The 889,562-nt window shown below is 67.6% G+C and carries 790 protein-coding genes, 6 tRNA genes, 2 pseudogenes, 2 CRISPR repeat arrays and 1 riboswitch (1 of these 801 cut by a window edge); of the genes and pseudogenes, 412 read left to right on the top strand and 386 right to left on the bottom strand.

Going from position 1 to position 889,562, the window contains the following annotated elements:
• Window positions 1–197 precede the first annotated feature (197 nt).
• The 7 genes from H6717_21345 (at window position 198) to H6717_21315 (ending at window position 7,383) form a co-directional block, all read left to right on the top strand.
• Window positions 198–695 carry a hypothetical protein gene (locus H6717_21345; GenBank protein MCB9579590.1) on the top strand — a complete coding sequence of 166 codons (498 nt, stop codon included), beginning with the start codon at window positions 198–200 and terminating at the stop codon, window positions 693–695.
• Window positions 692–1,219 (top strand): hypothetical protein, encoded by a 528-nt coding sequence (locus H6717_21340; protein ID MCB9579589.1) that lies wholly within the window; start codon window positions 692–694, stop codon window positions 1,217–1,219. The genes H6717_21345 and H6717_21340 overlap by 4 nt, the downstream gene beginning before the upstream one ends.
• A 67-nt stretch (window positions 1,220–1,286) precedes the next feature.
• Window positions 1,287–2,384, top strand: coding sequence for a hypothetical protein (locus H6717_21335; GenBank protein MCB9579588.1), 1,098 nt, complete (start codon window positions 1,287–1,289; stop codon window positions 2,382–2,384).
• A 37-nt stretch (window positions 2,385–2,421) separates the two neighbouring features.
• Entirely contained in the window at window positions 2,422–3,225 is an 804-nt protein-coding gene (locus H6717_21330) for a rhomboid family intramembrane serine protease (GenBank protein MCB9579587.1), read from the top strand.
• 98 nt (window positions 3,226–3,323) lie between these two features.
• Window positions 3,324–5,015: an L-histidine N(alpha)-methyltransferase gene (locus H6717_21325; protein ID MCB9579586.1), complete on the top strand. Its 1,692-nt coding sequence runs from the start codon at window positions 3,324–3,326 to the stop codon at window positions 5,013–5,015.
• Window positions 5,016–5,054: 39 nt separating this feature from the next.
• On the top strand, window positions 5,055–5,804 hold the full coding sequence (locus H6717_21320) for an ATP-binding cassette domain-containing protein (protein MCB9579585.1): 750 nt from the start codon (window positions 5,055–5,057) through the stop codon (window positions 5,802–5,804).
• On the top strand, window positions 5,797–7,383 hold the full coding sequence (locus H6717_21315) for an ABC transporter permease subunit (GenBank protein ID MCB9579584.1): 1,587 nt from the start codon (window positions 5,797–5,799) through the stop codon (window positions 7,381–7,383). The genes H6717_21320 and H6717_21315 overlap by 8 nt, the downstream gene beginning before the upstream one ends.
• Here the strand turns inward: H6717_21315 and H6717_21310 are convergent.
• The 4 genes from H6717_21310 to H6717_21295 form a co-directional block, all read right to left on the bottom strand.
• Window positions 7,380–7,940, bottom strand: coding sequence for a hypothetical protein (locus H6717_21310; protein MCB9579583.1), 561 nt, complete (start codon window positions 7,938–7,940; stop codon window positions 7,380–7,382). The genes H6717_21315 and H6717_21310 overlap by 4 nt on opposite strands.
• A gap of 36 nt (window positions 7,941–7,976) precedes the next feature.
• Window positions 7,977–8,783 carry a tRNA (N6-threonylcarbamoyladenosine(37)-N6)-methyltransferase TrmO gene (tsaA, locus tag H6717_21305; protein ID MCB9579582.1) on the bottom strand — a complete coding sequence of 269 codons (807 nt, stop codon included), beginning with the start codon at window positions 8,781–8,783 and terminating at the stop codon, window positions 7,977–7,979.
• Window positions 8,784–8,787: 4 nt separating this feature from the next.
• A complete protein-coding gene (locus H6717_21300) occupies window positions 8,788–10,623 on the bottom strand; it encodes a hypothetical protein (GenBank protein ID MCB9579581.1) in 1,836 nt (611 codons plus the stop codon).
• A 64-nt stretch (window positions 10,624–10,687) separates the two neighbouring features.
• A complete protein-coding gene (locus H6717_21295; GenBank protein MCB9579580.1) occupies window positions 10,688–11,629 on the bottom strand; it encodes a LamG domain-containing protein in 942 nt (313 codons plus the stop codon).
• 110 nt (window positions 11,630–11,739) lie between these two features.
• Here H6717_21295 and H6717_21290 point away from each other — a divergent pair, with 110 nt between their 5' ends.
• On the top strand, window positions 11,740–12,600 hold the full coding sequence (locus H6717_21290) for an NAD(P)-dependent oxidoreductase (protein ID MCB9579579.1): 861 nt from the start codon (window positions 11,740–11,742) through the stop codon (window positions 12,598–12,600).
• Here H6717_21290 and H6717_21285 read toward each other — a convergent pair whose 3' ends face one another.
• The gene (locus H6717_21285; protein MCB9579578.1) at window positions 12,601–13,083 is read right to left on the bottom strand and encodes an LEA type 2 family protein; all 483 of its coding nucleotides are present in this window, start codon (window positions 13,081–13,083) and stop codon (window positions 12,601–12,603) included.
• Window positions 13,084–13,160: 77 nt separating this feature from the next.
• Here H6717_21285 and H6717_21280 point away from each other — a divergent pair, with 77 nt between their 5' ends.
• Window positions 13,161–13,547 carry a DUF393 domain-containing protein gene (locus H6717_21280; protein MCB9579577.1) on the top strand — a complete coding sequence of 129 codons (387 nt, stop codon included), beginning with the start codon at window positions 13,161–13,163 and terminating at the stop codon, window positions 13,545–13,547.
• Here H6717_21280 and H6717_21275 read toward each other — a convergent pair.
• Genes H6717_21275 through H6717_21260 form a run of 4 tightly spaced genes read right to left on the bottom strand, consistent with a single transcriptional unit; the run spans window position 13,492 to window position 19,114 of the window.
• Window positions 13,492–14,694, bottom strand: a complete 1,203-nt coding sequence (locus H6717_21275) for a serine/threonine protein kinase (protein ID MCB9579576.1) — start codon at window positions 14,692–14,694, stop codon at window positions 13,492–13,494. The genes H6717_21280 and H6717_21275 overlap by 56 nt on opposite strands.
• A gap of 6 nt (window positions 14,695–14,700) precedes the next feature.
• Window positions 14,701–16,125, bottom strand: coding sequence for a DUF4139 domain-containing protein (locus H6717_21270; protein ID MCB9579575.1), 1,425 nt, complete (start codon window positions 16,123–16,125; stop codon window positions 14,701–14,703).
• Between the two features lie 14 nt (window positions 16,126–16,139).
• A complete protein-coding gene (locus H6717_21265) occupies window positions 16,140–17,612 on the bottom strand; it encodes a DUF4139 domain-containing protein (protein ID MCB9579574.1) in 1,473 nt (490 codons plus the stop codon).
• The gene (locus H6717_21260) at window positions 17,609–19,114 is read right to left on the bottom strand and encodes a chloride channel protein (protein ID MCB9579573.1); all 1,506 of its coding nucleotides are present in this window, start codon (window positions 19,112–19,114) and stop codon (window positions 17,609–17,611) included. Before H6717_21260 ends, H6717_21265 begins: the two co-directional genes overlap by 4 nt.
• 56 nt (window positions 19,115–19,170) lie before the next feature.
• On the opposite strand from H6717_21260, the gene H6717_21255 reads away from it, so the two are divergent.
• Window positions 19,171–20,196: a hypothetical protein gene (locus H6717_21255; GenBank protein ID MCB9579572.1), complete on the top strand. Its 1,026-nt coding sequence runs from the start codon at window positions 19,171–19,173 to the stop codon at window positions 20,194–20,196.
• Here H6717_21255 and H6717_21250 read toward each other — a convergent pair.
• From H6717_21250 to H6717_21215, 8 genes are all read right to left on the bottom strand, one after another.
• Window positions 20,150–20,740, bottom strand: coding sequence for a CDP-alcohol phosphatidyltransferase family protein (locus H6717_21250; GenBank protein MCB9579571.1), 591 nt, complete (start codon window positions 20,738–20,740; stop codon window positions 20,150–20,152). The genes H6717_21255 and H6717_21250 overlap by 47 nt on opposite strands.
• 26 nt (window positions 20,741–20,766) lie before the next feature.
• Window positions 20,767–22,068 carry a membrane dipeptidase gene (locus H6717_21245; GenBank protein MCB9579570.1) on the bottom strand — a complete coding sequence of 434 codons (1,302 nt, stop codon included), beginning with the start codon at window positions 22,066–22,068 and terminating at the stop codon, window positions 20,767–20,769.
• Between the two features lie 55 nt (window positions 22,069–22,123).
• Window positions 22,124–23,089, bottom strand: coding sequence for a PEGA domain-containing protein (locus H6717_21240; protein MCB9579569.1), 966 nt, complete (start codon window positions 23,087–23,089; stop codon window positions 22,124–22,126).
• A gap of 40 nt (window positions 23,090–23,129) precedes the next feature.
• Window positions 23,130–24,602 (bottom strand): deoxyribodipyrimidine photolyase, encoded by a 1,473-nt coding sequence (locus tag H6717_21235; GenBank protein ID MCB9579568.1) that lies wholly within the window; start codon window positions 24,600–24,602, stop codon window positions 23,130–23,132.
• A gap of 42 nt (window positions 24,603–24,644) precedes the next feature.
• Window positions 24,645–26,516 (bottom strand): SRPBCC family protein, encoded by a 1,872-nt coding sequence (locus tag H6717_21230; protein ID MCB9579567.1) that lies wholly within the window; start codon window positions 26,514–26,516, stop codon window positions 24,645–24,647.
• 98 nt (window positions 26,517–26,614) lie between these two features.
• On the bottom strand, window positions 26,615–28,117 hold the full coding sequence (locus tag H6717_21225) for a GMC family oxidoreductase (protein ID MCB9579566.1): 1,503 nt from the start codon (window positions 28,115–28,117) through the stop codon (window positions 26,615–26,617).
• Window positions 28,114–29,253, bottom strand: coding sequence for a hypothetical protein (locus H6717_21220; GenBank protein ID MCB9579565.1), 1,140 nt, complete (start codon window positions 29,251–29,253; stop codon window positions 28,114–28,116). The genes H6717_21225 and H6717_21220 overlap by 4 nt, the downstream gene beginning before the upstream one ends.
• The gene (locus H6717_21215; GenBank protein ID MCB9579564.1) at window positions 29,250–29,708 is read right to left on the bottom strand and encodes a hypothetical protein; all 459 of its coding nucleotides are present in this window, start codon (window positions 29,706–29,708) and stop codon (window positions 29,250–29,252) included. The genes H6717_21220 and H6717_21215 overlap by 4 nt, the downstream gene beginning before the upstream one ends.
• Window positions 29,709–29,892: 184 nt before the next feature.
• On the opposite strand from H6717_21215, the gene H6717_21210 reads away from it, so the two are divergent.
• From H6717_21210 to H6717_21200, 3 genes are read left to right on the top strand one after another with little or no spacing between them, the layout of a single operon-like run.
• The gene (locus H6717_21210) at window positions 29,893–30,867 is read left to right on the top strand and encodes a hypothetical protein (protein ID MCB9579563.1); all 975 of its coding nucleotides are present in this window, start codon (window positions 29,893–29,895) and stop codon (window positions 30,865–30,867) included.
• Window positions 30,868–30,911: 44 nt separating this feature from the next.
• Window positions 30,912–32,546, top strand: a complete 1,635-nt coding sequence (locus H6717_21205; GenBank protein ID MCB9579562.1) for a right-handed parallel beta-helix repeat-containing protein — start codon at window positions 30,912–30,914, stop codon at window positions 32,544–32,546.
• A 2-nt stretch (window positions 32,547–32,548) separates the two neighbouring features.
• A complete protein-coding gene (locus H6717_21200) occupies window positions 32,549–34,483 on the top strand; it encodes a serine/threonine protein kinase (protein MCB9579561.1) in 1,935 nt (644 codons plus the stop codon).
• Here the strand turns inward: H6717_21200 and H6717_21195 are convergent.
• The gene (locus tag H6717_21195) at window positions 34,480–35,091 is read right to left on the bottom strand and encodes a hypothetical protein (GenBank protein MCB9579560.1); all 612 of its coding nucleotides are present in this window, start codon (window positions 35,089–35,091) and stop codon (window positions 34,480–34,482) included. The two genes, H6717_21200 and H6717_21195, sit on opposite strands and share 4 nt — an antisense overlap.
• Here H6717_21195 and H6717_21190 point away from each other — a divergent pair.
• The 3 genes from H6717_21190 to H6717_21180 all read left to right on the top strand — a co-directional run bounded on the left by H6717_21190 (window position 35,090) and on the right by H6717_21180 (window position 36,455).
• A complete protein-coding gene (locus H6717_21190) occupies window positions 35,090–35,440 on the top strand; it encodes a hypothetical protein (GenBank protein ID MCB9579559.1) in 351 nt (116 codons plus the stop codon). The two genes, H6717_21195 and H6717_21190, sit on opposite strands and share 2 nt — an antisense overlap.
• A gap of 64 nt (window positions 35,441–35,504) precedes the next feature.
• Window positions 35,505–36,335: an SDR family NAD(P)-dependent oxidoreductase gene (locus H6717_21185; protein ID MCB9579558.1), complete on the top strand. Its 831-nt coding sequence runs from the start codon at window positions 35,505–35,507 to the stop codon at window positions 36,333–36,335.
• 44 nt (window positions 36,336–36,379) lie between these two features.
• Window positions 36,380–36,455, top strand: a tRNA-Arg gene (locus tag H6717_21180).
• A 416-nt stretch (window positions 36,456–36,871) separates the two neighbouring features.
• Here H6717_21180 and H6717_21175 read toward each other — a convergent pair.
• Together H6717_21175 and H6717_21170 are read right to left on the bottom strand one after the other, a co-directional pair.
• Entirely contained in the window at window positions 36,872–37,297 is a 426-nt protein-coding gene (locus H6717_21175) for a VOC family protein (GenBank protein MCB9579557.1), read from the bottom strand.
• A gap of 46 nt (window positions 37,298–37,343) precedes the next feature.
• A complete protein-coding gene (locus H6717_21170) occupies window positions 37,344–37,772 on the bottom strand; it encodes a hypothetical protein (GenBank protein ID MCB9579556.1) in 429 nt (142 codons plus the stop codon).
• An 83-nt stretch (window positions 37,773–37,855) separates the two neighbouring features.
• Between H6717_21170 and H6717_21165 the strand changes: the two genes are divergently transcribed.
• From H6717_21165 to H6717_21150, 4 genes are all read left to right on the top strand, one after another.
• Complete coding sequence (locus H6717_21165; GenBank protein ID MCB9579555.1) at window positions 37,856–39,580, top strand: hypothetical protein; 1,725 nt, start codon at window positions 37,856–37,858, stop codon at window positions 39,578–39,580.
• Window positions 39,581–39,712: 132 nt separating this feature from the next.
• Window positions 39,713–40,981, top strand: coding sequence for an ammonia-forming cytochrome c nitrite reductase subunit c552 (locus tag H6717_21160; GenBank protein MCB9579554.1), 1,269 nt, complete (start codon window positions 39,713–39,715; stop codon window positions 40,979–40,981).
• Complete coding sequence (locus tag H6717_21155) at window positions 40,974–41,816, top strand: hypothetical protein (protein ID MCB9579553.1); 843 nt, start codon at window positions 40,974–40,976, stop codon at window positions 41,814–41,816. The genes H6717_21160 and H6717_21155 overlap by 8 nt, the downstream gene beginning before the upstream one ends.
• A gap of 222 nt (window positions 41,817–42,038) precedes the next feature.
• Window positions 42,039–42,746 carry a US12 family protein gene (locus tag H6717_21150; GenBank protein MCB9579552.1) on the top strand — a complete coding sequence of 236 codons (708 nt, stop codon included), beginning with the start codon at window positions 42,039–42,041 and terminating at the stop codon, window positions 42,744–42,746.
• A 79-nt stretch (window positions 42,747–42,825) separates the two neighbouring features.
• On the opposite strand, the gene H6717_21145 is transcribed toward H6717_21150, so the two are convergent.
• The 3 genes from H6717_21145 to H6717_21135 are packed head-to-tail and all read right to left on the bottom strand — an operon-like array spanning window position 42,826 to window position 46,174.
• Window positions 42,826–44,352: a GMC family oxidoreductase gene (locus tag H6717_21145; protein ID MCB9579551.1), complete on the bottom strand. Its 1,527-nt coding sequence runs from the start codon at window positions 44,350–44,352 to the stop codon at window positions 42,826–42,828.
• Between the two features lie 2 nt (window positions 44,353–44,354).
• Window positions 44,355–44,879: a hypothetical protein gene (locus H6717_21140; protein MCB9579550.1), complete on the bottom strand. Its 525-nt coding sequence runs from the start codon at window positions 44,877–44,879 to the stop codon at window positions 44,355–44,357.
• Window positions 44,879–46,174 (bottom strand): wax ester/triacylglycerol synthase family O-acyltransferase, encoded by a 1,296-nt coding sequence (locus H6717_21135; protein ID MCB9579549.1) that lies wholly within the window; start codon window positions 46,172–46,174, stop codon window positions 44,879–44,881. The genes H6717_21140 and H6717_21135 overlap by 1 nt, the downstream gene beginning before the upstream one ends.
• Window positions 46,175–46,225: 51 nt before the next feature.
• On the opposite strand from H6717_21135, the gene H6717_21130 reads away from it, so the two are divergent.
• Both H6717_21130 and H6717_21125 read left to right on the top strand, forming a co-directional pair.
• On the top strand, window positions 46,226–47,353 hold the full coding sequence (locus H6717_21130; protein MCB9579548.1) for an FHA domain-containing protein: 1,128 nt from the start codon (window positions 46,226–46,228) through the stop codon (window positions 47,351–47,353).
• 50 nt (window positions 47,354–47,403) lie between these two features.
• Window positions 47,404–48,435: a ketoacyl-ACP synthase III gene (locus H6717_21125; protein ID MCB9579547.1), complete on the top strand. Its 1,032-nt coding sequence runs from the start codon at window positions 47,404–47,406 to the stop codon at window positions 48,433–48,435.
• On the opposite strand, the gene H6717_21120 is transcribed toward H6717_21125, so the two are convergent.
• The 4 genes from H6717_21120 to H6717_21105 are packed head-to-tail and all read right to left on the bottom strand — an operon-like array spanning window position 48,436 to window position 52,395.
• Complete coding sequence (locus H6717_21120) at window positions 48,436–48,891, bottom strand: hypothetical protein (GenBank protein ID MCB9579546.1); 456 nt, start codon at window positions 48,889–48,891, stop codon at window positions 48,436–48,438. It abuts the gene before it with no gap.
• Window positions 48,892–48,945: 54 nt separating this feature from the next.
• Window positions 48,946–49,644 carry a hypothetical protein gene (locus H6717_21115; protein ID MCB9579545.1) on the bottom strand — a complete coding sequence of 233 codons (699 nt, stop codon included), beginning with the start codon at window positions 49,642–49,644 and terminating at the stop codon, window positions 48,946–48,948.
• Window positions 49,641–51,191 (bottom strand): aldehyde dehydrogenase family protein, encoded by a 1,551-nt coding sequence (locus H6717_21110; protein MCB9579544.1) that lies wholly within the window; start codon window positions 51,189–51,191, stop codon window positions 49,641–49,643. Before H6717_21110 ends, H6717_21115 begins: the two co-directional genes overlap by 4 nt.
• A gap of 40 nt (window positions 51,192–51,231) precedes the next feature.
• Window positions 51,232–52,395, bottom strand: coding sequence for an EAL domain-containing response regulator (locus tag H6717_21105; protein ID MCB9579543.1), 1,164 nt, complete (start codon window positions 52,393–52,395; stop codon window positions 51,232–51,234).
• A 128-nt stretch (window positions 52,396–52,523) separates the two neighbouring features.
• Between H6717_21105 and H6717_21100 the strand changes: the two genes are divergently transcribed.
• Window positions 52,524–53,012: a hypothetical protein gene (locus H6717_21100; GenBank protein ID MCB9579542.1), complete on the top strand. Its 489-nt coding sequence runs from the start codon at window positions 52,524–52,526 to the stop codon at window positions 53,010–53,012.
• On the opposite strand, the gene H6717_21095 is transcribed toward H6717_21100, so the two are convergent.
• The 5 genes from H6717_21095 to H6717_21075 all read right to left on the bottom strand — a co-directional run bounded on the left by H6717_21095 (window position 53,013) and on the right by H6717_21075 (window position 60,495).
• Window positions 53,013–56,825: a protein kinase gene (locus H6717_21095; protein MCB9579541.1), complete on the bottom strand. Its 3,813-nt coding sequence runs from the start codon at window positions 56,823–56,825 to the stop codon at window positions 53,013–53,015.
• Between the two features lie 46 nt (window positions 56,826–56,871).
• Window positions 56,872–57,648 (bottom strand): di-trans,poly-cis-decaprenylcistransferase, encoded by a 777-nt coding sequence (uppS, locus tag H6717_21090; protein MCB9579540.1) that lies wholly within the window; start codon window positions 57,646–57,648, stop codon window positions 56,872–56,874.
• 152 nt (window positions 57,649–57,800) lie between these two features.
• Entirely contained in the window at window positions 57,801–59,210 is a 1,410-nt protein-coding gene (locus tag H6717_21085; GenBank protein MCB9579539.1) for a two-component sensor histidine kinase, read from the bottom strand.
• The gene (locus tag H6717_21080; protein ID MCB9579538.1) at window positions 59,207–59,908 is read right to left on the bottom strand and encodes a response regulator transcription factor; all 702 of its coding nucleotides are present in this window, start codon (window positions 59,906–59,908) and stop codon (window positions 59,207–59,209) included. The genes H6717_21085 and H6717_21080 overlap by 4 nt, the downstream gene beginning before the upstream one ends.
• 8 nt (window positions 59,909–59,916) lie before the next feature.
• Window positions 59,917–60,495, bottom strand: coding sequence for a hypothetical protein (locus H6717_21075; protein ID MCB9579537.1), 579 nt, complete (start codon window positions 60,493–60,495; stop codon window positions 59,917–59,919).
• Window positions 60,496–60,569: 74 nt separating this feature from the next.
• Here H6717_21075 and H6717_21070 point away from each other — a divergent pair, with 74 nt between their 5' ends.
• The 5 genes from H6717_21070 (at window position 60,570) to H6717_21050 (ending at window position 64,660) form a co-directional block, all read left to right on the top strand.
• Window positions 60,570–62,168 carry a hypothetical protein gene (locus tag H6717_21070; protein MCB9579536.1) on the top strand — a complete coding sequence of 533 codons (1,599 nt, stop codon included), beginning with the start codon at window positions 60,570–60,572 and terminating at the stop codon, window positions 62,166–62,168.
• Window positions 62,150–62,656: a histidine phosphatase family protein gene (locus H6717_21065; GenBank protein MCB9579535.1), complete on the top strand. Its 507-nt coding sequence runs from the start codon at window positions 62,150–62,152 to the stop codon at window positions 62,654–62,656. Before H6717_21070 ends, H6717_21065 begins: the two co-directional genes overlap by 19 nt.
• 75 nt (window positions 62,657–62,731) lie before the next feature.
• A complete protein-coding gene (locus H6717_21060) occupies window positions 62,732–63,877 on the top strand; it encodes a hypothetical protein (GenBank protein MCB9579534.1) in 1,146 nt (381 codons plus the stop codon).
• A gap of 109 nt (window positions 63,878–63,986) precedes the next feature.
• Window positions 63,987–64,256, top strand: a complete 270-nt coding sequence (locus tag H6717_21055) for a type II toxin-antitoxin system prevent-host-death family antitoxin (GenBank protein MCB9579533.1) — start codon at window positions 63,987–63,989, stop codon at window positions 64,254–64,256.
• 2 nt (window positions 64,257–64,258) lie between these two features.
• The gene (locus tag H6717_21050) at window positions 64,259–64,660 is read left to right on the top strand and encodes a type II toxin-antitoxin system VapC family toxin (GenBank protein MCB9579532.1); all 402 of its coding nucleotides are present in this window, start codon (window positions 64,259–64,261) and stop codon (window positions 64,658–64,660) included.
• A gap of 68 nt (window positions 64,661–64,728) precedes the next feature.
• Here H6717_21050 and H6717_21045 read toward each other — a convergent pair whose 3' ends face one another.
• Window positions 64,729–66,396 carry an amidohydrolase family protein gene (locus tag H6717_21045; protein MCB9579531.1) on the bottom strand — a complete coding sequence of 556 codons (1,668 nt, stop codon included), beginning with the start codon at window positions 66,394–66,396 and terminating at the stop codon, window positions 64,729–64,731.
• Window positions 66,397–66,488: 92 nt separating this feature from the next.
• Between H6717_21045 and H6717_21040 the strand changes: the two genes are divergently transcribed.
• Window positions 66,489–67,079: a hypothetical protein gene (locus H6717_21040; GenBank protein ID MCB9579530.1), complete on the top strand. Its 591-nt coding sequence runs from the start codon at window positions 66,489–66,491 to the stop codon at window positions 67,077–67,079.
• A 2-nt stretch (window positions 67,080–67,081) separates the two neighbouring features.
• Here the strand turns inward: H6717_21040 and H6717_21035 are convergent, their stop codons facing one another.
• Window positions 67,082–67,597: a hypothetical protein gene (locus tag H6717_21035; protein MCB9579529.1), complete on the bottom strand. Its 516-nt coding sequence runs from the start codon at window positions 67,595–67,597 to the stop codon at window positions 67,082–67,084.
• Between the two features lie 221 nt (window positions 67,598–67,818).
• Here H6717_21035 and H6717_21030 point away from each other — a divergent pair, with 221 nt between their 5' ends.
• The 5 genes from H6717_21030 to H6717_21010 all read left to right on the top strand — a co-directional run bounded on the left by H6717_21030 (window position 67,819) and on the right by H6717_21010 (window position 75,124).
• Entirely contained in the window at window positions 67,819–69,939 is a 2,121-nt protein-coding gene (locus H6717_21030) for a zinc-ribbon domain-containing protein (protein ID MCB9579528.1), read from the top strand.
• The gene (sppA, locus tag H6717_21025) at window positions 69,936–71,759 is read left to right on the top strand and encodes a signal peptide peptidase SppA (protein ID MCB9579527.1); all 1,824 of its coding nucleotides are present in this window, start codon (window positions 69,936–69,938) and stop codon (window positions 71,757–71,759) included. Before H6717_21030 ends, sppA begins: the two co-directional genes overlap by 4 nt.
• 247 nt (window positions 71,760–72,006) lie before the next feature.
• Complete coding sequence (locus H6717_21020; GenBank protein ID MCB9579526.1) at window positions 72,007–73,317, top strand: DNRLRE domain-containing protein; 1,311 nt, start codon at window positions 72,007–72,009, stop codon at window positions 73,315–73,317.
• 314 nt (window positions 73,318–73,631) lie between these two features.
• On the top strand, window positions 73,632–74,084 hold the full coding sequence (locus H6717_21015) for a hypothetical protein (protein MCB9579525.1): 453 nt from the start codon (window positions 73,632–73,634) through the stop codon (window positions 74,082–74,084).
• Between the two features lie 17 nt (window positions 74,085–74,101).
• On the top strand, window positions 74,102–75,124 hold the full coding sequence (locus tag H6717_21010; protein MCB9579524.1) for a DUF4272 domain-containing protein: 1,023 nt from the start codon (window positions 74,102–74,104) through the stop codon (window positions 75,122–75,124).
• 67 nt (window positions 75,125–75,191) lie between these two features.
• Here H6717_21010 and H6717_21005 read toward each other — a convergent pair.
• A tRNA-Ser gene (locus tag H6717_21005) sits at window positions 75,192–75,279 on the bottom strand.
• Between the two features lie 96 nt (window positions 75,280–75,375).
• Between H6717_21005 and H6717_21000 the strand changes: the two genes are divergently transcribed.
• Window positions 75,376–76,800 (top strand): FAD-binding protein, encoded by a 1,425-nt coding sequence (locus tag H6717_21000; GenBank protein ID MCB9579523.1) that lies wholly within the window; start codon window positions 75,376–75,378, stop codon window positions 76,798–76,800.
• Between the two features lies 1 nt (window position 76,801).
• On the opposite strand, the gene orn is transcribed toward H6717_21000, so the two are convergent.
• Genes orn through yhbY form a run of 3 tightly spaced genes read right to left on the bottom strand, consistent with a single transcriptional unit; the run spans window position 76,802 to window position 78,200 of the window.
• A complete protein-coding gene (orn, locus tag H6717_20995) occupies window positions 76,802–77,368 on the bottom strand; it encodes an oligoribonuclease (GenBank protein MCB9579522.1) in 567 nt (188 codons plus the stop codon).
• The gene (locus H6717_20990) at window positions 77,368–77,847 is read right to left on the bottom strand and encodes a universal stress protein (GenBank protein ID MCB9579521.1); all 480 of its coding nucleotides are present in this window, start codon (window positions 77,845–77,847) and stop codon (window positions 77,368–77,370) included. The genes orn and H6717_20990 overlap by 1 nt, the downstream gene beginning before the upstream one ends.
• Window positions 77,844–78,200: a ribosome assembly RNA-binding protein YhbY gene (gene yhbY / locus H6717_20985; GenBank protein ID MCB9579520.1), complete on the bottom strand. Its 357-nt coding sequence runs from the start codon at window positions 78,198–78,200 to the stop codon at window positions 77,844–77,846. The genes H6717_20990 and yhbY overlap by 4 nt, the downstream gene beginning before the upstream one ends.
• Window positions 78,201–78,241: 41 nt before the next feature.
• Here yhbY and H6717_20980 point away from each other — a divergent pair, with 41 nt between their 5' ends.
• Both H6717_20980 and H6717_20975 read left to right on the top strand, forming a co-directional pair.
• Complete coding sequence (locus tag H6717_20980; protein ID MCB9579519.1) at window positions 78,242–79,366, top strand: teichoic acid biosynthesis protein; 1,125 nt, start codon at window positions 78,242–78,244, stop codon at window positions 79,364–79,366.
• 1,422 nt (window positions 79,367–80,788) lie between these two features.
• Window positions 80,789–83,551 (top strand): trypsin-like peptidase domain-containing protein, encoded by a 2,763-nt coding sequence (locus tag H6717_20975; GenBank protein MCB9579518.1) that lies wholly within the window; start codon window positions 80,789–80,791, stop codon window positions 83,549–83,551.
• 803 nt (window positions 83,552–84,354) lie between these two features.
• Here H6717_20975 and H6717_20970 read toward each other — a convergent pair.
• A complete protein-coding gene (locus H6717_20970; protein ID MCB9579517.1) occupies window positions 84,355–85,866 on the bottom strand; it encodes an NAD(P)/FAD-dependent oxidoreductase in 1,512 nt (503 codons plus the stop codon).
• 75 nt (window positions 85,867–85,941) lie between these two features.
• Here H6717_20970 and ruvC point away from each other — a divergent pair, with 75 nt between their 5' ends.
• Window positions 85,942–86,508, top strand: a complete 567-nt coding sequence (ruvC, locus tag H6717_20965) for a crossover junction endodeoxyribonuclease RuvC (GenBank protein MCB9579516.1) — start codon at window positions 85,942–85,944, stop codon at window positions 86,506–86,508.
• Between the two features lie 168 nt (window positions 86,509–86,676).
• Window positions 86,677–87,387 carry an outer membrane lipoprotein carrier protein LolA gene (locus H6717_20960; GenBank protein ID MCB9579515.1) on the top strand — a complete coding sequence of 237 codons (711 nt, stop codon included), beginning with the start codon at window positions 86,677–86,679 and terminating at the stop codon, window positions 87,385–87,387.
• 95 nt (window positions 87,388–87,482) lie between these two features.
• Here the strand turns inward: H6717_20960 and H6717_20955 are convergent, their stop codons facing one another.
• Window positions 87,483–88,139 carry a helix-turn-helix transcriptional regulator gene (locus tag H6717_20955; GenBank protein MCB9579514.1) on the bottom strand — a complete coding sequence of 219 codons (657 nt, stop codon included), beginning with the start codon at window positions 88,137–88,139 and terminating at the stop codon, window positions 87,483–87,485.
• A gap of 85 nt (window positions 88,140–88,224) precedes the next feature.
• Here H6717_20955 and H6717_20950 point away from each other — a divergent pair, with 85 nt between their 5' ends.
• Window positions 88,225–89,013, top strand: a complete 789-nt coding sequence (locus tag H6717_20950; GenBank protein ID MCB9579513.1) for a methyltransferase domain-containing protein — start codon at window positions 88,225–88,227, stop codon at window positions 89,011–89,013.
• A gap of 10 nt (window positions 89,014–89,023) precedes the next feature.
• Here the strand turns inward: H6717_20950 and H6717_20945 are convergent, their stop codons facing one another.
• From H6717_20945 to H6717_20925, 5 genes are read right to left on the bottom strand one after another with little or no spacing between them, the layout of a single operon-like run.
• Window positions 89,024–89,989, bottom strand: coding sequence for a hypothetical protein (locus H6717_20945; protein MCB9579512.1), 966 nt, complete (start codon window positions 89,987–89,989; stop codon window positions 89,024–89,026).
• A gap of 19 nt (window positions 89,990–90,008) precedes the next feature.
• Window positions 90,009–91,154, bottom strand: a complete 1,146-nt coding sequence (locus tag H6717_20940) for a metallophosphoesterase (GenBank protein MCB9579511.1) — start codon at window positions 91,152–91,154, stop codon at window positions 90,009–90,011.
• Window positions 91,151–91,975, bottom strand: coding sequence for an SDR family oxidoreductase (locus H6717_20935; protein ID MCB9579510.1), 825 nt, complete (start codon window positions 91,973–91,975; stop codon window positions 91,151–91,153). The genes H6717_20940 and H6717_20935 overlap by 4 nt, the downstream gene beginning before the upstream one ends.
• A 34-nt stretch (window positions 91,976–92,009) precedes the next feature.
• Complete coding sequence (locus H6717_20930) at window positions 92,010–92,591, bottom strand: GTPase domain-containing protein (GenBank protein MCB9579509.1); 582 nt, start codon at window positions 92,589–92,591, stop codon at window positions 92,010–92,012.
• A 9-nt stretch (window positions 92,592–92,600) separates the two neighbouring features.
• Entirely contained in the window at window positions 92,601–93,164 is a 564-nt protein-coding gene (locus tag H6717_20925) for a TerB family tellurite resistance protein (protein MCB9579508.1), read from the bottom strand.
• A gap of 218 nt (window positions 93,165–93,382) precedes the next feature.
• On the opposite strand from H6717_20925, the gene H6717_20920 reads away from it, so the two are divergent.
• Both H6717_20920 and H6717_20915 read left to right on the top strand, forming a co-directional pair.
• Window positions 93,383–93,982, top strand: coding sequence for a DUF4352 domain-containing protein (locus H6717_20920; GenBank protein MCB9579507.1), 600 nt, complete (start codon window positions 93,383–93,385; stop codon window positions 93,980–93,982).
• A 131-nt stretch (window positions 93,983–94,113) separates the two neighbouring features.
• On the top strand, window positions 94,114–94,413 hold the full coding sequence (locus H6717_20915; GenBank protein ID MCB9579506.1) for a hypothetical protein: 300 nt from the start codon (window positions 94,114–94,116) through the stop codon (window positions 94,411–94,413).
• A 48-nt stretch (window positions 94,414–94,461) separates the two neighbouring features.
• Here the strand turns inward: H6717_20915 and H6717_20910 are convergent, their stop codons facing one another.
• A complete protein-coding gene (locus H6717_20910) occupies window positions 94,462–94,677 on the bottom strand; it encodes a hypothetical protein (protein MCB9579505.1) in 216 nt (71 codons plus the stop codon).
• A 142-nt stretch (window positions 94,678–94,819) separates the two neighbouring features.
• Between H6717_20910 and H6717_20905 the strand changes: the two genes are divergently transcribed.
• The 4 genes from H6717_20905 (at window position 94,820) to H6717_20890 (ending at window position 100,388) form a co-directional block, all read left to right on the top strand.
• Window positions 94,820–95,836: a hypothetical protein gene (locus H6717_20905; GenBank protein MCB9579504.1), complete on the top strand. Its 1,017-nt coding sequence runs from the start codon at window positions 94,820–94,822 to the stop codon at window positions 95,834–95,836.
• Window positions 95,829–97,169, top strand: a complete 1,341-nt coding sequence (locus tag H6717_20900) for an acyl-CoA dehydrogenase (GenBank protein MCB9579503.1) — start codon at window positions 95,829–95,831, stop codon at window positions 97,167–97,169. Before H6717_20905 ends, H6717_20900 begins: the two co-directional genes overlap by 8 nt.
• Window positions 97,166–97,948 (top strand): acetoacetate decarboxylase family protein, encoded by a 783-nt coding sequence (locus tag H6717_20895; GenBank protein ID MCB9579502.1) that lies wholly within the window; start codon window positions 97,166–97,168, stop codon window positions 97,946–97,948. The genes H6717_20900 and H6717_20895 overlap by 4 nt, the downstream gene beginning before the upstream one ends.
• A 94-nt stretch (window positions 97,949–98,042) precedes the next feature.
• The gene (locus tag H6717_20890) at window positions 98,043–100,388 is read left to right on the top strand and encodes a protein kinase (protein MCB9579501.1); all 2,346 of its coding nucleotides are present in this window, start codon (window positions 98,043–98,045) and stop codon (window positions 100,386–100,388) included.
• Between the two features lie 3 nt (window positions 100,389–100,391).
• On the opposite strand, the gene H6717_20885 is transcribed toward H6717_20890, so the two are convergent.
• Window positions 100,392–100,949 carry a hypothetical protein gene (locus tag H6717_20885; GenBank protein ID MCB9579500.1) on the bottom strand — a complete coding sequence of 186 codons (558 nt, stop codon included), beginning with the start codon at window positions 100,947–100,949 and terminating at the stop codon, window positions 100,392–100,394.
• 88 nt (window positions 100,950–101,037) lie between these two features.
• Between H6717_20885 and H6717_20880 the strand changes: the two genes are divergently transcribed.
• The 4 genes from H6717_20880 to H6717_20865 all read left to right on the top strand — a co-directional run bounded on the left by H6717_20880 (window position 101,038) and on the right by H6717_20865 (window position 107,038).
• Window positions 101,038–102,564 carry a hypothetical protein gene (locus tag H6717_20880; protein MCB9579499.1) on the top strand — a complete coding sequence of 509 codons (1,527 nt, stop codon included), beginning with the start codon at window positions 101,038–101,040 and terminating at the stop codon, window positions 102,562–102,564.
• A gap of 45 nt (window positions 102,565–102,609) precedes the next feature.
• Window positions 102,610–103,425 (top strand): hypothetical protein, encoded by an 816-nt coding sequence (locus H6717_20875; protein ID MCB9579498.1) that lies wholly within the window; start codon window positions 102,610–102,612, stop codon window positions 103,423–103,425.
• 122 nt (window positions 103,426–103,547) lie between these two features.
• On the top strand, window positions 103,548–105,416 hold the full coding sequence (locus H6717_20870) for a radical SAM protein (protein MCB9579497.1): 1,869 nt from the start codon (window positions 103,548–103,550) through the stop codon (window positions 105,414–105,416).
• 134 nt (window positions 105,417–105,550) lie between these two features.
• Window positions 105,551–107,038, top strand: a complete 1,488-nt coding sequence (locus H6717_20865) for a cobalamin B12-binding domain-containing protein (GenBank protein ID MCB9579496.1) — start codon at window positions 105,551–105,553, stop codon at window positions 107,036–107,038.
• A 5-nt stretch (window positions 107,039–107,043) separates the two neighbouring features.
• Here the strand turns inward: H6717_20865 and H6717_20860 are convergent, their stop codons facing one another.
• Complete coding sequence (locus H6717_20860; GenBank protein MCB9579495.1) at window positions 107,044–108,327, bottom strand: hypothetical protein; 1,284 nt, start codon at window positions 108,325–108,327, stop codon at window positions 107,044–107,046.
• Between the two features lie 259 nt (window positions 108,328–108,586).
• Here H6717_20860 and H6717_20855 point away from each other — a divergent pair, with 259 nt between their 5' ends.
• The 6 genes from H6717_20855 to H6717_20830 all read left to right on the top strand — a co-directional run bounded on the left by H6717_20855 (window position 108,587) and on the right by H6717_20830 (window position 115,955).
• The gene (locus H6717_20855) at window positions 108,587–109,792 is read left to right on the top strand and encodes an NnrS family protein (protein ID MCB9579494.1); all 1,206 of its coding nucleotides are present in this window, start codon (window positions 108,587–108,589) and stop codon (window positions 109,790–109,792) included.
• A gap of 214 nt (window positions 109,793–110,006) precedes the next feature.
• Window positions 110,007–111,512: a glucose-6-phosphate dehydrogenase gene (gene zwf, locus H6717_20850; GenBank protein MCB9579493.1), complete on the top strand. Its 1,506-nt coding sequence runs from the start codon at window positions 110,007–110,009 to the stop codon at window positions 111,510–111,512.
• Window positions 111,513–111,580: 68 nt separating this feature from the next.
• On the top strand, window positions 111,581–112,882 hold the full coding sequence (locus H6717_20845; GenBank protein ID MCB9579492.1) for a cyclic nucleotide-binding domain-containing protein: 1,302 nt from the start codon (window positions 111,581–111,583) through the stop codon (window positions 112,880–112,882).
• Between the two features lie 56 nt (window positions 112,883–112,938).
• Window positions 112,939–113,655 carry a patatin-like phospholipase family protein gene (locus H6717_20840; GenBank protein ID MCB9579491.1) on the top strand — a complete coding sequence of 239 codons (717 nt, stop codon included), beginning with the start codon at window positions 112,939–112,941 and terminating at the stop codon, window positions 113,653–113,655.
• Complete coding sequence (locus tag H6717_20835) at window positions 113,652–114,347, top strand: LOG family protein (protein MCB9579490.1); 696 nt, start codon at window positions 113,652–113,654, stop codon at window positions 114,345–114,347. Before H6717_20840 ends, H6717_20835 begins: the two co-directional genes overlap by 4 nt.
• A 30-nt stretch (window positions 114,348–114,377) precedes the next feature.
• Complete coding sequence (locus H6717_20830; GenBank protein ID MCB9579489.1) at window positions 114,378–115,955, top strand: hypothetical protein; 1,578 nt, start codon at window positions 114,378–114,380, stop codon at window positions 115,953–115,955.
• Here H6717_20830 and H6717_20825 read toward each other — a convergent pair.
• Genes H6717_20825 through H6717_20815 form a run of 3 tightly spaced genes read right to left on the bottom strand, consistent with a single transcriptional unit; the run spans window position 115,933 to window position 119,882 of the window.
• The gene (locus H6717_20825) at window positions 115,933–117,906 is read right to left on the bottom strand and encodes a response regulator (GenBank protein ID MCB9579488.1); all 1,974 of its coding nucleotides are present in this window, start codon (window positions 117,904–117,906) and stop codon (window positions 115,933–115,935) included. The genes H6717_20830 and H6717_20825 overlap by 23 nt on opposite strands.
• A gap of 48 nt (window positions 117,907–117,954) precedes the next feature.
• A complete protein-coding gene (locus H6717_20820; protein ID MCB9579487.1) occupies window positions 117,955–119,004 on the bottom strand; it encodes a proline dehydrogenase in 1,050 nt (349 codons plus the stop codon).
• Window positions 119,001–119,882, bottom strand: coding sequence for a LysR family transcriptional regulator (locus H6717_20815; protein MCB9579486.1), 882 nt, complete (start codon window positions 119,880–119,882; stop codon window positions 119,001–119,003). Before H6717_20815 ends, H6717_20820 begins: the two co-directional genes overlap by 4 nt.
• Window positions 119,883–120,040: 158 nt before the next feature.
• On the opposite strand from H6717_20815, the gene H6717_20810 reads away from it, so the two are divergent.
• Entirely contained in the window at window positions 120,041–121,108 is a 1,068-nt protein-coding gene (locus H6717_20810; protein ID MCB9579485.1) for a Spy/CpxP family protein refolding chaperone, read from the top strand.
• Between the two features lie 87 nt (window positions 121,109–121,195).
• Entirely contained in the window at window positions 121,196–122,143 is a 948-nt protein-coding gene (locus H6717_20805) for an alpha/beta fold hydrolase (GenBank protein MCB9579484.1), read from the top strand.
• Between the two features lie 3 nt (window positions 122,144–122,146).
• Here the strand turns inward: H6717_20805 and H6717_20800 are convergent, their stop codons facing one another.
• On the bottom strand, window positions 122,147–123,472 hold the full coding sequence (locus tag H6717_20800; protein MCB9579483.1) for a hypothetical protein: 1,326 nt from the start codon (window positions 123,470–123,472) through the stop codon (window positions 122,147–122,149).
• Between the two features lie 79 nt (window positions 123,473–123,551).
• On the opposite strand from H6717_20800, the gene H6717_20795 reads away from it, so the two are divergent.
• Together H6717_20795 and H6717_20790 are read left to right on the top strand one after the other, a co-directional pair.
• Entirely contained in the window at window positions 123,552–124,217 is a 666-nt protein-coding gene (locus tag H6717_20795; GenBank protein ID MCB9579482.1) for a hypothetical protein, read from the top strand.
• 173 nt (window positions 124,218–124,390) lie between these two features.
• Complete coding sequence (locus H6717_20790) at window positions 124,391–124,837, top strand: hypothetical protein (GenBank protein ID MCB9579481.1); 447 nt, start codon at window positions 124,391–124,393, stop codon at window positions 124,835–124,837.
• Window positions 124,838–124,875: 38 nt separating this feature from the next.
• On the opposite strand, the gene H6717_20785 is transcribed toward H6717_20790, so the two are convergent.
• The 3 genes from H6717_20785 to H6717_20775 all read right to left on the bottom strand — a co-directional run bounded on the left by H6717_20785 (window position 124,876) and on the right by H6717_20775 (window position 128,491).
• Window positions 124,876–126,012, bottom strand: a complete 1,137-nt coding sequence (locus H6717_20785) for an acyl-protein synthetase (GenBank protein ID MCB9579480.1) — start codon at window positions 126,010–126,012, stop codon at window positions 124,876–124,878.
• Entirely contained in the window at window positions 126,009–127,358 is a 1,350-nt protein-coding gene (locus tag H6717_20780; protein ID MCB9579479.1) for an aspartate aminotransferase family protein, read from the bottom strand. The genes H6717_20785 and H6717_20780 overlap by 4 nt, the downstream gene beginning before the upstream one ends.
• A gap of 233 nt (window positions 127,359–127,591) precedes the next feature.
• On the bottom strand, window positions 127,592–128,491 hold the full coding sequence (locus tag H6717_20775; protein MCB9579478.1) for a GGDEF domain-containing protein: 900 nt from the start codon (window positions 128,489–128,491) through the stop codon (window positions 127,592–127,594).
• A gap of 220 nt (window positions 128,492–128,711) precedes the next feature.
• Here H6717_20775 and H6717_20770 point away from each other — a divergent pair, with 220 nt between their 5' ends.
• On the top strand, window positions 128,712–129,230 hold the full coding sequence (locus tag H6717_20770) for a YceI family protein (GenBank protein ID MCB9579477.1): 519 nt from the start codon (window positions 128,712–128,714) through the stop codon (window positions 129,228–129,230).
• On the opposite strand, the gene H6717_20765 is transcribed toward H6717_20770, so the two are convergent.
• From H6717_20765 to H6717_20750, 4 genes are read right to left on the bottom strand one after another with little or no spacing between them, the layout of a single operon-like run.
• Window positions 129,222–131,087: a DNA mismatch repair protein MutS gene (locus H6717_20765; protein MCB9579476.1), complete on the bottom strand. Its 1,866-nt coding sequence runs from the start codon at window positions 131,085–131,087 to the stop codon at window positions 129,222–129,224. The genes H6717_20770 and H6717_20765 overlap by 9 nt on opposite strands.
• 3 nt (window positions 131,088–131,090) lie before the next feature.
• The gene (locus H6717_20760) at window positions 131,091–132,140 is read right to left on the bottom strand and encodes a chemotaxis response regulator protein-glutamate methylesterase (protein MCB9579475.1); all 1,050 of its coding nucleotides are present in this window, start codon (window positions 132,138–132,140) and stop codon (window positions 131,091–131,093) included.
• Window positions 132,141–132,172: 32 nt separating this feature from the next.
• The gene (locus H6717_20755) at window positions 132,173–132,775 is read right to left on the bottom strand and encodes a hypothetical protein (GenBank protein ID MCB9579474.1); all 603 of its coding nucleotides are present in this window, start codon (window positions 132,773–132,775) and stop codon (window positions 132,173–132,175) included.
• 42 nt (window positions 132,776–132,817) lie between these two features.
• Complete coding sequence (locus H6717_20750; GenBank protein ID MCB9579473.1) at window positions 132,818–134,572, bottom strand: response regulator; 1,755 nt, start codon at window positions 134,570–134,572, stop codon at window positions 132,818–132,820.
• 82 nt (window positions 134,573–134,654) lie between these two features.
• Here H6717_20750 and H6717_20745 point away from each other — a divergent pair, with 82 nt between their 5' ends.
• Both H6717_20745 and H6717_20740 read left to right on the top strand, forming a co-directional pair.
• Complete coding sequence (locus H6717_20745) at window positions 134,655–135,869, top strand: hypothetical protein (GenBank protein MCB9579472.1); 1,215 nt, start codon at window positions 134,655–134,657, stop codon at window positions 135,867–135,869.
• A 245-nt stretch (window positions 135,870–136,114) separates the two neighbouring features.
• Entirely contained in the window at window positions 136,115–138,913 is a 2,799-nt protein-coding gene (locus H6717_20740; GenBank protein MCB9579471.1) for a hypothetical protein, read from the top strand.
• Between the two features lie 69 nt (window positions 138,914–138,982).
• On the opposite strand, the gene H6717_20735 is transcribed toward H6717_20740, so the two are convergent.
• On the bottom strand, window positions 138,983–139,789 hold the full coding sequence (locus H6717_20735; GenBank protein ID MCB9579470.1) for an AraC family transcriptional regulator: 807 nt from the start codon (window positions 139,787–139,789) through the stop codon (window positions 138,983–138,985).
• Between the two features lie 50 nt (window positions 139,790–139,839).
• Between H6717_20735 and H6717_20730 the strand changes: the two genes are divergently transcribed.
• The gene (locus H6717_20730) at window positions 139,840–140,199 is read left to right on the top strand and encodes a GFA family protein (protein ID MCB9579469.1); all 360 of its coding nucleotides are present in this window, start codon (window positions 139,840–139,842) and stop codon (window positions 140,197–140,199) included.
• Between the two features lie 83 nt (window positions 140,200–140,282).
• Here H6717_20730 and gndA read toward each other — a convergent pair whose 3' ends face one another.
• Genes gndA through zwf (H6717_20705) form a run of 5 tightly spaced genes read right to left on the bottom strand, consistent with a single transcriptional unit; the run spans window position 140,283 to window position 146,712 of the window.
• Window positions 140,283–141,689, bottom strand: a complete 1,407-nt coding sequence (gene gndA, locus H6717_20725) for an NADP-dependent phosphogluconate dehydrogenase (GenBank protein ID MCB9579468.1) — start codon at window positions 141,687–141,689, stop codon at window positions 140,283–140,285.
• A gap of 30 nt (window positions 141,690–141,719) precedes the next feature.
• Window positions 141,720–142,892 (bottom strand): transaldolase, encoded by a 1,173-nt coding sequence (locus H6717_20720; GenBank protein ID MCB9579467.1) that lies wholly within the window; start codon window positions 142,890–142,892, stop codon window positions 141,720–141,722.
• 9 nt (window positions 142,893–142,901) lie between these two features.
• On the bottom strand, window positions 142,902–144,554 hold the full coding sequence (pgi, locus tag H6717_20715; GenBank protein ID MCB9579466.1) for a glucose-6-phosphate isomerase: 1,653 nt from the start codon (window positions 144,552–144,554) through the stop codon (window positions 142,902–142,904).
• Window positions 144,551–145,270, bottom strand: a complete 720-nt coding sequence (gene pgl / locus H6717_20710) for a 6-phosphogluconolactonase (protein MCB9579465.1) — start codon at window positions 145,268–145,270, stop codon at window positions 144,551–144,553. Before pgl ends, pgi begins: the two co-directional genes overlap by 4 nt.
• On the bottom strand, window positions 145,261–146,712 hold the full coding sequence (zwf, locus tag H6717_20705; GenBank protein MCB9579464.1) for a glucose-6-phosphate dehydrogenase: 1,452 nt from the start codon (window positions 146,710–146,712) through the stop codon (window positions 145,261–145,263). The genes pgl and zwf (H6717_20705) overlap by 10 nt, the downstream gene beginning before the upstream one ends.
• Window positions 146,713–146,966: 254 nt before the next feature.
• Between zwf (H6717_20705) and H6717_20700 the strand changes: the two genes are divergently transcribed.
• Both H6717_20700 and H6717_20695 read left to right on the top strand, forming a co-directional pair.
• A complete protein-coding gene (locus H6717_20700) occupies window positions 146,967–148,784 on the top strand; it encodes a glycoside hydrolase family 15 protein (protein MCB9579463.1) in 1,818 nt (605 codons plus the stop codon).
• A 115-nt stretch (window positions 148,785–148,899) separates the two neighbouring features.
• On the top strand, window positions 148,900–151,566 hold the full coding sequence (locus tag H6717_20695; protein ID MCB9579462.1) for a glucosidase: 2,667 nt from the start codon (window positions 148,900–148,902) through the stop codon (window positions 151,564–151,566).
• A 1-nt stretch (window position 151,567) separates the two neighbouring features.
• Here the strand turns inward: H6717_20695 and H6717_20690 are convergent, their stop codons facing one another.
• From H6717_20690 to H6717_20675, 4 genes are all read right to left on the bottom strand, one after another.
• On the bottom strand, window positions 151,568–152,881 hold the full coding sequence (locus tag H6717_20690; GenBank protein MCB9579461.1) for an FAD-dependent monooxygenase: 1,314 nt from the start codon (window positions 152,879–152,881) through the stop codon (window positions 151,568–151,570).
• A gap of 170 nt (window positions 152,882–153,051) precedes the next feature.
• Window positions 153,052–154,059 carry a hypothetical protein gene (locus H6717_20685; GenBank protein MCB9579460.1) on the bottom strand — a complete coding sequence of 336 codons (1,008 nt, stop codon included), beginning with the start codon at window positions 154,057–154,059 and terminating at the stop codon, window positions 153,052–153,054.
• 3 nt (window positions 154,060–154,062) lie between these two features.
• Entirely contained in the window at window positions 154,063–155,976 is a 1,914-nt protein-coding gene (locus tag H6717_20680) for a fructose-bisphosphatase class III (protein ID MCB9579459.1), read from the bottom strand.
• A 32-nt stretch (window positions 155,977–156,008) separates the two neighbouring features.
• Window positions 156,009–156,893, bottom strand: a complete 885-nt coding sequence (locus H6717_20675; GenBank protein MCB9579458.1) for a YihY/virulence factor BrkB family protein — start codon at window positions 156,891–156,893, stop codon at window positions 156,009–156,011.
• Between the two features lie 53 nt (window positions 156,894–156,946).
• Here H6717_20675 and H6717_20670 point away from each other — a divergent pair, with 53 nt between their 5' ends.
• Window positions 156,947–157,297 (top strand): hypothetical protein, encoded by a 351-nt coding sequence (locus tag H6717_20670; GenBank protein MCB9579457.1) that lies wholly within the window; start codon window positions 156,947–156,949, stop codon window positions 157,295–157,297.
• Here the strand turns inward: H6717_20670 and H6717_20665 are convergent, their stop codons facing one another.
• Complete coding sequence (locus H6717_20665) at window positions 157,298–158,251, bottom strand: DUF882 domain-containing protein (protein MCB9579456.1); 954 nt, start codon at window positions 158,249–158,251, stop codon at window positions 157,298–157,300.
• Between the two features lie 204 nt (window positions 158,252–158,455).
• Here H6717_20665 and pilM point away from each other — a divergent pair, with 204 nt between their 5' ends.
• The 5 genes from pilM to pilQ all read left to right on the top strand — a co-directional run bounded on the left by pilM (window position 158,456) and on the right by pilQ (window position 163,854).
• Window positions 158,456–159,532, top strand: coding sequence for a type IV pilus assembly protein PilM (gene pilM / locus H6717_20660; GenBank protein MCB9579455.1), 1,077 nt, complete (start codon window positions 158,456–158,458; stop codon window positions 159,530–159,532).
• Window positions 159,529–160,167, top strand: coding sequence for a PilN domain-containing protein (locus tag H6717_20655; GenBank protein MCB9579454.1), 639 nt, complete (start codon window positions 159,529–159,531; stop codon window positions 160,165–160,167). Before pilM ends, H6717_20655 begins: the two co-directional genes overlap by 4 nt.
• The gene (pilO, locus tag H6717_20650; GenBank protein MCB9579453.1) at window positions 160,167–160,790 is read left to right on the top strand and encodes a type 4a pilus biogenesis protein PilO; all 624 of its coding nucleotides are present in this window, start codon (window positions 160,167–160,169) and stop codon (window positions 160,788–160,790) included. Before H6717_20655 ends, pilO begins: the two co-directional genes overlap by 1 nt.
• Window positions 160,787–161,383 (top strand): pilus assembly protein PilP, encoded by a 597-nt coding sequence (locus H6717_20645; protein ID MCB9579452.1) that lies wholly within the window; start codon window positions 160,787–160,789, stop codon window positions 161,381–161,383. Before pilO ends, H6717_20645 begins: the two co-directional genes overlap by 4 nt.
• A 176-nt stretch (window positions 161,384–161,559) precedes the next feature.
• The gene (gene pilQ, locus H6717_20640; GenBank protein ID MCB9579451.1) at window positions 161,560–163,854 is read left to right on the top strand and encodes a type IV pilus secretin PilQ; all 2,295 of its coding nucleotides are present in this window, start codon (window positions 161,560–161,562) and stop codon (window positions 163,852–163,854) included.
• A 1-nt stretch (window position 163,855) separates the two neighbouring features.
• On the opposite strand, the gene H6717_20635 is transcribed toward pilQ, so the two are convergent.
• The 3 genes from H6717_20635 to H6717_20625 all read right to left on the bottom strand — a co-directional run bounded on the left by H6717_20635 (window position 163,856) and on the right by H6717_20625 (window position 169,003).
• Entirely contained in the window at window positions 163,856–164,959 is a 1,104-nt protein-coding gene (locus tag H6717_20635; GenBank protein MCB9579450.1) for a hypothetical protein, read from the bottom strand.
• A 119-nt stretch (window positions 164,960–165,078) separates the two neighbouring features.
• Complete coding sequence (locus H6717_20630) at window positions 165,079–166,110, bottom strand: enterochelin esterase (GenBank protein ID MCB9579449.1); 1,032 nt, start codon at window positions 166,108–166,110, stop codon at window positions 165,079–165,081.
• A gap of 253 nt (window positions 166,111–166,363) precedes the next feature.
• Complete coding sequence (locus tag H6717_20625) at window positions 166,364–169,003, bottom strand: hypothetical protein (protein MCB9579448.1); 2,640 nt, start codon at window positions 169,001–169,003, stop codon at window positions 166,364–166,366.
• A gap of 306 nt (window positions 169,004–169,309) precedes the next feature.
• On the opposite strand from H6717_20625, the gene thrS reads away from it, so the two are divergent.
• Complete coding sequence (gene thrS / locus H6717_20620; protein MCB9579447.1) at window positions 169,310–170,485, top strand: threonine--tRNA ligase; 1,176 nt, start codon at window positions 169,310–169,312, stop codon at window positions 170,483–170,485.
• 14 nt (window positions 170,486–170,499) lie between these two features.
• A complete protein-coding gene (locus tag H6717_20615) occupies window positions 170,500–171,123 on the top strand; it encodes a hypothetical protein (GenBank protein ID MCB9579446.1) in 624 nt (207 codons plus the stop codon).
• Here the strand turns inward: H6717_20615 and H6717_20610 are convergent.
• A complete protein-coding gene (locus H6717_20610) occupies window positions 171,064–171,717 on the bottom strand; it encodes a hypothetical protein (GenBank protein MCB9579445.1) in 654 nt (217 codons plus the stop codon). The genes H6717_20615 and H6717_20610 overlap by 60 nt on opposite strands.
• Before the next feature lie 46 nt (window positions 171,718–171,763).
• On the opposite strand from H6717_20610, the gene H6717_20605 reads away from it, so the two are divergent.
• Both H6717_20605 and fetB read left to right on the top strand, forming a co-directional pair.
• Complete coding sequence (locus tag H6717_20605; protein MCB9579444.1) at window positions 171,764–172,414, top strand: ABC transporter ATP-binding protein; 651 nt, start codon at window positions 171,764–171,766, stop codon at window positions 172,412–172,414.
• Window positions 172,407–173,213, top strand: a complete 807-nt coding sequence (gene fetB / locus H6717_20600) for an iron export ABC transporter permease subunit FetB (GenBank protein MCB9579443.1) — start codon at window positions 172,407–172,409, stop codon at window positions 173,211–173,213. Before H6717_20605 ends, fetB begins: the two co-directional genes overlap by 8 nt.
• A gap of 29 nt (window positions 173,214–173,242) precedes the next feature.
• Here the strand turns inward: fetB and H6717_20595 are convergent, their stop codons facing one another.
• The 5 genes from H6717_20595 to H6717_20575 all read right to left on the bottom strand — a co-directional run bounded on the left by H6717_20595 (window position 173,243) and on the right by H6717_20575 (window position 177,538).
• Entirely contained in the window at window positions 173,243–173,959 is a 717-nt protein-coding gene (locus tag H6717_20595; protein ID MCB9579442.1) for a hypothetical protein, read from the bottom strand.
• 92 nt (window positions 173,960–174,051) lie between these two features.
• Window positions 174,052–174,765, bottom strand: coding sequence for a hypothetical protein (locus tag H6717_20590; GenBank protein ID MCB9579441.1), 714 nt, complete (start codon window positions 174,763–174,765; stop codon window positions 174,052–174,054).
• Window positions 174,766–174,909: 144 nt separating this feature from the next.
• Complete coding sequence (locus tag H6717_20585; protein ID MCB9579440.1) at window positions 174,910–176,304, bottom strand: RtcB family protein; 1,395 nt, start codon at window positions 176,302–176,304, stop codon at window positions 174,910–174,912.
• A 65-nt stretch (window positions 176,305–176,369) separates the two neighbouring features.
• Complete coding sequence (locus H6717_20580) at window positions 176,370–176,810, bottom strand: archease (GenBank protein ID MCB9579439.1); 441 nt, start codon at window positions 176,808–176,810, stop codon at window positions 176,370–176,372.
• Window positions 176,811–176,848: 38 nt separating this feature from the next.
• Window positions 176,849–177,538, bottom strand: coding sequence for a DUF2202 domain-containing protein (locus H6717_20575; protein MCB9579438.1), 690 nt, complete (start codon window positions 177,536–177,538; stop codon window positions 176,849–176,851).
• Between the two features lie 118 nt (window positions 177,539–177,656).
• Between H6717_20575 and H6717_20570 the strand changes: the two genes are divergently transcribed.
• From H6717_20570 to H6717_20500, 15 genes are all read left to right on the top strand, one after another.
• Window positions 177,657–178,454: a phosphatidate cytidylyltransferase gene (locus tag H6717_20570; protein ID MCB9579437.1), complete on the top strand. Its 798-nt coding sequence runs from the start codon at window positions 177,657–177,659 to the stop codon at window positions 178,452–178,454.
• A gap of 125 nt (window positions 178,455–178,579) precedes the next feature.
• The gene (locus H6717_20565; protein MCB9579436.1) at window positions 178,580–179,005 is read left to right on the top strand and encodes a response regulator; all 426 of its coding nucleotides are present in this window, start codon (window positions 178,580–178,582) and stop codon (window positions 179,003–179,005) included.
• Complete coding sequence (locus tag H6717_20560; protein ID MCB9579435.1) at window positions 178,995–180,140, top strand: FIST C-terminal domain-containing protein; 1,146 nt, start codon at window positions 178,995–178,997, stop codon at window positions 180,138–180,140. The genes H6717_20565 and H6717_20560 overlap by 11 nt, the downstream gene beginning before the upstream one ends.
• Complete coding sequence (locus H6717_20555) at window positions 180,137–182,269, top strand: response regulator (protein ID MCB9579434.1); 2,133 nt, start codon at window positions 180,137–180,139, stop codon at window positions 182,267–182,269. Before H6717_20560 ends, H6717_20555 begins: the two co-directional genes overlap by 4 nt.
• Window positions 182,266–183,414, top strand: a complete 1,149-nt coding sequence (locus H6717_20550) for a two-component system response regulator (GenBank protein MCB9579433.1) — start codon at window positions 182,266–182,268, stop codon at window positions 183,412–183,414. Before H6717_20555 ends, H6717_20550 begins: the two co-directional genes overlap by 4 nt.
• Window positions 183,415–183,425: 11 nt before the next feature.
• Complete coding sequence (locus H6717_20545; GenBank protein MCB9579432.1) at window positions 183,426–184,520, top strand: FIST C-terminal domain-containing protein; 1,095 nt, start codon at window positions 183,426–183,428, stop codon at window positions 184,518–184,520.
• Complete coding sequence (locus tag H6717_20540; GenBank protein MCB9579431.1) at window positions 184,511–186,760, top strand: response regulator; 2,250 nt, start codon at window positions 184,511–184,513, stop codon at window positions 186,758–186,760. Before H6717_20545 ends, H6717_20540 begins: the two co-directional genes overlap by 10 nt.
• Before the next feature lie 58 nt (window positions 186,761–186,818).
• A complete protein-coding gene (locus H6717_20535; protein MCB9579430.1) occupies window positions 186,819–187,775 on the top strand; it encodes a hypothetical protein in 957 nt (318 codons plus the stop codon).
• Window positions 187,776–187,856: 81 nt separating this feature from the next.
• Window positions 187,857–189,335 (top strand): hypothetical protein, encoded by a 1,479-nt coding sequence (locus H6717_20530; GenBank protein ID MCB9579429.1) that lies wholly within the window; start codon window positions 187,857–187,859, stop codon window positions 189,333–189,335.
• Window positions 189,332–190,681, top strand: coding sequence for a cytochrome c family protein (locus H6717_20525; protein ID MCB9579428.1), 1,350 nt, complete (start codon window positions 189,332–189,334; stop codon window positions 190,679–190,681). The genes H6717_20530 and H6717_20525 overlap by 4 nt, the downstream gene beginning before the upstream one ends.
• 123 nt (window positions 190,682–190,804) lie before the next feature.
• Window positions 190,805–191,059, top strand: coding sequence for a hypothetical protein (locus H6717_20520; protein MCB9579427.1), 255 nt, complete (start codon window positions 190,805–190,807; stop codon window positions 191,057–191,059).
• Between the two features lie 98 nt (window positions 191,060–191,157).
• Window positions 191,158–192,120: a hypothetical protein gene (locus tag H6717_20515; protein ID MCB9579426.1), complete on the top strand. Its 963-nt coding sequence runs from the start codon at window positions 191,158–191,160 to the stop codon at window positions 192,118–192,120.
• Window positions 192,121–192,190: 70 nt separating this feature from the next.
• On the top strand, window positions 192,191–192,625 hold the full coding sequence (locus H6717_20510; protein ID MCB9579425.1) for a DUF1232 domain-containing protein: 435 nt from the start codon (window positions 192,191–192,193) through the stop codon (window positions 192,623–192,625).
• A 104-nt stretch (window positions 192,626–192,729) separates the two neighbouring features.
• On the top strand, window positions 192,730–194,373 hold the full coding sequence (locus tag H6717_20505; GenBank protein MCB9579424.1) for a hypothetical protein: 1,644 nt from the start codon (window positions 192,730–192,732) through the stop codon (window positions 194,371–194,373).
• A gap of 3 nt (window positions 194,374–194,376) precedes the next feature.
• A complete protein-coding gene (locus H6717_20500; GenBank protein ID MCB9579423.1) occupies window positions 194,377–195,267 on the top strand; it encodes a hypothetical protein in 891 nt (296 codons plus the stop codon).
• Window positions 195,268–195,306: 39 nt separating this feature from the next.
• On the opposite strand, the gene H6717_20495 is transcribed toward H6717_20500, so the two are convergent.
• Window positions 195,307–196,602 carry a right-handed parallel beta-helix repeat-containing protein gene (locus tag H6717_20495; protein MCB9579422.1) on the bottom strand — a complete coding sequence of 432 codons (1,296 nt, stop codon included), beginning with the start codon at window positions 196,600–196,602 and terminating at the stop codon, window positions 195,307–195,309.
• Window positions 196,603–196,637: 35 nt separating this feature from the next.
• Here H6717_20495 and H6717_20490 point away from each other — a divergent pair, with 35 nt between their 5' ends.
• Window positions 196,638–197,387, top strand: a complete 750-nt coding sequence (locus H6717_20490) for a C-type lectin domain-containing protein (GenBank protein ID MCB9579421.1) — start codon at window positions 196,638–196,640, stop codon at window positions 197,385–197,387.
• Here the strand turns inward: H6717_20490 and xdhB are convergent.
• The 5 genes from xdhB to H6717_20465 all read right to left on the bottom strand — a co-directional run bounded on the left by xdhB (window position 197,381) and on the right by H6717_20465 (window position 203,854).
• On the bottom strand, window positions 197,381–199,693 hold the full coding sequence (gene xdhB, locus H6717_20485; protein MCB9579420.1) for a xanthine dehydrogenase molybdopterin binding subunit: 2,313 nt from the start codon (window positions 199,691–199,693) through the stop codon (window positions 197,381–197,383). The two genes, H6717_20490 and xdhB, sit on opposite strands and share 7 nt — an antisense overlap.
• Window positions 199,690–201,081, bottom strand: a complete 1,392-nt coding sequence (xdhA, locus tag H6717_20480; protein MCB9579419.1) for a xanthine dehydrogenase small subunit — start codon at window positions 201,079–201,081, stop codon at window positions 199,690–199,692. Before xdhA ends, xdhB begins: the two co-directional genes overlap by 4 nt.
• Window positions 201,082–201,127: 46 nt before the next feature.
• Window positions 201,128–202,831: a hypothetical protein gene (locus H6717_20475; GenBank protein ID MCB9579418.1), complete on the bottom strand. Its 1,704-nt coding sequence runs from the start codon at window positions 202,829–202,831 to the stop codon at window positions 201,128–201,130.
• 65 nt (window positions 202,832–202,896) lie between these two features.
• Window positions 202,897–203,217, bottom strand: a complete 321-nt coding sequence (locus H6717_20470; GenBank protein ID MCB9579417.1) for a hypothetical protein — start codon at window positions 203,215–203,217, stop codon at window positions 202,897–202,899.
• A complete protein-coding gene (locus H6717_20465) occupies window positions 203,201–203,854 on the bottom strand; it encodes a hypothetical protein (protein MCB9579416.1) in 654 nt (217 codons plus the stop codon). The genes H6717_20470 and H6717_20465 overlap by 17 nt, the downstream gene beginning before the upstream one ends.
• Window positions 203,855–203,961: 107 nt before the next feature.
• Between H6717_20465 and H6717_20460 the strand changes: the two genes are divergently transcribed.
• Entirely contained in the window at window positions 203,962–204,636 is a 675-nt protein-coding gene (locus tag H6717_20460) for a DUF2293 domain-containing protein (protein ID MCB9579415.1), read from the top strand.
• 188 nt (window positions 204,637–204,824) lie between these two features.
• Here the strand turns inward: H6717_20460 and H6717_20455 are convergent, their stop codons facing one another.
• The 3 genes from H6717_20455 to H6717_20445 form a co-directional block, all read right to left on the bottom strand.
• Window positions 204,825–205,709, bottom strand: coding sequence for a bile acid:sodium symporter family protein (locus H6717_20455; GenBank protein MCB9579414.1), 885 nt, complete (start codon window positions 205,707–205,709; stop codon window positions 204,825–204,827).
• A gap of 248 nt (window positions 205,710–205,957) precedes the next feature.
• Entirely contained in the window at window positions 205,958–207,319 is a 1,362-nt protein-coding gene (locus tag H6717_20450; GenBank protein ID MCB9579413.1) for an exo-alpha-sialidase, read from the bottom strand.
• A 114-nt stretch (window positions 207,320–207,433) separates the two neighbouring features.
• Window positions 207,434–208,297 carry an XdhC family protein gene (locus H6717_20445; protein ID MCB9579412.1) on the bottom strand — a complete coding sequence of 288 codons (864 nt, stop codon included), beginning with the start codon at window positions 208,295–208,297 and terminating at the stop codon, window positions 207,434–207,436.
• Window positions 208,298–208,414: 117 nt separating this feature from the next.
• Between H6717_20445 and H6717_20440 the strand changes: the two genes are divergently transcribed.
• Window positions 208,415–212,485 carry a sigma 54-interacting transcriptional regulator gene (locus tag H6717_20440; protein ID MCB9579411.1) on the top strand — a complete coding sequence of 1,357 codons (4,071 nt, stop codon included), beginning with the start codon at window positions 208,415–208,417 and terminating at the stop codon, window positions 212,483–212,485.
• Window positions 212,482–213,318: a DNA adenine methylase gene (locus H6717_20435; GenBank protein ID MCB9579410.1), complete on the top strand. Its 837-nt coding sequence runs from the start codon at window positions 212,482–212,484 to the stop codon at window positions 213,316–213,318. Before H6717_20440 ends, H6717_20435 begins: the two co-directional genes overlap by 4 nt.
• Window positions 213,319–213,760: 442 nt before the next feature.
• Here H6717_20435 and H6717_20430 read toward each other — a convergent pair whose 3' ends face one another.
• Both H6717_20430 and H6717_20425 read right to left on the bottom strand, forming a co-directional pair.
• A complete protein-coding gene (locus H6717_20430) occupies window positions 213,761–215,515 on the bottom strand; it encodes a serine/threonine protein kinase (GenBank protein MCB9579409.1) in 1,755 nt (584 codons plus the stop codon).
• 37 nt (window positions 215,516–215,552) lie between these two features.
• Window positions 215,553–216,959, bottom strand: a complete 1,407-nt coding sequence (locus H6717_20425) for a VanW family protein (protein MCB9579408.1) — start codon at window positions 216,957–216,959, stop codon at window positions 215,553–215,555.
• Between the two features lie 74 nt (window positions 216,960–217,033).
• Between H6717_20425 and H6717_20420 the strand changes: the two genes are divergently transcribed.
• The 3 genes from H6717_20420 to H6717_20410 all read left to right on the top strand — a co-directional run bounded on the left by H6717_20420 (window position 217,034) and on the right by H6717_20410 (window position 219,079).
• Entirely contained in the window at window positions 217,034–217,909 is an 876-nt protein-coding gene (locus tag H6717_20420) for an SH3 domain-containing protein (GenBank protein MCB9579407.1), read from the top strand.
• The gene (locus H6717_20415; GenBank protein MCB9579406.1) at window positions 217,909–218,586 is read left to right on the top strand and encodes a hypothetical protein; all 678 of its coding nucleotides are present in this window, start codon (window positions 217,909–217,911) and stop codon (window positions 218,584–218,586) included. Before H6717_20420 ends, H6717_20415 begins: the two co-directional genes overlap by 1 nt.
• A 112-nt stretch (window positions 218,587–218,698) precedes the next feature.
• Entirely contained in the window at window positions 218,699–219,079 is a 381-nt protein-coding gene (locus tag H6717_20410) for a hypothetical protein (GenBank protein MCB9579405.1), read from the top strand.
• Here H6717_20410 and H6717_20405 read toward each other — a convergent pair.
• From H6717_20405 to H6717_20380, 6 genes are read right to left on the bottom strand one after another with little or no spacing between them, the layout of a single operon-like run.
• The gene (locus tag H6717_20405; GenBank protein MCB9579404.1) at window positions 219,068–219,400 is read right to left on the bottom strand and encodes a hypothetical protein; all 333 of its coding nucleotides are present in this window, start codon (window positions 219,398–219,400) and stop codon (window positions 219,068–219,070) included. The genes H6717_20410 and H6717_20405 overlap by 12 nt on opposite strands.
• Before the next feature lie 38 nt (window positions 219,401–219,438).
• Window positions 219,439–220,434 carry a DUF1566 domain-containing protein gene (locus tag H6717_20400; GenBank protein ID MCB9579403.1) on the bottom strand — a complete coding sequence of 332 codons (996 nt, stop codon included), beginning with the start codon at window positions 220,432–220,434 and terminating at the stop codon, window positions 219,439–219,441.
• A gap of 23 nt (window positions 220,435–220,457) precedes the next feature.
• On the bottom strand, window positions 220,458–222,641 hold the full coding sequence (locus tag H6717_20395; GenBank protein MCB9579402.1) for a DUF4340 domain-containing protein: 2,184 nt from the start codon (window positions 222,639–222,641) through the stop codon (window positions 220,458–220,460).
• 2 nt (window positions 222,642–222,643) lie between these two features.
• On the bottom strand, window positions 222,644–224,179 hold the full coding sequence (locus H6717_20390; GenBank protein MCB9579401.1) for a GldG family protein: 1,536 nt from the start codon (window positions 224,177–224,179) through the stop codon (window positions 222,644–222,646).
• On the bottom strand, window positions 224,179–224,892 hold the full coding sequence (locus H6717_20385; protein ID MCB9579400.1) for an ABC transporter permease: 714 nt from the start codon (window positions 224,890–224,892) through the stop codon (window positions 224,179–224,181). The genes H6717_20390 and H6717_20385 overlap by 1 nt, the downstream gene beginning before the upstream one ends.
• Window positions 224,893–224,921: 29 nt before the next feature.
• Window positions 224,922–225,881, bottom strand: a complete 960-nt coding sequence (locus H6717_20380) for an ABC transporter ATP-binding protein (protein MCB9579399.1) — start codon at window positions 225,879–225,881, stop codon at window positions 224,922–224,924.
• A 99-nt stretch (window positions 225,882–225,980) separates the two neighbouring features.
• On the opposite strand from H6717_20380, the gene H6717_20375 reads away from it, so the two are divergent.
• The 3 genes from H6717_20375 to H6717_20365 are packed head-to-tail and all read left to right on the top strand — an operon-like array spanning window position 225,981 to window position 228,819.
• Window positions 225,981–226,976, top strand: a complete 996-nt coding sequence (locus tag H6717_20375) for an SUMF1/EgtB/PvdO family nonheme iron enzyme (GenBank protein MCB9579398.1) — start codon at window positions 225,981–225,983, stop codon at window positions 226,974–226,976.
• 17 nt (window positions 226,977–226,993) lie between these two features.
• A complete protein-coding gene (locus tag H6717_20370; GenBank protein MCB9579397.1) occupies window positions 226,994–227,965 on the top strand; it encodes a phosphatase PAP2 family protein in 972 nt (323 codons plus the stop codon).
• Window positions 227,965–228,819 carry a hypothetical protein gene (locus H6717_20365; protein ID MCB9579396.1) on the top strand — a complete coding sequence of 285 codons (855 nt, stop codon included), beginning with the start codon at window positions 227,965–227,967 and terminating at the stop codon, window positions 228,817–228,819. The genes H6717_20370 and H6717_20365 overlap by 1 nt, the downstream gene beginning before the upstream one ends.
• A gap of 54 nt (window positions 228,820–228,873) precedes the next feature.
• Here the strand turns inward: H6717_20365 and H6717_20360 are convergent, their stop codons facing one another.
• Both H6717_20360 and secA read right to left on the bottom strand, forming a co-directional pair.
• A complete protein-coding gene (locus H6717_20360) occupies window positions 228,874–229,959 on the bottom strand; it encodes an MYXO-CTERM sorting domain-containing protein (GenBank protein ID MCB9579395.1) in 1,086 nt (361 codons plus the stop codon).
• Window positions 229,960–230,211: 252 nt separating this feature from the next.
• A complete protein-coding gene (secA, locus tag H6717_20355) occupies window positions 230,212–233,319 on the bottom strand; it encodes a preprotein translocase subunit SecA (GenBank protein ID MCB9579394.1) in 3,108 nt (1,035 codons plus the stop codon).
• 206 nt (window positions 233,320–233,525) lie between these two features.
• Here secA and H6717_20350 point away from each other — a divergent pair, with 206 nt between their 5' ends.
• Window positions 233,526–234,194: a DUF4336 domain-containing protein gene (locus tag H6717_20350; protein MCB9579393.1), complete on the top strand. Its 669-nt coding sequence runs from the start codon at window positions 233,526–233,528 to the stop codon at window positions 234,192–234,194.
• A 16-nt stretch (window positions 234,195–234,210) separates the two neighbouring features.
• A complete protein-coding gene (locus tag H6717_20345; protein MCB9579392.1) occupies window positions 234,211–235,107 on the top strand; it encodes a hypothetical protein in 897 nt (298 codons plus the stop codon).
• Here the strand turns inward: H6717_20345 and H6717_20340 are convergent.
• Window positions 235,094–236,050, bottom strand: coding sequence for a LysR family transcriptional regulator (locus H6717_20340; protein MCB9579391.1), 957 nt, complete (start codon window positions 236,048–236,050; stop codon window positions 235,094–235,096). The genes H6717_20345 and H6717_20340 overlap by 14 nt on opposite strands.
• A 73-nt stretch (window positions 236,051–236,123) precedes the next feature.
• Between H6717_20340 and H6717_20335 the strand changes: the two genes are divergently transcribed.
• Window positions 236,124–236,963, top strand: coding sequence for an SDR family oxidoreductase (locus H6717_20335; GenBank protein MCB9579390.1), 840 nt, complete (start codon window positions 236,124–236,126; stop codon window positions 236,961–236,963).
• Here the strand turns inward: H6717_20335 and H6717_20330 are convergent, their stop codons facing one another.
• A complete protein-coding gene (locus H6717_20330; GenBank protein MCB9579389.1) occupies window positions 236,964–237,443 on the bottom strand; it encodes an acyl-CoA thioesterase in 480 nt (159 codons plus the stop codon).
• Between the two features lie 79 nt (window positions 237,444–237,522).
• Between H6717_20330 and rseP the strand changes: the two genes are divergently transcribed.
• Complete coding sequence (gene rseP / locus H6717_20325; protein MCB9579388.1) at window positions 237,523–239,199, top strand: RIP metalloprotease RseP; 1,677 nt, start codon at window positions 237,523–237,525, stop codon at window positions 239,197–239,199.
• Entirely contained in the window at window positions 239,157–240,485 is a 1,329-nt protein-coding gene (locus H6717_20320; GenBank protein MCB9579387.1) for a Sun protein, read from the top strand. Before rseP ends, H6717_20320 begins: the two co-directional genes overlap by 43 nt.
• Here the strand turns inward: H6717_20320 and H6717_20315 are convergent, their stop codons facing one another.
• On the bottom strand, window positions 240,486–240,893 hold the full coding sequence (locus H6717_20315; protein ID MCB9579386.1) for a bacteriohemerythrin: 408 nt from the start codon (window positions 240,891–240,893) through the stop codon (window positions 240,486–240,488). It lies immediately after the preceding gene.
• A 271-nt stretch (window positions 240,894–241,164) separates the two neighbouring features.
• Here H6717_20315 and H6717_20310 point away from each other — a divergent pair, with 271 nt between their 5' ends.
• The 5 genes from H6717_20310 to H6717_20290 all read left to right on the top strand — a co-directional run bounded on the left by H6717_20310 (window position 241,165) and on the right by H6717_20290 (window position 246,044).
• On the top strand, window positions 241,165–242,379 hold the full coding sequence (locus H6717_20310; GenBank protein MCB9579385.1) for an alpha/beta fold hydrolase: 1,215 nt from the start codon (window positions 241,165–241,167) through the stop codon (window positions 242,377–242,379).
• Between the two features lie 188 nt (window positions 242,380–242,567).
• Window positions 242,568–243,461, top strand: coding sequence for a 4-hydroxy-tetrahydrodipicolinate synthase (locus H6717_20305; GenBank protein ID MCB9579384.1), 894 nt, complete (start codon window positions 242,568–242,570; stop codon window positions 243,459–243,461).
• Window positions 243,462–243,490: 29 nt separating this feature from the next.
• A complete protein-coding gene (locus tag H6717_20300; protein MCB9579383.1) occupies window positions 243,491–244,243 on the top strand; it encodes a 4-hydroxy-tetrahydrodipicolinate reductase in 753 nt (250 codons plus the stop codon).
• Window positions 244,243–245,265 carry a hypothetical protein gene (locus H6717_20295; GenBank protein ID MCB9579382.1) on the top strand — a complete coding sequence of 341 codons (1,023 nt, stop codon included), beginning with the start codon at window positions 244,243–244,245 and terminating at the stop codon, window positions 245,263–245,265. The genes H6717_20300 and H6717_20295 overlap by 1 nt, the downstream gene beginning before the upstream one ends.
• A gap of 41 nt (window positions 245,266–245,306) precedes the next feature.
• The gene (locus tag H6717_20290) at window positions 245,307–246,044 is read left to right on the top strand and encodes a hypothetical protein (protein ID MCB9579381.1); all 738 of its coding nucleotides are present in this window, start codon (window positions 245,307–245,309) and stop codon (window positions 246,042–246,044) included.
• On the opposite strand, the gene H6717_20285 is transcribed toward H6717_20290, so the two are convergent.
• Window positions 246,034–247,440 carry an amidase gene (locus tag H6717_20285; GenBank protein MCB9579380.1) on the bottom strand — a complete coding sequence of 469 codons (1,407 nt, stop codon included), beginning with the start codon at window positions 247,438–247,440 and terminating at the stop codon, window positions 246,034–246,036. The genes H6717_20290 and H6717_20285 overlap by 11 nt on opposite strands.
• 86 nt (window positions 247,441–247,526) lie before the next feature.
• On the opposite strand from H6717_20285, the gene H6717_20280 reads away from it, so the two are divergent.
• Window positions 247,527–248,231, top strand: a complete 705-nt coding sequence (locus H6717_20280) for a protein-L-isoaspartate(D-aspartate) O-methyltransferase (protein MCB9579379.1) — start codon at window positions 247,527–247,529, stop codon at window positions 248,229–248,231.
• Window positions 248,232–248,257: 26 nt separating this feature from the next.
• Here H6717_20280 and H6717_20275 read toward each other — a convergent pair whose 3' ends face one another.
• The 4 genes from H6717_20275 to H6717_20260 are packed head-to-tail and all read right to left on the bottom strand — an operon-like array spanning window position 248,258 to window position 251,163.
• Complete coding sequence (locus H6717_20275) at window positions 248,258–248,845, bottom strand: hypothetical protein (GenBank protein ID MCB9579378.1); 588 nt, start codon at window positions 248,843–248,845, stop codon at window positions 248,258–248,260.
• Window positions 248,845–249,177: a heavy metal-binding domain-containing protein gene (locus H6717_20270; protein ID MCB9579377.1), complete on the bottom strand. Its 333-nt coding sequence runs from the start codon at window positions 249,175–249,177 to the stop codon at window positions 248,845–248,847. Before H6717_20270 ends, H6717_20275 begins: the two co-directional genes overlap by 1 nt.
• 35 nt (window positions 249,178–249,212) lie before the next feature.
• A complete protein-coding gene (locus tag H6717_20265) occupies window positions 249,213–249,950 on the bottom strand; it encodes a flagellar hook basal-body protein (protein ID MCB9579376.1) in 738 nt (245 codons plus the stop codon).
• 1 nt (window position 249,951) lies between these two features.
• Window positions 249,952–251,163 carry an HDOD domain-containing protein gene (locus H6717_20260; protein ID MCB9579375.1) on the bottom strand — a complete coding sequence of 404 codons (1,212 nt, stop codon included), beginning with the start codon at window positions 251,161–251,163 and terminating at the stop codon, window positions 249,952–249,954.
• A 222-nt stretch (window positions 251,164–251,385) separates the two neighbouring features.
• Between H6717_20260 and H6717_20255 the strand changes: the two genes are divergently transcribed.
• The 12 genes from H6717_20255 (at window position 251,386) to H6717_20200 (ending at window position 260,687) form a co-directional block, all read left to right on the top strand.
• Window positions 251,386–251,703 carry a hypothetical protein gene (locus tag H6717_20255; GenBank protein ID MCB9579374.1) on the top strand — a complete coding sequence of 106 codons (318 nt, stop codon included), beginning with the start codon at window positions 251,386–251,388 and terminating at the stop codon, window positions 251,701–251,703.
• A 35-nt stretch (window positions 251,704–251,738) separates the two neighbouring features.
• Window positions 251,739–252,521, top strand: a complete 783-nt coding sequence (locus H6717_20250) for a glucosaminidase domain-containing protein (GenBank protein ID MCB9579373.1) — start codon at window positions 251,739–251,741, stop codon at window positions 252,519–252,521.
• Entirely contained in the window at window positions 252,518–253,186 is a 669-nt protein-coding gene (locus tag H6717_20245; protein ID MCB9579372.1) for a class I SAM-dependent methyltransferase, read from the top strand. The genes H6717_20250 and H6717_20245 overlap by 4 nt, the downstream gene beginning before the upstream one ends.
• 42 nt (window positions 253,187–253,228) lie before the next feature.
• The gene (locus tag H6717_20240; GenBank protein MCB9579371.1) at window positions 253,229–254,095 is read left to right on the top strand and encodes an N-acetylneuraminate synthase family protein; all 867 of its coding nucleotides are present in this window, start codon (window positions 253,229–253,231) and stop codon (window positions 254,093–254,095) included.
• A gap of 11 nt (window positions 254,096–254,106) precedes the next feature.
• A complete protein-coding gene (locus H6717_20235) occupies window positions 254,107–254,958 on the top strand; it encodes a sugar phosphate isomerase/epimerase (GenBank protein MCB9579370.1) in 852 nt (283 codons plus the stop codon).
• The gene (locus tag H6717_20230) at window positions 254,955–256,007 is read left to right on the top strand and encodes a Gfo/Idh/MocA family oxidoreductase (GenBank protein MCB9579369.1); all 1,053 of its coding nucleotides are present in this window, start codon (window positions 254,955–254,957) and stop codon (window positions 256,005–256,007) included. Before H6717_20235 ends, H6717_20230 begins: the two co-directional genes overlap by 4 nt.
• Entirely contained in the window at window positions 256,007–256,762 is a 756-nt protein-coding gene (locus H6717_20225) for an acylneuraminate cytidylyltransferase family protein (protein MCB9579368.1), read from the top strand. Before H6717_20230 ends, H6717_20225 begins: the two co-directional genes overlap by 1 nt.
• 8 nt (window positions 256,763–256,770) lie before the next feature.
• Window positions 256,771–257,610, top strand: coding sequence for an SDR family oxidoreductase (locus H6717_20220; protein ID MCB9579367.1), 840 nt, complete (start codon window positions 256,771–256,773; stop codon window positions 257,608–257,610).
• Window positions 257,601–258,680 carry an SIS domain-containing protein gene (locus H6717_20215; protein ID MCB9579366.1) on the top strand — a complete coding sequence of 360 codons (1,080 nt, stop codon included), beginning with the start codon at window positions 257,601–257,603 and terminating at the stop codon, window positions 258,678–258,680. The genes H6717_20220 and H6717_20215 overlap by 10 nt, the downstream gene beginning before the upstream one ends.
• A 9-nt stretch (window positions 258,681–258,689) precedes the next feature.
• Window positions 258,690–259,451 (top strand): motility protein A, encoded by a 762-nt coding sequence (locus tag H6717_20210; protein ID MCB9579365.1) that lies wholly within the window; start codon window positions 258,690–258,692, stop codon window positions 259,449–259,451.
• 7 nt (window positions 259,452–259,458) lie between these two features.
• Window positions 259,459–260,247 carry an OmpA family protein gene (locus H6717_20205; protein MCB9579364.1) on the top strand — a complete coding sequence of 263 codons (789 nt, stop codon included), beginning with the start codon at window positions 259,459–259,461 and terminating at the stop codon, window positions 260,245–260,247.
• 116 nt (window positions 260,248–260,363) lie between these two features.
• Window positions 260,364–260,687 carry a hypothetical protein gene (locus tag H6717_20200; GenBank protein MCB9579363.1) on the top strand — a complete coding sequence of 108 codons (324 nt, stop codon included), beginning with the start codon at window positions 260,364–260,366 and terminating at the stop codon, window positions 260,685–260,687.
• Window positions 260,688–260,777: 90 nt separating this feature from the next.
• Here the strand turns inward: H6717_20200 and H6717_20195 are convergent, their stop codons facing one another.
• The 19 genes from H6717_20195 to H6717_20105 all read right to left on the bottom strand — a co-directional run bounded on the left by H6717_20195 (window position 260,778) and on the right by H6717_20105 (window position 276,947).
• The gene (locus tag H6717_20195) at window positions 260,778–262,001 is read right to left on the bottom strand and encodes a methyltransferase domain-containing protein (protein MCB9579362.1); all 1,224 of its coding nucleotides are present in this window, start codon (window positions 261,999–262,001) and stop codon (window positions 260,778–260,780) included.
• 101 nt (window positions 262,002–262,102) lie between these two features.
• Window positions 262,103–262,498, bottom strand: a complete 396-nt coding sequence (gene fliS / locus H6717_20190; protein MCB9579361.1) for a flagellar export chaperone FliS — start codon at window positions 262,496–262,498, stop codon at window positions 262,103–262,105.
• Window positions 262,499–262,512: 14 nt separating this feature from the next.
• On the bottom strand, window positions 262,513–263,844 hold the full coding sequence (gene fliD, locus H6717_20185; protein ID MCB9579360.1) for a flagellar filament capping protein FliD: 1,332 nt from the start codon (window positions 263,842–263,844) through the stop codon (window positions 262,513–262,515).
• 68 nt (window positions 263,845–263,912) lie between these two features.
• On the bottom strand, window positions 263,913–264,746 hold the full coding sequence (locus H6717_20180) for a flagellin FliC (protein ID MCB9579359.1): 834 nt from the start codon (window positions 264,744–264,746) through the stop codon (window positions 263,913–263,915).
• Between the two features lie 182 nt (window positions 264,747–264,928).
• Window positions 264,929–265,765, bottom strand: coding sequence for a flagellin FliC (locus H6717_20175; GenBank protein ID MCB9579358.1), 837 nt, complete (start codon window positions 265,763–265,765; stop codon window positions 264,929–264,931).
• Window positions 265,766–265,780: 15 nt separating this feature from the next.
• Window positions 265,781–267,721 (bottom strand): motility associated factor glycosyltransferase family protein, encoded by a 1,941-nt coding sequence (locus H6717_20170; protein ID MCB9579357.1) that lies wholly within the window; start codon window positions 267,719–267,721, stop codon window positions 265,781–265,783.
• Window positions 267,722–267,829: 108 nt separating this feature from the next.
• Window positions 267,830–268,075 (bottom strand): carbon storage regulator, encoded by a 246-nt coding sequence (locus H6717_20165; protein ID MCB9579356.1) that lies wholly within the window; start codon window positions 268,073–268,075, stop codon window positions 267,830–267,832.
• 35 nt (window positions 268,076–268,110) lie between these two features.
• Window positions 268,111–268,986 (bottom strand): flagellar hook-associated protein FlgL, encoded by an 876-nt coding sequence (gene flgL / locus H6717_20160; protein MCB9579355.1) that lies wholly within the window; start codon window positions 268,984–268,986, stop codon window positions 268,111–268,113.
• The gene (flgK, locus tag H6717_20155; GenBank protein ID MCB9579354.1) at window positions 268,983–270,377 is read right to left on the bottom strand and encodes a flagellar hook-associated protein FlgK; all 1,395 of its coding nucleotides are present in this window, start codon (window positions 270,375–270,377) and stop codon (window positions 268,983–268,985) included. Before flgK ends, flgL begins: the two co-directional genes overlap by 4 nt.
• A gap of 3 nt (window positions 270,378–270,380) precedes the next feature.
• Window positions 270,381–270,722: a hypothetical protein gene (locus H6717_20150; protein ID MCB9579353.1), complete on the bottom strand. Its 342-nt coding sequence runs from the start codon at window positions 270,720–270,722 to the stop codon at window positions 270,381–270,383.
• 15 nt (window positions 270,723–270,737) lie between these two features.
• Window positions 270,738–271,025: a flagellar biosynthesis anti-sigma factor FlgM gene (flgM, locus tag H6717_20145; protein ID MCB9579352.1), complete on the bottom strand. Its 288-nt coding sequence runs from the start codon at window positions 271,023–271,025 to the stop codon at window positions 270,738–270,740.
• Window positions 271,022–271,432 (bottom strand): hypothetical protein, encoded by a 411-nt coding sequence (locus H6717_20140; protein ID MCB9579351.1) that lies wholly within the window; start codon window positions 271,430–271,432, stop codon window positions 271,022–271,024. Before H6717_20140 ends, flgM begins: the two co-directional genes overlap by 4 nt.
• A complete protein-coding gene (locus H6717_20135) occupies window positions 271,429–272,538 on the bottom strand; it encodes a flagellar basal body P-ring protein FlgI (GenBank protein ID MCB9579350.1) in 1,110 nt (369 codons plus the stop codon). Before H6717_20135 ends, H6717_20140 begins: the two co-directional genes overlap by 4 nt.
• 7 nt (window positions 272,539–272,545) lie before the next feature.
• Window positions 272,546–273,241, bottom strand: coding sequence for a flagellar basal body L-ring protein FlgH (locus tag H6717_20130; GenBank protein ID MCB9579349.1), 696 nt, complete (start codon window positions 273,239–273,241; stop codon window positions 272,546–272,548).
• A complete protein-coding gene (locus tag H6717_20125) occupies window positions 273,241–273,981 on the bottom strand; it encodes a hypothetical protein (GenBank protein MCB9579348.1) in 741 nt (246 codons plus the stop codon). The genes H6717_20130 and H6717_20125 overlap by 1 nt, the downstream gene beginning before the upstream one ends.
• Window positions 273,982–273,983: 2 nt before the next feature.
• Window positions 273,984–274,769 carry a flagellar basal-body rod protein FlgG gene (gene flgG, locus H6717_20120; GenBank protein MCB9579347.1) on the bottom strand — a complete coding sequence of 262 codons (786 nt, stop codon included), beginning with the start codon at window positions 274,767–274,769 and terminating at the stop codon, window positions 273,984–273,986.
• Window positions 274,770–274,816: 47 nt separating this feature from the next.
• Window positions 274,817–275,155: a hypothetical protein gene (locus tag H6717_20115; protein MCB9579346.1), complete on the bottom strand. Its 339-nt coding sequence runs from the start codon at window positions 275,153–275,155 to the stop codon at window positions 274,817–274,819.
• A 19-nt stretch (window positions 275,156–275,174) separates the two neighbouring features.
• Window positions 275,175–275,642 carry a hypothetical protein gene (locus H6717_20110; GenBank protein MCB9579345.1) on the bottom strand — a complete coding sequence of 156 codons (468 nt, stop codon included), beginning with the start codon at window positions 275,640–275,642 and terminating at the stop codon, window positions 275,175–275,177.
• Between the two features lie 330 nt (window positions 275,643–275,972).
• Window positions 275,973–276,947, bottom strand: a complete 975-nt coding sequence (locus H6717_20105) for a sigma-54-dependent Fis family transcriptional regulator (GenBank protein ID MCB9579344.1) — start codon at window positions 276,945–276,947, stop codon at window positions 275,973–275,975.
• 381 nt (window positions 276,948–277,328) lie between these two features.
• Here H6717_20105 and flgB point away from each other — a divergent pair, with 381 nt between their 5' ends.
• From flgB to fliW, 27 genes are all read left to right on the top strand, one after another.
• Window positions 277,329–277,724 carry a flagellar basal body rod protein FlgB gene (gene flgB, locus H6717_20100; protein MCB9579343.1) on the top strand — a complete coding sequence of 132 codons (396 nt, stop codon included), beginning with the start codon at window positions 277,329–277,331 and terminating at the stop codon, window positions 277,722–277,724.
• 20 nt (window positions 277,725–277,744) lie between these two features.
• Window positions 277,745–278,176 (top strand): flagellar basal body rod protein FlgC, encoded by a 432-nt coding sequence (gene flgC / locus H6717_20095; GenBank protein ID MCB9579342.1) that lies wholly within the window; start codon window positions 277,745–277,747, stop codon window positions 278,174–278,176.
• Entirely contained in the window at window positions 278,176–278,481 is a 306-nt protein-coding gene (gene fliE, locus H6717_20090) for a flagellar hook-basal body complex protein FliE (protein ID MCB9579341.1), read from the top strand. The genes flgC and fliE overlap by 1 nt, the downstream gene beginning before the upstream one ends.
• Window positions 278,482–278,492: 11 nt before the next feature.
• Window positions 278,493–280,124 carry a flagellar M-ring protein FliF gene (gene fliF, locus H6717_20085; GenBank protein MCB9579340.1) on the top strand — a complete coding sequence of 544 codons (1,632 nt, stop codon included), beginning with the start codon at window positions 278,493–278,495 and terminating at the stop codon, window positions 280,122–280,124.
• A gap of 19 nt (window positions 280,125–280,143) precedes the next feature.
• The gene (locus tag H6717_20080) at window positions 280,144–281,124 is read left to right on the top strand and encodes a hypothetical protein (GenBank protein ID MCB9579339.1); all 981 of its coding nucleotides are present in this window, start codon (window positions 280,144–280,146) and stop codon (window positions 281,122–281,124) included.
• The gene (locus H6717_20075; GenBank protein ID MCB9579338.1) at window positions 281,114–281,806 is read left to right on the top strand and encodes a hypothetical protein; all 693 of its coding nucleotides are present in this window, start codon (window positions 281,114–281,116) and stop codon (window positions 281,804–281,806) included. Before H6717_20080 ends, H6717_20075 begins: the two co-directional genes overlap by 11 nt.
• Window positions 281,807–281,824: 18 nt before the next feature.
• Entirely contained in the window at window positions 281,825–283,144 is a 1,320-nt protein-coding gene (locus tag H6717_20070) for a FliI/YscN family ATPase (protein ID MCB9579337.1), read from the top strand.
• Window positions 283,141–283,584 carry a hypothetical protein gene (locus H6717_20065; GenBank protein MCB9579336.1) on the top strand — a complete coding sequence of 148 codons (444 nt, stop codon included), beginning with the start codon at window positions 283,141–283,143 and terminating at the stop codon, window positions 283,582–283,584. Before H6717_20070 ends, H6717_20065 begins: the two co-directional genes overlap by 4 nt.
• Before the next feature lie 218 nt (window positions 283,585–283,802).
• On the top strand, window positions 283,803–284,174 hold the full coding sequence (locus H6717_20060; protein MCB9579335.1) for a flagellar hook-length control protein FliK: 372 nt from the start codon (window positions 283,803–283,805) through the stop codon (window positions 284,172–284,174).
• An 8-nt stretch (window positions 284,175–284,182) separates the two neighbouring features.
• A complete protein-coding gene (locus H6717_20055) occupies window positions 284,183–284,854 on the top strand; it encodes a hypothetical protein (GenBank protein ID MCB9579334.1) in 672 nt (223 codons plus the stop codon).
• Window positions 284,855–284,889: 35 nt separating this feature from the next.
• Window positions 284,890–286,185 (top strand): flagellar hook protein FlgE, encoded by a 1,296-nt coding sequence (locus tag H6717_20050; GenBank protein ID MCB9579333.1) that lies wholly within the window; start codon window positions 284,890–284,892, stop codon window positions 286,183–286,185.
• A gap of 107 nt (window positions 286,186–286,292) precedes the next feature.
• Window positions 286,293–286,787, top strand: a complete 495-nt coding sequence (locus H6717_20045; protein ID MCB9579332.1) for a flagellar basal body-associated FliL family protein — start codon at window positions 286,293–286,295, stop codon at window positions 286,785–286,787.
• Window positions 286,788–286,942: 155 nt separating this feature from the next.
• Window positions 286,943–287,746 carry a FliM/FliN family flagellar motor switch protein gene (locus H6717_20040; GenBank protein MCB9579331.1) on the top strand — a complete coding sequence of 268 codons (804 nt, stop codon included), beginning with the start codon at window positions 286,943–286,945 and terminating at the stop codon, window positions 287,744–287,746.
• Window positions 287,747–288,148, top strand: coding sequence for a flagellar motor switch protein FliN (gene fliN, locus H6717_20035; protein ID MCB9579330.1), 402 nt, complete (start codon window positions 287,747–287,749; stop codon window positions 288,146–288,148).
• Between the two features lie 8 nt (window positions 288,149–288,156).
• Window positions 288,157–288,783: a flagellar biosynthetic protein FliO gene (locus tag H6717_20030; GenBank protein MCB9579329.1), complete on the top strand. Its 627-nt coding sequence runs from the start codon at window positions 288,157–288,159 to the stop codon at window positions 288,781–288,783.
• Entirely contained in the window at window positions 288,780–289,436 is a 657-nt protein-coding gene (gene fliP, locus H6717_20025) for a flagellar type III secretion system pore protein FliP (protein MCB9579328.1), read from the top strand. Before H6717_20030 ends, fliP begins: the two co-directional genes overlap by 4 nt.
• Window positions 289,437–289,471: 35 nt before the next feature.
• Window positions 289,472–289,702 (top strand): flagellar biosynthetic protein FliQ, encoded by a 231-nt coding sequence (locus tag H6717_20020; GenBank protein MCB9579327.1) that lies wholly within the window; start codon window positions 289,472–289,474, stop codon window positions 289,700–289,702.
• 4 nt (window positions 289,703–289,706) lie between these two features.
• Window positions 289,707–290,480 (top strand): flagellar biosynthetic protein FliR, encoded by a 774-nt coding sequence (locus H6717_20015; protein ID MCB9579326.1) that lies wholly within the window; start codon window positions 289,707–289,709, stop codon window positions 290,478–290,480.
• A 7-nt stretch (window positions 290,481–290,487) separates the two neighbouring features.
• Window positions 290,488–291,555 (top strand): EscU/YscU/HrcU family type III secretion system export apparatus switch protein, encoded by a 1,068-nt coding sequence (locus tag H6717_20010; GenBank protein MCB9579325.1) that lies wholly within the window; start codon window positions 290,488–290,490, stop codon window positions 291,553–291,555.
• A gap of 65 nt (window positions 291,556–291,620) precedes the next feature.
• Complete coding sequence (locus H6717_20005; GenBank protein MCB9579324.1) at window positions 291,621–294,005, top strand: PAS domain-containing protein; 2,385 nt, start codon at window positions 291,621–291,623, stop codon at window positions 294,003–294,005.
• Entirely contained in the window at window positions 294,002–295,192 is a 1,191-nt protein-coding gene (locus H6717_20000; GenBank protein MCB9579323.1) for an HDOD domain-containing protein, read from the top strand. The genes H6717_20005 and H6717_20000 overlap by 4 nt, the downstream gene beginning before the upstream one ends.
• 1 nt (window position 295,193) lies before the next feature.
• Complete coding sequence (locus tag H6717_19995; GenBank protein ID MCB9579322.1) at window positions 295,194–296,351, top strand: response regulator; 1,158 nt, start codon at window positions 295,194–295,196, stop codon at window positions 296,349–296,351.
• Between the two features lie 125 nt (window positions 296,352–296,476).
• Complete coding sequence (gene flhA, locus H6717_19990) at window positions 296,477–298,567, top strand: flagellar biosynthesis protein FlhA (protein ID MCB9579321.1); 2,091 nt, start codon at window positions 296,477–296,479, stop codon at window positions 298,565–298,567.
• A 16-nt stretch (window positions 298,568–298,583) separates the two neighbouring features.
• A complete protein-coding gene (gene flhF / locus H6717_19985) occupies window positions 298,584–299,711 on the top strand; it encodes a flagellar biosynthesis protein FlhF (GenBank protein MCB9579320.1) in 1,128 nt (375 codons plus the stop codon).
• A gap of 17 nt (window positions 299,712–299,728) precedes the next feature.
• Complete coding sequence (locus H6717_19980) at window positions 299,729–300,430, top strand: FliA/WhiG family RNA polymerase sigma factor (protein MCB9579319.1); 702 nt, start codon at window positions 299,729–299,731, stop codon at window positions 300,428–300,430.
• A 63-nt stretch (window positions 300,431–300,493) separates the two neighbouring features.
• Complete coding sequence (locus H6717_19975; GenBank protein ID MCB9579318.1) at window positions 300,494–301,237, top strand: HAMP domain-containing histidine kinase; 744 nt, start codon at window positions 300,494–300,496, stop codon at window positions 301,235–301,237.
• Window positions 301,238–301,271: 34 nt separating this feature from the next.
• On the top strand, window positions 301,272–301,811 hold the full coding sequence (gene fliW / locus H6717_19970; GenBank protein MCB9579317.1) for a flagellar assembly protein FliW: 540 nt from the start codon (window positions 301,272–301,274) through the stop codon (window positions 301,809–301,811).
• A 91-nt stretch (window positions 301,812–301,902) separates the two neighbouring features.
• Here the strand turns inward: fliW and H6717_19965 are convergent, their stop codons facing one another.
• Window positions 301,903–305,532: a protein kinase gene (locus H6717_19965; GenBank protein MCB9579316.1), complete on the bottom strand. Its 3,630-nt coding sequence runs from the start codon at window positions 305,530–305,532 to the stop codon at window positions 301,903–301,905.
• Window positions 305,533–305,593: 61 nt separating this feature from the next.
• On the opposite strand from H6717_19965, the gene H6717_19960 reads away from it, so the two are divergent.
• From H6717_19960 to lgt, 3 genes are all read left to right on the top strand, one after another.
• Complete coding sequence (locus H6717_19960) at window positions 305,594–306,319, top strand: single-stranded DNA-binding protein (GenBank protein ID MCB9579315.1); 726 nt, start codon at window positions 305,594–305,596, stop codon at window positions 306,317–306,319.
• Window positions 306,312–308,570 (top strand): M20/M25/M40 family metallo-hydrolase, encoded by a 2,259-nt coding sequence (locus H6717_19955; GenBank protein ID MCB9579314.1) that lies wholly within the window; start codon window positions 306,312–306,314, stop codon window positions 308,568–308,570. Before H6717_19960 ends, H6717_19955 begins: the two co-directional genes overlap by 8 nt.
• 225 nt (window positions 308,571–308,795) lie before the next feature.
• On the top strand, window positions 308,796–309,956 hold the full coding sequence (gene lgt, locus H6717_19950; GenBank protein ID MCB9579313.1) for a prolipoprotein diacylglyceryl transferase: 1,161 nt from the start codon (window positions 308,796–308,798) through the stop codon (window positions 309,954–309,956).
• 32 nt (window positions 309,957–309,988) lie between these two features.
• Here the strand turns inward: lgt and H6717_19945 are convergent, their stop codons facing one another.
• Genes H6717_19945 through H6717_19935 form a run of 3 tightly spaced genes read right to left on the bottom strand, consistent with a single transcriptional unit; the run spans window position 309,989 to window position 313,955 of the window.
• Window positions 309,989–310,840 (bottom strand): HDOD domain-containing protein, encoded by an 852-nt coding sequence (locus H6717_19945; protein ID MCB9579312.1) that lies wholly within the window; start codon window positions 310,838–310,840, stop codon window positions 309,989–309,991.
• Window positions 310,837–311,877, bottom strand: a complete 1,041-nt coding sequence (locus H6717_19940) for a diguanylate cyclase (GenBank protein ID MCB9579311.1) — start codon at window positions 311,875–311,877, stop codon at window positions 310,837–310,839. The genes H6717_19945 and H6717_19940 overlap by 4 nt, the downstream gene beginning before the upstream one ends.
• 41 nt (window positions 311,878–311,918) lie before the next feature.
• Entirely contained in the window at window positions 311,919–313,955 is a 2,037-nt protein-coding gene (locus H6717_19935) for an HDOD domain-containing protein (protein MCB9579310.1), read from the bottom strand.
• Between the two features lie 82 nt (window positions 313,956–314,037).
• Here H6717_19935 and H6717_19930 point away from each other — a divergent pair, with 82 nt between their 5' ends.
• Window positions 314,038–315,021, top strand: coding sequence for a hypothetical protein (locus H6717_19930; protein ID MCB9579309.1), 984 nt, complete (start codon window positions 314,038–314,040; stop codon window positions 315,019–315,021).
• 2 nt (window positions 315,022–315,023) lie between these two features.
• Here H6717_19930 and H6717_19925 read toward each other — a convergent pair whose 3' ends face one another.
• The gene (locus H6717_19925) at window positions 315,024–315,293 is read right to left on the bottom strand and encodes a hypothetical protein (GenBank protein ID MCB9579308.1); all 270 of its coding nucleotides are present in this window, start codon (window positions 315,291–315,293) and stop codon (window positions 315,024–315,026) included.
• Window positions 315,294–315,408: 115 nt separating this feature from the next.
• On the opposite strand from H6717_19925, the gene H6717_19920 reads away from it, so the two are divergent.
• The 4 genes from H6717_19920 to H6717_19905 all read left to right on the top strand — a co-directional run bounded on the left by H6717_19920 (window position 315,409) and on the right by H6717_19905 (window position 318,248).
• Entirely contained in the window at window positions 315,409–315,693 is a 285-nt protein-coding gene (locus tag H6717_19920; protein ID MCB9579307.1) for a helix-turn-helix transcriptional regulator, read from the top strand.
• Window positions 315,690–316,718 (top strand): hypothetical protein, encoded by a 1,029-nt coding sequence (locus tag H6717_19915; protein MCB9579306.1) that lies wholly within the window; start codon window positions 315,690–315,692, stop codon window positions 316,716–316,718. Before H6717_19920 ends, H6717_19915 begins: the two co-directional genes overlap by 4 nt.
• Window positions 316,715–317,725, top strand: coding sequence for a hypothetical protein (locus H6717_19910; GenBank protein MCB9579305.1), 1,011 nt, complete (start codon window positions 316,715–316,717; stop codon window positions 317,723–317,725). The genes H6717_19915 and H6717_19910 overlap by 4 nt, the downstream gene beginning before the upstream one ends.
• A gap of 82 nt (window positions 317,726–317,807) precedes the next feature.
• Window positions 317,808–318,248: a hypothetical protein gene (locus H6717_19905; protein ID MCB9579304.1), complete on the top strand. Its 441-nt coding sequence runs from the start codon at window positions 317,808–317,810 to the stop codon at window positions 318,246–318,248.
• A gap of 3 nt (window positions 318,249–318,251) precedes the next feature.
• On the opposite strand, the gene H6717_19900 is transcribed toward H6717_19905, so the two are convergent.
• The 5 genes from H6717_19900 to thiC all read right to left on the bottom strand — a co-directional run bounded on the left by H6717_19900 (window position 318,252) and on the right by thiC (window position 324,365).
• On the bottom strand, window positions 318,252–320,117 hold the full coding sequence (locus H6717_19900) for an IgGFc-binding protein (protein ID MCB9579303.1): 1,866 nt from the start codon (window positions 320,115–320,117) through the stop codon (window positions 318,252–318,254).
• A 106-nt stretch (window positions 320,118–320,223) separates the two neighbouring features.
• The gene (locus H6717_19895) at window positions 320,224–321,483 is read right to left on the bottom strand and encodes a sel1 repeat family protein (GenBank protein ID MCB9579302.1); all 1,260 of its coding nucleotides are present in this window, start codon (window positions 321,481–321,483) and stop codon (window positions 320,224–320,226) included.
• A complete protein-coding gene (locus H6717_19890) occupies window positions 321,455–322,063 on the bottom strand; it encodes a hypothetical protein (protein MCB9579301.1) in 609 nt (202 codons plus the stop codon). The genes H6717_19895 and H6717_19890 overlap by 29 nt, the downstream gene beginning before the upstream one ends.
• Window positions 322,064–322,113: 50 nt before the next feature.
• The gene (locus H6717_19885) at window positions 322,114–322,476 is read right to left on the bottom strand and encodes a hypothetical protein (GenBank protein MCB9579300.1); all 363 of its coding nucleotides are present in this window, start codon (window positions 322,474–322,476) and stop codon (window positions 322,114–322,116) included.
• Window positions 322,477–322,592: 116 nt separating this feature from the next.
• A complete protein-coding gene (thiC, locus tag H6717_19880; GenBank protein ID MCB9579299.1) occupies window positions 322,593–324,365 on the bottom strand; it encodes a phosphomethylpyrimidine synthase ThiC in 1,773 nt (590 codons plus the stop codon).
• A gap of 37 nt (window positions 324,366–324,402) precedes the next feature.
• Window positions 324,403–324,494: riboswitch (TPP riboswitch) on the bottom strand.
• 155 nt (window positions 324,495–324,649) lie between these two features.
• Here thiC and H6717_19875 point away from each other — a divergent pair.
• Window positions 324,650–324,865: a hypothetical protein gene (locus H6717_19875; protein ID MCB9579298.1), complete on the top strand. Its 216-nt coding sequence runs from the start codon at window positions 324,650–324,652 to the stop codon at window positions 324,863–324,865.
• A 2-nt stretch (window positions 324,866–324,867) separates the two neighbouring features.
• Here H6717_19875 and H6717_19870 read toward each other — a convergent pair whose 3' ends face one another.
• From H6717_19870 to H6717_19845, 6 genes are all read right to left on the bottom strand, one after another.
• A complete protein-coding gene (locus H6717_19870; protein ID MCB9579297.1) occupies window positions 324,868–326,169 on the bottom strand; it encodes a hypothetical protein in 1,302 nt (433 codons plus the stop codon).
• A gap of 49 nt (window positions 326,170–326,218) precedes the next feature.
• Window positions 326,219–326,941: a hypothetical protein gene (locus tag H6717_19865; protein MCB9579296.1), complete on the bottom strand. Its 723-nt coding sequence runs from the start codon at window positions 326,939–326,941 to the stop codon at window positions 326,219–326,221.
• Window positions 326,938–327,534: an RNA polymerase sigma factor gene (locus H6717_19860; GenBank protein MCB9579295.1), complete on the bottom strand. Its 597-nt coding sequence runs from the start codon at window positions 327,532–327,534 to the stop codon at window positions 326,938–326,940. The genes H6717_19865 and H6717_19860 overlap by 4 nt, the downstream gene beginning before the upstream one ends.
• Before the next feature lie 37 nt (window positions 327,535–327,571).
• Window positions 327,572–328,546 (bottom strand): hypothetical protein, encoded by a 975-nt coding sequence (locus tag H6717_19855; protein MCB9579294.1) that lies wholly within the window; start codon window positions 328,544–328,546, stop codon window positions 327,572–327,574.
• A 63-nt stretch (window positions 328,547–328,609) separates the two neighbouring features.
• Window positions 328,610–329,134, bottom strand: coding sequence for a DUF4405 domain-containing protein (locus H6717_19850; protein ID MCB9579293.1), 525 nt, complete (start codon window positions 329,132–329,134; stop codon window positions 328,610–328,612).
• A 72-nt stretch (window positions 329,135–329,206) separates the two neighbouring features.
• Window positions 329,207–329,617 (bottom strand): hypothetical protein, encoded by a 411-nt coding sequence (locus tag H6717_19845; GenBank protein MCB9579292.1) that lies wholly within the window; start codon window positions 329,615–329,617, stop codon window positions 329,207–329,209.
• A gap of 74 nt (window positions 329,618–329,691) precedes the next feature.
• Between H6717_19845 and H6717_19840 the strand changes: the two genes are divergently transcribed.
• The 3 genes from H6717_19840 to cysK all read left to right on the top strand — a co-directional run bounded on the left by H6717_19840 (window position 329,692) and on the right by cysK (window position 331,696).
• Window positions 329,692–329,877: a hypothetical protein gene (locus tag H6717_19840; protein ID MCB9579291.1), complete on the top strand. Its 186-nt coding sequence runs from the start codon at window positions 329,692–329,694 to the stop codon at window positions 329,875–329,877.
• Window positions 329,878–329,972: 95 nt separating this feature from the next.
• Complete coding sequence (locus H6717_19835; protein ID MCB9579290.1) at window positions 329,973–330,668, top strand: YHS domain-containing protein; 696 nt, start codon at window positions 329,973–329,975, stop codon at window positions 330,666–330,668.
• 32 nt (window positions 330,669–330,700) lie between these two features.
• A complete protein-coding gene (gene cysK, locus H6717_19830) occupies window positions 330,701–331,696 on the top strand; it encodes a cysteine synthase A (protein ID MCB9579289.1) in 996 nt (331 codons plus the stop codon).
• A 5-nt stretch (window positions 331,697–331,701) separates the two neighbouring features.
• On the opposite strand, the gene H6717_19825 is transcribed toward cysK, so the two are convergent.
• Window positions 331,702–332,226, bottom strand: coding sequence for a DUF2478 domain-containing protein (locus H6717_19825; GenBank protein MCB9579288.1), 525 nt, complete (start codon window positions 332,224–332,226; stop codon window positions 331,702–331,704).
• An 86-nt stretch (window positions 332,227–332,312) separates the two neighbouring features.
• Here H6717_19825 and H6717_19820 point away from each other — a divergent pair, with 86 nt between their 5' ends.
• Window positions 332,313–332,786, top strand: coding sequence for a hypothetical protein (locus H6717_19820; protein ID MCB9579287.1), 474 nt, complete (start codon window positions 332,313–332,315; stop codon window positions 332,784–332,786).
• A 34-nt stretch (window positions 332,787–332,820) separates the two neighbouring features.
• On the opposite strand, the gene H6717_19815 is transcribed toward H6717_19820, so the two are convergent.
• Complete coding sequence (locus H6717_19815) at window positions 332,821–334,191, bottom strand: hypothetical protein (GenBank protein MCB9579286.1); 1,371 nt, start codon at window positions 334,189–334,191, stop codon at window positions 332,821–332,823.
• Between the two features lie 266 nt (window positions 334,192–334,457).
• On the opposite strand from H6717_19815, the gene H6717_19810 reads away from it, so the two are divergent.
• From H6717_19810 to H6717_19795, 4 genes are read left to right on the top strand one after another with little or no spacing between them, the layout of a single operon-like run.
• Complete coding sequence (locus tag H6717_19810; protein ID MCB9579285.1) at window positions 334,458–335,213, top strand: response regulator transcription factor; 756 nt, start codon at window positions 334,458–334,460, stop codon at window positions 335,211–335,213.
• 38 nt (window positions 335,214–335,251) lie between these two features.
• Window positions 335,252–336,646, top strand: coding sequence for a decarboxylase (locus H6717_19805; protein ID MCB9579284.1), 1,395 nt, complete (start codon window positions 335,252–335,254; stop codon window positions 336,644–336,646).
• Between the two features lie 8 nt (window positions 336,647–336,654).
• On the top strand, window positions 336,655–336,885 hold the full coding sequence (locus H6717_19800) for a hypothetical protein (protein ID MCB9579283.1): 231 nt from the start codon (window positions 336,655–336,657) through the stop codon (window positions 336,883–336,885).
• A 4-nt stretch (window positions 336,886–336,889) separates the two neighbouring features.
• Complete coding sequence (locus H6717_19795) at window positions 336,890–337,999, top strand: FIST C-terminal domain-containing protein (protein MCB9579282.1); 1,110 nt, start codon at window positions 336,890–336,892, stop codon at window positions 337,997–337,999.
• A gap of 170 nt (window positions 338,000–338,169) precedes the next feature.
• Here H6717_19795 and H6717_19790 read toward each other — a convergent pair whose 3' ends face one another.
• Both H6717_19790 and H6717_19785 read right to left on the bottom strand, forming a co-directional pair.
• Entirely contained in the window at window positions 338,170–339,744 is a 1,575-nt protein-coding gene (locus H6717_19790) for an NAD(P)-binding domain-containing protein (protein ID MCB9579281.1), read from the bottom strand.
• Between the two features lie 164 nt (window positions 339,745–339,908).
• Window positions 339,909–342,074 carry a hypothetical protein gene (locus H6717_19785; GenBank protein ID MCB9579280.1) on the bottom strand — a complete coding sequence of 722 codons (2,166 nt, stop codon included), beginning with the start codon at window positions 342,072–342,074 and terminating at the stop codon, window positions 339,909–339,911.
• 148 nt (window positions 342,075–342,222) lie between these two features.
• Between H6717_19785 and H6717_19780 the strand changes: the two genes are divergently transcribed.
• Complete coding sequence (locus H6717_19780; protein ID MCB9579279.1) at window positions 342,223–343,077, top strand: hypothetical protein; 855 nt, start codon at window positions 342,223–342,225, stop codon at window positions 343,075–343,077.
• 21 nt (window positions 343,078–343,098) lie between these two features.
• The gene (locus H6717_19775) at window positions 343,099–343,857 is read left to right on the top strand and encodes a serine/threonine protein phosphatase (GenBank protein MCB9579278.1); all 759 of its coding nucleotides are present in this window, start codon (window positions 343,099–343,101) and stop codon (window positions 343,855–343,857) included.
• A 7-nt stretch (window positions 343,858–343,864) separates the two neighbouring features.
• Here H6717_19775 and H6717_19770 read toward each other — a convergent pair whose 3' ends face one another.
• The gene (locus H6717_19770) at window positions 343,865–344,932 is read right to left on the bottom strand and encodes a hypothetical protein (protein ID MCB9579277.1); all 1,068 of its coding nucleotides are present in this window, start codon (window positions 344,930–344,932) and stop codon (window positions 343,865–343,867) included.
• A gap of 115 nt (window positions 344,933–345,047) precedes the next feature.
• On the opposite strand from H6717_19770, the gene H6717_19765 reads away from it, so the two are divergent.
• The gene (locus H6717_19765; GenBank protein MCB9579276.1) at window positions 345,048–345,923 is read left to right on the top strand and encodes an SUMF1/EgtB/PvdO family nonheme iron enzyme; all 876 of its coding nucleotides are present in this window, start codon (window positions 345,048–345,050) and stop codon (window positions 345,921–345,923) included.
• On the opposite strand, the gene H6717_19760 is transcribed toward H6717_19765, so the two are convergent.
• Window positions 345,907–346,227, bottom strand: coding sequence for a hypothetical protein (locus H6717_19760; GenBank protein MCB9579275.1), 321 nt, complete (start codon window positions 346,225–346,227; stop codon window positions 345,907–345,909). The two genes, H6717_19765 and H6717_19760, sit on opposite strands and share 17 nt — an antisense overlap.
• A 66-nt stretch (window positions 346,228–346,293) precedes the next feature.
• On the opposite strand from H6717_19760, the gene H6717_19755 reads away from it, so the two are divergent.
• Genes H6717_19755 through H6717_19745 form a run of 3 tightly spaced genes read left to right on the top strand, consistent with a single transcriptional unit; the run spans window position 346,294 to window position 348,012 of the window.
• Complete coding sequence (locus H6717_19755; protein ID MCB9579274.1) at window positions 346,294–346,506, top strand: hypothetical protein; 213 nt, start codon at window positions 346,294–346,296, stop codon at window positions 346,504–346,506.
• Window positions 346,507–346,553: 47 nt separating this feature from the next.
• On the top strand, window positions 346,554–347,741 hold the full coding sequence (locus tag H6717_19750) for a carbohydrate porin (GenBank protein MCB9579273.1): 1,188 nt from the start codon (window positions 346,554–346,556) through the stop codon (window positions 347,739–347,741).
• Between the two features lie 10 nt (window positions 347,742–347,751).
• Window positions 347,752–348,012 (top strand): hypothetical protein, encoded by a 261-nt coding sequence (locus H6717_19745; protein ID MCB9579272.1) that lies wholly within the window; start codon window positions 347,752–347,754, stop codon window positions 348,010–348,012.
• Window positions 348,013–348,048: 36 nt separating this feature from the next.
• On the opposite strand, the gene H6717_19740 is transcribed toward H6717_19745, so the two are convergent.
• The 9 genes from H6717_19740 to H6717_19700 form a co-directional block, all read right to left on the bottom strand.
• Complete coding sequence (locus H6717_19740) at window positions 348,049–349,779, bottom strand: MCP four helix bundle domain-containing protein (GenBank protein MCB9579271.1); 1,731 nt, start codon at window positions 349,777–349,779, stop codon at window positions 348,049–348,051.
• A gap of 67 nt (window positions 349,780–349,846) precedes the next feature.
• Complete coding sequence (locus H6717_19735) at window positions 349,847–350,947, bottom strand: hypothetical protein (GenBank protein MCB9579270.1); 1,101 nt, start codon at window positions 350,945–350,947, stop codon at window positions 349,847–349,849.
• The gene (locus tag H6717_19730; GenBank protein MCB9579269.1) at window positions 350,944–352,050 is read right to left on the bottom strand and encodes a chemotaxis response regulator protein-glutamate methylesterase; all 1,107 of its coding nucleotides are present in this window, start codon (window positions 352,048–352,050) and stop codon (window positions 350,944–350,946) included. The genes H6717_19735 and H6717_19730 overlap by 4 nt, the downstream gene beginning before the upstream one ends.
• Window positions 352,051–352,056: 6 nt before the next feature.
• A complete protein-coding gene (locus H6717_19725; protein ID MCB9579268.1) occupies window positions 352,057–353,547 on the bottom strand; it encodes a hypothetical protein in 1,491 nt (496 codons plus the stop codon).
• Window positions 353,548–353,557: 10 nt separating this feature from the next.
• The gene (locus tag H6717_19720; GenBank protein ID MCB9579267.1) at window positions 353,558–354,025 is read right to left on the bottom strand and encodes a purine-binding chemotaxis protein CheW; all 468 of its coding nucleotides are present in this window, start codon (window positions 354,023–354,025) and stop codon (window positions 353,558–353,560) included.
• Window positions 354,013–356,013: a chemotaxis protein CheA gene (locus H6717_19715; protein MCB9579266.1), complete on the bottom strand. Its 2,001-nt coding sequence runs from the start codon at window positions 356,011–356,013 to the stop codon at window positions 354,013–354,015. The genes H6717_19720 and H6717_19715 overlap by 13 nt, the downstream gene beginning before the upstream one ends.
• Window position 356,014: 1 nt before the next feature.
• Complete coding sequence (locus H6717_19710) at window positions 356,015–356,383, bottom strand: response regulator (GenBank protein ID MCB9579265.1); 369 nt, start codon at window positions 356,381–356,383, stop codon at window positions 356,015–356,017.
• On the bottom strand, window positions 356,380–356,700 hold the full coding sequence (locus H6717_19705; protein ID MCB9579264.1) for an STAS domain-containing protein: 321 nt from the start codon (window positions 356,698–356,700) through the stop codon (window positions 356,380–356,382). The genes H6717_19710 and H6717_19705 overlap by 4 nt, the downstream gene beginning before the upstream one ends.
• 199 nt (window positions 356,701–356,899) lie before the next feature.
• Window positions 356,900–357,475: a hypothetical protein gene (locus tag H6717_19700; GenBank protein MCB9579263.1), complete on the bottom strand. Its 576-nt coding sequence runs from the start codon at window positions 357,473–357,475 to the stop codon at window positions 356,900–356,902.
• A 157-nt stretch (window positions 357,476–357,632) separates the two neighbouring features.
• Here H6717_19700 and H6717_19695 point away from each other — a divergent pair, with 157 nt between their 5' ends.
• Genes H6717_19695 through H6717_19680 form a run of 4 tightly spaced genes read left to right on the top strand, consistent with a single transcriptional unit; the run spans window position 357,633 to window position 362,561 of the window.
• Window positions 357,633–358,994 (top strand): AgmX/PglI C-terminal domain-containing protein, encoded by a 1,362-nt coding sequence (locus tag H6717_19695; GenBank protein ID MCB9579262.1) that lies wholly within the window; start codon window positions 357,633–357,635, stop codon window positions 358,992–358,994.
• A gap of 41 nt (window positions 358,995–359,035) precedes the next feature.
• Window positions 359,036–360,661: a hypothetical protein gene (locus tag H6717_19690; protein MCB9579261.1), complete on the top strand. Its 1,626-nt coding sequence runs from the start codon at window positions 359,036–359,038 to the stop codon at window positions 360,659–360,661.
• A complete protein-coding gene (locus tag H6717_19685) occupies window positions 360,658–361,617 on the top strand; it encodes a hypothetical protein (GenBank protein MCB9579260.1) in 960 nt (319 codons plus the stop codon). The genes H6717_19690 and H6717_19685 overlap by 4 nt, the downstream gene beginning before the upstream one ends.
• On the top strand, window positions 361,614–362,561 hold the full coding sequence (locus H6717_19680) for a 1-acyl-sn-glycerol-3-phosphate acyltransferase (protein ID MCB9579259.1): 948 nt from the start codon (window positions 361,614–361,616) through the stop codon (window positions 362,559–362,561). The genes H6717_19685 and H6717_19680 overlap by 4 nt, the downstream gene beginning before the upstream one ends.
• A 3-nt stretch (window positions 362,562–362,564) precedes the next feature.
• Here the strand turns inward: H6717_19680 and H6717_19675 are convergent, their stop codons facing one another.
• The 11 genes from H6717_19675 to H6717_19625 are packed head-to-tail and all read right to left on the bottom strand — an operon-like array spanning window position 362,565 to window position 373,547.
• Window positions 362,565–362,828: a cytochrome C oxidase subunit IV family protein gene (locus H6717_19675; GenBank protein MCB9579258.1), complete on the bottom strand. Its 264-nt coding sequence runs from the start codon at window positions 362,826–362,828 to the stop codon at window positions 362,565–362,567.
• Window positions 362,825–363,379: a cytochrome c oxidase subunit 3 gene (locus H6717_19670; GenBank protein MCB9579257.1), complete on the bottom strand. Its 555-nt coding sequence runs from the start codon at window positions 363,377–363,379 to the stop codon at window positions 362,825–362,827. The genes H6717_19675 and H6717_19670 overlap by 4 nt, the downstream gene beginning before the upstream one ends.
• A 55-nt stretch (window positions 363,380–363,434) precedes the next feature.
• On the bottom strand, window positions 363,435–365,054 hold the full coding sequence (locus H6717_19665) for a cbb3-type cytochrome c oxidase subunit I (protein ID MCB9579256.1): 1,620 nt from the start codon (window positions 365,052–365,054) through the stop codon (window positions 363,435–363,437).
• Entirely contained in the window at window positions 365,051–366,109 is a 1,059-nt protein-coding gene (gene coxB / locus H6717_19660; GenBank protein MCB9579255.1) for a cytochrome c oxidase subunit II, read from the bottom strand. The genes H6717_19665 and coxB overlap by 4 nt, the downstream gene beginning before the upstream one ends.
• A gap of 8 nt (window positions 366,110–366,117) precedes the next feature.
• Window positions 366,118–366,465, bottom strand: a complete 348-nt coding sequence (locus H6717_19655; protein MCB9579254.1) for a hypothetical protein — start codon at window positions 366,463–366,465, stop codon at window positions 366,118–366,120.
• Window positions 366,462–367,619 (bottom strand): hypothetical protein, encoded by a 1,158-nt coding sequence (locus H6717_19650; protein MCB9579253.1) that lies wholly within the window; start codon window positions 367,617–367,619, stop codon window positions 366,462–366,464. Before H6717_19650 ends, H6717_19655 begins: the two co-directional genes overlap by 4 nt.
• Entirely contained in the window at window positions 367,616–368,167 is a 552-nt protein-coding gene (locus tag H6717_19645) for a cytochrome c (protein MCB9579252.1), read from the bottom strand. The genes H6717_19650 and H6717_19645 overlap by 4 nt, the downstream gene beginning before the upstream one ends.
• Window positions 368,164–368,688 carry a DUF3341 domain-containing protein gene (locus H6717_19640; protein ID MCB9579251.1) on the bottom strand — a complete coding sequence of 175 codons (525 nt, stop codon included), beginning with the start codon at window positions 368,686–368,688 and terminating at the stop codon, window positions 368,164–368,166. The genes H6717_19645 and H6717_19640 overlap by 4 nt, the downstream gene beginning before the upstream one ends.
• Window positions 368,666–370,021: a polysulfide reductase NrfD gene (nrfD, locus tag H6717_19635; protein ID MCB9579250.1), complete on the bottom strand. Its 1,356-nt coding sequence runs from the start codon at window positions 370,019–370,021 to the stop codon at window positions 368,666–368,668. Before nrfD ends, H6717_19640 begins: the two co-directional genes overlap by 23 nt.
• Window positions 370,022–370,038: 17 nt before the next feature.
• Window positions 370,039–372,891, bottom strand: coding sequence for a 4Fe-4S dicluster domain-containing protein (locus H6717_19630; GenBank protein ID MCB9579249.1), 2,853 nt, complete (start codon window positions 372,889–372,891; stop codon window positions 370,039–370,041).
• 5 nt (window positions 372,892–372,896) lie between these two features.
• The gene (locus H6717_19625) at window positions 372,897–373,547 is read right to left on the bottom strand and encodes a cytochrome c3 family protein (GenBank protein ID MCB9579248.1); all 651 of its coding nucleotides are present in this window, start codon (window positions 373,545–373,547) and stop codon (window positions 372,897–372,899) included.
• A 178-nt stretch (window positions 373,548–373,725) separates the two neighbouring features.
• On the opposite strand from H6717_19625, the gene H6717_19620 reads away from it, so the two are divergent.
• Window positions 373,726–374,010: a glutaredoxin gene (locus tag H6717_19620; protein ID MCB9579247.1), complete on the top strand. Its 285-nt coding sequence runs from the start codon at window positions 373,726–373,728 to the stop codon at window positions 374,008–374,010.
• A 16-nt stretch (window positions 374,011–374,026) separates the two neighbouring features.
• Window positions 374,027–374,293 carry a DUF2277 domain-containing protein gene (locus tag H6717_19615; protein ID MCB9579246.1) on the top strand — a complete coding sequence of 89 codons (267 nt, stop codon included), beginning with the start codon at window positions 374,027–374,029 and terminating at the stop codon, window positions 374,291–374,293.
• Here H6717_19615 and H6717_19610 read toward each other — a convergent pair.
• A complete protein-coding gene (locus tag H6717_19610; protein ID MCB9579245.1) occupies window positions 374,290–374,742 on the bottom strand; it encodes an MgtC/SapB family protein in 453 nt (150 codons plus the stop codon). The two genes, H6717_19615 and H6717_19610, sit on opposite strands and share 4 nt — an antisense overlap.
• A gap of 61 nt (window positions 374,743–374,803) precedes the next feature.
• On the bottom strand, window positions 374,804–376,999 hold the full coding sequence (locus H6717_19605; protein MCB9579244.1) for a hypothetical protein: 2,196 nt from the start codon (window positions 376,997–376,999) through the stop codon (window positions 374,804–374,806).
• Between the two features lie 294 nt (window positions 377,000–377,293).
• On the opposite strand from H6717_19605, the gene H6717_19600 reads away from it, so the two are divergent.
• The 9 genes from H6717_19600 to H6717_19560 all read left to right on the top strand — a co-directional run bounded on the left by H6717_19600 (window position 377,294) and on the right by H6717_19560 (window position 387,733).
• A complete protein-coding gene (locus H6717_19600; protein ID MCB9579243.1) occupies window positions 377,294–379,360 on the top strand; it encodes a lamin tail domain-containing protein in 2,067 nt (688 codons plus the stop codon).
• Window positions 379,361–379,400: 40 nt separating this feature from the next.
• On the top strand, window positions 379,401–380,696 hold the full coding sequence (locus tag H6717_19595; GenBank protein ID MCB9579242.1) for a VWA domain-containing protein: 1,296 nt from the start codon (window positions 379,401–379,403) through the stop codon (window positions 380,694–380,696).
• Between the two features lie 59 nt (window positions 380,697–380,755).
• Window positions 380,756–381,403, top strand: coding sequence for a hypothetical protein (locus tag H6717_19590; GenBank protein MCB9579241.1), 648 nt, complete (start codon window positions 380,756–380,758; stop codon window positions 381,401–381,403).
• On the top strand, window positions 381,400–382,194 hold the full coding sequence (locus H6717_19585) for an MOSC domain-containing protein (GenBank protein ID MCB9579240.1): 795 nt from the start codon (window positions 381,400–381,402) through the stop codon (window positions 382,192–382,194). The genes H6717_19590 and H6717_19585 overlap by 4 nt, the downstream gene beginning before the upstream one ends.
• A 108-nt stretch (window positions 382,195–382,302) precedes the next feature.
• On the top strand, window positions 382,303–383,991 hold the full coding sequence (locus H6717_19580; protein MCB9579239.1) for a HAMP domain-containing protein: 1,689 nt from the start codon (window positions 382,303–382,305) through the stop codon (window positions 383,989–383,991).
• Between the two features lie 29 nt (window positions 383,992–384,020).
• A complete protein-coding gene (locus H6717_19575) occupies window positions 384,021–385,088 on the top strand; it encodes a hypothetical protein (GenBank protein MCB9579238.1) in 1,068 nt (355 codons plus the stop codon).
• A gap of 34 nt (window positions 385,089–385,122) precedes the next feature.
• Window positions 385,123–385,908, top strand: a complete 786-nt coding sequence (locus H6717_19570) for a hypothetical protein (protein ID MCB9579237.1) — start codon at window positions 385,123–385,125, stop codon at window positions 385,906–385,908.
• Window positions 385,909–385,931: 23 nt separating this feature from the next.
• Window positions 385,932–386,360 (top strand): hypothetical protein, encoded by a 429-nt coding sequence (locus H6717_19565; protein MCB9579236.1) that lies wholly within the window; start codon window positions 385,932–385,934, stop codon window positions 386,358–386,360.
• Complete coding sequence (locus tag H6717_19560; protein ID MCB9579235.1) at window positions 386,357–387,733, top strand: amidohydrolase family protein; 1,377 nt, start codon at window positions 386,357–386,359, stop codon at window positions 387,731–387,733. The genes H6717_19565 and H6717_19560 overlap by 4 nt, the downstream gene beginning before the upstream one ends.
• Before the next feature lie 2 nt (window positions 387,734–387,735).
• On the opposite strand, the gene H6717_19555 is transcribed toward H6717_19560, so the two are convergent.
• A complete protein-coding gene (locus tag H6717_19555; protein ID MCB9579234.1) occupies window positions 387,736–388,353 on the bottom strand; it encodes a sigma-70 family RNA polymerase sigma factor in 618 nt (205 codons plus the stop codon).
• Between the two features lie 107 nt (window positions 388,354–388,460).
• Here H6717_19555 and H6717_19550 point away from each other — a divergent pair, with 107 nt between their 5' ends.
• Together H6717_19550 and H6717_19545 are read left to right on the top strand one after the other, a co-directional pair.
• The gene (locus H6717_19550; GenBank protein ID MCB9579233.1) at window positions 388,461–390,974 is read left to right on the top strand and encodes an AAA family ATPase; all 2,514 of its coding nucleotides are present in this window, start codon (window positions 388,461–388,463) and stop codon (window positions 390,972–390,974) included.
• A 13-nt stretch (window positions 390,975–390,987) separates the two neighbouring features.
• Window positions 390,988–392,694 (top strand): ATP-dependent DNA helicase RecQ, encoded by a 1,707-nt coding sequence (locus H6717_19545; protein MCB9579232.1) that lies wholly within the window; start codon window positions 390,988–390,990, stop codon window positions 392,692–392,694.
• 139 nt (window positions 392,695–392,833) lie between these two features.
• On the opposite strand, the gene H6717_19540 is transcribed toward H6717_19545, so the two are convergent.
• Window positions 392,834–394,198 carry an SGNH/GDSL hydrolase family protein gene (locus H6717_19540; GenBank protein MCB9579231.1) on the bottom strand — a complete coding sequence of 455 codons (1,365 nt, stop codon included), beginning with the start codon at window positions 394,196–394,198 and terminating at the stop codon, window positions 392,834–392,836.
• A 117-nt stretch (window positions 394,199–394,315) separates the two neighbouring features.
• The gene (locus tag H6717_19535; protein ID MCB9579230.1) at window positions 394,316–394,681 is read right to left on the bottom strand and encodes a hypothetical protein; all 366 of its coding nucleotides are present in this window, start codon (window positions 394,679–394,681) and stop codon (window positions 394,316–394,318) included.
• Window positions 394,682–394,755: 74 nt separating this feature from the next.
• On the opposite strand from H6717_19535, the gene H6717_19530 reads away from it, so the two are divergent.
• Window positions 394,756–397,113, top strand: coding sequence for a VCBS repeat-containing protein (locus H6717_19530; protein MCB9579229.1), 2,358 nt, complete (start codon window positions 394,756–394,758; stop codon window positions 397,111–397,113).
• 3 nt (window positions 397,114–397,116) lie between these two features.
• On the opposite strand, the gene H6717_19525 is transcribed toward H6717_19530, so the two are convergent.
• Genes H6717_19525 through H6717_19515 form a run of 3 tightly spaced genes read right to left on the bottom strand, consistent with a single transcriptional unit; the run spans window position 397,117 to window position 400,375 of the window.
• Window positions 397,117–398,010, bottom strand: coding sequence for a LamG domain-containing protein (locus H6717_19525; protein MCB9579228.1), 894 nt, complete (start codon window positions 398,008–398,010; stop codon window positions 397,117–397,119).
• Window positions 398,010–398,984, bottom strand: coding sequence for a hypothetical protein (locus H6717_19520; GenBank protein ID MCB9579227.1), 975 nt, complete (start codon window positions 398,982–398,984; stop codon window positions 398,010–398,012). Before H6717_19520 ends, H6717_19525 begins: the two co-directional genes overlap by 1 nt.
• Before the next feature lie 2 nt (window positions 398,985–398,986).
• Entirely contained in the window at window positions 398,987–400,375 is a 1,389-nt protein-coding gene (locus tag H6717_19515) for a protein kinase (protein MCB9579226.1), read from the bottom strand.
• A gap of 239 nt (window positions 400,376–400,614) precedes the next feature.
• Here H6717_19515 and H6717_19510 point away from each other — a divergent pair, with 239 nt between their 5' ends.
• A complete protein-coding gene (locus H6717_19510) occupies window positions 400,615–401,058 on the top strand; it encodes an SRPBCC family protein (protein ID MCB9579225.1) in 444 nt (147 codons plus the stop codon).
• Between the two features lie 49 nt (window positions 401,059–401,107).
• On the opposite strand, the gene H6717_19505 is transcribed toward H6717_19510, so the two are convergent.
• Window positions 401,108–402,007, bottom strand: coding sequence for an acyl-CoA desaturase (locus H6717_19505; GenBank protein MCB9579224.1), 900 nt, complete (start codon window positions 402,005–402,007; stop codon window positions 401,108–401,110).
• Window positions 402,008–402,136: 129 nt separating this feature from the next.
• Here H6717_19505 and H6717_19500 point away from each other — a divergent pair, with 129 nt between their 5' ends.
• The 3 genes from H6717_19500 (at window position 402,137) to H6717_19490 (ending at window position 405,806) form a co-directional block, all read left to right on the top strand.
• A complete protein-coding gene (locus tag H6717_19500) occupies window positions 402,137–402,808 on the top strand; it encodes a hypothetical protein (GenBank protein ID MCB9579223.1) in 672 nt (223 codons plus the stop codon).
• Window positions 402,805–404,292 carry a hypothetical protein gene (locus H6717_19495; GenBank protein MCB9579222.1) on the top strand — a complete coding sequence of 496 codons (1,488 nt, stop codon included), beginning with the start codon at window positions 402,805–402,807 and terminating at the stop codon, window positions 404,290–404,292. Before H6717_19500 ends, H6717_19495 begins: the two co-directional genes overlap by 4 nt.
• A 143-nt stretch (window positions 404,293–404,435) precedes the next feature.
• The gene (locus tag H6717_19490; GenBank protein ID MCB9579221.1) at window positions 404,436–405,806 is read left to right on the top strand and encodes a hypothetical protein; all 1,371 of its coding nucleotides are present in this window, start codon (window positions 404,436–404,438) and stop codon (window positions 405,804–405,806) included.
• Here H6717_19490 and H6717_19485 read toward each other — a convergent pair.
• Together H6717_19485 and H6717_19480 are read right to left on the bottom strand one after the other, a co-directional pair.
• Window positions 405,793–407,400 carry a bifunctional metallophosphatase/5'-nucleotidase gene (locus H6717_19485; GenBank protein MCB9579220.1) on the bottom strand — a complete coding sequence of 536 codons (1,608 nt, stop codon included), beginning with the start codon at window positions 407,398–407,400 and terminating at the stop codon, window positions 405,793–405,795. The genes H6717_19490 and H6717_19485 overlap by 14 nt on opposite strands.
• 2 nt (window positions 407,401–407,402) lie before the next feature.
• The gene (locus H6717_19480; protein MCB9579219.1) at window positions 407,403–408,248 is read right to left on the bottom strand and encodes an Hsp33 family molecular chaperone HslO; all 846 of its coding nucleotides are present in this window, start codon (window positions 408,246–408,248) and stop codon (window positions 407,403–407,405) included.
• Between the two features lie 105 nt (window positions 408,249–408,353).
• Between H6717_19480 and H6717_19475 the strand changes: the two genes are divergently transcribed.
• Both H6717_19475 and H6717_19470 read left to right on the top strand, forming a co-directional pair.
• Window positions 408,354–409,190: an MBL fold metallo-hydrolase gene (locus tag H6717_19475; GenBank protein MCB9579218.1), complete on the top strand. Its 837-nt coding sequence runs from the start codon at window positions 408,354–408,356 to the stop codon at window positions 409,188–409,190.
• A 151-nt stretch (window positions 409,191–409,341) separates the two neighbouring features.
• Window positions 409,342–409,497, top strand: a complete 156-nt coding sequence (locus H6717_19470; protein MCB9579217.1) for a hypothetical protein — start codon at window positions 409,342–409,344, stop codon at window positions 409,495–409,497.
• 73 nt (window positions 409,498–409,570) lie between these two features.
• Here the strand turns inward: H6717_19470 and H6717_19465 are convergent, their stop codons facing one another.
• The 10 genes from H6717_19465 to H6717_19420 form a co-directional block, all read right to left on the bottom strand.
• Window positions 409,571–410,515, bottom strand: coding sequence for a hypothetical protein (locus tag H6717_19465; GenBank protein MCB9579216.1), 945 nt, complete (start codon window positions 410,513–410,515; stop codon window positions 409,571–409,573).
• Complete coding sequence (locus H6717_19460) at window positions 410,512–412,428, bottom strand: hypothetical protein (GenBank protein ID MCB9579215.1); 1,917 nt, start codon at window positions 412,426–412,428, stop codon at window positions 410,512–410,514. Before H6717_19460 ends, H6717_19465 begins: the two co-directional genes overlap by 4 nt.
• A 208-nt stretch (window positions 412,429–412,636) precedes the next feature.
• Window positions 412,637–415,759 carry an efflux RND transporter permease subunit gene (locus H6717_19455; protein MCB9579214.1) on the bottom strand — a complete coding sequence of 1,041 codons (3,123 nt, stop codon included), beginning with the start codon at window positions 415,757–415,759 and terminating at the stop codon, window positions 412,637–412,639.
• A gap of 3 nt (window positions 415,760–415,762) precedes the next feature.
• Window positions 415,763–416,935, bottom strand: a complete 1,173-nt coding sequence (locus H6717_19450) for an efflux RND transporter periplasmic adaptor subunit (protein MCB9579213.1) — start codon at window positions 416,933–416,935, stop codon at window positions 415,763–415,765.
• Entirely contained in the window at window positions 416,932–418,212 is a 1,281-nt protein-coding gene (locus H6717_19445; protein ID MCB9579212.1) for a TolC family protein, read from the bottom strand. The genes H6717_19450 and H6717_19445 overlap by 4 nt, the downstream gene beginning before the upstream one ends.
• Before the next feature lie 122 nt (window positions 418,213–418,334).
• Window positions 418,335–418,661, bottom strand: a complete 327-nt coding sequence (locus tag H6717_19440) for a hypothetical protein (GenBank protein MCB9579211.1) — start codon at window positions 418,659–418,661, stop codon at window positions 418,335–418,337.
• A 139-nt stretch (window positions 418,662–418,800) separates the two neighbouring features.
• The gene (locus H6717_19435) at window positions 418,801–420,132 is read right to left on the bottom strand and encodes a serpin family protein (protein MCB9579210.1); all 1,332 of its coding nucleotides are present in this window, start codon (window positions 420,130–420,132) and stop codon (window positions 418,801–418,803) included.
• A gap of 48 nt (window positions 420,133–420,180) precedes the next feature.
• Window positions 420,181–421,248 (bottom strand): hypothetical protein, encoded by a 1,068-nt coding sequence (locus H6717_19430; GenBank protein MCB9579209.1) that lies wholly within the window; start codon window positions 421,246–421,248, stop codon window positions 420,181–420,183.
• On the bottom strand, window positions 421,245–421,421 hold the full coding sequence (gene yacG, locus H6717_19425) for a DNA gyrase inhibitor YacG (GenBank protein MCB9579208.1): 177 nt from the start codon (window positions 421,419–421,421) through the stop codon (window positions 421,245–421,247). Before yacG ends, H6717_19430 begins: the two co-directional genes overlap by 4 nt.
• Before the next feature lies 1 nt (window position 421,422).
• On the bottom strand, window positions 421,423–422,436 hold the full coding sequence (locus tag H6717_19420; protein ID MCB9579207.1) for a lamin tail domain-containing protein: 1,014 nt from the start codon (window positions 422,434–422,436) through the stop codon (window positions 421,423–421,425).
• Window positions 422,437–422,688: 252 nt separating this feature from the next.
• On the opposite strand from H6717_19420, the gene H6717_19415 reads away from it, so the two are divergent.
• Window positions 422,689–425,409: a pyruvate, phosphate dikinase gene (locus H6717_19415; protein ID MCB9579206.1), complete on the top strand. Its 2,721-nt coding sequence runs from the start codon at window positions 422,689–422,691 to the stop codon at window positions 425,407–425,409.
• Window positions 425,410–425,506: 97 nt separating this feature from the next.
• On the top strand, window positions 425,507–425,656 hold the full coding sequence (locus H6717_19410; GenBank protein MCB9579205.1) for a hypothetical protein: 150 nt from the start codon (window positions 425,507–425,509) through the stop codon (window positions 425,654–425,656).
• A 1-nt stretch (window position 425,657) separates the two neighbouring features.
• Here H6717_19410 and H6717_19405 read toward each other — a convergent pair whose 3' ends face one another.
• A complete protein-coding gene (locus H6717_19405) occupies window positions 425,658–426,551 on the bottom strand; it encodes a nitrilase (protein ID MCB9579204.1) in 894 nt (297 codons plus the stop codon).
• A gap of 79 nt (window positions 426,552–426,630) precedes the next feature.
• On the opposite strand from H6717_19405, the gene H6717_19400 reads away from it, so the two are divergent.
• Entirely contained in the window at window positions 426,631–426,972 is a 342-nt protein-coding gene (locus tag H6717_19400) for a hypothetical protein (GenBank protein ID MCB9579203.1), read from the top strand.
• Between the two features lie 23 nt (window positions 426,973–426,995).
• On the opposite strand, the gene hemL is transcribed toward H6717_19400, so the two are convergent.
• Window positions 426,996–428,273: a glutamate-1-semialdehyde 2,1-aminomutase gene (hemL, locus tag H6717_19395; protein MCB9579202.1), complete on the bottom strand. Its 1,278-nt coding sequence runs from the start codon at window positions 428,271–428,273 to the stop codon at window positions 426,996–426,998.
• Window positions 428,274–428,397: 124 nt separating this feature from the next.
• Between hemL and H6717_19390 the strand changes: the two genes are divergently transcribed.
• On the top strand, window positions 428,398–429,411 hold the full coding sequence (locus H6717_19390) for a serine/threonine protein kinase (GenBank protein MCB9579201.1): 1,014 nt from the start codon (window positions 428,398–428,400) through the stop codon (window positions 429,409–429,411).
• Here the strand turns inward: H6717_19390 and H6717_19385 are convergent.
• Both H6717_19385 and H6717_19380 read right to left on the bottom strand, forming a co-directional pair.
• Window positions 429,378–431,171: a response regulator gene (locus H6717_19385; GenBank protein MCB9579200.1), complete on the bottom strand. Its 1,794-nt coding sequence runs from the start codon at window positions 431,169–431,171 to the stop codon at window positions 429,378–429,380. The genes H6717_19390 and H6717_19385 overlap by 34 nt on opposite strands.
• A 90-nt stretch (window positions 431,172–431,261) precedes the next feature.
• The gene (locus tag H6717_19380) at window positions 431,262–435,008 is read right to left on the bottom strand and encodes a protein kinase (GenBank protein MCB9579199.1); all 3,747 of its coding nucleotides are present in this window, start codon (window positions 435,006–435,008) and stop codon (window positions 431,262–431,264) included.
• 160 nt (window positions 435,009–435,168) lie between these two features.
• On the opposite strand from H6717_19380, the gene H6717_19375 reads away from it, so the two are divergent.
• Both H6717_19375 and H6717_19370 read left to right on the top strand, forming a co-directional pair.
• Window positions 435,169–436,434, top strand: coding sequence for a serine hydroxymethyltransferase (locus tag H6717_19375; protein ID MCB9579198.1), 1,266 nt, complete (start codon window positions 435,169–435,171; stop codon window positions 436,432–436,434).
• Window positions 436,435–436,517: 83 nt separating this feature from the next.
• Window positions 436,518–438,545 (top strand): protein kinase, encoded by a 2,028-nt coding sequence (locus tag H6717_19370; protein MCB9579197.1) that lies wholly within the window; start codon window positions 436,518–436,520, stop codon window positions 438,543–438,545.
• Window position 438,546: 1 nt separating this feature from the next.
• On the opposite strand, the gene H6717_19365 is transcribed toward H6717_19370, so the two are convergent.
• The 4 genes from H6717_19365 to H6717_19350 all read right to left on the bottom strand — a co-directional run bounded on the left by H6717_19365 (window position 438,547) and on the right by H6717_19350 (window position 442,942).
• A complete protein-coding gene (locus H6717_19365; GenBank protein MCB9579196.1) occupies window positions 438,547–439,233 on the bottom strand; it encodes an outer membrane beta-barrel protein in 687 nt (228 codons plus the stop codon).
• Between the two features lie 105 nt (window positions 439,234–439,338).
• Window positions 439,339–440,226: a serine/threonine protein kinase gene (locus H6717_19360; protein ID MCB9579195.1), complete on the bottom strand. Its 888-nt coding sequence runs from the start codon at window positions 440,224–440,226 to the stop codon at window positions 439,339–439,341.
• Window positions 440,223–441,599: an N-succinylarginine dihydrolase gene (locus tag H6717_19355; GenBank protein MCB9579194.1), complete on the bottom strand. Its 1,377-nt coding sequence runs from the start codon at window positions 441,597–441,599 to the stop codon at window positions 440,223–440,225. Before H6717_19355 ends, H6717_19360 begins: the two co-directional genes overlap by 4 nt.
• Window positions 441,539–442,942 carry a hypothetical protein gene (locus H6717_19350; GenBank protein ID MCB9579193.1) on the bottom strand — a complete coding sequence of 468 codons (1,404 nt, stop codon included), beginning with the start codon at window positions 442,940–442,942 and terminating at the stop codon, window positions 441,539–441,541. The genes H6717_19355 and H6717_19350 overlap by 61 nt, the downstream gene beginning before the upstream one ends.
• 97 nt (window positions 442,943–443,039) lie before the next feature.
• On the opposite strand from H6717_19350, the gene H6717_19345 reads away from it, so the two are divergent.
• On the top strand, window positions 443,040–444,200 hold the full coding sequence (locus tag H6717_19345) for an alanyl-tRNA editing protein (GenBank protein ID MCB9579192.1): 1,161 nt from the start codon (window positions 443,040–443,042) through the stop codon (window positions 444,198–444,200).
• Here H6717_19345 and H6717_19340 read toward each other — a convergent pair whose 3' ends face one another.
• Window positions 444,201–445,118, bottom strand: coding sequence for a MerR family transcriptional regulator (locus H6717_19340; GenBank protein MCB9579191.1), 918 nt, complete (start codon window positions 445,116–445,118; stop codon window positions 444,201–444,203).
• 97 nt (window positions 445,119–445,215) lie between these two features.
• On the opposite strand from H6717_19340, the gene H6717_19335 reads away from it, so the two are divergent.
• Together H6717_19335 and H6717_19330 are read left to right on the top strand one after the other, a co-directional pair.
• Window positions 445,216–446,307, top strand: a complete 1,092-nt coding sequence (locus tag H6717_19335; protein MCB9579190.1) for an alpha/beta fold hydrolase — start codon at window positions 445,216–445,218, stop codon at window positions 446,305–446,307.
• Between the two features lie 240 nt (window positions 446,308–446,547).
• Window positions 446,548–447,207, top strand: coding sequence for an SUMF1/EgtB/PvdO family nonheme iron enzyme (locus tag H6717_19330; GenBank protein ID MCB9579189.1), 660 nt, complete (start codon window positions 446,548–446,550; stop codon window positions 447,205–447,207).
• 4 nt (window positions 447,208–447,211) lie between these two features.
• Here H6717_19330 and H6717_19325 read toward each other — a convergent pair whose 3' ends face one another.
• The 3 genes from H6717_19325 to pssA form a co-directional block, all read right to left on the bottom strand.
• A complete protein-coding gene (locus H6717_19325) occupies window positions 447,212–448,138 on the bottom strand; it encodes a LysR family transcriptional regulator (protein ID MCB9579188.1) in 927 nt (308 codons plus the stop codon).
• Window positions 448,135–448,731, bottom strand: a complete 597-nt coding sequence (locus H6717_19320; GenBank protein MCB9579187.1) for an NrdH-redoxin — start codon at window positions 448,729–448,731, stop codon at window positions 448,135–448,137. The genes H6717_19325 and H6717_19320 overlap by 4 nt, the downstream gene beginning before the upstream one ends.
• A gap of 211 nt (window positions 448,732–448,942) precedes the next feature.
• Complete coding sequence (gene pssA, locus H6717_19315) at window positions 448,943–449,737, bottom strand: CDP-diacylglycerol--serine O-phosphatidyltransferase (protein MCB9579186.1); 795 nt, start codon at window positions 449,735–449,737, stop codon at window positions 448,943–448,945.
• 181 nt (window positions 449,738–449,918) lie between these two features.
• Between pssA and H6717_19310 the strand changes: the two genes are divergently transcribed.
• From H6717_19310 to H6717_19235, 16 genes are all read left to right on the top strand, one after another.
• Window positions 449,919–450,371 carry a hypothetical protein gene (locus tag H6717_19310; protein ID MCB9579185.1) on the top strand — a complete coding sequence of 151 codons (453 nt, stop codon included), beginning with the start codon at window positions 449,919–449,921 and terminating at the stop codon, window positions 450,369–450,371.
• 5 nt (window positions 450,372–450,376) lie between these two features.
• Window positions 450,377–451,729, top strand: a complete 1,353-nt coding sequence (locus H6717_19305) for a LysM peptidoglycan-binding domain-containing protein (GenBank protein MCB9579184.1) — start codon at window positions 450,377–450,379, stop codon at window positions 451,727–451,729.
• 123 nt (window positions 451,730–451,852) lie between these two features.
• Window positions 451,853–452,257: a hypothetical protein gene (locus tag H6717_19300; protein MCB9579183.1), complete on the top strand. Its 405-nt coding sequence runs from the start codon at window positions 451,853–451,855 to the stop codon at window positions 452,255–452,257.
• 33 nt (window positions 452,258–452,290) lie between these two features.
• Window positions 452,291–453,082, top strand: a complete 792-nt coding sequence (gene ccsA, locus H6717_19295) for a cytochrome c biogenesis protein CcsA (GenBank protein MCB9579182.1) — start codon at window positions 452,291–452,293, stop codon at window positions 453,080–453,082.
• Window positions 453,082–454,473: a glutamyl-tRNA reductase gene (locus H6717_19290; protein ID MCB9579181.1), complete on the top strand. Its 1,392-nt coding sequence runs from the start codon at window positions 453,082–453,084 to the stop codon at window positions 454,471–454,473. The genes ccsA and H6717_19290 overlap by 1 nt, the downstream gene beginning before the upstream one ends.
• The gene (gene hemC, locus H6717_19285; protein ID MCB9579180.1) at window positions 454,470–455,372 is read left to right on the top strand and encodes a hydroxymethylbilane synthase; all 903 of its coding nucleotides are present in this window, start codon (window positions 454,470–454,472) and stop codon (window positions 455,370–455,372) included. The genes H6717_19290 and hemC overlap by 4 nt, the downstream gene beginning before the upstream one ends.
• A 1-nt stretch (window position 455,373) precedes the next feature.
• Window positions 455,374–456,390, top strand: coding sequence for a tetraacyldisaccharide 4'-kinase (gene lpxK / locus H6717_19280; GenBank protein MCB9579179.1), 1,017 nt, complete (start codon window positions 455,374–455,376; stop codon window positions 456,388–456,390).
• Between the two features lie 14 nt (window positions 456,391–456,404).
• Window positions 456,405–456,983: a hypothetical protein gene (locus H6717_19275; GenBank protein ID MCB9579178.1), complete on the top strand. Its 579-nt coding sequence runs from the start codon at window positions 456,405–456,407 to the stop codon at window positions 456,981–456,983.
• Between the two features lie 3 nt (window positions 456,984–456,986).
• Window positions 456,987–458,486, top strand: coding sequence for an aminomethyl-transferring glycine dehydrogenase subunit GcvPB (gene gcvPB, locus H6717_19270; protein MCB9579177.1), 1,500 nt, complete (start codon window positions 456,987–456,989; stop codon window positions 458,484–458,486).
• 2 nt (window positions 458,487–458,488) lie between these two features.
• Window positions 458,489–458,689 (top strand): hypothetical protein, encoded by a 201-nt coding sequence (locus H6717_19265; protein ID MCB9579176.1) that lies wholly within the window; start codon window positions 458,489–458,491, stop codon window positions 458,687–458,689.
• A 56-nt stretch (window positions 458,690–458,745) separates the two neighbouring features.
• Window positions 458,746–460,044 carry a hypothetical protein gene (locus H6717_19260; protein ID MCB9579175.1) on the top strand — a complete coding sequence of 433 codons (1,299 nt, stop codon included), beginning with the start codon at window positions 458,746–458,748 and terminating at the stop codon, window positions 460,042–460,044.
• Window positions 460,045–460,061: 17 nt separating this feature from the next.
• A complete protein-coding gene (locus H6717_19255) occupies window positions 460,062–461,480 on the top strand; it encodes a metallophosphoesterase family protein (protein MCB9579174.1) in 1,419 nt (472 codons plus the stop codon).
• A 2-nt stretch (window positions 461,481–461,482) separates the two neighbouring features.
• Window positions 461,483–462,454: a hypothetical protein gene (locus H6717_19250; GenBank protein ID MCB9579173.1), complete on the top strand. Its 972-nt coding sequence runs from the start codon at window positions 461,483–461,485 to the stop codon at window positions 462,452–462,454.
• Window position 462,455: 1 nt separating this feature from the next.
• Window positions 462,456–462,602, top strand: a complete 147-nt coding sequence (locus H6717_19245) for a hypothetical protein (GenBank protein ID MCB9579172.1) — start codon at window positions 462,456–462,458, stop codon at window positions 462,600–462,602.
• On the top strand, window positions 462,592–462,912 hold the full coding sequence (locus H6717_19240; GenBank protein MCB9579171.1) for a hypothetical protein: 321 nt from the start codon (window positions 462,592–462,594) through the stop codon (window positions 462,910–462,912). Before H6717_19245 ends, H6717_19240 begins: the two co-directional genes overlap by 11 nt.
• Window positions 462,912–463,346 (top strand): hypothetical protein, encoded by a 435-nt coding sequence (locus tag H6717_19235; GenBank protein MCB9579170.1) that lies wholly within the window; start codon window positions 462,912–462,914, stop codon window positions 463,344–463,346. Before H6717_19240 ends, H6717_19235 begins: the two co-directional genes overlap by 1 nt.
• A 37-nt stretch (window positions 463,347–463,383) precedes the next feature.
• Here H6717_19235 and H6717_19230 read toward each other — a convergent pair whose 3' ends face one another.
• Entirely contained in the window at window positions 463,384–464,613 is a 1,230-nt protein-coding gene (locus H6717_19230) for a trypsin-like serine protease (protein ID MCB9579169.1), read from the bottom strand.
• A gap of 137 nt (window positions 464,614–464,750) precedes the next feature.
• Here H6717_19230 and guaB point away from each other — a divergent pair, with 137 nt between their 5' ends.
• Window positions 464,751–466,202 (top strand): IMP dehydrogenase, encoded by a 1,452-nt coding sequence (gene guaB / locus H6717_19225; protein MCB9579168.1) that lies wholly within the window; start codon window positions 464,751–464,753, stop codon window positions 466,200–466,202.
• Between the two features lie 3 nt (window positions 466,203–466,205).
• Here guaB and H6717_19220 read toward each other — a convergent pair whose 3' ends face one another.
• The 3 genes from H6717_19220 to H6717_19210 form a co-directional block, all read right to left on the bottom strand.
• Window positions 466,206–466,865, bottom strand: a complete 660-nt coding sequence (locus H6717_19220) for a hypothetical protein (GenBank protein ID MCB9579167.1) — start codon at window positions 466,863–466,865, stop codon at window positions 466,206–466,208.
• 7 nt (window positions 466,866–466,872) lie between these two features.
• Entirely contained in the window at window positions 466,873–467,094 is a 222-nt protein-coding gene (locus tag H6717_19215; GenBank protein ID MCB9579166.1) for a hypothetical protein, read from the bottom strand.
• A gap of 102 nt (window positions 467,095–467,196) precedes the next feature.
• On the bottom strand, window positions 467,197–467,802 hold the full coding sequence (locus H6717_19210; protein MCB9579165.1) for a TetR/AcrR family transcriptional regulator: 606 nt from the start codon (window positions 467,800–467,802) through the stop codon (window positions 467,197–467,199).
• 116 nt (window positions 467,803–467,918) lie between these two features.
• Here H6717_19210 and H6717_19205 point away from each other — a divergent pair.
• The 6 genes from H6717_19205 (at window position 467,919) to H6717_19180 (ending at window position 472,391) form a co-directional block, all read left to right on the top strand.
• A tRNA-Ser gene (locus H6717_19205) sits at window positions 467,919–468,005 on the top strand.
• Between the two features lie 72 nt (window positions 468,006–468,077).
• Window positions 468,078–468,167 (top strand) — tRNA-Ser (locus tag H6717_19200).
• Window positions 468,168–468,224: 57 nt separating this feature from the next.
• Window positions 468,225–469,199 carry a cation transporter gene (locus H6717_19195; GenBank protein ID MCB9579164.1) on the top strand — a complete coding sequence of 325 codons (975 nt, stop codon included), beginning with the start codon at window positions 468,225–468,227 and terminating at the stop codon, window positions 469,197–469,199.
• A gap of 59 nt (window positions 469,200–469,258) precedes the next feature.
• Complete coding sequence (locus H6717_19190; protein MCB9579163.1) at window positions 469,259–469,657, top strand: CesT family type III secretion system chaperone; 399 nt, start codon at window positions 469,259–469,261, stop codon at window positions 469,655–469,657.
• An 11-nt stretch (window positions 469,658–469,668) separates the two neighbouring features.
• Complete coding sequence (locus tag H6717_19185) at window positions 469,669–470,493, top strand: PspA/IM30 family protein (GenBank protein ID MCB9579162.1); 825 nt, start codon at window positions 469,669–469,671, stop codon at window positions 470,491–470,493.
• Window positions 470,490–472,391, top strand: coding sequence for a hypothetical protein (locus tag H6717_19180; protein ID MCB9579161.1), 1,902 nt, complete (start codon window positions 470,490–470,492; stop codon window positions 472,389–472,391). The genes H6717_19185 and H6717_19180 overlap by 4 nt, the downstream gene beginning before the upstream one ends.
• Window positions 472,392–472,394: 3 nt before the next feature.
• Here H6717_19180 and H6717_19175 read toward each other — a convergent pair whose 3' ends face one another.
• From H6717_19175 to rpmH, 9 genes are all read right to left on the bottom strand, one after another.
• On the bottom strand, window positions 472,395–473,051 hold the full coding sequence (locus H6717_19175) for a hypothetical protein (protein MCB9579160.1): 657 nt from the start codon (window positions 473,049–473,051) through the stop codon (window positions 472,395–472,397).
• Window positions 473,048–473,713 carry a hypothetical protein gene (locus tag H6717_19170; GenBank protein ID MCB9579159.1) on the bottom strand — a complete coding sequence of 222 codons (666 nt, stop codon included), beginning with the start codon at window positions 473,711–473,713 and terminating at the stop codon, window positions 473,048–473,050. Before H6717_19170 ends, H6717_19175 begins: the two co-directional genes overlap by 4 nt.
• A gap of 61 nt (window positions 473,714–473,774) precedes the next feature.
• On the bottom strand, window positions 473,775–475,250 hold the full coding sequence (locus H6717_19165; protein ID MCB9579158.1) for a hypothetical protein: 1,476 nt from the start codon (window positions 475,248–475,250) through the stop codon (window positions 473,775–473,777).
• 50 nt (window positions 475,251–475,300) lie between these two features.
• Window positions 475,301–475,783 (bottom strand): penicillin-binding protein activator LpoB, encoded by a 483-nt coding sequence (locus H6717_19160; protein MCB9579157.1) that lies wholly within the window; start codon window positions 475,781–475,783, stop codon window positions 475,301–475,303.
• A 314-nt stretch (window positions 475,784–476,097) separates the two neighbouring features.
• The gene (locus tag H6717_19155) at window positions 476,098–476,751 is read right to left on the bottom strand and encodes a KH domain-containing protein (protein ID MCB9579156.1); all 654 of its coding nucleotides are present in this window, start codon (window positions 476,749–476,751) and stop codon (window positions 476,098–476,100) included.
• A 2-nt stretch (window positions 476,752–476,753) separates the two neighbouring features.
• The gene (yidC, locus tag H6717_19150) at window positions 476,754–478,580 is read right to left on the bottom strand and encodes a membrane protein insertase YidC (GenBank protein ID MCB9579155.1); all 1,827 of its coding nucleotides are present in this window, start codon (window positions 478,578–478,580) and stop codon (window positions 476,754–476,756) included.
• Window positions 478,581–478,607: 27 nt separating this feature from the next.
• Complete coding sequence (gene yidD / locus H6717_19145) at window positions 478,608–478,901, bottom strand: membrane protein insertion efficiency factor YidD (GenBank protein MCB9579154.1); 294 nt, start codon at window positions 478,899–478,901, stop codon at window positions 478,608–478,610.
• Window positions 478,901–479,344: a ribonuclease P protein component gene (gene rnpA, locus H6717_19140; protein ID MCB9579153.1), complete on the bottom strand. Its 444-nt coding sequence runs from the start codon at window positions 479,342–479,344 to the stop codon at window positions 478,901–478,903. Before rnpA ends, yidD begins: the two co-directional genes overlap by 1 nt.
• A 3-nt stretch (window positions 479,345–479,347) precedes the next feature.
• Window positions 479,348–479,497, bottom strand: a complete 150-nt coding sequence (rpmH, locus tag H6717_19135) for a 50S ribosomal protein L34 (protein ID MCB9579152.1) — start codon at window positions 479,495–479,497, stop codon at window positions 479,348–479,350.
• Window positions 479,498–479,623: 126 nt separating this feature from the next.
• Between rpmH and H6717_19130 the strand changes: the two genes are divergently transcribed.
• From H6717_19130 to H6717_19120, 3 genes are read left to right on the top strand one after another with little or no spacing between them, the layout of a single operon-like run.
• On the top strand, window positions 479,624–480,325 hold the full coding sequence (locus H6717_19130) for a DUF1499 domain-containing protein (protein ID MCB9579151.1): 702 nt from the start codon (window positions 479,624–479,626) through the stop codon (window positions 480,323–480,325).
• Between the two features lie 21 nt (window positions 480,326–480,346).
• Window positions 480,347–480,955 (top strand): SMI1/KNR4 family protein, encoded by a 609-nt coding sequence (locus H6717_19125; protein ID MCB9579150.1) that lies wholly within the window; start codon window positions 480,347–480,349, stop codon window positions 480,953–480,955.
• Window positions 480,956–480,970: 15 nt separating this feature from the next.
• Complete coding sequence (locus H6717_19120; GenBank protein ID MCB9579149.1) at window positions 480,971–481,753, top strand: outer membrane beta-barrel protein; 783 nt, start codon at window positions 480,971–480,973, stop codon at window positions 481,751–481,753.
• On the opposite strand, the gene H6717_19115 is transcribed toward H6717_19120, so the two are convergent.
• Window positions 481,750–482,559: an SDR family oxidoreductase gene (locus H6717_19115; protein ID MCB9579148.1), complete on the bottom strand. Its 810-nt coding sequence runs from the start codon at window positions 482,557–482,559 to the stop codon at window positions 481,750–481,752. The two genes, H6717_19120 and H6717_19115, sit on opposite strands and share 4 nt — an antisense overlap.
• A gap of 133 nt (window positions 482,560–482,692) precedes the next feature.
• On the opposite strand from H6717_19115, the gene rpmG reads away from it, so the two are divergent.
• Both rpmG and H6717_19105 read left to right on the top strand, forming a co-directional pair.
• Window positions 482,693–482,860, top strand: coding sequence for a 50S ribosomal protein L33 (gene rpmG, locus H6717_19110; protein MCB9579147.1), 168 nt, complete (start codon window positions 482,693–482,695; stop codon window positions 482,858–482,860).
• Window positions 482,861–482,989: 129 nt separating this feature from the next.
• Entirely contained in the window at window positions 482,990–483,859 is an 870-nt protein-coding gene (locus tag H6717_19105) for a succinylglutamate desuccinylase/aspartoacylase family protein (protein ID MCB9579146.1), read from the top strand.
• A 3-nt stretch (window positions 483,860–483,862) separates the two neighbouring features.
• Here the strand turns inward: H6717_19105 and H6717_19100 are convergent, their stop codons facing one another.
• Both H6717_19100 and H6717_19095 read right to left on the bottom strand, forming a co-directional pair.
• Entirely contained in the window at window positions 483,863–485,596 is a 1,734-nt protein-coding gene (locus H6717_19100; GenBank protein ID MCB9579145.1) for an OmpA family protein, read from the bottom strand.
• A 60-nt stretch (window positions 485,597–485,656) separates the two neighbouring features.
• Window positions 485,657–486,859: a CAP domain-containing protein gene (locus H6717_19095; protein ID MCB9579144.1), complete on the bottom strand. Its 1,203-nt coding sequence runs from the start codon at window positions 486,857–486,859 to the stop codon at window positions 485,657–485,659.
• Window positions 486,860–486,895: 36 nt separating this feature from the next.
• On the opposite strand from H6717_19095, the gene H6717_19090 reads away from it, so the two are divergent.
• A complete protein-coding gene (locus H6717_19090; GenBank protein MCB9579143.1) occupies window positions 486,896–487,483 on the top strand; it encodes a thioredoxin domain-containing protein in 588 nt (195 codons plus the stop codon).
• On the opposite strand, the gene H6717_19085 is transcribed toward H6717_19090, so the two are convergent.
• On the bottom strand, window positions 487,454–489,958 hold the full coding sequence (locus H6717_19085) for an alpha-galactosidase (protein ID MCB9579142.1): 2,505 nt from the start codon (window positions 489,956–489,958) through the stop codon (window positions 487,454–487,456). The genes H6717_19090 and H6717_19085 overlap by 30 nt on opposite strands.
• A gap of 126 nt (window positions 489,959–490,084) precedes the next feature.
• Between H6717_19085 and H6717_19080 the strand changes: the two genes are divergently transcribed.
• Window positions 490,085–491,548 carry an MCE family protein gene (locus H6717_19080; protein ID MCB9579141.1) on the top strand — a complete coding sequence of 488 codons (1,464 nt, stop codon included), beginning with the start codon at window positions 490,085–490,087 and terminating at the stop codon, window positions 491,546–491,548.
• A gap of 81 nt (window positions 491,549–491,629) precedes the next feature.
• On the opposite strand, the gene H6717_19075 is transcribed toward H6717_19080, so the two are convergent.
• Entirely contained in the window at window positions 491,630–492,529 is a 900-nt protein-coding gene (locus H6717_19075; GenBank protein MCB9579140.1) for a mechanosensitive ion channel, read from the bottom strand.
• Between the two features lie 10 nt (window positions 492,530–492,539).
• Window positions 492,540–494,156, bottom strand: coding sequence for a hypothetical protein (locus H6717_19070; GenBank protein ID MCB9579139.1), 1,617 nt, complete (start codon window positions 494,154–494,156; stop codon window positions 492,540–492,542).
• 136 nt (window positions 494,157–494,292) lie between these two features.
• On the opposite strand from H6717_19070, the gene H6717_19065 reads away from it, so the two are divergent.
• On the top strand, window positions 494,293–496,320 hold the full coding sequence (locus H6717_19065; protein MCB9579138.1) for a serine/threonine protein kinase: 2,028 nt from the start codon (window positions 494,293–494,295) through the stop codon (window positions 496,318–496,320).
• Window positions 496,321–496,384: 64 nt separating this feature from the next.
• Here H6717_19065 and H6717_19060 read toward each other — a convergent pair whose 3' ends face one another.
• Genes H6717_19060 through H6717_19040 form a run of 5 tightly spaced genes read right to left on the bottom strand, consistent with a single transcriptional unit; the run spans window position 496,385 to window position 501,021 of the window.
• Entirely contained in the window at window positions 496,385–497,809 is a 1,425-nt protein-coding gene (locus H6717_19060) for an MATE family efflux transporter (protein ID MCB9579137.1), read from the bottom strand.
• Window positions 497,802–498,728 carry a hypothetical protein gene (locus H6717_19055; protein ID MCB9579136.1) on the bottom strand — a complete coding sequence of 309 codons (927 nt, stop codon included), beginning with the start codon at window positions 498,726–498,728 and terminating at the stop codon, window positions 497,802–497,804. The genes H6717_19060 and H6717_19055 overlap by 8 nt, the downstream gene beginning before the upstream one ends.
• A 21-nt stretch (window positions 498,729–498,749) precedes the next feature.
• Window positions 498,750–498,998 carry a molybdopterin converting factor subunit 1 gene (moaD, locus tag H6717_19050; GenBank protein ID MCB9579135.1) on the bottom strand — a complete coding sequence of 83 codons (249 nt, stop codon included), beginning with the start codon at window positions 498,996–498,998 and terminating at the stop codon, window positions 498,750–498,752.
• Window positions 498,995–499,519: an SRPBCC family protein gene (locus tag H6717_19045; GenBank protein ID MCB9579134.1), complete on the bottom strand. Its 525-nt coding sequence runs from the start codon at window positions 499,517–499,519 to the stop codon at window positions 498,995–498,997. The genes moaD and H6717_19045 overlap by 4 nt, the downstream gene beginning before the upstream one ends.
• An 11-nt stretch (window positions 499,520–499,530) precedes the next feature.
• A complete protein-coding gene (locus H6717_19040; protein MCB9579133.1) occupies window positions 499,531–501,021 on the bottom strand; it encodes a hypothetical protein in 1,491 nt (496 codons plus the stop codon).
• Between the two features lie 150 nt (window positions 501,022–501,171).
• Between H6717_19040 and H6717_19035 the strand changes: the two genes are divergently transcribed.
• A complete protein-coding gene (locus H6717_19035; GenBank protein MCB9579132.1) occupies window positions 501,172–501,645 on the top strand; it encodes a TerB family tellurite resistance protein in 474 nt (157 codons plus the stop codon).
• A gap of 6 nt (window positions 501,646–501,651) precedes the next feature.
• On the opposite strand, the gene H6717_19030 is transcribed toward H6717_19035, so the two are convergent.
• Entirely contained in the window at window positions 501,652–502,671 is a 1,020-nt protein-coding gene (locus H6717_19030) for a hypothetical protein (GenBank protein ID MCB9579131.1), read from the bottom strand.
• Between the two features lie 140 nt (window positions 502,672–502,811).
• Window positions 502,812–503,393: a hypothetical protein gene (locus H6717_19025; protein ID MCB9579130.1), complete on the bottom strand. Its 582-nt coding sequence runs from the start codon at window positions 503,391–503,393 to the stop codon at window positions 502,812–502,814.
• Window positions 503,394–503,550: 157 nt separating this feature from the next.
• Between H6717_19025 and H6717_19020 the strand changes: the two genes are divergently transcribed.
• The 3 genes from H6717_19020 to H6717_19010 are packed head-to-tail and all read left to right on the top strand — an operon-like array spanning window position 503,551 to window position 507,085.
• Complete coding sequence (locus H6717_19020) at window positions 503,551–505,365, top strand: VanW family protein (GenBank protein ID MCB9579129.1); 1,815 nt, start codon at window positions 503,551–503,553, stop codon at window positions 505,363–505,365.
• Window positions 505,362–506,168: a peptidyl-prolyl cis-trans isomerase gene (locus tag H6717_19015; protein MCB9579128.1), complete on the top strand. Its 807-nt coding sequence runs from the start codon at window positions 505,362–505,364 to the stop codon at window positions 506,166–506,168. Before H6717_19020 ends, H6717_19015 begins: the two co-directional genes overlap by 4 nt.
• Window positions 506,165–507,085, top strand: a complete 921-nt coding sequence (locus tag H6717_19010; GenBank protein MCB9579127.1) for a HupE/UreJ family protein — start codon at window positions 506,165–506,167, stop codon at window positions 507,083–507,085. The genes H6717_19015 and H6717_19010 overlap by 4 nt, the downstream gene beginning before the upstream one ends.
• Here H6717_19010 and H6717_19005 read toward each other — a convergent pair.
• From H6717_19005 to H6717_18920, 18 genes are all read right to left on the bottom strand, one after another.
• Window positions 507,072–509,120: a metallophosphoesterase gene (locus tag H6717_19005; protein MCB9579126.1), complete on the bottom strand. Its 2,049-nt coding sequence runs from the start codon at window positions 509,118–509,120 to the stop codon at window positions 507,072–507,074. The two genes, H6717_19010 and H6717_19005, sit on opposite strands and share 14 nt — an antisense overlap.
• Before the next feature lie 96 nt (window positions 509,121–509,216).
• Window positions 509,217–512,180, bottom strand: coding sequence for a hypothetical protein (locus H6717_19000; protein ID MCB9579125.1), 2,964 nt, complete (start codon window positions 512,178–512,180; stop codon window positions 509,217–509,219).
• A 76-nt stretch (window positions 512,181–512,256) separates the two neighbouring features.
• The gene (locus H6717_18995; GenBank protein ID MCB9579124.1) at window positions 512,257–512,868 is read right to left on the bottom strand and encodes a hypothetical protein; all 612 of its coding nucleotides are present in this window, start codon (window positions 512,866–512,868) and stop codon (window positions 512,257–512,259) included.
• 198 nt (window positions 512,869–513,066) lie between these two features.
• A complete protein-coding gene (locus H6717_18990) occupies window positions 513,067–513,978 on the bottom strand; it encodes a hypothetical protein (protein ID MCB9579123.1) in 912 nt (303 codons plus the stop codon).
• 44 nt (window positions 513,979–514,022) lie between these two features.
• Window positions 514,023–514,847 carry a hypothetical protein gene (locus H6717_18985; protein MCB9579122.1) on the bottom strand — a complete coding sequence of 275 codons (825 nt, stop codon included), beginning with the start codon at window positions 514,845–514,847 and terminating at the stop codon, window positions 514,023–514,025.
• Window positions 514,844–516,733, bottom strand: coding sequence for a BatD family protein (locus tag H6717_18980; protein MCB9579121.1), 1,890 nt, complete (start codon window positions 516,731–516,733; stop codon window positions 514,844–514,846). Before H6717_18980 ends, H6717_18985 begins: the two co-directional genes overlap by 4 nt.
• Window positions 516,730–518,781 carry a VWA domain-containing protein gene (locus H6717_18975; protein MCB9579120.1) on the bottom strand — a complete coding sequence of 684 codons (2,052 nt, stop codon included), beginning with the start codon at window positions 518,779–518,781 and terminating at the stop codon, window positions 516,730–516,732. The genes H6717_18980 and H6717_18975 overlap by 4 nt, the downstream gene beginning before the upstream one ends.
• Entirely contained in the window at window positions 518,778–519,896 is a 1,119-nt protein-coding gene (locus H6717_18970) for a VWA domain-containing protein (protein MCB9579119.1), read from the bottom strand. Before H6717_18970 ends, H6717_18975 begins: the two co-directional genes overlap by 4 nt.
• 53 nt (window positions 519,897–519,949) lie before the next feature.
• Window positions 519,950–521,023 (bottom strand): hypothetical protein, encoded by a 1,074-nt coding sequence (locus tag H6717_18965; GenBank protein ID MCB9579118.1) that lies wholly within the window; start codon window positions 521,021–521,023, stop codon window positions 519,950–519,952.
• Window positions 521,020–521,901 carry a DUF58 domain-containing protein gene (locus tag H6717_18960; protein MCB9579117.1) on the bottom strand — a complete coding sequence of 294 codons (882 nt, stop codon included), beginning with the start codon at window positions 521,899–521,901 and terminating at the stop codon, window positions 521,020–521,022. Before H6717_18960 ends, H6717_18965 begins: the two co-directional genes overlap by 4 nt.
• Window positions 521,902–521,929: 28 nt before the next feature.
• The gene (locus H6717_18955) at window positions 521,930–522,916 is read right to left on the bottom strand and encodes an AAA family ATPase (protein MCB9579116.1); all 987 of its coding nucleotides are present in this window, start codon (window positions 522,914–522,916) and stop codon (window positions 521,930–521,932) included.
• Window positions 522,917–523,053: 137 nt separating this feature from the next.
• Entirely contained in the window at window positions 523,054–524,004 is a 951-nt protein-coding gene (locus H6717_18950; GenBank protein ID MCB9579115.1) for a hypothetical protein, read from the bottom strand.
• Between the two features lie 48 nt (window positions 524,005–524,052).
• On the bottom strand, window positions 524,053–524,571 hold the full coding sequence (locus tag H6717_18945; protein ID MCB9579114.1) for a hypothetical protein: 519 nt from the start codon (window positions 524,569–524,571) through the stop codon (window positions 524,053–524,055).
• 128 nt (window positions 524,572–524,699) lie between these two features.
• Window positions 524,700–525,482: a hypothetical protein gene (locus H6717_18940; GenBank protein ID MCB9579113.1), complete on the bottom strand. Its 783-nt coding sequence runs from the start codon at window positions 525,480–525,482 to the stop codon at window positions 524,700–524,702.
• Window positions 525,475–525,990 carry a sigma-70 family RNA polymerase sigma factor gene (locus H6717_18935; GenBank protein ID MCB9579112.1) on the bottom strand — a complete coding sequence of 172 codons (516 nt, stop codon included), beginning with the start codon at window positions 525,988–525,990 and terminating at the stop codon, window positions 525,475–525,477. The genes H6717_18940 and H6717_18935 overlap by 8 nt, the downstream gene beginning before the upstream one ends.
• A 151-nt stretch (window positions 525,991–526,141) precedes the next feature.
• The gene (locus H6717_18930) at window positions 526,142–526,570 is read right to left on the bottom strand and encodes a hypothetical protein (protein MCB9579111.1); all 429 of its coding nucleotides are present in this window, start codon (window positions 526,568–526,570) and stop codon (window positions 526,142–526,144) included.
• A gap of 1 nt (window position 526,571) precedes the next feature.
• Window positions 526,572–527,405: a hypothetical protein gene (locus H6717_18925; GenBank protein MCB9579110.1), complete on the bottom strand. Its 834-nt coding sequence runs from the start codon at window positions 527,403–527,405 to the stop codon at window positions 526,572–526,574.
• Window positions 527,406–527,416: 11 nt separating this feature from the next.
• Entirely contained in the window at window positions 527,417–528,793 is a 1,377-nt protein-coding gene (locus tag H6717_18920; protein ID MCB9579109.1) for a VWA domain-containing protein, read from the bottom strand.
• A 173-nt stretch (window positions 528,794–528,966) separates the two neighbouring features.
• On the opposite strand from H6717_18920, the gene H6717_18915 reads away from it, so the two are divergent.
• A complete protein-coding gene (locus tag H6717_18915; protein MCB9579108.1) occupies window positions 528,967–530,103 on the top strand; it encodes an alpha/beta hydrolase in 1,137 nt (378 codons plus the stop codon).
• Window positions 530,104–530,185: 82 nt separating this feature from the next.
• Window positions 530,186–531,589, top strand: coding sequence for a hypothetical protein (locus tag H6717_18910; protein MCB9579107.1), 1,404 nt, complete (start codon window positions 530,186–530,188; stop codon window positions 531,587–531,589).
• Window positions 531,590–531,628: 39 nt separating this feature from the next.
• Here H6717_18910 and H6717_18905 read toward each other — a convergent pair whose 3' ends face one another.
• From H6717_18905 to H6717_18885, 5 genes are all read right to left on the bottom strand, one after another.
• The gene (locus H6717_18905) at window positions 531,629–533,218 is read right to left on the bottom strand and encodes a putative metal-binding motif-containing protein (GenBank protein MCB9579106.1); all 1,590 of its coding nucleotides are present in this window, start codon (window positions 533,216–533,218) and stop codon (window positions 531,629–531,631) included.
• A 70-nt stretch (window positions 533,219–533,288) separates the two neighbouring features.
• Window positions 533,289–534,545, bottom strand: coding sequence for a type II toxin-antitoxin system HipA family toxin (locus H6717_18900; protein ID MCB9579105.1), 1,257 nt, complete (start codon window positions 534,543–534,545; stop codon window positions 533,289–533,291).
• The gene (locus H6717_18895; GenBank protein ID MCB9579104.1) at window positions 534,542–534,862 is read right to left on the bottom strand and encodes a helix-turn-helix transcriptional regulator; all 321 of its coding nucleotides are present in this window, start codon (window positions 534,860–534,862) and stop codon (window positions 534,542–534,544) included. Before H6717_18895 ends, H6717_18900 begins: the two co-directional genes overlap by 4 nt.
• A 112-nt stretch (window positions 534,863–534,974) precedes the next feature.
• Window positions 534,975–535,256, bottom strand: coding sequence for a hypothetical protein (locus H6717_18890; GenBank protein MCB9579103.1), 282 nt, complete (start codon window positions 535,254–535,256; stop codon window positions 534,975–534,977).
• 9 nt (window positions 535,257–535,265) lie between these two features.
• A complete protein-coding gene (locus H6717_18885) occupies window positions 535,266–536,804 on the bottom strand; it encodes a hypothetical protein (GenBank protein ID MCB9579102.1) in 1,539 nt (512 codons plus the stop codon).
• A 97-nt stretch (window positions 536,805–536,901) separates the two neighbouring features.
• On the opposite strand from H6717_18885, the gene H6717_18880 reads away from it, so the two are divergent.
• The 7 genes from H6717_18880 to H6717_18850 all read left to right on the top strand — a co-directional run bounded on the left by H6717_18880 (window position 536,902) and on the right by H6717_18850 (window position 544,633).
• Window positions 536,902–537,441 (top strand): GNAT family N-acetyltransferase, encoded by a 540-nt coding sequence (locus H6717_18880; GenBank protein ID MCB9579101.1) that lies wholly within the window; start codon window positions 536,902–536,904, stop codon window positions 537,439–537,441.
• Window positions 537,442–537,448: 7 nt separating this feature from the next.
• Entirely contained in the window at window positions 537,449–539,080 is a 1,632-nt protein-coding gene (locus H6717_18875; protein MCB9579100.1) for a glycoside hydrolase family 1 protein, read from the top strand.
• A 79-nt stretch (window positions 539,081–539,159) separates the two neighbouring features.
• On the top strand, window positions 539,160–540,278 hold the full coding sequence (locus tag H6717_18870; GenBank protein ID MCB9579099.1) for an AAA family ATPase: 1,119 nt from the start codon (window positions 539,160–539,162) through the stop codon (window positions 540,276–540,278).
• Window positions 540,279–541,010 (top strand): hypothetical protein, encoded by a 732-nt coding sequence (locus H6717_18865; protein MCB9579098.1) that lies wholly within the window; start codon window positions 540,279–540,281, stop codon window positions 541,008–541,010.
• Between the two features lie 103 nt (window positions 541,011–541,113).
• On the top strand, window positions 541,114–543,063 hold the full coding sequence (locus tag H6717_18860) for a hypothetical protein (protein ID MCB9579097.1): 1,950 nt from the start codon (window positions 541,114–541,116) through the stop codon (window positions 543,061–543,063).
• Window positions 543,060–543,722: a TrkA family potassium uptake protein gene (locus H6717_18855; protein ID MCB9579096.1), complete on the top strand. Its 663-nt coding sequence runs from the start codon at window positions 543,060–543,062 to the stop codon at window positions 543,720–543,722. Before H6717_18860 ends, H6717_18855 begins: the two co-directional genes overlap by 4 nt.
• A complete protein-coding gene (locus tag H6717_18850) occupies window positions 543,719–544,633 on the top strand; it encodes a hypothetical protein (protein ID MCB9579095.1) in 915 nt (304 codons plus the stop codon). Before H6717_18855 ends, H6717_18850 begins: the two co-directional genes overlap by 4 nt.
• On the opposite strand, the gene H6717_18845 is transcribed toward H6717_18850, so the two are convergent.
• Entirely contained in the window at window positions 544,608–545,525 is a 918-nt protein-coding gene (locus H6717_18845) for a hypothetical protein (protein MCB9579094.1), read from the bottom strand. The two genes, H6717_18850 and H6717_18845, sit on opposite strands and share 26 nt — an antisense overlap.
• Window positions 545,526–545,588: 63 nt before the next feature.
• Between H6717_18845 and H6717_18840 the strand changes: the two genes are divergently transcribed.
• Window positions 545,589–546,170 carry a DedA family protein gene (locus H6717_18840; GenBank protein ID MCB9579093.1) on the top strand — a complete coding sequence of 194 codons (582 nt, stop codon included), beginning with the start codon at window positions 545,589–545,591 and terminating at the stop codon, window positions 546,168–546,170.
• Between the two features lie 142 nt (window positions 546,171–546,312).
• Window positions 546,313–548,079: a sel1 repeat family protein gene (locus H6717_18835; protein ID MCB9579092.1), complete on the top strand. Its 1,767-nt coding sequence runs from the start codon at window positions 546,313–546,315 to the stop codon at window positions 548,077–548,079.
• Between the two features lie 3 nt (window positions 548,080–548,082).
• Here H6717_18835 and H6717_18830 read toward each other — a convergent pair whose 3' ends face one another.
• The 4 genes from H6717_18830 to H6717_18815 form a co-directional block, all read right to left on the bottom strand.
• Window positions 548,083–549,003, bottom strand: coding sequence for an SGNH/GDSL hydrolase family protein (locus tag H6717_18830; GenBank protein MCB9579091.1), 921 nt, complete (start codon window positions 549,001–549,003; stop codon window positions 548,083–548,085).
• Window positions 549,004–549,037: 34 nt separating this feature from the next.
• Window positions 549,038–549,694 carry a queuosine precursor transporter gene (locus H6717_18825; GenBank protein MCB9579090.1) on the bottom strand — a complete coding sequence of 219 codons (657 nt, stop codon included), beginning with the start codon at window positions 549,692–549,694 and terminating at the stop codon, window positions 549,038–549,040.
• Window positions 549,695–549,790: 96 nt separating this feature from the next.
• Window positions 549,791–551,149: a cysteine--tRNA ligase gene (locus tag H6717_18820; protein ID MCB9579089.1), complete on the bottom strand. Its 1,359-nt coding sequence runs from the start codon at window positions 551,147–551,149 to the stop codon at window positions 549,791–549,793.
• A 224-nt stretch (window positions 551,150–551,373) separates the two neighbouring features.
• Window positions 551,374–552,642 (bottom strand): hypothetical protein, encoded by a 1,269-nt coding sequence (locus H6717_18815; protein ID MCB9579088.1) that lies wholly within the window; start codon window positions 552,640–552,642, stop codon window positions 551,374–551,376.
• A gap of 69 nt (window positions 552,643–552,711) precedes the next feature.
• On the opposite strand from H6717_18815, the gene H6717_18810 reads away from it, so the two are divergent.
• From H6717_18810 to H6717_18800, 3 genes are read left to right on the top strand one after another with little or no spacing between them, the layout of a single operon-like run.
• Window positions 552,712–554,328, top strand: a complete 1,617-nt coding sequence (locus H6717_18810) for a carboxylate-amine ligase (GenBank protein MCB9579087.1) — start codon at window positions 552,712–552,714, stop codon at window positions 554,326–554,328.
• Complete coding sequence (locus H6717_18805; GenBank protein MCB9579086.1) at window positions 554,325–555,200, top strand: succinylglutamate desuccinylase/aspartoacylase family protein; 876 nt, start codon at window positions 554,325–554,327, stop codon at window positions 555,198–555,200. The genes H6717_18810 and H6717_18805 overlap by 4 nt, the downstream gene beginning before the upstream one ends.
• Window positions 555,200–556,774: a PHP domain-containing protein gene (locus tag H6717_18800; protein ID MCB9579085.1), complete on the top strand. Its 1,575-nt coding sequence runs from the start codon at window positions 555,200–555,202 to the stop codon at window positions 556,772–556,774. The genes H6717_18805 and H6717_18800 overlap by 1 nt, the downstream gene beginning before the upstream one ends.
• Before the next feature lie 54 nt (window positions 556,775–556,828).
• Here H6717_18800 and H6717_18795 read toward each other — a convergent pair.
• A pseudogene (locus H6717_18795) lies at window positions 556,829–557,836 on the bottom strand (CPBP family intramembrane metalloprotease).
• A gap of 9 nt (window positions 557,837–557,845) precedes the next feature.
• Here H6717_18795 and H6717_18790 point away from each other — a divergent pair.
• From H6717_18790 to H6717_18775, 4 genes are all read left to right on the top strand, one after another.
• Complete coding sequence (locus tag H6717_18790; GenBank protein MCB9579084.1) at window positions 557,846–558,805, top strand: hypothetical protein; 960 nt, start codon at window positions 557,846–557,848, stop codon at window positions 558,803–558,805.
• Between the two features lie 80 nt (window positions 558,806–558,885).
• Window positions 558,886–559,203, top strand: a complete 318-nt coding sequence (locus H6717_18785; GenBank protein ID MCB9579083.1) for a hypothetical protein — start codon at window positions 558,886–558,888, stop codon at window positions 559,201–559,203.
• Window positions 559,204–559,243: 40 nt separating this feature from the next.
• Window positions 559,244–559,549, top strand: coding sequence for a hypothetical protein (locus tag H6717_18780; protein ID MCB9579082.1), 306 nt, complete (start codon window positions 559,244–559,246; stop codon window positions 559,547–559,549).
• Between the two features lies 1 nt (window position 559,550).
• Window positions 559,551–560,366 carry a ferritin-like domain-containing protein gene (locus tag H6717_18775; protein MCB9579081.1) on the top strand — a complete coding sequence of 272 codons (816 nt, stop codon included), beginning with the start codon at window positions 559,551–559,553 and terminating at the stop codon, window positions 560,364–560,366.
• Between the two features lie 392 nt (window positions 560,367–560,758).
• Here the strand turns inward: H6717_18775 and H6717_18770 are convergent, their stop codons facing one another.
• Window positions 560,759–562,063 (bottom strand): HTTM domain-containing protein, encoded by a 1,305-nt coding sequence (locus H6717_18770; protein MCB9579080.1) that lies wholly within the window; start codon window positions 562,061–562,063, stop codon window positions 560,759–560,761.
• A gap of 80 nt (window positions 562,064–562,143) precedes the next feature.
• On the opposite strand from H6717_18770, the gene H6717_18765 reads away from it, so the two are divergent.
• From H6717_18765 to H6717_18755, 3 genes are read left to right on the top strand one after another with little or no spacing between them, the layout of a single operon-like run.
• Window positions 562,144–562,923 (top strand): DUF72 domain-containing protein, encoded by a 780-nt coding sequence (locus H6717_18765; GenBank protein MCB9579079.1) that lies wholly within the window; start codon window positions 562,144–562,146, stop codon window positions 562,921–562,923.
• 42 nt (window positions 562,924–562,965) lie between these two features.
• Window positions 562,966–563,433, top strand: coding sequence for a hypothetical protein (locus tag H6717_18760; protein MCB9579078.1), 468 nt, complete (start codon window positions 562,966–562,968; stop codon window positions 563,431–563,433).
• Window positions 563,434–563,450: 17 nt separating this feature from the next.
• The gene (locus H6717_18755; GenBank protein MCB9579077.1) at window positions 563,451–563,777 is read left to right on the top strand and encodes a hypothetical protein; all 327 of its coding nucleotides are present in this window, start codon (window positions 563,451–563,453) and stop codon (window positions 563,775–563,777) included.
• A gap of 2 nt (window positions 563,778–563,779) precedes the next feature.
• Here the strand turns inward: H6717_18755 and H6717_18750 are convergent, their stop codons facing one another.
• Window positions 563,780–564,538 (bottom strand): RES family NAD+ phosphorylase, encoded by a 759-nt coding sequence (locus H6717_18750; GenBank protein ID MCB9579076.1) that lies wholly within the window; start codon window positions 564,536–564,538, stop codon window positions 563,780–563,782.
• On the bottom strand, window positions 564,535–564,912 hold the full coding sequence (locus tag H6717_18745) for a DUF2384 domain-containing protein (protein ID MCB9579075.1): 378 nt from the start codon (window positions 564,910–564,912) through the stop codon (window positions 564,535–564,537). Before H6717_18745 ends, H6717_18750 begins: the two co-directional genes overlap by 4 nt.
• 81 nt (window positions 564,913–564,993) lie before the next feature.
• Here H6717_18745 and H6717_18740 point away from each other — a divergent pair, with 81 nt between their 5' ends.
• Complete coding sequence (locus H6717_18740; protein ID MCB9579074.1) at window positions 564,994–565,476, top strand: hypothetical protein; 483 nt, start codon at window positions 564,994–564,996, stop codon at window positions 565,474–565,476.
• Window positions 565,476–566,459, top strand: coding sequence for an NADPH:quinone oxidoreductase family protein (locus H6717_18735; GenBank protein MCB9579073.1), 984 nt, complete (start codon window positions 565,476–565,478; stop codon window positions 566,457–566,459). Before H6717_18740 ends, H6717_18735 begins: the two co-directional genes overlap by 1 nt.
• Here the strand turns inward: H6717_18735 and H6717_18730 are convergent.
• Both H6717_18730 and H6717_18725 read right to left on the bottom strand, forming a co-directional pair.
• Complete coding sequence (locus H6717_18730; protein MCB9579072.1) at window positions 566,445–567,698, bottom strand: 6-phosphofructo-2-kinase/fructose-2,6-bisphosphatase; 1,254 nt, start codon at window positions 567,696–567,698, stop codon at window positions 566,445–566,447. The two genes, H6717_18735 and H6717_18730, sit on opposite strands and share 15 nt — an antisense overlap.
• 52 nt (window positions 567,699–567,750) lie before the next feature.
• On the bottom strand, window positions 567,751–568,032 hold the full coding sequence (locus H6717_18725; GenBank protein MCB9579071.1) for a hypothetical protein: 282 nt from the start codon (window positions 568,030–568,032) through the stop codon (window positions 567,751–567,753).
• A 67-nt stretch (window positions 568,033–568,099) separates the two neighbouring features.
• Here H6717_18725 and H6717_18720 point away from each other — a divergent pair, with 67 nt between their 5' ends.
• From H6717_18720 to H6717_18705, 4 genes are all read left to right on the top strand, one after another.
• Entirely contained in the window at window positions 568,100–568,933 is an 834-nt protein-coding gene (locus H6717_18720; GenBank protein ID MCB9579070.1) for a mechanosensitive ion channel, read from the top strand.
• 93 nt (window positions 568,934–569,026) lie between these two features.
• The gene (locus H6717_18715) at window positions 569,027–569,449 is read left to right on the top strand and encodes a CBS domain-containing protein (GenBank protein MCB9579069.1); all 423 of its coding nucleotides are present in this window, start codon (window positions 569,027–569,029) and stop codon (window positions 569,447–569,449) included.
• 55 nt (window positions 569,450–569,504) lie between these two features.
• The gene (locus H6717_18710; protein MCB9579068.1) at window positions 569,505–570,266 is read left to right on the top strand and encodes a hypothetical protein; all 762 of its coding nucleotides are present in this window, start codon (window positions 569,505–569,507) and stop codon (window positions 570,264–570,266) included.
• A gap of 21 nt (window positions 570,267–570,287) precedes the next feature.
• Window positions 570,288–571,964: an FAD-dependent monooxygenase gene (locus H6717_18705; GenBank protein ID MCB9579067.1), complete on the top strand. Its 1,677-nt coding sequence runs from the start codon at window positions 570,288–570,290 to the stop codon at window positions 571,962–571,964.
• Here H6717_18705 and H6717_18700 read toward each other — a convergent pair.
• Together H6717_18700 and H6717_18695 are read right to left on the bottom strand one after the other, a co-directional pair.
• Complete coding sequence (locus H6717_18700; protein ID MCB9579066.1) at window positions 571,940–572,515, bottom strand: peroxiredoxin; 576 nt, start codon at window positions 572,513–572,515, stop codon at window positions 571,940–571,942. The genes H6717_18705 and H6717_18700 overlap by 25 nt on opposite strands.
• Before the next feature lie 48 nt (window positions 572,516–572,563).
• Window positions 572,564–574,957: a Smr/MutS family protein gene (locus H6717_18695; protein MCB9579065.1), complete on the bottom strand. Its 2,394-nt coding sequence runs from the start codon at window positions 574,955–574,957 to the stop codon at window positions 572,564–572,566.
• A gap of 122 nt (window positions 574,958–575,079) precedes the next feature.
• Between H6717_18695 and H6717_18690 the strand changes: the two genes are divergently transcribed.
• Entirely contained in the window at window positions 575,080–575,985 is a 906-nt protein-coding gene (locus H6717_18690; GenBank protein ID MCB9579064.1) for a PhnD/SsuA/transferrin family substrate-binding protein, read from the top strand.
• 3 nt (window positions 575,986–575,988) lie between these two features.
• On the opposite strand, the gene H6717_18685 is transcribed toward H6717_18690, so the two are convergent.
• From H6717_18685 to H6717_18660, 6 genes and pseudogenes are all read right to left on the bottom strand, one after another.
• The gene (locus tag H6717_18685; GenBank protein ID MCB9579063.1) at window positions 575,989–576,474 is read right to left on the bottom strand and encodes a hypothetical protein; all 486 of its coding nucleotides are present in this window, start codon (window positions 576,472–576,474) and stop codon (window positions 575,989–575,991) included.
• Window positions 576,475–576,536: 62 nt separating this feature from the next.
• Window positions 576,537–577,481, bottom strand: a complete 945-nt coding sequence (locus tag H6717_18680) for a diguanylate cyclase (protein ID MCB9579062.1) — start codon at window positions 577,479–577,481, stop codon at window positions 576,537–576,539.
• Window positions 577,478–577,858 (bottom strand): Hpt domain-containing protein, encoded by a 381-nt coding sequence (locus tag H6717_18675; protein ID MCB9579061.1) that lies wholly within the window; start codon window positions 577,856–577,858, stop codon window positions 577,478–577,480. Before H6717_18675 ends, H6717_18680 begins: the two co-directional genes overlap by 4 nt.
• Window positions 577,859–577,901: 43 nt before the next feature.
• Entirely contained in the window at window positions 577,902–578,444 is a 543-nt protein-coding gene (locus H6717_18670) for a hypothetical protein (GenBank protein MCB9579060.1), read from the bottom strand.
• 491 nt (window positions 578,445–578,935) lie between these two features.
• A pseudogene (locus H6717_18665) lies at window positions 578,936–579,151 on the bottom strand (GntR family transcriptional regulator).
• A gap of 43 nt (window positions 579,152–579,194) precedes the next feature.
• Window positions 579,195–580,475 carry a DUF4026 domain-containing protein gene (locus H6717_18660; GenBank protein ID MCB9579059.1) on the bottom strand — a complete coding sequence of 427 codons (1,281 nt, stop codon included), beginning with the start codon at window positions 580,473–580,475 and terminating at the stop codon, window positions 579,195–579,197.
• 171 nt (window positions 580,476–580,646) lie between these two features.
• On the opposite strand from H6717_18660, the gene H6717_18655 reads away from it, so the two are divergent.
• The gene (locus tag H6717_18655) at window positions 580,647–580,997 is read left to right on the top strand and encodes a hypothetical protein (protein ID MCB9579058.1); all 351 of its coding nucleotides are present in this window, start codon (window positions 580,647–580,649) and stop codon (window positions 580,995–580,997) included.
• A gap of 27 nt (window positions 580,998–581,024) precedes the next feature.
• Entirely contained in the window at window positions 581,025–581,726 is a 702-nt protein-coding gene (locus H6717_18650; GenBank protein ID MCB9579057.1) for a YafY family transcriptional regulator, read from the top strand.
• Here the strand turns inward: H6717_18650 and H6717_18645 are convergent.
• Window positions 581,713–581,988: a Smr/MutS family protein gene (locus tag H6717_18645; protein MCB9579056.1), complete on the bottom strand. Its 276-nt coding sequence runs from the start codon at window positions 581,986–581,988 to the stop codon at window positions 581,713–581,715. The two genes, H6717_18650 and H6717_18645, sit on opposite strands and share 14 nt — an antisense overlap.
• The gene (locus tag H6717_18640) at window positions 581,985–582,848 is read right to left on the bottom strand and encodes a Ku protein (protein ID MCB9579055.1); all 864 of its coding nucleotides are present in this window, start codon (window positions 582,846–582,848) and stop codon (window positions 581,985–581,987) included. Before H6717_18640 ends, H6717_18645 begins: the two co-directional genes overlap by 4 nt.
• Window positions 582,849–582,870: 22 nt before the next feature.
• Here H6717_18640 and ligD point away from each other — a divergent pair, with 22 nt between their 5' ends.
• Both ligD and H6717_18630 read left to right on the top strand, forming a co-directional pair.
• Window positions 582,871–585,447 carry a DNA ligase D gene (gene ligD, locus H6717_18635; GenBank protein ID MCB9579054.1) on the top strand — a complete coding sequence of 859 codons (2,577 nt, stop codon included), beginning with the start codon at window positions 582,871–582,873 and terminating at the stop codon, window positions 585,445–585,447.
• A gap of 67 nt (window positions 585,448–585,514) precedes the next feature.
• A complete protein-coding gene (locus H6717_18630; protein MCB9579053.1) occupies window positions 585,515–586,069 on the top strand; it encodes a hypothetical protein in 555 nt (184 codons plus the stop codon).
• Window position 586,070: 1 nt separating this feature from the next.
• On the opposite strand, the gene H6717_18625 is transcribed toward H6717_18630, so the two are convergent.
• Window positions 586,071–586,361: a hypothetical protein gene (locus H6717_18625; GenBank protein ID MCB9579052.1), complete on the bottom strand. Its 291-nt coding sequence runs from the start codon at window positions 586,359–586,361 to the stop codon at window positions 586,071–586,073.
• Window positions 586,349–586,636 carry a hypothetical protein gene (locus H6717_18620; protein MCB9579051.1) on the bottom strand — a complete coding sequence of 96 codons (288 nt, stop codon included), beginning with the start codon at window positions 586,634–586,636 and terminating at the stop codon, window positions 586,349–586,351. Before H6717_18620 ends, H6717_18625 begins: the two co-directional genes overlap by 13 nt.
• A gap of 239 nt (window positions 586,637–586,875) precedes the next feature.
• On the opposite strand from H6717_18620, the gene H6717_18615 reads away from it, so the two are divergent.
• Window positions 586,876–587,484 carry a tetratricopeptide repeat protein gene (locus H6717_18615; protein MCB9579050.1) on the top strand — a complete coding sequence of 203 codons (609 nt, stop codon included), beginning with the start codon at window positions 586,876–586,878 and terminating at the stop codon, window positions 587,482–587,484.
• Window positions 587,485–587,550: 66 nt separating this feature from the next.
• Window positions 587,551–588,915, top strand: a complete 1,365-nt coding sequence (locus H6717_18610) for a thioredoxin family protein (GenBank protein MCB9579049.1) — start codon at window positions 587,551–587,553, stop codon at window positions 588,913–588,915.
• A gap of 66 nt (window positions 588,916–588,981) precedes the next feature.
• Here H6717_18610 and H6717_18605 read toward each other — a convergent pair whose 3' ends face one another.
• The 8 genes from H6717_18605 to H6717_18570 all read right to left on the bottom strand — a co-directional run bounded on the left by H6717_18605 (window position 588,982) and on the right by H6717_18570 (window position 595,714).
• Window positions 588,982–589,908 (bottom strand): hypothetical protein, encoded by a 927-nt coding sequence (locus tag H6717_18605; GenBank protein ID MCB9579048.1) that lies wholly within the window; start codon window positions 589,906–589,908, stop codon window positions 588,982–588,984.
• Window positions 589,899–591,743 (bottom strand): DUF4339 domain-containing protein, encoded by a 1,845-nt coding sequence (locus H6717_18600; GenBank protein ID MCB9579047.1) that lies wholly within the window; start codon window positions 591,741–591,743, stop codon window positions 589,899–589,901. The genes H6717_18605 and H6717_18600 overlap by 10 nt, the downstream gene beginning before the upstream one ends.
• Before the next feature lie 29 nt (window positions 591,744–591,772).
• Window positions 591,773–592,384 (bottom strand): ComF family protein, encoded by a 612-nt coding sequence (locus H6717_18595; GenBank protein MCB9579046.1) that lies wholly within the window; start codon window positions 592,382–592,384, stop codon window positions 591,773–591,775.
• A gap of 34 nt (window positions 592,385–592,418) precedes the next feature.
• Window positions 592,419–592,871: a hypothetical protein gene (locus H6717_18590; GenBank protein ID MCB9579045.1), complete on the bottom strand. Its 453-nt coding sequence runs from the start codon at window positions 592,869–592,871 to the stop codon at window positions 592,419–592,421.
• Window positions 592,872–592,981: 110 nt separating this feature from the next.
• Window positions 592,982–593,380 carry a (deoxy)nucleoside triphosphate pyrophosphohydrolase gene (locus H6717_18585; GenBank protein MCB9579044.1) on the bottom strand — a complete coding sequence of 133 codons (399 nt, stop codon included), beginning with the start codon at window positions 593,378–593,380 and terminating at the stop codon, window positions 592,982–592,984.
• A 9-nt stretch (window positions 593,381–593,389) separates the two neighbouring features.
• The gene (locus H6717_18580) at window positions 593,390–594,439 is read right to left on the bottom strand and encodes an FHA domain-containing protein (protein ID MCB9579043.1); all 1,050 of its coding nucleotides are present in this window, start codon (window positions 594,437–594,439) and stop codon (window positions 593,390–593,392) included.
• A 119-nt stretch (window positions 594,440–594,558) separates the two neighbouring features.
• Window positions 594,559–595,155, bottom strand: a complete 597-nt coding sequence (gene ruvA, locus H6717_18575) for a Holliday junction branch migration protein RuvA (GenBank protein MCB9579042.1) — start codon at window positions 595,153–595,155, stop codon at window positions 594,559–594,561.
• 1 nt (window position 595,156) lies between these two features.
• Window positions 595,157–595,714, bottom strand: coding sequence for a hypothetical protein (locus tag H6717_18570; GenBank protein MCB9579041.1), 558 nt, complete (start codon window positions 595,712–595,714; stop codon window positions 595,157–595,159).
• A 116-nt stretch (window positions 595,715–595,830) separates the two neighbouring features.
• On the opposite strand from H6717_18570, the gene H6717_18565 reads away from it, so the two are divergent.
• The gene (locus H6717_18565) at window positions 595,831–596,079 is read left to right on the top strand and encodes a hypothetical protein (protein MCB9579040.1); all 249 of its coding nucleotides are present in this window, start codon (window positions 595,831–595,833) and stop codon (window positions 596,077–596,079) included.
• Here H6717_18565 and H6717_18560 read toward each other — a convergent pair.
• Window positions 596,076–596,927, bottom strand: coding sequence for a hypothetical protein (locus H6717_18560; protein MCB9579039.1), 852 nt, complete (start codon window positions 596,925–596,927; stop codon window positions 596,076–596,078). The two genes, H6717_18565 and H6717_18560, sit on opposite strands and share 4 nt — an antisense overlap.
• Before the next feature lie 169 nt (window positions 596,928–597,096).
• Here H6717_18560 and H6717_18555 point away from each other — a divergent pair, with 169 nt between their 5' ends.
• From H6717_18555 to H6717_18540, 4 genes are all read left to right on the top strand, one after another.
• Window positions 597,097–598,743: a PEGA domain-containing protein gene (locus tag H6717_18555; GenBank protein ID MCB9579038.1), complete on the top strand. Its 1,647-nt coding sequence runs from the start codon at window positions 597,097–597,099 to the stop codon at window positions 598,741–598,743.
• Between the two features lie 281 nt (window positions 598,744–599,024).
• Entirely contained in the window at window positions 599,025–599,993 is a 969-nt protein-coding gene (locus H6717_18550) for an FG-GAP repeat protein (GenBank protein ID MCB9579037.1), read from the top strand.
• A gap of 4 nt (window positions 599,994–599,997) precedes the next feature.
• Window positions 599,998–601,428, top strand: coding sequence for a sigma-54-dependent Fis family transcriptional regulator (locus H6717_18545; GenBank protein MCB9579036.1), 1,431 nt, complete (start codon window positions 599,998–600,000; stop codon window positions 601,426–601,428).
• Window positions 601,425–602,603, top strand: a complete 1,179-nt coding sequence (locus H6717_18540; protein ID MCB9579035.1) for a formylglycine-generating enzyme family protein — start codon at window positions 601,425–601,427, stop codon at window positions 602,601–602,603. The genes H6717_18545 and H6717_18540 overlap by 4 nt, the downstream gene beginning before the upstream one ends.
• A gap of 1 nt (window position 602,604) precedes the next feature.
• Here the strand turns inward: H6717_18540 and H6717_18535 are convergent, their stop codons facing one another.
• Entirely contained in the window at window positions 602,605–603,021 is a 417-nt protein-coding gene (locus H6717_18535; GenBank protein MCB9579034.1) for a hypothetical protein, read from the bottom strand.
• Between the two features lie 92 nt (window positions 603,022–603,113).
• On the opposite strand from H6717_18535, the gene H6717_18530 reads away from it, so the two are divergent.
• A complete protein-coding gene (locus H6717_18530) occupies window positions 603,114–604,250 on the top strand; it encodes a hypothetical protein (GenBank protein ID MCB9579033.1) in 1,137 nt (378 codons plus the stop codon).
• Window positions 604,251–604,300: 50 nt separating this feature from the next.
• Here the strand turns inward: H6717_18530 and yjjJ are convergent, their stop codons facing one another.
• Entirely contained in the window at window positions 604,301–605,656 is a 1,356-nt protein-coding gene (gene yjjJ / locus H6717_18525; GenBank protein ID MCB9579032.1) for a type II toxin-antitoxin system HipA family toxin YjjJ, read from the bottom strand.
• A gap of 293 nt (window positions 605,657–605,949) precedes the next feature.
• Here yjjJ and H6717_18520 point away from each other — a divergent pair, with 293 nt between their 5' ends.
• From H6717_18520 to H6717_18510, 3 genes are all read left to right on the top strand, one after another.
• Window positions 605,950–609,147 carry a hypothetical protein gene (locus H6717_18520; protein MCB9579031.1) on the top strand — a complete coding sequence of 1,066 codons (3,198 nt, stop codon included), beginning with the start codon at window positions 605,950–605,952 and terminating at the stop codon, window positions 609,145–609,147.
• Between the two features lie 63 nt (window positions 609,148–609,210).
• A complete protein-coding gene (locus H6717_18515) occupies window positions 609,211–609,351 on the top strand; it encodes a hypothetical protein (GenBank protein ID MCB9579030.1) in 141 nt (46 codons plus the stop codon).
• Window positions 609,348–610,589: a type II toxin-antitoxin system HipA family toxin gene (locus H6717_18510; GenBank protein MCB9579029.1), complete on the top strand. Its 1,242-nt coding sequence runs from the start codon at window positions 609,348–609,350 to the stop codon at window positions 610,587–610,589. Before H6717_18515 ends, H6717_18510 begins: the two co-directional genes overlap by 4 nt.
• Before the next feature lie 204 nt (window positions 610,590–610,793).
• Here the strand turns inward: H6717_18510 and H6717_18505 are convergent, their stop codons facing one another.
• The 5 genes from H6717_18505 to H6717_18485 form a co-directional block, all read right to left on the bottom strand.
• The gene (locus H6717_18505; GenBank protein MCB9579028.1) at window positions 610,794–612,431 is read right to left on the bottom strand and encodes a serine/threonine protein kinase; all 1,638 of its coding nucleotides are present in this window, start codon (window positions 612,429–612,431) and stop codon (window positions 610,794–610,796) included.
• Window positions 612,432–612,562: 131 nt separating this feature from the next.
• Entirely contained in the window at window positions 612,563–613,525 is a 963-nt protein-coding gene (locus tag H6717_18500) for a hypothetical protein (GenBank protein MCB9579027.1), read from the bottom strand.
• A 665-nt stretch (window positions 613,526–614,190) separates the two neighbouring features.
• The gene (locus H6717_18495) at window positions 614,191–615,717 is read right to left on the bottom strand and encodes a hypothetical protein (protein MCB9579026.1); all 1,527 of its coding nucleotides are present in this window, start codon (window positions 615,715–615,717) and stop codon (window positions 614,191–614,193) included.
• A 30-nt stretch (window positions 615,718–615,747) separates the two neighbouring features.
• Complete coding sequence (locus tag H6717_18490; GenBank protein MCB9579025.1) at window positions 615,748–616,806, bottom strand: PEGA domain-containing protein; 1,059 nt, start codon at window positions 616,804–616,806, stop codon at window positions 615,748–615,750.
• 2 nt (window positions 616,807–616,808) lie between these two features.
• Window positions 616,809–617,507: a hypothetical protein gene (locus H6717_18485; GenBank protein ID MCB9579024.1), complete on the bottom strand. Its 699-nt coding sequence runs from the start codon at window positions 617,505–617,507 to the stop codon at window positions 616,809–616,811.
• A gap of 429 nt (window positions 617,508–617,936) precedes the next feature.
• Here H6717_18485 and H6717_18480 point away from each other — a divergent pair, with 429 nt between their 5' ends.
• The gene (locus tag H6717_18480; GenBank protein MCB9579023.1) at window positions 617,937–618,350 is read left to right on the top strand and encodes a DUF559 domain-containing protein; all 414 of its coding nucleotides are present in this window, start codon (window positions 617,937–617,939) and stop codon (window positions 618,348–618,350) included.
• On the opposite strand, the gene H6717_18475 is transcribed toward H6717_18480, so the two are convergent.
• The 4 genes from H6717_18475 to H6717_18460 all read right to left on the bottom strand — a co-directional run bounded on the left by H6717_18475 (window position 618,343) and on the right by H6717_18460 (window position 625,437).
• A complete protein-coding gene (locus H6717_18475; GenBank protein MCB9579022.1) occupies window positions 618,343–619,869 on the bottom strand; it encodes a hypothetical protein in 1,527 nt (508 codons plus the stop codon). The two genes, H6717_18480 and H6717_18475, sit on opposite strands and share 8 nt — an antisense overlap.
• A 34-nt stretch (window positions 619,870–619,903) precedes the next feature.
• On the bottom strand, window positions 619,904–621,001 hold the full coding sequence (locus H6717_18470) for a PEGA domain-containing protein (protein ID MCB9579021.1): 1,098 nt from the start codon (window positions 620,999–621,001) through the stop codon (window positions 619,904–619,906).
• Window positions 621,002–622,038: 1,037 nt separating this feature from the next.
• Window positions 622,039–624,252 carry a protein kinase gene (locus H6717_18465; protein ID MCB9579020.1) on the bottom strand — a complete coding sequence of 738 codons (2,214 nt, stop codon included), beginning with the start codon at window positions 624,250–624,252 and terminating at the stop codon, window positions 622,039–622,041.
• 54 nt (window positions 624,253–624,306) lie between these two features.
• Complete coding sequence (locus H6717_18460) at window positions 624,307–625,437, bottom strand: serine/threonine protein kinase (protein ID MCB9579019.1); 1,131 nt, start codon at window positions 625,435–625,437, stop codon at window positions 624,307–624,309.
• Between the two features lie 242 nt (window positions 625,438–625,679).
• Between H6717_18460 and H6717_18455 the strand changes: the two genes are divergently transcribed.
• The 5 genes from H6717_18455 to cas5u6u all read left to right on the top strand — a co-directional run bounded on the left by H6717_18455 (window position 625,680) and on the right by cas5u6u (window position 634,131).
• Window positions 625,680–626,408, top strand: a complete 729-nt coding sequence (locus tag H6717_18455) for a hypothetical protein (GenBank protein MCB9579018.1) — start codon at window positions 625,680–625,682, stop codon at window positions 626,406–626,408.
• Between the two features lie 220 nt (window positions 626,409–626,628).
• Window positions 626,629–629,277 carry a DEAD/DEAH box helicase gene (locus H6717_18450; protein ID MCB9579017.1) on the top strand — a complete coding sequence of 883 codons (2,649 nt, stop codon included), beginning with the start codon at window positions 626,629–626,631 and terminating at the stop codon, window positions 629,275–629,277.
• The gene (gene csx17, locus H6717_18445) at window positions 629,274–631,478 is read left to right on the top strand and encodes a type I-U CRISPR-associated protein Csx17 (GenBank protein MCB9579016.1); all 2,205 of its coding nucleotides are present in this window, start codon (window positions 629,274–629,276) and stop codon (window positions 631,476–631,478) included. The genes H6717_18450 and csx17 overlap by 4 nt, the downstream gene beginning before the upstream one ends.
• Window positions 631,475–632,437 (top strand): type I-U CRISPR-associated protein Cas7, encoded by a 963-nt coding sequence (cas7u, locus tag H6717_18440; GenBank protein MCB9579015.1) that lies wholly within the window; start codon window positions 631,475–631,477, stop codon window positions 632,435–632,437. The genes csx17 and cas7u overlap by 4 nt, the downstream gene beginning before the upstream one ends.
• A 2-nt stretch (window positions 632,438–632,439) precedes the next feature.
• Window positions 632,440–634,131: a type I-U CRISPR-associated protein Cas5/Cas6 gene (cas5u6u, locus tag H6717_18435; protein MCB9579014.1), complete on the top strand. Its 1,692-nt coding sequence runs from the start codon at window positions 632,440–632,442 to the stop codon at window positions 634,129–634,131.
• A 16-nt stretch (window positions 634,132–634,147) separates the two neighbouring features.
• Here cas5u6u and H6717_18430 read toward each other — a convergent pair whose 3' ends face one another.
• Window positions 634,148–634,633, bottom strand: a complete 486-nt coding sequence (locus H6717_18430) for a hypothetical protein (protein ID MCB9579013.1) — start codon at window positions 634,631–634,633, stop codon at window positions 634,148–634,150.
• Window positions 634,634–635,053: 420 nt separating this feature from the next.
• On the opposite strand from H6717_18430, the gene cas1 reads away from it, so the two are divergent.
• The 3 genes from cas1 (at window position 635,054) to H6717_18415 (ending at window position 649,566) form a co-directional block, all read left to right on the top strand.
• Window positions 635,054–636,931, top strand: coding sequence for a CRISPR-associated endonuclease Cas1 (cas1, locus tag H6717_18425; GenBank protein ID MCB9579012.1), 1,878 nt, complete (start codon window positions 635,054–635,056; stop codon window positions 636,929–636,931).
• A 23-nt stretch (window positions 636,932–636,954) separates the two neighbouring features.
• Window positions 636,955–637,245 carry a CRISPR-associated endonuclease Cas2 gene (gene cas2 / locus H6717_18420; protein ID MCB9579011.1) on the top strand — a complete coding sequence of 97 codons (291 nt, stop codon included), beginning with the start codon at window positions 636,955–636,957 and terminating at the stop codon, window positions 637,243–637,245.
• 230 nt (window positions 637,246–637,475) lie between these two features.
• Window positions 637,476–638,470: a CRISPR direct-repeat array (repeat unit 36 nt; unit sequence CTCTCCGCCGCGTTCACGCGGCGGCCCCGTTGAAGC).
• A 21-nt stretch (window positions 638,471–638,491) separates the two neighbouring features.
• A CRISPR array of direct repeats spans window positions 638,492–645,395; the repeat unit is 36 nt; unit sequence CTCTCCGCCGCGTTCACGCGGCGGCCCCGTTGAAGC.
• Window positions 645,396–645,720: 325 nt separating this feature from the next.
• Window positions 645,721–649,566, top strand: a complete 3,846-nt coding sequence (locus H6717_18415) for a DEAD/DEAH box helicase (GenBank protein ID MCB9579010.1) — start codon at window positions 645,721–645,723, stop codon at window positions 649,564–649,566.
• Window positions 649,567–649,615: 49 nt separating this feature from the next.
• Here the strand turns inward: H6717_18415 and H6717_18410 are convergent, their stop codons facing one another.
• Window positions 649,616–650,035, bottom strand: a complete 420-nt coding sequence (locus tag H6717_18410) for a hypothetical protein (GenBank protein MCB9579009.1) — start codon at window positions 650,033–650,035, stop codon at window positions 649,616–649,618.
• A gap of 60 nt (window positions 650,036–650,095) precedes the next feature.
• Window positions 650,096–650,941, bottom strand: coding sequence for a hypothetical protein (locus tag H6717_18405; GenBank protein MCB9579008.1), 846 nt, complete (start codon window positions 650,939–650,941; stop codon window positions 650,096–650,098).
• An 86-nt stretch (window positions 650,942–651,027) separates the two neighbouring features.
• Here H6717_18405 and H6717_18400 point away from each other — a divergent pair, with 86 nt between their 5' ends.
• Window positions 651,028–651,681: a hypothetical protein gene (locus H6717_18400; protein MCB9579007.1), complete on the top strand. Its 654-nt coding sequence runs from the start codon at window positions 651,028–651,030 to the stop codon at window positions 651,679–651,681.
• Between the two features lie 187 nt (window positions 651,682–651,868).
• Here H6717_18400 and H6717_18395 read toward each other — a convergent pair whose 3' ends face one another.
• Both H6717_18395 and H6717_18390 read right to left on the bottom strand, forming a co-directional pair.
• The gene (locus tag H6717_18395) at window positions 651,869–652,921 is read right to left on the bottom strand and encodes a hypothetical protein (GenBank protein MCB9579006.1); all 1,053 of its coding nucleotides are present in this window, start codon (window positions 652,919–652,921) and stop codon (window positions 651,869–651,871) included.
• Between the two features lie 517 nt (window positions 652,922–653,438).
• A complete protein-coding gene (locus tag H6717_18390) occupies window positions 653,439–654,428 on the bottom strand; it encodes a hypothetical protein (GenBank protein MCB9579005.1) in 990 nt (329 codons plus the stop codon).
• A 238-nt stretch (window positions 654,429–654,666) separates the two neighbouring features.
• Between H6717_18390 and H6717_18385 the strand changes: the two genes are divergently transcribed.
• Window positions 654,667–655,581, top strand: a complete 915-nt coding sequence (locus tag H6717_18385; protein MCB9579004.1) for a hypothetical protein — start codon at window positions 654,667–654,669, stop codon at window positions 655,579–655,581.
• 3 nt (window positions 655,582–655,584) lie between these two features.
• On the opposite strand, the gene H6717_18380 is transcribed toward H6717_18385, so the two are convergent.
• Both H6717_18380 and H6717_18375 read right to left on the bottom strand, forming a co-directional pair.
• Window positions 655,585–656,715 carry a DUF790 family protein gene (locus H6717_18380; GenBank protein MCB9579003.1) on the bottom strand — a complete coding sequence of 377 codons (1,131 nt, stop codon included), beginning with the start codon at window positions 656,713–656,715 and terminating at the stop codon, window positions 655,585–655,587.
• The gene (locus H6717_18375; protein ID MCB9579002.1) at window positions 656,687–658,060 is read right to left on the bottom strand and encodes a DEAD/DEAH box helicase; all 1,374 of its coding nucleotides are present in this window, start codon (window positions 658,058–658,060) and stop codon (window positions 656,687–656,689) included. Before H6717_18375 ends, H6717_18380 begins: the two co-directional genes overlap by 29 nt.
• A 204-nt stretch (window positions 658,061–658,264) precedes the next feature.
• Between H6717_18375 and H6717_18370 the strand changes: the two genes are divergently transcribed.
• Together H6717_18370 and H6717_18365 are read left to right on the top strand one after the other, a co-directional pair.
• A complete protein-coding gene (locus H6717_18370) occupies window positions 658,265–659,038 on the top strand; it encodes a hypothetical protein (protein ID MCB9579001.1) in 774 nt (257 codons plus the stop codon).
• Between the two features lie 59 nt (window positions 659,039–659,097).
• The gene (locus H6717_18365; protein ID MCB9579000.1) at window positions 659,098–659,661 is read left to right on the top strand and encodes a Uma2 family endonuclease; all 564 of its coding nucleotides are present in this window, start codon (window positions 659,098–659,100) and stop codon (window positions 659,659–659,661) included.
• A gap of 1 nt (window position 659,662) precedes the next feature.
• Here the strand turns inward: H6717_18365 and H6717_18360 are convergent, their stop codons facing one another.
• The 3 genes from H6717_18360 to H6717_18350 are packed head-to-tail and all read right to left on the bottom strand — an operon-like array spanning window position 659,663 to window position 662,702.
• Window positions 659,663–660,574 (bottom strand): MBL fold metallo-hydrolase, encoded by a 912-nt coding sequence (locus H6717_18360; GenBank protein MCB9578999.1) that lies wholly within the window; start codon window positions 660,572–660,574, stop codon window positions 659,663–659,665.
• Window positions 660,574–661,104 (bottom strand): hypothetical protein, encoded by a 531-nt coding sequence (locus H6717_18355; protein MCB9578998.1) that lies wholly within the window; start codon window positions 661,102–661,104, stop codon window positions 660,574–660,576. The genes H6717_18360 and H6717_18355 overlap by 1 nt, the downstream gene beginning before the upstream one ends.
• 8 nt (window positions 661,105–661,112) lie before the next feature.
• Window positions 661,113–662,702: a L,D-transpeptidase family protein gene (locus H6717_18350; protein ID MCB9578997.1), complete on the bottom strand. Its 1,590-nt coding sequence runs from the start codon at window positions 662,700–662,702 to the stop codon at window positions 661,113–661,115.
• Window positions 662,703–662,809: 107 nt separating this feature from the next.
• Here H6717_18350 and H6717_18345 point away from each other — a divergent pair, with 107 nt between their 5' ends.
• Both H6717_18345 and H6717_18340 read left to right on the top strand, forming a co-directional pair.
• Window positions 662,810–663,037: a type II toxin-antitoxin system CcdA family antitoxin gene (locus H6717_18345; protein ID MCB9578996.1), complete on the top strand. Its 228-nt coding sequence runs from the start codon at window positions 662,810–662,812 to the stop codon at window positions 663,035–663,037.
• A complete protein-coding gene (locus H6717_18340) occupies window positions 663,034–663,459 on the top strand; it encodes a VapC toxin family PIN domain ribonuclease (protein ID MCB9578995.1) in 426 nt (141 codons plus the stop codon). The genes H6717_18345 and H6717_18340 overlap by 4 nt, the downstream gene beginning before the upstream one ends.
• A 27-nt stretch (window positions 663,460–663,486) precedes the next feature.
• Here the strand turns inward: H6717_18340 and H6717_18335 are convergent, their stop codons facing one another.
• From H6717_18335 to H6717_18320, 4 genes are all read right to left on the bottom strand, one after another.
• Window positions 663,487–664,026, bottom strand: coding sequence for a Uma2 family endonuclease (locus tag H6717_18335; GenBank protein ID MCB9578994.1), 540 nt, complete (start codon window positions 664,024–664,026; stop codon window positions 663,487–663,489).
• A gap of 29 nt (window positions 664,027–664,055) precedes the next feature.
• Complete coding sequence (locus tag H6717_18330) at window positions 664,056–664,757, bottom strand: MYXO-CTERM sorting domain-containing protein (GenBank protein MCB9578993.1); 702 nt, start codon at window positions 664,755–664,757, stop codon at window positions 664,056–664,058.
• A 75-nt stretch (window positions 664,758–664,832) separates the two neighbouring features.
• On the bottom strand, window positions 664,833–665,681 hold the full coding sequence (locus tag H6717_18325) for an adenylate/guanylate cyclase domain-containing protein (GenBank protein ID MCB9578992.1): 849 nt from the start codon (window positions 665,679–665,681) through the stop codon (window positions 664,833–664,835).
• A gap of 434 nt (window positions 665,682–666,115) precedes the next feature.
• Window positions 666,116–667,765, bottom strand: coding sequence for an AMP-binding protein (locus tag H6717_18320; GenBank protein MCB9578991.1), 1,650 nt, complete (start codon window positions 667,763–667,765; stop codon window positions 666,116–666,118).
• A 114-nt stretch (window positions 667,766–667,879) separates the two neighbouring features.
• Here H6717_18320 and H6717_18315 point away from each other — a divergent pair, with 114 nt between their 5' ends.
• The 3 genes from H6717_18315 (at window position 667,880) to H6717_18305 (ending at window position 675,890) form a co-directional block, all read left to right on the top strand.
• Entirely contained in the window at window positions 667,880–669,307 is a 1,428-nt protein-coding gene (locus H6717_18315) for an OmpA family protein (protein ID MCB9578990.1), read from the top strand.
• A gap of 62 nt (window positions 669,308–669,369) precedes the next feature.
• Window positions 669,370–671,370 carry a BamA/TamA family outer membrane protein gene (locus tag H6717_18310; protein MCB9578989.1) on the top strand — a complete coding sequence of 667 codons (2,001 nt, stop codon included), beginning with the start codon at window positions 669,370–669,372 and terminating at the stop codon, window positions 671,368–671,370.
• Window positions 671,371–671,426: 56 nt separating this feature from the next.
• A complete protein-coding gene (locus tag H6717_18305; protein MCB9578988.1) occupies window positions 671,427–675,890 on the top strand; it encodes a translocation/assembly module TamB domain-containing protein in 4,464 nt (1,487 codons plus the stop codon).
• A 187-nt stretch (window positions 675,891–676,077) separates the two neighbouring features.
• On the opposite strand, the gene H6717_18300 is transcribed toward H6717_18305, so the two are convergent.
• A complete protein-coding gene (locus tag H6717_18300) occupies window positions 676,078–676,305 on the bottom strand; it encodes an AbrB/MazE/SpoVT family DNA-binding domain-containing protein (GenBank protein ID MCB9578987.1) in 228 nt (75 codons plus the stop codon).
• A gap of 144 nt (window positions 676,306–676,449) precedes the next feature.
• On the opposite strand from H6717_18300, the gene H6717_18295 reads away from it, so the two are divergent.
• The gene (locus H6717_18295; GenBank protein MCB9578986.1) at window positions 676,450–676,725 is read left to right on the top strand and encodes a hypothetical protein; all 276 of its coding nucleotides are present in this window, start codon (window positions 676,450–676,452) and stop codon (window positions 676,723–676,725) included.
• On the top strand, window positions 676,712–677,146 hold the full coding sequence (locus H6717_18290) for a type II toxin-antitoxin system VapC family toxin (GenBank protein MCB9578985.1): 435 nt from the start codon (window positions 676,712–676,714) through the stop codon (window positions 677,144–677,146). Before H6717_18295 ends, H6717_18290 begins: the two co-directional genes overlap by 14 nt.
• Window positions 677,147–677,314: 168 nt before the next feature.
• On the opposite strand, the gene H6717_18285 is transcribed toward H6717_18290, so the two are convergent.
• From H6717_18285 to H6717_18275, 3 genes are all read right to left on the bottom strand, one after another.
• Window positions 677,315–677,737, bottom strand: a complete 423-nt coding sequence (locus H6717_18285) for a type II toxin-antitoxin system VapC family toxin (GenBank protein MCB9578984.1) — start codon at window positions 677,735–677,737, stop codon at window positions 677,315–677,317.
• Window positions 677,737–678,009: a type II toxin-antitoxin system Phd/YefM family antitoxin gene (locus H6717_18280; GenBank protein ID MCB9578983.1), complete on the bottom strand. Its 273-nt coding sequence runs from the start codon at window positions 678,007–678,009 to the stop codon at window positions 677,737–677,739. The genes H6717_18285 and H6717_18280 overlap by 1 nt, the downstream gene beginning before the upstream one ends.
• 111 nt (window positions 678,010–678,120) lie before the next feature.
• Window positions 678,121–678,900: a hypothetical protein gene (locus H6717_18275; protein ID MCB9578982.1), complete on the bottom strand. Its 780-nt coding sequence runs from the start codon at window positions 678,898–678,900 to the stop codon at window positions 678,121–678,123.
• 203 nt (window positions 678,901–679,103) lie between these two features.
• On the opposite strand from H6717_18275, the gene H6717_18270 reads away from it, so the two are divergent.
• The 6 genes from H6717_18270 to H6717_18245 all read left to right on the top strand — a co-directional run bounded on the left by H6717_18270 (window position 679,104) and on the right by H6717_18245 (window position 688,127).
• Window positions 679,104–681,191, top strand: coding sequence for an acetate--CoA ligase family protein (locus tag H6717_18270; GenBank protein ID MCB9578981.1), 2,088 nt, complete (start codon window positions 679,104–679,106; stop codon window positions 681,189–681,191).
• Between the two features lie 24 nt (window positions 681,192–681,215).
• Window positions 681,216–682,481, top strand: coding sequence for a protein kinase (locus tag H6717_18265; protein MCB9578980.1), 1,266 nt, complete (start codon window positions 681,216–681,218; stop codon window positions 682,479–682,481).
• 183 nt (window positions 682,482–682,664) lie between these two features.
• On the top strand, window positions 682,665–685,157 hold the full coding sequence (locus tag H6717_18260; GenBank protein MCB9578979.1) for an ATP-dependent Clp protease ATP-binding subunit: 2,493 nt from the start codon (window positions 682,665–682,667) through the stop codon (window positions 685,155–685,157).
• 806 nt (window positions 685,158–685,963) lie between these two features.
• Window positions 685,964–686,419, top strand: coding sequence for an IS5 family transposase (locus H6717_18255; protein MCB9578978.1), 456 nt, complete (start codon window positions 685,964–685,966; stop codon window positions 686,417–686,419).
• Entirely contained in the window at window positions 686,416–686,736 is a 321-nt protein-coding gene (locus H6717_18250) for a transposase (protein MCB9578977.1), read from the top strand. The genes H6717_18255 and H6717_18250 overlap by 4 nt, the downstream gene beginning before the upstream one ends.
• Window positions 686,733–688,127, top strand: a complete 1,395-nt coding sequence (locus H6717_18245) for a transposase (GenBank protein ID MCB9578976.1) — start codon at window positions 686,733–686,735, stop codon at window positions 688,125–688,127. The genes H6717_18250 and H6717_18245 overlap by 4 nt, the downstream gene beginning before the upstream one ends.
• Window positions 688,128–688,275: 148 nt before the next feature.
• Here the strand turns inward: H6717_18245 and H6717_18240 are convergent, their stop codons facing one another.
• Both H6717_18240 and H6717_18235 read right to left on the bottom strand, forming a co-directional pair.
• Window positions 688,276–690,159, bottom strand: a complete 1,884-nt coding sequence (locus H6717_18240; protein MCB9578975.1) for a potassium transporter Kup — start codon at window positions 690,157–690,159, stop codon at window positions 688,276–688,278.
• 16 nt (window positions 690,160–690,175) lie between these two features.
• Entirely contained in the window at window positions 690,176–690,868 is a 693-nt protein-coding gene (locus H6717_18235; GenBank protein ID MCB9578974.1) for a metallophosphoesterase family protein, read from the bottom strand.
• 223 nt (window positions 690,869–691,091) lie between these two features.
• On the opposite strand from H6717_18235, the gene H6717_18230 reads away from it, so the two are divergent.
• Both H6717_18230 and H6717_18225 read left to right on the top strand, forming a co-directional pair.
• A complete protein-coding gene (locus H6717_18230) occupies window positions 691,092–691,415 on the top strand; it encodes a hypothetical protein (GenBank protein MCB9578973.1) in 324 nt (107 codons plus the stop codon).
• Between the two features lie 71 nt (window positions 691,416–691,486).
• Window positions 691,487–694,591: a hypothetical protein gene (locus tag H6717_18225; GenBank protein ID MCB9578972.1), complete on the top strand. Its 3,105-nt coding sequence runs from the start codon at window positions 691,487–691,489 to the stop codon at window positions 694,589–694,591.
• Here the strand turns inward: H6717_18225 and H6717_18220 are convergent.
• Both H6717_18220 and H6717_18215 read right to left on the bottom strand, forming a co-directional pair.
• A complete protein-coding gene (locus H6717_18220; protein MCB9578971.1) occupies window positions 694,548–695,963 on the bottom strand; it encodes a hypothetical protein in 1,416 nt (471 codons plus the stop codon). The two genes, H6717_18225 and H6717_18220, sit on opposite strands and share 44 nt — an antisense overlap.
• 34 nt (window positions 695,964–695,997) lie before the next feature.
• Window positions 695,998–698,328 carry a hypothetical protein gene (locus H6717_18215; GenBank protein MCB9578970.1) on the bottom strand — a complete coding sequence of 777 codons (2,331 nt, stop codon included), beginning with the start codon at window positions 698,326–698,328 and terminating at the stop codon, window positions 695,998–696,000.
• A 211-nt stretch (window positions 698,329–698,539) separates the two neighbouring features.
• On the opposite strand from H6717_18215, the gene folK reads away from it, so the two are divergent.
• The 11 genes from folK (at window position 698,540) to H6717_18160 (ending at window position 708,258) form a co-directional block, all read left to right on the top strand.
• Window positions 698,540–699,070: a 2-amino-4-hydroxy-6-hydroxymethyldihydropteridine diphosphokinase gene (folK, locus tag H6717_18210; GenBank protein MCB9578969.1), complete on the top strand. Its 531-nt coding sequence runs from the start codon at window positions 698,540–698,542 to the stop codon at window positions 699,068–699,070.
• 120 nt (window positions 699,071–699,190) lie between these two features.
• The gene (locus tag H6717_18205; protein ID MCB9578968.1) at window positions 699,191–699,661 is read left to right on the top strand and encodes an ATP synthase F0 subunit B; all 471 of its coding nucleotides are present in this window, start codon (window positions 699,191–699,193) and stop codon (window positions 699,659–699,661) included.
• The gene (locus H6717_18200) at window positions 699,661–700,398 is read left to right on the top strand and encodes an ATP synthase F0 subunit B (protein ID MCB9578967.1); all 738 of its coding nucleotides are present in this window, start codon (window positions 699,661–699,663) and stop codon (window positions 700,396–700,398) included. Before H6717_18205 ends, H6717_18200 begins: the two co-directional genes overlap by 1 nt.
• Window positions 700,395–700,934 (top strand): ATP synthase F1 subunit delta, encoded by a 540-nt coding sequence (gene atpH, locus H6717_18195; protein ID MCB9578966.1) that lies wholly within the window; start codon window positions 700,395–700,397, stop codon window positions 700,932–700,934. Before H6717_18200 ends, atpH begins: the two co-directional genes overlap by 4 nt.
• A gap of 59 nt (window positions 700,935–700,993) precedes the next feature.
• Window positions 700,994–702,673 carry a F0F1 ATP synthase subunit alpha gene (locus H6717_18190; protein MCB9578965.1) on the top strand — a complete coding sequence of 560 codons (1,680 nt, stop codon included), beginning with the start codon at window positions 700,994–700,996 and terminating at the stop codon, window positions 702,671–702,673.
• A gap of 7 nt (window positions 702,674–702,680) precedes the next feature.
• Entirely contained in the window at window positions 702,681–703,598 is a 918-nt protein-coding gene (gene atpG, locus H6717_18185; GenBank protein MCB9578964.1) for an ATP synthase F1 subunit gamma, read from the top strand.
• Window positions 703,599–703,613: 15 nt separating this feature from the next.
• A complete protein-coding gene (locus tag H6717_18180) occupies window positions 703,614–704,342 on the top strand; it encodes a hypothetical protein (GenBank protein MCB9578963.1) in 729 nt (242 codons plus the stop codon).
• A 126-nt stretch (window positions 704,343–704,468) separates the two neighbouring features.
• Window positions 704,469–706,298 (top strand): glutamine--fructose-6-phosphate transaminase (isomerizing), encoded by a 1,830-nt coding sequence (gene glmS, locus H6717_18175; GenBank protein MCB9578962.1) that lies wholly within the window; start codon window positions 704,469–704,471, stop codon window positions 706,296–706,298.
• Window positions 706,299–706,369: 71 nt separating this feature from the next.
• Window positions 706,370–707,131, top strand: coding sequence for a hypothetical protein (locus H6717_18170; protein MCB9578961.1), 762 nt, complete (start codon window positions 706,370–706,372; stop codon window positions 707,129–707,131).
• 132 nt (window positions 707,132–707,263) lie between these two features.
• The gene (locus H6717_18165) at window positions 707,264–707,413 is read left to right on the top strand and encodes a YtxH domain-containing protein (GenBank protein ID MCB9578960.1); all 150 of its coding nucleotides are present in this window, start codon (window positions 707,264–707,266) and stop codon (window positions 707,411–707,413) included.
• Window positions 707,414–707,490: 77 nt separating this feature from the next.
• Entirely contained in the window at window positions 707,491–708,258 is a 768-nt protein-coding gene (locus H6717_18160; protein MCB9578959.1) for a 3-hydroxyacyl-CoA dehydrogenase, read from the top strand.
• A gap of 6 nt (window positions 708,259–708,264) precedes the next feature.
• Here H6717_18160 and gor read toward each other — a convergent pair whose 3' ends face one another.
• Both gor and H6717_18150 read right to left on the bottom strand, forming a co-directional pair.
• On the bottom strand, window positions 708,265–709,611 hold the full coding sequence (gor, locus tag H6717_18155; GenBank protein MCB9578958.1) for a glutathione-disulfide reductase: 1,347 nt from the start codon (window positions 709,609–709,611) through the stop codon (window positions 708,265–708,267).
• 41 nt (window positions 709,612–709,652) lie between these two features.
• A complete protein-coding gene (locus tag H6717_18150) occupies window positions 709,653–710,039 on the bottom strand; it encodes a response regulator (protein ID MCB9578957.1) in 387 nt (128 codons plus the stop codon).
• 276 nt (window positions 710,040–710,315) lie between these two features.
• Between H6717_18150 and H6717_18145 the strand changes: the two genes are divergently transcribed.
• Window positions 710,316–711,116, top strand: coding sequence for a helix-turn-helix transcriptional regulator (locus tag H6717_18145; protein ID MCB9578956.1), 801 nt, complete (start codon window positions 710,316–710,318; stop codon window positions 711,114–711,116).
• Here H6717_18145 and H6717_18140 read toward each other — a convergent pair.
• Window positions 711,113–712,399 (bottom strand): metallophosphoesterase family protein, encoded by a 1,287-nt coding sequence (locus tag H6717_18140; GenBank protein ID MCB9578955.1) that lies wholly within the window; start codon window positions 712,397–712,399, stop codon window positions 711,113–711,115. The two genes, H6717_18145 and H6717_18140, sit on opposite strands and share 4 nt — an antisense overlap.
• Before the next feature lie 39 nt (window positions 712,400–712,438).
• Here H6717_18140 and H6717_18135 point away from each other — a divergent pair, with 39 nt between their 5' ends.
• Window positions 712,439–712,882 (top strand): DUF2752 domain-containing protein, encoded by a 444-nt coding sequence (locus H6717_18135; protein MCB9578954.1) that lies wholly within the window; start codon window positions 712,439–712,441, stop codon window positions 712,880–712,882.
• Here H6717_18135 and H6717_18130 read toward each other — a convergent pair.
• A complete protein-coding gene (locus H6717_18130) occupies window positions 712,787–714,094 on the bottom strand; it encodes a hypothetical protein (protein MCB9578953.1) in 1,308 nt (435 codons plus the stop codon). The genes H6717_18135 and H6717_18130 overlap by 96 nt on opposite strands.
• Window positions 714,079–715,428 (bottom strand): hypothetical protein, encoded by a 1,350-nt coding sequence (locus tag H6717_18125; protein ID MCB9578952.1) that lies wholly within the window; start codon window positions 715,426–715,428, stop codon window positions 714,079–714,081. The genes H6717_18130 and H6717_18125 overlap by 16 nt, the downstream gene beginning before the upstream one ends.
• A 79-nt stretch (window positions 715,429–715,507) precedes the next feature.
• On the opposite strand from H6717_18125, the gene H6717_18120 reads away from it, so the two are divergent.
• From H6717_18120 to H6717_18095, 6 genes are all read left to right on the top strand, one after another.
• Complete coding sequence (locus tag H6717_18120) at window positions 715,508–716,203, top strand: outer membrane beta-barrel domain-containing protein (protein ID MCB9578951.1); 696 nt, start codon at window positions 715,508–715,510, stop codon at window positions 716,201–716,203.
• Window positions 716,204–716,206: 3 nt separating this feature from the next.
• Window positions 716,207–716,713, top strand: coding sequence for a GAF domain-containing protein (locus H6717_18115; GenBank protein ID MCB9578950.1), 507 nt, complete (start codon window positions 716,207–716,209; stop codon window positions 716,711–716,713).
• A 153-nt stretch (window positions 716,714–716,866) separates the two neighbouring features.
• On the top strand, window positions 716,867–717,592 hold the full coding sequence (locus tag H6717_18110; protein ID MCB9578949.1) for a hypothetical protein: 726 nt from the start codon (window positions 716,867–716,869) through the stop codon (window positions 717,590–717,592).
• The gene (locus H6717_18105; protein MCB9578948.1) at window positions 717,582–719,741 is read left to right on the top strand and encodes a hypothetical protein; all 2,160 of its coding nucleotides are present in this window, start codon (window positions 717,582–717,584) and stop codon (window positions 719,739–719,741) included. The genes H6717_18110 and H6717_18105 overlap by 11 nt, the downstream gene beginning before the upstream one ends.
• Window positions 719,738–723,106, top strand: coding sequence for a tetratricopeptide repeat protein (locus tag H6717_18100; protein ID MCB9578947.1), 3,369 nt, complete (start codon window positions 719,738–719,740; stop codon window positions 723,104–723,106). Before H6717_18105 ends, H6717_18100 begins: the two co-directional genes overlap by 4 nt.
• Window positions 723,103–724,203, top strand: coding sequence for a tetratricopeptide repeat protein (locus H6717_18095; GenBank protein MCB9578946.1), 1,101 nt, complete (start codon window positions 723,103–723,105; stop codon window positions 724,201–724,203). Before H6717_18100 ends, H6717_18095 begins: the two co-directional genes overlap by 4 nt.
• A gap of 3 nt (window positions 724,204–724,206) precedes the next feature.
• Here the strand turns inward: H6717_18095 and H6717_18090 are convergent, their stop codons facing one another.
• Window positions 724,207–725,772, bottom strand: coding sequence for a VWA domain-containing protein (locus tag H6717_18090; protein ID MCB9578945.1), 1,566 nt, complete (start codon window positions 725,770–725,772; stop codon window positions 724,207–724,209).
• Window positions 725,773–726,022: 250 nt separating this feature from the next.
• Here H6717_18090 and H6717_18085 point away from each other — a divergent pair, with 250 nt between their 5' ends.
• Genes H6717_18085 through H6717_18075 form a run of 3 tightly spaced genes read left to right on the top strand, consistent with a single transcriptional unit; the run spans window position 726,023 to window position 728,573 of the window.
• Complete coding sequence (locus H6717_18085) at window positions 726,023–727,228, top strand: hypothetical protein (protein ID MCB9578944.1); 1,206 nt, start codon at window positions 726,023–726,025, stop codon at window positions 727,226–727,228.
• On the top strand, window positions 727,225–727,926 hold the full coding sequence (locus H6717_18080) for an OmpA family protein (GenBank protein MCB9578943.1): 702 nt from the start codon (window positions 727,225–727,227) through the stop codon (window positions 727,924–727,926). The genes H6717_18085 and H6717_18080 overlap by 4 nt, the downstream gene beginning before the upstream one ends.
• Window positions 727,866–728,573 carry a TlpA family protein disulfide reductase gene (locus H6717_18075; GenBank protein ID MCB9578942.1) on the top strand — a complete coding sequence of 236 codons (708 nt, stop codon included), beginning with the start codon at window positions 727,866–727,868 and terminating at the stop codon, window positions 728,571–728,573. Before H6717_18080 ends, H6717_18075 begins: the two co-directional genes overlap by 61 nt.
• On the opposite strand, the gene H6717_18070 is transcribed toward H6717_18075, so the two are convergent.
• Window positions 728,562–729,290: an FHA domain-containing protein gene (locus H6717_18070; GenBank protein MCB9578941.1), complete on the bottom strand. Its 729-nt coding sequence runs from the start codon at window positions 729,288–729,290 to the stop codon at window positions 728,562–728,564. The two genes, H6717_18075 and H6717_18070, sit on opposite strands and share 12 nt — an antisense overlap.
• A gap of 5 nt (window positions 729,291–729,295) precedes the next feature.
• The gene (locus H6717_18065) at window positions 729,296–729,607 is read right to left on the bottom strand and encodes a DUF962 domain-containing protein (GenBank protein MCB9578940.1); all 312 of its coding nucleotides are present in this window, start codon (window positions 729,605–729,607) and stop codon (window positions 729,296–729,298) included.
• Between the two features lie 70 nt (window positions 729,608–729,677).
• Here H6717_18065 and H6717_18060 point away from each other — a divergent pair, with 70 nt between their 5' ends.
• Entirely contained in the window at window positions 729,678–730,850 is a 1,173-nt protein-coding gene (locus H6717_18060) for a class I SAM-dependent rRNA methyltransferase (protein ID MCB9578939.1), read from the top strand.
• Here the strand turns inward: H6717_18060 and H6717_18055 are convergent.
• Complete coding sequence (locus H6717_18055) at window positions 730,847–731,257, bottom strand: hypothetical protein (protein MCB9578938.1); 411 nt, start codon at window positions 731,255–731,257, stop codon at window positions 730,847–730,849. The two genes, H6717_18060 and H6717_18055, sit on opposite strands and share 4 nt — an antisense overlap.
• 268 nt (window positions 731,258–731,525) lie before the next feature.
• Here H6717_18055 and H6717_18050 point away from each other — a divergent pair, with 268 nt between their 5' ends.
• Together H6717_18050 and H6717_18045 are read left to right on the top strand one after the other, a co-directional pair.
• Complete coding sequence (locus tag H6717_18050; GenBank protein MCB9578937.1) at window positions 731,526–732,113, top strand: TetR/AcrR family transcriptional regulator; 588 nt, start codon at window positions 731,526–731,528, stop codon at window positions 732,111–732,113.
• A gap of 102 nt (window positions 732,114–732,215) precedes the next feature.
• The gene (locus H6717_18045; GenBank protein MCB9578936.1) at window positions 732,216–733,142 is read left to right on the top strand and encodes an SDR family oxidoreductase; all 927 of its coding nucleotides are present in this window, start codon (window positions 732,216–732,218) and stop codon (window positions 733,140–733,142) included.
• 583 nt (window positions 733,143–733,725) lie between these two features.
• Here the strand turns inward: H6717_18045 and H6717_18040 are convergent.
• From H6717_18040 to aroF, 7 genes are read right to left on the bottom strand one after another with little or no spacing between them, the layout of a single operon-like run.
• The gene (locus tag H6717_18040; protein ID MCB9578935.1) at window positions 733,726–734,451 is read right to left on the bottom strand and encodes a hypothetical protein; all 726 of its coding nucleotides are present in this window, start codon (window positions 734,449–734,451) and stop codon (window positions 733,726–733,728) included.
• A 36-nt stretch (window positions 734,452–734,487) separates the two neighbouring features.
• A complete protein-coding gene (pyrE, locus tag H6717_18035) occupies window positions 734,488–735,033 on the bottom strand; it encodes an orotate phosphoribosyltransferase (protein ID MCB9578934.1) in 546 nt (181 codons plus the stop codon).
• Window positions 735,030–735,593: a polymer-forming cytoskeletal protein gene (locus H6717_18030; protein MCB9578933.1), complete on the bottom strand. Its 564-nt coding sequence runs from the start codon at window positions 735,591–735,593 to the stop codon at window positions 735,030–735,032. The genes pyrE and H6717_18030 overlap by 4 nt, the downstream gene beginning before the upstream one ends.
• Before the next feature lie 7 nt (window positions 735,594–735,600).
• Window positions 735,601–735,915, bottom strand: a complete 315-nt coding sequence (locus H6717_18025) for a polymer-forming cytoskeletal protein (GenBank protein MCB9578932.1) — start codon at window positions 735,913–735,915, stop codon at window positions 735,601–735,603.
• 24 nt (window positions 735,916–735,939) lie between these two features.
• The gene (locus tag H6717_18020; protein ID MCB9578931.1) at window positions 735,940–736,302 is read right to left on the bottom strand and encodes a polymer-forming cytoskeletal protein; all 363 of its coding nucleotides are present in this window, start codon (window positions 736,300–736,302) and stop codon (window positions 735,940–735,942) included.
• 39 nt (window positions 736,303–736,341) lie between these two features.
• Window positions 736,342–737,070, bottom strand: a complete 729-nt coding sequence (locus tag H6717_18015) for an RNA methyltransferase (protein MCB9578930.1) — start codon at window positions 737,068–737,070, stop codon at window positions 736,342–736,344.
• A 3-nt stretch (window positions 737,071–737,073) separates the two neighbouring features.
• Window positions 737,074–738,090 carry a 3-deoxy-7-phosphoheptulonate synthase gene (gene aroF, locus H6717_18010; protein MCB9578929.1) on the bottom strand — a complete coding sequence of 339 codons (1,017 nt, stop codon included), beginning with the start codon at window positions 738,088–738,090 and terminating at the stop codon, window positions 737,074–737,076.
• A 176-nt stretch (window positions 738,091–738,266) separates the two neighbouring features.
• Between aroF and trxA the strand changes: the two genes are divergently transcribed.
• Genes trxA through H6717_17985 form a run of 5 tightly spaced genes read left to right on the top strand, consistent with a single transcriptional unit; the run spans window position 738,267 to window position 742,625 of the window.
• A complete protein-coding gene (gene trxA / locus H6717_18005) occupies window positions 738,267–738,590 on the top strand; it encodes a thioredoxin (GenBank protein MCB9578928.1) in 324 nt (107 codons plus the stop codon).
• Between the two features lie 19 nt (window positions 738,591–738,609).
• Window positions 738,610–739,704: a metallophosphoesterase gene (locus H6717_18000; GenBank protein MCB9578927.1), complete on the top strand. Its 1,095-nt coding sequence runs from the start codon at window positions 738,610–738,612 to the stop codon at window positions 739,702–739,704.
• Between the two features lie 60 nt (window positions 739,705–739,764).
• Window positions 739,765–740,145 carry a hypothetical protein gene (locus tag H6717_17995; protein MCB9578926.1) on the top strand — a complete coding sequence of 127 codons (381 nt, stop codon included), beginning with the start codon at window positions 739,765–739,767 and terminating at the stop codon, window positions 740,143–740,145.
• A 47-nt stretch (window positions 740,146–740,192) separates the two neighbouring features.
• Window positions 740,193–741,464, top strand: a complete 1,272-nt coding sequence (locus H6717_17990; GenBank protein MCB9578925.1) for an RNA polymerase sigma factor — start codon at window positions 740,193–740,195, stop codon at window positions 741,462–741,464.
• A gap of 21 nt (window positions 741,465–741,485) precedes the next feature.
• Window positions 741,486–742,625 carry a hypothetical protein gene (locus H6717_17985; GenBank protein MCB9578924.1) on the top strand — a complete coding sequence of 380 codons (1,140 nt, stop codon included), beginning with the start codon at window positions 741,486–741,488 and terminating at the stop codon, window positions 742,623–742,625.
• Here H6717_17985 and H6717_17980 read toward each other — a convergent pair whose 3' ends face one another.
• On the bottom strand, window positions 742,626–743,450 hold the full coding sequence (locus tag H6717_17980) for a hypothetical protein (protein MCB9578923.1): 825 nt from the start codon (window positions 743,448–743,450) through the stop codon (window positions 742,626–742,628).
• Window positions 743,447–745,012 carry a protein kinase gene (locus H6717_17975; GenBank protein MCB9578922.1) on the bottom strand — a complete coding sequence of 522 codons (1,566 nt, stop codon included), beginning with the start codon at window positions 745,010–745,012 and terminating at the stop codon, window positions 743,447–743,449. Before H6717_17975 ends, H6717_17980 begins: the two co-directional genes overlap by 4 nt.
• A gap of 82 nt (window positions 745,013–745,094) precedes the next feature.
• On the opposite strand from H6717_17975, the gene H6717_17970 reads away from it, so the two are divergent.
• Genes H6717_17970 through H6717_17960 form a run of 3 tightly spaced genes read left to right on the top strand, consistent with a single transcriptional unit; the run spans window position 745,095 to window position 750,663 of the window.
• Window positions 745,095–748,370, top strand: coding sequence for a hypothetical protein (locus tag H6717_17970; GenBank protein MCB9578921.1), 3,276 nt, complete (start codon window positions 745,095–745,097; stop codon window positions 748,368–748,370).
• Window positions 748,371–748,418: 48 nt separating this feature from the next.
• A complete protein-coding gene (locus H6717_17965) occupies window positions 748,419–749,312 on the top strand; it encodes a helix-turn-helix transcriptional regulator (protein MCB9578920.1) in 894 nt (297 codons plus the stop codon).
• A gap of 52 nt (window positions 749,313–749,364) precedes the next feature.
• Window positions 749,365–750,663, top strand: coding sequence for an adenylosuccinate lyase (locus H6717_17960; protein MCB9578919.1), 1,299 nt, complete (start codon window positions 749,365–749,367; stop codon window positions 750,661–750,663).
• 23 nt (window positions 750,664–750,686) lie between these two features.
• Here the strand turns inward: H6717_17960 and H6717_17955 are convergent, their stop codons facing one another.
• Window positions 750,687–751,892: an ATP-binding protein gene (locus H6717_17955; protein ID MCB9578918.1), complete on the bottom strand. Its 1,206-nt coding sequence runs from the start codon at window positions 751,890–751,892 to the stop codon at window positions 750,687–750,689.
• A gap of 56 nt (window positions 751,893–751,948) precedes the next feature.
• Between H6717_17955 and H6717_17950 the strand changes: the two genes are divergently transcribed.
• Window positions 751,949–753,331: a sigma-54-dependent Fis family transcriptional regulator gene (locus H6717_17950; protein ID MCB9578917.1), complete on the top strand. Its 1,383-nt coding sequence runs from the start codon at window positions 751,949–751,951 to the stop codon at window positions 753,329–753,331.
• A 1-nt stretch (window position 753,332) separates the two neighbouring features.
• Here the strand turns inward: H6717_17950 and H6717_17945 are convergent, their stop codons facing one another.
• Together H6717_17945 and H6717_17940 are read right to left on the bottom strand one after the other, a co-directional pair.
• Window positions 753,333–754,217, bottom strand: coding sequence for a hypothetical protein (locus H6717_17945; GenBank protein ID MCB9578916.1), 885 nt, complete (start codon window positions 754,215–754,217; stop codon window positions 753,333–753,335).
• Window positions 754,214–756,574 carry a TonB-dependent receptor gene (locus H6717_17940; GenBank protein MCB9578915.1) on the bottom strand — a complete coding sequence of 787 codons (2,361 nt, stop codon included), beginning with the start codon at window positions 756,572–756,574 and terminating at the stop codon, window positions 754,214–754,216. Before H6717_17940 ends, H6717_17945 begins: the two co-directional genes overlap by 4 nt.
• A 251-nt stretch (window positions 756,575–756,825) precedes the next feature.
• Between H6717_17940 and H6717_17935 the strand changes: the two genes are divergently transcribed.
• The 3 genes from H6717_17935 to H6717_17925 are packed head-to-tail and all read left to right on the top strand — an operon-like array spanning window position 756,826 to window position 758,715.
• On the top strand, window positions 756,826–757,539 hold the full coding sequence (locus H6717_17935; protein MCB9578914.1) for a MotA/TolQ/ExbB proton channel family protein: 714 nt from the start codon (window positions 756,826–756,828) through the stop codon (window positions 757,537–757,539).
• A 1-nt stretch (window position 757,540) separates the two neighbouring features.
• Window positions 757,541–757,957 carry a biopolymer transporter ExbD gene (locus H6717_17930; protein ID MCB9578913.1) on the top strand — a complete coding sequence of 139 codons (417 nt, stop codon included), beginning with the start codon at window positions 757,541–757,543 and terminating at the stop codon, window positions 757,955–757,957.
• Complete coding sequence (locus tag H6717_17925; protein MCB9578912.1) at window positions 757,957–758,715, top strand: energy transducer TonB; 759 nt, start codon at window positions 757,957–757,959, stop codon at window positions 758,713–758,715. The genes H6717_17930 and H6717_17925 overlap by 1 nt, the downstream gene beginning before the upstream one ends.
• On the opposite strand, the gene H6717_17920 is transcribed toward H6717_17925, so the two are convergent.
• The 5 genes from H6717_17920 to H6717_17900 form a co-directional block, all read right to left on the bottom strand.
• Entirely contained in the window at window positions 758,705–760,288 is a 1,584-nt protein-coding gene (locus H6717_17920; protein ID MCB9578911.1) for a serine/threonine protein kinase, read from the bottom strand. The two genes, H6717_17925 and H6717_17920, sit on opposite strands and share 11 nt — an antisense overlap.
• Window positions 760,288–761,382: a BamA/TamA family outer membrane protein gene (locus tag H6717_17915; protein ID MCB9578910.1), complete on the bottom strand. Its 1,095-nt coding sequence runs from the start codon at window positions 761,380–761,382 to the stop codon at window positions 760,288–760,290. The genes H6717_17920 and H6717_17915 overlap by 1 nt, the downstream gene beginning before the upstream one ends.
• Before the next feature lie 141 nt (window positions 761,383–761,523).
• Window positions 761,524–763,230: an amidohydrolase family protein gene (locus tag H6717_17910; protein MCB9578909.1), complete on the bottom strand. Its 1,707-nt coding sequence runs from the start codon at window positions 763,228–763,230 to the stop codon at window positions 761,524–761,526.
• A 10-nt stretch (window positions 763,231–763,240) separates the two neighbouring features.
• Window positions 763,241–763,975 (bottom strand): sulfite exporter TauE/SafE family protein, encoded by a 735-nt coding sequence (locus tag H6717_17905; protein ID MCB9578908.1) that lies wholly within the window; start codon window positions 763,973–763,975, stop codon window positions 763,241–763,243.
• Entirely contained in the window at window positions 763,972–764,676 is a 705-nt protein-coding gene (locus H6717_17900; protein ID MCB9578907.1) for a TetR/AcrR family transcriptional regulator, read from the bottom strand. The genes H6717_17905 and H6717_17900 overlap by 4 nt, the downstream gene beginning before the upstream one ends.
• An 85-nt stretch (window positions 764,677–764,761) precedes the next feature.
• Between H6717_17900 and H6717_17895 the strand changes: the two genes are divergently transcribed.
• Window positions 764,762–765,493 (top strand): glycosyltransferase family 2 protein, encoded by a 732-nt coding sequence (locus H6717_17895; protein MCB9578906.1) that lies wholly within the window; start codon window positions 764,762–764,764, stop codon window positions 765,491–765,493.
• A gap of 9 nt (window positions 765,494–765,502) precedes the next feature.
• Window positions 765,503–766,114: a hypothetical protein gene (locus tag H6717_17890; protein ID MCB9578905.1), complete on the top strand. Its 612-nt coding sequence runs from the start codon at window positions 765,503–765,505 to the stop codon at window positions 766,112–766,114.
• Here H6717_17890 and H6717_17885 read toward each other — a convergent pair whose 3' ends face one another.
• Window positions 766,115–766,546 carry a rhodanese-like domain-containing protein gene (locus H6717_17885; GenBank protein MCB9578904.1) on the bottom strand — a complete coding sequence of 144 codons (432 nt, stop codon included), beginning with the start codon at window positions 766,544–766,546 and terminating at the stop codon, window positions 766,115–766,117.
• Between the two features lie 207 nt (window positions 766,547–766,753).
• On the opposite strand from H6717_17885, the gene H6717_17880 reads away from it, so the two are divergent.
• Together H6717_17880 and H6717_17875 are read left to right on the top strand one after the other, a co-directional pair.
• Window positions 766,754–768,346, top strand: coding sequence for a ribonuclease J (locus H6717_17880; protein ID MCB9578903.1), 1,593 nt, complete (start codon window positions 766,754–766,756; stop codon window positions 768,344–768,346).
• 26 nt (window positions 768,347–768,372) lie between these two features.
• Window positions 768,373–769,380: a metallophosphoesterase gene (locus tag H6717_17875; protein ID MCB9578902.1), complete on the top strand. Its 1,008-nt coding sequence runs from the start codon at window positions 768,373–768,375 to the stop codon at window positions 769,378–769,380.
• Here the strand turns inward: H6717_17875 and H6717_17870 are convergent, their stop codons facing one another.
• From H6717_17870 to H6717_17860, 3 genes are all read right to left on the bottom strand, one after another.
• A complete protein-coding gene (locus H6717_17870; GenBank protein ID MCB9578901.1) occupies window positions 769,381–770,877 on the bottom strand; it encodes a Tim44 domain-containing protein in 1,497 nt (498 codons plus the stop codon).
• Window positions 770,874–771,518 carry a hypothetical protein gene (locus H6717_17865; GenBank protein ID MCB9578900.1) on the bottom strand — a complete coding sequence of 215 codons (645 nt, stop codon included), beginning with the start codon at window positions 771,516–771,518 and terminating at the stop codon, window positions 770,874–770,876. The genes H6717_17870 and H6717_17865 overlap by 4 nt, the downstream gene beginning before the upstream one ends.
• Window positions 771,519–771,668: 150 nt before the next feature.
• The gene (locus tag H6717_17860; GenBank protein MCB9578899.1) at window positions 771,669–772,268 is read right to left on the bottom strand and encodes a peptidylprolyl isomerase; all 600 of its coding nucleotides are present in this window, start codon (window positions 772,266–772,268) and stop codon (window positions 771,669–771,671) included.
• A gap of 175 nt (window positions 772,269–772,443) precedes the next feature.
• Between H6717_17860 and H6717_17855 the strand changes: the two genes are divergently transcribed.
• Together H6717_17855 and H6717_17850 are read left to right on the top strand one after the other, a co-directional pair.
• Complete coding sequence (locus H6717_17855) at window positions 772,444–773,739, top strand: cytochrome ubiquinol oxidase subunit I (protein ID MCB9578898.1); 1,296 nt, start codon at window positions 772,444–772,446, stop codon at window positions 773,737–773,739.
• Between the two features lie 29 nt (window positions 773,740–773,768).
• Entirely contained in the window at window positions 773,769–774,743 is a 975-nt protein-coding gene (locus H6717_17850; GenBank protein MCB9578897.1) for a cytochrome d ubiquinol oxidase subunit II, read from the top strand.
• On the opposite strand, the gene H6717_17845 is transcribed toward H6717_17850, so the two are convergent.
• On the bottom strand, window positions 774,709–775,497 hold the full coding sequence (locus tag H6717_17845) for a slipin family protein (GenBank protein MCB9578896.1): 789 nt from the start codon (window positions 775,495–775,497) through the stop codon (window positions 774,709–774,711). The two genes, H6717_17850 and H6717_17845, sit on opposite strands and share 35 nt — an antisense overlap.
• Window positions 775,498–775,679: 182 nt before the next feature.
• Between H6717_17845 and H6717_17840 the strand changes: the two genes are divergently transcribed.
• Window positions 775,680–776,222 (top strand): hypothetical protein, encoded by a 543-nt coding sequence (locus H6717_17840; protein ID MCB9578895.1) that lies wholly within the window; start codon window positions 775,680–775,682, stop codon window positions 776,220–776,222.
• Here H6717_17840 and H6717_17835 read toward each other — a convergent pair whose 3' ends face one another.
• Complete coding sequence (locus H6717_17835) at window positions 776,223–777,860, bottom strand: hypothetical protein (GenBank protein MCB9578894.1); 1,638 nt, start codon at window positions 777,858–777,860, stop codon at window positions 776,223–776,225. It lies immediately after the preceding gene.
• A 943-nt stretch (window positions 777,861–778,803) separates the two neighbouring features.
• Between H6717_17835 and H6717_17830 the strand changes: the two genes are divergently transcribed.
• Entirely contained in the window at window positions 778,804–779,112 is a 309-nt protein-coding gene (locus H6717_17830) for a hypothetical protein (protein ID MCB9578893.1), read from the top strand.
• On the top strand, window positions 779,109–780,554 hold the full coding sequence (locus H6717_17825; protein MCB9578892.1) for a hypothetical protein: 1,446 nt from the start codon (window positions 779,109–779,111) through the stop codon (window positions 780,552–780,554). Before H6717_17830 ends, H6717_17825 begins: the two co-directional genes overlap by 4 nt.
• 461 nt (window positions 780,555–781,015) lie before the next feature.
• Here H6717_17825 and H6717_17820 read toward each other — a convergent pair whose 3' ends face one another.
• Window positions 781,016–782,686 (bottom strand): formate--tetrahydrofolate ligase, encoded by a 1,671-nt coding sequence (locus H6717_17820; protein MCB9578891.1) that lies wholly within the window; start codon window positions 782,684–782,686, stop codon window positions 781,016–781,018.
• A 112-nt stretch (window positions 782,687–782,798) separates the two neighbouring features.
• Between H6717_17820 and H6717_17815 the strand changes: the two genes are divergently transcribed.
• The 3 genes from H6717_17815 (at window position 782,799) to H6717_17805 (ending at window position 787,568) form a co-directional block, all read left to right on the top strand.
• Window positions 782,799–786,374: an N-acetylmuramoyl-L-alanine amidase gene (locus H6717_17815; protein MCB9578890.1), complete on the top strand. Its 3,576-nt coding sequence runs from the start codon at window positions 782,799–782,801 to the stop codon at window positions 786,372–786,374.
• A gap of 69 nt (window positions 786,375–786,443) precedes the next feature.
• A complete protein-coding gene (locus H6717_17810; GenBank protein MCB9578889.1) occupies window positions 786,444–786,866 on the top strand; it encodes a universal stress protein in 423 nt (140 codons plus the stop codon).
• 162 nt (window positions 786,867–787,028) lie between these two features.
• The gene (locus H6717_17805; GenBank protein MCB9578888.1) at window positions 787,029–787,568 is read left to right on the top strand and encodes a hypothetical protein; all 540 of its coding nucleotides are present in this window, start codon (window positions 787,029–787,031) and stop codon (window positions 787,566–787,568) included.
• Between the two features lie 4 nt (window positions 787,569–787,572).
• Here H6717_17805 and H6717_17800 read toward each other — a convergent pair whose 3' ends face one another.
• Together H6717_17800 and H6717_17795 are read right to left on the bottom strand one after the other, a co-directional pair.
• The gene (locus H6717_17800) at window positions 787,573–788,484 is read right to left on the bottom strand and encodes a hypothetical protein (protein MCB9578887.1); all 912 of its coding nucleotides are present in this window, start codon (window positions 788,482–788,484) and stop codon (window positions 787,573–787,575) included.
• Between the two features lie 54 nt (window positions 788,485–788,538).
• Window positions 788,539–789,747 (bottom strand): thiolase family protein, encoded by a 1,209-nt coding sequence (locus H6717_17795; protein MCB9578886.1) that lies wholly within the window; start codon window positions 789,745–789,747, stop codon window positions 788,539–788,541.
• 142 nt (window positions 789,748–789,889) lie between these two features.
• On the opposite strand from H6717_17795, the gene H6717_17790 reads away from it, so the two are divergent.
• The 3 genes from H6717_17790 to H6717_17780 all read left to right on the top strand — a co-directional run bounded on the left by H6717_17790 (window position 789,890) and on the right by H6717_17780 (window position 793,949).
• Complete coding sequence (locus H6717_17790) at window positions 789,890–791,302, top strand: hypothetical protein (protein ID MCB9578885.1); 1,413 nt, start codon at window positions 789,890–789,892, stop codon at window positions 791,300–791,302.
• A 122-nt stretch (window positions 791,303–791,424) separates the two neighbouring features.
• The gene (locus H6717_17785) at window positions 791,425–793,038 is read left to right on the top strand and encodes an FAD-dependent oxidoreductase (GenBank protein MCB9578884.1); all 1,614 of its coding nucleotides are present in this window, start codon (window positions 791,425–791,427) and stop codon (window positions 793,036–793,038) included.
• Window positions 793,039–793,343: 305 nt separating this feature from the next.
• Complete coding sequence (locus tag H6717_17780; GenBank protein MCB9578883.1) at window positions 793,344–793,949, top strand: hypothetical protein; 606 nt, start codon at window positions 793,344–793,346, stop codon at window positions 793,947–793,949.
• A gap of 34 nt (window positions 793,950–793,983) precedes the next feature.
• On the opposite strand, the gene H6717_17775 is transcribed toward H6717_17780, so the two are convergent.
• From H6717_17775 to H6717_17765, 3 genes are read right to left on the bottom strand one after another with little or no spacing between them, the layout of a single operon-like run.
• Entirely contained in the window at window positions 793,984–794,538 is a 555-nt protein-coding gene (locus tag H6717_17775; GenBank protein MCB9578882.1) for a hypothetical protein, read from the bottom strand.
• 7 nt (window positions 794,539–794,545) lie between these two features.
• Window positions 794,546–795,427, bottom strand: a complete 882-nt coding sequence (locus H6717_17770) for a 3-hydroxyacyl-CoA dehydrogenase family protein (GenBank protein ID MCB9578881.1) — start codon at window positions 795,425–795,427, stop codon at window positions 794,546–794,548.
• 42 nt (window positions 795,428–795,469) lie between these two features.
• Window positions 795,470–796,177 (bottom strand): hypothetical protein, encoded by a 708-nt coding sequence (locus H6717_17765; protein ID MCB9578880.1) that lies wholly within the window; start codon window positions 796,175–796,177, stop codon window positions 795,470–795,472.
• 97 nt (window positions 796,178–796,274) lie between these two features.
• On the opposite strand from H6717_17765, the gene H6717_17760 reads away from it, so the two are divergent.
• The 5 genes from H6717_17760 to H6717_17740 all read left to right on the top strand — a co-directional run bounded on the left by H6717_17760 (window position 796,275) and on the right by H6717_17740 (window position 801,422).
• Window positions 796,275–797,609 carry a hypothetical protein gene (locus H6717_17760; GenBank protein ID MCB9578879.1) on the top strand — a complete coding sequence of 445 codons (1,335 nt, stop codon included), beginning with the start codon at window positions 796,275–796,277 and terminating at the stop codon, window positions 797,607–797,609.
• Between the two features lie 44 nt (window positions 797,610–797,653).
• On the top strand, window positions 797,654–798,670 hold the full coding sequence (locus H6717_17755; protein ID MCB9578878.1) for a WD40 repeat domain-containing protein: 1,017 nt from the start codon (window positions 797,654–797,656) through the stop codon (window positions 798,668–798,670).
• Between the two features lie 121 nt (window positions 798,671–798,791).
• Window positions 798,792–799,595 carry a hypothetical protein gene (locus tag H6717_17750; protein ID MCB9578877.1) on the top strand — a complete coding sequence of 268 codons (804 nt, stop codon included), beginning with the start codon at window positions 798,792–798,794 and terminating at the stop codon, window positions 799,593–799,595.
• Window positions 799,596–799,738: 143 nt separating this feature from the next.
• Window positions 799,739–800,482 carry a hypothetical protein gene (locus H6717_17745; protein MCB9578876.1) on the top strand — a complete coding sequence of 248 codons (744 nt, stop codon included), beginning with the start codon at window positions 799,739–799,741 and terminating at the stop codon, window positions 800,480–800,482.
• A 91-nt stretch (window positions 800,483–800,573) separates the two neighbouring features.
• Window positions 800,574–801,422: a hypothetical protein gene (locus H6717_17740; protein ID MCB9578875.1), complete on the top strand. Its 849-nt coding sequence runs from the start codon at window positions 800,574–800,576 to the stop codon at window positions 801,420–801,422.
• A gap of 284 nt (window positions 801,423–801,706) precedes the next feature.
• Here H6717_17740 and H6717_17735 read toward each other — a convergent pair whose 3' ends face one another.
• Together H6717_17735 and H6717_17730 are read right to left on the bottom strand one after the other, a co-directional pair.
• Complete coding sequence (locus H6717_17735) at window positions 801,707–802,687, bottom strand: endo alpha-1,4 polygalactosaminidase (GenBank protein MCB9578874.1); 981 nt, start codon at window positions 802,685–802,687, stop codon at window positions 801,707–801,709.
• A 44-nt stretch (window positions 802,688–802,731) separates the two neighbouring features.
• A complete protein-coding gene (locus tag H6717_17730; protein ID MCB9578873.1) occupies window positions 802,732–804,063 on the bottom strand; it encodes a M18 family aminopeptidase in 1,332 nt (443 codons plus the stop codon).
• Between the two features lie 26 nt (window positions 804,064–804,089).
• On the opposite strand from H6717_17730, the gene H6717_17725 reads away from it, so the two are divergent.
• From H6717_17725 to H6717_17705, 5 genes are all read left to right on the top strand, one after another.
• The gene (locus H6717_17725; protein MCB9578872.1) at window positions 804,090–805,148 is read left to right on the top strand and encodes a hypothetical protein; all 1,059 of its coding nucleotides are present in this window, start codon (window positions 804,090–804,092) and stop codon (window positions 805,146–805,148) included.
• A 110-nt stretch (window positions 805,149–805,258) separates the two neighbouring features.
• On the top strand, window positions 805,259–805,561 hold the full coding sequence (locus H6717_17720) for a hypothetical protein (protein ID MCB9578871.1): 303 nt from the start codon (window positions 805,259–805,261) through the stop codon (window positions 805,559–805,561).
• Window positions 805,562–805,598: 37 nt separating this feature from the next.
• On the top strand, window positions 805,599–807,293 hold the full coding sequence (locus H6717_17715) for a HAMP domain-containing protein (GenBank protein MCB9578870.1): 1,695 nt from the start codon (window positions 805,599–805,601) through the stop codon (window positions 807,291–807,293).
• A 5-nt stretch (window positions 807,294–807,298) separates the two neighbouring features.
• Window positions 807,299–807,850, top strand: coding sequence for a TlpA family protein disulfide reductase (locus H6717_17710; protein MCB9578869.1), 552 nt, complete (start codon window positions 807,299–807,301; stop codon window positions 807,848–807,850).
• A 43-nt stretch (window positions 807,851–807,893) separates the two neighbouring features.
• A complete protein-coding gene (locus H6717_17705; GenBank protein MCB9578868.1) occupies window positions 807,894–808,289 on the top strand; it encodes a DUF962 domain-containing protein in 396 nt (131 codons plus the stop codon).
• A 51-nt stretch (window positions 808,290–808,340) separates the two neighbouring features.
• Here the strand turns inward: H6717_17705 and H6717_17700 are convergent, their stop codons facing one another.
• Complete coding sequence (locus H6717_17700; GenBank protein MCB9578867.1) at window positions 808,341–809,603, bottom strand: thrombospondin type 3 repeat-containing protein; 1,263 nt, start codon at window positions 809,601–809,603, stop codon at window positions 808,341–808,343.
• A gap of 1,516 nt (window positions 809,604–811,119) precedes the next feature.
• Between H6717_17700 and H6717_17695 the strand changes: the two genes are divergently transcribed.
• From H6717_17695 to H6717_17685, 3 genes are all read left to right on the top strand, one after another.
• The gene (locus tag H6717_17695; GenBank protein ID MCB9578866.1) at window positions 811,120–811,938 is read left to right on the top strand and encodes an undecaprenyl-diphosphate phosphatase; all 819 of its coding nucleotides are present in this window, start codon (window positions 811,120–811,122) and stop codon (window positions 811,936–811,938) included.
• Between the two features lie 40 nt (window positions 811,939–811,978).
• Window positions 811,979–813,064: a mannose-1-phosphate guanylyltransferase gene (locus tag H6717_17690; protein ID MCB9578865.1), complete on the top strand. Its 1,086-nt coding sequence runs from the start codon at window positions 811,979–811,981 to the stop codon at window positions 813,062–813,064.
• Between the two features lie 92 nt (window positions 813,065–813,156).
• Window positions 813,157–813,600: a hypothetical protein gene (locus H6717_17685; GenBank protein MCB9578864.1), complete on the top strand. Its 444-nt coding sequence runs from the start codon at window positions 813,157–813,159 to the stop codon at window positions 813,598–813,600.
• On the opposite strand, the gene uvrB is transcribed toward H6717_17685, so the two are convergent.
• A complete protein-coding gene (gene uvrB / locus H6717_17680; protein MCB9578863.1) occupies window positions 813,597–815,681 on the bottom strand; it encodes an excinuclease ABC subunit UvrB in 2,085 nt (694 codons plus the stop codon). The genes H6717_17685 and uvrB overlap by 4 nt on opposite strands.
• 119 nt (window positions 815,682–815,800) lie before the next feature.
• Here uvrB and H6717_17675 point away from each other — a divergent pair, with 119 nt between their 5' ends.
• Complete coding sequence (locus H6717_17675) at window positions 815,801–816,538, top strand: hypothetical protein (protein MCB9578862.1); 738 nt, start codon at window positions 815,801–815,803, stop codon at window positions 816,536–816,538.
• Between the two features lie 39 nt (window positions 816,539–816,577).
• Here the strand turns inward: H6717_17675 and H6717_17670 are convergent, their stop codons facing one another.
• From H6717_17670 to rplM, 3 genes are all read right to left on the bottom strand, one after another.
• The gene (locus H6717_17670; protein ID MCB9578861.1) at window positions 816,578–817,642 is read right to left on the bottom strand and encodes an N-acetyl-gamma-glutamyl-phosphate reductase; all 1,065 of its coding nucleotides are present in this window, start codon (window positions 817,640–817,642) and stop codon (window positions 816,578–816,580) included.
• A gap of 70 nt (window positions 817,643–817,712) precedes the next feature.
• Window positions 817,713–818,108: a 30S ribosomal protein S9 gene (rpsI, locus tag H6717_17665; protein ID MCB9578860.1), complete on the bottom strand. Its 396-nt coding sequence runs from the start codon at window positions 818,106–818,108 to the stop codon at window positions 817,713–817,715.
• 14 nt (window positions 818,109–818,122) lie between these two features.
• Entirely contained in the window at window positions 818,123–818,557 is a 435-nt protein-coding gene (gene rplM, locus H6717_17660) for a 50S ribosomal protein L13 (protein ID MCB9578859.1), read from the bottom strand.
• Between the two features lie 206 nt (window positions 818,558–818,763).
• Between rplM and H6717_17655 the strand changes: the two genes are divergently transcribed.
• Complete coding sequence (locus H6717_17655) at window positions 818,764–820,713, top strand: DUF4388 domain-containing protein (GenBank protein MCB9578858.1); 1,950 nt, start codon at window positions 818,764–818,766, stop codon at window positions 820,711–820,713.
• Between the two features lie 122 nt (window positions 820,714–820,835).
• On the top strand, window positions 820,836–821,666 hold the full coding sequence (locus H6717_17650) for a hypothetical protein (GenBank protein ID MCB9578857.1): 831 nt from the start codon (window positions 820,836–820,838) through the stop codon (window positions 821,664–821,666).
• A gap of 5 nt (window positions 821,667–821,671) precedes the next feature.
• Here the strand turns inward: H6717_17650 and H6717_17645 are convergent, their stop codons facing one another.
• On the bottom strand, window positions 821,672–823,540 hold the full coding sequence (locus H6717_17645; protein MCB9578856.1) for an MFS transporter: 1,869 nt from the start codon (window positions 823,538–823,540) through the stop codon (window positions 821,672–821,674).
• A gap of 210 nt (window positions 823,541–823,750) precedes the next feature.
• Here H6717_17645 and H6717_17640 point away from each other — a divergent pair.
• The 4 genes from H6717_17640 (at window position 823,751) to H6717_17625 (ending at window position 827,016) form a co-directional block, all read left to right on the top strand.
• Window positions 823,751–823,825 (top strand) — tRNA-Cys (locus tag H6717_17640).
• A gap of 232 nt (window positions 823,826–824,057) precedes the next feature.
• Complete coding sequence (locus H6717_17635) at window positions 824,058–824,579, top strand: DUF4442 domain-containing protein (protein MCB9578855.1); 522 nt, start codon at window positions 824,058–824,060, stop codon at window positions 824,577–824,579.
• Between the two features lie 56 nt (window positions 824,580–824,635).
• Window positions 824,636–826,027, top strand: coding sequence for a protein kinase (locus H6717_17630; protein ID MCB9578854.1), 1,392 nt, complete (start codon window positions 824,636–824,638; stop codon window positions 826,025–826,027).
• Window positions 826,024–827,016, top strand: a complete 993-nt coding sequence (locus H6717_17625; protein ID MCB9578853.1) for a hypothetical protein — start codon at window positions 826,024–826,026, stop codon at window positions 827,014–827,016. The genes H6717_17630 and H6717_17625 overlap by 4 nt, the downstream gene beginning before the upstream one ends.
• 1 nt (window position 827,017) lies before the next feature.
• Here H6717_17625 and H6717_17620 read toward each other — a convergent pair whose 3' ends face one another.
• Window positions 827,018–828,169 carry a hypothetical protein gene (locus H6717_17620; protein ID MCB9578852.1) on the bottom strand — a complete coding sequence of 384 codons (1,152 nt, stop codon included), beginning with the start codon at window positions 828,167–828,169 and terminating at the stop codon, window positions 827,018–827,020.
• Window positions 828,170–828,316: 147 nt separating this feature from the next.
• Between H6717_17620 and H6717_17615 the strand changes: the two genes are divergently transcribed.
• Complete coding sequence (locus H6717_17615) at window positions 828,317–829,699, top strand: protein kinase (protein ID MCB9578851.1); 1,383 nt, start codon at window positions 828,317–828,319, stop codon at window positions 829,697–829,699.
• Window positions 829,699–832,632: a TonB-dependent receptor gene (locus H6717_17610; GenBank protein MCB9578850.1), complete on the top strand. Its 2,934-nt coding sequence runs from the start codon at window positions 829,699–829,701 to the stop codon at window positions 832,630–832,632. The genes H6717_17615 and H6717_17610 overlap by 1 nt, the downstream gene beginning before the upstream one ends.
• Here H6717_17610 and H6717_17605 read toward each other — a convergent pair.
• Window positions 832,629–833,471 (bottom strand): MBL fold metallo-hydrolase, encoded by an 843-nt coding sequence (locus tag H6717_17605; protein ID MCB9578849.1) that lies wholly within the window; start codon window positions 833,469–833,471, stop codon window positions 832,629–832,631. The genes H6717_17610 and H6717_17605 overlap by 4 nt on opposite strands.
• Window positions 833,472–833,778: 307 nt before the next feature.
• Here H6717_17605 and amrB point away from each other — a divergent pair, with 307 nt between their 5' ends.
• Window positions 833,779–834,690, top strand: a complete 912-nt coding sequence (gene amrB / locus H6717_17600; protein ID MCB9578848.1) for an AmmeMemoRadiSam system protein B — start codon at window positions 833,779–833,781, stop codon at window positions 834,688–834,690.
• A gap of 31 nt (window positions 834,691–834,721) precedes the next feature.
• Entirely contained in the window at window positions 834,722–835,288 is a 567-nt protein-coding gene (locus H6717_17595) for a YqgE/AlgH family protein (GenBank protein ID MCB9578847.1), read from the top strand.
• Window positions 835,289–835,291: 3 nt separating this feature from the next.
• On the opposite strand, the gene H6717_17590 is transcribed toward H6717_17595, so the two are convergent.
• Complete coding sequence (locus tag H6717_17590) at window positions 835,292–835,921, bottom strand: protein-L-isoaspartate(D-aspartate) O-methyltransferase (protein ID MCB9578846.1); 630 nt, start codon at window positions 835,919–835,921, stop codon at window positions 835,292–835,294.
• A 60-nt stretch (window positions 835,922–835,981) separates the two neighbouring features.
• Here H6717_17590 and H6717_17585 point away from each other — a divergent pair, with 60 nt between their 5' ends.
• Window positions 835,982–836,824 carry a hypothetical protein gene (locus H6717_17585; protein ID MCB9578845.1) on the top strand — a complete coding sequence of 281 codons (843 nt, stop codon included), beginning with the start codon at window positions 835,982–835,984 and terminating at the stop codon, window positions 836,822–836,824.
• Here H6717_17585 and H6717_17580 read toward each other — a convergent pair.
• Window positions 836,782–837,555 (bottom strand): SRPBCC domain-containing protein, encoded by a 774-nt coding sequence (locus H6717_17580; protein ID MCB9578844.1) that lies wholly within the window; start codon window positions 837,553–837,555, stop codon window positions 836,782–836,784. The genes H6717_17585 and H6717_17580 overlap by 43 nt on opposite strands.
• A gap of 193 nt (window positions 837,556–837,748) precedes the next feature.
• Between H6717_17580 and H6717_17575 the strand changes: the two genes are divergently transcribed.
• Window positions 837,749–838,963, top strand: a complete 1,215-nt coding sequence (locus tag H6717_17575; protein MCB9578843.1) for a trypsin-like serine protease — start codon at window positions 837,749–837,751, stop codon at window positions 838,961–838,963.
• Between the two features lie 1,569 nt (window positions 838,964–840,532).
• Entirely contained in the window at window positions 840,533–841,570 is a 1,038-nt protein-coding gene (locus H6717_17570; GenBank protein MCB9578842.1) for an SUMF1/EgtB/PvdO family nonheme iron enzyme, read from the top strand.
• 1,680 nt (window positions 841,571–843,250) lie between these two features.
• On the opposite strand, the gene H6717_17565 is transcribed toward H6717_17570, so the two are convergent.
• Window positions 843,251–843,323: transfer RNA gene (locus H6717_17565), tRNA-Ala, on the bottom strand.
• A gap of 289 nt (window positions 843,324–843,612) precedes the next feature.
• Here H6717_17565 and dnaK point away from each other — a divergent pair.
• The 6 genes from dnaK (at window position 843,613) to H6717_17535 (ending at window position 852,684) form a co-directional block, all read left to right on the top strand.
• Window positions 843,613–845,520, top strand: coding sequence for a molecular chaperone DnaK (dnaK, locus tag H6717_17560; GenBank protein ID MCB9578841.1), 1,908 nt, complete (start codon window positions 843,613–843,615; stop codon window positions 845,518–845,520).
• A 136-nt stretch (window positions 845,521–845,656) separates the two neighbouring features.
• On the top strand, window positions 845,657–846,385 hold the full coding sequence (locus H6717_17555; protein ID MCB9578840.1) for a glutathione S-transferase family protein: 729 nt from the start codon (window positions 845,657–845,659) through the stop codon (window positions 846,383–846,385).
• Window positions 846,386–846,392: 7 nt separating this feature from the next.
• Window positions 846,393–847,481: a hypothetical protein gene (locus H6717_17550; GenBank protein ID MCB9578839.1), complete on the top strand. Its 1,089-nt coding sequence runs from the start codon at window positions 846,393–846,395 to the stop codon at window positions 847,479–847,481.
• A gap of 22 nt (window positions 847,482–847,503) precedes the next feature.
• Window positions 847,504–848,715: an FAD-dependent monooxygenase gene (locus tag H6717_17545; GenBank protein ID MCB9578838.1), complete on the top strand. Its 1,212-nt coding sequence runs from the start codon at window positions 847,504–847,506 to the stop codon at window positions 848,713–848,715.
• Window positions 848,716–848,838: 123 nt separating this feature from the next.
• Entirely contained in the window at window positions 848,839–850,815 is a 1,977-nt protein-coding gene (locus H6717_17540; protein ID MCB9578837.1) for a hypothetical protein, read from the top strand.
• A gap of 72 nt (window positions 850,816–850,887) precedes the next feature.
• Window positions 850,888–852,684 (top strand): hypothetical protein, encoded by a 1,797-nt coding sequence (locus H6717_17535; GenBank protein ID MCB9578836.1) that lies wholly within the window; start codon window positions 850,888–850,890, stop codon window positions 852,682–852,684.
• Here the strand turns inward: H6717_17535 and H6717_17530 are convergent.
• The 11 genes from H6717_17530 to H6717_17480 form a co-directional block, all read right to left on the bottom strand.
• Entirely contained in the window at window positions 852,594–853,490 is an 897-nt protein-coding gene (locus H6717_17530; GenBank protein ID MCB9578835.1) for an RluA family pseudouridine synthase, read from the bottom strand. The genes H6717_17535 and H6717_17530 overlap by 91 nt on opposite strands.
• Complete coding sequence (locus H6717_17525) at window positions 853,484–854,887, bottom strand: hypothetical protein (GenBank protein ID MCB9578834.1); 1,404 nt, start codon at window positions 854,885–854,887, stop codon at window positions 853,484–853,486. Before H6717_17525 ends, H6717_17530 begins: the two co-directional genes overlap by 7 nt.
• A gap of 48 nt (window positions 854,888–854,935) precedes the next feature.
• Window positions 854,936–856,378, bottom strand: a complete 1,443-nt coding sequence (locus tag H6717_17520; GenBank protein ID MCB9578833.1) for a hypothetical protein — start codon at window positions 856,376–856,378, stop codon at window positions 854,936–854,938.
• Window positions 856,379–856,554: 176 nt separating this feature from the next.
• A complete protein-coding gene (locus H6717_17515; protein MCB9578832.1) occupies window positions 856,555–857,472 on the bottom strand; it encodes a hypothetical protein in 918 nt (305 codons plus the stop codon).
• 1 nt (window position 857,473) lies between these two features.
• Window positions 857,474–858,847: a cyclic nucleotide-binding domain-containing protein gene (locus tag H6717_17510; protein MCB9578831.1), complete on the bottom strand. Its 1,374-nt coding sequence runs from the start codon at window positions 858,845–858,847 to the stop codon at window positions 857,474–857,476.
• Window positions 858,848–858,929: 82 nt separating this feature from the next.
• Window positions 858,930–859,628 (bottom strand): DNA repair protein, encoded by a 699-nt coding sequence (locus H6717_17505; GenBank protein ID MCB9578830.1) that lies wholly within the window; start codon window positions 859,626–859,628, stop codon window positions 858,930–858,932.
• 208 nt (window positions 859,629–859,836) lie between these two features.
• Window positions 859,837–860,577: a competence/damage-inducible protein A gene (locus tag H6717_17500; protein ID MCB9578829.1), complete on the bottom strand. Its 741-nt coding sequence runs from the start codon at window positions 860,575–860,577 to the stop codon at window positions 859,837–859,839.
• Between the two features lies 1 nt (window position 860,578).
• A complete protein-coding gene (gene xseB, locus H6717_17495; GenBank protein MCB9578828.1) occupies window positions 860,579–860,839 on the bottom strand; it encodes an exodeoxyribonuclease VII small subunit in 261 nt (86 codons plus the stop codon).
• Window positions 860,836–862,908 carry a HEAT repeat domain-containing protein gene (locus H6717_17490; protein MCB9578827.1) on the bottom strand — a complete coding sequence of 691 codons (2,073 nt, stop codon included), beginning with the start codon at window positions 862,906–862,908 and terminating at the stop codon, window positions 860,836–860,838. The genes xseB and H6717_17490 overlap by 4 nt, the downstream gene beginning before the upstream one ends.
• Window positions 862,905–864,881, bottom strand: coding sequence for a hypothetical protein (locus H6717_17485; protein MCB9578826.1), 1,977 nt, complete (start codon window positions 864,879–864,881; stop codon window positions 862,905–862,907). Before H6717_17485 ends, H6717_17490 begins: the two co-directional genes overlap by 4 nt.
• A 51-nt stretch (window positions 864,882–864,932) precedes the next feature.
• Entirely contained in the window at window positions 864,933–867,272 is a 2,340-nt protein-coding gene (locus H6717_17480; protein ID MCB9578825.1) for a protein kinase, read from the bottom strand.
• 101 nt (window positions 867,273–867,373) lie between these two features.
• Here H6717_17480 and murA point away from each other — a divergent pair, with 101 nt between their 5' ends.
• The gene (gene murA, locus H6717_17475; protein ID MCB9578824.1) at window positions 867,374–868,645 is read left to right on the top strand and encodes a UDP-N-acetylglucosamine 1-carboxyvinyltransferase; all 1,272 of its coding nucleotides are present in this window, start codon (window positions 867,374–867,376) and stop codon (window positions 868,643–868,645) included.
• Window positions 868,642–869,268, top strand: a complete 627-nt coding sequence (locus H6717_17470; GenBank protein ID MCB9578823.1) for an ATP phosphoribosyltransferase — start codon at window positions 868,642–868,644, stop codon at window positions 869,266–869,268. Before murA ends, H6717_17470 begins: the two co-directional genes overlap by 4 nt.
• A gap of 1 nt (window position 869,269) precedes the next feature.
• Here the strand turns inward: H6717_17470 and H6717_17465 are convergent, their stop codons facing one another.
• Complete coding sequence (locus H6717_17465; GenBank protein ID MCB9578822.1) at window positions 869,270–870,091, bottom strand: PhnD/SsuA/transferrin family substrate-binding protein; 822 nt, start codon at window positions 870,089–870,091, stop codon at window positions 869,270–869,272.
• Window positions 870,092–870,211: 120 nt separating this feature from the next.
• Between H6717_17465 and H6717_17460 the strand changes: the two genes are divergently transcribed.
• Complete coding sequence (locus H6717_17460; protein MCB9578821.1) at window positions 870,212–871,075, top strand: hypothetical protein; 864 nt, start codon at window positions 870,212–870,214, stop codon at window positions 871,073–871,075.
• A 7-nt stretch (window positions 871,076–871,082) separates the two neighbouring features.
• Here H6717_17460 and H6717_17455 read toward each other — a convergent pair whose 3' ends face one another.
• The 3 genes from H6717_17455 to H6717_17445 form a co-directional block, all read right to left on the bottom strand.
• The gene (locus H6717_17455; protein MCB9578820.1) at window positions 871,083–872,012 is read right to left on the bottom strand and encodes an SUMF1/EgtB/PvdO family nonheme iron enzyme; all 930 of its coding nucleotides are present in this window, start codon (window positions 872,010–872,012) and stop codon (window positions 871,083–871,085) included.
• A 67-nt stretch (window positions 872,013–872,079) separates the two neighbouring features.
• Entirely contained in the window at window positions 872,080–872,589 is a 510-nt protein-coding gene (locus tag H6717_17450; protein ID MCB9578819.1) for a helix-hairpin-helix domain-containing protein, read from the bottom strand.
• A gap of 107 nt (window positions 872,590–872,696) precedes the next feature.
• Window positions 872,697–872,933 (bottom strand): hypothetical protein, encoded by a 237-nt coding sequence (locus H6717_17445; protein MCB9578818.1) that lies wholly within the window; start codon window positions 872,931–872,933, stop codon window positions 872,697–872,699.
• 181 nt (window positions 872,934–873,114) lie between these two features.
• On the opposite strand from H6717_17445, the gene H6717_17440 reads away from it, so the two are divergent.
• The 4 genes from H6717_17440 to H6717_17425 all read left to right on the top strand — a co-directional run bounded on the left by H6717_17440 (window position 873,115) and on the right by H6717_17425 (window position 876,824).
• Window positions 873,115–874,587, top strand: a complete 1,473-nt coding sequence (locus H6717_17440; GenBank protein ID MCB9578817.1) for a hypothetical protein — start codon at window positions 873,115–873,117, stop codon at window positions 874,585–874,587.
• A 124-nt stretch (window positions 874,588–874,711) separates the two neighbouring features.
• Window positions 874,712–875,809 carry a DUF362 domain-containing protein gene (locus H6717_17435; GenBank protein ID MCB9578816.1) on the top strand — a complete coding sequence of 366 codons (1,098 nt, stop codon included), beginning with the start codon at window positions 874,712–874,714 and terminating at the stop codon, window positions 875,807–875,809.
• Between the two features lie 178 nt (window positions 875,810–875,987).
• Window positions 875,988–876,443 (top strand): hypothetical protein, encoded by a 456-nt coding sequence (locus H6717_17430; protein MCB9578815.1) that lies wholly within the window; start codon window positions 875,988–875,990, stop codon window positions 876,441–876,443.
• Window positions 876,444–876,500: 57 nt separating this feature from the next.
• Window positions 876,501–876,824, top strand: a complete 324-nt coding sequence (locus tag H6717_17425) for a hypothetical protein (protein ID MCB9578814.1) — start codon at window positions 876,501–876,503, stop codon at window positions 876,822–876,824.
• A gap of 379 nt (window positions 876,825–877,203) precedes the next feature.
• On the opposite strand, the gene H6717_17420 is transcribed toward H6717_17425, so the two are convergent.
• Window positions 877,204–877,770, bottom strand: coding sequence for a J domain-containing protein (locus tag H6717_17420; protein ID MCB9578813.1), 567 nt, complete (start codon window positions 877,768–877,770; stop codon window positions 877,204–877,206).
• A 150-nt stretch (window positions 877,771–877,920) separates the two neighbouring features.
• Between H6717_17420 and H6717_17415 the strand changes: the two genes are divergently transcribed.
• Window positions 877,921–878,637: a hypothetical protein gene (locus tag H6717_17415; GenBank protein ID MCB9578812.1), complete on the top strand. Its 717-nt coding sequence runs from the start codon at window positions 877,921–877,923 to the stop codon at window positions 878,635–878,637.
• A 4-nt stretch (window positions 878,638–878,641) separates the two neighbouring features.
• Here H6717_17415 and H6717_17410 read toward each other — a convergent pair whose 3' ends face one another.
• The gene (locus H6717_17410) at window positions 878,642–878,887 is read right to left on the bottom strand and encodes a hypothetical protein (protein ID MCB9578811.1); all 246 of its coding nucleotides are present in this window, start codon (window positions 878,885–878,887) and stop codon (window positions 878,642–878,644) included.
• Between the two features lie 157 nt (window positions 878,888–879,044).
• Between H6717_17410 and H6717_17405 the strand changes: the two genes are divergently transcribed.
• The 3 genes from H6717_17405 (at window position 879,045) to H6717_17395 (ending at window position 884,175) form a co-directional block, all read left to right on the top strand.
• Window positions 879,045–880,916 (top strand): hypothetical protein, encoded by a 1,872-nt coding sequence (locus H6717_17405; protein MCB9578810.1) that lies wholly within the window; start codon window positions 879,045–879,047, stop codon window positions 880,914–880,916.
• 59 nt (window positions 880,917–880,975) lie between these two features.
• Complete coding sequence (locus H6717_17400; GenBank protein MCB9578809.1) at window positions 880,976–883,033, top strand: WD40 repeat domain-containing protein; 2,058 nt, start codon at window positions 880,976–880,978, stop codon at window positions 883,031–883,033.
• Between the two features lie 176 nt (window positions 883,034–883,209).
• Window positions 883,210–884,175: a hypothetical protein gene (locus H6717_17395; GenBank protein ID MCB9578808.1), complete on the top strand. Its 966-nt coding sequence runs from the start codon at window positions 883,210–883,212 to the stop codon at window positions 884,173–884,175.
• Window positions 884,176–884,184: 9 nt separating this feature from the next.
• Here the strand turns inward: H6717_17395 and H6717_17390 are convergent, their stop codons facing one another.
• Window positions 884,185–884,967 (bottom strand): YihY/virulence factor BrkB family protein, encoded by a 783-nt coding sequence (locus H6717_17390; protein MCB9578807.1) that lies wholly within the window; start codon window positions 884,965–884,967, stop codon window positions 884,185–884,187.
• Window positions 884,968–885,144: 177 nt separating this feature from the next.
• On the opposite strand from H6717_17390, the gene H6717_17385 reads away from it, so the two are divergent.
• The 3 genes from H6717_17385 to H6717_17375 all read left to right on the top strand — a co-directional run bounded on the left by H6717_17385 (window position 885,145) and on the right by H6717_17375 (window position 887,152).
• Entirely contained in the window at window positions 885,145–885,564 is a 420-nt protein-coding gene (locus tag H6717_17385) for a YjbQ family protein (protein ID MCB9578806.1), read from the top strand.
• Entirely contained in the window at window positions 885,561–886,055 is a 495-nt protein-coding gene (locus H6717_17380) for a hypothetical protein (protein ID MCB9578805.1), read from the top strand. Before H6717_17385 ends, H6717_17380 begins: the two co-directional genes overlap by 4 nt.
• A gap of 71 nt (window positions 886,056–886,126) precedes the next feature.
• On the top strand, window positions 886,127–887,152 hold the full coding sequence (locus H6717_17375) for an alpha/beta hydrolase (GenBank protein MCB9578804.1): 1,026 nt from the start codon (window positions 886,127–886,129) through the stop codon (window positions 887,150–887,152).
• 1 nt (window position 887,153) lies between these two features.
• Here H6717_17375 and H6717_17370 read toward each other — a convergent pair whose 3' ends face one another.
• The 3 genes from H6717_17370 to H6717_17360 form a co-directional block, all read right to left on the bottom strand.
• Window positions 887,154–888,392 (bottom strand): hypothetical protein, encoded by a 1,239-nt coding sequence (locus H6717_17370; protein ID MCB9578803.1) that lies wholly within the window; start codon window positions 888,390–888,392, stop codon window positions 887,154–887,156.
• A gap of 73 nt (window positions 888,393–888,465) precedes the next feature.
• Entirely contained in the window at window positions 888,466–889,218 is a 753-nt protein-coding gene (locus tag H6717_17365; protein MCB9578802.1) for a hypothetical protein, read from the bottom strand.
• Window positions 889,219–889,348: 130 nt separating this feature from the next.
• Window positions 889,349–889,562, bottom strand: the 3' end of a protein-coding gene (locus tag H6717_17360; protein MCB9578801.1) for a class I SAM-dependent methyltransferase. It continues 530 nt past the right edge of the window; only the last 214 of its 744 coding nucleotides appear in the window; its start codon lies off the right edge, out of view; its stop codon occupies window positions 889,349–889,351.

Below are 889,562 nucleotides of genomic sequence, written 5' to 3'. Positions count from 1 at the left end.
ACGCAAAACGCTTGTGGAGAGGGAAGCTCTGGCGAACCGTCGCTCCGGTCCGTGAGACTACCCTCGTCGAAGCAGGAAGGGCCTATGCCCGACGCCCGAGAAGGGCGGTGTCGGCAGAAACTGTCAACACGCTTTAGAGACCGGCGCAGGCCGCCAGAAACTCGCCTCTCCTCGGGCCGGCATGGTAGCGCCACCCCATGGGTGTGTCCCGACCGCTGGCGGCCTTGGCTGCGTCCTTCGTCTACTCGTTCCTGGTCTTCCATGCCGCCGGCTGCGGCACGGACGCCGTCGGCGTGGACGAATGCCGAGACATCGAGGAAGCCCGCTGCGAAGCTGCGCAGTTCTGCGGCATCGTGGACGACGTCGATCAGTGCAAGCGCTTCTATCGCGACCAGTGCCTGCACGGGTTGGCGAAGGGCGAGCAGCCGGGGGCACCGCAGGTGAAGAGCTGCGTGAGCTCGATCCAGGCCGCCGGCAGCTGCGCGAAGAACGGCGTGACGGAGCTCTCGAGCTGCGACCCCAAGCCGAGCGACAAGACCGCCCTCACCAAGGTGTGCGACGTGGTGCTGAACCCGGAGAAGATCGCCGAGTGCGAGTTCCTGGCCGTCCCCGTCGAGGTTCCGGACGCCGCCCCGGATACCTCCACCCCGAAGGACAGTGGCAGCGAGGCGGCCACGGACGGCGCGACGGAATGATCGCCCGCGCGACCGTGCTCGCGTCTCTCGTGCTCGCGGGCTGCGGAGGCCGCGCCAACGAACGGCCGCCGGAAGTCGCCCACGAGACCCCCGAGGACGAAGTGCTGCGGGTGGGAACCACCTGGCAAGCGATGCAGCAGTCGCGCGGCATCCGCCCGCCACCCAATGTCATCGAGCGCTTCGAGCGCACCGTGACCAGCACGCTCCGGCTGCACAGCGGCTCGGCCACGGCGGAGGAGCACGTGAGCGTGGCGGAGAAGCTCACGATACGCAGCGGGGAGCGTTTCGACTGCACCGCCGAGTCGGCGTTCAACGTGCGCGTGCGCTACGCGCGGCACAACGGCGCCGCCGCCGTAGAGGTGTCGCGCCCGCCGGTGGTGCTCAGCCGCCGCTGCTCTCCCGGAGATTTTCCCGAGCCCACCTTGGAAGCCGGCTCCGCGGCCGCTCGCTTCGTGCTGCGCTCGGATCAGCTGGTGGCCTACGAGCCGATGGGCGACGAACGCGTGTACCTGCCCATCGAATAGGCCTTTGGCCCAGCCTGCAAAATCCCGCTTTGCGTGGAGCACGGCTCGGGCTAGGACACCCGGCACGTTGCGTACTCTTCTCTTGTCCGCCCTGCTCGTGGCCACCACCGCGTGCAGCAGCACCGGGGGCGAGGCCCCGACTCGGACGCCGACGCTGGTGGCGGTCGCCCCGCAGGATTTCCTGGGCGAGGTGGTGTGCGCGGACGCGCCCGGCGCAGCGCGACGCATGGTGGTCACGTTCTTCGACCTCGGCACCGCCGAGGAGCCGGCGGATCCCTTTGCGTTGCCGAGCACGGTGCTCAGCGACGGCGGCGCCTATCGCCCGCTGTCGTGCTTGCAGCCCGCCGCCACCGGCTTCGTGATCCCGGGCCATCGCTACGACGCCGAGGTCGACGTGTACGATCGCACCGACGTGCATGCCCTCGGGCCCGGCGGCCGCACCCTGGTGCGGGACAGCACCGGTGAGTACGTCCCCCCCCGCTGGAGCACGAGCTGTGGCAGGAACCTCGCCGGCTCCCCGGCGGAAGGTCCGGTCACCGCCGCCTACTACCTGACCCGCTACGTGCACGGCTGCGGCAAGCTCGTCGCCGGTAGCGACACGCCGACCGCCATTCGCGTGGGTATCGGCACGGCCCTCGGGGATCTGACCTGCGGCACGGATGCCGGCATGGTCGAGCACTTCGATGCCCACCGGCTGGGCGCCGCGCCGGCGACACAGAGCGCGGGCTGCGGTGACTCGGCCACCTTCAGCGATCTGACGCCCGATCAGAGCTACGACTTCGAGGTGTTCGCCTTCGAGAGCGGAGCGTCCTCGCCGCGTTGGGGCACCACCTGTTTCCGCAAGGCGCAGGCCGGGGCGACGCTGGACGCCGGTTGCGATCCGCTGACGGAGGACTCCAGCATCCGAGTTCCCTCGTCCGTGGTCAGCGCGACGCTGGGCATCAGCTGCAGCGACATCAGCGAAGTCACGGGCCTCTTGGACGGCAGCGACAAGAAGACGGTGCCTTGCGGCGGGGATCTCCGCTTCGACGGGCTCGCCGCCGCGGCCCACGACGTCACCGTCACCACCCGCAAGACCGACGGATCCCCCGGGCCCATCGCGCTGTGCAGCGCGACGACGATGCCGGGCGTAGTGCGCGACGCCAGCTGCACCGCCGTCCAGTGAGTTGCGGAGGGCCGCGGCTGCGGCTACGAGTTGTCTCGTGAGGGAGAACCCGACTCCGGCCTTCGTGCTGCCCCGCCCCGGCAAGGCGCTGTGGGGCGTGATGATCACGCTGTTCGCCATCTGGCTGGCCTTCGCGCTGGGCCTGAACTGGGGCGGCGCACCCGGGACTGCCTTCGCCTTCTTCTGTGGCAACACCGACAAGATCCTCGAAGGCGAAGTGTGGCGCTTGTTCACCGCGCCGCTCATGCACGAGCCGCGGGTGGGCGCGATCTTCTTCGCCTTGCTCGGCTTCTACTTCCTCACGCCCAGCTTGGAGCAGAAGTGGGGTGGGCCGAAGCTGATCCGATTTCTGATCCTGTCGAGCACCGTCGCCTATCTGTTCCAGATGCTGATGGGAAAGATCTTGCCGGCTTCCGTCGCCGCCAAGCTGATCCCCGAGTACTGGTTTTCCTCCGTGCCGGCGATCGAGGCCATCGCCATCGCCTGGGCCATGAGCTTCAAGGGCCAGACCGTGCAGCTCTTCTTCGTGCTGCCGGTCACTTCCCGCGGCCTGGTGCTGTTCGTGGTGGCCATGAGCGTGCTGATGGTGATCACGCTGGAGATGCCGGCAGCAGGGCTTGTCTCTCCCTTCGGCGGCATGCTCGCGGGCTGGCTCTTCGGTGGCTCGCCCAGCCCCGCGCGTCGCTTCTGGCTCAAGCTCAAGCTGCGCTCACTCGAGCGCGAAGCCGCACGCGACCGCGACGCGCGCAAGAAGCGTGTGCAGCGCTCGGGTCTCAAGGTGATCCAGGGGGACGGCAAGGACGACGACGACCGGGGTCCCGACGGCAAGCTGCTGAACTAGAGCGCCTTGACAGCACGGGGCGGATGCGTTGAAACGATCGGACATCGTTTTCAATCGCGTCCCGCATGCGCGGACGCAGTGCTTTTTCGCGGAGAACAGTGAGCTCGACCAGTCCGGACACGACTTCCACCCCGCCCCAATCCACCTCGGCCAACAACGGCGTCGCACGCCGAGAGCGCATCTGGAAGCGCGCATATGAGGCGAAGAGTCGCTCACAGTTGCGGGATCTGTACCGAGACTGGGCCACCACCTACGACGAAGATCACGAGGCCATCGGCTTCTTTGGCCACGTTCGCGCCGCAGAGATCGTGGAGAAATTCGTCCCTTTCAAGGACGTTTCGCCGGTCCTGGACGCTGGCGCAGGCACGGGCGCTGCGGGCGTCGAGCTCGCCAAGCGCGGCTTCGGCCACTTGACCGCCGTCGATCTCTCGGACGCGATGCTGGAGCAAGCCGCTGCCAAGGGCGTCTACCAGCACGTCGTGCAGGCGGACCTGGGCTTTCCTCTGGACGCGTTTCCGAACAGTCACTTCGCCGCCGCGGTGCTGGTGGGCGTGTTCTCCTTCGGCCAAGCTCCGGCGCATACCCTCGACGAGATCACGCGCGTCGTGAAGCCCGGCGGCGTAGTCGTGTTCACCATGCGCACGGACTTCTTCGAGAGTGACGCGATGGGGGTGCGCTCGAGGATGGAGGCGCTCGAGAAGGACGGCGTCTGGCAGCAGGTCCACCTCACCGAGCCCGAGCAGTACCTGCCCAAGAAGGACCCGAAGGCGATGTTTCGGGTGTGGTGCTATCGAGTGCAGGACGCTCAGCTGTCGGAAACGGAGAGCGAGTTCGAGAGCGCCGTGCGCCGCGCGATGGCCAGCCCCTCTCGGGTGAAGCGGCTCGACCACTGCCACATCTGGAACTCGATGGGCTCGCGCCTGTACGACCGCTACATCGACTGCCCCGACTACTACCTGGTGGACGCCGAAGAGGAGATTCTACGCTCTCGCGCCGGGGAAATCGTCGACGGAGAACGACTGTTCGTCGAGCTCGGCTGTGGCTCCGCCCGCAAGGTCAAGTTGCTGTTCGACGCCGCCTTGCGCGGGCGGGCGAGCACCCGGCTCACATACACGCCCATCGACCTCTCCAAGGGCGCGCTGTCCGCGACCAAGGCGGAGATCGAGGAGTCCTACCCGGGACGGGTAACGGTGGAGCCGCGCCATGGGCACTTCGACGAGGTGCTCGAAAGCATCCCCGACGCCGCCGGAAAAGTGATCCTGTTCTTCGGCGGCTCCCTGGGGAACATCGAGACCCTTGCCGATACGGTGGAGTTCTTGCGGTCGATGCGAGAGCGCATGACGGTGCACGATCGCTTCCTGATCGGCATCGATCTGCACAAGGACGAAGAGATCCTGCGTCGCGCCTACGAAGCCGGGCACGCGAACCACGCTTTCTTCATGAACATGCTCCGGCGCATCAACAACGAGCTGGATGCCAACTTCGACTTGACGGCCTTCGAGCAGGAATCCACCTACGACCGAGACGAGCCCTACGAAGGCATCGAGAACCGCTGCGTGAACATGAAGCTCGCCACGACGGTCCCCCAGGCCGTGTACATCGGCAAGCTGGACATGGAAGTGCGGCTCGCCGCCGGAGACGCCGTGCAGGTGGGCACGTCGCGCAAGTTCCGCCGCGAGGACATTCCCAAGCTTCTCTCTCTGTCCGGCCTTCAGCTGCGTCGGCAGTGGCTCGACAGCCGCGGCTACTTCTCCGTGAACGAATGCGTCCGGAAGGACGCGCCAGAATGATCACCGCGACCGGAGCGCTGCAGCGGTGACTTCGGTTTGATCGAGCTTCTCGACGTTTCCAAGGTCTTCGTCGACTCCGAGGGCAAGGAGGTCGCGGCGGTCAGCGGGCTGACCCTCGACGTCGCTGCCGGCGAGACGGTGTCCCTGATCGGCACCAGCGGCTCGGGCAAGACCACCACCATGAAGCTCATCAATCGGCTGATCGAGCCGACCAGCGGTCGCGTGCTGTTCGACGGCAAGGACATCACCCAGTGGGACGTGATCCGCCTCCGCCGCAGCATCGGCTACGTGATCCAACGCGGTGGCCTGTTTCCGCACCTGAGCGTCGCCGAGAACATCGGTCTTCTGTGCGCGCTCGAAGGGTGGCCGCGGGAGAGGACGAAGCAGCGCGTGGACGAGCTCTTGCGGCTCGTGAACCTGCCGCCGGAAGACTACGCCGCGCGCTTCCCTCGCGACCTCTCCGGAGGTCAACGCCAACGCGTGGGCGTGGCGCGCGCCTTGGCCTTGGACCCGCCGTGCATCTTGATGGACGAACCTTTCGGCGCCCTCGATCCCATCACGCGAGATCAGCTCCACGACGAGTTCCTGCAGCTCGAAGAGCAAGTGGACAAGACCATCGTGCTCGTCACTCACGACATGGCGGAGGCGTTCAAGCTCGCCGATCGCGTCGTGCTCATGGACGCGGGAAGCATCGTGCAGAGCGGCACGGAAGAGGACTTCCGCCAGCGCCCGGCGAACGAGTTCGTGCGTCAATTCCTGCAGAGCCACTTGGCGGGCCCGCATGCCTAGAGTCCTGGCCCACCGCTGGTGGATCTTCCTCACGCTGATCGGCGTGCTGCTCCTCCGCGGCGTCGCCGAGGGGCAGCCGGCGACGACGTCGACGATGGCGATCGGGAGCAAGAACTTCACCGAGAACCGCCTGCTCGCGGAGATGATGGCGCAGCTCATCGAAGCGCACTCCGACATCCGAGTGGAGCGCAAGGTGAACCTCGGGGGCACCACCGTGGTGTTCACCGCCCTCCAGAACGGCGACATCGACGCCTATCCCGAGTACACCGGCACCGGCTGGAGCATCCATCTGAAGATCGCCGAGCCCGTGCGCGACCCACTGCGCGCCTACCTGGTCGTCGCCGACGAGTTCGAGAAGCGCTTCGACGTCACCTGGCTTCGCCCCTTCGGATTCTCCAACAGCTATGCCCTGGCCATGGATGAAGGCCGCGCCAAGGAGCTCGGAATCCGTACCATCTCGGATCTGAAGAGCCACGAGCAGGAGCTCCGCGCGGGCGTCAGTCACGAATTCCTCAACCGACAAGACGGCTATCCGGGGCTGGCCAAGGCGTACGGCCTGCACATTTCCCACATGTCCGGAATGGAGCACGGCCTGGCCTACGAGGCGATTCGCAGTCACCGCATCGACCTCGTCGATACCTGGACCACGGACGGCAAGCTCCTGCGCTACCCGATCCGCATTCTCCAGGACGACCGGCACTTCTTCCCGCCCTACGACTGCGCACCGATCGTTCGCTCCGACACCCTCGAGCGCCACCCGGAGCTCCGGGAGCTCTTGAACCGCCTGGCCTTCCGAATCGACGACCAGAAGATGCGGAAGCTGAACTATCGCGTCGAAGAAGAGGGTGGCTCCTTCGCCGAGGTCGCCCGCGGCTTCCTGCAGCAGGAAGGCCTACTGAAGGGCGCGAAGCCACGGCCGGTGGCTCACTCGGAACGCAGCCACGGTTTCCTCGCCTTCATGTGGTCGCGCCGCAGCCAGACGCTGAAGCTCGCGGGCCAGCACATGTGGCTCACGGCGATCGCCGTACTGCTGGCGGTGCTGGTCGCTGTTCCCATCGGCATCTCGCTCACCCGCCGGCAGGTCTTGGCCACACCGGTGATGGCCGCGGCGGGGGTGATCCAGACGGTTCCGAGCCTCGCGCTCCTGGCCTTCATGATCCCGATCCCCGGGCTCGGGCTGGGCGCGCGCTCCGCCATCGCAGCATTGTTCCTCTACGCGCTTCTCCCGATCCTCCGCAACACCTTCACCGGGATCAAGGAGGTCGACGCAGATCTGCTGGAGGCCGCTCGAGGCATGGGTCTGACGAACCGGCAGACGTTGCTCCGCGTGCAGCTGCCGCTGGCCACGCGCACGATCATGGCGGGCATTCGCACCTCCACCGTGATCAGCATCGGCGTCGCAACGCTGGCAGCCTTCATTGGCGCCGGCGGTCTCGGAGACCCGATTGTCACTGGTCTCCAGCTCAACGACATCGATCTGATCCTGTCCGGCGCCGTCCCCGCAGCGCTGCTCGCGCTGCTGGTGGACTTCCTTCTGGGGCTTGCCGAGCGCGTGCTCGTGCCCCGCGGCATCCGCTAGCGGCGGCGCCTGCGGAAGAGCACCAGGGCGGAGAGCGCGAGCGCTACGCCGAGGGGGCGGCTCGGAGCCCGCGCCGGAGCCCGGCAGCCGCAGCCACCGTCGTCCTCGCTCGGCTTCGCGCTGCTGCTGCCGCCGGTGCCGGAACCGCTACCACCCGCGCTACCGCCGGTGCCCTGCCCCGCGCTGCCGCCGGTGCCGCCGGTGCCGCCGGTCGCGCCGGTGCCGCCAATGCCGCCGGTCGCGCCGGTGCCGCCGAAGGCGCCGGCTCCCGCCGAGCCACCAACGGCACCCGCATCCGCGCTGCCACCACTACCGCCGAAGGCACCCGCCCCCGCGGCGCCCCCAGCGCTGGTCCCGGCGGCGCCGCCGCTTGGTACCGCGCCGCCAAAACCAAACCCTCCCATGGAGCCATCTGTCTTTTGATTGCCGGCGTCGTTCTGATAGCTGCCCCCGGCGCCCCCACCAAACAGGGTTTGATCGGATTGTGCGCAGCCCGTGGCGAACAGCACGAGCCCGGAGAGCAGGGCCAGATGAGAACCAACACGAGCGAGCGCCATCCATCGCCTCCAAGGGAAAGTGTAGATCAACGGGGTTCAGCGTGCTCGTTCGGTGTGGCCGGGGAAGCCGTAGCGTTCCACGAACTGCCGATGCGCTTCGAGCTCGGCGTCTGTGCTACCGAAGAGCTCCTTGGCCCGGTAGCCGGTGGCAATGGAGAGGACGCGGACCAGCTCGCCGTCCACGGTGAATCGCACACGCCACTCCTTGTGTGCGAGACGATAGGCGTCTCCATCGCGTTTGATCCGACGATACGGATGGGGCTGCGGGCCGAGCACGAGCGCTTGCTCGATGCCGGCGCGCAGATCCGTGTGCCACTGCTCGGCCAGGTAGCGCAGTTGCTCCCGCGCGCGTTCGGAGAGCTCCACGCGATAGCGCGGGCCTGGATCGTCCGGAGCCGAGAGCCACCCGGAGTCTGCGTCCGGCAGCGCGTCGGCGTAGGGAAGGTACGGCTTGATGTCCAACACCGGCGTGCCGTCCAGTAGATCCACGCCGGAAAGCTCCAGTCGTAATCCGTCGATGGCGACGAGGCGCACGACGCTCATGCCGATGGGGTTTGGTCGATAGGGCGCGCGGGTGGAGAACACTCCGCGGCGAACCGAGCTGCGTGGCGGCAGCACCTTGAGCTTCTCGCCGAGGGCCCGGTGGAACCAGAACAGGATCCACAGGTGCTGGCCGACGGTCAGATCTTCGACGGCGAACTCGTAGCCGCGACCCTCGAACAGCTCGAGGGTCGCCGTCACGCCTTCCGCTAGGCGCGCTTGGCGCGGCGCCTGGCGGGGCTCGACGAAGGGCGAGCGCACCACGCCAATGGGTTTGACCCAGAAGCCGTCGTCGCTCGTCACGCGGTCAGTTGCAGTTCTTGTTGCACTCGCTGACGACCTCACCCACGCAGATGCTGTCCCAATCCGTGGAGCAGCAGTAGGAGTCCACGGCACAGATCTGCGAGACGCAGTTGGCCTTGGCGCTGTCGCAGCCGGTGGTGAAGGGCTGGGAGGTGGTCCCGGTGGTGCACAAGGTGTGAGGGCAGTTGCCCTTGGCCTCGTCGCACTTGAGGCTGCCGCAGTACGTTCGGACCTCGCTCACACAGAAGCTGTCCCAGGTATTGCTGCAGCAGAACGAGTCCGAGGCACACACCTGGGTCACGCACGGATCCCCACCGCAGCCGCTGGTGAGGGCCACGCCCGTCACGCACTTGTCGTGAGCGCAGGGGCCGCCGCTGCAGTTCTCGTCGACCTGACCGTTGCAGTTGTCGTCCAGGCTGTTGTTGCAGATGTCGGACGGGTTGGCGGTCTGGTTCTGCTTGCAGGAGAGGGCGCCGGCTTGGCACGTCATGGTTCCCGCGGAGCAGATGCCCGGCAGACCCGTGGTGCACGCGGCGCCGCCGCCGGGGTTGCCGTCGTCCGGGGTCCCGTCGCAGTCGTCGTCGATGGCGTTGCAGGTCTCGCCCTTCGGCAGCACCTGTCCGACGCAGCTCCCCCAGTTGCCGTTGGCGCAGGTCTGCGTGCCGCCGTGGCAGGGGCCGACGTCCTTGGTGGACGGCGCGCCCGTGTAGCAGCTCTGGGTCTGGCCGTTGACGCAGTTGCAGCCCTCGTCGGTCTGGCCGTTGCAGTTGTTGTCGACGCCGTCGCAGGTCTCGGTGCTGGCCTGGGTGTCTTGCTTGCACTTGACGGTGCCGCCCTCGCAAACCTTGGTGCCCGCGGCACATACGCCCGGCAGGCCGGTTTGGCAGGCCGAGCCTCCCTCTGGATTGCCTTCGTCGGCGGTGCCATTGCAGTTGTTGTCCAGGCCGTCACAGACCTCGGGACTCGGCACGGCCGTCTGATTACAGATCTTGGTGCTGTTCACGCAGGACGTGGTGCCTGCGGCGCACACGCCTTGCTTCCCGGTCTGGCACGCTTGGCCACCTTCGGGATTGCCCTCGTCCGTCTTGCCGTTGCAGTCGTTGTCCAGGCCGTCACACAGCTCGGTAGCGGGGAGCACTTCGTTGTCGCAACTGCCCCATGCACCGTTGGTGCATGTCTGCGTACCGGCGGCGCACTCCCCGACGTTCTTGGTGGCGGGGGCGCCCGTGTAGCAGCTCTGAGTCTGGCCGTCCTGACAGCTGCAGCCCTCGTCGACCTGGCCGTCGCAGTTGTCGTCGACGCCGTCGCACTGCTCGACGGTGTTGCCTGTTCCGGGCGTGCACGTCTGCGGTTGGCCATCCACGCAATTGTCGACGGTGACGGCACAGGCGCCCATGCCGCACGTCGTCTGGCCGAGCTGCTCGTCCGCAAGCCCGTTGCAGTCGTCGTCCAGGCCATTGCAGACTTCCGCGGTGGGAGCCACCTCTCCAGTGCACGTGCCCCAGTAGCCGTTCACGCACAGCTGGGTGCCGGCCTTGCACTCGCCGACGCCATCCGTGCCCGCCGGCCCGCTGTAGCAGGGGCGCTGCTCGTTCTCGGTACACTCGCCTTGGAAGCCGCCGCCGGTTCCTCCGGTGGCACCCACACCGGCGGTTCCGCCCGTGGCGCCACCAGTACCCACGCCAGCCACGCCAGCGAAGCCGCCTGCTCCTCCGCTGCCCGCCCCGCCCCCGGTACTGGAGCTGGTGCCGCTGTCACCGCTGGCGCAGCCCGTCGCCAGTGCTGCGGCGAGGACCAGGATCGAACCAAAGACAAGTGCGGCCGTGCTCGAGTCGCGCATGGGAGCCTCCCGTGGCTTAAGCCAGAGTTTCATATTTTCAGAATTTTCGCGTCCGCGCAAACGGTCACGGCAGCGTGCAGGCGCCTGCGCCATCCACCAGGGCCCAGGTCCCCCCGGCATCGCTGCAGATCTCTTGGTTCGAACGCGTGACGTTCCACCACTTGAGGTCGTCGATGGATCCGTTGAAGGCCGTGTCCACTGCTGCGCTCTTCCCGATGTACAGGTCCCCGAAGATCGCCGTGAGGTAACCCCCGGACGCCGTCGCGTGCAGCGTGCCGTCGACGTACAGAATCAGCGAAGAACCGTCGTCCACCACCGCGACATGCGTCCAGGATCCCGGGGAAAGTACGTTGGCGCTGCTGGTAATGATGGCGGCACCGACGCCGACCTGCCCGAAGGAAGCCTGAATGTTGCCTTGTGCGGTCTTGAGTCGGACGTGGCTGTCGTTCTGGCCCGTTCCGCGGGACAGGATGGTGCCGCTCTGAACACTTCCCAGCCGGATCCAAAACTCGATGGTCGCTCCGGTGCTGAAGTCCAGAGTCAACGAGTTTGGAATCTGCACCTGGCCGTTGCCTCCGTTGAAGCCGATCGCAGGTCCCACCTTGCCGGCGACTGCCTGAGCCACAGCGGTGCCCTTCACGGTGCCGTGATTGTTGTTTCCGGAGATGTCGAAGGCGAGCCCCGCGGCCTCGTCGAAGGTCCAGTAACCTTCCAAACCGGTGACGCTCACGACGTCGGGAGGGGCGTCCGGCAGAGCGTCCACCGCCGCATCTTGGCTGGCATCCGAAGCGGCATCAGAGCCGGCGTCGTTTAGGGCGCCTCCGGCCCCGGCCATGCCACCACTCGCGGCTTCGTCGCTCACGTCCGGCCCCGAATCCTGCTGCTGCCCGGCGAAGCCGCCCAACCCCGCATCGAATGGATTCGTTCCCGGCGACAGGCCCTGCTCGGAAGTGGCACACGCCGTCACCACCACGAGCGTCGCCCAGCACCATCGGTGTCCCGCCATCGCGAAAGATGTAGCGCGTTCCGGGGTGGCGTGCACCCACATTGCCGCACAGCGTCTTACATCGAGACTGGATCTGGATCTCGAGGCGTCCCCGCGGCAACGTGCCCGCCATGTCACACGTCGCGTTCTTGGGAACTGGTTTGATCGGCTCGGCCATGGTGGAAGCCGCGCTGGGCCGCGGGGAAACGGTGAGCGTCTGGAACCGCACCCAGGACAAGGCGAAGCCGCTGGCGAAGCTTGGAGCCACGGTCGCGGAGGACGCTGCGGAGGCAGTGCGGGGTGCGGGGCGGGTCCATCTCGCGCTGACCGACGACGCGGCGGTGGACGCCGTGATCGCCGCGATCCGTCCCGGGCTTGGTGCCGGCGTCGTGGTCGTGGATCACTCCACCGCTTCTCCCGCGGGCACTGCCGCTCGCTTCCGGCGCTGCGAAGAATTGGGGATCGAGTTGCTCCACGCGCCGGTGTTCATGGCGCCGCAACACTGCCGTCAGGCGCAGGGGTTGATGCTGAGCGCTGGGCCTCGCGCGCGCTTCGACAGAGTCAAAGAGGCGCTCGAAAGGATGACCGGGGAGGTTTGGTTCGTCGGTGAGCGCGGTGATCTGGCGGCAGCCTACAAGCTGTTCGGCAATGCCATGATCCTCACCATCGTGGGCGGTCTATCGGACGTATTCGCGATGGCCAGCAGCTTGGGCATCGACGCCAAGGAGGCGCACGCGCTGTTCTCCAAGTTCAACCCCGCCGGCACCATCGGCTATCGCGGCAGCAAGATGGCACAAGGGGATTTCGCCGCTGCTTTTGCCCTGACCATGGCCCGCAAGGACCTGCGCTTGATGTTGGAGGCAGCGGGGGACCGCAAGCTCGCGCTCCTTCCCGCGCTCGCGAAACGCATGGATGCATTCATTGCCGCAGGGCGCGGCGACGAAGACGTGGGCGTCTTGGCAGCGCCGGCGGTGGAGAGCCACCGCGGCTGATCACTGCGGTGGAACGAGGCCGCGCAGAGTAGCGGCCAAGAGCTGCTCCGGCTTCAGCTCGCCCTGAAGTCGAAACGGAACGTCGAGGTTGAGTTTCTCCCCGCCCACGTTGGCGATGCCTTCGAACGTGTAGGCGACGGGCTTCCCGGTGGTGGCCAAGGGCGCGAGGGCGGCGATGTTCGACCAGCGTGCGGTGAGATCGCTCGACAGCCGCGCCGTGCCGTTGGCGGGGACGGTCTTGCCGCTGTCGACCCGGGCGTTTCCAACCTCTACCCCAGAGCCCATCAACAGCTTGCCGCTCACGGTGCGCACCAGCAGTGGGAACCCGTTGGGATTCGTCACGTCCAGCTCCACGCCCAGGGTGAGCCCGGTGGCGTCCACCGTCTTCACGCGTGCAGCGTGGGGCTCGATCTTGGGGGGCTTGGGCTTCGAGCAGCCGACGGCGAACACCAGCAAGGCCAACAGGATGAGGGCGCGGCGCATGGCTACGAGTCGTAGCCGCGCCGGATTGGGCCAGCAAGGGATTGACGAATGCATTGTCTAGGACAAAGCATGGACGCATGGACGTTGAGGTGTTCTTCGATGGCGACTGTCCCTTGTGCCGCCGCGAGATCCGGATGCTCCAGCGATGGGATCGGCGCCAGCGGATCCGTTTCACGGACATCGCAGCTCCGGACTTCGACGCGGCCGTTCTGGGCCGGACCCAGGCCGAGCTCATGTCCCGCATCCATGCCCGGCTCCCCGACGGCTCCCTGATCGAAGGCGTCGAGGTGTTTCGCCGGCTGTACGCGGCCGTGGGACTCGGTCCTCTCGTCGCGCTGAGTCGCCTGCCCGGCGTCTCCCACGCGCTCGACTTCGCCTACGCCCGTTTCGCCGACAATCGTCTTCGACTCACGGGGCGTTGCGACGCGGCATGCTCCGTCGAAACCGGAGCCAGCGGAGCGTAGGCATCACCGCCACCACGACGCCCACCAGCACGGGCCACCACCAATGGATGCTGAGGAAGCGGCCGAGAGCGATCGCCGCACCCATCCCCAGAAAGAACGTCGACCCCACCCAGAAGTCGACGTCGATGACGCGCAGGCGACTGATCGCAGGATCGTGGGAGAAGTAGTAACGCTTGGCTTGGGTCAGCATCGACGCCGCTTCGGCGTCGGGAGTTCGACCGTCGAGGGCGACCTCCACGTCCGCCGCCAGGGCTGACACGCTCGCGTAGCGTCGGTCGCGATCCGACGCCATCGCCTTGTCGATCACGGCAGCCAGCGGAGCAGAAGCGCGTTCCGTGGGGCGGCGCTCACCAGTGCTCACCTTGACCAGGATCTCGGCCAGCGTCTTCCCGTCGACAGCGCGCCGGAGCTCGCACAGCTCGTACAAAATGGCGCCCAGCGCATAGACGTCGGAGCGCTCGTCCAGCGGTTCTTCTCGGGCCTGCTCTGGAGACATGTACACTGGCGTTCCGGAGCCCGAGCGCTCGGAGGTTTCCGGCAGGTGGTGACGCAGCTCGTCGCCAGCGGGGGTCGGCAGTGGCACCGCCAGGCCCCAATCCGTCACCAGCACCTCGCCATGAGCACCGAGCATGACGTTGGCGGGCTTCAGATCCCGATGCAGCACGCCGGCGGCGTGGGCGTAGGCCACCGCGTGGCACAGCTGCAGAAAGACCCGCAGGCGCCGAGGCACGGTTGCCAGCGCGCCTTCGTCACTTGGCAACCCTTCCAGGGCTGCTTCCAGCGACTCGCCGCGGACGAGCTTCATCGTGAAGTACAGGTGGCCCGTCGGCGACACGCCCAGATCGTGAACCGGAACGATGTTCGGGTGGTCCAGGTAGGCGGTCACTCGCGCTTCCCACAAGAACTGGCGCAGCAAGCGACCGTCGTTCCGGAGCTCCGGTCGGAGCTGCTTGGCGGCGACCTCCCGTAGGAGGTCCGAGTCCAACACGCGCTCCACGCGTCCCATGCCACCTTCGCCCAGCACGCCGCGGCGTTGATAGCGATCGCGGGAAGCGACGGGCCTTTCAGCGGCCGCTGCCTGAGGCTCGAGCGCGACTACGGTGCTGGCGATGCCGACCAGTGCCTCGTCCCCGGCCATGACGGCCATGGTGCGTCAGCACCAGCGAACGCGCACTCGATATTTGATCTTGGTCTTGCCGTTTGCAGGCACCTTCACGTCGAAAGTGAAGGTGAAGGCGTCCTTTTTCTGGTGCGGATGCGACTCTTCCAGAATCGTCCAATCCCCGCCGATGGGCTCGTACACCTCCACCTGGGCTGCCTGCTTCTTGTGGTTGCGGAGCTCGATCTCCCAGGTGCTTTCCGAGGTGCAGGAGCCGAAGGTCCTCCACTCCATCTGCTTGCGATCGCCCACCACGTCGAAGGCCTCGCCCATCTTGATGCGTACCTTCTCGTCCCGCGGCGTGTGGTCGATGTTGTCTTCACCGATGAACTGCTTGGCGCCGCTCTTGTCGGCCTTGTACACGCGCACGATGCCCTTGGGCAGCGGCATTCCGAGACCGTTCTTCGCGGTGTTTTCGATGTCGAGGTACACGCCCACCTTCTGGTTCTTCTGCACCTCACCGTAGCGGCCGCGGTACCAGTATTGCTGTCCGAAGTAGATCAGCTTCTTCTGCACCTTGGCGTTCGGCGCTTCCAGCAGCGTCACCTGCTTCTGCTCGTTCTCCAGCACGTCCGTCGGTTGCTGGAGCGTGTACAGGTGGTACTCGAAGAAGCCTTCCTCGCGGAAGCCCGTGCTCTGGCCCGCGCTCTTTGCGGCGTAGCTCCTGGGCGCCCGGTCGTAGGCCACGTTCGAGACACGCTGCACGTCACCGGCCACCAGCTTGAGCTTGGCGTTCTTGTAGGACGCGCCGGACTGATTGGTGAGCGTGACCCAGCCCGTGAGGTCTCCGGCGCTGTCGTCGGCGTTGATGACGAACACGTAGTCGCTCTTCCAGTTGAGCCCGCGGGTCAGGTAGGTGGCTTCCACCTTCTGCTGGGCTTGCTTGCTGGAGAGCATCCAGACCAGAGTGGGCTTCGCCATCAGGTTGTCGGGAACGCCGGGGAAGGCGATGCGCCCCGGGAATCCATAGGTGACCTCGCCGTTGATCTCGTACACCGGCTCGCCGTTGGCCACGCTGAGGATTTTCGCGTCAAAGGACTCGTCCTTGCCGGTCTTCTCGTTGAAGCGATACAGACGCACCTTCTTGCCGACGTACTTCTCGAGCAGCTTGGCCGGCGTGAGCAGGTCGTAGCGGTAGTTCTGCTCCAGCACGGAGAGGCCGTTCGGATTCGACAGCGACTTGATTGCCACGGTTTCCGGCTGGATCTGCGACGCTACGTCCTTGAACTCGAGGGCGACGTCTCCGCTGCCCAGGTTCAGATCCCGCACCTCGCGCACCAGGCCGAAGCTCTGGTTATAGACCGTGATGCTCACTTCCTTGCGGTCGCTCGCGCCGGAGGTCTTCTTTGCGGGCGCTGCCAGCGCGCTGCCGGAGCCGAGCAGGAGCGCGAGCCCGGCCAGTCGTCGAATCCTTCGCATCGTCTTCCTCTCGCTCAGCACCAGCGCACCCTCACTCGATAAGTGACCTTGGTCTTGCCCCGCGCCGGCACGTTCACGTCGAAAGTGAAGGTGTGCGCGTCCTCTTTCTTGTGGCGATGACTCTCGCTCAAGATTTCCCAGTCGCCGTTGATGGGCTCCCGCACCTCCACGGTGGCGGCTTCGTCCTTGTGGTTTCGCAGCTCGATCTCCCAAGAAGACTCCGAGGCGCAGATGCCGAGGGTCTTCCAGTCCGTTTGCTTGCGGTCGCCCACCACGTCGAAGGCTTCGCCCATCTTGATGCGGATCTCTTCGTCCCGCGGCGTGTGGTCGATGCTGTCCTCGCCGATGAACTGCTTGGCGCCGCTCTTGTCCGCCTTGTAGACACGGACCACGCCCTTCGGCAGCGGCATGCCCATGTGGTTCGACTTCTTGTTCTCGAAGTCCAGATACACGCCCACCTTCTGGTTCGAGACCACCTGGCCGTAGTTGCCGCGGTAATACTGTGCAGCGCCGAAGAAGATGAGCTTCTTCTCGATGGCGATGTCATGGGCATCCAAGAGCGTCACCTGCTTCTGCTCCTTGTCCAGAACGTCGGCGGGGCGGCTGAGCGTATACAGGTGGTACTCGAAGAAGCCCTCTTCGTGGAACTGGGGCTCTGCGGGCGGTGGTGGTGGTGCCGAGGCGGTCTCGGCCATCGCGTAGTCCATCATCTGCTGTTGGCTCACGCGCTGGACGTCCCCCGCTACCAGCTTCAGGGTGGCGTTCTCGTAGCTGGTGCCGCTGTTGTTGGTGAGCGTGACCCAGCCCGTCAGGTCGCCCTTCTCGTCCTTGTCGTCCACGACCAGGACGTAGTCCGCGCTCCAGTTCAGGTTCTGGCTCAGGTAGCTGATCTCCACCTTCTGTTGGGCGGCGCCGCTGTCGAGCAGCCACACCAGGGTCGGCTTGGCGATGAGATTGTCCGGAACTTCGGGGAAGGCGAAGCGACCCGGGAAGTTGTAGGTGATCTCGTTGCCGATCTTGAGCACCGTGCCCTGCTCGGCTGCGAGCACCTCGGCGTCGTAGGCCTCGTCCTTGCCGGTCTTCTCGTTGTAGCGGTAGACGCGGATCTTCTTGCCGACGTACTTCTCCAGCAGTTTCTGCGGGGTGAGCACGTCGTAGCGGTAGTTCTGCTCCAACACGGACAGGGCGTCCGCGGAAGAGAGCGACTTGATGCTCACCGTTTCCGGCTGGATGTGCGCCGAGACGTCCTTGAACTCGAGGGAGACCCGGCCCTTGCCGAGGCCCACGTTACGAACCTCCCGCACCAGCCCGAAGTTCTGGTTGTAGACCGTGATGGCCACGCTCTCGCGCTGCTTGGAGCTGGATTCGGCCTCGCTCACGGGACCGGTGTGGCCACCGTGCTCCGGAGGCTTGGTCCCGCCGCAGGCCGCCGTGGTCAGCGCCAACAAGCCGGCGCAGGTGAAATTGCGAAGGATTTTCTGCTTCATGAAGGCGGATTTTCCTGGTCCGAGGACTTCGACGTTTCGGACAACGATCCGGTTTGTTCGGACCTTACATCGGCGTTCGCATTCGGCTCGGTAGCCGGTTCCCAGGCACCGATCTCGTCTCCGGTGGGGTCCGGAGACATGCGCTGCCCTTCGTACACCGTCAGCCGCAGGGTCAGCACGTAAGTGACGCCACAGGCGAGGATCGCCGGCGGTCCGTAGGGCGTGCCGAAGATCTCCAGCACCAGCGCGATGGCCGCCAGAGGCACCCCCACCATCGCCACCAGCGCCGAGGCGATGCCCACCACCACGAACAGCGCCACGTCGAGCTGCGCGAAAGGGCCGACGAGCTGCAGCAGGCGGCAGGTCGCTGCTCCGGAGACGCCGCCGAGGAACATCGAGGGAATCAAGAGGCCCGCCGAACCTCCCGATTGGATGGTGAGCCCGGTGGTCAGCGTTCGGCCCAGCACGGCGAGCAGCAGAAACCACCACGCTCCCAAGTCTGCGGGAGGGTGGGCGGACAACAGCTCCTTCAAGGTGTGCTCGCCCATGCCCAGCACGTGGCGCGTATCCATGCCCACGGCGAAGTAGAGCGCCAAGGCGACGATTCCGGTGCCGAGGCCCCCCACGGCGCCCCGCGCGACGGGGTGCACTTTGCCCACCAGCTTGCGGGTGCTCTTCATGGCCAGGCCGAAGCCGAGGGCCAGCGGTGCGCTGACGGCGATCGCCACCAGCGCCGTCACGCCATACTCCGTGAGCGTGTAGGTGTGGGCATGCTCCGGCGCGACGAACACGGGTGTGTAGCCGAGCACGCGGTTGTTCAACACGTAGGCGATGGTGCCGGCCAGCAGGGCGTAGGCGAGCTTGCGGTAGATGACGCGATCGCCGTACGCGATCTCGGTGGCGAACAGCGCCGACGCGAAGGGTGCGTTCAACAGGGAGGCCACGGCCGCGGCGATGCCGGCGATCTGATAGGTGCGGAGCTCGTGCTCGGAGCGCGAGGCCATCACCCGCGCGACGCCGGCTCCGGTGGATTCGCCAATCAGCACCACCGGACCCTCGAGCCCGCCGGAACCTCCAGTTCCCAAGGTGAGGAGTGTTGCCAGCAGCTTGCGCAGCGCGAGGCCGAACGCCGGCAGCCTGAAACGCGGCGAAGGATCGTCGACGTCGTCGTGATAGGTGGAGTGATAGTTGCCGAGCGCCAGATCGATGCCGTCTCCCGCGGCGTCGCGCCAGCTGGGCCAGCGGTTCAGCACGCCGCGGATCAAGCCGCCCCCCACGAGGGTGCCGAGTAGCGCCAGCGGGCCGAGCCATGGGCCGTGACTCGCCACGAACTCCAAGAGCCCATCGACCATCAGGTGCATGGCCTTCTTGAGCCCCGCGCACAGCGCCCAGATGACGCACGACGTCAAGCTCACCAAGAACACGACGCGTGCGATGTCGTCCCACGAGTCGTGGAGCGCGCGTTGCTCTTCGTCGAGCTCCAAGAACCGCTTACGACCCACGGCTCCGCATTTAGGATGACCTTCCCCGGGTTGTCACCCTCATGTACTCTGGAGGCATGGGGACACCGAAGCGCGTCGCGCTGGCGATCGTATTGGGACTACTCGTCGTGGGCTGCAGCAGCGACGACAAAAAGCCGACCGGCAGCGGCGGTTCGAGCAGCGGCGGCAGCGGCGGTTCGAGCGGCGGCAGCGGCGGCAGCGGCGGCATCAAGTGGAAGGCCGCCGTGGGAGAGCAGGGCGTTTTCGTCCAGACCTTCGACGAACAGAGCTGGCAAGAGCGGAACCTCGTCGACCAAAATCTCTACTCGGTCACTTGCGTGGGGAACGAGCACGGCTGGGCCGCGGGCGAGAGTGGCACCGTGGTCCACTCCTCCGACTACGGTCAGACCTGGGCGGAGCAGAGCTCGGGAGTGAGCCAGACCCTGCGCTCGGTCCACTTTGCCCACGGCTCGAGCGCTTTGATCGGCATCGCCGCCGGGGATGCCGGCACCCTGATCCGAAGCAACGACGGCGGAGCGACCTGGCTCGCGGTGGATACCAAGACCACCAGCGATCTGCACGGCACCGCCGCCGGGCTCGGGGGCAAGCTGCTCGTCGCCGTTGGGGACGCCGCCACGGTGATCCTCTCGCGCGACGCGGGGGAGAGCTGGGAAGCGAGCACCGTCAGCGGCGCGCTGGATCTGGCCGCCGTGGCCATGGATGCCAACGCCGTGCAGATCCTCACCGTGGACGACGCCGGTCACGTGTTCGCGTCGACCGACAAGGGCATGTCGTTCCAGCTCGAGACCACTCTCGCTGGGGCGTTGAACGCGGTGAGCGTTGGCCCTGACGGCCAGGCCGCGCTCATCGCCGGCGACGGCGGCACGGCCTACACACGCACGGCGCCGGGTAACTGGCAGCAGGTGACGACAGCCACCGACAAGAATCTGTACGCCGCCCTCATCAGCCACGACGGCTCGGACTCCTACCTCGCCGGGCAGAGCGGTGCGTTGCTCCAGAGCAAGAACGGCGCTGCGTTCAGCCAAGTCGCTGTGACTACGGACCTCGACCTGTTCGGGCTCGAGGACCTGGATCCCCATTGACCCGCCGCCAAGCGGACAGCTCGCGCCGCCAATAGAAGGCAGCGGCGATGGCACCGGTCACGCCGGTCGCCATCAACAAGGGGGCCTCGGCGGGAGTGCCCAGGATGCAGGCGACGACCGTGACGAACTGCAGCACGGTGGCCGCCTTGCCGATCCAGTTTGCCTTCGGTTCATCGGCTTTCGTCTTTCGCTGCGGTCGGCTGACGAGCCACCACGCCACCAGCGGCAGCTCGCCGAGCTCGCGCATCGCCAGCGGGACGACGCCCCACGCGGGCAGCCGGCCGCTCGCCACCAAGCTCACCACCACCGTCGCCACGAACAGCTTGTCGGTGATGCCGTCGAGCACTGCCCCCGTGGGGGTGGCCATGTCCAGCCGTCGTGCCAAGTAGCCATCGACCACGTCCGTCAGCGCCGCCAACGACAGCACCACCAGCGACGCCGCGGCGCTCTCCTCCACGAAGGGAAACGCTACCGCCAGCGGCACTCGCGAAAGGCTCACCCAACCCGGGGGCAAGAGCAGGTCTCTGGCGCGATAGCGTCCCACCCCCAAATCTTGTCACGCCCGGGGGCTCAAGGCTCGGCCTGGCTCTTGGCGTACGCTTCCACCTTGCCCCACACACGCAGCACGTTCCCGGAGCAGATCTTCTCGATGTCGGCGTCACTGTAGCCGCGCTCGATCAGAACCTCGATCAGGTTCGGATACATGGAGACGTCGTTCAACCCTTCGGGGAGCGTGTCCCCCACGCCGTCGAAATCCGAGCCCAGGCCCACGTGGTCGATGCCCACCAGCTTCACGACGTGATCGATGTGGTCGGCCACCTGCGACAGCTTCGCGTGCTTCTTCTCCACGCCGTCCCAGAACTCCTTCTTGACGGGCTTGGCGCGCTTCTCCCCGTAGCTCAGGTGCTTCTTCGTGAGCAGCGCCATCAACTCGTGGAAATGCTTGTCGTTTTCCTTCTGGATAGCGCCGTCCAAGAAGTCCGAGCCGAAATTAATCTGGATCACTCCACCGTTTGCGGCGAGCTCCTTGATCATGTCGTCGCTCATGTTCCGCTGAAAGCCCGGCGTGAAGTGCCGACACGACGAGTGCGAGGCGATCACCGGGACGCTCGTCACCTTCATCACGTCTTCGAAGGCATCGTCCGAGATGTGCGACACGTCCACCAAGATGCCGAGGCGGTTCATCTCCGTCACCACCTTCTTGCCGAACGGGCTCAGACCGTGATTCGTGTGCCGCGTATCGTACGACGAATCGGAGATGTGGTTGTCCTTGGAGTGCGCCAGTGTGATGTAACGAATCCCCCGATCGTGGAAGTAACGCACGTTCTCCAGCTTGTGCTCGATGGGCGAGCCGTTCTCCATTCCCATCAGCACGGCGATCTTTCCATTCGCGAAGGCGCTCTTTACCTCCGCGGGTGAGCGCGCCAGCACGAATTTTTCGGGGGCGCCCTTCACGATGCCCTCCACCATGTCGATCAGACCGTCGGCGAACTTCCTTGCGCCGTGCCCTTCATAGCGGGCGGGCACGTAGATGCTGAAGAACGGAGCGTCCAGACCTCCGGCCCGGGCTCGCGGGTAGTCGAAGTTCCCTTCCTTGGTCGCCTGTGTGACGTCCTCCGTCAGCTCCCCCGCGTCGTTCTTGCTCTCCTCCAGGCGATAGGGCACGTCGACGTGGCCATCCAGGATGATGAAGCGATGGGCCAGCTCCGCTGCCCGTTCCTTGGCAGTTTTGGGTTTTTGTCGGGGCGGCGCGGCACTCGTCGCGGGCTCGCTGCTCGTCCGAGCCACGACGCTGGTCGCGCTCGCGGGCGTCGCGGGCTCGCTCGTAGATTTGCTGTCACACGCCCCCGCACACAGCAGCAGGGCGAACATCACGGCGGTGTTCCTCACGCGGCGCAGGGTCGCACAGCTGAGCGCGCTTTGCAGCTCACCACGCGTGCCAGCGGATCTGGGCGCCCGCCGTGGACGGCCCCAGGAGCACGCCCATCTGCGTCTTCGAGCGGCTGCTCGCGTCCAGGTACCACCAGACGCCGCCCGCCACCAACGCCGCGGCGCCCACGCCGAGGAGCACGTTGCGCTTCACCTTGGCCGAGTCCGACTCGTCCAGCAGGTTCTGGTGATCCGGGTCGTTCTTGATGGAGGTCGGACACGAAACGGTGCCGCCGCTCTTGTCGCAGTCCCGTGTGGCGTCGTCGTACTTGCTCTCGGAAACGAAGTGGAACGCCGTGCCGCCGGCGAGCGCCAACACGCCCACGCCCCCGAGAACGATGGCCGGCAGGGGAGGACCGCCGCCGGCGCTTGTCTCCTCCTTCTTGGGCGGTGTCGGTTCCGGAGTCTTCGCGCGGCCCGCTGGTGCCCGAAGCACCACGGAGACGTTCAGGCGATCCGTGGGGCGCGGCGAGAGCGTTTGCTCGAACGTGATGTAACCCGGTGCGCTCACGGATAGCTGTCGCGTGCCGGGGTTCACTTCCACGCTACCGTCCGCGGCGAGGGTCACCACGCGTCCATCCACGCGAACTCTGGCGCCCTCCGCGGCCGGCGAGATGGACAGCACCAGCACCGGCACCCGCGGCGAAAGCTCAGTCACCGCCTGGCTGGCCGCGGACGCCACTGCGTCGAGGTGCTCGGCCGAGGCTTGCTCCTTTGCTCGAGCGAAGTGCTGCTTCGCGTCCGCCAGCGCACCGAGGTTGCGTTCCGCCTGCGCCAGGTTGAAGAGCCGCGTCGCAGTGGGCTTGTCCGCCACCAGCTCTCGGAGCAGCGCTGCAGCATCCACCCACTGCGCCTTCTCCATCAGCTGACTGGCCTGCTTGTCGCGTTCCGTGGGGCGGTCCGCCGCGTGGGCCACCGGCCCGGCGAGCACCAGAGCGAGCGCAATCGAGACTATCCGCCGCACGGCGGCAGCCTAGCCCAAATCTCGTGCCGAGCGCATCCGCTCAGAACAAGCTGCCCTGCCCACTTCCCCAGCGCTCGAGATAGCGCGAGAGATGCAGCTTTCGCCGCGTGCTGTCCGACGTCATGTAGCGGACCGTACCGAAAATCGGCCGCTCCGGCCCCCACGGCCGATCGAAGCGACCGAAGCACCAGAAGATCCCGCTGTAGGAGCTCGGGTCCCGTCCGTCGACCGCGTACTTGTTGTTGAGGTGAATCAAGGTCTCGAGCGCCTGCGCGGGAGTCTTCGACCACTGCAGCACCTTCTTGCCCCACAGCATGCGGAGGTAGCCCTGGATGCGACCTTCGCTGACGAGCTCGCGTTGTGCGGCGTTCCAGATCTCGTCGTCGGTATCGGCGGCTTCCAGCCGTTCCGCGCTCACCACGTACTCACGCTCGTCCTTTGCGTGTTTCTCCAGGGTCTTCCGGGACCATTCCGGCAGCGTGGCGTAGCGATCGTAGTCCTTCACACGATGGGTGAAGTTGGCGCTGAGCTCGCGCCAGGTGACGAGCTCGTCCAAGAACGCTTCGCTGCTCTTCGACATGCCCCAGAAACCCTCCCGCTGGCCCGCTCGGCGGGTGCCGAGAGCTTCCACGCTCCAGCCTTCTTCTCGCGCCACGGCATCGAAGACGCGGTGGGGCGAGACGTGGCCGAAATGAAGGTAGGGCGAGAGCTGGCTGCAGGCGTCGGCGTCGGGGTGGTGGTGCTCCTCCCCGTAGCGCGCGAGGGCGTTCGTGATGAAGCCCCGAAGACGCCCGAGCGCCGCCTTTTCGCCCCCGGCGTAGCTCACCGCGCCCACTCCGTGATCCAGCGGCAGCTCCGCGATGCCGCCGTCGAGCAGCTTCGGGAGATCGGCCGCGGGCCACCTGGACGAGATCGCGAGCTTGGGCGCGGCCCGCAGCTCCAGTCGACGCAGCGGATCCGCCCGCGGTCGCTCCCCGAGATGCTCCGGCAGCGTCTTCTGTAGCGCTCGCCGGAAGTCCACAGCGCGATGGAACACGCGATCCGTCGCGCGCAGCGGCAACAGGCCGTTGCCGTCGACCACCTCCAGACGTCCGGGTGCTCGAGCCGCGGCAGCCTCGAGCATGCGCGGCAGGAAGAAGCAGGGGTACTCGTCGGTGACCACGACAGCTGCATCGTCCGAGAGCGCGGCGAGCAGTCCCTTCCCCGCGCCTGCCTCGGGCTCCACATAAGGGTAGTAGGCGATGGGACTCTTCTCGAAACGCTCCTGGTTGTCCCGCATGCCCTCGATCACGAAGCGGTGCAGCCGGTCGCTCGCCCAGCGGTAGCCTACGCGGAGAGCCTCGAGCACGACCAAGGGTCGGTCGAGGCTCTTGGCGTGCTCTATGGCGCGGTCCAGGGCGAAGTTGTCGTGCGTCCGCCGTTGGGCGGTCATCCAGTACAGGACGTACTCGCCGTCCTTGCGGACGCCGGCGCCGTTCGCGGTTCGAATGCGGATCTCGGGGACGCTCGCCACGGTGCCCACATAACGCACGGCGTGGCCATGCCAAGCGGAGAATCAGCCCGGCGCGACGTCCAGGGCGACCAGTCGATGCATTTCCGAGAACCCCTTGAGCTCCGCCTCGAAAGGGTGCAGCGCAAAACCGCCGTGCGCCACTCGCTCGCGGATGTCGGGGTGCTCCAGCAGAGACTCCATCAGCACCACTTGACCGGCGCCGGCCTTCGCCTGAAGCCGCGCCGCTCGATTCACGGTGGTACCGAAGAAGTCGAGCCGCTCGTTGGCGCGCACCATCAAGCAGGGCCCCTCGTGGAGGCCGACCTTCAGCGACGCGCCAACGTCCCCATGGCGTTGATTCATGCGCTGCACCATTTCGATCGCCGCGTCCACCGCGCGCACGGCCGAAGGAAACGCCGCCATCACCGCGTCTCCCATGGTCTTCACGATGGCGCCGTCGTGGGCCACCACCACGTGACCGAGGGTGCGGAAGTGATCCTCCACGAAGGCGAACGCCTTGGCGTCCCCCAGCCGCTCGTACAGCGCCGTGGAGTCCGTCAGATCCGTGAACAGCAAGGTGAGGGAAGCGACGGAGAGGTCCACCCCCGCGGCCGGCGCCTCGGCGGAGAACAGGTCGAGGAAGTCCGGCACCGTCGCCATGTCGCGTCCGAGCACCGCGTCGGGCTCGAAGGTCGAGCGCTCGATCACGAGCAAGGCGTCACTCTCGGTGTCGTTCACCGCCGTCAGAGCGGTGTGCTCCGCGCCCTCGCCCTGCTGCTCGGCCGTCAGCCCCGACGCCGTGAGTCTGAAATCGACTCGATGCGGCCGCTTCACCTCGATCTCTGCGCGGTGGGGGCTGGAGACGACCCGCGCCAAGAGCCGTCCTTGGGGCAGGTCCGCGGAGATCTCCCGTCGCTCCCTCGGGGACAGGCGAAACTGCGCGAAAACGTGGGGGCGCAGCGTGGGGGAGCTGGCGCAATACACCGGCGAGCCCACCTTGCGGATGGCCGGGTTCACCTGAAACACGGCTTCCACGTTCTCGGCGAAGTCCACCGCGAAGTCCACGTCACAGAAGTCGCAGTGATCTCGCGGCTGCACCGAGGCCATGGTCGCGGTGCTGCCCGCGGCCACGCGACACGTCGGGCAGTCGAGCTGCCACTTCAAGTCCACCAAGCCGGCGCGCGCCGCGTGCAAGAACGCGGTGAGCACGTCTCGTCGCGGCAGCCCCCACACCCGCGCCAGCTCGTAAGGGCGGATGCGGTTCACTTCTTCGTCGGGACGGTGCGCGAGGAGATCCACCACCCGGGCGCGGAGCTCCGCGCTCACTGGCGTCTTGTCGTAGCGCCGCTGTCGGAACGACAGCTCGGATGCGTCCGTTCGCGACGCAACCCCGGAGATCGTCGGGCTCGCGCTCGCGTTCATGAGCAAGCGTCGCACCGCCGACGCCGGCGGCTCGTCGCCGCTGAACTCGTCCAGAGCCCGTCCGGCCAGCAGGGTCTCCAGCTGATCCAGATAGCGGTTCAGCGACGCGCGCATGTCGGAGCGCAGCTTCAGCCCCACCAAGCGCGCCAGCGCCCCGCTGGCCGCCACGTAGCTCTCCACCTCGACCCGGCTGCCGCCGGCGGTGGGCTCGATGCGCACCCGGAGACCCCCGCGGGAGACCGGGCCCTTCTCGAAGCGCCGCTCGCCGTGGAGCGTTCGGCCTTCCACCCACTCGTAGGGCGGCTCCACCCAGCGCACCTCGAAGCCCAGCTCCTTCGCGTGGCCGACCACCGTGCTCGGCTTGCCGTCCCCCGAGGCTTTCATCTCGTATTGGGGTGGCTTGAGGCCCATGGCGCGATCGGTGCGATTGCTGTCGGCCACCAGCGCCCACACCACCTTCGGGGGAGCAGCGAAGACCCGGTGCACCTTCGCCAAGAACTCCCTCTCCGCCATCACCGCCCAAGATAGACGACTCCCGACGCCGCGGCCAGCGCCCTCTCCCCAGCATGAGTTTGTCGCTGCGCCGCGGAACCTCGAAGACCGCCGGCGCGTCAGTGCAGCTCGGCCAGGCGTCGCGACGTGATGTCGGCGAGGGCCATGATCGTCGCTTGCGGGTTCACGGCGCTGGGACTCGGGAACACGCTCGCGTCGCACACGTACAGGCCGTCCACGCCGCGCACCTTGCCCTCGGGATCCACCGGCCCGCTGTCGTCTCGGGTCATGCGACAAGAGCCGAAGGTGTGGTTCAGCGTCATGGCCAGGTGTCGCGCGGTGATCTTGCCGCTCACCAGGCTCGCGGTGTCGGCTTCCGAGCGCATTTCGTCTACGGCACCCAAAATGCCCGTGTGCACGTAGCGGGCGCCGGCGGCCAACAGCGCGTCCGCGGCGATCTTCATGCCGCGCATCACCGGCATCACGTTCTCTTCCGGTATCACGAGCCGCATGCTCGGCTCGCCGTTGCGCTTGGCGCGGACGCTGCCGTGCACGTCGCCGCGGTACACCACGGCGACCACCGTAGCGTGCTTCACCTCGTCCAGGCGCCGCACGAAGGGGCGCCCCACGTCGCCCCAGCGCACCATCAGCACGCTGGGCGATGCCCACAGGCCTTCGTACTTGAGACCGCGGATTTCGCTGCTGATCGCGCCCCACCCCTGAGTCGCTCCCACCCACGGGTCCACGACCTCGTCCATGATGCCGACGAGCCCGCCGCCGATGTGACAGAACATGGTGGCGCCCACGCGCCGCCGCGGATTGATGCGACTCTGCTGCAGGATCACCGGTGTGTGCATGGTGCCTGCGGCGAGCACCACGGTCTTGGCGCGCACGCGCACGCGGGCGACCTTCTCGTAGCGCGGGCTCATCACGTGGCCTTCCACGCCCACGGCGCGGGCGCCCTCGGTGAGCACGCGCGTCACGTGACAGTGCGTGTAGATCTCCGCGCCGTGCTCCTCCGCCGCGGGCAGGTACGTGCGATCGACGGATTGCTTCTTGCCGGTGGCGCAGCCGGTGAGGCAATCGGAGCTGCCCTCGCAGCCCTGCACCGCCCGCGGCAGCGGGTAGCCGGGCACGCCGGCATGCTTCTCGATGGCGTCGCGCACCAGCAGATTGCGGCGTCCCATCACCGTCATCGGCGTGGGGGCCACGCCGGAGCGCTCGAACACGCGATCGTAGGCGGCTTCCAGCTCGGGGCCATCCAGCCACTCGATGCCCGTCTCCGCGGCCCACTCCTGTCGCACCCAGTCGGGGAGCTTCAACATGATGGCGGAATTGACGACGGTGCCGCCTCCGACGCAGCGAGCTTGGAGCGACGGGCTCTGGGTGGTGCCGCCGATGAGCCGCAGGCCCCCATCCCAGAAGTAGCGCGCCAAGAAGCGGGGGGCGTCCCGCGTCATGTCCTGTGGGCGCACCTCGGGGCCGGCCTCCAGCACCACCACGCGCTGCCCCGCGGCCGCCAGATTCAGCGCCGCCACGGCGCCGCCCGCGCCGGAGCCGACGACCACCGCGTCGCACTCCACGTCCACGCCGCCCTTCACGTCCTCGAAGCCGTGTCTCATGCCGCCGCTCCTTCCAGGGCGTGGCTGCTCGCGTGCTCTTCGCACGCCGGACCGCGTCCGACGTCCAGAGTGCGCGCCACTGGGTCGATGATGGCGGACGCGATGGTCCAGTTCATGGCATCGCCGTGGCAGCAAATCGTGTTCATGCTCGGTCCTTCGCGTCCGTGGTCCGCGAGCAAGCGACGGATGCCCTCGCGATCCAGCGCGGCGTGCGGTTCGATCTCCGGCCAGCGGGCTTCGCGTTCGACGTTCACGGAGTGGACGTCGTAGCCCGCGCCGAGCCCCGTGGTGACGGCCCCGACGGGCACCTCGACCGCGACGAGCTCCGGTAGCCGGTACTTGTTGAAGGCGGAGAGCACCCGATCTTCGGGCTCGCGGCGTACGGCGACGTGCGTGGCGGAGACTTCCGCGACGGCGCGTTCACCGGCGGCGTCGACCAGGGTGAACAGCGCGCCCGTCGCGCAGGGGGTCCGCCGAAGGACGGCGACGGCCTCGCCGACGCTCGCGCATTCGTCCAAGCATGTCTGTAGTAACAACGTGGACAAGAGCGCGGGCCGCGCGCGGGAGAGATCCGTGGCGAAGGCTTGATTGACGGTCATGGCCAGGCCCGCGTCGTTCACGCCGGCGACGGCGCCGACGAGCATCGGGTAGGTCAGCGTCAGGCTTTGACGTACGTCCGGGCCGGTTCCGCGGCGGACCAACAAGAAAGGCGCGAAAGAAGGGGGAAAGTCGTGGTTGTAGGCGAGCCACGGCCTGCCCGCGCGGCTCAGCGCGGAGGGGATGGCAAGGGCGGTGCAGCCCAGGCGAAAGCTCAGGTTCGCGCTCTCGATCTCGAAGGCGTTGAAGCCGTACACCGTGCCCGGGCGCACGCCGAGGCCGCACGCCAAGCCTTCGAGCGCTTCGAGATAGCGGCCGCGGCGATGTCGCCGAAGCAAGCCGCGGTGCAGCGTCAGGTAGCTCTCCCCGATGGCCGACAGCGCTCCGCGCAGCAGCGGCTTCGGGATCGGGCGCGCGGCGAGGGGCAAGGCAGCGAGGGCGGCGACCATGTGACTCACGCGGTCTTTGCCATCACGACCTTGGAGCAGGCCGCGCTCTCGTGGGCTGCCTTTGGCGCTGACCAGTCCGAGGGCCGTCACCCCTCCGCCTCCATCGCGGGCAGGGCATCCGGACGAAACTCGATGTGCGCGGGATCCAGCGGGCGCTCGCAGCTGCGATACTCCCCGATGTACGCCTGCACCGAGGGGTGCGACATGTACATCATGGTGGTGATCGCCTTGAGGCTCTCGCCCAGCACCCGGAAGGGAAAGAAGCCGGAGCGGCGGAAGCCACGCACCAACAGCGTCCGTTCCTCCGCATCCATGTTGGATAGCCGCGATACCGTCGCGGTGAGCAGCGGCCCGAAGAGCTCCACGAACAGGAACAAGGTCAAGAGCAGGCGGCGCTGCCCTGGCGGTAGCTCGTCGAGGTACTCCTCCGTGCGACGGACCATCTCGGTGGAGCGCCAGTCCGGCGCGCCGAAGTCGTTCTCGGGAAACGTCGCCTCGCTCACGGCCGCGATGCCATCCCGAACGTGCATCTCCAGGAGGCCCATGAGCTGGCCTCTTACCACGGCCCGGGGCCGCGAACGCGTCAGGAAGCCGTCACGGGCAGGCGTGCGACGCCGTGGCGCGGGCGCCACGATGCGATCCCTCGACCGCGGCGCGCACGCCCCAGGTCCAGCTTCGGATCTGCGGAGATCTACGTGGGCATGACGGTTGCTTGGTGCGGCGCGCGCCATGAAGCTCACCCTGTCCAAGCTCACCGTTTCGTCGCTCCTCGTGCTCGCCGTCGGCTGTAGCGGCGGAGGAGGTGGCGGCGGTGGTGGCTACCTCGACGGCGGCACGTCGACGGGAGGCTTCGGCAACTTCGGCTCCGGAGGGAGCGGCGCGGTGGGCGCGGGGGGCGCGCTGCCGAGCGGCGGCAGCGGCGGGGATCCCGGAGGCGGCACCGGAGGCGGAGGCATTGGCGGCGGCGGCCCGAGCGGCGGCGCGGCGGGGACGTCGAGCGGTGGCAGCGGTGGCAGCGGCGGCGGCGAGTGCACCGTGTGCCCGAAGGGCTGTGTGGATCTCGCGACCGACGCCAACAACTGCGGCAGCTGTGGCTACGCCTGCTCCACCTCCGCGGCGGGCGCCAAACCCGTGTGCCAGGGCGGACAGTGTCAGGCGCAGTGCATCACCGCCGGCGAGACCATCTGCGGCGGCGCCTGCACCAACACCCAGAATGATCCCGACAACTGCGGCGCCTGCGGCAAGTACTGCCAGGCTCCTTCCGGCGGTGGATCCGTGAGCTGCGTGAACGGCAGCTGTCAGACCGGTTGCCCCTCGGGCTCGACCTTGTGCGGCAACAAGTGCGTGTATACCGCGACGGACAACCAGAACTGCGGCAGTTGCGGCAACAGCTGCTCTTCCCTCACGCCTCCGGTGGGCGGCAACGCCTACAGCTGCAAGGCCGGCAAGTGCGAGGCGAGCTGCCCGTCCGGCAAGACCTTGTGCGGCAACGAATGCGTCGACCTGATGTCGGACCACGCGAACTGCGGCAGCTGCGGCAAGCTGTGTTACGGCAACCACGGCTGCAGTGTGGGTCAGTGCAGCAGCAACAGCTGCGCCTTCGACGTGTGCGACGGAAACTGCTGCAGCGAGACCCAGAGCTGCAATTTCTACTGGGGCACGGACATCAACGGCAAGCCGGTGAAGCACTACTTGTGTAGCTGACGCGTGGCTGGCGCGCCCTCGCCGCCGGGGTGTACCCTGGCGGTATGAGACGGCTCATCTTCGCTCTCTCGGCCTTGCTGGTGCTGGCGCTTTCGCCGCGCGCCTTGGCCGCCGACTTCTACGTGGATCCCCAGAACGGGAGCATGTCGAACGACGGCAGCAAGGCCAAGCCGTGGAAGACCCTGGCCGAGGTGGTGGCCGCCAACCTGATCGAGAGCCAGAAGTGGGCGAGCTTGCCCTACGCGGCGGGCGCGAGCTTGGTGCCCAAGAACGCCGGCGCTCCGGTGAAGGCTGGCGACACCATCTGGCTCATGAGCGGCTACCACGGCGACGTGGACATCACCGGCTACTACAACGCTTCCGACATCACGATCGCGGCGGCGCCGGGGGAGACGCCGAAGCTCAGCCACCTCTTGATTCGCGCCAGCAAGAGCTGGAAGGTCGTGGGGCTTTCGCTGAGCCCGGAGTACGCGCCGACCTACGATCCCTCGACCATCCTGGATCTGGACTCCCACGGCTATCAGGGGCCGGTCTCCGACATCACGGTGGAGGGCTGCACGCTGATGTCCAAGGAGGACGTGTCCGCTTGGACCATGAGCGACTGGGACACGCTCAGCGCCAACGGCATCTCCGCGGACGGCGATAACATCACCCTGCGCAAGAACATGCTGAAGAACGTGAACTTCGGCCTCAGCGTGGGCGCCAAGAACTCGCTGGTGGAAGGCAACGTGGTGGATTCCTTTGCGGGCGACGGCATGCGCGGCCTGGGCGACAACACCGTGTTCCAGTACAACACGGTGAAGAACTGCTCCGACGTGAACGCGAACCACGATGACGGCTTCCAGTCCTGGTCCGTCGGCGCAAACGACGCAGTGGGCACCGGTGAGGTGAAGGGCATCGTGCTGCGCGGGAACGTGATCATCAACTACGAGGATCCGAACCAGAAGTTCCGCGGCACCCTGCAAGGTATTGGCTGCTTCGACGGGACCTACACGGATTGGGTGGTGGAAAACAACGTGATCATCACGGATCACTGGCACGGCATCACGTTCTTGGGCGCCAAGAACGTGCGGGTGGTGAACAACACGGTGCTGGATCCCAACACGGAGACGCCCGGGCCACCGTGGATCAGCATCGACGACCACAAGGACGGCACGCCTCCCGAGGGCTGTCTGGTGCGCAACAACCTCACCACCGATCTGAACCTGGCAAGCAGTGGGGTGACTGAAGATCACAACATGTTGATCAAGGACGCTTCCACGTTGTTCGTGAACGCCGCAGCTTACGACGTGCACCTGTTGGACGACTCGCCGGCCATCGACCAGGGCTCTCAGGACCAGGCGCCGGCGACGGACATCGAAGGCGTGCCCCGGCCACAAGGCGCGGGCATCGATCTGGGCGCCTACGAGTGGCACGACGGCAGCGTGGTGATCGACGGCGGTGCGGGCAGCGCGGGCACCGGCGGCGGCATCGCTACGGACGGCGGCGTCTCCGGCTCTGGGGGCAGCGGCACCGGCGGAGGCGCCGGCAGCAGCGGCGGTGGCGGTAGCTCCGCCAGTCCGGACTCGGGAGACGACTCCGGTTGCGGCTGTCGCCTCGCGTCACGCTCCAATGGCGGCGCCGGATCCATCGCGCTCTTCGCTCTCGGCCTCCTGATCGCGCGGCGTCGGCGTCGCTAATCGTGGCCGGCACCGTCGAGCTTCGGCAGACCTTCGACCAGCGCTGGCAGGAGCTGGCGCTGGCGGAGACCGCCGTGGCCGTCGATGCCACCATCACGCCGGAGCCCGCGGCCTGGACACGCCCGGTGGCGGAGGAGCTGCCGCGCATCTCCCTCTCCTTCAGTGATGCGGACGCCGAGGGCGCCCCGACGCCCGCGGCCGTGAGCCGAACGGATCTGGAAGTGCGCGGCGTGCTGGGCGAGGGCGGCATGGGACGGGTGCACGCCGCGCGACAGCACTCGCTCCGGCGCGAGGTGGCCGTGAAGACCGTCAAGGAGCGCGCTACGGCGAGCGCCGCGGCGGCCATCTTGCGGGAAGCGGTGGTGACCGGTGCGCTCGAGCACCCTGGCATCGTGCCCGTGCACGCCCTCGGCCTCGACGATCGCGGGCGCCCGGTGCTGGTCATGAAGCGCGTCGAAGGCGTGGAGTGGCGCGCGTTGCTGCACGACGCCGCGCACCCCGCGTGGAGCGCCCGCGGCGAGGATCGCATGGTCGCGCACTTGGAGATCTTGATGCAGGTGTGCCAAGCGGTGCACTTCGCCCACACCCGCGGCGTGGTGCATCGCGACATCAAACCCGAGAACGTGATGTTGGGGGATTTCGGCGAGGTGTACCTGGTGGACTGGGGCATTGCCCTGCGCCTGGACGACGCGTCGGAGCGAACCGGCCTGGTGGGCACGCCGGCGTACATGGCGCCGGAGATGGTGGCGGGGCGCGCCGTGTCGCCGCAGACCGACGTGTACTTGCTGGGTGCCACGCTGCACGAGATCCTCACCGGGCAGTTCCGACACTTCGGCGAGAGTCTGCAGGACGTGCTGCTGTCGGCGTTCTGCTCCGATACGCCGGAGTACACGGACGCCGTGCCCAAGGAGCTCGCGGAGCTCTGTCGCAGGTCCATGGCGCGGGATCCCGAAGCGCGCCCCGAGTCCGCCTTGGCGCTGCGTCAGGCTCTGGCGGATTTCCTCGGTCACCGCGGGTCCATCGCGCTGGCGGAGAGCGCGGGGGAGCGGCTGAGCGCGCTGCTCGAGCTGTTGGCCGGCGCGCCTGCGGCGGAACCTCCGGGAGATCTGGCCCGGGCGTATCAGCTCGCGACGGAGAGCCGCTTCGGTTTCACCCAGGCGCTCTCGGAGTGGCCGGAGAACGACGCGGCGCGCGCCGGCTTGCACCGTGTGCTGTGCGCGCTGGCGGATCTGGAGCTGCGTCAGGGCCACGCGGAAACCGCCGAGACGCTGGTGAAGGAGCTCGACCCGCCGTCGCCCGAGCTCGCCGCGCGGGTCGCCGCCGAAAAGAAGAAGAAGGCGCGCCAGCAGCTGGAAGAGAAGCGGCTTCGCGAGATGGCGAACGACATGGACGTGCGCGTGGCCGGCAAGCAACGGTCGCGCGCCCTGGCCGCGTTGCTCGGCGCCTCCGGTGCCATGGCGGCCTTCGCCCTGATGCAGCCGCATCCGTCACGCCTCAAGGTGCAGACGCTTCTGTCTCTAGCTCTGGTGTTGGTGCTCGTGATGCTGGCCGCGGTGGGTGTGTGGCGGAAACAGCTGATGCAGAACGCCTTCAATCGCCGGCTCGTCGGTTTGATGCTCCTCTCCGGCGTGTCCGTGGTGTTCACGCGCTTTTTCGGGGGTGCGCTGGCGCTGCCCACGCCCTACATCTTCGCCCTGGACTCGCTGGTGCTGTGCTTGGTCTCCGCGGCGGCCACCATCGTGATGCTGCGGGGCCTGTGGCCGCTGTGCGTGGTCATGGTCGCGAGCTCCGCGCTGTGCCTGATCCACCCGAGCTGGTCCGCCATCGTGTTCGGCTTCGCGTCCACCGCCACGGTGCCGCTGGTGGCCCTCGCCATCCACCTGCACAAGAAGCAGCAGGAGCGCGAAGGGGAGCTGCCGCCGGAATCTCGCGTCTAACGCGGGCAGGGGATGCGGCAGCTGCGCTCGCAGCTGCGATGGGCCTGATTGCAGCCCGCCTTGCACAGACTCTCGCTGCCCATCTCGTGGCGGCCGTAGCGGAAGCAGTCGAGGTTGCAGGCGTTTAGCTCACTGGTGCAATCTTCGCCGCACTCGTAGCTCGAGCAGTTGCCTCCGGTGGGACGCGGCGGCCGTTCGCGCTCGAGCCGCGCAGGATCCGGATGCGGGCGTCGCAAGAGATGCAAGCGCACCTCGCCCACTGCGCTCGCGGAGGGTGACAGCGAGGTGACCACCAGATACACGGGCTCGTAGGGGCAGAACTCCGGAGACAGCTCTGCGTCCTTTCCGGCCTTGCCCGTTCCCGGCTCTGGCGGAGGCTTCTTGCTCGTCGGATCGGGGGTGCCCCGCTCCGCGATGGCGTAGTGAAGCCGGAGGGGCGCGCTGCTCTCCGTGAGGATCGCGAAGCAGTCGCCGTCGTTGATGAAGAAGCGCTCTTGGCGAAAGGACGCGGCGGACAGCGTCTTGCTCTCACGCACGAGCTGATAGGGGCGCAGCCCGGAGGCGAGCTCCGGGTGCCGCTCCTGTTCCAGCGCCAGAGGTGCCGTCATGCACGCCGCGCCGTCCGCCAAGCGCTTGGACGTGCACGCGCCGTCGGGGCTCACGCAACGTTCGTCGCCGGCGCACCAGGTACAGGGCGGCCGATTCATGCACACGCCGCAGCTCGACGCGGCCGCGCAGGTCGCGGCCCACGCATCCGTGCCGCTGTGGGTGGGCGCGACGGAGGGCGCCCGCGACGTGGAGGGCGCCGGCGTCAGCGCGGGTCCGGGCCCGGGTGCAGCCGGCGGGGGTGCGGCAGTGCGCTCGCGGGCGCACGCTACGGCGACGATGGCCAAGGCGACGAGCCCCGCCGCACCGGATCTGCCGTTTCCCCGCCGCGTCATTGCGACCGTGGTGTAGCAAAGTCGCCGCCCCGCTGCACCGGAGGCTTGCCGTGACGGCATCGCGCCGCACAAACAAACCCATGAACCAAGATCTCTCGGGAGTTTCCATCGTGCTGATGGGGGCCACGGACGGCATCGGGCGGCTGGCCGTGGAGGAGCTCGGCCGCCGTGGTGCGCACGTGTTCGCCCATGGGCGCAGCGCCGACAAGGTCGAGCGCAGCGTGGGAGAGCTCCGCAAGGCCGGCATCCGCGCGGAGGGGCTGCTCGCGGATCTCTCCTCCCTGGCCCAGACGAAGCGTCTGGCCGAAGAGATCGAGAAGCGCGTGCCGAACCTCGACGTGCTGGTGAACAACGCCGGCGTGGGTTTCGGACACGATCGCACGCAGCGGGAAACCTCAGAAGACGGCTTCGAGCTACGCCTCGCCGTGAACTACCTCGCGCCGTACTTGTTGACCACGGACCTGCTCCGCGCCGGAATCCCGCGCCGCGCGATCGTGAACGTGGCGTCCATCGGCCAAGAGCCGCTGGACTTCGACGACCTGATGACGGAGCGCGGCTACTCCGGGATCGTCGCCTATCGGCGCAGCAAGCTCGCGCTGGTGATGAGCTCCTTCGACCTGGCAGCAGCGCATCCCGATCGCGTGGTGACGGTGCTGCATCCGGGCACGCTGCTCGACACCAACATGGTGCGCGGCATTGGCATCGAGCCCCACGGTCCCGCCAGCATCGGTCGTGACGCCATCGTTTCCGCCGTGGAGCGCGCGCTTTCCGGCGAGAAATCCGGCCAGTATTACGACGTCCAGGCCCCCGCCCGGGCCAACCCCGCCGCCTACGACGCCAGCGCGCGGCAGCGTCTCGCCGCCCGGAGCGAGGAGCTGGTGGCCCCGTTCCGCGCGCCCGCCGGCGCTTGACAGGGGCCCCGGGCCGAGGACCAATCGCTCCGACTGCGTCCTTTGCGCCCGTAGCTCAGTGGATAGAGCGGTGGATTTCTAATCCACTGGTCGCAGGTTCGAATCCTGCCGGGCGTGCCACAGAAACGGCGAAAGACGGTCACGGAGCTAGAGGACCAGTAGGCATGCGATCGGTTGATCGGTTCGCTGCGCGCGGGCCCTTCGGGCCCGTGCTCGCGGCCTCCTGCAAGGCGTGCATCGTCCCAGCAGATCAGATGGAGTCCAGCGGCGCCCCTGGGACCGCCGGCTCGAATCCTGCCGGGCGTGCCACAGAAACGGCGAAAGACGGCCACGGAGCTAGAGGACCAGTAGGCATGCGATCGGTTGATCGGTTCGCTGCGCGCGGGCCCTTCGGGCCCGTGCTCGCGGCCTCCTGCGAGTCGTGCATCGTCCCAGCAGATCAGATGGAGTCCAGCGGCGCCCCTGGGACCGCCGGCTCGAATCCTGCCGGGCGTGCCAGTGCCTCATGATGTCGCTGCGGCGCGAACCCCGTCGGTTCACCACTCGCCGGTGCTGGGCATGCTGGCCCACGGCTCCTTGGGCGGGAGCGCGGCGCCGGCTTGCAGGAGCTCTACGGAGATCTGATCCGGAGAACGGACGAAGGCCATGCGCCCGTCCCGCGGCGGCCGCAGGATGGTGACGCCGCTCGCCTGGAGCTTCTCGCAAAGGGCGTAGATGTCGTCGACGGCGAAGGCGACGTGGCCGAAATTGCGACCGCCGCCGTAGGGCTCTTTCTGATCCCAGTTGTACGTGAGCTCGATCTGCGCCGAGTCCCCCGCTGCGCCGGTCTCCAGGTACACCAGGGTGAAGCGCCCCTGTTCGTGCTCCGTGCGCCGCGCCTCTTTCAGGCCCAGCTTGTTGCAAAAGAAGTCGAGAGCCGCGTCCAAGTCTTGCACGCGGACCATGGTGTGCAGGTAGCGCATGGCGCCCAATGTAGAGCAGGCCGGCCCGGTTCGGAACCGCCTCGGGCTACTGGCAACTGGAGAGGCAATTGTCGTTCAAACACTGGGACACGCCGGCCCAGATGGTGACGCCGCCTTGATGGTCGGCGATGCACTGATCCGGCGTCTTCTGGCCGCACGCCTTGACGCAGTCGTAGATCGCCTTGCACTCCGTGTCGGCTTCGCAGGTGGTGATCTCCGTCCCGCACGCGCTCTGCACGCAGGCCAGGCAGGTGGGGCAATCTCCGCTGCCCGCGCCGCCGGCACCACCGCCGGACGCGCCGCCGTTGCCGCCGGCGCCGCCCGTTGCCGCCCCCGCGCTGCCGCCGGTGGAACCGCTGGAGCCGCCGGAGCCACTGGACCCGCTCGAACCGCCGGACCCGCTCGAGTCGTCGCTGCCGCAACCGAAAGAGCCAACCGCGAACAGAACCGAGACGACGAGGGCGATGCGCTTCATGGTCTCGACGCTATCGTTGGCGATGGCGAGGGTCAACGCGGGTGATTGGCCCGTGCCCAGCGCCGGGATATGTCAGCGGGCCCATGAGCGAGATCGACTGGTCGGCGATCGAAACCCACGACGGACCCGCCACTCGGGTTCCAACCTGGATCGAGGAGCTGACCGCGAGCTCGGCATCGGTGCGCAAGAACGCCGTCAGCCAGTTGAGCGAAGCGCTGAACCATCAGGGCACGCCGACGCCGGCCGCCGCGGTTGCGCTGCCGCTGCTATTGCCGCTGTGCTTCGACGCGCGCCTGAAGGAGCGCGATCGGCTCATCATGCTGTGTGTGGATCTCGCGTGCGGCGGCAGCCACGCGCGCTGGCTCGGCCGGCCGCACGCCGTCCCCGGCGCGGAAGCCTTGGGCGCGGTGGCAGAAGAGCTCGTCGCAGCGCTGTCGGACCGCGCGGCGGGCGTGCGCGCTGCCGCGGCCCTGGCGTTGGGGTTCGCAACCGTGACGGAGGCGAGAACGGCCCTCGCTGCGCGGCTTGCCCGCGAGAAGGTCGAGGTCGTCCGCGCCAGCATCGTCTTGGCGCTGGGCCGCTACTCCGACGACCTCGGCGACGAGCCGTTGGACGGCCTCGCCGCTTTGATGCGGGCCGTGGTCCGCGCCTGGTGGTCCAGCGAAGGCTTCGACCGCTGGGGACCGCCGCTGGTGGACGGCCTGTCCACGCCGGCCGCCGCGCTGCCCTGGGCCTACGGGGACGTCGGCAACTTGCTCGCGGAAGTGATCGCCGCTCGCGCCGCCGAGCTGGGCTCGACGGATCTCGCGACGTGCCTCGCCGCGCTGCGGGGCACGTGGAGCGCGAGCCGCGTCGCCGCGCGCGCGGTGCACGCGCTGTTCCCGAAAGACCACGAGCTGCCGCATCCGCCGCGGGACCCGCGCGAGCTCACGGAGGAGCAAACGCGCGTGCTCACGCAGCTGTCCGCCGAGACGTTCCTGAACGGAGCGGACGGCTACTACGCACTGCAAGAGCACGGGCTGCCCGCGCGCTTGGAGGACTTGCGGCGCTTCCTCGGGAGCGAAACGCCCGGCGCTCTCGACCAGCGGGTGAACGACGTGCCAGCGTGGCTCTGGATTTCCCGCGAGCTCATCGCGCGTCAGCAGGGCCGCAGCGCAGACGCCGTTCTGACGCTCTCGACGCTGGACGAGGCAGCGCTGCTCGCCGTCGCCACCGAGGCCGCCCGGGGCGATTACCTCTTGCTGCGCCGCTGGCCCTGGTCCGATGCGCTGCAGGCGGACGAGTACGAGCACGCCGCCGATCTCGGGCTCCTCTTGGTGGACGTGCTGATCGCGGGCTCGAACGCTCCGGCGCTCCAGCGCCTCGCCGATCCGTTCCTCGCTTCGCCCCAGTACGATCTGATCCGCGCGGTGCTCTTCACCACCTTGGCGGAGCTGGGCGCGTTGCCGGAGCCCTACGAGGCGCTGTTCCAGCAGGGCATCAGCTACACCCGGGTGCTCCGACGCGGCCTCGCGCAGCTGGCTCCCGACGCGCAGGAACGCGTGCTCGCGACGCAGCCGATTGGCCACCAAGTGCAGGGTGGCCGCGTGGTCGCGTGGGGCTTGTGGCTCTATGCGGATCTCGCGCCCAGCGCCGGCGTTGTCGCGAAGGTGCTCGACGCGATGGCCCAGTGGCAAGACGGCGACGCACCGCCCGCGGAGGGCGAGCGAGTGCTGCGCGCGCTCGCCGCGGCGCACCCCGACGTGGTCCGCGACTGGGTCGCGACGCACAGCGGTGCCGGACAGCGCTTCGCCGCGGCGCTCTTGTGACGGCCCCGCGGCCGCGAGGTTCCGCGCTGCCGCGACAAACCCATGCACATTGCGAGTACCTTGGCGAGAGCGGACGTCATTGCCCTTTGCGGCCGCGTTGGCTAACGTCCTGCGCGGGAAGGGAGGAGCTCCGTGCGCGATCGGGTCACGTTCAAGTCGGTATTCATCGCGGTGTTCATCGGAACAGCGGCCATCGTCGTCGCGTTCCTGGTCAACGCCCAGCGACCGAAGGTGGAGGTCGCGCAGCCCAGCGCGGATCTGGTGAAGGCGAGCGGCAAGTGTGCCGAGTGCCATCGACGGGAGACCAGCGCCATCGTGCATCAGTACGAAGGCAGCAAGCACGCCGCCAAGGGCGTCACCTGTCTGGATTGCCATCGGCCGGCGGCGGATCAGCACGGCATCGAGCACAAGGGCTTCACCATTTCCGAGAAGCTCACGGCCAAGAACTGTCAGGGCTGCCACACCACGGAGTACGAGCAGTTCGCCCGCAGCAGACACGCGGCTCCGGCCTGGGCGGCGGTCGCCGGGCGGGACGACTTTTCCCCGGAGCAGCTGGCCTTCGCCAAGAAGTATCATCCGGAGGCGGTGGACCGCGCGCCCAACGGCCTGGCCCAGCTGGAAGGCGCGAGCGCCATCGCCAGCGGCTGTCAGAACTGTCACTCCATCGGCAAGCCCAACGCCGATGGCAGCTTTGGAACCTGCACGCCGTGCCACTCGCGGCACTCCGGTTCCATCGAGCTGGCACGCGAGCCCACCACCTGCGGGCAGTGCCACATGGGCCCGGATCACTCGCAGATCGAGATCTACGAAGAGTCCAAGCACGGCGCGCTGTTCACCGCGCAGCGCAGCAGCATGAATCTGTCGGCGGATCCGAAGCACCTCACCACCAGCGACATGCCGGTGCCCACCTGCTCCACCTGTCACATGAGCGGCATCGAAGGCCTCAAGGTCACGCACGACGTGGGCGAACGTCTCTCTTGGTACCTGTTCGCGGCCATCAGCCAAAAGCGCCCCGGCTACCCGAAGGGGCAGGACGAGATGAAGGAAGTTTGCGAGAAGTGTCACACGGACAAGAACGTGGACGACTACTTCGAGCGGGCAGAGAAGGTGGTGGAGAGCACCAACACCAAGATCCAACGGAGCGAAAAGCTGGTGGCGGATCTGCGCAAAGACGGACTGCTCACGCCCCAGCCCTTCGACGAAGAGATCGAGTTCTTGGAGTTCGACATGTGGCACTACTATGGGCGCACGGCCAAGCACGGCGCCTTCATGGGCGGTGCGGACTTCGTGCAATGGCACGGCAACTACGAGCTTCTTCACTACGGCGTGAAGCTGGAGAGTGCCGCCCGCGAGCTGCGCGCCGCTCGCGAGAAGCAGCCCGCGCCCCCACCCCATGACTGAACCCTTCGCCGAACGTTGGTCCTTGCCCTGGTTGGTGGAGGCCTTCGCCGTCTCGAACCTCGCGTTCCTGGCGGTGGACGTGGGCATCGCCCACGCGGTGAATGGCTTTGCCGAGACGGATGAATGGATCCCGGTGGTATTTTCGGCCCTCGCGCCGCTTCTGCTGCTGCCCGGTCTCTTGGGCCGGCGCTTCCAGCGCACCAGCGGCAAGCTCGTGGGGCTGGGTGTGGGCATCGCGGCGATCGTGGTGGGCGTGGCCGGGCTGGTGTTCCACCTCGAGAGCTCCTTCTTCGAGAGCCTGACCTTGAAGAGCCTGGTGTACGCCGCGCCCTTCGCGGCGCCGCTGTCCTACGTCGGTCTCGGCTTGCTCCTGCTGGTCAATCGCTTCGAGCGCCCTCGTTCGCGGAGCTGGGCGCAGTGGGTCGTGTTCCTCGCCTTCGGCGGCTTCGTCGGCAACTTCGTGCTGTCCCTCACGGACCACGCGCAGAACGGGTTCTTCCGTCCCATGGAGTGGGTGGCCGTCATCGCCGGGGGCTACGGCGCGAGCTTCTTGCTCATGGCCGTGTTCGGGAAACGCGGCCGTCCGTTCTTGCGCATCACCCTCGGGCTGATGGCCGTCGAGGCGCTGGTGGGCGTGGCCGGCTCGGGCCTCCACCTGATCGCGAACCTGCGCGCCGCAAAGACCACGTCCACCTGGGACGCCTTCGTGTACGGCGCGCCGGTGTTCGCTCCGCTGTTGTTCGCCGATCTCGCTGCGCTCGCCGCCCTTGGCCTGCTCGAGCTCGAACGCCACGCTCCGGCGCCACACTCCGAGACGACCGCCCCCGCGAGCTGAACAGGGTCGGATTTTCGCGCGCCCGCGGGATCATTTCCGCGACTTGGCCGGGCATCCCCACCGAAGTGCTCACTTTTCTGAGCTTTTTTTGGGGGCGCTTGCAGGAATAGAGGGGGCACCCCGTACGCTTTCCTGGTGGCGGAAGTTTCCGCTTTCCCTTGCGGACCGGGCGCGTCACCTCCATGTTCCACGCGCTCAACCACGGGGAGGAGAGCTCGAACCATGTCCCAAAGCTACCAGCCGTCTTTTGCCCGCCCGGGCGCCGCCCAGAAGTCCGCCATCGAGCGCCGGGCGCGCTTCATCGTCCAGACCTATAACCACCTGTTCGGGGCGATCCTCGCGTTCACGCTGATCGAGATCGGCCTGTTCATGTCGGGCATCGCCACCGTCATCGCTCAGCTGATGATCGGCACGAGCTGGCTGTTGGTGCTGGGCGCGTTCATGGTCGTCTCCTGGCTCGCGAGCCACGTGGCCCAGACCTCCGCCTCGAAGCCCGCGCAGTACGCGGCGCTCGGCGGCTTCGTGCTCGCCGAAGCGATCATCTTCGTCCCGCTGCTGTTCATTGCCACGCAGTTCGCCCCCGGCGCCATCCAGAGCGCGGGCATCGTGACCATGGTCGGTTTCGCGGGCCTCACCGCCATCGCCTTCATGACGCGCAAGGACTTCTCGTTCCTGGGCAGCTTCCTGCGCTGGATCGGCCTCTCGGCGCTGCTGCTCATCGGCGCATCGCTGCTGTTCGGCTTCACCCTGGGCACGCTGTTCAGCGTGGGCATGGTCGTCTTCGCCGGCGCCGCCATCCTGTACGACACCTCCAACGTGCTGCATCACTTCCCGGAGGATCGCTACGTGGGCGCCGCGCTACAGCTGTTCGCGTCCGTCGCGCTGATGTTCTGGTACGTGCTGCGCATCTTCATCGGCGCCCGCCGCTGACGTCCCAGTAGCATTTTCATGTTGGTCCGGCGCGGAACCGACGGGATCCGCGCCGCACCAGCAAAATGAAAATCCGCGATCAGGCTTCGGCCGCGAGGCGATCGGCGAGGAAGCGCGAGACCGTCAAGATGGGCGTCATCGTGTGGCTCGACGAGCTGGACGGGAACCCCGAGGAGTCGAAGACGTAGATGTCCTTGGTGCCGTAGACGCGGCCAGTGGGGTCGGCGCCGCCCAGGCGGGACGAGGGCGCCATGCGGATGGTGCCCTGTTGGTGGGCGGAGAGCAGTGGCGCGGAGGCGACGTCGAAGCGCACGGAGTCCACGCGCGTGAGGTCGGCCTCGCTGTCGAAGACCAGCGGCGGCGTGGTGGGAACGATGATGCGCTGGGCGCCGGCGGCGAAGTAGATGCGCGCGCACTGCTTGATGGCGTCGCGCAGGCGGGCCTTGTGGTCTTCCTTCTGCCAATAATCCACGACCAAGCGGCCGTCGGAGAGCCGCACGTTGCCGCTGGGGCGGTCGATGACCAGGAGCAAGGAGGCGGCGATGCGATCGTAGAGCTGCATCGCGCGCTTGCCCTCGATACCGGAGAACGGGAGCAGGGATGCGACCATGCCGGGCGTGCCCATGATGCCCTCGATGCGATAGCCCCACAGGCCGTGCTCGGGATGATCATCCACCTCGAACTCGGTGACGGCGTAGGACTGGGGAATGCCGCGAAAGGCGGTGATGGGCTCCTTGAAGATCGCGGTCACGGGTAGCTGCGGCTGCAGCATGAGGTTTCGGCCAACGTGCTGGTTGCCGAGGCCGGAGCGGAGCAAGAGCTCGGCGCTGGCCACGGCGTTGGCCGCCAAGATCACGATGCGCGCGCGCACCTGGGTGTGGCCGACGACGCGGTAGCCGCGTTCGTCGAGGGTATTTACCTCGATGCGTTTCATCTCTTGCTCGCCGGAGAGGATGCGGCGGGCGCGGGCACGCGTGAAGAAGCGAGCGCCGGCGTCGAGCGCGCCGGGGATGGCGACGAAGCGCGGGTTCTTCTTGGCGTTGATGGGGCAGCCGATGAGACAGGTGCCGGTGCCGATGCAGCCGACGCGATTGTTGAGCATCACCTCGCCGCGGAGATTCAGGGCCTTGGTGCCTTGGCGCAGGAGCGCGTTGGCGCGATTCACATGGTCCTCGGCGATGCGGCTGGCGGAGAGATCTTCGAGCGCCCGCTTCTTGTACGGCGCCAGCGCTTCCGGAGAGAACGCGGACAGGTCGAAGCGCTTTTGCCAGTGGCGCAGCACGGCGTCGGAGAGTGGCACGACGTCGCTGGCGTTGATCACGCCGCCGCCCCCGAGAACGCGCGCCTGCAGCACGTTCACCGAGAGATCCGCGGTGACCCGCGCGCCGCGGTCCATGTACAGCTGGTCGTACATGGCGCCATCACGGCCCGTGAGCTCGGGTCCGGTGAAGTCGCCGCCTTCTTCCAGCACCACCACGTCGCGCCCGGCCTTGGCCAGGACCCACGCGGCCGTCGCGCCGCCGCAGCCGGACCCGACGATGCACACGTCGGCGACGATCTCCCGGGGGGGCTTCTTCTTGGATAGGTCGTGGATCTCGCCGGCCATGGTCAGCTGCCGATCAGCGGCCCCGGGTAGTGGATGCTCGGCCACACCTCGGGTGTGTCGTAGAACACCATGGACAGGAACTTGCGGAACGCGAGAGCCACCTGCCGGCGGAGCGTGGTGTCGCTCTGGCACCAGGCTTCCCAGTGCTTCGCGCGCTGTTCGACAGAGAGGTTGGAGAACGTGACGAAGTGACCTTCGAACAGCACCGGCCCGTACTCGAACAGCAGCAACGCACGCCGCAGGTCGCGCACGTTCTCCGCTGCCTCGTTCTTCAAGAAGCCGTCGAAGGCTCGCGGCAAGTCGAAGTCCTCCGCGCCCAGCTCGAAGGGCCCACCCCGAGGCAGCTGAGCGCGGGCGATGTTCGCCAGGGTGCGGTACTCCTGGGCGGATAGCACCGAGAGTCCGGCCACCGCCGGGGCGGTGCCGCGGAGCGCCGCGAGCCCGCCGACGCCAGCGGCGATCAGGACGCCGCCTCCGAGCCCGGCTGCGAGCAGCCGTCGCCGCGACAAGAATCCGAACGGACCCATCAACCCGATGATGCCTCCGGACCGAGCGAAGTGACCAGCCGAACGATCTCGTGCTCGAACATCCGGACGATGCTCTTGGGATCGCTGCAGCGTAGAGCATCGGTGGAAATGCCGAGCCGGACCTGGCCCGCATAGGAAAGCAGCGACAGCCCCACGCCGATGTGCCCTGCGACGGGCGCCCAGACCATGATGCCGTCGAGGGGTTTGCCGGCCAAGTGGATGGTCTGCGGGGGGCCCGGCACGTTGGTGACCATCACGGTGGCCTTGCGGGTGAAGAGCTCGATGCCGATGTGCTCGATCTCGCTGCTCGCCACCCCCAAGGCGCCCAGCACCGAGAGCGCCACCATCGCTTCCGGGGACGCCTTGATGGCCGCCGTTCTGCGCTGCGTCTCGTGCACGCGCGCCAGTGGGTCGCTCTCGGCGAGGGGAAGATCGAGGTACACCAGCCCGAAGTGATTGCCGAGGCCGTGCCCCGAGTCGGCGGCTTTGACGTACACCGGAACCAGCGCGCGGATCTCGCCGCCTTCCGGCAGACCACCGTGCTCCAACAGATGTGTCCGTAGCGCCCCGGTGAGCGCGGCCATGAGCACGTCGTTCACGGTGGCCGAAAGCGCGTGGGCGGCGCCCTTGATTGCGGCCAAGGGGAAGCTCCGAGACCAGGCGGCGCGCTTTTGAACGCCGAGCGCGCCGCTCAAGGCGGAGGGCGCGTCGCGCGGGAGCAGCAGCGTGTGTCCCAGGCTCTTGGCCATGTTCTTGGTCAGCTCCCCGAGCTCCCGGGCGGACCGCGGCCGCTGTGGGGAGAGCCCGACCTCCGGCGGCGGTGGGAGCGCTCCGCCCTCGTCCGTCATGCCGAGCAGCAAGCGCACGAGGGCAACGCCATCGCCAATACAGTGGTGAAGGCGTGCCACGATGGCGGCGCCGCGGTCGCCGCGCTCGACGTAGTGCAGCTGCCAAAGCGGACGGTCGGGATCGAGGCGGCTGCTGGTGAGCTCGCTGAGGAGCTCCTCCAGCGCCCGATCGTCCCCTGGTGTGGGCAGCGCCCGCCGATGTAGGTGGTTGTGGAGGTCGAAGTGGGGATCCATCTCCCAGCTCGGCGTTCCCAACGGCAGGGTGGGGGGCACCACTCGCTGCCGAAAGCGCGGGTCCTGGAGCAGCCGCTCGGACACCAACCGCTCGACATCATTGAACTCTGGCGCCTGCTCGAAGGTCAGCAGGGCGGTGATGACCATGGCGTTGGTTTCGCTGTCCATCCGCCGCCAGGCGGCGTCGATGGCGCTCATAGGCTCGGATTTCATGGCACTTTGCTTTCCCGCCAGAGCGCTAGCACCCAGTGCTACGATGGTCACGTGGCGGACTTTCCGCGACGTTCCGCGCGTTCCCACGCTCCCACCTTGCTCATCCGCGGGCACGAGGTGCCTTTGCGTGATGGGTCCACGGTCATTGGCCGCGGGGCAGACGCGGATCTCGCCATCGTGGGACCGCTCGTCTCGCGGCGTCATGCCCGGATCCTCAATCAAGGAGGCACGGTTTCCGTCGAAGACCTTGGCAGTGCGAACGGAGTTTTCGTCAATGGCGTACCCGTGACGGCGACGGCACCTCTGTCGGAAGGCGACAGCCTGCTGATCGGAACGCTGGAGATGACCTTGTTTTTTGGGGAGCCGGACGCGGAAGCGGTCTCCAGTCGTCGCACCTTCGACGATCAGGGCAACCTGCTGTCGTGCGTCGAGCTCGAGACCCAGCAGGAGTCGCCCACCCAGATCCAGTTCGAGCATGACGAACCGATGAAGATGCCGGAGCCCGAGGAGCGCACCGCTCAAGGGACGCGTCCACCGGAGTCGTTGATGAGCTCCGGCATGGTTCCCCGCGCGGCTGCACCGTCAACGGAGCGCCCCGATACCTCGAAGCTCCCGCAGTCGTTGCCGCGGCCCACGGCTGCGCCGCCAACGGAATCGAGCCCGGCACCGGTGGAAGGAGAGGCCAAGGCGTCGCCCTCCGCCGCGCCGGTCGCGCGCATGTCGCAGCCCGTGGCCAAGGTGACGTTGCGCTCTTTGTCGGCCTCTCGAGATCCGCTCGAAGTCGTCGTAGACGTGGTGGATCGGATGGTGGAGCGCGGCGATCTGGACGCTGCGGGCCGCGCGCTGGAAGGGCAGCTGCAGCGGCGCATGGAGACGCTGCGAAGCGGCGTGCCGCTTCCTGACGAGGCCTTGGCGGCTGCCGGGCTCTGCTGCATGGACCTGGCAGAGGCGAGTCGACAGGCGCACTGGATCGACTTGGCGATCGAAACCTATCTTGCCGCCCGGCGCCCGATGGCCGAGCCCGTGGCCACTCGCCTCGCCGGATTGATCGTGGAGTTCCCGGAGGCGAACCGCGATCTCCTAGCCGGGTACAAGGACCTGGTTCGTTCGCTGCTAGGCAGCGTGGATCCGGAAGATCTGTTTGCGTGTGAATGCGTCTTGGCCATCGATGGCGCATGACCCTCGACGGTTGACCTGACCCCGAGATCCCGCCGATGATCGGCGGCCTCATGCCCAACGCATACATTTCCGGTACCGGCTTCTACGTTCCGCCGCGCGTCGTCACCAACGACCAGCTGGCGAAGGACTACGGCATCGACACCACGCACGAGTGGATCGTAAAGCGAACGGGCATCGAAGAGCGACACTTCGCCGAGGAAGGCGTGGGAACTTCCGACCTGGCGCTGCACGCCGCGGAGGACGCCATCGCGGCGGCGGGGATCCAAAAGACGGACCTCGACATGATCGTGTTCGCGACGCTCTCGCCGGATCACGCCTTCCCCGGCTCCGGTGTGTACCTGCAGCAGAAGCTCGGCCTGTGCGAGGGCGACAATCCGAAGTTCGTTCCGGCGCTGGACATCCGAAACCAGTGCTCGGGCTTCGTCTACGGCCTGGCGACGGCGGCGAGCATGGTCCAATCCGGCGGTGCAAAGCACGTGCTCCTGGTGGGCGCGGAGACGCACTCCGCGGCGCTCGATCTCTCGACGGAGGGTCGCACCGTGTCCTCCCTTTTCGGGGACGGTGCCGGAGCGGTGGTGGTGAGTGCCACGGACGAGGACAAAGGCGTGCGCGGCTGGTACCTCGGCGCGGACGGCCGCTACGCGGACGTGCTGTCCCAAAAGGTGTGGGACATCAAGAAACGCCCGTTCATTCCTACCAACGCCGAGGGCGTCGGCCAGGTGGAGCCGGGCCACATGTGGGCCCACATGGATGGCAAGCAGGTGTTTCGCAACGCGGTGGAGCGCATGATCGGCGTGTTGATGCAGGCGTGCATGGCCCAGGGCATCACGCGGGACGACATCGACCTGTTCTTGTTTCACCAGGCCAACATGCGAATCAACCAGTACGTCGCCGAACAGATCGGCGTGCCGGAAGATCGCGTGGTGCACAACATCCAGCGTTATGGCAACACCACCGCCGCCACGATACCGATCCTGCTGGCGGAGGCCGTGCAGAGCGGGAAGCTCAAGCCGGGCATGAAGGTCGCGATGGTCGCCTTCGGGTCCGGGTTCACCTGGGGCGCGGTGATCGTCGACTTCTGATCACACGTCGAGCTTCCGGCGCAGCTTCCAGATCAGGTCCGCCTCGGACTGGCAGGTCTTCGGGCCGCCGGAGAGCGCGCCACCGGAGGCCGCGGCGACTTCCTTGGCCAGGTCCACCAGCGACACCTTGAACTCGCGAGCCTCTTCCGGCGGACGCCGAGCATCCACGGCTTGACCCACGCGCTCGATCTTGTCGAGCAGCTCCCCCTCCGCAATGCTCGCCCGCCCTGCGGCTTGAGCCTCGGAGGGATGGTCCGCGCCCTTCAGCAGATCCCGCACCCAGGTTCGATCCGAATCTCCATTTGCGTGACGTGCGATCCAGCGCTCCAGGGCCTCTACCTCCGCGCGCACGGACTCCACGCTGGAGTCGGCTGCCAGGATGCCCATGAACACGTCCAGCGGCGCCTCGCACACCAGCGCCCACTCGTCGTCGGCAAATCCATGATGCTCCGCCATGAAAGGGATCTTTTCATGGACGCCGCCGCCGTCAACGCACCGCGGTGATGTCGATCACTTGAAGCCGTGGATGTGGACCACGTACCACTCGCCGCGCCAGGAGATCAGGCTGGTGATCTCGAGGGAATGCTCCTTGCCTTTGGCATCCGCAAAGCGCAGCGCGGAGTGGAGCACTCGGAAGTAGGCGAGCTTGTTTCCCTCGGAGCCGGGCTTCATCCAGCGCGCGCGATCTTCCGGCACTTCCAGGGCGATCAGGCGGGCGGCGGCGGGATCGTCGCCCAGCTTTCGGTGGTACTCGTGGATGTCGCGGTCGAAGTTGGCCAGAAGGCGCCGCTCGTAGTCACGGTCCGGCTTCTCGATGGCCTTCACTTCCCGGTACGCCAGGCGAGGGAAGAAGTAGGGATGGGCCTTCTCCGGCTCGTCTTTCTGGATGGCTTCGAACAGCGTCCGAGACAGCTCCGTGAAGAACGGCGAGGTGGTGGTGGGACGCTCTTCGGTCTGGGGCAGGGTGCCTCCGTCTGCGTCCGTCAGCACGGGAACGTGACTCACGGGTGCGTCGGGCGCCGCGTCCTTGGCTCTCGTGCCCGCGTCTTCCGCCGTCGGGGTGGCGCTGGCGCTCGCGCTCGGGGCAGGCGGCGTGACCGGAGCCGGGGTGCTGGTGGCGGACGGGGGCGTGGCCTTCGGCTTCTCCTCGCCGTGCTGACAGCCGGCCAGGGCCAGGGTCACCCACAACACGCTGTGTCGAATCTTCATCCTTCTCCGAGCTCTCGTATCGCCTTCACGCGCTTTCCGACCAAGCCACCGAGCTTGAGCAGCACTCCGAGCCCACCGTGGAGGGAGCGCGTCACGAGGGCTTCGCCGAGGGCCGTCAGATCCTCGTTTGCCGGAAACCACCAAGGGTCCGGCTTGGAGGAGCTGTCTACCAGGAGCGTCCGTGGTCGTGCAAACACGTGATAGGCGTGACGGCTGGAGGCGATGCCGGGCCCGGTGTCCTTCACGCCGGTCCAGGGCGTTTCCGCCAAGATGCCCGTGATGGAGTGGTTGTTCACCAGCGCCACGCCCACCTCCAATCGACGCGCGAGCTCCTCGCCGCGGGCGATGTCCCGCGTCCACACCGAGCCATTGAGCCCGTAGGCGCAGTCGTTGGCGAGCTTCAGCGCCTCCTCCGCGTCTTTCACTCGCTGCACCGCGACGACCGGGCCGAAGGTCTCTTCGCGCATCACCAGCATGTCCGGCGTGCAGCCATCGAGCACCGTCGCCTGATAGCCGAGTCCCTTGTCGGTGCGTTTGCCTCCCGCCACCAGCTTGGCGCCCTTGTCCAGGGCGTCGGCCACGTGGCGCTCCACGATGCCGAGCTGGGCTTCGTTCTGCAGCGGGCCGAGCTCACTCGGGCCGTCTTGGGGCGCCACCCGGAGCTTCTTCGCGATCTTCCCCAGGCGCTCCACGAAGACGTCGGCGATCGCCTCCTCCACGTACACCCTCTCGATGGCCGCGCAGTTCTGACCGGCGTTGTGGACGCCCCACTGCAAAATGCCCACCGCCGTGCGACCGAGGTCACAGTCCGCGAGCACGATGGCGGCGTCCTTGCCGCCGAGCTCGACGGAGCACGGGATGAGACGCTCTCCTGCCCGCGCCGACACCTTGCGTCCGGTGCGCACGGAGCCGGTGAACACCAGCCCGTCGATGTCCGCATCGATCAACGCCCCGCCCACGGCGCCGCCTCCCTGCACCAGACCGACCAGGCCGTCGGGGAGCACCTCGGCGCAGACGTCCGCGAGCCAGGCGCCCGTGCGTGGCGTGTGCTCGCTGGGCTTGAGCACCACTGCGTTGCCTGCCAGGAGCGCCGGGAACAGCGACTTGAAGAAGTTCGAGAGCGGGTAGTTCCAGGGCGCGATGATGCCAATCACTCCGCGGGGCACGAGCTCCACCGTGATGCGTTTGCCCGGGTAGTCGAGCGAGGAGAGCTTGATGCGCTCCGGCGCCATCGCCTTGTGCGCCGCTCGCCCCGCGGCCTTGGCGAAGTCCATCACGCCCGAAAGCTCACTCATCAGGCATTCCGTCTCGCTGCGCCCGGTCTCCGCGCTCATCAGAGCGAGGCCGTCGGCACGCTTGTCCAGCAGGCGCCGAGCCAGTTCCTTCATCGTCCCAATGCGCTCCGACAGGGGCACGGCGGCCCAAGCCGGCTGCGCCTTGCGCGCCTTCGCCACGACCTTGGCGACGGCGGCTTCCTCCGTGGCCTTGACCGGGGAAAGCTCGCTCTGGTCCGCGGGATTGTGAGTGCTGAAGATGGGCTCGCTCATGGCCGCGCAGGCTCTATCGGCCGCGGCCCGAGCACAAGCCTCACCACTGGGGCGCTGGGGGCGGATGGGCGGGCTTGGCGAACAGGAAGCCCTGAAGCAGGTCGCAGCCGAGGGAAATGAGCTGGGCCTTCTCGCCTTCGCTCTCCACGCCTTCGGCCACCACTTGGGCGCCGAGGTCGTGGCACAGGTCGATGAGCGTGGCGGCCAGCCGCTGTCGGGTGCTGCTGCGATCGATGCCGCGCACCAGATCGACGTCGAGCTTGACGATGTCGGGCTCCAACATGGCGAACCCCGAGAGTCCCGCGTGTCCCGCGCCCAGATCGTCGATCGCGATGCGATAGCCCCGCTCGCGGAGCCCTCGCAAGGTGCTGCTCAAGCGCGGATTGTCGGAAAGCGCGGCGCGCTCCGTCACTTCCAACACGATGCGAGCCGCGTGCGGCGCCATGGGGCAGCTCTCTGCCAACAGGGTCTCGTCCTCGAGCTCGTGGGGATGCAGGTTGATGCACAGGCTGGTGTCGGGAGGCATGCTGGGTAGGGCACGTGGTGCGTGGTACCGCACGGACTCCTCGATGTCCCGCAGGCGCCCGAGGCGACTCGCCAGATCCAACAGCGCCAGCGGGTCTTCCAGGTCCGCCTCGCGGCTGCGCAAGAGCGCTTCCCAGCCGAAGGTGCCTCCGTCTTTCGTCACGATGGGCTGGTAGGCCATCCACAGCGTGGACAACGCACGATCCAGCGCAGAGGGCGGCGCGTTGCTCGAGCGCTGGGGCTTGACCCGAGCGATCACGTCTTCCATCGCGCGCCGGGTGCGGGCAAAGCGGCGCAGACCCACCGCGCGGCGCACGAGGGCGATCAGGTCCGTTGGCGGAAACGGCTTTTCCAGCAGGCGATAGGCGCCCCGCTCCGCGGCCAGACGGAGCTGACTCTGGCTGATCGCACCGGTGAGCAGGATCACCGGAACGTCCGGGTCGTGCTCTCGCAGTCTGGGGAGCAACGACAAGCCATCGAGCGCAGGCATGCCGACGTCCGTGATGACGACGTCGAAGTCGCCGTCCACGAACAAGTCGATGGCCTCGCGTGGGTCCAGCGTGGTCGACACCGCGAAATCCGAAAGCACACGCGCCAGCGCGCGCAGAACGATGGGCTCGTCATCGACGAGGAGCACCCGGGCCCGGGCGACGTCGTCGTCCAATCTCACTCTGCTCACGAACGAAAGCTCCCTACCCCCTACATCGCCCGATGGCGTGCCCCTGAAAAGAGTATCCCCCGACGCCCTTCCGATGTCCACGAAACGCGTTGGGTGGCGGATCTGACCGCGCTATGCTCTTCGCCGCCATGCGGCATTTCATCTTGGGGTCGATGCTCTTGGTGCTCGCAGCATGCGGCGGCTCCGCGCCTCCGCCACGAGCTCCGGAGCCAGAGCCGACCACGGCGCCCGAGCCCAGCCCGCCACCGGCGACGACGGCGAGCGAAGAGCCTTCCGAGCCCGAGACGCCGCCCGCGGCTGCGGAGCCCGAGTTCAGCGACGACATGAGCGTGGAGCAGGCGATCGCGGCAGTGCCGCAGGGCATGGAGCGCTCCAATCTCGATCCCGACGCGTTGGGCGAGCCGCTCATGGACATGAAGCTCTACGAGCCGTGCAAGGCGAAGGAAAGCGAGCACGTCAAGATCCGCGTGGCCATCTGGAATGGCAAGGCGGTAGGGGTGGACGTGGACGTGACGCCGAAGAACGACAAGCTCGCGAGCTGCGTGAAGAGTCAGATTCGCAGTGTGAGCTGGCGCGACAAGGTCAAATCGCTCAACACCGTCGAGTTCGCGTTCTGATCAAGCCGCGCCGTGCGCGCGGGCCAACGCCAACAGCTCGGCGTTGTCGGACACGCGCTCGAGCACGTTCTTTTCCCCAACCCGCTCCGCGCGACGAAGCAGCGAGCGCGCGCCATGCTCCAGCGTGCGCCGTGCATCGCTCTCGAGGCCGTTCTCGAGCTGGGCTTGGGCGAGGACCAACGCCACGAGGGACTCGGTGTCTTCCGGAGTGCCGTGCTCTCCGGCGAGGTCGTGCGCGCGGCGTGCTTCCGCGAGCGCGGCCGCGGCGCTGCCCCGGGCGAGCAGCACGCGGGCCAGGGTCGCCAGAGCCAACGGCAGCAATCCCGGGATTTTCTCGAGAATCTTGCTGGCTCGCCGCGATTCCGTCTCGGCCAGGGAGAGCTGCCCGTCGCGACACGCCGCGAGGGCGAGATACGCCCGCGCCGACCCTTCCAAGATCCCCTCGCCGTGACGCTCCGCGATGGCAATCGCCTGTCGCTGGAGCGCGATGGCTTCCGCCGGGGCGCCGCACTCGGCACGGATGTGCCCCAGGTTGTGCAGCGCGTAGGCGCGCACGCTGGCGAGGCCCAGCCGCTCCGTGGTCGCGAGGGCCTGCCGCAGCAGGCTCTCGGCCGTTTCGTAGTTGCCGAGGGTCATCTCCATGAAACCGAGGTTCACCCGGGTGTTGGTCGCGGCGCGGGTTTCGCCGGTCGCGTCGAACGCCGACAGCGCGCTCGAGAGCTCCTTGCGAAATGCGCTCTGCTCCCCAGCGAAGTAGGCCACTGCGGAACGCGCGTGGTGCGTCCACGCCGTCGCCGACAGGCTTCGAACGGCGGGGCACAGGGCATCCATCTTTTCCACCAAGCGGGCGGCGTCGGCGCGACGCCCCGCTTTCAGGTAGCCGCTCGCGGCGCGGGACAGGCACATGATCTGAGCGGCCCTCGCGTCTTCATCGAGGGCCGTCGCGTCGGCGGCGAGCTCGGCGGCGTTCGCGAGGGCATCGCCGTGCTCCAGACTGCTGCTGCACGAGCAGGCGTCGGACAGCGCCGAGAACCACGATGTGGAGCCGCGTTCGAGGAGCCGGGCCGCTTCCTCCGCGGCGCGCTCGCCCTGCAGGTACTCCCCACGCCACAAGTGGGCTTGGGCCGCCAGCTGCCGGAGACGTCCACGCAGGGCGGCGTCGGGGCCGCAGGTCAGGGCCAGCTCTGCGCGTTCGAGGGTCGCCGTCAGATCGTGGCCTTCCAACGCGCGTTCTGCAGCGGCGGCATAGAAGTGGGCGGCTCGCGGCAGCTCGCCGCCGCGGCGGTAGTGTTCCGCCAGCACGAGGGATTCCACCTCTCCGGCGCGCTCGAGCCACTCCCCGGCCATGCGATGCCCCAGCGCGCGGTCTTCCTCCGTGAGCGTCGCGTAGGCGGCCTCGCGCACCATCGAGTGGCGAAAGGCGTACTCCGCTTGTCCCGGGAAAGCGCTCTGGGGACGGCGACTGACGAGCTCCCGCCCCGCGAGCTCTTCGAGGGCCGCGGCGTCGTGATGCTGGCCGGTCAAGTGCTCGGCGCCACTCTGCCAGAAGCGCATGCCGAACACGCTGGCGGCCCGGAGTATGCGACGCGCGTTCGTGGGGAGCGTGTCGAGACGGTTTTGCACCATGCCCACCACGGAAGCGGGAAGCTCCGAGTGCCCGTCGGCGACGGTGCGGATCAGCTCTTCGAGGAAGAACGCGTTGCCGTCCGCGAGGTCCACGATGCGCGCGATGGTTTCTTCCGTCGCGCTCGCCCCGAGCACGGAGCGCGAGAGTTGGGTCGCCGCCCCGCGATGCAGCGGCCGCAGTCGAAGAGTCTGAGCCCCACGCTCCACCCAGGGCTTGGTCAGGGTCTCGTCCACCGTGGGCCGCGCGAAGGCAATCACCAACAGCGGCAGCTCCGGGTGCGCCGCCAGGGCGGCGTCGATCAGGTTCACGCTGGGGCGATCTCCCCAGTGCAGATCCTCCAACAGGATGACGAGCGGGCGCGCGCCACACTCCGCCGCGACGAAGTCGAGCCACGCGCCGCGGATACCGTCGCCCATGCGCGTGGCATCGGCCCGGGCGGGCGCCAGCGCTTCGGCAAAGCTCAGGGGAAAGGGCACGCCCGAGAGCTCGCCCAAGAAGGCGACGACTTCTCGCGCGTGGTCCGAATCCCCCATGCTGCGCGTGACGCGTCGAAGCAGTTTCTCGCGGCTGAGCTCCGCCGGCTCGCCGTCGAACAGCTCCGCGGAGCGCCGGAGAGCGTGACGCAAGAGGCCGAAGGGGTTGCCCGCGCTGAGGGAGTCCGAGCGTCCGAGCAGGACCGTGCTCGGCAGCTCGTGCTCCGTCAGGCGTAGCGCGAGCTCGTAGCGCAAGCGGGACTTGCCCACACCGGCGTCACCGAGCACGAGCGCGGCGCGTGCCACGGGCTCGCTGGCGCACTCGTCGTACAACGCCTCCAGCGCGACGAGCTCGCGTTCGCGGCCCACGAACTCGGTGGCGCGACCCAGAAACAGCCGCGCGGTGTCCGGCGGCGTGCTCTCGGAGCCCAACCGGTGGCGTCCATCGCTGGTCCGGACCGTGCGGCGGGGGCCGAGCACGCGGGCGGTTTCGGCATCCACGCGGACCTCTCCCGGGCGGGCGCCGGCGAGGGTGGTCACCGCGCGGTCCAGGGCGCTGCCGATGGGGCCGCGCTGTCCCACGACGCCGAGGCCCAAGCTCAGAGCCAGGGGGCGATCGCCGAACAAGGCAACCAGCGCCATCGCGGCGCGGGCTGCGGCGGCGCCGTGGTCCGTCTCGGTGACGAAGAACGTCGCCACGCCGGTGCCGTCGGCCAGCACGTGCCAGCTGCCGCCGTGGCTGGCGACCATGGCTGCGGCCCGTGTGTTGGGGGCCAGCTCCGGTTGGGAGAGTCGGAGCTCACGGGTCTCGGTGTCCTCCGGCTCCCCGCCCCCTACCAGGGCGACCCATACGGCCCGCCGTTCTTCGCTGCCGAGCGCTGCTGGCGGCGGCTCACTGATGTTGCCGATGCTCATGGACCGCAGGCGGGCTTCCACCGCTGCGGCGTTGGCGGGCCGATCGTCGGGCCGCTTGTGGAGCATGTCCGTCAGTAGCTGCTCGAAAGGCGCGGGGATGTTCGGCACCAAGCGAGACAACGGCGCGGGCTCGTCCAGCAGCACCTTGGCGAGGATCACCGTGGCGTCTCCACCCTTGAAGGGATGCTCTCCACTCACGGCGCGATAGAGCAAGGAGCCCAATGAGAATACGTCGGAGGCCGGCTCCGGGTTGCGGTCGCCGGAGGCCTGTTCGGGCGACATGTACGCGAGCGTCCCGATCAAGAGGCCGGCTTCCGTGAAGTGGGGATCGAGGCGGCGCCGAGCCACACCGAAGTCGATCAGCTTCGCGTCCGCCAAGGAGCCATTCACGACGAACACGTTGCTGGGCTTGACGTCGCGATGCACCACGCCCTCGCGATGCGCCGCCGCCAGGCCGGAGGCGACCCGAGCGGCGACGGTCAACGTCTCCTTGATGGTCAGCGGACGTTCTGCCAGGTGCTCCGAGAGGGTGCGCCCTGCGAGCCACTCCATGGCGAGATACAGGCGTCCCCGTTCGGTCTCGCCGTGCGCCACGTAGCGGACGATGGCAGGGTGCGCCAGGGTGGACAGCACCGCCGCTTCCCGCAGGAAGCGCTCGCCGGTCTGGCCCGGGTGCAGGACCTTCACGGCGACGGTGTCGCCGGTCGCTTCGTCGAGGGCCCGGTAGACGAGCCCCATGCCGCCGGCGCCAGCGCGCGCTAGCAGCCGGAATCGGCCCGCGATGATCTGATCAGGCACTCCCTGTCAGTATCCGTCGGCAGAGCCGGCGGCGTCCAGGTGACTCTCAGGGCAGTGGATCGAGCGGATCGAAGGTGGAAGAGCCTTCCGGCGGAACCTGCACCTGCTCCGACGTGCGTCCGAAGCGGCGCTCGCGGCTCGAGTACATCTCGACGGCGTCGAGCAAGGTCTGCGGCGTGAAGTCCGGCCACATGATGGGCAGGAACAACAGCTCGGCGTAGGCCGACTCGAACAGCAAGAAGTCGCTGACGCGGGTCTCGCCGCCGGTGCGGATCAAGAGATCCACGTCCGGGAGCGAGCGCGTGGTCATCTCGCGGTGGAAGAAGGACTCGTCGATCTCTTCCGGAAGCACCAGGCCTGCTCGCGCGCGGACGGCCAGGGCTCGCGCCGCTTCCACGATGTCTTGGCGCCCGCCGTACGAAAGCGCCAGGGTGAGGGTCATGCGATCGCCGTCGGCGGTGTAGGCGATTAGGTCTTCCACGGCGCGGCGGGTGACCGTGGGCAGGTCCTCCAGCTGGCCAATGACGTTCACGCGGATGCCGTTCGTGCGCAGCTCCGAGCGCTCGCGCTTGGCGAAGTCCACCAACAGCCGCATCAAGGCTTCGACCTCGGGCCGCGGGCGTGCCCAGTTGGCGACGCTGAAGGCGTACAGGGTCAGGTACTCGACGCCGATGCGCGTCGCCGTCTCCACCGCGTCCCGCACGGCGCGGGCACCTTCGGCGTGACCCTCGGAGCGGTCGAGCCCGCGGGCCTTCGCCCAACGGCCGTTGCCGTCCATGATGATGGCCACGTGGCGGGGGATGATTTTCTCAGCGTTGTTCAAGGCACGACCTCACGTAGGGGTAGCGAGAAGACGAAGGTGGCATAGCCAAGCGCGAGTCGAGGGGAGCGTGTGTGGAGGTTTCGAGGAGATGCGCCTTCCGGACAGCGAGGTTCCGCGCCGGGCCAACAGCCAAATCGTGAAAATCACTGAACTTATGTATCTGCGTCGGAGAGCTTTCGGCGCGCCGGGGGGAGCGTGAGCCGAAACACGACGCTGGGCGGGCCGGGGCTGGCGAGCTCGGCGCGACCTCCGTGGGATTCCGTGACGGCCCGCACGATGGCCAGGCCGAGGCCGGAGCCGCCCTTGTCCGGACGCGTGGTGACGAAGCGGCGAAACAGATTCTTGCGGACGTGCTTGGGCACGCTGCCGGAGCTCTCCACCTCGATCACCACGCCGGCATCCGCGCGGGCGACGCGCACGACGACCGGGCCCGGCTCGGAATGGACGAGGGCGTTGTCCACCAGGTTGAGAACGCCACGGGAGAGCCAGCTCGCGTCGCCACGCACGCGAGCGTCGCCGTCGGCCTCCACCCGCACTCGCTTGGCGTCCTCGCCCAGGCCCTCCAAAATGGTGCGCACGAGCTCGCCCATGTTCACGGGGTCGAAGGTCTCCACGCCGCGCGCCTCGATGCGCGCCAAGCTCAGAAGATCCCCGAGCAGGCGCTCGATGCGCTCCGTGGACTCGCGAATGCGTGCGACGAAGCGGCGCGCTTCCTCGGGCTCGTCGAGAGCGCTCTCTTCCAGCACCTCCGCGCTGGCGCGAATGGCGGCGACGGGGTTCTTGAGCTCGTGGGAGAGATCCGCGGCGAAGGCCTCCACGAAAGGGCGCCCTTCGAGCTGGCGCCGCATGGAGTCGATCGAGCGCGACAGGCGCATCACCTCCCGACCGAAGGCCGCGGGGGGCGCGGCGGTGCGCTCGCCGCTACTCACACGCTCGGCGAAAGCGCTCAGTGCCTCGATGGGGCGCGCGATGGAGCGGCCGATGAGTGCGGCGGCAATGGCCGCGACGGCGCCCAGTACCAGGCTGATGACCAGCACCGTGGGAGCGAAATCCGCCAGCAAGCGCCGCATGACCAAGGTGGGCTTCACCACGCGTACGGCGCCAACGGCCTTGCCCCGCACGGACACGGGGGCGTCCACCGTTACCGTGCCCGGCTCGCCCCGAGCGCTCTTCTGGCCCGCGGGGAAGATGACATGCCCACCGCTGTCGAGCAGCTCCAGGCGCAGGTCCGCGCCGCGCTCGCGTTCCTGCTCCAGGCGATCGGCGATGTCGCGGATGCCCATGCCGGTGCGATCCATCTCGCCTTCCAGCATGCCGGAGATGCTCGCAGCCTCGTCGGTGGCAGCCTGTGTGGCCAGGCGAACCGCGCGCGCTTCGATGCGGTCGATGACCATCAAGCCGAGGCCGAAGGCGAAGGCGCCGACGATCAACGCCAGCGCCAAGAACACCTGCATGCGGACCGACATGCCGCGGGTGCGCGACTCGAGCAGTCGCGACACCACGAAGGCGGCGAAAAGGATCAAACCGATCGCCGCGGCGGCGACGACGATCAGCCGGATCACGGCTTCTCTGTGTCAGTGGGGCGATCGGTGATGCGATAGCCCACGCCACGCACGGTCTCGATCAGCCCTGGCTCGCCGCCGGCCTCGCCGATCTTCTTGCGCAGTGACTTGATGTGCGAGTCCACCGTGCGATCGCTGATGGCGAAGCCGTCGCCCCACACGCGATCGATGAGCTGCGCGCGCGTGTACACGCGACCCGGGCTGTCGAGCAGGCCCGCGAGCAGGTCGAACTCCACGCGGGTGAGCTCCAGCGCCTTGCCCTGCACGGTGGCCCGGCGGGTGGCGTCGTCCGCGGTGACGGGCAACTCGCCGACGCCAGCAGCGCCGCCGCCGTCGCTCTGGCCCGTACGCCGCAGCACGGCGCGCACGCGGGCCACCACTTCCCGCGGGGAAAACGGCTTGGTCACGTAGTCGTCGGCGCCCGTCTCCAGCGCCGCCACCCGATCCGCTTCGCCGTCGCGGCTGGACAGCACGATGATGGGCGTGAGGCGCTTTTCGCGCCGCAGAATGCCGATCAGATCGAAGCCGCTGCCGTCCGGTAGCATCAGATCCAGCACGATCAGGTCCGTGTCCCGCGCTTCGCGCTCGGCGTCCGCGAAGGTGTGCGCCAGCGTCACTCCGAAGCCGTCCCGGCGCAGGGCGTAGGCGACGCTCTCCGCGATGGCGGGCTCATCTTCGACGACGAGAATTCGCTGCATGCGCGCCGTCACTTTACCAGCTCGGCGACGAGCGGCGGAATCGCCTTGGCCAGGCGCGACAGATGATCCGGCGCCGGCCGGGTCCCCGCGAAGTGGAGCACCAGGCCGCCGGGGCGCACTTCGATGTGACCGGAAAAGCCCCAGGACGCGAGCAGCTCCCGCGCGCCCTTGGGGAACGCTGCGGCAGCTTCGGCGGCGGACGCGGCGAAGGTGAGCACGTGCTCGTCCCATTTCGGGTCCCCGATGCGCACGGTGGGCGGCGGAGGAGTTTCGATGAACGCGACGCGGGTGTTGAAGTGCTCGCCCCCACGGGCGGCGGCGCGGCGGTACAGGCCCGGGTGCGAGACGAACGCGAGCAGGGTGCGATCGAGCGGCTCGCTGTCCAACGCGGCGAGCCAGGGTTCGGCAATCGTGATCTGGGCGGGGGCCAGAGGCCACGAGATGCTGTTCAGGTACGCTTCCGCGCTCACCATGGTGTCGAACGGCTCCCAGGCCCGAAACCATTCCTGGTTGGGCATTGCTTCGTAGGCGGCGCGTCGACTGCGCGCCCAAGCCGCCAATTGTTCCGAGCCAGGGGGAGGGGACATCTCGCGCGACTGAGGATTAGCACGGGGCATGGCCTCGCTTGACGAGCCTCGGGCGCCGTGGGACCCACTGCCCCGTGATTCCGCGAAAATCCTTGGGTCTGTTCCTGATCGTATCGGCTCTCGCGAGCGCCTGCGGAGGCGCCGGCCAGGGCTCCGAATCGCCGGCCGACTCCCCCGACGAGGCCAAGGCGCAGCGCCTGCTCGAGCGGGCCCGGCAGAGTCACGACGCGGGTCACTACCGGCGCTTGGTGTTGCGTTTCGGCGATACCCAGGCGGCGGAAGATGGCAAGGACGAGCTCGCCGGCATCCTGCTGGAACAAGCCAAGAAGGCGATGGCGGAGGGCGATTGGGCCACGGCTCATGATCGCGCCGAAGAAGCTCGCGAGTACGCCGCCCTCGATCGCACGCGGGAAGCGCTGGCGGTCGAGAAGGAGATCGACGAGAAGCGCGCCGCCGAGGTGGCTGCGAGCGCCAAGAAGCAAGCGGGCCAAGGCAAGTGCGCCAGCGCTCTCAAATCCGTCGCTACCCCGCTGCGTCAGAAGCCCAGCGCCCACTTCAAGGAGACGCTGCAGAAGCTGGCGCAAGACACCTTGCTCGACTGCATGGAAGCCAAGATGGGCGAGGACGTGAAGGCGGGTAACGTGGAGGCCGCGCGGGCGCTGCTGAGCTCGCCGGATGCCACGACGTCGCTCTCCAACGACGGCTTCACCGAAGCCGGCAAGCGTCTGAAGAAGCTGATCGTGGGCGAGAGCACCAAGGAGATCCGGCCGCTGCTCGAGGCCAAGAAGTGGCAAGAGGCCATCGATCGTCTGAACGCGCTGCAGAAGGACGGCAAGATCAGCGCGGCGGAGCGGCCGCTGGCAGACGAGATCCTGCGCGACGCCCTGCACCAGCACCTGCTTGCCCTGGGCAAGGAGGGGCTCACGGCGAAGAAGCCCAGCGAGGTAGCGGCGGAGCTCGATCGCGAGCTCGCCCTCGGCAAGTGGAAGGCCGTTCCGGCAGACGTCGTGGCGGCCAAGAAGGAGCTCGCCATCGCCGTGGAGTGCGAGAAGCGCCGCTGCAAGATGGCCAGCCCCAAGGCCCAGTGGGCGTGGGGCGCGCTGGGCGTGGCGCCCGCCCAAGACGCCGAGGCAGAGGCGACGGCCACCGTGGAGCATGGCCAGCAGGTTTGGTTGCTCGGCGCGGGAGCTCACGAGGCGTTGATCGCGACGGAAGATCCCGGGGCGGCCTCCGGCGGCGCGCTGTTCGCGAAGGCCGCCGGTTGGGTCGACAAGAAGCTCCTGCGTCCGAGCTCCACCAAGAACACCTTGCCGCCCACGGAGCAGCTGGAAGGCTTCCGGGTGTGGGCGCCCCTCAGGCCGCCGGACAAGGCCCTGCACCTCGGCATCGTGTCCAAGGTGGACGGCAAGAAGGTGACCGTGAAGCGCATCGCGGACGGCGGAGAGGTCACGCTGGACGTGAAGGCGCTGCACGCCGGCACCCTGGACGAGGGCGTGAAGGTGATGGCGTTCTGCGCGGACCAGGTGCACACGGAGGTCGCGCGGATCCAGAGTGTGGTCAGCGAGGACGCCGGCAAGCCGAAGGTGAAGATCACTTGCGAGAAGGGGGACATCACGCGGGTGGAGGTGGCCGGCGCGCTGACCACCAAGCCGGAATGGTTGCCCAAGAAGTGAAGACGCTCTTGATCCTCCGCCACGCGAAGTCGAGCTGGGACGACGGCTCGCTTCCGGATCACGATCGGCCGCTCAATCGCCGGGGCGAACGCGACGCTCCGCGCATGGGGCGCTACCTGGTGGAAAACGCGCTGGTGCCGGATCTGGTGCTTTCGTCCACGGCGCGGCGGGCGCGCCAGACGGCGCTGTCGGTGATGGAGGAGTGCGGCTGGCGCGGTGAGCTACGCCTCGTGCGCTCGCTGTACCTGGCGGAGCCCGCGGACTACGCGAACGCGGTGCAGGGCGCGCCCCCGGCGTGCGAACGCGTGCTGCTCGTGGGACACAACCCCGGCCTCGAGAGCTTGATCGAAGGGCTCACTGGAGAAAGCCTGACGATGCCGACGGCGGCCCTCGCGGTGCTGGAGCTGGCGGCCGGCGCCTGGAGCGATCTTTCGCTCGACGGGCGCACGAAAATCGCGAGCAACTGTCGTCCTAAGGATCTCGATTGAGTCAGTGTGTCGGGGCCCCTGCGCGGGCCCTTCTGCGCGCAGCAACTGAGGGCGTTCGGGGCCGAGCAGGCCCCCATGCAAAAGCTCACCCTCGCCCGCCTCGGCGCCTTGGGCGCCACCACATTGGCTCTCGCCTGCTCCAGCGGCTCGCCCGCTCCGCAATCGGAAGCGCCTGCGCCCTCCGACTCGGGATGGACGCGCTGGCGCCCACCGCCGCCGCCGCGTGAAGGCGTGATGCACGTCACTGCCTTCGGTCGCCACGCGGACGGCGGTGTGGTTGCTTTCGACGTCGCTTCCGGCCGCGAGCTCGCGCGCCTCGCGCTCGAAGGCCCGCTCCTCGATCTGGTGTGGGACGCAGCGCGGCGCCGCTTGCTCGCGGCCGTGCAGGATCCCGAGATGGATGCCGCGCGCGTGGTGGCCCTGCGCTGGAACGGCGCCGAGCTCACCGTCTTTCAGCGTTCCGAGCTCTTCTCCGGCGATGTTCGGGTTCATGCGGATGCGGCGAGCACGCTGGCGCTGAGCCGCGAGCTCGGCACCACCTGGACGCTCCTCGACGACGCCCTTTCGCCGGAGGGGCTGGGCAAGGCGTGGTTTGCGCCATCCGGGCTCTACAACGTGGGCCGTGAGCGGCGCTGGATCGGTCTCGACGCTTCCGCCTTCGAAGACGGCCGTGATGCCGACGCCATCGTCTCCGTCAGCCACGCCCCAACGTGGCAAGCAGAGCGTTGGATCCTACCCGCGCCGGGTCGTCCAGCGTCGGTGCTGGTCTCCGCGCCGGATCTGGACGAAGCCTGGCTGGTGCGGCAGCACGACGGGGACGCGCGCGCGCTCGTGGGTCAGACGCTCACCGTGAGCCCCTTCGCGCCGGAGCTCCGCAGCGTGTCGCTGCCGCTGTCCGGATCGCTGGAGGGCGCCACGCTCTCGACCGCGCCGGACGCGCTGGTGCTGCTCGAGCGCGTGGAGTCGGGCCTCGCGCTCATGGCGCTGCCCCTCGCGCGGGGCGTGAGCTCCGCCGTGCGCCTCTCGGGGGACGTGGACGGCGACGCGTGGCTGCCGCGCAATCCCGTGAGTGCGGCCGAGCAGGGACTGGTGCTGGTCGCCACCACCGATGGCGCGCGCGCCTTTCGCGTGCGCGGCAACTCGCAGCTCCCCGCTCTGAGCGAGCTCTCCGTCTCTCACTGTCCGAACGTGCGCCCGCCCCTCGCGCTCCAGCTGCCATGAGCCGTGCGGGGGCACCGCTTTCGGAGGTGTTCGACTGGAAGGCCGTAGCGCTGCACGTCCGCTGGCGCAGACGCTGGAAAGGGTCATAATGACCTTTTGAAGAGGTCATATGGTCAAGAGAATCGCCGTGGCGGAGCTAAAAGCACACCTGTCCGAAACGCTGCGAGCCGTGGAGCGTGGCGAGCGCGTGGCCGTCGAGCGACGTGGAAAGACGGTGGCCGTTCTGCTGCCGCCGGAGGAGGCGGATCACGTTGCCGGAGACTGGTGGACCAGGATCTACGGCGTGATGTCGGACGTGGACGACTTTGCGGAGATCATGCGCGACACGGTGAAGAGCCGCGCCAGGGCCCGTCCACGCCCCGTGAAGTTGGAAGACTGAACATGTACGTCTTGGACACGGACGTCATCAGCTTGGTGATGCGCGGCAGTCTTCCCGAGCGAGCGCGAGCGCGGTTGAGCGCGCTATCGCGTTCCCAGGTGAGGCTCACTTCGGTGACCTTGGGCGAGCTGTACTACGGTGCGCTTCGCACCTCGCAGGTAAGGAAGTGGCTCGACGCAGTGGCGCTCGTCACCAGCACGATGGACTGTCTCGATTTCGATGCTGAGGCTGCTCGTCACTACGGTGAGCTTCGAGCTCACCTCGAAGCGAAGGGCCAGCGGCTGGACGACGCCGATCTTCGAATCGCGTCCATCTGTCGTTGCAACGCCCAGGTGCTCGTGTCAGGCAACGAAAAGCACTTCGCTCGCGTTCCTGGCTTGCGCTACGAAAACTGGATCGCGTAGGCGGTCCGCAAGGGGACGCTTCGCGCTGCAGCGCTGTTTCCGCGCTGCAGCGACAAACCAATTCCCCATCAATTGCACTTGGTGAGCGGGGCGATGGGCGAGAGCGGGCCGCCGGCGGGGGAGACGGTGGTGTCGTAGCTCGCGAGCTCGGTCTCGAGCACGCTCTTCACCTCGGCGAAGGTCTGGTTCAGCTTGTCGGCGGTGTCGTTCTCGGCGATGCACAGGAACTTCTGCACGCCGCACACGTCGAGGGCTTCGCAACCCGGGGTGGCTGGGCCCGCGGCCTCGAGCGCTTTGTCGCCGTAGAGAACGCGGCCGTCGAGCATGACCAGGCGCACGGTTTGCGGCTTGGCGGCGAGCAGGGCGCCGTACGGATCGGCGATGGTGCCGCCGATGATGGTGATGTCGGCGCGCTTGCCGACCTCCAGGGTGCCCACGTACTGATCGATGCCCAGGGCGATGGCGGCGTCGCTGGTGACCATGTGGAACAGGCGCTCCGGCGTGAGCACGTCGCCGAAGTGCTGGTTGTCCCAGCTGTCGGCGAAGCGCAGCTCGTCCAGCATGTTCACGCTGCCGCCCAGGGCCCAGTCCGGCGCCAGGGCGATGATCTTCACGCCGGCGGCCATGGCGGCGGGGATGTCCGTGGTCTGACCGTAGAGGAAGACGTTGGATTTGGGTGACCACACGAGCTTCATGTCGTTCTGCGCCATGATGGTGAACTCGGGGGTGCCCAGGGCGGTGCCGTGCACCACGGTGGTCTGGGGTGCCGCGAGGCAGCCGCCGGACACGGTGGTGAGGTTGTCGAACTCCTTGCGCGCGGATTCGTTGATGCCCTCGCCGCAGTGCACCACGTAGCGGTTGGTGGTGCCGGCGGTGAAGTCGTTGCACACGCTGGTGGCGGTGGCAGATGCCGGAATCGAGATGCTCACGCGCATCTTGTCGTCGGGCAGGTCGTTGAACCCAGTGTCGATCGTGCGCGCGACGGAGGCGTAGCACTTTCGCTCCGTGGCACCGGGCGCCATCAAGAAGGAGGTGGTGCCGGCGATGATGGCTTTCGTCTCGGCGTACTTGGCCATCTCACAGCTGACGTTGGCGCCGGCGCTGACGGATTCCAGGTACTGCTTGGCGTCGACCACCTCGCCGTAGCGGGGCTCGCTGGTGGAGTTCCACTGGGTGTGGTTCGAGAACAACTTGCCGGGGTTCCAGTCGTCTTCGTCGAACTCGTTGAACAGGCCGTGGTTGTGGGAGTCGATCAGGCCCGGGAGGATGACGCCGTTGGTCTCTATCGTGGTGGCGCCGGTGGCGCCGCTCTGGCTCGAGCAGCTGGCCGCGACGCAGGTGATGTCCGTGCCTTCCACCAGCACCTCGCCGGTGATGGGACCGGTGGGCGTGAGCACCACGCCCTTGAGCAAGAAACGATCTGCGGCGCCTGGCGTGATCGTGGCGGGTGGGCTGCCGCCGGCGCCCGCTTGTCCACCACTGCCGGCGAGACCGCCACTGCCGGCGAGTCCGCCACTGCCGGCGAGACCGCCGCTGCCCGCGAGACCGCCGCTGCCCGCGAGGCCACCGCTGCCGGCCGCGCCGGCTTGACCGGCCGCACCGCCGGTCGCGCCGAAGCCCCCGAGATTGCCGTAGCCTCCATCACCGCCGCCGCCGCCTCCTCCGCTGTCACCGCAGCCGACGAGAGTCACGAGCGATGCGAGCATGGCCGGGAAGAGAAAGACGAGGTGACGCATGGTCCAATCGTACCAAGCCCCGAGGGGGCACGCAGTGACATTGGCCTGGGGCGCTGGCATCTGGTCGGCTAAAGCGGTATTTGGCCTGGACCATGACCTCGGGGCCCCAACTTCCTCCGAAGAAAGACGTGATTTTGGCGCTGCTCGAGAGCACCGACGTCTTCATTCACCTGGATCCGCGGCGGGACGGCGTGAAGGTTCCGGCCTGGTTCAAGCACCAGCCCCAGCTCGTGCTCCAGGTGGGGCTGAACATGCCGGTCCCGATTCCGGATCTGGAAGTCGACGAGGCGTCCGTGTCCTGCACCCTCAGCTTCAACCGTTCACCGTTCTTCTGTTTCATGCCCTGGAACGCGGTGTACGCGTTGGTGGGGGCGGACGGACGGGCGATGGTGTGGCCGGACGACGTGCCGGCGGAGGTCGCCGCCCAAGCGGCCCAGGTGGTCAAGAAGCAGAAGGCGCCGAAGACCCATCTCCGTGCGGTCACCGACGACGACGACGGTCCGGCCGACGAAGAGGCGACGCTGGAGACGGAAGCGGAAGCTCCGGAGCGATCTCAAGCGCGCCAATCCGCACCCCCGGAGCCCCCGCCGCAGCCGGAGGCCGAAGCTGAAGAAACGACCAAGCCCTCCGAGCCACCCGGAAAGAAGCGCGAGCTTCCGCCCTATCTGCGCGTCGTGAAGTAGCGTCAGTCGATGCTGGCGTCGCCGGCGCCCGCGTCCGTACCGGACGTGCCCGCCGCGCCCGCAGCACCTGCCGCGCCCGCAGCGCCGCCGCCACCCGCAGCACCCGCAGCACCCGCAGCACCCGCAGCACCCGCAGCGCCCGCAGCGCCCGCAGCGCCGGCCATGCCGCCCGCGCCGCCGTTGGCCACGCATTCGTGCGCGCCGTCCACGATGCCGCAGTCGTATCCGCTCACGCAGCCGTGGAAGGTGCAGTCGCCGAGGTGGCACTCGCCGTCGGAGCCACAGGTCTCGTTGTCGCCACACCCCGAAGGAGCCGTGCACGACTTGCCGCTGGTGCCACCCGTGCCACCGGTGCTCCCGCCGGGCTTGTAGCAGAACCCCGTCTCCAGATCGCAGGAGCGGCCCGGGCCGCAGTCCGAGTCGCTACTGCACGCGTAAGGATCCTCGGGATAGATTGGGCATCCCGCCATCGCGAAAGCCGCCAAGAGGACGACTCCTGATAGCACTGCACGCTTCATCTCCTGGCCTCCGTCTCCGCCGCCGTGCGGCACGGATGGAGCGTAGCAAGCAACGTGCCCCAGACAAGCCACCTAGATTGCGGCTTTTCCGGGGTGGGGCCTGGGCGAGTGAAAGGGGGTTCACGGGTGGATGTAGCCGGATTTCCGCCGGGGGCCGCGAAAGCGAGGCTTTGGGCGAGCAGCGTGCTAAGTTCTGCGCGCCTTTTCATGGTGCGCTTGTAATGGATGTCCGCTGTGGTCGTTGCGGTACGGAGTACGAGTTCGATGACGCGCTGGTCTCGGAGCGCGGCACGACCGTCAAGTGCACGAATTGTGGGCATCAGTTCAAGGTCCGCCCTCCGGATTCCGGCTCGGGTGCCCCCGAGCGCTGGGTAGTCCGCACCGCCACCGGACGGGAGCTCGTCTACACCTCGCTGCGGGAGCTACAGCGGGGGATCGCGCAGCGTCAGGTGGGGCCGGAAGATCTGCTGTCGCGGGGCAATCAGCCGCCTCGTCCCCTGGGGTCCATCGCCGAGCTGGAGCCGTTCTTCCACGCACGTGGCGTTCCGGCCCGTGGGGGGCAGCAGAACCGCACGCTGGCGGGGGTGGCGCCACCACCCAACGCGCTATCGCAGACGGTGCCGCTCTCGGCGTTGGCCAAGCAGGCGACCCCCGCGCGGCCCCCGCGTCCAGCGACGCCGGCGCAATCCTTCGCTGTCGAGCCGGAGCCGGCCACCATGCCCGCCCGCGAGGCGGCGGCGCCCCCCGCCGTCGCGGCCAAGGCCGACACGCTGCCGAGCTTCCCCACGGAGGACGAAGATCTCGACCCGCCGACCATCCCGCGGAACGCCCGGGTGGAGGAAGTCGAGCGCAGGGACGACGACGTGCAGCCCACGCCCACGCCCAGCGCCGTGCGAGAGGCGTTTCACTCCTACTCCGACATCCACACCGACCCGCGTTTCGTTTCCAGCGCGCCGTCTCGCCGTGGGGCGCGCTCGCGCTGGATCTTCGCGGTGGTGATCCTGGGCGTGGTCGGACTGTTGGCGGCCACCGTTGGTCGCCGCTACCTGGAGAAGTTCGTTTCGCCCCCGGCTTCCAGCGCCAAGGCGGCGGACTCCCGCGCCGCGGAGTTCTTGGCCCGCGCCGACAAGCTCGTCGAGGACGGCGACTTCGAGGCCGCCCGTGGCGAGCTCGACAAGGCCAGTGTGCTGTCCGAAGGTGACCCGGCAGTGCTCGCCGCGTTGGCGCACCTCGAAGCCCTGCGCGCCGACGTGCTCTGGCTGCGCCTGCGCTTGCTCGAGCCCACGGACGAGCAGCTGGTCAAGGCCACCCATCGCCAGCTCGGCGCACGGGTGGGCCGCGCGGAAGAAGCCGTGGACAAGGCCGTTGCCGCTGCGCCGGGCGATCTCGCGGTGCTCCGCGCTCAGGTGGACGTGCTGCGCCTCGCGGGCAAGCTGGGCGATGCGCGCAACAAGATCGCCCCCATCGCGGAGAAGGCGAGCGAGCCGGAGAACGCCTACGTGCTCGCGGCGCTGGATCTCGCAGAGCCCACGCCGGTGTGGGCCCCCATCATCGACCGCCTGCGCACCGCCGCGGCGGCCGAGCGCAACCTGGGGCGCGCGCGCGCCGCGTTGGTGTACGCCCTGGTGCGGGACGGACAGCTCTCCGCCGCCAAGAGCGAGCTCGACAAAGCGGGCGACAAGGGCTTCCCGCTGCGCGACGATCTCTCCGCATTTCTCGCCCGCTACGAGGCCGTCGAAGACGCCGGCGCGGACGCCAAGGCGGAGGTTGCCACGGTGGACCCTGCCAGCTTGCCGGTGCTCGATACCAGCGCTCCCGTGGGCGAAGAGCCGGTGGGTAGCAACGATTTCCGTGCCCAGCTGAAGCAGGCGTCCGCGGCCATCAAGAGCAATGATCTCGATCGTGCAGAGCAGCTCTACAACGCCGTTCTGGCCAAGCATCCCGGCAACACGGAAGCCCTGGCAGGTCTCGGGGACGTCGCGCGACTGAAGCGCGATCCGGACAAGGCCGAGAAGATGTACGACAAGGTCTTGGAGCAGAACCCGAGCTACTTGCCCGCGCTGGTCGCGCGTGCGGATCAGAAGTGGGACAGCGGCGACAAGAAGGGCGCCATCACGCTCTATCGCCGCGTGCTCGAGCAGGCCGGGGCGGGCAGCGCCTATGGTCAGAAGGCCGCGGCGCGCATCTCCGAGGGGGCGGGCAGCTCCGCCGCGCCCACAGCTACCGAAACCAGCGAAACGCCGGAGCCTGCTCCGGCCCCCAGTCCCGAGCCCACCGCCACCGAGAAGAAGGACGAAGGGCCTCACATCGACACCACGGATCTACCGGGATTCAATCAATGAAGAGCCGAGCTCTGGTCGGCCTCGCCTGCGCTCTCGTGCTCTCCAGTTGTCACGGGCGGCCGCGCTCGGGGCCGGTCACGAAGGGTGAAAAGACGTCGTCCGCGTTCCTGTCCATCGCCACCAAGAAGTTGGTGGAGCTGGACCTCACCTCCGGCGCTCCGGAGACCACCTCCGCGAGCGGTTGGTTTCCGCTGCCGGCCAGCCGCACCTACGTGGGTCTGGTGCGCACGCTGGAGAAGCTGCCCGACGACCAGGACGCCCAGGGCGTGTACGTTCGCTTCGGCAGCGCGAGCTTCGGCTTCTCCCGCGGGGAAGAGCTTGCGCGGCTGTTCGGGGCGATCCGCGCCAAGGGCAAGCCGGTGGTGTGCCACGCCGACACCTTCGACAACGCGACCGCCGTCTTGGCGCTGAACGCCTGCGACAAGATCTGGATGAGCCCCGCCGGTGACGCCAACACCGTCGGCATCGCCAGCCAGATGATCTACTTCAAGTCCGCGCTCGACAAGCTCAAGGTGGAGGCGGACTTCGTCCACATGGGCAAGTACAAGAGCGCCGCCGAGCCGGTGACGCGAGACGGTCCCAGCGAGCCCGCCAAGGAATCGCTGATGGCGGTGCTCCGGTCGATCCGCACGACCTGGCTGGACGGCGCCCGCGACGCGAAGCGACCGAAGGACGTGGTCGCCGCGCTGGAAGCGGGACCCTGGAGCGCGAAGGAAGCCAAGGACAAGGGCTTCGTGGACGAGCTCGGTTACGAGTCGGAAGCCCTCGACGACGCCAAGAGCAAGGCTGGCGCCGAGCGCGTGGTCACCGCCTTTGGCACGGGACAGAAGTCCGGCGAGGGCCCCGACATCGGCGAGATCGTGCGCATCATCGCTGGCACGGAGGAACACGCCGGCGGCCGTCCGCACATCGCGGTGCTCGCGGAAGAGGGCAGCATCTCGATGGAAGCCGGTGGCATCTTCGACAGCGGCGGCATCACCGCGTCGGCGATGATCAAGACGGTGCGCCGCCTCAAAAAGGACGACTCCGTCAAGGCCGTGGTGCTGCGCGTGGACTCCCCCGGCGGCTCTGCGCTGGCCAGCGACCTCATCTGGCACGAGCTCGTGGAGCTGAACGACAAGAAGCCGCTGATCGCTTCGGTGGGCAGCATGGCGGCGAGCGGTGGCTACTACCTGATCGCTCCTGCGCGCAAGATCGTCGCCGAGAAGAGCAGCATCGTCGGATCCATCGGCGTGCTGGGGGGCAAGATCGTGATCGGCGATGCCCTCGCGGAGTACGGCGTCAGCAGCTACACCTTTCCGGCCAGCCCCGACCCAGGCGCCGCGTCCCGCGCCGCGTACCTCTCGGCGCTCACCACCTGGGACGACGCGACACGCGAGCGCGTTCGCGATTCGATGCACGACGTCTACGACCTGTTCCTCGATCGCGTGAGCAAGGGCCGCAAGATGCCGGTGCCCAAGGTGCACGAGATCGCCCAGGGCCGTATCTGGAGCGGTGCGCAGGGCAAGAAGATCGGCCTGGTGGACGAGCTCGGCGGCCTCTCCCGCGCCATTCAGATCGCGCGGGATGCCGCAGGTCTGGACGATCGCGCCCCGGTGGTGGTGGAGGGCGGCAAAGAGAGCATGCTCTCCACGCTGCTCCTCGGGGAAGACGCGAGCGAGTCCGAGATCAGCCACGCGGTGGAGCGCGTGACCAGCGAGCGCAAGCTCTTGATGGCCCACGTGCCGGTGGAATACCGCCGCTTCTTCTCGAGCCTATCGCCGCTGGCCGCGCGAGAGACCACCCTCGCCGCGCTGCCCTTCGGCTTGGTTCTACGCTGACGCCGTAGCTGGCCTCGAGGTTCCGCGGCGAACCAACAACTGGGTTTTTGTTGGTCCGGCGCGGCAGACGTCTCGCATCGAAGCGATCTCCGACGGAGCTCTCGAACCGCCGTGAACGGTTCGACGACACGCACTGAACCGTTCAACGGCCCTCCTTTGCGTGACGGCGTCGTGGTTTCCGGGCCGTGCGCGCTCGGAACGGAGCTTGCTGAGGCACGCCTCGGAAGGTTCAGCGAAAGGAACGGCGATGCGGTCAAGACTGGTGTTTGCAGCAGTGATCTTGGGGGCGGCCAGCGTGTCGCTCGCTTGCGGGGGTGGTGACGCGGGCGGAAGCGGGGGTGGCGGCGGCTTCGGCAACGCCGGCAACTTCGGCGGCGGCGGGACCGGTGTGATCGGGTTCGATGGCGGCGCGGGGATGGCGGGACAGGCCAACACCGGAGGCTTCGCGGGCGCCATCAACACGGGTGGCGCCGCGGGAACGGCGGGAGCGGCGGGCGCCGCAGGGGGCAGCGGCGGATTCGGAACGGGCGGCGCTGCGACGGGTGGCACGGGCGGCGTCGGTGGCACGGGCGGCGTCGGTGGTACGGGCGGCGTCGGTGGCACGGGCGGCGTCGGTGGCACGGGCGGCGTCGGTGGCACGGGCGGCGTCGGTGGAACCGGCGGCAGTGGAGGCGGCTGCCAACCTCAATGCGTGGGGAAGCAATGCGGATCGGACACCTGTGGCGGCTCCTGCGGCAGCTGCGGCAGCGGTCAGACCTGCACTGCGGCGGGCCTCTGTGCGTGCGTGCCTCAGTGCAGCGGGAAGGTCTGCGGCCCGGACGGCTGCGGAGGCGTGTGCGGCACTTGCCTCGGCGGGCAATCGTGCAGCGCCAGCGGCCAGTGCGCGTGCGTGCCGGTGTGCTCGGGCAAGCAGTGTGGCTCCAACGGCTGCGGCGGCACGTGCGGTAGCTGTTCGTCCGGCCAGACCTGCAACTCGAGCGGTCAGTGCATTTCGACTCAGCAGACGGTGACGCTCTACGCCACCATCGACAATACACTGCTCTACAGCACTACCGACCCGTCCGCGGCGTACACGGTGTATCCCACCGGCAGCATATCCGCCGGCTGCAGCTGGCTGGCTGGCTACTACAGCAATGACTGGGTGTGCGCCGCGTCCGCCATCAAGTTCGACACCTCCGCGTTGAACGGTAAGACCATCATCAGCGCGAAGCTCCGGCTCCATCCCTACATCCTGCCGGCGGATTACGGGACGACGTACGGTGTGAATGCGTTTGCGGCCTCGTGGAGCGGCTCCGCGATCACCTTCAGCAACTCGCCCAACATGTACACGAGCTTTCAGGTCAACGTGAACCCACCGACGTCGACGTTGCCGCTGGAGTGGACGATCACCAACATCGTCAAGCAGTGGGCGTCCGGCGCTTGGGTGAACAATGGCCTGTTCGTCCACGACAACGATCTGAACTTTCCCGGCTACACGGCCTTCCGCGCGACGTCCTTCGACAGCAGCAACACGGCCACCGGGACCTATCGTCCGGCGTTGGTGGTGACGTATCAGTGAGATAGTTTCCGCGTTGGATCGGGGCCCGCGTCACTCGAAACGGTGGCGCGGGCCATTCTCGTGGCGTCAGATGCAGTCGCAGCCGGTGGTCGCGTCACCGGTCACGGTACGCCGCCCAAGGGGAGGCCAAGCATGCAGCTTCATCCCTCCGTTGCTGCCGTCCCTCAGCTTGGGTCCGACGTCCCCCCGCGCAAGCGAATCCGACGTTTTTCTCCTTTGATCGAGATCATGTCGGGCCGCCGCGGAACCACTCGGGAAGAACCACGCCGCGAGCGTCGTAGCAGGCGCACATTCCACTTCGGAGGAGCTCGTCAATGAACGCTCGTCACACCATCGTCTTCGTCTCTCTGGCCTCCTTCGCCGGCGCTTTCGGCTGCAGCAAATCGGAAGCCGCGCCGACGGCTTCGTCCGCCGCTCCGGAGACGCCGAGCGCGGTCGCGCCCGCGACGCCCGCGGCTCCAACGGCTGAAGAAAAGGCCGAAGCGAAGACCACGGAGCTCACGCCCGGCGACATCAAGAAGAACTTCAGCGCCTTGATGGGCAAGGAAGTGTCGGGCGAAGCGGTGATGTACCACTTCGAGTCCGTCACCCTGAATGGGCAGAAGCAGAACAACGCCTACATCGCCGACGACGAAAACAAGACCAGCTCGATCCAGTGCATGCTGAAGGAGCCCACCAAGATCAAGAAGAACACCAAGGTGACCTTCAAGGGCAAGCTCCGCACCATCAACTGGATCGACGACTGCGAGATCGAAGAGAAGAAATAGCGTGGTAGCGTGGCCGCGTGACCATCACCGTCAACGCTTACTGCACGCATCGTGATCCGCCGCCGCTGGGCTTCGCGCATTCCCTGAACAGCCGGCGGGGCCGTAGCGATCCGGAGCTCACCGAGCATCTGAATGGCTTCATCGGCTTCGTGATGCGCATGCGGCCACAGATGACGGCAGCGCTGTACGCCACGCTGCGCCACATCGAGCGGGTGCAGACGCAGATCTCCTTCGAGGTCGACCCCGCCGTCTTCGACGAGATGGTGGGTTGGGCCCAGCAAGCGAATGCCATCTTCTTCATGCCGGACGGCGCCGTGCTCAATCCCTCGGGCGCCGTGCTGGTCGATCCGAGCGGCGCACCGGGCACGGCCGCGGTGCCGTTCCCCGCGGATGCCGTGCTCCGCAAGCAGAGCACGGACACGGCGCTGGCGGAGCGGCACATCCGAGTGCCGGCGAGCTTGCCCCCGGTGGTGGGTGAAACGGAGGTCCAGCTCCGGAGCGCCGAGGACGTGGCGCGGCGTGCCTTGGCGTTGATGCTGGTCGCGGTTCGCGCGGAGTCGTTGAGCGCGGGCGAGCCGCTGCCCGTGGCCGAGCTGCGCGAGAAGCTGTCGGCCGGGTACGACGCCGCGAGCCCCGCGGAGCATGCCTTCTTGAGCGAGGAGCAGCCGCCTGAGCAGAGCATCGTCAACTCCGTGTGGCGCTACGAGGCGCTGTTCGTACTGGCGTGGGCACTCGGGCTGTTCGACGAGCTGCCCTTTCCCGATCGCATCTGCGATGTGCCCGCCGTCGCGAAGGCGTTCTTCGATGCAGATCGCGCTCGGCTGGTCTCGGAGGCGAGGCTCCGAGACGCATCGGACATCCTCGACGCCCTCGACCTGCACTACCGCTTGCACTGGGCCGCACGCCAAGCGATGCAGGTGGAGCACAAGGAGCCGCCGGCGGGCCTCGAGCCCGGCGTGCTGCAAGAGCGGCACCATGCGCTGAACTGGCTCACGCGCTTCGCCGACGCGGAGTGGGACGACGTCGATACTCCGACGTGAAGGGCAGCCGCGCCAGCGGGCGGCGCGACGGGGTTCGCGCCGGACCAACATTCATCGGAAACGGTTGCGGAGAGGGCGGGATTCGAACCCGCGGTGGGCTTGTGACCCACGCCCGCTTAGCAAGCGGGTACCTTCGGCCTCTCGGTCACCTCTCCAGTGGCGATTCGGCCAGGGGCCGAGAAACTACCCGGGCGGGGGCCGTCGTCAAGCATTTCGGTTGCGAGGGGCGGCGCTTGCCATAGGTTTGGCTCATGTTGATCGGTCAGCCGGAGCTGCCGGAGCTGTCGCCCGCGGCCCGTGACAAGGCCCGGAGCCTGCTGGAGCAGGCGCTGGGTCCTTCCAAGGTGCTGACGGACCGCCTCGCCTGCGAGCGCTTCGCAAGCGACGAGTCCGAAGCCGTGCCCCGCATTCCGGACGCAGTGGTGGTGGCCGAGAGCGCGGACGACATCTTGGCGGCCCTGGCGGTGGCGCGCGAAGCAGAGGTGCCCATCACACCGCGGGCGGGCGGTACGGGGCGCACCGGCGGTGCGGTGCCGGTGGCGGGCGGCATCGTGCTCGCGACCCAGGGCATGAGCGGCATCAAGGACATCGATCGCGCCGAGGGCCTGGCGGTGGTGGAGCCCGGCGTGATCCTCGGGGACCTGCACGCGGCGGTGGAGCGCGAAGGGCTCTTCTATCCGCCGGATCCGAACAGCTGGGAGAGCTGCGCGCTGGGCGGCAACGTGGCGGAGAACGCGGGCGGGCCGCGCGCCTTCAAATATGGCGTGACGCGCAACTACGTGCTGGGCCTGGAGGCCTTCTTGATCGGCGGGCAGCGCCTGTCCGTCGGCAAGCGCACGGTGAAGGGCGTCACGGGTTACGACGTGACGGCGCTGCTCGTGGGCAGCGAGGGCACGCTCGCGGTGTTCGGCGACATCACGCTCCGCCTGGTGCCGAAGCCGCCCGCGGTGATGACGTTGATGTGCTTGTTCCAGGACGTGCGCGCTTCCGCCGCCGCGGTGGCCGGCATGATCGAGACGGGCATCGTTCCGCGCTGCATCGAGCTCCTGGACCACGGAACCCTGGCGGCCATGCGCGAGGCCGGCAATCCCATCGATCCCCAGGCGGGGGCCATGCTCCTGATCGAGGTGGACGGCGCCGAGGCGGAGTGCGAGCGGCAGGCCGAGCGGGTGGCGGACGCCAGCGCTGCCGCGCTCTCGGTGCTGGTGGCGCAAGACGCCGCGCAGCGCGAAAAGCTGTGGGCCGCACGGCGGGAGATGAGCCACGCGGTGCGCAAGAAGGCCAAGCACAAGCTGAGCGAGGACATCGTGGTGCCGCGGCAGCGCACGGTGGAGCTGCTCGAGCGGGTGGAGCGCCAAAGCGAGGCTTCGGGCGTGCGCTGCCTGACCTACGGCCACGCCGGGGACGGCAACCTGCACGTGAACTTCCTGTGGAACGACGACGACGAAGTGCCCGCCGTGGAGCGCTGCATCGAGCAGCTGTTTCGCGACGTGGTGGAGCTGGGCGGCACCCTCAGCGGCGAGCACGGCATCGGCGTGCTGAAGGCGCCGTATCTGCACCTCGAGCAGTCCGCGGAGCTCATCGCCCTCGAGCGCGATCTCAAGCGCGTGTTCGATCCGCAGGGCCTGCTCAATCCGGGAAAGATCTTCACCGGCGCGCCGCACCGAGCTTGTTGATCTACGGGTGCTTGCGGAACAGGTGCTTGCGGTAGTGCGATAGCTCCAAGATCGACTGCTTGATGTCGAACAGGGCGTCGTGAGCGCCTTCGTCCGGCTTCTGGTAGACCGCGCTCTCGCCGTGCCACAGCCGGGCGAGCACCTTGATGGAGCTGACGTCCACCAGCCGGTAGCTGAGGTAGCCGGAGAGGCCCGGCATGTAGCGATCGATGAAACGGCGATCTTGCCCGATGCTGTTGCCGCACAAGATGGCGGGATAGGGGCACCAGCCGGCCACGCGATCGAGCAGCTGCCGCTCGGCGCTGCCCACGTCCGTGCGCGATTCCCGGACGCGGGCGGTGAGCCCGCTCTTTTCGTGCATGTCGCGCACGAAGGGCGACATCTTTTCGAGCTCGTGCTCCGGCTGCCACACGTCGCACACGAACTCTTCCAGCGGCTCGAGCTCCGCGTTGGTCACGATCAGCGCGGCCTGCAAAATGACGTCGTGCTGGGCATCGAGCCCGGTCATTTCCAGGTCGATCCAGGCCAAGCTGCCCGGGGTATGCGTGCGGGTAACCTTCGGGGCCATCAGTCTTTGGAGTAGTTCTTGGGGCGGATGACCAGCACTGGGCAGGCGGCCTTGCGCACCGTGGCTTCGGCCACGGACCCGAGCAGGATGCGCGAGAGCCCGGTGCGCCCGTGGGTGCCGACCACCACCAGATCCGCGTTCTTGTCCGACGCCACCTGCGTCAGCTCGTCCGAAGGCACGCCCACGCGCACGTGAACCTCGGCGCGGTCGTCGGGCAGATCGAGCTCGTCGGCGCGGCGCTCTGCCAGGTGCTTTTTGACGTGCTCCGTCAGAAAGTCCATGGCCTCTTGTTTCGTGAGGGAGCGCGCACCGCCCGGCAATGTCATGCGCAACAGCGGCCCTTCGCTCTCGGCCACGTGAACCACGTGCAGCGTGGCTTCGGGGCGCTCCGCCGCCAGCGCGATGGCTTCGTCCAAGGCGCTGTTGCCGAGCTCCGAGAAGTCGATGCCCACGACCACGGTGTAGCCTGCGTCCGTCATTTGGAACGCAGGATAGCAGGGCGGGCGCCGGCGCGGGGTAGCTCGATCGTCGGCTCCTCCGGGTGCTGGCGATACAGCACCAGCACGCGACCGATGACCTGAGCCACGTGGCAAGCCGCCGCCGGCTCGATGATTTTCGCCGCCTCGTCCGGCTCCACCGGGCTCTCCCCGCCGACCCGGACTTTGATCAGCTCGTGGGTCTCGAGGGCGCGATCCAGCTCATCGAGCAGGCCTTGGGTGACGCCCGCGTGGCCGATCTGGATCACCGGGTTCAGATGGTGCGCCAGGGAGCGCAGGTAGCGCCGCTGTTTTCCCGTGAGGGATGCTGGAGAACGCTTCACGGGGCGCCCCATAGCGCGACCCTCGGGTGAAGACCAGATATGCTGGCCGACACATGAGAATTCTCTACGGGGTGGTGGGCGAGGGCATGGGACACGCGACCCGGAGCCGGGTGGTGCTCGAGCACCTGCTGGCTTCGGGGCATCAGGTGAAGGTGGTGGTCAGCGGCCGCGCCCATCGCTTTTTGGTGGAGCGCCTGGCGGGTCACTCGAACCTCACCATCGAAGAGATCCACGGGCTCACGCTGCGCTACTTCGCCAACCGTCTGGATCGCAGCGACAGCCTGTTTCAAAACCTGAAGAAGGCGCCGCGGGGCATCAAGAAGAACATCGACGTGTACCGCAAGGTGGCGGAAGACGGCTTCAGCCCGGAGCTCGTGATCAGCGACTTCGAGAGCTGGGCGGCGCTGTATGCCCTCAATCATTTCTTGCCGGTGGTCAGCATCGACAACATACAGATCATCAATCGCTGCAAGCACGAAAAGGCCGTGACGGAGAAGAAGAGCTTCGACTTTTCCGTGGCCAAGCTGGCGGTGAAGATGAAGCTGCCGCGCGCCTACCACTACCTGGTCACGAGCTTCTTCTTCCCCAAGGTGCGCAAGAAGCGCACCTCTTTGGTGCCGCCCATCTTGCGGCCGGAGATCTTGGCCGCCCGGCGCGAGCCTGGGGATCACGTGCTGGTGTACCAGACGGCAGCGCAGAACGAAGAGCTGGTGCCCATGCTGAAGACGCTGCCCTATCGCTTCCGCGTGTACGGCATGGGGCGTGAGGGCAGCGAGGGCAACGTCACGCTGTGCGCGTTCTCGGAGACGGGCTTCGTGGACGATCTGCGCACTGCGCGCGCGGTGATCGCCGGCGGCGGCTTCTCCTTGATGAGCGAGGCCGTGAGCCTGCACGTGCCCATGATGAGCATCCCCATCGAGAAGCAGTACGAGCAGGAGCTGAACGCGCGCTATCTGAAGTACCTGGGCTACGGCACCTGGGCGCGCACGCTGGATCGCGATCGCGTGGAGCGTTTCCTTTCCCACAGCGCGGACCACGCCCACGCTCTCGAGAGCTACGTGCGGCGCGACAATTCCATGCTCTTTTCCTGCGTGGACGAGCTCATCACGCGTCGCGCCGCCGACGAGCCAGGCCCCAACGTGCTGACGGCCGAGTCGCTCGGGAAGTGGTCCGAGTAGGCGTCCGGCTAGCCGTGTTCGCGGCTGCCCCAGGCGTCTGCGCCTTCCCGAACCAGGGTCATGGAAGATCCCGCTTGGGAAGATTGCTAGCACCTGCGACAATCATCGTCGCAAGTATGTCAAGGGTACGACCTCTACACGCCCAAAGGTATGTGTGCCCCACACTTGCCCACACGCCTGCGTTGAGATCTGCCCTTGCTTCTCTGCGCAAGAAGGTCCAGGATGATTGAATGGGTCCGGGGGTTCGCATCATAGCGATCGCGGTGCTTGCAGCGGTTCCCGCCTGCGGTTCGAACCCGACAACTGCTGACCTGGTACCGCTAGACGCGACGACCGCGGACGTGGGGACCGACGCATCTAGTTCGGCGGGAAGCGGAGGTGTTGCCGCCACCCACGACGCGTCAAATGCTGATGTTACGACGGACGGTGGTGGAGGAACTGGTGGAATAGGATTGGACGCTGGAACTGGCGAAGCAGAGGCATCGACACTTGCGGACGGTGGTCAGAGCTGCGAGAGCTGTGGCGCTGAGCAGTACGCCGCGTGTTTGAAGGCATTCGAAGCATGCTATGGCGACATTGGTTGCCAGAACATTTACGCCTGTACACTCGTGTCGTGTGGGCTGGATGCCGTAGGAGCTGACTGTACAAACGCCTGTTTCGCGGGAGCAGCGGTTGCAGCTCAGGCCAAGTTCAAGGCCTATCATTCTTGCGTCTTCTGCCAGGCGTGCACCGCTTCCTGTGCAACCTACTGCGCGGCACTCAATTGGAGCGTGTGATGCTCCGACGGGCTAGCTCCGTGTTTTCGGTTGCCGTAGTCGTGAGCCTAGCGTCCGCGTGCTCAGCAGCGTATGTGCGTGAGCCTGCGCGTGAGATTCAGGCGCAGGGACAGTGTCGTGATAGAAACCCGCAGCCCGTGGAACTTGCTCGAAGGCCCGGCTGGAGGTCGGCTGCTGACTGGCCTGATGCACTGACGTCGATTTCAAGCAAGCCCGGCTGCGCTGCGAGGACTGGGTGCCCGTACATACCGTTCGCGCTTCCGCCATGTATGCCGAGCACGGGCATTGACGATGACTGGTGGAAGACGAGTGAGTCCGGGAGGCGCGTCCAGTTTCGCGGGCAGCTGGAAGCGATCCCGGGCGAAACGACTCAAGCGGGGTGCTTCCCCTTGAACCCTTGCTGCAACCTACAGAGGCCGCAACTCGTGATTCGCACTGACCATGGGCGGGTGCTGCCACGGGAAGCGTCGCGTCTGAAGGCCTTTACGTGTTTCGGTGATGTTAGCGGCTTTTGCTGTCCGATTGCTCCAATCGGCCAAAGCGTCATCGTTCGCGGCACCATCGTTCGAGGTAACGGAGTTTTCGACTACGTGGTTGAGCGCCCCGCGATTTGTTTGGATTCGCCTGTTGACCCGGGAGGAAGACGATGAACTGGAAGGCTGGATTCCGTCTGGTGAGCAACTCGGTGTTGGTAGTGTGTGCCGCAATCCTCGGCACTGTCGCGTGCTCTAGCGACTCTTCCGCTCCGAGTACTGCGAGCACGCCCCTCAAGGCCGGTGGTCCTGCCCAGAATCCGTCGCAGGTTGGGGTTGCGATGGTCTATTCGATAGTCCCACCGTCTTCGAGTCCGGGGCTGTTTCTAGACAAGCCGATCGGGGTCGCTATCCTCCTGAGTGACACGTGGGCGGTTACCGCTCGACACGTTGTTGACGATGGCGCGGGCACCAAGTTGCAGCTCGCGCTGGGCGATCCCGCAGCGGGTGCGCAAACGCTTGACATTGACGAAAGGAGAACGCTTCGCCATCCGACCCGGGATATCGCATTGGTGCGGGTGAAGTCCGGGTTCAAGGGCCTGCCGCCATCAGCGTTTCATACAATCAGCTCTTTGTCTCGGGACCAGATAATCGCTCAGAATTCGACGCTGGACTGCTTCGCGTTCGACGCGAGTCGGGTCCTTCGACGCGTCAACTTTGCGCCGAACTCTGGTCTTGCCAGCGGCGTTCAAGATCCGTTCCTTCTTCACTTCGGAGCGTTGGCTACGACGGTCTTTGAGAGTGCTGATTCCGGTGCGCCGTGCTTCGACAGCGCGGGGAACATCGCGAGCGTGCACAAGGGAATCGAACCCGGTCAAACCAATGAAGAATCTGCGGACGGGTTTCGAGTATTCGCGAACGCTGCGAAGAACGCCCTGATTGTTGCGAGCGGTGACGTAAACGGCGATGGCGATGAGGACTTCTTCTTTGTGACGACAACTAACATTGGAGGTGTCGACTTCTACGATCTGACACTCGTGTCCGGCGACGGCACGAGCATAAGTCTCACGACGCCGATTCAGGTCGTCGTGACTCTGGTCGAACAGTTGATGCTGGTCGTTGGGAATTTCAACGGCGACAAGCGGACCGTCGCTGGAGTAGAGCACGACATCGACGATGTGGTGTTCGGACTCAACGGGAACTTCGTATACTATCACGGTAGTAGCACTGGGCTTGAGTTGCAGACGCCGTTTGCCCTTGTCGACTCTTCAGTGACCTACAAGGATGCAAAGATCGGGGACTTCAACGAGGACGGGATCGCGGATCTTGAGTTGGTGCAAGACAACGCCTTTTCGTTCAGCGACGTGTACTTCGGCGGCACAGCTGGGTTAGGCAAAGGCGAGGAGTTCTTGGGCTCTCCGGTGAGTGATCCTGATGAGGGCCGCTTCCATCTCGTCACGGGGGTGTATGAGCAAACCTATACCTCCCTAAGCCAAGACTTCATCATAGGCGTGGATGCTAGCGCGCCGCGGACGCGGATCGAAGTGTACGATGGCTACTTCGGCTCCCGATACGATTTCGGTGCTGGGCGTTCGTGCTTTCGCCTGTATTCCAGCAAACTAGGAATGACTGACACGAGCGATCCGTCCGTGGTGCCGGTCGGCGTCGTGGTTCCTTCTGAATCCCTTGTTGCTCATGGGTGGGGCAAGCTGTACGACGGCCCACATGTTGCTGCCGCATTCTCGCCAAGCGAGAATGCGTACACCTACCTGCTTCGCGTCACGGCCGGCGGGTGTGATGGAACCCTGCAGTTGCTTGCCGCCAACGCTTTCATGGTGCGCGCGAATGGTGCTGTAGGCGCCTTGGATGGTGACTACTATGCCCGCGACCGAGCGGGTCCTGCCGCAGCTCCCAACGCGGCCTTCTTGGGGGGGCTGCCGGATACAACCTACGACGGGACCTTCACGTACTACTACCAGGTGACCGACTCATTCAAGAAGCTCATCCTGCGAGACGGCGACGCGGATCGTGCGGACGACGAGGACTTCCCTGGACAGCAGAACATCAAGAGTCTTTGCTCCTACACAATCACGCCCTATGGAGGCACGACTCCAAGCTATGTGAATGATAACCCGTCCGGCCAGTACAACCCCGGTCTTGGCGGTCCCAAGGACGTTGAGACGTTCAAGATTGATCCAATAGACCCCGGCATCTGGGTGCAGAAATGGAGCAACATCCTTTCCGGGAACATGTTCTTCATTTCTAGTGTCGATGCTCCGGAGATTCCATTGTTGCGGCTTCCGGCACCGCGGCCCATTCCTGCGATATCTTCGGCGAAAACTAGGGCTTGGTGGAGCGCGCAACCGCAGGTTCAGCAGTCTCTTCCGGTCACCCTGGGGACGGGAACAAACCTCATGGTCGTTTCAGATGCTCAGCAGGCAATCCAGTTGCTCGCTGCTTCGTACCCAGGTCTGGGCGGCACTTCCAGCAAGAAGACAGCCCTGTGTCACGTGCCGCCTGGGAATCCAGCGGGAGCAACATTGATCAGCGTTGGCACACCTGCGGTGCCGGCTCATGTTGCGCATGGCGACGACAAGACGGGTCCGGCGAATCACGCATTGTTCACGGCGGAGTTACTTGCGGCGAAACTGAATGTTGTGCGCGCAGCAGCGCTCGGGGAACCCCTGGCTGACGCGCGCCCCCTCGGAAGGTTGCTCCAAGTCTTCCAGGTTCTTAAGGTGGCCGACGAACATGTCCGAAGCGGAGGTGAGATTTGCAGTCAGCCACAGTTGTTCTGGGACGAACTTGAGGATCTCGACGTGCAATTGCGAGCAATCAACGCGTCGGAGGTGACATATCTTGAGCCAAGGGAATTCACTCCGCCAGTTGTCGGAGTTCCGTTGGCACAAGGCGCCTTTGGCGGGCAGAGCATGTAGTGGCTGGTACTTCCCGTCGCACGTGCTATCGCGGCGTGGGCGTCACGATGGTCATGATACTGGCCTCAGGCTGCGCGTCTGCGCCCGTATCTAGCACGGAGCCTTCCGCTCCGAAGGCACGAACGGTTCCCGCGTGTCCTCCGGCAAAAGTCCATGTGGCGCCGTCGCCATCCGTCGGATGGGTCAGCGAGCACGTCTCGCCGGGAATCGGCGAGCTGGGTAGTGGCTTCAGATCATGCTTTGCGGACGATGGGTGCCCATACGTGCCTCGCCAGCTGCCTGAGTGTGCCGAGGGCACCCTCGTCGATATCGGGTGGTGGGACGATGCTCAGCTTGGTGACCGCATGACGGTGCGTGGCATTCTAGAACCGATCTACGAGTACGAACCTTCTTCGTCGTGTGATGACCACTCCCCATGCTGCAAGGTCGAGCATCAGCAACTGGTGGTGAGAACTAGTCGGGGCCGGATTGGTCTAAGATCCACGACGAACGCGTTCGCGTTCCGTTGTTTCGGTGATCAAACTGGCCAGTGTTGTCCGTTTGCGCCGCTTGGCGTGGAAGTACTGGTGCGAGGGGCAAAGGCTGCACCGTTTCGGTTCAACAACTACGAGTTCACTGATCCTGAGCTGTGTCGAGTGCCAACACCTTAGGCACAAGTCATCTGCCGCACCGCAAGCGAGCACTCTTGGCCACCACCCAGTACTTGTCGGACGGTTCGATCACGTGCAACTTGCGCGCGGTGCGAGTTTCCGCGCCGAACCAACAAAAAAACGTAGAGAGGGTTTGTTGGTCCACCGCGGAAACTAGCCAATGTCGCGCAGCGCCATGAGGGCGGCGTTGTCGCCGCACATGCCGTGCACGCCGGCGCCGGGGTGCGCGTAGCTGGAGCACAGGTAGAGCCGCGCGACGGGTGTGCGGTAGCGGAAGTAGGGAAACACCGGGCGGAACACGAGCTGGTGGTTCCAGGCGCCGGAGCCGCCGGCGATGTCGCCGCCCACGAGGTTTGCGTTCTGGGCTTCCAGATCCGGCGGCGCCCACACGGCGCGGCCCTGGATCTTGCCGCGAAAGCCCGGCGCCAGCTCTTCGATGCGCTGCTCGATGCGATCGGCGAAGACTTGGCGGGCGTCGTCCCAGGGAAGCTCCGACGGCACGCGGGAGTAGGCGTACAGCGTGTGCTGGTTGCGCGGAGCGCGGGAGTCGTCGAAGAGGCTCTGTTGACCGATCACCAAGTACGGGCGCTCGGGCAGCTGGCCCGCGCGCACCTCGGCGCTGAAGCGATCCAGATCGTCCAGGCTCTCTCCGGTGTGCACCACGGCGCTCCGGCGCGCCGGCTCCGCGCTCCAGGGCACCGGCCCCGAGAGCGCCCAGTCCACCTTGAAGGTGCCGAAGCCGCGGGCGAAGCGCCGCATCTTGGAGCGGACCCGGCCGGGTACGTGGCGTTCGTCGAGCAGCTTCAGGTACAGCGCCGGGGCGCCGGTGTCCGCCAGCACTGCGTGGCGCGCGGCGATCTCTTCGCCGTCGGCGAGCTTCACGGCGACGGCTCGGCCCTTCTTCACGATCACTCGATCGACCCGGGCGCCGAGCCGTAGGCGGCCGCCGTGGGCTTCCAAGAGCGTCACCAACGCGTTGGTGATCGCGCGGGCACCACCGCGAGGCACCGGAAAGCCCGCCGTGGCCGCCGACAGCGAGAGCAGATAGCCGAAGCCCGCGCCGAAGCGGTCGCTGGGCGCCACGTCCGTGTGCAGCGCCAGCGCCGGGAGCACTCGCCGCGCGGCCTCGCTCTCGAACAGCCGCTGGGAAAGGCCGCGTCCGCTGGACAGGAAGATGCGGGCCACGCGCCACAGGCCGGACAGGCCCAGCGAAAGGAGGGGAGCCAGGGTGGGGAACGGCCGGAGCAGGCCGCTCATCAGGTCTTCGGCCACGGAGTCGTGCCACTCGGCAAGGCGCGCGAAGGTTTCTCCGTCGCGCCCCGAGCCGAATCCGGCGGCTCGCGCGTCTGGCTCTCGTGAGATCCAGGCGACGCTGCCGTCGAGGGCCGGGTGACAGCTCTCGATCTCGCCGTACAACCACTCCACGCCGTAACGCTCGAGGTCGAGCTCCCGGAACGCGGGGCTCACGGTGCCGAAGGGAAAGAACGCGGCGCCCACGTCGTGCACGAACCCCGGCAGCGTGGCTTCCTCCGAGCCCAACGCGCCCCCCGGGCGTCGCGGGTTGGTTTCCAGCACCAGCACCCGTAGCCCGCTCCGCGCCAGGCGGCACGCGGCCACGAGCCCATTGGGACCCGAGCCCACCACCACGGCATCCGGATCGGTCACGCGCTCAGCGTAGTTTATCGCTCGGATCTTACGAATATCTTTCCATCCGCGACCTCAGCTGGTACGCGTTCATGGATGATTGCCCTCGGTATCGATCCCGGCACCCTGCGCCTCGGCTGGGGCGTCGTGTCCCGATCCGGCAATCGGCTCACCCATCGCGCTCACGGCGTCATCAAGATGAACGCCAAGCTCGAGCTCTCGGAGCGCCTGTGTCGCATCGAGACGGAGCTGTCGAAGGTGATCGAGACGCACGCTCCGGAAGTGAGCTCGGTGGAATCGCTGTTCTTCCACAAGGACGCGCAGGCGGCGGCCAAGCTGGGTCACGCTCGGGGTGTCGTGCTGTTGTGTCTGGCGCGCGCCAAGGTTCCCATCGCGGAGTACGCCCCGGCTCGGGTGAAGCGCACCATCGCGGGTGGCGGGCAGGCGGACAAGCGCCAGGTGGCGCTGATGGTGCGCGCCATGCTCGGCCTCTCGGAGCTGCCTCCGGCGGACGCGGCGGACGCCTTGGCCCTGGCCATCACGCATCTCCGGCTCGGCCCCGTCGCCGAACGACTGGGCGAGCGTTCACTGTCTCCGGCCCTGATCGCGGCCCTCTCGGGCCGGTCCCGCAGCCGAAAACGCCGTCGGCGCGCTGGGGCCTGAACCCAGGGAAATGCCGCTGCCCGGGCGAACGTAAAAGCGCATACTCCCCTGGATTTTCCGGGCGATATCGCGAATCTTTTCCGCCCCCGGGTCGTCTGTCCCCCTGACCCGAGCGGTGCAAGGAACAGCCCTCATCGCCGTTTGTTCTGTCGAGGAACCGAAAGAATCATGAAGCTCGAGCATCTCGCCCTGTCTCTCCTGGTCGGCTTGGCCGCGCCCCTCACCCTCGCCCCCACCGGCGCCAACGCTCAACCCAAGAAGGCGGCCCCCGCAAAGCCCGCGCCCAAGAAGGGCGAGCCCTCCGCCAACGAGGTCGCCACCAACGTCCAGAAGTTCTACGACAAGACCAAGAGCTTCAAGGCCGGCTTCAAGCAGCGCTACTGGGTCAAGGCCTACAACAAGACCAAGGACAGCAAGGGCGGCGTCATCTTCCAGAAGCCCGGCAAGATGAGCTGGCGGTACACCAACAACGGCAATCGCGTCGTTTCCGATGGCAAGAACATCAAGGTGTACGAGGCCGAGAACAAGCAGATGTACGAGCAGACCATGGGCAAGAGCCAGTACCCCGCGGCGCTGGCGTTCCTCGTGGGAGGCGGCAACCTGCGCAAGGAGTTCAAGCTGCGCAAGCTCAACTCCAAGCAGATGAAGTTCGAGGGCGGCTACGTGCTGGAAGGCATTCCGAAGAAGGCCACCCCCGCGTACAACAAGCTGCTCTTGTACGTCGACGCGAACACCTATCAGGTCCGCCGCGTGCTGTTGCTCGACGCGCAGGGCAACCGCAACCGCTTCGACTTCCTGACGCCTTCCGTCAACGAGAAGGTGCCCGCCGGCGAGTTCAACTTCAAGCCGCCGCCGGGGACTCAGGTCATCAAGCCCTGAGGGGCGTTTCCGCGCCGGACCGACAAACCCCTTCTACATCTTCTTGTTGGTACGGCGCGGAACCTCGCGGCCCGGACGGCGACACCGCGGCTCGTTCACGCGGCGCGTTCGTTCCAGGTGGGCAGCGCGCGAGCGAGAGGCCCCGGGCCGTCCACGCGGATGTCACCGGCACGTAGCGCATCACGCCAAGCAAGCTCTCCCACGTGCCAGCGGGTGAACGGCTCGTTCTTCGCGGTCACCCGCAGATCCTCATCGTAGCCGGGCCGCACGTAGCACAGCTCTGCTTCTCCTCGTTCGATCAAGAACCAGAAGCGGCGGTAGTGCGGCGGCTGCTCCGGGAAGTCGAACTGCACCACCACGCGGCGCTTGGGAAGCCGCTCGCGACGCAGATGGACGTGGACCCACGCCCACAGCACGAAGGACGGATCCGTGTGCTCCGGCTTCAGCTCCAAAAAGCGGCGTCCCCACTGCGCCAGGGGTCCGATCACGTCCCACAAGGAGCGGCCCGCGTCCGTCAGCTCATAGACCTTGCCCCGGCGATCGGCTCGCGGATGGATGTGAATCAACCCGGCCTGCTCCAGTCCCCTGAGGCGGCTGGAAAGGAGTGAGCGCGACATGCCGGGAACTCCACCGGCGATGTCATTGAACGTCTTGGCGCCGAGCAGCAGGTTGCGAACCAGCAGCAGAGTCCAGCGCTCGCCGAGGATCTCGGAGGCGCGGGAGATGGGACAGTACTGGCCGTAGCTGGGCACAGCGTCAGGCTGCCAGACCGCTCCCAACCGGCCAAGTACAGTCTTTGTACTTTCTGCTGCGAGCCCTCGCGCGTACCTGAGAAGCATGGAACACGCGAAGGGACAGGTGAGTGGCAGCGCCGCCGAGATCTACGAGAGCTTTTTTCTCCCCGCTCTGTTCTCCGAGTGGGCGGCGCGCTCCGTGGCGCGCGCACGCCTGGAGCCCGGGCAGTCCCTCCTGGACGTCGCCTGCGGCACCGGAGCGGTCGCACGCGAGGCCAAGAAGCGCATCTCCGCATGCCGGGTGATCGGGTTGGATCGAAACGACGGCATGCTCCGCGTGGCGCGCTCGCGCGCTCCGGACATCGAGTTTCGCGAGGGGCGCGCCGAGAGCTTGCCTTGGGACGATGGCACCTTCGACGCGGTGACGTGCCAGTTCGGGCTGATGTTCTTCGAGGATCGCGCGCGGGCGCTGAGCGAGATGTGGCGAGTGCTGCGGCGGGGCGGAACGCTCGTGATCGCGGTGTGGGCTTCTCTGGAAGACACGCCGGGGTACGCCGCGATGGTGGCTCTCATCCAACGTCTCTTCGGTGCGGAGGTCGCGAGCGAGCTCCGGGTTCCCTATTGCCTCGGCGACCGTCGGGAGCTCCTGCGCTTGCTGGACGGCGCCGGGATTTCCGCGCCGGATATCGAGACGCCGACGGGGATCGCGCGCTTCCCGTCGATTGACGCCTGGGTTCACACCGACGTGCGGGGCTGGACGCTGGCTGACAGGATCGACGATGCCGAGTACGCGGTGTTGCTGAAGGAGGCGCGCACGGAGCTTTCGCGCTTCGCCCCCGTGGAGGAGGTGAGCTTCGAAAGCCCGGCGCACATCGCGGTCGCGCGCAAGTGACGCGCGGACGTCACTGGTAGCTGAGCATCACGTTCGCGGGGGGCGGCGGGCCGATGGTGTCCGGCTGCGCCCCGGCGATGATGCGATACGCCGGCCCGCCGCCGCAGGAGAGCGTCTTGTTGTTGGGCGCTGCGGCATTGAGCTGACAGCTCGGGGGCACGCTGCCCTCTTGCACGGCGCCGTTCACCGGGCTCTGCGCCTGGATCACGTAGCCGCCGGCGCGGGGAAACGTGGCGGCGACGCTGCCGGAGGTGGCCGTCACGGTGCCGCCGGGGCTGCCGGGGGAAACGGACGCCATGCGCAGCGTGATGGCGGGGCTGCTCGCGTCGTGGCGCGGATCCGTGTTCGTGATGTTCACGGCGTCACTCACGTCGAACACGCTGACGCCGTTTCGGCACTGCACGGTGGTGCTCTTCACGCTGGGCGCGCCCTGGATCCAGCAGCTGCCGAGCAGCGCCTGGTTCGTCGCGGTGAGCGCCGTCGCGTGGCCCACGCCTTCGATCTTGAGGCCGAACTCGTTGACCGGACCGTCGCCGCGGTTCAGCACGTTGATGGCTCCGTTGAAGCCGTCCGGCACGCGCACGATGACGTCTGCCCCCAGGCCGTTGCTGCCGCCATTGCGGCCGGACACGGCGGTGATGGCGCCCGCGCCGGTGGCCGTCATGCGCAGGTTCTGGGTCAAGAACTGCTGCGCGGTCGCTTGCTCGTCGTGGCCGGCGTAGCAGAAGGGACGAAACTCCACGATCACCTGCGGCGTCGTGCTGCGGGTCACGAGCACGTTGCCGTATTGCACGTCGATGTTCAGCGGCGCTCCGGGCGTCACGTTGAAGGCTTGCGCCTGGGGCGGCGCGCCGTCGAAGCGCTTGAGGCTCTTGGCGGTGCAGGTGACGCCGTTCGCACCTTCGATGCAGGTGGTGGCGCAACCGAGCGTGGAGCCCAAGAGGGCGGCGAGGCCGAGCAAGAAGAGGTGTCGCATGACCGGGGAATGTACCCCATCACACCGTTCGCGAAAGCACGCGGCGCTCGATGCGTCCGTCCACGCCGAGCAGCAAATACGGCCGGCCCATGGGCCGCGAGAACGCAAAGGAGCCCGTGTTCACGTAGCCCGGAGCTTCGTCCTCCCGGTGGGTGTGTCCGAGGATCACGCTCTCCGCCCCGGTGAGCTGACGCACCAATGCGGCGCCGTCGCGCAGGCGACGCTCCGGCTCTCCGTTGTAGCGGCTCACGCCCTGACTCACGCTGTAGCCGAGGAAGGCGGCCGAGGCGACGGCCATCAACGCCGCCGGGGTGCTGCCCCCGAGCGCCGCGAGACCCGCGCCGGTCATCAGCACGAAGGCGCCGATGCGATCGAAGTACAGCCGCTCGAAGGTCTCCCGGGCGTCGTGATGCCGCGGCGCGGGAACGGCTTCGGCGAGGCGCGCGAGGCTCTCCGGACACAGCGCGTGCTCCCGCGCGAAGCTTTCGAGGCGCGCTGCGCCCAGGGTCCGCTCCGCGTCGAGCCCAGGCTGTTTGCCGGCCTCCAGGCACAGGGCGATGGCCGTCGCGAAATAGCGCGCGACCACCACCGGCGCGCGCAGCCCATACAGACGAAACGTGCGCAAGAACCCGGCCAGCGGCGTGGTTTCGTGTGCGTGAGCAAAGGCCATGGCTCCGCTCGGTGCCAGGAAGCGGCGCGTGAGGGCAATGCCGAGGGGCTCCGTGTGGGCGCTCCAGCCGGCGAGCGGATGGGTCGGGGCGTTGTCCGGATCGAAGACGTGGCCGTGCTCGATGTGCACGCCGCTTCGTCGCACGAACCACACCGGTAGCGTGAGCGGTGCGGCGTCCGTGAGCTCCAGCCACGCGAGCAGCGCCGCGCGCGTGGTGGCCACGCCAGCGTCGTGATTGCCGCCGAGCAGTGTCAGCGGGTGGCCTGCCTGGAGATGGGCGCGAAGCGCCGCCGCTAGCTCCGTGTGGGGAGCGAGCAACGCCGCAAGGGACCGCGCCGGATCGCTGCCCGCCGGGTCCACCGACAGATCGAAGCTGTCCCCTGCGAGCAAGATCTCGTCTCCGGCGTGGCGCTGGACCAGGCGCGCGAGATCCGTGCTCGCGCCGCGTGTACCTTCCGGCGCGAGGTGCAGATCCGCCAGAACCAGGGTGCTCATGGGGCGCTCGTCCACGCCACGCTCTTGTCCCACAGCTCGCGTGCCAGGGCTTCGTCCCCCGCCACGCGGTTCGGGCGCTTCTCGCGGCAGCGGTCGTAGTACTTGCCGCTCTCGCCCGCCAGCTCGGGGGACGTGGCGCAGTACAGCGAGGTCTGGGCGCCTTCTTCGTTGCTGACCATGAACAGCTTCATGATGGAGCGAAAAGGCCACGGCACGCCGCGCCACACGTCCGAGGCTACCACCCCCGGATGCAGCGAGTAGGTCGTGACGTCGGCCGGCAGCCGCCGCGTGAGCTCCTTCGCGAAGAGCACGTTGGCGAGCTTGCTGGCGCTGTATTCCGGCAACCCGGTCACGCTCGCGGTGGACTTCCGCACGGCCTCCCAATCGAAGCCAGCGGCCTTGTAGTGGTTGCCGCTCGAGACGATCACGATGCGCGCCGGCGCGGACTCCTTCAGCTTGTCCAAGAGCAGCAGCGTGAACAGGAAGTGGCCCAAGTGGTTCACGCCGAAGGCCAGCTCGAAGCCGTCCTTGGTGATGCCGCGCTGACCGGCGAGCCCGGCGTTGTTCACCAGCACGTGCAGCGGCAGGTCCCGCGCCAGGAACCCCTCCGCGGCGCTCCGCACGCTCGCTAGATCCGCGAGGTCCAGTTGCAGGAAGTCTGCCTTGCCGCCGTCCGCTGCGATTTCCGCGAGCACCGGCTCGGCGCGTTCCTTCTTGCGACACGCCAAGACGACGTGCGCCCCGGCGTGCGCCAGCTCCCGAGCCGTGACGGCACCGATACCGGTGTTGGCGCCCGTCACCAGGCACACCTTCCCGCTCATGTCCTGGGTGACGGCGCGCGCGGGATTCATCGAGTTAGCGGGTGAGCTTCTGGAGCACGCCCCGGGACACGCCCTTCAGCGTCTCGAACACTCCCTGGCCGGTGCGTGCGCTGGCCTCGAAGTCCGGCACGTTCGTCGGGTTCACCGCCGTGCGGAGCTCCGCCACGTCCACGGCGTTGGGCAGGTCCCGCTTGTTGTACTGAACGACGTAGGGAATCGCGCTCAAGTTCATGCCGTGCTCGATCAAGTTGGCGCGCAGGTTCTCCACGCTCTCCTGGTTGGCTTCCATGCGCTCGAGCTGGGAATCCGCGACGAACACCACGCCGTCCGCGCCCTTCAAGATCAGCTTGCGGCTGGCGTCGTAGAACACCTGGCCGGGGACGGTGTACAGGTGCAGCCGGATCTTGAAGCCCTTCACGGTGCCGAGATCGATGGGCATGAAGTCGAAGAAGAGCGTGCGCTCGGTCTCGGTGGCGAGCGAGATCATCTTGCCCTTGGCGTTGGGGCTCGTCTTCTCGAACAGGTACTGGAGGTTCGTCGTCTTACCGCAGAGACCGGGGCCGTAATACACGACCTTGCAGTTGATCTCTTTGGTCATGTGGTTGATGAAGCTCATCCTGCCGCCTCAGTTCTCGAGCTCTGCCTTGATGCGCGTGACGACCCCCGCGATCACCTGCGAAACGTCCTCCGGCGAGAGACCGAAGTGGCCGCCCAGCTCGAGCAACGCGTCGCTTTCGGGCGCTGCCAGCTTGCCGTCCGCGAGGGCGACCACCGCAGCGAAGCCCAGGGCTTCTTTTTCGCCCATCCCGCCCGTGAAGTCTTCCGCAGCGCGGCGGAGCCGCTCTCGGCGTCCAAGCATCTCCACGGCGTCGTCCAAGTCATGGAAGTGCAGCTCCAGAGCGTCGTGGCTCACGGCCTTCCCGGTGACCTGTTCCAAGAGCGTGGCCAGAGCGTGTCGCTCCTCCTCGGCGAAGCCGTCGGCGGAGGCGATCAGATAGCCGATCTCCAGCATCGATACGAAGTAGGTGCTCACTTCGTCGTCGCTGCTTTCGAGCGTCGCCGCCGCGCCCTTTCGCAGCCGGTCCGCAGAGGGCAATCCACCGCCGCCAGCCCCCTCCAGGGCAGTGAGCACGGCGGCTCGGAGCTTGTCGGCTCCGAAGCTCGTCAAATCCACTTCCAGTGACCCCATTGGACTATCGTGGATGCCACGGCTTTCCCGGCACGGCAACGGGGCAGGACGGGATGCGGCCTTCTTGCGAGGTTCCGCGCCGTGAAAACCAACCTGGATCTCTAGACAGAGGCCTTCTGGTTGGTCCGGCGCGGGCACGGGCGGCTTGGGGTTTTCTCGAACGGCATCTGCCGTTAGGGTCAGAGCCGATCGCAATCCGATCCACTTCAGGAGGTAGCATGGGACTCCGGTTGGGAGTCAGAGCGCTCGTTCCCGCGATTGCCATCGTGGGCCTGGCGCTGCTGGCGTGTAAGAAAAAGAGCACGACGACGAGTACGGGCCCCGCGGCAACCGCCACCGCGACGGCGAAACCCAAGCCCGTCGATCCACCCACCCCCACTCAAACGTTCAAGCTCAACGAAGTCGCCAAGCTCGACGGCATCAGCATCACGCTGCAGGAGTTCAAGGACTGCCGTCTGAGCAACTTCTACAGTCGGCGCGCGCTTTCCAAGAAGAAGCAAAAGCTCATCGGCGTGTTGGTGCTCTCCGAGGGCAACGGCGACAAGAGCCACTCTTCATCTTGGTCGTACTTCAAGGTCACGGATCCCGAGGGGCTCACCTACCGAGCAACCACGCGCAGCGGCTCGGACTGCTCGCCCACCTTCAAGTCCACCAGCTTGGGGAAGGGGGAGAAGTCGAAGGGCTGGGTGCTGTTCGAAGTTCCCGAGACCCTCGAGAACGCGAACGTCACGATGACCTACACCAATCGCCGGCCCTACCGGTCGGGCGCGGATCTCTCGAACCGCGAAGAGAAGGTGAAGTTCAAGCCCGGCGGCTGAGCCGGGAAGACGTCGTCTCGAGTGGCGTATCAGGGGGGCGCGGTGCGGGCCGCGCCCCTCTCTACTTCGTTGGAGTGAACATGACGTATCGAACGGCTCGTAGGACTCTCGCGGCGCTCGTCTGTGTGGGAATGATCTCGGGGTGCGCGACTCCGGAGGAGAAGGCGCTGGCCAAGGACCGCGTGGCGCTGATGGGGGCTCAGGCGAAGATGGCGGACGAGCACAAGAACTGCTCGGAGCTCACTGGCGCCATCATGGATTGGGAAAAGGCCAACGCGGACAAGATCAAGGACGTGAACACGCGCTGGCAGGCGCTCAGCAAGTCCAAGCGGAACTCGCTGATGAAGCCCCACAAGAGCGAGAGCAACCAGTACTTCAAGGCCATGATCGGGCCCCTGGTTCGCTGCGGCACGGTGTGGCCGGTCAAGTAGATCTCGCCCTGCCACCGAGGGTGGCTGGTGACGGATCTCATGGAGTCATCAGCGCCGGACGTTGCGCGACGTGTCGCTTGGAAAGCCGAAGCTGACGGGGTCCGTCCCCGGGCAGAAGTCACAGAAGTCTTCGTGCTTCCCGGACTTCCGGATCGCTTCTGCGTCCGCGGAGCAATACGGGCACTGCTCATGCTCGTCCACGGAATACATCTCCCCCGTACGCCGGCAGCGCAGCGTCTCGAGCCTCACGTGTCTTTCCGTCATCGGCTCACCTCGCTCTCGGCGGAATCATAGCGAAGCTCGGCGGCGGCGGGGTGCGCCCGCGGGTACTCACCTGTCGGGCGTCAGCCGGCCCCAGTAGATCGGGTCTGCCCCAAGCGCGCTGGGCGCGGCAGACTGTCGGCTGATGGAGAGCAGCGACCCAGAGCTGGCGGAGCTTCGGCGCTTCGCGCGAGAGCGTGTCCACCCCGAGGTGGCGCGGCACGAGCTCCCGGTTCGGCAAGAGCGACTCGCGTCCCTGCTGACGGAGATGGACGACCTCGGGCTGACGGAGCCCGACGGTGGACTGTGGGCGGACATCCCTCGCGGTATCGCGTTGCTCTCGGTGATCGCCGAGCACGACGTGAGCGTCGCCCTCGCTCTGCATCAGCGCGCGCTGGCGCGACGCATGCCCGGCGCGACGGATCTGGTCGTGGTGCACGGTCACTATGGCCTCGGCCGCGAAGCGCTCGCGGACTGGCTCGCAGAGCGTGAGCCCCCAGAACCCTTGGCCGACGTCTACGACCTCGCCAGCCCTCGCGTGGTCGTTGCCGCGGCGCTGCCCCGGTGGGTGTTGGCTCCGGTGTGGGACGGACAGCAGCTGCGGCTCGGGCGTTGGGCTGCAAAGTCCACGCCCTTGCCCAATGCGCATGGGCTGGATGCGCTCGTCACCCTCGCGCTGTCGTTGACGGGCGAACCCCAAGACGAGGCGCCGACGGCGGAGTACCTGTTCGCGCTCCGCGTGGAGGCTCTCGCATCCGTGGCGCTCGCTCTGGCTGCGGTGGGCCGTGGCGCCCGCATGGCAAGGCAGTTCGCGGCCGAGCGGCAGCAGGGCGGCAGTGCGATCGAAGCGCACGCGGCGGTGCGAGAGCTGCTTCTGGCTCAGCTTTCCGTGCTGGCGGGCGTGAGCGCGGAGCTCGCGCTGGAGGCGCCGCGCCCCACCAGCCCGGGTTCCGTGGTGTCCGCGCTGGCCCTCGCCGGAAGCGCGTTGTCGCGGCTGTGCGAAGCCGCCAACGCCGCACTTCAGGTCTTCGGCGGCCTGGGCTACATGCGCGACACGGGGATGGAGAAGATCGTGCGGGACGTGAACCACTTGCGCCATCGCCTCGCCAGCCCGGGAGAGCTCGGAGCCATCGCCGTCCGCTGGGAACAGATCCATGGCTGAGCGCGTCGTCGGTCATCTGCCCCCGGATCACCCGCTGTCCCCACAGCTCGCCTTCGGTGGCCTCGGGCGCTTGGCGCAATCGCTGGTGATGTATCCGGAGCGCTCGCTCTGGGAAGCGGATACCGAGAGCTTGCCGCGACCCCTCGCGCAGTTTCGCCGGCGCATGCGCGCGTTCGCCGAGGCGGAGCTCGCGCCCCGGGCGCTGGCCGCGGACGCGGCGCCCCACCCGCCGGTGGGGGAGCTGACGCCGCCGGCGCGGGAGCTGTTGGAGGTCGCAGCTCGCGCGGGGCTCTTGAGCGACCTCCTGCCCCGGCCGTTCGGCTCGCAGAACCCGTTGCTGCTGGCGCAGCCGCTCGCGCTGCCGGCGGCGCTCAAGACCGAGGAGCTGGCGGCGGTGGACGGTGGCTTGATGCTGCTGCTGTCGGCGACGGCGCTCGGGGTCGCTCCCATCGTGCTGTCCGGGCTGCGCGCCATTCGCCGCTTCGTCGTGCCCGCCTTCGCCGAGTGCGCCGAGGGTCGGCCTCACGTCTTTGCCTACGCCATCACCGAGCCCGGCGGCGGCTCGGACGTGGAGGACGGCCACGGTGCACGGTCCTACGTCCCCGGCGTCGTCGCACGCCGCGCTGCCGGCGGCTATCGCTTGAGCGGGCGCAAGGTCTACATCTCCGGCGGAGACATCGCCAAGACCATCGTCGTGTTCGCCGCCCTCGAAGGCGAAGGAATGGAGTCCTGGACGGCGTTCGTCGTGCGCCAGCCGAGCGACGGCCTCACGGTGGTGCGCACCGAGCTGAAGATGGGCATGCGCGCGTCGGGAGCGGCGGAGGTGCTCCTGGAGGACGCCTTCGTTCCCCGGGACCACGTGCTCGTGGGGGAGCGTCGCGGTTGGGCGCTCAATCGCGCCGTTTTGAACATGTCCCGCATTCCCGTGGCGGGGATGGGCGTGGGCTTCGCCCGCGGCGCCACGGAAACGGCGCTGAGCTTCGCCCGCGACTACCGCCTGGGGCGTCGTCGTTTGGTGGACTACCAGCATGTACAGCTCGAGCTCGCGCGCATGGTGGCCGACACCGCCGCGGCCCGGTCCATGGTGTGGGCGGCGGCCCGTCGGAAGCAGGCGGTCCAGCACGAAGCGGCGGCCGCGAAACAATTTGCCACGGACGTCGCGCGGAGGGTCTGCACCCGCGCCATGGATCTGCTCGGCAACCACGCCGTGCGCCACGACGGCCGGGTGGAGAAGGCGTACCGTGACGCGCGGCTGACCCAGATCTTCGAGGGAACCAACGAGATCAACCGGCTGGCCATGATCGAGGACCTGCAACACGAGCTCGCACCATGAAGAACCGAAGATTTTTCCGAGTTCCTCGCACCACGCACCACACCAGCGCCGGACTCGTGGATCTACCCATCCTGTACTTCGACGTGCGCACCGTGGTGGCGTTCTTCGACGCGCCGCTCGCTGGCGTGGAGCAAGTGCTCGAGGGCACGCATCTGGTCCCGGCGGTCGTGCGCGGCCGCCGCGCCGCGTGCGCGCTGGCCTTCTACGAGTACCGAGACACGTCGGTGGGCGTGTACAACGAGATGGGCACGGCGATCCTGGTGCTGCGCGAGGGGGAGCCGCGGCCGGCTCTCGGCCCGCTGGATCTGATGCGCTCGCCGCGCGCGCGGCGCATCGGCATGTACGTGGTCGACCTGCCCGTGACCACGGCCCTCGCCAACGCCGCTGGGCGTGAGCTCTGGGGCTACCCGAAGTTCGTCACCGAAATCCCCTTCGAGCTCCGTGGGCGGCACTTCGACAGCTCGGTGATGGATCCCGATGGCCAGCGCCGCATCCTGCGGCTCCGTGGCGACGCGGGGCGAGGCATCGTTGGTCCGCCGCTCTCGCTATCCACCTACACGTTCCTGGACGGCGCGCTGATCCGGACGCCCGTGGACGTGCGTGGCCCCATCCGGATCCACTCTTCCGGGAGCTTGCGGCTGGAAATTGGAGCGTCCGATCACCCCATGGCCCAGCGCCTCAGGACGCTCGGCCTGGCCGAAACTGCGCCCTCTTTCGTGACCATTTCGGATCGCTTTCAATCGAAGCTTCACGCGGGTACACGGGTGGAGGCGCTGTAGGTCTTCGAGACGTGTCGACCCCGGCGGCCGGGGGAGCTAGGATGCCTCGGCGGCTCGCGGCGCACGGCACGTTTGGGCCAATTCGCGGCACGGAATGGCGAGCTCCTCTCCCGAAAGACCTACCAAGCTGGATACTCCCGGGCTCGTCGAGCTGGACCGGGACGAGGCCGCGGAGAGCCTGCTTGGGACGACGCTCCAGGACACCTACATCCTCCACCGGCTGGTGGGGGAGGGGGGCATGGGGCTGGTGTTCGAGGCCCACCACACCCGCATCGCCGGCAAACGCTACGCCATCAAGGTGCTGCGCTCCGAGATGGCCTCCAGCCAGGAGGTGCGCACCCGCTTCCAGCGGGAGGCGGACGCCGCCGCCAGCATCGACCACCCCAACGTCGTGGGGGTCTTCGATTTCGGCTACACGAAGGACGGCCGGCCTTACATCGTCAATCAGTACCTGGAAGGGCTCGAGCTCGGCGACTTCATCGAGCAGCAAAAGCAACTGTCGCCCGAGCTCGCCGTCTACATTGCCCGCCAGGTCTGTCACGCCCTCGAGGCCGCCCACGACGCCGGCGTCATTCATCGCGACCTGAAGCCGGAGAACATCTATCTCACGGGCCCGTTGGATCGCCCCAAGGTCAAGGTCCTCGACTTCGGTCTCTCTCGGTTCACGGAGATGACCGGCAACACCGTCACCCGCACCGGCCTGGTGATGGGAACGCCCGCCTACATGTCGCCGGAGCAGGCCCGTGGCGATCGCGCGGATCACCGCGTGGACATCTATGGCGTGGGCGCCATCTTGTACACCGCGCTCACGGGTCGAGCGCCCTTCAACGAAGAGTCCCCACAGCAGACGGTGCTGGCGGTGATGAGCTCGGAGCCCGAGCGGCCCCGCAAGTACGCGCCCACCATGCCCGAGGAGCTGGAGCTGGTGGTGCAGCGCGCGATGGCGCGAGAGGTGTCGGATCGCTATCAATCGATGCCGGAGCTCGACGCGGCGCTGGAGCTGTTCGACGTCTACAGTCGGGCCGAGACGGGTGCTCGGCCGCCACGCGGCGCGCTGATGTCGCGCGTCGGTTCCAGCGCGGACGACGTGGACGTGGGCACCGCCCGCAGCGAGCTGGTGTTCCTGCTCACGCTCGCCCTTTTGTTGGGCCTGTTGGGTCTGGTCACCACCATCGTCGGCCTGCAAGACTTGTTCTGGGGCGGGCGCCAGCTCTCATCCACGGAGTTCGTGTTGGTGCTGGCGGCGGTCATCGGCACGCTGATCACGCCGTTGGTGCTCACCATTCGCTTCATTCGCCGGCGGCTGTGGAACAACAGCGTGCGGATCGTGGAGCTGATCCCTCGGCTGCGCGGACCGCTGATCATGGCCGTGGCCGTGTACGGTGGCGTGACGCTGCTCGGCCGTGCCTTCGATGGCTTTGGTCGTGCGTTGAACACGCCGCCCCTGGCGCCCAATCTTTCCGGCTGGGCGGGGTGGGGTCCGATCCTATTCGTCGTCGCGCTGATCACTGCAGTGGGCATGGTGGTCCGACGCCGCTTGCTGCCGCGGAGCAGCGGGGGATTCTTGCGGCGCATGCTGGCGGGGCCCGGGGTGTTCGGCACCGTGGCCGTCGCGACCATCGCCCTGATCGGTTTCGGCCGCGCCCGCTCGCACCGTCCGGTGCTGCCGCCGCCGCCGGGCACGACGGCGAGCGCGGAGCCCATCAATTTGGACGCCCTGCCCGCGGACTCGGTCGCGGCGGTCGTGACGGCGAGCGCGGCGCCGCCCTCGTCGGCCCTGGTCATGATCCAGCGCGCGCCCACCGACGAGGTCGCGGACGCGATTTCGAAGGGCGCCGAAGCCTTGCTGGAGCTGCGCAAGCGCTATCCGAAGGACCCCGCGGTGCTCGAGCCCCTGGCGCGCGCGCTGGGAAGGGATCCGGCCAGCTACTCCCAGGCCATCGACGTGCTCGGCAACTTGTTCACGGTGGCTCCGAGCCGCGTGCTCGATCGCGATCTCTCCACCCTGGTGGTGAAGATCGCCCTCGGTCCCGCGGAGTCGTCCATCCAGGCGTTGGATCTCATGGCCCAACGCATGGGTCAGGTGGGGCCGGATCTGCTCTACGATCTGATGCTCACCAGTCAGACCCTCCGGCGCTCGGCCCGAGAGCGCCTCGACGACCCGGACGTTCAGACGCGCTTCACGCCCGAGCTGGCCATCACCTATCGAATCCGCACCGCGCCCAGCTGTGAAGCACGCGTTCCGCTGCTCGAGCAAGCCGCGAAGGAGGGCGACACGCGCACCATCGCCGCGCTCTTGTCCGTGGCTACGGGAACCAAGCGCGGGTGCGGTAAGCGGAAGCGCTCGCCGTGTCCGCCGGCCTGCGCCAAGGAAGCCGCGGATTTTCGCCAGGCGTCTTCCGACATCCAAGCGCGCATGAACGAAGCCAAGAAGAAGTAGCGCTCAGCTGCCGAGGTGCAGCTTGTAGAACACCCGCGGGTCCCCCTTGGAGAAGCCCTCCACGCACTCCGAGCGCACCGTTTCGCCGAGCAGCTCCAGGCCACGACGAAAGTAGCCCACCACGGAGTACTCGAAGTACAGGTGCTGGAGCCCGTCCGGAATGCCTTCAATCCACAGGTCCACGCGCTCGGGCTGGTAATCCGAACGAGCCGAACCGGTGTCGAAGAAGTTCGCGTACATCACCTTGGCCAGGTTCGCGAAGCGGCGCGTGTCCCGGGTCTCGAGCAGGTTCTTGTAAGGACCGTCCTTCAGCGTCCAAGCGGCGCTGGCCTCTCCCAGCTCCCACAGTGATTCGTCGTCGCCGTCGTACACTTCGTCCACGATGGCATCGTTCAGCTTCAAGAACTCGTCGGCGGGCATCCATGTCGTCGCCAGCACCTTGCGGGGGAACGAAGGATGACGCTCGTGAAAGCCTTTCAAAAACGCGGCGACCTTCTCTTCCCCCCACTTGCTGCGAAGCAAGTTGAGTCGAGCGTGGTACGCGGTGCCCTTCACCCGCATGCCGCGAGTATTGCACCTTTCGAAAGATTCTTCGCGCTACAGTGACCATGGGATGTTGGCCCGGCGCGGAAGCTCCCTTCTCCTTGCAATGCTGCTCGGCTGCGCACCGGCGCCGCAGCGCGTCGTTCCCCGCTGTCCGGCCAGCGAGAAGGTCCAGCAGCGGAACGACGGTTTCGAAGCGCGCGTGGACGGCGCTCGGCTGAGCTTCGTGTTTCACGCTTCGCGCTGGTCGAACCTGCTCTACCAACTGGACTGTCTCGCGCGGCTGATGCCCTGCTCGACCGAAGCCTACGCGGCACTGTGGCAGAAGGACCTGGGCGGCCTCGATTCCGAAGATCGCGCGGCGCTCGAGCGTTGGCGGCAGATCCGTCAGCGCTATCAGGGGCGCATCGAGGCAGGGACGGATTCCGAAGATCCGCTGCTACCTCTGCCGCTTTCCGCCAACAGCGTGGAGACGCACATCCGGCTGGCGCAGCGCGCCGCCGGCGGCCTCGAGCGCTACCGCGCCTACGCCGCGCTGTTCATGGAGCCCCGGGACGTGGAGGCCAGCGCCCAGGTCATCGAGCGGTTCGCGGAACGTCATTCGCGAGCCTACGCGGCGCAGCGGGCCCCCTTGGAAGAGCGCGCGCAGGCGCTGGCCGAGCGCTTCCGCCGGGCGAAGCTCGGCGCCTTCATCGAGCGCGCGGCTCGCTTCTACGACAGCGAGCTGCCGCCCCACACCGAGCTCGAGTTCGAGCTCCTGTTTCGGCCGGAGCACGACTCCGCTTCCTACGGTCAGAACCGCGGGCGCGTCTCCTTCGTGGAGCTGGTACCGCAAGAGAACCTCGACGCGCGCCTCGCGGTGGTGATGCACGAGCTGTTTCACTTCTTGTTCGCGACGGCCAAGCGCGACCAGGCCGTGCGGCTGGCCAACGTCTTCGCCAACGACGACGACCCGCTCGCCTATCCGGCGTGGGGTCTGCTCGACGAATCCCTGGCGGCAGCGCTCGGCAACGGCATGGTGCTGGAGAAGCTCGACGCTGGCGAGCTCGAGCGACGCTTGGGGCGCCCGGACGGCCTCTACTCCGACGATCTCATCGATGCCGTGGCGCGCGAGCTCCTGACGAAGATGCCGGTGCTGCTCGACACCCCGGGGGGCCTGTACGCCGACTCCACGCGCGAGTCGTACCTCGCCGCGGTGCGCACGGCGTTTCCGCACGGCCTTCCGCCGCGGGCGTATCTCCGCCCTTGGGTGTGCCTGTACGATCCGAGCTTCGTCGACGCCTACGACGCCCTCGCGCGGGCCGTGCACGCGCCGGTCACCGTGAGTGACTCGAGCGTGGTTCCGCGGCGGACCAACATCATTCTGGAACAGCGAGCGCGCTGGAGTCGCGTGCTGATGCTACGCCGCGCGGATCTCCAGCACTTGGAGGGCTACGAAGGGGCCGTAGGTGCCGAGACCGTGCGCCAGGTGCGCCAGCGCGCGAAGCAGCCCGGAGCCTTCGTGGTGGCCCGGGCGAGCGCGCCGCAGGCCTTCGTGTTCGTTGCGGACACGGCTCCGGAGATGAAGCGGCTGGTCGCGGACTTCGCCAAGCTCTCCGAGCTCCGCGCCGGTGTCGTCCTCGGCGGCACATGACGCCCGCCTTGGCCCGGTCGGAGCCGCTTCGCTACCCTTTCGCCAATGCCTGATGCGCTCACTCGACTGTATTGCGAGCGCTGCGGTCTGTACCGAGATGGCCCGGGCGTGCGTCAGGTCCAGAGCGGGCGCGGCTTCTTGCCCAGCTGCGTCGTGTGCGGCGACGCGCTCCACCACGAGGCCCAACGGGTGTCCGAGCCCTACCCCAAGGTGCTGCTCCGAGCGTTCCTGTTTCCGTTTCAGCCCTGGCTACTGGTGACGCTCGCCGTGGCGGGCGTCGTGATTTCCTTTGCCCGCTTCGTTCCCGTCTTCGGTGCGGCGTTCTCCGCGACCATCGTGCTGTCGCTGATCTTCGCGATCATTCGCGCGACGGCCGCGGGGCGCGACGACCTCGGGCTGGAGGGCGTGGATACCTCGCTGGCGGGCTGGTTTCACCCGGTCATCCGCTACCTGCTCACGCTGCTGGTGGCGTTCGGCCCTGCCGCCGTGCTGGCGCTGAAGCTCGGCTACCCCGAGGGCGCTCACGTGGTGCTCCCGGCGCTGGCCCTGGGCGTTGTCTATCTTCCCGCGGGCATCGTGGTGGCCGCTCACAATGAAGGCTGCGTCGCGCCCCTGAACCCCATTGTCGGCGTCCAGCTCATCGCACGCATTCCAGGGCCGTACTTCGTCACCCTCGGGTTCCTCGCGCTCGCGAGTCTGATCACCGTGGCCATGCAGCTCGCCATTGGGGCCCTGCACCACGCGCTGTCCGGCATCGCGTTCCTCGCCACCATGTTCGCCATCAGCGCATCCTTGGTGGGACCGGTGGTGATGGCGAGGATGCTCGGGCTCTTGCTCCGCGAGCACGGGGACGAAATTTGAGGGGAGCCTGATTTTGTTGGCGCGGCGCGAGCCCCGTCGCGACGAATCCCGCCACGGCGCGCGGTGAGGCGATTGGCCTCTTTACCCGGCGCGGCCTCCGGCTATTGTGGATCGTGATGCACATGCCCTCGCGCCTTCGGCTGCCCGCCCTTGCGGAGAAGATCCTCACTCGCGGCGCCCGGGCGGCGTGGCCCGTTTTCCGGGGTTTCGGCGAGCGCTTCCCGGGGGCTCGGATGCGGCCCGGCTGGGCGCCGGAGCCGCTGATCCGCAAGGCGGAGCGGACGTTCCCCACGCTGGGGTGGCCGCGCAAGACCGATTCCCTGTGTCCCACGTGCGTGAAGGAAGTGCGCAGCGCGGTACTCTCCGGCGCGGCGAACCTCGGCGCGCTGATGGACCATTCGGGAGAGATCCGCGCGGACATCCTGGAGCACGACGGCAACATCGTGATGCGGAAGACGTGCCCCAAGCACGGGACCTTCGAGGACGTGCTCAGCATCGATCCCGCGTTCCTCGCACGCATCGAGAATCTGTTTCCCGGTCGGGACTTCCTCGCCCCCAAGACGTCTCTCCGGGAGCACGGTAGCTCCAGCATCAAGTACGGCCGCGGCTCCGTGCTCACCGTGGATCTCACCAACCGCTGCAACATGATGTGCGACCCGTGCTTCATGGATGCCAATCAGGTGGGCTACGTGCACGAGCTCGAATGGGAGGACATCCAGCAGATTTTGGACGACTCCCTGTCCGTGCAGCCCCGCCGGCAAATGAGCGTGCAGTTCTCCGGCGGTGAGCCGACCCTCAGCCCACACTTCTTGAAGGCCGTGAGCTACGCCCGGGACGTGGGCTACTTCTGCGTGCAGTGCGCGACCAACGGCATTCGCTTCGCGCAGGAGCCAGAGTTCTGTCACGAAGCGAAGCGTGCCGGGCTGCGGCTGGCGTACTTGCAGTTCGATGGCGTGACCAACGAGGCCAACAGTCATCGAAAGGTCGGGAACTTGTTCGACGTGAAGCTGCGTGCCATCGAGAACCTGCACGCTGCGGGTATCGACGTGGTGCTGGTGGTCACCATCGTGAACGGCGTCAACAACGACCAGGTGGGACCCATCGTCCAGTTCGCCATCGACAACGCGGACAAGATCACCGTGGTGTCCTTCCAGCCCGTCAGCTTCACCGGCCGGGACGAGGACGTGGCGGACGACGTGCGGCAGGCTCAGCGCTACACCCTGAGCCACCTGGCGCACGACGTGAAAGACCAGCTCGGCGCCACGGAGCCGCTCCGCGACTGGTTCCCGCTCAGCGCCATGAACCCGTTCAGCGACGTGGTGGACCACTTGTTGGGGCAGAGCGCGGAGTTCGGCGCCCTGAAGTGCGGCTGCCACCCGAACTGCGGCATCGGCACCGTGCTCTTGGTCCACAAGAAGACCAAACGTTGGATCCCCGTGAGCCAGATGGTGGACGTGGACCAGCTGCTTCGGGATCTGCAAGAGGTCGCAGACGCGGGTCAGAAGAAGCCGCTGACGATGGCGGCCCTGGCGCTGGCGCTACTCAAGAATTTCCGCCAGGAGCAGGCCCCGGAGGGTTACGGCCTGACGGAGCTGGTGCGGCAGGTGCTGAGCCAGATGGGCGCCAAGGGGGATCGCGTCGGTGCCAGCGAAGGAGACGCCGACGAGTTCGAGTGGCGCTTCCTGTTCGTGGCGGGCATGTGGTTCCAGGATCTCTTCAACTACGATTTTCGTCGCACGGAGATGTGCATCATTCCCTACGGCACCCAGATGGGTGAGATCAGCTTCTGCGCCTACAACACCGGCGTGGGCTGGCGACAGGTGGTGGAGAAGATCCACCGCACGGCGACGGTCGCCGAGTGGTTCAAGGAACACGGCAAGCACCCGGTGTACGCCAAGAACCAGAAGCTGCCGTTGCCGGACGGAACCGGCAGTGAAGTGGTCGTCTCTGCGACGGACGGTCGCCGGCGGCTGCCCCTCGTCTCCGTCTGACGAGCCCGCGAATTTTGCCGTGCGCTGCTCGCGTCCCGCTCCGCTTGCGCCGGAGCAGCGAGAATGCGCGGGAGAATTCGATGTGGAACGAACCTTGCGCCCGCAGGAGCGGACCACCACGCGGAGGGGCTGTCATGCCGAGCAAGGTTCTTCTGGTCTACCCGCCATCGAGGACTCAGCTGCACGAGAGCTGTCCGGCGGCGCTCACGATGCTCGCTGCCGTGTTGGAGGGGGCGGGCCACCGGGTGCAGCTGCTGGACGCCAACGCTACGGCACGTAAGCGGAGCAGCGAGGACGTCGCACGAGAGGCGGAAGCGCTGCGCCCGGACGTGATCGGCATGACGTTGGTGACGCCGATCGCACGGGAGGCGTATCGCCTCGCGGGTCTGCTCGGGCGGAGCGGTGCGCGGCTCCTGGCCGGGGGCCCTCACGCCACGCTCTTGCCGGAGGAGCCGCTGATGCACGGCTTCGACGCCGTCGTGGTGGGGGAGGGCGAGCCCACCATCGTCGACGCCGTCCGGGTCCTTCGAGGAGAGCTCCCGCCGGAGGACGTGCTCGGCCTGGTGTACCGCGACGCCAAGGGCAACGTGGTCCACGCGCCGCCCCGGCCACCGGTCGCGGATCTCGATGCGCTGCCCGCCCCCGCGCGGCATCTGGTGGATGCCGAGGAGTACGGCGGCCCGGACAGTCCCGCACTACACATGAATCTGTTCTCTTCCCGCGGCTGCCCTGCCCGCTGCGCGTACTGCGCGGGCGGCCTCTTCGGTCGGCGCTTCCGCTTTCGCTCGGCCGAGAGCGTGGTGCGCGAGATGGTAGACGTTCACCAGTGCCATGGCACGCGGCACTTCCACTTCATGGACGATGCCATGACCGTGAATCGTCCGCGCATGCTCGAGATCTGCGAACGTCTCGTCGAAACCGGACTGGGTCTCACCTGGAGCATGATGACGCGCGTGGACCGAGTGGACCCGCAGCTCCTGACGTTGCTGCACCGCGCAGGCTGCGTCCAGATCGACTACGGCATCGAGAGTGGACATCCCGAGACGCTGAAACGGATCCACAAGCCCCACGACGTGGCCCGGGCGAAGCACATCGTGGAAGCCACCGCCCAGAGCGGGATCCGCGCTCATGTGTTCTTCATCTTCGGTTTCCCCTGGGACACGCCGGAATCCATCGACGTGACGGCGCGCTACATGGTCGCGCTGGCGCCCTTCGTGGCCCGCTTTCACCCGGCCATCGCCTCGATCTTGATCCCGTTTCCAGGCACGGAAATCTACGAGAAGTACAAGGACGAGTACGGCTTCGCCGAGTGGTGGCTATCGGAGGAGAAGAACTTCGACAGCCCGACGCACGGGCGTCACGCCTACTATCAATCGCAGCTGTTCAGTCGCGGCGCCGTGCTGGACGCGGACTTCTTCCGCTACACCCCCGCGGTGAAGGAGAAGATCGAGGACGTGTTCGAGCTGATGTGGCGGCACGACCTGCGAAAGGCGTCGGCTCCGATCCGAGGGGCGCGCCGCGCGCTGTTCGGGGTGTCGCGCGCGCTCCATGGCGTGTCTCCGGCGCTGGAGCGCACGGCACTGGCGCCGGCCTTCGCCCTCTCCCGTGCTCTCCAGCGGTAGCTACGTCAGCCGCCGGTGCACATGTTCATGCCTGCGACGTTCGTCGTGGAGATGCCGCAGTCGTTGACCTCGTCCTCCGTGAGGTCCGTGATGATCCACAGACAGGAGTCGTCGTTCGCGTCCAGGTACACCGCTGCCACGTCCGTGGTGGTGATGGTGGAGCCGCCGTTCTGCCAGGAGAAGGCCGGGGTCACCGTCTTTACCGTGGCACCGGGACCCACCGAAATCTGCCAGAAGGCGTCCTGTTCCTTCTCGGGCGTCAGAGGCTTGGTCTCGTCGATGTAGAAGAGCACCGTTACGGTCTTGCTCCCGCTGTTGGTGAACACCAAGTCCCCCGTACAGTAGCTTCCCGGGCTCTCGCTCTTCAGCTGTGCGCTGATGCCGATGTCGCCGAGAGCGTTGCAGGCGGAAATGCTGCCTGGACCTCCGTCGGTTGCCGAATCCGTGCCTCCGGAGTCGCTGCCCGCATCGGTGCCGGCGTCCGGTACGCTGACCTGGGGACAACTGCCGTGCGTCTCCCAGTAGCCGTACACGCTCTCCATGGTCCCCACCGTGGCAAGAGCCAGGAGCTTCGCGTAGTTGGAAAGTAGCTTCTCGGCGAGCGCTAGCCGCGCCTTGCACTCCTCTTCGTAGATAGTCTTGGCGCAGTTGGTGTCTTTGCTGAAGGCGACCAAGAGCTCCCGCACCACACACACACTGAAGAGTCCCTCGGCGACCGCCGGGTCCTTCTGTATGCACTCCATGCCATCGGGATCAGGATTGCTCCCGAGGACGAACAGCGCGCGCACGGTCTCGGTGCAGCTCAGGATCGAAGTGCTCAAGCTTTGCACGCTGCTCGTGGTGGTCTTGGGCAACCCCAGGTCCGGGAGCTTCGCCGCACTTACCGGACCGCCCGCATGAGCGGGCACGCCGCCGAAGCTGGTCTGAAAGTGCACGACGTCCCCCGCGGCGTTCCACTCCAGGTCGAGCCCAAAGCTACCCAGAGTTTCCGCGAGGGTGCGCGCAGTCTCGTCCACGTCCAAGCGCAAGGCGCCATGGGGGCTGGGCATCTCGATGGCCGTCACCACGACGGTGCCCGCGCCGTCGTCGCTTCCGTAGATGCGCACCACGCCGCTCTCGTCGCGCACCGTCACTTCCAGCAGGACGCCAGGAGTGTCGGGCACCGTCGCGACCCCGCCGGTGCTCACCTCCGCGCTGTCGTCGGAAGAGCAGGCCCCCGGCAGCAGCGGGACCAGCAGTCCCACGGCCACGGCGAGAGCGCGGAGCGCACGAGCGACGGCGTTGGCCATGAGATGTGCGCAAGCAACGCCAATGCCACGCGAAACCCTTGGTTTTTCTCGGGATCCAGGCGCGTGCTTTGCGTTTTTCCGGGGATCGCGAGCAACGCCTGCAGGGGCGCTCCGGAAGTCGACGGCGGTCGACTTGCTCACCGTCACCTGCGCCAAAATTGCGTCGGCGCTGTCTGCGGCACGCGAAATGTTCGTTCCCTAACGTGAGTTTGCGGGGATTTCGCATGGAACGGCGCTTGCTGAATGCGGCGCGTTCCTCGTGCCTCCCCGTTCGTTGATCCATCCCCCCACCCTGGAAGCCCACCCTGCGGGGGCCGCCATTCTCGCGAAGGGCTTTCGTCCCTTCTTCTTGATGGCGGCAGCCTACGCCGTGCTGACGCTCCCGCTGTGGGTGTTGGTGCTGTACGGACGGCTGGATCCAGGCGCCTATCTCGGCGCCACCGGCTGGCACGCCCACGAGATGGTCTTCGGCTTCTCGGTGGCGGTCATCGCCGGATTCCTGCTCACGGCCGTGGGCAACTGGACCCAGCGCGAGACGGCCGTGGGACTGCCCCTGGCACTCCTGTGCCTGCTGTGGCTCGCCGGGCGGGTCGCGGTGCTATTTGCGGACGGGTTTCCGCCGAAGCTCGCCGCGGCCCTCGACCTGGCGTTCCTTCCCGCGCTGGCGTTCGCCTGTGCGCGTCCCATCCTCGCTTCCAAGAACCGCAGGAACTACGGCTTCATCGCGATCTTGGCGGCGCTCTTCGGCGCCAATCTGGCGGTACATCTGGGCGCTCTGGGCGTGCTGCCGGCGTGGACGCGTCTTGGCAGCCTGCTCGGCGTGGATTTGGTGACTATCGTCATCGTGATCGTCACCGGGCGCATCGTGCCCATGTTCACGCGCAACGCGACCGGCAGGCAGGGCATTGTAAACGTGCCCGTTCTGGATCGTGCCGCCATTGCCGCCATGGTGTTGGTGGTGGCGACCGGCGTGCTGATGCCGGGTAGCGCGGTGTCCGGCGTCGCATTGCTCCTGGCCGGCGTCTTCGTGGCCGCCCGTGCCGCCCGCTGGGGCATGCAGCACACCTTCGGCAACCCGCTGCTCTGGATCCTGCACGTGGGCCACGCCTGGGTGGCCATCGGCTTGCTGTTGCGCGGCGCGTCCGTGCTGGTCCCGGCGGTACCGTCGAGCATGGGTCTCCATGCGCTGACGGCGGGCGCCATCGGCGCGCTCACCCTGGGCATGATGGCTCGCGTTTCCCTCGGCCACACCGGTCGCATGCTCGCCGCACCCAAGCTCGTCTCCGTCGCCTTCGTCGTCATCACCGTGGCGACACTGCTTCGCATCGTCGCGCCCCTCGCCGGCGCCTCTCAACTTCCGCTGCTCGCCGTCGCGGGCAGCCTGTGGGCGCTGTCCTTCGCAGCGTACCTCGTGAGCTACGCCCCCATGCTGCTGTCGCCGCGTGTGGACGGACGCCCTGGATGAAAGGAACGTTCTCGTGGCCCTTGCAGTTGCAGTTCTCGTCGTGGTTTCCGCAGCAGTGACGACCGCGGTGGCAGCCGCCGCATCCAGCCCGCAAAAGGAGCGCTGAAGCTCGGGCCGCGTGTGCCCGCGCCGCACCGACAAAACCAAGAGCCGTCTCTGCATTTGTTTGTTGGTTCGGCGCGGTGACCTCGCGGGGTGGTAGCCTCGCGAGTCCATGTCTGCGCCCTTTCACGTCGTCATTCTCGGAGCCAGCGGAGATCTCACGCTCCGCAAGCTGATGCCCGCGCTGGTGGGGCTCGCGAGGTCGGGTCGCCCGCCCGGCGGCTTTCACGTCATCGGGTTCTCGCGGCGCGCGAAGTCGGACGAACAGTACCGGAGCGAGATCCGCGCGGCGCTTTCCGAGCGGGATCGCGCGGCCTTCGACGAGCTGTCACCGCGCGTCTCGTACTGCGTGGGGAGCGTCACTCAGGCGGAGGATCTCGCAGCGTTGGAACGGCATCTCCAGGCGCTGCCCGGCGGCGAGAGCGCGGGCCGGCTGTTCTACATGGCGCTCGCGCCGCAGCTCTTTGCCGAGGCGGCGCAGGCGATTTCCGCAGCGGGGCTCTTCGCCGGGCCCGCTCCCCGTCGCGTCGTGATCGAAAAGCCCTTCGGACACGATCTCGAGAGTGCGCGGGTGCTCAATCGAAAGCTGCACCGCGTGCTCCGCGAAGATCAGATCTTCCGCATCGATCACTACCTCGGCAAGGAAACGGTGCAGAACCTCCTCGGGTTTCGCTTCCACAACGCCATCTTCGAGCCGCTCTGGAACCGGCATCACGTGGAGCTGGTGCAAATTACCGTCGCCGAGACCCTGGGCGTGGAGCACGGCCGGGCGCGCTACTACGAGAGCACCGGCGCCCTGCGCGACATGCTGCAAAACCACATGATGCAGATCTTGGCCCTGGTGGCGATGGAGCCGCCGGTGGCGCTGGAGCCCGAGGCCGTGCGCGACCAGAAGGTGCAAGTGCTGCGCGCGGTGCACTGTCCGGATCCGGAGGACGTGGCCTCGAGCTCCGTGCGCGGGCGCTATCAAGGCGGAGTGATCGACGACGAGCTCGTCGGCGGCTACCTCGAGGAAGAGGGTGTGCCGGCCGACTCGGAGGTGGAGACCTACGTGGCAGTGCGCGCTGAGATCGACACTTGGCGCTGGAGCGGCGTTCCGTTCTTGCTGCGTCACGGCAAGCGTCTGGCCAAGAAGAGCACCGAGGTTCGCATCCAGTTTCGCACGCCGCCGGTGCAGCTCTTCAACCGCCCGGACGAGATGAGCGGTCCCGAGTTCCGGCGAAAGCTCCGCGACGGCAGCCTGTGTCAGATCCGGCCCAACACCCTGACCTTGAGCATTCAGCCCCGCGAAGCGATCACCCTCTCTTTCGGCGTGAAGCAGCCCGGCGGGGAGATGGTGATGACCCCCGCGGAGCTGTCCTTCGACTACCGTCAGCGCTTCGGAACGGAAGCGGGCAATGCCTACGAGCGCCTGCTGCTCGACGCCATCTTGGGCGACCCGACCTTGTTCCTGCGCGCGGACGAGATCGAGGCCAGCTGGCGCTACGCCGACGAGATCCGGCGGGCCTGGGCCAGCACCGGGCGGCCCGCCCTGGTGGAGTACCCCGCCGGCTCCTGGGGCCCGGAACAAGCCGACGAGCTATTTTACGGCTGTGAGGGCGGCTGGTCTCGGGGGTGAGCCGCGCGAAATCGAGCGCGGGCGCATCCACGCTTTGGGCGCCGTGACGCGTCGGCTATCTTGTGTTCGTGAAAATCCGAGCGGAGGCGTCGAGCGACGTCGGGCAACGGCGCGATCACAACGAGGACAACTATCTCGTCGATGACGAGCACGGGCTGTTCATCGTGTGCGACGGCATGGGTGGGCACGCCGCAGGAGAGGTGGCGTCTGCGCTGGCGGCGAAGACCATTCAAGAGGCCGTCCGGCGTGAGCTCGGAGCCGCAGAGGCGCACGACGAGCCCCTGGACCCGTGGCGCGCGGCGCACGTGGTGGAGGTGCTGCGCCGAGCGGTGGAAGCGGCCAACACCGCGGTGCACCGGCTGGGACAGCGAGATCCGAAGGCTCGCGGCGCGGGTACCACCTGCACCGTGCTCTCGATCCGCGGGCAGCGCGGAGTGCTGGCGCACGTGGGGGACTCGCGGCTCTACCTGCGGCGCGCCGGTCAGCTCCACCAGCTGACGATGGATCACAGCTTCGTCGCCGACGCCATGATGCGCGGCTACACCTTGGAACAGGCCCTGGAGGCCTTTCCCTCGAACCTCTTGATGCGCGCCGTGGGACCCCTGGAGCGCGTTCAGGTGGACACCCTGGAGTTCGACGTGCTGCCGGGAGACGTCTACCTTTTGTGCAGCGACGGCCTGCACGGCTACTTCGATCACGAGAGCACTGGTCTCGCCGAGCTGCTGGAAGGTGAGGACGTGGCCGAGCGGCTGGTGTCCTTCGCCAATGAACGCGGTGGCGAGGACAACATCACGGCGGTGGTGGTGCGGCCCGAGGCCGAGGATGCCGCGGGAGAAGAACGCCTGAGCCGAGTGTACGAAGACCTCTCGGCGCTGTCCGCCATGGAGCTCTTTGGCGAGCTCGAGTATCCGGAGCTGCTCGAGGTCGCCAGCACGCTGCGGACGGAAGAGCTGGAAGAGGGCGTGACGGTGCTGAGCGAAGGCGAAGCCAGCAAGGCGCTCTATATCATCGCGTCGGGACGCGTGAGCGTGGAACGCAGTGGCTCGCGCCTCACCACCCTGTCGAGCGGCAGTCACTTCGGCGAGATGGCGCTCTTGACCAATCGCCCGCGCACGGCAACCGTGAAGACGCTCGAGCCCACACGTCTGCTGGTCCTGGACCAAGACGCCGTGTATCCGTTGTTTCAGACCAACCCGGTGATTGGCGTGAAGTTCCTGTGGCGGCTGGGGCAGGTGCAGAGCCTGCGGCTGGACGAAGCGACGCTATTGCTCCGGCCGCCGTCCGGCGAGGAGAGCGGACTCGACTTCAGCGGCGAGCGTACGCAGCGCCTGTTCCCGCCGCCGTTCAGCAAGCGGCGTCCGGAGGAGTGAGGTTGGCTCCGCCGACCCTCCGCGAGTGGCTCGCGGAAGAGCCGTTCGCGCTGGCGATGTCCGCCGGCTTCTTCGGCTTCTTCGCACACACCGGCTTCGTGATGGAGCTGGAAGAAGCCGGCCTATTGCCGGCGCGAGTCTCGGGCGCCAGCGCTGGGGCCCTGGTGGGGGGACTGTGGGCGGCGGGGCTCGACGCAGCGCAGCTTCGGGACGAGCTGTTGGCGCTCCGGCGCGCGGATTTCTGGGACCCCCGGCCAGGGTTGGGTCTGCTCCGAGGCCGTCTGTTCCGAGCGCGCTTGGAGTCCCTGTTGCCCACCAAGGAGTTCTCCGGCTGTCGCGTGCCCGCCACGCTCTCCGTCTACGACGTGCTTTCGCGGCGCACCCGGGTGATCTCGTCGGGCCCGTTGGCGCCCGCCATCCAAGCCTCTTGTACCTTGCCCGGGTTGTTCCAGCCTTTGTGGCACGAAGGACGGCCGCTGCTCGACGGCGGCATCTTGGATCGCCCTGGCCTCATGGGTCTGCCGGCGGGCACCCGCGTGTTGCATCACCATCTCGCTTCGCGCTCGCCTTGGCGCAAGAAGTCGAGCGCGTCGCTGGTGCCGCCGAAACGACCGGGCCTCTCGGCGGTGGTCCTCGAAGGCCTGAGTCGCGTGGGGCCGTTTCGCCTCGAGCGGGGCAAGCTGGCTTTCGACGAGGCGCGACGGGGACTTCGGCGCGCCCTCGATCTGCCGGTGAACGGCGGGCTCTTGCAACTCTCCGTGGAGGAGGCATGAAGAAAGATCTCGGACGCCTGGTGTGCACCACCCAAGAAACGATGGAGGTGATCGAGGACGCGGTGGATCAGCTCTGGACGGTGGTGAACGACCTGAGCCGCATTCGGCCCGAGAAGCAGGAATTCTATCGGGTCGCCATCTTCGGCTCGGCGCGCACTCAGCCGGGCGCTCCGGTGTACGAGCAAGTGAAGGACCTCGCGGCCCGCCTTTCCGCGAGCGGAGTGGACATCGTGACCGGCGGCGGCCCGGGGTTGATGCAAGCGGCGAACGAGGGCGAGAACCTGGGAGATCCCGACAATCGCACGCGGTCCATCGGCATTCGCATCGAGCTTCCCTTCGAGCAGGGCGCAAACCCCTTCGTGGAGAAGCTCTTCACCCATCGCACCTTCTACTCGCGCTTGGCTCAGTTCATGCGCATGTCCAACGCCTTCGTGATCATGCCGGGGGGTATCGGAACCACGTTGGAGACCATGATGGTGTGGCAGCTGCTGCAGGTGAAGCACGTCGCGGGTGTGCCGCTGGTGTTCGTCGGTCGCATGTGGCGCGAGCTCTTGGAGTGGGCGGAGCGCAACATGGTCGGCGCCGGCCTGGCCAACGCCCAAGACATGACCATCCCGGTGTGCGTGGATGACGTGAGCGGCGTGATGGACGTGCTCCGCCCGCACATCGAACGCTTCAAAGCCCGAGAATAGTCGCGCTTCGCGCGGCGTTTTCCCTTCAGCATGAGCCGTCACGCCGCCCTGTACGCCACGCTGGTCCTGGCCTTGGCCGGGTGCCGGAGCCTACCGGAGCGGGCGGAGGGCAGCGCCCGAGCCGCGCCGCTGGCCTCGGCGGCGGTCGAGGTGGACACCGCCTACCAGAGCTGCCGGGAGCGCATCGCCGCCTTGCGGAAGCAGCCCGCGCTGCCCGGCGCTCCGGAATTCGATGCCCAACGCGCCGACGTGCTGGGGCGCGCTCGGGGCGAGCCCATGGTGTTCGTGCGCGAGCCGCGGGCCACGCCGGACGCTGCGCTTCCGAAAGCGGCGCTCGACGCCAAGAAGGCGTTCGCGCACGGTTCGCCGTTCGCCCGAGTGCGGGGCGAAAAGCTCCGGCTGCGGGGCGACAAGCCCGGGCTCCGGGCCCTCGTGCTGCGAGAAGGCTACGTGTACTCCGCCGATCCCGTCGAAGCGCTGGCGTTGGTCACGCGTCTGGAGCTGCCCGATCTGTTCGACGAAGAAACCATCTATTTGCAGCGGGGGGCCAAGACGCTGGCGCTGTCCCGGGTGGAAGCGAAGCCGCTCAGGTACCAGCAGTCGGATGGCCGCACGGCGGAGCTCTTGTTCGGCGACCGCGTGGCCGTCGAGCGCGCGGACCTTGCTCCGCCGCTCCATCGAGACTTGAGACGCTTGGCCCACGAGATCGGGTTCGAGCGGGCGAAGATCACGTTGCGTACGGCGCAAGGGCTGGTCGCGGACCTGCGCTTCAGTGGCGAATGGGCGAAAGCGGTGCTGGACAGCGACGGCGCCAAGCTGTCCCTGCGCTGCCTGGCCGAGCGGCAGGATCGGCGCACGCGGTTTTCGCGCTGGATCGCCTCCGACGCGCCTCGGCGTCGGGGTCTCGCGCGGCTGCGCGCCGCCGTGGATCGCGAGCTCGCGGAGGCGCTGCCCTTCGACCGGCCGCGCCACGAGGAAACGGCGGATCGAGACGGGCAGCTGCGTCCGGCGTGGCGCTGGGCCTACCGCGCCGGACTGACGGCGTTCAGCTACGACGACGAGAGCTACCCCGTGTACGACGTCGAGGGTCGCCCGCATCCACCCCAGGTCTGTGTCGACTTCGTTCTCGACAGCTACGAGCGCGCCTCCGGAACTTGGTTCACGGCCAAGGGAAACACGCCCACCCGCGTGGTGGGTGCGCTGGACTTCGACGACCTCGGCATCAAGAACCGCCGCGGCGTGCTCGCCTTCGAGAAGTTCGCCGAGGACAGCCCGGAGCTGTTCGAGCATCTCAGGTTCGAAGCCGAGGACCGCGTGAAGTTTCTGGAGCGACGCCGCTTCTTCTCTTTCCTCGTCGAGCACGCCGACACTTTTCGTGCAGGGGATGTCGTGGCCATCCAGGGGCGCAAGGGAGACGGCAACATCCATCAACACGCCATCTTGATTGAGGATACGGATCCCGTGACCGGGTTTCCCGATGCCTTGGCCGACCAGATGAAGCGTCCGCGACGACGCACCTGGGAAGGGATCATGGCGGAAGCGCCGCTTCGGAGCCTGCTCTATCGCGTGCGCCCGAAGAAGCGGGTCACGACCCAGCTCGAGCGCTAGCGACCTTCCCGAGAGCGGCCAAGAGCTCCGTGGGCGTGTAGGGCTTGTGCAGGAACGCCGCGCCTTGGCGCGTGAGCTTGGACTCGTCCACCAGCTCGTCCGCGTGGCCGGAGCAAACCAGCACCCGCAGCCCCTGGAGGTCGTGGCTCAAGCGCTCCGCGAGCTGGTGCCCGCGCATGCCGGGCATGACCTCGTCCGTCAGCAAGATCTCGGGGACCAGCCCCTCGTGCACGAGCATCAGCGCTTCGTTCGCGTTTGCCGCCGCGGTCACGGAGTAGCCTTCAGCGCTCAGCACCCGGCGGGCCAGGTGGCGTAGTGCGTCGTCGTCTTCGACCAGCAGCACGCTCGCCTTTGCGCTCTTGGGTGCGGGCGCCGGCTCGGATGTCGCGCGGGGGCCTTCCTCGGCCGTACGCGGCAGCACCAGCGCCACCGTGGTCCCGTGTCCCTCCTCGGTCGACAGCAAGGCGTCGCCTCCCAGCTGCCGAGCGATGCCGTACACGGACGCAAGGCCGAGGCCGGTACCCTTGCCCGGGGGCTTCGTGGTGTAGAAGGGCTCGAACGCGTGCGCTGCAACGTCGTTCGACATGCCTTCGCCCGCATCGCTGACCGCGACGCGAATATTCGCGTCGTCGTGCTTTTGCACGGACAAGGTCACCAGGCCGCCGTTGGGCTGCGCATCGACGGCGTTCACCACCAAGTTCATCAGCGCGCGCTCCAGCTGAGTCGGATCCATGAGCACGCGGCCGGCCTCGGGGTCCACGTCGAGCTCGAGCGCCACGTCTTCCCGTAGCAGGTGCTCGAGCATGGGCACCAGCCGCTTCACTTCTTCGGCGACATCCATGGCGCGGGGGTGGACGATCTCCTTGCGGGAGAACGCCAGCAGGTCCCGAGTGATCTCCGCGCCGCGCCGGGCGGCCTCGATGATGACGTCGAGATCCTTGCGCACCCGCTCGGGTAGCTCCTTGGAGCGCTTGGCCAGCTCTGCGTGTCCAATCATGGCGGTCAGCAGGTTGTTGAAGTCATGGGCCACACCACCGGCGAGGCGCCCGATGGCCTCCAGCTTCTGCGCCTCGATCATCTGGTTTTCCAGCGCTTCCCGCTCGCGCTTGAGCTGGTCCAGGGCGCGGCGGCGACCCAGCCAACCTCCGGTCAAGCCCGTCACGGCCAGGCCCAACACCAGGCCCAGCGGGATCAGGAGATCCACGTGGTGAGAGTGGCTCGCCTCCCGGAGCGCGGCTCCCGGTTCCACCTCCACCCACCACGTCTGGTTTGCCACCACGGCTGCGGCCTGCGCAACGGGTCCGCCGGAGGTCCCGTAGCCTCGAGACTCGTACACGCGACCCGTCTCGTCCGAGACTCGAACCAAATAGCTGTCCAGGATGCCTTCCGCCAGGGAGCGCTTGACCAGCTCGCTGCAGTCGAACACACCATTGACGAAACCGAGGGTGCGACCTTCGCGGCGGACCGGGAAGTAGCTGGCGACGCCCCGCGGACCTTGGAACAGCTGCAGGGAGCCGGTCAGCGTCGGCTCTCCGGTGCGCGCCGCTCGAGCGAAGAATGGAGCGGCCTCCGGATGATTGCGCACGTTGCGACCGAGGGCCGAACGGTTGCGCTCCTCCGGGACGGCGATGCGGATGACACCCGCGTTGTCGATCCAGTTGATGCCCAGCAAGCCACCAAAGGAGCCCTCCAGGATGCGTGCTCGTCGCTTGAAGTCGGCGTCCGTCATCTGGGCGTGCTGCGCCCGCTCGCGAGCCAAGCTGCCTACGATGGTGAGCCGCGCAGCCACGTAGTCGGCGAGCCGCGGGGCGGCTTGGCGCGCGACGATGCTGGTGGAGCGCGCCAGTGCCCGAGACTCCGCCTGGCGGAGCGCGAGCCATGCTCCGCACAGCAGGCCCGCTACGGAAATGCCAGCCAGCCACGGGAGCACGGAGCGCGGCAGCTGCAGCATATGCCCATGGGAAACGAGCCTCCGCAGAGCGTCAACGCGGCGGATGACTCATAGCACCTCGCCTTCCGCGGAGGGACGGCGGTCCACCGGGCCGTCCAGCGGGGGAGTCTGCATGGCACCGAGGGGGCTCTGGCGCGCGCCGGGAAGGGCCTTGCGCGCTACATCGGCCAACGGGCCCGAGATGCCGACGGCCGCGACTGCATCTCCCAGACCGGCCAGCGCCGCCGAGAGGTCCGTCACACGCGTGACGTGGACGTTGCGGCCCACGGGGGCGAGCAGCACGTTGCCGAGGAGGTCCAGTCCTACCACGCCCTTGCCCGCGTGGAACACCTCGCCTGCGTAGGTCATGGTGTCGCGGTAGCGCGTGAGATCGGAGGCCTCCGAGTTCGACAGGGCGCCTCGGGGTACGTCGTGCTGTAGCTCCGCGAGCCCAGCGGCCAACGCCCGCGCAAAGCTCTGCGCGCCCTCCGGCTGTCCCCTGACCAGCGCCACGCGGGGACTCAAGCAACCCCGCTGATCGAACAGGGCAACGTCCCGGGCCAGCGCTTTGGCCGCCGCCGCGAGCTCGCCGGCTTCAGCGTCCAGCACGGCGACGCCGAAGCCGTTGCCGTGACCATGCAGGACCACGCCAGCAGGCAGCTCACCGCGAAGCGCCGCGAGGGTGTCGTCGGAGCCATAGGCCCATACGTGATCTCCCGGCGAGGGCGCCAGCTCTTCCACCAAACGAAACGCTCCGCGGCTCGCCTCGAACAGCAGCGTGGCCATGGTCGGCTCGCGACGTGACGCGCGCACGGCGACCCGCGGCGCCTGGGCCAGCGCCAGGGCGATGGCTCTGAGCGGGGCGACGAAGACATTGGCCGCAAGCAGCACGTGCGCTCGCGCCGTCGGCGTGACGCCCGACACGAGCGCGTCGAGCTCCGCGTCGGTGGCGTTCACTTCCAGGCATTCGCGCAGCGCGAGGTCGACGCCCTCGGGCGAGAGCCCCGTCGTCGTGACCAGCACCTGCCGCGCGCGCTTCCCGAACACGTCCTCCGCGTCAGCGATGCGTCGCGCCGCATCGAGCAGACGCCGAACACGTTGCTGTCGCTCGTCGCTCACGAAACACCGCCGTCGATGATGCCGTGCAGGAAGTCGAGCACGGCTCGGATGCGCGCGGAGCCGGCGAGATCTCGGTGCACTGCTTGCCAGATCACGCGGGGCTCGGGCTCGGTTTCCGTCGCCAGCCGCACCAAGCTCGTCTCGTGCGCCGCGACGCTCTGCGGTAGGAGCGCGATGCCCAAGCCGAAGGTGGTCGCGGAGAAGATGGAGCTCACGCTGTCGCAGCGCAGCACCACCCGAGCGCCGCCCAGGCGCTGGGAGAACCAGCCATTTTCCAGGGCAAAAGGCCGACTGTCCGCGAACAAGATGGCGTCGTGGCCACTCAAGTCTCGCTCCGGATCTCGGGGCGTGCCACGCGCCTGCAGATAGCAGCGCGCCGCGTACAACGCGGAGCGCACCGTGGAGAGACGGCGCGTGACGACGTCGCTCTCGCGCGGGCGCGCCAGCCGGAGGGCGATGTCCGCTTCTCGCCGCGCCAGGCTCACGGAGCGGGAGTTGCAGGAGAGATCGAGAGTGAGCTCGGGGTACTCGCGAGCGAAACGATGCAAGTGCGGAGCGATGAATCGCGTTCCGATCGTTTCCGTGACGCTCACGCGAACGGTGCCTGCGACTCGCTGGTCGGCCCCTGCGAGCTCGCGCTCCAACGCGATGGCCTCCTGCTCCATGCGCTCCGCCCGGGGCAGCAGGTCGAGGCCGGCTTGAGTCACTGAGTACCCGTCCGGGGTTCGATCGAAGAGCTTTGCCCCGAGCTCCTCTTCCAGCACGGCCAGGCGCCGACCGACGGTCGTCGCGTTGATGCCCAGCGTCGTCGCCGCTCGCGCCAAGGTTCCCGACCGGTGGACGGCTAGGAAGGTCCGGAGGTCGTTCCAATCGAGCATGGGAAGGGCGTCCCCCGCTCTTCTGCGCGAGCAGCGTAGCGCCCAAGGGCTCTCACGACCACCCCCCGCCGAACACTTGGAACATCCACCGGTTTTGGGGTGGGTGACGAAGGGCGGCGAATGAGGTGTAGGCTCCCGCCTCACCAGGAGGTTTCGCAATGAGAGCGATATCCAAGAGCATCGTGCTGCTCACCGTTGCCGTGGGCTTGTGCGCTGGCTGCGAAGAAGAGTCGAAGCCGAAGACGTCCGAGACCACTACGAAAGTGGCCAAGGAGCCGGCGCCGACGCCGAGCGCCAGCGTAGCCCAGCGAAAGCCACGGCGGCCGGGACGGCGCGGGGCTCGCGGAGGTCCTGCGGGGATCCTGCTGGCTGCTGCCAACGACCTGACGCTCGACGACGCTCAGCGATCCAAGGTGGATGCCGTGGGCGAGAAGATCGGGAGCGCCGCGGGCGGGGGCAAGGAGATGCGGGAGTATCAGGCTGTGGTGATGGAGGGCATCAAAGCCGGCAAGATCGACACCACGAAGCTCGAACCGCTGTACGAGACGATGGAGCGCGCGCGCGCGGAGCAAAAGGCGAAGCAGGCCGAAGCTCTCGACGGGTTGTACGCGGCGCTCACGCCGGAGCAGCGCAAGTCCGTGGCCGACAAGCTCAAGCCGCGCTTTGCGGAGCGCGCCGAGCCCGCGCCGGACCAACAAAAAAAGAAAGCCGATCCCAAGGAACGCGCCCAGCACAAGTTGGATCGGATGACGAAAGACCTGAGCTTGACCGACGCTCAGAAGAAGAAGCTCGAGCCTCTGCTGGTGAAAGAAGCCACGCCGGCGGAGCCGCAGATGAACTCCCGAGCGGCGAGCAAGAAGCGGATGACGGCGCTGTTGGAGGCCTTCGAAAAGGACGGCTTCGACGCCAAGAAGTTGGACCTCTCCGCGGGACCCGACCCGAAAGAGTGGAAGAAGCGCATGGACTCGCGGGTGAGCTTGTTCAACCAGATCTCCGCGGTGCTCGAGCCGGAGCAGCGGGACAAGCTCGCCGCCAGCATGCGGCGCGGCCGCGGCGGAAGGCTTCAGAATCCTCATCGCCCGGGACCCAACATGCGCGCCATGCCCATGATGCCGGGAGGACCCATGGCACGGCGTGCCCGCCAAGAAGTGATGAGCGACGACTCCACTTGGATGGGTCCGACCATCGAGCTGCCCTACGACGACGGGGAGCCGGCCTCGGAGTAGGCGTGCAAAATTGCAGCTTCGAGCTGCGGAGTTCGCGCGGGCGATCGGTCGCTTCCCGTACCAGGTTGGATCTGGAAGGAGGCGACCATGTCCGTCGTACGAACGTCCATCGTCATCACCGCCCGTGACGGATACCCGCTGGGAGCTCGGGTCTACGAACCCCAGGGCCATGCCAAGTCCACCCTGGTGGTGCACGGAGCGACCGCGACGCCGCAGCGGTATTACCAGCGCTTCGCCTTGCACTTGGCCGACCGCGGCCACCGCGTGCTGACCTACGACTACCGCGGCGTGGGAGCTTCACGGCCGCCCGACCTCCGGGGTTTCGATGCCGACATGCGAGATTGGGCCGAGGACGCGCGAACGGCCCACTCGAATGCGATACGGATCTCCGGGAGCGGGCCGGTCCTGATGCTGGGCCACAGCTTCGGAGGGCAGCTCATCGGACTGTGCGAGGAGCTCCGCGGCGTGAGCGCGGCGGTTCTGGTCGGCGCGCAGCTCGGCTACTACCGCCACTGGCCCATCGGGGCGCGCTTGGGCCTGGCGGGGCTGTGGAACGTGGCTGTGCCCGCGCTCACGAGCAGCTACGGATACCTGCCGGGAAAGTTCGGTCTGGGCAGCGATCTGCCGGCCGGTGTGGCGCTGGAATGGCGGCGCTGGTGCCTACATCCGAGCTACCTCATGGGCTACGTGCACGACGCCCGCGCACGCTTCGCGCGTTTCGATCGTCCCACGGTGTTCTACAGCTTCACGGACGACGGCTACGCGCCGGAGCCCGCCGTGGACAAGATGCTCGTCGCGCTGTCCGGTGCGCGAGTCACCCACCGGCGCATGGCGCCGGCGGACCTCGGCGCGCGGCGCGTGGGGCACTTCGGCTTCTTCCGCTCGCGCTTCCGCTCCTCGCTCTGGGGCGAGGTGGTGGAGGTCGCCGACGCCGTCGCCGACGGGCGTTCGCTGCCACTCACGGCCGTGGCTCCGCTGGATTGTGCGTTGCGCGCCAGCGACATCATGGCCGATCTCGAGTACGGCCGTACGTGAGCGTCAGTGCTCGCCGGACTTCCCGGAGAGCGCCCCTTGCGCGACCACGTGCGTGGCCGCGGCGTGGACGCCTTGCTCGTAGATCTCGCCGGCCACGTGGCTCGCAGTCTTGCCTGCGTGGGACGCCACGGCCTTCACGGCGTGCTCGCCAGGGGCTCCGCCCAGGCCAACCAGCACAGCGCTCACCAACACGTGAACCGCGCCATGAACCACGTCGTGGTCGAGCTCGTGGTCGAGCTCGGTCAGCTCCTTGGCCAGAGGCGTGAGCTCTTCAATCGAGTGCTTCAGCTCCTTGGCCAAGGCGTTCATCTGCGTGATGTGCTGCAGCGAGCCCGCGGCGTCCGCGTCGGCCACCGCACGCTGGGCCGCGTGGTTCTCCTTCACGTAGTCCGCGTACGTCCGGCAGAAGCTCAGATATTTTCCGCGTACTTCGTCAATCTTGCGGGTGAGGTCCCCCCGCAGGCGCCCCACGTTCGTCTGCACCGCGTGCGCGCTCTCCCGGAGCGGCTCGCTGCTGGCCGTGCCGGCAGCCCGCGCCGCATCGAACACGGCGTCGCCCATGGCTCCGTGCAGGCCCACGGCAGCAACGGAAAGCTCCGCAACGCGATCGACGGTGGGCACGGAGCGATACAGCTGGTTCATCGCCGTCGAGCAGCGCTTCATGGTCGCGGCTTGGCTTCTGAGCGAAGCGATGGAGTCGTTTCGCTGCCGCGTCATGGATGGGACGCTGGGCTTGGAGGTCACGTGCGCCTTCGCCCATCGGAGGTCGCGCTTCTCCGCCGCTGCCGCTTCCGACAAGCTCGCGCCCGCTGCCATGATCCCCCGAACGTCGCCCCGCTCCTGGCGGTCGAACCCGGCAAGCTTGGAGAGCGCGCGCTCGGCCTCGGCGTAGCGCGCGAGGCCGGTGGTCTTGCTCCGGGAAAGCTCCAGCTCGACGATCTTGCGGCTGTTCCCGTCGAGTCCCCGCAGCCGGATTTGAATGGCCTTGTCCGCCAGCCTGGGCGCATGGCCGAGGGCAGCGCGAACGAAGGCGTAGCGCGCTTGGTTCTGCGCCTGCGCCATGGACCCGCTGCCGCTGGCCACCTTGCGCGCCAAGCTGTCGAGATCCACGCCGTGACCGGGAAGCTCCCGCGCCAGGCCGCTCATGGCAGCGTGCGCCGCCCGCGTGCGAAGCTCCTTGGCCTGCCCGGCCAGGGACGTGGACAGCGGGGAAGGTCCGCTCGGGGCCGCCGCGGAGTTGGACTTCGGATGCTCGTCGTCGTGCTTCGGAGCAATGGGCTCGTGGTTGTCGGTGGCCTGGGGACTCTTGTGTCCAACTCTTTCGATCATGGGGGTTGGTTCGGCGCGGAACCTCGCGGGTTGCGCACAAAGTCCGCAACCTCACGGTGCTGAAACCGACCCCCTGCTCATGCGGGTCGACGAGCTCTTCTTCTTGTCCGTCGCGATTGTCCTGCGGTGGCGGCTCTACCGGCCCTTCTTCAGGTGGCTCAGGTCGGACCGGGTTCGGATGGATGAGGGCGGCTTGAGAGTGCGCAGGTTCGGCCTGTGGCGAACCTATCTGCCGTTCGAGAAGGTCTCCGGGTGGAAGATCCACGGAGCCACCCTCTGCATTCTCGGCCTGGACGGCCGGATCGAGCTCCGGTGGCGATTCGACAATGCCAATCGAATGCTCTCGACGGTGTCCGAGCTGGAGGCGCGACTGGCGGCGCATCAGGCCGATGGCATGCCGGCGTTCGAGCGCGGCGAACGCTCGACTCGACAGTGGCTGGCGGACCTGGAGCGCAAGGCGCGCCGCTCTGCGGAGAGTCCCTATCGCAGCAGGGTGCTCTTGGAGGATGCGGCACGCGCCGTGAACGAGCCCACCCTGTCCGCCGACACGCGCGCCGGGGCGGCGGCGGTCCTGATCGCCAGCGGTGAACATGGCGCGCGACGACGCATCGCCGACTCTCTGGGAGCCGAGGCTCCGCCGCTCCTGGTCGCCGTGGCTGCGCGCGGAGGTGAACCTGTAGCTGAAGACGCGCGCGATGCTCTCGGATACCTGACCGGTGACGAGCGCCGCGCGCTCGGACGGTGAATGTGGTGGAGGTGTAGCCGTTCGGCGCCAGGGGTGCGACATGCCGATCACGGGACGCTGAAGCGGAGAGTGTGAGAAAGCCGAGCACGCGCGCGGTGGCACATCGCTTGCGATGTCGAGGTCCGCGCCCGACGGGCGCCGGCATTCTTCTTACTTTCTTCGGAGGACTCGAAATGACGATGCGTTCCGGTCTCGGACTTTCGGTGTTGTGCGCGCTGTGCGGCTGTGGTGGTGCACAGACGGACGGTGGCGGCGGTGGCGGCGACGGCAGCGGTGGAGCCGCGGGAGTGAGCGGAGCGGCCGGGAGCGGGAGCGCTGGCGCGAGCGGGAGCGGTGGCACTGGCGCGACAGCGAGCGGCGGAGCGACCGGAAGTGGGAGCGGAAGTGGCAGCAGCGGCGGAAGTGGCAGCGGCGGTGGGAGTGGGAGCAGCGGCGGTGGGAGTGGGAGCAGCGGCGGGAGTGGCAGCGGCAGTGGCAATGCCGGGGTGTGTGCGCCGGGCGTGGCGTGCGGCGGCGTGAACGTTTGCTACGAAGACTGCTTCGGCTCCGACTGCTGCAGTCTCACGTGCTGGTGCGACACGGACGAGACGCTCCAGTGCAACATGGATTGCACGCAGTGACGGGGCCGCGCCGGACCGACAAGAAAATGTAGAGAGGGTCAGGCGCGAGTGCTGGTGACGATGAGCTCTTCGGCGGCGAGGGAGCAGCCGCGTAGCGGAGCGCCGGGGCGCCGACCGAGGAGCTCGATACCGCCGGCGCGCTGCACGATGCGATCTTGCGTGACGATGGCGACCGCGGAGTCCACGTTGCCGAGATCCACGAAGCGCGCGATGCCGACCTCGCCTTCGGGAACCGGGCGCAGGGTGATGGGATCGACGGCGGTCACTCGGAGCCACGGCGGCGGGAGGTAGAGCCCCGCTTCGCCCTCGAGCTCGGCGCCGGGCAGCGTGCCCTCGTAGAGCTGACTGGACAGCTCCGTCATGCCGTATTCGCCGACGACGCGTTCTTTGGCGATACCGAAGACGCGCGCGACGCGAGCCCGCAGCTTTTCCGGGGCCACGGACCGCGTGCGGCCCTTGAAGCCGCCGGTTTGCATGATCACGGTGTGCTTCGGCGTGCGGAGCTTCTTGCCGCCGAGCTCGTCCAGCAAAGCCACGAGAGCGAAGGCGGTGGACAGCACCAAGAGCGGTTCTTGACGCTCCAAGGCCACGAGTGCGGCGCGGCTGAGGCCGGTGATGTCGATGCCGTGGGGGGTCGCCAGCCAGCGCGCAGGCGAGTCCGGATCGAAGGCGGCGCCCGTCGGATCCGTGACCAGCGCGCGACCGTCGAGCTCCTCCATGAAGGCGCGCATCATGAAGCCCAGGGAGGACGTGGGCACCGCGCCGGGGTTCGGCGCCAGCGCTACCACCACGCGGCGCTGGGGCCAGGCCGTGACCAACGCCTGGCGCCCTCCCCGCACTGCGATCTGACGATAGGTGTCGGTGCGGCGCATGGGGTGAACGCCGCGGGCGGCGTCCGTGGTGCCGCTGGTGTGGAAGCGGACCGCATCCAGCTCCGGCGGATGGCAGGCGACGCGGGAGAAGCGGAAGGCATCGGCGGGCACCGCGGGAATGGAGTCCACGGTGTCGAGCGCCGAGCTCTTGGACTCGACGAGTCGGCGAAAGCCGGGGCAATGCCGCGCTTGATGACGCGCGATGTCCAGCGCCAGGGCGTCGAAGCCGTCGTCCGGCGCGCGCACGAGCTCCTGAACGCGGCGATGCAGGGCGTCGGATTCCGAGAGGGCGTCGTCGCTCATGAGGGCTCCAGCGCGTCGAGCAGCGCTTCGGTGAACCCCTCGAGCAAGTCTTCGGCGATGTTGAGCGGTGGCGTGAGCACGAGCACGCTGCGATCGGTGCCGCCAGTGCTGGTCAAGTAGCCGCGCTCGAGCAGGCGGTGCATCAGGCGGCTGCCGCCGCCGGCTCGTCCCACGTCGATCCCGATCATGAAGCCCGCGCCTCGGGCTCGAACGTTGGTGGAGGCCAAGCGGGCGTGCAGTGTGGCGAGCCAGCGCGCCCCGACCTCCGCGGCGCGCGCCGGCAGGCGCTCCTTGCTGAGCACGTCCAGCGTGGCGAGGGCCGTGGTGCAGGGCAGGGGGGCTCCCGTGAAAGTGGTGGTGTGGACCACCTCGTGCTCTTGGCGCCAGGCGGCCATCACGTCGCCGCGGCCGATGCAGGCACTGATGGGCAGTCCGCCGCCCAGGCCCTTGCCCAGGCACACGATGTCCGGGAAGTGGCCGTCGCGGCCCGCCGCCAACAGCTTTCCGCTGCGGCCGAGGCCGGTCCAGATTTCGTCGGCGATGAGCAGGGCCCCGGCTTCCTGGCACAGCCGGCCGACTTCCGCGGCAAACCCCTCGGGCGGCACGATGCAGCCGCCACGGCCGAGGATCGGCTCCAGCAGCACCGCGCCCACGTCGCCTCGCGCCAGGTGCGAGCGGACGCCCTCCAGCGAAGCGTCCAGGTCCTCTGCGGGGTACGGCACGAAGCGCACGTGGGGGCTGAGCTGCGCCGCGAAGGGCTCGCGATAGCTCTCGCGAAAGCCGCAGGCCGACAGGGGCGCGTAGGACAAGCCGTGATACGCGCCGGCGAACGCCACCACGCCGGGACGCCCGGTGGCGAGCTGTGCGGTCTTGAGCGCCGCGGTGACGGCGTCAGCGCCGGACTGGCCGAGGATCACCTTGGCGTGAGGATCGACGTGCAGCGCCGCCAGGCGTTCGGATAGAGCGATGCGCGCGTCCGCGGGGTACACGTCGCCCAGCGCCATGAGCAAGCGCGACGATTGAAGCTCCAGGGCCTTCAGCACCCGAGGGTGACCGTGCCCGAGGAGCAGCGCCCCGAAGCCGGCGACCAGATCGACGTAGCGGTTGCCGTCCACGTCCAACACGTTGCTGCCGGTCGCGGTGGCATACACCACGGTCCATGGTGGAACGTCGGCGACGATCCCACGCTTGGGTCCGCCGTCCGCCTTGGGGCCCATGGGGGCGGCGGTGCGAGCAAGACGCGTGAGCCAGGTGCGGGACGCGGGGCCCGGCGGGCGCACGCGGACGACCGGCTCGTCTTGTCCGGGGCGGACCGCCGGAGGCGGGGGTAGCTCACTGAAGCTCACGGTGCGCGCATTTAGCACTGCTGCGCCATTTCGGCAGCAGCCACGCCCGCAGATCCCGTGCGAAGGCAGCGTTTCGGCTGCGCTCCGATGCTCACGTACTCGAGTACGCTCCGCTTCGGTGCTCGCCGAAGCCTCGCCTGCGCCCGGGCTTTGCGGGCGTTCGACCCAGAAGTGGCGCCGTAGAGTTGGCACTGCTGCGTGATTTCAGCAGCAAGCCTCGCCTGCGCCCGGGCTCAGTAGCACACGCGATTGCGACCGCTGCGCTTGGCTTCGTACAGCTTCTCGTCGGCGCGCTGGATCAAATCCGTGGCCGTTTTGTCGCTTTCCGTGAGCAAGGCGCAGCCAATGCTGATGGTCGTGGGGATGCGCTCCCCCTGGAACACGAAGCTGTGCTCGGCCACCCGGGCACGCAGGTTTTCCGCCAGGGACGTCGCGCCCTCCAGGGGTGTTTCGGGGAGCACGATGACGAACTCTTCGCCGCCGTAGCGGGCGAAGATCTCGTCGCGACGGATGCGCGCTTGCACCACCCGCGCCAACTCCCGCAGCACGTAGTCTCCCGCGAGGTGACCGTACTGATCGTTGATGCGCTTGAAGAAGTCGATGTCGAAGATGATCAGGCTGACGGGACGCTCGTGGCGACGGGCGCGAATGACCTCGCGCTCCAGCGCCTCATAGAGGTAGCGCTTGTTGTGGATCTGGGTGAGCCCGTCCACGATCGTCATGCGGTAGATTTCTTCGTGGTACTTGGCTTCCGCGTCCGCTCCGGTGAGGAACTTCAGAATGCTGGGGCCGACCTTGATGCGGTCCCCGTTGTTGAGCAGCGCTTCCCGGGCAATCTGCTCTTCGTTGAGGTAGGTGCCGTTGGTGGAGCCGTCGTCCACCGCGTACCAGCGGTTCGTGCGTCGCTCGATGTGGCAGTGGCGGCGGGACACGCTGTCACCCTCGAGCACGATGGCGTTGTCCGCGCCCCGCCCGATGCCCATGGGGTTCTTGTCGAGCACGAAGCGCTTGCCGAGCAAGCCGGGCTCTTTCGTGTAGATCACCACCAAGCAGTCGTTCCCCGTGTCCCCGTCGTCGGAGGGGGGGCGTTGGACGACTTGTGTGACGCGTGTCTTTTCGTCGAACTCGCTCACGGAGGGATTGCCTCTAGACCGAAAACCATGAGCTCGTGGATCGCCTCTGGGGCCCCTCCGCCTGAAGCGCCCAAAGGCAGGCTAACGCCCGGGCGTTTTTGTCGTCAAGCGGGGGCATTTCCCATGGATTGCCACAACCTGAGGCCCCCGGCTAGCGGGCCGCGGGGCCGGGGCGAGGCAGGGCTTTCCCCCGGCCCGGGATCGCGCCAGGGTCCCGCCCGTGACCGAGCTAGCGCCACTGTCGGGTGGAGTCGTCGAAGTACTCACCTTCAAGGAAGGGCTGTTGTCCAAGGTGGCGCACGATCTGCTGCTGCGGGTCGAGCGATTCGACGTGGAAACCGACGGGCAACGGGTGGTGGCGCGCTTCTACCCCGCCAGCATCGTGGTGGTGGACGCGATGCGGGACGGACACCTCGACGCGGGCACCCTCAGCGATCGAGATCGTGCCGAGATCCGCGAGAACATCCAAAAGAAGGTCCTCCACGCCGACAAGCATCCGGAAGCGACCTTTCGCGGGGAAGGCCGCCGCCGGGAGACCGGCTACCACGTGGAGGGGACTCTGCGGCTCCTGGGGGCCGAGCACGCCGTGGCTTTCGAGGCACGGGAGCGGGATGGCCGGCTGACGGGCGAGGTCGAGCTCACGCCGTCCCAGTGGGGCATCACCCCTTTCAAGGCGCTGCTCGGCGCCATCAAGCTCCGGGACCGCGTGGTGCTGCGCTTCGAGCTGCCGTCACTCTAGCGGGACGTCCAGCCCCACGATCTTCATCAGCCGCAGGGCGTTGCCTTCGCTCACCGTGCCGGGCCGGAGCTTGTAGTCGAAGGTCATCTTGTCGTTCTCGACGCTCTCCCGGAAGTGCACCTGCTGGACGCGCTGCATCATCGAATCCGGCAGACGGCAGAGCTCCATGTCGTGCGTGGACACGGCCCCGGTCGCGCCACGCTCCAGCAGCTCGCCCAGCACCCAGCGGGCGCCAATCTGCCGCTCCCGGGAGTTGGTGCCGTGCAGGATCTCGTCCAACAGGAAGAACACCGGCAGCGGTTGGCCGGTGGCGTCCATCACGGCCTTGAGCTTGCGGATCTCCGCGTAGAAGTGGCTGACGCCGCGTTCCAGGGAGTCGCTCACTCGGATGCTGGTGCGGATGGCCGCGAGGCCGACCTTGAGGCGTCGCGCGCAGACCGGCGCCCCCGCCATGGCCATCACCGCCGACAGGCCCATGGCTCGGAGCAGCGTGCTCTTGCCGGACATGTTGGAGCCGGTCACGAGCAGCGCAGTGCCGGCGTGGGGCAGCGAGACGTCGTTCGCGACGCGCTTGTCCTCGGCAATGAGCGGATGTCCGAGGGCCTCCGCTTCGAACACCGCCTCCCTGGCCACGACCTCGGGAAAGGCGAAGCTCGGCTCGTCGTGGGCCAGGCCTGCGAGGCTCGACAGCGCTTCCAGCTCGCCGAGACAAGCAAACCACGCGCGCACGTGCTGGCCGGAGCGCTTCTGCCAGCGCTCCAGCTTGAGGGTGCACTGGATGTCCCAGAGCAAGAGGGCGTTGGCGAAGGGATGCACCAGCCCGTTGTGCCGCAGATCGAACCAGCCGACGCCACGACGGAACTCGTTCATGGACTCGCTGGGCTTCTGTCCGCTGGCGCTGACGCGCTCGCGCATGTCGCGGATCAGTGTCGAGGGCAGGTCGAGGTTCTCCAAGATGTGGAGCATCGCGCCGTAGCGCAGGAACGCGCCCTCGGTGGACGACACCGCCGAGAACACCCGCAGGGTCTCGGCGCGGGTCGAGAAGTTCAGCAGGATCTGCGCGGTCAGCGGCAGCGCCCACACAACCACCGGGAGGTGGAGGGTCGATGACGTGATCAGCCCAGCAAGGGTCAAGAGCGGGAGGATGCGCGACGCCCACACCAACGCGGGGCGCGCCGAGAGCTCCGCCTTGCCCTCGGCCCAAGCGAGCAGCGGCTCGGGATCCGGCGCCGGCCGAGATTGGCGCTTGCTGACTTCCTCCGGGGCGGCCGCCGCCAGGGCGTGGGCCTCGAAGCTCTGTCGGGTGTCGAGCTCGGGGGCCAGGGCGCGGACGGCCTCCTGCCGGGCCTCCACCTCCGCCAGGGATTGCGGCTCGGCCAGATGGCGCGCCAAGGCTTCGTGGCCGAAGCGGGTGTGAGCCACCGAAACGCGCTGGAACAGCGAGCCGGGACCGAACACGTCCAAGTCGTCCGCGTAGGGGTGCTGGGGATCCGCGAAGCGGGCGCCGTCCTCCGACAGCTCGCGAAATCGTCCGCTCGAGCGAGCGAGGCCGTCGGCGTTCACGCGAGCATGCCGTCGCTTGTCGTCTTCTCGCTCGATCACCCGGGCGTGGACGACCACCAGCACCAAGAAAGAGAGCCCGCCCACCAGGGACAGCACACCAGGCACCATGCGGGTACTGCCGAAGATCGCGAACAGGCCGGCGATCACGAGCACGCCGAAGGAAACGCCTCGCAGGTTGGAGATCAATCGCGAGCGGGCCGCCAACGCATCGGCTTCCGCCGTGAAGCGACGTTCGCGCGCGGTGTACTCCTCGAGCACCCGCTGTTTTTCTGGGTGTTGGTTCGCCGCGGTCACGACTCAGCTCGTCACGAGCCCGCTCACCGCGCGCCCGATGCGGTCCAGCGCGAGCACTTCATCCACGACGCCCATTTCCACTGCGGCCTTGGGCATGCCGTACACCGTGGAGCTGTTCTTGTCCTGCGCGATGGTACGTCCTCCGGCGGCTTTCACCGCCGCCAGTCCGAGCGCGCCGTCGCGCCCCATGCCGGTGAGCACCACGCCCACCACGCGGGCACCGAAGGCCTGCGCCGCCGACTTCAGGGTGACGTCCGCGGCAGGCTTCACGCCGTGGACCGCCGGGGCGTCCGAGAGCGCCACGCGGCCGCTGCGCTCCACCAGCAGGTGGGAGCCGCCGGGGGCGACCAGAGCCAGGCCGGGAGCGAGCTCCAGGCCCGCCGAGGCTTCTTGCACTGCAAACGCCGCGGACTCCGCGAGCTGGGCGGCGAGCGCCTCGGTGAAGCCCGCGGACATGTGCTGGACCAGGAGCAACGCGGCGTTGTCGCCCAGGCGGAGGGTGGACAGCAGGCGCACCAGCGCTGCCGGACCGCCAGTGGAGCTGGCCACGACGACCAGACGCAGACCTGCCGGCATTGGGCGTGGCGCCGACCGTGGAATGCGGCGGGAGGAGGTGACGCTTTCCGTGGTGGGCACGCTCACGGCGGCGGCGACGTTGGCGCCGGCGGCGGTGAGCAGCTTCTCCGTCAGACCTTCTCGGATGTTGCTGAGGTTCGCGCTCACCTCGCCGTCGGGCTTCTCGACGAAGTCCACGGCGCCGGCGGCAAGGGCCTGTATCGTGGCGGTGGCTCCCTCCCGAGTGTGGGCCGAGAGCATCACGATGGGAGTGGCCTTGGCGTCGAGGATGGCGCGGGTGGCCTCCGCTCCGTTCATCCCCGGCATGTTGAAGTCCATGGTGATGACGTCCGGCGCGAGCTCCGCCGCGAGGCGCACGGCTTCGCTGCCGTCTTTGGCCTGCCCCACGACCTCGAAGCGAGCGTCCCCACCCAAGAGCCGCGCGATGGCGCCGCGCATGAATGCGGAGTCATCGACGATCAGGACCCGAACGGCCATCTGTCGACCATAGAACGCCGCGCGCGGCTCCGCTAGCGCGCGTTCTTGGAGCGGAACTTCACCGTGACGGTGGCGCCCACCAGCGGTGAATCGGGCACGCCCACGGAGCGACGATCCACGACGTTGGCTACGCAGCGAGCCGCCGCGGAGGAGACGCCTACGCGCTTCTTCACCGAGACGCCTTCGGCACGCCCGCTACTGCGTACCAAGAAGCGCACCTGGACCTCGCCGGCGTCCTTGGAAAGCCCGCCGTTGTTGTCGATGCATTGTGCGAACTTGTCGCGGGCGGCGCCGAGTTTCTTGATCGCCAGGGGCAGCTTGCCTTGATCGGCGTCGACGCGAGTCACGCTGGCTTCTGCCGGTCCGCCGGCGGGTGGTGACTCGGCGGGGGCGGCGCTCGCTTCTGGTTTGCCGGAGGGCGCGGGCAACGGACGGTTCTTGGCCAGACTTTCGGCTTCCTCCCGCGTGATGCAACGGACGAGCATGCCCTTTCCGTTGGCCAGCCGCCCCCAAGCACAGACGGGATCATAGGGATAGCGGCTGGCATCCGCCGGGTCTGCCGCAGCGGGACCGGCTCCCAGAGCCACCAGACAAGCGACGCCGCCGAGGAGCGCCCAGGTACGCGTTCTCTTCATCACGCTACGTCGGCTACCACGTTCGCGCGGGGCCTTCCATCTTCAGTCCACGAAGCCTTTCAGAACCCAGGCGCTCTGCGGCTCGTCGATTCCCTTGAACGTCAGGCCGGTCATTTCTTCCGCTACCACGAGCGGCGCCACGCGGTCGTACACCGATGCGCTCATCAGCACGCCGCCCAGCGGCGCCTTGGATTCGTGGCGCTGGGCACGGTTCACGACGTCACCGATGCAGGTGTAGTCGCGGCGAACGAAGCGCGAGCCGATGTCGCCGCGGACCACGTTGCCGCAGTTGAGACCGATGCGCATGATCAGAGGCTTTTTCCTGCTGGCGTTGAACGTATCCAATGCACGCTGCATTCCCCAAGCGGCCTTCACGGCGCGCAGCGCGTGGGGGTCGTCCAGGGCGGGGCGGTCTTCGAAGACGGCCATGATGGCGTCGCCGATGAACTTGTCGATGTCGCCCCCTTGCTCCTTGATCACGATGCACAGTGCATCGAAGGCCTCGTTCAAGATGGCGACCACCTCCCCGGGGCTCATCTTCGAGCTCATGCTGGTGAAGCCCGAAATGTCCGAGAACAAGAGCGTGGCGTCCACTTCCGTCGCGCGGATCTCCCCCAGGGTTCCGCTGGCGGACAGCTCTTCGGCGGCGCGAACGGCTCCCTCGCTGATGTACAGGCGACTGGCTTCCTTGTAGCGAGCCAAGCGAGTCTCGGCGAGCACCCGCTCCACGATGGCAATGCACTTGTCCGTGGAGAACGGCTTTACCAAGTAGCTGGTGAGCCCGGCGGCGCGCATTTGGGCCTGATCCCGCTTGGAGTCCCGCGCCGTGAGCATCACCAGCGGCACGTCGCGCGTCGTGATCTCGTGGCGCAAGGCGTGCACCAGCTCGAACCCCGTCATGCGTGGCATGTCGTAGTCCGTGAGCACGAGGTCGGGCGGGCCGGCGACGGCCTTGTCCAGGCCGTCCTTTCCGTCGACGGCGGTTTCGATGCGGAAGCCCTGCCGCCGCAGGCAATCCGCGACCAGGTGGCGGATTGCCGCGGAGTCGTCGACCACCAGCACGCGCTCCCGGGCGCTCACCATGCGGGTCGCTAGCAGCGCATGCAGGCGACTCACCAGCTCTTCGGGCACCACGGGCTTGACCAAGTAGTCGTCGGCGCCGGCGTCGAAGCCCTTTTCCAGATCCGCGGCTTCGCCCAAGGACGAGCAGATCACCACCGGGATGCTCGCGGTCCGTTCCTCCTCCTTCACCGTGCGACACAGCGTGAACCCATCCATTTCGGGCATTTCCACGTCGGTGAGCAGGAGATCCGGATGCTCTTGCTCGATCGCGGCGAGAGCCTGTTTGCCGTTCATGGCTTGGACCACCCGATAGCCGGCGGCTTCCAGGATGGGCACGGTGTGCTTGTGGATCAGCTCGCTGTCGTCCGCGAGCAGGACCGACAGCTTGCCCTCGGCGGAGCTTTCGATGGCACGCAGCAGCTCTTGAGCCTGGAACGGCAGCTGGATGGCGCGAAAGAAGCCCGAGCGCCGCGCCTCTTCGCACTCCTCCACGGTCAAGCCCAAGAAAATCGCGCGCTCGGGTGCCAGCCCGGCCTCGCGGGCGCTGCCCAGGGCGTCCCTCGCCGGACGCCCTCCCACGATGGGTGCAAACAGCACGACCTGTGGCGGCTCGTCCGTTTGCTCGAGCAGTGCGGGGAGGTCCGGCGCGACCGAGAGCTCGTGCCCCGCGGGAGCGATGGCGCGTGCCACGAATTGTCCCAGCACTCCCGGCGAGGTGACGAGGCCGACCTGCATCGCGAGGGATAGTAGCGAGAACCAAGGCCGGTGGCACGGGGTAGACCTTGCAGATTCGACTTGTGATACTGCCGCTCCGTCGTTGGCTACGCCGACTCAGCCCCCGCCTGCGCCCGCCGCGGACGCAGTTCTCACGTTTCTGGAGAGCGTCGGTCGTCGCTCGGAGGCGGAGCTGTACCTCGAGCTGTTCCGCCGATTGCCGAAGGAGAGCTTCGCCCTCGTAGCGCCGGGTGCTCCCGTCGTACGCCAGGGGCTCGGGGGGTTCGTCGAGCAACTGCGTTTCTTGTCGGAGCTCGGCCTGTACGCTCCCGTGTTGCTCGGCCTGTTCGATCCGGATACCGCGGAAGTCAGCCGCGCACGGCTCGACAAGCGCCTCGGCAGCGCCCGCATGAGCGTGACCCACCATGCCGCGAGCGACGTGGGGCTCGTGGATGGGCTGCGGGACGCCCTGCGGGGAGGGTGCACTCCCCTGATGGTCGTGGACCAGGGCGCCGGTGCCGAAATGCCCGAGCGCTTGGCCTGGGTCGGGCGCTTGGCGGCGGACCTTTCCAGCCGCAAGCTGGTGTTGCTTCGACGGCACGGCGGCCTGCACGTGCACGGGGATCGACGCCGGGAAGTGGCCCAACGGCACCTGTTGCCCATCGAGGGTAGCAGCGTGTCGGTGGTCAACTTGCGGAGCGATGCGAAGCTCTTGCTGTCGCTCTTGGGCAAGTCCGACGCGCGGCTGCTCGCCCACGTGCAGGGGCTCCTTGCTCACGCCGAACCCGCCCGCCTGGTGGTCAGCATCACGACGCCGCTGGACCTGCTGCGCGAGCTGTTCACGGTGAAAGGTGCCGGGACGCTGGTGAAGCGCGGCAGCGCCATCGAGCGCCACGAGGGCTACGACGCGATCGATCGCGAGCGGCTCACCGGGCTCCTTTCCGCGAGCTTCGGCCACTCCCTCCACCCGCGCTTCTTCGACAAGCAGCCGTTGGCGGTGTACGTGGAGCAAGAGTTTCGGGGGGCTGCGGTCGTGCATCCGGGGCACGGCGCGCCCTATCTCTCGAAGTTCGCGGTGGAGCCGCTGGCGCAAGGTGAAGGCGTCGGGCGTGACCTGTGGCAAGCACTGTCGCGTGACTTTCCTCAACTGTACTGGCGGACTCGCATCGGCAACCCCACCGCAGCGTGGTACCTGACGGTGTGCGACGGCATGGTGCGACTCCCGCACTGGCAGGTCTTCTGGCGCGGCGTGGACGCAGCGGAGGTCTTCGCCGTGGTGAGCCACGCCGAGAGCCTGAGCGACGACTTCTTGCGCTGAGACACGACCCCGCCTGCGGCGCAATGACGCATGAATGATTTTCGCGCTCACTCGGCGTGGTCTTGATCGCGATCAACGAAGGTCCGCTGCCGAGCAGACATTGCGGCCACGACGCAACGTGACGTGAGGACTGCGCGAGACTCGCGCGAAATCCTCGCGTTTCACGTGCGGCCCAACTCTTGCTTCGCGCCCGCGCATTGTGTCTGCACGCGGCTCCTAGTGCGTGCGTTCGCGGAGAAACAAAAATGCGGAACGTCAACTCATCATTCTTGGCGCTGCCCCTGGGCATCGCGGTCGCGCTCGCCGGAGCCCTGTCTCTGGGCGCCTGCGCCGCAGACGACGGCGCCCCTGGCAAGGCCGGACCTGCCGGTGACGGCAGCGCAGGCACCAGCTGTACCGTTTCGGACAACGGCGACGGCACCGCCACCATCAGCTGCGACGACGGCACCAGCGTGACCGTGGCCAACGGGGTCAACGGGGACGCGGGCAGCGGCTGCACCGTCACGGACAACAACGACGGCACCAAGACCATCAAGTGTGACGACGGCACCAGCGTGACCGTGACCGACGGCGACGCATCCACCGGCAATCCCGGCAAGCCCGGATTGAACGCGGGCGAGACTCCCGGCCTGAACCTGGCGCCTACGGTGACCGCCCCGGCGAACGGCACCCACTACGTGGCCGGCGAGAAGATCGTCGTCACCTTCGACCTGAAGGACGCCAAGGGCCTCCCGCTCGAGTTGGCCGACTTCTCCATCCTGAACCTGTACATGAGCGGTCCCCTCGACACGCTCAAGACCGTGGCGGCGGTGAAGCTCTTGAACGCTTCCACGGATCGCACCGCGGCGGAGCACCACTACATCAACCTGCTCACCACCACGAACGCCAATCTGGTCGTGACGGGCAGCACCCTCACTTACACGATGGAAGCCGTCACGGACGAGGCTCCGGGCACCTACACCATCGGTCTCTGGGCGGTCCCCAAGGCCTATCCGCTGGACCAGACCTATCCGCTCGTGGACGTCCAGATCGGCACGGCCACTCCCGAGGCCAAGATCGTCGAGGGCGGCTGCGACTCCTGTCACAAGGGTGCGGCCAATGGTCAGTACTACATGCATCACGTGGACCCCGGCCACCTGCCGACGGGCATCCCGTCGATCGACTCCGCTCCGATCGACACGTGCAAGAACTGCCACAACCAGGACGGCTACGCGGCGGTTCAGGTCTGCACCGATGGCAGCAAGCCGGTGAGTGCGGGTGGCGGCAAGTACGTGTGCGCGGACAACAGCGAGTGGTCCGCCACCGCCACGGGCGCCTACCTGAGCGACGACCTCGTGCGCCGCGTTCACGGTGCGCACATGGGTGAAGACCTCGCGTCCGAGTTCAACACCAACCCGACCTGGGGCGACTTCGAGGCGTATCTCGAGACGGCCTTCCCGGCCAACATCAAGAACTGCGCGAAGTGTCACCAGGACGACGTGTGGAAGAGCAAGCCCAGCCGCCAGGCCTGCGGCGCCTGCCACGACGCCGTGGAGTGGGCCTCGGGTGACTTCAAGCCCCCGCGCGTGCTCGGCAACACCGCCTGCACCACCAAGACCGACTGCTTGGCCGCTTACGGCACCGGCGAGTGCAACACGACGACCGGCAAGTGCGAGATCCAGAAGCACGGTGGCGGCGCGCAGGCGAGCGATGCGAACTGCTCGATGTGCCACAACGCCAACGACATCACCGACAAGCACTTGATCACGGACCAAGCCAACAAGTACACGCTGGACGTGACCATGACGCCCCCCGGCAACGGCACGTACTACGTGGCCGGCGAGGCACCGGTCGTGACCGTGGTGGTGAAGGACAAGGCGACGAACACCGCCATCGATCCTTCCACCATCGCTTCGAGCAGCTACCTGTTCGTCAACGGTCCCCGCGCCCGGCGCATCCCGCAGCTCACTACGGCGGCTCGTGGCTCCGTGCTCAGCGCAGCCGGTCCCTGGGATCTGAGCACGGCCGCGAACCTGCAGATCAAGGTGGGCGCGAAGGCCGTCACCGTGAACACGGACACGGCCATCAAGAAGGCCGGTGCGACGTCCGTCGAGGTCGCCGCCTGGTTGAACGCCAGCTCGTCGTTCCGCTCCGTGGCGTTTGCCGCGGTCAAGGGCGACGCGGTAGAGGTCATGGCGCTGCCCAGCCCGCGTCAATCGAACCTCGAGATCGTGGGTAGCGACGTGGCAACGGCGCTGACCCTCGCTCCCGGCGTGTACGTCGCCAAGGCCGGCTCCGGCTCCTACCCGGCGAACCCGATCTACAAGCACTCGAACCCGGCGGACGACGACCCCAAGGTCACCTGGAACGCCGACAACTTCACCTATCAGTTGGATGACGTCGCCACCGCAGAGCCGGGCACCTACACCGTCTGGATCCGCGTCAGCCCGTCGCCGCGTTCCTTCGGCATCATGAACTTCCAGGTGGGCACGGCCTCCGTGGAGCCGAAGATCGCGACCAACTGCGGTGATTGCCACAACCCCGGCTCTCAGGGCGGCATCCACGGCAACTACGACTGGGACGTGGACGTGTGCGGCGCTTGCCACGACTACCGTCGCACCGCCAATGATCGTCTGGCCACCGACACCTTCGTCGACGGCTGGGGCTCCTCGGCGGCGTCCGGGCGCAGCAACGCCGGCTTCGGTGCGGCGCCCATCTCTCGCCGCATCCACGGCGCGCACTTCCTGGCTTACGTGAACAAGCCCGGCGAGGTGAACGTGGGCGGGAGCATCATCTTCCCGCAGGACGTGCGCAACTGTCAGAAGTGCCACGCGGACAGCTCCTCCTGGAGCGAGAAGCCGGCGCGCCTGGCGTGCATGAGCTGCCACGACAGCGACTCTTCCGTCGCCCACGGCAACCTCATGATCTCCGACCCGACCCCGGCGGATCCGTGGAACGGCGACGAGATGGAGTCCTGTGAGACCTGCCACGGTGCGGGCAAGATGTTCAGCGTGACTACCTCGCACAACATCACCAACCCGTACGTCCCGCCGTACCCGCGCTGAAGCGCGCTAGCGGCAAGCACCCTCGGCCCCTCGTTCTTCGGAACGGGGGGCCGAAGCGTTTTTGTCGGTTCAGGCGCCGCCGCGGCAGAGCTCCGCGTAGGCGGCGGGGGAATGGCCGACCTGGGACTTGAAGTCCGCGATGAAGTGGGACTGGTCCGTGTAGCCCAGCTCCAGCGCCAGAGCGGCCCAGTCTTGAGTGGTGCCGTGGGCGACGCGCTCCGCGGCTTCGTGGACGCGGTAGCGACGAATCACCCATTTCGCGCTGGCGCCTACGTACTTGCGAAACAGCCGCTGCAGCTTGCGGACGGGCACACGCGTCTGCTCCGACAGCTGCTCCACGCGGGTGATGGCACGGTTCTCGAGAGCCACCTCCGTGATGCGCGCCACGAGGTCGACGATCGCGTCCGGCTCGGGCTCACGTTTCATGAGGAAGCGCTCGACCACGGCTATCGCCGAAGCGTCGTCTTCGGCAGCCAGCACCTCGCCCTCGAGCGCGAGACCGTCCACGTCGAACACCTCGGAGAGCGCTACGACCCGATCCGTGAGCTCCGACACGTCGTGCCCGTAAAACGGGAAGAAGCCTCCCGGTCTGAACTTGGTGCCGATCACGTGACCCTTGCCCTCGAGCCGCGCGCGAAACTTCGCCGTCCCCACGCCGTGCACCGCCGAGCGTCCCGCTTCGAAGGCCAGGTTCACGCAGGGGTGGGGCAGTGTTTCCTGCACGAAGGGCGGGCGACCTTCGAGGTCCCAGCGCACGATCCAGTAACGTTCCACGAAGGGCGACAGGGCAGCCGAGGGTGCGTGACGCGTCAGCGTGAAGTGCTGTGCCCCCTCGGAGGGGTTCAAAATGCCGTGTGTTGTCGCGGTCTTGCGCATGTGTCGCGTTTCTACAATACGCCACGGGCAAAACCGCGCAAACACCCGGCATGAGCGAGGCCAAGCGCTACGAAGGTTCGTGTCACTGCGGCAAAGTCCGCTACCAGGTCAGCACCGCGCTCGAGCAGGTGATCTCTTGCAACTGCTCGATCTGCTCACGAGCCGGCTGGCTCCTGACGTTCGTTCCCGCCGCGGACTTCGAGCTCCTGTCCGGGGAGAGCGACATCGCCGACTACCGTTTCCACACCAAGAAGATCGCGCACAAGTTCTGCACGACGTGCGGCATCCGTCCCTTCGCCTACGGCAAGAATCCCGATGGCAGCGACGTGCGCGCGATCAACGTCCGCTGCCTGGACGGCGTGGACCTGGACGCGCTCACGATCACGAAGGTGGATGGACGCAGCTTCTGAGATTGATTGTCGGGCCGGCGCGGACACGACGGGGTTCGCGCCGGACCAACAAAATGAAACGGACCCTCACGCAGGACGTCGGCTCAAAGCCAGTCCGTGTGAACGAAGGGGCCCTCGGGATCGCTGTCCCGTTGGTAGGTGTGGGACCCGAAGGCGTCGCGCTGAGCCTGCGTGAGGTTCTGCGGTAGGCGCGCCGCGCGGTAGCTGTCGTAGTAGGCGAGACTCGCGCTCATGGCTGGGACGGGGATGCCGTGGCTCTGGGCCAGGCCAACGATGCGCCGCCAGGCGGATTGACCGCTCTGGATCTGCTCGTAGATGGTTTCGTCCAAGAGCAGGTTGTCGAGCTTCGGGTTTCGCTCGTAGGCCTTCATGATGGTGTCCAAGAAGCGCGCCCGGATGATGCAGCCGCCCTTCCAAATACGGGCCATTTCTCGCAGATCTACGCCCCATTCGTTGTGGCGGGAGCCCTCGGCGATGAGCGCCATGCCCTGGGCGTAGGCGCAGATCTTGGAGCACAACAGGGCGTCGTGGACGTCCTTCACGAGCTTCTTCTTCTCTTCCACCGTGGTCTGACCGGCGGCGCCCCGGAGCACCTTGCTGGCACGCACACGCTCCTCCTTCATGCTGGACAGCACGCGGGCGTCGATCGCGGCGGCGATGGACGGAATTGCCACGCCCAGCTCCAGCGCGATCTGTGCCGTCCAACGACCGGTGCCCTTCTGACCTGCACGATCCAACACGTGGTCGACCAGCCAGCCCCCTGACTCGGGATCCTTCACGCCGAAAATCTTGGCGGTGATCTCGATCAGGAACGACTCCAGCGGTCCCTGGTTGTAATCGGTGAACACCTCCGCGAGAGCCGGGGGCTGCATGGCCGCGATCTCGCGCAGCACGTGGTACGCCTCGGCGATGCACTGCATGTCGGCGTACTCGATGCCGTTGTGCACCATCTTCACGAAATGGCCGGCCCCATCCGGACCCACGTAGGTGACACAGGGGCCCGAGTCCGTCTTGGCGGCGATGGCCTCCAGCATCGGGCGGACGTGCTCGTAGGCCTCGCGCTTGCCGCCCGGCATCATGCTGGGGCCGTGGCGCGCGCCGTCTTCACCTCCGGACACGCCCATGCCGAAGAAGTTGATGTTCTTGGCGGCCATGCGCTGCTCGCGGCGCTGGGTGTCCTGGTACCAGGAGTTGCCCCCGTCGATCACGATGTCTCCCGGCTCGAGCAGTGGCTCGAGCTGATCGAGCACTGAATCCACGGGCTTTCCGGCCTTGATCAGCAAGATGATGCGGCGGGGCTTCTCGAGGTTCGCCACCAGATCCTTCAGGGTGTCGTTGGGGCGAAGGGCGGTGCCTGCCACCGCCTTCATCATCATGTCCTTCTCGAGATTCCAGACGGCCATGGAGTAGCCGTGGTCCGAGATGTTGAGGGACAGGTTCTTTCCCATCACCCCGAGACCGATCATTCCGAACGCTGCCTTGTCTGCCATGAGCTTTCTCTCCAAGATGTGGTCAGGGGGTCACTTCAAGCAATGCGCTGCGCCGATGCCGGCGGCCAGCTCTTCCGGGGTGACGCGGCCGTCGCCGTCGCGGTCGAGGGCGTCGAACACCGCGTCGGTGCCGCCCCACTCTTCGCGGGTGATGGCGCCGTCGCCGTCCAGGTCGTAGACGGAGAACATCGTCTTGGCGGCGGACACGATGCGATTGCTGCCCTCGAGCTTCGCCAGGCGCTCCTCCAGGAGCTTCTCCAGCGCCACGATGGCCTTGGAGAACCCCTCGATGCCTTCCGCCAGCTTCTCCGTCGCCATGCGATCCTCTTCGTGCATGCGGCGAAAAGTGCTCTCGTCCATGGCGATCGCGTCGATCTTCTGGCGTTTGGCCGCTTCCGGATCGAGCTTTCGCGGCAGCTCGCCTTCGCTGCTCTCCAACTGGGTCAGGAGCTTGGGCGAAATGGTCAAGAGGTCGCAACCGGCGAGCTCTTGAATCTCGCCGACGTTGCGGAAGCTCGCGCCCATGATCTCCGTCGCGTGGCCATGGTGCTTGAAGTAGCGGTAGATGCCGGTCACGTTCACCACGCCGGGATCCTGGGCGGGCGGATAGCTCTCTCTCCCCGTCTGCTTCTTGTGCCAATCCAGGATGCGACCCACGAAGGGGGAGATCAGCGTCACTTTCGCGTCTGCGCAGGCCACGGCTTGGTGCAGCCCGAAGAGCAGCGTGAGGTTACAGTGGATGCCTTCCTGCTCCAGCTGCTTGGCGGCCACCACGCCTTCCCAGGTGGACGCGATCTTGATCAGGATGCGCTCGCGGGAGGCGCCCGCCGCTTCGTACTGCGAGATCAGCTCCCGCGCCTTGGCGATGGTCTTGTCCGTGTCGAAGGAGAGCCGGGCGTCCACCTCCGTGGATACACGGCCGGGAACGATCTTCAGAATGCGGAGGCCGAACTCCACGCTCAGACGATCGATGGCAGCGTCGAGGATCCGTTTCTTGTCGGCGCCCTTGCCGGCGCGCTCCTTGGACCAGGAAAGCGCGCCATCCACCACCTCTTGGTACTCCGGCATCTGGGCCGCGGCGGAGATGAGCGACGGATTGGTCGTCGCGTCTCGGGGCTTGAACCGTTCGATGGAATTGATGTCGCCGGTGTCCGCCACGACGACAGTCATGCTCTTGAGTTGCTCCAAGAGTGACTTGGCCATGTTCCCTCCTCAGGCGCGCTCGGCGCGCAGCTTCTTGTAGTGGTTGATGAGCCCGTTGGTGGAGCCGTCGTGGCTGGTCACGGGTTGTGGAGTACCGAGCTCGGGCAGGATCTTCTTGGCCAGCTGTTTGCCGAGCTCCACGCCCCACTGGTCGAAGCTGTTGACGTTCCAGATCATGCCCTGGGTGAAGATCTTGTGCTCGTAGAGGGCTATGAGCTGGCCCAAGCGGTGGGGCGTGACGCGGTCCATCAAGAAGGAGCTGGTGGGGCGGTTGCCCGGAAACTGCTTGTGCGGCAACAGCCGAGCGATGCGGTCTTGGGGCAGGCCCGCGGCCACCAGCTCCGCGCGGGCCTCTTCTTCCGTCTTGCCCTTCATCAGCGCTTCCGTCTGGGCGAAGAAGTTGGCGAGCAAGATCGGGTGATGCTCGCCCATGGGGTTGTGGCTCTGCGCCGGCGCGATGAAGTCCGCCGGGATCAGTCGCGTGCCCTGGTGAATGAGCTGGTAGAAAGCGTGCTGCCCGTTGGTGCCGGGCTCGCCCCAGATCACGGGACCCGTGGTGTAGTCCGTGATGGGCTTGCCTTCGCGATCGACGCGCTTGCCGTTGCTCTCCATGTCGCCCTGTTGGAAGTAGGCGGCGAAGCGATGGAGGTACTGGTCGTAGGGCAGGATGGCGTGGGTCTCGGCACCGAAGAAGTTCGCGTACCACACGCCGAGGAGCCCCATGAGCACCGGCACGTTCTCCGCGAAGGGCGCCGTGCGGAAGTGCTTGTCCGTCTCGTGCGCGCCTGCGAGGAGCTCCTCGAAGTGATCCATGCCCAGCACGCAGGCGATGGACAGGCCGATGGCCGACCACAGGGAGTAGCGGCCGCCCACCCAGTCCCAGAACTCGAACATGTTGTCGGGATCGATGCCGAAGTCCTTCACGGCTTCGGTGTTGGTGGAGAGGGCGACGAAGTGCTTGGCGACGGCGGAGCGATCCCCCAGCGCGTCGAGCAGCCATTTGCGGGCGGACTTGGCGTTGGTCAGCGTCTCTTGGGTGGTGAACGTCTTGCTGGCGACGGTGAACAGCGTGGTCTCGGGGCTCACCAGCTTCAGAGCTTCCGCTAGGTGGGTTCCGTCCACGTTCGACACGAAATGGGCTCGCATGCCCGGCTTCCAGTAGGGGCGGAGCGCTTCGGTCACCATCAGCGGCCCCAGATCCGAGCCGCCGATGCCGATGTTGACGATGTCCGTGATGGCCTTGCCGGTGTGGCCGCGCCAGGCGCCCGAGTGCAGCGCCTCGGTGAAGCGGCGCATCTTCGCCAGCACGGCGTTCACTTCCGGCATCACGTCCTTGCCGTCCACCAACACGGGAGTGTTCGAACGGTTTCGGAGCGCCGTGTGGAGCACGGCTCGGTCCTCCGTCACGTTGATCCTCTCACCCGTGAACATGCGCTCGATGAAGGCGCCCAGCTCGGCTTGCTCCGCCAGCTGAATCAGCAGTGCGAGGGTTTCATTCGTGGCGCGGTGCTTGGAGTAGTCGAACAGGATGCCGTCGAGCTCCAGGGACATCGTCTCGAAGCGCCTGGTATCTTCCGCGAAGAGTGAGCGCATGGAGACGTCCGCGACGTCGCGATGATGCGCCGCCAGTGCTTGGTAAGCGCGAGACTGAGTGAGGTTCATTGGGTAGTCTCCGGTGTCCGAGTTTTGGCTGCTGCGGGCGCGTCGGCGTAGATGACGAGCTCTCCGTCCGCCGGGTCCACCCGCGCGGACGGCAGCTCGGGCTCGCCGCGGGCCCGCTGTTCCAGCATCTGAGCCAGTCGTTCCGCTTTTGCTTCGCCGGTGATCACGAAGTACACCGCCCGGGCGGCGTTCAGCACCGGGAACGTGAGCGTGACTCGATCCTTGGGGGGAACGGGGCTGACGCTCGTGACCACCGTCGTCGATCGTTCATCCAGGGCGGGAGATCCCGGAAACAGGCTGGCCGTGTGTCCATCGTCGCCCATGCCCAAGAGCACGACGTCCAGCCGTTGGTCGCCCAGCGTGGCGGCGTAGTCTTCCGCCGCAGCGGCCGGTGCAAGCTCGCCTCGAATGCGGTGAACGTTCATCGGCGGGATGGGAACGTGATCGAGGAACGTTTCCCGAGCCAAGCGGTAGTTGCTCTTCTCGTCCTCCGGCGGGACCACGCGCTCGTCACCGAAGAACACCTGCCAAACGCTCCAGTCGACCTGGTCACGTTGGCCGGCCAGCAGTCGATACAGCGGTTTGGGTGAGCTTCCCCCCGCCAGCGCTATGCGAAACGCGCCCCGTGCATGCGCGGCGCACTGTGCGTCTTGGAGTATCCGGTCCGCGACGGCGCGAGCCACCGCGTCGGCATCCGGCAACACCTTCAGCGCCACAGGTCCCCCTCCGGCACACGGAGGTGCTCGGCTTCCTTCGGCCCCCAAGTCCCCGCAGGGTAGCTGTGAAGTGGCGGAGGATTCTCCACCAACGGCGTGTACACGCGCCAAGACTCTTCCACCTCTTCCGCGTGCACGAACAACGTCTGATCGCCTTCGAGCACGTCCAGGAGCAACGTTTCGTAGGCTTCGGGCATGTCATGGAACTCGTCCTTGTAGCGGAAGGCGAGGGGAATGCGCTTGAGACGGAAGGGCTCACCCGGTTCCTTCACGTCGAAGTGCAGGCTGAAGCCTTCGTCCGGCTGCAGGGTGAGCACCAAGATGTCGGCGGTGTCGAGCGCCAAGCCCTTGGAGCGAAACAGGCTCACTGGCACGTCGTTGAAGCGCACGATGATCTGCGTGAGGCGCTTCTTCATGCGCTTGCCGGTGCGGAGATAGAACGGCACTCCCTTCCAGCGCCAGGTGTTCACCAGGATCTCGAGGCCGACGAAGGTGTCGGTCTGGGAATCGTCGGCGACGCCGGCCTCCTCGCGGTAGCCCGGGACCTTGCGATTGTCCACGGTGCCGCCGGCGTACTGGCCGCGCACGACGCGGTCGCAGTCGATGGGGGCGATGGACTTCAAGACCTTGATCTTCTCGTGGCGGATGGCGTCAGCCTCGAAGGACGTCGGCACTTCCATCGCCACCAACGTGAGCAGCTGGGTCAGGTGGTTTTGGATCATGTCCCGCGTGGCGCCGCTCTTGTCGTAGTAGCCCGCCCGGGTCCCCACCCCGAGGTCCTCCGCCACGCGAATCTCCACGCTGTGCACCCGCTCACGGTTCCACAAGGACTCGAAGATCGCGTTTGCGAAGCGGAACACCAACAGGTTCTGGACCGTCTCTTTGCCCAAGTAGTGATCGATTCGATAGATCTGCTCCTCGCGGAAGTGTTGGTGGAGCTTGTCGTTTAGCGCCTTCGCCGAGGCCAGGTCGCGCCCGAACGGCTTTTCCACCACCAGGCGAGACCAACCCTCCGGCTTGGAGAGCCCTGCGCCGTCGAGGCCTTCGACCACGCCTGCAACGGCCCCCGGTGGTAGCGCCAGATAGAACGCGTAGTTCTGCGGCAGGTCGTGCTTCTTCCGAATGTCGTTCAGGCGCGAGGCCAACGCGGCGTAGTCGTCCTTCGTGCCCTTGCCGATGGTCTGGAAGTAGAGGTTCTCGTTCAGCTGATCGATGGCGCTCTTGTCCAGGCCGGCGTCACTCAGCGCTTTGAGGGCGAGATCTCTGTAAGACTCGTCGTTCACCGACGTGTCGGGCGACACGCCGACGACGGCACACTTGCCCGCCAACGTCCCATGCTCGAAGTGTCGAGCCAACGCCGGCAACAACTTGCGGCGAGACAGATCTCCCGTGCCGCCGAAGATCACGAATACGCTCGGTTCCAGAGTTTCGACTGAGCCCATGACGCTCCTGTTCTCTCGTTGTGTGCCCGAAACGCGGGCCCATCGACGCCCCATGAATTGACGGTCCGTGCGTCGAAACGCCCGTGGCCCGCCTCATTCGGTAACACGCAGGCGGCGAGGCGAGCACTGTGCACGCGAGCAGCAGCGGTCGCGCTGCAACTTGCAGAGGACTTTCGGTGGACGAAGCGGTGGATTTCGTACGACCTTCGACACTCGGCGACGTGTGAGCCGACAGCCAGGAGGAGTGAGGAACGATGCAGGGTTACCAGCCGATCGAGAACTACGGGGTGATCGGGGATCTGCACACCGTGGCCCTGGTGGGCATGGACGGGTCGATCGACTTCATGTGCTTTCCGGAGTTCGACTCCCCCACCGTGTTTGGAGCGCTGTTGGACCGCGAAAAGGGCGGTCGCTTTCAGCTCGCTCCGGTGCTCGAGGGCGCCAAGCAGAAGCAGATGTACCTGCCGGACACGAACATCCTGCTCTCTCGCTTTCTCTCCCACGAGGGCGTCGCGGAGGTGAGCGACTTCATGCCCGTGGAGGAAGTGGGCTGGGCGCACAACCTGGTTCGCCGCGCGAAGACCGTTCGCGGAGAGGTTGCCTTTCGCATGGTCTGCGAGCCTCGATTCGACTACGGACGCGCGTCGCACAAGGTCGAAACCCGCGAGGGCGAGGTGATATTCGCGTCCGAAGGTCCGGACAAGACCGTGCTCCGATTGCGAACGCCCGTTCCGGTGCGGATCGAGAACGGCGCCGCCATTGCGGAGTTCAAGCTCCGCAGCGGGGAGACGTCGCCGTGGGTCCTGGAAGAGGTCGTCCCCGGTGAGCCCTCACCTTCTGCGCTCCCGGACTACGTGGCCGAAGCCTTCAAGATGACCACCAGCTTCTGGCGAAACTGGATCGGGCGCTCTCAGTACAAGGGGCGCTGGCGCGAGATGGTGAATCGCTCTGCCTTGGTGCTCAAGCTGATGACGTCGCAGAAGTACGGCTCGTTGGTCGCCGCGCCCACCTTCGGGCTGCCGGAAGAGATCGGGGGCGTGCGCAATTGGGACTACCGCTACACTTGGATCCGCGACGCCTCGTTCACGTTGTATGCCCTCCTGCGCCTGGGTTTCACCGACGAAGCCGCGCAGTTCATGGGCTGGCTGGAGGAGCGAACCGGAGAGCTCAGCGACGGGGGCGCGCTGCAGATCATGTACGGTCTCGATGGCCGCCGGCACCTGGTGGAAGAGAGCCTCTCCCATCTCGAGGGGTACAGGGGTTCCGCGCCGGTGCGTATCGGCAACGGAGCCTACGATCAGCTCCAGCTCGACATCTACGGCGAGCTGATGGACTCCATCTACCTGTACGACAAGTACGGCGACCCGATTCACTACGACGCATGGAAGGACGTCACGCGCCTCGTGAACTGGGTGTGCGAGAACTGGAACCAACCGGACGAGGGCGTGTGGGAGGTGCGCGGAGGCCGCCAGCACTTCCTGTATTCACGGCTGATGTGCTGGGTGGCGCTCGACCGCGCGATGCGGCTGGCCCAGAAGCGATCCTTGCCGTCGCCCTTCGATCGCTGGCTCGCCGCGCGAGATCGCATCCACCAACAGATCCACGAAGAGTTCTTCGACGCGGAGCTCGGCGCGTTCGTGCAGTACCTGGGGAGCAAGACGCTGGACGCCGCCACGTTGGCGATGCCTTTGATGCGCTTCGTGAGCCCCTCGGATCCGCGCTGGCTCAGCACCATGCGCGCCATCCGGCGAGATCTGGTGGAGGACTCGTTGGTGTACCGCTACCGCGTGGGCGAAGCGGCCTCCGACGGCCTCCACGGCGAGGAGGGCACGTTCTCGATCTGCAGCTTCTGGTACGTGGAGTGCCTCTCCCGCGGGGGCAACCTGCCGAAGGCGCGCTTCTACTTCGAGAAGATGCTCGGATACGCGAACCACGTCGGCCTGTACGCGGAACAGCTGGGGGCCTCGGGTGAGCACCTCGGAAACTTCCCGCAGGCGTTCACGCACTTGGCGCTGATCAGCGCGGCGTTCGACTTGGACCGACGCTTGAGTCGCGCCGGCCACGAAGCCTGACCGCGCCGTCGAGCCCCGAGGTTCCGCGGCGAGCCAACATCAGGATGGACCCGGAGGATTTTGTCGGGTCGGCGCGAGTCTGGTGGGAACGACGGCGCGACTCTGGAATGATGCGATGGTGGCCGTCGTCAGTGCAGAGGATCTGAGGCTCGCCGAGGACGCTCGGCGCGACAAGAACTGGAAACGGTGGGGCCCGTACCTGTCCGAGCGGCAATGGGGCACCGTGCGGGAGGACTACTCCGACAACGGCGACAGCTGGCGCTACTTTCCCCACGAGCACGCGCGCAGCCGAGCCTACCGCTGGGGCGAAGACGGGCTGCTCGGCATTTGCGACCGCCAGGCGAGGCTGTGCTTCGCCCTCGCGCTGTGGAACGAGCGAGATGCGATCTTGAAGGAGCGCTTGTTCGGACTGACCGGGCCCGAGGGCAACCACGGCGAGGACGTCAAAGAACTCTACTACTACCTGGACGCGACGCCGACGTACGCGTACGCCAAGGCGCTCTACAAGTACCCGCACGCCGCGTTCCCCTATCAGCGACTGGTGAGCGAGAACGCCGCACGGGGTCGTCTCGACCGCGAGCTCGAGCTCTCCGACTTGGGCGTGTTCGACGAAGCGCGCTACTTCGACGTGTTTGCGGAGTACGGCAAAGGCGGACCGAACGACATCGTCGCGCGCTACACGATTGTGAATCGCGGGCCGGAGGCGCAGCGCATTCACGTGCTCCCCACGCTTTGGTTTCGTAACACCTGGTCCTGGGGGCGCAGCTCCGAGGGCTACTGGCCGAAGCCCAAGCTGCACGCCGATGGCCCCTACGTGATCCAGTGCCAGCACGAGAGCCTCGGCCTGATGCGCCTGGAGCTGGAGCCGCTGGCGGAGCTCGAAGAGCTGCTGTTCACGGACAACGAGACGAACGCGGAGCGCCTGTTCGGCGCCGAGAACGAGTCAAAGTGGGTGAAGGACGCGTTCCACGAATACGTGGTCCAGGGTCGGCGTTCTGCGGTGAACCCCGCGCAGTTCGGAACCAAGGCCGCGGCGCACTACGTGCTCGAGATCCCGCCGGGCGCGGAAGTGGTGCTGCGCGCGCGGCTCTCCGCTCACGTCGACGACGAGCTCGCGCGGCTGCCCGAGCACGTGGAGCGGATCTTGTCGGATCGCATCGTCGAGGCGGACGCCTTCCACGCGGCGCGGCGACCTCCGCAGCAGAGCGAAGAAGAGGCTCGAGTGGCGCGTCAGGCCCACGCGGGGCTCTTGTGGACGAAGCAGTATTATCACTACGTGGTGGAGCATTGGCTGGAGGGAGACCCGGCCATGCCGCCGCCGCCCGCGGGCCGCCATCACGGACGCAACCGGGATTGGCGGCACTTGTACAACCGCGACGTGCTGAGCATGCCGGACAAGTGGGAGTACCCCTGGTACGCGGCCTGGGACCTGGCCTTCCACATGCTGCCCATGACGCGGCTGGACCCCCACTTCGCGCAGGAGCAACTCGTGCTCTTGCTGCGTGAGTGGTACCTGCACCCGAACGGCCAGATCCCCGCTTACGAGTTCGGCTTTTCGGACGTGAACCCGCCGGTGCACGCGTGGGCGGCGTGGCGCGTGTACAAGATGAGCGCCAAGCGCGGCGAACGAGATCGAGTGTTCCTCGCCCGCGTGTTCAACAAGCTGCTCTTGAACTTTACCTGGTGGGTGAATCGCAAGGACGACGAGGGCGATCACCTGTTTTCCGGCGGCTTTCTCGGGCTCGACAACATTGGCCTGTTCGATCGCTCTCACGCGCTTCCGTCCGGCGGGCGGCTGGAGCAGGCGGACGGCACGGCATGGATGGCCTTCTACGCGAGCACCATGCTGGCGATGGCGCTCGAGCTGGCGCGCTTCGAGCCGAGCTACGAGGACATGGCGTCCAAGTTCTTCGAGCACTTCGTGGCCATCGTGGACGCGATGAACAGCCTGGGTGGCACCGGGCTGTGGGAGGAGGAGGACGGCTTTTACTACGACCAGCTCCACATCCACGGCCAGGTGATCCCGCTCAGGACCCGCTCCCTGGTGGGACTGGTTCCACTGTTCGCGGTGGAGGCTTTGGAAGACGAGGTCGTGGACGCGTTGCCCGGGTTCAAGCGCCGCATGCAGTGGTTCTTGGACAACCGGCGAGATCTGGCGCGGCACATCACCTGCCTCACGCCGCACGGTAGCGAGCCGCGCCGCCTGCTCGCGGTTCCGTCTCGAGAGCGCCTGGTGCGGCTGCTCGGATACCTACTGGACGAAGCCGAGTTCTTGTCGCCCTGGGGCATCCGCTCGCTCTCGCGATTTCACAGCGCTCAGCCCTACGTTTTTCACATCGATGGTCGCGAGTACCGTGTGGACTACGAGCCCGGAGAGTCCACCACGGGCATGTTCGGCGGCAACTCCAACTGGCGCGGGCCGGTGTGGTTCCCGCTCAACTATCTGATCATCGAGGCGCTGGAGCGCTATCACTACTTCTACGGCGACACCCTCAAGGTGGAGTGCCCCAAAGGCTCCGGCAACTGGGTGACCCTCGACCGCGCGGCGCACGAGATCGCGCGCCGCCTGTCGCGCTTGTTTCTGCCCAACTCTGCTGGTCGTCGCCCGTGTCACGGGCCTGACCGCCGCTATGGGGACGATCCCGCGTTTCGGGATCTGGTGCTGTTCTACGAGTACTTCGACGGCGATTCCGGAGAAGGCCTCGGGGCCAGCCACCAGACCGGTTGGACGGCGCTGGTGGCGCAGTGCCTCGAGAACGTCGCGGCTCACCGCGGCCAGTGATTCAGGGTGCGTGCCTGGGGGCCGGCGGCGGGCGGACGGACGGCTGCGGCGCAATCTTGGGCTCGAAGCCCAGCTGCTTGACGAGCTGCGCCAGATACACCCCGGACGCCGGAATGCATGCCGTGACGCGCTCGCTGCGATCCGCCAGCCAATCGGGGACGTCGCCCGCCATCGCCAGGTGTGATCCACCCACGCCGAGCAGCTGCTGCCACTCGGTGAGGCGCTGGCTGCCGTATGCGGCGAGCGCGTCGCGGGACGAGCTGCCGCGCAGGTTGCCCGCCAGGATTTCCGCGAGCTGAGCGGCCTCCCGCAGCCCCACGTTCATGCTCTGACCACCCACGGGGCCGGTCATGTGCGCGGAGTCTCCTGCCAGCCAGACGCGATCGCTTCCAAAGCTCCGTGCCAGCCTTTGCTCGAACTTCACGGCCATGCGCCAATGGATGCGCTCGGGCCGAGCGGTGAACCAGGGGGCCCGCTCGCGGATCATCTGGTGCAGGAATTCGGGGGCGAGCTGCGGGTAACCGCGGTTGCCGACCTGCATCAAGAGCCGGTCCTTTTCGCGAGAGTCGTCGCGGGCGTGCATTTCGTCGAGCTGGAAGCTCCAACGATAGCGCTGGTCGCTCATGGGCCACAGCACGTTGGTGTCCGTGTCGTTCATCACGACGCAGACCTCGTCGGGCACGTCTCCTGTCGCGTCGAACTCGAACACGGCGAAGTGGTCCGCCGGTCGCACGGCGTCGAACTTGATGCCGTGCTGAGTGCGCACCACGGACGAATGTCCGTCTGCACCGATCAGGAACGGGACGTCCAGCTTCTGCGAGCGCTCCACGATGGTTTCCGTGTGGGCTACCGCGTAGCCCAAGGAGTCGTGCTCCAGGGTGTCGATCGTGACCGTTACCGCGTCCGAGCCCGGGTTGATGCGCGCGAGTCGATGCGCCCACTCGACCTCGACGCCTTCCTTGCCCAGCGCCTCCTCGAGGAGCTTCTCGAAGCTCGCCTGCGGCATGATGGCCAAGAAGGGGTATTTCGCAGGGAGCTTGGAGAGATCCATCCCTGCACGCCGTTCCGCGCCGACGTACAGCCCCATCTGATCGACTCGTCGGCAATCGGCGAGGACGGAGTCGACGAGACCGACTTCGTCGAGCAACTCCAGCGAGCGAGGATGAAGAGCCAATGCGTAGCTATGAGTCGCTCCCCGCCATTCTTCGTCGACGACACGCACCCGAACACCGCGCTTGGTCAGCCACAGCGCGGCGAACAACCCAACCGGGCCTGCGCCGGCAATCAGCACCTCGGGCTTCGGACGTCCAAACATCGCGCACTCCTCCGTATTGCAGCGTGAAACGCTTGGTTTTGATGCAAGAGACGTACGCGAAAGTAAGCGGGAAATTTCGAGCGCACCAGGTGCACTGTGCCCCGCACCGGATGCGCTGGTGGGTCGAATTTGCGCAGTGCCTGCGTCTGGATTCCAGTAGCAACGAAGCGCTACGGGACGATCAAGCGCAACGCCTGCGGAACGACGTCGACACGCACTCTCGCCGACGCGGGGATCTCTTCTCCATCCACCTGGGCGAACACCGGCACGTCGCCATCCGCAGAAAGGGCGAGCTCGAATGCGCGCCCGCGAAGAGGCTTGAAGTGCTCGACGCCGATTTCATTGAGCATCTCTTCGGTCACCGGGTTGCCGTTCAGATCCACGATGGCCTTGCTGACCCATTCGCGCTTGCTGCGGAACAGAACCAGCTCGAACTGTCCGTCGTCGTGTCGGCTGGTTGGGTCGAAGACCCACGCGCCGCCGTAGATCCGGGTGCCTTTGATCACCAGATCCGTCAGGCCGCGGTGCTCGTGCTCGACGCCGTCCACGGTGATTCGCGCGGAAAACTCCGAGCAGACGAGCTGGGATTCCATGAACGTTCGGAGCAACGCGCCGGCGTACACCAGGTGATCACGGTACAGCTCTTTCAACGGCCCGAGATCTTCCACCGTCTTGCGATCTCGATTGCGTACCGAGAGCACCCGGGCCGAAAGGCCCCAGCCCGCGGAGTCGAAGAACCACGTGCTCCCGAGCACCCGGCCGCTCTCGTCGAGATCGTGCAGCCGGCCGGCGTCCAGTCGCGTCTCCTTGCCTGCGCACACCACGGCGACATTTCTGGGTAGCGCGTCCTCTCGAGCTTCGAGCCCGAAGCTCTTGCCCTGATCGTTGGCAGTGCCGGTGGGCAGCATGCCCATCGCGACGTGAGCCGCCCGGGAAGACTCGACGATGGCGGCGGCAACCTCGCGGAAGGTCCCGTCCCCGCCCATGCTGACGACCAGCTCGTCGCTTCCGCTTCGGAGCCGACCTGCCAGGGCCTCGATGGTCTCGCCGCCCGGCAGGGTGGGGAACAGCTCCGCCTCGACGCCGCTCTCGCGAAACAGAGCGCACGCAAGCTCGATGCGTTCGGCGTTCTTGCCACTTTGAGCGGTAGGGTTTCCGACCAGGAGGAGGTGGCTCACGCCTCAGGGTCGCACGTGCGAGCCCGGGTGTACGCTGAAAAGGCGGCGCAGGAGCTGAATCCGAGCCCGCAGCAAGGCGCCGTCCTCCGTGTCTCGAACGGTTTTCGGCGGCACGAAGCGCCTCAGCTCGGACACCTCGGGAATGATGTCGATCCCTTGCTCCACCGCCGCGGCGACGGACTCGAAGTGATGGTGCAAGGCGAGCCGGGTGCCGTGGGCATCGAGGATCAGCGTGTAGCCATGGTCTCCGTAGGCCTCGGAGAAGGCACCATCGATGGTGACGGCCTGCCCGCTGTCCTTCAGCGGGCTCTCGCCGTGCTCCACTTTGACCGGTACGTGACCGTTGACGATCATCCCCTGCTCGGCATCCACGCCAAAGTCCGTCAACACGCGACGGCAGAACGCCGCGTCGTGGATCAGGCGGAAGTACGGGTTCTTGGTCTCGGTGTGGGTGGTGGGGTCCTCCACCAGATAGCGCTCGAAGGTGGTGATCTTGTCCTTACCGAACAGCGGGGATCGCGGCCCGCACCACAGATAGAAGAACAGGTCGAGGTCGCTCTCGGAGGGATGCTCGGCGGTGCGGGCCACGACGTCTTCCAGGGTCTCGAACAGCGCGCGTCCGCTGCGAGGCTTGCCGTCTATCTCGAAGGAAAGGGGCTTGCCCTCGTCGTCCACCGGCACGCAGCCGTGGAAAATCACGTGCTGGTCGCGGACCAGGTACATGCTGCCGCGATCCACCATGAAGCGCACGTGGTGCCACAGGGGCTCGCTCGACAGGAACGAGCTCCGGATCCGCTCCAAGCACTTGCTCTCGGGCTCGCTCAACCGATAGGGGTCCGCCGCATCGATGGTGGGGAAATACGCGTCCTTCAGTGGATGCCGGCGGCCTTCTATCGTGACGCTGCCGTCGTGGAGGTCCATGTGCTGCAGCAGGCGTCGCGACTCCATCGCCATCTCCGGGTGCCGGGCGATCACCTGTCCTTCCAGCTTGAACTGCAGGACGGCCGCCGCTTTTTGCATCCGCGCGAGCGTTTCCGGAGCCCGAAGACCGCTGCCGCGGGAGGCGAAGGCGGGGGCGGGATCACCGGCGTAGACCTCCTCTGCAAGGTTCTCCAACGGCAGCAGCGGAATGCCGTAGCCCTGTTCCAACTGCGAGAGCCGGCCGTAGCGTACGGAGATGCGGAGCACGTGCGCGATGAGAGACGCGTGGCCCAACGCGGCGCCCATCCAGGCGATGTCATGGTTGCCCCAAGTGATGTGCGCGTTCGGCTGGCGGGAAAGGTAATCGACGACCAGATCGCCTCGGGGACCGCGGTCGTAGCAGTCTCCCGCGATCACGATCTCGTCGACGCTCAGGTTGCGCAGCACACGCGCCACCAATCGCAATAGATGGCTCGCGCGCTCGTCCTTCCCGAGGGAAGCGATGACGGCGTCGGTGTAGATTCGTCGATGCTCCGAGCCGGAGTCGAAGATCAGGTTCTCCAGGAGCTCGCGATACTCCGCGGGCAGCACGCTTCGGACGCGCTGCACGGAGCGCGATTGGGCGAGGACTCTCACGAGCGTGAGCAGCTGCCTCAGCCGGCTCTCGAGCAGACGCAGGCGCTCGGCGCCACGGGCCTGCATCCGTTCCAGCGTTTCGCTGGGGTAGAAGATCAGCGTCAGGAGCTCGCGCAGCTCCTCCGGGGACGAGCTCTCGGCGAAGGTGCTCTCCACCAGGGGCCGCAGCGAGCCGGATCCGTTGTTGATCACGTGCCGGAGCTTCTCGAACTCGCCATGCACGTCACTGAGCACGAATACGGTGGCCTTGGGCAGGCTCAGCTCGCCCTCGAGGCGAGCGATTTCCGCAGCCAAGGCGTCGCGGGTCGGATAGCGCTCCGCCAGGAGCTCGAGGACGACGGCTTCGGCATCGGCGTTCATCTCGGTAGTGGATGGTGCCCGTCGGTCTCGGGTCAACCGTCCGCGCTTCCTGCAAAACGCGGCGTTCCGCGCCAGCGCGAGTGGGCTCGGGTGAAAGAAGCGCCCAGAAAGAAGACGTGGGCGCTGTAGTTCACCCACATCAGGAGCATGACCATGCTGCTCGCGGCGCCGTAAAGGGAGACGTCCTTGCGGGTGACGTAGGCGGTGATGGCGAGCGAGCCGAGGGTGAAGAGCAGGGCCGTGACCGCGCCGCCGACCGCGGCATCTCGGATCGTGACCCGAGCGCGGGGTAGTAGACGAAACATCAACGAGAACAACGCGACCGCCACGCCGAATGACGCTGCCGCCTCGACGGCGCGAGATATGGGGAAGGACTCGAAGCCACCGAGGCGGCGCGAAGCGGCGAGCCCCATGTGGAGCAGAGTGTCGCCCACCAGTAACAGGCCGATCACGAGCACCATGAAGAAGGCCAAGGAGCGCCGCACCAGCTGGCGTCGCAGGCTGGCCCAGATGCCTTTGCTTTCGGGGGCTTCGGAGTCCCACAGCAGGTCCAGCGCGCGCGTGAGCTGAGAAAACAGCCGGGTCGAGGCGTACACCAGCACGAGGGCGCTCAGAAGGCCGGACCAGCTCGAGCCCGTGTGTCCTTTGGCCACCGCCACCAGTGACAGCACCGTGCTCGCGCCGTCGTTTCCGACCCAGCGCGCTAGGTCCGCGTGCAGCGCGACCGCCACTTTTCCTTCCCCCACGAGGGCGCCGGCGACTCGCAGGGCGATCACCAAGATGGGAACGACCGACACCAGGGCATAGAACGCGATGGAGCCGCTCAGCAGGCGAGCGCCGCGGCTGGAGAACATCTCGAGGGCATCGCGCGCAATGTCGCGGCCGGCGCTCCACCAGCGCCTCACGTCCAGCGTCATCTGCGGATTATCGCGCCCTGTGCAACTCCCGAGCAAAGTCGTAGGCTCCGCTCGTGCTGGTCGTGTTCCTGTTCATCCTGGCCGGGGTCGCCGTGGCTCTGTATCTCGCCCTCATGCTGCGCGAGGTTCCGGGCTTCGCGGAACAGCGGCTGGGCAAGCTGGAAGAGCTGCCTCCAGAGCTCGGAAAGTGGCGGGAGGATGCCGAATCGGAAGAAGCGGCGCGAGCGAAGGCAGAGGGCCTGCGCCGCGAGGTCCGCTACACCTACGACGACGCTCCCAGCTTGCTGGCCCCCGCGGGGCGCTTGACGATACAGGTGCGCTACCGCGACCGAGAGACCAACGCCATCGTCCGGGCCGAGCCCGATCAGGTCGAGAAGCGCAGGCGGGTGAAAGCGGCCGGGTGATCAGGTGCCGTCGCCGGCTTCTTTTTCGGCGACGCCAGGATCCTGCCCCTTGGAGTTGGCGTAACGCGGGGCCTGCCCGGGACCCGAGTAGTCGATCCAGTAGGTGTCCATCTCCCGCACGTCCAGGTGGATGAACGTGGAATTCGGGTAGTAGCCGACCCCCACCTTGTGCAGCGTGCGGCAGTAGTCGCGCACCACTTCGTTCGGGACACCGGGAATGTAGAAGTCCACCGCGTGCCCCGCATTGTGGCGGGAATGTGCGGTGTATTGGGTGGGACGATAGGGCCGGAAGCCACTGATCACCTTGATGGGACGACCCCCGAAGTGGTCGCTCACCTTGGTGAGCATCCGGATCAGCCGCTCGTGGATGTGCTCCCGTTGGCCGGTCCGCCAGGACGCCAAGACGCGCTCGAAACCGGTCTGGCCCTGGGTCGTCACCTTGCCTCGGCGTACCGCGTAGCCCTTCCACTTGCCGCTGAAGCTGGTGAGGTCGAGATACCCCCGCCGCCGCGGGCGGCGCGCGTAGGGGTCCTTTTCCTTCGTGGTCTTCTTGGCCTTCTTGGTCTCGAGCTGGAGGCTCGCGGGCTTGGTGGCCGGCTCCTCCGCCGGCTTCTTTTCGGCGGGCTTGGCCTTCTTTTTGGGCTCGGCCTTGCTCTGAGCGCTCGTCTCGCGGGCCACGCGCTCGGCCGTCTCGCTGCCGTCCTTGTCGTCCCGCGCCGGGATGTACAGCTTCTGCTTCGGCTGGATCGGGGACTTTCGCCGAATGCCGTTCGCGCGGCAGAGGGCGTCCACCGACACATTGTAGCGCTTCGCGATCATGCCCAGAGTCTGTCCGGGGTAGACCACGTGGGTCTTGAGCGCGGGCGCGGCCTTGTGCTTGGCCTTCGCCAGCGCGCTGGGCGCGGCGAGGGCACACGCAAGGGACACGAGCAGGATGGGCACCAGTCGGGGCATCGGCAGCCTTCGGCGGATAGCTCTTACACAGCTCGGCCGAAAGCGAAAAAAAAGCGGCGGTGTTCGGGGGGCGCCGGGGGGTGGGGGGACGAGTCTCCCTTTTTTGGCGTCTTTCCTCCGACAGTGCCAAAGTTTGTCCCGGCAAATTGAAATGGAGTGTTTGGGAGCCCACGTCCCGCAACACCCCGCGGCCATCGAGGCGAAATGGGCGAAGGGAAGAATCTGGTCGGGGTCGATATCGGGACGAGCTCGATCAAGGTCTGCCAGCTGAAGGAGACCCGCAAAGGGCCGAGTCTCTTGCGCTTGGGCTTCGCGCCGTTGGCGCCCCAGACCATCGTGGATGGTCAGGTGATGGACGCCTCAAACGTGGTCGAGACCCTGCAGCGGGTCTTTCACGACTCCAAGATCCGGCAGCGGGAATGTGCCATCAGCGTTTCGGGCCAGAGCGTGATCATTCGGAAGATCACGGTGCCCATGATGACCCAGGCGGAGCTGGACGAGCAGATCCACTGGGAAGCCGAGCAGCACATCCCGTTCGACATCAAGGACGTGCAGGTCGACTACCAGGTGCTCCGCCGGCGGCCCGAGGCGAGCCAGATGGACCTGCTCCTGGTGGCCGCCAAGCGGGACCAGATCAACGACTACGCGCAGCTCGCGCGGGACGCGCGTCTGAAGCCGGTGGTCTGCGACATCGACGCTTTCACGGTGCAGAACCTGTTCGAATTCTCGCGCGGGCTGCCCCCGGACAACACCATCGCGTTGATCAACGTGGGAGCCAGCTTGGCCTCCTTGAACATCATCGCCGGTGGTGTGAGCGCCTTCACCCGTGAGATCGCGAACGGTGGCAACGTCATCACCGACGAGATCCAGAAGCAGCTAGGGGTGCCCTTCGAGCAGGCCGAAGCCTACAAGTGCGGCGGCGCGGCAGACCCGAACGACCCCTACCGCGCGGGCATGGTTCCGCAGCAGGTGGTGCAGATCATCGAGTCCGTTTCCGACGCGATCGCCGCGGAAATCCAGCGCAGCCTGGACTTTTTCATGGCTACCAGCGGGGAGGCGGAAATCAGCCGGATCTTCGTGACCGGTGGCACGGCCAACCTGTCCAGTCTCGCGCAGGCCGTCGAGCGCCGTGCCCGCGTTCCCACCGAGGTCTGGTCCCCGGTGGAACGCATCATGGTCGAAGCCAAAGAGGTGGTGCCCAACGTGCTGCAGATGCGCGCGGCCCAGCTCGGCGTGGCGCTGGGGCTCTCGCTCCGCAAGGAAAAGGAGAGCCGCGCGTGATCAAGATCAATCTACTCCCGCAGAAGAAGCGGGCGGAGCGCAGCGAAGCCAGCCAGATGTGGCTGGTGGTGGTGCTGGTGCTGTTCATCTTCGAAGCCGGCGGCCTGTTCGTGTTCCACGGCATCAAGAGCGAGGAGCTCAAGGACCAGAACCGCAAGAACGCGGAGCTCAAGACTCAAATCGAAACGTCCAAGCGTGCCGTGGCGAACCACACGAAGATCAAGCAGGAGCTCGAGCAGCTCCGCGCACGCGAGGACGCCATCGCCAAGCTGCAGAGCGCCCGCACCGGTCCTACCGCCGTGATGCTGGAGCTGGCTCGAATCCTGACTCCCGGACGTGGCCCCAGCGTCGACCCCGATCGCCTGGCCCAGATCCGCAAAGAGAACCCGCTGGCGGTCTACAACCCTGGTTGGGACGCTCGCCGGCTGTGGCTCACCCGCTTCGTGGAGCAGCAGCGCAAGGTGCGGCTCGAGGGTGTGGCCCGGGACGGCGAGGACGTCAGCGAGCTGGCGCGGCGCATGAATCTCTCGAGCTACTTCTTCGACGTGCGTCTCCTGCCCGCCAAGACGGAGAAGGACAAGGACTCGGGACTGGAAGTGGTCCGTTTCCAGCTGGAAGCGCAGGTGAGGTACTGATGGCCAAGGAATCCAGCCTCGCGCGCCTGCCTTTCTTGGCGAAGCTCGGCATCGGCACCGGCCTGCTGGTGCTGGTGGGCGTCGCCTACTTCGTCGTGTTCTATGGCGACCTCGCCAGCAGCATCAAGGCGGCGCAGGGACGCGAGCGGCAGCTACGCTCCGACTTGGCGGAGGCCCGCAAGAACGAGTTCGCGTACCAGAAGGACCTGGCGGAGCTCACGGATCGACAGCAGCGCCAGCGTGAGCTGCAGAAGATCTTGCCGGCGACGACCGAGTATCCGTCGTTTTTGAGCTCGTTGCAGTCCGTGGCCAACGTCAGCGGCGTGACGCTCTCTGCCTGGACGCCACAAGAGGAGATCCCGGAGCAGTTCTACGCCCGGGTTCCCATGAAGCTCGAGCTCACCGGTCGCTTTCACCAGGTGGCCAAGTTCTTCTACGGGGTCGGCCAGCTGGATCGCATCATCAACATGGAAAACATCTCCGTCACCGACCCGAAGCAGGAGGGCGACGAGGTCGACGTGAAGGTCGAGGTGCTGGCCACCGCGTTCCGTGCCCTGGCGGAAGGTCAAGGCAAGGTCGACAAACGCGAGCAGCGCCAGCAACAAGGAGGGCCCAAGAAATGAGGGCTCCCTGGTTGGCTCTCTGCATCTGTGGCTTGCCTCTTCTGCTGTCGACCGCGTGCGCCGAGGACATCGCCAAGCCCAGCAGCGGAGGCGGCTCGGGCGTGGTCAAGGCCCAGGCCGTTGATGGTGGCGCCACCACGGACGGCGCCGTCGCGCCCCCCAAGATCGACTTCCAAGAGGCGGAATTCGCAGAAAACGAGCGTAGCCGCGATCCCTTCCGCTCCTATGCCAACACCTTCGTGGAAGAGGCTCGGGGGAAGGTGAAGTCTCAGCGCGAGGTGCTCCTCGACCAGTACAACGTGGACGAGCTGAAGCTCATTGGCATCGTGACCGGCATCCACCCGGCCAAGGCCATGTTGGTGGACCCCACCGGCAAGGGGCACGTCGTTCAGCGCGGTCAGTACATCGGCCGCCCAGAGGTCGTCCAGGCGGGGACCGGGACCGGTGCCTCCTACGAGATCAACTGGCGTGTGGATCGCATCCGCGATGGCGACATCGTGCTCATCCGCGAAGATCCGAAGAATCCTGACGTACCCAGCGCCACTCGGGTCATACCGCTCCGTCCCGAAGGCTCCGTCGTCGACAGCGAGTGAGCGCGACGACCCGCCGTCGAGGCGGGCGTGTGCCCATCGGGGGACTTAACGAAGCGCCATCGGCAAAGGCGCGGAATTTGTTCGTCTCGTGCGACTCCAGCTAGGGTTTCACGTCGAATGGTCGCAGAACCATTGAACAGAGTTTTTTCGGCCATTCCGTCGATCGGAGCCTGACCATGAGGTGGACTTCGCCCCGTCTTTCCAGCGCCCTCACCTTGGGGCTGGCGCTTGCCATCCTGACCCCCGCCCGCGCAGAAGCGGCCGGAAGTGCGTCTCGGCACGCGACACGAATCCAAGTCGCTCGGACCGGGAACACCGGGGCGGCGCAGGTGACCGTGAGCTTCACCGCGGCGCCCACGTTCTCCGCGCGCTTGGACAAGCAACGAAAACGCCTGATCATCGACGTGCCGGATGCGGACATCCGAGGCGCGCCGGGCGCCGTCACCAAGCGCACTGGGGTGATTGGCGGCGTCTTGGCGCAGACCTTCGACACCAATGGGTCGAAGACCACCCGCGTCTTGGTGACGTTGCTGGAGGACGCCAAGTACTCCGTCCGGGTCGACGGGACCAAGCTGGTGGTGGCCTTCGAGCCCGGTTCCCTCGGGGTATTGGACAAGAAGCGGGCCGTGACGCTGGAGACCAAGGCGCCGGCGGCGGAGACCGGGATCGCGCGGGTCTCCGACGTACGGTTCGAGCACCAGAAGAGCCGCGACGACGTCGTCATCGAGCTGTCCGAGAACGTTCGCTACCGGTTGAGCAAGAGCGGGAAGAACCGCGCTCGGCTGGTGATCGACGGCGCCAGTCTGCCGGAAGCCCTGAGCCGCACGCTGGACGCGAGTGCCTTCGGGGGCTCCGTGAGGGCCGTCTCCAGCTATGCCCCCAACGGATCTTCCGACCAGGTGGTGATCGAGGTCGAGACCGCGGAGGCCGAGAACAGCATCGCGCGCCGCGGACACAGTCTGGTGTGGTCGTTCTACGAGCCGGGAGCGCTGCCCTCCAGCGTGACCGGCGTCGCCGCCGACGGTGGCGTCGCGCGCAAGACCCGCACCGTGTACGTCGAGCCGGATTTCGAAGACATCCCCAAGGTGCACGACGGCTACGTGGAGCAGAGCGGCGGCGACGAGGCCGCGGCGGTCACTCCCGGTGTCTTGGGCCAAACCCGCGGCCGCTACACCGGGCGCCGCGTGGATCTGGATCTCAAGGACGCGGACGTCCACAACGTGCTGCGTCTGTTGGCGGACGTGGGGCGCGTGAACATCGTCACCGCCGACAACGTGTCCGGCAACGTCACCATCCGCATGCGCAACGTCCCTTGGGACCAGGCGCTGGACGTGGTGCTGCAGGCCAAGGGGCTCGGCATGGTGCGGCAGGGCAACATGATCCGCGTGGCGCCGCTCTCGGACCTGGAGAAAGAGCGCGAGATGGCCATCGCGCGTCGCAAGCAGGAGATGCAGCTCGCGCCCATCGAGACGCGACTGATTCCCGTGAGCTACGCCAGCGCCGGGGACATCCAGGATCGCGCCAAGGATCTGCTCAGCGAGCGCGGCAGCATCGCCGTGGACGAGCGCACCAACGTGATGATCGTGCGCGACGTCGCCGGCAACCTGAATCAGATCGAAGAGCTCACCCGTTCGCTCGACACGCAGACGCCGCAGGTGCTGGTTGAGGCACGCATCGTGGAGGCCACCAGCCGCTACCTGAGAGACGTCGGTATCCAGTGGGGCGGCGACGCCACCTTCTCCGGCGCCACCGGCAACTCCACGGGCCTGGTGTTCCCGAACTCCGTGGGCGTCGTGGGCGGCGCCAGCGACTCGAACACGCCCACCGGCGGTCTGTCCCCGTTCACCAACTCGGTGCCCAATCCGAACTTCGCGGTCAACCTGCCCGCGACTGTCGGTACCGGACAAGGTGGAGCCATCGGCCTCTCCTTCGGATCCATCGACAACACCATCAACCTGGCGGTGCGCCTGTCAGCCGCCGAGTCGAGCGGCATGCTGCGGATTCTTTCGAGCCCGCGCATCCTGACCATGGACAATCAGCAGGCGCGCATCAGCCAGGGCACCCTGATCCCCTTCTCGCAGATCAGCGCCCAGGGCGTTCAGACGACCTTCCAGGAAGCCAAGCTCCAGCTGCTGGTGAAGCCGCACGTGACCGCGGACGGCAGCATCAGCATGAAGGTCAAGATCAACCGCGACGAGCCCGACTTCAACCAGACCTCGCCGCGAGGCGATCCGACCATCCTCAAGCGGGAAGCGGAGACCAACCTGCTGGTGATGGACGGTCACACGGCAGTGATCGGCGGGATCTTCACGCGCAACACCGGTCGCAACCTGGACCAGGTGCCCTTCTTCGGGGACATCCCGTTGATTGGCCTTTTGTTCCAGCGGCGCCGAGCCAGCGACACTCGTGGCGAGCTCGTGATCTTCCTCACGCCTCGGATCGTGAACCGAGCCGAGGCGCTCGGACGCTGAATCAGAAGCAGGCCGTTCCGAAGTCCGCGCAGCAATCCCCGAAGCCGAGGCAGCTGGCGTCGCAGTAGCATGCGGGGCTCGAGCCCGGCGCGGGGCCGCTCGCGAAGCACATGCCCACGCAGCTGCCGGAGCCGCTGGGAGCGGGCGTCGGCGTGGGCGCGGGAGTCGGTTCCGGCGTCGACGAGCCGCCACAGGCCGCTTGGTAGTCCCCGCAACAGTCGCCGTAGCCGGTGCACTGGTCGTCGCAGTAGCAGCTGGGGCTGGAGCCCGGAGCAGCGTTGGGGCTGCCGCAGATGCCCTGACACGAAGCGCTGCTGGGCGAGGGAGACGGCGTGGGCTCCGGAGTGGGCTCGGGCGTGGGTGTCGGCTCGGTGGGCTCCGTCGGGTTCACCTGCGGCGACGGGCAATTGCCCGGCGCGGTGATCACGTTGATGTCGCTGCCGTAGTAGAAGCGCAAGATGCCGACGAAGTCGCGCCCGTTCTGCTCCAGGCAGCGCGCGCCGTACTGGCTCATGCAGCCGCGGTTTTGACCGAAGCCGGGCGGACCAACATAGCCGAGCTTGGTCTGCTTCACGGAGCTGCCGCTCTTGCCGTCGTTGAAGGTGACCCACTTGGTGGTGGAGCCACCGCTGTCCACGCAGGAAGGTCCGGACACGCCGGAGTCCCCGGCGACGTAGAAGCCGTAGGTGAGCATCTGGCCGTAGGACAGATACATCTGCGCGGTCTCCGCGACCGCCTGGTAGTGCAGCGGACCGGGCTGGTTGTTGCAGCTGTACACCTGGCAGCCTTGGCCGTCGCAGATGGAGCCCTGGGTCGCCATGTTGTAGTAGGCGACGCTCCGCGCCGCGATGGCCTGCGCCTTCAGAGCTTCGAGCCCCGCGCCGTTGTTCTCGCAAGCGATCACGTGGGGCAGGTAGTCGAGCTCCATGTCCACGCTGCCGTGCCCAGTGACGCTGATGCTGCAGTAGGCGCTGGAGACCTGATTGACCCGTTCCGCTGCTCGTCCCGTCGACTCGTTGTCCTGGGGAGGATCCCCGGTCGCCGCCGAGCAGCCGGGTAGGAGGGCCAGGACTACGACGGGACCGAGCAGGGAACGTAGGCGCATGTCCCACCCTCTAGCAGCCGTCGTGCCAGCGAATTTCTGGCCGAATTCCCGCCATTTCCTCGAAATCTTCCCGATTCGTCCGGACGGTCCGCGGGCGGCGTCCGGACGTTTCGGACGCCTCACACGGGCGGCGTCAGCCGCTCCGCGAGGTAGCGGAGGGCCAGCGGGTAGCGGTACTCGATGGCGCTGTGGGTGCCGTCGAACAGCTCGAAGAACACGTCCTTCACGCCAATGGCCTCGAGCTCCCGCCGAAACGCCTCGGCGCCCAAATCCAGGAAGTACTGATCGCGACGCCCGGCGTCGATGTAGATGGCGCGTAGGCCTCGGAGCGCGGGACCGTGGCGCGCCACCATGCGCACTGGATCCCAGTCGAGCCAGCGCTCCCACACGTCTGGCAGCAGGCGACCCGTCACGGTGTCGTAGGGCAGCCGAACCGTGCCGTCTTCGTCCGCGGAGTAGCAGGCCGCCATGCACCAGTCGTTGAGCAGGTTCATCTCCCACGGCTCGCGGAGCGGCGTGGAAGAGCGCTGCCGTGCCCAGAAGGCATCGAAGCTCCCGTCGCAGTGGTCCCGTAGCGCGCGCACGGCATCACGGAACGCCGGCAGGTAACAGGTCTCGAACAATGCGTCCCCCGCGTGGGTCGCGAGGCCGCCGAACACGTCCGGGCGCAGCATGGGGGTCACCATCGCGCCGTATCCGCCGCTGGACTTGCCCATGATGCCGCGATGGGCCGCGCTGGGAAGCGTGCGATAGCGCTCGTCCACGAAGGGAACGACCTCGTTGCACAGGTAGCTGTGGTATTCGCCGGTGCCGGGGGAATCGAGGAACTGGCTGCCGCCGAGCTTCGTCCAGCAGTCCACGTAGACCACGATGCACGGCGGTGCTTCTTGCCGCGCAAAGAGCTGGTCCGCCAGCTCCGGGAAGTGCTTGCGCAGCGGAAAGCGGTTCTTCCACATGTCGAGCTGTCCGGTTAGACCTTGAATCGCGTACACCGTCGGGTAGCGCTGCTCGGAAGAGTCGTCGTAGCCGGGCGGCAGGTAGACCCACAGCGGGCGCCGCGCCGGGTCGCGCAAAGGGTTCTCCTTCAAGAGCTCGCTCTCGATCCAAAGCTCGTCGATGCGACCGGCGTAGTCGTGGGACCAGGGTTCCATCGGTCGAGGCTACGTCATGGTGGACCACCCCCAAAGCGCCCTGGGCATTTGCATGTTGGTGCGGCGCGATCCCCGTCGCGAACGGCCGCGCTCCACGTTGCCTTGCGTCACGGTTTCTCGCGGCACACCTCACTGCACGGCGCAGTGTTTGCGCTCACTTGCTTCGCGGCCGTCCGCCAAAGCGGGCAATCCCACCGGGTACTGATCGCGCCGGGGTTCGCGCCGGGCCAACATCAAAATGTAGAAGGACGAGTCAGTTGGCCTTGGCGACTTCGCTCTTCTTCTTCTTGGGGTGCGGTACGTCGTAGCCCGTGGGCTTGGTGCTGGGCACGGCGCCCTCCGCCTTCCAACGGTACGCGTGGGGCACCATGGTATGGCCCAGCGCGTAGAGCACCGTGGTGTCGTAGCCGGCGAGGGGGGGCGTGGGAGTACCTGCGCGATGCACGAAGGCCGGGTGCTGCGAGCCGCGATCCAGCTCCACCACGCGCTTGCAGCCGGTACGCATCAACGCGGCGGCCAACGAGTCGCTGGAGTCGTGGCGCGCCTGGGCGATGAGCACGCGACCCGTGCTCGACACGCACAACGCACCCCGCAGGCGCATGGGTCCGTGGGTGAGGGCGTAGTCCGTGAGCTTGCCGTCCTCGGCCAAGAGCGGCAGCTGCGCCGCTTCTTCGTCGCTCTCGAGCTGCGGCTGGGTGCCGGGCGGCAGGACCTTGGGCGCGCGGTGTGGCGCCACCACCACCGTGGCGTAGGCGCTGCGCAGGTCGAGGGCGGGCTTGCCGTCGAAGGCGAGGCCGTAGCGCGTGACCTCGGTGGTGTGCCCCATGTTGATGGCGGCGACGACCTTGTGCTGCTCGTCTCCGCTGAGCTCGAGCTTCTTGTCGACCCCGCCTTCCATGCTGGGCTCCTTGTTGCCCGCACGCACCCGCCACTCCACGCGGCCGGGCTCGAAACTGGTGAGCTCCACGTCCAGGTTGCCCATGCGCAGCGTGGCGTGGAACACGCCGGGCAGCCACGATGGCGCGGGCTGCGTACCACCATCCGGCTTCCACTGCACGCGGCTGGTGTCTTGCGGTACCGGATTGCGCACCATCACGTAGAAGAAGTCCTTGGCGCTCCAGCGAACGAACTTCGCCGGATCCAGCTTCATCTCGTCGTGGGCCTTCTTGAGGTGGAACTCCTTGGCGCGCATGTCGACGATGTCGGTGAACACGAAGCCGCAATGGCCCGGGTTCATGTCCAGGTGCATGCCGTAGGAGCAGCCCGCTTGGCGGAGCGCCTTGCCCAGCGTGGGGCCGTCTATTTCGGGACCGAAGGCATAATAAAGATGGCCCGCGGGCGTGACACACAGCGCGGTGCGCTGGGTCATCACGCTGGTGCCCGTCAGCTGCCAACCCCAGATGTAACGTCCGGTGGGATTGGCCACGCCGTCTTCCACCAGTGGATCCAGGTTCTGGCGGAAAGACACGATGTCGTCGGGGATGTCTTCCGTTTGCGGCCAGCTGCCGAGGCCCACGTCCTCGTGGTCCGTCACCATCACGGTGGCAGCTCCCGGCACCGGAGGCAGGAGCACGCGCTTGTCGACCATCATCCCGTACTTGCCGTGGGTGGTCTTGAAGGCCCCGTTGAAGGTCGCAACGATGCGATCCTGGATGTCCTTGTTGCGCGGGAGCCGCCCGTCCCCTGGAGGTCCGGTGAGGGGCTTGGGATCCTCGAAGCCCGCCTGCATGCCGAGCTCGAGCTGCCGCATGTCCATCGCGATCAGCATCACCTCGGAGTAGGGGCGGTCCTTGTCCGGACGAATGAAGGTTCGGTAGAAGTAGGGTGGCGGCTTGTCGGTCTTCTGCTCCGTGGGCAGCGGCCGGAGATAGGGTAGCTCCACCGGCTGCCACTCTCCCTCGCCGGGCTTGAGCTCCTTCCACAGGGAAGGGATCGGCGGCGGTGGCCAGGTGTCGCCGTCCGCGAGCTTGGAAGCATCCAGCACCCGCGCGACGGCATCCGCTCCGCCCTCGTCCTTGAGGCGATTGGAGTCGCCAGAATCGCTGAACAGCTTGAAGGTGGTGCGGCGCACCGTGTCCTTGGCGCCAAAGACCTTGTCCTCCAACCACGCGATGGGACCCGGGCCCACCTCGGCGCGCACGGTGTCGACGCCCCACAGGACCAGTGGCTTTTCGTGCTGGCGATGGATCTCCGCGCGGGCGGCGTAGGCCTGACCGCCTTCGGCGGCGGTCAGCTTGCGGGTACGGGTGTCGAGCACCAGGCTGCGGCCGCGCTCGCCGATCTGGACGCGAAGCATCGGCGGGTCGAGCACCAGCTTGGCCTGCTTGGCGGGCAGCTCCAGGACCACGTCCGTGCGGCCCACGCCGCTCAAGCTGCCGGTCTCCTGCCAGGCGGTGATGGAATGCAGCATGCGCTGGAACAGGCTCTTGGGTCGGTCCTCGCGCCGAACGCCCGAGAGCTCGAGCAGCGTCACGCCCTGGATGCTGCCGAAGGCGACGGTGGCAAAGGCGGCCTCGCTGCCCCGCACTTCGAGCCCGGCGTCGTCGCCCAGGGGCGTCTCGGTGATGTTACGGATTTGGCGGACCGAGATCGGCTTGCCATCGAGGGTGACGCGGACGCTGGCGCGGTACACGTCGCGGGGCTTGCCCTTCTCTTCCGAGCCCAGGAACAGCAAGCGGCGACCGAGGAACGTCTCCGTGAAGAACCCGGGGCTCGGCTCCCAACGGATGTCTCGCGGATCCACCACGGTGTGGGACGCACGGCCGAGCATGTCGGCGAGCCCGTCCAGCGACTGCGCCGGCGGGCGCTCCGCGGCGCAGCGCACGCCGAAGCCCATGCCGGCGGCGATGGCGAACAGCGGCGCGCGCCGTTTCACGAAGGCCTGGAGGTTCATGGGCTTACGCAACCGCCCGGGTGTAGCGAGGGGGGCCGAGCCGCGCAAGTTTGGGGAGGATCCCGCTTGGATTTCGTGCGCTTCGGCTTGACAGCGGGCATGAAGCAGCGCACATCCCGAAGGCGATGAAGCTGCGTACCGCGACCGGCACGACCACTACCCGCACTGGCGGGAGCGGATTCGTGCGCGCGCGGTAACTCGCACGTCGCCACTTTCGAATCAGCCCCGCCGGGATCTCCGACGGGGCACATTGGCGTCTTTCATCGCGCGCTCCGTCGGCCCGGCCTTCGAGAAAAGGACCGAGCCATGCTCGACGAACGTGATCACAGGCAAATAGGTAAACGGCTTCAGCTCTTTCACTTCCAAGAAGAGGCGCCCGGCATGGTGTTCTGGCACCCGCGGGGCTTCGCCCTGTACCGCCTCCTCGAGGACGCGGTGCGTCGGCAGTTGGTGGTGGATGGTTATCAAGAGGTGCGCACGCCGCAGCTCCTGCGTCGGCCGATCTGGGAAGCGAGTGGGCACTGGCAGAGCTTTCCCGAAGGCATGTTCGTGCTCGAAGCCGAACAAGCTGCGCTCAAGCCGGTGAGCTGCCCGGGCCACGTGCAGCTGTTCCAGAGCGCGGCACCCTCGTACCGGGATCTACCGGTCCGACTCGCGGAGCTCGGCTTGGTGCATCGCGACGAGCCCAGTGGAACGCTGCACGGGCTGTTCCGCTTGCGCCAATTCACTCAGGACGACGGGCACGTCTTCTGCTCGCCGGAGCAGGTGGAGGAGGAGGTAGCGCGCTTCTGCCGAAGTCTGTTTCGGATCTACGCGGGCTTCGGCTTCGAGGACGTGGCGGTGGCCCTGTCGCTGCGGCCCGACAAGCGCGCCGGATCCGACGCCACGTGGGATCGGGCGGAGGCGCTGCTCGCCCGGAGCGCCCGGCGCGCGAGCATCGAGCCCGTGGAGCAACCCGGCGGCGGTGCCTTCTATGGCCCGAAGCTCGAGTTTTCACTGCAGGACCGCTTCGGTCGAGCGTGGCAGTGCGGGACGATCCAGCTCGACTTCGTGCTGCCCGAGCGCTTCGACATTCGCTACGTCGGTTCCGGCGGAGACCGTTTGCGTCCCGTGATGCTGCACCGCGCGGTGTACGGCAGCGTGGAGCGGTTCTTGGGCGTGCTGCTCGAGCATCACGAAGGGCGGCTGCCGGCGTGGCTCAGTCCGGAGCAGGTCGTGATCGCTCCGGTGTCCGCCCAGGAGCAGGGCTACGCCGAGGAGATCCTCCGCGCGCTGCCTTCGGTGAGAGCGCGGGTGGACGCCTCCGGCGATTCCCTGGCGCGCAAGGTCGCGCGGGCGCACGAAGCCGGCGTTCCCTACTTCGTCGTGGTGGGACCGCGCGAAGTGCAGAGTCGGTCGCTGTCCTTGCGAGCAGAACGGCGTGGGCTCTCCTTCGATGAAGGCGTCGTGTGGCTGGAGGAGCGATGTCGCGCGCCCTTCTGAGCTATGCTTCGTCCGTGCGTTGGGCTTTCCTGCTACTGCTCGCGACCGCAGCTTGCGGCAGCGATCCGGAGCCCGCCGACAGCGGCGGGTTCGGCGCGCACACCCTCGGGTCCCTGGCCGAGGAGTGCGAGGGCGTGAGCGGTCTCAGCGGGCAGGCCATCTTGGACCAGCGTGCGGACTCCTTTTCGTCGACGCTCTCCTACGTCACGGCGCAGGGCCAGAAGGTGAACCCCACGGATCTGAGCGTGCAGCTCGCTTGGCCGGATGCGCCCGCTGCCACCTGCTACCCGCCCTACGAAGCGCACAGCCATCAGGTCGCGTTTGCCCGCGTCGCCATCCAAGGCCTGGGCCTGTCCTTCGTGACCACGGACGGGAAGCTGACCGAGAGCTTGCCCGCGAAGGCCTGGCTCTTGCTCTTGCCCAGCGGTGCGAAGTCCGTTCAGGTCATGGCCGTCACCACGCCGGACGCGCTCACCGGCAGCTGGCAGGCGCCGCCCGAGTATCAGTCTTTCGACACCCTGGTGTTCACCGTCGGGCTTCCGTCCCAGAGCGGCGTCGTCGCCGTGTCCGCGCAACCGTCAGCGGAGATCGACGCCGGCGTCCTGCGCGGCAGTCTTGCGGTGGCGTCGTTTCCGTAGCGCGAACAACAGACCGAAGAGCGACAAGCTGCCCAGCGGGGGCGCGGACTCCCGCGCCATCCCGCAGGCACCGCAGCCGCCTCGGGGCCTACGCGGTGGCGCTTCGCCCTCCGACGACACCAGCGTGCCGTCCTCGGCCAGTTGCTCGCTGCGCACTCGCTTTGCGTCACAGCCCTCCGGCGTGAACGTCACCCGGTAATACCAACGGATCTCGTCCGCCTTGGAGCTTTCCTCGATGGTGCGCACACCACTGAAGGCCCCACCGCACTTCAGACCCGCGTCGGTCAGGGCGTTGGCCTTGTCACGGTCGCGAGCCGTGAGCGCATCCAGCTGCTTCGCCGCCGCGGCGTCTACCAGCACGAACTGAAGCCCGCCGATCATGGGGTGCCAATCCACGGGCATGACCTTGCCCGGCTCCACGCGGTCGGCGCCGCGCCAGGTGTGCGCCAACACCAACACCTTGCCTGCCGGAGCCGGCTCCGCGTCCACGCGAATCGAGAGGCGTACACCCTTCTGCCCGGAGGGAATGACGTCCGCCTGTGCGGCCGAAGCGACGAGCAGGATCGAGGCGACGAGCGCGAGGATCTTGCGCATTTCCGATTGATACCACGCAGGCACCGCCGCGTGATACGCCATCGGGGTGGCGCTGCTCGAGCTCGACTCCGTCACCGTCTCGGTGAGTAGCCGGGTGCTCGTCCGCGACGTGTCGCTGACCGTCGACGCCGGCGAGCTGGTGGCTCTGGTCGGGCCATCCGGAAGCGGCAAGACGGAGCTCCTGCGCACCATCGCCGGGCTGCGCGACGCGGACGCCGGCAGTATTCGATTCCGCGGACGCGCTCAGGGGCAGGAGCCGCTGCCCGAGTGGCGTCGTCACGTGACCTACGTGGCTCAGCGCGCGGTGCTCCTGGACGGCAGCGTGGAAGACAACCTGCTGCGCCCCTTTCGCTATCGTCACGTATCCGCTGAGTCGAATCGCGAGGAGCTCACGGCTCTCGCCCAGCGCTTGGGCCTTGGCGCCGGCATCCTGGGCCAAGCCGCGCGCACGCTGTCCGTGGGCGAGCAGCAACGCGTCGGGCTGCTCCGTGCCCTCGCGATCCGCCCGGAAGTCGTGCTGCTCGACGAGCCCACCAGCGCTCTCGACGCGGATGCGGTTTCACGGGTGGAGGCGTGGCTTCGCGAGCGAGCCGCGGAAGGACTTGCCGCCGTCATCGTGACCCACGACGCCGAGCAGGCCGAGCGCCTCACCGTTCGTCGCGTCCAAATGCGCGACTACGCGGAGCCCAATGCCTGACCGCGGCGCCATCCCCCTCGGCCCCGGGCAGCTCGCCATCGCCGCCGCGTTGGTGGTGATCGCCGGTGGAGTGAGCGTTGCGCTGCGCCTGGGCCTGGAGAAGAAGCTCGGCGTCGCCGCCCTGCGCACCGTCGTGCAGCTCTTGCTCGTGGGCTACGTGCTCGAGTGGGTGTTTCGCATCGAGCAGCCGGTAGTCCTCGCCGGCGTGCTCTTGGTGATGACGGCAGCCGCCGGCCGTGCCGCCGTGCAGCGGTCCAGCCGCAGCTTCGCCGGAGCCCGCCTCGGTGCCTTCTTCACGCTGGTGCTCACGGGGCTGTCCACGACCTTCACCGTGACCGCGATCATCGTCGGCGTGCGACCCTGGTATCACGCCCAGTACGTGATCCCGCTGCTCGGGATGGTGCTCGGCAACTCCCTCACCGGGGTGTCCCTGGCCTTGGACTCGCTGCTCACGGATCTCGACGAGCACAAGGATCGCGTGGAGATGGAGCTATCCCTCGGTGCCACGCGTTGGGAAGCGGCTCGCGACCCGCTGTCCCAGGCGGTGCGCCGCGGAATGATCCCGATCCTGAACTCGATGACGGTGGTCGGGATCGTCTCGCTCCCCGGTATGATGACCGGTCAGATCTTGGAAGGCGCGAGCCCGCTAGCGGCCGTGAAGTACCAGATCGTGGTGATGTTCATGCTCGCCGCTTCCACTTCCCTCGGGTCCATGGGCGTGGCGCTCTACGTCTTTCGCCGCCTGTTCAACGACCGACACCAGCTCAGAGCCGAGCGCATCACCCGCAGCAAGGGCTGACTTCGGCTTCTTTTGTTGGTGCGGCGCGATCACCGGCGCGTGAGCGCTTTTTCCAGCTCGTCGGCGGAGGTGGTCAGCGCTGCAACCTCCACGCCGAGGACCTGAGCCGCCTTCGCGTCGGGCATGGCGCCCTCCTCGAGCAGCAGTGCGCCGTAGGTGCGGGAGGCTTCGCTCACTCGGTAGAGGGCGTTCTTCACGTCGATGGAGCGATTCACGTTGTTGATGGCGGACTCCAGAATGCGCAGCACGCGTTCGGCGCGGGCTTGGCCGTCGTCTCCGATGCGAGGCGCCGCTCGACGCTTCTTCGGCGCTGCTGCCGGCTCTTCGCCGAAGTCCTCCACTGCCGGAACGGACTCCAGCTGCTTCAGCATTCCTTCGCTGGTCTCGAAGGGATAGTCGTCCACCAGCACCAGGCTCTTGCCGACGCGCTGGAGAAGAAAGCGAAGCACGGAGACCTGCAGGCCTCCGGTGGTCTCGAAGTCTCCGGGATTGTCGATGGTGAACGCGGAGCGGCACGCGGCGAGCCGCTTCTCGACGTCCTTGGGGAGCTCGAGGCTCGCGTCACCGTAGGCCTTCGACACTTCTTCCAGGCTCGGGATCGAGCCCATTGCCCCCATCTCCCCCGTGTCGTCGTCCTCGTCCGGATGCTCGACGAACCAATCGTCGAGGGCTTTGCCACAGGCCAGCTCGAGGTCGATCATCTCGTCCTGGGTCAGGGGCGAAAGGAGGGTGATGGTGCCACTCATGGTGGCGTCCCTGCACCAAAGTGCGCCGCGCCGAAAGAGAAGCCTCAGAACGGGCGGATAACTCGCTGAAATTACGACAAAATGCTCGCGGCTCAGGGCAAGTCCAGGGTCACCGGCGCGAGCAAGTGGCCGCCTTCCGCACCGGCCATCGGCACGGAAACCTGCACCGTGACCGGCCCGGGCGGCAGCGGGCGGTCGAAGAATCCGGTGGTTCCGTCGGGAAACGGGCGCTCTTCCAGGACGCTGCCGTCCACTTGCAGACCCACGAAGCGCGCGCGACCGCGCGGCGCAATCCGCACGCGTGCCAGCGCTTCTTGTCCGTCACGTGTTCCCGCCACCAACGTGCACGCCGCGCCCGGGACGCCGCCCTCTCGGGGAGCGGTCGAGCGAATGCAGAAGCGCCCGTCCCTTACCGGAAGGAACAGTTCCAGGGCTTCCGCGCCCGGGTTCTCGATGCTCACGTCCAAGTCCGCGCAGTGGTGACACTTTGCCCGCGGACGCGACGCGAGCCGCAGCTGGACACCCGGAGCCAACGGGGGCGCTGGCTGCGCCGTCAGACAGCCGCTGGAGCCCAACGCGCGCAGCACGTCGACGTCGCTTCCCGTGCACTCCGTCGCGACCAACGTGGTCGTCGCCGGGCTCGCGTCGCGCTCGGCCACACGCGCTGCGTCTTCCGAGCTTGCCGAGCTGCGCGCGATCGCGGGGCCGCCGCCGTCGTCGCGCGCACCAGAGCCATCCGCCGTCACGGGCGCTCGCGTCTGCGGGGAGCACGCCACTGCGGACGCCATCAGTACCAGCCAGCGCATCCCACAAACAACGCGGGCCGTCCCCGCCACCTTTCACCCCGCAAATCCCAAGCGATGTCCGCGCTTTTTGTCGAGCGAATCGCACTCCGGACGCACGGCGCCCAGGCGACCATTTCTCACTCGGTGCGCGCTCGGTAGCGTGCGTCAGCCCTTGATCACGCCGAGAGGCACCAGGCGCGCGACCTTGCGCGACACGCCCGCGCCGTGGATCACGTCCACGACGTCGGCGACGTCCTTGTAGGCTTCGCTCATCTCCTCCGCGAGAGTGCGGAGTCCCTTGCTCATCACCTCGATGCCGCGCTCCCGGAGCTCTCGGTCGATGCGACGCCCCTTGGCCTGCCTGAGAGCGGCCTTGCGCGAGAGCAGTCGTCCGGCGCCGTGGCAGGAAGAGCCGAACGTCTCCTGCATGGCGGTGGCGTTGCCGGCCAGCACGAAGGAGTAGCGCCCCATGTCACCCGGGATCAGCACGGGCTGACCAACGCTGCGATAGCGCTCCGGGACGCGCGGGTCCCCCGGCCCAAACGCCCGCGTGGCGCCCTTGCGATGCACCAACAGCTGCTGCTCGCTGCCGTCCAGCGTGTGGGTCTCGAGCTTCGCGATGTTGTGGCACACGTCGTACAAGAGCTCCGCTCCCACGTCGCCGTCGCCAATGCCGAGGGCTCGACCCAGGGCCTGCACCGCCAGGCCGGTCATCACCTGGCGGTTCGCCCAGGCGAAGTTCGCCGCCGCCTGCATGGCGCCGAGGTAGCGCTGCCCGACGTCCGAGCGGATCGGGGCGCAGGCGAGCTGCCGATCCGGGAGCGCCCCGTAGTCCGCGCCGAAGCTCGCGTAGATCCGCGACAGCTCGTGCAGTGTCTCGTCGCAGACCTGGTGCCCCAAGCCGCGCGAGCCGGAGTGGATCATCACGGTGACCGCGCCTTCCCGTAGGCCGAAGGCCGCGGCCGCATCGGGGTCGTACACTTCGTCGACGTGCTGCACCTCGAGGAAGTGGTTGCCACTGCCGAGGGTGCCCAGCTGGTCCGCGCCGCGATCGAGCGCGCGAGTGCTCACCGCGCTGGGTTCCGCGCCGGACAAACAACCCTCTTCTTCTGCATGGGCAGCGTCGCTGTCACCGGCGACGAAACCTCGCTCGATGGCCCAGCCGGCGCCCCGCGCCATCACCTCGCGGAGCTCGGCGTGGGACAGGCGCTCGATGGCGTTCCCAACGCCCACTCCGGTGGGGATGGCCTTGAACAGACGCGTGACCACTTCCTGGATGCGCGGTCTCACTTCGTCGACGGAGAGGCGCGTCGTGAGCACGCGGCAGCCGCAGTTGATGTCGTAGCCCACGCCACCGGGGGAAACGGCGCCCGCTTCGGCGTCCACGGCGGCAACGCCGCCGATGGGAAAGCCGTAGCCCCAGTGGATGTCGGGCATGGCCAGGCTGGCGCCGACGATACCCGGGAGGTGTGCCACGTTGACGACCTGCTCGAGAGCCTTGTCCTCGCGGACGCGTTCCAGCTGGGCGGGCGCGAGATATACGCGCCCCGGCACCTTCATGCGCCCTTGCTTCGGGATCTCCCAGCTGAAGGGACCGACTTGGCGAAGCTTCACGGGACTCCCTTTCAAACGTCGAACACGACCTGCGCGAGCCAGCCGTCGGCGTCTCGCTCGAAGCGCGCGGCATGCAAGGTGACCGCCTTGAGAGCGAGACCGTCCACGTGAGCCTCGGGGTCGTAGGGGCCCACGCCCACTTCCACTGTGCAGCCATGCTCCGGATCGAAACGCGTCACCGCGCAGCTCTCGGGCACGACCATCTCGCATTCGAAGCGAAACAAGAGCTCCCGGAGCACGTCCACCGCCATCGCTGCCCGATCGCCCCTCTCCACCTGGACCGTCAGATCACGTTCGGCGGATACGGCTCCACCTCCGGTGAGCACGGCGGAGAGCGCCAGCACCAGGCGTGCGAGGGTCTGCTCGGCGCTCTGGCCGTGAACGAGCACGCCGGCGTCCGCCGTGTGGTCCAGCTCCTCGAAGGGTTGAGGCAAGTGCAAGCGCTCCGCCACGCCCCCAGTGGTAGCAGCGGCGTGGCGGAGCTCCAACCCTACTGGTTGCAGGTCTCCTTCGCGGACCCGACGATGTCGGCCAGCTCTTGAGCGGTGATGTACTGCGCTTCGTACGTCTCGCCGCGCTGCTGCAGCTGTGAGTAGAAGGAGCGCATGTGATTGCGGGAGCCGCACTGAAGCGAGTCGTACATGGACAGGACGTCGGCCTCCGTGGCGCTGGCCCTCATGGCCTCGATGTCGCGGATGTCGAGATCCTCGATGGTGGCGCCGGCGCGCAGTGAGTCGACCTCGCTGCCGTTGCCGAGGGCGACCAGGTCCGTGTACAGCTTCGCCAGCTCGGAGCTCGTGAAAACGCCGACGGTGTCGTCCTTCACCGGATCTTCCAAGCCGTAGGTGTCGAGCACGACCTTCACGCTGTCCATGTGCGTCTGCTCGGACTTGGAGATGTTCTGGTGCGGCATGAGCTTCCAGGTGTCGTACAGCGTCAGGTACACGTCCCGCGCGAGCTTCTCTTCTTCTCTCAGGAAGGTGAGGTCGTCTGCGACGGTAGTGCCCACGACGCCGGCGCTGCCTCCAAAGCCGGCACCGCTTCCAGTACCGGCACCGCCTCCGGTGCCGGAAACGCCGGCGCTGCCGCCAGTGCCGCTGGCTGGGTCGGATTGGGAGTCACTGCCGCACGCTGCGGTCGCGAGGCCAAGGGATGCGACAAGAAGGAGGGAGAATTTCATGACGGCTCCTTTTTGTGGTTGGAGCCGAAAGCACAGATCATGGGTTCGCACTGCTGGTCTTGGCGCGGAGCCGGCGGGCTGATAACCAGTGCGTTCCTTGGCGAAGAGCAATCTCTTGGTGCGGGTGCTGACGGCCATCGTCGTCGTGCCGCTGCTTTTGGCCCTCATGTTCTGGGGGCCGGTGTGGGGCTGGTACGCCCTGGTGGCCTTCGCTTGCCTGGTGGGAGCCTCGGAGCTGTTTGGGATGACCCACCCCGGGGACCGCGTGGCCCAGGCATTGGGCATCGCCATGACGGTGGGGGTGTCTGCTGGGGTCTACTTCTTCAGCGACGACCCGAAGAAGCTCTTGGCCGTCGTGCTGCTGGTGCCCATCGTCGGCATCCTGTTGCCGCTCTGGCGGCTCGGCGAGATCCCGACGGCGGGGCTTCGAGTGATGGCCAACGTGGCGGCCCCGTTCTACATCGGCGCGCTGCTCACCACCATCGCGCTCCTGCGGCGGGACCAAGGAGAGCTGGGCCCACACTACGTGGTGATGACCCTGACGTTCGCCTGGTTCGGTGACACCGGCGGGTACTTCTTCGGTCGCTTCCTCGGCAAGCACAAGCTGTACGAAGCCGTGAGCCCGAAGAAGACGCGGGAAGGCTTCTTCGGTTCCTTGGTCGGGTCTGCGCTCGGCGCGACCGTGGCGCACTTCTGGTACCTGCCCAGCATCCCGCTGGAGCATGCGCTGCCTCTGGCGGTAGTCGCCGGCGCGCTCGGTCAGCTGGGGGATCTGGTGGAGTCCCTGCTCAAGCGCTCCACCGGCATCAAGGACTCGGGCTGGATCGTGCCCGGTCACGGCGGCATCCTGGATCGCATCGATGCGCTCTTGATCGTCGCCCCGCTGGTGTATCTATACACGGCGTTTCGCGGCTGAACCTGACGCGGCGGTCGAAATCTCCCCCTGACGGGGATCGCGCCGAACCAGAAAACCTCTGGGAATCCAGGCGGGTCCGAAAATAGCGTTCAAGGGGGTTGGAACGGCGCCGTCCATCCCATTTGATGGGTAAGCGCGTCCTCCTCGTGGATGACGATCCAGTGATCCTGGAGCTGGGCCGGGCTGCCCTCGAGGGGGCGGCGTTCGAGGTCGCCACCCAGTCCAACGCACTGGGAATGCTCGCCACGCTGCTGAGGCACGATCCGGACATCGTGGTCATGGATGTATCCATGCCCTCGCTGCGTGGTGACCACGCGGTGGGGGTCGTGCGCCGAGGGGAACGGCGCGCCCGCTTCGTGGTCCTGTACTCCGGCATGGTGGTGGAGGAGCTCCGCGCGGCGGCGCTTCGAGCCGGAGCCAACGGGTACATCTCCAAGTCGGTGACGATCAACTACCTGGGCGTGGCGCTGCGTCGGTTGGTCGAAGGGGGTAAGCGCATGGGGCACGGCGCCCTCATGGGCTCCTGCGAAGAGGCTGATGATGAAACATGATTCGCTGAAGGTGAAGAAGGGCGCGAGCGTCGCCCGGGATGCGGTCGTTGCCGGACGCGAGCTGGCGGCCGCCATCCGGCAGCCGGATGCCAAGTTGTCGCTGTTCTATTGTTCGTCCGAGTACGACTTGGACGTGCTGGGCAGAGTGCTGTCCGACGAGCTTCCGGGGACGGAGCTGCTCGGGGCTTCTTCTGCGGGCGAGATCACGCCCGCCGGTTACCTGGACGGGGCAATCACCGGCGTCAGCATCGGCAGCGAAAGCTTCTCCGTGGTGACCCAGCGGCTGGATGACCTCGCATCCTTCGCGTTTGCGGATGGTGAGGCCGCCGCCGAAGCAGCGCTCCAGCAGCTTCAACAGCGTGGTCTGGATCCGTCCGGGGCAAACAGCTTCGCGTTTCTGCTCATCGACGGCCTATCCACCCGGGAAGAAGCGGTGGTCTCGTCGGTGTACCGGAACCTGGGGGACATCCAGCTGTTCGGCGGCTCGGCGGGAGATGGAACGCGCTTCGGCGAGACGCACGTGTTCCACGAAGGCAAGTTTCGCAAGAACTGCGCCGTGCTCTCCGTGATGCACACGGAGAACCCCTTCCGCGTATTCAAGACGCAGCACTTCGTCAGCTCCGACGACAAGATGGTGGTGACCGAAGCGGACCCGGATCGCCGCATCGTTACCGAGATCAACGGGGAGCCGGCCGGTCGCGAGTATGCGCGGCTCGTCGGCCTGGATGTCGCTCACCTCACGCCGATGATCTTCTCCGCCTATCCCGTCGTCGTGAAGCTGGGCGGGGGCTACTACGTCCGTTCCATCCAAAAGGTGAACGACGACGAGAGCCTGACGTTCTTCTGCGCCATCGACGAAGGCATCGTTCTGACCGTTGCTCGGGGTGTGGACTTGATCGAAAACCTGGAGGGGGCCTTCGGCGAGATACGCCGGGAGATTGGCGAGCCGGAGCTGGTGCTCGGCTGCGATTGCATCCTTCGCAGTCTGGAGTGCGACCAACGCGGCGTGAAGGAGCGTGTGGGCGACTTGATGGTCGAGAACAACGTCATCGGGTTCGCGACCTACGGCGAGCAGTTCAACGCCATGCACGTCAACCAGACGTTCACCGGGGTCGCCATCGGCACACGCGAATGAAGTCCGAGAACGAAATAGCGCTCGAAGCGCAGATTCGACGCCTGCAGAAGGTGAACAAGGTGTTGATGGCGCGCGTGGAGCGAGAGATGGAGCTCCAGGGTGGCGCCTTCTCCTTGTTTCAAGCAGCGAGCGTGTTGGAGAAGAAGGTCCAGGTTCGCACGGCGGCCCTGAAGGCGGCCCTCGACGAGCTCGCGCTTTCCAACGGCGAGCTCCAGACGGCGAAGGAGACGGCTGACGCTGCCAATCGCGCCAAGAGCGAGTTCCTGGCCAACATGAGCCACGAGATCCGGACGCCGATGAACGGCGTCTTGGGCATGGCCGAGCTGCTCTTGACCACGGACCTCGGGGACAAACAGCGCAAGCTGGTCGGCAACATCCAGCGGTCGGCGCATTCCTTGTTGGGCATCATCAACGCCGTACTGGATTTCTCCAAGATCGAGGCGGGTCGCATGGAGCTCGACGCCGCGGACTTCGACCTGCGAGGAACGATCGAGGATACCGTGGACTTGCTCGCGGAGGAGGCGCATCGGCGCGGTCTCGAGCTGGTCTGCGACCTGGAACCGAGCTTGCCCGGGGTGGTTCGGGGTGACGCCGGGCGTCTGCGTCAGGTGCTCACCAACCTGCTCGCCAACGCCCTGAAGTTCACACACGTCGGGGAGGTGGTGCTCACGGGGCGTGTCGTGGCTCGTGAGCACGACTCCGTGGAGCTCCGCTTCGAGGTGCGCGACACGGGAGTGGGTCTGGCAGAAGATGCACGCACTCGGATCTTCGAGGCATTTCAGCAGGCGGACGGCTCCACCACGCGACGCTTCGGGGGCACGGGGCTCGGCCTCGCCATCGCTCGCCAGCTCGCGCAGCTCTTGGGTGGGGACGTGGGGGTCGAAAGCGAGCTCTCGAAGGGCTCTACGTTTTGGTTCACGGCGGTGTTCGCCGGACCCCGGGACGTTTCTGGTTCGGTGTACTTCGCGCAGGATCGCGATCTGGTCGCGGTGGTGGTCGATCCCAACGCCAGCGCCGCGGCGGCGCTGTGTCACGAGCTGGAAGCCATGGGGATCCCCGCCGAAGCACACGAGAGCACGGCGACGCTCGGGCCGAAGCAGGGGCATGTACTGTATTTCGTCGATGCTCGGCTGCTCCCGGTCGACCTCTCTCCGTTGATCGTGCTCGATCGCGTGGGTGGAGCCCCGGCGTCGGCGCACCCGCATCTGCTCAAGCCGATTCGCTCGAGCCGGCTGCGGGACGCGGTCGTGGCGATCATTCGACCGCAGAAGCCCGCTCTCCGAAAGCCTGCTCGAGATCCCAGCGGTGCGCTGGGCCTGCGCGTGTTGGTGGCGGAGGACAATCCCATCAACCAGGAGGTGGTCGCGGGGCTGCTCGAGCTGTGGGGCTGCCACGCGACGCTCGTGGAGGACGGAGTCCAGGCGCTCGACGCCCTCGAACGAGACGAGCACGACGTCGTGCTGATGGACTGCCAGATGCCGGTGATGGATGGCTACGAGGCGGCACGTCGATACCGTGCTCTCGCCCGCGAACGACGCGTGCCCATCGTGGCGCTCACCGCGAACGCCATGAAGGGCGACGAAGAACGCTGTTTGGCGGCAGGCATGGACGCGTTCGTGAGCAAGCCCTTCAAGCCGGAAGAGCTACGGGCTGTGCTCGAAACCTGGGGCGGCCGCGAATCGGAGGGACTCGTCGCGGTCCCGAGTCAGAGCCCGAAGGAGGCAGCGTGTCAGGCGCCGCTCATCGACGTGGCGGCGCTGGAGCGCGTGCGGGACATGGCCCGGGATGGCTCGCAGCTGCTCGACCGGGTGGTGAAGACCTACGTGTCCGCGAGCGAGGAGTGGATCGAGAGCATCCGGCAAGGGTTCGAATCCGGAGACCTCACGCGGGCGGGAGAGGGGGCCCATACGCTCAAGAGCAGCAGCGCCAACTTGGGCGCGATCAAGTTGTCTCGCATCGCCACGGAGGTCGAGCGACTCACGCGGGCTGGGGACCTGGTGGCTGCCCGGGAGCTGTGGCCGAACCTGGCGCGGACCCACTTCGAAACCTGCGCACTCTTGGAGGCCCACGGTAGTCGCCTGGTCGCTCAAGCAACTTCCGCACCGGCCGTTTCATTCGGAGCGAGATGAAGACCATCCTCATCGTTGATGACACGCCCGAGAACCTGGTGCTTCTCAGCGAGTTGCTGCAACCACCCTACCGGGTGCGCGCCGCGAGCTCCGGGCGCCGCGCGCTGGAGGTCGCCGCGTCGGACCCGGTCCCCGACTTGATCCTGCTCGACGTGATGATGCCCGAGATGGACGGCTACACCGTGCTGGAACGGCTCCGGAGCAACGCGGCCACGGCCACCATTCCGGTCATCTTCGTGACCGCGCTGGACGGCTCCAGCGACGAGGAGCGAGGACTGGCGGCGGGCGCGGTGGACTACATCAGCAAGCCGATCAAGCCGCCCGTGGTTCTGGCTCGGGTGAACACGCACCTGGAGCTGAAGGCGGCGCGGGACCTGCTCTCAGATCGCAACGCGCTGCTGGAAGCGGAGATCGTTCGGCGGATGCGGGAGAATCAACTGATCCAGGACGTGACGATTCGGGCCTTGGGCCAGCTGGCGGAAATTCGCGACAGCGAAACAGGCAATCATCTGCGCCGCACTCAGGGCTACGTGCGAACCTTGGCGGAGCACCTGCGAGACCACCCGCGCTTTGCCGAGTTCCTCACGGCGCAGAATATCGAGCTCCTGGTCAAGTCCGCGCCCCTGCACGATATCGGCAAGGTGGGCATCCCGGACCACATTCTGCTGAAGCCCGGCAAGCTCACCCCTGACGAGTGGACCATCATGCGCACCCACGCCGAGCTGGGGGCTGCCGCGATCGAGCACGCGGAGGAAGACGTCGACCACCCCGTGCCGTTCTTGGGCATTGCCAAGGACATCGCTCGGCACCACCACGAGAAGTGGGACGGAAACGGCTACCCCGATGGCCTCGCCGGCGACAGGATTCCGATCCCAGCTCGCCTCATGGCGCTGGCGGACGTGTTCGACGCGCTCACGTCGCGACGCGTGTACAAGCCGCCGTTCCCATTCGAGAAGGCCGTGAGCATCATCGTGGAAGGCCGCGGCGCGCAGTTCGATCCCAGCGTGGTCGACGCCTTCTTGGCGAACCGCAGCGTGTTCGAGGAGATCAGCATCCGCTACGCCGACGGCGAAGAGGAGTGCGTTGCGAAGCTGGACGGTCGCCTTGCCCTGCCCCTGATCACCCATAGCGAGCCGCCCATGTAGGAGGACGAACGATGACCGGCTGGACGTATTTGGACACCCTGCCTTCCGACCTGATTCTGAACGAGGGCGTGCTGGCGTTGGTCAGCGAGGCAGATTCGGGTTCCGTGCCCACGCTCCAATCCGCCGCTCGCGAGCGGCAGGTGGATCTTCTGGGAGCCATCGTTCCGGGACTGGTCATCGAGGACGAGTTTCGGCGACGAGGCACGCTGCTGGTCCCACTCCAAAGTGTGCCGCGCGTGATGGTTCCGGTTCCCGAGGCCGACCACACACCGAACGAGACCATCGAAGCGTTGGCGGACTTCGTTCTCGAGCATGCGGCAGAAGGCGGGGGCGACACATTGATGCTTCTGGTAGACGCGACGATCGCCGATGTCGCATCCATCCTCGCGCGCCTGTACATGGAGGTCGGCGACCAGGTGAACTACGCCGGCGTCTGCGTCGGCAGCGAGACCTTCGAACCGGTTCCCTGCTTGTTCGACGTCGAGGCCTTCCAAGGTCGCGCCATCCTGGCGCTGCTGCTTCCCGAACATCCCGGCGCCACCCTGGCCCATGGCTATCGAGGGAACGACGCCTTGTGGGTGGCTACCGCCACTCAGGGTAGCAAGGTGGAGACCATCGAGGGGCGACCGGCATTCGAGGTCTACCAGGAGCTGCTATCTGCGGAGTACGGCATTCAGCTGGATCGCGAGAACTTCTATCGTCACGCCGTGCACTTCCCCTTCGCCATCAATCGCGCGCAGGGCGAGGCGCTGGTTCGGATCCCCGTGCAAGTGTGTGAAGACGGATCGGTGCACTGTTCCGGCGAGATCGCCGAGAACGCGCTGTTGAGCGTGGTGCGCGCCGTCGAGCCCGGCAACCCGCGAACGGCGGCCGAGGTCGGCGCGGCGGCCAGCTCGGACGCCGCCGGCAGCTTGCTCACCTTCTACTGCGCCGGTCGCTACATGCACCTGGACCAGGGGGCGGCCACCAAAGAGCTCGAGGTGCTGCGCAACGAGGTGGCTCCATTGCCCGTCGTCGGCGCGCTGTGCCTCGGGGAGATCGGGTCGGGCCATCAGCAGTATCCGGTGTTTCACAACGCCACGATAACGGCCTTGCCGTGGACCTGAGGCAGAGCCAGACGGTCAGCGTCCTGTACGACCTCGCGATGGCGATGGCGGGGGAAACCAGGCCGCGGCCGTTGGCTCTGAAGATGCTCGAGCGCTTCTTGATCCACACGGAGTGCGCGTGCGGCGCCGTGGTGCTGAACGGGGACGAGGTCTACGCCGCCGTCGGCAACCGCGCGCTCCGGCGGCTGGAAGGACAAGCCGCGCCCTGGAGCGCGGCTGCGTCCTACGGTGGCGTGCTGGAAGCCGAGGGCGGGCTCTTCCCCGGCGCCGGCTACGGGTACGCGTTGTCGTTGCCGCTACCGGAGCTCGGGTACGTGATCCTGTTTTCGCCTCAAGAGGCCGTGGTCGCCGTGGCCAGCCGTCGAGCGGCCGCTCTGCTTCAGCCCGTGCTCGCCAAGTTGGCTCGTAGTCTGACGCTGTGCCTGGAGAGCGAGCGCCAGGCGGCGGAGCTCCTGGAAGCGAAGGTCGCAGCGGAGTCTGCAAGTCGCGCCAAGACCGCGTTCCTGGCCAACATGAGCCACGAGATCCGCACGCCGATGAACGCGATCATCGGCCTCACCCATCTGCTGCGCGAGGACTCCACGGACCCCAGAGCGCGGACGCGGCTCACGAAGGTCGCTGACGCCGCTCAGCACCTCTTGCAGCTGCTGAACGACATCTTGGATCTTTCCAAGGTCGAGGCGGGCCGGCTGGTATTGGAGGACGAGACCTTCTCGCCGACGCGAATGATCGACCATGCCATCAGCCTGCTGGGCGAGCGCGCCGAGGCCAAAGGGCTGTCGCTTCGCTGGAGCGTCGACCCCGCGCTGCCGCAGGTACTGCACGGCGATGTCTTGCGTTTGGGTCAAGTGCTCCTGAACTTCATCGGCAATGCGATCAAGTTCTCGGAGCAAGGCACCATTGCCGTGCGCGCGATCCAGGAGCGGCGGGTCGACGACGAGGTAGTGCTGCGGCTGGAGGTGCAGGACCAAGGCATCGGTCTCTCACGAGAGCAGCGCGAGGGTATCTTCCAGCCCTTCGTGCAGGCGGACAGCTCCACCACGCGCCACTACGGGGGGACCGGTCTCGGCTTGGTCATCGTGCGGCGCTTGGCCGGCCTGATGAATGGCGACACGGGCGTCGAGAGTGAGCTCGGTGTCGGCAGTACGTTCTGGTTTTCCGCGCGTCTTCGCGTCGGGAGCCGCAGATCGAGCTCCAAGCGGATACGAGCGTCGCTGCCGGCAGAGCGGCCGGAGCAGACCCTTCGGACGCAGTGCCGGGGCGCCCGGGTGCTGCTGGCCGAAGACAATCCCGTCAACCAGGAAGTCGCGCGGGAGCTCTTGGAGCGCGTCGGGCTCGAGGTGGACGTCGTCGCAGACGGTAGAGCTGCCGTCGAATGCGCGCGGGCCACGCGCTACGCGATCGTGCTGATGGACGTGCACATGCCAGTGCTCGACGGATTGGACGCCACACGCGCCATCCGCGATCTGCCCGGCTGCGAGGAGATCCCCATCGTCGCGATGACGGCGAATGCCTTCGCCGACGATCGGCAACGTTGCCTCGACGCGGGGATGAACGGGCACATCGGAAAGCCGGTGGCCCCCGCCGCCCTCTACCGGGAGCTCCTCACGTGGTTTCCGGCCATCACCGTGCCCACCGTTCCGCCAGCGGTTGCTCGAACGCTGAGTGAGATCCCGGGGCTCGACGTCGAGACCGGCCTCGCCAGCGTCGCCGGGAACGGCGCCAGCTACCTGCGTCTCCTGCGCATGTTCGTGCGCGGGCATGCGGGGGACGGCGCGGCAATGCGCCAGGCGCTCGCCGAGGGCCGCCGCGGCGATGCCGAGCGCATGGCCCACACCCTCAAGGGGGTTGCCGCCACTCTCGGGGCTTTGGAGCTGCATGCCACGGCGCTGACGGTGGAGTCGGCGATCCGCGCGGCGGACGACTCCGCGCCCGGGCTGGAAGAGCTGGAACGAAGCCTGTCCCTGCTCGTCTCGGATCTCTCGCGATTGGTGGAAGAGCAGCCACAAAAGGCCCCCGAGCTCAGCGCCGTGGAACGCGCCAAGTCCACGGAGGTCCTTCGCCGCCTCGAAGTACTGCTCACCACCGACGACACCCGCGCCAATCAGATCTGGGCGGAATCCGCTCAGCTGCTCTCGACCACGCTGGGGCCGGCGGCGAGCAAGCTGGGAGCCGAGATCGATCGCTTCGAGTTCGACAAGGCCCTGGTCACGCTGCACACACTGACCAAGGCGAGCTGAAGCAGCGGAAAATTCCAGCGCCTGTTGCGTCGAGCGCGTGCTGCTAAGCTAACCGGAGATGCGTCGTACGGCGCCGCCCCCGGATTTCAGATACGTGAGCCTGAGCCCCGCGCCGCCGCGCCGCGACGTGCGATTGATGGCGGCAGGTGCGGGCCTCGGTGCATTCGGCGCCGGCCTCTTTCTCGGGGGGGCGGAGCTCACCACCGCCTGCGCGGCTTCCGTTGCGGGCGTCCTCGCCTCTCTGCTCACCGTGCGCGAGCTCGGTCCCACGACTCGTGGCACGTCGCCGCCAATGGCCATCGTGCCCTGGGGCGTGCTCGTGCATTCCGAGCCCGAGCCCCGCGTGCTGCGCTGGGCCGCGGTGAGCTCCATCGACGTCGAGCTCGTTCACGAGATGGACCACGCGACGCCCGCCACGCGCTGGAGCTCGGTCACCATCCGCACGGCGAGGGACGTGCTTTTCGGACGCGCTCGCGGCAACGTGTGCTTGGAACGGCTGGAAGCCCACCTGGAAGCGTACGCGGAGGAAGCCGCGCTGCCCGTCGCTCTGGATCTGGATGGCGAGCGTTGCATCGAGGATCCACTGGAGCCGGTGTTCGAGCGCGTGCTCACGGAGGCGCGCCGAGTGCTGGCCACCGGCGAGCTCGGGGAGCGGCTGTCCCTGGCTCCGGAGAGCTACCGCCACGCGCGGAGCGCCATTTCTGGCGTGCGCACGCGAGATGCCCTCGGCGCCGCGCTCGATGCGCCGAACTCCGCGGATCCGCGGATCCTGGCGGCGGTGCTCTCGGCGGAGCTCGGCGCCCGAGACGTGCTGCCGGAGATTTTGGCCCTCACTGCCGTCCCGAGCCCCCTGCTGTCCGCCGTGGCGCGTGCCTCGGCCCTGCGCCTCGGGGCGGAAGCGAAGCGCGTCGGGGCGCTTTCGGAGGTGGAGCCGTTCCTGTTCGGCTGGGACCTCGACGCGCTGCAGTCGTGGCTTTCCGAAGGAACGCGCTCGCGCCGGTCCGCCGCCGCGTGACTCGGTTGACAGCTCTCGGGGGCGTCGACGACCATCGCCCTTCGTGCGAGCGGATGCGGCTCAATGAGGGCGAAGCTTGGCATCGTTCTTTGCTGGACCCTGGTGGGCGTGGTGCACACGTCCCACGCCCGGGCGATCGAGGCCGAGGTGCAGTCCACCACGGACGCGCAGTTCTACACGCTGTCGAGCCCGTACGGCGATCCGCTGATCCGCCGGCGCCGCTACACGCAAACGTTGGGCCTGGCGGTCTACGACATCGGTGGGGACAGCGTCGGCTTCGGTCCGCGCCTCTCGTTCAAGATGCGCATGCGTCTCGACTCCGACTTCGGACAAGAGGGCGTGGAGCGCAGCCCGAACTCCGCCGGCCGCTTCATTCCTGGGCTGGAGCAGTCTCCAGTGGACGTGATGTACGCGTACCTGGAAGGCGAGCGCTACCTCGGCGGCTGGCTCGGCTTTCGTGTCGGTCGCCAGTACACGACGGATGCCCTCGGCTGGTGGTCCTTCGACGGCGGCCTCGTTCGCTTGACCACGCCGGTGTACTTCCAGGCGGAGGCCTACGGCGGATTCGAGCAGCGGGGCGGGCTCCCGGCCTTGCTCGCTACCTCGCGCTACACCGCCGACGGCGTGTACCGCGGCAACCGCAGCGAGCTCGAAGCCAACCAGTACCCCTACTATTTGGAAGAGTCGAAGCTCGCCCCCGCCTACGGCTTCGCCCTGGAGAGCAGCGGCGTGTCGTGGATCCACGGACGGCTGTCCTACCGCAAGGTGATCAACCGAGACACGGTGGTGGTCTCTCCCTTCGCGGATGCCGGCGGCGGCTTCGTGACGGTGGGCGGGGATCGCGTCTCCAGCGAGCGCATCGGCTATTCCGCCCGTCTCAGCGCCGAGAGCCTGGGCGCCGTACGCGGCAGCGTGGTGTACGACTTCGTGAATCAGCTGTTCAGCGAGCACGCCCTCGCGGCCGATTGGTACGCCACGGAGAAGCTCACCGTGGGCGCCGACTACGACTACTACTACCCGACCTTCGACGCCGACTCGATCTTCAACTGGTTCACCCACGAAGCCACCACCACGTACCTCGGCCGCGCGGAGTACCGCGCCTCGCGCCGCTTCGACGTGGCCCTCTCCGGCGGCGCGCGGGTGTTCCGCACCGAGGGCGATTCCGCCACTTACGCGAGCACTTTCGACCGCAGCGAGTCCGGCATGCTCACCGACGTGCTCGGCAACGCAGGGGGCCGCTACCGCTGGCGCGACGGTTCGGTCGAGCTCCGCAGCATGGGCGAGACCGGCAAGCGCGGCCATCGTGTGGGCGGTGACGTCACCACCCGTCAGGCCTTCGACTACGGCCTGTACGACGCCATGGTCGTGCTCTCCCTCTACGACTGGAACGACGATCTCCGGTCGCAGCGCGACGCCACCAGCTTCGGCTACGTGCTGGGCGGTGGCTACTCGCCCCTCGAACGCACACGCCTCGGGTTGGAGTGGGAGCACAGCATGAACCGCTTGGTCGGGCAGCGTTACCGCGTGCTCGCTACCCTGGACGTGACGGTGCTGAAATGAAGCGCTCCACGTGGCTGTTTGCGTTCGTCTGTGGGCTCAGCCTGCTTGTCGGGATTCTTCTGGATGTTGGTCCGGCGCGGGCACGCCCCGCCGCGAACGTCGCGGCCCGTCCCGTGCACGGCCTCGCACCGTTGCCCGGAGGAGCGTCGGTTCCCCTCGCGGATCGCCCGCCCGGCGCGCAAAAAGGCGAAGACGGCCCCAGCAAGGGCATTTTCCCGCCCCAGCGCCTGACCCTCCGCTTCAACCACAAGAAGCACGTCAAGGAGCTCGGCGTTCCCTGCACCGGTTGTCACGACCGCGCCAAGACGAGTCTTTCGTCCTCGGACCGGTTGCTACCGTCGCCCACCCGTTGCGACGCGTGTCACGGCAGTGATCACCGAAACCTCTCCGCCGTCACCACCAGCGCAGACGATCTCATCGGGCAGTGCGCCTTCTGCCACGTGGGCTACGACGAAAAGCGCCCGAACACGGTGGAGCGGCTCTCGTTGCCGACTCCCAACCTGAAGATGAACCACGCCGCGCATCTGGCGCGCAACATCGGCTGCGCGCAGTGCCATGGCCAAGTGGAGAATCTGGAGCTCGCCACGCGGGACCAGCTGCCCCGCATGCGCGGCTGTCTCAAGTGCCACCAGATGGCGGGGCCCGCCGCGGGTCAGGCGCGAGGAGCCTGCGACAACTGCCACCTCACGGAGCGGGGCGGCCTGATGAAGACGGCGTTCGCCTCCGGGAAGCTCGTTCCTCCACGTTGGCTGCACGACTCCGGGCACGGCCCGGATTGGATCCTGCGCCACCGAGAGGTCGCCGGGAACGACAGCCAGTTCTGCAGCAGCTGTCACTCGGAGAAAGACTGCGCGGACTGTCACGACGGGCGCGTGCGCCCGCGCAAGGTGCACCCGAACGACTGGATCAGCATGCACCCCACGGCGGCGCGGCAGAACAATCCGCGCTGCACGAGCTGCCATCGCGCGCAGTCGTTTTGCGTCAGCTGCCACCAACGCGCCGGCGTGACCCTGAGCGGCCCTTACGGCGCCTTCGCTGGCCGCGGGCGCTTCCACCCGCCCAAGAGCGTGTGGACGGATCCGCCGCGAACGGCGGGGCACCACGCCTGGGAAGCGGAGCGCAACATCGAGGCCTGCGTCAGCTGCCACGTGGAGCGGGACTGCGCGATCTGCCACGCCTCTACCCGGGTCGGCGGCCGGGGTCCCGGCGGAGGAAGCATGGGTCAGGGCACCAATCCCCACCCCGTGGGCTTCCAGAGTCGCTGCCGCACGGCGCTGCGCAAAAACGCCCGCCCCTGCCTGGTTTGCCATGATCCTGCCGATCCCCAGCTCCTCGGGTGTCGCTGATGGCGTCACGTCAACTCCACAAATCTGGGGCGGGCACGCTAATCCCCTTGCGTGACCGTTCACCCGGCGGGTATAGGCAAGGCCCTTCCGGCCACTGCCCGCCGGACTCCAAGGAGGCGCCCTTTGAAGGAGCTGGTTCGCTATCTTCTGACAAATATGTACCTGGATTTTCAGGGAGATATCTCCGTCGAGAAGGTGCGCGAGTTCCTCCGGGAGGACGACAGCAAGGAAGCCCGTCGGCTGCTGTCGAAGATCATCGAGGAGAAGGGCGTGGACGACCTGCTCATCACCCTCGCGGATTGCCTCAAGGAGAGCATCCGCACCGGCGTGACGGAAGACACGGTTCGCGATCAGCTGAACCTGTATTCCGAGAGCTGAGTCGTACCCTAGCCGTCACCGCGCTCGCTCTACTGGCGGCGGGCTGCGATCAAGGGGAGCCGGAGCTGGACGAGGGTCTAGGCCCTGCGCTCCACGCCGTGGCCGTCTATCCCGCGCCCGAGACGGGAACCGACTGCGGTGTGGGCAGCCCGGACGATTGCGGGGTGCCTCGGGACGCCACCCTCCAGATCCGCTTCGACCGCTACCTCTTGCCGGAGACCGCGGTCCGCCAGTCGATCCGTGTGTACACGGGAGATCCCGACCTCGGCGTGTTCCTGCAACCGGAGTACGACTTGGTGGAGCGCGTGCTCTCGTACCGGCTGGCGGACGGCGGTACGTATCTTCCAGGGGTGCTCTACACGGTGGAGCTGGTGGTGCCCACGGACGCGGACTCCTACGGCTTCCGCGCCTTCGACGGCGCCTCCCTGGCGGAAGGGCCCGTGCCGCTCAAGTTCGACTTCCGAACCGCGAAGGCGGATCCGCCGCCGGCGGCGTCCAGCGATCCGCCCGTGACGTGCGCCGCCATTCTCACCGCCTTCCAGAACGGAAGCTGTACGGGCAGTGCGTGTCACAAGCGCTGTGACGACCCCACTGGGAGCTGCTCCCAGACGCCCCGCATGGGATTGATGTTGGACTCCGCGGACGCCATCCGCGAGACGGCCATCGGCAAGCCGGCGCACGAAACCGAGATCGGCTCCAAGACCGGAGTGGTGCTGGAAAATCCCGTGCGCTTGGGTGTGAACATGCCCATCGTCGATCCCTTTCGGCCCGACAACAGCTACCTGATGTACAAGCTGCTGCGAAAGACGGACTCGTTCCGCACGGCGCCCGACGCCCCACAGACGGTCTGCGACACGCGCTACCAGGTCGGTTTCGGTCCCGACGGCGAGTGCCCGCCGCCGCCAGCAGCGGAGAGCCAGCGCTTGCGCGAGTGGTTCGTTCGGGGCGAGCCGATGCCCCTCGGCGACCTGAAGCTGGACAACAACGACCCGCGCGCGCGCCTCCGGCTGATCCAGCGATGGATCCGCGAGGGCGCCCGTCTCGACGCGTGCCCTCAGTAAGAGTGGGGTGAATCGCCCCTGTCCTGATCCGCGTCGTTTGCGCTGGGACGCGGGGTGGTAGGGTGGACGTATGGGCGAGCAAGAAGCGGAGGTGATGAGCTCGACCTCCGACGAGAAGCGAATCATCGCGCTGCTGCGAAGCGCCACCAAGAAGCTTCGGCTGAAGCAGCTGGACAAGCTCCACGACTCTCGGCAGGTCGTGTTCGACAAGCTGCGGGACGTCCCGAACCGCATGCAGAAGCTCACCAACCGGGTGCGCTTGCTGCTGGATCTGGTCGACGACTATTGGGCCGGGCGCTACCGCAAGGTGCGCTGGTACAGCCTGGCGGTGGGCGTGGCAGCCACGCTCTACTTCATCAGCCCGTCGGATCTCATCCCCGACGCGATCCCGGGCATCGGTCAGCTGGACGACGTGCTCATGATGGCCATCGCGCTGCGACTCATCCGTCGGGATCTCCGGGACTACTGCGAGTACAAGGGCCTCGACCCGAACGACTACTTCTGACGACTTCTGTTGTTGGTCCGGCGCGAGCCCCGTCCCGGACGCCCGCGCGGCGCGTTCCCGAACGTCGGGTTGCCTCGGGCCATCGGCGGCGGGATGATCCGGACATGCGCGGGTCGATCTTGGGGGCAGCGGTGGCGGTGGTGGTCGTCGGCTTTGCGAGCTCCGCGAGCGCGCAGAAGCTGCTCCAAGAGGCCGACCTCGAGTACCTCGGCTCCTTCCGCCTGCCGACGGGCGACCATGGGACGGATCACTTCGACTACTCCAGCGGCTTCGTCGCGGGCAACGTGTACTACGACGCGGCGCGGGGCAATCAGCCGACGCTGTTCGTGTCGGGGTACCTCTCCGCGGGCTACGTGAGCAGCACGCCGAGCTTGGCGCAGATCTCGATCCCGGGCTTGGCGGATCCCAACACGGTAGGGCTCGACGGCCTGCAGACGGCGACGATCTTGCAGGGCTTTGCCGACCCCAGCGACGGCAAGGCGCCGCTGAGCGGTAACGGATTTTGCAGCTACGTCGTGTATCAAGGCAGCCTGATCGGAGCGTGCTCGGTGGCCTACGACGCTTCCGGGTCGCAACCGGCGGCGGCGTTCGTGAACGGCTCGCTGGATTTCGCGAAGCCGAGCGTGTCGGGCCCGTACCCGGTGGGCAACGTGTCGCAGACCCTGTTCGGCTCCTACATGACGTTGGTGCCCCCGGAGTGGCAGTCCGCGCTGGGTGCGCCGGTGGTGGCGGGCAACGGACCTTGGTCGATCATCAGCGTGAACTCCGCGGGGCCGGGGCTGCACACCTTGGACGCGGACGCGCTGATCGCGAAACCGGCAGCGGGCACCACGATCGCGTCCAAGCCGCTCGCGTACTATCCGTGCACCAGCGGAGACACCTCGGACCAGGCCAACTGCCACCAGACGCTGGGTGCCTGGGACTCCAACCTGCCGACCCAGACCTGGAACGGCACGCCGGTGCCCACGGTGGACGTGGTCGATCCGCAAAACCGCAGCGGCCTCCCGGTGGGCAGCGGCGGCCCCAATTGGACCATCCCCTACAACGACAGCTCCATGCGCATTCTCGGTGCGCTGTTCGCCGACGGCACCCGCAGCGTGCTGTTCTTCGGCAAGAAGGGCCTGGGCCCGTACTGTTATGGACCCGGCACCAGCGATCCGTCACTGGTCGGCAAGCCGGCTCCCGGCGGGGTGGACGACTGGTGTTTCGATCCGGACAGCGACGGCAAGGGCGACCACGCCTATCCGTACAGCTACTTCGTGTGGGCCTACGACGTGAACGACTACGTCGCCGTGCTCTCGGGCTCGAAGAAGCCCTGGGAGGTGGCCCCCTACACTGGCTGGACCTTCACCCAGTTTGGCGACGCCGGGCAGCTCGGCGGCGTCGCCTGGGATCCGTCCACGCGACGCATGTACCTGGTGGCGCCGGGGGCGGATGCACCCAATTACCAACCGCTGGTTCACGTGTACTCGGTGAGCGGCGAGACCAGCGACGCGGGCACCGGCGGCGGCAGCAGCACCGACGGCGGCGCTCCCGGCGGCGCCGGCGGCGGCACCGGTGCTACGGCCGGGAACGCGGGAACCTCGGGCTCCGGCGGAAGCTCGGCGAGCCCGTCCAGCGACGACTCCGGCTGCGGCTGCAAGCTCGCGCCCACGCGCGCACCAAGCTCGCTCTGGCTCCTCGCGCTCTCGGCCCTCGTCGGCCTGGCGTCGTTCCGGCGTCGTTCCGGCGTCAGGCTTGAAGGCTGAGGAATGGGCACGACGACGAGCAGCGTTCGGCTCTTCGTTCACCTGGCGCGACGGACCGCGAAGGCCGTGGTCTTGCGCCGGGGTCCCTCCAAGCAGGTACGTCTGATCGCGTGGAACCGCGAGGACGACTCCTTCGAGCGCGGCCAGTGGCTCAAGGGCCGGGTGTTCGAGCAGCGCAGTGATCTATCTCCTTCGGGGGAGACCTTCATCTACTTCGCGAGCACGCAGCGCCCGCCGTTTCTGACGTACACGGCGATCAGCCGACCGCCGTACTTCACGGCACTGGCGCTGTGGCCCAAGGGAGACACCTGGGGAGGCGGTGGGCTCTTTGCCGACGACCATCGCGTGCAGCTGAACCACCCGTTGAACCAGACGAAGCTTGCCGAGGGCTTCTCCCTCGGCAAGCGCGTGCGGGTGGAGCTCTTGGGCGACCGCGCCGGGGCGGGGGAGGACCATCCCATCGCGCACTTGCGGATGCTGCGCGACGGCTGGACGCTCCGCTCCGAGGGCAAACGCACCGACTACTCCTTCGAGCGCCCGTTCAAGTGGGAGTACGTCGATACCGAGGTGTACGCGAAGCACGGGCCGAAGCCGCGCCGGCTCCGTTTGGAGCGTCACCTACACGGCATCGGCGAGCGTGATGGGCCATGGTACGCCTTTTCCCATCGGGTGCTCGACGAAAAAAGCGGAGAGTGCCTCGACTTGGGGCGGACGGATTGGGCGGACTGGGATCGGAACGACGACCTTCTCTTTGCGCGCGAGGGCCGGCTTCATCGGGTGCGTTTCGGGGACGAACCCCTGGCAGATGGCTACGGCCGGGTCCGCGCGATCGCGGACTTCCGCGACGACCGGTTCGAGGCGATCGCGCCGAGCCTGGACGCCCAGCGCTGGTGAGGCGCGACGGGTATCGCGCCGGACCAACAAGCAGCTGGATCAGAAGTAGTTGGGCGGGGTGTTGGCAGCGCCGGCGCAGTTGTTGCCGGTCCAGGTGTTCTTGTCCGTCTGCCACTGACCCGGGGAGAAGTCGTCCGCGCAGCCCACGTTGCTGCCGAAGACGTCGTTGTTCGTGAAGGTGTTGTTGCGCGGCGCCCAGTACGGTTTCAGCTCGTCGGCGCCTACGCTCAAGATGCCGTAGAAGCTCGAGGTCTTGTTGCCGCTGATGGTATTGCCGTTGACCACGAGGTTGTCCTGGTCCGTGTCCTGGCACAGGAAGATGCCCGCGGAGTGGCCGCCGCTCGGGCCCGTGGCGCAATAGGGGTGATAGGGCTGGGGCGGCTCCGTGCCGGGGTGGCTGATGACGTTGTTCGTGATCTTCCAGTTGCTCGCTCCGTACAAGCTGACGGCGGCCCAGGCGGTGTTGTCGGAGACTTGATTGTTCGTGAAGGTCCCGCCCCAAGCACCGTTCACGTCGAGCGCGGGGCCGAAGCTGAACTTGATGACGTTGCCGTCGATCACGGTGCCAAAGTTGGCGGCCTTGGCTTCGGAGTAGATGGCGGCGCCCTCGGCCACGCCCCCGAAGCCGCCCGTCGCGCAGCTGACGGTGCCCTTGCCCGGAATGCTGGTGGGCTGGGCGCTGTACAGCATCTGGTTGTTCTTGGCGGTGACGCCGGTGCCGGCCGCGCCGATGGCGGAACAGCGGTTGTTCTTCAGCACCGAGTCTTCCACCAGGTAGCCGCGACAGCACACGTTGTAGGTGGCAACGCCGGAGCCGTCCAAGGTGAGCTTTTGGACCTTGAAGGGATTGGCGGCGGGATCTGGCGGCAGGGTGTCGCCCACCATGGAGTCGCAGCAGCCGAAGCTCCAGCTTGCCGCGTTGGCCTTCAAGATCGACTCGGCGGCGCTCACGCCGCGCAGCGTGTGGCCGGGCTTCATGGCTACCGTGGCGTCGAGCAGCCAGGTGCCGGGTTGGACTTCGACGCAGTCGTTTTGGTCGACGGCCGCCTGGAGCGCGTTCTGCTGGGTCCACTTGAAGCAGCCGTCGGCGGTGAAGTTGGGATCGCCGCCAGAACCTCCGGCACCGGCGGAGGCGCCGCTGCCCGAGCTGCCGGCCATGCCCGCTGCGCCGCCGCTGCCACCGGACGGGAAACCGCCGTCGCTCGGCTGGGTGCCGGCGCTGCCGCCGCTGGCCGAGCCCGCGGCGCCCCCGGAGCTGGCAGCCGGCGGGCCGTCGCCGTTTTCGCTGCTGCAGCCCACGAGCAGCACCACGCAGCAGAGCAGGACGGGCCTCATGCTGCGAGCGTACCACGCGTGCTACGCTCGCCTGGATGTTCGCGCGCAGCATGTCCGTGGTGGCTGTCGTGGCCAGCCTCGCGTGTGCGTGCGCGTCCAGCGAAGACGTGGGAGACGGACCGCCCGGTAGCGGCAGTGGTGGTGGCGACGTCGATGCGGGCGGCAGCGGCGGCAGCGGCAACGAGGGCGGCGGTGGCTCCTCCGGCATCGGCAACAGCGGCGGCTTTCCGACCGACAGCGGCTTCCCCGGAGGTGCAGCGGGAACTACCGGCACCGGTGGCGGCAGCGGCACGGGGGGCAGCTGCGGCGCCGAAGTGTGCAACGGCGTAGACGACGACTGCGACGGCACGCCGGACAACGGCGGCGTGTGCTCTCCGGGTTGCTCGGGGCAGAAGTTCGACAACCACGGCTACTCCTTCTGCGCCACGCAGAGCACCCTCAGCGTTGCGGCGGAGGATTGCATCGCCCAGAACATGAAACCCGCGCGCCCGAACGATGCCCAGGAGAACGACTGGCTGCGCTCCACCGCCACGTCCCTGGCGATGGGTGCGGTGTGGCTGGGCGCTACGGACTGGACCACGGAGGGCAACTGGGAGTGGCCCGACGGCACGGCGTTCTGGACCGGCGGTCACAACGGCAGCCCCGTGGGCAGCGTGTACACCAACTGGGGCAGCACCGAGCCCGTGGGAAAAGACGCCTCGGACTGCATGCAGATGGGCGTCGACGGCACCTGGCATGAGGTCGCGTGCGGCGGCAAGGTCGCCTACATCTGCGAAGACTACTGAGCCGCGCGGCTCTTCTCGCTGGTGGCGCGCAGGCGCTCGATGGCGAAGTACACCGCCTCCGGAGTGGACGGACAGCCGAGCTCGACGATGCCGCCGTTGCCAAAGGCGCTCACGGCGTCGCGCAGCGCTTCCCGCCCGCTGAGGGCCAGCATGAAGGGCGGCTCGCCCACGGCCTTGCTGCCGTACACCACCGTGGGCTCGGCCGCGCGCTCGAGAAGCTCCACGTTGAACACCGGCGGGCACTCGCCCAGGCCCGGCAGCTTGTAGGTGGACGCGCCGCGGGTGGCGAAGCGTCCCTGATCGTCCCAACGGAGCTCTTCCAGCGTGAGCCAGCCGAGCCCCTGGATGAAGCCGCCTTCCACCTGGCCGCGATCCACCAGCGGTGACAGCGAGTCCCCGACGTCGTGCAAAATGTCCACCCGCGTGACGTCGTACATGCCGGTGAAGCCGTCGACCTCCACTTCCGTCACCGCTGCGCCGTAGGCGTAGTAGTGGAACGGCTTGCCGGTGCCGCTCGCCTTGTCGAAGTAGATCTCCGGCGTCCTGTAGAAGCCGGAAGAAAACAGCGGGATGCGTGCCATGTAGGCCCGGTGGGTGACGTCCGAGAAGGCGAGCTTCTTTTCGGGCTCACCGCGGGCGAAGACCTGACCATCCTCGAAGGCCACGTCTTCCGCGCTCACCCCGAGCTCCAGCGCGGCCACGCCCGCGAGCCGTTCGCGAATGGTCTCGCAGGCCGCCTTCACCGCGGCGCCGTTGAGATCCGAGCCGCTGGAGGCCGCCGTGGCCGAGGTGTTGGGCACCTTGTCGGTACGCGTGGGCATCATGCGCACGGCATCCAGGCTCACGCCCAGCGTGTGCGCTGCCACCTGCAGCATCTTGGTGTGCAGGCCCTGGCCCATCTCCGTGCCGCCGTGGTTCACCTGCACGCTGCCGTCGGCGTACACCAACACCAGCGCGCCGGCTTGATTGAAGAACGTGGCCGTGAAGGAGATGCCGAACTTAACGGGGGTGATGGCCAGCCCTTTCTTTTTGTGTTGGCTCGCCGCGTTGAACTTCGCGATCTCCTGCTTCCGCGCCGCGTAGTCACTACTCTTGGAAAGCTGCGTCCAGATGCGTTCGATGCGCTCGGCGTCGCGCACGTCTTCGGCGTAGTGCGTCTGGTCGCCCTCGCTGTAGAAATTTCTGCGCCGCACGTCCTCCGGCGCGAGACCCAGGGTGCGGGCGATGCGGTCCAGCACTTCTTCGATCACCACCATGCCCTGGGGACCACCGAAGCCACGGAACGCGGTCTGCGACGTCTTGTGGGTGCGCACCCCGCGGCCCACCACCTCGACGTCGGGGATGGCGTAGCAATTGTCGACGTGGAACATCGCGCGGTACACGATGGGCTCCGTCAGATCCAAGCTCCAGCCGCCGTCGGCGAAGAGCGCGAACTTCGCTGCCAGGAGCTTGCCCTGGTCGTCGAAGCCCACGTCGAAGCGGCCCAGGAACGGGTGGCGCTTGCCGCTCAGGGTCATGTCGCGCAGGCGATCCAGCCGCACGCGCACCGGGCGGCCGGTCTTGTGGCAGGCGATGGCGGCCACGGCGGCGAACGCGTTGGCCTGCACCTCCTTGCCACCGAAGGCGCCGCCCATGCGCAGGGACTGCACGGTGACGGCGTGACTCGGAACGCCCATCACGCGGGCGACGATCTCCTGAGTTTCGGTGGGGTGCTGCGTGCTGGAGTGGACCAGGAGGTGTCCGGTCTCGTCCATCACCGCGAAGGCGGCGTGGGTCTCCAGGTAGAAGTGCTCCTGGCCGCCGATGTGGATCTCCCCGCTCAGGCGCTGGGGCGCCTTGGCCAGCGCGGCGTCGGGATCGCCGCGGCGAATGGTGAGGGGATCCGTCAGGAAGCTCTCGGCGGCGATCGCGCTTTCGATGTCGAGCAGCGCAGGCAGCGGTTCGGTCTCCACCTTCACCGCCGCGGCGGCCAGGCGCGCTTGCTCTTCGCTCTCGGCGATGACCCACGCTACGGCCTGGCCGTGGAACATCACCTCGCTCGGGAACAGCGGCTCGTCGGGGCGCGAGGCGCCCACCTGGTTTTCTCCCGGGACGTCGCTCTCGCCCAGCACCAGCACGACGCCCGGTAGGGTTCGAGCTTGCTCTCCGTCGATGCGCGTGATGCGCGCGTGGGCGTGGTCCACCGTCACCGGCCAGGCGTGCAGCGCGCCGGGATGCCGTAGGGCCAAGTCGTCCGTGTACAAGGCATCGCCGGTCACGTGCCCGCGCGCGCTCTCGTGAGAAATGGCCGACCCCAGTGCTTTCACGTTGCACCTCCCTGCGTGTCTGCGGCGAACTTGCGAAACAGCTCGCTGATCATCGCGCGCCGGTAGGCGGCGCTGCCGCGGTGATCGTCGATGGGCGAAAACGAGCGGGACAGGATCGCCGCCGCTGCCACCACGCTTTCGGTATTCCACGGTTTGCCCGTGAGCGCACGTTCGGCCTCGGTGGCTCGCACCGGCGTGGCCGCCACGCCGCCGAAGGCCAGGCGCACGCTCTCGATGGTGGCGTTCTTCCCGGTGGTGAGGGCGAAGGCCGCCGCCACGGTGGAGATGTCGTCCAGCTTCCGCTTGCTCACCTTGTAGAAGCGTTGATGCCGAGGGAGGGGCAGCGGGACGAAAATGCTCTTCAGCACCTCTCCAGTGCCGAGCTCGGTCTTGCGATAGCCTTTGAAGAAGCTCGCCAGCGGCACCCGCCGCGCGCCCTTGGCGCTTTCGATCTCGACCTCTGCGTCGAGCGCCAAGAGCGCCGGGGGGCCGTCGCCGATGGGGGACGCCGTGGCGAGGTTGCCGCCGAAGGTGGCGCGATTGCGAATGAGCCGCGAGGAGAACAGCGGCAAGAGCTGCTCCAACATCGGCAGCCGACCCTGAACGAAGTGCTCCACGTCGCTGAGGGACACGCCGGCGCCGATGCGAACCTCGCTGTCGCCCCACTCCAGGCCTAGGAGCTCCGCCACGTTCTCCAGGGAGATGACGCCGTCGAAGCGCAGGCCTCGCTGGTTCATGTCGACCACCACGTCGGTGCCGCCGGCCACCAGGCGCGCGGCCGGGTGCGCCTGCTGCAGCCGAAACACGTCGGCGAGGGCGGTGGGGCGAAAGTAGCTCTTGCCGTTTGCGAGCTCGACGAGAGCGAGCTCCGGCGGCGGCGCCTTCAGGCGCGCTTGGAAGGGATCTTCCGCGGGGGCCATCGGCAGTGAGGCCGCGGCGTCACGGATCGGTCGGTAGCCGGTGCAGCGGCACAGGTTTCCAGAAATGGCTTCCAGGTCGAACGCTTCGCGCCCTGGCCGGTGGTACTCGGCGAACAGGCTCATCACGAAGCCCGGTGTGCAGTAGCCACACTGTGAGCCGCCATGCTTCACCATCGCCTCCTGCACCGGGTGGAGCTCGCCGCCCTGGGCCAGACCCTCCACGCTCAGCACCTCGTGGCCGGCGACGGAGCCCAACAGCAAGAGGCAGCTGTTGACCGGCTGATAGCGCGCGCGCCCCTCTGCGTCTCGCGTGACGAGCACCACGGCGCAGGCGCCGCACTCGCCCTCGGCGCAGCCCTCCTTGGTGCCGGTGAGGCCGCGACCTCGCAGGAAGTGCAACAGAGGCTGATGGGGATCCGCGTCACCGGCGTCGATGGTCCGGCCGTTGAGAGTGAAGGCGATGGCCATGTCGGTCGCTAGCGTAGCGTCGCCGCCGGTGCGGGGAAACCCTGGCTCAGGAACAGCTCAGAACCGCACCCCACAGCTCCGTGGCATTGCCGGAGCGTACGCCATAGAGCGACAGCACGCGGTCGTGGCGGACACCGAGGGCGCCGGGCGCCGGCACCAGATCGATGTCATTTGCGATCTCCACGATGGGACCCGTGGCGCGGAGGGCGGCGTCCAGGGGTCGCGCGCGCAGCCGGCGACCTTCACGCCACGCGAGCAGGAACCCGCCGCTCGGTAGCGCCGCGACGACGGGCCCGCGCTGGTTCGCGGGAACGTCCCCGGGCTCGAGGCGCACGGTGGTGACGGGTAGCTTGCCAGGCTTCGCCAGGGCGGCGTACAGCGACCACGGTTCGCCCGTTCCATGAGCAGCGAACACCGTGAGCGCTCCGCCGTCGCCCGCTGCGACCGCCGGAGCGCCGACACGACGCTGGCCGACGGCGAGGCGACCGAGATCCGTGCCGCGGGAACCATCCGACGACAGCCATCCGAAGACGACGTCGCCGCTCTCACCGCCGCGTCCCAGGGCCACGGCGGTGCCCACGCCTTCGAGGCTGGCGGCGCTGAGGGTGGTGATGGTGCCGGGCGGCCCGGGCCACACCACGCTCGGATCGCGACCTGGCTCGAGGCGCACGATGCCGGCGCTGGTGGCGCCCAGGCGCATGGAGCCGATGGTCTTGGCCAGCTGCAGTGTCGCGACGGGCTCGTCCACGGCGAAGGTGACGGGGGAGCGGTGCGGCAGGGGGCTGACGGACAGGATGCGTCCGGAGCCCTGCTTTCGCAGGCGCGTCTCGGTGCTCAGGCCGTCCAGGGACACGATCAGTCCCACGGCTTCCTGGCTCGGCGTGACGAAGCCGACGGCGATCTTGTCGCCAGGGGCGGCCGCCACCTGGGGCGTGATGTCGAAGGTCGCCTCCGGCGCCAGACGCCGCGGCAGCTCCGACAGTCGACAGCTGACCGATGCGGGCACCGCCGCGGGCGCGATGGGCGCGGTCGCGGCGGCGGTGGAGGGTGCGGGGGTGGTGCTGCGACTGCGAGCGACGAGCACCAACGAAACGACCACGCCAACCACGGTGATCGCCGCGAACACACCGATCGCCGCCGCGATGGCCGTGCGGTCCGACGTGAGCCGCAGCACCAGCGGCACCAAGCGCGGATCCTCCGCCGGGGGCGGCGGAGGCATGGGCGGGTGAAACGCCGCCGGGGGCAGCACCGGCGGCGCCAAGGACAGCTCCGGCGCCACCTCGATCACCGGATCTTCCGGCGGAGCGTGTTCGAGCAACGGAAACGGCTCGCTCTTTGGCGGCGGCAGCAGCGGAAATGGATCCGTCTTCAGTGGCGGCTCGGGGGCTGCCCAGGGTCGTGGTGGCGGCGGCAACGGCAGCGGGGGCAGGCCCGGCGGCCGTCGCAAGGTCGCCGCCTCGTCCAGCTCGTCTCGCTCCGATCGTCGCAGTGTCGAGGCTTCGTCCAGCTCCTCCTGCTCCCATCGCCGGGGCTTCGTGATCGTTTCGTAGAAGCCCGAGCCCGTCAGCTCTTCGAAGCGCGGCAGCGGCTGCTTGGTCGTCTCCACCAAGTCGTCGTCGGTGTTGCCGAGCACGCGCGCGGGTCCTTGGCTCGGCACGAAGACTTGCAGCGTGGGTCCGTCCTCTGGATCGACCGGGTCCGTGCCCGCAGGCTCGGTCGCCGCTTCCCAGGGGCCGGAGGGCTTTCGCACGGATGGAACGCTATCACGGCGCCGCCGCGGCGCAGCCACGGAGCCATGCGAAGGGCCTGCGAGGCTCAGTTCTGGTTCCTGCGCCGGCGCCGCCGCTCCTCGCGCGTGGGCAGCACCCGCGCCCGTTCGTACCATTCGTCCGCCTCGGCATCGCGACCCGTGTCGCTCAGGAAGTCCGCCAGGCCTTCCAGGCGCTCTCGATGATCCGGCTGGAGCACGATGCCTTCGCGGTAGATCTGTTCCGCCTCGAGCAGTCGGTCAGTGTCCGTGTACAGGACGGCGAGGTCCAGTCGGGCAAGGTACCCGTCTCGCGGGGACAGGGCCCTTCGCAGGGCGACCTCGCCTTTTTGGGACGAAGAACAGCGAACCTCAATTGCAGGCGCCATCACCGGTCCAAACCGATGGCCCATCGCCGAATTCGCAGTGCATGACCGTCCAGCTCGACCCTGCGGCGCTGCATGGATAGCCGCACGCGCTTGGGTCACCTCCGAAGCCTCCCGGCATGCACTGTGCGCCCTCCGACGGCTGGGTCGGCGGGCACGGGCCCGGCGGGTTGTAGTCGTAGTTCGTGTAGAAATACCAACCGCCTTCGGGTGAGCAGATCAGGCTCGTGCCAGGACAGGAGTCGTAGGGCTGGGAGCACTGAAGGGGATCGACGACCTTCCAGTGCTCGGAGCTCTTTGGGTCACACTCGATATCGAGGGAGATCTTTCCACTCTGACAAGCGATGTCGTAGTGGCAAACCTGATGGGGGACGCAGGCAGTGGTCCAACCCTTGCCGCCAAACGTGGGTGGATCCGGCGGGCAAGGCGCGCCGGCATCTGCAGGCGCACCGCTCGAACCGCCGAGTCCGCCGAGTCCGCCGAGTCCGGCGCTACCTGCGGTGCCCGCCGCGCCGTCCGAACCTCCTGGTCCTCCGTCCCCTTTCTCGGACGCAGTGACGGTATTTCCGCCACACGACGCGAGGGCGCCTGCGGCGACGGCGGCGCTGATGGTGACTACGAACGGCGCGCGCATCTTCACGCGTTTTCTCGTTCGGGGTGCATCTGACGAAGGGTGTGCCGTAGCGAGCGAACGCGCAAGGAGATCGTGACGCCCGCGGGCCGCGTTCCGTGGTACGTCGCCGCGCGATGTCCGATGGGAGCCGCATCGTCCGTCCTGGCCGCACGCCCCGGGAAGTGAAGACAGATTCTGGCGAGTACCTCAGCGCCCCGAGCGACTGGGTGCTGGTGCCGCCGGGGGATCCGGCGCTCAGCCGGCGTGTGAAGGCGGGCGGCGCGCACTGGCTGGTGCAAGAGAAGAAGGGCCGCAAGCTGTTCTCGCGTGGGATCTGGGCGCCCAAGGATCGCGTCGAGCGCATCACCGCGGCGCTGGCCGTCGAGCGCGCCGATCCGGCGTACCAGCGCAAGCTCGATGCCGCGCGCAACAAGCGCGAGGTCCGAGAAGGAGAGTACGCCGCTGAGTTCGAGCGTCAGGTGCTCGAGTTCTTGGACTTTGCGCCGTGCCATGGCGAGCTCGCCAAGAAGATGGCCGCGGCGATCGCCGCCCACGCCACGCCCGTCGGCAGCGGTACGGTGGCGCGCACCCAACGCATCTCCATCGAGGAGCGCGCCCGTGCCGCGACCATCGCCTGGATGCGCCACCAGACCACGGGCTACGACGACATGACCATCCCGCGCGTGAAGGGCATGCGCCGGGAGGTGCGCCGCATGCTGGCGCAACGCTCCACGGCGCTGCTCGAGCGCTACCGCCAGGGACGGCCCATCCCCGCCGAGTGTCCCCTGGCGCGGGCGCTCCACACCTAGAGCGCGAGCTTCGCGAACACGGGCGACGCTGGCCCCGACGCGCCTCACGACATTCCCGTCGACCTCGATCTCGCGGTGCCGTGTCGCCAACGGGACGCTACGCGACGACTCCTCACGCTGAGGAGGTTCACCCCAACAGCTCCGGAAGGCAGCGGGTCGTAGCCTCGATCAGAAACCGTCAACACACTCTAGGCGGGGCTCGCTCCGCCTTCGCGCGTCTTGCCCAGGTTCACCAGCACGCCGAAGACGGCGCCGGTGGCGAACATGATCAAGCTGTAGATCGCCGGCGCGATGCTCATGGTCGGATTGGCGAGCAGCGTGCTGGTCACCAGCAGGGCCGTGGTGCCGTTCTGGATGCCGACCTCGATACCGATGGTGATGGCCTGCTTCTTGGACAGCTTCAGGAGCTGCGCACCGAAGAAGCCGACGGCCATGCTGGTGGCGTTCAGCGTGAGCGCGGCCAAGCCCGTCTGCGCGAAGAAGCCGGGCAGCTCCGCCCAGGTCTGCTTCATGATGCCGGCGATGACCGCGAATAAGAACACCACCGACAGGATGCGCACGGCGCCTTCGCTCTTGGTGGCAGCCTTCGGCGCTTTGTTGCGGATCAGCATGCCGATGCCGACCGGCAGCACGGTGATCGCCAATAGCTGAACGATGGTCTGGCCGATGGGAAGCTGGATGTGCTGACCGCTGCCCATCATCGCGTCCATGGTTGGTACGAGCACCAGCGGGATGGTGAAGGGCGTGACGATGGAGACGATGGCCGTGAGGGTGATGGACAGCGCCACGTCGCCCTTGGACAAGAACGAGATCATGTTGGAGGTGGTGCCGCCGGGGCACAGCGCCAACGCGATGAGCCCGACGCCCAACGCGCCCTCCATGCGGAACAGGTGCACCACCACGAAGCCCAGCACCGGCAGCGCGACGAGCTGAAACAGCATGCCCGCGGCGACGGCTTTGGGAAAGCGCATCACGCGGCGAAAGTCCGCTGGGATCAGCGACAGCCCCATGCCCAGCATGATCGCGAACAGCGCGAGAGGCAGAACGATCTTGGTCAGTACCGAGCCTTCCATCCGAAGCTCCCCGTCTCTTCCGGCGCGGGCCGGAGGCCACTTCCCTCGCGACGAAGGCTCGTCGCAGCTTCGCTCTTGTCACGGCCGGGTCGAGCTGTCTACGGGGTCTGTTGGTCCGGCGCGCGTCTTTCGCGGTGCGTCAGCACGGCTCCGGACGGGGATTCTCCGGCGCGCCCCGAACTCTTGGCGACGGGCTACATCTACGACGAGAGCAACAAGAGATGTCGAGTAGCTCTGCCGGGGGATGGTTACAGCGCGAGTTTCGCGAACAGCACGTGGGCGTTGCCGCTGTGGTTGTCGGCGAAGGTCGCGGCAAAGCCACTCGGGAGCGCGACCAGCCCGCCGTAGTCTCCGATCCACAGCGAGCTCTGGCGATCACCCGTGAACGTGATGGGAGCGTGCAGCGTGCCGCCCGCCGTGAAGCTCTGGCCAGCGTCCGTCGAGCGCCACCAGCGCACGCTTCCGTTGGTGTCGCCCTCGTGGCTGCCGCCGTAGGCCATCACGAACAGATCGCCGCTCGGCGTGCGCACGATCTCCGGCCTCAGAAACTGCGCTCCCGATTCGGAGATCACGGCGTTGCCGTTCCAGGTGTTGCCGCCATCCGCCGAGTGCGCCACGTGGATCTCGTCGAGCGGAGGTATCCCGGTCGCCGACGAGCTGCCCGAAGCCAGGCCGTACATCAGCCACACATCGTTCTGCTCCCCGACGCAGCGCAGGTCGTACGCCTGCAACGCTCCGAGGCTCGATGCCGGCGCAAAGCCCGAGCTGTGGTTTCCGGCGGGCCAGGTCTGGCCCAGATCATCGCTCCAGCGCAGCCCCGCGTAGCTCGGGCTCGAGGAGTCCACGTATACGACCCACAAGCGGCTGCCTTGGGGCGAGACGCAGGCGTGGGGGATCCCGGCGATCTGCCCCTGGGGCAGGGTGGGCACGGCCTCGCTGTGGGACCACGACGTTCCGTCCGTCGAGCGCGCCACCACGATCCGGTCGATGTTGGTCGGGTTCTGGCCCTGCCGCGCCGCCACGACGAGCACGAGCGTTCCGTCCGCTCCCGTCATCAGCCACGGCTTGTCGTAGAACTCCGCCGGGTTCGCCGGCGACGCGTCCACGGGGGCCTCGAAGCTGGTGCTGCCGGGCGCGAGGCGCGCCACCCACACGTGGCCGTTGTCACAGCCTTGGGCGCCGCAGTTGCCGTCCAAGAACCCGTAGTAGAGGCTGCCGTCTTGGCCGTAGGTGGCGACAGGGTCGCCCTTCGTTGGTGTGCCCGAAAGCACCTTGGGGGACGACCAGCTCGCGCCGTCGTCCTCCGAAAGGGCGTAGCCGTTCTGCACGCCGCTGGCTCCGAGGTTCATCCACACCGCGAGCATGCGGCCCCCCGGCGCGCGCACCACATGCGTCTCGCTCTCGAAGCCGGAGCCGGGCGACGACGAGAGATCGATGGGACCCGACCCCGCGTCCGTGGCGGCGTCCCCGCCAGCTTCCGTGAGTACGACATCTTCCGGCGCATCGACCGCGACGTGATCCGAGCCGGCGTCTTGGGGCCGAGCCGAAGACGAATCATTCGACGAGCAGGCGCTCAGTGCGACAGCCGCGACTAGCAGGGTCGTGCGCATGGCCTCCGGTACCACGGACGGGCCGCGACGGGGCGCCGCGTGTTTCCGCGGCGAACCAACAAGAAGATGCAGAATGATGTTGGCTCGCCGCGGAAACCGCCCTCCACGAACCCGCTAGCGCGCGCTGGGATCGGCGACGGCGGCGCCGGCTTCGGGGGCGAGATCTCCGGCCAGCACGCGGGCGAGGGCGGGATCGTGCACCACCGACATGTGGGGGCTCGCGTGCTCGTGGCGCAGGGCCACCAGCTCCCCCACGATGCTCACGGCGATCTCTTCCGGAGTGACGGCGCCGATGTCCAGACCCACGGGGGCGTACACGCGCTCTAGCACGGGGAGCTCGCGCCGCTGGGCGATACGTTGGATCACGCGAAACACCTTGCGGCGACTTCCGATCATGCCGATGTAACGGTGGGGTAGGCGAGCAAAGGTATCCAGAGCCTGTTCGTCGAGGCGATGATCGTGCGTCACGATCAGAAGCCAATCCTCCGGTCGCGGTGCAACGCGAGAGGCGGCCTCCGAGGGCTCCGCGAGGATGCGCTGGCAGCCGGGGAAGCGCGTTTCGGTGTTCAGCTCCTCGCGGTCGTCGATGACGGTGACGTCGAACCCCACGGTGCGAGCCAAGGCCGCCGTGGGCATGGCCACGTGTCCGGCACCGAACAACAGCAAACGCTGCACCGATTCCACCGGCTCCACGAACACCTCCATGTGACCCCCGCAGCACATGCCGAGATCGCGGGTCAGCTCATAGCTGAGCAGCGTCGGCTTGCCGGTGCTGCGGCAGGACTTGAGCGCCTCGAGCACCGCGTGCTCGATGGCTCCCCCGCCCACGGTGCCGACGGTCACGTCGTCTCCCGTGAGCAGCAGACGCGCGCCGGGTTCTTGAGGCGCCGAGCCGCTGGTGCGGATCACCGTGGCCAGGGCGCCGCGGCGGCCGCTTTCCAGCGCTTCGAGCAGCGCTTGAGTCAGGTCCTTCTGCACCGAGGGAGCCTACCACGCACCGTTTCCGGTCTTCCCGGTGCCCCGGGTGTGCCAGCAACAGAGTTGACAATAATCGTAGAAAATAGCAACAATAGTGGATTCAATTGGGGGAAGAAGATGGCATCTGAGTTGGCGCATGGGCCGCGAAAGCTGGGGCAGGGCCAGAGCAGCGAGGCGTGGCTGGTGGAGGGCCCAGGGGGCGCTCTTCGCACGCTGAAGGTCGCGCGCGACAAGCGCTTCGCGGGACGTTTGGCCGACGAGGCCGAGCGCTTGCTCTCCGTCGACAGCAGCGTGTTGCCGCGCTTGCGCGATGCGGGGTTCATCGCTTCCGAGCTGCCCGAGCTCCGGGGTCACGCCTTCGTGGCGCTCGACTACGTCCCTGGAGTCGAGCTCGATGTACGCGTCGCGCGGGATGCGGAAGCGCGGCGCGCGCTGGCCCGCGTCGTGGCGCGGGACGTGGGGCACGCCCTCGCCGAGCTTCACGCGGCCGGCAGTGCCCATGGTGACGTGAAGCCCGCCAACATCGTGGTCGATCAGAACCGAGCTCGGCTGATCGACTTGGGGCTCGGCGACGACGCGGACGCGCCCACACCGCGCGGTGGCACTCAGCGCTATCTCGCGCCGGAGGTGTTCTCCGGCGCCGAGGGCGACGCGCGGGCTCGCGACCTGTGGGCGCTGGGGCTGACCCTCGCGGAGATCGCTTGCGCCGAAGTGGCGGCGTCCGCCGAGCCGGCCAAGGTCGCGGCGCGCACGACGTTCCCGGGGGAGCTCGAGACGATCCTGCGCGCGCTCCTGGCGCCGCTCGCGGCGCTGCGCCCCAGCGCGGCCTGGGTGCGGCGTCGGGTGACGACCGAGCCCGAGCCGGAGCGCCACGCCGTGCGGCGCGCGTACCTGGCGGTGCGCTCGCGGGAGATCGCCGCCCACGCGCAGCACGCCGAAGGCGATGTTGCCGTGGCCGGCGTCTGCGGCGAGTGGCTCCGGGAAACGGTGGCTCTGGCGCGCAAGATCGCGGCCTTGCGCGGGACGCTCAGGCCCGCCGGGGCGGCGCCGCTGGAAGAGCTCGACGCCCTGGGCCGCTCGCGCTGGCTCGTCGCGCTGGTGGGGCCCGCCGCGGCACGCTGGCCGCTGGAGGCCGGGGACAGCGCCCTCGCGGAGCGCCTGCTCGCGCTGGCCGAGCCCGAAAGCATCACCCTGGCGCAGCTCTTGGGCGACGCCGCCCAGGAACGCGTGCCCACCACGCCCACCGAGCTCGCCCTGGAGATCGCCCGCGGGGCGCCGTCGAGCGCGGTGCTGAACGCCGCCGAGGCGCTATCGGACGCTCCGGACGCGCTGAACCTCGAGCTCGCTCGCGCGCTCAGGCTGCGTGGCGAGCCCGGGCGCGCTCTCGCGGTGCTCGCCCGGGTGCAGGGGCCGATGGCGGAGGTCGAGCGCGCGGAGGTGTGGCGTCGCGCGGGCGACGCCGAGCGCGCGAAGGCCATCCTCGCGAGTGTGCAGTCCGATGACACGCGGGTGCGGTCGCGCGCCGCCGCCGTCACGGCGCGGATCGAGCTCGACGCGGGCAATGCCACGGGCGCGCTGTCGGTCTTGGACGACGTGGCGCCCACGGCGCGCGTGCTCGAGACGCGCGCCCTCGCCGAGCTGCGACTGGATCGCCGAGCGAAGGCCGAAGCCAGCGTGCGGGCAGGGCTTTCGTCGTGCCGAAGCGACGAAGAGCGCGCGCGGTTGTCCGCCGCCGAGGGCTACGTGGCGCATTTCTCGGGCGATCCCCAGCGAGCGCTGGCGTCGTTCCAGCGCGCCGCGGAGCACGCCGAGCGCTCCGGCGCGGTGCTGGAAGAAGCGACGTACCTCACCAGCGTCGCCGCCGCGGCCGCCGTGCTCGGCGAGCTCGGCACCGCGCTGTCGGCGTCCACGCGCGCCATCCTGCTGTTCGAGCATCTGGGCCGCGACGGCGATGCCGCCCGCGCCGCGCTGTCCCGGGCCAGCGCGTTCGCCAGCGCCGGCGCGGTGCACGAGACGCGAGAAGCCGCAGCCGACGCCCTCGCGCGGGCCCGCGCCGCGGGCGACGATGCGTGCCGCGCTTACGCGCACCTCGCGCTGTCCGACGTGCTCGGCGGGCACGAGGGACGCGAGCACGCCGAGCGAGCGCGCGGTCTCCTTGCCGAGCCGAGCGGCGATGACGAGCTCTTCGTCGCAGCGCGCCTGTTGCGCCACGGCGCAGACGTGAACGTCGTGCACCTCGACGGCCTCGCGCGAGATCCGCACCGGGCGCTCGACGCTCGCCTCGACTGGTGGAGCGCCCGCGGATTCGTCGAGGCGCGAGCTTCCGCGCCGAACCGACCCCAAGAAATCCTCACGGAGCTGGTACAGCTGACGAGCGTGCGGAGCCCTTTGACGGTGCGGGGACCGGCGGCCAGCGCCGGAGCGGAGCTCGGCGCGCGGGTTGGCGATGGCGATGCCGTGCGGCGCTTTGCGCTGTTGGTGCGGGAGCTGTCGCGGCAGCTCGTCGAGGGCGCGCCGCCGGAGCTGCGGGCGTCGGTGGCGCAGCTTTCGTGGGTGCGCAGCGTGGAAGCGCCCGGCGGGGGCGAGCTGTCTCCGGAGCAGCTCGGCGACGTGGAAGCGCTGGTGCACGCCCTCGGCAGCCGCGATCGCCTGCGTCCCTTGTTGGACCAAGCGCTCGACGCGCTGGTGCTGTGGACCGGTGTGGAGCGCGGTCTGCTCTTGTTGCGGGCACCGGGGGATCGCCTGGTGCCACGGGCGGCGCGCAACCTCGCGCGGCGGGATCTGACGGAAGAGCAGCTCATGTTGAGCCAGACCTTGGCCGAGCGCGCGGCCCAGCGGCGCGAGCCGGTGGTGGCGGTGGATGCCGCGGGGGAGATGAGCGACGTGCACGCGAGCGTCCACGCGCTCAAGCTCCGCAGCGTGCTGGCGGTGCCCTTGCTGGCCCGGGGCGAGGTGCTGGGCGTTGCCTACCTGGACGATCGCGTGCGGCGTGGCGCCTTCGGTCCCAAGGAGCTTTCGTGGGTGCGGCTGGTGGCGGCGCTCGCGTCCGTGGCCATCGCGGACGCGCGGGATCAGCTGCTGCTTCGGCGTGCGGCGCGGCGGGCGCGGAGGGCGGAGGCGCGCCTCGCGCGGGAGCTGGCGGCGCGCGAAGCCGAGCTCGACGTGGCCGAGCGCGAGCTGGCGGAGAGCCGTTCGGGGCGCGGCACGCGCTTCGATTACCCCAGCATCGTGGGGGAGAGCGAGCCCATCCGCGCGCTGCTCCGTCTCGTGGATCGTGTGGCCCAGAGCGACGTGCCGGTGTTGGTGACCGGCGAGAGCGGCAGCGGCAAGGAGCTCGTGGCGCGCGCCATCCACGACAACGGCCCACGAGCGAAGAAGCCGTTCGTCAGTGAGAACTGCGGCGCCATTCCCGAGGGCCTGCTCGAGTCGGCGCTGTTCGGTCACGTGAAGGGCGCGTTCACGGGCGCCTCGCGCCCGCGGGCGGGGCTGTTCGAGGTGGCCAACGGCGGCACGCTGTTCTTGGACGAGATCGGTGAGATGAGCTTGGGCATGCAGACCAAGCTCCTGCGGGTGCTGGAAGACGGCGACGTGCGGGCGGTGGGCAGCGAGCGGGGCCGCAAGGTGGACGTGCGCGTGATTGGCGCCACGCATCGCGACTTGGTCGCGCTCTCCGCCAGTGGTCGCTTCCGCCAGGACTTGCTCTACCGACTGGACGTGATCTCCCTGCGAGTGCCGCCGCTCCGAGAGCGCCCGGGGGACATCCCGCTCTTGTGCCGCCATCTGATCGCCAAGCACGCGAGCCATCGAATGGACGTGAGCAAGCCGGCGATGGCGGCGCTTTCGGGCTACGCCTGGCCGGGCAACGTGCGCCAGCTGGAGAACGAGCTGCGCCGCGCGCTGGTGCTGGCGGACGACGAGATCCGACTCGAGCACTTGTCGCCGGAGATCCAGCGCGCCGAAGGGAGGGGGCAGGAGCTCTCGACCCTCGACCTGCGCACCCGGGTAGACGCCCTCGAGACCGAGCTCCTGGAGACGGCCCTCGATCGCACCGGCGGCAATCAGACCCGCGCCGCCGAGCTCCTGGGACTCTCCCGCTATGGCCTCAGCAAGATGATGAAGCGGCTCGAGGTGGGAACGGCACCCGAATCTGGACGCCGCTCGAAAGGGGCGGTAGTCAAGCGTCGATGACGCGTCGCGCGACTCGCCCGGTGCTCAAGTGGGCCGGGGGCAAGACGCAGCTCTTGGAGCGGATTCTGCCGCTGCTGCCCGAGTCGATCGAGACGTACTACGAGCCCTTCGTGGGCGGCGGCGCGGTGTTCTTCGCCCTCGCCACCCAGCAGCGCTTTCGCCGCGCGGTGATCTCGGATCGCAACGCCGACCTGCTCTCCGTGTACCGGGCGCTGCAGGCCGACGCGGAAGCGGTGATATCCGAGCTGAAGCGCATGCGCCACTCGGAAGAGGAGTACTACCGCGTGCGCGCCGCTCGTCCGCGAACGCTGGTGAAGCGCGCCGCCCGTGTGATCTACCTCAACAAGACCGGCTACAACGGCTTGTATCGAGTGAACCGCTCCGGCGGGTTCAACGTGCCCTTTGGTCGCTACAAGAATCCGAACATTTGCGACGAGCCGAACTTGCGTGCGGCTGCGAGCGCGCTCCAAGGCGTCGAGATCTTGGAGGCGGATTTCGAAACCGTGTGCAAGAAAGCCAAGCCTGGCGACGCCGTGTACTTCGATCCGCCGTACCTCCCGCTGTCCATCACCTCGAACTTCTCCGCGTACCACAGCCTGCCCTTCGGTCTGGAAGAGCACGCACGGCTGGCGCGCGTGTTCGGGGCGCTGGCGGATCGCGGCGTGGGCGCCGTGCTCTCGAACTCTTCCACGCCGGAGTCCAAGAAGATCTTCGCTGGCTTCAAAGGCACGGTCGTCCCGGTGTCTCGGCCCATCAACTCCAAGGCCAACGGCCGTGGCCACATCGATGAGCTGCTGCTCGTGAACCAGCCGGGTCGCCTGCGCCGAGTCTGATCTTGTTGTTGGTCCGGCGCGGGCTACTCGCGAACGGCGTGCTGGCGTTCGGCGCGATGAGGCGGCTTGCGGCGTGGGTGTGCGCGATCGTGCTGGCAGGGTGCGGCAGCTCGGGATCCGGCGCGGGCGGCAGTGGCGGCGCGAGCACCGTCGGGCTGTCGTCCATCAAGAAGGTCACGCTCGCGGTGTACGGACGGAGCTTCGCCACCACGACCAGCGGTAGCGTCAGTTGGCAGACGTTCAAGGGGATCGGCGCGTCGCCCTCTGGCGGCGTGGCGAACAGCACGCCGTATCAGTGGTACAGCGCCGACGCGACGGCGTACTCCGACGCCGGCGACGGCGGCATCCTGCTTCGCATCAAGCCGGGGCCGCCGTCCGACGCCTTGATGTGTGGAGCTGTGTATCGACGCGACCTGACGGGCATCGCGCCGAACCAAAAAAATCAAGCCGCTTCGGCGTCGGCTTCGAGATCGTGGAACAGCTGCGCGAGCTCCGGACGCTTGCGCAGCGGGGCACAGAAGCGCGTGGCCAGCTCCAGGAGCTCCGCTTCCATCGCGTCGGCCTGGTCGCCCATCTCGCTGATGCTCTTTTGCGTCTGCTCGGTCTCGAGCTCGATCTCTTCTTCGTGCTTGGCCAGGGCGTTGCGAAGCTCCTGGATCTGGAACTCGAGGTCGTCGACCTCGGCCTTCTTGGCCCGAGCCTTGCTCTCCGCTTCGCTCTTCTTCTTGCCCACGATGACCCAAGCGTCGACTTCGTCGGCCACCGTGCGATAGGCCGCGGCCAGCTCGGGGTAGGGCGCCTGAAAGCCAGTGCGCCCCTCCCAGAACATCACTTGGCCGTGGGCCTCGAGCACCTTGGCCAAAGCCGCGTCCATGGCGCCATCCACCTCGCCGGAAGCCCCTTGGGCAGCCTTGGCTTCGTCGCGAGCTCGGCTCGCGTCCACACCCAAGGCGTGCACCGCGTTGCCGAAGCGCTGGCGCCCGTCTCGCCCTCGCGTCTCCACGGACTCGAGATGGCGCTGCTGGGCCAGGCTCTTGCTGCGCAGCGTGGTGATCTCGCGGACGAGCTTCTTCACCTGATCGAGCAGGCTGGTGAGCTCCTCGGGCCGGTCGTCGGGAAAGGCGGTCGCGAGCATCTGCTCGAACACCGCGGTGCGCCGCACCCAGCGATCGATGGCCACCGGGGGCAAGGTCTCCGCGTGGCCGCGGATGCTCTCTTCCTCCTCTTGGGGCTCCTCCGGGATGCGCGCGCCCAAGGGGCCCGCGATGGCGACCAGATCGGCGACCACCCGGTGGGCGTCCACCGGGCGATCCTCCGGCGCTTTCGCCATCAGTTCCTGGGCCAGGTCGTCGACCGCCTTGGGGATGCCGGAATCGATGTCCAGCATGGAGGGCGCTGGATCCTTCAGGTGCTTGATGAAGAATCCCGCGACGTCGCGGGCGTCGAAGGGCAGCTTGCCCGTGAGCATCTCGAACATCATCACGCCGACGGCGTAGAGATCCGCGGCGGGTCCCGCGTCAATGCTCGTGATGCGCTCCGGCGCCATGTACTGCGGCGTGCCAAACACCTCGCCGGAGCCCGTGAGCCGCGTGTCCTGCATCGACCGGGCGATGCCGAAGTCGAGCAGCACCGCACGGTCCGAGCCGTCCGCGTTCTTGGCGACGAAGATGTTCTCCGGCTTGAGATCCCGGTGGATCACCTCGAGGTCGTGGGCGCGGGCGAGGGCGCGGGCGATTTGGATCAAGAGGGGGAGCGCCCGCTCGAGACCCAGTCGGTGCTCCCGCTCCATCAAGTCCGCGAGGGTCTCCCCTTCGAGCAGCTCCATCACCAGGTACAGGCTGCCGTCCCCCGTCTCGCCCTGGTCGAAGATCTCGATGATGTTGGGATGCGCGAGCTTCTGCGCGGCCTTGGCTTCCCGCCGGAAGCGCTCGCGAATGACCTCGTTCCCGGCGAAGCTCTGGTTCATGATCTTCACGGCACAGGGCCGGTCGATCAACCGGTGGCGGGCCTTGTACACCGTGGCCATGCCGCCTTCGCCGATGACGCTTTCGATCAAGTAGCGCCCAGCGATGGTCGTACCAATGCGCGGATCCTGGATCTCGACCAGGGTGGACCCGTCGACGAAACACGCGGTCTTGTCGCTCGGGTACTTGAGGTTGCACTGCGGGCAAGCCTTCATCGGCGCGTCACTCGACATCCTCCGTCAGGCGAGCCGGGGTTAAAAGGGGGAAATGTCAGGGCTCGAAGCGGCTCTGGGATTCGATGACGGCCGCCGTCGTGGCGACGGACCCGGGCTCCGGTGGGAGCTCCGTGTCGACGTCGGTGCCCGGTGGAACCACGTAGTGCTCCGGAGTCGATGGATACACGTCGATGCTGGTTTCCACCCGAGCGGGGCCCGTGGCGGGAACGATGGTGCGGGTACGGCGAATGCGGTAACCGCGGATCCCCTTCTGTTTCTTGATGATGGTGCCTTCGGGCAGCCAGCTGCTCTCGGTGATCTTTCGCTTGAAGGGGATCACCGCCAGGGTGTCGCGGAAAAACTCGACTTTTGCGGGCTTGTTCGCCCCCATCAAGCTCACGGTGAGCGTGCCACCGCGGACCTCCGTGTGGATGGCGATGGGAAACGGCCAGCCGTTCCTGAGCTTCAAATCCAACGTGGGCCAGGAGACCGTGGAATCGAGACCCAAGCCGATGTAGGCCGACGGTCGCGAGTGCGGTGCCCGCTCGATGACGTCGAGCCCTGCGAAGAACGCCGCCGCGTGCAGAGTGCTGGACACCTGGCAAGTGCCGCCGCCGATGCCCCGCACCATCTCGCCCTTGTAGATCTCCCATCCGGGCCGAAAGCCGTTGTCTTTCGAGCGTGCCCCCACCACGCGGTTGAAGCTGATGACGGCACCCGGTGCCAGGATCACGCCATCGAGCTTCTTGGCGGCGACCTCGATGTTCGTCGCGCGATTGCCAGCGTCGCCACCTCGCGCAAAGTGCGTTTCGTAGCTCGCCACCACCGCGTGGAGGTCCGCTTTCCGTACCAGGTCGTCGTTCACCTCAGGCGCGATCTCCCGCACCGGCAACGTTACCGTGCGCTCGCCGCGGCGCACGGCTCGAAGCAACGCTTCCCGACTCTCGTCGAAATCCAGATAGCGACCCGGTCGATCGGGAACGACGCGGTCGCGCTCGAAGTCCCAGCGCGCGGCGGTACCGAAGGTGTCGCTTCGCTCTTTCAGGGGAAGAAGCACCCGGCCGAGAGCGTTCGGGTCGATCGAGAAGGTGAGCGGAACGTCGATCTCGCCGCGGCGCGCCCGCGAAAGCTCGCTGAGCCGCGTGGCCCAAGCGCCGTCACGTCCGATGGCGCGGGCACGCCGGGTGACTTCCGCCACGTCCACTCGCAGCCCCAGCTCGCCCAGGGACCGCGTGAGGGTGGTCGAGCCCAAGGTCAGCGCCAAGCGCCGCTGGACGAGGGCCCGGGCGCGCCGTTCCACGTGCTGCCGGATGTCCTCTCCGGGCGTCAGGCTCGTGCCCCCGATCCGCAGGCCGACCACCGCCCCCTCGGCGGGTATCCATGTCCTCCATCCGAGGGCCGCCCCACCGATGGTGAGGCCAATGGCCACGGCTACCGCCGCGAGCTTTGGCGCTGGGCCCATGCCGCCATTTTTCCATCTGGCCGCGGTCGTGCTACAGCGAAAACCACTCCAAGCCCGAAGCCGCTTCTGAATCGATGGCCACATCCAAAGCCAGCCTGAAGGTCGAGCTGCCGAAGCCCGGCGAAGACAAACCGCGCTTCAGCCGGGTCGGAATCATCACCGCCGTGGGCTTCGGCCTCGGGGTGCTCTGGCCTCGACTGGCGGGCGTGCACCTCGTCCCCAGCGCCCCGGCGGAGGAGGTCGCGGGAGTGAGCTCGGCCGCAGAAGAGGCGGCACCGGCGGGCTCGGGGGATCCGACGCCGCCCGCCGCCGCCGTCGCCCCCGCCCCCACGGCGGAGCCGGCGACCAAGCCGCCGCCCACGGACGTGAGCGACCGCCTCGAGATCGGTGAGCTACAGATCACCAGCTGCCGCGACGCCGAGGGGCATCGCAAGAACGAGTGTGGCTCGTTGGATCTGGAGAGCGTGACCAAAGCGCGCATTCAGTCGCTGGTGACCTGTCCAGCCGCCGAAGGCGCCGAAGGCACCCTGAGTCTCGGCCTCGAGCTCGACTTCAAGAAGAACAAGGTGGTCGACTACGTCTCCGGCAAGAGCACCACGCTTCCGGACAGCACCGCCAACGGGTTGATGGAGTGCGCCAAGAAAGAGTTCGGCAGCGCCACGTTGGAAGGGCTCGAGCACACCTACTCGCAGTACACGGCCTTCTATCTGGTCAAGCTCAAGCAGCCGGGCGAGAAAGCCGGCGCCGACGTCACCGAAGCGAGCGGACATGCCACCGTGAGCTGGGAGGTGGCCATCATTCGCGCAGAGGCCAAAGACGGCGCCATCGTCGCGCGCATCTTGCGTGGTACTCGGGTCGTGGTCACCGGTCGCAAGGACGATTGGTACCGCGTGAAGTACGACGCCAAAGGCAGCGAGGGTTGGGTTTTCAAGACCGCCATCGGAATGTGATGGCGCAGGCGTTCCCTGCACTGCTGTTCCTCGTTCTGGCGCTGGGTTCGGAGCCGGCGCAGGCCCAGACCCAGCACTCCGCCGGCGCTTCTCTCACCATCGCCGCGGGCAATCCGGACGACGCCGAAGGCGAGCAGCAGCGCGCCATCGCTCACGGCCAAGAGCCCCCCGCGAAGGACGAGGCCCCGCGTGAGCCGGCAACCGGCGGAGCGGGGCTCCGCGGCACCTTCGGCCGCACGCTGACCCAAAACGCTGCCGCCGGCTGGTTCGGACGCATCGAGCTGGAAGCGTTTTCGACGCCAACCCTCGACGGCGGAGGTCCGGTAGGAGGCGCCCTCATTGGCGGCGAGGTGTGGACGTCCCCCGACGGTGGCGGCGGCGGTCTGCCCATGAGCTTCTTCCTCGGCTTCCGTTCTCCCCTCGTGATCAGCACGCTCGGCTTCGGTGTGGATCTGTTCGTGGTCGACCGCGTGAAGGACGACGGCGGCTTCGGCATCTACGCGCCCTTCGGTGCCGCCACTTTGGGTCTCGACTTCGGCAGCTTTCGGATACTGGCGGACGCTCGCGCCATCGAGCGTTGGCAGTGGGGTGCGCCGGATCGCCCACAGCTCCAGCTAGGGTTCACCTTGTCGCAGATCCTCACCACGTCCCACGATCGACGTCGCCCGCGCCGCTGACGTCCTTCATTTGTTGGCGCGGCGCGAACCCCGTCGCGCCGCGCTGGCGCGTCGCTTCCGCGCCGCAGCGACAAAAGTCAGCGGCGCTTTCACCTCGTCGCGCTAGAATCTCGTGACCCCCTTGGAAAAATCGAAGAAGCCCGTGTCGGAGCCTGCTGCTCCCAAAGCCGACAAGAAGCAGAAGGAAGACTTCGTCGTTCTGGGACCGAAGACGACGGACGGCGCGGGGGTCGGGGTGCTGCGCTTTCGCGAGGGTCAGGTCGAGGCCGGCGTGGTGCGACCCATGGAGCACGGCAAGCCCATCGCCGGCGAGGTCGTGCGCCTCGAGCCCCGGCCGGAGCTGCCGGCGGTGTGCGACGTTCACGTGGAGCTCGACGCGCGACCGACGACGCCGGAGGCGTCGCGTGGCGGCCCGCCGCAGGTGGCGACGGAGAGCTACCGCCGGGGTTGGGACGCGATCTACAAGCGGCGCAAGAAGGCGCTACTGAGTTGACGGCGAGGCGCCGGCGTCGCCGGAGCAGTCCACGGCGGTGGCGGGTAGACACTGGCCGTCGGGGTGGCACATCTTGATGACGGCGGTCTCGAGGCAGCTGGTGTCCTTCGGGTTGCAGACGCGACAGCGCTCGCCGCAGGCCTTGCCGGCGCAGGGATCGTAGCCGGCGTCCACTTCGGGTGCCGGCTCCGTGGGAGCGGGCGCAGCCGTTACCGTGGTGGTGGGCGTGGGAGCGTTGGGGTCCTTCTTCTCGTAGGTCTTGATGGTGCAGGCCGTCGCCAGCGCGACGCCGCCTACGGCGAAGAGTAAGGCTTTGTTCATGGCCAAACAGGAGACCGCCCCAGGGCGAGGCTGTCAACTCACAAGGTGCGAACGCACAGCGCGCGGCGCTCCAGTTCCACTCCGTCGCGCACGGAGTTGCCCACGGCCAAATGCAATGCCCAGGCGCTGCTGAACGCAGCGTCCCGGTACGGCGTGGATGACCAGAAAGCGTCGGCGCCGCCGATACCCGAGAACTTCGCGGTGTCGATCATGGCGCCGGAGGTTGCGTCCGTCTTCACCAACGTGATCAGTTCCTTGATGTTCGGTAGTCGCCAGTCGTCGTGGTTCCCCGTCGTCGCCCCCTCGCAGGTCGCAATCGCGCTGGGCCAGTCGAAGGTGTTGGCCGCGGGCGTGGCCTGCCACGACAGGCCCGTCCCGCTGTCGTCGACGACCGTCCCAGTTGCAGTCAGTGCACTCACCAGCGGCGCGCCGCGGACGCAGATCACGTCGAGGGGGGAGGCGGCGTTGACGGACGGTTTGACGAAACCGAACTCGAAGCTCACCACCCAGGCGCCGCCGTTGGCGGCGGCCGTGGAGGAGTACAGCTGGGACTGCGCAGCGATGCCGAACAAGTTGCTCGCCGCGGGGGCCTTGCTTCCGAGGTCCAGGATGCTCACCAGCTCCAGGAGCGAAGGAAGGCGCCAGGGGCCTTCTCCCGGCGGCAGCCCTTGGCACTTGGTCATGCCGTCTGCCTGGGACAGACCGGAGAAGACCGGGCTCCAGCTGAGCCCCGTGACGGTATCGCGAATCGCGCCGGAGCACTCGAGGTAGCCCGGCGTGTTCTCCTTGTAGCTCGCGTCCTGGCCCGGAAGAGCCGAGCAGGCAGCGGGCTGGGCGCTCCCGTCCGTGCAGTACTCGGTTGCCGAGTCCGGCCAGCCGGGATTGGACACGACACACGGGTCGCCCCCGCTACCGGCGACCCCTCCGCTGCCGCCCCCGCCCCCGCTACCCGCATCCTTCTCGATGGTGTTGGTCGTGCTCTTGGAGCTGCACGCGATAGCGAAGAGGAAAACCACCCAGCTCGACCGAACCATGAACGGAGCTTAGCAGGTGTCGCTCACAGCGCGTCGAACAGGCCTGACAGCTTGCTCTTGGCGATGGCGTAGGTGGCGTCCACGCCGCTCGAGCGGGCGTAGACGATGCTGGTGTTGCGATAGTCGTCTCCGGCGCCAAAGGTCAGCACGCGCGGCTTGCCGGTGCCCGGGGGCTCGATCCGTACGGTGAGGCGCGGCTTCTGGAGCCCTTCGTCGGCGCGCGCTGCGCCGACGTGAACGGCGGCCTCGGCGCGCAGGCCGGACAGGGCGTCCATCGCACGGGTCACTGCAGTTGCCCCCAGCGGCGGCCCCGATGCTTGCGTGTAGTGGTCCCCTTCGTACACGAGCTCGATCTTCTTGCCGTTCCGCTCCAGGAACACCTTCTTGGCGTCCCCCGGATTGAGCATGAACACCGAGCGATCCAGGAGCAGCGTTTCGAGAGCGTCGAGGGCGCGCCGGCTCATCACGAACACGCCCGGTTGCTTTTCGAGCTTGGCATAGGCCCCACCGGGGATCAGCGTGCCGACGACGAGTTCCATACTGGTAGCGCCGGCGTCCTGCTCGTCGAAGGAAAAGCCGACCTGTAGCGTGGGTCGCGAAAGCCCGAAGCTGCCGTCGTCGTCGTCCGCCACCCAGCGTTCTGCCGTGAGGGAGGAGAGCGCGTCCACCACGTCTGCGCATAGTCCCGGATCCGCGTCGAAGCCCTTTGGCTTTTCGAGTACGAACTGGCCGGATGCTTCCCGCACGAAGCGCTGCGTGGTTCCCTCGCGGGTGACTTCCACGAAGTGAAGCGCCGAGGGCTTGAAGTCGAGCACTCGCGTGTCGCGCACCAGAGTGGTGTCCACGCGGATGGGCTCGGCAGCCTGGGGCGAGAGCTCCAAGACGGCGCCGTCCTGCTCGCGACGAACCCAGAGGCCGCCCTTCTCCGTACGCTTGCCAATGTCCACTCTCGCCTTGGCGAGCTGAGAGTCGGTCTCCTGGATGTACTTGACGAGGATGTGGCCTCGCGGCGGCGAGAGTCCGAGGGCAGCGAGGTCCGGCTCGTCCTGCAAGGCGCCCTCCGCGCCCAAGACCTTGTCCAGCCACTGATTACCCGCTTCCAGCTTTACAGTCGCTTTTAGCGGGGCCGTCATCGAGAAGCCGTCTTCCTTGCGGTCTAGCTCGAGCTTCTTCGGGCCGAGCTGCATGGAGATGGATTCCACTTCGTCTTTGCGCGTGGCGAACAGCGTGCGATCCACGAGCTTTTCCGCAGGCAGTGTGAGACCGACCATCACGCTCGCGGGCACGCACGCGCCGAGCACGTCGGGCTTTCTGCGGAGCGCGACGACGTCCTTGTCGTTCTTGGGGCAGCGGCCGCCCACCTCCACCAGGCCGGGCGGATCCTTCTTGTCCTTGGGTGTGAGGCGCACGATCACGCGATCCTTGCCCAGTGCCGCGATTGCTTCCTTCTCCGACAAAAACTCGTCGGCCTTGGTGCGCGCGAACTGCAGTAGCACCTGATCGAAGATCTCGCGGTTCACGCGCACATCGCCGAGCATGCCGTCGAAGCGCCAGCGGTTGTTGCCCAAGCTCGTGAGCTTGCGGTCCCCGCCGCTTCCGCCGAGCTCGATGCGCGAGAGCGAGCTGGAGAAGTACGGCATCACCAAGCGTCCCCGCAGATCCGCAAGCTCGATGCCGAGCTCCTTGGCCAAGTCCCGACTGACGATCACGACCCCGCTGCCGGGGGCACCCTTGGCCTCGACCTCCAAGTAGTGGGCCCCGGGGGGCTGCGCCGCTTCCTTGCCCAGGCGGAGCTCGTAGTGGATCTCCCCCATCTGGATGCCCATCACCCACTTCGGGTGCTCGAGGCCGAAGGCCGAACGATCCACCTCCTGGGGATCGATGCTCCTGACCTTTCGGGCAAATTCCAGCGAACCGAGGAGCTTGTCGATGGCGTAGGTGTCGGCCTCTTCCTGGATGGGCTCTGCGATGTTCCAGGTGACGTCGCCCGCGTCCTCGTCCCCAACCTTCGTGAGTACGATGTGCTTGTCGCCGTCGAAGGTGATGCGCGAGAGCTCGCCGGGGCGGTAGGCAGAGAGCAGGTTGTCCTCGCGCGCCTCGCGCTCCCCCGTGGTGACGTTGCCGCGCGTCACGAAGACGACGGCCACCAGGGCCACCGCGACGACGACCAGCGCGACGTTCAGCCACTGGCTTCGAAGCGAGCGCACCATCAGCTCTCCTTCTCGTCCTTCTCTTTTCGGCGAGAGCGCTTCTCCTTGGAACGCCGGCGAAGCATCACGAAGATGCCGAGGGCAGCGGCGGATGCTGGCATATAGAGCAGCACGTAGTTGCGGACGTCCGTCAGGGATTCTTCCGTGAGCGAGAGACCAACGTCGTGGCTCGCTTTTTCGGGCACGCTGACGATGGCCGGGCGCGCTGCGAGCCAGGACACGGCGCTCTCCATGAACAGCCGATTGCCGAGCAAGGTGGGCTCGCGCCAGTTGCGGCTCCAAGCCAGGTTGGCGCTTCCGACGACCACCATGCGGGGACCGTGGGGTGCTTGCCCTTGCTTGGGCAGCTCCGACGCGAAAGCCAGCACGAAGGGGCCCGGCTTTCCTGCGCCCTTCTCGATGGCCTTGCCCTGTTCCACGAAGGGGCGGATGTCCTTCACGGCTACCGCCTCCGCGCTGGTCACTAGCAGGGAGACGGGCTGCTTGCCGCTGGCCCGGAGGCTCTGGGCGGCGCTGACCAGCACTCGGAAGCGTGGCTCCCCGGCACGGAACAGGCCGGCGGTGATGGCGTGCTCCTTGGGCGTGGCGAAGAACGATTCCCCGAGCCCGGTCGGCAAGCGGAGCTTGTCGTCCTGCTCCACCACGAAATCGGCGTTCAGCTCGATGCCCGCCGTCCGGGTCAGGGGCTCCAGGCCGGTGGGACGGATGCGGTTGTCCTCGTCCAAGATCGGGTTCGCCAACACCAGGACGTTGCCCCCACCCGAAAACCACTTCGAAAGACGGGACGTGACGTTTGCGGGCACCTCGACCTGAGGGCCTGCGACCACCACCACTCGGCACTCGTCGAGGGCGACGTCCGGCTTGGGGGCGCCCAGGTCCAACGTGACCACCCGGTAGTTGTTCTTCTCCAACCGATAGCGCAGCTCCCCCAGGCCGTTGGGGCCGCCGTCGTCGATGCTGATCTCCTGATGACCCGCGGAGAAGCAGATCGTCGTGCTCTCTTTCTGGAGCACGTTGCGGATCGCCTCGGTGAGCGCCTGCTCTAGCTTCGGCTTCGCTCGATTGTCGCTCTCGTCGTAGGAGACGATGTCGTCACTGGTGACGTACCAGTGGCGGTCCCCGCGAGCGACCACGATGGCGGCGTCCGTCACCACGCGACCGTCTTCCGTCTTGCCCGTGATGATGCCGTACTTCTGCTGCAGTGCCAGGAACTCCGCGGGGTTGCGGTCGGGATCCACGAAGCGTGTCTTCAGCTGGCGCGTTTCCGCGCCATAGGCGGTGAGCATGTTGCGGACGCTCACGGAAAGCGGATCGCTGGCCGAGAGGAACACGACCACGTCCACCGGCTCTTGGAGATCGTGCAGCGTCTCCACCGTTGCCGGGCTCAAGGTGTACAGGCCCTGACTGGTCCAGTCCCAGCGTTCGTAGAAACGAGCCGCCAGGACGTTGGCACTGAGCCCGATGAGGGCAGCCGCCAGCACGCCGGCGGCGGAGAGGGCTTTGAGCGTGGGGCTGGTCGCGCCGGACTTGGCCATCAGCCCCACCTCCAGGAATCCACGACGCGGACCGTCACGAACAGCGGTACGGCGATCAGGCTCCCATCGAACACCAGCCGACGGAGATCGACGATGCCCTTCGAGAATTCGTCCATCTGGCTGAGCACGGAAACGTGGGACGAAATGTCGTGGGCCAAGCCCGGATTGAAGATGTACTCCCCGATGCCGAGGATGAAGAGGCCGAACTGCACCATCACCGTGAGCACGAAGGCCAAGAGCTGGCTCCGCGTCATCGCGCTCATCAGCGTGCCCAGCGCGAGGTAGCCGGCGCCGATGCCGAACACACCCAGGTAGCTGGAGCCGACCACGGACCATTCCACGTGGCCCGTGTTGCGGAGGATCACGATGTACAAGATCGTCGGCGCCCACAAGAGGACGTACGTGGTCAAGGTGGCCAGGTACTTTCCGAGCACCACGCCGGCCGCCGTGACGGGAGCCGTGAGCAGCGCTTCGATGGTGCCGCTGCGCCGCTCTTCCGCCAACAGGCGCATGGTGAGCGCGGGGCACACCAAGAGCAGCGACACCAAGAGGAAGATCGATTGGCCGAAGTAGGCCTGTACCGGACCGTTATCGAGGGAGAGCTCCGACAGATTCGAGACGTGGAGCACGATGGAGTAGAACGAGATGCCCTGGATCAACAGGAACACGACCAGGAGCGCCCACGCCAGCGGCGTGACCCACAGGCTGAGCATCTCCCGGCGGTACACCGAAGCTAGCCCGCTCACGAAGCGTCCTCCTCGCGGTCCTCGGCGTGGGTGAGCTGCGCGAAGACGTCCTCCAACGTGGCCCGCACCGGGCTCGCCTCGCGGACGCCCAGACCGGCGGCGACCAGCGCGGTGATGGCCTGCTCGAGCACTTGGCCCGCGTCCGCGTTTTTCGTCAGGGCCAGGGTGTAGCGGCGGAGCTCTCCTTCTGCTTCCGCTCGTTTCACCTTGCGCACACCATCCAGCGCGGACAGTACCGCTTTCGCCTTGGAGTCGGGATCACGTACCAGGAGGCTCACCCCCCGTGCCCCGCGTCGCTTGCGGAGCTCTTCCAGGGAGCCCTCGGCAACCAGGCGACCGCGGTCGATCACGATGGCGCGATCACAGGTGGACTCCACCTCTGACAGGATGTGAGTGGAGAGCAGAATGGTGTGGCTCTTGCCCAGCTCCCGGATCAGCCGTCGGACCTCGCGGATCTGATTGGGGTCGAGACCGGCGGTCGGCTCATCCAAGATCAGAAGCGGGGGGTTTGCGACCAGAGCGTCGGCGAGGCCCACGCGCTGCCGGTAGCCCTTTGACAAATGCAGGATGAGGGTGTCGGCCATTTCGCTGACGGCCGCTTGCTCCATCGCTCGGCCGACGGACTTCTTGCGCTCCGCGCGCGGTACCTTCTTGGCGTGGGCACGAAACGCGAGGTACTCGCGCACCCGCATCTCTGGGTACAGCGGCGCGGACTCGGGCATGTAGCCCACGCTTTGGCGAGCCTGGAGCGAAGCGTCCACGATGTCGTGCCCGTTGATCTTCACGCTTCCCGAAGTGGCTCCCAGAAAGCCCACCAAGATGCGCATGGTGGTGCTCTTGCCGGCGCCGTTGGGGCCGAGGAAGCCGACCACCTCGCCTTTGCCCACGCTGAAGGAGACGTCGCGCACGGCCACCACGGTGCCGTAGTCCTTGGTCAGGTTCTGAGCCTCGATCATGCGGCTGCTCGCGGCTTTACCACGGCTCGGAGCCTCGCGGAAAAAGGTCCGATTTCGCTGATTTTGCCCGATCCGCCGCATTGCCTTAGATCCATGGCCGTGCGCCCCTTTTCACAGCTGACGGTCCTGCTTTTGGCGGTGGCCTGCAATAACCCCGGAGCCGCCCCTCCTGCCGCAGCGCAGGCCGAGGCGCAGACCGCGCCGCCCCCGCAGCCCGTCGCGAAGCCGGTGACGAAGCCCACGGCCAAGCCCGCGCCGCCGCCGAGCGCCAGCGCCGCGCCCGTGGCCAGCGCAAAACCGGAGAAGCCGGAGATCCCGGACGACATGCTCCCGGTCCCCGGTGGGACCTTCACCATGGGGGCAGACGACGAAGGCGAGCAGGACGAGCGACCGGCCCACAAGGTCACGATCAAGGGCTTTCTGCTCGACAAGACCGAGGTCACCAACGCGGCCTACCTGGAGTGCGTCCAGGCAAAGGTGTGCAAGCCGTATCGCGAGGGCGTTGCTGCGGCGATGAAGTACGGCTCGGATCGCGAGTTCCGGCACCCGAACCAGCCCGTGGTGGGGGTTTCGTGGACCGACGCCAAGACGTACTGCGAGTGGCGTGGCAAGCGCCTGCCCCGGGAAGCGGAGTGGGAGCGCGCCGCCCGCGGCGACGACGGGCGTGAGTACCCCTGGGGAAACGAGCCACCGGACAAGAACAAGCACGGCGCCTTCGCCGGTGCCAAGAACGGCACCACCGTGGACGTGGGCTCCTATCCCGACGGGCGCGGTCCTTATGGGCACTTCGATCTGGCGGGCAACGTGTGGGAGTGGACCGAGGACATGTACGACCCGTACGCCTACAAGCGGCCCACGGCGAGCGAGGGCAAACCCGGTAGCTGCGACGAGATCCTCGCGGCCCTGAACGAGCTGCGCCGAAACCACCAGCAGGGCTACACCGGCACGAACCCGATCCCGGCGGAGTGCGAGCACGTGCTTCGCGGTGGTGCGTTCAACTATCGCCCGCAAGGGTTGCGCGCCTCGAACCGCGTCCATCACCCCGGGGGCTTCCGGATCCTGGTTGCCGGCTTTCGCTGCGCCAAGGATATGTGATGGAATAGTCGGGCTCCATGGCTTCGCTCCGCGACCTTCTGAGGGCCGCGACCGTCCTACTCGTCAGCCTACCGGCTCAGGCGCAGCCGCAGCCGCAGCCCCCCCTGACGGTGACGTTTCCGTCGGCAGATCCGCAAACGGATGTGAGCCCGTCGGAGTCGCGCGCCTTGGATGCGCTGGCCAGTCCGAGCGCTGAGAAGCCTCCCACTCGTCGCTGGCGCTGGCGTCGCTTCAGCACCGAGGAGTACGTGGTGACGGGCGCCGCCATGGCCATGTCCGTCGGGGCGCTCTTGATCAAGCCATCCCCCGGTCGCTGGAACGGTGGCGTGCTCGTGGACGAAGACGCGCGCCGTGAGCTGCGGCTCGACGACTATTTGGCCGAGCGCCGCGCGCGGGACGCGAGTGACGTGCTGCTCGCCGCGACGCTCGCGACACCGGTGTTGGCCGACGCCGTCGCCACCGCGGGGTGGTACCACCGGAGCCCGGACGTCGCGCAGCAGATGCTCTTGATCGACGCCGAGGTGCTGGCCGTCACGACCGGGGTCCACGGCTTGGTGGCCGGCGTCGTGAGCCGAGAGCGCCCCTACGGGCGGAACTGCGGTACGGAGCTCAGCCCCGAGAGCCTCGAATGCCGCCGCAACGAGCGGTACCGAAGCTTCTTCAGTGGGCATTCCGCCACGGCCTTCGCGGGGGCGAGCCTGATGTGCATCCACCACCAAGAGCTGTCGCTCTACGGTGGTGGAGTGCCGGATGCCGTCGCTTGCGGCGCGGGCTACGCTGCCGCGACGGCCACGGCCACACTGCGGGTGGTGGGCGACATGCACTACGTCTCCGACGTGGTCGTGGGTGCGGCCTGGGGCACCATCGCGGGGCTCGGGCTTCCGTGGTTCTTTCATTATCGCGTTGCCGATGCCGACTCGCGCCGCAGCACCGCGGAGCTGCACCTGGTTCCGTACCCGGGTGGCATCTCCTTTGGAGGGACGTTCTGATGCGTCGCGCCGCCTTGGCCCTGACCCTGGCCGTGGTCTCCGTTGCACGACCCAGCGCGGCCGACTCGCTGATCCCCGGACCGTTGCCGCCCGGATCGTCCGTCGAGGGGGGCGCCACGTCGCGGTACTGGTCGCGCTTCGACTCTCAGCCGTTCCTGGCCGCCACGCTGGAGCTCGGCTGGGCCTACGTCCATCCCAAGTTCAACGCGGGCGTGGGGAAGCCGTTCTATCGCTGGATCGGGCTGGACGCGGAACCGCTGGTGTCCGGTTCGGGTGCCGGGCTCTACGGCGGCGCGCACGCGCAGGTTCCGTTGCTCGATCTGCGCGCGGGAGCTCGCTACTTCTCGCCCTTCGACCGCAAGATGTTGTCCCAGAGTCCGCGCCACACGCGCGACGAGCTGGAGGTCCTCGACGGGCCCGACGCCAACGCGCTCACATTGGAGGGCGAGCTCCGCGGCGCCGTGAGCCTGCCCGGAGGCGGACCCTTCTGGATGCTGACGGGCCACTACGTTTCCGGCGTGGACGAGGATCACGACCTCTACGAAGAGAGCCTCAAGGTGGTGATCCGTCCGCCTTGGGTGTGGCGTGCCCGCGTTGGCTACGCGTTCTTCTTCGGCCGAGATGACGCCATTCGCTTGGGCATCGCGGAAGAGGTGCTCCAGAGTCCGGGCCGGGACGGCTACGTGCTCCGCGCCGGAATCACCTCCACCATGAAGCTCGCCGACACCGTGGATCTGCAGGCCACGCTCATGCCCGTGATCCACAGCCCCGACGCCATCGGCCTGGCCGGCGCGGACTTCGGACAGCTCGGCGTGCGCTGGCGCTGGGCCACGCGCCCGCCGAAGTCCGAATGAGAAAAGCCGCCGCCCGAATGGGCGACGGCTCTTCAACTCCCCAGCCTGATCGACTCAGGCGTGTCGGCGACGACGACGGCTGAAAACCATCGCGGCTCCCGCCAGGCCCAGCAGTGCCAGCGAGTTGCCGTTGGACTCGTTCTGACCCGGGACGCTGCAGCCGCAGCCGCTATCGTCACTCGAGCCCGAGCCGCTGCTCTTGCTGCCGCCGAGACCCGCGTCCAAGCCACCACCGAAGCCGCCGGTCGCACCGAAGCCACCGGTTGCACCCGTGCCCCCGGTTGCACCCGTGCCCCCGGTTGCACCCGTGCCCCCGGTTGCACCCGTGCCGCCGGTCGCGCCCGCTCCACCGGCACCCGCAGCACCGGCTGCGCCTCCAGCACCGGCTGCGCCCGCAGCACCCGCTGCGCCCGCAGCACCGGCCGCACCGGCCGCGCCCGCGGCACCGGCCGCGCCCGCAGCACCTGCCGCGCCGCCTGCGCCTGCCGAACCGCCAGTACCGGCGTCTCCGGTACTATTGACCTCGCCAGCCAGAGCCACGTTGTCGATACGGAAGGTGCCGCTGGTGCCGGAGGCACCGTACGCAGCGATGCGGATCGAGAACGGCTGGGTGTACGGGCCGGCCGCCGCACTCAGGGGGAGTGATTCGGACGTCCATGTGCTGGCAACGATGGTTCCAGTGCCGACCGACGTTACGGTACTGCCTTGCACGACGTACGCTTCGAAGCTGGTGGGCCCGGTGCTCGATCGGTAGGTGTCGAAGCCGAGCGTCGAAAGCGACACCGACGTGCCGGCGTTCGGCGTCACCGTGAACGTGTACCAATCCGTACCGGCGGACGTGTTGACCCAGTTGCCGGAGTTCATCGAGCTGCCGGGGTTTCCCGCATTGAACGTAACCGAGGTAGTAGCTCCTTCGCGAGAGATGTTGCTCGCGGTAACCCCGCTATCGACCGTCGTTGGAGCCGTTTCGTTCGGCGTAGCGCCCTCGAACGTGTACGTCACCAGGTCGACGACCAGCGCGCTCGACTTCTTGCCGAGCTGAGAGGCGTCGTCCTCCCCTGAACATGCCGGGATGACGCCAGCAGCGAATACGAGCGAATACCAGACCCAAGCGCGTGGAGCGCGAATGCGAATCGACATATTGAAGCACCCTCCCACAGGTACAAATGGACCAGTTCTGTACCACGTCGAAAGAGCGCGCTCAAAGAGAACTCGCGTAGGACTGGAAAGGCCCGTGAGTGGATGGCGGTAGTGAGACGCGCGGGATGTGCGTCTTCACACGCTCGTCACACCAGCCGCGCTGCCTCCGCGATCTGCCACAGCTCGTAGAGCGCGAAGCCCCACGCCGGAGAGAGCAGCAGCACGCTCCCGAATTTCAGAAGGTGACGGTCGTCAGACCTGCGCCTGATCTTCGGCGCCGCCGTCGTCCTCGTCGTCTTCCAAGGCGGCGCCGTGACACTTCTTGAACTTCTTGCCGGAGCCGCAGGGACACGGATCGTTCCGGCCGATCTTGGGGGCGGCGGGAGCGGAGGCGCGAGCGGGCGGCGGCATGCTGGCGGCGGCTTCGCGCATTTGGCCCAACACGTCGTCCGGGGCTTCGCCTTCGGCGCCGGGGTGTCGCGCGACGGCTTGCTCCAGCAACTGCTGGTGCTCTTCGGCGGCGACCTGCTCCAGCGCTTCGATGTCCTCTTGGCGCTGCACCTCGACCTCGAAGAAGCGCATCAGCACCGTGCCACTGACCTTCGCCATCATGTTCAAGAAGAGGTCGTAGCCCTCCTTCTTGTACTCGTTCTTCGGGTCCTTCTGGCCGTAGCCGCGCAGGCCGATGCCGTCCCGTAGGTGCTCCATGTTCGACAGGTGATCCTGCCAAGCCTGATCGATGGCCTCCAAGTAGATGTGACGGAACACGCGCATCGCGATGTCGACGCCGAGCTCCTTCTCCTTCTTGAAGTAGAGCTCCTCGGCCAGCTTGTAGAGCTCGCGGACGAGCATTTCGGCGTCGCCGATGTCCTCGATCTCGGAGTCCAGCTTGGACTGGAAGTGCTCCTTGAAGCCGGCGCGGATGTTCTTCCAGTCCCAGTCCTCCGGCGGCTTGTTCTCGGGGCAGCTCTCCTCGACGATCGCCGCGATCACCTGGTCTACCAGGTCCAACATGCGCTCACGCTGCTCGGAGAGGCCGTGCATGACCATGTCCAAGAGCTCGTCGTGGACCTCCGCCGCGGTCCGCTTCTTGCGACTCTCGATGTCGAGCTTCACGCCCCACAGCTGGTAGATCTCGCGCTGGAGGGACTCGAGCTCCACCAGCTTGTCGATCTTGGCCATGTCCTTCTTCTTGGGATCCCGCGGCTTGCCCTCTTTGTCCGTCAGGGCTTCGAGCGGCGGGTCGGCGAAGAAGGAAATCAGCTTGGGTACCAGCGGCTTGACGATCTTCTCGATCTCGGGATCCGCTTCCACCTTGCGCACGCGTCCGGTGGGCTTGCCCAGCTCGTCCACTTCTTCCGGCTCGTAGCGACCCACCAGCAAGGACTGGCGTAGCGAGTACACCGTCTTGCGCTGGGCGTTCATCACGTCGTCGTACTCGAGCAGGTTCTTGCGGATGTCGAAGTTCCGCTCCTCGACCTTGCGCTGAGCGTTCTCCACGCTCTTGGTGACCCAGGGATGCTCGATGGGCTCGTCGTCCGGCAGGCCCATGCGGTCCATGAGGTTCTTCACGCGCTCGCCGCTGAAGATGCGCATCAGGTCGTCTTCCAGCGACAGGTAGAAGCGGGTGGAGCCCGGATCACCCTGGCGCCCGGCGCGACCGCGGAGCTGGTTGTCGATGCGGCGCGACTCGTGCCGTTCCGTGCCCACGATGTGCAGGCCGCCGTTCTCGATGACCTCGTCGTGCTCCTTCTTGCAGCTCTTCTCGAACTTCTTCACGAGCTTCTCGAACTCCTCGGCGTCCAGATCCGGATCCTTGCCGGCCTCCTTGAACTCCCGACGCGCGAGCATCTCCGGGTTGCCGCCCAGCAAGATGTCCGTGCCGCGCCCGGCCATGTTCGTCGACACCGTGATGGCGCCCTTGCGCCCGGCCTGCGCGACCACGAAGGCCTCGTTCTCGTGGTGCTTGGCGTTCAGCACGTGGTGCTGGATCTTCTTCTTGGACAAGATGCGCGCGATGGCGGCGCTCTTCTCCACGCTGGTGGTGCCCACCAGCACCGGGCGCCCGGCCTCGTGCTCCGCCATGATCTCCTTGATCACGGCCGTGAACTTCTCGCGCTCGGTCTTGTAGACGACGTCCTGGTGGTCGGCGCGGACGTTGGGCTTGTTGGTGGGGATCACCACCACGTCCAGCTCGTAGGTGGAGTGGAACTCCTGCGCTTCCGTCTCTGCCGTTCCCGTCATGCCGGCGAGCTTGTCGTACATGCGGAACAGGTTCTGGAACGTGATCGTCGCGATGGTTCGGCTCTCTTCGTGGATGCGAACGTTCTCCTTCGCCTCCACGGCTTGATGCAGACCGTCGCTCCAGCGGCGACCGGGCAGCACGCGGCCGGTGAACTCGTCCACGATCAGCACTTCGCCGTCCGGTGTGACCATGTAGTGCTGGTCGCGCTTGTACAGAGCGTGGGCCTTGAGCAGCTGATTGAGGATGTGGAGAGACTGCACGTTGGCCGGGTCGTACAGGTTCTTGAGCCCGATCATGCGCTGGACGGTCTCTACGCCTTCGTCCGTGAGCGTGGCGCTGAACGCCTTCTCGTCCACGTTGTAGTGCTCGTCCTTGCGCAGACGCGCCACGACCTCGTTCAAGGTGCGGTACTTCTCGCTGGCGGCGTCCGCCGGGCCGCTGATGATGAGCGGCGTGCGGGCCTCGTCGATCAAGATGGAGTCCACCTCGTCGACGATGGCGTAGTTGAGCTTGCGCTGGGCGTAGTCCAGCGTGGAAAACTTGAGGTTGTCTCGCAGGTAGTCGAAGCCGAACTCGTTGTTCTGCCCGTAGCAGATGTCCATCTTGTAGGCAGCGCGCTTCTCGTGGTCCGGCTGCTGGTTCACGATGGTGCCGATGGACAACCCGAGGAAGTTGTAGAGCTTGCCCATCCACTCCGCGTCGCGCTTGGCCAAGTAGTCGTTCACCGTGACCAGGTGCACGCCCTTGCCTTCCAGCGCGTTCAGATAGATGGGCAAGGTGGCGACGAGCGTCTTGCCTTCGCCCGTCTTCATCTCGGCGATCTTGCCTTGGTGCAGCACCATCCCACCCAGGAGCTGCACGTCGTAGTGCCGCATCTTGAGGGCGCGCTTGCCGGCCTCGCGGCACACCGCGAAGGCTTCGATCAAGAGGTCGTCCAAGGTGGCGCCGTTGTCGAGCTGCTCCTTGAACTCTGCAGTCTTTGCCTTGAGCTCTGCGTCCGACAGTTTCTGGATCTTGGATTCCAGCTCGTTGATGGCGTTGACGGTCGGCTGCATGCGCCGGACCGCGCGCTCGTTCGACGTACCGAAAAGCTTCTTGGCTACCCAGGTGAGCATCGTTTCCTTCTGCTTTGCGCTCTCGCCGTGCTTTTTCGAGGCCGCCAGGGGCGCAAAAGTCCTGGGAAGCTAATGCGCCTCGGCGCCACCTGCCAGCGTTTGTCCGACTTTTGGGGCAACCGGGCGAAAGCCCGACAAAAAGCAGCAAAATTTCCAAGTGTTGCCCGTGATTGGGGGCAGCCCACAACGGGGGTACCCTGGCCCTCGTGCTCCGGAGTGTGGCGGACGGGCTTTGGGTGGTCGAGCACCCCCTGAAAATTGCGGGCCTGGCTCTGGGTTCGCGGATGACCGTGGCCCGCCTCTCGGATGGCTCCAGTTGGCTCCACTCGCCGGTGCGCTTCGTGCCGTCCACCGACGTTCGAGCCGTCGGTCCCGTGAGCGCCATCGTCGCGCCGAGCAAGGTCCACCATCTGATGGTGAAGGACTGGACCGACGCTTACGGCGACGCCCGGCTGTTCGGTGCACCCGGGCTCTCGCAAAAGCGGCCGGACCTGTCCTTCCATACCGAGCTCGGCGACGAAGCTCCCCCGGAGTGGGACGGCGTGCTCGATCAGCTCGTGATCCGCGGCGCGCCCTGGGTCAACGAAGTGCTGTTTCTGCACCGGCCATCGCGCACGTTGATCGTGACGGATGCGGCGTTCAACATCCCCGCCGCTCCGGACTGGTGGACTCGCGGCTATCTGCGCGCCTTCGGAGCGCTCGGTGGCTTCGCCCAGAGCCGGATGTTCAAGCTCTGCGTCCGCGATCGCCGTGCCGTACGGGAAAGCATCGACCGCGTTCTTGCGTGGGACTTCGATCGCGTGATCGTCACCCACGGAGAGATCTTGGAGAGCGGTGGCAAGCGCGCCATCGAAGACGTGTTCGCCTGGCTCTGACGAAGGAGAGGACGAAGTGCACGACCTGAAAACGTTCTTGGCGGTGTTGAGTGCAGGGGTCTTGTTTGTCGGGGCGGCGCGGGCACAGCCCGAACCGGCCGGCGGGGAAACACCGCCGGCTCCAGCCACGGAAGCGCCGCCCCCGCCGCCGCCCCCCTCGGGTGCGACCGAGCCGACGCCCAACGCCCAGCTGCCAGGCCCCGGCCCTGGTCACCCGCCGCCTGCCGGCGGCTACAGCCAGCCCGGCTACGGCCAGCCGCCGCCTCCCGGCTACGGCCAGCCGCCGCCCCCTGGCTACGGCTACCAGCAGCCGGGCTACTACGAGCCGCCGCCCCCCGTGCCCACGGAGGATCCCACGATCCACTACCACGACGGCTTCTATCTCCGGATTGGCCTCGGCGTCGGCTATTTCACGACGTCGGTCACCTCTGATCCCGCGCCAACGCCGGAGCCGGACGTGAAGATCAAAGGTACCGCTCTGGTGGGGGAGTTTCTTCTCGGTGGTACTCCCACGCCGGGCCTCGTCATCGGCGGAGGCAGCATGGGCGCGTCCGTTCCCAGCGCCAAACTCGAGAGAGATGGCAACCAGGTGGACACCAGCAGCAACAGTGTCGCGCTCTCGATGCTCGGGCTGTTCGTGGACGTGTATCCGGATCCCTCCGCGGGCCTTCACTTCCAGGGTCTGATCGGCTTCGCCCAGCTGAACGACAACGACGACAGCACCAGTGACAATCCGACCGGCGTGGGTCTGTCCCTCGCCGTCGGCAACGAGTGGTGGGTGGGCGAGCAGTGGGGTATCGGCATCATGGGGCGGTTGATGTACGCCAACACCAAGCTCGACTTGGACAACGGCATCACCGGCAAGTACTCCACGCTGGTGCCCGGGATCCTGTTCACCGCTACGCTCCACTGACAGACCTGCCGCGGCCCTTGGGCCGCGGCACCGGGCCCAGCGTCCCTTTCACCCGTCGCAGCACGGTGCGCAGCCATAAATGGGCGGGATCCGCGTCATTTCGCAGGTGCCAGGCCATGGACACGCCGTAGCTGCCGACGTCGATCGGCGGCTTGCGCGTGACCAAGCCGAGGTCTTCGGCGAACAGGGCGGCGATGCGCGCGGAAACCGTGAGCACGAAGTCTTCCCGCGCGACCAAGTGCGGCGCGACGAGGAAGTTCGATACCGTGCGCGCCACGCGTCGAGAGAGACCTCGCGCCGCCAGGGCTTCGTCCACCGTGCCGCGGGGGCTGCCGCGGGGAGCCACGAGCACGTGATCCAGGGCGGCGTAGGCCGCGAGGTTCAGGGGCTTCCGCAACGCGGTGTGTCCGCGCCGCAACAAACAAACCAATTCATCCCGAAATAGCTCTTCCGTCAGGATGTCGTCGCTCGGCGAGCGGAACACGCCGATGGCCAGATCCGCATCGCCGCTCCGGAGCTGGCCTTGGAGATCCCGCAGGGGCTTGGAGTACAGGTTCACGCCGGGTGCTTCGCGAGCGCACAGCTCGCCGACGGGGACGGCCACCACCAACTCTGCGTAGTCCGTCGCCGCCAAGGCGAAAGCCCGCGTGAGGGTCGCTGGATCGAGCGCGCGCTCCGGGGTCAGTGCCTGCTCCACGTCGGTGAGCAGCCGGCGCACCACGGGGCGCAGTCGCGCAGCGCGTGGTGTGGCCGAGAGGGCGCGGCCGGAGCGCACCAGCACGGGATCGTCGAGCAGCTCTCGCAGGCGGGCCAGGGCGTGACTGGTGGCGGACGCGGAAAGGCCGAGGCGCGACGCTGCGGTCTTCACGTTCTCGGTTTCGAGCAGGGCATCGAGCACCACCAACAGATTCAGGTCCAGATTTCTGAGCTGCACAACATGCAGCTATAGCATGTAAAACATGCAGTTGCCGCATGTTTGGCGCAGCTCCAAGCTCTCGCTCGAAAGGAAACGAACAATGACCATCCTGATCACCGGAGCTACGGGAACCATCGGCACGCAGACCCTGAAGGCGCTCGAGCGAGAGGGCGCCACGGCGCTCTGCGGTGTGCGCACGCCGCGCGGCGAGCACGACGTGAAGTTGGATCTGGAAGACACCGCCAGCCTCGACGCCGCGCTGAAAGGTGTCACGCAGCTCTTGCTGATCACGCCCTTCGTCGAGCACTTCGAGCCCCTGGCGGAGCGCGCGCTCGACGCTGCGAAGCGTGCGGGCGTCTCCCATGTGGTGCGGCTGAGCGCGGCCGGCGTCTCTCCCGACGCCAGCTTCGACCTCGCACGGCAGCACGGTCGCGTGGAAGAAGCGCTGAAGGCGAGCGGTCTCGCCCACACCATCGTCCGGCCGCTCTTCTTCCAGGACAACTTCGTGAAGTTCCAAGCGGACACCATCAAGAAGGACGGCGCCTTCTACGGCGCCTCCAAGGGTGGCAAGAGCGCCTACCTGAGCTCCCGCGACATCGGCCGCGTGCTGGCGAAAATCCTGGTGGATCCCGCCCCCCACGCGGGAAAGACCTACTCCCTGACGGGGCCCGAGGCGCTATCCGACGAACAGGTGGCGGAAGTCATCGGCGAGGCGAGGGGACGCACCGTACGCTACGTGGACCTGCCGCCGGAGCAGCTCGCCGCCGGCATGCGCTCGAGCGGCGCTCCGGATTGGATGGTGGAGGGCATCGTCGCTCTCGAAGCGATAAAGGCCAACGGCTGGGCCGCGGAGGTGTCACCCGTGGTGAAGGACGTCTTGGGTGAAGAAGGGCAGCGCTTCGATGCCTTCATCGCCGAGCACGTAGACGCGTTCCGGTGATCACTTCTTGCGTCGGGTGAGGCGCGCTTGCTGACGTTCCTCCGCCTCGCGGAACCGCCGTCGCTCGTCCTCGGTTTCGAGAACGAGCGGCGGCACGCTGGTGGGGTTGCCGTCGTCGTCGAGCGCGACGTACACGAGATACGCGGAGTTCGTATGCGTGACCTCGCCGGTGATGGGATTCTCCGCGTGCACGCGCACGCCGACCTCGAGAGAGCTCTTGCCCACGAAGTTCACGCTCGCCACGCAGGCCAAGAGCTCGCCCACGTGCACGGGCGAGACGAACGTCATCGAGTCCATCGCCACCGTCACGCAGGGCCGCTGCGCGTGGCGCATGGCGGCGATGCCGCCGGTCTCGTCCACCATCTTCATGATCAGGCCGCCGTGCACGTTGCCGTAGGCATTGGCGTGTTCGGGGAGCATCAGCTGGTGGAGCTGCACACGGCACTCTCGCGGCGTCTTTCCGCGCGGAACGCTGGTCATGGGCCGGAAGGTACCCGGGCCTTTCGCCTCATGCTACGCTCGCGCCCCTCTTTCGAGGCCAGACGCCCGGCCCACCGCGATGGACCTCCTCTACTTCGTCATCCTGGTGAGCTCACTCATCTTCGTCCACGAGCTCGGACACTTCGCCTTCGCCAAGATCTTCGGCGTCAAGGTGCTCACCTTCAGTCTGGGCTTCGGCCCGAAGATCCTGCGGCTCCGGGGCCGGGAAACGGAGTATTGCATCAGCCTGCTGCCCCTGGGCGGCTACGTGAAGATGCTGGAAGCGAGCAAGACGGACATCGTCTTGCCGGAGGACAAGAACCGCACCTTCGAGTCCCTGCCCATCTACAAGCGCATCATCGTGGTGCTGGCCGGGCCAATGATGAACCTGGTGTTCCCGGTCCTCCTGTACTTCTCCGTGTTCGTCACCGACGGGCCCTTCCTGCCGCCCACGGTGGGCGTGGTGCTGCCGGGCCACCCTGCGGCGGGCAAGCTGTTTCCCGGCGACCGCATCATGGCGGTGAACGGGCAAGACGTCGGTACCTTCGACGAGCTCAAGCGCATCGTCAGCAAGAACCCGAGCAAGCCGGTGCGCTTCACGGTGTTTCGCGACAACAAGCAGGTGGAGGTGGAGGTCACCGCGGAGGAGACCGTCGAGCGCCGCGAGCTCGACATCGTCGAGCGGGTGGGCACCGTGGGCATCCAGCCCTCCGCCCCGGCCGCCGTGATCGGCATCGCCAATACGGATTCCCCAGCGTTTCGCGCGGGCCTCCGGAGCTTCGACGTCATCACCCACGTGGCCGGGCAGCCCGTGCGGCGCTTCATGGATCTCGATCGCGCGCTGTCCGAAAACCGCGGCGAGACCGTGCCGGTCACGTACCTGCGGCCGGTGACGGTCCCGGAAGCACTGGGCGGATTGGCGAACATGGCGGTGTTCGAGTCCGGCGTGGTCGCGCTCACGCCGGACGCCAGCGGAACGGATCTCTCCTCCAGCACCGGCATCGAGCTGGCAGATCTGTACGCCGCGGTGGTTCCGGAAGACAGCTACCTGCACAAGGCCGGCTTGCGCCCCGGAGACAAGATCCTGCGCTTGGACGACGAGCCCGTCCCTGCTTGGTCCACCTTTCGCGAGCGCGTGCTGGCGGCGCCGGATAGACCCCACCGCATCGACTACCTGGCCGCCCGGGAGGGTCGTGAGCGCTCCGGAACGTTCCAGATGCGGCGCGAGGACTTCACGGACGAGCACGGTCAGACCTTCGCGCGTTACGTGCTCAGGGTGCAGCATTGGATCCCCCTGGCGCCGGAGAAGCAGGTCGACCACCCGACGCCGGTTCGCTACGCGATGGAGAAGGCCATCGAAGAGACGGTAGACGTCACGCGTTTCGTGATGATCGGCATCGTGCGCTTGGCCCAGGGACGGATCAGCCTGAAATCTCTATCCGGTCCCATCACCATCTACGAGGTGGCGGGGGAGGAAGGACGCAAGGGCCCCGACTTCTTCGTGTGGGTGATGGCCCTCATCAGCATCAACCTGGGGCTCGTGAATCTGTTGCCCATCCCGGTGCTCGATGGCGGACATCTGATGTTCTTCGCCATAGAGGCCGTGCTGCGCCGACCGCTGCCGCTCCGGGTGCGAGAGATCGCCCACTTGGTGGGCATGATGATCCTGGTCGGCCTGATGGCGCTGGCCTTCAAAAACGACGTGGAGCGTCGCTGGGACGTGATCGTCGGTCAGCTGCGCGAGCTCACCGGGTGAAGACGGACGCTCGCAGCATCGCCGCGCGGGTGGTCACGCGCGTGGAGCGCGACGGCGCCTTCGCCGCGGCGGCCCTCGACGCGGAGCTCGCGCGGCATCCGGAGCTCGACCCCAGGGATCGCGCACTGGCGACGGAGCTCAGCTACGGCACCTTGCGCTGTCGCGCCGCGCTGCTCACGCGGCTGTCGCGCTTCGCGCCGCGCGGGCTCGGCAAGACGCATCCGGCGGCGGTCGCCCACATGCTGGTGGCGGCCTATCAGATCCTGCTCCTCGATCGCGTGCCCGCCCACGCGGCGGTGAACGCCGCGGTCGGTGCCATCACCCGGGAGCAGGGCAAGCGCGTCGCGGGTTTCGCCAACGCGGTGCTGCGCAAAGTCGCCTCCGCACCGCTCGAGCTCTCGCGTGGCCAGGCGGTGGTGGAGAGCGTGCCGCCCTGGCTCTGGGAGCGGCTCACCGCTGCGGTGGGAGACGACGAAGCGCGCGCTCTCGTGGGCGCGGACCCGGGGCGCGGCGTGAAGGTCGGCGTGCGCGTGGTGGGTGACGCACCGTTGCCCGCGTGGCTGGAAGAGGCGGAGCCAGGGCGCGCTTCCCCCCGCGCGCGGCTGCTCACCGGCGGCGGCGATCTACGCCTGCGCGAAGGCTTCGCGGAAGGCCGCTTCGTGATTCAAGAAGAGGGCGCGCAGGTCGTGGGTCTCGCCCTCGGTGCCCGCCCGGGAGAGCGCGTGCTCGACGCCTGCGCGGGGCGCGGTCAGAAGACCACGCTGCTCGCGGAGCAAGTGGGCGCTGCCGGCGAAGTGTGGGCCACGGATCTGTACCCCGAGAAGCTCGCGGCCCTCGACAGCGAGAGCGCGCGCCTCGGGCTCTCGGCCGTGCACACCGCGGGCGTGGACTGGACCGTGGGCAGCGGCGGCGTGCCGGAAGCCTTCGACCGCGTGTTGGTGGACGCCCCCTGCACCGGCGTCGGCACTCTCGAGCGCCGCCCGGAGATCGCCCATCGCTTGCGCGCCGAAGATCCCGCGCGGCTGGCCAAGCTCGCGGAGCAGATCCTGCGTCGCGCCCTCCGCCACGCGAAGCCGGGCGGTCGCGTGGTGTTCGCGGTCTGCAGCGTGTTGCCGGAAGAAGGCCCCGCGCTGTGCAAGCGGGTCTCCGACGTGCTCGAAGCGGCACCCTTCGACGCACCGGAGCTCGCGCACCTGCTCACGCCCGGCGCCACGAGCTCCTTTCTGTTGCCCCATCGGCACGGAACGGAAGGCTACTTCGTCGCGAGCTTCCGCCGGCCGGCGTGACTACTTCACTCCGCCTTCTTTCAGCGTTTCCAGGTAGGCGCGGTCGGACACCGTGATGTGCGTGACGAGCCAGCCGCTCAGGTAGTCCATCAGCGCTTTCGTCACGCTCTGGAATCCCGACTCGAAGCGGTCCTTGTAGATCTCGATCTGGTCCGTGAAGATCCGATGCTCGCGGCGGTGCTGCTTCAGATCTTCGTAGTCGTGCTCGTGGAGCAGCGTCTCTTCCGTCTTGAAGTGGTAGTGGGTGTAGTCCACCAGCTCCGTGAGCGTCTTGGCCATCACCTCGGGGCCGCGACCGTCGTCCATGGCCTGGCCGAGCTCGTTGATCAGATCCACCAAGCGCTTGTGCTGGGAGTCGATCACCTCGATACCGAGCTGAATCTGGGGTCCCCAAGTGATTGCGGGCATGCGCGTGTTCTCCTGACGAGGCCTGCGTGCGACACGAGGCCGATTCCGGGTGTTCGTACGGCCGACTTGCGCAAACGCAAATGACGTGGCTCAGCACGCCCGCGACTCCTGCCCTTTGCAGCGCTCCAAAGCCCCGTGACCCACCTGCGGGCCGTCTTCTTTTTTGTTGGTCCGCCGCGGAACCCGCCCGCCCAGGCCGTCGCGGAACCCGCCCGCCCGGGCCGCCGCGGGGCGGCCCCGCCGACCCCCGTGCTACCCTCTTCGTCTCTCGATGAGACGACGCGTTCGCGGCCTCAAGGCGCTGATCCACGACGCGGTCGACTTCACCGCGGACATGGTCGAAGAGGGGCACGCCTCGATTCGTCGCAATGCGCTGCGCGTGCTCGACGTCTCGCCGGAGCTTTCCGGACCGGCCAAGCTGGCAGACGGCGTGTACCGAGCGTCTCTGGCCATCACCCTGGGCTCCGTGCGTGGCGTGAATCACGCCGTCCGGTTCATCACGGACGCGGGGCTCGAGCCCGTGCTCGGGCGCCTGGCGGACGAAGCGGAGCCCATCGAGATGCGCTCCGACATCGCGGGCACCGCCGCATGGATCTCGGACGCCGCCCTCGGCGCCCTCAATGGGGCCGTCGGGGATTACCTGCAGCGCTCGAACAATCCCCTGGATCTGGGCCTCTCGCTGCGCTTCCGCGATCGCTACCTGGACGCCACCTCCGGCACTCCAGAGCTGCCCGCGCGGCTCGCCGTGTACGTTCACGGGCTCGGCACCACGGAGTGGTCCTGGTGCTTCAACGCCTTCGAGGCCCACGGGGACGCCGCGCAGTGCTTCGGCACCTTGCTGGAGAAAGACGCGGGGCTTGCGCCGCTGTTCGTGCGCTATAACTCCGGGCGCCGAGTCGTGGAAAACGGCAGCCTCTTGGCCGACGCCTTGGAGCGGGCCTTCGAGCAACGCCTCCCGCAAGAGCTGGTGCTGGTCGGCCACAGCATGGGGGGCCTGGTGCTGCAGAGCGCGTGTCACCAAGCCGTCGAGCGAGGGTACGGTTGGCCCTCGCGGGTGAGCCGGGTGTTCTCGCTGGGCTCGCCGCACCAGGGCGCGCCGCTGGAGCAGCTCGGAAGCGCCGCCGCCACGCTGCTCGCCGGCATCGACTGGCCCAGCACTCGGATCCCCGGCGAAATCCTCCGGCGCCGCAGCGCGGGGATGCAGGACCTCCGGCGCGGCCAGGTGCTCGACGGCGATGAGCCAGCGCGGCTCCTGCCCCAGGCCAGCTACTACTTCGTCTCGGCCACCATCACTTCCGACCCGCACCATCCTCTCGGTTGGCTGGCGGGCGACGTGCTCGTGCGCGTGCCGAGCGCTTCCGGCCCGGCGCGCATGGATCCGGGCGCCCACTTCGAGACGAGCTGCCTCGGGGGCATGGTGCACCAGGAGCTGCAGAATCATCCCGACGTGTATGCGGTGCTGAAGCGCGCCTGCGCCGGGGGGTGAGCGCAGCGCGCCGCTGCCACGGGCTCCGCAGCGGGACGGGCTTCGCGCCGGACCGACAAAAATGAAGGACGAAGCGCGTGCTGCCAGCGGGGAGCACCCGGCGGACCCGGATGCGGCGCAAGGTCGCGAGATGTGCGCGCAGTCTCATGGAAGTTGCGTTCGCTGCCCAAGAGGCAAATAGTCTCGGCATGAGCGGTCTACAGCTTCGCGGCGCCTACACGGCGCTCGTCACCCCCTTCACCAAAGACGGAAGCGCCATCGACTGGGACGCCTTCGACGCCCTCGTGACCGGGCAGCTCGATGGCGGCATCGCCGGGCTCGTGCCCTGCGGCACCACCGGCGAGACGCCGACCCTGACGGACGCCGAGCAGCGCGAGGTGATCCAGCGCACGGTGAAGCTCGCCAAGGGCAAGGTGCCGATCTTGGCGGGAACCGGCTCGAATAACACCAAGAAGAGCATCGACGCGAGCAAGGCGGCACTGGAAGCCGGCGCGGACGCCGTGATGATCGTGATGCCCTACTACAACAAGCCGAACCAGGAAGGCATGTTCCAACACGTGCGCACCATCGCGGAAGCGGTCGGCGCGCCGGTGGTGCTGTACAACATTCCCGGTCGCACCAACGTGGAGCTTTCCGCGGACAGCACGCTGCGGCTCTTGGACGCGTGCAAGAACGTCGTCGGCGTGAAGGACGCCACCGGCAACGTGGCGTACTGCCAGGAAGTCCTGCGTCGTGCGGGCGATCGCGTCACGTTCATGAGCGGCGACGATCCGCTGACGCTTTCCATGATGGCGGTGGGCGTGAAGGGCGTGATCAGCGTCACTTCCAACATCTTCCCGAAGCAAGTCAGCCAGGTCGTCACGGACGTGGAGGCCGGCAACTGGGAGGCGGCGCGGAAGAAGCACCTGGCGCTGTACCCGGTGCACAAGGTGCTGTTCATCGAACCCAATCCGCAGGTGCCCAAGGCAGTGCTCGCGGCCAAGGGTCGCATGAACGACGCCGTGCGCTTGCCGCTGGTGGTTGCCAGCGGGGCAGCGCGAGAGACCGCTCTCAAAGTCGTCGCGGAGTACGAGAAGTCGTGAGGCTGGCGTTGCACGGAGCCACCGGGCGTATGGGCGCCACGGTGGCTCGCCTCGCTCATGGCATGGACGACGTGCAGATCGTCGGCGCCGTGTGCTCCAGCGTGGACCCGGGTCAGGGGCGGGACGTGGGTGAGATCGCCGGTGTGGGGCCCATCGGCGTGGAAGCCACGGCGGATCTGGGCGCGGGGCTCCTGGGAGCCGACGTGGTGGTGGATTTCTCCGTCGCGTCTGCGGTGCCCGGATTGCTGGCGGTGGCGGCACGCCAGAAAGTGGCCGTGATGAGCGGCACGACGAATCTGGACGCGGCCGGGCGGCAGGCGCTCGACAAGGCGGCCGAGAGCGTGCCGGTGCTGTGGGCTCCGAACACCAGCCTCGGCGTGCAGGTGCTGGCCGAGGTAGTGGAGCAAGCGCTGCGCCGATTGGGGCTCGGCTACGACGTGGAGATCGTGGAGATCCATCACCGTCGCAAGGTGGACGCGCCCAGCGGCACGGCTCGGCGGTTGGCGGACGCGGCGCGCGCGGTGCGCGGCGAGCTCCGGGAGTTGCACGGTCGTGGCGGCGAAGTGGGCGCCCGCACGGACGAGGAAATGGGGGTGTTTGGCGTGCGCGGCGGAGACGTGGTGGGCGACCACACGGTGTACTTGCTGGGGCCGGGGGAGCGGCTGGAGCTCACTCACCGGGCGACCAGTCGCGAGCTGTTTGCCCATGGTGCGCTGCGCGGCGCTCGCTTCCTCGTGGGAAAGAAGCCGGGCTTGTACACGATCGCCGACGTTCTGGGCTGATGCGGCGTCGTCTCGCGCTGATTCTGTTCGCGCTCTTGGCGGTGGCGTGCGGGACCGGGCGTCCTGCCGAGGACCCCAGCTCCTTCCGGGTGGCCGCTCCCGCCCCAGCGAAGCCCGTCGCGCCGGAGCCTCCCACGGAGGAGAAGAGCTTCCGGGACAACCTGCGCCGCGTGATCGCCGATGCCACGCGGGACGGCTGGCTGGTGAAGAAGACCGTGGAAATCCCCGACCACCACGCGGCCATCGTGCTCATGGATCCCTCGGCGGCAAAGGCACCGGCGTACAAGCTCTCGCGCTTCGTCGCGGTGGGCGCCGGCCCGTTCAAGGTGCACACCGGCGAGAGCGGGATGATCGATGTGGTGAAGACCAAGAGAGGCAAGCTGCTCTGGGACCTCCACGGAGATGGAGCGCGGTTCGTCGTCTTGCACCTCACGCCCTGCGGCGCCAACTGCGGCGTAGCGGCGCCCAAGGTGCTCGAGCTTTCGCACGACGAGTTCGTGGAACCCAAGAGCGTGCCGGCGTGCCCGACCTGCATCCAGGACCTGGATCGCGACGGCATTCCCGAGTTCGCCTATCGCATGTTCGCGCTGACGGTGGCGCCCTGCGCACGGGTTTCCTGCGGACCCTCCTTGGCGCTGCAGCTCGAAGTACGCGGTCTGGAGTCGTGGGAGGGAGACCACTACGCCAAAAACCTACGGGACTTCGTGCCCATGTACTTCGAGCGGCTCAAGCGCGTACAGCGCGCCGCGCGGCGGGCGCGCCGCGCTCGCGACAAGAGCAAGCGCTGCCCGCTGGGTGCGCTCCAGGTCGCCGCGGAGCTCTACGTGTACGGTCAACTGATCGGCGAAGACCGCGACCGAGCCATCAAGAACGCCGACGACGTGATGCAGGGCTACGACACCGGAGCCTGCAAGGGCGAATACGATCTGCTCGAGGAGCCTCGCAGCTGGAGCGAGCTGAAGCAGGAGCTCTTGTCGCAAGAACTCCCGGTTCTCGACCTGCGCCGCGCACCGCGTCGCTGAATTCCATCGCAATCACCGAATGGACAGGCTATTGGCCGGCCATGTCGGTGATGCAGACGAGCGTGACGAAAACGGACAGCTTCACTTGGAGCTTCGACGCTTGGGAAGGCGATCTCGTGCGCCGCGCCGTGCTGCCGTTGGACTCGAGCTCACCGATCACGATCAAGCGGGACGTGCGAAGCTTCGTCGTGAGCGCCAGCGCGCGGGAGTTTGCCGCTGCCTTCGCCGGGTCGATGGCGGATCCGGATCGCGCTTTCGGGCTGGTGCGGGTGATGCGGCCGCGGGCCGAGCTGGGCAAGCCGTTCGCGGTCGGGCAACGCTTTCAAGGGCGCTTCAGCGTGAGGGAGCTGATCCGCCAGCGCAGCGGCAATGACGAGTGGGTGTCGCGCATGGCGGGATGGTCGCAGCAGAACGGCATCGCGCGGATGGTGTCGGGGGCCGTGCGCTCGATGGAGGACGCGTTCACCAGTGACTTCGGCGAGCTCACGGAGCTCGACGTCACGCACTTCCCGGCCCGAGTGAAGTACGTGTACCTGGAAGGGTCGTACATCGCCGGCAGCTCCGCGTTCGAGGTGACCGAGCTGGGCCCCGAGCGCTGCCGCGTGGACCAAACCTGGCTGTATCAAGAGCTCCGGACGCCGTACGTCTTGTGGGTGGGGACCAGCGTGCTGCGCATGCACCTGCAGGTGGTGTGGAGTCAGATCGAGCAGGCCGCCGAGAGCGTGGGCGCTGCCATCGTCGACTCCGACGTGCCGCCGGAATACCGCGTCATCGCCTGAACCAGGGCTGGGCGGGTAGCGGCAGCGGCGGCAGCTCGAGCTCGAGGGCGCGCGCCAGGCGCAGCAGGGTTTCGTCGCCGTGGAGCCGGCCCACCAGCTGAGCCCCGATCGGCAGCCCGTCGGGAGACAGCCCGGCGGGCAGGCTGATGGCGGGCTGACCGGTCACGTTGAAGGGTGCCGTGAAGGCGGCCACGCGGGCGGCGCGGTCGAAGATCTCCTCGGGTGCGAGATCTCGAAACAGTCCTACCGGCGGCGCGGGGGTCTTCACGGTGGGGGTGAGCCACACGTCCGCGTCCGCGAACGCGTCGAGCACTCGACGCGCGATGGTGTGCGTGAGCGTCCGCGCTTGCCTGCGGGAGACCTTGCGGGAGCCCTGCCGGAGCCAGCGCGTGAAGGGCTCGAGGCGGCGCTCGTCGAGGCGTGGCATGACCATCGAGTTGGCTTGCCACAGGGGCAAGAACTCTTCCGGAGTGGTGCCGCCCACGGCGGGCATCTCGCGCACGCGATGGCCCATGGCCGCCAAACGCTTCGCGACCTTCTCGATGGTGGCCGCGACACATGGGTCGCTGTCTCCAAGGACGGAGCGCGTGGTGTACCGGATCTCGAGGCGCTCGGGAGCATGCTCCAGCGTCGCCGAGAAGCCCGGCTTTGGACCTGGCTCGGGGTGACGGCTTCGCCGGCGCTGCCAGCGGTCGAAGGCCGCGCCGAGGGCGGAGCCGGAGGTGGTGGCCAGCACGTCCAACAGCGCCACGGCGTCGCCCACGCTGCGTGCGATGGGCCCGCAGGTCCAGATCAGATCCGGAGCGTCGAGCCCGAAGGGATTCACGATCAGACCCCGCGAGGGCTTGAAGCCGACCACTCCGCAGAAGGCAGCGGGAATGCGCACGGAGCCCGCGCCGTCGCTGCCGAGGGCGAGCGGCGCGAGGCGTGCGGCGACCGCTGCCGCCGAGCCGCCACTGGAGCCTCCCGCGCTGCGCTCGGGATCGAAGGGGTTGCGTGTTGGGGCGTGGATCTTGGGCTCGGTGACGGGCAGCACGCCGAGCTCCGACGTGGAGGTCTTGCCCAGCATGAGCATGTGGGCTTCGCGAAGGCGGCGCACCGCGAGATCGTCGAAGGGCGTCCACAACCACTCCGTGGCGGCCGAGCCCAGACGCATGTGGCTGCCCGCCACGGCGTTCAGATCCTTGATGGCGACGGGCACTCCCGCGAGGGGGCCGGACGATGGGCTGCGCGCGGCGTCGCGGCGCACGCGTTCGTCGTGGACCTCCACGAACGATGCGAGCTCCGCGTCCCAGTCGCGGATGCGCCCGAGGTAATGCTCGACGACCTCCAGAGGGCGGAGCTCGCCGCGGGTGATCCGTTCGCCGATTTCGACGGCACTCGAGTCCGAAAGCATCTGCCGTGTGCTCGAAGAGAGCGGCGTTCCTACCTTGCCCGCCTCCGATTGCCAACCCGGATGCGGCGCGCTACGGCAAGGGGGCCATGCGCTGGGGCTCGGTCCTGATCCTCTTCGCGCTCTCGGCCTGCGAGAAGAAGGCCTCGGACCTGGTCCAGGAGCGCGAGGCCATGGTGCGCGCGACGGTACAATCGCGGGGCGTGCGGGATGCCCGGGTGCTCGCTGCGATGCGCACGGTTCCCCGCCACGAGTTCGTGCCGTCGGCGAGTCGGAAGTTCGCCTACAGCGACCGGCCGCTCCCCATCGGTTGGGGTCAGACCATCAGCCAACCGTACGTGGTCGCGGCCATGACCGACGCGGCTCGGCCGAAGTCGACGGACCGATGCCTGGAGATCGGAACCGGCAGCGGCTACCAGGCGGCGGTGCTCGCAGAGCTGTGTGGCAAGGTGTTCAGCATCGAAATCGTCCCTGAGCTCGCGCGTTTCGCGAAGGACAACCTGCGCCGCTCGGGCTACGGACCGGACCGCGTAGCGCTGGTCACCGGCGATGGTTACGGGGGGTGGCCGGAGGAGGCGCCGTTCCAGGTGGTCGTCGTGACCGCCGCGCCGCCCAAGGTGCCGCGAGCGCTCCTCCAGCAACTCGCGATCGGGGGACGCTTGGTGGTGCCTGTGGGACGGCAAGGCGATACCCAGACGCTCCAGCGTTGGACGCGTACGGCGAAGGGGAGCGAAGCGTTCGTGAAGGAGGATCTGATGGACGTGCGCTTCGTGCCCATGGTGACCGCGAAGTAGCCGCGGCGGACCAACAAGAAAACCAATCAGAGGCGGTCGGGAGCCAGAAGCGGTCGGGTGATGCGAAGCAGCGCGCGCTCCCGGCGAACGATGGGCAGGTAGCCGCTGCAGGGGGAGCGATCGCGCTCTGGGCAGCTGCTGCAGGGCGAGCGGTTCGGGCCCCGGCGGCGGTAGAGCAAGAACAGCACGGTAGCGAGGGCGAGCACCACGAGCGCGAAAGCGACGCCCGAGGTGTCTCCCGCGGCGAGGCCGCGGGTGGCGACGAAGGTCGCGGCCAAGGCGGGGACGAAGCGACCGAGCCACTTGGACACGGGCCGGAGGAGGGACACCACCGCGAGGGCGACGCCGAGGGCGACGACGGCGAGGGCGGGCAGCGCGCCGAGGCGGAAGACCGGGGCAAGCGCGGCGCCGAGCAGGGCGCCGCCGAGGGTCAGGGTGCAGCCCTTGCAAAGGCGACCCCGCCTGGAGACGTGGAACACTTCCGCGGCGTAGCGATCGCAGAGCGGGTGGTGGGCGAAGCGATGGAAGCGATGCGCGGCCCGCGACAGTCGATCGATACGGCGCGAGAGCGCCTTGGACACGCGCGGTGGTCGCGTGGGCGAGAGCGCGTGCATCACTCTCGGGCGAGCACGACCGCGGTGCCGTAGGCGACGATCTCGTTGGTGTTCTGCATCAGCTCGCCGGAATCGAAGCGCATGCCCAGGACGCAGTTGGCGCCCTGCTCGATGGCGTGTTTCTCGAGGCGCGCCATGGCTTCGTTGCGTGAATCCGTGGCCAAGGTGGTGAGCGCGGAGATCTCGCCGCCGAAGATCTGTTGGCAGCCGGCACAGGCAGTACCGACCACGCTGCGGGAACGCACCGTGATACCCCAGCAAGGTCCGACGATGCGCTCGATGCGCGAGCCGGGAGGTGCGTCGAAGGTGGTGAGGATCGGGATGGAGTGCATCCCGGCAGTGGAGGAGCGAAAGCGTTCGGCGTCAATCAGCGGCGGGACATCAGGTCCGTGGCTGCCTTGTGGTCCACCGAGGAGAAGGCTTCGATGACCTTGGTGAGCATCTCGAACTGGCGCGATGCGGTCACCAAGCTGGTCATGCTCGTCACCGGCGAAGCGTTCGACATCTCCAACGCCTCGGGCTCGAGATCCGCGTCGACCGGAACGGGCGGAGGAGCGCCGGGCCGCGCCTTGAGTAGCACGTTGCCGTCCTTGTCCAGGGTTCCCGGAGGGAATTTCAGCGTCAGGAGGCGTGAGCCCGACGCGATGCCGTCCACGTTGATGCTGCCGTCGCGGCCGATCTCCACGCGAGCGCCATCCGTGGCCACCCGCAGCGGCTTCTTGTCCGGACCCAGGAACGCGTAGCCTTCGCGCGTCACGAGGTTTCCGTTGGATTGGATCTGCACCGAGCCAGCGCGCGTGTAGCGCTCGCCTTGCGGAGTCGACACCACCAACACGGACTCGGGATCCCGCAGCGCCACGTCCATGGGGCGCGCGGTGCGCACGATGTTGCCGACCTCGAGGTTCGGCGCCGTGCTGCGCACGACGGAGTAGCGCATGCTGCGGCTGCCCAAGGACTGAACTGCGCGCGACAGCTCCTGGCGAAACACGGCGCGGTCGGCCTTGAACCCGGGCGTCGTGGCGTTCGCGATGTTGTTGGCGGAGACGTCGAGGGCGAAGCTTTGTCCCGTGGCGCCGGAGGCCGCAGACCAGATCCCGGTGCTCATGTCAGGTTTCCTCCGTGGTCTTCCGCGCGTAGCCGCGCCAGTCGTCGAGTCTATAGGTGAGCCCCAACAGGCGAAGCAGCGTTCCGTCCAGCGTGAAGGCCCCCGGTAACGGTTCCTCTTCGAGCGCCGTCTCGGGATCCTTCGCCAGCCGAGCGGCGATGCTCACGGCCAGTGACACGCCGAGGCGAGGCTCCAAGCTGCGCTGCGGCTGCCAGTGGCTGGCCACGGCGTGGATCACGCTGTGCGGGAAGCCCCACAGCCCGAGCAGGTACGCGCCCAGCTCGGCGTGGGTGACGCCGAGGACCTCCCGTTCAGCGTCCAGCGGGGGAACGCCACTGCGCTCCAGGCGTTTCACTTCCGAGAGCTGCGTGGGTGTCCTGGCCGCGAGCAGCAAGACTCCCACCTCGTGGACCATCCCCGCCAAAAACGCGTCGTCGCCCATGCCCGTTCCGGCCAAGATGCGACGCGCCAAGTGCGCGGTGCACACGGCGTCCCGCTGCAGCTTCTCGACGTCGAAGTCCCGTGAGGGCACGTTGGGGCGGAACATTTCCATCAGCTCCGCAGATAGAACCACGGCCTTGATGGTCTCGAAGCCCAGGTAGGCGACGGCGCCGTGCGGCGTGCACACCCGACTGGGCAGCCCGAAGAACGCAGACGACGCCAGCCGCACCAGCTGGGCGGACAGCGCGATGTCCTTCTCGATGATGCTGCCGACGTCTCGCACGCTCGCGCGGGGGTTGGCCAGCGCCTGCTGCAGCGCCGCGAACGTCTTGGGCGGGGAGGGCAGCCGGTTCTTTTTGCCGGCCAGCGCCCGAAGCACTGGATCGCCGAGCAGGGAGCGAAGCTCGAAGGCCTCGCGCAGCGTCGAGCGGAATCGGATCGGCTCGAAGGGCTTGGTGAGGAACTGGTGGGCGACCGGGACGGTGCGAAACACCATCGACGGGCTGCTCATGCCAGAGAGCACCAAGCGTACGATGTCGGGGTGGCGCTTCTGCACTTCCGACAGCAGCGTGGCGCCATCCATGCGAGGCATGTTCAGATCGGAAACCACGACGTCGAAGGCGGACTCTTCCAGCGCCGCCAGCGCGTCGCTGCCGCTGTTGGCGAAGGAAAGCTGCCAGGTCGGCTCCGAGGCACCCAGCAATCGGCCGATGCCTCGCAGCACTGCCGGCTCGTCGTCGACGAACAGCACGTGCGGGGTGGGCTTACGCACCGGCCTGGACGGCGGGTGAGTCGAGAGCCGTTGGGCGGTGAGCATCAGGACTCGCGCACAGCAAGGACCGGGCCACCGGAACGGCGGGCTCCCGCCCTCGAATTCGCGCCGTCGTGGCGACGTCTTGACGTGACGACAGTCACCGATTTGGCGCTGCGGGATCCCGAGTTGGCGTCGAGGGGGAGCGCGAGGGTCGGCCCGGTTTTCGCAAGTAAGGAGGGCATGCCGGTGGCGGTGCGCGCGGAGCAGGAACCCAGCCCTCGAGTGGGGCCTGAGGATCTGCGCTACATCGACCAGTTCCTCGAGCTGCTCCTGGCGCTCAACGACGCCTACGCCAGCGCCACGAAAATCGGCGCATTGGTCGCGAAGATCCCACCGCTCGCCATCCGTGTGATCCGCCAGGCCCGACGCAAGGCGGTGCGGCGAGACATCCACACCGTGGAGCAGGCCCTGGCGCTGATCGGAAACCGCGGCCTCGAGGCCGAGCTCTTGCCCCTTTTGGAAGAGCTGACGACCTTGAAGGCGGAGCTGGAAGGCTGAGGCTGGCGCGGTTCTTGCGCTGACGGAGACTCGCCATGCCGATTCAAGCCACCCTTCCCGTCGCCCCCGCGGGCATCCGGGCCGTAGACGTTCCCACCCCGCCGTCCAGCCCCGCCGTCGTGCGTGCCGTGCGGACCCAGCTGACGGGTGGGCAAGCTGCAGAAGCCTTGAAGAGCGCATTCTCGGCCGTGACCGGGCGCCCCGCGTCCAAGGAGACGGTGGCGGTGCTGTCCGCGCAGTGGGCGCACGAAACCGGGCGGGGCGCGAGCATGTACAACTTCAACTTCGGTGGGCTCAAAGGGACCGGGCCGAGCGGCCTGTCCGTGGCCCAGAAGACGCGAGAGGGCTGGGGCGACAGTGAGCGAACCATCGTGGACCGCTTTCGGGCGTACGGCAGCGCCGAGGAAGGGGCCACGGACTACGTGCGGCTCCTCAAGCAGCGCTACCCGAAGGCTCTCGAGGCGGCGGAACGAGGGGACAGCCAAGGGTTCGTCCGGGGCTTGAAGGAGCGCGGCTACTTCACGGGTAACGAAGGCGCCTACATCCGATCCGTCAGCTCCATGGCCGAGCTGGCGTTGAAAGACGGCCCCGATGCGTTGGGCAGAGGCGGTCCGCCCGCACCCATGCACCTGAGCGCACCGCGTAGCGTTCCCGCTCGCAGCGCCGGCTTCGACGAGCCGCTACCCTTGAGTGAAGTCGCGGCGCCCTTCGTCGACAGCTTGGCCATCGCCGACGAGATCGGTCGCACCGCGCTCCGCATCATCGCGCAAGACGCGCGGGACCGCCGCAGCCAGGACCAGCAATGGAACCTCGGGTGAGCGACGCCCTCGGGCGCTACCTGGACGTGCGCTATTCCGCACAGGCGCGCCCCTACACCAGCTACCCCGACGCGCTGTGCGCCTACCTCGGTGAGCACCACCTGCCCAGTCGCGGGCGGCTCCTGGATCTGGGCTCGGGGCGCGGCGAATTCCTACATGGATTCCGCACCTTGGGATTCGAGGTCATGGGCGTGGATCGCGCCCTGCCTCAGGACCGTCGCTTCGTGGAACCGGTGAAGGTCGCGGACTTCGAGCGGGACGGATTGCCCTTCGCCGACGACAGCTTCGAGGTCGTGTTCAACAAGAGCGTGCTCGAGCACGTGACGGACGTGACGCGGGTCCTCGACGAGTGCCGCCGTGTGCTGGTGCCGGGCGGCCGGCTGGTGAGCATGGTGCCAGATTGGCGGTCGCAGTGGCGTCACTTCTATGACGATTGGACCCACGTTCGTCCGTTCACCCTGAACGGCCTCTCGGAGTGCGTCACCAGTCATGGCTTCGCCATCGTGCACGCGGAGCGCTTCCGGCAGCTGCCGTTCCTGTGGAAACGGCCCTATCTCGGTTTCGTGGCGGACATTGCCACCTTGCTTCCCGATCGCATGAAGACGAGCAAGCTGGTGCGCTTCTCCAAGGAGCGCATGCTGCTCGTGGTAGCGACCAAGAGGTAGGGCACGCCACTTGCACTGACTCCGGGCACCAGGAGGTCCGGAATGGCGCGAGTGATGATTGGCAACCTGCCCGTGGGCGACGACGCTCCCTGTTACGTCGTTGGCGAGATCGGCATCAACCACAACGGCGATCTCAACCTCGCCAAGAAGCTCGTCGACGTGGCTTCCATCGCCGGCTGCCAGGCCGTGAAGTTCCAGAAACGGACCGTGGAGGTGGTGTATTCCGCCGAAGAGCTGGCGCGGCCCCGCGACAATCCGTTCGGCGCCAGCAACGGAGATCTCAAGCGCGGGCTCGAGCTCGACGCCGACGCCTACCATCACATCAGCACGTACTGCGCCGACAAGAACATCCAGTGGTTCGCCTCGTGTTGGGACGAAGCCAGCGTGGACTTCATCGAGCAGTTCCAGCCTCCCGCCTACAAGCTCGCCTCGGCGTCGCTGACGGACGACGCGCTCCTTCGGCATCACCGACGGATGGGCCGTCCCATCATCCTTTCTACGGGCATGAGCACCCTGGAGCAGGTCGACCACGCCGTGGACGTGCTGGGAACGGACGACCTGGTGATCTTGCACACCACCAGCGCGTACCCCGCGAAGGTGGCGGACCTGAACCTGGCGATGATCCCGAAGCTCCGCGAGCGCTACGGCGTGCCGGTGGGCTACTCCGGGCACGAGGTGGGTTTGGCCGCGAGCTTCGCCGCCGTCGCCTTGGGCGCGTGCATGGTGGAGCGCCACATCACCCTGGACCGGGCCATGTGGGGCTCCGATCAGGCCGCCAGCGTCGAGCCTCAAGGCTTGATGAAGCTCGTGCGTGACATTCGCACCATCCAGATTGCCCTCGGCGACGGAGAAAAGCGCATCACGGCAGACGAGGTCCCCGTGATGAAGAAGCTCCGCCGGGTGGGTTGAGAGAGGCCGTCATGATCCCATCTGGCTTCCGTCTCGGCGTGATGCAAGGTCGGTTGTCTCCGCGACCTCCCGATAGGCTGCAGGCGTTCCCCCACGCGAGCTGGCGCGAGGAGCTCTCGCTCGCGAGCGATCTGGCGCTCGACGCCGTGGAGTGGATCTACGAGGCAGAGCGCGCGGACGAAAACCCCATCTGCTCGTCGACCGGGCGTCTGGCAATCCGGGAGACTCAAGCTCGCACCGGCATCGCGGTTCGCAGCGTGTGCGCGGACTACTTCATGGTGCACCAGCTGTCGCAGCCGAACGTGGTCAAGCGTCGCGACAACGCTCGCAGACTGGAGATGCTCATCGGCTGGGCCGCGGAGATCGGCGCTCGCCGCATCCTGCTCCCGCTCCTGGAAGAGGCCGCTCCGGACACCGAAGACAAGCGCGCGGCGGTGCGCGACGCGGTACGCGCCTGTCTGCCGATGGCGGACGCGATGGGCGTGGTGCTGGGCCTGGAGATGGAGATCCCGGGTGCCGAGTACGCGAGCTTCGTACGGAGCTTCGGTCACCCGCGAGTGCGGGCGTACTACGACACGGGAAACTCCGCCGCTCAGAACGTCGACATCGCGAGTGACGTCCTTCCGTTGCTGCCCATGCTCGAGGCCGTCCACGTCAAGGATCGCGTGGTGGGCGGCGGAAGCGTGCCGTTGGGCAAGGGCTCGGCGAACTTCTCCGGGTTCTTCGACGTGCTGGCTCGCGCGCACTTCGGCGGCGACTTCGTGCTCCAGCACTACTTCGATCGCGAGCCGCGCTTCGACGCCCTGCGCGCCATCAACTACGTGCGCCTCGAGCTCGGCCGGGCCAACCGGGAGGCGGCATGAGGCTTCGCGCGCTGATGGTGGGGCTCGGCGGGGTGGGGCAGCGCCACGTGCGCAACCTCCGCCAGCTGATGGGCGACGACGTCGATCTCGTTGCCTACCGTGTGCGCAAGGAGTCCGCAGTGCTGAGCGACGCGCTGACCGTGACTCCGGACGCGGAGCTGGAACAGCGCTACGGCATCCGCGCCTTTGGCGAGCTGTCCCGCGCGCTCGCCGAAAAGCCGAACTTCGCCATCGTCGCGAACCCCACCAGCTTGCACGTGGGCGTCGCCCTGGAGGCCGCCCGAGCGGGCTGCGATCTGTTCCTGGAGAAGCCCGTTTCCCACGACCTGACGGGCCTCGGGGAGCTGTCTCGGATCGCTCGTGACAAGGGTTTGATGGTCAGCGTCGGCTATCAGCTCCGCAAGCACCCGGGGTTTTCGCGGCTCCGCTCCTGGCTCGACAAGGGCCGCGTCGGATCGCTGTTCGCCGCGCGCTTCGAGGTGGGGGAGTACCTGCCGGGGTTTCATCCCTACGAGGACTATCGGCGGATGTATGCGTCCCGCGCCGACCAGGGAGGCGGGGTCACCCTGACCCAGATCCACGAGATCGACCTGGCGCTCGCGCTGTTCGGGATGCCCCGGCGGGTGTTTTCCGTCGGCGGGCGCTACGGCTCCCTGGACATCGACGTGGAAGACGTTGCCGTCTCCATCTTGGAGAACACCCGCGCCGACGGCCGGCCGCTGCCCATCGCCCTGCATCAAGACTACCTTTCGCGACCCAAGCGTCGGGGTGCGAGCTTCGCCGGCGACCGCGGCCGCATCGACTGGCGGCTGGACGACGGCACCCTGACATTGTGGGGAACCGACGGAAACGTCGTCGAGAAGCATGACGACTCCGCCCACCCGCGGAATCAGCTGTTCTTGGACGAGCTGTCCGAGTTCTTGACGGCGGTTCGAACCCGACGGCCGGCCGGCGTCTCGTTGGACGAGGGTGTGGCCAGCCTGCGCATCGCCCTCGCGCTTCGCGCATCTCAAGCCAGCGGCAAGCCTGCCGTTCCCAAGGAGCTGTGATGAATGCCCGTAGTGTGCTCGCACTGATCCCGGCCCGCGGCGGGTCGAAGAGCGTGCCGCGCAAGAACGTCCTGCCCATCGCCGGGCGCCCGTTGATCGCCTATTCCATCGACCAGGCGCTGCAGTCCGCCTACGTGACCCGAACCATCGTCTCCACCGACGACGAGGAGATTGCGGAGATCGCGAGCCACGCGGGAGCAGAAGTGCCCTTCTTGCGCCCGCCCCAGCTCGCCACGGACACCGCGACGGATCTCGACGTGTTCCGGCACGCACTGACCTGGCTCCGCGACGTCGAAGCCTATACGCCGGACTTGGTGGTGCATCTCCGGCCCACCGGTCCCGTGCGGGACGTTCGCAAGATCGACGACGCCATCGAGGCGATGCAAGAAAACCCGGCCGCGGATTCGCTGCGGTCCGTGGGCCTCGCGGAGCAGACCCCCTACAAGATGTGGAAGATCGAGAGCGGTCTTCTGAAGCCCGTGCTCGAGATCCCCGGGGTGCGCGAGGCGCACTCGATGCCGCGGCAGAAGCTGCCGCCGGCGTACTGGCAGAACGGATACGTGGACATCGTTCGCGCGCGGACGGTGCTGGAAAAAGCGTCGATGGTGGGCGATGTCGTTTTGCCCTTCGTCGTGAACGAGCCGGTGGTCGAGCTCGATTACCCCGATCAGATCCCGGCATTGACGTCCGCCGTGGAGCGCATGCTGCGCGGCGAGATCCAAGAGGAGGCGTCGTGGACACGACATCCGGCTTGAAGACGGCCCTGGAGCCGCCGCGTTTCTCCGTCACTCATCGCTTCGACCTGAGCGGCCACGTCGTTGTCGTCACCGGCGGAGCGGGCCTCTTGGGTCGCCAGCATGCCGAGGCCATCGCGGAAGCGGGTGGCGTGCCGGTGATCGCCGACGTGCGGGGAGACGCAGCCCGCGGCCTCGCCGAGGAGATCGCCTACGCGACCGGCGGCACCGTGGGCGCCATCCAGATGGACGTGACCAACAAGATCTCGGTGGAGCGTGCGCTCCGCGAGATCGTCGGCACCCACGGCCGCGTGAGCGGCTTGGTGAACAACGCCGCGCTCAACCCCAAGGTGGAGGGTGGCGGGCTGTCGTCCTCGCGGCTGGAGACGTTGTCTCTCGAGCGCTTCCGGTTGGAGGTGGACGTCGGACTCTCGGGCGCGTTTCTCTGCTCTCAGGTGTTCGGAACCCACATGGCCGAGACCGGCGGCGGCGTGATCGTGAACATCTCGTCGGACCTCGGGATCATCGCGCCGGATCAGCGGATCTACGAGCGCGCAGGTACATCCGAGGCGGAGCAGCCCAAGAAGCCCGTCACTTACTCGGTGATCAAGGGCGGCTTGGTGATGCTCACCAAGTACCTCGCCACGTACTGGGCGGAGTCGGACGTTCGAGTGAACACCCTCTCTCCGGGAGGCGTGTTCGCGGGTCAGCCGGAGGACTTCATCGAGAAGCTCACGAACCTGATACCGATGGGTCGCATGGCGAGGCCGGACGAATACAAGGCCGCCCTCGTGTTCCTGCTCTCGGACGCTTCCAGCTACATGACCGGCTCGAACCTGGTGATCGATGGAGGACGAACATGTTGGTGAGCAACATCGACGTGCTGGCGTTGGACATCGACGGCGTATTGACCGACGGTCGCGTCGGCATCAGCCCTGGCGGGAACGAGCAGAAGGAGATCGCCTTCCGCGACCTGGACGCCATCCACATGGCCAAACGCGCAGGCCTGCGCGTGGCGCTGGTGACGGGTGAAGAAGGCCCCATGGTCGAGCTCATTGCCCGGCGCATCGGCGCGGATCACGTGATCGCCGGCGCCAAGGACAAGCACGGAGCAATCCACGCGTTGGCCAACACCGTGAACGCCAAGCCTGCTCAGATCTGCTTCGTGGGTGACGCGGACCGGGACGCTCGGGCCTTCGGCTGCGTGGGCCTGGGCCTGGCCCCAGCGGACGCCTCACCGCGGGCGAGAGCGCGCGCCCACCGCGTGCTCACGCAGCGCGGAGGTGCGGGCGCCGTGGCGGAAGCAGTGGATCTGGTGCTCACGTTGCGGGAAGACTCGGCGCAAGGGCCGGCACGGACCATCGAGCTGGCGCGCATCGTGGACGAGAGCCTGGAGGCGCACCGCCGCTTCCGGCAAGAGAGCTTGCCGCTCCTCGCCGACGTGGCGCACGCGTTGGTGCAGGCGTTCCGCAAGGGAAACAAGCTGCTCCTGTGTGGCAATGGCGGAAGCGCCGCGGACTCCCAGCACGTAGCTGCGGAGATCGTCGGACGCTTCGCCCGCGAGCGCGAGCCGTGGCCGGCAATGGCGCTGTCCACCGACACTTCCATTCTCACCGCCGTCGGCAACGACTGGGCCTTCGAGGACATCTTCGCTCGGCAGGTGCGAGCGTTCGCTCGCCCGGGGGACGTGGTGTGCGGGATCAGCACCAGTGGCAACAGCGAGAACGTGGCGCGGGCACTTCGAGTCGCGAAGGAGCGAGGCGCGCTCACGCTTTCGTTCACGGGCGTCCGAGGCGGCGCCGTGGCGGAGCTCGCGGACATCGCCTTCTTGGCTCCCAGCGAGCGGACGGCCCGAATTCAAGAGCTTCACATCCTCGCTTGGCATGCGGTCTGCGAGGTCGTGGAAGCGTCGCTCTGTGGTGAGCACTTCGCCGCGTGAGGTGATGCCGTGGACGTTGGAACGCTGATCGGAATCGTCGTCGGATTCGGCCTCATCATCGGTTCGATCATGTTGAACGGATCGATCGGCGCCTTCATCGATCTCCCGAGCGCGCTGATCGTGGTGGGGGGGACCGTCGCGGCCACGTTGATCATGGAGAAGATGCAGCACGTGGTCGGGGCGATTCAGGTAGCGAAGAACGCCTTCCTGCAAAAGCAGAGTGACGCCACCAAGACCATCCAGGTGATCCTGGAGCTGTCCAATCGCGCGCGTCGAGAAGGCATCCTGGCGCTCGAGAACGAAGCCGTGGACGACGCGTTCCTGGCCAAGGGCTTGCGCATGGCGGTGGATGGCATCCCCCGTGAAGAGATCCGCGAGACGCTCACGGTGGAGATGGTCAGCATGAAACAGCGCCACAACCGCGGTCAAAAGCTGTTCAAGTTCGCGGCCACCACGGCGCCGGCCATGGGCATGATCGGAACGCTCATTGGTCTGGTGCAGATGCTCCGAACCTTGAACGACCCGTCGTCCATCGGCCCCTCCATGGCGGTGGCGCTGCTCACTACGATGTACGGTGCGCTGCTGGCGTTCCTGATCGCGGGCCCCATCGCAGAGAAGCTGGCGCGCCGGTCGCAGGAGGAGTCCGCCAACATGACTGTCATCATCGAGGGCATTGACTCCATCGTGAAGGGCCACAACGCCGCGGTGATCAAGGAAAAGCTCGAAGCTCGATTGTCTCCCAAGGAGCGCAGCCAAGAAGACGCTGCGTGAGCGAATCATGGATCTCGATCAGGAAGAAGAAGAGGAGGTCGAAGAAGGCGCACCAGCATGGATGGCCACCTTCAGCGATATGGCCACACTGCTGCTCACGTTCTTCGTGCTGTTGCTCTCTTTCGCCAACATGGATGTGCAAAACTTCCGCGTTGCCCTCGGTTCCGTGAAAGAAGCCTTCGGCGTGCAGGTCAACGTGCGCGGAGACTTCGAAGGTCTGACCACCAGCCCGGTGGAGCTCTCGCAAGTGCAGAGCCTGCCGCACATCGACGTGACCACCCGGGACGAAGACAAGGACGAGCTCGCGGCGGTCACGGACTACGTGAAGAAGAAGGGGCTGGCGGACAAGATCGAGGTGGTGGGTACGTCCAAGGGCATCGTGCTGCGAATCAAGGACGTGGTGCTGTTCAAGACCGGGTCCGACCAGCTCATGGCGGACGCGAATCCGATCATGGAGACGGTGGGGGAGCTGTTCAAGCGCTTCAATGGCGAGCTCTCGGTCGACGGTCACACGGACAACGTGCCCATCAGCAAGGGACGCTTCCCGTCCAACTGGGAGCTCTCCACCGCGCGCTCCATCTCCGTGATGCGGAACCTGGTCGACAACTACCAGGTGGACGGCAAGCGGGTTCGAGTTGCCGGCTATGCCGACAGCCGTCCCATCGCCGACAACGACACACCGGAGCACCGCGCCAAGAACCGCCGCGTGGAGTTCCTGTTCGAGACGCCGCCCAAGAAGTCCATCCGTGAAAACACGAGCCGCGCCTTCCGCCTGCCGTTCCACGCGGGGCCCTGAGGGCGCGGAAGGTCGCTCTCGCTCCGTTGAAACCGACGCTGCTGCCGTAACACTGGAGTGGTCCATCTGCGGGGTTGGGACGTCGGTGTTCGGGGAGAGCGAAGCGTGGAACTGTAGTGAAGAACCCATCAGCCATCGTGGCCGCGGACCTGCATCATGTTGGAGCCACTGCCGAGTCCGTGTCCCTGGCCGCCAAGAACGCTGGGCTGATCGCCGCGCGGGCCAGTGAGCACGGACGGGCCTTCGAGCCCATCGCCAGTTACATCGACGCGATCACGAGCTCCACCCAGAAGGGTACGGCGGAGGTCGAGGCCTTGGCGCTCGAGCTCGCCCGGGCCGCCACACGGTACCTTCGGGCCCTGTACGCCCAGCGACGCTACCAGCGAGTGTTCGACGGCCCGCGCCCCGCGCACTTCGTCGCCTCTGCGCTCGAACAGTGACGGGGTTCGCGCCGCACCAACAACAAGGGCTTGCTGGAAGATCTTGTCGGGGCGCCGCGGAAACGCCGCTCCCGCACGCGGCGTCGAAGCTCAGTCGAGTTGGCGCTGGCTGCTGGTGGCGGCCAAGAGCTCTGCGGCGTCCGTGTCCTTCGGATCGAGCCGCACGGCCAGCTCCGCCTCCAGGCGTGCGTCCGCTCGTCGACCTTCGCTGAGCAGCAGGTAGCCGAGCGTGACGTGAAAGCCCACGCCCAAGGCGTCGCCATAGGAGCGCAGACGTTCGAACAGCGAGATGGCGAAGGGAGCGTCGCCCCGGGTGGTGGCGAGGCGCGACAGAGGGCCGACGACGTCGAGCTCCGCGGGGGCGAGCAACGCCGCGATTCGCCAAGCGCCAAACGCGTCCGGATGCGCCAGGTGCTCGGCGCCCAGGGCGGCCACGTGGGCAGCGATGGGGTTGGCCGAATCCAGCTTGGACGCTTGCATGGCGAGAACGACGGCGTCCTCCACGCTGCCCGTGAGCCAGGCGACTTGCGAAAGCCGTGCGAGGGGCATGGCCGCTCCCGGATCCACGTCGTGAGCGTGTCCGAAGGCCATCACGCAGCCGTCGCCGTCCCCGCGCGCCATCAAGCAGCGCCCGCTGCCCATCCAGGCCTCGCGCAGCACGTCGCGATCCGAGCTCTGCCGAGCTCGCTCGAAGGCTTCCAGCGCCGCGTCGAAGTCGCCCTCGAGCTCCGCGCGAGAGGCGCGGGCCAGGGCAGCGCGACAGGAGTCGTCGTCGCGTTCGAAAAGCGCGGCGACGAAGGTGCCATTCTGCGAGAGCCACTGAGCGATACGAAAGCCCGCGCGCGCGGCGAGGCTCTCGAGCTGCTCGGGCGAATAGGCGCGTCGAGCCGGAGGCAGCAGGCGTTGCCCGAGACTCGCCCGCGGTTCGGCGATCAGCAGCGCGCCCCCAGGGACCAGCGCGTCCCGCACGGAGAGCAGCACCAAGAGGTCGTTCGATACGTGGCCGAGCACGTCGGCGATCACGGCGGCGTCCGCGGGCTCGCCCTTGATGGGCCGCGCGACGTCATGCTGCACGAACTCGGCGGTGGGGGCGACCTGGCGCGAGAACGCCAACGCTTCCGCGTCACGCTCGAGGCCGACGACTTCGCGCGCGAAGCGCGCCAGCACCGCCGCACCTTCGCCGGCACCGGAGCCGACGTCCAACACCCTGTGGCCGCGTGCTCGGCGCCCGAGCTCGACGTAGAACGCCAGGGTGGGCGGCGCGGCGCCTCGAAGGCCCGGATAGCTCCGCACCCGGTCGCGGCTCGCGCGCACGATGGTTCCGGACGGGAAATGAGCGTGAACCTCGCGCCGATGAGCCCCTCCCACGTAGACGGGCTCGGCGCGAGGCGTTCCTCTCGCGTTGGCCGACGGTCTCATCTCACCTTCGCAGCCTCCTTCTTCGCTTCCACGACGGCCACGCCCCAGGCCTCTCTGAGCGGGGTCAGGACGCGGATGACTTCTTCGACGGCTTTCTGATCTCCATGGATGTTCGCGAAAGTGATGCGATCCATGCAAAAGCCGTAGAGCGACTCCAGGTTGGCGCACAGCTCCGGTGCCACCTCGTGATCGAGTGCGATGTACAGCTCGCTCACCACGGCGTAGGCCTTGGACAGGAGCTGGGAAGCGTTCGGTCGGTCGCCCCGCTCCAAGCAGACGCGCGACCCGTTCAGGAAGCGAAACAAGCCGTCGTAGAGTGCCACCAGCACTTCGCCAGGGCCCGACGTGGTGACTTCGACTTGTTGATACCTGAGAGCGGCGGTCTGCATCATGGGCTACTCCAAACCTATCCCGAGCTGATCTTGGAGAGGTAGTCGAGCTGGCTGTTGAAGGCGGCTACTTGCGTGTCCATCGATTGGAACTGCTTGCGGAGCATCTCGGCGTAGGCATCCAGCCGCGTCTGCTCGCGGTCCACGCTGTCGTCCAGGGACTTGGCTCGCGCCTCCAGGCCTTCGTTGCGGGACGCGATGATGCCGGTGCCGGTTTGCGTGTAGGTTTCGACGGCGCTCTTCATGATGTCCATGACGCCGTCGTCCCCGGTCACGCCGGCGAACAGGTTCTGAACGTTCTGCGGATCCTTCGCGACGGCATTGGACAGCTTTTGAGTGTCGAGAACCAGCATGCCGGTCTTGTCGACGCCCAGGCCAATGGCGCCCAGCGTTTGATAGGTGCCCGCGCCGCTCACGGCGGAGCCGAAGGAGCTCGAGAGCTTGTTCGAGAGCCCCCGGAGCATGGAATCGCCCGCCAGCACGGGATTGCTCGCGGTCTGGCTGCCATAGCCCGCCGTGGCCTGAATCTTCTTGATGACGTCGTTGTAGGTCGTCACCAGCGTCTGGATCTTGGCCTGCAGCGCGTCCGACGACGGGTCCACGCGTACCGTCACCGGAGACGTCGTCTTCTCGGTGAGGGTCAAGGTGAGCCCTTGGATCGCTCCGGCCACCTCGTTGGTCGAGCGCGTCACGGTGAAACCGTCGATGGTCACCTTCGAGTCTTGGGCGGCCTGTTTGGTGTTCGCGGCATCCGTGAGGCCGAGGGTGGTGCCCGTCTCGGTGAAGGTCACTGCGTTGGCGGCGCCGGTGTCCATGCCGCGCACTTGCAGCCGGTAGTTGCTGCCGTCGTAGAACACGGAGGCGCTGACTCGTTCGCCGCTCTGGTTGATCTTGGTCGCCAACGTGTCCAGCGAGTCCCCGGTCGCCACCGTGATGGGGATGGCAGTGCCGCTTCCCACCTGAATGCTCAGAGTTCCGCTCTGGTTCAGCGGGTCGGTCGAGCTGGCGAAGGTGTTGGTGTAGGTGCGCTGCTCTTTGGCCAGCTCGTCCACGGTGATGGAGTAGGCGCCCGGCTGAGCGGTGCCCAACGCAGAGACTGAAATGGCCGAAGACGACGAGCTCGCGGAATAGCTGGCAACGTCGTTCGGTTCGTCCAGCGCCTGTACGGCGGAGGACAGTTTTGCGAGCAGACCGCTCAGGTCGCTCAGCGTGGAGACCGCGGCGTGGGTCGCGGCGGCCTTGCTCTTGAGTGCGGAGAGGGGTCCCTTGGAAGCGTCCACCAAGCCGGTGACGATGCCCTCGGTGTCGAGTCCGGAGCCGATGCCTCCGAAAGAAATCGTGCCGGTCATGTTCGCTTAACCTCCGCGAGCGTGCGCCCGGGCCGAGCCTGGCGGCCCGACCCGGACATTCGCTGGAATTACCGACCGATCAGGCTGAAAGCCATCTGCGGGATCTGGTTGGCTTGAGCGAGAACGGAGATACCGGCCTGGGTCAGGACCTGGTTCTTGCTCATCTTCGCGGTCTCTTCGGCCACGTCCACGTCGCGGATGCGGCTGTTGGCTGCAGAGAGGTTCAGGCGCATCGTCTGGATGTTGCTGGTAGCGACATCGAGGCGGTTCATCGCCGCACCGAACTTGGAGCGTGCCGTCGAGGTCGTGGTGATGGCGGAGTCGATTCGACCCAGGGCTGCCAGCGCCGCCGTGGCACCGGCACCGGAAACCACCGTGGTGGCCGCCAGGAGCGCGGTGAAGCCCACGCCACCGAAGGTCACGGTGATGTGGTCCGAAGCGGTGTTGTTCAAGCCCACCTGGAAGGTGACGGCGCCGCCGGTGGCGTTCACCAGCTTGGTGCCGTTGTACTTGGTCGAATCCTGAATGCGGGTCACCTCGGACTTGAGGAGGCCGAACTCCGTGTTGAGATAGCCACGGTCGGTCGAGGTCAGGCCGCCGTTCGACGCCTGCATCGCCAGCTCGCGCATACGGCCCAACACGTTGTGCACCTCGCCCAGGGCGCCTTCCGCGGTCTGTGCCATGGAGATGCCATCGGCCGCGTTGCGTTCCGCCACCGTGTAGGAGCGGACCTGGGATTTCATACTTTCGCTGATCGCGAGACCGGCTGCGTCGTCCGAGGCCGAGTTCACGCGGTAGCCGCTGGCCAGCTTGTTGAAGCTGGACATGAGGGCTTTCTGATTGCCGGAGATGTGTCGCTGAGCCTCGAGCGAGGCGACGTTCGTCTGGACTACCATTGCCATGGGGGGGCTCCTTCTTGGAGATGAACGGCGGCGGGAGCCGCCGGTGGGCTTCGTTGCCCGTCTGGCAATGGGAACGGGTCGGGGGGGGCACCCTTGAACGAAAAAGCGTCAAAGGTCTGTCACCCCGTGCGGCGGAGGATTTCCCCTCCGCCGCATGCCGTCTGGCGCTCGAGGTGATGGCGTTACCCTCCGCGGACGAGGTTCAGGGCCATTTGCGGGAGCTGGTTGGCCTGAGCCAGTACCGTCACGCCGGCCTGGGAGAGCACCTGGTTCTTCGCCAGGGCGGCGGTCTCCTCGGCCACGTCCACGTCGCGGATGCGGCTGTTGGCTGCGGAGAGATTGAGCCGCGCGGTCTGGATGCTCGCGGTCACGATCTCGAGGCGATTCATCGCCGCGCCGTACTTCGCCCGGCTGGTGCTGATGGTGGTGAGGGCGGCGTCGATCCGTGACAGCGCGCCGAGGGAGTTGCCCGCCGTCGCGCCGCCCAGGGTGGTGGTAGCCGCGAGCAACGTGGAGAGGCCGAGGCCGCCGAACGTCAGCGAGAGCCGGTCCGCCGCGGTGTTGTTCAAGCCGATTTGGAAGGTGATGGTGTTGGCCGTCTGGGACAGCAGCTGCTTGCCGTTGAACTGCGGCGTGCTCTGAATGCGCGTGAGCTCCGACTGGAGCGCCTTGAACTCCGTGTCGAGGTAGCCGCGATCGGTGCCGGTCATGCTGCCGTTCGCACCTTGCATCGCCAGCTCGCGCATGCGGCCGATGATGTTGTGCATCTCGCCGAGCGCGGATTCCGCCGTCTGGGTCATGCTGACCGCGTCGTTGGCGTTGCGTTCCGCGACCACGTAGGAGCGGATCTGGGTGCGCATGCTCTCGCTGATGGCGAGGCCGGCGGCGTCGTCTGCCGCAGTGTTGATGCGGAACCCGCTGGAAAGCCGAGCGTAGTTCTTCTGCAGCATGGACTGCGTTCGGCTCATGTTTCTCTGAGCTTCGAGCGATGCAACGTTGGTTTGGGTTACGAGCGCCATTTCTTTTTCCTCTCTTCAGCGCCTGGATTTTTCGGGGCCAGGCTCTCGTTTCATTCGTGTTGCGATTTGCTCGGCTCGTCGTACGAGCTCGGTCGCAGCACGGGAGACTGCAGTGGCGATGCGGGCCTCACGTAGGAGACCGTCACGGGCCTGTGCCCGCGCATCGTCGGAGTGATCGGGGACCTCCATTTCGGCGTCCACGTCGGCGAAGCACCACGCGTCCACCAAGGGTGCGCCGCGCACGGAGTCGCGAAGCTCGGCTTCCGCCGCCTCGAGCTTGCGGAAGCCGCGAGCAACACGCCCCGCGTCGTCGCGGTCCATGTGCTTGAGCGCGTTTCGCGCGAGCTTCTTCAGACCTTCTGCCGCGCGTCGGACTCGCCGCGTCGCACGCACTTGCTCCTGCAGGAAGTCCGCGATGGCGGCGGCATCCAGCGGGCGTGCCGCCGCGCGCGCTCGCGTGACGAGCTCCTCCACGCTGGGGCCGCGCTCGGGCAGTCCCGAGAGGATCTCGGCCAAAGCCACCTCTTGGAAGCCATCGATGCGAGCGCCACCCTCCGTGGCGTTGACCAGCTTCAGGTTCGGGGTTTCTCGAGCCAGCACCCGCGCGGCCTGGCCGAACCAGGCGCGCACCGGCGAGAAGCTGAGACCGCTGGGAACTGGCTCGCCGCCGCCCCAACCGGTGACCCACTCCAGGGGCTCCTTGTCGTGCATCGGAGCTGCGCCCGCGTCGTGCGTCTCTCTGAGGGTGGTGCACCAGGACAGGTCGAGGGACTTGCCGTCTTCCGAGATGCAGGCTCTCGAAGCTTCGTAGGCTGTCCCCGTCGCGTAGGCGTGACCTCCGGTGTAGGCGAGGTCTTGTCCGACCAGAACGATGGGCGAGCAGCCCAGCCGTTGGGCCAGCGAGAACGCCGCAGTGGAGACGCTGCCGCATACCGGTAGGCCCTTCTGCCCCGTGAGCTTCACGAGCGCCGATTCGAGCTCCGGTAGCGCCTCGAAGATGGGCATCAGCGGACCGTCTCCGGAGCGGAGCGTGGCCGGGTGTGCCGTCAGGCTGTAGGCGCGGATCACCCGCGACATGAAGGGCAGGTCGCGGAGCAGATGCGAGACGTCGACCGACTCGAGGCAGGCCACGACCTGCGGCTCGATCCCGCGGCGAGACAGCGCCGGTGCGCTGCTGTTGACGGCGATGACCAGGCCTTTTCGCCGCGCCTCGTCGAGCAGGTGCGCGTTCTTGGCCAGGGAGGGCCCTGCACCCACGATGAACGCGGGAACGCCCTCGAGCTTGCCCGCCAGGGCCATGAACGGGGGGGCGTCGGCCAGGAGCTCGATGTTGTCGAGCAGGTCGCTCACCCAGGTTCGGGCACGCTGCCGATAGGTGGAGACGTTCACCGACGAACGTGCCACCAGCTGTTCGACCATCGAGTGGAGCTCGGCGTTTTCCTTCGGGTACAGCTCGGGGTAGCCCACGACGCGCACGATGGTGGCGCTGGAGGTCGCGCCGCTGATGCGCGGCCAGGTCTGCTCGAGCTCGTGCAGCGAGGTGAACAGATCGACGTCGCCCAGCCCGTGGGGGCCCTGCTCCAAGAGGGTGCGGGCGATGCCGGGGTTGGGCTCGTAGATCGCCACCGCGCCATCGAACTGCTCGCGAAGGGCGCGCACGGTGTTGCCGACGCCGATTCCGAACACCACCACCACCCCTTCTTCTGAAGGGATGTTGGTCCAACGCGGATCCATCGGGGTGCGGTCGAGCGCGCGCCCCTCGACCAGCAGCACCTCGGCCCCGTCGCGCTCCTCGATCCGTCCCTCCAGGGCCGCCGCTCGAATCGCTTCGCGCGTCGGCTCCGTGAGGTCCAGTCGCGCCATGTTGTCCTCCAGCGTGTCCACGTTGGGGAGCATCACGGCCTCGACTTCTGAAACTGCGGCTACCACGTCGAACACGCCGGTTTCATGTTCCATGCCAGGCGCCAAACGCCGAAATTCAGCGGATCTCGGCCTCCCTCGCGGATTTTCGAGGGCTACGTCGTGGGGCTGACATTGCGAGCGCCAGCCACCTGACGCGGTGGCTCAGTCTTGGGCCGGGGGCACGCTGCGGGGCGGTGCCACGCAGGACCGCGCGTCGTCCAGACTGGTCGTGCACGCTTCGCGATTCGCACGCTCGATGGCGTCGAACACCTCGCCCCGCAGGATGGTTTGGGACTTCGGAGCGACGATGCCGAGCTTGACGGTTCCGCGGTGAACTTCGGTGACCACGATCTCGAGGTCGGAGCCGATGATCACGCGTTGGCCTCTACGGCGAGCGATGACGAACACGCCTCTACCTCCAGCATGCCCCGTGCCAGTGCGGGTCAGAATCTGTTGTTGCCGGTGTCGAGGATCTGACGCGACACGGTGATGGCCTGCTCCAGTGCCGAATTCAGGCTCATCATGCGCGAATAGGCCTCGATGGGATCGGCTTGGGCGACGCGTTGCTCGTGCTCGTTCAGGCGAACCGAGCCGTCTTCGAAGATGGAGTCGCTCGTCCGCAGACGCTCGGCCATCAGACCCACCCTGGCTCGGGCGTCCACCACCTGTCGGCGGGACGTGTCCAGGTCGTCCAGAGTGGCCGCCACCGCCGTGGGGTCGTTGGCGTTCAAAGCGTTCTCCAGAGCGGTGAGGTCGCCGAACACGTCGCGGCCCCCAGCCACGGTGAAGGCCTCGGCCCCCGCCAAATCCACCGTCACGGGAGAGCTGCCACCCAGATCCACCTGGGCGTCCTCGCCATCTCCGAAGAACGTCCCGCTGGCGTCGAAGGGCCGTACGGAGGTCTGGCTTCCGGCGAACAGGTAGCCCCGGGCTCCGGAGGTGTTGGCCAGCTGGGCCAGCTGCTCTCGGAGGTGGCGGACGGACTCCGCCAGCGCCCCTCGTTCGTCCGGGCCCAAGCTGCCGTTGGCACCCTGAAGCGCCAGCTCCTTGGCACTGGCGAAGAGATCCGACGCCTGCGCGAGCGTTCCTTCCGCCAGCTCCGTGTCCCCGAGCACGGTCCGAATGGTGGAACGGTGAGACTCGATGCGCGAGAGCGCTGCCCGATTGCGCACCAGCTCCGCAGCGGCCACCGGGTCGTCGCTGGGGTTGGCAATGGCCGAGCCCGACAGCGCCTTCTTGGACGCGTCCGCTTGTTGCGACGCGAGGCCGGAGAGGTTCCGGAGCACGTTCGCGTACTTCAAGTTCTCCGTGACTCTCATCGACCGACCCTCGCGAGCAGCTCTTGCATGAGCTCGTCCACTGTAGTGAGCACCTTGGCCGCTGCTTGGTACGCGCGCTGATAGCGCGTGAGGTTGACCATTTCTTCGTCGAGCGACACGCCGCTCTCGCTCTCTCGGAGCGCGTCGGCCTGTCCCAGCACGCTCTGGCGGAGCTGGCTCTCGGTCTCGGCTTGGGCCTTGCGCGTGCCCACGTCGCCGACCAGATCTGCGTAGGCTTCGCCTAGCGTCCGTGTGTTGCCCGAGGCGACCTTCTGTGCCGCCAGCTGAGCCAGCAGCGCAGCGTTGTCACTGCCGCCCGGTAGGGTCGTCGCCGAGCTCGAGGCGGCGATCTTGTCGGGCGAGCCCGCCACCTGGGTGCTGAGCTGTAGCGAGCGCGCGGCACCGCTCACGGTGGCCGAAACATCGAACAAGTTGCGGCCGGTGACGCCGTCGAGGCCGTAGCCCGCAGCGTGCTGAGCATTGACCGCCGACGCGAGGTCAAAGGCGAGCTGGTCGAGGCGGTCCCCCAAGGCGACCAGATCCTCGTCCCGCGCTTCCTTGATGCCGGCGAGCTCGCCACCCTTCAGTTGGGACGTGATCTCCGTCGGCGGTCCCCCGGTTCGCTCGGCGAACAGCCGCAGCGTGCCGCTACTGGACAGGTCCAGCGACAGCGTCCGCGAAGTGTTGCCCTCCACCAACGTGGTCCCGGCAGCCTGTACCGCCAGGCTGCCGTCGTCGCTAGTGAAGGTGTGGACGTCGACCTTGGTGGATAGGTCGAGCAACGCCTGATGACGAAGATCTTGCAGATCCGAGGTGTCCTTGCCCTGCGCTTCCGCGATCGCGATCTGCCGATTGAGCTCGGCGATGCGAGACGCCTTCTCGTTGATCTCCGTGATCACGGCGCGTCCACGCTCGAGCTGGCTGTCGCGCATCGTGGCGATGGAGTCCGCGGTCTCACGAACGCGCGCCGCAACGGCCTGTGCGCTCTCGAGCACGGTCTGACGTGCGGTCGGGTCGTTCGGGCTCTGCGACAGCGCGTCGAAGGATCCGAACAGCTTGCTGAGGGAGTCGGCGAGGCCGGTGCCGGAGAAGTCGTCGAGCAGCGACTCCACTCCCGCGAGCTCGGTATCGCGGCGAGAGGCAGCGGATGCGAGGCTCGAAGCCTCGAACACGCGTCGGTCCAGGAAGGCGTCCGTGGCCCGCCGTACGCCCAGCGCCTCCACGCCGCCGTAGCCCTGGTTGCCCAGCACCACGTTGGAGAGCATCGCATCTCGCCGCACGTAGCCCGGCGTGTTCGCGTTGGACACGTTTTGGCCCGTGACGCCCAGGCCGAAAGACTGGGCCGAAAGGGCGTCACGAGCCGTGTAGAGCAGCTGAGTCAGGGAGGCCATGGCTCAACCCCGAAGGTCGAGCCGGACCGGCCCAACCGAGGCGGGAGCCATGGGATGCGCGGACGTGGGTTGGCCGCTCATGGTAGCGAGCAGCCCTCGCACGGTGTCACGCGCGTGCACCAACAACATCTGGTTCTCGAGTGCGGTGCGTCGCACTCTGGACAGCCGCTCGACGTCTGCGTCGGGCGGCGGGTTCTTGAGCTGCTCGACCAGAGCCAGCTTGCGCTCCGCGAGCGCGTCCAGCGCTCGGCTGTCGAGCTGTTTGAGCGCGACGCTCTCTTCGCCCAAGATCGACTCCAGTGCCGTGACTGCTTGATCGAAGGTCTCGGGAATGGCGTCGTGCATGGGCAAAGCCCTCCTTTAGCCCAAGTCGTCCACCAGCTTGGTGGCGACCGCCTTGGGGTCGATCTTGAAGCTGCCGTCTTGGATCTTGGCGCGGAGGGCCTGGACCTTCTCCGCGTCCGCGCCGCCGGAAGCGGCGTGCAAGGCGAGATCTCGAGCCGCCGCGCTGATGGTGACCTTCGCGGCTTCTCCGGTGGAGTGGCCCCCGCCGCCTTCGACCTTCTCCGCCGGCTTTGCCCCCGTCACTGGGGTGATGGCCATGCGCTGATACGCATCGAGTGCCGGGTTGCCGGTGATCCCTTTCATCGTTTCCTCCACGGGCTGGCCGCCGACGGGCGGCCTAAAGGCGCTTGCCTTGGCAAGGACAACGGTTCGGTAGAGGAGACCTTGAGCGATTCTTTGTCGATTTTCTGTAACTCTTTGGAATTGCGTGTGATTTCACCTTGCCCCAGCACGCTTTCGCGCATCATGTCGGTCAGGCCCAGGCCGCCCGAGCGGGTGATCGCGTCCGACAGCGCCTCCACCACCATGGAGCCGTAGGTGCTCGAGCCGGCGCTCCCGGTCCCCGAGATGCGCGTGGTGCGCGTGAGGGCGTTCATCATCCGCTGCAGCAGCAGCGCCTCGAACTGGCGCGAAGCCTCGGTCACCTGCGCCTGCTGCTGGAGCCGCTCCTGGGCTCCGGCCATCACGGAAGAGACGGCGTCGGTCCTCATTGCACGACCACCTCCGCGCGCAGCGCCCCCGCGGTGTGCAACGCCTGGAGCAGGCTGGCGAGCTCTCGGGGCGCGACCCCGAAGGAGGACAGCGCCTGGGCCACGTCGGCGAGGGATGCTGCACCGTCCACGTAGGAGAGGGTGGGGGGCGTCTTCTCGCTGGTCTCCACCTCCGTGCGTGGCACGACCTCCGTATTGCCCTGCCCCAAGGCCTCGGGTTGGCTCACGACGGGGGTTTCCTGAATCGTGATGGTGATGCCACCCTGCGCGATGGCCACCGGCGAGAGCTGAACGTTGCCACCCGCTACGACGGTGCCCGTCCGTTCGTTGATCACGACCTTGGCCATGGCCACGGGATCCACGTCCACGTCTCCCACCTTCGCCAACAGCTCCACGGGCTTCCCCTTGAGGGACTTGGGGGCCGTGACCACGATGGTGCCCCCGTCCACGGCCTTGGCGGAGCCCTTGCCCAGCGCCTTGTTCACGGCCTCCACCACCCGTTGTGCCGTGGCAAACTGGGGGTTCTTGAGGGCGAGCTGGATCTTGTCCTTGGACGAGAACGTCGTCTTGATCTCGCGCTCCACCAGCGCTCCGGCGGGGATTCTGCCCGTGGTGGTGGTGTTCTCTTGGACCGAGCTTCCCGAGCGTCCACCCGCCGAGAAGCCGCCGATCAGGAGCGGCCCTTGGGCCACCGCGTAGGTGCGGCGGTCGGCGCCGCGAAGCGGCGTCTGCACCAGGACGCCGCCGCGGAGGGAGCGCGCGTTGCCCATGGAAGAAACGGTCACGTCCAGCTTGGAGCCCGAGCGCGAGAACGCCGGGATGGAAGTGGTGACCAGCACCGCCGCCACGTTCTTGAGGCGAACCTGCTTCTGATCCACTTGCACGCCCAGGCGCCGCAGCAAAGAACGAAGGGACTGCGCCGCGAAGGGTGCGGACACGTCGTCGCCCGTCCCGTTCAGGCCGATCACCACGCCGTAGCCCACCAGCTGGTTGTCGCGGGCGCCTACCACGTCGCACAGATCCCGAATCTTGTCGGCACGGGTATCCGGGGCGACGCTGAGCAGCGCGGCAAGCAGAGGCAGGGTCAGGAGCAGTCGACGGATCATGATGGACTCAGAATGGGTTGACGCTGTCGAGGAGCTTGGTGAGCCAGCCGCGCTCCACCTGATCGGCGACGTCGCCGCGGCCGGTGAACTCCACCCGCGCGTCCGCGATGCGCGTGGAGGGCACGGAGTTGTCTTGTTCGATGTCGGAGGGGCGAATCACTCCGGAGATGTACAGGTGATATTCCTCGTGGTTGATCATCACGACCTTGGTGCCCTCCACGAAGAGGTCGCCGTTTGGCAGCTCCTTCTTCACGTGCACGCCGATCATCCCGCGCAGCTTGCCTGCGCGCTGGGTGTTCCCCTCGCCGGCGAAGTCGAACTGACTCGCCATTTGCAGCAGGTTTTCCGGGTCGATGTTGGGGTAGGCCTTCTTTATGGCGGGCACCAGGCCCAGGAGCGCGCTCACGTTCGCCTCGCGGCTCGAGCCCTTGGCCAGCTTGGTGGTGGCACCACCCTTGGCGTCGGCTTCCTCGTTGATGCGCACCAGCACCACGTCCCCCACGCGCAGCGCCCGCGTGTCTTCCAAGTAGCCCGCCTGCGCCTCCGAGTAGATGGAGCCGGTGGCCGGCTTGTAGTCTTTCTGCGTGGCGGCGTACTCCCCAGCCTCGTACTTGCGGTGCCGCGGCGTGAAGGGGCGGATGTGCGGCGGGCCGCAGGCCGAGAGCGTGAGCGCCACCAGAACCGCGAGCCACAGCTTGGTCATCACGAGCCCCCCGTCACGCGCGCGACGCGCGCGGATTCCACGCGAGCGCTGAGGATCTTGCGGGTGGAGACCACGCGGAAGCGGCCCACTTCGTCCACGTCGGTGTCCGCCAGCGCTTCGGCAATGGCGGTGACGCGGGCACTGCCGCGCTCGATCACGAGCTCGATGCGCCCGCCGCGCTGCACCGTGGGCTCCGCCGCGCGCTCGGTCAAACGCAGATAGACCGCCACCGGGGCTCGCGCCACCACGTGGCCGTCCACCGAGAGCTCGATGGTGCCCGACGTGGTCACCAGGCCGGCGCGCTTGCGGTAGCGCGGGAGCTTCACGCTCTCGATGCGCGCGCGCTCCGGCGCCGTCAGCGCTCGCCGCACACGCAGCCGTTCCACGGTGATACCGGGCGGGAGCCCTTGGGCCAACACCGGCTTGGCGGCGTTCGCGAGCTCGTCCGGGCTCCAGGTCTTGGACGCCACGGTGATGCGCACCACCTGCGGAAGCGCCACGTCCGACGCCTTGCCTCCGGCCCTTTCGATGGCGCGGCGCATCTCGTCACGAGAAATGAGGCGTGAGCCTCCCGCCGGTGGCGCGTCGCCCAGGTCGATGCCCGCCAAGTCGTCCGGTGCGTTGGGCACCACCTCGCCCAGCGTGACGGTGGGGCCCGGTACAGTGCGCGCGGGCTCGGCCGCCGTCGCGGGCAAGCCGAACAGCGCGAGCGCCAGGACCAGGGCAAGAGCGCGGCGCATGCTCATCTCATCTGCGATGCCGCACGCAGCATCTCGTCCGCGGTGGTAATGACCTTGGAGTTGATCTCGTAGGCGCGCTGCGCGCTGATGAGACCAATCATCTCTTCGACGACGTCGACGTTCGCCTTCTCCAGGGAACCCTGCAGCAGCGTCCCGCGTCCGTCGGTGCCGGGCTCGCCCAGCTGTGCCTCACCGCTCGCGGTGGTGGGCACCAGCAGGTTGTGACCCTTGGCGGCGAGCCCCGCGGGGTTCACGAAGGTCGCGATCGACAGCTGCCCGAGCTCCACCGGGGCCGTTTCGCCGTTCATGGTGGCCGACACCGTTCCGTTCGCGGCGATGGAGATGCCGGTCGCCTCGGGGGGCACCGTCACCGGCGGATCCAGCGGAAAGCCTTCCGCGTTGACGATGCGACCGTCACCGTCCAGACGCAGGGAGCCGTCCCGCGTGTAGGCCGGCGTACCGTCGGGCTGCTGCACCACGAAGAAGCCGCGGCCTTCCACGGCAACGTCCAGCGGATTGTTGGTGTTGTACAGCGTGCCCTGCTCGAAGGAGCGCACGGTGCCCACCACGCGGACGCCGTTGCCCACCTGCAGCCCCGTGGGCGACACGGTGGTCTGGCTGGTCGGCGCGCCGGGCGCGCGCACGGTTTGGTACAGGAGATCCTGAAAGTCGACCCGCTGCTTCTTGAAGCCCACGGTGTTCGCGTTCGCGATGTTGTGGGAGATGCCTTCGAGCTGCATCTCCTGCGCAGCCATGCCGGTTGCTGCGATGTTCAGGGAACGAAACATGGGTGACCTCCGTCCCGAACGTTTGCAATCGCGATGCCAGTCATCCTTCAGTCTCCAGCGTCTGCGTCGGCGCCCGCGTCCAAGTCGTTCGCGTCGCCTGCTTCGCCATCGATCGTTGCGTCGCCCGCTTCGCCGTCGCCTTGCGCATCGCCGTCAGCGGCAGCGTCCGCTGCGTTCGCATCCTCGTTCGCATCCGCGGCGTCGCTGCCAGCATCGGTGCCAGCTTCCGCCGCTTCGCTCGCAGCGTCGCTGGCGGGCGCCGGGGTGTCGATCACGCAGCTGCCCGCAGAGCAGCTCTCGCCGCTGGCGCAGTCGGAGTTCCGGAAGCAGGCGTTGGACGAACAGCCGCCGAACCCTGCGACCGCCAAGGCGATCGCGAATCCCACCAGAATTCCCAGCTTCTCGTCAGAGCCCAAGGCGCACCCCCACGGTCAAGAGACCCCACAAAACCGGCGTGTCGCTGGGCAAATCGCTACCAAGCGGCATTGCCGAGAAGGACGGCTCCAGGAACAGCCCGACGCGATCCCCGAACGGGATGATGAAATGTCCGCCAAACGTGCCGCCCACCAGCGTCTCCGGAGCCAGCGTGCCAATTACGCCCGCATACACGCCCACCTTGGGAGACATCCAGCGCACGTAGCGCGCCTCGCCACCCACGCTGCCGCGCTTCTCGAGCTCGGCGAAGGCGCGAAAGGCCGTGCCGTCGCTCTCGTTCTCGTCGTCCCGGAGCTCGACGCCAGCGGTCAAACGCAGCCGCGCCCGCTGCCAGCCGATGCTGCCGTCGCCGGAGTCTCCACCTTCGAGTCCGCCTCCGATGCCCGCTTCACCGTCGATGAGCCAGCCTTCGGCGTGGGCCGGAAGCGCCAGCAGCATGGCGCCAACGAGTGTCGACAGAGTGACGCAACGACGGATTGTCGTGGGGCCTAGCAGGCGATCATCGCAACCCTGAATCATGCTGCGCTGAGCTTCAGCAATTGCCAGGCCACACCGTGCGCCGCGTCGTCGTTGGCCCTTGTCTCACGGTGTGTCCGTCTTCTTTTGTTGGTCCGCCGCGGAACCACGCCGTCCGGCTCGCGCGGTTCCGCGGCGGACCGACAACAAAAAGGAAATGCGCGTCACAAACGAGCGCGCCCTCCGCTCGCGGGGTGCGAGGGAGGGCGCAGAGGAGGAATCGAGTGAGCGACGTGGGTTCGGTCTTCGCCTTCAGGCCGCCTTGGGGGCGATGCGCTTGCGTTTGAGCATCTCGACCAGGGTCGTGCGATTGAGTCCGAGCAGCTGAGCGGCTTGCTTCTTGTTCCAGGAGGTGCGCTCCAGGGCCTGCCGGATCAGCTGATTTTCGAAGGTTTCCACCGCGGCGCGGAGGTCCAGGCCGGTGTCCGGGAGGCGCGCGGAGACGCGGCGCTCCTGGCCCAAGCCACACACTCGGGAGGGCAGATCGCGAGGCTCGATGACGTCGTTCGGGCACAGCAGCACGGCGCGTTCGATGCTGTTCTCGAGCTCGCGAACGTTGCCTGGCCAGGGGTAGCTGACGAGCAGCTCGGCGACGGCGCGGGTCACGCCCTGAACCTCGCGGCCGGTCTTGTCGCAAGCGCGCTTGAGGAAATAGGTGGCGAGCAGCGGGATGTCGTCGGCGCGCTCGCGCAGCGGCGGTACCTGCAGGTGGATGACGTTCAGGCGGTAGTAGAGATCTTCGCGGAAGCGACCATCGCGAACCGCTTCTTCCAACTGCACGTTGGTGGCGGCCACGATGCGAACGTCCGCGGTCAAGGTGCGAGTATCGCCCACCGGCGAGTACTCACGAGCCTGCAGCACTCGGAGCAGCTTGACCTGGAGGGACATCGGCATCTCGCCGATCTCGTCGAGGAACAACGTGCCGCCCTGGGCCAGCGCGATGCGACCTTGCTTGGCGGCGTGGGCGCCCGTGAAGGCGCCGCGAGCGTGACCGAAGAGCTCGCTCTCGAGCAATGCCTCGGGGATGGCGCCGCAGTTGACGGCCACGAAGGCCTTCTGAGCGCGGGGGCTAGCGTCGTGGAGGGCTTTGGCCACCAGCTCCTTGCCCGTGCCGCTCTCGCCCGTCACCAGCACGGTGCAGTCGGTGGCCGCGATGCGGTCCACGACGCGGTAGACCTCGACCAGGCTCTCGCTCTGGCCAATCACGTTCGCCATACTCACCGGCAGCTCCTGGGGCTGGTCCGCTGCTTCGCGACGGGGCGGCAAAGAAGAGACGCAACGGATTCCGGAGCCGAACTCCTCTCCCTTGAAGGCGTCTACGCGGGTCGCGGTGGCAGCGTTTTCGAGCATCGGTTCCTCCTTGCCCCAAGCCAGGTTTCGGTGGGCGCAAGGCAGTTAGCAACGGGTGGGCCAAGCGTCGGAATTCTGGCTTTCCTCCGGCAAATCAATGGCGCGCCAGGGATCCGACACCCATCTCGAGGTCAGTGGGGACCCAGGTCTGGGCGAGCATTTGTTGGACAGCCGAGAATTCGACGACGAGTCAGCGTTGACCCCCCGGGTCGCGAACGACCGGAAGCCGTGGCACGGCGCATGCTGGGCCTAGTGCCCGTGAGCGACCTGTTCGCAGCTCTGGCACCTCTTGGAAAGGCCCTCGACTACCACCTCGAGCGCCACAACGTGCTGTCGTCGAACGTCGCTCACGTGGACACCCCCGGATACCGCCCCAAGGACCTGGAACGGGTGGATGGCTTCGAGGCGCAGCTCAACGTCGTCCTGCGGCGCACCAGCGAGGGGCACATGAACTCCGCCATGGACGCCACGCCGGAAGCGGGCCGCGTGTTCGAGGATCTCGATGCCGGAGCGGGAAACGACGGGAACTACGTGTCGCTGGATCGGGAAGCGGCCAAGGTGGCGGCCAACCATCTCCGCTACGACGTGGTGAGCGCGATCGTGTCCGCGGAGCTCCGACAGCTCAAGTTCGCCGCTGGAGATGGGCGCGGCTAGCCCGCAGAAAGGCAACGGAAATGCTCGGCGTATTCAGTGCAATGGAAGTGGCGGCCTCGGGCCTCTCGGCCGAGCGCATCCGCATGAACACGATCGCCGGCAATCTCGCCAATGCGCGCACCACGCGCACCGCAGCCGGGGGACCTTACAAGCGGGTGGATCCCCTGTTCGAAGCCATGACCCTGGATCGCTCTGGGGCGGCTTCGGCGGGCGCCGGCGTTTCCTTGGTTAAAGTGGCGCGATTGGTCGAGGACCAGCGCCCCGGTCAGCTGGTGTACGAACCGGGTCACCCGGACGCCAATGCTGACGGCTACGTCGAGTATCCGAACGTCAACGCCGTGGAGGAAATGGTCAACATGATCACGGCGTCGCGCGCCTACGAGGCCGGCGTCACCTCCATCGACACCATCAAGCAGATGGCCCGCTCGGCCATCGACATCGGCAGGGCGTGATGTTGCCGATCGACGGGCCCACGCTGCCGCTGGTCGTACGCGACCCCCAGGCCACCTCGGCGCTGCAAGAAAAGCCGGAAAAAGTCGATGGATTTGGCGATTTGTTGAAGAACGTGGTGGCGACCGCCAACGAGCGCATCCAGGCGGCGGACCAAGCTGGAGAAGCGTTTGCCGCCGGACAGCGCGACGACATCCACGGCACGATGCTCGCACTGTCCAAGGCGGAGATCGAGCTCAGGATGGTCGGAACCATGCGCAACAAGGTCGTCGACGCGTTCTTCGAGCTCTGGCGCATGCAGATCTAAGGGAGTGAAGGGTGCCGCCTCGCCTCAAAGCAGTGTTCGAGCAGATTGCGCTCTTCTGGGCGCAGCTGCCGACCGCCAAGAGATTGGCGCTGGTGACACTGACCGTTGGCGCTCTGCTGACGGTGCTGGCGGTTTCTTGGTGGAACTCCCAGATCCGCTACGGCTACCTGTACACCGACCTTTCCACCGAAGACGCCGCCGCGATCGTGCAAAAGCTCGAAGCGCAGCAGGTGCCCTACAAGTTGGACGACAGCGGCACGGCCATCAAGGTGCCCGACGAGCGCGTTCACGCCTTGCGGCTGGAGCTGGCCGGAGCGGGTTTGCCGCGAGGTTCGGGCGTGGGGTTCGAGCTGTTCGACAAGTCGCAAATCGGCGCCACCGAGTTCGAGCAGCACGTGAGCTTGAAACGCGCCCTGGAGGGCGAGCTCGCGCGTTCCATCGGTACACTGGAGGGTGTTTCTGCCGCCAGGGTTCACCTGGTGCTCCCGGAGCGGCGCCTGTTCGCCAGCCGGGAGCAAGAAGCGTCGGCGTCGGTGGTCCTCAAGCTGAAGAATCCCGCGGGGTTCGGCAAGCGTGAGGTGTCGGCGATCGTGCACCTGGTGAGCACCGCGGTTCCGGGCTTGGGTCGCGATCGGGTCAGCGTGGTGAGCACCGAGGGCCTCACGCTGCATCGGCCGGTGACCGGAGATGCGGTGGGAGCCGGGAGCCTCGCGGATCTGCACACCGAGAACGCCCGAGCCGTGGCCTCCCAGATGGAATCCCTGGTGAAAGAGCAGCTCGAGCGGGTGGTGGGAGCGGGAAATGCCGACGTTCGCGTCAACGTCGCCCTGGACAGTCGCAGCAAAGAACGCACGGAAGAGCACTACGAGCCCAACAAAACCGCGCTGCGCAGCGAGCACGAGGTGATCGAGGGCAGCGGCGCTGGGGAGGCCGGGGTTGCAGGGGTTCCGGGCGCGCGCAGCAACCTTCCGGATGCCGTGGACGAGGGCACCGCGCCTCCGGAAGAGGCGCTCGCGGCTGCAGGTCCCGGCGGAACCAGTCGGCGGAGCCACACCCGGAACTGGGAAGTGGACAAGGTCACCGAGAAGATGTCGACCCCACCCGGCGACATCGAGCGCATTTCCGTCGCCGTTCTCGTCAACGGACGCTACGAGCAGCGCGACGGCAAGTCCGTGTACGTCGGGCGCAGCAAGCAGGACATGAAGCGCCTCGAGGACATCGTGAAGAACGCCGTCGGCTTCAGCACCAACCGCGGCGACAGCGTGGAGCTCCAGACCATGGAGTTCGCCAAGGTGAGCGACGGAGATCTGACACCCCCACCGCCATTGCCTTGGTGGCGGCGCTATGCGCCCTACCTGGCCGCCGGCGGTGCCGCGCTGATCGCGTTCATCGCGCTTTTGGTGCTGGTTCGTAAGGGAAGGAAGGCCAGCATCCGCCAGGCCAAGGCCATTGCGTCGGTGGAGAAAGCCGCCGAGCAGCTATCCGCGGCTCCCGACATTCGAGCGCTGATGGCCGACCCCCGACCGAACGCTGCCGAGCTGAAATCCAAGGCTTTGGAGCTGGCAGCGCAGGATCCCGCGACGGCGGCCGTGGTGCTCCGCAAGTGGCTCTCGGCCGCGGCACAGCCCCAGGCACGCTCCTAGCATGTGAAGGAGCGTAGCGATGGAGCTCACCGGTCCAGAGAAGGCGGTGCTGATGTTGCTGTCCCTAGATGAGACAGCGGCCACGCCCATCCTCGCCGAGCTGGATGTCTCCGAGGTGCGGCGCCTGCGAGAGGTGGCGAGCTTGATGCGATCGGTTCCCGCCACGGCGTTGGACGAGGTGTACCGGGAGTTCATTGGCGCCAGCCGCGAGGCGGTCGCGGTTCCTCGAGACGGCGTGCGCTACCTGCGGCGCATCGCCACCAAGGCCTTGGGCGACGCCAAGACCCAGGAAATCTTCGTGGATGCACCCCAGACGGCGATGGACAGAGTTGCCGAAGCGGCGCCGTCGGCCCTGGCGGTGGTGCTCGAGGCGGAGCACCCGCAGATCGCTGCGGCGATCCTGTCGCAGCTCGATGCCGACCGCGCTTCGCAGGTGTTGGCGCAAATGTCGGAGGCGCTGCGCCCCGTGATCCTCGAGCGGCTCGGTACCATGACCGAGGTTCCGGCGGGTTTGCTCGAGGAAGTGGCCGAAGCGCTCGGCGCCGAGCTGCCTCCGGCCGAGGCCGAGGCCGCCGTATCGGTGGATGGCATCAGCCGCTCCGCCGCTCTGGTTCGTCGTCTGGGCCGAGCAACGGGGGAGGCGCTCTTGGCCAGCGTCCAGGAGGACAACCCCGAGCTGGCACAGGAGATCCGCCGGGCCATGTACAGCTTCGAGGACCTCAAGGCCCTCGACGCCCGCGGCCTGCGGGCAGTCTTGGAGCTGGTGCCCTCGGAACGGCTCACGGTGGCGCTGAAGACCGCCAGCGAGGAGCTCACTGCCCACATCTTCAAGGGCATGAGCAAGCGCGCCGCGGATCGCATCCGCGAAGACATGGAAATCATGGGTGCCGTGCGGCTCTCGGAGGTGGATGCCGCTCAGCGCGAAATCGTGGAAGCTGCGCTGCAGCTCGAGAGCGAAGGGGTGATTTCTCTCGAAGGAAGCGACGGCGATGTCGTCTGAACGGCACCGAACCGCCGCGTTCTTGGACGTCACTCCACCCGGCCGGCGCTGTCCTTCTTGGGTCGCCAAGCAGCGGGTATCGATCACGGAGTCTTCGGTTCCGGTCCCGGCGAGCCTGCCGCAGGAGTTCGTTCAGGCGCTGCACCGGGAAATCGCCGCGGCTTCCGAGCGTCCCCCGCCAGAGGAGCTCCGGCACGCCCCCGCAGTCGTCGAGCCGACACCGTCCGAGCTGGTCCCGCCCCCGAGGCCCAGCGTCGATCCCCGGCTGACCGAGGCTCTGGTCGACGCCATCGAGCAGCTGACCACGGTGCGCGCCGAGCTTCTGGCGCAGACCGCCAGCCAATTGGCGGAGCTCGCGGCCATCATCGCTCAGCGCGTCATCGCACGGGAGCTGTCCATCGATCCGCGCATCATCCACGATCTGGTCTCCGAGGGCGTCGAAGCCCTCGGTCAGCACGATCGCTTGTTGGTCCGACTCGGAAGCGGATTTGTCGACCTTCTGGACGAAGTCGAGGAACGGCTGTCGTCGGAGCCAGGGGCCGTGGACGTGCGCCTGGACAGCTCGCTCTCCCCCTACGGCTGTGTCGTGGAGACGGAGCTCGGCCGGGTGGACGAGAGCGTGGAGGAGCGGCTGGCAACGTTGTTGCAAGCATTGAAGCCCGAGTCGAGCCCGCCAGGCTGACGGGCGACCCGCTTCACCATGCTGCATCGACTGATCGAGCGCGCTCGTCATGCACCGGCCCACGCCCCGCGAGGGATCGTGTTGGAGGTCGTAGGGCTGATCGTGGAGGTGGGCGGGCTTCGGGCGGCAGTCGGCGACACCCTCGCGGTGGACTCCCACGATGGCGGGGAGCTCGAGCTCGAGGTGGTGGGCTTCCGCAAAGGACGCCTGCTGACCACGCCCCTGGGCTCGCTCTCCGGCATCCGTCCCGGGGCTCGCGTCACCCGCACCAATCGCGGTGCCACCATCGTGGGTTCTCCGGAGCTTCTCGGACGAGTCATCGACTCGTTCGGGCGGCCCTTGGACGGTCGGCCCTTGCCGCCGGCGGATCGCATGTGCTCGGTTCATGCCGCCCCGCCGCCGCCGTTCGCCCGGCGCGCCATCGAGCAGCCCTTCGCCACCGGGATCCGCGCGGTGGACGGCATGCTGCCGCTGGGCGTGGGGCAGCGCATGGGCATCTTTGCCGGCGCCGGCGTGGGCAAGAGCACCCTGCTCGGCATGATCTGCCGCTCGTCCCAGGCGGACGTCAACGTGGTGGCGCTGATCGGGGAGCGCGGTCGCGAGCTCAACGACTTCATCAAGAACGCCCTCGGCCCACAGGGTCTGGCCCGTTCCGTGGTGGTGACCGCCACCAGCGACCAACCGCCGCTGGTGCGGGCGCGCGGCGCGGAAGCCGCCACCGCCATCGCGGAGTACTTCAGGAACCAGGGCAAGAGCGTGCTGCTGGTGATGGACTCGGTGACGCGCTACGCGATGGCGCTCAGAGAAGCGGCCCTCGCCGCTGGCGAGCCTCCCGCGACCAAGGGTTATCCCCCCAGCGTCTTCGCTGCGCTCCCACGCCTGCTGGAGCGGGCCGGCACTGGGCCGGGAGACGGCGTGATAACCGCGCTCTACACGGTGCTGGTGGAGGGCGACGACATGAGCGACCCCATCGCGGACGCCGTGCGCGGCATTCTCGACGGCCACATCGTGCTGTCGCGAGAGCTGGCGGAGCGTGGGCACTTCCCGGCGGTCGACGTGCTGGCGAGCGTCTCGCGTCTGGCACCGGACGTTGCGGAAGAGCCGCACCTGCGGGCCGCGGGATTCGTCCGCGAGCTGCTGGGCGCGCACCGGGAGGTGAGCGACCTGATCCAGGTGGGCGCTTACGTCCAAGGCAGCGATCCGAGGGTGGAGATGGCACTGGAGCTGATGCCCCAGATCGACGCGTTCTTGCGCCAGGGGGTGGAAGAGACCACCGACGCCGCCCAGACCCTGGCGCGTCTCGCGGTGTTGACCCGTAACTCCCGGAGGTCGGCGTGAACGCACGCAGGGTACGGCTCCAGAAATTGGCCAAGCTGCGCCAGAAGCAGCTGGACGAGCGCGTCGGAGAGTTCGGTCGGGCGACCGAGCGCGAGCAGTCCGCGCGCGAACGGGCGCTGCTGGAATACGAACGCCACGACGGGGCAGTTGCCCTGAGGCAGGGTGCGGCGCAGGCGCCCGTGGAGGGGTCCACCTGGGCCGAGGCCAACGAGTGGCTCGAGCTGTGTGGCCTGTACCGCGACGCTGCGGGGTTGGCGCTGTCTCGGGCCGAGACGGCCAGAGAGCAGGCTCGGAATCAGGTGCTCGCGGCCCGCCAGGCCTTGCAGCGCATCGAGGTGTTGGACCAGCGCCTGAAGCAGCACGAAGACCGCGCGAACGAACGCAAGGAGCGACGCCTCCACGACGAGCTCGCCCAGCGTTCCCGCAAGGGGTCTCGATGAGCATGGATCGGCCCTTGGGCGCGACCGCTCCGGATCTGGCGCAGGCCAGCAGAGAGGCACGCGACGCGAAGCTGCGCCGTGACGAGGCCGAGCGTTGGGCGGCGGCACTCTTGACCACCCTCACGCGCGACGAAGGACCAGCTCCGCGTGCACTCACCGCCGAGCCGCCGACGGATTGGCAGACGAGTGACGGTTCCCTGACGCCCAGCGGCGCTTCCATGCCGACCGCGACGACGTCGGAGAGCTCGGAGACGTCGAGCACCTCGCGAATTCGCCTGGACGTCAGCACAGGTGAGCTGGGCGACGTGGCCGTGGTGGTGGACCGTTCCGCGGGCGGTGTGAGGGTGTGGTTGGGCGTGGAACATGCGCAAACCAAAGCCATTTTCGAGCCTGAACGACGCGCTTTGGAGCTCGCTCTCAAGGCCTCCGGGCTCGACGTGCGATCGGTGCAGGTTGTCGAGACGCAGAACCTCGGCACCGTCCTTGCACGAGGGATGGCGAGGCAAAGGTACTCGGATGCAAACGACGCGAAACACGGTGAAGCAGAACGCAAGCGCCGTGGCTCGCGACGATTGAACTTTTTCGGTTGAGGCAAGGAATGGTCGATTCAGTCACCGGTGTCAGCAGTCAGACTTCGCTGACGTCTTCCCTGACGGGAAACCAGGCGATGGGTCAGGACGCCTTCTTGAAGCTCTTGGTGGCCCAGCTTCGTCATCAGGATCCCCTCAAGCCTCAGGACAGCTCCCAGTTCGTGGCAGAGCTCGCGCAGTTCTCGTCGCTCGAGCAATCGATGGGCATCAACGATCGCCTCGACATGCTCGCCCTGCAGAACCGCGGCTTGGCCAACACGCAGGTCGTTTCACTGGTGGGCAAGGTCGCGACCGTTCAAGGCAACCTGGTCACCGTCGACGGAACCGGCGTGGGCTCTCAGGTGGCGTTCAATCTGGCGTCTGATGCGGAGAAGGTCACTGTGTCCATCCGCAATCAGGCCGGCGAAGTGGTGCGCACCATCGACGTGGGCGCCAAGGGCGCGGGCAACGCGCAACTGATGTGGGACGGCCGCAACGACGCAGGTGTCGTTCAGCCGGCAGGAAGCTACAGCGTGACGGTCACGGCGAAGGACGCCGCGGACCAGACGGTCGCCGTCACGCAAGAGACGAAAGGCACGGTCACGGCCGTGTCCTTCGACAAGGGCTACCCGGTGCTGCATCTCGATACTGGGATCAGCGTTCCGGTTTCCGACCTGCTCAAGGTCGATTCAGCCAAGTAGACATCAAGCGAGGAAACAGGAGTCAGGAGGCCGCCATGGTACTGCGGGCAATGTATTCGGGCGTTTCAGGCCTGAGAGCTGAAGGTGAGGCATTGGGAGTCGTTGGCGACAACATCGCCAACGTGAACACCGTGGGCTTCAAGGGCCAACGGGTCATCTTCCACGACGTGCTGGGACACTCCATTCTAGCGGGCACCGCATCGGCACTGCCGGGTTCGGGCGTTCGCGTGGGTGGAATCCAGCAGCTGTTCACCCAGGGGTCGCTCGCCAACACCGGCGTGTCGACGGACCTGGCCCTGAACGGCGACGGATTCTTCGTCGTGAAAGGCGACGTGTCGGGCGTGTCCGGCAACTTCTACACGCGCGCCGGTCAGTTCGTCATCAACAACGAAGGCTATTTGACCAACTCGAGCAACCTTCAGGTGCAGGGCTACGCAGCGAACCCCGATGGGACCTTCGCCGCCGGCGTCTCGTCTCTGAAGGTGCCCACGGCAGCTCTGCCGCCGAACGCGACGGAGAACATGTCGATCACGGCGAACCTCGACAGCTCGGCGACGACGCCGACGGCGCCGTGGGATGCTCAGGACCCGAGCAACACGTCGAACTTCTCGTCCTCCATGACGGTGTACGATTCGCTCGGCAATGCGCACTCCCTCGACGTGTACTTCCGCAAGACCGGTGCGAACACCTGGGACTACCACGTGCTCGCCTCCGGTGACGAGGTCACGCCGCCCGCTCCGGGCACCAACGTGGAGGTCGGCGCTGGCAGCTTGACCTTCAACACCAGTGGCGCCCTGGACACGGTCACCGCCACCACGCCCGTCAGCGTGGACTTCACCGGCGCCACTGCCGGTCAGGCCATCACCCTCGACTTCGGCAACCCCATTTCCGGTGGCGGTACCGGTCTCGATGGCACCACGCAGTTCGCGTCGCCCTCGAACGTCTCCGCGCAGTCGCAGGACGGTTACTCGTCCGGAGACTTCTCCGGTGTGACGGTGGACGGCCAGGGCGTCGTGATGGGTCTCTACACCAACGGACAGAAGGTTGCGGTGGGGCAGCTCGCCGTCGCCAAGTTCCGTTCCAACGAAGGACTGGGTCGCGCCGGTCAAAACCTGTGGATCGAAACCCGTGAGAGCGGGACCAGCGCCATGGGCACCGCAGGTAGCGGTGGTCGCGGCGCGGTGGCTGCGGGAGCGCTCGAAGGCTCCAACGTGGATTTGGCGGAAGAGTTCGTGGGGCTGATCCAGCACCAGCGGTCCTTCTCGGCCAACTCCAAGACGATCACGACTGCCGACGAAATGTTGCAGGAGCTGATCAACATCAAGCGGTGACGTTCGCGACGTTCGCGGACTCGATCGCTCGACGCAGTACGACTCCATAGCCGGCCGGGGAGACCTCCTCTCCGGTCGGCACCTCGCTCCGCGAGGGAGGTGTTTTCGTGGAAGAAGAAGAAGAAAAAGCCCCGACAGAGGAAACGAAGAAGCCGCGTGGCAAGCTCGTTTTCATCCTCGTCGCCGTCGCGTTGACCGCGGCTGCGGGCGTGGGCGGGGTCTTCTTTGGTCCGCGCTTGCTGGGCAAGGCCGCAGCGGCGCCGGCACCATCGGCTTCGGCGCCGACGGATCCACCCGTGACCTCGACGGCGCAGATGTCGCCCATCGTGGTGGACGTGATGGCCGACGACGGAACCATGCATCACCTGAAGGTGGTGTTGAGCTTCGAGCTCGACGATTCCGTCAAGGAAGAGGACTTCAAGCACTACTCACCCCGCGGGCGTGAGGCGGCCGTCGCCTACTTGCGCTCGCAAACGTTCGAGCACGTCACCGAGCCAAAGCGTTTCCCGGAGATCAGCAAGAAGCTGTCGGAGGTGACGACCAAGGCCATCGGTGAGAAGCGGATTCGCCGTGTGCTCGTCACGGACTACGTAGCCCAGTAGAGCCAGCCATGGCGAACTCGCTCACGCCACGGGTCGATAGCGAGAATCGGGCATCGAAGCGGCCGGTATTCTTTTCGGACAGACCCGTACGGTCCGAGCGGGGAGGCGCCCGCGTCGTCGACCTAACGGGCAAAGAGCGCCACCTGAGAGCAGCCATGCACGCCATGGGGCTCGTGGGTGCGGGCTTTGCACGGGCCGCGCGGCGAACGCTGCCATTTCTGGTGCGTCGTCGGGCGCGCCTCATCCCACTTCCCGTGTCCATCAGCGACGCGTTGAGCTCCGTTCAGGTGATCAAGGAGACCACCTTCGAGGTTCGGCTCGAGGCGGAGGAGTCCTCCGCCTGGGGACGACTGACGTTGAACGCCGGTGCCCTCGCCCTGTTGCTGGATGGTGCCCTGGGGGGCGACGCGTCGAACGTCGGGCCCCTGACGACGGGCTTGTCCTTGGCCCAAGCCGCCCTCGTCACACGGATCGCCAATTCCTTGGCGCAGGACCTGTGCCTGGCCGTCGAAGACCAGGTCGACATCCGCATGAAGGTCGTTGCGGCGCGAAGCCTCGCCGTCGACGATCCCGTCGAGATCCCGGAGACGGACGGACTGACGGTCGAGTGTTTCTTCGAGGGAATGCTGGAAGAAGCCGTAATCCAGATCTCGCTCAGCGCCGAAGCGCTGGAAGCAGCGGCGCGCGAGCAGGCGCACGACGAGGACCCCGCCGCCGGTGACCCGCGCATGGCGGAGGCACTGCTGGACGTCCCCGTCGAGGTGATGGCGGTGCTCGGAACTTTGACACTCGGACTACGGCACGTTTTGACACTTCAGGTGGGGCAGGTGCTTCGGCTCTCCACCGCGCTGGACGACGCCGTGGAGGTCCGCGTGGGGGGAATTCCCAAGTTTGCTGCGGTTCCCGTCACGTCACGGGGGCAGTTGTCAGTGCGGATTCGCGGTCGGCACGAAGAATGAATGTCGGAGGGCGAAATGAGCGACAGCGTCACTCCGTCGGTTCCCGGTCAAGCGGCGTCACTGGTTGGTGACGCCGGGCCGATTTCTCCGCTCTCGGCTCCGTCCGCGGATCAGTCGCCGCCGCCGGCGCTCAGGGGCATCGATTCTCTCGGCTTCGTGATGGACGTGCCGGTTCAGGTCACCATCGAGCTTGGTCGCAAGTCGCTGAAGGTCTCGGACGTGCTCAGGCTCGGTCCCGGTTCGGTGGTCGAGCTCTCGAAGGCGAACGGCGAGCCCCTCGACATCTACGTGAACGACCGCCTGATCGCTCGCGGCGAGGCCGTGGTCGTCGGTGAACGCTACGGCATTCGCCTCACGGAGGTCCTGGTCGGCGACGAGAACGCGGGGCCTCGGAGGCAATGATGCGGAGCGTGGCCACGGCCCTGCTTTTTGCCCTGCTACTCACCGCGGGCCCCGCGGCGGCGGACGAGGCGCCCGACGCCTCCACCTCGGGCAACCGCAGCTGGCTCGCTCATCGAACGACGCCTCCAACGCTGTCGGTCGCGCGTCGAGACCCCGGACCCACGCCCTGGCGCACGGGGGCCTTGTTGGTCGTGCTGGCCCTGCTCGGGGGCGGCGCGTTCGTGCTTCGCAGCAAGCGGCGCGGCGCCGTCAAACGCTCCGGTGCAAAGGCCATCACGGTGGAGGAAGCCCAGCGCGTAGGTCCGAAGGCTCATGCAGTGGTCGCGCGGGTGGGGGGGCGACGGGTGCTGCTCGGGGTCACGGATCACGCGGTGAGCTGTCTCGCGTGGCTCGATGACGAAAAGCCTGAGGAGCCGGTCGAGGCACCGGAGCCGGAGGACGAAATCAAGCCGCCGGGATTCGTGGACGCCTTGCGTATCGCGTTGGGTCGAAGAGACCCGGCGCCAGAACCAGCAGTGGAGCCCGCGTTGGCCATTGCCGAGCGGACGCAGGACCGCTTCGTGCGATCCCAGCCCATCGTGGAGGTGGAGAGCCAGGCCGCTGGCCTCGTGCGCCGGCTGGAGCGCCTGTCATGATTGGTCTCGACACGGCGCTTTCGGGACAGCAGCTTGCGCCATCGCTCAAGCTGCTCCTGATCGTCACGCTGCTGTCGCTGTTGCCCGCCATCGTGCTCACCTGCACGTCGTTCGTGCGCACCGTCGTCGTGCTGTCCTTCGTTCGCCAAGGCATCGGCACCCAGACGCCGCCCAGCCAGGTCATCATCGGCCTGTCCCTGTTCCTGACGCTGTTCACCATGGCGCCGGTGTTCGACGAAATGAAACGCGTGGCCTACGATCCCTATCAGGCCGGCGCCATCACCGAGGTTCAAGCCTTGGAACGCGCGGTGGAACCGCTCGAGAGCTTCATGTTGCGGCAGACGCGCGAAGCGGATCTGCAGCTCTTCTACGACGTGACCAACGAACCGTTGCCTCAGTCGGCCAAGGACGTTCCGCTCACGTTTGCGATTCCGGCGTTCGTGATCTCCGAGCTCACCACGGCCTTCCAGATGGGTGTCATCGTGCTGTTGCCCTTCCTGGTCGTGGACTTGGCGGTGTCCTCCTTGCTCATGAGCATGGGCATGATGATGGTGCCGCCCACCACGCTGAGCTTGCCGATCAAGCTGCTGCTCTTCGTGCTGGTCGATGGTTGGAACCTGCTGGCGGGATCCCTGCTGAGGAGCTTCTCGTGACGACCGACGGCGCAGTGGAGTTGCTCCGCAACGCGATGATCGCCGCGGCCATCGTGGCCGGGCCGATGCTGCTCGCCGCTCTCGTGGTCGGGCTCATCGTGGGCGTGCTTCAGGCTGCCACGCAGGTCAACGAAGCGAGCATCAGCTATGTATCGAAGCTCCTCGTGATCTCTGCCACGTTCATCGTCCTCGGTTCTTGGACGCTCCGCCAGCTGGTGGATTACACCTCTCGAACCATCGCTTCGATCACGGAAGTGACGCGGTGATGGTGTGCTCGATCGCCTCGTCATAGCCGAGATCGTCGCGCTGGTTCTGGCGATGACGCGCATCTCGGGGCTGGTGATGATTGCGCCGCTGTCCTGGAGCGCGGCGCCCATGCGCGTGAAGGCAGGCCTGACGATCGTGCTGGCCATTGCCGTCCATGGGCACATCGGCGTTGAGCCGGGCGTGGGAGACTCGCCGCTCAGCCTGCTTCTGGCAGTGGTTTCGGAGCTCATCCTGGGGTTGGCCATGGGGTTCGTGGTGCGGCTCACCATCGCCGTGGCGGAGATCGCGGCCGACGTGATCGGGCCGCCCATGGGGCTCGGAGTGGCTCAGGTCTTCGACCCGTCCCTGCACGGTACCCAGACGGTGCTGGCCAAGCTGTTCCGCCACTTCGCGATCCTCTTGGCTCTGCTCGCGGGAGCGCACCGCGTCGTGATCAGCGCAGTCCTGACCAGCTTTCGCATGGTGCCCCTCGGAGGCATCCCGCACGTGGAGGCCAGCGTGCCGGGCCTGGTGGATCTCTCCGTGAGTGCTCTCGAAGCCGGGGTTCGCATCGCGATCCCGGTGCTCGCGATCCTGTTCATGGTGCAGGTCGCACTGGCCTTCGTGTCGCGAGCTGCTCCTGCAATGCAGATCTTCTCGATCGGTTTCGCGGTCACGCTCTCCGTTGGAGGGCTGGTGCTGATCCTTGCGGCGCCGGACACCGCCTACCAACTGCTCGCCGAGGTGTCTCGCCTTGGCGGTCGGCTCGAGACCGTCCTCACACAAGTGATGACTTGAGGGCGCCATGTCCGAGCACGACGACAGCGAAAAGACCTTAGAGGCCACACCAGAACGACGAAAGAAGGCCCGCGAAGACGGACAGTTCCCGCGCTCGCGTGACGCCGCAGCGGTGGCGGCGTCACTGGCGGTGCTGGCCGGGCTGATGGTGTTTCAGAAGCAGCTGGGGGCAGAGCTGAGGGAGCTCGCCAGTGCCTGCTTCTCCCAGACCGATCAACTGCGCTCGGCTGGCGTGACGCGCATCGCTGGCCAAGCGATGACGAGCCTGGCGTTGATCGCACTTCCCATCGCGCTGGTGGCTGCGGCCGCCGCGGTGGCCATGGGCTTCGCCGAGGCCGGCTACATGCCGAGGCTCGAGCTGGTGGAGCCGAAGTGGAACCGTTTGGCGCCGCTCGGAAAGCTGAAGCAGCTCTTCTCGCCCCAGACCGGAGCCAGCAACACCGCCCTCGCCCTAGGCCGCGTCGCGGTCGTAGGGGGAGTCGCTTACAAGGTCTGTCGCGACGCATTCCCGGCGCTCACTCGGCTGTCGCGCACGCCACTTTCCGGCGGTATCGAAGCGCTGCTCGACATCGCCAGCCGTCTGGCACTCTGGTCCACCCTTGCCCTCGCGGTGCTCTCGGCCATCGATTACGCGACCTCTTGGTTCCGCCATGAGAAGCAAATCCGCATGAGCCACCAGGAGATGAAGGACGAGTTCAAGCAGCAGGAAGGTGACCCCCGAGTCAAGAGCCGCCAGCGCGCGAAGGCGCGTGAGATGTTGCGACGGAACATCGCAAAGGAGGTGAAGACTGCGGACGTCGTCGTCACCAACCCCACCCACGTGGCCGTCGCCTTGCGCTATCGACCCGAGGAAGGCGCCCCTGTCGTCGTAGCCAAGGGCTACGACGAGGTGGCGCAATACATCAAGAAGCTCGCCAAGGAGTACGGCATCGTCGCGGTGGAGAACGTCCCGTTGGCACGCACCCTGGCGGAGCGGGTGAAGACCGGCAAAACCATTCCGATGGAGCTCTACGCGGCGGTGGCCGAGGTGCTCGCCTTCGTGTTCCGCATGCGGAATCGAGGGGTACGGGCATAGTTCCCTCAACACGTGGACGTTTTTGCCGTTCATCTCAGCGTATGAGTCCACGCACCCGATCCCGATTGCCCCGGACCTTCTTGGTGGTGGGGGGATTGGTTTCCCTGGCGCTGGTGTTGGTGCCGGTGGGCGAGCGTTTGGGCGTGGGGTACATCACGGGATTCTCGTTCGGGTCCGCGGGCCACGTTTTGGTAGAAGGGTTGAGCGTCGCTGCCGCGGCGTTCACCGGCCTTGCCCTCTTGTACGAATACGAGATCGACGCCGAGGGATCTGCCGCGACGCTGTTGCTCGGGCTTGCGTTTCTGGGCTCTGCAGCCCTGGAGGCGATTCACGCGGGCCACTCCCTGGGCCGGCCGAGCCCGACCGACAGCTACGAAGGCTGGCTTGCGACAGGGGTCTATCCGGCGTTGATGCTGACGGTCGGTTCCGAGGTTTCTCGACGCTGGAACGCTGGTCAGAGGCGCTTGGGGCTGCCTGCCCTGGCTGCCGTTCTGATCTTGGCGTCTTGGGCGCTGCCTCCCTTCGGCGACGCGACCTGCGTGGGACTAGTGGCGCTCGCCTTCATTCTACTCCAGCTCCGTCATCGCGCCTGCTCGAGCACCATCGACGACGCCCTGCGTTGGGTGCTGGCTCCGGCGCTGGCGGCGCAGCTAGCCATGGTTGTCGCAACGAAGGACTACGGTTTGGGCTTCGGGGCAGCGCACATGTTGCGCTGGATTGCCTATGCATTGCCGCTCGGCGCTTTGGCACAACACCATGCACAAGCGCGCGGGCAGCTCGCCCGGGCATTGCGTCGAGCCGAGCGGGCCGCGCGCTCGCGGCGTCGCACCATGCAGCGACTGCGAGAACGCGACGAGCAACTGGCGCTCGCGCTGGGGGCGGGGTCGACGACCACGTGGCATTACTCCGTGGAACACCGGCGTTTCGAAGGAGATGGTCAGATCCGCAGCTTGCTCGGACGGGGGGCGTCGGGTCCACGCTACGCCGCCAAGGACGAGCTCATCGAGCTCATCCACCCTGAGGACCGTCCATTCTTTCGCCAAGCGCTGGCTGCCGCGCTCAGCGATGGTGACCCCCTCGCACTCTACGTTCGGGTGCGCGGAGACCACGGAGATCGACACCTGTCGCTTCGGGGCAGCGCCGTGCGTCGCGGTGACGGCAGCGTCGGCGCGCTCATCGGCGTGTGCCAGGACGTGACGGCCGAGAAGGAAGCGGCGGATGAACGCCGGCGCCGAGAGGCTCGACTGATAAGCTTCCTGGAGGCATTGCCCGTGGGCGTGTTCGTCGTCGAAGCGGGCGGCCCGGTGTTCGCCAATCGAATGGCGATGGAGCTCACGCCTCAGGTGTTCGACTTCCGTCCCGGCGATGCATGGAGTCGAGTTCTGGACGTGCGGCGTGCCAAGACCGACGAGCGCTATCCGGAGAAGGAGCTGCCGCTCGTCGTCGCGTGGAAACGCGGCCGTGGACTGGCGGACGACCTCGTGGTCCAGCGACAAGGACAGGACGTGCCCATCGCCATGTGGGCAAATCGAGAAGAATCCGCATCCGGAACCCAGTTCGTGATCGTCGTGGTCGAGGACGTGAGTGACCGCAAGGGCTTGGAGGCGCAGCTCTTTCACGCTCGCAAGTTGGAGGCGGTGGGCCGCTTGTCCGCTGGAATCGCGCACGAGATCAACACGCCCACTCAGTTCGTGAGTGACAACGTGCAGTTCCTGTCCGATGCCATCGAGCGTCTCAAGGCCCTGTTCCAAGCTTGGGATGACGCACGTCCACGGCTCGGGCCAGAGGCGCGCAAGACCCTCGAGCGCGTCGAGCGTAAGTGTCGACTGACCTACCTGCGAGACGAGGTGCCTCGCGCCGTGGCCCAGTCCCTCGAGGGCCTCGACCGCATCGCCACCATCGTGCAAGCGATGAAGGAGTTCTCGCATCCGGGTACCGGCTCCGAGCGGACGCTGGTGGACGTGAACCGTTGCATCGACACCACCGTCACCGTCGCCCGGAACGAATGGAAGTACGTGGCGGACGTCGAGCTGAACTTGGAGGCGAGCTTGCCCCCGGTAAGCGGCCTCTCGAACGACCTCAATCAAGTGTTCCTCAACATGATCGTCAACGCCGCGCACGCCATTCGGGCGCGTGTGGAGGCAGCGCCTGGTGAAAAGGGGCGCATCGTGCTCTCGACGCACGCGGCGAACGACCATGTCGTCGTGTCGGTCAAGGACGACGGTTGCGGGATGCCCACGTCCGTCGTGGAGCGGATCTTCGATCCCTTCTTCACGACCAAACCCGTGGGGCAGGGCACGGGGCAAGGGCTGGCGATTGCCCATCACGTGATCGTGAACAAGCACGGCGGGCGCTTGCGAGTGGAGAGCGAGCCTGGTCAGGGCTCCACGTTCATCATCGAGCTACCGGTAGCAGGAGCGCGCGAGGCGCTCGGGGAGGATGCGGCATGAGACTTCTATTCGTCGACGACGAGCCGAACGTGCTCGCGGGGCTACGCCGCCTCTTGTTTCGCTACGACGATCAGTGGGACATGCGTTTCTGCACCAGCGGCCAAGAGGCGCTCCAGGTGTTGGAGGAAGAGCAGGTGGACGTGCTCGTCACCGACATGCGGATGCCGGGAATCGATGGCGCACACCTGCTGCAAGCTGCCCACGACCGGTTCCCGGGTGTGGCCCGGGTGGTGCTGTCGGGGCATACGGAAGTGGAGGCCGCGCTTCGCGCCCTCCCCGTTGCCCATCAGTTCTTGACCAAGCCCTGCCCGGCCGAGCAGCTTCGCGGCGCGTTGGAACGCGCCGCTACCCTCAAGTCGATCGTTCAGGACCCCGCGCTGCGGCAGCTGATAGGCGGCCTCACGGGTCTTCCCGCGCAGCCGAAGGTGTTCTTCGAGCTGAATCGAGTGCTGTGTGAGCCGCGGAGCTCAGCCAAGGACCTCGCGGGCGTCGTTGGTCGCGACATCGGCATCTCCACCAAGGCCCTGCAGCTGGTGAACACCGCGTTTTTTGCGGGACGGGCGCCCATCACGGACATCGAGCAAGCCGTAGCGCGGCTCGGGACCAACGTGCTGAAGGCCATCGTGCTGGACACGGAAGTGGCCACCGCCTTTCGCGCCGGGCCGGAGCACGTGCCCTTCATCGAGGAAAGCGCACAGGAATCCCTACAGGTGGCGCGTGTTGGCGAACGCCTGGCGCGGCGCTTCAGCAATTCCATCAGCGCGGCGAAGATCGCAGCGGATTCCTTCATTACCGGCCTCGAGCACGATGTCGGGTTCTTGGTGCTCGCGTCGGTGCGTCCCGATGCACTGAGCACGGTGCTCGAGCAGGCGGCGAAGCGTCCCCGCCTGGAGGTCGAGCGTGAGGTGCTCGGTACCACTCACGCGGAGATTGGCGCTTACCTCCTGAGCTTGTGGGGGCTGCCGGACGTGATCAGCGAAGCGGTCGCGCTGCACCACACGCCAGACGCGCTCGAGGGGCGCGGCCTGGACACGGCCAGCGTCTTGGCGTTCGCTCATGCATTGGTGGACGAGGCGAACGGTCGTCAGGGAGTCCCCACGGTGAGCGACCTTCTGGAGATCACGAAGGCGGACGCCTCCGTCGACGCGCTTCGGCGCGTCCGCGACGAGGCTATCGGAGGGAAGTAGGATGGAAGAGGCCGCTCTCGAGAGGATCCTGTTGGTGGACGACGAGCCCTTGGTGCTCGAGGGCCTCGCGCGGCAGCTGGGCTGGGAGTTCGAAGTGTCCACGGCTCCGAGTGGTGCGCGGGCGCTGGAGCTCGTCCAGAGCGAAGGCCCCTTCGCCGTGGTCATCTCCGACATGCGCATGCCGAACATGGACGGCGCCGAGTTCCTGGAGCGGGCCCGCGCCTTGGATCCGGACATGGTGCGCGTGCTGCTCACGGGTCAGAGCGACCTCTTGCAGGCCATTCGCGCGGTCAATCACGGCCAGCTGTTTCGCTTCTTGAGCAAGCCCTGTCCGCCGGACGTGCTGGTGCCAACCATCCAAGACGCCGTGCGGCAGCACCGGCTGCTGACGGCGGAGCGCGAGCTTCTGGAAAAGACCCTGCGCGGCAGCGTGCAGACGCTGCTCGACACCTTGGCGCTGGCTCAGCCCGACACCTTCGGTCGCGCGCGGCGGGTCGAGCAGTACGTCGTCGAGGTTCTCGATACCATCGGCGAAAAGGAGCAATGGTCCATTCAGCTGGCGGCGCTCCTCTGTCACCTGCCCCTCATCACTCTGCCACCGGAAACGCTGCGGAGGTACTTCGACGGCAAGCGGATGTCCGCCGCGGAGCAGAGCATGATCGACGGGCTGCCGGAAGTCGGGGATCAGCTACTCGCGAACATTCCTCGCCTCGAGCTCGTGCGGGAGCTTCTACGCACTCGCGACCGCCCGCCAGCAAGTGCGCCCCTCGGTGCTCGCGTCCTGCGTCTCGTGTACGACTATCACCTGCTCGAAGCGCGAGGCTTGCCCGCTGCGGCTGCCATCGCCGTGCTCGAGCGGCAGGCCAGCTCGTACGATCCCAAGTTGCTCGCGCTGCTTCCGAAGCTCTCCTTCGCGCTCGTCACCGTGGTGAACGTGCGCACGGTCACCCTTCCAGAGTTGCGTGTCGGGATGCTCTTGGCAGAAGACGTCAAGGCCGCCAGCGGCATGACCATCGTGGCCAAGGGCACCGAGGTGACCGGCAGTCTGATCCAACGGTTGAAGAACTTCTCGCACGGGGTGGGGCTGGACGGGGACATCTGCGTGGTGACGCACGAGCTGGTTCCCGCGAACGGCAAGCGGCTGGCGTCGGCCAGTTGACCGTCGGCGCGCCAGCGGCCTGGCGCGGGCCAAGCCGTTGACACCAGTGAACACCGGGAAACTGTACGGATTTACCCCTGTCTGACCGCCACGCCGGTGGCACGCTTCTGGCAAATGCCCGAGGCGTGACGACCGCGACCGGCTCCCAGACGGATTCGGGAAGCGTCAAGGAATTGGCGGTCCCCCTCGCCATCATCGGCATCGTGCTGATGATGGTGCTGCCGCTGCCGCGCTTCCTCATCGACGGTCTGCTGGCCTTCAGTCTCGCCATCAGCATCGGCGTGTTCCTGATCGGCCTGTTCATGGAGCAGCCTCTGGAGTTCAGCTCCTTCCCGGCGGTGATCCTGGTCGCGACGCTGCTCCGGTTGAGCCTGAACGTCGCCACCACGCGCCTGATCCTGCTGAACGGCAAGGAGGGACACGCCGCGGCGGGGAGGGTGGTCGAGACGTTCGGCAAGTTCGTGGTCGGCGGCAACGTGGTCGTCGGCCTCGTCGTGTTTCTGATCCTGGTGGTCATCAACTTCGTGGTCATCACCAAGGGTGCTGGTCGCGTGGCGGAGGTCGCCGCGCGCTTCGCCTTGGACGGCATGCCGGGCAAGCAGATGGCCATCGACGCGGATCTCAACGCCGGCATCATCTCCGCCGACGTTGCTCGCACGCGGCGCAAGGCCATCGAGCGCGAGGCCGACTTCTACGGCGCGATGGACGGCGCCAGCAAGTTCGTCAAGGGCGACGCCATCGCGGGCCTCTTGATCACCGCCATCAACCTGGTTGGCGGTTTGCTCCTGGGCGTGATGGGCGGAATGTCGCTCTCCACGGCGGCAGAAACCTTCTCGATCCTGTCCGTCGGCGACGCCCTGGTCAGCCAGATGCCGTCACTTCTGGTGTCTACCGCTGCGGGCGTGGTGGTCACCCGTTCCGCCACGGGAGAGCAGCTGACCCGCGCTTTCCGCACGCAGTTGCTCGGCTCCCGCCGCGCGATGATCGCCTCCGCCGCGGTGCTCTCGGTGTTCGCTTTCCTGCCGGGGATGCCGGCGTTGCCGTTCCTGGGCATCGCCGGCGCGTTGATCTGGACGGCCCGGAAGCAGCAAGCCGCGCCAACGCCGCCGGAGGGCGAAGCGACCGAGGGTGGTTCCGCGCCGGTCCAGCCAGCATCTCAGGAAGACATCGAAACCTCCCTGCCTCTGGACGTGATGGCGCTCGAGGTCGGCTACGAGCTGGTCGGCATCGTGGATCCGAAGGTGGGCGGCACGCTGGTGGATCGTATCTCCGCACTGCGCAAGCAGGTGGCGTTGGACTTGGGCATCGTCATTCCCCCGGTTCACATTCGAGACAACCTCGCCATCTCGCCCGGCGCGTATCGCTTCATGCTGCTGGGGACCGAGGTAGCCACCGGCGTGGTTCGCGCCGGCAAGCTATTGGCGCTCGACGCGTCAGGAAACGCGCCACCCATCGACGGCGAGGCCACCAAGGACCCCGCCTTCGGTACGCCGGCGCGTTGGATCGCGGCGCGCGATCGAGAGCTGGCGGAGGCCCTCGGCTACACCGTGGTGGACCACACCACCATCGTGGCCACGCACCTGGCGGAGCTGGTGCGGCGGAACGCCCACGAGATCCTGGGCCGGGCCGAGCTTTCGCACCTTTTCGAGGTGTTTTCGCGCTCCACGCCCAAGCTGGTGGACGACCTGATCCCCGGGCAAATGTCCCTCGGCGAGGTGCTCAAGCTGATGCGCAACCTGCTGCGGGAGAACGTCTCCATCCGCAATCTGCGCACCATTTTGGAAGGGCTCATCGAGCTCAGCGTGAACACGCGGGACCCCGAACAGCTCACGGAAATGGTGCGGCAGCGCCTGTCTCGCCAGCTCACGGCCCAGGTTTCCGGTCGCGATGGCGCCGTCACCACGCTGGTGCTGGACGCCAGCGTGGAGGAGATCTTCCGGCGCTCGCTGCGAGAGATCGCGGCGGGCACGGGTGGTGCATTGGACCCAGAGCAAGCCAAGCGGCTCGGTGAGTCGCTGGAGGCTGCTACTCAACGAATGCTCTCGGCGGGAATGGCTCCCGTCGTGGTTTCCAGCCCCGACATCCGTCGCTACGTTCGTGCGTTTGCCGAACGTCGCGTACCCACGCTCGTCGTCCTGTCATTCCGGGAGATCGAGCCGGACGCCACGCTGCGACCGTTCGAGGTGATTGCTCTTCAGGAGCGCGAGCTCGGCTAGTTGAAGGAGGTACCCCTTGCAATACCAGACGTTCAAGGGCGCGGACGTGAACCAGGCCCTGTCGCGAGTGAAAGCCGCTTGCGGTCCTGACGCCATCATCTACTCCACGCGCAAGGTGAGCAACGGGCGTGGTGGCGCGCTGGGCAGCCACTACGTGGAGATCGAGGCGGCGCCGCCCAACGAGCGGTTCAACTGGGGATTCCAGGACCCGCGCAGCAAGCACCCGACGGAGCGTGCTTCGGCGGCTCCTGCTCGCCCCTGGAGCGGCGGGCGCCGTGGCCATGGAACACCCACCCTCGGTCTGGACGTTCACCAGCTCCAGCGGGAGATCGGGACGCTGCGAGCCATGCTGGAGGATCTCAACGCCAGCCGTCCGCCCAAGCAGCGCGCCCTCTCGATGTTGGCCTCCTGGGGCGTCGAGCTCGGGTTGGCGCGCACGCTGGTGACCGGGTCGACGCGGGCGGCGCGTCGCGGTGAGCTCGCTCTCAGGCACTGGCTCGCGGATCAGCTCCGGGACCGCATTCAGGTCGCACAAGAGTTCTTGACCTGCCAAGAGCCGACTGTCGTCTTCGCCGTGGGCCAGACGGGCGTCGGAAAGACGACGTCCCTCGCCAAGATCGCGGCGCGCGCTCGCCTGGACTACGGCCATCCGGTCACCGTCATCACGCTCGATACGTTCCGCGTCGGCGCCTTGGAGCAGTGGCAACGCTACGCGAACTTGATGGGCGTGACGCTCAGGGTGGCGCGCAGCGTGGAGGAGTTCGAAAACACCCTCGCCGAGGTGCGCACGCCCCTGGTTCTGGTGGACACCGCCGGGCGCAGCACGGCGTCCGACTCCGACTGGATCGTTCCGGGCTGTGTGCAGGCCGTGGAAAACCGCAACACCCACGTGATGCTCGTGCTTCCGGCGTGGACGCGCGGCAGCGACGCCGAGCGCGTCGTCAAAGGCTACCTGGACGCCGGCCTCACCGGCATCTGCGTCACGAAGCTCGACGAGACGGTTCAGTACGGCGGCATCGTTCACGCCGCGCTGCCGCAGGAGCTTCCCATCTACTACCTGTGCGATGGGCCCCGAGTTCCCGAGGACATCCAGCCAGCAACGATCGACGCCGTCGTGGCGGCACTGACCGAGGGGTCGAATTGACCACTGAAATGATTGCCATGAGTACCGCCGAACAGAGACAGCCCCGCCACGGAAGAGACGTGGTGGACCAGTACATGCCGATGGTTCGGCGCATCGCCATCCGCACCACGCGAACGCTGCCGTCCAGTGTCAGCTTCGACGACGTGCTGAGCGCCGGATGGGTCGGCATGGCGGAAGCGCTTTCTCGCCGTACCCCCGACATGGACGACGAGCACTTCCAGGCCTACGCGTCCTACCGCGTGCGTGGAGCGATTCTCGACTACCTGCGCGGCCTCGATCCCCTCTCGCGCAAGCTCAGGAACGCCTCGCGCAAGATCTCGGAGACGGCCGCCGAGCTGTCGACGCGCCTCGGCCGTATGCCGGAAGAAGAAGAGGTCGCCGCCGAGCTCGGTCTGACCCTCGAGAAGTACCACGCTCTCCTCGGTGAGATCTCCGAGGCGGGCTACGCTCGCCTGTCACTCACGGGCGCCGAACAGTCGGAAGCGCCGCTGCCTGAGTTCATTGCGTCCCGCGCGGAGCTGATCGAGGAGGTGAGCAAGATCACGACCTCGCTCCCCGAGCGCCTGCAGGTGGTGCTGGCCCTCTACTACCAAGAGCAGTGCAGCTTCCGCGAGATTGGCGAGGTGCTCGGTGTGACCGAGAGCCGCGTGTGCCAGCTCCACTCGGAAGCGGTGCACCTGATTCGAGCCAGACTGGATCGACCCCGCCCGAGGCGCTGAGTGGAAGTATTTTTCTCAAGCTCCGGGCTCCGGCGTCGTTCACCGAAGACGAGGAGACGTGTGATGGGCTTCGAACGAAAGCGGGACGCTGGTGAGGACGCCGAACTTTCCGGTGTCTTCCTGGCCCGTGAGAGCCTCCAGCCCTCGGAGACCAGGACCTTTGCGCTGCACGACGCCAAGAACCTGGCGTTCGCTCTGCAATCCAGCCTGGAGTGGCTTCAAAGCCGTCTGAGTCACGAGTCTCGAGACGTGACCGACAGCGTGCAGGACATGGCGGAGACGTGCAGTGAGCTCTCGAAGCTCCTGCTTCAGACGCTCCGTGCCGAGCGGGAGGGGCCGGGAAGGCTGCCCTTGAGCCGCCGTCCGGTGCCGGCGTCCACCTTCACGCGGCGCGTCGTGCGCCGCTTCCGCGACCGCGCCCGACAGATGGGCGTCGAGCTCCGGGTGGAGAACGGGGAGGAGGGCATCGCCGACGTCGACACCGAGCTCATCGAGCGCGTGCTCGACAACCTGGTCGACAACGCCTTGAGGGTCGCGCCCGCCGGAACCGCCGTCACGGTCTACTCCGGCTGCACCGACGACACCTTGCTGCTGTCCGTTTCCGACGAGGGGCCCGGCATCCCGGCGCAGGATCAAGATCGCGTGTTCGATCTGTTTTGCGGATCGGGGCGGGAGCCGAGTGGCGGCGCCGGCGTGGGCCTCACGTTCTGCAATCGAGTGGTGGAAGCTCACGGGGGCAGGTTGGGCATCGATGCCGGCGAAGAAAGCGGCACGACGTTCATCGTTCGTATCCCTGCGGGGACCTGAGAATTGGCACCGCGATTGCAACACCAATCACCGAATGGGCGGTAGTCGCTCCGAAACGAAGGATTCCGAGATGAAGATCGAAAGTGCACGGTTTGGAACCATCGAGCTCGAAGCTACCGAGCTCATCTACTTCCCCGCGGGCGTCATCGGATTTCCCGAGGAAACCGCGTTCGCTCTCATCCGTCACGGTGATTCCCCGTGTATCGGATGGCTGCAATCGGTGAAAACCCCGGAAATCGCCTTCCCGGTCGTGTCGGTCCATGGCTTGGGCGTCGAATATCCGGACGTCCCGCTGGAGACCGCGCTGGAGATGGCGAACTTGGGCGACATCGGCGACGAGATCGCAGTGATGGCCATGCTCAGCGCGCAGCGCGGGCAGCCCGCGACGGTCAATCTCATGGCACCCATCATCGTCAATGTGACGACACGCCGTGCCATGCAGATGCACCTCGAAGGAACTCGTTACTCCACCCGCGAGCTGTTCGTCCTCCCTCGGGAGACGACCGCGAACGATCCCACGATGGCCATGGACAAAAACGCCCCGGTCCAGGCTTCCACCGTGGCCGCGGAGTGATCCAACCGAGCCCGCCAGATCCTGCCCTGGATCTGGCGGGCTCACCTCTTTTCGTTTTCTTGTTGGTGCGGCGCGATACCCGTCGCGCACGTCACACGTCGGGCGGCCAATACCAACCGCGGGGTGCGTCCAGCCGCCGCTGCTCGATGGCGCGATGGACCGGGCTCGCCGCCACGAAGCGCCGCGCCGCCCTTTCGTCGCCCATCTTCGCGGCGTGGGTGCCGAGCGCCTTCGCCGCGCCTTCGAGTCGGCGCGCCGCCTGCTTTCGGCGACCCAGGCGCGCCAGCAGCACGGCCTCCATCAGTCGGACCTCGAGCGCCGTCGCGAACACGTCGGAGAAGCGCATGCGGCTGTCGTCGAGGGCCGGTCGCAGGCTATCCAGGGCGCGCTGGGAGTCGCCTTCGTAGTCCCATACCGCGGCCGTCGCGGAACAGTGGCGCTGGCGGGATTCCGAAAGCTCCGCTCGCCCCTCCAGCTCGTCGAACTTCGAGAGATAGCGCCGTGCTTCGTCGGGTTTGTCGCGCATCAATAGTGCCCGCGTCAGGCCACACAGAGCGTGGGAGTCCTGCACCGCCACTGATCGCTCTCGGTTTTGCTCGTGCCCGCGTCGGTAGTAGTCCACGGCTTTGTCGAGGTGGCCTCGGAGCACCGCCAAGTCTCCCAGGTTGGAGTTTGCCAGGGCCGCGATCACGGGTGCAGCGGGGCTGGACGGTCCCACGATGGACGAGAGCTCGCGCTCGGCGTCGTCCAACCGACCGACGGCCAGGTACAGCTGACCGAGGTTGTTCTTGGTGATCAGCGCGGAGGCACGCAAGCCCAGGCGTTCCTTCAGCTCGCTCGAACGTTCGAAGGCGGCCGTTGCCTCCACGATGAGCCCTGTCCATTGGCACACGGTCCCCAGGTTGTTCAGCGCCTTGGCCTCGCCCTCGGCGCTGCCACCTTCTCGAGCCCGGCGTACCGCCTGGCGGTACAGGCCGAGTGCCGCGCTCACTCGGCCGACCTCGCGTTCGGCATTCCCCAGCGCACGCAGCGCCTCGGATTGCGCCACCGGATCTCGAGCCGCACGGGCAGTGGCTACCGAACGCCGGGCGTGCTCGCGAGCGACTTCCGGCTGCCCCAAACGCAGGCTCGATAGTGACGCGCCGAGCCAGGCCCTCGACGCGAACCCGTGCCGCTCACCCTCGGCGGCGAGGGTCGCCGCGCGGGTGTAGTCGACCAACGCCTGCTGCTGGTCGCCGTAGTCCTCGTGGATCGTTGCGCGGCTCAGCGCGACCTCCGCCGAGAGCTCCGGTGCCTTGATGCCTTCCAAGAGCTCGCGCGCGCGGGCCGGCTCGCCGCGCGCCACGGCGCTGCGAGCCTGGCGCAGTCGGATTTCCATCTGCTCACGCGGAGCGCAGCCGTCGAGCCGGGCGTTCAGAGCTGCGAGCGCTTCGTCCGCGGCGTCGCCGAAGCCCGCGAGCACGTTGACGTCCAGCGCCTCGAGCCACACCGAGACCGGGACCTCGCCCTGGCGGCCGTACAGCTCGATTTCCGTCGCGATGGCGAGCACCGTCTGATCCGGGCGTCCCGCGGCTTCCGCGGCCCGCGCCGCGGCGCGGGCGATGGACACGGCGCGACCGAGATCCTCACCGCGAGCGAAGTGGTCCGCGGCGGAGAGCAGCTTGCGCCAGTCCTTGCCTCCCGTCTTGCGGCGCAAGGCGCCGGCTCGCCGGTGCGCTGCCCGGAGTGTCCGCGCCGGCGCGGAGGAAAGCACCATCTCCCGGTATCGGTCGTGCATTGCGTACTGGGGTCGGCCGCGCTCGTCGGAGCGCTCCTCGACCAGCCCGGCTCGCACCAGCCGTCGCACCGCGAGCGCCGCACGAGATGGATCCCGCTCGGCGACGACGGCCGCTTCGGCGCCAGAGCACTCGCCGCCGAGCACGGCGACGCTCAAGGCGACCCGGCGGCTCTCGGCGTCCAGCTGCCGGATGCGAGCGCGAAGCACCTCGGCGATGGGCAGATCCGGCAGCGGGCGACGCGCGACCCAGCGGCCGTCAGTGCGGGCGATGGCGCCGGTCTCCAGCGCCAAGCGCAAGGATTCCTGCACGTGCTGCGCCGTCGTCGGACGCTGCCCGAGCTCGCTGCCGGCGAGCAGATCCGTTTGGCCGAACATCGAATCCAGGAGCTGTCGGACGGCGTCCGGCGACAGCTCCTCGCAACGGATGGTGTCGGCCCCCACTTCGGACGGCAGCGGTTCCACCAATGGGTTCGGGCGGGACGAGATCAGGAAATGGGCGCGAGCGTGCTCCCGGCGAGCGCTTTGCACCAGCGCCGTCAGCAGCTCCACCACGTCGGCGTCGGCCCAGTGGACGTCTTCGACGGCGAGCACGCCGGGGGTATGCTCGAAGCACAGCGCCAGGGCGCGGCCCAGGGCCTCGATGCGCGTGCGGCGTGCGCGCTTCGGATCCATCGCGATGCCCAGGCGTTCGCGGCGGCGGCGGAGCTCCGGCAAGGCTCGGGCAAGCTCGCGGCGGTCGTCCTCCGAAAGGCGATCGACGACCGCCGGCGTGAGCACGGCCCGCGCGATGGACGGCACCACCGACTTGGCGGCCCAGCTCGCCTGAACGCGCACCTGGACCCAGTTTCGCCCGGCAAGCTGCACGTGCTTTTGCAGCTCACGGAGCAAACGCGATTTCCCGCTGCCGGCTCCGCCCAAGACCAACGTCGCCGCACCGCTCGGCTCGTCGACGACGACACACTGACGCAGGTTCGCGACGGCGTCTTCTTGTCCGACGAACCGACCGGAGAGCACGTAGCTCGCCAGCGTTTCCGGCGCTTCCGCGGGGAGAGGGGCGTCGTTGGCGGCGGCCAGCGCGCTCAAGACTTCGGCTGCGGAGGCGTAGCGGGCGCCCGGATCCTTGGCCAGGAGCCGGAGGATCACCTCGGCAACTCGCGGACTCACGCCGGAGAGGGGCGGCACCCTCGCGGTCAGGTGCTTCGCGAGGATCTGGGGACCTGTGCCGTGATACGGCGCTTCGCCCATCACTTGGCGGTAGAGCACCACGCCGAGGGAGTAGAGATCCGCCCGGGCGTCCAAAGGGCCCGCCGTGATCGCCTCCGGTGCCATGTAGGCGAAGGTACCGACCAGCCGATAGTCGTCAGCACCGCCGAAGGCGCGCGAAATACCGAAGTCCAGCAGCGTCAGCCGCCCGCCGGCTTCGTCCACCAAGACGTTGGAAGGCTTCACGTCCCGATGCAGGATGCCGCGAGCGTGGAGATACTCGAGGGCGCGACACAGCTGCGTCCACAACGGCAGGCTCTTGGGATCGTCCGGACGCAGGCTGCTCTCCGCCAAGGGGACGCCGGTCACCAAAGACTGGGTGAAGTAGGCGACGTCGTCGCTCACGTTTCCGAAGTCGTGCACTTCCGCCAGGTTTGGGTGCGAGAGCGAAGCGAGCAGCGAGAATTCGGCTCGCAGCGTGTCGAGGGAGCGGGCGTCCGCGTCCAGAAGACGAGCGAGCTTCAACGCCAGCCGGTGGCCAGAGCGCTCGTCCACGACCTGGTACACCTCGCCGAATCCACCCAAGCCGAGCAGCCGTTCCACGCGATAGCGCTCGCAGATCAGGCTTCCGTCCGCGAACGCGCGGGAAGGCTTTTCGCCGGTTTGCACCGTGCCCGAATCGACCACCGTCAGCTCGGCGTTCTGCTCGCTTGCTTCCATGTCCGGTTCGGGCCGAACCATCACCGTGAATTGTAGCCGAGATCGCTTTGCAGGAGCGGCGGCATGGTCTATCGACTTCGGCGTGGACCTGATTCGCATCAGTCGGGAGCTCTCGCGAGAAGTGTCCAAGCTGAGCTTCGAACCGCCGGTTTGCTTCGTGTACAACCCGCTGGCGTACGCTCGTGACGCCCACGAGGCGTACCTGAGGCGCTTTGGCGGCGGCGAGAAACGTGTGGTGTTCGTCGGAATGAACCCCGGGCCCTTCGGCATGGCGCAAACCGGCGTGCCCTTCGGAGAAGTGGCGGCCGTGCGCGACTGGCTCCAGATCAACGAGAAGGTTCGCCGTCCGGCGAAGGAACACGAAAAGCGTCCCATTCTCGGCTTCGATTGCCAGCGCTCGGAGGTCAGCGGCGCGCGGCTGTGGGGCTTGTTTCGCGACGCCTTCAAGACGCCGGAGCGCTTCTTCCGCGAGCACTTCGTGGTCAACTACTGCCCGTTGGTGTTCATGGAAGAGGGCGGCAAGAACCGCGTTCCCGAGAAGCTCCCGGAGGCCGAGCGCACGCCGTTGTTCGACGCCTGCGACAAGGCGCTGAAGCGAACGATGGCGGAGCTCCGTCCGGATCTCGTGGTCGGCGTCGGCGCCTTCGCGGAGAAGCGCGCGCGCCTCGTTCTCGGCGACGACGTGCGTATCGGGAGCATCCTGCATCCGAGCCCGGCGAGCCCCCTGGCCAACCAGGGCTGGGCGCCCCGCGTCACTCTTCAGCTTCGGGAGCTCGGAGTGCGGATGCCGGCGGCGCCTCGTGGCTGAGCCTCCGAGACTTGGTTCCGGCGCCCTCTTGCTCGGGCTCCTGCTCGCCGGCGTGTGCCTGCTCTTGGCGCGGGCCACGCTCACGCCGCCGAAGCCGCGCCCCGCCTCTGCCGCCGCCAGCGTCTTCTCGGAAGAGCGGGCGAGGGCCACGCTGCGTCGAGTGCTCGAGACGGGTCGCCCGCATCCGGTGGGCTCCGAAGCGAACGAAGCGGTACGCCGCCGCGTCGAGCAGGAGCTCTTGGCGCTCGGGCTCGCGCCCAAGCTGGAGCAGGCGGTGGCTTGCGGCGGGCGCGGCACCTGCGCTCGCGTGCAAAACATCCTGACGCGCATCGAAGGATCCGAGCCGGGGCCCGCCGTGTTGCTGGCGGCCCATTATGATTCCGTGGGCGCCGGGCCCGGCGCCGCGGACGACGGTTCCGGCGTTGCCGCCGTGCTCGAGGTCGCCCGCGCGCTGGTGCGGGGGGAGAAGCCGAAGTCCCCGGTCCTGCTCCTGATCGACGATGGCGAGGAATCCGGGCTGCTCGGTGCCCGGGCGTTCGTCGAGAGCAGCGCCGTGAAAGACGTCGGCGCGGTGGTGAACCTGGAGGCGCGTGGCACTCGGGGGCCCAGCTTGTTGTTCGAGACCACCGGAGAGGACGCTTGGCTCATGGGCGTCATCGGCCCACGCCTCGCGCATCCCGTCACCAGCTCGCTGTTCTATTCCGTGTACCGGCGCATGCCGAACGACACGGACCTGTCCGTGTTTCGGCGGCGCGGACTAGCGGGCGTGGGCTTCGCGTTCATCGGCGGCGTCACGCAGTACCACACTCCGCTCGACGACATCGAGCACCTGTCGGCGCCGAGCCTGCAGCACCAAGGGGACAACGCTCTCGCCGCGGTTCGCGCCCTCTCTGCCGCGCGGGAGCTGTCGTCGCCTCCCCAGGGAGAAGCCGTCTACTTCGATCTGCTCGGGCGCACGGTGGTGAGCTGGTCGCTCTTGTGGGCCCGCGTGCTCGGCGGCATGGCGCTGGCGCTCGCGGTCGTCGCCGTCCTGCTCTTGCGCCGCCGCGCTGCGATCTCCTTGCGCCGCGTCGCCGCGTCGTCCCTGCGGTTGCTCGGCGGCTTCGCAGTAGCGCTCCTGCTCGGTACCTTGGCTCAGCGCGGCTGGCACGCGGTAGGCGCGTTGCCGACACCTTTTGTCGCACACCCAACGCCGTTTTCGGTGGCTTGTGCGGCGGCTGCGACGCTTTCTGTCGCTATCGTCGCGCGTCTCGGTCGTCAGGGGCTCGAGGAGTGGCTCGGCGCGCTCTTCTCGTGGCTGCTACTGGCGCTCGTCCTCGCGGTGGTGATGCCCAAGGCGAGCTTCGTGTTCTTGGTTCCGGCGCTCTCCGGCGCTCTCGCGGCGTGCATCGGCTTCGCGCGCGAGGAGCGCGCCGCGGCCCCGGCGCTCGCCGTGTTGGTGTTCGCCGTCAGCGCCTTCGTTTTGTGGTTTCCTGTCGCGTTCTTGTTGGAAGACGCCGTCGGGTTCGCGGTGCCGGGCGTGACCGCGTTGGTGTGGGCGCTGTCGCTCTCGCCTCTGGCTCCATTGCTCATGGTGACCGGCAAGCGCACGCGCACGCGCCTCGTCGTGCTCGCCGCCGCCGCGTTCCTGGCCGCGGTCTTCGTTGCCGGAGCGATGAAACCGTTCTCCGCCGAAGCTCCGCAGCGCATGAGCATCGCGCTCCACGTGGAAGGCGAGCGCAGTCGCTTCCTGGTGGATGCTTCCGGCGGCCCCGTCTCCGAAGCGCTCGCCGAGCGCCTCGAGCTCGGCAAAGAGCTCGTGGATCCCTCGCCCTGGTTCGGCGGATGGGGGCCCGAGGTGCGCGCCGCCGCCGGGCCCCGCGTTTCGCTCACGCCGCCCGACGCCGAGCTCGTCGCCTCCGCGCCCAAGGGCGCCGAGCGTCGCATTCGACTGCGTCTGCGGAGCGCGCGCGGAGCGCGTCTTCTCTCCGTGGAGTGGCCGGCGTCCGCTTCGGTGAAGAACGTTACGATCGCAGGCAGCGTCGTCGAGCCTTGGCCCACTCGCAGCGGTTACCGCGTGAGCTACGCGGGTCCCACCCGAACAGACGGCGTGATCTTGGAGCTGACCACCGGCCCGGCACCGCTACGCCTTCGAATCGCGGATCACACGCTTGGCTTCCCGCGTGGTGTCGCGGCACCACTCCGTCCCGTCAGCGCGCAGCCCTCACAACTCGGTGATGTCACCGTGGTCAGCCGACCCATTACATTTTGATGTCGTTCCGCCGCGAGCCCCTTGGGACGCGCCTTTCGCCAGCGTCGAGGACACGGCGCGCCTTGGAGCCCAGTTCTCGCCGCATCCAGCCTCGTGGGCCGAGTCCTGTGAGCGAATTTCCCGCCTTTTCGCTGCAAAGCCCAGGGGTCGACAGCTTGTGACCTCATCCAGGCAGTACTAGAAGGCGGCGACCCCGCCGTCGCGGGGCGCTACGCGGAGAGCTTCGTGCCGAAATTCACTTGGAACATCGATCCGATCCTGGTCCACATCGGGCCCCTCGCGATTCGCTACTACAGCCTGCTGTTCGTCTTCGTCTTCTTGGGCGGCTACTCGCTTCTGAAGTGGCAGATCGAACGCGGTGGAGGAGACGAAGAGGACGCCGGCGACTTCATCGTGTACGGCGTGCTCGGCGTGTTGGTCGGCTCGCGATTGGGTCACGTGCTCTTCTACGACCTGGACAAGGCCCTCAAGGATCCGCTCTGGGTCTTTCGCATCTGGGAAGGTGGCCTCGCCAGCCACGGCGCCGTGCTCGGGCTCATCTTCGCGATGTATCTGTTCACCAAGCGGCGCCACGTGCCCTTTTTGGAAGGTGCCGATCGTTTCTCGTTCTCTGCGGCCCTGGGCGCCACGCTGGTGCGCGTCGGCAACTTCTTCAATTCCGAGATCGTCGGTCGCGTCACCGACCAGAGCTGGGGCGTTCGCTTCCCTCGATACGACCGCGGCGTAGGTGAAGTTCCGTACCGCCATCCGAGCCAGCTCTACGAAGTGGCGCTCGGGCTGTTCGTGCTCTTGTGCCTGTGGCTGTTCGACAAGAAGCTCGGCAAGGAGAAGCGACCGCGGGGCGCGCTGATCTCGCTGTTCTTCGCGCTGTATTTCCCCGGCCGCTTCGTGGTCGAGTACTTCAAGGAGTATCAGACGCTGCCCACCTCGTCCGCCTTGACGATGGGCCAATACCTGAGCATTCCCGCGGCTTTGTTGGGCTTCTATGGCCTGTATTGGGCCTTCAAGCGCAAGCTCCCGGTGGGCTGGGTGCGTCCGGAGTACGACGACGAGGACTACGACGACGAGGACTACGACGACGAGGACGAGGACGACGACAACTACGATCCCGACGTCGAAGAGGAGTTCGCCAAGCCGGAGAAGGTCTCGAAGAAGTCCAAGAAGCCTGCGAAGAAGGCAAAGAAGGCGCCGCCGCCCGAAGACGACGAAGACGAAGACGAAGACGAAGAGGACGACGACGACGAGCCGCCGAAGAAGTCGAAGAAGGCAACGCCGTCCGAGGACGAAGACGACGAAGACGACGAGTCACCCGAGCCGCCGCCGGTGGAGAAGAAGTCGACCAAGAAGAAGAAGGTCGAGCCGGAGCCGGACGACGACGACGATTGACGGGGCTCGCGCCGGACCAACAAAGGAAGACGTCAGCTGCGGGCGCGGGCGCGCATGCTGCTGCGCTGGGCGTCGCGGTAGCCTTCGATCAGCGCTTGGGCGCTGACTTCGTCCACGCCCAAGAAGGCGAAGCGCTCGAGCTGCGGCGCGACCAGTGAGTCGACGAGGGTATCGGCGAGCATCACCAGGCGTACATGAGGAGAATCCTTGGAGCTGTCGTCGTGGTGCGCGGCGCAGGCGTCCACGATTTCCGGCGGCAGATGCCAGGCCATGGCCACTTCCGCGCCGGCGCGGCAGTGGTAGCGCTGCACCAGCTGGTGGAGCTCCTTCTTCTGCTCGGGCTTGATCTGTAATCCATCGAAAATACGATAGATTCGGGCTTCGCCGATGTCGTGCAAGAGGCCCGACATGTAGTCCAGCTCCTGGGGCAGGCCGAGCCGCGAGGAGACCACTCGGGCCGCAACGGCGCAGCGCACGCTGCGGTCGAAGGAGTCGCGGACCACCGCCTGGTACCGTTTCAGCCCCACGGTGGTGTTCGCGTATACGATCTGGAATAGCAAATCGCGCGTGCGCGCCAAGCCCAGGCGAACGATCGCGGCTTGGGTGGTGGAGGCGTTGAAGCCGCGCCAGTAGATGGCGCTGTTGGCCACGGACAAGAACCGCGCGGCGATGGGCGGATCCGTATCCACCAGCCGCGCCAACTCCTCCACGTTCGCACGTTGATCCGCGGCGAGCTTCAAAGCGCTCGCGGCCACGTGGGGCAACACTGGTAGTGCGGCGCGACCAGTGTCGAGACGACGTCGAAGCTCCTGCTCCAGCTCCGACATGGGCTCCAGCGGCATGGAGTCCACCACGGGCTCGATCTGGAGATAGGAATCGGTCATCGGGACCCCACTCCTGCCACGCTGATACGGTCGGGCATCTGCGACGGCTTGCTGCTGGTACGCGTCTCGAGCTCTGGAGCGTAGGCGACCACGCAGTTTCGACCTGTGCGCTTGGCGGCGTACAAGGCCACGTCCGCCTGCCGCAGCACGGTCTCGGCACTGCTCTCGTCGGCGCGTGGATCGAACACCGCGGTGCCCACGCTCACGGTCACGCGCTGGGGGAGCCCGGGTGTACCTTCCAGCTCTTCTACCGAGCGTCGCAGGCGCTCCGCGACCAATCGCGCCGATTCGGGCCCGGCCCCGGCCACCAGCGCCACGAACTCCTCGCCGCCGTAGCGCGCCACGATGTCTCCCGGGCGCAGGCTCGCGCGCAGCACCTCCGCGATGGCCTTCAGCACGTGATCGCCCGCCAGGTGGCCCCAGCGGTCGTTGATGCGCTTGAAGTGATCCGCGTCCACGAACAGCACGCCGAATTGCTGGCGCGCGCCCACCCGCCCGGAGGCGTTGGACTCCAAGGCGCGTCGGTTCATCAGACCGGTGAGCGGATCGATCTGGGCGTCCCGCTTGAGCACGTCACGTTCACTGCGCAGTCGCTGCAGTGTTTCGAGGTGACGCCGGTGTCGGAGCTGAACGCGCACGCGCGCCCTGAGCTCCGTTTCACGACCGATGTCACCGATGAAGTCGTCGGCACCTGCCAGGAGTCCGGCGGCGATCAGTTGCTCCGCGGTCTCCTCGAATGCCACCAGCACGACCTGTAGCTGCTGGCTCGGGTCGCTTGCCTTGAGCTCGCCGCACACTTCCATTCCGGTGATGTCGCGCTGCTCGACATCGAGCATCACGAGGTCCGGCTCGAACTCCGCTGCGAGGCGCAGCACCTCGTCCGAGTCGCGGGTGGCGAGGGTCTCGTAGCCCTCGCCGTCGAGGATCTCGGTCAGCTGCCGGTGGCGCTCGGCCCGCGGCGACACGAGCAGAATTCGAGGCGAGCCTTCGCAGATGGGCGGCGCGCTCGAGACTCGGGGTACGTCGCGGAAGTCCATTGCTCTCCTACAGAGCGGCAAATCGCGGAGATCTTTGAGCCCTACTGAATCGCCGAGGGCGGTCCGTCGCGGGCCCAGCGCTCGAACTCCTCCACGCTGCTGAACGTCGGATCAGCGCGAACGCCTGTGTCTTCTGGCGCGGGGAGGGTCACGGGAGCTTCCGGCTGGAAGGGATCCGGGAGATTTTCGGCGGGCGCCGCTGCTTCCACGGCGGGGAGCGGCAGCTGCTCCGGGACGCTCGCCTCTGGTTCCGGAGCGCGAACGGAGATCCCCGGAAGCGCCCAGGGCGTGCAGGGCATCCCCGCGGGGGTCGGCGAGCAGCGCTGGGTCGTGAGGCCGCGGGAATTGAACAGCGTGGCGCTCGGCGGCTCCGGCCGACGCGAACGCCGACGCGTTCCCCTTCGCGATCCGCGTCGGGGTTTGTCGCTCTTCGCCGGTGGCTCGGTGGTGATCGAGTGGGGGGCGACGACCTCGGCGACCTCCGCGACGGGGCTCTCCGGAGCTTCCTCGACCGCAGGCGGTGTCTTCAATCCTTCCGGCGCGCTGGACCACTGTAGATCCTTGGGGCCTTCGTCGACGACGAGCGGAGCTTCCGGTTGTACGGAGGGACCCGTCCACTGCAGATCCTTGGGCCCGTCGTCCACCGGGAGTGCTTCTTCCGAAGGGCCGGCGATCTGCGGGAGTGACATGAAGGTCAAACGCTGGCGTCGCTCGCGCAGGAAGCGGATCTTCTTGTAGGCGCGGTAGCCCGCGAAGCCCGCGATGCCGAACACCAACCACGCGAGGAGCGGGGCCGCCAAGATGCCCGTGGCCGAAGCGCCGCTGGCCCAGGCCACGATGGCCGTGACCGCCGCCAAGCTCAACGCACCAACGGTGACGCTGGTGCGAAGCTCGGGGCTGGTCTGCGTCTGCGCCTCGTCCTCCTGGTAGTCTTGCAGGCAGTCCACGCACCAACCGTTGGCCGACAGGTGCTCGGGGCACACGTTGCGATGGCAGGCCGGGCAGGTCGCTCCAAAGCTCGGCTTCTGGCACACGCCGCAGGGAATGTGCTTGGGCACCTCCACCGGGCGCACGCTCTCGCGCCGCGGCGCCAGGCTCTCCAGGGAGGCTCCGGAGTCGAAGGAATTGCGGTAAATTGTCCGCAAATCCGGCCACATGGCGGCCAATTGCGGCTCCGAGATGTCCAGGTACTGGGCTGCCTCGCCCTTGGCCATTTCCTCCAGCCGCGACTCGGGGTGAGGCCGCCCCATCATGCCCACCAGCTGATCCGCGAGGCGCACCACGTGGACCATCGCCGCCACCTGGGGGCTGTGCTGCATGGCGCGCGCCGGAGCGTGGTGGAAGGCGACCACCTTGGGCACGGGGTGGGGGATGTTCCACGCGGAGAGCACGTGCGCGCCGAGCACCGCGTGGTCGAAGCCGAGCAGCTTGCGCTCCGCCTTGTGCAGCTGGTCCGTTCCGGAGCCGGCTTCGTCCAAGAGCGCCGCGTAGCGATCACCCTCGGTGTCCAGCAGCATCAGCTTGCCGATGTCGTGCAAGAAGCCGCAGGTTGCGACCTCGTCTCGCGGCAGGCCGAAGTGCACCGCGAGGTACCGGCACATGGCACCGACGGCGGCGGCGTGCTTGGTCAGCGCCGCAGCTCGGGCGGAGGAGGTGGCGAACATGTCCAGCACTGCTGCCGTCGTGGCGACCTGGTTCAAGCGTGTGACACCGACCAGCGCTGCCGCGTGGCGCACCGACGTGCAGCGAGTGCGCAGGGCGTAGCCCGCGGAGTTCACCAGGCGGAGGAGGCGCGCCGAGAGCGCGGGGTCGCTCTCCAGCACGCGCACCACCTCGTGGGGGTGCGCCTTGTCGTTGCGGGTGAGCTCGTCGAGCCGCCGGGCCGCTTCCGGAAACGGCTTGGCACCGATGATGCGACCAGCCATCGCCGCCATGCTCTTGGCGGCGGCGGTCTCGGCAATTTCGCTGGAATCATCGCCGAACCACAGCTCCTCGTCGGGATCGAGGGGCGCCACGCTGCGCGGGCGGCTGGAAGCTGCCGGCTTGTCGGTGGCGCGTCTCTTGCTGCCTGTCGTCATGATGCCGTCGACCCAAAAGCAAGAACCGGGCTCAACACGAAACCACCGCGATTCGTGGCGAGTCGCTGCCCATACCCGGGTGGTGCGCGCCAAGCGGTTGACGCTGGAGGGGCGCCCTCGCGTCATCAGCTCGGCGCTCGTGCTCGCGCTGCTCTGCGTGGCCCTCGGCGTCGAGGCAAAGCCCGCTCCGCGCGTCACCGCGCGTTGGGTGCTGGAGAAGCCGCCGTCGAGCACTCAGGTGCAGAAAACGGTGGAGCAGCGGGGCGGCGAAAACCCCTGCAACACTGCGGATCCCGGCTTCGGTGCCTACCGCCCCTGGGAGCGCACGCCCTCCATGGGGCAGATGATCGTCCCCCGGCGTCTGAAGAAGGGCGCGCGCTTCGACGTGATGTTCCACTTCCACGGCCACGAGGCAGCGCGCAAGGAGTGGGTGAAGGTGATGGACGGCCCAGTGCTGGTGGGCATCGATCTCGGTCTCGGTTCGGGCCCCTACGAGGAGTCTTTCGCGTCTCCGGCGACCTTCGAGAAGCTGGTCGAGAGCGTGGAAGACGCCATGGCGGAGCACCTCGGGGTGAAGCAGGCCCGAGCGCGATTCATCGGACTTTCCGCTTGGAGCGCGGGGTACGGGGCCGTGGGGCGGATCCTGTCCCAGCCTCTCGGCCAGCGCCGGGTCGACACCGTGATCCTGCTCGATGGCCTGCATTCCGGCTACGCCCACGACGGCGGCACGCTCAACGAGCTGCAGTTGGCGCCGTTTGGCGAGTTCGCCGCTCGGGCCGCTCGCGGGCGGCGCCTGATGTTCGTGACGCACTCGTCGATCATCCCGCCGGGCTACGCGTCCACCACCGAGACGGCGAACTACCTCGTTGCCTGGGTGGGCGGTCATCCTCGCCCGAGCCGCCCGCGCCCGTCGGATCCCGTGGGCATGGACCTGATCTCCTGGTTCGTGCAGGGCTCGTTTCACGTGCGCGGCTACGCCGGCAACGACAAGATGGACCACTGCGCGCAGCTCACCCTGTATCAGGACATTCTCCGGGTTCACGTGCGGCGCCGCTGGGGTGTGTGAGCTCAGCGCCCGAGCTCGTCGACGACGCTCTGCTCCACATCCGCCGCGGTGCGGATCACCTTCAGATTGGCGACGGCCATGTACTTCGCGACGCGAAGATCCACCATGCTGCCGGCCAGGTCCGGGCCTGGGCTGCCGCCGGAGAGCTCCACTGAATCCCGAAGCGGCGCCTGGGCGATTTCCGCCGCCGCCGTGGCCATTTTGTTTTCCGCGGCGCGATACCCGGCAATGCCGGAGGTCAGGGCGGGCGGCACGGGAGCAATCGGGGCCATCACTTTGGGGAGCGGTCGGGCCGTGGGTTCCTTGAAAGGAAAAACGCACCGCATGGTGAATTCCGTTAGCTGCCATGCCACGGACCGTGGCGCCTCGCGTGGTATCCTGGCCGAGATGGCGAGGGTGGACGGGGCGTCCTTTCGGGTGGGGGACGAGGAGTTCGTATACCTTGCAGTCGCTAGCTCGCCGCCGCTGCTTCCGGAGCTGACCGCTGCCGAGTGTGAGGTGGTGGCGTTGGTCTGTCAGGGCAGGGCCAACAAGGAAATCGCGGCCCAACGGGGCACCAGCGTGAACACCGTAGGCAACCAGCTGGCGGCGATCTTCGGCAAGCTCGGGGTGGCCAGTCGTTTCGAGCTGGTGGAGCTGGCGACGCGACGAGCAGCGCTGGATCCGCCATGAGCTTCGATCCGGTCCACCTGATCGAGCGAGGCTACGAGCCGGTGGACAGCTCGGACGATTGGCTGGAGCGCCTCGCCCATGAGCTCATTCCCCACATCGACCCGAGCTGGGTCAGCGGCTCCGCCTACGTCGCTACCTTCCCGGGCCCGCCGGATCGGGTGGTGATCGTGTCTCGCGCGGGGTCTCCGGTGGATCCGGAGACGAACTTGCGCCTGGTGCGCGCGGCTCACCTCTCTGCGAAGCCCGACCAGATGCAGACCGTGTTTCGTGCGCTCAACACGCCGGGAGTCGCCAGCGTCGTGGACTTGATCGGCGAGCTCCCATCCGGAATCACCGAGACGGCTCCGCTCCCGGTGGAGGACTCGCTGGCCGTCTTCGTCAACAGCGGCGACGGCGAGATCGTGCTCTTCACCACCGTGAGTGAGAAGCGCGTGGTGCTGGACGATGGCGCGCGGCGTCTGTGGCAACGCGTTGCCGTGCACTTGGGGGCCGGGCGGCGCCTCTTGGGGCGCGCGCGCTCCACGGACGCCGCCGACGTGGAAGCGGTGCTCTCGCCGGGCGGTGAAGTGACCCACGCCACGGGCGAGGCGAAGGACGCGCGCGACGTGCTGAGGACGGCCGTGAAGGACATGGATCGAGCCCGAACGCGGGAAGGTCGTAAGGACCCGATGCACGCCCTCGAGCTCTGGCGCGGGCTCTTGGCGGGGCGCTGGACGCTCGTGGATCACTTCGACTCGGATGGTCGTCGCTTCGTGCTGGCGCGCAAGAACGATCCGAGCGTCCCCGAGCCCCGAGCGCTGTCCCCCCGCCAGCGGCAAGTGGTGTTCTACGCGTCGCTGGGGTGGTCCAACAAGGAGATCAGCTACGCCCTGGGCCTGTCGGAAAACACCGTGAGCGCGCACCTGGCGCAGAGCCTGAGCAAGCTGGGCATTGCTACCCGCGCCGAGCTCGTACGCATGGCCACGGAAGTGGCGCTGGCTGCCGCCATCCCGTTTCAGTCTTCGTCCGGAGAGTCGTCGTCATGACCTTCGATCCCATCCAGACCATCGAGTGTGGGTACGCGCCGGTGGAAAGCTCGGAGCAATGGCTGGAGCAGCTGGCTCACGAGATCATCCCACACGTGGATCCCGGCTGGGTGACGGGCGCCGCCTTCGTGGTCGCGATTCCAGGCCCTCCGGATCACTTCGTGCCGGTGATTCGTCCCGGATCTGCAGTGGACCCGGAGCTCAACCGGCGCATGCTGACGGCGGCCCACCTCACGAGCAAACCCGAGCAGATGCACGCCGTGCTTCAGGCAGCGCGGACGCCTGGCGTCTCCAGCGTCGTGGACGTGGTGGGAGAGCTGTCACCCGGTCTCGTCGAGACGTCGCCCATGCCCGTCGGGGATTCGCTGGCGGTCTTCGTCAACACCGGCAGCGAGGTCGTGCTCTTCGCCACCGTGAACGAACGACGCGTGCTGCTCAGTGACGCGACGAAGCGCCTGTGGCAGCGCGTTGCCGTGCACCTCGCGGCCGGGCGGCGCCTCCTGGGGCGCGCGCGCTCCACGGACGCCTCCGACGTGGAAGCGGTGCTCTCGCCGGGCGGTGAAGTGAGCCACGCGACGGGCGAGGCGCAGGACGCGCGGGAAGTGCTCCGCGCTGCCGTGAAGGACATGGATCGAGCCCGAACGCGGGAAGGTCGTAAGGACCCGATGCACGCCCTCGAGCTCTGGCGCGGGCTCTTGGCGGGGCGCTGGACGCTGGTGGATCACTTCGACTCCGATGGTCGTCGCTTCGTGCTCGCGCGCAAGAACGATCCGAGTGTCCCCGAGCCGCGAGCGCTGTCCCCCCGCCAGCGGCAGGTGGTGTTCTACGCGTCGCTGGGGTGGTCCAATAAGGAGATCAGCTACGCCCTGGGCCTGTCGGAAAACACCGTGAGCGCGCACCTGGCGCAGAGCCTGAGCAAGCTCGGCATTGCGACGCGCGCCGACCTCGTGCGCATGGCCACGGAAGTGGCGCTGGCCGCGGCGATCCCGATTCCGTCCCCAGGTTGAGGGGTGTTTCCGCGCTGGCCCGACAAAAGCCATCGGGTATCAAGCTTCGTGGAGGTTTGCCGTTCGAACCGAATGACAAGCCATGTTCGACACTTTCGAGCCCACCGAGCGCAGCAGCGGCGTCTTCCTGGCGCCTCGCGCCACTCTCCTCGCGGAGCTGGCGAGCCGCGCCCGCAAGATCGCGGGGCGGGCCGTGACCACGGTGGATCTGACGGGACCCGCGCCGCGATCGTCTCACCCGCTCTCGCCCTCGCTGACGGCGCTGGTGAACGACGCCGGCGAGCCGGCTCGCACGGAAAACCTCGCCATTCGTCGCGAGACCGGCGCTACCTGCGTGTGGGTGTTTCCGGCCAGCACGCCGGCCTGGACCGTGGGCGCGTTGATCGTGCTGGGCGAGGTCGAGCGCGACGCTCATCGCCAGCTGACGTCCTTGGCGACGGAACTCGCACTGCGGCTGGATGCGCAGGATCGCGAGAACAACCGTGAGGTGCTGGCGCGCCTGACGGCGCGCCGCGTGGCGTGACCGCTACTTGATCTCCGGCGGCTCGTAGATGCGCTCCACGTCGGCGCCGCCCGCGAAGGCGTAGGAGCCGGCGCTGCCGTAGCCGTAGGCGACGATGCCGAAGGGCTTGTCCCCGGACAGGTTGTGCACGCCTTGGGTGAGCGGGCAGCGGCGTGACTCGTAGCTGACGCCGTTCACGGTGCCGGACGGCGTGGTGGGGCACGCCGTCGCGCTGCCATCCAGGATCACGCTGGAGCCGACCTCTGCCGTGATCACCACGTAGTTCTTGGTCCAGCTCGGGGGCGTGAGGATCACGTATTGCGTGCGGTACTGCTCCACCGGCGGGAACACGGTGAGGGAGGGATCCCCGATGTAGTTGCCCTCCACGTACTGATTGCTGACCAGGATCTGACCCACCATGATGGGCTTGTCGGTGGTCACGGTGAAGTCGTCTTGCGCGTACGTGGTCTTGAGCTCACCGGGCGCCAGCGTGAAGTGATCGTATGGCGGTGCGAGGGTGGTGGTGACGTCGGCGGTCTCGGCCACGCCCAAGAAGCGGATCACGTCCGGCTCCTTGAAGCTGCCGGTGGAGCGCACGGGGCTCCGGGCGATGACGTAGTTGTTACCCAAGGACTCGGCCGGGAACATCTGCTCTTCCAGGTGATCGAGGCAGCAGGTGTCGCCGTCTTGCCAGCCGGGCGGCTTGGGCACGTCGAGACTGCCCGGTGCGCTGGTCGTCTCCACGCCGCTGAACACGGCGACGGGCGCGCTGGAGATCACGACGGAGCTGCTCAAGTCCGCGGGGTTCTGTTCGTTCAACGTGGCGTCGTCGGTCTCCAGATTCAGCACGTCGAAGGGGCCGATGGTGACGACGATGTCGCCGCCTGCGGGGGTGGCCGGGATGGGTGGGTTGCCCTTGATGCGGTAGCTCGGTCGTACGGTGACCTGAGTGTTCGGCTGGGTGCCCACCACGGTGACGTAGGAGCGATCGACCACATGCCCGATCCCGGGGAAATCGAACGGCACCGGGTGCCCCGCGCCCCAGCCGATGACCCGGTAGATCTTGCCCAGCGCATTGGTGGGCAACAGCAGCGAGGCGTCGTTCGAGTACGCATTGGTGAACACGTTGAACTGATAGACCACGATGGGCGCGGACGACGTGATGCGGTACGCGTTGGAGGACAGACACGTTCCCGGAGACAAGTAGTCGTTGGGCTTCACGCCGCAATCCAGCTCGCGCGTGGGCAGGGCGACGGTTTCCAAGCTGCCCGGGGCTACGCTCACCTGCTTGACCACCTGTGGCGTGGGCGTTTGACCCTGCGGCGCGGAGTTGAGCTCTATGGTCACGTTGGCCTGAGACTGACTGGCGTTGGACAGCACGATGCCCCAGGGCGCACTGGCGGGATCGTTTCCGCCGCCGTCTTGCTGATCCAGATCCACCGCCCAGAACTCGCAGCCCACGTTCGAGGGCTGATCTTCCGCAACCTGGCAGGCATCACTGCACTTGCCGTTGGAGCACACGACGCCGTTTGCAACATCGCAGGTTTCCACCAGCTCGTCCGTGTTGGAGCCGTCCGAGCTACAGCGATGCACCTCGTTGCCGACGCAGGACTTGGTTCCCGGCACGCATTCGGTGCAACCGACGGTGGGCGCACAAGCCTTGGGGCAATCGACGGGCGTGCCGGCCTTGCCGTTGTCACACGGCGTGTACTGGTTGCCCGCACAGAAGCCGCAGCTCAAGCCGCCGTCGTTGCCGGCAGTGCCGCCGCCACCACCGGTTCCGCTGCCGCCGCCCACGTTGTTGGTCTTGTCGCTGTTCGTCGCCGAGCAAGAGGCTGCGATGGCCAGCAAAAGTGGAAGGACGGAGATCCAACGAATAAGCCCGCGCATGGTGCGTGTCATACCACCGACCGGCGCGCGGCGGTCTTGGTGCATGACAAGTATCGGTGGAGCGCCGGTGTAAATTTCGTGTGCGCTTGCGAACTGTCGCAACGCGTCACGGCGACGGCGACTGCTGACAGGCGCGCGTGTCCCCCAGCTGGCACGCCTTCTCGAACATTTCGCGTGCGAGATCCTTTTGCTCTTGCGAGGTGTACGCGGCACCCAAGCGAAAGCACGCGTCGGCGTGATTCGCGTCGCAGGCGCGAATGAGGAGCGACAGCGCACGGTCCTCGTCCTTGTCGACGCCGTTTCCCGCCATCAAGAGCGCCGCGAGCCCGGTGCACGCCAGCCAATCGCGCTCTGCGCACGCGCGCTCGAAGGCCTCGGCGGCCGCCTTCGGATCCGCGGCGACGCCTTTGCCCTGCGCCAAGATGCTTCCGAGCAACGTGCAGCTCTCGGTCATGTTCTTGTCGCACGTGCGCCGAAGGAGCAGCACCGCCTCGGCGACGTCTTTCTTCGTGCCCTCGCCCTGATACAAGAGTGTTGCGAGGTACGCGCAGGCGGGGGCGTGATCGGCTGTGCAGCCGCGGCGCAGCAGCGTCACGGCGCGTGTCGGGTCCTTGCTGCCGGCTTCACCGCTGGCGAGCATCACGCCCAAGCTGGTGCAGGCCAGCACCAAGCCGCCGCTGCATGCCTTTTCGTAGAGCCGAGCGGCGCGCGCAGCGTCCTGGGGAACGCTTTCCGCCGTTTGGTACATCGTGGCCAGGTTGGCGCAGCCGGTGGGGTCGCCCAGATCGCAGCCACGTTGGTACAGCGCGACGGCACGTTCGTCGTTGGTGGGCCCCGCTTCTCCATAGCGCTCCATGTTGGCGAGGACCGAGCAGCTTGCGCCGTCCTTGCCCTCGCAGCCGCGCTCGAGGAGCTCGCGCGCTCGGCGTCGATCCGAGCCGGCCCCCGCCCGAAGCGCTGCACCGGCACCAGAGCACGCGGCGCTGCGCCCGAGATCGCAGGCGCGGGCTAGGGCGGCCACGGCTACGGCCATGTTCTTGGGCACGCTGGTGCCCTCGGCGTGGGCGGCGCCCAAGAGCTGGCAGGCGACGCCATCGCGGTGGTCACACAAGCTGCCGAGCTTTTCCGCGGCGCTCTTCGCGGCATCCGCGTTCGCGGCGCCCTTGTCCGCCAGCACCAAGAGGACGTAGCAGGCCGTCGGATCGTCCGCGTCGCAGCGCCGCTGGCACTCTTCCGTCGTGGGGCAAGCGCGCGCCGAGCTCGCCGTGGTCGGCGGTGGCGCCGCCGCGCAGCCGATGGACGCGAGCAACGGTAGCGTCAGGGCGATACGCATGCCGCTACGGACCGCAGTACGAAGGTGCCGCATTCAGCCACTCCGTGTCGTTGCAGGTGCCCACCACGGTGAAGCCGCTGCCCGTGTTGGGGCCCGAAGTGCAGGTGCAGCTGAGGGCGGGGTCGGGCGTGTCCGTCGGCACGCAGCTCACGCCGTAGCTGCCGGTGCAGCTTGCCTCGCAGCCGCCGCTCGAGCTGGCGCCCCCGCTGCAGTCCCCCGCCGAGCATTCACCGTAGGCATCCGATGCTCCGACGCACGCCGGGTCGAGCTCCGGCTGATTGTCCACGCACACCATCGGGTGCAGCTTGATGCAATCGAGGATGGCCTTGAACTCCGGAGAGCAGCCGTCTTTCGCGGCGCTGGCGGCGGACTCCGTGGCGTCCGCCACGCAGTGTTCGAGCTTGCACGGCAGCTGATCCACCTTGGCGCAGATCTCCTGGATCTCCGCCAGCGGAATGTCGTCGCCCCCGGTTCCCCCGCTCGCGCCGCCGCCGCCGCTGCCCCCCAACGCTCCGCCACCACCGCCGCTGCCGCCGCCGGTCGAAGAGCCGCCACACGCCGAAAGCGTGACGAACAAGAAAGCGATCACCCCCGAGCGCCCCAAGGTATTCATGCCTGCCTCCGCCTTCGGGCCATGCCACGAAACACGGGCTCGAGCCAGCGTCAGTGCGGGATCACGCATTTGCCGTTGGAGCACGCGGGCGTGTTCTCGGACCAGGCGGCGCACTTCACCTTGCCGCAGCTCCGGTCGCATTGGCTGCGGAACGTGTCGAGCTCGTTGTCGCGGGAAGCGACTGCGGCCTTCGCAGCCGCCATGCCGCAGGGCGCCACGCAGGGCAGCTCGATGCGCACGCAGTCCGCGTCGCTGGAGCAAGTGTCGTCGTCCGCCAGCGCTTGCGCGACGTCGTCCGAAAGCTCGTCGCAATCCACTTCCGCCTCGGGGGCTGCGGCGGGCTCGGGGGCGGGGCAGCTCGCCGTGTCGTCGGCGCAGCTGCCGTCCGGACAAGTGACGAACGGCTTCTCCATACCAGGCTCAGCATGGCAGCTCGCCATGTTGCCCCCCACGCAGCATGGGTACTCGGGCATCGGGCGCGGCTTCGTGGAGCACGCGCCCAATGCCAACGTCAGCACCAGCGCGTGCTTCACGGGGAAGCGACGGCGGGCTTCTTGCCGATCTGAACCAGCCGCTCTTCCTGGATGTGGCGCGCGGTGTCGTCGTCCACGTAGTCGCTGTGGCAGCTGGCCTTGTCGTGATCGCCGCCCACGGCGGCGCGCGTCTTGTTGGCCAGGCGATGGATCTCGTCCGGCGAGAGCACGCCGCGCTTCTCCAGCATGGCGCGCTGCTCGGGGGAGAGCGCCGCGCTCTTCAGCACTTTGTCCCGCTCGAAGCCCTCGGCTTTGCCGCTGGCAAACTCCACGATCTCCTTGGAGATGCGCACGGAGCACCAATCGTGACCGCACATGGCGCAAAAGTCCGTGTCCACGTCCAGGTCTTCGTCGTGCAGCGCGCGGGCGAAATCACTGTCGAACGCCAGGTCGAAGTGCTTCTCCCAGTTCAGCGCCGCGCGCGCCTTCGTCAGATCGTCGTCCCAATCTCGGGTGCCGGGAATGCCCAGGGCCACGTCCGCGGCGTGCGCCGCGATCTTGTAGGCGATGCAGCCTTGCTTCACGTCGTCGCGTTTGGGCAGACCCACGTGCTCCTTCGGCGTCACGTAGCAGAGCATGCTGGCCCCGTGATACGCCGCCGCCGTGGCGCCAATGCAGCTCGTGATGTGGTCGTAGCCCGGGAACACGTCCGTCACCAGCGGCCCCAGCACGTAGAACGGCGCGCCGTGACACAGCTGCCGCTCGAGCTTCATGTTGTATTCGATCTGATCGAAGGGCACGTGGCCGGGTCCTTCGATCATCACCTGCACGCCCTTTCGCCAGGCGCGCTCCGTGAGCTCGCCCAGGGTGGAGAGCTCCTCCAGCTGCGCCTGATCCGTGGCGTCTGCCAGACCGCCCGGGCGCAAGCCGTCCCCCAGAGAGAACGACACGTCGTACTCCCGCATCACGTCGCAGATGTCCTCGAACAGCGTGTACATGGGGTTTTCGGCGCCGTGGGTGAGCATCCACTTGGCGAGCAGCGAGCCGCCGCGGCTCACGATGCCGATCAGGCGCTTCTTCACCAACGGCAGGTGCGCGCGCAGGACTCCCGCGTGGATCGTGAAGTAGTCCACGCCCTGCTTCGCCTGGTGGCGCAGGGTTTCGAGGATCACTTCCTTGGTCAGCTCCTCGATCTTACGCCCAATGATCATCGAATAGATGGGCACGGTGCCGATGGGCACCTTGGACGCCTGGATGATGGCCTCGCGGCAGGCATCCAGATCGCCACCCGTGGAGAGATCCATCACCGTGTCCGCGCCCCAGCGCACGGACCAGCGCATCTTCTCGACCTCTTCGTCCGTGCCGCTGGACACGGGAGAGGCGCCCAGGTTCGCATTGATCTTGGTGCGGCTCGCGCGGCCGATGCACATGGCGTCCAGCTGGTAGCCGAGGTGCACGCGGTTGGCGGGAATGATCATGCGACCCGCCGCCACTTCGTCGCGCACCTGCTCGGGCGAGAGATGCGGCTCGCGCGCCGCCACGCGCTTCATCTGCGGTGTCACGATCCCGAGACGCGCGTGCTCGAGCTGCGTCACCGGGGTGAAGCCCTCGGGCGCCACCGCGAAGCCATCCGCGCCGCGGGTCCAGCCTTCGGGCAGGAAGTCCCACGCCGTCTTGTCGCTCGGCGCCGGCATGCCAGGCGTGTCGGGTGACGAGAACGCCAGCCGTCCGCCGACGTCTGCGGAAAGAGCGAAGGAGCCGGGCGTGGTGCCTTCTCCCATGGTGGAGGGGTTCTTCGCGCCGTGCTGCGGCAGGGTCCAAGCGGGCATCGATCTTTTCCTTCTTTTGCACTCGGAAGGAAGGACGCCGCGGGCAGCGTCGCTTCCCTCCGCCGGTATGAGCCGGATCAGGTTCCACGGGTTCGTCTCAGCGGCCAGGCCGCGCCCCGAGCGACGCGCGGAATCTAGACCCAAAGCTCAGGTGGGGAAAGGCCCCGCAGCATTTGCCCAGGTTTGTCGGGGCAGCGCGGAACCTCGAGCTTGCCCTGCGCGTCGGAGAGACGCCGTTGCACGCTGCAGGCACTCGCGGTCGCGCGCTCGGGACAGAGACGGGCATGGGCATGGCGACGGGCGTGGGCATGGAGACGGGCGTGGGCATGGCGACGGGCATGGGCATGGCGACGGCGACGGGCATGGGCATGGCGACGGGCATGGGCATGGCGACGGCGACGGGCATGGGCACGGCGACGGGCATGGGCATGGGCGACGGGCGGCACCAGCGAGATCCGGCGCACGTGATGGGGCGCCAGATGCTCGCTGATGCCGACTGAGCTCACTTCGGTGCGCGCTGCACGAGGTCGGCGAGGTTGCCGGTGCCGAGGGCGAGGAAGAACACGTTCTGGTCGTCGACGTCGAAGTCGCCGAGGGAGAACTTGCTGCCCGACAGATCTACGACGACCTTGGACGCTCCGCCGCTCACGGGAACGGAGCGGATGACGCCGTCGGTCTGGTTGGCGAAGTACGCGGTGGCGCTGCTCACTACCAGGCTGCCCGTGGTTCCCTTGCCGGACCACAGCGTCTGGCTGGGGGTCTGGGCGCCGGCGAAACGCTGCAAGCTCGCGCTCTGATCGTCCTCGTAGCCCAGCACGAGGAGATCGCCGCCGTTCTCCTGCAGGGAAGTGGGATTGGCCGGCAGCGCATCCACCAGCTCCGGCGTCTTGAGAGTTGCGCCGATGGCGATGCGAAGCAGCTGATGCGGCTCGGCCCAATAGACGTAGCCGCCGTGTACGACCATGCTTCGAATGAGACTCGGACTCGTGTCTGCGACCAGCTCCACGTCCCCGCTGCCGTCCTTGTGGACGCGACAAATCCCCTTGTCGAAGAAGAACTGTTCGCACGGGTAATACAGATAGCTGGCGTCCGTGGCGACCATTTCGTCGCCCCCGATCACGTAACTGGCGATGCCCGGTCCCTTCAGATCGACGAAGTCTTCCTCAGGGCCCGACGGCAGCGTGAGCTTGGTGACGCCGGCGCCCTTCCAACCGAGATCGATTTGCGTGTACCAGGCGAACACGCTCGAGCCGTCCACCGTGAAGCTGCGGCCGCTACCATGGATGTAGCCTACCTGCGTGCCATCCGGGAACGGCGCGCCGGTGCCCGATACCCAGGTGTTGTCTTTCGGCTCGCGTAGCAAGAGGCCAATGGCGGTGCCCGGGCTCGTGTCGTCGCCCGTGGTGGACCACAGTACGTCGTTGCCCACGACGTGCACGGCGGAGGGTTTGTACGTGACTCCCACGGTGTCGTAGCCGGTGCCGCCACCACCACTGCCACCCGTTCCGCCGCCGGCCGCGCCCCCGCTACCGCTCGTGCCGCCGCTACCGCTCGAGCCGCCGGTTCCGCCGCCGCCGACGCCGCCGGTTCCGCTGCCGCTTGCGCCGCCGGTTCCGCTGCCGCTCACGCCGCCGGTGCCGCTGCCGCTCACGCCGCCGGTGCCGCTGCCGCTCACGCCGCCGGTGCCGCTGCCGGCTGCGCCCCCAATGCCTGTCGCCCCCTGATCGTTCTTGCCCAGGTCCTGGTCGAGCACGCAGCCCGTGGCCAGCAGCACGGTCAGCGCAGAAAAGATGCAAAGCTTCATGATTCGTTCCTCCGTTCGCCTCAGGTTTGGGCGCACGCGTCGAGATCCGTCACTCTTCGTTCAGGGATTGCTCGACGGCGCCGCGGAGCAGGCTCTTCGGGTACTTCTTGGCGAACTCGGATGCCTGTTGCTCCGCCGCGTCGCGCTTGCCGCTCAGTACCAGGGCTTGCACTCTCAGGCTTTCGCGCTCTTCCGTCAGTCGACCGCCAGGAAACTCGCGAGCATGCGCCCCGAGCGCGGCCAGCGCGTCCCTCGCGTTCTGCTTGGCGAGGGCGGTGCGCGCTCGAGAGATGAGCGCGCGCTCCCGCGCCAGGGATCGATCGCGCGTGGGTGCGGGGTTCAGGGTGGCGCTCCGGTGGGCGCGCTCCACGGGAAGCTCAGCGGGCTCGATGGTGTCATCATGCGTTGGGCTCGGCGCGCTCGTGGGCACGTGCACGACCACCACTCGGGGCGCGCTCTGCTCCACCCGAGCCATTGCCACGGGAGCGCGTGTGCTCATCGCGGCGCCTCCGGAAAGCGCCCCCGCGGCGAAGGCGAGGGCCGCGACGGCCGCGGGTTTTGCCCACAAAACGCCGCTCGCAGGCGGCGGAACCGTGGCTCCGGGCTGCCCGCCGCCACCACCGCCGCCACCGCCGCCACCCGGGGGCAACGACAGCGTGGCGCCCAGGCGCTCGAACAGCCGCGCGCGCGTCGTCGCGTCGGGACCGGGGCGCTGGCGCTCGGCGTCGAGCAGCTCCGCGAGGCGCGGCGGCAAGGGCTCGAGGTCGTTCATGCGTCACCTCCCAGCTCGAGAACGGCGTCCCGAAGCTCTCTGCGTGCAACGCGCAGCCGCGAGTACACGGTGTTCAGCGGAATGCCCAGCTCGCTCGCGATGTCCGGCGCCGAGCAGCCATCGATGTCATGCATGACCAGCACCACCCGACGATCGAGAGCGACGGCGCCGAGGGCGCGAAGCATGAGGTCCCGCGCTTCCAGCTCGGAATGTCGGGGCGCGACGGAGGCCGCGTCCATCGCCGTGTCGTCGCCCACGCGTTCGTAGCGATTGCGCGCCAAGCGTCGATAGTCCGACGCCACCCGATACGCGAAGCCACACAGCCACGGTCGAATCGGGCGGCCCTCGTCGTAGTCGTCCAGGTGCCGATACACGGCAACGAACACGTCGTGGGTGACGTCCTCCAAGTCCCGCGCCGGCACGCCGAGGCGCTCGAGGGTCTTCCACACGTAGCCCACCTCGCGAGTGAAGATCGTCTCGAAGCGAGCGGCGGGCTCGACGCTGGCCAAGGAAGGCGCCACACCCGGCATTTGGGTCGCCGCCGGCGGATCCGTCACGGTCGCCGCAGTTTTGGTGTAACTGCTGGAAATCATTGCCAGGTTTGTTTGCCGCTGCGGCGCGGAACCTGCCTCAGAGCTGGCCACGGAGCCCCACCCCCAGATCACCGCCAAAGGCCGGCGTGGACCACACCTCGCGGTCGTTCAATCGCAGCGTGGTGCGCGTGAGGTTCGTCCTCAGATCCACGAATCCCACCACGCCGAGCGATTCCGTGATGGGAACGTCGGTGCCGCCCCGAACGCCCGCCGCCGCGAACACGGTGGTCGCCTTCGCCGGCCGCGACACGTCTTCGCCGCTGCCCTGCAGCGCGCCGAGGGATCCCACGGCGCACGCGAAGCCCACTCCCACGTGGACGCAAGGCAACAGGCTCGCGAGCATCAACGACGCGCTCGCGCTGCCCTGGGGCTCGCTCTTCTCCGCAGGCAAGTCGGCGCGACCCTCGATGCCGAAGCTCACACTCGGCCAGCGCGCGCCCGCGTAGCCAAAGAAGCCGATCGCTTGTGCTGGTGCCGTACCCGTGGCCAAGAGCGCGCCACCAGCCAGGCTCAGGTGAAGGTTCGACGGCTGCGGCTTCGGCTGCGGAGGGGGCGGCCGGGCCTTCGGCGTTTTGGGTTTCGGCGCGGGTTTCGGCGCCTCGGGTTCCGGCGCAGGTTGCGGCTCGGGCTCGGGCTCCTTCCCGCTGTGCACCGGGTCGATGGCGATGCTCACCGCCAGCGCCAGGGCGGCCATCAGCTCTCGGCAATCGCGCTCCGGGGACGACAGCTCGCGCCGCCCGGCACTGCTGCCCCGGGCGTCGAAGAGCTCGATGGTCGCAGTGAGCTCCGCCGCGCTCGCGCCGATGCGCACGCGGAGCGTCTCGGGAGCATCCGGGGCGAACGGCGCGTAGCCCAGATCCGCGGCGACGGCGTCACTGAGCTCCCGCGCGTCCCCGCACTGGGTCGCGCCCCGCTCGTAGTCGAGCCGCACTCGGCGCGGCTCCGTCGCGAAAGCGCTCACCGAAATGAAAAACGCGCCCAATACGGCGCGTGCAACCAGCGTCGGGCTCATGGATCGAGCCCAACAGTTGCCGCGCGCGGGGCGTTCGTTCACGCCCCGCGCGCGGCGTCGCGGTCACGACCTCGGCGGGGGCGCTACGGCGAGGTCGAGCACTTCCGAAGGCGTGCGTCCCGAAGCGCGGGCCACGTCTGCGACGGTGGGGCGGCCGTCAGGGATCGAGAGCCCTTTGTCCCTGAGACGCGCGACGAGCGCTTCGGAGGTCGTGGACAGCACCGGAGCGAGATCCGCGAGGGCCGCGCTCTCGGCGCTCTTCGCCAAGGCCATGGACCCGCGGCTCGGACGCCGATCACCACTTTCGCTGCGCCCCAACGCGGGCACCAACAGCGCGGCTCCGGCAAGGGTCGTGGCCGCGGCAGCGAGCCAGAAGCCGCGCGTCTTCAAGTATCCGCGGAACGGCTTCCAGTTCCGCGCGACGTGCAGCACGGCGCCCAGCACGAACACGATGCTGAGCCATTCGTGGATGCCCTTCACCAGGCGGTCGCCCAGGTGGAAGAACATCATGATCCCCGTGATGGCGGTCACGAAGAACAGGGCCATGGGCAACGGGGTACCGAGGGTCTTCAGTATCTTCTTGAACATCGTGGATCACCAAGGAGGTGCACCGCCGGACGCGGCGCAGGCGTCCGGCGGTGCGAGGTAGAGGGGAGTGACTCAGGACTTCTTCTGCTTGCCCTTGCCCCCACGCGGGCCCTTCTTGCCTCGGTGACCGATCTTGCCGTCCTTGTGGGCTTGCTGAAGCTCCGCCTTGCTGACCTTGCGATCCTTGTTCGCGTCCGCAACGCTGATGCGCTTCCAGCGCTTGGCGCCGACCTCGGCCTCGGTGAGGAATCCGTCGTTGTTCTTGTCCGCCTTGGCGAAGCGCGCGCCCTTGTTCTTGCCGCGCTGGCCGTGGGCCTTCTTGCCCTGCCGGGCTTCCGTGCGCTCGGCCTTGCCGGCTCCCGGGGCCGCGAACGCCGCGGTCGTGCCCGCCAAGAGGATGCCGAAAGCTGCAGCCAAACCCACGAAAGTCTTGGTCTTCTTGTTCATCTGTGTCTCCTTTTCACTGAGTCCGACGGCGCCCACGGCAGTTCCCCTACGGCAGCGCGTGATTTTTTCGTGCCCCCCCGGCACGGGGGTTGCCCTGGATCTCGGTCGTCATGACCGAGCATTGGAAGAGCATTCAGTGGTTCAGCCTCGCGGTGATCGCTGCAGCGATCGTCGCGCTCATCAGCGGCTGGTACTTCGTGGTCATCGGGCTCTTCTACGCGACCGTGGTCGTCACTTTCGTGGTGGCGACGGAGTGGGCACGAGAGCGTGAAGAGCAGCGAAGGCACGGAGCGTAGGCCGTAAGGCTTGCCGCAGCGCCCAGACGGCACGCAAGGCCTGCCGGCGCGGAGGACTACCTTCACGTGGCGTAACGTGTAGACTCACGGGCGTCGTGCCTTCTTCGACTTCTTCACGCGTCGAGGCGACGTTCTGCTTCGTGGATCTGGCGGGGTACACCGCGCTCACCGAGGCCCAGGGCGACGAAGACGCCGCGGACGTGGCAACCCGCTTCGCGGACATCACGCGAGAGGCGCTCGAGCCCGGGGACCGTCTGGTGAAGACCATCGGCGACGCGGTGCTGGTGACCACGCCGAACGCCGTGTCCGGCGTGTCGTTGGTGGAGCGCCTCCTGACCTACGCCGCCGGTGAGCCCGGGTTCCCCTCGCTGCGCGCCGGCCTCCACCATGGCGACGCCGTGGAGCGTGACGGCGACGTGTTCGGAGCGTGCGTGAACCTGGCGTCGCGGGTCGCGGGCGAGGCCCACGCCGGCGAGGTGCTGGGCACCGAGCCCATCGCTCTGGCGGCGCGCGAGCTCGGCATACCCGTGGCGGAGCTCGGAGCCGTGCTGCTGAAGAACGTACGCGATGCGATCCCGCTCTTTTCCCTGGCGCTGGTCGTGGGCGCTACCGAGACCCCCATCGATCCAGTGTGCCGCACCCCTGTGGATCGCCGCGCCGCCGCGGGCCGACTTCGCTATCGCGGTGAAGAATTCTGGTTCTGTTCGCTGACCTGCGCCGCTGCCTTCGCCAGCAATCCCGGCTGGCACGCCGCCGAGGCCCGCCGCACCCGACCCCCACGACCGGGCTGACCCGCGAGGCATCCTCGGTTACGGTCTCGTCCATGAGCGAGCCCGTCCGCGTCTTCGAAGACAACTCCCAGTCCATCGGCAACACACCGCTGGTGCGCATTCGGCGCATCACCAAAGGCGCCGGCGCCACCGTGCTCGCCAAGATCGAAGGGCGGAACCCCGCCTTCTCGGTGAAGTGCCGCATCGGCGCGGCCATGGTGTGGGACGCCGAGAAGCGCGGCTTGCTCGGTCCCGGCAAGGCCATCATCGAGGCCACCAGCGGCAACACGGGCATCGCCCTCGCCTTCGCCGCCGCCTCGCGCGGTATCGAGTGCGTGCTCACCATGCCGGAGACGATGAGCCTCGAACGGCGCAAGGTGCTGGTCGCCTTCGGTGCCAAGCTGGTGCTCACGCCCGGCCCCGGGGGCATGAAGGGCGCCATCGCCAAGGCCGAAGAAATGGCCGCTGCGGAGCCCGATCGCTTCGTGCTCATGCGCCAGTTCGAGAACCCCGAGAACCCCGGCATCCACGAGCGCACCACGGGCCCCGAGATCTGGGACGCCACCGGGGGCGACGTCGACGTACTGGTCGCGGGCGTCGGCACCGGTGGCACCATCACCGGCGTGAGCCGCTACTTCGAGAAGACCCGCGGCAAGGCCATCCACTCGGTGGCCGTGGAGCCGACGCACTCGCCGGTGATCACGCAGACCCTCGCCGGCGAGGCCATCGTGCCCGGCGGGCACAAGATCCAGGGTATCGGCGCGGGCTTCGTGCCGAAGAACCTCGACCTTTCCATCGTGGACGAGGTCGCCCAGGTGACCAACGACGAGGCCATCGAGATGGCGCGCCGCCTGGCCCGCGAAGAGGGGATCCTGGCCGGGATTTCTTGCGGCGCCGCGATGGCGGCGGCCGTCCGCGTCGCTTCCGCGCCGCGCTGGCAACAAAAGAAAATCGTGGTCGTGCTTCCAGATTCCGGTGAGCGCTACTTGAGCGGAGCCTTGTACGAAGGAATGTTCGACGAGGTCGAAGCCATGAAACCCGCGACGTGACGGTGCTACGCCGTGGTGAGCGCGGCCACCGCGTCGGTGAACTCCCGCACGGCGTCTGCTTCGGCGGGTAGCTCCAGGGCCAGCGCGGGATCCGGGAGTTTCAGGGCGACGGTGGCGAGCGACGTATCGCGAATGCACGCCACCACCACGGGCCCGCGCTCTTCGTTCACCAGCTCCGCGAGCACCGGCCAGTGGCCGCGTTCCGCTGCTTCCAGCTTACCCACGCCGCCGATGAACACGACTTCTGTTGGTTCGCCGCGGGACCACGCGCCGGCGACGGCGAAGCCCTGGTCGTCGAAGCGATACGAGCACAGGTCGGGGTCGCTCGAACGTCGCGCCAGCGGTTTGCGCACGCCGTCGCGCACGCGGCACAGGTCCCATCCTTCGAGCTCGCCGTCGGCGTCGTAGGCGCGGAGCTGAACGAAGCCCCCCACGCGGATGCCACGCGCCGACAGCGCTTCCGCGATGCCCAGAGCGACGCGGTCCTTCTCCAGCTTGCTGCGGCCGACGATGGCGCACCACTGTCCCATGGGCTGGCAAGTATGCCTGCGTTTTGCCATTTGCACTCGTGGAGGGTGCTGTACGCTGCGCCTTCCGAAACGCGGAGGAGGCGACGATGCAGGGATATGGTCAACCAGGGTGGGGACAGCAGGCCGGCGGGCCCGCGGGCTACGGTGCGCCTCCGGCGGCGGCGCCGGGCGGCGGTGGCGGCTACGAGTTCACGTCGGATCAGGACCAGAAGATCGGCAAGCTCGGCACGCTGCTGATGGTCTCCGGTGTGCTGCAGATCCTGTGGGGGCTGGGCCAGGGCGCCACCAGCTGGATCTTCGGGCTCAGCCAGTGGCTCTACAACGCGCCCATCTCCTTGGCGCTGATCATCATCGGCATCATGCTGCTGCTCGCCGGTGGGTCCTTCAAGAAGATCCGCGAGACGCAGGGCAACGACATCGGGCATTTGATGGACGCGGTGAACAAGTTGTCCATGGCCACGATGGTGCAGATCGGCGGCTTCATCCTGGCGATGCTGCTCGGCATCTTGGTGGTGCTGTTGGTCGCGGTGCTGGGCGTCCTCGCCGTCGCGGCGTCCTGAGCCAGCGCAGGCCGCGGAGCGACGGCTCCGCGGCTCAGCGCGCGCCGCGCCCCACGGCGGAGCGCAGCGCGCCGAAGCGTGGATCTTCACGCAGTGCTGCGATGTCTTCGTCGTCGTCGAGCTGCTGCCCGTCGTCGAAGCCGGCCAGCACGGCTTTCTCGAGCCACGCGATGCCTTCGTCCACGCGGCCGAGCCGCGCGAGGGAGCAGGCGGCGTTGTAGGCGTGCACGCCGGTCTTGAAACGCTCGAAGGCCAGGCTCGTCGCTTCCAGGGCAGCCTCGTAGCTTCCGGAATGAAAGAGCTGAGCGCCGATCGTCACGTGCGTTTCGCTGGAGAGCTTGGCGCCACGCTTGGAGAGCAGCATCTTCACCGCCAGGTCCGGGCGCTCTTGTTCGACGTACACGCTCGACAGCACGAGCGCCGGGAAGTCCGTGCTCTCGTTCTGGAATGCTTCTTCCAGGCGGGCGACGCCGTCCGCGACCCGTCCCTCCGCCACCAGCAGGCGCGCCGCCAAGAGCGGGCTCGGCGCGCGTGGCATGCGGGCGCGAGCCCGAAGCGCGGCCTCTTCGTCGCCTTCCTCGATGTGGGCCCAGGCCAGCGCTTCGAGCACGGCGGTGCGGGTCACGGCGTCATCCGGACGGGTGCGCTCCAAGAGCTCGGTGGCCACGCGCACCGCGGACTCCGCCTGCCCTGCGACCAGGTGCAGCCACGCTTGGCGAAGGCCGGCACGGACGTTCGCGTCGACCTCGGGCTCGGCGGGGGCGGTGTTGCCGCCGCTGGACCAAGCGCGCCACGAGATGCTCGCGCACCACAGGGCCAGGAAGCCGATCCACAGCATGCGCGAGTACAGCGCGAACGCCCCGATGAGCACGGCCAAGGCCAGGGAGAGCCCGTGGGCCACACGCCGCCCGCGAGCGCCGGCGATCCAGCCCCCCAGGGATTCCGTCACATGGCCACCGTCCAGCGGCAACATCGGTACCAGGTTCGCAATGCCCCAGCCGACGTTGATCCACAGCGCTTGGCTGACCAAGACGGACGCAAGGGATTCCGGCGCGGGCTCCGCGCTCCCGGCCACGACGAACACGACGGCGCCGAGCAACAGACCCGCTCCGGGTCCTGCCAAGGACACCACGATGTTCTTGCCCGGCGTGACGGGAGGCCCCGGACCCCAATGCGTCAAGCCGCCCAGCCCCCACAGCTCGATGCGCGCGGCCCGTCCGTAGACGCGCATGGCCGTCGCGTGCCCGAGCTCGTGCACCAGGATGGAGACGAACAGCACCCCGATCCATATCGCGAGCTCCGCCAGCTCCCGTCGCCCGGTGCCGCCTGGCAGACCGAGCATGAGGGCGACCAGCCAGAAGATGGGCTGCACGTGAACCGGAATGCCGAACAGCGTGAATCGCACGGAGTCAGCATAGCCCGCCCCCGCTCGGGCGCCGCGGCTATCACAATGCCCAGAAATTGACAATCACCCCAGGGGATGACCTGCAAAATTGCAGCGACAGGCCTGGTCGCAGGAAAGCACCCCACCTGGCCCGGAATCCAGGTGCAAACTCGATCAGTTGAGTGGGCTTGGGCTAAACTCTTTATCAAACGAAAACGCGGCGTTCGTTCTCGTCCGGTGGAACGCCGCGAGCGAACCCCTTCGGACCAGGAAACTCGAGACGCTAGGTGCTTGGACGGTTCTTGATAGTGGATCCCGACGTCAAGACGGCCGAGCTGGTGGCCGAATCTTGCCGGGCGTTCCGTGTCACCGAGGTCGCTGCCGATTTCGAGGCAGCGACGGCCGTGCTGGAGTCCCCCAAGCGCTTGGTCGCCCTGATCTGCGAGCTGGAGCTGCCGGGGGGAAACGGCATGGACCTCATCCTCCGGGTCCGCAAGGAGCGGCCCTTGCTCCCCATCCTGGTGCTCACCTCCCGCACGGATCCCGCCTTGATCAACCGGGCGCACCGGCTCCGGGCGGAGTACCACTGCAAGCCGACTCATCGCTCGTCCCTGCGAGGGTTCTTGCGGCGAGCCGTCGCCTTCGAGCGCGTCCCGGACGAACGCACCACCTGGGCCATCGACGAGGTAGCGCGGCGGAAGAAGCTCAGTCCGCGTGAGGTCGAGGTGCTGATTGCCGCCGTCGCCGGCGTGAGTCGCAAGGTGCTGGCGGACGAGCTGGGCACCAGTGAGAACACCCTGAAGACCCAAATCCGCAGCGTGCTCCGCAAGTGCAGCGCGGGCACTCTGGAAGAGCTAGCGCGCTCCACGTTGCAGCTGGCGCTGTCCGAGTCCGACACCCCCCGCTTCGATACCTTGCCCCCGGAGTCGGAGCACCGCGGTCCCCCGACGATTCGCCCCTCCGCGCGCTCGTCGGGCACGCGCGATCGTCTCACGCCCAGTCCTGAAGAGCTGGAGGAATTCCGAAAGCGGATGCAGCGGTGACGGCGGGCGGGGGGCCGCTCGAGCCCGACGCGAACGGCATGCGTGCGTTGCTGGCGAACGTCAGCGAACGCATCGTGCGCGAGCTCGAGGCACTGCCGGCCCAGCGCGCTTCCGATACCGAGGGCGGGCAAGCCGTCGCGCTCAAGGTTCGCGAGCCGCTTCCGGAGCAGGGCCGAAACGCCGACGACGTGTTCGACCTCGTGTTCGGCGAGCTGCTGTCGAAGGGCTACAACACGGCCAGCGCCGGGACGCTCTCCTACGTCACCGGCGGCGGGTTATTTCATTCGGCCGTGGGCGAGCTGATCGCTGCGGCCACCAATCGCTACGTGGCGTACTGGGCGGCGAGCCCGGGGTTGGCGGAGCTCGAGCACACCGTCATCCGTTGGTTCTGCGACATCGTCGACTATCCCGAGAGTGCGGGCGGAGTGCTGCTCTCCGGGGGATCGATGGCGAACCTCACGGCCCTGGTGGCCGCGCGGCGCAGCCGCATCAAGGGCGACTTCAGCAAGGCCACGCTGTACACCTCCGATCAGGTGCACCACTCCGTGCAGAAGTCCGTCGTGATCGCGGGCTTCGCCGAAGACGCGCTTCGGATCTTGCCGTCGGACGCCAGCTACCGTCTGTCGCCAACGCTGCTGTCGGAAGCCGTCGAACGCGATCGCCGCGACGGTCGCGTTCCGCTCGCCGTCGTCGCGACGGCGGGCACGACCAACTCCGGAGCCGTCGACGACCTCTCGGCCCTGGCCGCTGTCTGCAAAGAGCAGGACCTCTGGCTCCACGTGGATGCCGCCTACGGAGGATTTTTCGCGCTGACAGAACGCGGGCGCGCTGTGCTCGCCGGCATCGAGCTGGCAGACACCGTCGTTCTCGATCCTCACAAGAGCTTGTTCCTTCCTTTCGGAACCGGCTGCTTGTTGGCCAAGGACGTGCGCCTGCTGGAACGCAGTCACCAGCTCCACTCCGAGTACATCCACGCCGCGGTGGAGCTGGGAGACGCAGCCGGCGCCCGCAATTTCGGGGACTTGTCCGCGGAAATGTCACGCAGCGCCCGCGGGCTCAGGGTTTGGTTGCCGATGAAGCTCCTCGGGGCCCAGGCCTTCCGAGACGCGCTCGACGAGAAGCTCGACTTGGCGCGTCATGCTGCGCGCGAGCTCGAACAAATGGAGGGCTACGACGTCTTGGGTCCGCCCGTGCTCTCCACCGTGGTATTCCGTGCGCGCCTGCCCGGCCAGAGTGGCTCGGAGCAGGACGATCTGAATCGGAGGATTCTCGATCGGGTGAACCACTGGGGCCGGGTTCACCTGTCGGCTACACGTCTCGACGAACGCTTCACGCTGCGCATCTGCGTGCTCTCGTTCCGAACCCATCGAGACACCATAGCCACCTGCTTGGCGGAACTGCGGCGGGCCCTGGCCGTAGAACGGGAGGTTTGATGTCACCAATGACCCGAGGGCAAGCGTCCAGGCTCACCAGCATACGCAGTGCGTTGCTGCAAGAGCTGGCGGGCAACGACGCGCGACTGCATTTCATCAACACTCGGCTGATTCTGACTGTGGGTGTGGACTTGAGCGACATTCGAGGCATCGACGACGATGACGCCAACAAGGTCGAGCTCACGGTGAGCACCCTGCACAAGATGGGCTTCCTGAAAGATTGGGGGAGCAATGGCTGAGGTAGTGAGAGCACACAGCGCAGAGGCCGACACGGCTGCTGCTCTGGCCGAAATCGAATCACAGCTCGCGGGGACGGATCCCGCGGCGCTGGTCTTCTTCTGCTCCGCCAACCACGATGGCGTTCGCATCGAGCGCGCGCTCAAGGCCAAGGCACCCAACGCCGAGGTCATCGGTTGCACCACCGGAGGGGAGTTCACCGACACCGCCTACACCCAAGGCGGCGTTGCGGTGGTCGTCCTGTCCAAGGCCAAGGTCAAGCGCTGCGCCGCTACGCTGGCGGACTACTCGTCCACTGGTGTGGAAGCAGCGGTTCACCAGGCTGCGGGCGTGATGGCGCAGAAGCTCGGCGTGAAGTTGCGCGACATCGACCCGGAGCACTGGGTCGGGCTGGTCTTGAACGAGGGGCTCAAGGGGCACGAAGAAGAAGTCAACGCGGTCCTCGGCCACGTGGCGCCCTTCCTGTCGTTCCTCGGCGGCTCCGCCGGCGACAACTTCAAGCTGCAAGAAACCCGAGTCTTCCATGACGGCCGGGAGTCCAACGACGGTTCCGTGTTCCTGCTCTTGGAGCTCTCGGTCCCGTACACCATCGTGAAGACCTGCAGCCTCGAGCCCACCGACACCAAGATGCGGATCGACCGCACCGAGGGGCGCGTGGTCTACGAGATCGACGGCAAGCCCGCCGTCGCCGCGTACGCGGAAAAGGTGGGCGTCAAGCCGGAGGATCTCGGGCACATGGTCTTCATGTCGAACCCCCTCGGCGTCATCGTCGACGGCGAGCCCTGGGTCCGCAGCCCCATCATGGTCACGCCTGATGGTGGCTTGATGTTCGGCTGTCAGATCATCGAGGGCTCGGAGCTGTCGCTCCTTCGGGCGACGGACTTGGTCAGCGACACCCAGCGTGCTCTGGACCAGGCCTCCGAGAAGCTCGGCACCACGCCGAGCGTCGGCATCCTGTTCAACTGCGCGCACCGCTGCATGGAGATTCAAGCCAAGCAGCTGGAAGAACCGTTCCGGAAGGCCATCGCAGGCTTCCCCGTCGCGGGCTTCCACAGCTACGGCGAGAGCTATCTGGCTCACATGAACCAGACGCTCATCGGTCTCTTGCTCGGTTGAGCTCGGACAGCCGGTCACGGCCGCGGGTCGTGACCGGCCGCCGACCAAAACGGCCCCCGCCGCAGGGGCCGTTTCTTTGTGGGGGGGACGTTACCGCGCTGCCCCGACAAGACCCTGCCCCAGCAGCGCTTGGGGAGTCTGCCTTTGTTGGAGCGGCGCGATGCCCGTCGCTATTCGGCGGCGCCTTCGGCGATGGCTTGCGGCGCGCCGCCGTCGCCCAGCTCGCGCTCGAAGTAGCGCTCGAGCGGGTTCACGTGAACGGCGTCGGACCAGTCGGCGGCGATGTCTTCCATCGCGTGGTGCGTGGACAGCAGCTTGCCCCGGCGCCAGCGGCGAACCACCGGATGCAGCGCCTCGCTCTCCGGTGCCAAGTCCGCGGCGTCGCGGTGGGGCCGCTCGAAGTCGAAGGGGTCTGCGGCGTTGGGTCCGAACTCCAGCGTGACGGTGAAGTAGGACGCCCCGTGGGCGGGGTCCGTCTCGTGGATCCAGTCCATGGGCAGCTCCTCCAACCGGCGCACCTCCGAGCCCGTGCCCACGATGGCATCGGCCAAAAAGCCCGGCATTTGCCACAGTCCGCTGGACGTGTTCACGCGCCGGATGGTCGCCTCCGTGAGCGCCTTGGCGTTCCGGTGGATCGCGATCGAGGGTAGCGGCACGCCGTAGTGTCGCTCCTCCATCAGGTGAAACAGGGTGCGCACGTTGTAGCGGAACCCGTGAATGAACGCGCTCATGCAGCGCTTGAAATCCCTGGACTGCATCAGCGCGCCGGCGAAGTACAGGTTCGGCACGTTGGCCGACTCCCAACTGTTGGTGAGCTTCGGGAAACGGTCGTTGACGCACAGCTCGGGCCGCGCGGAGTCATCGAAGGCGCTGCCGTCGAAGCGGAAGCCGGTGCACAAGAGCACGTGGTCGTACTCGAATTCTTCCGTTTCTCCGGGCGCGTGCACGTAGTCGAAGAGCACCCGCACCTTGTCTCCGGAGCGGGTCATGCGCACCACGTTGGCGTCGATCACCACGTTTTGCGACTTGAGCCGGTAGGTATCCAGGAAGTGATTGTTGATGGCGCGTAGATCTCCGACGAAGCGCGTCTTCCACGCCAGCTTCAGGGGATGCGGGCTCGCCAAGTGGATGACGGCGGCGCTGCCCACCAGGTGATTGGCGGTCTCGAAGGCGGAGTTGCCCTTGCCCACGATCAGGATGCGCTTACCGCGGTACCGCTTCCGATCCGTGCTCATGCTGGTGTACGGCTCGCCCAGCTCGATGCCCTCGATGGCCGGCAGGTAGGGCTTGTGGACGCCCGTCGCCATCACCAGCCGGCGCGTCCGAAACTGACGCCCCTGGTCGTCGGTCACCTGGAAATCGTCCCCCACCTTGGCGATGCGATTCACGCTGGTGCCGGTCTCGATCCGGAGCTGGTTGTCCCTGACGAAGTCGTCGAGGTAGCGCACCAGATCGTCCGCCGCGGGGAAGTAGTCGTCGCTGTAGCGCGAGAGCCGCGCGCTGGGATCGTCGCTCAACAGCGAGTTCCAATCCCACCGCATGTTCTTCTCGGGATCGTCGTACCCCGTGTACACCTTGTTGATGGAGATGAGCATGCGGTGCCGGGGAAAGCTCTTGAAGAAGGCCCCTGGCGACTCGCGCTCGAGAACGAGGTAATCGCGCTCTCGCTTGGACAGGAAGTAGGCAAGTTGCAGGCCGGCCGGTCCGGCGCCGACAATCAGCGTCTCGACGTTGCGTTCGTTCATTTCACTCCCCAATCGGACAATGACTGCCGTCCGTCATGTGCTCAATCACCCTCTCGGGTGATGCCACCCGCACCCACATTTCGACGACGGTTCTAGCCGGGCCCAAGGCGCGGCGACATGTTTGAACGTCCGCGTGACGGCTGCGCAACCTGCTTCGCAGTGATTCAGTCGTCGCAGCTCGGGAGCACCGAAAAGCTCGCTGGGAAGCCTTCGGTTATCAGCGTCTCCGCCTGGATGTCCTGGCGATGCCAGAAGCAGGCGAGGTGCGTCTGACGCAAATAGCCCCACTCGTAGATGGTGGGATTCTGGTAGGCGTCCACCAACTGCGAGAGGGGGAAGCGATAGCCCGTCTCACGGCGAGCGATCACCGTTTCCGCCTGTTTCGTGATGTCTTTCGCCTTCGCCAGCAGGTCCAGGCTGGTGCTGCCGCCGCGCGCGGAGTCGATCACGGCGCGGTAGAGCCCGAGCGTGTGCTCGGCCCGCAGCCGATCGATCACGAAGCCGTCGCTGAGCTCGTCACACCAGGGCTTTACGACGTCGTCCGCAGTCTTGCAGCGGGCGACGACGGACTTCTCCAGGGGGCGGAGCTTGTCGACGTACTTGGCCAGCTCTCCGATCACGTTCGTCTCGAAGGTGGCGAGCTCGCCTTCGTCCATCGCGGTGACTTTCTCGAAGTCCACCCGGCGCGGATGGCTCTCGTAGCCGGCGATGAAACCCAGATCCAGGACGTTGTCCTCTCCGGACACGTAACCGACCAAGCGCTTGTCGAACAGGTACTCGTTCTGCAGCTCCGTCAGCTTGGAGAGATCCGTGCGGAGCTCGGAGCCGCAGGCGCCGAAGCTCGAGGTGTAGTGACCGAGGAAGCTCTCGTAGTCCGCCTCCGGATCCCACTGCATTTTGGCGGCGAGATAGTCCGTCAACCAGTAGTTCCACTCCTTGCCGGAGCTGAACATCACGTGGCCATCCAGCTCCGGCAGGCCTTGCTCGCGGATGTCCTTGTGGAGCGAGCTGATGTCCAACCAGCGCGCGTAGATGTACTCCGGCAAAAACTGCGGCACGTCCACGTCCGCCGCGATCCAATACGCGGATTCGGGGAAGTAGCGCACTTTTCGCTTGGGCAGCTGCTCCATGAGGTAGTCGCGCTGCAAAAAGAAGTTGTCGTGCTTGTAGGTGCCCCAGTCGCGGTACAGGTCGAAGAAGAACACCGTGTGCACGCTGCTGCCCAGCTTGCCGTCGGTGTAGCCCGCCAGGTGATAGAAGAAGGTCTTCTTGCCCTGGTAGTCCAGCCACAGGTTCGGATAGTTGCCGACGTGGATCTGGGCGGAGAGCTCCACGTTCGGTGCCTTGCCGTTCACGTAGCTGGTGGCGTGGTTCAGCCAGCTGATGACGTCCGCCGGGTTCGCGCCGATGAACTCACCGAGGGCCAGCTCCACCACGTCCCAGCTCACGCCCAGGAGCTGATCCAGCTTGGCTTCCAGATCCGCCTGCCAGGTCGCGTCGCTCTGGATCAGCACGTAGTTGTTCTGCAGCGAAGACTCCGCGAACATCTGCACCACGGCGCCGATCTTGACGCCCCGGGAGTGGGCGTAGTCCGCGATGGCCTGGGCGTGGGGCGCGAAGTCCGTCCAGGGCACGGTGTCCATCAGCGGCCACTGGATGAGGTTCTGTCCGGTCTTGACCAACCAATCGATGTACTGCTTGGCGTCCGCCAGGTGCTCGGCGCTCGGCTCGTTCAGCACACTCATCATCTCGATGGGGTGCAGGGTGTGCTCTTGGATGCCGCGGGTGGGCCAGGCAGGCTTTTCCGTCACGTCCAGCGTCTTCGGCAGCCGCACGCCGCCAAGGCTTGGAATCAACTCGGCTTTCGGGTGAAAGAAGCGCGCCCCCAGCCGCTCCAGAAATCCGTAGGTGGCATAGGCAAGATTGGTCTCGTCGGCGGCGTATACGGTCACGCTCTGGTCGCTGCGCCGAAGGACGTAGCCATCCGTGAGCGTCACTCCCAGGGAATCCCGCGCCGAGTCCGAGGTCGTGATCCAGATGGACACCGCCTTCGACCCGTCCGGAGCCCCGGAGCTCACCGTGATCGAGTCGAGCCCCCACAGCGCGGGGAGGTACTTTTCGAGATCCGAACGCAAGACATCCACTCCGGCGCTCGCCGGGGCATCCAGATAGACGCCCACGTCTTCGGCGGCGACCTCGTCCATGTCCGCGGCGACGTCCGCGGCGTGACAGGCCGCGGGCGCCGACGTCGACGGTCCGTCGGAGTCCCCGCACCCGGGGACGGAGAGCAGCGCCAGCGCCAGGAGTGGGACGAGAGCAGACCAACGCATGCCGAGAGCATAGCCCAATAGTGTCGGTTCGGCGCGGAACCTCCGTGACCGGCGTCGCGGGCTTCAATGGCGAACAGCGTGGACGTCCCAGAGGCCAGCGCGCCGGACCAACAAGCCAACAGTCATCATTTGAGACCAGGAGATTCTGATGTACGCACGCGACATGCTGTCACGCCGCAACGTGCTCGGGCTCGGGGCGCTGTCCCTGCTGACCTCGGCCTGCGAGGCCATCGGTTTGAAGGCGACGGTGGTCACCACCAAGACCGTGAATGGCAAGACGACCACGCGGGTCCGTGAAGCCAAGAACTGGGACGAGTTCGAGGCGGCGATGGGCGAAGTGGCGACGGACTTCAGCGATTTCGCCAAGCAGGTGGGCGCCACCACGGCGGAGCTAGCGAAGAAGCTGGTGGACGTCCCGCCGCAGGGGCAGGTGCAGCTGGGCCAACTGGCGTCGTCGCTCAAGCCGTACGAGGGCGACGTGCGTTACGATTACTTGAAGGTCGCGCGCATGAACCCCGACGCCGCTTACGACTTCAAGTACGTGCAGATCGGCATGCCCGAGTACGACAACTTCTTCCGGGCCTCGGCGGAAATGTACGCGACGGCGTACCAGCTGATGGAGACCGGGCGTCACGTGTTCTTGGCCCAGAGCAAGGTGAAGGGACAGGACGCGCCCTCCGACGTGGAGAACGGCGATCGCAAGATCAAGAAGAGCGAGGTTGCCTCCGCGCTGTCGGAGATCGAGTCCACGACGGGAGATCAGGCAGCCGAGGGCGTGGAGAAGCTCAAGACCTTGTGGCTCTCGACGGCGGAGCTCGGCGTGCAGCTCGCGGCCAAGACGGCGGAGACGGTGCAGACCGGCGTGGCGCTGGTGGCCAGCGCGCCGACGCAGATCTTGAACCCGAAGCTCCTGCTGCACCTCAAGCTCATCGTCAAAGGTCTGGACGAGAGCGTGAGCATGGTGAAGGACACCGGAAAGCTGCTGGGCGAGATCGTCGGCTAGCCGTGGTAGTCTCGCCCATTCGTGGCGGGACGGACGATTGCGATTGGAGACATTCACGGCGAGCTGATGCAGCTCCGCACGGTGATGTCCAAGCTGCCCAAGCTGGATCGCGACGACACCATCGTATTTCTGGGCGACTACATCGACCGCGGTCCCCACAGCAAACAGGTGGTGGAGTACGTCCGCTACCTACCCAAGATGATCTCGGCGAAGGTGGTGGCACTTCGTGGCAACCACGAGGACGCCTGGCTCTACGTGCGACGAAAGGGCTGGCCGGAGTTCGTGCGGCCTCCGATCCACGGCTGCCTGGCGGCGTATCGCTCGTTCATCAATGCCCCGGTGCCCGAGCAGCTCCAGGAGCCCATCGACGCAGAGCGTGCCGCGTTCGAGAGCGGGCGATTCTTCCCGACGCGCATCGTGCGCTGGATGGAGCAGCTGCCCTACTGGTACGAGGATCAGCACGCCATCTACGTACACGCAGGCCTGCCCAAAGGTTCGGACGGACGCTTCTTGCATCCGAGCGAGCTTCCGAACCCGCCGGTGCAGGTCTTGTGGCTCCGGGACGAGGACTTCTTTCGTAACTATCGTGGCAAGCGCGTGGTGTTCGGTCACACGCGCACGGATCTGTTGCCGCCGGAGCTCTCCAATTTCACACCGGACGATCCGAAGGATCTTTGGGCCTACGAGAACGTGGTGGGCATCGACACGGGCTGCGGGCGCGGTGGGTTCTTGACGGCGGTGGAGCTGCCGAGCATGCGGGTGTACGAATCGCGGGGCTGAGCGCCGGTCAGTCGCAGCGGTGGTTGCGCTCGCGTTCGGTCACGCTGACGGGCGAGACCTCGTACAGATCTTTCTCGTCCTTGTCGTTGCTAGCGCGGTGGGAAAAACGGGCGAGCTCGCACATCGTCTTCACGCGATCCGCGCGCAGCCAATCCTGGAAGCCGGTGCCGGACTGGTACAGGAACTCGTAGTAGTCGCCATTGTAGGGCTTGGTGCGGAGCACGATGGAGCGGTCGTCGAAGGGCAGCCCGAGGACGTTGTCCTTGTAGTGTCCGGTGTCGAACTCGAAGTAGTCCTCGGCGTTTGACAGATACAGGGTACGGAGCGGGATCTTCGTGTCTCGGGAGAAGGCTGCGACGTCCGCCAGCGCAACACTCTGGGTGAGGTCCCCGCGCACCGGGTGGACACGGCCCGCGGCCCACAAGCGCTTGATCCAGTCGAACTGCTCCTGGCTCGACATGAAGCTGTCGACGTCTCGCTTGCCGTGACGCTTTCTCAGACGCTCGAGGCGTTGCTTGACGTCGGCGCGGGCCTCGGAGAACGAACGAAGCTTCTTCCGCTGCTCTTTGGGGTCGCTCCAGCGCTCCTCGATGAGCTTCTTCACTTCCCCCTGGCGGCGGAAGGTCCACAGATCCACGAGCTCTGCGGGGGTGTCGGCGTGCTCGAACAGCAGACCGTAGACCCAGTGGAGATCGACGATCCATTGGTCGAAGTCGAGGGGGACGAGGAGCGTGGCCTTCGACCAGCCGGCGTACAGATAGAGCTGATCCGTGCCGACGCCCACGAGCATGCCGCCGCGGTTGCGCAGCACGTCTCGCCAGAGCCAGTGCTGGTTTTCGTTGGAGACGAAGTAGTGCTTCATGCGCGTGATGGCGCGCGGTGGGGGATCGGCCCGCAACGCGCCCAAGCGGGCCGCGGCGTCGGCGGGGAGGGGCGCGAGCGGATCGCTGGGCTCGGCGGGGGAACGTCGGCAGTCGGGGGCGCGGGGGGCGGGGCCGTGGGGGCGGCGGCTCTGGGTGGGGGCGAGGAAGGAGCGGCAGCCGGCGGCGCGGGTGGCGCCGACGAGCAGGCCCACAGGAGCCCTGAGACGATCACGAGCTTTCGCACCCAGGGATCGTCCGACACTCGGCGAATTCGGGCAAAAAAGCGCCCAATCTCGGCATGCACGGTAAGCTCTCGGCGGCATGCGGATGACATGGAGCGGGCTGGGCGCCCTGGCGCTGTTCGTCCTCGGGGCGACGGCGTTGGCCGAAGGTCCCGAGGCAAAGGCGCGGCATGTGGATCCCTGCTCTCAGGCGCCGAAAGGCATGGCCTGCATCCCCGGAGGCTCGTTCTTGCGGGGCACGGACAAGGGCTTCAAGGCCACGCGGCCGCAGGCCAGCGTGTGGCTCGACACCTTCTACATGGACGTGACGGAGGTCACGGTGGAGGCCTTCGACGCCTGCGTCGCGGAGAAGAAGTGCAAGCCCGCGCGTACGGTGTACGAGGACTTCAGTCGTCCGCGGCAGCCAAAGGTCGGCGTGAGTTGGTTCGATGCCGTGGCCTTTTGCGAGGCGCGCGGCAAACACTTGCCCACCGAGGCGGAGTGGGAGAAGGCCGCGCGGGGCACGGACGGCCGGGCCTACCCCTGGGGTGACGAGAAGGCGACCTGCGAGCGCGCCGTGATCAAGGACAAGCGCGGCCGCAGCTGCGGCGTGAAGAAGAAGGGGATGGGCCGAGACAAGGGCCGCACCTTCGTGGTGGGTACCCGCGCTGCGAATCAGTTTGGCCTGTTCGACATGAGCGGCAACGCCTGGGAGTGGGTCTACGACTGGTACTCCAACAGCTACGCGCGCTGCGGCGAGGCGTGCACGAAGGACAATCCCCGCGGGCCCTGCGATGGCGCGGAGAAGTGCCCGGGTCACTTCGAGCGCGTGGTGCGCGGGGGCTCTTGGTACTGGGAGGCCCAGTACGCGACCACCACGTATCGCCGGGCGCACCACCCGCACAACAAGCCGTACCACCACTACGGCTTCCGCTGCGCCGCGAGCGTGGCGGAGGCGAAGGCGCTCAGCTCGAAAGGCTGACGGCGGCTTCTTCCCGCAGGCGGACGCCGAGGGCGCGGTGAGGCTCCTCGCGATCGCGCTCGACCGTCAGCTCCCCGGAGCCCGCGCCGGAGCGCACCTGGACTTGGAGGACTCGATCGTCGCCGGACCAGGGGATCACGCACAGGCCGTCGGCGACGATGGGCGTTGCCCGGAAAGGCCGCCCTGACGGCAGCCACTGGCCCTCGAGATCGACCCGCTTCACCGGACGCCCGTGGGCGTCGGAGACCCGGAGGGCGAAGGGGAGAGCGGGGGCCGGACGGAACCAACGGCGCCAGTTCACCATCGGAAAGGTTGGTAGCAGGAGGCGGCTGTTTCGTTCAAGGATGGGCGCCCGCGGCCGTCCTAGGAGATGATGCGTGCCATCGGCATAGGGCTGGTCCTGGCTTTCCTGGGAGGGCATGCGGAAAGCGGCGTCCAGCGCTGCAACACCCGTTGCCAGCGCCAGCAGACCGACTGCGTGCTGGCCTGCGATGGGGATTTGGAATGTGCCGGGCGCTGTGACGACGCGGCTCAATCGTGCGTGGAGGCCTGCTTGAAGCCGCCGCCGCCGCCCAAGAGCTGACTCTTTTTCCTCAAGTTGCTCCGGGCTGCGCCGCTCTTTGGGGTGGAGTGCAGCACTATCTCCACAATCGCCTGCTGCTTTCGACCTTGATGCCCTTGGTGGGCCTGGCCGCGCCCCGCATGGCCCGGGCGCAGTCGATTCCGCCGCTCAGGCAGTCCATGCCCCCAAAGCGGGAGGACGGCTATCTGGAGGGCTCCTACCTCACCGCCACCTGGGGTGGGGCGCGCTCGTGGCTGGAGGAGCATGGGGTCGACATTCAGGGCAGCTACACGGCGGACGCCTTCGCCCGGGTCGCTGGCGGGCCGGACACGGATCGACCGTACTCCTACCTGGGGAGCAGCGATGCTTCTGTGGACGTCGACACTGGCGCGTTGGGCGCGTGGCAGGGCGGGACGCTCGAGCTGCGCTTCAAAGAGCTGCACGGCGAAGGCGTTACGGAAGAGCACCTGGGGGGCCTCCAACCCGTGAGCAATCTGGAAGCCGACCGCTACGTCACCTTGGCGGAGTACTGGTATCGGCAAGAGCTCGGAGTGCTGGCGTTGAAGGTGGGGCGACAGGAGGCGAACGTCGACTTTGCCGCCAGCGACTACGCCGGAACCCTGCTCAACGCCTCCTTCGGCGTGTTTCCCACGCTGGAGCTGTCGACCTACCCGGACTGGGCCCTGGGAGCGGCCGCCTTCGCGACCCCCGTCGAGCCGCTCACGCTGCAGGTGGGCGTGTTCGATGGTGAACCGGACGGGAAGAAGCCGCTGGGCGGCACGCGAGTGTTCAGTGCCGACACCGAGCGCCTCTACGTGGGCGAGCTCCAGCTGCACTCCGAACCCATCTTCGCGGGGCTCCCGGGAACGCTGCGGCTCGGCGGATTCCGCCATGGCGAGAGCTATGGCGGTTACGCCATCTTGGACCATGAGGTCTGGGATTCCGTGGGCGTGTTCTTGCAGCTGGGCGTTGCGCCCCAGGACCAAAATGAGACGTGGCTCTATTCGGGCGCGGGCATCGCCGTCACGGGGCTCTTGCCGAGTCGCGGGGACGACGTGCTGTCCCTGGGGGTCGCGCGGGTCCAGGTGTCCCCGGAGGTTCGGGACGCCGAGACGGTCGTCGAGCTCGACTACGAAGCGTTGGTGACGGGCTTCTTCAGCGTGAAGCCGTCGCTGCAGTACATCGACAACCCCGGCGGGCAGCGGCAGATACCATCAGCGCTGGTGACCGGCCTGCGCGCGGTGATTACACTCTAGGAGCCCCCTCATGAAGCAGCGCAAACGCTCATCCATCGCTCCGCTCGCTATTGCTGGTGTTTGCCTGGGAGGGCTCGCCGCGCCGGCGGTGGCTGCCCCCAAAGCGTCGGAGTGGTCCTGCATCGCGTCCGCCAAGTTCCGCGGCCACTACGTGGGCACCGCGTGGAAGACCGCGCCGAGCCGAACCGAAGCAGCAGAGCAGGCGAAGAACGCCTGCTCCAGTCGCGCCGGTTCGCGCAGTTGCACGGTGCGTCGCTGCTATCAGGAGTGAGGGCGGCGCGGCGGGGCCGCGCCACCCTCTCTGGAGTCAGAACTCCAAGTAGCCGTCGCTCGATTGGAAGCCGTTGCTCTTGCCGTTCGGGGGCCCGGGCGGGATGGAGAACATGGGGGCGTCGCCCACCATCACGTCGGCGTTCTTCTTCGCCTTCTTCGGCAGCGGGGGCGGGCGATGGCGCTTGGGTGCGGGCGCTCGCTGCGCCGCGGCGCGCTGTCGCCGTTTGCCGAGCTCGAAGGCTGCCACCAGCCGATCCAGGTGGGCGGCCTTCTCCGCCAAGGATTCCGCCGTCGCGGAGACCTCTTCGGTCTGAGCGGCGTTCGATTGGGTGACCTGGTCCACCTGGCCCACGGCAGTGTTCACCTGGGCGATGCCCGTGCTCTGCTCGCTGGAGGCTGCCGCGATCTCGCCCACCATGTCGGTGACCTGCTTCACGGCGCGCACGATCTCCTGCAGCGTGGAACCGGACTGATTCACGCGCTCGGTGCCGGCTTCCACCTTGGTGGAGGCGTCCACGATGAGACCGCGGATCTCCTTGGCGGCGGACGCCGTGCGTTGCGCGAGGGTGCGGACCTCCGCTGCCACCACACCGAAGCCGCGGCCCTGCTCGCCGGCTCGGGCCGCTTCCACGGCCGCGTTCAGCGCCAACAGGTTGGTCTGGAACGCGATCTCGTCGATGGTGGTGATGATGTCCGCGATCTTGGTGGACGCCTTGGTGATCTCGCCCATGGCGGCGACGGCGCCCTCCACCACCTGCCCGCCGCGCTCGGCGACGTCACTGGCGTCACCGGCGAGCTTGGAGGCGCGTTGCGCGTTGCCGGAGTTCTGGTTCACCGTGGCGCTGATCTCCTCCAAGCTGGCGGCGGTCTCTTCCAGGCTGGAGGCTTGCTCCTGCGCGCCGTTCGAGATCTGCTCCGAGGCGGCGCGGAGCTGCTGTGAGGCCGCGGCGACCTGATTGCAGACGTCTTGGACGTCGAACAGCGTCGACTGCAGGGAGTCGAGGGAGCCGTTCAGGGCCGTGGCCATCTGGCCGAGCTCGTCCCCGTGGTCGAAATCGACGCGCTCGGTGAGGTCGCCCTGCTTCATGCGCTTGATCACGGCGAGGATCTTGTCGACGCGCGCGACGAACAGATAGCGGCAGAACCAGAACACCCCGGCCACGATCAGCGCCACGAAGGCGATCGTGCCCCACACGATGTTCCGGCTGTGGACGTAGCTCGCCTGCGCCGCCTCGTGGGAAGCGTCCGCCAGCTCGAGCTTGTCCTTGATGATGGCCGCCAGCGGCTGGTCGATGGCGGGAGCGAGCTGGTTGCACTTGTCCACCAGCCCCTCGGCACGCTTTGGATCCTTGCGGCCTAGCTCGATGGCCTCACGCGCCACGACGGCCCAATCGGAGATGGCCTTGCGGGCGCTCCGAAGCTGCTCCTTGCTCTTCTCGTGCACCAGGCGCTTTTCCACCTTGTCGAGAGCCGTGGGAATCGCCGCCAGGTTGTCCTCGTACTCCCTCGTGTACTGCGCTCGCGTGGCGTCGTGGCTCTCGCCCATCGCGTCGCGAAACGCGCGCGCCGCGCGTAGCCGCAACGTCACGGCCTCGTAGATGTCCGCGGTGCCTTTCATGTCCCGCTCGAAGGTGAGCTCCAGGCTATTGTTGGCCTTGTCGGCCGCAGAGAGCGCCACCCAAGCGATGGCCAAGAGCATGACGAAGATTCCGCCGAAGGCGATGGAAATCTTCCCCGTGGTGCGCATGTCGATGATCCACTTCATGACCGGTTCTCCTGGGAGCGCGATTCCCTCCGTCCGTGTCGCGCGCACGGGTGGGGTGAGGGGAGGCTCATGCAGCCTCCGAAAGCTCGATGAGTTTCTTGGGCACCAGCTTGGACAGCCGCTGTGCCGTGGTTTCGGTGAGTCGAGTGCCGGCGCGTGCCAGCAGCACGCCGTTGTCCGCGAACACGTCGCTGGCCAGCACCATCCCCTCCCGCAGCCCGGTGCCCGTGACACGCACCACCTCTTTGCTGTGCAAGCCGACGACGACGAACACCTCGGTGCCGTCGTTCCGGAAGCAGAACACGCGGTGCGCCTTCTGGGCGCTCAGCTGCTTGCTGAGCTTGTTGGACAAGGCGGCCTTGGGAACGCCGGCCGTGAAGCGGAAGTCGTCGTCCAGAAAGTCCGTCTTCACCGCGCCCATGGCGGAGTTGGCGAACTCCGTCATCACGTCTCGCATGATGTCGTCGTCCACCATGCTCTCGTCGCCGCCGCAGAAGGCGATGGCCACGTCGCGCGTGGACTTCTCCGAGCAGAATACCCCGAGGTCGAGCTCCACGTTGTGCTCCACGTCGGTGAGGGAGATGCGGGCGCCGCCCAATCCTTCGCTCGGCGAGCCGGGGTTCGCGACGCGGTGGAAGGGTAGGTTCAGGTACTCGCCGCACATCCGCTCGAGCGTGGCCTCCATCTCTCTCCAGCCGCGGGTCAGCAGCGCTTTGCGGATGCCCTGCTCGCTCTCGGGAGCGTCCGCGGCGGTGTGGGTGTCGTGGCTCAGGGCGTGCTCCAGCTCGCCGACCCGCTCCTGCAGTCGGCGGCTGAAGCTGACGATGCGCTCCGCGGCATGGACGGCGATCTTGATCTCAGCCTCGCGCGTGTCCGAAAAGAGGATTTCGTCCGGCGCGACTCCGTCCACGACGTCTTGAAGATTGGTCTCGTCCCCCGCAAGCACGCCGATGACGTAGGCGAGGTGATGGGCGCGGACAGAGGCGACCAACTGCGGAAACTCAGCGTTTCCTGCCGGTGCCACGACGACGTCAGGCGGCGTGGCCTCCGCTCGAGCCACGGCATTGGCGATGTCGCTCGCGGCGTGCACCACGTGGCCTCGTGCGGCGAACGCCTCCGCAAGCGCGCCCGCGATGCCGTGGGGGTCTTCCAGGGTGAGCACTATCATGGGGCCCCTCGCGGTGGATTGGAGACTCGAAGCGAATCGCGCCGGCGGGTGTCTCCGGCCAAGCGCAGGAGCGTCGCCGCAATGTCCGAAAGCGGTGCGACGTGCGCGGCTCCGCCCAGGGCGATGGCCTCCTTGGGCATGCCGAACACCACGGACGTCGCTTCGTCTTGCGCCACCGTCTGGGCTCCGGCGTCGCGCAGCTTCTTCATGCCCCGCGCGCCATCGGCGCCCATGCCGGTGAGGATCGCGGCGATGGTGCTCGCGCCGGCGACGCGCGCCACGGAGTCGAACAGCACGTCCACCGATGGCCGGTGGTGGTTGACCGGCGGCATGGCCACCAGCTGCACGGTGAGTCGGGAGCCCGCGCGCGTGAGCTGCATGTGGCGCTCGCCCCCGGGGGCGATCAGAACCAGGCCCGGCGTCAGAACGTCGCCGTCCTGAGCCTCTCGCACGTGGACGCGGCACTCGCGGTCCAGGCGCTCGGCGAAGTGCCGGGTGAACACCGGCGGCATGTGCTGCACCACGATGCATGGAGGGCAATTCGCGGGAAAAGCCGAGAGCACCTTGCTGAGCGCTTCCGTCCCTCCCGTCGACGCGCCGATCGCGATCAGCGCCTGCTGGGCGAAGGAGCCCGGTTGGGGTCGGAGAGAGACGGGACGCGCCGGCGGCCGGGATTTCGGGCGCGCCACTGGGCGCCGCCCCCGGCTGCGTCCGGCAGCCTTGACCTTGGCGACGAGCTCCTCTGCCAGCTCGACGGTGCCGCGAGCGATGTCGATCTTGGGCTTGGTGACGAAGTCGAAGGCGCCGAGCTGCAGCGCCCGCATGGTGAGCTGGCTGCCCCGCTCCGTGAGCGAAGACACCATGACCACCGGCATCGGGCGGTGCTTCATCAGTTGCTCGAGGAACTCGATGCCGTTCATGCGCGGCATTTCGATGTCCAGGGTCATCACGTCGGGGGACAGCTGCGCGAGGGCGCGCTTGGCCGCGACGGGGTCCGTAGCCGTGCCTACGATTTCGATCTCGGGATCCTGCGCCAAGATCGTGGTCAACAGCTTCCGCATCAAGGCGGAGTCGTCGACTACGAGTACACGGGTGGGGGCCATGGTTCCTCAGAAGAAGGTGACGTCCTGGCTCGGAGTTGCTGAAGGCTGCTGCTTGATACGGGTCATGTAGCTGCGCTCGTCCTGGACGACGCGCGCGGTGAGCTCGCGCTTCACGGCACGCACCAGCGCGCGCCCGGTGTCCGTTTCGAAGATCAGGAGCAGTGGTTCCGCCATGCCGAGCTTCTGAGCAACGAGCGGGATGTTCTCCGTGCTCAAGAACTCGCGGATGAACTCCGCGTTCCGCTCCGCAATGCGAATGGTGGTGTTCTCGGTTTGCAGCACGGTGGAAGCGCCGAACGCCTTGGCCACGAGCCGAGAGCGCTCCGCCCCGAGCTTCATCAGGCGATTGATCAGCATTTCCATCGCATGCACGCCGAAGCGGGCGGGAAGTGACGCGTCCTCTGCACCTTCGGGGAGCATGAAGTGGTTGGCTCCGCCGATGCGCGCCACGGGATCGTACAGACAGGCGGAGACACAAGAGCCGAGCAGCGTACGGATCCTCGCCGGATTCGCGCTGGCATGCAGACCACCTGCCTGGATGGGAACGTCCGGCCGCTCTGGAGGGGGGACGATGCTCACCAGAGCCAGCTCTCCACGGCGCTCCCGCGCGACCGGGACGATGGACGTGATCTTCGGCCGCAGGGAGCGGCGCCTCGGGGCTTGGGACGGACGGGCCCGCGGTCGATATACCGTGGGTCCGGCGTGCTCGAACAAGTTGCTGACCGAGTGCAGGTTCTCCGAGTGGCCGGCCACCAGATAGCCGTGGCCAAAGAGGTGCTCGGAGAAGGCTTGGTACAGCGCCTCCTGCGTCGGCTTCGCGAAGTAGATCACGACGTTTCGGCAGAAGATGACGTCGAAGCGGGTGCGGATGGGCCACGGTCGCTCGATCAGGTTGATCTGCCTGAGCGTGACGAGCTTTCGAAGATCCGCGGCAACCCTGGCGTGACCGCTTGCGGTTCGCTCGAATGCCCACGAGCGCACTTTCTGAGGCACGTCACCCAGCTCCGAAGGGTCGTAGAGCGCCTCGCGAGCACGGCTGAGCACGCCGGTGTCGATATCCGACGCCAAGATCCGAATGTCCCAGTCCTGCAGCGAACCCAGCGCTTCGCGCAGCGTGATGGCGATGCTGTAGGGCTCTTGTCCCGTGGAACAGCCGGCGCTCCAGATTCGCAGCTTGCGCTTGCCGCTGGCCACGAGCTCCGGAACGATGCGATTGGCCAGGAAGTCGAAGTGATGGTTTTCGCGGAAGAAGCTGGTCTTGTTGGTGGTGATGCAGTTGACCATCTCCGGCAGCTCTTCCGCGGCCTCGGAGGGGTCCTTCAGGAGCGACAGGTAGTTTTCGAAGGAGCTCAGGCCGCGCGCTCGCAGGCGTCGTGCGAGCCTGGCTTCGACCAAGGCCAGCTTGGAAGCGTTCAGGTGGATGCCGGTGCGCGCAGAGATGATCCCACGGAGTGCTTCGAACTCCTGCTGGGCCAATCTCGGGTTCTGCGCGTTCACGGCATATCCCTCAGGCAGCCACGTCCACCGCTGCGATGCGCTCCACGTCCAGCAGGATGATGAACCGCTCCTGAGCGCGAGCGATCCCGTCGATCAGGGCATCGTCCACGCCGTTGCCGATCTCGGAGGTGTTCTCGATGTCCGTGGATTCCAGCGACACGACGTCGCAAACGCTATCCACCACGAAGTCCATGGTGCGGCCGCCGACGGACAAGACAATGATTACGGTGAACTTGTCGTAGTCGGACTCTGGCAGGCCAAGCGCGACTTTGAGATCCACCACGGGGACGATCGCTCCCCGCAGGTTCATCACGCCCTTGAGATGGTGTGGAGCGTTGGGCAGCGGCGTGATGGGACCGATGCCCCGGATTTCTCGTACGTGGAGGATCTTCACGGCGTACTCGCCCTCCGCCAAGGAGAAGCTCAAGTACTGGGCGGCTGCTGCATCGAGCACAGGGGTTTCGTTCACGAGATCCATGCTGCCTCCTGAAAACCGGCGTTGCCGGAATCGAAAAACGCCGGGTTGCGCTCGCCGCGCACTTCCTTTGCCAACGCCTGAACGTCCAAGATCATGGCTACCCGACCGTCACCGAGAATCGTCGCGCCCATCAAGGCGTCGACGTGCTGGTAGTTCGACTCGAGGCTCTTCACCACGACCTGCATCTGGCCGAGCACCTCGTCTACAAGCACCGCGAAACTCTGGTCGTTGAACTCCACGATGCTGACCAGCGCCTGCGTGGGGTCGTCCTGAGCGTTGCTCACTCCCAGAATGCGATGCAGATGCACCACGGGCAGGGAAGCGCCGCGCACGTCGATCACCTCGCCCCGCCCCAAGATGCGACGCACCTGGGACTTCGTCGGGCGGAACGACTCCACCACGCTGGTGAGCGGGAGGATGAACGTTTGATTGGCGACGCGCACCGCGAACCCCTCGAGAATGGCCAACGTGAGCGGGAGGCGGATCTTCAGCGTGGTGCCGCTTCCCCGTGCAGAGCACATCGACACGGATCCCTTGAGAGATTCGATGTTTCGCTTCACCACGTCCATGCCCACTCCGCGGCCACTGACGTCCGTGACCGAGGACGCCGTGGAGAACCCGGGGTGGAACACGAGCTCGTGGATCTGGTCGTCGGTGAGGACCGTCTCCGACGAGATCAGTCCCATGCGTTCCGCCTTCTCGCGGATGGCGACGGTGTTCATGCCGCCCCCGTCGTCTTTGACCTCGATCACCACGTTTCCGCTCTCGTGGTAGGCGCGGATGCGGATCTCGCCCTCCTCTGGCTTCTTCGCCGCGCGGCGCTGTTCCGGCATTTCCAGGCCGTGGTCCACCGCGTTGCGCACCAGGTGGGTGAGCGGGTCCACCAATTGCTCGACCATGGCCTTGTCGATTTCCGTCTCTTCGCCCTCGATCTCGACACGCACCGGCTTGCCGCAGGAGAGGCCCACGTCGTGAACGATGCGCGGCAGGCGTCCGAACACGGTGGAGAGCGGCACCATGCGGATGGACATCACGCGCTCCTGAAGCTCCCGTGTGTTTCGCTCCATTGCGACCAATGCGTCTTGCAAGCGCAAGGCGTGGTCACCTTCCGGGGAGCGCACCGCCTCCACGATCATGGCCTGCGCGATCACGAGCTCCCCGACCAGGTCCAGGAGTTGATCCAGCTTGTCTGCTGCGACCCTGAGGGTCGTGGGTGCGCTGGCCACCACCGCTTGGGCCGCGACCACCGGACGAGGCGCGGCGGGAGTGTCCTTGGCCGTGATCTCGATCTCGCAAACGTCCTCTACGAAGGCGAAGACCTCCTCGATCTGAGCGTTGCTCCAGCTCGTGGACAGATTGACGGACCACGCCAGGTAGCAGGCCTCCGGATCCAGCTCGTCCAGCATCGGCAGGGCCGACAAATCCGCCTCGATGGTGCATTCCGTGCCGGGTTCCTTGGCATCCGCGAGCTCGCGGATCAGCACCAGCGGGTCCATCCCCCGCGCCATCACTTCCGGCTTTGGTCGAATGCGCACGGAAACCTGCCGCTTGCCTCCACCCGCGCTGCCTACGGCCGTACCGCCCGTGGCGCCCTTGCCGCCGGCACTCGCCACCACCCGTTCCAGGGCTCTGCGCACCTCGGCTTCCGCGGCTGGTGGGTCGCCACCACTGCGAGCAACGACCAGCAGCGATTTCAGCACGTCCAGCGCCGAAAGCAGCAGGGAGGCCAAGTCCGCGTCGTAGTGAAGACTGCCGCTGCGCAGCAGGTCGAGAGCACCTTCGAGGTGGTGCGTGAAGTCCGCAACGTCCGTCAGGCCAAAGGTTCCACTCGCACCCTTGATGGAATGCGCAGCGCGGAACACGGAGCCGATGACCTCAGCGTCCGTCGGCGCACGTTCCAAGTCCAAGATGCCGTGCTCGAAGGCGGCAACGTGCTCCTCGGCTTCTTCGAAGAACGCATCCAGGAAGTCGTTGACGTCGATTTCCATGTCAAGTCACCACGCGGCGAACGACCGTCATCACCTTTTCGGGATGGAAGGGCTTGATGATCCAGCCCGTGGCTCCGGCGCTTTTCGCCTCCTCCTTCTTCGCCTCCTCGGATTCCGTGGTCAGGAACACGACGGGGGTGAACTTGTGTTGAGCGTCTTGCCGAATCGCGCGGATGAGCTCCAGGCCGTCCATCACCGGCATGTTCAGGTCGGTGATCACGAGCTGAACGCTCGATTTCTCGGTGAGCTTGGCCAGGGCGTCCTTGCCGTTCTCGGCCTCCATCACCTCGAAGCCAGCCTGTTTCAGGACTTTCGAGACCAGCATGCGGATGGACCGCGAATCGTCCACCACCAGCGCCACGTTGCTCATCGGGTTTCTCCTTCGGCGTCTTCGTCCAGCAAGTCGAGAACGCCGGCGGCAGCGAGCGCTGCGCGCGCCGCGCCGTCACCCGTCTCGATGGAAGCCCTGCCGCCACGCGCTTCGACCCAGCGTTTGGCGGCGATCACGAGCTGTACGCCCGCGGCGTCCATGCGCTCCACCTCCAGAGTCAGAATCACGTCATCGCTCGCAGACAATGCCTCGGTGAGCGCTGCCCTCAGATCCCACGCACGAGCGATGTCGGCTTGACCCGAAAGCGTCAGATGCATGACGCCGTCGGACAGGTCTTGGGTGAGGGCGAAGGTCATTCACGTCTCCGGTGCAGGGGCTCATCTCGCTAGGACGGTCGAAACGCTTCGCCCTTGAGAGATGGACTGCTCCCCACGCTGCAGGCGGCGTGCCTTTCGACCCCGGCGCTTGAGCTACGTCATTTGGGGTGGTGGTCCAGCCTCATGTCGCTGCGGCGCGGAACCACCCGCACGCACTGTCCCCCACACTCCCGTCGCGCTACTTGCGCTTCATGCGCCGCTTGTCCTTGCGGTCCAGATCTTCCCACTCACAGTCGCCCTGGGGCTCGTCCGCGGCGGTGCCCTTGATGTCCACCACGTCGTCCTTGATCCGGATCTTGAATTCCTTGGTCCCGCTGGTCATCTTCAGCGTCAGGCTGATCCACTTCTTTTCCCGCAGCGGAATGTTCAGGTTCTCCGCCTTGCCGTCGATGGCATAGGAGCCTCGATAGGAATAGCTGGCGGTCTCGATGAGGTCGTTCTTGACCTTCACCACGAGCTTCTCGTTGCTGGGCGAGTTCATGCCGTCGTAGCTCGATTCCGAGAACGAGCAGATCCCGGTGCGCGGCTCGTGCTCTGGCGGGGGTGCGGCTTCGGGCAAGGCGGTGACCCCCGGGGGCAGCGCCACGACCTTGGGCTCGGCCGGCTCGTCGTCGTCTTCGTCGTCCGTCTTCGACTTGGTCCTGCTCGGCTCGGAGCTGGGCACGACCGCCGGTACGGGCTTCTTGTCGTTCTTGCAGCCCGTCGCACACAGGCTGAGGACCAGGAACAACGGCATCGTGGTGTGGCGAATCATGCCGATGGACGTTCGATCGTATCCCGCCGGAGAGCAAGGGAGGGGAGCGGCGCCGGAACTTTGCCGCGTGGCTGGTGTCAGAGCCGCGTCGTAGAGGATACCGCCGTCTTGGCGGGCACTCGAGGTGCGCTCGACGACTCACTGGAGGTGATGTCGCATGGCACAGCTACATTCGGAGACCCGCGCTTCGGGTCGCATGACGGCCGTGATGCAGGCCGTCCCGAGCGCGGGCCCGAAGGTCCTGCGCATCGCGGCGGTAACCGGCGGACGCATCGTAGAAGAGCGGATCTTCAAGAAGCGCGTGGACGTCAGCGTTGGCGCGAACGAACGGAATACCTTCGTGGTGCGGGGAGCGGCCCAGGGCACGCTGTTCGAGCTGACCCGCGACGGCTACCGTCTCAATCCGCCGAGGGGCGCGCGTGGGCGGGTGATGACCGCGTCCGGCGTGATCGACCTCGAGAAGCACGACGGCGCGATTGCCCTCGACGACGCCGCCCGCGGCAAGATCGTCTTCGGAGAGACCACGCTCCTGTTTCAGATGGTCGTGGCGCCGCCGCTCTTGCCGCGACCTCAGCTGCCAGTCTCGGTGACCCGTGGCGCCGGCGCTCCGGACTGGACCACGATGGTGGTCGCGGCGCTGTCGTTCCTGCTGCATTTCATGGCGCTGGGATCGCTGTATTCGGACTGGCTGGACCCCGTGGTGGACGACGGCGTGGTCGTCTCGGGCTTGGTGGACGCGATCCAGGTGCTGCCCCCACCGGTGGTGGAGACAGACCCGCAAATGGCGAGCACCGCATCGCCGGCGGCCAGTCGACCCACCGCCGCGACGCCGCCTCGGGGCGCCGCGGGAGGACGAACGCCTGCGGGCAGCAGCGCGGGTGCGGCCGCCGGGCGACAGGCGGCGCTGGCTCACGAGCTCGAACAGATCGAGCTCGCGACCTTGGGCACCCTGGGTCAGCGTGGCCCCGCCACGGCAGGCGTGCTTTCGGGTCACGAGCTGCCGACCACCGCCTTGGACGCCGCCGCCCAGAGCGAGGCGGGAGTCTCGTCGGGCCAAAAGCTCACGTTCCATGGCGGCGGCGCACTGACGCCGGGCAAGCGCGGCGGCACTCTGAGTGAGCTTGGTGAGCGCGGAACCAGCGTCGCCCAGAACGACACCGGCACAGCGACCACGGTCGCGCCGCCGAAGGGCGCGGCGAACGTCCCGCCCCCGGTGGTAGGCGGCGGCGACGTCGCGAACGCCTCAGCGGTGGTTGCCGGCATGCGCGCGGGCTTCCGTCGCTGCTATAACCTCGGCCTCTTGGACCATCCGGACGCCCAAGGCACGGTGCGGCTGTCCATCACCGTCGGACCGGGGGGCGAGGTCCGCGGGGTCAGCGCCTCTCCGAGCGGCAACCTGCCGAGCTCCGTGGTGGCGTGCGTGCGCAGTCGGGCCAGCGTCGCCACTTTCGACGCCCCCGTCGGTGGCAGCGCAGTGGTCAACGTCCCGGTGAGCTTCCTCAAGCTCCCAGGCCGCTGAACTCAGTGGCAGCGTGGCGGAGCGTGGCGTAAGCACTTCCTGTGCGGAGCCAAGATCCCGAAACGCGAGCGGGCGGCAAGCGGCGCCGGCGCTCGCGTAAACCCCGGCCGAAGCCCACCGCGGCGGCGGCCGTGATTGCGGGGGCCAAGCCCGCGGTAGACGCGGACAAGGCCGCCGACGTTCCGCTCTCCAAGGAAGAGGCGCTGGAGATGCGCGGGCACCTGCGCTTCTTGAAGGAGCATCGGAAGGTGCTCGCGCTCAAGGTGAACGCCGCGGAAGACCTGCTCCTCAACGGCGTGCGAGAGCCGACCCATCGGGGAGTGTGTCAGCACTTGCTCGACAAGGTGGAGCGGAGCCGGGTGGAAGCCGTCGCCCAGCGGCTGGAGCCGGCGGCGCGGGTGCGGCTCCTGGAGGGCGTCCTCGGCTTTGCGCCGGACGTGGCCTACGTGCTCCTGTACCTGGAGAGCTTGCGGGACGCTGCTCGCGAGGAAGCGACGCCCGCGCTTTCCGCTGCGCTGAAGCGCATCGACTTCGCTGCCATATCGGCGGCGCAGATGCGTCGCGTCCTCGATCTGATCGTGGAGCTGTACGACGCCCGGGACCGCCCGCAGTTGATGTTCTCCTTGCTGCAGAGCGCGACATTTCGCGCGGCTTTCGACGACTCGGCCGCTGCATTGCCCGCACCCCTGGCGGAGGTCGTTCTTCCACTGCGGGCGGTGCACGCCGTGGTGCTCCGCGGCAAGAAGAACCCCTTCGACGCGGCAAGCCTGGCGCGGGGCGTGGCGATGCTGCTCCAGGGGCGCGCGAAGGTGCTCCGCGCTCAGTCGGCGAGCACGCGGTCGCGCCTCTTCGACGCGGGCATCGACCTGTGCACCGAGCGGGAGTGCGCACCGGGTCTCCTGGGCTTGGTCGATGGCTTCGAGCCCGGCGAGCGATCCACCTCCGAGGCCATGCTTCGCCTCGCAGGTTGGCTTCTCGCGCGCGGCCTGGAGCCGGATGCCAAGAAGCTCCTCGCGCGGCTCTCCAAGGAGCACCCGGGGTTCAAGCTGCCGCAGCGCTGGCTGACCGCTCTCGAGGGTCCGCGCATCGGTGGCGCCGGCCTCGCGGCTGCCCCCGGTCGCGGACGCGACTTCTGGCAAGAGGGCATGCTGCTCGCACGTCAGCTCCCGGTGTGGGTTTCCGTGGGTAAGCCCGACGCCGCGCCCAGATTCGCGAACGCCGCCGCGCTGGCGGAGTCCATCGCGGTCCCGGGCGTCGCACGCGTGCTCGAGAGCGGCACCACGCGAGACGGCGCGCCGTACTGGATCACCCCTCGACTCGGACGCGGCGGAAACGAGCTGTTGGGCAAACAGGAGCTGGCGGCGAGTGACGTATCCGCCTTGTGCGCGGAAGCTGTGCGCATCTTGTCCTCGCTGGCGGACGCCGGGGTCCGCCTCCCCGACGCGCGCTTTCGGCGCTTCTCGGTGGATCCGAGCGGGCGCCTCTGGCTCCGGGATCTGCTCGACGCGGAGCGCGCGACGCCGGAGGACGCCCGCACCGCTCACCTGGAGCTGGCTCGACAATTCTGTAGCGACGCCTACGACCGCGTGAAGGGCACACTGTCCGACGATCCGAGCAGTGCGGAAACCTTCGCCGCCCTGGTGCGGCTGGTGGAAGGCGGCGGATGAAGGCGTGGACGCTCCTGCTCGGGCTCGCCGCCGGCTGTGCCGGAAGCCCGCCCCCAGCGGCGCCGCTGCCGTCGACTCCCGAGAGCGCGCCCGCGCCGGCCGCGACCGAGCCGACACAAGCCGTAGACGAGCCCTACGAAACGCCGGACTTGGGCCTCAGTGGGCAGGCCGAGCCGGAAACCAAGCTCACCCTCGAGCCCACGGACGCGGACGTGAAGACCGCGCTGGCGGACGCCGACGCCGGGCACCTCGATCGCGCGGGAAAGCGGCTTTCGAAGGAGATTGCCCGCATCGACCGAGAAGCGACGCTCGACGATCGCATGGTCGCCCATGCGCTCCTCGGCAGGAGCTTCGCGGCGACCCGCCAGTGGAAGCTAGCGGCGAACGAGTACGGGCGTGTGTCGGCTCTGTGGCAAGACCCCAAGGCCGCCGAAGCCGAGCTCCCCGAGGACAGCCGTCCGCGCCACCTTGCACAAGCGTTGATGGCCGTCGGCGAGGCCGTGTACTTCGCGGCCGAGCAGAAGCGGCGCACTGCCGACGCGCTGAAGCCGCCCCGCTTCACCGGTGGGGACTTTGGGCGCTGGACCCGGGACAAGCTGGCTCCCTGGCTCGCGAAGAAGCGTGTAGCCCTCGACGCTACCGAGCAAGCCTACACAAGGGTATTGGACATTCGGCCCGCGGCGCCGCCGCACTGGGTCATCGGCAGCGCTGCGCGGGTCGGCGAGCTTTACGATTCCCTGGTGAAAGACCTCGAGGGCTTGCCGGTGCCGCCGTCCGTGGCGCGGGATCCAAAGCTCGAGGCCACCTACGAAGCGACGATGTCAGAAATGGTGGAGCCCTACCGAAAGCGCGCCCGCGCCGCTTACGAGCTGTGCCAAAAGTACGGCGAACGTTTCTCCATCGAGAGCGCCGACACAGAGCTTTGCGCCCAGCGGCTCGCGGCGCTCGCACCATGACGTTCGAGAGCTTCGCGGCCTGGCGTGCGCGCGCCGAAAAGTACTTCGATCGCCGTGATTGGTGGCGTCTCGGGCCGGGAGCGGTGCTGCGCTCGACGCTGCGCTTGGCCGTCTCGCGGGATACCGCGTCGGGCCGACAAGAAGGGATCGACGATCGCGATCCCGACTTCGTGGACCTCGCCTGTGATCTGTTCGAGGTCGTGGGGGAGCGCTACTTCCGCTGGGAGGTCCACGGCGTGCATCACGTCCCAGCGAAGGGCGCGGCGCTCCTGGTCGGTAGCCACAACGGCGGCATCATCACGATAGACAGCTTGCTCACCATCGCGGCCATTCGAAACCAGTACGGCGTCGAGCGAGCGGTGCACCCGCTGGCGCACGACGTCTTGTTCCAGGACGAACGCGTGCGCGAGCTGTCCATTCGCTTCGGCACGCTGCGCGCCGGGCAGGCGGGCGCGGCGGCGGCGCTCCAGGCAGGCCGCTTGGTGCTGGTGTACCCGGGGTCGGACTACGATTCCACGCGGCCGTTCCGCGATCGCCATCGCATCGAGCTCGGCGGGCGCACGGGATTCCTGGAGCTCGCCTTGCGCGAGCGCGTGCCCATCGTACCCGTGGTCTCCGTCGGAACTCACGAACAGCTCATCGTGCTCACCCGCGGGGATCGCCTGGCCAAGCTGCTCGGCCTGAAGAAGCTGTTCCGCGCGGACGTGATGCCCATCGCGCTGGCGCTGCCTTGGGGCATCAGCTCGGGACTCCTCCCCTATTTCCCGCTGCCTGCGCAGACCACCATCGCGTTCGGCGAGCCGCTGTCGTGGCCCGATCTGGGTCCGGAGCACGCGAAGGAACCCGCCGTGCTCGCCCGCTGCTATCGCGAGGTGGAGCAGCGCCTGCAACGCGAGCTGGATGACATCAGCCGCGGACGCATTCCGTTTCTGGGCCGCCGCTGAGTCTCAGCTCCGGGTGAGCACGTCCAGCGAGGTGAGCGTGACGACGATGGCAATGAACACCACGCCCGCGGACGCCGCGATGCGGTGGCTCGAGGGCTGCTCGATCAGGTGCATGAAGTAGAACGCGACGATGGCGCTCTTGGCCGCCGCGATGCCGAGGGCAACGGGGATTTCGAGCGCTCCCAGGTGCACGAAGGAGAGGCCGAAGGTGGCTGCCGTGAGCAGCAACAGGGCCACGAAGCTGAGAACGTATTTCGTCGTCGTCATCGCATCAGATAGAAGAGGGGCCAGAGGAAGATCCAGATCACGTCCACCAGGTGCCAGTACATGGCGGCAGCCTCCAGACCATGTGTGGAGAGCCTCTCCTTGCCGATACGTCGCGCGCACCAGCCGAGAACGCACGCGCCCACGGTGACGTGCAAGGCGTGCAGGCCAGTGCTCACGAAGTACAGCGTGAAGAAGATCTGAGTGCCGAGGGCAGCGTGAGCGAAATAGGCGCCTTGCCCCCCAGGGTAGATGCCGTCCTGAAAATGGATGGAATACTCAGTGAATTTGATGGCCAAGAACACCGCTGCCAAAAAGCACGTGGAGAGCACCAGGTAGATGGCACGTCGCGGCTTGCGGTGGCGGAGCGCGTGTACGGCCAGCGCGACCAGGAAACTGCTCGTGATCAGCACGACGGTGTTCAGTGAGCCCAAGTAGGTGGTGTTGTCCCGCACCGCTTCTGCGAAAGCCTTGGGGAAGTGCGCACGGTAGGCGGCGTACAGCGTGAAGAGGCCACCGAAGAGCAGGGCTTCGCTGGCCAAGAACAGCCACATCCCGAAGCGCGCGGCCTCGGCCTGGCGCTCCAAGGATTCGAAGTGCTCTTCGTGCTCAGCCACCGAAGGCCTCCGCTTCCTTCAGATTGCCGTCGCCCTCCGCTTCCTCGGTGTAGTCGTATGGGTCGCGCTCGAAGTGCGGCTTGCCCTCGAAGTTCGCCTTGGGCGGCGGCGACGCGGTGGTCCACTCCCAACTCGCGGAGTCCCAAGGGTTGTCGCCAGCGGCTTCGCCGTACTTGAGCGACCAGGCGAGGTAGCCGACGGTGGTGAGCAGCCCCGCGGCGAGCACCCAAGAGCCGACGGTGGACACCACGTGCAGCGACTGCATCTCTGGCGGATAGAAGAAGTAGCGGCGTGGCATGCCCATGTTGCCGAGCAGGAACTGCGGCACGAAGGTCGTCAGGAAGCCGACGAACACCAACACCGCCGTGGTGGCGCCCCAGCGCTCGGGATACATCTTGCCCGTCACCTTGGGGAACCAATAGTGGATGGCAGCTAGGAACGCCGTGATGGTGCCGCCCACCATGATGAAGTGGAAGTGCGCCACCACGAAGTAGGTGTCTTGCCAGTGCACGTCCAAGCTCATGGTGGCGACGGCCACACCCGTCATGCCGCCGAAGACGAACAGGAACAAGAACGCGAGCACGTACAAGAGCGGCGTCTTGAGAGAAATGGCTCCCTTGTACAGCGTCCCGGTCCAGGTGAAGACTTTGATGGCCGAGAAGATGGCGACCATCATCGAAAGCAGCCCAAACGCACCGGCATCGAAGGTGGAAAGGCCCGCCGTGAACATGTGGTGACCCCAGGTGAGGAAACCGACCAGGGCAATGCCCAGCGTGGAGAACACGATCGCCTTGTAGGACAGTGAGTTCTTGCGCGAGAACGTGGACACGCACTCGCTGATCACCCCCATGCCGGGCAGGATCATGATGTACACGGCGGGGTGGGAGTAGAACCAGAACAGGTGCTGATACAGCACCGGGTCCCCGCCGCGCGCGGGATCGAAGATGCCCCAGTGTAGAGACTGATCGAGGCCGATCAACACCAGCGTGATGGCGAGCATGGGCGTGGCAAGCACTTGGATGATGCTGGTGGCGTACAGCGTCCAGACGAACAGCGGCATCTTCATCCAGCGCACGCCCTTGGCGCGCATGGTGTGCACCGTGGTGATGAAATTGACCCCAGTGATGATCGTCGACCAGCCCAGAATGAACACTCCAACCAGCACCGGGAGTACGGTGGTCGCCGAGCTCGAGCTGTACGGCACGTAAAAGGTCCAGCCGGTGTCGGTTCCTCCGATGAACATCGCCGCGAGGGTGACCACGGCGCCCAGCAAGTAGATGTAGAAGCTCGCCAGGTTCAGCCTGGGAAAGGCCACGTCCCGAGCGCCGATCATGATCGGCAAGAAAAAGTTGCCGAAGGCCGCGGGGATGCTCGGGATCATGAACAGCCACACCATGGTCACCCCGTGCAAGGTGAACAGGCGGTTGTAGGTCTGGGCGGTCACGATGGTGGCGTCGGGCGTGAGGTGCTCGATGCGAATCAGCATCGCGAAGAGGCCACCGATGGCCAGCATCACGCTGGTGGCGACGAAGAACATGATGCCGATGCGCTTGTGGTCCCGCGTGGTGAGCCAGGAAGAGAGCGTCGTGCCACCGTCGGTGAAAAAGCTCATGGGGCGCCTCCGTCGAGCACGGGCGCTACCTCTGGAAGCGCCACCGCCGGGCGCTTCGTGTCGTCCCTGAGCGAGCGGATGTATTCCACGATGGCCGCCGTGTCCGGTTGCGAAAGCGTGCCCACGAAGGTGGGCATCACGGGTTTGAAGCCCCGAACGATCTTCGCCTGCGGGTCCATCATGCTTTCGGTGAGGTAGGCGGCGTCGGCGCGCACCTGGGTGCCATCCTTCAGCGTGACCATGCTTCCGTACAGGCCTTGCCAGGTTGGGCCGATGTGGGGCTGCCCGTCCGTCGTGTGGCAGGAGAAGCAGGCATGCTTCTCCGCCGCCTTGCGCCCCTGCTCCGCCAGGTCCGAACCACCGCTGCTCACCTTTGCACCGGGAGCCGCTTCGATGACCTTTGCGACGGGCTTCGGTGTTTCTCCCCGGAGCCAGCGGCCGTATTGCTGCTTGGTGACGACCACCAGCGTGGCCCACATGCGCGAGTGATCCAGCCCGCAGAACTCGGCGCAGTACACCGGATACGTGCCGGGATGGTCGGCGCGCAGCCACGCGCTGGTGTAGCGGCCGGGCACGGCGTCTTGTTTGATGCGGAAGTTCGGCACGTAGAAGCTGTGCACCACGTCCCGCGAAGTCAGGATGAACTTCACGTTCTGCTGCGCTGGGATCACGACCACGCCCACGGAGCTTCTGCCGGTGGTACTGGTGAACTTCCACATCCACTGCTTGGCGGTGACGTACACCGCAGCGGAGTCCTTGGGCGGCGTCTGGATGTCGACGTACTGTCGAAAGCCGATCACCCACCACGCGATGAACAGGGAGAGCAAGAGCCCGCCGGTGAGGAGCTCGAAGCTGTTCGGCGCCACGACGCGCGGAGTGCTCTGCTTCGGCCCTCGCCGTCGGTAGCGAACGATGAAGTACACCGCGACGGCGAATACGGCGAAGGCGCCCGCGAACGTCACACCGATGACGAAGAAGTGCAGGTGATCGACGCGACGGGCCACGTCCGAGCCCGGCTTCGGCAGGAACAGCAGCCGGCGGAAGAGGTCGTACAGGCGCTCGCTCATGGCGCCGCCCCCGCGTCCGCCACCATCATATCGAAGGCGCGTTCGATGGGAATGTGGGCGCGCTTCTGGTCCGGACCGAGATAGCCGTAGCTTCGGAGACGCGCTCTGGCGCGATGGGCCTTTTCCTCGCCGCGAGCCGTGGTGGCCGTGAGGCTTCGTTCGATACTGCCGATGGGGGCCGGATGGGCCGGCAACTCGGGGGCCGCGTGATCCGTGATGTTTCCGCGTTGCCCCGACAAGAGAAGACCGGCGATGGCCACGCAAGCGGCGGTTATCAGCAGCGCACCGACGATCACGATGACAACCGGCTTGGCTCGCAGTCCCTCGCGCTCTTGCTGCATCATGCGTGCTCGTAGGTCAGGCCCTCGGCGAGGAGGGGATCACGCGTGGGAACGGGCGCCATGGACTTGGCGCGCCAGGCGGCAAAGGCGACGACGGCACTCGCCAGGGCGAGGGTTGCGGCGGCATCCCGCCAGTCGAGATGGAAGCTCTTCGGGTGAAGCGCGGGCTGCACCAGGTAGAAGACGTCTACCCAGTGCACGACGACGATCCACCCGCTCATGAACGCGAACGTTCCGGGATTGCGCTTGAGCGGCCGCGACAAGAGCCAGAAGAACGGGATGAGCCAGTGCACGACGAGCAAGAGCAACCCCAGCCACTGCCAGCCGCCGTGCCAGCGAGCGATGTACCAGGTCACCTCCTTGGGGAGGTCGGCAACCCACATGAGCATGAGCTGGGCCCACGCGATGTAGGTCCAGAAGATGATCATCGCGAGCTGGAGGCGTCCGATGGCGTGCAAGTGCTCCGCAGAAATGCTGTTGGGCAGCAGCACGCGTCGCCTTCCAGCGACGGTCATCAATCCGAACAAGCCCAGCGCGGAGACGAAGCCGCCGGCGAACACGTACACGCCGTACATGTCGTCGTAGAACGTGGGTTCCAGCCCGAGCAGCCAATCGAAGGACGCCAGCGTGAGCACCACGGCCACCAGCGGTAGGCCGCCAGCGCCGAGCGCGACCATGCGGCGACGGAGCGCGCGGGCGCGGCCTCGGTCCTGCTGTAGAGACCAGCGTCGAAGGAGCTCCCCCACCAGCGCGAGCAGCGTGAGGTAGCCCAGGGCGCGCGTGACGAAACCCGGCACGTTGAGCATGGCGCGCTTCTGCAGCACGAGCTGGCGCGCCTCTTCGCTCAGTGTCTGTGGGTGGCTCCAGGGATACAGCGACGAAATGGACAGCAGCACCGGGACGAAGAGCAGGATGAACAGCGGCAGCGCGCCGATCACGACCTCGGCCGAGCGCCGAAGCGGCACGAACCACGTCACGTTCGCGGCGTGACCGATCATGAGCCAGATCAACGTGCCGATCACGGTGCTGAACACGACCATGAAGGCCATCAAGTAGGAGAAGCTCGACTGCGTCGGATCGCTGCTCCAGCCGAAGCCCGTGAGCGCGCCGAAGATCACGGCCAGGGCCCCGCCGCCGAGCATCAGTCGGCGTCTCACTGGGCCTCCTTTCGGAGCTCGCGCTGCAGGTGCTCCGAGAGCGCGCTCACCTGCACGTTCTGACTGAGGCGCAGTGCCCGGACGTAGGCCACCACCGCCCAGCTGTCCTTTGGTGGCAGTTTCGCCGCGTAGCTGGGCATGTATCCGTAACCCTCCCGTATGACGCGATACAGCTCGGCGTCCGAGAGTTTTCCTATGCGCGGCTCGTGGAGCGACGGGGGGCGCCGCTGCATGTGCTCCGCCACTACGGTATCCCCGTTTCCGAGGGGACCGTGGCAGGCGGCGCAGGTGATGTCGAAGCGATTCTGGCCCCGCTCCAAGAGCGCGCGAGTGAGCGGCGGACGTGTGCTCGTGGGGCGTGGCGAGAACGGCACCGTGCCCCGCGGCGGCTGCCGCATGTCGAGACCATCCGAGAAGAACGCGCTCTCTTCGTAGGGATCTACGCGAGGCTGCACCTGCATGCGATTGAAGCTCGGATCGATCTCGCGGAACACCGCGTGGCTGCGGCACGACGTGAGGATCAGCAAGCAGAGAGCCACGTACTTCATGGCGCTTCCTCCCCGAGATCCAGCTCCACCACGCGAAGCGCGCCGAGCTCGAGCAGGCGCCGTTCGGTGCTCTCTCCCGTGGTGCCGACGCTCACGAAGAAGCGATCCACGCTGGCTCGCTCGAAGCCTTCGACGTCGAACACCGGGTGATACAGCCGCGGCAGGCGACACAGCCGCAGCATTCCGAGGAATGCAGTGAAGCTGGCGAACAGCACCGCGGTCTCGAAGGTGATGCCGATGTACGCGGGTACGGAGTGAGTGGGGTGCGAGCCGACGTCGAGCGGATAGCCGACGTTCTGGGTCCACCACAGGATGAAGTACGCGAGCGCCGCGCCGGTGAGCCCCCCAGCGAGCACCCACTTGGGCAGCGGTGTCTTGGGCAGCGCCAGGGCCTCTTCCACGTTCTTGGCCGGGAAGGGCATGTAGGCATCCAGCTCCGAGTGCCCCGAGGCTTTGAGCTTGGAGATGGCGCCGGCACACGCGTCGGAGCTTTCGAACTCAGCCAAGAGAACCCGTCGCATGGGCCTCCTTTCGCGGGTGCGCCGCCTCGTAGACGAGCTCCTTCGACTCCGCGATGGGAATGAAGGGCACGTAGCGAACCATGAGCAGGAACAGGAGCAGGAAGAAGAAGAGGGTGCCGAAGATGATGGCGCCATCGATCACGCTGGGTGTGTACATGTCCCAACTCGACGGCAGCCAGTCCTGGTGCTCCGAAGTGACGATCAGCACGAACCGCTCTGTCCACATGCCGATCTGGATCAAGATGGACACGATCCACAGCGCCCAGGTGCTCTTCCGCACTCTCGAGAACCATAGGGACTGGGGCACGACGACGTTGCAGAAGATGACCAACCACCAGGTCCACGCCAGGGGACCGAGCATCCGCGTGTGGAAAGACATCCAGCGTTCGAAGCCGTCGGCGCTGTACCAGGCGGTGTACAGCTCGCTGGCGTAGCTGTAACCGACGATCAAGCCCGTGACGAGCAAGAGCTTCGCCATCAGGTCGAAGTGCCGCGTGGTGATGATCTTTTCCAAGCGGAAGTAGCGTCGCAGTGGCACCACCAGCGTGATCACCATCGCAAACCCGCTGAAGATGGCGCCGGCCACGAAGTACGGCGGGAAGATCGGGGAATGCCAGCCCGGAAGCTTGGCGATGGCAAAGTCCATGCTGACGATGCTGTGCACGGAGAGCACCAGCGGCGTGGCCAACCCGCCTATCAGCAGCTGGGCGTAGCGGTAGTGGCGCCAGTGGCTGGCGGTGCCGCGCCAACCGAGAGCGAAGAAGCCGTAGATGCGCCTTTTACGTAGCGACTGCGCGCGATCCCGCACGATGGCGAGATCCGGAATCAGGCCCAGGTACCAGAATAGGATCGAGACCATGGTGTAGGTGAAGACCGCCGCCACGTCCCAGGTGAGCGTGCTGATGAATTGGGGCCACGTGCCCATCGTCGCGGGGTAGGGGATGAGCCAGTAGAAGAACCAAGGCCGCCCTAGATGCAGCAGCGGGAACATGCCGGCCTGCACCAACGCGAACAGCGTCATCCCTTCTGCCAGCCGATTGAGCGACGTGCGCCAGCGCTGCTCGAGCAACAGCAGGATGGCGCTGATGAACGTGCCGGCGTGGCCGATCCCGATCCACCACACGAAGTTGATGATGGCGAAAGCCCAGGCAACGGGGATGTTGTTGCCCCAGGTGCCGATACCCGTGAGGAACGTGTAGCCTATGGCAGAGAACAGCATCACGGTGCCGAGCAGGCACACGACCATCAAGACGTCGTAGCCGCGCGAGCGCTTCTCGAGCGGTTCGAGCAGCCGCGACGTGAGCGTGGCGTGCGTCCATTGACCGCGCATCATGCGGTCTTGGCCCACGGTCACGAGCCCACCTCGGGGTTCTCGTCGTCGATGCGGGCCAGATAGCGGGTACGTGGAACCGTCCCCACCTCGTTCAATACGGCGTAGGCGCGGCGGTTGTGCTGCGCTTGGCTCACCTTGGAACGCGGGTCGGAGACGTCCCCGAACTCGATGGCCCTCGTGGGACACGCCTGTTGACAGGCGGTGACGACGTCGCCGTCGGCGAGACGCTTCCGAGCGATGCGCGCGTCGATCTGGGCGCGGCGTATGCGCTGCACGCAATAGGTGCACTTCTCCATCACGCCGCGCCCTCGCACTGTCACGTCGGGGTTCTTGGACAGCTCGAGAATCGGCGGCGGATGCTGGTTGTAGTTGTAGAAGTTGAAGCGCCGAACCTTGTACGGACAGTTGTTGGAGCAGAACCGCGTGCCAACGCAGCGGTTGTAGACCATCTCGTTCAGGCCGTCTGGGCTGTGCACCGTGGCGTTCACCGGGCACACGTACTCGCAGGGGGCCTTCTCGCAGTGCTGACACGCCATGGGCTGCGAATCCACGCGGGGATTGTCTTCGCTGCCCTCGTAGTAGCGGTCGATGCGAAGCCAGTGCATCTCGCGACCCAGCGCTACCTGCCCCTTGCCGACCACGGGAACGTTGTTCTCGACCTGACAGGCGATCACGCAGGTGCTGCAACCGGTGCACTTCGACAGATCGATGGCCATTCCCCACTGCGGCGACCCGTGCAGACGATCCGGTAGAATGCTGTCTGGGTCCTCGTTCTGCGGCCGCGCGAAGTCGGGTTCCGCCTTCCATTCAGCGCGACTCTTGCGCAGGGCGATGGGGCGTCCGTGCTGGCTGCCTTCCTGCTGGGTGGTGACCAGCTGGTGGCGTCTTCCGGTCTTCTCGAGCTTCACTCCGACAACCAAGAAGGGGCTCTCCGCCATCCGCAGCGGTGAGACGTCCACGCCCTTGCCGCGCACGTTGGACTCGGCGCCGCTGCGTCCCCAACCGAGCCACGCGCATACCGCGCCGGGTGCTTGCCCCGGTTGCACCAGCACCGGGATCTCGACGTGGTCGCCGCGCCGTGAGACGCGCACCACGTCCCCGGTGGTGAGCCCCTCGCGCTTCGCCAGCGCCGGAGCGACGAGCAACGCGTTGTCCCACACCAGCTTGCTCACCGGCTCGGGCAGCTCCAGCAGCCAGGGTACGTTGCCGTCGCTGCCGGTGCCGAGCCGCGGATCCGGCAACACGTCGAGCTCGAGGGCGGTGCGGGGTTCTGGCGGAATGCGCCCGAGCGCTCGCGCCACGGCAGCCGAGCTCACCTTCGGCTCGGCGGGCGTCAGTGCGCTGCCGGGTGCCAAGCCTTGCGCGAGCAACTCGCCGAGATCGGCGTGCCGCGGCTCGAAGTGAGCGTAGAATAGTCGCCGTGCGTTCGCGCCGCGTTGGCCGAGGAGCAGCGCCAGGATCTCGCTCGCGGTCTTGCCGTCGAACAGTGGTCGGATCAGCGGTTGCTGGACGGTCAGAGTTCCGTCCAATGCGCGGCCATCGCCCCAACTCTCCAAGAAGTGCGCTTCGGGGACGAACGCCGTCGCCAGCTGTGCGGTTTCGTTCTCGTAGCGGCCTAGATAAATGCGTTCTCGGGCCTTCATCAGGAGCTGGCGGAAGCCCGCCGGGCCCGAGTAGGCGGGGTTTCCGCCCAACACCAACAGCGTGTCCACCGCGTCCCGCTCCAGCGCGTCCGTGAGGCGCGCCGGGTCCCAAGCGCGCGAACCCGCGTCCAACAGGACCGGCGGCGTGGGGAGCACCGTCTTGCCCAGGCATTCGAGGGTGGCGTTCAGAGCGATGCCGAGCGCATGCACCTCCGGCGGCTGACGCCGACCGACGAGCACTGCGCAGCGCCCGCGGTGCGCGGTCAGGTCGCGCGCCAGAGCATCGACGAAGTCGGCGTGCCCGCTCTGGTGCCGTGGGCCTTCTTTGCCGGCGCCGCCTACGGCGCGCAAGAGCTCTGCGGCGAAGCGTCCGAGCTCGCCCTCGGGAAGTGGCAGACGATGGTCCGCGCTGGCGCCGGTGACACTGACGGCGCTCTCCACGACGTATAGCCGCGGCATCGAATCCGAAGGCTGCGTCGCGCCTCGCCGCCGCGCGAGCTGGCGAGCGGGTCCGACGCCCTCCGGCCCGCTGCCGCTCATGAAGTCGCTGCCCAGCGCGACGACCACGTCGGCGTGGGACAGATCATGGCGGAGGTCGAAAACGTCTCCGAGCACGTCGCGAGTGGCCCCCCACTCGGGCGGAGTCCAGCCGCCGCTGTCGAAGTGCACGGTGAGGCTCGGATACGCGGCGCGGAGCGCCGCCAGTTGGGCCGCCACGAGCTCCGAGGACGTCGGCTGCAGCAGCAGGTGGAGACCTTCCCCACGTCGCTCGACCCACGGCGCCGCGCCCCGTGGGTCGAGCAGCTCGGCGAGGTCCTGGTAGCTCGCCGTGTGCCCATTCCGCTTCACTCCGCGAGCGCGGTCCGGATCGTACAGCGCACCGATGGCCGCCTGCTCTCGGATCCCGGTGGCGCCCAAGCTGGCGGGGTGAAGCGGATGCCCTTCGACCTTCGTGGGGCGCCCCTCGTGGCTCTCCCCGAGCAGCCCAAAGGCATAGCCTTCGCGCTCACACATGGTGGCGTAGAACGTGGCGACGCCGGGGACGACCTCTGGAGGCCGCCGTACGTAAGGCACGATGTCTTCGGGCGGCGGCTTGCTGCACGCCTCGAGCCCGAGGCCGAGCACGCCCACGGACGACCAACCCAAGAACTTCCGCCGAGTCAGCGCCGAGGGCGCGATCCGTCGTCGGTCGTCCGCGCCGGTTTCGAGCTCGAGGGGGTCCTTCATGGCGCTCAGCGGTGACAACCGCTGCAGTAGGTCGGGGGGTGAATATCGAGCTCTCGCGCGATGCGGCGGCCCACCACGCGCTGAGGCTCCGAAGGCTGGTAGCCCATGGTCGTAACCTCGCTCGGAGGTCTGAGATGACGCTCGGGATCGCGGTGGCAATCGAGACACCACTTCATCTGCAGTGGCGCATGAGCGACCACGTTCGCCATCAGATCCACGCGACCGTGGCAGGTCTCGCAGCCCACGCCCTGGCGAACGTGGGCCGCGTGATTGAAGAAGACGAAGTCCGGCAGCACGTTCACCCGCTTCCAGTGGATGGGCTCGTCCTCGAAGTAGCTGCGACGCACCGGAGCCAGCAGCGGACTGTCGGTCCAAATCTGAGCATGGCAACTCATGCACACCTCGGTGGAGGGCACCCCCGCGTTCGGCGAACGCTCCGCGTCCGTGTGGCAGTACAGGCAGGGAATGCCGTCGTCCCGCACGTGGTGGCGATGGTCGAAATCGATGGGTTGCTCCACCGGCTCGCCCTGATGCGTGTGGAGGGGGCTGCGAACCCACGCGATGAGCAGCGCCGGTCCACCCACCAGCACGCTAGCGCACAGCAGCGTGCCGACTCGCATCAACGAGTTGGTCCAGGGCGGAAACGGTGCGCTCATGGTCAGCGCGCGCCGGGGTGCAGTGACCATGCCAGCACCTCGGAGAGCAGTGCCCGCAGTTCAGCTCCGTGAGTGGGTCGATCGGCGACACCGGGGCGATGTGTCGCGTCCCAATTCGCCGCTTCCATGCACTTTGACAGGGGCGAATCCCGGCATCGAGCTTGCAGTGGGGCGCGCCGTGAAGCTGGTCGTCTACGTGCGACCGGCGTGCCCGTTTTCCCTCGGTGTCGTCGGCTTCCTGTTCCTTCGCGGTGCGGATTTCCGCGTCGTGAACCTCGAGCGCCACCCCGACCAACGGGAGCGCGTCGATCAGAGGCTCGGCGACACCAAGCTCGAGACGCCAATCCTGGAGCACGAGAGTGGGGCGCTCCATGTGGCGCCCGGTCTGAGCCAGCTGTCGGATTTGCTCGAGAGCTGGGGCGTTCCGCTTGCGAGCTCGCCCTACGCCGCGCTGCACGGGTGAGGGTATTCTGAGCAGCATGTGCCGCAACATTCGTCCCCTGTTCAACTTCGATCCACCGACGACGGAAGACGAGGTGCGCGCCGCTGCGCTGCAATACGTCCGCAAGGTGAGCGGCAGCACCAAGCCGTCTCGCGTGAACGAAGACGCCTTCCACGAAGCTGTAGAGCAAATCACGCGAGTGACGGAGCAGTTGCTCTCTCGGCTACGAACGAGCGCGCCACCCAAGAATCGAGAAGAAGAACGCGACAAGGCCCGCGCCCGCTTCGCCGCGCGTGGGCGCTAGCGGCGGTTCTCCAGCGCTTCATCCAGCCGCGAAAGGCCGTGCAGCACGGCAAACACGAAGACCGTCACCAGTCCGGCGGTCCAATACTGTGACAGCGCCGTCGCGATGCCGATGGCTGCCGTCACCAAGATCGACCCCGCCGTCGTGATTCCCTCCAGACGATCCTTTCCACGGCGGAACAGGATCGTGCCGGCACCGATGAAGCTCACGCCGGTGACCACGGCTTCCAAAATGCGGAGCGGATCCGAGCGCAGCGCGACCGCGCCGCCGCCTTCCCCACGCTGCATCATCACGTCTCCCAGGGACACGAACAAGGCGGCGGCGCAGGCCACCAAAACGTGAGTCCGCAGGCCCGCAGGGCGCGAGCGCGCTTCGCGCTCCAGGCCTATGACGCCGCCGAAAACGCCGGCGAGCACGACCCGGAGGACCACGAACAGCTCGGATTCCACACCGGAGAGCGAAGCAAGCTTCGTTCCGGGACGGGGCTCGCGCCGGACCAACCAGAAAACGTCAATACAAGGTCATGTCCGGACCCACGCTCTCGAACAGGCAGTCCGAAGGGGGGCCGAAGTTCAGCGAGTACACGAAGCCCTTGGGCGTGTACATGTCCGGCAGCGGCGCGCCGTTCAGGTTGATGTCGCCGCCTTCCGCGTCCCAGGCGGAATAGACGCCGTCGTTCCACGCGGCAGCGTTCTGGAACTGTTTCCACCAGGTGGCCACGTCGTCCGTGGGCTGGGTGCCGGCCGGGAGCATGTTGGCGAAGATCTGCTGGCGTGCGCTGTGCACCCACGCCGCGTCGAGCACCGCCACGTTGAGCTCGCCTTCGTACACGATGCCGCGGTTGTTCTTGTTGCACGACCCTACGCTCATGAACTTGTCGTCCACGATCAGCATCTTGGCGTGCACGTCCATGTCGGCGAAGCGAGATTCGGTCTCGTCGATGGCGAAGCTCACCTCCACGGTGTCGAAGGCGCGCAGCTGCAGCATCATGTAGCGTGAGCCGAACTTGTTCTTGAACAGCTCGTGGGACTTGTAGGTCCACACGCAGCCGGGGTCCGCGTACTCGTTGATCGGCTTGGTGATCACGATCAGGCGCAGATTCGGCTTGGCCTGCATGCGCGCCTCGATGGCCTCGTTCAGCATCGGTACGCGGAAATACTGGTCCTCGATGTAGATGTAGTTTTCCGCCTGATTGACCGCATTGAACCAGGTTTCCGCGATGGCGTGCTCCCAGAAGGGCTGGGGCAGGGTGGCCGTCACCTGCATCTGGATGCCGTTCGGGCGCTCCGGAATGTCGCGCTTCACGGTGAAGGGCGTGCTGTTCTCGGAGTAGTCCACCTTGGAATCCAGCTGGTGCTGCCAGCGCTCGTGGAAGATGTCGGCGGCGTCCTGTGCCGCCGGCCCGTCGATGCGCACCATGTAGTCCTTGCGCGGGCCCTGGTCCGGGAGTTGCTCCTTGTTCACCACCGCCAGGCGATCCGCTTGCGTGGCGTCGAAGAGCATGCGTCGCGGCTCGAACACCAAGTGCTTGGAGGTGTCCCAATCCACCTCCTTCAAGTTCATGCCGCCGATGTAGGCGAGCTCGTCGTCGATCACCATGAACTTCTGGTGGAAGGAAGCGGCCTGCGTCTGCAGGCTCACGGGCCACAGCGTGAGGTCCACGTCCCGCTCGGGCACCGTGGAGGTGATCTGGGCTTCCTGATCGAACTGCTCGTTCTGCGTCTCGGTGAAGGTGGAGCGAACGCGGTCGCCGAAGGTGAAGGGCGTGAGGGCGAAGTGAAACTGCCCCTTGGTCTCGTTGGCCTGCCCCATGAACTCGAAGCCGTCTCCCGGAGCTTCGGCGTAGGCCTTGAGCTTCGAGTCCGTGGTCATCCACGCCAGGATGCTGTCCTGGCTCCAGAACTGTCCGACCAAGATGCGCTTCTCCGCTGGGCTCTGCTCCAAAATGCCCAAAATCGTGTTGGGCCAGCGTTCGTTCTGGGTCTGGTACGGGTGGTTCTGCGGATCGCGATACAGCTCGAAGTCCGACTGCCACCACCAGGTGGCCGCCATGATGCGATTCTTCGCAGCCTTCAGATCCTGAGCCACGCTGCCCCAGGCCTGCTCGCCGTCTTGCAAGAAGGTCACCTGGTTGCCGCGCCGCGCGGGTCGGCCTTCCGCCGAGAACCACTTGTGGCGAAGCCCCAGGAACACCGAGTGCACCGGCACGCTGACGCCGTTGATGTCTCGCATCTCGTGGGCGAGGCTGAGGCCTTGCCCCGCGGCCGCTGCCCCTGCCAGGAGCACTGCGCCGTCAAGGCCGCTGCCGCCGTCGTAGCTCACGATCGCCGAGAGGGGCTCGTGCTCCGGAGCGGACAGATCGATCTGGATCGCGCCGGCGTTCACCAGCGGCACCGTCACGACGGGTGAGCCGGTGGTGTACACCGGTGCACCATCTTGGGTGACCGTCATCTGCATCTCGTTCTGTGGCAGGAACTGCGCCCACAGATCGAGGGGATAGATGTCGAGCAACGCCTTGGGCTGCTCCGTGGGGGCGTCGGGTCCGCCATCCCAGAAGCTCCCGCCACCGCCGCCGCTGCCCCCGTTGCCGGAGCTTCCGCCACCGCCGCCGCTCCCGCCGGAGCTGCCACAGGCAGAGAAGACGAGAGGAGGAACGCACACCAACACCAAAGCCAAGGGCCACATCGGCCGCCGCTCTCGAGCCATGGGAGAAGTATGCCCGGGTATGTCCCGAGGGATTGTTGGTTCGCCGCGGAACCTCGCGCCCCGCGCCCGGCCCGTCCCCGCCACGTCGCGAATTCGCAGCAATTTCCGCCACATTACGAGCACATTGGATTACATGGTGCGCTTCGCACCTACATGATGTATGCACGCTCCGCTTTTCCGTACGGCAATGCGGCGGGCCGCCCTGAGGCAGGCCCAGGTGCCCGAGGCGAACGGCCCCCGCAGGGAGGGGCTCGACGCACGGGGACCCATCAGTCGGCGGAAGTCGAGGCAGTCGTGTTGAAGAAGGCAGTGCTCATTGGGTGCTCGGTGCTCGCCGTTGCGTGCGGGTCCGACGATGGCGTGAACTTGAGCGGAAGTGGCGGCGCTGGAGCCGCTGGTGGCTACGGTGGTGTGGCAGGTGTCGCGGGGACCGGCGCAGCGGCGGGCGCAGCAGGTCAAGCAGGCGGCGGCAGTGGCGGCAGCGGGAACGCGGCCGGCAGCAGCGGCGCGGCCGGCACGGGTGGCGCAGGCGGCACCGCGGGGGCGGGCTCCAGTCTGATCGTCACCGAGATGATGGTGAACCCCAAGAACGTCACGGACGATCTCGGCGAGTACGTCGAGCTCTACAACACCACGGACGCGGCGATCGATCTCTCCGGCTACGAGCTGTACGACGGCTTCAACAACACGCACGTCATCTCCAAGAGCGTGATCGTGCCCGCCAAGGGCTACGCTCTCCTGGCACGCAATGGAGACCCGAAGCAGAACGGCGGCCTGTTCCCCGACTACGTGTACGATAACTTCTTCCTGTCCAACACCAAGGACGCCGTGAAGCTCAAGGACAAGAGCGGCAAGGTCGTCGCGTCGGTGGAGTACACGGGGTCGGCGCCCTGGCCGGCGAGCGACGGCGCGGCGCTGGAGCTGTCGGATCTGAGCAAGGATCCTGCCGATCCCGCGAGCTGGACGCTGGCCAAGAACCGCTACGGCACTGGCGACCTGGGCACTCCAGGCGGGCCGAACGGCTACGGCCCGACGCCCTACACGCTGGACGCTGCGGACCTCGGCTGGCAGGACCCGAGCCTCGGCGCGAGCCTGTTCTTCAGCTACTTCGATCAGCCCGAGAAGGTCATCTTGCAGGCCCTGGGCAAGGCCCAGACGTCCGTGCACATCGCCATGTTCAACCTGCGCGAGTCCAGCATCATCAATGCACTCGGCCAGCTGGTGAAGAAGGGCGTGGACGTGCAGGTGCTGCTCGACCAAAAGCAGATGGACCAGGTCTACAACCAGCCGAAGGTACAAGAGCTCATCGCGGCGGGCATCACGCCCAAGGGTGTGTCCAACACCAGCGCCACGGACGCGACCATGCACGACAAGTTCACCGTCATCGACGGCAAGCGCGTGCTCACCGGGTCGATGAACTACTCGAGCAACGCCTTGAACCTGAGTGACGAGGAGCTCTTGCTCATCGACAACGCGAGCGTCGCCTCTCTGTTCGAGGCGGAGTTCGCGGAGCTCTCGGCTGGCACGACGAACGCGGCTACCGCCGCCACGTCTGCTCCGGTGCAGGTGTTGTTCGGCAACGAGGACAAGCTCTACGACGTGGTAGCGGGCGAGCTGGCCCAAGCGAAGACGAGCGCGTACGTCGCGATGTTCTCGATGAACACCAAGAAGATCATCGACGAGCTGATCGCGGCCAAGAGCCGCGGCGTGCACGTGGTGGTGCTGCTCGACAAGGTCCAAGCGGACGCCGAAAGCGCGGACGAAGCCCTGGACCAGGCCGGGATTCCGGTGCTTCGCTTCGAAAACGACCGCGGCAGCGCCCAGAACCTGGGCCTCACCGAGCTGCACAACAAGCTGTGCGTGATCGACGGCAAGAAGGTGCTGATGGGGTCCTACAACTGGACCAACCTGGCGAGCTTCTACAACGACGAAAACATGTTGGTGCTGACCTCGGAGCGGCTGGCCACCCAGGCGAACCGCGAGATCGCCCAGATGATCAACGACTACATGCCGGCCTTCACACCCCAGAGCGTCGGCTTCGCGGCGGGCAAGCGCACGGTGAAGTTCTCGCTGCGCGGGCTATCCGTGGACGCGAGCACCGAGCTCTACCTGGTGGGCGATTCCGACGCGATGGGGTCGGACAACTACGCCCTGGCCCTGCCGCTCACCGCGGGCGCCGGCAACACCTGGAGCACGTCGGTGGATCTGCCGGCGGGTGCGACCCTCGGCTACCATGTGTTCGCGCGCAGCACCCTCGGCCACAATTACCCCGAGCCCATCGCCGCCGACACGTTCACGGTTCCTTATGCGTCCACGGCGGCCGTCGTCGATCATGCCTTCGGCAAGTCGCTGAAGGAGTAGTCACCGAGGCACGCACCGAGGCATGCTAACCTCGGCCACGATGAAGACGATCCTTCGCGGGGCTCTGGGTCTGTGTGCTCTCGGTGCGCTTTCGCTGGCCGCTTCGCCAGCCAAGGCTGCGGACTGCACGCCGCCACGGATCATGTTCGTGGTGGATACGTCGTCGTCCATGCTGGGAGACATTCCGGACGGCACGGCGACGACCACCAAGTGGGCGGCGGCGCAGAGTGCCATCCACGAAGTGCTGCAAAGCTACGGGAACGATGCGCAATACGGCCTGATGGTGTTCCCGGGCAAGGCGGGCATGTGCACGCCCGGAGAGGTGCTCGTCGCGCCCGGCGCGGGCACCGCCGCGACCATCGAGCAAACGCTCTCGAACCTGGTGATTCCCGCGAACAACCAGACGCCGGCGGGGCAGACGCTGATGAAGGCGGCGGACTACGCGGAAATCACCAACCCCGCCTACGAGAATACCGTCATCTTCGTCACGGACGGCTACCAGTACTGCAGCATCAACAACGACACCGCTTGCGCCACGGCGTCGGACTGCACGTTGATGGGGCTGTCCAGCTGCCCGACGTGCCTGCCGACGCAGCCGGATGGCTGCTACTGCGTGCAGGACTGGTCGGTGCTCGGCGCACAGGCACTGAAGGCCAAGAACGTGAGCACCTACGTGGTCGGGTTCGGCTCGGCGGTGAATTTCAAGGCGCTGAACCAAACCGCGCAGGCGGGTGGTACCGCTCTCGGCGGCTGCGATCCCAACGCCAACGTTGCCAGCTGTTACTATCAAGCGCAGAACCCGAGCGAGCTGAAGTCGGCCTTCGGCACCATCGTGAACCAGGTCGTTGCCGAGCCGTGCACGGGAGACTGCAACATCGCCGGCACCCGCACCTGTACGCTGACGGGATGGAGCGCGTGCGACGCGCCCTCGACGCAGCCGTGCACCTCCTCGTGCAACACCATGGGCACCCAGACCTGTGACAACGGCACCCTGAGCACGTGCTCCAGCGAGGCGGACTGCAACGCCGGTGGACAGGGCGGGATGGCCGGCGGAGGGGGCACGGCCGCTACCGGCGGTACGGCCGCCACCGGCGGCACGGCCGCTACGGGCGGCACGGCCGCTACGGGCGGCAGCGCCAACTCGGGTGGGGGCGGCTTCGGTGCCCTGGGCGGCAGCGGCGGGTCCGCTGCGGTGGGCAATGGCAGCCAGGATTCGGGCGATGACGGCGGCTGCGGTTGCCGCACGGCCGGCGGCGGCGCACCCGCCGGAGCGGCGCTGAGCGGATTGCTCCTGGGCCTCGCGCTCGCCTTCCGCCGCCAGCGTCGGAAGGCGTAGCCCGCGCACACCCATTGACGAAATCGACGCAAGGCGTAGAAACGCGCCCGAGAGGTCCCATGCGTAGCTCCATCTTCATCAGCGCGATCTTTTTCTCCGTCGTTGCTTGCGGCCCCAAGCCAAAAGCCGCGGCCCCGGCCTCGGAGGCGACCGACAAGGCGGCGCCGGCCGCGGAAGCCAAGCCCGAGGCAAAGCCGGAAGCCACGGCGACGGAAGCGCCCGCCGAGCCGCCCGCCGACCACTCCGAGAAGCCCAGCCGCCCGCCCATCGACACCATCACGGCGCCCAAGATGGCCTTCGTGATCAACTACGGCGCCTCCGCGCCCAACGAGAAGTCCGAGAAGAAGTGCGACAAGGCCGCCGGCGACAACATGCAGAAGCGTGCCCAGTGCATGGCCAAGGAGCGGCAGGATTTCGTCGCCGACGTGCTGCAGTTCAAGGCGGACGACAAGGGCCAGATGTGGTTCATCACCTATCGCCGCAAAGGCTCGAACCTGGTCGTGATCGGTCGCACGCCCATCGAGCTCACGGACGAGAAAGACAACAGCGTCGTCGCCAAGGTGGCCGGTAAGGACAAGGTCGCCCGCGTGCTCTTCGCGGGGCGGCCCAAGTTCGAGATCAAGGTGCCGAACGACTATTCCATCGAGGTGGACGAGCCCCGCTACGGCAAGCTCGTATACGACGCGAAAATCGACTTGCTCGAATGAGCACCGTCACGCTCTCCGAGCTCTACGTGTACCCGGTGAAGTCGTGCCGGGGCGTATCGCTGTCCAGCGCGCGGGTGGTTCGGAGAGGCCTCGAGCACGACCGCCGCTGGATGCTGGTGGATCCCGAAGGCCGCTTCGTCACGGCCCGGGAGGAGCACCAGCTCGTGACCGTGGAGGCCCACCTCGAACACCAGCGCATCGTGCTGCGGGCCTCCGGGCGATCGTCCCTCGAGCTGCCGCTCGTTCTGTCCGGAGGACCGACGCGCTCCGTGACCGTGTGGCGCTCCACGGTAGAGGCGTTGGAGCACCCCGACGGCGGGCGCTGGTTCTCCGAGCTGTGCGGGCGCCCGCTCTCCCTCGTGTTCATGCCGGACGAGAGTGAGCGTGCCGTCAATCCCGAGCGCGGCCGCGCCGGGGACATCGTGAGCTTCGCGGATGGCTATCCTCTGTTGCTCATTGGAGAAGGGTCCCTCGCCGATCTCAACCAGCGCTTGTCCGCGCCTGTCGACATGCGCCGTTTCCGACCCAATCTCGTGGTGCGCGGCTTGCCGCCCTTTGCCGAAGACGATCTGTCGACCTTTTCCATCGGCAGCGTCCGCTTTCGCGCCGTCAAGCCTTGCGAGCGCTGCGTGATGACGACGGTGGATCCGGACACCGGCGTGGCGGGAAAAGAACCCCTCTCGGCGCTTGCTGCATATCGGCGCACGGATGCGGGTGTGCTCTTCGGCATGAACTTGATCCACGACACCGCCGGGGAGCTTTGCGTGGGCGATTCGCTCTTTTTCTCCTAAGGCATTTTGCCACACCGCCGTTCCCGTTCGTATCACGCGTCGCCGCGCCGAGCTTCATCGCCGGGCGACGGAGGGAACGAAGAGCGTGGGGGCCGGAGGGAAACGGCAATGGAGTGGTTCAAGAACCGGAGCACGTTGGTCAAGCTCGGGCTGTTCGACCTGGTAGTCGTGATCGCCATCGGTGCGGTGGCGTATCTCGCGCTGGGCTTGGCGCGAAACACCAACGAGAGCCTGGAAGAGCTCTACGTCCAGGACATCGCTGCGTCGAAGGCGGCGACCACGGTGTACGCCGACCTCAGCAAGGCAGCGACGTCGTTTCATCACGCGCTCTTGGCCACCACGCCGGAACGCAAGGCGAAGTTCAAGAACGACTACGAAAGTCTGTCGGCGAAGGCCCTGAGCGGATTGGCTGAAGCGGAGCAGAAGGCCACTGATGCCGACGACAAGCAGGCGCTGCGCGGTGCGCGGACGGCGGTGGAGGAGTGGCAAGTGCTGGTGCGGCGCTCGATGGAAGAGGCCGATCTGTCGAAGGCCATCGACGCCCACGCGACGGCGGACACGGTGACCCCGCGCTTCTACCTGCCGCTGCTGTCGGCAGCCAAACACGCCGAAGAATCCGGCAAGTTGCGCTTCGAAGCGGGGCACGCGGCGTTCGAGAAACGCTCCCTGGAGGTGTACGCACTGCTCACCTTCTTGTTGGGCTTGATGGCCGCGCTCTTGTTCGTGTTCAACGTCTCGCTGGTGCGCCCGTTGAAGCGTGCCGTGGGCGTTCTGAACCAGGTAGCGGAGGGCGACCTCACGGCGCGCCTCGACGTGACCCAGAAGGACGAGGTCGGGCAGATGGCGGATGCCTTGAATCGTTCTCTCGGACAAGTCGCTGCCACCATCTCGGAGGTGCAAGGCGTGGCCCTGGACGTCGCCTCGGCGTCGAAGCAGCTGACCGTTGCCGTGGATCAGCTCTCGAGCGGTGCCCAAGAACAGGCATCGAGCATCGAAGAGACGGCCGCCACCATTGAAGAGATCAGCGCCACCGTGGCCCACAACGCGGACAACGCCCGCAAGGCGACCGCGCTCGCCAACGACGCCCGCGACACCGCTGAAGCCGGTGGCCAGGTCGTCGGCTCTGCCGTGTCGGCGATGCAGGAGATCACCAAGAGCTCTACCAAGATCGCCGAGATCAGCACCACCATCGACGAGATCGCGTTCCAAACCAACCTCTTGGCGCTCAATGCCGCCGTGGAGGCCGCGCGGGCGGGCGAGCAGGGGCGAGGCTTCGGCGTGGTGGCGGCGGAGGTGCGAAATCTGGCGCAGCGGACGGGTTCTGCTGCCAAGGAGATTCGAGGTCTGATCGTGGATGCTTCCGGCAAGGTGGAGGCGGGCACCGAACGCGTGAATCAATCGGGCTCGACGCTGAAGCAGATCGTGACGTCGGTTCAGCGCCTGTCGGACATGGTGGGTGAGATCGCCGCGGCCTCCAACGAGCAGAGCGTGGCCCTCGGCCAAGCCAACGCCGGCGTGAGCCAGGTGGATCAGGTGACGCAGACCGCTGCCTCCCAGAGTGAAGAGTTGGCGGCGACCGCACAATCCCTGGCGGACAAGGCCAATCGGCTCGAGGAGCTGGTGTCGGCGTTTCACATCGGGCGCGCGCGCGCCCGGAAGCCACCGCCGCTGCCGAACCCGCGTGCCACGACGCGTCAGAGCGACGTGATGCACCCCGCGGCAGCCGCCGGTCTGTTCTCTCTCGCGCCGCCAGCGCCGCCGGCGGATCTCGTGAGTCAAGGGTACGAAGAGTTCTGAGCCGAGACGTCTGCTATGCTTCCGCCACCGTGAGGCAGGGCAATATTTGGTGGGCGTTGCTCTTCTTGTCGCTGGCCGCGTGCGGCGGCGAGAAGAGCTCGGAGCAAAGTGGTAGCGGCGGCGCCAGCGGCAGTGGTGGCGCCGCTTCGGGGTGCAGCACGGCTCCGAGCTGCGGCTCGTGCCTGACCTGCTACGACCAATGCGTGTGCCAGACGGGGGACGAGAGCGCGTGCATCGCTCAGTGCTCGTCGAGCGGGGGTAGCGCGGGGAGCGGAGGCCAGGCGGGCTCGGGCGGTTCGGCCGGCGTGCCCAACACCACGAAGGTGACTCTGGAGACCACGCCGCGGGAGATCGCCCCCGGCGAAGAGGTGTTTTTCTGTCAGAACTTCGCGAACCCCTTCGGTCAGGACGTGGACGTGGTGCAGAGCGAGTCCTTCATGACGCCGGGCTCGCACCACATGTTCGTGTTCTACCAGCCGGGCGCCACGGACGGCCCCGTGGAGGACTGCAGCGGGCTGGAGTTCAAACGTCCGCTGCACACGGCGCAGACTCCGCAGCACCTCACGGCCTACCCGCCCGGCGTCGGGCGCCACGTACCGGCCAGCACCGGCCTGCGCGTCTCCGCGCACTACCTGAACACCACTGGTACCACTCTGTCCGCCAAGGTCACGGTCGTGTTCGATGTGGTCCCCGGCGGAACGCTCCCGGTTCAAGCCGGCTCGCTGTTCTTCAACAACCTGGGCATCTTCGTGCCGCCGGCGCAGACCGGCCAGGCTTCGGAGAAGTGCACGCTGCCTTACGACATCGAGCTGATCGACGTCGTCAGCCACATGCACCAGTACAGCACGTCGTTTTCCGCCAGCACGGGCAGCGGACAAACGGTGTACGAGGGCACGGCCTGGGACGATCCGGAGCCCGCCGTGTTCGCGCCGCCCCTACAAATAAAGAAGGGCGACACCATCACGTACACCTGCAACTACAAGAACACGACGGACAAGACCCTGACCTTCGGGGACTCCGCCGTGACCAACGAGATGTGCATCCTGAGTGGGACCTACTTCCCCGCTCCCGGCGGCCAGACCCTGGGCTGCAACTGATCATAAAGCCGGCCCGCTGCGCCCACGCACGCGCATGCGGTCGCTGATTCGGTTTTCCGGGCTGTTCGTGTGCGGTGTGGTTCTTGCCGGCGCCTGTGGTGGAGGAGACGACGCCGAAGGCAGCGGGGGTGCCGGCGGCGGCAGCGGCGGGAGTCCGGACAACACAGGGGCCGTGTGCGACACGGCCAGCGATTGCTACCCGGATTTGGTGGATGGCGGAGCCCTCTCGGGCGAGGCGCAATGCCTCGACCGTGTGCGGGGTGGCTATTGCACCCACCTGTGTGACAGCGACACGGACTGCTGCGCCGCCTCCGGCGAGTGCAAGACCAGCTTGGCCCAGGTGTGCTCTCCCTTCGAATCCACGGGGAAGAAGATGTGCTTCTTGAGCTGCGAGAGCGCCGACATCGCGGCGGACGGCGGCACCGCGATGGATCCGCAGGAGTACTGTCAGAAGTTCGCGAGCCCGGACTTCATCTGTCGTTCCTCCGGCGGCGGCAGCCAGAATCGAAAGATCTGCGTCCCCGGCGACTGCGGAGTGGGTGCTGGCTGCACGGACGATACCCAGTGCGCCAACGGACTCGGTTGCGTCACCACCGTGAACGGCGGTTACTGCAGCAAGACGGACTGCAGCAGCAATGCCGACTGCCCGGCCGACAGCCTGTGTGTGAAGCGCGGCGACCAGAGCCTCTGCCTTCGGACCTGCAGCGCGAGCGCCGATTGCTCCTTCTGTAGGAGCGCGGAGGTTGCCGGCAGCTGCACCGACCAGGTCACTTTCGTCGAGACCGGGACCACGGGTACGGTCTGTGCCCCACCGCCCTGAGCTTCGAGTAAGCTCCCGAGGGGGTGGAACCCTTCGTCGAGCGCCATGAGGTTCTGGGGCCGAGCCACGAGCGTTGGTCGAGTCCCAGGAGCACCCTCGAGATCTGGTGCCCCCAGCCGCACGTGGTGCTGGTTCGGGCCAAGGGCCACGGCACTCTGGAGCACGTGCGCTGCATCATCGAGTGGCGCGATCGCGCCCTCTCCCTCGCCCCCCGGCTGGTGCTGTTCGACGATCTCTCGGAGGTGACCGGCTACGATCCGGACTGCCGGGTCCGTCTCACGCGTTGGATCCTGAATCATCGCTCCCAGATCGACGCACTCCACGTGCTATCCCACGGCAAGCTCGCCAAGATGGGCGTCACCGTCGCCAACCTGGCGCTGGGCGGCATGATCCAGCTCCACGACAGCCCGAAGAAGTTCGAGGCCGAGCTCCAGCGAGCGAGCCGACGATGATCGAGCTGTTCGCAGATCGGATCTTCGACGGCGCCCGCTTCGTGGAGCGCCCGCTCTGCATCACCATCGAAGGCGAGACCATCGCGAGCGTACGTTCCCGCAGCGCCGACGAGCGCTTGCCGCCGGGCGGTATCGATGCCCGCGGGCACACGGTCCTGCCGGGACTCATCGACGCTCACACGCACATCGGTCGCGCGGGGCAGTTCGAAGCTCACGAGCCGCCCAATCCCGGCGCCATCGTGCGCAATCTGGAGGCCGCGCTGGAGGGCGGCGTGACCACTGTCGGCGACATGGGCTGCACGGCGGCGCTCATCCGCGTGCTCCGGGAGCACACGCACAGGACGCCCGACGCCGGGCCTGCGGTGCGCGCCTCCGGGCCGCTGCTCGCGGATCCCGGCGGCTACCCGCTGGATTGGATGTCCGATTTTCATCGGCGCATCGGTGCGGCCATTCCTTGTGGCGACGAGAACAGCGCCCGTGCGGCGGTGGAGCGCTTGGCGCGTGCCGGCATGGATCACGTGAAGATCTGCATCATGCACCGGAGCTACGGCTATCAAGAGCTGCCGGTGTTTTCGCCGGAAGTGGCGCGCGCCTTCGTGGCGGAAGCCCACGCCCTCGGCCTGCGCGTCTTCGCGCACGCGCACTGGGAGGCGGACTACCGCTTGGCGCTGGACGCCGGCGTGGACGCGCTGATGCACTCGTCCTTCGATCCCCTATCGGAGGAGACCGTGCTCCGCGTGCGGGACGCCGGCATCCCGGTGTGTCCCACGCTGTGGGTGTTTCACTCGGCGTGCTTCGGCTTGGAGCAGCGCTGGGATCGAGATCCGGAGCGCGGCCGGGGCGTGGTCCGGGCCGTGCGCAAATCCTGGACGCGCTACGCCGAGGCTTATGCCGCCAGCGGGCTCTGGGTTCCGGACGGCATCGCCGGCGGTGCCACCAAAGAGCAGGGGCGCGAAGCGATCCGCGTCGCCGCCGCCAACTTGTGCCTGCTGTCGGACGCCGGTGTTCCCTTCGCTTTCGGCAGCGACGGCCCCTTCGGCTTCAGCGTGATCGGGCGTCCGTTGGACGAGCTCCAGATCTGGGAGAGCGCGGGCCTGTCGCGAGAGCAGTGCTTGGGCTACGCCACGGCGGGCTCTGCTCGTCTTCTGGGTTTGGATGACCGCGGTACCATCGCGGACGGCCGGCGCGCGGATCTCGTCATCGTCGACGGCGATCCTCGTCGCGATCTCGACGTGCTTCGGCGTCCCGCCACCGTGATCCGCGCGGGAGTCCCGGTGACCCGACGGCACCGGCTACGGAACGCCGCGGCCGTCGCCGTCGGTCTCGGGAACACGCTCTTGGACGCCGCGCGAGACCTCGCACGCGACTTGTGAGCTCAGGCTGCGGCGCTCTGCTCGTCGGCCATGCGGGCCAGCCGGCCGATGAGCTTGTGCTTCTTGGAGTACACCGTCGCGACACTGATCCCCATCTCTTCGGCGATCTCCTTCGCGTTCAGTGTTTCCGCACAAACGTGATCGAGGAATTGGCGGTCGCGATCCGGGATCTCCCCGAGCAGCTGCCGCGCCACCATCGCCCGCTCCCGATCCAGCACCTGGTCGAGGGGATCCGGACCCGACGAGAAGTCCATGCCCAGCGCCGCCTGGCGATGTCGATTGGACTCGCGGCGACGCTGCCGCAGGTAGTCGTACGTGGTGTGGATCGCGAGCGTTCCGAGCCAGGTCCCGAGGGAAGCACCCCGGGTGGGATCGAAGGCAGCCAAGCGGCTACCTCCGTTCTGGACCAGGCGCAGGCACAGCACGCTGAAGATCTCCTGCTCGTCATCGCCCGAGACGACCGACCGGAATCGGGACGTCACGCGGGTGATGCAGCGGCGAAGAGTGGGCCCGTGGAGCGCCATGAAGGTGTTCCAGGCGCGGTCGTCGCCGGTAATCATGGCGTCGACCAGGGCGCGGTCATCGTGAAAAGTTCGGGATTGGGGGAAGGTCGAAGTCATGGCTTGATTCATGCGGGAAACTACGGGCTTTCCTCGCATCCACCCCCTCAAAGATCCTCAAAGTCGCCCTCTCGATTCCGGCTCGGCGAGAGGTTATGAACTCGAGAGTGAGGGCTGTTTCGCTGGCTCGCGAGCGCGATGACTTCATCGGCCGAGAGGCCGAGCTGGCGGAGCTGCACCGTCACTGGAACGAGGGGCGGGGACTCGTCACGCTGCTCGGGCCTGGCGGCAGTGGGAAGACGCGCCTCGCGGTTCACTTCGCCCGCGCCTTGGGTGCGCCGGCGTGGATCTGCGACTTGTCTTCCGCCACCACCCGTCTTGGATGCGTGGAAGCGCTGGCCCGCACACTGGATCTGTCGTTGCCTGCCCGCACCGAGGCGGACGCCTTGGGCAACGTGCTGGGTTACGCCCTCGCGGATCGCGGCCGCGCCCTGCTCGTGCTCGACAACCTGGAGCAGGTGGTGGGGGAAGCGCGCTCCCTGGTGGAGACGCTGCTGGATCTCGCTCCCGAGCTCATGGTGCTCGGGACCAGCCGAGAGCGGCTCCGGATCGTGGGCGAGTACTGCATCGATCTCGGTCCCCTTCAGCTGGAGGACGCGGTGCGCTTGTTTTCCTCTCGTGCGCGGGCGGCACGGGGGGACTTCCAGGCGGCGAGCGAGGAGCTGTCCCAACTGGTGACGAAGCTCGAGTGCTTGCCCTTGGCCATCGAGCTGTGCGCGGCCCGTGTGAGGAGCGTGACCCCGTCTCAGCTGCTGTCGCGCCTCGACCGGCCCTTCGACACGCTGGTGGACCGGGGCTCACGCCCCCCGCGCCAGGCGACGCTGGAGGCCACCATCGATTGGTCTTGGCAGCTGTTGAAACCCGAGGCGCGGCGTGCGCTGGGGGAGTGCGCGGTGTTTCGTGGTGGCTTCGACCTCGACGCCGCCGAGCGTGTGCTCTCCTCGGACGACGTCCTCGACGAGCTGTCGGATCTGATCGACCAGTCCCTGGTGCGCGTGTCGGACGCCGGCCGTTACTCGCTGCTGGAGAGCATTCGGGCGTTTGCCCTCGCGCGGCTCGGCGCCGAAGAGCGCAGCGCCGGCGAGCAGCGACACGCCGAGCACTACCTGGCGCTCGCCCGCGACGGGATCGCGGCTGAGGCCGACGAAGCGAATCTGCTCGCCGTACACGAGCGTGCGCTCCAGCGGGGAGACGGCGACCGCGCGGCCTGGGCGGCGCTGGGGCTCGAACCGCTGCTCACGACGCGCGGTCCGCTCCAACTCTTGGTGCGACTCCTGAACGCGGCGCTTCCCTTGGTCACCTCGCCGGAGATCGAACGAAAGGCGCGCGTCGCGCGCGGGCTGGCAAAGGTCACCATCGGCAGCTACGCCGAGGCGACGAGCGATCTGGAGCCGGCCGTGGACGATCCCGACCCGCGCGTGGCGCTCCACGTGGCCGCGCGCTCGAGCGTGGCGCGGGCGTGGCTCGGACAGCTCGACCGAGCGCGAGAGCTCCTCGAGCGCGCTCGCGCGCGTCTGCCCGAGGCGAACGACGACCTCCTCAACGGCCGTATCGAGTCTGCAGCGGGCATGCTCTCCGCGTACGAAGGCCAGCAAGCCGAGGCGCTCCACCACTATGGCGCGGCACTCACGCTGTTCCGTCGCTGTGGCGCTCGGCGGGACGAGGGCATGGCCCTGGAGAACCTCGGCAATCGCAACCTGGAGCGCGGCGCACTGCCGGAGGCCGAGGAGTTTCTGACCCAGGCGCTCTCCATCTTCGAAGAGCTCGGAGACGTTCGGCTGCAGGCCCACACCTTGGGCGACGTCGCCGTGCTGCGCACGGAGCTGTCCCAGTTCGACGAAGCGGAGCGCGTGATCGAGCGTGCGCTGGGCCTCGCGCGCCGGGTGGGAGATCGTCACTGGGAGGGGATCCTGAACGGATTCTTCGGCGATCTGGAGTTGGACCGCGGCGAGCCGGCGGCGGCCCTCGAGCGCTACCGCTTCGCCGTGGAACGGCTCGACGAAATCGAGAACCGCCGCTTTGCGGCGTTGTTCCGAGCTTCCCAGGGCGCGGCGGAAGCCGAGCTCGGGCGCGGTGTCTTCGCGCGGGAGCTCTTGGAGCGCGCGGCGCGCGAGCTATCGGAGCACGGCACCGAAGGCGATCGCCACGCGCTGTCCTTGTGGTGGGCACTGTTGGAGCGGAAGGACGATCCCGAGAGCGCTTTGCGTCGCCTGGAACAGGTGCGCGCCGCCTATCGTAGCCAAGACGCCGAGCCGGCTCCCAACGAGGTGCGGCTTCCGGAGCGGCTGCTCACCCGCTCCGAGCCGTCGCCCCGCAGCCTGCGCGTAGCGCCGGACGCCGCTTGGTTCGAGGTCACGGAGTCTCGCGTGAGCCTCGCGCGCCGAACCAGTCTGCGGCTGATCTTGCTCGAGCTGGTTCGCGCCCGAGAAACCGGCGAAGTGCGCAGCGTGGAAGAGCTGTTCTCGGCGGGCTGGCCCGGCCAGCGCGCGCGACCGGAGTCCGCGGCGCACCGCGTGCACGTGGCCATCGCGAGCCTGCGCAAGCTGGGGTTGGACGACGCGATCGTGACGCGCGGAGAAGGCTACACCTTGGACGTGTCGGTTCGTCGTGGTCGAGCGTGATACGGTCCCGCCGATGGCGCCCAGCACCCAGGACGAGCTCCGCCGCGCGGTGGAGGACCTGCGAGAGCAGGTCACGGTGCCCGAAGCGCAGGCGGAATGCCGAGAGCGGCTCCACCGCTTGCGGGAGCTGTACAAGCGCAACTCGGGATGGTTTTCGGCCGACACCGTCCGCATGCTCAGAGAAATCGCCCAGCTGCTGAAGACGACGCCTCGCTCCGGCCCGCCCCCGGGGGCTCCCAGCCCGGAGCAGGTCTTGCGCGAGGTGTTCGGGTACGACAGCTTCAGACGCGGCCAGAAGGAGCTGGTGGAGAGCGTGCTCGCCGGACGGGATTCCGTGGGCATCATGCCCACCGGCGCCGGCAAGTCCCTCACCTTCCAGATCCCGGCGCGCGTGTTGGGGGGTGTCACCCTGGTCGTTTCCCCGCTCATCGCCCTGATGAAGGATCAGGTGGACGCTTTGGAAGAGGTGGGGCTGCGCGCCACGTTCCTGAACTCCACCCTGGAGCTGGACGAGCGCAACGACCGCATTCGCCGCATTCGTCGTGGCGAGTTCGAGCTGGTATATGCGGCCCCGGAAGGCCTGGTGGCGTCCGTGGGCCGGGTGCTCGCAGACGTGCGGCTGTCGCTCATCGCGGTGGACGAGGCGCACTGCATCAGCCAGTGGGGGCATGACTTCCGGCCGGCCTATCGCGAGCTTCGCGGCCTCAAGCGCCGCTTCGACGACGTGCCGGTGTTGGCGCTGACGGCCACCGCCACCGAGGCCGTGACCCACGACATCGTGGAGCAGCTGGGGATGAGCCGGCCGGAGATCTTTCGCGGCTCCTTCTATCGACCGAACCTCCACGTTCACGCCTTCCGCAAGGGCGGCGAAGGCTCCGACGGCCGGCGGCTGCCCGCAGTGCGGGAAGCGATCCTCCGGTTGGTGCGCGCGCGGAAAGACCAGAGCGGGATCATCTATTGCCTGTCGCGCAAGACCACGGAGAGCACGGCGGACTTCCTCGCGTCCAAGGGCATCAAGGCGCGGGCCTATCACGCCGGCATGTCGCCGGAGCATCGCACCAAGGTACAAGACGCCTTTCGCAACGACGACGTGGACGTGGTGGTCGCCACCATCGCTTTCGGCATGGGTATCGACAAGTCCAACGTCCGCTTCGTGATCCATCGGGACATGCCGAGGTCCATCGAGGGCTACTATCAGGAGATCGGTCGCGCCGGCCGGGACGGCGTGGCCAGCGATTGCGTGTTGTTCTATTCCTGGGCTGACGTCACCGCCTACGATCGCTTCACCCTCGATGCACCGGAGGACGTCGCGTTCCGGCAGCAGCAGCAGGTCCGGGAGATGTTCCAGTTCGCAGAAGGCTCGGGCTGCCGGCACCAGCGGCTGGTGGCGTACTTCGGTGAGCGGCTCGAGCCCTGCGGGAGCTCCTGCGACGTGTGCACGGCGCAAGATCTGGTCACCGACGCCAAGGCCGCGCTGCCGGCGCCGGTGGCCTCGGGTCCCCTCGATTCGGATCTGTTCACGCGGCTCAAGGCGCTCCGGCGAGAGATCGCGAAGGAGCGTGGCGTCCCCGCCTACCTGGTGTTCAACGACGCGACGTTGCTCGAGATGGTCGCGCGGCGTCCGCAGAGCGAGGCGCAGCTCGCGGCGGTGCCCGGAGTGGGACCGAAGAAGCTCCGCAGCTATGGCCGCGCCTTCTTGAACGTGATCGCCGACGCCTGAGCCAGCGGCCTTGGCGAAGGCCGCGTCGATCACGGCGCGCCTCGACGCGAGAACGTCACGTCGGCCCAGGCGTCGGGGCCGGATGCCGATCTGCAGGAGATCGCGAGCTTGCTGCAGAAGTACTCCGCCGCGCAGTGAATCAGCCGCAGTCCGGATCTCCGGCGGCGCACTCCACCACGACGAACAGGTAGGCGCCGGCCTGCGCCACGCCGCCACTGACGAAGCTGTCCACCACGAAGGAGTACGTGCCCGCCGCCAGCGTGCGCGATATTTGGCGATCGTGGCGGGCGATGCAGCCGCCGCCGCTCGCCGGAGCGCCGGTCAAATGCAGATCGACGTCCACGCCGTCGCGGTCGAAGACCATCGCGCGGAGCGCGGTGGTCTTCGACAGGGTGAGGGAATAGACGACTTCCGGCCCCGACTCGTCTTGGGTCGCGGTGCAGCCGGAGTAGGCGTCGAGGGTGCTTTCGGCGCCCGCGGTGCTGGCGGCATGAGTGAACGGCAGCTGGTCGATCACGATGGGGCTCGCGATGCTGCCGTCCCCTTCGTATCCCGGCGGAGCGACGTCCGGCGCGTTCTCGCCGTCCACCACCACGCGCGAAAGCACGTCCAGCAGCTGCATGCTGGCGAGGTTTCGACGATTGTAATTGTAGTCGAGCCCCGCGCCGGTGAACACGCAGGGCTGGCTCTTGCCGTTCGTCACGTAGGCGTTGCCGTGGATGCCGTCGCTCACGAGCCCCTGGTCCGGAAGGTCCTTGGCGGACAGATAAAGACTCAGGTACGGCAGCTGTCGCGCCTCGGCGATGCCCCGGGTGACGGCGTCGTAGGTCGGCACCCACAGCGCCGCGCTGGCCGAGTCTCCGCGCGGGTTCAGCCCGCTGATGATCGGCACGATGCCCCCGCTCTCGAGCTGATCGAGGAGCTTCGAAAGATTCTCCGCGAAGGGCCACAGGGCGCTCTCGTAGCTGATGCCCTGCTGCATGTCGTTGGTGCCGTAGTTCACGAAGGCGAAGCGCGGATTCAGCGCCGAGATTTCCTGATCCAACGGTGAGGGGCTGCCGGAGATGGCCCAGCTCGCGCTCATCCCGACCTTGGCCGCCAGCGTCTGACGATCGAACGGTGTGGATCCATCGGGTGTTGGTCCGCCGCGGAACCTCACGATGGAGGGCATCAGCGCGCCGTAGGCGTCGAGGTCCAGCGTGTAGCCGGGCTGGGACGGTCCCGCGAAGCAGTACAGGAACGCGGGGTTCACCGTGCCGGAGGCGCCCACCTTGACGAACACGTCGTCGAGGCGCGACGCATCTTTCGCCGCGATCGAGACGAGGGCGTCCGCGACGTGGGGCGTGATGGGCGACAGCGCGCGGTCCGACGGATAGCGCGTCGGGCCGAGATCGACCGGGGCGCGCGGCAGCGCCGCGCTGCCGGCGGCGCCGCCGGTCGCGTCCCCTGCCGCTGCCCGCCGCGCCGCCTGCGCCGCCGGTGGCGCTGGCACCGCCGGCGCCACCGTCCGCGCCGCTACCGCACGCCGTGCACGCCGTCACGACCGCGACGACGATGTTCCGTCGCATCACCGCGCCAGCATAGCGCGTCGTTTCCGCGCCGGCCCGACACCCAAACAAAATCAGAAGCCGGGTTGATCGTCGACCAGCCCCGGGATGCGGCGGCGCCACTCGGAGTCCTGTGCCAGCCCGGGCGCGCGCGGCAAGGTGTGGACGTGGGCGTAGGAGCGCATCGGGGGGACGGGCACTTCGCGATCGAAGGCCCAGGAGCAGGCGCGCCCTTCGCAGCGCTCCACGTACACCACCCGGCGACCGCAACCGAAGACGCCGCCGGTGGTCTCGTCGATGCGCACCAAGGTGAGCGCTTCAGGTGGGCACGCGAGCTCGAACGCCGCGCGAGAGCGAAGCTGACCTGCCGTCGCGGGTGCGCTCGCCGCGCAGCCGGCGGTGACGACCGCCATGGCCCCGAAAAACAGCAGGCGTCGCATGCCAAGAGTGTTCGCTTCTCGATGGCGGCGGTCAAGCTCTAGCCGCGGCCCCACGGCCCGTTCATAGTAGCCCCGTGAAGAACTCCATCTTGGCCATGGGCGCAGCGGCGGTGCTGATCGGGGGCAGCATGACGGCGAGCTGCGGCGGGGACGACGGCGGCGGCAGCACGGTTGGCGGCAGCGGCGGGGGCGGTGGCAGCGACGCCAGCACTGGCGGCACGTCCGGCAGTGGGGCATCCAGCGGCACCGGGGGCGGCATCGTCACCGATGGCGCCACGGACTCGGGCTGTCAGAACGGCCAGGCTTGCGGGGACGGCGGCGTCTGCGCCGGCGGCGTGTGCTGCGACGCCACGCTGGCCTGCGGTGCGACCTGCTGCGCCGGTGGGCAGGTGTGCGCCTTCGGCAAATGTGCGACGCCCACCACCACCTGCGTGGACAGCGAGGACTGCGCCGCCGGCGAGTACTGCGAGCTGAGCCTGGGACAGGAAGTGACCGCGGACGCCGGGGACGCCGGCAGCTGCGTTGGCGGCGCCACGCCCAAGACCGGCAAGTGCCTGCCCAAGCCGCCCACTTGTCCGACGGGCCAGCCTCCGGGGGACCCGCCCACCTGCCTCACCGCCTGCAGCTACAAGCCTCCGGCGACGGCGTTCTCCCCGACGGTCAAGTATTCCTGGGGCGGGCAGACGTCGTCGCCCTACGCCACGGACGTGATGATGACGCCCATCGTGGTGCAGCTGGACGACGACGATTGCGACGGCAAGATCACCGATCGCGACATCCCGGAGATCGTGTTCTCCACGTTTTCGGGCGGGAGCTACGAGACCGGCGGCTCGCTCCACGCCATCAGCGTCGTCAATGGTGGCGTGGTCGACAAATGGTCGCTGGACGGCGTGCTGAATCCCACCAAGCACATCGCTGGCGGCAACATCGACGGCCAGCCGGGCAACGAGGTCGTCGGCTGCGGCCTGGACGGCAAGGCGCACGCCGTCACCGGTGACGGCCAACCGCTGTGGGCCAGCGCCGTGATGCCGTGCTTCATGCCCTCCATTGCGGATCTGGATCAGGACGGCAGCGTGGAGGTGATCGTGGAGGGCGGCATCCTCGACGGCGCCACCGGCGCGCTGAAGCATGGCTTCAGCACGCCGCTCGCCAGCTCCTTCGTGGTGAGCGACGTCGACGGTGACGGCAAGCTCGACGTGGTCACGGGTTCCCAGGGCTTCGACGCTTCCGGTCAGATGTTCGTGGACACCGGCCTCGCCAACACCTCCCAGTTCCCCAACGACTCGGACTGGAAGAGCCCGTGGCCCGCCATCGCGGACTTCGACAACGACGGAAAGCCCGAGATCGTGGTGATGCACAACTTGAATCACGCTCTCAGCATGTGGCGCTACGACGCCACGCAGAGCGCGAAGTTCTCGCTGGTGCGAGCTCCCGTCGACATCAACGGCACGATTCCGCCATCGGCTTGTGCCAGCGGCACTTGGGGCAACACCCACGGCGGCGGGCCGCCCACCATCGCGGACTTCAACGGCGACGGCACTCCGGACGTGGCCCTCGCCGGCGGCGTCGGTTACGTGGTGTTCGACGGCAAGAAGCTCGTCGACCCCGCCGTGGCCGGCGTCGACACCATCCTGTGGCTGAAGCAGACGACGGACTGCTCCAGCGCCTCCACCGGCAGCACCGTGTTCGACTTCAACGGCGACGGTACCGCCGAGGTCGTCTACTCCGACGAGCAGAAGCTCCGCATCTACGACGGGCCGACGGGCAACGTACTGTTCGAGACCTGCAACACCACCGCCACGTTGATCGAGAACCCGGTGGTGGCGGACGTGGACAACGACGGCCACGCCGACGTGGTGGCGGTGTCCAACGCCTATGCTCACGCCTGCGCGGACGACAGCTCCCGGCAGTCCGGCGTCCGTATCTTCGGCGACACGGCGGGCAACTGGGTTCGGACCCGGCGGGTGTGGAACGAGCACGCCTATCACGTGACCAACGTAGGCGAGGACGGCGCCATCCCCAGCGTGGAAGCCGCCAACTACACCAGCACGGGGCTCAACAACTTCCGTCAGAACAAGCAACCCGGGAGCGAGTTCGCCGCTCCGGATGCGATCGTGTCGCTCTCGCCCCAGTGCGCCGGTGCCTACGGGCTGGTCGCCACCGTGACCAACATCGGCGAGGCGGCGCTGCCGGCGGGCGTGGTGGTCGGCTTCTACGAGTATCCGAGCACGCAGCTCGGAACCGGAGCGACGAGCAAGCCGCTCTACTCCCTGGAGTCGGAGAAGGTGTTCTTGCCCCTCGCGAGCGCGCCCACCGGCACGGCGTTCGCGCGGGTGGACGACACCACCACGCCGCACCCGGAGTGGACAGAATGTCGCACGGACAACAACGAGTCCAAGGCGGTGGACGCGAGCTGCTCGGTGCCGCGCTGAGAGTCAGTCGGCCCCGGCGGCGAAGTTCTGCAGCGCCTCGTCCTTGGTGAGGGCGCGGGAGTACACCGCCACCAGGTGCAAGGAACCGAGCCACACGCGATCCTTGGTCATCTCGTTGGCGATGCCAAAGTGGTAGCTGCTGCTCCAGTTGGAGAAATCCCCAGGAATGTGGCTGCTCCCCTGGATCTGTCCGTTCAGGTAGATGGTGGTGTCGCCATTGCTTTCGCGGGTGAACACCACGTGCGTAAGCGTCGTCGTCAGGGTTCCGGGGAGCGTCAGGGTGGGGGGCTCGCCGTTGCCGGTGGTGGACGTGGTGCGCAGACGCATGAAGTACTGGTCGTTGTCCTGCGCCAGCGTGAAGTCTCGAGAGCTGGTGTCCACGGACATGGTCACGATGCGCGCCGGCCCTACCTGTCCCGTCGTGGCGGGCTCGACCCAAGCCTCCAGAGTCATCTCGTTCGACGAAGTGCACGCATCGTAGATCTTGGTTGCAGCGCCCGTGGTGGCGGTGAGTGTGCTGCCCTTGATCTCGAGGTAACCCGGATGCCAAGCGGTGAGAAAACCCGTCTCCACGTGCAGATCCAGCGCAGGGGAAACGCCCGAGACGTCCTTGATGGTGGTGCCGCTGCCCTCGTCGAAGGTGTACAGCGCGACCAGATCCTTCGACACTCGCTCCGGAGGGGCGGAGTCTTCGCTGACCACGTCCATCGGTGCGTCCGCAGTCGCGTCGGCTTCGGGTGCGGCATCGGCTTCGACGGAGACGTCCTCTTCGACGTCCTGGCCGGCGTCCACGGTGAGCGACGCGTCCGGGGGAAACGGCTCGTGATCTTCGAGGCCGAGCACGGTGCTGCAGCCCCCGGCGGCGAGCGCCACCGCCACGCACGCGTGCCAGCGCATCAGAACGTGCCTCCCAGCGCCACGCCGCCGCCCGTGGGCTGGGCGTAGGGCGACACCCACGCGGCCCGTTCCCGTTCCGGCTTCGCCGTCAGGATCAGCACCACGCCGGTCGCGATCGCCGCCAGACCCACACCGAAGCCGACGGTGGAAATCGTGGCGGAGGTGCGGGCGTCGTCGTGCCCCGCGAGGCCTGTGGGATCGCAATACTTCCCGTCGCAATGCGCGTCCGCGTCGGAGGCTTGGCTCTTCGCTCGGAGGCCGAAGTATCCGCCCGCTGCCAGCGCTACCACGCCCACGCCGCCCACCACGTAGCCGGTGGTGCGCTGGCCGCTGCCGTCGGACGGCACGTCGGCGGAAGTGTCCGCGGTGGCAGGCGCGTCCGGGGCCGGTGTCGGCTCCGGCTTCGCCACGGTCTCCAGCGAGGGAACGTGCACTGTCTCGGTGCTGGAGCCCTCCGTCACGCTCACCGTGGTCGACCAGGGCTGGCGCTCCTTGGCGCTCACGGAGATCTCGTGCGTGCCGGGATCGATGGGGAAGGCGGTGCCCAGGCCGGCGGAGCCCAGCACGTGACCGTCGATTTCCACCCGTAGCCCGTCGATGCCCTCGGTCACTTCGATGATGAGCTTGGGCAGGCCCTTCTCCAGCTTCTTGATGCGAGCGCGGGCCAGCTTCTCGCGGCGTTTGTCGCCGGCATTGGCCGCCATGGACGCCGCTTCGTTGTAGGCCGCCCAGGCGCTCGCGGTACGCCCCAGCGCTTGGTAGCACGCCGCCGAGTGCAGCTTGGTGCCCAAGGTCGGGTCCAGGGCGTAGCTGGCTTCGAACTTCTTGCAGGCGGCATCCAGCTCCCCGTCGTGCGCCAGCTTGTTCGCCTCTTGGAACAGCGCTTCGGCGATGGCGCGGTTCTGGGCCGAAGGCTCCGCACGAGCCACGCCGCTGAGCGTCAACACCAGGGCCAGCGCGAGGGTCTTCCGCATGTTCAGAGCCGCCCACCCAAACCCGCGAACGGATCTTTCTTCGTGGGCTTGGCCTTCGAGATCGGTCGGCGCGGCGTCGCGCGGGCCGGCTTGGCGGTGGCAGAAGGGGCTGCGCTGGCGACGGCTTCCGCGGTGGGCTCGGGAGCGTTTGCACTGGCAACCGGCGCCAGCGACGGAACGGGTGCGGCCAGGCTGACGTCCGGTGTGGGCACGGCTGCCACTTCGGAGGTCGGAGCGCGGAGGGCCCGGACGGCCAGCACCCCGCCGGCGAGCAGCACCAGGGCGAGGCCGGCCAGCGCCGCGAGCACCACTGAGCGCTTCTTCCGCGCCGCCTCGGGGCGCACGCTCACCACTCCAGAGCTGTCCCCGGGCGGAATCGAGAGCGCCGCGCGCAGCTGGGAAACGCTGCTCACGTCGCTGCCGCGCTCGATGGACGCGATGCGCTCCGCGCGTTCCTCGAGCACCGCGCCGACGCGGGTTTCCAGCCACTCCGCGATGCGCGCCGGGGACTCCACGCCGTCCACGGCCTCCAGGGCCAGCGCCATCTCCCGCGCGCTCGCATAGCGATCGTCCGGCTTCTTCGCGAGGCCGCGAGCGACGACGTCGTCGTATCCGGACGGCAGCCCCGGTAGCACCTTGCTCGGTGGTGTGACGATACCCGCCAGGATGCGCGCCAGCACCGTGGTCTGGCTGTCGGCGTGGAACAAGCGCTTGCCGGTCAGCGCCTCCCACAGCACCACCGACGCACTGTAGATGTCGGCTTCGCGCTTCACCTCGCCGGATTGGATTTGCTCCGGTGCCATGTAGGCGAGCTTGCCTTTGACGCGACCCTCGCGGGTGGTGTGCACTCGCCCGGCAGCCTTCGCCACGCCGAAGTCGAGAACCCGCGCCAGGCCGTCGGCACCGATCAAGATGTTCTGCGGCGAGACGTCGCGATGTACCAGGCCGAGGCGGGCGCCCTGCTCGTCCTTGGCCTCGTGGGCGGCGTGCAGCCCCATCAGCGCGCCGGACATGATCGCCGCTACCATGCGGTGGGGGATCGTCTCCTTGCGCTCCGCCAGGCTCCGGAGCAGCCGCCACAAGGATTCGCCCTGAACGTACTCCATGATCAGGAAGAGCTCGCCGTCTTCAGCGACCACGTCGAGGGTCTGCACCACGTTGGGATGGCGGATGCGCGCCGCCAAGCGGGCCTCGTCGAGGAACATGGACACGAACTCGGGGTCCCGGGCCAGCTCCGGGTGGAGCCGCTTGATGGCGACGGTTCGGGCAAAACCCACCGGCCCCCGCAGCCGCCCGTAGTGGACGGTAGCCATGCCTCCCGCGGCGAGCGGGTCGTACAGGGCGTAGCGCCCCACGACGCGCACGGGATCGACGGGCGCTTCTGCGGCCATGCTGCATCAATATTACACTGGCGCGATCCTGGGCGCACAATCACCGACGCAGCCGCTGAACATCTGCTTCAACGGTTGCTGGGGAATTGCCCGAAATACGCCCGGCCTGCCGACCAATCCGAATTCTGCGATGGCAGAACAGGGGCTTTCGAGATCGGAGCCTCGTGAGCAGCATCGAGATCAGCCGTGCGAAGGACCCCCCGCGCTCCGACTACCTCGCGCGGCGTCCTCCAAGCCACGTGCTCGTGGCGCAGTGTCGCATCGCGGCGCCGCTTTCGGAGGTGTTCGCCTTCTTCAGTGAAGCGAAGAACCTCGAAGAGTTGACGCCCCCGGACCTGAGCTTCCGCATCCTGACGCCGGAGCCCATCGAAATGCACCCGGGCACCGTCATCGACTACCGCATTCGGCTGGGGCCCATCCCGCTCCGCTGGCGAACGGTGATCGAGCGCTTCGAGCCGGAACGGTTGTTCGTGGACGCGCAACACCGCGGGCCCTACCGAAGCTGGTGGCACGAGCATCACTTTCGCGCCGATGGCGCTCACACCGAGATGGAGGATCGCGTGTACTACGCGGTGCCCTTCGGTCCGCTCGGCCGCGCCGTCAACGGCGTGTTCGTGAAGCGCCAGCTGCGGCACATCTTCGAGTTCCGGGCCCGGGCCATGCGCGAGCTGTTTCCGGGTTGAGCAAGAGCATGTCGGCCCGGCGCGAGCCCCGTCGGGGCCCGCCGGGGCGTCACGCTGCCGGCTGTACCCGTCGCGGTCGCGACGGCCGCACGCGGGCCGGCTCCACCTCGCTCACGCGATTGCCGTCCAGCACGTGTTGCGGCGGCTTGCGCAGCCCGTGCACCAGGCCGAACCAGCTCATGACCTTCAGCACGTAGTAGGAGATGTCGATCTCCCACCAGAAGAAGCCCTGGTTGGCGGTCGACTGATAGTAGTGGTGATTGTTGTGCCAGCCCTCGCCCAAGGTGACGAGGGCGAGCAGCAAGCTGTTTCGGCTGGTGTCCGTGGTGGCGTAGCGCCGGCGCCCGAACAGGTGGGTGAAGGAGTTGATGCTGAAGGTGCCGTGATAGAGCAGCACGGTGGACAGGAAGAAGCCGCCGAACAGCGCGCTGGGTCCACCGATGAGAAGGCACGCGGCGCCCAGCGCGATGGCGGGCAGCAGGTGCCAGCGGTTCAGCCAGCGGAGCTCCGGGTACTTGGCGAAGTCCTTGATCGCCGACATCGGTGTGGCGTCGTACTTCTTGCACAGGATCCAACCCACGTGGCTCCACCAGAAGCCCCGGCGCGGCGAGTGAATGTCCTCCGGCATGTCGGAGTACTTGTGGTGATGACGATGATGCCCCGCCCACCAGAGCACGCCCTTCTGCGCCGCCGTGGAGCCGCCCACCGCCATCAAGAACTGCATCACGCGGCCCATCTTGTAGGCGCGGTGGCCGAAGTAGCGATGGTACGCGGCGGTGATGAAGAACATGCGCACGACGTACAGTGCGATGCACAGCACCACGTCCTGCCAGGTGATCCCGAACAGCAGGATCCCGAGGGGCATCAAGTGCATCAGAAAGAAGGGAATGGAGCCGAGCCAATTCACGCGCTCGTCCGGCGCGCGCTGGTAGAGGACCCGTGTCGTCATGGGGCACAAGGTAGCGAGCGCCATGTCAGGATTTGGACACGATGACGTCACGTTTGCGGCGAATTGCCGGGGAATTCGCGGGGTAACGTGACGTGGCGTCGCCCCCGCCGGGCACACTATGCTCCAGGCGTGCGCGCCGCCTTGCCGCTGACCCTGGTGCTGCTCTTGGCTCGGCCCGCCGGCGCACAGGAGCCCGAGAAGAAGGACGACTCGTGGTTTTCCGGCCTTCGCCGCGAGGAGAAGCCCGCGCCGCCGGAGCCGCCGGACATCGAGGAGCTGTACGCGCGGCGTCCGCCGGAGTCCGCTTCGCCTTGGACGCTCCACCCCCTCGCGGTGGAAGCGCACCTGTCCCTGGGCGGGCCCTATGGCTTCATCGGCGGTGCCTTCGACTTCAGTCCCAGCCCGGGCTTCTCCTCCTCCATCGGTGGAGGGCTGAGCGCCGCCACGCGGGAGCCGCAGCTCGCCACCACGGCGCGCTTCCGGCTGCTGCTCACCGAGAACATCGCCGTCGGCTCCGAAGGCGGACTGTCCGTGGGCTCCTACGACGACGGTATTCGTTGCGAGTCCGGTCGCTGCCCCCCGAGCTGGTACTGGGACCGCGCCGTGTGGGGCAGCCTGGGCCTGATGCTGGAGGCGCGCACGGACGCGGGCTTCGGCTTGCGCTGGGGCTTCGGCGCCAGCGGCATCTTCAACGTGGTGGACGCGAAATGTCGTCGCTGTGACGCAACGGACGAGCCCAACGTGTGGACCATCGTGGTGCCCTACGTCGGCATCGCCGTGGCGCGAGCCTTCAATCCATGATGCGTAGGCTGGCCTTGCTCTGTGCTTGGGCCGTGCTCGCATGGGCCGGCGGCGCACATGCGGACGGACCGCTGGGGGCCAACGCCACACGCATTCGCACCAGCAACTACGCACTGGATCTCACCGCCGGTCCGGTGGTGCTGGGCACCCGCGCCATCGGTCTGGGCGGCGCCTACGTGGCCATCGCCGAGGGCGTGGACGGCAACACGCAAAACCCTGCGGCTCCGGCCGTGCGCTCCGCCTGGTCCGAAGATCACGTGGACTATGACATCGGCGTGGGCGTCGCCTTTCCCGCGACGCTGTCGAGCACCGACTACTTCAACACCGGCCGCGGCCCCACGGACTTGCGTCACAGCGAGCAGACGGAGTTCACGCTCTTGTCGCCCGCGGTGAACGTGCAGATCGGACATTGGGGCGTGGGCATGGCGCTGGACCTGCAGCGCTACGGTCTGCTCCGCCGTCCCGATCCGGAGCAGCCGGGACAAGAGCAGACGGTGCGCGCGCAGATCAGCGTGCTGCGCACCTATCTCGCTCGCGCGGTGGACGACGGCCAGCTGGTGGGCGGTCTCGGCTTCCACGTGACGGCGCTCGACGTGACCACCAGAAACGAGATCATCACCCGCTCCGGCAACGTGTTCACCACTCGCGGCGTGAACCTCGAGGGGGGCATGCTGTGGCGCCCCAACGATCAGCCGTTCCGCTTCGGTTTCGCGATCCGAGCTCCGGTGATCACCGCGGTGGAGCCGAAGGGCGAGGAGTACGCCGGCGGCGACGTCGTGGTCGGCGATCCGAGCTCGCCGGACGCGATCTGGTTGCCCAAGCGGGTCAAGCGACCTTGGAGCGCCGACGTGGGCATTGCCCTGTCCATTGGCTCGCGACCCCTGAATCCGCCGTGGATCGATCCGGTGTTGCGTCAAAAGGAGCTGGACGGCTGGCTCCGGCATCGCGATCGCGACCGGGCCAAGCGCCTGAGGGAAGCGCTGGCGTTGGGACCGGACTACGCCGCCGCGGTGGCCGAGGACAATCGCGTGGAGCACGCCCGGGACCTGGTGCTGGCGGAGCGCGCGAAATCCCAGCTGCACGAGCGCCTCCGCCAGCGTTACTTGGCGATGCCGCGGCCCTACGTGCTGATCTCCGCCGCGCTCCACGCCGACGGCCGTGTCTCCAATGCGGTCGGTGTGGAGTCCCTGCTGCAGCAGGTGGTCGACCGTTCCGGGGAGCTGGTCACCATCTCGCCCCGCCTCGGCGTGGAAACGGAGCCGGTGCTCGACTGGGTCAAGCTCCGCGCCGGCAGCTACCTCGAGCCCACTCGCTTTCGGGGCTCGTCGGATCGCGCCCACGGTACCTTCGGCTTCGATGCTCGGCTGTTCGACTGGAGCGTTTTCGGTCTTGCCGAGGAGCACACGCACTGGCGCGTCGGCGGCGCCATCGACGTTTCCCGGGCGTATCTCGGTTGGGGCGTCAGTGTCGGCGTGTGGCGTTAGCGGGAGTGCTCCGAGCACGGACGTCCGGGGCGCGACGGGGTTCGCGCCGGACCAACAACCCTCGGAAAGCCCTGGTAAATTGGCGTGCCCGAGGGTTTCGGCTGGACAGCAGCGGCACGCATCGTAAAGCTCCCCGCGCCCCGATGGTCAGCTCACCGTGGTACCCCATGCCGGAGGCGGAGCCGGTGCTCGAGCTTCGCCGCCGCATCGATGACGAGGATCGTCTCGCCACCCGCAAGCTGCCCGCGGTGCGGCTGCCCGCTTTCGATCTGGGCTCCCAGCCGGACGAGGTGACGATCCCCCTCCGGCCGGCGATTCGGCGGCCATCGGTTCGGCAGGTGCCGCCGCCCCCCGCGCTGCCGTTGCCCCTCGTGCTGAAGCCTTCGGTGCCGCCGGTGGTGGAGACGCTGCCGCCGCCCAGGAGTCGGGGCAAGCTACCCGCACTGCTCGGAGCGGGGCTCGCGTTGCTTGGCGCGTTGGTGGGGACCACCATCGTCGTGCTCGCGGCGCAGCATTCGGACGTGCCGTCCCTTGGGGCAGGGCTCGGCCAGCTGCGGCTGCCGGCAGCGGCGGCGTCCCCCGCGCTGGTGCAGAGCTGCAAGGCGGCGGGGGCGGCGAAGCGCCTGGCCCCCATCGTGCCGCCGGGCGCCACGATTGACGCGCGCGTCGTGGACGCGGGCCTCGCCGTGGGCATCGCGACCTCGGGCAAGCGCGCCCAGGGGATCACGGTGGATCCCGAGACGCTGGAGCAGAAGAGCCGGGAGCTGTTCGAAGATCCCGTGCACGTCGGTGGCGTGGTGCCGCTGGCGGATGGCACCTTCGCCGTGGATCGCTACTCCGTGCGGGTGGATGCCAGGCCGGAGTTTTCCGTGGGCATGACGCCGGCGGGCTTCTCGCGCATCTTGCCGGACGGCTCGCAGCAAGTGATCTGGCCGGGAGAGAGCACCGAGATCATCACGCGCCCCACGGTGCTGCACGCCCCGGGCGTGGGCTACGTGGTCGGTTTCCGTCGCGGCAGCGGCAGCGTGCGGGTCGGGTGGATCAGCGAGCAGGGCGAAAAGAAGAGCGAGCTTGCCAGCTACGCCTCGGGTGCCGTGCACGCCAGCGAGCCCGCCTTGTCCGTGAGCGCCGACGGGCTGGTGGTGGCCTTCTCCGAAGAGGACGTCGACGGCGATTGGTCGCTGCACGTGGGCAAGAGCGCTCTCGGGGATCTACCCGCGAAGACACCGGTGCTCTCGGGCTCCGGCGCCGCGCGCACGCCGGCGGTGGCACCCCTCGCCGGCGGCCGCACCTTGGTGGCCTGGACGGACGTGGCCGGTCACGATCTGGTGCGGGGTCAGGTGCTGGACGCCGAGCTCTCTCCCGTCGCGCCCTCCATGGCCTGGTTCGATCTCGAGCGTCGCGCGGATTCCCTCGCCCTCGAGAGCAACGGATCCCGAGCCGCGCTCTTGCTCTCGCTGCCGGCCACGCCGGTGCGCAGCGAGCTGTGGGCGCTGCCCGTCACTTGCAAGTGACAGGGCGCGGCGACGCGAGGGACAGTCGCGGGCGTGTGCGCCGCGGATCGCCGGCGCGGATCTCCCCCGCCTTTCGCAGTCGGGCCACGAAGGCGTCGCGCAGCAGCGTGCCCGCGTCCACGTGGGCGCGATCCGTGAGCCCATCGAACAGGCCATCTCCGCCGCTGGCGAGGTAGTCGCTGGTCGCCACCAGCAAGCGCTCGTCGTCGGTGATGGGTCGGCCGCCCACGCGCAGGAGCTGGACCTCGAGGCCGCTGGCTCCGCAGCTGGCGACCACGCGAAGGCCCGCCACGCTCACGATGCCGTGGGATCCGCTGTGCAGGTGACGGCGGATCACCTCGCGCAGCTCGGCGCCGGACATCCGCAGCGTGGCGACGTGATTGTCGAAGGGCATGGCCTCGTACACCGCGCCATACTCGAGCTCCCCGGAAGGCAGATCCGCTCGCAGGCCACCGCCGTTCAAGAGCGCGACGTCGGCTCGCGGCACGCTCTCGAGCAACAGGTCCGCGAACAGATTCCCGAGCTCCGACTCCTGGTCGAAGGAACGGGCGATGGTGCCGAGCACGCGGGTATCGAGCCGTTCCTTCTTCTGCCTTCGCGCGCGATCGATGGCCGGCTGGATCACGCGGGCGATGGCGGCGTCGGGCTCCACCTCCGGTGACAGCTCCGTGGGCGGGTGGATGTTCAGGGTCGGGGCCTCGCGCTCCGGCAGCGTGACGTCCACGCGGGAGAAGGCCTTGCCGTAGGCGAAGGCTTCCACCACCGCGATGCCGTTCACCAGCTGAGCCATGCCCTTGTGGGTGTGCCCCGCTGCGATGACGTCCACGCTGCCTGTGGGCAAGGCGTTGGCTACTGCCATGATTTCGCCGTTGGGATCACAGCTCGAAACATCGCGCGGATGCTGGAGGTCCTTGCACTCGCCACCGGCGTGGGCGAGGGCGACGACGACTTCGGCGCCGGCGTCCCGCAGCTCCTTTGCCTCGCGCCGGAGGGTGTTTACAAGGGGCGCCACGTCCAAGCCTTGGAAGTAAGCCGGCATCACGATCTGCGGCGTCTCGTGGGTGAGCACGCCGGTGAGGCCCACCTGCACGCCCCCCACCTCCACCAGCACGTGGCGCTTCAGGTTCTGCCACTTCGGCTGCTCTCGCGAGGCCTTCTCGATCAGGTTCGCCGAGAGCCAGGGGAACTCGGACTCGGCGATGCGAGCGCTGAGCGCGCCAAAGGGATTGCCGGTGGCGTCGCTGGGACCCACCGGGCCATAGTCGAACTCGTGATTGCCCACGGCGGCGGCGGCGTAGCCCAGGGCGTCGTAGGCGCGCACCACGGTGGCGCCTTCGTCCAGGTTGGACTCCAGCGTGCCCTGGAACGCGTCGCCGGAGTCCACCAGCAGCACCGGGCCTTCGCGCCGAGCGCGCCCGACGTAGCTGGCGAGGCGGGGGAGGGTCTCGACGTGGCCGTGCAGATCGTTGGTGGCGATCAGGGAGAAGCTGCGGAACGCGGGCGCAGTGCCAAGGCTGGCGGGCGGCGCCGGCGCTGGGGGCGGGGCCTCGGCGCAGGCCGCTGCCAGCAGCAGGGGAGCGAGAGCGCTGCGCATGTTCAGCTAGGGTCGAGCAGACCTTGGAGCTGCGCGGGGGCGATGCGGTACTCCTCGCCGCAGTAGTCGCAGGTGATTTCCAGCACCTCACCGTCTTCGATCAGCGAGCGGATCTCGTCCTTGCTGAGCGTCGCCAGCGCGCTCACCAGCCGGAGCTCGTCGCACCAGCAGTCGAAGTCCACGTTGCTCTCTTCCAGTCGCGTGAACTCCATGCCGTACAGCAACTGATCCATCAACCACTCCGGAGTGAATGCGGCGTCGCGGAGCTCGCGGTCGATGCTCTTGAAGTCTTGCAGCCGCTCCGTCATCACCATCAGCGCGCCGCGATCCACCTCCGGCAGCAGTTGCACCATGTAGCCGCCGGCGGACTGCACGCCGCCGGTGTCCATCACCGTGCCTACCGAGATCATGCTGACCACCTGCTCGGAGATCTGCATGTAGGCCATCAGCGCTTCCGATATGCCGCCGCCCTCGGGGACCTCGATGACACCCTGATTGATACGGCCGCCCGGCAAGCTGCGCATCAGCTGCAAGAGGGCGCCGTCTTCCACCCGCAGCGCGCTCTCCGTCTTCAGCTGCACCAAGCCCCGCGTGCTGCCCGACGGGTGTGAGTCTGCCACCAGGCTGCCGCCGCCACCGGCGGCCTTCAAGATGCCCTGGACGCGCAGGTTGGGCGCCATGGTTTCGCGAAACAACACCGAGCCCGTGAGCAGCTCACCGAAGCGCTTCGCCGTCTCGCCGCTCGCGCGCTGAGCTTCCACCGCGCCGCGGACCGTGTTCGTCGTCTTCGCCACCACCACCCGGAACGCGCCGTCGTTGGTGATGGCTCTGAGCACGCTGTCCTTCACCCCGGGATCATAGCGCGGGGTCCGCCCTTCTCGTAACTGTTCGATTTCATTGTTGGTTCGGCGCGGAACCTCGCGACCCCGCACGGATGTTGTAGGCACAGGGACATGGCTCACCGCACCCTGTGGCTCACGGCCCTCGTCCTGGCTCAGTGCTCGCGGCCGTCGGCTCCGGAGGTCACTCCGCCCAGCGCGGCGCCGCCGCCTCCTGCGGCAGCGCCGAGCGCGAAGCCCGCCGCGGCTCCGGCTCCCGCCGCGGACGTGATCTCCACCCAAGCGGGCGAGATTCGCATTCACCCGCTACACCACGCCACCTTCGCCCTCGACTTCGCGGGCAAGACCATAGTCGTGGATCCCGTCAAGGACGCGAGCTTCGACGGTGTGCCCAAGGCGGTGGCCGTGCTGCTCACGGACATCCACCCGGACCATCTGGATCCCGCCGTCATCGAGAAGGTGTCCACGCCGGAAACGGTGATTGTCGCGCCTCCCGCGGTAGCGGAGAAGCTGCCCAAGAGCTTCACTCACGTGCTGGTGATGAAGAACGGCGATACCACCACGAGCAAGGCGATGGCCGTGCCCGCGATTCCGTCTCTCGGCATCGAAGCCGTGCCCATGTACAACGAGAAGCGAGGTCCCGCGCCGGGCAAGCTCTATCACGACAAGGGTCGCGGCAACGGCTACGTGCTGACGTTTGGCGGCAAGCGCATCTACATTTCCGGCGACACGGAGTGCACCCCGGAGATGAAAGCGCTGAAGGACATTGACGTCGCCTTCGTGTGCATGAACCTGCCGTACACCATGCCGCCGAAAGAAGCCGTGGAGTGCATCCGCGCGTTCTCCCCGAAGATCGTGTACCCGTACCATTTCCGCGGATCGGATCCGGAGGAGGTGAGCCGCGCCTTCAAGGACGGCAAGACCGAGGTGCGCATCCGGAAGTGGTACTGACGCTTCGACTGCGCTGGGGAGCAGAGCGCAGAGCGTGAGAGATGAGGCTGCGGCCCGCCGGATTTGGGTCGGGCTCTGCCGCTGGTTGGGTCATCGCCCGGGGCGCGCCGCGGGCGCCGAGAGCCTCGGAAAAACGCTCAGAAGAGTGATCATGCGGGGCACATGCCCGACCATCCCCATCGAAGTGATCACGAATCTGAGCAGAAGATTGCCCTACGTTTCACGCAACGTCGGCAACACGGCGACGCTGACGAACAGCGCGCCGGCACAGGCCGTCGTCGCGAGCTCCACGGCCCAGCTCGGATAGAAGCCCGGCGGCGAATACGACGGCGCCCGTCCGCGGCGGTGCCGGGACGGGCGCGAGCGCGGGCGAGCGCGCGTCAGCGTCGCTTTTGCTGCTGCTCTTGGATGCGGACGATGAGGTGATCCACGGCCTTGGCCGCGGCGCCCTTCGCCGGCCGCGCGGAGCGCAGCAGATCCACCGTGGCGGGGTGCTCGATCATGAGCAGGGACTCCGCCGCGCGGGTGCGGACGTCGCCCTTCTGACGGACGAAGCTCGGCGCCAACGCTTCGGCGCAGATCTTTCGAACCGCGAGGCCTTCGGCGGCGCGCTTCTCACCGAGAGCGCGCCACGCCCAGCTCGAGCCCACGGTACCGAGGGCTTCCGCCGCCGTCGCCGCGAGCGTGGCGTCCTTGGTGGAAGCGAGCAGAGCGGCCAGGTGCTTCGCGCTCTCCACGCGACGCATCCAACCGAGGCCCGCCACTGCGTAGGGCGCCAGCGCGTCGCCGTCCTTGGCGTGCTTCACCAGCATGGCGAGCTCCTGATCGCCGCCGAGACGACCGAGAGCGCGCCCCGCTGCAGCCACGACCTTGGGGCGCAAGCCGCCCGTCTCGAAGGCCGCGAGCACCACGGGGCGAGCGCGCGGATCCCGAATCATGCCGACGGCGTCGAGCATGCCCAAGGCCAGCGCATCCCACTCCTCGTTCGTGAGGCTGCCGCGTTCCGGCTGCTGCACCGCGAGGGCTTCCAGCATGGGCATCAGCCCGGCCGGCCCCAGCGCCCGAAGCTCGCGCGCCACGGTGGGAAACGGGTTGCGGTTGTTCTTGTAGTACTCGAAGCGATGCCCCTTCAGGTTCTTGATCGCCTCGAACGCGGCGGGGTTTTGAGCTCGAGCCGTTTGGATCTGCTGCTCCAAGCTTTTTCGCGCGTCCGGAGCCAGCGCCGAGGGCGCCACCACGATGCCGTCGGCGCGAGCGCTCCCGGCGGAGAAAAGCAACGCGCCGCCCAGGGCCGCAGCACAAAGGATGTTCGTCAACGCTTTCATTTGCCGCTCTCCCACCAGAGCTGAGTCACCGTCGGTGCGCTCTCGTTCGTGCCGCAGTGAACCTCGCCCAAAGCCTCGTGATAGTACCAGTCGTCGGTGAAGTGGACCTTCAGGCCCTGACCGTCCGAGCCCAGCTGATTCTTCGCGGTGCCGAGCTCGTCCAGGATGTACTGCTCCAAGGGATCCACGTTGTTGATCAACGGGCCGAAGGGCTTGGCGATGTCCGCCGTGTTGGCCAGCATGCGCATGTTCACCATGCCGACGTTCCAGGCCACCTTCTCTTCCTGAGCCAGGTCCTCGAACCAGGTCGGGATGTAGATGATGTCGGCGTCCGTGAGGCCCGTCTCCTGCTTCATGGTGTCCACGTGACCCATGATCTTGACCTCGGACTGCTGCGCCCAGGTGGTGAGGTCCGGGCTGGAGAGGCACTGATCCACGGTCTTCTGGAAGTTAGAGCCCTTGCCCACGTGCAGCACCGCGGAGCCCTGGCCCTGAGCCTTGAGGTCCTCCAGCATGCTGGTCATGAGGGACGGCGACGCTACCAGGAGCTTCCATCCGCGCGCCGTGTTGGCCGGTACGTAGTGGAAGAACTCGTCCACGTGCTCCACCGCGAGCCAGGTGGTGTCGAGCACGATGCCCGGTCCTTGCACCTGTTGGGAGTCGTAGAACGCCGCGGTTTCGGCGTACGTCTTGTTGCCGTGGATGATGCGGCCCAGGGGGTAGCCGTCGAAGGGCGGCACCAGGTCGTGGTTGCCGTGGGAGTCCTGCGTGTGACCGTAGCCGCGGTGCTCCGGGTCGTAGAACTCCGCGGCGCCCTGGTCCGGGCCCAGGAAGCCCGGCGGACGGCTCTTCTCGGGGTTGCCCATGATGTAGGTGATGGGCGCGTACTCCAGACGCTGCTCCGCCGTCGGGTTCTGCATGGGCGGGCGACCCCAGGGGCGTGCGTTGAAGATGCGCATCCCGTGCTGCACGCCGTCCTCTCCGGGGAACGAGGTGTAGCCGGTCTGGAAGAAGTCCTCGGTCCAGATGTCCGGCCAGCCACCGGGGTTGTTGATGCTCACGCTGTACGGCGTGTACGCCACGCCCGCCGCCTGCGCCGCCGCGGTGTTGCCTTCCACGAACACCGGTGAGGCCGACGAAGAGTACATGCGGTCGTGAATGCCCATGCTGCCGAGCATGAGCCACGGCGCCACGCGCATCTTCGCGCGATCCATCCCATCGGGGTTCGCGTCCGTGGTGAGCAGGGCATTGTCCGGGCCGTGCACCTCGTAGCTGAGGTTCACGAAGCCGTCCCAAGCGTTCTTCTTGGCCTGGACGTCGCCGCCCGCCGGTACCTCCAAGGAGGGCAACGGCTGACCGCGGAAGCGTCGCGCCTCGATGCCGAACTCGACGCCGTCTCGGGTTTCTTCGAAGCTCAGCTGGTACTCGAGCGAATAGCTGCAGGTCTGCGGGGCGTCACACGCGCCTTGGCTACCAAGCACCAGCTCGGCTGGCTGCCCAACTGCGAACTTGTAGATCCGGATGCTCTCGGCGGCTTCCTGGTCGATGCGGACCACGCCCCGGGAGCCCTCCGCCACGTTCTCCCAGCCGCTGACCCGGATGCGTGCGAAGTCCCAGAAGTCAGCGGGGGAATTGACGATGTCGTCGTCGGCGTCCCGCACGCCGTTCGAGTCGTCGTCGTCCAGGTTGGCGATGAACGACGCGCCCGTCGTTGCGTCCCACTCGTCTTCGCGATCTTGGTCCGCGGGATCGTCCGGGTTGGCGATGCCGTCGCGGTTGGCGTCGACGACGATGTCGATGCGCTCGACGACCTTGCCGGGCCCGCCGCCGCCACTGCTGCCGCTGCTACCGCAAGCCGTGATCCCCATGGCCGCCAGCGAGGTGGCCAGAGGCAAGAGCCTCGTTCTCTTCATTTGCTGCTCCCGTGGGCCGTGTCGGAGGCCCGCCGCGCGGCCGCATCCCGGGCCGCGAAAATTGACCATGCCACGATGGCTGGGGCCCGACAAGGAAGCCGAACCCTGGAATTTTATGTTGGTACGGCGCGGTCACGCCGCGCTGCGTCGCCCGCATCGACCTCCTCCCGCGAGCCATCTCCGGGCTTACGCACTGCACGCGATTTGGCTACACGCGTGTGCGCTTTGGGCCCATGAGCCAGGCATAGGCGGCGGGGAGCACCAACAGGGTGAGCAGGGTGGAGGTCACGAGGCCCCCAATCACCACCGTGGCGAGAGGGCGCTGTACCTCCGCCCCGGCCGTGGTCGAAAGCGCCATGGGCAAGAAGCCGAGGCTCGCCACGAACGCCGTCATCAGCACGGGGCGCAGTCGCGCCGTTGCTGCCTGCGCTGCGGCCTTTGAGGGGGAAGCTCCCGCCGCTCGCCGTTCGACGACATGTGAAACCAAGACCACGCCGTTCAACACCGCCACGCCGAACAGGGCAATGAAGCCGACCCCAGCGGAGATGGAGAACGGGTAGCCGCGGAGCGCCAGGGCAGCCAGCCCGCCCGTCACCGCCATTGGCACGTTGAGGTAAATCAAGGCCGCCAGTCGACCGGACCGGAATGTGGAGTACAGCAGAACGAAGATCAACAGCAGCGCGATCGGGATGAGCAGGGCGAGGCGCTGGGAAGCCGCCTGCAGGTTCTCGAACTGACCGCCCCACTCCACGCGCCAGCCCGGGGGCATGTCCACATTCTGCGCCACGGCCGCGCGGGCTTGGCGGACGAAGCTCGCCAGGTCCCGGTCCCGCACGTTGGCTTCCACGTTGATTCGCCGGCTGATGCTGTCCCGACTGATCTGGGCGGGCCCTGCCTCGACGCTGATGTCGGCCAGTTGGGAGATTGGCACCTGCATGCGAGCGCCACTCTCCGTCGCCACGCCCACCCGCAACGCGCGGATGGCGTCCAGGTTGCTCTGCAGGCTTCGGTCGAAGCGCACTTGGATGGCGAAGCGCTTCTGGCCGTCGAGCACGGTCCCCACGCGCTTTCCTCCCACGGTCTCGATGACGTCGAGCACGTCCGAAACGTTCAGCCCATAGCGAGCGACGGCCTCGCGATCGACGCGCACTCGGAGCAGGGGCAGACCCTGGGTCTGTTCCGCCTTCACGTCCGCGGCGCCGGGCACGGTGCGCAGCACTCTCGCCACTTCGTCGGCCTTCCGCTTGAGCAACTCGAGATCGTCCCCGTAGATGTGCACGGCCACGTCGGAGCGCACGCCGGAGATCAGCTCCTGAACCCTGAGCTCGATCGGTTGGGAGTAGCTGAAGATGGCGCCCGGGATGCTCTTTCTCATTTTCGCGTCGATGGCGCGCAGCAAGGCTCTCTTGTCCTCGTAGCGCCAGTCGTCGCGCGGCTTCAGCATCACGTAGGTGTCGCTGACCTCCACGCCCATCGGGTCGGTGGCGATCTCCGCCCGGCCTGTCCGGGAGACCACCGTGTCCACCTCCGGGAAGTCCGTCATCAGCACCCGCTCCACGGCGGTGCTGATCTGATTCGACTTCTCCAGGGAGATGCTCGGCAGCCGCCATACCTGCATGGCGATGGCGCCTTCGTCGAGGCGCGGAATGAACTCCGCACCCAGAAATGGAACGATGCCCAGGCTCGCCACGAACGCCGTCACCGCTGCCACGAAGGTGGCACGCCTTCTGTTGATCACGCCGGCGAGCAGCGGGCGGTAGCAACGCTGCGCCCAGCGGAACAACCAAGGTTCTCGCTCCGACACGTTCTTCAAGAACGAGGCGGCCAGCACCGGCATCAGCGTGAGCGCGCACGCCAGCGAGCCGCCCAGTGCGAACACCACCGTCAGGGCCATGGGCCCGAACATCTTTCCCTCTACGCCCCTCAAGCCCAAGATCGGCAAGTACACGAGCATGATGATGCTCACCGCGAACACCACCGGTCGGGCCACCTGCCGCGCCGCCGCCCGCACCTTCTCCGCGTGGGGCTCGGGGTCGTCCCGGCGGTCGCGCAGCACCCGAACGACGTTTTCGATCATCACCACGGAGCCGTCGACGATCAGGCCGAAGTCGATGGCGCCCAGGCTCATGAGGTTGCCCGAAAGGCCGGCCAGCCGCATACCCGTGAAGGCCACCAACATGGACAGCGGAATGGCCGTTGCCACCATCAAGCCGCCGCGCACGTTCCCCAGCAGCAGCAGCAGTACCAGCACGACCAGCACGCCGCCTTCCACGAGGTTCTTGGCGACGGTGTGGATCGTGCGCTCTACCAGCTCCGTTCGATCGTAGAAGGTTTCGATGGTGACGCCCGCCGGGAGCGTCGGCTGAAGCTGGGCGATGGCGTCTTGCACCCGGCCCACGACCACTCGGGAGTTTTCCCCCATGAGCATCATCACGATGCCCACTACTGCTTCTCCGCGACCGTCGCGGGTGACGGCGCCCTGTCGGATAAGGGGTGCAAACTCCACTCGGGCCACGTCGCGCACGTAGATGGGCGCCGCGTTCGCTCCTCGGTTCACCACCACCCGCTCGATGTCCGTCAGGCTCTGGAGCAGCCCTTCCCCGCGCACCAGGACTTGTTCCCCCTGATGCGCGATGTAGCCGCCGCCGACGTTCTCGTTGTTGCGCTCGATGGCGTCGAGCACGTCTCCCACGGTCAGGCCGTAGGAGACGAGTCGATCCATGTCCAACGTTGCCTGATAGGTGCGGAGCTCTCCCCCGAAGGAGTTCACCTCCACGATGCCCTTCACCGAGCGGAGCTGGTAGGCGACGTTCCAGTCGAGGATGGTGCGAAGCTCCATCGGCGTGTAGCAGTCCGCGGTGTCGGGCTGCCCGGGCTTGCACATGGGGTCGCCCCGCACCTCGAACTGGTAGATCTCGCCCAACCCCGTGGATATGGGACCCATCTTGGGCTCGCCGTAGCCCTGGGGGATCTGTTCTCGGGCCTCACTCAGTCGCTCGTTCACGAGCTGGCGGGCCAGGTAGATGTCCGTGCCCTCTTCGAACACCACCGTCACCACCGAGAGGCCGAACTTCGACACCGAGCGGATCTCGTCGACCTTCGGCAGCCCGCTCATGGCGGTTTCCACCGGAAAGGTGATGAAGCTCTCGACCTCTTCCGGCGCCAGCCCTGGGCTGTCGGTGAGCACCTGAACCTGCACGTTGGTGACGTCGGGGACCGCGTCGATGGGCAGCTCTCGGAGGCTCTTGATTCCCACGATCACCACCAAGAGCCAGCCCAGGAGCACGAGCAGTCGGTTGTCGAGGGAGAAGTCGACGATGCGCTGGATCATCGCTCAGTGCCCGTGTCCCCCGCCCAGCTCGTGCTTGGCGGCTTCCGATTTCAGTATGAAGCTGCCGTGAGTCACTACGGTGTCGCCCGACGCCAAGCCGTCGCGCACCTCCACGTAGTCCGCACCTTGCTTCCCCACGACGATGCGCCGCTTCTCGAAGCGATCGGGCCCCAGTGCCACGAAGGCGATGCTGTGTCCGTCCTCGCGTTGCACCGCGCCGACGGGAATAGCGAGCGTGGTCACGCTGCCAGCGTCTCGCGAGGGCGTCGCCGCCGGAATCAACGTGGCGAACATACCGGGGCGCAGCGCCCCGTCCGGGTTCGGTAGCTCGACGCGCACTTCTGCGGTGCGGGTTCGCTCGTCCAGGGTGGGTGAGACGTAGGCGATGGCCCCTTCCCACACGCGATCAGGAAACGCCTTGGTACGGATCTTCGCGGATTGCCCGACTCGCACCTGTGCCAGGTCGCGCTCGTAGGCGCGGCCGATAATCCACACCGGATCGATGTCGGCGATCACGAACAGCTTCTGCTCGGGGCTCGCGACCTCTCCCGCCGTCGCGTGTCTCTGGACCACGGTTCCGGCCAGGGGGCTGCGCAAGAGCGTGGTTGCCCCGCTGCCACCGCGCCCACCGTAGACATGTGCTCGCGATTGCGCCGCGGAGAGTGCCGCGCGTGCCTGTTTCAGCGCGCCTTGCGCCTCCACGTACGACTTCTGGGCGCCGATGCCGGCGTCCATCAGTTGCTCCTGGCGGTTCAGGCGGTCTTTGGCGACGTCCAGCTCCGCCTTGGCCTGCGCCACGTTCGCTCGAGCCTCGCCCAACGGCACGCTCTTCAAGAGCGCCAAGACTTGGCCCTTCTCCACGCGGTCCCCCGGCTTGGCCTTGACCTCCGCGACTTGGCTGGCGACCAGCGGCGTGATGTGCGCGATGCGATCTGGATGCGGTTCCACCTCTGCGGGTAGGCCGAGGGCATCGGAAACGGCTCGGCGCGAGACCTTTTCCACTCGGATCTCGACGTTCTTCAGCATCTCCGGCGTTAGTTCGACGATGGCACTCCGGCCGCGTTTCGCCTCGTCGCTCACGTGCTCCCGGGCGTGCGTTTCGTCGTGGGCGTCTTGGCCCTTGTCGCAGCCGGACGAGGCGAACAGCACAACCAGTAGCGTGATGGTCCGCTTCATGGGTCGCCGAGCTCCACGCCCACGATGGCTTCCAAGCGAGCCCAGGCGTCGTAGTAGTCCTGAAAGGCCGCCAGGGCGTCCTGCTGTCCGCGCAGAAACCGCTCCTGCGCGACCAACACGTCGAGGACGTCGATCTCGCCGAGCTCGAAGGACTTCCGCAAGAGCTCGAGGTTCTTCTCCAGCGTGGGTAATATCTCCGAGCCGTACACCCGTGCGCGCCGCGCGCCGGTGTGCGCGTGCTCGCGCGCTTCGAGCACCCGAGCCCGTAGGTCGCTGGTCAGTGCGCCGTGCTCCGCACGGGCGCGGATCACGCGCGCGCGGGCCCGCGCGCGCTCCGGTGTGCCGCCAACCCACAGCGGCAGCGGCAGCGAGAGGGTGCCGCGCACGATGTGAGCGGCTTCCGCTCCAGGCTCCGCCTCGCTCTCGACTACGACGCCCAGGGTCGGGTTGGGCCACGCGCTCCGCTCTGCCGAGCGGAGGCCTGCGTGGGCGGCGGCGGAGCGCGCGCGGGCCGCGACCAGGGCAGGCTGCTCGTGGCGCGCGCGGCGGAGCAACGTTTCGGCGGGAGGTGGGACGCGCGGAGCGTGCAGCCTGCCGGTGGGCGTGAGCAGGCCGGCTCCGGTCCAGCCGACCCAACGGCCGAGCTCCAGCCGCACGCGATTGTAGGCGCTCTGTGAGCGCATTCGCTCCTGCCTGGCCTCCGCGAGCTGGGTTTCGGCGAGGCGCACTGGCAAGGGCGAGGTTTCACCGGCGCTCAAGCGCTGCCGCGCGACGTCGACGACGCGCTCGCTGAAGCGCAGCACCCGACCCGCGGCCGCCAAGCGCTCCCGCGCGACGATGGCGCGGTGGTACGCCGCGTGGACCCGTTGATGCACGCTCCACTTGGACGCGGAGAGCTCGGCGCGACGTGCCGCGAGGTCGGAGCGCGCGGCATCCAGCCTCTTGCTGCGCTTGCCTGCGACGTCGATCTCCTGCTCCAACCCGATGGAGTAGTCGATGCCGGAGCCCGCCGCAGTGGTGCGTCGGCCGACGCTGCCGAAAAGAACGGGGTCGCTCGGCAAGAGCGGGCTCGCCGCGTCCACCTCGGCGCGGCCGGCTTTGGCTTCGGCGCGCGCGACGTGAATCGTGGGGGCGGATTTCTCCGCCAGCTTCAGCGCCTGATGCAAGGTGACGGGCGCTTCTTTCGTGGGGGATGCTGCTGCCGGGCCCTGGGCCCGAGCCGGGGTGCTGGCCAGCAACAGGCTCAGCCACGCCCAGCGCAAGAACGTGTTCGACATCGATCGCCTCCGCCGGCGCGCGGCGCCGGTGTGGCAAATGGCAGGTTCGGCGTCGCGAAGCCGCGACGCACGGAGATCGAGCGCCGTTCAGCGCTCGACGGAGGATTGAAGGGACGCGACCTTCAGCCGCGGACTGGCGGCCGATACACCGAGCTTCGCGAGCCGTCCCTCGGGCTCGAGCGATGCGCGTGCGAAAGGCGTGTGCCATCTGCGGGCGCCGTGAGGTCCAGGGAAAACGCGAGGGTCGCGGCGGGCAGATGGGCGCAGCAGGGGCAAACGTGCACGCCCCCGGCGCAGCCGTGCTCCGCGCTCTGGTGATGGCCGTCCGCGGAGTGCGCCATGTCTCCGTGCAGCGCCAGGTGAACGACGTTCTCCGCCGATTCCGCAAAGCTCGTGGCCATGCACACCACGGCGGCGGCCAAGAGCAGGATCGAGAGACGACGCAACACCGAGACTTGATATGGATCAAGTCTCCGAGGGCGTCAACGATCGGGGGGTGAGGTTCCGCGGCGAACCAACATCCAAACGATCCACACGATCAGGGTGCTGGTTCCCTGCTTCGCGTATCGCGAAGCGGACAACCTCGTTCTAAGCCTTCTTGCTGGGATCGGTGACCCTGCCCACGAACAGCACCAGCCCAGAGGCGTGGTCGCGGATGAAGAACAGGAACGGGTGATCGGCGACCAGTTCGAAGGGCGGCTTCATGGGCATGCCCGCACCCCGAGGCATCACGACCGCGGTGGCCGCAGCCGCCTCCGTGCCCTTTTCGTCGATCTTCACGAAGGCCTTGTGGAAGACGTCGCCGATGAACAGACGATCGGCCGGCTTTGGCGGATCCGCGATGCCCGTGAAGTCCGCCTTCTGGCGATCGAGGGGCAGCTGCATGCCGAGCTTCAGCAACGGCTCGCGCAGCATGAGCGCGGTCGGCGGCTCGATCTCGAGCTTGGGTATGGCGATGCTCGATTGCTGCATCTTGAGCGCCGAGAGCCAGCTCTCGAGCTTCTTGTCGTCGAGCCCCTTCTCCAACTTCGCGAGGCCCTGGGTCTCGTTGGGCACCACGAACAACATGGATGCATCGCGCCCTTTGTAGGGCACCTCGGCGATCTTCACGCCGTCCACCTCGGCGGAGCGGAGCGGTGCCGTGCGGTGCATCATGGGCACGTCCTTCTTCTGGCCGGAGGCGAGAGTGAAGGACTGCGGTCGCGTGGCGTTCTTCTCGAAGGGCTCGAGCCAGTCCGCCAGGAAGTAGATGGCGTTCACGAGCACGAGGCGGGTCTGCTTGTCCACGCCACGGGGCGCGATCAGATCCTTGATGCGCTTCTCCGTCTGCGCTTCCACCCATTGGTTGATGTGCTTTCGCACGCTCTCCGGGTCTGTCGCGAAGCTCACCGGCTCGAGCGGCGCGCCGAAGTCCTTCTTGGTGGCGTCCAGGTAGCTCTGCTTGAACGTGTACGTCTTTTCGCCAAACAGCCGATTGGCGATGCGCAAGGTGAGCGGTCGACCCTTGGCCGTGAGGGCGCTCTGGAGCTCACCGGCTTGGGCCATGGCTTCTTCCGGGGTCGCTGACAGATGCATTACCTTCTGCATTTGCTCTTGGGTGCCGCCGCGGGCGCCGCCGTAGGTCATGGCCAACGCCAGCGTGATGCTCGCCGGCGAGAGGGCGAGGTTTCCGTCCTTCTTCACCTCGCGATAGAGATCGAAGCCGAGCGCATTGCTCGCGGCGGCGAGGGTCTTGGGCGTGGCGGGCGGCGGGGCGGTGGGCTCGCTCTCGGAGGTGGGCATGGGAGGCTCCGCGCTGGGCGTGGGAGGAGTGGGCGGTTTGGCCGCGGTGGTCGGCGGCTCCGCGTGCGGCCGCGTCGAGCTGTCGCACCCTGCAACGGACAGGAGCGCGATGGCGGCGGCGAGCAATCGTCGGTTCATTCCCTCGCGATACCGCCGGCGCGCGGCGGCGTACAGCGTGGCCTCCTCTCAGCGCACACAAACTGCGACGTCGTCGAGGCTGCCGCGGTCATCCAACCGGTTTTCTCCGGCCGACCACACGCACGTCGATTCGCGTCGGAGCCCCGCTCCCGTGAACGGGTCTTTCAGGGACGGCGGCGGCGCTCCTGCGCGGACTAGCAGCGCGACGGCCAGGGCGCGGAGCTTGGCTTGCGACTCCATGTCGCGCAGCAGGTGGCGGCGGACGCGCCGCAGATCCAGCGCCGCGGTGGAGGCCGACCGCTGCTGCTCTCCGGCGGCGGCGTCGAGCTCCGCCAGACCTTCGGGGTAGCGACTCGGATCGACGTGCTCGAAAGCGTCGGCGCGCTCCAGCGCCGAGCGCCAGGCGGAGAGCCGGCGATAGGGGTTTTCCAGCGGCCACTTGGGTCGCAAGAGCCAGTCGTCCCGCAGGGTGCCGGCGGCGTACAGCGCCTCGCCCGCCAGGGCGTCCCCGCTGGGCGCGGGGTGGCGAGCGAGGGACTCGATCTCCTTTCCCGCGGTCCGGAGCTCGGTCGGGTTCGCGTCGCGGGCGCAGTGGACCGCTACCGGCACGGCGGCGGCGATCTCCGAGGAAGCGATGGCCAGGCGCAAGATGCCGCCGCCGGAGACGTGGTCTTGAGCAAGTCGAATCGCGTCTGCGGCCGAGCGCAGGCATGCCGCGGGGGGTCGAGCACGGGCGCGGGCCAGCAGCACGCGCACCGCGCGCAGGTGCGCGCCGCTGTCGGGAGAGCGCGGCGAGCTCGGGTCCAGCAGCGGATCGCTCAGGGCTGCGACGGAGTGCTGGGTGGAACGCGCCAAGGCGTCGAGATCCAGCGTGCGCGCCTCGGCGACGCTCTGCGCCTCGGTGGCGGCATTGCCCGGCAGTGAAGTGCCGCGCAGCACTGGCCGAACCCAGCCGTGATGGGCAAGATCGCTGGAGCGCGCTCGGAGCGACTCCGTCAGGGCAGCGGCTTCACGCCGCGCCGGAAGCTCCCACAGCGCGTACCACGCGGCGGCGCACGCCAACGGCGCCACGGCGAGGCCCACTCCCAGGGCGAGCAGCAGGCGCGTTCGAGTCAATGGATCAGCGAGCCGTCGTCCTCGTCCACGAGGGGGCCGGGGATGCGATAGCGCTCGTCCAGCCAGTTCGAGAGATCCACCAACTTGCAGCGCGACGAACAAAACGGCCGAAATTCCCAGTCGTCCGGCGCGTCCGAGATGGTCTTCTTGCAGATGGGACAGTTGATGGTCATGTCAGTTGCTGGCCCCCGGAGTGCGGCTCTCGAGCTTGAAGTCGACGGAGTTGTCGTTGGTGTCGGTTCCGTTGGGGACGCGAGCTGCGGACATGCTCGCGCCGGGAGGCCCGGAGCCGAAGGGCGTGCCCTCGATGAACGGATTGCTCGGTGAGACCGCGCCCCAGGCGACGGCATCCTTGAGGGCGTCCGCGGGGTCGAACAGGCCAACGCCGCCTTCGTCCGCGATGCCCGAGCTCAGCGAGCCCTGCGCGGTGCCGGTGAAGCTCGACCCAGCGATCACGAAGAAGGCACCGGGCGAGAGGCTGTCCCCCGACGACCCGGTCCAACGTGTCTGCGGTGTGGAGCCCGTCTTCGACGAGTACTTCAGCGCCCAACCCGCGAGGCTCACCACGCAGCTGCCGGCATTGTAGAGCTCCACGAACTCGTCGGACCCGGTGGTCCCGGAAGGGGACACCTCGTTGACCACTACCGTGGGGCACACCCCGGCGTCCGTACCCGCCGACCCGCCGGTGCCTCCGCTGCCAGCGACGCCGCCGGTTCCGGCCGTGCCACCCGTTCCCGCGGTGCCGCCGGTGCCGGCCATGCCCCCCGCCCCAGCCATGCCGGCCGCGCCCCCGGCGCCGGCCATGCCGCCCGCACCACACACGCTGGCGTAGTCTCCACAGCAGTTGTTGAACTGGCTGCAGGCGTCGTCGCAGTAGCACTTGGGATCGCTGCCCGGCACCGCGCCCGACACGCCGCAGCGCCCCGCGCAGCTGCCCGGTCCGCCGCCGCCGGTACCACCCCCGCCGAGGCCTGCGCTGCCGCCGCCCGCGTCCGTGCCGCTCGAGCCACCCGTGCCGCCGAAGCCGCCGCTCGCGCCCGTGCCGCCGAAGCCGGCACTGGCGTCCTTGAGCTTCTCGAACTCGTCGGCGGGGATGAACTCGTGGTCGGGGAACGAGCAGGCGGCAAAAACCGCCGCGGCCAGTGACACGACGAGCACCCGAGGCTGGGAGCGAAGGCTAAGTGGCATCGGCTAGACAGGGCAGTCTAGCTCGGATTGCCCGTGCGCGGGTGACCGTCCCGTGAAATCGAAAACGCCGTCGCTGCTGGGAGAAAGGTTGCTCGCGTTGCAACCAGCAGTCGTCGTCGCGAGCCCGATCCCTACCTGCTGGCCGGCTGAGTGGGCCCGCAAAAGTTACGCAAATATGCGTCAGTGCCGGCGCACCGCGTCGTGGCGGGTGCCCTTGCGTTCGGCGGAACGCTGAGCGATGACGAGCGCTACATGGCCAACAAGAGAATCTATCGGTTTGCACCCGGCAAGGCAGATGGACGCACGGATCAGAAGCCGTTGCTCGGGGGCAAGGGAGCGAACCTGGCGGAGATGGCGAACCTGGGCATTCCAGTGCCGCCAGGCTTCACCATCACCACGGAAGTCTGTTCCGAGTACTACGAGGCCGGCGGCAAGATCCCCGACGGTCTGGCGGAAGAAGTGGCGGAGGCCATGGCCTGGCTCGAGAAAGAGACGGGCAAGAAGTTCGGCGACCCCAAGAACCCCCTGCTCGTCAGCGTGCGCAGCGGCGCCCGCGCCAGCATGCCGGGCATGATGGACACCATCTTGAACTTGGGTCTGAACGACGACGTCGCCGCCGGTTTCTCGGACCTGACCAAGAACGAGCGCTTCGTGTACGACGCGTATCGCCGCTTGCTCACCATGTACGGCAACGTCGTGCTCAACGTGAAGCATCACTCCTTCGAGCACGTGCTTCATGGAGCGCGGCGCGCCCTGGCCAAGGAGCTCGGCATCGAGGCTCCTGGGGACGACGAAGAGCTGGCGCGTGTGGTGCCGGATTCTCGCCTCACCGCCCCACTGCTCAAGAACGTGGTGAAGGACTACGAGAAGATCCTGGAGAAGGAAGCCAAGGGCGGCTTCTCTCCCAAGCCCTTCGACCAGCTGATGGGCGCGATTCGCGCCGTGTTCGCGTCCTGGAACAACGATCGCGCCATCTTGTACCGGAAGATGCACGGCATCCCGCACGAGTGGGGCACCGCCGTGAACGTGCAGTCCATGGTGTTCGGCAACCTGGGCGACACCAGCGCCACCGGCGTGGCCTTCACGCGCGATCCCAGCACCGGCGATCACCGCTTCTTCGGGGAGTGGTTGCCGAATGCTCAGGGCGAAGACGTGGTGGCGGGCATCCGCACGCCGCGGCCCATCGCCAAGAGCGCCGACTCCAAGGGCGAGTCTCTCGAGGAGAGCATGCCCGAGGCCTACGGCCAGCTGTTCGAGGTGCAGAAGAAGCTCGAGACGCACTTCAAGGACATGCAGGACATCGAGTTCACCATCGAGGACAAGAAGCTCTACCTGCTGCAGACGCGCAACGGTAAGCGCGCCGCCCGGGCGGAGGTGAAGATCGCCGTCGACATGGTGGCCGAGAAGCTCATCGGCAAGGAAGACGCGCTCCTGCGCGTGGACGCCAACCGCCTCGAGCAGCTGCTGTTCCCGTCGGTGGATCCCAAGGCCTCGCAGAAGCCCTTCGCCAAGGGCTTGGCGGCGTCTCCGGGCGCCGTCACCGGGCGCGCCGTGTTCAGCGCCGACGAAGCGGAAGAGCGCGCCGGCAAGGGCGAGGCGGTGATCCTGGTGCGGGTGGAAACCTCGCCGGAAGACCTGCACGGCATGAAGGCCGCTCGCGGCATCCTCACTGCCCGCGGCGGCGCCACCAGCCACGCGGCGGTCGTCGCTCGCGGCATGGGCCGCGCCTGCATCGTGGGCTGCTCCGCCATCAGCATCGACTACGAGCTGCAGATGCTCACCGCGAAGTCGGACGGCGAGAACGTGATCGTGCGTATCGGTGATGTGATCACCATCGACGGCTCCACCGGCGCCGTGTACCAGGGCGAGGTCGACAAGATCGACCCCGAGCTGGGCGGCGAGATGGAAACCCTGATGGCCTGGGCGGACGAAACTCGTCGCATGAAGGTGCGCACCAACGCGGACACCCCGGAGCAGGCCAAGAAGGCTCACAGCCTGGGCGCTCAGGGCATCGGCCTGTGCCGCACCGAGCACATGTTCTTCGACGAGAAGCGCATCGCGGCCATGCGCGAGATGATCTTGGCGGCGGACCAGACGGCGCGGCGCAAGGCGCTCGACAAGCTGTTGCCGTTCCAGACCGGAGATTTCGTCGAGCTGTTCCGCGAGATGAAGGGCCTTCCCGTCAACATCCGCCTGCTCGATCCGCCGCTGCACGAGTTCCTTCCGCAGGACGTCGGACAGATCGAGGAGCTCTCCAAGATCATGGGTGTGGCGCCCTCCGACATCACGCGCAAGGTGCAGGAGCTCCACGAGTTCAACCCCATGCTCGGCCACCGCGGCGTGCGCCTCGCCATCACCTACCCGGAGATCAGCGAGATGCAGGTGCGCGCCATCCTCAGCGCGGCGTGCATCGTCCAGAAAGAGGGCACGCAGGTACTGCCGGAGATCATGATCCCGCTGTCCCTCTCCAAGCGCGAGCTCGACCTCATGAAAGAGGTCGTGGATCGCGTGAAGACCGAGGTGTTCCAGGAGCACGGTACCGAGGTGAAGTACAAGTTCGGCACCATGATCGAGCTGCCCCGGGCGGCGCTGCTCGCCGATCAGATCGCGCAGACCGCCGAGTTCTTCTCCTTCGGCACCAACGATCTGACGCAGACCACCATGGGCCTTTCCCGGGACGACTCCGGGCGCTTCCTGCCCAGCTACGTGGACGGCGGCATCCTGCCCTACGAGCCCTTCGTGTCCTTGGATCGCGAGGGCGTCGGCCAGCTCGTGCGCATGGCCTGCGAGCGCGGGCGAGCCACCCGCGCGGGCATGTCCCTCGGCATTTGCGGCGAGCACGGCGGCGACCCGGAGAGCATCTTCTTCTTCGAAGAGGTCGGTCTCGACTACGTCTCCTGCTCGCCGTTCCGCGTGCCCATCGCGCGCCTTGCCGCGGCCCAGGGCACCCTCAAGATGAAGCAGAAGAAGTGACAAGCCGCTCCGCGCCGAGCCTCGTCTTCTGGATGTCGGCTCGGCGCGGAACCGTCGCGATCACGACGTCTCGATCCTCACGAACACGGAGCTACTCGTGACTGCACCCTCAGCCGCCGCCGCGGTCATCGTCTTCATGCTCTCCCTGGCCGGGACCATGATGACGTCCCTAGCTCCAGTAGCAGCGACGGTCGTTTCCAACGCAGTGCAGATGGGCTCGGCCCTCTACCTGCTCGGCAGCGGCTGATTCACTCGTCGCGCACCACTCGTGGCACTCCGACCTTGCGAGCCAAGCGATCGATCTCGCGGTGGATGAGCGCGAGGTTCGAGTCCCGCACCGTGGGCAGCTGAAAGCGCGCAGCGCGCACGTCTTGATAGTCGATGTCGGCCAACAGCGTCGTCTCTTCATCTGGGCCGGCTTTGGCCACGGTTCGGCCACGTGCGTCCAAGATCCTCGAGCCACCCCAGAACTGGTGCCGCGCTTCGGTGCCCACGCGATTGGCGAACGCGATCGGCATGCCGTAGAGCGACGCGTAGAACTCGAGCGCGAGGTCCCAGCGGTGCGGTTTCTCGAAGTCACCGCTGTCGAGGTCCAGGGACGAGTTCGTCGGCGCGATGAGTAGTGTCGCCCCGTGCAGGGCGGCGAGGTACACGAGGGCCGGGTTCCACATGTCGGAGCAGACGAGCGTGGCGGCGGTGAACGGCCCTGGAAGCTCGAAGGTGCTCAAGTAGCGCCCTTGGGCGAAGTACTTGGCCTCTTCCATGGCGCCGTAGTTGGCGAGATTGAGCTTGCGGTGCACGTGCACCAGGGAGCCGCTCCTCAACGCTGCAACGGAGTTGAAGAACTGCGCGCCGTAGCCTTCTTCCACGAAGCCCACGAGCACGGTCATGCCGCCGGCGGCGACCGCGAGCTTCTCGATGTTGGGATCCAGCTCGCGGCCCTCCAAGGACATCGCGATTGCGTCCGCCTGCGCGCCCGCGCCGTAGCCCGTGAGGGACAGCTCCGGGAACACCACCACGTCTGCTCCGCGAGCGCGGGCGTCGGCGATCAGATCCAGGTGTCGTTCCACGTTTCGCTCGAGCTCCAAGAGCCCGGGAGCGAGCTGGACGACGGCGAGTTTGAGGCGGCTCAGTGCGGTCATCTGTGTGTTCCAGCCAGCGACGGATTGTCCTCCGGCAGCGTAACTGGCGGCGTCCTCGCGGTCGACCGCCGCCGAACCCGTGGCCGGGATCCGGGCGTTGGTGTACACTTTGCCGGTGCCGCCCAAGGACCCAGGTGCAGGAAAGCTGCCGTCGTTCACCAAGAGCGCCCGAGGCATGCTCAGCAAGAGCGAAGACCTGGTGATCGACAAGGCGCGCGACAACTGCGATCAGCAGCCGGGGTTCGACGAAGACGGCCTGATACCGGCGCAGCACTGTTCCCACGGCTCGCACGGCAGCCACGGCTCGCACGGCAGCCACGGCTCGCACGGCAGCCACGGCTCGCACGGCAGCCACGGCTCGCACGGCAGCCACGGCTCGCACGGCAGCCACGGCTCCCACGGCAGCCACGGTTCCTGGTAGCGCCCTCCGCGGGCGCACGCGGGTCAGTCGCGGAGGGCGGCGTCCGCGGCTTCGATCGTGCGGTCGATGTCCGCGTCCGTGTGGGCCGCCGACAAGAACGCCGCTTCGAACTGAGACGCCGGCCAATACACGCCGCGCGACAGGAGCCCTGCGTGGAACTTGGCGAAGCGATCGCGGTCCGCAGCACTTGCGTCCAGCCAGGAGCGCACCGGCCCGGGATGGAAGAATACGGTGATCATGGAGCCGACCCGCTGCACCGTCGCGGTCACCTGCCGCGCGGAGAGGGCCTGCTCGAGGCCGGCCTGGAGCCGTGCTCCCAGCTTCTCGAGGTGTGCGTAGAGCTGGCTGTCGAGGCGCTCCAACGTCGCGAGGCCTGCGGCCACGGCGACGGGATTTCCGCTCAAGGTTCCCGCCTGGTACACGGGACCGAGAGGCGCGAGCTTCTCCATGACGTCGCGCCGCCCACCGTAGACCGCAAGGGGCATGCCGCCGCCCACCACCTTGCCCAGACACGTGAGATCCGGTCGGATGCCGAAGCGCTCCTGAGCGCTACCTCGTGCCAGACGGCATCCCGTCATGACCTCGTCGAAGATCAGGAGCGCGCCACTGTCCGTGCACAGCTCCCGTACGCGCTCGAGGAATCCATCCACTGGAGGCACACAGCCCATGTTGCCCACCACTGGTTCCAGGATCACGGCGGCGATCTCGCTTCCACGCTGGGCGAACAGGGCCGCCAGCGCTTCCGGGTCGTTGTAGCCGAGGGTCGCCGTCGTTTCCACGATGCCCTTGGGCACACCGGCGGAGTCCGGGTTGCCGAAGGTGGCGGCGCCGCTGCCAGCCTTGACCAAGAGCGCGTCCGAGTGCCCGTGGTAGCAACCGTCGAACTTGACGATCACGTCGCGTCCGGTGAACCCCCGGGCTACGCGCAGGGCGCTCATCGTCGCTTCGGTTCCGCTCGAGACACAGCGCAACATCTCGATGGACGGATGTCGCTCCACGATGGCCTCGGCGAAGCGAACCTCGCGTTCCGTCGGCGCGCCGAAGGAGAGCCCCCCGTCCACGGCCTCCTTCACGGCGGCGAGGACACCTGGATGGGCGTGCCCCAAGATTGCCGGCCCCCAGGAGCCGACGAAGTCGACGTACTCGCGCTCGTCCGCGTCCCAAAGCCGGGCGCCCCGCGCCCGGGCGATGAAGGGCGGATGACCGCCGACGGCGCGGAACGCTCGAACGGGGCTGTTGACGCCGCCAGGCATGAGGCGCTCGGCGCGTTGAAGAAGCTCTCGAGAGGCCGACATCTGCATGGCTCCTTGTTAGCTCGAATCGTCGCGGGAGGGGAGCGGGGAGCAGCCCGAAAGCCCGCCGGATTTGACGGCCGTCGAAAGCGAGGCGAGGATTTTCCCCCGCGGTAATCCGCGGCCACGCCGCATGAGCGCCCTAGGACGACCTGCAGAAGCGACCGCCGAGCTCGGCCCCGGCTCCCGGCTCGGCCCCTACCAGCTCGTCTACGCCGTGGCCCAAGGTGGAATGGCTCGGGTGTGGGCCGCGCTCGACACCACCAGCGGGAGCGTGGTGGCGGTGAAGACCATCCGTCCGGAGCTCGCGCACGACGCCGGCTACCGTCGCCTGTTCGAGGACGAGGCGCGCTATGCCTCCAGCGTAGAGCACCCCAACGTGTGTCGTGTCTTCGGGTTGGCGGAGGAAGGCGGCGTTCTCTACATCGCCATGGAGTGGGTGGTGGGAGAGAGCTTGGCTCGCATCATCAAGCCGGCCAAGTCCGCGCCGGCCGAGCCCGTCGAGCCCCGGATGGGGGCGCGTTTGATGGCCGACTTCTGCGTGGCGCTGCACGCAGCCCACGAGCTGCGGGACGAGAAGGGCAGCGCCGTGCGTCTGGTTCATGCGGACGTGTCTTTGCAGAACTTGATGGTGACGCGACAGGGCGGCGTGAAGCTGGTGGACTTCGGCGTGGCGCGGGCCCGCACCACCGGCAGCCGCAACGTCCCCAAGATGGACGGCAAGGCCGCCTACATGGCTCCGGAGCACGCCGCCGGCAAACGCCTGAGCCGCCTGTCCGACGTATTCACCTTGGGTATCTGTCTGTACGAGGTGACCACCGGCAAGCGCCCATTTGCGACCGGCAATTGGGACGCCACCATCGAGCGACTGCTGGCTGGCGAGTTCGTGCCCCCGAGCGAGCTGTCCGAGGACTATCCGCCGGAGCTCGAGCGCGTGCTGCTTCGGGCCATGGCGCAGTCGCCCGCCCACCGCTTTCCGTCGGCGCTGCGCATGAAGCGTGCTCTGGAAGACTGGCTTCGGAAGTCGGGCCCCCCGATCGGACCGGGAGAGGTAGCGGCGTTCCTCGAGCAGCGCGCCGGGCCGGGGATCGCCCAGCGGGAGGACTACATCGCTCAGACGCTGGGCCGCGCGCCAGCCAAGCGCTGAGCCGTCGGGGCTGCGGCCACGAGCTGTTCGACCCGAGTAGGGTCGAAGGGCTTGTCCAAACAGGGGTTCGCGATCGAGTCGACGAATGCCCGCGCGCGCTCCGTGAACGCCCCTCCGCTCACGAACACCAGCTTGTCCACGAGGCCGTCGCCGCGGGCGTGAAGGGCATCGTAGACATCCATGCCGGTGAGATCCGGCATCATCAGGTCGCAGAAGATGATGTCGAAGGACTCGTGGGACAAGAGCTCCAGCGCTTCCCGGCCGCTGCTGGCGGCGGTGACGGAGTGGCGTCGGAGCATTCGACCCAGGGAGCGGCGCACCAGCGGCTCGTCATCGACCACGAGGATCCGCCGCGCGACCACCGCTTTCGGCTCGAGCTCCGCTTCGGGCTCTGGTGGAGCCATGGAGCTCGCTTTCACGGGGGGCAGTACCACGCGAACCGTGGTGCCGGCGCCGACCGTGGACTCGATCTCGATGCGTCCGCCATAGCCGTCCACGACGCCCTTGCAGGCAGATAGGCCGAGACCGGTGCCTTGTCCCGGAGCCTTGGTGGTGAAGAAGGGCTCGAACACGTGCGGCAGCGCCTCTTCGGCGATGCCCTCTCCGGTATCGCTGATTTCGACCACTACGCCATCGGCGCTCCGCTTCAGACGCAAGCGGACTTCGTGCTCTTCAGCGCGGCCTTCGGGCAGGGCGTGGGCGGCGTTCACCAACACGTTGACGAAGACTTGAGCCAAGCGAGACTCGTCTGCCGCGACCAAGGGCACGTCGTCGTCGTACTCCTCGGTCACCCGGGCGCGATGCTTGAGCTCGCCGAACACGAGCTGCAGCGACGACGACAGCGCCCGACGCACGTCGGTCGGTTCTATTCGTTCCGGGTCCACCCGGGCGTAGGCCCGGAGGTCCCCGACGATGCGCTGAGCCCGGAGCGCGCCTTGGAGCGACTCCACGAGCGCCTGGTGCAGCTCCGGATCGCGCGCGCACTCCTGCTCGTGCTCGGTCAACAGCTCGTGGATGTAGGTCAGGTTACCGACCACGTAGGCCAAGGGGTTGTTGATCTCGTGAGCCACGCCCGCGGCGAGCTGTCCGATGGCGTTCATGCGGTCGGCACGTGCCGACTCCACGTCACGGAGGGCCTTCTGGCGCTCGACTTCCGCCGCTACCCGTCCGCTCACCGCGGCGTCGCGCGCCTTGACGTAAGCAATGCTGACGGACACGACCGCCGCGATGAACATCGTGGGCAGCGTCAGTGACACGATCCAACGACCGTCGGTCCCCATCTGGTCCGGGATGCGAAGGCCGAGTCGCTCCAGCAGGACCCAGATCGGCGGCTCCACCATGGTGGCCACCGTCCACCACAGACCATCCTTCACGCCTGCGACGAACACGGCGATGAGCGGGGCCATCGACAGCACCATGATGGACTGGGCGTTGGAGCCGCCCCGAACTCCCACGGCCACCGTGATCCCCACGAACACCACCGCTGCCGAGATGTTGCCCACCACGCGTACTCGACCGGTTCGTCGCAGGTAGGCGATGGACCCGCCAGCGATCAACACGCCCGCGAGCAGGACCACCGCCTGCAGAGCGGAGCCTCGGATGGCGTGCACCAGCCCGATGAACGACGCCGGCGGCGCGATGATGAGGAGCATCGCCGTGACCAGCCGGGCGCGACGGGCCGTGTCCGGATCGGCTTCTGCCAAGCCGGGGGGCACCGCCCACGCGAGGATCCGGCCCCAGATGTGGGCGACCGAGCTCATGACTCTCCAGCCGAGCAAACGGCACCGCGCCGCGCATCTTGAGGTGGAACGCGACGGGGCTCGCGCCGGACCGACAAAAGAAGCGGCGGGCTACTCGCTGGCGCGGCGGGAACGGTCGTTCAGCAGGGCCCGCCATGCGTCGATTCGCTGGCGGGCGTGCTCCGGCCAGGGCAGGCGAGAAAGGCGGCCCAGCAGGTGCGGCGTGTGGTCGCCGGCTCGGGAGCGCTGACCGAACACTTCACTGGCGGCTTCCAGGGACTCGTAGGCCTTGTCACCGTCGCCCGCGGCGATCTCGAGCCAGGCCTGGGTCAGCAGGAAGTGCTGGCGCGGCTCGGCTTCTTCCACGCGAATGGTGGCGCACTGCTCGAGCAAGGCGCGAGCGGTGTCTACGTCTCGACGCGCCAGCGCGATCTGCGTGCACAAAAGGCGCGACTCGAGGATGCCCCAAGGGTCGCGCATCTGGGTGTAGATGCTGGCGGCCAAGTCCGCGTGGATTTCGGCCATGTCCAGATCGTCCGTGTCGACGCCGACCATGGCCAAGAGCCGCTCGCAGGCCGCCTGGCCGCGGGGAGTGCGCAGCGACTCGAAGGCGCCCAGGGCGTCCATCGCTCCCAGCTCCGCGCTGTAGAAGTTCATCAAGCGGTGCTCCACGTGCGACAAAGAAGCGTTGGCCTGGGCGATGCCGAGGCGGTAGCCGGCGCGCTCGAACTCGGAACGCGCTTCCAAGGTCAGGCGGCGGGCGCGTTCCGTCGCGCCTTCGGAGTGGTCGATCCACGACAGCAGCAAGAGACACTGCCCGCGACCCAACGGCTGCCCCAGCAAGGCGAAGTGACTTTCCCCCGCCTCGATGACCGAGCGCGCCCGCTCGTAGTTGCCGAGCAAGTACTCGATCTCGCCGATTACCGCCTCGCACTGAGCTTGCCCGAGCACGTTGCCGAGCTCGGTGAAGATCTGGTGGGCGAGATCCACCAGCAGCACGCCCTCGCCGCTGGCGCCCTTCTCGCTCGCCAGGTGGCCGAGCAGGCGTAGCGTGTGAGCGAGGTTCTCTTTGTCGTCGAGCTCCTCGAAACGCTCGCGTGCGATCTCCGCGTGCGTCGTGGCGTCCTCGGCGCGGCCGAGATGGCGCAAGGCTTCTGCCTGCCAGCGGTGCTTGAGGGCCAGGGAGCGGCCCTTGAGGTGGCCCTTCAAGAGCTCCAGATCGCCCAGCGTGGCCAGCGGCTCCCGCGCGCCCAGCCAGGCGTTCTGCAAGAAGCCGAAGAGCAGGCCACCGGCGGCGTCGGGCTCGCCGGCGTACAACAGGTTGGCGACTCGCTGTCGGACGATGCGTCGCGTGTTGGACAGGGGATGGGCGGCCAGCGAGTCCGCCGCCGCGATGAACACGTTCTTCGCGTCGGGGCGCTCCATCAGCTGCGCGAGCAGGTGCTCCTGCAACAGGGCGTGGGGCCACTGATAGCGACCGGAGCCGCGCGGCAGGATGATCTCGGCGTTTTGCAAGCTGATGATGGCGTCGTCTGCCGGCAGACCCAGGACCGTGAGCAAGGAGTGGAGCACCCCGCGGCGAATGTCGCCACCCAGCGTCGCTACGGCATAGGCGGCCAGGCGCTGACCTTCGGGTAGCGCGGAGACCCGGCTGTCCCACAGCTCCGCCGTGGTCTGCGGGCGCACGGCCAAGACCTCTTCGGGCACGCTGTAGGTGCCGCCCGCGAGCTGCATGTTGCCGGCCAGCGCCCAGGCGTGGAGTTGTTGCAGCGCGAACAGCGGGTTGCCGCGGCTGCGGCGAGCGGCCTCGAGCACGGCGGCGTCTTCCAGCGGCAGCGATGCGCGCAAGAGAGAGGCGGTGGTGTCCGCGTCCATCGGCTTGACGTCCACCACCACGCCGTCGAGGACCTCGCGCAGATGACGCAGCCGCTCCGCTGCCGGCGTACCGAGCTGCACGTCTTCGGAGCGGACCGTGGCGACGATCACGATGCGTTGATCGCGCTCGTCGCGATGGATGCCGAGCAAGCCGTCGAAGGTGGTCTCGCCGGCGTGATGCAGGTCGTCCATGAAGAACAGCATCGGCCGACCCCGCGCCAGGCGCCGCAGGCTGTAGCGGATCACGAGCCGCCGGGTTTCCAGCGTGTCGAGGGTGAAGCGAATACCGCTCGGTCCCACCGGTTGCTCCGGCGACAACGGCCGGAGCCACTCCGCGGCGCCCGCCACCCAGGCGCGGCCGTTCTTGTCGTCGGGCGAGACCTTCCAGCGGGAAAGCAGCGATTTTTCGATGACGTTGCGGTCGGAACGCTCGAAGTTGAAGTACTGCGTCACGCCGCCGAGCATGCCGTCCAGCGGGCTGCGGATCGGGCGGTAGCGCGCGCGGAGCGGGATCATCGTCCCCTCCTCGTGCACCACCTCGCACAGCCACTCCGCGATGCGGCTCTTGCCTACGCCGGCGCCGCCCACCAGGATCACCAAGCGGTGTGGCTCGCCGACGCCTTCGATCACGTCGTCGCACACCTCCCGGAGGATGCGCTTCACGTCGTCGCGACCGACCAGCGGGCTCTGCCGAATGCTGAGCAGCCCGGGGGCACGTTGAGGTGCGGCGCCCAGCGCTCGAGCTTCACCCCGCGGAGGTCCGGTCTTGCGCGTGGTGGGCGCCGGAGGCTGGGCTGCGTAGCGGGGCAGCTCCGGGAAGGTCCAGACGTTCTCGTGGGCATCCGCCGTGGGCCGCCACTCGCCCCACACGGCGCGGGCCTCGGCAGCGAACTCGAAGCGATCCCACGGGCGCTTGGCGAGCAGCCGATGGACGAAGGCGACGACTCCTTGAGGTGCGGGTATCGCGAGCTTCAGCTCCGGCGTCTTCTCGAAGGCGTGGAGGCGCAGTAGCTCTTTCGGATCCCCCGAGAACACGGAGCGCCCGGAGAGGAACTTGTAGAGAATGCAGCCGAGGGCATACAGGTCCGTTGCCCCGCACACGTGGTGCATCTCGTGCTGGATCTGCTCCGGGGCCATGTAGCCGGGAGTGCCGGCGCCGGCGTGGGGCGTGAATTCGATGGGTTTGGAGCCATCCAGCCGTTCGTCGTGGGGGTCCTGTTTGAGCCACGCCAGGCCGAAATCCAGGATGTGGACCAGCGGCGGCTCGCCGGTGCGCTCTTCCACCAGCACGTTCGAAGGCTTGAGGTCCCCATGGATGATGCCTCGCGCGTGGGCATGCGCGAGGGCGCCGAGGATCTGATCCACCGTCGACCAGATCAGCTCGAACTGGTTCGGGACCTGAGACAGATCGTGGAGCGAGACACCGGCGGCGAGATCCATCGCCAAGTACGGGGTGCCGTCGGCGAGCTGGCCGAAATCCTGTGCGCGAACGATGCAGGGATGGTTCAGAGCCGCGAGTGCCCGCGCCTCCTTGTAGAACCACATCACGTACTCGGCCGCGAGCTTGCTCTCGGGTGGGATCACTCGCTTGATGGCGACCTGGTGATTGCTGGCAAGATCGCGGCAGCGATACACGATCCCCATGCCGCCTTCGCCGATGACCTTTTCGACCTCGTAGCGATTGGCGATGACGTGTCCGGGGAGAACTGGCGACGGCGTCCCGAGCGGAGTGATCTCCGGGGCCGACACGTTCAGGATCGAGCTCTCCTTCAGCGATGCGGCGGAGGGGATGCTCGGGGGCGCGCTGTCCTCGTCCTCTTCCGGCTCTGCTTCGGGTGGCAGTCCGGACAAACGTGACGCAGCGGTGACGTTGTCAGCGTCGGCGGCGGGCGCAGATGTGCCACTGACGGCCGAGTCGGTCGTCGCACCGTCTTTTTCCGACGGCACTTTGGGCTTTGGATCCACGTTGCCCCCGTTTGCCATGGGCGGCGCGAGTTTAGTCCGGGTCGACCCTCAGTCGAGAGCCCGCGGACCCTCGACCAAATTCGTTTCAGCATAGCCATATTTTTCAATGGTTGCCACGGCTTACGAGCAGGCCGGTGAGCCCTTGGTTCCGCCCGGTGTGGACGCTACCCTGCCGGCCATGTCCACACCCCGCATCGACCCGCCGCTCACGGAACGCGACCCCGAGATTGCCCGGCTGATCCGCGAGGAAGAAAGCCGCGAGACCGACAAGATCCGGCTGATTCCGAGCGAAAACTACGTTTCTCGCGCGGTGCTGGAGGCGACCGGGTCGGTTCTGACCAACAAGTACTCCGAGGGCTACGCAGGCAAGCGGTACTACGAGGGACAGCAGGTCATCGACCAGGTCGAGGAGCTGGCCGTGTCCCGACTGAAGGCGCTATTCGGCGCGGAGCACGTCAATGTGCAGCCCTACAGCGGGAGCCCGGCGAACCTGGCGGTGTACTTGGCGTTCTGCCAGCCCCACGACCCCATCATGGGACTCGGCCTGCCGTCCGGTGGACACCTCACCCACGGCTGGAACGTGAGCATCACGGGCAAGTACTTCGCGAGCCACGCCTACGGTGTGCGCAAGGACGATCATCGCATCGACTTCGATCAGGTCCGCTCCCTGGCTCGCGAGCACAAGCCGAAGATCATCTGGTGTGGCACGACGGCCTACCCGCGCGTCCTCGAGTTCGACAAGTTCCGCGAGATAGCCGACGAGGTGGGAGCCAAGCTGTGCGCCGACATCGCGCACATCTCCGGATTGGTGGCGGGTGGCGCCCACCCGTCGCCGGTGGGCATCGCCGACGTGGTCACCAGCACCACCCACAAGACGCTGCGGGGGCCGCGCGGGGGCATCATCCTGTGCAAGGAAGAGCACCGGAAGGACATCGATCGAGCGGTTTTTCCGGGACTTCAAGGTGGGCCCCACAACCACACCACGGCGGGCATCGCGGTGGCGGCGTTGGAGGCGCAGCAGCCGGAGTTCAAGCGTTACGCCCAAGCCGTGGTCGACAACGCCAAGGTGCTCGCCGAGGCACTTGCGCAGAAGGGCTTCTCCTTGATCACGGGCGGGACGGACAACCACCTGGTGCTCCTGGACCTCACACCCAAGAACACCCCCGGCAAGGTGGCGGCGAAGGCGCTCGATCGCGCGGGCATCGTGGCAAACTACAACTCCATTCCCTTCGATCCCCGAAAGCCCTTCGACCCGTCCGGGCTTCGCATCGGCACTCCCGCCATCACCACCCGAGGCATGGGGGCGAGCGAGATGAAGAAGCTCGCCGCTTGGATGGACGAAGTCGTGCGCGCTCCGGAAGACGAAGCGGTCATCGGTCGAGTTGCCGGCGAGGTGAGGGAGCTGTGTCAGAGCTTCCCGCCGCCGGGCATACCCGCTCACTGATTCGCACAGGGTGTGCGTGTGTGCTCTCGACGCGCACCCGAGGACGAAGCCGACCAGACGGTGTATCCTTAGGGTTGGCGACAATGCGCGCGCTTCGAGGAGGCCCGACTCAACGGCTCGGCCGCTACGAGCTCCTACGGCTCATTGGTAGCGGCGGCATGGCGGAGGTGTACGAAGCACAGCGCTCCGGGCCCCGCGGCTTCTCGAAGCGCGTCGCGGTGAAGCGTATCTTGCCGCAACACGCCGGGGATCCGCGCGTGGTCGCCATGTTCTGCGACGAGGCGCGGATTCACGCGGGGCTGTCGCATCCGAACCTGGTTCAGGTGATCGACTTCGGAGAAGACGACGGCCAGCTGTACTTGGTGTTGGAGCTGGTGGAGGGGATGAGCGTCGCGGATCTCCTGTGTCGCATCGCCGCCCGTCGCCGCACGGTGGATCCCGCCGCAGCTTTGTTCATCGCGAGGGAAGTGCTCGCGGCGTTGTCCGTCGCGCACTCTGCCTGCGACGACTGGGGCCGACCGTTGCACTTGGTGCACCGGGACGTGTCACCCGGCAACATCCTGATTGGGTCGGCGGGGGAGGTGAAGCTCGGAGACTTCGGCATCGTGCGCGCAGCGGAGCTCGATTCTCGCACTGCGCCCGGAGAGCTGAAGGGCAAGGTGGGCTACATCTCGCCGGAGCAGGCCATGGGCTTGCCCTTGGATGCGCGCAGTGACTTGTTCTCGGTCGCCGTGGTGCTCGCCGAGATGTTGTGCGGCGAGGCCCTGTTTCCCGGCCAGAACGAGCTCGAGATCTTGCGCAGCTTGCACGCGGGGGATCTGAGCGTGCTCGAGCGCCACGCTCCGCGGTTCCCCGAGGACGTGATGGCGCTGCTCGGGAGCGCGCTGTCGTCACTGCCGTCCCGGCGCTTTGGCTCCGCCCTGGAGATGGCCGCGGAGATTGGGCAAATTGCCGCGCGGCACCGCCTCACGTTGTCCACCTTCGCCCTCAGCGAATGGCTCACGGACATGGGCCTCCTGGAGCTCAAGAGCGACGTTCGCGAGAAGCCCGCGACGCCCCCGCCGGCCCCGCCGCGCGACGAGCGGCCGAGCGATCTGCCGTTCACGGAAGAAGTGACGCTGGTGCTCGATGAGCCGGAGCCCGTGGAGCTGGCCCACGCGACCATCCACCCCGCGCCCGTCGAGTACCGAGTTCAGCCCGCCGGCGGCAGGCTCGGACAGCCCGTTTCCCTGGCTCAGGTCCTGGGTGGCGTCGCCACGGGTGCGTTTGGCGCGGATGCGCGGGTGAGCCGCAACGGAAGCCCACTCGCCGCTCTGAGTGAGCTCGCGGAGCTCGCAGCCTTGGCGACCCGCCCTGCGTACCGGTTCTTCGACGCCGTCGCGCTGCGCGCCAGCGAGCGCTGGCGACCACAGCAGCGCACGTTGCCCCGAATGCTCTTCGATGCCGTGGCGGAAGGAAGAACCGGGCTTCTGTGCGCTCGGCGTGGCCGGGAGCAAAAGCGCGTCTACTTTCGCGACGGCGTGCCCTACTTCACGTCCTCCACCGACGCGCACGAGTTGCTCGGCAGCATCTTGGCGGAGCAAGGCGTGCCGACCGTCGCCATCGAGGAAGCGCTCGCGGAGGGCTGGCGCCACGGCCGTCGTCTGGGTCAGGCGCTGGTGGACGGCGGCGCCGCATCGTCGGCCTTGGTCACCCACGCCCTCGCGTCGCAGCATCGTCGTCGTATTGCGTCGCTCATGAGCTGGCCGGAAGCGGAGCTGTTGTTCGAGACCGGCGCCGAGCCGGGGGAGAGCCCGACGCAGGTGTTCGGCGCGCCGGAAGCGCTGTTGGCCGGCGCGGTGATGGATGCCTTCGACGATGCCGCCATCTACGCCATGCTGGCGCCGGTAAGGTCGTCGCCGATCGAGCGAGTGACGACGGCACCGTTCAGCACCGCCCGCCTGGGCCTCCCCGCCTCCATGGCGTTGGTGCTGAGTCGAGCGGGGCGCGGCGAGACACTCGAAGAGCTGGAGGCCAGCGCCGTGCCGCGGATTGCGGATGTCGCCACGGTTCGGCGCACGGTGTATCTCGGTCTGTGCGCTCGGGTGCTCACCGCCGCAGGCTGGTCCTGACTCACAGCGCGTAGCGTGCGAAGAACTGCGCCTGCATGGCGGTGGACGCGCGCGTGGCCACGGCGCCGGTGCCGTCTGCGGCTGCGGTCCCGCTCGTCAGCGCTTGTCGAGTCGTGGCCTCGGCGTCCGGTTGGGCCGTGGCCAACACGCGCAGGGCCGCGCCGAGCTTGAGCTCCCGCGTCACGTTGAGCTCTGCCCCCAACCCCAGGTAGCCCACGGGAAAGATGCCTTCGGTGCGCCGCCCCGCGAGATCGATCCGCGTCCACTCCATGCCGCCGCCCAGCTCGACGTACGGCGTGAGGACGAAGCTCGGAAACATGCGCGCCCCCACGCCGGCGGTGACGTGCGTGGGATCTCGGTCCATTCCCTCGTCGATGGCGCTCGGGTCGGCGTTGTAGAAATCGAGGCCCAGCGAGCCGAAGAACCAGCGGTTGGGCGCCAGGGTGCCGAAGACGCCGACGCCGTTCATGCGGCAGTCGTCCCACTTGTCGGAGCTGCCGTCGGCGTGGCGGAAGCCGTAGCCGCCGACGCGCGCGCCGAAGCCGGGGCGCATTCCCAGGAGCTTTGGCGCGTCGCTTTCGGCGCTACCGTCCTTTTTGGCGTCGTCGCTGCCAAAGATGGGATCGGCGAGCGCCACTTGGGGCACGAGGAACAGGGCGGCGATCACGAGCACGTTCGGTTTCGGCATGCCCGCCTGCTTCGCAAGCCGTGTGCCGACGCGACCCGTGGCGGATTCGACCGCTTTGCGCGTGTCACTGCGAACGCGCTTTTACTCGCGCACCGGGAGGGACATTCACGCGTGCGGCGCCTTCGAATGCGCGAGCGGTGTGGCGCAACGAAGCACGTCGGATAGGCCCCCGCGCCGTTCGCTCGAAGAGCTCAACAGCTTCGTGCACAGCTGATCCAGATCGGAAGGTACGCCGCTCACGAGCAAGCTGGGAGGCGGCGCGCCGACGGTCCGCTTGCGGACGAGCACTTCTTGCGCCGTGCCGGTGAAGGGAACGGTGCCGGTCAGCGCTTCGAACAACAAGAGCCCCACGGCGTACCAGTCCACGGCCGGCGTGAGCTGCTCGCCGTCCCACTGTTCCGGCGCCATGGTCGCCGCGGTGCCCACCGGTCCGTCGAGAGCGTCGTCGTCGGGACGCGCACACAGACCGTAGTCCAGCACGATCGCCGTGTGCTCCACGACGCGGACGTTTTCCGCGGATAGGTCCCGGTGCACGAAGCCCGCCGCGTGCAGCGCGCCGAGGCCGTTGGCCAGCCCGTGGAGCGCCGAGCGCAGACGCTCGAGGCCGTTTGCGTCGAGCGCACTGAACTGACTCTCCCCCAGCTCTTGCACGGGCTGCCCGAAGGCCAGCGGTAGGCTCCGCCGCGGCCGGGACTCTTCCGGCGTGGTCGCTGCCGGTCTCCGCACGTAGTCCACGAAGGTCGGGCCCCGCGCCAGGGACATGGTGAAGAAGGGAGGGGAAGCGTCGAAGAAGGCCTGGTACAGACGGACGAGATTCGGGTGATCGAGGGCTTGAAGGGCCGTGAAGCGCTGGCGCTCCGCGGCGGGCAGCGGGGCCTTCAGCACCTTGAGCGCGACGCGCCGATCGTCCTCGAGGTCCCGCGCCGCACAAACAAACCCGAACTGCCCCTGGCCCAGAGTCTCCTCGACGACGAAACGATCCGGGAGCTTCACGGCCGTTGGAAGTCGTAGATGCTGCCGAGCTCGAGCAAGCGGGTGAGCTCGTCCAGTGCCTGACGCGTCTCGCGCAGGAGCTCGGGATCGGCAAGGTCGGGGGCCGAGAGGCGGTCGCGATAGTGGCGATCGAAGAAGGCCCGCAAGTCGTTCGCCAATGCGTCGTCGAGGAGCACGCGGCCCATCAGTGCATGCTCTTGCTCACGAGTGAGGCGCACGCGCAGCCGGAGGCACGCGGGGCCGCCGCCGTTCTTCAGGGAAGCGTCCACGGCCACCGTGTGCACGGCGGAGACGGGATTGTCCGCGTCGAGAACCCGCTCGAGCCAGCGCCAGGAGGCCGTGCTCTCGCGGGCGGAATCGGGGGCGATCAGCGCCATCGAGCCATTCGGCAGAGACAGGAGCTCGGAGTTGAACACGTAGCTCCGAACGGCCTCGTCCACGGCGAGCTCCTCGCGGCTCGCCAGCACGACCTCGAGCTCGCTGCCCAGGCGGGTTTCGAGCTCCGACAGCAGGGCCTCGGCGTCGCGGAAGGCGAGCTCGTGCAGCAGCAGCACGGAGTCGGTGCCGACGGACAGCACGTCGCTGTGGAAGCTGCCGGCGTCGATGCCATCGGGATGCTGCTGCCAGAACAGCGTGCGCTCCGCGGGCAACGCGGCGAGGCGGGCGACGGCCTGGCTCGCTTCCAGGCTCTGCCGCGCGGGGTGGATCTGCGTCGGCGCCGGTGTGGCGGCGCTCCGCCCCCAGCCGAACAGGTGCAGCGCGCCACGAGAGGTGCAAAGGCGCGTGTGATTGGCGGCTCCCTCGTCCGAGAGCAACGGCGCCGGAGGCAGCGCCGCGTGGACGTCGAAGGCATTGGCGGCGAACACGTGCTCGAGCACGCGCCGGGTGACCGGCGCTTCCAGGCTGCGATGGAACAGCGTCTGCAGGTTCGCCACCACGAAATGCACCCGCGCGTCCGTGGTGTCCGACGACGGCGCTACCGTCGCCGCGTTGGCGGTCCACATCGCCGACGCGCTGCACACGTGCGCCAGCATGCCCGCCCGTTCGGCGCGCTCCAGCACCTGCGTGTCGCTCCCGGAGAAGCCGATGCGGCGCAGGGCGTCCACGTCGGGACGCGGGTGGGGAGGCAATACCGCCTGGCCGGCGCCGAGGGACGCCACCAGCTGCATCTTCTCGAGGCTCTGCTGCGCGGCCTTGCGCGGGTTGCCGACCTCGCCGGCGTGGCGCGTCGCCGCCAAATTGCCCGGGGACAGCCCAGCGTGGGAGTGCGTGGGCCCGACGATGCCGTCGAAGGCGATCTCGCGAGGGGCCGTCACTCGAGCCGGTAGCGCCGAACGTGAAGGACCTGCGAGGGGCTTTCGCCGTCGATCCATGCGAGAGCGACCTTGTCGCCCAGGATGGTGACCGCGGGGTAGTCCGCGGTGCCGGCGGGCGCACCCTTCTGCGTGGCGACGGTCACCTCGGGGTAGCTGCCGAAGCTGCTCTCGCCCTGGTCGCGGAGGTCGGCGTAGGCCATGCCCAGGACCAGCTGCGTGTCTTGGCCGTTCTGGACCGATGCGGCGGTCGCGAGGCGGAGCCGCCCGCCTCCGGGAACGACGGCGCTGGTGCCGACCGCGTACACGGATGGATTGCGGCCGAAGGGCGTTGCGCTGTTCGAGCAGTCGGGATCGATCAAACAGCCGCTGCTGGTGCAGAACGCGAAGTGGGTCTCGGCGGCGTGCGCTCCCAGGTAGGAGGAGGAAAACGCGACGATGGTGAGCCCCGGCACCGGAGTGGTGGACGAGACGGTGTCCCAAGTGGGTTGCTGAGGGCTGCAGTCCGGCTGCCCTTGGGACGTGGTTCCGACCTGCCAGTAGTAGTTGTTCTCGTTCTTCTTGAGGTTCAAGAACGCCGGGCTCCCGCCCGCGGAGAGTGGAGCGACGCGATCGGCTCCCACGTCGAAAGTGCCGTAGGGCTTCTTCTCGCTCGCGATGAACACCATCCCGCTCGAGGCCCAAGTGGCAGCCATGTCGGAACCCATGGGGGTCGGCTTGGGGTAGCCCTTCACGTCGAGCACGTCGTACTTGTCGCCGACGATTTTCGGAGCTCCGGTCATGCTCAGGGTTTCGTCCAGGGCGGCGTGCCAGATCTTCGTCCAGGTGAAAGCCTTGTAGGTCACGAAGTAGGTCTGCAGCGCCCCGTCGTTCTCCGCGATACCAGCGACGCTGCCAGGGGTCTCTTCTGCGACCCCGGCATCGGGCAGCCCCGCCAGGAAGTAGACCATGTCGCGCGTCACCTCGAACTGGTTGTCGGTCGCGGTACTGCTGAAGCTGCTCACCTTCAGGTCGTGGTTTTGCAGCGAGGCTGCGTAGGTCGAAACCACGAAGTGCGAGCCGATGGTCCCCAGCGTCACGCGCTGAAGATCCGGCGTCGGTTGATCGATGGCGAAGCCATCGTCCACCAGCGCCCCTTGAGGTGCGTGCTTGCACACGCCGGCCTGGCAATCGTCGCTGGTGAACGCGTCTTGGTCATCGCAGTCCGCGGGCGTCGTGCAGTCCGGCACGGCGGCGTCCGACCCCGCTTGGCCGCCGCTGCCGGCCTGACCCGCGCTGCCCCCCGTGGCGGCTTCGGTTCCGGCGTCCGCCGGATCGCCCTTCAGGCTGTCGAAATCCAAGAGGAAGGCACAAGAAGCTGCGAAGGGCAGGACCAACGCGGCGACGAAGCCCAATCGGCGCATGCGGACAAGTCTAGTGCACCGAGCCGGGGTGGGAAAGTGACGGGTATTTGTGGGTTTGTCGGGGCAGCGCGAGCCCGTCGCGTTAGCGTGGGACGTCATGGCCACCGCGCGGCTCTACTTCGAGGATCCCTGGCTCGTGGAATTCGAGGCGTACGTGGTCGCCCATCACGCCATCGATGGCGACACTTGGCTCGAGCTCGATCGCTCCGCGTTCTACCCGGAGGGCGGAGGACAGCTGCCCGACCGTGGCCACATCGGTGACGCCGAGGTGGCGGACGTCCAGGTGCGGGGCGACGTGGTGCTCCATCGTGCGAGCGGCGCGCTCCCCGAGGTGGGGACGCGCGTCCTGGGACGGCTGGATCGCGCTCGGCGTCGCGTGCACATGGCGCTGCACACCGGGCAGCACGTGCTGTCTCGCGCGCTCTTGGAAGTAGCGCAGGCGGAGACCGTGTCTTCGCGCCTGGGCGACACGACGTCTACCATCGACGTTGATCGGCCGAACCTCTCGGACGACCTGCTGGGCAAGGCGGAGGCGTTGGCCAACTCCGTGGTGGACGACGACGTCGTCGTCCGCGCACGCTTCGTGACGCCCGACGAGCTCGCTGGCTTGTCCCTGCGTCGCGCTCCCAAACAGACGGACAACGTCCGCGTCGTGTCCGTGGCTGGCTTCGACGACACGCCGTGCGGGGGCACGCACTGCACGCGCTCCGCTCAGATCGGCCTGGTGAGCATCACCGGAAGCGAGCGCTACAAGGGCGGGACCCGCATCGTGTTCAGCGCCGGCGCTCGCGCGCGGGAGGAGCTGTCCCGGAACGCAGCGGAGCTGCGGCGCTTGGCGAAGGCGCTGACCTGCGCCACGGCGGACGTGGGAGCGCAGCTGGACAAGCTCCGGGATCAGCTCGACGCCGCCCGCCAGGAGCACGGCGCCACACGTACGCTGCTCGCTCGAGAGATAGCCCGCGGGGCCAGCGGTTCGCCCGCGGTGATCGTGCTGGCGGAAGGTGGCGCCGAGCTGGCGCGCGCCGTCGCGGCTCGAGTGACGGAATCTCCCGAAGCCAGCGTCGTGGTCGCAGCAGAGACGCCGGACGGCACTTCCGTAGTGGTGGCACGCGGCAGCGCAGCGGCGTTCGACAGCGGCGCGTTCTTGAAGCGCCTGGCCGCCGCGACGGGCGGCCGGGGCGGGGGGCGTCCAGAGCGCGCCGAGGGGCGGCTGCCGCTCGGTGTGGACGTCGCCCGTGCCGTGCAAGAGCTCGGCTGATCAGTGCATGCGTCGCGTGATCTCTTGCTCCAGCTGGGGCCAGGTGATCACCTGCGCGACGCGCGGGCTGTCGATCTGAACCGAGCGCGCGTTCTGCCCCCCGAGCCACACGTCCGTGCTGGCAGGCAGATGTGACAAGAGCCAGCGCAGTTGCTCGGCGACTTGGTTTGGATCCGAGGAGCCCGACACACTGATGCCGACGACGTCGGCACGCAGTGCCCGCGCGGCTTCTGCAATTTGATCCACCGGAGTGTCCACCCCGAGCAGACGAGGCGTTGCACCCAGCAGTGAGGCGAACAGCGCCGCCATGTCGAGACCGAGGCCGTGGTGCTCTCCGGGCAGAGCCGTGAGCAGCAACACGGGCTTGGCGGTCGTGCCTTCGTAGGCCGAGAGCAGCAGGCGCAGCTGCGTCGACAGTTGCTCGGACAGCATGTGCTCGTGGCGGACGTCGAGCTGCCGAGCTGCCCACGCCTCCCCAACCCGCTCGAGCAGGGGGCTGGCCACGTCCGCGAGAAACGCCTTGGGGCCGAGGGTCGCTACCGCGCGACGGAGCTCCATCCGCACGGCGTCGGCGTCGTCGGAGCTCAGGGCGTCGAGAATGGAGGCCACGGTCGGGGACTGGCCGGCGCTGGGCTCGACATCCAGGCGTGCCGCCTGCGTCAGGATTTCTTCGAGCTCCGGGCGGGCCTTGTGCACCACCTCGCCCGCCCGGTAGCCCGCCTTCAGGGCCCGGGCGATGAGCGTGAGGCGCTCCACGTCTTCTCGGCTGTAGACGCGGATTTTCGCCTCGTTGCGGCGGGGGGAGGGAAAGCCGTAGCGCCGCTCCCACATCCTCAGGGTGTCCGAGGAGATGCCGGTCAGCCGCGAGGCCACCCGAATCGAATAGCCCGTTTCCTCGGCGCCATTGGTAAGGCTCATCACCTGGGATCCTTATGTCCTGGACACAGGTTAGTCAAGTGATGGACGCAGCACTGTTGACCGCTCCATCGCTGCCAGCAATCCTGAGATGGTGAGGATGGTGCGCCGCGACCTTTTGAGGAGTGGATGGGCGGTGGCGCTGCTCCTCGCGGCTTGTGGCGGCAGCGACTCGGCGACGGCGCCACCCCACGCTCAGGCCGACGGGGCGGCCGGCCAGGACGCCATCGCGCCGGACGCTGGCACGGTGCTGGATGCAAGCGTGGAGGACGTCGTGTCGGAGCCTGTCCCCGACGTCCCCGCACCTCTGGGACCGCCCTATCCCATCGTGCTGGCGCACGGCTTCTTCGGCTTCGAGCAGTTCGCCGGCGTGGACTTCGCGACCTACTTCTACGGTGTGAAGGACTATCTCGCCGCGCACGGCGAGACGATGGTGATCACGCCCGCAGTCGATCCCTTCAACGACTCCACCTACCGCGGCGAACAGCTCCTTTCGCGCGTCGAGGAGCTGCTCGCGCAAACGGGCTACGCCAAGGTCAACATCATCGGTCACTCCCAGGGTGGCCTCGACGCTCGTGTCGTCGCCGCCGAGCGTCCGGATCTCGTCGCCTCCGTCACTACCGTGGCCACGCCCCACGGCGGCACCGAGGTCGCCGACATCATCCTGAAGCTGATCCCGAATCCCCAGGCGCAGCAGCTGGTGGACTGGCTCGTCAAGATCGTGGGCGCACCCCTCTACGATCAGGTGGGCAAAGAGACCGCGGTGTCGAAGCCGCTACATCTGTTCTCGAAGCAGGGCATTGCCGAGTTCAATGCCAAGTATCCCGACTCACCGGGGGTGGAGTACTTCTCCGTCGCTGGTAGGAGCGACTTTCATCTGGGCGGAACGGACTGCAAGGTGTCGTCTGCGCCGCCGTTCATCGCCAAGTTCGCCAAGGTGCTCGACCCCGTCGACCCCCTGCTATCCGTCACGGAGACGGTGCTGGATGGCGGCCTCTTGGACCCTTACCCCAACGACGGTCTGGTGCGGGTGAAGGACGCCAAATGGGGGACATTTCTCGGCTGTGTGCCAGCGGATCACCTCGACGAGATCGGTCATCTGTTCGGCGACAACCCGGGGTTCGGCAATTCTTGGCGGCACGACGAGTTCTACGCCGCGCTGATCGCGTATCTTCGAGACCAAGGCCTGTGAGGGAGCGATGAACAGAGGTCACGCGTTTGTGATTCTTACGGTGCTCACCGCCATTGCGTGCGGCTCCAGTCATGATCGCCCGCCCCCGTGCACCAACTGCACCGGTCTCGGCGGTAGCGGAGCCACCACGGGTGGCGGGGGTTCCGGCGGGTCGACGGGAGGCGCGGCGGGCGCCGCGGGCGCGCCGGCGCCGCGGGGAGCGGCGGAGGCGCCGCGTGCACGGGTTGGGGCGGCTCGCCGATGGTCGAGATCACCGGGCCTGCGGACGAGAAGTTCTGCATCGACGTTCGCGAGGCGACGAACGAGGAGTACGGCAAGTTCCAGGCAGCGGCCGGCAATCCGAAGCAAGGCGCACCCTGCGCCTGGAACACCACCTTCGGCTCGAACCACGCTCTGAACAAGAAGGACGAGCCCGCGTTCTCTCTGGATTGGTGCGACGCCCTCGCCTTCTGCAAGTCTTTGGGCAAGCGGCTGTGCGGGCGCATGGATGGCCAGCCCGTCGCGTATCCGAACGAGTTTTCCGATCCCGCGAAGAGCGAGTGGCACTACGTGTGCACGAACGGCGGAACCACCCTCTATCCCTGGGGTGCTGCCTACACCCCGGACACCTGCAACGGGCACTCCGTTTCGAACCCGGTGGCGCCGGTGATGAGCTACCCGGCCTGTCACGGCCAGAGTGCGCCGTTCGACCAGGTCTTCGACATGGCGGGGAACGTCGCGGAGTGGACCAACAACTGCGAGACGACCAACCAGGGCGAGTCGGACAAGTGCATTCTGCGCGGCGGAAGCTACTTCTCCGCCCCCGCCAACGATCAGCTCAAGTGCGGCAGCGATCTGGAAACGTCGCCTCGGGGTCAGGACAACACGGACTTCGGGGTCCGCTGCTGCAAGGACTACTGAGCCCTCAGCGGCGGTTCTTCACGTCCTTGCGGCGCGGGGCTCGGGATATCGCGTCCTCGACGGCGGCGATCACGTCGGTCGTGAAGCTCGAGTCCGCGTCTTCCTCGCGGCAGGCGGCGTACACGTCCGTGTCCGGTACCAGGTCCGGCGGGAGCTGCCACAGGCGACCCCGCGCCACGTCCTCCTTGGCCACGGCGTCCGGCAGCACCGTGACGTAGCGCCCCGACAGAGCAACCTCGCGATTCGTGGACAGCATCAAGATGCGGAAACCGACTTCCCGCGGACGTTCCACGGGCCAATTGTCCATGGGCGTGCCGCGGTCGCCGATGCTCGGCACGGAAAACGGGTGCTCCTCGAGCTGTGCCGGAGTGAGGCGACGCTTCCCGAACAGCGGGTGTCCCTTGCCGCAATAGAGGGAGTTGGTCAGAGATCCGATCTTGCGGCAGGTGATGCCGGCGAGGCTGGTAGCGTCGTAGTAGAAGGCCACCTCTATCCGGCCGCTGGCCAGCTCGCGGTTCGCGTCGCGAGAGCTCAGTGTCGTGAGGCACGGCGTGACGCGAGGGTGTTCTTCGGCGAGGGCGAGCAGCGCGGGAAGCACGAAGTAGTCCGTGAGCACGCCCAGGGAGCTCAGCCGGTAGTCCCCCGTGAAGTCGCGCTCGAGCACTTCTTGCATCGAGTGCTCGAGCCCCGTCATCGCGCGGCGAACGGCGGCGAGCAGACGTTGACCGGCGGAGTTCAAGACGATGCGCCGCGCACTGCGCACGAACAGCTCTTCCCCGAGGGCTTCTTCCACGAGTCGAATGGTGCGCGACAGCGCCGACGGGCTGACGTGCAAGCGCGCCGCCGCCGTGGGCAGGTGCTCGGTCTCCGCCACCACGCGGAAGACGGGCAGCCACGGCCACACGTCGCCGAGCTTCTTGTCGGCTTTCACAGCGTCTTTTCGTTCTGTGCAGTCTCGATTGCGCGCTCCAAGGCACGCGGAGAAAATCCAACGAGGATCTCGCCCATCACGTCGATCACCGGGATGGACGCCGACGGCTTGTGGGCGCGGGCGAGCTTTTCCTTCATTTCTCGGGCCGCCACCTCGTTCTCTTCGATGTCCTTGTGGATCACGTGGACGCCGCGTTGCTTCAGGTAGCGGGCGGCGTCGTGGCACGGTTTGCACCACTCCGCGCCGTAGATGATGGCGACGACTTGGCCGGGCTTGGCGCCGACTGGAGGCTCCTCGCCGCCGCCGGCGGCGGAGCCACTGGGCGCGGCAGCCACCGCGCTGGGGGCGAGGGCTTCCACCCGCGCCTTGCGCTTGGAGGCGCCCTTCTCGTCCCACGCCGCGCGCGTGATACTGGTCACCGGGTAGCTGCCGTCCGGACCTTTCTTCTCCAGGTTCGCGACATAGACCAGACGCCCGGTGCCCTCCGTGCGGGTGGTGACGACGACCCGCACCTCTTTGCGGGCTTTCTCGGGAACGTCAGCGATCTTCTGGACGACGTGGAAGTCACCCTTGTCGTCGATCCAGGTGAGCAGGAGATCTCCGGTGTCGTCCTTCAGCGTGAGGGGTGGGAGGTCGCTCGTGGTGGGCCGGGCTCCGGTCTCGTCCTGACCGCCGCCGCTCTTGCCCTGACAGCCGACAAGCGACAGGAGTATCAGCGCGAGCCAGACGAGCTTGTACGGCCGGTGCGTCATCGACACCTACGGATAGCACCCAGCTCCGGGAGTTGCACCCCCCGGTGCCCCTTCATTCCGCAGCAGCGGGGGGCACGGAATCCCGAGCCGCGCCCATGTTCTTCAGGCGCGCTGCCACTGCCCGGAGGCTCTCCGCGATGCCCAGCGCCACGTAGACCGAGAGCAGCCAGATGAGCACCAGCTCCGCCTTGTAGCGTTGCCAGACGAACGCGCTGGAACCCACCACGAACAGCACGATGAGCACCGTGGCGGGGTTCAGCCGCAGGTCCTTGAACGAACGGAACTTGACGGTGGAGACCATCAGCAGACTGACGAGCGTGGTCACCACGAACAGCACGATGGTGTAGCGCTGGTCGCCGATGGCACCACCCAAGGCGGAGTCGGCCACTACCAGCGAGATGAGGATGCCGGACGCCGGTGGCGTGGGTAGCCCCACGACGTGCTTGCCCGGCTTCACCGGTGCACCGCTCGGGGCAGACGACAGCACGTTGAAACGCGCCAAGCGCACCGTGGCGCAGGCGGTGAACAGGAAGGCCGTGAGCAGGCCTGGGACGGGGTAGCGGTGCAGCACCCACTGGTAGACGAGAATCGCAGGTGCTACGCCGAACGAGATCACGTCGGCCAGGGAGTCCAGCTGCAGGCCGAAGGCGCTTTGCGTCTTCGTCATGCGCGCCACACGACCGTCCATCAGGTCGAAGAACATCGCGAAGATGAGCAACACCGCGGCGCGATGCAGGTCGTCGGGTCCGCTTGCCCCCCCGGCGATGCGAATCGCGTTGAAGCCGCAGAACACGCTCGCAAGCGTGATCATGTTGGGCAAGATGAAGAGCGTCTTCTTCAGATCCAGACGCCTGCGCGGCGCACGACCACCCCTTCTACGACGCATCCTCACGGCCCCCAACGGTAGCGGCAGAGTGTCCGTCCGTCCAGCGTGACCAACCCGATCGTCTCGCCCGGTTGATCCCCGTCGTTTCCGAAAGCACCCAGGATTTTGGCCCCAATCCGGCCCAGAACCTACGATCCCCACGATGTCCCAGCTTCGGATCCGGGGAGTGCTGCGTCTCGGGGTGGTGGTCGCGATGGGCGGCGCCCTCGCCGGCTGCGGCAGCAACAAAGACAACGTGGAAAAGCGCCTTTCGGAGCTTCGAGACGAGATCGTGCGCCTCCAGAACAACCAAGATCGCCTGGCGGAACGGGTGATGGCGGTCGAGCTGGCCCGAATGCAAGAGCCCGCGGCCAAGCCCAAGGCGGCCGCCGCGGAGCGGGTCGAGCGCCCTCCGCTGAAGGTCATTCGTCTCGAGCCGGATGCTCCCGCTGCTGCCCCTCGCGAGCCGAGCGCGGAGGAAAAGAGTCAAGACGATGCCTCTGACGCGCCGCGTCCCGTGATCCGGGTGCGGGGCAAGCAGGGGCTTCTCGGTCCCGAGGATGCGAGAGCGCCGAAGCTGCGCCAAACTGAGATCCCGAAGGCCAAAGGAGCCTGATCCCCATGCGGCCCCGGCACCTGCTGTTCACCTTCTACACGCTGTCCCTGGCGAGCGTCGCTTCCGCCCAAGAAGGGTCGGGCGCTCCGCCCGGATCGGTGGTGGTGCCCTCCGGGAACGGTGACGTGATCGTCACCCCGGGATCGACGACGGTGACGGAGAGCTCGGTGCCGGCGCCGGGTTACGGGGCGCCAGGACCCGATGCCAACGACTACCTGCCCTCGAGCTCCCGCCCGGTCACGAATACCTCGGCCTCGTCGGACGGCTTCGACATGGGTCGAAGCGGCGGGGGCGAAGCGGTCGTCCATGGCTCCAAGGGATCCGCTGCCATCCTCGGAGAGCGCAGCGTGTCCGTGCCGCCCATCCATGTGGTGAAGAAGGGCGACACCCTGTGGGATTTGTCCGGCCGCTACTACGGCAACCCGTGGAAGTGGCCGAAGGTCTGGAGCTATAACCCCCAGATCATGAATCCGCATTGGATCTACCCGGGGGATCAGATCCGGATGCGGCTCGGCGGGGGGGCCTATGGATCGGCGGCGCTCGATGGCACCGGCAACGGTGGATTCATGGATCGCCGCCCGGCGGTGCCCGCCAACACCGTGTTCTTGCGCAGCCAAGGGCTCATCGATGACCCCAAGCGGGACGTGTGGGGAGAGCTGGTCGGCGCCCGCGAGGACCAGATGCTGCTCTCTGACGGCAATCACGTGTACCTGCAGGTGAAGCCCGGCAAGGACGTTCGTATTGGGCAGCAGCTCACCATCTTCCGTCCCGTGCGCCGCCCCGAGCGGGTGCCGGGCGCTCGCCGTCCTCCCGGCATGATCATCGCGATCAAGGGCACCGTGCGCGTCGATCATTGGGATCCGAAGTCGCGCGTGGCGCGCGGCGAGATCGTCGAGTCCGTAGACGTCATCGAGCGCGGCGCGATGATCGGCCCGGTCGGGCGCCGCTTCGACATCGTCCCGCCCAAGGCCGCCAAGGTGGACCGCTGGGCTCGCGTGCTGACCAGCATCTATCCCCACGAGCTATACGGGCAGAACCAGGTGGTGTTCATCGACCGAGGCACGGAAGACGGCCTCAGCGCGGGGAATCGCTTGTTCGTGGTGAAGCGCGGTGATGCCTGGCGTCACACCCTCTCCACCGCATCCGACTCGGCGCGGGCCCGTTTGCGGACCGACACACCGGATCGGGCGCGTTCCGACGCCACCCCCCTCAAGGGTAACGAGAAGAAGTTCCCGGAAGAGATCATCGGGGAGCTTCGTATCCTGCGGGCCAACAAATACAGCTCGATCGCCGTCGTCACGGTCTCGCACCGCGAGATCGAGCCGGGGGACCGCGCGGTGGCCCGCAAGGGCTACTGAGGCGCCAAACCCAGCAAAAATCACTGGCGTTTCCGCCAGGGGGCTGGGACGCGGGGCGCGGGGGTGCTAAGCGAAGCTCGCCATCTCCGACGGCGTCGGGTGGCGGGTACAATCGAGCTCAGTATGGGTCCGAATCGGGTCTTCTTTCCACAAGCCGCCCTCGACCAATGGGTCGGGGAAGACCGGGTCGACCTGCTCGGCAGCGAGCTGGTCATCAAGGGTGAAGGTCGGCGCTATCGCGTGGTGGAAGCAGTCCGGGTGCTCACCGAAGTGACGGGCGGAACGGACATTCACGAGCTGGTGGGCCGGGTCAAGTCCATCAACTACGTCAGCGAGCTGGGCGCAGAGCTGTTCGACACCTCCATGATCCTGGGAGACCTCGCCTATGAGGTCATTCCCGGCTTCATGGGGACTCCCGTCGGCACGTTGTCGGAGCATCGCGCGGCCAGTGTGCCGCCGCCGGTGCCCAGTGCCGCCAACAGTGACGAAGAAATGCTCGCGCAGTTTCTGATGAAGAACTTGGAGTAGGTCGTGGAACAGGTCGCGACAATCGCATTCTTCATGGGTGTGATCGCCTACTCGGCTGCCACCACGCTGTTCTTCTTGGACCTGGCGCGCCGAGAGCGCTTCACGCTGGCCCAGCTGTGGGCGCCCCGCCTCTTGGCGGTGGGCGCCGTGATGCACGGAGTTCACGTCGTCACGGCCAGCTTGCTCTCGCGAGTGTGCCCGGTGGAGTCACTCCATTTTGCGCTCAGCCTGAGCGCCCTGATCGCCGTGGTGGTGTACCTGGCGCTGCGGAATCGCGCCAAGATGTACGCGATCGGTGCAGTGATTGCGCCGGTGGCCCTCACCTTCTTGGTGGCCGCACAGTTCGTCAGCCTGGGCCGCGACCGGGCCACCCAAGTACCCCGCACGCTCCTCGCCCTGCACGTGACGGCGAACCTGCTGGGGGTGGCCATGTTCCTTTTGGCCGGCGCCGCCGGGATGTTCTACCTGGTCCAGGAGCGGCGCCTCAAAGCGAAGCGTCTCGGGGGTCGCCCAGCAAAGCTGCCACCGCTGGACGCTCTGGATCGCACGGAGCATCGCTTGCTGCTCGCGGGGTTCCCGCTGCTGACCTTCGGCATCGTCACCGGCGCGGTGTTCTTCAATCGGCTGCCCGAGGCCACCAGCGCCGAGACCATTCGCGCAGCCCTCGGCTATGCCACTTGGCTGCTGGTTGCGCTGGTGCTGGTGATGCGCGCGGTGGCCGGCTGGCGCGGACGGCGCTCCGCCTACGGAACGCTCGCCGGCGTGGCGTGCGTCATCGTGTTGATGCTGTTCTACGCTCTGCGTCCCGGCATGGGGGGCGGCTGATGATCGTGGTGATCGGCCTCAATCACCGGACCGCGCCCATTCACGTGCGGGAGCGTTTGGCGCTGCCCAAGGACCAGATCCCGCGCGCCCTCGAAGGCATGGTGGGGGATGGAGCCATCGGGGAAGCGATGCTGATCTCCACCTGCAACCGCGTGGAGCTGGTGGTTTCCGGCAAGGACGGCGCGGCCTCGGATCTGGACAGCGTGGCCGAGGAAGCCGTACGCCGCGTGAGCGATCTCTCGCCCGAGGTCCGTCAGCATTTGTATGTGCATCGCGGAAGCGACGCGGTTCGGCACCTGTTTCGCGTCGCTTCTTCTCTCGATTCCCTGGTGCTCGGCGAGCCGCAGATCCTCGGACAGGTGAAGGACGCGTTCGAACTGGCGCGCAAGACCGGCACCGTCGGTGGCTGTCTGCACCGCACGGTGCCGCGGGCGATTCGCGCGGCGAAGCGGGTCCGCACGGAAACGGCGGTGGGCGCCGGGCAGGTGAGCGTGCCGACCGTGTCGGTGGATTTGGCCAAGCAAATCTTCGGGGATTTGGCGGGTCGCTCCGTCGTGTTGATCGGCTCGGGAGAGATGGCCGAGACGGTGGCCAAGCTGCTCAAGAACGCCGGGAGCCGCATCATCGTGGTGGGTCGCAACGCTGCGCGGGTCGGCGTCTTGTCGCAGGCCGTCGGAGGGGAAGGGCGCTCGTGGGAACAGCTGCCAGCGTCGCTGATCGAGGCGGACGTGGTGATCACCTCGACCAGCGCGCCGGGTTTCGTGGTGGAGCACGAGCTGGTGGCCTCGCTTCGCCGCAAGCGTCGAGGGCGCAGCCTCTTCTTCATCGACCTGGCGGTACCTCGGGACGTGGACCCGCGAGTGGAGGAAGTGGACGGCGTCTTCCTGTACAACGTCGACGACTTCTCCCGTGTCGTTGCCGAGTCTCTGAAGACCCGAGAACGCGAGGCCGAGCGCGCGGAAGCCATTGTCTCGGAGGAGACTCACGGCTGGGAACGCTGGGCGGAAGCGGAGCAGGTCACACCCACGGTGGTGGCGCTTCGAGCGCGTCTGGGCGGCGTGCTGCACGCGGAGCTCGAGCGCAGCATGCGCGGCAAGCTCAAGCACCTGGGGCCGGAAGAGCGTGCCGCCCTGGAAGCCATGGTGGACGCTGCCTTGAACAAGATGCTGCATGCGCCCACCAAGAAGCTCCGTGAGGTCGCTACCGGTCGCGAGTACGAAGGATTTCGAGCGGAGCAGCTGGTCGCCACGCTGATCGAGCTATTCGATCTGGATTCCGCCGAGGTCGATGCGCCACACTCCCTACGTGCCGTTTCTGCGGAAGATGGCGAAGACAAGGACCCCGAAATTTCGGAGCCGGAGCAGCACGCTCTAGGTACGGTAGCGCGATGAGTCAGACGATAGTGGTTGCCACGCGCAAGAGTGCGCTGGCCTTGGCCCAAGCGCGGGCGTGGATGAACGAGCTTCGCGGCGAGCACGCGGGTCTGGTCGTGGAAGAGCTCCACGTCACGACGACGGGGGATCGAGTTCAAGACCGCGCGCTGAACGAGATCGGCGGCAAGGGCCTGTTCATCAAGGAGATCGAGGAAGCCTTGGTCGACGGCCGCGCCCATATCGCCGTGCACTCGATGAAAGACGTTCCCGCGGAGCTCGCTCCGGCTCTGGCCATTGGCTGCGTTCCCAAGCGCGAAGATCCGCGGGACGTGGTGATCACCCGGGACGGGCGTCCCTTCGCCGAGCTCAGCGCCGGGAGCAAGGTCGGCACCTCGTCGCTTCGGCGACGTGTGCAGCTGGAGGCGTGGCGCGGGGATCTCGAGTTCTTGCCGCTCCGTGGCAACGTGGACACGCGGCTTCGCAAGCTCTCCGAAGGCGTGGTGGACGCGATCATCCTGGCGCGCGCCGGTTTGGTGCGTCTGGGCCTCGCGGACAAGGCCACGGAAACGTTGCCAGCCGAACGTTGTCTCCCGGCCATCGGCCAGGGCGCGCTCGGCATCGAGCAGCGCCAAGGGGACGACGCCGTGCGAGCGCTGCTGGCGCCGTTGATGGACGCGGAGACGAACGTGGCGGTCGCTGCGGAGCGCGGCGTGATGCGCGCGGTAGAAGGCAGCTGTCAGGTACCCGTCGCCGCCTACGCGCTACGCCAGGGCGAGCGGCTTTGGCTTCGCGCCATGCTGGCGGAGCCGGATGGCAGCAACATGCGCCGCCGCGAAACCGAGACGTCGTGGCCGACGTCGGCCGAGGAAGCCGCGCGGATCGGCGAAGAGCTGGGCAGCGAGCTGAAGCGCTCCTGACATGCTGCGCCGCGCGCTGGCCGAGCGGCTCGAGGCAGGGACGGATTCGTCGCCGCTCACGCGGGGCCTCGCGCGGGCCTATCAGTGGGCTTCCGCGGCGAGCCGACATCTTCTGCTGCCTGAGAAAACGGCGGTAGTGGGGGTGGGGGGAGCGACGCTGGGAGGTTCCGGCAAAACGCCGTTGTGTTTGGCGCTGGCCCGCGCCCTTTCACAGGACGGGCTCCGAGTCGCGGTGGTCGCGTCGGGCTATCGCTCGCGAGCGGGGCGGGCGCGCCGGGTGCTGGCGTCGGACGCCGTCGAGGACGTGGGCGACGACGCGTTGTGGTTGGCGCGGGCGCTCGACGGCGCCGGCGTGCCGGTAGCGGTCGCAAAGAGGCGCCAGGCGGCGATCGATCTCGTCGCCCCCCAGGTCGACGTGGTGCTCGTCGACGCCCTGCTGCAGACCCGACCGAAGCGCCTCGCGCTGTCGCTGCTGGTCGTGGACGGCACGAACCCCTTCGGCAGCGGCCGCTGCCCGCCGGCGGGAGATCTGCGCGCCGGCAAGCGGGAGCTCTTGTCGGCGTGCGACGCGGTCGTCAGCGTGGGCGCGCCGAGCGAGGCGCTGTCGAAGCCGTGCTACGTGGTCGAGGCCGAGCTCGTCGGAGCCACGGGCGCGGGAGGCGAACGATGGACGTTGGCGGAGCTCCGAGGCCTGAGGCTGGGGGTGGCGTTGGCCGTGGCGCGTCCGGAGCGCGTCCTCCGCTCCCTCGATCGGGCGGGCATCATGCCCCATACCGTCCATCGGGCAGCGGACCACGACCGGCCGCGTCCCGTGGCGGCGCCCGTGGAAGGCTGGCTGGTGACCCCCAAATGCGCGACAAAACTCGGGGAGCGGCTGCAGGGGGCGCCGGTTTTCACCTTGGATTGGCGGCTTCGACCGCCCGCCTCCCTGCTTCGGGCGGTGGCCGTTTCCTCACCCGAAAAACCGGGGGCGACCGTGGTAGAGTCCGCGCCATGTTTGGCGCCCGAACTCTCCTGAAAGCTGCATTCGTCGTGACGTTGGCCGTTCCCCTCGCAGGCTCCCTGTCGGCCTGCAACAAAGGGCAGCCCGATACGAAGTTCGCTCACGTGAAGCCGGGGGACATGCCGGTGGGCGGTGAGTGGACCGGGGTGTACTACAGCCAGACCTACGGCTATCTGCATCTCGTCAAGGAAGGTGACACCATCAGCGGCAAGTGGCGCACCACCGCCGGAGACGCGTGGGGCGAGATGAGCGGCAAGGTGACCGGGGACCTCTACAAGTACGAGTGGACCGAGCACAAGATCGGGATGGTGGGTCCCTCTGCCACTTCGAAGGGGCGCGGCTACTTCCGCTACACGGAGCCCAAAGAAGGCGAAGCTCACGTGATCAAGGGCGAGTGGGGCCTGGGGCAGGACGAGACCGGACAGAGCTGGGAAGCCGTGAAGCAGCAGAACATGCGACCGGATCCCGACTCCGTGATTCCGGACGAGGTCGAGCGTCGTGGCGTGGGTGGTGGTTGGGACGAAGGTCAGCAGCCTGCCGGGGGTGGCGAAGATTCGGGCGGCGGAGAAGGTTCCGGCGGCGGCGAGCCCGAAGCGCCCCTGGAGTGATCGGTGCCGGGAGAAGCTCAGAAGGGTCTTTCGTTCGTAGAGCTGCCGATCTTCGAGCGCGGCGCGCCCGGAAGGACCGCAGCCTCCATTGCGGCGCTCGACGTTCCGGACGTCGATGCCCGCACTGCTCTCGGAGAGCTGCATCGGGCTGAGCCGGCGCATTTGCCCGAGGTGAGCGAGCCGGAGGCGTTTCGCCACTTCGTGCGGCTCTCGCAACAGAACTTCAGCATCGACACCCAGTTCTATCCGCTGGGCTCCTGCACCATGAAGTTCAACCCGAAGGTGAACGAGTGGGCCGCGCGGCTGGACGGTTTCGCGCGGTTGCACCCCCTCACGCCCGATCACCTGGCGCAGGGAGCGCTCGAGCTGATGGTACGGCTCGAAGCGCTGCTGGCGGAGATCGTCGGGATGGACGGCGTGAGCCTGCAGCCAGCCGCCGGTGCGCAGGGTGAGCTCACGGGCCTGATGATGATTCGCGCGTATCATCACGACAAGGGCCGCGCTCCCCGCAAGGTGTTCATTCCCGAGAGCGCGCATGGCACCAACCCCGCCAGCTGTGCGCTAAACGGGTTCGAAGCGGTGACCTTCCCGGCCGGCAGTCGCGGCGTGGTGGAAGCGAGCACTCTGGCCAGCGCCCTGGCCGAGGCCGGGGACGACGTCGCGGGTTTGATGATCACCAACCCGAACACCCTCGGACTGTACGAGTCCGACATGCCGGAGATCACGCGGCTGGTGCACGAAAAGGGCGGGCTCGTGTACGGCGACGGCGCCAACATGAACGCCGTGCTGGGGCGCGCTCGCCCAGGAGACGTGGGAGTGGACGTGATGCAGTACAACCTGCACAAGACGTTCACGACGCCGCACGGCGGCGGCGGCCCGGGATCGGGTCCCGTCGCGTTCAAGAAGATCCTGGAGCCGTTCCAACCGAGCCCGGTGGTGCGGCGGGATGGCGATCGCTTCTTGGTGGACCGCGAGCGGCCGAAGACGGTGGGGCGAGTGCGCTCGTTCCTCGGCAACTTCGGCATGATGGTGCGCGCCTACACCTACATTCGGGAGCTCGGCCCCGATGGCCTCAAGGCCGTGAGCGACATGGCGGTGCTGAACGCGAACTACCTCGCCGCTCGCCTTTCGAAGCACTATCCCATCGCCTTTTCTACGCCACCCCTCCACGAGGCCGTGTTTTCCGACAAGGAGCTGGAGGGCAGCACCAGTGTCAAGACTCTGGATCTGGCCAAGCGCTTGATCGACTACGGCTTTCACCCGCCCACGGTGTACTTCCCGTTGGTCGTGCGCGGCGCCCTCATGATCGAGCCCACGGAAACCGAGACGAAGCAGACCATCGATGGCTTCGTGGATGCGATGGTTGCGATCAAGAAGGAAGCTCAAGAGCAACCGGAAATGGTCAAGTCCGCTCCGCACCTCACGCGGCTTGGTCGCTTGGACGAGGCGCGCGCGGCGCGCAAACCGCGACTCCGTTGGAGCCCTGCGGAAAGCGGGGGATAGCCATGGCCTGGGCAGACTTTCCGGAAGATCAACGCGCCTTGGTGTTGGACGTGCTCACGCGAGAAGCCGAGCGCTTGGAGCGAGAGGCGGTGCAGCTGTCGCAGGCGGCACAACGTCTCGGCCGGCCGTCCCTGGTGGAGCGCCAAGAGCTCCGGGCCAACGCCTTTCGAGCGGCCATCGACCTCCTGACCGGCGCCGAGTAATCAATCCGTCACAGAGACGTCGCGGGACCATCACCGCGCCCGACTAGCGTCGCGGTGTGCGCCACTTGCTTGGTCGATGGGCTGGAATTGCCCTGCTCCTCGCTCTCACCACTCCTGCTCGCGCCGACATCCGAGTCTGGCAAGAACACCCGGACAGCGAGGCGAAGAACCGCAATCTGGACCTGACGGGCTACATCCAGCCCGGCTACATCTGGCGCCAAGACGACCCAGATCCCGCGCAACCGAACCCGAACCAGGACAACAACTTCTGGCTGCAGCGGGCGCGGTTCGGTTTTCGCGCCCGGCTCCAGCAGTACTTCTGGATGCGCGTGGAGTACGACGCGACCGTTTCGCAGCTGCAGGACGGATACCTTGATGCACGCTTCCACCCGGCGTTCAACGTGCGCTTCGGTCAGTTCCAGCTGCCGTTCTTGCGCACCTTCATGTTCAGTGAAGAGCGCTTGGCGTTCATCGATCGCCTCGTGTACACGCCGCTCCAGCAAGACCGACAGGCGCTGCGCTATCTGAGCCCGCGCGACCTGGGCGGCATGGTCTACGGCAAGGTCGGTGATCTCTCGCCGGAGTCGACGTCCCCGGTGCTGGAGTACTTCGCGGGCATGTTCTTGGGACAGGGCCCGGGCGCGACCAACAACATCGACGACGCGTACTTGTACGCCGCGCGTGCGCAGCTCCACGCTCTCGGTCTCCCCGAAGGTGCCGAGAACGAGAGCGACATCGCGCGCAACAAGACGCCTCGAGTGGGCGTGGCGGGCGGCGTGTACTCGAACTGCGATGACCGCGGCCAGTGGAACCGAGGTTTCACCTCCGATGCCGAGTTTCGCTATCAGGGGCTCTACGCCAGCGCCACCTTCGTGTGGTTCAAGAATGGCGAGTCTGCGGGCCTGGGGGATTTTCTGGCGTACGATCAGGCGTGCGGCCCCGGTGGCGCGGTGGCGCGCCCGGATCACATCGCCACCGGCGGTTCGGTGCAGGTGCAATACGTCCTGCCGGAGCTGGTTCTGCCCGGCGAGCACTCCCTCGAGGTGCTGGCACGTTTCGATCAGGTGAACCCGCAGTCGCCCTGCAACGCGAACACCGGTAAGTGCAAGTTCTTCGGCGGAGACGAGAAGACCCCCGGCTACTTGGGGCCCAGCTCCTACGGTGACGCAGACAATCCCCCCAGCCGCTACCGGCTGACCTTCGGCGTGAACTACTTCCCGAACAGCAAGCAGAATCTCCGACTTTCGCTGAATTACCAGATGAACCGCGAGACCGAGGACGTGACCAACTCCGACGGAACCTTCGTGGGCATCAAGAACGACGTCGTGTGGTTTCAGGCCACGGCGGGGCTCTGAGATTGGAGACAACCGAGATGTATCGCTCTATCTACTGGATCTTGGCGGCGTCGGCCCTCGTCGCTGCCGCAGGCTGCGGCGAGGACACCGGCAAGGCGGCCAAGAAGACGCCGACCAACACCACCTTGGAGCTGCCGTACACGCCGGAGGGCTGCGACTACACGGTGAGCGCTCCCGAAGGTATCGAAGAAGTGGGTGGTGACGAGGACGTAGTGGGGGCCGAGCCCACGCCGAAGCACATTCACGCCAGCTGGGCGGGCTCTCCGGAGACGACCTTTGCCATCAACTGGGCGACGGATCTGGACACCAAGCGCACCGAGATCCTGTACGGCTCCGACAAGGCTGCCGTGGAGGCCGCGGATGGCGCGGGCAACGGTGTGACGCTGCAGACGGGCCACACCATGCAGTTCGGCAGCCCCATCTTCCAGGACCAGAAGCTCCGGGTGCACGAGACCCACGTGTGCGGGCTCACGGAGGACACGACCTACTATTACAAGGTAGGCGGGCCCGGGCACTGGAGCTCCACCTACGACATCGCCACCGCGCCGAAGAAGGGCTCTTCGGACGTGTTTCGCTTCGCCGTGACGGGAGACTCCCGCAGCGGTCCCGAGGTCTTCGCGCAGATCCAGGAGAAGCTCTCCACCATGGGCGTGGACTTCCAGATCTTCAGCGGCGACTTCATCGACAACACCACGAATCAGCAACACTGGGATGCGCTGTTCGAGAGCAGCACGGGTAGCTACTCCACCCAGGACATGATCGCGACGCGGCCGCTGATGCCGGTCAACGGCAACCACGACAACCTTTCCGTGTATTACGTGGGCCAGTTCGCCGTGCCGCAGAAGGTGAGCCAGGGCGAGACCGCTCAGGGGGAGGAGTGGTACTCCTTCGACTACGCCAACGCGCACTTCTTGATGCTCGACAGTGAGGGCAATTCCAAGCTCAAGGCTCAGGTGGATTTCATCAAGGCGGATCTCGAAGCGGTGGATCGCAACGTAACGCCGTGGGTGTTCGCCGTGTTCCACACGCCGCCGTACACCTGCGGCAGCACCCATCAAGGCGACAGCGACGCGCCGCGAGCGACGTGGCAGCCGCTGTTCGACCAGTACAAGGTGGACGTGGTGCTCACCGGGCACGTGCACAACTACCAGCGCACGCTGCCCATTCGCGGCTTCAAGACCGGTTCCACCGATGGCCAGGTGGCCAACAGCGGTGCCGGCGGCATTCCGGTGGGTGGCAGCGGAACCATCTACGTGGTCAGTGCCGGCGCCGGCGGCGACCTCTACAACGCCGATCCGGCGTCCGCCTGCGACACCGCGTACCTGACGGAAAAGACCAACAATTTCTTGGTGTTGGAAGTTGAGGGCGGCACCCTCCGGTACAAGGCGTTGCGTCTGGATGGCTCCGAGATCGACGCTTTCGAGTACACCCGGTAGCGATGTTGGAGAGAGCCGCACGAGCGCTGCTCGCGGCGCTCGTCGTGCTCTTGCTCGCGGCGGGCGCACGCGCCGAGACCCAGTCCCAAGCCCTACGACGAGCGGAGCAGGCCGAGCGCGCTTTCGATTTCGACGGCGCGCTCTCCGCATACACCGAAGCGCTGGCGCTCGCGCCGCATTCGCGCCTGTCGCGGCGGGCCGCGCAGCGCATCGCCTACTTGAAGGACCGCAGCGAAGGCGACTTCCGCCCCCTGGTCGCCTTCGAGAAGCAGCGGCGCGTTCGGGAGCCGAACGCCGCGCAGCTCGAAGCCTTCGAACGGCAGGTGAACGGGTTCCCGGCAGGCCGCGTGCGGCGCGAATCTCGGGCGTTGATTGCCGACACGTTCCTGCTGCGGCTCGAGCAGCCGGAGCGTGCGGTGAGCGCGTACGAAGCGTGGCTGGCCGAGCCGGGCCTCGACGACGCCGATTGGATGCGCGCCACCAACGGACTAGCCATCGCACGGGCGCGGCTCGGAGACCTGAGCGGATCCCTGGATACCCTGAAGAAGGCCGGGCTCGGTGCGCGCACGGAGGCCACCTACGTGGAGCTGGCCCTCGTGCGACGTTGGGCGCGGCCGGCGTCCTTCCTGATCTTGGGCGCATTCGTGGTGCTCGGCCTGATCTTCGGGGCACGTAAGAATCTGCTGTCGGGGTTGTCCCCGCTCAGCCTCTTCGCCGTGGCCTGGACCGCAGGCTTGCCTCTCGTCATCGCGGCTCGTCATCGCCCGGAAACCTGGCGAACGATGCTATTTCTGGCGCCGGGCACCGCCCTCGTCACGCTTTTGGCGCTGCTCATCGGCCCGGGGCTCGAGCGCAGCTCACAGCGCCGCGTGCTGGTCGTGCTCGGCGTGCTCTCCCACGTGGCCGTGGTGTATCTGGCTCTGGATCACGCCGAAGCGTTGCTCGGCCTGGTGATGTCCTTCCGCAGAGGTTGAGATGCAGCGTCCCACGCAGAACGGCTCGAGCGGAACGACCTTCGAGCTCTTGGTCAGCCTCACCGCCCTGGGCGGTTCTCTCCTCACGGTGCTGGCCCTCACCGTTCGTCGACCCGAAAAGAAGAAGGAGGACGACGATGACGAGTGACGAGACCCGCGAACGTTGGGCGGTGGTCGCTCTCGTGTTCGGCTTGGCGGTGCCGGTGACCTACGTCGCCGAGCGGCTCTACGAGTGGCTTCGCGGTGAAACGGGCGATCCGCGCATGATCCTCCGGAGCTTGCATACCGCGTACTACTGGCGCGTCGGAGTGGCGGTGTGGTGGGGCGTGGTGGTGGCCTTGGTCTTGACGATCTTGTTGGCCCGCCGCGGAAACACCGCGGACGTCCGTCGCGTCGTCTCGTGGGCGGCGGTCGTCCTGGTCCCCCTCTTGCTCGTCTGCACCTTCGTGTACCCCTGATGTTCTGGCGTCTGTTCGAATCCATCCACGGCCATCTCGGCGTGCTCACGGTCGCGGCCCTGGTGCACCCGGCGCTCCTGTTGCGTCAGGGCAAGCCGCTCACCCGCCGCAATCGTTGGGCGGTCGGCCTCTCCACCGCCTTCACGCTGGCTGTGTACGGCACCGGCATCGCGATGTACGGCGCCTATCGCGCGCTGGTGAAGCGGCATCTGTTCACCGACAGCGTGCGCGCGGGGCTCATGTTCGAGACCAAGGAGCATGTCGCGGTGGTGGTGGTCGGCCTGGCCCTGGGCGCGGCCATTGCGGCTTTCGTCGCGCCCAAGCAGGCCACGGCAGTGCGGCGAGTCGCGGCGTTGTTCTTCGCCTTCGCCGCCCTTGCCGCGCTGTGTGTCGTGGTGCTGGGCACCCAGGTCGCCAGCGTGCGGAGCTTCTAGCCGCCGACCTGCCCGCTACCCCCGGCGAGGACGATCTTCACCTCCGACGCCGGCGCAACACCACGCCGAGGGCGACCAAGCCGACGCCGACGATCCACGGTACGGGACGCACCGGACCCGCGACGGCACAGCCCGAGCTCTGCCCGGAGTCGTCGCCGGCCTTGTTCGGATTGCTCGCGGGCACGCACACGGATTGAGTCTCGTCGCAGCTGTAGCCGCTGGGGCAGGCCACGCTCGGATTGCAGCTGGGCACGCAGATGCCGCTCTTGCCGTCCGAGCTGAGGCATTGGTAGCCGTTGCTGCAGGGTCCGGTGCAGGGCTCACCCAACGGGTCGGGACCGGCGTCCGGCTTTGCCACCGGCGGCTCGCTGGAACCGCTGGTGGCCCAGAACGGCGGCTCGTAGCCGCCGAGGTTCGCGGCGTCGATGGCCGTCTTCATCACGAGGTCCTTCCAGGCGCTCACGTCCCCGTAGACGCTCTGGATGCAGCCTTGTGGCCCTCGCGACAGCACGCCCATCACCCGGCCCTTCGCGTCGATGGCGGGACCGCCGGAATCTCCCGGACACGTCTGGCTGTCTCCCAGCCACTCGCTCTCCTTCACGGAATCGCCGAACACACCGCCGCACAGTCCGCCCAGGCAGTTGACCGGGGAGTCGTCCAAGCGCATGCGGGTGCCGCTGCTGCCGTTGTCGTTCGGGTCCGTGAGCCCGTAGCCGATGGCCGCGAAGGGCTCGCCCTGCTCGGGCCGCGAATCGATGCGCGGGATGATGGGCGTGGCCTCTTCTGCTGGCACGCCGGCGCCCTCCAGGATGATCAGCGCGATGTCGTTGCCGCAGATGTCCGTGGAGCTCTCCGGCACGCGCACGCTGTCCGTGCCCTTGTAGAAATCCGGTCCGTCGGCGTTGGGCCGGATCGCCTTGGTCGTGGCTCGGAAGACGCTGCCCGGTCCTTGGAACCCGAAGTTCGTTTGACCGCACACCACGCTGCCCTGGGTGCCGCCACCCTGCGTGAGGGCCACGCAGTGGCGCGCGGTGAGCACCAGGTTCGGTGCGATCAGCGTGCCGCTACAGTGACCGGAGAAGAAGTTGAAGCCGATGGATTCCCCGTTGATGGCCAAGCCGACGACGGCCGAGTCGGCTTCGTCGAAGGTGCCGCCCACGATGCGCTGCGACGTGCCGTCCGTGAGGACGACGTGATCCGGCTCCGAGCTGCAGGCTGCGACCAAGCAGGCGAAAGCCACTGCTGCCGTCGCGACGACTCGCTTCATTTCCACGCTCCCGAGCTAATGAGGCGCGACAAATGTACCGGCGCCTCCCGCGAGCGCAAGCGTGGGCTCGACAGTTACAGGACGCTCGGCTTTTTTCAGTGGCTTTGAGTCTCGCGGGGCTCGGGGTATCCTTGGCCATGCTGGATAAGGACCTCCGCGAGTGCCTGACGTTCGACGACGTCATGCTCGTTCCCGCCTACAGCGAGGTGTTGCCGGCGCAGGTGGATCTGCGTTCCCGCATCACCCGCGGAATCGAGCTGAACATTCCGTTGGTCAGCGCCGCCATGGACTCGGTGACGGAAGCGCGCTCAGCCATTGCCATGGCGCGTCACGGCGGCATCGGGATCATTCACAAGAACCTCTCGGCCGAAGAGCAAGCGGCGGAGGTGGATCGAGTCAAGCGTGCGGAGAGCGGCATCATCACCGATCCCGTCACGGTGATGCCGTCCCAATCCCTGCGCGAGGCCGTCGCCATAATGCGCGAGCACGACGTATCCGGGGTGCCCGTCGTGGAAGGGGACACGCCGGTCGGCATCCTCACGGCCCGTGACATTCGTTTCGAGAAGAACCTCGACCAACCGGTGAGCGCGCTGATGACCACGAAGCTGGTCACGGTGGACCCCGGCGTGAAGCCGGACCGCGCGCGGGAGCTGCTCCACAAGCATCGCATCGAGAAGCTCTTGGTGGTGGACGGCGGCAAGCTCGTGGGTCTCATCACCATCAAGGACTTGCTGCAGGCCGAGCGCAATCCCCTGGCCGTGAAGGACGACCGCGGTCGCCTCCGAGTGGGCGCGGCGATCGGCCCCGGCGCGGACGCGGAAGCGCGGGCCGCGGCGCTGGTCGAGGCCGGCGTGGACGTCATCGTGGTGGACACCGCTCACGGCCACTCGAAGGGCGTCTTGGACGTCGTCCGGAGCACCCGTAAGCGTCACCCCAAGATGCAGATCATCGCCGGCAACATCGCGACCGCCGAGGCGACGCAGGCGTTGATCGACGCAGGAGTGGACGCCGTCAAGGTCGGTATCGGTCCCGGCAGCATCTGCACCACGCGCATCGTTGCGGGTATAGGCGTTCCACAGATCACGGCCATCTCGGATTGCGTGGCCGTGGCGGATCGGCACGACGTCCCGGTGATCGCCGACGGCGGTATCAAGTTCTCCGGTGACGTCACCAAGGCAATCGCCGCTGGCGCGTCCTGCGTCATGATCGGCTCACTGTTCGCGGGCACCGACGAAGCGCCGGGTGAGCTCGTCTTGTATCAGGGGCGCAGCTACAAGGTGTACCGCGGCATGGGCTCGTTGGGCGCGATGAAACGCGGCAGCAAAGACCGCTACGGGCAGGCCGGGACCGCGGACGAGAAGCTCGTCCCGGAAGGCATCGAAGGACGCGTTCCTCATCGCGGCTCCCTCGGCTCCGTGATCGCGCAGCTCATTGGAGGCGTGCGCTCCGGCATGGGCTACACGGGCTCACAGACGATCTCGGAGCTGCGCAAGAACGCCAAGTTCATTCGCATCTCCGGGGCGGCGCTGCGGGAAAGTCACGTCCATGACGTGATCATCACGGAAGAAGCGCCCAACTACCGCGTGTGAGAATCAGAGAGCAGCGCCGAGATCGAAGCGGTAGGCGAAGCCCAGGTGCGCGCCGACGGCGGTGACGGATCCTGCTCCCGGGGCGCAGCCGTCCAGCACTTCGCTGGTCAGGCGGTGGGCGCTGCCCTCGACTTCGGTGACGAACGCCAGCTGTCGGTCGATGTCCAAGGTGAGCCCCACGCCGCCGCCAAGGGCGAAGCCCGGCCCATCGCTCGCAGAGCAAGAGAACACCGCCCCAGGACCGAAGCCGTCCCCCGCCCGCGTGCCGCTGGCGTCCAGGTGCTGCCAGGTCGCGCCCAAGCGAAGGGCGACGAAGAGGCCCAAGTGGTCCGAGCGCAAGGGATAGGCGCGACCGCCCAGCCATAGCGTGTCGCTGCTGCGCTCCACCCGCAGGCTGTTGTCACTCGGCCCGGTATGCTCGCTGCCGAGACCGCCGCGCTCCCACGCGAGACCCAATGAATACAGCCGCGTGGGGGACAGCCAGGCTCCGAGGCCATAGGAGAGACCCGCGAGCTCGGCGCCGTCGATCCCGCTCGAGCTGCCGAACCGTCCCTTGATGCCCGCTCGTACTTCCGGTGCCAGGGTCGTCTCCGGAGGCTCGTCCGCCAGCGCGGGCGACGCCAACGAGCAGCACGCGATCCCGAGCGCGAGCACACGGTTCATGCTGCGACTATCGCGCTCTACCCCCAGGGCGGCAATCTCGCTTGCCGAGTGCCCGGGCCAGCCGGCGCCGCCACACGACCACCTCGGGGTCGCGGAGGGAGCGGCGCAGCTCGGGAGCCAGGATCCGGGCTGCATGGGCGACGACGAACGCCAGGGGCACCGTCAGCATCACCAGCAGCGCTGCTGCCGCCCCGGCGGGTCCCACGTGCAGGAAGAGGTGATCGAACATCGGCTGCCTCCAATAAAAACTGGCCGGTCAGGATGTTTTTGTGGCCGATGGCGCAGTGTGTCAACCTGTTGCCATCACTTTTCTTCAACAGGCTGAATTCACTCAGGTTTCGAACAGCGACAGGGCGATGACCTCGAGCGCCTGCTGGACATTGGCGTCCTCCGCGGCGGACGGAGGGTCGAAGAAGTCGTGCAGGGCGAGGCCGTCCAGGGCTCCCAGCAGCAGTCGCGGCACCACCTCGATGGGGATCCTCGGCTTGAGCCCCAGCTGCTCGAGGCTTCCCGCCAGCTGTTCCAGGACCTCCTGCCGGTTGGCCTCGAACATGGTCGCGAGCGCGCTTCGGAGCTTCTCGTCGTGAAGGCTCTGGGCCATGAAGTCGGCCAGCACCCGAAGCTCGGGCGCGCCCTGGCGGCGGGAATCCCGCAGCTCGCGCAGAGCGCGACGGATCTTCTCGGCGGGCTCTCCCGGAGCTTGCCACGCTGCACGGACGCGGTCGCGCATGACGGTGGCGCAGCGCTCCAGGACCTCGGCCATGAGCTCGTCCTTGCTCTCGAAGTGGTAGTGGACTGCGCCCTTGCTCATGCCCGCGCGGGTCGCGATGTGGCTCACGCTGGTCTTGGCGTAGCCCCCGTCCGCCAGCGCTTGGATCGCCGCATCCAGCACCTGTTGCCGGCTCGCTTCGCTCTTCTTGTAGCGCCCTCGCCGCATTGCGGGCCGGACCACGTCTAGCGCGAACTCACCCCGCCGCCAAAGGGTCATTTTCTCGGTGATGTCGCGCTCTTCTCGGATTGACAGGCGTCGACCTGGCTGCCAGATTCCGCCGCGGAGAGATGACCGAGTGGTCGAAGGTGCCTGATTCGAAATCAGGTGTACCGGCAACGGTACCGTGGGTTCGAATCCCACTCTCTCCGCCGACAGCTTGCCCGTGAAGCTTCGACCGCGTGCCCCAAAGCCGCGGAGCTCAGTCCGGATGGATTGGGACGGGAGAGGTGACCGAGTGGTCGAAGGTGCATGACTGGAAATCATGTGTACCCGTCAGGGTACCGTGGGTTCGAATCCCACCCTCTCCGCCAGAACACAGCTGATTTCGTAACGCTTCGCATTTGCCAGGTGTGGGCCATACTTCAGCCGTGAGCGAGACGACGGCACAGGCCGGCGGCCATGGCCACGGGCACGGCCACGGCCACGGCCACGGCCATGGCGGCGGCGGCGCCCCCACCCGTGTGCTCGGCGCGGCGCTCGCCATCACCGGAAGCTACATGGTGGTGGAGGCGGCCGCGGGCTGGTGGAGCGGGAGCCTCGCGCTGCTGGCCGATGCCGGTCACATGCTGGCGGACGCGGGGGCCCTGGCGCTGGCCCTCGTCGCGCAGCACTTCGCCTCGAAGCCTCGCACCGTTCGCACGACCTTCGGACTGCGTCGGGCGGAGGTGGTTGCCGCCTTCCTCAACGGTGTGGCCCTGGCCGTCACCGCGCTGTTCGTGATCAAGGAGGCCGTCGAGCGCTGGATGGAGCCGCGTGACATCCGCGCTCCGGCGATGCTCGTCGTTGCGACGATCGGCCTGGTGGTCAACCTGGTGGTGGCGTTCATCCTGGCGCGTTCCCAGAGGTCGAGCCTCAACGTGCGGGCCGCCCTCGCCCACGTCGCCACTGACGCCCTGGGATCCGTGGCGGCCATCCTGGCCGGCCTGGCGGTGCTGTTCTTCGATTTCCGTAGAGCGGATCCGGCCCTCTCCGTGCTGATCGCGGTGTTGGTCGCGTACTCCGGCTGGCGGGTGCTCCGCGAGACCACGGCGATCCTGCTCGAGGCCGTGCCGCCCCACGTGGACATGGCCGAGGTGGAGCGCCTCATCAGCGAAACCGAGGGCGTGGCCGGCCTGCACGACCTGCACGTATGGCGCATCTCCGACCAGTTCGATGCTCTGACCGTGCACGTCACGCTCGCCAAGGGGGCGCACGGTGTGGACGTCTGTCGGCGGGTCGCGGAGACGCTCCGCCACGAGCTCGGCATCGACCACGCCACGGTGCAGCCGGAAGCGCCGCCGCCGGACGAGATCGTCGCCGTGCGCACCAGCCGCGACGGCGCGCCGGCGCGGCGAGTCGGCTGAAATGTCGACGAAATAGCCGGCAGCCGAGCGCCGCGCCGTCGTGGTACCGTAGGCCCGCGATGGTCAAGACCAACGACGATCTCCAGGGCATGCTCATTCGCCTCGACCGGCGATTCGAGAAGTTGGACGACGACACCATCCTGGTGGGGATGGGCGCGGACCAAGCTCCCGTGGCGCTTCGCATGGCGCACCCGGTGCTAGTGGCTCAAACCCGCATCGGTCCTGCGCCCAAAGGGGACCCTGCTCGGGAAGCGAAGCTGTTCCGCCACCTGCTGGGGCTCAACGCTTCGGACCTGTTCCACGCGGCATACGCGCTGGAAGGGGACGACATCGTACTCACGGCCGCGCTGGAGCTCGACAGCTTGGATCTCAACGAGCTCGAGGCGGTGCTGGCGGACATGGGAATGGCGCAGTCGGTTCATGTACCCGGCCTGCGCGAAATGGTCGGGAAGAAGTAGGCTAAGGCGTCATGGGAATCTTCGCGCGCCTCGCGAGGCTCATCAAAAGCAACCTGAACGATCTGATCAGCCGGGCAGAAGACCCGGAGAAGATGCTCAATCAGATCGTCATCGACATGAACGCCCAGCTCGTGGAAGCGAAGAAGCAGGTTGCCGCTTCGATCGCCGACGAGAAGCGGCTGGCCAAGCAGGCGGAGCAGGAAGCTTCCAACGCCGCGGAGTGGGAACGCCGCGCGATGATGGCCGTTCGCGCCGGGGACGACGCTCTGGCCAAAGAGGCGTTGGCCCGCAAGAAGGAGCACGACAGCCTCACGGAGCAGTACAAGACCCAGTGGCAGAAGCAGAAGCAGGCCGTCGAGCAGCTGAAGCTGGCCCTGCGCGCGCTCAACGCCAAGATCGAGGAAGCGAAGCGCAAGAAGAACCTGCTCATCGCCCGCAAGAAGCGCGCGGAGGCGCAGAAGCAGATTCAGGAGACGATGCACGGCCTGCGCAACGCCAGCGCCTTCGAGGCGTTCGATCAGATGGAGTCGCGCATCAACCAGATGGAGGCCGAGGCGGAGGCCGGCGCGGAGCTTGCGGAGGAGTATTCCGGCGACGTGTTGGCGCACAAGTTCCAGCAGCTCGAGGTCACCGCCGGTGCGGACTCGGATCTCGAGGCGCTGAAGCGCAAGATGGGCATCTTGCCGCCGGAGCCGGAGCCCGCTCAGCGTGAGGCCATGCGCGTGGAAGACGCGCCTGCAGAAGAGACGGAGCTCGACGCGGCAGAGCAAGAAGAGCTGGCGCGCGCTCTGGAAGAGCTCGAGTCGCAGGAGCAAGAGCTTCGAGTCAAGCGGTGATGGGCGCGCGCACGTTGCTGTCCGCGCTTGCCGCGGGCGTCATCCTGGCGTCGACTCAACAAGCGTTCGCGGCGCGTTCCCTGGACGCGGTTCCCTTCGCCGGGGAGAAGATCCGCATCGACGGCCTGACCAAGGAGTGGAAGGGCTCGATGGCGCGTCTTTCCGACGCCCTGCAGGGGTCGGTGAAGGCAGAGGGCATGGTCGGCTACGACGACCGCTACTTGTACGTCGCCGTGAGCGCCGATGACGCCAAGATCGTTCGCACCAAGGCGGCCGGGAGCGGAGAAGACCACGCCACGCTGCTGCTCGCGTTTCCGAAGACGAGCGGCGGCTTCGTCACGCACTCGGTAGACTTGTACCCCGGCGATCCGGGCAAGACCGCGGGCGTGGTCAAGCGTGGGGGCAGCGCGATTGCCGGCTCCCAACTGGTGGAAGCGCCGAGCGGCAAGGGGTTCACCTTCGAGGCGAAAATCCCCTGGAGCGCGTTCCCCGAGGCCGCCCGCACCCGGGTCGGGCTACGCGCGGCGCTGCGCTACACCGACGCCGACGCGCCGGGTCACGTGCGCGCCGTGGTCGCCACCTCGCGCGCCAAGGCGGGTGGGAGCTTGCCGCCGCTGCCGCTGGAAGCCGAGCAGGGGCTCAGCGCCTCGCTCATCAAGCCCAAGCGGCTGTCTTCGACGCCCTCCAAAGCTGCCCTGGGCAACGTTTCTGGCGACGGAATGCTCGAATACGTCGCCGTCTACGGTCAGTACCTGACCATCGTGGGGCCCCGCTACCGCGGTGGAAAGCAGTTCTACTTCGCCGATTTCGGCGGACCGATCCACAAGCTCACGTTGGTGGACTTCGACGGCGACGGCAAGGACGAGATCCTCACCGAGAAGCGCGTCGGTTCCGGGGAGAAGTTTCGGGACGTGCTCGTGGTGCTGAAGGTGGGGAACAACGAAACGCCCTTCGAAGCGTTCGAGCACGAGATTGCGATCGCCACCAAGGACGGCCACATAGAAAACGACGTCGCGGTCGTCCGTCGGGGCAAGTCGTCCGCCATCGTGGTGTCGCAAGGCAAGGCGGAGGGCTTCGAGCCCGACACCTACTCGGAGCCACGCTCCGGAGACATGCCGCCAGCTCTCCTGCCGTGGGAGAGCGTGCAGAGCCGCACGTACCAGTGGACGGGCGACAAGTTCGAGCAGGTCGACGAAAAGAAGGGCGCTCCCAGCGTGAAGCCCACGAAGGCGAAGCCCGCAGGCCCTCCACCGCCGCCCGCGCCCCGCCCGCCATCCGCCGACGAGCTGCAGGATCGCCTGTACGCCTTGTATCGGAAGGACCGGGGCGTGGGTAAGAAGCCGCCTCGCTTCGACTTCGTCACGGACGTCGCCGCGGACACGCGCACGGAGCGGGTGCTGGTCCACGACAAGGACATCGTCGTGTTTGGCAAGGGTTATCGCGGCGGGGTGAGCTTCGCGTACATCACCGTGGGCGTGGCCGACGCCAAGGACATTTTGGATGTCACGGCGCGGGACCTCACGGGCGATGGCAAGGCTGAGATCATCGTGCGTGGCGTGCTCCACGCCAAGGCCAGCAAGGAGCTCGGAGGAGACGTCGTCGATCGCTACGCGCTGTTCGTCTACAAGGCGGACGAGAATGGCGTGCGGCGCGTCTTCGCCGCCGAGACCGGGCGTGCTCTGGGCGAAAACCGCATTCTCGGCGCCGTGGCGTTCCTGCCGGCGGAGCGCGGACTTCGTATCGAGCTGCGACCTGCGCGCGCCGTGGGCTGGACGGAAAAGACGTACCCTTTTCCACCGGACACCACCGCTGCCGGCGGCCTGGAGCCGCTCCTCTTGCCCTGGAGCGGCGACTCACGGAAGTACGCCTTCAACGGCTCGATGTTCGTCGCTAATTGAGGCTCAGAAGTCCGCGAACACGCCGGCCGTGAGCCCAGCTTCCATGTAGTCGAAGTCCGACTCGGACTTGCCCAGGCCCGTGTCGACGTTCGTCTTGCCGTTCACGCCCAGCTCGAAATGCCCGCCGATGAGCAACCCGAAATGATCGACCAGCTCCAGCGCAAGCAGTAGGTCGCCGCCGGGCCGTACGTCGCTGAGCTTGAACTCGAAGTCGCCCTGGCTGTAGGTCGTTTGGGTGTAGAGGATCCCGCCGCGCACCCACAAGGCAGTGTTGTCGGATAGGGGCAGCGCTGCGCCGATGCGCGCGCCCGCGAGCAGGGTTTCCCCGAAAGTGTCGTTGTCGGAGTAGCTGAGCAGCGCGCCGACGGAGAGCGGCGGCGCCACGAAGTAGTGAAGCCCGATGCGGGGCAACGGCGCGATGATCGTCCCCAAGTTGCCGCCAAAGGTGCCCACGTGCAGCGAGCCTTGAGCGTCGCTGGACAGGGAGTCTCCCTTCAGCCGCGTGTACATCACGCCGCCGAGGTTCTCGAGCGACAACACGAACGGCCGAGCGTGCCCGAAGCCCGGTGCGGCCATTTCCTCTTGGGCCAGGGCAGGGGATGCCACGCACACGCCACACACAATCCCCAAGGCCAGCACGGCTTTCGATGCAGCGCTCACCAGAAGTCTCCCATCAAGCCGACGGTCAGGCCGGCGGAACGATACTTCTTGGCGTCGCTGTCCACGTCGTCGCTGGCCAGGCCGAACAGGTGAATGTCGGCGTGGGGGCCGACCAGGATGCCCAGGTGATCCGTCGGCGCGATCACCACGTAGGCTTCCAGCGAGAGCTGAAACAGCTCCATGTTCTGGGACTCCGTGGTCTTCTGGCCGTTGGCGTCGGTGTTCTCTTGCTTGCTGAACAAGAACATCGCGGAGGGACCACCCCGGACCCAGTAGCCGAACCCCTGCTTCAGCCATCCGGCGTATCCGATGCGGGGGCCGAGCCGGGCGACGGTGAAGGAGTCCTTGTCGTCACCGGTCAGGTCGCGAACGTGAGCCAGGCCGACGGTGCTGCCGAAGCTCAGGCCGCTCGATTGAACGGCGAACAGTCCCACGTTGCCCCACAGGATGGGGTGAAAGCCGATGGAGTCGTTGTTCTGACCAAACAGGTTTTGCCCTTGGAAGCCGAAGATTCGCTCGATGCTGACCACGAACGAATCCCGCTCGCCAAAATGACTCTTCGTCTGCTGCGCGGCAGCGACGGCGGGCAGCCCAAGCGTCAGTCCGAACGCCAGTGTGCTGAGCCAGCGCTTGCCGTTTGGTGGTCGCATCCCGAGCCTCACCCTTCTCCTACCGACGGATACCCGCCGCCCTTCCCCGCGGCCAACTTTTCACGCCGGGCGGTCAGTTCAGGACGGTGAGGTTCACTACCGCGAAGCCGCCGGGCGAAATCGCGATCTTCTGCTGCTTGGCGACACCCCGAGCGCGGACGTAGACCACGTGCTCTCCGGGAGGCAGCCGCAGGCGACCGAAGGCGATGCGTGCCGGCAGTGTGGACCAGCTGCGGGTGTCCGGCGTGTCCGTCGCCGTGAGGGTCGCCTGGGTACCGAGGCTGAGCAGCGCGCCGAGAGTGCCACCGCCAGACCCGCGACGGATCGCCTCGCCCGCCACCACCCGCGTCAGCATCCGCGTGATGGCCGCGGCCACCACCGTTCCCCGCGCTGCTTCCCACGCGCGCTTGGCTTCGCGATCCACCGCCACGATTCCTTCCAACGTCTGCCAGCTGCCGTCCACCGCCATCTCCGGGATGTCGTACTGCCCGCGAGCCTTGCCGAGCTCGGGATAGTTCACCCACGTCACGAGCCCCTGCGCCGCGAGGTAGCTGGCGCGCTGGCGGTCCCCGGGGGAGAGCGCGTTGCTGGCGTAGGTCAGAGCCAGGCCGATGGGCACCCGCTTGGCGTACTTGGCAGGGACCCGGCCGAAGCTCACGATCACGAGCAGCTCCCCGCTGTCATCTTTGGGTTTGTCCGGCGCGCCCGCGGCGGAGCTCGCCCCCGCGTCCTTCTCGGTCGAAGGTTTGTCCGTGTCCGCCTCGGCGTCTGGGGCCGGCACGCCGTCGGGGTCCGGCGGCGCGTCGCTCTCCGGCTCCGGCTCGGGCGGAGGCCGGGGGGGCGGCTTCGGCGCGCTCTCATTCAGGAGCGCGCGGATGCGCGGGCTCCGCACCGAGCTCTGCGTCGCGAGGCGGCGCACCGGCTCCACCAAGCTCTGGTACTGCCCATAGGAGAGCGCGTCGTCATAGAAGCGCAGTGCTTCATCCGGCTTTCCGCTCTTCTCGAACACGAAGCCGGCGAGGTAGCTCCCCGGTCCGGACAGCGCGGCCCCCGCGTCCTCGTGCTCGCGGATGAAGCGCTGCATCACCGTCAGGCGTCGCGCTTCGACCCGCGCGCCGTTCAAGTCCCGGCGCACCAAGTAGTTCACCATGTTCATGGTGTTGATCATCAGCTTCTCGTACGGTGGCGCCTTGTACGGCCCGGAGTCGTCCGAGAACATGTAGCGAGCGACGTCGTTGGCCGCATTGCGGGAGAGATCCAGCACGTCGATGCTCTTGTCCGCGATGCCCAGGTCCCGGCTGGACAGCTTGTACTGGTCCAGCTGCTGCAACACCATCGCTCGGTCCAGCAAGAACAGCGCCTGATCCCCCCCGAGGTCGGAGGGCACCTGCTTTGCGCTGTCGACGTCCATCGCCTCGTTCAAGAGGGCGAGGGCTTTCTTCGGTTCGCCCAGGTCCAGCGCCGTGCGGGCCTCCAGCGTGTGTGCCGCGTGCCCCGCGCAACCCACCACGGAGCCGAGCACGAGGGCCGCGAGCAGCGGCCGCTCCAATCGCCGCCAGCAAGACCTTAGTGAGACCGACGACGGCACGGCGCCGCCCTTCAGCTCGCCAGGCCCTTGGTCACGCTGGACTTGTTCTGGAACAGGATGTCTCCAGTTTCGGCGTCGATGATCTGCAAGAACAGAATGTACTGCACGCGGCGCTCGTCCTCGTTGCGCTCGTCCGCGCTGTATACCTTGCCGGTCACGAAGTAGCGCGCTCCGACCTGCTTGCCCCAGCGCGCCACCTTGGAAGGGTCGAAGGCGTCGGTGTACTGGCGCCGCACTTCTTCGATGATCTGAGGCTGGCGTTCCAGGCTCACCACGCGCACGTGCCCGGTGTTCACCAAGATCGTCTCGATGTCCGAGAGTAGGGAGTCCAGCGCGCTGTCCACGTGCTCCGTGGTCTCGTTGCGCAGGGGCATGATGGCCACGCGCGGCTGGTTCTCCGACTCCCAGCGCTTGAGCAGCGCCGAGCCCTGCAGTGCCTGCATGTTCTCGTGCAACAGCTTCTGCAGATCTCGCTTGTCGAGCCCGGTGCTCATGGCCTCGTCGTCGAAGCCGGCGACGTCTTCCCCGCGCACGGGTTTGGGGCCACCGCAGCCCGTGGAGAGCAGGGCCACGCAGGTTCCAAGCGCCAAGATCGAGTATTGCCAGGTCTTCACGGCATCACCTCATTTTGCGTCAGGCCCCGATCCAATAGCGCCTCGACGGTCATCGGGGGAGTGCAGGGTGGGCGAAAAATGTGGCGGAGGGCCATGTCTCGTTGGACGGCGACCCGCGCCGAAGGGTTCACCGCGACGAAAATGCCGGACCGGCGCGGAGGGGTGTTTCCGCGCCGGACCAACAAAAGAAACCGTCAGCGGCGGACGGGGATGATCTGAACGCGGCGGTCGTCGCCCTCGCCGTCGCTCTTGGTGATCACGCCCTCGAACTTGGCCAGCGCCAGGTGCACCACTCGGCGATCCCGCGGGTTCATGGGCTCGAAGGTGATGATCTTGCCCTGCTCCACCGCCTGCTTGCCCAGGCGGCGAGCCATGGTGGCGAGGGAGTTGTCCCGCCGGCTGCGATAGCCCTCGGCGTCCACCAGCACGTGCCGCTTGTCGAGGTTCGGGCGATTGACCACGCGGTGGGTGAGGAACTGAAGCGCCGCGAGGACCTGCCCCTTCTTGCCGATGATGCGGCCCGCGTCGGGGCCGGTGATCTCGATGTGGATCTCGGGATCCTCGTCGTCCTCCTTGGGACGACGGAGCCGTACGCGACAATCCATCTCCATCTTGTCGATGATGTCGGTGACGAACGCCAGCGCATGCTGCGCGCGCTCGTCGTCCGCCGCCAGGTACTCGCCGTCGTCCGGCCGTCGACGGCGACGGCGACGGCGACGCCCTCCGTTCTCCTGATCGGCGGATTCCCCGTCCTGCTCCGTGGCACTCGCCTCGTCGGCGTCTGCCACCACTGCGTCGGTCTCGCCCTCGTCCCAACCGTCGTCGATCTCCCGATTCGACTCGCTCATGCTCATGCCTTTCCTTTACCGAATAGTGGGCGACTCTCCATGTCTTCGTCCCCGCTTCGGGCTTTCCCCTTCTTCTTCTTCTTGTCGCCGACCTCTTCGGTCGATTCGTCTTTTGCTTCCGCCTTGCTCCCGGAGCCCGGCGTGTTGCTGGTGCGCTTCACGTAGCGCTCCACGATCTGCTGCTGCACGATGCCCAGCACGCCGTTGGTGAACATGTAGACGCCCAAACCCGAGGGCAAAAACAGCATGAACACCGTGAACATGGCCGGCATGAAGTACATCATCATCTTCTGCTGCGCGGCGTCTGCCTGCATGGGCATCAGCTTCTGCTGCAAGAAGGAGGTGCCGCCGATGACGAAGGGCAGCACGTAGTACGGGTCGGCCTGGGACAGATCCGGGAACCACAAGAACGGGATGTTGTACAGCTCCACCGCCGTCTGCAGCGTGGTGTACAGCGCGAACCACACCGGCATGCTGGCGAGCTGAGGCAGGCAACCCTTGAGCGGATTGACGTTGTGCTTCCGCCACAGCTCCATCTGAGCGACGCCCTTGCCTTGAGGGTCGTCCTTGTACTTCTCGTTCAGCGCGTCGAGCTCGGGCTTGAGCTCCCGCATCTTGATCATGCTCTTGATGCTGGGAACGCTGAGCGGAAACAAGAGCGTGCGCGCCGTCACCGTCAGCAAGATGATGGCGATGCCCCAGTTGGGGATCACGCTGTGCACCTTGAGCAGGAACGCCACCAGGATCTTGGCGATGGCGGAGAAGAACCCCAGATCGATGAGCTCGGAGAGGTCGTGCTTGCCCCCCCCGGCGGCGGCCAGCACGTCCCGCTCCTTGGGGCCCACGTAGGTGAGCACGGAGTAGCTCGCGGTCTCACCCTTGGAAAGCGTCACGGGCTCGTAGGCCAGGCGCGCGCGGTACACGGCGCCGGCGTTCGGGTCCTTCTTCTCCGACTCGTACTGGGAGACGTCCCAGCGCTGCTCGATCTGCAGCTGGCACACCGGCTCACCCGCCTTGGCGGAGGCGAGAGGCACGATGGCGTGGGAGAAATAGGCGTTGGAAACCGCGCCATAACCGCCCTTGAAAGGCGCCTGATACCAGTCCCCGGGGTTCAGCGGGCCGGTGAAGGCCTCGCCTTCGAAGTCGTCCGGCTCGAAGTCTTCCTTGCGCAGCCGCTTGGCCTTGCCGCCGTCCGACGGGATGCACTCCACGTGGGTGACGAAGGGGCTGACGCGGAACATGTGCCCCTTCACTTCCGCGTCGGTGCGCCACTCGTCGGTCTCCACCGTGAGGGCGTGGGTGAGCTTCTTGTCCGAGAGGTTTTCGATGGTCGCTTCGGCGTCCAGCTCGTAGGGACGCCCAGTGGCCTTGACCACCTTGGTGAGCTTTACCTTGTCGTTCTTGTAGACGAACGTGCAGCTCTTGCCGTCGGACTTCACCAGCTGGTAGTCGACGCCGTCGTAGTCGAGCTGCCAGCCGTCTTTCGGCTTCACGGCCTCGTTGCGCCAGTGGAAGCGGAGCTGGCGGCGCAGCTCCAGATCCGGCGTGGTCGAGAGGTCGATCGGCTCGCCGTCGTGTTGGTACTTCGCGGTGGTCAGCTCGAAGTGGGCAATGGATGCGCCGTGAGAGCCGATCTGCGCGCGAAAGCGCTCTCCCCAGATGTCGCACATCCGCTCCGGACTGCGATGGACGGGAACGAGGGTGCTCTCCGCCTTGAGAGGCTGCTTGTCGGTCGTGCCACCCCCGCCAAACATCTTGGGCAGGAAGGTGATGGCCGCGAAGACGATGAGCCCCAACAGGAGCCACCGGGTCAGTCCGCTTCTTTCCATTTCGTTCTCGAAGTCGAATCGCGCGGCTCAGACCGCTTCGGTCGAGCGCGCATCCCGCGGCTGCTCGGCGGGGGACCCCTCGGGCTCCGCTTCAGGGTGGCCGTGGGGCAGGGGGGGCGGATCGTATCCACCAGGATTGAACGGATGGCAACGTGCCAAGCGTCGGATACCGAGCCAGCTGCCCTTGAAGGCGCCGTGCAGCTCCAGACAGCGGACCGTATAGCGGGAGCAGGAGGGCTCGAACCGGCACACGGGGCCCAACAGTGGCGACAGGGTCCACTGGTAGATCCGGATGAGAAAGATGAGGATCTTGGCCAGCATCAGACCGGCCGAGTTTGCTTCTTTTGGCCTCGGGTGGCCACCTCGGACTGGCCTCGATCGCGGTCTTTTCGCGCCTCCGCCGTGCGGGCGCGGATCGCGCCGCTGGCCCGGCGGAACTGCCCGACGACGCCGTCCAGACTCAGCTCCGGCGTGAATTTTTTCGCGATCACCACCACATCCACGTCGGGGCTCCAGAGCTCCTCCGTGGCCCGGAAGGCCTCACGAAGGAGCCGCTTGACGCGATTGCGGACCACGGCGTTGCCCACCCTACGGGACACGGTGATGCCCAAGCGTGCGCTCTGACCCGCCTCTCGAGCGTGGATCAAAAGCACGAAATGCGTGGTGGAAACCCGACGCGCGCGCGACTGAATCAGCTGAAACTCCGCGCGCTTGCGGACGCGTTTCTGGCTCGGAAAACGCCCGACGGGGCGGGCCTCCGCCACCCGCTACTTCTTGTAGGCGGAGACGGCGAGACGCCAGCGACCCTTGCGCCGGCGGTTCTTCAGCACGTTGCGGCCGCCCCGGGTCTCCATCCGCTTGCGGAAACCGTGGGTGCGAAGGCGGCTGGTATTGTGCGGCTGATAGGTACGCTTCATGGCTAAATTCCCCGGCAGCGCGAGCTAGCCCGCGAAGGGGCCGGGAGTGAGCCACGCTCCGCGCCGCTAGTCAAGGTCCATCGTCACGCCGTGGACGCAACGACCATCCGCCACTACGTGCCATCCATGGCCCGCCGTGTCGCGCTGTTTTTGTGGGGCCTTTCGGCCGTCGGCATTGCCCTGGGTCCGAGCCTGGCGGTGCTGAGCTGGGTGCGGCCCCTCACGGGGTTCTTCCTGTTCGTCGCCGGGGCTGGCGTCGGGGTCTTGTGTCTACCAGCGGGCCTGGTGGCAGTCCGCAGATCCAAGGGGCCGGCCCGGCGCTTGGCTTGGGCGGCGACGGCGCACGGCGCAGCGGTGTTGGCTTTGCTGGCCCTCGGCTTGGCGGGCGCCCGGGGCAAGCCGCGCATCAACGACATCACCACGGACCCCGAGCACCCGCCCGCCCTGGTGGCCGCGGCTCACGCACCCGACAACGCGGGGCGGGACCTGTCCTACCCGGCAGGCAATGCCGAGCTCCAGCGGGCGGCCTATCCGGATCTGAAGCCCATCGACCTGCCGCTCACTCCAAAAGACGCTGCAGAGCGGGCGCGGCAGGCCGCCGAGCGGTTGGGCTGGCGCGTGGTGTCCCATTCGCCGAGCTCCTTGGAGGCGACGGACACCAGCAAGGTGTTCCACTTCGTCGACGACATCGTGGTGCGGGTGCGCCCGAGTCGCGACGGCAGCGTGGTCGACGTGCGCAGCAAGTCCCGGGACGGCAAGGGCGACCTCGGTGTGAACGCCGCGCGCATCCGCGCGTTCCGACAGGCCCTCGAGAGCCGCGGAGGCTGACCCTTCTTGTATGCTGTGTACATGGAAGCGGAGTTGCGCAAGCTCGAGGCGTGGCTGGCGGAGCATCGACCGAGCTATCGACAGGCGCTGAGACCGGGGACCGACGATTCGAAGCTGCGCGAGTGCGAGGACGCCTTTGGAAGCGCGTTGCCAGACAGCCTGCGGGCGCTGTATCTCTGGCACGACGGGCAATCGGCAGGGTGTCTCGAGCGCCTGGACCGCCATGGCATGTTCCAGCCGCTCGACGCAGTGGTGCGCACCGCCCGTGAGATGAACGAGTTGGCAGAAACGGGAGATCTTCCCCACGAGTCGTGGTGGCGTCCCACCTGGGTTCCGTTTCTGTGGAGCGGTGGAGGCAGCTATCTGTGCGTCGACCTCGAGGGCAGCTTCGACGGCCGTCGGGGGCAGATCCTCGAGCTCGTGGGAGACGACTTCGAACGCATCATCTGGTTCCCCGACGTCGAGGCGTGGCTCCGCGTGTTGCTCGAGGGGCTCGATGGCGGGCTGCTCGTCGCTCGCGAGGGAGACGTAGACGTGGAGGACCCCGAAGCCTACGAATCGCTCATCGCGCGCCTCTTCCCGGGCCATCCGCGCGCAGTGGCGCTCGCGCCGCCGGACGACGTGACGTGATATCTTCGCGCCGTGATGGGGCGAGCTTCGATCGTGGCGTTCTCGTGTGTGGTAACCGTCGCGCCTTGGGGGTGGGCGCAGCAGCCGCCTCCGCCCGCGTACGGACAGCCGGCGCCCGCAGAGCCGCCTCCGAGCTACCAATCCGCGCAGCCTCCGCCGAGCTACCAGCCGGCGCCCCCTCCGCCGGCGGCCGAGCCGCCGCCCTCGCGCCACCCCGCGGAGCTGTTCTTGCTGCTCGGCTTCGGCGGCGCGGTGTGTGACAACGAGAAGCCCGACAGTGATTGTCCCGTGGATGGCGGTGTGGCCTTCGGTCTCGGCGGCGCGTGGCGTTTTCATCCTCACTGGGCCGTGGGTGGAGAGCTCGGGTTCTGGGCCTTCAACGTGCGGGACGAGTGGCGGGGTCAGCTCGCCGACTCGGCCACCGACGTGAAATTCAGCTCTTTCTATTTGGCGCCAATGGCGCGCTGGTACTGGTTCGACTCCGGCACCATCGATCCGTATCTGCAAGCCGGCATCGGCTTTGGCTCGGTGCAGGGAGAGGCCAAGAACGCCAGCGCGACCTACACCACGACGGCCAAGGGCCTGGTGTACCTCGCCGGCATCGGCGTCGAGTGGCAGCTCTCCGACCTCTTCCGCCTGGGACCGCAGGCGCTGGCCTATCTGCACGTCTCGAACGAGATCTGCGAGGACGCGGGCAACGGCGAGACCTGCCGCAGCCCGGGCAAGAACGACAACGGCGATCGCGAGGGGCTGGCGCTCCCCTGGCGCATCGTGGCGGTGGGCACGTTTACGTTTTAAGGGATCTGCAGGCCGCCGGAGACGTTGATCTCCTGTCCCGTGACGTAGTCGCTGAGGGGCGAGGCGAAGAACAGCACCACCCGCGCGACGTCCTCCGGGGTGCCGAAGCGCCCGAAGGGAATGCGCGACAAGGTCGTCTGGCGTTGTGCTTCCGGAATGCCGAGCGTGCCGCCGCGTTCTTTGGCCTCCGTCAGCCGCGTTTCCGTGAATCCTGGGGCCACCGAGTTGACGCACACGCGGTAGCGGCCCCACTCCTGCGCGATGGTACGCATCAAGCCCACGTTGCCCATCTTGGCGGCGGTGTAGTTGGCTTGTCCGGGGTTGCCGCGAATGGCTGCGGTGGAGTGGAAGTTCACCACCTTGCGCACGCGCGTCACGTCGCCCCGCTCCTCCAGCTCTTGCTTGGAGGCGTCGCGAATGTAAGGCGCCGCCGAGCGGATGCAGTTGAAGCTGCCGGTCAGGTTCACCGCGAGCACGAAGTCCCATTCCTCGTCGCTCATCTTGTGGGCCATGCGGTCGCGGGTGATGCCGGCGTTGTTCACCAAGATGTCCAAGCGGCCGTAGGCGTCGATGGCCGTGCGCATCAGCTGGTCGGTGTAGCTGCGGTCGGCGACACTACCGACGCTCACCCGAGCGGAGCCCGGCCAACGCGCCTCGCAGGCGGCCCGGGCCTGCTCCGCCGGCTCCGCGTCCACGTCGTTGATCACGACCTCGGCCCCCTCGGCCACGAACAGCTCCGCGATGGCGCGGCCGATACCCCGCCCAGCCCCGGTGATGACGGCGACCCGATCCTCCAAAAGTCCCATGGCTCCGCTCCTTGCTCCCCGGCCCTCGGTCCGGCCCAGGATAGCCAAACTCGGCCGAGAGCCCCCTGCCAAGCGTCACCCCGCCGTCGCCGAGCTTGCACGAGGGATTGCCCCGTGTTACGCGCACCGGCCCATGCGAGACAACATCCGCCTCGTGTCGACGGCCGGTACCGGCTACACGTACTACACGAAGAAGAACAAGCGCACCCAGACGGCGAAGATGGAGATCAAGAAGTACGATCCCAAGGTTCGCCAGCACGTGGTCTTCAAAGAAGCCAAGATGCCGCCTCACAGCAAGTGAGGCCTGGGTGTTGGTACGGCGCGATGCCCGTCCCTGACGGAGACCGCGCCGCACCAACAATCTGATTCTGTCAGGGCTCGAAGTAACGCACGTTCTCGACGTGTCGCCCTGACGCGCTACCCTGGGCTCGTGGTGAGTTCTGCTCAGCGCTCTGTTCCGACGGCGCTGGCTTTGGTGCTCGGTCTTGCGGCGGCGCCCGCCGCGGGGGAAGAGGAGCCACGGGAAGTGAGCCGGGTGGCGACGGGCACTCGCTGGGAGACGCCGGTGTACGTCGTGGAAGGCATCGCTGATGGCCCCACGGTGATGATCCTCGGCGGAGTGCACGGGGACGAGCGGGCCGGCGTGGGCGCCGCGGAAGAGATGCGTTGCTTCAACATCGCCCGCGGGCGGCTGGTGATCATCCCGCGCACGAACGTTCCCGCGCTGGCGCGTGGCACGCGGCGCGCACCGAAGACGCAATTCTCGGATCTGAACCGGAACTTCCCGCGGCACCCGGGTGACGCGCCCCGGGGCACCCTGGCACGGGCGCTGTGGGCGGCCATCCACGAGCTCCAGCCGGACTACGTGATCGACCTTCACGAAGGGTACGACTTCCATCGGCACAACAAGAAGAGCGTGGGCAGCTCCGTGCTCTACTATCCGTCGGACGCAGGGGAGCGGGTGGCGCGCCGTTTGGTGAAGGCCGTGAACGTCACGATTCCCGAGCGGGAGCGACGCTTCGCATTGCTCCGACCGCCGGTGCGGGGCAGCTTGGTGCGTGCGGCTCAGGAACAGCTGGGCATCTCCTCGCTGATCCTGGAGACGACGAAGAACCACCAACCGCTCGAGGTGCGGGTGAACCAGCACCTGTTGATGACGGCCGAGCTGCTCGACCACCTGGGCATGTTACGGCTCAAGCGGAGCGGCGCCGTGAGCGTGCCCATGACCTGCAGCGAGCGGCGTGCGCTCGCCGAAGTCCCGTCGCCTGCCGACAAGCCGACAGGCGACGAAGGGCAGTAGTAGCTATTCGCTCAGGATCTTGAACTCGACGCGGCGGTTCTTGGCGCGACCGGCGGGCGTGTCGTTGGTGTCGATGGGCTTGGTCTCGCCGAAGCCCTCGGACTCGAGGCGGCTCTTCTTGATGCCCTTGCCCACCAGGTAGCGCACGCAGGAAGCCGCGCGGTCCTTGCTGAGCTTCATGTTCATGGCGTCGCTGCCCACGCTGTCGGTGTGGCCGTAGACGCCGAGACGCAGGTTTCCGCGCGCCTTCATCAGCGTCACGACCTCGTCCAGGATCGGGAAGCTCACGGCCTTGATCTTGGCCTTGCCGGTCTCGAACTGGATGGGCTCGAGCAGGGCGACCTCGCCCTCTTCCGTGACCCGGGTGAGGCTCGGGCAGCCGTTCTTCTCGGCGATCTTGTTGCGGGGACCCGGCTCCGTCGGGCACTTGTCCTCGGTGTCCGGGATGGTGTCGTTGTCCGCGTCCTCCTCCGGGCAGCCGTCGGAGTCTTCCACGCCGTCCTTGTCCTCGGGCACGTCGGGGCAGGCGTCTGCCGCGTCCGGGATGCCGTCGCCATCGCGATCCGAGCCCGCGGGGCAGCCGTCCGTAGGCTCCGGCTGCTTGCCGTCCTCGGGGATGGTGGGGCACTTGTCGATGTCGTCGGGGTAGCCGTCGCCGTCGGTGTCCTTGGCGTAGTCGTCCACGTCCGGGACCACCGTCACCTTGCGGGCCGGCGAGGGCGGCTCCTTGTCCGACAGCGTGAACCAATGGCCGATGCTCACGAGCACGCGCACGTCCGGCGCGCCGTAGCCCGTCATCAGGCGTGTGCCGGCGCCGGCCATGGCCCAGGTGTGCCGTTTCTGACCGATGGCGAAGCGGGCCTGCGCCAGCCACTCCAAGTCCGTGTTGCGGGAGCCGAAGAAGGTGCTGTGACCTTCTACCGATTTGATGCCGGTGGTGCCCCACAGCTCGCCGCCGAGGCGAATGCGGCCATCACGCAAGGGGATGTAAGCGCCGAAGGCCCAACGCAGCTCCGAGCCCAAGAACAGTGCGCCAGCGTTGCCACCGATGCTGCGGTTGGGGCGGAAGTGGGGCCCGACCATGCCGGAGATGAGCAGCTTGCCGAAGTCGTACTCTCCGGAGCCGTACAGCATGCCGGTGGATTGATCGTCGCTGGTGTAGCTCTCGGGATCCCCGGTCTTGACCCACAACGCGCCGCCGAAGCCGAGGCGGAACTTGCGATTGTCGGACTCGTAGGCCTTGACCCGGGAGTCGAGCCGCAGGTCGTGGGCTGCGACCTTCTTCGCGGCCAAGCCTCCGCCCACGCCGTAGCGCTGAGGATCCTCGCCGGTGACCTGATACACGGCCACCGGGAGGGCGACGTTGAAGCTGGCGCGGCCGGCGAGCTCCATCCCCGCGCTCAAATAGGTGATGAGCTGATGCTTGACGGGGTTTTCCACGCGCTGCTGCGTGCGCGAGCCTTCCACCACGGTCTCGTTGCGCAGGGGGTTCAGCGTGTAGCCGAGGGCGGCCATGCCGTAGAAGCGCGTCTTGTCGTGGAGGTACGGGCGCCAGACCATGAAACCGTCATCCGGCTGTCCCGAGATCTGCGCGCGATCCAAGTAGAACGTCCGCGATTGAGCGGCGGCCGGGCGCGGCGCCCAGAGCAACGCCAAGGCGGCGGTGACGACGCCGATCAAGCAGGCGGAAAACGAGATTTTACGGGAGTAACGGGGCGAGGGAGGGAGCATCCGCACGGCACGGAAAGTACCCCGAGCCCCGCGGCATTGAAAGCACAACGGGGCGAGCCCGCCAGCTCAGCGAAAGTCCGCGAAGATTTCGCAGGCCCACACCGTCCCCGGGGCCCGGACCACGCCGATGCCGATGCTGTCGTAGTCCGCAGTGAGCAGGTTCTGTCGGTGGGACGGACTGGCCCAGATGGCGCGGTGGGCCCGCGGGACGGACGTGGCGCGCGCGATGTTCTCGCCGAAGGCGCGGGGCGTCACCGCGGCTTCGATGCGCTCCTTGGCGCCGCCCTCGCCGACGTCGTGCGCCAACATCTTCGCCTTGGCCATGGCGCGCGCTTGGCGTTCGGCCACGGCATCCAGCCGCGGGTCCCGCGCGAGGGGAGCGAGGCCTTCGCTCTGCCGCGCGGCGTTGATCATCCGGACCAATGCGGCGGCGTCGTCCTCCAGGCTCGCCCCCGCGTCCTCCCCCGGCGCGGGATGGAGATGGAAGCCCCGAGGCGGCGCCTGGTCGGCGTACGTCAGGGCCTCGGCGACTGGGCGTGGCCCGCGCTCGGTATCCGCCAGAACCTGCACCAACCAGCCGCCCGCCTGGTCCGGACTGAAGCTCCCCCGCACCACGCCCGCGTGAAACGTGGTCGGGATCGGCTTCGGCGCGCCGCTCGGACCGAGCACCACGATCTTGGCGGCGCTGGCCGGCACCGTGAGCCGCGCCTGCACCGTGAGCCATTGGCCGTGGCGCACCCGCGTCGGGATGGGGTCCAGGTCCGCGAGGGAGTCGCTGGTCATCAGCGCGACGGCGTCGCCCGAGGCGCCATGGGACACGGCCGCCCCGCACAGCCGCTTGCCGCTCTTGGGCAACCCCGCGAGCCACCGCTCGGCGCGCGACGTCGCGTCATCGTCGTCGATGCGTCCGCCGGAGAGCGTCCACACTCGCGGCCACACGTGGGGCGCGCCGGCGGTGCGCAGGGCGAAGGTGAGCTCGGCGCTGTCCGGTGGCGCTTCACCTTCGGCGAGGGCATCCGAGAGCCGCGCGGCAGCGGCCGCAAGCGCGGCGTCTGCGCCATCGCAGCTCGCCACGAGCCTTGCGGCCAGCCCGTCGGGTGCGTCCGCCGGGGACGGCGCGCTGGTCGCGTCCGCCCACACGTAGGGGTGCGCGACGGGCGGCTCCTCGAGGGCGGGCACCGGCGCTGGCGCCGGCTTCGGGGCCCGCGACACGACCTTCGGCGCGGGGGCACACGCCACCAGGAACAGGCAAGCGACGGCCCAGCGCATGGTGACGAAGCATAGCGGCGCTATAGTGGGCTCGCCATGAATCGACGGGAGCTCTTGGCTGCGCTGTCGGCCCTCGGCGGCGCCGCGTGCATGCCCGTCAGAACCGCCGACATTCCGCCGAACCTCCCGCTCAAGGGCAGCCGCCAGCCCCAGTTGGTGGTGCAGGAAGTGGGCGACTTCCAGTGTCCGTTCTGCGCCGACGTGGCGCCGGACGTGGATCGCCTCATGCAGCGCTACGGCGATCGCATCGCCCTGGTGTGGCGGAACTTCCCGCTGAAGAGTCACCTGAACGCTCAGCTCGCCGCCGAGGCGGCGCTGGAGGTGCGGGCACAGAAGGGAGACGAAACCTTCTGGCGCTATCACGACGTCCTGTTTGCACACCAGGACGCCCTGGATGGCCCGAGCCTCATCCGCTACGCGAGCGCTTTCGGCGTGGACGAGCGCCGCATGAGCCGCGCGCTGGAGTTGGGCGTGCACGCGAAGGACGTGGCCCGGGACAAGCGCGAGATCGCGTCGCTCTCGATACCGGGCTTCGGCGTGCCGACGTTCCTGATCGGCCCCGACGCGTTCGTGGGCGGCTACGGCTACGACGAGCTAAGTGCCATCGTCGAAGACCAGCTCTAGGTCCAGGCGTCCCGGGCTCTTTGGCGTCAGCGCGACGGTCACCACCTGTCCGTTCTGCGTCGCCTGCCCCGCGCTCGCGCTCGCGAAGGCGTAGCCCTCCGGAACGTACACCCGGAAGCGGTACTCGAAGGGCACGGCGTCCGCCGAGCCTTGGTCCAGGTCGAACGACAACGTCAGGGTCCTGCTCGCAGCGTCCCAGCTTTCCTCGCCGAGGTCCGTGCCGCCCTGGGTGAGCTGCCGGTTGTGCCCCAGAAATTGCGGGTGCCCGCTGCTCTCCCGCAGCGCGATCACTTGGTGGCCGTGAGCCGGCACGCTCGTGGTGAGGCTGCCGCGCACCACGCCCAGGAAGCTCTCGGACCAGAACTCGCTGGCCAAGTAGTCCCGGGCCGGAGACAGCCCCAGGTCCGACAGCTCCACGGTGTAGCTCCGCGTCGCGTCGTCCATCTCTTCCGGCACGACGTTCGCTGTGTAGTCCCAGTTCCTTCCCCAGTTGAACAGACCGAGCACCTTCCAACGCGCGTCGGACCCGGCTTGCGTGCCGTTCACGTCCAGCACCCAGCGCTCGGGATACATCCGCGTGAACAGATCCAGGGGCCGCGCGGAGGGGCCGTACACCGGCAGCAGCTTGCGCCAGATCTGGATCTGCTCCGGAGTGAGCGTGCGAAGGTCTTCGCCGAACTTCACGATCGAGCCGCTGAGGCCGATGAACGATGCCAGGGTGATGGCTTCTTCCTCGGTCACTTGCGGCTCGGGCTGGCTTTCGTCGGTACGGAAGAAGAGCAGGTCGTCGTGGTTTTCCCACACGCGGTCGTGGAGCCAGTAGCGCCGCGCGGCGCTCTTCACGGAGGATTTGAAGTTGCCGCCGGACCCCAGCAGGATGAACGGGTCGGGCTCCTCCCAGCGGGGCTCCGTGTCCAGCGTCACGCGCATGGAATCGACCACGCCGTAGTTCACGCCCATGAGCGCAATGCCCAGGTAGAACACGTCGTCCCCCAAGACCTCGCGGAACTTCCGAATCGCGCGCTTGTACACCTCCACGCTGGTGAGCTCGGGCGCGTGGCGGGGCCGGTAGGCGAAGGCGAGATAGGCGAAATCCAGCTTGATCCAGCCCATGCCCCAGTCGTCCTTGTAGCGGCTCATGGTGTCCGCCAACCAATCCAGGGCGGCGTCGTTGGACAGGTCCAGGGCATGCTTGCCGCCGCCCGGATCGAACAGGCCGCCGAGCACGTTGTCGTTCGGATCCGCGAGCAGCTCCGGGTGCTCTTTCGCCAGTGTGGAGCCGTCGTCCACCGTGAAGGCGCTGATCCAGAGCCCAGGGATCAGACCCTTGTCCTTCACCTTCTTGGACCAGGCCTCCATGCCCGCCGGGAAGCGGTCCGGTCGAGGAAACCAGTCGCCATCGGCCAGCTGGTAGCCGTCGTCCAGCTGGAAGTAGTCGATGCCGAAGGGGGCGAGCTCGCGCGCCATCACCTCCAGGTTCTCGCCCATGTTGGTCTCGTTGATGTCCGTGCCCAGGCCGCCGGTGCCCGAGCCGCCGCCCCAGCTGTTCCAACCGTTCGGTACCCGGCGGCCGCCGTCGCGCTTCGTCCAGGGCGTGAAGTCGAGCCAGGCGGCCATGGCGTCGGCGTAGCTCTCGAGCCCCGCTTGGGCGTTGGTCGTGAGCGGCGCGAAGTACATCGCTTCGGAGTCCACGCTGGCGCCGGCGGCGAGGCGCTTGCCGTCGAAATCCAAGGCGTTGTCGGCGTAGAGCTCGAGGTTTCCGTCTTCCGAGAGCACCGTGCCCAGCGTCGGAATGGACCGCTCCACCCCGAGGCTGCCGGCTACCCAAGCCCTGGAGTCGTCGAGCTGGTCGATGGCGTGGCTCCAGTTGCTGACCACCGCGCCTCGGGATTCGATGGGCAACAGCGCACCGACGATCGCGTTGCGCTTCTCGTCGGCGTAGTGGAGCTTCACGTCCACGTCTCCGGCGACGTCGGAGCCGTTGTCCAAGATCCGAAGGCGCGCCGGATCACCGAGCCGAAGCCCGGCGCCTTCTCCCGCCGCCACCAGTGGCGTGAGCCGCAGCACCCGAACCTCGCTCCCGGTCTGGTTCTCGACCCCGAGCTTTGCGACCACGATCTCGTGCGGGGCATCTCGCCACACGCGCCAAGTGAGGAGCACGCCGGAGCGCTCGCAACTGAGTCGCGCCCCGGTGGCCTCCGCGAAGTACGCCGCCGCGCTCGGGGGTTCGGGCTCCGGTTCCCAGCCGCCGCAGCCGCGGGTGTCGATGGTCTCGGCGTTGCCGTTCACTTCCACCAAGACCTCCGCCCAGCCGCCTTCCAGCACCGAAGCAGCACCGTGCTCGCGGAAGTCGACGCGACCATCGGAGCGCGCCACCACCTCCAGGTCCGAGACCGGCCCGCCCACCAGCAGCGGCTCGTCTTCCCCACAGCCCACGAGTCCCAAGGCTCCGAGCAGCAGCCACCTGGCCGTCATGAGCCCAGCATTCGCGCTCTGTGAGGGCCCCGTCAACACCCCGATATTTGGCCTATCCCATCGAAATTCGTCGGCAAGTCGACCCGCCGAGCCGCGCTTGGTACGCTCAGACGGGTCCTTCCCTAGATGAACCGATTCTCGACTGCAGCGAAGGTCGGGGTTTTCGCGGTCGTCACCACGGTTGCCGCCATCCTGATCTACCAATTCGTGGCCAAGAAGGCCGCGGGTCGGGACGGCTACGTCGTGTACGCGTTGATGAAGGACGCCACCGGTGTAGCCAAGAACTCTCAGGTCAAGATCGCCGGCATCCCCGTGGGCCAGGTGGAGAGCATCCGCCTGCAAGACGGCAAGGCGCGCGTCGACATTCGCGTCCGTCCGGACGTTCCGCTGTACGAGGACGCCGCCGTCTCCAAGGTCGCCTCCAGCTTGCTTGGCGAGTACTTCCTCAGCCTGGCGCCGGGCACGGAGGGCAAGCCACAGCTGGAAGACGGAGATCGCATCCAGACCGTGGTGGAAGCGGCCACCACGGACGAGATCCTGAAGGACGTGTCCGACATCGCCAAGCAGGTGAAGAAGGTCGCGGACAGCTTGGCCGGGTCCATCGGCACCAAGAAGGGCGAGGAGAACCTCAAGGACACGCTTCAGAACCTGGCGGACGTGACGGACGCCTTGAACAAGACGGTTCGTGAGAACCGCCAGTCCATCAAGAACATCCTCACCAACGTCGAGACCATCACTGCCAAGGGCGAGCCGCAGATCGATCGCATTCTGGAGAACGTCCGCGTCACCACCAAAGAGGTGCGCCAGCTCCTGGCCAAGGGCGAGAAGGGCGAAGCGGACGCCGGTGAGGTTCGGCAGGTCATCGACAAGGTCAATCGCGCCAGTAGCAGCCTGGAGAGCGCGCTTTCCAACATCGACAAGGTGAGCGGCCGCATCGAGCGCGGGGAAGGCACCCTGGGCCGCCTGACCAAGGACGACAAGCTCATCAACGAGGTGGAAGGGGTGGCGGAGAACGTCGGCGACTTCGTCGGCGGCATCTCGCGGCTGCAGACCATCGTGGCTCTGCGCACCGACTACCAGTTCCTGTCCAGCACCGTGAAGAGCTACGTGGAGCTCCGGCTCCAGCCACGGGAGGACAAGTACTACAGCATCGAGATCGTCAACGACCCGCGCGGCCTCACGCGCTTCGAGCAGATCGACGTCGACACCACCAACCCGAACGATCCGCCGCACTACCGCGAGGTGCGCACCGTCACCACCAACGCGTTCCGCTTCTCGCTGCAGTTTGCCCAGCGCATGGGGCCGTTCGTGGGGCGCTTCGGTATCAAGGAGTCCACCGGCGGCGTCGGCCTCGACACGCTCTTGTTCGACGATCGCTTCGAGCTCCGGCAAGACCTGTTCGGCTTTGGTGAGGTCGTGCTGCCGCGCTGGCGCGTGTCCCTCGGCTACGAGTTCGTTTCCCGCCTGTGGCTCCTGGCGGGCGTGGACGACATCTTGAGCCCCACGCGGCGCGACTACTTCCTCGGCTTGCAGCTCAAGTTCAACGACGAGGATCTGAAGACGATCCTGCCGTTCGCGCCGAGCCCCTGACCGCGACGGGCTCGCGGCGGACCGACAACATTCTGGGGAGTCTTCTTTTTGTTGGGGCGGCGCGAGCCCCGTCGCGCCCCGTCAGGACGAGAGCGCGCGCTGCCCGGCGAGCTGGCTGAGGGAAGCCATCACGGGCGGATCGAGGTGCACGTCCATCTGCGGGAAGGCGATGACGATGTCTTCCTTCTTGAGCGCGTTCCACACGGCCTCGCGCAGCTGCCCGGCCACCTGCCGGCGCGTCCACGGGTCCTTGATCCACACCGAGATCTCCCAATCCACGCTGCTGGCGCCGAAGTCCGTCAACATGACCTGCGGCGCGAAGGTCGCGTCCCGGCGCGCGAAGCTCTCGCCCACGCCTTCCAGCACGCGGCGCACCTGGGCCATGTCCGAGGAGTAGGTCACTCCCACCGGCACGCGCAGGCGGTACACGGCGTCCCGCAGGGAGAAGTTCTTGACGGTGCCCTGCACCAGCGCGGAGTTCGGGACGATCAGATCTTCTTCGTCCAACGTCCGCGCCAGGGTGGCGCGGATACCCATGGATTCCACGCGCACCATGGTGTCGTTCACCTCGATGATGTCTCCGGGTTTGATGGTGCGCTCCACCAGCAAGATCACGCCGGAAACGAAATTCTGCGCGATGTTCTGCATCGCGAAGCCGAAACCCACGGCGAACACGGCGCCCGCGGCGAACAGTGCTCCCAGCGCGATGCCCCCGGTTTGCAGCGCCACGCCCACGCCCACCAGCATGATGGCGTAGTGCATCAGGCGGCCGACGACGCCGAGGCCTCCGCTGTCCACCGACAGGCCACGGCGCTTGAGCGCGCGCTTGGCCGTGGCTTGGAGGATCCGCGACAGCAGATAGGCAGCGAAGACGACCAGGATCATGGTCGCCAGGGTCATCAGGCTGATGGGCGTGTTGCCGATGTCGAACAGCTTGGCGTTCAACACGGACTGCCCCGTCTTCACCACGTCCGTCTGCATGCGTTCCCCTCTACTTCCCGTGTCCGGGGCCGATGATGTGCTTCCACGCTTCGTCCACGCTCCAGTCCGACATCACGTGGGGCGGATGATGACAGGTCCCGGCGCACAGGCTCTTGTCCGGCGCCGCGCGGATGAGCTCGGGGTTCTTGGGATCGTCCACGTGCCTCGAGCCCGGCCCGTGGCACACCTCGCACTGCACGTTCTGGAGCTTGTCCGTGTGGGTCACGGTGGAGCCTCCGGGTTTGTCATAGCCCGTCACGTGACAGTCGACGCACTCCAGGTTGTACTCCTTGTACTGCTTCACCAAGGTGGCGTAGGCGCCGGCGTGTCGCGTCTTGTTCCAAAACGCGCGCTCCTTGGTGTGGCACGAGCTACAGACCTCCACGCCCACGTAGCCGCTCAGGTCCTTGGCCACGGGCTCCGGCAGGCGGTCCTTGAAGGCCTCCTTGTTGTGCTCGTTCACCTGGCGGTAATAGGCATCCATCCGCTTCTTGACCGCGGGATCCTCCCCCGCCTTCTCCCGCACGTTCTCGAGGGAGTAGCGGAAGAAGCTGCCCTTTTCGGGCACCTTGGGCGCGGCGATCTTCATTAGCTCGCTCTTCATGCGCTCCAGATCGGCCTTGCGGGCCTTCAGATCCGCCGCCTTGACGTTGCCCTGCTTCTCCCACTCCGCGATGCGACGAGTGAGCTCTTCGATGCGGCCCTCGAGGCTCTGCCGCCGTTCGGAGTTCTCGAGGCCCGAGCCGTCCTTGAAGTCGAAGCTCTGGTCCCGTACGAACAGATCCACCACCGCGACGGCCTGCAGATGGTTGGGCGGCTGTACCACCAGCGTGTCGCCCACCAGCACCGGTGGCGTGGGGCCGTCGTTCCCGTGTCCGCGGTCGAACGGCTTTCCGACGACCAGCAGCTGATAGCCGCTCACCTTCTCCGCCAGGCGCAGTGCTTCGCCGCGGGGTACGGAAAGGAGCGCGATGCGGATCTGCGCGCCCTGCTCGTCGAGGGACTTCTTGGCGCGCTCGAGCGCCGCGACGGGATCGCTGCTCTTCACGCCGTCGGGCTCCACGCCGGCAGCCTTGGGCACGCTCACGCCAGCGATGCCGACCTTGAAGCCGCCGGATTCCACCACGCGCGTGGGCTGGGCGTCCGCCGTCTTGCCGGAGAGGTTGGCCGCCAACAGCGCGGCCTTGGTTTCCTTGTCGAGCGTCTCGAGCTGGTCCGCGCCCAGCGCCCAGTCGTTCGCGCCGGGAGTCCAGGCGTCGAGGCCCATGTCGGCGACGGACTGGGCGATGGCTTTCGCTTTCCACAGGTCTTGGGTGCGCTGATCTTCCGGGATGCTGGGATCCATGAACAGCAATGGCCCGGCGGACACCACCAAGTGCGCGGGCGCGGCGCTTTGGGTCTTGGCGACCAGGGCTGCAGCGTGGTCGATGCCGCCGAGCATGTCCTTCACGCAGCCGCAGGGCTCGAGGGCGCCGGCCACGCTGGAGAGCACGTACACCCGGAGGGAGGGGGACTTCGGAGGAGCGGCGGCCGGCGCGCCGCTCCTCTTGCAGGAGCCTCCGGCCAGCAGCGCCGCGCACACGACGACGGCAAAGAATAGAGGCAGGTTCCGGGCGGCGAGACGCATGTCGGCCTTGGGTCATAAATCACGACCCGGGATTCGGCCAGCCGCTCCTGCGAGAAAACCGGGACAAATACGCCTCGATTGGCAATTCCGTACGGCGCTGGCCCGTTGCCCACTGCTGCCGGCATAATGTCCCGTCGTGTCCCGAGGCTCGACAGGACCCGAAGGGCCGTTTGGTCCGTTCCTGCTCGTTCGGCGCCTCGCCGTCGGCGGGAGCGCGGAGGTGTTTCTCGCGCATCCCAAGATCGGCAACCATCCCGCAGCGGAGCTGGTGGTCAAACGTCTGCTGCCCACGGCCCGCGAGCACGAAGAGGACTTCGGGCTCCTGGAGCGCGAAGCCGAGCTCCACCGCGCAGTCCATCACGAGAACGTGGTGGCGGTGTACGGCGCCGGAATGGTCGGCAACGAGCCGTTCCTGGCCATGGAGTACGTGGAAGGGGTCGACCTCTTTCGTCTGATCCGCCACGCGGAGGCGGAGCAGTCGCGCCTGTCCCCCGGCCTCGCGGTCTACATCGTGCGCCGCGTCGCCGCGGCGCTCTCGGCGGTCCACACGGCCACGAGCGCCGGTGGTCAGCTGCTCGGCATCGTGCATCGGGACGTGACGCCCTCGAACGTGTACCTGTCCACCAGCGGCGACGTGAAGCTCGGCGACTTTGGCATCGCCCGTGTGAGCGAGCACGCGCGCGCGCCGTCGCACCAGGCGGGCCTGAAGGGCAAGTTCGCCTACCTCTCGCCGGAGCAGATCGCAGGCGAGCCCTTCGATCATCGGGCGGATCTCTTCGCGCTGGCGGTGATCCTCGGCGAGCTCCTGATCGGCGAGCGGATCTTTCCGGGCAGCGGACAGCTCGCCGTGTTGCTCGCCATCCGAGACTTGAACATCGAACCTCTCCGGCGTCGGGCCGGCAGCTTGCCGCCGGGGCTGTTCGAGGTTTGCGAACGCGCGCTGTCTCGCGATCCCGACGCGCGCTACTCCACTGCAGAAGAGCTGAGCGCCGCGCTCGCGCCGTTCGAGCAGCCGGACGCCGAGACCTTGCGGCAAGAGCTATGCGAGTGGGTGAGCGGAGCGCGCGACGGCAAGCGCTTGGCGGAGAAGCTCCACACCAAGATCAGAGATTCCGTCGAGCGCATGCGCGCGGTGCGCATCAAGAGCTCCACGCCCAGCTTGGCCACGCTGCCCGCGCCCAAGCCGGCGAACGAGACGCTGAGCCGAGTAGTCCGCGCCGACGGCCGGCGCCTGGACGACCTGCCCTTCGCCAAGCTCCTGGAGATGATCGCCACCGGTGATCTGACGGCGGACGATCAGGTCTCGTTGATGGGGGCGGACTTCCGCCGTATCCGCGAGATCGAAGATCTCGCGCGTCACCTGTTGCCGAGCACCACGGCCACCACCGGGCAGCTGTTCGAGCCCGGCATCCCCGATTTCCAGGCGCTGCTGCGCGAGACGAGCATGCTGGAGATCCTGGCTCGCATGCGAAACCGACGGGAATCCGGCGTGCTGTTCGTCGAGCGACGGGACCGCACGGGCTCGGTGCAGCGCAAGGAGATCTACCTGGCAGAAGGGCGCCTCGCTCACGTGGCGTCTTCGGACAAGGCGGAGCTGCTCGGAGAGTACCTGGTGCGTCGTGGCGCCCTGACCCGCGAGCAAGTCGACGACGCCCTGGGCGTCATCGCTCGCACCGGCGGACGCCTGGGCGACACGCTGATCGGCCTCGGCTACGTGGAGGGCGTTCACGTGTTCCGGGCCATTCGCGATCAGGGCCGCGATCGCGTCGCCGCCATCTGCGGGTGGCCGCGCGGCAACGTCACGCTGTATCGCGGCACCGCGCCCGGGCACGTCGAGTTCCCGCTGGACCTGGATCTCGCGAGCCCGATGATGGCCGGCGCCATCGTCGCGTCCCGCGGCAAACCGCGCTCGCTGCTCCCGGCTGGAGATACGCACATTGCTCCCGGTGCGCGCCACGCGGAAACCCAGGACCGCGACGAGATCGGCACCGCGCCGAGCTCCCTCAGGCTGGTGCCGGAGCTCGCTCGCGAGCAGCTCACCTTGGATCAGGCCTTGGCGCGCATCCGCGCCCTGCGCCCGGGCCCTGCCGCCCGCGTGGTGGGCGAACGCGAGGCCGCGGCCGCACTGATCGCAGGGCGCGTCCTCGACTGGATCGCGTACTGACGGGCATCGCGCCGCACCAACAAAAGAAGACGGGAGGCTCTGGTCGGTCTGCCTCGGCGCGCGGTCAGGGGATGACGGTGCCCAGGAACGAGCCGCGGCGGTAGGCCACGACGTAGGTGATGGCAAAGGCGAAGTAGGTGACGGCCACCACTTGCCACAGCCGTTCGATGCCCAAGTCGAGCACGCCGACGACCAACAGGCTGACGGGGATCTGGAACACGAACACCACCAGGGAGTCGAGGAGCAGCGTCTGCCGCGTGGCGCCGGCGCCCTGGATCGCGGAGCCGAGCACGATGCCGAGACCGAGGCCCACGTAGGAGGGGCCCACCCACTGCATGTAGCTCTGGCCGTCGGCGACGGTGGCCGGCGCGGCGTCGAAGAAGGCGATGATCTCGTGGCCGTACACGCGGTAGGCCACGGCCAGGAGCGCCATCATCGCGGCGTTGTAGGCGGCGGCGTACCAGCCCGAGAGCTTCGCGCGGTGTTTCTTGTCGGCACCCAGGTTCTGACCCATGAAGGTCTGCGCAGCGCTGCCCCAGCCGAGACCGATGAACAGCGCCATGGTTTCCAGACGGAACACGATGCCGAGGGCCGTGGTGGCAGACTGATCTTCCGGCGTGGTGAAGGCGCGGGCCACCAGCGAATGTACGAACAGCATGGCCGTGATGCGCACCACCAGCTGCGCGCTCGACGGCCAACCGATACGCCAAATGGACGCCAGCGTCTTCTTCTCCGGACGAGCGCGAGAGTCTCCGAGAAAGAGCCCGAAGCGCCGCACGATGATGACCACCAGCGGCACGAGCACGATCAGCCGGGCGATGATGGTGGCCCACGCGGCGCCCATCAGCTCCATGCGCGGCAACCCGAGGGCACGAGCGACGGGCGGCGCCCAGGCGAACACCGGTGGCGCTTCCCCGGGGCCGTAGACCAGGAGCACCGCGAGCACGAGGTTCACGGCGTTGGCGGTGATCAACATGCTCACCGGAGTCTTGCTGCTGCCGAGGGCGCGTTGAATCGTGGTCAGATGCAGGAGCAGGAAGATGGTGAAGCTGCCGCCCACCATCACCCGTAGGTAGCGCGTGCCGAGCTCGGCCACCTCGCCCTTGGCGCCCACCACGTCCGCCATCAGCACGTGGGCACCAAAGCCGCCCACGATTCCGAACAGCGCCGAGAGGCCGAGCACCAGGAGCAACGACTGCCACGCCACCTTGCGCGCGCCGGCTTCGTCGCCTTGACCCCAACGCCGGCTCATGATCGCCGCGGTGGCGACGGACAGGCCGTAGCTCACGATGGTACCCAGGGCGGCGAGCTGATCGCAGATACCGATGGCGCCCAGCGCCGGTCCGGCCACCTCGGGTCCCAGGCGCGCGATGAGATAGGCGTCCACCAGGTTGAAGGTGGTTTGCAGTCCCATGCCCAAGGCCAACGGCGTTCCGAAGCGCGCCACGGTGCGCGCGAGGGGCCCTTCCAGGATGCGATCTTCAGCCATCGCCGTCGCGCGCGCGCTCGAAGCAGCCGATGGGGACCTTGCGGCGCTTGCGCGAGAGCTTCGTGGCGTCGACGAAGCGCGCCGTCACGGGATCGTTGTAGCCGCTGGGCGCGGCCTCGGGATCGTAGAAGCGCACGATGCGGTCCATGAGAAGCTCCCGCACCCACTTGCCCACCAGGGACGCGAGCATGACCAGCGGATCGCTGGCGTCCGCGTCGCGCAGGAAGCAGACCTCGCCCAGGCCCGGAAAGCGATACGCGCTCTTCTCGCGCTTCTGTTCGAGCACCGCGTGGAGCCTGTTGGAGAGCGGTCCGAAGAAGCGTGAGTAGTCGGCGATGCCGCCGACCTTGCCGCACACCGCCGAGACGTCACTTCCCGCCTGCTCCCGCAGGGCGAGGATCAGGCGCTCCATCGCGTGCAGATCGGCGACGAAGCGATTGTGGCCCCGCTCCCGCTCGTCGTTCAGGCGCTGGGTGCAGAGCACGCTGGTGCGTACCCCGAGCAGTCGCACGCCGCGCTTTTCCAGGGTGGCGACGTGACCTCGTGTGCGGGCGAGCAAGTCGGCGTCTGCCACGAAGCGCTCGCCCTCCACCGACCAGCACTGCTGCTCCACGTGCTTGGGGCAGGGAGCTCGCAGGGCAGCTTCTCCCTCGAGGCTGATGCGCGAAAGGAGGTCCCGCGGCGATTCGGCATCCAGCCCCCCAACGGCTCGCGCCCAAGCTTCACCGAGGGCCACGTTGCCGTGGGCCACCAGCCGCTTGGAGTCGTCCAGATCTTCCGCGATGCGGCCGCGGAGCTTGTGCGTCAGCGTGCGCGTCCCGGTGTCGCTCACCTCCGCGAGCACTGCAGTGACGATCATGGGGCCGAGCCGAGCGCCCAGGCCGTTCTCGTCCGCTCCGATTCGATAGCCGCGCGTCACGCCGCGCGGAGCATAGCGGAATCAGCCGCCCGCGACCGGCGGAATCACGGCCACCACGGCGTCCGGGTGAAGCGCCGCGTCCAGGTTCGCGAACTCTTCGTCGATGGCGAAGCGCACTCCCGTGAGTCGTCCGAGGAGCTCCGGATGCACGCTCTGGATGTGTGCCACCAGATCCGAGAGGGTGCGCATGCCTTCCGGAAGCGTGAGGCGCTCTTCGCCCTTGCCCACGAGATCGCGGACCGCGGCGAAATACAGCACCTCCACCGTCATGGGTGTTTTTCCAGGTAGCGCTCGAGGCCCTGGCTCACGCTGAGCAGATTGGGCGTGATCTTCTTCACCAAAAAGTCTTCCACGGTCTTGCTCACGCTCTTGCTCAACAGGCGTGGGACGCCCTTGATCTTGGTGGCGTCGATCAAGATTTCGCCGCGGATCTCGAGACGGGTGCCGCCCTCGACCTCGACGAAGCGGTTCTTGCCGGCGCAGGACACGGCTTCCTTGAAGGAGTGGGTCTGGATGCGCCACTCGCAGGTGTGATCCTTGGCGTTCCAGGTCGCGTAGTCCATCCAGGAGAGCATGGACTCGCTGAGCACCACGCGCGCGGCCGAGGGGATCTCCCCGCCGCCGTGCCACTCGTTGACGTAGCGTACGATGTCTCCGTTCTCCTCGTGCTCCTTGATCTCGATTCGGCGCACGTTCGGCAAGAACTCGACCAGATCGACGAGCTGATCGCGATAGACGGAGAACACCCGCTCGAGCGGGAAGGGGAGGGTCGAGTCTGCGATGAGTTCCATGTGTGGAGAGCTTAGATCCCGTATGCAAATCCGAGAGTGGGCGCAACGACCGGAGCGAAAGCGGGGAACATCGCCCGTCCCGCGACTTCCACCACCATCGCTGCCTCTGGAGAGACCGCGTACTGCAGTCCGACGCCGGCACCGCCGAAGGCGGGCCCCGCCTTCTGGTACACGTCCAGCTTGTACTGCTTGTCGTCTCCGGAGCCATCGTCGTCCACGACGGTGGTGCTGACCCGGGCATTGGCCTCGCCCACGCCGCCGTTGGCGAAGATGTAGGGCCGCACGCCTTTTTCCTTGAACGGATCCTTGTTGAAGTAGAAGGCGAAGCGTGCCTCGGCGTGGATGGGCAGGAACGTCTTGCCGTCTTTCTCCGGTCGACCCAAGAACGCGAACCCGACGCGCGTGCCCAGAGTCATGCGAGTGCCCAGCACGCGGTCGTAGCCGGCCATGACTCGCATGGTGCCAACGCCCATGCCGCCGTTCAGGCTGTTGGAGGTGCCGCTGGGAACCGGTGTTCCGGTGTAGGGCACGCCGCCGGCGAAGAAGCACGACAGCTTGCCGTCCTTCTGAGCCTCCGCGCTGCAGGCGTCACTGGTGGACGACACCACCGTCAGGTCCGGGGAGAAGGAGAGTGAGAACCAGTTGCGCTTGCGCTTGGCCTCGGCCTCCTTTTCCGGGTGGCTCACCGTCGCAGAGTCCACGCAGGAGAGGTTCACGCACTCCTGGGACCCCGGGCAGTCGTCGTTCGTCTCGCAGGATAGGCGTTCCTGGGGTCGGGGACATGCCGAGGGCGGCACCTTGCCCGGCAGGGAAGGCTGGCGGCCGCTGATGGACGCCTTGATCTCCACCACGCGAGGCTCGGCGGCGGAGCCGGCGCTGGCGATGCGATCCAGGTTCACGTCGAAGGCGGTGACGAAGTAGGCGAGCTTTCCCGGCTTCTCGGTAGCGGTGCAGGGGATGTAGCCGCCGAAGCCGTCGCCCATCTTGGAGAGCTTCACTTCCCGCCAGTCCTCGGAGCCGGGCATGCGATAGCGCACCGTGACGCTGGCAGGCTCGGTGCCCTCCGGCGGTTCCACGTATACCGGGATGGAGTGGTAGGTCGCCTGCTCTGCCCAGGGCTTCTCTTCCAAGACTTCCACCGGAGGCGCCTGGGGTCCGGTGGGCGTCGCGGGCTGCGTCGCCGCCTTGGCTTCGTCGAACGCCTTTTGCACGTCGCCCGTGAGATAGGCGCTGTCGGGCTTGGCGCTCGGATCGGCTTCCAACATCTTCTTGAACGCGTCGACGGCGTCGCTCGGTTTGGCGAGACCGGCCGCGTACACGGTGCCGAGGCTTCCGTACAGCTCGGCCAGCGTGGCGGATTGGCACTTGTCCTTGCCGCAGGTCTTGATCGCCTTCTGCAGCTTCGCGAGCGCCGCGTCCATGTTGGTGGCGAGGTAGTCCTCTTCCATCGCCTGACGGCTGAGCTTCTTCGCGCGATCGTCGGCGCCGGCCGCGCTCGCCACACTTGCCGCGAGCATCATTGCGGTGACCGCCCCCAAAGCACCACGAACGGTTCGACGGGAAAGCATTGGCATTTTGAGAGGATGTTATGTGATTTCGTCGCGTTTGGCGTCAATTCTCCACGCCTCATAGCTGTGGTAGAAGCCGAAAACATGACGGAAGAGCAGCGGCTGGGTCGGGACGTGTTCATCGCGCTGGCGGCCATCGGCTGGGCCGATGGGAACTTGGACGCGGATGAGGCCGACGCCATCGTCAAGACCGCCATCGAGGCCGGGCTCGAGCTCGACGAAATCGCCGAGATCGAGGAGGCCACCAAGAACCCGGTGGACATCGGCGAGATCGAGCGGCGAGGCCTCTCCAAGGAGGATCGGCTCTTCGTCTATGCCGTGGCCTCTTGGATGACCTGGCTGGACGGCGAAGTCAGCGACACCGAGACGGCAGCGTTGGCCAAGCTGGGGGACGCCCTCAAGGTCCCCGAGAAGCCTCGCGAGCACGCTGACGCCATCATGCGCGAAGTGGCGCACCAGACGGAGGACATCCGTCCGGCACGCTACGACTTGCAGGCGCTGCGCGCGATCATTCACGAGCGCCTCGCCGAGGCGCAGCGCGCGCGCGAATCGTCCTGACCGCCGTCAGTTGCAGCGATTGAGATTGGACGGCAGTCCCGGTGACTGCGAGCAGGTCTGGTTCGGATTCATGCAGATCTGTCCGGGGTGACAGATCTCGCGCTTGTTGGGGCCGCCGCAGCTGTTCTCGCACTTCACCGACGTGTAGCGGTTCTGCTGGAAGCTGAAGGTGCCGCAGCAAATCTGTCCGGGGCAATCCTCGGGGCCGTCGCAGGTCACCGGCAGCGTGTCGCAGTTCGGGCTGGTGCACGCGCAGGGTGTGTTGGTGGCGGCGCAGTAGTCGAGACCGGGGTCGAGCACGCAGCACTTCTCGCCGGTGTTGCACACGTCCGGATTGGTGATGCCGCAGGTGGTGCCGGCATTCCCCGCCGTTCCGCCGCTTCCCGCCATGCCCCCGGTGCCGCCAGTGCCCCCGGTGCCCCCGGTGCCGCCAGTTCCGCCGCCGCCGCAGGGCTGAGACGGAGGACCGCCGAACTGGCTCGGATCCACGCAGCCGAGGCCGATGAAGGTGTCGAGCACGCCGCACATTCCGCTGGGCTTGCAGCAGCCGTCGAGGGTGAAGCCTTGGATCGTTTGCTGCGGACAGGTCGGATCCAGCTTGCCGTCTTGGCCGAGCTCGATGCACTGGCCGCCGATCAAGCTGCTGGAGATGCCGCACTTGTCGTTGACGCAGCAGGAGTCGACCTGCCCGATGGGGACGTTGGGTGGCGGACACGCGACGCCGCCGCACACCACGCCCGTGCCGCCGGCGCCCCCCGCGCCACCGGTGGAGCCGCCCGCGCCGCCGGTAGAGCCGCCCGCGCCGCCGGTGGAGCCGCCGCTTCCGCCACTCGCTCCGACGCCGCTGGAGCCCCCGTCCGTGATTCCTCCGCCGGTTCCCCCAATGCTGCCGCCAAAGCCGGAGCTGCCGCCGGTCGTGCCGCCGTCATAGCCTTGGAAGTCGATGTCGGTGGAGCCGCCGCAGGCGGCCAGCACGCCGAGCAGCGTGAGGGTGGAGATCGTGGAAAGAGTGGTGAGCGATTTCATGAGCAAGCCTCCGGCGAAAGCGCGCGGAGCTTACGGCAAATCTCCATCATGAGCGACCGATGCCAGAGCGGGTGGAAAATTGCGCTGCTCGCGCCTGTTGTTGTTCCGCCGCGGAACCAAGCCCGGAGCGGGCGGCGGGACTACGCCAAGAGCTCGGTCTTGGCGACCGGGTAGCCGCTGGGGCGCTGCACGGCGTAGGAGAGCGCCAGGATCTCGATCAAGACCGTGCGGTACACGACGTGGACGTCGTCCACGTCCACTTCTTCGGCGTGGGCTTCGAGCGTGGCGTCCACGTGCTCGTGCACGAACTCGAGCAGGTAGGGCTGCTCCATCGCGATCACGTCGTCGCTGTCCAGCGCCTCGGCGGGGTCCGCCCGGCGGAGCTCTTCGTCCAGCGTCAGGAGCTCGTCCGTGGCGGACAGCTCCTGTTCCTGGATTTCTTCCATGTGCTCGCCGTGCATTTGCTCGAACGCCAGCCACACGGCCAGAGCCAGGAAATAGCCGAGGGCCAGCGCCGTCTCGTCCAGCGGCTTGCCCAGGGTCTCCGCCACGTGGGCGGCCAGCGCCGGCTGCGTACGCTCGAAGCGCTCGAAGGCGTCGTCCAGTTGCTCTCGCGCTTCGTCGTCGTCCTCTGCCAAGCTCTCGCGCACGGCGTCGAGGGCGTGCATCGGGACGCGCGCATAAGGGGGGACCGGACGGATGGCGGATCTACGAACCCACACCTGGAAATTCTTAGCACGGCCCGCCGGAACTTCGCGGCTTTTTTCCCCGCACGATGACGCTTGTGCCCGAGGCGCGCCGGGTTAAGACACGCTGCCGAGCGTCATGGACCCGGAAATCCCCAGCAGCCACGCGAGCCCCCAAAGCGGCGGCTCGCCGATGCAAACTGCACGCCGCCGGCGGCGGTGGCTGCTGCTGGCCCTCGCGCCTTTGCTGTTGGTAGTCGTCGCTTTCGCTTTGGATCGTGCGCTGTCAGAAAACGAGATCTTGCGCGGCGTGTGGGTCGGGGATCTGGCGCTTTCCGGATTGACGAAGAACCAAGCGAAAGAGCGAGTGCGCGAGCTCGGTGCGCGCCTCGGTTCCCTGCCGGTTCCGGTCAAGGTACGCGGCAAGCTGTACGAGATCAGTCCCAAGTCCTTTGGCTTCGCCGTGGACGTGGACGCCACCGTGGAGCGGGCCTTCGCCGTCGGGCGAAACACGTCGCTCCCGTCGCAGCTCGGCTGGTGGCTCGCCGGCTGGGTGAAGGCGAATCGTCTGGAGCTCAGCGCCAACGTGAGCGACGCGGCGCTGACGGACGCCATTGCCGGCGTGGAGGCGCGTGCGGTGGACGACCTGCCCTTTGCCGGTCGCGTACGCTTCGACGGAAGCCGGGTGCAGGCCGAGCTGCCGCGCTCGGGCCACCGGGTGAGCCGCGACCAGGGCGCGGAGCTGGTACTGGCTCAGGCCAAGCGCCTGACCCGTACCGCCGTGGAGCTGCCTCTGGAAGAAGCCGCGCCCTCGACGGCGGACGGTGCGGTCAAGGCCGCCGCGCGCCGTGCTTCCGAGCTGCTCTCCGGGGACGTCACGCTGGTGAGCCTGGAGGGTGACGCGAAGATCTCGTTTCACCGTGCAGATCTCGGCCGTGCGCTCGTGAGCGCGATCAGCGACGACGGTCACCAGCTGGAGCTCACCTTCGACGCGAAGACCATCGACGGGTTGCTCGCGAGTTATCGCAAGGAGAGTGAGCGCCCGCCCGAGGACGCATCTTTCGCCATCGATGGCGACAAGGTCAGCGTGGTTCCGAGCCGTCCCGGCACCCTCTTGTCGGCAACTCGCGTGGCAGATGCCGTGCTCGAGGCGGCCAGCTCCAAGGCGCGCGTGGGCGTGCTGCCGCTGGTTCGCGGCGAGCCCCCCAAGCTCAGCACGGAGGACGCCCTGGCGCTGCGCATCAAGGGCCTCGTGAGCCAGTTCACGACGTTTCACCCGTGCTGCCAGCCGCGCGTGGACAACATCCATCGCATCGCGGACATCCTGGACGGCTACATCGTTCGTCCGGGGGAAATCGTGAGCTTGAACGCGGCGGTGGGCCCGCGCACGAAGAAGAACGGCTTCGTCGCCGCGCCCACCATCGAAGAAGGCGAGATGGTGGATTCCCTGGGCGGAGGCGTGAGTCAGTTCGCCACCACGTTCTTCAACGCGCTCTTGCGCGGTGGCTACGACATCCTCGAACGCCAGCCCCACAGCTACTACTTCTCCCGCTATCCGATGGGCCACGAGGCGACGCTGTCTTGGCCCAAGCCCGACATCATCTTCAAGAACGACACCGAAGCGGGCATGCTGATCAAGACCAGCTACTCCGGCACCAGCATCACCGTGAAGGTGTACGGCGACAACGGAGGGCGGAAGGTCCGCCTCACTCGTTCGGCGCAGTTCGACACCAAGAAGCCACCGGTGGAGCTCATTCCCGACGAGGACGTGCCGCCGGACGAAGAGAAGGTCAAAGAGAGCGGGCAGATCGGCTGGAGCGTGATCGTGGGTCGCGTGATCCGCTTTGCGGATGGCCACGAGAAGGAAGAGAAGCGCAAGGTCATCTACAGCCCGCGGGTGCGCCGCGTGCGGGTGCATCCGTGTCGCATTCCGGAGGGCGAGCCCGGCTACACCGGCAAGGATTGCCCGGTTCCGGACGCCGGCACCGAGCCGGACGCGGGACCGTGAAGGCTCTGCTGCGCGAGCCCCTAGTGCACTTCTTGTTGCTCGGAGTGGTGCTCTTCGGCGCCGAGCACCTGCTGCACCCGGGCCCCAAGGACGAGACCATCGTCGTCAGCTCGGAGCTCGAGAACGAGCTCTTCGATGCCTACACGCGGGCCAACGGTCACCCACCGAGCGAAGAACGCAAGGCGGCGCTGGTGTCGCGCTGGATCGACGAGGAGGTCCTGTATCGCGAGGGCAAGAAGCGTGGCCTCGGTCAGGACGATCCGCGCGTGCGCGCCCGCATTGCCGACAAGATGGGCTTCGTGCTTTCGAAGAAGGCGGTGCTCCCGAAGCCCTCCGAAGCGGAGCTTCGGCAGTGGTTCGCGGAGCATCGCGACAAATGGGCGAAGGCCGCGCAGGTGGACTTCATCCAAGTCTTCATTTCAGGGAATGACGAGACGGCGCGGAAACGCGCGGACGCGCTCCTGAACCAGCTGCGAGAAGGTGCAGACCCGGGGGGCCTTGGGGACCGCTTCAGCGGGGGGCGCCACTATCGCCGTCGCAGCATCGAGAGCCTGCGCGCGGCCTTTGGCGACGAGTTCGTGCGCGGCCTGCGCGAGCAGCAAAGCGGAAGCTGGTCCCTCCGGGAGTCACGCTTCGGGCTGCACCTGGTGCGCGTGGAGCGCTGGACCGCGGCCACGGCCCCCACCCTCGCCGACGTTCGCCAGCAGGTGCTGGACGACTACCAGCGAGCGCAAAAGGACGAGGCGCTGGCGCGCGAGGTGTCCGCTCTTCGGCAGCGGTATCGCATCCGGAAGCAGCCATGAGGTTTCTGCTGCTCCTGCTCGCGGCGTGGCTCTTCGCGCTGCCTGCCCACGCCCACGACTTTCGCCCGGGGGTGCTCGCGCTGGTGGAATCGGCGCCCGGTGTGTTCGACGTGGCGTGGACGCCGCCCCTCGACAGCCGAGGCGAGGACTCGAACGTTCGGGTTCGCTACCCGGAGGGCTGTGAGCTCGTCGACGCCACGCTCACCTGCAGCCATGACCTTGCCGGCGCGTTGCGCTTCGAGGGACTGCACTCTCCCACGATGCGCGTGGCCGTGGAGGTCACTCGCCTGGACGGCACCCGCAGCGAGTGGCTCGTGGGCAGCAGCAACCCCTCGGTGGATCCGGCCTCCGCGCGCCCTCGTGGTGTGCTCGCCTGGATCGGCCTGGGGGTCTTGCATATCTACGCGCTCGATCACGTCGCGTTCCTCTTGGGCCTGCTCTTGGTGGTGCGCACACTGCGCCGGGTCGTCTTCACGGTGACGGCCTTCACCTTGGCGCATTCCCTCAGCTTGGCCCTCGCGGTGCTAGGCGTCATCCACGTCCCGAGCGCGCCGGTGGAGGCGACCATTGCCGCCAGCGTGTTGCTGGTGGCCCGCGAAGCTCTGGTCGACGCTCCCACCCTGACCCATCGCGCGCCCTGGTTGGTGGCACTGGGCTTCGGTCTGGTTCACGGCCTGGGCTTCGCGAGCGCGCTCTTCGAGCTGGGGCTGCCGGCGGGCATGCGAGCGGGCGCTTTGTTCGGGTTCAACGTGGGCGTCGAGCTCGGCCAGCTGACGCTGGTCGGCGTCTACTTCGCCGTGATGGCGCTGACGCCGCGCAAGCTGCCGCGACTCCGCGCGTTGGCCTGCTACGCGATGGGCGGCCTCTCGGCCCTGTGGCTCATCGAGCGGAGCCTCGCGATCTTCACTCCGTCGTGAATCGGCTGACGGGCGTCGAGACGCTGTGCACGCAGTCCGTGACCGTCGCGTACCATTCGTAGGTGCGCCCGGGCTTCACGTCCGCGAGCACCACGTTGGCGGACACCGCCGCGTGGGCCACCTCCCCGACCACCTGGAACGGGCCCCCCGCACCGCGCAGGTCTATGGGTAGCGTGAACTCGCTGTCGTCGTCGGTCTCGAACTTGTCGAGGGTGGGTGAATAAGTGCGCACCGTCAGCTCGTTGCTGGCCGGCGCCAGCTCCCAGATCCTCATCCAGCCGTTCCCGCCGTTGGTACGCCCCTGGTAGTCCGCCAGCATGGAGTGGATCACGTTCCCCTTGTAGGTGTCCGTGCGGCGCGCCTCCGCGCTCACGTGTCCGCAGGTCATCAGCTGCAGGTTGTCGACGTCCTTCAGGGCTTCGTAGATGGCCTTGCCTTGGGCGCCGAAGTTGCCGGTACTTCCCACGATGTAGTGGGAGTTCAGGATACCGAAGCTCTCCGGGTGCTGTTCGAAGATGCTGCGAGCCCAGCTCAGCACCGCGGGGCTCGGGTCGGTGTTGTACTGCAGGTTCACGACGACGAAGTCGAGGCCGCCGGCCGAGAACGTGTACCAGCTCTCGTCGTTGTCACTGCCGTAGTGGCCGCCGTAGTAGGAGCGTCCTTCGAAGCGCGAGACGCCGAAGTACTTGTTGAAGTTCGCGGTGCCGTCCGCCGTGCCGTTGGGCACCTCGTCGTGATTGCCCACCCCTACGCCGTAGGGCAGGCCGTCGGGTAAACCCGCCACGGCACCCTCCAGCTCCTTCATGGCCTTGTCGGCGATGGTCCACTGATAGGTGAGGTCGCCCTTGTCCACGATGTCCCCGTTGTGGATCACGCCGGCGATGTCGTAGCCGGCGTAGTTGTCCATGATCCACTTGGTCTGGTCGTAGAAGAAGTGCTCCCGGCCCTTGCCCTCCACCGTGTAGTACTGCGTGTCCGGCAGCACCACGATGCTGAAGTCGTCCATGGTGGACAGCTCGCGCAGGTGGAACGCCACCGACATGTCGTCGCCGTCCGGATCGCTGATGTCCACGGAGAGCTTGGCGCCGGCACTGGTAACGGTCGCGCCGTCCGCTGGGGATGGGTTGTCCAGCTCGGGGGGCGCGCCCTTGCCGAGCGGCGCGCCCGGGGTGACGAACGTCGCGCCGTCGATGCTCCCCGTCGCCGACCCAACGCTGTCCGCTGCGTCGGAGTCGAGCGCCCAGCGCCCGACCAAGCCACTGCCGGAAACAGACGTGTCGTACATTCCGTCGGCGAGCTCCGCCTCCGTTCGCGCGTGGTCCCAGACTCTGAGCTCGCCCACGGCGCCATGGAGATGCCCGGCGGCGACGCCGGTCGAGTTGAACGCCGTGCCGATACCGAAGTGCTGAATGCTGTCGTGGCGCGGGGTCGCCGTCGTGGCCGTGGTGCCGTCCAACTGTCCATCCAGATACAGGGAGAACGTCTGGCCATCGAAGGTGGCGGCCACGTGATGCCACACGCCCCAAGTGACCTTGGTCTTGCCTTTGACGGGATGATTGGCGCCACTCGCCATGTCCTCGAAATCCGCGCCCAGGACGTCGCCCCAGAAGCCGAAGGCGTAGTTGCAGTCGAGATTGCTGCCGTCTTTCTCTCCGCGGCCCTTGCCGGCAATGGGAACCAACGACAGACCACCGACGCCGGTGCCGGCAGTTTCGCCCGGCCCGTCGCGCCGAACCCAAGCCTCGACCGTGAACTTGGCGAGGCCCAAAGCGGACGCAGGACCCATGCTCACGGCATCGTCGGTGCCATCGAAGGACAGCGCGCTGGTGTCGAGCTCGACGCCTTCGCACATCTTGGGTTCCGGGGCGCCCCCACTACCCCCACCGCTCCCGCCGCCGCCCGATCCACCGCTGCCGCCGCTCGCGGCTCCGCCGCTGCCGCCCGTGCTGCCAGCGACCGCACCCTCGTCGCTCCCGCTGCACGCCGCAAGCTGCGTCAGTGCCAAGACGACGAAACCCACACTCGAAAGTCGCATCGCCGGCTACCGAGCAAGATGCGCACCATCACGTTTGTCCGGGTAGATCGCCCGGCCGGCTGCCAACCAGCGGTTGCTGGCTGCCAACCTCGGGTTTCACATCGCTCGGCCGGCGAGGGACGCGGGAATCGAGTCCGAGGGCGGGCGGGGCTTCAGTACCAAGGCGCGTCCCCGGCGTCCGTCCAAGCGCACCCGGAGTGGGTGCTCGAGCTCGACGTGGCGCACCAGCTCCGTTTCACGAACCACGGGCAGGCGATCGAGAAAGTCCCGATCGACTCGCGCGTTCGCTTGCGGAGTGGCGGTGAGGTAACCGAGCCGTGCTGACGTCACGTTGTGGAAGAAGTGGGTCCCCTGGCTCGAGTCGAGCAGCTCCCCCCGGAGCGGAACCTCGACGATCACGCGGGAGTGGGCGATGTGTAGCCAGTCCACCGGGATGCCGAGCGACGGATCGGACGAGCCAAAACGGCCGGGGCCGATCAACAAGTAGCGTCGATTGTGGCTTCCCAGGTAGTGATCCATCTCACGCAGATCCTGAGCCGCGCGTCGAGTTTCCACGCTACTCAAGTCAGTGCGCTTGACGTAGACGATGTCGCGGATGTCGTCGATGCGGCCGTTGCCCAAGGCTTGCTCGGTACGCACGATGATTTCGTTCGGATCGTAGCGATCGAAGTCGACCTCGAGGCGGCCGTTGTCGAGCCCAGCCATGGGCCGTGCTTGCAGCACGTACAGGCGTGGCACCTTCGGCGTTCGGCCCTCCGGCGCCTGTCGGCCGAAGTCGCCCATATCCACCGCGAACTCGATCTCCACCTCCGAGCCCATGGCCTGCCCCACGGCGGCAAGCAGCTCCACGATGGCCTCCGCCAAGGGGATCGCACGCCAGCGCAGCACGTTGTTGAACGTGATCAATCGCGGTCCCGCCAAAGTGAGGTTTTCGCGAATGGCGTCGTCCTCGGCACAGTACACACTGCCGGCGAGGGCGAGGGTGCCATCCTTCTCGGCAGCTTCGAGATCGTACAGTCGCAAGAGGCCCGACGGGTCCGCGGTGAGGTCGACCAGGGGTGAGCTCAAGTCGAGCGCATAGAACTTGCGCTGGGTCGTGCGCAGCACCTGTTCTGGACGCGAGAACTGCGGCAGCACGCCGGGGTGGGCCGGGCTGAAGCGGAGCCCGAGGCCGCCGCCCACGACCATCTGCCCGAGTCCGAGGGCGATCACGCACAAGCCTTCGTCCGAGCGCTGCGGGCCGATGGGATAGTAGTTGAAGGATTGCGCGACACCGGAAACGTGTGGGTAGAAGCGATCCCCGAACTGCTGGCCCACGAGCTGCTGCACCACGACCGCCATCTTTTCTTCTTCGGCGCTGTGGGGATGGCCCGCGGTGTAGGTCCGGGCCTCGCGCGCGAACATGGAGGCGTACACCGCGCGGATGGCGCGGCACACTTCTGCCAGCCGCACGTCGGGGTCGGGGTGGTTGTTGGGCAGCATGTAGGTCGCGTACACGCCGGCGAAGGGTTGAAAGCGTGCGTCCTCCCGCAGGCTCGAGGAACGCACGGCCAACGGCCCGGTCAGGGTGCTGCAGGCTTCGCGGAGCTCGGACACGAGCTCTTCGGAGAGCGGCACTTTCATCAGCTGTCGGCGAACGGCGGGATCGTCGAGCCCCTCCAAAGACTTCAGGTCCACGCGCGCCATGAAGCGATCGAACTCGCTGACACCGATGGCGACGGTCTTCGGGATGCGGATTTCCAGATTGGGAAAGTGATGGAGCAGCTGTCGATTCACGAGCAGAGCGCTGACGAAGCCGATGCTGCGCGCCTTGCCGCCGATGGACCCGGAGCCCAGCCGGATGAAACGATTGCTGGCGATGCGCGTCCCGGCCTCCAGGTCCGTCACCACGCCGGCCTGGTCGTGGTCCGAGGCTTCTCTCAGCACGTCCTGCAGGTAGGAGCGGATGCGCTCGGGCGTGCGGAAGTCCGTGATGCTCACCCCCCGGGTGTGGCGCGCGATCTGAAACATGGAGCGCGCCTTGAGCCAACGAGAGAAGTCGTGCTTCTGAGCGTGGTCCAGGATCGCGTCCAGCGGGACGTGCTCGAGCGCTTCCACCATCTCCTGCACGCTCTTGGCCTTGGCCAAGGGCGTACCGTCCGGTGCCAGGAAGGTGAAATCCCCGAAACCCAGCTGCTCCTGCAAGAAGCGCCGCACCGTATGCATGAAATCCGGCGCGTTCTTGTCAGCAAACCAGACGCCGAGGATGGACGCCTGCTCGGCGATGGACGCATCCGACGATTGCAGCAGCACCGGTGGTGGATCCTCGCGGCTGCGCAAGAGCTTGGTGAGCTCGATGCCGGCAGCGTGCTCTACGCGGCCGGCTCGTGGAAAGGAGACGTCGCTGATCACGCCCATGAGGTTGTCGTGCCAGCGATCGCAGATGGCCATCGCTTCGTCGAAGCTGGTTGCCAGACGGATCTTCGGCCTGGCGTGGATGCGCAGCAGACGGTGCCATTCGTTCACGCCTTCGGCGACCAGCGAGCGAGATTGCCGCAGGAGCTCCGGGTACAGCAGCGTGAGGAAGTTGGAGTAGGTGCGGACGCTGTCTTCGACCACCATGATGACCTGGACGTCACCGGTTTCCACGTCGTGCTCGACGTTCAACCGGTCCTCTACCAGCTTCACGATACCGATCAGGATGGCGGCGTCCCCGTTCCACAGGAACACTTCGTCGAAGCAGCTCGGCGGAGTGTTGCCAGGGAACGCGGTGAGCTGTTCTTCGTCGAAGGCGAGCAGCACCAGAGGCAGCTCTTCATGGCGTTCCCGGATGGAGCGGCCGAGCTCCGCCGCGTCGGTCTTCACCAGCGAGCTGGCGATGATGACCATCTGGAACGGCCGCCGCTCCAGCAGGGAAAGCGCCTGCTCCGCCGTGGAAGCGTGGGTGATGCGCGGTGCCCAGGACAGCTCCAGCTCGGAAAAGCTGGCAAAAAGCCGGCGGGTGAGGGGGCCGTCTTCCTCCAGCAGGAAGGCGTCGTAAGCCGACGAGACCAGCAGCACCTCGCGCACGCGGTGAGGCATCAGCGAATGGAAAAGGTCCCGCCAATGCGTGCGGATGCGAGGTAGTGCCGGCCTCGACGGCTTGTCGGTCATGCTGTCAGACGATCCCCTGGTCGAGCATGGCGTCCGCCACCTTCACGAAGCCGGCCACGTTCGCGCCGACCACGTAATCGATGAAGTCGCCTTGCTTGCCGTACTTTACGCAATCCTCGTGAATGGACCGCATGATGATGTGCAGCCGGTTGTCCACCTCCTCGCGGGTCCATCGCATGTGGGACGCGTTCTGGGCCATCTCGAGGCCGGAGGTGGCCACGCCGCCCGCGTTGGCGGCCTTGCCCGGACCGTACAGGACACGAGCCTCACGGAACACGTCCGTGCCTTCCGGCGTGGTCGGCATGTTGGCGCCCTCGGAAATGCACAAACAGCCGTTCTTCACGAGCGTCTTGGCGTCGTCGGCGTCGCTGCTCATCTCGATGCGGAAGCCGCGGTTGATTTGCACCTGCCCCTGATCGTCCACCCACGGAACGCGGAACATGATCACGCGTTCCGGCTCCGTCATGCGCTCCAAGATGCGAGCGTTCCGGTAGGCGGGGTTTCGCTCCACCACCGGCATCACGGATTCGGTGACTTCGCGCACCGCTTGGAGGAATTCGGTTTCGCCAGGGTTCTTGGCTTCGACCTGCTGCATGAATGCGTCGACTGTCGTCATGACGCGCTCCCTTCGTGTTTCGCGCTCCGTGGCGCGTCACTCGTTTTGCCGCGGATTATGCAACCAGGTCTGTCCCGAAATGCCAGACGCACCGCGTCGAACCTGCCAACCGTCACCCGGCCCCGCGATTTGCAGCTCGCGGCGCGCAGTCACTGCACTCACCTTCCATGAAGGGACCGGACAGCGAAGAAACTGCGGCTACTCGTACTGTGCCGTCATCCCGGCGGTCATGCTGCCCTTGCCGTCCAGCTCGACCCCGGCCTTGTCGCTCTTGCCCTTCATGGTGAGGGGGCCCTTCAAGTTCATCTCGATGGGCCATGAGGTGGCCGTGTCCACCGTGACCTTGCCCTCCAGATCCATCACCATCCCTAAGTCCTGATCCTTCGGCGAGGCCGTCAGCTTGAAGGACACGTCGAAGGTACCGTAGGTCAACGGCCCTTCCGTACGGGTGCCGCGAAAGGTGAAAGTCGCGCTGTCGACGGACATCTCGTCGCCGTCCTTGGAACCGAACATCTCCCTCACGATGTCCGCCGTCACCAGCAGCTTCTCGCCGTCCAGCAGCGGCCGGCTCGGGATGAACGAGGTGAACTTGTCGGGCTTGCCCAGATCCTTGAAGTCGTCGGCGACGATCTTCTTCTCCTTGCTCGGCACGCTGCCCCCGCTGTCGGAGTGGACTTCCACCGATCCGTTCACCGCTTCCACGGTGTAGCTCTTGCCGCTCACGGGGCTGGGCTTCCGCTTCAGCGCTGCCTTGCCCTCTGCTTCGGCGTCGAACTTCTCCAGATAGGTGACCTTCACCTTGGTCACCGCCGTGTCGTTGGCCGCGAGCACTTCCACGCGCTTCTTCTCACGCTCGTTCTTCTTGAACGCGCCGCTGTGGATCACGCGGCCGGCGCGCTTGGCTTCGATCTGAACTTCGATCTCGTTCTTCGCGTCTTCCGTCCGCTTGGCCCCGACGCCGGGCACCTTCTTGCTGAACAGCACGCCCGGGGTCTTCTGCGCCTCCGCCGACGCGGCGGGCGTGGCCTCGCCGGTCGAGCCCTTCTTGCAGGCGAGAAGCGCTCCGGTGCAGGCAACGACGGCGACGAACGCGGTGAAATCCTTGCGCATCTTCCCCTGGTATCGAATTTTCGAGCCCAGGAACAGGGCTCCGCTCAGGGCGTCGCCAGCTGCCGCAGTTGGCCGGCGGAGATCCAGCCTGTGTCCGTGCCCCACTCCACCTTCGCGAGGGTTCCGCGGCGGTCCAACACCCAGATGCTGGCTCCCTCGGGGATTTCGTCGTGCTCCACCTCGGATTTCGCCAGGGGTTTGCCGGTCTCGTCCAACAGGCGCGCGGAGGGCGCGACCACGACGGCGGGATGACTGCTCAGGCGATGGTGGCGAGCGGCGAAGGCGAGCCCGCCGCACAAGAGCAGCACGGCGCTGCCGATGGCCGCGGTGGTGGTGCCGGTGAGCCGCGGGCGCCGTGCCCGCGAGAGCTGCCTCAGGGCGAGGCCGACCGTGGCCAGGATGGAACCGAAGGCGGCGCCCCAGGCCCACGCGTCTTCCGGCAACAAGGCGACGATGGCGCGACCGAGCGATGGCCGCGCGGCGATGGGATCGGAGCCTTGCCGAGCGCGCCGTCGCGCGATCTCGTCCCGCACGGCTTCGAGGGCATGCTCTGCTTCGCTATCGGACGGTCTGAGCTCCACGGTCTCGGCGAAGGCGGCGGCGGCGCGGCCGAGGTCTCCGGGCTCGGCGGAGGACGAGCGTGCCCGCTCGACGTAGGCGGCGCCGCGGTCGAAGCTGGCGTCCGGGTGCACGAAGCCGCGATCGGCGAGCAGCTCGAAGTGATCCACGGCGTCGTCGTAGGCGCCGCGGGAGAGCGCCTCCACGCCTTGGCGGAACAGCGCCTGGTCGTCGTCCTTTGCGGCGGCGGCGGCGGCGAGGAGCAGCAGCGCTGCCCCGCAAAAGATCGCGGTTTTTCGCTGTTGGCTCACTTCGAGCTCTTCACCTTGGCGAGTCGCGCGATCAGCCCCTCGGCGCGGCCCGGGAAGTCGGCGCCGTCGTCGTCCGCTCCCGTGAAGCGCACGGCGTCCGCGTCGTCCAACAGCGCCACCACGTCCTCGGCGAGGTCTTTCGGAACGCCGTGCTCCGCCAGCGTGCTCGGCAGCTCTTCGCGCAACACGCCGCGGGCCTTGAGCCCCACGGCTGCTTCGATCGCCGTCAGCACTGCGCGCTCCGACGCCGTTGCCGCCTTGGCCCGATCCCCGGCCTTGTGAGCGGCTCGAGCATCGGAAATTGCCCGCGACGCCCCTCGGGTCTTCGACTCCCGGCGCTCTCCGAGCTTCTCCCGGGCGCGCCCAGTGGCGTGCGCCGTGGCGCTGACCAACACCACCCCCAGGGGGCCGAGCAAGAGCAATCCCCAGAACCAGGGATGATCCGTGATCGGTTGATGTCGGTCCGCCGCGGAACCGAGCGCGGTCCGCGCCTTCGCGATCCCCTCGAGGGCATCCGACTCTTTCGGCTCGGGCGGCGTGTAGCCGCCGGGGTTCGGCTTCACCTTCACGCTGCCGAGATCGGCGCGTGCCACTTCGTAGGCGTCTCGGTCCGGATCCCAGTACGGCAGACTGATCTCGCCCAGCTCTACCTCGCCGGGCTCCTCGATGCGCACCACGTAGGTGAACTTGCGCCAGCCGCCGATGGTCGTTCCCCGCGCGTCGATGTCGTCCACCGTCGTCGGGTCGAGCCATTCCACCGCCTGGCGCTGAGGAGTCTTGAGGGTGAAGGGCAAATTGCCCGTGCCCTCCAGCTTGGCGACCACGCTGACGGCCTCCCCCGCGACGATCTCGCGTGGCTCTACGTTCGCGGTCAGCGTGAAACGCCCGACGTCCCCCACCTTGTAGCCCGGAGGACGCCCCGCGACCGGGGGCTCCGCGACGGTGATCTCCAGCGGATTGCTGTAGCGGACGAGCCCTTTGTTGGAGCCTTGCGACGGATAGCCGCGGCCGTCGAAGCCCATGCGCATGGCACCGATGCTCAGCTTGCCGGAGCGAATGGGAAACAGCGCCAGCTCGCGGACCTTCTTCGCGTACCAGAGCTGACCGTCGATGGGCAGCTGGTACATGCGTTCGGCGTAGGAGTTCTCGAGCAAGGTGTGCGCCAGAAACGCCTCGCGGCTCGGCTCCGAGGTGTTGGTCTCGCGAAACACGCCGCGTTGGCCGTAGGCGTAGATCGTGAGCGTGACCTGCTGCCCGACGACGGCGTGGGTCGGGTGCACCACTGCTCGCAGGAATGCGGTGGCGTCCGGCGCACGGCTCATCTTGAGCTCGTCGGGGTATGGGGGCAGCAAGTCGAAGCGATCCGAGTCGTCGTCGCCTTGGTCGTCGTCGCCGCCGAATCCGGGGATCTGCGGAAACCCCGGCATGCCGAAGGGATCGAAGGGATTGAACGGACTACGGCGAGAGCCTGCGCTGCCCGCGGGCACCACCTCCACGACGGTGGCTTGACCATTCACCCGGTGGCCTTCGTGCTGCACGCTCGGCGGACCGATGCGAAAGCGCCCCGTGCGGGGCGCCGTCAAGGTCCAGGTCGCAGTGATACCCATGCGATGGCGCACGCCGCCGCCGGTGATGCTCACTTGGGACTGCGTGGAGATCGATGGCCCGTGGACGGTGATCCCCGGCGGAGTCACCAAGCGCGGCGCCGAGGGCATGGGGTTGCCCGCCTCCACCAGCGCCGTGAGCTGGAAGGTGAAGGTCTCGCCGGCCTCCGGTCGCGAGGTGCTGAGCTGGGACTTCAGCGACACGCCACCGGCCGCTGCCGCGGGCAGGGCCCAGGCGAGCAGCGCCACGAGGCACGTCAGGAAGACCCGCACGCGGCTCACTTGTCCTCCATGCCGCGTAGCGCTCGGCGCTGAAGCGCTTGGTTCTTCGCGGCCTCCTGCTGCAGCGTGGGCGCCCGCTCGAGCATGTCGAGCATGCGCTCGTCTTGGTTCACCGAGGGCTGGCGTTGGGGCTCGGGCGGCGGTGGGGTGCCCGCGTCCCCCTGATCGTTGGGAGAAGCGTCTTGTCCGCTTCCGGAATCCTTGCCGCCGGCGTCGGGGCTCTGGTCTTGATTCTGTCCGCTGTCGTCGCCGCCGTCGCTGCCCGAGTCCTTGCCGCCGCCGTCGCCCTTGCCGCCGTCGCCGCCGTCGCCCGCGTCCGGTTGCGCATCCGGCTGGGCGTCGGGGGAGCTGTCCTGACCTGCGTCCTTCTTCTTCTCTTCGTCCTCGATACGGCGGAGGGCGATGGCGCGGTTCCAGGCTGCATCGCGGCCGATGCCGTCCCCGGCGTCGTCGGGTAGGCCGGGGATCAGCTTCAGGGCGCGATCGTAGAAGTCCACCGCGGCCTGGTAGTCGCGGCTCAAGAACTCGAGGTTACCCGCGAGGTACAAGGCGCGAGCCCGCAGATCGATGGGGATCTGCCGGTCTTTGGCGATGGCCTCCACGATGCTCAGCGCGCAGGCCACTTCCTGCTTGCGGCGCTCGTCGTCCTCCGGGTTTTGGGCTGCTCCGGCGTCGGCTTCCTCCTCGCCGAAGCGCTGGCCGAACTTCTCCGCCAGCGCGAACAACCCCAAGCCGAGATCGAAGCCGGCGTTGTGCTTGGAGGCGACGTTGTCCGTGCTGTAGCTCCCTCCCGCCGAGCACTGGCCGGTTCGGAGATACTGCTCCAGTAGACCGACGGCGGCGTCCGCGCCGCCGTCGAGCAGGCCGATGGCTTGATCCACCGGTGGCGCGTTGCGCTCGAACAGCGAGTCCACGGCCTGGCAACCGGCGCCGCTCAGGGTGAACGCCAAAAGCAGACCCAGGGCTGCGGCCCGTGTCTCGCGGCGCTTGCGTCGCGGTCGCCGCTTGGGGGGCGGGGTGGGCGTCACGCGCTTGCGGCGGCGCGCTTCGGACACGAACGTTTCCAGCACCAAGAGCAGGATCGCGAGCCCCAGCGGGTAGTAGTAGACGTCTGCGTAGACGGTCTCCACGCGCTCGGACAGCTCCTCCGTCATCAGCTTGCGGAGCTGGGCGGCGATCTCGCGAATGCCGGTGGAGCCGCGCTCGCTGCGCACGATGCTTCCGTGCGTTTCCTGCGCGATCTTCGTGAGCTGCGCCTCTCCTGCGGCCGTCAATGAAGTCGTCAGCGGCTTGCCGTCGTCGTCCGTACGCCAGCCCGAAACCTCTCCGGCTTCGTCCACCTCCGGGATCGGCTCCGGGGTGCGTCCGCCGATCTGCACGACGTCGATGGTGGTGCCGTCTTTCGACGCCGCCCGCGCCACGCTCACCGGGTCGCCCTCGAGATCTTCGCCGTCGGTGACCAGCAGCAGCACGCGGCGGTGGTTCTTGCTGAGTGGATCGCGATCCAACAGCTCGCGGCCGGCCTCCAGAGCCCGCGCAATCGCGGTACCGCCCACCGGCATGTCGTTGGGGGATAGTTGGCGGAAGAACTGCGCGATGGCGGCGCCGTCGCTGGTGAGCGGGAAGGAGATGGGATCTCCCGCGAATGCCACCGCCCCGAAGCGCGCCCCGGGGAGATCCGCCACCAGCCGGCTCACCTCGGTCTTGGCGCGAGCGATGCGCGAAGGAGCGACGTCCCTCGCGTACATGCTCTTGGAGTAGTCGAGCACGATCACCACGTCGAGATTCGTGGCGGGGATCAAGCGGGTGCCGCGGCCGTACTCCGGCCCGGCCATGGCGGCGAAGGCGAGGGCCACGGCCAATACCAGGAGCACGCCCTTGAAGGCGCGGCGACCACCCGATCGGAAGGTGAGCAGAGACTCCACGCGGTGCTCGTCCCCGAAACGCCGGATGTCTCGCACCAAGAGCACGCCGCCCACGATGAGCAGCGCCGCGACCACCAGCGCGAGTCCCGTGCCGAGCAGCCACCAGGGGGAGGCGAACTTCACGGGAACCTCCGCAGCACGAGGGCCCGAAGCAGCGCGTCGAGGGCCAGGAGCAGCACCGCGGGAAGCAGGAAGAAGCGGTACAGGTCTTCGAAGCTCGCCACGTTGGCCTCGAAGCGGGTCTTCTCCAGCTTGTCGAGCACGTCGTGGAAGCTCGCTTCCAGGGCCTTGGCGTCGGTGGCCACGTAGGTTTCACCGCCCGTCTTCTGGGCGAGGTCCTTGAGCAGCTCCGGGTTCACCGGGAAGGGCACCGTGACGTAGCGCGGTTGCCCGAACAGATCGAACCCGTCTTGCACCTCCGCTTCGTCGCCGTCGCCAATCTGGATGGTGAACAGCTTCGCGCCCACCACGTTGGCCAGGTGCGCGGCGTACTCCGGAGAGATCGCGCCGGAGTTGTTGTCGCCGTCCGTGAGCAGGATCACGGCCTTGCTGGCCGCGTGGGAGTTCCTGAGCCGGGCGACGGACACGCCCACGGCGTCTCCGATGGCGGTGGCGCTTCCGTCGATGAGCTTGAGCTCCATGCGGGAGACGAGCGCGTCCAGCAGGTGGTAGTCGAGCGTGGGAGGCGACAGCACGTAGGCCTCCTTGCCGAACACCACCACGCCGATGCGATCCGTCTTGCGGCGGCTGATGAAGTCACGAATCACCGCCTTGGCGGCATCCAGCCGAGTGGGCCGAATGCGCGAATCCCGCCGGGAGGTGTATTTCTTCAAGTCCGGCGGCAGGTTGTCCATCACCGCCTGCATGGAGCCGGAGAGGTCCAGCACCAGCACGATGTCGATGCCCTTCTCGTCCGCGGTCTGTGGGCTCAAGGTGTTGACCGGCCGGGCCATGGCCAGCACCGCCAGGGTCAGACCGATGGCGCGCAGCACCCCCGGAGCGTCGCGCAACCAGACGCGAGGACCCTGCGGCCCGCGGGTGAGGGGCGCTACCGTGCCGAGCAGCAGCCGCGGCGTGCGGCGATCTTCGCCGAAGGTGCCGCGCCAGAACACGAAGGGCACCAGCAAGAGACCCAGCAGGAACCACGGGCGATGCCACGCGGCGTTCATCAGCTCTGGGCCTCGCGCCAGGGCGGGATACAGGATCCCGAGCCCGGCAAAGAGCACGACGAAGCCCATTACGATCGCGACGCGGATCGCGATGCGGGCACCGGGGGATCTCTGCTTGGCGCTCACGATGGCGCTCCAGGCTTGGGCACGGCCATCGGGGGGATCGTGCGGGACACGATTTCCTCGCCCCGGGAAAGCGCGGTCTCGCACTCGTCCGCGCTGGGCGTGAGCCGCGCGAACTTCACGAGATCCGCGTGGCGCATGAAGGCTTCAATCTCTTCCAGCACCGTGATGGGTGGAACCACGCGGCGCAATACCGAGAGCGACTCCCGAGTAGTGCTCTCCAGCCCGTCGTAGCGGTAGCGATCTCCAAGGTACTTGCGCACGATGTGCGAGACTCGGTCGTAGTGCTCGACGAAGCGCTCGCGCTCGATCAGGCCGGCGTGCCGTAGATCGTGCAATTCCTCCATCGCCACCACCCACGGGTCGCGTGGCGGTGGTGGTGGCGGCAGCGGCTTTTCTCGCCGCAAGAAGCGCCCGATGAGCCACGCGACCAGGGCGCCGACGGCCAGCGCGATGAGCGTGGCGATGGTGAGGTCTCGCGCCAGCGTCCAAACTTCCCGCTGCCGACGGGCGTCAGGGTTCGGCTTGGGCTTGGGGTCCGGCGTGTTGGCGATCGGATCCTCGACACGGATCTCGTGGGGCTTCGTGCACACCGTCACCAGCTCACCGCTCGCTCGGGCGATGGAAACGGGCAGCGGCGGCAGCGTCATGTCGTTGCGCCCCGGCTTACGCGGCAAGGGCACCAGGTTGAGGGTCACCGTGGTGGTGGCGCGCTCGCCGTCGGTCTTCACCGCCACGCTCGGTCCGGCGCCGCCGTCCGGATCGGGAAGCGCGAAGCCGGCGCCCGCGAGCGCTCGCTCGTCGTCGCCACCCTCGTGCAGCCGGAAGCCATGGGGCAGCACCGTCTCGCCCTTGCCGTGCTCCACTTCCACGACCAACGGAACCGCGTGTCCTGACAGGGCGTGGTCCGGGAACTTCTCCGTCATCTTGGGGCGGTTCTTTCCCGACGGAAGGTGCTCCACGCAGCTCGGGTGCTCCACGTTCCCGGGACCGGCGTCCGGCGCACCGCCATCTGCCCGCGCCACGCTCGCAAAGCCGAGCAGCGCCACGGCGAGGAGCCCCGCGCGCCTCACCGGTGGGCCCTCCGGGCCCGGCGCGCGAACAGATCGTGCAGCGGGCGGACGTAGCTCCGGTCCGTGCGGATCACCACGTGGTCCAGCCCCAGCTTGCGGAAGATCTTCACCTGCGCCTTGCGATGCGCCCGCATCTGGTGGGCATACCAAGCGCGCACCTTGGCGCTGCCGGTGTCCACCAACACGTCTTCTCCGGTTTCCAGGTCCTCGAAGCGAGCGAGTCCGACGTCCGGGAGCTCTTCGTCGCGGGGATCCACCAGCATGCACGGGATCACGTCGTGCCGCGCCGACGCCAGGGAAAGCGCGCGCTCGTAGCCATCGGCAAAGAAGTCGCTCACCACGAAGGCGACGCTTCGGCGCCGTGCGACGCTGTACAGCGTTTCCAGCGCGATGGTCAGATCCGTCCCCGTGCGCTCCGGCTGGGCACCGAGGATCTCGCGGATCACCCGCATCACGTGCTTCTGCCCTTTCTTGGGCGGCACGATCTTTTCGATCTGGTCCGTCGCCAAGATCAAGCCCACGCGGTCGTTGTGCTTGATGGCCGAAAAGGCACACAGCGCCGATACCTCGGCGGCCACTCGGGACTTGCTCGCGTTCTTGGTGCCGAACTTCTCGCTGGCGGACAGGTCCACCACCAGCATCACGGTCATTTCGCGCTCTTCCACGAACACCTTTACGTAGGTGTCGCTCATGCGCGCGCTCACGTTCCAATCGATGCTGCGAACGTCGTCCCCCGCCTGGTACTGGCGGACCTCGCGAAACGCCAGGCCCTGACCCTTGAATCCGGAGGTGTAGTTGCCCGAGAGCTGTTCCGTCGCGAGCCGATTGGTCGTGATTTCGATCTTGCGAAGCGCTTTCAGTAGCTCCTTCGGAATCACGTTTCTTCGGGCTCCGGCTCTCTCGGCCTCAGGGGACTTCGACGACCTCGAACACCCGACGCACGATGTCCTCCTGAGTCACTTCTTCGGCCTCTGCTTCGTAGGAGAGCACGATGCGATGGCGAAGCACGTCGGGGCCGACGGCCTTGACGTCTTCCGGCGTCACGTAGCCGCGGTGGCGCAAGAAGGCGTGGGCACGGGAAGCGAGATTCAGCGCGATGCTGGCGCGGGGACTGGCCCCGTACTCGATCAGTGGCGCCAAGTCCTTCATGCCCTTGGAGGCCGGGTCGCGGGAGGCGAACACCACGTCCACGATGTAGTCCTTGACGCGGTCGTCCATGTACACCTCGCGAACGACCTTGCGGGCGTCCGTGAGCTGCTCGGGCGAAGTGACGGAGCGGGCCTGGGCCGGCACCAAGCTGGTCATGCGATCCATCACCGCTCGTTCTTCTTCCCGCGACGGATAGCCCACCTTCACCATCAGCATGAAGCGATCCACCTGCGCTTCCGGCAGCGGATAGGTGCCTTCCTGCTCGATGGGATTTTGGGTGGCCATCACTACGAAGGGATCCGGCAAGGGGTAGGTCTTGTCTCCCACGGTGACTTGGTGCTCCTGCATCGCCTCGAGCAGGGCGCTCTGCACCTTGGCGGGCGCGCGGTTGATCTCGTCTGCCAACACCAGATTCGCGAAGATGGGCCCCAGCTTGCTGGTGAACTCTCCCGTCTTCTGGTTGTAGATGACGGTGCCGATGAGGTCCGCCGGCAACAGGTCGGGGGTGAACTGAACGCGGGCGAAGCTCGCCTCGATGGCATCGCAGATGGTGCGTACCGTGAGCGTCTTGGCCAGCCCGGGCACGCCTTCCAGGAGCACGTGGCCCCCGGCCAACAGGCCCACCAAGAGGCGGTCGATCATGTAGCTCTGGCCGACGATGACCTTGCCGACTTCTGCCAGCAGATCGTCCACGAAGGCGCTTTCCTTCGCGACCAGCTCGTTCAACGCGCGGACATCCTGCATGAGTAGCTCCGAGGGTTCCCCGATACCCGGTCTCGCTATAGCTCGACCGTCCCGGCGAAGACAATCTCGGAGGGCGGAATATTCCTCGGGAATCCTTCGGAATTTCCCGCCCTTAGCTCAGGAATGGCGCGCTTTCGTCAGTTGCAGACCACGGCCGCGCCGGCGGTGAGGTAGCCCGCCACCACCGGCACCTTGGACTTGCTCGGCGAGCTGCCGGCCCAAGCAGCGGTGGGCAGCACCTGGCAGCTCTTGCTGCCATGCGTGAGATCGATCTCGACGGTCCCGGGGTCGACGTTGTTGAACAGGCCAAAGCCCGACGTCGACGTCTGGGTCAGGTTCAAGTCCGGCAGGTTGCTGGCGCTCAGGTAGAACGGCCCCTTGCCGCTGGAAGGCGAGAGACTGGCCGTCACTCCATCCTGCCCATCGAGGCCACTGCTGCCCTGCTGGAAGGCGCTGAGCAAGACCTGCCCCTTGGTGATGTCGATGGTGGAGCCAATGGCGTTGGCGAAGAGCAGCGCCTCGCTGTTCTTCGGATACCCTGCACCCCCCACGTCCACCCCGTTGGGTCCCGTGGTGGCGGTTCGCAGCACGGCGAGGTAGTCCTGCTTGGTGAACTCGAGCAGCACTTCCGAGTTGGCGGGCACGCCCACCAAGGAGAACAGACCGTTGCTGTCGCTCGTCACGCAGGGCACGGCGGGCTTCTGATACAGGCACACCTTGAAGCCCGGGATGGGCGTGGGGTTGGTGGTGAGGGTGAGCAGCTCGAGGCAACGGCCGGACACCGACACCGTCGGCCCGCCGCCGCCCGCTCCGGCCATTCCCGCCATGCCGGCCATTCCTGCCATGCCGGCCATACCCCCGGTCCCGCCCGTTCCGCCGCCACCCGTCGCGCCCGTGCCGCCAGTTGCGCCGCTGCCACCGGTGGCACCGGTTCCGCCCGTTGCGCCACCACCGTCCGCTGCGCCGGTGCCGCCAGTGCTGGTGCCACCACCAGAGCCGCCGCCGCCGTCACTCGCCGAGCATGCCGTCAAAGCCCAAGTCGCCAAGCTCACGCTGGCGACGACCGCGATCCATCCGTTCCGCCTCATGGGGCGCGGACCCTCCGTAGTTCGCGAGCCGGCGTCAAGGGGGTCCGTCTACCGCTGCCGCTCTTTGGGGAGCTCGATGCGGCGCTCGGTGGCCGTCGATTTGAGCACGCACTCATGCTTGGCCTTCGTGCAGGTTCCGTTCTGTGTGGAAAGGCGAATTGCGACCGCATCGCCGTCCATGACCTCGAACTTCGCGTGACGATTGGCTTCCCGCCACTCCAGGCTCCAGGTCCCGGCGCCTAGCTTGACCGTGGCGGGTGTTCCACCGACAGAAGAAAGGCTGACGTCGACGGGCACTCGCTGGTCTTCCCCCGCGATGCGGGGGCTCGCCACCGGAGAAAGGTGGATCTCCGTCCGCGCATCCGCGGCTTCCTTCTGTGCGATGCACGCGGTGGCGCCTTTCGCCGTGCAGGCGATGACGCGATTGCGTACGTGAGTGAAGGTGATTTCCCCGCCACCGGGATCGAGCGAGCTCGGTGGTTCCTGCGGTGTGATGGGCGTGGCCGTGCGTCCGAGCACCAGTGCGGGGCCAACCGCCAGCATGCCGATCGCGATCGTTCGCAACATCTTCCGATTCCCTACTCTTGGGGGCGCCCGCAAAAGGGCAGGCGCCCACGCGCTAGTATCGTTCGACGAGCGAAGACCACAAGTTCTTCAATCTCAGCGAAACTTCCGGAGATTTCGGGGAGTTGGCGCTAACGCGAGAATACCAGCGGTACATGCACCATCCCGCCCGCGTCCGTAGCTGGAAAAGTCAGGCCCTTCGCCTGTCGAGCGATACAGGCTCCGAGACCGGGGTAGCCCTTGGGGTCCGGCGCGCTCGCGCTCGTCACGCGACCCGACGGCGCGATTCGCATCGTGAGGGTGACGCGGACCGTTGCGGGCGCTTGCGGATGCCAGCACGCTGCTGCCAGCGCACCCTGCTGCCGGACGACGGTGTTCCTGATCGCGCTCGGGCTCAGTCGCTTCTGGCGCCATGGATCGATGACCGTGCCACCAGAAGCAGTGGGCTTGACGGATGGATTCCCCGCGGCGGTAGCGGGACGCGGGCCGGCGAACGGGTCGAGCACCTCGCCCCGAGACGCACTGGCCGCAGGCTTGCCCTTGAAGGGGTCGACCACGGCGCTTGGCTTCGGTCGAGGCTTGGGCTCGTCGCGAAACGGATCGACGACTTCGCTCTTTGGTGCGGCGCTGCTGGTTGCCGTTGGAAACGGATCCTTCAGCGTTGGCGCTGCAGGTTGGCTGGACGATTGCGTCGGCTCCTGGGCTATCTGTGTTTGCCGAGTCATCCATGTCGATGCAACGAGGCCGGCGACCCCCGCGGCCGCTGCCACTCCGGCGACCCAGGGCCAGCGAGCTCGGGCCGAAGGCAGCGGTGGCACCGCGCCGGAGAAGCGCAGCACCTCGAGCTTGTGCTCCAGCTCCGCGACCACGGGATCGACTTCGCCGCTGCCGTCCCACAGGTAGTCGTCACTCATCGCTCCCCATCCTTTCTCGGAGCAGGCCCAGCCCGCGGTGCAGGTTCACCCGCACGGACTCTGGTTTGAGGCCGGTGCGCGCGGCGATTTCCGGCCCCGTCATGCCCTCCACCAAGCGCAGCACCAGGGGCTCGCGATACGCCTCCGGCAGCGTGCGGATGACGGCCAGCACCTGCTCCGCTTCGGCGCGCCGCGGATCGCTGACCGGCACTTCGGGCAGCGCGTGCTCATCCACGCGTTTGCGCATCAGATCCGTCGCGCGATTTCGGGCGATGGCCAAGAGCCAGCCGCCGAAGGCGTCGGGCTCCGCCAGCGTGGAAAGCTTCTGGTAGGCGACAAGGAACACCTCCTGCGTCAGGTCGTCCGCGTCTGCTGCGTTCACCCGTGACAGCAGTACGCCGTGCACCAAGTTCACGTAGCGCTCGAAGAGCCGACCGAAGGCGACGCCGTCTCCGCCGCGGGCGGCACGCACCAGGGGTCCGTCGTCGGAGCGGGGCTTCGGGGGCACGACGGCGTAGTCTCGGGGGAAGGCGAGGGACGCGATACCCCTGAGACGGGCGTGCCGCGCCGACCGTTAACAGAGCTTCTTTCGTCGGGCCGGTCGTCCGGGGCGCGAGGTTCCGCGGCGGACCGACAAGACCTCGGAAACGGAGGCAGGCTCAGCCGAAGCGGATGCCGCGGCCCGGTTTTGGGCTCGCGACGAGGCGCACGATGAGGGCCGTGGACAGGAGCAGCGCTGCCAGGGTGATCACGTGGCGGGCGGGGGAGCTCAAGAGTGGCGGATGGAACCACTGCCACAGGAGCGCGAAGGGCAGCGGCGCGGCCGCGGACGAGAGCCAGCCGCGGCGCCCCGTGGGCGGCGTGCGTAGCCGGAACAGGAGCAGCAGGAAATCCACGGCGACGAGCGACACGGTGAGGGCGCCGGCCACGGCGCTGCCGAGAGCCAACCAACCGAAGAGCGACCAGCCGCCGCCGCCGCCGTGAGCGGTGCGCGCCCAGGCCAGGAGCCAAGCGCCGAGCATCGGCCCCAAGCTCGCGGGCCACAGCCAGCGTCCGAGTCGTTCGATCCCGTAGCGACGGAGACCCATGTCAGGCGACCTCGTCCACGATGGCTTTGCTGACTTCGTCCATGGAGCTCCCGGCGGCGTCCACGTTCGACAGGGCGCCATCGTCCAAGCTCAGGGTAGCAGCATTCGCGGCGTCCGCCGCCACGTACATGCGAGTGAGGCCGTCCACGTGGGCGTGGATGCGCTCGTCGACGCGGCGCTCCACGGCGTCTTGTACGCGCCGCCCGGGGGTTCGGCTCAGCCGCGCGCGGGCTCGCGCCAGCGAGAGCAGGCTCTTCCATGCGCGGCGCGCGCTCTTGGCGCTGTCGGGATCGAGCAAGGATTCGTCGACGCTGCGCCGCAGGTCCGCGCCCGCGCGCAGGTCGTCTGCGACAGTGCCGTCGAGATCTCGAGCGATGTCGTCGAGGGCGAAGGCGATGGGATCGTCGGCCGGGACGAGCAGCGGCGCGGACGCCAGTACCGCCGCGATCACGATCACCACGGCGCGTACCATCGGCTCTGCCAGGGCGTAGCGCGTGCTCACGTAGCCGGCGAGAGCGCCCCCGGCGAGGGCCAGCACCACGTGCACGATGCGCGCGTTGCGCTCCCGGACGCGCACGCTGCGCTCGGCGAAGCAGAGGCCGACCAGCGCCGCACCGGCGAGGGCCGGCGCGGCGTCCAGCAGCACCCCGCCGCCGTAGGCGCCGAGGGCTCCGGCGGCGACGGCGAGGGCGCTCGGCGTGGCGCTCGCCGCCAGCGCCAAGAGCACACCCAGGGCGACCAGCAGCGTGGCGGCCGCAACGCTCGAGAGACGTGTGGTCAAGGGCAGGACCCCGAACACGATGCCGCCCGCCACGATGCTCGTCAGTGCCTTCATGTTCGTCTCCGTCAGAACGCCGAGCGCGAGAGATTGTTGTTGTTCTTTTCCGTCGCGGCTTTGGTGAGCGCCTTGGCCTTGGGGCTGCCGGGCTTGGCGGCGCGGAAGCCAGACTTGGCGGCGCTCACGTCGGCACGCTGACGGGCGAGCTGGGCGGCGACCTCCGCAGGTGCTTCGGCCTCCGCCGCGCTGAGCGCCGCCATGTTCTGGTCGAGGAGCTCCTGAGCCTTGCCCTCGTCTCCGTGGGCGAAGCTTTCGGCGGCGGCGAGCTGCCGCACGCTGGCCAGGGCGCTCACGGCGCTGGCATACACGGCGGGATCGCGGCTCTCCGCCACGGCGCTCTTTTGCGAGTCGCCCACCACCGAGAGCGCCGCGAGCTTGGCGCGGGTGTGGCTGCCGCCGACCTTCTGCCAGGAGACGGTGGCGCCGAGCGCGAGGCTCTCGCCCTGCTCCGCGTCGGTCGACAGCTCGACGATGATGCGGCGCTCGTCCCCGGCAAAGAGCGAGCCCAGGGCCAGCTCGACCTCGCCATCGTCGGCGTGGCGGGTCTCGGCGCCAATGGCTTGCACGAAGCGCATGCCGCGGGGCAGCGTCAGCGTGGCGCGAGCGTCTTCCACGACCGTGCTGGCGGTTTCTTCCAGCTCCTTGTGCAGGAAGGATGCCAGGGCCGTGCCGTCGCGCACGAAGCCGAAGTTGCCGCGGCCCGCGTTGGCCACGGCGGACATGTAGCTCTCGTCGAAGTCGAGGCCGATGCCGAGCGCCGAGATGGTGACGCGCCGGTCCAGGGCCGAGCGCGCCAAGCGCTCCGCCTGATCGCGCGTGGAGTCGAGCCCGTCGCTCACCAGCACCACGCGGCGCACGCGACCGCCGCTGGCATCGCTCACCGCGCTGAGACCGCGCTCGAGGGCCGGCGGGATGTTGGTGCCGCCGCCGGCTTCCAGGGATTGCACGCGACGTGTGAGCTCTTCCCGCACGTCGCCCACGCGCGCCAGCGGTTGCAGCACCTCGGAGTGGTCGTCGTAGCGCACGAAGGCGACCTCGTCGTCCGCACGCATTTGACGCAAGAGAGACACGACGCTGCGCTTGGACGTTTCGATCTTGTCGCCACTCATGGAGCCCGAGGTGTCGAACACGATGGCCAGCGAGATGGGCGCGCGCTCTCGGGCACGCTCTTCGTCGTCGCCGCGGATCTTGAGCTCGGCGTACAGCGACTGGCCGCCGGTGAGCACCCGGGTCTGACTCAGGGCCAGCGTTCCACTGGCTCCCGGTCCGGAGAAGCTGGAAGCGTTCTTGCCCACGGCGGTACCAAAGGTGAGCGCTTGTCCTCCCCCCGGTGAGCGCGCCAGCACCAGACCCCCCGTCGCCAACACCACAACCGCAGCTGCCACCCCGCGACGCGCACGTGCGGAGCTCAGCCAACGACGTACCGACACCATCGTCGCCTCCGAAGCTCATCTGACGCGGGCGCCCGCCCACTCCTTGGGGCCTCCCGCAGTGATCGTTTCTTGCCTTCTGCCTGCTACGGGCGGCTCTCGGAAAAGATCTGATATCTGTCTCGTCCATGCCGGATGGCTCGTTCTTCCGCCTGCTTCGCTGGCTCGGGCCGTGGGCGGGACAGCAGCTGCCGCCGGGGGTCGTGCGGCAGACCTGGGTCGTGCGCGACGGAGCCCCCGCCGGGCGACGCGCGAATGGCGTGCGGCCGCGCCGTGGCCGGGGCGAGCGCGGGCGACTGGAGGCCTACGTGTACCGGCCGACGCGGCCGGTGGCGGGGACGTACCTGGTGGCGCCGGGGCTCCACTTCGACGGACCGGACGACCCGCGCCTCGACCGCTTCTGCCGCGTGCTCGCGGCTGCGGGCTTTTGCGTCGTCACGCCATTCCTCCCTTCATATGTCGACTTGATCGTGGAGCCCTCCGCGCCCGACGACTTGGAGGTCGTGGCCCGCGCGTTGCTCGAGCGGCTGCCCGCGGACGAGCGCATCACGTTGTTCAGCATTTCCTTCGGCTCCTGGCCGGCGCTGGAGGTGGCGGCGCGACTCGGTCCGGCGGCGCGCGCCGTGATCACCTTCGGCGGCTACGCCGAATTCGAGAGCGCAATCCGCTTCTGCGTCGACGGCATCATGCGGCATCCCGACGGTGACGTTCGGCTGGCTCGCGATCCGTTGAACCAACCCGCGCTGTTCCTCAACATGCTGCCCTGGCTCGAAGACGTGACCGGCGACACGACGGACCTCGAGGCTGCCTGGCGCGAGATGGTGTACCGGACCTGGGGGCGCATGGAGCTGAAGGTGCCGGGGCGCCTCGAGCCCTTCGCTCGAGAGCTCGCGCCACGAGTGCCCGCCGAGCAGCGCGAGCTGTTCCTGATCGGCACCGGCGTGGTGCCCGGCGCCGAGAGCCTGCTCGGCCGCGCGCTGGATCGCGCGGGGGACGCGCTCCGCTTCGCGGATCCCGCGCCCGCGATCCCGCGCCTTCAGTGTCCGGCGGTGGTGTGCCATGGGCGGGACGACGACGTGATTCCGTGGGGCGAAGCGGAGAAGCTCTACCGGGCGCTTTCGGCCCACGTACCCGCGCGGCTGCTGCTCACGGGCCTGTACGGCCACACCGGCGCTGGGCGCCCGAGCGTGCGCGCACTGGGCCGCGAGGTCCGCGCCATGCTGGACATCGCTGAGACGCTGGCGCGCGCGGGCTCAGTGCTTTGACGCGCCGGAGTTGATGTCCGGGGGGCGGATGACGACCGTCAAGTGACTCAAGGCGTCGGCCGAACGACCGTTTCCAGGGTTGATGACCGCGCGACTCCTCGTACTCGCTCTCCTCCTGGCGGCTCCCCTCGCGCGCGCCGGCTCCCGACCTCACCTGTGCGGCGGCAGCGCAAAGGCTCACCATGGGCTGTCCGTCGTCGGCGCCGATGGCGCGACCTACTGCTTCGGCGGCGGCGCCAAGCTCCACGCGGAGCCGGGCACCCAGCTCACGGTGATCCCCGTGGCGCAGGCGCTCATGTTCGAAAACGGGCGCCGAACGGTCACCTACACCGTGGTGCTCCGCAGCGGGCGCGTGGACGCCTACACCGGGGGCAAGAGCGCTGTCTTGGTGGCCACCCCGCAAGCGGCCAACGCCATGATCCAGAGCGGCCACGGCGGAGTGAGCAACGCTCACGGTCGCGTTGCCATCGCCAGCTTCGGCGGCGAAGTCTCCACGCTGCGCGGAGGACGCTACTCGCCGCTCGCGCAGGGCACCGTCGCCGTGATCGACGCCGGGCATCTCGAGCAACGACCGCTCCTGTCGCCGCCTGAGCCAGCGCGCTTCCCGCAGGTGCTGGTGGCGGCATCCGACGCCGTGCGCATCGAGCACGCGAGCTGGCGCGGCGTTCCCGGCGCGGACGCCTACCGGGTTCGCTTCGAGGACGAGAAGGGCGCGCTGATCGGCGAGCGGAAAGAGGACTTTCCCAAGCTCACCGTCCCCTTTTCGGACGTGCCCCCCGGGCGCTACCGCTTGGTGATTCGCGCGGTGGACGAGCTCGGCTTCCAAGGCCGACCGCTGGCGCTACCGATCCACGTGCTCGGCATCGACGTGCCGGCGGGTTCCTACGTGGACGATGCCGGCGTGATCCGCCTGGTGCGTGGCCAACATGCGAAGCTCAGAAACCCGGGCGGGCTGGAGATGACCTACGGCGCCGCGACGCACTTCGTTCCGGCTGCGCGGCAAGTGGGCCTGTACCGCAACGAGCCCACCGTCGTCCGTTTCCGCGTGCGTCCCGGTGGCCCCGTCGCCATCCAACGCCTGGCCCCGCGCCGCATTCGCGCGCGCATCGAGATCACGCCGCGCGGCGCCACCTGGCCAAGGGATCCGATCACCGTGCGCATTCGCCTCGAAGACGCGGACGGGGGCGGCGTTCCACCGTGGATCGCGCCCGTCCCGCGGGTGAGCGTCGGCGTGCGCCGACAAGACGTGCGCTTCGAGCGGAAGGACGGCGCACTGGTCGCGACAGTTCCGCCGCGCGCCGAGGCCGGACCCTGGGTGCTGCGCGTGGAGGTCGCCGACCAGTTCGGCAACGAGCTCGGCCGGGACTTCCTCGAGATCTCCCGCGCCCGCCGCCACGAAAAGCTCGCCGCCGCCAAGGCTCCGGCGCCTGCACCCACCCCCAAGCGTCCGGAAAAGAAGCCGCCCAAGACCGTCGCCGCCAAGTAGCTTGGCTTTGTCGGTCCAGCGCGGAACCGCGTGCGGCCGCTACTGCACGGCGTCACACAGGTTGGGCCCGCTGGCCCATCGGTGAAGTACCGCGGTGCCCGTCGACTCGTCCGACCAGAGCACGAGCACACTCTGATCGCTCCAGGCCGCGACGGGCGGACCGAAGCCGGTCCAGTCCGGGATATCGACGTCCGCTAGCTTGAGCTGAGCCGTGGAGACGCAGCCGGCCTTGAATCGGACCAGCTGCACCTTGGCGGTAACACTCGAGCCCTCGCCAAAGACTGCAAGGCGTGCGCTGCCTCGGGCGGCCACGCTGCCGAGTAGCGGAGCCGACGCACTCACACTGATTGGAGAGCACGCCGTCGTACCGTGTTGCTCGTAGTAGCGAAGGGCGGTGGGTTCGCTCCAGCCGCCGCTCCAACCGTCGTCTGTGGCGGCAACGGCTGGCCGTTTGGGACTCGCACCAGTCGGCAAGTCCTTGGCGCCGGAAACAGCGAAGCTCGCGCTGAGGCCGAACACCTTGATCGCATTGACGACCGCGGTCGAGCCCCGCTCCTCGGCCACGAACAGTCCTCCACTGCCGCTGGCGATAGCCGGTGCCTTGTTCGCCCCGCCCGTGTCGCCGACCTGCTTGTCCCCTCCGGCTGTGGGGGTTCCCGCGGCATCCACAGCGTGGGCGTAGAGCGTGCCCAGGGTGTTGGTCCGAGCATCCGACCAGATGACCGTCCAGCCCGTCGCGGTCGCGGCGACGTCGGGATCTCCCGCCTTCGACGCGCCGTCACTGATGGGCTTCGCGGCTTCCGGGAAGGTGGCGTTGGGACTCACGCGCCTCAGCTTCACCCTGCCTCCGCTGCTCCACGCCACGGCAAAGTGGGAGCCGCTCCACGCTACGCGGGGCGCGGCGTCATCAGCCGAAACTTGCACCTTCGAGCCGACCATGTCGCCCGCCGGTGTGACGCGTGCGTACTGAATCCCGCCCCCAAAAGCGTCCCGCCAGACGACGCCATAGTGCTTGTCGGTCGGGGACCATGCGACGTCCGGGAAGTAGGCGGCATCTGCGAGCTGCTTCGAGCTCCCCGTGGGGGATGACGTTCCTTCCTCGAACTCGTCCTTGCCGTTACAGTCGTTGTCGATCCCATCGCAGACCTCGCTGGCGCCGGGAAACACCGCTTTGTTCGCGTCGTCGCAGTCATCGGCTGTCGTGTCTGCGGTACACGCCGCGTCCAAGTGCTGGTCGCCATCCGCGTCTTTGCCCACCACGACGCAGGTTCCGGTGCCGGCGCTCTCCTTGCATGCAGATTCGCAGTGGGCGGCGTCCGGGTTCTGGCAGTCCATTGGTGTGCCCGCGACGCAGCCCGTGGAGCCACAGGTCTCCTTGCCGTTGCACGCGAGCCCGTCGTCACAGTCAGCGTCCTTGGTGCAGCTCGTGGGCAGGCCTCCAGCCCCCGCGCTTCCTCCCGTTGCACCGCCCGCCCCCGTCCCGCCTGTTCCGCTGGTGGTTCCGCCCGCACCGGCCGCGCCCCCAGCGTCTCCACCCGTTCCTCCGGTTGGAGACGCCGTAAACTCGTCCGAGGAACAACCTACGGCGGCGAAACACACGAGTGCGGTGAGCGAAACTGATCGACGCATGGTCCCTCCCAACGGGGTCAACAAATTCGGGGGGAGCTTACGCGACCCGTCGGGTAGCCGCAAACGCGCTTCAGTCCCGCGTCGGGTCGATGACGGATGCGAGCGTCTGCACTTCTCGGCGCGAGATCCCGATGTCGCGCGCCAAGGGCTGCCAATCGGACAGCGCTTCACGAACCTGTCGCTCGATGCGCGAGGCTTCCGCGGCGGATAGGCGGTAGAGCTCTCGCGTCGCGTGTACGCGGCCGACGCTCGGCACAGAGCTCGCATCGTCGAGATTCAGAGCGTGTTCGAGCTTGTCCGGGTTCGGGTTCACGTCGAACGCGGGCGCCAAGCACCACCCGCGGCGGCCACGCAAGAAGCCATGGTTTCGCAGGTGGTCGTCGCGATTGCCGAGCAGAACGTTGAACACGACTCTGCGGTAGAGCTGCTCGAGATCGGACTCGATGGTGGCCGCGTCGCCCGCGTTCTGTATCGCCTCCGCTATGTCGAGGTAGCTCGCAGCGTCGCCGTCGTCGTGGCCGGATGCACTCATCGCAGAGAGGTACAGGCGCCGGCGTTGCTCGTCCCGATCGAACCGCTGCACTGCGAATGTGTGATGCTCGCCGGTGAGCTCGAGGAGCTCTGCGTTCGGTACCCGCACGCCCGCCTGGGCTGCGAGTCGATGCGCGAGGTACTCCCACGCGCCGACGTCGTGGCGATCTTGGCGGCCCGGGAACTTCGCGATCCAGAGCGCGCCATCCGGCGCCTCGAAGGTCGCCTTGGGTCGCGCGCCGCCCAGACTGGTCCCCGGGGCCAGTAGCTGGCGAAGCCAGGTCGTGTATTCCGGCCGATCCTCGCTTCCCGGCTCCTCCAGTGCCAGGGCGATGCCTTGAAGCTCGCGGAGCCGTGTCTTCGGCGGTGCGCTCAGCGCCCGGTCGTCGAGGAATCTTTCGCCGTCTCGCTCGCGGAGACGCAGAGCACCCATGCGAGCAACGTCTGCGACGCCGAGCAGGAACTCCCACTCTTGGAGCCGCCGTGGTTTGCGCGCTTCCGCTTCTGCTTCCAGGGACTCGCGACGCTCCATCAAGATCCTACCCCAGCGATCGGGAGCCGTGTCTCGCAGCACTCCGAACATGCCGCCGTGGCTCGGGAAGAAGTCCCCAGGGTAGAGTGGAAGCTCGGGATCGATCGCGAAGGCCCCCGCCGTCCTTTCCAGCCAATCTTCCGTGTATGCAAAGCGAGGCACCTCCGCGCTGCCGCGCCGGTCGCACGACAGTACGCCGACCTCGACCTTGGCGCCGTGAAGGGCATCGTCGAGTACGACCGCCACCTGGTCGGGAAGCCTCACGGCTTGCTCCTGGTTCTGCCCCGGGGCGGACCCTTCTGGTGGATGTCTTGCAGGCGGCGGCCCAGCTCGTCATCCGCAGCCAGACGATCGACGTCCGCCCCAAGGCCGAGCACTTGGAGGATGCGCAACACGGCGGCCAGGCTCACCCGCGCGTCGCCGTTCTCGAGCTTGCGGAGTGTGGGGATGGAGATCCCGGCCCGCACGGCGAGGGTGTGCTGCGTCATGCGCCGCCGCTTTCGCGCCGCCGCGAGGCGCTCCCCGAGCGCGTTCAGTTGCTTTCGGGCCGCGGGAAACACCGCGGGGCTCCGCTTCGCCATAGAAAATAAGCTAGCGGTTAGAGAGTTAAATGCAAACTATATATTGCATTTTTACGCAGAGCGGCGCGACGGGTATCGCGCCGCACCAACATTCAAACGAAAGAGCGCGGGGTCAGAGCACGCTTTCGAGCCCGGCTCCGACGATGGCGATGACGGCGAGGGCGGCGATCATCCAGAAAGCGCCGAGCAGCACACCCCACAGCGAGCGGCGTGTCTTGATGAAGTGGAACGGGATGCACAGCGGCCCGAACACCACGACGGACATCAGGAACGTGACGCGATTCCAGGAACGATCGAGTCGCTCTCCAGAGAGGCGGGACAGATCGAAGCGCACGATGCCCCAGGGAACGGCGATGGAGAGCGCGAGCTGGATCGCGAAGAGGAGGACCGTCACGGCCGTGGGCTACTGCGACGCGAGGTCCGTCACCAGCTCGCGGAACGCCGTTTGCTCGTGCGGCTTGGGACCGGACGTGCGGCGGAACAAGGAGGCGCGGTTCTTGCCGGCCTCGCACTCGAACACCTTCTCGGCGTGCTCCAGCGCGGGGTCCACGTTCTGGCCCGAGGTGACGGCCTTGCTCAAATCTTGAAGCGCCGGAGTCATGGCGTCACAGCCATCTGCCGGCTCCGGAAGCTCGATCGGCTTGGCGTCCGGCGGACAGCAGCCGGAGCGCACCACGGCGTAGGCCGCCATCTCGTACCAGCCGAGCTTGCTGAACACACGCATCGCGTCCGTCACGTTGCCCGTGCCCGCGCCCTCCACCACGGCCACCCGCAGCTTGGAGGAGCCTTCCCGGGGATCCGTCTCTTCGCACATCCAGGCGAGGTCCGGCGCTTTCTTGAAGGCGCCCTTGGGCAAATGCGCGGCGACGCAGCTCGCCATCTTGTCGCCAGTGACCTCGCTCTCCGCGGTGACCGGCACTTCCGAAAGGCTCACCGCCTTCGCCGAAGCGGGTGGGGCGGCAGGCTTTTCCGCCGGCGTGGCGGATGCGGTGTGCTCGACGATCTTGACCTCCGGCTTGCTCATCCAAGCGGAGACGCCCCACGCTGCGCCCAGTCCCACCACGATGGCACCGAAGGCGAGGCCCACGACCAACGCCTTGGAGCGGGGTTTTTCCGCCGGCGCGGCCGGCATGGAGGAGCTGACCGCGGGCACGCCGGCCCCGGGCGGGTGGGAGCTCATGCCCGGTGGCAAGGGCGGCGGAATGCTGGGTGTTCCCTCGTGGTCTTCGTGCTGCTCTCCCGCGTGGTTCACGAACCAGCGGGCGAGCTCTCGTTTCAGCTCGTGAAGTGAAGCGCGTGCTGCGGGATCCGGCGCCAGGCCATGGGCCACGGTGCCCGCGAGCTCGGGATCTTCCACACCGACGGCTTCCGCCGAAGCGAAGCCCGCATCCGGCGGTCGCTCTCCCGTGAGCATTTCGTAGAGCACGCTGGCGATGGCCCAGCAGTCGTCTTCGAAGGTGGGCGGCCCTTCCGTACCGCGCTCGGGGCAGCGGTGTCCCGACGCGCTCGCCTCTAGTGCCCAACCCAGCACCGGACCGCTCCGCTTTTCGGGCTCGATGATCACGCTCGCGGGATGCACGAAGCCGTGGGCGGCGCCTGCGTCGTGCAGTGTTTCCACCGCCTCCGCCAAACGCAGCGCGCACTTCACCGACTCCACGTGGGTCCAGCGATGGCGCGCGCCCAGCTCCTGCTGCAGCGTGACGCCGGGCACGTGCTCCGTGACCAAGATGTGGGTGTGCTCCACCACCACGTCCCCTAGCAGGGTGGCGAGGTAGCCGTAGGTCACGCCCACGCCGGGACGCACGGGCTTCACCCAGGTGCGCGGCACCTCGAAGGCGTGGATGGCGGCGCCGGATTCCAGGTCCACTCCGGCGAAGCCGACGCTGCCGGAGGCGGGCGCGTCCAGGCGGAACCGGTCCGCGAGCACGACCCCAGGTCCCATCACCGACATGTGACTGACTCCGCTCCTGGCATACGGGCCGCACCAGAGTCCCACTTCCACCGGCGGGCGTCCAGCCTGGGTGCGCTACGATCCCCGCGTGCCGGCCCAGCTTCGCCTCGCCAACCCGGACGACGCCGCGCTTTTCGTGGCCCTCGTGCGCGAAGGATTTGCGGGCACTCGCGGCTATCCGAACCCGTCGAGCGCGCTCGACGAAACAGAAGTACAGGTGCGTGCGGCGCTCGAGCGCGATTTCGGCATCGTGGCCCGCCTGCATGGCGACGACGTGGGCTCTGCCCGGTTTCGCCTCGAGTGGGCGCGGCCCCCGAGCTTCGACGAACACGAAGCGGTTCGCGCCGCCGCCGCGGGCCACGCCGTGACCGACTCTCCCGGGGGGCGGCTGTTCTTCTCGCGCCTCACGGTGCTACCCCGCGCTCGTCGCCGCGGCGTTGCCCACGACATGATCCGGTATCTTTCGATTTTGTCGCTGCGGTGCGGAATCGACACGCTCGCCATCACCGTCCGTTCCCAACAGCCCGACAACCGCCCCCTGTGGCAGCACCTGGGCTTCGAGATCACGGGCTATTCGGAGCGCTACGGCATCGACGACATGGTCACCCACATGCAGAGAAAGCTATGATCGCGTCATGAAGCACTGGGCGCTCGGGATGCTTGCGCTGGCGGCGGTGGGCTGCGGCGGCTCGGACGACGAACCCAAGCCGAGCTCCGGCTCCGGAGACATCGAGTACCCGGCGATGGGCGCGCTCACGGGAGAGAGCGGAAAGGGCAGCTTCCGCTTCGGCGCGGCGAGCGCCGCGACGCAGATCGAAGACCAGAACCAGAGCACGGATTGGTACGTGTTCACCCAGCCCAAGGCCGACGGTGGCCTCGGCAACGGCACCTTCGTGGGCGACGCCGCCAAGGGCTACACGATGGCCCTGGAGGACGTGGAGCTCTTGAAGGCGATGCACCTGGACTCGTATCGCTTCAGCATCGAGTGGGCGCGCATCGAGCCCAAGCGCGATCAGATCGACGAAGCGGCGCTGAAACACTACTCGGACTTCATCGACGCGCTGATCGCGGCCGGCATCAAGCCGATGGTGACGATCCACCATTTCTCGAACCCGGTGTGGGTGGACGACCCGCGGGACACGGACTGCGTGAACGGCCCCACGGACGAAAATCTCTGCGGTCTGGGCCACCCTCAGGGCGGCCCGATGGTGATCGCGGAGATGGCAGAGCACGCCAAGCTCCTGGCGGAGCGTTTCGGGGATCGCGTGGACGAGTGGGGCACCCTGAACGAACCGGTGAACTATCTGCTCGCCGCGTACGGCATCGGCTACTTCCCGCCGGGCAAGACATCCATCTTCAGCGAGAAGAGCTTGCTGGAGCAGTTCGTGCCGGTGGTGCGGGACTACGTGTCGGCGCACGCCGCCATGTACAAGGCGATCAAGGCGGCGGACACCATCGATGCCGATGGCGACGGCGTGGCCGCGAACGTGGGGCTCACCCTCTCCGTGGCCAAGTGGGAGCCGGCGCGCTTCAACGAGGTGAGTGAGGATCCCGAAGACGTGACCGCGCGGGATCGCGTGGTGTACGTGTACCACCACCTGCTGGTGGATTCGCTGCGCAACGGCACCTTCGACGCTAACCTCGACGGCACGCCGGACGAAGACCAGCCGGACTGGAAGGGCACGCTGGATTGGCTCGGCGTGCAGTACTACTTCCGCACCGGCGTGACGGGGAACAACGGCCTGGTGCCGGTGCTCAAGGTCACGCCCTGCTTCTCGAGCTTCGACTTCGGCTCCTGCTTGCCGCCCACGGACAAGACCTTCTGCGTCCCCACCATGCACTACGAGTACTACGCCCAGGGCCTGTACGACGTGCTCGCGGACTTCGGGAAGCGCTGGCCGGACCTGCCGCTGGTGGTCACGGAGAGCGGCATCGCCACGGAGGTGGGGGAGCGTCGGGCGGAGAACGTGGTGCGTGCCTTGGAGCAGATCTCCCGCGCTCGGAGCGAGGGCGTGGACGTGCGCGGCTACTACCACTGGAGCCTGTACGACAACTTCGAGTGGGCGGAGGGCTTCACGCCGCGCTTCGGCCTCTACACCGTGGACTACCAGAGCTACGAGCGCAGCGCGACGAAGGGCGCGGAAGTGCTGGGCGAGATCTCCGCCGCGCACCGCATGACGAAGGTACAGCGCGACGCCTACGGGGGCACGGGTCCCATGACGCCGGAGCCGAACCCGCCGGCGGGAGATCTCTGCACCGGGGGGTGAGTCTTTTCAGCGACACAGCAGCGCCAGCGCTGGAAGTGAGCTGGCGGAGCGGCAGCAACCCGGCTAGCCTGCCGGTGCGATGTTCAAACGCGCATCGTTCAAGAACTTCAAGGGGCTTCGCGACGTTTCGCTCGAGCTCGGGCGCATGACGGTGCTGATTGGACCCAACGCCAGCGGCAAGTCGAGCGTGTTGGACGGGATCCACCTGGCGAGCCAGCTCGCGCTGCCGCACAGATGGCGTGAGCGGGACATCCGAGGGCCCTTTGCAGACCTCCTTGAAGGAGCAGCACACCTGCGGACCCGAGGAGAGTCAGGTTCGCTGAGTATTGCGGTGGACATCAGCGCCGGGTCGTTTGCCATCGAATGCATGGCAAATGATGGGGGCGAGTGGCACGCCAGGGCGTCGTTTCCGCGTCCGAATGACTCTGTGGGGGTCCCGAGTCGCGAAGACGTTCGGCCCTTCTTCCAAGCGCTGCCCGCCGAGCTCGGGGCCGTCGTGAGACTGCGGCTCCAGTCCCACAAGCTGAGGTCACCGTCGTACAGCGAGGACGAGGTTCCGCGTGTGGAGCACGACGGAGCGGGGCTTGCGTCTGCCATCGCGCACATTGCTGCGGCCATCGGTCGCGAGGCCATCGAGGCGATCGAGGCGGACCTTCGGGCGGTGGTGCCAACCGTGGGCAAGATCCGGGCGCCTCGCGCCGAGGTGACGCGGCGCGAGACCATCGTGCTTCCCGATGGAAGCTCGACCTTTAGTGATCGTAAGGTCTGGGGTAACAAGGTCGAGGTCGAAGTTGCCGGTGCTGGATATCTCTCCGCCGATCTGCTCAGCGACGGGACGCTGATCGCCCTCGCCCTCGTGACTCTGCTCAATGGTCCTCAGGTGCCTCGCGTCATTCTGCTGGATGACATCGAATCCGGGCTCCATCCGCACGCACAACAAGAGCTCGTTGGCGTGCTTCGCAAATTCATGACGCGAATGCCCGAGGTGCAGTTCGTGCTGACCACCCATTCGCCGTACCTTCTCGATTCGATCGAAGACGACGAAATCTACGCGCTCCGTTTGAATGACAATGGGCACACCGTGTGCCGGAAGCTGTGCGAGCACCCAGATTGGGCGCGTTGGCGCGGCAAGATGAAAATGGGGGAGTTCTGGAGCACCGTGGGCGAAGACTGGGTGCCCGAGAACGCGGCTGAGTAGATGCTGCGAATCGGGTTGGCTGCCGAAGACCGGTTGCTAGCGGAGCTCGCGCGGACGATCGCGGACGCGGTGCTGTGCGAAGCAGTCGAGTGGCTGGACACAGCTCTCCTTCCAGACGTGCGGAGCTGGACCGGCCTACGAGACGACGAGGACTACTTCCGCCTTTCTCGAGCGTACGAAACAGCTCAGAGTCGCGGGCTCCACGTCCACGGGCATTTCGGCCAGGTGCCGGGCGAACCCGACGCTCGTATGGCCAGAGCAACGCTCTTGTTGTTCAGTGATTCCAAGTTGAACGAAACGGTGCCAGTGGCCGTCGTGCTCGCGCGCGATACTGACGGGAAGGAAGAGCGGCGTGCGGGGTTGAAGCAAGCGGCCGAGAGCGGAGACTGGCCGTTTCGTGTGTTGATCGCTGCGGCGAACCCCGAGTCGGAAGCGTGGCTGGTTGCCGGGTTCGTTCCGAAGAACGTCGAAGAGCAGAAGCGGCTCCAAGCCGAACGAAAGCGCTTGGGGTTCGACCCGACTGCGGCTCCGGAGCGACTCTCCTCGTCGAGAAAGAGCGATCGCGAGGCGAAGAGGGTCGAACGCGCGCTGACCGACGAGGACGAGTCGCGGCGCGCGGAGTGCATGACCCTGCTCGCGACCAGTCATCGAGGAGCGCTATGCGGCGTCACCGAGTACGTGGCGGCGGCGCGCCGAGAGCTTCCCAGCGTATTCGCGAGCGCGCCGCGCTGAACAAACCGAGGTCGACGGCCGTCCGTCACGGTGGTTCCGCGCTGGACCGACAAAAGTAAGGCTTCCTAGGGGCGAGCCCACGCGGTAGCTGGTACGGGCGATCATGGATCCGTCCTCCGCGCGCCTCCTGACGTTGGCACCGCTGGCAGCGGCGGCGGCGCTGTCGTTGGCGCCGGGGCGCTACGGAGTGATCGCGGCCGCGGCGATCTTGGCGTTGGTGAGCGGCGGCGCGTTGGCGCGCAGCTCCCGGGTGGCGCGGGTGCTCGCGGCGGTGGGGCTCGTCGCGGTGCCGGTGGTGGGCGCGGCGAAGGTGGCGGCGTCCCCGGCCCTGGCGCTGGGCGTGGTGGTGGCGCTGGCCTTGGCGCTGCCGGCGCTCACGTCGAGCGCCGAGAGCGATGGAGACATTCGCGCTCGGCGGGCGCGCGCGCTTCGCGGTGCGGCGTCGGTCGCGTTGCTCGGCTTCGTCGCGGGCATCGCCGGTGGACTGCTCTCGAACGAGCGCTGGAGCCTGGGCTTCGGCCTGGCGCTGTTGATCGCGGACGGCTTTGCGGTGCTGTGGCTGGCTACGGCGGAGCGCGGCGTCGGCTTTTGGGTCGTCGTCGTGGGCGTGATCGGATCCATCGTGTGCGCGGGGCTCATCCGCGGCGTGGCCGGCGCGGACTGCTTGGCGCTGGGGCCGGCCATCGCGGCGTTGGTGGCGCAGCCCGACGACTCGACGGAAGGCCTCGGCGCGCTGTCGTGGGCGCTGGAGCACCCGGCGCGGCTGGTGGTCTCCACGTTCTTGCTCTTGTGCGTGCTCGGCGCCCTCGCGCTGGCGCTGCCGCTGAGCTCGGCCACGCCCACGGCCATCGGCGTCTTGGATGCGGCGTTCACGTCCGTGAGCGCGGTGTGCGTCACCGGGCTCATCGTGCTGGATACGCCCAACGCCTTCAGCGGCTTCGGTCAGTTGGTGCTGGTACTGCTGATCCAGGTGGGCGGCCTGGGCATCATGGCCTTCTACACCGTGGCGCTGCGCGCTCTGGGCCGACGGCTGAGCCTGCGGCACGAGGTGACCGTGGCCGGCGCCCTGAGCGTGGAGCAAGAAGGCAAGCTGTTCGGCGCCGTGGCGCGCGTGCTGGCGGTCACCTTCGTGAGCGAAGCGCTGGGGGTGCTGCTCTTGTTGCTCGCGTTCGTGAACGCTGGCGAGGGATTTCGCTCCGCCCTGTGGCGGGCGGTGTTCACCAGCGTGTCGGCCTTCTGCAACGCGGGCTTCGCGCTGCAAACCGACAGCCTGATCCCCTATCAACAGAGCCCGCTGGTGCTGCACACGGTGGCGGGGCTGATCATCGCGGGCGGTCTCTCGCCGTTGGCCATCGTGGCGCTGCCGGCGCTGATTCGGCGGCGGCCCACACCCTTGCAGGTGAAGCTGGTGCTCAGCGTGACGGCGCTGTTGCTGGTGGCCAGCACCGTGGCTTTTCTGAGCTTCGAGTGGTCCGCGAGCCTCGCGCACCTGGGCTTTGGCGCGCGGGTGAACAACGCCTGGTTCCAAGCGGTCACCCTGCGCACGGCGGGCTTCAACTCCGTGGATCTGATGGAGAGCCGGCCGGCGACGCGCTCGTTGATGATGGCGATGATGTTCGTGGGGGGCAGCCCCGGTGGCACGGCGGGCGGCATCAAGACCACCACGGCGGCGGTGTTGGTGCTGGCGGTGGCGGCGGCCATGCGCGGCCGCACGCACATCGCGGCCTTCGGTCGGCACATTCGCCACACCTCGGTGTACAAGGCGGTGGCCGTTACCACTGTGGGGCTCTTGACCTGCATGGCGGGCGTGACGGCGATGCAGCTGACGCAGGATTTGCCCTTCGACGTGGGCGTGTTCGAGGTGGTTTCGGCCCTGGGCACCGTGGGGCTGTCATTGAACGGTACCTCTCACCTCGACGAAGTGGGCAAGGTCGTGATCATGGTGTGCATGTTCATGGGTCGCGTGGGCCCGCTGACGTTGTTCCTGTTCTTGGCGGAGCAGCGCGCCGGCGCCACGTGGGTGTACCCGGACGAGGAGATCGACGTCGGATGAAAAAGCAGGCCATCGTGGTGGGGCTCGGGCAGTTCGGGCTCGCGCTGGTGCGCTCCCTCAGCCAACGTGGCGTGGAAGTCCTGGCGGTCGACGAGAACGAAGAGCGCGTGCGGGCGGCGGCGCCGCTGGCGGCGTCTGCGGTGTGCTTCGATGCCACGGACGAGGCGGCCCTGGGGCGGGCGGCGCCGGCCCGACGCGACCTCACCGTGTGCGCCATCGGTGACGAATCTCGCGAGGCGTCCATCATTTGCACCGCGCTCTTGCGTCAGATGGGGGCGCGGCACGTGGTGGCGCGCGCCACTGACGAGCTGCACGAGCGCATCTTGCGGCTGGTGGGCGCGCACGAAGTGGTGAACCCCGAGCGCGCTTTCGGGGAGCGCTTCGCCACGCGACTCTTGTACCGCTCCGTGATCGACGAAGTGCCGCTGGGAGAAGATTTGGTGATCACGGAGATCCGCCCGCCCAAGGCCTTCGTGGGGCGCACGTTGGTGGAGCTGGCGCTGCCGCGCCACTACGGCATCACGGTGGTGGCCACGCGGCGCGAGCAACAAGGCGTGTCCACGCCCAACCCGCACGAGAAGCTCTCTTCCGAGGAGATCCTCCTGGTGGTGGCGGCGCCCGGCGCCGTGGGCGCCATGATGGAGAAGGTGGGCTCGTGAACCTCCGCACGCGGCGGCGCCTCACGCTGAGCATCGGCTTCTTGCTCGCCATCCAGCTGGTGACGTCGGCGGGGGCCATCGTGCTGTTCGCGCGCATGACGCCGGCCATCGAGCGGATCCTGCGGGAGAACGTGTACAGCGCCGAGGCGGTGGAAGTGATGCTCGGCGCGCTGGCCGAAGCAGAGCAGGACCCTGGGGCGCGGGAGCGCTTCTTCGGCGCGCTCGCTCGGGCCAAGGACAACGTGACGGAAGAAGACGAGCGTCCGCCTCTGGCCACGCTGGAGCGCGTGGGGGACCGAGCGATCTCGGGGGACGCGGCGGCCACCACGGAGGCGTTGACGGCGCTCCGAAAGCTGGGCGCCGTGAACCGCTCCGCGATGCAGCGCGCCGATCAAGACGCTCAGCGGTTGGGCTCGGCGGGCGCCTGGGCGGCGGTGTTCTTGGGCCTCGCGGGGCTCTTCGCCAGCGCGCTCACGGTGCGGCGGCTGCATCGCCGGCTGCTCTTGCCGCTGTCGGAGATCGTGGCCGTGGCGCGCGCGGCACGGGCGAACGACCCGCGGCGCCGCTGCGTCCGCACCCACGCTACCGGCGAGCTCGAGACCGTGATGATCGCCCTGAACGAGCTCTTGGACGACCGCGAGCGCGCGCCGCAGCAGGCGCCAGAGCTCGACACGCGCGAGCACCACGCTCTGCTCGCGCTCTTGGACCGGCGCGAAGAGCCAGCGTTCATCTTGGATGCAGACGGGGCGGTGGTCGCGGCCAGCGCTTCGGCGCTGAAACGCCTCGCGGCCTCCGACACGCTGCGCGGCGACCTCGCTCGGGCGGCGTCTGGAGAGCCCGTGGACGAGATCTCCGTCGAATCCCTGGGCGAGGCGGGCAGCCTCGCTACGCTGCGGCCATCCGACTCGTGAGCATCCCGGCGATCCAGCCGCCGATACCGCCCACGGCCAGCGCCACGAGCAGCGCGCCGAAGACCCCGCCGAGAGGATCGGACGGTGAGAAATGTCGGGGCAGGTACAGCGCCATGGCCACGGCGAAGCCGAGCCACCCGGCGAAGCTCACGTTCACACCTTCCCGCGCGGCGGCGGCTTGCACCACCAAGGCGATGGCTACCAGCGCGAACAGCACAATCTCGAGCCCGCGTCCAAAGGGCACCGGCGGCAGCACGTGTACGTGCAGCGTCTTGCCCACGGAGCCTGTGAGGCTCTCGAGCCGCACGTGCACCGCGCCGTCTCCCGGTAGGTCCACCGTGTCGCGCGCCGTATCGATCGCGTGAGCGGCGCTCACCTGCGGCGCGCGCCGCCGCGATCCGCGCACCATGGTGGCGGAGCGGGAGAAGTCTCCCTCCATGCGGGCGCTCTCGCCGCCACGTTCGAGATTCAACACGAAGTGGCCTTCCGCGGCGCTGCGACCATGGGCCAGGGTCCCTTGCGCTTCGATGTCGAAACGGTGACCGCCGGGGACTTCGAGGGTTCCATCGGGCGCCGCGAGGGTGAGCTCCGCGCTGGACACCACCTTGGGAGGGAACAGGGTGTGGCCGATTTCCACCTCACACACCACCACCACCAACACCGCGACCAAGAGCGCGATCCCGCGCACCCGGCTGCTGCCGTTCTGCAGCTTGATGGTTCCCACCAGCGCCACGATGAGCGGCAGAGAAAGCGCCAAGATCAGGGCTTCTACGCCCCTGAGGGCGTCGAAACGTGTGCCCGCCACGAGCAGCACCACCACCACGGCGCCGAGCAGGAAGCGAAAGCGAATGATCAGCTCGATGAAGGAGCCAGCGGTTGCACGTGTTGCCATGCGAGTTAGGTTCCCGGCGCCGTCGTCCGGTCCGACCCACGTGATATAGCACCACCCTTCACCATGCTGGCAGAGCTCGTCGCACGATATGGATACCTGGCGGTGCTCGTCGGGACGTTCCTCGAAGGCGAGACGGTGCTGGTGATGGCGGGCTACGCCGCAAACCGCGGCTACCTCTCGCTACCCATCGTGATGGCGCTCGCGTTCATCGGCAGCTTGAGCGGTGATCAAGTTGCATTTTTCATCGGTCACTTCTTCGGTCGCGGTTTGGTCGCACGCTGGCCATCGCTCGAACCGAAAGTGCAGCGCGTCCAGAAAATCCTGGCGCGTCGAAGGGTTCCGCTGATCTTGGGCTTCCGCTTCTTGTACGGCTTGCGGAACGTCACTCCGCTCGCCATCGGAATGTCCGGTCTGCCGCCCCGGCAATTTGCACCGCTCAATGCCGTGGGGGCTTTGGTGTGGGCAGTCGCAGTGGGCGCGCTGGGCTTTGCATTTGGCAGGGGGCTCGAGCTGGTGCTGGAGCGGGCGCACGAGTACGAAGCTTGGATCCTCGGGGGCCTGGCGGTGGTGGGCATCGGCCTTTGGACGTGGCGTCGATTGCGCCATCGACGGCCCAACTCCCCCGACGTTCCAGCAGAAAGCTGACTTCCGGGGTCGTCGCGAATCCCGTCGCTTGTCGCCTCTGGCTGACCGCTACTACGGTACCTGGATGACGAGAGCGGCAAGGCGGTGGCCGTGGATGGGCGTTCTTGCGTTGGTCGGGTGCGGTACGGGCGCGCACGAGGCGATGCGACCCGAGCCCCCCACGGCAGCAGAGGCTACCGGACGCACCTCGATCCCGGCGGTAGACGGTCCATCCTCTCCGTTGGTGGTGGACTGGAAGGCGGAGCAGCGCGCCGATCTGGAGGAGGCCATTCACGATGGTATTGCGGTGGTGGCCTGGGACGACAAGGGGCTGCGGTTGCTCAAGCGTTGCCATGTGACGGGCAGCTACGGATACCTGCCGGTGCAAGTGAAGAAGGACGTCGTGCGCCTCGAGAGCGCGGACGACGTGCGTGCCAGTCTTCCCCTCGGAGGCCTGGGTATTGCAGGCAAGATCGGGGGCGGGTTCAGTCAAGGCACGACGCTGGACATTGCACTCGCGATGGTCGGGAAACGTCGTACCACCTGGAACGACGTCACTCGGGACGACCTCACAGGAAAGTGCGACCGCGCGACACACTATGTGCGAGCCATTCTAGTCGGCGCCTTTGCGATGAAGACTGGATCCCGGGCGCATGCGGAAGCCGCTGCCGAGATCTTCGGAGCGGGAGCCAGCGGAGAGTCGTCGAGCTCCAAGGACGTGGGCACGTCCGACGGGCGACTGGATGCTTGCGAGAAGGCCACCGGGGAGGAGGCGAAGCCCCCAAGCGGGTGTGCGGCGATTCTTCGCCTCGAGCTCGAGCCGATTGTCGCCGCTGGGAGCAGGCCAGTGGCAGAGCCGAAGCCGGCGACGCAGGAAACCAAGACCGTGGAGTCCAAGGCGGAGGAAGGGTGTCCGCTAGGGTTCGTGTTTTCTGGGGGAGCCTGCAAGAAGAGCGCTGACGACCGCCCCCACGCCTGCGCCCCCGACGACCCACGAGAATGCGAGACACAATGTAAGAAGGGGGACGCTCCCAGCTGCGATCGGCTGGGGTCGCTGATCGCGCGGGGAAAGCTCGGGGCGCCGGACGAAGCGTCCATTCTCGCGGCGTACGGCAAGTCGTGCTCGCGAGGCTACGCCAACGGCTGCGCGAACCTCGGAGTGCGCCTGCTGTACGGGAAGAGCCGCGACAACGACAAGGCCCTCTCCGCACTGCAGCGTGGCTGCTTGATGGGCAGCGCGCGGTCCTGCGAGATAGTCGGCGAGCTATTGCTTTATGGTGTCAACGGGCGTCCGAAGGATCCCCTTGGCGCCCTTCGGTTCTTCGTGAAAGGCTGCGAAGGCGGGGATTTCACTGCCTGCACCAATGCTGGGTTCTTGTACGCCGGTGGCGGCGGCAGCGCAGTACCGCGGGATGACAGCAAGGCGTTGGAATATGGTCGCCGGGCCTGCTACGGCGGCAACTCGACTGCTTGTGGCAACGCCGGTTACAAGATCGAGCTCGGGCAATCCGTAAAAGCCGATCCAAAGCTTGCGCTCGCCCTTTACAATCGAGCGTGCCGTTTGTCGCCCGCGGAGTGTTTCCGGAGCGGGCTCTTGCTTGCGACCGGCGCGCCTGGAGTTCCCAAGAACGATCAGAAAGCCCAGGCTGACCTGGCCGCCGCGTGCGGGACTGGTTCCGGTCTGCCTACCATCGCGTGTGTGGTTTCGGCTCGGCTATACAACTCGAGCGCCAAGCCCAATCCCAACGGCCTCCGCCGCACCATCGAGACGATGAAGCCGCAGTGCGATCAGAAGGATGGGCGCGCGTGCACTTTCCTCGCAATCGCAGAGTACGGGCAGGGCAAGACGGCCGACGCCACAAAGCACTTCCGCTTAGCTTGCGGCTTCAAGGACCCGCTGGCATGCGAGCTGGGCAAGCGCCTGAGGTAGTCACTACGGTGCGGCTACCATCGCCGGCCAGAACAGCTCGCGGATGGCCTCGTGGCCGGCGGTGTTCGGGTGGATGCAGTCGACGAACCACCAGGTGTCCGGCTTGTTCACCGCGTGGTCGTAGAAGTCGGCGTGGAGGTCGAGCAGCTCCACGTTCGGATACTTGTCCGCCTCCGTTTGCATGGCGTCGTTCCACGGCTGGAGCAGCGGATCGGTCTTGGTTCCGGTGGGGAAGGCCGACAGCAGCCCCGGGCACTTGCTGCCGCTGGAGAACGAGAAGTCTCCGGTACCACCGCTTGGATCGTACACGTTGGTGAGCAGCACCTGCACCTGTACGCCGGGGCCGAAGCGATCCGGCTTGGTGAGCTCCGCGAAGGTGTCGTCGATGTTCTTCGTGAAGGCCGCGAGCTGGTTGCTCACGTCCTGACCCAGAAGCACGGCGGGCAGCGCGGCCTGCACGTCGTTGCCGCCAATGGTACCGACCACGAGCACCGGACCCGGCAAAGAAGCGGGTAGACCCTTCACCTGGTTCACGAGATCCGGCGTCTTCGCGCCACCCTTGGACACCTTGAGGACGTTCACGCTGCCCCAACAGGTGGTGAGGTCCTTGCCCTGCCAGTCGGGATACAAGCCGTCGTCGTTCTGCACCAACAGGTCACGATAGAAGGGCTGCTGGGCGGGCAGGTTGGTGCCGGAGCCGACGTCGGAAATCGAGTCGCCCACCACCACGAAGGTTCCGTACGGACTGGGACAGGTCTTGGTCGTGCTGCCGCCAGCGCCGCCGGTCCCCATGCCCGCGCCGCCACCGGTCCCCGTTCCTGCGCCGCCACCGCTTCCGCCGCCGCCGCTGCTGTCGTCCGAGCCTCCGCAAGCCACGGCAAGCACACCCAACACCGACAGCACGAAAATACGGCGAAGCATCATGACAAGAACCTCCGAGCCGTAACTTAGCGCAACTTCAGGTCTCCAGGGAGAAGGGCGTGAACTTCGTGTCGGTATCGAAGTAGTCCTCGCGCTCTGCACGTTTCAGGGCGCCGACGACGCGATAGGTGATGGGCGTGGCAACGACCTCCCAGCCCACCTTCAAGAAGTAGTTCGCCACCATTACCTTCACGAGCAGGTCGTGGGACCACACGCCGTAGAAGGCCAGCGGGTAGAACACCAGCGTGTCGCAGGCTTCGCCCAGGATGGTGGAGCCGATGGTGCGGGTCCACAGCCAGCGGCCGCGGGTCAGGATCTTGAGCTTGGCCAGGGAGTAGGAGTTGGCAAACTCGCCGCAGAAGTAGCCGATGAGCGACGCCAGGGCGATGCGCCAGGTGGAACCGAAGGCGCGCTCGATCACCGCTTGGTCGTTCCAGCCCGCGGCAGGCGGCAGGTGCACCACCACCCAGCTCATCAAGGAAGCGAAGGCCAACGCGCCGAAGCCGGCCCACACCACCTTGCGGGAGCGCGCGTAGCCATACACCTCGGTGAGCACGTCGCCGAACAGGTAGCTCAGCGGAAAGAACAGATTGCCGGCCCCGAAGGTGAAGCTCCTGCCGAACAGCGTGACCTCGGTGACCTTGGAGACGCCGATCAGGTTCGCGCACAGGAGCACGCACACGAACGCCGCCATGATCAGGTCGTAGTAGCGGTAGCTCCGCGTCGTCACCGAGCCGGCATCTTACATGGATGATGTTGGCTCGGCGCGAATCCCGTCGCGGGGCGGACGTCATTTCGCCCCGCGGACCAGGCGCGCGCCGGCCGGCGTGTCGCGGATCTCGAAGCCGGCGCGTCGGATGGCGTCGCGCAGGCGATCCGCCGTCGCGAAGTCGCCGGCGCGCCGCGCGTCTTCGCGCTCCGCGAGGAGCGGCGCGAGGGCGGCGTCGCCCTGCTCGTCGAGCGCGTGGACGGCTGCGCCGAGGCCCAGCGCGTCCGTCATGGCGCGGAGCAGCCGCGCGTCGCGCCGGCTCTCGTGCAGGATCGCGAGGGCACGCGGCGTGTCCAGGTCGTCCGCGAGGGCCGCGCGAAACGCCACCCAGCGCGGTTCGTCCGCATCCGGAGGTTCGCGCGGTGCGCCTTGCAGGGCTTGTCCAATGCGCGTCAGTGCGCGCTGCGCGGCTGCCAGGCTCTGCCACGACAGATCGATGCGCTGCCGGTAGCGCGCGCCGAGCAGCAGCAAACGGTACGCCAGCGGCGCGATCCCGCGCTCTCGCACGTCGTCCAGGTTCGGCGCGCCCCCGCGAGATTTGCTGATCTTCTCGCTGTTCAGCACCACCCACTCGGAGTGCACCCAGTAGCGCACCCAGGGCCGGACGCCGAGGGCGTGCTCGGACTGCGCCAGCTCGTTCTCGTGGTGAACCGGGATGTGATCGACGCCGCCGGTGTGGATGTCGAGCTGGGCGCCCAAGTGGTGGCTGGCCATGGCACTGCACTCGATGTGCCAGCCGGGAAAGCCGACGCCCCAGGGGCTCGGCCATTCCATCTGCCGGCGCGACTCCCGTGGCGAAAGTTTCCACAGCGCGAAGTCCGCGTCGTTCCGCTTTGCGCCGGCGCCTACCAGGCGCTCTTGCACTTCGGTTGCCGCCGCGGCGGCGCGGAAACGGCCGTAGCGCTCGGCCCGGGACGTGTCGAAGTACACGCCGTCCGGCGTGGCGTAGGTGAGCCCGCGTGCTTCGAGCTTTTCGACCATGGCGATCTGCTCTGGAACGTGCGCGCTGGCGTAGGCCCACACCTCCGGCGGCTGAACGCTCAGCAGCGCCAGATCCCGCTGGAACAGCTCGGTGAAGTGCGCCGCGATGTCCTCCGCGCGCCGGCCGCTCTGCTGCGCGGACAGCTCCATCTTGTCGTCGCCCTGGTCGGCGTCGTCCGTCAGGTGCCCCACGTCCGTGATGTTGATGACGTGCCGCGGCTCGTGGCCGAACAGGCGCAGAGTACGCTTGAGCACGTCGGCGAACACGTAGGGCCGCATGTTGCCCAGGTGCTGCCGCGCGTACACCGTGGGGCCGCAGGAGTAGATGCTCACCCGCGGGGGCGCGATCGGGACGAGCTCCTTCTTCTGCTGACTCAAGCTGTCGAATAGCGTGACCATCGTCTCTTCCTTTCCCGTGCGGGCGGGACGAGACGTTCGGTGCACCGCCGGCCGCCTCGTACCCGGGCCGCGTGCAACGATCTCGAAAAGCGCACTACCGCCGGGTCGCCGAACAGCGACAACACGCGAAGACGGTGTGTCGGAGCGAGCCGGAGGTCATGCCGGAGAGAGTAACAGGCTCGGGGCTCGAGGCAAGGCCGCCGGGATGACGGCGGCGGGAGGCGTCAGTACCAGACGGCGCCGATCCCGGCGGACGCCAGCCACGGCACCTTGTCGTTCACCTTGGGCAGCAGCATCGCGAACAGACGGATCTGCGAGTTCGCGTTTTCGGCGCTCTCCAGCTTGGTGATGTCGAGATCCAGCTCCACGCCCCCGTAGTTGAAGTTCGTCTGCGCCTTGTCCTGGTTCTGTCCGATCTCCAGCGTGGTGATCACCGCTGGCGAGTAGGCCAGACCGAGGGCCACGCCGCGCCACAGGTTCGTCGCTCGGAAATCTCCCAGACCGAACTGCACGCCCAGCTGCAGAGGGACGATGGCGTACAGGAACGCCTTGTTCTCGTACTGCGTGTCGCGAGACGAGAGCTGGTTGTTCGACAGGTGATAGGTGTAGCCAACGGGCGGGCGCACGTAGAGCACGTTCAGATCCAGCCCCGCGCCGATGCGAAAGCCCTGCCAGCCCTTGCCCTCTCCCGGCTTCGGCAGCGGCATGAACAGGAACGACACGTGGGCGCCGATGCCGCCGCCGATGCCGTAGGTGTTCTTCTTGCCGACCTCGAGCTCGGTGGAGACCGGATTTCGATCGATGTACTGCACGTCGGGGATCAGGAGCCCGGTCATCATCGCGCGGATGCCGTAGGTCGCCTTCACGCCGCCGCGGTTCTCCCACGCCGCGCGGATTGCCTCGGGGCTATCCGGCGGCGGGCCCTCGTCCTCTTCGTTGGGCAGGATGTAGCCCGCCGCCTGGGGCGCCCCTTGGCCAGGCGCTTCTGCCGCCGGTGCGGGCGTGGCCTCCGGCGCCGGTTTCGTCGCGGGCGCCACACCCAGGAGCGCCGCCACTGCTGCGGGCACTTCCTCCGCCGACGCCACGCTCTTGCTTTCGTTTCCGCTCTGTTTCGCGAGCACGACGCTGACGCCCGCGTCGGTCTTGCTCACGCGCACCAAGAGCGCCGCGCCGAGTCCTTTCTGCACGATGGCGAGCTTGTCGGGATCCGTGCTCACGCGGCCGCCGTCGATGGCGTCGACGTCCGTGGCCACGTGCACCACGTCCGCCTTGGGATCCGGCTGATAGCCCTTTTCCCGCGCCGTTTCGTACAACTTCGCCCGGAGCTTGGCGTTGTCCGTCTCGTCCTCGAAGACGTCGACGATCACGACGACGGTGCCCCGCGACTTCTCGGCCGCTGCCGGCTCCGCGGCGCGCGCGACCCTCGGAGCGAGAGCTTCCGCGCCGAGCCAACCCAAAAAGAAAAAGGTCCCCAAGCGTCGTCGAAGCATCACGAATACGGACTCTACACCCGGCGCGGGCGCTTTTCCGCAGCCCTGAGGGCCTGATATCGTCATTTGTCGATGAGCAAGAAGGCTGGGGTGGAGAAGGGCTCTCGGATCCGTCACCTGACGCGGCAGCTGGCGCCGGCCCGGACGCGGGACGTCGAGTCCAAGGAGTTCGGTCGGCTGCAACAGACGCTCGTGGATCGCTGGCTCGCGTTGCACGACATGGACAATCGACCGCGCGACGTGGTGGTGGTGCCGTCGCTGTCGCTCGACGGCTTCCAGCTCGCCGCCATCCCCGGCATCACCCACTACGAAGAGCGCATGCTGTTCACCTTGGGGCTCTTGAGGCACCCGCGGGCACGGCTGGTGTACGTGACGTCGCAGCCCCTGCATCCTGCGGTGCTCGACTACTACCTGGCGTTGATCGGCGGCATTCCCACGGCCCACGCCCGGGAGCGGCTGACGATGATCGCCTGTTACGACACCTCGCCGCGTCCGCTCACGCAGAAGATCCTCGAACGCCCGCGGCTCATCGAGCGCATCCGCGACGGCATCGACGAAAGCCGCGCGCACATGACGGTGTTCACCGTGAGCCGCGCGGAGCAGCAGCTCGCGGTGAAGCTCGGCATTCCTCTGTACGGCGTGAATCCCGATCTGTTGCACCTCGGTACCAAGAGCGGCTCGCGCAAAGTGTTTCGCCAAGCGCAGATCCCGCTGCCACCCGGCACGGAAGATCTGCACTCCGAGCGCGAGGTGGCAGAAGCCGTCGCGGCGCTGTGGGAGGAGCATCCCAAGCTCAAGCGCGTGGTCGTGAAGCTGAACCAGGGCTTCAGTGGCGAAGGCAACGCGGTCCTGCCCCTCGGCAAGCGGCTCGCCAAGGTGGCACCAGGAAGCGCTCCGCACAAGGCGCGCGTCAGCGGCATCTGCGAGGCGTTGCCGCACCTTCGCTTCATGGCGCCGGACGAGAGTTGGGCGCGTTTTTCCCAGGAAATGCAGAGCATTGGCGGCGTGGTGGAGGCCTTCATGGAGGGCAAGGAGAAGCGCAGCCCGAGCGCGCAGCTGCGCATCAACCCGCGGGGGGATCTGCAAGCGATGAGCACCCACGACCAGGTGCTCGGTGGCCGCGATGGTCAAACGTACCAGGGCTGTCGTTTCCCCGCGGACCCCGGCTACGCCAAGCTGATCCAGAACGACGCCCTGAAGGTCGGGGAGATCTTGCTGCGGCGCGGCGTCGTCGGGCGCGTGGCCGTGGACTTCGTCACCGTCAAGCGAGACGACGGCAGCTGGGACCGCTACGCCATCGAGATCAACCTGCGCATGACGGGCACGACGCATCCGATCATGACGCTGAAGCTCCTGAACGACGGCGACTACGATCCCGACTCCGGGCTCTACCTCACGCGGCGCCGGGAGCCGCGCTTCTACGTGTCCACGGACAACCTGATGGCGCCCCACTACCGCGGCCTGTTGCCCGACGACGTGCTCGACATCGCCGCCGTACACGAGATCCACTACCAGCCTTGGAAGGAGACCGGCGTGGTGTTTCACCTGCTCGGTGCGGTGAGCCAGTTCGGCAAGGTGGGGCTCACGGCCATCGGGGCCTCGCCGGAGGAAGCCGAGCACTGGTACAAGCGGGCCAAGGAAGTGCTAGACATCGAGACTTCGGCAGGGGGCAAAGGAGCCCACGAGTGATCCGACCCCATCCGAACGTCACCCACGCCTGGGAGCTCAGCGCCGACGGCGCCTTCGCCGGCCCCTACGTGGGCCTGATCGGCGCGCTGCACGGGAACGAGGTAGCCGGGCTCCGAGCCATCGAGCGGCTGAAGAACGATGCCGACGGCTTCGCCCGCCGCATGAAGAAGGGCACATTGGTCCTGATTCATGGCAACCCCCGGGCCACCGAGCAGAAGGCCCGCTACACCCGCGGTGGCGCCGACATCAACCGCCTGTTCGCCTACCACTTCGTGGAGGAGCTGGCGCGCGCCGCCTGGACCTACGAGCACCATCGGGCCCAAGAGCTGCGCCCTTTGATCACGGGGCTGGATGCCATGCTCGACCTGCATTCCGCAAGTCAACCCACGGTGCCGTTCGCGATCTGCGACGGCACTCCGGACGCCGTGGCGCTGGCGCAGAAGACGGGCTGCAAGGTGACCTACGGTTGGGATGGTCCCGGCATGCTGATGGAGCACGTGAGCATCGGCGCGCTGGTGGCTGCGGGTCGGCCCGCGGTGAGCGTGGAGTGCGGTCAGCACGCAGAGCCGGGCACACCGGACACCGCTTTCGAGGTGCTGACGCGATTCCTCGGAGCGCTGGGGGTCACGGATCATGCCGTCGCCGATGGGAATAGGGAGAGCTACGAGCTGTTTGGACGCGTGGTGAAGCCCACGCACAGCTTCGAGCTTTCGGGGGACTACCAGAGCTTCGATCGGCTCGAGGCCGGCGCCGTGCTCGGTAGAGGGGAAGGCGTGTCCATCACCGCGGAGCAGGAGGCGTACCTGCTGCTCCCCACGCCCAAGGCGGCCCGCGGCGAGGACATCGTGTATCTCGCTCGCAAGAAAGGCTGATGCCCTCGCCATCTCGGCTCGCGGATCTATTCGGGCCGAGCGCTGCCGTCGGCTGTCTGCTGGCCGCCGGCGTATTCGGATTTCAAGGATGTCGGTCCGCCGCGGAAGCTCCCGGTCCGGACGGCGGTGCGCGTCTCGCTGCCGACGCTGCGGCACGGGCGGCGGACGAAGCGGCGGGGCCCGGCGATCGCGAGCCGCCTTGGGGCAATCTCCACTACCGCGTCACGGACGCCCGCACCGGCGCGCCGATCCCGGTGAAGCTCACGTTCGTCGGGGCAAAGCCCTGGCCCACGCCGCAGTTCACGCGGCACGACGTCCCGATCCAGCTCGAGGGCGCCGTCGCGGCGCACAATCGCGTGTTCTCCCTCACCGGCACGGGCTCCGTGCGCATCCCCCAGGGGCGCTATGACGTCTGGGTGACCCGCGGCCCGGAGTGGTCGGCGGTGATCCGCAAAGGGCTCTCCGTCGCTGCTGCGCCGGTGCAGCTGTCGGCGTCCCTCTCCCACGTGGCGCCGATGGACGGCTGGACCAGCGCGGACTTTCACGTCCACGCGGCTCCGTCCTGGGACTCGAACGTGCCGCTGGAGGCGCGGGTGTACGAGTTCGCCGCCGAGGGCGTGGACGTGATCGTGTCGACGGATCACAACCTGGTGACGGACTACGCGCCGGTGGTGGACGAGCTGGGCGCCGGCGAGCTCTTGCGCAGCGCCCGCGGTGTGGAGGTCACCACCAAGGATTGGGGCCACTTCGGTGCCTTTCCTCTGGAACCCGACCCCAGCTGGGACGTGCTCGAGGGTCGCATGCTGTACGGCCACGCACCGAAGAAGCTGTTCCCGGACATCCGCAGCCACGCGCCGCACGCGGTCATCATCGTCAACCACCCGCGCTCGGTGCGTTTTGGCTACTTCGCCCTGGGCAAGCTGAACCCGAAGACCGCGCGCTTCGCCAAACCCGGAGCCTCAGGCGATTTCGACGCCGTGGAGATCATGAACGGCTACCAGGACCCGCTCTTGCTCACCCTCGACGCGACGCTGAAGGACTGGTTCGGGCTGCTCGCGTCCGGGCGCCACGTGGCGGCCACGGGGGACTCCGATACGCACCACTTGCAACACGACCTGGCCGGCTACCCGCGGAACTACGTGCGGGTTCGCCCCGGCGCGGGGCCGGATGCGCTGGCCGAAGCGCTGCGAGCGGGGCACGCGTTCTTCACGTCGGGGCCGCTGCTCCAGCTCGACGTCGGAGGAAAGAGCTTCGGAGATCTCGTGGTCGCCAAGAACGGCCGCATCGACGGCCACTTCACGGTGCGCGCGGCGCCCTGGATCGACGTCGACCACGTCCGGCTGTACGTCGGCGGCAAGCTCGAACGCGAGTGGGCGGTGCCACCCGGCGCCGAGGTGCGGCGCTTCGAAGGCGACATCTCCGTCAGCACAGCGAAGGATACGTTCATCGTGCTGCGCGCGGACGGCCATCACGCCCTCGGCCCGTCCGTGAGCGTTCGCTCCCGGCTGCGCCCCGTGGCCATCGGCAACCCCGTGTACGTGGACGCCGACGGCGACGGGAACTGGCGCCCCTGACGGAGCGACGAACAGCGCTGGGATCAAGAGGTGCGCGACGCAGTGGCCGACCACGATGGCGGACGGGCTCCACAGCGCCACCACGCTCATGGCAACGCCGGGGATGGCGAGGCGGGTGAGGAAGAACTGCGCCGACAGCGGCTCGCCGAGCGCGTGCCAGCTCGCGAAGGTCAGCGCCGTGACGAGGACCGCGCCGACCCCGGCGAGGGGCGTGCGATCCTTCAGCGCGAGGTACACCAGCGGTAGTACCGCGAGGCGGCATGCCGCTTCTTCCAGATAGCCGGCACTCATGCTGGCGAGGAAGCCAGGGGTCGAGCTCTCTTCCGGCGGAATGACGGAGGGCAGCACGGGCCCGGTGACACCGCGCAGCGCCAGGACACCCAGGGCCGCGAGCAACGCTCCGAGGAGCGCGTTCAGGGCGCCGGCGCGCAGCGCCGCTGCGCTCGGCGGCGCGAGGCGCCACCACACCGCGACCGTCGTGACCCCCACCACGGGTGCGAGCCACAGCGCGGAGCGGCCGGGCAGCAGCGTCAGGATGGGATCGGCGTGGGCCCACTCTTCGACAGACGGCGCAGCGACGAAATGCAGCGCGATGAGGTACAACGTGAACGGCTGCAGCAACAGGGCAGCGACGGTCACGTCCTCGCGCTTCATGGCGGATCGTAGTGGGTATCGATGGTGCCGCCGCCCCAAGCGTGCTCCCGATCGAGGCGCCGGACGTTCTCCATTTCGATGCGCAGCGCGCGGTGGTCCAGACCGCGACACGCGGGGTGGGCCGCGAACTCCGCCTGGCTCGAGAACAGGGCGAGGCAGTGCGGGAGCCATTTGTCGGCGACGCGCGCCTCGGTCAGCGCGCGCTCTACGCGCGCGGGACGATACTCGTCGCTCTTGCCATACAGCTCCGCGAGCTTGGCGCCGACGCGGGCGGCCGCGTCGCGCAGGCTCGCCTCGCGATTGGGCCGCAGTGCCAAGGCGATCACGGCCAGCACGACGAGGACGGCGCCTCCGATGACGACGGGCAGCACGTTCGGAGTGTAGCGCGCTGGGTGCGACCCGTGGCATCGTCGTCAGATGAAGGGCGGACTCTGGATGGTGCTCGTGGTGTCGGCGTGCACGCTTGCTGCCTGCTCGAGCGACGACACGAGTGGCGGAGGCGGCGGCAGCGGCGGAGGCGGAGGCGGCCCAGGGGGCAGTGCCGGCGCGACGGCGGGCAACGGCGGCACCGGCGCGAGCGACGCGAGCGCGGGCAGCGGTGGAATCGCCGGCAGCGGCGGCGGGCAAGGGGGCGGCGCTGATGCCGGCCAGGACGCCGCGGCGGATCCCTGCAAGAGCGCGCTCTTCTGCGACGACTTCGAGAACGACACCGCGGGCAGCGCGCCCGGGGCCCCCTGGGCGTTGCTCGAGAACGGCGGAACGGCATTGGTGACGGATGCGAAGGCTCACGGCGGCTCGCACGCGATGCACTTCGTGGCGGATGGCTCCAGCACCTATCAGCGCGCGTACATCGGACTGAAAGGCTCGCCGGTGTTCCCGTTGCCCAAGAACGTGATGTACGGCCGCATGATGGTGTGGCTCGACAGCATCGTGGGCGACGGCGTGCACTGGACCATGATCCAGGGTGAAGGTCCGGTCCCGGGCCAGAGCTTCGATGCCTTTTACCGTTACGGCGGCATGAACTGGGACTCTCAAGGTCAGCCGCGGTTCTTGGCCAACTACGAGACCAGCGGCGTGAAGTCGGACTGCTGGCAGGGCTCTCAGAGCACCATGCCCGTCGGAAGCTGGGCGTGCGTGGAGTGGCGCTTCGACGGCGACAACGACGAGATGAGCTTCTGGCTGAACGGCACGGAGGTCACCGATCTCGCGGTGAAGGGTCAGGGCCAGGGTTGCATCGACCACGACACCAACGACAAGTGGTTGGGTCCGAGCTTCGAGCGCCTACGCTTGGGCTACGAGAAGTACCAGGACGACGGCAAGCGCGAGCTCTACATCGACGACGTGGTCATCTCGACTGATCGCGTCGGCTGTCCGTAGAGAGCGATTTTAGCCGGGGATCGCGCCGGACCAACAAAAGAAGACTGGAACTGCCGACGGGGTGCGGTGATGATGGCGCCATGGCTCGTCCGGGACGCAAGCTGCTCGTCGCATCCATCGGTGTCGCTGCGGTCAGCTACGCCTGCCACAAGACGGAGAACGGTGGCGGCGCGAGGGATGGCGACGGCGTCGAGCAGGTCGGCAACTTGATGCCGCCGGAACCGATTGACGCGGCGCCTCCGCCAGCCACTGCGGATCCGATGCCGGAGCCGGTGGGCAACTTGATGCCACCTCAGGACCCGGGCGACGCCGCGCCACCGCAACCCACGGCGACGCCCAAGCCGCATCCGGTGGGTAATCTGATGCCGCCGCCGGAACCACCGCCGAAGTCCAAGTGACGGACTTGCGCGACGAGCGCGGGTGGCTGACACTTTCGGAATGAGCGTGGGCAAAGAGAGAGGGAGGCGGGGGCGCAAGCTGTTGGTGGCGAGCCTCGGTGTGGCTGCGGTGAGCTACGTCGCTTGCGGTGGCAACAGCGAGACATCGGGCAACCTGGTGCCGCCGCCGGACGCCGGCAAGGATCAGGTGGCTTCCGACGTGGTGGCGAATCTGGTCGCGCCGATCGACGCGGCGGAGGACGTGCAGCAGGACGTCGTGCAAGAGACGTCGGTGCTGGACGTGGTGGCGAATCTGGTGGCGCCGGTGGACGCCACGGACGACGTGCAAGACGCTGGAACGGATTGACATGGATCAAGTCAAGGCCGGCGAGCTGTTCGAGCTTTCACTATTCGGCGAGGGGATCGAGCGGCGCTACCGCAAGATGCGTCCGGAGGTGGAGGCCATGCCCTGGGGCACGCTGGACACCAGCGTGTTCTCCGAGAAGGCGCTGATTCTGGCGCGCAAGCAGTGGACCGGCGCGGCGTTTCAGGAGCACCGCACCGGGATTGCCTGCGCGGCCACGCTGCGGGGGTTGCTCGAGTGCCGCGCGCCTCTGGATCTGATCGCCATGGCGTCGCGCTTCCCGCTGGACGAGCTGGTGCACGTGGAGCTGTGTGCTCGGATGGCAATGGAGCTCGGTGGCGGTACCGAAATCATGCACGACCCGGACGAGATGATCGTGGACGCCCCGGCGGAGCTGTCGCCGCTGATGCGCGCGGCAGACATGATCGTGCGCTTCTTTTGCGTGGGCGAAGCTCTCAGCATCCCGTTGCTCCGCGGTACCTGGAAGGCGGCGCAGCATCCGCTGCCGCGAGCGGTGCTCGGCCGCATCGTCAAGGACGAGGCCGCCCACGGCACCTTCGGCTTCGCGTTCCTCGATTGGGCGCTGCCGGATCTGACGGAAGCGGACCTCACGCACTTGGGCCGGGCGGCGGATCGCACGATCCTCGCGGTTCAGCGGCAGTGGAAGGACATCGAGGCGCGCCGCGCGCTCGACGACGAGCCCGCGAAGGACGCCCTCGGCTGGATGCGCAGCGACGCATACCTCGCGCTCGCCCAGCGCAGCATGGAAGAGCGCGTGCGAACGCCGCTGCGAGCGCGCGGGATCCCGATCTCGGCCTGAGAGAGGACAAACCGCCAAGTCGCCAAGAGCGCCAAGAGAGAGCCAAGACTCTTGGATGAGCGAAGGGAGACGCTTCGCGACGCTTCAATGAATCGGGTTCACGATCACGACCCTCTCTCGTTCGTGTGGAGGACAAACCGCCAAGTCGCCAAGAGCGCCAAGAGAGAGCCAAGACTCTTGGATGAGCGAGGGGAGACGCTTCGCGACGCTTGCGACGTTTCAATGAATCGGGTTCACGATCACGACCCTCTCTCGTTCATGTCTTGGCGAGCTTGGCGGCCTTGGCGGTAGACTCTCTCCGGGTGTGGCGGCCTTGGCGGTTGACTCTCTCCGGGCGTGGCGGCTCGAGCGGTCGACGGTGGTTCCGCGGCGGACCGACAAAGCCAGACTCGCTATGGGGGAGGGATCTCGAGCAGCAGCGTGCGGCGGGTGGGCGGCGCCCGGCGATCTTCCGGCAGCACGGAGCGGTACACGCGGTAAGCGCGGAGGGCCGTCGCGCCCTGGAGCAGCGCGTGGGCGTAGCGTGCGCGGGCGACGTCGTTCACGTACGCGGTGAGGCGCCGTTTGGGCGTCGAGCCGTACACGCCGGCGAGGCTCCACACTTCGCCCCACTGGCGCTGGGTGCGGTAGCCGCGACGGTTCTTGGCATGGGGTATGTCGACTTCGCGGCCGTCGGGGCGCACGGCGACCAGCACCAGATCCGGCATCTCGCTCTTCGCGCGCCACTCGAAGGTGGGGTAGCAAGCGAAGGGATACGCTCGCATTTGGCCGCGGGCGCCTTGAATCACCACGCCTACCAGTAGCAGGGCGGCGATGGGCAGCAAGAAGCGCGCGGGAGTCGCGCCGAGGTCTTCACGCCGCTTTTCGGGGTGGCGATCGAACCACAGCGCCCCGAGCAGCCGCCGCGGGTCGAACAGCACCACGTAGCAGAGCCACAGGCTCATGAAGGCGATGCGGAAGATCGCCTGCGAGAGCAGGTGAAACGCCAGACCGGCGACGGCCAACCAGGGTCGGGTCCTGCTGAACAGCACCAGCACCGGGAACGACAGCTCGAAGGCGAGCACGAACAGCCCGCCGGCGGGCAAGAGCCAGGGGATCTGGTCGAGACGAAAGCTCGGGATGCTGCCGTGCTCGAGCCACTTCCAGTACATCTGGTTTCGCAGGTTGTCCGACAGCGCCCAGCCGAGGCCCGAGCTGAGCAGCTTGTGCAGTCCGGGGAAGAAGTACACCGCGGCCAGCTGCATCCGCGCGGCCCACAGCGGCGGCGCGTACTCCGGCCCTTCCACGTTCCAGGGACGACGGGCGTCCACCGCCAGTACGTCGGCGCAAGGGCTTGCGGCCAGCAGCGCCGCCAGCCACAAGAGGTGCATGTCGTGCCACACGAAGCCGGTGAGCTGCGCGATGGAGTACAGGTAGTAGGCCGCGAGGGTCATCAGCGCCAGGGCCACGCGGGCCCGAATGCCGGCGATGGCGAGCAGCGCCGCGAACGCCACCACCACCTGCGCTCCCGTGGCGATGGCGGGAGAGATGGGCAGCACGCGGACGAACCAGTGCAGGCCTTCCGGCACGGACCAGCGCGCCGGATCCCAGGCGGCGACCCGGGCGCCTTCGCGATACCCCGGCGCCACCAGGAGCATGGCCGGGACCACGACGCGAAGCAACGCGAGAGCGGCAGCCGGCTCGGCGCGGAGGCGCATGGCATGGGTTTGTCACGACTTTGCCGGGATCGACACCGAAAACACCACTCCGACCACGGCCCGCTGTTACCCTGCGGACGATGCGCGTCCGGGCGGGAACCAGCGGCTTCTCCTATGCAGGATGGAAAGGGAGCTTCTATCCCGAGGACTGCGCTGCCTCGGACATGCTCGCCTTCTACGCGGGCAAGCTCTCCACCGTCGAGATCAACAACACGTTCTACCGGATGCCGAAGGCGGACGTGGTGCACGGTTGGCGGGAGCAAGTGCCGCCGGACTTTCGCTTTTCCCTGAAGGCGTCGCGTCGCATCACGCATTTTTCCAAGCTGCGGGACGTGGCGGACAGCGTGGCGGTGTTGTTCAAGGTGTCGGCCATCCTCGAAGATCGCCTGGGTGCGATGCTGTTCCAGCTGCCGCCGTTCTTGAAGAGGGACGTGCCGTTGCTCCGGGACTTCCTCGCGACCTTGCCGCACGGCTGCCACGCGGCGCTGGAGTTCCGCCACGAGAGCTGGTTCGCCGACGACGTGTTCGCCGTGCTCTCCGAGAAGAACGCCGCGCTGGTGACGGGCGACGCGGAGAAGGCGGACAAGTCACCGCCCTTCGTGGCGACGGCGAGCTTCGGCTACCTTCGGCTGCGCTCCGAAGACTACTCCGACGCCGCCATCGGAGAGTGGGCGGAGCGGATCTCGGCTCAACGCTGGAGCGAGGCTTTCGCCTTCTTCAAGCACGAGGACAAGGGACCGGCGTTTGCAGCCCGCCTTGGCGAGCTGACGGAAAAGCCCGGCGTGGCCCGGGCCAAGGGCCACAAGCCGAGCCTCTCGAAGCCCCGTTCGCCTGCCAAGAAGCGGCAGAAGAGCGGCTGAGGAAGACCCCCGTCGGTCGTGGCGTATCAGGCCACGATCGACATGGCGGAGGCGGTCATGAGCCAAGGTGCACTACCCGACGACGCGGAGCTCGCAGCGCCGAGCCTGTTGGTGCGCGTGGCGGGGCGCGTGGTGCTCGTGGCCGGCGCTTTCACCGTGCTGCTCGCCGTCCAGACGTTGAGCAACATCCGTATGGTGGGGTTGTGGAGCATCGTCGCTCCGCTGCAGCTCTTGTTCGGGGTGGGTATGGCCGTCTCCGGGTGGAAGCTCTCGCGGGCGCGGGGTTGGGCGGCGGTAGCTTCGCTGGTCGCGAGTGCGCTCTGTGCCCTCTGCACCACGGCGTGGAGCGTCGTCGCTTTGATCAACGGTTACGTCTCGCTCTTGTCCTTCATGGTCGTCGTCGGCGGCGTGGCGGGCGCTGTCATGGCCGGGCTCACCATTGCCGAGTGCCGAAGGGCAGATGCAGCGCGAGCGCGTTTGGCAGAACAAGGTCTCGACATGGGCCTCTGAGCCCGAAAGGAAACAGAATGCAACAGGTCGTGCATCAACCCAGCTCCGGCATCGAGCTTCAAGCGAAACACTCGTTCTTGCAGTGGATGCTCATGTTCGTGAGCCCCGTGGTGATGATCAACGGGCAGAAAGTCACCGCGAGGTGGGGCAATCATTTCATCCCGTTGGCGGCAGGGCAGTACGACGTCATGGTCTACTTCCCCTGGTTCTTCCAGCAGGCCAACAAGGCGCGTAGCGCCGTCACCGTCTACGACGGCCACGTGACGGGGCTTTCCTACAGCACCGCGTTCCTCACGTTCATGTCTGGCTCGCTGCGGGATCTCGGCAGCCGTCCCTTCGCGTGACCTCAGACGGCGGGGGTGGGCAGCTCACCGCGCACGACGAAGCGTGATCGCTCGAAGGCGAAGGCGCGTCGCTCGAAAAATCCGCGGTCGCTCACCTCCACTCGCTCTTTGGTTGCCACGCACAGCCAGGACGACAGCTGGCTGGGGCTCGGGCTGGAAAAAGCGCCGGGGTCCATCACCGCCAAGCAGGCGCCACCGTCAGGATCTCGCGAAGAGACATAGCGAAAGGCCTGTACCCCGGCGCTTCGCATGTCGCGGCCCAGGCGCTGACTGATGGCGTAGCTCGAGCGCGAGGAGATGCGCGGCGCGTGCTCCAGGAACGGCGGGCGCGTGAGGTCCACGCCGTGCCGCGCCTTCACCGAGGCGCGAAACGCGCTGAGCTCCACCATCAGCGGCTCGAGCTTGGCCTGGGTGCCCTCCAGCAGCACCAGCCGGTAGTACGCCACCTCCGCGAAGGCGGTGACCAACGTCTCTGCGCCGTACCAGATGCCCCGCTCTTGGCGTGTGCCGAACCGCGACCCGTGACGCAGTGGTGGGTAGCGGAAGGACGTGGAGAGCAGGTAGTGGAGGCGCGCCGCCGGCTTGGGGGTGGGCGGCTTGCTTTGCTCGAGTAGCTCCTCCAACACGCGCTGCTCTTCGTCCGAGTCCACCAGCTTGCGCGTGCTGATCACGTGCTGCGCTTCCACCACACGCCACGGCGTGCTGGTGAGCCGGCGAACGTGCTCTTCGCCGCGCAGTCGCTTCCACAGGCTCGTCGTCACAGCTTGCCGCGCATGGCGTCCAGGTATTCGACCACGTGAACCAGCCCGTCCACCCGCGCGAGCAGCTCCGCCGGCACGCCGGCGAGGTGCGTGTTGTCTGCGTCCAGCCAAGCGCGGGCGGCCTCTTCGTTGCCGCCCATCAGGGAGTCCAGGCTGCGAAAGGCGCGCAAGAACAAGAGCGCCAGCTCCCCCTCCTTGCTGTCCGGATCGATGTTACGACTGCGCCCCAAGCGGGAAAGGGAGGCGGAGCTGATGCCGAGCACCTGGGCCAGGTGGGCTTTGGGCAGCGAAAGCCGCTCGGCGGCGCGCAGCGTGGCACGGGTGAGCACCAACGCGGGATCCGGAGCTTCCGAGAGGCTGGAGGGAGCAGTCATCAGATGAAACAAACATGGTGCATTCTTTCAATTGATGCAACCCAGCAGTTCTCGGCCGAGGGCTGGTATAGCCCAGGGCCCATGAGAAACGGCATTTCCTCCCTGCTTCCGTTCGTTTTGCTTCTGGTTGGTTGTGGCGGCGCGGAACCTCCGCCAAGAACCCCGGAGGCGCCGCCGCCCGCCGCGACCGCGCCGCCGGAGCCGCCCGCGCCGCCTGCCGCGCTGGAAAAACCAAAACAGGTCACCATCGACAGCATCGAGGTGGAAGGCGGCGGAACCACCGAGGCCGACGTGCGTGCGGCCTTCGACAAGATTGGCGACGAGTACGAGAGCTGCTTCAGCTCGGCGCTAAAGAATGCTCCGGACGCGGCTGGTCGGATGGTGGTGACCATCTTGTACGTGAAGGGCGAGCGCAAGAGCGTGTCGGCTTCCTACACCGGGCCCGGCAACGCCGAGCTCAACAAGTGTTTCGTCGAGACCACCAAGAAGGCCGAGCTCACCGTCGATCCGGCGGCGGAGCGCGTGGTGTTGGTGGGGCACTTCGACATGGCGAAGGCGGAGTGATGCGCGCCGTTCGCTGCCACGAGCTGAGCGGCCCCGACGCGCTCGTGGTGGACGAAGTGCCGGACCCGGTGCCGGGCCCCGGCGAGGTGCTGATCGACGTGGCCGCGGCGGGCGTGAACTTCCCGGATTTGCTCATCACGCGCGGCGAGTATCAGATGAAGCCAGCGCTCCCCTTCGTGCCCGGGGCCGAGGCCGCTGGCACGGTGCGGGCGGTGGGCGAGGGGGTCAGCCGCGTCGCGGCCGGCGACCGCGTGGTGGCGACCATGATGCTGGGCGCCTTCGCGGAGCGGGCCGTAGCCCCCGAGGCGACCGTCGCCAAGCTGCCCGACGGCGTGGACTTCACCACGGCGGCGGGGTTTCCCATCACCTACGGCACCACGCATCACGCGCTGGTCGAGCGGGCACGGCTGCAGCCCGGGGAAACGCTGTTGGTGCTGGGCGCCGCGGGCGGCGTGGGGCTTTCCGCGGTGGACGTCGGCAAGGCCCTCGGCGCCAAGGTGATCGCGGCAGCGTCGTCCGCGGAAAAGCTTGAGCTGTGTCGCGCCCGGGGTGCCGACGAGACCATCGACTACTCCTCCGAGAGCTTGAAGGACCGGGCCAAGGCGCTGTCCGGCGGCGGCGTGGACGTGGTCTACGACCCGGTGGGCGGCGCGTTGAGCGAGCAAGCGCTGCGCGCCACGGGATGGAAGGGGCGCTTCTTGGTGCTGGGCTTTGCTTCCGGAAACATTCCGAGCGTGCCTCTCAACCTGGTCCTGTTGAAGGGGTGCGAGCTGGTGGGCGTGTTCTGGGGACAGGCGGTGATGCGCAATCCGGACGGCATGCGTGAAAGCCTGGAAGAGCTCCTCGACTGGCTGGCGGCGGGAAAGCTCCACCCGCACGTGGACGAGACGTTTCCCCTGGAACGCGCCAAGGATGCGCTCCAGCGCATCGAACAGCGTCAGGCGAAGGGGAAGCTCGTGTTGGAGCCCTCAGTAACGGGGTGAGAAGAACGGCGCGCCCACGCTGGGGGGACCACCGGCGAGCTCTTCTGCGATGCGGGGATCGAGCTCGAAGCGCCGTTCCTCGTGGCCGTAGGCCGTGGGGGTCAGCTCGATCACGCTGTGCAGCGGCACCGGTACGTGGGGCGTGTCTTCCTGCGGGCGGCCCATGAGGTAGGCGTACAGCGCGCGCACGATGGCGTGATGGGCGATGACGAGCACCGGATTTCGCTGGCGCTCGAGGTCCACGATGATCGGCTCGAGCCGCTGGATCACATCGATGTAGCTCTCGCCCCGAGGGTAGCGGTAGCGGAACTTGTCCGCCGCCCGCGCCTGGTACTCGTCCGACAGGTGCTGGCGAATTTCCTCGTAGGTCATGCCGTCGCACACGCCGGCGTCGATCTCGTCCAGAGGGCGCCGAGCCACAGCGGGGCGGCCCAGGGCTTCCGCCGTCTGGATGGAACGCTTCAGGGTGCTGGTCCAGATCACCAGCCGCTTGCTCTCGTCGTGGCGCTGGTTGATGAACAGCGCCAGGCTCTTGGCGTACAGGCGCCCGCGATCCGAAAGGTCCGGATCTCCGCCGATGCGTCCGTCCGGGTTGAACTGACTCTCGCCGTGGCGGGTGAGCCAGATCTTGCGACGCGTCGGGTGCAGGTTGGTGAGGAAGAAGACCAACCGCGAGCCGAGGTATCCCTGCATGCGGTTGACCACGACCTGGCGGCCGACGTCGATGATCTTCACGAAGCTCAGGGACTCGTCGTCCACTGGCTCGTAGGTGCGTTCGTACATCGCGATGCGGGCCAGGAAGTCCTGCACCGCTTCCTCCGCGGGAACGCCTTGGTAGTCCGGCGAGCGGAGCTTGTTCTCGCGCACGTTGGTGTCCACCACGGCCTCGTCTTCGCAGATGGACTCGATGAACACCACGCGCACGTTCGCTTCCCGGCAGCGCGTCAGGATCATCTCGCGCCGGGATCGCTCGGTGTTGGTCGCGTCGTACAAGGCCACCTCGCCCCCTTCGGCCAGCCAAGCGAGGACGTCATCGAGGGCGTGGCGCGCGATGCGCTCGCGGAGCTCACGGGACTCGGTATCGTCCGGATCGAAGAACGTGGCCGGCTGTTTGGCTCCCGCTAACGCTCGCCGATACTCCCCCACGTTGAAGGTGCGCGTGTTGTAGCCGAGCCAGGACAGGTAGCGAGCGATCTTGCGCGCCACGAAGGTTTTGCCTCGCGCCGGCAGCCCCACCATCACCAGCACGTGTTTCCTGAAGTCGGGGCCTTGGAGGATCACGTTCTCAAATTTACCACGCCCCGTTTTGCTCGTCGCAGGCGTTCACGTCGGCCACGGATCGCGAAAACTTGATGCAGTCCGCCCAGCGCCGCGTGCCGGAGGCCACGCAGCGGTCCACGTCTTGGCGACGGTTGGCGTCGTTGGCGCGGCCCAGCTCGCCGTTTTTCAAGTTGTCTCGGCGGATGGTCAGCTCCACACACTCGCTGCGCGAGAGCTCGCCGCCTCCGGATTTCTGACAGGCCGCCAGCAGCGAAATCGCGGCGAATGTCCACAGCAGGCGAGCTTTGGCCATGAGGCCAGCCTAGCACTGGACGGACTACGGGTTTGAAGTGGCGCTCGATGGATCTACGAATTGACGAATGGATACCGCGAAGCTGACTCAGTCACTCTTGGACATGGCAACGGTGTGGGGCGTGCGCGTCCTGGGCGTCGCCATCACACTGTTCATCGCTTGGATCATCGCGGGGTGGATTCGGCGGGCGATCGGCAAAAACCTCGAGAAACGTCTGGACCCGATGCTGGCCCAGTTCTTCTCGAACGTCGCACGCTACGCGATCCTCACCGCGGCGGTGCTCGGTTGCCTGGGGGTGTTCGGTATCCAGACCACGAGCTTCGCGGCGGTTCTCGGTGCGCTCGGCTTGGCCATCGGTCTCGCGTTTCAGGGAACGCTGTCGAACTTCGCGGCCGGGATCATGCTGCTCGTGTTTCGCCCCTTCAAGGTGGGGGACGTCATCGAGGTTGCCGGCGAGATCGGCTCCGTGAAGGAGCTCGAGCTGTTTACCACCGAGCTGGTCTCGGCGGACAACCGTCGCATCATCGTCCCCAACAGCGAGGTGTTCGGAAAGAAGATCATCAACTACACACATTACCCCACGCGACGCGTGGAGGTGGCCGTGGGGACCGACTACGGTGCGGATCTCGACAAGGTCCGCGGCGTGCTCGAGGGGGTCGCCAAGAGCGTGGAGGGTGGACTGGAAGAGCCGCCGCCGGCGGTGTTCCTCTCCGAGCTCGGAGGCTCCAGCATCGATTGGAAGGTGCGCGTGCACACCAAGACGGAGGACTTCTGGGACGTCTACCAGCGCCTGACGCGGGCCGTGAAGCGGGCGCTCGATGCCGAGGGCATCGGCATTCCGTTCCCGCAGAGCGACGTCCACCTCGACGCCGACTTGCTGTCCGCCATTTCCAAGCGTTGAGCATCCGCCCGGCGCCGGGAGAATCTGCTAATGTCCCGGCGCCCAGCGGGGCGGTGGTGATTGCCGCCCGCAGCCGGGACGTGGGAGCGAGAGATGGCAGAGGCACCGAAGGTAGTGGGGGACGTCATGACCCAGGACGTCTTCACCTTGGAGCACAACGAGAAGCTATCGGTGGCGGACGACGTCATGCGCCTCGGTAGGATTCGCCACATCCCGGTAGTGGATGACGACGGCGCCGTGGTGGGTGTCGTCAGTCAGCGGGATCTGTTCTTCAACGCCCTCTTGCGTGCCCTGGGTTACGGCTCCTACGCCTCTCAGAAGACGCTCGAGGAGTACCGGGTCAAGGACGCGATGCACGAGCCCGTGATCACGTGTAGGCCCAACACCCCGCTGAGCGAAGCCGCGCGGACGATGCTGGAAAAGAAGATCGGCTGCTTGCCGGTGGTCGAAGACGGGCAGCTCGTCGGCATCGTGACGGAATCGGATTTCGTGGCTCTCATCGCCCGCGGGGGCTGAGGTTCGCTAGCCCAACTCCAAAAGGTATGCGATGTTCCATGAGGAGAGGTGCCTCATGGTGCGACGTTACTTCATCGGGCTATCGGTCCTGCTGACAGCTGCGGCTTGCTCCAACGACTACGAAGCCTTCTCGTTCACCGACGACGCGGGCACCGCCAGTGGCGGTCAGGGCGGAGGCTCCACCGGCGGCAGCGGTAACACCGGAAACACCGCGGGCGCCAGCGGCGCTGCGGGTAGCGGGGCCGCGGCAGGCACTGGTGGTACGGCGGGCACTGGAGGAACCGCGGGCACGGGCGGAACGGCGGGCACGGGTGGCACAGCAGGTACGGGTGGCACCGCGGGTACGGGCGGCACCGCGGGTACGGGCGGCACCGCGGGTACCGGCGGCACGGCGGGTACCGGCGGCGCGGCTGGCGCTGGCGGCACGGCGGGCACCGGTGGTGCCGCCGGCAGCGGCGGCACTACCGGCAATCAGCCAGGTGTCGTCAGCTGTGCGGGCACGAATGACTGCAACCTGACCAACGACTTTTGCTGTATCTCCGGCAGCGGCTCCAGCTGTCAGAGCCAGAGCCAGAACTGTCAGCCGGGCACGGACGTATATTGCGACGGCCCGGAAGACTGCTCCGGCGGTCAGGTGTGCTGCGGACAGCTGGTGGGCGGCAACTTCTACAGCAACCTGCAGTGCCGTCCGGCGAACGAATGCACCCAGAATCAAGGTCGCATCATCTTCTGCGGTACCACGCCCTCGGTGTGCCCCGGCAACAGCAACTGCCAACCGAGCAGCATCCTCACGCAGTACAACTACTGCGGTAACTGAGCCGCCGTCGGGGGGCGCTGGGTGAGCACGCTACCGGTTCTGATCGCGGGCGCTGGCCCCACGGGTCTGATGCTCGCGATCTCCCTCGCCAAGCATGGCATCGAGCACCGGATCGTGGACGCCAACCCCGAACGGAGCCCGCTATCGCGCGCTCTGGCGGTGCACGCGCGCACGTTGGAAATCCTCGACTCCTACGGCATCGCAGCAGACCTGGTCGCCCGTGGCCGCCAGCTCTCGGGCGCCTCGATGTACGCCGAAGGTCGTCTCATCGTGCGTGCGGACTTCGACGAGCTCGACACCCGCTTCCCCTTCCTCCTGTGTCTGCCCCAGAGCGAGACCGAGGCCGTTCTGGAGGGTTTGTTGGTCCGCAGCGGAAGCGTCGTGGAACGAAGCACGAAGCTCGTGGATCTCGACAGCGGCGAGGCCGGCGTCGGTTGCCGCCTGCTGCGCCCCGACGGCAGCGAGGAAACGCTGCGCGCACGCTGGGTGGTGGGCGCCGACGGCGCGCACAGCGCCGTGCGCAAGGCGGCACGGCTCGCGTTTCCGGGGCACCGCTACCCGGAGGCGTTCTGGCTCGCCGACGCGGACATCGAGTGGGACGTGTCGGACCGACGCGTGACCACGTTCTTCTCGTCCGAAGGGCTGCTGGCCTGCTTTCCCTTGCCCAGTGGACAGATGCGCGTGGTCGCCTCCACTCCCGAAGGGGCGGGAGAGGGCGACCCGACGGACAGCGACGTGGAAGAGTTGCTGCGGCGCAGGAGTGGCCAGGAGGTTCGCATCGCCGGCAGCAGTTGGCGTGCGCGCTTCGCGATCCACTGTCGGCAGGTCGAGCGCTATCGCGCCGGCCGCGTGTTCTTGGCGGGGGACGCGGCTCACGTACACAGCCCTCTCGGTGGGCAGGGCATGAACACCGGAATGCAGGACGCCCACAACCTGGCCTGGAAGCTCGCACTGGTGGAAAAGGGCCTCGCGGGGAACGCCCTGCTCGAGAGCTACGAAGCGGAGCGGCACCGGGTTGGAGAGGAGCTCTTGAGGGCGACGGACATCGCGACGCGAGTGGCCACCATCCAGAGCCCCCTCGGGCGACGGGTGCGAGATCGGGTGACGGAATTCTTGGCGTCGATGGAGGTGGTCCAGGAGCGGGTCACCCGTCGCGTCGCGGAGCTGGACTTGGCCTACGAGAAGAGCCCCATCGTGGGGGAATTCCGCTCCAGTCTGTGGCGCGCCCGCTTTGGGGACGACGAAGAAGAAGAGTCCCCGACGGTCACCGCCTGGCTGTCCTTCGATGCCGCGCCGCGGCCGGGGCAGCGGGCTCCGGACGGCCTGGCCCGCGACCCGGAGGGCCACCCGGTGCGCCTTTCGGAGCTGTGGCAGCCGACTCGCCACACGCTGCTCCTGTTCGATGGGCGCGCTTCCACGCGCCAGGGCTACGAGGACCTCTCCCGGGTGGCACGCACGGTTCGGGAGCGACACGGAGACGTCGTCGCGAGCGTGGTGGTGGTGGCGGATTCGATGATACCGGAGGCGCTCGCCTGGGACGGCGTCACGATCCTCGATCCAGAAGGGGATCTGGAATACCGCTACGGAGCGCGGGCGGAGTGCCTCTACCTGGTGCGGCCCGATCTGTATCTCGGCTATCGCAGCCAGCCCGCCGCGCTCGAGCCGTTGCTCGCCTACTTGGACGACGTGCTGTCCTGAGCCTGGTCCAGGCCTTCCGCCTTCAGCTGGTCGAGGACGGAGAGCACCTCGCTGAGGTGCAACGCCGGGTCCACCTCGGGAAAGATGCGTCGGATCATGCCTTGGGAGTCGATCACGAACGTCGTGCGCGCGGCGTAGCCCTGGGGCGAGCGCGGCACGCCATAGGCGGCGAGCACCGTGCCGTCTTCGTCCGAGAGCAGGGGAAATGGCAGACGGTGCGCCTTCTTGAAGGCGGCGTGGGACTCCACCGAGTCGACGCTCACGCCCACGACGCGGGCGCCGTCCCTTTGCAGCTGGTCCCAGGCGTCGCGAAATGCGCACGCCTCCCGGGTACAGCCGGGGGTGCCGTCCTTGGGGTAGAAGTAGAGCACCACCGGGTGGCCGCGAAACTCCGAGAGCGTACGGACCTTTCCGGTCTCGTCGGGAGCGCGGAAGTCCGGCGCGACGGAAATGGCTTCCAGGTGCGGTGAGCGAGCGTTCGCCCTGTCGCCGCCGCAGCTCAGCAGCAGGGCGATGGCGGCCACGAGCAGGCGCAGCAGAACACGGGCCATCTCTCCGCTTGGGTAATGCTCCGACTCGGTGGGCGCAAGCAGCGGGCGTCAGTCCCGGAGCCAGAGCAGCGTGAAGGCGTCTCCGCCGTCCTCGGGCTCGGCGGGCACGGCCCGTCGGATTTGGGAGTGCGCGCCCAAGTGGGCGCGCACTGCGAGCTTGAGCGCACCGGTACCATGCCCGTGGAGCACGAACGCTGCGCGCTCGCCGTCCCGGAGCAGGGTGTCCACGAACGCGTCGAGCTCGTCCAGCGCTTCGTCGACGCGCTTGCCGCGGAGGTTCAGGGTGTTGTCCCGCGTGCGCACCGGCACGAAGCCGTCCCGGCTCTCGAGCTTGGGCGTGGGCTCGCGCTTCTTGCGCTCCGTGGCGGGGCGCCGCGCGCCTCCGGGCGCGCGGCGCAGCTCGCTCACCGGCACCATCAAGCGCATGGCTCCGGCGATTACGCGAACCTGGCCGCGCTCGGGCAGCGCCGCGACCTCCGCCACGGTCCCCAGCCGCGGTACGAGCACGCGTGCTCCGACGACGAGCTCGCTCTCCACCACTTCCGGCGTGTCGCTGGGCGCGACGCGCCCGACGTCCGCCAGCTCGCCGCCCAGGGCCACGTGGCGCGCGGCGTCGCTCACCACTTTCTCGGCCTCGCGGAGCTCGGCGCTGCCCAGGCGCTTCTTCAATGCCAAGAGCCGGGCGCGCGCCTCCCGTACCTCTTGCGTGAGCTCCCGCCCCTCGCGGGCGAGCCGGTTCTTCTCCTGCTCGCGCGCGCGCGCTCGCTCGCGCTCGGCCTCCTGCGTGAGCCTTCGCTGTTCGCCCAGCTCGCGCTCGAGCTCCAGCCGCGCTTGCTTCAGCCGTTCGCTCTCCGACGAGAGCTCGCGCAGCAGATCTTCCCGGCTCACCGACTCGTCCGGCATCGACGCCCGCGCGCGCGCGATGATCCCCTCCGGGATGCCGAAACGCTGCGCCACCGCCAGCGCGCTGGACGCTCCGGCGATGCCCATCGTCATGCGGAAGGTGGGCGCCATCGCCGCCAGGTCGAAGCCGACGGACGCGTTCTCGAAACGCGAGTCCTCCGCGGCGAGCTCCTTCAGACGCTCGTAGTGCGTGGTGACGGCCACGGCAGCGCCGCGGTCGAGCAAGCCTTGGATCACGCTGGTGGCCAGCGCTGCGCCTTCTTCCGGATCGGTGCCCGCGGCCACCTCGTCGAGCAGCACCAGGGCCGTCGTGGTGGCGGCCTCCAGGATGGCGGCGATGTTCTTGATGTGGGCGCTGAAGGTGGAAAGCGACTGCAGCAGGGATTGTTCGTCGCCGACGTCCGTGAGCACGGGGGAAAACCAACCCACCACCGAGCCCGGTTCCACGGGCACGGGAATGCCCGAGCGTGCCATCCACACGGCGAGACCCAGGCACTTGAGCGCGACGGTCTTGCCGCCGGCGTTGGGGCCCGACACCACCAGCGCCCGACCGCTCTCGGCATGGACGTCGTTGTCGACCACCTCCACGCCCTGAACCAGGAGCAGGGGATGGCGCGCGCCGAGCAGCTGAAGCTTCGCTTCGGGTTCCACCACCATGGCGATGGAGCGCGTATCCCGCGCCCAGGAGGTGAGCGCGCCGAGGACATCCGCCTCCGTGATGGCGGCCTGCGCAGCGCTCACGGCTTCCGTCACGGCAGAGAGCTCCGCCGACAGACGCGAGAGGACGCGCGCCTCTTCCCGCTCCACCTCCGCGAGCGCCACCTTCAGGCGGTTGCCGAGGCCGGTGATCTCCGCGGGCTCCACGAACAGCGTGGCGCCGGACGCGCTGGAGCCGAACACGATGCCTTGAACCTTGACGTGGGAGTCGGAGCGCACGGGCAGCACGTAGCGGCCTTCGCGCTCGGTCCAGTAGTCGTCGGACAGCACGTCGGAGTAACGTCGTACGAGCCCCGAGAGCCGCGTAGTCAGCTCCTTCTGCGCTTCCCCGACGGCGCGCCGTGCGCGCGCGAGCTCCGGCGAGGCGCGATCCGCGACGTTACCGTCGTCCTCGATGCAGCGCGCGAGCTCGGAACACACCGGTTCCAGCTCTTCCGGCGACTCCAAGGCCCGCGCGAGCTTTGGCCAGCGGTGGCGAGCGCCGTGCGCCCAAGCGCGCAGCCTGCGCGCCCCCTCGAGCTGCCGCAGCACGGTGGCGAGCTCCACGCCGGATGCTACAGCGCCGCGGTTCACCCGGCCGAGGATCGGCGAGAGGTCGTCGCTCGGAGCCGTGGGCGGCGCGGCGCCCGCCTCGAAGGCGTCCAGGGCTTCGGCAGTGAGCTCGCCCATGCCGCGGGCCGCGGCGTGCGTTTCCGCCGGGCGGCGCGCGCGCAGGCGTGCGCCGCCCGCGGGGCCCAAGCAGCGGCCCGCGAGGTGCTCGAGCAACCGCGACCATTCCAGGTCGTGGGCGCTCTTTTCGTACAGCGCATCCGCTGCGGTCATGGCGGCGCGGGGTATAGCGAAAAACCGCGCGGGCGCCACGAGATCCGGACCGAGGGGGTTCCGCGGCGAACCAACAGTCCCCGGCCCTTGCGGATTGAGCGAGTCCGAGCGAGCTTTAGCGAGTGACGGATCCGTTCGAGCTGTCCGAGGACGCGCCGGTTCGGGTCGGAGTCGCGCTCACCGCCACCGCCACCGCCACGGGCAAGTCGGAGGTGAGCGAGACGGTGATGCGCGCCCGCCTTTCGTCGTTTGCGGCCGCGTTGGGCGCGGCGACGAAGCTGCCCACGGAGCCGCAGGCGTTCGCGGACTACCCGGAGCTGCTCGATGCCATGCGCTGTGGCAGCGTGGACATCGCGTGGTTGCCGCCGGTGATTGCCCTGCGGGCAGCGTCCGCGGGGCGAGCGTTGCCCATCGCGCTCCCGGTGCGGCGCGGCGTCTCGTCCTTCTTCACGGCGCTCTTCACCCAGGTGGGGTCCGCCGTGCAGCGTCCGGCGGATCTCTCCGGCGTGCGTGCGGCGTGGGTCGACAAGAACAGCGCGTCGGGGTTCCTGGTGATCCGCGCTGCGCTGCGGGCGCAGGGCCTGGATCTGCAGAAGGCGTTTTTCGCCGAGAGCTTCGTGGGCTCGCACGATGCCGTGGTGCGCGCCGTCGTGAACGGAACGGTGGACGTGGGGGCGACCTACGTGCACCACGATGCGCGCGCGGGCGGAGTCTGGCGTGCGGGGTGGGGCGACGCTTCGGTGCACGTGGTGTCGCGGGTCGGGCCCATTCCGTCCGACGTGATCGCCGCGGGAGTCCACGTGCCGGTGCGGCGCATCCGCCAGGTGCAGCGCGCGTTGCTGACTGCCAAGAACGCCGAGCTCGGCGCCGCGGCGGGTGTGCTCTTGGAAGCCGAGAGCTTCGTGGAAGCGACCAGCGAGCACCTGGCGCCGCTGGAGGCCCTGCTCGGATTTCTGGAAGACACGGCCGAGCGCTGGAGCTCGGTGATGCCGCCCCCCGTCAGCATGCCACCCCAGCGCGGCGAGTGAGCGTCAGGCGCCGGGAGCGCAGGAATGGAGCAGGGACCAGTCGCTGGAGAGCCCCTGGATCGGTTCCTGACGCCCGATGCGAACGGACACGCCGACGGCCCAGCCTACGGCGTCGCCGTCGAGAGCAGCGGCGAGGCCCGTCAACTCCTGGCACGCCCGTGGGCCGACGCCGTCGTCGACCGTGAGCACCAGATCACCCCCGCCGGATTTCTGCAAGCGCGCGAGCAGCCCCCGGGACAGCACGCTGCGCGCGGCGAAGGCGCCGTCGTCGGTGCGACCGTTCACCGCCAACACCATGGTATCGAGCTTCCAGCCCGTGCCTTCCAGTCGCGCCACACGATTGGCGACCTGGGCCACGAGGGAGCTCGGCTCGCCTTCGTAGTGCTGGGCGACCACGGCCAGGTGTCCGTAGTGGTTCGGCGCCAGCCACTTGGGCCAGCTCGCGCCGTACTCGATCACCACCAGCGTTGCGGCTCGGGCTTCGCTCATCGGATTCTCTCCCACTGGTCACGGCATACGGTGCGTGTCGCCAGTGGGCCAAGAAAGCGGGATCAGCCGACTTGGGCGCTCAGCGGGTAGGGGTCGAGGGAGGCAGCGGTGACCACGCGGTTCCGGCCCTCCGCCTTGGCCCGGTACATGGCCATGTCCGCGGCCCGCAGCAGGTCCTTGCCGAGACAGAATTGAGCGGGACCCGTGGTGGCCACCCCGAAGCTGGCGGTGATTTCGAGGTCGCCTTCGGACGTCTGGATCGGACGCCGGCACAAGCTCCGGCGAGCACGCTCGGCAACCCGTTCCGCCTGCTCCAGATCGCAGTCGGCCAGCACCACCAGGAATTCCTCGCCCCCGAAGCGCGCGACGGGATCGTAGGTGCGCACGCCAAGACGGAGCCGCTCGGCAACGCCGCACAGCACGGTGTCCCCGGTCGCGTGACCCAGCGTGTCGTTGACGTGCTTGAAGCGATCGACGTCGATCATCAAGGCCGATAGCGGCGCGTGCTTGCGGCTGGCCCTGGAGAGCTCTTCGTCCAGACGTTCCAAGATGGCGGCGCGATTGAGCAAGCTCGTGAGCGGATCGTGCATGGCCTCGAAGCGCAGCCGTTCCTGAACCGCTCTGAGCTCGTCCTCCAGCTCGAGCATGCGGCCCGCGGCTCGCAGTCGGAGCTCCAGCTCCGCGGGGTTCACGGGCTTGGTGACATAGTCGTCGGCGCCGGCGTCGAGCCCGCTGACCACGTCGTCTCGAGCGCCGCGTGACGTGACGAGCACCACGTACACGTACTGGGACTGGGACCGCGAGCGAATGAAGCGACACAGATCCGGTCCGTCCATGCCCGGCATCACCCAGTCGGCGAGCACCATGCGGATGTCCGGCGTGGAGGCCAAGATCCGCTGCGCCGCTTGGCCGTCCTCTGCTCCCACGACGTCGTAGCCCCAGCTCGTGAGCCAGTGGCTGATGAGCATGCGGCTCACTCCGTCGTCATCGGCGACCAGGACCTTCATGCTTCGTTCCTGAGCAGCTCGGCGATTTCGGCGTCCACGTGGCTCAAGGCGCTTTCGGCCGCGGGCACTGCCTCCTCCAAGGCGGCAGCATCCGCGGCCCGCGCCAGGTGCTCCACGCGCTCCGCGGCCCGCGCGGCGCGGCTGGCACCTATCTGTCGGAGGGAGCCCTTGAGGGTATGGGCTTGGCGCACGACGGTGTCCCAGTCGGCGACCTGAACCCCTTCCATCAACCCCCGCGCCCGCCGCGGCCATTCGTCGCGGAAGGTCTCGAGCACCACTCGGAACAGGACGCGATCGAACCCCACCTGCGCCAACAGGACGCTCTCGTCGAAGTCGGATTCCGTCGAAGACGGAACTTGTGAGGGGTGCGAACGCATCTCGATGGACGAAACGGCACGCGGGTGGCGAAGTTGAACGCGTTTACACGATATCCGAGAGCTCGCCGTCGAGCTCCAGGCTGAAGAAGCTCGGCGTGCCCAGGAGCCCGAGTCCCAGATCCACGTAAGACCAGCCAAGCAGCAGCTGCACGCTGCCGGCCTCCAGGGCGACCAGGGGATCTCGCACTCGGCGCACGGGGTCGAGCCGAGCGTTGTTGCCCAGGCCGTAGTGGATGATCAGGGCTTGGGGGCATTCGATGGGCATGCGCACGCTCGCGCTCTCGACGACTCGATAGTGCCCGAAGGTGACGGTGCGGCCGCGCTTCTGTTTCGGAACGCACGGCCCATCCAGCTCATTTTGCTCCAGGCGCACGTTCCAGCCTCGGAGGGCGCCGGTGGCCCGATCCCGGTGGAACACCTTCTTGAACTTTTTCCACGTGAGCCGCTCGACCCATGCCGGCAGACCGAGGCTGGTGCCGCGGTATTCCTTGTCGTCCAGGGCATGGGGATCGATGGGATGTCCCGTGCACAACATGGCGAGCAGGTCCTTCTTCCCGAGGTCCAGGAGATCGCGTGCCTGGATCATGGTGCCTCCAGTCGAGCCAGCGTTGCCTCATCCCGTGCTTCCAGCGCTTCGAGGGCGGCGGCCGTGGTGGACTGCGAGAGCCCTGCGAGCAGTGCTCGATAGCCGAGGACGCTCTGCTCTGCGTCTGCGCAGACCGCGGCGCGAAGCTCCGGAAGCTCCGCGAGCACGTTTACGATGGGGTTCAGGCACAGACCGAGGACGACGCTGCCGGTGAGATCTACGATGCTGCGGAGCACGGCGATGTCGGCTTCGGCGAGGCGCTCTTCAGCGGCGCCTGCGCGCACTTCGGCCTCGAAGGCGTCCACTGCCCGCTCCACTTCATCGAGGCGGCGGCTCGCGTCCACCCGTTCCAGGACGGCGCGGGCGAGATGGCGTCGGACCAGCAGCAGATCTTCCACCACGTCCCGGAGTCGCCCTTCGCTGCGGGCGTGCTCGGCCAGCCCAGGCAATAACCCCGACCCCGCCTCGTGGCGGAAGTCGCGCACTACGTAGCCGCTGCCCTGCCGCACGCGCAGGAGCCCCGCGCTCGCCAAGCGGGCGAGGGCGCTGCGCACCGTGACGCGATTGACCCCCAGGCGCTGGGCCAGGGTGCGTTCTGGAGGCAAGCGGGAGCCCACCGGGAGCTCTCCGCTGAGCACCGCGGCCTCGAGGCGCTCGGCGCAGGCATCCACGGCGCTCGGTCGCGGGGGAAGGGGCTGTAGCTCCATTGGTCGTATGGTCCGACCAATTGTCGCTCGTGTCAAGCGCCCCTCAGTGCAGCGCCAGGTCTCGGGCCAGTGCGCGCTCCAGCTCTCCCACCGAATCCGCATCGAAACGGCCCTTGTCGCACAAGATGGCCCAATCGCTGAGCAGCGCGAGGGAGTGCTTCGCCCGCTGCCCCTCGGACAGCCGCTCGAGGCGATACGGCTGATTGAGCAGGGTGGCGTCGACTTCGCTGCCCGAAAGCTCATGCACGTGAAACCACAGGTGCTCCCGCTCGCCATCTTCGGCGGGGTCGTCGACCTCGTAGCCGAGCTTCACCAGGAACATCCACTCCGGGTCCTCCCCCAAAGTGCGAAACAACGACAAAAAACGGGGTAGGCGCTCGCTGGCCAGCAGGGCCATGCGCTCCGTTTCCATCACCGACACGTACAATAGGGGGTTTTCCCGCAGGATCGGCAGGTACTGCTCCACGCTCGACAGCTCGCCGTCGTCCTCCACGGCGAACAGCACCCCGCGCGCCCCGGCGTGCACCGAGTCCCGGTCGGAGGGGCCGCCCAGACCCTGGGGCGTGTGCTCCGAGATGGCGCGATCCCAGGGCAGCCAGGCCAGCACCAGATCTTGACCGACGACGAAAGGCTCTCCGGCCTCCGGGACCCCGCGTTCGATGAGCAGGCCGGCAGCCGCGTTCACCATCTGCGCGAGCAAGCCCGCGTCGCCGGAAGGTGCATCGAGGATGTCGAGCTCGATGGCGCCGCAACGCGCGAGCCCGTGCGTGTGGAGCCAGGACAGCTCGCCGCCCGGCTCACTCACCTGGTGAATGGAGAACAAGTGTGTGGGCGACGGCGGCGTCTCACCAAGAGCAACTTCGGCGAGCCAGCCCCCCGGACGCGGGATCAACGAGTCGGCGTCCACCACCAACGTCGGCTCGGGGACGATCGCGTACAGCACGCGCAGCAACGCGTGGAACGCGCGCAATGGATCGTGAGCCATGAGCTGAGACACGCCCAGCGCCCAGCGACTTGCTCGCGCGGCGTCCTCGTCTTCGCCCAGGACGCCGCGCCAGCTGACGCCCAGTGACAGCAGCGGATCGCCGGCGGGCTCGAGGAAGATGCTCAGCGGTACCGCGTCGGGACCGACGCCCAGCTCCGCGATCATGCGGAACGCCGGCGCGTCGTCGTCGTCGATCTCCGCCGCTTGTACGCCCAACTGCTCGAGACGCGACAGCACGTCTTCGGGGCTGGGAGGCGTGGCGCCGGCATCGAGCAGTGCCAGCAACGTGGCCGGTGGCGGGTCTTGCAGGAGGTCCACGATGCTGGACGGCGTGCCCATCGAAAAGACTGTGCCTGGACGTGGGGGCGATGTCCACGCAGCGCCGATCCGTACCTCCGCCGTGGAATCAGCGCCTACTGACAGTCTACTGACAGGAGGCTGTCAGGGGCGGTGGCGTACACCCGAAGCAGCTGTCGGCGCGACGCCGGCACGCCAGAAGGAGAACACGAGATGGCACACCCCGTGGTTTGGTTCGAGGTCAACGGCAAGCAGAAGGACACCCTGTTCGAGTTCTACGCGAAGCTCTTCGATTGGAAGATCGATGCGGAAAACCCGGCGCGCTACGGCATGGTGCAGACCGGCGGCGAAGAGGGCATCCCGGGAGGCATCGGCGCCGAGCGCGGTGAGGCTTGGCCGAGCGTGACGTTCTACGTGGAGTCGCCGGATCTGAAGGCGAGCCTCTCGCGTGCCGAGGAGCTCGGTGGCAAGACGGTGATTCCGCCAATGCAGATGAAGTCCGGACCGGAGCTCGCGCTGTTCGCTGACCCAGAGGGCAACCTCATCGGTCTGGTGAAGTCCTGACGGATCCGCGATAGGGATCGGCTGGCCATGCGTCGCGCGGATCGCCTGTTCCAGATCATCCAGCTCCTTCGTCGTCGCAAGGTCGTGACGGCGAGGGAGCTGGCCGAGCGTCTGGAAGTGTCCGAGCGCACGGTGTATCGCGACGTGAGGGATCTGGTCGCCTCCGGTACGCCCATCGACGGAGAGGCGGGGGTCGGCTACACGCTGCGTCCGGGCTACGACTTGCCCCCGCTGATGTTCGACCACGCGGAGATCGAGGCGCTGGTTCTCGGGGCTCGCCTGGTGGAGGGCTTCGGCGACGCGGAGCTCGGCCGCGCCGCGCGGTCGCTGCTGTCCAAGGTGGAAAACGTGCTGCCCAAGCACTTGGCGCCGCTCCTGGGGGCGACGCGCCTGTACGTGCCGGACGTGGGCCGCGGGCGGGAGCTTTCCGAGACGCTGCTGCCCGTGCGCACCGCCGTGGGGCAGGGGCAAAAGCTTCGGATTTCCTACGCTCGGGCGGACGGCAAGAAGAGCAAACGGGTGGTGCGACCGTTGGGGACGTTCTTCTGGGGCTCGTCGTGGACGCTCACGGCGTGGTGCGAGCTGCGCGCGGACTTCCGAAATTTCCGCCTGGATCGCATCAGCAAGGTCGAGGTGCTCGACGATCGCTTCGAGGCGGAGCCAGGCAAGACCCTTCGCGACTATCTGAATCTGCTGGGCCCAGACGCCGCGCGGCTCATGGACGCTTGAGCCACACCAGCGTCGCTCCCCAGCCACCCCGCGTCGCCGGTGCGTCGGCGTAGCGTTCCACGAGGGGGTGGCTGGCCAAGAGCTCTCGCACCCGGGCCCGCTGAAAGCCCGTGCCCCGGCCGTGGATCAGACGCACCTCGAGGAAGCCCTTCTCCACGGCGGCTTCCAGGTAGCTTTCCACGACGTCGAGCAGGTCTCTCGGCAAGAAGCCGTGCAGGTCGATGCTGTCCTCGATTTCGACGACCGCGGGCGGCTCGCTCACCCGCTCTTCTTGGCTTTCGCGCGCTTGCTGGCGGCCTTCTTGGGCGCAGCTTTCTTGGGCGGCTTGATGGGCTTGGCTTCGTCGTTCTGGGCGTCCGCCAGGCTCTTCTTCAAGGCCTCGAACAGGTCGATGATCTGAGCCTTGGGCGCTTCCGGCGCGACGGTGACCTCTTGCCCGCTCACCTTCTGCTCCACGGCGGTGCGTACGCGCTCCTCGTAGCCGTCGGAGTACTTGCCGGGGTCGAACTCCTCCGTGCTCAGCTGATCGATCAGCTTCAGCGCGAGCTCCCGCTCCACGTCGCTGAAGTCGAAGCGCGCTCCGAGGTCGATGTCGTCGAACTGGCGAACCTCGTTTTCGTAGTAGAGCTGGTGCAGGAGCAGGCCGTCGTCGCCGTAGGGGCGTACCAGGACCAGCTGCTCCTTGCCGCGGCTGGACCAGCGGCCGACGGCCACCACGCCCTTTTCCGTCATGCACTGGCTCAGCAGCCGATAGGGCTTGTCCCCGCCCTTGTCGGGGCCCAAGTAGTACGACTTTTCCACCTGCACGAAGTCCACGCTGGAGAGCGGGACGAACTCGGTGATCTCGATGCTGTTGGAGCGCTCCGCTTCCAGGGCCTTCAGCTCCTCGTCCTTGAACAGCACGTACTGGCCACGGGAGTACTCGTAGCCCTTGACCATGTCGCCGCGCTCGACGATTTCCTCGTCCACCGGGCAGAAGTACTGTTGCTTCACGCGTCCGCCGCACTTCTCGTGCAGCATGTTGAAGCGGACCTGCTGCGAGGACGCCGCAGTGAAGAGCTTGACCGGGATTGCGACCAGGCCGAAGGAAATGGTGCCGGAAGAGATGGCTCGCGCCGCCATGAGCGTATGCTAGCGGGCCAACGTGGCCGCACGAAAGGAAACGGCGAAAAAGGAGAGCGCGCTCCGCGACTATCGTCGAAAGCGCGACCCCCGCGCTACCAACGAGCCCTTTGGCGCTGAACACAAGCGCAGCGAGACGTCCACGCGCATCGGACGCTTCGTCGTTCATCTGCATGACGCCACCCGCGCTCACTACGATCTGCGGCTGGAGGTGGGCGGCACGCTGATGAGCTTCGCCGTGCCCAAGGGACCGAGCGCGGATCCGAACGACAAGCGCTTGGCGGTGAACACGGAGCATCACCCCATCGAGTACCTGGAGTTCGAGGACGTGATCCCCGCCGGCAACTACGGCGCGGGGCCGATGATCGCCTGGGACCTCGGGCGGGTCACCTACCTGGAAGGGACGGCCGAAGAGGGCATCGCCCGGGGCAAGATCGACTTCGCCCTCTCCGGCTTCAAGCTCCGCGGGCGCTTCGGTCTGATCCACACCGGTGGGCGCAAGGGCGGCGGGGACGAAAACCAGTGGCTCCTGGTCAAGAAGCGCGACGCCCACTCGAGCGAGGACGTGGATCTGCTCGCGGACGAGCGCAGCGTGCTCAGCGGTTTGACGGTGACCGAGCTTGCCCGGAGCGCGGAGCTGTTTGCAGAGCTGCAAGCGGAGGCGGAGCGCCTCGGAGCCAAGCGCCGCGACGTGGACGTGCGCGAGATGGAGCCGATGTTGTGTGCCGCCACGGGCGCCGAGCTGGACGATCCCGATCGCGTGTACGAGCTGAAGCTCGACGGAGTTCGCATCGTCGCAGACCGGCGCGGCGACAACGTGGTGCTCCGCTACCGTCGCGGACGTGCAGCGACGATCAGCTATCCGGAGATCGTGCGCGCCGTGCGGGCGCTGCCCGCCGGTCGCGTGGTGCTCGATGGCGAGATCGTCGCCTTCGACGAAACCGGCCGCCCGAACTTCCGCCGCCTCGCCCCGCGTATTCACGCCCTGCGCCCCCGGGAGGTGCTGCGCGCGCGGTCGGAGGTGCCGGTGGTGTATCTGGTGTTCGACTTGCTGGCCCTCGGGGACTGGGACCTGCGAGCGCTTTCGCTGCTCGAGCGCAAGTCCCTGTTGGCCAGGCTGGTGCAGGGCAAGGGGCTGGTGCAGGCCCTCGATCACATCGAGGGCCGGGGCCAGGCGTTGTTCGACATGTGTCAGGAGCAGAGCCTCGAAGGGGTGGTGGCCAAGCGCAAGATCGCGCGCTACCGCCCCGGGCCGCAGCGCTCGGAAGATTGGGTGAAGATCAAGTGCGAGCGCGACGACGAGTTCGTGGTCGTCGGCTGGGAGGAGGGCCGCGGCGCACGGCGCGAGTTGGGTGCGCTGGTGCTCGCCGCCTGGGAGGACGACCACTGGGTGCTGCGGGGCCGGGTGGGGAGCGGCCTCGACGCGCGCACGCTCTCGCTGCTCCGCGAGCGCCTCGCCGGGCTCGCGACGGATCGCCTGGTCGCGACGGGAGAGCTGTCGGACGGCCGCGGCAAGCTGCACCCGGTGCAGCCGGAGGTCGTCGTCAGTGTGCGCTTCGTGGGCTACACCGAGGAGGGCGTGCTCCTGCATCCGGTGTTCCGCGGCGTGCGGGACGACATCGTGCCGCAGAACTGTACCGCTGCGCCGCCCCGCGGCGACGACCCGCAGATCGTCGTGCCCGCGGCGGACCAACAAGGAAGCGGCAGAGTCACGGTCACCAATCGGAACAAGGTGTTCTGGCCGGAAGAGGGGCTCACCAAGGGTGACCTGTGCGACTACTACGCCGAGGTGGCCGAAGTGATGGTGCCCTTCCTGCGCGATCGCCCGGTGGTGCTGGTGCGCTATCCCGATGGCATCGAGGGCAAGAATTTCTTCCAGTGGCGAGCGCCGGAGGGCACGCCGGAGTGGATCCGCACGCTGGAGCTCCGCGACGAGGAAGACCAGCAGTTCCGCGGCAAGAAGAGCGTGTTTCTGATCGACAGCGCGGATGCCCTGGTGCACATCGCGAACCTCGGGGCCATCCCCATCCACGTGCTCGCGAGCCGGGCGGAGTCCCTCGAGCACGGCGATTTCTTCACCATCGATTTCGACGTGGCGCTGTCGACCTTTCGCGACGCCGTCACGCTGGCGTTGGCGCTCCGGGAGCTGCTCGAAGAAGTGGGGCTCGAGGGCTACCCCAAGACCAGCGGACAGTCGGGGTTGCACGTCCTGGTGCCGGTGGGGCCCAAGGTTCCGTTCACGGTGACCAAGGCGCTCGCGGAGCTGTTCGGGCGCCTGCTGACGGCGAGTCATCCGAAGATCGCGACGATGGAGCGACGGGTGCAGGATCGCGGAGCGCGGGTGTACGTGGATACGGGACAGACCGGACGAGGACGCACCATCGTTGCGCCCTATTCCGTTCGGGCGGTGCGTGGCGCGACGGTGTCCACTCCGCTTCAGTGGGACGAGGTGCACGCGGCGCTCGACCCGCGGCAGTTCGACATGTCCACGGTGCCCATTCGCCTCGCGGAGCGGGGTGACCCGATGGCGGACATGCTCGACGCGCGTCCCGACGTGATGACTGCGATTCAGCGACTCGAAGGTCGTGTCAAGGGCTGAAGTTGCAAGCTGCACGGAGCGAAGCGCGCTCCCCGAAGGACGCGCTTCGGTGTAGTGTCTCGCGAAAATGAGCACCGTCCTGATCGTCGTCGAGCACTTCTCTTCAGAGTCCGCCAACATTGCCGCCGCGGTGAAGGCCCGCGGGGAAACCATCGTTGTCGCAGAGCGAGACTCCGAGCTGCCCGCGGGGGAGAGTCGACGGCGCGAGCAAGAGGGCGTCCCCGTGGTGTCCATCGGGGGAGAGCTGGCGGAGCTCGCGGTGGCTCTCGAGGGGCTGGTGCGCGATGAGCACGTGACCGTGGTGCACGTGGTGCACGCCGGGCCCGCGGGTTGGGCGGGGAGCGTGGCGGCGCGCTCGGCGGGGGTGGCGAACGTGGTGAGCCTGTCCGGGGAGGACCTCGCGAGCGGCCTGTTCCGGGTGCCGGAGGCCGCATTCATTCCGGAGATGGTGCGGGGCGCCACGGTGGCCACGGCCTCTTCGGAGGACGTCGCCGGCAAGGCCAGCCGGCTGTTCCAGCGTCCGGTCGAGCCGGTGGTCTCCGGCAGCGACTCGGAGGGCGCCCTCTACGTGGCGCTGTACTGCCGCGCGCGCTCGGAGCCCTTCACCCGCCGACGGCTGTGAGTCACAACAAGCAGCGCTCGGCCTCGTCCACGCTGGGTGCCTTCATGGCGCACTCCCACTCGGCGCGAGAGACCTTGCTGCTGCAGCGCGAGAACTCCCGCGACTGAGCTGCGCGCGCCCGCGCTTCCTTCTTCAGACGCAAGAGGTCCTCACCGCTCACCTCCGGGTCTCGGTTCTTGGCCAGGAGATCCGTGTAGTGATCGAGCAGGTCGTTGCACTCCTGGGCGTCGAGGGGACGCGAGCACGCCGAAAGGCCCAGGGCCAAAACCGCAGCGAGGGTCAGTCGAAGCAATCTTCGATGATCTCCTTGGACGTCTTCGCGTCTCGGACGCAGCGCATGGCCTTGTCCGTGATGCGCTTGCCGACGCACTGCTTGAGCGTGGACTGGCGCAGCGACTCCTTGGTCGCCTCGATTTCTTCCGTCACGAACTTCTCGTCCCCGGGCCGCTGTTTCTCGAGCTCCAAGCGCGCCACGCGCTCCACGATCTCGTTGCACTCGTCTTCCGTTGCGGGGTGACCACAGCCCCCGAGGAGCAGCGCGAGGGGGAGGGCCACGAGCTTGTTCATCGAGGGCGAGTTATCGTTGCCGCGGCGCTCCGTCGCAAGCCCGGCTGTCGAAATCTGGACGTGTGTGCAGGTGCTGCTAGACTTTCGAGGAGATGTCGCGACCGCGCGCAAGCGCAGCAGAGCCCACGCCGGAGCTCTTCCTGCGGAAGGCCACGCTCGCGCGCACCTCGGGCCTGAGGGCCAAATACGCCCAGCGGGGCCTGGAGCACCCCGGCAAGTCCAACCGCACCACCCGGGCGATGCTCTTCCGCCAGCTGTACCTATCCCACATGGAGGCCCGGCGTTTCGGCGACGCCCTACAGGTGGCCGAGGAGATGGTGGCCTTGAACGTCATGCCGGACGTAGCTCGGCAAGACGCCGCGCGAGCGTGCTTGGGCCTGGGGGACCGCGACGCCGCGGTGTCCCATCTGCGGCTGGCCAGCCGCGTCAGTCCCCCATCGCGGCGGGCATTTCACCTGTGGACGCTGGGCAGCGTCCTTTATCTCGCAGGGCGCCATCGCGAGGCCATCGGGGCACTGTCGCGAGCTTCGCGTTGGGGCACCACCGACCGGCCCCTGTACAAGGCGCAGCTGGCGCTCTCGCGGTTGGCCTCGGGCGAGACAGTGGAAGATCTCACGGAGCTCCGGGAGCGGTTGGCGGATGCTCCTTGCGGACAGGGCTACGGGCAGTTCGTGCTCGGGGAGCTGGCCTTCGCGGACGGTGATCTGCCCGCCGCCAAGGAGTACCTCACGGCCTTCGTCAAGCGCTCCACCGGGGGGCGGGTCGCCCTGGCGGTGGCGCTGGAGGGGGAAATCGCCCGCGCCCGGCGGCTGCTTCGGCGCATGCGTTCGCGCCGAAAAAAGACCTGAAATCCGCGTAGCCGGCGCGTGGCTGAAACCAACCGGCCGCTGCCGCGCTATATACGGTCGGACAGCATGAGCTCGATTCAGCGCGATCCGCTTCGCTGGCTCTTCGCCACGATGACCACCTTGGCCACTCTGGTCTTCGCGGCCACCGCCAGCGCTTCCGAAAACGCCTGTCGCATCGCTGGAGATGCCGCCGCGGGGGGCGGCGGTGGAGATGCGTTCACCCAGGCTCTGGCCAAGGGCCCACTGTACGCAGGCGGAGCAGCGTTGCTCGGCGGCCTGCTCGTGAGCCTCACGCCGTGCGTCTATCCGATGATCGCCGTCACCGTCAGCGTGTTCGGTGCCCGGGAGAGCAAGAGCCGGCTGCAAGGCGCGGCCCTCTCTGGAGCCTTCGTGCTCGGCATCGTTGGCATGTTCGTCCCGCTCGGCGTGGTGGCCGGCCTCACCGGTGGCGTGTTCGGATCGGTGCTGCAAAACCGCTGGGTCATCGTGGGCATCAGCGCGCTGTTCTTGGCCATGGCGGCCAGCATGTTCGGCGCCTTCGAGTTCACGCTGCCCTCTTCTCTCACCAACAAGCTCGCGACGGTGGGCGGCATTGGCTACAAGGGCGCTTTCGTGCTGGGCCTGGTGTGCGGCCTCATTGCCGCCCCCTGCACGGGCCCGGTGCTCACCGGGATCCTCACGTTCATCGCCAAGACCCAGAGCGCGCTGATGGGCGCGGCGGCCATGGCAGCCTTTTCCCTGGGGCTTGGCGCGCCATTCTTCTTGGTGGGCACCTTCGCCGTGCAGCTCCCCAAGAGCGGCCGCTGGATGGTCCACGTGAAGAGCCTGCTCGGCATCGTGCTGGTGGTCGTCGCCCTGTACTTCCTGGGCACTGCCTTCCCGGCGCTCAACGCCCTCGCTCGTCCCGGCACCACGGCCTTGGCCATCGCGGCCGTGGCGGTGCTGGCGGGTCTCGCCTTGGGCGCGGTGCATCGCTCGTTCGACGAGCCCGGCCCGGGCATCAAGATCCGCAAGGGTCTCGGCGTGCTGTTGGTGTGCGCCGGCGGCTTCTCTCTGCTGGTGGGCGGCAACAAGTCCACGCGCACGCTCTCTTGGGAGCCCATCGGTTGGAAAGAGGCGCGCGCCAAGGCTGCGAACGAGAAGCGCCCGCTGCTCGTGGACTTCACGGCGTCTTGGTGCGGCGCCTGCAAGGAACTCGAGAAGCACACCTTCTCGCAGCAGGAGGTCGCCGCCGAGGCCGGACGTTTCGTAGCCGTGCGTGTGGACGCGACGGACGACGAGGACCCCGCCGTCACCTCCGCCATGCAAGAGATGAAGGTCGTGGGGCTCCCCACGGTGCTCGTCTACGACTCGGACGGGAAGGAAGCGGTTCGCTGCACGGACTTCGTGGAAGCGGATCCGTTCCTGAAGGCGATCAAGACGGTCAATTGAGATTGATTGTCGGTCCGCCGCGGAACCTCATGGCGTGAGCTTCCGCGGCGCTCCGACAAGACCCTGTCACGGCTCGAAGTCGGACGGCGGCGGCTTCGGCGGCGTGGGCGGCGTGGACGGCGGCGGCTTCGGCTTGTCCGTATGCGGCTTCGGCTTGTCCGTGTGCGGCTTGTCCGTGTGCGGCTTGTCGGGACCGTCTTCGCCATTCTCCGGCGGTGTCTCGGGGGGCGGAGGAGGCGGCGGCGGCTTGTTGAAGCTGCCGTCGTCGGTGTGCATCGCTTCCTCGAGCTTCTTCACGGTGGTGCGCGCGGACTCGATCACCTCGTCCGCCCGGCCGCCCATCAGCGGCATCAGCGTGCGGGCGTCATTCAGGTTCTTGCGCACCTCGCTCTTCTTGCTGGGCCCGCCCAGACGGAACGCGGCGTCCACCTGCTGGTCGAGCGCCATCGACAGACCCCGCAGGCGCTCGATCTCGCGCTTGCCCTTGCGCAGCCGCGCTACCAGCTTGAGCTCGGCCTCGGCTGCCTTTTGCACGGCGTCGACGAACTCTTTGTCGTCCCCTGTTGGATCTTTGCCGACAGTGGTGACCTTTGCGGAGGGCTCGTCGCCCTCGTCCAAGCCGCTCACTTCCATCTTGAGGCCGATGCCGTTCGACGCGAGCTCCTTGGCTCGCTTGTCGGCTCGCTTCGCGAGCAACGTTCCAGAAGCGTCGGGATCACCCTTCAGCTTCTTGGCGAGCTCTCGCCGGATTTCCTTCTCCTCTTGCGGAGACTTGGCAAGCTCCACCTGCAGCTCGAACAGAGCGTTGAAGAAGTCGTCGAAGTTCGGATCCCCGCTGACGTACTTCTTACCCTGGCCAACGGCGGACGGACCGCCGCTCCCGAACAAGCAGCTGGGCGTGCTCGCAATGGCGGCGAGCCCGACGGGCGTGAGAGCAGTCGACAGCGCGAGGAAAAAGCTCGAAGCGCGGTTAGAAAAACGAGTCAGGGACATTTCAGAGCGGCTCCCCAAAGTTCGTGAGTACTTCCAGTCTTGACCAAAAAGAGTGAGAGGGCGGTATCGCCCTGGACCCATACTACGCCTTGGCCCGCGTTGGTTCCCTCTGGTGACACTGTAATCGGGTCACCCACGGGAATGAGGTCGTGGGCCAGCGTTTGTACGCGAACCTGGCGGTTTCCGACAGACCCTTCCGTCCACTGAACCAGCCAGCGGCCGCCGCTCAGCCCCACCGCGGCGGGCGAAATCGCCTCCGCTCCGGGGCCTCCTGGCGGGATCCGGAAACCCACCGCGCGGCCTGGCAGCTCCCCATGGCGCGCCGTGGCCACCTGCACCCGCCAGTACGCGCCAGGGCTCTTGCGGGCCGCGAAGGTGACCATGATGTCGCGATCGTTGGCCGTGACCATGGGCGTGCCCACGTTGCTGCCGTCGACGTCGAGGCTCTCCAGGGACGACATCTGTCGGCCATCCGGCGTGAGCCATCCGACCTTGATCTTGCCGGTCTGCCCGCCGTCGCGGAACGTAACGGCGTGACCGACGCCGGGGACGCTGGCGATGCGCGGCTCGGTGATGCGGGCGTCGTCGAAGCCAGGCCAGATCGTCTGGGGGCCGCCACCGCTGCTCATCACACGAGAGAACGAGCCGTCGGAGCTGACACCCACGGCGAAGGGCGGAGCGGTGTTCAACGTGCGCGCGAAACGCAGGGAATCGTCTGCGCCGTCGAGCACGAACTTCAACGACCCGCCCTCGGTCAGCGGCACCACGCCGGTGATCGGCGTGCGGCTCTGCTCGCGGAACTTCTCGTTCGCGGCGAGCGTCTCGGGATTCACGAGCAAGCCCACGCCTTCCGTGGGCGACGCCGCGAAACCGACCGCGATGCCGTCTTTGGTGCTGGCCAGGTACGGCGGGATCGCGAAGTGAATGGGCGCCGCGAGCTTCTTGGCGGAAGCGAGGGCCGCGCAGGGAGTGGTCACCGTGGGCGCGGTGGTCGCCGTGGCAGGGGCGGAGCTGCTCGTCGTTGCCGCGCTGTTTCCGCGGCGGGACAACAATAGTCCGCCGCCGACGAGCAACACCACGGCGCCAAACAGCAGTGCTCCCGCGACCAAGAACAACAGTGCGTTGCTCTTTGGCTTGGCCACGAAGGGAGTCGTGGGCGGCGCGTCCTCGATGGGCGCGGAGTCGATGGCTTGCGGCGCTGCGTTGGGCTGCGTGGGCAGGTCCGGGGCGCCTTCCGCCACCGGATCCGGGCCGGGGTCGCTGATGCGCACTTGCGGAACGACGCGCGGCGGCGGCGGCACGGCGCCGGGGGGACGCAAGGTGGCGGTGGCGGGCGCCGGCGGCGCCTCCACCAGCGTGGGCATCGGGGGGCGTCGCACGGGCACCGGCGGCGGCGGCGTCTGTGGTCGCGCGGGCAGGTTGATGATGGCACCCGGCGGTGGAGGTGGTGTCACGCTCGGCCCCCGGCGCTTGACGCCGCCCAGGAGCCGGGCGGCATCCCGCGTGCGATACGTGTTGTAGCGCTCCAAGGGCGGGGGCGGCGGCGTGGTTTGCGCGTCGTCGATCTCCGGCTCGACGGACTTCTCCACGTTGCTCTTGGGGACGGCGCTCGACAGCTCGTCCACCTGGCAGGCGGGCAGCCACACCTTCCACCCGGTTCGCCAAACTAGCGTGTAGGGGGCCAGGGCGCCGGAGGCCAACGAGGAGACCAGCTCCCACTCGTCGATCGCGCTCTGGACGCCATCGGCGTCCACCCAGCGCCACCCCTCGAGGTCCTCGTCGGCCATGAGATTCTCGGCGTGAATCCGCGCCACGCCTGGGTCGATAGTGCCCATGTTCTCGGTGATTCAGCAATCGGCTCGTGTCAGGTGGGGACCTGACAGGGCGCCGCCACCGCCACCACTTGGGCTCCAGCTGCCCGGAGCGCCGCGATGCACGACCGCGCGGTGGCGCCCGTCGTCACTACGTCGTCCACCAGCACGACCTCCCCCTTCAAGGCTCTCCGCGCCCGAAAAGCTCCCTGGACGTTGAGCGCCCGCTCTTGGGCCGACAGGCTCTGGGCTTGGTGAGCGCCGTCCAGGGTTCGGACCAACCAGTCCACTCCAACCGGAGCGCCAATGTGGCGGGACAGGGCCTGGCACAAGAGTGCGGATTGGTTGAAGCCGCGATCCGCCAGCCGACGGGGGTGCAGTGGGACCGGAACCAGCGTCCCCTGCAGCCCCACGATGGCCGGGGCCATGAGCTCTGCCAGCGCGCCGGCGAGGTCCGGTCGATCGCCATACTTCAAGCGCTGGACGATGGCATCGAGGGGTGGCGCGTAGACGCGGGAACCGAGCACGAAGGCGCCGTCCACCCTGCGCAGCGGTGCCAGCGGCGGCAGACGGCTGCGACAGGGTGCGCACAACGGAGCGGGGGAGATCACGCCACAAGCTGCGCAGCTTCGGGGCGCGACGAGATCCAGGGCGAAGCGCAACACGCGCCGCCATCGGCCGCCGACGCAGCTCGATTCGTCAGAACCGCCCGGACAGGCTCAGGGCGATCTGCGGCGCCGGGGTGGCCTCCACGCTGGTGTTCGCTGCGGCGAGAAAGCCGATGCCGCCAGCCGTGAGCGCAGCTCCCGCCGCGTAGGCGGGGATCAAGACGGCGGGCTTGTCGACGGCGGCCGGGGCGCTGGTGCCGCTCGCCAGGATGGCCGTCGCTCCCAGGATGCCGGTGATGCCCAGACCCAGGAACAAGCTGCCGACGGTGCCCATCCCTTCCTTGCCCGGGCTCACGGACAGGCGGCGCGGCGCGCTGTGCATGGTGATTTCGGTTCCGCCATTGCTGATGTCCAGACCTTCCGCCTCGATGCGATAACCCCCCGGGGGGAGCTGCATCTCCAGCGGGGTGCGCCCGACCTTGACGAACTCACCGGCCACCGGCGAGCCGGGAGCACCGGCCAGCCGCGCCACGTAGACCCACACCTGATCGCCGCTGGAGACGACCTCGAGCGTTGCACCCGGCCCAAACGGCGCGGGGGCCTGTGCGTGGGCTACGCCGGGCGCCAGCAGGAGTAGCGCGACGAGACCGGCTATCAGCCCAAGCCGAGGAGCTTGTTCATGCTGAGCTCGTCGGCGGGGGTGAAGGGATACTGATCGAACTCGGCGCTCGTGACCCACTTGAACGAGTGTACGTTGAGCTCGGTGGGTTCGCCACCGGCGAGTCGGCACTCGTACAGGTAGAGGTCGACGACGTAGTGCTCGTAGGGGTGGCTCACGAAGCTGATGAGCTGACCGGGATCGATGTTCACGTCGAGGCGGTGCTTCACTTCGCGTCGCAGCGCGTCCGCGTCCGTCTCGCCGTCTTCCACGCGACCGCCGGGGAACTCCCAGAGCAGCGGCAGCACCGCGCTCGGACGACGTTGCGTGATCAGGTAGCGGCCGTCCCGTTCGATGACGGCGGCGACGACGCGGATGGTTCTAGGAGAGCTCATGCGCCGCCCTCAGGCGTCGACTCGGAACAACTGCTGCCCCATGAGCAGCACGTCCCCCGGAGCCAGATCGCGCTCGCCCCGCAGCCGCACGAAGGTGCCGTTGGAGCTGCCCACGTCCGTGAGGTACATGCGCCCGTCTTCGCCCTTGGCGATGCGGCAGTGAAGGCCCGACACGTAGCCATCTTCCGAAAAGAGGATGTCACCGCGTTCGCGTCCACAGTGCACGCCGCGCTCGGGGATCGGGAACGCGTTGCCGGTGGTGTCTCGGCCTACGACCAGAGCGAGGCGGCCAATGTAGCCCTTGGCCGGGCTGCCAAAGCGCTCCACGCCGTCCGGGGACGTCGGCTGCGGCTTGAGCGGCTCGAGGCGGATGATTTCCTGTCCGATGCGGAAGACCTCGTCGAACTCCAAGAGCTCGGGCTCGTTGGGCTTCAGCTTGAGATACACGCCGTTGAGAGAGCCTTCGTCCTTGATGGAGATGGACGCACCCTTGCGCTGGAACGTGGCATGACGCGGCGAGAGGTAGCTATCGCCTGCAAAGATGGAGCCGGTGTCGCGACCCACGGTGATGGTCGGCGTGTCCGGCAGCGTGTACTTGCCGGCTTCACTGCCGTCCGCACGCAAGGCCGTGAGCACGATCGTGGGGGCGCCGCCGCCTGGCGCAGCGGCGGGAGCCGCCGAGGGCGTGGGTGCCTTGGGGACGCCACCACTCGAGAGCGCGGCGAGGTTGTAGCCGCACGACGAGCAGAAACGAATGTTGGAAGGATTCTTGTTGCCGCACTGCGGACAATCAATCTGTCCGTCTGCAGCGGGCGCGGCGGCAGCGGCCGGCGCGGGCGCCGGTTCCGGCGCAGCAGCAGGCACGGGTGCCGGCGCCGGTGCCGTCGCAGTGGCGGGCTGGGGTGCCGGAGCCGGCGCACCTGCCGCCGGTACACCCTGCGGTGGCGTTTGCGGCGAGAACGGCTTCGGCGCGTGCTCACGCGGCAGCTCGGCTCCGCAACCGAGGCAGAACTTGTAGTGGTCCTGGTTCTCCTTGCTGCACTTCGGACACGTGATCACGCTTGGCCTCCTCGGGTCGCTCTGGAGCCACCCCGGTCGTCCGCTATCCTACCGTAAGCGCGCGATTATCCACGCCCTCCTTCGGGGGTCAAGGATAGGGGGCGGGTAAAATCCCCGGATCAGGGGTTCAGCTCTCGCAGCGCCGCCCGCAGTAGGTCCGCCATGGGGGCGCTGCCCACCTGTTTTCCAAGGGCCTTCACGGCGCGCTCGGCCTCGGCGGCGCGATATCCCATGTTGGTGAGGGCCGAGAGCAGCTTTTTCGCGTCGTCGGAAGCCGCCGGGGCTTCCGGCAGGGCCGCCACCTCCGTGACGCCACGGAGCTTTTCCCGCAGCTCGAGAGCCAGACGTTCGGCGGTCTTCTTGCCGATGCCCGGCACCCGCGTGAGGCGCGCGAGATCGTTTGCTCCCACTGCCTGAGCGAGCTCCGGCACCGGCAGCGCCGACAGCACACCCAAGGCCGTCTTGGGTCCCACGTTGGGTACGTCGATCAACATGCGGAACACTCGCCGCTCGAGCTCCGATGCGAAGCCGTACAGCTCCAGGGCGTCTTCTCGGACGTGGAGGTACGTGTAAAAGGAGAGGTTGTCCCCAGCGCTCTTCGCGCGCCCCCGCGTTCCGACCGGCGTCATCACCTCGTAGCCGACACCCTGGATGTCGATCACCAGCTGCCCGGTGGGCTCCTCCCCGACGACGCGGCCTGTCAGCCGTCCGATCACGCTAGTCGGCCTGAGCGCCTTGGGCGATCCAACGGCGAAACAGGTTGCGCTCGTCGGCGCTGAGGATCGGGCTTGCCTGCGGCATGGAGTCGCCGCAGGCGCTGGTGCCGGTGGCGCCGGGCTGTGCGGTGCAGGTGAGCCCCGCCGAGTCCTGACAGCCGTCCATCTTGAGCATCATGAAGCTCTGCGCCGGATCCCCCGAGGCGACCAAGCTCATGCTGGGAGCGGTCTTGGACGCCACGCCCACCATGGCGCTCACGATCTGCTGGCGGGCCGTGGCGTCCGGCTCCGGATCCGACAGCTTGGGGCCGAGGTAGAGATCCGCCGCGCTGCCGCTCGCTGCGCCATGGCACACGCTGGAAAGCCCGCAGCCACGGCGCATGACCGGCAACACGTCCGCCTGGAACGAAACGGCAGGAGTCTGCCCGTTGAACTTGGAGTAGTCGTGCGGACAGGTGTCCGCTGGCGTGCTGTTTCCGGAATCGCCACTGTCCGAGCCGCAGGCGGCGGCGACAAAGGCGGTGACCAGGGCAGGGACGAGCAAGAATTGGGTGCGCATGGCTTCGGCTTGTATACCGAGGGAGCAGGGGCGTTGCCAGAGGTCTGTCGGTCCGCCGCGGAAACGTCGCTGCTCCCTTCCACGCGCCGGCGGTGCGTGCTAGCGAAGCGGAGCCCATGCGAGCTTCGTTCGTCGTTCCTCTCGTGATCGCGTGCCTGTCCTCGGCTTGTGGCGGCTCCGCGAGCGAGACGCCGTTCCCCATCGAGCCGGCTCGGGCCACCCTCACTGGCGGCGCTGACGCGGGGCCGAGCTCGAGCGTCGTGTATCAGGGCTCCGACGAGGAAACTCCGGAGAGCGACGACCTGGGAGACGACGGTGTAGGGCCAGGTGCTCCTGCAAAGAGCACCTGGGGCACACGGCGCTAGAAACTGCCGCTCAGATTGAGACCCGCGAAGCCGGGCGCCACGCTGGGGGCGACGATGGTCTGGCGTGCCTGCTTCTCGCCTTCCGGCTTCTGAAGGAAGTACCAGGCGAGCCCGCCTCCCGCCACGGCCAATCCGCCGACCGTCACGATGGCCGCCACCGTCTGGCGGCTGCGGGCGTCGTTGCCTTCCTGGATCGCGGGATTCCCCGGCGGGCACTTGCGGCCGCCGCACGCGTCTTCCGCCGCCGAGACATCGCTCGCAGCATTCAGGTACAGGATGCCGCCCACGATGGCGATGGCGCCGCCACCGCCGGCCACGAATAGCGGCACGATGGAGCGTTTGCCGCCGCCGGTGTCTTCCGCGGGCGGCGAGCCCGGCTTGGCCCCTTCGCTGCCGTTCCCCGGCGAGCCCGAAGGGCCGCCGGGAGTGGGGGTTGGGGTGGCGCTCGCCTCCTGCTTGGCGAGCTTGTCCTTCAGCACCTCGATGCGACGCGCAATTTGGTCTCGCTGCGGCGAGCTCGGGTTGCGCGCGAGGTACGTCTCGAGAGAATTGACCGCGTGCTGCTCTTGGTTGTTGAGCTCGTAGGCTCGCGCCAAGTTCAAGAGCAAAGCGTGCGCCGTGCAGTCCCGCCGGTAGGCGTCCTCCCAGTAGGTGATGGCGCGGTCGTAGTCCGCTTCGTTGAACGACGCCTGTCCGGCTTGAAACGCCCCCTTCGCGGCAGACACCTCCACGTCGGTGGGCTGTCGGCTGCACTCGGGGTACGGCGCCGGCGGCGATTCGCCGGCGGCGGCCAGCGGCGACCACGCCACGGTGACACCCACGACGGCCGAGCAAAGGAATGCACGCATGGAAGAACCCTACCCCTTTCCCGAGGTGGATGGCGGATAGCATATCGCGAGCGCAGGCAAGGAACCAAACCGCCGGCGGTCACCAGAAAATGCACCGGAATCCCGGGTTTTCGTCCGACACAAGTCGGTGCTTGTCGGCGGCGGCGGATCGGGGCCATGTTCTTTTGCCGTGAGGGTCATCAGGCGATGGATCGCGTGGCTGGTGCTCGTTACCGCCGCCCTGCTCGTGCCCGCGGCGGCGACCGCGCAAGGGGGCAAGGTGCTCGACGCCCGACGCCTGGAGACGATTCGCGGTCAGATGGAAAAGGGGCAAGGGCTGTTCGTCGCCGGCGACTACGAAGCTGCCGCCAAGGTCTTCGAGCAGGGCTACGCCGACAACCCCTATCCCGCCTTCCTGTTCAACGCCGGGGTCGCCTACCAGAAGCTCGGCCGTCTGGACGACGCCATCACCAAGTTTCGCGCCTACGTGGCAGCCGACCCCTCCGCCCCGGACCGGGCCAAGGTCGAGGAGCGCATCGCGAAGCTCTCGGCGGCGCGCGCCCCGACTCCGCCGCCGACCCTCGGAGATGCGGGGGCGGGGGACGCAGGGGACGGTGGGCTCGGCGACGCCGGAGCCGGCGATGGCGGCGCGGCGCTGCCCCCTCCCGTCCCCACGCTCCCTCCAGACATCACCGCCAACATGAAGTCTCTCGTGATCGTGGAGACCGAGCCCCCGGGCGCGCCGATCCATCTGTTCGAGAAGACACGCGACTCCGCGGCACCCTTCCGGCGGGGAGCGGAAAACTCGGGCTGGCGTGAGGTGGTGAGCCGCCCCTCGCCCGTGAGCCTGAGCCTCGATGTGGGGGACTATCACCTCGTCATCGATCGCTATCGCGACTTCAACCCGACGGACACCGCCATTCGTATCGAGCCCGGGCGCGTGTTCCACTTTCGAGCGAACTTGTCGCAGGGCGACTTCATGGGATTTCTGCGCGTCACGGCCAACGTGGAAGGCGCGGAGATCCGCTTGGACGACAAGGATCGCAAGCGCCCCCGCTGGGGCCGCTCGCCGCACGGCGAGCTCGTCGCTCGCGGGGAGCACACGGTGCTGGTGGAAGCGCCGGGGTTCCAGCCGCTGTTCCGCAAGGTGGAGGTCAAGCAAGCCCAGGAGGTGGACCTCACCGTGAAGCTGGTGCGGGTCGGCTTCGGCTACCTGCGCATCAACGCCAACGCTCCCGAGATCAAGGTGGAGGTGGACGGCAAGGCCGTGGGCGTCTGGCGCAGCGGAGAGGTGCCCCTGGAGACCAAGCAGGACGCGGGTGACCACCATCTGGTGATCCGCGCCGATGGTTACAAGACGTACGACGGCATGGTGAAGGTACCGAAGGGCCAGACCTTGCCCGTCCACGCGGAGATGATCCCGACCTATCCCCGGGGTGCGGCGTGGACCCAGGCCATCATCGGCGCCGCGTTCATCGGCGCCGGGACCTATCTCGGCATCAAGTCGAACCAGCTGCACTCGGAGCTGGAGGCGGATCGCAAGGCGGGCGTCCTGGAGTCCGACGACGAGCGCATCAAGCGCGGTCGCCTGTTCGCGATCGGGGCGGATGCGGGCTTCGCCATCGGCGGTGTGCTGGCGGTGCTCGCCACCGTGAACTTCATCAAGGACCCACTGCCGGACTCCGGGGCGCACGTGGACCGACCCGTGGAGTTCGGCGCGCCGTCGCGCAAGGCCGCCGCGCTCCGGCGTCGCCGTCAGCTCGCCGGACCGAGCTTCGACCTCACGCCCGCGCTGGGGCCAGCGGGCGGCGGCCTGTTCATCGGAGGGCGGTTCTGATGCATCGCCGTATCGCGGTCGTCGCGCTGCTGCTGTCGGGCTGCTCTTGGTCGCGCTTCGACGACGTTCAGGACGACGCGCCCGTCGTGCTGTTGAACGCGCCGGGAAACGTGCACGGTTTCGGGGCGTCCCTCGCCACCGTGAGCGCCGAAGGTCGCGTTCTCGTGTTGGTGGGTGGCGCGGCGCGGGGCGCCAACGGCGCAGCGTTGTTCAGCCTGGGCGACGGCCAGTCCCCGGCCACGGACTCGCTGGACGCCGCGCACTGTGGCCAGGGCTGCTTCATGGCGAAGAGCATCGCCGGGCTCTCCGGTGCGCAGGCCCCTGCCAGCCAGCGAAGCTCTTGCTTCGCGACGGGATACACGCCGAGCTCCATCTCCGGGACCGGCATCCTGGTCCGTTGCGACGAGGAAGCGGCGACGCCGTTCGAATACACGCTGGCGTTGCCGGCGGGCGTCAGCTTCGATCCCGCCGAAGACGACCTGCGACTCGCGTCGGACGCGAGCCCGTTGCCGGCGTTGATCGCCAGCGCGGCGGGGCACGCGTGGTTCTACGCGCCGGGTTCCCTCACGCCGGCGGAGCTCACGCCCACGACTTCGGACGCGAGCTTTGGCGCGGCGATCGCCGCGCGCGCGGGTGGCTTCGCGGTGGGGGCGCCGGAGCAGGCGCACGTGTGGTTGTTCGACGCCACCGGCGCCGCCAGCGCCTGCCTCTCGGGGCCCGTGGGGTTCGGTCGCACCCTGGCTGCCGGACGCGTGGACGGCGATGGCAGCGAGGATCTGGTGGTGGCCGACGGCGAGCAGGTGCACGTGATCTCCGGTGCGGTGCTCGCGCAGCTCACGGACCCGTCCAGCTGCGTTCCGGTTCAGGATCTGGTGACCCTCGCATGCCGAAGCACGGCGGATCTCCAGGGCTGCGGCGGTTCGGACTTCGGCGCCGCCTTGGCCGTGGGCGACATCGATGGCGACGGGGACGGGGAGGTCTTCGTGGGCGCTCCGGGGATGTCCGTGCGCGGCGAGGGCAGCGGCGGAGCGGTGCTCACCTTCGACGCGGAAGGTCAGTACCCCGAGCGCCTCACCGAGGCGCGTTTCATCGCTTCTGCCGAGTCTTCCGACCGTCTGGGCACGTCTTTGGTGATGGCGCACCAGGCGGATCGGGATTTGTTGGTCGCCGGTGGCAGCGGCGGTAAGGCCGCCGTGTTCTACTGTTCCAAGCTCCTGCCCGCCGCCAAGCGGGGCAGCCGCTGCAAGTGAAGACATGCTCCCCGAACGCAAACAGATTCTGGTCGTGGATGACGAGCCCAACCTCCGCCGTGTGCTGTCCGCTCAGCTCGAGCGCGACGGCTACGACGTGCACATGGCCGAAGACGGCCAGCGCGGGCTCGATCTATTGCGGGACAACCACATCGATCTCGTGATCACGGACCTGCGCATGCCGAAAGTGGACGGCATGGAGCTGCTTCGTCGAGCGATGGAGATCGACGATTCCCTGCCGGTGGTGATGATCACGGCCCACGGTACGGTGGACAACGCCGTGGAGGCCCTGAAGACCGGCGCCTTCGACTACATCACGAAGCCGTTCGATCAAGCGGAGGTCCGCGCCATCGTGAGGAAGGCGCTCCGCTCTCGCGACCTGTCGTCCGCCGAAGCGACGCGGCCGGTGGACAGCGGCGGAGCCCGCTACGGCATCATCGGGCAGAGCCCGGGCATCCGAGCCATCTACGACATCATCGGCCGCGTCGCGGACACGCCCACCACGGTTCTGATCACCGGAGAGAGTGGTACCGGCAAGGAGCTCGTCGCGCGGGCGCTGCACGAGAACTCTTCGCGCCGGGACAAGCCTTTCATCAAGGTGAACTGCGCGGCCATTCCCCGGGACCTGATGGAGAGCGAGCTGTTCGGTTACGAGCGGGGCGCCTTCACTGGCGCCGTCGGCTCCAAGCCCGGGCGCTTCGAGCTGGCCAGCGGCGGCACGCTGTTCTTGGACGAGATCGGCTCCATCCCCGTGGAGATGCAGGTGAAGCTCCTGCGCGCGCTCCAGGAGAGCGAGTTCGAGCGAGTGGGGGGCATCAAGACCATTCGCGTGGACGTGCGGCTGGTGGCGGCCACCAACAGCGACCTCAAGAAGGAGATCGCGAGCGGAGCGTTTCGCGAGGACCTCTATTACCGCTTGAACGTGGTGCCGATCCGATTGCCGTCCCTGCGAGAGCGGGAGGAGGACATTCAGCTTCTCGCTCAGCACTTCGTGGAGAAGTTCAACGCGCGATTGAAGAAGAAGGTGGAGCGTTTCGACGAGGAGACGGCCAAGACCCTGGAGACCTATCCCTGGCCGGGGAACATTCGCGAGCTCGAGAACGTGGTGGAACGCGCCGTTCTATTCTGCGACGGCGGCACCATCGTCGCCTCCGACCTGCCACCCGACGTGCGCGGCACCGAGGTGACCAAGCTGCCGGTGGACGACAGCGAGCCCGAGACCGAAGACGCCGCCGCCCCCGGAGCGGATGGCTTGAAGGAGCAGGTGAAGGCCGCCATGAGCCGCCTGGAGCGCCAGCTGATTCACAAGGCGCTCGAGCAGACGGGTGGCAACGTGACCCACGCGGCGCGTCTGCTGAAGATCTCGCGCAAGGGCCTGCAGCTCAAGATGAAGGAGCTCGGGCTCCGGGAGAAGGACGAACGAATCGAACCGTGAGGCGTCGAGCCACGCTCATCGTGCTCTTGCTCGCGGCGGTCGGCTGTCGCGACGAGAAAAAGTCTGCGGGTACGGCGCCGCCAGCGTCGGCCGCTCCGAGCGCCTCCCTCGGCCCGCCGGCACCGCCGCCCCCACCCAAAAAGGGCATGGTGTGGATCCCGAAGGGCGCGCTGGTGGCCGGAACACCGCCGGATCGCTTGCCGCGTATCGCGGACGAGGAAATGCCGGGCGAGCAGGTCATCCTGCACGGCTTCTACATCGACGAATTTCCGTTCCCGAACGAAGAGGGCGCCATCCCGCACTCCGGCGTCACGCGGGATCAAGCAGCGGGACTATGCGCCGAAAGCGGCAAGCGCTTGTGCAGCGAGCTCGAATGGGAGCGGGCGTGCAAGGGGCCGAGCAACTTCGCGTACGAGTACGGCAACACCTATCGTCCCGATCGCTGCAAGACCGGCGCGCCGCCCAAGCTCCGCCCCAGCGGCCTGGCCGTGGGCTGCGAGAGCGAGTTCGGCGTGTCCGACATGCACGGTGGCATCTGGGAGTGGACCAGCAGCAACTGGGGACGCGGAGTGGAGGGGGACTTGGCCACGCTGCGGGGAGGCAACGCCCCCGCGGGGGAGTTGGTGGGCCGCTGCGCCAACGCCATGGGGCGCCCGCCCTCCACCAAGAACGGCACCATCGGTTTCCGTTGCTGTGCGGGCGACAAGAACGAAGCGGAGGTGGTGCTCGACGTCGTGAAGGGCAAGCAGCTTTCGGCCCTCGCGACCTGGGACAAGGCGCTGGTGAAGCAAGTGGCGGCGGCGCTTCCCGAGGAGGCGGAAGCCGATCTCAAGCAGCAGCCGTTTCGTGCCGAGCGCGCTTGGATCTGGCGTCCCATCGGCAACGAGGAGCTGCGGCTGTTCGGGGGCTGCTCCGGCCTCGGCGAAAGCCCCGCTTGCGGCGTGGTCGTCGTGCGCATGGTGCTCGATCACCCCAAGGTCCTCGCCTGGGTTTCGAGCGGTCACTGGGCGCCGATGCTCCACACGGACACGGACGCGCGGGACATCTGGCTGTTCGGTGGTGACGACCTCGGAAGCTTTCGGCGTCTGGTGGCCTACGTCTGGGGGCGCGTCAGCGTGGGCCCCAAAGAGCGCCGCGTTCCGAAGCCCAAGAAGAAGAAGAAAAAGAAGAAGTAGCTCAGGGCGACTCGCACTGGGAATCGAGCCGCGCCACCAGCATCTTCTCACGCCGTTGGATCTGCGCGAACGTCGTTCGCGTGCGCAGCACCGCGGTGCGGTCGCCGGCCTTTTCTGCGTGCGCCCGAGCCTCGAGGGCCTTCGAGGTGTCCTGCATCAGATCCGCGTACTCCGTCTTGGTCTTGTCCGCGGCGGGCTCCGAGAACTTGAAGCCGCGGATCTTCTCCGCCAGGGCGGCGTAGCGCTTGGCGAGATCGGCGTCGTTCTTGCCGCCGTCCGTGCCCGCGTCCACGAGGGGCGCCAGCTCGTCCAGCTCCGCATTGACGGTCTTGGCGAAGGAACGGCACTCGCTCGTCCGCTCGATGCGGCCGCAGCCCACGATACTCAGGGAGAAGAGGAGCGCCACGACCGCCCGCATGCGCCGCAAGTACACCGAGATACGAGGAGTGTCACGCCTTTCGCGCGGCTTCGCCTGGACATCGCCGATCTCGTGCGTAGGCTCGCTTCACCGTGGCCAGCGCTCGCGCCTTGCTCCCCGTGCTCCTTTCTTTCGCCGTCCTCGCTTGCGACGACGAGCCCAAGCGTCCGGACAAGGACGATCTCCTGGCCCGCCCCAGCGCCAGCGCCGAGGTGTCTCCCCTTGCTCGCATCGATGCCGGCGCGCTCGATGGAGGTGCGGCTCGCAAGGTGCTCTCCGAGCTCCGCAGCGACAAGCTCGAGCTCAACGCGCGGCGAGTTCCCGCCGAGCGTGTCGCCTTCGTTCACGGCCGCTTGGCGGTGCTCACCAGCGACGCTCTGGTGGTGCGCGACACCAAGAGCTGGAAGGAGATCGCCAAGGTACCCGAGCTGGAACCGCGACGGGTGATCGGCCTCGCGGACGGTAGCGTGCTCGCCGCCAGCAAGGACGACGTGACCACGCTGGCGCCCCGCAAGAACGAGGTCACCCGCACCAGTCGCATCCCGCTGTTCCCCGAGTCCGTGCTGTTTCCGGACTTGCGAAAGGAGCGCAGGATGTGGGTGCTGCATGGGTTCGACCCCACGCTGTACGGCTACGAAATCGAGGATGACGGCAAGCTGAACACTCTCGATTTCATCGAGCTGAAAGACTTCGACCTGAAGGCCTTCACCGCGCTGAAGGACGGCTCCTTCCTGTACACCACGAAGAAGGGGCTTCGCCGCTTCTTCCCCGGCGGCCGGGCAGAGAACGTCTCCTTGCCGGAGGGGCCGGGGGTGTGGCGGCTGCTCACCACCCGCCGCATCGACCAGGTGTGGGTCGCACGGGAGGGCGGCACGTTCGAGCTGCTCGGCATTGCCGGCGGCAAGGGCCAGGTGGTGCGAAGCCTCACGCTGCCGAGCGCCTACGACGTCGCCACCAGCAACACCGCCATCGCCATCCTGCGTCTCGAGCGCAGCGACAAGAAGCGCCACTTCGCTCTGCGCGTGGTGGACGCCGACGGCAAGCAGCTGATGGAGCAAGAGCTCCCCCTGAGCAAGGCCCCCGGAGACGGCGAGGATTGGGTCGAGCAGATCACGAAGAACCGCGCCGTGGCCATCGCTCCCAAGGAGCCGCTGGTGGCCGTGGGCGGCCCCACCTGGCTCTCGGTCTGGAACTACAAGACCCAGAAGCGCGTGTACGGCAGCGACTGAAGGGTTTTTCGGGGGATGTTGGCCCGGCGCGAGCCCCGTCGCGCCCGTCGCTAGCGCGTCGCGCTCTCGAGCGTCTTTGCGACGGCAACCGCGTTCTCGCGGGCAACGCTCCGAAACACATCGGAGCCACGCGGGTGTCGCGCCAGTGCATTCCAGAACTCGAGTGCGACGCGTCCTGCGTCCAGCCAGGCTTCGACCAGAGGCGGCAGCGGCCGAGTGAAGCTCAGCGGTTGGGTGAGGACATTTCCTTGTCGAGGGACATAGTGCATCGGAACCATGTCGTAGACCGGAGCAAGTCCCACGGGGCGTAGCCTTTCCGTGAATAGGGAGAGATTGCCGGGGTGCATGTCCGTGTTGCCGATCCAGCGACCAAACTGCTCTCTCCACTCGATTTCGTAGAGGGCGCCCTCGTCGAGGTGCCCTTGCTCCCAAAGCGCTCGCGCGATCTCGCTCCAGGTCGTTCCTTTGCCTACGAACTCCGCATCCAATGCCTCGAGCGAGAGAAGGCCTCGGCGTCCACCATGGGCAGTTCGATCGAAGCGGAGAACTTCGAGAAACAAGCGCCCTCCTGCTTCCAGCACTTCCGACCGTGCCGCTGCGTGACCCGCGTGCCGAAGCGTCTCGTGCGCGACGTGCTCGGCGACCAGCAGGTCGGCGTAGCGGCGGCCTACCACGTTGTCCGTGACCGGTGAGAATTTCACCAGCGCAGCCGTCCGCTCCGGGAGCAGCGTTACAAGGAACTTTGGCTGCTCTCCACCCGCCGACGAGCCTGGTGGAGTAGCGCCCAGCACGTCATCAGCGAAGGTCGGATAGCGCCGACGCCGTTTGCCGAGCTCGACGGCGTGGGTCGCTGGGGAACGCCGATTGTAGAGCGTCAACGCGCCGTCCCCCACGATGATGTTGCCCGGCACGTCCCAGCCGTACTTCGAGAGGTAGCCGAGGGTCTGTTCGGCCGACCAGTGGCGCACGTCGGGCGGCAAGCGGAGCTCCGGATGCTGCTCTGGTACGAGTCGCCCCAAGAACCCCGAAGGACGAAGGTCGTGAAGGAAATAGGGCAAGTCTCCGAAAACCGCTGCCGGTACGTCGGTGTCCAGTGCTTCGAAGTAGCAGGCCTGCGGATAGATCAGATGCAGGAGTGCCAATTGCCGTGCTGTTCCGTCTTCTCCGATTGCGTAGATCGGTAGCGGTTGAGTCACGTCCACTGCGTGGCGGCGAAGTGCGTAGCGTGCGTTGCGCCTTCGGCCGATCCGCACCAACTCGCCACGCTCCGCGATCACCCGTGAGACGCTCGATTGCGAAATCCTCGACGTGCGCGCCAGCACTGCCGCTGACGTCGGACCACGAAGCAGGGACTGGCGCATCTGCGCCCAAATCAGGTCTCGATCCAGCTTCGCGTTGCGCGGCATGTTGGATCAAAATAGCATAGAAAATTAAGCGCATAATCTGCGAAAATATGGCTATTGGTGGCGAATGTGTCGCACTATTAGCATAGTAAAAATGTGACTTCGTCGGGGCTGGACCGAGCATCGAGCGGGGCGGGACGCGAACGCGAACGCGAACGCGAACGCGAACGCGAACGCGAGAATGTGACGATTCGGTGGGCGCCGCGTCGGAGACGTGCAGGGGCGGCACGTGACGTTTGTCGGACGAGCGGACCGGGGCGTGGCCGCGGCGGACCAACAAAAGCTATGATTGGAAGATGCGGCTATCGGTTGCTCTGGGGCTCGCCGGCGTAGGTTTGTGCATCGTGATCGCCAACGGTTGTGGCGGCGATCCGCAAGTGGCAACGCCGGGAACGGGCGGCGCGGGGGGAGGCGCCGCAGACTCCGGCACCAGCGGGACCAGCGGTACCGGCGGCGGGATCATCTTGCCGGACGGCGGCGACGGCGGACCGACGGACGCCGATCCTTGCTCCCTGACGGCGTGCGACAAAGCACAGCACTGCGAGATCGTGGGCGGAGCGGCTACCTGCGTTCCGAACGACTGCGGGACGCTCGGATGCAGCGCAACGCAGAAGTGCGTCGTAGTGGACGGCGGGGCCTACTGCGAGGACAACGGCTGCAAGGACGACGTGGACTGCCCCGAGGCGCAGTACTGCGACGGCACCGTGTGCAAGGACGACACCTGCACGCCCGGCGAGACCCAGTGCCAAGGCCAGAGCCTGTTGGAGTGCGCGCAGAACGGCAGCGGCACTGCCACCAAGTACAGCTGCCAGAGCGGCTCGCCGTATTACACGAGCACGTGCAAGGATCCCGGCAACGGGGACGCGAGCTGCCCTTGCGAGGACGACTGGGATTGCCCGGCCTACACCGATTGCGAGGCCGGGCGCTGCGAAGGCACGGGCGTCGAGCCGACCTGCAAGCTGCCGCCGGAGCCCTTCGCCAACGTGCTGCCGCAGAACGAGATCACCTGGGGCGGCACCTTCGCCAATCCCAAGGCCACGGGCAGCCCCTTCGAGGACTCCACCCAGGTGGTGATGGTGCCGGTGGTCGCCAACCTGGACGACGACAACGGCGACGGCCTGATCGACGAGCGAGATTTCCCAGAGATCATCTTCAGCACCTTCTGCAACCACGACTTCACCAGCAACGGCGTGCTGCGCGCCATCCACGGCGGCGGCCCCAACAAGGGCAAGGACTACTTTGCCAGCTGTGGGAGCACGTTGTGGCAAGAGGGCGACCCGCTGAGCGTGTCCTGCGCCTGCGGCAACGCCACGCTGGACTCCACCGCCAGCATCGCCGTGGGAGATTTGGACTACGACGGCGTGCCGGAGATCGTGGGCATCACGGAGAGTGACGGCATCGCGATCTACGACAACACCGGGCAGTTGATCTCCACCAGCCCGAACTACTCCTTGGGCGGCGCGAACCCTGGGCCCTCCTTGGCGAACTTGGACAACGACGGCTTTGCGGAGATCGTCGTGGGGCGCAACGTGTTCACCCTGGAGAAGGACACGAACGGCAAGCTCCAGGTGCTGGACCGCTTCCAGGGCTCGAGCGCGAACGGCACCAACGGGCAGGGCCCGGTGTCCTGCGTGGCGAACCTGGTGGGCGACAGTCGCCAGGAGATCGTCGCGGGCAATGTCCTGTACAAGTACCCGGTAGCACCCGCCGGCGTGAAGAAGCGCGCGGACTGCAGCGGCAGCGAGACCGGGGAGGCCAAGGACTGGTGCGACGGCAAGCTGACCTTGGTGTGGAACGCCCAGACGGTGAACGGCTCCGGCAACGTGCCTTCCGTGGAAGGCTTTTGCGCGGTGGCGGACATCTTGGGCGCGGACCAGACCAAGGCGCCCGGACCGAACAACCCGTTGGATGGCGTGGCGGAGGTGATCACCATCTCCAACGGCCGGCTGATGGTGTTCAACGGCCAGGACGGCACGCAGCGCATCAACATGAACCTGAACGCCGGCAACAACGGCGGCCCGCCCAACGTGGACGACTTCGACGGGGACGGCTTCCCGGAAGTGGGCAGCGCCTTTGCCGCCGCCTACGTCATGATGGACCTGCAGGCCACGGCGACGGAGTGCCCGGTGTGGACCGGAGTGAACGACTCCAACACCAACAAGCCGCGCACGCCGCCCAGCGCTAGCTGCACTCAGGACTCGGACTGCGGCGACACCAGCAAGTTCGCCTGCAACGAGTCCACCAGCGCCTGCGTGTGCTTGCAGAACGGTTGGCGCCGGCTGACGGAGGACGACTCCAGCCGTGTGACCGGCTCCAGCGTGTTCGACTTCAACGGCGACGGCGCCGCGGAGGTGATCTACAACGACGAGTGCTACTTCCGGGTCTACGACGGGCTGGACGGCTCGGTGTACTTCCAGGAGCCCAGCGAGAGCCGCACGCGCATCGAGTACCCGGTGGTGGCGGACGTGGACAACGACGGCAACGCGGAGATCGTGTTCGCGACCACCACGGAGAGCGGCTTCTGCTCCGCCAACCAGGATTCGCAGTACAACGCCGGCGTGGAGGTGTGGGGCGACAAGAGCGACCTGTGGGTGAGCGCTCGGCGGATGTGGAACCAGCACGCCTACCACGTGACCAACGTGACGGAGTCCGGCGCCATCCCCAAGTTCGAGCCGGAGAGCTGGAAGCCGTACAACGGGCGCCTCTACAACACCTATCGCTCGAATCCGCGCTCCTTCGGTGTGGCGCCGGATCTCGAAGTGCAGGCGATCCAGGTTTCGTCGCCCGATGCGGTGTGCGGGCAGCTCTCGAACAAGCTCGAGATCTCCGTGCAGATCGCCAACATTGGCGACCTGCGCGTGGGGCCGGGCATCGTGGTGAGCTTCCACGGAACCTGGAACAACCCCGCCCTCAGCGAGCCGCTGAACGCTCCCGGGTCCGTGCCGCTCACGGTGACGCTCACCAACAGCTTGGAGCCGGGAGACGTGATCTTGCTCACGGCCAGCTACGACGCGGCGAACAACAGCCCCGGCGTTCTGCCGGACAAGATCAAGGTCATCGTGGACGACGGCGACCAGGCCCGCGAGTGCAACGAGACCAACAACGAGCTCGAGAAGGACGTGGTTGCGAGCGGGCAAGAGCCGGATCTGCGTGTCGAGATCGGCAAGCCCACCGGCTGCCCACCGGGGCCTCAGCCCAAGGTGCCGACCACGGTGTACAACGACGGCTCGGCCCCCGCGCAGAACGTGCTGGTGCGCTACTACGCCGGCGATCCGTCCGCGGGCGGTAAGCCCATCCACGACGAGACCATCGCCGGGCCCATCGCCCCGAGCACCAATGTGACCCTCAACCCGACGATGACGTCGTTCCCCCAAGGGCTCAGCGTCCTGATCTGGGCAGTGGTGGATCCGCTGAACCAGATCCCGGAGTGCAACGACGGCAACAACAAGGACGCCGCGGACGAGAAGATCACCTGCGGACAGGTCCCTCAGTGAGGAACGCGGCGCGGCCTCACATTGGCCGACGTGTACGAAACCACGGGGCTGACGACCCGGTTCATGTCGGAGTTCGAGCGCGGCAAGGAGCACGCCTCCATCAGTAGGGCGCTGCGCGCGCTGGAGAGTCTCGGCCTCGACTTGGTGGTGCTGCCGCGCGGCCAGGCGGAGCGCGTGCTGCAAGCGCTGAAGAAGCTGGGATGACCCCTCGCCGCGCAACGGTTTGGCACGGGCAGACTCCCGTTGGCGTTCTGAGCGGGGCTCTCCGCTTCACGTACGACGCCGACTGGCTTTCGTCAGGCTTCGCCATTTCCCTCAGCCTGCCGCTGTCCGAGGGCGAGATGGACGGCGAAGCGTTCTTCTCGGGGCTCTTGCCCGAAGGCCTCGCGCGTCAGCGCATTTGTCGCCAGTACGGATTGCCGGAGAGCGACGACGCGGCGCTGTTGCTCGCCATTGGGCGCGATTGCGCCGGTGCCCTCGCGGTGTTGCCCGAAGGAGAGGGACACGATGAGACGGCCGCTCCGGTCACGATGACGGAGGAAGACCTCGCGCGTCTCGTCGCAACGCGTGGGCAAGCACTGCCCACCTCGTCCGAGCGGATCCGTTTCTCCCTGGCCGGAGCGCAGGACAAGGTTGCCGTCATCCTCGACGCAGATGGCATGCGGCTCCCGACGGCGCAGCACCCTTCCAGTCACATCCTGAAGTTCGAGTCGATGCGCTGGGTGTGCTTCGCGGAGCACGCCGCTAACGAGCTGGCGCGAGAGCTCGGACTGAATGTTCCGCGTGTTCGGTACCGCGCACACCCCGAAGGGCCCTATCTCGAGATCGAGCGATACGACCGCGGCCGTGACGGCCACGGAACGCTGTTTCGCCTGCACCAGGAAGACATGATGCAGGCCCTGGGGCTCTCCGCGACCTTGAAATACCAAGAGCACGGGGGCCCGGATCTCGGCCTGGTGAGCGAGCGGATCCGAAGGCACTCCTCGGATCCGGTGCGGGACGTCGCGGCGCTCCGGGATTGGCAGATCTTCAACTACCTTGCAGGGAACTCCGATGGGCACGCGAAGAACCTTGCGCTGCTCTACCATCCCGAGACGCGGGCGCCGCGGCTATCGCCGCTCTACGACCTGGCGTGCATCGAGCATCTGAACCGCTTGGGTCTTCACTTCGATCGCAAGCTCGCGTTCTACGTGGGAGGGAACAACCTGCCCGAGCAGATCACGAAGCACGATTGGAACACCTTCGCCAAGGCGTTGGGCGTGCCGCCCAAGAGCATGCTCTCGCGCCTGCAGGCGCTCGCTGAGCGGCTGCCGCAGTTGGCCCGCAACGTCCGCCAACGGTTTGCGGACGAATTCGGCGACAACCAGGCGCTCGGCCGCTTCGAGGAAAGCATTGCCGACCGCTGTGCCTGGACGCTGCGCAGCGTGTTCGGCCGCGGCTAGTCGGCGTACATTTCTACCGTGCTGATCCTCACCAGTCCCGGGTCGAATCTGTCCCCAGACGAGGGCGTGCCACCGCCTTGCGCGCGTGGATCGCCGGCTTGCTACGCGTAAGACCGCTCCTTTCTTTCGTGGAGGGCGAGGTGAAGGCCGTCGAGAAGATCAGCACCGGCGTGGACCCCACGTTGGACTACCCCCGATCCGTGACTACTGCGGCGCCGCGTCGTGCTGCAGGCGGCGGAGGCGCTCGGCTTCGGCGGCGCGCTCGCGAGCGCGTCGCGCGTCGTCCTTCAAGCGCTCTTGCGCTTGTGCATCGCGCTCCTCGCGGAAGCGCTGGGCCTCCGCTGCCACGTGCTCGGACCAGGTGTTGCCGATTTCGATCACCGAACGCGGCACCGAGGGCATGCCAATGGCGCTGCGCTCTTCGAAGTCGCTCCGCACCGAAAGCCGTGCCTCGTCGTTCTTCCAGGTCCAGGTCTGGCCGGTGACGGAGCTCTCGGTGTCGTACAGCTTGCGGATGGTGACGAGCAGCTTTCGCAGCGTGCGATCGTGACTCTCGCGGTTGGGCAGCGGATCCACGATGCAGTCGATCTTGGAGAGCGTGCCTTCCACCGCGAAGCTGAAAGTGCAGGTCGCGGGCTCGTCGAACACCAGGGTGCGCCCGCGTAGCGCCGGCGGGGCGCGGTCCACGCCATCGACGCCGATCGCGATCGGCTTCGGCGCGGGAGCCAGCTCCGGGATCTTCGCCTGTACCATGGCCTCGGTCATGCCGAACTCCACGCCCGCGAGGCCCCGAGGAACCCGCGCCGGGCGCTCCCGGAGAGCGGTGAAGATCAGGCCGCCGATCACGACCGCGAGGCCCACGCCGCCGAGCAGCGCCGTGCGCCGGGACGTGGGGGGCGGCTCCGCGCGACTGCGGGACCGCAGCGGATCCGGCGCGCGCTCCGCGCTCTCGGGCTTCGGCTCTTCCTTCGCTTCCAGGATGTCTCGCGCCGTCTCGGCGATCCGCCGCGCGTTGCCGGCCCTGCGGGCGAGCTTCGGGTCCAGCATGCTGGCGAGCAGCGCGTGCGCTCGCCGACCCACGTTCACGGCGCTCCGCCAGCCGAGCTCGCCGTCTTCCGTGAGCAGCTCCGCCGGATCGCGACGCGACAAGAGCGCGATGGCGAGCGCGCCCAGGCCATACACGTCCGTGGCGGCCGTGGCTCGCCCATGCAGCTGCTCCGGCGCCATGTACCCGAACGTTCCGACGGCGCTACTCGCGCTGCCTTCGCGCAGAGACTCCTTCACCGAGCCGAAATCCACGAGCACCAGCTGTCCGCCGTCGCGCCGCCGCATCACGTTGGCGGGCTTGAGGTCGCGATGGATCACCGGCGGACTCAGCTCGTGCAAGTAAGCGAGCGCGTCCGCCACCTCCGCCACCACGGCGAGCACCTCGCGTTCGTCGTAGCGATGATGCTCGAGCTCTTGCGCCAGACTCTCGCCCTCCACCAGCTCCTGCACCAGGTAGAGCGCGAGGGTCTTGCCCTCGCCGGACACGAAGTCGTCCACGTAGCGGGGGATCTGCGGGTGCTCGAGCTGCTCCAGGACCTTCGCTTCGCGCTGGAAGCGCTCCTCCGCGGCGAAGGATCCCATGCGCCGCACGAGGAGCTCCTTCACGCACACGGAAAGCTCGTCGCTCACGCGCGTTGCCCGGTACGTCACCCCGAACGCGCCGTGCCCGAGCGCTGTCTCCAGCCGGTAGCGCCCGTCGAGCAGCGGCTTCGCCCCGCAGCGCGGGCACGCATCCGGCGTCCCCTCGACTTCTTCCGAGCACGCCGCGCACAGCACGCGCCGACGGTAACACACCGCGTTCCCGCTTGGGTTTGCCGGGACGCCGCGGAACCTCGCGGCCGCGTTGGCCTTTGCGGCTCGTCACCTGGGCGAACCGCGCGCTTGCCGTCCGCGGCGCAAGGGCCGCCCTGGCAGACGCTTTGCCCCTACGGTTTTGCTATCATCGTCAAGCTGCCCCCTTCCGAGACGAATATCGCTTCTTTCGAAAGCGCGATTGTTCTCGGCGTCGTCAAACTGGACGCGACAGTCGTGATGGTCTTGCAGCTGGGCAGCGTGCAGGACGCAATCTCGCCAGCCGTGCCCAGAGTCCAGTACAAACCCGAAGCATCGACAGCGATTGCGTTCACGCCCGCCTGTCCTGCCGCGAGAGCTGTCGCGCCGTTTGAGCAGTCTGGCAGGTTGCACTCGAGGATTTGCTGTGCCGACTGACTAGACCAGTAGATGTTGCTCGAATCAGCTGCGAGTCCACTTGGCTTTCCGATGCCCGCCACCAGCGACGGTGGAGAGGAGGCGTTGCAGCCGCTCAGCGGACAGTAGTTGATGGCGCCGTTCGCCGCCAGATTGCCTACGATCCAGTAGAGCGCGCCATCCGCGAGCACCAGACCGAATAGTTGGCTCTGACTGGTTGCGACGGCCTGCCCAGTCGACGCGGTGCAACCCAGCGAACAGGAGCGGACGTAGCCCCCTTCGTATGAGTCCCAGTACGCGTTCGTGTTGGTTACAACAAGATCATTCGGCTTCTGCTGGGCGGTTGCGATGTTGGCCATGGACGCAGCGCAGTTTGAGGGGTCGCACTTGTCGATGGTCCCCGAGGTCTTGCCCCAGTCTGACCAGTACACGTGGCTCGCGTCTACCGCGATACCGATCGCAGGGCCGACGGTCTTTGCGAGCTCTTGAGGTCCACCTGCACAACTCGGGAGAGCGCAGCGCATGACGTGCTGCTTGTGGTAGCTGGTCCAGTAGACGAAGCTGGAATCGGTGACCATGCCGTCGATCTCGTACTCGTCGGCAGCAAGGACCACCGGCTGGCACTTGCCCCCGACACAGCTTCCACCCAGACAGGAGTGTCCGCAGCGGCCGCAGTTGTCGGCGTTCGCGTTGGCGTCCACGCAGACACCAGAACACGCGGCTTCTCCGCCCGGGCAGACACAGGCCCCGCTTTGGCAGGTCGCACCGGTTGCACAGGCATTTCCACAGCTTCCACAGTTCGACGCGCTGGTCTGCGTGTCCACGCAACTACTGCCGCACAACGTGTGGGGGCAGCCCGCGTCGGCGGCGCCATTTCCGCTGCTGCCCGCCACACCCGAGTCGCCGCTCGAGCCGCCCGACCCGCCTCCAGCATCTGTACCCGACTGACCGCCTCCACAAGTCCTCGTCGAGTCACAGTCGCTCGAAGAAGATCCGCACGCGGTTGCCGCGAAACCGGTCGCGAAACAAAGCAGGATGCTGGCGTATGTGCTCCTGCAGCAACGTACTGCCGTGCGAAAAACTTCGTCCTGCAACGACTTGGTGGGTAGAGCCATGTGTTGTCCAAGCTGATCCAGGCCAAGGCGGACAGCCGATTTCTGCGCGATCACCTGACCGGACCTGTAGCACCGTTGACGTTCACGGCGGCGGTCACGCTGAGCGCGCCCCGCCGGATGCACGCGGGGACCGGGACATCGCCCGTGGTGGCTGGCGGCTGTTGCACTTGGATGCAGAGCTTGTGGTGCACCAGCTCCCGGAAGCTGTCGCGCGGATTCGGGAGGCGCTGCGGTAGGTACGGTCAAGGCCATCACGTGATCTCGAGTGTCGCCTGCGCGATGCCGTCCACGCCGTCGTTGGTGCCGGCGCTGCCACCAACGCCCTTGCTGCCCTTGGTGCCGGGTGTCAGCGTGGCGCCCGAGGCGATCACGGGAGCGGTGGTGCCCTTCCAGACCACGGGCACACTGATGCCGCCCGCGCCGCCGCCGCCGGAGGCGCCCGCAGCGCCTTTGCCGCCGTTGCCGCCATCGCACGCGGGACCGGAACCGTTGCCGTGCGTGCCAAACTCTGGTTGAGCGCCTTGCCCCGCGGCACCCTTGCCACCGGCGCCCGCGGCGGAGGAGATGAGCTCGGACGTGGCGCCGACGGAGACGGTGGAGTCGACGACGAGCAACGCGATGCTTGCGCCACCACCGCCGCCGCCCGGACCACCGGCGCCGCCGCAGCCGCCGCAGCCGCCGCCACCCCCGCCGCCCGCTGTGGTCGAAGCGCCGCCGCCGCCGCCCTGGCCGGGACCGCCAGCAGTGCCGTTGGAGCCGGAGGTCGGCGACCAGCCGGAAGAAGACGTCAGAGTGCCGGAGCTCGAGGCGCCAGCGGCGGGTGAGGGGGGCGTGGCGTTGGCGCCAGTCTTTCCCGTGCCGCCGTTGCCGCAATCGGTCGGCGACCCCGCAGTGCCACCTTGTCCACCGCCAAGGTCAGGTGAGCCATTCCCACCGCTCTGGCTGGGCGCGCTTCCACCAGCGCCTCCAATAGTCTGCGCCCCCGACGGGCAGTCGCACGGATTGACCGTGCCCCCCGGGATCCCGGTGGCGTTGTGGCCATCCAGTTCGGCCTGGGTCGGAAACGTGAACGGTACTACCACGCCGGCCTTGCCGGCCTTGCCCTTACCTGCCACGAGCTTCACGCCGTCGAGACGTACATCGCTCGAGCCGTGCACGAAGGCGGCGATGCTGCTTTCGCCATCCGCGGCGCCATCCATGGCATCGAGCTCCAAGCCGTCGATGGCGACCGTACCGGAGACACTGTCGACCTCGAGCGCGTAGCCGCTCGTCGTCGGTGCGACGACGGCGCGCTGTCCCGCGTCCGCGGACCAGTAGCTGCACTTGAAACCGCCGTACAGCTTCACGCCAGAGGTGATGGAGAGGTGCTCGGGGTAGTTGGTGTTGCACACGAGCACGAGCTTGCTGCCGGCGGCAGCGACGCCCTCGGCGATGGTCTTGAACGGCGTCGCCTTGCTGCCGTCACCCGACGTGGACGCGGTGCCGTCTACGAACACCGCGTATTGATCATCGACGAGGCAGCTCTCTTCGGTGGGTGACTTCGTCGTGTCGCAGCTGCCACCGTCGCTGCCGGCGGTGCCGCCCACGCCGGCCTGCCCGCCCTGGCCGCCGGTACCAGAGGTGCCGCCGCTGCCTCCCGTGCCCGACGCGCCGCCGGTGCCGGAGTCGCCCGGGTAGGCCCCACAGTTGATGTCCTCCTCGCAGGTCGGATCACCGACGCAAGAGACACACGCGCACGAGGCGATCGTCAACGCAAGCAATGAAACACGAAGATTCATCTGGTCCTCCCGCCGGCCACGCATGGGCCGTCAGAAACTTCCCGAAAGCCACACGCCAGTGCCCTTTGACGAAACCACGGGGGTTGCAACGACCGAGCGCTGCGCCGCCGCTCGCTCGGATGAGCTGCTCCTTGGCCAAAGCAGGTAAGCAATTCCGAACACGACCCCGGCTCCGGCGACTCCGAGCGACAGATTGCGAAGATTGGTGTCGCGATTCGCCGCAACGTTGCTGTCGTGGAGCTGGGCGCACTCCGTCGCGTGTGGCGTGCCCGCACCGCAACCGTTCGGGCCCAACACGTCTGCGAGCTTCGAGGCGTCGTCAGCATTAGAGCTCCGCGCGAGCTCGAAGCCAATCGCGGAAGCGACTCCAACCACAGCAACACCGCCCGCCACGTACACCGGCACCATGCTGCGCTCTGTCGTCGGAGCAGTGTCGCCGCCCGCGCCAGCGTCCCCCCCGCCGCTCGGCGTGCCACCCGCGCCGCTCGGCGCACCGCCAGTGCCCGCCGTCGTGCCGCCTGTTCCACTCGCGCTCAGCAACAGCAGCTCGATCGCGACCTCCGTGCGCTCGCCCTTCTTGGCAGTGACGATGCGGCCGACATCGCCATAGCCGTCAGCGGTCGCTCTTACCTGATGATCCCCTGGCGGTAGGAAGAGTGGTGCCGGCAGGGGAGAGATGCCGACTGGGTTGCCGTCGACGGAGATGGCGGCGCCGTCCGGCTGCACTGAGAGCATGACCTCGCCGACCTGCTTCTTGACGAGCGCGAGAGCGTTGCTGACCTTTTCACGCTGGTCCTTCGTGGCGCTGGCCATGATGTGAGCGTCGGCGAAGGCAAGGTGGGTCGCTGCTTCGGGGTACTTGGACGCTTCGGCCTCGCACATGCCGAGGTTCGCGGCGATATCCGCACTGTGATGAAGCGCCCACGCTTCCTCCAACAGCGGGCTGGCCTTCGCGCAGTCGAGCTTCTTGGATTGCATGAACAGCTCGTGGGCGCGGTCGCGCTCTGCTTTGGTGGGATTCTGAGGATCGGCGTGCGCGGTGGCCGCGAACCCGAGTAGCAGTGCGAGGGAAGCTAGCTGTGTTCGCATAGTCAGAACGGGCGGATGAAGGGGCTCGAAGATGCCGGGGCGGTGGCGGGCGTCGAAGAAGCGGCGGCAGGGGAGACCGGTGGGTGAGCGGAGGCCACGACGGGCGGAGCGAGCTGCGGATGTCGGGGCACGGACGCTGCCGGCTTTGCCGTGGGCTCGGATGCGGTTGGCGCGGCCGGCGCCTGGACGCTTGCCGTCTCGGGCGGGACCGTCTTGGCCGTCGTCGTAGGCGTCGTTGCTACGGGCGGCGTCGCTGCCGGCGTGGTGACCGCGTTGGGCGCGCGCTCTATCTCCGGCGCCTTGCGCGATCGCATCACGAACCAACCCACGACCACAGCTGCGACCAGCGCTGCCACAATGATGGCGCCGCTGCGCGACGAACGCACCGGAAGCGCGGGCACCGGCTCGTCCGGCTCTGTGGCGTCGTCGGGTTGCACATCGTCGGCCTCGGATGCGTCCGCCTGCGGTGCCTCGGCTTTGCGCGCCAGCCACGTGGGCGGCTGAGTGACGTTGCCGGCGAGCAGGCGCGGCACGCTGTTCTTCTTGGGTGCCGCGGCGGGTTGGGGCGCGTTCGCTTTGGCCGGGCTGCCGAGATGCGCCGTGCGTTCCGACGCCGGCCCCGGAACGATGACCACCGAACGCGCGCCCGAGCTGGGCGGCGGCTCGTCCGCGCCTGGCGCGCCCTCGTTCAACCCACGCAAAGTCAGGAATGCCCACCCCCGCCGTGCTCGGGCCCTTCGGGCCCTGCGCGCGGCTTGCCCCTCCCAAATTTGTGCTCGGCCCCTGCGGGGCCTGCGCGCAAATGGGAGGGGCCGCGCCGGTGACGTGGTTCCGGGCTGAGGGGTTTGGGTGACCGGGGAAGTGGTTCCGTCTGCACTTGGGCGACGAGATAGGTCGTAGGATCGAGGGTGCTCCGTCCGGTGAGCGGACACCGCGTGCACAGTGGCAGCGTGCGCCAAGTGCACGTCGCTCGGGTCGTTCGCGCGGGGCGGGGTGTGCCGCCGTGATCCTGTCCCAGCTCGCTGCCGGGCTCCGCCGAGAGGCGCACGCTCCCCGCCGCGCCCCGGCGCTAGCACGACCGAGGTCGGCGCTGGCGGCGCGAGTCTCCCAGGTCGTCCATCGGGCGCGTCATGGAGCCTGCGCCCAGGGGGGCGAAGCCCGGCAGCGAGCCGGGACAGGAGGTCTTCATGCGTCACACCCCGAACCCCCGCGCTCACTCTCTCGCCGTCGAGCGTGCCCATTTCATGCGCAAGCATCTCACGTTTAGCGAGCTCAAGTTGTGGCAAGCGTTGCGCGGCTCGCGGCTGGGCGTTGGCTTCCGTCGGCAGTTTGTCATCGGTCGCTACATTGTGGACTTTGCGGCTCCCAAGGTGCGGCTGGCCGTGGAAGTTGATGGCGGCTACCACGCCGGGCGGGCCCTGCCGGATGCGCGCCGGGACCGGGACATTGTGCGCGCCGGCTGGCGCGTCTTGCACCTGGACGCAGACCTGGTCGTGCATCAGCTGCCGGAAGCTGTCGCGCGGATTCGGCAGGCGCTCAAGTGATCTGGAGCGTCGCCTGCGCGATGCCGTCCACACCGTCGTTGGTGCCGGCGGTGCCGCCGATGCCCTTGCCGCCCTTGGTGCCAGGCGTGACGGTGGCACCCGAGTCGATCGCGGGCGCGGTCGTGCCCTTCCACACCACGGGCACGCTGACGCCGCCCGCGCCGCCGCCGCCGGAGGCGCCAGCAGCGCCCTTGCCGCCGTTGCCGCCGTTGCACGCGGTGCTGAACTTGACACCGCCACCGCCAAACTCTGGTTGAGCGCCTTGCCCCGCGGCACCCTTGCCACCGGCGCCCGCGGCGGAGGAGATGAGCTCGGACATGGCGTCGACGCTGACGGTGGAGTCCACGACGAGCAACGCGATGCTCGCGCCACCACCGCCGCCGCCCGGACCACCGGCGCCGCCGCAGCCGCCGCAGCCGCCACCACCCCCGCCGCCGCTGGCGGTGGACGCGCCGCCCCCGCCGCCCTGGCCGGGACCGCCGGGCGAGCCGTTTGCGCCGGTGGTTGGGGACCAGCCCGAGGAGGTCAGAGTGCCGGAGCTGGAGGCGCCGGCGGCGGGAGAGGGGGGCGTGGCGTCGGCGCCGTCGTGACCTGCACCCGTAGGATTTCCGGTGCACGACTGTCCGGCCTGACCTGCTTCTCCTCCGCCGAGAGCGGGGAGCCCGGGATTGCCGTTCTCAGGTGTCGGGGCGTCGCCGCCCGCGCCTCCAATGGTCGTGATGCCTCCAGGGCAGTCGTAGTTCCTGAGGCCCCCACCGCTCAATCCGCTGGCGTCATTGCCGTCCAGTTGAGCCTGAGTCGGGAACGTGTACGGTGCGAGCACGCCGTTCTTGCCGGCTTTGCCCTTCCCTGCCACGAGCTTCACGCCGTCGAGTTGCACATCGCTCGAGCCGTGCACGAAGGCGGCGATGCTGCTTTCGCCATCCGCGGCGCCATCCATGGCATCGAGCTCCAAGCCGGCGATGGCGACGGTGGTGGTGACGCTGTCGATCTCGAGGGCGTAGCCGGCGGTGGTCGGTGCGACCACGGCGCGCTGTCCTGCGTCTGGGGACCAATCGCTACACTTGAAGCCGCCGTAGAGCTTCACGCCGGAGGTGATGGAGAGGTGCTCGGGGTAGGTCGTGTCGCAGACGAGCACGAGCTTGCTGCCGGCTGCGGCAACGCCCTCGGCGATGGTCTTGAACGGCGTCGCCTTGCTGCCGTCACCCGACGTGGACGCGGTGCCGTCTACGAACACCGCGTATTGATCATCGACGAGGCAGCTCTCTTCGGTGGGTGACTTGGTCGTATCGCAGCTGCCACCGTCGCTGCCGGCGGCGCCGCCCACGCCGGCTTGCCCGCCCTGGCCACCACTTCCGGAAGTGCCGGCGGTCCCGCCGCTGCCCGATGTTCCACCGGTGCCGGAGTCGCCCGGGTAGGCGCCGCAGTTCAGGTCGTCTTCGCAAGTTGGATCGCCAACACACGAAACAGACCCCGAAGCGACCATCATCAACACAAGGAACGAAGCTCGAGAATTCATCCTGGTCCTCCCGCCGAGCTCACAGACTGAGCCGTCAGAAACTGCCCGAAAGCCACACGCCGGTGCTCTTCGGTGAAACGATGGGCGTCGCCGTCAGCGTTTGCCGCTTTGCGGATGGTTCAGCCGACGAGGTCCTTGGCCAAACCAGATAGGCGATTCCGAACACTATGCCTGCTCCAGCGATGCCCACTGACACGTTGCGGAGGTTCGAGTCGCGATTCGCCGCAACGTTGCTGTCGTGGAGCTGACTGCATTCGGCTGCGTGCGACGTGCCTGCGCCACACCCATTGGGGCCCAATACTTGCGCGAGCTTTGATGCGTCGTCGGCGTTCGAGTTCCTGCCGAGCTCGAATCCGATGGCGGCGGCGACGCCAACGACCGCAACGCCACCTGCGACGTAGACCGGCACCATGCTGCGCTCGCCATCATCCGTGCCGCCACCCGTGCCGGCATCCCCACCGGTCCCGCTCGTCGCGCCGCCGCTTCCGCTCGCTGCGCCGCCCGTGCCCGCCGGCGCGCCGCCTGTGCCCGCGGTGGAAGTGCCCTGCCACAAGAGCTTCACCTCCACCTCGGTGCGCTCGCCCTTCTTGGCGGTGACGATGCGGCCAACGTCGCCATACCCGTGCGACGTGGCCGTTAACTGATGGTCTCCGGGGGAAAGATAGATTGGTGCCGGAAGCGGGGCCTTGCCGACCACCCTGCCATCCACGCTGACTTCGGCCCCGTCTGGCTCCACGGACACTGCCACCTCACCGACCTCTTGCTTTGCGGCGTCGCGCATCTTCTCGATCGCTTTGCGCTTTGCCGCCGGAATGGAGGGTGAGAGCGTCCGCAGCGCGAATGAGAAGTACTCAGCGGCCTCGGCATGGTCCCCGAGCCGATACGCTGCCTGACCGAGATTCGCTGCAGTCTCGGAGGCCGGAACTAGTTGGAAAGACTGTTTGAGGAGCTTTCGCGCGCCCGCCCAGTCGTTCTTCTTGGCAAGTGCCGCTGCCTCGTGAAGAAGCCGCTCCGCTTGTTCGTTCTTGCTTTCCTCGCTAGCTGGCTCGGGCTGCGCAACCACCGCGATTGGCCAGGCAGTCAACAGTGTCGCGAGCGCTGTCGCTCGAAGCAGATTCGTCGAGAGCTTCATGATCAATTGGTGCCGGGCGGGAACAACAGCTGGTTTGGATCGGGTGCTTGGGAAGACTTGGCCGCGGGCGGGACCGTTGCAGGCGATGCTGGCGCTTTTGCAGAACCGGCGCCCGGTACGCTTGTCCGAGGAGCTGGCGGGATGGGAGCCGTCGGCGTCGGCGTCGCCGTCGCAATCGTCGAAGCGGGTTGCGGCGTTTCGGTACCCGGCGCTGGCGCGGATGCAGCCGATCCCGTTTGACTCGATTGGGTGTGTGACGTCGTCAGTGCCAGCGGCGTCGCTGCCGGAGTGGTGACCGCGTTGGGCGCGCGCTCTATCTCCGGCGCCTTGCGCGAGCGCATCACGAACCAACCCACGACCACAGCTGCGACCAGCGCTGCCACAATGATGGCGCCGCGTCGCGACGAACGCACCGGAAGTGCGGGCACCGGCTCGTCCGGCTCTGTGGCGTCGTCGGGTTGCACATCGTCGGCCTCGGATGCGTCCGCCTGCGGTGCCTCGGCCTTGCGCGCCAGCCACGTGGGCGGCTGAGTGACGTTCCCGGCGAGCAAGCGGGGCACGCTGTTCTTCTTGGGTGCCGCGGCGGGTTGGGGCGCGTTCGCTTTGGCCGGGCTGCCGAGATGCGCCGTCTTTTCCGAAGCCGGCCCTGGCACGATCACCACCGAACGCGCTCCCGAGCTGGGCGGGGGCTCGTCTGCGCCAGGCGCACCCTCGTTCAACCCCCGCAAAGTGTCCTTGGGCTTCCCCAACTCTCGGACGGTGTCCCGATCTTCAGGGTTCGACACGGCGCGCTCCATGGTCGGGGTTCGGTTGTGGTAGCGCGCCGGCCGGGAGCGGCCAAATGTTCGCCGATTTCCGAGAGCTATACGCACGCTCAGCGTTTGCTCCAAACCCTGTGTCCGCGGCGCCATGAACCTCGCCCGCTCGGCCGGCACGACAGTGGGTTGCGCCGAAAATCGCTTGGCTTGCGATCTTGTGGGCTGCCGGCTGGCCGGATTGGGCCGTGCCCTTCGGTGCGTTGCGTTTTTCGGCCGGGGTCATTGGTTGATCGGGCTTGCGGGCGGTAGACCCGCGGTCGGCGCGGAGGTGGCAGGCGGACGAGAAGTCTGGCGTGGCGCGGCGGTTGTTGTGCGCGGCGATGCTGTCCCCGGCCGTGCGGCGGTGGCGACGGCAGCGGGCGCGGGAGCGACGGCCGCAACGGAGGGCGCCGGAGGTCTGGAAGTGGCGCTGGGCGCGCCACCTTCCGGTGCGGAGCGCTCTGGATCGGGCGCCGACGACGGGGGAGCTACTGACGGCATGGGAGACGGGGTCTCCGCGGTGGCGCGCGGGGGCGGCATGGGCGCGGGCGTGTTCGTGCTGCCGCGAATCTCCGGCGCGGGTTCCTCCTGGCGCAGCGTGCTCGCCGGCCTCGCGACGAGTGTGACGAGCGCGACGGCGCTGGAACAAAACGCCGCGATGCCGAGGGCGACGAACAGACTCGGTCGGCGGTGCGGCGGTTCGGCGGGCCGCGATGGCGTCCGGGGTGTCGACATCGTGTTCGGTGTCGCGGAAGTGGGGGCGTCCGCGACGGGGCTCGCGGCGGACCGACCCAAGGATGCCGATGCTCGAGCTCCAGCTTCTGGAAGCGTCGTGGAAGGCTCTACCGGTACTTGGTCGGCCACGTCGATCATCAGGCGCGCCAGCTCTGCGTGGGCGAGCTCCGTGTCTTCCGGGCCACCGAGCAACAGCGCGATCAGTGCCCCGCGGGCGGCCGCTTGCTGATGTCGCGTCGCCCGCGAAAACGCGATGAGCACCCCGAGGGCGAAGCCACGGACGTCGTCCGCAGCCCTCCCGAGCGCCGTAAGCGCGTTGGCGGCGGCGTCCAGGCGCGCCTCGGGCTCGATGCAGGCGCCGGCCCCCTGGGCCAAGAGCACCATGCGCTGCTCCGATTTGACGGGCGGCTCCCGTAGCCCGAGCGCCACTCGCGCGGTGTCGAGCCCTTCACTGTCCGGCGGTGTCGCGAGCAGCATGCGCAGCGACTTCCGCGTGGCCTCCTGCACGGTCGCCGAGGCGACCAGCAGCGTTTGCAGGTTGGCGACGCGCTCGGTGTCGGCCCGTTCGTCCTGGAGCATGACGCTGAGCGTCCGCAGCACTTCGCTGCCCTTCTCGCTCGGCGAGCAGAACTGCGCCGCGCCAAGGGCGAGATCTGCCTCCAGCTCACGCATCTGCGCGCCGGTCGATGCCGGCGTGGACGGCTGTGCGTCCGGCAGCACGCCGAGCTCTTGGGGAGAGACCTTTTCGGTGTCCAGAGAGGGGGCGGGCGCTGCACGCTGCACGACCGGCTCGCCGCGGGCTGGCTGCAGCACGTGGCCGGCACTTGGGCTGCGTTGCGGGTGCTCGCTCTGCCAGCGCTGCATGGCGCGCTCGAGATCGGTCGTCATGCTCGCCATCGACTCTTGGCGCTTCTTGCGATCCTTGGCGAGGGCGCGATAGACGATCTGCGCGACGTACGCCGGGGTGTCTGGCGAGCGCTCCGAAAGCGGTGGCGGTTGCGCGTAGATCTGGCGCAGGCCCAGCTCTTGAAGGCCGGGGAAGTCGAGAGGTCCCGGTCCCTCCGAGAGCGCGTGCATGCCCGAGAGCATCTCGTACAGCACGTGTCCCAGCGCGAAGATGTCCGCGCGGTGATCGACGAGATCCGCCTGCAGGCGTTCCGGACTCATGTACGCGTAGGTGCCCATGATCCGGAAGCGATCCGTCGTCTTGACGTTGCCGCGCTGAAACTTGCTGGTACCAAAATCCAGCACGCGCACGGAGTCGTCCTTGGCGACCAGGAAGACGTTCTCCGGCTTGAGATCGCGGTGAATGATCCCGCGGGCGTGCACTTCGGTCAGCCCGTGGCCAATGTCGATCGCGATACGCAGCGAACGTTCCACGCCGAGCGCCCGTTTGCGCCAGACCTCCTCTCGCAGCGTTCGGCCCTCGAGCAGTGGCATTGCGAACCAGACGACGCCCTTGGCGGTTACTCCACCATCCGTCACGGGCACTACGTTCGGGTGATGGATGTCCGCCAGGGTGCGCGCCTCTTGCCGCATGCGCTCGGCGCGGTCGCTGACGAGTTCCTTGAGTGCCTTGACCGCGGCGCGCCCTCCTGTGAACAGGTGCTCGACCTCGTACACCACGCCGGCGCTGCCGGAACCGATGATCCGGAGCACGCGGTAGCGCCCTTCGATCTCGTCGCCGACCTCGAACGGGATGTCGTCGTCGCCAGCCATGCCCGCCACCTGTGCGTCACGCTGGCATGGGCTCGATGCGGCGGCAACCGGGCGTCATCTCCGCGCGAGGACCATCGCGCATGCGCCACCAGCAACGACGCTGAGCATTAGTGTGCCGGCGATGCCGAGCGGCGTGTGTGCGCCGATGAGCCAGAAGCCGACCAGAGAAGCCGTCACGGCCGCAATGGCGGACGCCACGTAGCTCAGGGTGACGCGATCCTCCGGCGGAGCCATGGGGGCTTCTGCGGTGCGCGTGCTCCGCGCGGCGGACTCGGCTGGGCTCTTCTCCGTGGGAAGAAACCCAACCGGATCCTTCCAGCGCTTCTCCACGGCAGACAGTGCTGCGTCGAAGTCCTTTGCGGACTGAAAGCGTGCGTCGGGGTTCTTCTCGAGGGCCCGGAGCACGATCGCGTCGAGCCCCGGCGGCAAGCTGTTCGGCGCACGGGTGGAAGGAGGGTCAGGTACCCGAGTCAGCTGTGCTTCGTAGAGATCCTCCAGGCGCTTCACGTCGTTGAATGGTCCGTGACCACACAGGAGCGTGTAGAGCAGGACGCCGGTGCCATAGATGTCCGCGCGATGATCCACGTTCTTACCGCGGACCTGTTCCGGGCTCAGATAGCGCGGCGTTCCCACCACGGCGCCCTCTGCGGTGGGAAGCACCGGTGGTGCCGGGCCTCTGTCGGACAACACCTTGGCGACGCCGAAATCCAACACCTTGACGACGATGTCGCCCCGGGGCGGCTGGTGGAGGAACACGTTGTCGAGCTTGATGTCGCGGTGCACGAGGCCGAGTGCGTGCGCGGCCTGCAGGGCAGACAGCACCGAACGGATCAGGGCGACGGCCTCGCGCGGAGGAAAGGCGCCTTCGGCGCGCAGTGCTTCCCTTGCGGTCCGCCCGTCGAGGCGTTCCATGACGAAGAACGGGCGGCCATCCTGGGTGCGGCGGAAGTCCGACACCTTCACGATGTTCGGGTGGTCGAGCTTGGCCAGAGCCTGTGCCTCCACGCGCACCCGGTCCACAGCGCCTGGGTCGCCTGCAAACTGTGCAAGCAGCACTTTGGCCACCAGGGTGGTGCCTACGCCTTCGTGCTCCACCTCCCACACTTCGCCCATCCCGCCCTGGCCCAGGACTCCGATGCCGCGGTAGGGAGTGCCGTCAAAGGGATCCACGACCCGAGAGTACATGACTCCGCGCCCGTCTCCACTGGCGCCCGCGCCAGGTGCGACCGGAGCTGTCGCAGGGAAATGACCGACGACATGGGGGTGGTTTCTTGTCGGTCCGCCGCGGAACCTCGCGGCTTGCCTTCACGGCGAAGGCCGTGGACAATCGCCAAGAAATGGCTGGGGATCCGCTTCGTGCAGTCTTTCGACGGCGCGCGCTGCGCGGCCATTGGCCTGCTTTCCCGATTTCCCCAGCGCATTTCGACATGCGCATGGCATTGGTGCCCGGCGGGCAGCCGGATGGGCCGGGGCTTTTCGACTGGTCGGAGCGCGGCGGGCGGCTTGCCGCACGTTGGAGTGAGGTCGACCGGGCCGCAGCCAGCCTCGCGCCCGCGGAGCAGCTGGCGGTGCGCCGCGCAGCTCTGCATGCGCTCATCCAGCTGACGGAGCAGTTCCCGTGGCGTTGGTTCTCCCACGGACCTGGGTATCTGCGCGAAGCCGGCTACCTCGAATACTTCCAGGTGCCTTGGCGTACGGCCGGGATCGCTCTGGAGCCGTACCTGCTGGACGTCCTCGAGCTCATAGTGTGGTGGGACGAGGACGACACGGCGTCTACCTGGGAGCTGTTCGACGGCGTGCCAGAGGCGGACGGCGAGGATGTTGCCGAGGTGTTTCGGCGAATCCTGGGCGAGCTCGAGCGCCACGGGTTCTCCGAACCCCGGAGGAGGCTGCTCTATCACTGGGCGTCCTTCGTTGGCCGCCACCTGCGTGTCGACGACTTCGTGCCCTTGGCCCATGCACTGGGTGCGGCGAGTGTGGCCACCATCCAGATGCTGGTGGAGATAGCTCTGGATCGGAACATGGCCGATCTCGCGCTGGAAGTGCTGTCCGCCGCGAACCGCCCCGGGCCCGGACAGTGCCAGATCGAGAGCGTGTGCCGAGACTACCTACACCGCGGTCCGCTGCCGTGGCCAGCGAGCGTGCGGCCGCTCTGACCGGATGCGACAGGAATCGTCGGAAGTGGGGAGTACGCTGTTTCCCGGTGAATTGCTGGGAACGGATATTCAGCATTGAGCTGACCACGCCGGCCGCCTACAAGCGGAAGTTCAGGGGAGTCGGTGATGGGTAGGGGAATGGCGGGGAGGAAGCATCACGCTGGTCATTGGGAGACGCGACCAGTGGCTGTAGGCCCAGGCCTAGGCAGTTTGGAGGCGCATGTCTGAGTATTCCCGATGGTTTGAGTCGGTTTCGGGGTTTGCCCCGCACCCGTGGCAGGCGGAGCTTGGTGAAGCCGCCTCTCTGGAAGACCGCTTGCTCCGCGTGCCCACGGGCTTCGGGAAGACGGCGGGCGTAGTGCTCGCGTGGCTCCATAACGCAGTGCAGCGGAAGGATTCGACCTGGCCGCGACGCTTGGTCTTCACCCTGCCAATGCGCGTGTTGGTGGAGCAGACCGAGCGGGCGATTTCGGAGTGGTTGAGCAAAGCCTCGGCGGAGCAGGTCGGGCTCCACGTGCTGATGGGCGGAAGCGATGCGGGGGAGTGGGCACTAACCCCCGAGCGCCCGGCAATCCTCGTTGGCACTCAAGACATGCTGCTGTCTCGTGCGCTGAACCGGGGCTACGCCGCGCCACGAGCCAGATGGCCGGTGGACTTTGGGCTGCTGCACCAAGACGCACTGTGGGTCTTGGACGAGATCCAGCTGATGGATGTGGGGCTCGCCACGAGCGGGCAGCTGGCGGCATTCAGATTGGCGGACGCCGCTTCGCATCGCGGAACCGCGCGCCCGACGGCGACCTGGTGGATGAGCGCAACGCTGCAGCCAAGCTGGCTTGGCACCGTTGATGTTGCGGCGCGAGTACCCGAGCTCACCGAGAACATGGTGGCGATCCCATCCGCCGCGCGGAGCGGCGGCTTGTGGGAGGTCAAGAAGACCCTAGCTCGCCGCGCGGATGTGACCACGCCTTCTGAGATCGCGGAGGCAGCGCTTGCCGGTCACAACCCGGGGACTCTGTCGCTGGTCGTCGTAAACCGCGTGGACACCGCCACGGGCGTGTTTGACGAGTTGGACAAACGGCTATCCGAAGGCAAAGGCAAGAAGCGCACGAGGCGGGCGGACGCGCCGGACCTGCGCCTCGTACACAGTCGCTTTCGCGGCGCAGAGCGGGTGAAGTGGGCTGAATCGTTCTTGCGGCGCGACGCAGCCGTGCCGGATTCGGGACGGATCATCGTTGCGACCCAGGTTGTCGAAGCCGGAGTAGACATCTCGGCTCGCTTGCTGGTGAGTGAGCTGGCGCCATGGCCCAGCCTGGTGCAGCGATTTGGCCGAGCGGCACGTTACGCTGGCGAGGAAGGTGAAGTCTGTGTCGTTGGTGCCGTTCCAAACGACGAGGGAAAGGCGTTGCCGTACTCGCTCGTGGAGCTGGGCGCGGCGGAGGAAGCACTGTCGCGACTCCTTGGTGGAGAGGCGGATGTCTCGCCCAGCAACCTCGAAGCATTCGAGGAACACCTCGCTGAGAGTCCAGAAGGCGTCGCACTGATCGACCGCCTCTACCCATATGACCCGGAGCACGTGGTTCGGCGCCGCGACCTGGACGACCTATTCGATACGGCACCTGACCTGAGCGGCAACGATCTCGACGTCAGTCGCTACATACGTTCGGGCGACGAGCGGGACATCAGTGTGTTCTGGCGGCCGGTGGAGGACGGAACACGGGCGATCAACGTGAGAGATCTACCTGCGGTGCGACGTGAGGAGCTGTGTCCAGCACCGATTGGCGAAGCACGGAAGTGGCTCACAGACAGGTCGTTCTATGTGCTCGACTATTTGGAAGGCACGTGGGCGCGCGCCAAGGCGTGGCAGTTGCACCCCGGCATGCGCGTGCTGGTCCCCGAAGGAGAGGGTGGGTACTCGCTCGAGCGAGGCTGGGACCCCAAGGCTTCAGCCCGCGTGCAAGCACCAAACTCCCATTCGGGGACCATGGACGAAAGCGCTGAACGCTACGATCGAACGGCCAGCAGCGAAGAGGACGATAGCCTCTCCATCGCGGTCTGGAAGTCCATCGCAATGCACGGTCGAGAAGCGGCAGCGGAAGTGCAATCGCTCTGTGAAGCGTTGGCGCTCGATCCAGATTGGGTGCGACTGCTGGAGCTAGCGGCGCGTTGGCACGACGCTGGGAAGGCCCATGACGTGTTTCAAGCTGCCATCAAAGAAGAGTCGCGACGCGACGCCGGAAAGCATGGCACGCGTCGTGACCTCGCGAAGGCACCTAGCGATGCCTGGCGCCGCCCTGCCTACCCGGAACGGAAGGGATTTCGTCACGAGTTGGTCAGCACGTTGGCGCTCTTCGAACTGCTGCGGCGTGCGGCTCCGAACCACGACGCCTTGCTGGGGCCGCACCTCGAGCTCATGGAGGCGCTGGGCGACGTCGCGCCTGAGTTGGCGGCCGATCAGCGCGTATCGGTGGATCACCCGCTCGCCGCCGAGATCATGGCTCTCGAGGCTGAGGAGTTCGATCTGCTTGCGTATCTCGTCTGTGCGCATCACGGGAAGGTTCGTTGCGCTTGGACGGGTACACCACACGATCAAGAGCGAGGGGAGGGGGACATCCATGGCGTGCGCGACGGCGATTCCGTCGCGGCTTTCGAGTTGTGTGACGTAAGCGGTGTGCGTAGCGCGCTGCCTCCGCTGCGCTTATCACTGGCCGGTGCCGAGATGGGCTTGAATCAGTTGTACGGCGCTTCTTGGACCGAGCGAGTGAGCCGACTCCGTGAGCTGCATGGGCCGTTCAAGTTGGCGTACTTGGAAGCACTGCTCCGGGCGGCTGACGCTCGCGCATCACGTCTGACCACGATGGAGGACGAATGAGCGTGCAGATTCACTTGCTCGAGGGTTGCGCTCCCGCGCCGCTCGCCCACTACCTGAAAGGGTTGGCGGTTCTTCGACTTGTTGCAGAGCAGAAGGACGCTGCAGCACGTGGGTTCTGGAAGGCCGACCGATTCCACCTCGCGACGGTGCTGGATCAGAATGGCCTCGAACGCTTCTTCCTCGAGGAATACGTGCCAACTCCGCTGCTGGCTCCTTGGAACGGCGGTAGTGGCTTCTACCCGAAGGACAACAAGTCCGGCTTCGAACCTATGTCCCACGCGGCTGCGCCACGCTTCGCGCCTTACAGACAAGCTATCGCGCTGGCGGAGGAGTTGGTGGGAGATCGCGACGAACGACCCGCCGGCGACGACAAGGTCGCGATGATCCGGCGGGCTCGCTCCTCCTGGCGCGGCGCGCTACTAGATTGGCTCGGTGCGGCCTTGGTGTTGACCGACGGAAAGCGCCAGGTTCAGTACCCTGCGCTTCTCGGAACCGGGGGCAACGACGGCCGGCTCGATTTCACGAACAATCAAATGCAGCGGCTGGTGGAGTTGTTCGACGTGGATAGCGGCGCTCCGCGAAGTGGGTGTTCCGAAATGCTGCGGGGAGCGCTCTTCGGGCAGGCGACCCATGGGCTCGGCAGCTTCTCCGTAGGGCAGTTCTATCCGGGAGCTGCGGGTGGGGCGAACGCCAGTAGTGGCTTTGGCGGCGGGTCCCTCGTGAACCCGTGGGACTTCGTCCTCATGCTCGAGGGCGCCATGCTGCTGGAGGTTGCGGCGGTACGCCGTCTGGATGCGCAAGGGCTGGCCCAGGCCGCTGCACCTTTCGCCGTGCAGTCTCAAGCGGAAGGCTACGCCAGCGCGGCTCCGTCGGACGAATCCGCGCGAGGTGAGCAGTGGATGCCGCTCTGGGAGCGGGCCGCCACGGTGCAGGACGTACGAGCCTTGTTTGCCGAAGGTCGCATGCAGACCGGTAGGCACCGAGCGAGACGCGCGCTAGATGCCGCGCGCGCGGTGTCCTTGCTTGGTGTTTCCCGCGGGATTTCGGCGTTTGAACGCTTCGCTTTTGCTGAACGCAACGGTCAGGCGAACCTGGCCGTTCCAGTGGGGCGGTGGCCTGTGGTGGCGCAACCACGGGTGCGCTTGCTCGAGGAAATCGATCAGTGGGTCGGAGCCCTGCGCAGCCGCGCGAATGGTCCAGGCGCGCCGGCTGCACTTCAGCGGGCTGTGCATCGCATGGCCGGAGCCATGTTCAGCGTGTGCCGGGAGAATCGGCCGGCCCGGTGGGGTGAGCTGTTGGAGGAGCTGGGAGCGGCGGAGGACCTCCTCGTTGCGCGACCGAAGTCGGCTGTCGAGCTGCGGCTGCAACCTTTGCCGCGGCTTTCGCCGGACTGGATCCTCGCTGCATTCGACGACACGCCAGAGTTCAGACTAGCGGTCGCGGTGGCTTCCCAGTCTGCGCCAAGCGATCGAAAGAGGCCCGTCGAGCAGCGACTGGGCCCGATTCGCGCCAATTGCGTCCCGCTCGACCCAACGCACTTCGCCCGCTTCAACGCGACGGCGCACGGGCTGGTGCAAGACCCGAGCGTTGTATGGCAGAGCCGCGATGCGGTGAGCGATCTCGCTGCTGTCGTGCTCAGGCGCATCACGGACGCCGCACGCAAAGGGCACGAAGGGTTCCCGCTCAGTGGTTTGGTGCCGGTACGTCTCGACGACGTAGATGCGTTCCTCGTCGGCCAGCTGGACTTGCGCCGATTCGGCCGTCTCGCACGTGGACTCATGGCGCTGGACTGGCGGAAGCGGGAGGAAATCCGCGGGGCAACAAGCTGGGCGACTCAGCGTGTGCCGCTCGCATCGTCGGCGCCGCTGTACGCGCTGTTTCGCTTGCTCTACGCCGCGCCGAGTAGGGACGTGGTGCTGCGTCCCGACCCCGCGCCGGTGCGGATGTTGGTGGGAGGGCGCCTGCAAGACGCCGGAAGAGCCGCGCTCGCACGGCATGTCGCGCTGGGGCTCCGTCCGAAGCTCCACCACGTTATCGGAAACGAAAAGCTAGCCAAGCGAATAGCTGCCGCGATGGCGTTTCCAGTCTCTGACCATGACCGCGAGCGCCTGCTCGCGCAGATCGCGAAACGTACCCGCAGCGACGGCGCTGTGGCGAGCCAAAGCGCTCCGAGCGCTGCGAGCATCAAGGAGGAACCATGAGTCTGAATCTGTCAGCAGTCCTGCCCGACAAAGAACCGCGCCCCAATCGCATCCTGATCGAGGCGGACCTAAGGCCCGTGCAGGGGTCGCGGTTCCAGCCGACCGGATTCCCTGACTTGGGAGCTGCCGTTTTCGATACCCATGACGGAACGCGGCTCTTGGTCGAGAGCCCGCAGAGCATGGCCAATCGCCTGGAGGCGATGTGTTGGGATCCTGCCGGGCACGCGCTGGTTCCGGAGCTCCAGGGTCTGTCGTACGTCCGAGTGGAACAAGACGGCTCGTACCTCACCAGCTCGATCACTGAAGCACACCGCCTGAACTCGCCCTACATCCTCGAGGGGAAGGACAGTGCGTTCTTCAATCAGCTGAAGGAGGAGACCGAGGGGTTTGCGAAGGGGCCGCTCGACATGCCGCGACTCGCAGGCGTCATCATGAAGTATGACGTCAATGCGCTGATTCACGGGCTCTTCTTGGCGAAGAAGGAGTTGGCGGGTGGGCGTCTGCGCGTCCCACGTGCGCTTTCGGCGTTCGTCGAAGCGGGCGGCGTACGGGTTGCGGCGTCCGGCGGTGTGAAGAACGACCACGTCAATCCGCAGGGAGACGCCAAGACGGGATTCGGAAACGTGCCCTTCCAGCGTGACGAGTACACGGCGGAGAAAATCACTGCGTACTTCAACGTCGACCTTGCCCAGATCCGCGGCTACGGCCTGGGATCTCAGGGCGAACAACTGCTCGTCACGCTCGCCCTCTACAAGGTCGCGAAGCTGCTCGACGGGCACCTCCGCTTCCGTACGGCCTGCGATCTCGAAGTCGCGGCCGCTCCGCGTGTGACGCGCCCGGAAGGCTTTGCGCTTCCAAGCATTGGCACGCTGCGCGACGCAGTGCCGGGTCTCATCAAGGCATGTAGCTCGCAGTTCAGCGGCGACAACGGCGTTACTCTCGTCAACTACGCGGCCTGATCATGCTGCGCCTTGCATTCGAGTTTCCGGCGGGTCGCTATCACGCGACGCCTTGGGGCCGGCACGTCAACGAGGGCGTGGTGGAGTGGCCACCGAGCCCTTGGCGCATCGTCCGCGCGTTGATCGCGACTGGGTTCAACAAGCTCGGCTGGTCAGTAGTGCCCGCCGAAGCGGAGGCGCTGGTCGCGCGGCTCTCCAGCAAACCTCCGGCCTATTGGCTACCCCCTGCGGCCGCCGCGCACACGCGGCACTACATGCCAGTATTCAAGGGCTCGCCCGACAAGGTCATCGACGCATTCGCGTATGTCGGCACAGGGGTGTTGGGAGTCGAGTGGCCTGTGGAGCTCACTGTCGAGGAGGAGCGCATGCTGGACCTACTGCTGCCTCGCTTCACGTACCTGGGGCGTGCGGAATCTTGGGTGGACGCACGCCGCATTGGTGCCATGCCGGAAGGGTTGGAACACTGCGCGCATTCTGATGCAGCTCCAGGCTGCGGCTACGATCGCATCGAGTTGCTCGCAGCACTGACAGCGGAGGACTACGCGGATTGGCGAGCAGCCGCGTTCGAACGGGAGCAACAGAGAACACTCGACGCCGAACGGGAACGAGCCACGCAAAAGAACAAGGCGCCACCCAAGAAGCTGGGCAAGAAGCAACTGGCTCGACTGAACGACCTATTGCCGCCCACCCTTGTGGATGCACTTTGCGTCGACACCGCCGCGTTGCAGAAGGCGGGTTGGAGCCAACCGCCAGGCGCACGCTCCCTCGCATACTGGCGTCGGAGCGACGCGCTGGCTCACACAGTCTCGAGCGACAGCGGCGAATCCCGACGGCAGGGAGTGGACACAGCACTGTTGGCGATCTCTTCCGACACGGCCAACGGCGAAGCACTTCCGAATCTCACCGACGCTCTTCGACGGGCGGAGATGCTCCACGGTTGCTTGGTTTCCGCTGCTTCGAAGCACGGCAAAGGGCCTGCCAGCTCGCTGACGGGAAAGGACTCGCGCCAGGAACGGCTTTTGGGGCATCGACATGCTCACATCATCCCGGTGGCGCTGGACGACCCGCGGCGCATCGACCATTTCCTCATTCATGCACAAATGGGATTCGAGCCTGCAGCGCTGATCGCGCTTCGAATGGTTCGGAAGACCTACGCCAAGAACCTCCCGCCGCTGTTCCTGACGCTGGCCGGGCTGGGAACGCGAAAGGACTTCGAGCGGCTCGTTCCGCAAGTGGGCTCGGCCGTTTCATGGGTTAGCGCCACGCCCTTCGTTCCGCCTCGGCACTTGAAGCGCCGGGGCGCGAACTCCCTGGAGGGCCAGATTCGAGCCGAGCTGGAGTCGCGCGGCTTGCCGTCGCCGATGCGCGTGGAGGTAGAGATCGAGCGAGGCAGGCAGCGGGAATACGCCGGGTTGGACCTTTTCTGGTCGCTCTGGCGCCAGCGTACCGGGATGGTCTCCGTGGCCGAGGAGCGCTCAGACGCCACACCGCCAGCGCGCCTATCTACGCGTTGGCGACACTTCAGGCGCGAGCGATCCCGAGAGAACCGTCGCCCACCAGTGGCAGCAGGCTTTGGTTTGCGACTTGTGTTCAGCGACTCCGTCCCGGGACCGATCGCGCTTGGATACGCGTCCCACTTCGGTTTGGGTTTGTTCGAACCCGAGACGGAGGCGGCTGCCCTGGCCGCCGAGTAGTTGGCGGCTCCGTGGTCTACTGCGCTAGCAGGCTCTTCATGCGGAGCTCTCGAGCCAGCACGTGGTCAAGGAATCGTTCGAGCTTCAGACGCGCGACTCGGCCGACGGCTTTTCCAAATCGATGCCGAGCCGGCGCGTGTGTCGTACCGCCTGGGTCGGTCCAGGGATACTCGCAGTTCGGGTTGGTTTTACCCGCCACCGTTGGGTTCAGAGCTTCGACCGCCGTAGCCGTTCGCGCGACGCTGCGCAGTACACGACTCAGCTCGGTACGTTGGGTCAGCCCCATGCGCCTTCGGACGCTTGAGTCCGCGAGCAGCGCAACCCGAATCCGGGGAAAGCCGGTGCTGAAAGCGTTGTGCACCGTCTTGAACGTGCCGAACCGCTGCGCGTATCCTTTCGCTGTCTTTTCCACGGCCATCTGTAGGGCGTGGAGAATCTGGCAGTTGTCGCAGCGCGTGGCCTCGAGGCGAATTGCCGCCTCGAGATCGCTACGGGCCTGCACGAAGAAAGCTCGCTCCGGTGTCACGCAGACCGCTGGTCGCGGCGTTCGACTCGGCGGGCGCTTCTCCAGGAGCCCCAGCCGCGAGGCAAGGCCGCTCGCCGCTCTTCGGAAGGATGGATCAGCGCAATCTGTGACGGATAGTGCACGCCTTCCGCCGGGTCGGGTGCGAAAGCCATGGGCAACACTCCGTCCCCTGGGAAAACGTCTTCATCCACGTGAACGATGCGGATCGTGCGCTCGTCCGGAAATACGTAGCTTGCCCGGATCGACGGCGTCTCAACTTGGCTGGCACGTACGAGCCGGAGCGCCTCTTCTTCAATCGAGAGCTTGGTTCTCGATGACTGCCGTGGTGTTCGGCGAGTGGCCATTCCGTGAATGTAGCACGCATTCGCACTTGGATTCGCGCTTGGTGCCCCTCCCATGACCTCCTCCTCCCGCGCCCCCAGCAGCGCACCCGCACCGCCCAGCGGTCGCGCAAAGCCGCTGCCTCGCAAGCTGCCGACGCTGGACGTGCCCGCGCTGGTACCCGCTCGCATGGTCAACGAGGTCCTCTACTGCGAGCGGCTGATGGCGCTCGAGTGGGTGCAGGGCGAGTTCAGCGACAACCGGTTCACGGTGGAGGGGCGCGCCGTTCACAAGCGTGCAGACAAACCCGGGCGCGCGCTTCCGCCCCCAACGAAGGTCGACGACGAGGACGATGCCGTTCCCGAAGTCGAGCCCCCACCGTACCAGGCCCGTTCAGTATGGCTGTCTTCCGAGCGTCTGGGCTTGACCGCAAAGATCGACGTGGTGGACGTGGCCGAAGGTGCGGTGCAGCCCATCGAGTACAAGCGCGGCAAGCGGCCAAATGTCCGCGAGGGCGCGTATCTCCCGGAGCGGGCCCAGCTCTGCGCACAGGTGCTGCTGCTCCGGGACTCGGGCTACCGCTGCGACGAGGCCGCCATCTACTTCGCGGCAGATCGCCAGCGGGTACCCATTGCGATCACTGCGGATCTGATCGCCACCACTGAGCGCGCCATCCAGCGGGTAAGGGAGCTTGGCGCGAAGGGCGAGCTCCCACCGCCGCTTGTGGACAACCCGAAGTGCAACGGCTGCTCGCTGGTCGGCATCTGCTTGCCGGACGAGGTGACGCTGCTTCAGACCCTGGAGCGCGGCGCACCTCCCACAGCGGCGGATGAGCCGGAGCCGGCGCCGCTGCTGGATGACAGTGAGCTCTACGGCCCGTTGGACCCCGATCCGTGGGACCTCACTGGTCCGGAGCCCGAGCTTCGTCGGCTGCACCCGGCGCGCGACGACAAGCTACCGGTGTACGTGCAAGAGCAGGGCGCCCGCATCACGTTGGACGGCGAGCGTGTGTGCATCCAGCGCCCGAAGGCCAACGCGCTGGAAGCGCGCTTGGTCAACACCTCGCAGGTGTCAGTGTTCGGCAACGTGCAGATCACCTCTCAGGCGCTCCGTGCGTTGCTCGAGCGCGGGATCCCCGTCTCGTACTTCTCCTATGGCGGCTGGCTCCTGGGGCGCGCCACCGGACACGACTCCAAGAACGTGGAGCTGCGTTTGGCGCAGTACGCCGGCGCCACGGACTCCGCCACATGCTTGAGGCTCGCCCGTGGCTTCGTCGTCTCCAAGATCCAGAACTGCCGCACGCTGTTGCGGCGCAATCACCGCGAGCCCGACGCCACCGTGCTCTTCGAGCTCAAGCAGCTCGCCCGTAAGGCGGCGGAAGCTGAATCGCTTGCCAGCCTGTTGGGCATAGAAGGTACGGCAGCGCGATTCTACTTCGGAGCGTTCACCGGGATGCTCAAAGAAGACTCGGAGATCCGTGAGACCTTCGACCTGGACGGTCGGAACCGGCGCCCGCCGCGCGATCCCATCAACGCGCTCCTGTCGTTCTCGTACGCCCTGCTCACGAAAGACTTCACGGTCACTCTCGCCAGGGTTGGGCTCGATCCACTCCTTGGCTTCTATCACCAGCCGCGCTTCGGACGCGCCGCGCTGGCGCTGGATCTGATGGAGGAGTTCCGGCCCATCGTGGCGGATTCGGTGGTGGTCACCGCCATCAACAACGGTGAGATCCAGCCCGACGACTTCGCCGTGACGCCCGTCGCTGCCGCTCTCAAGCCCGGCGCGCGAAAGCGCCTCATCCTCGCGTACGAGCGGCGCATGGACCAGCTCGTCACCCATCCTGTCTTTGGTTACCGCATCAGCTATCGCCGGGTGCTCGAGGTCCAGGCTCGACTGCTCGGTCGAATGCTGCTCGGCGAAGTGGAGGAGTACCCCGCGTTTCGAACGCGGTAGCATTAGCCCGCAGAGGAGCACCTGTGCGAAACACCTACATCGTTAGCTACGACATCTCGAATCCGAAGCGTCTGCGCAACGTCTTCAAGCTGATGCGCGGCTATGGTGATCACCTTCAGCTCTCGGTCTTTCAGTGTGAGCTCAATCGCACCGAGCTCATCGAGCTTCGAGCGCGCCTGGGGGACATCATCAATTTCCGAGAGGATCAGGTCCTCTTCGTCGACGTTGGCCCGGTGGAGGGCCGGGGCAGCACGTCCATCCGCTCCCTGGGGCGCCCCTACATGAACCCAGAGCGCCACGCCATCGTCGCCTGAACGGTTGGTCCGGATGGCAGCGGCAAGCCACAGGCGTAGGATCGAGCGGTTCGGTACTGCGCCAAACCCCGCCACCGCTCGCAAGGCGCCCAGCTCCTTGAAAATTTGGTTGTTTGTTCGGCGCGGAACCTCGCCGAACCGACATCTCATCCCGTCAAACACGAGTGCACATCCAACCGCTCGCAATCCGCTTCCGAGCCTCGCGAAAACATGCCAGATCTCGGAGGCATCTCTCCGCCGCGTTCACGCGGCGGCCCCGTTGAAGCCACCCGTCTCGTTGGGGTTCGAGATGGCCAGCAGCTTTCTCTCCGCCGCGTTCACGCGGCGGCCCCGTTGAAGCCCGACCGTGGACACCAGCCCCGACCGGCCAGCGATCAACTCTCCGCCGCGTTCACGCGGCGGCCCCGTTGAAGCGTAGACCGCGGCGGTGTCTCCGCTGGTGTCGTACGTGACTCTCCGCCGCGTTCACGCGGCGGCCCCGTTGAAGCCGGACGCGCACCTTCCCTACCACCTGGTGAATCAAGCCCCTCTCCGCCGCGTTCACGCGGCGGCCCCGTTGAAGCGACTCGCTGCTCGCTTACCGCGTGGCGCTGGAGCGCGGGCCTCTCCGCCGCGTTCACGCGGCGGCCCCGTTGAAGCGTCGCCACGTCGCCCTCGAAGCTGGGCGCGACGGCGGCCTCTCCGCCGCGTTCACGCGGCGGCCCCGTTGAAGCTCGTTGAGCGGAGGCGGTTCGGCGATGCCAGCGGGCGCTCTCCGCCGCGTTCACGCGGCGGCCCCGTTGAAGCAGTTCGCCTTCCCACTCGATCTGACCCTCGGCGCTTCTCTCCGCCGCGTTCACGCGGCGGCCCCGTTGAAGCCTTGTCGAATTCGTAGCACCACAGCAGCCGCTCAACTCTCTCCGCCGCGTTCACGCGGCGGCCCCGTTGAAGCCCGCTCACCGCGAGCAACTCCGGCGGCGTGGTGACGCTCTCTCCGCCGCGTTCACGCGGCGGCCCCGTTGAAGCGCGAAACATGCGGATGAGGTCGCCACGGAAGTCGGTCACTCTCCGCCGCGTTCACGCGGCGGCCCCGTTGAAGCAAGGCGACATCAGTGCCGACGACGACCACGACGCCGTCTCTCCGCCGCGTTCACGCGGCGGCCCCGTTGAAGCCCGACCATCACCGACGAGCAGATCGAAGCGCTACGCGCTCTCCGCCGCGTTGAAGCGTCGAGATCGGCGCTGAGCTTGGCGTCACGAAGCAACGCTCTCCGCCGCGTTCACGCGGCGGCCCCGTTGAAGCACTGCCGCGGCGAGTGCACCCATCACCAGGCTGATTACCTCTCCGCCGCGTTCACGCGGCGGCCCCGTTGAAGCCATCTTCTTCATCTCTCCCGCCGCCGCCTTCGCGCCACTCTCCGCCGCGTTCACGCGGCGGCCCCGTTGAAGCAAGGACGGCGCGCGGCATGCGCACAGACGTCCTGAGCTCTCCGCCGCGTTCACGCGGCGGCCCCGTTGAAGCGACCAGCAGCCGGTTGCGAATGCGGCGGCGCTCATCTCTCCGCCGCGTTCACGCGGCGGCCCCGTTGAAGCCCCTGGATCGCGGCGAACTCGCCGCAGGTGGCGGAGTACTCTCCGCCGCGTTCACGCGGCGGCCCCGTTGAAGCGATCGGGGGTCAGAATGAGGGCGTTCGCTTCCAGCTTCCCTCTCCGCCGCGTTCACGCGGCGGCCCCGTTGAAGCGAGCCCTGCGTCGCGGCAAGCGGGTCGGTGTCGCCCGCCTCTCCGCCGCGTTCACGCGGCGGCCCCGTTGAAGCCGTAGCCGGTAGGAGCGGAGATAGTCGGCCTTCACGCGCTCTCCGCCGCGTTCACGCGGCGGCCCCGTTGAAGCGTGTCGACAGAGCGCGGCAACTTCTCCGGGCGCTACTCTCCGCCGCGTTCACGCGGCGGCCCCGTTGAAGCGATGCCCAAGGTTTGGGCGGAGGAGCTGGGCGATCTTCTCTCCGCCGCGTTCACGCGGCGGCCCCGTTGAAGCGTATCGAGGGCGGGAGTCGAACCCGCACGCTATTTCTACTCTCCGCCGCGTTCACGCGGCGGCCCCGTTGAAGCCTATCCGTGATGGCTTCGGTGATGTCTGGTGCGGCCCCTCTCCGCCGCGTTCACGCGGCGGCCCCGTTGAAGCTTCGCGACGAGCCACTGTGCGCCGCCGCACGTCTTGCTCTCCGCCGCGTTCACGCGGCGGCCCCGTTGAAGCGAGCAGTCGACACCGCCGCCCCCGAAGATGTCTTTCAGCTCTCCGCCGCGTTCACGCGGCGGCCCCGTTGAAGCGGTGGGTGCGCGAGCAACCGCGTGATACCGGGCCGCCTCTTCTCTCCGCCGCGTTCACGCGGCGGCCCCGTTGAAGCAGACCACCGAGACGGACGGCGAGCTCGACGGCGACGCTCTCCGCCGCGTTCACGCGGCGGCCCCGTTGAAGCTTCGGCCGTGAAGTCACGGCAGAGCCTCTCGAGCTCGGCCTCTCCGCCGCGTTCACGCGGCGGCCCCGTTGAAGCGTGTCGTGCTCGGCGCACCCACCAGGGTGCACGCCGGACTCTCCGCCGCGTTCACGCGGCGGCCCCGTTGAAGCCTGGGACGAGCACCGGGAAGAAATGCCGTCCAATTGCTCTCCGCCGCGTTCACGCGGCGGCCCCGTTGAAGCTTGGGTGGCCGCGGAGAAGGCGGCGGCGGACGCTCTGCTCTCCGCCGCGTTCACGCGGCGGCCCCGTTGAAGCGTCGGACGCGATGCGCTCCGGGAGACATTCCCGCGACTCTCCGCCGCGTTCACGCGGCGGCCCCGTTGAAGCCGCGCCCATGTGCGGGAGCGCGCCGACCGGATCCGGGAGCTCTCCGCCGCGTTCACGCGGCGGCCCCGTTGAAGCTGGTCCAATAGTCGGTCACCAGCTGGACCGGCTCGACGCGCTCTCCGCCGCGTTCACGCGGCGGCCCCGTTGAAGCGGCCAAGGCCAGCGACTTCCGCCTCGTAGGTTCTGCTCTCCGCCGCGTTCACGCGGCGGCCCCGTTGAAGCTTGCGTTTGCTCCGAGATGTAGCGTGCGCGCTCTTGGCTCTCCGCCGCGTTCACGCGGCGGCCCCGTTGAAGCATGAGCTTGCCGACGATGACGGCGGGCCCATTGCCGCTCTCCGCCGCGTTCACGCGGCGGCCCCGTTGAAGCCTCGAAAACGACGACCGTCACGGTGGCAACTTCTTGGCTCTCCGCCGCGTTCACGCGGCGGCCCCGTTGAAGCGACCTTACGCGGCGGCGCCTCCTTCGCTGGCGGCGAGACTCTCCGCCGCGTTCACGCGGCGGCCCCGTTGAAGCACCACTGACGCGGCGGCGCCGCGGAGCAGGATCATGGCAGCTCTCCGCCGCGTTCACGCGGCGGCCCCGTTGAAGCTTCTTTGACGGCTAGCAGTGCATCGCGCCCGCGGCCACTCTCCGCCGCGTTCACGCGGCGGCCCCGTTGAAGCGGGGCGGCGGGGTCCGAAAAAGGATGCTGGTGGTGTGCCTCTCCGCCGCGTTCACGCGGCGGCCCCGTTGAAGCGAGTACTACTCTACAAAGGCTACGGCCGACCAAACGCCTCTCCGCCGCGTTCACGCGGCGGCCCCGTTGAAGCAGCTGCCCGGTCTCGGCATCATGCTGGAAGCTCCGGGTCTCTCCGCCGCGTTCACGCGGCGGCCCCGTTGAAGCCGATGATGGTGTATGTCTCGTTCATGGCTGCTTTTCCCTCTCCGCCGCGTTCACGCGGCGGCCCCGTTGAAGCGTCTCCTGGCGTGGCGCGCGTCTGCGCCCAGCACTCTCTCCGCCGCGTTCACGCGGCGGCCCCGTTGAAGCCAGAACCAGCTCGACAAGATCGCCGCCAGCCTCGCCTCTCCGCCGCGTTCACGCGGCGGCCCGTTGAAGCGCCCTCGCCGGCATCGCGATTTGGAAGGACAGTCCACTCTCCGCCGCGTTCACGCGGCGGCCCTGTTGAAGCGAGGGTCGCCACCCTGCGCCCGGAGCCGCTCATCGACTCTCCGCCGCGTTCACGCGGCGGCCCTGTTGAAGCCGGTGGGAGCTACTTCGCTTGCGGGGGCGTCTTCTCTCCGCCGCGTTCACGCGGCGGCCCTGCTGAAGCGAGGGGACACCTCCTTTGCCGGGAAGCGGCCGCGAGCTCTCCGCCGCGTTCACGCGGCGGCCCCGTTGAAGCCTTCCATGGCTGCAACGATGCACACGCTCGAACGTGCACTCTCCGCCGCGTTCACGCGGCGGCCCCGTTGAAGCGACTCGTCAGCGAGCTTGCGGGCCTCGCTAACCAGCCTCTCCGCCGCGTTCACGCGGCGGCCCCGTTGAAGCAGCGGCGCCAACGCGCCGGCCAGTGCCCCCAGGAACGCTCTCCGCCGCGTTCACGCGGCGGCCCCGTTGAAGCCTTCCTCATGCCGTCGGGCAGTATTCCCCACCAGACGACCCTCTCCGCCGCGTTCACGCGGCGGCCCCGTTGAAGCCGGGCGGTCACAACCTTCTCGAGCGCAACGTGCACCTGCTCTCCGCCGCGTTCACGCGGCGGCCCCGTTGAAGCGCGCGGGCGCGCGAGTTTGCCCAGGCTCGAGGTTCTACTCTCCGCCGCGTTCACGCGGCGGCCCCGTTGAAGCGCGATCATGCGCGACCTGGAAAAAGGCTGGCTCGGCTCTCCGCCGCGTTCACGCGGCGGCCCCGTTGAAGCTACTGCCGCTGCTAGCAACGCCTCCGCCAAGACGCGAGCTTCTCTCCGCCGCGTTCACGCGGCGGCCCCGTTGAAGCGACCAATGGCACGATTCGCCCCGCGAGGGAGCGGTTTCTCTCCGCCGCGTTCACGCGGCGGCCCCGTTGAAGCCACGGGTTGCCGTCGGGCTCGTGGTAGGCGTAGCGCCTCTCCGCCGCGTTCACGCGGCGGCCCCGTTGAAGCGACGGAAGACGAGAGCGAGCTAGGCGATGCGGAGCAGCTCTCCGCCGCGTTCACGCGGCGGCCCCGTTGAAGCCCCATGGGGCATGCGCGAGACGCCGGGCCACATCGAGCTCTCCGCCGCGTTCACGCGGCGGCCCCGTTGAAGCTTGATCCCGTCTTCGTCGGGATACCCGATGAAGCACTCGCTCTCCGCCGCGTTCACGCGGCGGCCCCGTTGAAGCCGGGTCCAGCTGAATTCATCGCGCGCGCCTCCGGCCGACTCTCCGCCGCGTTCACGCGGCGGCCCCGTTGAAGCTTGGCGGGGAGCGTCACGACGCGCTCGAGAGTGTCGTCCTCTCCGCCGCGTTCACGCGGCGGCCCCGTTGAAGCGCTTCCACAGCGAAGGCGTCCGCGCTTGGAGTCGTCACTCTCCGCCGCGTTCACGCGGCGGCCCCGTTGAAGCTGTGCGCGCTTGCGGGTCGAAGTCGATGCAGTCTTCTCTCTCCGCCGCGTTCACGCGGCGGCCCCGTTGAAGCGGCTGCAATCGAGAGCTTCGACGCATTGTAGGGGGCCTCTCCGCCGCGTTCACGCGGCGGCCCCGTTGAAGCGGCTGCAATCGAGAGCTTCGACGCATTGTAGGGGGCCTCTCCGCCGCGTTCACGCGGCGGCCCCGTTGAAGCGGCGGGGTAGGCGCTGACGATATCCGCCCCGTATATCTCTCCGCCGCGTTCACGCGGCGGCCCCGTTGAAGCACCCCGTCGAGGACGCATTGCAGCGCCAGAAGAATGCTCTCCGCCGCGTTCACGCGGCGGCCCCGTTGAAGCTCGATACCGTCCACGGCGGTTTGCAGAAGCCGGCGCTCTCCGCCGCGTTCACGCGGCGGCCCCGTTGAAGCGTTAGACCCCAGTATCAGTGGGGAAGACATATTCAAGGTCTCTCCGCCGCGTTCACGCGGCGGCCCCGTTGAAGCAGGCGTTGCCCGCGGTGCTGACCGCTGCACTCGTCCTCTCCGCCGCGTTCACGCGGCGGCCCCGTTGAAGCGACTCGATCCAGAACGCGGCGAACAGCGTGCTCGCGTCTCTCCGCCGCGTTCACGCGGCGGCCCCGTTGAAGCTGGTCGAAGCCAGCCTTCGAGACGACGTGTACCTTCTCTCCGCCGCGTTCACGCGGCGGCCCCGTTGAAGCCGGGAATGCCGGGCGCCATCGCGCCAGCGACCGGCGGACTCTCCGCCGCGTTCACGCGGCGGCCCCGTTGAAGCGAGTGAGGGGCGACGGCGCGGCGTGCCGGCACCCTCTCCGCCGCGTTCACGCGGCGGCCCGTTGAAGCGGAGAGCCGGTGTGGGTTGGCGAGGGCGAGAAGTTCTTCCGCCGCGTTCACGCGGCGGCCCCGTGAAGCCAAACCTGCGTGAATCCAAGCGCCGACAAGCCGGCGTCTCCGCCGCGTTCACGCGGCGGCCCCGTTGAAGCAGGGCGCGACGGATGCGGTCGCATGTCGGCGTCCAGTCGGCTCTCCGCCGCGTTCACGCGGCGGCCCCGTTGAAGCCTGCCCGAGCGGCGACCGGCCTTCCAAGCGGCCGCCGCTCTCTCCGCCGCGTTCACGCGGCGGCCCCGTTGAAGCGACAGGAGCTCGGCCCAGCATAGCGCGTATCCGCCGTGCTCTCCGCCGCGTTCACGCGGCGGCCCCGTTGAAGCCCTCCGCCCTGCCCTGCAATAAGAGCTTATGCAACACCTCTCCGCCGCGTTCACGCGGCGGCCCCGTTGAAGCATGCCGCCGGCTCCTCCTGCGGCTCCTCCTCGAGATCGACTCTCCGCCGCGTTCACGCGGCGGCCCCGTTGAAGCTAGTCGGCCCAGCACACCGGAGTCTCGTATCCCCGGCTCTCCGCCGCGTTCACGCGGCGGCCCCGTTGAAGCTACTCCACGCACGAATTGATCTTCACGCATGGACTCTTCTCTCCGCCGCGTTCACGCGGCGGCCCCGTTGAAGCGATCATTCTAGCGGGGCTGGTCGCGTTCTCATGCGCCTCTCCGCCGCGTTCACGCGGCGGCCCCGTTGAAGCGGCATCGCGGTGAAGCTCACTCGCGCCGGGCGTTGGCTCTCCGCCGCGTTCACGCGGCGGCCCCGTTGAAGCACACGACCGCGCACTGCTGCGCGCTCTGCACCACCGCTCTCCGCCGCGTTCACGCGGCGGCCCCGTTGAAGCTCCCGCTACCACCGAACGGGTCCAACACGAGATCTCCGCTCTCCGCCGCGTTCACGCGGCGGCCCCGTTGAAGCGAGATTGTCTCGATCTTTCCACCAACTTCCATGAACTTGCTCTCCGCCGCGTTCACGCGGCGGCCCCGTTGAAGCAACCTTATCTGCAAGGGTAATGCCCTCAGCGCTAACTCTCCGCCGCGTTCACGCGGCGCCCCATTGAAGCTCCTCTGCCGTGCCCGCAACGAGCAGCTTTCCCAGCCTCTCCGCCGCGTTCACGCGGCGGCCCCGTTGAAGCGGGTAGGACTCCGGTGGCTTGACGCGGTTGCCGGAAAGCCTCTCCGCCGCGTTCACGCGGCGGCCCCGTTGAAGCTCGTCGCCGCGGCTGAGGGTGAGGCGGCGAGCTAGTTCTCTCCGCCGCGTTCACGCGGCGGCCCCGTTGAAGCAGCGCCGCCGCGAGGCCGATCACGGCGAGGACCAAGGCCTCTCCGCCGCGTTCACGCGGCGGCCCCGTTGAAGCTCGTTGCGTGTCATCTCCGGGCAGTACAACGCCAACGGCCTCTCCGCCGCGTTCACGCGGCGGCCCCGTTGAAGCTCAATCATCTCTTTCCGCCTTTCCTTGCTTGTAGCGACTCTCCGCCGCGTTCACGCGGCGGCCCCGTTGAAGCCGTCCTGCCCGATGTCGACCCGAAGGGCCTGGCGTGGCTCTCCGCCGCGTTCACGCGGCGGCCCCGTTGAAGCTTGCAGATCGCGAATGTTGAGCCCCGCTCGCCCAAGACCTCTCCGCCGCGTTCACGCGGCGGCCCCGTTGAAGCGATCTGGGCAACAGGGCGCGCAATGGGTCCAGCTCACCATCTCTCCGCCGCGTTCACGCGGCGGCCCCGTTGAAGCAGTCACGTGGCGCGCTGCTACCTCGACGTTCCGCCGTCTCTCCGCCGCGTTCACGCGGCGGCCCCGTTGAAGCTAGGCGTCGCTGATGTCTGCGCGGACGTAGCGGACAGTTCTCCGCCGCGTTCGCGCGGTGGCCCCGTTGAAGCAGCGCAATGCAGCCCGCTCCCACCGACACCACGCAATCCACCGTCACCTGACCACTGCGGTCGTCGCTTCGCTCCGATTCGGCGCCCAAGTGCTCCGGAACGCATGCCCAAGTTGAGCGGAACGCGCACACAGCGCATGCGTGGACGCGAACGTCCCTTACGGACGTTCCTGCGGCGGCCGCGTCGAGCCCGTGGCCCTCCGCCGTCACGTTCCCGCGGCGGACCAACAGAAGGAGGCGGCGCACGACCTGCCTCGCGTGCCAGCGAGTGCTCGGGTGTGCTGGAGCGCAACACGACTCGGAACTGAGCTACCCTCGTGGCGCCGATGTCCAGCGCCCTCAGACAGCTCTTGATTGAAATCGAAAGCGGGCCGGCCCGCGGGCTCACGCAGCTCACGGAGCAAGAGCTCCAGGAGCTGCTACGGCTACCACCCGAGAGCCGCCAGCGCCTGGAGCGGCTCTTCGCGCTGTGCGGAGCGGAGAACCTCGGCGACTTGGCCAAGTCGGTGCGCCACAATGGAACACGCATGAGCGCGCCAGAGCAGCACGCGCTGTGCAGGGATCTCGAGCACGCCATCTCGACGGTCGAGACGATCCCACCGCCGAATCCGGCGCGTGTCATTGACCCGCGAGCACTGGAATCCGAAGCGGACATAGTGGCCTGGTGCCGCGCGCGCGATTTGGTCGAGCGTCTCAACGACCCCAGCTCGGTCTTGGATCGGTCGTTGAGCTCGCCCTTCGTCGGGCACTTCGCGCGGAACTACGGCAGCAAGTTCACCGTTGCGGATCTGATTTTCGGACGCGTACCCGAGATGGTCTTGAAGGCCTTCGCAACGAGCTTTGCCTACATTGCAGAGGACCATCTCCAGCTCGAGCTGCGAGCCGCGGGCAAGAGCTGGCTCTTGTCAGCGAGCCAGCGACAGCACTACGTACGCCAGGTCGATGCTCGAATCGGCGAGATCGTGGCGTCGACCGAGCCGGCGCTGGAGGGCGCGCGAACTTTGATCGCGCGGCTTCGCGAAATGCGGCAGAAAATGGGCACGCGCTGCCCACCCCCGGCGCTCGTCGCAGCCACGACCGCCGACCTCTACGGCCGCTCCGTGCGGCTGTACGCGAGCACGGTGATGCAAGGGCGCTGGGTGCGCGCGCGGGCGAGTCTCGACATTTCGGGTTGGGAACGCGGTGAAATCGGATTTTCGTGTGGCTGCGAGATGGCGGACTGCAACCACCTCGCTGCGGCCATCGAAGCGGCGTTCGCGCTGCTCATCCACCCTCAAGGTACGCTCGCCCAGCTCGTCAGCGTTCCGACCTGGCAACGCATGCTCGGAGCCCTGGACCAGGCGCTGGAAGAACGCGCTCGATCCCAACAGACCGCTGCCGTGCGCCGCATTGCTTGGCGACTCACCATCGATGAGCAGGATCGCCCGCTCCTCGTACCGCTGCTCCAAAGAGCCAACAAGAACGGGAAGTTCAGCAAAGGGGCGCAAGCCTCCCCCAGCCGGCTTCTGGGCGAGGTGGAAGGTCTCGAGACCTCGCCCACCGACCGAAAAGTGCTCGAGCTGCTCGCCGACGCGGAATGGCTGTCGGCGCCCCGCGCATATCGAGCGCTGGAGCTGCTCCGGGGTCACCCTCGATTGTTCGACCACTTCCAGAATCCCGTCACGGTCGTGGAGGCCGAGCTGCGCGTGGAGCTGCAGCGCGCAGGCGAGGGCTACGTGCTCCGCACCTTCTTCGGGGATTGCGAGCTCCGGCCAGATTGGATCGCTGCCTGCTGCGAGGGGAGCCGCTACTTCGTAGACCTGGACGACGATGCCACGTGTCGCATCTCCGAGCTCAGTCAAGTCGGCCACGCGCTGATCATGACCCTGGCGATGACTGGAGACTTCGTGCCCGCGCACGCGATGGACGAGCTGCTGCGTCGCTTACCGGAGCTGCAACAACACGTGGATATCGTCTTGCCACCAGAGGTGCTGGGCCGCCGCGTGGCAGCGAGTACGGGATTGGTGGCTCAAATCTCCTGGCTATCGTCGGAAGACGTGGTGCTGTCGCTTCGCTCGCGTCCCGTCCCCGGTGGGCCCTCTCTGGAGCCCGGCCGGGGTGTGTCCCGAATCGTGTCGGGCTCTCGAGGCCGCCGCGTCCACGCATTGCGGGATCTCGTCCGAGAACGTGAGCTTGCACGCGAGCTGTTGAGCGCGCCCGGGCTGCGCGATGCGGTCGCCACCGGCCGCTTCGAGCGGCGCGTGTCAGGTCGCGAGGAGCTGGTGCGGATGCTCGGTGCATTGAGGGAACGCTCCCAGGACGTTCGGGTCGAGTGGCTGGGAGATCCACTCGAGATGCTGGCTCCCATCCCCCGCCGCGCCTTGAGATTCCAGATCACTGGAAAAGGCGGGCTCCTGGACCTCGATGGACACGTCGACCTCGGCGGCGAGCGCGTTGCGTTGGCCGCGCTGCTGGATGCCGCGCGCAGCGGTCGCGAATGGGTTCAACTGTCTCCCCGGCGCTTTGCCCAGCTGGAAGAGGACCTGCGCTCGACACTCTCCGGCCTCGCCGAGCTCACCCAGTCTCAGACCAAGGCGGAGGTTTCCCCAGCGCTGGCGCCAATGCTGGACGAGCTGATCGAAGGTCTGGAGGTGGCCGATCGCAGCGCGCTGACTTCCGCCCTGGCGCGGCAGAAAGCGGCGGCGGCTCACACGGCGGAGCTGCCTGCCACGTTGAAAGCGGTACTCCGGCCGTATCAGGCCGAGGGCTTTCAGTGGCTCTCGCGACTGGCGACCTGGGGCGTGGGCGCATGCCTGGCGGACGACATGGGCCTGGGCAAGACACTGCAGTGCCTCGCTCTACTGCTCACTCGGTCACATACAGGCCCGGCGTTGATCGTTGCGCCAACCTCCGTGGCGGACAACTGGCGGAACGAAGCCGCGCGCTTCGCGCCGGAGCTGGACGTCCGCATCTACCGCGGTCAGCATCGTAAGCGCGCGCTCGATGGGCTGGCGAAGGGCAGCATCTTGATCGCCAGCTACGACCTTGCCGCGCGAGACGTTGACGCGCTCGCGAAGTTGCAGTTCGCGACGCTGGTGCTGGACGAAGCTCAGGCCGTCAAGAACTCGCACACGCAGCGAACCAAAGCCATCCGCAAGCTGAACGCCGAGTTCCGGGTCGCCCTCACCGGTACGCCGCTGGAGAATCACGTGGGTGAGCTGTGGAGCATCTTCCGGATCCTGGAGCCCGGGCTGCTCGGAACCTGGGACTGGTTCTCGCAGCGCTTTGCCCAGCCCATCGAGATCGAAGGGGACCAGCGTCGGCTGGAAGCACTGCGCCGATTGCTGCGCCCGTTCATTCTCCGGCGCACCAAGCAGCAAGTGCTGCCGGAGCTCCCGGAGCGCGTGGAAGTCGTTCAGCAAGTGGAGCTCTCGCCAGGGGAGCGCACGCTGTACCACACCGCCCATCTCGCTGCCCTCGCGCGCGCACGAGAGGGCGGCAGTGACGCACGGATGGAGGTTCTTGCCGCCATCACGCGCCTGCGCCGGCTCGTTTGCCATCCTGCTCTGTACGACAAGACCAGCACCCTGGAGAGCTCCAAGCTTCATGCCCTCTTGGGGTTGATGGAGGAGCTCCGGGAAGAGGGCCGCCGTGCGCTGGTGTTCAGCCAGTTCACGAGCTTCTTGGAGCTGGCTCGAGCCAAGTTGGAGGCGGCAGGCTTCTCACTCCAACAGCTGGACGGCTCCACGCCTGCAACGGACCGGGCGAAGCGCGTGGAAGCGTTTCAAGACGGAGAGGGTGATGCGTTTCTCATCTCCCTCAAAGCCGGCGGTACGGGATTGAACTTGACCGCGGCCGACACCGTCATCTTGCTCGATCCGTGGTGGAATCCTGCTGTCGAAGATCAGGCCGCGGACCGCGCGCATCGTTTCGGTCAGAAACGCTCCGTGACCATCGTGCGCCTGGTCGCGAGCAACACCATCGAGGACAAGGTCATCGCGATGCACCGCGACAAGCGAGACTTGGCGGAGCGCTTGCTGAGCGGGACCGATGTCGGCTCCAAGCTGACGAGTGAGGCCTTGTTGGAGCTGCTCGAGGATGCCGCCGCGGTCGACGTGACCCCGTCACGCAAGGCACCGAAGCAGAAGCGACCACGCCGCTCGTCCCAGGCCACTTCACCTCGAGATTCGTGATCTTGCCGGGACGCCGCGGAACCTCGCGGCGCCCTGGACGTCGCGGAAGCTAGCGGGGCGTCCCGACGTCCGGCGGCTTCGGACGAACGTCCAGCCGCGCATCCACGAAGGACTTCGCCGTCGCGTTCTTGAACAAGCCGAACAGCTCCGGGTGCGCTCGACGCAGCTCCGCCTCGTCGCCGCCTTGCAGCACCACCTGTCCGTCGTTGCGGGTGACGCCGAAGCGCACACCCTCCGCGGTGGACGTCATGATCAATGTCTCGTCGCGGGTCTGGAGCTTGCCGATGACCCGTGCCGCGGCCTGGGCCGCGGGGGCCGCAGGGGCCGCCGGGGCGTCGTTGGGATTCGGAGCGCTTGGAGTGGAGCTACACGCCAAGACGCCCGAGCACAGGGTCAGCGTCCACCATCGCATGCGCAGAGTATGGGCCGGGTGCGTGCGGGTGTCCAAGGACGACGCGACGCTCTGCATTCGTCACCAGGACGCACAGGCCTGCAACGCGCCGTGACCGCGGCGCACCGACAACAATGGTCAGGGCTTGCGCGAGCCGTCTTCGAGGGAGACGCTCAGAGTCCCGCCGGGAGTCGGCACCATCACGCGCCCCTTCTTCACGGCGATCGCGCTGCACTCCGCGCTGAGCGCGCCGTTGACGGAGCTACCGACGGGCTCCGGCAAGGTCGTGTTCCACAGGGCGTCGCCGGTTTGTAGATCCCAGGCCGTGATGCGTTGGCCCTGCGCGAACACCACGCGATCCGCGGCGCAAGCCATCAACATGTGCAGCTTGCCGCCTTCCACGCGCGATGGCGGTACCGTTTCGCGTCCGGCGGCGAGGGAGACCGCCGTGGTTTCGTCGTCCATGGCGAACTCGGCAAAGTAGGTGCGGTCGCCGCCGAAAGACATGGAGCCGTTGGCGGCCACCGTGAGCACCTGCTCCGCCCCCGCGTCCCCGGCCGGACAGCGACAGCTGGAGGAGCGCGTGGCAGGAGGTTTCGGGGGCGGCTGGGGCGTGGCAGTGGGTTTGGCCTTCGCCTTTGGCGGGAGCGCGACCTTGGGCGTGCTCGCCTTGCTGGACGATCGCCCGGAGCACAGGGCCATCAATGGAACCGCGCCGCCCGCGAGCACGATTCCCACCACCATGACCGGCCCCATGACCTTCATGGGGTTTTGCGGCCCCTTCTTCTTTCGTTCCAGCTTTTTCAACGACACCGAGAGTCGCGCGTTCTCCTGAAAGAGTGAATCAGCCTCGGCCGCGCGCTCCTTCAGGCTCTCGATCTCCGCCTGCGCTTCCGACAGCTCGCCACGCGTCCGTTCCAGCTCGCCCTCCAGCACCCGAATGCGATCCCTGAGCGCAGGGCGGTCGTCTCGATAGTCGCTCATCTACGGCTTCGGAGGTTACATCGATCATCGAGGAACGGCACGCGCCTCGTTGGCCGGCCGCCGCGGGACTAACCTTTCCCCGTGCCATGACCGAAGCCAGCATCCGGGCGCTCACCGGCCTCCGCGATCTTTCCACGTTGAAGTGGTACGTCATCCCGCTTCTGGCGATCGTCTTCTACATCTACACCAGCGAGATCAGAAAGGCGCGCGCCTCGCGCGATTGGAACGCGGTGCTGGCGGGGCTCACCGTGCTCGGCATGGACTTCGTGAACGAGACCCTCAACGGTTGGGTGCTCGCCATCACCGGGCGCTCCGCGTTGTGGACCGCGCCCGGTGAAACGGCGCTTCGGACCATGGTGGGCTGGAACATCGAGATCATGTTCATGTTCGCGATCTCCGGCATCATCTACGCGAACAGCGTTCACGAAGATCCGAAGGTGCGCATCTTGGGCATCCCCAATCGCTGGTTCTGGGCCATCGGCTACTCCGCCTTCTGCGTGTTCGTGGAGGTGTACCTGAACCGCGCCGGCCTTCTGATCTGGGAGTACCCCTTCTGGAACAGGAGCTTTTTCGGCGTGTGGCTCATCTTCCTGTTCGGCTACTTCCACTTCTACGTGGCCGCCCTGCTCGTGATGGCCGCCAAGAAGCTTCGCAGCAAGGTCATCGCCGTTTCCAGCATGTACGCCGTTGGCATCGCTCTGAACGTGGTGGGCTTCGGTGTGCTGGGCTTCGACTACTGATCGAAAGCTTCCGTCTTCTGTTGGGCTCTCCTCACGCATTTGTGGGTGCTCGAATGCGATGACGGAGCGCGCAGAGGGACGTGCCATTCGACTGGGTCATGGTTTTTCTGGTCCGGCGCGGCAAAGGGCCGAAGCGTCCCCCCTGCGCGGAACTACGGACGACATTCGCCAGGGAAGGCTGGCGAGCTCAGCGCGGCGTGAGTCTGAGTAGGGCCTCGCGGATCAGCTGGTCCAAGGGCAAGCGTTCCGCCTCTGTGCCGAGCGTCGCGACCACCTTGCAACACTCGGCTTTCTTGAAGCCCATGGTGACGAGCGCCGCGCGGAGCTTGTCGAACTTGTCCGTCGCAGTCTGAGCCGCGCCACCCTGCTCCGCCCTTGATCGGGCGCGGCGGACCTTCTCGTCGATGATTTCGCTCCCGTAGGCTTGTCGTGCGTGGAGATCGTTATGTGCGGCGCACAGCAGGCGACCGTTGCGCGCTTCGCCGCCGCCACCCTTGCCGCGCGGGTCGACGTGGTCGTATTGAAGGAACGCGCGCGCCGTGCAGCGGGTGCCCGACGGAGACACGTAGCTGCACTGCGCTCCATCGCGTTCGTAGACCTCCCGTTTGTCCGCACGGCTTGGCCTTCGGTCCTTGCGACCCCCGGAGCGGCGAGGGTGGTCGGACTTGCCCCACTGCTTGTTCTCGAGTTCGCGAATCAGCGCGTCAAGGGCACGTTCGAAGACGACCTCGAGCTTCCGGCTCACGTGGCTCATCAAGTTTTGGGCGTGCTCGAGCTTGCCCTTCAGCTCCGCGCTGCCGCTGAAATGCACGAGAAAGCGCCCCTCCGACAGCGGCTCCACGCGGGAACGCGGCGCGCCGTCCAGGCCCAAACTGCCTTGTTCGGAAGGGTGCGACCCGCCCGACACCGGCTCCACGCGATCCGGAACGTCCGGCTTCGGAAACCAGCGGGCGAGCACGATCAAGATCTCGGCTTTGGTCTTTCCCGCCACGTCTTCGAGCAGCTGAGCGTGATTCTCGGGCGTGAGGCGCTTGGCGATGAGCGAAAGACCGGTGAGGTGCAAGCGGCCATCCGCGATCATCTCCAGCGCGAGGGGAAAGCACTTCGCCGCGTGCGCGCCGGAGACGCTGCGATGCGCCTGCCCCTCGCTCATCCCGAGCCAGCGCACGCACAGATCGTAGAGCGACGAGTAGCCGCGCACCAGGTGCAGCCGTCGCTCTTCGATGAGCGCGAGATGCATTAGAAGTCGTGCGATAGCACGGCGACGAGCGGCGTTCGCCGTCAGCGTACTTTGCCAAAGCGCGTCGTTCGAGAGTGCATCGAGCTCGCTTGGCGATTGGGATTCGTGACGTTCGTGGTTCTGGTTCGACATGAGTCCCCCTTGGGTTCTCATCGACATACCACGCGAAATTTTGGCTCTTTCAGCGCCTCGCTGCTGCGCGTTCAGAGCGCGGGATGCCTTGGAAATCGAAACCGAACCGAAACGCGCTCAGCGCGCGCGGACGTGCGCCCCTGCGCGCATCGTGACGCGAGACGCAGTGGCGAGGCATTGCGCGCCCGAAATCCTGTCCACTGAATTCGACATCGCGTCGCGATTTTATTCGGGGAGCTCGCGCCAGCGCTGCGCGCGTCCCATTCGCTGGCGAAGGTCCCGCATCTGAACGGCGACACCTCTCTTGAACGCCTTCTGCGTGTTCGTCAAAGAAGCACCGGGCTCAATTGCGGGAGCGAGGGCACGCCGAGCCGCGCAGGCCCTTTCAGCGACAGCAAACGGTGATGGGATCGCCGCCATCCACGCTGCCGCTGGGGTCGCCGCCGCTCTCGGCGCAGGTGCCGGCCTTCACGCTCACGCCGTTGAGCTTCAGGGCCTCCGTCGTCGAGACGTCCGCGTCCGTGCAGCTACCCAATGCCAGGATCGGGGAGGCGGCGTTGACGCAGCCATCCTTCGGGTAGAACCCCACGGTGCCGTCGGCGCACTGGGCGCCGACCATGGGTGCGCAGGCACACGGCGTGCAGCCGCGCGTGTCGGCGAACGACTTGTAGAAGACGCGCTTCTTCGGATACAGCCCGGCGGGGCAACCGAGGTCGCCCTCTTGCCACACGCACACGTTCGGCTCGAAGCCGCCACTGGGCTCCGGCACGCACACGCCGCCGGCGCACTGTGGAGGAGCAATGCTGCAGCCGAGCACGTCCGTGCCCCAGGCTGGCGTATCGGTGCTCGCGCTCCCGCCCGATGGCGCGCATGTGCCCGTCGGTGCCGCGAAGCCGCTGACCGTAACGGAACCCGGCGCCACGCTGGTGGGTAGTGCGACGCACTCCCCGGCCTTGATGGGTTGGGTGCTGGTGGTCGTGGGCGTGCCGGCGCAGGGCGCGTTCTTGTAGATGACGCTGAGGCTGCACGACACTTGATTGGAACTGCAGGTGCAGGCGCTGCAGGTCGCCGGTGCGCCGGTCGGATCGCCGTGGGCCGTGAAGGCGGGGTCGGGGTAGTCCAGCGGGCAGGCGGGCGACGTGTTGGGGGCGCCCGTGTAGAGCGCGATGGGGCCTTGCCAGCCGCTCGGCGGTGGCTGGATGCACTGCGATGGCGCGTCGCACGTCACCGCGGCGTCGCCGCCGGCGGTGCCTCCGGAGCCCGAGTCGGTTCCCGAGCTGCCGCCCGCGTCCGGAGTCGCGCTGCGGGTGGTGGAGCGTGAGGAGCAAGCGAGGGACAGGACCGCGATCACCCAGAAGATGCCGAGCCGGCGCATCCGATCAGCGTAGCGCGGCTATGGTTCCTTGGCTGGATCTGTAGTCACACCATTGGAATTCCAGGCCGTTGCGGGATGCCGAGTCCCTCCGCTCAGGATCGGCCCATGCCTTCAGTGGCGTCAGGCGGTCGAGCGGCGTGTTGTGCAACACCGCCTGACAACTTGTGCAAGTTCTGCACAACGCGGCGGGGTGATCCCCGTCGCGCGGCGGACGCACGGATTGTACTAGCGTAGCGTCATGATCAAACCGCGCACCGTCGCCCACTGCGTTGTAGCCGCCGCCTTGGCGTACGCCTGCCATTCCGGCGTGGGGGAGTTTGGGAAGCTCGGCTACCAGCACCCCGAGTACCCCTACTCGGTACGCTACTCGGATGAAGCGCGGCAGCTCCTCATGCCCGACGACTGGCAACTCGACAACTTCTACGATCGCGGCCACGGGCTCGTGCCCAAGACCGGCGACGACTACGAGGCCACCCTGTACTTGGACGTCAACGGAGACGGGAAATCGGATGACGTGGGCACCGTCCCGCTCTTCGACCTTCGCTTCACCCATCGCCGCACCACAGCTGTAGTCTGGCTCCGCACCGTGCCGATTGAGCAGCGACTACGCGACAAGGAGTTGCGGGTCCTGATGGACGGAATCGTGTCAGGCATTTCCGGCGGCGGCTACCGAACCGTGGAGCTGGAGGGATCACTCTACGAAACCAACAACGAACAGCGCTACGCCGCGAAGGTCGTACGTTCGATGAACGGCAAGCTAGCAGGAAGAGATGCCTACGCCGTGGTGGTCGATGTTTCGAACGTCGACCGGCTGAGGGTGGACCCCAAGGCGGTGGAAGCGAGGGTCATGATCGTGCTCGCGCGCACGGGTCTCGAGGAGAGAGTCAGTGGCCGAGTGCGCGACAAGTTCCCCATCCTGCTGCTCGCCGAGTACATTGGTGTACCCTCGGACTTCGACGCAACGTTGCCTGACTTCGTGGGATTGCTGCGACGGATCACCTTCGGCGGTCACGCGGGCTTCACGCTGGAAGAGGCGCAGAAAACCGAGCCCGTTGACGCGTCTGCTCCACCGGTCGAGGCGCCGCCGCCCGCTGTTCCTGAGTCCGTGGCGGATGGCGGCGTGCCGGCAGACGCGGCGCCAAGTGTGGAGTAGGCGCTACCCCAGTCGCTCCAGCACGGCCCGCGGATCGATCCGGCCCTTGAACCAGAGGATGCGTTCGGCGCCGGGGAAGCTCCGGTCGGCGGAGCCACGGCGTTCACTGGCGCACAGGATCCAGCTGCGCTCCCCAATGGCGCGCAGCTTTTCTTGCAGGTACTCCGGCGTCCAGTAGCCGACGATCTCAACGAGCACTCGGCGGCTGTCGTCTTTGCGGTGGCGGAGCTCGAAGTCGGGGAACACCAGACGGCCGCCGATGGACAGCGCCGTGGGCTCCCGCACGATGTCCCAGCTCTTGCTGGCTCGGCACATGTCGCGCACGAAGCGCTCTTCCAGCGGGCTCTCGAAGGGGGGCGGCACGCCGGAGACGAAGATGGGATCGCTTTGGGTGAGGAGGAGCTGCTGCGGGTCGGCGTTTCCCAGATCCACGTCCGCAACCAGACGAAAGCTGTCGCACCAGGCGAGGCGCGGCACCAGGGAGGCGAGGGCGCGACCGTAGACCCGGGTGTGGCGGAAGAGGGCGAGGGGGCCGGACACCTCCAGGCGCACGGCGTCGCGTTGGGCTTCCGTCGCCACGCACAAGAGGCCGACGCGCTGGGCGTGGCGCACCACCTGCCGCGCATGACCCACGAGCTCCGCGCTCACGCGAGTGCTGCGCGCCAGGAGCGAGCCAGCGAGCTCTTGGTTCGTGATCCGCGAGAGCTGCCCTGGCGTGAGCTCCGTGGGCAACGGCCGCACGCGACGCTCACTGGGCAGGTCCGCGAACAGCGAGCCCGCGAGCTGGTCCTCCCCGATGCCGAGCTCTTCCGAGACCTTCGCGAGCGCTGCCTGCCCGTGGCGCGCGGCGGCTTCGAACACCAGGCGTCGCGCGTCCACCGGGGGCACGGCGGCCTCGGTGCGATCGTGCGTCATCTTCTCGAGCACGCAGGCGACGGCCTCCAGCTTCTTTTTCGGGGGCGCGGGGGAGAGGGGCTCCCGCAGCCGCGCCGCCAGCTCCGCGCGGCGCTCGCCGGTGTATCGCGCGTGCTCGTCGAGCAGGGCAGCGAGCCAGGGCTCGTCCCGCTCCGACAGCCAACGCGGGAAGAGCTCGGAGCCGACGGTTTCACAGGCCAAAGCCGAACGGGGCAACAAGGCTCTTCCTCCTTTCACTCGATTGGCGCGCTTCCGCGGTGGACAGCGTGACCAGCTCGTACACGCGAGCGCGCTTGCCGGGGCGCGGCCGGAGCAGGCGGCCGATGCGCTGCACGTGCTCCCGCTCGCCCTGGGTGCCGCCCACGATGATGGCGACGTCTGCGTCGGGCACGTCGATGCCCTCGTTCAAGACCCGGGCGCTCACCAACGCGCGCAGCCGACCCTCGCGAAAGGCGGTCAGCGCGCTCTCGCGCTCCCGCTTCTTGATGTCACAGGTGATGGGCATGATCAGGTGCTCGCGAGCGATGGCATAAGCGGTGCGATTGTCCGCCGTGAACACCAGCACGCGACAGTCCCAGCTGTCGCGCAAGAGCTCGCGCACGGCGCGAGACTTGCCCCGCGTCCAGGCCACCAGGGTGCGCATGCGGCGCCACGCTGCCAGCGCGTCCCGCCCGTCCTGGGTGCGCGACGCGACGCGGGTGAAGTCCGCCCAGCTGCCGGCGGGCATGAGCTCCCGGAACTGCCGGAAGATGTCGCGAAAGATCTCTTGGTCTGCCTCGTAGCGACGTCGCTCGTCCAGGTCCAAGGAAAGGCGGAGCACGAAGATCTCGAAGTCCGCCAGGTAGCGCCCGGCGAGATCGTGCACGCCCAGTTGCTCCACCGTGGGGCCCACCAAGCGGCAGAGCACCTCGCTGTTGTCCGGCGGCGTGGCCGTGAGACCCAGACGCGCCGGGGCCGCGCACATCTCCAGGGCTTCTTCCCGCAAATAGCCGCCGGCGTGGTGGGCTTCGTCCACGACCAGCAGGCCGAAGCGATGTCCGATGCGGGGCATGGCGCGGAGCGCACTTTCGAAGGTGGCCACGGTGATGGGCAGCACGCTCTTGTGGCCATCGCCCAACACGCCGATGGGGCCGGCGTACACCTTGGCGATCTCGTCGTGCCACTGGTGCATGAGCGCGCGCGTGGGAGCGATGCACAGCGCCGAAGCGCCCAGATCCGAGAGCGCCGCGATGGCGACGCGGGTCTTGCCCGCGCCGGTGGGCAGCACCACGACGCCGCGCCGCTCTGCGAGGTGCCACGACAGCAGCGCGCTCTTCTGGTACGGCCTGAGCTCGGGACGTTGACATTCGAGCGTGTCGATCGCGAGCACGTCGTCCTGGAGCGAAAGCCGCCGCGCGACGATCGCGGCGCACAGCTCCGGGTGTCGATGGGCCGGCGCGCGAAAGGCGCCGACGCGCGGGTCCCACAGCACTCCAGGGAGCGCTTCCATCTCGGCGGCCGGAGCGCTGCCGTCGAGGAGCAACGTGCCGCGATCGAAGCGCAGCCGAATTTCGGGCGGTGACATGGCTTGTGGGGTTCGTCCCCACCGGGGGCGAGTTCACGAAAAAATCGAAAACCGACGGGTGGGGCCGCCCGAACGTCGCAGCACGCCGTCGCTCTTTTCGCGGCGTTTCCGCGGCGGACCAACACCCAGAGGAAGATTCCGGGGAAGGAGCTCTCCCCGTGCTTCCGTAAGACGAAGCTCGGGGTACGTCGAAAGGTGGCACTGATGAGGTTCGCTTGGCTGATCATGTCGGGTGTGTTGCTTGCTTCCGGGGCCGCGGCCGCCCCCAAGCTGAACGTGCAGAAGAAGCCCGGCGCGTTCGTGAAGAGTCATGCTCTCGCCATCCAGCTCGCGTTTGCGGAGGCGAAGGGCGCGCGCGCGGCGCTGAAGCTGTCCGCCCTGCGCGCAGCCAAGGCGTCCGCGCTGGAGAAGAAGCTTTCGGCTGCGCAGCGCGCCGCGCTGGCTCGCGTGGGCGCCCGCGTGCTGGCGGAGATCCACGCCGCGCACAAGGCCAAGAAGCCTTTCCAGTTCAGCCCCAAGCTGGTCGCCGCCATCCGGAGTGACGTGCAGAGCCTGGGCAGCAAGGACGCCGTTGCCGTGGGCGCCCTGGTGCTGCTCGCGACCATGGATCAGAGCGCCAGCGCGCTCCAGAGCGCGGCCCAGAAGGCGCAAGACACGGACGCGGCCGTGGCTCGCTTGTCGTCGTCCGTTCAGAAGGTGAGCGCAGCGCTGGCGAGCTGGGGGGCGAGCCCCAAGCGCACCGTCGGCTGGCTCGAGGCCAACGGCGCCGCCAAGAGCGCCAGCATGACGAAGCCGCAGGCCGAAACGCTACGGACTCGTCTGCAGACGGAGCACGACCAGGTGGCGGACCTCTCGTCCAAGCTCGCGTACGAGCTGCACGGTATCTCGGAGGATAACAAGAACGCCGCGCAGGTCGCTGCTGCCAACGCCGAGGAGTCGGAAGAGTCCAGCAAGTCGATCGTGGACAAGCTGAAGTAGCTCATCTTTGTTGGTGCGGCGCGAGCCCCGTCGCGGGATGCGCTACACTGGTGCTCGCGATGAGTCGCCGCTTCTCCTTCGCCGAGTACGTCGTGCTGGCGGAGGACGCCGCCGTGAAGCTCGAGTTCTTGAACGGGCAGGTGTGGGCCATGGCCGGAGGCTCTCCGGAACATGCGGCGGTCGCGGGGAACGTCGTGGCCTTGTTGAACGTGCGTCTGGCGGGGAAGAAGTGCCGGGTGTTCACCTCGGATCTGCGGGTTCGCATCAAGGCCACCGGCCTTGGCACTTATCCAGACGTGAGTGTCGTGTGTGGAAAATTGGAGATCGATCCGGACGATCCCACTCAGCAGACGGTGACCAACCCGTGCGTGCTGGTGGAGGTGTTGAGCCCTTCGACGGAAGACTACGATCGCGGCGACAAGCTTGCACACTATCAGCAGATTCCCTCGCTGCAGGAGATCGTGTTCGTTGCTCAGGGGCGGCAGCAAATCGAGGTCGTACGCCGGGAAGCGGACGGCTCTTGGTCTCGCCATGTGTCAGGGGAAGGCGAGTCCGCCGAGCTATCGAGTCTCGGGGCCGAGCTTCCGGTCGCGAAGGTGTACGAAAACCCGCTCGCGGATTGACTCAGCGGCGTAGAAACACGCGCTGCTCGCCGATGCGGAGGATTGCGACGCGCTCGGCGTCCAACGCGTGGCGCTTCATTGCGCTGCGGAGCGCACGCAGGGCGTCCCCAGGTTCGTCCTGGCCATTGACGAAGGTGTCGTAGTGCATGGGCACCATGCGCTCGGCCCCCAGCTCGAGGAAACCGCGGACGGCCTCTTCGGGATCCACGTGGGACTTCTTCATGAAGCTCCGCGGCTCGATGGGCGAGATGGGCAAGAGGGCCAGGTCGATGTGGCCGAAGCGATTGTGGGTCTCTTTGAAGTGCGGGCCGTAGGCGGTATCGCCGCCGAAGTACACGGTGACGCCGTGGTACTGGATCACGTAACCGGTGAACGCGCGCTTCATCCAACCGATGTCGATGCCGTAGCGCATGCCGTTGTGGACCACCGGCACCGCGGTGATCCGAAGGCCGTCGAGATCCACGCTGTGCCAGCGAGGGAGCTCCATTGCGGGGAAGGAGAAGTCCGTCAGGTACACCAGGCCGTCCTGGGGCATCACCAGCGTGCGGATCTTGGGCTCCAGAAGCTCCAGGCTGCCGAGGGAGAGGTGGTCGAAGTGCAGGTGGGAGATGAGCACGGCATCCACCGGCGGCACGTTCTCCGCGGCGAGGCCCGGCTCCGAAAGCCGCGCGCTGAGCTGACCCACGGCGTTGGTGAACACCGGATCCGTGAGGATGATCTTGTCGTCGATCTGGATCAGCACCGTGGCGTGGCCGACCCACAGCACCGCGAGGTGGGCGTCCTTCCGCACGGGCTCGGTGATCTTGTTCGGGACGCGCGCGGGCGTCTCGAACACGGGCGCAAAGAAGCGCCCCACCGGCACGATGCAGCCGCTCGAAAGCAGCGCGCACAGGAGCAACAGCGCTCGCCGCATCAGAACGCCCGCACACTGAGGGTGGTGAGGTAGCGGCGGGCGTCGAAGGCCGGAGCCACCGCGAAGCGCATCCCGATGAAGCCGTACAGCACGTAGCTGCCAAGCTCGTAGGCCACGGCGTCTTCCCCGGACAGCGTGCGGAAGTAGTAGCTGCCGAGGGACAGCGAGAGGTTTTCGCCGCGCTGGACCAGCGGAAAGTAGGAGCGCACGCCGACGCGACCCGACCAGCGATCCCGCGCGCTGCCGTAGGCCAGGTATGCCGGCGCGGCGAACAGCTCGATGGATCCGCTCTGGCGCGTGAGAGGCTCCACCACGAAGCTCCGCCAGGGCGACAGCCGCCGATGGATCCCGAAGGAGTACAGCACCGGCGTGAGCTGCCACGAGAGCCCGAAGCGCGCGCCGTCGCCCGCGGCGAGCTCCGGACTCGGTAAGAGCTGCGTCACGAGCCAGGGCAACGTGGGCCGAGGCGCTGGCCGATCCGACGCCATCGCCCGCGGAGCGAGCGTGAGCACGCCCGCCGCCGCGAGCACGCCGAGCGTCAGTGCACGCGCACCCAGGTGCCCTCGCCGCGATCTCCGCCGGAACGTACGCTGTGCCATCCGTCGGGAAGCTTGGGGTCGGTCCAGCCGAACAGCCACTGGGCATCTTTCACGGAGAGGTTCACGCAGCCGCCGCTCTTGGGCTCGCCGAAGCGATCATGCCAGTAGGCGGCGTGCAGGGCGAAGGGCATGTGGAAGAACTGCGTGTAGGGGACCTCGGATAGGTAGTAGCTCATGCGCTTCGGGTCCGGGGACATGGTGGTGGACAGGTGCTTCCACTCCATGCGGAAGGTGCCCGTGGGCGTCGTGTACTTGCCGGGCTCGCCGTTGATCCGCTTGTAGCCATTCATGCCGGGCGAGATCAGCGTGGCGAACACCGCCTGGCGGCCTTCGTAGGCGACCAGGGTGCCGCGGAAGATGCTCACGTCGATCCACTTTTCCCCGGGCGCGAGCTCGAAGCCCTTCGGAGGCTCGCTCTGCACCACCGTGGCGTCGTCCTCGCGGATCCAGATGCCGTCGTCCCGGGTCTCGAGGTAGCGCACGCTGCGGCTCCGGCGCACGTGGCCCGTGAGCCCCACCCACGCCAGGCGCTCGAAGGTCGCGCCGGTCTCTTCGAAGTGGCCACCTTCGGCGTCCTCCACCTGGGTGAAGTCCGCCGCGGGCACCACGCCGCTCGGCTCGCGCTTCGCCGTGGCGTCGCTCACGAAGCGGAACTTGGGCCGCGGCTCGCGGCGGATGAACGCCAGCGGCAGGCGCCGCACGTGCTCGTCCAGGTGCACGCCGGCGAAGGTCGCCGGCTCGAGCGGGACTACGCGGTCCTTCGGTACCAGCAACAGATCGCTGGTCAAAAGCCAGCTCCGCCCGTTCGCGAAGAACTCGTCGGTATAGGCAATGCTGGAGCGCGTGGGGACGCGCCCGGCGCGCACGCGCGGGTCCCCCGGCGTGTTCACCTGTGACCACGGCGACACGGCGCCATCGGCGAGAAACCCTGGGACGCTCCCCGTTGCCGGGCGCAGGTCCACGCCCGCGAGGGTCGAGGGCACGTGCTCGGGATCCTTCCGGGCCTTGTCGACGCGTCGCAGGTGCCGTTCGAGATCGTACTCGCTGCGCGCCTGCTCTTCTTCCGTGGGCAGCCGGCGATACAGCGGCGCCTCGCGAGACTCGGCCCAGCGGTAGGGCGCCGCCGCCGAGAAGTCCCCCTGGTGCTTTTGGATCGCGGCGAGCAGCGGATGGCCTTCGATGTCGAGCGTGGTGCTGCGATCGAGGCACACGTAGCCTTCCGGCTCCACCGCCACCCAGCCCCCCGCGCAGCCGTTCGTGCCCACCGGCTTCGGCTGCTTCAGATCCACCCAGGTGCCGATGTGAATGGCGCCGATCTCCGGCGCTCCGGGCGCGGGCGCGCTACGGATGTAGACCTTGGGAGAGAGCGCGGCCACCGCCGGCGGCTTCTTCGGTAGCTGGTAAAGGATCGCCGTGGGCTCCGGCGGAGCGGGAGCCCGACTGGGCTCCGGCGGCACTTCCGCGCCCGCGGGCTTCTTGCCGCAACCCGCCATCGCCAGAGCCAGCCACAAAAGGGAACGCGCGCGCATCTCGCGCGGAGCATCGCCGCCGGCGCCAATCCCGGGCAAATTCCGGGTGTTTGTTGGTCCGCCGCGGAACCTCAGGCTCACGGGTCTTACCATGGTACGCGATTGGTATGACCGCAGCGAAGCGCAAGATCTCCGTTTCCCTGGATGCCGAGCTGGTCGCGGAGCTCGAAGCTTCTGAGGTTGCGCTGTCTACACAGGTGAACGAGGCGGTGCGAGATGCGCTCGCGCGGCGACGGCGGCAGCGCCTCCTGGGCGAGCTACTGGCGGACTTGGACCGACGCCACGGAAAGGTCGCAGAGGCTACCATCGCCAAGTACGAGGCGCTGCATTCATGAGCCGATGCTTGGTCCTCCATGCCGAGGCCATGTCTGCGCTTGGCGGCCGCTCTACCAAGCGCCAGCGGGAAGTCCGGGCAGCCATGAGCGCGGCGTTCCGCCTTGGGCGCGAGGTCGTCGTGCCGGCCGTCGTGCTCGCTGAGCTGTACCGCGGAAGAGACCATGACCAGCTCTTGGATGCCTGTCTATCTCGCGAAACGGGCGAAACGGGCATCTACGTTCGCCCGACGGATCGCAGCATGGCGCGTCTGGTCGGGGGCATCCTCGCCGCCGCAGGCGTTGGTTCTACCTTCATGGTCGACGCCCATGTCGTAGCGGCTGCCGTTGAACTGGGCGGCGGCGTGGTTCTGACAGCCGACGCTGGCGACCTCCGCAAGCTCTCCGCGCCCTATCGCAACGTGACGGTCGTGGACATCGGGTAGCGGCGAGTCGCGTCGCCGCCGGGTGGCTCAAGCGTAAAGCTCGGAGACTTGAAGCTTTACTCCGCAGGAGAGCGCGATGACGTCGGTTGGACCGTACTCCTCGAGTTGAAAGCCGTCCGGCGTGCGGCGATGCACCACGACGCGACGTTCCGGTTGCGCGACGATCACGTACTCTTGGAGGCTGGCCAAGGCCTTGTAGCGCTCGGCCTTCGTGGTCTGGTCGGTGCCGGCGGTGGATGGGCTGAGCACCTCGAACAGGGTGGACGGATTCGTGAAAGCGTTCGGATCGTCCGGTGCGGTCGACGGCGCACCACAGACGATGCTGAGATCCGGGAAGTATCCCGCGTTGTGCGCGCGGATCTTCTGATCGGAGCCATAGGCTTCACAGCGCTTCGGCAGCTGACCACCCACATGAAGCGTCAATCGCATCACGACTCGATTGTGGGCCGGGGTTCCCCCTGCCATCGCGTAGACGATACCGTCGACGAACTCCAGGCGGATCTCGCTCGCCTCGAGTCGCTCCAAGTACTCCTGATAGCTGCAGGTGGGCAGAACTGGTTGGGCCATCGGGTCTCCGAAAGCGTAGCGCGAGGCGTCTAACGGCGCCGCCGCAGCAGCACCGCGGCGCCGAGCGCCAGGAGTGACAGCGCGCCTCCGGGCGAGGGCGCGCCGCCCGTGGCGCAGCCGCCGCAGCCGCTCTTCGGCGGCGAGGACGGCGTGGGGTTCGGCGGAGGCTCCGACGCCGGAGTTGGTTTCGGATCCGCAGCGGGCGTCGGCTTCGGGTCGCTGTCGGGGGCCGCCTTGGCCTGCGCGCTCGCCTCGGTCACGTGGCACGGCTTCGCGGACTCGAGCTTCAGCGTCTGCAGCACGGCGTCTCGTGGGTCGTCCTTGGGCAGCTGGAATACGCGCGTCGGAGCAGTGTCGCACTTTACGACCTTGTCGCTCTCGAACAGCTTCTTCAGCTCCGGGTCGTTGAATTCGTCCTTGCCCGGCTTGTAGCTCTTCTTCCACGCGTCGTAGTCGGTGCGCTTCATGGTGTAGAGCTCGGTGTTCGCGCTGCGGCGGCCGATGGTGAGCGGCGCGTTGGCCTTCACCTCGGCGACCTCCACCGTCGGCGCGCCGTTGGACGCGCTGTACGGGTAGGCCAAGAGCACCGTGTCCGGGAAGGCTTCGACGTTCTGCACCTGGAACGAGAAGCTCACGAACTTCTCGCCGTCCGGCGGGGGAAGATCGGCGTGGGCGGCGGTTGAAAGGGCGGCGGTCGCGACGAGCGCGAGGGCGAACACGGGCGTGCGCATTGCCGAATGATGCACGATGTTCTTCGGGACGCGAAGGGTGGCCGCGCGGTTTCCGCGTTGCAGCGACAATATCTCTCAGGCCAGGGGGCGATGCTTGCCCACCAACAGGTAGGTGCGCATGCCGCCCTTGCCCTTCACCTCGATGGTGCCGCGGGGCTCGAGGTGGAACTGGCGCTTGAGGCGCTCGTAGCTGCGTTCGGTGACTTGAATGTCCCCCGGGTCCGCGTGGGTTTCCATGCGGGCGGCGGTGTTCACGGTGTCGCCCCACAGGTCGTAGGTGAACTTCTTGGTGCCGATGACGCCGGCGGCGACGGGCCCGGTGTTGATGCCGATGCGGACCTGGAGCCGATCCCCGGTGGGCGTCTCCAGGTTCTCGACGACCTCGCGCATCTCCAGAGCCATGTTGGCCACGAGAATGGCGTGATCGCTTCGCGGCGTGGGCAAGCCACCGGCCACCATGTAGGCGTCGCCAATGGTCTTGATCTTCTCGAGGCCGTACTTCTCCGTGAGGGCGTCGAAGCGAGAGAACACCTCGTTCAGCATTTCCACGAGCGCCTTGGGGCTCATCTGGGCGCTCAGCGGGGTGAAGCCGACGAGATCCGCGAACATCACGGTGGCGTCGCGAAAGCCCTCGGCGATGGCGGTCTGGTCCTTCTTGAGCCGCGCCACGATGGACGCCGGCAAGATGTTGAGCAGCAGCTGCTCGGCGTTGTCCCGCTCGCGGCCGAGCTCCTGGCGCGCGAGGAACTCGCCGGCGCGCAGCTTGTACGCGAGGCGCGCGCCCACCACCACGATGGCGCTGGCGCTGGTGACGTAGAACAGCCCCTCCAAGAGCCAACCGGAATCCCCGGCGCGAAACACGGCCAAGGCCGCGCCCAGGTACAGAACCAGGATGCTCACCGTGAGCGCGAGCATTTGCTTCATGGTGTACGGGAACAGGAGCCCGGTGCACACGATGAGCAGCACCAGGCTGCCGTGGTCCGAGCCCCACCCCAGGCCGAAACGGAGCAGCGGAACCAGGATGTAGACCGCGGTCACGAGAGCGAGGGCGATGGACAGCCAAAAGGCGTGGCGCTCGAGCTTGGGAGCGTAGGTGAGCAGCGAGAACGTGATGCTCACGGCCACGATGGCGGCGCGCGGCGCGAGCCACTGGGCCAGCGCCTCCGTGCTCATGATGGCGACGAGGAGCGACGAAACGACGTGCACTCCCGCGTACAAGAGCCCCGCGATGCGCAGCCGGCGGAAGGTCAGGTTCTGGACGTCGCGAGCGAAGGCGTCCACGAAGGCCGCGCCCGGCTCGGTCTTGGCGATGACCGAGCGCACGGATGCCGGCAACAGCTCGGACGCCGGGGGATCGATCACGTCCAGACGACTGGCTGCTTTTCGTCGTGCCAGCTCTTGGCCAGGGCGCCGTACTTTTTCTCGATGGCGCTGCGCTTGAGCTTCAACGTGGGCGTCAGAAGGCCGTTCTCGATGGTCCACTCGTCGGAGATCACGGCGATGAAGCTCAGTTGCTCGTGCTGATTGAGGGAGCCGTTGACCTCCTTCAAGTAGCTGGCGAGGGATTGCCCGATCCGCTCGCGCTCGCTCTTCACCTTTTCGCGTGCCTGCTCCGAGAGCACCACCATGCCCCAGGGCTGCGGGAAATCCCCGCCGGTCACGCAGGCGAGCTCCACGTCCGGGTGCAGCAAGAGCTCGTTCTCGATGGGCGCGGGGGCGACGTACTTGCCCTTGCTGGTCTTGAACAGCTCCTTGACCCGACCGGTGATCTTCAAGCGGCCTTGCTCGTCGATCTCGCCCTGGTCACCGGTGTGGAGCCAGCCGTCCTCGTCCAGCACCTCCCGCGTGAGCTCCGGCGCCTTGTAGTACCCGAGCATGTTGCCCGGGCTCTTCACCAAGACCTCGCCCTCCTCGCTGATCTTGCAGGTGACGCCTTCGGTGGTGTGGCCCACGTAGCCCACGCGCACGCGGCCTGGCTTGCTCATGTGGGAGTAGGAGAAGTTCTCCGTCATGCCGTAGCCCTCGAGCAGCTCGAGGCCCAGGGAGCGGTACCACTCGATGAGCTGCGCCGGGATGGGCGCGGAGCCCGAGCCGGCGATGCGACAGTGATCTAGGCCGAGGCCCGAGAGCACCTTTCGCCGCACGACGCCGCTCAAGATGGGGACCTTGAGCATGAGGTTCATGCGAGCGGGGGGCATCTTGGCCTGCACGCCGAGCTGGAACTTTTGCCACAGCCGCGGCACCGACACGAACAGCGTGGGGCGCGCGCGCTTGAGATCTTGAACGAAGGTGTCCAGGCTCTCGGCGTAGAACACCTGGAAGCCGGAGAGCAACGCGCCCGTCTCCACCACGTAACGCTCGAAGGCGTGGGCCAACGGCAGGTAGGACAGCATGCGGTCCTCGGTGGTGATGTCGAAGGCCTTCACGATGCCGCGGCCGGGCTCGCACATGGAGCGGAAGCTGTGCATCACGCCCTTGGGAACGCCGGTGCTGCCCGAGGTGTAGATGATGGTGGCGAGGTCGTCTTCGTTCGGGGAGGGCTCGCCGGAGAGCGGCTCGGTCTTCTCGATGACGTCGTTCCAGGTCGGCACGTCGAGGGTGGGGGACAGCGGCAGGGTGATGCGGCGGAGCTCGGTGGGAATGCCGGGCGCCATGGCCTCGAAGCCGTCCAGCTTGCCGATGAAGATCAGCTCCGCCTCGCTGTGCTCGAGGATCTGCCGAATGCTCTCGGCCGTGAGCGTGGGGTAGAGCGGGACGGACACGTGGCCGGCCATCCAGATGGCCAGATCCGCGAGCATCCACCAGGCGCTGTTCTTGCTGAACAGGGCGATCCGGCTCTTGTCCGGAAGGCCCAGGGAAACGAGGTGAGCGGCCATCCGCCGTACCTCGCTCATCGCTTCGGAGTAGCTGAGCTCCCGAAGGCGTCCGCCCCCCATCGGCTGCGTGAGCCACAGGGCGTCCGGCCGGGTGCGCTCGAGCTCGTAGACGTGATCGAGCTGGGTCTTCATCGCAATCCCTCTGCCCGCGCTTCTAGCACGGGTCATGGGAGTGGGACGCCGTTGATATCGCTCATTTGCTCTGACGCGCCGCGTCCGCTAACCCGCGTGCATCAGGAGGCTTCCATGGGCAAACGAACCATCGCTCTGACGGCTGCGATCGCCGCCATGTTGTCCGCGACATCTGCCTACGCCCAGGACTCCGAGTCCGGGGCTTCCGGCTCGTTCTCGCTTTCCACCGAAAGTGGCGCGAGCAGCGAAGGCTCGAGCACGTCGGGCAGCTGGCTGTCGCACTACACGCCGGAGTCGGGTCTCATCGAGCTCGGACTCTTCGGAGGCGTGTTCTTGCCCGCCCGGGATCACAACCTGCGGGGTCCCGGAGAACCGTTCATTCGCTTCAAGCGCGTGGCGCCGGAGATCGGACTGCGGGCGGCGTACTTCCCGCTGAGCTTCCTCGGCGTGGAGGGCGAAGGCGCGGTGATGCCCACCAAGGACGAAAACGGCGGCAGCGCCACGCTGTGGGCGCTCCGGGCGCACGCCATCGGCCAGCTTCCCGGCTATCGCATCACCCCCTTTGCCCTGGTGGGCATGGGCCGTCTCGGCGCCAAGACCGACAACATGGGCAGCGACGGCGATCCGTCCTTCCACTTCGGTATCGGCGTGAAGGCCGCCATCACCAAGATGCTCTCGGTGCGCATCGACGGCCGCGACAACGTCACCAGCGCCAATCCCGACATTCGCGATGGCAAGTCCGACGACGCCCATCACCCCGAGGTGCTGCTCGGCTTGAGCCTCACCCTGGGCCGTTCCGCCGAGAAGGCCCCGCCGGCGGGCCCAAAGGACACGGACGGCGACGGCTTCATGGATCCGGACGACAAGTGCCCGACGGAGCCGGGCGTGGCGCCGGACGGCTGCCCGGTGAAGGACACGGACGGCGACGGCTTCATGGATCCGGACGACAAGTGCCCCACGGAAGCCGGCGTGGCGCCGGACGGCTGCCCGGTGAAGGACACGGACGGCGACGGCTTCATGGATCCGGATGACAAGTGCCCCACGGAGCCGGGCGTGGCGCCGGACGGCTGTCCGGTGAAGGACACGGACGGCGACGGCATCCTCGATCCCGACGACAAGTGCCCGAAGGAGCCCGAGACCAAGAACGGCTTCCAGGACGAGGACGGCTGCCCCGACGAGATCCCCGAAGAGGTGAAGAAGTTCACCGGCGTGATCAAGGGCATCGAGTTCGACAAGAACAAGGCCACCATCCGTCCGACGTCCTTCAAGCTGCTGGACGCCGCGGTGAAGGTGCTGACCGACTATCCGGATCTGCGCGTGCTCATCACCGGTCACACGGACAGCGACGGCACCGCCGAGCACAACAAGAAGCTCAGCGGCGACCGCGCTGACTCCGTGAAGCAGTACATGGTGAACAAGGGTGTCAGCGAGGATCGCATCGAGACCCGCGGCGCGGGCGAAGACGAGCCCATCGCCGACAACAAGACCAAGGCGGGCAAGCAGCAGAACCGCCGCATCGAGTTCAAGCTGATCCAGAAGTAACCCCCTGAAGAACGCGACGGCGCTCGGTGAATGCCGAGCGCCGTCGTGGTACGAATCGGCCCATGGCTTGGCGACGGATGCTGCTCGCCCTGGTGCTGGTGCTCGCCGCCTGCACCAAGCAGCGGCCGGAGCGCGCGCCGGGCGAGACGGACATCGTCGTCAGCGAGGTGGCCATCGTCGCGCCTGGCGGGGGCGAGCCGAAGCTCGACGACGAAGAGCTGTTCATGCTCCTCGGCCTGCGCACGGGCAACGCGCTGGTCACGCATCGCTACTTCAACGAGTTCAAGCTGGCCGAGGACCGCCGGCGCATTCGCTCCTTCTGGCAGACCTACGGCTACTTCGACGTGCAGGTGAGCGAGCCCAAGGTCGAGTTCGCCGCGGACCGCAAGAGCGTGAAGGTCACCTGGACGGTGACCGAAGGAACGCCGTATCACATCGCCAGCGTGCACCTCGAGCGCGCTCCGCCGGGGCACGAGCGCGAGCTCCGAGCGCTGATCCCGTTCCACGCGGGGGACGAGGTCGATCTCGAGACCTACCGCCACGTGCGCCTGGCCATGGCGGAGGCGCTGCAGCGCGACGGCTTCGGTCACGCCATGGTCATCAGCCGCGCGTTCGTGGACCGTGAACCGAAGGCGGTGCACTGGTACTACTGGGTGGACCAGGGCCCCAAGACTCGCGTCGGGCGCGTGGTGGTGGAAGGCGCCGTGCGCGCGCCCGAGGACAAGGTGCTCGAGCGCATGGGCATCGTGCCGGGCAAGCCCTACAGCCTGGCCCTGAAAGAAGACTCGGAGATCGATCTGCTGGACACCGGGGACTACGCCTCGGTCTCTGTCAAGCCCACCGCCAACGTGGAGCGCGTGCTGCCCGGGGAGCGGCCCGAGACCGGCGGACAGCTCTCGGCGGAGCAGGTCGACAAGAACGGCAACCTGGTGCCTCGCACGCTGCCCGAGGACGTGGACGTTCGCGTGGTGGTGGTGGAAGCGCCGCGAGCCCAGCTCCGCCTGCGCGCCGGCGCCGAGGCGGATCCGACGCGCGCCGACGTGTACGCCGAGAGCCGGCTCTTCCTCCGAGATCTGTTCGGGCCCTGGCACCATCTGGAGATCGCCGGAGGCGCCGGCTACGGCCACATCTTTTCCGACGACGAGGACGAGCCCGGCGGTGTCTATGGTCACGCCCTGCTCCGCTACCTGAGACCCGGTTTGTTGGGGCGCCGCGGGGACTTCCGTTTGAGCGCGAGCTATCGCGACACTTTGTTTCCCGGTTTCCTACTGCGCGAAGTCGCGGCGGGGCCCGGCGTGCGCACCACCCTCGCTCGCGGTCTGTTCTGGGACGTCGACGCACTGTTCCACCTCGAGCACGCCCTCGACTTCGGCCCCTTCGACGCCGCCACGCGGGATCGCTTCGATCTGCCCGCGGAGGACACGCCGCGGGGCGCGGAGCTCGAGACGTCAGTCACCTGGGACGCTCGCGACGACGGCGTGGAGCCGAAGCGCGGTCACTTCATGGCGCTGCGCGCGGCGTACTTTCCCGGCGGGTCGCTCGGCAGCGCACAGGTGCTGCGCTTGGACCCGGATCTGCGCGGCTTCATTCCGTTCGGTGAGTCGTGGTCGCTGGCGGCGCGGGTGAGCGGCGGCTTTGCCACGCTTGCCACGAGCGACGGCGTGCCCGTCGCGGAGCGGCTGTTCGGCGGCGGCGCCTGGGGCATGCGCGGCTACGGACGCCAGCGCCTCGCGCCGTCGGCGCCTTGCGCCGCGGGCGCCTCCTGCACGGACGAGCTGGTCGGCGGGCGCAGTCTGCTGGAGGCGTCGCTGGAAGCGCGGTTCCTTCCGTTTCGTAAGCCCATCGGCCTGTCGCTCTTCGCCGACGCCGGTGGCGCCGGTCGCGAGCTGAATCCCTTCGATACCGGCGTTTCCGTGGCGCTCGGTCTCGGTCCGCGGCTTCGGCTCTGGTACCTGCCCATCTCGCTGGATGCCAGCTACCGGCTGCTCGTGGACGACGAGCCCCAGCCCGCCGGCAAGCTCTCCTCCTATCTGGTATTCCTGAGAATCGGGGAGGCGTTTTGAGCGATTCACGAGCACGGCGAGCGATTCGATGGGGCCTGCGCGGTCTCGGCGCGATCGTGATCCTGCTCGTGGTCGCCCTCTTGGCGCTGCACTCGGGGCCCGGCAAGCGCTTCGTGCGTCACAAGGTGGAGAGCGCCCTGGGCGAGCGCGTGAACGGCAGCGTGAAGCTCGGGCGCCTCGACTATGCCCTGTTCGGCAGCATCACCTTGGGAGATCTCGAGATCGACGATGCCAGCGGCAAGCGCGTGGTGCGTCTCTCGGAGCTCACCGTGGTGCCGAGCTGGGGCTCGCTCCTGCGAGGGGAGCTGGTCCTCGATCGGGTGACGCTTCACGGTCTGGGCCTCGAGATCGAGAAGTACGCCGACGGCACCAGCAACCTGCAGAAGCTGATCAAGCCCAAGCCCAAGAAGCCCAGCACGTCTTCCGGGAAGAAGGCGGCGCGCGCCGTTGCGGTGCGGGCCATCGAGGTAGACGGTGTGAGTGTCGGCTTGACGCAACCGAACAACGAAAAGCTGCGGGTGCTGGACCTGGCGCTCCGGGCGTCCTTCAGCGGCGTGCCCGCAGAAAAGACGCTGAAGCTCGAGGTGTCCCACTTCGGGGCCGACGTGACGCGCACCAACTCCAACATGGCGCTGGCGATCACGGGGCTCAGCACCGGAGTGAGCGCCGACCTCACCCAGGGTGCGGGCACGGTGACGCTCGCGCCCACGAAGGCCCACGTGCTCCTGTCGCGGGACAAGTCCCGCTTCGAAAAGGACATCTCGATCGGACAGCTGAGCGCGGAGCTCGGCCCCGGAGAGCTCGACGCCACTCTGGACGGCGTGGCCCTGGGCGTGCTCGCGCTCTCGTCCTTGAAGGTGAGCGGCAAGACCGAGGGCGCGGCGCTCTCCGGCGAGCAGCGCGCGACGCTCGTAGGGCTCGAGCTCGATCACCGTGAGGTGAACGGCCTCTTGGGCCGCGAGGTCCTCGCCTCGGACGTGTCGCTGGGTGGCACCGTCAGCGGACCACCGGAAAAGCTCGCCCTGGACTTCGACCTGAAGACCCAGGGCGGAACGCTGAAGCTCGCTGGCACCGTGGACGCGCGGCGCCTGGAAGATCTCAGCTACGACGTCGAGCTGACGCTGAAGGATCTGCGCACGACAAAGCTCTTGGCTTTGAAGAAAGTCCCGCCGCTGGAGCTCGACCGCCTGGCGCTGGCGGTGAAGGGTCGCGGTACCAAGAAGGACAAGGCCGACGCCAAGATCCACCTGGAGCTCGGGCCGCTGCGCGCCAAAGGCATCACCGTGGACCGCGCGGTGATGGACGCTCGGTTCGCCGAGGGCCGGCTTCGGATCGAGAGTCTGTTGGTCGAGGCACTGGACCAGGAAGTGCGCGCCAAGGGCAGCTACCGCCTGGCGGACAAGCACCTGTCCCTGGACGTGGAGCCGACGGCGGACGTGGGGCAGGCCCTGGCCAAGCTGCGCGCCGCGGGCGTGCCGATTCGCTCGAAGCTTCCTCCGGGTGGTGTGCGGGTGAAGCGCGGCGAGCTCACCGTGCACGTGGAAGGCCGGGTGGACCAAGCCTTGGAGGTCACGCTGACCAAGGGCAAGGTGCGCGTGGCCGGCGGCGTGGTGCAGATCGACGTGAATGCCTCGCTGCACAAGGGCGAGCAGAAGATGGCGCTGTCGCGGTTGGACGGCAGCGTCGAGCTGCATGGCCTCGACGTTGGGGCTCTGGCAGCGCTTTCCGGCAAGCCCGTGCGTGGAGTCGACGGCATACTCTCCGGCCGGGTCAAGCTCTCGGGAACCCGCGAAGAACCGAAGGCGAAGATCGCCCTCGACCTCGAAACCGGTCGCCGCGGCGCCCTGCGCACGGAGATCCGCGGCACCGCCGGCAAGCACCACGCGGACGTCACCATTGTCGCTCGGGAGAAGAACCCGGGACAAGAGGTGGCGCGCATCGAAGCCAGCGTTCCGCTTTCGAACGGAAAGCTGGGGAGCGGCCCCGTGCGCCTGTACGTGGACGTCCCCAAGCGCAAGCTCTCGGATCTGTCGCGCCTGTTACCGGACGCCGTCGCGGTGAAGCTCGCGCGGGTGCCGGACGGCGAGGTCCGGGTGCACGCCGACATCAAAGGAACCACCCAGAAGCCGGACGGCAGCTTCGATCTGGACGTGGTGACCGACGCTGTGCCCGGAGTGGACGCGCATCAGCGCGTGAACGTCCACGGCACCCTGAAAGACGCGCGCGTGGTCACCAAGCTCTCCGCCTGGTTGGACGAGCGTGGCGATCCGCTGGCGACCGGGAACGTGGAGGCGGAGCTCGACAAGAACCCGAGCTGGAAGCTCGATCTGGCGCTGCGCCCGCCGCCCTTGGAGAAGCTGCCGCCGGCCCTCAGGAAGGCGGGGCTCGGCGGCAAGGTGGAGCTCGACGCGCACCTCGCGGGCGATCGCCACGACGCCAGCGGTACTGTGGAGCTTCGCGCCCTCGACGTGAGCCGCGGCGGCAAGGGCCCCGTGAACGCCCGCGCCCGCGTGAAGCTCGAGCCCAGCGTCACGCGGGTCGACGTAGACGTCGCTCTCGCCGGCGTCGACACGCTGCGCCTGGACGGCACCGTCGGCGTGGCCGGCGCCGGCGTGTTGGACCGGGCACGGGAGAAGAAGCTCGGGGATCCGGCCCTCGCGCTGGTGGCGGAGATCCCGAAGACGAAGCTCTCGGCGTGGTCCAAGCTCTCCGAAAAGCTCGCCCACGCGCCGGGCAGCGCCAGCGGGCGCATCGCCATCAATGGATCGGTGAAGGAGCCGCTGGTGAACGGCGGCGTCGCGCTCACGGACTTCACCACCGCCGCCGGGGGCGAGGGGCGCGCCGCGCTAGCGCTCTCGGCGTCGCACGACGCGGTAGACGTGTCCTTCGGACTGGGCCAGCCGTCGGCCAACACGGCGCCGGTGACCCTCGCCGTGCACGCGCCGCGGGCGGAGCTGACCCAGTTCCTGTCCAAGAACGGCGGTACGGCCAACGTCACGCTTTCTGCGCGGGCCAACGACGTGGCTGTCGCCTCCTTGCTGCCCAAGGCAGACGATCGCCCCGTCGGCTTCGACGGACGCCTGGACTGGAACATGGACGGCCGTCTCGAGCTGGAAGCGAAGGACGGCAAGAAGCGCCTGGCGAGCGGAGAGCTCGACGGCAAGCTGGCCGTCACCCGCGGCGTCGTCACGCTGCCGGGAACGGATCGCCGCTACAAGGACGTGCGCCTGGCGCTGTCGTCGAATGCGAGCGCGTTATCCATCGACGCCTTGGAGCTGCACGAGTCGGATCTCCAAAAGAGCGATCGCACGCTGTCCTTGAGGGGCACGGTGGGCTGGAAGAACCTGAAGCCGGAAACCGTGGCGCTGCGGCTGGAGAGCAAGGACTGGCTGTTGTTCGGTACCGAGCTCCTGGGCAAGCCGGACGCGCCGCGCGCCACGCTGAACGCGAAGATCGCGGTGAAGGGAGATCTCACGCGGCCGCTTCGGGTGATGGACACCACCGTGGAGGCGCTGGACATGAACCTGCCGGAGCGCTTCGAAAAAGCGCACTGGCCGGAAGAAACGGATCTGGGCGACGTTGCCTACCTGGGTGATGCCGGCGTGAAGCTCGGCAAGCTCACACCGAACGCGGGCTACGTTCCGCCCGCGCCGCCGGTGCTGCCGGCGCCGCCACCCAAGCAGACGCCGGTCGCCCTCGAGCCGCTGCCCGAGTCCGGCCTGGTGATCAACGTGCACCTGCCGAACACCATTCACGTGCACAAGCCGCCCTTCGAGCTCCAGGGCACCGGGCAGCTCCGGGTGGTGCGCCGCCCGGGCGCGGCCAAGCCGGAGATCCGCGGCGCGTTGGATCTGTCCGAGGGCGCCATGCAGCTCGGTGGTCGCCTGCACACGCTGGATCCGAAGAAGCACAGCCGCATCGTGTTCAACGCCGAAAATCCCAAGGGCGCCGTCGACTTCTACCTCGTGTACGCGCCCAACGCCGCCATGCTGCGCGACGTGTCCAAGGCCAGCGCGGGGGGCGACGTCGTGCGCATGCACCTGGAAGGCCCCATCTCGAAGCCCGTGGCCACCGTCCGCGGCGTGGCCAACGCGGATCTATGGGACATGCTGCCGGTGTACAACGCCGGTCGCGTGAAGTGGAAGAGCGCGCCGGGCCTGCCCACCAGCGAGACGGTCCAGATCCCGCGACAGTACGACGTGATCCTGCTCTCGTACATGGCGCTCAACCTGCCGCACAATCTGTTCTTGGATCGCGTGAGCGCTTGGGCAGATCCGTACGACGGACCCCACGCCTACGGAAAGATCCGTCACCTGGAAGCCGAGCGCTATTCCAAGAGCGGCAAGACGCGGGTGCGCGCCACGGCGCGGCCCGAGAGCCCGGGCCGCAGCGACTCGGAGCTCGAGCTCGACTACATGCTGCTCAATCGCCCGCGGGTGAAGGCCGGCGCGGGCGTGGCCGCCGGCAACCGCGTAGGCGGCGGCCCGGCGCTCTTCTTCGAGTGGTCGAGCGACGACTGAGGGCGTCGGTCGTTGCACGACGATCGACGCATGGGCGAGCGCCGCGCCCTATCTTGGGCCTTCGAACGGATTCACGATGGACACTCCGGTCCCGCGAAAGTGCTTCTCATTTCGCGTCACGAGCGAGAGCCCGTAACGGTGAGCGGTCACGGCGAAGACGTCCGTATCGACGAGCTAGCTCACAGCGCTACCGCCGGAGACTCGTCTCGGTCACGCGGGGGACCTCGAACGAGTGCGGGCATTGCAGCAGCAAGTCAATCAAGCCCTTGTTTGGCGGTGAGTTGATGCGACGGAGCACGATGGTTTGGTCGTCCTCGACCAGCACCTCGAAATCGTCGCCTGCCTCCAAGCCAAGCTGCTCTCGTACTTCGGCGGGCAGGACGATTTGACCCTTTTTCGACAGTATCGTGGTCATGTAGGAAGATCTTCCCAATCGAGGGGTCTCGTTCAAGCGCGAGCTCGCGCCGGTCGGGGTGCGGCACAAACCGCGAGCGGAGCGCCGCTTGATGCGCCATGCATCACTCGTTGCATCATGATGCGCATGTGTTACCACTGAGGCATGCGCACGACGGTGGACATCGATGCCCGAATTCTCGAGCGGGCCAAACAGCTGGCGCGCGCGGAGGGCCGTACCCTGGGCGCCCTCGTGAGCGACGCACTGTCTGCCTACCTCGGGGCGAAGCGGAGCGCGGCAAAGGATGCCCGCTTCCAGCTTCTGGTGAGAGGTGACCCGTCGGCGCGGTTTCCGTCCGCCGAAGAGGTGCGGGCGGTGGAAGAGGACGAAGACGCCGCGAGCCTTGGTATCCCGCAGGTACGGCGCAATGCTGCTTCCTGACGTCAACGTCCTGATCTACGCCCACCGCAGGGAAGCTCCGGAGCACGACCGGTACGCTCGGTGGCTCGAGGATCTTGCCGAAGGCGCTGAGCCGTTCGCCATCTCGGAGCTGGGAGCGTCGGGGTTCGTGCGCATCGTCACCAACCCTCGGATCTGGGAGCATCCGACGACGACGCCCGACGCTTTCGAATTCGTCCGCCGGCTGCGGGACCGGTCGAACGCCCGCTTGCTGACTCACGGCGCAAGGAGCTGGGAGATCTTCGAACGGCTCTGCGTCGCAGCCAAGGCGCGCGGCAAGCTCGTCGCGGACGCGTACCACGCCGCGTTGGCCATGGAACACGGCTGCGAATTCGTGACCGCGGACTCGGACTTCGCGCGCTTCGCGGGCCTCAGGCACCGCCATCCGCTGCAGGAAGCCTGATCGAACGACGGCAGCTTCCCGCCAGGATGTCGGTCCGCCGCGGAAACATCGCGCCCGGAGCAGAGCGGCGTATGCGGGGCGTCGGCGGGAGCCACGCGGCGAGCACGCGGGAAATTCAGCCGCACCCGATCGGTCCCGCCGCCCAGATAGCAGCTGAACCTCGCCGCGCTACTTCTTCCACGGGTTTAGCACTCGAATCCCCGGGAAGCGCTCGAAGTCGACGACGTTCCGAGTCACTACCGTCATGCCGTGCACGAGCGCGCTGGCCCCAATGAGCGCATCGCGAAAAGGCGCGGGATCCGGCACGTGCAACCCGACGGCAGCGCGAGCAGCTTCCACGTCTACAGCCAGGATGCGGCCAGCAAATCCAGGAAGCACGCTACCGTCCAACCACTGACGCAGAAGTGCGCCCTTCCGGCGATCGCGACGCTCCGCAAGGCGAACCCCGTGCTCGAGCTCATGCACCGTGATGACCGAGATGAACATGGCGTTGGCGTCGGTTGCGCGAGCCCAACTCGAGACTCCCGCGTCCGCCTTGCCCGCGGCGACCTTCCGCAGCTCGGACACCACGTTCGTGTCGAGGAGGAACATCAGTCCAGCGTCGCCGGTTTCGAGCGCTCTCTCGAACGTGGCGGACTGAACGTCACGTCCGCAACGCCATGCGGCCGGCCGAGGACATCGATCAGGCTTCCCGACTGCTCCGCAAGCTTGCGGTACGCGTCGTAGCTCATCAACACGTAGGAAGGCCGACCGCGATCAGTGACTACGACGGGTCCCTCGGCCGCAGCACGTTTCGCCCGGGCGGTCTGTTGGTTGAACTCGCGACTGGTCATCTGCGTCGCCTTGCCGCGCCGTTTCTTCATTGTAGCAATGTTACTACCTTGGGCCAGGGCCGCAAGCCGCGAACCCTCGAGGAACCCCACCTCTCTGGACACTCCCGCGCGGTCGAAGGAGGGAACATCGCGAGCCGTGACTCACTCCGTCAGCTCGAAGGAGCGACCGCAGGCGGCGCACACCAGGAACGGTTCGGAGATGCCGTCGTCCACGTAGCGCACGCGCTTCGAGCTTTGCAGGCAGTGGGGACAGGTGGTGCCGTGGCGCTCGAGCCAGGCGATCGCCCCAGCGGGCGCGTGCCATGGGCGCTCCTTCACGACCCCTTCGTCGTCGCCGTGCTCCACGTCCAAGGTGAGCGTGTCGCCATCCGGCTCGAGCACCCAGTACTGGCTCAGCCGGGATCGGTAGGATGCTCCGGCCGACGTCGGCTCCACCGCTCGGCGCGCCTGCCCCGTGACGCGCAAGCGCTGTCCCGCCACGAAGTAGGACTCCTCGGCCCAGGCTGCTTCGTACTGGTCCGCGTCCGCTTCCACCTTCTCCAGCACGTCCCACAAGAGGGCCGGATCCGTGATCAGCTCCGAACGGTTCGAGCGCAGCACGACCTGGCCGCCTTCGGACATCACCTCCACGGTGCCGTCGGCGGTGTGGAGCCGGAACGGCGCGCAGCCGGACAGGCGCGCAAACGGCGTTTCGGCCCCGGCCTCGAAGACTTCCACGTCGAACGCCACGCACGTCTGTCGACTGAGCGGTGAGACCACGGCCTCGCCCATGAGCTCCACCACGCCCACCACCGTGGTGCGCCCTTCGCGTATCGGTGCCGTGGGCCCTCGCTTGGACGCCGCGCGCGCCTGCCACGTCCGGAGCGCGATCACGGCGGCCGCCGTCCCCGCGAGTCCCAACCCCAAGAGCACCGGCTCCACGCTGCCATTGGAGTCGATCCGAGGCGTCTTGTCTCGAAATGCGACGTCATTGTGACGTTCGCTGCGGGGTGGTTCCGCGGCGAACCAACAAAAATCATGCCTTTGGAGAAGGAGGAGGCGAGGGGTCGACGACAGCGCGCGTCATGCCATAGTGCGCCGCCGTGACAGACCTCGACGCACTCTTTCGACCACGTTCCGTCGCCGTGATCGGCGCTTCTCGCCGTCGCGGAACCATCGCAGGGGAGATCTTCCACAACCTTCTGGCCAACGACTTCGCGGGCGCGGTGTATCCCGTGAATCCCACGGCCGCCGTGGTGCAGTCCGTGAAGGCGTACCCCACCGTGGGCGACATCCCCGACGAGGTGGATCTGGCTCTCCTGGTGGTGCCGCGGGACAAGGTGCTCGCCGCCGTGGAGGAGTGCGGGCAGAAAGGCGTGCGAGCGCTGGTGGTGATCAGCGCCGGCTTCGGCGAGACGGGTGCGGAGGGGCGCGCGCTGCAGGACGCGATCACCCGCAAGGTGCGCGGCTACGGCATGCGCATGGTGGGGCCGAACTGCCTCGGCATCTTGAACACCGCGGAAGACGTGCGGCTGGATGCGACCTTCGCGCCCACTTGGCCGCCGGCGGGCAACGTCGCGTTCTCTTCGCAGTCCGGCGCACTGGGCCTGGCAATTCTCGACTACGCGCGGGATCTCGGCATCGGCGTGCGGCAGTTCGTGAGCATGGGCAACAAGGCGGACGTGTCCGGCAACGATCTGGTGTCGTACTGGGGCGCGGATCCCACGGTGAAGGTGATCTTGCTGTACCTCGAGAGCCTCGGGAATCCGCGGCGCTTCATGGATCTTTCCCGCAAGGTGAGCCGAGTGAAGCCCATCGTGGTGGTCAAGAGCGGTCGCACGGAAGCCGGCGCGCGGGCGGCGTCGTCTCACACCGGAGCGCTGGCGGGGCTCGACGTTGCGGTGGACGCGCTGCTCGGTCAGGCGGGCGTGATCCGCACCGACACCATAGAAGAGCTGTTCGACATGGCCATGCTGCTCGGCAACCAGCCGGTGCCCAAGGGATCGCGGGTGGCCATCCTCACCAACGCCGGCGGCCCCGGCATCATGGCGTCGGACGCGTGCGAGAGTCGTGGCCTGTCGCTACCGCGCCTGTCTCCCAAGACCGAGCAGGCGCTGCTCGAGTTCTTGCCGCCGGAGGCGTCGGTGAAGAATCCGGTGGACATGATCGCCAGCGCACCGGCGTCGTCCTACGAACGCGCTCTCGGGCTGTTGCTGGCAGACGAGCAGATCGACGCCGTGCTGGTGCTGTTCGTGCCGCCCATCGTGACCGAGCCCGCGGCCGTGGCCACGGCCATCCGTCAGGGCGCGGCCGGCGCCGAAAAGCCCGTGCTCACTTGCTTCATGGGGACGCACGGCGTGCCGGAGGCGCTGTCGTCCCTGCGGGAAGGGCGCTTTCCGTCCTACGCGTTCCCGGAGGCAGCGGCCATCGCGCTGTCGCGGGCCGTGAGCTACGGCCGCTGGCTGGCGCGCCCCGCGGGTGAGGTGCCGGAGCTCGCCGACGTGACGCCGGAGCGCGCTCAGCCCGTGCTGAAGGACGTGTCGGATGAAGGCCGCTGGCTCGACGCCAGCGAGGTGAACGAGCTGCTCGGGGCTTACGGCATCGCCATGCCGGCGACGCGCTTTGCCACCACCATGCGCGAGGCCGGCGAGGCGGCGGAGGCCATCGGCTTTCCCGTCGCTCTCAAGTTGATGAGCCGGGAGATCACCCACAAGTCCGACGTGAGCGGCGTGGTGCTGGGCCTCTTGCGGCGAGAAGCCGTGGAAGACGCGTTCGCGGGGCTCCGCATGCGTCTCGCGGAGCAGGGGCTCGACTCCAAGATGGACGGCGTCGTGGTGCAAGCGATGGCACAGCGGGGCCTCGAGACCTTCGTGGGCGTGACCCACGACGCGCAGTTCGGCCCCCTGATCGGCTTCGGGATGGGCGGCGTCTCGGTCGAGGTCTGGAAGGACGTGGTGTTCCGCGTGCCTCCGCTCACGGATCTGGATGCTCGAGAAATGCTCGACGGTATCCGCGGCTCCTGCTTGTTGGATGGCTTCCGCGGTGAGCCGCCGGCCGACCGGGAGGCGCTGGTGGACACGCTCCTGCGGATCTCCCGGCTGGTAGCGGACGTGCCGGAGATCCTGGAGCTCGACATCAATCCGCTGATCGCGCTTCCCCCCGGGAGCGGCGTGCTGGCGGTGGACGCTCGCATCCGCATCGCCAAATCCGAGCCGTCACCCTCGCGCCGCTGACCGTGGTAGCGTCCCCTCCCGAGGATGGGAGCTCTCGGGGCGCTCACGCCAGGTCAGGTCTTCGCCGGCCGGTATCGCGTTCTCGCCGTGCTGGGCACGAGCGCGACGGGCACGGTGTATCGCGTGCTCGACACCGAAGACGATCGGCTTGTCGCGCTCAAGGTGCTGAGCCTGCAGGGCCACGGAGAAAAAGAGCTCGAGCGCTTCTTGCGCGGCGTGCGTTTGGCGCGACGCATCAGCCACCCGAACGTGGCGCGCACCTTCGATCACGGCACCGAGGGCGCGCTCCATTACCTCACGATGGAGCTGGTGGCCGGCAAGAGCCTCCGGGACGTGCTGGCGGAGCGAGGCTCGCTGCCCGAGAGCGAAGCCCTCGACGTCGCCAGTCAGCTCTCCGATGGCCTGGCGGCGGCGCACAGAGCGGGCATCGTGCACCGGGATCTCAAGCCGGCGAACGTGCTGGTGGAGCCCAGCGGTCGCGTGGTGATCCTGGATTTCGGCGTCGCCCGTGAGCTGGATGGCGCTCGCGGCGCCGTGGGCACGCCGCGCTACATGGCGCCGGAGCAACTGCTCGGGCAGCGCGTCGACAGCCGCACGGACTTGTTCGCTCTGGGCCTGATCTTGTTCGAGATGCTCAGCGGCAAGGCCGTGGAGTTCAATGGCGGTGCCGCCGATAGCGGCGTGCTCAGCCGTGTGGGCGCCGTCGCTCAGGACGTGCAGAGCGTCGCCACCGTGAACGAGAGCGCGGCCAAGGTCGTGGCCAAGCTGCTCGAGACCAACCCGCAGAAGCGTCCGGGGGATGCCTCGCGGGTGAGCCAAGCGCTTCGCGCCGTGCTCGCCGGTCGGGACGCCTCCGAGCACCTGGATACATTGGTGCCGCCGCCGTCCCGGGATCCGGTCAGCCGTGATCCCGTCGATGCGCTCCTGGTCCTGCCTTTGGTTTGTCGGGGCAACGCGGAACCGGATCTCGGCGTCGCTCTCTCGGCGGATCTGGGCACCGCCCTCGCGGCCTTGCCCGGCGTGCGCGTGCTCACCGGCCCGGCCAGCGGCCGTTTCGAGCCTGGGGACGACCCGGCACAGGTCGGCGAGCGCCTGGGGGCGGCCTTCGTCGTGGACGGCAGCGTCGCGCGGCTGGACGACACCCTGAAGCTCACGGCCCGGCTCATCGAGGTCGCCAGCAACGTCGAGATGTGGCGCGACACCTGGGAAGTCGACGCCTCCGAGCTCGAGAGCCTGCAAGGGGCCGTCTGCGCCCGGGTTGCCGACGCCCTCAGTCGGCGTTTGCCCTGAGCCGCGCCCGGGCGAGGTCCGAAAAGCGGACATTGGGGGCCGCTCACTCTCCGAAACGGCCTTTGATGTCCGCTTTTCGGACAGTGCGCCGGTGTCTGTCGCAGGACAGAGCGCGGAACTTGGCCGCTGGCGCCGGAAGCTGCGAAACGTCGGACCGTGCCCCTAGATGGGGAGTCGTGTCCCATGAAGTCGCGTCTCATCGAGCCCGAGCTGGTAGCCCTCAAGAAGCTCGCTGAGGAGATGGCTGCCCGGCGCAAGGAACGCGTCTCGACGGCCCACCTCCTGGCAGCCATTGCCTCGACGCCGAGCACGGCGTCGGATCTGCTGTTGGAGAAGAAGCTCGATGGGGACGAGCTGCTTCGAAGCGCGCACGCCGCGAGCGACGAGCTCGACGATCCCATCCGCTCTGCGGTGCAGAAGTCTCGGGGCATCGCCGCGCGCATGGGCGCGCCGGTCCCTGGGGCCGTGCACTTGCTCGTGGCATTGGTGGGCGACCGCCGCACGGCGGCGCACCGCATCCTCGACCAGCGGGGCGTGGACGTGAGTCGGCTCCGGGCCTCCGCCATGAACGTGGGACTCGGACTCCGCCGCGTGGTGGGCCGCCGCGAAGCACCGGCACCCAGGGTCAGCGCTGCGGCTCCCGCCAAGCGCTCGCCGTCGGGCGTCACCATTCCCTTGTTCCCACCGTCGGCGCCGGCACCCGTGGAGAAGAAGTCGCCGCCGCCGACGCTGGTTCCGGATCCCACGGCGCCGCGTGCGCCGTCGCGGCCGCCGCCCAGTGGACGAGTGCTGTCGACCTGCCCGCTGCCGAAGTCGACCCCGAAGACCGCGGTCGCGAAGAAGAAGAAGGCGCCCACCGCCAGCCGCTTCGAGCTACCGCCGCAGAAGTTCGCGACGATCTCGTCCTTGGGGCGAAACCTGACGCTGGCCGCGGCGCGCGGGGAGCTGGATCCGGTGGTGGGGCGCCACATGGAGGTGGAGCAGGCGCTGGACGTGCTGGCCAAGCGCCAGGCGAACAATCCCATTTTGGTGGGCAACGCCGGCGTGGGGAAGACCAGCGTCGTGCGCGCCCTGGCGCAGCGCATCGCCAGCGCCGAGGACGTGGTGTCCCTCGACGATCGCGTGATCATCGAGGTGCCCATCACCGAGCTCTTGGCCGGTACCGGCGTGCGCGGCGCGCTGGCGGCACGCTTTGCGGCAATCAAGAAGGAAGTGGCCGCGGGCGAAGGCCGCGTGGTGCTGTTCTTCGACGAGATCCACCAGCTGTTCTCCGGCGAGGGCGGCGAGGAGATCTCGGCGGACCTGAAGCTGGCGTTGGCCAAGGGTGAGCTGCCCTGCATCGGCGCGACCACTCACGACGAGTACAAGAAGGTGATCGAGGGCGACCCGGCGCTGTCGCGGCGCTTCACCGCCGTGGAGGTGGAAGAGCCCAGCCGCGAGGACGCCTACCTGGTGCTCGAAGCGCTGGCGCCGAGCTTCGAGGCGCACCATCACGTCAAATACGAGGACGCTGCCCTGGCGCTGTCCATCGCCTGGTCCGTGCGCTACTTGCCGGGGCGCGCGCTGCCGGACAAGGCCGTGAGCGTCGTGGATCTGGCAGGGGCGCGCACCCGCCGCCGGGGCGGAACCACCGTCACCGTGGAGTCGGTGGCCGAAGTGGTCGCCGAGGCGGCGGACATGCCGGTCGAGCGCCTGCTCGAGACCGACGCGGATCGCATGCTCGACTTGGAGAACATCCTGGCGGCCCGCGTGGTCGGCCACCAGTCGCAGATCCGTCGTATCGCGCGCATTCTCCGGCGTAACGCCGCGGGGCTCGGCAGTCGGCGGCCGATCGGAACGTTCCTGCTCTTGGGACCCACGGGCGTGGGCAAGACCGAGACGGCCAAGGCCATCGCCGAGGTGTTGTTCCACGCCGAGAGCGCCATGACGCGCATCGACATGTCGGAGTACGGCGAGCCGCACTCGGTGGCGAGGTTGATCGGCGCGCCGCCCGGCTACGTGGGGCACGAGGCCGGCGGCCAGCTGACGGAGAGCGTGCGGCGCCGTCCGTACCAGGTGGTGCTGCTCGACGAGATCGAGAAGGCGCACCCGGAGGTGCTCGAGACGTTCCTCGGCGTCTTCGACGAGGGGCGCCTGACGGACGGCCGCGGGCGCACCGTGGACTTCACCAACACCGTGATCTTGATGACGTCCAACATCGGCGCCGAGGCGAGCGGCAGCTCGGCGCGGCGGCGGGTGGGCTTCGGCGCGGAGTCCGGGCCCAGCGCGGACGACGTGGAGCGCGGCGTGACGGCGGCAGCGCGGGCAGCGCTGGCGCCGGAGCTGTACAACCGCATCGACGAGGTGCTGGTGTTCGCGCCGCTGGGTCGTGAAGAGGTGCGCGAGATCGCGCGCAGGCTGCTCTCTTCCGTGGGGCGCGCCCTGTTCACCCAGCGCGGCGTGCGCCTGGAGCTGGACGACAGCGCGGTGGACTTTCTGCTCGACGGCGGCGGCTTCGATCCGGCGCTGGGCGCCCGGCCCATGAAGCGCACCATCGCGCGGCTGGTGGAAGCGCCGCTGGCCGAGAAGATCCTTCGGGGTGAGCTCGCGGCGGGGGACGTCGCGCTGCTCAGCGTGGAAGACGGCGAGATCGGGATCGACGTCCTGGACGGCGCGTCATCGCCCGCGGCGGAGTGAGCGCCGCCGCGTGACGAGGGCGCACAGACGACGAGGGCTGCCAGATCGAGGGTGTCCGTCGGCGGCAAGTGCACGTTCATGCCGATGGCCACCGCCGCGCACACCTCCGGAAAACGCCATGCCACGAGCCTACGCCGACGCCGCGGGCGCCGCGACGGGCATCGCGCCGCCCCAACAAAGGCAGACGCCAGGAGCCAGGGCTCGCCCTGCCCACTCCGCTCCCCCGGATCTCGACTGCTGGTGTTGTCGGTCCGCCGCGGAACCACCGCGTTCAGGCCCAACGCGTCAACACACAGAGAAGGCCAGCGCCGGGGGTGCGGCGACGGTGCGTGCAGGGGCGTCTGCGTGGTACGGATGCCGCGATGCCTTCCCGATGTCCGCCGGCGCTGAAGCCGCTCATGGTCGGCGCCGTCTTGGTTGTCGCTTCCTCTTGTGAAGCTCCGCGCAGCTCATCCCCGCCCTCCGCGCCGCAGCCCGAAGCTGTCGGCGTGGGTGTTCTTGCTGCGCCGGCGCCGCCCGACGTTCGGCACGGGCCCTGCGCCTCCGATGCGGACTGCGAGATGATCGCGCGGGGCGACTGCGGCCCCTGCGGTGAGCCGTGCGCGCTGGAAGCCGTCACACGAACGTCTGCTCAGCAGCTCAACCAGGCAATGGCAGGTCGGAATTGCCCGGAAGACCCCAACGTGGAGTGTGAACCGTGTCCGGAGCTAGAGTCTGTTGACAGTTTCTGGATGGGATTGGTGCTGAAATCCTGCCTCGATGAGAGTTTAGCTTGACATGCGTTCAGCTATTGGTAGGCTGCGCGAATGGGGGTTCGAGTCGCGCTTTCCGACGCCGAGTGGGCACACATTGCACCGTTGGTTTCCGCTCTCACGTCACGTGGTCCAAAGGGCGACGATAATCGTCGCTTCATCGAAGCAACGCTGTGGATCCTACGGACGGGCGCACCGTGGCGCGACTTGCCGGAGGTGTTTGGGAAGTGGGGCAGTGTGTATCGGCGCTTTCGGCGCTGGGCGCTGGCGGGTCGCTGGCACCAGCTTCACGAAGTGCTGCAAGTGCGGCCTTCCGATGACCTGTTGATGGACAGCACCATCGTGAAAGCGCATCCACATGCGGCGGGCGCGCTGAAAAAGGGGGCGGGCAATCATCAGAAGGTCTCGGCCGTTCTCGCGGTGGCTTTTCCACAAAGGTTCATGCGCTCGTTTCAGCCGAGGGCGCGCTGGTGCGCTTCATCGTCACGGGAGGCGAGGCGGCTGACGTGACGCAGGTGAATGCACTCGTCGTGGAGCGGGGTGCGGGACAGGCTGTCATCGCTGACCGGGCCTACGACAGCAATGCCGCACTGGCGCATATCCAGGCGTCAGGGTTCGAGGCGGTCATCCCCTCGCGCAGGAATCGCAAGGTCCAGCGCGAGCTCGACCGCGACAAGTACCGGCTCCGCAACACGGTGGAGCGCTGGTTCGGGCGAGTGAAGGCGTTTCGCCGCGTGGCCACGCGCTACGAGAAGACCACGCGGAGCTACGCCGGATTCGTGATTCTTGCGGCTGCTCGCGTTGCTCTCACGGGGTGGCCCGGGTGACTCGGCACACCACCTTCAGCTTTACGCTCCAGCCAACGCGCGAGCAGGAGGAGCTGCTCCGGCGGCACGTGGGAGCGGCGCGCTTCGGCTTCAATCAGTGCCTGCGCTTCGTCATCAACGCCCTCGAGGCCGAGGAGAAGCCGCCATGGTCGGGCTTCGATCTCATCAACGACTTCAATGAATGGAAGCGATCGGAGCGAGCCGGGGTGGACGAGGACGGGCGCGTGGGGCTCTCCTGGCGCTCCGAGGTCGTCCAGCAGGTGTTCGAAGAGGCGGCGGTCGATTTGGGGCGGGCGCTGCAAGCCTTCTCGGCGGGTCGCAAGGGAGAGCGCTCGGGTAAGCCTCCCGGCTTTCCCCAGTTTAAGAAGAGGTCGGAAGCGCGGCAGTCGTTCCGCATCCGTAACAAGAAGAACGACGTCCGCGTGGGCGAGGGCGACCCGCGCTCCGTGCGGCTGCCGAAGCTCGGCAGCATTGCCGTCCGGGAATGCACGCGCCGGCTGCGCCGCATGCTGAAGAGCGATCGCGCCAAGGTGCTGTTCGCCACGGTCAGCACCCGCGAGGGCGGCCGCTGGCGCGTGACCTTGAACGTCGAGGCCGCCGAGCTGCATCCCGCGCGGCGCCACGGCAGCGCGGAGGCTCCGCCGGTCGGCATCGACCGCGGGCTCAAGACCTTCGCGGTGCTTGCCAGCGAAAGCGGCGAGCAGGTCGAGCACATCGAAAGCCCACGTCCACTCCGCGCCGCGCTACCGAAGCTGCGGCGCAAGAGCCGCAGCCTGTCCCGGAAGCAGCCGGGCTCGCGCAATCGGTACAAGGCCCGCGCCCAGCTTGCGCGCGTGCACCAGCGCATTCGCAACATCCGACACGATTTCACCCATCGCCAATCGAGCCGACTGGCCCAGACCCACGGTCACTTGGTCATCGAAAAGCTGAGTATCTCGGGGCTCATCAAAACCCGCCTCGCCCGCGCCATCGCGGACAGCGCCTGGGCGCTGTTCGGAGCACAGCTCGCCTACAAAGCGAAGTGGTACGGCGCAACGCTCACCGTGGCTGACCGCTTCTACCCCAGCACACGCCGCTGCAGCGCGTGCGGGGCCATCGGCGAGCGGCTCGACCTCGGGGAGCGCACCTTTCACTGCAGCAGTTGTGGTCACGAGGCCGACCGCGACGAGAACGCTGCGGTGTGCTTGGCTCAGTACCCTCGCGTACTCGGCCAAGGAGACTGGCCTCCTGTCGCCGCGAAGCACGCGGAGACGCAAAACGCCTGTGGAGAGGGAAGCTCTGGCGAACCACCGCTCTTGGTGGTCCGTGAAACTACCCTCGTCGAAGCAGGAAGGGCCTATGCCCAACGCCCGAGAAGGGCGGTGTTGGCCAAAACTGTCAACACGCTTTAGTCGCCGGCTGCGAGAGCGGAGCGTGCGTGGCGCGGGGAAGGGCCCAACCCTGAGCGCCCGCCTGTGCGCCGGGCCGACGGCATCTGCCGGTATCCCGAGCGACACGATCCGGGAGACCCCGCGAACGGGGCAGCAGTCCGAGGGCGGGTCAGAGCTCGATCTGAGAGCCGACTTCCATCACGCGGTCCGCCGGCACGTTGAAGAACGCCGTGGCGCCGAGGGACGTGCGCGACAAGAAGCCGAACAGCCGCTGGCGCCAGGCCGCCATCTCGTGCTCGGCGCGCGCGAGCACGGTCTCGCGGCCGAGGAAGAACGTCGTGAACTGCAGCGGCGGGGTGGGCGTGTCTTCGCGAGCGAGGAGCTCGGGGATGTCCGGAGTCTCCATGAAGCCGAAATAGGCGATGATACGCACGAAGCCTTCGCCTAGATCTTCCACCTGAACGCGCTTGTCGTCATCCACCCGCGCGACTTCTTCCGTCACGAGGGTGAGCAGGATCACCTGCTCGTGCACAACGCGGTTGTGGTGGAAGTTGTGCATCAGCGCTGGCGGCGCGCCCTCCGGGTTGCTGGTCATGAACACGGCGGAGCCGGGGACGCGGGCCGGGCGCTCGATGCGCATCAGCTCGAAGAAGTCCGAGAGCGGCACGATCTGGCTCTTGATGCGTTCGCCCAAGAGCTCGCGCCCGCGTTTCCAGGTGGTCATCAACACGAACACGCCGCTGGCGATGAGCAGCGGGAACCAGCCGCCCTGGGCCACCTTCACGATGTTGGCACCGAAGAAGGTGACGTCCACGGTCAAGAACAAGGCGGTGAGGCCTCCGGCCGTCCACAACTTCCAGCCCCAATCGTGGCGCGCGACGATGTACGCGAGGAGGCTCGTGATCACCATGGTGGTGGTGACGGCGATGCCGTAGGCGGCGGCCAGGTTGGAAGATGTCTCGAAGCCGAGCACCAAGCCGATGGTCGCCAGCATCAGGATCCAGTTGATGCTGGGAACGTAAATCTGCCCGATCTCCTTGGCGGAGGTGTGCAGGATTTGAACTCGGGGCCAGTACCCGAGCATGGTGGCTTGCCGCGTGAGGGAGAACGCGCCCGAGATCACGGCCTGCGACGCGATGATCGTCGCCAACGTGCTGAGCAGCACCAACGGCAAGAGCGCCCAGTGGGGCACCATGCGGAAGAAGGGATTGTGCGCCGCGCTGGGGTCGGAGATGAGCAGCGCGCCCTGGCCGAAGTAGTTCAGCACCAGCGCGGGCAGCACGACGGCGAACCACATCAGCCGAATCGGACGCGTGCCGAAGTGGCCCATGTCGGCGTACAGCGCTTCTCCACCGGTGACGACCAGGAACACGGCGCCGAGCACGAGGAAGCCGTGGGTGCGGTTGTCGATCAGAAACGTCACCGCGTAGCTGGGGGACAGCGCCAAGAGCACGTGGGGGCTCTGGAAGATGTGAACGACGCCGATGACGGCGATGACCACGAACCACAGGAGCGTGATGGGGCCGAACACGGCGCCGACCCCCGCGGTTCCGCGCCGCTGAAACAAAAACAGGCCGATCAAGATGGCGATCGTGATGGGAATTACCCACTCGTCCAGGCCGTGGGCCGAGACTTTCAGGCCTTCCACCGCGCTCAGCACGCTGATGGCGGGCGTGATCATTCCGTCGCCATAGAGCAGCGCCGCACCGAACAGCCCGACCAGTACCAGCACCGCCCGCGTGCGCTTGCCGGCGTGGGACGTGCGCGCGGCCAGGGCCATCAACGCCAAGATGCCGCCTTCGCCGCGGTTGTCGGCACGCATCACGTAGCCGAGGTACTTGATGGAGATGACGCCGGTGAGCGCCCAGAAGATGAGGGACAGCACGCCGAGCACGTTGGCCTCGTTCACGGCGATGCCGTGGGCGCCGTAGAAGCACTCGCGCAGCGCGTACAGCGGGCTGGTGCCGATGTCGCCGTACACGATGCCCAACGCAGTGAGGCTCAGCGTGAGCAAGTACTTGCCCCGCGGTTTGTCGCTGGACTCTTGGGTCATGAGGGGAGCGGGAGGCTTACCAGCTGTCGTGTACGCTGTATCGCCCGCCCTGGGTATCCAAAGTGCAGAACGAATATTTACCCTCGGCGCAGGACCCGCTGTTCAAGAACAGTCGATCCCCGTGCTCTGCACGAGCGGCGGCATGGGTATGCCCCGTGACGACGACATCTGCCTCGCGAACGGTCGCCGCGGACATTGCCCAACGTTGGAAATTGCAACTCGCGGTCTCGCGATCGCCGCCTCGCTTGGCGTCCATCCGTCTGCCGAGCTCGTACAGCGTGCTCGAGCCCAGACGACGGACCCAGCCTCCCAGCCACACGCCGATCTCGCTGAGGCGGCGGGCGATGGGATCGTTCTGATGCCCGTGCGTGAACAGCACCCGGACCCCGTTGGCTCCGAGCAGCAGCTCTTCCGGGGCGCCTTCGGTGCTCGCCACGATGTCGTGGTTGCCATGGACGTAGCGGTACTTCGGCGTGCGAAAGCGCGCGGCGATCTCGCGATGGTGCGCCCGGGCATGGGCCAGCTCCGCGGCCGCCTGGCCGAAATGACGCCCCGTGAGGGTTTCCCAGATGTCCCCCAAGAGCACAACGCGTTCGAAATTCTTCTCGAGGAAATGCAGGAAGCGCAAAAACTCGTGGTCGTCATGTCCGAACAGATCCGCCGGACCGCCGGAGCCCAGGTGGAGATCGGAAATGACCGCGATATGCATGTGTTTGCTGCCCCAAAGGCGGGGCAAAAAGCCCAATTGACCTGGTCTATCTTGAGCCACAATGCTCCTCACGCCAGCCCTGCTGCGAAAAATGTTCGCCACCTCTGCAGGCTGCAACGAGCGGAGAACGTGCGGAAATTATCTGAGCCGCTATGATGTTGAGTACTTGATTGGTGCTTGTTCTCGGTCTCGACCGAGAAGAAACGAAAACGGAGGAATTTGGATGCGACGTCTCGCTACTTTGTTGGGCCTCATGGCCTGTGTCTCCTTTACGGTCGTGGGTTGCGGAAGCGACGACGACAGCTCCGGCAGCGGCGGTAGCGGCGGTAGCGGCGCGACCGGTGGATCCGGTGGCACTGGTGGCGGCTCCGCTGGTTCCGGCGGCATGTCCGGCTCGTCCGGGTCCGGCGGCATGTCCGGCTCGTCCGGGTCCGGTGGCATGGCTGGAGCCGCAGGTTCCGGCGGCATGGCCGGCGCTGCGGGTTCCGGCGGCATGGCCGGTGCGGCGGGCGCTGCGGGCGCCGCGGGCGCTGCTGGCTCGAAATAATACGCAAAAGTCGTCGAGCGCGCGTTTCGGCAGGGTCCGGAACGCGCGCTCGACGCGTATGCTCGTGAGCGGTGGATCCGTATCGCGAGCGAGGGGACCGGCGTACAGATTCGTCCACGCCCACGGACGGCGTGCTGCTGCGCGTCGACGTGTCCGGGCGCGCCGGGGCGGACGGACAGCATGGACGTCGCGGCGCGTCAGGCGTGGCCTCGGGGGCTGATGGACGTCGTGGGGAAGACGCCGGGCCGGCCCAGCGCGGCCAGAGCGGAGGGGGCATCGACGTCGTGCTGCGCGACGACCGCGGGGGCGTCGCTACTGTCGAAGGCGACGCGCGAAGCCCAGAGGGGCGAAGCAAGCGCGTCAGCCGAAGCTTCGAGGTGGGCGACGCGGGATTCGTGGATCTGGTGGCGCGAGGCGGCCGCGGCGGTGACGGCGGGCGTGGGGGACGTGGGGGCAACGGGGCACGAGGGAGCAGTGGCAGCGATGCGACGCGCTACAGCTCCGGCGGGGATGGCGGACCGGGGGGCGACGGTGGCGACGGTGGGCGCGGCGGCCACGGCGCGAATGGGGGTGGCGGCGGCACGGTGGTGGTCCGCGTCGTGGAGGCCGATACCCCGCTGTTGATGTTGGTGCGCTCCGGCGTGGACGGTGGCGAAGGCGGCGATCCGGGCCGCCACGGAAGCGGCGGCTCGGGGGGGCCCGGAGGCTCCGGCGGCAGCTCCTACCACTGGACCGAGTCCGAGACCTACACGGACTCCCAGGGGAACTCTCAGACGCGCACGACCTCCCACTCGAATCCCGGCGGCTCCAGCGGGCGCGCTGGCCGCGACGGATCCGCCCCGCGCTCGGAGCTTCGCTCCGGGGGGCACGGCCCGGGCGGCTCCTTCGCCATCGTCGTGATGGATGGAGCTCAGGCGGGGACCTATCCGTCGCGCTTCGAGCTACGCGTCGCGGGGCTCGCGCACCAGAGCGACAATGGCGATGGCGTGTACGAACCGGGGGAGAAGGTGCACGTCCGCGACGTGGAGGTGACCAACGTCGGGGGCATGCCCACGCCGGCGCGCTCGGAAGTGCGAGTCGCGCTCCGGTCCGAACGCTGGATCGCGCCACACGACGCCGAGCTCCTGCTCCCGCATCCACTGCAGCCGGGGCAGACCCATCGCTTCGAGGGCTCCTTGGTGTTCACCATCGGCGACTACGAGCCGACGACGGCGGGGGACGCTCTCGCAGAGAGCGAGCGCATTCGATTCCGCGGCTACCTGCCGGCGGTGCGCCGGGAGTTTCCCACCTTCGAGCGGCAGCTGACGGACGCCGTGCGACAGTTCGTGGTTCGCTTTCCGGTGGAGGTGTCGCCCCTCGAGACACTGCCGTCCCTGGCACCGGGAGAGGCAGCTCGCGTCTCGTACCGCGTCACGAACGTTTCGGGGCGAGCGTTCGGCAAGAGCAGCGAGCTCGCGCGGCGGATCGTCACCCGCATTTCGACGGAGGCTCCGGACGTGGCGTACTTCGACGAGGCCGACGCGCGCGTCTCCCTCTCGCCCGGGTTCGAACGCGAGCTCGCGACGCTCGGTCCCGGGGAGTCGGCGGAGATTTCGGGTACGCTGGCGGTGCGCGTCGGGGCCGAGGCGTACTCGGAAATCCGGCTCTCGGCGGAGCTGCTCCTGGGGCGCATCGAAGCCCCCGAGGAGCTTCGCCGGGTGCAGTTTCGGGAGACGGGGGTGCGCGTTGCGGAGCGCTATCGACGGAACGAGCGAGCCGAGATCCTGTTGGTCGTCAACAATCGCACCACCCGCGGCGAGCTCGACGCCTGGCGTGCGCAGGCGTCGCGGTTCGGTACCGAGATCTCGACCTACGACGTCTCGTTGGAATGCGGGTTCGATCTGGCGCGCTTGGCGGAGGACGTGCGCGGCAAGACCATCGTGGTGCTGAGCTCGCTGGTAGACACGCCGGAAGGCGAGACTCGCGCGGCCACGCTGGTCGACAAGGATCAGCTGCACGCGGCCTGGGCGGAGGGCACCCACGTGGCGTTCGTCGGCCGGCGTCCGCGCCTCGAGCCGCTGTTGGTGACGACCCGTGCGCCGCGCGCCGAGCTCCGGGGCCTGCCGGAGATCGCTGACTACGTCGACGGACTCGGGCTCGAGGACGAAGACTTGGGCGCCAAAGCCGTGGACGAAGGCATCGACGTGTTCTCCGTGGGGGTGACGCTGTGGCCGTTCCAGAAGCCCCGAGAGAGCGCCCTCGCGCGTGTAGCGGCTCGCCTGGGCAAAGCGTTGGACCTCGCGTTTCCTACTCGGCGCTACCTCGTGGTCCACCACTACGAGCCGACGGAACCCGAGGGCAGCTTCTTCGCGCGGCGCTGCAGCTTGGGGCGCATCGCGGTTCGTCGCACCCTGGACGCCACCACGGGAGCGTTGGTCAGCCTCGAGGTCGACGAAGAGCGACTGCACGACGCGAGCTTCGTGGCCAGCGAGGCGTGCACCATGCTGCTGGCCCTGTCCGCCAGCCTCGACACCAAGCTCGGCCGGCTGTCCCGCGCGAAGGACCCGGATACGGAGCGGGCTTGCTCGAGGGCGCTGGCGGTGGATCTGGCCAACGAGCAGGAGGCCGCGGCCCGGCAGCGCTGGAGCGTCGTCTCGGCCACGGCGCTCAGCGAGCGCCTGGCGGTGCTCGCGACCTGCCTCGGGAGCGAATGCCGCGAGAAGATGCTTCCGGTTCTGGCGGCCGTGTTGCTGCTCGCCCGAGCGCGGGTGCGCTGGTGGGAGTGGCTGCCCCCGTTTTTCTGGCTGCGTCGGGCGCCGCGTCTGCTCGGGGCCGTGCGCCGGATGCTGGGCAAGGATGCCGCGTTGAGCGAAGAAGCCCAGCGACAACGGGACGAATGGCGCGCGCTCAAAGAAGAGCACCCTGACCACTTCGAGTATCGGCTCTCGGCGCTCCGCGAGCCGATCGCCGGTGAGACCGTGGAGACCGATGCCGAGCTGTTGCTCGATCCCGAGCTTCGCGTGATGGACGGCGAAAGCTTCGATCGCGTCTTGGCTCGTGACAAAAAACGACGCGCCAAGCGCAGCAGGCTGTTGGCCGCCGCTGAGCGCGGTCGCGGCCAACTGCTCCGAAAAGAGAGCGCGGAGGAGCTGCTCAGCGCCGCCGCCGGCGAACCAGCAGAACCGCGCCCGTCATGACGAGCCAAGCTCCACCGGGAGCGTCTTGGCGCGGTGCAGGTGTCCGGCAGCCACAGCCCGCGGCATCCCCGGAGGCGTCCTGCTTCGGGATCACGCCGTCCGTACCGCCGTCCGGTGCTTCCCCCGGCCCCACGCCGGTCCCCCGCAACGTGATCTTGCGAAAGCGATCGTCCGGGTCGTTCGTCACGTAGGTCAGCACTGTCTCGAAGGGACCCATCGCCTGCGGTTCGAACACCACGTCGGCGGATTGCTTCTGCATCGACTCCACGAACACTTCGGGCGGCAGAGCGCCGAAGGTGCTGGTCATGGACGAATCGACGAAGGCGACGGCGCGCGCCTTGGCCTCACCCACGTTGGAAAGGGAGACGCTGAGCTTCTTGGATTTTCCGAGCTCCACGGCGCCGAAATCGAGCTCCGCGGGCAGCGGCTCGATGTCCGGCAGCGGCACGTGGACTCGCACGGGATCGAAGATGAAATCCTGCGATCCGACCTTGAGGCTGGCGGGGACGTCGACGATGGGAATCGAGAAATCCTTGCCCAACACCGTCAAGAAGAAGGACGGGATCAGGTGGATGGTGCCCACGTAGTCCACGCGCCCTTCGGGGAACACGTCGTACTCCACGAAAGCGCCACCGGCGAAGTCCCGCAGGGTGGTGCCGTTCTCGCTCTCGATGTTGGTGTCCGTGACCTTCGCCGGCTCGATGCGCATCCGCTCCGTCTGGTACGTGGCGGTGAGCTCGCCCTTCGCGTCGAGAGCGACGCCGCCCTTGCTGATCTGGCTTGGGATGCCGGCCAGGCTCAGCACGTTGACCTCGAAGAGCCGGAGCTTGGGTGACAGCCCGCTTGCGCTCACTCCGTTCGGCTCGAAGGCCCAAGAGGTGAACTCCTTCTCGCCCGCCATTTTCCAGTCGACCTTGGGCACGAAGGGGATGTTCCCCTGCCACTTGATGCCGACACCGCCGACGGTGAGATCCACCTTTGCCTGAGCACCGACCTCCAGGCCGTACTCGAAGCTCAAGAACCCACGCCCCCCGCCGGGCGTTGCGAGGGTCATGGGCTCGGGCCAGGTGGTCTCGAAGCTGCCTTCGAGCTCCACCGTGGTCTGGGCCGGAAGCTTGACGAAGAACCGAACCTGGATGTTGCTGCCGTTCGGGATCCAACCGGTGTCCCAGTCGAACGCCACGGGCAGCTCGATGGTCTTGGCGTAGGCCAGCGGAGCAGTGGTGCACTCGTAGTCGGTGGCCGAGCAGTACTCGGCGATCACCTCACCCGGAGTCGGAGCCGCGCCGGCGTCGGGTGCCGCTGCCGCGATTCGTGGCGCACCCAACGCGACGCCAAGAGCCAGCCCAGAAAGCAAGCGTGCGCGTTTCATCGTTTGTCCCAGCCACGGACAAATTACCACGGGCTCAGGCGGGCGTCGCCTCCAGCGCGCGTCGATAGCGCTCGCGTCGGGCATTGTCTCGAAGGATCTCGTAGGCTTCGTCGAGCACCTCGATGACCAAATCCAGGTCGTCCCTGAGGTCCGCGTTGGCTGCCGTGAGCAGGCGGCTGGGCTCGAGCTCTCGCCGGAGCTCGAGGTAGGCGCGCCGAACGTCGTACCCTGTGGCCCCTCGACTCACACCCAGCAGCGCGAAATAGTCGCCTTCGTCCACCAGCGCGCGGCGAGCGACGATGCGCTGTCGGATGGCGTTCTCGTCCAGGGCATCGAGCTGAACCGGAGCCGGCGCCTCGGCGGCCGCCTGGGCCGGGCTTGGGCCCAACACCTCGAGCACGCCCAGGCATCGGAGGCACAAGAGCACCGCCGCAAACGCCGGGTCGGGGGCGGCAGCGACGGCTTCCCCCGCGGTGTTGCCCGAGAGGCGCTGCACCAAGGCCACCTCGGAATCCGGGAGTGCGCACTCGTTCAAGAGCGAAGCGCTGGGACCTTGGTTCAGCCGCGCATCCGCGCCGCCGAGACGAGCCATGGCGTCTTCCGGGGAGATCACCCGGCGACCGATCTCGACCAGCACTTCTGCGCCGGTGGCGCCGCCGAAGGCCGCGGGCTCGGCCGCGAGGCGGGGCGGGACGTCACGCTCCACGCTGGCTCCTCCGCTGTCCATCAACACGATGTGTCCCAGGATCCACTCGGAGTGAGCACGCAGCACCGGCCACAGCTCGTCCTGGCGCAGATGCCCGTTGGCGATCAGCGCCGCGCCGGCATGGCGGCCGAAGGCGGGAAGGCGATGCCCCAGGCGCGTGGCGATGTCCGGTGCGAGTACGCCGCGCTCGCTCAAGAACGCCACCAGGCTCTCACCCTCGGCGCCCGACGCGGCGATCACGATGTCGCCGTCGCGCATCACCACGCGTCGGATCCCAGCGCCGTCCTCCAGCGCCAGGGCCCCGCTGAATCGCGAACGCACTGCCCGGGCGAGCGCCTCGAGGGCGTCGCCACGCCCGAGCACCGAGGGAATGTCCGGCGTGCGCGGGGCGGCCGGGGCTGCGGTGGGCACGGGATCGATGCGCACCGGTGGAGGAGCGCCCAGCGGTACGTCGTAGGGTCGTGGCGGACGGGGCTCGATGATCTCCGGTAGCGAGCGGGACGATGGCGTTCCGGACAGACCTCGCGCCTCCACCGCGGTGACCATCGCGTTGGGTGGGGGCGCGGGCCAGCTCGGGGGTTGCGCCCGACCCGAGCCCTCGGGGGGCCGTGTGGAGGCTTGCGCGCCGGTGCGTGGCGTTGCCGGCGGCTGACTGGCGACGTTGGTCCGTCCCCCGCTGGTGCCGCGGGGCGGTGGTGCGGTGGGTTCCGCCCCCGCCGTGCTCATGTGCGGGACGAAGGCTTGAGACAGCGGGCCCGCCACGGTGCCGGCCGCAGTGCCGAGGCCGGTGCCTCCTGCAGAGTGCGTCCCCGTTCCCGTTCCGAGGCCCGTGCGTCCGCTGGCACTTCCAGAACGCGTGCCGTAGGCGCTGCCGATGTCGGAGTCATCGTCCTGGGCTTCGAGATCGAGGGGCTCGTCGAGGGCCGCGAGAACTTCTACGGGCAGCACCGCCTCGACTTCTTCGTCCGGGGACATGCGCAGCGAAGGAGGTGGTTTGTCGCTTCGTCCCGGCGCCATGGAACCGATGCGTTGCTCCGCGCGAGCGAGCAGCGACTCGAGCTCCGGGCTCATTTCCGTCTGCGGGATGTGCCGTGGCGCCTCTGGCTCGGGTGCAAACCCCAGGGGCACCGGAGCGGGCAAGCTCGGGTAGCTGTGCTCGTCGTCCACCGGCACGCTGGAGTGGGAAGGGAAGTCGGCCTCTGGAGGCTGAGCGTTCGGGGTCGCGCTGCCTGCCGTGCGTGGCGGCGTGGTGGAGGGCAGCTCGGGCTGCGGCTCTGCGGGAGGCATGCCGAGCAAGGCCTCGATCTTGTGCACCAGCGCGCTGGGATCCACCGGACGCAAGAACAGGCCGCTGCTCTGCTCCGTGAGGGCGTCGGCTTCTTCCGGTTCTTCGGCCGACAGGAAGATGACGTCGATGTGCTCGCCGTCCGGCAGCTCCCGGAGCTTCTCCACTGCGGCGAGAGCCCCCGTGGCGTCGAGATCGCAGACGACGACACGCGGAGGACGCGTCGACGCGCGTTCGTTCAGCACACCCGTGGGCACGGCGTGCGCATCGAAGCCTCGCTCCGACAGCGCACGGGCTAGGAGCGGCCCTTCCTCCGACTCGTCACTGACAAACACCAGCGCCGGGGGCGGGCTCTCGGGTGCGTCGGACGCCACGCTCCGGGAGTTTAGTCGGCTTCCGCCAAATCTGCGGAAATACCTGGGTTAGCGCTGGCGTTTGTCGCCCCCCAGCGCTCGGCTGAGGGCGATTCCCGCCCGAGGCCACCAGGGCGCGGACACCACCGCCACCGTCACGAAGACGATCAGGAACAGCTCACCGTGGGTGACCTCGAACACCCCGCGTCGATAGCACAGCTACAATCGCCCCGTGCTCCGCTACGTCATCGGTTTGGGCTCGAACCTGGGCGACCGCCTCGCGCGGCTTCGGGCGGGGGTCCAGGGCTGCGCCGAAAATGGCACAATTGTGGCCGTTTCCACGCTGTTCGAGACGGATCCGGTCGGTGGACCGAAGCAGGGACCCTACCTCAATGCGGCCCTTCGCCTCGATTCCGAGCTGTCTCCCGAGACGCTGCTCGACGCCCTCCTGGCGGTGGAGCGGCGTCAGGGCCGCGAGCGCAGGGTCCGCTGGGGCCCTCGGACCCTGGATCTGGACCTGCTCTGGTCCCCGGGGCTTCAGCGCAGCGTGGCGCCGTCGCTGCCTCACCCCCGCCTCGCGGAACGTGGGTTCGCCCTGATCCCCCTGCTGGAGGTGGCCCCGGACGCTCGCGATCCGGGCTCTGGGCGCCCGTATGCCGAGCTGCTCCCAGGCCAGCCTCTGGAAGGGCTCCGGAGGGTTCCCGCGCCGACCCCATGGTGTCCGGATTTCCCTCATGAAATCGAGGTGTTCCAAGGCCTATAGACACTCGGCTCCCGAGGTGGTACGAGCCGCGCGCCGCTGGCGTTTCCAGGCGAATTTTTCGACTGGCAAGCACCCGGCTCCCACCCCTCAGGAGTGCCCGTGACGCTCGACCCTAGCGCGATGGCTGCGCCCCTCACCCTCGCAATGAGTGGCGCAGGCGTGACCGTCGATCTGGACCTCACCTTCGTGGTGCAGATGGGGCTGTTTGCCCTGCTGGTGCTGATCTTGAAGCCGCTGCTCTTCGATCCGGTACTGCGGATCTTCGAAGAGCGCGAGAAGCGGACCGAAGGCGCACGCGCCGAGGCCCGCAAGATGCAAGAAGAAGCCGGCGTATTGCTGCAGAAGTACGAGCGGGAGCTGGAGCGCATCAACGCCGTGGCGGCGGAAGAGCGCGACAAGGCGCGCAGCGAGACCGCCAAGCTGGAAGCGAAGATCTTGGACGAAGCCCGCGAGGTCACCAACAAGATCGCCGAAGAGGGCCGCAAGAAGATCTCCGAGCAGGCGGCGACGATTCGTTTCGATCTCGGGCGTCGTGCGGAACAACTCGCTCGTGACATCGCGAACCGGGTTCTCGGAAGGGAGCTCAGCTGATGCGCAAGGTCGCACTGGTCGTCGCCTTCGCCGCATTGCTGGTGGCGGGTGGAGCGCTGGCGCAAGAAGGCCACTCAGAGCCCACCGCCGCGGAGCACGGTATGCCCGCGGAGCACGGCGCCTCGGGGGAGCAGGGCGCCGAGCACGGCGGCCACGTTCCCGGAGAGATCAACTGGTTCACCGGCCTCATCGGTGAGAGCGAAAGCTCGGAACCGGGCCTTTTGTGGCGCAAACCGGGCACCCCTCCACCGCTCGGGGCGTTGCTCATCAACACCGCGATTCTCTTTTATTTGTTGGGTCGGTTCGGCGCGCGCCCCGTCGCGGACGCCTTGAAGAAGCGCAAGAGCACGATCATGCAAGGCATGGACGACGCTCAGCGCATGAAGCGCGAGGCGGCGGATCGCCTCGCGGACTACGAGGACAAGCTCGCCCACGTGGACGACGAGATCGAGCGCGTGAAGCGCGAGATGCGCGAGGCCGGCGAGGCCGAGCGCGCGCGCATATTGGCGGAGGCCGAGGACAAGCGCGCCCGCATGGAGCGCGATGCACACCTGCTGATCGAGCACGAGCTCAAGGCCGTTCGCGAGCAGCTGCTCGCGGAGACGGTGCACACGGCGATGGATTCCGCGCGGAAGTCCCTCGAGAAGCAGGTATCGGCCACTGATCAGCAGCGGCTTTCGGAGGAGTACGTCAAGGGCCTCGAGCAGGCCGTGAACGCGCGAGGAGGACGAGCGTGAGCAACGCCGCCATTGCAGACCGCTACGCGCGGGCCGTGTTCGAGCTGGGCGTGGAGACGGGTCAGCTCGAGCGCTTGAGCGAGCAGATTCGGAGCATGGCCCGCGTCTACGGCGAGAGCGCCGATCTGCGCGCCACCCTGGACAATCCGCTGGTCGAGGAAGACGCGCGGCAGAAGCTCCTGGTGGAGCTTTCCCGGCGCCTCGGCCTCGGGGAGCTGGCGGTGAACACCATCAAGCTCTTGGCGCAGCGCCGACGCCTCAGCGCGCTGCCGGACATCGCCCGGCGGCTCGGGACCTTGGCGGACGAAAAGGCCGGCATCGTGCGAGCGGTGGTCACCAGCGCCGCGCCGCTTTCCGAAGCGACCTACGACCAGCTCGCGAAGAAGCTCGAGAGCGTCACCTCCCGCAAGATCGTGATCGAGCGCAAGCAAGACCCTTCACTGATCGGCGGTATCGTCACCCGCATTGGTGACAACACCATCGATGGCAGCATCAAGGGACGTCTGGACGCGCTCGAGCGCCAGCTCCTTTCCTGAACGAACCTCGCGCGCGCGAGCGCGCCTTTACGGACCCTTGCCCGTACGAGAGACGAACCATGCAGCTCAGTGCCGACGAGATCTCCCAGATCATCAAGCAGCAGATTCAGAACTTCGACCGCGCCGCGCTCGTCACCGAGACCGGAACGGTCCTCACCTGCGGTGACGGTATCGCCCGCATCTACGGTCTCGACAGCGCCATGGCCGGCGAGCTCGTGGAGTTTCCCGGGCGCATCTTCGGTCTGGTGTTGAACCTGGACCAGGACAGCGTCGGCGTTGCCATCCTGGGCGACAGCACGACCATCAAGGAAGGCGACGTGGTGAAGCGCACGGGCCGCATCGCCGACGTGCCGGTGGGCGAAGCCGTGGTCGGCCGCGTGGTCAACTCCTTGGGTCAGCCGGTGGACGGCAAGGGCGCCATCGACACCAAGGACCGCCGCCGCATCGAGGTGAAGGCCCCGGGCATCATCGGTCGCCAGCCCGTGAAGGAGCCGCTGCAGACGGGCCTCAAGGCCATCGACAGCATGATTCCCATCGGACGCGGTCAGCGCGAGCTCATCATCGGTGACCGCCAGACCGGCAAGACCGCCATCGCGACCGACACCATCATCAACCAGAAGGGCAAAGACGTCTTCTGCATCTACGTCGCCATCGGACAGAAGGCGTCCACCGTGGCGCAGGTGGTGGACAAGCTCGCAGCCCACGGGGCCATGGACTACACGACCGTGGTGGTCGCTACGGCGACCGAGCCCGCGCCGCTGCAGTTCCTGGCGCCCTATGCCGGCGTCACCATGGGCGAGTACTTCCGCGACACCGGCCGCCATGCGTTGGTCATCTACGACGATCTGTCCAAGCAGGCCGTGGCCTATCGCCAGATGTCGCTGCTCCTCCGCCGCCCGCCGGGGCGCGAGGCATATCCGGGCGACGTGTTCTACATCCACTCGCGCCTCCTGGAGCGCGCGGCGAAGATGGGCAACCGCTACTTCGTGGTGAAGAAGGACACCAAGGTGCCCGCTGGCGATTGGGACTTCCGTGGCGTGGACGACAAGGTGCACATCGGCGAGGAAGGCCACGAAAAGGCCGAGGAGTACCTGAAGGCGCAGGACAACAAGGCCGAGCTCGAGATCGCGCGTGACCCGCACTCGGGTGGCTCGCTCACGGCGCTGCCCATCATCGAGACGCAGGCCGGCGACGTGTCCGCCTACATTCCCACCAACGTGATCAGCATCACGGACGGGCAGATCTTCCTGGAGAGCGACCTCTTCTATTCCGGTGTTCGGCCGGCCATCAACGTCGGTATCTCCGTGAGCCGCGTGGGCGGGAACGCGCAGATCAAGGCGATGAAGAAGATCGCGGGCACGCTGCGCCTGGAGCTGGCGCAGTACCGCGAGATGGCCGCGTTCTCCCAGTTTGCCAGCGATCTGGACGCCGCCACCCGCGCTCAGCTCGAGCGTGGCGCGCGTCTCACGGAGCTCCTCAAGCAAGGCCAGTACGTACCGCAGCCGGTGGAGAAGCAGGTCGTCATCATCTACGCGGGCACGCAGGGATACGTGGACAAGCTCCCGGTGGATTCGCTGCGTCAGTACGAGATGGAGCTGTTCCGTTACCTCGACGAGAAGCACCCGGGCTTGTGGGAGGAGATCCGCACCAAGCGCGAGCTCACTGACGACATCAAGAAGAAGCTCGACAAGGCGCTGAAGAAGTTCGGCAAGGGCTTCGTCGCCTCCAAGGACGACTGAGGCATTCGTGGCGAATCTCAAGGCGATCCGCAAACGCATCGGCACCGTCCGGAGCACGCAGAAGATCACCCGCGCCATGAAGATGGTCGCGGGTGCTCGGTTGAACCGCGCTCAGCAACGCATCTTGGCGCTTCGGCCCTACGCGGTGAAGACTGGCGACGTGCTCCGGGAGGTCACCGCGGCGGCGAACCGGCGAATGGAAGAGGACGAGGGCGGAATCGACATCGACCATCCGTTGCTCGCCCGCCGGCCCGAGAAGCGTACGCTCCTGCTGGTGGTGACCAGCGACCGCGGACTGTGCGGTGCGTTCAACACCAACATCTTGCGCGCCGCCGAGCGCCTCTGGCGCGAGCGGAAGGCGGATGGCCAAGAAGTGCAGATCGCCACCATCGGACGCAAGGGTCGGGACTATTTCCGGCGGCGCAATGCACCGATATTCCACGTGTTTTCCGACGTCTGGGACCGGCTGGATCTGGAGCAGGCCCGCAACGTCGCGCGCACCGTGCTCAAGCCCTTCGTCGACGGCGAGGTGGACGCCATCTACGTCGTGTACAACGAGTTCAAGAGCGCCATGACGCAGCGGGTGGTGGCTGAGCCGCTGTTCCCGCTTCGGCTGGACGAGCCTGGAGACAAGGGCGAGGCGAAGGTGGACGGCGGCTACGAGCGCGAGTTCATCTTCGAGCCGAACAAGGAAGCGCTGATGGAGCGCTTGGTCCCGATGTACGTGGAGATCTCGATCTTGCGGGCACTGCTCGAGTCCATGGCGTCCGAGCTCGGTGCACGCATGACGGCGATGGACTCCGCGACCAAGAACGCTTCCGAGATGATCAGCAAGCTCACGCTGCAGTACAACCGCGCGCGTCAGGCCGCCATCACCACCGAGCTCATGGAGATCATCGGCGGTGCGGAAGCGCTGAACGGCTGAGTCGGGGGATCCGGGATGGCCAAGCGCAGCGGAAGGAAACCCACCCGGTCCAAGCGGAAGGCGCAGACTCAGAAGGCGGCGCGCGCCGAGAGCCAGGGGCTTCCGTCCAAGCGCGTCGAGAAGCCGAAGGTCGCCGCCAAGCCCGCCGTAGAGGCAAGGCGGCCGCGCCGCAGACGGGTGGACGACGACGAGGACGACGCGCGCGACAGCGAGCCGCCGCCCTCTTCCGACAGCGCCGTAGCAGCGCCGGAGACCTTGTCGGATCGCTTGCGGAGAGTGCCGACGGCCGCGTGGATCGCGATCGCCGCGGTGATCGCGGTGCTGATTTTCGGGCTGATCCGCAACCGCAGCGAGAGCACGCCGACGGCTGCCGAGTCCGCGACGCCCCAAGCAGCCACGCCGGAGACCCCGCCGGAGCCCGCGGCCGAGCCAGTGCTCAGCGCCGAGCCGGGCGCCGCGACCACCGCGGGCGAACCGGCCGGAGCGAGCAGCGGCGAGACGGAAGAGGAGAGTCCTCCGGAGAAGGCCGAAGACGACGGCGAGAAAGAGACGGAGGAGGAGGCGCCACCGGCGCCGACTCCGACGCCCGTCGCTCCCGCGCCGAAGCCCCCGACGAAGAAGCTCGGCGCGCCGCCTGCCGCGCCGTCCCAACAAAAGAAGACGCCTCCGCCCGCTCCCAGCCCCAAGCCCACCGCGGCTCCGGCTCCGGCGGCTCCCGGCGGCGGTACCGACAACCCCTACTGAGCCGCGCTTTGTCGGTGGCTCCGCCGGGTTCTCGACCAAAACTGGCCCGGCGGCCTCGGGAGTGCGAAATCTCGGGAGTGGCGGCCTGAATGTTCGGGGGCCCCCGCGAAACGGTGAGGAACAGCCATGTGTGGAATCGTCGGTTACGTAGGCCCTCGGAGCGCTGCTCCCATCTTGTTGGACGGTCTCCGGAAGCTCGAATACCGGGGCTATGACTCGGCGGGGCTCGCCGTTCACGATGGACAGCAGATCGAGATCGTTCGTGCGGTAGGCAAGCTCGACAACTTGGATCGAGCGCTTTCGAGTCGCGCCATCGAAGGCAGCACTGGCCTCGGCCACACCCGTTGGGCGACCCACGGCCGGCCCAGCGAGCCGAACGCGCACCCCCACGCCGCGGGCGACGTGGCAGTGGTGCACAACGGCATCATCGAGAATCACCTCGAGCTGAAGCAGGCCCTCGAGGCGGATGGCGTGCGCTTCTCGAGTGACACCGACACGGAAATCGTCGCCCATCTCGTGAGCCGCAAGCTCGATTCGGAAAAGAGCTTGTTCGATGCGGTGCGGGCGGCGCTGTCGGAGGTGCGAGGCGCCTACGCGCTGGCCGTGATCTCGCGGCGGGACCCGGATCGTCTGGTCGTGGCCAAGAGCGCTTCGCCGCTGGTCATTGGCCTCGGTGACGGCGAAACCTTGTGTGGCAGTGACATTCCGGCGCTGCTCGGTCACACGCGACGCATGCTGTTCCTCGAGGACGGCGAGATGGCGGAGCTCACGCGCGATGGAGCTCGCATCGAGACGCTCGCCGGTGAGCCCGTGGAGCGCGAGGCGAAGCAGATCAATTGGAGCCCGGTGCAGGCGGAGAAGGGCGGCTACAAGCACTTCATGCTCAAGGAGATCTTCGAGCAACCCCGCGCCGTGGAAGACACCTTGCGCGGACGGGTGCGACTGGAGACGGCGGAGGTCGTCGGAGCCGAGATTGGTCTCGACGAAGAGACCGTCAAGAACGTGGACCGCGTGATCCTGCTGGCCTGCGGTACGAGCTATCACGCGGCTCTCCTGGGCCGCTATTGGATCGAGCAGCTCGCGAGGATCCCGGCTCATGCGGAGCTGGCCAGCGAGGTGCGCTATCGAGATGCGGTGCTTACGCCCCGGGATCTGGTCGTGGCGGTGAGTCAGTCGGGGGAGACAGCGGACACTCTCGCGGCGGTTCGCTCTGCCCGGGAAGCCGGCGCACGGGTGCTGGCGGTCGCCAACGTCCTCGACAGTGCCATCCCCCGGGCGGCGCATGGAGCGCTCTACACCCACGCGGGACCGGAGATCGGCGTGGCGTCCACCAAGTGCTTCACGACACAGCTGGTGGCCATGCTGTTGCTCTCCGTGTACCTCGGGCGCACCCGGAACACGCTCGCTGAAGAGCCGGCGCGGCAGACGCTCCAGGCACTACTCGAGCTGCCGAACGCCATGCGCGACACGCTGAATCGTGATGACACCGCCTTGAGCGTTGCTCGCAGCTGGCAGCACGCCGACCACATGTTGTTCTTGGGCCGCGGGCTGGGCTTCCCCATCGCTCTCGAAGGTGCACTGAAGCTGAAAGAGATCAGCTACGCGCACGCCGAAGCGTACGCGGCCGGCGAAATGAAGCACGGCCCCATCGCGCTGATCGACGCCAACATGCCGGTCGTGGTCGTGATGCCCAAGGACCGGCAGTACGAGAAGACGCTCTCCAACGTGGAAGAAGTGCGCGCGCGCGATGGGCAGGTGATCGCCGTCGTCAGCGATGGGGACCGGCAGGCGGAGAGGCTCGCCCAGGTCACGCTGCCGCTTCCGGAGGTTCCCGAAGTGGTGCTGCCGATGATCGCGATCCTGCCGCTGCAGCTGCTCGCGTATCACATGGCGGATCTCAAGGGCACCGACGTGGACCAGCCGCGGAACCTGGCCAAGACGGTGACCGTGGAGTGACGGCCTGATTGAAATAGTGCCGCGTCGTTGGCGCGCTTGACAGCGTAGTCGCCGTCGGATGGATTAGCTCGATGCGAGCGCTTTCAGTCGTCATGTTGAGCACCTGGACGATGGTCGGTTGTGGCGGCAGCGCCACCGCGCCCAAGGCCCCGACCGAGGGCGCTCCGTCCGAGCCCGCCCCGGCGGCCGCCAAGGCCAGCTCCGGGGAGTCGGAAACCGGGGAAGATGCCGAAGAAACCCCAACCGGCGCGCTGCCCGAAAAGTGCGCCAAGTCCGGCTCGGGGCTATGCGTTCCTCCCAGGAGCTTCGCTCAGAAGGTGTGCCAAGACAGCTACCCCGGCGTGGCCCTGGCCATGTTTCGCAAGGGATCGCCCTGGACTCGTGGCTATCTCACCCGCAAGACGAAGGCGTGGAATGCCTCCGGAGGTGCGTCGGACTCCAGTGAGCTGGCCTTCGACGAAGAGGTGCTCGTGTTGCTCGAGCGTGGCGGAGACCCGAACGGCATGCAGGTGAGCGGCTCCGGAGGCTACGACGCCCTGCGCTGGAACGGCTCCTGCGTGACGTTGGCGAAGGAAGAGCTGACTCTCAGCGTACCGCCGAAGCCCAAGAACTCGCACGTGGAGTGGCGCTTCTTGGGCGATGGCATTCAGGAGAAGCTCCGCGAGTCGGAGCCCGTGAACGCCGCCTATCGAGCGCGTCGCAAGGAGTGCAAGGGCGCGACCATGGGCAGCGTCACCTTGAAGTGCGAGAAGGCCGACGACGCTTTGAGCAACGCGATCGTAGACTACGTACGCTCCGGGGGCGAAGTGCCCAAACCCGACAAGCTGCCCTGAGGTGGACGCATGCTCGAGCCTGCTCTCAACGAAGTCGGAAAGGTCGTCGTACAGAAGCTCGCGACGCTCACCGCCGAGGATGCGCGGCAAGCACTGCGGAGTGTCTCGCGATTTTCCGCGGGCGGCGTGGTGATGGTTCCGGGACTGGGCGCCTTCGCGCTCGGGGTGCTCGCGGGAGCGGGTCTCGGGCTGCTGCTCGCGCCTCGCTCCGGCAAGGAGACCCGCCGCGCGATTTCCAATGCGCTATCCGCGCGGATTGCGCGGCTGCGCGGCGCCGGCTGATCGGCGCCCTGGCATCTCGACGGGCCTCCCGCATACAGTCGCTGCCCGCGGAAATTGGCCGCGGGACAGGAGGCGACGTGGATCCGAAGGACAAGACCCTACTCGTTACCGGGGGAGCTTCCGGCCTGGGCGCGGCGACGGTGCGCGCATTCGTGGCCCGCGGGGCTCGAGCAGTGATCGTCGACAAGGCCAAAGAGCCGGGGGAGGCGCTCGCGAAGGAGCTCGGGGACAAGGTTCGCTTCGTGGAGGCGGACGTCACCAACGAGGCGGCCCTCGAGGCGGCAATCGACCGCGCGACCAGTGACTTTGGCACGTTGGACGTCGCCGTCGGGTGCGCGGGGATCGGCACGGCCGGACGGGTCGTCGGCAAACAGGGACCGTTTCCCTTGGATCTGTTCGCGCTCACGATCAACGTGAACCTGGTCGGGATGTTCAACATGGTGCGGCTCTGTGCCGCGCAGATGATGCAGAACGAGCCGAACGAACAGGGCGAGCGTGGAGTGATCGTGACCACCGCTTCGATCGCGGCCTTCGACGGACAGATCGGACAGGTCGCCTACAGCGCGTCGAAGGCCGGCGTGGTGGGCATGACGCTTCCAGTGGCACGGGAGCTGTCGAAGTTCGGGATTCGCGTGGCGACCATCGCCCCCGGCATCTTCGACACACCGATGATGGCCGGGTTGCCGGCGGAGGCGCGGGCCAGCCTGGAGGCCACGGTGCCATTTCCTCCGCGCCTGGGAAGGCCGGCGGAGTTCGCGGCCCTGGCGCTGACCATCGCTGAAAACACGATGATCAACGGCGAGACGATCCGTCTCGACGGCGCACTGCGGATGGCGCCGCGCTGAAGGCGCTCAGCGCAGCGTGACCAGCTCCTCCGCGGCGGTGGGGTGGATGGCGACGGTTCGGTCGAAGTCCGCTTTCGTCGCCCCCATCCGCAGGGCCACGGCGAAGCCCTGAAGCATCTCGTCGGCGCCCATTCCGATCACGTGGACGCCGACGACTTTCTCTTTCGGTCCGACGGTGACGAGCTTCATGGCCGTACGCTGCTTCCTCTCGGTGAGGGCAAAGTACATGTTCGAGAAGCTGGTGGTGTAGGTCTTCACGCTCCCCCCGTAGGCTTCCCGGGCCTCGTCTTCCGTGAGCCCCACGGTCCCCAAGGGGGGGTGGCTGAAGACGACCGTGGGGATGTTCTCGTACTCGAGGCGAGCGTCCGGCAATCCGCCGAACAGGCGATCTGCGAGGCGCCGCCCCGCCGCGATCGCCACCGGCGTGAGCTGCCACTTTCCGGTCACGTCTCCGACGGCGTGGACCCCCTTCACGTTGGTGTCTTGCCACTCGTCCACCTGCACGTGGCCATCAGCATCCAGGGCGATGCCCGCGGCGTCCACGCCGAGAGTGTCCGTGCTCGGATCGCGGCCGATGGCCCAAATCAGTGCGTCGTAGCCGGGATGGCGGGTTCCGTCGTCGCTGACGAGATCGATGCAACCCGTCGCGTCGCGCTCCACCTGTGCGAGATGAATGCAGGACACGATGTTCACGCCCGCTTGGCTCATCTCGTCCATCAGCGTATCGCGCAGCAGCGCGTCGAAGCGACGTAGGAACTGCTGCCGACGCAGGAGAAGCGTGACCTCGGAGCCGAGGGAGTTGAAGATCCCCGCCAGCTCCACGGCGATGTAGCCGGCGCCCGCGATGGCCACGCGGCGAGGCTTTCGTTCCAGCTCGAAGAAGCCGTCGGACGTGATGCCCAAGTCGGCTCCCGGGATGTTCGGGAGGCGAGGCTTTCCGCCGGTGGCGATCAAGACGTGATCGGCCTCCAGTGTGTCGCCGCCCACCGTTACGGCTCGCGGACCTGCGAAGCGCGCGTGTCCCTCGATCAGCTGCACGCCGCTCACCTCCAGGTTCTTGCGGTAGATCCCGTTGAGGCGTGTCACGTAGGCGTCACGACGTTTCTTCAGCTCGGCCCAGTCCAGCTCTCCCGCGTGCGTGTCGAAGCCGTAGCCGCGGGCGTCCTCTGCTGCTTCGGCCAGCGAAGCGGCGTTGAACATGACCTTCTTCGGCACGCAGCCGACGTTCACGCAGGTGCCTCCGAGACGGCCCCGTTCCACGAGAGCGACCTTCGCTCCGTGCGCTGCCGCGCGCCGAGCCGACGCCAAGCCACCGCTCCCGCCGCCGAGTACCAGGTAGTCGACCTTGCTCATGGTCGTCCCCTCATAGCTCCAGACGGGGCGCTGTGGCCTGCTCACTCGTTCAGCCGATCCGGCAGCTGACGGAGCGTCTCCCGCAGCAACTCGATATCGAACGGCTTTTCGAGCACGGGTGGGGTCCCGAGGGAGCGGGCGCGGCGGGCGAGGGGGCTGTCCGGCGAGCCTGTAATGAACACGAAGCGCGCAGCGACATTTCCTGCAATTTGCAGGACTTGCTCATAGAGATCCAGGCCGGATGCGATGGGCATCATCAGGTCGCACAGGACCGCGTCGTAGCGCTGCCCCCCCCGGATCAAGTCCAGCGCGGCGACTGGATCTGTCGCACATTCGATACTTGCGGGGATTAGCAGGCGCCGCAACGCGGAGCAGATCAACTCTTCGTCGTCGACGACGAGGATCCGAGTGGTGGGAACGAGCTGCACGGGGCCGCCAGGTGGGGATTCGAGCAGCATCCGGCAGGGCTGTCGCCTGGCGGATGTGCCAGGTGTCGGTGGGTGCGTGACGGGCGTCACACTGCCTGTCATCCGCGCCAGTTGTCCCCTTCAGGGGTGCGCGGGATTGTCGCTCCAGGGTGAGGGGGCTCTCGCCTGCAGTCAAATTCAATGGCCAACAAGACGCGGCGCCCGCGTACCTCCCGCCCACCCTCCAATCGCGTCCCAAGACGGAGTCGTGCGTCCCGCTCGGAGCACGCGGTCCTGGTGGATGTTCGCGGCCACATCCATCATCTCGGAACCGGCCTGCGCCACCTGCTCTTGGGACACCGGCGCGAACCCCGCACCCTGGCGGAGCTGTTCGGAATTCGAGCGCTCCCCTCCGCGGTGGGCAAGGCGCTCCGGGGGATCAAGGGGTCGAGCTCCACCCGCGTGGAGGTGTCGGCTCGCAGTCTGTCCGGCGCTCGATTCGCCCTGCACCTGAGCATCGGGGCGTCCGGGGAGCTGGTACGCGTCAGTGTCGAGCGGCTCCACCCGCTCGACGCCAGTCACCGGAACCCCGTGAGCTACGAGATCTCCGGAGGTGGGGAGGACTTTGGCATGCTGCGGCGGGCGAGCTGCTTGCGGGGGGCCGCGCCGGCGGTGGGGGTGCGCTGCTACGAAGCCTTGGCCGGCTTGCCGGCGCCGTGTCCTGGATGTCCCGCGCTTTCAGTTCACGAGCAGCGGGCGCAGCGCAAGAGCTCCGGGGTGTTGTCGCTCCCGGCCGCTCCCTATCGCTTGGTGACAGCGGAGCGCGCCGACGACTCCACCATCCGCGTGATCGCATTTCCCGTGAGCGACGGCCTGTTGTCCGAGCTACTGCAGGCGAAGATCGCGCTCCTGGCACGGGACGCGTCGCTTTCGGAGCGCGAGCGCGCAGTGCTGGAGCTGGTGTTGCTGGGGCGCAGCTCGGAAGAGATCGGCAACGTGCTCGGGATCACCGTTCGGACCGTGCGCTTTCATCTGGGAAACATCTTGAGCAAGGTGGGGGCGGACTCCCGCGCGGATCTGAGTCGGCTGCTGCTTTAGGGCAGCGCTTTTTCGAATTGGTCTTGGAGCTTGCCGTCTCGATCGACGATGCGCGCGGAGATCCCGGTCTTCGTCACGTCGAACAAGGCGAAGTGGTAGAACTTCCCAGAGGCGACGCGCATCGCGCACTCTGGACGATCGATGTTCTTGTCGACGTCGCCGAGCAACCCGCCGCCGCCAGCGATGGTCAGATAGGTGAGCGTCTTTCCCGGCTCCGAAGAAGGCACCTCGAAGCGCTCGTAGCCGTGCATGTGGCCCTGCAGAATCAAGGATACGCCATATTGCTCGAACAGCGGCTCGAACACGTTGCGCGCGGCGACGTTGTCGCCCGTGTCGCCGCACGTCAGAAACGGCTTGTGGAAGTAGACGATGCTGAAGCGATAGCCGGGTGAGGCCGCCGCATCGGCGATCTGCTGCTTGAACCATCCGACTTGCGGAGAGCTCGCGTCGAGCGACGTTTCCGTGTCCAGCGTGAAGAACCAGACGCCACCGCTCGAAAATCGATAGTAACCGTCGGTCCCATCGAAGCCGGCGTTGCCGAAGAAGCGGGCGAAGTACTGTTGGTATTCGTCCGGCTTTTCGTTTTCGTGATTGCCGATGGACGGCAAGAAGGCCCCGTGCCGCAGCATGGGCGCCATCGCCGGAAACCAGTACGCCCACGTCTCCAACCCGGAGGCGTAGTACTGAATGTCTCCGCCGTGGACGGTGAAGTCGTAGTCCTCCCCCTGGATGACTCCGAATAGATCGGCCACCGTCGTGGACAACCCCGGATTGGTGTCCGCGGTCGCCAGGAAGGAGAAAGTCTCTCCCGGCGCGCGGGCGGTGCACAGCCGGCCGTCGTGCTCGGGCGCCGTCGCGACCTCGTAGTGGTAGCAGGTCGATGGTGCGAGCCCGGTGAGCTGGGCTTCGTGCATGTAGTAGGTGCCCGCCTCGTCCGGCGGAGCGTCTGGGTTGAGCAGCGAGCGATAGGTGTTGTTCACCACGAACTCGGTCTCGGTGCTTTCGAACTCGAGGGTGCTGCCGCTCGACTCCGGCGTGAGCGTCACGCTCGAAGCTGCGCCCGGGCGGCAGGCTTCCCAACGCAGCAGCGCCGACGTGCCGTCCACGTGCAATGCCCAGGGGCGTTTGCTCACGCCGTTGCCCGGGCAGCCGCCGTCCGTAGTGGCGTCGCTCCCCGCGTCCATGGTCGTGCCCGCGTCCACGGTGGTTTTCGGGGAAACGGAATTGTCGTCGCTGCACGCCCCCAGCGCGAGCGAAAGGCCCAGGAACCAAGCGCGTTTCACGCGAGAAGCCTACCACGTGGTGCGCTACCCTTCCGAACGATGGACGCCAGGTACCAGAGCAGCGACGCCCTCGGGCGCCTCCTCGGCTTCGGCCTTGCGTTCCTTTTCGTCGCGGCGGCGCTCGCGCTGAGCTTCGTCGTGACACCGGCAGACATCGAAAGCGGTCGCGTGGTGCTGTCGCCCACCTGCACCTTCAAGAGCATTACGGGGCACGAGTGCCTGACCTGCGGCATGACCCGCGCTTTCGCGGCCCTGAGTCATGGTGACCTCGGTCGGGCAGTCGAATACAACCGCGGCAGCCCCGTGCTGTACGTTGCGTTTTGGGTCATCGCGGCTGCCACCTTGGTGGCTTGCGTGCGCGCGGGGCGGGACTTTCGCCGTGCGCGCTCAGCCGCGCCACACGGCGCCCAGGTCCCAACTGTCGAGACCGCGCACGCCCGGGGTGTGGGCTCCCCGAATCGCGAGCTCGCCGACCACCCCTAGCGATAGCGTGGCGCCGATGCGTCGTGCGTCGCTGGGAGACGACTGCGGAGGGTGCTTTGCCAGCGCGGGGTCCGCAGCCGTGAGCAGAGACAAGAGCGCGCCGCTCGGCCCCGGCGCGACGCGCCGGGCGAAGCCCAGCATCAAGGAAAAGCGCCGCGCGCGCTTGCGGTAGTCCAGCTCCGCCCGGGGACGCGGCGCTGCGCGCAGCTCGTGGCCCGGCCGGGCGAGGACGGCGGAAAGCTGCTTGGCGATCGCGACCAGGTGCGGTGAATCGTCCGGGCACAGGATTTCTGCGGGTTCGCCACCCCAGCCGGAGGCCGCACCGGAGCTGCGGCCGAGGCTTTCGAGACCCAGATGGGCGAGCTGCGACGAGGGCACTGAATCCAACAGCTTCTGCGCCACTCCCGGGGCGCCCCAGGCGCCTGCGTCCGCGCCGGTGAAGAGCACGGCCCAGCCAAAGGATCCGGCCGCGAATCTGACGGCGCCCGGCCGAGGCCGGTGGAGGAACTCTCCGATCCAGCTGGCATCCGTCTCGCTGGCCTCGAAGGCGCGCAGGGCGTCCGACAGGTCGCTCGCGAGGCTCACTTCGATGCGATCCAGGAATGCGGCGCCCCGTGCCGCGTGCAGGTTGCGCCTGAGGAGCATGCGGCGAGGTCCCGTCTCTGCGATGAAGGCGCCCGTGCCATCAGGGGCGGCGGCGTTGAATCCCCGGGGCACGATGGCCGTCACGGGGCTCGCCAGCGTCACTGCCAAGCGCGTCGGGTCGTTGCCCCGCACGATCACCGCCAAAGGGTCTTCGTGGTCGCCACTGGGAGCGCCGAGCGCCTCGAGCACTCCAACGCCGGCTCGTGCGCGGGATCGATTCAGCGCGAACAACACGTCGCGAGCATCGAGGGCGCGGCCCCGGGCGGTCATCAAGTTGGGGCGCAGCGTCACCCGCAGGCCCGACGCCACGCGCTCCGGCAGGCCTGCCGCCAGCGCCGGGTACGGCCGGCCGTTGGGATCGAGGGCGAACAGGGGATCGAAGGCGGCCGCCCCGAAGATGGCGGCGGACGCGTCGTCTATGGCGTGGGGATCCAGCGTTGCCGTGGGCCATGGGACCTTCATGCGCACCACCCCTCCGTACGGCGTACGACCCAGTGCCAGGGCAGTTCCGCTCGACAGCACCGTCGCGAGCCAGGCGCGACGACCGAACGTCAACGTACGAGCCACACCGCGCCTCGGGTTGCCACCACGATGGGAGCCATGCCCGTGTCCTCGGCATCGCAAACGGCGATGGCGCGTACACCGGTTGGTACCCCGACGCGCAGGCGCTCCGTCACTCGGCCGTCGTCCTGCCAAGTGCTAACGATCAGAGCGTCCCCTCCAGGGGTGAGCGTGTTTGCGCCCCACAAGATCTCGGGTCGGCCGTCGCCGTCCGGATCGCCCACGGCGAGCTGTGCGCCGACGCCTTCTACGCGGGCGCTCTTGCCGCGGTCGTCGGTCACCACCACGCTGCTGGAGTTGAAGCTCCGCTCGGCGCGGATCAGCCGCGTGGAGCCGTTCGGTTGGACCACGCGAGCGCCGGCCAGGGCGTCCGCGGGCCCCGCCATGCGGGCCACCTCGGGCGCGGCGTCGCCGTCGGTGCAGGCCTCGATCTCCGGCCGCACGGACAGCCCCACGACGCGGGCACAACCGCCGCCCGCCCAAGGCAGCCGGCGTCCGAGCTTGCCCGTCAGCACCAGGTCGCCTTGCATGCGCACGCCATCGAGCCGGTCACTCAGGCCGACGTCGACGGTTCCCGGCTCGCGAATCACGGCGCTGGCGATCGGCTCTCGGAGCGGCGCTCGCGACAGAGGAGACAGCTCGGTCCAACTGCGGGTCGTGGACGACAGCAAGCGACCGCTTCGGATGCGACCCAACTGAATGCGATGACGCCCCACCAACACGATCTCCTGGGCGCCGTCCCCGTTGGCGTCTCCGCACGCGACGGCGACGGGATCCGGCTCGCTGGTGGGCGCTTTGTCGATGTGCTGCGCCACGAGGGGCACCGGCGGCAAGAAGGTCCGGAGCTCCGCGTCCAGCTTGCGGCGTGCGAACGTGTGTTGACTGGGACTCGGTTCCGGATCGCGTACGCGATCCCAGAAGCTCTTCGGCACTCGATACACGTCGACCGCTACCTGCAAATCGCCATGTGAGAGGTTGGGCGTCAGATGCACCAGGGTGCCGGCATCGCTCGCCAACGTCCGCGCTCGGGCGAGCTTGGCCGCCTCGTCGCTGGCACGGGCCCCGAGCGCTCCGGCGACCACATTGGAAAGCCGCGCGGTGAGCCCAGCAGGGTTCTTGACGCTGGGTTCTGCCGGCAACGGCGCCGCCACCACTAGCGCGCCCGGCGGCAAGTCATCCAGAGAATGGCGGATTTCGCAGGCAATTTCGGCCATCGCGCTGCCATGCCCTCGTCCACACGTCGCCGCAGGGGTCGGGGCGGCCGGCTCCGCCGCCGTCGCCGTGGGCGACACGGCGGTCAAGACGGCGCACAGACACAGGGTCGTGACGCGTTGGTTCATGGTTTTTTTCGCCTTCTGGTGGCTGTCCGGGACAATCCTGGCCTCATCCGCACCATCCTATGATATCGGATCGAGCGGCTTGCTCCCTCGGTTCCCTGTCGTTCTGGCCGTCGCCGTGCTGGCCTCCTTCTTGGCGCTCCTGACGCCGAAGCGCGCTGCTGCGCAATGCGTGGACGAAGCCCTGAAGGAACAGCTGGTCGGGCGGCGCGCGTACCGCGGAGTAGTACCTCGCCTGTTCAAGAAGGCACTGCGGCACGAGCTGTCTCCCATGGGAGGTTGGTACGCCGCGGATCTGTCGGATGGCGCGCCCGTGTACGGCGGTGCCTACACCTTCCACTTCAGCGAGTACCTGGGACTCGAGGCGTCCTACTTCCGCACCCGTCAGAAGTACGGCTTGTTGCAGGCCATCATCGACCGACAGCAGGGCTTGGTCTCTTTCGTGGAGAGCCCCGAAGAAGACGTGCAGCTGTTCTTGGGTCACCTGGTCTGGTCACTGGCCTACGGCAAGGTACGTTGGTTGGGTGGCGGCATCAGCCGCTTCGACTTCTACTTGGCGCTCGGCGGGGGTGCCACGGACACGTCCAACACCGGCGGGCTCGGTCTCACGGGCTCGGGTGGCTTCGGCATGAAGTTCTACCTCACGGATTGGCTCGCTTTGCGGCTGGACGCTCGCGATCACGTGCACAAGCAGCGCGCCCCGTTGGCCGTCGAGAAGGTCGTGAACGACGTCTCGCTGATGGGCGGCTTCAGCGTGTTCATTCCGTTCTCGAGCTGAATCGTGCAGCTCGCGCGGGAGCCGCTCTCGGTCGAGGCCCCGGCAGCGGAGCGGGACCGGCACTATCGCGCCGTGCTCGAGAGCGTGTGGGCGCTCTTGGAGGACGAGGACGATCACATCGCCGCGCTCTCCACCGTTGCTTGTGAGCTGCACCACGCTTTCACGTATTTCGATTGGACCGGGTTCTACCGTCAGGTTCGCCCGGGGCTCCTGGTCGTTGGTCCCTATCAGGGTGGGCACGGCTGTCTGCGCATCGAGGTGCCACACGGCGTGTGTGGAAAAGCGGTCGAGTCCGCGCGCACGCAACTGGTGGACGACGTGAATGCCTTCGAAGGTCACATCGCGTGCTCGACCACGACCCGCTCGGAGATCGTGGTGCCCGTCGTATCCACCGACCGCCGCGTGGTCGCCGTGCTCGACGTGGATTCGGATCAGCCCGCCGCGTTCGGCGCCATCGATCGCGAGCACCTGGAAACACTGTGCCGGGAGCTCGGCCGCAGGTTCCCGTAGCGTTCTTTGGGGCAGGATGTAGGTGCGCCGCGGAAACCGCCGGGAGCGCCCCCAAAGCGTGGCGTTGCCGGCACACAACCCGAGGATTCAGCGGCTCTTTTCGGCGTTCGGAGCCAGCCCGTCGCGTGCTAACCTGTCGACCTCGTGAGCGCCATGCGACAGCGAATGCTTCTGGTTCTCGTCGCGTCCCTGGTGGTGTTCCTTTCCTGGGTCGCGCTCGCGCAGCCCAAGAAGGGCGCCAAGCCCAGCAAGACCGACGACAAGACGGCCGCAACCGAGTCGGCCGGGGACGCGGGACCTGCCGTCGAGCCGGGGGACGATCTGGGGCCCCCGCCGCCGAAGGTGGCGCGGCCGGACGACAAGACCAAGCCGTCACCCCTCAATCCGGCGGCCAACGAGTTTCCGGATGGTGGAGTGAAGCCGCCGCCACCGGACTACGACAAGCTGCTCGGTGAAATCGCGGCGCTGCGCAGCCGCGTGGCGGCGCTCACGACCACGATGTTCGCCAGCAAGCTGCGAGTCATCGTACAGACGGACGGGGACGACGCGCGTATCACCAAGTTCGTCGTCACCCTGGACGACGGCGTGGTGTACAGCGCGCCGGACCGCTTCGTCGCCGAAGACGAAAAGACGGTGTACGAGCACGCCGTGGCGCCGGGACACCACGTGGTGGGCGTCGAGATCGAGCGCTATGACGCCCGCGGTCGGGAGTACCAGACTTGGCAGGCGTCCAAGTTCACCGTGGTGGTGCCGGAGGGCAAGGTGCTCGAGGCGCTGATGCAGGTCGAGGACGACTCCGACATGGCCGTGGACTTCCCCGACGACCAGGACGGCGAGTACGAGCTCAACGTGAAGCTACGTGCCCGCGTTGCCGAGTGAGATGCGGGCCACGCTTCGCCTCTCCGTAGTCCTGGCGCTCACGTTGTGCGCCGCGCCGCTGTGGGCGCAAAAGGGGAAGAAGCCCAAGGTCGGCGACAATCCGTACGCCGACAAGGCTGCCCAGTCGGACCAGAAGGCCGACGCGAAGCCCAGCGACGAAGGGCAAGACGCCGACACCCCGCCGACCGAAGAGCAGGGCGAGGGGACCGCGCCGGGAATCGCGCCGGACCAACAAGCCCCGGAAAAGACCGAAGCCGAGACGGTCAACGATCCGGGAAGCCCGGACACCAAGAACAGCGGCATGCGCGCGTACCAGGCGGCCCTGGCCAAACGAAAGCTGGCGGCCACGGCGCCGCTCAGCCGGCAACGGCTGAAGGACGAGCTCGGACCCATCGAGGAAAAGCTCGCCGACGGACGTCGCGACGAAGCCATCGGCGATCTCGTGTACTTGATCGAGACGCCACGCTTCGAGCCGTTCGCGAGCTCGGACGAAGGACGCGCCGCGCAGTTCCTGCTGGGCGATGCCTTGGGGCGCGCCGGCGCGTACCAGCCCGCGCGCGGCTATCTGGTGAAGCTGCTCAAGGGAGATCCGAACGACACCTGGTATCGCCGCGCGGTGCGCAGCATGGTGGACTTCGGGCTCGAGAGCGATCAGCCCGAGGTGTTCATCGAGGATCTGAAGGTGGTGCCGAGCTCCGGTCCGGAAGAGATGCGGGGGGACATCGCCTACCTCAAGGGTCGCGCCGCCGAGAAGAAGCACCAGCCTCAGGCGGCGCTGGCGGAGTACGCCAAGGTGACGCCGAGATCGCGGTTCTGGGCGCAGGCCACCTATCTCTCGGGGCTCATCGAGGTGGAGCGCGGCGACCTGAAGAAGGGCGAGAACCTGTTCTGCAAGGTGGCGGATCCCAAGCTCACGCCCAAGAAGGCGCCGCTGTTCGGCGGCAGCGACTTCTTTCGCGTGCGCGACCTCGCACGCTTGGCCCTCGGACGCGTGGCGCACGAGAAGTACCGCTTCGACGATTCCCGCTACTACTACTACCTGGTGCCGCGGGACTCCGAGCACCTGCCGGAAGCCTTGTACGAGTCGGCGACGTCGCGCTACGAAGCCAAGGATTACGACGGCGCGCGGGAGCTGATGGACGAGCTGCGCTCCCTGGACGTGAATCATCCGTACGAGGACGAAGCCTGGATCCTCGACGCGTACATCGACCTGGCCACGTGCCGCTTCTTCAAGGCGGACGCGAAGCTGGCCGAGTTCCTGAAACGCTACGAGCCGGTTCGGGATGCAGCTCGGCGCATCGCCAAGGACGACGCGGCGGTGAAAAAGCTGGTGGAGGCCGTGCGTACGGGAGCGGATCCGGCATCCGCGGGGCTGGGCGTGGATGCCTCCGTGGCGCGCACCCTCGGCGCACTGCTCAGGGTGGATTCCGGCTACGGGCGGACCACGCGGCGCCTGGCACAGCTGGACAACGAGCTGTCGGGGCTCCGCGGCGCGCTGAACGAGCTGGACGAGGCGCAGCGGAAGCTGGCGACGCCCAAGGAGGTGCGCCCGCAGGCGAAGGGCTCCTTGGCCGAAGGCCCGCAGGACAAGGTGCAGCGCATCGAATCCCAGATCGCCGAGATCAAACGGCTGCTGCGCGAGGCGAAGAGCGCCGGCAAGGGCAAGGCCGGCGACCTCGAGTCTCTGGAGAAGCAACTGGAGGCGCTCGAGATCCGCGCGCGCGCCGCGCGCACCAGCTTGCCCGAGGCCCAGGAGCTGAAGAAGGGCGCGGCGGCCAGCACGGACAAGGCGCTGTCCGACGTGATCGACGACGATCGCAAGCGGGCCGTGGCGCTCTACGCCAACGCCGAGAAAGTGCGCGTCAAGGTGGAAGGCCAGCAGCTCGGTCTCGCCAAGGACGCCCTCATCCGCCTCGACCGACGACTTTCGCGCTTGCTGCGGCGTGCCCGGCTGGGGCGCATCGAGACCGTGCTGGGCGAGAAGCGCGCCCTCGAGGTGGAAGTCGAAGCCCTCTCCCAGGGGCTCTTGCCGCAGACCATCGTCGACTCCTTGGACGCGGCTCGCTACCTGCAAGACGACGAAGAGTATTGGCCGTTCGACGGTGAAGATTGGGAAGACGAGTACGTGGGTGGGGAGGGGCTCAGATGAAGCGCGCCCTGCTCGTCGGTCTGGCTTTGACGCTGACTCCCGCGGCGGCGCTGGCGCAGGACGAAAAGCCCGCCACGCCCAGCATGGCGAACGAGAAGAGCAGCATCAAACCGGTGGGCGAGCGGAAGCTGGGCAAGAAGGACCGCCCGACTCACAAGAAGAAGGCCGAGAAGAAGGCCGCCAAGGATCGCCGCACCCGGGTCAGCCTGCAGATCCCGGAACGCCTGAGGGCGGCCCTCGACAAGAAGATCGACGCTCGCATCGCGTACGACATCGCCAAGCAGAAGAAGCTCCGAGGCGACGCGATGAAGCTCCTGAACAAGTTCATCAAGGAAGCGCCGGAGGACTCCGATGAGATGCCCGAAGCGCTGATGCGCCTCGGCGAGCTGGAGTGGGAGGACTCGCGAGATCAGTTCCTGGTGCAGTTCGATGCCTGGGAAAAGAAGCCCGCCGACCAGCGGGGGGAGCCGCCGAATCCGGACTACTCCCGCTCGCGCGCGCGCTTTCTGCGAGTGCTGAAGAACTACAAGACGTTCCCACAGTACGATCTGGCGCTGTACGTGGACGGCTTCTTGGCGAACGAGGAGGGCAAGTTCAAGGAAGCCCTCGGTCGTTTCGACAAGATCTTGGCGTGGTTTCCCAATAGCCGCTTCGTCCCTGACGCCCACATGGTCCGGGCGGAGTACGAGTTCACCAAGGATTTTCCGAACTACGAGACGGCCTACAACGAGTACGAGCAGGTACTGAAGTACAACGACTCCCAGCTCTACGACATCGCGCTATTCAAGAGCGCGTGGTGTCTGTGGCGGCTGGGTAAGACGGAGGAAGCCGCCAAGCGCTTCCTGCTCGTGTTCAAGACGACGGAAGAGGCCTCTCAGACCGGCGCCAAGAGCCGGGACGAGATCGACGAGCTGCAACGCGAAGCGCTCAAGAACTTGGTCGCGGTGTTCGTGGAGGACGAGAAGAACCGCGCCGAGGACATGCATCGCTTCCTGGTCAAGGCCGGAGGTGACAAGTTCGCGGGGCGTATCGTGCGCGCGCTGGCCGACGCCCTTTACGAGCAGGCCGCCTACGAGCGCGGCGTGGAGGCCTACAAGCTGCTTCTGAAGCTCGAGCCGATGGATCCGAACGCGTACAAGTACGCGCTGGCCATCGCTCAAGGGCACTCCACGATGGAGAACTGGAAGCGCTTGGAGGAGGACTACAAGTGGGTGCTCGCCACCTACGTTCCCCCCGAGGGCAAGAAGAAGCCCAGCGCTTGGGTCCGGGCGCAGAGCCCGGCTACGTTGAAGAAGGCGGAAAACGCCACTGAACAGCAGCTCCGGGACGACGCCGTGGGGCTGCACGCCAAGGCTCAGGCGGACAAGACCAGTCGGGGCGAGTTCGCTGGCGCAGCGGCGCTGTACGAGGTGTACCTGTCCCGCTTCTCCAAGCGGAAGGAGGCCTACGAGGTTCAGTACAACGTCGCCGAGATCTACTTCTATCGTCTCGACGACGGCGAGAAGGCTGCGGACCACTACCTGGCTGCGGTGCGCATGAAGCCCAAGGGCAAGCTCAGCCGGGACGCCCTCTACAATGCCCTGGCCGCCCTGGAACGAGCGCGGGCTGCCGAGTTCGAGGCCAACAAGGCCGCCGGCAAGAAGCAAGAAGAGAGCCCGCTCGACAAGAAGCTCACGGAGGCGATGGAGCTGTACGTCGCCACCTATCCCAACGACAAGACCGTGCCGGAGCTCCTGTTCCGGCAGGGCAAGCTCTACTACGACTACGAGGTCTACGACCCGGCTGTGCGGCAGTGGGGGCTCTTGCTCGAGAAGTACCCCCGCAGCGAGTACGCCGTGGGTGCTGGTGAGCTGATCCTCGACTCCTTCAACAAGAGCAAGGACTACGAAAACATCGAGACTTGGGCTCGGCGTTTGAAGAGCGCTCCCGCGTTCATGGGGCCGGAGCAACAGAAGCGGCTGGATACGCTGATCGTCCAGGCCGTCTTCAAGCAGGGTGAGCAGCAGGCGGATGCCGGCCATCACGACAAGGCAGCGGCGGCCTACCTGCGTGCCGCCAAGGAGTTCCCGCGGGAGCCTCGGGCGGCGCAGGCAGCGGTGAACGCCGAGGTGGAAGCGCGGCGCGCGGCAGACCTCGCCACGCTGAAGACCGCGGCGGCACTTCTGATCGCCGACCACAAGAACCGGCCGGAGGCGCCTCAGGGCGTGTGGATCGCTGCCAAGACCCATCAGGAAGTCGGGCTGTTCAGCGAGGCCGCCGACTACCACGAGCAGATCGCGGAGAACTGGCCCAAGTTCGAGCATCACAAGGACGCCGCCTTCAACGCCGTACTGCTGCGCACCACCGTGGGCGAGCACGCCAAGGCCATCGAAGCGGGCAACCGCTTCAAGAAGTACTACCCACGGGACGAAGAGGCCGACGAGGTCACCTTCTTGATGGGCAAGGCCCACGAGAAGGCGGAGAAGTGGAAGGACGCCGAGACCCTCTACAGCCGCTACGCTCGCAGTGCGCGGCGCCCCTCGAGTCAGGTAGAGGCGCTGGCGCGGTTGGCCGCGGTTCGCGTGAAGCTGAAGGACGAACGCGGCGCCGCCAACTCTCTGTCCGCGGCGCTGCGGGTCTACCGCCAGCACAAGGGGAGCATGGATGACAGCGGCAAGTACTTCGCCGCCAAGGCGCGCTACATGCAGGGCGAACGCATCTTGGCCGAGTACGAGGCCGTGAAGATCGAGGGCGACGTCAAGCAGCTCAAGTCACGGCTCAGAAAGAAGAGCGACCTGCTCAAGAAAGCCGCGGACACCTTCTTGGATACCGCGGAAATGGGCGTGGCGGAGTGGACGACCGCGTCCCTGTATCAGATTGGCTTCACCTACGAGTCGTTCTCCAAGGCGCTGCTCAATTCTCCACCGCCACCGAGCCTGAGCGATCAGGACAAGGAGATCTACAGCCAGCAGATCGACGAGTTCGTGGTGCCCATCGAGGAGCGCGCCCTGGAGGCCTACGAGAGCGGCTGGCTCAAGGCCCGCGAGCTCGGCATCTACAACTCCTGGACCGCGAAGATGCGGGAGGCGCTCGGCCGGCTGAATTCGGAGCTCTATCCACCGCTGAAGGAGATCGGCTTCAAGCTGCGCTCCAAAGGTCCGTCCCAGCTGCCGCCGCTCATCGACGGCACGCGTCGCACCAAGAAGGGCCAGAGCGAGACGTACCTGATCCCCGCACCGAAGACACCGGACGAGATCAAGGACGTGAAGCTGGAGGCGGAGAAGAAGGACGCCGACAAGCCCACGGACGAGGACACGGACGGCGACGAAAAGAAGGACGAGAAAAAGGACGAAAAGGGTAAGGGAAAGAAGGGAGGCAAGAAGTGATGCGGCGCTTGGCCCTTTCGGCCACCCTGGCTCTGGCTCTGTCGGCCTGCGGCGGTGCTTCACGCCAATCCGCCGCGCCCACCCTTCCTCCCGCCAACCCGAAGGCCGTGAGCAAGATGGCGCAGGGGGTGGCGGCGGCGAAGGAGAAGGGTGGGGAGGCCCGGGCGATCGAGCTCTTGCGAGCTTCCGTCAAGATGGATCCGAATCTGTGGGAGGCTCGCTACGATCTCGGCGTGCTTTTGGCGGAGCGGGGCGAGCTCACGGATGCCGAGAAGGAGCTCGGTGCCGCATTCAAGCTGGCACCGAACGCGGAAGACGTGGCGGTGGCGCTGGCGGAAACGCGTCGCCGCTTGGGAGACCCTTCGGAAGCCGTGGCGGTGCTCGAGCCGTTCGTCAAGAAGCAGCCGAAGGCCGTTGCAGCACGCATTGCGCTGGTGAGCGCCTTGCGTGAATCCGGCAAGGTGGACCAAGCCATCGAGCATGCGCACGAGGTCTTGGTTCGTCGCCCGAGTGACCCCAGCGCCTTGGCCGAGCTCGCGATGAGCCACCTGGAGCGAGGAGAGACGGACACTGCGGAGTTGCTCATCACGGAGGCGCTGAAGGGCGATCCGAACAACGCCGTCGCCGAGCGCACCGCAGGTCTGATCTCGCTCAAGAAGGGGGACGACGCGGTGGCGTTCCGGCACTTCGCTCACGCCAGTGAGCTGGATCCGAAGGACACCACGGCGCGGCTCAACACCGGCACCGTGCTGTTGCAGGCCGGCGTCTACGACAAGGCGGCGGAAGAGTTTCGCGCCGTGACGGCCATCAAGCCCGACGACGTGCCCGCGGCGTTGGGGCTGGCTGCGTCTCTGCGTGGGCTCGGGAGCCGGGACAAGCCGGGGCCCTATCACGAGGCCGAAAAGATCCTGAAGGGCATCCTGGATCGCGAGCCCAAGAACGCCTCCGCACTGTTCAACCTGGGGATCTTGTATTCCGACTTCCTGCAACGCCCCGCAGACGCCAAGCCCGTGCTTCAGAAGTTCTTGGACGTTTCGTCCAAGAGCAATCCGGCGCGCGCCGAGGCCCAGCGCATCGTCGCGGGCCAGAAGAAGTGAGCGTCAGGGCAGCTCGAGAGCGGGGTGCTTGGCGATGAGCGCAGCGATCTCCGTGAGGTGAGCGTCGCCGGGCTGCTTCGCCAAGCCAGCGTTCGTCAGGGTCAGGGCTTCCTGCAGTCGGCGAGAGTCGAGAGTCTTGAGCGCTTCCGCGTAGCTGAACACGGCGAGCGCCGCGTCGAGCTGGGTGGTGTCTGCCATCGCCTTGGGCACCGTGGTTGCCACCGTGTGGTTCACACGCTCGACGGCCGAGGGATCTCGCCAACTCACGGTGACACTGAGGTCGTCACCCTGCGCGAGAACGCTGTCGTCGCAGGCCTCCAACTTGAACAGCAGGGTGGAGTGCCCGCCAGCGGCCAAATTCTGAGGATCCACTTCGTCGAAGCTCGCGGTGTTGGTGACTTCGCTCTCATCCGTCAGCAGCTCGAAGTACCAAGGCACCTGCACCTCGAGCTGGACATCCTCGAAGGCGATGCCGAAGATCTCACCTGCCTGTTGGTCGAACACGCGCTGTGCTTCGGCAGCACTGTCCACGTACAGGTAGTGACCGCGACCCGCCTTGGCGGCGGCCCGCAACGTGCGATCTCCGTGCTGAAGCGCCGGGCCGGTGCCCACGGAAACGAGCAACAGGCCCTGCTGCGCGTTGCCTTGGATGGCGGCGGTGGGCAGCGTGCTGGGGTCGTCCGGGCCATTGCTGATCATGAATAGCCTTCGCGAAGCGTTCGCGGGCGCAGGCGTGGCGTGAGCGACGTCATAGGCTCGCGTAAGGGCGTCCGCGAGATTGCCTTCGTCCTTGCCGGCGAAGAGCGCAGCGGCCAACTTTTTCAGAGCGGGCGCTCCAGCCTGGTCCACATCGAACGCCACCGGTTCGGAGGACGGATCCGTGGTGAGCAAGTCGACGTGGTCTCCCTGGTCGAGGCTGCTGGCAAGGGCGACCAACGAGGCTTGCGCTCGCTCGATGGCGACAGCACCCATGCTGGACCGCGTGTCCACCACGACGCTCACCCAGCGCGGCGAACGCGGCATCGTCGGTGCCTGCAGCGCCACCATCAAGTTGTAGAGCTTGGGTACGTTGGGAGACGGTGCGAGCTGGATCGATACGATCGGGGCGTTCGAGCCCGACGCGGGGGTCGAATTGCCCGAAGTGAGATCCACGAAGTAGTAATTGAGGAAGTCCTGGGTCCGCACGCCCACGGGAACGGGAGACGCGGGTTGCTGTAATTGTTCCCGAGCCCACGTGGCGCTCGCCCAGCCGTTGCTGTCCGCGGAGGCGGTCGTGAACGGCCGCGGGCTCTGGGGCAGGTTGTTGCACGCGGCGGGCAGCGACTGAGGCCCGCCTCCAGCGCCACCTCCTGGGCCGGCACCTCCCAGACCACCCGCTCCGCCGCTCCCCCGCGAGAGATCGTTCTCGAAGGGCTGGGGATCCTTGGGGCCGTCGCATCCCACACAGCTGCCCTTGGTACCCCCGGCCCCGGGCGTGTTGCCTGCTTCCGCGCCCAGATCGTCCGACGAACCGCAACCCGCCACCACGGCAGCCAACGACAGGGCGAACAGGGGGCGAAGGTAGCTCATGGCAAGGTCTCCTCGGGCGGCGCAGGACGCGCCATTTCGAAGTATTGCACGACACATGCCTCCGGCACTTTCTCCCTGGAATTCCGCGGCGTCCCACATGAGCCCACAGGCGGTGGGGGCGGGTCCTGGCACAGCTGTGCCACAGCCCCGGCTGAACGTCCGAGTTGACGGCGGGTGGTCGGGGCGTGATTTCATGAGGAACGAGCGACGTCGGGTCCCACTTCGGCCCGTCTCGCCGGAGTGAGGTGACATGGCCAGCGGCAAAACGAGACTATTTGCGGTGATCGCGGTGGTGGGGTCGCTCCTGGGGCTGGTGTTCGCTACCAATTCGACCCTGGACTACGCGGCCCATCTCGACCGCCACCTCCACGATGTCCACTGCAGCTTCATTCCCGGCGCCCCGCCCACGTCGGAAGCGGAAGCGTGCCGGACGGCCATGTACAGCCCCTACTCCTCACTCCTCCGCGAGCAGTACTGGGGGGGTGTTCCGATCTCGCTGTTCGCCCTCGGGGCTTTCAGCTTCTTCGCGGGCTTTGCCGTGTACCTCGCCGTCGCCGGCGGCAAGGCTCCCCGCGCCTCGGTGGTGCTGTTTGCCCTGGTGGGTACCACGCCCCTGTTGGTCTCCATCCTCATGTTCGTGATCTCCGCAACGCAGCTGGGCACGTTCTGCAAGACCTGCATCGGGATCTACTTATCGTCTCTGATCTTGGCCGTGGGAGCCCTCGGCGGCCTATTGGCCTTGCGGGGCGATCCGGCGGAAGCTCGCCCCCGCGGCAGCCTGGGACTTTCTCTCGCGTGGCTGCCCGCGCTGGCGGCGGTCACGTTGATCCCGGCGGTGGTGTACGCGGGGGTGCTCCCCGACGAGCGCCCGTATCTGGGCAGCTGCGGTCAGCTCAAGGTGGAGCCTTCGGCCAAGGACGAGCTCGTGAAGCTGCCGGCTTCGCATCCGGTGCGCCCAGCGCTGTTCTTCGAGGACCCGCTGTGTCCGACCTGCAAAGCCTTTCACGCTCGGCTGAAGGGCGAGGGGGTACTGGACAAGCTGGACACCCAGCTGGCGCTGTTCCCTCTGGATTCGGAGTGCAACTGGATGCTCGACTCGGCCCTCCATCCGGGCGCCTGCATCGTAGCGCGCGCCGTCATCTGTGGCGGCGATCGCTCTCTCTCCGTATTGGAGTGGGCGTACGACGAACAGGAGTACCTGACGCGCGCTGGCAAGGCCGGTGAGGGCGTGCTCAAGGCGGCGATTCAGCAGCGGTGGGGGCAGAACATGACCCAGTGCATCGATGATCCCAAGACCAAGGCGCGCCTCAACAAGCAGCTGCACTTCGCCGTGGAGAACGCCATCCCAGTGTCCACGCCCCAGGTTTACCTGGGGAAGCAGCGGCTGTGCGATGAGGACACCGACATCGGACTTCGCTACACGCTCAAGCAGCTCGCACCGGAGGTGCTGAAATGAACGCGCGCTGGATTGCGGCGGGAGCTGGCATCGTCACCTGCCTCCTCCTCGTGCTCGGCCTGACGCTGGTCGTGCACTCCTCCGTGGCATCCGCCGGGGAACGCTTGGTCACCCCCGAGGCGGAACGTCCGAAGGTCGCCATCGCGGCGGACGCGGAGGAGAAATACTGCACGCAGCGCTTCAAGCAAGTGCTCGAACGCGTGCTTCACTCCTGCGGCTTGGCCACGGGGGAGGATCGCCGCGGCTGCAAGCCGACGGACGTGAAGACCTTCGCCTCGATCAACGACGAGGACTTCAACGAGTTGTTTCACCCCCTCGAGAAGCGAGGCGGTGTGGTGCTGTTCGACGAGGGTGAGGACAAGCTCGACGACAAGGCGAAGAAGCTGCTCACCGAGCGTTGGCTCGATCGCAAGGGCGCGCGCTACTTCTTCGTCGTGGCTCGTGCATCGAAGACGGGCACGCCGGCGAAGAACCGTGCCCTTTCGCATCGGCGCGCCAATTCCGTGATGTACTTCCTGAAAGAGCTGTCCAAGGACCCGGACATCGAGAAGAAGGTCGGTCTGCTCTGGCTCGGAAATGAGTACGCTCAGTTGCCCCCGGAGTACTGTTCCTGGCCCAATTCGCGCCCGGAGAAGAAATGCGACGACGAAGCCATCAACCGATCCGCGTTCGTTTCCTGGGTCGACTGTCGACTCTGATCGCCCTCGGCGCGGCGCTGTCCGCTTGCGACCAGGGCGAGAAGGTGCCGCAGGCCTCGCGCTCCAGAAGCCAGGCCGTCGTCGCGACCGCGACCACCAGCGCGGCGGCTCCGGTGGTCGTGCCATCGGCCACGGCAAAGCCCGAGAAGCCGCGCAAGAAGCTGTGTGAGGGACAGCTCGCGAAACCGGGCAAAGCGTTCCCCGAGGGCAAGCTAGCGCGCAAGGCAGCGGCCGGCGCGGCGGCGCTGCCAACGGAGCCGGCCATCGGCAAAGGCTGGACCTGGGTGAACTTCTGGGCTGCGTGGTGTGCGCCGTGCAAGGAGGAGATGCCGAGGCTGCTCTCGTGGCAGACGAAGCTGCGCGCCGCGGGCGCGGCCTTCTCCGTGGTGTTCGTGTCCATGGACGACGACGAGCGCCAGCTCTCGGACTTCCTCGCGGCGCAGCCCGACAAGGGCGTGCGCCAGAGCTATTGGCTGTCGGACGAAAAAGAGCGGGGCGAGTGGCTGACGCAAGCGGGTGTCGACGAGGACCCGGATCTTCCGGTACACCTCCTCGTGGACCCCAGCGGCAAGATTCGCTGCACGGTTTCCGGCGCCGTCAACGACTCGGACTACGAGACGGTGCAGAAGATCGTTTCAGGGCGCTGACAGCGGCTGCCAGTTACGTGTCGCGCCGTCCAGGTTGGCGGCCACCTGGGCGATTCGTTGGCGCACGGTCCGTGGTGGGGAAACACCGCTCTTCTCCGCCAGCTCCACCAGGTAGTCGAGCCAAGCGCCGTGCCCCGTGGCCTCCGCCAGCCTGAGGGCGTACTCCGCGGCACGGCTCAGGACCTCGGGGTCCCCTTGGTCTCCGCGCCGCGCCTCCGTGACTACCGCGTCCAGGCAGGGCTCGAGAATGCGTAGGGCCTCGTTCACGTTGCCGCTGGAGAAGGCGGCCTCGACCATGGGCGCTACCATGGCGAACACGGACGTGGTGTCCGTGGGGGCAATGGTCTCACCTTCCGCGGCTTCTCGGAGGTGGGCGGGTAGGTCCCCCACGGTGGAGGCATTCCGCACTCCCCGCGGGGCCGATTCTCCCGCGTGCAGCCAAAATAGCTGTGATCCGATGCGGAGTCTGGCGCCGCTGCCCAGCAGCTGCGGAGAGGTGATGCGGTGCTCGTTTACGAACGTCCCGTTCGTGCTGTCCAGATCCTGGACCATCACGCCCGTACCCTCGTGCCACAGCTTGGCGTGGACGCGGCTTGCAAGCGGGTCCTCCGGAAACGCGATGTGGCAGGTCGAGCTGCGTCCGAGGAGCAGCGGCTGCTCGCCAATCTCTGCGGTGCTGTCAGACGCCCGAAGCCACCAGCGGGTACGCGTAATCACGCTTCTCATACGGACGATGGCTCGACGACTTTAACTCCGTACTTCTCCAGGCACCAAAGCACGCCCACCAAGAGACTCCGGCGATCGTCCACGAAGGACGGCTTCTTGCCTTCGAACACGTGGCCCGCGAACTGAAACCCCCATCCGACGGAAAACAGGGTGGCCGCCAGCGGCAAGCCCACCAGCGTGGCGCCCACCGGGAAGCTCGCGACGATCATCGGGATGCCGATCTTGTGGCAGGCTTGGTTCCTCGGGTCCTGATGGTCGAGGCGGTATTTTTCGTACAGGTCCGTCCACTCGGGATTCAGGCGAATCATGCTGGCGGGGTTATGACGAAAAGTTCGTCTATCGTCGAGCCCCGGCCGGCGTGCGATGCTCCGCTCCATCATGTCGCAGCAGAAAAGCCGCCTGGAGCTGCCGGCGACGCTGAGCGCGTCCCTCGAGGCGGGGCACCCCTGGGTGTACCGGGACCGCGTGCCCCGCGGCTTCAGCGCCCCGGACGGCGCCTTGCTCCGGGTGCGGGCTGGCAGTTACTCCGGTTGGGGCTTGTGGGACGCCAGCTCTCCCATCGCGCTTCGCATGCTGTCGCACCGCGAGGAGCCTACCGCCGCATGGCTCAGGACCCGTGTGGCGGAGGCGTGGGAGCTGCGCGCCCTGGTGCGGAGCGAGGACACCAATGCGTATCGCCTGGTGTTCGGTGAAGGGGACGGCCTGCCGGGCATCACGGTGGACCTCTACGACACGACCTGCGTGGTGATCACTTACGCCGACGGCCTCGCGCGGCTTCTGGATTGGTTGGTCGTTGCGCTGCGAGACATTGCCCCCATCGAACGGGTGGTGCGGCGTCGTCGCGGCCGCGATCACGATCGCCTCGAGCTGCTGTGGGGAAGCCCGGTGCCGGGCGAGATCGTGGTGCGCGAGAACGGCATGCGGCTGCGCGTGGACCTCGAGCGCGGGCAGAAGACCGGGCTCTTTCTCGACCACCGTGATAACCGCAGCTTGGTGAAGCGCTTGGCCGCTGGGCGCCGCGTGCTCAACTTGTTCAGCTACACGGGGGCCTTCTCGTTGGCGGCGGCGCTGGGCGGCGCCGAGCACGTGACCAGCGTGGACGTGTCCGCCGGCGCCATGGCCGCTGCGCGGCAGAACTTCGCGGACAACGGCCTCGACCCGAACGCCCACGAGTTCCTTGTTCGAGACGTGTTCGAGCACTTGGCCGAGGCCCGGGGTCGGGGCCAGCGCTTCGACCTGGTCGTGAGCGACCCGCCGAGCTTCGCCAACAGCCGCGGCCAGCTGAAAACGGCTTTGAAAGCCTATCGTAAGCTGACCGCGGACGGTCTTCGGGTGGTGCGGTCGGGGGGGCTCTACGCCGCCGCCAGCTGCACTGCCCAGGTGAGCCCGGAGGCGTTCAAGAGCGTGATTGCGGAAGCGGCGGCACGAGTGAACCGCCGCTTCCAGATCGTGCACGAGGCGGCGCACGCCTTCGATCATCCGGTGATGATCGCGCACCCGGAGGGCCGCTACCTGAAGCTCGTCTTGGGTCGCGTGCTCGAGAACAGCTAGCGAAGCTCCGCGGTCACGCGGGTGGACGATCCATCAGGCCGCGTCAGATCGGCGATGACGGCGGGCTTTCCTTTCACGAGTCGCAGCGTGGCTTCCACGTGGATGCCGTTGTGGCGTCCGCCCTCCAGGCGCGTGCGCTCGATGTCGAAGCGGAGTGCGCTCCGACCTCGAGGTCCGTCGGGAAAGATCTTGATGACGGTTTGTCCAGCGTCGCTTCGGGTTTCCACGCGCGCCACGCCGTGACCGTCCAAGGGCACCACCAACGTGGATGACTGCGTGGTGCCGGCCTTGGCGTCGGCGAGCTCGAGCTTCACGCTGGAGGCTGGCGTCGGAGGTGCCGCGCTGGCGGGGGCGCCGAGACTGAACGCGGTGAGCAGAGTGGCGAGGGCGAAGTGCGATCGATGCATATGGGCTCCTTTCGTGAGACTCTTGTCGCCGCGGCCTCAGCAACCGACGTGCCACGCGGAGACGTCCGGGTTTGTCGTCCGCGCCGCCGCGCCGCGTGCCAGCGTGTCGTCGGCGGGTCGGGCAGGGTGCCATGTTGTCAGGGCGGATTTCCGTTTGGGGGTTGGTCCGCCGCGGTACCGCCCCGCAGCGGACGTGCGGGACGGGCATCGCGCCGTTCCGACAAGGAAGCCTTGACATGGCTCTGGAAATGAATATTCATTCACGCCCATGAGCCCCGTCGCGAGCCCCGACCGCGCGTCCCAGAAGCGAGATGCGCTCTTGGACGCTGCCCTCGAGCTGTTCGCCGAACGGGGCTTCCATGGCACCGCGGTGCCCGAGGTCGCGGAACGGGCAGGGGTCGCCGCGGGCACCTTGTACCGCTACTTCGACAGCAAAGAAGCGCTGGTGAACGCGCTCTATCAGCGGGAAAAACAGGCGTTCGTGGAGAGCCTGAGGCGTGACTTCCCGGCCCAAGCACCGCCCCGAGAGCAATTCTCGGAGCTGTGGAAGCGGCTCGTGACGTTTGCGCTGGAGCGGCCCCAAGCGGCGCTCTTCATGGAACTCCACCACCACGGCTCGTATCTGGACGCGACGAGTCGGGCCCTGGAGGAAGCGGCGTTTGCCCCCGTGATCGCCTTCGTGCAACGCGGCCAGGAGCAGCAGGCGCTCAAGCCCGTGGAGCCGATGCTCTTGATTTCATTGGTTTATGGCGCATTCACCGGGATGGCCAAAGCGGCCCTGACGGGACAGCTCACGCTGAGCCCAGAGGCGCTGGCCATCGCGGAAGGCTGCCTCTGGGAAGCGGTTCGCCTGTAATTTCGAGGGGTTCGGAGGGGAGCAGGGTTTTTCTTTGTCCCAATGGGGAATGAACATTCATTCGCACTCGTACACGACGACGACCCAATGGAGGGAATCTCAATGACTCATCACAAGCCCATCGTTCTGATCACTGGAGCCACCGCTGGCATCGGCCGTCACGTCGCCCTCGACCTCGCGCGGCGAGGGATGCACGTGATCGCGACGGGGCGGAAGGTCGAAGCGCTCGAGAGCCTGGCGCAGGAAGCCAAGGGGCTGACTCTCGATACCGTGCGGCTCGACGTCACCAGCGCGAAGTCCATCGCCGATGCGCAGACCGAGGTTCATCGCATCACCGAGGGCTATGGGGTGGACGTGCTGGTGAACAACGCGGGCTACGGCATGGCCGCGCCGCTGATCGAGACCAGCGAGCAGGATCTGCGCGACCAATACGAGACCAACGTGTTCGGGTTGATGGCGGTGACGCGTGCCTTCGTGCCAGAGATGATGGCGCGGGGCTCCGGCCGGCTGATCAACGTGAGCAGCGTGGGCGGCCGCATCACCTTGCCGTTCTTCGGCGCCTACAACTCCACCAAGTACGCAGTGGAGTCGATGTCCGATGCGTTGCGCGTGGAGCTCGCTCCCTTCGGCATCCAGACCGCGTTGATCGAGCCTGGCCCCATTCGCTCGCAGTTCTCGGAGCGAACCATGACCTTCGTCGACAAGTACCAGGACGACAGCTCACCCTACGCGGCGGTGTATCGGCGATCCCACGAGATCCGAAAGCGTTCCGACGAGCAGGCGGCGGGGCCCGAGTGCGTGGCGCGCGCCATCGCTCACGCCATCGAGGCGCGCCGGGCACGCCCGCGCTACGTGGTGCCCTTCGCGCTGCGTGTCGGCGTGTTCTTCTCGAAGTTCACGCCCACCCGTTGGATCGACGCGCTCCTCGGCTGGATCGTTGGCATCGGGCAGGCCGGCCCCGTGGCAGCACTGCCCCCGAGCCAGAAGCGCCCCGCGCGCGCTCGAGACATCCAGAGTGCTCGCGCCTAGCCAGAGCAGGGCACTCGGAATCGGCGCCGATGGGCGCAGTCCGAGCTCGATGCCGTAGGTCGAGTCGTTTCCGCGCCGCGCCAACAAACCGGAGCCCATCCGGACTGGAGAGCGACTCGGCTTGCGACGTGTCCGGATGGATCGCGAGCCGGCTTGCAACGTGTCCGGATGGAATGCGAACGGGGTTAGGGGACCCGTTCGCTGGAACCCGATGGACGGTCTTTGGCACGATCAGATCACGTCGTGGAACTGAGACACGAGGGAGAACCCGGCGAGGCCGGGCGCGTACTTGTTTGCCGGGTAGAAGAGTCGCGGGGCGTCGCAAGTTGGAGCGGAGTAGAAAAATCCCCGAGATGATTCGCCTTCGGCGAATCACCGAGGAGGCCGGGCGCATGCTTGTTTGCCGGGTGGGAGAGACGCCGGGCGTCGCAAGTTGGAGCGGTGTAGAAAAATCCCCGAGATGATTCGCCTTCGGCGAATCACCGAGGAGGCCGGGCGCCGGCTTGTTTGCCGGATGGGAGAGACGCCGGGCGTCGCAAGTTGGAGCGGTGTAGAAGAAACCCCGAGGCGAATCCCCGAGGAATCAAAGATCAAACGCGTAGCGCAGCGACGCTCCGCCGATCCAGGCCAAGGCCACCTGGCTCGAGCGATCACGGCCCAGACCTGCGTCGTAGTTGCGGACGCCGCCGTGCAGGGCGAGACCGAGGTGCGGATTCACCTGGTACCACTCGAAGCCGAGCTCACCGCCATAGTACAGGTTCAGCTGATCCGCGTTGGTGTAGCCGTAGACAAAGAGCACGTCCTCGTCGATCTCGGCTGCACCGACCTCGCCTTGCAGGTAGATGCCGATGCGATCCGTCGGTCGTACCGTGAAGCGCAGGCCGCCGCCGAAGCCATACATGTTGTAGGTGCGCGGCTCCGGCGGTGGGTTGGCGTAGCTGGTGTTGGACACCGACAGCTCACCTTGACCGAAGAGCATGAGCCACGTGAGGGGCTCGAAGCCGAGCTTCAAGTTGAACCAGGGCGAGGTCGGGGAGACGTTCTTGAGGGGGCCCAGGTGGCCCAGGGCGCCGACGGTGGATTCGATCACGATGCCGCTGGCGCGCGGCGGCGGGGGCGGAACCTCCGGCGGCTCTTCCACCGAGCCGATGTCCTTGCCTCCGGGCATACCGCGGGCATCCAGCCAGGCTTCGATCTCGGCCTGAGTCATCTGGCGGCGCTCTGGCTCCTCCTCCGCCTGGGCTACGGAAGCACCCAGGCTCACGACGAGCAGGGCCGAGGCAAACCGAAACGTGGAAGAAGCGCTCATGCGAAGACGGGGCCGACCAAAGTTACCCCGGCAGCGTCAGCTCATGAAGTCGTTTCGCGTGAACAGCGATTCTAGGGGCAAACCGGCGGCTTCGATGGCCTCCCGGCCGCCCTCCAGGCGATCTACCAGGGCCACGATGCCGACCACTTTGGCTCCCGCGGCGGACAGCGCCTCCACCGCCTTGAGGCTGGAGCCTCCGGTGGTGATCACGTCTTCCAGGAGCGCCACCGGCAGGTCGGGGGACAGCGCACGGTCGCCCTCCACCAGCTTGGCGCTGCCGTGGTCCTTCTTCTCTTTGCGCACGTAGAAGGCCGGCAGGTCCCGCCCCTTCTGGTGGCTGATGAGCGAGACGGCGCTGGCGAGGGGGCAGCCGCCGAGGGCGACGCCGGCCACGGCCTTGCACGCGGGCAGCTTCTCGAGGGCTTCGAACATGAGCTCGCCCACCAGCGCGTGGCCCTCGGCAGTGAGCACCGTCTGCTTGCAGTCGATGAAGAAGTCGCTCTCCTTGCCGGAGGCGAGCACCACGCGCTTGCGCTGGAAGGAGCGCTCCGTGAGCAGCGAGAGCAGTCGCGCGCGCTTCACGTTCGCTTGGTCCGCTTCTTCTTTCCGCGCACGCCCTTGCCCAAGGCGGGCACCACCGGGGCCGGCGGGCCATCCTTGCGCTCTGCGGGCTTCGGCTTCTCGGGCGCGGCTTCCGCCTTGGGAGCGGGCGCGGGTTTGGCCGCGGGGGCCGCGGGCACCGCCGGGGCCGGTCGTTGCTTGGGCGGTTCGGGGGCCACGCGGCGTGCCGGCGCGACGTTCGCCCGCCGGGGCGCAGGGGCGTCCCCTTCGGTGCGGACCTGGCCGCGCACCAGCGCGCCTTCCGCGATGCCGATGCGCGGCGCGACGAGATCCCCGACCACGCGGGCGCCGCGTTCGAGCAGCACGGCTTCCGTTCCGCGCAGATCTCCCGCGACCTGGCCGGCCACCACGATCTGCGCGCCGCTCACGTTGCCGTCCACCCCGGAGCCTTCGCCCAGGGCCACGTCACCGTCGACCTCCACGTCGCCTTCCACGCGCCCGCGGATCTCGATCGAGCCCTTTCCGCGGACGTTTCCGCGGACGACGCTGCCTTCTGCAATGATGGATGCTGCGGCTGCCATCGCCTCGTCACACGTCCATGTCGACGCTGCCCTTGAAGGACGCGCCGTCTGCAATCGTCAGTCGAGCTGCTTTCACGTCGCCCACCAGGCGGCCACCCGCCTGGATGTCCACGCGATCCCGTGCCGTGGCGTTGCCCGTCACTTGGCCCGCCACGCTCAGCGAGCTCGCGCTGACGTCCGCTTCCACCACTCCGGTGGATGCCACCGAGACCGGGCCCGACGAGGTCAGGGTTCCGCGCACCGTTCCGTGCACGACCACCTCGTCGTCTCCCGTGATCTCGCCTTCGATGGTGAGTCCGTCTCCAATCACCGTGCCTGCCATGCGTCGCTCCGTTTCGCTGGCGCCTCAGCGGCGGCGTCCAGTGGATCCCAGGTCGAGGGTGAAATCCGTATCCAGCCGAACGTCCACCGAGGAGCCGGCTTCGATGGCCACGCTGGAGCCACGCAGGTCACCTTTGACCGTCGCTCCGGCGCGGACCCAGATTGGACCCTGACAGCTCGCGTCCCCCGAAAGCGAGCCGGACAGGTCCAGAGACTCGGCGCTGATGTCGCCCTCTACCGTCGCGCCGGGCAGAACCTCTACCTTGCCGGTGACCTGTACGTCACCGCTGAGGGTGCCCTCGACGCGAAGCGCGCCTTCACCGCTGATTCGGCCGGTGACCCGAGAATCGGCCCCCAGCACGCTGACGTCCGAGCTGTGCCTCGCCATGGGAATGCGGCGGCACGCTAGTACAGGCGCGGCGTCGTGTCACCGGGGGATGCGCGAGGCCGGATCCGCGGGAATTTCCGATGCCTCCAGCACCTCCGCGGCTCGATTCACGGTCTGGTACAAGCCGCGGGCGTACAGCAAACGCCGCTCTCGGTCGGGCAGGTCCCCGGGCCGAGGGCCCGCCGCCGCCGCCAGCAGCACCGCGGCGGCCACGCTCACATTCAGGCTCTCCACGAAGCCCCGCATCGGGATGCGCACGGAGCGATCCGCGGCTTGGGCCAGCGCGTCGCGTATGCCGTCGTGCTCGTTGCCCAGCACCAGGCACAGCTTCTTCACCTGGGCCAGATCCGCCGGCTCGAGCTCGCCCTTCGGATGGGTGGCGACCAGCTCGAAGCCCTGCTGTCGGAGAGAGCGCACGGCGGCTTCGGCGCTCTCGTGCTGCACCGTGTCGATCCATCGCTGCGTGCCCTTGGCCACGCTGCTCGACACGAAGAAGCCCTCCGCGCGAGGCACCACGTGCACGATCTGCACACCGAACGCGTCCGCCGTGCGCATCACCGCTGCTCCGTTGTGCGGATCGTTGGGTGCGTCCATCAGCACCGTGACGCTGCCCACGCGCCCCGCAATCACTTCCAAGATCCGCTGGCGCCGCTCCTCGAGCACCATCGGCTCCAGCGTGGCGATCACCGCCTCCGCCGTCCACGGCGCGCTCCAGGGCACACCCAGGTACGGTTCCAGACGCAGGGCCAGGGGGTCGTCGATGCGCACGCGTCAGGCGAGCTTCTGTCCAAGGACGCCGGCCACGCGCTCGAGGTCCTGGCTCAGCGCTTCGAACATGTCGAAGGTGAGGGCCTGAGGGCCATCGGACAGCGCCTTGGCCGGGTCCGGGTGGACCTCGACCATCACGCCGTCCACCCCGGCCGCCACCGCCGCGCGGGCCATGGGCGTGACCGCCGTGGCCACGCCGGTGCCGTGGGATGGATCCACGATCACCGGCAAATGCGTGATCTCCCGGAGCAGCGGCACCACGCCGAGATCCAGCGTGTTCCGTGTCAGGGTCTCGAAGGTGCGGATGCCGCGCTCGCACAAGATGACCTCGTAGTTGCCTCGCGACACGATGTACTCGGCGGCCATCAACCACTCCTTCACCGTGCTCGACATGCCGCGCTTGAGCATCACCGGCTTGCCCAGGCTGCCCACGGCTTCCAACAGCGAGAAGTTTTGCATGTTGCGGGCGCCGATTTGCAGGATGTCGGCGTACTCCGCCACCAACCCGAGGGTCTCCGTATCCTTCACCTCGGTGATGATGGGCATGCCGGTCTCGTCGCGAGCCTCCGCCAGGAGCTTCAGGCCCTCCTCCCGCAGGCCCTGAAAATCGTACGGGCTCGTGCGCGGCTTGAACGCGCCACCACGCAGCACCGTGGCGCCGTGCTTCTTCACGTGGCGCGCGGTGTTCAGCACCTGCTCCCGCGATTCCACCGAGCATGGCCCCGCCATCAGCGTCAGGTTGCCGCCGCCGATCTTGGTGTTCCCGACCTGGATCACGGTGTCGTCCGGCTTCACCTCCCGGCTCACCAGCTTGTAGGGCTTGCTGACGGGGACGGCGTCGAACACGCCGGGCAGTCGGTTGAACAGCGCCGGGTCGAGGGCCGTCTTGTTGCCGGTGATGCCGATGGCAATGCGCACGGCTCCGGGGATCTCGTTGGGGGTGTAGCCGAGCTCCCGGATCCGCTCGCAGACCGCTTCGATCTGCGCGGCGGTGGCGCCCTGGCTCATCACGATCAGCATTCGTCGGCACTCCTCGGCAGGAACCGAGGATGTAGCACGTCCCACGCCGCAGGGTCCCCGGGCGCGCAGCTTTCCCCTGGAAATTCAGCCACAAAGCTCGAGTCTTCGGCAGACGCTTTTCGAGCCCGGGGTGGGTGATTATGTTTCGCCCTCACCCCGCTTTCGCTGGAGAACTCATGGCATCCGAAAAAGTGCACGTATTCAACGACGTCAACTTCGATCAAGAAGTGCTGAAGAGCGACAAGCCCGTGCTGGTCGACTTCACCGCCACCTGGTGCGGCCCCTGCAAGGCCCTCGCGCCCATCGTGGATCAGGTCGCGACCGAGATGGACGGAGAGATCAAGGTCGGAAAGCTGGACGTGGACGAGTCCCCCATCACCGCGGGCAAGTATGGCGTGCGTGGCGTGCCCACCGTCATGGTGTTCAAGAACGGCGAGCGGGCGGCGCAGCACGTTGGGCTGACCACCAAGGCCAAGCTCAAGGAGCTAGTCAGCGTCTGATGCACGCAGGCGTTCGGTGATGAGCCGCCGAACGCGCTTCATCCTCATCGCGCATGGTCTGACGGCCGCAGCGCACGCCGTTCTGGCGCTCGCGCTCGCGGCCGTCGTGACGTGGGGTTGGCTGCTGGCCATCGGCGTGTGGCTCCTCGTCACGCTGCGCCTGCATCGGCTCGCCCACGACGTGCCCAAGCCCCGCTGGGTCACGCGGCTGGTGGACGAGCCGCTGTTCGTGCATTGGGGCGCGTGCTTCATCGGCACGCTGCTGCTGCTCCCCGGTGCAGTAGCGCTCGGGTTCGGCGTGAGCCTGCCGCGGGTGGCCGCCGCCGCCTATCTGTCAGGGCTCGTGGTGTCCGCCTACGCCGTGTGGATTCGCCGCCGGCGGGTGCGCGTGCATCGCTTTTCGGTGGTGATCCCGGGCTTGCCGCCGGCCTTCGACGGCTTCGTGGTGGCGCAGCTCAGCGATCTCCACATCGGAAGCTTCGACCGCGTCGAGCGCGGCCTCGAGTGGGCGGCGCTGGCGAGCTCCACCGAGCCGGACGTCGCGCTCGTCACCGGGGATCTGGTGACGGCGGGCACGGCCTTCTATCGCGACGCCGCCGAGGTCGTGGGCGCGCTCCGCGCCAAGCAGGGCGTGTGGGTGTCGATGGGCAATCACGATCAATGGAACGAGAGTGAGCTGGTCGATGCCCTCGAAGCTCGTGGCGCCCGCGTGCTGCGCAACGAGCAGCACGTGATCGAGCGCGAAGGCGCCGCGCTGGTGTTGGCGGGGCTCGGAGATCGCTACACCGGTCGAGACGACCTGGAGCAGACCCTCGCGCGCCGTCCCGAGGGCGCCGTCACGGTGCTCTTGTCCCACTACCCCGACTTCTTCGAAGCGGCCGCCGAGCGGGGCGTGGAGCTCACGCTCTCGGGCCACACTCACGGCGGACAGATCGGCCTGCCGGGACTCGCGCGCCGCGTGAACATCGCGAGCCTGACGGGCAAGCACGCGCAGGGGCTCTATCGCCGCGGCTCGGCTCAGCTGTACGTGAACGCGGGCCTGGGTACCACGGGGCCGCCGCTCCGGTTGGGCGTTGCTCCGGAGATCGCCGTCATCACCTTGAAAACGGGCTGAGCGTTTCTCCACCAGGATGTTGGTGCGGCGCGGAACCTCGCGGAGCGCTATCGTCACGTGGTGAGTCGCTGGCACGACAGTTGGTTCGCGCTGACGGCGGCGGCCGCCATCGTCGGAGCACTGCTGCTGCACGCGCTCTTTTCCGAGGAGCGCATGTGGCGCAGCGAGCGCAGCGTGCCGCCCGAACCCTTGGTGTTGGCAGACCCGACATCCCAGCCGCTGGGCGGTTTCGGGGACGACACGCCGGAGTCGGTCGAGGTGGAAGAGAGCGGGAGTGCTCGACCTCCGGCCTCGCCGAGCGACGAGCAATTCCGCAGGCCAATCGAGGGAGTGATCGCCCAGCTCGCCATCAAGGTGCGGGCAGGCACGGCGAGCGAGAAGGAGGAGGCGCTCTTCGCCGCGCTGTGCCGCCAGTTTCCGAGCTCGGAGTGCGACGAATAGCTCGACCCAGCGCCTCTTTGACGGCGAAGCGTGGTAGTTCGGCGAGGGTGAGCAGGTCGGAAGCCCAGCGCGCGATCGACGCGGTGTTTCGCATCGAGTCGCCGCGCCTGATCGGCGCGCTGACGCGCATGGTGAAGGACGTGGGGCTGGCCGAGGAGCTGGCGCAGGACGCGCTGGTGGCGGCGCTGTCGGAGTGGCCGGAGAGCGGGGTGCCGGAAAACCCCGGCGCGTGGCTGATGACCACGGCGAAGCGCCGCGCCATCAACGTGTTGCGTCACCGCAAGATGGCCGGCGGCAAGCACGACGAAATCGCGCGGGACGTGGATGCGGCGGCGGAGCCCGATATCGAAGCGCACATCGACGACCCGGTGCGGGACGACCTCTTGCGCTTGGTGTTCATCGCCTGCCATCCGGTGCTGTCCACCGAGGCGCGCGTGGCACTCACCTTGAGGCTCCTGGGCGGGCTCACCAGCGACGAGATCGCCCGGGCGTTCCTTGCTACAGAGCCCACCATCGCTCAGCGGATCGTGCGGGCAAAGCGTACCCTCGCCGAGAAGAACGTCGCCTTCGAAGTGCCACAGAAGCACGAGCTCGCCGAGCGGCTGCCGTCGGTGCTCGAGGTGGTGTACCTGATCTTCAACGAGGGCTACTCCGCCACCTCCGGGGACGACTGGATGCGACCGACGCTGTGCGCCGATGCGCTGCGTCTCGGTCGAGTGCTCGCCGAGCTGTTGCCGGACGAGGCGGAGGTTCACGGGCTCGTCGCGCTGATGGAGATCCAAGCGTCGCGCACCCACGCGCGCACCGGGCCTGACGGCGAGCCGGTGCTGCTCATGGAGCAGAACCGCGCGAAGTGGGACCAGCTCCTGATCCACCGCGGGCTCGCGGCCCTGGAGCGAGCCCGGGCCAAGGCGGCGCAGCCGGGGCCGTACCAGCTGCAAGCGGCCATCGCTGCCTGCCACGCGCGAGCGCTCACGGCGGAGCAGACGGACTGGCACGCCATCACGGCGCTCTACGGCCTGCTGTTGGAGCGAGTGCCGTCTCCCGTGGTCGCGCTGAACCGCGCCGTGGCCGTCGGCATGGCGCTGGGGCCCGAGGCGGGGCTCGAGTTGGTGGACGGCCTGGTCGAGGACGGCGCCCTCGACCGCTACCACCTGCTTCCCGCGGTGCGGGCGGACTTGTTGATGAAGCTCGAGCGCTTCGAGGAAGCGCGCGGAGAGCTCGAGAAAGCGGCGGAGCTCACCGAGAACGAGACGGAACGAGCGCTGCTCACGAGGCGCGCCGCGGCGTGCTCGCGGCGGACCGACAAACCCTCGTAGCGCGTGGTACGCTCTCCGATCATGGGACGTGGCAGCTGGCTCGGCTTCGCGCTGCTCGCTTCGGCGGTGGCAGGGGGTTGCTCCTTGTTGGCGCCATCGGACGACGATCTGCTCGGGGGCGGCGCCAAGAAGGACGCGGGCACGCCCACGGGTGGGACGGGCGGCACGACGGACAGCGGCGTGGGCGGCAGCGGTGGAATCGCAGGCAGCGGTGGGAACATCGGTGGCGCGGCGGGCAGCGGTGGAGCTGCCGGCGCTGGCGGGGCAGCGGGCGCCGGCGGGCTGGCTGGAGCTGCCGGAGCGGCGGGGGCTGGCGGGGCGGCGGGCAGCGGCGGAGCTACGTGCGTTTCGGGCCCCGTCACCGTTCCGGCGATGCCGACGGCGATGTACCTGATGCTGGATCGCACCACCAACGGCAACGAGTGGTCCTCGATCAAGACCGGCGTCGAAGCGTTCGCCAACGACGCGGGCATGGCGGGCAACCAGCTCGCGCTCCAGTACATGCCGCCCGCCGCGGGTCCCGGCAGCTGCGGCGGCAACGGCTACGACAAGCCGGCAGTGCCGCTCTCCGTGATGCCAAGCGGGGCGGGGGCGATCGCCGCGTCCCTGGCTGCGGTCAACAACAGCGGGACTACCCAGCTGGAAGGCGCGCTGTCGGGGGGCTTGGACTTCTGCACCAGCCAAGCGAAGCAGCTCACGGACCACCAGGTGGTGTTCGCGTTGCTCACGGACTACACCATCTTCGACTCGTGTGGGAGCACGTTCACGCTGCCGCAAATCGCCAGTGCTGCCCTCGGGGGCTCGCCTCCCGTGTACACCTGGGTGCTCGGGTTCAGCGGCGCCAACATGTCGACTCTGAGCCAGCTGGCCAACGCCGGAGGAACGCAGAGCGCCGTGCCGGTGGGTAGCCAGGGCTCCATCCACAACGCCCTCTCGAGGGCGGCGGTGGGCTGCCGCTTCGCGCCACCGGGTGGAGCGACGGTCACGGGCGTGACGGTCGCCGGCCAGTCGCTGCCGAAGGTGAGCTCCGCGAAGGCATGCGGCAACGGCAGCAACGCTGCGGGCTACTACATGGTCGGCTCCGCCGTCGAGCTGTGCTTTGCGAGCTGCGAGCAGGTCGCGAGCTCCGCGCCGGTGCAGCTGGTCGTGACCTGCCCCTGATCAGAAGCGACCGCCGACACCTACGGCGGCGCCGTGTGGCAGCGGTGCGCCGCTGATCCACGCGACCGTGGGCGCGGGCTTTTCTTTCTTGGGCTTCTGGAAGTGGAGGTATGCCGCGGCGCCTCCGGCAACCACGGCAACGCCCAAGGAGATGTCGGCGAAGAGGTACTTTTGGCGCATGTCGTCGACTGCATCGCGCGTGCAGTTGGGCGCGCAGCTCGCTTCGAGATCACTCTGTTTCGAGCGACCCGCGAGGCCGAAGGCCGTGAAGCCCGCCAGGCCCAGCACCGCTACCCCGCCCAAGACGAGCACCGCGGGGCGCACGCCGCTGCTTGGCTTGGGTTCCTCCTTGGGCGTGGGCGCGGGCTCCACGGGCTTCGGCTCGGGCAGCTCCAAGGTGATGGTCACACCGTGGGATCCGGCGGCGAGGGTGACCTGCTCTTCCGCGCTGCGACCGTCCGCCGCGGTGGCGCGGAGCACGTGATCCCCCGGCGTCAGCTCCAAGCTGCCATCGGCGCGGGGCGTGGCCTTCTTGCCGTCGACGGTGAGGGCCGCGTCGCTGCCGCCGGGACCCAGCACCCGCACGGTGAGCGATGGAATCTCCGCCGCGAGCTTCTTCAGCCGCTCGCCGCAGTCGTTCTTCACCAAGTCGGGGCAGGCGGCGTCGCTGCACAGCTCGAAGTGCTGCCGCGCCGCGTCCATGTCCCCCTTCTTGTGGGCGACCTGTCCCTGCTCGTGGGCGTTCAAGCACTGATCCTTGCTGGGGCCGGCCGCCGCCGCGGGGAACGTCGCCAGCAGCACGGCGATGGCCACGGAGATCCTCACAAGCACTCCCTCTTGAATTTCTTGATGCCGTTTTCGATGGTGTAGGGCGGGTTGCAGTTCTTTTGTTGGGGCGGCGCGGTAACGACCGGCTTCGCAATCGACGGCTGCTTGGGCTCGGGCTTCGGCGCTGTCGCGGATGGTTCCGGCTCCGGTTCGGCCGAAGCTTGCGGCGCGGGCTCGGGGGGCGCGGTGGCGATGGGCTCGAGCTGCACGCTCGGGGGCGCTGCGGCGGTTTCCTCGGGCGGTGCCGCCGCCACGTCGTGGGCTTGGGGCTCGGCGCGGCGTCCGAGGAGCACGATGGCACCCACCACCACGAGCAGCGCAGCGGATACCAGGGCGATGGCGACGGCCACGAGACCGCGGCGTGGAATGCGCGCCGGAGGCGGCGTGGTGTAAGAGGCGTTGGAGACGTCGCTCAACACCGACACGTGAGAGATTGGTGTGCCGGTCTCGGGAGCTCGGGCAGCGGACAGCGAGGGATGCGAGCTGACCTCGTGGACCCGGGTGGGCGCTTCGTCCTCTGGCTCCGGCGCCACGGAGCTTCGTCCGATGAGCTCCTGAGCCGCCGCCAAGCTCGCCGGAGCTCGCGCGTGGGTCTGGCTGGACAGCTCCGCCAGGCGTTTCCCGCGCTTTTCGAGCTCGGGACCCACCGACGCCAGCACCCACTCTCCCACCTTGCGGGCGACCCATGGCGGCACCGCATCTTCCAGCGCGATGGCCATCTCCCGGGCGGTCTGAAAGCGCGCGTCGGGGCTGCGCTCGAGCGCCCGCAGCACGACGGCGTCGAGCTCGGGGGAGACGTCCGGTGCCATCGAGCTCGGCGGCGGCACCTGCGACTCCAGGAGCTTCGCGATCGTGCGACCGGGATCGTCCGCCGAGAACAGGTGCTTGCCGGTCAGCGCTTCCCAGGCGCAGATCCCCGCGGCGAAGACGTCGGCGCGCTGATCGAGGGTGTCTTGGCGGACTTGCTCCGGAGCCATGTAGGCGAACTTGCCTTTCATGCGACCGGCTTCGGTCTCCATCAGCCGACGGGAGGCCTTGGCCACGCCGAAGTCCACCACCCGCGCGACGCCATCCACGCCCACCAAGACGTTCTGCGGAGATACGTCCCGGTGGACGATGCTCAGGGACTGACCCCGCTCGTCCTTCGCCGTGTGGGCCGCGTGCAGGCCGTACAGTACCCCCGTCATTACCGAGCTCACCAGCGGCGGCGGCAAGAGCTCGTTCTTGCGCCGCGCGGCGCGCAGCAAGCGCGACAGCGAGTCGCCTTCCACGTAATCCATGACCAGGAACAGCTCGCCGTCGGTGGCCACCACGTCCAACGTGGAAACGACGTTCGGGTGACGAACACCCGCCGCCACGCGGGCTTCGTCCAGGAACATCGCGACGAACTCGGGGTCTTTGGCGAGGTGAGGATGCAGCTTCTTGATGGCCACCACGCGCGCGAAACCCACCTGGCCCATCAGGCAGCCGAGATGGATGGTCGCCATGCCGCCAGACGCTATTTCGTCGTAGAGCACGTAGCGCCCGACGACGCGTCCGGTGGCGGACTGTCCATCCATCCGAGCATCGTAGCTCAGTTTTTTCCGCTGCGTTCCGAAGCAATCGACGCTCTCGACGCGCCGCGCTATGTCTGAGACTTCGATGCGTAAGGCCCTGATCCCGGTTCTCCTCGTGAGCGCGGCTTTCGCCGCTGCCGCCGCGTGCAGCGGGGATCGGCCGAAGCCCCGCACGCCGCGGCCGTCGCTCTTGGAAGGTGCAAAGTCCACGGCGGGATATCGCTCCCCCGCGGTGTGGCGCTACCACCCGCGCAGCGAGGCGCCCCTCGGCACTCGCTTCGACCTCCCGGATGGTCACATTCTCCTCGCGGGTGATCGCGGCGAGCGCTGGCTCGTGGACAAGCACGGCAACGCGAAAGCCGCTGCGCGCTTGGCGCCGGAGAAGCTCGTCAGCATTCTGCGACGCGGGGACAGCTGGGTCTTCGTCGGCCAGAGCGGAACCACCTACGAGTCGGAGCAGCCGCTGGGGCCCTTCGTGCGATCGAGCGCGCCGCTCGATCGCCTGGCGCGCCTCAGCGCAGCGGGCAGCGCCATCGCCGGCGTCGATTTCGCCGGTCGCATCCTGCAGAGCGCGGATGGCGGCGCGTCGTGGCAGACCGTGACCCCGGCCAAGACGCGATACGTCGACGTGGGCTTGCAGAAAGACGGCCACGGCTTGGCGCTCAGCGTTCCTGAAGCGCTGTGGACGACGAACGATTCCGGAGCCAGCTGGAAGAAGCTCGACGTTCCCCCCAGCGGCGCCTACGGGTTGCTCCAGGACAAGGACGGCGAGGCGGTGGTGCAAACCGCGCTCGGCGTCATGAAGTGGGATGGCAAGGGCCTCATCCGCCTCTCGCGCACCCCGACCCGTCACCGATTCCAGCTCACCAAGCGACCGCCTCGGGGTCCCGACGCCAGCGCGCTGGCAGAAGGTCGCGCCATCGTCCTCGACGGCCGCTACCTGGAAGTGGCCAAGGCGGAGGGCAAAGGAAAGAACGGCTGGGTCCTGTGGCAAGGACCGGCGGATGGCGCCATCCAGGAAGCGCCCCTGCTCGTGGCCAAGGACTGCCGCGCCCTGCGCCTCGCCGGCTTCGACAAGGAGCTGGCCCTCGCGTGCTCCCGGCGGAACGTGGGCTCCACACAGGAAATCGACCTGTATCTGTCCCACGACGGCGGCAAGAAGTGGCTGCGCGAGGGCTACGACGTCATCGGACGCATGAATCAGCTGGGTCTCGCCGTGGGGGCCGACGGCGCGCTGGTGGTGAGCGGGATCTGTCCGCCCTTCTCGCGGTCGCGGGGCTGCAGCAGCTACGGCGTGTACGCGCGCCGCAAGATCCCGCCGGACGCGGGAGCGAACCCGAAGGAGGCGCTCGCGGAGGCCGCGAAGGTGGCTCGGGAGAAGAAGCCCGATCGAGACGAGCCCCAGTCCGAAGGGTTCGAGCTGACCTTGTCGGCGACGCCGGCGCTGACGGGGTACGCCGCCGCCGTCGCGTTCTCCTTGGACGGACGCACGGCCTACGCCGTGGGCAAGCGCTCCAAGACGGGCGCCTACGCCGTGTACGTGTCGCGAGATCGAGGGCTGTCCTTCGAGGCTCACGAGGTGAGCCAGATCGAGGCGACGCAGAACTTCGAAGAGAGCGGCATGTTCGCCCGCCCGCCGTCCGGGTCCGGAGCCCAGGTGGTGTCCCTCAGCCCCGGGGACGACGGCACGGTCGCCATCGTCTTCCGCAACGGCAACGGCTGGACCCTGGCCATCACGGATCAAGATGGGAACCTGGTGCAGCTGTCGGAGCCGCCGCACGACATCAACTTGCTCGGCGCCGTCGGCTCCCGTGCTCTGGCCATCTCGACCGGGGTCGCCAGCGCCTGGGAGTCTCTCGACGGCGGTGCCACCTGGGAACCGATCGGGCGGTTACCGCTGCGGCTGTGCCGTGGCTCGAGCCGCTGCTCGGAGCAGGTGAGCTGCCATCCAGCCGGTTGTGTCATCGGCAACGAGCTCTCCCGCCTCGGGTGGCGAGGAGAGGCGGACGACGACCAAGGCGTCTTGGCGCCTCCGGATCGTCCCGCGCGGGATCTCTTCGATCGCAAGGTGCGCACGGCCTTCTCCTGCACGCTGGAAGAAGGCGCCTGGAAGCCGCTGTCCGGAGTGAGCCGCGCGCCTACGGCGGACCAAGCGGCCATCGGTAAGGTGGCCTGGTACTCGGTGGTGCGGGACGGCAATCACGCGAGCGCTCGTGTGCTCCATGGTGTGGGCGGCCAGCATCCCCAGGTCTCCAGCGTGGAGCTCATTCCTCCCGCCAAGAATCCGCAAGAGCACGCCTTGATGGTGTCCACGCAGGTGGAGGGCGGCGCTGCCTTGCGCTACCCCACGCCGGAAGCTTCGGGCAAGGCCCGCATCGCCAACGTGGAAGTGGCTTGGGACAACCTGCTCGAGGGCAAGGTGGTGCGGGCGCGCATCCCCGACGCCGGGCCCTACGTTCCCGGCGACTACTCCCGCGAGGGAGCCGGCGCCCAGTTCGCCAGCCCGGATCTGATCAGCATTGGCGAAGGCGGACTCTACCTTCGCGTGCATCGCTCGTCACACGACGACCAGGTGACCTACTTCGTGGATGGCAAGAGCGTCGCCACGGTCCCGCCCATCCAGTGGCCGTACTCCTCGCTGTCCGGTCGGCGCGCGGAGATGGCACGCATCGGTGGCACTCACGTGCCGCTGGCGATCTTCGACAACGGCGCCGTGGTGGTACGGGCCCGCCGAGAGGGCGCCGCCTGGGCCTTCGACGCCTACAGCACGGGGCTCACGGCGCCTGCAGCCTTCGGCCTCACGCAGGTGCGCGACATCGCTTACGACAAGAAGCGCTCGGGGCTGCAGCTCATGATCTTCGACGCGGACGGCCCGGCCGAGAGCGCCCTCTTGTATCCGTTCAATACCCACGGCCCGGCGGTGGACAAGCCCATCGCGATCCCGACCCAGAGGAACACGGGCAGCCAGCCCAAACGCTGCGGTGCGGTGACCAAGACCGACACTCCGCGGGTGGTCGTGCCCTACTCGGGAGGCACCCGGCACCCGATCATCGTCAGTGATCCGACGGAGCCGATGCGCGTGCTGCTCACCTCCCACGCGGTGATGCACGGCACGCCGAAGGAGCCCTGCGTCGCCGCCTTCGACGCCGAGGGACTGGTGCTGGACGCTTCGGACCAGAGCCCGCGTTGGGATCGCGCCATCTTGCTGCTCGACGACCTGGAGCACTCCTGGATGTTTCGCTCGAGTGACGAAGGCGACACCATCCAGTACCGCAGCATGAGCTGTCGCTTCGACCCCAGCGCCGAAGTGCCCTTCGAGGTGTACGGCGCGGCGGGGACTCTCGTTCAACGCGGCCAGTGAAACCCGGCCGGGTGGCCCGTCCGGCGGCGTGATAGCTTGCAGCTGCGGATGCTGCGCGCCTGCGAACGCTTCGGGCTTTCGGACGTGGGTCTCACGCTTCGCTTCGCGGTGGAGCGGGACGCGGGTGTCTACTACGCGAAGCTCGAGGGGGCGAGCTGGCACACGGGCCTCTTGCCCCAAGCACCGAACCCTCCGGGCGACTGGGTGTTCCTGTGTCTCATCCGCGCGGGAAGGGTGTGGGTCGCGCCCGACGGCTTCTGGCTCGAGAGCGGCGTACCGTTCGTCGTCACCGAACAGCACATCGTGGCGGCGGATCCCGATGGCTCGTGCTTTCGAAGCGAAATGCCGGTGCTCGAAGGCGTCGCGCTTCGAGTTCGTGCCGCCGACACGCGGCTGGACGCATCGCGCCCCAAGAACGTGACGGTAGACGCTTCGGTCCGGCAGGCGTTGGAGAACGCCGTGGACGTCCTCGCCGGGGATGCCGACACCGGCGAGACTCAGAGTCTGTTCCAACGGCTGCTCGACGCCTGCGCGGACACGGGCATTTTGACTCGGCACCTGCGCGTGGAGGCGGAGCGGCGCCGGCACTCCGCCCTTGAGCGCGCTCGAAAGGCGCTGTTCCCCATTCTGGAGACGCTCTTTCAGAGCCCCATGCTGGTGGACGCCATGTCCCGCGTGGGCACCACTGATCGTCAGGTTCGTCGTGACATCTTGCGCTTGCAGCGGGAGTACGGATTCTTCGACCGCGGTTGGCGCAACGCACTGAACCGCTGGCGCATCACGGCGGCGGTGCTGCTGCTGTCTTCGGACTCGCTCAGCAACGCCGAGGTCGCAGTGGCCGTGGGCTACGGCAGCCTGACGGCGATGGATCGCGCGTTCAAACGCGCGGGGCTACCCACGCCGCGCCAGGTTCGAGAGCAGCACCAGCAGAGCTTTCCCTGACGCGGGCCTCGGGCTTGGCGGACGGAAGCATCCGGGCTACGCCTCCTCTTCGATGATCCCCCGCTATACGCCCCGAGAATTCTCCGAGCTCTGGTCCGATCGCACCCGCTACCAGATATGGCTGGAAGTGGAGCTGGCCGCTTGCGAGGCGATGGAAGGCGCGGGGCTGGTGCCTGGAGGCACCGCATCCACCATTCGGGACAAGCACATCGCGCTCGACCCGGCCGCCATCGAGACCATAGAGCGCACCACGCGTCACGACGTGATCGCGTTCCTCACCCACGTGGAAGAGCTCGCGGGAGAGCCGGCGCGCTGGCTCCACCGCGGCATGACGTCGAGCGACGTGCTGGACACGAGCTTCGCAGTTCAGCTCACGCGCGCTGCGGACATGCTCCTGGAGCGCACGACCAAGCTCGAGGCGGCCCTCGAGCGCCGCGCCGTCGAGCACGTGAAGACGCCGCTCATCGGCCGCTCCCACGGCATCCACGCGGAGCCCGTCACCTTCGGCGTGGTGCTCGCGGGGCATCTGGCGGAGGTGCGCCGGGGGCGCAAGCGCCTCGAGTTGGCCAAGCAGGAGATCGCCGTCGGTAAGATCGCCGGGGCGGTGGGCACCTACGCGCACCTCGCTCCGGAGATCGAAGCGCGGGCGCTGTCCTCCCTGGGCCTGACGCCGGAGACGGTGTCGACTCAGATCGTGTCGCGGGATCGCCACGCGGCGTTCTTCTCGGCCCTGGCTTTGCTGGCGGCGGCCATCGAGCGCTTCGCCACCAACGTGCGGCACTGGCAGCGCACGGAGGTGGGCGAGGCGGAAGAGAAGTTCGCCAAGGGCCAGAAGGGCTCCAGCGCCATGCCCCACAAGCGCAACCCGGTGTTGAGCGAGAACCTGTGCGGTCTCGCGCGGGTGGTGCGCGCCGCTCTCACTCCAGCCCTCGAGAACGTGGCGCTGTGGCACGAGCGGGACATCTCACATTCCAGCGTGGAGCGCATGCTGGCGCCGGACGCGACGGCGACCCTGGGCTTCATGCTCGAGCGCGCCACCGGCATCGTGGACGGCCTGGTGGTGTACGCAGAGCGCATGCAGCAAAACCTCGGTCGCTCCGGCGGCCTGTTCTTCAGCGAAGGCGTTATGCTGTCGCTGGTGGAGAAGGGGCTGGCCCGTCAGAAAGCCTACGAGATGGTGCAGCGGAACGCGATGAAGGCATTCGCCGGCGAGGGAGACTTTCGCGCGCTCCTGGGCCAGGACGCGGACATTGCCCAGCTGCTCTCGAGCGACGAGCTCGACCGCTGTTTCGATCTGGATCACGCGCTGCGCTGGGCCGACACCATCGTGAAGCGCGCGATCGCATCCTGACCGGTTCTCGCCAATTACCGAAGTCAGAATCTCGAGAGCGTCAGCTTGGTGCGCGAGGCGGCCAGGCGGGGATCGACGGCCGCCTTGCCCGGCAGCTCCAGCGTCACGCGACCGCCGCCGTCCTTGCGATTGGCGATCCCGATGCTGCCGCCGTGTGCGTGGACGATCTCGCGACACAAGGCGTGACCCATGCCGCTGCCCCCGGACTTGGTGGTGAAGAACGGAGTGAAAGCGCTGGCCAGGGCTTCTTCGCTGAACCCCGAGCCGCGATCGCGAACTTCCATGCGCGTGACGCCGTCGGACGCGTCGTCGATGACGAGCTCCACGTCCGAAGGGGCGCTGCCGGCCTCCACGGCGTTCTTGAACAGATTGATGAGGACCTGCTCGATCTGAGTCGGGTCGAACCAACCCGAAACGCCGGCGGCCGCGGGGATGCGAGCCTCGGGATACAGGCTGCGCAGGTGTTCGAGGAACTTCTCGAGGTTCACCGCCTGCGCGTGCGGTGCGGGCAAGCGCGCCAAGCGCGCGTAGCCTTCGATGAACCCTTGCAGATGGCGGGCCCGCTCCCCGATGGTGTCGAAGGCGGCGTCGAGCTTGGCCGAGAGCTCCGGACGCCCGGCGAGCTTTCGCGCGGAATGCACCAGTGAAGCGATGGGCGCGAGGGAGTTGTTCACCTCGTGGCTCAGCACCCGCACCACGTTCTTCAACGTTTCTACCTCGCGCTGGGACACCTCCCGGGTCAGGTTCTGAACCACCAGCAGCGTCAGCTCGCGGTCGCCGACGTGGTGCGCTTGTCGACTGACACTGAAGGTCTCGTGACGATCGTCCACCACCAGCGTGATCAGGCGAGCGCTCTGCCCCAGGAGAGCCGAGGAAAGCGCGTTCGGCGCGCGCCCGACGAGACGAAGGAAGTTTTCGCCGCTGGGGTCGGCCCCTTCGAAGAACAGGTTGCGAGCGGTGGCGTTGGCGTAGGCGATGCGACCGTCCTCCTCGTACAAGAGCAGGGCGTCTGGAGTCAGATCCGCTGCGAGATCGGCCAAGGAAGCCTCGGCGGGCGCGTCCGGGGGGCGCCGCGCTGCGAGTAGGGCGGCGCCGAGCCCGGCGAATCCGCCGACGGCCAGCGCTTCGAACAGCGGTCGGTCGCCGCGCAGCAGCAGGCCGGCGGAGACGACGGACACGACCGCGGCGAGCGCGGCCGGGAACAGAGGACTCGACTCACGTTCGCTCATGGCAGGTCCGAGTGTAGAGTCCCCGTGACCGACCCTGCTACAGTGGCGCTCGGCGGATGGCGAAAGTCCTCGTTGTCGACGACCAGGAAGCGGTGCGCACCGCGCTCACGCTGCTGTTCGAGGTTCACGGCTTCGATGTCGTTGCCGTGTCCAACGGCGGGGCCGCTCTCGACGCCGTGGCCCACGAGGACGTGGGCGTCGTGATCCAGGACATGAACCTGGGGGAGAGCGCCACCAGCGGCGAGGACGGCGTCGCGCTGTTCCGCGAGATCCGGAGCCTGGACCCCGAGCTGCCGGTGATCCTGATCACGGCCTGGACCTCGCTTTCGACGGCGGTGGAGCTGGTGCGCGAAGGTGCCGCCGACTACTTGGGCAAGCCTTGGGACGACGACAAGCTGGTGCTGAGCGTGACCAACTTGATGCGTCTGCGAGAAGTGGGTCAGGAGAACGCGCGCCTGCGAGGGCGAGCAGCGCGACGTCGCGCCGAGGTGCGCGACGGACACGACCTGTGCGGCCTGGTGTACGAGAGCCCGGCGCTGCACGAGGCCGTGACCTTGGCCGTGCAGGTGGCCCGGGCGGACGTTCCGGTGCTGGTGACGGGACCGAACGGCGCCGGCAAGGAGAAGATCGCGGAGATCGTTCACGCGAACTCGCGGCGACGGGAGCAGCCGCTGATCAAGGTGAACGCCGGCGCGCTGCCGGAACAGCTGCTCGAGGCAGAGCTGTTCGGGGCGGAAGCCGGCGCGTTCACCGGAGCCACCAAGCTGCGCATCGGGCGCTTCGAAGCGGCCCACGGTGGAACGCTGTTCCTGGACGAGATTGGCAATCTTCCCCTCGCGGGTCAGATGAAGCTGCTCCGCGTGCTGCAGAGCGGGGAGTTCGAGCGCGTGGGGAGCTCCACCACGCGCAAGGTGGACGTGCGCGTGGTGAGCGCGACCAATGCAGACTTGCGCGCGGCCATCTCCGCGGGGACGTTCCGCGAGGACCTCTTCTTTCGCCTCAACGTGATCGAAGTGCGGGTGCCGCCTCTTCGTGAGCGGGTGGAGGACGTGCGCCCCTTGGCCGAGCACTTCCTTCGCCTCCACGGGGGGGACGCCGCGTTGGCGCCGGATGCAGTGGCTGCCCTGGAAGCGCACGACTGGCCAGGCAACGTGCGGGAGCTCGAAAACCGCATCCAACGGGCGCTGCTCGTGGGGCGTCCTCCGCTGCACGCTCGGGATCTGGACCTGCTCTCCGCCCCCGCGCAGGCGCCGCGGAGTGAACGGAGTCCCGAGGCGGATCCGCTCTCGGCGGCCGAGCGTGCGACCGTCGAGGCAGCACTCACGCGTGCTCGCGGCGTGGTGTCCCGGGCGGCGGCCGAGCTGGGCCTCAGCCGCCAGGCTCTGTACCGACGCATGGAGCGTCTCGGGATCGAGATCGAGCGACGCACCAGGAGCTGACTCACTGGACATCGACCTGCCGAGACGTCCAGGTCACGCCGCCGCGATTGTCCCGCACCACGAACCAGAGCGTCTGGGTCGCGCCGGACGCGCGCTTGCGCGCTGCCCACTCGTTCGAGGGCGACGCAGCGGTGCGGACGTCGAACTGGAACGTACCCTCCGTAGCGTAGTACTGCACGATCAGTTGTTCCTGGAACTCGTGGCCGACCTCGTCGGTGCCGGATTCCACGGAACCGGGTGCCACACTGACGCTCACGCGGTGACGTTCGCCACCGTCGCAGTCGTCGATGTGATTGGGATTGTTGCTGCAGGGCTTGGTTTGCTTGACCTCGCCGTCCGGCCAAGGCGCTCCGTCCCACGAAAGCTGGGCGATGATCGGGTTTGCGTTGCGATCCTGCGCGCGCACGAAGATGCGCTTCACGCTCACCGCCCAGCGCTCGTAGGGGAGGTCTTCCCCGCTGGCTTCGTCCTGGCAGCGGAAGGGCAAGGAACCGGAGACAGGCGTCAGGGTTCCCGGACAGGCTACGGTGACGACTCCGACGAGGGCATTCGCACGGCTTTCGGCCGGGATCGAGTCCAGGGCACCCGCGGGGATGGTGACGTCGATCTGGTCCAGACCGACGCCGCTCTGCGTGCCTCCGGCCTGCGCCAAACACCCGAGTGCCGAGGTGTCCTCCGGGTTCTGGCAGGTCATCCAGGCGTAGCTCACGGTGCGCCCGAAGGGTTCGTGAACCAAGGCCGTGAGGTGCACGGTCTCCCCCGGAGCGGCGTAGGGCGCGTCGGCGGAGACGGCCAGGAGGCGAAAGTCCGTGACGCGAGATCCGGGGTCGAACTCGGCGCCGCAGGCGGAGAGCAGGAGCAGGGCCGACAGTGCGATGCGTTTCATAGCTCACCTCGAATGCCCACGATGGGCAGCAGGGGAAGACCGGTGGCGTTGCCGGACCTCGAGTAGTTGAAGTTGTAGGAGCGACCTTCGACGTTCTTTCGGTTGTAGGCGTTCTGCACGTCGACGTACGCCGAGAGCTTCCATTCGGAGAACGTCCAGGTCTTCTCCACGCGGACGTCCAGGCGATGAAAGGCGTCGTCTCGCGCGGAGCTCGGGGCACCATCGATGGGCTGGTACGCGCCTGCATCGGAATCGAACACGGCGGCCGTCGGCGGCGTGTAGGGCTTGCCCGTCACGTAGCGAAAGCGCGCACCGAGCTCCCAGCCGCGGCCGAGCTTGTAGCTCGCCAGCGCACTCAAGATGTGAGTCTGATCCCAGTCGAAAAGGTGGTAGCGCTCGTTTCCATCGCGGCGCTCGCTGCGGGACAGCGTGTACGCCAGCCACCCGAAGAAGCGCCGGCCCGGCTTGTAGCGCAGCAAGATCTCCGTGCCGTAGGCGCGGCCGGTGCCGCTGTTGTCGTACTTGACGCCGCTCGGCGCGCGGGCGTCGGCGTGTTGTACCACCAGCCGCCTCATGTCCTTGTAGAAGCCGTCGACGGACAGCTCGACGTCGGGCGTCAGCTCCTGCTCGAAGCCGAGGCCATAGTGCAGGGCCCGCTCGTGGGACAGCGACGGCGTGCCGAAGGGGGCGAGCGTCTGGTGTGGCTGGGGCGCCTGATGAAAGAGTCCGACGCCGCCTTTGACGGTCGTGCGCGGAAAGCCGCGCTTCACGTCCCAGCGAGCGGCCAGACGTGGGCTCACCACCGTCTCTTCGATGTCGCTCGAGTGGTCGACGCGCACCCCTGGCAGCAGCTTGAGCGCGGCCGTGGGCGACAGCTCCGCCATCGCGTAGGCGGCGGGAGCGAACAACGCTCCCTTCACCCCGAGATCGTTCTCGGGCCGAGCGAAGAAGGGCCCCGGGCTCTCGCCGCCGTCCACCAGGGGCGGTCCCCGATAGCTGGCATCGACGGCCGTCCAGGTCGCGTCCAGCCCCGCCACCAGCGTCACGCCGTCGGCGACGCGACTCCTGAGGTCGGAGCGAACCGCCACCGGCTGGTAGGTGAGATCGAGATCGAAGCTCCCGGACTGGAAGCGCTGCTGATCGCGTCCCACGGACACCGTGTTGAGCCAGCGCGTGTCGTGGTCGAAGCGCGTGTCCGTCCGAAGCTGCAGGCGCTGGAAGCGCATGTGGGCTCCCAGGTCGCCACCGAAGCTCGGATCGCTGGCGTCCGGCGCGTTGACGACGATGCGCATGCGGTCGTCGGAGCCGAACAGCGTCAGCCGTGCGGTGGTGTTCTTGGAGACGTCGTGCTCCAAGACGGCCTGGTAGTCGTAGTACACCGGCGCCGTCGTGACTCCGACTTCGCCGCCCTCCTCGAGCACGCTGCCGATCCAGGCGTCGAGCCACGAGCGCCGCCCCGCGACGAGGAACCGGGTGTGCTCACCGAGCGGCGCCTCGACCATCAGTCGGGCGTCGATCAGGTCGACCTGGGCCAAGGCGTGAAGGCGATCCTTGCGCGGAGAGCGGATGCCGATGTCGACGATGCCGCCCAGGGCACGGCCGTACTCCGGGCCGAAGTTGCCCGGGTAGAAGTCGATGCGCTCCAGGAGCTCACTGGGCAACACGGAGTTGAAGTCGCCGAAGTGGTACGCCATCGGGATGGGCGTGCCGTCCACGAACACGGCGGTGTCCTCCGGTGCGGAGCCGCGCACCATCAGCATGCCGGCCCCCGCCGGCGGCCGCGCCACGCCCGGCATGCTCTCGAGGGAGCGGAGGGCGTCGCCGTTGGTTCCGGGCATCTTGAGGATCTCGCGCTGATCCACCGCCCGCCGGGTGACCTCCCGAGGCGCGCGCTCTCCGACGATCTCGACGTCCTCGACGGGGCCTGGACTCGCTGCCGGAGGTGGCTTGGGAGCTGGCGGCGCTTGCACCACCACCGCCGGCTTGTCCGGCGCGGCCGGCGGCGCTTGGTACTCGAAGTCGAAACGGAACGGGATGCGCGCGCTGATCGCCACGCCATCGCGGGTGGCCGGAGTGAAGCGAAGCTTCTTCGCCGCCTCCAAGGCTGCGGTGTCGAACTCGGTACCGGCGGAGCGGGTCACCGCGGCTTCGGTCACGGCGCCGCTGTCGTCTACGGTGAGCGTGAGCTCCACCGTCGCGTTCTCCTTCTTGGACGCCGGAAAGTCCGGAGTCGCGCGCTCCACGAGCTCCGGAGGCGTGACCTTCGGTTGCGCGTCGGCGGGATGGGCCGACAGCAGTAGCCAGCAGGCAAGAGCGTAGGGGAGTGCGCTCACCGCACGAAACGAACGGAACGACATCGAGACCTCTCGTGCTCGCGTGGTCGACACGACGGGTGCCGCAGTGCGAGCGTTGGCACGACGCTCAGCAAGCTCCGGGCCACGCGAACTTCCCGGCCAAAGTGAAGCGCCGGGGCGGACAGCTGTCCGGCGCCCGGACAGCTGTCCCCTGTCCGCTGTCCGGACGCGCCAAAACTACGGAGAAATGCGGGTCCTTGCCTTGGTACGGACGCTGCAATCGGGCCGGCGACCCTCGAACAAGGAGCTATTCGATGAACGTCGTCAACGGTGCCAAGGCCTTCATGCTCAACGTGGGCGCGGCCCCCATCATGTATCTGATGCTCGCTCTCAGTGTAGCGAGCATCGCCGTCATCGTGGAGCGCGGGTGGTACTTCTTCCGCGTTCGCGGCAACGTGGAAAAGCTCGCAATGGAGCTGGAAGTGCTGCTCTCGTCGCGAGGCGCCGAAGCCGCTCGACAGCACTTTCAGGCGTCCCGGTCCGCCGCAGCCCACGTCGTGGCAGCGGGTCTGGGCAAGGCCGGCCACGGAGTCTCCGTGGCGCGTGAAGCGATGAACGGCGCGAGGGCCATCCAGCGCGTTCGTCTCGAGCGGGGGTTGGCCTATCTCGGCACCCTCGGCAGCAACGCTCCCTTCGTCGGACTGCTCGGCACCGTCGTCGGTATCATCATGGCCTTCGAGGAGCTCGGCACCTCCAGCGTGGGCGCCGCGGCGTCTGGAGCGCTGATGTCCGCCATCGCCGAAGCGTTGGTCGCCACCGCCATCGGCTTGGCCGTGGCCATCCCGGCCATCGTCGCGTTCAACTACTTCCAGCGTCGGATCAAGGCCATCACGGCGGACAGCGACGCTCTCGCCAGCGTGCTCGTGACCTGGATCGAGGAGCAGCGGGTGATCCCGAGCGCGCCGCCCTCCGGGCGTCCGTCCTTGTGTCTGGCCCACCCGCGCCGCACGGCCTCGGGGGAGGTGTGAGATGGCGGCGCATCAGTCCGCGAACGACGACGAAATCGTCGCCGCCATCAACATGACGCCGCTGGTGGACATCGTCCTCGTGCTGCTCGTCATCTTCATGGTGACGGCCAAGGTCATCAGTGAGCAGAGCGTTCCCTTGGATCTGCCCAAGGCCGCCAGCGCGACCACGGTACAAACGGTGCTCACCGTGTCTCTGGATCAGCGCGGTCAGGTGTACGTGGACGGCCGCGCTCTCTCGGGGGACGCGGAGCTCCGCAGTGTGGCAAACAGCAAGAATCGGCAGAATCCGCAGCTCAGGACCGTGCTGCGCGCAGCGGGGAAAGCGAACCACGCCTCCGTGCTGCACGTCCTGGACGAGCTTCGACAGGCCGGCATCACTAGCATCGCCTTCGCGGCGGAGCCCGCTGCGGAGCCATGATGTCCCAGCGCGACGGCAATGTCGTCACTCGTTGGGTCGCGGGGAGCTTCATCGCGCTGGGCGCACACGCGGCCCTGGTGCTGGGGTTCCAGGCCCCCGAGCGTGTCCATGCAGCGCCGCTCCCGGTGACGGAGGTGGAGCTGTCACCACCCTCCGTTCCCGAGCGCCCTGCGCCGCCCAGGCCAGAGCCGGCGACTCCGCCCACGGCCCCGGAGTCCGTGAGCCACGTGGCGACGAGTCCCAAGGTCGTTGCTCGTGCCCAGAACGTGCTGGTCGCCAAGCCAGATCCCATCGCGCCGCCGGCGAACGAGCCGGTGGACTTCGTCACGGATCCGAACGGTCACGGATTTACCGGGAGTGTCGTGGCGCGTGGCGGGACGGGCCGCGGCGAGCCGGGCGCGCAGGCCTTGGCGCGCGGGCCCGCCTCGAGCGGACCCACGCTGCCGCCACCGCGCCCCAAGAGCGACATCACACCCCCCGCGGATCTCAGCCGTCGTCCCAGCATGGCAGGTGGCGGCTGCGGCGGGTACTACCCGCGACAGGCCGACGCCGATAGCGCCACCGTGACCGCGATCGTCGTGGTGGGACCCAGGGGCTCCGCGGAGCGTGTGTCCCTTGCCGGCGAGTCCCCGACGGGACAGGGCTTCGGTGCGGCTGCCCGTGCTTGCTTGCGTCAAAGTCGCTTCAACCCCGGGCTGAACAAGGCGGGCCGAGCGGTCAAGGCCGTCGCCACCGTGCGCGTGCGGTTCACGCGCTGATCTCGGAGCGCCGCCCCTCCAGATCCACGGCCAGGGTCTTGCCCAGCTCGTCCGCCGGGCCATCGCGCCGCGCCAGGAGCGAGGGGCCGTGGGTGTTCCACCAGTCGCGAGCCTCGTGGGGCGTCCAGCCCTGCACGCCTTCCAGGGCGAACAGCCGCTCGATCACGGCCAGCGCCGTCGGGGGCCGCTTCGCGGGATCTTTCTCCAGACACTCCAGCACCAGTCGCTCCAGCGCTTCCGGGATGGGGTTCGAAGCGTGGAGCGACGGGGGATCGGGATCCTGGGTCAAATGCTGGGCGCACACTTCCATCACCGACTTGCCTTCGAACACGTGGCGCCCGGTGAGCAGGTAGTAGGTCACCGCGCCGAGAGCGTACAAGTCGCTGCGACCGTCCACCGACTCGGGTGCCGTGATGGCCTCGGGAGCCATGTACAGCGGCGTACCCGTCAAGGAGCCGGCTTCCGTCATGCCTGCCTCCCCGAGCTCCTTCACCAGCCCGAAGTCGACCACCTTGGCGACGTCCGGCATGCCGCCCTGTTGGCACAGCACGATGTTCGCCGGCTTGATGTCGCGATGGATGAGCCCCACGCCGTGGGCCTCGGAGAGCGCCCCCGCCACGGACGCGATCACGTGCACCACTCGCGCGGTCGGCATCGCGCCGCCCAGCTCCACGATCTCGCCCAAGTCCGCACCTTCGAGCAGCTCCATCGCGTAGTAGAAGACGCCATCCGGCGTGCGTCCGTAGTCGTAGATGGTGACCGTGTTCGGATGGCTCAAGCGCGCGGTCTGCCGCACCTCGCGTTCGAAGCGCGCCACGTTGTCCGCGCCGGCTCGGTCCGGAGCCAGCAGCTTGATCGCCGTCGGTCGTCGAAGCAGCGCGTGGCGAGCGCGGTACACGGTTCCCATGCCCCCCTCGCCGAGCTTTTGCTCGAGCACGTACTGGCCGAGCCGGCGGGCCTCTCGAACGTTCTTCTGCAGTCCGTAGATGACCCGCGAAACCAGGGACGAGGCCGCAGTGAAGGCCAGCGTCCAGATGCTGGCAAAGCCCACCAGCGACTCGCGATCCCCGCTGCGCAAAGCGTAGCCGATGCTCACGATCACCGTCGCCAAGAGGCCGAGCACCAACGTTCGGGTGCCCCGGCTGGGGATGATGGCCGCGCGGGCCACGAGAGTGAGCGCGGTGGCGAGGATCGGTCCTTCGGTGATCGTGTCCGGAGGAATGGTACGCGCGATGGCGGCGACGCCCAGCAGCATGACCATCGTGGCCCCCGCTTCCACCGCGCCGAGCACTGCGGCGGAGTGGTCGCCGCGTCGGACGAACAGCCAGCCCAAGAGGAAGCACAGCGTGATGCTCCCGTGTACCAGGCTGCCGGCCTCGGTCAGCGACGCGGCACCGCGCTCGTTCAGGCCGGACGCCGTGTCGATCACGAAGAACACGGCCAGTACGATGAAAATGAAGCGCAAGAACAGCGCGACGCGCTGCTGCTGGAAAGCGCGCGCGTCCTCCGTGGAGCCCGCCGCAGCGCCGGACCAGAAGCCGTGCTCCCACACGGACGGTGTGCTCGAGGCCATCAGAACGCCTCCCCCAAGCTGACGTAGAGCCCCGTCTGGTCGCCCGCGTAGCCGAAGTCGACCGCCGCGTTCACGCGGCCCTTCGGGTCGAGCAGCACCCGCGCGCCGCCGCCGGCGGAGTACTTGAGGCCGTGCGAAAGAAAGTCGTCCACTTTTTCCGCGACGTCGCCCACGCCGCCGAAGGCCACTCCGCTCAAGATGCCGACGATCGGAAATCGATACTCCGTTTGAATCAGGCCCAAGAGCTCGTCGCGGTAACGTCCCTCGTAGTGCCCGCGAAGCTTGTTGCGGCCACCGAGCTGGGCGAGCTGATAGAACGGCGCGTCGCCGCTGCGAGCGTCGACGAACGCGTTCAACGCAATCACGTGCCCGGGTCCCGGGCTCAGGTACGTCCGGGCATCCAGGAGGTACGCTCCGAAATCGAACTGAGAGCCGAGCTCTCGGCGGTACGTCGTCGCCTTGGCCAGGACGTACACGCCCTGGGTGGCGTTGATGGTGTTGTCCCGCGAGTCGTAGGTGCCCGCGACGCCCACGCCCATGGATCGGCCGCCGGACGCCCCGGTCACCGCGTCCGACGCCAACAGGCCCCCGGGTTCACGCTCCCGGACTCGGGAGAACCAGACGTGCTTCACCACCCCGAAGTAGAGATGGTTCGCTGCGCGGACCATGGGGCGGAGCTCGTAGGAGAAGTCGTCGCTGCTGAAGTCTTCTGCGGCCGACAGCGGCGTATCGTTGCCAACACCATAGAACGTGTCCGGGAAACGCCGGAGCATGAGCTCCACGCCGACCAGCATCTGGTCGCGGAGCAAGTGGGCATCGAGCCCGCCTCCGAAGATCGCCTGCCCCTTAGTCGAGATCGCCGCGAGCGCCAAGAACGTGGTGTCGTGGGTCTTGGGCGTCTCGCTCTTCACGTAGCCGCCGGCCATGCCTCCGAGCACCAGCTCCGTTTCCGGCGCGTAGCTCAAGAGCGGCAGCGGCACGACGCCCCAAGATCCTGGCGGGTCCGGCTCGCCGTCGGCTTCCGCGGCGGCGCTCGCCCCACACCAAAGCAACAGCACGACGGCGGTCGCGCAAGCCGAGACAGGGAAGCCCACCTTGCCGAGGAGCGTAGGGTCCCGCGCTGTCGTCCGTCAACGTCAGCGACGGGGTTCGCGCCGCACCAACAAAAGAAGCCGCTCCTGCTGCCTTCCAGCAGATGATTGTCGCTCCGGCGCGGAAACGCCGCGGGCGCGCGGTCAGGCGCTCCGCCGCCCGCGGAGCAGCTTGCCGTCGAGGACGCCGGTGGGCTCGCCGCCTTCGAACGTCACCTTGCCGTTCTTGAGCGTGAGGTCGTAGCCCCGGGCGCGTTGGATCAGCCGTCGGCCTTCGGCGGGCAGGTCGTAGGCCATGCGCGGCGCCTCCAGCCGGAGCTTTTCGTGATCCACCACGTTGATGTCCGCCAAGAGGCCCGGCGCAAGCAGGCCGCGATCCGAAAGGCCGTACAGCGCGGCGGTCTTCGCCGTTTGCGTGTGGACCACGGTCTCGAGGGCGACCTTGCGACCGCGGGAGCGATCCCGCGCCCAGTGGGTGAGCAGATACGTCGGGATGCTGGCGTCGCAGATGGCGCCGCAGTGGGCGCCGCCGTCGGAGAGACCCAGGCAGGTGCGCGGGTGCTCGAGCAGCTCCGCCAGGTGATCCATGTTGCCGTGGGAGTAGTTGAAGATCGGAAAGTAGACGATGCCCCAGCCGTCCTTCTCCATCAGCCAGTCGTAGACCACGTCGCGAGGATTCTTGCCCTCGCGCTGGGCGATGGCGGCAGCGCTCTGGCTCGGATCCGGCTCGTACTCGGGATCGTCGCCCAGGCGGTACATCTTGTCGTAGCTCCGCACGATGAAGTCCTCGAACTCGCCGACGGAGAGCGGATCCTCGTTCACGATCTTCTGTCGCACCTCGGGCTTTCTGAGCTCTGCCAGGCGATCGGCGATGGGCATCCAGTGCAAGCCCATGTAGGTCGGGTGCACCAGGAAGGGATGCGCAGTTCCCGCCCAGCTCATCAGCACTCCGGCGGGGCGACCTGCGACCTGCGCGAAGAGCGGCTCCCCGGCGCGGGCTGCGGCCTCGAGCTCTTCGAGCACGTCCCGCCACAGCTCCGGCGCCGCGTCCGACTGCACCAGGTTGAAGCTCACCGGCAGGCCGAGCTCCCGCGCCATGCGGCGCATCCACGGGATCTCCTTGGGCATGTCGGTGTGGTTGCTGGTCATCTGGAACACGCCCGAGCCCCCGCGGCGCATGGCGCGTCCGATGCCGAAGAGCTCGTCTTCCGCCGCGAAGGTGCCGGGCACGAGCTCGCCGTCGATGCCCTTGTGGATCAGCGTACGAGAGGTGGAGAAGCCGAGGGCGCCGGCGCGGATGCCTTCTTCCACCAGGGCGGCCATCCGGGCGATGTCGTCTTCCGTGGCGGCTTCGTTCTTGGCGCCGCGCTGGCCCATCACGTAGCCGCGGAGCGCGCCGTGGGGGACCTGCGTGCCGATGTCGAGCACCCGCGCCTTCTTCTCGATGGCGTCCATGTACTCGGGGAAGGTCTCCCACTCCCACACCATGCCCTCGGTCATCGCGGCGCCGGGGATGTCCTCCACACCCTCCATCAATCCGAGCAGCCACTCGTGCTCGTCGGGCTTTGCCGGCGCGAAGCCCACGCCGCAGTTGCCCATCACCAGCGTGGTCACGCCGTGCCAGCTCGATGGCGTGACGAAGGGATCCCAGGTGACCTGGGCGTCGTAGTGGGTGTGCACGTCTACCCAGCCGGGCAGCACCAGCTTGCCGCGCGCGTCGATCTCACGGCGACCGCTGCCGACGCTGCCAATCTGCGTGATGGTCGCGCCGTTCACCGCAACGTCTCCCTCGAAGGCCGGGCGTCCGCTGCCGTCCACGATGGTTCCACCCTTGATCACCACGTCGTGCATCTCTTCCTCCTCAACGAATCAAAAGCGCCACTGCGGCGACCATGAGCACCAAGAACACCACGATGCGAAAGCGGTGCTCGTCCACCTTGCGGTGCAGGACTTCTCCCACCCAGATACCGAGAGGCACCGCGGGCAGCACCCACAGCACGCTCTCGAGCACGGCCTTGTCCAGGCGGCCTACCCGCGCGTAGGCCACGCACAGGAGGGAGTTGAGCACCAGCCACACGGTGGTGACCGTGCTGCGAAACACGTGCTTGGAAAGACCGCTGCGGCCGATGGCGTAGACCAGGAGCGGGCCGCCGGTGGCATACAGCCCGTGGATCATGCCGGCGCCGAGCAGCGAGGCGCGGCCCACCCACTTGGAGGGCGGAGCGTGATTCGCCCCCGGGCGAAACTGCCGCGCGAGCTCCCGCACGGACAGCCCCAGCACCATCAGCGCGAAGGCGGTGCGCAGCCAGGGTGCGTCCAGGTTGCCGAACAGCGTCAGCGTGAAGATGGCGCCGGCGCCCATCAGCGGCAGCACGCTGCCGAGCAGGAGCTTCCAGTCGATGCCATCGCGGTGGCGCAGCACGATGTAGGCGTTTTGCACCAAAGAGAGCGGCACCGCGATGGACAGCACGTGCTCCAGGGAGAACAAGTGCGCGCCCAGCGTCACGCACAGGATCATGCTGCCGAAGCCCGTCGTGGTCTGTACCGCGTAGGCCGCCAGCACGATCACGGCGAAGGCGAACAGCGGCAGCGTCACGCGCCGGCTCCGAGCAGCATACGGGTCACGCCCAAGAGCGCCGTCTGCCGAGCGGCGGCGTCGTCCAGGGCTTCCGGGGCTGCCTCGAAGTGGCGGTGAACGGCGAACCAGGTCAGCGTTTCACTGACCATGCGCGCCGCCGCCGTCGCGTCCGGCTGCGGCGCGAAGGCGCCGCTCTTCACGCGCAGCTCGATCCAGCGTGCGAGGCGCCGGTTCAGGCGTCGACGACCCTGGGTGAACCACGCTTCTGCCAGATCCGGAACGTCCCGTGCCGCCGTGGCGATCAACTTGATGCGCACGCGGCCCTCGTACAGCGTGTCGTAGATCTCCGTCAGCACGGCGTGCACTTCCTGAGCCACGTCCGCCGGAGTCTCGACCTTGAGCGCCGCCGTCAGGGTAGGGAAGCGGCCGTGCTCGCGAATGCGGGCCTGCACCAGCTCACGGGTGGCACCAGGGACCGGCGTCTTTACGGGGAGGTCGCTGGGCTCCGCCAGGGGCGCGCTCTGGTCCGCGTGGCGCAGCGCCAGGTCGAACAAGGCTTCCTTGCTCTCCACGTAGAGGTACACGGTGCCTTTGGCCACGCCCAGGGCGCGCGCCACGTCGTCGATCTGCGTCCGCGCGAAGCCGCCGGATTCGATGAACACGCGGGTGGCGGTGGCCACCAGGCGGTCGAAGCGGTCTGCGGGGCGCTTGCGCGACATGGTCGCGGACTATAACTGACCGAACGGGTCAGTCAAGAAGGATTCGCGAGGCGATCCGCCAGAAATCCGGTAAAACCCCTCGCTCATGTGGCTTGGGCGGCGAATTGCGGTGGTGATCCCGGCGTTTGGTGAGGAACGCTTGATTGGCCGGACCCTCGCGTCGTTGCCGGACTTCGTCGATCACGCGGTGGTGGTGGACGACGCCAGCCCGGACCGAACCGCGGACGCCGTTCGGTGTTGCTCCGACCCTCGGGTCGAGCTGGTGCGCCACTCGGAAAATCGCGGAGTGGGCGCCGCCATCGCCACTGGCTACGGGGTGGCCCTGCGCCACGGAGCCGACGTGATGGCGGTGATGGCCGGCGACGCCCAGATGGACCCCGCGGATCTGCCGGCAGTGATTGATCCCGTGGCTCGGGGAGACGCCGACTACGTCAAGGGCAACCGTTTCCTGCACCCGGAAGCCCACCGCATGCCGGTGCTGCGAAGGATGGGCAGCGGGGCGCTGGCGGTACTGACTCGGGCTGCCACGGGCCTGTCGGTCGACGATACCCAGTGCGGCTACACCGCCCTCGGCCGGAGCGCTGCCCAGGACTTGCCGCTGGACGAGCTGTGGCCGCGCTTCGGCTACCCCAATGATCTGCTCGGTCTGCTCGCGTCTCGCGGCAGGGTGGTGAAGGAAGTGGCGGTACGTCCGGTGTACGCTGGCGAAAAGAGCGGCCTCAGGCCGTGGCACGTGGCGCAGATCGCCGGCGTCATCCTTCGGCGCTGGTCGCGGGAACGCCCTGAGGCGTTTGCCAGCTCGCGCCTCTCGCTGTAGACCGGCGCCGTGACGCGAAGGCGTATCGTCGCACTGGTGATCGGGGCGGTCGTGTTGCTGCCCGCCGGCTGGTTCGCCTGGGCGTGGGCCACGTACCCGAGCGACAAAACCCCCCAAGGCGCCTACCTCCGCGTGATGAGCGCGGTGAATCGCGGTCAGCCCGAGGCCTTCTTCGCCTACGTCGAGACGCCCGCTCAGCACGCCTGCTACACCATCGCGCGCTATCGCAAGCAGGCGCGGGAGCGGGTGCTCCAGGCGTATCCGGAACCGGAGCGCACGCGCCTGGCGAACGCCTACGCGGCGGAAGCGGCAGCGCCCGACGGCGCCGACGTATTCGCGATCTACGCTCGCCGCCTCGGTTGGCTCGACCGCTTGCGGCGCGACATGAGCGGCATCGCCAAGGTGGAGATCGAGGGCGAGCGCGCCACGGTGGAAACCGCGCGGGGCACGCGCTACCCGTTCCGCCGCCGTGACAACGGCATCTGGGGTCTGACGCTGTTCACCGCCACGCTGGTGAACGAGGCCCAGAAGGCCGCGCGCGACGCCGCCGTCATCGAACAAGCGGCGGGCGACTACGAACGCGTGAAGAAGCAGCCGAAGCGCGACGCCGGCGCGCCTTGATCAGGGCTTCCGGTTCTTCACGTCGTCGTAGCGCTGTCCTTCGGGAGCGCCGTGCTCGATGGGCAAGCCGAGCTTGGAGTATCCCGGCGTCGCGCGACCGAAGTGATCCCGCGTTCCTTCCCACCCGGGGAGCAGATCCGCGACGTCGTCGTAGCCCACGCTGAGCAGCATCTCCGCGGCGCGGCGGGAGCGTCCGCCGGAGCGACAGCCGATGATGAGCTTCTCGTCCTTGCCGAAGCAGCGCTGCATCACGTCCATGAACTCGGGGTTGGGCGTCATGCCGGCCGGGCCCATGTGCAGCAGGGGCACGTTCAAGGAGCCCGGCACGTGGCCGGCTTCGAACTCGGGCTGGCTGCGAACATCCACGTAGACGTAGCCGTCCTTCAGCATTTCGACGACCTCGTGAGGCGTCACACCCTTGATCTCGGCCACTCGACTCTCCTCCTCCCGAAATGGGGCGCGAAACTTAACGCTCCGCGCCCCCGGGCGCCAGCCGCCTGCGTCGGATCTGCCGGACATCGTTCGGCTTTCGGGTTAATCTAGGGACCCCACCGCCTCCAAGCAGAAAGCCGCGTGAACCGACAGCTCGATCCCCACACCCTTCGTCTCGTGCCGCTCGGGGGATTGGGCGAGGTGGGGATGAACTGCCTCGCCATCGAGCAAAGCGACGGCATCCTGGTGGTGGACTGTGGCACCAGCTTCCCCCACGACGACCTGGGCGTGGACGTGTTGCACCCGGATTTCAGCTGGCTCGCCGAGAACGTGGAGCGGCTGCGGGGCGTGGTCATCACCCACGGCCACGAGGATCACATCGGCGCGCTGCCCTTCTTGCTCGACGAGCTCGACGTGCCGGTGTGGGGCCCTGCCCACGCGCTGGCGCTGGCCCGTCGTCGGCTGAAGGAGCGAGGCTTCGGCGAGGACGAGCTCCGCCTGCGCGAAGTGTCCGTCGGCACGCGCTTCGACGTGGGCCCCTTCCAGGTGGAGCCCATTCGCGTGTCGCACTCGATCATCGAAGCGACGGCGCTGGCCATTCGCACCAATGCCGGCATCGTGCTCCATACCGGGGACTTCCACATGGACCCGAGTCCGCCGGACGGCGAACCGACGGACGTGGCGCGTCTCGAGGCCCTTGGCGACGAGGGTGTGACGCTGCTCTTGAGCGACAGCACCAACATCGACGTGCCCGAGCGTTCGCCGATGTCCGAGCGGCACGTGGGCGAAACCTTGGCGCGGCTCGTCAGCGAAGCCCCGGCCCGGGCCTTCGTGGTGATGTTCGCCAGCAACGTGCAGCGGCTGCGGCTCCTCGGAGACATTGCGCAGAAGGCGGGACGCAAGATCAGCCTCTTCGGGCGCAGTCTGAACACGCAAGTCGAGATCGCCACGCGACTCGGTCACCTGCAGTGGCCGTCCAACCTGCTGGTCGCCGCGGAAGATGCGGAAAGCGTGCCGCGGGATCAGCTGCTGGTGCTGGCCGGGGGTAGTCAGGCGGAACCGAACTCCGCCATGCGCCGGCTGGCGTCGAACACCCACCAGCATCTCAAGATCGCCGATGGCGACTCGGTGTTTTTCTCCTCCCGGGTGATCCCAGGAAACGAGCGGGTCGCCTTCGACATGATGTGTGATCTGTTGCGCCTGGGCGCCCGGGTTCACACGCGAGTGACGGACCCTGGCGTCCACACCAGCGGGCACGCTTCGCGCTCCGAGCAGCGGAGGATGCTGGAGCTGATTCGCCCTCGGGCCTTCGTGCCGGTGCACGGGACGCTGCATCACCTGCTGCGCCACGCAGACCTCGCGCGCGAGCTCGGCGTCGATCAGGTGTTGGTCACTGAGAACGGCACGGCCGTGGCGTACGACGCCGAGCGCGGCCTGCGCCACGACGGCGGCTTTCCCCACGGCAAGGTGCCCATCGCCATGGGCGGCGAGCCGCTCAGCGCGGAAGTGCTCAAGCGTCGAGCGGATCTCGGCCGCGGCGGTGTCGCGGTGGTGAGCGTGGCGCTGGACGCCGACGAGCGCGCGGTGGCGCCACCCGCCGTCACCACCCGAGGCATTCCTGCCGTCGACGACGACCCTGCGGCGCTCCGCAGCGTCGCGCATCGCGTGGCGGAGACACTCGCGCGTCGCCGGCCCCGGCGCTTGGAGCTGGAAGAGGAGCTGCGCCGCGCCGCTCGCCGCGCGTTGGTGGAGCTTTCCGGTACCCGTCCGCAGATCGAGATCCTCATCGTTCGCGTGTGAGCCACGTTGGGCTACGCTGGGCGGCGATGCGTCGCTTCGTGTTTCTCGTCGTCCTGCTCGCCGCCGCCTGTGACCGCTCCCCCAGCGAGCCGCCGGGCCGCCCGAGCACCGTGGCTCGCGAGCCGGTCCGCCGCGCCCCTACCGTTCAGGACACGAGCTACCGGCTCCCGGGAGGCGACCGCATCGTGGCCTTCGGCGACGTCCACGGGGACGTTGGCGGCGTCCGCGCGGTGCTGCGCCTGGCCGGAGTGATCGACGACAAGGACGCGTGGATCGGCAAGAAGACGATCGTGGTGCAGACCGGCGACCAGCTCGATCGCGGAGACACCGAGCCCGAGGTGCTCGATCTGTTCGACGACCTGGCGAAGAAGGCCAAGGCGGCGGGCGGACGCTTCTACGCCTTGAACGGCAACCACGAGGTGATGAACGTCTCCGGTGATTTCCGCTACGTGACCGAAGATGGCTTCCTGGATTGGAAGGGCGTGAAGCCGACCTCCGCTCGGAGCGCCCAGAAGGTGGACACCTTCGCGGAGCTGATGCGCGGCCGCGCTGCGGCGTTCTTGCCGGGGGGGCCCGTGGCCGTGCGCTTGGCCCAGCATCCCGTGGCCATCGTCGTGGGGGAGACGGCCTTCGTTCACGGCGGCATCTTGCCGGGCCACGTGGAGTACGGCATCGCGCGCCTGAACCGCGAGACCTCGGAGTGGATGCAGGGCAAGAGGCCGCGCATGCCTGCGCTGCTCGCGAGCGAAGCGTCCCCCATCTGGAATCGCTCCTACTCCGAGGGCGAGCCTTCGGAGCGCAGCTGTCGCGCCCTCGAACGCGCGCTCGAGCTCTTGAAGGCCAAGCGCATGGTGGTCGGCCACACGGTCCAGAAACAAGGCATCACCAGCGCCTGCGGCGACAAGGTGTGGCGCATCGACGTGGGCCTCGCCAAGGTCTATGGTGGCAAACCGGCAGCCCTCGAGATCCGTGGCGCCGCCGTGAAAGCGCTCACCGAGAAATCCTCCACGGCGCCCCCTGTCGCCGCGGAGTGACTATCCCGAGTAGGCCTCGTCCTGCTCGATGCGGGAAAGCACCCAGTCGAACTCCCCGCTGGTCACCTTCACCTGACAGTACTTGCAGTTGCCGGCCATCCCGATCTCGAGCGGGGCTCCGCAACCGGGGCAGTTCGCGTTGCCCTTTGCGGCTCCTTTTCGCGAGCTGCCGCGGATCAGGGTCCAGTATTCGGAGTACGTTCGCGCCCGCGAGCGGCTGCCGCTCAGCACCTTGCCGTCGTCGGAGATGGTGTAGTCGAGCCCGGTCGCGAAAACGCGCACCGTCACGGCGTCATAGTGGGCGTCGCTCAGCACGTTCGCCAGATCGATGCGCAGAATGCGAGCGTTCTCCGTCACGTTGCGGCAGCGCTGCTGTACGTACAAGTCGATCCAATAGACCATCGATTGGAACAGGTTGTCCGACACGAATGGGCGAATGCGTGCGGTGTCGCGTCCCGACCACGCCGCCTGGAGCTCGTCGAACACGTAGGCGATGCGCGCCTGCAGAGCGTCCCAGGTCAGCGCGGGGTCTCGCTGCTGGATCTGCGCGAAGCGTGGCTGGGCTCGAGGATCCGCGATGGTGGGCAGCTCTGTTCCCTGTTCGGGGACGTTTTCGGTCAGCAGCGGACCACGGGGCTCTCGCGTGAGGGTGTCGAAGCGCGCGACCATCCAGTCGAAGCGCCCGTAGCCGACGTCTTGGCCGCAATAGCTGCACTGGGTGCCGCGGACCGCTTCGAGCGGAGCGCCGCAGTTCGGACAGTCCAGCGTGCGCGCCCGCGCGAAGGGTCGGGATTTGGCGCTGCTCGCCCGCTCTAGCCGCATGCGGTCCACGACGTAGTACCGCCGCTCCCCACCCGCGCGCGGTGCTTCCACGTAGTTGGCCTCGATCTGGAGCTCCACCGCCAGCGTCGCGCCGCCGAGGCCCGAGAAGTGCACCGTCTTCATCGCGCCGATCACGATGCCGCGCACGTCGCCGAGTGCCGGATCGGGCAGCTTGTGCGCCAGGCCGGGCGAGAGATAGGCGGCGATGGACGCCGTGCCGGTTGCCCGCGAGCGCTGCAACGCTGCGTACAGTAGGTAGGCGAAATCCTCGAACAGGACGACGGAGAACCCAGGGTCGGCGCTGCGGATCCGATCGAGCTGCGAGCGCGGCACGGTCGCCGAGTGCTGGATCGTCGGTACCGCCGCCACCTGTGCCGGCGTGGTGGTCGTGGCCCAGCCCTGCAACTTGGAGCCCGCCAGCTTGCGAACGATGGCCACTACGATCACCACCAGCACGACCGGAATGCCGATCGACGGGTGCTCGATCACCAGCCAGATCAGGAGCTCCACCAGGGCGCCGCCCCCGCCGCCCCCGCCGTCGCCGCCCCCGCCGTGCGACCCGCCGGAGAACGTCTGGCCGCCGCCGGGGCGCGCCAGCGCCACGGCGGCGGCGAAGAGCAGCGCGGCGCCAACCGCGACGGCGACGCGGCGCGACCGTTTGGAGCGCGCCGTCACTGGACCTCGTCGGGAAGCTCGTTCACGTCGTCTTCCGCGTGGGGCATCGCTTCGCCCAGCACCGGCCCCAAACTCTCCAGTGCGTTGACGAACGCGTCGAAGTTCCGCTCCCGCACCGCGCTCTGCATCGCGCCGACCCCGGCTTCGAAGCCCTGCCCGAGGGCGGTGAGGTCGATGCCGACGTCCGTCAGCACGACACACGTGCGTTCGAACGTGGACACGAACACGAGGATTCCGTTTCTACCGCTGGTCTTCGAGATCCTGAGATCGAAGAACGCCGCCCGAGCGGCCGTGGCCACGTTTTTTTGCAGCGTGGACGACGGCGTGAGCGCGCGCGACAGCGCCTCGACGTTGCGACAGAGCAGCAGGCCGAGCAAGAACGCGACGACGGCGTCGAGCGCCATCGCGCCGATGCTGAACACCTGCGGTGCGACGAGCATGTACGTCGTGACCACCGCCGCAGTCCCGAAGCCGAAGTAGTGGGCGGCCATGCGGTAGTCGCCCGAGCGACGGCGCACGGCAACGACGACCTCAGCCGAGGTCCGAGCCTCGACCGCCTTGACGGCAGCGGCGGCTCGCTCTTTTGCCTCGTCCTGGTAGAAAGCCGCCTCGCGCATTTCCGCGCCGGACTCTACTCCCATGGCGCGTGCTCGTCGAAGCTTCGGGTGCTTGTCGAGCCGCCGCGGAACCTCGAGGCCGCGCCGTTCTCGTGAGCAGGGTCGATGCTCGACACTCCGCGGCGCTGGCCGTGGCCGCGGAGTGTCGGCTCTGTCAGGTCCGAGCTGGGCTCTTCACGCCGTCGGTGGTGCTTCGCTGCGGAAGATCTCGATCTGCGTCACGACCTGATCTTCGTTGGGACGATCGCCGCGGCCGCGGGGCACGTTGGCGATGCGCCCGACCACGTCTTGGCCGGCAATCACATGGCCGAACACGCTGTGCTTGCCGTTCAGGTGCGGCGTGGGGCCTTCCGTGATGAAGAACTGCGCGCCGTTGGTGCCGGGACCGGAGTTCGCCATGGACAAGATTCCCGGACGGTCGTGACGGAGCTCGGGGTGGAACTCGTCCTGGAAGCGATAGCCGGGGTTGCCTCGGCCCCACTGGGACACGGCCGAGTCGTCGGTGTAGCGGGTCATGGGATCGCCGCACTGGACCATGAATCCCGGGATCACGCGGTGGAAGCGCACGCCGGAGTACAGCGGCTGGCCCTGCATGCTCTGCCCCGTCTTGGGATCTTTCCAGTCGATGGTGCCGGTCGCGAGACCCACGAAGTTCTTCACGGTCTCCGGTGCGCGCTGCTCCTCGAGCGCCACCACGATGGGACCTTGGGTGGTGTGCAGCCGAGCGTAGAGCTGACCGCTGCCGGCAACCTGGATGGGGGGGAATTCGGGCATTCGTCGTCTCCGTAGTTTCGTTGGGCCGCGAGCGGCCGGAGCCAGCCATACACCAGTGAGCCCGCTGCCGGCACCCGCGGTCGCGACGCGACGGGGATCGCGCCGGACCAACAAAATCATCAGGCATTGACGCGTTGCGGCGTCTGCCCCAGGAATCCGGGCGAGGAGCCCACTCATGGATTCGCTGCTGGCGGCTCGCCTGCAGATGGCGATCTCGCTCGGGTTTCACATTCTGTTCGCCGTCGCCGGCATGGCCATGCCGCTGTTCATGGTCATCGCCGAGGCGCGCTACCTGCGTACGGGCGATACGGCGTATCGCGACTTGGCCAAGCGCTGGGCCAAGGGCACGGCGATCCTGTTCGCCGTGGGGGCGGTGAGTGGCACGGTGCTGAGCTTCGAGCTCGGGCTCCTGTGGCCGCGCTTCATGGCAAAGGCGGGTCCGCTCATTGGCATGCCCTTCAGCATGGAGGGCTTCGCGTTCTTCCTCGAGGCCATCGCCCTCGGCATCTACCTGTACGGGTGGGAGCGGGTGTCGCCGAAGGTCCACCTCGCGAGCGGTGGCGTGGTGGCGCTCTCCGGGCTCGTGAGCGGCGTGTTCGTGGTGGCGGTGAACGCCTGGATGAACACGCCGCGCGGGTTTCGGCTGACGGAGACCGGCGCCATCACCGACGTGGATCTATGGCAGGCTTTCTTCACGCCGGCGTTTCCCACGCAGGCCACGCACATGGCGTTGGCGGCCTACAGCAGCGTGGGCTTCGCGGTGCTCGGCATCCATGCCTATCGCCTGCTTCGGGATCCGGGATCGAGCTTTCATCGCAGCGCACTTCGCGTGGTGCTGCCGGTGGTGCTGATCTCGGCGCCGCTCCAGGTCGTGAGCGGAGACTTCTCTGCCAAGCACATCGCGGCGCACCAGCCGGCGAAGCTCGCCGCCGCGGAGGCGCTGTTTCACACCGAGCGCGGGGCGCCGCTCTTGGTGGGCGGCATTCCGGATCCGGAAAGGGAAGAGGTGAGCCTCGCCCTTCGGCTGCCCCGCATGCTGAGCGTGATGGCCAAAGGGGATCCGAACGCGGAAGTGTCCGGCCTCGATCGCGTGCCGCGCGAAGACTGGGCACCGGTGACGTTCACGCACCTCTCGTTTCAGGTGATGGTGGCGTCGGGGTTCGCCATGCTGGGCGTGGCGCTGTGGGGAGGGCTCTTGCTGCTGCGGAAGAAGGCCCTGCCCGAGCAGCGCAGGTTCTTGTGGGCGGCCACCCTCGCGGCGCCCCTCGGGCTCCTGGCGGTGGAAGCCGGCTGGATGGTGACGGAGGTCGGGCGCCAGCCCTGGATCATCCACGGGGTCATGCGCACGAAGGACGCAGTGACGCCGATGCCCAACGTGCAGATCTCGCTCTTGGTCACCTGCCTCGTGTACCTGGTCTTGGGAACGGTGGTGGCGCTCTTGCTGCGCCGCTACGTGGCGGGCAGCTCGTGACGCCGTGGGCAGAGGTGCTGTGGGCCGCGATGGGCCTGGGCCTTTCGGTGTACGCCGTCACCGGTGGCGCGGATCTGGGTGCCGGCCTATGGAGCTTGCTGGCGCGGGGTCCCCGCAAGGCAGCGCAGCGCAAGGCCGTGCAGGACGCCATCGCCCCCATCTGGGAGGCGAACCACGTGTGGTTGATCTTCGTGATCGTCGTGATGTTCTCGGCGTTCTCCCGCGCCTTTGCCATCATCAGCATTGCGCTGCACGTACCCATCGCTCTGGCGCTGCTCGGCATCGTGCTCCGCGGCGCGGCCTACACCTTCAACGCCTACGGCGTCGGTGACCAGCGCGTCGGCTGGGAGCGGGTGTTCGCCTGGGCCAGCCTGGTCACGCCGGTGCTGCTGGGCACCGTGGTGGGGGCGGTGTCCAGCGGAGACATTCGCGTCGTGGAGGGCGAGGTGACGACCGGATACTTCGCGGGTTGGACCTCCCCCTTCGCCCTGTGCGTGGGCGCGTTTTCGCTCGCGCTCTTCGCACTGTTGTCGTCGGTGTACCTGGCGGCGGAGTCGGAAGGAGATGTGGCGGAGGACTTTCGACGGCGAGCGCTGTGGATGGAGGGCATCGCCGGGGCGCTGGCGTTGGTCACGTTCCTCATGGCCCGAGGCCACGCGCCCGGCCTGTTCGACAACCTCGCGCGCTCGCCCTTCACCTGGCCCATTCAGATCGCCACGGCCGTCGCGGCCCTCGCTGCGACGGCCCTGCTATGGACGCGCCGGCTCGGCTGGGCGCGCTATTTGGCGGCGGTGCAGGTCGGGCTCGTCGTCGTGGGCTGGGGGCTCGCGATGCGCGGGCACTTCGTGCTGCCCGACGTGACGCTCGCCGAGGCGAGCCCCAATCCCGAGGTCATGCCGGCCTTGTGCCTGGCCCTCGGCATCGGCTCCCTGCTGCTCGTCCCGGCGCTCGTCTACCTGTACCGCGTGTTCAAGTCGTCTTCGGGGAGAGCGCGGCGTTCTTGAGGCTGGTCAGCAGATCGATGGGCAGCGGAAACACCACCGTGGTGTTCTGCTCCACGCCGATCTCCACCAACGTTTGCAGGTAGCGCAGCTGGACCGCAGCCGGATGCCGCTCGAGCACGGCGGCAGCCTCTTGCAAGCGCTGCGCCGCCTGGAATTCGCCCTCGGCGGCGATGATCTTGGCACGGCGTTCGCGTTCGGCTTCGGCCTGCTTGGCCATGGCGCGGCGCATCACTTCCGGCAGCTCGATGTCCTTGATCTCCACCGCGGTGACCTTCACGCCCCAGGCGTCCGTGGCCTTGTCGATGATGGCCTGCAGCGCTTGGCCGATCTTCTCCCGTTCCGCCAGGATCTCGTCCAGCTCGTGCTGTCCCAAGATGTTCCGTAGCGTGGTCTGGGCGTAGAGCGACGTGGCCGACACGTAGTTGGCGATCTTCACCACGGCGTCCGTGGCAGCGAAGACGTGGAAGTAGATCACGGCGTTGACGCGGATGGTGACGTTGTCCTTGCTGATCACCTCCTGGGGTGGGACGTCCAAGGTCACGGTACGCATGTCGACCTTCAGCAGACGGTCCACGACCGGAATGATCATGCGCAAGCCCGGGTTCTTCACGTTGGCAGGGCTCACGCGCCCGAAACGAAACAGCACCCCGCGCTCGTACTCACGGATGACTCGGAGTGATGCGCTGAGCACGATGACCGCGAAAAACAGCACCCCCAGCGCGACAAACACAGTGATTCCAACCAGCTCCGGCATCCGAAGCCTCCCTTCTCGGGATTCAACGTTGGAGCAAGTCCACACCCGGGCAAGACCTGCGGTTCCGATTTCGATGTCGAATTCCGCGCCTGCGAAACGCGAGGCGCAACGTGCACGGCTCGGCGCTTGGGTCTACAATCCTGGCGAGAGGAGGGAGGAATGAGACGACACGAGGGAACGCAATGACACGGCGTGCCCGAGCGCCGTGGGAGCCGGCGGATCCGATCCGCTTCGTGGTCGTGGAAGTCGCCGCAGACTTTCCCGATCTGGTTGCCAGCGGTGGTGTGGAAGCCGAGACGGAAGTGGTGCAACAGACGGTGGGCGACGAGCGTCCAGCGGAAATCGCGCTCCGGGCCGTGCGTCGCCTCGCCACGATTGAGCGCACCGGGCGCCGCGTGTCGCTCGCCATCCTGGCGGTGTCGAGGAACGACAGCCGTTCGGTGTGGTCCACGCGGGAGCTGATCGCACGCACCGTCATCCGACACATGCACGAGGGCGGAGGTGGGCGCCTGCTGTTCTCCTGTCACGGCGGCGTGGACGAAGAGCTGCGCAGCCGTTTGCTGGAGCTCGGTCACGACCTGGTATCGGAGCTCGAGTCCGCCAATGTCACGTGCGTCGTGCACTTCTCGGGGGAGGCCGGCACGGAAGCCGACGCGCCCGCCAAGAGCGGCGTGCGCGTGGCCGTTCGTGCTTCCGTGGATGACGACGAGCGAGAAGTCGGCTGATCAGCCGCCGCACGCTTGCGCGGCGGGCATGCACTGGGCAGCGCTGATGAGCGAGCTGCCGCTGGCCGCGACACTGCGGCACTTGTAGCCATCGGGGCAGCCGCTGTCGTCCGTGCAGGCCACGCCGCACACGGAGTTGGTCGGCGAGATCTTCACGCACAGGTTGTCGGCGCCCGGGCACTGGCTGTTGCCGGAGCACGCGCCGCACAGCGTGCCGACGTCCGCGTAGGGCGAAATCCGCGGGTTGTCGCTCAGGCCGTGCACCCCGTAAATCACGTCCCAGCTGCGCCCCTTGTTCATGTCCGCCAGCAGGTGGTCGTAGCTCACGGGCACGTGGGTGTCGGAAACCCGGCGCGTGAAGCCGCCGAGCAAGTCGGTGGTGATGCGGGTCATCTCGCTCAGCCAAGAGAAGTTCACCGTGGTGATCACGTCCAGGTTCGCCGTCGTCTTCTTGGGGTTCGCGTACAGCGAGTCCGCGTAGGTCGTGTACGTCTTGCAGCCGTTGAAGAAGAACAGCTGGTACTTGTCCGGCATGTCCAGCGTGGCGAAGTCGTCCGCAGGGATCGCCCAGCGCGGGTTGTAGTGGACGACCACGCCGCTGTAGGAGGCGTCATACCCGGCGTGGCCGTCGTAGATCACGATGTCCCGCGTGGAAGCGGAGGCCTTGTACGCGTCGATCAGCCCTTGGTATCCAACGCCGGGCTCCTGCGCCATGTCCGGGTGGAGCAAGTACACTTCGAGCTTTACCGGCGTGCCGTTGGCGTCCAGCGTTCCGGTGAACGGGCCGCTGTCGAGCTTGAGCTCCTCGAAGCTCTGGACGGGCGCCGTGAGGTGCAGATCCGACTGCAGCCGGGCGAAGATGTCCTTGGCCGTCTGCAGGTCGTAGCGTGCGGCGTTGTAGTCGCCGCCCACGTGGATGGCGACGTCCAACACTCCGTCGGCGAACCACGAGGCGTAGTCCGGGTAGGCGTCGGGCTCCATCGGCTTGGGCTCGATGTCCACGTCCAGGTAGCTGATCTGCGAGGCGTCGTACTTGGAGGGATCGAAGTGAGAATACTTGCTGGAGTAGCTTCCGGACTCGATCTCCGCGGTGGTCAGGATCGGCAGCGCCAGCTTGAAGGTGATGCCGTTGGCCTCCAGGGGCAGCTGCTTCAGGAGGTCCTTGGGTCCGCCCACCTCGGCGGAGAACAAGAAGTCGTAGGTGCCGGGCTCGTTCGAGCGCTCGGAGATGTCGAGGGACTCGAAGGTCTGCTGGCGCACGGTGGTGCGGAAGCCGCCGTAGCCGTAGTTCGAGTCCTCGTGCTCCTTCGAGGCCATGTACTCGTAGATGAAGAACGAGAGCGCCTTGAACTTGAGCTTCACGAGCTCTTCCGCCGCCGCGGCCCGCTCCGCCCCACTGAGCTGCTGATCCGCGTCCGACAGCGTCACCGAGTCGATCGCGAGCAGCGCGTACTCCTGGCCCGTGGTGCTGCGGTAGTCGTCCGCCTTGCCGGGGGGTACGTAGTCGTAGGGCGCGTCCCCGGTGCTTCCGCTGCCGCCCGGCGTGGTGTCCGCCGAAGAGCACGCCACCGTGGACGCGCAGAGCGCGCCCGCCATCAGCCCGAAACGCGAGAACCACCGCAATGAAGCTGCCAACATCGAACGCCTCCCGAGGTGTGCCGAGGTATGTCGAACACCTACATCGTCACCCTTACTTATGCAAGGGTAACCGCACGTTTTAATGTCAGCAGAATATTGTCGGGGCGCCGCGGAACCTCACTCTTAGGCCGCAGGCGCGGTGCACACGTCGCGAGGGTGATCCGCAGGGCAGCCCGTGAGCGGCGCGATGTCCGTGTGCGGCTCGCAGGTTTCCGACTCCCCACAGTCCGCATTGGAATCGCAAACGGGCGCGTCAACGCACAGGTATCGTGCGCCTTCCGGCCAGCAGGTCTGACCTTCTGGGCAGTCGTCATCGCAGTGGCATTGGACGGGGGCGCACACTTTCTGGTCCGCGTCACACGCACCGTGGGGCCGGCACACCAGCCCGCACTCCTCGCTATGCGTGCACTCCGTGACGGACGCATCGGGCTCCACACAGGACGGTTTCTGAAGTGAGAGCCCCCCTCGTTCCGGCACCAGAGTCCGTCCGGGCAGTCGGCGTCGCAGCTGCACAGGCGCGGCTCGCAAGACGTCCGGACGCCCTGTTTGCCAACGGTTTCGTCGCGGAGCCTGCACGTGGAGACCGACGCGCAGTCCGCGTCGCTATTCCCACGCCACTCGACCAGTCACCGACGTCGGGCATGGCGATGCGTGCATTCCCACCGCGGCCTTCCGTCCTCCCTGCGACAATCCTCGTCCCGCAGTGAGCTTCGTCAAGTGGTGAGCGGCAGCGACCAGTTCCGTCGCAGGTGCCCGGGATCTCGGAGCCCACACTCTCCCACTCGTTTGTGCCCGCGCAGGGTTTGTGTTGGCCAGCGCCAGGCCGGACGGGTGTCTTCGGAACAACCACGAGGGGAAGACCCGGGGGTTCCGATGTTGCACGCACGCACGCACGCACGCACGCACGCACGCACGCACGCACGCACGCACGCGCGCACGGCTCATGATTCCTCTTGGCTGCGGCTCCATCCGGGCAGGCCGCGTTCAGCTGAAATCACGGCGAAAAGGAGTCATCTTCTCCGATGCCTCGCGCAGCAACTGCACCCTGCGCTTCTCCGCCACGCCGTTCGAGCTCGGCACCGAGAGTGCTACGCTGATGCGGACCGACTCCGGCGTCCTGACGGGACCGCCGCTGGTCGACCGGAGCGGCTACCGGCTCGTCACTCGAGCCGGCGACTCCATCGTCAGTCTCCGCTTCCCCAGCCTGGTCGACCAATCCGGAGTTCCCCCCCAAGTGGAACAATGTCTGTGAAACGCCTCGCCAAACTCGCCGCGCGCGGAGCGGGGGCCAGCCTGGCCCTCGCTCTGGCCGTGGTCGCGCTGCGCGGCTGCTCCTCCGGTGAGGACGATGCCGCAGAGCCGACAGACGCTGGCGCGGAGGAGACCAGCCTCGACGCGCCGGCGGAGGCAAAGCCGTCCGACGCGCCGGTCAGCGATGGCTTCGCGGGTAGCGGCGGCAGCGACGGGAACGTGGACTGTCCCGGCCCCATCCCCGACGACGTCCCCACGGGCTGGGTCAAGGTCCCTGTCGCCGCCTGCTGGTACGACCTGTACGGGCCCCCGGATGCCTCGCTGCTGCCCAAGGGCCTGAAGTGGCAGGAGTGCTCCGACCTCGGCCCCAGCACCTACACCTGCCGCGAGCTCGTCGTCGACTGGCAGGACGAGGCCGGCACTCCCGTCGGCGGCATCCCCTACGCCACTGTCCTGCCGAACGGCGAGGTCTTGCTCCAAGTGCGCAAGCTGTTGACCCGCTTCCTCGGCGGCATGAAGCAGGCCGCCGCCTTCGACCTCATCGTCGAAGCCGATGGTCCCGTCCGACAGGCCTTCTACTCCTCTTGGAACAGCTACCAGTATCCTGCGTTCGTCCTGATTCGCACCGGTATCTCGGCGACAACCACTGGTTGGCAGATACTGCAGAACCAAGTGGGCAAAACGGTCGGCAACTTGGTGCTTGGCGGCAAAAACGACGCACTCACACTGCCCGTACTCCACGCGTTCAACGAAGGCGATCTTTCCTCGGGTGCGCTGCGCCCCGGCTCTGCGTTCTACGCCCTGAGCGGCTCCCACCTCGATGTCTACCGCTGGGACGGCGAGCACGTCGGCATGATCTACCAGGGGCTGGACATCTCCAATCCCATCTGGATCGGCGATACCCTGCTCTGGAGCGCACAGTCCACCGCCATCAGTCAGATCTGGACCTGGACCGAGAAGGACGGCGCCCACGAGCTCATCAGCTTCGGCAACGACCTCACTCGCGGCGTGGCCAACGCCTTCACCGATGGCACCGACCTCGTCTGGCTCCAGGGCGAGGACCGGACCGGCCCGGAGGGCTTCTACCCCACGCGCTCCGTCATGAGCGCGAAGTTCTCATCCGACCCTGGCGCCATCAAGCCCGTCCGCCTCCGGTCCTGGCCCGATCCCAGCGTGTGGGGTGGGTACACGCCCGACGCGGTCGGCTGCGGCTACGCCGCCCTCGCCTACAACCCTGCGGTCATGAACGAGAAGCTCATGATCGTCCGTCTCGCTGACGGCGTCTCCTGGATCCTGGACAGCCCCCCCGACCGCCACTGGACCTGGGGCAAGCCCGTCGCCGTCACCTGCGACGAGGTCTTCACCACCTGGGGAAAGCCGTCCATCACCAACCTCCGCCGCATCCGCCTGAGCTCCCTCGGGCCAGGCATACCTCCGGACTAGGACTAGGACTAGGACTAGGGGCGAGCAACCAAGACCAATCGCGCCCTATCGGGCGCCAAGAAAAGGGAGTGGGCAATGAACAGGACGCATGTGGCGTGCGCGTACGGAGTAGTTTGTCTGGCGGCCGGGCTGGTTCCTGCCTGCGACGCGCAGGATGTGGCCAGCGGCACCGGCAACGACAACCTGTATCAGGGCCAACCAACCGGCATGCCGGAGCTCATGGCAGTCGGCGTTTTCAATGATGCCGGTGGGAGCGAGTGTACCGCCACCTATATCGGAAATCGCACGATTCTCTTCGCCGCACATTGCTTCTCGCTAACGTGTTCGCACAGGCGCAGTTCCTGGACGACGTGAACACAATCGTTCGCATACGCCTGGACTCCCTCGGGCCGGGGACGCCGCCGAGCTGACCCAGGTCGAGGGCGCGGAACCGCGAGGTTCCGCGGCGGCCCGACAAACTCTCAGGAAAGACCGACGATCTCGCCGTCGACCACGTCGATGCCCTCCGCGGAGGGCTTTCGGGGCAGGCCGGGCATGCGCAGGATGTCGCCGGTGAGCACCACCAAGAAGCCGGCGCCAGCGTTGATCTGGATGCGGCGCACGGTGACCTCGAAGTCCTTGGGGCGCCCCCGGAGCTTGGGGTCGTCGGACAGCGAGCTCTGGGTCTTGGCGATGCACACCGGCAGCTCCGCGTAGCCGAGGCGCTCGACGTCAGCGAGGTCCTTCAAGGCGTCCTTGGTGAGACGCACGTCGCGAGCGCCGTACATCTTCTGTGCCACGGTGCGGATCTTGTCGACCACCGGTAGCTTCCAGTCGTACAGCGGACGGAACGGACGCGGAGTCTTTTCCGCGTGGGCAACGACAGTACGCGCGAGCTCGAGCGCACCCTCGCCACCGCGGGCGTGATGATCACTGACCGCGAAGGGAACTCCGAGACTCTGACAGTGCGCGCGCACGATCTCGATCTCGGCGTCCGTGTCGGCGCCAAAGCGGTTCAACGCGACGACCGGCACCTCGCCGAAGCAGCGGATGTTCTCGATGTGCTTGGTCAGGTTGGGGAGCCCGCTCCGTACGGCGCCCGGGTCCACCTCGGCGAGGTCACTCAGCTTGCGCCCGCCGTGCATCTTGAGCGCGCGGATGGTGGCCACCAGCACTACCGCGGCGGTATCCAGCCCGGCGCTCACGCACTTGATGTCGAAGAACTTCTCGGCCCCCAGATCGAAGCCGAAGCCGGCCTCGGTGATGGCCCAATCCGAAAGATGCAGCGCCATGCGCGTGGCCAGCACGCTGTTGCAGCCGTGGGCGATGTTGGCGAAGGGGCCGCCGTGGATCAGGGCCGGTGTGCCTTCCAGGGTTTGCACCAGGTTGGGCATCAGCGCGTCCCGAAGCAGCGCCAGCATTGCCCCCGTGGCGCCGAGCTCCTTGGCCAGCACTGGCTGCCCGTCCGAGCCAAAGGCAACCAGGGTGCGGTCGAGTCGCACGCGGAGGTCGTCGAGGCTGCTGCTGAGGCAGAGCATCGCCATCACCTCGCTGGCGGCGGTGATGTCGAAGCCAGTCTCGCGAGGTACGCCCTGCATCACGCCGCCGAGCCCGATGATCACGTTGCGGAGCGCGCGGTCGTTCATGTCGATGACTCGACGCCACAGCACCCGCTGCGGATGGATGGAGACGCCGGAGCCGAAATGGATGTGGTTGTCCAGCAAGGCGGCGAGCAGATTGTGCGCCGCGGTGACGGCGTGGAAGTCTCCGGTGAAGTGCAGGTTGATGGACTCCATCGGGATCACCTGGCTCTTGCCGCCGCCGGTGGCCCCACCCTTGATGCCCATGCACGGCCCCAGGGACGGTTCGCGCAACGCGAGACAGGTGGAGTGGCCCAGCCGCGACAACGCTTGGCCGAGGCCGATGGTGGTGGTGGTCTTGCCTTCACCCGCGGGCGTGGGCGTGATGGCGCTGACCAGGATCAGTCGCGGTGGGTTGTCGCGTTTCCGCGTGCGCTCCAAGACGGAGAGCTGAACCTTGGCCTTGTCGCGGCCGTAGGGCAGGAGGTCGTCTGCTCCGAGCCCGAGATCCCCCGCCACCTCGGCGATGGGACGCGGGCTGACCTGATGGGCGATCTCGACGTCCGTGGGCATGGCCACGCTTGTAGCCGCAACCGGGAGCTGCCAACCAGAGGTTGGCGTTTGCGACGGACACTTTCGTGATTTCCGACACTTGAAGCCGGCCCGTCGCTTGCTCTCGGTAACCGTGATGCTGCAACGAACGCTGTTCCTCTTGAGCCTCAGCCTGCTGCTGTGGGGTTGTGGCGCGAGCCCCGAAAGGCGCGAGAGCACACGCGCCGAGCTGTCCGGGGAGTCCGCCCTGCTCTCGGAGTTTCGGGCGGCAGAGCGCGAGACCGGCGTGCCCGCAGAGGTGCTCGCCAGTATTTCCTGGGTGCAGACGCGCCTCGGCAACGCGAAGAACCCCGCGCCCTTCGCGGCGGCCGGAGAGGACCACGTGCCGAGCGAGTGGGGCTTGATGGCCATCGGCAGCGCAAACCTCACCAGCGTGGACGTGGCAGCCACGCTCACGGGCACCACTGCGGAGCAGGTGGCCACGAACGACGGCGCGAACGTGCGCGGCGCCGCCGCGCTCTTGCGGGTGATGGGACGCGCCCGCGGCGTCACCCGGGGCGCGCCCCAAGCAGCCTGGCTCGAAGCAGTGGAGGCCTACGGCGGCGACGCGCTGCGCGTGGAGGTGGCAGAGCTTCTGCGAGTCGGCTTCGTCGGCAAGGACGCCGCCGGTTTGGAGCTCCGCATGACCGGCACTGGAGCGAGCGACGAGCTCGGGACGGTGCAGCTGGCTCTGGGCTACCCGGGCGCCAACTGGAACCCCGCCTACAGCGGCAACTACACCAACTCGAACCGCGGCGCTTCGCAGATCAACTACATCGTGATCCACACCACCCAGGGCAGCTACGCCGGCACCATCTCCTGGTTCAAGAACGCGTCCTCCAAGGTCAGCGCCCACTACGTGGTGCGCTCGAGCGACGGCCAGATCACGCAGATGGTCGACGATGCCGACATCGCCTGGCACGACGCCTGTTTCAACACCAACTCCATCGGCATCGAGCACGAAGGTTACGTCGCCGATCCGGGCAAGTGGTACACCGAGGCGATGTACACCGCGAGTGCCAAGCTCACGGCTTGGCTCGCGGATCAGTACGGGATCCCGAAGGACAAGGCTCACATCATGGGCCACGGCGAGGCGCCGGACTGCTCCGATCACACGGATCCGGGGCCGGGGTGGGACTGGAACCATTACATGTCGCTGGTGAAGAACGGCGGGAATCAAAAGCCCACTGGCTACCTGGACGGCGTGGACTGCGACGGCGTGCGCGGTTGGGCACAGGATCCGGACGCCAAGACGAAGTCGATCGACGTGCACCTGTACTGGGGCGGCGCTGCCGGCTCCGGCGCTCCGGCGACCAGCCTCAACGCGAACGTCTCGCGCCAAGATCTGTGCAGCGCGCTCGGCTCCTGCGAGCACGCCTTCGACATCGCGGCGCCGCTGTCCCTGTTCGATGGCAAGCCCCACGAGGTCCACGCCTATGCCATCGACAGCGCCGGCGGTCCCAACGCGGAGCTGAACAAGAGCCCCGGAACGCTGAACTGTACCGCACAGGTGCCCACTGGCGTGCGGCGCCACGTGACCAATCCGGACAGCCTCGCGGCCTGGCACTTCGATCTGTTCTGGCAGATGCTGCCGCTGTCGGACGCTCAGATCGCCGGCATCCCCGAGGCCGACCCCCTGCCCGCCACGCCGGAGCTGGTGCAAGCCGACGACGGCTCGCCGGAAGTGTGGATCGTCGACGGCAAGTGGCGCCGCCACGTGCCGAGCCCCGAAGCCATGGCCGCGTGGGGCTTCGCCTTCTCCGACGTGCAGCAGGTTCCGGCGGCGCAGGTGAACGCGCTGAAGGAAGGCCCCGCGCTCAGGCCAGAGCCTATTCTGGTCAAGGACTCGGCGGGCAAGGTGGACGCCATCGACGATCCCTTCCCGGTGGATCCGCCGAGCACCGGCGGCGCCGGGGGTGCCGGGGGCTCCACCGCCACCGGGGGCTCCACCGCCACGGGCGGGTCCACCGCGAGCGGCGGCAGCTCCGGCGGCCAGAAGACGAAGCTCGTGGACGACAGCAGCGACGGCTCCTGCGCGTGTCGCGCCGCGGGCGGCTCGCCGCGCGGTACCTCGGGGTGGTTCGCGCTGCTGCTCCTCGCACTGCCCTGGCTCCGGCGCCGACCGCGCCGCGCCCTCGTGCCCCTCGTTCTGTTCGCCCTCGGTTGTTCCGCGGCCCCGGATGACGGCGCCGTGGAGGGGGATCCCAGCGCGGACGATCCAGCGCTGATGAGCGTCTCCAGCGAGCCCCTCTCCAGCATCGACTGCTCCGAGTCCCAAGACACCGGCTACACCTCGGGCAAAGCGTTCCCCATCACGGTGGTGACGGTAGACGGCAAGAAGGTCGAGAAAGACACCGCCAACGCCTACTACGTGATGGCGCAAGCGGCGGCCGCCGCGGGCGTGAACCTCAAGATAGTGAGCGGGTTCCGCACCATGGCGGAGCAGCAGTACCTGTACAGCTGTTACGTCAACTGCAGCTGCAACAACTGTAACCTCGCCGCCAAGCCCGGCTACAGCAACCACCAGAGCGGCCACGCGCTGGATCTGAACACCTCCGCCAGCGGCGTGCTCACCTGGCTCAACAACCACGGCGCTGCCTACGGCTTCAAGCGCACCGTCCCCAGCGAGACCTGGCACTGGGAGTGGTGGGGCGGTGGTCCCGGCGGCGGCCCCTGCGGCAATCACAAACCCACGGGCTACCTCGACGGCGTGAGCTGTGACGGCGTCAACGGCTGGGCGCAGGATCCCGACGAGAAGACGAAGTCCATCGACGTCCACCTGTACTGGGGCGGCCCCGCCGGTTCGGGCGCCAAGGGCACCAGCCTGAACGCCAACCAGTCGCGACAAGATCTGTGCTCCGCCTTGGGCTCCTGCGAGCACGCCTTCGACATTTCGCCGCCGCTATCACTGTTCGACGGCCAGCCCCACGAGGTGCACGGCTACGCCATCGACAGTCAAGGCGGCGCCAACGCCGAGCTCAACAAGAGCCCCGGTACGCTGAAGTGCACCGCCGAGGTGCCCAAGGGCGTGCGCCGCCACGTCATCAATCCGGACAGCCTCGCCGCGTGGCACTTCGATCTGTTCTGGCAGATGCTGCCACTCTCGGATGCGCAGATCGCGAGCATTCCGGAAGAGGACGCGCTGCCCGCCACGCCAGAGCTGATTCAAGCGGACGACGGCTCGCCGGAAGTGTGGCTGGTGGACGGCAAATGGCGCCGCCACGTGCCCGATCCGGCCGCCATGGCCGCCTGGGGCTTCGCCTTCTCGGACGTACAGCAAGTGCCCGCCGCGCAGGTGAACGCCCTCGAGGTCGGTCCGGATCTCCGCGCCGAGCCGATCTTGGTGAAGGACGAAAGCGGCAAGGTGGACGTCATCGACGAGCCCATGCCCGTCGAACCGCCGAGCGGCGGCACCGGCGGCGCGAGCGGCTCGGGCGGCGACAGCGCTTCGGGCGGCGCTCCCGCAATGGGCGGCGCCACGGCCAGCGGCGGGAGCTCCGGCGTTGGTCAAAAGACGAAGCTCAGCGACAGCGGCAGCGACGAGGGCTCCTGCGCGTGCCGCGCCGCGGGCCGAACCCCAGCCGACCCCTGGGGCTTCCTTGCCTTTGCGCTCGTTCTGCTGCCCTGGCTGCGTCGGCGCAATGCGGGCGCGTTCCAACCGAGAGAGTGAAAGCAGTGCGCGAATGACCGCCGGATCCCCCGCCGAGCGCGGGCCTCGATCTTGCTATGTTGCCCCATCATGTTGAACACGATCATCGCTCCCGTCGACGGCTCCGAAGGCAGCACCAAGGCCGTCCGGTTCGCTGGACAGCTCGCCAAGCAGACCGGTGCCGAGCTGATCCTCATGTACGTGTACGACGCGCCCACCGCGTCGGCCATGGGCCTTGCCCGCCAATCGCGGGAGGAGCTCGAACACGTCAAGGAGGAGGTCGCCAAGGGCAGTTTTCAGGCGGCGGAGGCCGTGCTGGAGGGAACGCCCGCCAAGCGCTACGTCACCTTCGGCCATCCATCCCACGAGATCGTGAGCTACGCCAAGCAGGTGAAGGCGGATCTGGTCGTGATGGGCAGCCGCGGCCTGTCGCAGATGGAAGGCTTGCTCCTCGGCAGCGTCAGCGACCAGGTCGTGCACCACGCGCACTGCGCCGTCACCATCGTTCGCTGACGTCTTCTTGGGTTGGTCCGGCGCGGAACCTCGCGCCGCGCTCGCCAGGAATGTCACAGCGCGGCGCGTGTTGATCCGGGCGAAGTCCAGGTTCCCCCGCGTTTCGCTTCATGCTGATCCGTGCGCGCCGAGCAGGACCTGTGGCGGAAAGGCGAGGACATCATGACCTCCGAAGCTCAGGACAACTGCGTCGCGATCTTCGATCGACACCAGGACGTGGAGGCGGCGATTCGCAGACTGCAAGCTGCGGGGTTCGACATGAAGAAGCTGTCGATCGTGGGGCGCGACTACCACACGGAAGAGCGCCCCGTCGGCTTCTACAACGCCGGAGACCGCGTCCGGCATTGGGGACGCCTCGGTGCCTTCTGGGGCACGGTGTTCGGCATCGTGTTCGCACCCGCGTTCTTCTGGATCCCCGGCGTGGGGCCGATCTTGACTGGAGGTCTGATCGGCTCGGTGCTCATGGGCACCATCGAAGGCGCCGCTGCCGGAGCCGTGGCGGGAGGCGCCGGCAGTGCCTTGGCGGCGGCGCTAGTGAGCATCGGTATCCCGAAGGACAGCGTCATCCGCTACCAAGCGGAGCTCAGCGCCGAACACTTCCTGTTGATTGCGACGGGCACTGCGGACGACGTGCATCGGGCGCAGAAGCTCCTGATGGAGGGCGCCCGCTCCGTCAGCCTGCACCGCGGCGCGACGGCGTAGTCGATCAACCCTTGCCCAGAGCCAGGAGCAGCGCTTCCTGCGTCCCTTCGGGCGCTGCTTCGTCGGGGCCCAAGAGGCGAACCGCGAGCTCTTTGCCCGAGCCTCGCGCCACCGCCACGCGAACGGCGTGCATGGGCTCGAGGGGGCCGTGCGGGCTACCGAGGGTATCCGGTTGGCTCGGGGGTCGCGTGAGCACCTTGGGCAGAGACGACGGCGAGCGAGCGCTGGTGAGCACGCTCGGCGGCTCCGCGCGCTCCGATGGCACGCCCGCGCTCGATCCGTGATCCGTGTCGCGGCTCTCGGGCTCGTCCTCGCCGGCGTCCGGCGTGGTGACGACCGGGGCCTTCGCGCGCTCGGCTTCGCGCATCATGGCGTTCACGTCCATCACCATCGTGCGCTCCACCGGGCGCTTCACTCCGGCGTTGACGACGGTCGGCTCCAGCCAATCCGACGAGACCGGGGGGCGCGGACGCTCGGGCTTCGGCTGAGGCACTTCGTTGATGGGCTCCGTGGGGCCGGTGTCGCTGGATGCCGGTATGGATTGCGCGGCGGCTTCCAGCAGCGCCGAGTCGGGCGCTTCGAGGTGTGTGATGTCGTCCGGCGCCACCTTGTAGGGGGCCGTGCGCGCGTGGTGGCGCATGCTGCCCGTGACCTCTTCCGGCGAACGCGCCGTGGGTAGACCGACACCGGGGCTCGGCGGCGGGCGACTCGGCGCCCGGGGAACGGGGCGCGTTTCGAGCTCTTGTGCCGCGCGATCGAGCTCGTCCGCGCGAGCGTGCTGGCCATCCGCGGTGGCGGCCTGCACCGCGTGATGCATCCAAGAAACGCTCTGTTCGCGGTCGCCGCGATGCCACAGCGCCGTGGCCGTCTCCACCGCCCAGCGAACGTCCGCCGAGTCGTTCTCGGTCGGACGCATCACGTCCTCCAGCCAGTTCGAGCCGCCGCCCATGCCAGTAGAGGATACCTCGCGTCAGGCCTTCTCGAACAGGGTCGCGATGCCTTGCCCCACGCCGATGCACAGCGTCGCGAGGCCGAGCTTGGCGGCCGGATCGCTCTGCATTGCGTGTAGCAGGGTAGCGACGATGCGCGCGCCCGAGGCGCCGATGGGATGGCCCAAGGCGATGGCGCCGCCGTTCACGTTCACCTTGGCGGGATCGAGATCCAGTCCGCGAATGCAGGCCAGGCTCTGGGCAGCGAATGCTTCGTTCAGCTCGACGATGTCCAGATTGGGGGCCCGCAGGCCCGCTCGCGACAGCGCCTTCTTGGTCGCCGGGATTGGACCTTCGCCCATGTAGCTCGGGTCCACCCCGGCCGTGGCGGAGGCGACCACGCGCAGGGCCGGCGTGACCCCCATCTCCTTGGCGATGGCTTCGCTGCAGAGCAGCACCGCGGCGGAGCCGTCGTTCAGCGGCGAGGAGTTGCCCGCGGTGACGCCGCCGCCCTCACGAAACGCCGCCGGCAGCTTGGCCAGCTTTTCCAGGGAGGTATCCGGGCGAATCGACTCGTCCCGCTCCACCGTGACGGGGTCGCCCTTGCGCTCTGGGATGGTCACCGGCACGACCTCCTTGGCGAAGGCGCCGCGCTCCCAAGCGGCGGCGGCCTTCTTGTGGGAGCCGAGGGCGAACTCGTCCTGCTCCTCCCGGCCGATGCCGAACTTCTTGGCGACGTTCTCCGCAGTCTCGCCCATGCCCATGAGCTCGAAGCGCTGCTTCATCTTCGGGTTCGGATAGCGCCAGCCCAGGGTGGTGTCGTAGATGACCGGCGGTGTGCGCGGGAACGCCTCCGTGGGCTTGGGCATGGAGTAGGGGGCCCGTGTCATGCTCTCCACGCCACCGGCGACCACCACGTCGGCCTCGCCCAGGGCGATCATACGGGCGGCGTCGTTCACGGCTTCCAAGCCGGAGCCGCACAAGCGGTTCACCGTGACGGCGGCCACCTCGTAGGGCAGCCCCGCCAGCAGCGACGCCATGCGGGCAACGTTGCGATTGTCCTCTCCGGCCTGATTGGTGGAGCCGAACACGACCTGATCGATGCGTGCCGCGAGCGCGGGTTGGCGCGCCACGAGCCTCTCGATCACGTGGCACGCGAGATCGTCCGTGCGCACCGCGGACAGGGCCCCGCGGTACTTTCCAATGGGCGTGCGGACGGCATCGATGACGTAGACGGCGGACGCTGACATGCGGTCCAGCATAGCAGCCGAAGCCGCCAGCGTTTTGCGCGAAATTCCGCCTTCGCTGCGCGCGACCCCGACCCGCGCCGTTCCAAAAGCTCGCGAGCCCCCCGGGCTTCATTTCGCAACGGGGCGCGTGTACCGTACCGCCATGTCGGATCCGCCGTGGGACGTGTGGCCGTATCATCGACCTGGCTCTGCGGTGAGATTCCCGCGCGACGAAGGCTGGCACCGCCTGCTTCCCGGTCGCATCGCGAATCCCGCGTTGAGCGACATGGAGTGGGTGTACTTGAACACGCACCTGAAAGAGCAGGGCGGAGCCGGGCGCACCTTCGTGGTGTTCGCCGCCTACTTCACCCAAGCGCTGCGCTTCTTGGTGGTGCGCGCCTTCGATGCCCAAGACAAGTACTTGGGGGCGTGGACCGGGACCGCGTGGGGGCTCCTCAGGCCGTCGCCGGATGGTCTGGATCTCACCTTCAAGCACGGTGGCGGTACGGACACCTGGAAGACCAAGCTGAGCGGCGGGAGCGCCGTGCCCTTCGCCTCGGAGCTGTCCGCCTTCGACGACGCCCAGAAGTTCTCCGTTCACCTCGAGCTGACGAACGAGAAGCGCCCCTACGAAGCCGGCGGCAGGGGTTACCTGCCCTTCGGCAAGAACGGATCCTTCTACTACTACTCGCTCTCGCGCATGTCCGTCACGGGCACGCTCGAGCTCACCAAGCTCGACGGCAGCGGCAGCGAGACGGTGACGGTGACCGGAATGGGCTGGTACGACCACCAGTGGGGGCCGTTCTACGTCACGCCCCTACGCAACAAGTATCTCGAGCAGTACGAATGGATGAGCATCCAGCTCGATTCGGGCGACGAGATCCTGCTCACCACCGTGTGGGACGCGAACGGCACCACGCCCAGCCTCCCTGCATACGGAGGCGCGGGCCTCATCCGCGCGGACCAGTCCTTCGACAAGCTGGTGGGCGCGCACCGCTGGAAGCGCACGAAGTTCTGGCGCTCGCCGCGGCAGCACGCCACCTACGCTTCGGAATGGACCTTCGAAGCGCCGGAGTGGAACACCAACCTGGTGATCAAGCCCCGCTATCACGATCAGCTCACGCCCTTGGTGGACGAGCCTCCGCCCAACATCTTGGGCGCCGTCAGTCGCCTGTTCGAAGGCGTGGCTCAGTGGTTCGGCGATTTCTGGGAAGGGAGCTGCACTGTGAGCGGCACCTTCGACGGCAATCCCGTCACCGGCTTCGCCTTTGCGGAGCTGGTGAAGCGCTACGAGGACCCGCAGTTTCGCGTGGACGTCGTGCGCAACGAGTCGGATCTCACGGTTCTGCAGTGGCGCGTCAAGAACCCCGACGAGCAGGTGCCGCTCCGCTACCGCTTCTTCTTGGAGCGGGAAGACGGCAGTCCGATCGTCGACGTTCCGGGGTTGGAGGTACCGGTGATGGTGCTCGACGACCCCACGCTTCCGAAGAACGAGCATCTGATTGCCCGGGTGGTGGCGACGAGTCTCGACGGATCCATCTCCGGCACCGACACGACCACCGTCGTCCTGCGCTGACGCCTTTGATTTTTGTCGGGACGCCGCGGGCACGTCGCTTCGCGATGCCGAACGGCGCGGGACCCGCGGCGCACCAACAACAATGATTTGACCCCGAAAGCCACGCCGACGAGGATGCGTGCGTGGCAAAGAAGAAGGTCTTGATCCTGGGTGGCGGTCTTTCGGCGCTGTCGGCGGGGGTGCACCTCCTGCAAGAGGGTGGCAAAGACAAGTTCGAGGTCACGCTCCTGTGCATGGAGGACCGGCTCGGGGGCAAGGCGGCCAGCTGGCGCTTCCCGGACGGGCGCTTCATGGAGATCGGGTTCCACGCCGTGTTCGGCTACTACCGCGCGCTGCAGACGCTGGTGGGGCGCGGCGGTCACGCCATCGACAATCCGGTGTACTTCACGCCCAACGAGGGCGAGCATTTGATGTACGAGGCGAGCGCTCGCGCGGTGAACCGTCTCGATATCCCCCAAGGGCCGTTGGACGTGGCAGCGCTCTTCAACAGCGGCTTCGTGGGCTACCAGGGCATGAGCTTCACGGAGAAGCTGGCGGCGGCGCGCTGGATGGCGACGACGGGCGCCCGGTTGCTGCTCAGCACGGTAGAGAGCGACATCGACGAGCACGCCTTCACGGCCTACTGCGTGTCCACGGGGCTCGATATCGGCCTCACGCGGAAGAGCTGGTTCCGCTACGTGCTGGACCTGGCATTCAACTACCCGAACGAGGGCAGCGCCTACGTGGGCATGTACGGCTTCCAGCGCTTGATGGGACCGGAGAACAGCACTGTTTATTACCTGAACGGACCGCTGAGCGAGATCATCGTGCGGCCCGTCGCGGATCTGTTCGTGTCGCTCGGCGGCAGCATCGAGTTCTGTACCAAGGTCACGCGCATCGAGCTCGACCCCACCACCAAGAAGGTGACTCAGCTCGGGACGCGCAAGATGGCGGACGTGACGCCGGTAGCGGGCATTTCCGACTACGTGACGCCTACGCCCATCGGCGGCAGCTACTCGCTGGAGGAAAACCCGTATCCGGTGGGGGACCCGGCGCCCGCAACCGGCGTGGCGGAGGTGGTGCGGACTCTGGGCGCGGATTTCGACGAAGTGGTGTGCACCCTTCCGGTGGACAGCGCGCGCACTCTGCTGTCCACGACCCCGGACTTCGAGCGTGCGGTGCTGGACGTGCCGGAGCTCCGTCGCATGTGGGGGCTCCGAAGCGTGGCCAGTCTGTCCATGCGCATGTGGCTACCGGAAAAGGTGATGCCGTCGAGCTACAGCACCGTGGTGATGGGAACGCCGCAGCCCGGGGCGACGATCATCGACTACACCAACCGAGTGACGGAGCTCGCGCAGAGCAGCTGGGGCTCGGTGATCGAGTTCGAAGGCCAGGAGGGGCGCCATGCGGGGTTGACCGACATGGAGATCGCCCGAGATTTGCTCGAGTCCTTCGACGACCTGCCCTTCGTGGACAGCACCAAGCTTCACATCGACAAGATCTTGAATCAGACGGACAACCATCACTTCGTGTTTCGTCGCAACACGGCGCATCACCTGCGCTACTTGCTGATGGAGCCGGGGCACTGGAAGTACCGCGTGGTGCAAGAGGCTCGACCCTACGAAAACCTCACCTTCGCAGGCGACTGGATGGTCGGTTCGCAGCCGACGGCGAGCATGGAGGCAGCCGTGCGCACCGGCCGCGTGGCAGCGAACCTGCTGCGCGCCGCGAACGGCTTGCCGGACGCGGTGGAGTAGCCGGCTCGACGAAACGCCTGCGAGGCGCTACCGTGAACCCAGCTTGCTTCGGAGGTGGGTCATGAAAACAGTTCTGTTCAGCGTGGTCGTGCTGGTCGTTGCGGTGGGCTGCGGCGGGTCGTCGGATTCCGGGCTCGGTAGCGGAGGGAAGGACGGCGGCGCGGGCAGCGGTGGCGCGACGGGCGGAGCCGCGGGCAGCGCGGCGCGACGGGCGGAGCTGCGGGCAGCGGCGGCGCGACGGGCGGAGCTGCGGGCAGCGGCGGCGCGACAGGCGGAGCCGCGGGCAGCGGCGGCGCGACGGCGGAGTGCGGGCGCGGCGGCGCGGCGGGCGGCGGGCAGCGGGCGGCGCGGCGGGCAGCGGTGGCGCGGCGGGCAGCGGAGGCGCGCCGCCGGGCCCCGAGTGCAAGACCGACTCGGACTGCACGCTCTACTCCGACTGCTGTACCTGTACGGCGCTCTCGCCCAGCGATCCGCAACCCCCAGCGTGTCCCAACACGTGCCTGGTGGACAAGTGCACCGAGCTGCAGCTCGCCGAGAAGAAGCCGAGCTGTCAGGCGGGGCGCTGCGTCGCCGGTTTCGACTGCGACACCAAGAAGGTCACCTGCAAGATCCCCGAGCCGACGTGCGCTGCGGGCGAGGTGCCCAGCGTCAAGGGGTCCTGCTACGGCCCTTGCGTTCCGGCGGTGGAGTGCATGAACGTGCCGGACTGCGCCAAGTGCGCGAAGGCGGACGCGTGCGTCAGCGACGTGGCCCAGCTCGGCCCAACGAACCACTGCGTGGACGTGCCCGCTCAGTGCGGCTCTGACGCCACCTGCAGCTGTCTGGGCCCCTCCGTGTGCACCGGCATCTTCTCCGCCTGCTCGGACAAGTCCGGCGTGACGGGCGTGACCTGCAGCTGCCCCACCTGCTGACGGCGAAGGCGGGCTTGCCGTGCGCGAGCCCGCCTCAGCGCCTCACCCAGCTCACCTTGAAGCGATAGCGCTGGGGAGTGACGCGATTGTAAGTGGTGGGATAGGGCGTGCGGCCCAGCATGGCGATGATGGTGTCGCTCCAGCCGCACATGAGCTCGGGGATACCTTGCGGCAGGTCCGGATCCTCGAGCTCGCCGATGAGGTAGTCGTCCGCCTCTTCCACCACGTTGAAGCTGCCGAGGGTGCTCTGGCGCGACCACACGCTGGACGCCCGGTTGAACACCAGGGCCGGTGTCGCGAACTTCAGGAACATGCGATAGATGACGTGCACCTGAAAGCGCGCGGCCATGGCGCCGAGCTCTCGGATCTCTTTCGGCTCACCGTTCACCGCGGAGGTGAAGGCCTTCATCAGGTCGTGCAAGTGGACCCGGGGGTACCAAGAGTTGGCGAAGATGGGCTGAGTGAAGAACGTTCGCCCGTCGTCGCTCAGGTGCTCCTCCACACGCTTCCACAGCGCGCTGCGATCGCGTTGCAGCGGCGTCACGTAGGACAGCAGCGTGTATCCTTTGACTTGAGCTTCGCCGTACACGCCGACCTCAATCCGCGACCACGGGACCGTCGTCCGTCCAGCGGTAGAAACCGAGTCCCACTTTCTTGCCGAGGCGACCGGCCCGGACCATCTGTCGCAAGATCGTCGGGGGGCGGAACTGCTCCCCGACCTCGCGTTGAAGGTGCTCCAGAATCGCGAGGCGCACGTCGAGGCCAACGAGATCCGTGAGCTTCAGCGGCCCCATGGGGTGGCGATAGCCGAGCTCCATGGCCCGATCGATGTCCTGGGCGCTCGCCACTCCGGACTCGAGCATGCGCATGGCCTCGGCGCCCAGGGCGACGCCCAGGCGACTGGACGCGAAGCCCGGCACGTCGTTGACGACGATGGGTTCCTTCTCGATCTGTTTCGCGAAGGCGAGAGCGCGCTCCACCGTCGCTTCCGAGGTTCCCAGGCCGCGCACGATCTCGAGCAGCGGCATGACCGGCGGCGGATTGAAGAAGTGTAGTCCCACGGTGCGAGCCGCCGCGTCGATCCTTTGTCCGAGCTCCGTGATGGATAGGCTGGAGGTGTTGGATGCGAGCAGCGTGTCCCCGCCGGATGCTGCCTTCACGCGGCTCATGAGCTCGACCTTGAGCGCCATGTCCTCGGGTGCGGCCTCGATCACGAGGTCTGCCCCGGCGCAAGCCGTGGTCACCTCCGTGTGCCGGGCGATGCGATCCATGGCGGCGGCGCGGGCCTCGGGCGTCAGCTTCTTCTTCTCCACCATGCGCCCGAGCTGCTTCTCGATGGCCGCGAGGGCGCCATCCAGTGCCGCTGCCTGCACGTCGAACAGCCGCACGGACGTTCCGCGGGACGCACACAGCTGGGCAATCCCCCGCCCCATGGTCCCCGCTCCCAGCACCGTGACCACCCGGACCGCCTCTGCCATGAAACAGAGGAGTATTCCCTGCGGCCCGCGATGTCTACCGCCTCAGGGCCGTACCGCGTGCCCAGCGAGGTCCGCCTCGCAGGTCACGCACTTCTTGGGAACCTTGTTCCGGTGGTAGACCTGTCCGCAGCTCGGGCACAGGCGGGCATCTCCCTCGAAGGTGATGACCTCGCCGCTCTCGGCGCAACGTTTGCCGGCCACCTGGACGCCGGTGATCGTCACCCATTCGCCGTCGTCGTCCTTGGGCTCGGGCAGCGAGTCCGTGGCGCTCTGCTTGACGTCGAGCACGTCCGGCACGCGCTCGACGGCTTCTTTCAGGATCCGTGCAGCCGCAGCCTTGTGGGCGGCCATCGGCAGCTCGAGCTTCAGTCCGTCCCCGCTGAGCACGAGGTACGAGCGCTCCACGTAGATGCGCTCCAGATCACACCACGCCAGGCGGATGATCTCGGTTCCCTTTTCCACGGCAACGCCTGCGTCGCCGACGCGCACGGGGATGGCGCCGGCATCGCCGAACCACAGCGCAGCGCCCAGCACCAACGCGCCACCGGCGACGATGTAGCTGCCGTAGCTCATGGGTGGATCCTTGATCCACTGCGCGTACACGCCTGCGCCCAGCGCGCCTGCACCCAGCATTCCTGCGACGGCGGCGACGGTGGAGCTCTGCGTCTGGTTCCCGACGAAGCGCCGCTCCTTGCGCTCCCGGCGGGGGGCCTTCTTGCCCCGTTTCTTCTTGCGTTCCGTTTCGGCCATGCGGCGGGCCGGGAGCCTAACCCGAGGCGCCCGCGAGCAAGCAAGGAATTGATGGTCGAACAGCCCCGAAGAGTGCAGGGAAGGGTAATCTACTCCGGTGCGAGCCACGCAGGCGCTTTTGTACTCCCTGCCGGTGATCACCGTCTTCGTGGTGGGCTTCGCCACGCTGGTGGTCGGCGCGCCGCGTCCCTACTGGGGCGCGCGGCTGTACGGCGGGCCGGTGGAGGGCGCGACGCGCCTTTCCTGGCAGCTGGAAGCCGTGGAACGCCTCGGCGAGGTGGAGGCCGCTGCCCCGGTGCAGCGCGCACGGGTGGAAGCGACGCTTCCGAGCGGCTCCAGCGTGAGTTGGGAGGGCGCGCTGGACGCGGAAGGGCGCGCCTTCGTGAGCCTCGATCCGGGCGTTCCAGCGCAGGGGCCCGTTCGCGTGCACGTGGTGAGCCTCACGCCTCCGGCCGAGCTCGCGCGAGGCAGCGTCTCTATGACGCGCGAAGCGTGGCTCCACAAGGCCCGCCGCCGCGGCGGTTTCATCGACGGGAAATCGAGTGGTGCGCTGCGGCTTCGCGTGGCGCCGGCGCGCGGGGTGTTCGCCGTACCGTTTTCGGATCCTCTGCTCGTGGAGGTCAACGACGAGCACGGCGCCGTGGAAGGAGCCACGCTGAGCCTGTCGCCGGATGGTGTCGACGCGCGTCAGAAGGAGCGAGTGACGGACGCGAAGGGGCGCGCGCTGTTCGACGTCACACCGCGGGAGCACGCCGTGTCGGTGCGCCTCACCGCTCGGAAGGGCGAGCGCGAGGGCACCTGGTTCGGTGCGCTTCCGGTGATCCCCGGCGCGCTGCACGCGCGGCTCGAGAACGGCAAGCTGTGGCTCGCGTCACCCATCGTGCACGAGCGCGCCTACTACGCGATCCTGGATCGCGACGGACGGTTGTTCGGCGACAGCGTGCCCCTTGCACCCGACTCCCGGGGCGGCGCAGCGGCCATCGTGGATTTCCCGAAGCTCGGCACGGCCCCGATGTGGTGCGTGGTTTCGAGCGAGGCCGATCTGGCATCGCCGGCGGCGGTGGGTTGGCCGCTCTCGCCCGTGTCCAGCGACGCTCCTCCGGCTCACACCTTCGCGGTGGCGGACACGTTGCTGCTCGATGGTCTGCTCTCGGGCTACGCCGTCGAGAGCCGCCGCGTGCGCCGTGCCCGCAACATTGCCGCGGCCTTCGCCGTGGCCGCGGCGCTGTTGGCGGCCGTGCTGATGGTGCTCCACACCCGAGACGCCCGCGCTCGTCTCGACCAGCACCTGCTCGCCGCCGGGAGCGACCGCGAAGCGGCGGCCCGCGTCGCCGACGGCAGCCGCCGCCCTTGGGTCGTGGCCATCGGGGTATTGGGCGTGATGCTCGGCTTTTTGTTCCTCGCCCTGCTGTCGATGATGCGCGTGCGTTGAGGCGGACTTGTCGCCCGCAGCGCCCTTTGGCTACCGTGCGTCGGATGCCTCGATGGTCCAAGAAGGGCGCGCTGGTCCTGGGCGTGCTGGCTCTCGCTTGCGGTGCCGCGGCTCCGCCCCCGGCGGCCGCCAAGCCCCGCGCGGCACGCGCGCCCGCGGCGCACCGGGCTCGGCCCGCGATCGGCGCAGCCACTGCGGATCGGGTCAAGCTCTCGTGGGAGGCAGCGGCGGGTGGCTACGGTCGCGCGGTGGCCGTCAGCTCCCGTCTCGGTCGCGTGGCGTTCGCCAACCGCGACACCGTGCGGGTGTACGACCTCGGCAGCGGCAAGCGCGTCGGTGACGTGCGCCGCTGCCAGGAGATCGTGCACACCGGTCTCGGCTTCGTGGACTCGCGGCTGGTGATCGTGTGCGAGGACGGCGTGAGCGTGGTGAGCGCGGACAAGCTCGGCAAGCTGCCCAGCCCGAAGACGGCGCCTGCGCGTGTGACCGCGGCTGCCTTTGCCGGCAAGCACCTGGCCCTCGGTCACCACGATGGCGTGGTGCGCATCCTGGATCTCGCCGGCGGCGCCGGCGCCGAAATCGTCGTCCCGGGCCCGCCGGTGGACGTGAAGAGCCTGGCGCTGAGCCCGGATGGCAACAAGGTCGCCGTGGCCTGGACCCAAGGCTCGATCTGGTGGTGGAACGTGAGCGAACCGGAGGCATTCCACAAGTTGGTGCGCCACGAGAGTGAAGCCGATGCCGTGGCCTTCGACGCGAGCGGCAGCGTGCTCGCGGAGGAAGGCGCCAAGAACACCACCACGCTGTGGAGCTTCGGCGATCCGCCCAAGGAGACCGCCCACCTGAAGAACGGCGATTGGGTGAAGCAGATCCGTTTCACGCCGGACGGCAAATGGCTCGCACGGGGCGGTTCCGACGGGCTCGAGCTGGCGGAGATTGCGGGGCCGAAACGCGTCGCCCTCGATACGCGCGGTGCCGTGGAAGACGTAGCCTTCGACGAGCAGAGCGGCGTGCTCGCGGCGGCGGACCGCGATGGGCGCCTCACCGTCTGGGCCGTCCGCTGATCGTTGGTTCCGCGGCGAGCCGACATGATCGACAGGCCTCCGCTGTGCCAGGGATGTGGCACAAGAGCGGGCACAAACCCCGACAAAAGCCTTGGCGTGGTTGTTGCTGAAGGAGCCGGCCATGCGACACGCCTTGCTTCTCGTGTTTTCGACTTCGATGCTCATGGCTTGCGGCGGAAAGTCCTCGAGCGATGGCGGCGGCGGCTCTGGTGCTCAAGCCGGTAGCGGCGGGGTGGGGGCCACGGGCGGTAGCGGCGGTGTGGGCGCGACCGGCGGCAGCGGCGCGACCGGTGGCATGGCCGGCGCGGGCGGCTCCGCCGGCAACGAATGCAGCGCCGAACTGAAGCAGAACGCGACCCTCGGCGGTCCCGAGGTGGGCTTCGACTCACTCCCGGGCTCGAACGAGAGCGGCATCATTCAGAACGTGTCGAGCTCGGCGCTCGAGATTTCCTTCGGGACCGTGAGCACGCTCTTGGTCTTCAAGTGGGTGGGTCCGGACTTGAGCGACAAGTTCACGAAGGGCGAAGGCGTGGGCTTCGGCGAGCAGAACGGCTGGAGCTACGTTGCGGGTTCCGCGTGGGTCGCGGCAGCGCGACGCGACTTCGGGTTCGTGGCCCAGAGCATTCCCGACCTCCCGTACTATCCCGCTCCTCAGCTCAGCTACGGAACCGAGTGCACGTTCAAGGAAGGCGGCGGCGGGTGCGGGCAGCCAGGGGGCACCATCTCGCTTTTGTCGGTGGATGCTTCCACCGGAGCGGGCGTGGTGAGCGCGGGCCAGGGCCAGACCATCGACTTGTTGGGTTGGCAGATCCACAACGCGAACAGCGCTCAGTACCCCGGCTACGGTAGCGAGAACTGCGTCGTGGAAGCGGGCTTCGCCAGCGTGATCACCGCCGTGGGACCAGCGCTGGACACCTTCAACTGATGTGACCGGCGGATCACGGGGGCGCGAACTCCCGGTGGCGAGGTGTGCGCGATCGCTGTGGCCGGCGGACAACGCTCGGCCCCACACCTCGCGTAAGTAGCGGAAATTCCACTTGGCACGCCGGCTGCTTTGCATGCCCCGGTATGAAGCTCCGAGCGCTCTTGCTGCTGGCTTCCGCGCTGGCGGTGGCCTGCGAGCCCCAGGGAAGCACGACCGGAGATCTCGGTCGCGTGGAGTTCAGCTATGGCGCGAGCTGCCTCGCCGGCTGCGGCCTCGAGCGTCCGCTGCTCGCGGGCTCCACCGAGCGCATCGACGTGAGTGGACCCGGCGACGCCGCCGACATCCAGGTGCGCTCGTCCCGGCCCGAGGTCGCGACCTTCGTGCTCTCGCGCAGCTGCAGCTGTGCTCGACAGAGCGGCAACGCTGCCGAGGTGCACTCGGTGTCGCCCGACGCCGCGTGCGCCGACGGTTGGGAGAAGGAGTGCCAGAACGCCATCTTGGTGAGCGCCCACGCCCCGGGCGACACCGAGCTCGGCCTGATCCGCGCCGATGGGCAGTTGTTGGACCAAGCGACGATCCGCGTGCATCGCGCCGAGAGCATCGAGTTTTCCGCAGGTGAGAGGGTCGAGGCGGTGGTGGGACAGACGGAAAGCGTGGCGGTGGTCGTGAGGGACGCCGATGGTCAGGAGCTGCTCGCCCACGACGGTCTGCGCTGGACCAGCAGCGATCCCTTCGTGCTGGCGTTCTCCACCCTCGGTGGGCCCGCCTCCGAGCCGGGTCACCAGCGGGCCAGTGTGAGCGTGGTGGGCGTTGCCCCGGGGGCCGCCGCGCTCAGCGTGGTGGCCGGGGAAGCGGAAGCGAGCCTGCTCTTCAACATCTCGGAATAGTTGGCATTTTTCTCAGGCCTCGGGGTCCGCTAGATCCTTTGCCGGCGTCGCTCGTCTGTGGGGGCAGACGTTCTTTACCGGAGGCTCGGACATGGCACTCCCCCGACGCAAGATCCTCATCGCCGGCCTGCTCGGGCTCGGCGGTCTCGTTACCCTCGCAGCGGGGGCCAGCGCTCAATCGCCCAAGGTGGTGCGACGCCCCTGGCACCCGCCGCCCCCGCCACGGCCTGCGTTCTCCATGCAGCTCGAGAGCCCCGGCGGCTCGCGGCTCGAGACCTTTCGGCATGGCGGTCAGACCTGGGTGCTCGGGGAGCAGGGCGATCGCTACGTCATCGTCGTGAACAATCCCACCTCGCGCCGGGTGGAGGCCGTCGTCACGGTGGACGGCCGCGATGTCATCACCGGCCGCCGCGGCAACTTCGTCACCGGCCGCGGCTACGTGGTGCCGCCCTTCGGCTCCACGCGCATCGAAGGCTTCCGCACCAGCCTCGACAGCGTCGCCACCTTCCGCTTCACGGATCCCGAGAGCAGCTACTCGTCGCGCATGGGCACGCCCCAGAACGTGGGCGTGATCGGCGTCGCCTTCTTCCCGGAGCGAGAAGCTCCCGTCGTGCGTTGGCGGAACGAGGAGCGCCCGCGCCCCGCTCCCACGCCGAAGAAGAGCCGCCCCCGCGCCGGCGCCAGCCGCGCGCCCAGCACCGACGCGCCCAGCAACATCGGGACCGAGTTCGGCGAAGAGCGCGGTAGCCACGTCCGCGAGGTGAGCTTCGTGCGTCAGAGCAACTCGCCCGCACGCATCATCACGCTGCGCTACGACGACGCGCGAGGTCTCGAAGCGCGCGGCATCCAGGTGTTCCGACGCTTCGAGCCGCGCCCCGTCTTCGCTCCGGCGCCGCCCCAGGCCTTCCCCGACAGCCGCTTCGCGCCGCCCCCTCCGTGACGGGCATCGCGCCGCTCCAACAAAAGCAACGACTTTGATGTTGTCGGTCCGCCGCGGAACCTCGCGGAAGCCCTTGCGCTCGCGGTGTGGGCACGACCAGAAAGAAGACAAGGGCGCCAAGAGAGACCAAGATCACTGGCTTCGCACGTGGAGACCGTTCGCGGCGCTTGCGACGCAGCTGTGAATCGCATCGACGTTCACGACCCGAAGCCTCTCTCTGGTCTTGGCGAGCTTGGCGGTTGGCGTGCCCTGGTGCCGAGCCTGGCGGTGGGATTCTCAGTTGGCTACGGACACGGAAGGCGCCAGGCGTCGAGGTCCCACGTCTTGATCAGCGTGGAGAAGCCCGTGATCGTCGCGTTACCGCACACGCTCTGCTGCTTCTGAGCGCCCTGGGACGACTGGTCCACGTACTCCACGTGGAACACTGCCTTCTGCGCGTCCAGAAACGGCTTCAGCAGGTTGCACTCGGAGAAGCTCAAGCATTCCTCGTTCAGCGCCCAGTCGAACTGGCTCACCAGATCCGGCACCAGCTCGAGAGCGTTCTTGAGACCGACGGAGAGACCGCGAGCGTGGGCCTCGGTGGCCAAGAAGCCGTCGTAGTCGAGCTGGTCCTGCTTGGTGAGGGGGAAGCCGGTGTCGTTCGATTGACCGTCGACGTTGTCGGGCTCCACGCCGTCGCAGCCCTTGCTGACGGCCAGATCCAGTCGCTTCTTCATGATCGCGCGGACGTTGGCGGAACGGACGTCGAGCCAGTTTTCGCCGGGCCAGTTGTCGAGCTTCTTGCCGTAGTCGGCGGCGGCGAAGTCTGCGGCGTCGGGGCGCCAGTCTTCGCGGCTGCCGGCGGAGAAGTAGCAGATCACCACGCGGCCCTTGGCCTGCAACGAGGCGATGGTCGCTTGGGGCGTTTCGAACAGGTCGATGTCGTACATGGCGACGTCGACGCTCTCGTCGATGGTGCCGGTGAGCTGCCACTGCCAGCTCAGGCCGGGCTTGGGGCTCCAGGGCCCGCCGGAGCCGCCGCTGCCGCCGGTGTTCGTTCCCGCGCTGCCGCCGGAGCCGGCGCTGCCGCCGGTGCTCGTTCCCGCGCTGCCGCCGGTGCTCGTTCCCGCGCTACCGCCGGTGCTCGTTCCCGCGCTGCCGCCGCTGCTCTGGCCGCCCACGCCAGCATCCGTGCCGGCGGCTCCGCCGCTGCCTGCGTCGCTGCTCTCGTCGGAGCAGGCTCCCAGGGCGATCAGGACGAACACCACGGCACCGACCCCGACCATGTTGCGCATGACGGGATCGTACAACGGGCGACGCGGGTTGGCGATCAGTCCCGAGGAGCGGGCAGCGCGGGGGCGGAAAGCAGCACCGTCATGGCGCGGATCATCGGGTCCACGTCGGCGACGGCGGCCATCTCCCGGCAAGAATGCATGCTGAGCATGGGGTTGCCCACGTCCAGCGTGCGCATGCCCATGGCCGCAGCGGAGATGGGACCGATGGTGCTGCCGCAGGGCATGTCGTTGCGGGACACGAAGCGTTGCGGCGAGAAGCCGGCTTCGCGACAGGCCGCCTCGAAGGCGCCGGTGCCCGGGCCGTCGGTAGCGTAGGACTGGTTGGCGTTCACCTTGATCACGGGGCCCTTGCCCAGCGCTGGGGCATGCTGCTTGTCGTGCTTCTCGGAGTAGTTCGGGTGCAGGGCGTGGGCCATGTCGGCGCTGAGCAGGAAGGAGCGCGCGAACGCCCGGCTCGCGGCCTGATCGCCGGCCTTGGGGTACGCGCCGGCCACGCGCTCGAGCACGCTGCGCAAAAAGCGAGACTTGGCACCGGCAGCGCTCTGGCTGCCGACCTCCTCGTGATCGTACAGGGCGATCACCCGGGTCGGATTGCCGGCGTCGCCCGCCGCTTCGAGGGCTTCGAGGGCGGCGTGACAAGAAGCGAGGTTATCGAGGCGCGGAGCGAGGATCAGCTCGTTCATGGCGCCACCGATGGCGGCGGGCTGCATGTCGAAAAGGCACAAGTCCCAACCGAGCACGTCCTCCACCTTGGTGGCGTCGCCCGTCTTGCCGAGCTCTTCGGCCAGCAATGCAGAAAAGCGGGTGCTCTCCGCTTTGCCCTGCAGCGCGCTCAAGGGCACGAGGTGATTCTGAGCGTTGAGCGTGAGCCCGCCGCTGTTGACCTCGCGGTTCAGGTGAATCGCCACGTTGGGAATGCGGCACATGGTGCGATCGAAGCGCACCGTGCGCGTGCCTCCACCAGCCAGGGAGACGCGGCCGGCGATCCCGAGATCGCGATCGAGCCAGGTGGACCACAGCACGCCGCCGTACACCTCCACGCCCACTTGCCGGAGACCCGACGCGGTGATGTCCGGCGCCGGCTTCACGCGCAGGTTGGGGGAGTCGGTGTGGGCGCCGATCACCACGAAACCCGCCTCGCTCGGCGGGCGCTGCCCAGCAACGAAGGCGACCACGGTGCCCCCGGCGCGAACCACGAAATGCCGCGCTCCGGGCTCGATTTGCCAAGCCTCGCGCTCGTCGAGCTCGCTGAAGCCGCGCGCCGCGAGGCGCCCGCTCACCTCCGCGACGGCGTGGTAGGGCGACGGCGCGGCGTCGATGAAAGAGACGAGATCTCGGGCTCGGTCGAGGGGGGTCGCGCTGGACATGGAGACGACTATACTCCGCGCGGTCCTTGCTCACCCCCGACGTACGACTCGAAGGCTTCGACACGGACGATTGGGTTCGTCTGGCGGAAGTGTTCCGCGCGCCGCGCATGCCGCGGGAGCGCGAGGATCCGAGTCGGCAGGGAGAGGAACCGCCGGCCGTCGCCGACGCCGCGCCACCGGAGCCCGGACGCCGCGGGCGTGGCGGCGTGGTGGCCGTGACGACGGGAGCCCGGCTCCGCAAGCTGATATCCACCGAGAGCGGGCGTCTCTCGATCCGAGAGCAGCCCTGGCCGGAGCCGCTTTCGGAGCTGGCCGAGCGTCACGGCGCTCGCTGGGCCATCGAGCTGTCGACCGGCGCCCTGGAAGAATTGATGGATCGCTGGGCCGAACGCGTGCGCCGGGAGCACGACGCCCTGGCTCAGGCGCTGCTCTTCATCGGCGTGCTGCGGGAGCTGGAGGCAGAGAACAAGGTCGTGGTGTGGCCGTGGAAGCTCTCCGCCTGGCCGGTGCCGCATCACCGAGTGATCGTCCGCGTGCTCGACGCCCTGTGCCCCGACGGCAAGGCGGTGTGCTTCGGCGCCTTCGAGGGTGGCGAGGTGTTCACCACGCTGGTGCTGCGCCGCAAGGGGGAAGGCTTCGACCTCGTGCTCGGGCCCGCGGAGCTCCGGCGCGAGATGGGACTGATCTCCGGGGACTGGCGCCGCGACTACCGCCACCTGGCGCGGGCCGCGGAAGCCGTCGCAGGGCCGCTGGCCCTCGGCTGCTACGGCGAGGTGGACACGCTCCGGCGCTTGGTGCACCACCCGTCTCCCGGCGCCTGGGCGGCAGCCGTCGCCGCCCGGGACGTGATCGTCTCGCCGGCCACGCCAGCGATCGCGCTGCCCCTGGGCGTGGACGTGGGCCGCGCCGCGTTCATCGCCGTTCGGGATCTGGCGGAGCGGGTCGGCGCCGCGGGCTGGTTCGGGCCGGACAGCCCACTCTCCCCCGTGCTCGCGAAGGTGCGCGAGAGCACGGGAGTGGATCGCGACGTCAAGGAGCTCCTCGGTTTCGACCCGATGGTGCTGCTCCGGCGCTTGTTCTCTTAGAGCGGGTCGCAAAGCCGGACCGAGTCAGCGCGGATGAATCGACCGTACGGCGACGGGAGGTTTGGAGACCCGCTCTCAGTGCGTCGTTTCCGCGGCGAACCAACATCCCCATGAAACTGGGCGTTCCCATGGGCGGCCAGCTGGGCGAACATCGGGGCATGCACGTGACCGTGACCGTCACCGTTCGGGGCAAGCGCGTTCCCGTGGAGCAGGTCTCCGATCGTCGCGCGGCCGCCGCCTTCGAGCAGGCTGCTCGGGACGTGGGCAAGCGCCTCGGCGCGGTGAAGTGCCCGGAGCACAGAAAGCCCCCCACGAACGTGCGCGTGCACTTCGAGCCCAACGGCGCTGCAGACCTCGCCTACGATTCCTGCTGCGAGAAACTCGGGCAAGCCGTGCAAAAGGCCCTGGGCTGACGGGCAGCGTTCGGTGCGTGCGTCTAGAATCCCGCGGATGGCCGCATCCGGTCGCATCCGGCGGCGTCTGGCCTTGGCGATCGTGCTCACGGCCCTGATCCCCGTCTTGGTTGCCATCTTGCTTGCCGAGAGCATGGTGCGGCAGACGGCTGCGCGCTTCTTCGTACCGGAGATCGGATCGCGGCTCGATCAGAGCTTGGGGCTGTACCAGGAGCTGGCGCGCGCGGTGAAGGCGTCCATGCGCAACGCGGCCAGCGCCATCTCGGAGAGCGCGGCGCTGCGCAAGGCGGCGACGGACAAGGACGCGGCGGCGACGCAGCGCGAGCTCGAGCGCGTGTTCCCGAGGTACCCGAGCCTGGTGTCGCTGGAAGTGCTGGACGCCACGGGCAAGCGCCTCGCGATGGTGGACCGCGGCTATCCGCTGGACGAAAAGAAGGAGAACAAGCTCGAGGTCGTGCGCCCGCTGGCGGAGCGCGAGCCGGACGCCACCACCGGGGACGAAGCCTTCGAGCCGGAAACGGACGGAGAAGAAGAAGAGCAGGCGCCGCCGGTGCCGCGGGTGGTGGCGGTGTTCGCTGCGGACAAGGCGCGCTTCGAGGAGCTCGGCGAGATGAGCCAGTTCGTCGACACCTACAAGCAGGTGGAGCGGCGGCGGGAATCGGACGAGCAAAGCTACGTGTATGCCTTTGCAGCGCTCTTGGGCATCACCATCGTGGCGGCGGTGGGGGTGGGAACACTGCTCGCACGGGGCGTTTCCTCGCGCCTGGGCGAGCTCGCGGACGCCACCAAGCGAGTGGGCGCGGGCGACCTCAGCATTCGTGTGCCGGAGGACGGCGCCGACGAGATCGCCGACCTGGCCGGTGCCTTCAACCGCATGCTGGGCGAGGTGGAAGCCAGCCGCGCCCGTATCGAGTACCTGCAGCGCATCGGCGCTTGGCAGGAGATGGCCCGGCGTTTGGCGCACGAGATCAAGAACCCGCTCACACCCATTCAGCTCGCCGTGCAGGAAGTGCACCGCCGCTACGGCGGGGAAGACGACAAGTTCCGGCGCTTGCTCGACACCACCCTGGAGATAGTGGAGGACGAAGTCGGAACCCTGCGACGCCTGGTGAGCGAGTTTTCGAGCTTTGCGCGGTTGCCTCAGGCGGAGCTCGAGCGCGAAGACCTGGCGGACTTCCTGCGCGACCAACGCGAGCGCATCTCGCTCTTGGACGAAGAGACCGAGAGCGGCGAGCTGCCTCGGGCGGTGCTGCCGCGCGGAGTGGAGCTTTCGTTCGAGCTCTTGGAGGACGCCGCGCCGGTGTATCTGGACCGCCAGATGTTCCGGCGCGCGCTCTTGAACCTGGTGCGGAACGCAGGACAAGCCATCGCCGGCACCGGACGCGAGAGCGGTCGGGTACGGGTTACGCTGGAGCGCGACGGGGACTATCTGGTGCTGGACGTGGACGACGATGGCCCGGGCATTCCCGAAGAAATGCGCCATACCATCTTCGATCCCTACGTCACGACGAAGACCGACGGCACTGGGCTCGGTTTGGCCATCGTGAAGAAAATCGTGGTAGAGCACGGCGGATCCATCGCCGCGTCGGAAAGCTCACTCAAAGGCGCTCGCATTCGCGTGCGCCTGCCGGAAGCTGACAGCGCGGCGGCCCAAGCAATGCTCGAAGCGCGGGAATGGCAGGGGCCTCCCTCTTCCACTCGGGCTTCTCGGTCCAGCGAAGATTCGCCCTGAGGCGCATGGAAAAGCTGAAACCAACCTCGAACGTCAAACAGGCGTGGGTCCTGGGGCTGCTCGTCGTGATCGTGAGCGGCCTGTTCGGACTGATCGTGCTACCCCGCATCGGGCGCGAGAAGAGCGCCATGGAGGGGCTCACGGCGCCGGACTTCGCCCTGGAGGTCATCCACGGCGGGGACCCGGGAAACCGCATTCGGCTCTCGGACCAGATCGGCAAGCCGGTGGTGATGGACTTCTGGGCCAGCTGGTGCAAGCCGTGCCGGGAGCAGGCACCCATCATCGACGCGTTCGCGAAGGCGCACCCGGACGACGTCGTGACCATGGGGATCAACACCGACGATCGCCGCGAAGACGCCATCGCTTACGCCAAGAGCGCGGGTCTTTCCTACCCGGCGGTGTTCGACGAGGGCTCCAAGGTCGCCTCCACCTATGGAGTGCGGGCGTTGCCCACGCTGGTGGTGATCGACACCAAAGGGCGCATCTTCAAAATGCATACCCGTGTCACGGAGCGGGAAGAGCTGGAGAAGATGGTCGCGGACGCCAAGTCGCGCTGAGCGGGGCTCGCAGCGGGCCCGACGGCGTGTTACCACTGGGCACATGGACAAGCGGATCGAGACCTTCGACGAGTTCTGGCCGTTCTACGTGCGTGAGCACAAGAAGAAGCTCACCCGGCAGCTGCACTTCGTCGGCACTACGGCGGCGTTGGCCTGCTTCGCCGGCGGCCTCATCACGGGCCGCAAGCTCCTGCTGCTCGCCGCTCCCGTGGCGGGTTATGGCCCGGCTTGGTTCAGCCACTTCGTGATCGAGAAGAACCGCCCTGCCACGTTCAAGTACCCGGCCTGGAGTCTGATGGCGGACTTCGTGATGTGGGGGAAGATGATCGCGGGCACCATGGACACCGAGGTCGAGACGGTGCTGGCGATGGAAGCCGACGAGCGCGTCGCGGACCCGGACATCCGGCCCAACATGGCGACGGACGGCACCATCAACTGACACGGCACCCCGGCAGGTCCCGCGCCCGCCGGGGTGTTTTCGTATTTTGCGCTACGGCACGATGTCGGCGGCGTCCCGCGGCAGCAGCTTGCTGTTGCTGAACGAGTACGTGAGGATGCCGGTGATGCTCGTGAACGCGGCGCCCTGCGCGTAGGTGTTGTCCAGGGCGGGGTAGATGAGATCGTCGATGCGGAGATTCCCGGTCACGGCGAACTCGTCGAAGTCACTCGGGGCGTCCGGGTTGACGTTCACCACGGTGACGGCGCCGATCTTGAGCAACATCGACTCGTAGCCTTCTGCCTGCGTGCCGCCGGTGGCGATGTCCGCCGGATTGGTGATGTCGATGGGGCCGAAGGGCAGGGTGGTGCCCGGGTCGAGGATGGTGGTCACGGGGCTCGAGATCTCCGTCAGATCGAAGTACTCGTCGTAGGTGCCCGTGACGCTGATCTTGTTGCCCACGGCCACGCCGGGTGACTGCGAGGCGGTGAACACCGCGATGCCGGTGAACGGCTTGAGCGACGTGGTCTGGGCGAAGTAACCGCGCGAGCTGCCCGTGTCCGGGCGTACGGCCGTCACGTACAGGTCCGTGATGGTGACGGTGGCGCCCACCGGCGGGTGCTGCGGGTTGTTCTTGTCGCGCACCGCTTCCACCGGCAAGGGACAAGCAGCGAAGGCCGGGTTGGCGGCAGCGCAGCTGTCGCAAGCGTCGCCCTTCTTGTCGCCGTCCGAGTCTTCTTGCCCGGGGTTGGCGGTGTCGGGGCAGTTGTCCACGCCGTTGGCCCAGCCGTCGCCGTCGATGTCGTCGAAGTCGAGGGGAGTGCAGGTGTCTTGCGCGTCGGTCGGGCAGGGGTCACAGGCGTCGCCCTTGCCGTCGCTGTCGGCATCGCCCTGCTTGCCCTGGTCGAGGGGGCGGATCGGGTTGAACACCTGCGGGCAGTTGTCGGCGGAGTCGTCCACGCCATCGCCGTCGGAGTCCGTGGAGCTCGCCGCACCGGTGTACTCACCGGGGCGCAGCGGGATGCACGTGGGCTCGATGGGGGGTGGGCCGTTGCAGGAGAACAGTGGCGCGTAGGCGTCGCCCGCGGTCTTGACGGCGGCGAGGGTGGCGCCTCCCGCGGTGTCCTTGGACACACAGGCGCGCTTGGCGTTGCCGCAAACGTCCAGCGTCTCGCAGCTCTGGCCGCCGACGGCAGCGTCCGCCACCAGCGCGTCGTCGCCGTACAGCGGCTGACCGCCCCGCAACACCAAGACCACGTCCTTCGCCTCCGCGGCGATCACCGCGCGGTGGTCCTTGTTCGTGGCGCCGTCGAAGATGGAGACGTCGGCGACATAGCCCGGCTTGAGGAGGCCGAGACCCTTTTCCACGCCCGCGGCAAAGGCCGCGTTGGTGGTGACCATTTGCCACAGCTTGAAATCCGAGAAGTGGTTGGCGAAGTAGGTCTTGTTCAGCATGTCGGCGCAGGCCAGCTCCCGCGACATGTTCATGCTGCCGCTGGGGAGCCAGTCCGTTCCGAGCGCGATGCCAACGCCCATCGTGTCCAGCAAGGTGACGGGAGCGGTGTTGCCGTACAGGGAGACGTTCGATCGGGGAGACCAGATCACCCAAGAGTGCTCCAACTCCACGTCGTTCACCTCCGTAGGCGTCACCGCCACGGCGTGGACGATGGCCGTCTGCGGCTCCACGATGTCCAGCGTGCCGGTGGTGGTGCAGGTGAGCTCGTTGCGGGCCGCCTGGTTCACGCCCTCCGAGATGTGCGGCGCGTAGGAATCGAGCCCCACGATGTCCGCTGCCGTCGTCGCGCCGCTGCCGTAGTTGCAGCCGGAGTCATGGAGGATCCCGGAAGCGTCGCCCAGCGGGAAGGTGTCGGAGTCCACCGTCTGAGAGGGCAGGCCCTCCTTGGCGGCGCTGCTGTTGCTGTCCAGGTTGCGGAGCAGGGCGTTCTGGCCGCCGGCGCTGATGGTGGAGGTGGCGCCGCTCATCACGAAGCGGAGCTCCGCGGCCAATACGGTGTTCTTGTTTGCGCCGCTGGCGTAGGGGATCTCGGGCTTGCCGTTCAGACCCAGGCGCCACTCGTGGCGGTGGTCGTAGCGCACCGTAGTGCCGCTGTCGTAGGGCTTGTTGTTGGCGTAGGTGATGTGATCGTGCGTGTTGATGAGCCCCGGGGAGATGACGCCGTCTGCGCAGGTCACGGTGCTGGCTGCCGCCGCCGCGGGATCGCTCCCGCAGTCGCAGGCCACGCAGGTGATCATGCCGTTTTCGTCGATCACTACCTCGCCGCCGTGCAGCACCTGCTGCGGCGCGAGCACCGTGCCCACCAATCGCAGGCCCTTGCTGCCGGCTTGCGTCACCTCACATGTCCCTTGGGCCGGTGGAGTGAGCGTCTTGTTGCATTCCACGATCTCGAGCTGGGTGCCGGGTCCGGAGCCGGCGCTGCCCCCGCTGCCGGCAGCGCCCGCGACGCCCCCGCTCCCGGCGAGCCCGCCGCTGCCCGCTTGGCCGGCTTGGCCACCGCTGCCCGAGCTGCCGCCGAGGCCACTGTCCGCGCCGCCGGTGGCACCGACGCCGCCGCTGCCACCGCCGCCGCCGCCGCTACTGTCGCTGCCGCAGCCCGCGGCCAGGGCCGCGCTGGCCAGGCCCACGCCCGTGATGATGCCCAAGAGCTTCAAGCGAGAATGCATGAGTCTTCCTTCCAAGTACCTGAGAGGGGCTTATCTAGCCCGAACGGCCGTGCGGCGCAGCACCCGGCCTGATCCTCAGCAGTGACATCTCCATGAAGGCGGCGCACGGATCCCGCGCCATCCGTCGAGAATCGCAGTACAAAGGGCACCGATGAGCGTTCCCGCCGGCCAAGCCGCCCTGCTCGGAACCCTGCAAGGGATCACCGAGTTCCTTCCGGTTTCGAGCTCCGGGCACCTGGCGCTCGCAGAGTTGCTCTTCGACGTCGAAGAAGGCGGCCTCGCTTTCAACGTCATGCTCCACGCAGGCACTCTGCTGGCGACGTTGATCATGCTGCGACGGCGTGTAGCGCCGGCGGTGGTGGAGGGCAGCCGCGCGCTGGTGCGCCCGCAGCGTTTCCGCGAGAGCGCCGGCGGCCGCGACGCCCTGGTGGTGCTCCTCGCCTCCTTGCCCACCGCGGCGATCGGTCTCGCCCTTCGCAGCGCCGTCGAGGAATTCACCAAGTCCCCCCTCGCGGTGGGCATTGGCTTCTGCATTACCGCCGTTCTGCTGCTCTCCACCCGCTGGGCGCGCGCCGGTGAGCGCGAGGTTCCCACCGTGGTCGGCGCGATCCTGATTGGAATCGCCCAGGGCATCGCCGTCGTGCCCGGCATCTCCCGCAGCGGCTCGACCATCGCTGCCGCGCTGTGGCTTGGCGTGCGTCCGGACCGTGCCTTCGAGCTGTCCATGCTGATGTCGCTGCCCGCCGTCGCCGGCGCCGTGCTGGTGGAGGCTCGCCACATGGGGGGCGGGGCCGGAGGCGAAGTGGGCTTGGCGGTGTTCGGCGCCGCCGTCGCGTTCGTCGTCGGTTTGGTCGCCTTGTGGTTGCTCCGGCGCATGGTGATCCGAGGTCACTTCGCGCTGTTCGCGGTGTGGGTGCTGCCGCTGGCGGTGGCCACGTTGGCGCTGGCCAAGGCGTGGCCCGGAAGCTGAGCCCTTGGACCGCGGCGCCGGCCGTGGCACACCCCCACGGATGGCGCAAAACGACGTCTTTTCCATAATATTGGCGGGGGGGAGCGGCACCCGGTTCTGGCCGGCGTCGCGCCGGGCGCGGCCCAAGCAGCTGCTCGGGCTGGGGGCGTCGTCCGAAGAGAGCCTGATCGCCAGCACCGTGCGTCGGCTGTTGCCGCTGTGCGCTGCGGAGCACGTGCTCATTGCCACTGGTGCCCATCTGCTGGATGCCACGCGCCGCGCGCTGCCCGACTTGCCCGAGTCCTCGTTTCTGGGCGAACCCATCGCGAAGAACACAGCGCCGTGCATCGGATGGGCGACGGCGATCGCGTGCCGCCGGGATCCCGACGCCGTGGTCATGGTGCTGCCGAGCGATCATCACATCGGCGACGAGCCGGCATTTCGCGCGGCGCTGACGCGCGCGCTCGACTCCGCGCGCGCAGGGGTGATCACCACCATCGGCATCACGCCGTCGCGTCCAGAGACGGGCTACGGATACATCGAGGCCGGCGACGTGGTGAGCGAAGGCGTTCGGCGCGTGCAGCGCTTCGTCGAGAAGCCAGATGTCGATCGCGCCAAGGAGTACGTCGCCAGTGGTCGCTACTTCTGGAACAGCGGGATGTTCTTCTTTCGGGGTCGCGACATGCTGGAAGCCCTCCGAGCTCACGAGCCCGCCATCGCCCGGGGCATAGAAGCCATCGATGTCGCTGCCCGAGAAGGGACCGCCGCAGAGGTCGCCGCGACCCGGGCCGCCTTCGACGCTTTCCCTTCGATATCCATTGATTACGCGGTGATGGAGCGCGCGGAGCGCCTCCACGTGGTACCCGCCAGCTTCGGCTGGAGCGACCTCGGAAGTTGGCACAGCGCTTGGGAGCTGGCCGAGAAGGACCCCGCCGGCAACGCCGCACCGGAGGGCGCCGTGCTGGTCGACGCGAAGGACAACCTCGCCGTCACGTTGCACGGCAAGAAGGTCGTGGCGTTGGTCGGTGTGGAGGGGCTGTGCGTAGTGGACACCGAAGACGCGCTGCTCGTGATGCCCCGAGAGCGCGCACAAGACGTGCGCCTGGTGGTCGACGCCCTCAAGGCGCGCGGCGACCGCAGCCTGTGACGCAAACGGCATTTTTTCCCGGTCCGAAAGCGACGGGTAGCCGACCCGACGCTGCGGGGATATGAGTGCCTCCCTGCCAAAAGGAGAGTCACATGCGTCAACGTCTCGGGTTTGCTGCGCTGCTCATCGCCGTCGCCCTCGCCCTCACCGGCTGCGGCAAGATCAAGAAGACCAAAGAGTGCAACGCGTTCATCGACAAGGTGAACACGGCGCTCAAGGAAATCGAGCAGCACACCAACACCGCGGGACAGGACGACGCCAAGGCAGTGGCCGAGATGAAGAAGCTCGCCGAGCTCTACGACCAGCTCGCCAAGGACGTGGGCTCGCAGGAAATCACCACCAAGGAGCTGAAGACCCACGCGACGGAGTACCAGGCCATGGCCTCCAAGGCGGCGGCGACGGCACGGCAGGTGGCCCAGGCGATCGAGACGCAGAACTCCGATCAGGCAGAAAACGCGCAGAAAGAATTCGACAAGATCGTCAAGCAGGAGGACGAGTTGGTCAACAAGATCAACACCTTCTGCCAGGCGCCCTAGCGGCGCCGGCGCGGTCGGGGCTTCGCGCTCTTCTTGCGTTTGGCAGAACCGGCGGCTGGCTCGATCCCGAGATCGCCAGCTGCCGTCTGTAGCTTGTGCAAATCGTCGCGCAGGCGCGCCGCGGTTTCGAACTCGAGATTCTCCGCCGCCGCGAACATCCGCTGACGAATGTCCTCCATCCGCTCCGCGAGGCGCGCCGCTTCGTCCGCCGGCGCTGCGCCCTTCTTGCCCGCGTCGCTCGAACGCGGCGAGCGTGATACCGCGTAGTAGTCCGAAGTTCCGCTCGCCGGATTGATGTCGAGGATGGCGCGGCGGATCGTCTCCGGCGTGATGCCGTGCTCTTCGTTGTAGGCGACCTGGATGGCCCGGCGACGGTCGGTCTCGTCGATCGCGTAGCGCATCGCATCCGTGATGCGATCGGCGTACATCAGCACCTGACCCCGAGCGTTGCGCGCCGCGCGCCCGATGGTCTGAATCAGGGAGCGGGGGCTGCGCAGGAAGCCCTCCTTGTCCGCGTCCAGGATCGCCACCAGGCTCACCTCGGGCAGGTCCAGACCCTCCCGGAGCAGGTTGATACCGACCAGAACGTCGTACTCACCGGCGCGCAAATCTCTAAGCAAATCCATGCGTTCCAGCGTATCCACGTCCGAGTGCAGGTAGCGCACCCGGACGCCCAGCTCGGCGTAGTACTCGGTCAGGTCCTCCGCCATGCGCTTGGTGAGGGTGGTGACCAGGACCCGCTCGTCCCGCTCCACGCGACCACGGATTTCGCCGAGCAGGTCGTCCACCTGCCCCGCCACCGGGCGCACCAGGATTTCCGGATCGATGAGCCCGGTCGGACGGATCAGCTGCTCGACCACCACCCCTTCGGTGCGCTGGAGCTCGAAATCCCCGGGGGTGGCCGACACGAACACCGTGCGGCGCATGTACTTTTCGAACTCCTCGAACTTGAGGGGGCGGTTGTCCAGCGCGCTGGGCAACCGGAAGCCGTACTCCACGAGGGTCTCTTTGCGGGAGCGGTCGCCGCGGTACATCGCGCCGATCTGCGGCACGGTCTGGTGCGACTCGTCGAGGATGAGCAAGAAGTCGTCAGGGAAGTAGTCGATGAGGGTGGGCGGAGGCTCACCCGGCTCTCGTTGGCTCAGATGCCGCGAATAGTTCTCGATGCCTTGGACGAAGCCCATCTGCTCCAGCATCTCCAGATCGTACAGAGTGCGCTGCTCGAGCCGCTGCTTCTCGAGGAAGCGGCCGTCCTTGTCGAAGTAGTCGAGACGATCTCGGAGCTCGGCTCGAATGGCGTCGATGGCGCGCTGCAGCTGCTGCCGCGGAGTGACGTAGTGGGAGCCGGGGAACACGGCGTAGCGATCCAGCTTGCCCAGCACCCGTCCGCGGATCGGGTCGACCTCGCTGATCTCGTCCACCTCGTCGCCGAAGAATTCCACGCGGATGGCGGTGGCCTCTTCGTAGGCGGGGAAGATCTCCACTACGTCTCCGCGCACCCGGAAGGTCCCGCGGTGAAAATCGACGTCGTTCCGCTCGTATTGAATGTCCACCAGGCGGCGCAGCAAGTTGTCGCGCCGGAGCTCTTCCCCCTTCACGATTTCGATCAAGAGCCCTTCGTAGGTCTCCGCCGAGCCGATGCCGTAGATGCAGCTCACGCTGGCCACGATGATCACGTCCGGCCGGGACAGGAGCGCGTGCGTGGCGGCATGGCGCATGCGATCGATCTGGTCGTTGATGATCGCGTCCTTCTCGATGAACGTGTCGGTCCCGGGGATGTAGGCTTCCGGCTGGTAGTAGTCGTAGTAGCTGACGAAATAGTGAACGGCGTTCTCCGGGAACAGGTCCCGCATCTCGCCGTACAGCTGGGCAGCCAGGGTCTTGTTTGGAGCTATGATCAGGGTCGGGCGCTGCAGCGTCTGGATCACGTGCGCCACGGTGAACGTCTTGCCGCTGCCGGTGATGCCCAGCAGCGTCTGGTAGCGCTCGCCGCGAGCGAGGCCCTCCACCAGAGCCTCGATGGCCTGGGGTTGGTCCCCCTTGGGGGAAAACTCGCTGGAGAGACGAAAGCTCCTGGGCATGACGAAAGCTCCACATCTTTCGCCATGCCGGACCCCTTTTCAAGAGGGCCGAGAAACGCTGCTGACAGGGTCTCGCGCGTCGTTGGATCCGTCGCCGGTCGACGAGATATGCTCGGGAGATGCGCGGTTTGGCGATGGCGTGTGCGGTGTGCGTATGCTGGGCGTGCAGCAGCTCGAGCGCCGGTCCCGGCGCGGCCACTCCCGACGCTGCTCAGGGAACGGAGGGCAGCGCCGGCGGTCAGGGCGGGAGTGGAGGTGCCCTGCCGGACGCGGGTAACGACGTGGCACAAGAAGCGGCGTCCCCCGGCGCATCCCTCGGCAGCTTTCAGCTGACGTACTACTGGGTCACCACGGAGGACGAGTTCAGCGGTGCCAAGGACACGTCGCTCTACGATGCGAGCTGCAACGAGCTAGCCAAGGTCACGGCTCAGTTTGCGGCATCCCTGAAGCTGGAGGGGACCGGACGCCTCTCCGATGGACGAATCCTGAACTACGACGGTAGCTGCAGCTGCCCGACGTCGCCCTGTTACCTGGTGGCGGACGCACAGCATCCCTGGGGCTACGGTGTGCAGGGCCGTGCGCTCACGCCATTTCGCTCGATCGCGGTGGACACCAGCGTGATTGCGATCGGCACTCCGCTGTACGTTGCGGAGCTCGACGGCGTGACCATGCCTGGGGACGCGCCCTGGGGCAGCTTCGTGCACGACGGATGCGTCGTAGCCGACGACGTGGGCGGCGGCATCAACGGCAAGCACATCGACTTCTTCAGCGCGCTGAAGCAGTACTACACCACCCTCGACGGACAGCTGGGGCTCACCAGCGTGACGGTGCACGAGGGTGGCGACCGCTGCCCGTAGCCTTCCGAGGGAATGTTGGTTCGGCGCGAGCCCCGTCGCTCACGGAAACAGGCCGACCTCTGGCAGTCCCAGCGCGTCGGGCCAGCCCAGCGACACGTTGAGCGCCTGAATCGCTTGTGCCGACGCGCCGCGCGCAAGGTTGTCGATGGCACACAGCGCCAGAAGCACGCCGGTGCGCTCGTCGGCGGCGTAGGCGACGTGCGCCCGCGCGGAGCCGCGCACGTGCAGCGTGTCGGGTAGCCGTCCGTCGTCCAGCACCGTCACCAAGCCACCCGCGTAGAGCTTCTTTGCTGCGTCCCGGCAGCTTTGGGCGGTGGTGCCGGGGCTGAGCCGGGCGTACGCCGTGGTGAGGATGCCGCGCGACATGGGCGCCAGGTGCGGCGTGAAGGTGACCCGGATCTCTTCGCCGGCGGCGCGGCCGAGCTCTTGCTCGATCTCCGGCACGTGGCGGTGGCTGCCCGCGACCTTGTAGGCCCGGAGCCCCTCGGCGGTTTCCGGCAAATGCGTGCTCGGCGTGGGGCTACGGCCCGCGCCGCTGACGCCGCTCTTGGAGTCGATCACGATACCCGTCGGCTCCACCAGCTTCGCCCGGAGCACGGGCGCGAGGGCGAGGGTGGCGCTGGTCGGATAGCAGCCCGGGGCGGCGATCAGGCGTGCGCCGGCAAGCTCGTCGCGGTGCAGCTCCGGCAGTCCATACACCGCGGTCTCGAGCAGCTCCCGCGCGGGATGCTGGCCGTACCACTTCTCGTAGGTTGCCACATTACGGAGCCGGAAGTCCGCCGACAGATCCACGACGCGGACACCCGCACCGAACAGAGCAGCTCCCGCGCGGGCGCTCGCGGCGTGGGGCAGCGCGGTGAACACCACGTCCACCCGTGCGGCGAGCTCCGCTGCGTTCGCCGGATCGAAGGCTTCGATCTCCCGGTCTCCCAGCCCGGGCACTCCTTCCGTAGCCGGCAGCACCGCGCCCAGGCGCTTGCCGGCGTTGCTCTGCGCCCCGACCCACGCCAGGCTGAGCCGCGGGTGCCCCGCGATCAACCGCACCAGCTCCGCGCCGGTGTAACCACTGGCGCCTAGAACGCCGACCGAGAGCGATGAAGACATGGGGCCTCAAATGCAGCGCGCGCGACCCGAGGGCCGCGCGCGAGATGTGACCAGAGGCGTAAGGCCCCGGTCAACGCTTGGAGTACTGGAAGCGCTTGCGGGCGCCCGGCTGACCGTACTTCTTGCGCTCCTTCTTGCGAGCGTCTCGGGTCAGGTAGCCAGCGCGCTTGAGCGCGCGGCGGCGCTCCGGATCTTCCGAGGCCAGCGCCTTGGCGATGCCGTTGCGCATGGCCTCGGCCTGAGCGCTGTGCCCGCCGCCCGCCACCGTGGCACGCACGTCGTACTTGTCGATGAGCTCGAGCAGCTCGAGGGACTGCCGCGCGATCATGCGAGTGGTCATCCGCTCGAAGTAGTCGTCCAGTTGGACGTCGTTCACGCGCATCTCGCCGGAGCCTGGCTTGATCCAGACGCGAGCGACCGCGGTCTTGCGCTTGCCGGTGGAGTAGGTCTGATTTGCTTCAGCCATTTTCTTGGGATCTCTCAGAGAGTGAGCGGTTCGGGCTTCTGAGCCTGATGCGGATGCTCGGCACCGCCGTAGACCTTGAGCTTCTCGAGCATGTGGCGTCCAAGCACACTCTTGGGGAGCATGCCCTTCACGGCCTTCTCGATGGGCACGTTGGGTTGCTTCTCCGCGAGCTCGCCGAAGCTCTTGGAGAAGATGCCACCCGGGTGACCGGTGTGGCGGTAGTAGCGCTTCGTCGTGGCCTTGTTGCCGCTCAGCTTCACGGCGCTGGCGTTCACCACGATCACGAAGTCCCCGGTGTCCACGTGGGGGGTGTAGGTGGGCTTGTGCTTGCCACTCAACACACTGGCGACGCGGCTCGCGAGCCGGCCCAGGGGTTGACCCTTAGCGTCAATCACCCACCATTTGCGCGTGGCCTGCGCATCGGCAGGCTTCTCGACATGCGTTCGCATCGAATGAATCCTCGGGCGGGGCCCTGGGGCCCGCGGGAAAGGGCGGCTTTACTAGCTTTTGGCCGCCCACCCGTCAAGCCGTGTGCGAGACCGGCCCTCGGGGTCGCCCCAGGGCCCTGAAAATGGCGCGTGTTTTCCAGGGGTTCACTGCGCATCTCTAGAGCTGTTGGCGGCCCTTCCTTCGCTATACTCTGGGTCGTTTCCGTATGACTTCCTCCGCCAACCTGCGCCTGGCCGAGCGCCTCCTGGCCGACGGGCTCATCACCCGAGAGCAGCACGAGGCGGCGATCAGCTACGTGCAACGCAGCGGTGAGCGGATGGAAGAAGCGCTGATGGAGCTGCATGCCCTCGACGAGGCCACGCTCCTCAAGTGGCTCGCTGCGCGGCACCAGACGCGCTTCGTCTCCACGGAGAAGCTGTCCAAGGCGGATATCGATCGCTTCACCCTCGACAAGGTGCCCAAGAAGGTCGCGGAGCGACATCAGATCTATCCGGTGCTCTTCGACCAGGAGAGCCAGGTGCTGAGCGTGGTCACGGCGGATCCGGACAACGCTCCTGCGCTGCAGGAGGTGCAGCTCGCTTCCAACGCCAAGGAGGTGCGAGCGTTCGTCAGCAGGCCGCGCGCCGTGGCCGCCGCCATCAGCAAGTCCTACGGCGGTGACATTCACGCCTTCGCCGTGCTCGACCGGGCGGCGCAGCAACAGTTCGCCACGATGCTCGATGTGTACGAGCGCAATCTCGTCACCGAAGAGACGCTGGCCAACGCCCTTGCCGCGGAGAAGGCAGGGCGCGAGCGCACGCTCACCCAAACGGAGATCGTGAAAGGGGCGGCCGTTGCCATCGCCGGGGTCACCGCCCGTGCCGTTTCGCACGAGGCGTTCCTGGAAACGTTGAACGTGCTGGTCACGCTCATCGAGAGCTCCCGCGTGGACTTGCGCGGCCATTCCGCCCACGTCGCGCGCCTGATGCGTCAAGTCACCGAGCGCATCGGGCTGCCCGATGGCGAGCGGGTGAGCGCCATCATCGCGGGCTACACCCACGACCTCGGGAAGATGGGCGCTTACCACCTGACGGCCCTGAACGTCGCCGAGTACGACGCCCACGCCGCCGCCGCCGGCAAGCTGTACACTGCTCCCGGGCGCTTGATGGAATCCGTCAACCTGCCGCGGGAGGCCACTCGTGCGGTGGAGGCCATGTACGAGCGGTACGACGGCAGCGGTTTCCCGAGCGAGATCTCCGGCAAGGAGATCCCCATCGCGGCACGCCTGTTGGCCATTGCCGACACCTACGCGGATCTCACGCAGAACCCTCGGAACCCCTACCGCAAGCTCCTCGAGCCGGTGCAGGCCTGTGGCGTGCTGGCTCGTTACAAGGGCACCATCTTCGATCCGAACTTGGTGGACGTGTTCCGTCTGATGGTGACCGGCGAGGACGTGAAGGCGCGGCTGCTCGCCACGCGGCATCGTCTGCTGTTGGTGGACGCGGATCCCGAGGACACCACCGTGATCGAGCTCCGTCTGCTGGAGCAGGGCTTCGAAGTCGTGGCCGCAGGGACGGCAGATCAAGCCCTCAAGATCCTGGAGAAGGGCGACGTCGAGCTGGTGATCGGCGAGATGGACCTCACGCCCATCGATGGCGTGGCGCTGCTCGAGCACGTGCGCCACCAGGAGTGGGGCAAGAGTCTGCCGTGGGTCGTGCTCACGGGGCGTTCGGGTGGCGCGGACGCGCAGCGCGCCTTCGCCGCCGGCGCACACGACTACATGACCAAACCCGTGAGCGCGGATCTGCTGGTCGCGAAGATCAAGCAGATCCTGGAGCGAGAGGTGGGCGACACGCGCCGTCGAGGCGTCAGCGGCTCGCTGATCGAAATGGGCTTGGTGGAGATGGTGCAGGTGCTGTGGCACGGCAGGAAGACCGGCGCGCTCAAGATCCGCTCTGGGGGTCAGGTCGGAGAAATCCACTTCGTGGCCGGCAACGTGTTCAATGCCCTGTGGAAGAACTATCGCGGAGCGGACGCGTTCTACGCCATGCTCGGACTCCGAGAGGGCGAGTTTGCTCTGGATCCGAACTTCGAAGCACCGCAGCGCATCATCAACGAGAGTCCCGACGGGCTCCTTCTCGAAGGCATGCGTCGCTTGGATGAAACCGGCATCTGAGCGCTTTTCTCGGGCGGCTGGCCCCCGTGTGCCGGCCCGCGGCCAGGAGATTGACCCTCTTGCGTGTGCCGGTCGGCGCGCCGTGGTACCCTGTCTAACCTAGGTCGAGGAGTGCTGCGCCTGTGCCGAAGACACCCCCGCCGCTCTTGGGATTCAACAACAACGTCCGGCACCAAGGGCGCGTTTTTCACATCCAGACCGAAGACTCGGGGGTCAAGCGACCGCACGTGATCACGCATTTGTTCGCGGATGGCGGGCGGATCCTGAAGAGCTCTCGCACGGAATACAGCGAGCACGTCGGTAGGGAAGATCTGGCGCAGGTCGTGCGCAAGATCATGAAGGATCAGCACAAGGCGATGTTCATCGCCCTGCGCCGGGGCGACCTGGACGCGATGATCCTCGAGGCTTTCGGCCCCCCACCAACCGCGCCTGCGCCCTCCACTCCCGTCAACGAGCTCAGCAGCGATCCGATCGCCGCGCCGCCGCCGGAGGACACTACCGGCGCGACGGCCCCCCGACCCTCGTCGATCCCGAAGGCCCCGGCCCCTCCCGTCATTCGCGAGAGCCAGCCGGAGCTGACCCGGACCGCACCGCCGACCCCCAGCGCCACGCCGAAGCAGGGAACGCGGACCGGCGCCGGCTCGATCCCGGAGCCGGTTCGGCCGCGTCCTCACCGTGCGGAGGAACCGCCCCGCCACGGTACCCCGGCAGCCGGAACGCCCGCCGTCGCGCGGCCCAAGTCGGATCCCGATCACGGGCGTTACGCGGTCAAGAACCCCCCGAGCGAGACCGCCGGGCGCTACTCGGTTTCGCGGCCCGCCAGCATCTTCGGGGAGGCCCCGCCGAAGGAAGGCCGCTCCATCTTCGGCGACGAATACATCGGGGAGAAATCTCTCGACGAAGTGATCCTCAGCTATCTGGCGGAGGACCTCGAGAGCCCTCCGCAAAAGTAGCTTGGTTAGTGCCCGCCGCCCTTGCCGGGGCGGGCGTTCCAGATCTTGAGGCACAAGAGCAAGCCGATGATGCCGAAGGGCAGCAGGAACCACGGCCAGTAGCTCCAGTCCTTGCTCGTGAGGTACCCGAGGCTCACGGACTGCACGCTGGTTCCCAGGTACACGAAGCCGTCGATCACCCCGACGGCCGTGGCGGCGCCTTTGCGCCCGCCGAAGTCCATGGTGGCGGTGCCGCTCAACACGCCGTGGGTGCCAATCACGCACAAGCTCATCAAGAACACGATGGCGCCGAGGAAGTACGGGCTCATGGGCAGCACCGGCCGCGCAGGAAGGAGCCGCATGTCGCCGGCCTCTTGCACTGCCTTGGCGTCGGGCAACATCACGCTGATCTTGTTTCCACCGCGCTCGATGGTTGCGGGGATGCCCTTCTGCGGATCGTGAGCCGGCGTGGTCTTCGGATGCGACGTGGAGCAAACGCAGCGCTCGGCATCCCACCCCGATTTGTCGCACGTGGGCTCCCAGCACACCACGGCGTTGCGGATGTCGTGCCAGGACTTCACGTCGTGCCCCGCAATGGCGTCGATGCGATCCCCGGCTTCGAGGCCCGTCTTGTCCTTGGCCCAACCCACGACGTTCTCGCCTGGCGCCAACGTGAAGCCCATGCCCAGGGAGCTCAGCACCAGGATGCCGTACAAGGCCGCGGCCACGGGACCGCGACGGCTCTGGAAGAACAGATCACTGACCCAACCGGCGATGTTGCCGCCCAGGATGCCGGCCACCATCAAGAGGCCGCCCCAGCCGCCCTGGAACAAGAACGGCGCCAAGAACGCCAGCACCCCGAAGATGACCAGGCTGCTGCGCCGCGGGCCGCCCTTGGCTTTGTAGGCGATGGCGCCGGAGATCGCCGCTGCGGCGAAACAGGGAAGGGCCGGCCACAGCGGCGTCCAGGAACCATCCCGAATGGCGAGCAGCAGGTCGCCGCCACGCAATGCGTGCTCGCTCGCGAGCCCCCAGATCTCCTTCGAGTAGATCGGGAACCAGTGCATGATGCCGTTGCGCAGCACGCCGGTACAAAACTCGATGAACGCCACCGTCAAGATGATGGGATTGGTGAGGATCTTCTTGAGCAGCTGTCCCGTTGGCGTCGGCGTGTCGCTGGTGTCGCCCTCGGAAGCGTCACCGGTCTCGAAATCCTCGTGACCGGCCTGGCTCGGACGGTCGCGTAGCAAGAACAGCTCGATCACGAAGAACGTGCCGAGCAACAGACCGGGCACCGCGAACACGACCCACGCCACGCTGGGCGCCGACGCCCCCGGCCAGATCCGCTGGGCGGCCTTCAGCAGCAGATCATTGACGGTGAACGCCAAGAACACGCCGCTCGAGATCATGGAGCCGAAGATCCCCGAGAACCCGCCGCGCTCGGTGACGTGGAACCAGTGCGCGTTGACCTTCACGATGGAGACCGCGCCGTAGCTCTGAAAGTACATGTTCAGCGCATACAAGCCGCTGAACACCAAGCGCAGGGGCGCGTCCGCCGCAGCGCCCGAAGACACCACGTGGTGCAGGTAGATGCCCATGAGCACGTTGGCGACCATTGCGCCGAAGGTGCCCGTCAACATGCCCTTCCTGCCGCCCATTCGGTCCACCAAAGGCCCGTTGAGCAGGAACGCGAAGGCGTACACGAAGGTGCCGACGCCGAAGATGATGCCGAAGTCTTCCTTCGTCATCAGCTCGCCCAAGGAGTTCTTGGCGACGGTGAGGTTGTAGCGCCCCATGTACAGGAGCGCGTAGCTGACGCCCAAGGGGAACCAGTTCAGGAATCGACGGCGGCGAAACGCGCTCGAGTGTTCGATGGCCCCTGCGGCGCTGGTCATGAGTGGCGCGCAGCATACACATCCGCGCCGGGAGGGGGACCCTCGGGGGAGCGCTCGGGTGCGGGTGTCACACGAACGTAACCTGGCGCCGGAGGGCCCCCCAACCCGGAGCCGAACCCTGCCCCGGTCACGGAATTCCTCGCGATCCTCGCAGGGTGCGACGAATGCATCTTGACTCCCTCCGGAAAAATGAAAGCTTCCGGGTCCCCTGGCGAGGTAGCCAAGTGGTTAGGCAACGGTTTGCAAAACCGTCACACGCCGGTTCGAATCCGGTCCTCGCCTCCAGGAAGCTCCAGGCCCGCGCTCTGTCGAGCTCGCGTCCGGTCGAGCAGAGACTGCATCTGGGGGTTGGTTTGCCGCGGAAGCTCGCGGACGGACGGCGCGGACAACGCGCCGGACCGTCGTGGCGCGACGTTCACGTCCTTCGAACGCGCTTCGCGACGCCCGCAGGCGTGAGGTTCCGCGGCGAACCAACATCCAGCGGATGAGGGGGCTCGGTAGCTGATATGAAGCGGCCATGAGCTGGGCCGAGAACATGACGGCGTTCGTGGGGGACGTGAACGCATCGGACAAGAACCTGATCCGCGAGATGTGGGACCGGCTGCATCGATTGCCGGGTGGGAAGCGCGTGTTCTCGCGCATGGTGGGGCTCGCGGCGCCCTACACGAGCACCATCGATGCCCGCGTGGAACGTCTCGAGCGCGGCCACTCCGAGGTGACGATGCGTGACCGGCGTGCCGTGCGCAATCACCTGTCGTGCGTGCACGCCATCGCGCTGGCGAACCTGGCGGAGCTCACCGGCAACGTCGCCATCGCCTACTCCTTGCCGGACGACGCTCGCTTCATCGTGGCCGGCATGAGCATCGACTACGACAAGAAGGCACGGGGCCCACTACGGGCGCGCTGCGACTGCCCGTTGGTGGAAAGCAGCGAAAAGCAGGAGATCGAAGTGCCGGTGGTGATCGAGGATCGCAGCGGTGTGGTCGTTACCCGTGCCACGCTGCGCACCCTGATCGGACCCAAAAAGCGAGTTTCCTGAGGCAAGGGCCAATCCCGGTTGCACTTTGGCGTGCCCACCGCGATGATCGTAAGGCTGTGACCGAAAGCAGGCCGCCCAGCACCGGCGACGTCTTGGCCGGGAAGTATCGCGTCGAGCGTGTGCTCGGCGAGGGCGGCATGGGCGTGGTGGTCGCGGCGACGCACCTCGAGCTGGACCAGCAGGTGGCGCTGAAGTTCATGCACGAGAACGTGGTGGAGGTCGGGCTCGAGCGCTTCTTGCGCGAGGCGAAGGCCGTCGCCAAGCTGAAGAGCGAGTACGTGGCGCGGGTGATGGACGTCGGCAAGCTCGACGGCGGCGCGCCCTACATCGTGATGGAGTACCTGGAGGGGGAGGACCTCGCGGACATGCTCGACCGCGGGGCGCTGCCGGTGGAGCAGGCGGTGGATCTCGTGCTGCAGGCCGCCGTGGCACTGGCGGAGGCGCACAGCCGCGGCATCGTGCATCGGGACATCAAGCCGCGAAACTTGTTCCTCACGCGCAGACCCGACGGCGCGCCCCTGCTCAAGGTGCTCGACTTCGGCATTTCCAAGATGCCGGCGGGCGAGGCGGATGGATCTTCCACGCAGACGGGCGCGACCATCGGCTCGCCTTCGTACATGTCGCCGGAGCAGGTGCGCTCCAGCAAGGACGTGGACGCGCGGACGGACGTGTGGTCGCTCGGAGCAGTGCTGTATCAACTGCTCACCGGGCGGCTTCCCTTCGTGGCGCATACGGTGCCCGACATGTTCGTGGCGATCTTGCACGGGGACCTGACGCCGGCGAGCAGCGTCGCGCCGTCGGTGCCGGTGGCCCTCGACGCGGTGATCGCCCAGTGCTTGGCCAAGGAACGCGCGCAGCGCTTCGCCACCATGGCAGAGCTGGCGCAAGCGCTCGAGCCCTTTGCATCACCGGATGGACGCTTGCTCGTGCGTTCCACCGTGAAGCTGCTCGGCGGCGTCGAAGCCACGCGCTTGACGCCCATGCCCACCCGGCCTTCGGCGCCGGCCGGCGGCGCGGAAATGGGCCCGACCACTCCGGGGGTCAGCGTGAGCCAGGCGCCGGCGCCGCCGAACCGCCGCTCTCTCTTGGTCGGCGCGGGGGTCGGCGCGGTGGTGCTCTTGGGGCTCGGCGCCGTGGTGCTGATGAAGAGCGGCGGGAGCGAACGCGCCGCGGCGAGCGCGGCGGCGGCCATCGAGTCGGTGGCACCGGAGCCGACCGCGAGTAGCACGCCCGAGCCGGAGGTCAGCGCGCCGCCGGCGGCCAGCGTCGTCCCCGAAGCCGGCGTAGCGCCCGAAGTGAGCGCGGAGCCGGCGGTCACCGAGCCGAAGCCAGTGGTGGCAGTCAAGCCCAAGCCCGCGCCGGTCGCCAAGCCTGCGCCCACCCCCAAACCCGCGGCCACCCCCAAACCGAAGCCGCCGGAAGACGATCCCTTCGGAACCGTGCAATGAAACGACTCGTCTCTGCCCTCGCTCTGTGTGTCGTCCTTCCTGCGTTGGCGCCCGCAGCTCGCGCCGCCTCACCCCAAGACAAGGCAGCCGCTCAAGCCTTGTTCGACGAAGGCATGAAGCAGTTCAAGGCCGGCAACTTCAAGGAGGCGTGTCCCAAGTTCGAGGCGAGCTTGGCGCGCTTCGAGGGGCTCGGAACGCGCGGCAAGCTGGCGGAGTGCTACGAGAAGGTGGGCAAGGTCGCCAGCGCCTGGGCTGCGTACCGCGAGGTCGCGGTGTACGCCAAGCGCGCCGGCGACAAGCGCCGGGAACAAGTTGCGGAGGACCGCGCCAAGCAGCTCGAAGCGCGGCTCCCGGGCGTCGTGGTGGAAGTTCCGGCGGCGAGTCGGGTCGACGGACTGTCGATCACTCGCGACGGGGAGCCGGTGGAAGCGGGGGCGTTCGGGGTCCGCGTGGTCGTCGACCCAGGGGCTCACGTGATCGAAGCCACGGCGCCGAATCACGCCCCGTGGCGGAGCGAGATCAGCGTGGCGGAAGCCGCGACCCAAACCGTCACGGTTCCGGTCCTCACGGAGGTGGCGGGAGAGCCCACCGCTCCCGTGGCGCCTGCCGCGCCGGAAGAACCGGCGACCCACGACACCGGCGCGCCAGCTGCGGCAACCAGCCCGCTCCGGACCGTGGGCATGGTGGCCGTGGGCGTCGGCGCGGCGAGCGTCTTGGTGGGTGGCTATTTCGGGCTGTCCGCCAGCTCCAAGTGGAACGGCGCCTTCGACGACGGCCACTGCAAGGGTTCCGTGTGCGACGCCACGGGACAGGACCAAACGGACTCCGCGCGTAGCGCCGCGACTCTGTCCAATGTATTCATCGGCGCCGGCGCCGTGGTGGCTGCTACCGGCGCCGTGCTCTGGATCACTGCACCGAAAGAGAAGTCTCCGGCTCAGATCGGCGTGGCGCCTGCGGGCCTCGGCGCGGTGATGACGGGACGGTTCTGACTCAGCGCGGAACCTGGACGGTATCGCAGCCGAACTGGATGTCGATCTGCCCGCTGGGGTCCGACTGGATCGCCTGACAGGTGTTGTCGCACAGGAGCACGCTGCTGGGGTTGTTCTCGTCGTCGTAGTACCAGCCGCCCTGCGCGCCGCAGGCCGCCTTGTTGGCGACCTTGCCGATGGGCGGCTGCGGCGCGCCGCCACCAGGGGTGTAGATCACGTTGACCTTCGTCTTGTTGAAGGTCTCTCCTGCGGGCGGCGGTGGGATGGTCCAGGCGCAGTCGAGCTTGGCGGAGCCGACGATGCCCGCCGCCAGCTTGTCGAACACCGGCTTGAAGTTTTGGAGGCACAGGTCGCCGGCTACGCCGCCGGTCTGCTGCACCAAGGTCTGATACACGGTGCCCGGGGAGGCCGCGCTGGGGCAGTCGTTGAAGCAGTAGATGCCGTACACCTTCCAGGAGTTCGGCTTGATCACCACTGGATCGAGGGCGTTGACGCCGTCGGTGAAGTCCTTCGCCGGGAGCGCGGAGTTGTCGTCCGTGACCACGGTGAAGATCTTCAGCGAGTTGGGCCGGAGCACCGTTTTCCACGTCGGATAGGTGGACAGGATCAGCTGCAAAGAGTTCGTGCTGGCCACTGTCTGGTACAGGTGGTTGTACGCAACCGGATTGGTGTCTCCGGGGCAGAACCCCGAGCCCAACGGCGCGTCGATGCAGATCCCGTCATCGGGAAAGCCAGGGAACGGCGGAGGCTTGTACTGCTCTGCGATGAGCACGATGCGAATGTCGATGCCGGCATTCGAAATCTGCTTGCTGAACGCGTTCATGTTCGCGCGAACTGCCGCCGTCTCTTCCACCATGCTGCAGGAGGTATCGATGGTCCAGATCACGTCGGCCGGCAGCACGGTGTTGTCGGCTTTCTGACTCACCCCGGCGCAGCTGTTGCCGCTGCCACCACCGCCGCCGGTGCCACCCGTCTCGATCACTCCTCCGCCGCCACCCGTGCCGCCGGTTTGAATGATCCCGCCGCCCCCGCCGCTTCCGCTGCCGCTGCCGCCCCCGCTGGAGCCGCCGCCGGAGCCGTCGGATTCGTTGCTGGCCGCGGAGCAGGCCACGGCGAAAAGCGCAAGGATCAAGATCAAGCCGTAAGCCCGCATGCCGATGTTTTACAGGTGGATCGCGCCCTCCACCAGATCTCGCGAAGGAAGCGGCGCGTCATGTGCCTTCGCGGGAGGCGTGGATCGTTGCCCGACGTCGTCGTAGAATCGTGCGTTGGCGCTTCGCGTCAGTGCCGACAAGTCCCCATGGGTGCAGCAGTTTCCAAGTCCGCTCCTCCGGGCTCGCCCGTCGCCATCGGTGACGTCATCGCGGAAAAGTACCGCGTCGACGAAGTCGTCGCGATGGGCGGAATGGGCATCGTCGTGGCTGCACAGCACATGCAGCTCGGGCAACGCGTGGCGATCAAGGTGCTGCTTCCGAGCGAGCTCACCGAAGAGCCCCACGCCGTCGAGCGCTTCCTGCGCGAGGCGCGCGCCGCCGCCGGGCTCAGCAGCGACCACGTCGTGCGTATCTACGACGTGGGCACCCTGCACGACGGTCTGCCGTACATGGTGATGGAGCTGCTCAAGGGGCAAGATCTGCGGCGGCTGGTCAAGACCAAGGGACCGCTGCCGGTGGATGTCGCGGTGGACTACGTGTGCCAAGCCTGCGACGCCGTGGGCGAGGCGCACGAGCTCGGCATCGTGCATCGAGACCTGAAGCCATCGAACCTGTTCCTGACGCAGCGGCGGGACGGCACGCCGCTCGTGAAGGTGGTGGACTTCGGCATCTCCAAGGCGCTGGCGGATTCCGCCAGCGTGGAGCTGACCACGTCCAGCGTGATGATGGGCTCGCCGCTGTACATGTCGCCGGAGCAGGTGCGAGACGCGCGCAGCGTGGATCACCGCACCGACGTCTGGGCCTTTGGTGTCATCCTGTACCAGCTGCTCACGGGAAAGCCGCCCTTCAACGGTGACAGCTTGCCTGCCGTGTGCGCCGCCATCGCAGCGGACCCGCCCTCTCCGATTCGTCGCGCCGACGTACCGGAACAGCTGATGCGCGTGATCGGGCGGTGCTTGGCGAAGAATCCAGAGGCGCGCTACCAGAGCGTGGCGGAGCTGCAAGAGGCTCTTGCACCATGGGCTCTGGCGGAGGCGCCCGTGAGCGGGCCCGAGCGTGCGGAGGTGGACCCGCCGCTAGACCCCAGCGTCGACCCCGAAGGGGCGACGGTCAGCTACAACCGGCTGCTGCAAAACCGCGACGCTCTGCGCGCCGCCCCCACCGGCGTGACGGAAGCGCCGTTGGCGGCGACGGTCGGTCGCGAGCCGAACAGCGCTACCCTGCCCAAGCTCGCTCTGGGGCTGCTGGCCGCAGTGATTCTCGGAGTGGTGTTGGCGTTCGTGATCCAACGCCAAGACGCGCCCAAGGTCACCCCCACGGTGGAAGCGGTGGCGCAGCCCGCTCCGCCGCCCGTCGCCACGCAAGCCGCTCCGCTGCCGACACCGACGCCGAGCGCGGAGCCAGCGCCTGAAGCGCCCAGCGCAAGCGCACTGCCGGCCCGACAAGCGCCTCGCGTCGTCGTGCCTGCCGCCAAGCCCAAACCCACTGCTGCTCCAACCCCCGCTCCCGATATTCGCCTCAAGCGCTGATGAAACGAGCTTCTTCGTTCCTCACCGCGATCTGCGTCGCGGCCTGCCTACAGCTGTCCGGAGGCTTCGCCCGTGCGGACGATCTGGCGGACGAAGCGGACCTCCGCTTCCAGCTCGGGGCAGAGGCGTACCAGCGGGGTGACTACAAGGACGCGCTGTCGCACTTCTTGGCGTCCAACCGGCTGGTTCCGAACAAGAACGTGGTGTTCAACATCGCGCGGACCTACGAGCAGCTGCGTCAGTACCCGGAAGCGTACCGCTACTACTCCGTGGCACTGGAGAGCGAGAAGGACGCCGGCGCCAAGCGCCGCATCGGCCAAGCGATGAAACAGCTCGCATCGAACGTCGCCATCATCGACGTCGAGACGGATCCGCCAGGCGCCACGCTGTACGTGGATCGCAAGGATCTCGGGCCCCGAGGTGAGAGCCCGCGACAGCTCGGCCTGGCGCCGGGCAGCTACAAGATCATCGCCGAGAAGCAGGGCTACGAGCCGGCGAGCCACAAGGTGGAGCGCGCCAAGGTCGGACAGGTGGCCACGATCCGGCTGAAGCTCCGTCCCATACTCGGCACCGTGCGGGTGGAGGGCGCCGCCACGGGTGCCACCGCCCGCGTGGGCGACGGCAGCTTCGACGCGAGCTGCGTGGTGCCATGCTCACTGCCCGTACCCCCCGGGCGCCATCCCGTCTTGGTGGAGAAGAAGGGCTTCCGCACCTCCACGGTCGACGTGCGGGTGGAGCGTGACAAGACCATCACCATCAAGCCGGATCTGGCTCCGATAACGGGATCCCTGGTGGTGAGCACGGACGAAACCGGAGCCTTGATCGAGGTGGATGGTCGCCCCGAAGGGTTCACTCCCGCCATCGTTAAGGTGCCCGTGGGCAAGCACGTGGTGCGCGTCAGCTTGCCGGGGTTTCGTGCGGTGGAGCGCAAGGTCGAGCTCGACCCGGAGCAGCAGGAGAAAGTCGAGATCGCGCTGACCCAGAACGAAGAGGTCATCGCTGCGTCTCGAGAGCTGCAGAGCGTCGAAGACGCACCGAGCTCGGTGAGCATCATTCCCTACCGCGAGCTCCGGGCGATGGCCTATCCGACCGTTGCGGAGGCGCTTCGGGGCGTGCGTGGCGTCTATGGCTGGGACGACCGCTCCTACGTTTCGCTCGGGGTGCGGTCCCTCGGGCGTCTTGGGAGCTACGGCAATCGGCTTCTGGTGCTGATCGACGGGCACCCCTCGAACGACAACTGGCTCGGCTCGAGCTACGTGGGCTACGACGCTCGAACGGACCTGGCGGATCTCGAGCGCATCGAGCTGGTTCGCGGTCCCGGGTCCGTGCTGTACGGCACCAACGCGTTCTCCGGAGTGGTGAACTTGGTCACGCGCCGCGCCGCCCACACCAGCGGCGAGGCGGGCGTGTCCACCAACTTGGACGGCGTGGCGCGTGCTCGGGCGCGGGCCAATCTGAAGCTGGGCAAGGACGCGGGCGCGTGGACCAGCGTGGCGCTCGGGCGATCGAGCGGTCGCGACTTCTTCTTCCCGGAGTACGTTGCGGACACTCCGCCGGAGATTGCCGGTCATGCTCGGGACGTCGACGGTTTCGAAGCGGCCACCGTCTCCGGGCGCGTTTGGTGGAAGTTCCTGACCGCTCAGTGGTTCTTTCACCGATACGAAAAGGTGCTCCCGGCGGGGGAGTTCGAGACCGTCCTCGGGGACCCCGGGACGCGCCAGACGGATACTCGTGCTTTTGTCGAAGCCAAGGCAGAGCCGCGTCTGTCGAAGGCGGTGTCGCTGCTCACCCGTGTGCACCTGAACCACTACCGGTTCGTCGGTGACTACGTGCGGGACCCGGTAGACGGGGGCGTGGAAACGGATCGCTTCCGCGGCACCTGGACCGGGCTCGAGCAACGCGTGGTGCTGTCGCCGCTCTCTGGACTGAAGCTGACGGCCGGCGCCGAGGGGCAGCTCCACTTTCAGGTCGAGCAGGAGGCGAAGGACGACGGCGGAACCTACCTGGACGAGACCGGCAGCGCGGGACGTCCGTACCAAGTGGGTGCGGCCTACGGCCTCTTGGACGTCACCGCGTCGGAGCGCCTGCGGGTGTCCGCGGGGGCGCGGCTGGACGCCTACTCCACCTTTGGCCGCTCGGTGAACCCGCGGGTGGCGGTGATCACTCGCCCGTACGACGCCGGCGTGCTCAAGATATTGGGCGGCAAGGCGTTTCGCGCGCCGAGCATCTACGAGCTCTACTACAACGACGGCGGTGCCACGCAGATCGCGAGCCCGGATCTGTCCCCGGAGAACATCTACTCCGCGGAGATCGAGCACAGCCACCGCTTCTCTCCGACCGTCACCGGAACCCTGTCGGTGTACGGCAACTACGTGACCCAGTTGATCGACTTCGAGGGCTCGGGCACGCAAGCGGAACCGCTGCAATACCAGAACTCGAAGACGCCGCTGGTGACCTACGGCAGCGAGGTCGAGGTGCGCAGGGATTGGCGCCAAGGCTGGATGCTGGCGGTGAGCTACGGACTTCAGCAGGCCCGCTTCTTGAAGAACGACAGCATGAAGGCGCTGACCTCGCTCGAGAGGGACCCGGCGAAGCGTGACGTGGCCAATGCGCCCACCCACCTCGCGTCGCTCAAGGGCGCGGTCCCCATTCTGTCGCGCGACGTGACCGCGTCGACGCGGCTCAGTCTGGAAGGGCCGCGCTTCGACCGCTACGAGAACGTGGGGGAGGACCCGCAGGGGCGCAGCAAGACGTTTGCGATCTGGGACGTGGTCTTCAGCGGCTTCGAGCCCCGGTGGGGGCTGCATTGGGCCCTGGGCGTGTACAACGCCTTCGACTGGCGCTACTCGCTGCCGGTCAGCGCGGAGTTCCGTCAGCGGGCGTTGCCGCAGAGCGGGCGCACGTTCCTGGCCTCCGCCGACCTGACCTTCTAACCGAGAACGAGCGTGAGGCCCTCGCGGGCGACCACCAGATCCGTCTCCGAGGAATGCTCCCGGAGCCAGTGCCGGGCGTGATCCCCGATGGCGTCCAGCGCGTCGTCGCTGCGATCCGGGTCGTGGTGGAACAACGCGAGGCGCGCCGGCTCCGCCAGGACGCCCAGCTCCAGCACGTCGTCCACCACGGAGTGACCCCAACCGAGCTTGTCCGGCATGTCCTCCCGCAGGTACTGCGAGTCGTGGATCAGAAGGCTCGCACCGTCCGCGAATTTCGCCAGCTGATCCCGCGTCCCCTGGGTGGCGTTTTCGACGCCGAGCTCGTTGTCCGTGAGGTAGGCCAGCGAGGAGCCGTCGTCGTCGTCGATGCGGAAGCCCTGAGCTCCGCCGGGGTGGTTCAACGCGATGCGCTGAACGCGTGCCGAGCCGATGCGCCAGTCCTCGCTCGTCGGCTTCTCGAACTCGATGCGCGAAGGAATGTCGTTCGCGCTCACCGGAAAATGGATGTCGTCGAAGATGGTGCGCTGGAAGCGCTCTTGCGCGTCGCTCGACAACGGATACACGAGCAGGTGGGTCTCGCTCTGCCACAGGGGCGGAAAGAACGGCAGCCCCAGAATGTGGTCCCAGTGCGTGTGGCTCAGGAGCAGATGCGCCTTGGTCGAGCCGGGGAGCTTCACCAGCTCGTTGCCGAGAGTCCGGATGCCAGTTCCCGCGTCGAGGATGATCAGACTTCCGTCCGAAAGGCTCACCCCCACGCACGAGGTATTGCCGCCATACCGTGCGGTCGACGGCCCCGGCGCTGGCACCGAGCCGCGCACTCCGTAGAAGGTCACCCGCATCTCGGCAGCCACTCTAGCAGTAGGCGGGGCCCTCGCGGCAGCCCCTTGAGGCCAGCTTTTCCCGAGCCGGGCCGATGGGCCGGCGGAAAAGGGCTCAGCTGCCGCCGTCCGCAGCGCATTCGATGGCGGACGAGGCAGACGGACACCTCTCCGTGGCCTTCTCGCAGGGCTGCCGGAAGCTGAGACCACGGCGGGCGGATCGCAGGGCTTACCCACGCCGCCGACGTCGCGCCACTTCTCGCGATCTGGGTTTGTAGGCTCAGGCACGCCGGGCTGGGCGTCGCTGAGCTGGCCTTGCCGCTGCTGCATGCCGCGCAGCAGTGCACGAGAGCGAGCGCGCACTTCCTGTTCCAGTTCACCGTTCTGCCAAGCTGGCGCCTTCGGGAGCCGGGCGTACACTCGCCCCGTGAGCGATCTCAGAGCACCAGCGGTGGCCGGGAGATTCTATCCCGGAGAGCCCGCGCGTATGAACGCCATGCTCCAAGAAATGCTCCAACCGCGTGCGGAGCCGCCGGAGGCAGCCCGCGTCGTGGTCGCACCGCACGCCGGGTGGGTCTACAGCGGAGCCATTGCGGGCGAGGTCTACGCCCGCGTCAGGGTTCCCAAGCGGGTCGTGGTGATGTGTCCGAACCACACCGGCATGGGGGTGCGCCGATCCATCTGGGTGAGCGGTCGCTGGCAGCTCCCCGGTGGCGACGTGATCGTGGATCGCGAGCTGGCAGAGCACGTTCGCGACCACGCCGAGCTCGAAGAAGACCATCTCGCTCACCTTCGAGAGCACGCGGTGGAGGTCCAGTTGCCCTTCCTGCGAGCGCTCAATCCGGACGTTCTGGTGGTGCCCGTCGTCCTGTCCCAGCTTTCACTCCGGGATTGCCACCAGGTGGGTCGCGGGCTCGCTCGGGCCATCCGCGAGGTGGGCCTCGACGACGTGTTGGTGGTCGCCAGCACGGACATGTCCCACTACATCTCGGCGGAGCAGGCACGGCGACGGGACACGTTGGCCCTCGAGCGGCTCCTGGCGCTGGATCCGGACGGCCTCTTCGAGGTCGTGCGGCGAGAGGACATCTCGATGTGCGGCTACATTCCCACCACGGTGGCGCTGGTCGCGGCCTTGGAGCTCGGAGCGTCCCACGCCGAGCTCGTGCGCTACGGCAACTCTGGCGATGTTTCCGGGGACTACGAGGCGGTGGTCGGCTACGCCGGCGCAGTCGTCGTGTGACTCGACGACCCAGAAGCTGTACCCTCGCAGGGTGACGTCGGTCCTCGCTCCCGGACTTCTCGTCGCGGCGCCGCCGCTGGGTGATCCGAACTTCGATCGCTCGGTGGTGCTGCTGGCGGCTCATGGTCCCGAAGGCGCTTTCGGATGGATCATCAACGGACGAGACGTGATGACCCTACCGGAGCTCTTGGTGCGAGCCGAGGTCACCTCGGAGCATCTGGACCTGCCGGGTAGCGTGCGCGTGGGCGGCCCGGTGTCCCCCGAGCAGGTGTGGCTGGTGTACCGCACGGAAGAGCGGCTCGAGGGGTTGGAAGGGCAGTTCGAGGTCGGCGAGGGCATCACCGCATCCGCCTCGCGCAAGGTGCTCGAAGCCGTCGCGGAAGGGGTGCATCCCAAGAGTATCGTCGGCTTGGTGGGCTACGCCGGTTGGGCCCCCATGCAGCTGGAGGACGAGATCCGCGCTGGGGCTTGGCTGCCGACGGACCTGCACGCCGATCTGTTGTTCGACGTGTCGCGGGAAGACGCCTGGGCGGCAGCGTACGCGCGGGCCGGCACCACGCCCATCGCGTTCACGACGCGCACCGTCGGCTCCGCTTGAGCTCTACTCCACCACCAGCGGCACGAACATGCAGGGCACGCTCTCGCGCCACTCGAGCTCGCCGGTGGCAGGTCGCTCGGCGACGAGCAAACGCTGGGACCAGTCGTCGCCGACGGGAACAGCCAAACGTCCTCCGACTGCCAGCTGCTCTGCCAACGCCGGCGGCACGCTGCGCGGCGCAGCGCTGACCAAGACGGCGTCGTAGGGTGCGTGCTCAGGCAGGCCACCACTCCCGTCCCGTACGTGGATCGTGACGTTGTCGATCCCCAGCCGCGCCAGTGTCGCGCGTGCTCGTTCCGCCAGGGCGGGTCGAATCTCCACGGCGTGGACCTCCCGAGCCAGCGCTGCCAGCAGCGCTGCGGCGTATCCACATCCGGCCCCGACCTCCAGCGCGCGGCCCCCTGCGGGGCACTGTAGGGCCTGCAGCATTATCGCGATCATCGATGGCTGGCTGATGGTCTGACCCTCACCAATGGGCAACGCCCGATCGTCGTAGGCAGCGTCCCATTCCGCCTGCGGCAAGAACTCGTGGCGCGGGACGGCGGCGATGGCTTCGAGAATGCGTGGGTCGCAACCCGGCACGTTCTCGGCCACCCGCTGTGCCAGTCGCGCGCGTTCCTTGGAGTACGTCACGGTGCCCGAAGTATGCTGCGGATTGACGAACGAACCACCCTCTCGTAACCCTCGAAACGGATGCGCCGCTTCCTCTGGGCACTGCTGCTCCTGCTCCCACGCTCCGCGATGGCCGCGGCGTCCTGCCCCCAGGAGATGGCCAAGGTTCACGGCTTCTGCATCGACCGTTGGGAGGCGTCCCTGGTGGACGCGAAGAGCGGACGCGCGCTGTCGCCCTACTACCCGGCGCATCCACTGCTGCTGCACCGGATTCGCGAGGTCTGGGAGGTGGAGAAATGGGTCAACGGCAGCGCCGGAGCCCGCGCCATGCCGCTCCCCGAGCTCCCCGCGTGGCAGCGGACAGAGCGCTTCGAGGCCAAGGCGGTATCCGCTCCCGGCGTGGTGCCATCGGGTTACCTCACTTACTACCTCGCGAAGAAGGCCTGCGAGAACGCGGGCAAGCGCTTGTGTACGGAAGAGGAGTGGGTCACTGCGTGTCGTGGCGCCCGGGATCTGCCCTATCCCTACGGCGGCAACTACGTGGCGGGCCGCTGCAACGTCTTTCGCTCCATCCATCCGGCCGCCGTGCTCCACGACAACGCCAGCATGGGGCACACGGATCCCCGGCTGAACCTCGTGCTGGAAGGGGACGACCCGCTGCTGCGTCTGACGGGAGGCACGGTCGGCTGCGCCAGTGTGTGGGGCGACGACCGCATCTGGGACATGGTCGGCAATTTGGACGAGTGGATCGCCGACGACGCGGGTGTGTTCGTGGGTGGCTTCTACTCCCGCGGCACCACCAAGGGCTGCGAAGCGCGCATCTCTTCGCACTCCGCCGTGTATTACGACTACTCCACGGGAACGCGGTGCTGCCAGGACGCTCAGGCGTCCGCGGAGCCGTCCAGCAGCGTGACCAAGCGCTGATGGGCCGCGGACAGGGCAATCCACGCTCCGGGCAGCGCGGGTTTGTCGCTCCAGCGTGACCAGGTGAGGGCCACGGTGATTTCGTCGTCCGACAGCGGGCTCGGGAGCGTGCGCAGGCTCAGGGTGGAGTCGTCGTCCTCGCTCCAGGAAAGCAGTACGTCTCGATCCGGCGTGTGAGCCAGCACACGGCCGCTGAGGGTGTGGTCGGGCGACAGCTCCAGTCGATAGTCCGAGCCTGCCGGCCCAATGCCGTTGCCCTTGCCCAACCAGGCACCGAGAGCGCTATCGTCGCTGAAGAAGACGTGGGCGGTCTCGTTGTCCGTGCGAGCCCGCGATATCAGCCAGTGCACCACCCGCGGCCGGCGGGCGTGGTGCTCGCAGTAGTGGGCGAGGTTCGCGAGGGACAGCGCCCAGGAAGAGCCGGTCCCGGCGTACTCGTCGCCGTAGGGCAGGGCAGAGTGCGCTAGTGCCACGCCGCCGTCGGAGAGCGTCAGCGTCACTCGGCGATCGCCCCAACCGAACACCACGCGTTCGCCGTGCTCGATGTCGATCACTTTCACTTCGATCTCGGCCCCGAGGGACGGCCAGCGAAAAGTCAGTCGAGCTCCGCGCTCGACGTCGCCGCTCACTTCGTCCGCCTGCCACGCTGCGAGTCCCAAGGCGTCGCTGCACGCGTGCCACACCACGCTGCGGGGCGCGCGTACGGGTTGCAGGAGATGGAACGTCGGCATGTTCAGCAGAGCGGAAATGTTTCAGTGGCGCTGCGCCCATCCCACTCGCCTGGACAGTAGCGGGCTTGCACTCTGCGATCCACTGCACGAAAGCGCTGGCCACGACGGCGCTTCGCTCGTAGATCGTTCGGGCCCCGCGCGCTGATCAGCGGCTCTCGCGGGCGGTGACACCGAACCACTCAAGGTAGGCCTCATGAAGCGCTCGCTCCTCGTCGCTCCGATCCTTCTTCTTGCTGCTGTTGGCTGCAGCGCTTCTGGCAGCGAGCCTTCCGGTCGGGTGGTGACGAGCCAGCAGAGCATTCAAGGCGGCCAGGCGGATCCGGATCATCTGTACGTGCTGGGCATGTACATGCAGGTTGGCAAGTACGGCGGCGCCATGTGCTCCGGCACTCTGATTGCCCCGAATCTGGTGCTCACGGCACGCCACTGCATCGCGCCGTCTCTCGGCAGCACGGACTACGTGGTGTGCGGCCAGTCCGGTTTCGGTAGCCCATACAGCGGAAACAACGTCTACGTCACGGACGACATCTCCGTGTCCCAGCAGTCCGACTGGTACCAGGGGGCGGACGTGCGGGTGCCGGATGCGGGCAACGACACCTGCGGCTACGACGTCGCGCTCGTCATCCTCAAGGACTCGCTGCCCATCGCGCCGGCGGTGCCGCGCATCGATCAAGAGGTGCAGCCGGGAGAGGCATACTCCGCCATTGGCTACGGAAGCACGGGCTCCGGCTACGGCGGCTCGCGCATGATCCTTTCGAACCTCACGGTGCAGTGCGCGGGGGAGACGTGCCCGAGCTACTCCGGAGTGCAGTCCACGGAGTGGGGCGGGGACACCGGCGTGTGCTCCGGGGATTCCGGCGGCCCGGCGCTGGACAAGGACAGCAAGGTCATTGGCGTCGTATCCCGTGGGCTCCAAGGCTGTGAGAGCCCCACGTATGGCGCCGTGTGGGTGTGGCGCGACTGGATCATCCAGACGGCCCTCGAGGCAGCAGAGAAGGGTGGCTACGAGCCGCCGTTCTGGGCGCTGTCCGGCAAGAGCGATCCGGAAGAGCCGCCGGTGGATCCCGGGGGCGGCGCTGCGGGCGCTTCCTCCAACGATCCGCAGGGCGCCGCGTGCACCGGTTCGCAGGACTGCGCCAGCGGCTACGTGTGCTACTCGCCGACCGGGTCGACCACGGACGGCTACTGTACCGCCACGTGTGATGCGAACACCGCGTGCGCGGGCGGGCTCAGCTGCGATGCCAACGGCATTTGTCTTGCGCCGTCCAATGGCGCGGACGCCGGCAGCAATGGCGGCGGGTGTACCGTCGCGTATGGCGACGAGCGAGGACCGGTGAAGCCGGTGCCGTGGATCGTTGGTCTCGGCGTGGCCGGCCTCGCCGTGCTGCGACGTCGTCGCCGCCGCTAGCTTCGAGCGAGTCTCAAAGCCTCCCGTCGCCGTACGGCCGGTCCATCCGCGCTGGCATCGTTGCTCACTGCGGTGCGTTCCTCGCGCCCTTCAACACGCGCAGGGTGCTCCCCGCACGCGTCTTGCCCGCGCGGCGGCTCAGCCGCCCGGCTCGGTCCGCTTTTGAGACCCGTTCTTTTTCGGCTGGATGTTGGTGCGCCGCGGAACCACGCGGCGCTCTGGTGCGTCAGGCTCGCCCGGGGTCCATGTTCCGGACATTGAAGGCGGCTTCGGCGAATGAGTGGGCTGAAATGTCCGGAATATGGACCTCGGCGCGCGTCGCGACTGGGCACGTGCGCGACGCGGCGGCGGTGGGAGCAGGGGGGCAGAGCGAGAGGGGTGGGGGTAGAGGATTGAGGAGAACGTGGGAGGGGGCGGGGGGAGAATGCGAGGGCATCTGCTCAGCTTTGTGATCGTAGCTGCGGCTCGCCGCGCTGTGCACGCAACGGTGGGGCGCACGTCGTGGCGGAGAGCAGGGCGCAGGGGATGAAATCAGAGCTCCAAGGCTTGGACGGTGCCCACGCACGCTCCCGCTCGATCCCCGAACGACGCTCCGTTCTCCCCATGCCTGAGAGCTATGAGCGGCCACCGCCTACGACCATGCCTCGACCTCTCGCTACCGATCGGTCACCATGTGCATGTAGTTCGGCCCACTTCCGGGGCGCCACGTGTCTGCAGATGGGGCCGTTCCATTGGACATGTTCACATGAGTTCATCCAACTCATACGTACGACAGGTTCTGGAACTGATACGGCCGGAACTAGCCTGTGCCGCGCTCGCTTTCATCTCGAGCGGGTGCGGCTCAGATTCAAGGTGCACTGAGGAAGGGATATACGGGCTTCGCGTCGCGGTGTTCATGCGGGGGGCGGCCTCTCCCGTCTGCGACGCGAGCGTACGAGTCAGGTCGCCGGACGGACAATATCAAGAACAGCTAATGCCTTTCGATTGCACGTATCTGGGCCTTGGCGAGCGCGCGGGTACCTTCTTCGTGACTGTCGAAAGGCCAGGGTACACGCCGAGCGAAGCGGAGGTGACAGTTCGCCAGGGACCGTGCCACGTTGAGACCAAAGACCTCGATGTGTGGTTGTCGCCAGCACCCAGCGATCCGGCGCGCCACGGTACTGACACAGGACCCGGCTCCTCGGCTCCCGACTAGCGTCGGACAATCGCGGCGTCGTGATCTTCCACCGCGTTCGCAAAACGTTCTTCTTCACTTGCGGCTCCAAAGCGCATGCCGCCCGGTACAGTGCGTATTCCGCTCAACTTGGGCACGGGTTCCGACGACTTGGGCGTCCGTTCCGGAGCACTTGGGCGCCGAATCGGAGCGAAGCGACGACGCTGGCGTGCTTGCTGGATTGCCGGAAACTGCCGGCTTGGGTGTTTCGACTGAGCGTTTGCTGACTTGGTAACGTCGATCGAGCCATGGGAGCAGCGCCGCTCCCCACGCACAGCTGACGCGTGTCACGCGCTTGCCTTCCGCCGAAGGCCCGGTGTCAGCACGTCATGGCGGCGAAGAGTACAGTAGACCAGATGCGACGCTATCTCACGGTGACGCTTGCGGGTTTGGCGCTCGCCGCGGCGTGTGGCGGTTCCAACGCCGCCAAGGACGGCGGCTTGGGCGCGGCGCCCAATGGCGGTAGTGACGGGGGCGGCGCTGCGGCCGCAGAGCCCGGCGGGAGTGGCGCCGCGCCCGGCGGTGGCGGAACCGCACCCGCACCGGATGGCGGCGGGACGGCAGGCGCAACGGGTGGTGGCGGGACGGCAGGGCAAACCGGCCAATGCGAAACGGGGAGTGCTGGGACAGCCGGTAGTTTCTTCACTCCGAACACCGCGTTCTGCCAAGGCAGGACGCCAATGATTGCGGACGTGAAGGGTTTCCCTGCGCAAAAGCCCAAGTGCAGCGGAGCCACTCCGTATTGCACCGTTGTGGACTGCGACGCGACGACGGACCCGCTGTTCTGTTGCGGCGGCAAGACGCCGATCTGCCAGTCATGCCCCCAGGGCATGGTCTCCGTCGGAACCTACTGCATCGATCAGTTTGAGGTCACGCGAGCCGGGTTTGCCGCTTTCCTCGCGACGAACCCGGCGCCACCAGGATCGTGCTCTTTGGCTCCGGACGCGGACTGTATGAAGCATCCTGAGGTCTGCCAGGGGGATTGCGACCAACACCCACAAGTTTGCGTTCCGGCCTGTGTGGCCTTTTGGTTCTGCTCCTTGACGGGCAAGCAAGAATGCACCGCCGAACAACTGGCGTCCGCTTGCGGCACGAGCAGCTATCCGTACGGCGCGACGTACGAACCGACTGCCTGCAACGGCGTCGATGCGGGGAAGGCAACTACCGCTCCAGTCGGCTCGTTCGCAAAGTGTGCTTCGTCTGCGCTCGGCGCCCAGCCGTTTGACCTCTCGGGCAATGTCTCGGAGTGGGGTGTCGTCGGGCCCAGCCAATACGAAGCGCTCGGGGGCAGCTTCGTCGGAGACCAAGACGCTTTGGCTTGCGGTGCCAAGGCGCCCGGGACGAACGGGAACCCCTCGTCGCACATCGGTTTCAGATGCTGCACGCCGGACTGAGGCGCAAGCCCGGGAGCGGTAGGCGCCACGCACCATTCGGTGATCGTTCGAAGACGCGAAGCCCCGCGAAGGCGGGGGACCGCCCGAAGCAAGCCGCACTGAACGAGTACGCCTCGGCCAGGCCTACGGGAACTGGCACGCCCAGGTGCTCGATTCGCTCTCACACTCACAGCTTGCGAGACCGCTCGTGCAGACCTGCCCGGGCGTGTAGCAGTGCGCCCCTGGGGCAACGGCCACACACTCGCAGCCGTTAAACTCTGCACACTTCCAGGTGGCGGAATCGCTGCATTGACAGACCATCACGTAGCAACCCTCCGAAGCTTGGCCTAGGCAGACTCTGTCGGGAAAGCAGCCGCTTCCCTGCACCGGCGGCGCGGGCTCGCACCCCTCGCACATGTCGTTCGTACAGAACCACCGGTAGTACGCGTCGCAGCCATCGAAGCCCGGACAACAGGAAACGTTCAAGACGCTGCTGCATGAGTCCTGAACATCCACTTCCGCGTCGGCAACAAAGCTGCCATCGCCAACATGACCTCCGTCAGTCGCCCCGCCCTTCAGCTTTTCTCCAGGTGCCGTCAGCCCGCCACACCCTATCAAGAGTCCGAGGGCGAGCAGCGATGCGATGCGTAGGTGGCTTCGCGTCGTGAATGCGTTTTCGATGGCGAGACGCTGCGCACGGTCGACTAGCTCCCGCTCGAGTCGAGCGGTAAGCGAATCGACTTCGGCGCGTAATGCAGTGCGATTTCCCATCAGTTGTGGCCTCGAGCGCCATGCCTCCCCCGGCCTTGGTTCCTACGAGTGTACGCTGGTACCAAAGGTCGTTCAACGCATGCCATCATTGAGCACGTCGTCATCAACCTCAACTTCGTCGGACGCCTCGCCAACGCCGTCGAGCCATTCTGTGTGGTGCTGGTTCTGACGTTCGAGCTCGCCGTCCTAGCGAGGGTGGTAGGCACGGTCCGTGCGGGGCCAAGACACCGTGCCGGTCGAACGGTGCGCAGTTGGTGCTCCGACTCAGGTGAGCAGCTGTGATGCGGAGCTCAAACGCCGTATGTTCATGAAGACAAGACGGGACGAGTCCTGCGGCGAGCGGAGCGAGCCCGCGAAGAGCGAGCGCGGAGCGAGTCGCGTCGGGGGTTTGGGGGCTTGCCAGCGACCCACTCGCTCGCGCGAAGGTGCTGCTGGGGATGGGGCCCCGGCAGGGCGCACTTTGGAACTATCGCCAGACGCGAGTCTGCGTTTCGGCGAGCAGAGCGAGCCCGCGAAGAGCGAGCGCGAAGCGGAGCGAGTCGCGTTGGGGGTTTGGGGGCTTGCCAGCGACCCACTCGCTCGCGCGAAGGTGCTGCTGGGGTAGGGGTCCCGGCAGGGCGCACTTTGGAAGTATCGCCAGACGCGAGTCTGCGTTGCGGCGAGCGGAGCGAGCCCGCGAAGAGCGAGCGCGGAGCGGAGCGAGTCGCGTTGGGGGTTTGGGGGCTTGCCAGTGACCCACTCGTTCGCGCGAAGGTGCTGCTGGGGTTGGGGCCCCGGCAGCTGGAACTCCTTGCTCCGACTTTGGCACGATCAGATCGCGTGTCGGAACTGAGAGGTGAGTGGGAACACCGGCCGGGACCGGCGCCGGCAGGATGCTCTTTCAAACTATCCCCACACGCTCCCAGTCGGAGCGGTGTGAATTCAATCTAGTGGAGCCGAGGGGGATCGAACCCCTGACCTCCGCATTGCGAACGCGGCGCTCTCCCAGCTGAGCTACGGCCCCGAGGGGAGCCGGGAGGGTAGCCGCGGCGGCGGCCGTGTCAACGACTTTCGGTGGGGTTCGGCCGGCGTGCGGTCGGGGTGTGGCTCGGGATCGGCGGGGTGCGATTTGCCGGCTGCGGCAGCTTGGCACGAACTCTGCCGAGGGCGTTGACCCCAGGGACGTGGTGGTTATGTTGCGCCCTGTCTCGCGGCCGATTTTCGGAAGTCGAGCCCGAGGCGGCGAGGGCCGCGGCCACGTTTGGAAAGAGCATCGGCGGCGCCCCGCACCAAGATTCAGGAGAACCGACGTCATGGGAAAGATCATCGGTATCGATTTGGGCACGACGAACAGCGTCGTTGCCGTAATGGATGGCAAGGAAGCCAAGGTCATCGTCAACGAAGAGGGCGCGCGCCTCACGCCCTCCGTGGTGGCGTGGGACGAAAAGGGTGAGGTGCTGGTCGGCACCATCGCCAAGCGTCAGGCCGTGACCAATCCGGAGCACACGGTGTACTCCGCCAAGCGCTTCATTGGTCGCCGGTTCGACGAGATCCAAGACGAAGGCAAGCGCGTTCCCTACAAGATCATCAAGGGTGACAACGGGGACGTGTGGATCGAGGCGCGCGGCAAGAAGATGGCGCCGCCGGAGATCGCCGCGAAGGTGCTGCAGAAGCTCAAGAAGGCCGCCGAGGACTACCTGGGCGAGAAGGTCACCGAGGCCGTCATCACGGTGCCTGCGTACTTCAACGACTCGCAGCGCCAGGCCACCAAGGACGCCGGCAAGATCGCCGGGCTCGAGGTGCGCCGCATCATCAACGAGCCCACCGCGGCGGCGTTGGCCTACGGTCTGGACAAGAAAGAGAACGAGATCATCGCCGTGTACGACTTCGGCGGCGGTACCTTCGACATCTCCATTTTGGAGGTGGGCGACAACGTGGTGCAGGTCATCGCCACCAACGGCGACACACACCTCGGTGGCGACGACGTCGACCACCTCGTGATGGAGTGGCTGGCGGCGGAGTTCAAGAAGGACACCGGGCTCGACGTCTCGAACGACAAGATGGTCATCCAGCGCCTGAAGGACGCGGCGGAGCAGGCCAAGATCGAGCTTTCCACCAAGCAGGAGACCACCGTCAACCTGCCGTTCCTCACGGCAGACGCCAGCGGTCCCAAGCACCTCCAGAAGCAGCTCACTCGCTCCAAGCTGGAGCAGATGATCCGGCCGCTCATCGACCGCACGATGGAGCCCCTCAAGAAGGCGCTGGACGACGCCAAGAAGAAGCCGAGCGACATCGACGAGATCGTGCTGGTCGGCGGTTCCACCCGCATCCCGCTGGTGCAGGAGACGGTCAGCAAGTTCTTCGGCAAGGAGCCTCACAAGGGCGTGAACCCGGACGAGGTCGTGGCCGTGGGCGCCGCGGTGCAGGGCGGCGTGCTCGCCGGTGACGTGCAGGACGTGGTGCTGCTCGACGTCACTCCGCTGTCCCTCGGCGTCGAAACGCTGGGCGGCGTGATGACCGTGATGATCCCGCGCAACACCACCATCCCGACGCAGAAGAAGGAAATCTACTCCACCGCCAGCGACAACCAGACCAGCGTGGAGATCCACGTGCTGCAGGGCGAGCGGGCGGAGTCCCGTTACAACCGCACCCTCGGCAAGTTCCACCTGGAAGGCCTGCCGCCGGCCCCCCGCGGCGTGCCCAAGGTGGAGGTCACCTTCGACATCGACGCCAACGGCATCCTGAGCGTCACCGCCAAGGACATGGCCACCGGCAAGGATCAGCGCATCACCATCACCGCGGCCAGCGGCATCACCGACGACGACATCGATCGCATGGTGAAAGAAGCCGCCGAGCACGAGGCCGAGGACAAGCGTCGGCGCGAAGAGATCGAGCGGCGGAACAAGCTCGATAACCTCTGCTACACGCTGGAAAAGCAGATCTCCGAGAACAAGGAGAAGCTGGAAGGCGCCGACGTCTCCTCACTGGAGAGCCTGATCAAGGAAGGTCGGGACGCCGTGGAGAAGCAGGACGACGAGAAGGTGCAGGACGTCCTCGGTCGCCTCGAGAAGGAGGCCCACCAGATGGCGGAGAAGCTGTACACCGCTGCGGCCGGCGGCGCCGCTCCGGACGCCGGTTCCAACGGCGCCCCGAGTGGAGATGCCGGGAGCGACGGCAAGAAGGGCGACGTCATCGACGCCGAGTTCGAAGAAACGAACTGAGGCGTTTCCCAGCGGAGCTGCCGGCCGGCGATGGATCGCCGCGCCGGCAGCTTTCATTTTGTCGGTCCGGCGCGAAGCCCGGCGCGTTCCGGAAGGCGCTGTCCGTCGCCCACACGTCGTGGCAAGGTGGCGGCGGATGGCGACGCTGTATCACATCTCCTATTCCCCCTGGTCGGAGAAGGCGCGCTGGGCGATCGCAGAGCGCGGCGTGCGCGTGACGGCGCGCGAGTATCTGCCGATGCTCGGCGAGCCGCTCGTGCGCGTGCACGCGCGTCGCTTCACCGGTCGCGTCACGATGCCGCTCTTGGTCGACGGGCGGCGCGTGCTCGCCGACAGCTTCGACATCGCGCGCTGGGCGGACGAGCGCGGCAGCGGCGCGCCGTTGTTCCCGCCCGCGTCCCTGGCGGACATCCGGCAATTGAACGAGCTCGGCGAGCGCGTGATGACGGCCGGCCGCGCGCGCACCACGGCCCGCGCGGCCGAGCGACCCGAGGTGCTCGTCGAGAGCGTCCCGCCGCCCATCGCGCGCTTGCGTCCCTTGGCGCTCGCCACCGGGCGCTTCGGCACGCGCTACCTGGCGCGGAAGTACGGCTTCTCCGTGGCTCGCGCCAACGCGTACCTGAAGGAAATGCGCGAAGCCCTGACGGAGCTCCGCCGGCGCCTCGCGGAGCGCAACACCTTTCTCGGCGATTTTTCCTACGCCGACATCGCCGTCGCGCCCGCGCTGCAGTTCGTGGAGCCGGTCGCGGATCGCTTCGTCCGGCTGGGCCCGGCGAGCCGCCAGACCTGGCGCGAGCCGGAGCTGGCGGAGGAGTTCGCCGACCTCGTGGCGTGGCGCGATCGCCTGTACGCCTCGCGGAGGTAGTCGATCCATGCGTCGGATGTCATGGCTGCTGTTGATGGCGTCGTGCACCCCGCCGCCGAGCCAGCACCTCGCACCCGACGAGCCCGCGGTGCCGGCGCCCCCCACGGCGTCCGCGCCTGCTGCGTCTGCCCCGGTGGCGTCCGCGGCGCCACCGAGCGCGCCGCCGTCGGTTCCCGCCAAGGCGCTGCCCGTCAAGCGTGCGCCGCTTCCCAAAGCGCCCCCCGGGACCGATCCGGAGCTCGTGCGCATCGCCGGGTCCATCTGCGCCGCGGCGTACTCGGGCAAGAGCGTCGGCTGCCGGTCGCACCCACCCTTCGTGCGACCGGAGCAAGTGCCCGACGGCGAGATCATCGAGCACCGCGGGGATCCGCTGCTGTTCTGCGCCATCGACGGCGTGTTCCGCGGCGCCTTCAGCAAGCCGGGCGCGAGGCAGGCGCTGGTCTCCTTCGCGCAGTGTAAGGAGAGCGAGGAAGCAGTTTGGGACGCCGGCTTTCCTGGCAGCGCCGTGCTGGTGGAAGAAGAGGACGGTCGCTACAACAGCGTGGATTTCGAGGATGGCCTGAACCTCGGAGCCTGCCTTTCGACGCGCCAGAAGGATGGGCACGACGTTCTCTTGTGCGAGAGCGGCCTCGGCGCACCGCCGGCCGGCGACGTCAGCTACTTTTTCGTCGTCGACTTCGCGCGGAGAGCCGCCGGCAAGCCCGCCGCGGGGACCCTGGCGCGGATCTACGGCGACATGCCCATGTGCCCAGAGCCGGACACCAGCGCGGGGCTCACCCGGATACGTGTCGTCAGCAAGCGCCTGGTCGACGTGAACGGAGATCGAGTTCGCGACTTGCTGGTCACGGTGCAGCGTTCGCACGTCGGCCCGTCCACCCAGCTGGATGCCAGGGTACGGGGCATCTGCAAGGGCAGTGGCGGCCTCATCGGGTTGGCGTCCGTCGTTCCGCCCATGAAAACGAGCGTGCTGCAGTTCGCGAGCGGGTATGGGTCCTTTTCGGCCACCAGCGCCACCCAGCGATTGCTCGACAAGTGGCAGGCAGAGAGTCCCGACGGATTCAACGGTCTCGATCACATCGGGCCGCCGGATCTCTGAGGCCTGTTGTAGCATCGCGATCGTGGAGAAGACCGAAGTCGTCATCGTCGGCGGAGGGCCCGCCGGCATCAGCACGGCGCTGTTCCTCGCCCACGCCGCCCCGGAGCTGACGGACCGCATCGTCGTTCTCGAGAAGGCGCGCTACCCGCGAGAGAAACCCTGCGCCGGCGGCGTCGGCGCGCGGGCCGACAAATTGCTGTCGTCCATCGGTGTGGCGGTGGACGTGCCGTCGGTGTGGCTGGACGGCGTTGCCTTCCGCGCCATGGGGGAGACCCTCGTAGTGCGCGAAGGCGGCATCGGTCGGGTGGTGCGCCGCATCGAGTTCGACCACGAGCTGGCCAAGATCGCCATGGGGCGGCGCATCCGCGTGCTGGACGGCGCCAAGGTGGGAGCCATCCGAAAGACCGCCGACGGTTACGAGGTGGAGTCGTCGGCGGGCAGCTTCTCCTGCAAAGTGCTGGTAGGTGCCGACGGCGTGGGCAGCGTCGTGCGCAAGAGCCTCGGGTTTTCCGCGACCCGCTATCACGCCCAGGCGCTGGAGGTGGACACCGAGCACGTGGAGGGCGACCAGCCCCGGGACGTGATCCTGTTCGACGCCTCGAATCGCAAGCTGCCCGGCTACTACTGGGACTTTCCCACGCTGGTGGGTGGCCGCGAGATGATGTGCCGCGGCGTGTACCTGCTGAAGACGGGCAAGGACGACGCGCCGGTGGAGATCCAAGACTTGCTCGCCGCAGAGCTCGCGGCGCGGGGCCTCGACCTCGCCAAGTGCAAGAAGAAGCGCTTTGCGGAGCGGGGCTTCGAGCGTCACGCGCCGCTGTCTCGGGAGCGACTCTTGCTCATTGGCGAAGCGGCCGGCATCGATCCGGTCACCGGCGAGGGCATTGCCCAGGCCATTCAGTACGGCGCAGTGGGGGGCCGCTACCTGGCGCGGAAGTGGCCGCACAAGGACTTCGGCTTCGGAGACTGGAGCGACGAAGTGCGCCGCACGATGATCGGACGCGATCTCTACACCCGCACCTTGGGCGTTCCACTGTTCTACGGCGAGCCGCGCCCGGCGGTGGAGCGCTTCCTGCTGTCGTCACCGGATTTCATCCGCATCGGGCTCCAGCATTTCGCCGGCAAGCGCTGGAGTCGCGCCGCGATCGCGCGGGCGTCCGTGAAGGCCCTGGGCCACACCGCGCGCTTCGCCCTGGGCCGGACCTCGGCGGAGGCCGAGCCGGCGCGGGATTGACGCTCGCGCCGGGTATCGCGCCGCAGCAACATTCCCTGGAAAAAGTCCTGTCCGTGGGGCCGATCATGGGCTCGGGCGAAGCGCCTTTTTTCGCCAGCACGCCCCGTGTAAGGATGCCGGACCATGAAGAATCTGCTGCTCGGAGGGTTCGCTGCATTGACCTTCACCGTCGCGGGGTGCGGCGGTCAGAAGCCACCGGCCAACACCGGTGGTGGCTCCGAAGGCGGGGGCGGCAGCGCGGGCCAGACGGTGGCGGAGGGTCCGGCTCCGGATCTGAGCCCAGTGCCGGCGCCGGCGGACCTGATCGTGATGGGTCGCATGAAGAACCCCGCGGGCATGGTGGACACGGTCATGAGCTGGGCGAAGCTGCCCATGGACTGGCGGGGGATGCTGGCCAAGCAAGAGCCGGGGATCGACCAGGTGGTGCACTTCGAGGCGCCGGTGGAGGTTGCGGTGGCCCTCGATCCAACCGGCAGTGGAGACTTCCCGCAGCCGTTCGCGGTGGTGACCCTCGGGCTTCGCTCGCTCGACGGGGCGTTGGACTTCATTCGTCGGGAGGGCGAGACCGTGCGCCAGGTCCGCGCCGGCGTGTATCGCGTGGGCTCGGAGCACTCGCCGTCGTGCGCGGTGGCGGCATCGGTGGGGGCAGCGCCGGCGCGGCTGGTGTGTGGAGACCGGCCCGAGGACGTGGATGCGCTCCTGCCCTACGCCACCCGAGGCCTGCCGAACGAGAAGATGGGCGCTGCCGACGTGCACCTGGAGGTGCGCGCGGAGCCGCTCCGGCGGCGGTACTCCCGGGAGCTCCGCCAGCTGAAGACGCTGGCCACGCCCTTCGTGCTGCGGGAAATGTCCCTCGACGACCCGCGCTTCGACCGCGCGCTGGCCGACACGGTGCACGCCCTGGCGGACGAGGTGCTGGCCGTGGCGGAGGACGTGGACAGCCTCTCGGTGGACGCCAGCGTCCAGGGCAACAAGGGCATGATCGAGAGCACGATGGCGCTCAAGTTCCGGGCCCAGAGCTCGTGGACGGCGCAGTCCCTGGTGGAGGCGAGCAAGCGCAGCGCGGCGCCGAGCGACCTGTTCTGGAAGCTGCCGCTGGACGCTTCTGCCGGTACCTACAGCGCCGGCGTGGACTCCAAGCGCTACGAGGGCATGCGCCGTACGCTCGCGGAGCTCTTGGACGGCTTCCTCTCGCACGAGAACGTGCCGCGCCGCGTGCGCGACCAGCTCGGCGATCTGATCGAGCACGCCTGGGTTTCCAACGCGAGCTCGGTGTACGCGCGGGGCGACATTCCCACCGAGGTCGGCTCCCTGAAGGGCTCGGCCTTGATGCGTCAGGCCATGAAGGAGCGCTTCGGCTGGCATGTCCTCGGCATCGACGATTCGGCCAAGAAGTTCACCAGCGCTCTCGACAAGTTCGTGAAGGTCTATAACGACCCGCAGCTGCGCACGACGCTCAAGAAGCGCGCTCACATCGACGCCAAGGAAATTCCGACCCTGAAGGTCCGCGGCGGCCGGGGGCTGCCTGCCGGTTCCAAGGTGTATGAGCTCACGCTCCCGGGCGAGATGTTCAAGGAGTACATCTTCGACGCCAAAGGCCAGGACAAGAGCAAGCCCGGCAAGCCGCTGCCCTTCGTGGTGATCGTGGTGCCGGACGGCGACAAGACTTGGATTGGCGCCAGCGGGGACGAGAAGCTCCTGATTCAGAAGCTGAACGACGCCAAGAGTGGCGACGCCAAGAAGACCATCGCCTCCAAGGAGGGTCTGTCTCCGCTGCGCACCAAGAAGGCGGTGAGCGGAGGGTTCTTCACCATGCTGGGCTTCGTGGCCAGCCTGCGGACCAGCTTGACCGGCACGGGCTTGGTGGGGGGCAACGAAATCGAGCGGGCCATTTCGGCCATGCCCCACCACGGCGAGACCCCCATCCTGCAGACCATCGACATCCAGGCCGGCAAGGGTCCGACCATGGTGTGGCACGTGTGGGTGCCCAAGGGCGTGATCGAGGACGTCGCGGCCCTCGGCCCCGCCATTGCCGCTGGCGCCATGCACGGACCGACCCCAATCATCGCTCCCCCGCCCATGCCGCCCGAAGCCCCCTGAGTCGCCGAAAATTGGGCCTTCGGCGCGGGGTCGTGTCACCCGTGTCGTAGGATGTGCGTCCTACACCGACACTTGCGAGCCCTCTGCTGCCTGATTGCGGCGCTGACCCTGTCCGGCTGGGCTCACGCCTGGGTGGAGACCAGCATCCGCTCTCACGTGGTGACCCTGGACGTGGAGCCGTCCGGGGCAGCCACCGTGAGCCATGAGCTGATCCTCCGGGTGCGCGGTGGGCCGCTGCCCGGCATCGAGATCGAGGGGGTCGATGCCGATGCCTTGCCCCAGCCCAACGCGACGGTGTCCGAGGTCGATGGCGACGGCAGCTCCAAGCCTCCCACGCCTCTTTTGTTGGAGCGGCGCGAGGACGGCACGTTGCGCATCGACGTCGATGCCAAGAAGGGCCTCCGGCGCGGCACGTACCTGTTCCGCTTCGCCTATCGCACCAATCTGGCGGACCGCGATCTGATCCACAGGAACGGCGCCTACGTGGACGTCCGTTGGGTCGGCCCGCGGCTGGAGGACGGCGTGGACTCGGCGCGCGTCATCTTCCGCCTTCCGCCCGCGGAGATCGCGCCGCGCTTGCCGCCCGTCGATCCCGACCAGGCGGCGCTGGGCGTCACCGACGACGGCGCCGGCACGTTCCTCGCGAACTTGCGGCGCGCCGGCGACAAGGACGAGCTCGAGGTGGTGCGTCCCCACGTTGCCAAGGGGGAGCCCGTCGTGTGGCGCGTGCAGGCCTCCGCCCGTGCATTCCCCGCGTTCGCTCCCACGGACGCTCCCGCCCAGTCGTCGAGCGCCCAGCCGCCCCCACCCCGCGTGAAGACTCGTCTGGTGGCGGTGGCGGTGCTCGTCGGCGTGGCGCTGTTCTACGCCCTGCTGGTGTTCCTGAAGTGGCGCAGCTTGCGGCAGGCCGCGGAGCTCAGGCAAGCGGAGCCGCGCGCGCTGATCCCGCTGCCGGGAGGACTGCGGGCGGCGCTGTCCGGGGTGCTGCTTTCGGCGGCGGTGGGGGTGGGCGCGCGCACCAATCTGCCCACGCTGGCGGGGGTGCTGTTGGTGCTGGCGATGGCCGCCGCCACGCAGCTCGGCCCCCGACTCAAGCCGGAGCCGCGCAGTCCCGGTCGCTGGCTGCCCCTGACCGAGGAAGACGCCTTCGAGCCCAGCGCCGGATCGCTGCCCGGTCGTCTGTTGGACGCCGGCTCCCTGCTCGGCTTCGTGCTGTTCGTCCTTTTGTTGGGCGGCTTTGTCGCGGGCGCCGTGGTGCTGTTTCCGCGCTCGCCCTATCACGCGCTGATGTTGGCGCTGGCCTCGGCGGCGCTGCTGCCCATCTTCTGCACCGGTCGCGCAGCGGAGCTGCCGCCCGATCCGGCGCAGGGTCCGGTCAAGCTCCTGAGCTGGCTCGACCGCCGCCTCGCGGGTGTAGAGTCCCTCAAGGTGGTGCCTTGGGCGCGCATCCCGGAGAAGAGCAGCGACCCCGACGAGCTCCGGCTGTTGGTGATGCCGCGCCGCGCGCTGGCCGGACTCAGCGCCATCGAGGTGGGTCTGGAGTATCGCTCCGGAGGCGGAGGCACCTTGGCGTTGCCGTGGGTGATGGTGCGGGCGCAGGAAGGCTCGCCGGCGTATCACGCGCTGCCGCGGGGCGTGGTGTGGACCCGCGGTCGCAAGCCGGAGGAGCGCGTCGCGGTGATTCGCCCGGCGCTGCCGACGAAGCGGGACTGCTTGGCACTGGTGCGGAGCTTGGCCGAGACGCTGACGGACTCCGAGCCCATGCGTCCCCGTACCCGTCAGCCGGGCATCAAGATGCCCATGTCCGCCGGTAGGCGAGCCTCGGCTTCGAAGCCGACCACGGTCGCGTCCCCCGCCCAGGCGATGTAGCTGGCGTGCAGCGCATGCCGTTGCCCAAGAGCGGCGGCGGGGGGACCACCGTACACGGCGTCTCCCGCGATGGGATGGCCGATGTGGGCGAGGTGCGCGCGGATCTGGTGCCGATACGCTCGACTCACCCGAAGCTCCACCAGGGCCCACTCGGCCTCCCGCCGCAGCACCGTGAAGCGCGTGGTGCGGCGCGGTTCCGCATCGTCCACGACCAGCACCCGGCGGCGGTCGCCGCGATCCGCTGCAAGCCCCGATTCGATGGTGCCGACGTCGGGCAAGCCGCGGCCATGGGTGATGGCGAGGTAGCGCTTCTCGATCTGCCCCGCCGTCAGCGCGCGGCGCAGGCGCTCGAAGGTGTGCGGAGCGCGAGCGGCGACCAACAGGCCGCTGGTGTGGGTGTCGAGGCGATGCAAGAGGCCTGGCTCGCGACGGGACCAGCCCACGTGCGTCATCTCCGGGTAGCGCCCGAGGAGCGCGCCGGCCAGAGTGCCGCTCTCGCCGCGGAGGGGAGCGCTCGGCTGTCCGGCGGGCTTTTCCACGATTACCAGATCGTCACGCTCGAGCGTCACCACGAGCGGCGCGTCGGGTTCGGACGGTACCTCTTGAACGTCTTCCAGGCTGACGACGATTTCGGTCGCGGCGATGGCGGCTTCCCCCTTGGCGGCGCGACGTCCGTTCACCTGCACGCGCCCTTCGGCGAACAGCTCGCTGGCGCGCTTGCGGCCGAGTCCGGCGATGCGTCCGATCACCACGCGATCGAGCCGCTCGCCCGCTTCTGCGTCGGTGACGTGGAACGTCGTTACCACAAGCCGCGCACGCCTGCGCCCATGGCGGGCACGCGTTTGCCGTCTACCGTGCGCGTCTCGCCGATGACGCCCGCCCAGGGCAGCGCCGCCCAGCGTTCTTCTTCCTTCTCCGCCCGCTTCGACGACGCCGGTTGCGTGAGCAGGTAGCCGACTACACCGCCGGCGAGCGTGCCCGCTGCGACACCGGCCAAAAACGCGCGGTCCTTGCCCTCGGAGCGCTCGTCGGCGAACACCAAGGGGCTCGAGGCGCCGGCCACCGTGAGGCCGCCGAGCACCCCGCCGAGATCCACGAGCAGCACCCGCGAGGGCGTGAGGCTCACCTGCGTCGCGACGGCACCCGCCACCAGCACGCCGGCTCCAGCGCCGTAGCCCATGCCCAGAGTGGGGGTCTCGTCCGTGGTGCCATCCACGGCCAGCTGAGTGACGCCGCCCAAGAACATTCCGAAGGCGCCGCCGGAGTGGGACAAGAGCGCGCCGCCCTCGCCCATGCCACGCAAGCTGAGGGACATGGTGGCCAGGGTGATGCCCGCCGAGGCGCCAACCAGGCCGTACACGTAGCGATCCGACTCCGGCGACACGCCGTAGCCCTCCGCCAGCAAGAGCCCCGAAGCGGCCGGCCACCAGGCGCCAGCGGAGAGGTACCAAGCGTCGCCCAGGCCGACGTCCCATTCGTCGGCGATGATCATGGATCCGCCCAGGCCGATGCCGGTGCCCAGGGCGATGAGCGGGTAGGTGAGTCGCTCGTCCCCCGAGCCGCTGGCGCGCTGCAGCGCGAACCCCACGTAACCTCCGAAGGCGGCGGCGTTCAGCGCCAACACGGCGCGACCCTGGGAACGCGCCGGTATGGCGAGGGTGCCCCGCGGCGGCGCCGGCTCGGCGGTGCGGGGCTTGTCATCCGTGGGGCTGCCGCGGCCGACTTGCACGATGTCCCGCAGCATCACCATGGCGCGGATGGTGACCTGTCGCGGCTCGACTTCCTGGCTGCGCACCAACACCACGTTGGAGCCCGGCGCGACGGCGACCAGACGAATGCGAACCTTGCCGCCGTCGAAGGTGAGGCGCGGCGACACGACCCAGCGGTCCGCCGCCCGTTCCACCAAGGCGTCTTCTTTCAGGGAGCCGGGGCTCACGTCCAAGCGCTCGGAGACGTCCAGGGTGAGGCCTAGATCCTGGGCGGCTTCATGGAGCACGGCATCCAGACGCCGCGTCCAGCGCGAGAGCGAGCCTGGGGCAGAGGGATCCGGGCGGCGCAACTCCGGCGGCTCCGCGGGCGACGATTGAATCAGCGTGACCGTGGGCAAGAGCACCACGTCGTCCTGGCCCGCGCGGGCCTGCTCGGCCGAGGCCAGCAACGAAGCGCCGACCAGCGCGGCAAGCAGCGACGCGCGAAAGCTCATGCGCCGAGCGTGCCCCACGTGGGCGAGCGGTGCAATCCGGGTGTCGACTCAGAACATGACGGTGGCGTTGAGCCACGCGTCGAAGGCGTTGGAGTCGTCCACCAGGAAGCGGCGGCCTGGTGTGTTGATGACAGCCCGGTAGTTCGGGTTGGGAATGCCCGTTGCCGTGCGCGTGAAGCCGCCGGAGCCATCCGAGCTGAGCGAAGCGCAGGGGCCGGACTTGGTGACGTCGTCCGAGAAGTCCGGATTACACGCCTGATCGAAGGTGATGAAGTGCGATTGCACCAGCGTGTAGCCGCCACCCAAGCTGAACTTCACGTACTCCCCGGCCTGCCAGGTGAACTCCGTGCTGAAAGTGTAGCGGCCGTGCTGCTGCACGTCCGTGAGTCCCGTGAAGTAGACCTTCTGGGAGTTGGGATCGACGACGGATTCTCCGGGATTGCCGCCGGCCTGGTACGCCGCGAAGGCCGGCTTGCGGATGCTCGGTGCGTCGCTGGAGCCCAGGGCATCGAACAGCTCGGAGTAATCCCGACCCTCGGAGCGGTACGCGCCGGTGAAGCGGAAGTCGATGGTGACGCGCTGGTACTGGTCGCGCACTTCCCAGGGGATCACGTTGAGCCCAAGGATCATCGTGCCTTCCAGCGGCGGATGATTCACGAGCGAACCCTTGAGGTCCGTGGCGCCGTAATCGCTGGAGTCGTTCTGGAACTCGAATAGCGCTTTGAAGCCGCCGTAGGGCTCGATGTACTTGATCCGCTTGGACAGGAACGTGTGGAGCTCGAGGCCCGTCGTGCCGCGAGAAACGCCCGGGTCCCGCCCGCCGGAGAAGTTGCCCTCCAGCGGTCCGACGGTGGGGTCCGTGAGCTCACCGCCCACGCCGTTGCGGTTGATGTCCGACGGATCCGCGCACTTCTTCTGCGGGCCGGCTTGGTTCAGCCCGTTCGTGTTGTTGCTGCAAGCGTGCATCGGTTCCGACACGTTGAAGCGGCCTTCGATGCCGACCACCCAGGTGGGCTTCGTCGCGTCGCGGAACTGGTTCATGATCGCGGCGTCCAAGCCCACGGCCAGGTACTCCACGCCGCTGCGCTTCGGAGACTCGAAGGGCAGGGAGAACAGCTGCTCGCCCGGGGCGCCTTGCAGCACCACGGTCTGCGCGCTGGCGCTGCCGTCCAGGTCGTCCAGCTTGCGCGAGTTCGACAGGATGATGGGTACTCGGAAGGACAGCGCGATGTCCTTGAACACGCCGATGCTCACCTTCGTGTTGAGGCGGCTGGTGCTCTCCGAGTACTTGGCGATGTTCATCGTGTCAGCGGTGTAGCCGCCGCTACTCAGCCCAGGCTGATCGATGAACGTCTCCCGTCGGATCTTCGCGTTCTTCCAGGTCTGCTGGAAGCCAAGCGAGAAGTGCAGGTCGAACGGATCGTCGTCGTCGAACGCATCCACGACCTGAGTGATTTCCGCCGGCTCACGCAGGACGGAAGGCTCGGTCACTTTTCGTGGCTCGTCCGCGGTAGCCGGAGCCACCACTGAAAGGACTGCGGCCGCCGTGAGGGTGCCCAGCCCGAGTCGTATCGCGTCAGATTGATTCATCCCCGGAAGGCCCATTTTTTAGGTCGCCCGTCGCTAGCGGACGCTAGCGGTGAGGGGGCGAAACTGTCAACGGAACATCACCTCGGCGTGGCCGGTTCTCGCCGGGGTACGGCCTTCCAGAGGCTTTCTGCCCGGCGAATCAGCATTTCTTGGCGGTCTCGCTCGGGGGACGATTCCGCCCTCCGAACCGCCGCCGAGGCCACCGCGCAGGCCCAACGGGCGGCTTGGCGCGCCTCCACGTGGGCCCGGGCGCGCTCCCCGAGGGTGCCCCCGTCGGCCCCTCCGTCCCCCGCAGGACCCCCGCCCAAGAGCTCCCGAGCCCGCTTGGCGGCGACGTCGGCGGCGCTGCGACAGGCATCTACGAGCTTGTCGGCCTCGGGCTTGCCGCTCAGGGTGACGCTGTCCTTGCTCGACTGCAGATGCTCTGGACCTACCCGGCGCGCGCCCTTGGCGAGCTCGACCCAGGCTTCGCCGCTGATGGCCTTGCCTTTGGCCGAGGTGGCGTTCACCTGCACCTCGAGCTGCGCGTTGCCATAGCGAAAGGCGCCGAACGGCGATGCGATCAGTACTTCTGCGCCAGGGCGTGCTCCCGGGCCAGGGCTGGTCTTGACGCTGCCGCGGGTGAGCAGCACTTCTTCTTCGCCGCCGGCGCAGGGAAGGACCAGCGCGGGGCCGCTCAGCTCCAGCTCGCGCGCGCTCTTGGTGTGACGCAGAGCGAGCTTGGCGCCGGGCGCCAGCTCGAGCCAGGTGAGGCCGTCGAGAGGCGCACCGTTCACGAGGGGATGCGGCGCGCCGGGCGCCGTGACCTTGCCCTTCACCGTCAACGCGCGGCAGGCGATCTGCGGAGGCGGACGCCGTGGCGGCGGTTCGGGCGGACGCCGCGACGGCGTCGGCCGAGCGGCGCTCTGGGTCGCCGAAGACGGGGGCGCGGGGGCGGGCTTGTCCGTGTCGCAACCCGAGAGCGTCAGGGCGACGAGCACGCCGAGCCAGCGCATCTCAGTCGTCCCCGCTCTGCGGCGGGCTGCGCAGGGACGGAGGCGGGGGCGGAATCACCAGCGTCTTGCGGTTGTCGTCCTCGTCCTCGTCGAAGATCTCCGCGGTGATGTCCTCCGCCAGCTCTTCTCGGGCGTTGTTGAGCTCGCGGTTGGTGTCCGCCAAGCGGTCCGCCAGAACCCCCAAGAACTGCCACAGGAGCTTCACCGCCAGCTGATGCTCCTTGCGCAGGATCTCGAAGAAATCCGTGCGCCGGATGACCATCAGCTCGCTTTCCCCTTCGCTCACCACGGTGGCCGAGCGGGGCTGAGAGCGGATCAGCGCCATCTCGCCGAAGTGCTCCCCCGGCGACAGCAGCGCCAGCTGGGTTCCGCCCCGGGACACCTTCACCTTGCCGTTCAGCACGATGAACAGCTCCTCGCCCCGGTCTCCCTCGTCGATCACCCGCTCTCCGGGCTTGAACGCGCACACGTCCGTGACCTGCAGCACGCGCAGGAGCTCGCGGTCATTCAGGGGGCGGAACAGCGGCATGCGCGCCAAGATCTCGCGCTTGCGACGCAGCCGCTCGGCCCGCGGCTCGTCCCGGGCGCCGAGGTCGCCCACCGTGAGCACCACGGCGGTGATGTTGTCGCTACCTCCGCGGGCGTTGGCCTCGTCGATGAGAGAGCGCACCGCCACTTCCGCGTCCGGCTCTGTCAGCAGCTGGCCGAGATCTTCCGGGTCGTCCTCGAAGTAGCCGGAAAGTCCATCGGAGCAGAGCAGGAAGCGATCGCCGGCGACCACGTCCAGCACCAACGTGTCGGGCTCGCAGTGCTCGTACACGCCCACTGCGCGGGTGACGGCGTTCTTGGGCGCGAGCTTCTCCACCTTCTCTCGGGGGATCTTCTTGCGCTTGATGAGCTCGTTGTAGACGTTGTGGTCTTCCGTCACCTGCTCCAGGACGCCATTGCGCAGCAGGTAGCAACGGCTGTCCCCGACGTAGGTGATGAACGCCTCTTTGCCGGCGATGAGCACGCTCACCAGGGTGGTGCCCATGCCCCGCTTGGAGGCGTCCTTCTCGGCCTCCGCGTGGACCTTGTTGGAGGCGCGGTTCACCGCGAACTCCAGCATGTGGATCACGTCCTGCTTGCTGACGCGCTCCGTGCCGGTGAGACCGGCCATGTAGTCCTCGATCAGCTCCCACTCGCGCTTGACCTCTTCGTGCACCGTGCGCACGGCAATCGCGCTGGCAACCTCCCCTGCCGCGTGCCCGCCCATGCCGTCGCACACGACGTACAGGGAAAGCTTGCGGTCAACGAGGAAGTTGTCTTCGTTGTGGTCGCGCTGCCGGCCAATGTCCGTCAACGCAGCGAATTGGGCCACGCCACCGTCGCTCATCGCCTGCTCACCATAGCCTGGATTGCTCCCGAGAGGGAGCCGGCAGCAGTGGCGGGAAAATGCCGTCAACGCAGGGGTTTTGCTACTCGACGGACGCGCTGGCTTGGTCGAGCGCGCCCTGCTCCGCCAGCGACGTCGCGCCCGCGCGGGCCACGATCACGTGGTCGAGCAAGGTCACGCCCACCAGCGCCGAGGCGCGCCCCAAGAGCCGCGTCATGGCCACGTCCTCGGCGCTCGGCTCGGGAGAGCCGCTGGGGTGGTTGTGCACCAGGACGATGGCGCTGGCGGCGTCGCGCAGCGCCGGGTGCAGCACGTCGCGGGCCGTGAGGCTGCAGCCGTGCAGCCCGCCCTGCGCTACGCGGCGCGCCGACTTCAAGTAGCTCTGGCCATCCAGGCACAAGAGCCACACCTCCTCGTGGTCCAGCGCCGCGAGCCGGGGGCGAGCCCAGCCGATCACCGCGTCCACGTCCACGATGCGCGGGCGCTCCTCCGAAAGCTCGAGGGACAGCGCCCGGGTTCCGAGCTCGAGGGCAGCGCCCACCTGCGCCGCGCGCGCCGGCCCCACGCCGGGGATCTCCGACAGCCGGGGTAGGCCGAAGCGGCGCAGCCGCGCCAGACTGCCCGCCGCTTCGAGCACGCGCTCGGCGACGCCGAGACCGCCGACCAGCTCGCCGAGCAGCTCGACGTCCGAGAGCGCCGAGCAGCCCAGGCGCAGCGCCTTGTCGCGGGAGGCGCGACGGTGGGGAGGGAAAGTGATGGGACCCGTCAGGCTTGCGTTCATGCCGGGGTCTTCAGCACGCCGCGTGCCGACTGCGATTCCGCGCACTTGCGCTCGCCGCGCCGGCTTTTCGCCGCCACCCCACACCGCCTGGAGGCAGCGAAAATCCCACGGAAGCGGCCGAAAACACTAGCTGGCGACGCTTCGCCACCCCGCCGCCAGGTTCATTGGGGGGTCGCTCCGGCGCGGAACCTCGCGGTCCGCGTCGCGATCACTCGATGCGGGCGAGGTGTTCGGCGGGCAGCTCGGACACGAAGCGCTCGACCGCGCGCTCCACGGCGGCATCGTCTCGCGCGTCGAAGGTCACCTTGGTCTTGTAGGTGTCGTCGAACCACTTCGGATACGAGCCCACTTCCACGTCCGGGTGCGCCGCGACCACGGTGTCGATCAACGGTTTCAGTGCTGCCTCTTCCAGCCGCGTGAATACCGCCTTGGAGACGAAGGGCAGCGGCCCTTTCATCCAGGCGCGTACCACCGAAAGCTTCATGCGGAAGATCTCCGGAACGCCCGGCAGCACCCAGACGTCCTTCATGACGACCGTGGGCCAGGGCACCTCGGAAGTGGTCACCAGCTCCGCTCCCTCGGGGACCAGGGCCATGCGCAGATGCCCCTCGGTGGTCTTCTCCTTGTAGGCGTCGCGAAGCAGCTTCTCCATCGTAGGGTGCATGGATACGCTCACGTCGAAGGCTCGGGCCACGGCTTCGATGGTCACGTCGTCGTGAGTGGGACCCACGCCGCCGCTGGTGAACACGACGTCGTGCTCCGCCTTCAGGGCTCGGATCTCCCGGGCGATCGTTTCCACGTCGTCGAGCACCACCACGGCGCGGGAGAGCTTTATTCCGAGGGCCCGCAGCGTGCGCGCGAGCTCCACCAGGTTCTGCTCGTGCACCTTGCCGCTGAGAAGCTCGTTCCCGATCAACAACAGCGCCGCGGTGCCGACCTGCTGGGCCATCTCACTCCGTCTCGAGCTCGCGCACGATCGGGTTGCCGTCTTCGTCGATGGCCAAGAGCTCCTCCACGCGCTTCTCGGCGGCGTCCAGCCGAGCCTTCGACACGCGCGCCAGCTTGATGCCCTCCTCGAACAGCTGCAGTGATTTTTCCAGCGGCAGGTCCCCGCCCTCCAGCTGCTCCACGATTTCGCCGAGCCTCGCCACCGACTGCTCGAAGCTCGGCTCCGCGCTCTTCTTCTTCTTCGTTTCCCCGGATTCGCTCATTGCTTTGGGGCAGCGTGGTCAGGGTTTGCGTCGGCTGCAAGCGACAGCTCCGTGGGGCCCGCGCCGAGGCCGGAGACCACCAACAAACCATCGGAATCTGCCACTACGGGCAGCGCCACGCCGGATGCGGTCACCACGCGCGCGGCGACGGGGCCGGGCTCGCCGCCGCCCGACCGCGTGAGCACGAGCCACACGCTCTCGTGCCCGGTCGTCAGGGGCGCGAGCTTCCGGCCGGAGAGCGCGCGACGCGCCGCTTGTCGCGTGTCGCGATCCGGATCCAGATCTGAAGCGAGCCGGAGCGCGCGCTGGCGCACCGGTTCCGGACGGCGGCTCAGTGCCACCACCAGTGCGCGGCGCACCCGAGCATCGGGCTCGCGGCGATAGCGCGCCTCGAGCACGCCGAGCGCCGTGGGGTCCTTGCTGTCCCCGAGCCCCAGGGCCACGTGGGCCCGGAGCAGAGGGTCGTCGTCCTCGAGCAGGGTCAGGAGCTTGGGTCGCAGGGAGGTGTCGTCCCGGGCGGCGAGGGCCAGCGCGGCGATGGGCGCTGCGGCTCCGCCCGCGTCCACCAGATCCGAGAGCACCCGCGTCGGCACGCGATCCCGCGCCTCCGGGACCGCCAGGGCGCCGGCCAGAGCCGTGCGCGTGATGGGGTCCCGCTCCGTGGCCAAGCGCTCCGCCGCCCAGGGCGCCACCTCCGGCAAGAATGCGTTGCGCGCCGCGCCGCGCACGCGCGCGACGTCCTTCGACGCGAGCAGCTGCCGGGCCCGCGACGGATCCAGCCGGGTGCGTGCCCATGCCGCAGCGCTCTGGTCGGCCGCAGCCGAGGAGCGTTCGAGGGACGTGAGGGCGGCGTCCAGATCGGAGATCCGGTCGCCGAGAGCGATCGCGCGCACGACGGCTGCCCGCGCGGCGAGACGCCGCGTGGCGGGCGCCGTGAGCGCGGCGTGCAGAGAAGATTCCGCGACGCCCCCCGGCGCCGTGGCCAGGACGTAGGCGGCCGCGGCGGCCTGCCGCGGATCGCCGAGCAGCGCCTTCAGGCGACCGGGGTCGGAGCGGCCCAGGGCCGCGACCCAGCGATCGTCGTCCTTGGCGCCATCGCTCAGGGCCGACGCGAGCTGGGCGGACGGGGACGAAAGCGCGATGTCGAGGGCCTGGCTTCGCGTTTCATCGCGGGCGAGCAGCGCCGCGACGGCCTTGTCGTAGCCCGCGGCGTGCGTGGTCGCGAGTATGCGCGCCGCACCGACAAGAAAGGCAGGATCCTTTTCTACCGAAAGCCAATGGCGGGCCAGCGCCACCGTTTCCAGATCCCCGAGGCGCGTCAGTGCGATGGCCGAAGCGATCTTCACTTCCGGCGCACCGCGGCGCACGAAGCTGCGCAGCGTGGCGAAGGCGCGTTGATCTCCGAGCGCTCCGAGGACCTCGGCCAATGTCACCGTGGGCGCTCCGCGAGCTTCTAGAATGGGCGCGATGTCCCGCGGTGGATGAGCGAGGAGCGCGTCCGCAGCGGCTTCCGCTATGGGTCCCTCTTGGCGCAGCGCTTGCCCCAGGAGCGACAGCGCGCCGCGATCCCCCGCCTTGGCCAGGGCCAGCGCGGCGCTGCTGCGAGACAGAGCGACGAAGGGATCGGCGCGTTGCTCGGTGGGCGAGGTGCCGCTGCCGCCCATGGCGCGCACCAGCGACAGCCGGACGTCTTCCTTGTGGGCGTGAGGCGCCAGCGCGCGCACGGCGACCAGGCGTTCTTCGGCGTTCTTGGCGGGACCACCCGACTCGATGGCCTTTTCCAGCAGCTCCAAGGCGGCCGGCGTACCCACGGCGCCCAGCCGCTCCAGGCCGCGCTTGCGATCGTCCGCGTCCTTGGACGCCAACAGCCGCGCGGCGACGGCGAGGCCCAAGCGCGACTCGAGGGACGTCGCGTTCGAGGTCTTCTTCGTCACGCGCGGCTTCTTGACTTTGACCGGCCGCAAGCGCGGCGGTGTCCGCGGCGGCCGGAGCACCGGGCGGGGCTGCGCCGCTGCGGCGCCCGCGAGGAGCAGCAGCGCCACGCCCAGGCTTGTCGCCCGCAGGCTCACGGCTTCGGCGCGGGTTTGGGGGCGGGCTTCGGCGGCGTCATACGCGGCGGCAGCTTCAGCCGTCCGCCGCGCTGGGGCTCGGGCGCCAGGATCATGAACCCGATGCCCAGGCGTTGGGCGTCGCGCTGGCCCTTCACCGCGTTCCAGCCGACGCTCTCGGCGGCCTCGTCGCGGTGCGTGAGGCTGCGCAGGCGGAAGACGATGGCGAAGGACTTGTTCAGCGCCTCCTGCTCGGCCTCCGGTGTGTTGCCCGTGGGTCGTACGCCCACCAGCGCCACCCAGCCCGGATGCGCGTTGAGCGTCTGGGCCAAGGCCCGCACGCTGGGCAGTGACTTGTCCTCGACCTCGACGCCGTCCTTGTTCGTGACCAGCTTGGGCGGCACGCGCCAGCTGACCTGATTGTCCTTGCCGTCGATGCTGACCAGCGGCTTGGCGCGGGCGTAGGCGGGCTTGGCAGCGTCGTCGTCGGGGCAGCCGTCGTCGTCCTCGACGCCGTCGAAGTCCTCCGGCTGTTTCGGGCACTTGTCGGCGCCGTCGTCGAAGGTGTCGCCGTCGGAGTCGGGGCTCGGGCAGCCGTTCAGCTTGGGATCCGAGCGTGCGGGACCGGCGACGGTGGGACAGGCGTCGTCCTCGTCCAGGACTCGGTCGCGGTCGTTGTCCGGGTCCGGACAGCCGTCTTCGTCCTGGAACTGGTCTTTGTCTTCTGGCTCGTTGGGACAGCGGTCCTGCGCGTCTTGCACGCCATCGCCATCGGCATCGCGATTGGGGCAGCCGCGCGTTTCGGCGCTGCCCGTGGCACTGCCGGCCTCGTCGGGACACGCGTCCTGCACGTCCGGCACGCCGTCGCCGTCGTTGTCGGGATCGATGCAGCCGTCGTCGTCCTGGAAGTCGTCTTCGTCTTCCTTCTCCGCGGGGCAGCGATCTTGGTCGTCCGGCACGCCGTCGTCGTCGTTGTCGAAGTCCGGGCAGCCGTCGCTGTCCTCGAAGCCGTCGCGATCCTCCGCCAGCTCCTGGCACTCGTCGTCGTCGTCCGCGACGCCGTCATCGTCTTCGTCGTAGAAGCGCGGTGCCCAGCCCACGCCCAACACTCCGCGCACCCGCGGGCTGCCCACGGCGCCGTTCAGTGGCAGCTCGGTTCCCGCGATCAGCGAGATGTCGCCCACGCCGTAGCGTGCAGACAGCCCCGCCAAGATCGGCGACTGCGGGCCCGAGGCGAAGCTCGGCGTGATCGCGACCTGTCCGCGAAACTCCGCCGTCCACGTCCAGTGGCCGTCTTCGTCCAGACCCAGCGCTTGCGGCCGCACGGCGATGGCCACGCCCCAGGGCAAGTCGTGGCCGAAGTCCTCGCCCACGTAGCTGCGCTCGGCGCCCCGCACGCGGGCGCCGGCGGTGGCCTGCAGCGCGGCGACGATGAGGCGGAGCTCCGCCAGCAAACGCAGCTCTCCCGTCACGGTGCCATCCGCCACGTAGCTGCGGCTGTCCCCGGTGGGCGCCGTGACGCGCCCCAGCGCGGCGAGGCCGAAGCCGCCGAGGCCGCTGGTCGGGATCAGCGTGGCCTTGGCGCCGAGGGCGGCGTCTCCCAGGGCCGTCTGCGGCAAGCGCCCGTCCGCCAGCTCGGCGTTCACGTCATCGCCGCTCTGGTACAGCACCGTCGGCAGCGTGGCGCTCACCGCCAAGCGTTCCCCGATGCCCAGAGCCGCCACGTAGTCGAGAGACAGCTGGTGCTTAACGGGGATGGCGACGGTGTTGCCGTCTCCATCCTCCAACGTGACCAAGCGATTGGCGTAGGACGCGAAGGCGCCGACGTTCCACGCGCCCGGACCCGGCGTGGAGCTGGGCTCCAGGTACAACGAGCCGTGCGGATCGGCCGGCGGATGGAAGTTGCGCAGGTCGAGAGAAGGAGTGGGTTCGGCTCGCGCCGGAGGGGCGAGCGCCATCAGCGCGGTGACGGCGAGCAGGGCGCGCGTGCGCATGGCCGGAGAGCATAGACCGGCCAATGGCCGCTGGAACAAGGGTTTGTGGCCTCAGGGCAGGTCGAGGGCCCCGCGGAGGCTCGCGTTGGCTCGGGCGATGCGCGATTTCACTCCCTCGAGCTCGGGCCGCGCGGCGAGGGGCTCCAGCAGCGGACAGCGCTCGAGCCAGACGAGGTCCGCGAAGCCGAGGCCGGCGAGCGCCTCGAGGTGCCGCAGGGCGGCATCGCCGTTGGCGACCCAGGCCGAGATCTCGGCGGCCAGCTGATGCTTGAAGGCGACGAAGCGGGGCGTCTCGTCGCCGCGTACGAATTGGTCGTGGACGAAGGCGCGCTCCTCCGGCGACAGGCTGCCTCGGGCCACGAAGCTCTGGACCAACCGCACGTAGTGCACCGCGTTGATCTCCGGCGCGCCGCCGAGATCCGGCAAGGCCGCCACCCGCTCGCGACTCTCGGGGTGCCATAGGGCCAAGCGGGCACCGAGGGCCGCGGCGCTGATGCGGGCGTCGTCGTCTTCCGGCGGCACGCCGAGGAGCGTGTCGACCTCGGACCAGCGCCCAGCGAGGCCCAGCGCTCGAGCGATGGCGAAGCGATTGCGCAGCGCGGGCTCGAGGGACGCCGCCAGGCGATGGCGCGCGACGCCGCCGTCGATGTCACCCGCCTCCAGCAGAAGATCGGCGTACAGCTCGTGCGCCTCCGCCAGCGCCGGCGCCCTCTCCAGCGCCTGGCGCGCGTGGCGCGCGGCGCTCTCGAGGTCGAGCTCCACCGTGCGCACGGAAGCGACGGAGAGCCACGGCTCGCCGCGTTCCGGCGCCTTGGCCAGAGCGCGCTCTGCCAGCGCCCGCGCCTGTCGGCCCAGCGCCACGCCACCTTCCTGGTACCACTGCCGCGCTCGCGCGCGGGCATGAGCGGAGAGGATCGAGGGATCGTCCGGTGCCAATGCTTCGGCTTCGGCCAACAGCCGCACCGAGCGCTCCACCGAGCCTTGCCACAAGCGGTGATAGTGGGCGCGGCCTTCCAGATAGAGCTCGACGGCGCGCGCGTTCTTCGGCGCCGAGCGCTGCCGCTCCGGACCTTCCACCGTGAGGGCGTCGGCGATCGCACTCGCTGCTTCGTCGCTGACCGAGAACAGATCCGCCTTCTCGCCGTCGAAGCGCTTGGCCCACAGCTGAAAGCCGTCGGCCACGCTCATCAGACGCACGGTGATCCGCACGCTGTCGCCAGCACGGCGCAAGGAGGCGTCCACCACGACCTCCACCTGGAGCTCGCGCCCGACGTGCCGGGGATCGGCGTCCTCGCCGCGATAGGCCATCACCACGCCCCGCGGTCGCACCCTGAGCCCGGGCGTCATGCTCAGGTTGTCGATGAGATCTTCCATCAGGCCGTCTGCCAGGTCGCGGTCCTCCGCGGAGCTGCGAAAGGGCAACACGGCCAGCGTCTTGTCCCCGTCTTGGGTGACGTTGTCGGGCGCGCGCGGCTGGGGCACCGAGGCGATGGGCTCGTCCAGCGTGGGGGCCAACGCCGACAACGCCACCGCCACTTGATCCACGCTGTCGAAGCGGGCGTGGCGTTCGCGCGCCATGCAGCGCCGTACGATCTGCGCCAGAGGCAGCGGCAAGTCACCGACGCGGGTGCTCGGGTCCGGTGCCTCTTGGGTCAGCCGCGCGGCGGCGATGGAATAGGCGGACTGGCCGCAAAAGGGCAGCTCGCCGGTCAGCATCTCGAACAGCATCACCCCCAGCGCGTACACGTCGGCGCGGCCGTCCAGCTCGCGCGCCCCTTCTACCTGCTCCGGCGCCATGTACGCGGGCGTGCCCACCACGCCGCCCAAGGTCTTGCCGTCCGCCTCGTGATCCTCCCGCACCGTGGCCACGCCGAAATCGGTGATCACCACGCGACCGCCCCGCTCCAGCATCACGTTGTCCGGCTTCAGATCACGGTGGATGATGCCGACGGCGTGCGCTGCGGCGAGGCCGGCGCACACGGCGGTGGCGATGGCACCGGCTCGCTGCGGCGAGAGTCGGCCCTCGCGCGCCACGATGCTGGCGAGGGACTCGCCGTCCACGTACTCCATGGTCAAGAAGTGCTGTCCGTCGTGCTCGCCGATGTCGAAGGTGCGCGCCACGTTCACGTGAGTCACGCGGCGAGCCAGCTTCACCTCCCGACGGAAGCGCTCGATCGCGCGGTCGCTTTCCGTCAGATCGCTCTTCAGCATCTTCAGGGCGACAATCTCGGCGAGCTCGCGGTCCCGCGCGCGATACACGCTGCCCATGCCGCCGGTACCGAGCAGTCCCAAGAGCTCGTAGCGGTTGGATAGCAGCGTGTGCTCCTGAGTACCTGCTGCCCCCGTGGAGCCCCAGGAGACCATGCCAACGGTGTCGTCGTCGCTGCTCATCGGCACGAAGGAACCAAGCCTACCCGCCGAGTCGCTGTCGGTCCACGAGGGTCGGTTGGGCTTGCGGCCGAACGGGGTCGAGCGTAGGTCCCGGAGCGACGATGGACGCCATCCGTATTCGAGGAACCAAGCGCCTGGAAGGCCGCATCCGCGTGGGTGGCGCCAAGAACGCAGCCCTGCCCATCTTGTGCGCCACGCTGCTCTCCGACGGTGAGAGCTTGCTGCGCAACGTCCCAGCGCTGCGAGACATCGATACCAGCGCCGCGCTGCTCGGCTTCTTGGGTCGGCAAGTGGACGTGAGCACGCCGGAGGTGCGGGTCCGCGCTTCCGGCGGCGACGTGCGGCCGGAGGCGCCCTACGAGCTCGTGCGCCAGATGCGCGCCAGCGTCATGGTGCTGGGGCCGCTGGTAGCCCGCTACGGCCGGGCCAAGGTGAGCCTTCCGGGCGGCTGCGCCATCGGCGCGCGTCCCATCGACCAGCACCTCAAGGGTTTGGAAGCGCTGGGCGCGAAGATCCAGGTGGAGCACGGCTATGTGGTCGCGGAAGCGCCGCGGCTCACGGGCGCGGAGATCGTGTTCGATCTTCCGACCGTCACCGGCACGGAGAACCTGATGATGGCCGCGGCGTTGGCCAAGGGTCGCACGACGCTCGTCAACTGCGCCCGGGAGCCCGAGGTGGAAGAGCTCGGCCGCGTGCTCAACAAGATGGGCGCGCGGGTGGAGGGCGCCGGAACCGCGGTGATTCACGTCACCGGTTCGGACGAGCTCGAGCCCTTCGACCACGCGGTCATCTCCGATCGCATCGAAGCGGGCACCTTCATGGCGGCGGTGGGGGCGGCCGGGGGCGACGTGCTGCTCGAGAACGCGCCAGTAGAAGACCTGGAGCCCGTGGTGGTGAAGCTGCGCCAAGCGGGGCTCGAGATCGAGCGCGAGGGCGAGCACGCCCGGGTGCGTCGCCTGGGCGAGCTCCGCGCGGTGGACGTGACCACGGCGCCGCACCCCGGCTTCCCCACTGACATGCAGGCGCAGTTCATGGCCATGATGTGCGTGGCCACTGGCCGCAGCGTGCTCACGGAGACCATCTTCGAGAACCGCTTCATGCACGTTCCGGAGCTGAATCGCATGGGCGCGGAGATCGAGATCCGCAACAACACCGCCTTCGTGACCGGAGTGGATCGGCTCTCCGGCGCGTCGGTGATGGCCACGGATCTCCGAGCCAGCGCCTCCCTGGTCATCGCCGGCTTGGTGGCGGAGGGGGAGACCTTGGTGCGCCGCGTGTACCACCTGGATCGCGGCTACGAGCGCATCGAAGAGAAGCTCGCCGGCGTGGGCGCCGACATCGAGCGCGTCGGCGTCGAGGGCCACGTTCCGTGAAGCCGCTGACCCTGGCGGTGCCCAAGGGTCGCGTGACGCGCTCGCTGGTGGAGCTCTTCGAGCGCGCCGGCATTCCTGCGGCCGAGCTGCTCGCGGACGACCGCCGGCTGCGCCGCGAGTCGGACGACGGCTCTTTGAGCTTCCTGCTGCTCAAGCCGGATGACGTACCCACCTACGTGGAGTACGGCGCCGCGGATCTCGGAGTCAGCGGGCGGGACGTGCTGCTCGAGCGGCGCTACGATCTCTATCAACCGCTGGATCTCGGCATCGGCCGCTGTCGCATGGTGGTGGCCGGTCCCAAGGGCGTGGAGCCACCGGCGGCGCCGCGGGTAGCCACCAAGTACGCGCGTATCGCCAGCGATCACTTCGCTCGCCGCGGGGTGCCAGCAGAGGTGATCTACGTGCAAGGTTCGGTGGAGCTCGCGCCGCTGGTCGGCTTGAGCCACCTGATCGTGGACCTGGTCGAGACCGGAACCACGCTGGTGGAGAACGGCCTCGAGGAGCGGGAGCGCGTGGCCGACGTCTCGAGCCTGCTGGTCGCCAATCGCGCGCAGTACAAGCTGCGCCACGCGGAGGTGCGTCCGCTCATCGAGCGACTGCGCAAGGCGGCCACTCGAGGGTGACTCAGCGGCGTTCGCGGATGAGGTAGCGACCCAGGGCCTCGAGGTGAGCGAGGTGGGCGCGCTCCGCGGGCACGAAACGCTTGGCGGAGAACAGCGTGCTCATCGCGTCCAACAGCTCGTCGTCCGGGGTTTCCAAGGCGCGAGCGATGGCCGTGCGGCTGTGTGGCGGCAGGTTCTTGGCCGCCGCCAGCACGTCTCCCGGAATGGGGCCAGCGCGTTTGAGCTCCCGCACCCGAGCGCCTCCCCAGCCCGCTCGCAGGAGCTCGCCGTCGGCATCCAGATGCATGTAGGTCGCGCCCACGGCGCGAGGGTCGGCGAGCACTGCGCGGACCACGTCCTCGTGGCTCTCGGTGAAGCGCTCGCTCTCGAAGCCGCGATCGGGATCGAAGCCTTCCGCCCGCAGCGCCGCGCGGATCACCAGATAGCCGGAGGCGCTGTCCCCCGCGACCCACACCGCGCGGGCACGCCTCAGATCCGCGAGCGTTCGGATCTCCGAGTCGGGTCCCGTGAAAAGCGCCGTCCAGAACCACGGTGTTTCGCCGCGCACCGGCAGCGCTACCGGCAGCGCTTCGTCCCTCAGCGCGGAGAGCGCCACCACCGGCGGTAGCCACGCCAGATCCACCTCTCCCAGATGCAGACGCCGCAGCAGACGATCGTAGCGGGGTGCGGCGTAGGGCGTGATGCCGAGGCCGGTGCTCTGGCTCAAGGCCTCGCAGAACGCGTCGAGCTCACCGCGGGTCGGCCCTGGTGCGCTCACACCCCGCCGCTTGGTGCGTCGACCGAGCTCGCTCAGCGCGACGCCCATCCGGAGCTTCTCCGCCACCCTGGGGTTATCGCCTCGGTGGCGCGCGGTTGGAAGCACCGTTGGTTTTTTGTTGGTGCGGCGCGAATCCCGGCACCAACTCTTCCGCACTTCGAGCGCCCTGCTACACTCCCGTCACACATGGTTTGGATCAAGTTCACGCTCCTGTCCGCCGGCGCGCTGTGCGTGCTCGTCGCTTGCAGCAAGGACACCGTCGGGGAGCGGGGCTATCGCGGCGCGTTGCCCCCCGGCTGTACGGGGACGACGAGCGCGGCCCTGGGCACCGACGACGCGGGTGACGGCGACGCCGCGGGAGCCAGCGGCGGCGGCGCCGCGGGAGCGAGCGCCGACGCCGGCAGCGACGCCGCCGCGCCGGACGCGTCCAGCGCGACCGGCGGCTGCGGCGGCGGGACCGGAGGGGCCGCCGGCGCGGACGCCGCAGCGCCGACGGTGAGCTTCGGCGTGTCGGGCTGCGTCGTGACGCAGAGCTGCGATCTGGACTTCGGCTACCAGTGCAACGGGTACAACGCGAAGTTCAGCCCGACGGACGTGCAGCAGAGTTGCAACGGCGGCGGGTACGCCGAGCTGCCCTGCACCACGGTGGACGGAGTGGGCGCGTGTGCCGCGGAGAACGGCAATCAGTGCACCGTGAGCGTGTTCTACGGACCGCTCTACGACTCGACCAGCGCGGCGAACCAATGCCAGAGCCTGGGGGGCCGCTTTGCACCGACGACGGGCTGCGGGAAGGTGACCCAGAGCTGCGATGGCCGGAGCATCAACGGCGCCTGCGCCGACTACGACAAGGGCTACGACGCGGCCGCGGTGAAGGCGGGCTGCGGCAGCGGGAAGTACGCCACTTCGGAGTGCGATCGGAAGAAGGCGGTGGGCGGCTGCATGAGCCTGGCTTCGGACCGCTGCGCGGTGGTCTGGTACTACCCTCCAGAAGACGACAAGAGCGTGGCGCAGCGTTGCCAGACCGAGGGCGCTCTTTTCGTGGCGCCGTGAGCTCGCCTCAGAGCGGGTCCTGACAGCAGCGAAAGCTCACGAAGTAGTAGCGAAACTCCGGCTCGTGACTGGTGGTCACGGGGCGGCAGGCGTTGCGCACGTGTCCCCAGGCGCCGCCTTTGAGGGCGGCGAACACGGCCCGCTCCTTGGGCCGGTCGTGGTCGGCCATCGTCCATTCGTCCACGTTGCCGGTGAGGTCGTAGACGCCGTAGTCGCTGACGCACTCCGGGCGCTCACCACTTCGGACCCCTTGCCACAAGCGATCCAGCTCGGGCCCACTGACGGCGGGATCCTCGGAGTAGATCTTCTTCAGGCTCGGGTTGATCCAGCGGTTGTCGATGTTGCACTTCTTGGCGGAGCGCTCCCAACCGTAGGGGAACGGCTTTTCGTCCGGACCCTCGCAGGCGGCGACCCACTCGCTCTCGTAGCAGAGGCGCTTGCCCAGCGCGGAGCACTCCCCCATGGCGTGATACCAGTCGATCATGACCGGGGGCTTGCCGCCCTTCTCGTTGGGGAACTCGTACTTGTCGATGCAGAAGTCGAGCGGGACGCGCGACGCCTTGCACTCGTTCTCCCCCTCCTTGAAGCGATGGCACAGCGTGATGTGATTGCTCTTGTCGTACTCGCTCTTCAGACAAGTGCGCTCCATCTGCGGGCAGAAGTCTTTTTTGACGTGCACCATGCCCGGCGGACAGGGGGCGGGGGGCGCGGCCGCCTCGGCGCCGGCCGAGGCGGCGGCGTCCGGCGCGGCGGGCTCGGCGGCGGCGGGCACGGACGCCTGCGGCGGCGCCGGCTCCTGGCGCCGCCGCGCAGGGCGCGCGGGCTCGGTGCACGAGCCGGCTCCCAGCACGAGCACGCCGGAGACGAGGAGGACGCTGGCGGCTGGGCGCGCCCACCGGGCGCGCCCAGCGCGCCCGGTGGCGAGCGCGGAAGTCACTTCGCGCTCTGCTTACCACTGCTCGGTCATTTCAGCAGTAGCAACGCCCGCAGATCTCGGAGCTACGTCATCTGCCGGCCGGAGCCGACGCGCCGCCGTCGGCGGGCTCGGGCGGGTCCAGCACCAGGTGCGGACGCATTCTTCGGAGGCTTCGCGGCCCGATGCCGCGCACGCGGAGCAAGTCCTGGATGCGGCGGAATCGTCCGAGACGTTCGCGGAGCTTGACGATCGCTTCGGCGCGCCGGGCGCCCACTCCCGGCAATTTGCGGAGCTCGTGCGCGTCGGCGCGGTTCAGGATCACGCGGCCATCGGCGGTGATCCCGCCGGTGGATGCGGGCGCCGGGGCGCCCGCATCCACCGGCGCCGGCACGGCCGGCACGCTCGGCGGTGCCAACCACGCTTTGCCCAGATCGGCAGTGAGCGCCATTTGCGTCGCCGGCAACTCTGCGTCCAGGCCGCGCAGCGCGGCCACGAAACCGATGCCACTCAGGATCACGAGTCCCAGAGCGCCGGCCGCGAGCTTGAGCGCGATGGGCACCCAAGCGCTGGCGCGCAGGTCCGCCAGCGCTTGGGCCATCGGGCTGGGGGCCGCAGAGCGACCCCCAGCTGCCGAGGGCGACTGAGATCCGGACGTCGGCTCGGCGCTGGGACCGAAGCACGATGTTGCGGTCTCCATGGCGCCCCTCAGGAAAGCTCGACGATGGGAGCGGCTTCGGCGTGACCGTTGCTGCGCTTGAGACCGGGACCGGCGTTGTCCTCCCGCGGCACGAAGTCCCTGATCTGGCACTCGCCGTTCACGGGCACGGACTCGAGCTTCACGTTGAGGGAGCCGTCGCGATTGACGAAGGCCACGCCGATGCGGTTCCAGTAGCTGCGGCCGTCGCGTTCGGTGATGTTGTAGACGATCTTGAAAGTGCTCATGACGATGTTCCTTCCAGGCCCCGAGGGTTCTTGTGGGGCTCTGGCAGAGGGCCATTGCGAGCGCCGTGCCGCCGGTGGAGGCCCAAGAAACACGGCAAAAATGCCCTCAGCCACCTGGCGAAACGGCGGTTCGCCGGCGGCGATCGCCAGCTGGGGTCGGCTTCGGCCATGATGGGCGCCCATGCCGGGTGAACGACAGGCGGCGCTGGTGCGCGAGGCGAGCGTTCGCATCGCGCGGCGTGGCCTTCGGCTCCTGGCCCGCACCTGGGTGGTGCTCACCCTGGTGAGCGTGGCGGCGCAGCTGTACTCGACGCACCTCCTGCAGGTGTCTTCCGTGGCCACCGAAGAGAAGGCCGGCATGCTGCTGGCGCTCTTGTTCGCCAACCTGGCGTACCTGGCGATCTACGTGGTGCTCTCGTTGCCGCTCACCGTGGGCGCGCTGCGCGTCACGCGGGTCCCGCCCCAGACCCGAGCTCTGGGGCCGTCGCTGGCGGCGACCCTGGGCTTTGGTGCCAGCGCCGTGCTCACGCTCGTGCTCTTGCTCAGCAACTTGGCGACGGACGAAGCGCGCACCGCTTCCGAGGCCACGGTGCAGAGCTACTGGGTGCTGTTGGCGCTGGCGCGCATCGTGGCCCTCGTGGGCCTGGCGCTGGCCCTGATTCGTCTCGCACGCTTTGCCAAGGCGCCGCTGTCGTCCTTGCGGGGAGGCGCGCTGATGGCGCTCGCCGCCATTGATTCGCTGATCCCGCTGTGGCGCGTGCTCTCCCACGCGCCGCCGGCGCTGCAGCTCGAGCACCCGTGGCTGTACCGGGCCCTGCTCACGTCCATCCAGCTCGCCTTGGCGCTGCTGTTGGTGCAGACCTTGAGCCAGGTGCGCGCCGCGCTTGCGCCCTTCGAGGAGAAGGAGCCAAAAGCGCCGGCGGAAGCAGAGCCGGAAGCAGAGCCGGTAGCGCCGCCCGCGGAGGAACCGGAAGAACCGGAGCCGGCGGAAGAAGAGCCGGAACCGGAGCCGCCCGCGCCGTCCGTTCGCGATGATTCCGCGGCGGACCGACATCCTCCCGAACCCACCAGCCCCGGACGTCGGCTGGCGGCGGTGATCTTGGTGGCCCTGTCCCTCACGGTGCTGCCGCTGTGGGACGCCAGCTGGCACCACGTGGTGGCCGGGCGCCACGCCTGGCCCTGGGTGCTGCTCGCCGTGGCAGTCGTGGGTTCACTGTTGTTGCACCGAACGCTGAGCAGTCGGCCCTACGCGGCACGCTTGGTGTTTCTCTTGCTGGCAGGGATCGCGGGGGCGTACACGCTGGTCTCCCTCGCGGAAGTAGCGACCGCGCGCAGCCAGAGCATCGACGCGTGGCCGGTGTGCGAGACCGCTACGGGCGTCGATGGCGAGTACATCGATCTCGATCAGCTGCCGATCCACGACAACGTGGAAGGACCGAAGCTCGAGACGGGGGAAGCCTGCGTGCTCGCGGCGGAGCGCCGGAACGAGCACCGGCAGCGTTACCCCCACGGCAACCTGCAGGACGGCATCGTTCAGATCGCGATCCGCTTCCCCTTCGATCGCGGGCGCTTCTTGTGGGGCACCGGGCTCGAGCTCCTGGCCCTGGCGCTGGCGGGCTTCTGGGTGTTCCGCGCAGCGACCCCGGAGCCGTGAGCCAACCCCTCGATATCCCGGAAGATTGTCCCCAGTCCCGGTGCGGCGCCGCGTTTGCGGGTTGTTTGCGGGGTCGCAGGCTGCATGTTACCCCCTGATTTCGGTCAACACGACTGGAGGAACCATGTCCGATCGCTCGTCCTCGCCCTCGGAGCTCTCGCGCCGCGCCCTGCTCGGCAGCGCCGCCGTCGCCGGAGCTGCGGCCACGCTCGGTCGCGCGCTCCCCGCCTTCGCCGAAGGGCTCCCCAAGGCCGAAGATCTGACCGCCAAGCGTCCCAAGGGCTTCGTGCCCATGGCAGCGCCCGGCAAGGTCGTGAAGGTGGCCGCCAAGGGCGACTTCAAGTCGATCATGCAGCCCAACCTGCTGTGGCCCAAGGCGGACGTCGCCAAGCGCCTGGTGGAGAAGGCGCTGATGGAGTTCACCGGCGCGCCCAACATCGTGGAGGCGCTCGGCAAGTTCATCCACAAGGACGACATCGTGGCCGTCAAGCCCAACGGCATCGCCGGACAGAAGGGCTACACCCAGGCCACCAACTACGAGACCGTGCTGCCCGTGGTGGAAGGGCTCATCAAGCTCGGCGTGAAGCCCGAGAACATCATGGTGTACGAGCAGTACCCCACGTACCTCATGGGCTGTCGCATCAACGTGCGCCAGTGGAAGCTGCCCGACGGCGTGCAGACCGCGACGCACAACAACAAGAACCACCCGATGCAGGACGTGCGCATCTACCAGGGCATTCCCACGCGCTACAGCAAGATGCTCCTGGACGCGACGGCGGTGATCGACATGTCCATGATGAAGGACCACTCGATCTGCGGCTACACCGGGTGCCTCAAGAACATCACCCACGGCAACGTGAACAACCCGCACGATCACCACGCGCACCAGGCCAGCCCGCAGATCGCGATGCTGTACAACCACCCCATCGTGACCAGCCGCGTGCGCCTGCACATCACGGACGCCTTCAAGATCACCTACGACCGCGGGCCGCTGGACAAGGATCCCAACACCCGCATCCCGCACGGCGCCGTGTACGTGTCCACGGATCCCGTGGCCCACGACGTGGTCGGCTGGCAGGTGATCGACGCCGAGCGCAAGAAGCGCAACATCAAGAGCTTGAAGGAGTCCAAGCGCGAGCCGCGCTACATCCAGACTGCCGGCGAGCTCGGTCTCGGCGTGGCGGACTTGAACCAGATCCGCCTCAAGACCTACGAGATCTGATATCGCCCAGGGAGGGCCTCTACGAATTCTTGTCGGTCCGCCGCGGAACCACCCTCGCGCTCGGTTCCGCGCCGTCCCGACAAACAAGGAGGGCGCTGCTGCGTCTGCGGCAGAGAGCCGGCTGTAAGCTCCGGCTGCGGACGCCGTTGTCAGGAACATGGCGTCGAGCTCCGCGAAAATGCCGCTGTCCGTCGCGCTGGGGCGGAGCGCCCTGCCGATCGTCGTGTGGCTCGGGTTCGCGGCCTGGATGCTCGTCGATTGGCGGTCTGACCCCTACGATCCGACGCTCACCGGGACCCGCGCCTACGGCCACAATGGCGACGGTAGTCTGTGGTGGCTCGCAGTGAGCTTGGTCGAGCTGGCCGTGTTGATGGCGGTGACCTGCCCGTTCTTGCGACAGCGTCCGCGTTGGTTCTTCGTCCTGCCCATGGTCGCCCTCCTGCCGTTCGCGGGCTGGTTCGTGTTGAACGCCATGGGCAGCATGCACGGCGGCGGCGTGACCTTCGTACACCTGTTCTGGCTCTTGGCGCTGGGCGCGCTGCTGGTGCTCGAGACGATCCTGAGCGGCGTGTCGGCGCTGTCCGGCCGCGCCGGATCTCGAGGAGCACGGGTCGAGGGCCAATCCGTCGAGTAGGGCCTGGCACAGTCCGGCACGAATCCGCGGGCATGGAAGCTGCACGGTTTTGGGCCCGTGCGACAGCGATGGTCCGTGCTGGCAGTGATGACCCTCGGCCTCCAATGGGTGGGCTGCGGGTCATCTTCGCAGGACGACGTCTCGTCCAGCGCCGCCCCACCCGAGCTTGGGACGGGAGGCAGTGACTCCCGGGGCGACGACTGCACTTTGTGCAGCATCTACCAGTACTGCACTGGCGACGACCTGATCGAGCAGCTCAACAATGATACGTACTGCGATGGCGTCGTGACGCATTGCGAGCACGGTTGCCTCACGCACCCGTGGGGTATGTCCGCTTCCGCCCGCGGCAACGGCACCCAAGGCGTATTGCTGCACTGTTGATGGACGTTGCGGAGTCTCCGGCAAGTACGCTGGAGAGCCGGACTGCGTCAGCGCCGAGCCGAGCGCGCCGCTCGACGCCACCTGCCCTGAATGGGATTCGCATCCGGGATGCTGCCGGACCGACGGGATCTGCGGGGTCGTCGATCCCGCTCCTGGAGCGGGCTGTGTTGCCGGCGCGGAGCTCGGCCTCGAGACCACGTACTGCGGGGGCGGCCCCGCAGACGCCGGTGCCGGCCCCCCAGACACCGGCGCCGCCCTCGACGCCAACCCGGACTAATCCAAGGGGGCGAACGCGGCAGGGCGGTCTTTGGCAGGATCAGTGTCGCGCGCAGCGCCAGCAGGTGGGCACGTTGCGGAGTAGAACAAGTCCCCGAGGAATCTACAAATGCGCCGCGCTGATGGGTTGCGGCGGGCAGTCTGCTCCGCACAGCACCGTGAGCGACCGCGGTCGGCTCTGGGCGATGAGGCCCAGCGCGATGACGGCGGCGATGGCCAGCACCACGCCGTGACGGCGCGGCGGCCAGCGGCGGAGCGCGCCGTCGAGCTCGCTCAGGGGGCGCGCGGGCCAAGGGTGGATCGACTCGAGCAGCGCACGGAGCTCGCCGCTCAGGCGTGAGCGGTGCTGCTTGGGCGGCTGCACCCAATCCGCGGGACCCCGAGGGCGCGCAACGCGGCGCGGGTTGGCTCTTTCGCTCTGGTCCCGGCGCACGTGACGACGATGGCGATCGTAGGCGGCGCGGCGGTGGGCATCGAGCAGCACGCCGGCGGCGACGTTGAGACGCGCGGTCTGTGCTTCGGCTTCTTGGTGGCGGTTGAGATCCGGATGGCTTTGGGCGACGAGGCGCCGGTATGCGCGGCGGATTTCTTCGGAAGTAGCGGTATCTCGGACCTTCAGCACTGCGTACAGATCGACATCGAGCACTTCCGGTCCGAATCGCATCGTCATCCTCCAGGTTCCGCCAGCCGTCAGGGTGCAGACAGTCGCGTTCCACGGAAGTTCCCGGCTGGTGAAAATCGGCCCCACGCCCGGCCAAATACTGGGAGAAGTCGCGGGAATCGTTGCTCGGGGGGGCGGCATCCCGCATCATTTCCAGGCGTGTCTCGTCCAATCCGCATGCCCCTGGGGCGGACTTTGCTGCTGTGTCTCTTGGGCTTCGGTCTCGTCGGCTGCGGCTCGTCCACCCAGACCCAGCCGCCGGGGGTGCCCCCCACGCCCAAATCGGTGTCGGTCGCGGAACCCGGGGGCGACGCCCACGACGCGCACTGGGCCGCCCTCACCCGGCAGCTGTCCCAGCCCTGGGGCGAGCGCAACGACAAGGACGATCAGATCCTGTTGCCGCTGCCGGACTGGGAGCACTGGAAGCGCGTGCGCTACTGGGGCGTGAGCCACTTCGTGGGCTTCCGTTACGGCGACGATCACCATGTGGTGGCCATCGGTTTCGTGTTGGACGTTCCCAAGGGCTCGCCTACGGACGCAGACACTTGCATGCGCCACTTCGAATCCTGGGCGCGGCCGCAAATGCGCGGGTACGAGGTCAAGCTCACTCCCATCCGTGGACACGAGACCGCCTGGCGTGGCAAGCCCATCATCGTGAAGTCCGTGGATGGCTACGTGGACACGGCATTCTCTCGAAAGAAGTTCTCCGCCGCCTGGGCGGCGATCCCGGCTTACCCGGACGCCTGCTTCATCTATGCGATGGCGGTTCCCTGGCGCGACCACGAGGAGCTGGCCCGGAAGGTGCGGGACCGCTGGGTGCAGGAAGCCTTCGACAAGGTGAAGCCCCTGACGGAGCTGCATCCCGAGCGCAAGTGACCGCTCAGAAGGACACGGCGATGCGCGCCACGACGTACACGCACAGCGCGACCAGCCACAGCGCGGCTCGGCGCTTCATGCCCTCTTCCATTCCCCAGTAGGGGGCCAGGGGCGGCACCAGGAAAGCGACGGCGCCGCGCCAGCGGGGGTGGCGGGCGGTGAGGCCGGCAATCAGGGCCACGTGCACCGTCACGAGCAGCGCGAAAGAGCCGACCAGGCTGGCGAGGAGCACGAAGTCCACGGGGGCCATCATAGCGCCCGTGCCGGGGCCGCGAAGCCCCGTGGCCTGCCGTCGGGGGCTTTTCCGGAACGAAATCCGGCCCCAGATTGTCCGCTCCTTGGTCGCCCCGGAAAGCTCTGCCGCTTTTGGCGGACCTCTCGTGGCCCCCTGCTAGACTCGGCCCCCCGTGCGTCCCACAACCAGTCTCGTCGTCGCCGCCGCCCTCACGGGCATCCTCGCCCCACTTCCCTTCATCGGAGCTGCCCGCGCGGAAGGCATCGCCAACCGCTCCAACGTGATGTCCGTGAAAGACATCAAGCCGGGCATGAAGGGCTACGGTCTCACCGTCTTCGAAGGCACCAAGCCGGAGAAGTTCGACGTCGAAGTGATCGACGTACTGAAGAACTTCCAGCCGCGCCAAGAGCTCATCCTGATCAAGACGAAGCATCCGCGGCTGGAGGTGGCCAAGGTCGTGGCCGGCATGAGCGGTAGCCCCATCTACCTGAACGGCAAGATGATCGGCGCCTATGCGTATGGTTGGACCTTCGGCGCGGAGCCGGTGGCCGGCGTCACGCCGATCCGCAACATGCTCGACGAGTTGGCGCGACCGCTGCCCGCCACGATAGACGGCTGGCCGCTGCACGTGCTGCCCAAGGGGCAGAAGCAGGCCAAGAGCTCGGCACGCTCCCAGAACCGCTACGCCGGGCGCCTGGAAGACTACGACGTTCGCAAGCACGGCAAGCAGATCGCCAAGGCCAAGGCGGTGCGCCTGCCCGGCAAGTCGAGCCCCGTCACTCCCGTGGCCACGCCGCTCTTGATCGGTGGCATGAGCGCGAGCTCCATCGCGATGGCCAAGGACCTGCTCTCGCCGCTCGGCCTCGAGCCGCTGCAGGCCGGCGGCGGAGGTGGCGTGGAGCCGAATGCCCCCACCCGCTACGAAGACGGCGGCGCCATCGGCGTACAGCTGATCCGCGGCGACATGAGCGCCATGGGGCTCGGCACCGTGACGCGGGTGGAAGGGGACAAATTGGTCGCCTTCGGTCACCCCATGATGCAGTCCGGCGTCACGGCGCTGCCCACGGCCGTGGGCAAGGTGCTCTGGTTTTTGGCCAGCGACATGCGCTCGTTCAAGATCGGCATGCCGGTCCGGCCGGTGGGCGCTCTGGTGAACGATCGCCTGGCTGCCATCGTGGTGAGCCATTCCGCCCGGGCGCCGGTGATTCCGGTGCACCTGCACATCAAGGGCGTGAAGGGCGCGCCCTACTCGGACTGGGATTTCGAGGTCGCGCACGAGAAGTTCATGACGCCCTCGTTCATGTCCATCGCGCTCGGCAGCGCGCTGCAGGCGACCGCTGCGGAGCGGCAGGACGTGAGCTGGACCGCCAAGAGCACCCTCAAGATCAAGGGGCACGGCAGCATCACGTTGGAGGACTACGGCGTCGCCATCGGCGGCACTCCGGATCCGAACGACTTCGTGCGTTCCAGCTTGGTCCGCGCCGTGGGCGCGATCATGAACAACCCCTGGGAGCCGGCGTTGGTCGAGAGCGCGAACATGGAGATCGAGCTGCGCTACACGCGGGACATCCTTCGTCTGCGCGGAGCGGAGCTCCTCGACTCCGAGGTGCAGGCCGGGCAGCCTGCGCGCATTCGGCTCACGCTGGTGCCCTACGCGGGCAAGACGCAGACCCGCGTCATCACGGTTCCGCTTCCGGCGCACCTCGCCGGCAAGACCGTGCAGCTCGAAATCACGCCGGGCTACACGGAGAAGAAAGAGAAGGCGGACGCCGAGAACCTGGACGCGCTCATCCGCAACATGGAAGACGCGACCTACCCCATCAAGAGCATCGTGGTGACCTACTCCGCGGGAGACGGCGCCGTGGCCTTCAAGGGCCACGTGGTGAAGAATCTCCCGGCCGGCGCCATGGACACCATTCGTCCCACCACTGCCTCGGTGGCTCCGGAACCCTTCAAGAACGAGACCCGAGTGGTGGTGCCGCTCGGGGAGTTCATGGTCGGCACGGACCGACTGGACGTCGACGTCAAGCCGGTGTTGCGGTAAGCCCCGCGTTTCTTTCAAAACAGCTCAGAGCCAGTCAAGTTCTTCCAGGTAGATTTTCGATGATCCAACAGCGCTTTGGTCAGGCCGTGCTCGGCCTCGGGGTGGTTCTGCTCGGGCTTGCGGCGGCGTCGGACGCCGGGGCCGTCGGCACACGCCGCTTCGTCCTCGACGTGGGCGACGACTTCAAAGGGGGCGACCTCAAAGGGGTGGCCGTCGATTCCATCGGCCGCGTGCGTGCCGGTCTGAACCTGGGCAGCACGCCGGTCACGGAGGGTACCGCCATCTGGGCAGTGCTACCGCGGGCGGACGGCTCGGTGCTGCTCGGCACCGGCAACGACGGCAAGCTGCTCGAGGTGAAGGGCGCCAAGGTCAGCGTTGCGGCGGAGACCAAGTCGCTGATCGTCACTTCGCTGGCGGAAGCCTGGGGCGGCACCGTGGTGCTGGGCACCCTGCCCGACGGCAAGGTGATGAAGTACGAGCGCGGCAAGGTCTCGGATCTGGCCACCCTCAAGGACAGCGAGCACGTGTGGCAGGTCGCCTTCGACAAGAAGAGCAACGCCGTGTTCGCGGCCACCGGTCCGAACGGCAAGCTCTACCGCATCACCGCGGGCGGACAGGCGCAGGTGTACTTCGATGCTCCGGAGCAGCACCTGATGAGCGTCGCGGTGGCGCCGGATGGCACCGTCTACGCGGGCGCCAGCGACAAGGCCAAGCTGTACAAGATCACCGGCCCCGGCCGGGCGACGGTGCTGTACGACTTCGGGCGCACCGAGGTGCGTGCCATCGCCATCGGCAAGAAGGGCGAGGTGTACGCCATCGCCAACGAGATCAAGACCGGTAGCTACGCGCCGTCCAAGCGCAGCGGTTCGTCCAAGGACGTTGCCGGCCCGGTGCCCAAGCCGCCCAAGACGAAGGGCAAGGGCACGCTGTACCGCTTCGAGCCGGATGGCTCGCCGGACCAGCTGCTGGACGACAAGGACGAACACTACGTGAGCCTGGCGGTGGCGGACGACGGCAAGCCCTACGTGGGCACCGGCGTGGAAGGTCGCGTGTACACGGTGGACGACGCCCACAACGCCGTCCTGGTGGCGGACACGGAAGAGCGTCAAGTCACCGCGCTGGCGCTGTCCGGCAAGAGCCGGTACATCGCATCCAGCGATCCGGCGGTGCTGCACCCGGTACGGGGCGTGGGTGGTCCGGACGCAGTGTGGACCAGCAAGGTGCTGGACGCCGGGCTGCGCGCCCGCTTCGGCATCATGAGCTGGCGCTCCACCGGGACCTTGGAGCTTTCCACGCGCACCGGCAACACGGAGGAGCCGGACGACACCTGGAGCGCCTGGAGCAACGGCGCAACGGCGCCGGGCAAGGTACAAAGTCCGGAAGGGCGCTTCTTTCAGGTGCGTGCCCGCTGGAGCCGGGATCCGGATGCGGTGCTGAGCGAAGTGAGCGTTCCCTTCCTCACCGACAATTTGCGCGCCACCATCACCGAGGTGACCACCGGCAGCTCCAGCAAGTCGTCGTCCAGCTCCAAGGACGCCGTGCACAAGAGCGGCAGCCCCATCGACAAGAAGCCCGAGAGCAAGGTGGAGCTGAAGTGGAAGGTGGAGAACCCGGACAAGGACGAGCTGCGCTTCCGCGTGCAGTATCGTCTGGTCGGTACCACCACCTGGTACGACATGCTCAAGCCCACGGAGAAGCTCACCAAGGAGAGCTACTCCTGGGACACCTCGGATCTGCCGGAGGGCGAGTACCGCGTGCGCGTGGTCGCCTCCGACGAGCTGTCCAATCCGCCCGATCGCGTGCGCAAGCACGAGCTCGAGAGCGGCGTGGTGCTGGTGGACAACACCGCGCCGCGCATCGAAAACCTCGGTGCCCAGGGTCGCAAGATCCACGGCCGGGCGATCGACGGCGTGGGCCCCATCAAGCGCATCGAGATTGCCGTGGCGGGCACGGACGAGTGGTATCCATTCTTCCCCAAGGACGGCATCTTCGACCAGCAGGCGGAGGACTTCGACGCGGACGTGTCGAGCTTCACGCCCAAGGGTCCCGTGATCATCGCCGTGCGTGTGTACGACAAGGGCAATAACTTCGTGGTTCGGAACCTGGCCCTGAAGTAGCGCGCGCCCACGCCTGGGTCGTCCACCACCGCCACCGCGACACCGCTGCCACACCCGCCTCTTCCGGCTCGCGCCAGAGGGGCGGGCTTGTTCAAGGATTCCGCGATCTTTTCCGTTCGGCACGACGTGTGCTCTACCTCCCAGAGGTGCTAAGTTTTCCGTTGGCCCTGCCAGTCATGCGTCGCCTGATCCAAGCTGCTCCCGCGCTGTTCGTCGCTCTAGGCGTCGCCGTCGGGTGTGCATCCATCGCGGAAGAGGGCGCCTCCACGGATGCAGGCTGCTACGGCCCGGCGTGCACACCGACGGACGCGGGTAAGGACCAGATCTCGGCGGACGTGCCCGTGCCCGATAGCGGCACTGAAGCCGGTCCTCCGACCATCAATCCTCTGTGCGGCAGCGGCTGCTTGCCGGACGACCCCTACTCCTGTGTCGGTGGATTCGCCGATGGCGGCGGGCCGTCGGGGGACGCTGGCGCGGGTCAAGCCTCCGCGGAGGCGGGGTTGCCGCCGCCCATGGCGGGCGCCGACGCCGGCGCCGGCGTGAGCGAGGCCGGCCCTGCGCCCGCGGCGGGCTGCTTCGTGAAGCGCGACGCCGGCGAGCCCGTCACCGAGTGCGCTCCCGCCGGGACCGGCGGCACGGCGGCGCCGTGCGTCTCGTCGTCGGACTGCGCTCCGGGGTTCGCGTGTGTCGGCGAGGGCAGCGCCGCCCAGTGCCGGCCCTTCTGCTGCAGCGGAGCGAGCGCGTGTGAGTCGGGAACGTACTGCGCGGAGCGCGGTCTTCGCGACGACTCCATGGGCGCGACGCCGCAAATGGTTCCGGTGTGCATCCAAGCCGACGACTGCAGCTTGGACGAGCCCTACCCCTGTCCGCCCAACAAGCAATGCAAGTGCAAGGAGGGCACGGCCTGCACAGTGGTGAGCTCCGACGGCACCACCAGCTGCGTCCAGCCCGGCACGGGCCAGGCCGGAGAGGCGTGCCCCTGTGCGCCGGGCCACGTGTGCTCCCTGGAAAAGAAGACCTGCATCAAGATCTGCTCCACGGACTCGGCGGCAGCGGAGTGTGGCAGCGGCAAGTGCCAAAGTGTGTCGTACCTGCCGAAGGGTTTCGGCGTGTGCGTGCTCACCGCGACGGACGGCGGCTGAGAGCACGCCTCAGGGCAGAACGCGGCTCAAGGGGCGGTCCTCGCGGCCTTCGAGCTGAGCGTTCAGCTCGGCGCCCACCAGCAGGGCGGCGCACCAGATCCAGAGCCAGAACAGCGCGATCGCCACGGCTGCGAGACCACCGTAGAACAGCGCAAAGCGCGCGAGCTCCTTGGCGTACACCACGAACAAGTACGAGGCCGAGCCGCCAATCCCCATGGTGAGGAACGCGCCGGGCCACACCCGCCGCTGCACCCCGGGGCGCAGCACGGCGATGCGGAAGAAGCCGGCCAGCGCGGTCGTGGCCCCGAGCAACAGCACCGCCAGCGCCAGCGCGTGACCCAGCGGCGGTCCGAAGCTCTGCCCGGCTTCCAGGCGATCGAGGATCGCCGAGGGGCCGCCGGCAGCGATCACGGCGATGGCACCGGTACCGACGAACATGCCGATGGTCGCCACCACACAGGCCATGGCGATGAGCCGCTTGCTCCACCACGCGCGTCGCCGCGCGTGCACCATTGTCTCGAACACGCTCATCAAGGTGTGGAATGCGCTGGCGGCGAGCCACAGCGTGCCCGCCAGCGCGAAGGGGGCGACGGCGCCGGCGCTGAAGCGCCCGACGTGTCGCAGGATGATGTTGTGCATCTCCGTGGGCGTGAGATCCAAGAGCAGCGACATGGAGCTCAGCGCTTCCGGGCTTTGGCGCAGCACCTGCGCGATGAGCCACCCGGCGAAGGCCATCATGGGGATGGAAGCCAGAAACAAGTTGAACGCCATGGCGCTCGCCGCACGGCTCACGTGATGGCGCCTCAGGCCCCGCCACAGCGCGTACGCCCCCCGCCTGAGCGGCCCGGCCCCGAAGAAGGCATGGGCACGGCTAGCGGTGGCCTGCCGGAGCTCTCGAGCGCGCTGTCGCATGGTGGGTTCGGCGAAGGGTCTGGCTTTCGGTCGCAAATGATCGCATAGGTCGACGCCGTGGCGGTACTTCAGGTGACCTTGGAGGTCTCTTCGGGAGGCCAGGGTTTCTCCGACATCACCCGAGAAGTGGCGGACGTGGTGCGGCGAAGCGGCGTGAAAACCGGCTTGTGCACCGTGTTCGTGCAGCACACCTCGGCCAGCCTGGTGATTCAGGAGAACGCCGATCCGGCAGTACTTCGGGATCTCGCCCGCTGGATGGGGGAGCTGGCGCCGGAGTCGCGGCGCTGGGAGCACGACGCCGAGGGTGCGGACGACATGCCCGCCCATGCCCGCTCGGCGCTCACGCGTACCTCGGAGAGCATCCCCGTCATGGACGGCCGCTTGGCGCTCGGCACCTGGCAGGGATTGTACTTGTGGGAGCACCGCGCGCGGCGGCACACGCGGCGCGTCGTCGTGCACGTTGCAGGAGAAGCATGAGCCTCATCATCACCGAGCCGACGCCCTTCGACGAAGAGTTCCTGGCGGATCTCCCGTACGACCCGTCGGTGTTGCTCTTCGATCAGATCCTCTCCATCGATCCCGCGGAACATCGCGTGCGCTGTCGCATGCCGACCGATCGCCCGATCCCGTTCACGGATCAGCAGCGGGCCCACGAGCTGCGTCATCCGCGCCACGTAGCCGGCGCCGCCATGATCCACGCCACCGGAATGCTCGGCTTCGTGCACGCCTACTACGTGCTCGGTCTGCGTCACCGTGAGGGCTGGATCGGCTACGGTACGCACATTCACAAGGGTTCGTTCCGCAAGCTGGTGCCGCCGGGAACGCCCATGGAGTGCGAGCTCACGGCTCCCAAGCTCCGGCTGGGCAAGGAGCGGCACTTCGTGCGCTATGCCTTCGCGTTCACCCATGAAGGCGAGCGCGCTTACGAAGGCGAGCAGACCGCCGTGTGGATGAAGGTTTCCGAGTAGGGTGTTGGTGCGGCGCGAGCTCCGTCCGGGACGGGCGTCGCGCCGGACCGACATGAGGTAGACTCTCGTTGATGGGCCCGCGCACGGATCGCTCGCTGACGGGGCTTTCGGGGAAGCTCCGGCGCCAGACCGGCGCCCTCCTGGTCGACAACTTCTTTCGCGGCATCTCGCGGGCCGGCAAGCTGCATCCGCATGCGCAGCCCCACCGGCACGACGTGGAAGTGCTGGAAGACGTGCCCTATCGCGACACGGGCCTCGGTGAGCATCGCTTGGACGTGTACCGCCCGGCGGGGATCCGTCGAGGCGAGCTCAGCCAGGCGCCGGTGGTGCTGTACGTGCACGGCGGTGGGTTTCGCATCCTGAGCAAGGAGACCCACTGGATCATGGGGCTCGCGTACGCGCGCCGGGGCTACTTGGTGTTCAACATCAGCTATCGCCTGGCGCCGCGGCACCCTTTCCCGGCGGCGGTGGAAGACGCGGGGGCAGCGCTTGCTTGGGTTCGGGACAACGCCGCGCGCTACGGTGGGGATCCCGAGCGGCTGGTGCTGGCGGGGGAGAGCGCGGGGGCGAATCTGGTCACGTCGCTTTCGTTGGTGACGAGCTATCGTCGCCCCGAGCCCTGGGCGCGGGAGCTGTTCGACTCCGGGATCTCCCCGAGAGCGGTGGTGGCGGCCTGTGGCATCTTGCAGGTTTCCGGTGTGGAGCGCTTCAAGCGCCGCTGGCCGCACATGAAGTCGTTCATCGAGGACCGTTTGCACGAGGTGAGCGACAGCTACCTGGGAGACCTCTCGCGCGTTCCCGAGGAAACGCGGGAGCTCGCGGATCCGCTGCTGGTCTTGGAGGAGGGCCGCAGGCCGGACCGCCCGTTGCCCGCGTTCTTTGCCCCGTGCGGGACCAAGGACCCGCTGATGGACGACACCCGCAGGTTGGCCGCCGCGCTGGAACGGATGGGGACGCCGTGCGAGGCACGCTACTACCCGGGTGAGCTCCATGCGTTCCACGCGCTGGTGTTTCGGCCGAACGCGAAGAAGTGCTGGAGCCACACCTACGGGTTTCTGGAGCGGCACGTCGGACACGTGCACGCCGCGCCCCGGTGAGTCACTTTGCCGCGCGAGCGAGGGCGCTCTTCCAGGTGGCCAGGGCCGAGCGCTCGCTGCCGTTTTCGTCGTACAAACCCGTGTCTCGCCACACGCTGCCGTTGTCCTGCACCGGCCCGGGCGGCAACGTCGCCCACAGCGCGTCGTAGTCGCGCACCAAAAAGTTCACCACGAAGGGCATCGGCTGGCTCTCGGCGGCGGCCAGCATGTCGCTGACGAATGCGTTCTGCTTCGCCTCCGTCCCGTCGAAGGAGAGGCTGTAGCTCGGGATCGAAAAGGCCTGGGCCGGGTAGCCGCTCTCGCCGATGACCAGCGGCTTGCCGCCCGCGAGAGAAGCGAGATCGCTCCAGGTGGAGGCGGGGTAGGGATCCGTCAGGTACTTGGACATGAACGGATAGAAGGAGATGCCCAGGTAGTCGGAGTAGGGCAGCACGTCGGCGAGGGCCGCCATCTGCTCGCCGTGATCCGCGTCGGTCCAGCCGTCCAACAGGTCCACGCCGGTCATGGTGACGAAGATCGGAAGAGCCGGATTCTCGGCTTTCAGCGCCGTGTACGTTGCCTTGTGCAGATCGACGTAGGCGCTCCACGCGGCGGGGTTGTTCTTGCGCAGCAGGTTCACCTCGATACCGATGGCGAGATAGTCCGGATGAAAGAAGTCGATCGCGGCGCGGCAGGTCTGGAGATACGCGCTCTTCACGTCGGCCGAGTCGAAGCTGGCGGTGGCCCAGCTGCCGGGCAGCGGCATGTGCTCCGCGCTGCCCCAGTAGTCGGCGAGCTTCGCGCGGCCGTCGTCCAGCGGAGTGAGAGCCAAGTACAGCTTCTGGCTGGGCGTCACCGCGGCCTTCATCTTGGTCCACTTGGCGACGATGGAGCTGCCCATCTGCTCCACGGGTTTCTGCTCCAGCGCTTCCACCCAGGGCACGCCCTCGGTGGTGTGGACGGTGAACAGGTCCGCGTCCTCGGCGACCTTCGCATACACGTAATCCACGGCAGCTTGCGTGGTGTCGTAGGGAAACGTGGTGAGGCCCAAGCGGTACGGGCGCGGCGTTCCCGCGTCGCTCCCGGCGCTACCACCGGAGCCGCTCGCGCCCGCTGCTCCCGAGATGCCGCCGCTTCCTGCGCTACCCGCGGCACCGCCTGCGCCACTGGTGCCGGCGCTACCGCCGGAACCAGAGCCGTCTTCCGAGGAGCTGCAAGCAGAGAGCAGACCGAGGGCCAAGAGCACGGCGAGGCGACGCATCTCCTCAAGATACACAAAAATGACGAAGCGCGCCGAGAGCACGGCTCCCGACGCGCTCGTCTTCAGGCGCGAATCACGGCTCGATGAGCTTCATCGTGTTGCCGTGGCAGTTCGACGCATTGCAGCCGCCGTTGGGTGCGGCGTTCTTCATGTTCGTCTCGCCGTTGGCGTTCCGCATGTGGATCTCCGCGGTCGCCCAATTCACGGTGGCGGTGTTCGACTCGTAGAAGAACTTCCCTTGGTTGTCGGAGCACGCGTAGTAGAACGTCGTGCCGTCCTTGACGCCGATCTCCACCTTCGCAGCGCCGGTGCTGCCGCCTGTCTGGTACACGCGGCCGCCGAAGGTGAACTTCGGAGTGCCGCCGTTGCCTGTGTGGCAGTTCATGCAGTTCTGAGTGAGCTGGGAGTTGTGGTTGTGGTTCTTGGTCGGCGTGCAGTTGGCGTCGTAGCTCGCGTAGTTGGCCGGCCAGAACGCCGCGCCGCCCGCAGCGCCGCCTGAGCCCGCAGCACCCGCAGCGCCGGCCATGCCACCCGAACCGGCCATGCCCGCCGTGCCGCCAGAACCCGCCATGCCGGCCATGCCGCCGGTGTTGCTGCCGGCCATACCAGCCATGCCGCCAGTGTTGCCGCCGGCCATGCCTCCGGTATTACCGCCCGCCATGCCGCCGGTGTTACCGCCCGCCATGCCGCCGGTGTTGCTGCCAGCCGCGCCGCCCGTGGAGCCCGCGGAGCCACCGCTGCCGCCGCCGTCGTCCGAGCCGCAGGCGGGAGCGAAGGCCAAGAGCGCCGCCGAGGCGACGCAGAGAGCAAGCGTTCGTGTCATCATTTCGAAGAAACCTCCTGCAAGAGAAGGAGTGACGTGGAGCGACACCTCCACGCCCATCCCAGCGTACCCACGAAATTCGTGGACTACTCGCAGGCGGGTTTCAACGACTGGCCCTCGGGCCAGCAAGCTCTCATGATGGATCGCAGGTTCTGCCGAAGAAGAGCACGTACTGATACGGCAGCTCGTTCCACTCGCGACACTGCTGATAACCAGCGGCCTTCATCTCGCGCTGCACCATGGTGGGTGCGATCTTGTGTGCATCCGGCGGGCCGACGGGAAGATCGCCCTTCTTGAAATCGACTATCACTACGCGCCCGCCGGGGGAGAGCTTCGCCTTCACTTTT

The organism is Polyangiaceae bacterium, assembly GCA_020633235.1.
Taxonomy (GTDB): Bacteria; Myxococcota_A; Polyangia; order Polyangiales; family Polyangiaceae; genus JACKEA01.
This window is presented reverse-complemented; position numbering and strand designations above follow the sequence as displayed.

Excerpts from the sequence above, each read along its gene's own strand:
- H6717_21345 (MCB9579590.1), top strand. The coding sequence starts at position 198 with ATGGGTGTGTCCCGACCGCTGGCGGCCTTGGCTGCGTCCTTCGTCTAC.
- H6717_21340 (MCB9579589.1), top strand. The coding sequence starts at position 692 with ATGATCGCCCGCGCGACCGTGCTCGCGTCTCTCGTGCTCGCGGGCTGC.
- H6717_21315 (MCB9579584.1), top strand. The coding sequence starts at position 5,797 with ATGCCTAGAGTCCTGGCCCACCGCTGGTGGATCTTCCTCACGCTGATC.
- H6717_21310 (MCB9579583.1), bottom strand. The coding sequence starts at position 7,940 with ATGGCGCTCGCTCGTGTTGGTTCTCATCTGGCCCTGCTCTCCGGGCTC.
- H6717_21300 (MCB9579581.1), bottom strand. The coding sequence starts at position 10,623 with ATGCGCGACTCGAGCACGGCCGCACTTGTCTTTGGTTCGATCCTGGTC.
- H6717_21295 (MCB9579580.1), bottom strand. The coding sequence starts at position 11,629 with ATGGCGGGACACCGATGGTGCTGGGCGACGCTCGTGGTGGTGACGGCG.
- H6717_21290 (MCB9579579.1), top strand. The coding sequence starts at position 11,740 with ATGTCACACGTCGCGTTCTTGGGAACTGGTTTGATCGGCTCGGCCATG.
- H6717_21285 (MCB9579578.1), bottom strand. The coding sequence starts at position 13,083 with ATGCGCCGCGCCCTCATCCTGTTGGCCTTGCTGGTGTTCGCCGTCGGC.
- H6717_21280 (MCB9579577.1), top strand. The coding sequence starts at position 13,161 with ATGGACGTTGAGGTGTTCTTCGATGGCGACTGTCCCTTGTGCCGCCGC.
- H6717_21275 (MCB9579576.1), bottom strand. The coding sequence starts at position 14,694 with ATGGCCGTCATGGCCGGGGACGAGGCACTGGTCGGCATCGCCAGCACC.
- H6717_21270 (MCB9579575.1), bottom strand. The coding sequence starts at position 16,125 with ATGCGAAGGATTCGACGACTGGCCGGGCTCGCGCTCCTGCTCGGCTCC.
- H6717_21265 (MCB9579574.1), bottom strand. The coding sequence starts at position 17,612 with ATGAAGCAGAAAATCCTTCGCAATTTCACCTGCGCCGGCTTGTTGGCG.
- H6717_21255 (MCB9579572.1), top strand. The coding sequence starts at position 19,171 with ATGGGGACACCGAAGCGCGTCGCGCTGGCGATCGTATTGGGACTACTC.
- H6717_21245 (MCB9579570.1), bottom strand. The coding sequence starts at position 22,068 with ATGTTCGCCCTGCTGCTGTGTGCGGGGGCGTGTGACAGCAAATCTACG.
- H6717_21230 (MCB9579567.1), bottom strand. The coding sequence starts at position 26,516 with ATGGCGGAGAGGGAGTTCTTGGCGAAGGTGCACCGGGTCTTCGCTGCT.
- H6717_21225 (MCB9579566.1), bottom strand. The coding sequence starts at position 28,117 with ATGAGACACGGCTTCGAGGACGTGAAGGGCGGCGTGGACGTGGAGTGC.
- H6717_21215 (MCB9579564.1), bottom strand. The coding sequence starts at position 29,708 with ATGGGCCTCCTGGAGATGCACGTTCGGGATGGCATCGCGGCCGTGAGC.
- H6717_21210 (MCB9579563.1), top strand. The coding sequence starts at position 29,893 with ATGAAGCTCACCCTGTCCAAGCTCACCGTTTCGTCGCTCCTCGTGCTC.
- H6717_21205 (MCB9579562.1), top strand. The coding sequence starts at position 30,912 with ATGAGACGGCTCATCTTCGCTCTCTCGGCCTTGCTGGTGCTGGCGCTT.
- H6717_21190 (MCB9579559.1), top strand. The coding sequence starts at position 35,090 with ATGCACGCCGCGCCGTCCGCCAAGCGCTTGGACGTGCACGCGCCGTCG.
- H6717_21195 (MCB9579560.1), bottom strand. The coding sequence starts at position 35,091 with ATGACGGCACCTCTGGCGCTGGAACAGGAGCGGCACCCGGAGCTCGCC.
- H6717_21185 (MCB9579558.1), top strand. The coding sequence starts at position 35,505 with ATGAACCAAGATCTCTCGGGAGTTTCCATCGTGCTGATGGGGGCCACG.
- H6717_21175 (MCB9579557.1), bottom strand. The coding sequence starts at position 37,297 with ATGCGCTACCTGCACACCATGGTCCGCGTGCAAGACTTGGACGCGGCT.
- H6717_21170 (MCB9579556.1), bottom strand. The coding sequence starts at position 37,772 with ATGAAGCGCATCGCCCTCGTCGTCTCGGTTCTGTTCGCGGTTGGCTCT.
- H6717_21165 (MCB9579555.1), top strand. The coding sequence starts at position 37,856 with ATGAGCGAGATCGACTGGTCGGCGATCGAAACCCACGACGGACCCGCC.
- H6717_21155 (MCB9579553.1), top strand. The coding sequence starts at position 40,974 with ATGACTGAACCCTTCGCCGAACGTTGGTCCTTGCCCTGGTTGGTGGAG.
- H6717_21150 (MCB9579552.1), top strand. The coding sequence starts at position 42,039 with ATGTCCCAAAGCTACCAGCCGTCTTTTGCCCGCCCGGGCGCCGCCCAG.
- H6717_21145 (MCB9579551.1), bottom strand. The coding sequence starts at position 44,352 with ATGGCCGGCGAGATCCACGACCTATCCAAGAAGAAGCCCCCCCGGGAG.
- H6717_21140 (MCB9579550.1), bottom strand. The coding sequence starts at position 44,879 with ATGGGTCCGTTCGGATTCTTGTCGCGGCGACGGCTGCTCGCAGCCGGG.
- H6717_21135 (MCB9579549.1), bottom strand. The coding sequence starts at position 46,174 with ATGAAATCCGAGCCTATGAGCGCCATCGACGCCGCCTGGCGGCGGATG.
- H6717_21125 (MCB9579547.1), top strand. The coding sequence starts at position 47,404 with ATGCCCAACGCATACATTTCCGGTACCGGCTTCTACGTTCCGCCGCGC.
- H6717_21120 (MCB9579546.1), bottom strand. The coding sequence starts at position 48,891 with ATGGCGGAGCATCATGGATTTGCCGACGACGAGTGGGCGCTGGTGTGC.
- H6717_21115 (MCB9579545.1), bottom strand. The coding sequence starts at position 49,644 with ATGAAGATTCGACACAGCGTGTTGTGGGTGACCCTGGCCCTGGCCGGC.
- H6717_21110 (MCB9579544.1), bottom strand. The coding sequence starts at position 51,191 with ATGAGCGAGCCCATCTTCAGCACTCACAATCCCGCGGACCAGAGCGAG.
- H6717_21100 (MCB9579542.1), top strand. The coding sequence starts at position 52,524 with ATGCGGCATTTCATCTTGGGGTCGATGCTCTTGGTGCTCGCAGCATGC.
- H6717_21080 (MCB9579538.1), bottom strand. The coding sequence starts at position 59,908 with ATGCAGCGAATTCTCGTCGTCGAAGATGAGCCCGCCATCGCGGAGAGC.
- H6717_21075 (MCB9579537.1), bottom strand. The coding sequence starts at position 60,495 with ATGTCCCCTCCCCCTGGCTCGGAACAATTGGCGGCTTGGGCGCGCAGT.
- H6717_21065 (MCB9579535.1), top strand. The coding sequence starts at position 62,150 with ATGGTTGCCCAAGAAGTGAAGACGCTCTTGATCCTCCGCCACGCGAAG.
- H6717_21060 (MCB9579534.1), top strand. The coding sequence starts at position 62,732 with ATGCAAAAGCTCACCCTCGCCCGCCTCGGCGCCTTGGGCGCCACCACA.
- H6717_21055 (MCB9579533.1), top strand. The coding sequence starts at position 63,987 with ATGGTCAAGAGAATCGCCGTGGCGGAGCTAAAAGCACACCTGTCCGAA.
- H6717_21050 (MCB9579532.1), top strand. The coding sequence starts at position 64,259 with ATGTACGTCTTGGACACGGACGTCATCAGCTTGGTGATGCGCGGCAGT.
- H6717_21045 (MCB9579531.1), bottom strand. The coding sequence starts at position 66,396 with ATGCGTCACCTCGTCTTTCTCTTCCCGGCCATGCTCGCATCGCTCGTG.
- H6717_21040 (MCB9579530.1), top strand. The coding sequence starts at position 66,489 with ATGACCTCGGGGCCCCAACTTCCTCCGAAGAAAGACGTGATTTTGGCG.
- H6717_21035 (MCB9579529.1), bottom strand. The coding sequence starts at position 67,597 with ATGAAGCGTGCAGTGCTATCAGGAGTCGTCCTCTTGGCGGCTTTCGCG.
- H6717_21030 (MCB9579528.1), top strand. The coding sequence starts at position 67,819 with ATGGATGTCCGCTGTGGTCGTTGCGGTACGGAGTACGAGTTCGATGAC.
- sppA (MCB9579527.1), top strand. The coding sequence starts at position 69,936 with ATGAAGAGCCGAGCTCTGGTCGGCCTCGCCTGCGCTCTCGTGCTCTCC.
- H6717_21020 (MCB9579526.1), top strand. The coding sequence starts at position 72,007 with ATGCGGTCAAGACTGGTGTTTGCAGCAGTGATCTTGGGGGCGGCCAGC.
- H6717_21015 (MCB9579525.1), top strand. The coding sequence starts at position 73,632 with ATGAACGCTCGTCACACCATCGTCTTCGTCTCTCTGGCCTCCTTCGCC.
- H6717_21000 (MCB9579523.1), top strand. The coding sequence starts at position 75,376 with ATGTTGATCGGTCAGCCGGAGCTGCCGGAGCTGTCGCCCGCGGCCCGT.
- orn (MCB9579522.1), bottom strand. The coding sequence starts at position 77,368 with ATGGCCCCGAAGGTTACCCGCACGCATACCCCGGGCAGCTTGGCCTGG.
- H6717_20990 (MCB9579521.1), bottom strand. The coding sequence starts at position 77,847 with ATGACGGACGCAGGCTACACCGTGGTCGTGGGCATCGACTTCTCGGAG.
- yhbY (MCB9579520.1), bottom strand. The coding sequence starts at position 78,200 with ATGGGGCGCCCCGTGAAGCGTTCTCCAGCATCCCTCACGGGAAAACAG.
- H6717_20980 (MCB9579519.1), top strand. The coding sequence starts at position 78,242 with ATGAGAATTCTCTACGGGGTGGTGGGCGAGGGCATGGGACACGCGACC.
- H6717_20975 (MCB9579518.1), top strand. The coding sequence starts at position 80,789 with ATGAACTGGAAGGCTGGATTCCGTCTGGTGAGCAACTCGGTGTTGGTA.
- ruvC (MCB9579516.1), top strand. The coding sequence starts at position 85,942 with ATGATTGCCCTCGGTATCGATCCCGGCACCCTGCGCCTCGGCTGGGGC.
- H6717_20960 (MCB9579515.1), top strand. The coding sequence starts at position 86,677 with ATGAAGCTCGAGCATCTCGCCCTGTCTCTCCTGGTCGGCTTGGCCGCG.
- H6717_20950 (MCB9579513.1), top strand. The coding sequence starts at position 88,225 with ATGGAACACGCGAAGGGACAGGTGAGTGGCAGCGCCGCCGAGATCTAC.
- H6717_20945 (MCB9579512.1), bottom strand. The coding sequence starts at position 89,989 with ATGCGACACCTCTTCTTGCTCGGCCTCGCCGCCCTCTTGGGCTCCACG.
- H6717_20940 (MCB9579511.1), bottom strand. The coding sequence starts at position 91,154 with ATGAGCACCCTGGTTCTGGCGGATCTGCACCTCGCGCCGGAAGGTACA.
- H6717_20935 (MCB9579510.1), bottom strand. The coding sequence starts at position 91,975 with ATGAGCGGGAAGGTGTGCCTGGTGACGGGCGCCAACACCGGTATCGGT.
- H6717_20930 (MCB9579509.1), bottom strand. The coding sequence starts at position 92,591 with ATGAGCTTCATCAACCACATGACCAAAGAGATCAACTGCAAGGTCGTG.
- H6717_20925 (MCB9579508.1), bottom strand. The coding sequence starts at position 93,164 with ATGGGGTCACTGGAAGTGGATTTGACGAGCTTCGGAGCCGACAAGCTC.
- H6717_20920 (MCB9579507.1), top strand. The coding sequence starts at position 93,383 with ATGGGACTCCGGTTGGGAGTCAGAGCGCTCGTTCCCGCGATTGCCATC.
- H6717_20915 (MCB9579506.1), top strand. The coding sequence starts at position 94,114 with ATGATCTCGGGGTGCGCGACTCCGGAGGAGAAGGCGCTGGCCAAGGAC.
- H6717_20910 (MCB9579505.1), bottom strand. The coding sequence starts at position 94,677 with ATGACGGAAAGACACGTGAGGCTCGAGACGCTGCGCTGCCGGCGTACG.
- H6717_20905 (MCB9579504.1), top strand. The coding sequence starts at position 94,820 with ATGGAGAGCAGCGACCCAGAGCTGGCGGAGCTTCGGCGCTTCGCGCGA.
- H6717_20900 (MCB9579503.1), top strand. The coding sequence starts at position 95,829 with ATGGCTGAGCGCGTCGTCGGTCATCTGCCCCCGGATCACCCGCTGTCC.
- H6717_20895 (MCB9579502.1), top strand. The coding sequence starts at position 97,166 with ATGAAGAACCGAAGATTTTTCCGAGTTCCTCGCACCACGCACCACACC.
- H6717_20890 (MCB9579501.1), top strand. The coding sequence starts at position 98,043 with ATGGCGAGCTCCTCTCCCGAAAGACCTACCAAGCTGGATACTCCCGGG.
- H6717_20885 (MCB9579500.1), bottom strand. The coding sequence starts at position 100,949 with ATGCGGGTGAAGGGCACCGCGTACCACGCTCGACTCAACTTGCTTCGC.
- H6717_20880 (MCB9579499.1), top strand. The coding sequence starts at position 101,038 with ATGCTGCTCGGCTGCGCACCGGCGCCGCAGCGCGTCGTTCCCCGCTGT.
- H6717_20875 (MCB9579498.1), top strand. The coding sequence starts at position 102,610 with ATGCCTGATGCGCTCACTCGACTGTATTGCGAGCGCTGCGGTCTGTAC.
- H6717_20870 (MCB9579497.1), top strand. The coding sequence starts at position 103,548 with ATGCCCTCGCGCCTTCGGCTGCCCGCCCTTGCGGAGAAGATCCTCACT.
- H6717_20865 (MCB9579496.1), top strand. The coding sequence starts at position 105,551 with ATGCCGAGCAAGGTTCTTCTGGTCTACCCGCCATCGAGGACTCAGCTG.
- H6717_20860 (MCB9579495.1), bottom strand. The coding sequence starts at position 108,327 with ATGGCCAACGCCGTCGCTCGTGCGCTCCGCGCTCTCGCCGTGGCCGTG.
- zwf (MCB9579493.1), top strand. The coding sequence starts at position 110,007 with ATGTCTGCGCCCTTTCACGTCGTCATTCTCGGAGCCAGCGGAGATCTC.
- H6717_20840 (MCB9579491.1), top strand. The coding sequence starts at position 112,939 with ATGTCCGCCGGCTTCTTCGGCTTCTTCGCACACACCGGCTTCGTGATG.
- H6717_20835 (MCB9579490.1), top strand. The coding sequence starts at position 113,652 with ATGAAGAAAGATCTCGGACGCCTGGTGTGCACCACCCAAGAAACGATG.
- H6717_20830 (MCB9579489.1), top strand. The coding sequence starts at position 114,378 with ATGAGCCGTCACGCCGCCCTGTACGCCACGCTGGTCCTGGCCTTGGCC.
- H6717_20825 (MCB9579488.1), bottom strand. The coding sequence starts at position 117,906 with ATGCTGCAGCTGCCGCGCTCCGTGCTCCCGTGGCTGGCTGGCATTTCC.
- H6717_20815 (MCB9579486.1), bottom strand. The coding sequence starts at position 119,882 with ATGCTCGATTGGAACGACCTCCGGACCTTCCTAGCCGTCCACCGGTCG.
- H6717_20810 (MCB9579485.1), top strand. The coding sequence starts at position 120,041 with ATGAGAGCGATATCCAAGAGCATCGTGCTGCTCACCGTTGCCGTGGGC.
- H6717_20805 (MCB9579484.1), top strand. The coding sequence starts at position 121,196 with ATGTCCGTCGTACGAACGTCCATCGTCATCACCGCCCGTGACGGATAC.
- H6717_20800 (MCB9579483.1), bottom strand. The coding sequence starts at position 123,472 with ATGATCGAAAGAGTTGGACACAAGAGTCCCCAGGCCACCGACAACCAC.
- H6717_20795 (MCB9579482.1), top strand. The coding sequence starts at position 123,552 with ATGCGGGTCGACGAGCTCTTCTTCTTGTCCGTCGCGATTGTCCTGCGG.
- H6717_20790 (MCB9579481.1), top strand. The coding sequence starts at position 124,391 with ATGACGATGCGTTCCGGTCTCGGACTTTCGGTGTTGTGCGCGCTGTGC.
- H6717_20785 (MCB9579480.1), bottom strand. The coding sequence starts at position 126,012 with ATGAGCGACGACGCCCTCTCGGAATCCGACGCCCTGCATCGCCGCGTT.
- H6717_20760 (MCB9579475.1), bottom strand. The coding sequence starts at position 132,140 with ATGGCCGTTCGGGTCCTGATCGTCGATGACTCCGCATTCATGCGCGGC.
- H6717_20755 (MCB9579474.1), bottom strand. The coding sequence starts at position 132,775 with ATGAAGAGAACGCGTACCTGGGCGCTCCTCGGCGGCGTCGCTTGTCTG.
- H6717_20750 (MCB9579473.1), bottom strand. The coding sequence starts at position 134,572 with ATGCAGGTCGGCCTCGTCACCTCGCCGGGAGTGCTGGGACAATTCGTG.
- H6717_20740 (MCB9579471.1), top strand. The coding sequence starts at position 136,115 with ATGCGGAACGTCAACTCATCATTCTTGGCGCTGCCCCTGGGCATCGCG.
- H6717_20735 (MCB9579470.1), bottom strand. The coding sequence starts at position 139,789 with ATGCGCAAGACCGCGACAACACACGGCATTTTGAACCCCTCCGAGGGG.
- H6717_20730 (MCB9579469.1), top strand. The coding sequence starts at position 139,840 with ATGAGCGAGGCCAAGCGCTACGAAGGTTCGTGTCACTGCGGCAAAGTC.
- gndA (MCB9579468.1), bottom strand. The coding sequence starts at position 141,689 with ATGGCAGACAAGGCAGCGTTCGGAATGATCGGTCTCGGGGTGATGGGA.
- H6717_20720 (MCB9579467.1), bottom strand. The coding sequence starts at position 142,892 with ATGGCCAAGTCACTCTTGGAGCAACTCAAGAGCATGACTGTCGTCGTG.
- pgi (MCB9579466.1), bottom strand. The coding sequence starts at position 144,554 with ATGAACCTCACTCAGTCTCGCGCTTACCAAGCACTGGCGGCGCATCAT.
- zwf (MCB9579464.1), bottom strand. The coding sequence starts at position 146,712 with ATGGGCTCAGTCGAAACTCTGGAACCGAGCGTATTCGTGATCTTCGGC.
- H6717_20700 (MCB9579463.1), top strand. The coding sequence starts at position 146,967 with ATGCAGGGTTACCAGCCGATCGAGAACTACGGGGTGATCGGGGATCTG.
- H6717_20695 (MCB9579462.1), top strand. The coding sequence starts at position 148,900 with ATGGTGGCCGTCGTCAGTGCAGAGGATCTGAGGCTCGCCGAGGACGCT.
- H6717_20690 (MCB9579461.1), bottom strand. The coding sequence starts at position 152,881 with ATGTTTGGACGTCCGAAGCCCGAGGTGCTGATTGCCGGCGCAGGCCCG.
- H6717_20680 (MCB9579459.1), bottom strand. The coding sequence starts at position 155,976 with ATGAACGCCGATGCCGAAGCCGTCGTCCTCGAGCTCCTGGCGGAGCGC.
- H6717_20675 (MCB9579458.1), bottom strand. The coding sequence starts at position 156,893 with ATGACGCTGGACGTGAGGCGCTGGTGGAGCGCCGGCCGCGACATTGCG.
- H6717_20665 (MCB9579456.1), bottom strand. The coding sequence starts at position 158,251 with ATGCCCCGACTGGTGCCCATCCTGCTCGTGTCCCTTGCGTGTGCCCTC.
- pilM (MCB9579455.1), top strand. The coding sequence starts at position 158,456 with ATGGGCGAAGGGAAGAATCTGGTCGGGGTCGATATCGGGACGAGCTCG.
- pilO (MCB9579453.1), top strand. The coding sequence starts at position 160,167 with ATGGCCAAGGAATCCAGCCTCGCGCGCCTGCCTTTCTTGGCGAAGCTC.
- H6717_20645 (MCB9579452.1), top strand. The coding sequence starts at position 160,787 with ATGAGGGCTCCCTGGTTGGCTCTCTGCATCTGTGGCTTGCCTCTTCTG.
- pilQ (MCB9579451.1), top strand. The coding sequence starts at position 161,560 with ATGAGGTGGACTTCGCCCCGTCTTTCCAGCGCCCTCACCTTGGGGCTG.
- H6717_20635 (MCB9579450.1), bottom strand. The coding sequence starts at position 164,959 with ATGCGCCTACGTTCCCTGCTCGGTCCCGTCGTAGTCCTGGCCCTCCTA.
- H6717_20630 (MCB9579449.1), bottom strand. The coding sequence starts at position 166,110 with ATGGAACCCTGGTCCCACGACTACGCCGGTCGCATCGACGAGCTTTGG.
- H6717_20625 (MCB9579448.1), bottom strand. The coding sequence starts at position 169,003 with ATGAACCTCCAGGCCTTCGTGAAACGGCGCGCGCCGCTGTTCGCCATC.
- thrS (MCB9579447.1), top strand. The coding sequence starts at position 169,310 with ATGCTCGACGAACGTGATCACAGGCAAATAGGTAAACGGCTTCAGCTC.
- H6717_20610 (MCB9579445.1), bottom strand. The coding sequence starts at position 171,717 with ATGCGCAAGATCCTCGCGCTCGTCGCCTCGATCCTGCTCGTCGCTTCG.
- fetB (MCB9579443.1), top strand. The coding sequence starts at position 172,407 with ATGCCTGACCGCGGCGCCATCCCCCTCGGCCCCGGGCAGCTCGCCATC.
- H6717_20595 (MCB9579442.1), bottom strand. The coding sequence starts at position 173,959 with ATGAGTGGCACCATCACCCTCCTTTCGCCCCTGACCCAGGACGAGATG.
- H6717_20590 (MCB9579441.1), bottom strand. The coding sequence starts at position 174,765 with ATGCGCTGGCTGGTACTGATGGCGTCCGCAGTGGCGTGCTCCCCGCAG.
- H6717_20585 (MCB9579440.1), bottom strand. The coding sequence starts at position 176,304 with ATGAAGGTGCCGGGGCGCGTATATCTCGCGCCCGCCCAGCTGGAACGC.
- H6717_20575 (MCB9579438.1), bottom strand. The coding sequence starts at position 177,538 with ATGAAATTCTCCCTCCTTCTTGTCGCATCCCTTGGCCTCGCGACCGCA.
- H6717_20565 (MCB9579436.1), top strand. The coding sequence starts at position 178,580 with ATGGGTAAGCGCGTCCTCCTCGTGGATGACGATCCAGTGATCCTGGAG.
- H6717_20560 (MCB9579435.1), top strand. The coding sequence starts at position 178,995 with ATGAAACATGATTCGCTGAAGGTGAAGAAGGGCGCGAGCGTCGCCCGG.
- H6717_20555 (MCB9579434.1), top strand. The coding sequence starts at position 180,137 with ATGAAGTCCGAGAACGAAATAGCGCTCGAAGCGCAGATTCGACGCCTG.
- H6717_20550 (MCB9579433.1), top strand. The coding sequence starts at position 182,266 with ATGAAGACCATCCTCATCGTTGATGACACGCCCGAGAACCTGGTGCTT.
- H6717_20545 (MCB9579432.1), top strand. The coding sequence starts at position 183,426 with ATGACCGGCTGGACGTATTTGGACACCCTGCCTTCCGACCTGATTCTG.
- H6717_20535 (MCB9579430.1), top strand. The coding sequence starts at position 186,819 with ATGCGTCGTACGGCGCCGCCCCCGGATTTCAGATACGTGAGCCTGAGC.
- H6717_20525 (MCB9579428.1), top strand. The coding sequence starts at position 189,332 with ATGAAGCGCTCCACGTGGCTGTTTGCGTTCGTCTGTGGGCTCAGCCTG.
- H6717_20510 (MCB9579425.1), top strand. The coding sequence starts at position 192,191 with ATGGGCGAGCAAGAAGCGGAGGTGATGAGCTCGACCTCCGACGAGAAG.
- H6717_20505 (MCB9579424.1), top strand. The coding sequence starts at position 192,730 with ATGCGCGGGTCGATCTTGGGGGCAGCGGTGGCGGTGGTGGTCGTCGGC.
- H6717_20500 (MCB9579423.1), top strand. The coding sequence starts at position 194,377 with ATGGGCACGACGACGAGCAGCGTTCGGCTCTTCGTTCACCTGGCGCGA.
- H6717_20495 (MCB9579422.1), bottom strand. The coding sequence starts at position 196,602 with ATGAGGCCCGTCCTGCTCTGCTGCGTGGTGCTGCTCGTGGGCTGCAGC.
- H6717_20490 (MCB9579421.1), top strand. The coding sequence starts at position 196,638 with ATGTTCGCGCGCAGCATGTCCGTGGTGGCTGTCGTGGCCAGCCTCGCG.
- xdhA (MCB9579419.1), bottom strand. The coding sequence starts at position 201,081 with ATGGCCATCGCCTTCACTCTCAACGGCCGGACCATCGACGCCGGTGAC.
- H6717_20470 (MCB9579417.1), bottom strand. The coding sequence starts at position 203,217 with ATGGCGCCTGCAATTGAGGTTCGCTGTTCTTCGTCCCAAAAAGGCGAG.
- H6717_20460 (MCB9579415.1), top strand. The coding sequence starts at position 203,962 with ATGTCCGATGGGAGCCGCATCGTCCGTCCTGGCCGCACGCCCCGGGAA.
- H6717_20455 (MCB9579414.1), bottom strand. The coding sequence starts at position 205,709 with ATGGAAGGCTCGGTACTGACCAAGATCGTTCTGCCTCTCGCGCTGTTC.
- H6717_20450 (MCB9579413.1), bottom strand. The coding sequence starts at position 207,319 with ATGCGCACGACCCTGCTAGTCGCGGCTGTCGCACTGAGCGCCTGCTCG.
- H6717_20440 (MCB9579411.1), top strand. The coding sequence starts at position 208,415 with ATGGCATCTGAGTTGGCGCATGGGCCGCGAAAGCTGGGGCAGGGCCAG.
- H6717_20435 (MCB9579410.1), top strand. The coding sequence starts at position 212,482 with ATGACGCGTCGCGCGACTCGCCCGGTGCTCAAGTGGGCCGGGGGCAAG.
- H6717_20430 (MCB9579409.1), bottom strand. The coding sequence starts at position 215,515 with ATGTCGAGTGACGCGCCGATGAAGGCTTGCCCGCAGTGCAACCTCAAG.
- H6717_20425 (MCB9579408.1), bottom strand. The coding sequence starts at position 216,959 with ATGGGCCCAGCGCCAAAGCTCGCGGCGGTAGCCGTGGCCATTGGCCTC.
- H6717_20420 (MCB9579407.1), top strand. The coding sequence starts at position 217,034 with ATGGCCACATCCAAAGCCAGCCTGAAGGTCGAGCTGCCGAAGCCCGGC.
- H6717_20415 (MCB9579406.1), top strand. The coding sequence starts at position 217,909 with ATGGCGCAGGCGTTCCCTGCACTGCTGTTCCTCGTTCTGGCGCTGGGT.
- H6717_20405 (MCB9579404.1), bottom strand. The coding sequence starts at position 219,400 with ATGAACAAAGCCTTACTCTTCGCCGTAGGCGGCGTCGCGCTGGCGACG.
- H6717_20400 (MCB9579403.1), bottom strand. The coding sequence starts at position 220,434 with ATGGTTCGGTCGAGCTGGGTGGTTTTCCTCTTCGCTATCGCGTGCAGC.
- H6717_20390 (MCB9579401.1), bottom strand. The coding sequence starts at position 224,179 with ATGGCCAAGTCCGGCGCGACCAGCCCCACGCTCAAAGCCCTCTCCGCC.
- H6717_20385 (MCB9579400.1), bottom strand. The coding sequence starts at position 224,892 with ATGCTCAGCCTGTGGGTCACGCCGCTGGCGTGGGCGCTCCTGGTCGTG.
- H6717_20380 (MCB9579399.1), bottom strand. The coding sequence starts at position 225,881 with ATGATCGAGGCTCAGAACCTGACCAAGGACTACGGCACCGTGGTGGCC.
- H6717_20370 (MCB9579397.1), top strand. The coding sequence starts at position 226,994 with ATGGCTTCGCTCCGCGACCTTCTGAGGGCCGCGACCGTCCTACTCGTC.
- H6717_20365 (MCB9579396.1), top strand. The coding sequence starts at position 227,965 with ATGCGTCGCGCCGCCTTGGCCCTGACCCTGGCCGTGGTCTCCGTTGCA.
- H6717_20360 (MCB9579395.1), bottom strand. The coding sequence starts at position 229,959 with ATGTCGATTCGCATTCGCGCTCCACGCGCTTGGGTCTGGTATTCGCTC.
- secA (MCB9579394.1), bottom strand. The coding sequence starts at position 233,319 with ATGCTCACCTGGGTAGCCAAGAAGCTTTTCGGTACGTCGAACGAGCGC.
- H6717_20335 (MCB9579390.1), top strand. The coding sequence starts at position 236,124 with ATGACCATCCTGATCACCGGAGCTACGGGAACCATCGGCACGCAGACC.
- H6717_20330 (MCB9579389.1), bottom strand. The coding sequence starts at position 237,443 with ATGACCAGCGTTCCGCGCGGAAAGACGCCGCGAGAGTGCCGTGTGCAG.
- rseP (MCB9579388.1), top strand. The coding sequence starts at position 237,523 with ATGGACCTCCTCTACTTCGTCATCCTGGTGAGCTCACTCATCTTCGTC.
- H6717_20315 (MCB9579386.1), bottom strand. The coding sequence starts at position 240,893 with ATGCCCGCAATCACTTGGGGACCCCAGATTCAGCTCGGTATCGAGGTG.
- H6717_20310 (MCB9579385.1), top strand. The coding sequence starts at position 241,165 with ATGAGACGACGCGTTCGCGGCCTCAAGGCGCTGATCCACGACGCGGTC.
- H6717_20305 (MCB9579384.1), top strand. The coding sequence starts at position 242,568 with ATGAGCGGTCTACAGCTTCGCGGCGCCTACACGGCGCTCGTCACCCCC.
- H6717_20300 (MCB9579383.1), top strand. The coding sequence starts at position 243,491 with ATGGGCGCCACGGTGGCTCGCCTCGCTCATGGCATGGACGACGTGCAG.
- H6717_20295 (MCB9579382.1), top strand. The coding sequence starts at position 244,243 with ATGCGGCGTCGTCTCGCGCTGATTCTGTTCGCGCTCTTGGCGGTGGCG.
- H6717_20290 (MCB9579381.1), top strand. The coding sequence starts at position 245,307 with ATGTCGGTGATGCAGACGAGCGTGACGAAAACGGACAGCTTCACTTGG.
- H6717_20285 (MCB9579380.1), bottom strand. The coding sequence starts at position 247,440 with ATGCTTTCGGACTCGAGTGCCGTCGAAATCGGCGAACGGATCACCCGC.
- H6717_20280 (MCB9579379.1), top strand. The coding sequence starts at position 247,527 with ATGCGCTGGGGCTCGGTCCTGATCCTCTTCGCGCTCTCGGCCTGCGAG.
- H6717_20275 (MCB9579378.1), bottom strand. The coding sequence starts at position 248,845 with ATGCACGCGCTCTCGCCCACGCGACCACCGCGCGTGTCCAAGGCGCTC.
- H6717_20270 (MCB9579377.1), bottom strand. The coding sequence starts at position 249,177 with ATGCACTCCATCCCGATCCTCACCACCTTCGACGCACCTCCCGGCTCG.
- H6717_20265 (MCB9579376.1), bottom strand. The coding sequence starts at position 249,950 with ATGAGCACCGGGATCTGGTCTGCGGCCTCCGGCGCCACGGGACAAAGC.
- H6717_20255 (MCB9579374.1), top strand. The coding sequence starts at position 251,386 with ATGCCGGTGGCGGTGCGCGCGGAGCAGGAACCCAGCCCTCGAGTGGGG.
- H6717_20250 (MCB9579373.1), top strand. The coding sequence starts at position 251,739 with ATGCCGATTCAAGCCACCCTTCCCGTCGCCCCCGCGGGCATCCGGGCC.
- H6717_20240 (MCB9579371.1), top strand. The coding sequence starts at position 253,229 with ATGGCGCGAGTGATGATTGGCAACCTGCCCGTGGGCGACGACGCTCCC.
- H6717_20235 (MCB9579370.1), top strand. The coding sequence starts at position 254,107 with ATGATCCCATCTGGCTTCCGTCTCGGCGTGATGCAAGGTCGGTTGTCT.
- H6717_20230 (MCB9579369.1), top strand. The coding sequence starts at position 254,955 with ATGAGGCTTCGCGCGCTGATGGTGGGGCTCGGCGGGGTGGGGCAGCGC.
- H6717_20225 (MCB9579368.1), top strand. The coding sequence starts at position 256,007 with ATGAATGCCCGTAGTGTGCTCGCACTGATCCCGGCCCGCGGCGGGTCG.
- H6717_20215 (MCB9579366.1), top strand. The coding sequence starts at position 257,601 with ATGTTGGTGAGCAACATCGACGTGCTGGCGTTGGACATCGACGGCGTA.
- H6717_20205 (MCB9579364.1), top strand. The coding sequence starts at position 259,459 with ATGGATCTCGATCAGGAAGAAGAAGAGGAGGTCGAAGAAGGCGCACCA.
- fliS (MCB9579361.1), bottom strand. The coding sequence starts at position 262,498 with ATGATGCAGACCGCCGCTCTCAGGTATCAACAAGTCGAAGTCACCACG.
- fliD (MCB9579360.1), bottom strand. The coding sequence starts at position 263,844 with ATGACCGGCACGATTTCTTTCGGAGGCATCGGCTCCGGACTCGACACC.
- H6717_20180 (MCB9579359.1), bottom strand. The coding sequence starts at position 264,746 with ATGGCAATGGTAGTCCAGACGAACGTCGCCTCGCTCGAGGCTCAGCGA.
- H6717_20175 (MCB9579358.1), bottom strand. The coding sequence starts at position 265,765 with ATGGCGCTCGTAACCCAAACCAACGTTGCATCGCTCGAAGCTCAGAGA.
- H6717_20170 (MCB9579357.1), bottom strand. The coding sequence starts at position 267,721 with ATGGAACATGAAACCGGCGTGTTCGACGTGGTAGCCGCAGTTTCAGAA.
- flgL (MCB9579355.1), bottom strand. The coding sequence starts at position 268,986 with ATGAGAGTCACGGAGAACTTGAAGTACGCGAACGTGCTCCGGAACCTC.
- flgK (MCB9579354.1), bottom strand. The coding sequence starts at position 270,377 with ATGGCCTCCCTGACTCAGCTGCTCTACACGGCTCGTGACGCCCTTTCG.
- H6717_20150 (MCB9579353.1), bottom strand. The coding sequence starts at position 270,722 with ATGCACGACGCCATTCCCGAGACCTTCGATCAAGCAGTCACGGCACTG.
- flgM (MCB9579352.1), bottom strand. The coding sequence starts at position 271,025 with ATGAAAGGGATCACCGGCAACCCGGCACTCGATGCGTATCAGCGCATG.
- H6717_20140 (MCB9579351.1), bottom strand. The coding sequence starts at position 271,432 with ATGAGGACCGACGCCGTCTCTTCCGTGATGGCCGGAGCCCAGGAGCGG.
- H6717_20135 (MCB9579350.1), bottom strand. The coding sequence starts at position 272,538 with ATGATCCGTCGACTGCTCCTGACCCTGCCTCTGCTTGCCGCGCTGCTC.
- H6717_20130 (MCB9579349.1), bottom strand. The coding sequence starts at position 273,241 with ATGACCAAGCTGTGGCTCGCGGTTCTGGTGGCGCTCACGCTCTCGGCC.
- H6717_20125 (MCB9579348.1), bottom strand. The coding sequence starts at position 273,981 with ATGCGCCGCGCTCTTGCCCTGGTCCTGGCGCTCGCGCTGTTCGGCTTG.
- flgG (MCB9579347.1), bottom strand. The coding sequence starts at position 274,769 with ATGTTTCGTTCCCTGAACATCGCAGCAACCGGCATGGCTGCGCAGGAG.
- H6717_20110 (MCB9579345.1), bottom strand. The coding sequence starts at position 275,642 with ATGCTGCTGGCGCTTCCGGCCCACGCCGAAGGCTGGCTCATCGACGGT.
- flgC (MCB9579342.1), top strand. The coding sequence starts at position 277,745 with ATGCTCGGCGTATTCAGTGCAATGGAAGTGGCGGCCTCGGGCCTCTCG.
- fliE (MCB9579341.1), top strand. The coding sequence starts at position 278,176 with ATGTTGCCGATCGACGGGCCCACGCTGCCGCTGGTCGTACGCGACCCC.
- H6717_20080 (MCB9579339.1), top strand. The coding sequence starts at position 280,144 with ATGGAGCTCACCGGTCCAGAGAAGGCGGTGCTGATGTTGCTGTCCCTA.
- H6717_20075 (MCB9579338.1), top strand. The coding sequence starts at position 281,114 with ATGTCGTCTGAACGGCACCGAACCGCCGCGTTCTTGGACGTCACTCCA.
- H6717_20070 (MCB9579337.1), top strand. The coding sequence starts at position 281,825 with ATGCTGCATCGACTGATCGAGCGCGCTCGTCATGCACCGGCCCACGCC.
- H6717_20060 (MCB9579335.1), top strand. The coding sequence starts at position 283,803 with ATGCCGACCGCGACGACGTCGGAGAGCTCGGAGACGTCGAGCACCTCG.
- H6717_20055 (MCB9579334.1), top strand. The coding sequence starts at position 284,183 with ATGGTCGATTCAGTCACCGGTGTCAGCAGTCAGACTTCGCTGACGTCT.
- H6717_20050 (MCB9579333.1), top strand. The coding sequence starts at position 284,890 with ATGGTACTGCGGGCAATGTATTCGGGCGTTTCAGGCCTGAGAGCTGAA.
- H6717_20040 (MCB9579331.1), top strand. The coding sequence starts at position 286,943 with ATGCACGCCATGGGGCTCGTGGGTGCGGGCTTTGCACGGGCCGCGCGG.
- fliN (MCB9579330.1), top strand. The coding sequence starts at position 287,747 with ATGTCGGAGGGCGAAATGAGCGACAGCGTCACTCCGTCGGTTCCCGGT.
- fliP (MCB9579328.1), top strand. The coding sequence starts at position 288,780 with ATGATTGGTCTCGACACGGCGCTTTCGGGACAGCAGCTTGCGCCATCG.
- H6717_20020 (MCB9579327.1), top strand. The coding sequence starts at position 289,472 with ATGATCGCCGCGGCCATCGTGGCCGGGCCGATGCTGCTCGCCGCTCTC.
- H6717_20010 (MCB9579325.1), top strand. The coding sequence starts at position 290,488 with ATGTCCGAGCACGACGACAGCGAAAAGACCTTAGAGGCCACACCAGAA.
- H6717_20000 (MCB9579323.1), top strand. The coding sequence starts at position 294,002 with ATGAGACTTCTATTCGTCGACGACGAGCCGAACGTGCTCGCGGGGCTA.
- H6717_19995 (MCB9579322.1), top strand. The coding sequence starts at position 295,194 with ATGGAAGAGGCCGCTCTCGAGAGGATCCTGTTGGTGGACGACGAGCCC.
- H6717_19980 (MCB9579319.1), top strand. The coding sequence starts at position 299,729 with ATGAGTACCGCCGAACAGAGACAGCCCCGCCACGGAAGAGACGTGGTG.
- H6717_19975 (MCB9579318.1), top strand. The coding sequence starts at position 300,494 with ATGGGCTTCGAACGAAAGCGGGACGCTGGTGAGGACGCCGAACTTTCC.
- fliW (MCB9579317.1), top strand. The coding sequence starts at position 301,272 with ATGGGCGGTAGTCGCTCCGAAACGAAGGATTCCGAGATGAAGATCGAA.
- H6717_19965 (MCB9579316.1), bottom strand. The coding sequence starts at position 305,532 with ATGGTTCGGCCCGAACCGGACATGGAAGCAAGCGAGCAGAACGCCGAG.
- H6717_19945 (MCB9579312.1), bottom strand. The coding sequence starts at position 310,840 with ATGACCGATTCCTATCTCCAGATCGAGCCCGTGGTGGACTCCATGCCG.
- H6717_19940 (MCB9579311.1), bottom strand. The coding sequence starts at position 311,877 with ATGGACTTCCGCGACGTACCCCGAGTCTCGAGCGCGCCGCCCATCTGC.
- H6717_19935 (MCB9579310.1), bottom strand. The coding sequence starts at position 313,955 with ATGACGACAGGCAGCAAGAGACGCGCCACCGACAAGCCGGCAGCTTCC.
- H6717_19925 (MCB9579308.1), bottom strand. The coding sequence starts at position 315,293 with ATGGCCCCGATTGCTCCCGTGCCGCCCGCCCTGACCTCCGGCATTGCC.
- H6717_19920 (MCB9579307.1), top strand. The coding sequence starts at position 315,409 with ATGGCGAGGGTGGACGGGGCGTCCTTTCGGGTGGGGGACGAGGAGTTC.
- H6717_19915 (MCB9579306.1), top strand. The coding sequence starts at position 315,690 with ATGAGCTTCGATCCGGTCCACCTGATCGAGCGAGGCTACGAGCCGGTG.
- H6717_19910 (MCB9579305.1), top strand. The coding sequence starts at position 316,715 with ATGACCTTCGATCCCATCCAGACCATCGAGTGTGGGTACGCGCCGGTG.
- H6717_19905 (MCB9579304.1), top strand. The coding sequence starts at position 317,808 with ATGTTCGACACTTTCGAGCCCACCGAGCGCAGCAGCGGCGTCTTCCTG.
- H6717_19900 (MCB9579303.1), bottom strand. The coding sequence starts at position 320,117 with ATGCGCGGGCTTATTCGTTGGATCTCCGTCCTTCCACTTTTGCTGGCC.
- H6717_19895 (MCB9579302.1), bottom strand. The coding sequence starts at position 321,483 with ATGCGGCACCTTCGTACTGCGGTCCGTAGCGGCATGCGTATCGCCCTG.
- H6717_19890 (MCB9579301.1), bottom strand. The coding sequence starts at position 322,063 with ATGAATACCTTGGGGCGCTCGGGGGTGATCGCTTTCTTGTTCGTCACG.
- H6717_19885 (MCB9579300.1), bottom strand. The coding sequence starts at position 322,476 with ATGGAGAAGCCGTTCGTCACTTGTCCGGACGGCAGCTGCGCCGACGAC.
- thiC (MCB9579299.1), bottom strand. The coding sequence starts at position 324,365 with ATGCCCGCTTGGACCCTGCCGCAGCACGGCGCGAAGAACCCCTCCACC.
- H6717_19875 (MCB9579298.1), top strand. The coding sequence starts at position 324,650 with ATGGGCATGGCGACGGGCGTGGGCATGGAGACGGGCGTGGGCATGGCG.
- H6717_19870 (MCB9579297.1), bottom strand. The coding sequence starts at position 326,169 with ATGAAGCTTTGCATCTTTTCTGCGCTGACCGTGCTGCTGGCCACGGGC.
- H6717_19865 (MCB9579296.1), bottom strand. The coding sequence starts at position 326,941 with ATGAACGACCTCGAGCCCTTGCCGCCGCGCCTCGCGGAGCTGCTCGAC.
- H6717_19860 (MCB9579295.1), bottom strand. The coding sequence starts at position 327,534 with ATGATTTCCAGCAGTTACACCAAAACTGCGGCGACCGTGACGGATCCG.
- H6717_19855 (MCB9579294.1), bottom strand. The coding sequence starts at position 328,546 with ATGAGCCCGACGCTGGTTGCACGCGCCGTATTGGGCGCGTTTTTCATT.
- H6717_19850 (MCB9579293.1), bottom strand. The coding sequence starts at position 329,134 with ATGTTCAAGAAGATACTGAAGACCCTCGGTACCCCGTTGCCCATGGCC.
- H6717_19840 (MCB9579291.1), top strand. The coding sequence starts at position 329,692 with ATGACCGAGCATTGGAAGAGCATTCAGTGGTTCAGCCTCGCGGTGATC.
- cysK (MCB9579289.1), top strand. The coding sequence starts at position 330,701 with ATGAGCGAGCCCGTCCGCGTCTTCGAAGACAACTCCCAGTCCATCGGC.
- H6717_19825 (MCB9579288.1), bottom strand. The coding sequence starts at position 332,226 with ATGGGACAGTGGTGCGCCATCGTCGGCCGCAGCAAGCTGGAGAAGGAC.
- H6717_19820 (MCB9579287.1), top strand. The coding sequence starts at position 332,313 with ATGCAGGGATATGGTCAACCAGGGTGGGGACAGCAGGCCGGCGGGCCC.
- H6717_19805 (MCB9579284.1), top strand. The coding sequence starts at position 335,252 with ATGCGTGCGTTGCTGGCGAACGTCAGCGAACGCATCGTGCGCGAGCTC.
- H6717_19800 (MCB9579283.1), top strand. The coding sequence starts at position 336,655 with ATGACCCGAGGGCAAGCGTCCAGGCTCACCAGCATACGCAGTGCGTTG.
- H6717_19790 (MCB9579281.1), bottom strand. The coding sequence starts at position 339,744 with ATGAACGAACGCAACGTCGAGACGCTGATTGTCGGCGCCGGACCGGCC.
- H6717_19785 (MCB9579280.1), bottom strand. The coding sequence starts at position 342,074 with ATGCGTTGGTCTGCTCTCGTCCCACTCCTGGCGCTGGCGCTGCTCTCC.
- H6717_19780 (MCB9579279.1), top strand. The coding sequence starts at position 342,223 with ATGTACGCACGCGACATGCTGTCACGCCGCAACGTGCTCGGGCTCGGG.
- H6717_19765 (MCB9579276.1), top strand. The coding sequence starts at position 345,048 with ATGACATGGAGCGGGCTGGGCGCCCTGGCGCTGTTCGTCCTCGGGGCG.
- H6717_19760 (MCB9579275.1), bottom strand. The coding sequence starts at position 346,227 with ATGGTGAACTGGCGCCGTTGGTTCCGTCCGGCCCCCGCTCTCCCCTTC.
- H6717_19755 (MCB9579274.1), top strand. The coding sequence starts at position 346,294 with ATGATGCGTGCCATCGGCATAGGGCTGGTCCTGGCTTTCCTGGGAGGG.
- H6717_19745 (MCB9579272.1), top strand. The coding sequence starts at position 347,752 with ATGAAGCAGCGCAAACGCTCATCCATCGCTCCGCTCGCTATTGCTGGT.
- H6717_19740 (MCB9579271.1), bottom strand. The coding sequence starts at position 349,779 with ATGAAGTGGATCATCGACATGCGCACCACGGGGAAGATTTCCATCGCC.
- H6717_19735 (MCB9579270.1), bottom strand. The coding sequence starts at position 350,947 with ATGATAGTGCTCACCCTGGAAGACCCCCACGGCATCGCGGGCGCGCTT.
- H6717_19730 (MCB9579269.1), bottom strand. The coding sequence starts at position 352,050 with ATGGCCCCCACCCGTGTACTCGTAGTCGACGACTCCGCCTTGATGCGG.
- H6717_19720 (MCB9579267.1), bottom strand. The coding sequence starts at position 354,025 with ATGGATCTCGTGAACGAAACCCCTGTGCTCGATGCAGCAGCCGCCCAG.
- H6717_19715 (MCB9579266.1), bottom strand. The coding sequence starts at position 356,013 with ATGGAAATCGACGTCAACGACTTCCTGGATGCGTTCTTCGAAGAAGCC.
- H6717_19710 (MCB9579265.1), bottom strand. The coding sequence starts at position 356,383 with ATGAGCAACGTGGCGCTGGTGGTGGACGATTCGCGGTCCATCCGCATG.
- H6717_19705 (MCB9579264.1), bottom strand. The coding sequence starts at position 356,700 with ATGACCTTCGCCCTCACCCAAGACCTGTCCGACGGCGTCATGCATCTG.
- H6717_19700 (MCB9579263.1), bottom strand. The coding sequence starts at position 357,475 with ATGATTCGCCACACCACGATGCCGTTGTTCCTGGTCCTCAGCCTGTGT.
- H6717_19695 (MCB9579262.1), top strand. The coding sequence starts at position 357,633 with ATGGCACAGCTACATTCGGAGACCCGCGCTTCGGGTCGCATGACGGCC.
- H6717_19685 (MCB9579260.1), top strand. The coding sequence starts at position 360,658 with ATGAAGGCGTGGACGCTCCTGCTCGGGCTCGCCGCCGGCTGTGCCGGA.
- H6717_19680 (MCB9579259.1), top strand. The coding sequence starts at position 361,614 with ATGACGTTCGAGAGCTTCGCGGCCTGGCGTGCGCGCGCCGAAAAGTAC.
- H6717_19675 (MCB9579258.1), bottom strand. The coding sequence starts at position 362,828 with ATGACGACGACGAAATACGTTCTCAGCTTCGTGGCCCTGTTGCTGCTC.
- H6717_19670 (MCB9579257.1), bottom strand. The coding sequence starts at position 363,379 with ATGTGGCTGTTCTTGGCCAGCGAAGCCCTGCTCTTCGGTGGCCTCTTC.
- H6717_19665 (MCB9579256.1), bottom strand. The coding sequence starts at position 365,054 with ATGAGCTTTTTCACCGACGGTGGCACGACGCTCTCTTCCTGGCTCACC.
- H6717_19655 (MCB9579254.1), bottom strand. The coding sequence starts at position 366,465 with ATGATGCAGCAAGAGCGCGAGGGACTGCGAGCCAAGCCGGTTGTCATC.
- H6717_19645 (MCB9579252.1), bottom strand. The coding sequence starts at position 368,167 with ATGAAGTACGTGGCTCTCTGCTTGCTGATCCTCACGTCGTGCCGCAGC.
- H6717_19640 (MCB9579251.1), bottom strand. The coding sequence starts at position 368,688 with ATGCGACGGGTTCTCTTGGCTGAGTTCGAAAGCTCCGACGCGTGTGCC.
- nrfD (MCB9579250.1), bottom strand. The coding sequence starts at position 370,021 with ATGATGCGCGGTCAATGGACGCACGCCACGCTCACGTCGCGGCTGCTC.
- H6717_19630 (MCB9579249.1), bottom strand. The coding sequence starts at position 372,891 with ATGAAGGACCCCCTCGAGCTCGAAACCGGCGCGGACGACCGACGACGG.
- H6717_19625 (MCB9579248.1), bottom strand. The coding sequence starts at position 373,547 with ATGAGCGCACCGTTTCCGCCCTGGACCAACTCGTTGATGCGAGTCGGC.
- H6717_19615 (MCB9579246.1), top strand. The coding sequence starts at position 374,027 with ATGTGCCGCAACATTCGTCCCCTGTTCAACTTCGATCCACCGACGACG.
- H6717_19605 (MCB9579244.1), bottom strand. The coding sequence starts at position 376,999 with ATGGCTCGAGAGCGGCGGCCGATGTGGCCCTTGGCTTTGGTGTTGGTG.
- H6717_19595 (MCB9579242.1), top strand. The coding sequence starts at position 379,401 with ATGAAGACGATCCTTCGCGGGGCTCTGGGTCTGTGTGCTCTCGGTGCG.
- H6717_19590 (MCB9579241.1), top strand. The coding sequence starts at position 380,756 with ATGCGTAGCTCCATCTTCATCAGCGCGATCTTTTTCTCCGTCGTTGCT.
- H6717_19585 (MCB9579240.1), top strand. The coding sequence starts at position 381,400 with ATGAGCACCGTCACGCTCTCCGAGCTCTACGTGTACCCGGTGAAGTCG.
- H6717_19580 (MCB9579239.1), top strand. The coding sequence starts at position 382,303 with ATGGAGTGGTTCAAGAACCGGAGCACGTTGGTCAAGCTCGGGCTGTTC.
- H6717_19570 (MCB9579237.1), top strand. The coding sequence starts at position 385,123 with ATGCGGTCGCTGATTCGGTTTTCCGGGCTGTTCGTGTGCGGTGTGGTT.
- H6717_19560 (MCB9579235.1), top strand. The coding sequence starts at position 386,357 with ATGATCGAGCTGTTCGCAGATCGGATCTTCGACGGCGCCCGCTTCGTG.
- H6717_19555 (MCB9579234.1), bottom strand. The coding sequence starts at position 388,353 with ATGACTTCGACCTTCCCCCAATCCCGAACTTTTCACGATGACCGCGCC.
- H6717_19545 (MCB9579232.1), top strand. The coding sequence starts at position 390,988 with ATGGCGCCCAGCACCCAGGACGAGCTCCGCCGCGCGGTGGAGGACCTG.
- H6717_19535 (MCB9579230.1), bottom strand. The coding sequence starts at position 394,681 with ATGCGACGCCTGCTGTTTTTCGGGGCCATGGCGGTCGTCACCGCCGGC.
- H6717_19525 (MCB9579228.1), bottom strand. The coding sequence starts at position 398,010 with ATGCGCTGGCACGCGTGCGTGGCGGTGGCGCTCGCCGCCGGGGGCTGC.
- H6717_19520 (MCB9579227.1), bottom strand. The coding sequence starts at position 398,984 with ATGCGGAAGACCCTCGCGCTGGCCCTGGTGTTGACGCTCAGCGGCGTG.
- H6717_19515 (MCB9579226.1), bottom strand. The coding sequence starts at position 400,375 with ATGGCCGCAGAAGCGCCCGTCGATCCCGTGCGCGTCGTGGGGCGCTAC.
- H6717_19505 (MCB9579224.1), bottom strand. The coding sequence starts at position 402,007 with ATGACGACACGGGTCCTCTACCAGCGCGCGCCGGACGAGCGCGTGAAT.
- H6717_19495 (MCB9579222.1), top strand. The coding sequence starts at position 402,805 with ATGATGCGTAGGCTGGCCTTGCTCTGTGCTTGGGCCGTGCTCGCATGG.
- H6717_19490 (MCB9579221.1), top strand. The coding sequence starts at position 404,436 with ATGGTCAGCTCACCGTGGTACCCCATGCCGGAGGCGGAGCCGGTGCTC.
- H6717_19485 (MCB9579220.1), bottom strand. The coding sequence starts at position 407,400 with ATGCGCAGCGCTCTCGCTCCCCTGCTGCTGGCAGCGGCCTGCGCCGAG.
- H6717_19475 (MCB9579218.1), top strand. The coding sequence starts at position 408,354 with ATGGCTCACCGCACCCTGTGGCTCACGGCCCTCGTCCTGGCTCAGTGC.
- H6717_19470 (MCB9579217.1), top strand. The coding sequence starts at position 409,342 with ATGCGGGGCACATGCCCGACCATCCCCATCGAAGTGATCACGAATCTG.
- H6717_19465 (MCB9579216.1), bottom strand. The coding sequence starts at position 410,515 with ATGAAAGCGTTGACGAACATCCTTTGTGCTGCGGCCCTGGGCGGCGCG.
- H6717_19460 (MCB9579215.1), bottom strand. The coding sequence starts at position 412,428 with ATGAAGAGAACGAGGCTCTTGCCTCTGGCCACCTCGCTGGCGGCCATG.
- H6717_19455 (MCB9579214.1), bottom strand. The coding sequence starts at position 415,759 with ATGATCCAGCGCATCGTCGACTTCTCCCTCGACAACCGACTGCTCGTG.
- H6717_19450 (MCB9579213.1), bottom strand. The coding sequence starts at position 416,935 with ATGAAGCGGACCATCACGCTACTGGTTGTGCTGTTCGCCTCGTCCGGC.
- H6717_19445 (MCB9579212.1), bottom strand. The coding sequence starts at position 418,212 with ATGTCGAACACGTTCTTGCGCTGGGCGTGGCTGAGCCTGTTGCTGGCC.
- H6717_19435 (MCB9579210.1), bottom strand. The coding sequence starts at position 420,132 with ATGAACCGACGATTGCTCGCCGCCGCCATCGCGCTCCTGTCCGTTGCA.
- yacG (MCB9579208.1), bottom strand. The coding sequence starts at position 421,421 with ATGACCATCAACTGTCCCATCTGCAAGAAGACCATCTCGGACGCGCCG.
- H6717_19420 (MCB9579207.1), bottom strand. The coding sequence starts at position 422,436 with ATGCCACTTAGCCTTCGCTCCCAGCCTCGGGTGCTCGTCGTGTCACTG.
- H6717_19415 (MCB9579206.1), top strand. The coding sequence starts at position 422,689 with ATGGCCAACAAGAGAATCTATCGGTTTGCACCCGGCAAGGCAGATGGA.
- H6717_19405 (MCB9579204.1), bottom strand. The coding sequence starts at position 426,551 with ATGACCGCACTGAGCCGCCTCAAACTCGCCGTCGTCCAGCTCGCTCCC.
- hemL (MCB9579202.1), bottom strand. The coding sequence starts at position 428,273 with ATGCAGATGTCGGCCTCTCGAGAGCTTCTTCAACGCGCCGAGCGCCTC.
- H6717_19390 (MCB9579201.1), top strand. The coding sequence starts at position 428,398 with ATGAGCGCCCTAGGACGACCTGCAGAAGCGACCGCCGAGCTCGGCCCC.
- H6717_19385 (MCB9579200.1), bottom strand. The coding sequence starts at position 431,171 with ATGAGCTCGGTCGCCCACATCTGGGGCCGGATCCTCGCGTGGGCGGTG.
- H6717_19380 (MCB9579199.1), bottom strand. The coding sequence starts at position 435,008 with ATGGCAAACGGGGGCAACGTGGATCCAAAGCCCAAAGTGCCGTCGGAA.
- H6717_19375 (MCB9579198.1), top strand. The coding sequence starts at position 435,169 with ATGTCCACACCCCGCATCGACCCGCCGCTCACGGAACGCGACCCCGAG.
- H6717_19370 (MCB9579197.1), top strand. The coding sequence starts at position 436,518 with ATGCGCGCGCTTCGAGGAGGCCCGACTCAACGGCTCGGCCGCTACGAG.
- H6717_19365 (MCB9579196.1), bottom strand. The coding sequence starts at position 439,233 with ATGCCGAAACCGAACGTGCTCGTGATCGCCGCCCTGTTCCTCGTGCCC.
- H6717_19355 (MCB9579194.1), bottom strand. The coding sequence starts at position 441,599 with ATGGATCGACGGCGAAAGCCCCTCGCAGGTCCTTCACGTTCGGCGCTA.
- H6717_19350 (MCB9579193.1), bottom strand. The coding sequence starts at position 442,942 with ATGCGCCGATTGGGCTTCGTCGCCGCGTTGGTCCTGCCCTTCGCAGCT.
- H6717_19345 (MCB9579192.1), top strand. The coding sequence starts at position 443,040 with ATGGCCACCGCGCGGCTCTACTTCGAGGATCCCTGGCTCGTGGAATTC.
- H6717_19340 (MCB9579191.1), bottom strand. The coding sequence starts at position 445,118 with ATGAGCCTTACCAATGGCGCCGAGGAAACGGGCTATTCGATTCGGGTG.
- H6717_19335 (MCB9579190.1), top strand. The coding sequence starts at position 445,216 with ATGGTGCGCCGCGACCTTTTGAGGAGTGGATGGGCGGTGGCGCTGCTC.
- H6717_19330 (MCB9579189.1), top strand. The coding sequence starts at position 446,548 with ATGGTCGAGATCACCGGGCCTGCGGACGAGAAGTTCTGCATCGACGTT.
- H6717_19310 (MCB9579185.1), top strand. The coding sequence starts at position 449,919 with ATGTCCCAGCTTCGGATCCGGGGAGTGCTGCGTCTCGGGGTGGTGGTC.
- H6717_19305 (MCB9579184.1), top strand. The coding sequence starts at position 450,377 with ATGCGGCCCCGGCACCTGCTGTTCACCTTCTACACGCTGTCCCTGGCG.
- H6717_19300 (MCB9579183.1), top strand. The coding sequence starts at position 451,853 with ATGGGTCCGAATCGGGTCTTCTTTCCACAAGCCGCCCTCGACCAATGG.
- ccsA (MCB9579182.1), top strand. The coding sequence starts at position 452,291 with ATGGGTGTGATCGCCTACTCGGCTGCCACCACGCTGTTCTTCTTGGAC.
- H6717_19290 (MCB9579181.1), top strand. The coding sequence starts at position 453,082 with ATGATCGTGGTGATCGGCCTCAATCACCGGACCGCGCCCATTCACGTG.
- hemC (MCB9579180.1), top strand. The coding sequence starts at position 454,470 with ATGAGTCAGACGATAGTGGTTGCCACGCGCAAGAGTGCGCTGGCCTTG.
- lpxK (MCB9579179.1), top strand. The coding sequence starts at position 455,374 with ATGCTGCGCCGCGCGCTGGCCGAGCGGCTCGAGGCAGGGACGGATTCG.
- H6717_19265 (MCB9579176.1), top strand. The coding sequence starts at position 458,489 with ATGGCCTGGGCAGACTTTCCGGAAGATCAACGCGCCTTGGTGTTGGAC.
- H6717_19255 (MCB9579174.1), top strand. The coding sequence starts at position 460,062 with ATGTATCGCTCTATCTACTGGATCTTGGCGGCGTCGGCCCTCGTCGCT.
- H6717_19250 (MCB9579173.1), top strand. The coding sequence starts at position 461,483 with ATGTTGGAGAGAGCCGCACGAGCGCTGCTCGCGGCGCTCGTCGTGCTC.
- H6717_19245 (MCB9579172.1), top strand. The coding sequence starts at position 462,456 with ATGCAGCGTCCCACGCAGAACGGCTCGAGCGGAACGACCTTCGAGCTC.
- H6717_19240 (MCB9579171.1), top strand. The coding sequence starts at position 462,592 with ATGACGAGTGACGAGACCCGCGAACGTTGGGCGGTGGTCGCTCTCGTG.
- H6717_19235 (MCB9579170.1), top strand. The coding sequence starts at position 462,912 with ATGTTCTGGCGTCTGTTCGAATCCATCCACGGCCATCTCGGCGTGCTC.
- H6717_19230 (MCB9579169.1), bottom strand. The coding sequence starts at position 464,613 with ATGAAGCGAGTCGTCGCGACGGCAGCAGTGGCTTTCGCCTGCTTGGTC.
- guaB (MCB9579168.1), top strand. The coding sequence starts at position 464,751 with ATGCTGGATAAGGACCTCCGCGAGTGCCTGACGTTCGACGACGTCATG.
- H6717_19220 (MCB9579167.1), bottom strand. The coding sequence starts at position 466,865 with ATGAACCGTGTGCTCGCGCTCGGGATCGCGTGCTGCTCGTTGGCGTCG.
- H6717_19215 (MCB9579166.1), bottom strand. The coding sequence starts at position 467,094 with ATGTTCGATCACCTCTTCCTGCACGTGGGACCCGCCGGGGCGGCAGCA.
- H6717_19210 (MCB9579165.1), bottom strand. The coding sequence starts at position 467,802 with ATGCGGCGAGGGCGCTACAAGAAGAGCGAAGCGAGCCGGCAACAGGTG.
- H6717_19190 (MCB9579163.1), top strand. The coding sequence starts at position 469,259 with ATGGTCAAGACCAACGACGATCTCCAGGGCATGCTCATTCGCCTCGAC.
- H6717_19185 (MCB9579162.1), top strand. The coding sequence starts at position 469,669 with ATGGGAATCTTCGCGCGCCTCGCGAGGCTCATCAAAAGCAACCTGAAC.
- H6717_19160 (MCB9579157.1), bottom strand. The coding sequence starts at position 475,783 with ATGAGCACCGGGCTCGACAAGCGAGATCTGCAGAAGCTGTTGCACGAG.
- H6717_19155 (MCB9579156.1), bottom strand. The coding sequence starts at position 476,751 with ATGAGCGAGTCGAATCGGGAGATCGACGACGGTTGGGACGAGGGCGAG.
- yidC (MCB9579155.1), bottom strand. The coding sequence starts at position 478,580 with ATGGAAAGAAGCGGACTGACCCGGTGGCTCCTGTTGGGGCTCATCGTC.
- yidD (MCB9579154.1), bottom strand. The coding sequence starts at position 478,901 with ATGCTGGCCAAGATCCTCATCTTTCTCATCCGGATCTACCAGTGGACC.
- rpmH (MCB9579152.1), bottom strand. The coding sequence starts at position 479,497 with ATGAAGCGTACCTATCAGCCGCACAATACCAGCCGCCTTCGCACCCAC.
- H6717_19130 (MCB9579151.1), top strand. The coding sequence starts at position 479,624 with ATGGCCCGCCGTGTCGCGCTGTTTTTGTGGGGCCTTTCGGCCGTCGGC.
- H6717_19125 (MCB9579150.1), top strand. The coding sequence starts at position 480,347 with ATGGAAGCGGAGTTGCGCAAGCTCGAGGCGTGGCTGGCGGAGCATCGA.
- H6717_19120 (MCB9579149.1), top strand. The coding sequence starts at position 480,971 with ATGGGGCGAGCTTCGATCGTGGCGTTCTCGTGTGTGGTAACCGTCGCG.
- H6717_19115 (MCB9579148.1), bottom strand. The coding sequence starts at position 482,559 with ATGGGACTTTTGGAGGATCGGGTCGCCGTCATCACCGGGGCTGGGCGG.
- rpmG (MCB9579147.1), top strand. The coding sequence starts at position 482,693 with ATGCGAGACAACATCCGCCTCGTGTCGACGGCCGGTACCGGCTACACG.
- H6717_19095 (MCB9579144.1), bottom strand. The coding sequence starts at position 486,859 with ATGCGCTGGGCCGTCGCTTGCCTGTTCCTGGTGGCGTGTGCCCCCGCG.
- H6717_19090 (MCB9579143.1), top strand. The coding sequence starts at position 486,896 with ATGAATCGACGGGAGCTCTTGGCTGCGCTGTCGGCCCTCGGCGGCGCC.
- H6717_19085 (MCB9579142.1), bottom strand. The coding sequence starts at position 489,958 with ATGACGGCCAGGTGGCTGCTGCTCGGAGCCTTGGGACTCGTGGGCTGT.
- H6717_19080 (MCB9579141.1), top strand. The coding sequence starts at position 490,085 with ATGAACCGATTCTCGACTGCAGCGAAGGTCGGGGTTTTCGCGGTCGTC.
- H6717_19075 (MCB9579140.1), bottom strand. The coding sequence starts at position 492,529 with ATGCAGACGGACGTGGTGAAGACGGGGCAGTCCGTGTTGAACGCCAAG.
- H6717_19070 (MCB9579139.1), bottom strand. The coding sequence starts at position 494,156 with ATGCGTCTCGCCGCCCGGAACCTGCCTCTATTCTTTGCCGTCGTCGTG.
- H6717_19060 (MCB9579137.1), bottom strand. The coding sequence starts at position 497,809 with ATGGCTGAAGATCGCATCCTGGAAGGGCCCCTCGCGCGCACCGTGGCG.
- moaD (MCB9579135.1), bottom strand. The coding sequence starts at position 498,998 with ATGACGGTGGAGGTGCTGTATTTCGCCGCGGTCCGCGATCTCGTGGGC.
- H6717_19045 (MCB9579134.1), bottom strand. The coding sequence starts at position 499,519 with ATGGAACTCATCGCAGACTCGACCCTCCCCTTCCCGCTCGAGCGGGTG.
- H6717_19035 (MCB9579132.1), top strand. The coding sequence starts at position 501,172 with ATGACGGAAGAGCAGCGGCTGGGTCGGGACGTGTTCATCGCGCTGGCG.
- H6717_19030 (MCB9579131.1), bottom strand. The coding sequence starts at position 502,671 with ATGAAATCGCTCACCACTCTTTCCACGATCTCCACCCTCACGCTGCTC.
- H6717_19020 (MCB9579129.1), top strand. The coding sequence starts at position 503,551 with ATGCAAACTGCACGCCGCCGGCGGCGGTGGCTGCTGCTGGCCCTCGCG.
- H6717_19010 (MCB9579127.1), top strand. The coding sequence starts at position 506,165 with ATGAGGTTTCTGCTGCTCCTGCTCGCGGCGTGGCTCTTCGCGCTGCCT.
- H6717_19005 (MCB9579126.1), bottom strand. The coding sequence starts at position 509,120 with ATGCGACTTTCGAGTGTGGGTTTCGTCGTCTTGGCACTGACGCAGCTT.
- H6717_19000 (MCB9579125.1), bottom strand. The coding sequence starts at position 512,180 with ATGCCTCACCGCGTGCGCGAGGTGCTGCTGGTCTCGTCGGCTTACGAC.
- H6717_18995 (MCB9579124.1), bottom strand. The coding sequence starts at position 512,868 with ATGACGACAGTCGACGCATTCATGCAGCAGGTCGAAGCCAAGAACCCT.
- H6717_18990 (MCB9579123.1), bottom strand. The coding sequence starts at position 513,978 with ATGCGCAAGGATTTCACCGCGTTCGTCGCCGTCGTTGCCTGCACCGGA.
- H6717_18970 (MCB9579119.1), bottom strand. The coding sequence starts at position 519,896 with ATGGGCTTCGTCGTGCTCTTTGCCGGGCTCGGGATCCTGTATCCCGCC.
- H6717_18955 (MCB9579116.1), bottom strand. The coding sequence starts at position 522,916 with ATGCAGGATGTCCGCGCGTTGAACGAGCTGGTCGCGAAGGAAAGCGCC.
- H6717_18950 (MCB9579115.1), bottom strand. The coding sequence starts at position 524,004 with ATGAGGCGGAACGGATGGATCGCGGTCGTCGCCAGCGTGAGCTTGGCG.
- H6717_18945 (MCB9579114.1), bottom strand. The coding sequence starts at position 524,571 with ATGTTGCGAACGATCGCGATCGGCATGCTGGCGGTTGGCCCCGCACTG.
- H6717_18940 (MCB9579113.1), bottom strand. The coding sequence starts at position 525,482 with ATGAGTGACGACTACCTGTGGGACGGCAGCGGCGAAGTCGATCCCGTG.
- H6717_18930 (MCB9579111.1), bottom strand. The coding sequence starts at position 526,570 with ATGGGTCTCCGTCGCTACGGGATCGAACGACTCGGACGCTGGCTGTGG.
- H6717_18925 (MCB9579110.1), bottom strand. The coding sequence starts at position 527,405 with ATGAAGGCACTGACGAGCATCGTGGCGGGCGGCATCGTGTTCGGGGTC.
- H6717_18915 (MCB9579108.1), top strand. The coding sequence starts at position 528,967 with ATGCCGGATGGCTCGTTCTTCCGCCTGCTTCGCTGGCTCGGGCCGTGG.
- H6717_18910 (MCB9579107.1), top strand. The coding sequence starts at position 530,186 with ATGACCGCGCGACTCCTCGTACTCGCTCTCCTCCTGGCGGCTCCCCTC.
- H6717_18905 (MCB9579106.1), bottom strand. The coding sequence starts at position 533,218 with ATGCGTCGATCAGTTTCGCTCACCGCACTCGTGTGTTTCGCCGCCGTA.
- H6717_18895 (MCB9579104.1), bottom strand. The coding sequence starts at position 534,862 with ATGGCGAAGCGGAGCCCCGCGGTGTTTCCCGCGGCCCGAAAGCAACTG.
- H6717_18885 (MCB9579102.1), bottom strand. The coding sequence starts at position 536,804 with ATGGGACCTGGGGTCGTGCTCGCGGACCGGTTCCGCCTGGACGCGCCC.
- H6717_18875 (MCB9579100.1), top strand. The coding sequence starts at position 537,449 with ATGAAGCACTGGGCGCTCGGGATGCTTGCGCTGGCGGCGGTGGGCTGC.
- H6717_18870 (MCB9579099.1), top strand. The coding sequence starts at position 539,160 with ATGTTCAAACGCGCATCGTTCAAGAACTTCAAGGGGCTTCGCGACGTT.
- H6717_18865 (MCB9579098.1), top strand. The coding sequence starts at position 540,279 with ATGCTGCGAATCGGGTTGGCTGCCGAAGACCGGTTGCTAGCGGAGCTC.
- H6717_18860 (MCB9579097.1), top strand. The coding sequence starts at position 541,114 with ATGGATCCGTCCTCCGCGCGCCTCCTGACGTTGGCACCGCTGGCAGCG.
- H6717_18855 (MCB9579096.1), top strand. The coding sequence starts at position 543,060 with ATGAAAAAGCAGGCCATCGTGGTGGGGCTCGGGCAGTTCGGGCTCGCG.
- H6717_18845 (MCB9579094.1), bottom strand. The coding sequence starts at position 545,525 with ATGGCAACACGTGCAACCGCTGGCTCCTTCATCGAGCTGATCATTCGC.
- H6717_18840 (MCB9579093.1), top strand. The coding sequence starts at position 545,589 with ATGCTGGCAGAGCTCGTCGCACGATATGGATACCTGGCGGTGCTCGTC.
- H6717_18835 (MCB9579092.1), top strand. The coding sequence starts at position 546,313 with ATGCGACCCGAGCCCCCCACGGCAGCAGAGGCTACCGGACGCACCTCG.
- H6717_18830 (MCB9579091.1), bottom strand. The coding sequence starts at position 549,003 with ATGATGCTTCGCCGTATTTTCGTGCTGTCGGTGTTGGGTGTGCTTGCC.
- H6717_18825 (MCB9579090.1), bottom strand. The coding sequence starts at position 549,694 with ATGGCGGCGTTCGTGTGCGTGCTCCTGTGCGCGAACCTGATCGGCGTC.
- H6717_18820 (MCB9579089.1), bottom strand. The coding sequence starts at position 551,149 with ATGGTCACGCTATTCGACAGCTTGAGTCAGCAGAAGAAGGAGCTCGTC.
- H6717_18810 (MCB9579087.1), top strand. The coding sequence starts at position 552,712 with ATGAGCAAGAAGGCTGGGGTGGAGAAGGGCTCTCGGATCCGTCACCTG.
- H6717_18800 (MCB9579085.1), top strand. The coding sequence starts at position 555,200 with ATGCCCTCGCCATCTCGGCTCGCGGATCTATTCGGGCCGAGCGCTGCC.
- H6717_18790 (MCB9579084.1), top strand. The coding sequence starts at position 557,846 with ATGAAGGGCGGACTCTGGATGGTGCTCGTGGTGTCGGCGTGCACGCTT.
- H6717_18785 (MCB9579083.1), top strand. The coding sequence starts at position 558,886 with ATGGCTCGTCCGGGACGCAAGCTGCTCGTCGCATCCATCGGTGTCGCT.
- H6717_18780 (MCB9579082.1), top strand. The coding sequence starts at position 559,244 with ATGAGCGTGGGCAAAGAGAGAGGGAGGCGGGGGCGCAAGCTGTTGGTG.
- H6717_18775 (MCB9579081.1), top strand. The coding sequence starts at position 559,551 with ATGGATCAAGTCAAGGCCGGCGAGCTGTTCGAGCTTTCACTATTCGGC.
- H6717_18770 (MCB9579080.1), bottom strand. The coding sequence starts at position 562,063 with ATGCGCCTCCGCGCCGAGCCGGCTGCCGCTCTCGCGTTGCTTCGCGTC.
- H6717_18765 (MCB9579079.1), top strand. The coding sequence starts at position 562,144 with ATGCGCGTCCGGGCGGGAACCAGCGGCTTCTCCTATGCAGGATGGAAA.
- H6717_18760 (MCB9579078.1), top strand. The coding sequence starts at position 562,966 with ATGGCGGAGGCGGTCATGAGCCAAGGTGCACTACCCGACGACGCGGAG.
- H6717_18755 (MCB9579077.1), top strand. The coding sequence starts at position 563,451 with ATGCAACAGGTCGTGCATCAACCCAGCTCCGGCATCGAGCTTCAAGCG.
- H6717_18745 (MCB9579075.1), bottom strand. The coding sequence starts at position 564,912 with ATGACTGCTCCCTCCAGCCTCTCGGAAGCTCCGGATCCCGCGTTGGTG.
- H6717_18740 (MCB9579074.1), top strand. The coding sequence starts at position 564,994 with ATGAGAAACGGCATTTCCTCCCTGCTTCCGTTCGTTTTGCTTCTGGTT.
- H6717_18735 (MCB9579073.1), top strand. The coding sequence starts at position 565,476 with ATGCGCGCCGTTCGCTGCCACGAGCTGAGCGGCCCCGACGCGCTCGTG.
- H6717_18730 (MCB9579072.1), bottom strand. The coding sequence starts at position 567,698 with ATGGTGGGGCTGCCGGCGCGAGGCAAAACCTTCGTGGCGCGCAAGATC.
- H6717_18725 (MCB9579071.1), bottom strand. The coding sequence starts at position 568,032 with ATGGCCAAAGCTCGCCTGCTGTGGACATTCGCCGCGATTTCGCTGCTG.
- H6717_18720 (MCB9579070.1), top strand. The coding sequence starts at position 568,100 with ATGGATACCGCGAAGCTGACTCAGTCACTCTTGGACATGGCAACGGTG.
- H6717_18715 (MCB9579069.1), top strand. The coding sequence starts at position 569,027 with ATGGCAGAGGCACCGAAGGTAGTGGGGGACGTCATGACCCAGGACGTC.
- H6717_18710 (MCB9579068.1), top strand. The coding sequence starts at position 569,505 with ATGGTGCGACGTTACTTCATCGGGCTATCGGTCCTGCTGACAGCTGCG.
- H6717_18700 (MCB9579066.1), bottom strand. The coding sequence starts at position 572,515 with ATGGCCCGTGTTCTGCTGCGCCTGCTCGTGGCCGCCATCGCCCTGCTG.
- H6717_18695 (MCB9579065.1), bottom strand. The coding sequence starts at position 574,957 with ATGACCGCAGCGGATGCGCTGTACGAAAAGAGCGCCCACGACCTGGAA.
- H6717_18685 (MCB9579063.1), bottom strand. The coding sequence starts at position 576,474 with ATGAGCGAAGCCCGAGCCGCAACGCTGGTGGTGATCGAGTACGGCGCG.
- H6717_18680 (MCB9579062.1), bottom strand. The coding sequence starts at position 577,481 with ATGAAGGTCCTGGTCGCCGATGACGACGGAGTGAGCCGCATGCTCATC.
- H6717_18675 (MCB9579061.1), bottom strand. The coding sequence starts at position 577,858 with ATGCGTTCGCACCCCTCACAAGTTCCGTCTTCGACGGAATCCGACTTC.
- H6717_18670 (MCB9579060.1), bottom strand. The coding sequence starts at position 578,444 with ATGATCCAGGCACGCGATCTCCTGGACCTCGGGAAGAAGGACCTGCTC.
- H6717_18660 (MCB9579059.1), bottom strand. The coding sequence starts at position 580,475 with ATGGGCACGCCGTCCAGCATCGTGGACCTCCTGCAAGACCCGCCACCG.
- H6717_18655 (MCB9579058.1), top strand. The coding sequence starts at position 580,647 with ATGGCACACCCCGTGGTTTGGTTCGAGGTCAACGGCAAGCAGAAGGAC.
- H6717_18650 (MCB9579057.1), top strand. The coding sequence starts at position 581,025 with ATGCGTCGCGCGGATCGCCTGTTCCAGATCATCCAGCTCCTTCGTCGT.
- H6717_18640 (MCB9579055.1), bottom strand. The coding sequence starts at position 582,848 with ATGGCGGCGCGAGCCATCTCTTCCGGCACCATTTCCTTCGGCCTGGTC.
- H6717_18630 (MCB9579053.1), top strand. The coding sequence starts at position 585,515 with ATGAGCACCGTCCTGATCGTCGTCGAGCACTTCTCTTCAGAGTCCGCC.
- H6717_18620 (MCB9579051.1), bottom strand. The coding sequence starts at position 586,636 with ATGAACAAGCTCGTGGCCCTCCCCCTCGCGCTGCTCCTCGGGGGCTGT.
- H6717_18615 (MCB9579050.1), top strand. The coding sequence starts at position 586,876 with ATGCTCTTCCGCCAGCTGTACCTATCCCACATGGAGGCCCGGCGTTTC.
- H6717_18610 (MCB9579049.1), top strand. The coding sequence starts at position 587,551 with ATGAGCTCGATTCAGCGCGATCCGCTTCGCTGGCTCTTCGCCACGATG.
- H6717_18605 (MCB9579048.1), bottom strand. The coding sequence starts at position 589,908 with ATGTCCCTGACTCGTTTTTCTAACCGCGCTTCGAGCTTTTTCCTCGCG.
- H6717_18600 (MCB9579047.1), bottom strand. The coding sequence starts at position 591,743 with ATGGGCACTATCGACCCAGGCGTGGCGCGGATTCACGCCGAGAATCTC.
- H6717_18585 (MCB9579044.1), bottom strand. The coding sequence starts at position 593,380 with ATGAGCTCTCCTAGAACCATCCGCGTCGTCGCCGCCGTCATCGAACGG.
- H6717_18570 (MCB9579041.1), bottom strand. The coding sequence starts at position 595,714 with ATGCGCACCCAATTCTTGCTCGTCCCTGCCCTGGTCACCGCCTTTGTC.
- H6717_18565 (MCB9579040.1), top strand. The coding sequence starts at position 595,831 with ATGCGAGCTTCGTTCGTCGTTCCTCTCGTGATCGCGTGCCTGTCCTCG.
- H6717_18560 (MCB9579039.1), bottom strand. The coding sequence starts at position 596,927 with ATGCGTGCATTCCTTTGCTCGGCCGTCGTGGGTGTCACCGTGGCGTGG.
- H6717_18550 (MCB9579037.1), top strand. The coding sequence starts at position 599,025 with ATGGCGAAGAGCATCGCCGGGCTCTCCGGTGCGCAGGCCCCTGCCAGC.
- H6717_18545 (MCB9579036.1), top strand. The coding sequence starts at position 599,998 with ATGCTCCCCGAACGCAAACAGATTCTGGTCGTGGATGACGAGCCCAAC.
- H6717_18535 (MCB9579034.1), bottom strand. The coding sequence starts at position 603,021 with ATGCGGGCGGTCGTGGCGCTCCTCTTCTCCCTGAGTATCGTGGGCTGC.
- yjjJ (MCB9579032.1), bottom strand. The coding sequence starts at position 605,656 with ATGCCGCGCAACGCGAAGCTGGATCGAGACCTGATTTGGGCGCAGATG.
- H6717_18520 (MCB9579031.1), top strand. The coding sequence starts at position 605,950 with ATGCGGCTATCGGTTGCTCTGGGGCTCGCCGGCGTAGGTTTGTGCATC.
- H6717_18515 (MCB9579030.1), top strand. The coding sequence starts at position 609,211 with ATGTCGGAGTTCGAGCGCGGCAAGGAGCACGCCTCCATCAGTAGGGCG.
- H6717_18510 (MCB9579029.1), top strand. The coding sequence starts at position 609,348 with ATGACCCCTCGCCGCGCAACGGTTTGGCACGGGCAGACTCCCGTTGGC.
- H6717_18495 (MCB9579026.1), bottom strand. The coding sequence starts at position 615,717 with ATGAATCTTCGTGTTTCATTGCTTGCGTTGACGATCGCCTCGTGCGCG.
- H6717_18490 (MCB9579025.1), bottom strand. The coding sequence starts at position 616,806 with ATGCGAACACAGCTAGCTTCCCTCGCACTGCTACTCGGGTTCGCGGCC.
- H6717_18480 (MCB9579023.1), top strand. The coding sequence starts at position 617,937 with ATGGAGCCTGCGCCCAGGGGGGCGAAGCCCGGCAGCGAGCCGGGACAG.
- H6717_18475 (MCB9579022.1), bottom strand. The coding sequence starts at position 619,869 with ATGAATTCTCGAGCTTCGTTCCTTGTGTTGATGATGGTCGCTTCGGGG.
- H6717_18470 (MCB9579021.1), bottom strand. The coding sequence starts at position 621,001 with ATGAAGCTCTCGACGAATCTGCTTCGAGCGACAGCGCTCGCGACACTG.
- H6717_18465 (MCB9579020.1), bottom strand. The coding sequence starts at position 624,252 with ATGGCTGGCGACGACGACATCCCGTTCGAGGTCGGCGACGAGATCGAA.
- H6717_18460 (MCB9579019.1), bottom strand. The coding sequence starts at position 625,437 with ATGTACTCTCGGGTCGTGGATCCCTTTGACGGCACTCCCTACCGCGGC.
- H6717_18455 (MCB9579018.1), top strand. The coding sequence starts at position 625,680 with ATGCGCATGGCATTGGTGCCCGGCGGGCAGCCGGATGGGCCGGGGCTT.
- H6717_18450 (MCB9579017.1), top strand. The coding sequence starts at position 626,629 with ATGTCTGAGTATTCCCGATGGTTTGAGTCGGTTTCGGGGTTTGCCCCG.
- csx17 (MCB9579016.1), top strand. The coding sequence starts at position 629,274 with ATGAGCGTGCAGATTCACTTGCTCGAGGGTTGCGCTCCCGCGCCGCTC.
- cas7u (MCB9579015.1), top strand. The coding sequence starts at position 631,475 with ATGAGTCTGAATCTGTCAGCAGTCCTGCCCGACAAAGAACCGCGCCCC.
- cas5u6u (MCB9579014.1), top strand. The coding sequence starts at position 632,440 with ATGCTGCGCCTTGCATTCGAGTTTCCGGCGGGTCGCTATCACGCGACG.
- cas1 (MCB9579012.1), top strand. The coding sequence starts at position 635,054 with ATGACCTCCTCCTCCCGCGCCCCCAGCAGCGCACCCGCACCGCCCAGC.
- H6717_18415 (MCB9579010.1), top strand. The coding sequence starts at position 645,721 with ATGTCCAGCGCCCTCAGACAGCTCTTGATTGAAATCGAAAGCGGGCCG.
- H6717_18410 (MCB9579009.1), bottom strand. The coding sequence starts at position 650,035 with ATGCAGAGCGTCGCGTCGTCCTTGGACACCCGCACGCACCCGGCCCAT.
- H6717_18405 (MCB9579008.1), bottom strand. The coding sequence starts at position 650,941 with ATGAGCGACTATCGAGACGACCGCCCTGCGCTCAGGGATCGCATTCGG.
- H6717_18400 (MCB9579007.1), top strand. The coding sequence starts at position 651,028 with ATGACCGAAGCCAGCATCCGGGCGCTCACCGGCCTCCGCGATCTTTCC.
- H6717_18395 (MCB9579006.1), bottom strand. The coding sequence starts at position 652,921 with ATGCATCTCGCGCTCATCGAAGAGCGACGGCTGCACCTGGTGCGCGGC.
- H6717_18390 (MCB9579005.1), bottom strand. The coding sequence starts at position 654,428 with ATGCGCCGGCTCGGCATCTTCTGGGTGATCGCGGTCCTGTCCCTCGCT.
- H6717_18385 (MCB9579004.1), top strand. The coding sequence starts at position 654,667 with ATGATCAAACCGCGCACCGTCGCCCACTGCGTTGTAGCCGCCGCCTTG.
- H6717_18375 (MCB9579002.1), bottom strand. The coding sequence starts at position 658,060 with ATGTCACCGCCCGAAATTCGGCTGCGCTTCGATCGCGGCACGTTGCTC.
- H6717_18370 (MCB9579001.1), top strand. The coding sequence starts at position 658,265 with ATGAGGTTCGCTTGGCTGATCATGTCGGGTGTGTTGCTTGCTTCCGGG.
- H6717_18365 (MCB9579000.1), top strand. The coding sequence starts at position 659,098 with ATGAGTCGCCGCTTCTCCTTCGCCGAGTACGTCGTGCTGGCGGAGGAC.
- H6717_18360 (MCB9578999.1), bottom strand. The coding sequence starts at position 660,574 with ATGCGGCGAGCGCTGTTGCTCCTGTGCGCGCTGCTTTCGAGCGGCTGC.
- H6717_18350 (MCB9578997.1), bottom strand. The coding sequence starts at position 662,702 with ATGCGCGCGCGTTCCCTTTTGTGGCTGGCTCTGGCGATGGCGGGTTGC.
- H6717_18345 (MCB9578996.1), top strand. The coding sequence starts at position 662,810 with ATGACCGCAGCGAAGCGCAAGATCTCCGTTTCCCTGGATGCCGAGCTG.
- H6717_18340 (MCB9578995.1), top strand. The coding sequence starts at position 663,034 with ATGAGCCGATGCTTGGTCCTCCATGCCGAGGCCATGTCTGCGCTTGGC.
- H6717_18335 (MCB9578994.1), bottom strand. The coding sequence starts at position 664,026 with ATGGCCCAACCAGTTCTGCCCACCTGCAGCTATCAGGAGTACTTGGAG.
- H6717_18330 (MCB9578993.1), bottom strand. The coding sequence starts at position 664,757 with ATGCGCACGCCCGTGTTCGCCCTCGCGCTCGTCGCGACCGCCGCCCTT.
- H6717_18325 (MCB9578992.1), bottom strand. The coding sequence starts at position 665,681 with ATGAAGCAAATGCTCGCGCTCACGGTGAGCATCCTGGTTCTGTACCTG.
- H6717_18320 (MCB9578991.1), bottom strand. The coding sequence starts at position 667,765 with ATGAAGACCCAGCTCGATCACGTCTACGAGCTCGAGCGCACCCGGCCG.
- H6717_18315 (MCB9578990.1), top strand. The coding sequence starts at position 667,880 with ATGGGCAAACGAACCATCGCTCTGACGGCTGCGATCGCCGCCATGTTG.
- H6717_18310 (MCB9578989.1), top strand. The coding sequence starts at position 669,370 with ATGGCTTGGCGACGGATGCTGCTCGCCCTGGTGCTGGTGCTCGCCGCC.
- H6717_18300 (MCB9578987.1), bottom strand. The coding sequence starts at position 676,305 with ATGACCACGATACTGTCGAAAAAGGGTCAAATCGTCCTGCCCGCCGAA.
- H6717_18295 (MCB9578986.1), top strand. The coding sequence starts at position 676,450 with ATGCGCACGACGGTGGACATCGATGCCCGAATTCTCGAGCGGGCCAAA.
- H6717_18290 (MCB9578985.1), top strand. The coding sequence starts at position 676,712 with ATGCTGCTTCCTGACGTCAACGTCCTGATCTACGCCCACCGCAGGGAA.
- H6717_18285 (MCB9578984.1), bottom strand. The coding sequence starts at position 677,737 with ATGTTCCTCCTCGACACGAACGTGGTGTCCGAGCTGCGGAAGGTCGCC.
- H6717_18280 (MCB9578983.1), bottom strand. The coding sequence starts at position 678,009 with ATGAAGAAACGGCGCGGCAAGGCGACGCAGATGACCAGTCGCGAGTTC.
- H6717_18265 (MCB9578980.1), top strand. The coding sequence starts at position 681,216 with ATGGGAGCTCTCGGGGCGCTCACGCCAGGTCAGGTCTTCGCCGGCCGG.
- H6717_18260 (MCB9578979.1), top strand. The coding sequence starts at position 682,665 with ATGAAGTCGCGTCTCATCGAGCCCGAGCTGGTAGCCCTCAAGAAGCTC.
- H6717_18255 (MCB9578978.1), top strand. The coding sequence starts at position 685,964 with ATGGGGGTTCGAGTCGCGCTTTCCGACGCCGAGTGGGCACACATTGCA.
- H6717_18240 (MCB9578975.1), bottom strand. The coding sequence starts at position 690,159 with ATGACCCAAGAGTCCAGCGACAAACCGCGGGGCAAGTACTTGCTCACG.
- H6717_18235 (MCB9578974.1), bottom strand. The coding sequence starts at position 690,868 with ATGCATATCGCGGTCATTTCCGATCTCCACCTGGGCTCCGGCGGTCCG.
- H6717_18230 (MCB9578973.1), top strand. The coding sequence starts at position 691,092 with ATGCGACGTCTCGCTACTTTGTTGGGCCTCATGGCCTGTGTCTCCTTT.
- H6717_18220 (MCB9578971.1), bottom strand. The coding sequence starts at position 695,963 with ATGAAACGCGCACGCTTGCTTTCTGGGCTGGCTCTTGGCGTCGCGTTG.
- H6717_18205 (MCB9578968.1), top strand. The coding sequence starts at position 699,191 with ATGGCTGCGCCCCTCACCCTCGCAATGAGTGGCGCAGGCGTGACCGTC.
- H6717_18200 (MCB9578967.1), top strand. The coding sequence starts at position 699,661 with ATGCGCAAGGTCGCACTGGTCGTCGCCTTCGCCGCATTGCTGGTGGCG.
- H6717_18190 (MCB9578965.1), top strand. The coding sequence starts at position 700,994 with ATGCAGCTCAGTGCCGACGAGATCTCCCAGATCATCAAGCAGCAGATT.
- H6717_18180 (MCB9578963.1), top strand. The coding sequence starts at position 703,614 with ATGGCCAAGCGCAGCGGAAGGAAACCCACCCGGTCCAAGCGGAAGGCG.
- glmS (MCB9578962.1), top strand. The coding sequence starts at position 704,469 with ATGTGTGGAATCGTCGGTTACGTAGGCCCTCGGAGCGCTGCTCCCATC.
- H6717_18170 (MCB9578961.1), top strand. The coding sequence starts at position 706,370 with ATGCGAGCGCTTTCAGTCGTCATGTTGAGCACCTGGACGATGGTCGGT.
- H6717_18165 (MCB9578960.1), top strand. The coding sequence starts at position 707,264 with ATGGTTCCGGGACTGGGCGCCTTCGCGCTCGGGGTGCTCGCGGGAGCG.
- gor (MCB9578958.1), bottom strand. The coding sequence starts at position 709,611 with ATGAGCAAGGTCGACTACCTGGTACTCGGCGGCGGGAGCGGTGGCTTG.
- H6717_18135 (MCB9578954.1), top strand. The coding sequence starts at position 712,439 with ATGGACGCCAGGTACCAGAGCAGCGACGCCCTCGGGCGCCTCCTCGGC.
- H6717_18125 (MCB9578952.1), bottom strand. The coding sequence starts at position 715,428 with ATGAACCAACGCGTCACGACCCTGTGTCTGTGCGCCGTCTTGACCGCC.
- H6717_18110 (MCB9578949.1), top strand. The coding sequence starts at position 716,867 with ATGCGACAGCGAATGCTTCTGGTTCTCGTCGCGTCCCTGGTGGTGTTC.
- H6717_18100 (MCB9578947.1), top strand. The coding sequence starts at position 719,738 with ATGAAGCGCGCCCTGCTCGTCGGTCTGGCTTTGACGCTGACTCCCGCG.
- H6717_18090 (MCB9578945.1), bottom strand. The coding sequence starts at position 725,772 with ATGAGCTACCTTCGCCCCCTGTTCGCCCTGTCGTTGGCTGCCGTGGTG.
- H6717_18085 (MCB9578944.1), top strand. The coding sequence starts at position 726,023 with ATGGCCAGCGGCAAAACGAGACTATTTGCGGTGATCGCGGTGGTGGGG.
- H6717_18080 (MCB9578943.1), top strand. The coding sequence starts at position 727,225 with ATGAACGCGCGCTGGATTGCGGCGGGAGCTGGCATCGTCACCTGCCTC.
- H6717_18075 (MCB9578942.1), top strand. The coding sequence starts at position 727,866 with ATGCGACGACGAAGCCATCAACCGATCCGCGTTCGTTTCCTGGGTCGA.
- H6717_18065 (MCB9578940.1), bottom strand. The coding sequence starts at position 729,607 with ATGATTCGCCTGAATCCCGAGTGGACGGACCTGTACGAAAAATACCGC.
- H6717_18060 (MCB9578939.1), top strand. The coding sequence starts at position 729,678 with ATGTCGCAGCAGAAAAGCCGCCTGGAGCTGCCGGCGACGCTGAGCGCG.
- H6717_18055 (MCB9578938.1), bottom strand. The coding sequence starts at position 731,257 with ATGCATCGATCGCACTTCGCCCTCGCCACTCTGCTCACCGCGTTCAGT.
- H6717_18050 (MCB9578937.1), top strand. The coding sequence starts at position 731,526 with ATGAGCCCCGTCGCGAGCCCCGACCGCGCGTCCCAGAAGCGAGATGCG.
- H6717_18045 (MCB9578936.1), top strand. The coding sequence starts at position 732,216 with ATGACTCATCACAAGCCCATCGTTCTGATCACTGGAGCCACCGCTGGC.
- H6717_18040 (MCB9578935.1), bottom strand. The coding sequence starts at position 734,451 with ATGAGCGCTTCTTCCACGTTTCGGTTTGCCTCGGCCCTGCTCGTCGTG.
- H6717_18030 (MCB9578933.1), bottom strand. The coding sequence starts at position 735,593 with ATGGCAGCCGCAGCATCCATCATTGCAGAAGGCAGCGTCGTCCGCGGA.
- H6717_18025 (MCB9578932.1), bottom strand. The coding sequence starts at position 735,915 with ATGGCAGGCACGGTGATTGGAGACGGACTCACCATCGAAGGCGAGATC.
- H6717_18020 (MCB9578931.1), bottom strand. The coding sequence starts at position 736,302 with ATGGCGAGGCACAGCTCGGACGTCAGCGTGCTGGGGGCCGATTCTCGG.
- aroF (MCB9578929.1), bottom strand. The coding sequence starts at position 738,090 with ATGCTGATCGTGATGAGCCAGGGCGCCACCGCCGCGCAGATCGAAGCG.
- trxA (MCB9578928.1), top strand. The coding sequence starts at position 738,267 with ATGGCATCCGAAAAAGTGCACGTATTCAACGACGTCAACTTCGATCAA.
- H6717_18000 (MCB9578927.1), top strand. The coding sequence starts at position 738,610 with ATGAGCCGCCGAACGCGCTTCATCCTCATCGCGCATGGTCTGACGGCC.
- H6717_17985 (MCB9578924.1), top strand. The coding sequence starts at position 741,486 with ATGGGACGTGGCAGCTGGCTCGGCTTCGCGCTGCTCGCTTCGGCGGTG.
- H6717_17975 (MCB9578922.1), bottom strand. The coding sequence starts at position 745,012 with ATGGATGGACAGTCCGCCACCGGACGCGTCGTCGGGCGCTACGTGCTC.
- H6717_17970 (MCB9578921.1), top strand. The coding sequence starts at position 745,095 with ATGCGTAAGGCCCTGATCCCGGTTCTCCTCGTGAGCGCGGCTTTCGCC.
- H6717_17965 (MCB9578920.1), top strand. The coding sequence starts at position 748,419 with ATGCTGCGCGCCTGCGAACGCTTCGGGCTTTCGGACGTGGGTCTCACG.
- H6717_17960 (MCB9578919.1), top strand. The coding sequence starts at position 749,365 with ATGATCCCCCGCTATACGCCCCGAGAATTCTCCGAGCTCTGGTCCGAT.
- H6717_17955 (MCB9578918.1), bottom strand. The coding sequence starts at position 751,892 with ATGAGCGAACGTGAGTCGAGTCCTCTGTTCCCGGCCGCGCTCGCCGCG.
- H6717_17950 (MCB9578917.1), top strand. The coding sequence starts at position 751,949 with ATGGCGAAAGTCCTCGTTGTCGACGACCAGGAAGCGGTGCGCACCGCG.
- H6717_17945 (MCB9578916.1), bottom strand. The coding sequence starts at position 754,217 with ATGAAACGCATCGCACTGTCGGCCCTGCTCCTGCTCTCCGCCTGCGGC.
- H6717_17940 (MCB9578915.1), bottom strand. The coding sequence starts at position 756,574 with ATGTCGTTCCGTTCGTTTCGTGCGGTGAGCGCACTCCCCTACGCTCTT.
- H6717_17935 (MCB9578914.1), top strand. The coding sequence starts at position 756,826 with ATGAACGTCGTCAACGGTGCCAAGGCCTTCATGCTCAACGTGGGCGCG.
- H6717_17930 (MCB9578913.1), top strand. The coding sequence starts at position 757,541 with ATGGCGGCGCATCAGTCCGCGAACGACGACGAAATCGTCGCCGCCATC.
- H6717_17925 (MCB9578912.1), top strand. The coding sequence starts at position 757,957 with ATGTCCCAGCGCGACGGCAATGTCGTCACTCGTTGGGTCGCGGGGAGC.
- H6717_17920 (MCB9578911.1), bottom strand. The coding sequence starts at position 760,288 with ATGGCCTCGAGCACACCGTCCGTGTGGGAGCACGGCTTCTGGTCCGGC.
- H6717_17910 (MCB9578909.1), bottom strand. The coding sequence starts at position 763,230 with ATGCACGACGTGGTGATCAAGGGTGGAACCATCGTGGACGGCAGCGGA.
- H6717_17900 (MCB9578907.1), bottom strand. The coding sequence starts at position 764,676 with ATGTCGCGCAAGCGCCCCGCAGACCGCTTCGACCGCCTGGTGGCCACC.
- H6717_17895 (MCB9578906.1), top strand. The coding sequence starts at position 764,762 with ATGTGGCTTGGGCGGCGAATTGCGGTGGTGATCCCGGCGTTTGGTGAG.
- H6717_17880 (MCB9578903.1), top strand. The coding sequence starts at position 766,754 with ATGAACTGCCTCGCCATCGAGCAAAGCGACGGCATCCTGGTGGTGGAC.
- H6717_17875 (MCB9578902.1), top strand. The coding sequence starts at position 768,373 with ATGCGTCGCTTCGTGTTTCTCGTCGTCCTGCTCGCCGCCGCCTGTGAC.
- H6717_17865 (MCB9578900.1), bottom strand. The coding sequence starts at position 771,518 with ATGGGAGTAGAGTCCGGCGCGGAAATGCGCGAGGCGGCTTTCTACCAG.
- H6717_17860 (MCB9578899.1), bottom strand. The coding sequence starts at position 772,268 with ATGCCCGAATTCCCCCCCATCCAGGTTGCCGGCAGCGGTCAGCTCTAC.
- H6717_17855 (MCB9578898.1), top strand. The coding sequence starts at position 772,444 with ATGGATTCGCTGCTGGCGGCTCGCCTGCAGATGGCGATCTCGCTCGGG.
- H6717_17850 (MCB9578897.1), top strand. The coding sequence starts at position 773,769 with ATGGGCCTGGGCCTTTCGGTGTACGCCGTCACCGGTGGCGCGGATCTG.
- H6717_17845 (MCB9578896.1), bottom strand. The coding sequence starts at position 775,497 with ATGCCGGAGCTGGTTGGAATCACTGTGTTTGTCGCGCTGGGGGTGCTG.
- H6717_17840 (MCB9578895.1), top strand. The coding sequence starts at position 775,680 with ATGACACGGCGTGCCCGAGCGCCGTGGGAGCCGGCGGATCCGATCCGC.
- H6717_17835 (MCB9578894.1), bottom strand. The coding sequence starts at position 777,860 with ATGTTGGCAGCTTCATTGCGGTGGTTCTCGCGTTTCGGGCTGATGGCG.
- H6717_17830 (MCB9578893.1), top strand. The coding sequence starts at position 778,804 with ATGATTCCTCTTGGCTGCGGCTCCATCCGGGCAGGCCGCGTTCAGCTG.
- H6717_17820 (MCB9578891.1), bottom strand. The coding sequence starts at position 782,686 with ATGCCCACGGACGTCGAGATCGCCCATCAGGTCAGCCCGCGTCCCATC.
- H6717_17810 (MCB9578889.1), top strand. The coding sequence starts at position 786,444 with ATGTTGAACACGATCATCGCTCCCGTCGACGGCTCCGAAGGCAGCACC.
- H6717_17805 (MCB9578888.1), top strand. The coding sequence starts at position 787,029 with ATGACCTCCGAAGCTCAGGACAACTGCGTCGCGATCTTCGATCGACAC.
- H6717_17800 (MCB9578887.1), bottom strand. The coding sequence starts at position 788,484 with ATGCGTCCGACCGAGAACGACTCGGCGGACGTTCGCTGGGCGGTGGAG.
- H6717_17795 (MCB9578886.1), bottom strand. The coding sequence starts at position 789,747 with ATGTCAGCGTCCGCCGTCTACGTCATCGATGCCGTCCGCACGCCCATT.
- H6717_17790 (MCB9578885.1), top strand. The coding sequence starts at position 789,890 with ATGTCGGATCCGCCGTGGGACGTGTGGCCGTATCATCGACCTGGCTCT.
- H6717_17770 (MCB9578881.1), bottom strand. The coding sequence starts at position 795,427 with ATGGCAGAGGCGGTCCGGGTGGTCACGGTGCTGGGAGCGGGGACCATG.
- H6717_17765 (MCB9578880.1), bottom strand. The coding sequence starts at position 796,177 with ATGGCCGAAACGGAACGCAAGAAGAAACGGGGCAAGAAGGCCCCCCGC.
- H6717_17755 (MCB9578878.1), top strand. The coding sequence starts at position 797,654 with ATGCCTCGATGGTCCAAGAAGGGCGCGCTGGTCCTGGGCGTGCTGGCT.
- H6717_17750 (MCB9578877.1), top strand. The coding sequence starts at position 798,792 with ATGCGACACGCCTTGCTTCTCGTGTTTTCGACTTCGATGCTCATGGCT.
- H6717_17745 (MCB9578876.1), top strand. The coding sequence starts at position 799,739 with ATGAAGCTCCGAGCGCTCTTGCTGCTGGCTTCCGCGCTGGCGGTGGCC.
- H6717_17740 (MCB9578875.1), top strand. The coding sequence starts at position 800,574 with ATGGCACTCCCCCGACGCAAGATCCTCATCGCCGGCCTGCTCGGGCTC.
- H6717_17735 (MCB9578874.1), bottom strand. The coding sequence starts at position 802,687 with ATGGTCGGGGTCGGTGCCGTGGTGTTCGTCCTGATCGCCCTGGGAGCC.
- H6717_17730 (MCB9578873.1), bottom strand. The coding sequence starts at position 804,063 with ATGTCCAGCGCGACCCCCCTCGACCGAGCCCGAGATCTCGTCTCTTTC.
- H6717_17720 (MCB9578871.1), top strand. The coding sequence starts at position 805,259 with ATGAAACTGGGCGTTCCCATGGGCGGCCAGCTGGGCGAACATCGGGGC.
- H6717_17715 (MCB9578870.1), top strand. The coding sequence starts at position 805,599 with ATGGCCGCATCCGGTCGCATCCGGCGGCGTCTGGCCTTGGCGATCGTG.
- H6717_17710 (MCB9578869.1), top strand. The coding sequence starts at position 807,299 with ATGGAAAAGCTGAAACCAACCTCGAACGTCAAACAGGCGTGGGTCCTG.
- H6717_17705 (MCB9578868.1), top strand. The coding sequence starts at position 807,894 with ATGGACAAGCGGATCGAGACCTTCGACGAGTTCTGGCCGTTCTACGTG.
- H6717_17695 (MCB9578866.1), top strand. The coding sequence starts at position 811,120 with ATGAGCGTTCCCGCCGGCCAAGCCGCCCTGCTCGGAACCCTGCAAGGG.
- H6717_17690 (MCB9578865.1), top strand. The coding sequence starts at position 811,979 with ATGGCGCAAAACGACGTCTTTTCCATAATATTGGCGGGGGGGAGCGGC.
- H6717_17685 (MCB9578864.1), top strand. The coding sequence starts at position 813,157 with ATGCGTCAACGTCTCGGGTTTGCTGCGCTGCTCATCGCCGTCGCCCTC.
- uvrB (MCB9578863.1), bottom strand. The coding sequence starts at position 815,681 with ATGCCCAGGAGCTTTCGTCTCTCCAGCGAGTTTTCCCCCAAGGGGGAC.
- H6717_17675 (MCB9578862.1), top strand. The coding sequence starts at position 815,801 with ATGCGCGGTTTGGCGATGGCGTGTGCGGTGTGCGTATGCTGGGCGTGC.
- H6717_17670 (MCB9578861.1), bottom strand. The coding sequence starts at position 817,642 with ATGTCTTCATCGCTCTCGGTCGGCGTTCTAGGCGCCAGTGGTTACACC.
- rpsI (MCB9578860.1), bottom strand. The coding sequence starts at position 818,108 with ATGGCTGAAGCAAATCAGACCTACTCCACCGGCAAGCGCAAGACCGCG.
- rplM (MCB9578859.1), bottom strand. The coding sequence starts at position 818,557 with ATGCGAACGCATGTCGAGAAGCCTGCCGATGCGCAGGCCACGCGCAAA.
- H6717_17655 (MCB9578858.1), top strand. The coding sequence starts at position 818,764 with ATGACTTCCTCCGCCAACCTGCGCCTGGCCGAGCGCCTCCTGGCCGAC.
- H6717_17645 (MCB9578856.1), bottom strand. The coding sequence starts at position 823,540 with ATGACCAGCGCCGCAGGGGCCATCGAACACTCGAGCGCGTTTCGCCGC.
- H6717_17635 (MCB9578855.1), top strand. The coding sequence starts at position 824,058 with ATGAGCTGGGCCGAGAACATGACGGCGTTCGTGGGGGACGTGAACGCA.
- H6717_17625 (MCB9578853.1), top strand. The coding sequence starts at position 826,024 with ATGAAACGACTCGTCTCTGCCCTCGCTCTGTGTGTCGTCCTTCCTGCG.
- H6717_17620 (MCB9578852.1), bottom strand. The coding sequence starts at position 828,169 with ATGCGGGCTTACGGCTTGATCTTGATCCTTGCGCTTTTCGCCGTGGCC.
- H6717_17615 (MCB9578851.1), top strand. The coding sequence starts at position 828,317 with ATGGGTGCAGCAGTTTCCAAGTCCGCTCCTCCGGGCTCGCCCGTCGCC.
- H6717_17610 (MCB9578850.1), top strand. The coding sequence starts at position 829,699 with ATGAAACGAGCTTCTTCGTTCCTCACCGCGATCTGCGTCGCGGCCTGC.
- H6717_17605 (MCB9578849.1), bottom strand. The coding sequence starts at position 833,471 with ATGCGGGTGACCTTCTACGGAGTGCGCGGCTCGGTGCCAGCGCCGGGG.
- amrB (MCB9578848.1), top strand. The coding sequence starts at position 833,779 with ATGCCGCGCAGCAGTGCACGAGAGCGAGCGCGCACTTCCTGTTCCAGT.
- H6717_17585 (MCB9578845.1), top strand. The coding sequence starts at position 835,982 with ATGCGCCGCTTCCTCTGGGCACTGCTGCTCCTGCTCCCACGCTCCGCG.
- H6717_17580 (MCB9578844.1), bottom strand. The coding sequence starts at position 837,555 with ATGCCGACGTTCCATCTCCTGCAACCCGTACGCGCGCCCCGCAGCGTG.
- H6717_17575 (MCB9578843.1), top strand. The coding sequence starts at position 837,749 with ATGAAGCGCTCGCTCCTCGTCGCTCCGATCCTTCTTCTTGCTGCTGTT.
- H6717_17570 (MCB9578842.1), top strand. The coding sequence starts at position 840,533 with ATGCGACGCTATCTCACGGTGACGCTTGCGGGTTTGGCGCTCGCCGCG.
- dnaK (MCB9578841.1), top strand. The coding sequence starts at position 843,613 with ATGGGAAAGATCATCGGTATCGATTTGGGCACGACGAACAGCGTCGTT.
- H6717_17555 (MCB9578840.1), top strand. The coding sequence starts at position 845,657 with ATGGCGACGCTGTATCACATCTCCTATTCCCCCTGGTCGGAGAAGGCG.
- H6717_17550 (MCB9578839.1), top strand. The coding sequence starts at position 846,393 with ATGCGTCGGATGTCATGGCTGCTGTTGATGGCGTCGTGCACCCCGCCG.
- H6717_17540 (MCB9578837.1), top strand. The coding sequence starts at position 848,839 with ATGAAGAATCTGCTGCTCGGAGGGTTCGCTGCATTGACCTTCACCGTC.
- H6717_17525 (MCB9578834.1), bottom strand. The coding sequence starts at position 854,887 with ATGAGCTTTCGCGCGTCGCTGCTTGCCGCGCTGGTCGGCGCTTCGTTG.
- H6717_17515 (MCB9578832.1), bottom strand. The coding sequence starts at position 857,472 with ATGCGCTGGCTCGGCGTGCTCGTCGCCCTGACGCTCTCGGGTTGCGAC.
- H6717_17510 (MCB9578831.1), bottom strand. The coding sequence starts at position 858,847 with ATGAGCGACGGTGGCGTGGCCCAATTCGCTGCGTTGACGGACATTGGC.
- H6717_17505 (MCB9578830.1), bottom strand. The coding sequence starts at position 859,628 with ATGAACGCAAGCCTGACGGGTCCCATCACTTTCCCTCCCCACCGTCGC.
- H6717_17500 (MCB9578829.1), bottom strand. The coding sequence starts at position 860,577 with ATGGCCCAGCAGGTCGGCACCGCGGCGCTGTTGTTGATCGGGAACGAG.
- xseB (MCB9578828.1), bottom strand. The coding sequence starts at position 860,839 with ATGAGCGAATCCGGGGAAACGAAGAAGAAGAAGAGCGCGGAGCCGAGC.
- H6717_17485 (MCB9578826.1), bottom strand. The coding sequence starts at position 864,881 with ATGCGCACGCGCGCCCTGCTCGCCGTCACCGCGCTGATGGCGCTCGCC.
- H6717_17480 (MCB9578825.1), bottom strand. The coding sequence starts at position 867,272 with ATGAGCAGCGACGACGACACCGTTGGCATGGTCTCCTGGGGCTCCACG.
- murA (MCB9578824.1), top strand. The coding sequence starts at position 867,374 with ATGGACGCCATCCGTATTCGAGGAACCAAGCGCCTGGAAGGCCGCATC.
- H6717_17460 (MCB9578821.1), top strand. The coding sequence starts at position 870,212 with ATGGTTTGGATCAAGTTCACGCTCCTGTCCGCCGGCGCGCTGTGCGTG.
- H6717_17450 (MCB9578819.1), bottom strand. The coding sequence starts at position 872,589 with ATGGCCCAAGCGCTGGCGGACCTGCGCGCCAGCGCTTGGGTGCCCATC.
- H6717_17445 (MCB9578818.1), bottom strand. The coding sequence starts at position 872,933 with ATGAGCACTTTCAAGATCGTCTACAACATCACCGAACGCGACGGCCGC.
- H6717_17440 (MCB9578817.1), top strand. The coding sequence starts at position 873,115 with ATGCCGGGTGAACGACAGGCGGCGCTGGTGCGCGAGGCGAGCGTTCGC.
- H6717_17435 (MCB9578816.1), top strand. The coding sequence starts at position 874,712 with ATGTCCGATCGCTCGTCCTCGCCCTCGGAGCTCTCGCGCCGCGCCCTG.
- H6717_17430 (MCB9578815.1), top strand. The coding sequence starts at position 875,988 with ATGCCGCTGTCCGTCGCGCTGGGGCGGAGCGCCCTGCCGATCGTCGTG.
- H6717_17420 (MCB9578813.1), bottom strand. The coding sequence starts at position 877,770 with ATGACGATGCGATTCGGACCGGAAGTGCTCGATGTCGATCTGTACGCA.
- H6717_17410 (MCB9578811.1), bottom strand. The coding sequence starts at position 878,887 with ATGGCCCCCGTGGACTTCGTGCTCCTCGCCAGCCTGGTCGGCTCTTTC.
- H6717_17400 (MCB9578809.1), top strand. The coding sequence starts at position 880,976 with ATGATCCAACAGCGCTTTGGTCAGGCCGTGCTCGGCCTCGGGGTGGTT.
- H6717_17395 (MCB9578808.1), top strand. The coding sequence starts at position 883,210 with ATGCGTCGCCTGATCCAAGCTGCTCCCGCGCTGTTCGTCGCTCTAGGC.
- H6717_17380 (MCB9578805.1), top strand. The coding sequence starts at position 885,561 with ATGAGCCTCATCATCACCGAGCCGACGCCCTTCGACGAAGAGTTCCTG.
- H6717_17375 (MCB9578804.1), top strand. The coding sequence starts at position 886,127 with ATGGGCCCGCGCACGGATCGCTCGCTGACGGGGCTTTCGGGGAAGCTC.
- H6717_17370 (MCB9578803.1), bottom strand. The coding sequence starts at position 888,392 with ATGCGTCGCCTCGCCGTGCTCTTGGCCCTCGGTCTGCTCTCTGCTTGC.
- H6717_17365 (MCB9578802.1), bottom strand. The coding sequence starts at position 889,218 with ATGATGACACGAACGCTTGCTCTCTGCGTCGCCTCGGCGGCGCTCTTG.